The following is a 911016-nucleotide window of genomic DNA, read 5'->3' as shown; positions in this document are numbered from 1 at the left end:
ACTCCACCTGCTGCCCGAAGCGGTTCAAGTAGATATTCATCATGGAGTCGTGCGTTTCGTCAGCCGAGCTGCACAGGGCGTCGGTGACAAGAATGACGCGGTAACCCCAGTCGACGGCGCCGAGCACGGTCGCCAGCACGCAGACATCGGTCTCGCCGCCGGTGATGATGATCGTATCGACATGAGCCGCGCGAAGCTGCTCGTGGAAATCGCTCCCTGTCCAGGGCGAGTAAACGTGCTTGTCGAAGATGCGTGCGGGCGGAACGAACTGCGCGAGATCCTGGACCAGACCGATCATCTCCGGGCCAAGCTCGTCGATGGTCATCGAACTCCAGCGCTCGTAGTAGTGGCGCCACATTCCCGCACCATGGCCGGGACTCTGCGCCGGAATGAAGCGGGTGAAGATGGTCCGCTCGGGATGGGCTGAGGTGATCGCGACGACGTTCGGCAGAACCCGCGGGAGCCACGGCATCGTCCAATCCGTGCCTTGCGCGAACATCCTCTGCATATCGACGCAGATATGAACTGCGTTCCGCGGTGCGCCGTGGCGCAGCTGATTTCCCTTAGACATTGACCATCCCTTAAAAAGCAAGCTCCAACCCAGGTTGAGAGAACTTGGTTCCTCCGGCTTGCGACTACGCTACAACGCGGGAAGCCGTTTTTGATGTCCATCGGGCAGCATGACCCGCGCATGATCGCCGGCGGCTACCTGTCCGCCAGCCCGCACGACGCCCAGGACGCCGCATTTGAATGCTGGACCAGTTTTTGCCGACGACACGACTTGCTTTTTCTGCCCGGTCCTGAAGCGGTCGATTAGCACGCAGGGCGTCCGCAGGCCGGTCAGCTCAACGATAGCCGTAGGTCCGAGTTCGATGCGCGTCCCGAGCGGCAAGTTTTCCAGGTCCAGGCCCACCGTGGTGATGTTTTCGCCGAGTTGTCCGGGTCCTATGTCGTAACCTGCTTCCCGGACGGTCGCAAAGAGCTCGCTGGGGATGAGGTGCACTTGACGTAAGTTGGGCAGGCGAGGGTGGCGGCGAGCAAGATATCTGTGCCGTACAAACTCGCCGGCGTGGGCGTCGCCTTCGATCCCCACGCCATCTACGAGCAGAATGTGGTCTCGCAGCGGCTTGCTGAAACGGTGCCCGCGATCGGCAGCGACTGCGGCGACTATGCCTTCGACGGAAGCACGCGATACGACCTTACTCAAGATCGCGCCGCTCCCACGGTGTCCGCCATCTTGGCGCCTCTGACGCCGAGCGGCTTGGGTCGACCGGTGGTGGTGTCGCGGGCGGTCTGGTGCTCCATCTCGGCGTTAAGTTCTGCTCCGAGCAGGATCACGATGGCCGAAATCCAGAGCCAGGTCATGAAGCCGATGACCGCGCCCAAGGATCCGTAAGTCTGGTTGAAGCTGCCGAAACTCGCGGCGTAGAAGGAGAAAAGCCCGGACGCGGCGAGCCAGAGCAGCGTGGCGGCCGCACTGCCCCAAGTGATCCAGGTCCATCGCGGGGCCTTCCGGCTGGGTCCGAACCGGTAGATGCAGGAGATGGCGAGCGCGAGCGCCACGAAGAGTACCGGCCAGCGGCCGATCCGGATCAGGAGATCGGTGGCGTTCGATAGACCGACGTACTGCAGCACGACCGGAACGACGACGACCCCGCCGAGGGCAGCGAGGACGAAGACGATCGCACCAATCGTGAATCCTAGCGACATCGCGTTCAGCCTGAAGAAGCCGCGCTTTTCCTGCTCGCCGTAAACGATGTTCAAGGTGTCGAACAGCGACTTCATGGCGGCATTCGCGCTCCAGAGCGAGATCACCAGGCCGATCGCGAACGTGAATCCGAGGGTCCGCTCGCCTTTTGTCGCAACGCGCGTCAGTTGCTCACGCGCCACGTCGATGGCCCCGCCGGGTATGAAGCCGGCGACGTCGTCGAGGTGTTTGGCGATAACGTTGGGGTCGGCAAAAAGGCCGTAGATGGCGACGAGCGCCGCGATCGCGGGGAAGATCGCGAGCAGGCTGTAGTAGGTCATACCAGCGGCGAGGGCGAGGATGCGGTGGTCGCCGATGTTGCCGTAGACGCGCCAGAGGATGTCCTTCCACCCCCTGGCCGGGATCTCGGCCGGAGAGGTGGCTTGGCGTCCGTGGTCTCCGTTCTCGGTCGCAAGGCGCGAAGGCGAGGTGTCCCGCTCTGCCCCGCGATGTTCGGGGAGCGCGTCATCGCCCTCAGGCGGGCTGGCTTGGTCGGGTGGGATCATACGGTCCCACAGGAACGCGACGGCCATGAGGCCGAGCGCCGCTGCGAGACTCAAGCTGGTTCCATCCGTGCGTGCAGCTGTCTTTTCGATTTCGGCCATGAACGTTCTCCCGCACTTCCAATCATGGCCGGGAAAGAGCGTTCCTGTCCGGTGTCCGCGAGCGCCGCCTAGCTCAGGTTATTCGCGCGGCGGGAGGCCGAAGCTCTCCCTGGCCGTATAGGTCACCGCTTCGATCTTGTTACCGTCCGGATCACGCACGAACGCGCCGTAATAATTTGCGTTGTATTTCTCGCGGATGTCCGGGGCGCCTTCGTCGGTACCCCCTTGAGCCATCGCGGTCTGATGAAAGCGCCGCACGGTCTCCCGGTCGGGGGCCTGAAAGGCGACATGGACGCCGTTGCCCGGCGCCGCCGGGCGGTCGTCGACTGGAGCTACGATGCTGAACACGATGTCGGATGCACCGTAATCCAGTGACGTGGCGGAGATCTTGATCAGCCGTAAGCCGACCAGCGACATCAGCGGATCGTAAAACGCTCTTGCTCGCTGGATGTCGTTACTCCCAAGGGATACATGATGGATCATTGAGCCGGCCCTTTTTGAGTAGTTGTCAATCGCGAGCGTGTGGCGCGGGTAAGCTTCGGCTGCGATAGTCGTTGGAAGGTCAGCTCTCCGCGGGAAGAAGGGGCATGGTGAACGTAAATCGGGTCTCGTCCGTCGTCGAACTCACGGTTAGCGCGCCGCCATGGGCCTTGGCGATCTGTGAGGCGATGTAGAGGCCAAGCCCAAGGCCCTGACGGCTCGCATGGTTGCCCCGAAAAAAGGGCTCGAACAGCTTCTCCATCGCCGCCGCCTCGGGGATGGGCTGGCCGACATTGGATACCCATAGTTCGAAGGACTCGCCTCGCGTCTCTCCGTGAACGAACACCGGTTTGCTCGAAGCTCCGTGTGTCAGTGCGTTTCCGACAAGGTTCGAGAGCAGCTGTCCCAGGCGCGAACGGTCGCAATTCACCGGGCGGTCGATTTTGAAATCGGCATGGATGACGCGGCCGGGCGAGGCCAGTCTCAGTTCGTCAACGACCCCTACGAGCACCGGCTCAAGCGGTTTCCCCTGGTCGCGATTCAGACCGATGCCGCCGCCCAGCCGGCCGCGGGCGAGATCGAGCACATCGTCGATCAGCCCCGCCATCCGCATGACCGTGGTCTGCATCATCGCGATGACCTGATGTTCTTTCTCGGTCTGGGCCGTTCTGTCGAGAATGCGGGCGCCGGCGCTGATGGATGCGAGCGGGTTGCGCAGATCGTGGCCGAGCACCGCGATGAACTGCTCGCGCAGCTCATGTGCTTCGTGCTCACGCTGCAGCCTCTCCTCTGCAATTTGGCCTGCGGCCTTCGCAAGTTCGCGCGTTCCGAGGAGCTCCTGTTCGTAGCGGCGGCGGTCGGTCGCTCTGATGAGCGCCAGGCTGATGGAGAGGGGTTTGTCTTGCGCGTCTCGCCGTTCCTTCGCGTTGGCGATCATCTGCAGCGGTTGCCCGTTGGCCTTGATCACGTCGATAGCAAACTCCTCGAACGAGCCTTGCATCCGCAGAAGCGGCGCGATGTGCGTCTCTTAGTAGATGCGCCCTGCCATCGTGGGGAAGTCGCTGAAGCGCTTTCCGACCATCTCGTCGGCGGTGTGGCCGCTCCAGCCACGGAAGGTCCCATTCACGTATTCAATCCGCCCGCCGGGCTTAGTGTCAACGTGGACTTCCGCGCACTGCGTTTCACCGAGCCTCCAATCCCTTTGACAACAACGGGTTGCGCCGCCGGTTCCATTTTTAAATTAGAACCAAGGACCCGCTTGGGAGTTGTGGAATCCCGAATCCAAACCGAGCGGACAGATGGCCTTTGTCAACGTGAAACCGACAGATGCCGACGTGCGGTTCGCGCGGGCGGTAGCGCGGCATACCAACCATCTTACGGAGACGGTCTCCCGCGGATTGACCTGGGGCGCCGACGAAAAGATCCTGCTGGCCTTGGCCGCGGCGGGTTGGGTGGTTACGCGCACGCGAAGGGAGTCGGTGCGTCGCGCCGGCGACCATGCCCTGCTTGTGGCGGCAACCGCGTCGGTTCTGCCGCATCTAATGAAGTCCGTCTTCGACCAAACCCATCCGGACCGGAAGACCGTGCTGGGGCACCTCAACGGAGTTTCATTCTCCGGCAAACGCAAGGATGCCTTTCCGTCCGGGCACGCGCTGCATATGGGCGCGCTCGCCTCCGCTGCCGGCCCGTTGCCTGCGGGGCTGCGCCGCGCGATCCGCGCGCTGGCGGTCGGCCTCTGCGTCACGCGCATCGTCGTGCTGGCGCACTGGGCGAGTGACGTCGTCGCGGGCTTCGCGCTCGGTGCGGTTCTCGAGCGAATGCTTCGCCCGTTGACCGGCTATCCGGCCAAGGAGCCGAGATGAGCGAGTACGTCATCCGTTTCCTGATCGGAGGCGCCGTCGTGTCGGCGTTCTCCATGCTGGGCGACGTGCTGAAGCCCAAGAGCTTCGCCGGTCTGTTCGGGGCGGCGCCATCCGTGGCGCTGGCGACCCTCGGCATAGCGATCTACCAGCACGGGGCCGGCTACGCCGGCTCGCAAAGTAAGGCCATGATGGCCGGCGCGGCCGCGCTCATGGTCTACAGCGTCTTCGTCTGCCAGCTTCTGATACGCACTCGGATGCGGGCCTTGCCTGCGTCCCTACTGTCGATCGTCGTCTGGTTGACCGCGGCCTTCGGTCTCTGGGCGCTTTCGGGAGGACATGCGTGACGATCCCGATCAAGGTCTCGCTCTCGTCGCTGCACGAAGGCCGCTGGTACGAATACCTTGTCCGATTCGCGCTGGGCGGTGCTGCGACCGTGTTCACGGGCCTCGTCAGCAGCCGCTGCGGAGCTTCGGTCGGCGGGCTTTTCCTCGCGCTGCCGGCGATCTTCTGCGCGAGCGCGACCCTGATCGAGTCGCACGAAATCCGGCGCAAGAAGGAGGCGGGGCTCGAAGGAAGGCGACGAGGGCAAGAGGCCGCAGCGCTGGACGCCGCCGGTGCCGCACTGGGCGCGTTCGGCATGCTGGCGTTCGCCGCTGTGTTCTGGGTCCTTGTCGAATGGAGCGTTGCGGGCACTTTTATCGGCGCATCGCTGTCATGGCTGGCTGTCGCTGTGGCGGCCTGGTTCGTGCGGCGCCGATTCCGCCTCGTGCGCTCGGCTCGACGGAAAAGCGGCTCCGCGATGTCGCGGAGCCGCTGAGTGTGACAGAGGATTTCCGGTTACGCGGCGTCAGAGGCCTTGGCATTCACGCCCTTGCGGAGCGCCACCGTGTTGAGCTTGGTGTTCGCCGCTTTCTCCTCGTTGAGGTTCGTGGTCAGGAAGCGCACGATCTCGTCGTGGCCAAGTTCTTCGGCCCAGGCGATCAGCGTGCCGTAGCGGCACATTTCGTAGTGCTCGACGGCTTGGGCGTTGGCGACGATGGCGGCGTCCAACACGGCCTTGTCCTCGATCTCGCCGGCGGTCTCGTCGGCTTCCTTGATGATGCCGTCGATGGCGGGGCACTTGGTGCCGCTCGGCTCCTTGCCGAGCTTCGCAAAGGCCTTCTCGAGCCGTTGGACCTGCTTGTTGGTCTCCTCGAGATGGCTCTTCAAACCGGTGACCAGATCCCGGCTGGTCGCCTTGTCGATCATCTTCGGCAGCGCTTTCAGGATCTGCTGCTCGGCGTAGTAGATGTCCTGCAGACCGTGGATCAGCAGGTCGTCCATCGTTTTGATGTCCTTAGTGAAGAAGCCCATAATTCGATCTCTCCTCTCGCAATGATGGCAATGGAACGCGCTGCGGTCTTCGGCGGTTCCCGTCTGCGACAAAGGACGGAGAGAACGATGGACAGGACCGAGACCTTCGCGGCGCTGCTAGGGCGGGCGGCCATGGACGTGTGGGGCGACATGCCGCGTGAAATCCAGGAAGCGCTTTTCGAGACGGCGATGAAGGGTCGCGAGCTGGATCGCGAGGAGTTCGCCCGGATGCTTCACGACAGGCAGAATCCGAGCCTCATCTTGGTGAGGCCTGCAAGCTAGAAGGGCTCCAGGTGAGAGACGTTCGAGGACGAAGCTCTCTTCCGCCTAATGATCCGCCGGGGCCCGTCTCATTGGGCGCAATTCAACGCAGCCGCCAAAATAAACAGGAACAGTCTCGGGCAAGGCGGGGTTGGCGCCGATAGACGAGGAAGTGTTCTGGACGAGCGGAAGGAGCAGCAAATGGACAACGAAGGAAAATCATCAAAAGCGGGGGAACTGGCCGCTGAAGGCTTGCGCGAGGCAACCGCCAAGGAGGAAGCGAAAAACGAGAGCGAGACGGGGCACGATCTAGCCAAGGGGGCTGATCGCTTCGAAGAACGCTCCAAAAGCTCCGATGGAAAAAGCGCAGAAGAAAAACAAAAAGGGTAAATGCAAATAGCAGACCCGGCGCAACGTTTCCTAGTGGGGCCTCAAGGTGAGCGTCGTTGTTTTGCGGCGTCGAAGACTAGCCGCCGGAGATGCTGTGACTACCTGCAGAGCGGGGCGGGAACAGTCGCCCCCTCTCTCGTTGAAGGCAATGGCGGAAAGAACTCTTTACGAAAGCTCGAACGGCGACATCTGGCGGCTAGTCCGTCAACCGCACACCGGAGTCCCTGTGGTCGCACATCGGCCGAATGCTGCCTCCGGCGGGCGGGCGTCCCTCATCGAGATCGGACAATTCCGACGCGCCGGCAGCAGCGGACCTGAACATCAGGCTTTGCTGGCGTTGATAGGCACCTTGGTACAGGACTGACGCCTGTGGCTGGAGGGCCGCCATGTTCTTTTTCTTCTCCAACCGGCTAGGCTGCCTCGGCTCGCTTCTGATCTCGGCCCTCGTCACGGTCGCGCTTCTCTTCATGTTCGGAATGCTCAGGTTCTGAGAACTGCCCTCTTGATCGGAGGCGCGAGGATGCCTGTGGGCTGAAGTCAGCCTTGTGGCTTGCTCTGTCAGGCCTCTCCCGGTCCGCTGAAGATCGAGGTCGGTGGGCTCGTGCGGGGGACCGGCAGGGGGCGCTCGGCGAGCCGCGGGCCCCCGCCCGCGCGGCCGCCCTTGACATCGTAGCTCTCGGCGAGCTTCAGCAGGCGTCGCCTGGTGAAGGGGTCGGCCCTGTCTGCGAGGTCGCGCACGCGCTGGGCCAAATCACTGTAGGATACCTGCTCCATCGAGCACCTCCGGCTACCATTTGCGAGCATTTCAGGACGGGCGCGAGGTCGCCGTCAAGACGAGATCACAGGTTTCATACCTTTTGCTGTTTCCGCTTGAGGCGGGCGGCTGCGCGGGCCTCAGCTCGTCCGTGGCAGGGACACCATGACGATACGGCATCCGATCCGGAGGCGTGCCCGGAGTGGGGGCGGCCACTAAAGCTCGTGCCTGGTGAAGAGGGCAGAAGCCGGTCAGCCTGGCGGATCAGCGCCTCGCCCTTGGCGCGGGCCTCGGCCGCCTGTGTCGCCAAAATGGTGGTCATGGCCCGGGCGTGGCCGAGCTCCTTCTGCAGCGCCTTGCGGTCGCCTCCGGACAACGGCGTGGGATGGTGCTTCGGAGCCATCGGCCCGCGGCCTACGGCACGTCGTAGGACGGCCAACAGCCGTCTTCCTCATGGCGGCCGGTCCGCTGCGTGCAGGTGTTGTCCAGCAGGCGCTGGCCGACGTCTTTCCAGACGGCGTCCGGTCCATACAGGCGGGCGGCATCGGCCTTCTGGATCTCGACGAGCCGGGCGCAGCGGCGGCAACCGACTCTCAGAACGTGCTGGCTGATTTGGCTGAGCCGTAGCGTTGCTCCAGAGGGGGCCGATCGGGTCTCGGCGCGAGGGTCCTCCAGGAGGGCTTGCCAGTAATCCGGAGGCAGGTCGGCGTCCGGAGCCAATCCAGGCTTCGTAGGTACGCTTCTGCCGACGGCAGCGGCCATCTTGTCCATCTGCGTTGAGTTCGGCATGCGCCAGCTCGCGGGTCGGTCCGTCATCGCTCCATAGAACACAACAAGAACAAAAGAGTCGATAGAGGGCGAAAAAGATTCTCGCTGATCGTGGGCCATCGCGTCGGAACCGGCCGCCGCCGTTCGTCTTGAATCCGCGGTCCCCAACCGGAGTTCTGCGTACATGGCCCCCCGCGCCAACTGGAAAGGCTTTCTGCGTCTGTCCCTCGTGACCTGTCCGGTGGCGCTGTATCCGGCCACGTCCGAGAGCGAGAAGATCTCTTTCAACCAGCTCAACCGGACGACCGGCCACCGCATCAAGTACCTGAAGGTCGATGCGGACACCGGCGACGAGGTGCCCAACGAGGACATCGTCAAGGGATACGAGGTCGAGAAGGGGCAGTTCATCGAGGTGACAAAGGAGGAGCTCGAGGAAGTCGCGCTCGAGTCGACTCGGACCATCGAGATCGACGAGTTCGTCGACCGCAGCGACATCGATCCGCGCTACCTGATCCGGCCCTATTACCTGCGCCCGGACGGCAAGGTCGGGCACGACGCCTTCGCCGTGATCCGAGAGACCATCCGCGAGATGGACAAGGTCGCGATCGGGCGGCTGGTGCTGACGAGCCGCGAGCACATCGTCGCGCTCGAGCCGCGCGACAAGGGGTTGATCGGGACGCTGCTGCGGTACCCCTACGAGGTTCGGGATCCGGCGGAATACTTCGATGAGATCCAGGATGTGAAGGTCACGAAAGATATGCTGGATCTCGCCAAGCACATCGTCAACCAGAAGGCGGGCCGCTTCGATCCGGACAAGTTTGAAGACCACTACGAGACCGCCCTGGTCGACCTCATCAACCAGAAGAGGGCAGGCAAGGTCATCCGCCCGAAGGAGCGGCCGAAGGGCGAGAACGTCGTCGATCTAATGGACGCGCTGCGCAGGAGCGTCGGCGGCGCAGCGGCCGAGGCGGGGACACAGAAGAAGCCCGCCAAGAAGACGAAGAAAGCTTCCGCTGGCCAGAAGGAAATGCTGATGCCGATCGCCGGCAAGAAGCCGAAGGAAGCCGCAGCGAAGAAGCCGGCGGCCGGGGCGCGGCGGAAGTCGGCGTAAGCCGTTGCCGTGCTCACGCTCGCTAGGTCGCGACGAGCGTCCGAGGGCCGGTTGCTTGGCTGCCAACACGGGAGGATGCCATGGATGAGCGCGAAACGTCTGCGATGACCGAAGCCTCCGGTCTCGTCACCGATCCGGCGGGCGCCGCGGCCCCGTCCGGAACGAGGTCTTCTCACCCCCCTCGCGTCAATTCCGGGGAATTCGCAACGGACCTGGCGGAGCGGTTGCGCGAGATCACCGTGAAGGCCCCACTGCAGGCGCTTTTTGCCGCGTTCCTGCTTGGGGTGTGGATGGCGCGCCGGCGCTAGGAGTGCTGCCGGCTGATGCCGAGGAAGCTGAAGACATTCCAGACGTCGCTCGGATTCTACGATCTCGCGATCGCCGCGCCTTCGATGAAGGCCGCGCTGGAGGCGTGGGGCGCCGGCAGCAATCTCTTCCATCAAGGTTTCGCCAAGGAGACCGATGATCCGGATGTCGTTGCGGCCACGATGGCGAAGCCGGGTGCAGTCCTGAAGCGCCCGGCCGGCTCGAGCGGTCGCTTCGCCGAGCAAGCGGACCTTCCCGATCTCGATGACGAGGAGAGCGGTCGGAAGAAGGCTCGACGGCCGGAGTCCAAGAGGCGGACGGTGCCCGCGATCAGCGTCGAGGATTCGCGCAAGGCCGCTGCGGAATTTGAGCGGGAACAGAAGCGGCGGGATGCGGAGCGCCGCAAGGAAGAGGCGGCGCGCGAGAAGGAGCGGGCCGAGGCGCTGGACACTGCGCGGCGTGAGCACGAAGCGCGCTCAGAGACCTTGATCGCCGAACGGGCAGCGATTGAAAAGAGGATCGAGGCCGAGGACGCGCGGTGGGAGAACGAGAGGGAAGAGCTCAAGGATGCCCTGCGCCGCGCTCGGGAATAGAAGCCCCGGCTGCTGCGTTATTCCGGCAGGCACTCGGGACAGGTGTCGCCGATCGATTCCAAGACGGCCCGGACTTCAGCGGCCGCTTGATCGGATGAGACGCCGGTCGGCGGATCCTGACGGGCAAAATCTAAAGCGCGTTCGCGCGCATGCGGGTCGGCCCGGTCACGCGCCCAGCCGTGCTCTTCGCACTCGTGGATGGCACCGGCCTCCTGCAGCACATTTATCGCCCATCCTCGCAGCGTCCGGATCGTTCGCGGTCTTTCCTTCGTCATCAGCATCGGATTCTCCTGCCCAAATGAATCCTGGGGTCGCTTGAGCGTTCCCGGCAGTTAGCACGGAGCAGGGATTCCAAAACGGCGAGGCTGGGGCTTGTCCACTTGTTCCAATGCCTTGGTACGGCATGCGGAAGTGTCGGCCTAGGAGGGGCGGTCGCCGCGCCGGTCGTTCGCTTCGAAGCCGCCCTGCGCTCCGCGATGAAGCGCACGAGAAAATCCGTCGCCGACCCGGGAGCGAAGCCGGAGCCGATGGATTCCAGCAGCATCCGGTGCGCGCGCCTGTCCGCTTCGCTTTCCCAATGCTTGGCGTAGGTCTCCAGGAGTTCGGCTCCAACGCCGTCGACCGTTTCGATGAGCCGCCGAAAGATCTCGGAGGCGGAATGCAACGTTGCCGAGCAACACCATCGTCAGGACGGCTGGCGTGAGCATCGCGTTCCGAAGGCAACCGCGGCGGCCCAAGGCCGCCGCAACCGCATCGGCACCCCGCCGCCGCGGGGCGGGTCGTCGTCGTCGCCGTCCAATTTGCGCAGTGCCGCAAGGATTTCCGCGAGCCGGACCGGGCGGCCCATGCCGGGAATCTCGCGCAAGGCCGGCGAGGATTCGACTGCGAACATGTCGGAGGCCCACGACGACAGGACGACCCGCTTCTCGGGAGCGGTCAGCTCCTGGTCGTTCAGGACGTCGTCCGGAGACGCGTAGTGCGCGGCCGGATGGAATAGAGGGTGGTGAGTGCAGGAATTCGTGTTGGCGTTGGTCATTGGTCGTCTCCCTTTTACGCTCCTTTCCAGGGAAGGTTTGAATGCGGGCGGCGGACCAACCACCGCCCGCATGGCCGTCAGGCGGCCTTTTTCTGCTCGATCTGGGGCGAGGAAGCCGTCGCGCCCGCGATCTGGATCCGGCGGGGTTTCATGGCTTCCGGGACCTCGCGGACGAGATCGATGATCAGGAGGCCGTCGCGGAACGCGGCCTCCTTCACCTGGACGTAGTCGGCGAGGTTGAAGACGCGGCGGAAGGGGCGCGCGGCGATCCCTTGGAAGAGATATTCGCTCGCCGGCTTCTCCGGCTTCCGGCCCTCGATGGTGAGCGCGTTCTGCTCGGCCGTTACGCTGATATCGTCGGCGCCGAAGCCCGCGACGGCGAGCGTAATCCGGTAGTGGTCTTCGCCGGAGCGCTCGATGTTGTAGGGCGGATAGTTGTCGTCGCTCGCCTGACGAAGCGCGCTATCGACCAGGCCAGCCAGGTGGTCGAAGCCGATGGTGGAGCGCCACAGGGGCGCGAAGTCGAAGGTCGTCCTCATATCCAAGTCCTCCTAGGAGCAAGATGGTTACGAAGGGACGCAAGTCGGCGGTCCGAGGACCTGCCGGCCGGCGCCCGCGCCGGGCCCAACCTGGCGTCCGGCACACCGCTCTCGCGGCGAAAAATGAATTAGAAAAACGACAAGAGGTTTCAAGAGGACCGTCGGAAATTTTTTCGGCCAACGTGATTGTTAACCCGGTGGCACAAGCATTCGCACGCTGCACCACTGCCATCTTGACAGCGATTTTGCGCCGAATATTTTTGCAACGGGGAATTCGTTTTCCCGTTTCTCGCAGCTGAAAAGGACAAGAAGACCGTCAGGAGTGGCGACGATGCTCGATGAAGATTTTGCCCGTATCCGTGCGCACCGCAACAACATCCACCGCTATCGCAGCCTGCTGAAGACCCGTCTCTCGGACCTCGAACGCCAGTTCATCGAACGGCGCCTCTCCGAGGAGAGCTCGGCGCTGGAGGTATTGACCTCCAAGACCTTCCCCATGGCATTCACGTTACCCCCACAATCGTCGCCGGCGACCGCGGGGGCGGTATCGTGACCGCCGTCACAGATCTGATCCGCGGCAGCGAGAAGGTCATCGCCTACTACCGCCTGCTCCTTGCCAGCGCGAAGACCGAAAGGGAGCGCGAACTCTACTGCAGCCGGATCGAGCGCGAACAACGGCTTCTGGACCAGCTACGCGACGGATTTCCGGAGCGGTTCGCGGCATGAAGTTCGAAACCGACGAGGACCGTTTTGCCGGCTACGACGTCGTGCTGAAGCAGCGGGGACGGGGCCGCTGGAAATGGGCCGTCTGCACCGCCGCGGGCGAAGTCGCCATGTCCGGCTCGGAGTGCAGTCGCGCAGGCGCGAGATACAGGGCGGAGCGGGCGCTGTTTCTTCTTCTTTGCGCAAGCGCGTCGCGGATGCCTGCCGCCAGCGAGGCGGGCAACGGGCTAGGAACCTTGGTTGTCGTCAGTTGGTTGTCGCGCTCTCAACCCGCGGAGACCGATTCCGATGCCCGACTATCCGAAGCCGCCTTACCCCAGTCAGAAGCAGTCAATGCCCGGGTTGACCGCTAAGATGGACCCACGCCCCGATCACGGCGAGGCCAGCTACAAAGGGGCGGGCCGCCTGAACGGCAAGCGGGCTATCATCACCGGTGGGGACAGCGGAATAGGGCGAGCTGTCGCCATCGCCTTTGCCCGCGAGGGCGCCGACGTCCTGATCGCCTATCTCGAGGAGCACGAAGACGCCAGGGAAGTTGCGGCCCTCGTCGAGGCGGAGGGGCGCAAGGTTGTTCTGGTCGAGGGCGACCTGAGGTCCGCGGACCACTGCAGGAAGGTCGTCGATCGGGCGGTCCGGGATCTCGGCGGGGTCGACATCCTCGTCAACAATGCCGCGCATCAGGCGACCTTCAAGGATCTTGGCGACATCAGCGACGAGGAATGGCGAATGACGTTCGATGTGAATATCCACGCCATGTTCTTCCTCGCGAAGGCCGCCGTGCCGCACATGGAGCCGGGCGGCGCGATCATCAATACGGCATCCGTGAACTCGGACATGCCGAACCCCACTCTCCTGGCCTATGCGACGACCAAGGGCGCTATCCAGAACTTCACAGGCGGGTTGGCCCAGATGCTAGCGGAGAAGGGCATCCGCGTGAACGCGGTGGCGCCCGGGCCGATCTGGACTCCGCTGATCCCATCGACCATGCCCGAGGATACCGTGAAGAATTTCGGCAAACAGGTGCCGATGAAGCGGGCCGGGCAGCCGGCCGAGCTGGCGACGGCCTATGTGATGCTCGCCGATCCGCGGTCGAGCTACACCTCCGGCACCACGGTCGCGGTGACCGGAGGGAAGCCCTTCATCTGATGCCGGGCCTGCAGCATCCAGTCACGCCCGACGGGCGCTATTTCGTCGTCCGCGGTAGACTCTGGCGGGTGAGCGATCCCGACCTTGCTGCCCAAGACAAGGAATGCGGCTGGTGAAACAGCTGATGGATGCGCGGCGAGCCGTGAAGGACGCCAGGGCGGCTATAGATCTGAACGCAGAGACCGTCGCCCATCGCCTCGTCGACGAAGCTAAGCGCCGGCTGGGAGAGCGTGGACCGGTGTGGCGGAAGGATGGCGCGCCCGACTTCAACCGACACGCGGTCAAGAACACGCCTTATGCCGAATGGTACGCGGGGCTCAGGCGGCCTTCAGGGCATCGAGACGCTTGCGGAGAAATGCCAGCACCATGACCTCGTCGGGCGTGAGCTTGGCGTACTGGCGCTTGAACTTCTGCGCGATCTTGGCTTCGATCATCTTCACGAGGTCGCCGGACATGTAGGCGTCCAGAACCTCGGGATGCACGTAGCAGTTGCGGCAGATGGCCGGCGTGTTGCCGAGTTGCTTCGAGACGCTCTCGATCGCGGCGACGACGTTGCGCTTTGCCTCGGCTTGGCTGTCGTACTTCTTGAACTCGGACAGCGCCAGCGCCGCCAGTACGGTCCCGGCCCAAGTGCGGAAATCCTTGGCGCTGAAGTCCTCGCCCGTAACGTCTTTGATGTAAGCGTTGACGTCGCCGGAATCCACGCTGCGAGGCTCTCCGTCGTCGTCGAGGTATTTGAAGAGCTCGTGTCCCGGGATCTCCGCGCAGCGTTTCACGATTGAGGCGATCCGCTTGTCTTCAACGCGGAGCTTCCACTGCTTGCCCGACTTGCCCGTGAAGGCGAACCGAAGAACGCCGCGGCCAACCGCGATGTGCTTGCGGCGCAGGGTCGTAAGCCCGTAGGACTTGTTCGTCTCGGCATACTCGGCATTGCCGACCCGGATCAGCGTCTTCTCCAGGAGGCTGACGATGGTGGCGAGCACCTTCTCGCGAGGCAGTCCGTCCCGCTTCATGTCGGCGGCGACCCGGTGCCGTAGCTCTGGGAGGGCGGCCGCGAACTGGATGATGTGCTCGTACTTGTTCTGGTCGCGCAGCTCGCGCCATTTCGGGTGATAGCGGTACTGCTTGCGCCCGCGTGCATCGAGCCCTGTCGCCTGGATATGGCCGTTGGGTGAGGGGCAGATCCAGACTGACTCGTAGGCCGGCGGGATGCCGATCGCCTTGATCCGCCGAACGACGGCGGCATCGGTAATGCGCTTGCCGTCCTTGTCGTAGTAGGTGAACGTCGTGCCGGTCCGCTTGCGCGTGTAGCCTGGCGAGGAGTCGCTGACGTACCGGAGGCCTTCTTCCGCGATGGTCGCCGCCAACTCGACGGTACGATCCAGAACCTGTTCTTCGTTTCCGGTCTGACGGAGCATTGGCCTGTCCCTCGGAAGCACCCTGGGATCGAGGCTCCGCTTCCTCATAAGGACCGAAGGCGCCTGTTCGTTCCGTTCGGAGGTCGGGCCAGGCTACAGAGATCCTCGCGCAGCCCTTTGTAGAACGGATGCCGCACCTTTCCCTCGGCGGACTTGGCGCGGTACTCGATCTCGGCCAGCAGCTTCGGTTCACCGACATACACGCCGGGGATGGACGGTTACGAACTCGCCGAGCGAGCGACGCGTCTTCGCTCGGGGCTAAAGGTATTGCAGCTGTCGGGCTGAGAGCGACGCCGGGAGGGCTTTCCGTTGATCCGAAAACAGTTCTCTGAAGATGAACTGCGCGCGTCATGCAGCAGACCACGGGCGTCTGCTAGAAGCTTTCGGTCGTCGAACTTATCCCGCCCGCCAGGTCCTCGCGCCGGGCACTGGGCAGCGGCGTCGGCAAGCTCGCATGAGCAAAGCGGGTTGGCCGAAAACCCGCTTCCCAGCACGACCAACGCAACGGCAGGTGCCTATGTGTCCTTCTCGGTATTCGTGACATAATTGTAGACCGCGTCGGATTCGAGCAGGGCCATCAGCGCGCGACGTGTCAAGGAGTGCGAGGGGTCTTTCGGGATATTTCGCGTGCTCCACTTGTGAAATGCGATCAATACACCGGTATCGGGATTTACAATCTCCCTCCCGGGGCTGGAAGCCGCCGCCTGCGCTTCGTTTAAGCGGGCGGCGTTTTTCTTTTGTAAAGCCGCGCCAACTGGCGGCCCATCTTGGCCGGGTACGAGCATAGTATCCCCCACTGCAAGGGGCTCGCATGTTCGACTTCGATCTATTTTCGAAACGCGAATGGGCGACGATGGTTATCGCTTTCGTGGCTGTAACCGCTCTCGCCCTCTACGGGTTTTTCAAGTTTCTCGACTATCTGGCGCCGCACCTGTAAGGACCGCCTCAGTTGGTGGCCCGCTTATTGATCATTCTTCAGCTTGCGCCGGCCCCATGCGCCTCTTTGCCCTTGAGCTTCAACCTTGAAATCAAAATCAATCATCGTGACAGACAAACCGCCTTCCAACCTTGCTCGGCAGCGTTAACTACCCAGCGATAGGCCGCGAGGCTTATGTCAACGTACGTAAGGAAAAACGAAAGCTGAAGGTCTATCAAGCTCGAAGATGGCGTAGGACGCGTCCTGCGGTCGGATAACTTGATGATCTGGGCTGACATGTGAATTCCTACTACTGGTCTCGGTGATCCCGGCGAATTGCAACATAGCAATAATAGCTTGGTTCCCGGTACCTACGGCCTCGTCAACGATGCGACGCGTCAGTTTGCCGAGAGTATCGGCCTAATCGCGCGCGCCGGACAGTAGGCGACGTGGGAGCCGGTGTGCGAGCTATTCCCTTTGAAGTGGAAAACCGCTAAGAATAACGCTGCAGTTGACGACATCTGGAGGGCCTATGACCGTGGCGACATCAGCATCGACCGAGCCCGAACAGCAGTCTTCGACCTTGCTGGCGGAATTGGAACGCCTGAGTGGGCAAGACGTGGCATTGGCGCGACTGCTCCATCACAGGGATCGACATATCGGTAAGCTGGCCGAAGGCTTCATTGCCATCAACTGGCGGAGGCAGGTGCCTGAAGTGATCGAGCCTGAGGAGCAGCACATCATCGATCTGCTGTGCGAGTACGACGCGGCACTCGCGCATGAGGCGCAATAACTGCGAGGGTGCAATCTGCGCCGACGGCGCGTGTTGCTTGTACGACCTTGGCCGTCCGGTCCATATAGCGTCGTGGTCCCTTGGGTGTCGGTGATCGCGCGGCCAGCGTTGCGCCCCGCGGTATCGTAGAACTGGCGCTGCTGAGCCATCGCATCACCGGAGGCGATCAGAACCAGCAGCGCGATCAGCGCCTCATTTGGACCTCCCGAACGTCTTGTCGGACTTCAGCAGGAACAGACCCTCGTTGCGGTCATCATCGTAGAACCCGATCCAGTAGTATTCCCGGTGGTTAGGCGGTCTCTCGCCGCGGCAGACGAACATCGCGCGATACTCGACATCGGCCCGCGTCGTCGGCCATTGCGGCCTCAGCCCGACAAGTCTGCACCCAGCGTCGTTTCCAGCCTCGTAATGAAACCCGCGCGGGGTGATCTGGATGCCTTCCTCATCCTTCCCGCAGTGCTTCATCATGTGCCGCTCGCCGCACCATCGGCCGTGGAACATCGAAGGCATCTCGGCGGCGTCGGCGGCGTTAGCGGCGAGCAGCAGCAGGCTGCCCAACAGGATGGTCCTCGTCAGTTCCATCACCAATCCTGTTGTTGTTGAAGCAGCCATAGACCCACTTGCTATGATCTCTCGGGAAATAGGTCCATGAGCCGTCTGGATTTTCGGCGACGACACGCACGCGACCATTGAAGTCGGTGAACTGGATTGTCGCGATGTGATCGCGGTCGACCATTTCATAGGCCACGACCGGAAAATTGAAGCTGTCCTTTCGGCTACCTCCTTCTGGCCCAAGGCCAGCAAGGCCCGGCCGGTCCCCAGGGCGTCCCCGGCATTCCGGGCCCGGCGTTCAATTTGGACAAGGTGCTGGCGCTATCGGAAAGCTACAGCGCGTCGTCACTCTCGACTGCACCCGGTTCAAATAGCCGTAGATGTAAAGCTTCAGGAGAACCGAGGGATGGTAGGACGGCCGCCCGGTCGCCGCCGGTTCCCCCCTCGAAGCTTAACTCGGCCAAATCGAGTGCATCGACAAACACGTCGATCACCCGAACAGGGTTGCTCTCATCAATGAAATCGTCGAGGCATTCGGGCAACAACGTCGACTGCCCACGATCCGCCTCCGCAACGAAGCGCTTCATCCCAGCCCCCCGCAAATCGTGCGGGAATCATATCGCGCGAATCACATCAAGCGCAGCGTTTTCACACAGCCAGGGTCAAAAGCTGGCGACCGAGGCAAGTACGGTTCCGCGTCCGGTCCACTGCCGATATGCGACTCCCCTCTGATTCAATCGGGGAAGCTCGGCCAAGGGGCGCGCCCGATTTGTAACCTGTCGGGCGGGCGGTACGCCGAGGTCTCGCCGTCAGTCAGCTGGCGCTACGCGATTGCGGATTTGCAGATGCGATCTGTCCCTCATGGCGTGCTTCGTTTACCCGAAACGGGAGAAATAGGAACATCGTCGCGACGGGCGTGTTGTGACCGGCCACTAAGGAGGACGACATGAATAAGAAATTTCTTCTTTTTCTAACGGCGGTTTCGCTTCTGACCGGTCCGTCGTTTGCCCAGAATCCGCCGGCGACGGATCGGCCGAACAATAACGCGGTTAACAGCTCGGGCCAGAACAATTCCGAGAAGCCGGTTTCGGGCGCCAACAGTTTTACCGAGGGTCAGGCCAAATCGAAGATCGAAGAAGCTGGCTACACCAACGTGACTTCCTTGAAGAAGGACGACAATGGCGTGTGGCGCGGAAAGGCGAGCAAGGGCGGTGCGTCGGCCGATGTCAGCCTGGACTTCCAAGGCAACGTGAACGCAGCGAAGTGACCCCTCGCTCAACCGCCGCGATAACCGAGAAGGATTCGATTATGACCGTTACGATTTCACGTCTCTACGACAACTATTCCGACGCGCAGCGCGCGGTGACGAGCCTGGAGGCGGCGGGCGTGCCGCATTCGGATTTGAGCATCCTCGCCAACAACTCCGACAACTGGTACAGCACCGACAAGAAGGTCGATCGCGATCGCGATGGGGTCGACGATCGTGCCGAGGGTGCTGCGACGGGAGCTGGCGTCGGCGCGGGTCTCGGCGGCGCCGCGGGCTTGCTCGCAGGCCTCGGGCTGTTGGCGATCCCGGGCTTGGGTCCGGTCGTCGCGGCCGGGTGGCTCGCGTCGACCGCGCTGGGTGCCGCTGCCGGCGGTGCCACGGGTGGCGTGGTTGGGGCTTTGACGCAGGCTGGTGTATCCGATGAGGAAGCTCCGCTCTACGCCGAAGGCGTGAGAAGGGGCGGCACGCTTGTTTCGGCACGCGTCCCCGATGCCGATCGCGCGCGATACGAAGCGATCTTGAACCAATCCGCCGTCAATCTGCGCGACCGGAGCGTGGCTTGGCAGAAAGCTGGATGGAAGAATTACGACCCGTCGGCTCAGCCTTATGGCGCGGACGAGGTGCGCAGGGAGCGCCAACTCTACGGCACCGGCGTGCGGTAGATCATCGGCGGCCCGCCTTGGCGGGCCGCCTTTTTCTTGCACCCACAAACTTAAATCGATGAGCCGAACATGAACCGCGGAATGCCATCGATGACTGCCCTTTTTAGTATGCTCGCGATCGCCGGTTACGAAAATCGGGACAAGCTGGCGGACATGTTCCGCAACGCTACCTCCGGTCAGCCGGCGGGCGCCAAGAATTCGCTGAGTAGTATGCTCGGCAATCTTGGCGGTCTGGTGGGCGGCGGTGGAGTAGGTTCGCTCCTGAACGGCGGCCTCGGCGAGTGCTCGAGCACTTCAGGCAGAATGGGCAAGGGGACGCGGCCCAATCCTGGATCAATCAGGGGCCGAATCGGGAAGTCACCCCGCCCGAACTCCCGACGTCCTTCAAAAACTGGAGCAGCAGACAGGCCTGTCGCAGCAAGAGATACTCGACCGCTTATCACGCGAGCTTCCTACAGCCGTGGACCAATACACGCCCGACGGACGTCTTCCGGCTCCATCGGCGTGATAACATCGTAAGGCTCGAGGAAAGTCATGAGCATTATTTGGACGATCATCATCGGCTTCGTCGCGGGCGTCATCGCGAAGTTCATCATGCCCGGCGACAACGAGCCGTCCGGTTTCATCCTGACCACGATTCTGGGAATCGTGGGAGCGTTCATAGCGACTTACCTCGGCCAGGCGCTGGGTTGGTACCGGCCTGGAGAAGGCGCAGGACTGATCGGTGCCATCCTCGGCGCGATCGTCGTGCTGTTTGTTTACGGTATGGTATCTGGTCGAAGCCGTCGGGCCGTTTAGACGGGTTTGGCGGCGAACCTCATGAAGGGAGCGACGGTACCGGCTCAAGACCCAGCTCTCGGCAATTTCGGCGACGTCGTCGGCATAGCGGCCACCTTCACCTTGTGGAAGCGTCAGCGCCGCTGGAGGAACCACTGCGCAACGCTTTTGTTGGTTTATCTTCCAACAGCAAAGGACACGATTATGGACCGCGAACATGTGAAGGGCGCTGCCGACAAGGCAAAAGGCGCCATCAAAGAAGGTGCTGGCAAGCTTACTGGCGACAAGGACTTGGAAGCCGAAGGCAAGATTGATAAGGCCAAGGGATCCGCCCACAACGCAGTGGGAGACGTGAAAGACGCAGCGCGGGACGCCGCTGACGCCCTAAAGAAATAAGTAGAAGAAAGAAGACCAAAAACTAGCCGCCTCCGGGCGGCTTTTTCTTTTTAGACTAGCCGGTCTAGCACAGTGTAGTCGGCGCCATTCACGGGCCTTTAAAATTACGAACAGAAGAAGAGCCCAGTCCTGGTGGCGAGGCTCTCCTTCAGCTTTCCATGGTTGCCTCAACAGCCGCCTTTACGGCGACATCGAGTTCAGAGGTCATTTGATTTCCCAGGACGTGTTGTGTGGGATGTCCATCGCAAAATAATCGCCAGAGCCAGCCAGCGCAGGCATCGCTATACACGAAAATGGTTCGCTTCCGGTGATGCCCTTATACTTACCGGTACCGCCGGTGATGATATGCGTTCCACAATCCATCTTCGGCTGGGCCTTGTCGAGGTCTCGAGTATCGAAGGTCGAGAAAATCTTGTCGCCGTCGCTGTCGGCAAGCACGCAAGCTCCGTCAATGTATTTCTTGTCTCCGGACGCGACGTTCAGCGCCACGCAGCGTGCTGACATCTTGTCCAGCATCTTCTCTCCCTTCATGTTTTGAGTCGTCCCGACCGCCTCCAGCGTAGTGGCTTTGCCGAGTTCGGCAGTGTCAATGCTCATCAAGGGCCGAAAAATAAAGTGCGTCACATAAGGAGTAGTCCCCTTCTTTTCAATCGAATCTCCCGCGACAGCCGCGGGGGCAAAGGACATGAGCGCCGCAGCAAAAGCTGTTGCTTTGGTGAGTCCGATCGCTGCGGTGAATGTGGGGGCCATGCGCATGTTGATGACGTTCATGAGTGCCTCCTTAGATCAGGCGGCGGTTCAGGTCTCCGCCGTGAACTGCCGCGAGTTGAAATCGACCTGCGTCTGACGCCGGCGCCGAGCGCCAACGTGCCCGAGCACCGCGGTTAGGGTGGCGACAGCTCGCCGACCTGGAGCAAGGCGGGCGCGATACCAATTATGGGTCAAGAGCTTCCTTCCGCGTTCCATCCGCAACCTGCCAGCTAGAGAATGCCGGTGCGACCTTCTCGGTCGACTGCCTCCACCCGGGATAATGACCGTGCTTGACGCTGATCCGGTTCAGCAGCATCGCGACGATGATCATCGCCAGGATTCCAGCAAGACTAAGCACGAACTGCATCGCAAGGCGATCCGAGATGTCGAGCAGCGTCAGGTGGCTGGCCAGGGCTAGGGGGACGCCGAGACAATAGATTGGCAGCGAATTCTCGCCACAGCACCTCGCGCAGCGCATGACTGGCGTCGACAGCCCGCGCCAATCCTGAGGAACGAACCGTAGCACCACAATTGCAAGAGCCAGGAAATGCAACAGCCGGAACGGACTGAGATTCGATTTATCCAGCGGGAAGAGCAGATCGGACAAAGTTTGCGGGACCAGCGGCTTGCCGCTGCAACTCAGCGCGAGGACCAGGCCAAAAACCAGATAGACAACAGCAAGGGTAAGCGTCGTGCGCGACGTCACCCAGGGCCGGACCTTATCCCCTTCGATGACGCACCACGCGCCTAGCACGATTAAAAGCTGCCAAGCCAACGGGTTGAAGAACCAGGCGCCGTTGGGCCAGGCTGGAACGCTCCAGCCGAAGATGTGTACGAGTGCATAAAGCAACAGCGAAACACCAAGCGTAACGTTTGGTGCTCGCAGCAGCATCCACAGCAGCGGCGCGAACAACACGTGAAAGATGACGAAAGTCGGCAAGACGTCGGTGTTGACAGGGCGATATTGCAGGATTGCGGCATGCGCAAGCGTCGCGCCCGGATGATCGAGCAGAATCCGCGTATTGCTCACGTCGGCAAGCCGATCGCTGCCCGCGAGGTAGACGAGGATGGTGCAAGCGAGCGTGAGCAGCAGAAACGCGGCATAGATGTCCCATCCCCGCCGCAGCGAACGGCCAATCATGCCGCTCCAGCCCTCGCGCTGACGTGTCCTGCCGTAGGCCAGCGCGCAGGTCACGCCCGAAATGAACATGAATATTTCGGCGGCATCGCAGAAGCCGTAGTTGCGCGGTGTCAGCCAGCTTCCGATGTTGTTGGGAACATGATCAAGAAAGATCCACCATAGCGCGATCCCGCGACAGACATCGATGCGCAGGTCGCGGCCACCCCCCCTGAACTCCGGCGGAGTTTCGCCGATCAATCGCTTCGAGGTGTGAGTTCGATCGTGCATCTGTTTGACCTGCCGGCGTGCTCGCACATCGGTCGATGAGACGCTCTGCTGCTCCGGGCTGGGGGTGCCAAGCGGGGTATCCGACCAAACGATGCGGTTACGAGCCCGAGCTACCTGATGGTTGGAGGCTCTTTCGTTTGCCAGCCGGTGCTCTGATTTCCTGGGCCGGAAGGATCGCCGTCCTCCCAAAACGTTTGCAATATGTCGTCGCTGGCAACCGGTATCAGAAGCTGCTTCCGCATTTCGGCGAGGCGGGCACGGCAATACTCACGGTAAAACATCTCGACTAAGGTGGACATGATCGAACCCTCGCTTGATCATCACCGTTGACGATAGATTTCGACCATTTCAACCGGCGGTAAATATCAACGGCGCCGGACTAGTTTGTGTCCGACGAACTCGGATGACGACGATGTGGCCGAAGAGGCGCGACACGAAATCGGTATCAGAGAACGTCTAGTGCTGCAGGACAGTCTGTCCGCGGATCGTTGAGTTCGATCAATCGCGAGAGTCATAGAAGCGGGGCTTACTCTTTCACCCTGCCAAGGATATCTAAACTAGATCCGATAGCGGCAATCAGAAATAGAGCCATCACGACCGCCTCCTCTTAAAGGAGATTTTTTGACGCCGCGGCTTTCGCAATCACTATAGACCTAATTTCTCGCCGCTAAGTGAACAAGTTCACATCAACATTGAATATAGGTGAGCGAGACTAGCAGGCCAATGGCGTCGCTTCTTGGACTCTTGCGCACAGATCAAAGCAAGTTCGGTGCGCGAACTGCAAAATGCAGATACCGGTAAGTTTGTCGCATTTGATCCCGATGTCCAACAAGGCTGGAGGTCCCCATGTCTATGGACGCAGCCGAATTCGTATCACATCGCTTCTCCACGCGGGAGTTTCCGGAGCGGATGCGAGTCCCGGTATGGCGCGAGGAGTTTGGGCGAGGCATAGTCCACGCTGATATTGAGCCTCTATCGAACGCACCGTTTCAGGCCTACGCAACGCTTCAAGCGATCCGAGGTTTGCGCAGGCTCGCGCTGAAAGGGTCCCCTATGCGTTTCAAGCGTTTGCAAGCAAGCATCGCTGATGGTGATGACTCGATCGGAGTCATCCTCAGTTCTCCCGGCAGAAGTCAACTATCGCAGCGTTGTCAGGAAATCGAGCTTCACGCCGGCGACGCCATCGCAATTCTGCATTCCGAGCCGGCCAGCGTCACCTATGTCGACGGATTGCTATTTGGTCTTGCCGTACCGCGCGACGCCCTCGCACAGCGCGTGACGAACGTCGAAAGCCGCGCCATGCGGCCGATTTCTCACCGAAGTGAAGCGCTCCGACTTCTCATGGCTTATCTCAAGTCGGCATTTAATGAGAGTGTTCTGGCCACCCCGAAGCTGCGAGATGCGGTCGTGGCTCACATACACGATCTCCTGGCGCTCGCAATCGGCGAGTGCGCTCCCTTGGGCGAGAGCAGTGCGAGCGCTGTCGTGACTGCGCGCCACGGCGCCGCCCTCGATTACATCGAGACACACTTTCAAGAACCAGGACTCAGCGTCGAGATGGTAGCTCGTTGCCAAGGCATCTCACCTCGCTATCTGCAGCGCCTGATGGCATCATCAGGATCGTCGTTCACCGGGCACGTCAATGAGTTACGCCTCCAACGAGCGCTCAAACTGCTGACCGAGTCCAGCGCCAGCGCGCGGCTAATTTCCGATATCGCTCTAGAGGTCGGCTTCTCGGATGTTTCGCATTTCAATCGCTTGTTCCGAGCTCGCTTCGGCGATTCGCCGCGCGGCGTTCGTTACGCACGAAGGGATCCCAGCTGAGCCACGTACTCCAGATCGGCGCGGGAGCGAGATGCAGTCAGCTAATGACCGCTTTGGGGCATGAGCGTCGTTCGGAGGGGCGGCCGGTTGCTTCCGGTCCACCTCGATGAGCGGACCACCGGCAATTCGGCGTCGACTTCCGCTTTGGGGCGCCCTTTTGCTACTATCGCACGGACACTATTGGGGGAGTCATGACAGCTCATGAACACTGGCAAATGGATGCGAGCGCGCCGAGCTTTACGAGCGCTACCTCGTTCCAGCTATCACTTCGATATGGGCCAATGATCTGCTCGACCGTGTCGGGCCAAGGAGTGGAGAAAGCATACTCGACATCGCCTGCGGGACAGGCGTCGTCGCGCGGCTCGCTGAGCAGCGAGGGCACGTCGGCCGGTTAGTCGGCATAGATCCCAACACGGCAATGCTCGCGGTGGCGAGGGTAAAGTCTGCGACTGTTGATTGGGCCGAGGGTAGCGCGCTCGACCTGCCGTTCCATGCAAACACCTTTAACGTTGTGCTCGCCAGCTCGGCCTACAATTCTTCACTGATCGGCCGGGGGCGCTGAAGGAGATGGTGCGAGTACTCAAGCCAGGAGGCCGCGCTGGGTTGAGCTTCTACAGCGCTATCGAGAACGCCAAGGAGCCCATGCTTTTGTGCAGGCGCTCGACAAGTATGTTGGAGCAGAGTCATCGCGAACCAAGCGCTCGGAACACCTCTCTTGCGATGCGTAGGAGGTCGAGGTTTGGGCGAAGCATGCTGGCTTCGATGTCGTTGAGCTTCTCGTGCAGGACCCACCACATCGGAGCGTCCTCTGTTACGAAAATGGCGGCTTGCCGTTGTCGGCTTTTACGGCTCTTTGCTTGCACTCATCCTGGTGTTTGCGGTTGCAACCACCAGCTCATGTGCAGTTCGCACGAACGGTCCCGCTGATCGCTTCTCAAAAGTGAGTTGACCGGTACGTCGATCTTGCGCCGACGTAAGCTTGCTAACGGCTCTATTTCGGAGCTCCGGTCTGGCTACTTGAACCCGTGGTCTGCTCACCTACCGGCCGGCCCGGAGGATGCGCAGAAGCGCCCGGCTTGTCTTAATCTGCCACATATCCGGAATCTCCAGAGTTGCGTGTCTTTACTCCTCTGTCTGCATCACGCTGCATCTGCTCATTCGGCTCGCTAGTCTTGAGCCCTTTGTCTACATCTCGGTGAATCTCCTCGTTGGTTTGCTCGCTAGGTGCGGCCTTTTGCTGTTGCGCCGTTGCTTGGAAGGCAATCGCGCTTCCGGCAACTACAATCATCACGAGAGTTGCAGTTCGCATGCTTCTGCTCCAGTGCGTCGCCCCAATCCTCTTTAACGCACGAGCTGTCCAACGTTTTCCTGGCTCCGCGATGCCGTTCTCGGAAGGTACCTTAGTGGTTCTGCGCTTTGCGAATTGGTGCGCGGACAAATTATCCGCTAGTCAGCAAAGCCTTAGGCCGGCGCGCCGCCGCGCTTCGGGGATTTCTCGGGGGGGGCGCGCGCCAGCTTCGCTTCCTCGCGTTGGGCCATTTTGAGTAATCGCTTTGCCTCCACGCGGAGCGCCTCCGCACGGCGAATAAGCCGATCAGCGGCCGCGCGCAGCTCCTTGATGCGAAACTTGCGGATCTCGCTAGACGTCGCTGCGAGCTTGCCCGACAGATCGCCAGAAACCGGCCGCCGACGCCTTATTTCGCCAGGGAGGTCGTCTGACCGCGGGGTGGGGGTGTTTGAACGCATGGGCAAGGCTCCCAGCGGGTTTCGGTCGCGGTGCTGATCGCAGTTGGCGTGCTCGGGTGTTGGCTGTCGTCATGGAGGCCCAACAGCACGAGCCGGGAGTCGAATAGGGGCGGCCAGGTTAGACCGGACTTCAGCCGGCGCGGGCCTGACCCGGCCGCCCCACTAGCCTGCTCAGAGCGCCCTCAAAGCGCCAATAGGTCACCGAGTTGGAAGCCCCACATTCGTTACAATGAAGGCTCTGCTCGCCTCGCATGTATCGTCCCCGGCGCGAGTTGGGTAAAGGCTCCCCTTAGGACAATAAGCATTCTGAAGCTGCGTACTTATGACCACAGCTTAGAGCGTAAGGATCAGCCAGACCATTAGACCGGCGTTGAGGGCGCCTACCGTGACAATGCCCGTCTGGATTAGCCGCTCGATCATGGCGCGCTCACCCGCTTCGGCGGGGCCTTGTCGTAGAGATCAAGTATTTCGAGCTGGCTCGGGAGCGCGCTCAGGCTTCGGGCGATGTTCCTCGGTGCAGTGGCCTTATTCGGGGCAAGGCCAGGGGCGCCGGCTTTCGCGCGGTACGCTTCCGCTAGCTCTCGATACTCGCCAGCACTGAGCACGAAGGCCCCCAACCATTGCCTGGTCAGGATGCTATGGCTCGAAGTAAGGGTCTATGCACCTTGTGCCAAGTCTGTATTGATTGGGATTTCTAGGGGTACTCCTTCGGTGGGCCAGGCGATCGCAGCGCTCATTCTGCTCGCCGCCTGGGCGGTCGAGGCCTGAAATTAAGCTCAGTATGTGCCTCGACATCGCCGGGCAGGGGTCTCCGGCATCTGACAGTAAAAGGCCCGCCGGTTCACGTTGGCGGGCCTAGGACTCCCGGCGCTCTAATCCGCAATTGGATCGGCAGCCGCGAGCATTGGGGGCTGGAAAGCGAGCCGTGCCATGTACTCCCATGGATGACATGATCTATTAGCGGACGGCGGGCCTTCATGGAAACGCGCGAGGACTACCTGCTTCGCCTAGCGAGTGGTTTGGAAGGTCTCGCGATGGACGAGCGGCTGATAGTTCGCGACCCATACATTGAGCGCGCGTTCGGCGGCACGCGTGCCCTCGCGATTGCAGAGGCGGGAGTCTTCGCCCGCGCGCATGGGTGCACGTTTCGTTACGACCGCATCAAGCGCCAAGGAGAGTTCACCCGTGCATATCCGGCAGGCGGCAGGGCGTGAAGTGGCTCGTCGAGAGCGCGCGCTACTGCCGCTCGTGAGTGGGAAAGCCGCCAGCTAGCGCACAAGTGGCCCTGGCACACCGCCGGCGGTTGAAGCAGATGCACGAGGCCCGCCGGTTCACCCGCGCGGGCCATCTCGTTAAGAAAGGCAGGCGACGATGGCGAGAACTACGTCGGCGCCTAGGTCGCCCGAAAACATGGCGAAGGTAAATCCGGCACCAAGGGCGACCGCAATTGCTTCCAGCGTAATCATTTTGAAATCCCCTCGTTAATGAGAGGAGTTTGGGCTCGGACTGTTTCGGGATCGCTTCGCGTGACGCAATAAACGGTTTCGTTCACCAAGGCGTTATCCGTAAGCAGGTGTTGAGCGCGACGAAAAGGGCCGCAGCGGCTGCGGCCCTGGCGCAAGGTCAAATAAGGCCGGGTAAAAAGATCTAAGTGAAACATGCAGCCAGCCCCAGCGAGATGATCCTACTGCCGCGCTTCCAGCTTGCAATATGATCTATTTAACAAACGCTGGATGCTTAACATAGGTGAGGGAAGGCCCGCCGGGGCTAACTGAGCTGGCGGGCCCTCGCCCCAAGCACAAGACCGCGCGTTCTCCCAACACGGCCCCGTCCCGAAACCGAGACTGCTCCTCCTTGTTTAACGAGCAGCTAAGAACCACTCAGGAACCTTCTCAGGCATGGAGCATTTTCGAATCGCTACTGGCCTATCCCCGTGGGTCGGAAGCTCGGTGACAGCACGGCTCCAGCTTCTGGCAACGCTGGAGCCGGAGCTTTTTGCGGCCCCCGCGGCTGCCGCACCGGCTCGAAGCTGCTCGATGCTGCGGCACCTGACGGCTCTCAACCGATGCGTTGAAGGCGGCGGGTCGCGGGGCCCTGAACCCACCAACGATGTGGCGCTGATTATCCACGCCAGATCACTCGATCACATCGTATTCGAACACGACGCCTTCCGGGTCGTTCTCCTCTAACCATCGTTCTGCGGCGTCCACCGTTGCGAAAATCTTGATGTACTCGACGTCGCCAACCTTCTTGGCGGTGTTGACGTAAACGAAGACTGTCGTTGGTGTCATTGGTCTCTCTTAGTTTTCCCTTCGGATTAAGCTCCGGGACCTAGTGGCGGGCCGCTTGTGCGAAAGCGCACAGAAGCGCCATGGGGCCGCCATGGGGCGCCGCACCGAACCCCATGGGGCACCGGTTGCCGATCTTCCTATAACTTATTACCACCGAGGCGACCCCATTACCGCCGAGGTAATTCCAACGGCCCCGGGGCCTCCACACACCTTCAGAAGCCCCCATGGCCGGGGCCGTTTTTAAGGTGGCTACCGATAGCCCATGCCGCCGATAGGCCCTTTTACGTTTCAGTTGAAATCCGGTCGTCCGCTGCGCCGCGCCCGCCGCCGGAGGTGCATGACAGCGAGCTAGGAACCGGCTCGGGAACAGGCATTGGGTGTCTTCGAGTCGCGCAGTGCTTCATGCAAACGAATGATGTTTGTGCGATGTATCTCAGTTATCTGCGACATTATGGAGACTTGACAGGGAGCGACGGCATGGCACCTGCCAACGCAAAGCCCCAAGCCCTTGGGCCCTCAAGCGCATTGAAAGAGCGTGACACCGGGATGATCCGTTTCACCCCTCGATCGGGCGGAGCAGTTGTCGACGGCGTTGAGTGGAATGCAGTGCGGGAGGGGCCGCTGGATGATGGCGGCCCAATCAATCCTTTCGAAGGGCTGCCCCTCGAATTTTCCAGCATTCCGGCGATCGAACATCTGGGCCGCGTCGTTGACCGTTTTCCTCATAGAATCTGCCTCGATGACGGAACGAACCACCTGACATTTGCGCAGCTTCATTCCGTCGCGGTCAAATTGGCTAATCTCCTCTCTGCTCTCGTCACTGCAGGACAAGCAGTCGGGCTGATGATGCCGAGCTGCATATGGCAGCCTGTTGCGATGATCGCCTGCATGGCGGCAAATCGACCTTGCCTTCCCCTAAACTGCCGTGATCCAGTCAGTCGCAACATCGAAATTTCGACGGACGCACGACTCACCCTTGTGATCGGTTGCGTGAAGGATGCTCCGCCGAGTTTCGCAAACCTTGCGGGTATGCGCTGGATCGATATCACAAATTTGGCCGACGATGAAAATGGCGGCTCCGTCGCTTCCCTTTCGCACTCCGTCGATGAGCCGGCTCTCATCCTATACACGTCGGGAAGTACCGGACGTCCGAAAGGCATCGTGAACAGCCAACGCAGCCTCCTCCAGCGCGTATTGCAGTATGTGAACGCAGCCCATCTGACGCACGAAGATGTGTTCTTACCGCTGAGCGGGCCCACCACCATTGCCGGCTGCAGGGAAATGCTGACGTCACTATTGATCGGTGCGAGGCTCTACATAGTGGACATCGAGGCACTTGGCCTCCATGGGACGCGGCAGGCAATTGGCTCGCAGTGCGCTACGGTCATTTATTCCGTTCCCACGCTGCTCCGCGCCATGATCTCTGCCGGACATCACGACGATTTTCAGTCAGTGCGAATCCTCAGAATTGGCGGCGAGAAGGTCTTAACGGCGGACATCGAGTTTTTTCGTCAGGCGATGCCGCGCGCTTACGTTCAGATCGGCTACTCTTCGACGGAGACGACAGGCTCCCAGTGCTTCCCTCCGGCACAATTCGCCGAGGGTGCCATTGCGGCTCCGGCGGGGTGCCTGCTGCCGGGGATTTGGTTTGCCGTGGTTGGCGACGATGGAACTTCCGTTGCACAAGGCAAATCCGGCGAGCTCATCATATCCAGCCCCTTCGTAACGCTCGGGCGATGGGAAAAGGGGGTACTGATTCCATCTCGCATTGATCCCACCGACCCGAAGCGTCGGATACACGCTACAGGCGATCTCGTCATGTTCGATGATCGAGACGTCATGCACATTGTCGGTCGTAAAGACCGGCAGATCAAGGTCAATGGAAGACGCCTCGAACCCGCGGAGCTCGAGGTTGCGGTTCGCCGGATTCCACACGTGACCGACGCGGTCGCCGTCGTCACGGTTGTGAGCGAATTGGTGATCTTTGTCGTTCTTGAACCCAACTCCCGAATTGCATTCCCAGGTGCAATCTGGGAAGCCATCCGCAGGACTGTTCCGGGATCGCTTCACCCCAAGCGAATACATGAAATTGCGAACATCCCCCGACTTGAGGGCGGCAAAATCGATGTCGTCGCCCTGCGTGCCCACGATGAAGCTTTCGCCGGAACCCGTCTCGTCTCGCCCGCACGACAGGCACCAGATGAACTCCGTTATGCGTACTCGGCAGTCGAGCAGGGATGGAAACGGGTGCTTGGTACGCGGAGCGCGGTAGGCTCGTGGGATGAAGCGGGAGGAAATTCTCTGCAGCTTCTCCAGCTTGTCATGGAATTGGAAAACCGAATTGGCAGGCAACTTGACCTCAGAGCATTTGCGTTGGACGCGGACGTAGCCCGTATGGCTGCCGCGGTGGCCCGCGCACTTGGCGAGGATGCGGATCTGGATTGTGACCAATCAAGCAAGCCGCCGTTGTTTCTGGTGCCGGGTTCAGTCGGTTTCGGTCCCAGCTTAATCGCTTTCGGGGCCACGTTGGACGATGTGGCCCAAGTCACCACCGTCCGATATCCGGCTCTGAATGCGCTCTTATCCGGGCAATCAGAAGTCGCAGACATGGCGGCTGCAGCCATGGAGCAGATCTGCCGCGTCCAGCCCAGTGGCGACGTAAGGCTTTTGAGCTATTCGCTGGGAGGTGCAGTTGCTTTCGAGCTCGGGCGTCGACTCATAGCCGAGGGTAGGAAAGTAAGGTTTTTCGGCATACTGGACACCAATGTGGGAAATGAATTTAGCGGCTACGCGGAAACAATCAGCCGGACGCTTCAGCGCATCCGGACTCACCGAGTTACCATCTACAGGATGCTCTGCCGTTCCTTTACCAAGATCCTTGTGCGCTTGGGTCGAGAGCAACTGCTCAGGCGCGTGCTCGAGTTCAGGCAATGGAAGTTCGCTCCAGCTACCCACTTCATGCTCACGCTGGAGGCAGAGGAAGTTTTGCGTATGCGCGCGTTTCGGGATTGGGTCCATCAAGCCCATGAGCAACTGCCAATCACCGGCACGCTTTTCTCCTGCAGACGCCCCCACGTCGCTCCGCGCATGGGCTGGGATCGACTGGTGGAGCGAGTGGAGGTCATTCCAGTCAGTGGTGAACACCTGGACCTCATCGTTGAACCACATTTGGCAATCAATCAGCCGCTGATCGAAAGAGCTCTGATCGCAACCTACCGAACGTCGGCGATCCGCTAAGCGTCTAAGGGGGCAAACCCCCTCGTTCCTCCAAGGACAATTGGCCCGGCATCGATGCCCTCGATGCCGGGCTTTTTCGTTTTGTTTCAGGTCGGGAGGTCGCTGGCGAACGCTTAGAATTCTCGCGTCATCGCCGGATGCGTCCGGTTCTTCACCTTGATCCAGTCTTTCGACCGACCGGCGCCATAGCGCCGGTCGCGGCGCTTCGAGACCAGGCCTTCAAGGCCCATGCGGCAGGCCGCGCCGAACAGGTCCGGGCCGATCTCGCCGGCCTCGAATGGCGCGACGAGTATGCCGTCCGGCCGACCGCGCAGTAGCCGCGCCAAATTGGTCTTGCGCATCGTCAGTGGCAGCTGGCGCAGGTCCTCGCCGCCGACCGCGAGGATGTCGAACACATAGAGTTGCACTTCGTCATCGTGCCGGCGCGAGTGCAGGGCGTTGAAGTCCGATGCGCCATCGACGCCGAGCACCACGGCCTCGCCGTCGATGACGAATTGCTGCTCGCGGTTCTTCAGCGCGGCCTCGACGATCCAGGGGAAGCGCTTGGTCCAGTCGTGGCCGTTGCGGGTGAAGAGCCGCACGGTCTTGCCCTGGCGTTCGACGCGCAGGCGATAGCCGTCATATTTGATTTCGTAGATCCAGTCGGGTCCGGTAGGCACCACCTTGGCGGCGGTCGGCAGGCAGAATTCGAACGCTGTACGCATAGGGCTCAGATAGGGTGTGAAGCCCGCAGAAGAAAGGGCCGCCTTTGTGGGGCGGCCCTGTCCAAAGTCTATCGACGCCGGTCAAAAAAATTGGTTCGAGCAAAGCCAGCCCCGGGAATGAAAACAACTAAGGATACAAACACCGCGCCCGGTTGAAGGCATGGAAGCAGCGGTTTGTGTCAGGAATATTTCGTCGGCTCTGTTCCGCGCAGGAACTCTGATAGCGTTGCACAGCGCAACGGCGGAAGCCCACAAAGTTAATCTGGGACACCCAACATTTGTTAGAGCCTGCGACGAATCCCGGGGCGGAGAATATCCACGGCGCCCCAGCTTCGAGCCGGTGCGTCGTGGCGGTCCCGGTGTCTCCGTTCCCCTCCAGCCCCGAGGCGCTTGGGGCCGCTCACATCAGTCGAAGGACCTCAGTGCCGCCAGCCGTCCTTGTCGACCTCGACCCGAAAGCCTTCCGGCATGCGTGGCACTTCACCTTCGCCAACAGCGTTGCAGGCCGGGCAGGGCGCGCCAGCGCCGCCACAGGGGCAGGCGCGCGGGCCGTCCCAAGGGCGGTCCGGGTGGTTCTCGCAAACCAGCCGAGATCGTCGCAGTTAACGCACGTCGTGGTCGTGGCACCGGCTTACCCTCGCTGGACATCAGGCGACCCAGTGCAATGGCAGCGCGCTAGCTGCATGTCGAAGCGCCTTGTGGCGTTGGCGGCGATGAAGTCTTGCAATGCAGACGAGATCTCGGCGTCCGTATCGGCCGCGCGCCGGGCCAACGCATCGGCTACATCGGAAGTCGCATCCCGCGACCACCCCTCGACGGGATTGAAGGATACAATTCGGACCGGATAGGCGTACTGGCCGGACAGCAGATTTTGCAGGATCGTCTCGAGGTCGGTGTCAGCCTCGTCCGTCTTGCGCCAGGCGCAACCGGCGCGCGCGCCGAAGTCTTCAAGCACTAGATAGATGTCGCGGTCGAGGCGGTCGGCCGGCACGATCGAGGGCGAGGAACGCATACGCTGCTCCGATAAGACAACGGAGAGACGGCCCCGGCTGCAGGGGCTTAGGGGGGTAGGCCGGGGCCGCTCCGCCAGCTCTGCCGGCGAGCCAGCGACGACTCAAATATCAGCCGCCCTTGTGGTTCCTTTTCCAAACTGAAGGGGGCGCTTCCGTATTTAACCAGTGTCATAAGACTGATTTTAACGGGGGCTAACATAGTAGAAGGCAAGCCAGCGGGGAAGGCGCTCCTGTGACCCGCACGGCCAACAGAAGGCAGAGCCAGTGATCAACATTGCTGAGTGCCGAGAACATGCTGACCACTACAAGCGACTTTCTGGCGCGAGCGGCATTTCCAAAGATCGCGCCGACGTCCTGAAAAACATCGCCCGAACTTATGTGGGTTTGGCTGGCCAACTGGACAGACTGGCTTCTCTCGCGAGGGACGAGCATAGGTAGGGGACCGGCCTGCTTTCGGCATCAGTCGCCTAGTTTGATTTGGGCGTGGTCTGTTTTACGAAAGAAACAATTTGAGGTTGGCGTCGTTCTGGTCTGATGAGACGGTATTATTTTGATATCGGAGAGGGTGACGAGATTTTCTCGGATGAGGAAGGTCTGGAACTCTCAACCGTAGAGAAGGTGCAAGAAGAGGCGGCGCGCTCGCTGGCCGATATGGCCCGAGATGCCGTTCGGACCCCCGGGGACGGCAGCCACCAGATGTCGATTGAAGTCCGGGACGACGGCGGTCCGGTGCTCCAGCTCAGATTCACATTCGAGGTCGAACGGCGCAGGCAGTGAGGCTGCCTCCGTTTGCGGTCTTGTCTTGTTAGATCTTCAGGTTGTCGTGTTCCTTCTGTCGGGAACCCGAGTTCTGGTTTATGGTCCGGAGATCACCGCCCCGTCCGAGGCGCCTATCGGTGACTGAGAGTGCTTCACGCTCCCGCCCTCTATGCCGAGGGGGAAGCCATGTGTGAGAAGTGCGTTCAGTACGACGACAAGATCGCCCGGTATCGGCGCCTGTCGCTCGGAATCAACGACCGACAAACGCTGGACGGAATTGCAGTCCTGATCGCACAGGCGACGGACGCAAAAGCCGTCATCCATCCATTCCCGCCCAAAGACTGAGGACGGGCTATTTGTGCGGCGAGGTTTCGCCTTTCATAGCTCCTTGCTGGCATTCAGGCGTTCGCCGTTGCATGTTTGTCCCTATGAGAGACGCGCGAAGACTTCCTGCTTAAGCTAGCGACGGTTTTGGATGACGTCGGGTCGAACCAGAAATTGATAATTCGGGACCGTTACATCGAGCGTGCGTTTGGCGGCACGCGTGCCATCGCGATTGCAGAGGCGGAGGTCTTTGCCCGGGCGCACGGCTGCACTTTTCGCTACAACCGCATCAAGCGCCAAGGAGAGTTCACCCGTGCTTATCCGGCAGGCGGCAGGGCGTGAGGTGGCTCGTCGAGTGCGCGGGCTACTGCTGGTCGTTGGGTGCGGAAAAGCAAGTCCGGCGGCCGGTTCACGCTGGCGGGCCAGAACTTCAAGTAAGCATCCAGACGGAGAAAACGACACAGAGGCAGCTTGCACCTATGAATGCGAGACCCAAAAAGAAGCGCTCGGCAAGGTCCATTTCCATGGCGTTCCCCTCCGGCTGCCCGCGATAAGTAACATTCAATTGTGATCCGAGGTCCCCGCGTTATCGCGTGGAACTTGTGTTCACTAGGGCACAGACCACGGAACTGCCCGCGCGTTAGGCTGCAAGAACTCAAACCCAACGGTTAGGACCCGTAAGATCGAGGTGTGTCATGCAGCGACGCCGTCGTTTTAAACAAACTGTGTCCCTCGAAGAACGTCTTGCCCAAGAAGCCGCACGCTTAAGAGAGCTAGCCAAGAAGCTCCCTGCCGGCTTCGAGCGAGAAGCTTTCCTCCGCAAGGCCAGACAGGCCGAGACCGGCTCGCACTTGAGCGAGTGGTTGAGATCACCCGGACTGCAGCCGCCAGAATAGGAACACGCGAACATTTCTTCTATGCTCTCCCTCGAATGAGGGCGGCTTATGACCCGGTACTACTTCGACATCCGGGACGACACTGGTTTGTACCCGGACGAGGAAGGTCTGGAATTCGACACTCAGCAAGAGGCCGAGGTCGAAGCCGCTAGGTCGCTTGCGAACTTGGCAAAGGACTTTGCCACCATACGGCAGGACGTTTCCGTGGAAGTGAGGACAGAAGTTGAGCGGGTGTTTCAAGCCGCATTCATTTTCGACAGAAGTAGGATGAAGCAGTAAGGACGGTTCCTATTTGCGAGTCAGCAGATCTTCCCCAGGCGGCATCAGCTTCACGTAGGTGCCGCTTTCATGCTTCGATAACCAGCCGCGCTCGATGGCGTATCTGAGCCCGGCGCCGAACTCTCTCCCGCTGCCCTTCAGCTCGAACATGAACTGCGCGTTGATCCGCTCGATATAGATGCGGCCGTCCTGAACAGCTTCGATCTTGGCCGCGATCTCGACGAGCTTGCGCGCGGCCGCTTCCGGCTCCGCGTAGGGTCGCTCTGCGGCGTGATTCATCGGTATGTTCCGTTGGCCGCCCGCGCGGCGGTAATGTGTGCGCGGTGGGGGTAGCTCTCCGCCGGTTTCCAGCTGTCGAATGTGGTCCCGCAGACGCAGCGCATGAGCGTGTTTCTGATCTCACTGTCGAGCTTCTCGCCACGCGCCCGCTTGGCCGGAACCTCAGCGCGCCAGTCGCGATCTTGGCGCCATTCGGCGAAGGCACTTTCGGGAATTGTAGGCAGTAGCCCGGTCCATGCGGCTTCGAAGGCCTCGCGCGCGGCTTCGTGTCATTCGGCCTGCAATATTGACCCCCTAAGCCGGGGGATCGGCGTCCAAAATTGACCCCCTATAGGTTGGTCTGTTGCGCTGCCTGCTTTGGAATGAAGCAGGTGGTCGAGGATGCTGATCGTGGAGACGATTGCGCGGATTCGGCGCGAGCACTTCATCAAGGGCAAGACGATCAAGGAGATTGCCCGTGACCTGAAGGTGTCGCGGAACACGGTCCGGAAGGTGCTGAGGTCAGGAGAGACCTCCTTCGAGTACGAGCGGCAAGTGCAGCCGCGGCCAAAGCTGGGACGATGGGCAGTAGAGCTCGACGGACTGCTGGCGGCGAACGCGGCCAAACCGGCTCGTGAACAGCTGACGTTAATCCGGATCTTCGAAGAGCTGCGCAGCCGTGGCTATGACGGCGGCTACGATGCGGTGCGGCGTTACGCCAGGCGGTGGAGCAAGGAACGCGGGCAATCGACCGCGGCTGCTTATGTCCCGCTAAGCTTTGCCCCAGGCGAAGCCTACCAGTTCGACTGGAGCCACGAGGTGGTCTTGCTGAGCGGCACCACGGTGATGGTGAAGGCCGCCCATGTCCGGCTCTGTCACAGCCGCATGCTGTTCGTGCGGGCCTATCCGCGGGAGACGCAGGAGATGGTGTTCGACGCCCACGACCGGGCGTTCGCCCTGTTCAAAGGCACCTGCACCCGCGGCATCTACGACAACATGAAGACCGCCGTAGAGACGATCTTCGTCGGTAAAGGGCGTCTCTACAATCGCCGCTTCCTGCAGATGTGCAGCCACTATCTGGTCGATCCGGTCGCCTGCACGCCAGCGTCGGGCTGGGAGAAGGGGCAGGTCGAGAACCAGGTCGGGCTGGTCAGGGAACGCTTCTTCACGCCGCGGCTGCGGTTCAAAAACCTCGACGAGTTAAACGCCTGGCTGCTCGACAAATGCATCGCCTACGCCAAGGTTCATCGCCATCCGGAGCTGGTCGATCAGACGATCTGGGAAGTGTTCGAAGCCGAACGCCCCAAACTCGTTCCCTATGCCGGCCGCTTCGACGGCTTCCATGCGGTGACGGCATCGGTCTCGAAGACCTGCCTGGTGCGCTTCGACAACAACAAGTACTCGGTCGCAGCCAGCGCAGTCGGACGACCGGTCGAGGTTCAAGCCTATGCCGATCGCATCGTGATCCGTCAGGATGGACGCATCGTTGCCGAGCACCCGCGATCCTTTGGCCGCGGCGATACCGTCTACGACCCCTGGCATTATGTGCCGGTGCTCGCCCGCAAACCCGGCGCCTTGCGCAACGGTGCTCCCTTCAAAGACTGGGTGCTGCCAGCCGCGATCGAGCGGATCCGGCGCAAGCTTGCCAGCACCGACGACGGCAATCGGCAGATGGTCGACATCCTCAACGCGGTGCTGACTGACGGTCTGCCCGCGGTGGAAGCGGCCTGTGCCGAAGCGCTCAGTCACAGCGTCCATTCGGCCGATGTCGTTCTCAATATCCTGGCCCGTCAACGTGAACCCGCCCCACCGGCCAACATCATGACGCCGGCCGCACTGACGCTCCGTCATGCACCGATCGCCGATTGTGCCCGCTACGACAACCTCCGGAGGACCATCTGATGGAACGAACCCAAATCTTCGACCTCATGGGCGAACTCAAGCTCTACGGCATGAAGGCTGCCTTCGACGAGATCATGGCAACTGCCGTCAAGCGCCAGCACGAACCTCAGCGCATTGTCGGCGACCTGCTCAACGCCGAGATCAACGAGAAGCAAGCCAGGTCGATCAAATACCAGCTCACCATTGCCAAGCTTCCGCTTGCCAAGGACATCGCCGACTTCCAGTTCGACGGCACGCCGATCAATCAGACTCTCGTCAATGATCTTGCTGGCGGCGGCTTCATCGCCCAACAACGCAACGTCGTGCTGGTTGGCGGCACCGGCACAGGCAAAACCCACCTGGCCATTGCCATCGCCAGAAGCTGCATCCGATCCGGTGCCCGCGGCCGCTTCTTCAACGTAGTCGACCTCGTCAATCGCCTCGAGACCGAGACCCGCAACGGACGGCAAGGACGGCTCGCCGAGCATCTGACCCGGATGGACTTCATTGTGCTGGATGAACTCGGCTATTTGCCCTTCGCCCAGTCCGGTGGCCAGCTTCTCTTCCACCTCGTCAGCCGGCTCTATGAGCGCGCCTCCGTCATCGTGACCACCAATCTCGCCTTCGGCGAATGGCCGAGCGTGTTCGGCGACGCCAAAATGACCACCGCGCTGCTCGATCGGTTGACCCATCACTGTGACATCGTCGAGACCGGCAATGACAGCTGGCGCTTCAAAAGCCGCGACGACGATCACGCCACCCGCGCTCGTCTCGTCTCCGCTATCCCGGCCAGCTCCAACGAGCCGAGCGCTACCGTCAAACCGCGGCGCACGAAGGGGTCACAATTGGACGCCGATGAGGGGTCAAATTTACAGGCCGATTGACATAGTGGTCCAAAGCGCCCGGCAAAAGCTTGTCCAGCTTTTCGATGTGTGTGAGCACATTCACCGTTTTGAACTCAGGAGACTGCTTCAACCATTCTTCGTCGCGGCTGGAGAAGATCCTGTTCATCGTGAGTTCATCAAGCCCCTTCAGATCCTCGGCGTTGAGTAGCTTGGACACACGCCCTTCGAAATCGACAAGTAGGGCAACGGTTTCAACGAGCGCTCGTGTGCAGAGAAAGGCCGGTAGCGGCATCGCCTCGTTCCAGGAGAGTGCCGTCCCTTCGGCAAGTGCTACGATCCTATAGAGCACAGCCTCGGCGAAGGTCTCAATTTTCCATGCGATTTTTTATCGGGCCAGGTGACCGGCCACGGAAATCGTTGATCGGCGTCGTTTCGCAAGCCTTACAATTTCATCATTGATAGAGGTCAGCGCCTCGGCGTCGCGCGGAGCGATGTCGTCAGTTATTTGGAACTGCTGGGCTGACAACGTAGGCATCTGAATGTCCGAATTGAAGCCGCATCCAACCGCAACCGAGGCGTGAACGCAAGCAGGAGTGCAGCGCGTCTGCGAGACTTTGGACGTAGGGAAAAATACGGGCGCGCAGACAAGTAGCGAGGAGTCCGCTTTAGTCCTCCCACTTGCTCCTTGGGGGCGGCACGAACTCAAATCTGGAGCTTGGCCGATTGGTTGGCTCAACCCGCCGTATTGTCCAGCGAGATGTGCTGCCAACCATAAGAGAACGCGACCACCACAGGCCAAAACCGGGCGCCCATCAACTCGCTGATCTTCGGCAAGCCCTGCTTGTCTACCAGGACTTTAGCGATTCGCTTCCAGTCCGGTGAGCCACGCATTCCGCCACGAGATTAGAATCTATATCCCAGCGCCATGTTCACGGATGGAGCCGCTGTTGGGAATCGAGTGTCCTGTAAGTTCGGCCTCTGCTCTTAGGAAAAGGTTATGGAAGTTGCGCTCAATGCTGGCACCTATAGAGACTAAGGGCGCGTAGCCGTTGATAAGAGTCACTGTCGTAGTCGGTCCATTGCCTTGTGACGCACACGAGTTGGCCAAGTAGTCGATGCCACCCGTTGAGTTCGGCCTCTGAACAATAGTCGGCCTGTAGCAGTAGACCGACCTGGAATCGTCGGCGGTAGAGATCGATTCTGATTTCTCGATACCAGCACCGGCCCGTCCGTAAAACAACCAGTCACTGGCTGTGAAACCAACCCTAAACGAAGCATCGATGGCGTAGGGCCTTCGGTAACTTGCGCTATATCGATGAGCAGAGAACAAAGTTACCGCGTCGGTGGAAATGCCACCACCAAGCCCGCACCCCCAGCACGAGCCGATTAAGACGGGCAACGGCGTTGAAATTGGAGATGATTCCACCGAATCCTCCACCTTCGCGAAACTATAGCGGCCTCGCAACTCGGCCCCAATCAACAGATGGCCTTCGACGACATTGTAGCCTGCGAAACCACCAACCGACGCCCCTTGTACAACTCCGCCGGGTGCGTATGGCGTCGCGCCGACAACGCTTTGGCGGCCGGTCCCCATGGCTGGGATGTCATACCCGCCCGAAAGACCAACGTAACTCCCCGCGAACGGGGAGGGTCGGGAAGGCGTTAGAGGCGGAGTGGGCTTTATCACCGCGGATGGCGGACCGAGGCTGGCAATCGGCTTAATCCGCTCGATACGCGCGGCCGCGTCATAACACGCAAGTCGGTCCTTTCTGAAATGTCCGCGCGCGCCGGCAGCCCCCACATTGCCACCACCGCGGCAATTATCAAAAGACGCATAATGAAAATTCCCTCACAACCCCGCCGCCACCATAGGGCGAGCAAAGCTGAGGGGGCAACTAGTCTTTGGTTTGGCGTTGGGGGCGCGAAATATGCCTCAGACTGGCTTCTGCCCTCTCGGTGGCGGGACAATTTGAATCCGGGACGGTGGGGCGTATTCAGGAATGCTGCCGCTCATTGGAACGCACTGCCATCCATAAAAGAACGCGACCACCGCAGGCCAAAAGCGACCGCCCATCAACTCTTTGATCTTCGGCAACCCCTCTTTGTCCTCCAGGACCTTGGCGATGCGCTTCCAATCTTTGGCCCGGTCACCCAGCACCGCGCGCGAGATCTGAGCCTCAGTGGGGTAGAGGGGCATGTCGTGGGTCGGCTCGCGCGATCTTCGGGTCTTATTTTCGTGCTCAGCAGTCGTCATTTATACTTCTTGATCCGGTGCTCTTGCATAACGCGCGCGGCTCGCACGCGCACTCGCTGCATCATGTCTTCCTTCGCTTTGGCCGCGGCAAGCTCCGATTCAAGCCGTTCGTAGATCGGAAGATAAACCTCGCCACCCAGTGGCGCTCGCGCCATCTCAAAGGCAACCGGTCGAGGCACCATTCCAGCGTGGCGACGGTGATTGGGTCACCGTCTTTCCATGGCGGGCTGCTCTTCGCGGATCGTTTGGCCATTGTGATGTGCCTCCCGCGCTTATCGTGGAGCGCAGGGAGTGGGGGCGTCAACGCTGCGCCAATCTCACGACGACCCACCCGCGTTTGCCGCACAAAAGAAACGGGAGGCCGAAGCCTCCCGCCTGCTCAGATGAAGCAATGAATGATTGCGGCGATTGCCCAAAGGCAACCAGCAACATTCACGTTCACGCGAACGTCGACTCGGTGTGTTGGCTTTTTCACAGCCAGCCCTCCGGGTCGGGCGCGCCTCGACCCTTGAAGGTTGAGGAGTTGGCCGCCATCGGAACGGAAAAAAACCGCCGTTCATGTGCTCGCATCGGCCTGCCGTCCGCGTTACGTACCGCTTCTAGCAGTCCCACGTCTCTTCTGGGTGCCTAGACATCGCGTCCAGGCGGGTGGTCGACACGGGATCACCCCACATCGACGCCCCCAGCGTGGGGCGACAGTTATCGCCTCCGGGTCGCGGACTTGAGAAGTGTCCGGTCCGGATTCGGCCGCCGCTGATACCAAGCTATAGGAGCCGGGTGGGATGCGAAAGTGCAGGTTGCGAGATCAACCTTGGGAAAAATACGGGTAACGCCCTAACGTGCAACGTCTAGCCGTAAAAACCCACGATAAAACGTATGGCAAAGAACGCCCCAGCGGCGACGGTCACTGTCGCGCCGATCGCAAGCATCACTCTCAAGCTCTCGTCCATGGTACCTCGCATGCAGAACGGCCCCCGCGGGGGCAACGCGGAGGCCGCTGTTGAGGCGCCTCAGGCCGGGGAAACCTGAAGCAAGAGAGAAATCTCTCGCCCGCAGGATGGTTCCTGTGCCTTTGACGGCGAAATGCGAGTCAGCCTTCGGCGTTAGGGTATCTTGATGCGCAAGGCAGCGAGGCCCGCCGGCGTGATCCGGTACGTCCCTGCCGTGCTCCCACGTTCGATCCAGCCCTTTGGCAGCATGTTTACGATGGTGCGCTGGCCGGTGGGCTCAAGAGCTCTCAGTGTCAGCTCGCGACCTGCCCGCAGTTTCTGCAATGCATCTCGCTCTGAGCTGGTCGGCAGATGGCTGGCGCGGGCTGGCATCTATTTCTTGGCCTTCAGTCCGATCTCAACTAGCCGACGAATAGCCTCGCTGCGGGAAACCTCGTGCTCGGCGGCCCATGCATCGATCTGGGATGTGAGTTCAGTCGGCAGGCGAATCGCGCTGACCGGGTCTCGCCCGGTAGCAGGACGGCCAGCACCGGGTCTCGCGCCTCCGTGTGTTTTTGGTATTGCCTTTTTCATAAGGTGTAATACCAAATTCAAGCTTGCCAAGCAAGCGGCCCGGCCGCGACCTCAGTCGAGTCGACGCGGTCGAGGCCCGCTACAGCAATGGGGCGGGCTTCTTTTTGGGGGCGGGGCGAATATTCTCACGTCAGCTTGTAAACATCCTCGGGCCCCAGGTTAAGCAAACAACCGCTGCTGCTCAGCTGTCGTGCGATATTCAAAACTTCCGCCGCCCAGCCTTCAGGCACGGCTGCGAGTATCAAGGTCAGCGCCTGACTTGGCTTGGCCAGCGCAATCCAAATGTGGGTTTTCGCGTCGTCGCCAGTCAATTGAACGACGGTGAAGGAGTTGCCGAACGACTCTGCCATTTCGTTCAATGCGGCACTAGCGCTCGGGTTTCTAATCCGAGGCGACTCGATCTCGCTTTGCCGGTCTTCCTACCTGCATATTATCCAGCGCGGTCGGCGGCTGCAGACCGGGAGAGGTCAACCATTCATTGATGTGCGAGGCCGTTTCGGCCTGGCGAGCGCGCTTGAGGTAGAGCTCCCGCTGGGTGCCGGGCGGCAACTGTGCTGCGGCTTCCTTGAAGCGCGCAGCTTCCTCGGCCAATCTCTCTTCAAATGTCTTAGTATGTTTGGTTCGGTTGCGACGCTTGACCATGACGCTGTGCTTTCCGTAGTTGGAGAAGGCGGGAGCGCGGTGACAGCGTTCTCATACCGATAGTTACCTGGAGCCTTGCGGTAGTGGGACCTACACTAATCCCTTACAATTTGGTTTCTATAACCTGCGTTAACTTACTGATATATATTGAGAACTACTCAAGTGTGGCAAACTACTCATTTTACTGGGAACACAACATTACCGACGTCCCACGCGCCCCGGCTTTCTACTTCCCCCCATTCATGGCCTCGGCGATCTTGCCCGCGATTAGATCCGCAGCCCGCTTCGCGGGATTGACCGCAATGTGTGCATAGCGTTGCGTGGTGCTCGCCTGCGTGTGGCCCAACAGACGCCCGATGATTGGCAGACCAAGATCGGATCCCGCTCCGACGCTGGCGAAGCTATGACGCAGGTCGTGGATCCGCACGTCCTCGATGCCAGCCCGCTTCCGTACGGCATCCCATGGGCGCTTCAGGTCCGCGCGGGGTTTCTCGTGCTTCGTGCCCGCCGATTCACCGGCGATCACATAGGCGCCGACGCGGGGCAGGGCATCCAGTATCGCGACGGCTGGCGCTGATAGCACGACCGTTTTCTGGCCGGTCTTCGAGTCAGGCAGGAACAGGAGGCCGCGGCCTGCGTCGTATTCCTTCCAGCGAAGATCGAGGATCTCGCGCAACCGGCAGCCAGTGAACAAAAGCAAGCGCAACGCTGCTGCGGCATGCCGATCGATATTCGTCAGGCGGTTCTCAGGCTTAGGGGCGTGCTTGGTTTTCTTCGACGGATCAGGCTCCCACGGAATGCCGACTGTTTCAGCCTCGCGAAGAGCATCACCAAGGCGCTGCAGTTCTTGTTCGGTGAGGTAGCGCTGCCGCTGCGTTTCGGCGAATGGCGTGATGCCGGCGGCAGGATTCTCAGTACGCTTGGGCAGGATCTCCTCACTGAGGCCGAACTCGTAGATTGTTCCGATCAGCGACACGACGCGGTTTGCTGCGACATCGTGTCCGGCTTCTTTGATCCTGAGGTGGACGCGGTTCACGTCTGAGCGCGTGAGAGCCGTGGCTTTCTTTTTGCCCAAGGCCGGACGAATATGATTTTTTATGTATCCGCTATTCAGACGGATCGTGCCCGCCTTGCATTTTGGTTTGAGGTGGTCCCTTACGAAACTATCGATCAACTCGTCTACGGTTTCTGCCTTCCTCGCAGCGCCTCGCTCGGCGGCCGGGTCGGCGCCCAGCTTGACCTTGGCCAGCAGTTTCTCAGCGGCGTCGCGCGCCTTCTCGGGCGAGAGCGTGGCCGGTGTACCAATTACCATTCTCTTCTTGGCAACGCGCCTGCCGCCCTCGCCAGGGCGATACTCCACTATCCAAGACCGTGCGCCGGTGGGCGTGACCTTGACGCCGAACCCGGTCAGTTCTGAATCGTAGAAGATCGTTGGTTTTGTCACGGCAGGAAGGCCGCTAACGGCCCGTCGCCCCAACTTCAGTATTGGCATCGCTTCCCCCAAATAGTCGCCACCGAGTAGCCACCGGATTAGGTATTGAGCGGAAAGGGAAGGAAAGCAATGGAAAAGGGATGCTGAAAATACAATAGCATTTTCAAGTGATTATACGCCGTACGGAAGTGATCGGCACACTTTGGAACCCGACGGAAAATAACCTGCTAAGTTTTGGGTACTGCAGGTCGTTGGTTCGAATCCAGCTGCCCCGACCAGTCCCGAGGTTGAAGCTCCTTCAATTCCCTCGATATTGCGCCGCGCTCATCCCGTTCCGTTGCCGCCGACGACGGTCAGGTCGGCAGGATGACCCCCGCGAAATTGCGCCCGCCGCAACTTTTGCGTGTGTCGGCGTGCCGGCGGCGTTTCGATTTCAGAACAACAGCCAATCGACCAGGCGCCAGGCGATCCAGGCGAGGGCGCAGATCCAGCCCAGCATTGCGATCCCGGCGACGCCAAGCCCGCACAGTGCGAACAGCGAACTTTCAGTCTCCGGCGTGCCCGAGAGCTTCTCGGTCGTATCGATTTGACTCACTGCATCCCCTTGGCTTGCGGCCTGCTGTTCGTTGGTCTCTGCTCGCTCGTGAAAATTCACCGGCCGCGCTCCAGCTCACACGGTCGTGAGACGAGATGACCGTCCGTACATCGCGCGGGCATGGATCGCAGCCACGCGGCTTCCCCGGACGGACGGGAAGGACCTGCAACTCATGGCGCGGTGATTGGTTGCGACCGCAGAGGCGGGAACTGCACGCCGCAGCGACAGACCTACAACGCGCAGGGCACGCTCAGCGCCGGTGCGCAGAGCCCGTCGCGCATCTGAGCGAGCGCGATTGCGGGGGATGGGCAGGCGGGCCTATGGCGACCTGAAGCGCGCGCGAACCTTGCTTGAAGCCTTGCCTGAAGCCCTGGCGCTTGTTCTTCGCCAAACGCCACTTCTGCGCGATTTTTCAAGGCATTGCGCCGGCCGGCCCGCCGCAGAATTCGCAAATTGCTTCGAACCTTTGGCTGTCGCCATAGACATATAGGCATTGGGGATTTCAGCGCCCAATGCCTAAACGGACGCCGCCAAGCGATGATATTCCGCTTGAGCGGCGTCGCGCTATTCCGGGGATCAGTTCGTCGCGTACCAGCCGAGCGGAAACGGCAGGAACGGCCACGCCAGATGATTGTCGTTGGCCGCCTTCGGCGGTTCAGAGACGGATGTCTTGACTGTCTTGATGCGCGGCGCAGGCGGCACCGTGCACACCGCCAGGCGCAAACGTCCACATTGCATATTCATTGTGGTGCCCCAGTCAGCAAGTCATTTGAAAAATGAAAATCAGTTCGCAATTGCCACGCGTCCAAAACGGCGCGCTCATTCTCAAATTGTGCACGCATCATAGAAAGATCGGCGCCGGCTTTCAACGGGTCTTGGCGGGTACCCACGAGGGGTAAGGTTGACCAGTTAGGTTAAGGCCGAGTGGTTGTTGCAGCCACATTCCTGGCTGATATCAGGTCGGCAAGGCTCGCGATGGGGTGCCTGCAATCGGTGGTCACACAGGTCACAGTTCGTCGCGGCGCTCATATCTTGTGAGTTTTGCGTCATGTCTTTCGATCGCAACGTCCGAACCGTCCATCCGCAGTCGAGCTGGACCGAGATCTGGCACCTCTGGACCGTGATCGTGCCTCGCCGCTCGATCAACGGGCAGCTCGTCTATGGAAAGGTCTGGCGCCGCCACGACGGCCGCGACTGGATCTACAAGAAGTTCACCGAGTACGACACCGAGGCGGCCTGAGCCGGCTCCGCTGCCGCAACTGAATCTAGCGCCCCGTTCCGATTTCATCGGAACGGAAACGGCTCTAGGCGGCCTTTGCGGGCGAGGCGGCCGCCGCAGGCTTGGGCGGCGGCGGCTTCAACGGCTTGTCCTGCTTTTTCGACCAGGAAATGTAATAGGCCACCGTCGTCATGATCGCGATGCCGGCGATGCTGACGAAGATCTGCGCGAACAGCGAGCCCGAGCTCATCGACAGCTCGAAATGGCCGACGAAGGACAGGAACACGCCGACGCAGAATACGGCGAGCGACTGCTGGCCGCAGACGATCAAGGGATCGAACACCTTCCACTCCAGACCAGGCCAGTCCTTCGGCACGAAGCGGATCACCAGGATCACGATCACGACGAAATGGAGGAAGCGGTAGGGCGCAAGGTTGGTCTTGTCGTTGGGGTTGAAGGCCGAGAACAGCCATCCCGGGAGCATGCCGCCGAGGGTGGGGAAGCGGCCGGCCATGGTCATGACCAGCGCGAAGGCGAGATAGCCGAGGCAAAGCCACAGCGTGATCGGCGAATTGATCACGGCTCCCGAACGCCGGGCGCCGCCCATCGCGCACCAGGCGCCGAACACGAACAGCACCTGCCAGGCATACGGGTTGAAGTACCACTGGCCGGCCGGATAGGCGGTCAGGTTCAGGCCGTAATGGCGGGCGGCGAGCCACAGCACGATGGACAGCGCCATCGTCAGGTCGGGCTTGCGCAACATGAACCACAGCACCGGCGGAAACAGCCCCATCAGCACGATGTAGAGCGGCAGCACGTCGAGATTGAGCGGCTTGAAGCGCAGGAACAGGCCCTGGCGCAGCGTCTCGGTGGCGTTGTCGACGAGGCCGGCGACGTTGAACTCGTTGATCATGTCGGAATCGCCGAACCGCAGCGCCAGATAGCTGATCGAGGCGATGTAGATCACGAACAGGATGATGTGGGCGACGTAGAGCTGCCAGACCCGCTTGGTCAGCCTCGTGGCGCCGACGATGAAGCCGCGCTCGAGCATCATGCGCGCATAGACGAAGGAAGCGGTGTAGCCCGAGATGAAGACGAACAGGTCGGCGGCGTCGGAAAAGCCGTAGTTGCGGGTGGTGATCCAGTTCACCACGTTGTCGGGGATATGGTCGAGGAAGATCGCCCAGTTCGCGATGCCGCGAAACAGGTCGAGCCTGAGGTCACGGCCCTTTTCGGGAAGCGTGGCGTTGATGTTCAGGAAGGCCATGCGACGGAAGCTTTCGGAGGGGGCGGATACGCTGGTGTCGGCGAGACAGGGCCGCCGGGCGGGATCCCGGCGCGGAAGGCGGGTACGCAATTGTCACGGTGCAGCATAATGACTATACCCGTCGGCAACGCACCCCCGGGGGGACCGGAATCACCGATCAGTTCCCAAAAGGTGTCTCTATACTATGCCCGCGGTTTCCACCAACTGCTACCGTGACGCATCGAAATCGAACGAAAAGACCAAGAGGCCCGGACCACCCATGACCGCACGCATTTTCAAGCCCGCCAAGAACGCGATGCAATCCGGCCGGTCCAAGACCAAGGAATGGCAGCTGGATTACGAGCCGGAGCAGCCGCGTTCGGTCGAGCCGCTGATGGGATGGACCTCGTCCGGCGACATGAAGCAGCAGATCACGCTGCGCTTCCACAGCAAGGAAGAGGCGGTCGCTTATTGCGAGCGCAAGGGCATCGCCTACCAGGTGATCGAGCCGCAGGATTCGATCCGCCGCCCGGTCGCCTATGCCGACAATTTCTCGTTCCGGCGCGGCGAGCCCTGGACGCATTGAGGGGCGGCTGGCTGCTCCGACTTCATACGACGTGATTTACTCGTCATGCTTGGGCCTTGTCCCGCCTGCGCGGCCGAAGCCGCTTCGGCGAGGCGAAGGCCCGGGCATCGACGTCTTTGGGGTCGAGTGAAAGAGCGCGGATGGCCGCGACAAGCCCTGGCATGACGGCGGGGGTACCCCGCCCGCAGACATGACGTCGCGTCCGATGATCCCGATCCACGGACCAGCTGTTGCGCCGGGCTCCGGCCCCTTGGCAGCGATTCCGCCGCGTGCTTCGCTGACGTCATGACGGGATCATGGCGAGGTGGGGGATGGCCGGGCGTGACCAGCTCGACGGCATCGATCTGAAGATACTCTCCGAGCTGCAGCAGGACGGGCGGGTGCGCAACAACGAGCTGGCGCTGCGGGTCGGCGTGTCCGCGCCCAATTGCCTGCGGCGGTTGAAATTGCTGTTCAGCCGCGGCGTGATCCGGGCGGTCCGCGCCGTCATCGACGAGCGGCTGCTCGGCTATGAGGTGGTTTCGTTCGTCTCGATCCAGCTCGTGAGCCAGGCCCAGCCGGTGCTGGAGGCGTTCGAGAGCTCGATTGCCGCGATCCCGCGCATCCAGCAGTGCTGGCGGATTTCAGGCGACACCGACTACCTGCTGAAATGCGTCGCGCCGAACGTCGAAAGCATGCGCCAGCAGCTGCTGCATTTCGCCGCGATGCCTGACGTGAAGAACGTCCGCAGCTTTCCGGTGCTGGGCGTCGCGAAGGATGTGCCGCTGCCGTTACAGGATGTATTGGCGGCACCCGTCGGATAGGGCGTTCAAGTCTCGCTACTGAAGTTCCGAAGTCGGGGGCGCTTGCGCGCGGTGCGGTCGATTCGGATAATTACAATAGCTTAGTAACTCACCTAACTGTGACATGTGATTTTGGCAGGACTGCAATGCGCGCAACCGTGATTGTCGGCATCTTTGCGCTGCCTAGATGCAGGGTGTGAACCTCGGTCTGCGTCGCACGCCGGGGATGCTTTTGTGGGACCCTAAGCAGGAAAAGACATCATGACATCGACTTCGAAGACGATCGCAGCCTCTGCTGCGACGCTGTTTGCGTCTGCGTTTTTTGTTCTGTCGGCGCCGGCTGCGAAGGCCGACGATTATTGCATCACCAACGGCGCCCAGGCCGCTCACGGCTGCGGCTATCCGACGATGGAAGCCTGCCGTCAGGCGGCCGGTGGCATCGGCGGCACGTGCTCGCAGGCCGGCGGCGCCAAGACTAGCAACGATGCGCTCGCCTTCCAGCCGAAGCAGACGAAGCAGCCCAAGGCTCGCCAGGGCGCGCAGAACTAACGCCTGAGATCGCGACCTGATCCGAGAGATTGCGTCCTCCGAGAGTGATCTCGGAGGACGTCAATTTATGACAAGCAGGTGACGCCGCGCCTCAGCGATAGCGCTCGCGAAATTCGCGCGGGCTAGCGCCGGTCCAGGTGCGGAAGGCGCGCGAAAAGCTCTTCTCGTTGCGGAAGCCGGCGATCTCCGCGATCCGCTTGATGGGGGCGCGGCCGCGCATCAGCTCCTGCTTGGCGAGCTCGAACTTTGCCTCTTCCTTGAGGTCGCGCAGCGAGGTCGCTTCCTCGCGCAGGCGCCGGTGCATGGTGCGGGTCGAGAGCGCCAACTCGCTTGCGACATCCTCGGCGCCGAGAATGCGTCCGCGTGCATTGCGCAGCACGCGGCGGACGCGCTCGACCAGCAGCCGGTCGCGCCGGTAGGGCAGCACGGTGAGCCGCAGCGCGCCCTTGAGCATGCTGTCGAGATCGGCGGGGCTGCGGGTCAGCGGCAGAGAGAGATAATGTTTGTCGAACACGATACGGGCGCCGTCCGCATCAAAGCTCAAATGCCTGCAGAAGATCGTCGGATAGACCGAGACGTGGCCCGGCTCGGAATAGGGAAACTCGGCCGCACGCAGCGCGATCGCGGAATCGACGGCCCAGCAGGAAAAGCCGAGGACATAGCGGAGCAGGGTGACCAGGCAGAATTCACGCAACGGGCCAAGGTCGCGCTGCTCGCGAATGGAGATGGTCGCGGTCTCATCACCAAGCGAGAGCTTGAACAGCACGTCCTCGGTCAGCAGGCGATGATGCCGGCACCAGCGTTTTAGCGCGACTTCGAGATTGGGGGCGGTGATCGAGGCGCGGCACAGCATGCCATAGGTTCCCCAAGGCAGCCGGCGCGAGAACCAGCCGAGCGCCTCGTCGTCGAGCTCGCGCATGGCATGGCCGGCCAGCGCCTCGAACTGGGCCGCCGTCACCCGTCCGTCCCGGGATCGAACAAGGTCCTCGGTGACCTGCCCCTTGCCCAAGGCCTCGACCGGATCCCGTCCGTAAAGGGCATAAGCGGCAACCACGCCGCGGACGAAGGCGGCTGGGGTCATGGCGCGGCGGGGCGTCGCGGTCGCGGCTTGAAAGGGCATGAAAAATCCTCGCCAAACTTGGCGGAAAATGCAACCTTTTCGACCGCTGGGACGCCCGGGCGGGGGTAGGTTCGGACCCGACAAGAATACGGAGGAATCGCCTTGAACATCCCGAGCATCGATTTCGATCTGGGCGAAGACATCAGCATGCTGCGCGACACGCTGCGCGCCTTCGTGGAGGCGGAGATCGCCCCGCGCGCCGCCGAGATCGAGAAGGCCAATCTGTTCCCGGCCGACCTCTGGAAGCGCTTTGGCGACCTCGGCCTGCTCGGCATGACCGCGCCGGAGCAATATGGCGGCTCCAGCATGGGCTATCTCGCCCATATCGTCGCCATGGAGGAGATTTCGCGGGGCTCGGCCGCCGTGGGGCTGTCCTACGGCGCCCATTCCAACCTCTGCCTCAACCAGATCCGCCGCAACGGCAACGACGCGCAGCGCGCGCGCTATCTGCCGAAACTGATCTCCGGCGAATATGTCGGCGCGCTCGCGATGTCCGAGCCCGGCGCGGGCTCCGACGTCGTCTCGATGAAGCTGCGCGCAGACAGGCGCGGCGACCGCTATGTCCTCAACGGCTCGAAGATGTGGATCACCAATGGCGGCGACGCCGACGTGCTGGTCGTCTACGCCAAGACCGATCCGGAGGCGGGCCCGCGCGGCATGACCGCCTTCCTGATCGAAAAGGACTTCAAGGGTTTCACCCACGGCCAGCATCTCGACAAGCTCGGCATGCGCGGCTCCAACACCTATCCGCTGTTCTTCGACGAGTGCGAGGTGCCCGAGGAGAACGTGCTCGGCAAGGTCGGCGAGGGCGTCAAGGTGCTGATGTCCGGCCTCGATTACGAGCGCACGGTGCTGTCGGGCGGCCCGCTCGGCATCATGGCGGCCTGCATGGACGCCGTGGTGCCCTACATGCATGAACGAAAACAGTTCGGCCAGCCGATCGGCGACTTCCAGCTGATGCAGGGCAAGCTCGCCGACATGTATGCGACCTGGCAGTCGGCGCGCGCCTACGTCTATGCGGTCGGGCGCGCCTGCGACCGGGCCGACCACGCCCGCACGCTGCGCAAGGATGCGGCGGCCGCGATCCTCTATTCCGCGGAGAAGGCGACGTGGATGGCCGGCGAGGCGATCCAGGCGCTGGGCGGCGTCGGCTATACCTCCGAGTTTCCAGTCGGACGTCTCTGGCGCGACGCAAAACTCTACGAGATCGGCGCCGGCACCTCGGAAGTGCGTCGCATGCTGATCGGCCGCGAGCTGATGTCCGAGACGGCCTGAAACCTTCACCTCATTGGAATCAACATGCCGCTCCATTCCAGCATCGATACGTCTTCATCGGACTTTGCGCGCAATTCCGAGGCCATGCGCGGGCTTGTCGCGGACTTGCGAGAAAAACTGAGCCAGGTCGCCGGCGGCGGCGGCGAGGTCTCGCGCAACCGCCATACCTCGCGCGGCAAGATGCTGGCGCGCGAGCGCGTCGACCTGCTGATCGATCCCGGCACCTCGTTCATGGAGCTGTCGCCGCTGGCGGCGTACGGCCTCTATGGTGGTGACGTGCATTCGGCGAGCGTCATCACCGGCGTCGGGCGCATCGCGGGCCGCGAATGCGTGATCGTCGCCAACGACGCCACCATCAAGGGCGGCACTTACTATCCGATGACGGTGAAGAAGCATCTGCGCGCGCAGGACGTGGCGCGGCAGAACAATCTTCCCTGCGTCTACATGGTCGATTCCGGCGGCGCCTTCCTGCCGCTCCAGGACGAGATCTTTCCGGACGAGCGCCATTTCGGCCGGATCTTCTACAACCAGGCCCAGATGTCGTCGCAGGGCATCCCGCAGATCGCGATCGTGATGGGCTCCTGCACCGCCGGCGGCGCCTATGTCCCCGCGATGTCGGACGAGAGCATCATCGTGCGCAACCAGGGCACCATCTTCCTCGGCGGCCCGCCGCTGGTGAAGGCCGCGACCGGCGAGGTGGTGAGTGCCGAGGAGCTCGGCGGCGCCGACGTGCATTCGCGGCAATCGGGCGTGACCGACCACTACGCCCAGAACGACGCCCATGCGATCGGCATCGCCCGGCGCATCGTCGGCACGCTGAAGCCGTCGGTGCGGCCGAACCTCAACATGCACAAGCCGCGCGATCCGCTGTTTGCGGCCGAAGAGATCTACGGCGTGGTGCCGGTCGACGGCCGAAAACCGTTCGACGTCCGCGACATCATCGCCCGCATCGTCGACGGCTCGGAGTTCGACGAATTCAAGAAGCTCTACGGCACGACGCTGGTCTGCGGCTTCGCCCATGTCTGGGGCTATCCGGTCGGCATCATCGCCAACAACGGCATCCTGTTCAGCGAGAGCTCGCTGAAGGGCGCGCATTTCATCGAGCTGTGCTGCCAGCGCGGCATTCCCTTGGTGTTCCTGCAGAACATCACGGGCTTCATGGTCGGCAAGAAGTACGAGGCCGGCGGCATCGCGCGCGACGGCGCCAAGCTCGTCACGGCGGTAGCGACCGCCTCGGTGCCGAAATTTACCGTCGTGATCGGCGGCTCCTACGGCGCCGGCAATTACGGCATGTGCGGCCGCGCCTATTCGCCGCGCTTCCTGTGGATGTGGCCGAACGCGCGCATCTCGGTGATGGGCGGCGAGCAGGCCTCGATGGTGCTGAGCCAGGTTCGGCGCGACAACATCGAGGCCAAGGGCGATAGCTGGTCGAAGGAAGAGGAAGATAAGTTCCGCGAGCCTATCCGCGCGCAATATGAGAGCCAGGGGCATCCGTATTACGCGACCGCGCGCCTGTGGGACGACGGCGTGATCGACCCGGCCGACACCCGCCTCGTGCTCGGCCTCGGCCTCTCGGCGGCGTCGAATGCGCCGATCGAGCCTACGAAATTCGGCCTGTTCAGGATGTGATGCGATGGACCGTTCAATGCTCTACCGGCGTTTTCGCACGCTCCTGATCGCCAACCGCGGCGAGATCGCCTGCCGCGTCATCCGCACCGCGCGAGCCATGGGCCTGCGCACGGTCGCGGTCTATTCCGAGGCCGACCGCGACGCGATGCATGTCGCGCTCGCGGACGAAGCCGTGCTGCTCGGTCCGGCGCGGGCGCGCGACAGCTACCTCAGTGTCGAGCGGCTGATCGAGGCCGCGCGAAAGACCGGCGCGGAAGCCGTGCATCCCGGCTACGGCTTCCTGTCCGAAAATGCCGAGTTCGCGCGGGCCTGCCTGGAGGCGGGCCTGGTGTTCGTCGGCCCGACCGCCGCGATGATGACGGCGATGGGCTCGAAGTCCGGCTCCAAGGCGCTGATGGAGAAGGCCGGCGTGCCTCTGGTGCCTGGCTATCACGGCGAGGCCCAGGACGATGCGACGCTTTCGAAGGCCGCGGACAAGATCGGCTTTCCCATCCTGGTGAAGGCGTCCGCCGGCGGCGGCGGCCGCGGCATGCGTATCGTGCGCTCGGCGGACGAGCTTGGACCGGCGATCGTCAGCGCCAAGCGCGAGGCCAAGGCCGCGTTCGGCGACGACCGCATGCTGATCGAAAAATATGTCGACAATCCCCGCCACATCGAGGTGCAGATCATCGGCGACAGCCACGGCAATCTGCTGTCGCTGTTCGAGCGCGAATGCACGCTGCAGCGCCGGCACCAGAAGGTGATCGAGGAGGCACCGTCGCCGACGCTCAATCCAGCCCAGCGCGAGACCGTCTGCGCCGCCGCGCGAAAGGCGGCCGGCGCGGTCAACTATGTCGGTGCCGGCACGATCGAGTTCGTCTCCGACGGCAAGGACGTGTTCTTCATCGAGATGAACACGCGTCTCCAGGTCGAGCATCCCGTGACCGAGTTGATCACCGGCATCGATCTGGTCGAATGGCAGCTGCGCGTCGCATTCGGCGAGGCGCTGCCGCTGAAACAGGACGAGCTCCGGCTCAATGGCCACGCGGTCGAGGCGCGCGTTTACGCGGAAAATCCGACCAAGAACTTCATGCCGTCGGTCGGGAGGATCTCGACCTGGCGCTTGCCGGCGGAAACCGGCGGCCTGCGCATCGACGCCGGCTATCGCGAAGGCGATACGGTCTCGCCCTATTACGATGCGATGCTCGCAAAAATGATCGCGTGGGCGCCGACGCGGGACGTCGCGATCGAACGGCTGAACCGCGGGCTGCAAGAATCCGACGTCCGCGGCATCGTCACCAACATCCCGTTCCTGTCGGCGCTGATGACGCATCCGAAGGTGCGGTCCAATGCGATCGACACCGGCTTCATCGAGCGCGAGCTGGCGGTGCTGACGCAGGCCCCGCCGGCGCCCGGCGAGCTCGAGCTGTGCGCGGCAGTCGCCGCTGTTATCAACGACGAGCGGCAGGCCGCGCAAGACGAGGCGAGTTCGCCCTGGCAGACCTTCGGCTGGATGCCGGTCGGTCGCCGCCAGCGCAGCTTTGCCTTCCGAGTCGGCCATGGACCTGAACAGAAGATCACGCTGAACTATGGCAGCGGGCCGTCGACGCTGGTGACCGGCGAGCGCGAATTGGCGTTCACGATCGCGCCGCGTGACGGCTGCTTCGATCTGACGCTCGATGGCGTCAAATCGCAGGTCGCAGCCGTGATCGACGGTCACGAGCTGTATTTGCGCACACGCAACGGCCGCTTCGACCTGCATTGGGTCGATCCGTTCGGCGGCGAGAGCGAAGAGCATGTCGGCGAGGACAAGATCGCGGCGCCCCTGCCGGGCACGGTCGTCGCCGTGCTGGCCGAGGAGGGCGCCAAGCTCGACAAGGGCGCGCCGATCCTCACCCTGGAAGTGATGAAGATGGAGCAGACGCTGCGCGCTCCCTACGCCGGCGTGCTGAAATCGATCAAATGCAAGGTCGGAGACATCGTCCAGGAGGGCGTCGAGCTCGCCGTGGTCGAGCCATCGGGAGAGTGAGATGAGCGATCCCGTCCGCATCATCGAAATGGGGCCGCGCGACGGCCTCCAGAACGAGAAGACGCCCGTCAGCGTCGAGGCCCGCATCGCCTTCGTCGAGGCGCTCGTAGCCGCTGGCCTCACCACGGTCGAGGTCGGCGCCTTCGTCTCGCCCAAGGCGATCCCGCAAATGGCGAGCTCGGACGCCGTGCTGTGCGGCGTCAGCCGCGTCAAGGGCGCCGAATTCCACGTGCTGGTGCCGAACGAGAAGGGCTATGACGCCGCGCGCGCTGCCGGCGCGCAAGTCGTCTCCGTGTTCGCGGCGGCCTCGGAAGGGTTTTCGCGCGCCAATATCAACTGCACGGTCGCGGAGTCCATCGAACGGTTCAAGCCGGTGCTGGCGCGCGCTCAGGCGGATGGCGTCAGGGTCCGCGGCTATATCTCCTGCGTGCTGGGCTGCCCGTTCGACGGCGAGATCAAGCCGAAGGCGGTCGCCGATCTCGCCAACACGCTGTGGGAGCTCGGCTGCTACGAGATCTCGCTCGGCGACACCATCGGTGTCGGCACGCCTGATAAGGCCAAGGAGATGCTGCGCGCGGTTAGCGCCAATATCCCGCCGGCAAAACTCGCGATGCATTTCCACGACACCTACGGCCAGGCACTCGCCAATCTCTATGCCGGCCTGGAGGAGGGCGTCCGCGTCATCGATTCCGCCGCCGGCGGCCTCGGCGGCTGCCCCTACGCGCCGGGCGCGACGGGCAATGTCGCGACCGAGGACGTGGTCTACATGCTCGAAGGCATGGGCGTCAGAACCGGTGTCGACATGGACAAGCTGCTGGCGGCCACGAACGAGATGAGCGGCGTGCTGGGCAAGCCGCCCGTGAGCCGCGTAGCCTCCGCGCTGAACGCGAAGAAGAAGCGGGCTGCTACGTAGCTTTGTAGGGTGGGCAAAGGCGCGTAGCGCCGTGCCCACCATCTCTCCGCGATTTTGATCTCAAATGGTGGGCACGCTTTCGCTTTGCCCACCCTACGAGACCTTCGCCTAGGCCGCCTTCAGCCCGACATCCGGCAGGCGCGGCCGGTTCTTGAGCGCCTTCGCCATCATGGCCTCGACCTCGGCCTTCTCCTGCGGCAGCAGCGCGAGGCGGGGCGGGCGGGTCAGCGCGGTGCCGCGGCCCATGATGTGCTCGCACAGCTTGATGCACTGGACGAGGTCGGGGCGTGCGTCGAGGTGCAGCAGCGGCATGAACCATTCGTAGATCGGCATGGCTTCCGCAAAGCGGCCGGCCTTGGCAAGACGAAACAGCGTCTCGCCCTCGCGCGGGAAGGCGTTGGACATGCCGGAGACCCAGCCCACAGCGCCCATGGCGATGCTCTCGACGATGACGTCGTCGAGCCCTGCGAACAGCACGAAGCGGTCGCCGACCATGTTCCTGGTGTCGATGAAGCGCCGCGTGTCGCCCGAGGAATCCTTGAAGCAGACGACGGTCTCGACGTCGGCGAGCGAGGCCAGGATGTCGGGGGTGACGTCGTTCTTGTAGATCGGCGGATTGTTGTAGAGCATCACCGGCAGGTCGGTCGCGCTGGCAACCGCGCGGAAATGCGCGGCGGTCTCGTGCGGCTTCGACGAATAGACCAGCGCCGGCATCACCATCACGCCGTCGATGCCGACGCGCGCGGCTTCCTTGGCGGTCTCGACCGCAAAGGCGGTGGTGAATTCGGCGATGCCGCACAGTACCGGCACGCGGCCTTTCGCGACGGATTTCGCCGTCTCCATGATCGCGACCTTCTCCTTGCGCTCTAGCGAGGTGTTCTCGCCGACCGAGCCGCAGACGATAAGGCCGGAGACGCCGTCGCGGATCAACCCGTCCATGACCTTGGCGGTCGCGTCGATGTCGAGCGAGAGATCGTCGTGGAATTGCGTGGTGACGGCCGGGAAGACGCCTTCCCAGGAAACGCGGCGGCTCATGAATTGACTCCAAGTGAGTTTGCCGGCGGGGGGCTGGATCCACCGGCTGTGGTGAAGAGGATGGCGAATGGGATCAGAGCGTCGCGCCGACCTTGCGCAGCTCGGCGAGAACAGGTGCCTTGGGCAGCCAGATCTTGTCGAACTCGGCGATGACAGCCTCGGTGTCGCCGGGCGGGACCTGGCGGATCGGGATCGGCGCGTTCTTGAAATTCTCGATCAGCGCGGGCTCGTTGGAGGCCAACTCGTCGATCTGCGCGTCCAGCGTCGACTTCACCGTCTTGGCGATCAGCTCGCGGTCGGCTGCGGGGAGCGTCTGCCAGACCCGGCCCGAGACCACCGCCGCCATCGGCATGAAGACGGCGTTCATCTGCAGGATCACCTTGGAGACCTTGTCGAAGCGCTGGTTCCAGGAGAATTCGAGATCGGCCTCGAGGCCATCGACCTGGCCGTTGGCCATCGCGTCGAACACCTGCGGCGTCGGGATCGGCGTCGGCGCGGCACCGAGCGACGAATAGAAATCGCGATAGACCGGCGTCGGGTTGATGCGCAGCTTCATGCCCTTGATGTCGGCGAGCGAGTTCAGGTCCTTCGAGGAGAACACCGCGCGCATGCCGGTGATGCCCCAGCCGAGGCCGATGGTACCGGTCTCCTGCGGCAGCACATCGAACAGCTTCACCGCCGCCGGATGCCGCACGAATTTCGCGACCGCAGGCGTCGAGCGGACGATGTAGGGCGCATTGATCGCGGCGATGTGTGGCACGCGCGAGCCGAGCTCGGCGGCCTGGATGAAGCCCATGTCGAGCGCGCCGGACTGCAATTGCTGCATCATCGCGGGCTCGTTGCCGAGCTGGCCGGAATGGAACACGGTCAGGGTGAGCCGGCCGTTGGTCGCGGCCTTGAGATCGTCGCCGAATTTCAGCGCCGCCTTGTTCCAGGAATGGCCATTGGGCGTGATCAGGCCGAGGCGGAATTCCTTGGCCTGGGCAAGCGCCAGCGAGGGCGCGAACACCGAGGCGGCGGCGCTGGCGGCGAGAAAGCGGCGGCGTGAAAGCGGCATGGTCGGGCTTCCTTTTGAACGGGCCTATTTGATGAGGATCAGCGAGAGCGAGGGGTAGAGCGAGAGCAGCACCAGCAGGACGCAGGAGATGACGAAGAAGGGCAGCGTCACCATGAACATCTTGCCGGGCTTGGCGCCGGTGACGGCGGCCGCGACGAAGAAGCAGAGCCCGACCGGCGGCGACAACAGGCCGAGCACGAGGTTGATCACCACCACGACGCCGAAATGCCTGGGATCGATGTGGTAGACGTCGGTTGCAACCGGCAGCAGGATCGGCACCGTCATGATCAGGCCGGGAATGCCATCGATCACCGTGCCGATGATCAGCAGGATGACGTTGCAGATCAGCATGAAGCTGACCGGGTCCTTGGCGGCGGACTGGATCCAGCCGGCGGTTTCCTGCGGCACCTTGCCGAAGATCAGGACCCAGGAGAACACCGCCGCGGCCGCCACCAGGAACAGCACGATCGCCGAATAGATGGCGCTGCGCAGCATCATCTGCGGCAGCTGCGAGAACTCGAATTCCTTGGTCCAGTATTTCCCGACAAGGGCGGCGGCGACCGCGCCGACGGCCGCGGATTCCGTCGCATTGGCGAGGCCGCTGAGGATGGTGCCGACGATGACGATCGGAATCAGCAGGGTGGGTGACGTCCGCAGGATCGTCATGACGCGCTGGCGCGGCGTCTGATAATCGGCACGGGGATAGTTGTAGACATATCCCATCAGCGCGATGACGAGGCAGAACATCACCGTGAGGATGACGCCCGGCACGATGCCGGCGATCAGCATGTCGCTGACCGAGACCTGCGCGAGCACGCTGTAGACCACGAACATCACCGACGGCGGAATGATCGGGCCGAGCATGCCGCCATAGGCGGTCAATCCCGCCGCGAAGGTCTTGTCGTAGCCCTTCTTCTCCATCTCCGGGACCATGATCTGCGCCATGATCGCGACCTGCGCGGTCGCCGATCCCAGGATCGAGGAGATGAACATGTTGGCGAGGATGTTGACGTAGGCGAGCCCGCCCTTCAGCGAGCCGACGAAGGCCATCGCCATGTCGACGATGCGCCGCGTGATGCCGCCGCCGTTCATGATCTCGCCGATCAGGATGAAGAGCGGAATGGCGATCAGGCCGTAGCTGTCGACGCCGCCGAACAGCTGGAGCGGATAGGACTGGAACAGCACCGGATTGCCGGATGCTGCGATGTAGACGAGGCCGGCGAGGCACAGGCAGAGGCCGATCGGCACGCCGACCAGCATGATCGCGACGAAGGCGGCTGACGTGATCATCAGTTGACCCCGTCGAGTTCGGAGAGCGCAAAGCCCTTCGGCGGCGTGCGCGGGACCAGCTCGAGATCCTCCAGCAGGTTGGCGAGGCCGTGGATGGTCATCGAGACCGCGAAGATCGGCAGCGTCAAATAGAGCACCCAGGTCGGCCAGTTCAGCGTCTGGGTGTGCTCGGTGTAGAGGAAGTTGAAGGTCTCGGCCGCGAGCTTGCGCCCGTCGAAGCCGGCGCGCGCAAGGCCAATCGGGTCCATCCAGAGCATGCAGGTCACGATCAGCGCGATTCCGAACACGACGACCATGCCGGTCGAGATCACCTTTGCGATCTTCTGGTGCCGCGGCGAAAGACGGTCCGTCAGCATGGTGACCGCGAAATCGAGCCGCAGCCGCGTCATCGCGGAGGCGCCGACGAACGTCAGCCAGACCACGCAATAGACCGCGGATTCATCGATCCAGTAGATCGGGAAGCGCGCGTAGCGGGTGACGACGTTCACCAGGATCAGGCCGGTGAGCAGGTACATCAGGCCCATCAGCGCGACGCGCTCGACTGCGAGCAGGCCACTGGACGCGCGGACGACCGTGTGTCGAACGCTGAATGCGCGCGTGGCCGGCATCGTCTGCTCGATCATGAAAGAGGCCCCGACCCCTGAGAAATCTCGTGCTATCGGCAAATGTATAATTTATACATTTTGAGTGTCAAACGGAGATTGCGGTCATTTCGGCGGCAGGACGCGCTTTTGCTGGGCACTGGCTTTTGCCGGGCCGCGCACTTTTGTTGGGCCCCTCAACATGCAAGAGAGAGACCGCTTCGGCCGGATGAGTCGGGAAGGACAACAGAAGGTCAGATGAAACAGCCTCTGAAGCATCGCACGCTGTCGGCCGCGATCGTCGACCAGCTCAGACAGGCGATCCTCGACGGCACCTATCCAGCCGGATCGCAGCTACGGCAGGACGCACTTGGCGAGGCCTATGGCGTCAGCCGCATCCCGGTGCGCGAAGCGCTATTCCAGCTCGAGGCCGAAGGCCTGGTGCGCATCGTCCCGCAGAAGGGCGCGATCGTCTCGGAGCTGTCGCTGGACGAGATCAACGACGTGTTCGATCTGCGCCGGATTTTGGAGCCGCGCCTCCTGGCGCAATCGGCGCCGCGTTTCACCGCCGATGATTTCGAAGGGCTCGACGACATCCACAAGCAGTTCGAGAAGGCGATCAAGGCGCGCAATGTCAGCGAATGGGGGCAGCTCAACGCCGACTTCCACATGGCGCTCTATGTTCACGCCCCGCAGCCGCGTACGCGCGCGATCGTGCTGTCACTGCTCCAGACCAGCGACCGCTACACGCGCCTCCAGCTCTCCAACACCAAGGCGATGGGGACAGCCGAGAGGGAGCACGCCCATCTGATCGCGCTTTGCCGTGCGGAGAAGGTCGAGGAGGCCTGCCGCTTCCTGGAGCGGCACATCGAGGCCGTGCGCAAGGATCTGTTGCAGGTGGTGGCCGGCAGCACGATCGCGCCGAAGTCACGGCGGAAGGATAAATCGTAGAGATCTTAGGGTTAGCTCGTAGGGTGGGCAAAGCGAAGCGTGCCCACCACTTTTATCGGGATCGAGGAGAGATGGTGGGCACGGCGCTGCGCGCCTTTGCCCACCCTACGGCAATTGCGATTGCCTCTACCTGCTCCCGTCCGGCCCCATCACCAGGTCCGGCAGCCCGGTCGAGATTCCCGGGAAGAAGCACAGCAGCAGCACCGCGAGCATCATCAGCAGCACGAAGGGCAGGGTGCCCCAGATCACCTCGCGCAAGGGAATGTCCGGCGCGACGTTGCGGATGACGAAGATGTTGAGGCCGACCGGCGGATGGATCAGCCCCATCTCCATCACGATGGTCATGACTACGCCGAACCAGATGATGTCGAAATTGGCGGCGCGGAGCGGCGGCAGGATGATCGGCGCGGTCATGAGAATGATCGAGACTGGCGGCAGGAAGAAGCCGAGCACGACGACCATGACGAGGATCGCGAACAGCAGCTCCCAGCGCGGCAGGTGCATCGCGACGATGGATTCGGCGACCGATTGCGAGATGTGCAGATAGCTCATCACGTAGGAATAGAGCAGCGACATGCCGATGATCATCATCAGCATGGTCGATTCCCGGATCGTCGACTTCAAGATCGGGGCGAGGTCGCTCGGCCGCCACACGCTGTAGATCGCCGCGATCAGCGCCAGCGCGAGCAGGCCGCCGAGGCCGGCGGTTTCCGACGGCGTCGCGTAGCCGCCATAGAGCGCGATCATGACGCCGGTGAGCAGCAGCACGAAGGGGATTACACGCGGCAGCACGCTGAAGCGTTCGGCCAGCGTGTATTCGTCGCGGGCCAGGATCGCGGCCTCAGGCCCGCCTTTCTCAAAGATCGCCTGCGCCGCGGCATATTCCTGGCGGAAGCGGATCACCGCATAGGCGCCGAACAGCGAGACCAGCAGCAGGCCGGGGCCGATCCCGGCGAGGAAGAGCCGGCCGAGCGATTTTTCGGCGGCGACCGCGAACAGGATCATCGTGATCGAGGGCGGCAGCAGAATGCCGAGCGTGCCGCCGGCCGCGATGATGCCGGCAGCAAATCCGCCGGAATAGCCGCGCTTGCGCATCTCGGGGATGCCGGCCGATCCGATCGCCGAGCAGGTCGCGGGGCTGGAGCCCGCCATCGCCGCAAACAGCGCACAGGCGAACACGTTGGCGACGCCGAGGCCGCCGGGGACGCGATGCAGCCAGGCATGCAGGGCCGAATAGAGATCCTGGCCGGCGCGCGATTTACCGATCGCGGCGCCCTTCAGGATGAAGAGCGGGATCGACAGCAGCGTGATCGAGGCCATTTCCTCGTAGACGTTCTGCGTCACCGTATCCAGGGACGCGGCCGGCATGTAGATGCCCATGAACACGACCGCGACCGCGCCGAGCGCGAACGCGATCGGCATGCCTGAGAACATCACGACCAGCGTCGCGATACCGTAGGCGAGGCCGATACCGAAAACGCTCATGGACGCCTGGCTCCTGCGAAAGGCAGCGCAAGCTGCACGAGGATCTGGATGCAGAGCAGGCTCATCCCGAGCGCCATCAGCGAATAGGGAATGGCGAGCGGCGGCGACCACATCGAGTTTGAGACCTGGCCGTCGACATAGGCTTCATGGGTCAGCGTCCAGGACTTCCAGGCGAAAAAGGCGCAGAACAGGAACGTCGCGGCATCGACCAGCCAGAGCCTGATCCGGTTCGCGAGCGGCGACAGCAGGCCGACAAAGGCCTCGATGCCGATATGGCCGCGGTTCTGCTGCACATAGGCCGCCGTCATGAAGGTGGCGCCGACCAGGAGGAATACGGCGGCCTCGTCCTGCCAGTAATTGGCGGCCTTGAACAGAGCGCGGCTGAGCACGCTGTAGCTCAGGATGGCGCAGGCCGCGATCAGCGCGATCGCTGCGAACACGACGATGATGGTGTTGAGGACGGCGAGACCGCGATCGATCGCCGCCGCAAGGCCGGTCCCTGCGGCAGCGTTCGCTTGGTCGTCACGATCCGGAAGCGGACCGTGGCTCATGCGCCGACGTCGGAGGCGAGCTTGAGCAGGTTGGCGGCGGTCGCGGTCTTGGCGCCGTAATCCTTCCACGCGGTGTCGCGGGCGATGTCGCGCCATTTGCCGACGGTGGCGGCATCGAGCGCACTGACCTTGGCGCCGGCCTTCTCGTAGACCTTGGCGACCTCGACGTCGTCGTCCTGCGCGCCCTTGCGGCCGAAGGCTTCGAGCTCGGTGCCGACCGCGAGCAGGACGTCCTGCTGGTTCTTCGGCAGCTTGTCGAAGATCGCCTTCGACATCATCAGCGGCTCGAGCATGAACCAGTAGGAGGCACCCGCACCCGAGGTCAGCGACTTCGCGACCTCTTCGAGCCGGAACGAGATCAGGCTGGTCGAGGAGGTGATGCCGGCATCGCAGGCGCCGGTCTGCATCGCCGCGTAGATTTCGTTCGACGGCACCGAGAGCACCGAGGCGCCGGCGGTCTGGAGCACCATGTCCATCTCGCGCGAGCCGCCGCGCACCTTCATGCCCTTGGCATCTTCAGGGGCGACGATCGGTTTGGAGCGGCTGGCGACGCCGCCGGCCTGCCACACCCAGGTGAGCAGGATGATGCCCTTGTCGGCGAGGAAGTCAGTCAGCGCCTTGCCGACCGGCGCCTTCTTCCAGCGCATGCCCTGGTCGTAGGTGGTCACGAGGCCCGGCATCAGGCCGATATTGGTCTCCGGTAGCTCACCACCGGCGTAAGGCATCGGATAGAGGCTGATGTCGAGCGCGCCCTTGCGCATCGCGGAGAACTGCGCGTTGGTCTTGATCAGCGAGGAGTTCGGATAGATTTCTGCAGCGATGTCGCCTTTGCTGCGCTTGGCGACTTCAGCCGCGAACATGCGGCAGAGCCGGTCGCGGAAGTCGCCCTTGTCGATGGTCCCTCCCGGGAATTGATGCGAGATCTTCAGCGTGGTCGCGGCATGCGCGGTACCAGTGCCGAAGCGAAGAATGGCGGGTGCGGCGACGGCGGTCGCGATCAGATGACGGCGCGTGAGCATGGTGTATCCCCTTGGACGGCCCTTGGCCGGTTCTTGTTTGGTGTGAGGTGGGCTGGGTCCTTGAGACCAGCGCATAGGTCCATCCTAGCCGGTCTCTCACCCAATATTCTCTCATCTGATAGTTCGAGACCGAATGCCGGGGCAAGTGCCGGCCTTGCTGCAGTGCACACGGAACATCCTCGCAGCCGGCCCGCAGAAATTTTGTCAGTGGGCGCGTAACAACGCCAGCGGGCAATCCGTCGAGATCAGATAGCGGCGTCCGTCGCTGACAAACACCATCTCGAAGGGAAATCACTCATGACCATTCGCACCCGCATCGTGCTCGGCGTCTCGGCTGCCGCTCTGTCGCTTGGCCTCGCGCTGTCGCCGGCCGCTTTTGCCCAGGACAAGATGGGCAAGGACGACGGCATGATGAAGAAGGACACGATGTCCAAGGACGGCATGAAGAAGGACACCATGTCCAAGGACGACGGCATGAAGAAGGACCACATGTCGAAGGACGGGATGAAGAAAGACGACGGGATGATGAAGAAGAACTGATCTTCCGCCGTCGTCGCGGCGTCTGCGAAGGCAGACGCGCGCTTGGAAGTCCGAGGGCGGTCACATGGACCGCCCCCAGCGATGTTTCAGTTCAACTTCACTTGAACGCGACGTGAGTTGAACGTGACTTGCGAACGTTACTTCCGCTTGGCCTTTCGGGCAGCGTAGCGGGCGTCGCGCTTGGCCTTTTGCTCGGCCTCGACTTCAGCCTGCTTGGCGATCGCTTCTTCCGCTTCGCGGGCGATACGCGCGGCTTCGGCCGCTGCAGCTTCTTCCGCAATACGCTTCTGCTCGGCCTTCTCGGCTTCGCGCGCGGCCTTTGCCTCTGCGCGCTTGGCCGCGAGCGCCTCGCGCTCAGCACGACGTGCCGCCACCGCCGGATCATCCAGCCCGGGCTGCGACTTGAATTTGTTCAAAAGATTTTTGCGCGCTTCCTGCGCCGCCTTTTGCCGGTCTGAAAACCCGGGTTCCCTAAATCCACTCACGGGCCTTGCCTTCCTCGCTTTCAATCCTACATCGGTGACTGTTGGTACGTCGGCTGGGCATAGCAGGCACCACGCGACGCAGAAGCGTGTACATCGGCGCGCGTCGCGAAGCCACCCATAATCGCAGCCGATCAGGTAGACGAAAAATCGCCACCACCGACGATCTCTCGTAGCCCCGAAAAACTGCCGAATTGTGATGTCCTTCATAGAGGACCACACGGAGCGGCGCCTAGCGTCCGCCCGGTACGAGACGGAGCACGGGCATGATGATCTCAAGACTGAGCCCGAAGGCGCTCGCAATCGCCGTCGCGGTGGTCGCCTTGGCTGGCGTCGCACTGTTGCTCGCCCGCCCTAAGCCGATCGAAAGTGCCGTCCTCGGCGCGGATTGGGAATGCACCCAGACCGCATTCTTGCTGACGACCTGCGCACCTCGGGCCACTCCGGCGGTCGAAACCTCGCGCAAGGATGCGATCCGGCAGACCCGGGGCTGAACGATCGACCGGGATGTGACGCGACGTCGCAGAGGTGGTAAAGCCGGCTCACCCCTGCGATCGGCCAGTCATGTCCAAGTCTGAGTCCAAGCCCGAATCCAAGCCCGAACCGGGCAAAAAGCCCAAATCCCTCGCAAAACCTCAATCCGGCGACAACCGTCGTGGTGCGATTGCCGGATTGATCATCGCGCTCGTGATCCTCGGTGTCGGCTGGTGGCTCGCCCGCGATCTCACCGCGGCCAGCAAGATGCAGGACTGCCTGATGTCGGGGCGGACCAACTGCAATGTGATCGAGCCGGCGCGCTAGAGCGGTTCCGCCGCGCCCCCAGGGCCGAAAATTGCCGTGATCTTAATCATTTGTAACGGGACTTAGCCGACCAAAGCAGGTCAGTTATGTCCGCCGGCATCAGCCAGGCGCGAGGCGAATCGTCTATCGCGCTAGGCACCACGGCAATCGCGAGAGTAGGGGGTTAAGCACGCATGAGTGCGTCCAGCCGCATGAAGATCATTATTCCCTTGGTTTCGGCCATGTCCCTTGTCGCGCTGTCGGCGCAGGCACAGGACTCATTGCCGCCAAGACCCCAGGCCCAGCCGCCTGCGGGGCCCGGCGCGGGCGCGCCGCCCCAGAACAATCAGAACATGCGCAAGGGCCCCCCGCCGCAGCAGGCGGCCCGGCCCGCGCAACAGCCCGGCGGCCAGCCCCACGCCGGCGGCCCCGGTCCCGGCCCGCACGGAGCAGGTGGCCCGCCGCCCGGACGCAATTACGCCAGGGGCCCCGCACCGGAGCGCGACTGGGGCGGACACGCCTATCGCGGCAATCGCGCCTGGGATGGCGGGCGCTGGCGCCACGAGGTCCGCAACGGCCGCTCCGGCTGGTGGTGGGACGTCGGCGGCGTCTGGTACTATTATCCGCAGCGGATGGCCGGCCCGCCGGCCTACATCTCCGAGGATTACTTCGACGACATGCCGGTGGCCTATGCTCCGGCGCCGCCTCCCGTCGCCTACGAACCGCCGCCGCCTCCGCCACCGGCTGATCCCGGCGCAAGCGCGCTTGGCGGCGCTATCGTCGGCGGCGTGCTGGGCGGCCTGATCTCGGGCAACGCCTCGGGCGCGGCCGCGGGTGCCGTGATCGGCGGCGCCACCGGCGCGATCGCCGGCGCCACGGCTGCCTCGCGGCCCGGCTATTATTTCGCCCAGGGCAATTGCTACTACCGCTATCCGAGCGGCCAGTATGTGCAGGCCGATCCTCGCGCGTGTTACTGAGGCTTCAGGCAAGGTCTGAAACAAGGAGGCGGGCGCAGGCCCGCCTCTTTTTGTCTGGGCAACGTATTGCTTGCTGAAGCGATACTGATCGCTTCGCGCGTCACACCAGCCAGTTGAAGAACGCGATCGCGGCCCAGACCAGGCCTGCGATCCAGGCCAGCATCACGATACCGATGGTGGCAAGAAACGTGGCGCCGAACAGGTCGGGCCTTGCGCGTCGCGTTGGGACGTGAGCCTCGGCTGCTGCTTCCTGTGTCATGATGGACCACCCATGCCCTCTCGCGGTGGTGCGAGCGGTTGAGTTCTGTTTAGCCGAGACGCCGGTTGCAGGCTGTGACGCACTTCACAGATGCGTCAGGGTGGGTTCGGACGACGCGAAGCCACCCCGCATTCATACGGACGAAATTGCCATCGGTCCGTCCATATCGGTCGGTTAGGTTCGGCCTCATGTGCCCCAAGTACGACCCACAGCACGAAGCCGAGGCGGCGATGAAGCGGGCCGCGGCGTCCGCCGACGGCGCCGACCGGCAGAGACTGATCCAACTGGCTCTGGCCTGGCATCAGCTCGCCCGCGACCGGCGCGACGAGCAGACGGACTAATCGCATCCTCGGCGAGATCTCGCGTCAATGGCCGGCCGAGGTCGGGACGCTGGTTGGCCTGCATGAGAAAGCCCCGTGCTCGGGGGGACAAGCACGGGGCCCTTCAAAGCCGACCGGGGCTGGCGGGTCGGCACCACTCCATTTCGTTGCAGCCAACGTGCTGGTCGTGATCTCGTTCGCGGCGCTACGCATTTCGTCGCGCCGTGGTTCGCTGCGACTGACGTTGCGCGGTTAGGAACATCCGTTCCCCGTCGACGTTGGCCGGCTATGACAGACCCCGAATTGCGCGCGCAGTCTTTCGAGATCGCCTGGAAATATCTCGACCAATCCGGCCTGCTCACCGGTGAGCCCAATGATTCAGCCCGCTTCATCCTGAACAGGATCGACCGGTTGATGCTGCGCGGCGAGCGGCGCAGGCTGCTGCTGTCGAACGCCGCGATCGATGCGTACCGATTGCGGCCCTTGCTCGTGACCTCGGATGCATGAACGAACCGAGCCAGCGAAACGCGGCATTAATGAATGCGCGCTGCCGATTTTTGCGATGACGATTCGTGCTTTTGGAACGAAGCGGAGTCGGACCGTGAACAAAAGAAAGGCCGCTTAGGCGTCGGCTGATCTGGTGCTGCGCCTGACTCAATCGATCGCCAGGCAGTGCTCCAAATGTGGCTCCGAGTCCGCCTTCTGGCGGCTTGGACGCGCCCAGGCCTGAATAGCGAAGGCGAGTTGATGCTGACTGGCCGCCGCGTCCGCAATGGAAGCCCGCGCCGTCTCGATGCGCCGTGTGATCACGCTGGAGTTCACGACGCCAGCGTCGATTGCCAAATACGACATCGCGATCACGGCAACCGCAGATGCGATAGCCATTCTCGTCCACTCGGTTGGCAGCATCGAATTCCCTATCGGGCGCACGTCGCCCGGCGCATAGATAGGGTTCGTCTGTCCGGTTCAAAGACCGGGGCGAGGGTACCCACGTATTCGTGAAGTAAGAGGATTGGTGACTGTGCGTCCGTCATGTCGATCAAGCGGCACCGAAATTCCGGCAGCGCGAATCGAAGTCGTCCACGGGATCGACGAGAACAGCGAGGCTCTTGAAAACGTCTCCGGTGAGCGGGCGGCCGATACCGCAAGTCGGCTCCATCGGCCTCGTCAATCCAGTGATGAATGGCGATCCCAGCAGGACTAACAGAATATCGGTAAATCAATCGGTTGTGGCCCAGGTTAGGCAATTTCGGTGCGATTGAATCGCATAGAGATTTTTGGCGATTGCCTAACCGGGTCAAAGTGGGCCGGGTAGCTAGCTCGTCCGAACACAACCGTACAACCGGATAAATCGCTTTTAAGTTGTGGATAGAACAAAAGAGGGCCGCCTTAGTCGGCGACCCCTTCTTGGCGCCCCCACCGTCTTGTCCGCCCCCTCATTTTTCTGAAGCGACGCCCTGTGTCTGCGCGTCGCCAATCGTATTTATTCAGGTCGGCCTTGGTACCAGGGCCGCTGGAGCGCACCACTCCGTATTCAACCGAGGCACACAGATGGTTATGCGGGACGGAAGTTACGTCGATGATCTCTACTATGCCGGCGGGGACTCGGTGACCGTCAAGGTTTTGGTCGGTCGTGACGACGCCGAGTGGCGAACTGCGCATCTTTCCGAGATGCCGCGCGAGTGGCTGTCAGAGGTAAGGGCAGCCGTTGATGAGGCGCTTGCTAGGGCCTCTTAATTCCAATTCATAGGACGAGCAGTGAAGATACTGAATATGCGCCCATGTTCGGGCGGGAGGCGCTTTGCCTCTATCGACGTTGAGATTGCGCCCGGAGTCCGGGCAATGGATGTTTCCGTTATTCGCAAGACAGACGGCTCGCTGCGCGTCTTTGGTCACTCGCTGACCTTCGACCGCACTGTTGCCGATGGCCTGGCGCGCGCCGCGGTCGCGGTCGGAGAGTGTCAGTATGAGCGACGCTAAGCAGCGCACCGCCAAACCTGGCGACTTGCTTTCGCAGTGGTGGACGCTTGGCGCGATTGCCGCCGACAGGCGCACCACCGGCCGACACGTGAAGGCTGGCTGGGTAATCATTAATTCTTATTGGCAGAAGCACGGCAATGGCCGCGCCAGTCTGCGCTTCATCGAGCGAGCCACCGGCCTCGGGCGCCCCGCCGTCGTCAGGGCGTGTCGTGAACTCGCCGAGTGGGGGCATGTCACGCGCGTGCCTGGCGTTGGCTCCCGGCCATCCGAATACGTGCCTCGGTGGGTGACATCGGCTAGAGGTGTGCAAATCACAACCACTAACGACGACAACCCTAGTGGTGTGCAAATGGATACCGCCCCGGTATCTGAATCCACACCACTAGACGGCGCTAGTGGTGTGGAAATGGATACCGAATCCTACCTACCTGAACCGGCTTACAAGCCGGCTTCAGGAAAGGTAGATGATGATTGCGCCGCGCCTACGGCGCCGCCTTTGGCTGGGCTTGCGCCCGCCACGGCGGGGACGGCGCAAGAAGAGTTGCCAAGCGCCCAGGCCAAGCCAACCTTTGAGCTCTGCTACCGCACCTATGATTACGCCAAGGGCAAGAAGGAAGCCAAAGCGGCATGGGATGCGCTCCCGGCCGAGGTAGACCGCCCCGCCGTCATCCAGGCCGCAGCGGCTTGGAAGGCGTCATGGGCTGCGCAAGGCAAGCCGAATGCGCCGCGATATACGCTGGCGCGGTGGTTGAAAGATGAGCGGTACGACGAGGACGCGCCACGCGGTTTCCAAAAGGCGGAGCGCAGCAAGGCGAAATCGAATGCTACCAAGCCAGCCAAGCCCCGCCAGCCAGCTCCGCCGATAACGGCCCGCGTTACCTCAAGCGCGCTCGTCGAGGTCGGCAGCGGCTCAGAGTTGCACTTTACCGCAACCGACGAGGCGGGCATTCAGCACCAGCACGTTATCACGCTGGAGCATCCAGACGCAGAAACGCAGTTCGCAGGTCAGAAGCAGCTCGCCAAGTTGGTACACGCGGCCGGCCTGGAGACAATCTCCGACTCCGGTGAGCTGCACGGCCGGACTATCGTCATCACCGGCGACGGCTTTGAAGCGCCAGCAACCCGGCCGGACGACGAGACGCCGCTGCCGGTGAAGCCCGAGCCGGAGCCGTTGCCCGCGCCGGAGTCCAAGCCGCTGACTGAAGCCGAGGAGGCAGCAATCAAAGCGCGCATTGAAGCCATTGCGCCGCGACGCGAGCCAACCGAATGGGAGCGGCGACGTGAAGCTGGCCGAAGGGAATGGGACGCGGCGCATCCGGAATTCTTCGAGGATGCACCGGTCGACGATTCACCATCACCAAAGCGCCGGATGACTGTTGATGAGGAGCAAGCCGAATACGATGCTTGGTTTGAGGCCCAGTTAGAGGATGGCGCCTGATCACCGAGACGTCTCTTGAGCCGCGCAGACGGCCAACAGCACTTCACGGAGCCAAAATGACACCAGCAAACGACAACGGCCCCATTCGGGCCGACGAATTCACCGACCTTGCCGCCCGCCGGACTGGTTGGCATCAGCCCCGGCTAGGGGGCCATTTCGATCTCCCCCACCGTGGGCCTTAACTTCCGGTCCCACAGTTACGGACGTCATCCCGCAGGTTTTCAGATTATTTTCCCCCTGTGTGCAGCCGCAAGGCCACACCAAGAGCCAGGAAATGGCCTGATACAGCACGTCACGAGACAATCCATGCATCGCACCCCAATCGAGTCCCGCCTAGCTCGCGCCGGAAGGCGCTCTGATTTGCGCCTGCTGCAAGATTACGCCAGACCACCTAAGCCAGAACCGGCAAACGACGCGCCGACCTGCTCCTGGAGGTGCGCCCGTCGCCCGATGAACTGCTGAGGCTGGCCCTTCAGGACGCCATCGTTGCGCGCCCGTAGGGGCCTGTCAGCCTGGCCGATATCGACCGGGCAACCCGGCTGCGTATCCGCTTCAAGGATGGCCGTATTGATCGATGGCTCGGCGGAGACGGGCGTTGGCATTCTGCGGAGCCACACTACCGACATGAGCGTGGCAAACGCCGCCGCTCTGAGGTCGACATGCAGGAAGATGCCGCCCGCCACCTGGCACTACCCGCCACAGGCCAGCTTCCGAGCGCCGCCTACAAAGGCACTGGGAGGCCCTGCAGCTATAATGCGCTCTTGCAGCGGCTCGGCGTGAGCGGGTTCTACAGCTTCGACGAGGCGTGGGCTAACGCCGGCTTATACCCAGCGTGTCGGGTGACGCGCCACATGGTCGGCATCGCTCGCGGTGTGCAGTTCATGGCCGGAAGGGTTCGGCGGAACGCCTGTGCCTCAGAGGGGAGTTTCGTCGGCCCCGCCAGCGGCCCTGAGGGCGCTCTTATTGCCGGCCTGGACGCACCACGTGTTGCTGCCGCGCTCGGCGAGAACCATGCCGTGCTGGAGGCCAGCCTAGAAGGCCTGGCCGCACGCCAGATAGCCGACACCGGGGCAAGGCCGGTGAGCGCAAGGCTGTCGCGGCACAGGACAATGCGCTGGAGGCGTTGGCGGCGCTGGAGCAACAGCTCGCGGCCTAGCAATGAAACCATGGTCCAGCCTCATTTGAGACTGGAATCGCCGATCATATCTCCCCCGCGCTAGAACGGGGGAGGCGGCGAGACGTGGCGAACGAGCGGCGACGCAATGTCTATGCTGCGCAGATTCTGGTCGACGGCAGTCCTGTGCGGTGCAAAGTCCGCCACCTCACGGAATCCTCTGCGATCGTCCAAATCGATAACGCGCCTTTCGTGCTTTCGGCTTGCGTGTTCCAAGCGCTGGCTTGGATATTGATTGCTCGGTTGTATGGCGTGATCAGCGCCGTCTAGCTGTGAGGTTTCTGAACTGACCTCAATGTCTTTGTAGACGCGCGTCTACCTTCAAGTGGGACCGTATTCAATTGTGGGGATGCTGATACCGACGTGGCGGTGCGCCGAAGGATTGAGGGGGCATGTGCCGTCGAAAAATCTCGCTTAGCATCTGAGGCGCATGGACCGGGGAGGGGTGGGTCAGATCCTTCCACCCTTCGCCACTAACTACCAGCCGCCCCAGAAAATTCGCACATCCACAATTCAGAATATGGGGTATCTTAGATTGTATTGCATATTAACGCGCGAGCTGCGCGTAAATGTGACGAGATCAGCGCTCCGTATTCGAATAATAGTTCCGTCATGAGGCCGCTTCTATCGATCCGATCGGCCCGGAGCGGGATCGATCAGAGTGGAGGACATCGGCGCGTTGCTTGGCGGTGTCGCGAGGAGACGTTAGCGGCCGGTGGCGGCCCGATCCGCAGCCGCCTGAATCCATATTTTCGTAGAGACGGAGGACGCTCTCGTGCCCCATCAGAGCCGAGGGGAATGGGCCGCTGCGGATCGCGCCAACGGTCGTCCTCGAACTAATCTCGGAGCAGAACGTCGGGTTGCGGGTATCGAGCGGACTCGGAGGCTGGCTGCATGAGACACGTGGCCGCGGACGAGACGGCTGGCGAGAGCGACGCAGATCCGCAAATTCTCCGAGGGACAAGGCGTAAGGCCGCCTCAGTTGGCGACCTCTATCATCATTGCCACCACGTCAGTGAATAGGTTTGCTCGGTGTGTTTGCGTCGCTGTTGTCGCTGGTCGAGAAGGTGATGCCTGAGCCCCGCCAATGTCGCGCACCGATATGCTCAAATTCGCAGCCAACTATCCGGCGTTCGTTTAGCTCGCACCAATCCGCCTTTGGTTGCGAGCTAACGAGCCCGCGCCTTAAGCGCCGTGTGGCCCTGGACAAAGGCCAGAGGTCAGCCGAACGCTAGATGGAACTCAACCGTCTTAGTATTGTTTTACCTCAACCCTCCAGCTATCGGCGGGGCTGGATAGGACCCGAATGGAAAACTCAGACCGCTTCGAAGCTGCGCAATCCGGCGAGGGGCGTTATCGGCTTCTTGTTGAGGCTATCACCGACTACGCGATCTATATGCTGGATCGCGACGGGCATGTCACTAGCTGGAACCCGGGAGCGAAGCGCTTTAAGGGCTATGAGGCTGAGGAGATCATAGGGCGCCACTTCTCGACATTCTATACGGAGACCGAGCGGGAGCAGAAAGTGCCTGCGTTGGCGCTGGAGGAGGCGGAGCGAACTGGACGCTTCGAGCGAGAGGGTTGGCGTGTGCGCAAGGACGGCACGCAGTTCTGGGCCCATGTCGTCATTGACGCGATCCGTTCGCCGAAGGGCGAGCTTGTCGGTTTCGCCAAGATCACCCGGGATCTGACCGAGCGAAGGGCGGCCGAGGCCAAATTACGCGAAAGCGAGCAGCAATTCCGGCTAATGGTCCAAAGTGTGACGGACTACGCCATCTACATGCTGGACGTGGAAGGCAATGTGGCGAGTTGGAACGCTGGGGCCCAGCGCATCAAGGGGTACGGACCCGAAGAGATCATCGGTCGCCACTTCTCCAATTTCTATACGGAAGAGGATCGCGCCGCGGGCCTCCCGCGAACAGGCCTGCAGACCGCAGCCCGCGAAGGACGCTGGGAGCACGAAGGTCAAAGGGTCCGAAAGGACGGCACTCGCTTTTGGGCGCATGTCGTGATCGACGCGATTCGAGACGACGACGGGAAGCTCGTAGGATTCGCCAAAGTGACCCGGGACATTACAGAACGGCGTGAGGCGGAAGCCGCGCTCCAGGCGGCGCAAGCAACGTTGATCCGGTCCCAGAAGCTGGAAGCGATCGGCCAACTTACTGGCGGCGTTGCCCACGACTTCAACAATCTATTGCAGGTGATTAGCGGAAACCTGCAACTGCTCAGCAAGGACATCGCGGGTAATGCCCGAGCGGAGATGAGAGTCCAGAGCGCTCTTGCCGGCGTCGCGCGGGGATCGAAACTTGCTACCCAGTTGCTCGCCTTCGCGAGGCGCCAGCCGCTGGAGCCGAGGGTGGTGAACGTCGGTCGCCTGATCAAAGGCATGGATGAACTGCTGCGTCGCGCCATCGGCGAGGAGATCGAGGTCGAGACGGTCGTCGGCGGTGGGCTGTGGAACAGCCTCATCGACCCCGATCAACTCGAGAATGCCATTCTCAACCTCGCGATCAACGCCCGCGACGCGATGAACGGCGAGGGGCGGCTGACCATCGAGGCCAGCAATGCCTTCTTGGACGACGAGTATGTCCGCCACTACGATGATCTGATTGCGGGGCAATATGTGATGATCGCGGTAACTGACACGGGCGTCGGCATTCCGTCAGATATCTTGGAGCGGGTCTATGAGCCCTTCTTCACGACCAAGGCGGAGGGCAAGGGCACTGGCCTTGGCCTTGCCATGGTCTACGGTTTTCTTAAGCAATCCGGCGGACACGTCAAAATTTACAGCGAGATCGGCGCCGGAACGACGGTGAAGCTATACTTCCCGCGAGAAATGGCCATCGAGGATACGCTAGTTAGTGCCACCTCCGGTGACATCAAAGGCGGCGAGGAAACCGTACTGGTGGTCGAGGATGACGATGAAGTGCGCGAGGTCGCGGTGTCGATGCTCTCCGATCTTGGCTACCGCGTGGTGAAGGCGAGAGATGCGGTGGCCGCGCTAGCCATCGTCGACAGCGGCATACCAATCGACCTGATCTTCACCGACGTGATGATGCCCGGCACCCTGCGCAGCCCGGAGTTGGCGCGGAAAGCCAAGGAACGGCTGCCCAACGTTGCAGTCCTTTTCACATCAGGCTACACGCAGAACGCCATCGTGCACGGAGGACGGCTCGACCCGGGAGTGGAGCTTTTGGCCAAGCCCTATACGCGGGAAGCGCTTGCGCGGAAGATCAGGCATGTGCTTGCCAACCATGCTCAACGGCGTCTCGCCGCTACGGAATCGCGTCAGCCCACAAGCGAAGACGCCGTCAAGGGTGCGACCGTGTTGCTCGTCGAAGACGACGAACTGATCCGCCTGACAGCAACGGAGATGTTGAACGATCTGGGCTGCAAGGTGATGGAGGCCAGCTCCGCCGAAGAGGGGTTGAAAGCCCTCAATCAGGCTGCCGTGGATATCCTCGTGACCGATGTCGGCCTCCCCGGAGTGTCCGGCCTGCAACTCGCAAAGGACGCCCGCTCGCTGCGACCCGACTTGTGCATTGTTGTGGCGACAGGTGACAGCGGGATCCAATCCGAAGCCGAGCTCTTGGACGCGGTGCTGGTCGTGAAGCCCTACGCGCCGGAAACTCTGCGCCGCAGCCTCGAAAATGCGCTGCAGGCAAAAGCGCGACCCTAAACAGGTGTCGACAGCGCTTGCAGCGGCAGCGTCCAAGCTGCCGAAATTACGAAGCTCAATGGAGATTTCCCGAAGACTTCGGAACATTGGTTAGCGCATTCTGTATTTGCGCTCGATTGGGGCGACAGGCAGGCATTCCGTTGAGGTTAATTGATCCGGGCGGGCTTTCGTAGATTGGCAACTCGCAGCGCAATCGAGGCTCGGTCGGATGATCAACGAGCTCGTTAATGTCTTGCCCGAAGCGCCGCGCGGACAGACCACTGCTGCGCAGTACGTCCGTATGCCGAAGCTTCACGGTCGCGCGGGTGAGCTCCCGACATTCCGCGTAAACTGAAGACGTGCCAAACATCTCTGGGATAGTACGATCTAGCTATCGCTGCCCCCTCTATGAAAGCAGCGCTGGAAGCGTGGGGCCGGCAGCAATCTCTTCCATCAAGGCTTCGCCAAGGAGACCGACGACCCAGACGTCGAGTGTTCAGGCTGAGCACAACCGGTGGGAGAAGGAAAGGGAGAAGCTGACGGCTGCGCTGCGACGCGCGCGAGATTAGGCTTACAAGCTGACGAGGTACCGCAAGGAGGACAACGAAAGACCTCCGAAACGCGCAAGCTTCGGAGGTCGAAGTCTGTTTCTGTTATCTCGCGCGCGTCAGGCTCGGCGGGTTTCCGTCCTTTTGGCTCCTGTAGGAGGCCTCAAGGATCCCTCCAGCAGTCGCCGAACTCGCGGCGATCGGAGTGGATCATCGCCAAGCGGTGAGGACTGTTGGCAGAAAGGAGCCTGCGAGAACTTGGTCATCCAACGACGCTCGATGCGGTTCAGGACGTCTCTGGGCAAGGCAATGTTATCCATCGCGATCCTCAGGCGGCCAGAAGTCTGGATGTCGAACAGAGACGGTAGGGCTTCCCTCCGGGGGGATTGCGTGGACCACCGCGAGTTCGCACAGCGCTTCGAGTATCTCGTCGATGGTGACCGGCGCTTTAAGTCGAACCGGTGCCCGCAACGATGGGCAAGAAGCGATCGCCGATGCGTCAGACGCCCAGGATGCGAGAATGGCGCGTTTCTCGCAGATCGAAAGCGAAGGGTCTGCCAGTACATCCCCCGGGTGCTCGAACACGGTGCAGGGATGCAGCAGCGTGTTGAAATCGATGACATTGTCGTCGGAAGCGGTCGTCAGCCGCATGGTATCCTCCATTCTTTGGACGAAGCGGATGCCGCGCGTCGGACGACGCGCGGCATTCTCGGGCGATGGATTAGGCCGCCTTGGCCTCGATCTGGTGGACGTTGCCGGAAGACGTTGCGCCGGCAATGGCGATACGCCGCGGCTTCATGGCTTCCGGGATCTCGCGAACGAGTTCGATGGTCAGCAAGCCGTTGTCGAACGCGGCGCCTTTCACCTGGACATATTCTGCGAGGTTGAACTGCCGCTTGAAACCGCGGGTCGAGATACCGCGATAGAGGAAATCACGCTCAGTCTTGTCGGATTTGCTGCCTTCGACCGTCACCACGTTCTGCTCGGCGGTGATGACGATGTCGTCGGGCGAGAAACCCGCCACCGCGAGCGAGATCTGATAGCGGTCGTCGGCCAGACGTTCGATGTTGTAGGGCGGATAGTTGTCCTCGCTGGCCCGCTGAGCCACTTCTGCGAGGTCGAAAAGGCGGTCGAAACCAATGGTCGAGCGCCAGAGGGGGGCAAAATCGTAGGTGCGCATAGCCAAATCCTCCTAAGAGCAAGATGTCTACGAGCGGCACCGGACACAACCGGTGCCCGTCTCTGGCCGGGCCCGTCAGGCGCCCGGACGCCATCGTCAGATGGCGACAAAAAAATTAGCAAAGCCAATTTTGGTTTCAAGAGGGGGCTGAAAAAATTTTGTCACCGATTGCCGCGCCGTTACAGGTCCTCCCGCAGTCCCTTGAAGAACGGATGCCGCACCTTTCCCTCGGCGGACTTGGCGCGATACTCGATCTCAGCAAGCAGCTTCGGTTCGACCCAGATGCCTTTGTGCGCAATCATCCTGGCATAGGGCTGTGTCTTCCGGACCAGCGGCTCGAGGCGCCGCCTCAGCTCGGCCGCCGATGTCTTGTCGAAGCCGTGGTCGACCTTGCCGGCATAGATCAGGTGGTCGCCCTTGCGCCGCGCGAGATAAATGCCGTCCCATTTGCCCTCGTCAAGCGCGAAGCCGGCAATCGTCAGGGTCTCGCGTTGGGCGCAGGTTTTCTTGACCCAATTGTTGCCCCGGCCGCTGCCATAGACGCTGTCCCGGACCTTCGAGACGACGCCTTCGAGCCCAACCTTGCAGGCATGCGTGAACATCTCGCGGCCGTCGATCTCGAAGCTCTCGCTGAACTGCACGTCGCTGCCGGTGATGATCTTCTTCAGCGCAGCCTTGCGCTGGAGCAGGGGGACTTTCCGGAGGTCCCTGCCGTTGAGATAAAGCAGGTCGAAGGCGACGAGCACGATCTTCGTCGAGGCGCCCTTGAGCTCGTTCTGTAGAACCGAGAAATCCGTCGTGCCGTCGGCGGCGGGCACCACGATTTCACCGTCGATGATTGCGGCACTGGCCTTGAGGTGCCAAGCATCGTTGGCGACCTTCCGGAAGCGATTGGTCCAGTCGTGACCGCGCCGCGTGAAAACCTTCACCGCTTCGTTGGCGAGGTGGACCTGCACCCGGTAGCCATCGAACTTGATTTCATGGATCCATCGCTCGCCGGACGGCACGCGGTCGATCGAGGCCGCCAGGGCCGGCTCGATGAAGCCGGGGAAGGGCGCCTTGACGCCCAGCGCTTCCGGCTTTTTTCCCTGGAAGGCCATCGCTACACCAGGCGAAGACTGAATTGCTGCAGGTCTTGTGGTGAGTAGCGATCCACAAACTCCTGCAGGTACGAAGGCACGTCGCTCAGTTGAAGATTGCAACGACGCTGGATCTCGCCGGCAATGTCCTCGGAAACATCTTCCGACCAGCGTACGGCCGTGTTGAAGGCGACTACCCGGATCGGCTGGCGATATTTTCCGGCAAGCAGATCCTGGATGACGGTTTCCGCCGCCATCTCCAAGTCTGCTTCGCACCATGCGCTGCCATTGCGGCCGGAGTTGTCTGCGACCAGGTAGACAGTCTCGTCGCTGTTCGGGGCGATCGACAGAAGCCATCGGGACTGACGCATACGCAACTCCACGCAACAGAACCGGGACTCAATTTGATATGCGCCGGTTCGTTCCTCGGGTTGGAACCGCTCGCTTAGCCGCGCCTTTTATAACGAGAGGCAACCAGCGGAGGAAACATGGCCGTCAATAAACCGACTGGCGACAACGCGCGCAAGGGCGCGGTGAAGAAACGCTCGCAGACCAAAACGACAATCGGCGGCGCGAGCGGCTATACCAAACGCGACAGGACGTCCGGCGAGTTCATGGCTGTGAAGAAGCCGAAAACAGCGAAGAAAGCCGCGAAAAAATTCAAAGGCGTGCGGGTCGAGAAGAAAGCTAAGAAAACCGCCAAGCGCGCCCGCTAGGGTTGACGGTTGGCGTTACCGCGCGGGCTCGGTTTTGTGCTAAGGCCGCCAGGTGAGGCGGCCTTGCCATGATGAGCGTCCGCTAAAAAACGGTCCCGGCACCCCTACATGCCGGGACCGTTGGACCTCGGCGGTAATGGGGGTCGCCGAGGTTTACTGAGGTCTAGGAAGATTCGGCAATCCGGTCTGTATGCCTTCCGACATAGGCGGCGCCACTGGTCGCTCTCTCTGAGTAATCGACGCGCCTTAGCTTTTCCAAGCCCACGACCTGCAGTGGCTCGCGCTCGTTCCACGACGCTAGGATGATATTGACGCAGCTTTTGCCGAATGGCTTCGGGAACGTTCGGTGGGGCCGTCGTTTGGAAAGCAATGACGAGCACGACCGTAGTTCTCATTCCCGGCATGCTGAAAGCGCTTCGCCTGGCGCGCGTCTACGGCTTTTTGGTCGAGCGCAGGGACGGCCTGTATTACCCCGGCAGCAGCCAGCCGGCATGTTCGAAGGCTTTGGCAGAGAAGATGGTTGAAGGCGGCTGGCTGGTGAAACGTGGAGAGCGTTATCAGCCGACAGAGAAGGGTTGGCATGCAGGAAAAGCCGGTTCGGATGTGGGGTAAGGTAGGTGAATCCCAGGGCCGCCCGGTGAAGATTACGCTGGCTAGATGCGCGAGATGGGCATGCGCAGCGTCCTGTCTATCGCGCTAACCGATGCAGCCATAGCGTAGCCCTGAACGCCGATTACTGGCCGGACGATCTGCGGCTGTCCGACCTCGAGCCGCGGTTCTTTTCTCGGTCGTGCGGCCGGCGCGGCGCCGACGTCCGGCCGGATTTCAATTGGAACGCAAAAGGGTCTATCGGCGGCGTGAGCTATCGGTAGCCACCTTAAAGACGGCCCCGGCCATGGGGGCTTTTGAGGTGTGGGACCGGAGCCGCTTGGGGATGCTTGGCCCTTGGCAAGACCAAGCGATTTTCAGATTACTCTGCCCTCACAGCGTTTCTGTTCGTTTGAGCACATTGCTGGAATCAAAAAATGCCGATTTTTCCCGGTTCCGCTTACATATGTTATTAGCGGCCGCGCAGCGCCTTGATAGCCTCGGAAAGCCGGGCTGGTTCTTGATTTCGGATTTATTGCGTACCCGGGCGGCTCGCAGCTACAAGTTTGGCGGCGGGCATATTTCAGCAGAGAGTTTAGATCGGCGCTTCAAAACTAAGGCCGCCCTGGGGCGGCCTTTTTGCATTCACCAACAAAAAAGCCGCGGCCCCAGCTGCTGCCGGGCGGCTGGGGCCGTTGGGTTGCTCGGGCTGGCAGGGGGACCCAACATCCAGAGCACAACAACAAACTGCTCATTTGCCACTTGTTCCTACGTACAGGCCCGCCCCCGAGAGACCATGGTCAACGGAGCTGGTAGGCACGGGCTGGGCTCGGCCCAAGCTGAAGAGGGATCAATAAGAGGCCCCCAACTGAGGCGGCCTTAGAGGTGCGGCGCCAGGTAGTCGAGAAATTTGAAAAAACAGTAGAGGGCGAGAGCGGTTACAGCGACGAAAGCGACAATCATCGTCGCCCATTCGCGTTTGGAAAATAGATCGAAGTCGAACATAAGGAGCCCTTGCCGAAGAGCTAACGCCGAGAATGTATAGCCGTCTCCTACCGAGGCGGCCTCACGCTATCTCGTTTTCCCAAACCTGCCTGTAGCACCTCTGACATTCGAACACCCCAACGTTTTGGTTCACGCGGGGATCGAATGTCGAAAAAGCAAGAGCCAACTCCCCATGGCAATGGGGGCACGAAGGGTATGGGCCTCGGTCTTGCGGTGGAGCTTCTTTGCCTGCGTCTGTCATCGTTGGTCGGCACGTTCCCGTTCATCCAATGCCGAACCACTACCATGACCAAACGGTTCCCTAAACGATTTAGGGCACTGCATTTTTCAAACAGGCCAGTACAGGGCCCGCGGGCTGAACCAAATCTCTACGCCTCCCGATCGGCGCATTCGGACCTTTGAGACACGACAAGCGTTGACGCTCCAACCGGCAGGACCGTGAACCTGGAGTGGCGGACGTGAGTATAGTCCCTCTGGAATTTGAAAGACGGTTGGCGCAGCGGTGGGCGGCCAGATTTCAAAAGCCCGTTCCCCCAGTACAGCAAGAGCGTCAGCCACCCAACGAAGGTTGGCAGGTCGTCACTAGCTCGAAGCGAAAGGAATTATCTGCCAAGAAGTGGCGCCAGCGCATGGAGAGCCCGCCGGCTCAATAGCCGGCGGGACAAAAAGATTAGCGGCCTCGCAAACTCGATATGGTCGTGACGGCAAGCGCGGCCAGCAGCCCGACACAGACAGACGTTACGGGTCAGCTCATCCTCGGCGGAACTTCTCGACGACAAACCAAGTGAGACTTACTTACGTGGTTCGGTCACCACTTTGGTTGATCCGTCCGGCGCTGCCTGCATTCCTGGTGGGCTTTGACCTTGCGGGCTTTCCGGCGGCGCGCCACCCGATTTCGTATCCAGCGGTCCGGTCCAACCTTGTGGCTGCAATTGACCTTTTTCTTCTGGTGCCGATTGTCCAGTTGGCGCGTTCAAGTCTTTCTTCGGATCGGCTTGCGCTGTCGCAAATCCGCACGAAAAAGCCCAGCAAATCGTCGTTATCAGAATGATCCTCACGTCAACCTCCGCTTGGCTTACTCAAACAAACAGGCTGGGCCACCCTTCAGTTCCGTATTGCAATGCGGGCGAACGACCGATGGAAAGCGAATGTCCGCTCCGGCTCAAAATGCGAAGAACTCAGCGTGAGCGAACCACCAGAGGCGCCAGTATGGTCGTAAATGTTCGTGGAGACATGGCAGAGACGTCCGCGGTATTCGTCGATGGCGATGACGTGTTCGCCATTGGCGAACGACATGAGCATTTGTCGGGTTGCGATCCATACAATCGAGCTTGCACCAGTTGATCTACATGGCTGACGGTGTAGGTCTGTGCCGGGCGCTGGAGATCTCACCCCATTGGGGACCAAGCGGTGATCATTGAAATTCTGGCCCAGATCATTTTACAACTGGCATGGTACTGTTCGGCGGCGTTGTGGCCGAGATTGCGCAGAGTACGCAAGCTGGCGCGCAATGGATGGCAACCTTTCGAAGGAAGCTGCGTTCGTCAGGGCGCAGGAACTTCTCAAAGGGAGCGATCAAACTTGTGCCAGCCAAGGTTCATGTCCGATTACACCGCCCTCAAAGTCACCGCTCTCGACGCGGTTAACGAGCTGCTCAACCATGTTGACTGGGGTGCCGACGATGGGAGTGAGCGTTGCGCGATCATCGGGGTGTGTAGATCGCATATCACCGAGAACATCGACAAGATCGCAACCACACGCGAGCAGGCCTTCGCTTTGATTGATGAAGTCGCCCAACAGATGAAAACGGATTGGGACGAAATTCACGACGTGTTCGAAAGAAAATGATCGATGCGTCAGGCACCGATGACGTCGCGCGCTACAATCAGGTGTGCAACGCTATCCTGCTGTCGAGCGCTTCAAGCAATGAGCAACCGCAAGGGCGTCGTTTTTCACGACGAGCTGCGGCCGAGAACACGATGCACAAGTGCATCACCGCTGTGCGGTCGCTGCCGATGGAGCTGCGGCTCAACTCGAAGCGGTGGCTGGAGGAGCGGGGATTAGAAGCGCTGGATGATGGCGATGTCTAGGGCGCGTACCCATAAGGAGGAGAGGTCAGCTTTTTGACCCGCCACGTAGGCGAAGGTTCTGGTCTCGTCAGAATCACATTGCACCTCTAGTACAATGACCCAGGGGCACCCTTATTGTCGGCGAGGTGCGGTCCTTGCGGCAATTGTTTGAGTCAATGCTGCCGGAAATGTATTCGACGTTGGTGGAGAGATGCCGCAAACGATCCGGGGCGCGGGGTGGCCGTGAGGTCAGTCGAAACCGATCGACACAGCCTGTGAGCCCGACTGCGCCAAGCGTCCCGTTCCTTTTTCAGGTCTGACAATTCGTTGCGGAGCAGCTTGATAATTTGGCGCTGGGTGTCAATCTCCGCCTGTAGGAGAGCCATTTCTGCCCGTTCCCAGCCCGCATCGTCTTGCCCCACTGAGTCGCCGGGGCTTCCCTCGGCCGCTCCAAAGGCGTACACGCGGTGCAGCAGCAACTCGGCGGTGTCGATCTGGCCGATGTTCAAATCGCGAGATACCGGGGCAGCTTCCTTCAGCCTCAACATGGTGGACCTCTTTTTAGGTCACCCCCATTGCAACCTCCCAGATCCGGCTTAACCATTCGTTAACCCTGGACCAGTGGCAGCGGCGCGGATGATCTTTGATCCTAGCCCAATAGTGTGCGCCGACCGCTCCTACAAGAGACGTGCGCTTGGTTTCGCGGGCGAGATTCTACGTGATGCCTCGATAGCTGGGCCAGTTCGCCAATCGCTTGGCTGCATCAGCGATCTCGTCGGGCGAATTGATCTGCAATCGCGCAAGCAACCGGGATCTCTGCTTTGCGACTTGCTCCACGGTCCGCCGAGCTTGACCGCGATCTGCGCGTCAGTCTTCCCGGCAGCCAAGCGCCTCAAGAACCGTTTCTCGCGTGGGCTGAGCAAGTCGCGCATCGTGCGTCCTCACCGCCGACAACCTCAAGCATTTTGTAGCGCCGTTTCGCGGCACGTACATGATCAGCGCGCGACGGCCCCAAGCGTCCGGGAGGCTGGGACAGATGCCGAGACGCCGGGGCCGCGAGCGCGCCGAGATAAGCTCCAGCGCACCGAAGTGAGCATGCCCACCACCGCCTGTTCCATCTGTTCACTTGTATACACTAGGCGTCTCGCTTATTCGGGGGATGGTTGATCCAAAACAACGTCCTAGATGCCAGTTCGCCGCGAATTCGTTGTGGGCAGGACAGCATCCGAAGGAAACTGGAGATGACCGCAGAAATCCAATCAGGACCGATTTCGCGCAGCGGCCCTTCGCACTGGCTGTTGTGGAACGCGGCCGGCTCTGTAGGATTTTGACGATGCCGCGCTATTTCTTCCACGTCACCCACAAACGCCGCGAACTCGACCGCGAAGGCTATGAGTTACCTGACGAGCACGCCGCTTGGTCTGAAGCCACGGTAACGGCTGGGCAGATACTCCAAGGCCTCGGCGAGAAGCTCACACCCCACCGCGAATGGCGGATGGAAGTCGTGGACGAGTCCCGAAACACGCTCTATGTCCTGCGTATTAATGCCGAGAAGCGAACGTAAGCCTTGGCTCAGTTGGCGGATTCATCGTGCTGTTCTAGTAAAAGAACCACAGCGCGATGATGATGAGCGATCCCAGAAACATCACCGACACCACCGCCGCTCCGAGGCAACCACCACTCTGGTTCAATGCCGACCTGCCTTCACGGGAGCAAGCAGGTCGGAGACAAGGAAAACGGCGAGCGAAGCCCCGCTGATTTCAGGCCCCAAGCCGGGCTCGGTATGGCACCGCCGGTCGGGCCAGCTCATTTGCGTTCGAGCAGTTTGGTGAAGGTCAGCCCCGGATTGATCGCCAGCATATTGATGATGTCGGGCAGCGGCATCTCGGGCGCATCCACCATCACCTCGAAATGACAGCCGGGATGCGCGACGTCGAAGTCGCGCAGATGTTGCAGCCACGCCTGTTGCAGGGATTCCGGGACGTGGGCGATGGTGAGGATCTTGACGTCAGCGGGGGCATAGTCGCGCGCTTCGGCATCCTCCGGTGACAGACCTTGCTGGCGATGGACTTTAGCGCCTTGCTTCACTTTCTCCATCCAGCCATCGACCCACGCTTTGAGATCGGGATTCTCCATATGGTCGCCTCCGTTTCATGAATCGTCTTCGGGGCCGGAAGCTTGGGCAAGGCGGCCGTGGAGACGCGACCCTAACGGATTACGCCGGGTTCTGGTTTCAAATGGGTCGGGGCGGACGTGCCACTACGGGACCCCGCCCCTAGAGCCGCAGGGTTGCCTTCGGCAAGCCCGGGGCGGCGGGGCCGTCGAAGCCATGACGTGAGCGCAGAGCTTTTCGAGCGCGCGGCACCTGCGCGAAGCTGACGCAGCGGGCCGAGCGCCTCGTCGGGAAGTGGCCCCTCTTTTAGGAACGACCGTCCGGTTGCCGGGTTTTCCCGAGCCCCCCACAAGGGTGGCCCGTCGTGACTGGCCTCAGCGCACTGTCCGGCAACAGCGCGCTGAGGCCGTTTCGCCGGTCACCCGATCACGCACTCGTATTCGCTCACTTTAGGCAGATTGCGACGGCGTCAGCAAACTCAGCGTGCGCGACCGAGGCCAAGGTGAACAATCCGAACAACAATCCCAATTGCGACGGCGGCAAGTGCCGCTACTCCGCAGGAGAGGTCCGAAGCTACCCCGACAGCCATCCTCCGCTGACCCTATGCAGAACGTGCTGGGCGCACGAGAGTGCGCGCAGGAGATTTAAGACTGGCCTGCCTGCGCTGAAGTGGGCGCCGGGCGACGGACGCGTCAGCGTTCGGTCCTCATCGGCGCTCTGAACGGACGATGGTGATCAGCTTTCGACGACGATGACCACTTGCACCTCACAACCGTGAGCCGTGGGCACCCTGGTCATGCTTCCCTGCATCTGCGCCGTCATTAGATTGATCAGGCGCGTCCCCAGGCTGCTTTTCGTTTCGGCCGGGCATCCGATGCCGTCGTCCCGTACCGTGATCACCACTTTCTCGTTTCTCGACCGCACGTCGACTTCCACGGTACCGGACCGTCCCTCCGGAAACGCGTACTTGAAGGCGTTCGTCACGAGCTCGTTGACAATCAAGCCGACCGATGCCGCTTGCGAGCTCTTCACGGTGATCTCGTCGCATGAAACCCGTATCGCAATCGACCGCACGCCACGGTGAAAGTCGGAAAGGCTCCCGCACAATGCCTCCAGATAGGCCGCAAGATCGACTGTGCTGTTGACCGCCGTGTCGCGCAGCCTGTCGTGGACCTTCGCGACCACCTCGATCCGGGCTAGGGCGGACGCGATCGCCGCCTGCACGGCGGGATTAGCGTTCGAGCGCGCCTGCAGCCGTAGGCTCGAGATGATCGTCGCCAGGTCGTTCCTGGTCCGGTGGGCAAGCTCCATCATTAGCACGTTCGCGTACGCTTTCGCCTCCGAGTGCTTCTCCAGCGTCGTGCGCAAAGCTTCCGTTACCGCGGCAATGCACAGTCCGCTCGCCAGGAAAATTAGGAGGGGCAGGATGGCGCGATCGGAGGCGGTGGCATGAAGTATCGCGCGGCCAGCGCCGCACTCGCGCCGGTGGCCAGAAACCCGGAGCCGCGATCGAAGATGACTGAGGCGAGGAAAATGGCCGGGATGAAAAGCACCAGAGGATAGGGCCTCAACCGGTCATCCAATAGAAGGTTGACCACGAAGGCCAGGCCAACCAACCCCAGGGTCAAAAGGTATCGCGCCCACGCAGGGTATTTGGGTGTAACGGTCATGAAGCGAAGCAGGAAACGGTCCATGGAAAGCAAACGAACTGTTTTGGCGGCATGTTCCTGTCTCTGTCGGCGGCACGGCAGTCTAGGAGCGGTCCGCGGAGAGAGGCTGAGATTTGAGGGTGCCTTAGCCGATGAGGCTCGCCCGCGACGAGACGCGGATCGCGAGCACGGTGTCTACCCTCGTTGCGATGGGATCCGCTGCACGTTTGACACCCACTGAAACCGCCGGCCAGGACTGGTCGACTGCATCGACCATGATCCCGTCGGAGAGAACGCTGATCCGATGGTCTGAGGGCGCGCGGGCCGCCTTGGAAGCCAAAAATCTCTCGGCGGAGGGCTTCTTTGAGGAACGTAGTTTGCCCTGCCGCTTTTTTCCATTGACCGAAGAACGCGAACGCAGGGTCTATGCCTCGATGCGCGACTGAGGAGATCGGATGAAATCGACAGCGCCGGCTCTTGGTCTTGGACTAACTGCCGTGACATCCATGGTCTCGGCGCAACCCGCGGGATGGACGACATACTCAATCCCGGAGACCGGTACCTCGGTCGATTTTCCCGCCTCGATCTTTTCCGAAGAAGCGGGCCGGCCGGACGGCTACGGACCGCGATTCCAAACCGCTGACGGCCGAGCCGAGCTCACAATCCAGGCGGTACCGAATGTCTCGAACGATTCACCCGCTGCTTTTCTCGCGAAAAAGCATCCGCCTCCGCGCATTCAATATAAGCGCGTGACGCCTGGGTTTTTTGCGGTGTCGAGCTACAAGGGCGAAAAGGTCTGGTACGATCGCTGCAACTTCTCGAGGGGATTGGTTCACTGCGTCCTGATCAATTATCCGGCCAGGGAAGAGCGTGACTGGGATGACATCGTTACGCGCATCAGCCTCTCGCTGAGCGGCAGGTAAGTCGGGCGCGTGGGGTCGACCGAGGGGCAGCGTGAACTGCCGTCGGGCAGTCCCGCGGCGGACCTCAGGGCAGGGACTCGTCGTCGACGCTGGTCCCGTGAGCCCTCGACCGGAGCGGCTGGTCAGGTGGGAACCCGTGCAGCACTTGGGGGCGGTCTGCCATTGCGAGAGGAGGGCTGTATGCGGCACAGTCATCGGCGCGGCGCCTGTTCGCATCCATCGCAAACAAGGCTGGACGAGCTGATCTGAACCGGCTCCGTCCAGAATTCCTTTGTCGGGGTCGAGCATCTGTCAGCCGACGAACTTGAAGAGCTGCGCGCCCGCCGCGAGGAACGCGCGAACGGGGTTGCGGCCGAGATAAGAAGCGAGCGCAGAGGCGGCGCAGCAAGTCCAGCAGCGAAGCGGCCGGCCTAACCGCCGGCAAGAGCCCTTACTAGATTCTGTGACACCAGTTCGGTCACAGTCAAAAGCTTCCATCGGGAAAAAGGGCCGGGGCAGGTCCGCTAAGGGTCCAGAAAGCGACATCAGTCACGGGAAGGCGTCTTGGCCGTGCGCGCGCATTAACTCGCTTTCGCGGAACTGTCCGGTCCGTTCAAGGCGGCGGTCCATCGGAGAGCGTAAGCTGCTCGGTCCGGATCACCGGCATCAGATTGCCCGCGTCGTACTCTTCGCGTGCGATCTGCTCGATAGTCGCCCGACGCTTTTTGAACGTGTCACTATGTTGTTTGGATCGGTCCCGTCAGCGGCGGCACGGTCGCGCAAGGCTGCCCAATCGACCCTGCAGACGGTACGATCCCCCTCGCTAAACATGGCCCGCGCGGTTGTTCGCTTCCAAAGGCGGAGCGAGTTCTCTCCCCGCGTCAAACTGGCTATGCGCAGGAACAGATCCAGTGGGTCAGAGTTCGACCTGTCTAAACGTTCACGGAGTATCAACATGAGCCGCGGAATGCCGTCCATGACTGCGCTTTTAGGACTGCTCGCCATTGCCGGATATCAGAATCGAGACAAGCTTGCGGAGCTGCTAAAGGGCCCGGGAGCGGGGTCGTTAGAACCCCGTGGTTCTCAACAGCCGCTTGGTGGGCTGCTCAGCAATCTTACGGGCATGCTCAGCGGGGCCGGAGTCAGCGGACTGCTTCAAGGAGGGATCGGCGAGCTGCTGGAGAAATTCAATCAAAATGGCCGCGGTGACGTAGCTCAGTCCTGGATCAGCACAGGGCCCAATAAGAACATTTCGCCTCCGCAGCTGAGGGAAGCAATAGGTCCAGACGTGTTGGAAAAGCTTGAACTGGAGACCGGGCTTTCCCAAGAGGAGATTCTCGCAAGGTTATCCCGGGACCCCTCAGCAGTCGACAAGTATACGCCGGAGGGACGCCTACCCAGTCCATAGTCTTGAACTGCCGCCACGTCGCTTTTGAAAGGATGAAGAATGAGCATTCTTTGGGCAATCGTTATTGGCTTCATCGCCGGGGTGATAGCCAAGTTCATCATGCCGGGGGACAACGAACCAGCCGGGTTCATCCAACGACCATCCTCGGGATCGTTGGTGCTTTCGTTGCGACTTACCTTGGGCAAGCCCTTGGCTGGTATCGTCCTGGCGAAGGAGCAGGGTTGATCGGCGCCGTGGTCGGCGCGGTCATCGTGCTATTTGTCTACGGCTTTCTGGTCGGCAGACAACGGCGCGCAATCTGAGGAAAACTCAGGTTGCTCGCGGCACCACGTGATCCGCGACCACCGCAACCTTAGCCCGGCTGGGGGGACCTGATTTTGCCGGCGGCTGCCTGGGCGGCTTCCATGCCGGCCTGCTTTACCCTATTCAAGGCTACGGCACCTTTGTCGCCGACTTCTGCGATCACCGTATCTGAGGCTTCCCGCAAGGCCTGCGATACCGCGCCGGCGCGACGATCAAGGTCGGCCTTCATTTCGTCGGCGACTTTGCCGATATATTCGTTCTCGATTTCGGAAGCGCGAAACGCGCCTGCGACTGCTGCACCGATCGCCATGCCCACAACCCCCAGCACCAGCGGTTGTCGTTCAAGCAACTCAGTTAGTGACGATTGCGCACTGGTGAGCGTTTCCTTACCTGGAAGCGCATTGCCAAGCTTGCCAAAGTTCTCCTGCAAGAAGGCGACGCCCTCGTCGAACCGATCCTGAACGCTGTCGACAGCTCCTGAGAATGCATCGGAAGCCGCAGCGGTGGCGCCGGTCAAAGTTTCGCCGACGCCCAGCGATCCCTCGTTGTCCATTTCAGGTGCCGTTGGAGGCGCCACAGTCTGCTTAACAGCCGACGCTGCCGACCTGAGAGTACTCGTCCCAGCATCGGCCACGGGCGAAACTGCATTCACAGCCGAGCGGGTCGCGGTCTTCAGCTTCTGGTCGCCAGCCAACAGCCAAAGCGCTCCACCTCCGATAAGCGCAGCGGCAAGAGGGTTTTCCCGGGCCGCCGTCACCAAATTGTCGATAAAACCGCTCTTTGTATTGCTCATTGCACCATTCCTTTCATGGTGGCCTTATCCTTTTCAAGCTGGCCGATCGTTTCGTGAGGTGCCAGATTGCGCACATCAAGCCGGTTGATGCCGACTGCAAACAGCACGGCCGCGATTATCGCCGCTATGAACGCCGATGTCAGATACGATACCGGTTGCGACCATCCTGCGGAGATCAACGCCGCGGACAGGGCAAATAGCGCCATGACGATCGCCGGAATCACCAGAACGGCGCCACCTGCAATCAAACCTAGCGCGCCACCGAGTTTCTGAAGCTTGTAGCCAACCTCCGCCTTGGCCAGGTCCATTTCGTTCTGGAAGAGCTTGGCGAACTGCGACATGGCATCGCCCAGTAGCGTCGAGATGGCCCGAAACTCGCCCTGGCTAGTTTTGATATCGTGCTCGATACTCATGGTACGGTGTTGCCCTGTGAGGATGACGTTTGTTGCGAACTCGGACTAGGCCGCGCGGAACTCGCCGAGAACGGGGGGCCATCGGACTTCTGAACGTCTTCCGACGACGATTTATCCGTTGTGCCGCTCCGCTTCGATGATGACGATTGCTCGCCGGATGCTTTTAGGAAGCGGACTGCTGCGAAGCCTGCCAGCACAGATATTCCGAGAAAGGCCGCGGGCTGACGCTTGGCGAAATCAGTTGCGCCTTCGACGAGATCCCGGAAGCTCCCGTCGCGGATCTTCTGAGCGGCTTCTTCGACATAGTCGGCAGCAGAACCGATGCCGCGTGCAGCGGACGGTACGTCGCTCTCGAATGCTCGGCCGGCTTCTCGCATGTTGCCTGCGAGGCGTTCAACGAAATCTGCGCCCGACCGCTGCTGCTCGCGGGCTTGGCTTTGGATCTGGTCCACAGTCCCTTCCGTCACCCCTTTGGCTGCATCCGCCGCTTCACTGAACTTGTCCCGCGCGAGATCGGCCGTTGCTTGCAAGGCATCGCCAGCGCGCTGCTTCATCTCTGCGCCGGCCTCACCGATCTGTTCCTTCAGATCCTTCGAGGGGCCCCGGTCCCGGTTTGGTGCGAACTGCGTGATGTTGTTCGGGTCCACTTCGCTCATGATGGTTTCCTTCAGGTGTTGGTGTTTTGAGAGGAGCTAAAGGCGGCTTCGACGACGTCGTCCGCAGCCTCTTTCAGAGTGTCCGCCACGTTCTGCGTCATACGACTGGCGTGGGTGCCGAGATCGGCCTCTGCGACCTTTTGCGCCGCCGCGTCGGCTGCAGACGTGGTCGCCTCTTTCGCCGCCTCGAATCCGGATTGCGCCGCAGCGGCCGCAGCCTGCTTCACGCCATCGCTCGCCCGACCCATCACCTTGCCTTCAGCCTTGGTCTCGGGAAGAGCCGCAGCGATGATGGCGCCGATCGCGATGCCCAGGCCTCCGATGAGAGCAGCGTTGTCGCCGATGGTCTGACGAGCCTGGTCAGGCGTGTTCGCCGCCGCGTCCTTGGCTGCGTCGATGCCCCTCTTGAGTTCTTCACCTGCGAAACTGGCAGCCTTTGTTGCGCCTGTTCGCAGGTCATCCGCAAGGCCGGCGGCCCGATCTTGTGCGTCTCCAGCCATGCCAGCGGCTCGGCTTCGAGCAGAGGATAGCTTTTCCGTCGCGTCGCCCTGCATGGCACGGGCACCCTCCGCCAACTCCTCGAGCATTTCCCCCGCTCTATCCATTACCGGACCGGACGCGTCCGCAGCGCGATCACGCACTGTCTTCGAGGTCAGGGCAAGTCCGGCGCCGATCATCAGAAGTGGCAACGGGACACCTCGCGTCAATCGCAGCAGCGGAATTCCTACTGCAGCGCCCGCGGCCACTGCGCGCATGGGATTGTCCATGATCTGCTGTTTGAGCCCTTCAATCCAGCTCTGAGTCTTGTGGCTGACGTATTCGGAGACTTCGGATTTAATGTGCTGCGGCGAGACCTTGTGGCGGATGTCCTGGGCGGTGTCCGATATCTGGTCCCTTAGTCGCCCTACCGTAGTTGCCAGCTCTGCGCGGCTGCGTTCGGACTCATGCCTCAACTCCTCCACTGATCGCGCCATCGCTTCACCCTCCTGCTTTATTTCTTGTGCTTCATTTCTTGGATCTAAGGACGAACACACGCTTTGTTGAATCGTTCCTAGCTGAGCAAGGATGACGTGCCGCCGGCCAAACTCTCCGCTGCGCGCAAGACTTTGGTGGTGAAGAAAACAACCTCGGAGCAGCGGTGGCGTGCCGACAGGAGAGTTCGGGGAATGTCGCGTCCGATCGTAGGATCCCGCAGGACTCGCGCTTGCGCGGGCGGGCACAAGCGATCCGATACGATCGGCGGCCCCGCCTGCCTTATTAAAGTTATCGCAGCTCAAATCGAGACATTCTGCCGCGGCTTGCGGAAATGTGTTCGAGCAAATTCGCTTCCCACTTAAGCCAGGAGCCTTGTGGTTGTTACCGGGCATACGCCCGGTACCGCGAGGAGGCGGGCTCTGGACCGGTTTCGAGTTCAACGAACGACGTCCTGGCCGGGAGGTCGCGATCGAGACTGGGCCTTTTCAGGCGGGCATTGTCGCGGTCGGCATTCTTAACGCCGCGCTCGTCGCTTGGTTGATCTTGGAGCTATGAGGCCACCTTAGTTGGCGGCCGCTTCGCATTGGCGACGCTGCTCGACGCCGGCGAGTACATCGCCACGCTGCCAAAGAAAGAACACGCCGTACCGGAGTGGCAAGCGGTTATGTGCGGAAGCGAACAGTGCTGATTGCCGATTTTTCCTAGGCTTACGCCGCTTGGCCTTCCCGAAGGTCCGAACATCTGCACGGCCCCGGCTTGTCATCCGTGAAGTTAATCCAGGGCACCACACATTTGTTAGAGCCTGCGATCAACCCCGGGGCGGAGAATATCCGCCGGCGCTCGGCCTTGAGCCGGTGCGTCGTGGCGGTCCCGGCGTCTCCTTCCACTCCAGCCCGGAGGCGCTTGGGACCGCTCACACCGTAGATAGGCACCTCAGTGTCGCCGACCGTCCTTGTCGACCTCAACCTGAAATCCGTTCGGCATGCGCGGCACTTCACCTTCGCCAGCGGCGTTGCAGGCCGGGCAGGGTGCGCCAGCGCCGCCACAGGTGCAGGCGCGCGGGCCGTCCCAAGGACGGTCCGGGTGGTTCTCGCAAACCCAGCCGAGATCGTCACAGTTGACGCACGTCGTGGTCGTGGCATCGGCGGCGAGGGGCTTTTCTTCGCTGGCATCAGGCCAGCCCGCGCAGAGGCAGCGCTAGCTGCATGTCGAAGCGCCTTGTGGCGTTGGCAGCGATGAATTCTTGTAGTGCAGACGAGACCTCAGCGTCGGTGTCGGTTGCGCGCTGGGCCAGTGCGTCGGCGACCTCGGAAGTCGCATCCCACGACCACCCCTCGAAGGGGTTGAAGGATACAATTCGGACGGGATAGGCGTACTGGCCGGATAGGAGATTTTGCAGGACGCCATCGAGGACAGTGTCAGCCTCATCCGTCTCGCGCCAGGCGCCACCGGCGCGCGCGCCGAAGTCTTCAAGCACCAGATAGATGTCGCGGTCGAGGCGGTCGGCCGGCACGATAGAGGGCGAGGAACGCATACGCTACTCCGATACGATAAGGGCGGAGAGTCGGCCCCGGCTAGGGGATCAAGGGGGTAGGCCGAGTCCGCTCCGCCAACTCTGGCAGCGAGCCAGCGACGATTCAAATATTCGCCTGCTCTTGTCGTTCCCCTTGAGACCTTGTCCCGGAAGAAAAGGGCCCCAGCTCAAATGGGGATGAGCCGGGGCCTAGAGGTTAACCCTCGGCGAGCCCGAGGGCGTTGGGAAAACTTGGCAAAAACCACGATGTTCCTAGCTCGGTCAGAACCCCGCGGCCAACAAACGGTGGCCTAATTAGGAACGCCGTCCGGTATCTGCTCTTGTCCTCTATCACCGGGACCGATCAAGGCGCCCCCTGACTGAGAAACGCGCTGCGCTCCCCACCCAAACGGAGGACCGCCTATGCCGCGCTATTACTTCCATATTTTGAACGGAAAAATGCTGATCGATGACGTCGGCGTTGAAGTGGCCGATACCGAAGCAGCGAAACTTGAAGCAGTGAAGTACGCGGGTACTGTCCTGACCTCCGAGCATCCCACCGACATGTGGAAGGGGATACCATGGGAGATGAAGGTCACGGACGGCCCTTTCCCAAATGAAGGTCGGACTTTGCTCACCCTCACGCTAACCGCTGAAATCAACTCCAATTAGGTGCTGTTGTCGGTCGCTAATTTGGAAACTTAACATTCGACAAAGAAAAATTAAATCCGCTCCCTACGATTATCCACTCATCACAGAACGGAACTTGGCTTTTATCTGTGACGATAACGCCACTTGCGCTCCCGCCTTCCTCGAACGGGAAAGGAGCATGCCATGTCCCAGCGGCGTCGTTTCAAACAACACCTTCCGCTTCAAGATCGATTGGCCGAATGGGCGAAAGAGGTTCTCAGCATGGCTCAGGTGTTTCCACTTGGTCCCGAGCGAGACGCCCTTATCAGGAAGGCACGTCAAGCCGACATTGCGAACCATCTGGACGATTGGGCCAAGTCACCGGGCTTGCAGCCGCCGAGGTGAGGGCCATGATCGAACAGCCCCATCTCAATCGGTATTCAGTTCACGCACGCATCTGCCTTGGCATTGCAGCCTTTGGCGCCGCACTGTTTGTCGCGGCGCTGTTCATGGGCATGCGGTAAGGACGCCTCGGTGGGCTAGTTTGAAAGTAGCGGTGGCCTAGTTTGAACGAATCTGACTTTCGATGGTCCAATAGGGGAGACCGTCGGAATGTCTGTCGTGCCCCATCAAAACGAGCGCGTAGAACTAGCGATGAAGCTTTTTGACTGCCGCCAAAAGCTGCGGCGGACTGGCTGGGACGTGGAACGGGCCAAGAGCTTACGCGACGAGATGGACCGGCTAGAACAGAAGCTCCGCGAGATAGACGAGTAAGGGGCGCCTCAGTTGGCGGCCTCTTTCCTCCTGCTTCGTCCCCACGTGTGATGCCTCCGTGCTGCTTGATCGGGTCCCGATCATCTGCTCCTGGGCGCGCTAATGGGCAAAAATGACGTAGAGGAGAGCAGCCCCCAGCAAAACTCCCAAAATCGTGTTGGCATTGGGATGCACGTCCTAATTCCTGTGCCTGTGGCAGCCCCAGCACCCGGCCGGGGCATGTTGATGCTGGGGCCTCCGGACAGGCTCTTGCCTCGTTAGGGAAGCAGTCACCGCAGACACAAGCCGTCCACCGACAGTCGGTTCCTCGGTGCGTCTACTCTGCGAGCGTGAGCGGCCCAACCGCCTTGAGGGTTGGATAGGACGGAGACGCCAGGACCGCCTCACGCACCGGCTTGCGGCGGCACGCCGCAACCAGGATGTTCCGCTAGAAGAGAGCGCCAGATGTAATGTTCCCGGATTGAACAGTTGAAATCCCGAAAGAGTTGGTGTGCGGGAGGATGTTCAAATGAAACGCGACCGGTTCAAACAGGATAGAGCGTTAGGCGAACGGCTCATCGAAGAAGCTAGACAAGCACGGGAAGGGGTAGAGCAGTTGCCCCCGGGGACGGAACGGGAGGACCTTTTGAGGAAGGCCCGCGCAGCTGATATCACCGCCCATATTGACGAATGGCTGAAATCGCCGGACTTGCAGCCACCGAAGTAGTGTCATGCAAGACATGCCTCCGTGCTGACAAGAGCGCAGTCGTCGCACTTGAACAGCCGGCTTTCGGCTTGATCGCCTACGTGCCTCATTGGCTTCATGCAAAGCTCACACCGATGGACGGGGATAGCGCGGCCGCCATCGCTGAGACGCAGCTTCACTACCAGGCCCCCTGCGCCTTTGCGCATAGGAATTTGATTTGTGCCGAAGTGGAAAATCATCATTCAAGCCCTTCTCGTAATGCGAGGTATTCGGGCGGCGGTGGCGCGTTTGAAGGTCGCCGACGGTTTCTCCCCAGGCAATGCGCCGCCGGCTAAAAATACGCTGTCCCGGCGGCAATGCTCAGACCAGCCCCGAGGTGGAGGGACAAAAATCTCGGATGCTCATTGGTGTAGAACGATGATGCAAAGGTTCAAGGAATGAACCCGATGCGGGCAAACATCATGGAGTAGCGCTAGGCAGCGTTGAGCAGCCACACTGCCGAGCTGGCGACTGTCGCCATAGGCCTTTCGACAGAGTTACCTAGTACTTGAACTCTGGCATCGACTTGAGTTGGTCTTTCGTGACGTTGATAACGGCGCGATCGGGAAACCATTCGCGCGCAGTCTGGGACGTCATTCCTTCGGTCGTTTTCCCAGCCTTATTAGCGAATTTGAGGCTGTTCATCGCGACCAGCACATAATGCGTGCCCATTCCCAAAAAGCCGCCTGCCTCGATGACAAGACCCCTCACCCGGCCCTGAGAGTCGATGATGATGTCATAAACGTCTCCGACTTTGTCGTTGGCTTCATTGTAAACGTTGACGCCCTTCATTTTTGCTGCGCTCCAGTCTCCCGCAGCGGCGATTGGCGCGGCTGCTTCGGACGCCGTGTGAGCGGGAGTCTGGGCGAACGCCGCGGAAGCAAAGAGCAGAGCAGTGATGGTGGCCAATGTTCTCACGATATCCTCCCTAGCTGGAACCTAAAAAACAGAAGCGCTCGGCATTCGTTCCTAGTGATGCGCAGGAACGGCTTTCACTAGTATTCGTTGATGCTGCACCGATTAAACCGATCAGCAGGAGGCAGCGTCATGGATTGGAACCAGGTCGAGGGAAACTGGAAGCAGGTCAAAGGCAAGATCAAAGAGCAATGGGGAAAGCTCACTGATGACGATCTCGACGTGATCGACGGGAAGCGAGATCAACTCGAAGGCAAAATTCAGGAGCGATACGGCTATCAGAAAGACCAGACGAAGAAAGAGGTCGATGATTGGTACGGACGTCAGACTTGGTGAGCAGTTGATTTGAAGAGGCGGGCCCGGTGAGGTGAGGGCGGAGTGCCCTCCGTCGCGCGTGATGGGCCCGCAGGCGCATCCACTGAGTTGCGCCTGGGCCGACGCCGCTACCCTCCGCCAGCTCGGCGGCCCACTTTCACGCGCATCTGCAATTCAGAATATGACCCCCTAGGCCGCCCGGCCGATCAATCTAAGGGAGAAATCAATGCCGATTTTTTCAGCCGTTGCGACTGCGCGGCTCTTGCCGCTCCGGCATCACTAGCACTTTCTGCGGCGAAGCGGGGTCGTGGAAGTTGACGAAGATCTGAGGATGACGAAGGAAAAGACTAATGACTGCGGTCTCCGCTGTTAAGTCTTCGAACTCTGTCCACATCTTCTCAGACGCGGCCTGGCACGACCCGACGTCCGGCAAATTTTGTGGGATAGGAACCAAAGTCCACAGTTTTCCTGAGCACAACGCTGTGTTTGCGGTCACGGGCATGTCGACGGTACCGCAGCTGCTCTCGGCGCTTCTGATGGAGAATCAGTTCGCCGACTATCGTTCGCTCTGCGATGCAATGTGGGATCTGATCAAGACATGTTCCACTCGGGGCAAGGCAGTCGGCCTTAGCATGACCGGCCGGTGCGACGTCGTGCTGGCGGGTTGGTGCGACGATGTCGGCTCGTCAATCTTTGTCACACAGTGCTTCTTTGACCATGACATTTTCAAAGGAGCCGCCGCAGAGCGCTACGTCAGGCCCAGCATCGACGACTCCTCGCTGATGCAATTTTCTGGCGATGGGTTAGCCTTGGGGGCAATGAGCGGAGAAAGGCGGTCAAGGGTACGGCGACGCACCGCGCTCGCGCGGGCTTTGCCCTTGACGGCTGAAGGGGCGGCAGCCCCTTTACGCGCGAGGGATCGTCACCGCGTGGCCGGGGACGAAGACCCGGGCGCGGGACTGCTAAGGAACGCGCTAGAGCCCGGTCGCCCGCGCAGCAGGAGGACGCGCCCGAAACGGAACCGTGCGCCTTTGCGGAAAGTTGGGATACCACCAGACCAAAAGCGGGGAGACCACATGAAGCGAATTACAAAATGGCGGGCGGCGGCGAAGCGTGAGCTGATCGCGCCTCGCGGCGACAAGCGATATGTTCGCCGCGATGCGAAAGGCCGTATCAAGGAAAGCGATGATGTGAGCCGGTCGCTTTCTCAGGATCGCCGCAAGACGGCGAAGAAAAAAGTGAAAGCGGGGCAGGGTGACCGGGGCGACCGCAAGCCCGTCAACTCCAAGGCGCGGAAAAAATCGAGTGCGCGCAAGTAACGCAACCTTCGATCTCTTCGGAGGTGTCTTCCTTCCGGAAGGTATGAAGTATCAGCCGGAGTTTCTCTCTGCTAATGAAGAGCGTGCGCTTCTGGCTGATATTGAGACGCTTCCATTCAGGGAATTTGAATTCCGCGGGTTCACCGGCAAGCGCCGTACCGTTTCTTTTGGCTGGCGCTACGATTTCAATGGCGGTGGTCTCACCAGAACTGAGGACATGCCTGAATTCCTGACCCCGATCCGAGCCCGTGCCGAGGCATTCGCCGGCATTGTGCCCGGCAGCTTCCAACAGGTTCTCGTGACCGAGTACGCGCCCGGCGCCGGCATCGGCTGGCATAAAGATCGCTCCGTCTTTGGCGATGTTGCCGGCATTTCGCTGCTGTCTTCCTGTATCTTCAGGCTCCGCAGGCGAACGGCTAAGTCGTTCGAGAGGAACACCCTCGTTGCCGAGCCGCGCTCCGTCTACCTTCTCCGCGGTCCGTCGCGCACCGAATGGCAGCACAGCATTCCCGGTGTCGAAAGCCTGCGCTACTCGGTCACGTTTCGTAACGTGCTCGAAGAAGGTGAATCCTAGTGGCGCGCGTATCCACATTGCCGAAGCGGCTCCAGCCCATGCTCGCGACACTGACCGACGCGCCGTTCGACGATAAGGGCTGGATATTCGAGGACAAGTATGACGGCTTCCGGATGGTCGCAAAGATCGACGGTGGCAAGGTCACTCTCTACAGCCGCAACGGCAAGATCATCAGCCATAGCTATATCGAAGTCGCCCAGGCCCTCGAAGGTGTCAAAGGCGATGCCGTCATCGACGGAGAACTCGTAGCGATCGGCAAAGACGGCGTATCGCATTTTCAGCTCCTGCAGAATGCGCTGCGCCATGAAGCAAAGCTGCAGTACTTTGCCTTCGACCTGATGTTTCAGGATGGCGAAGACCTTCGTGGCCTGCCACTCACGGAGCGGAAGAAGCGCCTTAAGGGTATCCTGCCGAAGCACAGGCTCATCGGGTTCAGTCGCGACCGAAAGACTTCGGGCGTGAAATTTTTCGAGGAGGCCGAGCGCAAGGGTCTTGAAGGCATCATGGCAAAACGCGCCGACAGCAAGTACCTGTCAGGCGCGCGAACCGACGACTGGCTGAAGATCAAAACCTCGAAACGCCAGGAAGTGGTGATCGTGGGATTTACGGCGCCGCGGAGGACGAGACCGTTTTTCGGGGCACTTACACTTGCGCTGCGGGAAGGAGATGGCTGGCGTTATATCGGCCATGTCGGGACCGGCTTCAGCCACGAAACACTCGGAGAGCTGCACAAAAGGCTCATCAAGCTCAAAGCCGCCAAATCTCCTTTCGGCAAAAAGGTGAAGGACGAAGCGGTCACCACCTGGGTGAAGCCGCAACTCGTTGCCGAGGTAAAATTTACCGAGTGGACGAGCTCCGGCGAGATGCGGCACCCCGTTTATCTCGGCCTGAGAAAAGACAAGCAGGCAAAAGACGTCGTCATGGAGCGCGAGAAGCCGCGAGGATGACGCGGCATGTCAGCCCGGCTGAGCGGTGAGCATCCTTGTCTCGTTAATCCCATGAATAGGAACGAGCACCTTCGCGCATGATTGTCATCATCCACGAAGTGAAAGGACGTTCACATGGCAGACGAGCAGAATCCCAACAAGCAGCAGACCCCTGGACAGCAGAACCAGCAGGGCAATCAGGGCGGCCAGCAAGGTCAGAACCCGAATCAGAAGCCGGGCCAGCAAAACCAGGACCCGGGCCAAAACAAGCAAGGCGGCGAAAAGGGCGGCCAGCAGGGCGGCCAGAAGCCGTAAAGTAACAAAAGCCCGGCTTCGGCCGGGCTTTCCGTTTGTGTCGTGATTGCCTGACCTATTTACGGTTCTTGTCGAGCGTCTGCGCCATTTCGAGATGGTGCTTCAGTGCCGCCAGGGTTTTACCAGCCCAGTCCTTCAGCTTGGCATCGTCGCCGCCATTCGAGTAACGCTCGAACAGCGAGACCGCATCCTTATGAGCGCTCACCTGCATGGCGTCGTATTCCGACGCAAAATCCTCGGGTTTGGCCTCGCGCAGCTTTGTGATCTTCTTCTGCGACGCGTCATCGAGCGAAGCCGGGATCGCGGCTTTCAGGGTGTGGGGGACCATCGATTTGAGTTCGCTGCTCGTCTTGGTGTGGTCTTTCACCATCATTTCCGCAAACTGTTTCTCGTCGGCATTGCCCTTCTGCTGCGCGATCTTGGCCGCTTCGATCTCCGTCATGTCGCTCATGGCGGCTTCCTTGATGAAGTCTTCGGTCTTCGGCGCAATTCCAAGCGTGGAATTCACGCCGGTCTTCTCGCCGACCGACTGCGCAAAGGAGGGTGAGGCAAAGACTGCGAGCACGGCAAATGCAAGGGCTGCTTTTTTCATGAAAGTCGTCCTCTGGAGGATAATCGCGCGATCAACCTTCGTTCAGGATCAAAGTTCCTGGGCACAAAGGGACGAGCACGACCCCGGCCCGAGAGGAGGGAGACCGGGGCCGCTTGCCCGGGCAATGAGCATGCCGGACGTTCCGGCATACACTGGCAATGCCAAGGCAAGCTCTGCCGTTCCTAAACGTGGTTCGGCCCAACGTTCAAACAGGGGTATGCGCTGTGTGCACTTTTGGACCGAGACGTGCGGGCGATCATCATGGGGCCCGAACACTTCCGAGCACCGCCCGGCTGCCGTGCGAAGCGTCCGCGCGCATGCGCGCTACCAGTGCCTGTCACGCCGACCAGCGATCCTGCTCTTCCCGGTGAGCCTGCTCGTTCAATCTCTCAGCGAGCTGATCCGCAAGTTCGTCCGTGTCGGCGGTCGCTATGGGCTCGCCTTTTTGCGTCTTTAGCTTTTGCTTGTCTGCTTCGATCGGAAAATCATCGGGAGTTAATGCGGGTTCTTTGCTCATGTCACCCTCATGCGGCTGGCATCTGCAGACGTGGAACGCTTGGTCTCAAGGCCAGTTGCAAGCGAACTTCAATATGTTGGAAAGCCAACGTTAAAGTGCGAAGGAGATTGCGTTTATCGCGGTCGCCTCGCCCCGAGGTGGGGGACGATGAATGAAAAATGGTTTATGTGGCAGGAGGTCTGACTATGCGGCGGCTTTTGGCGCGACCCTAGACCGAAGATGAAGAGAAGCGGTTGAGGCAAATGGCGGAAGCCGGGCGGCCGGAATTGGAACGACTCAAAGGCAGCCCCGTTAGCCGCCGAGCTTCACCAGCGGTGATGCGACGACCTCAAAACATTGGAGAAGCGCAAATGGCGAAAGAGCCGAAGACTCTCGACGACCTGTTCCACGATACTCTCAAGGATATCTACTTCGCTGAGAAGAAAATCCTGGCCACCCTGCCGAAGATGGCAAAGGCTGCTCAGAACGAAGAACTGAAAGCAGCATTCGAGAAACACCGCACCGAGACGGAAGGCCAGATCGAGCGGCTGGAGAAGGTGTTCGCGGTGATCGAGAAGAAACCGCAGGGTAAAACCTGTGCCGCGATGGTCGGTATCACAGAAGAGGGCGCCGAGATCATGGAAGAATATAAGGGCTCGCCCGCTCTCGACGCCGGCCTCCTTGCCGCCGCTCAGGCCGTCGAGCACTATGAGATTTCTCGCTACGGCACGATGATTGCCTGGGCCGAAGAGCTTGGCCTCGACGATGCCGTCTCACTCCTTGAGGAAACCCTCGAAGAGGAAGAGGCGACCGACGAGGCTCTGACTGAAATCGCAAAGACAGCGATTAATCAGGAGGCTGAAGCAGCCTGACACTTACGATGAATTAGAAACTGCCCCGCAATACGGGGCGTTTTTTTATTCCGTCCCCTCCAGGCCGCGGGCGCCTGGTTCCATTCCCTTGACAGTGAATTTCAGACATTCGCCACAAAGCTTGGCGACACCTCCGACAGTCCCCGCATCGAGGCTGCCGTGACCCGCTATTCACTCGAAGATCTACGTCAGCGCTATGTTATCAAGGGCAGGCCTCTTGAAGCGAGCCTTGAGGAAATCCTGCGCGCTGACAGCCGCGCGGGAGCGCGGGCTATCCTCGCCTTTATTGAAAAGCGGCGCTTTCAAAACCGGTCCGAAGGACAGCGGCTTCGCAAGATGCTGCGCTTTGAAACGCTATTGTGGGACGAGGGGCAGGATGCCGTTGCGGGTGTCGATGAGGCCGGAATGAGCCCGCTTGCGGGGCCGGTCTCGGCCGCCGCAGTTATCTTGAAGCCCGGCACGCGCATAACCGGCATTGACGATTCGAAAAGGCTGGATGCGAATTCGCGTGAGGCTCTTGCGAAAGAAATCAAGGAAAAGGCAGCGGCGTGGTCTGTCGCGTTTGTGGACGTCGAGGAGATCGACACCATCAACATCTACTGGGCGGGCATCCTCGCAATGCGCCGGGCTGTCGAAGGGCTGGGAGTAACACCGCAGCATCTTCTGATCGACGCGAAACGCTTAAAAGCGATAGCGATCCCGCAGCAGGCGAGCCCCGGCCGCTGCCATAGACGCTGTCCCGGACCTTCGAGACGACGCCTTCGAGCCCAACCTTGCAGGCATGCGTGAACATCTCGCGGCCGTCGATCTCGAAGCTCTCGCTAAATGGGACGTCGCTGCCGGTGATGATCTTCTTCAGCACGGCCTTCCGCTGAAACAGCGGCACTTTCCGGAGGTCCCTGCCGTTGAGATAAAGCAGGTCGAAGGCGACGAGCACGATCTTCGTCGATGCGCCCTTGAGCTCGTTCTGTAGAACCGAGAAATCCGTCGTGCCGTCGGCGGCGGGCACCACGATTTCACCGTCGATGATTGCGGCATTAGCCTTGACGTGCCAAGCGTCGTCGGCGACCTTCCGGAAGCGATTGGTCCAGTCGTGCCCCCGCCGCGTGAAAACCCTCACTGCTTCGTTAGCGAGATGCACCTGGACACGATTAGCCGTCGAACTTGATTTCATGGATCCATCGCTCGCCGGACGGCACGCGGTCGATCGAGGCCGCCAGGGCCGGCTCGGAAGCCGGGGAAGGGCGCCTTGACGCCCAGCGCTTCCGGCTTTTTTCCCTGGAAGGCCATCGCTACACCAGGCGAAGACTGAATTGCTGCAGGTCTTGTGGTGAGTAGCGATCCACAAACTCCTGCAAGTACGAAGGCACGTCGCTCAGTTGCAGATTGCAACGACGCTGGATCTCGCGGGCAATGTCCTGGGAAACATCTTCCGACCAGCATTCGGCCGTGTTGAAGGCGACTATCCGGATCGGCTTGCGATATTCTCCGGCAAGCAGATCCTGGATGACGGTTTCCAGCGCCCTCTCAACGTCTGCTTCGCGCCAGGCGTTGCCGTTGCGGCCGAAGTTGCTTGTGACCAGGTAGATAGTCTCGTCACCGTTCGGGGCGATCGACATAAGCCATCGGGATTGACGCATAAGCAACTTACGCAACGGAACCGGGATTCAATTTGAACTGGGCCAATTCGTTCCTGTCGCAGTGCGTACGCAGTTGGATCAGTCGGCACAACAGCGCGACGGTATGAATAGGAGGATTCTTAGTTCACAGGCTCGTTTTTGGGGGATCACCGGATTAGGAACGCCTCCGATTGCCCCTAGTTGAGGGTCTGGAGAAGGCCCATGAATAGGCGAATTGATGAAGCCGTTGCGGTCCGGGCCTACGAGTTGTGGGAGCAGGCAGGTAAGCCAGAGGGCCGAGACGAAGACTTTTGGCGCTTGGCCGAGCAGGAATTGCTCAACGAGGATCAAAGCTCACCTCGACGCACACCGGATACGCTTTAGGCGAGGGCTACCCGGCATACCCGCGCTTGCCGGTTATCATCTGCCCTGCGCAACCCTGAGGAAATTTGGCGGCGGTCTTTCGAAGCCACCATGGAGAACCGGTCCAGTGCCGGCAACGTCTCGGCCCTGACTGTCCGCAGACGGATCGTCCGTCATCTCCATTGAGAAGCCGAAGGGTTTGGAACGCTTCCCGTACAGATATTTTGATTTAGTCGCGGATTTCGAGCGAGTTGCCGCGTCCTGGTATCAGAGAAGGTCGAGTTAATGGCTTCTGTCAAAGCGGAATTGGATAGATACTTTGAATTGTTCCGGCGACGGGTGCCTACGAAGGTGTCGACCTTCATTCTGTGGCTACGAGAACCATCCTCGTTTTGGGTCCGTGTCGTTGTCGCCGGGTTGCTCATCCTAGGAGGCGTCTTCAGCTTTTTGCCTATCTTCGGCCTCTGGATGCTGCCTCTAGGCCTTCTTCTTATCGCACAGGACATTCCTATTCTACAGAGGCCTCTTCTCATGGCTTTGAGGTGGATCGAGGCCAAGTGGGAGCAGCTGAGAGCGCTCTTCAAGAAGGAGCCATCACGCTGATGGACATGATCCGGCACGCTCACTCGACCGGAGCGTCACCCGATATCCGGACGCCAAATACCTGCGCGACCTGCGCATCGGTGCCGCGTAAGTCACCTTGCCGCGCGGGGAAAAACCGCGCGACGATGAGTAGCATTGCTTTTTTGATCGCACAGTTCGTTCTTCTTCGAGAGCAGATCTTGTCGATCGTGGGGGCGCTCTCGAGAGGCCAGCACATGATTGAGCTTTGGAACAAGTGGTACGGGACCTTGGCCTCTGTCGAGGCGGCTGGCAGCCGTCATCGTTATTGCCGTGGTGGACCGCTGGCATTCTTATGCTGATTGAGAGTCAGCGAGGCGGTCAGCCGGCACGATCGAGGGCGAGGAACGCATACGATACTACGATACGGACAAAGGCGAAGAGACGGCCCGGCTGCAGGGGTCAAGGGGGTAGGCCGGGGCTGCTCCGCCGGCTCGGCTAGGCAACCGAGCCGCAACGACTCAAATACCTGCCCTTGTCGTTCCCTTGAGTCCGCTGTCCCGGAAGAAACTCAAATGGGGGATGAGCCGGGGCCTAGAGGTTACCCTCGCGAGCACGGCCTCGAGGGCGCCGGGAAAACTTGGCACTAGCCGCGATGTTCCTGCGCGACTAAGGCACTTGATTTCGGCCGGTGGCTGATTTTAATTTTATGTTGCCGGGGCTGGTTTTCATTACGGATGAAATTGCGACCGGCAGGGGGCCGCCATACCGCGGCCCCTATCATTTGGATAGAATGAGCAGCTAGCCGAGCGCGCCACTCACCGCGTGCTCAGGCTCCCAGAGGGTCCAGTCCTGCCAGCCCCGGACCGGAGCCTTTTGTTTGGGCCGCCAACTGAGGCGGCCTTAGTGCCTGCTGATTGGCTCAAATCTATCGAGCCTCGTTGCGCCTTCCCAAAGCTCTACCGCGCGCCCGTCTACAAGCAATTTGGCTCGTTCCCGAGCTTCCGCCTCGTCCTCCACCACAATATCAACGCGGAGCGTTATGTGCCCCGCGCCATCGATTATATATGCCCGAAACTCTCGCATGATCCCGCTCTAAAACACCCCCAAGCAGGAACGAATTTAGAGCCGATCTAAAATCACGTCACTATCGAAATTAGGCCACTGCAAATTTCAAATTACGCCACTGAGGTCGGAAACAGGCTAGCGGCGTTAGCCCGAGACAAAACCGGTCTAGCTTTCTTGCGCGCAGCAGGGAAGGACAAGCGCGCCTGGAAAACTAGCCGTTGCCCTAATCTCTCCAGATCTCCTCACCGCATGGTGCACAGCGGTAAACCATCACTGCTCGGTCGCGCTTTACGTCCAGAACCGACGTGATGTAACGCGCGGGGAGCTTGCATTTAGGACACGGCGGCCCCGGTTGAGGTGCCCGCGACGACGATAGCTCGGGGTCGCTCATGACTCTCACCCCTCGAAGTTGCAGGTTCCTAAGTGCCAGAGTGAACATTTGTTCCAACGGGAAAAATGGGCAATCGAATCGAACCAGCGTTCACTTTTGAACGTTGCGAATTGAGGAGAACAAGGGAGACCGCCCTGGACGTGGTCGAGCGCTTCTTCATCGGACTAGCGATCATGGGTGGTACAGGTTTGCTTGCGTCGTTCGGCGCACTCCTTTCTATGTAGTTGGACCCGACACTCCGGTTCAAAACGTGACTTGCTTCGTCCAAAAACAGAACGGCAGCATCGCGCTGGTAAGGCGACGAATAATCACCCCAGCGAATAGCCGATACGAAATGAGCTAGCACAGCCAAGCAGACGCCCCTTACAGCGGCGCCCACATACCAGAGCTACACCTTTGGCCTGATGACGCGAGAAGTCTCTGATCCAGCCGGGCTCGTTCGTCATCTCCAGCTTCATGTCGCCTTCTCGGCGGTGGCTCCGTCCAGGAACGCGAGCCCGGACGTGACTTGTCGGCCACACGTCCGACTAAACCGAGACGGTTTGTCGGGATTCGGACAGACGAGCCAGCGCCATTTATTCAGCCTGTCAGCCATTGAAGTGGTGTGATCGGCGGATCAGCCCGGCGGTCTCCTCCAAGGGCCGCCGGGTTTTTCCGGTTTGCCAGTGGCTAGGGGCTGACGCCGCTGCGTGAGTGGAGGCAAGTGGATTGGATAGGAACGTTGGGCTAATTCCCCGATTGAACAGCAAAGGGGAGGATATCATGGTCCGTGACCTTTTGCTCCTGCTCGCCGTTTCAATCGTGTTGAGCGTATTTATCTGGAGCATCTTCGGAAAGTCGAAAACAAGGTCTGGGCATCCGCGAGGTGGAGCATCACTTTCTTTGAATGCCGCTCCGGATCTTTTCGACTGAGGTCTGAGTTCATCCGGAGAGGACCGAACGCTGACGCGTCCGTCGCCCGGCCACTTCAGCGCGGGCGGGCCCTTAAATCTCCTGCGCGCACTCTCGTGCGCCCAGCACGTTCTGCATAGGGTCAGCGGAGGATGGCCGTTCCCTCGAAGAACGAATGGCCGAGCAGGCCGCCAAACTCAAAGAGCAGGCCTGCCAGTTACCCGCCGGGCCGGAACGTGAAGCCCTGCTGAAGCGAGCACGCATCGCCGAGACCGGTGCGCACTTGAGTGATTGGCTGACCTCTTCCGGGATGCGGCAACCAGACCCAAGCCGCGTCGATCGCTAGGAACGCGAACCTGCCGTTAAGCATTTTTCGGGCATGCCAAGATACTTCTTCCACATCACCCACGAACGCACCGAGATCGATGACGTGGGAGAGGAGCTTCCGGACAAGCACGCCGCGTGGAGGGAGGCCACAGTCACGGCCGGGCAGATGCTTCAGGGCATAGACGGAAAGCTGAAGCCGGGGCGCGGTTGGCGTATGGAAGTGACGGACGAGTTTCAGAACACGCTCTACGTCCTGCACATCCAAGCTGAGAAGCCAAAGTGAGCGCTGACAAGAGCGAAGACATCCAACGCGAGGAGGAAAGCGCGGCAGGTTGTCCAAGACGATCAGGCGGCGCGCCAAACTAACGCACTCAAAATCAGACCTTTCCCATCCGGCTGATTGATCAGCATCTGCTTCACGCGCTCGGCTTCCGTCATGGTAAGGTTTGCCGCCAAGTCGGTCCCGATCAGAGCAGGTCCCTTACGTTCTCGATCATAAACCATCCAGCCGTTTCCACCCCGCCGAATAAGAAATCTCGACTGTGAAGATGCACGCTCATTCATGGTGGTCCACCAGCGCCTTAGATCTGTCGATCACGTACGGTTAGGCAGCCCTTCGTCTGCGGGACAGCCTCATAGCTCCTCAAGCACAACAGTAGCGGAGGAGCGCAAGATAGGGCCGTGAGGATCTCGCACTTCGATAGCTAGCCGACCCATCAAAGAACGAGGCGCGCCATCCAACACCGATTGGCCCAATGCCTCAAGCGCCAGCCTTCTGCAGCATCAACGTCCGGGAGATCGATGCCTTCATCGTCGATTTCGATACTGGTGTTGCTGTGATGGTCGAAGAAGTACTTGGGCATGGAGCATCAACCTGTCCGTAAAAGCCCAGTTCCTATTTTTCCCGACCCTCGTCCTGTCCGTTCGGCCGGCAACAGGGTATTTGTAAATTGCATTGCCCGTACAGATCGGGAAAAAATGGCATTATCAGGAACGTTCAAGAAGCTGGCTGAGTTGAAAGTCATGCGCCTTGCGCTCAAGTTTAATGTGCGCGGCGCAGCTACGCTGCAACGTGCATGCGCAGCACGGCCGCGTGAGGATCGCGATGTACACGACTGCGATATGCGATGAGCTGAGACAGGTAGAGCGCGATGTCGTTGAAGGAGAGCGGCGACTGGCAGAGCAAGAAGCGCTTGTTATTGAACTGAAGCGGCAGGACCTTGATACGGCCAAAGCTGAAGCCGAACTTGAACGGATGCGCGAAGAGCAGCGGCGTCGCGATCAGGATCGTCAACGTCTGCTCTCACGGCTGCAACCCTGAAGGAATTGCCGGCGAATGAGCCAACCTCCAGGGCAGCACGGGGCGGATTGGCCTACGCGGTGGAATTAGTCAGCAGATCTTCACCGGGTGGGATCAGCTTCACGTAGCTGCCACTTTCGCGCTTCCACAACCAGCCGCGCTCGATCGCGTGTTTGAGCCCGGCGCCAAATTCGCTGCCGCTGCCCTTCAGCTTGAACATATGATCCGGTCGATGTAGATGCGGCCGTCCTGCACGGCCGCGACGTTGGCTGCGAGCTCGAGGAGCTTGCGCGCGGCCGCTTCGGGGTCCGCGTAGGGGCGTTGCTCGGTGTGCTTCATCGGCTTGTCCCAATGGCCGCCTGCGCGGCGGTGATGTGCGCGCGGTGCGGGTAGCTCGAGGAACGGGCGGCGCTGATCCAGCGCGTGGAGGCCGATCCGCGGAAATGGAATGCCGACGAGATGGCTCAGGAGTTGGGCCCCTGGCTCACCCTCGAGGTGCGCCAAGCCCTCGGCCTTACCACGATCGGCAGCGTCGATGTCGATAAGGCCGGGCGTGAGAAACGCCGCGAAGATCGCAAGCGGCAGGAACGGGAGGACCATCGCCGCAATGATGGTGTTGTCCCTCGCGCCGAATATCTGGCGGCACATTCCAAGAGCCGCGATGAACTCTGGAAACCGCTCGGGATGTCGAGGGCGAAGTACTACCGGCTTGGCCTGCACAAGGCCGGTGAGACAGGTGCGTGTGTACACCAAAGATAAGGGAATCCCTGGTGTCCACGGTGCTGTCTCACGACTTCGACTTCAGCCTGTTCGGACCTCGGGGATCCAGGTGATGCGGGGAGCCGACATCGTAGCCCTATGGGCACGGCCTGGCTGAGACCCGGCCGACGCGGCGCCTCAGCGGCCGCGCGTGCACACCCGGCTCTCAACAGCCTGACCTCCAACGGAACCCAATCGACCGGGCGATCCGGGGAACAACAGCCTTGGCAACGAATCTGTTTGGGCCCCAGCCGATAGGTTATCCCCCAACCGCTGCAGGAAAACTCGCAAAATCTATTGCGATGATTGGGCGACGACAGGCATAATTTTCTGGATAGGCTGGACGGACTCAACTGCGATGGAAAAACTTCGAAAAGCAGATCAGATCTTGCCTGCCCGGGCAGCTGGCTACATCCGCGGTGAGATCACCGCAACTCAATTGGAGTTTGTGAAAGAACTCAGGAGGGGACTATTTGGCCGCTTGCGGCATAGACAGATCAGTGACCGCGCTTACGAGCTCTGGCAGCAAAGCGGCCGGCCTATGACGGGGCGGGATCTAGAGTTTTGGCTGGCGGCTGAGCGAGAGATCGATGCGCGATAGCCAAAGCTAGATCTCGCAACCCATCTGCCCAACCGACGCGCAAGCTGGCCAATAGCGCGCACCTCGGCGCGATGTTCGGCGGCACCGTCGGTGCGGCCGTCGGCGCCGGCCTCGAGATTCCGAATGCCGTGCTCGGCGGGATCCCGCGCGACGACTCCGTCGTGATCCACGAGCGCGTCCTCGTCGGCGAGCCGCTGCCCCCGACCGTGGTGCTGCGCCCCATGACCAACTACACCGAGTATCGCGACGCGGTTGTGAACGACCGCCGAGTCATCGTCGAACCGCGCACGCGCCGGGTCGTGAAAATCATCGACTGATCGATCAGAGCGTGAAGGCTTTGAAGAGCCAGGCCCTCCGGAGCTTCACCCCGCGGGGCCTTAGTTCGTCAGGCCGAATTGGCGCGAAACGCCGGCGCCTGGTTGGGAAATCCATTGCGCAAACCACTCGCGTGAATTGCCAGCATGGCCGCGAGAGTATCGTGATGTACACGACTGCGACGCTCGATGAGCAGATAGAGCGCGATGTCGTCGAGGGAGAACGGCAGCTCGCAAACCAAGAGATGCTTATTGTCGAACCGAAGACGACCAAAGCTGAGGCCGAACTTGATCGGAGGCGCGCAGATCAGCGACTTCGGAACCAAGATCGACAACGTCTCCTGTCACGGCTGCAACCCTGACTCTGCCTCTTCGCCGGTGCCTGGATCCAGCGCGGTGGCGCTCTCTGGCAGAAGCCGACCGGCCGTATTGTTGATCAATCCAGGCGCAATGAAACTTTTGGTCAGGGAGGATATTGTGCTGAGGAGCCTTACTATTTTGGGAGGCCGCCATATGGCAGATCCTGTTCGTCACCTGTGGACCTCAGAAGAAATTGAGAAGCTCAGGGCGATGGCTGGGAATCACCGGCGCGAAAAGATAGCCGCTGAATTAAACCGAGGCGCCCCGGCAGTGGCCCTCAAAGCGCATCAGCTCGGGATCTCTTTGCGATACCACGCCATGCCAAAGCGTCGACCATCAACAGCCGAGTCAGCGCCTCGCAAGTGACTCGATTGTTCTCGACCAGAAGGGCTCATAAGAAGCTCCGCAAGGAAACTAAGGCGGCCTCAGTTGGCGGCCTATTTCTTATCGGGCAATTTTTGCGGAGTCGCTTGGGTCTCGCAATGAGCAAGCCAAGAATCTCCCGCCAAGTTTCAAGCGCGAAGCTTATCCTCCGCAAAGCCAGACAAGCCGAGACTGGATTGCATGTGTGCGAGTGGCTGCGGTTCGCACCGAAGTAGCTCACAAAGCAAAGGACCGCTGTCGTCCACAGCGGCCCCACACGCTTTCCGGGTTTCGATAATTCAGAAATGAATGGCTTAACCAGCCCCGGAATGCCACTTTGCTCCGGTTAACAAATCGTTTCCATAACCTAAGTGATCAGCGCCCCTAATTCTTGCGTGGAGGCCCGGCTTGGCCACCGACGGCACTGCTGGGTCTGACTATCCTGAGGCGGCCGGATCACGACGGAAGGATTGCTCGGCGGTGTGGGGCTATCCGTACAAGCGAAGCCACTTCGTGGCGCTCCGGCGCAGCAAGATTTCGGCGCGATCCACCATCAACGTGGTGGCTTGGAGAGCGGGGAGGTCCATAGGAACTTTCGGAGGTGCAACCCATTGAGCGGTCATTCAAGTAGAGGACCGCTCTTGAACCACATCGCCGTTATCTTAATCTTGCTCGTTGGTGGCTCGTCGCTCGCCTTGGCCCAGAGTACAGGTGGATCGAGCAGTGGCGGCTCGGCGGCGAGTGGAACTGCGGCCGCCGGCTCGAAAGGTTATGCGGGTGGCACCCTATCGACCGGGCATACCATAAGCGGCACTGGGGGCTACTCCAGTCCCAACGTGGGCAACGCGCTCAGCCACGCAGCGACCGGCGACGTGGATGCTTCCTCGGTTAGTCCGGCTCCAACTTCCCACGACAACGCGGTAGATACGCCCGCCGCCGAACGCGCCATAAAGAATTTGGGCAACACCGATATCGGCATTCTCAAGAAGTAGACCATGCTACAAGTCGGCTCGGTCTTGGCGTTGGCGCCAAGGCTATGCAGGCGGCAGGTGATAGCATTGAGCACAGGATAGTCTGTCAGCTGCAGGGTAATCCTGCAGCACCGCCTCCTGAATTTCAGTTGGGCCTCTCAAGCCTCAAGACCGACGTCGTTGTGGCCATGGGTCAAAGACTGCCCTTGTTAGCCGGCATGACCTTGGTCGGCTCACTTTCCGGAAGCGGTCATTCACCTCGTTGGTACGGAGCACCACTAATTCGGGTGGCCCTGTTTTCCGAGGCCCCCTCAGTCAACAACCTTGCGTTCGATTGTCCGCCTCTGGGCGATCCACTCTGATCTTCTAAAGCTGGGATTACCTCACTCCATGGATTTGTCGCAGCGGAAGCGGACCGATGCCCGCAAGGAGGAGAGATGTACAGCGCGTGCCCAAAATGCCAGCGCAGCCCGGGCACGACTTCCGCCGCCTCGGTGTCGCAACCGATTAGCGATCGTGGCTCGCGGTCTAACGGGCTCGCGCGGAACTTGCTGCACCCGAGCGCCGCGGCTAATGCCATCTTTAGGTCGCGCAGTTCGTACGGATCGCTGGTGGCGAGACCCCGTTCGTTGTGTAGCGCCGCTTGTCTCGTTTTAGGCGCGCGGGCATCAAGGCTGGCCGAACTGTTCGAGTGCCCGGGGCTGATGCGATTTTGAACGTCCACATGAACCCGGCGCCGAAGCCGCTGCCACGCCTTACGCGCCTCCTCTCTGCCTCTTCGACCGTACGCGTCGGTCTCAACGCCCGCGTCAACCAATTCGCCGAAGAAGTCGAACTCGCTGGAGAATACACATTCCCAAGCGCCGGCAGCCGCGTGTCTCTTATTTTTGCGTACATGGTCCGCCGGGATCTTCCGCCCGGCGTTCTGGCAAATATTTGTTGCCGCGGTCCCGCCGACGCAATCCCGGCGTATTCCCGGCTTTCAACGATTTTGCGGTCTCCAAATGCTTTTGCAACGTATCTATCTGGCCGGAAGCATATTCTCCGGCAGCATCCTTACTTTTGGATGCCTTCTTGTATTCGGCGATATCCTTTTGGTGGTCTGCGATCATGTGTGTCGCGAACATTTTGACATCTTGTCATGTTCGGCTTTTTGCTTCGCATTCGGTGCGCTTGGTGAGTAACGAACCGCGCGGGCCCGCCAAGGCCACATCCGATATCAAGAATATGCATATCGGGGGTGACACCGAGCTGATCGATGAAATGGTCGGATGCCTGGCGGCCGCCAATATGAAACTCGTCTACGGGTGCGAGATCATCGACGGTCACCGAATCTATCGTCTTGCCGAGAGACTCGACCCCGCCGCGGATCGTCGCGATCAAGTTGCCACGCGTGTAATGGGTGGACATATCTTGCTGAGTTGTCATCTGCCAGCCGGTACCGGTGCCGGGTCGATGGAATCGATCTCACTCCCGAATACATCGAGACCGGACGGGTGCTCTGCGGCTGGGTCGGGCTCAGTACCGCATTTCGCTGCATCTGGGCAGCGCGCTTTCGATGCCATTTGCCGATGGTGTTTTCGACGGCGCCTACATGCTCCACGTAGGTATGAATATCGAGGTCAAATCCAAGCTTTGCTCGGAGGTCAGTCGCGTCCTGCGGCCGGGCGCGGTTTTTGGGATATACGATGTCATGAGGATCGGTGAGGGCGAGCTCAGCTATCCTGTGCCGTGGGCGACGACAGCTGCATCAAGCTTCGTGGTGGAGCCGGCGCATTACCGCAGCGCTCTGCAGGCGGCCGGCTTTGCGGTGATCGCCGAACTCAGTCGCCGAGACTTCGCGGTCACGTTCTATGACCAGTTCCGCGCCAGGATCATGGCGGCGGGCGGGCCACCCCCTCTGGGAATTCACGTTTTGATGGGCAGGAATGCATCGGACAAGATACATGATCCAGAACGTGGCCAGTGGCCACGTCGCACCGGTTGAGCTGATTGCTCGGAAAGCTTGATGGCGGTGCAAACAATTCCGCATGGCACCAAATGGACATCGATGTGCCCGCCGATGCGCATGTCTGCCTATTGGCCCTTTTGAGAAATAGCGTCCCGCTTCATGGATGTCCGCTCAGTGAGGCAGGGCGGACTAGATTTGCTAGGTTGAGTTCTTCGCGTTTTGACCCGAAGCCGACCATGGCAGCCGAACGCGCCTCCCATGACATCACCGCTTAAAGATTATCCGACTACCAGGAAACGTCAGACGCCCGGTCATATCCAGCACATCTTTACCATGCTATCTTTGTGCCCAGCGGGGCCATTTTGCCCCACGCAAATCACATCGCCCCGACGCCCCCGCGGTTATCACAGTGGTGGTTCGAGGAGGTTCCAATGCTTGCGAACCGTCGCGATTTTCTATTCTCCGGAGCCTACGCCGCTTCCGCAGCTCTATTCTGGAGTGCCGCCGCTCGGCTCAAGGCCGAAGAAACCGCCCCCCCGCCAGAAACCAATACCATCCGCCTCGCGAAGAGCCCAAGCCTCTGCATCGCGCCTGTGTACGTAGTAAGCGATCTGCTGAATGCCGAGGGATTCGCAAACGTCGTTCACGTCGAAACCGGATTCGTTGGTAGCGGCCCTGCACAAGACAAAGCTATCTGGAAAAATAGCGATGTCGACTTCGTCCTGAATTTCTCTGGTCCACTCCTTCTTGAGATCGATCGAGGCTTGAGCACTACCATTCTGGCCGGGATCCACGTCGGCTGCTTCGAGCTCTTCGCCAGGGAGGGCATACGTAGCGTCGCCGACTTGAAGGGTCGAACCGTCGGCATCCAATCGCTTGAGTCACCCCCGCATGTATTTTTGAGCGCGATGGCAACACTTGTTGGGCTCGATCCCGCCAAGGATATCGAATGGGTGACGAGCGCGAAGGTCAGACCGATCGAATTGTTTGCGGAGGGCAAGATCGACGCCTTCCTCGGATTTCCCCCAGAACCTCAGCGCTTGCGCGCGCAAAACATCGGTCGTGTCATCGTCAACAGTGCGCAAGATCGCCCATGGTCGCAGTATTTTTGCTGTATGCTGGCGGGCAATCGCGAATTCGTTCGAAAGAATCCCATCGCCACCAAGCGCGTGGTGCGCGCCATGCTCCGAGCCACCGATTTGTGCGTGAGCGCGCCGGCCTTTGTCTCACAGCGGATGGTGGATAGGGGTTTCGCGCCTCGTCTGGACTACGCGGTTCAGACTCTTGCGGACGTGCCGTACAACCGCTGGCGCGAGTACGATCCTGAGGACACAATCCGATTTTACGCGCTTCGTTTGCGCGAAGCTGGGATGATTAAATCAAGCCCTGCGAAACTCATTGCGGATGGAGCCGACTGGCGGTTCCTCAATGGGGTTCGACGTGAACTGGGAGGCTGATTCATCTAAAGCGCTTTCGAGGAGGTCCCGATGCATACAAATCGTCGCGACTTGCTGTTGGCTGGGGCCTGCGCCGCTTCCACTGCCCTGTTTGGGGGCGTGGCAGCGCGGCTGAGGGCGGAAGAGGCTAAAGCGCCGCCAGAGACCACGACAATCCGCCTTGCAAAGAACCCGAGCATTTGTATCGCTCCGCAGTACGTGGTGAGCGACCTCTTAAATGCCGAGGGATTCGCAGACGTCGTTTACGTTGAATCTGACGCCGGCGTGGAGCAAACCAAAGCAATCGCGAAGGGCGACATTGACTTCACCCTGCATTTCTCCGGTCCGCTTCTTCTCGAGATCGATCGGGGCGCGACCGTTACTATTTTGGCCGGGGTTCATGTCGGCTGCTTCGAGTTATTTGCCAAGGAGGGCATACGCAGCGTTGCCGATTTGAAGGGCCGAACCGTCGGCCAGCAGGGGCTTGGCAGTAGCCCGCACGTTTTCATCAGTGCGATGGCGACGCTTGTCGGACTCGATCCCGCCAAGGATATCGAATGGGTGACGAGCGCGAAGGTCAAACCGATCGAATTGTTTGCGGAGGGCAAGATCGACGCCTTCCTCGGATTTCCCCCAGAACCTCAGCGTTTGCGCGCGCAAAACATTGGTCATGTCATCGTCAACAGTGCGCAGGATCGCCCATGGTCGCAGTATTATTGCTGCATGCTGGCGGGTAATCGCGAGTTCGTCCGAAAGAATCCCATTGCCACCAAACGTGTAGTTCGCGCCATGCTCCGGGCGACGGACTTGTGCGTAAGCGCGCCAGCCTTTGTCTCGCAGCGGATGGTAGATGGGGGCTTCACGCCGCGCCGCGACTATGCGGTTCAGACTCTTGCGGATGTGCCGTACAACCGCTGGCGCGAATACGATCCTGAAGACACAATCCGTTTTTACGCGCTTCGCCTGCGAGAGGCGAGGATGCTCAAATCGAATCCTGCAAAGATTATCGCGGATGCAGCAGACTGGCGATTCCTCAACGAGGTTCGACGTGAACTTGGGAGCTGATTCGACGTCGTTTCTTGGTCAGCGCCCGCTCCCTGCAACGTCGCGAGAAAGTGAAAACGGCGCGGCGGTGAAGAACGGTCTTCCCGGCTTTGAGTTTCGACCGTCGTTGCGTACGAAATTGCTGATGGCCTTCTTCGTCATCGAGATGCTCTTGATCTCGGTTGGTGTAATCGGTCTTCTATCGCTACGCGAAGCGGACCAGCGGGCGAATCAGGTCGTTGGCCTGCAGCAGAAGATCGAGGCATATCGGCAGATGCAGCATAATACGCTTCGACAGCTTTATGGCGTATCCACCGCGCTCGCCTTTCCGAACGAAGCGACATTGGCCGTTGTGCTGCGGCAGATCAACCAGTTTGGTTACGACCTTGACCGCGTCTCGTTCGTCGCAAAGGACGAGGTGACGCTGCTCAACCAAGTGCGCGAAGAATATGCGCGTTTCATTGCCGTAGTTTCACACATCGTCGATCTCATCCGCGGCGGACGAGCAGCTGAGGCCAAACAGAGCGAACTCGCGGAACTCGGGCCTCTCGCGGACAAGCTCGAACGACTGACCAATCAATTGGTCAACCGGGCTGAAGCGGACATGGTGGCCGGCATAGATGCGAGCCGACGAACTTACACCAAATCCCAGATACTTGTCACTGCGGTCGCGCTCGCAAGCTTTGTGCTTACGCTGGTCCTGGGACATGCGATCTCCCGGTCTGTGATCGAACCGGTCCGCATCATTCACCACGGGCTGAATCGGATAGCGGCTGGTGATTTCGCCCAGCGTATAGAGGTCCCCAATCGTGACGAACTCGGGGAGCTTGCGGCGCATGTGAATTCGACCTGCGAAGAGTTGCAGCAGCTCTACCGACGTCTTGAGGAGGCCAGCCGTCACAAATCGCAATTCCTCGCCAACATGAGTCATGAATTGCGGACGCCATTGAACGCGGTGCTCGGCTTTTCGGAGCTCATGCTCGACGGCATATACGGCGATCCTCCGGAGAGAATGCGATCCGCCGTCGAACGCATCCAACGGAACGGCAGACATCTCCTCGGGCTCATCAACGACGTCCTCGACCTCTCCAAGATTGAAGCCGGACAGCTTCGACTTTCTCTGACCGACTACTCGGTCGAGGAATTGGTAGACGTTGTGCATACCTCCGTTGAGTCGCTCGCCGCGGACAAGAAACTGAGTTTAAGAATTGCTGTGCCGCCAGGCTTGCCGCCGGCGCGAGGAGATGAACGCAGGCTCGCTCAGGCCCTGTTCAATCTCGTGGGTAACGCGATCAAATTCACCGACGCCGGAGAGGTCCGGATAGAGGTAGAAGCGCGGGAGGATTCCTACGTATTTTCCGTTCAGGATACGGGACCGGGCATCGACGAAGTGGACCAGGCCAGAATTTTTCAGGAATTCCAGCAGGTAGATAACTCGATCACCAAGTCAAAGGGAGGCGCGGGATTGGGCCTCGCCATAGTCAAGCGCATCGTGGAGATGCATGGTGGACGGATCTGGATAGAATCCCGCCTCGGCCATGGCGCGAGATTCTCTTTTCTGGTGCCGGCCCGGCTCGAGCAGCAGGCGATGCAGACATGAGCAAGCGCGTACTGGTGGTCGAAGATCAGGAGGACAATCGTCAGATTTTGCGCGATCTGCTTGCAAGCGTCGGTTACGAAATGATCGAGGCGCACGACGGCGAAGAAGCGCTCGTGGCGGCGCGCACCCAAAGCCCGGACCTGATCCTGATGGATATTCAACTGCCTATTCTAGACGGATACGAGGCGACACGGCGGATAAAAGCGCAGTCAGATCTCCGCCATATTCCAATCATCGTCGTCACTTCCTACGCGCTTGGCGGCGACGAGGAAAAGGCGCGTACGGCCGGCTGCGATGCCTATGTCGCAAAGCCCTACAGCGCACGAAAGCTACTCGAGACGATCAACCGATACTTAACATGAGATTCTAGCGCGTACTGACGTGGAGCAGAGATGCATGTCCCACCCCGAATCTTGATCGTGGATGACAACGAAACGAATCGCTGCCTTCTTACCGCGCGCCTCGATGCCGAAGGCTATAAGACCATGGAGGCCGAAGATGGCGAGAAGACTCTCGCGATCGTGCGTGAAATCGCGCCGGACGTTGTCCTCCTCGACGTCATGATGCCGAAGATCGATGGCTTCGAGGTCTGCCGGCGGCTGAAGGCCGATACGACACTTGGATTTGTCCCAATCATCATGGTGACGGCGCGAACCGACTCGCAGGATGTCGTCGCAGGACTTAACGCAGGCGCCGACGAGTATCTGACCAAACCTGTCGACCATGCAGCGCTGGTTGCCCGCGTGCACTCCATGCTCCGCATCAAAGAACTGCACGATCGAGCGGAGGCCCAGGCCGCCGAGCTCGCATCGTGGAATAGAACGCTTGAGCAGCGTGTCGCCGAACAGGTAGCGCAAATCGAACGTGTTAGCCGTTTGAAGCGTTTTCTTTCCCCGCAGATCGCAGAACTCATCCTTTCTTCTTCGCCAAATGAATCCCTGGAGACACACCGCAGACAAGTGACGATAGTCTTCTGTGACTTGCGAGGATTTACCGCTTTCTCAGAAGTTGCTGAGCCCGAGGAGGTGATGGCCGTTATGAGAGAGTATCACACTGCCCTGGGCTCTGTAGTCCATGAATTTGAAGGCACGTTGGAGAGATTTATGGGGGATGGAATCATGGTCATCTTCGGAGATCCGATCCCTTGTCCCGATCCGTGCGTACGGGCTGTGCAAATGGCGGCCGCGATGCGGAGCCGTCTATCTGAATTGTCCAGCAAATGGCGGCGGGAAAGCCACGAGCTTGGTTTTGGGATTGGCATCGCACACGGATATGCGACGCTCGGCCCTATCGGTTTCGAGGGCCGCTGCGAGTACAGCGCGATTGGGACGGTGGTCAATCTCGCGGCCCGGCTGTGCGCGGAGGCGCGCGACGGCCAGATTTTGATCGATAGCAAGGTGCGCGCGGCGATCGACGACAGAGCCACGACACAGACGGTAGGCGAACTCATGCTCAAGGGCTTGCATCGTCCTATCACCGCCTACAACGTAGTTGAGACGATTTGAGTAACATTGTTAGAGCTGGAGGATCGTCATGAACTCTGATCAGGTTCGACAGGTAGTCGATGAGGCAAATCGCAGGTTTGGTGTAGCCGCCGCCAGCAAGGACTATGCCGGTATGGCTGCGTTCTATACCGAGGACGCCAAGGTTCTGCCGCCCGATGCGCCGATTGTTTCGGGGAGAAAGCCGATCGAGGAATTTTGGCGGACGGCGGCAGACGCGCTCGGTCTGATAGACGTCACTCTCAAGACGATCGACCTCGAGGTTGCCGGCGACACCGCTTACGAGATTGGCGAGGCCGACCTGAAGCTCAGCTCTGGACAGGCTAAGGTAAAGTACCTCGTTGTTTGGCTCCAAAGGGATGGCCGGTGGCACCTGCATCGCGACATCTGGAATAGCATGCCGACGAGCTAGAGGCGGACGGAGTATCGGCGCGATCCAATGCGTAACACGGCTTTCACGATAAGACTTGCTACGAGTTCGCACGCGCGGCCCTGACTAGTCGATGAGATGAGATGTCGCCTAGTGGTCCTGAGCTGAACGCCACTGAAGCCATTGCCACGTCTGCTGTCTGAAGGAAGCCTGACGCCTCCCGACTGAGAAGCTGACCGCTGCTTTTGACCAGCTGCGACATCCGCGCGCATATTGCTGTGATGCACAGTACCGATGGGATTTGAAGCATATGTTAGACTGTCGCTCGGCCTTGAGGGCGACGCGATGCGACGGCGCGAGTTCATAACGCTTGCCGGCGGTACGATGGTGGCGTTGCCGCTCGCAGCGTTGGCCCAAAAAGCGGGACGGACCTATCGCCTGGGTTGCTTGTCTCCGCATCCTCGCGATATCCAATTTAACGTACGTCTACGGCGCGCTGGTTTCATTGACGGCCAAAACCTCAGGATTGATTACCGCGCCTTTGCATCTCAGATCGATCTGATTTCGCAACTTGCGGCGGAGCTGGTCATAGCCCAACCCGATGTCATCTATGCTGCTGGACCCGAGGCAGTTAACGCCGTACAGCGGGCAACCAAGAGCATTCCCATCGTTGGGATCACAGGCGGCATGGTCGGGGAGGGATTGGTAAAATCGTTCGCCCGGCCCGATGGCAATATCACGGGGATCAGCATTTTTGCCCCTGAGCTTGACGGCCTACGGCAGGACCTCCTGATCGAAGCCGTGGCCGGGATTCGCCGCATGGCGGCTCTCGCCGACGACCTTTGGTTTGAACGCGTGGTGAAGTGGTTGCGAGGCGAGGCAAAGGTTCGCGCCCTGCAAGAGGCGGCGCGCACACGCAACGTTGAGCTTTCAATCTATCGCGTAACGAGAGCTGAGGAGATTGCAGCGACTATCGATAAGGCACAGGCATCGGGGGCCACGGCGCTGAATGTTCTTAATTCCGGGATGCTCGACGGCAATGGTCCACTGATTATGGAACGAGTTGCAGCACTGCGCCTTCCAACCATGTATCAGTGGGGAGTGCGGGCCGAGCAAGGTGGCTTTATCGGCTACGGTCCATCCTCCGATCACTTGGCAGACTTACTGCCCGATTCGCGGCGAGTCTTTTGCGCGGCACGATGCCTGCCGATCTGCCGGTCGAACAGCCGACGAAATTCGAGCTGGTAATCAACCTCAAGACCGCTAAGGCGATGGGTGTGATGGTTCCGGAGGTTTTGTTGGTGCGCGCCGACAAGGTGATTGAGTAAAACGATGCTGTTTGCTGCATTGCATGAGTCTGCAAGTGGCCCCTCGCTTCTGCTGATGCGGTGTAGCCAAATGTCGGTTCATAGGGGCATACCGGAAGTTTGCAACCGAGCGTCAAACCGACGCGATTGACCGGCACCGGACTCTGGCCGCTATTCCGAAAGGTTGGCGGCCCGCGCGGCCCGAGAGCTTCATCATCCTTCCGGATACATAAAGCGCGGCAATGAAGCGTTTTCACGAGGCCGTGATGGCCGCGTAACAATACGTTCAGTCTTCCTGAAGATTCGGAAGGAGCCGACGAAGCGACGCGCCGGGCGATTGGCACGTTGTTTGCGTCTGATGCATTAGGGTGACCGTAATGGTCTCCCGCAAGCTGCGCATTCACAAGGATGGAGAGGCCATGAAACGATTTGGATCTACTAGGTGGATTGGCGGTTTGTTTGAGGGCCAGGGGGCGGTCTCGACCGAGAGTCGCGCTTTGCAAAACTATCCCTATAGCTTCCTCACTCATTACGGCGAGACCTGCCCCGAAGAATTGATTGGCGCGGCCCACGCTGCGTGCTTCACTACGTCGCTTGTCAGAATGCTCGGAATGGCGAACTTCGTCCCCGAGCATGTGGAGAGCAAATCAGACATCATCCTCGAGAAGGATGAGGCCGGCATTTCCATCACCTCAGTTCATCTCACCGTCAGGGCGAAGATACCGGGCATTGACCGCGACATGTTCCAGTCAATCGTTTCGAAGGCAAAGGCGTATTCCCCAGTCTCCAAGTTGATGAATGCCGAGATTGGTTTTACGGCCACTCTGGTCTCATGATGCAGCTGAGACACGGGTAAATAGGCGTGGTTACGTTGGACCAAGCCGGCCGTTATCAACACCTAGCCAATCGGGCGCGTAGCTGCTGGCTTCGAACTGATGTCTGAGGCTCACCCGCAATACGACTAAAGGGCGCTAGTAAGCTCAATCAGGCCGATGTCGGCTTGTGGCCCATCGCGTCAGTTGGCGCAGTGCCACGACATGTCCGAAGCCGGGGGTAGACCGGAAGTCCCGAACTCAGGCGCAGACTGGCGCGATTGACCCGGAGCAGAAGTGTTCGGTCCAGTGTTCCACTGGGCGCCATGGGAACGATCAAAGGTTCGAGAGGTTGTGTCCGTGTGGCAGGTCCCACATGCCAGGAGGATGTTGTGCGTCAACTCCTTGGAATGATTGCCGCGATGATCTTGATGGCTTCCGGATCTGCGGCCCATGCCGGACAGACCGAGTATGACCCGGCCAAGGTTAGTGACAGCCTGAAGGCAGTTTTCCAATTCGGCTCGGTCTCGACCAAGAAGGCAATGAACGCCAACACGGTCACGCTGCTTACTGGCACGATCGGCGGCACCTATGTGCAGTTCGGTGCAGACCTCGCTTCCGTGCTCGACGACGACGGTAAGCTGCGCGTCCTGCCGATCACCGGTCGAGGCTCGGTGCAGAGCATCGCCGACATCCTCTTTCTTAAAGGCGTCGATCTCGGAATCGTGCGGGCCGACACGCTCGACTATCTCGAGAAGAAGGGCATCGCCAACAACATCAAGAAGCAGTTTACCTATGTGACTAAGCTCTACAATGAGGAGATGCAGGTCATCGCACCGAAGGCAGTCAAGACTCTAAGCGATCTCGAAGGTAAGACGGTGAGCGTCGACCTGCCCAATGGCGGCACGTTTGTGACTGCACTGACAATTTTCGAGCGGCTCGGGATCAAAGCGAACTTCGTCTATATCGAGCAGCGGATCGCAATGGAAAAGTTGAAGAAGGGCGAGCTCGACGCCGTCATCGTGGTGGGCGGCAAGCCATACGTGTCTGTCACTGCCTTCAAGAATGACGGCTCCTTTCATCTTGCTGCGGTCGATTTTTCGAAACCCCTGCAGAGCGATTATCTGCCGGCGACGTTGACCTCGAAAGACTATCCGAACCTGATTCCCGAGGGAGAAACGGTGGAAACGATCGCGGTGCCGGCGGTGCTCGCAGCATACAATTGGGCCCCCAACACTGAACGCCGTCGCAAGCTCGCCTTGTTCGTTGACGCCTTCTTCTCGAAATTCGCCGATTTGCAGAACCCGCCCTTTCATCCCAAGTGGAAGGAGGTCTCCCTGACGGCACCACTCGCGGGCTGGAATCGCCTGCCGCTCGCGCAGCAATGGCTCGACCAACACGGCGTCGAACCGGTAAAGCGACAACACTTTGAGGCATTCCTGCAAGAGAACCCGGCCGTCGCCAATATTCAGTCGGAGGCCGATAAGGAAGCACTATTCCGGCAATTTAAGACCTGGGAACAGGGGAGAAATGCGCAGGCACGGATGGACTCCCAGGTGGACTCCAAGAAGGTTCGAGAGCGGGACCACACCTTCCACTCGGCACTGCAAGCTGCACCTCCACGCCACCCGCCCCGCCGATCGCACCCAAGACGAGCACTCGGTAGCTTGACGGGGCAAGGCTCGGTGAGCGAATGCAGCTATCCGGATTTCTGCAATCGCACGAGCGAGGAAGCCTGGCGGAACCCATTCCTCGGCGCCACTCCGCCCGACGGCGCCAAACAAGGACTCTCAACTTCCGATGATCCGTTTCGGGGCTTCGCTCCGACACAGCCTGTTCTCAGATAACGGAAGCCCTTCGACCACCCGCTGATGTTCGTCAGCGGGCGCCGTATTGCGCGCCTCCTTCAAGACATGCCGCACCGCGAGCGAGGCCGCCCAACTGAGCTTGATCGAACTGTCGGTAACTCTTGATTACAGGCTTGCCACGTGGTCGACAAGAAACCCGCGTCAAACCCAGGAGCGTCGTGACGTTGCCGGAGGTCCGCTGCTAGCCCTAAGTGGACATGCCTTTGTCCGCGCCTGGTGTCCGATTTCGGGGCCTAACCCGGCATCACATGTGAGTACACGGACTAGATTGCGAACGTCGTACCAAGATTAAGGACCATCTTTACCATCCACTGGCCCCTGATCGTAAAGGTCATCGGGTTCGTGTTGGGTAAATCGAAATTAAAAAAGACGCTTCCACTCTTATTGAAAGCCACGCCGGACAAGTCATCTGGTGAAAAGGACACGTTTTGCGTGACGTCACCGCGATGCCCCTTAATGTCCTTCAACGAAAATGGGCCGCTGAAGGTGCGCATAAGTTGCGTGTCTAATTGGAAGTCCGTGTCCGCAACACCACTTCCCGAGATTGGTCCGGAGCAACCCAACAGTGCTGCGATGTTAGCTACCCTGCTGCCAATCTTAAACGATATCGATGCGGTGCCCGACGACGTGCGTACCCTCAGCACGTGCGCAGCAATAAACCAGTCGTCCGCCTTTGTGTCTGCTGCCACGGCCGCCTCCCGCTGTAACTGAAACCTCTCGCCAGCGACTGGAGATTAACCGTCCTGATGTCATACCCATGTGAAGAGGTTCACACGACGCAAAACGACATCGGGTGACGCGCCCATTGTGTTGTTCAACAGAAAGGCCGCAGCGGCGAACCACTGCGGCCTGCTGCCGGGTTAAAATTTATAAGTGAAATATGGGTCCAGCCCCGGCGAGATGAAGCCTACAGCGCGGGGCGGGGCGCAATGTCGTCGATGTTACACTGTGGGACAATTAAATGCGTCAGCTTCGCTGACTGAGGTGGGACTCGCCGGGGCTGGCGAAGGCGAGCCCTCAACCCCAAGGCCGCGAAAGCTAAAAGCTCCGGCTGCCTTGACGGACGCAGTAGTCTGCACCTGATCGGCGCAGATGCGAGCGTTAAAACAATATCGAAATTTGGCGGCTCCCTCAACGAAGCCAGCGTCAATTTACCGCTGATGCCCCAGGCCGATACCCAACACGATCGCCTTCTGACGTAGCGCGCCCTCGGTTCGCTTGGTCATCTTGGCGATTTTGACGACCGGCGTGCGAGCCTTGGAGTGCGCCTTCAATTCTTTGATATTTTCCTTCGTCCACTCGCGGCGAACCAGCTTTTTCTTCTTGGCCAAAACGGCGCTCCTTCAGTGTTGAGGGCGCGGTCTAACACACGAGGTGTCGCGTGCAACAATCACTCTTATTTCTTGCGGGAATTTAATGGCCGACAACGAACAGCTGCCAAGGCGGACCTGCTGCACATGCTAGAGATCCAGCGGCAACGTCCGGCCAGCGATGGCAAATACTACATCGGTGGCGCGAAGATCGGGCGGGAAAGCCGGTTAGGCCGCGGAAAGTGGATTGGAAGAGGAGGGCGGCGTGAATTGAGGTTTAGTGTATGACAGCTTCAGGTAATCCGAGTCATACTGTCAGCATTCATCGCGGGATTCGGTGGGCTGACATGAAGTTGGAAGTTGATCTTGTGCGGCAGTTGCTGCTGCACATCGATGAACACGCGACGCGACCAATCTCTGATCTAGACAGCATTACAATCGAAGGCTGGACAGACGATCAGATTGATTACCATGTCGTTCAACTTGAGGACGCGGGGTTTATTGAGGCGAGTATTGATAGTGTTCCCGACAACGAAGATCCCGACCTAGTCCACGTAGTCTACAGCGTGCGGCGCCTTACGTACAAGGGTCACGAGTTCGTGGAAACAGTGCGTGACGCTACGATTTGGCGGAAGGTCAAGGAGAAAGCCAAGGTCGCTGGTGCGGTGACGCTGCCCGCCCTCATGCAGGTCGGCGCGGCTTTCATCAAATCGCAGATAGGGCTGGGGTAGCTTTAAGCCTTTCGTCGCTATTCCCGTGTGTAAAACGGCCCTGCAACCTAGAAGCGGGTCTCGGAACATGCTATTCCGAACCAATAGCCGGGCCTAAGTCTCGGCTTTTTTTGTTGGTGCTGGAATGGATAAGGTCAGAGATATCTTTTCATATTTCGTGGCGGCCATGTCGATTTTCACAATGTTGGGCGCCGTTTATCAAGCGTTCAACGATCAGAAGGGCTCGGCGCTCACGCTCGGAACGATCTTTCTGGTGGGTGCGCTAATCGTCTTCTTACCGCAGGTGGAGTTCATTAAAACCCTAGGCGTAGAGGCCAGGCTGCGGCAGACGGTGACTGAAGCTGTGGCCACCCTGGCCAGTGTTAGACGGCTGGCTGAGATTTCTGCGCGAGCGAGCTATCTGACGATCGCATGGGGAAACCGGCTCGGAACGCCATCGGCTAAAGATAAGCAATCGGTACTCGATGACATCGATGCGCAATTGGGCGATCTAAAGGTGACTTCGGAAGGGCGTGCCGTAATCGTCAAACCATGGGTTGGAATGATAAGGGCCGACTTCTTTTTCTTGTACAGCCGCGTTGTCCGAGAGTTTGCTACGCTAAAAGCCAGCAGCTTTCGCGCGACACAGAGCCAGGAAGCTACTGACGCGGATATGGCTCATTCAGCGCTAATTACGCCGTGGTCGCAACAGACCAGCAACTTCGGAGCCATGGAACGATTGGAGGTCAGAAGCCTCTCGGTAGTTATCGACGAATACATGCCGGCTAAAGGTGGATGGCTGTCCGACAAAGAACTGGCGACATTTGAGACGTTTAAACAAGAACTCGTGCGCCTGAATGATGACTGCGCAAAGAAGGGCGGCTACACGGTGGAGGCCGCCGACTATTATGATCGATACAAAGAACGAGAGGCCGATAAGGAAAGGGCCAAGCAGCTTTGGGATGCATCGAGGTAGGCTGGCTAAGGTGTTCGCGCTTGGATGGCTTATTCAGGTGCTACCCCCTTGGCGACCCGGGCTCGGCACAGTGTCACTCGTTGTACAAACGTTCGAAACGCCACTTACACGCTGCGAGGGCCTTCTTGATATCGTCTATCGGGACTTCTGCGCCTTTCGTAGACCTGTTCGCCTCGAACGTGATTTTTCCGTCCGGATCCCCCGGATTCATGACCAAACTGAGAACGGTGCCGTCAACGAAGCTCTTGGTGGCAAAGCAGGTTGCTTCAGTTTCCCACGCCTGTCCGAGAACAATCCATCCTCCCTTTACGTCCTTCTTATAGAAGGTGTCAGCTTTTGCGTGCGCGGCGACCGTAAGCGCCACGAACATCGCCGCGGAGATCAGCGGAACGCGCTGAATAAAGCACATGGGCTTCGACAACTCGACGCTCTTGATACCGAAAAGTGAATAATCCATTCTGATCAGGGTCCGTCTTCGAGGGGGAGGAAAATGAGCAGGTGTGTGTTTGACTGGTCCAACTTTTGTCACCCTGGGCAGCTGAAGCAATGATCGCCTCACGAAAATAGTAGGCGATCCAGCTCACCGCGAACGGCCAAGCAGCCGCTTTGACGAACTCAACAGCCAAAATTATACCTCATCATCACAAACCACCCAGTTCTCACCGGGAAGGTCAAGATTTTTATTCGCTTCACATAAACTATTCTCAAAGTCGTTGACCGGCCGTCTGAGCTGCAGAGTCTGCGGCACACATTTCGAGCTGAAAAGTAAGACTTCCCGGCCGTCTTTCAGTTCTTTTGAAATCAGCTCCCCCACCCATGGCGCCCCAAACTCGTAGATCCTCAGCACGTCTCCTTGCTTCATTGTGAGGTGATGCCCGGAGCTTTGAGAGGGACAAATGCTGAGGGGGCGTCGGGGCTGGATGCGTCCGCTAATGTGGGCCTCGAATAGATTTTGCATTGCATGGATCCTCATTCAGGGAAGCGAAGCGTGTCAGCGCCTCTGCATCGGGCACGGGAGTGTCAGCGGAGATTTCATCGCCAACGATATGCAAGCCAGCACGCCAGAATGGCTGCGGCGATCACGAACTCTATCGCGCGTGGGCGGTACACAACGCTACCGCCCCTGCGGCTCATAGTAGCGCCTCACTGCTTTGAGGTGCTCCGCCTGCAGATGAGAGAGGTGCCGGATCGATCGGACCTCCGCGACTAACTGACCGAACGCATAGAGAATCGCTGCCGGAATCGAGAATGACACTGCCAGCACGAGCACCATGGCGCGGAACGGGAAGTCGGATCCTAATGTAGGAGGGGCTGGGATTCGCGTGGCACTAAAGAAAACAAGCCAAACAATCAGCAGGTAAAGTCCTGAAACGATCTTCAAAAATGTAGGCATTGCCCCCCCGCTGACGCTATCCAAGCGCAACCAAAGCGGGAGCGCAAGGCGCGGCGCAACAATTTGCTTGGCAAATGCCTCTCTAGAAAGGCACAATCTGCGTTAGTATGTGGGGCTTTGCGGGGCGCGAATGGACCAGTCTGACATCGATCTTGCCCGGAAGGTTGGGCGCATTTTCATGCCGCATGCGTGGAAGCGAAGAGACGAATTCCAAAAAGCTGAGGGCCGATACGTCCACTACACATCGGCTGAAGCCGGCTTAAACATCATCAGGTCAAAGTCCATCTGGATGCGAAACACAACTTGCATGGCGGACTACAGTGAAGTGCAGCATGGATTTGCAAAGCTCCAATCCGAAGACATGCTTAAGGGCTTGCTGCGGTGGCTTGATGTAGAATTAAACGGGCTAGGCCGCGAAGCAGCGTCGCTCTTCGATCAGTGGTGGAATGACACCCGCTTTGGCACCTTCATCGCATCGATATCTGAGCATGAAGCAAGCGAGGATTTGCACGGCCGTCTCTCAATGTGGAGGGCATTCGGCGGACAATCTGCGCGCGTCGCTTTCGTTCTAAAGATCCCAGAGAATCCGACTGTCGGCCTTCTTCTGAACCTCTTCATCTCACCGGTCGCCTATTTTCGTGACAATCAGCTTTCAACCGAGATAAGTGCGGTCCTTCAAAATGTGCGTGAATCGCTCGAATTCCTAAAGTTGGTTGATCGAAAAGTACTTGTCGGAGCGCTGTTTATTATGTTGGTCAGCGCTAGCGTATGCCTTAAGCACGAAGGCTTTCACGAAGAGAAGGAATGGCGGATCGTTTATAATCCGAAGCGAGCGCATTCTGACTTCATGAAGTCCAGCATCGAAAGCGTTGGCGGAGTTCCTCAGCTCGTCTATAAAATTCCTATCGGTGGCGGCCCACCGGACGGCCTTAGTGAAATCAATATCGGAGCATTACTAGACCGGCTCATAATTGGACCAACCCAATACTCCTGGGCGATGTACGAAGCATTTGTTGCCGCTCTAAAAGATGCCGGCGTCGAGAAGGCAGAAGAGAAAGTGTTCGTATCAGGAATTCCCATCCGTTCATGATGCCTCGAATAGAGAGGCTGCCAAGGAGCTTCGGCTTTTTATGACGGGTGAAGTCGGCAAGGTCTCCGAGCAGTCCGCTAAGTCACCGTTTTTTCGGTCAATTCCATCAGCGAAATGGTGAGACAGACTCCCAGGCCCAGCTTCAAGCGCGGCAACCGCTCTTCCAGTGGAGATGACCAGTCAGGCCGCTTCTGCAGTTCCTCAACGATCTTCTCGAACGAACCGAACGGGTTCTCCCCTAACTGCTGAACTAAATTCTCCCCGGTCAGCCGCAGCCGTTCGAACAAATTAAAGATCAGAATCTCAAGCGCCATGTTGTGTACTGCCGCCGGAACGTTCTCACCCAAGTTGAGCATTTCTCTTAGGCGGTCTTTTTCGTCCTTGAGCGAAAACGTGCGGTCTGAATGGGCGGCCTTATTTCGGATGCGACGCAGGTGGCCGATCGATCGATATGGCGTTTCGCCGATCCACCCGTTTAGGGCCGCGATGTCTGCTTTCGCTGAAAGTGTGGCTGCGACGCCCGGATAAGCGATCATGTCCCTGACGCGTGATTTCAGAAATTCAGGAGCGCGTCGCTCGAACATCATGTCGAGATGGTTGGAGACCATGTCAGCCGCAATCAGTGTAGCTCCGCGGTCAGATTCGGAGATCAGGTCGGTGATCACGACTTGAAAGGCTCGCGCCGCCTCGGGCGGATCGAGCCATGATGTACCGCTCATTATTGGCCTCCAATCGAGGATTCTTCATCAATTTCGCGCGCTTTAGGTGTTACCCCCGCTCGGATCATGCGCACAAGGCGCGCCGAAGCGCCCCTAAGGGGGGTGGCCAGCTAGCCCTTTGGCTTGGTCTTCAACGCCTGTCGCAACAGCGTCCTAATGGCCTCGGGGCGGGTAGGGGAATCGCCCTGCTTATCTCTCCAAGCATCCACAGCGGTGAGATCGTCCGGCTGGAGGCGAACCTGTATCTGTGTGCCCTTGCCGGTGGCGGGAGGCCCACGCTTTTTCTTTGGTACCATGGTTTGACGTTTCATAGAATCTTTGGTACCATAGTTTCGGGTCCGGTCAAATGAGCCGGACGACAGGGGAAATACCATGATTGATCTTAGCGCGACGGCGCGCTGCGTGGGCCAAGCGAACTTCGGATGATGAGGTCATCCTGCTGGGTGCCGCGCCCGAGCTGGCCTGAGGCGGTGTGGCAGCGCCTCACCCGCAAGGGTGGGGCGGTTTCTTGCCCTGTTTGCCCAATGGCGCTAACTCTTCCCTTAAGCTGCCTCGGGGAGGTCACATGTCAGACAAGGCCCGCGAGTTTATCGATTTCTGGGTGGAGAACAGCATCCACGCTGTCGAGCAGTCCGGCACTGCCGGCGCGCGCAGGATGTAGCAGAGCTCACGCGTCGTCTCATCGAGGCCGCCAAGGGGCAGGGCATTTCGGAGGCCGACTTGCGGGCTGCGATTGGCGACATCGCCGCCTATATCGAAGAACTTCTGAGGGCAGCGAACAGTGCCGAAAGCGAACGGCGTACGCCTACATAGGCGGCCTCCTCGCAACGGCACCGGCTGTTTTTTTCGGCATCGTCGCAGAAATTTACGGGTTTTGACTATGATCCGTGGCGGCTCGACGTATACTGATCGGTGGCGCGCCCATTCTGGCGGCTTGTGCGTCGGCGAGGCCGGCGAGGTAAGCAGAGCAATTCTTCTCAGGGGCGCGCTCTTGCCCAATCCCGCCAACGATAACCAACGCGTACAGCCACGCGGCCTGCGCCGCGCCGATGCGGCTCGATATCTCGGGATCAGCCCGGCTCACTTCGATAACCAGGTAAGGGCTGGCGCCGCCCCCAAACCGCTGGCGCTATTCGGCGTGAGCATTTGGGACCGCAACGACCTGGATCGCTTGTTTGATGGTGTTTCAGTCGCGAATGATGACGACGGCTATTGGGACAAGGCATGCAGCGGCGAAAGCCTAGATACGTAAACGAGTACATCGATAGGCACGGCAAGCCTCGCGTATACCTGAGACGACCGGGCAGGGCGCAAGTCGCTTTGCCCGCGCCACTGTACACGCCCGAATTCTGGACGGCCTATCGCGCAGCCATGGCCGACGAGCCAACCCAAGAGGTGCGCCGGGTTAGGGCTGGCAGCATAGCGGCGGCCGTGCGCGGCTATTACGGCTCGACTGAATTCAAGGTGCTGGCCGAAACGACAAAGGCCACCTATCGCGGCGTTTTGGACCGCTTTGTTGATAAGCACGGTGAAGGGCCTATTGCTGGCCTTCAGCCAAAACACATCAATAAGCTGATTGACGAGATGGCTGATACGCCATCCGCCGCGAGCAACTTCCGGAAGCGGCTTAAGGGTCTGATGGACTATGCCGTGTCGGCCGGCATGCGCGCCGATAATCCCGTCGTCGTGGCCAAGAAAGTGAGGCTTAAAACAACCGGCCATCGGACGTGGAGCGAAGAGGACATCACCAAGTTCCGGAAGCACCACGAGGTTGGCACGCCGCTACGGCTCGCCTTCGAGGTGCTGTTGCATACTGGCCTACGCCGCTCCGATGCCGTGCGCCTTGGCTGGCAGCACCTAACTAGCGACGGCTTCGTCATCAGTACAAAGAAGAGTCAGGGCCATGTTGAGTTGTGCATCCCGGTGCATAGCGACCTGGCCCGCTATATCGCCGATTGCCCCAAGGATGGGCCGGCCTTCATCGCAACCATGTACGGCCGCGCTCGTAGCGAGAAAGCGTTCTCCACGTGGATTAGCGAAGCGGCGTGCAACGCTAACCTTCCTCCGAAATCTTCGCCACATGGAGTCCGCAAAGCCGCATGTCGTCGTCTTGCTGAGGCCGGCTGCAGCGCCCTCGAAATCATGAGCATCACTGGCCACACCGATATCCGCGAAATCGAGCGCTATTGTCGCGAAGCCGCGCGCAAGAAGCTCGCCGTTGCTGCCATGACGAAGCTTGAGGGCGGATTTGACATCCGACTGCCTAACCCACCCGATGAGTTAGGCAATAGTGACGATAACTTATTGAAATCATTGACGGCAAAAGCGTCTTGGCGATCCCAGCAGGACTCGAACCTGCAACCCGCGGAGTAGAAATCCGCTACTCTATCCAGTTGAGCTATGGGACCGTCTTGAGGCCGGCCTCGGCTACCGCCTGCCGGTCTTCTATCACGCCAGATATAAAAAATCCTCGACCCCGCCAAGTCTGAACCGAACCGTTTTCCTCAACGCCGCGACTAAGCGGGACGGTGGGGTGTCAGGGTGCCGGGTTGAGCGGCAGCGGACTGGACGATGGATTACATCGCCGGGAACGCTGGCCAGCTTCCGGGACACGGCCGCCGGTCGATCGGTCAGGTAGGGCTGCGCCATCAGGACGGCGTGCGCGGTGATATCTCGATCGGTCTCCTCAGGGCTTGCCTTGTCATGGCGAATGCGACGATTTGCACCTTTGGTTCCATCGCCTTGAGTCGGTCACCTTTCCGCGCATTTCATGCTCACGCGGCGTTCGCCGCGATTTCCGGGAGTCCATTATGATCGGTCTTGTTCGCGCCGTCACACTCTGCGCCACGCTGGCGCTCGGCCTTAGCGCAGCGCTGGCCGCCGACAAGGCGTTCAAGCGCGACGACCTCGCCGATTCCGCGATCAAGCTGGAGGCCCAGATCAAGAGCGAGGCGGGGCCGGTCGCCAAGACCAGCGCGACGCTGCGCACCGACGCCGACGCCGCCTTCCGGCGCAATGATTTCCGCACCGGGCTGTCGGTGCTCGGCCAGATCGCCGCGACCACGCCGGAGGATACCGGCAACTGGCTGCGGCTCGCCAAGGTGATCTTCCAGATCTCGCCGAAAAGCTCGAGCGAGCAGACGTTCCTGCTGGAGCGGGCCTCGACCGCCGCCTACATCGCCTACCAGCGCGCCGGCAATCCGGGCGAGGAGGCGGATGCGCTCGCCGTGCTCGGCAAGTCGCTGGCCGAACGCAAGCTGTGGCGGCCGGCGCTGGATGCGCTGCGGCTGTCGCTCGACATGCGCGAGGTCGCCGACGTCCGCGGCCAATACGAGAAGATGCGCGACGAGCACGGCTTCCGGCTGCTCGACTATACCGTGGACTCGGATTCGGCGAGTCCGCGTGCCTGCTTCCAGTTCTCGGAGGAGCTGGCCAAGCGCACCGATTTCGCGCCGTACCTCGCGCTGGCAGGCCAGGACAAGCCGGCGCTGTCGGCCGAAGGCAAGCAGCTCTGCGTCGACGGGCTGAAGCACGGCGAGCGCTACAACATCAATCTGCGCGCCGGCTTGCCGTCCACCGTGAAGGAGGGCCTGCCGAAATCGGCCGAGTTCAACGTCTATGTGCGCGACCGCAAGCCGTTCGTGCGCTTCACCAGCCGTGCCTATGTGCTGCCGCGGACCGGCCAACGCGGCATTCCCGTGGTCAGCGTCAACACGCCCGCGGTCAACGTCAACGTCTTCAGGATCGGCGACCGCAACCTGATCAATACGGTGGTCGACAGCGATTTCCAGAAGACGCTGTCGCGCTACCAGCTCGCCGATCTCGGCGGCGAGCGCGGCGTCAAGGTCTGGACCGGCGAGCTCGCGACCGCGATGACGCTGAACCAGGACGTCACCACCGCATTCCCGGTCGACCAGGCGCTCGGCGAGCTCCAGCCCGGCGTCTACGTGATGACTGCCGCGGCCAAGGGGCCAGGCTCGGATGACGACTACCAGCTCGCAACGCAGTGGTTCATCGTCTCCGACCTCGGGGTCACGGCCTATTCCGGCAATGACGGCATCCACGTCTTCGTCAATTCGCTGGCCTCGACCGATCCGGTCGGCAAGGCCGAGGTCCGGCTGGTCGCCCGCAACAACGAGATTCTGGCGACCCGCAAGACCGACGACAGCGGCCATGTGCTGTTCGAGGCGGGCCTTGCGCGCGGCGAGGGCGGCCTGTCGCCGGCGATGCTGACGGTCACGGGCGAGAAGGCCGACTACGCCTTCCTGAGCCTGAAGACCTCGGCTTTCGACCTGTCCGACCGCGGCGTTTCGGGCCGGGCGGTGCCATCGGGCGCCGATGCCTTCGTCTATGCCGAGCGCGGCGTCTATCGCTCCAGCGAGACCGTCTATCTCACCGCGCTCTTGCGCGACGGGCAGGGCAATGCCGTTGCCGGCGGGCCGCTGACGCTGGTGATCGAGCGCCCCGACGGCGTCGAATTCCGCCGCGCCGTGCTGGCCGACCAGGGGGCCGGCGGCCGTACGCTGTCCGTGCCGCTCAATTCGGCCGTCCCGACCGGGACCTGGCGGGTCCGCGCCTTCACCGATCCGAAGGGCTCGTCGGTCGGCGAAACCACCTTCATGGTCGAGGACTACGTCCCTGATCGGATCGAATTCGACTTGTCCGCCAAGGACAAGCTGATCAAAGCTAACGCTCCGGTGGAGCTTAAGGCGGATGGCCATTTCCTCTATGGTGCGCCGGCCTCCGGTCTCCAGCTCGAAGGCGACATGCTGGTCGCGCCCGCGAGCGAACGCCCGGGCTTTGCCGGCTACCAGTTCGGCGTCGCCGACGAGGAGACCACCTCGAACGAGCGCACGCCGCTGGAGAATTTGCCGGAAGCCGACGCCAACGGCGTTGCCACCTTCCCGGTGACGCTGGACAAGCAGCCCGCCTCGACGCGCCCGCAGGAGGCGCAGATCTTCGTGCGCATGGTGGAGACCGGCGGCCGCGCCGTCGAGCGCAAGATCGTGCTGCCGGTCGCGCCCGCCAACGCCATGATCGGCATCAAGCCGCTGTTCGGTGACAAGAACGTCGCCGAGGGCGACAAGGCGGAGTTCGATGTCGTGTTCGTCTCGCCCGAAGGTGAGAGGCTGCGCCGCGATGGCCTGCGCTACGAGCTCCTGAAGATGGAGTCGCGCTACCAGTGGTACCGCCAGAACAATTACTGGGAGTACGAGCCGGTCAAATCGACTTCGCGTGTTTCCGACGGCGACGTGACGATCGCTGCCGATAAGCCGTCGCGGATCTCGCTGAGCCCGCAGCCGGGCCGCTACCGGCTCGATGTCAAGTCGAACGATGCCGACGGTCCGGTGACTTCGGTGCAGTTCGACGTCGGCTGGTATTCCGACGGCAGCGCCGATACGCCGGACCTGCTGGAGACGTCGATCGACAAGCCGCAATACGCCTCCGGCGACACCATGACGGTGTCGGTGAACGTCCGCAGCGCTGGCAAGCTCACCGTCAACGTGCTCGGCGACCGCCTGCTGACGACGCAGACCATCGACGTCAAGGAAGGTACCGCGCAGGTGAGGCTGCCGGTCGGCAAGGACTGGGGCACCGGCGCCTATGTGGTGGCGACGCTGCGCCGCCCGCTCGATGCGGCTGCGCAACGCATGCCGGGCCGGGCGATCGGCCTGAAATGGTTCGGCATCGACAAGCAGACCCGCACGCTCCAGGTGAAGCTGACGCCGCCGGCACTGGTCCGGCCGAATGCGACGTTGAAGATCCCGGTCAAGCTCGACGGGCTCAATCCGGGTGAGGACGCCAAAATCGTCATCGCTGCGGTCGATGTCGGCATCCTCAACCTGACCAATTACAAGCCGCCGGCGCCTGACGATTACTATCTCGGCCAGCGTCGCCTGAGCGCGGAGATCCGCGATCTCTATGGGCAACTGATCGACGGCATGTCGGGCACGCGCGGACAGATCAAGTCCGGCGGCGATGCCGGCGCCGGCGAATTGCAGGGCTCTCCGCCCGCGCAAAAGCCGCTCGCGCTCTACTCGGGCATCGTCACGGTCGCCGCCGACGGCACCGCCGAAGTGAGCTTCGATGTCCCCGAGTTCGCCGGCACCGCGCGCGTCATGGCGGTGGCGTGGACCGCGACCAAGCTCGGCCGTGCCAACACGGATGTCGTGATCCGCGATCCCGTGGTGCTGACCACGACCTTGCCGCGCTTCCTGCTCAATGGCGACCACGGCACGGTCAACCTCGAGATCGACAATGTCGAGGGCCAGGCCGGCGACTACGTCATCAACGTGAAGACCGGCGGCCCGGTGAAGATGACCGGCAATCCCGCAACCACGGTCAAGCTCGCCGCCAAGCAGCGCAACGCGTTTACGCTCGCAATCGACACAACTGCGGCGGGGCAGGCGACGCTCGACGTCGACATCAAGGGGCCGAACGGCCTTGCGCTGGCGCGTCACTATGCGCTCGACGTCAAGGCGGCGACGCAGGTGCTGGCGCGGCGTTCGATCCGGACGCTGGCGAAGGGTGAAAGCCTGACGCTGACCTCGGACATGTTCTCCGATCTCGTCCCGGGCACCGGCAGCGTCTCGGTTTCGGCCAGCCTGTCGACGGCGCTCGACGCCGCAACGATCCTGAAGGCGCTCGACCGCTACCCCTATGGCTGCTCCGAACAGATCACGAGCCGTGCCTTGCCGTTGCTCTATGTCAACGAGCTCGCCGCCGGCGCGCATCTGGCCATGGACACCGAGGTCGACCAGCGCATCCGCGATGCGATCGAGCGGCTGCTGGCGCGCCAGGGCTCCAACGGCTCGTTCGGCCTCTGGTCGGCCGGCGGCGACGACGCCTGGCTCGACGCCTACGTGACGGACTTCCTCACCCGCGCCCGCGAAAAGGGTTTTGCGGTGCCGGACGTGCTGTTCAAGAACGCGCTCGACCGTATCCGCAACTCGGTCGTGAACGGCAACGAGCCGGAGAAGGACGGCGGGCGCGATCTCGCCTACGGCCTCTATGTGCTCGCACGCAATGGCGCGGCGCCGATCGGCGATCTCCGCTATCTCGCCGACACCAAGTTGAGCAACCTCGCGACCCCGATCGCGAAGTCACAGCTTGCGGCGGCACTGGCGCTGGTCGGCGACCGCAACCGCGCGGAACGCGTTTACGGTGCCGCGCTCGACGGCCTCGCGCCGAAGCCGGTGCTGGAGTTCGGCCGCACCGACTACGGCTCGCAGCTTCGCGATGCCGCAGCGCTGGTCTCGCTCGCCAGCGAAGGCAACGCGCCGAAGGCGACGCTGACGCAGGCGGTGTCGCGGGTCGAAGTCGCGCGCGGGCTCACGCCCTACACATCCACGCAGGAGAATGCGTGGCTGGTGCTGGCGGCGCGCGCGCTCGCCAAGGAGAACCTGTCGATGGAAGTCGACGGCCAGCCGGTCAAGACCGCGCTGTACCGCAGCTACAAGGCCGTGACGCTGGAGGGCAAGCCGCTGAAGATCACCAACACCGGCGATGCGCCGGTGCAGGCGGTGGTCTCGGTGTCGGGCTCGCCGGTCACGCCGGAGCCGGCTGCATCGAACGGCTTCAAGATCGAGCGCAATTATTTCACGCTCGACGGCAAGCCCGCCGACATCAGCAAGGTCAAGCAGAACCAGCGTTTCGCCGTGGTGCTGAAGATCACCGAGGCGAAGCCCGAGTACGGCCACATCATGGTGTCCGACTATCTGCCCGCGGGCCTCGAGATCGACAATCCGAAGCTGGTGTCGTCGGGCGACAGCGGCACGCTGGACTGGATCGAGGACGGCGAGGAGCCTGAAGATACCGAGTTCCGTGACGACCGCTTCACGGCGGCGGTCGATCGCGCCTCGGACTCCAAGTCGGTCTTCACCGTCGCGTACGTCGTGCGCGCGGTCTCGCCCGGCAAATACGTGCTGCCCCAGGCCTATGTCGAGGACATGTACAATCCCTCGCGCTACGGCCGGACCGGGACGGGTAACGTCGAGGTGCGGGCGGCGAAGTGAGTGGAGAGATGAGCGAAGCAGGGCCACATACTCCGTCGTCATGCCCGGGCAAAAGCGCGAAGCGCGTCTTCGCGCAGATGTCCCGGGCATCCACGAACTGTGGCGCTGCCGGCAAAGACGTGGATGGCCGGGTCAAGCCCGGCCATGACGGAGCAAAGGGCTGGGGCCGTCGTGTCCTCTCGGGCCTCGCGCTCACGCTCATCCTCGCCACCTGCGGCTTCGTCGCCTGGGTCTACTCGCTCGGCCCGCTGCCGCTCGACGAGGCACGCCAGGTCTCCACCACGGTCGTCGATCGCAACGGAAAACTGCTGCGCGCTTATGCCATGGCCGACGGCCGCTGGCGGCTGCCGGTCGATGCCAGGGCCAATGTCGATCCGACCTATCTCAAGCTGCTGCTCGCCTATGAGGACCAGCGCTTCTACGCGCATAACGGTCTCGACCCGCTCGCCCTTGGGCGCGCCGCACTACAGCTCACCACGCGCGGCCACATCGTCTCGGGCGGCTCGACCATCTCGATGCAGCTGGCGCGGCTGATGGAGCCGCGGCGGCAACGCTCGCTCTATGCAAAGCTGCGGCAGATCGTGCGGGCGATCGAGATCGAGCGCAGCATGAGCAAGGCCGAGATCCTCGACCTCTATCTCGCGCTCGCGCCCTACGGCGGCAATCTCGAAGGCATCCGCTCGGCCTCGATCGCCTATCTCGGCAAGGAGCCGAAGCGGCTCTCGCTGGCCGAGGCCGCGCTGCTGGTGGCGCTGCCGCAATCGCCGGAGACGCGCCGGCTCGATCGCTATCCCGAGGCCGCACGCAAGGCGCGCGACCGCGTGCTGGACCGCATGGTCGAGGAGCATGTGGTCAGCCTTGAGGACGCGAAGCAGGCCAAGGCCGTGCCCGTGCCAAAACTGCGCAAGCCGATGCCGATCCTCGCGCCGCACGCCTCCGACACGGCGCTGTCGACGGTCAAGGATGCGCCGGTCATCAAGCTGACGCTCGATGCCAATTTGCAGAAGGTGCTGGAACCGCTGGCGCGCGACCGCGCCATTGCGCTCGGGCCCAACATCTCGGTCGGCATCATCGTGGTCGACAATGAGAGCGGCGACGTGCTCGCCCGCGTCGGTTCGGCCGATTATTTCGACGAGAGCCGGGCGGGGCAGGTCGACATGACCCGCGCTGTCCGTTCGCCGGGGTCGACGCTAAAACCATTCATCTACGGGCTCGCCTTCGAGGACGGTTTTGTCCATCCCGACAGCCTGATCGACGACAGGCCCGTCCGCTTCGGCTCTTACGCGCCGGAAAATTTCGACATGACGTTTCAGGGCACGGTGCCGGTGAAGAAGGCGCTGCAATTGTCGCTGAACGTGCCGGCGATCGTGCTGCTCGACCGCGTCGGCGCGAGCCGGCTGTCGTCGCGGCTGCGGCAGGCCGGCGGCAATCTGGTCCTGCCCAAGGACGAGGCACCGGGGCTCGCGATGGGACTCGGCGGCGTCGGTGTGACACTGCAGGACCTCACCCAGCTCTATACGGGTTTCGCTCGGCTCGGCACCACCATGCCGTTGCGCGACCTCATGACCGGCCGGGACGATCGGGAACCGCTGCGGCTGCTGGACCAGGTCGCGGCCTGGCAGGTCGGCAACGTGCTCCTGGGCACGCCGCCGCCCGAAAACGCCGCCCACAACCGCATCGCGTTCAAGACCGGCACCTCGTACGGCTATCGCGACGCCTGGTCGGTCGGCTTCGACGGCCGCATGACCATCGGCGTCTGGGTCGGCCGGCCCGACGGCGCGCCGGTTCCCGGGCTGATCGGTCGCGTGGCCGCAGCCCCGATCCTGTTCGACGCCTTCGCCCGCACCGGCAAGACGCTGGCTCCGTTGCCGAAGCCGCCGAAGGGAACCCTCGTCGCCAGCAACGCCAAGTTGCCATTGCCGCTGAAGCGGTTCCGCCCGGTCGGGGACCTGGTGCGGACCGGCAGCGAGCAGGCGCTGCACATCCAGTTCCCGCTGAATGGCTCGCGGATCGATGTCGACCGTTCCGGCGGCGAGGGGAGCGCAGCCATGCCGGTGAAGGTCGCCGGCGGCGTCCTTCCCATGACCGTCATGGTTAATGGAACATCACTGGGCGAGATCGACGGGCGCCGCCAGCGCCTGATCGATCCGCCTGGTCCGGGCTTTGCGCGGCTGACCGTGATCGACGCCACTGGCGCCGCGGACACAGTTGTCATTCGAATTCAATGACCCCGCCTTAACCGGTTGTCGGAATGACGGTTTCAGCGTAAGCGGAACCAATGGCCGAGACCTATCCCAGCCCCCGTTTTGGAGCACCCCGCGAGCCGAAAGCGCCCGTAAATCCGGGCAGCCGGCTCGTGCTTATGCTGGACTACGCCACGGCCAGTCACGCCCGCGCGGTTGGCTTCCTGCTGCTGTGTGCGCTGCTGCTATTCCTGCCGGGATTCTTCACGATTCCGCCCGTTGACCGCGACGAGGCGCGCTTTGCGCAGGCCACCAAGCAGATGGTCGAGAGCGGCGATTATGTCGACATCCGCTTCCAGGAAGACGTCCGCTACAAGAAGCCAGTCGGCATCTACTGGTTGCAGTCGGCCGCGGTTGAAGCCGCATCCGCGCTCAAGCTGCCGAAGGCCGAATTGCGGATCTGGGTGTACCGGCTGCCGTCACTGATCGGCGCAATCGGCGCCGTGCTCATGACCTATTGGGCCGCGCTCGGCTTCGTCACGCGGCGCGCCGCGGTGCTCGCCGCGCTCCTGATGTGCGCCTCGGTGCTGCTCGGCGTCGAAGCACGCCTCGCGAAAACCGATGCGATGCTGCTGTTCTGCGTGACCGCCGCGATGGGCGCGATGTCGCGCGCCTATCTGTCGTGGCAGCGCGCAGAGGATGAGACCCATCCGCCCTGGAGCTGGCCCGCGATCTTCTGGACCGCGCTCGCGGTCGGCATCTTGATCAAGGGTCCGCTGATCCTGATGTTCGCGGGCCTGACCATCGTCGCGCTCGCGATCCAGGACCGTGATGCCTCGTGGCTGTGGAAGCTGCGTCCGCTCTGGGGCCTGATGTGGATGCTGGTGCTGGTGCTGCCCTGGTTCGTCGCGATCTTCTGGCGCGCGGGCGATGCCTTCTTCGCCGATTCCGTCGGCGGCGACATGCTGAGCAAAATCGGCGCCCAGGAATCCCATGGCGCGCCGCCCGGACTGTATCTGGCGCTGTTCTGGATCACGTTCTGGCCCGGCGCGCCGCTTGCGGCGATGGCGGCGCCGGCGGTGTGGCGGGCCCGGCGCGAGCCCGGCGCGCAGTTCCTGCTGGCCTGGCTGATCCCGTCCTGGATCGTGTTCGAGGCGGTGCTGACCAAGCTGCCGCATTACGTGCTGCCGCTGTATCCGGCGATCGCGATCCTCACCGTCGGTGCGCTGGAGCGCAACGTGCTGTCGCGCTCGTGGCTCGCGCGCGGCTCGGCCTGGTGGTTTGCGATTCCCGCTGCCGCCTCGATCATCGCCGTGGTCGGCGCGGTCATGCTGACGCGGCAACCGGCGTTCGTGGCCTGGCCGTTCATTGCGGCCTCGCTCATTTTCGGTCTGTTCGCCTGGTGGCTGTTCGACACCAATCGCGCCGAGCGGTCGCTGCTCAACGCGCTGGTCGCAGCGCTGATGCTCGCGGTCGTGGTCTACGGCATCGTGCTGCCGTCGCTGACCCCGCTGTTTCCGAGCATCGAGATCGCACGCGCGCTTCGCAACGTCACCTGCGTCGGGCCGAAGGCAGCCGCTGCCGGCTATCACGAGCCGAGCCTCGTGTTCCTGACGGGCACGCAGACGCTGCTCACCGACGGCTCGGGCGCGGCGGATTTCCTGCGCCAGGGGAGCTGTCGCTTCGCGCTGATCGAGCAGCGCTCGGAGCGCAGCTTCGTGCAGCGGGCCGAGGCGATCGGGCTGCGCTACAAGGTCGGTACGCGCATCGACGGCTATAATTTCTCGCAAGGGCGCGCGATCTCGATCTCGATCTTCCGCTCGGAAGGCACTGAGTAGATGCCGGCGCCAGCCGACATCACGCCGCGCCCGGGCTATCCCGCGCAATTGCTCGCGGTGTCGGGCCGTGCCCTGGCGCAGCTCGTCCGTACGCCTTCGCATTCATGCCGCGCCGAAGCCGCGCGAAAGCTGGCGCGGCATTCGCTGTGGCTCAGCGCGGCCGGTGCGGCCTTGATTATCGTGCTGATGCTCGCGTTCGATCAGACCGAGATCCAGCTGATGCCGGTGCGTGGCACGCCGAGCCTGTGGCCGATCCGCATCCTCACCGATTTCGGCAAGGACGAGTATGTGCTCTCGGTGCTCGGGGGGACGCTGGTGCTCCTGGCGCTCGTTGCAGCGGGATTGCACGGCACCCGTCGTGGGCTGCTGCTCGGCCTCGGTACGCGGCTGCAGTTCATGTTTCTGTCTGTCGCCCTGTCCGTGTTCGTTGCCGAGATCCTGAAATATCTCATCGGTCGCGGACGTCCGTTCGTGAGCGGCAAGGCCGATCCGTTCAACTTCATCCCGTTAGAGGGAACGGGGGCTTATGCCAGCCTGCCGTCGGGTCATGCGGTGACGGCGTTTGCGCTGGCGTTTGCGGTCTCGGCACTGTGGCCGCGCCTGCGCGTGTTCATGTTCACTTACGCAATCGTGATCCTGCTGACCCGGCTGGTGCTGCTCGCGCATCATCCGAGCGACGTCGTCGCCGGCGCTCTGGTCGGCATGGTCGGCGCCATGGCAGTGCGCTACTGGTTCGCGGCCCGGAGGCTCGGCTTTGCCATCCGCGCCGACGGCACCATTGTGCCTCTTGCAGGGGCGGTCTCGGGCCGTCTCAAAAGGGTTGCCCACGGGGCATCCGCCCCATAAAAGCGGCTGCCTGCCGGGACCGCCGGTTCCCCGGGGCAGGCCAATTCCAACCACGAGCTTTCGATTTGTCGTCGTCCCAGCCTTCGGTTTCCATCGTCGTTCCCGTGCGCAACGAAGCCGACAACATCGCGCCGCTGATCGAGGAGATCGGCGCGGCGCTCGACGGCCGCTGGGCCTATGAAATCATCTACGTCAATGACGGCTCGACGGACGCGACCGGCGAACGGCTCGGCGCGATCATGCAGCAGCGCGACAATCTCCGGCAGCTTCGCCACGCCAGATCAGGCGGCCAGTCGGCAGCAGTGCGCAGTGGCGTGCGCGCAGCGCGCGGCGCGATCGTGGCGACGCTCGACGGCGACGGGCAGAACAATCCCGCCTTCCTGCCCGACCTGATCGCGGCGGTCGAGAAGGGGGCGGGGCGCGTCGGTCTCGCGGCCGGTCAGCGTGTCGGACGCAAGGATACCGGCTTCAAGAAATTCCAGTCGCGCGTGGCGAACGGCGTCCGCAATGCGATCCTGAAGGACGGAACGCGCGATACCGGTTGCGGCCTGAAGGCGTTCCGGCGCGACGTGTTCCTGATGATGCCCTATTTCGACGGGCTGCATCGCTTCCTGCCGGCGCTGGTGCGCCGCGAGGGCTACGAGATCGCCTATGTCGACGTGATCGACCGGCCGCGCCATTCCGGCGTGTCAAATTATGGTTTCTTCGACCGACTGTGGATCGGCATCATGGATCTCGTCGGCGTGTGGTGGCTGATCCGCCGCAAGAAGCCGACACCAGATGTGACTGAGGTGAAGGCATGATCATCCAATACGGTCAGGCGTTGAATAACTATCTCTACGACGTCTTCGTCGCCAAGTTCGATTTCTGGCTGGCGTTCGGCCTTGTCGCGCAGCTGTTCTTCACCGCGCGCTTCCTGGTGCAGTGGATCGCGAGCGAGCGGGCCGGCAACAGCGTGGTGCCGATGGCGTTCTGGTTCTGCTCGATGGGCGGCGGGTTGATGACGCTGGTCTATGGCGTCGTGAAGCGCGAACCCGTCATCATCCTCGGACAGGCGCTCGCGACCATCATCTATGTCCGCAACATCATGCTGATCATCAAGAACCGCGGCCGCGCCTCAAGAACGCTGGAACGCTGAGATGCGCCGCTAGCGCGGTAACGCCGAGGCCGCGCCGGAGGCGGGCAGGGCAGTATCCGCCTCACTCCTGCGATAAGGCTCGCCGGCGGCATCGAGCACGGGATAGGCGACCGAGCAGATATGCGAGTGGATGCGGCGCAGGTCGCGCAGCACGTCCAGATGCAGCGAGGTGGTCTCGATGGTCTCGGGGCGGCCCTCGCGCAGGCGGTCGAGATGACGCTCGACGGCGGCGAGCTCGGTGTTCTTCAGCGTGGTCTTCTCCACCAGCAGCTTGCGCGCTTCGTTGGCATCGCCCGACATGAAGACTCCGAAGGCGATCCGCAGCGAGTCCATCGTGCGCTTGTGGAAGGCGGCGAGCTCCTCGGCGCCCTCGACCGAGAACTGAAAGCGGCGCTTGATCTTCTTGGTCGCGAGCTCGCTCAGGCTCTTGTCGATGATGTCGCCGATATGCTCGAGGTTGATGGCGAAGGAGATGATCTCCATCGCGCGCCGGCCCTCGCTCTCGTCGAGGCTGCCCCGCATCAGCTTCGTCACATAGAGCTTGATGGCTTCGTCGAGGCTGTCGACGACATTGTCCATCTTCGTGACCTGGTCGACCAGCGCACGGTCGCCGGTCATCATCGCCGCCATCACCTTGCGCAGCATGACCTCGACCAGATCGCCCATGCGCAAGGTCTCGCGCGCGGCGTCGGCGAGCGCCAGTGACGGCGTCTCCAGCGCGCTCTCGTCGAGATAGCGCGGCCGGGCCGGATCGTCTTCCCGGACGCGATCAGGCAGCAGCCGGATCAGGAGCCGGGACATGATGTCGAGCAGGCCGATGAAGATGACGGCCGTGCCCACGTTGAAGGCGATGTGGAAGGCCGCCGTCATCCTGGCGAGATCGGGCTGCCAGGCGTGCATACGCTCGGCGATCCCACTCAGGAAGGGCAGCACCAGCGCGATCCCGATCACGCGGTTGGCGAGATTGCCGAGCGGCAGGCGGTAGCTCGCGGGATCGTCGCGCCGGGCGCCTTCGAACACGGGATTGATGGCGCTGCCGAGATTAGCCCCCAACACCAGCGCGAGGGCTGCGTAAGGCGTGATGAACTGCGAATAGGCCAGCGACATGATCAGCAGCACGCTGGCGACGCTCGAATGCACCGCCCAGGTGACGAGCGCGGCGATGACGATGCAGAGCACGGGATCGCCCGTGATCGCCGACATCATGACACGAACACCCGGCGCGTTCTCCGCCGGAGCCAGCGTGTCGAGCAGGATGTGCAGCGACAGCAGCATCAAGCCGAGCCCGATGAAGACGCGGCCGATATCCTTGATCCGCGACCGTGGGCCGGAGCGGAAGGCGACGAGCCCGAGCACGAACAGGACAGGCGCAACGGCTGCGATGTTGAACGACAGCACCTGCACGATCAGCGTCGTGCCGACATTGGCCCCCATCATGATGGCGAGCGCGGCGGCCAGGCTGACGAGGCCCTCTGCCGCGAATGAGCTGGTGATCAGCGCCGTCGCCGTGCTGCTCTGGAGCAGCGCGGTGAGGCCTAGCCCTGCGGCGAACGCGTTGAATCGGTTGCCGAGCGCCTTGCCGAGCAGCCGCCGCAGGTCCGGGCCGAAGGCGCGCAGAATCCCGCTGTGGACCATGTGCAGGCCCCACAGCAACAGCGCCACGCCGCCCATCAGATCGAGCAGAACCAACGTTCCCATGCTCCGCGTCCGGATTGGAGTCGATTGGTGAGGCTAGCGCCAAACGTCAGCGGTTCAAACCCTTTGTTGGCGCATCCGCGTTAACGTTTGCGGCGGTTGCGCGTTCCCGCGGCGCGCGTTTTGCGCGTCCGCCGGCGCGCGATTGCCGCGTCCCGAGGCGCGATGCCTTGTGAGCAGGCTCACATTGCCGCCTTGAGGGCAGCGAAGCCGCGATCGAGATCGGATTTGAGATCGTCGACGCTTTCAAGGCCGATGTGCAGTCGCAGGGTCGGGCCGCCCGGCGACCACTTCGTGGCGGTGCGATAGGCGTCGCAATCGAAGGGAATCACGAGGCTCTCGAAGCCCCCCCAGGAGAAGCCCATGCCGAACAGCTTGAGTGTGTCGAGCATGGTGTCGACGGCCTTCTGCTGCGCCGGCTTCAACACGATGCTGAACAGGCCCGACGCGCCGGTGAAATCGCGCTTCCAGATCGCATGGCCGGGATCGGTTTCGAGCGCCGGATGCAGCACGCGCGCGACCTCGGGTCGGGCCGCGAGCCAGCGCGCCATGTCGAGCCCCGAGCGATGATGCTGCGCCAATCGTACCGACAGCGTGCGCAGGCCGCGCAGCGCGAGGAAGACGTCGTCAGGGCCGGCGCAGACGCCGAGCAGGCGGATGCCTTCGGCGATCTGCGGCCACGCCTTGGCGTTGGCCGAGATGGTGCCGAACATGATGTCGGAATGGCCGCCGATATATTTGGTGGCGGCCTGCATGCTGATGTCGACACCCTGGTCGAGCGAGCGATGATAGAGCGGCGTCGCCCAGGTGTTGTCGTCGATGACGAGCGCATCGCGCGCATGCGCGACCTCGGCGATGGCGCGGATGTCCGGCATCTCGAACGATTGCGAGCCCGGCGCCTCCACCAGCACCGCGCGGGTGTTGGGCTTGAACAGCTTGTCGATGCCCGCGCCGATCAGCGGATCGAAATAGGTGGTCTCGATGCCAAGGCGCGCGAGCATGCCGTTGCAGAAATTGCGCGAGGGCCGATAGACGTTGTCGCAGACGAGCAGATGGTCGCCGGTCTTCAGCACCGAGAGCAGGGTGGTGGAGATCGCCGAAAGGCCTGACGGCACGATGCCGACGCCGGCGCATTGCGGCCCCTCCAGTGCCATCAGCGTCTCCTGGAACGCCCTGGTGGTGGGGGTGCCGTGGCGGCCGTACTGGAACTCGCCGCGATGGGCGTGCAGGTCCTCGGCGGTCGGATAGAGCACGGTCGAACCGTGAAACACCGGCGGATTGACGAACCCCTTCTGCGCCTTGGTGTCGCGGCCGGAGGTCACCAGCCGGGTTTCGGCGTGCTGTTGGGCGGGATGCGGGGAATCCATGCGTCTGCTTTCAAAAAGCGCGTTTCCACCGGGCGCGCCGCGCCCGCGGGCCGGCCGAAGGCCGCTGCCGTTAATAACAGAACACAGAAGAGTCCCGTCAACCCCTTGACCCGGCTCGCCAGTCGTTCTGAGATGCGCGGGTGCTATTCAGTCGCCGCATGTTGAGGGGCTGCCGCGACCTTCGATCCATCGTCTGACCGGACCTTGCGTCACAGCCATAACGGCGGACGCCTGCGGCGGGGATTAAGGTATGGCCTCCCGGGATGGGCGAGTGTTCGGCAAGGTTTTCCAGCATGACTCTTGCAAGGCTAGTCTTGATGCGGCTAGCCCTGGCGGAGACGATCCCAAAGACGCCATTCCTGACCTTGAGACGACTTTGAAAGGCCTTCAGCCCATGAAACGCGTAACTCTGGCTCTCACTCTCGCTGTCGCCGCCGGCCTCTCCGCCCAGGCCGCCGATGCGCAAACGCTCAAGACCATCAAGGACCGGGGCATGCTGTCCTGCGGCGTCAGCCAAGGCCTGCCCGGCTTCTCCTCGCCCGACGACAAGGGCAACTGGACCGGGCTCGACGTCGACCTCTGCCGCGCGATCGCCGGGGCGATCTTCAACGATCCGACCAAGGTCAAGTACGTGCCGTTGTCCGCCAAGGATCGTTTCACGGCGCTGCAATCCGGCGAAATCGACGTGCTCTCGCGCAACACCACCTGGACCATCTCGCGCGACACCTCGCTCGGCGCCAACTTCACCGGCGTCACCTATTATGACGGGCAGGGCTTCATGGTGAAGAAGTCGCTCAAGGTGAATTCGGCGCTCGAGCTCAACAGCGCCTCGGTCTGCGTCCAGACCGGCACCACCACCGAGCAGAACCTCGCCGACTACTTCAAGGCCAACAACATGAAGTACGAGGTGATCGCGTTCGGCACCAACGACGAGACCGTCAAGGCCTATGAAGCCGGGCGCTGCGACGTCTTCACCACCGACCAGTCGGGCCTGTACGCCAACCGCCTCAAGCTTGCCAATCCCAACGACCATATGGTGCTCCCCGAAATCATCTCGAAGGAGCCGCTCGGGCCGATGGTGCGTCACGGCGACGACCAGTGGTTCGACATCGTGAAATGGACGCTGTTCGCCATGGTTACCGCCGAAGAGCTGGGCGTGACCTCGAAGAACGTCGACGAGAAGGCGAAACTGGAAAATCCGGAGCTGAAGCGCGTGCTCGGCAGCGACGGCAATTTCGGCGAACAGCTCGGCCTGACCAAGGACTGGGTGGTGCGGATCGTGAAGGCCACCGGCAATTACGGCGAGGTGTTCGATCGCAACGTCGGCGCCGGTTCGCCGCTCGGCATCAGCCGTGGCCTCAACAATCTCTGGAATAAGGGCGGTCTTCAGTACGCGCCGCCGATCCGCTGATCCCGCCTGATCCGCGGCGATGAGCACCGAGGCTCGAAAACCGCCGGCCCAGATCGCGCTGAAGATCAGGCGCGTTCTGGGCGGCAAGGCAGGCTGGAACGGCGTCGCCGTCCAGTTTGCCTTCGCGGCGATCCTGGGCTGGATTGGCTACGAGATCGTCTCCAACGCCCGGACGAACCTCGAAAACCAGCACATTGCCGCCGGCTTCGGCTTCCTCCGCAACAATGCCGGCTTCGACGTCAACCAGACCCTGATCTCCTACACCGGCTCGGACACGTTCCTGCGCGTGTTCGTGGTCGGGCTTTTGAACACGCTCGTGGTCTCGGTGGTGGGTATTTTCTTCGCCACCGTGATTGGCTTCATCGTCGCGCTGTGCCGGCTGTCGCCGAACTGGCTGCTGTCCCGCGTCGGCGAGATCTATGTCGAGATCGGCCGCAATCTGCCGGTGCTGTTCCAGATCCTGTTCTGGTACCTGGCGGTGCTCGCGGCCCTGCCAAATCCCCGGCAGAGCATTTCGCTGCTGGGCATCGCCTTCATCAGCAACCGTGGGCTCGTCATTCCGCGCCCGATCGGTGAGGGCGGCTTCGAGCCGTTCCTGGCGATGCTGGTCCTCGGCATCGTCGCTTCGCTGGTTTTGCGCTTCTATGCGCGGCGGGCGCTATTTCAGCGCGGTCAGATGATCCGGATCTGGCCCTATGTGCTGGGCCTGCTGTTCGGGCTGCCGCTCACGGCCGTGCTGGTGTTCGGCCTGCCCTTCACCTTCGAGCTGCCGCAGCTCAAGGGGTTCAATTTTGCCGGCGGCTCAAGAGTCATCCCGGAATTCGTGGCGCTGACGCTGGCGCTGTCGACCTATACCGCGGCCTTCATCGCCGAGATCGTGCGCGCCGGCATCCTGTCTGTCCACTCCGGTCAGATGGAAGCGGGATCCTCGCTGGGGCTGAGCCGCGGCACCACGTTGCGCCTGATCGTCGTGCCGCAGGCGATGCGCGTGATCGTGCCGCCGCTGACCAACCAGTATCTCAACCTCACCAAGAACTCTTCGCTGGCGGTCGCGATCGGCTATCCCGACCTCGTCTCGGTGTTCGCCGGCACGTCGCTGAGCCAGACCGGGCAGGCGATCGAGATCATTGCCATGACGATGGGCGTCTACCTCCTGATCTCGCTGCTCACGAGCGCCGTCATGAGCGTCTACGGTTGGCGCGTCAGCCGGAGCCTGGGCGCATGAGCGACATCATCTCGTCCGCCTATGTCCGCCGGGACCTGCTCACTGAGCGTCCCGCGCCGGTCAAGACCACGGGCTTCATCGGCCTGATGCGCACGCGCCTGTTCAATTCGCCGACCAACATTTTGCTCACGATCGTCGGCGCCTTGCTGCTCTGGTTCACCGTCATACCTGCCGTGAAGTTCCTGATGGTCGATGCGGTCTGGACCGGCAAGGATCGCACGGCGTGCCTGACCGAGAATGCCGGCTTCACGGTCGGCGCCTGCTGGCCCTTCATCCAGGCCAAGCTGCCGCAACTGATCTACGGCTTCTATCCCGAGGCCGAGCGCTGGCGGGTCAATCTCGCGCTGATCCTGGCGGCGGCTCTGCTGCTGCCGCTGCTCATTCCGCGCCTGCCGGCGAAAGGACTGAACGCCGGCCTGTTCTTCTTCGCCTTTCCAGTCGTTGCATTCTTTCTGCTGCTCGGCGGCGGCATCACCGGGTTTGGCCTGAGCTGGACGGCCGGCCTGCTGCAATTGTTCGACGACAGCATCATCGGCGCCGGGCAGGCTCTGCTCAGTCTCGCCAAGACCTCAGCCATCGCACCGCTCTTCTGGCTGGCCGGCAATCTCATCGTGCTGGTCGGCAGCGCGATCTACTGGCTGATCTTTCCGCTGACCTGGCTGCGTGACCAGCTCCAGGGAACGGGCCAGTCGGTCTGGGCCGATTTCGCCATCACGGCGGCGGTCGTCTCCCTGATCGCCTTCGTCGTCGGTGGCGGCGTTCGCACCGGCGGCCGGGCGCTGACATCCAGCATCGGCACCTTCATCGCGATCGCGGTCGTGATCAAGCTGATGGGGCTCGATCACGGCGGCCTGCCGGTCGTGACCACGAATCTGTGGGGCGGGCTCCTGGTGACGCTGGTGGTCTCGGTGACCGGCATCGTCACCTCGCTGCCGATCGGCATCGCGCTGGCGCTCGGCCGCCGCTCGACCATTCCGCTGATCCGGATCTTCTCGATCGCCTTCATCGAGTTCTGGCGCGGCGTGCCGCTGATCACCGTGCTGTTCTTCGCGACCTACATGCTGCCTTTGTTCCTGCCGGGCAATTTCACGGTCGACGGTCTGGTGCGCGCGCTGATCGGCATTTCGCTGTTCACGGGCGCCTATCAGGCCGAGAACGTCCGCGGCGGGTTGGCCGCGATCCCGCGCGGGCAGGGCGAAGCGGCGGCCGCTCTGGGCCTGTCCTGGTGGAAGACGACCTCGCTGATCGTGCTGCCGCAGGCGCTGCGCCACGTCATTCCGAACCTCGTCAACAGCTTCATCTCGCTGTTCAAGGACACGTCGCTGGTCTCGATCGTGGCGCTGTTCGACCTGCTGGGCTCGCTCCGGGCGTCGTTCTCGGATCCGAAATGGTCGACGCCGTCGACCGCGTTCACCGGCTTTGCGTTCGCCGGGATTATCTACTTCATCTTCTGCTTTGGAATGTCGCGCTACTCGCTCTTCGTCGAGCATCGCCTCAACGCCCACCGTCGCAACTGATCGAGGTCATCATGTCCGACCCCATCGTCAAGATTTCCGGCCTCAACAAATGGTACGGCGAGTTCCACGTGCTGCGCGACATCGACCTCGAGGTCAAGAAGGGCGAGCGCATCGTGATCTGCGGCCCCTCAGGCTCGGGCAAGTCGACGTTGATCCGCTGCATCAACGCGCTCGAGGAATTCCAGGAGGGCGAGATCGTCGTCGACGGCATCGAGCTCGGGCCGAACCTGAAGCACGTCGATGCGGTCCGCCGCGAGGTCGGCATGGTGTTCCAGAGCTTCAACCTGTTCCCGCATCTGACCGTCCTGGAGAATTGCACGCTGGCGCCGATCTGGGTGCGGAACATCCCGAAGAGGGACGCCGAGGTCAACGCGATGAAATTCCTGGAGCGGGTCAAGATCCCGCACCAGGCCAACAAGTTTCCTGGACAGATGTCCGGCGGCCAGCAGCAGCGCGTCGCGATCGCACGCGCGCTGACGATGAACCCCAAGGTGATGCTGTTCGACGAGCCGACCTCGGCGCTCGACCCCGAAATGGTCAAGGAAGTGCTCGACACCATGGTCGACCTCGCCGAGGAGGGCATGACCATGCTGGTCGTCACTCATGAAATGGGCTTCGCCCGCGAGGTCGCCAACCGCGTCGTGTTCATGGATGCCGGCCAGATCATCGAGGCCAACACGCCGAACGAGTTCTTCGCCGCTCCCCAGCACGCGCGGACGAAGCTGTTCTTGAGCCAGATCTTGCGGTGATGCGAGCTGCCGTAGGGCGGGCAAAGGCGCGTCGCGCCGTGCCCACCATCCCTCGGCGATCGCGGCAAGCATGGTGCGCACGCTGACGCTTTGCCCACCCTACGGCTACGGCACCGCGGCTTGCTCAACTTGAGCCGGACTTCGAAATCCGGGCGGCCGCAACCCTCCCGGCCTAGACGAACGGCGGCTTGATGTTGCTGCGCTTCTCCAGCCATTCCGGCACCGGCAGGTTCTTGGCGCGCATGAAATCCGCATTGAACAGCTTCGACTGATAGCGGCTGCCGGAATCGCAGAGCACGGTGACGATGGTCTTGCCGGGCCCGAGCTGTTTCGCGAGTCGTATCGCGCCGGCGATGTTGATGCCGGTGGAACCGCCGAGGCACAGGCCTTCGTGCTGGAGCAGCTCGTAGATCACCGTGACGGCTTCTGCATCGGGAACAAGATAGGCGTCATCCACCTTCGCGCTCTCGACGATTGCGGTCGCACGGTTGAGGCCGATACCTTCCGTGATCGAGCCGCCCGGCGTCGCCTTGGCGTCGCCGCTCCGGAAATATTCGAACATGCCGGCACCATGCGGATCGGCGCACGCGATCCGGACGTCCTTGTTCTTCTCTTTCAGATAGCGGCTGACGCCGGCGAGCGTGCCGCCGCTGCCGACCGAGCAGACGAAGCCGTCGACCTTGCCGCCGGTCTGCTCCCAGATCTCGGGACCCGTCGACTCGTAGTGCGCCTTCGCATTGTCGAGGTTGTTCCACTGGTCTGCGAACAGCACGCCATTGGGCTCGGTCTTGCGCAGCTCGTCGGCGAGCCGGCGGCCGACATGCTGATAATTGTTGGGATTGGCATAGGGCAGGGCCGGCACCTCGATCAGCTCGGCGCCGCACAGCTTCAGAAAATCCTTCTTCTCCTGGCTCTGCGTCTCCGGGATCACGATCAGCGTGCGGTAACCGCGCGCGCTCGCCACGACCGCGAGGCCGATTCCGGTGTTGCCGGCGGTCGCCTCCACCACGAGACCGCCCGGCTTGAGCTCGCCGCGCTTCTCGGCCTCCAGGATCATCCATTTGCCGGCGCGGTCCTTCACCGACTGGCCCGGATTCATGAACTCGGCCTTGCCCAGAATGGTGCAGCCGGTCAGTTCGGAGGCGCGCTTGAGCTTGATGAGCGGGGTGTTGCCGATGGCTTCGACAACGTCATTTTTGATGGTCATGTCAGGCAATTACCGGCTGGTTCATAGGGTGGGCGCGACCCTAAAGTAGGGTGGCGGGCCTTACAAGCGACCCTTGCAAGCCGACCCCGCAAACCCTTATTGCTGCTTTGCGAAGATGACTTGCCGGACGTCAATATTCCCGGACAGGAATCCGGCCTCGCAATAGGACAGGTAATACTCCCACAGCCGCCGGAACCGGTCGTCGAAGCCGAGCGGCACGAGGCCGGGCCAGGCCGTCTGGAAGTTATTCCGCCAGGTGGCCAGCGTCTTGGCATAATCCTGCCCGAAGATGCGCTCGCGAATGACGGGCAGGCCGAACCTGTCACCGAGCGACTTGAGCACGGCGGGCGAGGGCAGCATGCCGCCGGGAAAGACGTAGCGCTGGATGAAGTCCACCTCGCGCCGGTAGCTCTGGAACAGCCTGTCTTGGATGGTGATCGCCTGGATGCCGGCAAGGCCGCCGGGCAGCAGCCGGTCCCGCAACTGGGCGAAATATTTCGGCCAGAACTGCTCGCCGACGGCCTCGATCATCTCGATCGAGGCGATGCGGTCGTAGCGGTCGCATTCGTCGCGATAATCCTGAAGACGGATCTCGACCTTGTCGGCAAGGCCCGCCTCGTGAATGCGCTTCTGCGCAAAATCGCGCTGCTCGGTCGAGATCGTGAGGCCCACCACGCGCGTGCCGAAGGTCTTTGCGGCGAACTCGGCGAAGCCGCCCCAGCCGCAGCCGATCTCGAGCAGCGTCTGGTCCGGCTTCAGGTCGAGCGCCTCGGCGAGCCGGCGGTATTTGTTGGTCTGGGCTGCCGTGAGATCGGAGGTGCTCTCCTCGAACAGCGCCGAGGAATAGGTCATGCCGGGATCGAGCCAGGCCGAATAGAACGCGTTGCCGATGTCGTAATGGGCATGGATGTTGCGCCGCGCCTGACGGCGGGTGTTGCGGTTGAACCAGTGCTGCAGCAGCTGGACGAACCGCATCAGCGGCTTGTCGTTCAGCATGGCCTGGATCAGATCGTGATTGACACAGAACAGGTAGAGGAATTGCGTCAGGTCCGGCGTATCCCAGTCGCCGGCGAGATAGGCTTCTGCGATGCCGATGTCGCCGCTGTTGATGAGGCGCGACGCGAAGCCGTAATTGTGCAGTCGCATCGCCGCATTCGGGCCCGGCTCCTGGCCGCCGAGGCGGATCACGCGTCCGTCGGGCAGGGTGACGTCGAGCGTTCCTCGCCGCAGCCGCGCGCCAAAACTGAGTGCGAGCCGAACGATGCGCGGCAGATCGGCGAGCACTGTGTCTATGGTGTCTGACGTCACCGAGATGGTATGCGACATCGGCAGATCCATCACCTGAACGGATACTGTCCGACCGCGAGCCAGGCGCCCCCATACGCCTCATATCGCTGGACCCGAGGGCGCCCCGCAAACGGTCAGCGTCGAATCATGCGTATGATATAGGTGCGCGCTGCGCCGGTCGCCAAGGGGCTGGCGGGATACCTCCGGCAGTCCACCGCCGTGTGCACAGCGCAATTGCGAGCCAGCACCCGATCATAGCGCGCCGTGCGCTCAGCCAAGGCCGGGGAAGCTGCGGTGCGCCGCGGCGCAGGTTTCGGTGCAGCGCCTGGCGGGACCGGTAGCTCTGGCGTCGGCGTGGCGGCAATATCACATGAAATCTTGGTAAGCTTGAATGCGCCTCGGAGCGAGGTTGGAATGCAAAAAGCCCTGTGACACAGGCATATTCTGTATTTGCGTGAGTTCGACATCGACGCATTCGAGGCCGCATTTCGCAGGTGCGGGACTGTCCCCCTGTTCCGCGCCCCGCTAGTATGAACTTCAGGTTCCGCAGAAAGCATCACGGCTGTGAACGAGTTACATAAACGCCCCCGGCCGTCCCGCCACGAATCGGTTAATCCGGCTCTGCGGTGGCGGATCTATCTGCCCGGCGGGGGGTGGATGTGACACAGGATGGTCCTGCGGTCGCCATGAGGCGATCTCCCGGCCTTACGTTCCGGACGTCGCGTGCGGCGCGATGGGCTGCCGTGGCGTGCCTTGCCGCCAGTTCAGGCGCCTGCGTGCTGACGCAGGATTTGCCCGATCCCGCACTCGATGTTCCCACGCAGTACAAATACGCGGGCAAGCCGGATGCGCCGCCGTCGCTGGATTGGTGGCGCGGCTTTCGCTCCGCGGAGCTGACGCAACTGATGGAGGAGGCGCAGACCGTCAATCTCGACATCGCCGCCGCCGTCGCGCGCATCGTCCAGGCCGACGCCCAGGCGCGGCAGGCGGGCGCGGCGCTACTGCCGAGCCTGTCGGGCGGCGGATCGGAAACCTATTCACGCACCTCGGGTTCGAGCGCCTCGGGCCTGTCCATCGGCGGCCGCGAAGTCGTCAACTATTCGGCGTCGCTGAGCGCGAGCTACCAGCTCGATTTCTGGGGCCAGAACCGTGACGCGCTGCAAACGGCGGAAGAGACGGCGAATGCCAACCGTTTCGATCGTGACGTCGTCGCCCTGACGACGCTCGCCGGCGTCGCCAACGCCTATTTCCAGGTGCTGGCCTCGCAGGACCGGCTGCGCACCGCCCAGAGCAACATCGCCAGCGCGCAGCGGATCCTTGATGCCATTCGCGAGCGCCGCAAGGCCGGCACCGGGACCGATCTCGACGTCGCCCAGCAGGAGAGCGTGGTCGCCAACCAGAAGGCGCTGGTGCCGCCGCTGCGCCAGACGCTCGACCAGAACATCAACGCGCTCGCCGTGCTGGTGTCACGGCCGCCGGAGAGCGTCCGCGTGCTCGGCGGTTCGCTGAACAAGATCGCGATCCCGCGCGTCACGCCCGGCCTGCCGTCGGAGCTTTTGACGCAGCGGCCCGACATCCGCCGCCAGGAGGCACAGCTCGCCTCGGCGACCGCGAACATCGGCAATGCCCGCGCGCAGTTCTTTCCGACGATCCAGCTCACCGGCAATGGCGGCTATCAGAGCTCGGCGCTGGTCTCGCTGTTCCAGCCGCATGCGGCCTTCTTCCAGCTCGTCGGCAGCGCCACGCAGCCGATCTTCGACGGCGGCAAGATCCTCGGCAATTTCGAATTCGCCAAGGCGCGGCAGGACGAGTTGCTCCAGACCTACCGCAAGACCATCATCCAGTCGTTTGCGGACGTCGACAACGCGCTGTATTCGATCAAGCAGACCACGATCAAGCTACAATTGCAGCGCGATGTCGTTACCTCGTCGAAGCGCGCCTTCGATCTCGCCGAGCAGCAATTGCGCGCCGGCACGGCCGACATCGTGACTGTGCTGAACGTCCAGCAGACACTATTTCAGGCCGAAGATGCGTTGTGGCAGGCCCAACTCGCACGGCTTCTCGCCATCGTCAGCCTGTATCAGGCGCTCGGCGGCGGCTGGGAGCCGCGAATGGAGAAACCGGTCAATGCTCTTTAAGCCGGATACGAAGGAAGGCGCGAAAGAAGGGACGGCGAAGAAATCGCGCGGCCGCGGCTTCGTCATGACCCTGATCACGCTCGCCATCCTTGGCGGGCTCGGCTATTTCGGCTGGACCGTCTGGCATCAGCAGCCGCAGCAGGCGAATGGCCGCAACCAGCGGCCCGATCTGCCGGTGCCGGTGCTGGCGGCGACGCCGAGGATCCAGGACGAGCCTGTCTATCTCGACGGGGTCGGCGCCATTCGCGCCCTGAACACCGTGACCGTGCGCTCGCAGGTCGACGGCAAGCTGATCGCCGTGAAATTCACCGAGGGCCAGGACGTCAAGAAGGGCGACGTGCTCGGCGAGATCGACCCCGCGCTCTACCAGGCGACGTATGACCAGGCCGTCGCCAAGAAAGCGCAGGACGAGGCCCAGCTCGCCAACCAGCGCATCGACTTGACGCGCTACGAGCAACTCGCTGCTTCCAATGCCGGCTCCAAGCAGCAGGCAGACACCCAGCGCGCGCTGGTCGCGCAGACCGAGGCGCTGGTGAAGGCCGACCAGGCCGCGATCGACAATGCGGCGGCGACGTTGAGCTACACCAAGATCGTGGCGCCGCTTTCGGGCCGCGCCGGCCTGCGGCAGGTCGACCAGGGCAACATCATCCACGCCGCCGACGCCACGGGCCTCCTGGTGATCACGCAATTGCAGCCGATCGCGGTGTGGTTCAGCCTGCCGCAGCAGCAGATCATGCGCGTCAACGCAGCGGCGTCGAAGGGCACGCTCGCGGTCGACGTGTTCGGCAATGACGGCATCACCGTGATCGACACCGGCAAGCTGACCGGCATCGACAACCAGGTCGACCAGACCACCGGCACGCTCAGGCTCAAGGCGGAATTCCCCAACGCCAATTACCAGCTCTGGCCGGGCCAGTTCGTCAATGTCCGCCTCAAGGTCGAGACCTTGATGCAGGCGCTGGTGGTGCCGACATCGGCGGTGCAGCGCGGACCGATCGGCACCTTCAGCTACGTCATCGGCGAGGACAATGTCGTCTCCGCCAAGCCGGTGACCGTGACCCAGCAGAACGAGCATGACGCCGTCATTGCCAGCGGCTTGTCGCCGACCGACAAGGTCGTCACGACGGGCTTTGCCAATCTGTCTGACGGGTCCAAGGTGGTCGTCGGCCGCGATGACCAGACACCGTCGGCCGATCTCGCCCCGCGCAAGCGCACGCGCGGCCCGGATGGCCAGAAGAAGGATGGGCAGGCCAAGGACGGGCAAAAGGACGGACAGGGCAAGGACGGCGAGCACCGCGCCAAGCGGAGCAGCAGTGAAGGCGACCAGAAGGGGCAGACCGGACCGGCATCGGGGCCGGGGGCATCGGGACCTGGAGCCAAGCAGCCATGATCCCGACAACAGCCGCCTGAGCGGCAGGCATATCCCATGGGCGTCTCCGAACCCTTCATCCGCCGCCCGATCGCGACCTCGCTGCTCGGCATCGCCCTGCTGATCGGGGGCGCGCTCGGCTATTTCTCGCTGCCGGTCTCGGCGCTGCCGCAGGTCGATTTCCCGACCGTGCAGGTGTCGACGCAGCTTCCGGGCGCGAGCCCCGACGTGATCGCCTCGCTGATCACCGCGCCGCTGGAACGGCAGCTCGGCCAGATCCCGTCGCTGACGGCGATGAACTCGACGAGCTCGTTCGGCGTCAGCCAGATCTCGCTCCAGTTCGATCTCAACCGCGACATCGACGGCGCGACCCAGGACGTGCAGGCCGCGATCAACGCGGCGGCCGGCGTGCTGCCCAAGACGCTGCCCTATCCGCCGACCTACGCCAAGGTGAACCCGGCGGACGCACCGGTGATGACCCTGGCGCTTCGCTCCGACACGATCTCGCTCCGGGCGATGAGCGACATCGCCGACACGCTTCTGGCGCAGCGGCTGAGCCAGATCTCCGGCGTCGGCCGGGTCTCGGTGCTAGGTGGGCTGAAGCCGGCCGTGCGCATCCAGGCGGATCTGGCGCGCCTTGCCGCCTATGGCATCGCCATGGAGGATCTGCGCACCGCGATCTCCAATGCCAACGTCTCCGGGCCAAAAGGCTCGCTCGACGGCGCGCAGCAATCCTACCTCATCGCCGCCAACGACCAGATCGCCGCTGCCGACGCCTACAAGCCTGTTATCATCGCCTACCGCAACGGCTCCCCGGTCACGATCGGCGACGTCGCGCAGATCGTGGATGGCCTCGAGAACGACCGCACCGGCGGCTGGTACCAGGGCACGCCGGCGGTCATCATCGACATCCAGCGCCAGCCCGGCGCCAACGTCATTGATGTCGTCAGCCAAATCCGGGCGGAAATCCCAAAGGTCCAGCGCGCCATTCCGGCCGGCGTGAACCTCACCATCGTCTCCGACCGCACCGTCACGATCCGCGCCTCGGTCCGCGACGTGCAGTTCACCCTGATCCTCAGCGTCGTCTTGGTGACGCTGGTGGTGCTGCTGTTCCTGCGCTCGCTGCGGGCCACGCTGATCGCGGGCGTCGCGCTGCCGCTGTCGCTGATCACCAGCTTCGGCATCATGTATTTCGCCGGCTTCAGCCTCGACAATCTGTCGCTGATGGCGCTCACCATCGGCACCGGCTTCGTCGTCGACGACGCCATCGTCATGATCGAGAACATCGTCCGCCACATGGAGAACGGCGACAGCGCGATGGAGGCCTCGCTGAAGGGGGCCAGCGAGATCGGCTTCACCGTGATCTCGCTGACGGTGTCGTTGATCGCGGTGTTCATCCCGCTGCTGTTCATGTCCGGCCTCGTCGGGCGCATGTTCCGCGAATTCGCGTTGACGCTGACGATCGCGGTCGTGACCTCGGCCGTGGTCTCGCTGACGCTGACGCCGATGATGTGCTCGCGGCTGCTCAAGCACGCCCATGAGGAACTGGCGGTGCCGGGATTGGCCGCGATCAGCCGCTTCATCGATAGCACCGTCGAGTTCTATCACCGGACGCTGCTCTGGGTCCTGGAACGCCAGCGCGCCACGCTGCTCGTGACATTTGCGACCCTGGTCGCGACCCTCGTCCTCTATGTCGTCGCGCCAAAGGGCTTTTTGCCGCTTCAGGACACCGCCTCGATCACGGCGGTGACGGAGGCGGGACCCGACGTGTCGTTCACCGAGATGCAGAAGCGCCAGGCCGAGGCGGCCGATGCCATCAAGGCCGACCCTGACGTGGTCGGCGTGGTCTCGGTGATCGGGGCGGGCTCGGTCAACCCGACCACCAATGTCGGGCGCCTGGTCATGACCTTGAAGCCGCGCGGTGAGCGGCGCGACGACGTCAGCGCGGTGGTGACCCGGCTGAAGGAGCGGGTGTCGGCTATCCCCGGCATGACCGTCTATTTCCAGCCGGTGCAGGACGTGCAGATCTCGACCCAGTCGAGCCGTTCGCAGTACCAGTACACGCTGACCGGGACCGACGCGACGCTGGTGTCGGAATGGGCGCGCAAGCTCGTTGCCGAGATGCGGCGCGATCCTCTGTTCCGCGACGTCTCCTCGGAGGCGCAGGAGGGCGGCCTGCGGGCGCAGCTCGACGTGGACCGGACCCGGGCCGGACAGCTCGGCGTGAGCCTGCAAGGAATCACCGACACGCTCAACGATGCGTTCGCGCAGCGGCAGATCTCGACCATCTACGGCCAGGCCAACCAGTACCGCGTGGTGCTGGAGGCGCTGCCGATGTACCAGCGCGACCCCTCGATCCTGTCGAAGCTGTATCTGCCGGGCGCGGCGAGCAGCATTGTGGGCGCGCCCAACGCCCAGGTGCCGCTCTCGGCCGTGGCGACGCTGAAGCGCACCACGGCGCCGCTCGCGATCTCGCACCAGGCGCAATTCCCGTCGATCTCGCTCAGCTTCAACCTCGCCCCGGGCGCCGCGCTCGGCGATGCCGTCGAGGCGGTGAAGACGATCGAGACCCGGATCGAGATGCCCAACAGCATCGTCGGCGTCTATGCCGGCGATGCCGCCGAATTCGCCAAGGCGCTCGCCGGCCAGCCCTGGCTGCTGCTCGCCGCCGTGATCACGATCTACATCGTGCTGGGCGTGCTCTATGAGAGCTACATCCACCCGATCACCATCCTGTCGACGCTGCCCTCGGCCGGCGTCGGCGCGATCCTGGCACTGATGCTGTGCGGTCAGGACCTCTCGGTGATCGGCCTGATCGGCATCATCCTGCTGATGGGCATCGTCAAGAAGAACGCGATCATGATGATCGACTTCGCGCTCGAGGCCGAGCGCAGGCAGGGGATGTCGCCGAACGAGGCGATCGTGCAGGCCTGTCTCTTGCGCTTCCGTCCGATCATGATGACGACGCTGGCGGCGCTGTTCGGCGCGCTGCCGCTCGCGATCGAGAGCGGCACCGGCGCCGAGCTGCGCTTTCCGCTCGGCATATCCATCATTGGCGGCCTGCTGCTGAGCCAGCTTTTGACGCTCTACACCACGCCCGTGATCTACCTGGCGCTAGACCGCATCAACCGCCGCCTCGAGCAGGCGCTGCCGCCGGCCGAATCCGGCGGCCCGCCGGTCGCGGGCGCGACCGAGGGGATGCAGTGATGGCATCGATCTCGGAGCCCTTCATCCGCCGCCCCGTCGCGACCACGCTGCTGTCGATCGGGTTGTTCCTGCTGGGTGTCGTCGCCTACGAGTTCCTTCCCGTCGCCTCGGTCCCGAACGTCGACTTCCCCGCCATCTTCGTGTCGGCCAGCCGTCCGGGCGCCGACCCGTCCGTCATGGCGGCGACGGTGGCCTCGCCATTGGAGCGTCGGCTCGGCGAGATCGCGGGCATCAACCAGATCACCTCGACGTCGTCGCTCGGCACGACCAGCATCCAGCTGCAGTTCGACATCGGCCGCAACATCGACAAGGCCGCGCGCGACGTGCAGGCGGCGATCAACGCGGCGCTGATCGACCTGCCGAGCGACCTGCCGACGCTGCCGCGCTTCCGCAAGGCGAACACGGCCGGCGCGCCCGTTTTCGTGCTGGCGCTGACCTCGAAGACGCTGTCCGCCAGCGCGATCTACGACGTCGCCGATACCGTGCTCGCGCAGCGCATCTCGCAGGTGCCTGGTGTCGGCGACGTGACGGTGAGCGGTGCCGACCAGCCGGCGGTGCGCGTGCAGCTCAATCCCGTCGCGCTGTCTAACGCCGGCATCGCCACCGACGACGTCAGGACTGCAATCATCAATGCCAATCCGCTTGGTCCCGTCGGTATCTTCAACGGCGAGCGCCAGAGCGAGACGCTGTCGCTGAACAAGCAGATGCGGACGGCGAAAGAGTTCCGCGACATCATCATCAAGAGCTCGAACGGCAATTTCGTCCGGCTGTCCGACGTCGCCGACATCGAGGACTCCGTCCGCAACGCTCGCTCCATCGCCTGGTTCAACAAGCAGCCGGCGGTGCTGATCCAGATCACCAAGCAGGGCGACGCCAACGTCATCGACACCGTCGACCGGGTGAAGGCGCTGATCCCGGCGCTGAAGCAATGGATCCCGGCGGGCGTCGATATTTCCACGCTGGTCGACCGCACCAGCACGATCCGCGCCAGCGTGCTCGACATGCAGTGGACGCTGCTGGCAACCGCCGTCCTCGTGATGGTCGTGGTGTTCGTGTTCCTGCGGCGGCTGACGCCGACGATCGCGGCCGGCATCTCCGTGCCGCTGGCGCTGGCCGGAACCTGCGCCGGGATGTGGGTCGCGGGCTTCTCGATCGACAATCTGTCGCTGATGGCGCTGGCGATCTCGGTCGGCTTCGTGGTCGACGACGCCATCGTCATGATCGAGAACATGTACCGCAATCTCGAACATGGCATGCGGCCGCTCCAGGCCGCGCTCGTAGGCGCCCGGCAGATCGGGTTCACCGTGGTGTCGATCAGCCTGTCGCTGATCGCGGCTTTCACGCCGCTGATCTTCATGGACGGTATCGTCGGCCGCCTGCTGCGCGAGTTCTCGCTAACGCTGACCTTTGCGATCCTGGTCTCGACGCTGGTGTCGCTCACGGTGACGCCGATGATCTGCGCCCATTACATCCGCCAAACCACGTCTGGGACTGCAACGCTGTTCGACCGCATCATCGAGGGCTCGCTGTCGCGCATCGTCGCGTTCTATGCCCGCACCCTTCGCACCGTTCTGGAATTCCCGCTGCTGACGCTGCTGGTGTTCTTCGCCACCATCGGCCTCACGGTGACGCTCTACATCAAGGTCCCCAAGGGCTATTTCCCGACCGACGATTCCGGCTTCGTCATCGGCGCGACGCGCGCCTCGGCCGACATCTCGTTCCAGTCCATGCTCGGCCTGCAGCAGCGGCTCGCCGACATCGTGATGCAGGATCCGGCCGTGGCCGGCATCGGCTCGACGGTCGGCAGCGGAGGCGGGCCGGGGGGAGCGACCTCGAACCGCGGCACCATGTTCATCAGCCTGAAGCCGCCGGAGGAGCGCGACCACGTCTCGACGCAGGTCGTGATCGACCGTCTCAGGCGCGCCCTGTACCCGGTGCCCGGCATCCGCCTGTTCATGTTCGCCGCCCAGGACGTCCGCGCCGGCGGACGGCAGAGCGATTCCGACTACCAGTACACGCTGACCAGCACCGACCTCAGCCTGCTCCAGAAATGGGCGCCGATCGTGGCCAAGCGCATGGAGAGCGTCGAGGGCATCACGGATATTTCGAGCGACCGCGATCCCGGCGGGCTTCAGCTCACGCTCTCGATCGACCGCCAGAAGGCCTCGGCGCTCGGCGTCAAGGTCCAGGACATCGACAACGCGCTCAACAACGCATTTTCGCAGCGGCAGATCGGGATCATCTACACTCAGCGCAACCAGTATATGACCGTGCTGGAGATCGACCCGAAATTCCAGGTCGACCCATCCAACCTCGATCGCATCTATGTCGCCGGTGCCAATGACGCGCAGGTGCCGCTGTCGGCCGTGGTGCATGCGACGCGCGGGCTCGCTGCGCTGGCGGTCTACCATTCGCAGGGGTTTCCCTCGACCACGGTGTCGTTCAACCTGATGCCGGACGTGCCGCTCCAGACCGCGACCCAGAACGTGCAGCGCGCGATCGAGGAGCTGCACATGCCGGAAGGCATTCGCGGCAGTTTTGACGGCAACGCGGGCGATTTCGCCAGGACCAGCGGCCGCCAGCCGCTGCTGATCCTCGGCGCGCTGGTGGCGATGTATATCGTGCTCGGCGTGCTCTATGAGAGCCTCGCCCATCCGCTCACCATCATCTCGACATTGCCGTCGGCCGGGCTCGGCGCGCTGCTTGCGCTCCAGCTCACCAACACGCCGCTGACGGTGATTGCCTTCGTCGGCATCATCCTCTTGATCGGCATCGTCAAGAAGAACGGCATCATGATGGTGGACTTCGCGCTCGACGCCGAGCGCCAGCGCGGCCTGTCCTCGGCGGAGGCGATCTTCGAGGCCTGCCAGGCGCGCTTCCGCCCGATCCTGATGACGACCATGGCGGCGCTGTTCGCCGGCATTCCGCTGGTCATCGCCACCGGCCCCGGCACGGAGCTGCGGCGTCCGCTCGGCATCACCATCATCGGCGGCCTGTTCGTCTCGCAGATCCTGACGCTCTACACCACGCCCGTGATCTACCTGCTGATCGACCGCCTGCGCCGCCGCTCCGAGCCGCGCCCGCTGGCCGCACCGGCGGAATAGGCCAAGTATCGCGCACGTTCCGACACCGTCAGTCGGCTCGATCCCCTAACATTTGATGTTGTCAACTTAACATATGTTCTCATAAAGACTGTTACTTCTCATTTCTGTCAACAAAGCTCGTTACAGAACGGAGACGGGCGCAGCCTTCGCTCGTCGCGCCGCCCGAAGCTGTTGCATTCGAACGGGATCCCGCCCCGAGAATGTGTGACGTGCTTGGGAAACCTTGTGGGCGAGCGGAAATCGGCTGGCTCGTGTTGCTTTGGAGTGATTGGCCAAATGGCTAATACCGTCGGATCGCACTTTTTCCCGGAGATTGCGGCGGGTGGATTCTCTCGGGTCGATGGCACGATTCAGTTCTGGCAGCGGGTCGGGGCCTTGGTTGGACCGGATTCCGTCGTGCTGGACTTTGGCGCCGGGCGAGGCGCCGGCCAGAGCGAGGATTCGGTCGCCTACCGGCGCAGTCTGCGGTCGTTGAAGGGACGGGTGCGCGAGCTCGTCGGGGTGGATGTCGACCCGGCTGTCACGACCAACAAGGCGCTGGATCGGGCGTTCGTGATCACGCCCGACGGAGAGCTTCCGATCGCCGATCAATCCATCGACGTGATCGTATCGGATTTCGTGTTCGAGCATCTCCAGGATCCTGCCAGAGCCGCCCGTGAACTCGACCGCGTGCTCAAGCCGGGCGGCTGGATCTGCGCGCGAACGCCCAACCGCTATGGATACATCGCACTCGCCAACCGGATGATCCCCGACCAGTTGCATGCCCGCATCATCCAGTCGGCCCAGGACGACCGCAAGGGCGAGGATGTCTTCCCGGCCGTCTATCGGCTGAACACTGCCGGCGCGTTCAAACGGCATTTTCCCGCCTCCCGATACGATCTGTATGTGATCCCGTGGGACGCGGAGCCGGCCTACTATTTCGGATCGAAGCTGCTCTATTCGCTGTTGCTAGCGGTTCAGCACTGCACGCCGGCTCCGTTCAAGACGGTGTTGACGGTGTTCATGCGCAAACGCCCCGTGCCGTGAGCCCGACAGCCAAGTCACGTCGGGCTCAAGCCGTCGTACACCTCATTGCGAAGACGAAAGAGCGCACGGGACGAAAGGCCTTCGAGCGCGGAACGTCACGCAACGCAGCAACCTTGTAGAACGATCGTACCCTCCAAGACGTCACCAAGTCCGAGCGATAACGTCATTCGGCAGTCAACTGGACCGTGTACTACGGCCCGACCACCACACTTCATGACCATCGCCTCCCAATCCCCGCCCCAAAGCCCATGTCGACGTAGGTGCTCAGTTCTACGACACCGACCTCAGCAAGCCGATTTGGGTCGCCAACGTGGCCGCGAATGGTACTGTGGATTGGAGAGACGCTGCCGGAACGCCGGTCTAGCAGAGCGGTCGACGCATTCGACATACCGGCGCAACGAGACCGCCTTCGGGCGGTTGCCGAGGTTCGGGGTTATGGCGGCGCCACTCCCGGCAAGAGAGTTGTTGAACCGCCGCTTCAAGCGTATAGCGGCGACCATGTCGAACCCCACAGCCGCCGCGCCGGCCGATCCGATCCCCGAATGCCCGCACTGCCAGAAGCCGATGCCGCTGTGCATCTGTGACAGTGTCACGCCCATCAAGAACCGGCTCTCGCTCCTGATCCTCCAGCATCCGCAGGAGCAGGACAGGGCGCTCGGCACCGCCCGGCTGCTTGCGAAGCACTTTGCCGATGCTACGGTGCGGGTCGGCCTGTCCTGGTCGAGCCTGTCCAAGGCGCTGGCGCGGCCGGTCGAGAACGCTTCGCACTGGGCCGTGCTCTATCTTGGCTCGGCGCGCGCGGCCGATCTGGAGGCCGAGGGCGAGATCCTGGCGCTCAACCGCAAGGGCGAAGTCGCGGACAACCAGCGCTCGATCCTCGGCAAGCTCGAAGGCGTGGTGCTGCTCGACGGCACCTGGAGCCAGGCCAAGGCGCTGTGGTGGCGCAATCCCTGGATGCTCAAATGCCAGCGCGTGATCCTCAACCCGGCGCATCCCTCCCGATACGGACGCCTGCGCAAGGAGCCGCGGAAAGACGGGCTGTCGACCATCGAGGCGGCCGCGACCATTCTGGCCAGTCTTGAGAAGCGCCCCGATATCGCCGAGACGCTCAATGCCAGTTTTGAACGGATGTTGACGCGCTACCGCGAGGTTCAGGCCGAAATGCCGGAATTGGCGCCAAAACCGCCGGTCAAGGACCGCCGGCGCAGTGTCCGGCGCAGCAAGCGCAGCTGACTCGCGCTTAAATCCTCCGTACGGTTGATTGCCCCGCGCGAGACGGGCGGGTAGAGACGATCGGCCGATGGGCCGCGAACTGTTATCTTCGCAGAATCGGAAAGCCGGAAGCGGAAGGGGCAGTCGAATTCAGGCCGCGGCGAAGGAAATCCTTGCACAAGCGGCGCGGCCCGATCGGTGGGGCACGCTCGCGCTGATGGACATTTCGCTGCGTTACCGGCGCACCGTGATCGGCCCGCTCTGGATCACGCTGACGCTGGCCGCAACAATCGCAAGTGTCGGCACGGTCTACGCTGCACTGTTCAAGCAGGACATCGCCGGTTTCCTGCCGCCCTTCGCCGTCGGCCTGATCGTCTGGACCCTGATCGCGACGACGCTCCAGGAAGGCTCCAGCATCTTCGTGGCGTCGGGCCACCTGATCAAGGCCGTGCCGGCGCCGCTGATCGTGCATGTGCTCCAGATGATCGCGCGCAATGTGCTCATCTTCGCGCATCATCTGGTGATCGTGGTGCTGCTCTACATCGTGATGCCATGGCCGCTGTACTGGAACATGCTGCTCGCGGTGCCCGGCTTTGCGATCCTGCTGATCGTTCTGCTCGGCGGTTCGGTCGCGCTCGGCATGCTCTGCGCGCGCTTTCGCGATATCGGCACGGCGATCGTCAGCGGCCTGCAATTCATCTTCTTCCTGACGCCGATCATCTGGACCGAGGACGCCCTGCGCGGCACCGCGTTCTACTGGCTGATCCGCGCCAATCCGTTCGCGACGCTGCTCGACCTCGTGCGCAGGCCGCTGCTGTCGCAGCCGACCGATCCTGTGCAATGGCTGCTCGGGGCGATCTATGCGATCGTCGTAGCCGTCATCGCCTTCGGCTGCTACGCAAAATACCGCCACCGCGTGGCGTATTGGCTGTGAGGCACGCATGAGCCTTGCTGCCCAGATCGTGCTCCGCAACGTTTCGGTCAAATTTCCGGTGCTGTCGTTCCGCGACCGTTCGCTGCGCAGCCGCTTCGTCAGCGCGGTGACGCTGCGCCGGACGCCAGCGGTGCCGCACATCGTCTCCGCGCTCAACGACGTCAGTCTCGACATCCGCGCCGGTGACCGCGTCGCCATCATCGGCGCCAACGGCGCAGGCAAGACCACGCTGCTGCGGGTGCTCGCCGGCATCTATCATCCGACCGCGGGCAGCGTGGACGTGCTCGGCCGCTGCCTGTCGCTGTTCGACCTGTCGGCCGGCTTCGACGAGGAGGCCACGGGCTACGAGAACATCGTGCGCCGCGGGCTCGTGATCGGTGCGCGGCGCTCCGAGATCGATGCGCGGCGGGCGGAGATCGCAGAGTTCACCGAGCTCGGCGACAGACTCGACCTGCCGCTGCGGACCTATTCCAGCGGCATGATGCTGCGGCTGATCTTCGCGGTCGCAACCGCCGTGGAAGGCGAGATCGTGCTGCTCGACGAATGGATCGGCGTCGGCGACCAGCAATTCCGCCGGAAGGCGCGGCAGCGGCTCGACGAGATCGTGGCCCGTGCCGGCATCCTGGTGTTGGCCTCGCACGACATCGAGCTGATCCAGAGCACCTGTAACCGCGCGATCCTGCTGGAGGAGGGGCGGATGACCGCGGCCGGCCCGACCGATGCGATTCTTACGAAATATCTCGCTGGCCCCAGCGGGGCCAAGGCGTAAACGCCCGGCCGGGGTTGCCTAAGCCATTGATCCCCTATATTGCTCCGCCCTTACGGGGCCACGTGGCGGAGTGGTTACGCAACGGTCTGCAAAACCGTGTACACCAGTTCAATTCTGGTCGTGGCCTCCATAACAACCTCCTGATATTTCATCATAAATTTTGCTCACCGCGCGTTCCGCGGAGCACGCGGTTGAGGCCTGCCAGGCCGTGCACACCGGGTTTGCCCGGGGCTTGGCGGACACCAGCGATTCAGGCCCCGATGGCATAGACTTCGCATCTGCGAAGTGATGCGTCACGAATCCCTGGAGCTGGAGAGAACGTGAGCGACGTCGTCCGATTCGTCCCGAAATCCGAACTGGAGCGGGCTCGCCTCATTCGCGAGGCCCGTGCGATCTATGACAGCATCTTTCCGCCGGCCGCACCCGACCGGGCGCCGCAGGACGGCGAGGAGCGGGTCAAGACCTGATCGGTCCCGCGCCATTCCGGCGCATGGCCGATAGCAAAACGCCCGCGGGAGCGGGCGCATCGGTTGACGTTGAAAGTGGTCTCAACAGGCCGCGTACCAGCCGTCCGGAAACGGCAGAAGGGGCCAGGCGCCCTCATTGTCATTGGCGGCTTTGGGCGTTGCGACGTACGACCACGAGCGGGGCACGAATTCCTCCTCCGGCTCGGGCGCGAAATCTTGATAGACCATGGCGTCCCGGACGGCATCCAGCAGCAAGTTGAATTCGGCTTCGCTCATCGCACCCTCGCAGAACGCGGATGGCGCAATGTCGCAAAGCCGGTTTGTTACCCGATTGAGCCGATCGTTCGCATTTTAGCGACCCGGCGATCGGGCTCCGATTGGTTAGCGATTCCTTAAAATCCCCGCGGAACCGTACGTTCCTCCCGTCCGGCCTCAGTGTGAAAGAGATCACATCCCCCGCGATTTATTTCTCCTACCCCTTGGCGCGGCACCGGCCAGCGAAGGCCGGGCGGGCAAGGCAGACGGGAGACTTGGTCATGAAGGCAAGGTTCTTACGGTTTGCGGGTGCGAAGAGCCGGGCGCGCCGCGCCTCGACGGTCGGGCTGTTCCTGGCGCTGTTCGCCTCCGCCGCCAATGCGCAGCAGGGAACGCCGGAGCAGCGCCGGGCCTGCACCCCCGACGTCTACCGGCTCTGCGCCGGCGAGATCCCCAACGTCCGCGCCATCACGGCCTGTCTGCGCCGTAACCGGTCAAGCTTGAGCGAGGCTTGCCGCACCGTTTTCGACCAGGCCGGTGGCTGACATAGCCGCCCTGTGGGTTTGTGCGCAGCAAGTGGCTCGTGCGGTCTCGCGAATCCGGCATAGTCGGCCTGTGGATATGCTGCGGACAGCCTGTGGACGGACGGTGAGATGCTGTGGATGTCGTCCACAGATGCGTCTGCCCCGCACCCTATTTCCGTCAGCCAGCGTCATATATCTGTCAAATATCCTGACTGATTGATTCTCCGGCCGCGCAGATTATTGCGTCGCGCGAGATCATTTGGTTCTCCCGAATTCGGAATTGCGTGCCGCAGGACACCTGACGCACGAACAGTTTTTGTGCAGCGGGCTGCCCAATTCGCGGGCCCCATTCATCCAATTTTTTGTACGCCCGCGGACAAGCTTTCCCGTCCGCACTCCACCTAGGCTCGTTTCCGAGATCTGGAACATGGCCAGTGCCATGACAATTCGAAGGAGCTGGAGATGGAGACACGGGTATTGCCCCATGCACGGGGGATCGCACGCGCATCATTGCCATGGCGCAAGGTCGCACTCGGCGCAACCATCGCTTTCGGCTTCGTCGCCGCGGCACCGCTGAGCGCGCAGGCCGCCGCGCCCGCCGCCTGCGCCGCACTGCAGGAGAAATATCCGGACTGGAAGGGCAAGACCCTCGTCAACGCCATCAACCCGCACACGCCGGGCTATGAGACGATCGACCCGAAGGATCCCAGCAGATATATCGGCTTCGACATCGATCTTGGCGAAGCCATCGGCGAATGCCTCGGCTTCAAGCTGACCTACAAGCCGGTGACGTTCGCAGCACTCCTCACAACACTCGCTGCCGGCCAGGCGGACATCGTCATCTCCGACATCTACGCCACCAAGGAGCGCGCCAAGGCCGCCGACTTCATCACCTACTCGAAAGTGTTCGACGGCGTGCTGGTCGCCAAGGGCAACCCGAAGGGCATCAACGGCATCAACATGTCGATGTGTGGTGCAGCTGCCGCCGAAAACACCGGCTATGTCGAGGTGCCCCTGATCCAGGCGCTGATCCCGGAATGCAAGAAGGCCGGCAAGGCCGAGCCGACAATCCAGCTCTACGACAACAACGCCAACTGCATCCAGGCGATCCTCGCCGGCCGCGCCGACACCTACATCAACGACGTCAACACCGTCGACAGTGCGGTGAAGGCCTATCCGGACAAGCTGGAGAAGGCGGTCGCGGTGACGATCCCGTATTCGGTCGGCATCGCCGTCCCGAAGGACAAGCCGAAATTCCGCGACGCCGTGCTGGCCGCACTGATCGAGGTGCAGAAGGCCGGCACGCATATGGAGCTTCTGAAGAAGCACGGGCTCGATGTGAACAACTTCAAGGAACCGGACATTCTGACGGCTGACTGATGTCGCTGTTTCTCCATTACCTGAGCATGCCGTATCTGCTCGAGGGCATCGAGCTCACCCTCGAGGTGACCGCCCTCGGGCTCGGTGGCGGATTGATCCTCGGATTGATCCTCGCCGGCATGCAGCTCTCGCGCTTCTGGCCCCTGGCGGCGATCGCCAGGGCCTACACCGTGATCTTCCGCGGCACGCCGCTGATCCTGCAGATGGTGTTCGCCTACGACGCGCTGCCGCATATCGGCATCAAGCTGCCGGCAGTGCTGGCGGCCGGCCTCGCGCTCGCCTGCAACGAGGCGCCGTTCATCGCGGAGATGCTGCGCGCCGGCGTGCTCGGCGTCGATCGCGGGCAGGTGACGGCCGGCCAGGCGCTCGGCATGACGCCGCGGATCCTGATGTGGCGGGTGATCGCGCCGCAGGCGATCCGCACCATGATCCCGGCCTTCGGCAACGAGGCGGTGAGCGCGCTGAAGAATTCCTCGCTGGCGTCCGTCGTCGCAGTCCAGGAGCTGACCTTGCGCTCGACCCAATTGGCGTCCTCGACCTTCGACTTCTTCTCGATCTTCTTCGCCTCTGGCCTCTTGTACCTCGTGCTGACCTTCGCCATCAGCGTCATCCAGTTGTTCGTCGAATGGCTGCTCGATCTCGATCGCGCCAAGGGGCGTCAGCGCAAGCTCGCCGACTATCTGCCCTGGCGTCGCGTCGATCTCGGCACCAAGCTGGAGCTCGCGGGGGCGACCGTCGCCGATCCCGAACCCGTGCAGGCAGAGCTGACAGACACGCCGCCGCTTGCTCTGACCAGAGAGGAGCGCACGCGGCGTTCCGCGACGATCGCGCGCAACAACATCGCGGTCGAGACCAAGGATCTCACCAAAAGCTACGGCACGCAAAAGGTGCTCGGCGGCCTCGATCTCACCGTTCGCATCGGCGAAGTGATCGCGCTGCTCGGACCCAGCGGCTCCGGCAAGAGCACGCTGCTCCGCTGCATCAACCATCTCGAAAGCTGGGACGGAGGCACCGTGCGCGTCGGCGGCCGCCGTCTCGGCTTTGACGACGACGGCAAGTTGCTGTCACCCCGGGCCATCGCCAACGAGCGGGCAACCGTCGGTGTCGGCATGGTGTTCCAGCAGTTCAATTTGTTCGCCCATCTGTCGGCGCGCGAAAACATCGCCGGGCCTTTGCGCTGGGTCCACGGTATGACCCGCATCGACGCCGACCGTCGCGCCACCGAGCTGCTCGACCGTGTCGGTCTCTCGCATCGCGCCGACGCGCTGCCGCGACATCTCTCCGGTGGTCAGCAGCAGCGTGTCGCCATCGCCCGCGCGCTGGCGCCCAATCCAAGCGTGCTGCTTTTGGACGAGCCGACCTCGGCGCTCGATCCCGAGCTCGTCAACGAGGTGCTTGAAGTGATCCGGCGGCTCGCCATCGACGACGGCCTCACCATGATCATCTCGACGCACCAGATCCGCTTTGCCGATGAAGTCGCCGACCGTGTCGCCTTCTTGAGCGGCGGCGCGATCATCGAGGAGGGGCTGGCGCACGAGGTGCTCACCAATCCCCGCAATCCGCTGACGGCGCGTTTCCTCAGCGTGATGGAAGCCGACAAGACTCCGGAGGCGGTGCGATGAGCGCTGCCTTCGTAAGGTTCAAGACTCCCGAAGAGGCCACGTCATGAAGCATTTCACGCTGCTGGTTTCGCCGAAGACCGTCCACTGGGGCTATTTCTCCAAGAAGGTCACGCCGGCCCTGACGCTGCGCTCAGGAGACCGCGCCACCATCGAGACGCTGACCCATCATGCCAATGACGATTACGAGCGCATGATCCAGGGCGATCCCGGCGCCGAGAGCGTGTTCCAGTGGACGCGCGAGCACAAGGCGGTGGCGCGCCGCGGCTCAGGCCCGGTCGAAGGCCCTTTCATCCGTGGCGCGGGCGAGGGGATCGGCGTGCATCTTCTCACAGGTCCGGTCGCGATCGAAGGCGCCGAGCCCGGTGACATCCTAGAAGTGCGCATCCTCGATATCAGGCCGCGGCCGAGCTGCAGCGCCTGCCACGCCGGCCGCTGCTTCGGCTCCAACGTCGCCGCAAACTGGGGCTTTCACTATCACGACCTGATCGAGGAGCCGAAGCCGCGGGAGGTCGTCACCATCTTCGAGCTCGACACCTCGGGGGAGCCTTATGCGAAAGCGGTCTACAACTACGTCTGGACGCCGCAGACCGACCCCGACGGCATCGTGCATCCCACCATCGACTATCCCGGCGTGCGCGTCGATCACGCCACCGTCAGGAAGCGCGAAAACATTCTGTCGAGCGTGAGGGTGCCCGCGCGATTGCATTTTGGCACCATGGGCCTCGCGCCGTCGGAAGCCGACTTCGTCAGCTCGATCCCACCAAGCTACACCGGCGGCAACATCGACGACTGGCGTATCGGCAAGGGCGCGCGGATGTTCTATCCGGTCGCAGTCCCCGGCGCCTATTTCTCGGTCGGCGATCCTCACGCCGCGCAAGGCGACAGCGAGCTCGGCGGCACCGCAATTGAGACCTCGCTCACCGGCGATTTCGAGTTCATCCTGCACAAGAAGGCTGATCTGGCCGGCACCAGTCTGGAGGGCCTCGACCATCCGATGCTGGAGACCGATCACGCCTGGTCGTTCTACGGCTTCACCTATCCGAACTATCTCGCCGCACTCGGCGCCGACGCGCAAACCGAGATTGCCAATCATTCGAGCCTCGACCGTGCGATGCGCGATGCGTTCAGAAAACTCCGGCGGTTCCTGATGACCGTGCACGGTCTCGGCGAGGACGAGGCGATCTCGCTGCTATCGGTCGGCGCCGATTTCGGCGTCACCCAGGTCGTCGACGCCAATTGGGGCGTCCACGGCACGATCCGCAAGAACATCTTTCGCTGCGACTAATGCATTGAGACACAGCGAGTTTTCGGGATGAGGGGATGAGCGGCGAACGTCATTTGCGGCCCGTTGCTGCGACGGATGACCGCGTTCGTCTGGCACAGAGGTTGCTTCGATCAACTGCAATCTGGGTTGATCCGATGAGCTTCCGGCCGTTCACGAGCGAGTCCTACGCGCAAGACGACCGCCCCGAAGCCTGGCGGGACGTGCTGGCGGCGGTTGGCCTGCAACCGGCGACCGGCCATTCCTTCTTTGACGGACATGCAACCGCATCGCATCGCCATGCCGCAGGTGTTGCGCTGACGCGCATGGCCGCTGGCGCGCAAAGCGTCGCGCCTCTTTCGCAACCGAATGAAGACCTTCCGATCGCGCTGATCCCGGTCGAGGACGGCATGGTGCTGAAGAGCGCCGGCGGCCACCGCATCGTTCCGGTCGGCCATCTCGTGCTGCTGCCGCGGAGCGGGGACTGGAGCATCGTGTTCCAGCGCGACATGCGGGCCATCGTGCTGTCGGTGACCTCGGAAGCGCTGCACGGACGCCTCTCGGGCAGGCCGCGGCTCGGCGAGCCCCGCGTCGTTCCACCCAGCGGCTTTGCCGATGTGTTCTCGCGTCTGCTGGACGCGACCGCGCGCACGCTCGACACGTTGAGCGATGCCGAGTGGAATTCGGTCGCGCAGTCGCTCGTTGATCTGCTCCTGACGCTCGCGCATCAACTGGCGGCTTCGACGTCCGATGCCGGATCGAGCGCGACGCAGGCAGCGCTGCTGCATCGGATCTGCCAGACCATCGAGCGCCGGCTCGACGATCCCGAACTGGCACCGGCGCGCGTCGCGCAGGCCGAGGGGATTTCCGAGCGCTACCTGCAAAAGCTGTTCGAGACGGTCGGCGACAATTTCACCCATTACGTCCGGGAGCGCCGCCTCCAGCGTGCCTGGGCCGATCTGTCCAATCCGACCGAGGCGCATCGTTCGATCTCGGAGATCGCCTATGCCTACGGCTTTGGCGATTCCGCTCATTTCAGCCGCGCCTTCCGTCACCGCTTCGGCCTGCCGCCGCGCGAGTTTCGCCAGCAGGAGGCGGAGCGGGCGACCTTGCAGCACGGCATTGCCGGCCAGCGCGGCTGGCCGCAGGAGGCGCTGGCGCAACTGCGCGTGCATTCGAGCGTCGAGGCACGCAGCACCGTTGCGTGTGCCGGCACTGAGGAGCGGACGACCACGGAACGCAGGCATCACCATCTCCCGGTCGAGGCCAGCCGCATCCATTGGGGCTATTTCAGCCGCTCGCTGGCGCCGCAAATCGAGATCGCCTCGGGGGACACCATCACCGTCGAGACGCTGACGCAGCACGCCTCCGACGCACCCGAGATGATGATCGCGGGCGATGCCGGTGCTGAAAGCGTGTTCGGCTGGACACGGGACAAGAAGAACGTCGATCGTCGCGGCGCTGGCCCGATGGATGCCAGCGTGTTCGGCCGTGGCGCCGGCGAAGGATTTGGCGTGCACATCTGCACAGGGCCGGTCGCGGTGAAGGATGCCCAGCCCGGCGACGTGCTGGAGGTGCGCATCCTCGACATCGTGCCGCGCGCGAGCCGCAATCCGAACCATGCCGGCCGCGTGTTCGGCTCCTCGGTCGCGGCCTGGTGGGGCTATCACTACAACGAGTTTCTCGGCGGTCCCATGCCGCGCGAGGTCGTCACCATCTACGAGATCTTCGACGATCCAGAGGAGCCGCACGCCCGGGCGCTTTATTCCTATCGCTGGGAGCCGCAGACCGACCCCTTCGGCGTCATGCACGCCACCTACGACTATCCCGGCGTCCCCGTCGCGCCGGCCACGGTGAAGCGCCGGCATGCCGTACTCGATGGCATCCGCATTCCCCTGAGGCCGCATTTCGGCGTGATCGCGGTGGCGCCGCGCGAGGTCGATTTCGTCGACTCCGTGCCGCCGTCCTATTTCGGCGGCAATCTCGACAATTGGCGGCTGGGGAAGGGATCTACCGTCTATCTTCCGGTTTCGGTGCCCGGCGCGCTGCTCTCGGTCGGCGATTCCCATGCCACGCAGGGCGACGGCGAGCTCAGCGGCACCGCGATCGAATGTTCGATGACAGGGACGTTCGAGGTGATCCTGCACAAGAAGGCCGATCTTGCAGGCCGGCCCTTTGCCGATCTCTCTTATCCCCTGATCGAGACCGAGACCGACTGGGTGTTGACCGGGTTCAGCCATCCCAACTATCTCGCCGAGTTCGGCGCGCAGGGCCAGAGCGAGGTCTACGCAAAGTCCTCGCTCGACCTTGCCATGAAGGATGCGTTCCGGAAAATGCGGCGCTTCCTGATGAACGTCAAAGGCCTCAGCGAGGACGAGGCGATCGCGTTGATGTCGGCCGCCGTCGATTTTGGCGTCACCCAGGTCGTCGACGGCAATTGGGGCGTGCACGCCATCCTCAGCAAGCGCCTGTTTCGGGACGCGACTTAACAAGGACATCTCAAGTGAAATTCCACATGATCAGCGGCGGACCGAAGCCGGTCGCGCCCTTCAGCCACGCCGTCGAGACCGACGGGTTTGTCTTCGTCACCGGCCAGATGCCGGACACGCCGCAGGCGCCGGGTGTGCTGCCCGACGGCATAGAGGCGCAGACGCGGGCCGTGATGGAGAATTTGAAGGTGGTGCTCGCCGGCCTCGATCTCGGCCTCGAGCACGTCGTGATGACGCGGATCTATCTGACGCGTTTCAAGGAAGACTACGCCTCAATGAACGAGACCTATCGCAGCTTCTTCGCACCGGATCGTTTGCCGGCTCGCACGTGTGTCGGCGTCACCGGGCTCGCCTATGATGCGCTGATCGAGATCGACCTGGTGTGCCGGCGGCCGTGAGCTCGGCTTTCGCAGCCCGGTCGCTGCGGCACGAACTGATGCGCAGCAGAGCCGGGGCCCATGCCACAGCTACGGTGCGGCTTTCCGGGTCCCGGCTTGGCGCCGTAACGTTCCACGTTGCAACGCGGCCGGGACACGAGAGTGGCAGTCGCCAAACGCTCCCTCCACTTCGTCTTAAATTGCAACCCGCGCGTGCAAGAAGTCTTGATCGGCCGTGATCTAGGGATAATCAACCTCCTTGAACGCGTCGCCTGCGGCCGACGACTAACCCACAGAGTGCATGAGGGTCAGGGGAACGTGATCGTATTTCCTCTTCCTAAAGCACCAAAATGGTGCTTTAGTGCTTTCCATGAGCCCGTCGTCCAAAAACGCGCCGTCCGCGCTGCGTTACAGGCTTGCCCCTGACCCGGCCGCCAAGGCCGCCATGGAGGCGACGTTCAGGGCCTATGACCGCATGATGGAGATCCTGGACGAGGTGGCGCGGAGCCATAACGTCGGCTCCAATGTCGTCCTGCTCCATGCCCATGCCTATGAGCCGATCCGGAAAGAAACCGCGCTGCCCTCGCGCCTGGTGACGCTGGGCCTGCGCGACCGCGCCGATTATCGCGCCGCGCAGGGCCGCCGCCTGCCGCTCGATGACAAGCTCGTCAAGATCAAGGGCCCCGCCACCATTTCGATTGCAACCGTGCAGGGGCGCTTCAGCGTGCCCTTCGACTATGCCGGCTATGCCGAGGGTTGGGGGCAGAGCGCGCCCGCGCACCTGATCCGCACCGACGACGGCTTTGAAGTTCACTACGGCGTCACGCCGAACAATCTGCCAGAGGAGGAGAACGCTATGGATACCATCGCTGCCGCCCCCGACAACTTCCTGTCCCGGGTCGGGCGCCTGATCGCCGGGATCGCCTATGACGCGATCGAGCAGGCGGAGGGGAAGAACAAGCTGAACGTGGTTGGCCAAGCCATCCGCGAGATCGAGCGCGCGGAGAGCGAAGCGCGCGATGCGCTCGCGGCCGCGCGCGCCGAGGAATACCGTCTCAACGCGCGCCGCACCGAGATCGAACGCGAGATGACCGATCTTGCGCCCAAGATCGAAGGTGCGATTGCTGATAGCCGGGACGATCTCGCACGCGCCGGCATCGCGCGGCAGATGGACCTCGAGGCGCAGTTCGAGGTGCTCTCCCGCGCCATCGATGAGAACAACGAGAAGATCGAGCAGTGTGTGACGTCGCTGCGCGCCGTGCTGTCAGCGCTCCAGGATGCCGAGCAACGCCGTGCCGATCTCGAAAAGAGCGAGGCTCAGGCAAGCCATCAGGCTTCGACGTCGCCCCGGAAACAGGGCGGCGCCTCGGCAGCAGCAAAGGCGCTGCGCGCGGGCAGGGCGGTGGCGCGCGCCACCGGCGTTCCGGCCTCCATCCCGTACTCAAGCGACATCGACGAGCTCAGCACGTTGCATCGCGACAAGGAAATTGCAGCGAGGCTGGCGCGATTGAAGTCGCGCTCCTGAGTAATGTGTCATGAGCGCTCTGCTCGAACACGTGATGTCGCCGGAGGTCAGGCCGTTCGCGATCGCGGCGGCCATGATCCTCATCGTCGGCTCGATCGAGGTGGTCTCGATGCTGGTCGGGGCCTCGCTCAGCGAGATGCTCGGCACCAACATCGATTTCGGTCACCCCAGCGACAATGGCGTGATCAACGCCATCTCCTGGATCAATGTCGGCGGCGTGCCGCTCCTAATCTTCCTGCTGCTGCTGCTCGGCGCCTTCTCCATCACCGGCTTCCTGATCCAGGACATCGCGCGGATGGTGGCCGGTCCCTTGCCGGCAACGCTCGCCTCGGTCGGAGCGGTCGCCGTCTCGATTCCGCTGGTCCGCGCCGCAAGCAGGGGCATCGCGCGGGTCATTCCCAAGGATGAAAGCTATGCCGTCGGCCTCGGCGATCTCGTCGGCCGCGTCGGCGAGGTCGTGATCGGCCCGCTCGATCAGGGGCCGCCCGGCCGCGTCAGCGTCGCCGACATCCACGGCAACCGCCATTTCGTGTGGGCGGTCGCCGCACCGTCATCATTGCCCCTGCCGCAGGGAACCATGGTCCTGCTGGTCGATCGCGCCGGCACCCGCTTCGTGGCGGTGAAGGCCGACGATGAACTGAAACCTTCCAAACCGCCTCTAAGCAGCTGACAAGTCATTTATCGGAGAAAGTCATGTTCGACATTGCAGTCCCGGCCATGATCGGCGTCGCGCTGATCGTCGTCCTCGGGATCGTCTTCACCATCCTCTACAAGCGCGCCACCCGCGACGAGGCCTTCGTGCGCACCGGCCTCGGCGGCAAGAAGGTCGTGCTCGACGGCGGCGCCATGATCCTGCCGATCTTCCACTCCTATGCCAGCGTCAACCTGAAGACGCTGCGGCTCACCGTCGAGCGCAAGGAGCGGGAGTCCCTGATCACCAAGGACCGCCTGCGCGTCGACATCGTCGCCGAGTTCTACGTGCGCGTCCGTCCTGACGATGAGAGCATTGCGCTCGCGAGCCAGACGCTGGGCGCGCTGACCAATGACGCCGAAGCCCTGCGTAACCAGGTCGAGGCAAAATTTGTCGACGGCCTGCGTTCGGTGGCGGCCACCATGTCCATCCTGGAGTTGCAGGAAAAGCGCAGCGATTTCGTCAAACACGTGCAGGCGACCGTGGAGTCGGATGTAAAATCCAACGGTCTCGAGCTTGAATCGGTGTCGCTGACCAAGCTCGACCAGACGGATGTGAAATTCTTCAATCCGGAAAACTTCTTCGACGCCGAAGGTCTGACCCAGCTGAAAACCGTCACCGAGACGCGCCGGCGCGACCGCAACTCGATCGTGCGCGACAACGAGGTGGCGATTGCGCAAAAGGACCTCGAGGCGCGGCAGCAGACCCTGACCATCGAGCGCACCAAGAAGGAGGCCGAGCTCTCCCAGGAGCGCGACATCGCCAACAAGACCGCGAGCACCCGCGCCGAGGTGGCGACTGCGACGCAGACGGCGCGCCTGACCGAGGAGAACGCCCGCATCGATACCGACCGCGCCGTCGCCGAGAAGGAGGCCGGCGCCAAGCAGGTCAAGGAAACCGCGGTCATCGAGTCGGATCTCGCCATCAACAAGCGCAAGACCGACGCGCAGCGCGAAATCCAGATCGCCACGCAGGAGAACGAGATCCAGATCGCGGCCAAGAGCAAGCAGACCTCGGAAGCCGTCGCCGACGCCAAGACCGCCGAGGCGCTCGCCGTCTCCGCGGAGGAAAAGGTCGTGACCGCACGCGCAGTCGAGGTCGCCGACCGTGCCCGTCTCACCCAGGTGCTCGCCGCGCGCACCGAGGCCGAGCGCAAGTCGACCGAGCTGATCGTCGCAGCCGAAGCCGAAAAGAAGGCCTCGCTCGATCGCGCCGAGGCCGTCAAGACGCTGGCCACCGCGGAAGCCGAGTCCAACAAGATCAAGGCTGTCGGCGTCAGGAATATCGGCGAGGCCGAAGCCGCCATCATCACGCTCAAGAACGAGGCGCAGAACAAGCTCGGCGCCAACGTCATCGACTTCGAGCTCGCCAAGAAGCGGATCGAGACCATGCCCTCGGCGCTGGCCGAGATGGTCAAGCCGATCGGCAATCTCAAGGACGTCCGCATCCTGCACACCGGCGGCGCGTTCGGCGGCAATGGCACCGGCGGCGGCAATGTCGGCTTCGGCGAAGGGCTTGCGGGCGAGCTCCTCAAGGTGCACGCGCTGCGTCCGATGATCGACGAGATCCTGCGCCAGAGCGGGTTTGCGCCGGGCGAGGATCCCGTGAAAGCGCTGGTCGGCGCCGTGACGGGAAAGAGCAACGGCGCCGCAGTGCCGGCGCCCGCGCCGGAGAAAACAAACACCGCCGATCTATGAACGCCGGTTCATTGCTGCGGAGAATTCGAATCGATATGAACTGCCCGTGCGCGTCTCGCGTCGCGCACGCTCTGGAGCGTCGATCGATCGCGTGTTGAACCACTCGATCGCGCTCCGGGTGAATTCTTCGAGGCAACGCCATTTGTTGCCGCGGTGCCTGCGCGGATCGACGTCAGGCACCGGAGCCTCTTTCGATCGGGGGAATTTCACATGAAGTATTTTCTGTCCGGACTGATCGCGATCGGTCTTGCGATCGCCGCTACGCCGTCGTTCGCGGCCGACGCCCGCAACGTCACTGTCGTCAACGAGACCGGCTATGCCATCAAATTCCTGGGCTTCAACGCGCCGGACGACGGCCTGGACGAATGGGAGAACGAGCTCGACAAGGTTTTGCAGAACCAGGCGAGCACCTATGTCGAGTTCGAAGAGGACGACGAGGGATGTGTCTGGAACATCCGCGTCGACTGGCAGAACTATGACGAATCCGTGCTCTGGAAGAACGTCAACCTCTGCAAGATCACCGCGCTTCGGTTGCGGTACGATTCCGGAACCAAGACCACGTCCTTCGTCGCCGAATAGTTTGACCTGACTTGAGCCAGGGGAGGGGTGGCGGCCCTTCCTCGGCGCATTGTGCAAGATCGCGAATTCGTCCTTTGCAAGCGCAAGCGGCTTTGTTATACGCAGCCGCGCGCGAACGACTGGTTCGCCCTTTCCTCGGTAGCTCAGCGGTAGAGCATCCGACTGTTAATCGGATGGTCGCTGGTTCGAATCCAGCCCGGGGAGCCAAAATCCAGCAAATTCAAAGCCTTACTTGCGTTGTAATTGCGCAACACCCCCCCGGGGCCGCCGCGTTGGGCCCGGCGCACGGCTGTGCAGTCGGCCGGTGGAGAGGGAATCGGTCGGACCATAGCTGTCCCCCAGCACAGCCTGACCAGGCGCCTATAATTCATGCTGAGAGGGTTGAACCCTCAGGCGAGGGACAGTTCGTCCTCCCAGGGTCTGCGACGGACGTTCCCCGAACATCGCATAGTAATACTGCGAGAACCGCCCGAGCTCGTAGAAGCCCTGCTGCATGGCAACAGCGGCCACGGTCGTCGAGCCGGGAACGCTCTCATGCAGAATGGAATGAACCGCACACAGCCGCTTGTGCCTGAGGAAGCTGACCGGGCCCAAGCCGAACACCTCCTGGAACGCGCGATGGAGGGTGCGGCGCGACACCCCGAGAGCGGCGCAGATCTCCGAGACATGCACCGGGCGCGTGCCGGCCTCGTCGAGATACTCCTCGACCCGGCGGATCAGCCGCCTTGCCGAAGGCAGCCAGCCGGTGTCGTCGGGCGGTAGCGACGACATCACGTTGGCCGCCATGCATTCGACGATCGATCGCTTCCAGAAATCGGCGGTCGAGGGCGTCAGGCCGCTCCTGTAGGTGCGCAGATGTGACATGATCCGGACCAGACGATGTGCGGCGATCGCGCCGCTATCGGGGGCCGCCCGGAAATGGTCGCGCCTGCGCCAGGTGTCGGGATTGCTCAGCCTCGCTTCGCCGCCGAACAGCGATGCAACCTCGTTGATGTCGAAGCGCATGGCGGCGTAAGCGGATGCACCGTGAAAGATTCCGTCATGCTCGAGCAGCGGCGGAATCACGAGCACGTCGTTGAGACGCATGTCGAAGGACCAGTGGGTGACGCGCTCTTCGGCCGCGAGCAGCATCCCGATGATCAGCTTGTCGTCGCTGGCGACACGCTGCGTGCGCATGCCGACGCTGAAGGTGCCGATGCTGAGCGAGAAATCGCCGATGCCGACATGGGAGAGCGATCCGCGCAATCGCCCGCGCCCGAGCTGCATGACATCGACGTGCGAGCCGTGAACGGCCTGGTGAAGACCTTCGAAGCCGTCGAGCTTACGCGAATCAACCAGAAGGAATTGGCCCATGGCGCCACCCTGTTACTCAAGCGCGACAATTCTGCGGCAGGCGGCGGCTGAACACCACTACAACGCGAAGTGGGTACGACAGTCCGAGTTCGCGCTTTGAGGTAAATTATCGCCGAATTTGACGCGAGCTGTACGCCACACGACGCTGCGGATTGAGGAATTTGCGACATGTGTCGTTAAGCCTCACCGATCGGCGCGACGTATTGGCACAAACTGCACATCACGGGCATCCTATCTTCGGATACCATTTGCAACCTAGGCGATATCGGCAACGATCGTTCTGCGAACCGCGGGGCGGGGATGGCGGTATGGTGTTGCCGCGGGCTCGAAGGATGTGCGCAAAAGAGGGAGAGATGCTGACGCAAGTCTACGACACCCATCTCGCACCCTCGGCGCCAAGAAGAGGGGACCAGACAATGCGTCCAGAATGCCGGGCAATGTGCTCTCGTCGACGCCTGCTGAAATCCGCGCCATAGTATCGGGTGGAATACTCGTATCGGAGTTTCCACGATGCTGCGGGCGGATACGGATCACTGCGAGTGGTTGCCGGACGACGTGAAGACCGGCGAGATGGTCTTCATTCCCGGCGGGACCTTCCGTATGGGATCCGACCATCATTATCCCGAGGAGGCGCCGAGCCACCGCGTCTCCGTCGACGGTTTCTGGATCGACCGCACCTCCGTCACGAACCGGCAGTTCAAGCAATTCGTCAACGCGACCGGCCACGTCACCGAGGCGCAGATCGTTCCCGACCCCAAGGACTATCCCGGCGCGCTGAAGGAGATGCTCTACGCCGGCTCGCTGGTGTTCTCGCCGCTGCCGCGCATCACCGATCTCACCGACTGGAGCCAATGGTGGTCCTTCATGCGCGGCGCCAACTGGCGTCATCCTTACGGCCCCGGCAGCAACATCAAGGGCCTCGACGACCATCCGGTCGTGCACGTCTCCTATAGCGATGCGGCAGCCTATGCCCGCTGGGCCGGCAAGGAGCTGCCGACGGAAGCGGAATGGGAGTTCGCCGCGCGCGGCGGCCTCGACGGCGAGGAGTTCGCCTGGGGCGATGCGCTGATGCCCGGCGGCAAGCACATGGCCAACATCTGGCAGGGCAATTTCCCCGTCCAGAATCTCGGCGAGGATGGGTTCAAGCGTACCTCGCCGGTCATGGCTTTCCCGCCGAACGGCTACGGCCTCCACGACATGATCGGCAATGTCTGGGAGTGGACCTCGGACTGGTGGTCGTCAAAGCATGCCGCCGATGCCGCAAAGCCTTGCTGCATTCCCAGAAATCCCCGCGGCGGCCGCGAGGAGGCGAGCTTTGATCCATGTCAACCCGACATCCGCATCCCGCGCAAAGTCTTGAAGGGCGGCTCGCATCTCTGCGCGCCGAACTATTGCCGTCGCTACCGCCCCGCGGCGCGCCACGCCGAGCCGGTCGATACTTCAACCAGCCATGTCGGCTTCCGCTGCGTGATGCGGACGCCTCTCGTTGTTCATCGCGAACAAGAAGGGTCTGCTGCAACATAGCAAGATAGGGAGTATCGCATGAGCAGCGAGTTGGAGAAGAACAACACCCAGTCCGGGGCTGACCAGTCGATCAATCGCCGAAAGCTGCTTTTGGGAACTTCGTCCATCGTCGCCGCGGCGACGCTGACATCGGAGGCTTGGCGCAAGCGCAGAAAGCGGCGCCGGGTTCAGCCGCGAGCCCGGCGGCTTCATCGGCGTCCGGCCGCAAGCCGAACATCCTCGTGATCTTCGGCGACGACATCGGACAGACCAATGTCTCCGCCTATTCCTTTGGTGTGATGGGCTATCGCACGCCGAACATCGACCGCATCGCGAAAGAAGGCATGATGTTCACGGACTATTACGCCGAGCAGAGCTGCACGGCGGGGCGGTCCTCGTTCATCACTGGCCAATGCACGCTGCGCACCGGCCTTTCAAAGGTGGGCATTCCCGGCGCGACCGTGGGTCTGCAAGCGCGAGACGCGACCATCGCAGAGTTGTTGAAGCCGCTTGGTTACGCCACCGGGCAGTTCGGCAAGAACCACCTCGGCGACCGCAATGAATATCTGCCAACCGTGCACGGCTTCGACGAATTCTTCGGCAATCTCTACCACCTCAACGCCGAGGAAGATCCGGAGAACCGCTTTTATCCGACCGGTATGCGGGACCAGATCGGCCCACGGGGCGTGCTGCGTTGCAAGGCGTCGGATCGCGACGATCCGACCGAACATCCGCGCTGGGGCAAGGTCGGCAAGCAGACCATCGAGGACACCGGCGCACTCACCAAGAAACGGATGGAAACGATCGACGACGAAACATCGGCTGCCGCCATCGATTTCATGCAACGTCAGGCGAAGGCCAACACGCCATTCTTCTGCTGGTTCAACACGACCCGAATGCACTTTCGCACGCATGTACGGGAGTCCCATCGTGGCCCGCCCGGGCTGACGGCCAGGACCGAATACGCCGACGGCATGATCGAAAACGATGCGACGATCGGAACGGTGCTCAAGGCTATCGACGATCTCGGCATCGGTAACGATACCGTCGTGATCTACACCACGGATAATGGGCCGCATCAGAACTCCTGGCCGGATGCGGGAACGACGCCGTTCCGCAGCGAAAAGAACACCAACTGGGAGGGCGCGTTCCGCGTGCCGTGCATGATCCGCTGGCCAGGACGAATTCAACCCGGCTCGATCTCGAATGAGACCATCAGCGCGCTCGACTGGATGCCGACCCTGCTGGCGGCCGCGGGTGAACCGGATATCAAGGACAAGCTGCTGAGGGGGCACCGGGCCGGAAGCAAAACGTTCAAGGTCCATCTCGACGGATATAACCAGCTTCCCCACCTCACGGGTCAGCAGGAGCGCAGCGCGCGCAAGGAGTTTGTCTACTTCGACGATGATGGCGACGTGGTGGCTCTGCGCTACGAGAACTGGAAAGTCGTCTTCGAAGAGCAGCGTGCGCAAGGTACATTAAGAATTTGGGCTGAGCCGTTTACCAAATTGCGCGTGCCGAAAATCTTCGATCTGCGCTCGGACCCCTACGAGCGCGCGGATATCACGTCGAACACCTACTACGACTGGCTCATGACGGACGGCGCGGGTGTGTTCATTGCTGCGCCTAGAATTGTGGGGGAGTTCCTCGCCACCTTCAAGGAATTTCCCCCGAGTCAGCGGCCGTCGAGCTTCAGCATCGATCAGATCGTCGAGAAGATGCAGAGGAGTTTTCAAGTCACGCAATAGCGTGGCGTGACCGCCTGGCAGCAACGCCGAGCGGCTGACGTGAACGACCAATGAAACACAGGGAGCGTAGAAATGAGCGGCGAACTAAAGAACAAGAACAATTCCTCCGACGCTGAACAAACGATCAACCGCAGAAATCTGCTCCTTGGAACATCATCGATCGTCGCAGCAGCGACGCTGACCTCGGAAGCACTGGCGCAAGCGCAGCAAGCAGCGCCCTCTCGCGCGCCGGCGGCAGCTCAGCCAGCGGGAGGCAAGCCCAACATTCTCGTGATCTGGGGCGACGATATCGGCATCGCCAACATCAGCGCCTACTCCAACGGATTGATGGGCTACGAGACGCCCAACATCGATCGCATCGGACGCGAGGGGATCAAGTTCCTCCACTATTACGGCGAACAATCATGCACGGCGGGTCGCGCGGCGTTCCTGACCGGCCAACACGGCATTCGCAGCGGCCTGACCAAAGTCGGCTTTCCCGGTGCGCCGATGGGCATGAGCCAGCTCGACCCATCGATTGGCGGCCTCCTCAAAAATCTCGGCTATGGCACCGGACAGTTCGGCAAGAACCACGTCGGCGACCGCAACGAGTCGCTGCCGACCGTCAACGGCTTCGACGAATTCTTCGGCAATCTCTATCATCTCAACGCCGAGGAGGAGCCGGAACTACCCGACTATCCCAAAGACCCCAGCTACCTCGCCAAGTTCGGCCCCCGAGGCGTGCTGAGGTGCAAGGCGGCAGACCGCGACGATCCGACCGTAGACCCCCGCTTCGGCAAGATCGGCAAACAGACCATCGAAGATACCGGCGCGCTGACCAAGAAGCGCATGGAAACGATCGACGACGAGACGTCGGCCGCTGCCATCGACTACATGAAACGGCAACAGGCCGCCGGCAAACCGTTCTTCTGTTGGTTCAACGCCACACGCATGCATTTGCGCACCCATGTGCGTACCGATCATCGCGGCCGCTACACGCATGGCGACAGCGAATACATCGACGGCATGCAGGAGCATGACGATACGGTAGGTACTCTGCTCAAAGCCCTCGACGATATGGGGATCGCCAACAACACCATCGTCGTCTACTCCAGCGACAACGGTCCTCACATGAACAGCTGGCCGGACGGCGCGATGACCTGGTTCCGTTCCGAGAAGAACACCAACTGGGAAGGCGCTTTCCGCGTGCCGTGCCTGGTGCGCTGGCCGGGCGTCATCAAGCCGGGCACGGTCACCAATGAGCTGATGAGCCACAACGACTGGATTCCGACGTTGTGCTCGGCGGCAGGTGAGCCCGACATCGTCAACAAGCTGAGCGCCGGGTACACCGCCAACGGCATCAACTACAAGGTCCATCTCGACGGGTTCGACCAGACCGCATTCCTGCGCAACGTCAGTGGCACGGCCGGCAACAACAACGGCACCAAGAGCGCTCGTGACAAGTTCTTCTACTCGGATGATGACGGCTTGCTCGTGGCCTTGCGCAAGGGCGACTACAAGTATGTCTACGCCGAGCAGCGTCTGCCCGGCACACTGGGCGTCTGGGCCGAGCCCTTCACCAAGCTACGCCTCCAGAAGATATTCAACCTGCTTCAGGATCCGTTCGAGCGGGCTGACATCACCTCGAACACATTCTGGGACTGGCAACTCAACCATGTCGGGCAGGTCTACGGCGCGATGGACGACGTCGGCGCCTTCGTCATGACCTTCAAGGATTTTCCGCCGCGGTCGTTCCCACCGAGTTTCGTACCGGCCACGATCCTTGAAGAGCAGCTCGATGAGATCAAGGACAACCGCGCCAGGGCGGGACAACGCGCCCAGAGCATCGACAAGATACGCTCGGGCGTCAATCAGATGATCGAACAGCAGCTCCAGCAACGCGGAGTCAAATAGCTGACACCCCATCCTCACCGGCCCGCGTCGTTGCGGGCCGGTGCCACCTTCGTAGTTACTCACTTGCGCCTGTGAGATCCAGAATGCCCGTTTCCCTCGCATCTGCCACCCGGCGTGGGTTTCTGATCGGTTTCGCCGCCATCAATGCTGTCGCGGTCTGGAGTGCGGCAGCTTTTGCTCGAACCGGACCTCTACCTTCGTGGAACGACGGGGTCACGAAGACATCAATCATCGACTTTGTTGGGCGGGTGACCTCGCCAGGCGGAGTCGATTTCGTGCCGCCGGCGGAGCGCGTTGCCGTGTTCGACAACGACGGTACACTTTGGTGCGAACAGCCAATTTATTTCCAGGCGGCCTTCGGCCTCGATAGCGTCAGGGCGATGGCGCCTCCCGAGTGGAAGCAGCAGCAGCCCTTCAAGGCGTTCCTCTCAGGCAACAAGGACGCGCTGGCGGCGCAGGGTGAGAAGGGTCTGCTGACACTGATCGCGGCCTCCCACAGCGGCGTGACGACCGACGCTTACGCTGCCTCGGTTGCCGACTGGCTCACCCGGGCGCAGCACCCGCGCTTTCATCGCCCTTATAACGAGCTCGTCTACCAGCCGATGGTGGAGCTGCTCGCCTACCTGCGCGCGAACGGCTTCAAGACCTTCATCGTATCAGGCGGCGGTGTCGAGTTCATGCGGGTCTGGGCCGAGAAGGCTTACGGCATTCCGCCGGAGCAGGTGGTCGGCTCCTCCGGCGTCACGCAATTCAAGATCGACGCCGATGGCAAACCCGTCCTGATGAAGCTGCCAAAGGTCGAGTTCATCGCCGACGGTCCCGGCAAGCCGTCGGGCATCAACCGCTTCATCGGCCGCCGCCCGATTCTTGCCTTCGGCAATTCGGACGGCGACCACCAGATGCTGCAATGGACTGCGGCCGGCCCCGGCGCGCGCTTCGTCGGCATCGTCCATCACACCGATGCGGCCCGCGAATATTCCTACGACAGGGAGTCCAAGATCGGAAAGCTCGACAAGGCCTGGGACGAGGCCATGCAGCGCGGCTGGACCGTCGTCGACATGACAAAGGACTGGACGACGATGTTTGCGTCCGAACGCGGCACCGCGGAAGCGTCGCAATGACGAGGACGCGTGCGGGAAGCTGCATCAATGACAGCAATAACAAAGGGAGGACAAGGATGTCTGGACATATGCGCATGTTTCGGTGGACGAACTGCCTGCTGGCGTTGGCAACCGGCGCGTCGCTTCCGGTCGGAACGGTGGCGGCGGCGCCGCTCCAGCCAGCGGCAATCCAGCAGGGCGCGACTGGACCATCCGATCTGATCGAGGTGCGTGCCGCTGTTCGCCGCGGCGGGGCCGCCATGGGGCCGCGTGGTGGGGCCGTGGTCCATCGTGGCGGCGCCGTGGTCGGCCCCCGAGGCGCCGCCTATCGCGGCCGGACCGCAGTGGTCGGACCGCGCGGCAACGTCGCCGTCCGCAGCACCACGGCCGTGGCCGGGCGCGGCGGCTGGGCGCGACCCGGCTATTACCACTGGCCGAGGGGCGGCGCGATCGCCGCCGGTGCTGCGATCGGCTTCGTGACAGCGGCCACGGCTGTGGCCTGGGCGGGTGCTGCGCCCGCGCCGGGGATGTGCTGGTACTACACCGATCCATCCCGCACGCAGGGTTTTTGGGACTACTGCCAATGAAGGCACGTCACTGACGCAATGAGGCGGCGGTCATGAGCGGCTACGACATCTTCGCCTGGATCGTGTTGGTGATCCTGCTCGCCAGCGCGATCGGCGTGGTCTGTATCGCGGGCTGGCTGCCCGGCCACATCGCGAAGTCGCGCAACCATCCTCATGCGCAGGCAGTGACTGTCGCCGGCTGGATCACGCTGTTCTTCGGCTTCGCGCTGTGGCCGATCGCGTTGATCTGGGCCTATCTCGACGTGCCCGCACGCAAGGCGGGAGATGCGTGATGGGTGTCGCGCTCTTTAATACCTATCTGGTGCTGCTGTTCCTGCTGGTGCATTTCGGGATCGTACGCTTCAACCTGTTCTGGAAGGCGTCGCCCGCGATCGTGCTGGTGCTGCTGCTGTTCGGACTGCTGATCCCGATGGGGTGGGGCGCACCGCAGGGCAATGCGCTGGTCGTGCGCAATGCAGTCTCGATCGTGCCTGATGTGGCGGGCGAGGTGACGGATGTTCCGGTTCTCGCCAACGCGCCGTTGAGGGCAGGCGATGTCCTGTTCAAGATCGACCCGACGCCTTACGCGGCGCAGGTCAAGGCGATCGACGCGCAGTTCAAGCTCGCCAAGACGCGCCTCGGCCAGATGACGCAGCTCTACGAGCGCGACGCCGGCCGCGGCTTCGATGTCGAACAGCGGCAATCGGAGGCCGACCAGCTCTCCGGCCAGCTCGAGGCCGCGCAGTGGAATCTCGACAAGACAGTGGTGCGCGCGCCGGCCGACGGCTACGTCACCAATCTCGCGCTGCGCAAGGGCGCGCGCGTGGCGAACCTGCCGCTGGCGCCGGTGATGGCGTTCATTGACGTCTCAAGCACCATCATCGGCGTCGAGATCAACCAGAACGATGCGCGCTACGTGGCGCCCGGCCAGGAGGTCGAGGCCACATTCAAATTCGCACCCGGGCAGATCTACTCCGGCAAGGTCGAGAGCGTGCTCCAGGCGATCGCGACCGGACAGGTGCAGACATCGGGCACGGCAGTCCTGCCGAAAGCCATCGAGGCCGCCCCCTTCGTCGTGCGCGTCAAGCTCGACGACGCCGATTTCGTCAAACGGTTGCCGGCCGGCAGCGCCGGAACGGCTGCGATCTACACCGATCACGTCAAACCGACCCACGTCGTGCGCCGCGTGATCCTGCGGCAGGTCGCGATCCTGAATTACGTCAATCCGTTCTAGCGAGAGGGCGCATGAAAAGAGCAATGCTGACGGCTTCGTTCCTCATCCTCACCTCGGCCACGCAGGCGCAGTCGCCGGTCCCGGTGACGGTCGATAATTTTGGGCGCGCGGAATCCGACCTGTACTTCGGCAACGGCGTCAAGGACGCCGGTGGCATCGGCAAGCTGTTTCACCATCGCGAGCCGATGGCGATCGATAAGCAGGGCGTCATCCGGTCGAATCGTGACACGCTGTACTCCATGGCCGTCGTTGATCTCGATGCGGGACCGGTAACGATCAAGTTGCCGGACGCTGGCAAGCGGTTCCGGTCGTTGATGGTGGTCAACGAGGATCACTACATCGTCGGCGACATAGAGTATCGCGCCGGAAGTTACACCTACGATCGGAAGAGGGTCGGCACACGCTATGCGCTGATCGGGCTTCGAACCCTCGTCGATCCCAACGATCCCAAGGATGTCGAGAAGGTCCGCGCAGTCCAGGACGCCGTCACGATCAGCCAGAAGGCGCCCGGCAAGTTCGAGATACCGAATTGGGATCCGGTCAGTCAGAAGAAGGTGCGGGACGCGCTCCTGGTGCTGTCGTCAACCGCAGGCGGCTTCAAGGATGCGTTTGGCGCCAAGGGGCAGGTCGATCCGATCCGGCACCTGATCGCGACCGCTGCGGGATGGGGCGGCAATCCCGACAAGGACGCCACCTATCTCAGCGTCACTCCCGAGAAGAACGACGGCAGCACCGTCTACAAGCTGACCGTCCCCGGCAATGTGCCGGTGGACGGCTTCTGGTCGATCAGTCTCTACAACGCCGAGGGCTATTTCGAGAAAAACCCCTACAACGCTTACTCGCTCAACAATCTGACGGCGACGAAATCAGCCGACGGCTCCACGGTGGTCCAGTTCGGTGGCTGTGACGGCAAGATCCCGAACTGCCTGCCGATCATGAAGGGCTGGAACTACACGGTGCGACTCTATCGGCCGCGTGCCGAAATTCTGAACGGCAAGTGGAAATTCCCCGAGCCGAAGCCGGTGAGCTGAAGGCTGAACGAGAATGGAGGCTGTCATGAGACACGCAATCGCAGGCGCCATCGCCATGACACTGATGACAGCGAGCGCGCATGCGCAGAGTCTGTCGCCGGATGAGGTTGCCGCGCGCACTATCCAGCGTCGCGCAGTCGAGGCGATGATCTGGGGCATGCCGGCGGTGAATGCCGATCTCATGCTCCAGACCATGCTTGGGACGACCAAGGCAAAGCCGAACGAGATCATTTACTGGTCGAAGCCGGTGAACTGGAAGAACCAGACGCTGACGCCCAATCCGGACTCGATCTATCTGATGTCGTTCTGGAACGTGAAGGACGGCCCGGTCGTGATCGACATTCCGCCCGCGCAAGGCGGCTCGATCGCGGGCAACATCGTCACGGCGTGGCAGATGCCGCTGGAGGACGCAGGTCCCGAAGGCGCCGACAAGGGGCAGGGCGGCAAATATTTGATCCTGCCGCCCGGTTACAAGGGCGACGCGCCCGCGGGCTACATCTCGCTTCAGTCGGACACGTTCAGCGGCTTCGCGCTGCTGCGCTCCAATCTCGCAAGCCACGGCGATGCCGACGTGGCGAAGTCGGTCTCCTACGGCAAGCAGGTCAAGGTCTACCCACTCGCGCAGGCGAAGGATCCGCCGCAGACCAATTTCACTGACGCCTACGACGTGCTGTTCGACTCCACGATTCCCTTCGATGCGAGCTTCTATCGCAGCCTCGACCGCGTGGTGCAGAACGAGCCGTGGCTCGATCGCGATCGGGCCATGATCGACCAGCTCGCGAGCATCGGCATCGAGAAGGGCAAGGCTTTCAATCCGGATCAGAAGACCGTCGCGCTGCTCGATCAGGCCGCCCGCGAGGCCCATGCGATACTCGAACAGCGCTACGACGCCGGCTTCGCCGTAATCAACCCGGGCATCCGCTGGTTCCCGGCTGCGGTGCCGGAGATGGTCAAGGCGGCGAGTACTGGATACGCCGATCCGAACACCTATCCGGTCGACATGCGCGGCGTCTCCTACACGCTTGGCTTCACCGGTATCAAGCGACTGGGCACCGCGCAGTTCTACCTGTTGGCCAACAAGGACAGGGATGGCCAGCCGTTCGACGGCGCCGCCACCTATCGCCTGACGGTGCCCGCCAACGCGCCGGTCAAGCAATACTGGTCCGCAACCGTCTACGACCGCGAGACGCACGCGCTGGTGCGCAACATGCCGAGTGCAAGCCGGGCTTCGATCAGCCCGGGCATCCAGAAGAATGCCGACGGTTCGGTCGATGTCTATTTCGGTCCGAAGGCGCCGGAGGGCAAGGAAGCCAATTGGGTGCCGACCGATCCGGCGCGGAAGTTCGAGTTGCTATTCCGCCTCTACGGGCCCGAGCAGCCGCTGTTCGACCACAGCTGGAAACTGCCCGATGCCGAGCGTGTCGCCGCCACGATCGGGGGCGCCAAGAAGTAGTGCAATTGGGCGAGCGTGATGCGTTCGGGTGGAAGACGTGACGAGAATAGGGAGACGCGACATGACGGGACACATTCGCAAAGCCGGGCTCGGGACTGCATTGGCGCTGGCGAGCTTCGCCGCTCAGCCCGCGCTCGCCGCTTCTGGCGGCGTGAGCTTCTGGCTTCCGGGCATCTTCGGCAGCTTGGCCGCCGTTCCCGTAACGCCTGGATGGGCCTATTCGACGATCTACCTTCACCTCAACGAAAAGGCCGGAGGAGGGCAGAACTTCGTCACCAGCGGCGGCATACCCGGCTCGGTGACCGCCGGCCTCAACGCACATGCCGACGCGTTCGTCATGGGCATCACCTACACCTCGCCGATGCCGGTGCTGGGCGGCCAAGCCGGCTTCACCGTGCTCACCGCGCCCGGCAACATTGGCGCCGGCATCGATGCGACGCTGACCGGTCCGCGCGGCAATACGATCTCGGGCAGCGCCACCGACAACCGCACGACGCTGACCGACGTGTTCTACCAGGGCACGCTGAAATGGAATCAGGGCGTCCACAACGAGCTGGTCTACATCACCGGCAACATCCCGAGCGGCACCTATGATTCCAGCCGGCTCGCCAATCTGAGTTTTGGCTTCCCCGCCATCGACGTCGGTGCCGGCTACACCTATCTCGATCCGAAGACCGGACACGAATTCTCGATCGTCGGCGGCCTCACCTATAGTTTCATGAACGGGGCCCTCCAGTATCAGAACGGCATGGATTTTCATGTCGACTGGGCTGCCTCGCAGTTCGTCAGTAAGAACGTTCACATCGGCATCGCCGGCTATTTCTTCCAGCAGATCACCGACGATAGCGGTCCCGGCGCCAAGCTCGGTGGCTTCCGCGGCCAGGCGGTCGGCATCGGTCCGCAGATCGGCTTCATGATCCCGATGTCCGACGGCTACCAGGGCTATCTCAATGTCCGAGGCTACAAGGACCTTGAGACAGAGAACCGGCCGAACAGCTGGTCGACCTGGGTTACTTTCTCGGTCTCGCCGGCAGCGCCCGCGCCGGCGGCGACGAAGCCCATCGTTCGAAAGTACTGATGGAGGCGTTCAAGCAGCTCCGATGACCGGAGAGAAAACCAGCAAACGCGTATTTCGCATTGGCTACCAGACATCGATCATCACGGTGTTCGTGGGCGTGGTGCTGCTTGTGGGCCTGACGCTGGTCTATCTCAGCTTCGAACGCGTGACCGCCATCACCAGGACGGCCGCCTCTGGATTCATCGAGAAGGTGGCGCAGCTTGGCGCCGATCACATCGACGAGCAGTTCAAGAATGTCCGCGACAATCTCGACATCCTGTCCGGCCTGCCGCCGATTCAGGAGGCCGACATCGCGGACAATACGCGGCTCTACAGCCTGATGGCGGCGATGCTGCGCAACAACCCGCAGCTCTTCAATCTCTATGTCGGCTACGAGGACGGCTCGTTCATCGAGATGGACGTGATCGACCGGGCCCAGCCGTCGTTCCGGAAGGGCTTGAACGTCGATGAGGATGCTGCCTTCCGGCTGGTCGTGATCTCGCGAACGGCGGGGGCCGCGCCTGTCACGCAGTATCTCTCCGAAAACCTCATTCAAGTTGCCGAGGTCGCCGGACCCGCGAGCTACGACCCGCGGCAGCGGCCCTGGTATGTCGAGGCGTTCAAGAACGACAAGACGCTGTTGACCGGTCCTTACGTCTTCTACGCCACGGGCGAGCCGGGCTACACGCTGCGGACGCCGTTGAGGGAGGGGCGCCGCGGCGTCATTGCGGGTGATTTGCTGCTGAATCGGTTCGAGGACATGTTGGCGGAGCAGAAGCTCGGCCAATCGGGGCTGGCGTTCCTGTTCAACGATGCCGGGCGCATCGTCGGCCATCCCGAGATGAACCGCCTGATGGCGGAGATCCCGGAGCGGCAGGACGACCTGCCACAGATCGGCGCGCTCCGGCTGCCTGCGCTCGTGCCGGTCATCCGCTCCTGGCGGGACGGCGGGGCGGCCCAGCAGTTCTTTGCCGACGCGTCGGGCCGAACCTACGTTGCAGCGGTTCACAGGCTCGAGACGGCCGGCTCGGCCAATATCCGGATGGCGATGGTCGCGCCGCTCGACGAGTTCTATGCGCAGATCATCGACGAGCGCCGCACGCTGTTCGCGCTGGCGCTGGCCTTCGTCGGAGCCACGCTGCCATTCGCGTTCTGGCTCGGATCGCTGATGGCACAGCCGCTGCGCAAGCTCGCCGACGAGACCGACGCGATCCAGCGGTTCGAGATTACCGAGCGGCCGCGCGTCCATTCTGTCATCGCCGAGATCGAGGAGCTTGGCCGTTCGGTGTTCACCATGCGCAGCGTCGTCCGCAGCTTTGCGAGCTTCATCCCGCGCCAGATCGTGCGGCAGCTGATCGAGACCGGCTCTTCGCTCAGCCTCGGCGGCTCCAGGCGTGAGGTCACGGTGCTGTTCACCGACGTCGCCGACTTTACCGCCAAGACGGAGCGCGCCGACCCGTCGCAGGTGATGATCCACACCTCGCGCTATTTCGCGGTACTGTCGGACGAGATCATGCGGCACCAGGGCACGATCGACAAATATATCGGCGACGCCGTGATGGCATTCTGGAACGCGCCGGCCGACGATCCCGACCACACCGTCAATGCCTGCCGCGCCATCCTGGCATGCCTTGCGGCCAACGAAGCGCTCAACAAGGAGTTTCGCCGCGAGGGCTGGCCGCCCTACGACACCCGCTTTGGCCTGCATGTCGGCGTCGCCGTGGTCGGCAACATCGGCTCGAGCGACCGGATGAACTACACCGCGCTGGGCGCCACCATCAACCTGGCGTCGCGGTTGGAGGGACTGAACAAGAATTACGGCACGCGCGTGCTGGTCAGTGCGGCGGTCCGCGCCAGCGTCGGCGATCGGTTCCTGTTCCGCAGCGTCGACAGTATCACGCCGAAGGGATTTGCCGACGCGATCGAAGTCAGTGAGCTCCGCGGCGAGCTCGCGCACGCCGATGAAGCCGAGGTTACGATGTGTCGACGCTGGGATGAAGTCTTTGCGGCGATCGCGCAGGACGGCGCGGCCGAGACGACGCGGGTCCGGCTGTCGGCCTTCCTGCACGACTATCCCAAGGATAGCGTCGCGCTATTTCATGCCCAGCGATTTCGGTCCGCGGCCCGGAATGCGGGAGCGGCGGCATGAACATCTTCGGTGTCAATCGCCGGCAGTTGCTGCGGCACGGCGCGGCGCTGGCGGCCGCGTCAATGCACGCGGCGCCAGCCATTGCGCAGGCGCGCAGCAGAATTCGGCTCGGTTATCTCCACGTTGTCGCCGTGGACGGACACATCTGGACCGGGCTCGATCGCGGCTCGTTCGACCGCGAGGGGATCGATTTCGAATTGCACGAGTTCAACACCGGACCTGAGGTCTTCGAGGCGATGGCACGGGGTGAGCTCGACGTCCTCTCGGCCGGCGGCGTCATCTCCAACTATCTGGCGCTCGGCCGCGGCCGGGGCTTTCTCATCAACGACATTGAGGTCGCGACCGCGCAGCTCTGGGTCCGGCCGGCGCTCGGCGTCAAGGGGATGGCAGATCTCAGGGGCAAGCGGATCGCGACGACGATGAAGACCACGGCGCACATTTTTCTCGATCGCGCGCTGCGGGCCAACAACGTCAACCCGTCCGAGGTCGAGATCGTCAACGGCAGCATGGCCGCCGCCGTCAAGGCGTTCATTGCCGGCGAAGTGCCGGCCGTTGCGCTCTGGGTGCCGTTCAACATTGCCGTCCGCGAGGCGTTGCCGGATGCGGTCAAGCTGGTGGACGCCTCCGCCTTCTACCCGCAATCCGCCGTGCTCGGCGGCTGGGCCGCGCGGATGGATTTTTATGCTGGGAACAGGGACGTGCTGGCCCGGATCATCCGCGCCTGGGCGGAAGCGAACGACCACATGGTGCGCAACCCGGCGGCCGCAGCGGAGGCGCTCCAGACACATTACGGGCAGTCGCGTCCCGCCGACATCGCGGAAGCCTTCAAGGCCCAGAAGCTCTATTCCTCGCGCGAATGGAAGCGGCTCTATTCCGACGGAACCGTCGTGAAATGGCTCCAGCAGGTCAGTGACTTCTTCATGACGGATGCCGGCGTCACCACACCCGTGCGGGCCGCAGACTATTTCGACACGCAGCTCTACCTTGCAACCGTCGCCTGAACTTGCAGGGGGCACAGGCTCGCACGGACACTCCCTTCGGGCCATGCATCGGCCTGCCCAGCAGGCAGATCATATTTCAATATGTTTTCAATATCCTGCGCCCGCATTCTAATGTAGCCGCGGCGCCACGTCAGGTGATATCCGCCCCAGCGCAGAATCGCACTCAAGCAGTTGTGTGTGTCGGGCGCGGTCGCGTCATGAGGGCGACGCCAATTCGACCCAATTCAAATCGAGCTTGGCAGGCGCCGGATCCTTACGGAGGTGATTCCAATGCCAGACGTCCTCGACCGTTCCGAAATGGCCCCCTCGATTCTGCCGGCGGACGTTCCCGAGCTCAGCGATGATGAATGCCTGGCCTGCCTCGCGCGCGCCGTCGAGGCGCACGATTCGGCGCGGCTCGACGAAGTCGCCGCATTGATCGGCCGCCTCGCAGTCACGATCGAATAGCTCATCGATCACCTTGACGCCTCGGGTTGCGCAGCCTGGTCCGCCGGGCCAACGGACGTGTTGCGTTTTCGCGGAGCCTGTTCCAAAGATGCCGCCAAATTTCGTCCGCGGCATCGTCCGCATTGCAGGGTCCGCAAATGTCCGGTTTCTCGACCGCGCGCCTAAAAATGGTCGATGGCCAGGTGCGCACCAATGACGTCACCGATCGCCGTATTCTCGACGCGATGCTCACAGTTCCGCGCGAGGCGTTCGTGCCGATTGCCAGGCAGGCATTGGCCTATCTCGACCTCGATCTCGACGTGAGCGAAGGCGGGGCCAAGCGGTTCCTGATCAAGCCGCAGCTGACCGGCAAGCTGCTCCAGGCCGCCGAAATCGGCGAGGGGGACAACGTGCTGGTGGTCGGCTGCGCCACCGGCTACCTCGCCGCGCTGACGGCCCGGCTCGCCCGTCAGGTCACCGCGACGGAGTGTGATTCGGCCCTGGCCGCGAAGGCCAAGGATGCTTGCGCCAGCCTCGCCAACGTCACGTGCAAGGCTGCAGCCTGCGCCGAAGGGGATCCTTCTGCCGCTCCCTATGACGTCATTATCCTCAACGGTGCCTTCGAGGTGACGCCAGAGGCGCTGCTCGGGCAGCTCAAGGAGGGCGGGCGCCTCGTGGGGGTGTCGGCCCAATCCACGCCCCCCCGGGCCGTGATCGTGACCCATACCCACGGTGAATTCGGCCATCGGGCGCTGTTCGATGCCGCAGCTCCGGTCCTTCCCGGGTTGGAACGGGCCGCCGCTTTCGTTTTCTGAACGCCCGATTGAGGGCTTTGGCCCGTTAAAATCCCGTTCTGAATCAGAAGTGTGGCCCGGATGCTGCACGTGAAGAGTTTCCACCGGGAACTACCTTCAGGTGGTTCCGTTGCGCCAATTGGCAGCCTATGTTGCTGAGGGGCAACGACTCCACTCGGTAGACGGTATCCTAGCTCGCGGGCACGAGCGGGGCGTTAGAATGAACGGAATTTAAGGGATGCATGGGGTGAAGCTCTTCACCGGAGCTGCGGTTTCGGTCCTGCTGCTGGCGCTTGCCGGGCCGACGCCTGCCTTGGCGGACACGATCGAGGCCGCCTTGGTGCGGGCCTATCAGAACAATCCGCAGCTCAACGCACAGCGCGCCCAGGTGCGCTCGACCGACGAGAACGTGCCTCAGGCGTTGTCGGGCTATCGTCCCAGGGTCGCGCTGACGGCGAACGGCGGCTATCAATATCAGGATACACTGAGTTCGCCGGGGCCGGGTAACACACCAATCAACGGGCCCAGCGTGCCGCGCAGCGTGGGTGTGACCGTCACGCAGACGCTCTATAACGGCAACATCACCGGCAACAGGACGCGCGCCGCCGAGAGCCAGGTTTCCGGCTCCCGCGAAGCGCTGCGCAGCCTGGATCAGAGCGTGCTGCTTCAGGGCGCTTCGATCTACATGGACTATCTGCGCGATGCAGCTACGCTCGAAGTCCAGCGCAGCAACGTGCGCGTGCTCGAGCAGACGCTGAAGCAGACGCGTGATCGCTTCAACGTCGGCGAAGTGACGCGCACCGACGTTGCGCAATCGGAAGCGCAGCTGGCGGCTGGCAAGACGCAGGCCCTCACGGCCGAAGCAAATCTCACCACGACGCGCGCGAACTTCCGCCGCATCATCGGCAACGAGCCGACGAACCTCGCGCCCGGTTCGCCGGTGGATCGTTTCTTGCCCGCAAGCCTCGCCGGGGCAGTCGAGCTCGGCCTGATCGAACATCCCAACGTCACGGCCGCGATGTTCGGCATCGACGTCAACTTTCTGCAGGTCAAGGTCGCCGAAGGCGCGCTGCTGCCGACGATCGCGTTGCAAGTGGGGGCCACGCAGGGGAACGAACAGTCCTTGATTCAATACAGGTCGTTCAACGCGTCCGCCATCGCGCAGGCCAATTGGCAGCTCTACGATGGCGGCAATACATATTCGCTGATCCGCCAGTCCAAGGAAAACCTGGCGCAGCAGCGTCTCAACCTCGAAACCACCCGCGACCAGACCCGCGCGACGGTCGTGCAGTGGTGGGGTTCGCTGCAGGCCGGTAAGGCCCAGGTGCAGTCCGCGCAGGCGCAGGTCACGGCGTCCGAGATCGCGCTGAACGGCGTGCGCGAAGAAGCCAAGGCTGGTCAGCGTACCACCCTCGACGTGCTCAACGCGCAGCAGGCGCTGGTCAACGCGCGCGTCGCGCTGGTGACCGCACAGCACGACCGCGTGGTCGCGTCCTATCAGGTTCTGGCCGCCATCGGCCGTCTGTCGCCGCAGGTCCTCGGCCTTGCGACCACGGTTTATGATGCGAGCGTTCACTACCATCAGGTCCGCGACAGCTGGGCCGGCGTGCGCACGCCTGACGGACGCTAAGGTCCGTAGTCATCCGGTCGGCCTCGCAAACAGCCGAGGCCGACTGGTGCTTTGCTTGCAATCATCAAAATCCCTGACATAGCCTTGCCAAGAAGATGCGGGTCGATTCGCCCGGCACCTGATGTCGTGTGCGTAATGGCTTGAGTGCCGAGGGCAGGGGCGCACCGCCGCACGTTGAGCCGTGAACTGGGGACAAGTCGGGCTGCCGCGACGAAAATGTCGGGGCGTCCGTTGCGGAACCGGCCAATCCTGTCGTGCTTGGTGTAAAACAACGCATGCGAGGGCGTTGATGATGTGGAGTCGGAGATGACGCAGCCTGCAAAGGTCACAGAACCCTCGATGGAGGAGATTCTGGCCTCGATCCGGCGCATCATTGCCGACGATGAGGCCAAGCCGCCGCCGGCCGAAGCTGCCAAGCCAGCGCCCGCTGCAGCTGCGCCGAAGCCGTCAGCAATGAACGACATTCCGCCATCCAAGGTCGCTCCCGCGAAACCTGCTGCCGAGAAGCCCGCGCCGCCGCCGGTTGCGAAGCCGGCTCCAGCGCCGCCGCCGCCCGCACCTGCGGCGGATGCATCCAATAACCAGGACGATATTGATGCTCTGCTGGCGGGGCTGGACGCGGCTACGCCTGCGCCCGAGGTCCGTGCACCTGAGCCAGAGCCCGAACCTGAACCCGACGTGCTCGAATTGACCGACGAGATGGCGGTGGATCCGGAGCCGACGCCGCCTCCGCCGCCGCCGAGCTTCCGCAAGGTCGAGCCGCGCGACGATCTGGAATTCGCCGAATCGCCGCTGCGCCTGATGCCGTCATCGTCCTATGCGGCGGTGGACTACGATGCGCCGCCGGTACCGCCCCAACAGCCGATCCTGGCCCAATCGACGGTCTCGGCGGTCGAATCCGCCTTCAACTCCCTGGCCCACACGGTGCTCAGCAGCAATGCGCGGACGCTGGAAGATCTGGTCAAGGAGATGCTGCGTCCGATGCTGAAATCCTGGCTCGACGACAACCTGCCGGGCCTCGTTGAACGCATCGTGAAGGCCGAAATCGAGCGGGTCTCGCGCGGCGGCAGGTGAGGGCGGCTCCCGAGCCCTCATAAAGCCCCTCTTATGCGCCTGTTTGGCCTGCCGACCGGCCGGAAAGCCGTTTTGCCGCCGGGCTTTCCGTTGATCCTCTCCCGGACCTTTTCGTTGACTTGCCCCCCGCGCGCGGCTTTCTAGCAGCCCATGATCGAGAAAAATTACCAGCCCGCCGATATCGAAGCCCGCATGTCCGTCGTGTGGGAGGACAGCCTTGCCTTCAGGGCCGGCCGCCCCGACCGCCGCGACGCAGTGCCCTTTACCATCGTGATCCCGCCGCCGAACGTGACGGGCTCGCTGCATATGGGCCACGCCCTCAACAACACCCTCCAGGACATCCTGTGCCGGTTCGAGCGCATGCGCGGCCGCGACGTGCTGTGGCAGCCCGGCACCGACCATGCCGGCATCGCCACCCAGATGGTGGTCGAGCGGCAGCTGATGGAGCGTCAGCAGCCCAGCCGCCGCGAGATGGGCCGCGAGAAGTTTCTGGAGCGGGTCTGGCAGTGGAAAGCCGAGAGCGGCGACACCATCATCAACCAGCTCAAGCGCCTCGGCGCCTCCTGCGACTGGTCGCGCGAACGCTTCACCATGGACGAGGGCCTGTCGAAGGCCGTCATCAAGGTGTTCGTCGAGCTGCATCGCGACGGCCTGATCTACAAGGACAAGCGGCTGGTGAACTGGGACACCAAGCTGCTGACCGCGATCTCCGACCTCGAAGTGCAGCAGACCGAGGTCAAGGGCAGCCTGTGGTATCTGCGCTATCCGATCGAGGGCAAGACGTTCAGCCCCGAGGATCCCTCGAGCTTCATCGTCGTCGCCACCACGCGGCCCGAGACCATGCTCGGGGATACCGGCGTGGCCGTGCATCCCGACGACGAGCGTTATCAGAAGCTGGTCGGCAAGAACGTGATCCTGCCGCTGGTCGGTCGCAAGATTAAGATCGTCGCCGACGAATATTCCGATCCGGACAAGGGCTCGGGCGCGGTGAAGGTGACGCCGGCGCACGACTTCAACGACTTCGAGGTCGGCAATCGCCACGGCCTGGGCCGGATCAGCGTCATCGACAAGGAAGGTTGCCTCGACCTCGTCGACAATGAGGATTACCTGCGTAACCTGCCGGAAGGCGCTTCGCAGTTCGCCGAGGAGTTTCACAAGGTCGACCGCTTCGCGGCGCGCAAGCGCATCGTCGAGCGACTGGAATCCTTCGGCTTCGTCGAGCGGATCGAGCCGCACACCCACATGGTGCCGCACGGCGACCGCTCGAACAGCGTGATCGAGCCCTATCTGACCGACCAGTGGTACGTCGACGCCAAGACGCTGGCAAAGCCCGCGATCGCGGCGGTGCGTTCGGGCGAAACGACGTTCGTGCCGAAGAACTGGGAAAAGACCTATTTCGAGTGGATGGAGAACATCCAGCCCTGGTGCATCTCGCGCCAGCTGTGGTGGGGTCATCAGATCCCGGCCTGGTACGGCCCTGACGGCAAGGTGTTCGTCGCCGAGACCGAGGAGGAGGCCGTCAGCCACGCGCTCGGCTATTACGTCGAGCAGGAGGTCATCACGGCCGAGCAGGGCCGCGAGATGGCGCTCGACCGCAACAAGCGCGAAGGCTTCATCACGCGTGACGAGGACGTGCTCGACACATGGTTCTCCTCGGCGCTGTGGCCGTTCTCGACGCTCGGCTGGCCCGAGGACGCGCCGGAAGTGCAGCGCTATTACCCGACCAACGCGCTGGTGACCGGCTTCGACATCATCTTCTTCTGGGTCGCCCGGATGATGATGATGGGCCTGCACTTCATGAAGGAAGTGCCGTTCTCGACGATCTACATCCACGCCCTCGTCCGCGACGAGAAGGGCGCCAAGATGTCGAAGTCGAAGGGCAACGTCATCGACCCCCTCAACCTGATCGACGAATACGGCGCCGACGCGTTGCGCTTCACGCTGGCCGCCATGGCGGCGCAGGGACGCGACATCAAGCTCGCCACCAGCCGCGTCGAGGGTTACCGGAATTTCGCAACGAAGCTCTGGAATGCGTCGCGTTTCGCGGAGATGAACCACTGCGCGGTGCCCGACGGTTTCGAGCCGGCGAAGGCCAAGGAGACGCTGAACCGCTGGATCGCGCATGAGAGCGCGCACACCACGCGCGAGGTGACCGAGGCAATCGAAGCCTATCGCTTCAACGATGCGGCCGGTGCAATCTACCGCTTCGTCTGGAACGTCTATTGCGACTGGTATGTCGAGCTCGCAAAGCCCGTGCTGCTCGGTCCGGACAGCCCCGCCAAGGACGAAACCCGCGCCATGGTCGCCTGGGCGCGCGACGAGATCCTGAAGCTGCTGCACCCCTTCATGCCCTTCATCACCGAAGAGCTGTGGGAGGTGACGGCCAAGCGCGACGGCCTGCTGGCGCTGGCGCAATGGCCGCTGAAGCCGTCCGAGCCGACGCCGGAGCAACTCGCGATGCTTGCTGCGGCTGCCGGGCCGACCGATCCGCTGATCTCGCCGGTCCTGATCATGCCGATCTTCGACCATGCCGACTTCACCGATCCCAAGGCGGAAGCCGAGATCGGCTGGGTGATCGACCTGGTCACGCAGATCCGCTCGGTGCGCGCCGAAATGAACATCCCGCCGGCAACGCTGACGGCGCTGGTGCTCGCGGGCGCCTCGACCGAGACGAAGGAACGCGCGCCGCGCTGGACCGACGTCATCAAGCGCATGGCACGGCTGTCCGACATCTCCTTCGCCGACCGCGCACCTGATGGTGCGGTTCAGCTCCTCGTGCGCGGCGAGGTGGCCGCGTTGCCGCTGAAGGGCGTGATCGACGTCGCCGCCGAGCGCACGCGCCTCGACAAGGAGATCGGCAAGGCCGACGCCGACATCAAGCGCGCCGAGTCCAAGCTGGCGAACGAGAAGTTCGTCGCCAACGCGGCCGAGGAGGTCGTCGAGGAGGAGCGCGAAAAGCGCGAGGCAGCACTGGCCCGCAAGGCCAAGCTGCTGGAGGCGCTGGAGCGGCTGAAGCAGGCGTCGTAGAGCGTTTTGAGCGAAGTGGAAACCGGTTCGCGTCAAGAAAACGCGTCAAAACTAGAATCTAGAGCCCGTTCCATCGGAACGGGTTCTAGGGCTACTTCGGAAACGGCTTGCTCAAGAACTTCGAGCCCTTGACGCCATAGCGCCAGGGCAGCTCGACGGCCTTGGTGATGCCGATCCGGATGCCGGCCACCACCTCGACCTCCTCTGTCCGCGCATGCAGCGCGATCGGCGGCCGGTCCAACGGCAGGGCGTTGTGCGCGATGGTGATGCCCAGCGCCTCGGTCAGCTTGCCGGGGCCCGAGCACAGCGCGTGCACCTCCTGGAGATGGCGGCGGCGGCGCATCGCCGCCAGGCTATGCGTCGGCTCCAGCGCGCGGATCAGCACGGCGCTGGCGGAGCCTTCCTCCTCGCAGACGAAGTTCACGCACCAGTGAATGCCGTAGGAGCGATAGACATAGGCAAAGCCGGGCGGGCCAAACATGATTTGGTTCCGCGGCGTCGGGCCATTGTAGGAGTGCGCCGCCGGCTCGGTATGATGATAGGCCTCGACCTCGACGATGAGGCCGCCGACGCCATTGACCAGCATAGTGGCCCCGATCAGGTCGGGCGCGACCTCGTGGACGCTGCGGCCGAAAAACGCACGCTTCAGGGCTTTGCCGAGCCGCGGTGGTGAGGCTTTCGAGGTTGGAGCCATTCGAGGTGAGAATCGCCAGAGAACAGAGCAGGATATTGCCCATATCTGCCATGTTCCCTGAAGCGGCGCGAGCCGGGTTGCGGCAGGCAGCCAGACCGACTAGGTAGGACCTGAACAGACCGGACAGCCCATGGTCGTTATTGTCGACACCATCTCGAACCCGTTGCGCCCCCGCCACCCTGAAAAGGTGAATCGCCCTGATTCCGCTTCGCCGCCGAAGCCGGACTGGATTCGCGTGCGCGCCCCCAATACCCGCGGCTATGCCGACACCCGCAACATCGTGCGCGCCAACGGCCTGCATACCGTGTGCGAGGAGGCGGGCTGCCCGAACATCGGCGAGTGCTGGGACAAGAAGCACGCGACCTTCATGATCATGGGGGACACCTGCACCCGGGCCTGCGCGTTCTGTAACGTCAAGACCGGCATGCCCAATGCGCTGGATGCGGCCGAGCCACAGAACGTCGCCGAAGCCGTCGCCAAGCTGGGGCTGGCCCACGTCGTCATCACCTCCGTCGACCGCGACGATCTGGCCGATGGCGGCGCCGAGCATTTTGCAGAGACCATCCGTGCGATCCGGGCCGCGTGCCCGTCGACCACGATCGAGATCCTGACGCCGGACTTCCTGCGCAAGGAGGGCGCGCTGGAGGTCGTCGTCGCGGCGAGGCCCGACGTGTTCAACCACAATCTCGAGACCGTGCCGTCGCGTTACCTCACGGTGCGGCCCGGCGCGCGCTACTTCCACTCGATCCGGCTGTTGCAGCGGGTCAAGGAGCTCGATCCCACCATCTTCACCAAGTCCGGCATCATGGTCGGCCTCGGCGAGGAGCGCCACGAGGTGCAGCAGGTGATGGACGATCTGCGCTCCGCCGACGTCGACTTCCTGACCATCGGGCAATATCTCCAGCCGACCCGCAAGCATCACGCCGTGATGCGCTATGTGCCGCCCGACGAGTTTTCGTCCTACGAGAAGGTCGCCTACACCAAGGGTTTCCTGATGGTGTCGGCGAGCCCGCTCACCCGTTCGTCGCATCATGCCGGCGAGGACTTTGCGAGACTGAAGGCCGCACGGGCCGCGACTGCCCGCTGAACCGCCATGCCCAAATTTTCAAGCAAGCGCCGTGTCCATCACAGCGCGTCCGAGATGTTTGATCTGGTCGCCGACGTCGAGCGCTACCCGGAGTTCGTGCCGCTGTGCAGCGCGCTCAAGATCCGCCAGCGGATGGCCAAACCCGACGGCACCGAGGTGCTGGTCGCCGACATGACGGTGTCGTTCAAGCTGGTCAAGGAGTCCTTCACCAGCCGCGTGACTCTCGACCGCGCCAATCTGAATATCCGGGTCGAATATCTGCAAGGCCCGTTCAGCAACCTCGAGAACCGCTGGACGTTCGAGCCCAAGGGTGAGGGCGTCTGCGACGTCGGATTCTTCCTGGCCTACGAGTTCAAGAGCCGGATGCTGGCGATGCTGATGGGCTCGATGTTCGATGCCGCGTTCGCGCGCTTCTCCATCGCATTCGAGAAGCGGGCGGATGCGATCTACGGCCGGCCGAAGCTGGCGTCGTCGTAAGGCGTACTCTCTCCGCCGTCATTGCGAGGAGCCCTTGCGACGAAGCAATCCAGGGTCTTTCCGCGGAGGGATTCTAGATTGCTTCGCTGCGCTCGCAATGACAGCGAGGCTCAATCCACCGCCTTCACCACATCTGGAGGCTGCGAGGCGTAATACGCCGCGGCCGCCTCGATCTCCTGCGGCGTCATCGCGCGCGCGATGTTGCGCATCTGCTGGCTGATGTCGTTGCGCCGCTCGCCGGACGCGAAGGCCTGGAGCTGCGCCTTCATATAAGCCTCGGACTGGCCTTCGAGCCACGGGCTGCCGGTCTTGTTGTCGAGGCTGCCATGGCAGGCGCCGCAGGGCGCGATGCCGCGGATCGGCGCGCCGTAGATGACGATGTTGGGCTTCGGCAGCTGCGGCGTCGGGTGATAGGCTGCCGGCCGCGGCAGATAGGCGTAATAGTTGGAGAGATCGGCGATCTCCTGGTCCGTCAGGTTGACGGCGAACGGCGACATCACGGCATTGGTGCGCGCGCCCGAGTGGAAATCGTGCAACTGCTTGTAGATCACGGCGGCATATTGGCCGGCGAGATTGGGCGAATCCGCGCGGCTGATGCCGGTCGGGCCGTGGCAGATCGCGCAGCGCTGCGCCAGCGTTGCGCCCCGGCCGATCGCTTCCTGGCTCGGACGTGCCAGTGTACGCGAGGTCAGCACGACCTCCGATAATTGCTTGCTCTGCTCGGGCGCCCTGACGTTCGGCGCGCGCTGTGGCACACCTGCGGCGCTGCAAATCGCGTCCCAGACACTGGCGAACTGCACCCAGGGCTGCGCGAAAGGCAGCACGATGAAGCCGGTGATCGCCGTCACGATCAGGATCGCGGCGGTGATGCCGACGCCAATCCTGAAATGGCTGTTGCGGAAGGTGAAGAGGTCGCGCGTACTCATCACTGCGCTCCCACATAGACGGCCGGCACCGACGTGCCCTCGGTCAGCGCCAGCGTCACGATCGGGTAGCCGTAATTGGTGAGGGTGAGGACGATCATCAGCGCCACCCACAGCGCATGCGTGTTGAGCGCGACCGGCACGGTCGCGGGCTGATGCACGGCCAGCGCAAAGCGGTACGGGCCGGCGTCAGCCTGAGGCGCACGCATGCCACGTGCGAGGATGACGATGAACATGATGCCCGACGCCAGCAGGATGAAGCCGCCGATCGCCGAGAAGGTGACCGAGAGCGCCTGAGGCGCGATTGCGGGATCGCCGAAGTCGAAATAGGCCATGCGGCGCGGCATGCCCAGGATGCCGACCCAGTGCCACGGGAAGGTCGTGATGATCATGCCGATGAACCACAACCAGAGCTGGGTGCGGATCAGGCGGATATCGATGAGCTCGCGCCCGGTCAGATGCGGCCACAGATCATAGGCGATCGCAAAGTACATGATCACGATAGCGCCGCCGAAGATCAGGTGGAAATGGCCGGTGATCCACTGCGTGTTATGGATCGACGCGTCGAGCTGGTAGCTCATGTTGATGAGGCCGCCGGCGCCGCCGAAACCGAGCATGACGAACGAGAACGCCAGCGCCAGCATCATCGGATTGTCCCAGGGCAGCGCCCTGATCCAGCCGAACATACCGCGGCCGCCGCGCAGGCGGGCGGCGATCTCGACGGACGCGCAGATCGTGAACACGGTCAGCAGCGTCGGCAACGCGACCAGTGCCGTGAAGGCCGAATGGATGAACTTGAAGCCGGCGCCGACCTGCGGATCGGCGAAGGTGTGGTGCATGCCGATCGGCATCGCCACCACCAGGAACAGGATGAAGGAGATCCGCGCCATGCTGTCGGAATAAACCCGGCCACCGATCGCGCGCGGCACGATGGTGTAATAGGCGATGTAGGTCGGCATCAGCCAGAAATAGACGATGGCGTGCAGCGTCCACGAGAAGAACACGCGGGCAAGACCCGCGTCGATCGTGGCCTTCAGGCCGGCCGCGACGGGAATGATCTGGAGCAACAGCTCGAGGGCGGCGCCGACCGCGGTCCAGGCCCACAGATAGGAGCCCGCGACATTGGCGAACATCGCCAGCGGCACCGGTGCGCCGGGATGGGCCTTCCGCCAGACGCGCAGATTGATCGCCATCAGCGCGACCCAGATCCAGGAGCCGACCACGACCAGCACGACGCCGAGGTAGTAGAAAACGTTGCCGATCAGCGGCGGATAGAAGGTGTAGAGCACCGAAGCGCGGCCGAGCGCGACCGGGACCATTGCCATGATCGCGCCCGCCACGATCAGCCAGAAGCCGGTCCAGGCCCAGCGCACGCCGACGAGGCGCTGCTCCAGCGCGGACTCGCTGATGGCATAGCCAAAACCCATCGCGACGAGCGTGGGAAAGACGTAGCCCATCACCGTGCCGTGCGCGGTCAGCGAGCGGTAATAGAGCTCGGGATTGGACAGCCAGGTGCCGATCGGGCTGCGGATGAACATCTGCCACGCGCCGAGCGTGAGCGCGATGCCGAACACGCCGAAGGCCAGCCAGAAATGGGCGAGGATGAGCTTCCTATTGACCAACACAGCTCAGCCTCCCGCCACCCTTCGCGCGATCGGCGAATTCGGTCTTGTCGATCACCTTGACCTTGCCCCACATGCCCTCGTGGCCGAAGGAGCAAAACTCCTGGCAGGGCATCAGATAGTCGCCGGTCCTCGTAAAGCGCATCAGCTGCTCGGAGATGTAGCCGGGCACCAGCATAGTGTTCACGTTGGTTCCCTGGATCAGGATGCCGTGGACGACGTCGGCGCTGGTGGCGCGCATGGTGATCGGCGTGTCCACGGGCACCACGATGCAGGCCGGCGTGAAGGAATATTGCTGGCCGATCGCGCGCACCGTCACATTGCCGTTGGCCTCCAGCACGCTGCCGAGATTGCTCTCGACGAACTCGCCGGAGAGATGAATCCGCGATGGATCGGTGGTTTCGACACGCGGCTGCGGCATGGTGGCGCGATGGATGCCGGCGAAGGCTGCCAGAAGCGCCATGCCGACGACGATTATCACGGCAATGGTCGCCCAGCGCCGCTCGACGCGGGCCGCGACCTCGGCGCTGCCATGGGTGTGGGTGTCCCCTGCGCTCATTGCAGCGATCCGCGCGGCAGGAAGACGAAGAGATAGAAGGCAAACCACATCGCGACCACGCAGGCCGTGGCGATGCCGGCCAGCACGATCGCGCCGGACGGTCCTTGCGAGACGACTTCCTCGACGGCCTGGTCGGCGGCGGCTGGGCTGGTCGGCGGATCGGAATTGAACATGACGCCTCTCAGTTCAGCGGTGCGGAGCGCAGCTCGTTGGCCTCGCGCGCCGAGACCGGCGTGCCGCGATTGCCCCAGGCGGTGCGGATGTAGGAGACGACGGCGGCGACCTCGTTGTCGGAGAGGAGGCCTGCGAAGGGCGGCATGCCGTAGGGCATCGGATTGCCCTTGGTGCCCGGCGGATAGCCGCCATTGAGCACCATGCGGATCGGATTGACCGCCGACTGCATCTCGATCGACTGGTTGTTGGCGAGCGGCGGCCAGTGCGGCGGCTTGCCTTCGCCCTGCGCCCCATGACAGCTCGCGCAATTCTTGTCGTAGACGGTCTTGCCGAGGCTGATCAGCAGGCTGCTCTCGGTGTTCGGCAGCGCCGAGCTCGGCGCCGGCGGAGGCGAGGGCTCCGCGATGCCCTTGAGGTACACCGCCATGGCGCGCGTGTCCTCGTCATTGAGATATTGCAGGCTGTTGTGCACGACCTCGGCCATCGGGCCGTAGACCACGCCGCGCATGGAGACGCCGGTCTGGAGCAGATCGGTGATGTCCTTGATGCTCCAGTCGCCGAGACCCGCCTCACGGTTGGAGGTGAGGGACGGCGCGTACCAGTTCTGCATCGGGATCAGGCCGCCCTTGAAGGCGTCCGATTGCGAGGTGCCGCCGAGCGCGTTGATCGGCGAATGGCACATGCCGCAATGGCCGAGGCCCTCGACCAGATAGGCGCCGCGATTCCATTCCGCCGACTTGGTGGGGTCGGGCTTGAATTCACCCTCGCGGAAGAACAGCGTGCGCCAGCCGAGGATGAGCTGGCGGTTGTCATAGGGAAAGCGCAGCTCGTGCGGCTTGTTCTTCTGGTTCACCGGCTGAATCGAGCGCAGATAGGCGAAGATCGCGTCGCTGTCGGCGCGTGTCACCTTTGTGTAGGACGCGAACGGCATCGCGGGATAGATCAGCCCGCCATCCGGGAAACGGCCGTTGTGCATGGTTCTGTAGAAATCGTCCGCGCTCCACTTGCCGATGCCGGTCTCCGGATCGGGCGTGATGTTGGAGGTGTAGATCGTTCCGAACGGGGTCGGCATCGGGCGCCCGCCGGCAAACAGCCGGCCCTCGGCCGCAGTATGGCAGGCCGTGCAATCGCCGGCGCGGGCGAGATATTCACCCCGCGCAATGACGTCGCCGGCCTTGTCCTGCGCTTGCGCGGCCGTGATGAGCGCGGCAAGGGCCAGGAGTTTGATCGATAGCAGCGTGATCGACAGTCTTGAGCCCATCATGCGCCTCGTCAGTTGGGCTGGCTGCCGCAGCCGAACGGCAGCGCGTAGGTGCCTTTCGGGACGGGGGCCGGGTTGGTGGGCGCGGGTCGCGTCGCGAGCCAGGCCGCAACGGCGGTAACATCTGCTTCCGTCAGATGGCCGGCGACGAGCTGCATGCAGTCCGGCGATTTTGCCGTCCGCGTGCCGTAGCGCCAGGCGCCGAGTTGCGCACTGACGTAAGCGGCGCGCAAGCCCAGCAGACCGGGGATGCCGGGCTGCATGCCGGTGAGGCCCGGGCCGTGACAGCTCACGCACGCCGGTATGTTACGACCGGCATCGCCGCTGGTCGCGAGCAGCTCGCCCTGCGCCAGCACTTCCTTGCTGACTTCGCTCGGCGCGGGCTGCGGCAGCGGCGGATGCTCGCTGGCGAAATATTCGGCCATCGCCTCCAGATACGGATCAGGCAGAAACTCCAGCAGATAGTTCATCGGCGGGTATTTGCGCCGGCCGCTGCGGAAGGCGAGGAGCTGGTTGTAGAGATAGCCGGCCGGCTTGCCGGCAAGCCGCGGGAAATAGACGTCGCTGGTGCCTTCGCCCTTGTTGCCGTGACAGGGCGTGCACGCCTCCACCCGCGCCGCCATGGTATCCGGCGGCTGGTTGGCCGTTTGTGCTGCAGTACCATCAATAGCGGCCAAGGTAGCAATAGCGATTGCCAGTGCAGTGTCGCGAGCGAACACGCCGTCGCCCTCCAGAAAGCAGGACCGGGTTGATTCCTGGCCACAGCGTAGAGCCGCATTATTGCGCCAATACAGTCGCGCGCAAGATCGGACATGGCGATGACGCTTGGTCGCGGTTGCACATTTGCGATCCTGATCGAATTCGACAAGAATTGCGTGCTTTTTGAAAACTGGCGTAACGCCGCGATCTCGCGGCGTATTCCGCCCGAGCTTTGCTTCACAAGCGGGAAGCGCGGCAATGTGGAATCCGTTCGCGCGCGCGGATGTTCTGCCGCTTGGGCCGGGCAGACGACCCACCATCAGAGTGCATCTTCCCGTCGGGCGACAAGTGCAGTTTGTGCCAAAAAGCAGCGCGCTGACGCAACACCCCTTGCCGCAAACGGCGCACCACGAGCTCTGCCCTTCGCGAAAGGTTTGACTACAATCCGAGTCGGGCGCGGGCGCTTTATCGCGGGATCGGGGAGATGGGACGCTGGAAGCAGGCATGGAGCGAAGAAGACCTTGGCAGGCTGAAGGTACTGGCAGGCACCAAGCCGATTGCGCTGATAGCGAAAGAGCTCGGCCGGACCCGCGGCACGGTGCTGGCGAAGGCGATTGAGCAGAAGCTCCCTGTCATTTGTCGGACGAAGCGCCAGGAACAATAAGGCGCGATATCGCTCGCGATCGGTCTGGCGTTACAGGGCACGCTGTCCAATCTCGCTGCCGGCGTGATGCTGCTGCTGTTCCGGCCCTTCCACATCGGCGCCGACGTCGAGGTCGGTGTGGGGCGTGGCGATCATCAATCACAGCGCGGGCGCGCTGCTGGCGGCGGCATGACGTGTTTCTAGCCGCGCGGTGACCGCGGCGTCCTGCGCTTCACCGCATGCCGGCGCGGTGAGCGGGTCACGCGAGGCCGCAGGCGGGTTGCCGCGGCGGCGCGCCGGGGCTTGGGCTGGGCCTTCGGGCCGCGGGCGAGATCCATCAGCATGCGCAATGCCTCGACCACCGAGCGCTGGCGCACGGCGGTCCGGCCGATCGCGCCAAAGCGATGCTCGCGATGGACGATGCGGCCGTCGCGCGCGGCAACCGCAAAATGCACGAGGCCGACCGGCTTGCCGGGCGTGGCGCCGCCGGGGCCGGCGATACCGGTGATGGCAACGGCGAGATCGACGCCGGCACGCTCCAGCGCGCCGACCGCCATCGCGGTTGCGGTCTCCTTGCTGACGGCGCCGAAATTGGTGAGCGTGCTCGCCTCGACCCCTAGCATCGCGCGCTTGGCGTCATTGGAATAAGTGACGAAGCCGCGGTCGATCACGTCGGAGGAGCCGGGAATGTCGGTCAGTGCGCCGGCAACCAGGCCGCCGGTGCAGGACTCGGCGGTGGCAATCGTCAGCTTGCGCATCCGGCACAGATCGAGCAGCGAGCGGGAGAGGGCGCGTGCGTCGCTGCCGCCCATGACCTAGACGCTCCAGGGCAGGCGGATGGTGGCGCTCGCGGTGGCCGCGATGCCTTCCTCGCGGCCGGTGAAGCCGAGCCGCTCGCTGGTGGTCGCCTTCACCGCGACGCGCGAGATGTCGACCCCGGAGATCTCGGCGATGCGGGCGCGCAAGGTGTCGCGCAAGGGGCCGATCTTCGGCCGCTCGCAGATCATCGTCACCTCGAGGTTGGCGACGCGACCGCCGCGCTGCGCAACGCGCTCGATGGCGTATTTCAGGAACTGGTCGGAGGAAGCCCCCTTCCACTTGGCATCGCTCGGCGGGAAGTGCGAGCCGATGTCGCCGTCGGCGAGTGCGCCGAGGATGGCGTCGACCAGCGCATGCAGGCCGACATCGCCGTCGGAATGGGCGAGGAAGCCCTTGGTGTGCGGCACCCGCACGCCACAGATCATCACGTGGTCGCCTTCGCCGAAGGCGTGCACGTCATAGCCGGTGCCGGTCCTGATATCGCCGAGCAGGCTGGCCAGGCGCGCTTCCTCGCGCACGAAATCCTCGGGAGTGGTGAGCTTCATATTGGCAACATCGCCTTCAAAGGTTGCGACCGTCAATCCCGCCCATTCGGCAATCGCGGCATCGTCGGTGAAATCGCTGCGCCCGTCCTTCGCCGCGCGACGATGCGCCTCGAGGATGACGTCGAAACGAAAGGATTGCGGCGTCTGCGCGATTCGCAAGGCTGCGCGGTCCGGCGTGTCCTCGACATTGCCGCTCTCGCCGGTGACCTTGATGGTATCGGTGACGGGAACGACGGGGAGCGCAGCGCCGGTGCGGCTGGCCGCCTCGATCGCGCGCGAGATCACGCCTGCCGAGACGAAGGGGCGCGCGGCGTCGTGGATGAGCACGATATCGGGCTTATGCTTGGCGAGTGCTTCGAGCCCTGCGAGCACGGAGGCCTGCCGCGTCGCGCCGCCATTGGTCGGCGGCTCGTGGCTGAGACCTGCGACCGCTGCCGTGAACATGGCGCTGTCGTCGGGGTTCACCACTGGCTGCACGGCAAACACGTCGGGGTGGCGGCTGAAGGCTTCCATGGCGCGATAGATCACGGGCACGCCGCCGATCTCGCGATATTGCTTGGGACCACCGGCGCCAGCCCGCAGGCCGCGTCCGGCCGCGACAAGGACGACTGCGGTGCGCTGTGATTTCGCCATAGGACTCAAATACTCAGTTGGTGATGAAGAGAGTCGGGGAGTGGGGTGATTGCCGCATGCCTCTAGCACGGCAGGCCCGCAAAAAAAGGGGGTTTCCCCGGATTGTGGGAAACAGCATTTTGCTGCACTGCACTTGAAAGATTTGCAGAACTGTCTAAACTGTAGGCATGACGCTTGACTGCACAAGAATTGTGCGCAAGATAGGTCATGGCAGGCGCGATGAGGCCCTGCCTACGCAACGAGACCCCTGTGACCGGCTCGGCAGTATCAGGCTCTAAGCCGTTGAAAATTGGCGATATCGAGGTCGCCACCCCGGTCTTCCTGGCGCCGATGTCGGGGGTCACCGACTCGCCCGTCCGCCGGCTCGCCGCCGAGCTCGGGGCCGGTCTGGTCGTGTCCGAAATGACCGCCAGCGATGAGCTCGCGAATGGCCACAAGATGTCACGGTTGCGCTGCGAAGCGACCGGGATCGGGCCTCATGTGGTCCAGCTCGCCGGCTGTGAGGCGCACTGGATGGCCGAGGGGGCCCGGATCGCCGAAGCCGGAGGCGCCGACATCATCGACATCAACATGGGCTGTCCGGCCCGGCACGTCACCGGCGGCCAGTCCGGCTCCGCCCTGATGCGCGATCTCGACCATGCCGTCAGCCTGATCGATGCGACGATCGCGGCGGTGAAGGTGCCGGTGACCCTGAAGATGCGGCTCGGCTGGGACGATCACACCCGCAACGCGCCGGAATTGGCGCGGCGTGCGGAAGTCGCTGGCATCAAGCTCGTCACCGTGCACGGCCGCACCCGCTGCCAGTTCTACAAGGGCGAGGCCGATTGGGATGCGATCCGCGCGGTGCGCGAAGCGATCTCCATTCCGCTCGTCGTCAATGGCGACATCACCACTTACGAGAAGGCGCTCGCGGCGTTGGAGGCCTCCGGCGCCGATGCCGTGATGATCGGCCGCGGCGCGCAGGGGCAGCCCTGGTTGCCCGGCGAGATCGGCCGCCGCCTGAAGGGTGGGGCGGTTGAAGCCGCGCCGTCGCTCGAGACCCAGCTGCATTATGTCCGCACGCTCTATGAGGGCGTCTGCGCGCTCTACGGCCTGCGGATCGGCCTCCGGCACGCGCGAAAACATCTCGGCTGGGCGCTCGACGTCGCGGCCGATGTGAGCCGTGCGCCGGCCGAGAAGCTGAAAGCCTGGCGCCAGAAGATCCTCACCTCCGAGGATCCGCGCCTCGTCCACCAGTCGCTGCAAGATGCCTTCGACGATTTCGCATGGAGCGCTGCTGCATGAGCTCAGTTGCTGACCATCGCCGGCCGCTTCCGTCCGAGAGCGACGCGATCCTGGATGCGCTGCCCAATCCCGTGCTCATGATCGGGCCGGACGGCAAGATCGTCGCCGCCAACATCGCGACCGAAGCCTTCTTCGACATCTCGACGCAGTTTCTGAAACGGCAGTCGCTGAAAGAGCTGGTGCCGTTCGGCAGCCCCTTGCTGGCGCTGATCGACCAGGTTCGTTCGTCGAACTCGCCGGTCAACGAATACAAGGTCGATCTGGGCACGCCGCGCATGGGCGGCGACCGCCAGGTCGACCTGCATGTCGCCCCGCTGACGGAGCGGCCCGGCCATATCGTGGTGATGCTCCAGGAGCGCTCCATCGCCGACAAGATGGACCGCCAGCTCACCCATCGCAGCGCCGCGCGCTCGGTGATCGCGCTGGCCGCCATGCTGGCGCATGAGATCAAGAATCCGCTCTCCGGCATCCGCGGCGCCGCGCAGCTGCTGGAGCAGCAGGCCTCGTCCGAGGACCGCATGCTGACGCGGCTGATCTGCGACGAGGCCGACCGCATCGTGACGCTGGTCGACCGCATGGAGGTGTTCGGCGACGAACGTCCCGTGGTGCGCGGTCCCGTCAACATCCATTCCGTGCTCGATCACGTGAAGCGACTGGCGCAGTCGGGCTTTGCCCGCAACATCCGCTTCATCGAGGATTATGATCCCTCGCTGCCGCCGGTCCTGGCGAACCAGGATCAGCTCGTCCAGGTGTTCCTCAACCTCGTGAAGAACGCCGCCGAAGCGCTGATCGACGTCCCCGACGCCGAGATCCAGCTCACCACCGCGTTCCGTCCCGGCGTGCGTCTGTCAGTCCCCGGTCAAAAATCCCGTGTATCGCTGCCGCTCGAGTTCTGCGTGAAGGACAACGGACCAGGCGTGCCGGACGATCTTCTGCCCAACCTGTTCGATCCCTTCGTGACCACCAAGCAGACCGGCTCGGGTCTTGGCCTGGCGCTGGTCGCAAAGATCATCGGAGATCACGGGGGCATCATCGAATGCGAGTCTCAGCCGCGCAAGACCACCTTCCGCGTGCTGATGCCGATGTATTCCACATCGGTCAAACATGCCGATCAAAGCAGCCGCGACGGCTCTGCCGGGAAGTCGTCGTCTGCGTCACAGGGGGCGAAATGAGGATTAACGATGCCCGCAGGTAGCATTCTCGTTGCGGATGACGACACCGCCATCCGTACAGTTCTCAATCAGGCACTGTCCCGCGCCGGCTACGAGGTCAGGCTGACCGGCAATGCCGCAACGCTATGGCGCTGGGTCAGCCAGGGGGAGGGCGATCTCGTCATCACCGACGTGGTGATGCCCGACGAGAACGCCTTCGACCTGCTGCCGCGGATCAAGAAGATGCGGCCCAATCTGCCCGTCATCGTCATGAGCGCGCAGAACACGTTCATGACCGCGATCCGCGCCTCCGAACGCGGGGCGTACGAATATCTGCCAAAGCCCTTCGACCTGAAGGAGCTGATCGCCATCGTCGGCCGTGCGTTGGCCGAGCCGAAGGAACGGGTCTCGACGCCGGACGAGGACGCCGAGATGGAGGCGATCCCGTTGGTCGGCCGCTCGCCGGCGATGCAGGAAATCTACCGCGTGCTGGCGCGTCTGATGCAGACCGACCTCACCGTGATGATCACGGGCGAGTCCGGCACCGGCAAGGAGCTGGTGGCGCGCGCGCTGCACGATTACGGCAAGCGCCGCAACGGCCCGTTCGTCGCGGTCAACATGGCAGCGATCCCGCGTGACCTCATCGAGTCCGAACTGTTCGGCCACGAGCGCGGCGCCTTCACCGGCGCCAACACCCGCGCCTCGGGCCGGTTCGAGCAGGCCGAGGGCGGCACGCTGTTCCTGGACGAGATCGGCGACATGCCGATGGAGGCGCAGACCCGCCTGCTGCGCGTGCTCCAGCAGGGCGAATACACCACCGTCGGCGGCCGCACTCCGATCAAGACCGACGTGCGGATCGTCGCGGCGTCCAACAAGGACCTGCGCGTCCTGATCCAGCAGGGCCTGTTCCGCGAAGATTTGTTCTTCCGCCTCAACGTCGTGCCGCTGCGGCTGCCCCCCTTGCGCGAGCGCATCGAAGACCTGCCGGACCTCGTGCGGCACTTCTTCACGCTGGCCGAGAAGGACGGCCTGCCGCCGAAGAAGCTCGATGCGCTGGCGCTGGAGCGGATGAAGCAGCACCGCTGGCCCGGCAACGTGCGCGAGCTCGAGAATCTCGCCCGGCGCCTCGCCGCGCTCTATCCGCAGGACGTGATCACCGGCTCCGTCATCGACGGCGAGCTGGCGCCGCCCACGGTCAGCCCGGGTGCCGCGGTCCAGCAGGGCGTCGACAATCTCGGCGGCGCCGTGGAGGCCTATCTGTCCTCGCACTTCCAGGGCTTCCCGAACGGCGTGCCGCCGCCGGGCCTCTATCACCGCATCCTCAAGGAGATCGAGGTGCCGCTGCTCACGGCCGCGCTCGCCGCCACCCGCGGCAACCAGATCCGCGCTGCGGACCTGCTCGGCCTCAACCGCAACACGCTGCGGAAGAAGATCCGGGACCTCGATATCCAGGTGTATCGGAGCGGGGGCTAGTCTTCCCGAACGGACGGTGGCTCAGCTCCCCCTACCAAAGCGGAGCTGAGCCTGTCCGGATCGCGCTGGCCGTTGTGGCTAACGCGGTGAGCAAAAGTCCGAATCAGGCCGAAACGTTCCGCTGGAACGTATGAATTGTTATTCAACCGCCGAGCGCTGCGTCGCGCTCATCTGATCAGCCGCGCCGAGACCGGCTGGGCACTGGCGACGTTCGCCAGCGGCTGCTGCACCCCGAGACCGTTGACCAAGAGGTCGGCGGCTACGATCAGCAACAGCACGGCCGACACCATCATCGCGAGAAAGAACCTGTCCATGCCGGTCAAGCCGCAGGGGCGGGAATCCGTTCCCGCAAGCGAGGTTTGCCAGAACAGCGGCCTGTGGATGCGCCGGTCCGTCGCGGCGAGGGCGCCGCGGAATTGTCGCAATTCGGCAACTAAACGCGACAATAGCTTAATTCAAAGACTTACATCATTTCAGCGACTTAAGCGGAATTGCTTCACAATCCAATCAAATTGCGATAGTTTGCCCCACTCAGAAATCTCATTCCGAAACTGGGGTAGCCCTCAGTTTGAAATCTCAGCCGTCTCCCTGTAGGGACCGCGAACAGCCGCTTCAGGAGCGGCCGTGGCGAACTTGACGTTCTTTTGCTTCCGACCAACTCTCATCGCACTGGACGGCCTTGGCGGTCACGTTGCGCACGGTCTTGTCGTGGAAGGCGGCGCAGGCAAATCCGGCATCAATCAGCAGCGTGGAAACGGTGTTGATCGAAACCCCAGTGATCCGGGAGAGCATCGAGAGGGTTTGCTAAGAATGCAACTTTAGTTTTTGCAATTGGTGCAATGCACGCATTGATAATGTTTGGTTCCATGCGCTAAGAACCGCGAGTTACATATCATATTATTTGGTTGGCGTGCTATTCGCTGACCCCATGAGCAAAGCACCCAAGAAAATGAAAACCCTCGCCCTGTTCAACCACAAGGGCGGCGTAGGCAAGACTACGCTGACCGTGAATGTTGCTGACACGCTAGTCGATCTCGGCTTCAAAGTACTTCTGATTGACGCCGACCCGCAGTGCAATCTCACCTCCTTCTACTTGGAAGAAAAATACCTTGATGAACTGCTGGGCGAATCTGATGACGCCGATGGCGGAACGGTTTGGTCCGCCATCAAGCCCGTAGTTGACGGCAAGGGTCCGATCAAGGACATCGACCTCGTTGATATTAGAGAGGGGCTTTATTTGTGTCCGGGCGATGTTCTTCTGGCCGACTACGAAGAAGAGCTTCCCGCTGCTTGGATAGGCTCTTTCGCCAGAAAGCAACGTGACTACGACGTGATGTGCGCGCTTTCCCATGCCATTCGAGCAATGGGGAAAAAATGCAACGCTGACATTATCATCTACGACGTTGGCCCGAACGTTGGGCCGCTCAACCGCACGATTCTCCTAGATGCTGATCACTTCGCCACTCCCGTTGCGGCCGATCTGTTTTCTCTAAGGGCGCTTTCAACAGTGGGGAGGTCGCTTGCACGGTGGATCAAGGACTGGAAAACAGTTCGAGGGCTGGCGGGGACTGCAGAAAAAAAGACGCTGCTGGACGGCAAACCCGAATACCTCGGCTACATAACCTCATCTTACAAGGTCTCTTCAGGCCGAATTGCCACGCTCCCGCATGAGTACTGGGAAGCCAAAATCGCCCCACGGGTAAACAGCAAAATCATCGCGGACCTGCGCGCGGTAGACCCCGCCTTGGCACCCCATGGGAGCCACAAGATCGGTGTCATCAAAAATTTTCAGAGTTTGGCACCGCAAGCACAGCATCTCGGTCTCGCGATCGGAAAGCTCAAGGGTCACGCTAATTCTGGGTATTATTCCCAGATAGAAGAGGCAGCGAGCGAGTTTGATGATTTGACGCGCGAAATCGTCAAGCGGATGGGCTTGAAGATACCATGACCGCTTAAATTTCAAACTGAGACACTGCCCAAACTGGACCAATATGCCGATTGAACCTTCAGAGCCCGTCCGCTGGCTCCTATCCGCGTTGAGCGGTGCAATGGCTGGTGCTTTAGGAGCCGCACTTCTGTTGCCGACCAAGTTTGGCGAGGCGGCCTTTAAATACCGCTTTGACAAGGCCGTCGAGGGCCTCAAGGCGGAACAAGGCGCAAAACTAGAGCAGCTTCGGGAAAGACTAAATCACTTTGCCGACCGAAGCCGACGATCCAACGAAATGGAGTTCGCGGCAATTCGCGAAGTTTGGGACAAGACAATCGAGGCGCAACAGGCGACGGTGGACTGCACCACAAGCCTCATGGAATACCCCGACCTAAAGCGATTGACTACCGAAGAGTTGGACGGGTTTCTGACGACTAGCGGCTTTTCCAGGGAGCAAGCCGATCAAGTACGCCAAGCAGCCGATCACAACGACATGTACGTCAAGGTGTTAATGTGGCGCAGCATCGCGAACGCGGGCCAAAAGAACTTTGATGCTGAGTTGCTCCTACGGAAGCAACGCATTTTTATGCCCGAAGAAATACGGAAGCAATTTAGCGCGCTCCATGACTTACTACGAGGTGCTCAAGTTGAGCGTAGGCTACAATTACAGCATCCGCATATTCCCCGGGCCGAGTGGGGCGGGGCCGTCCTTAAGTTCGCCAAGGAGGGTGAGGCTTCATTAGAGCGTCTGGCGCAAAGCGTAAACCAACGGTTATCGCGCCAAGAGACGATAGGCTGATCGGCACTTACTCGCCTGCCTCTTCCCAAACTCTAATTGCACGCTCGTTCAACCTCGTCTTGTTTGCTTCGCGGCAATAATACAGTGCCATCTTCGAGGTCTTATGACCAAGTACGGCCATGATCTCCAGTTCACTGCAACCAAGCTCGGCGAGTGTGACCGCTGCGCTTTTGCGCAACCCATGCAGCGTGTATCTCGGAGCGCCGATCTCCTTCAACCTGCGCTTTACTGCCGTCGTCAAAGCACCGGGCGTGCATGGTTTGCCCCACCTGTTCGTAAGTATGTGCTCGCTAACACGAGGCGTCGCTCTAAGCACTTCGCGCAATCTCCTGTGCGCGTGAATTGAAATCGTCTCCGCTGTCTTCTGTTGGGCGATATGGATTTTGTTACCATCGAAGTCACACCACTTCATGGCCACCACGTCACCCCGACGCTGGCCCGTGTAAAGCAACAAGTGAAATGCGAGATGGAGAGTTGGATGGGCCGCTTGCAGAAATGCGCGCTGCACGGATACCGGCCAAGGCTTGTGAGGGGACTTGACCCTGTAGTGCTTGTTCGCGCTGGCCGTGGGATTTGACCGGCCCTTTCTTCTGCACTCCCGCAGTCCCTTGCTGAATTTCCAGAGAGTGGAGATCAGATGCCGGTGGAGGTCGGCTGTAGATGGGCCATGTTCATTGGCGATTTGGGCGCAATAGAAATCGACATCGTCAGTGTCGAGGCGAACAAGAATGCGATTACCAATCTTTTCGCGGATCACCTCAAGCGCCCGTCTATAGGCTAGACGCGTTCGATCTCCCAAAGCCGCGTGTTGGTTCGATTTCAGGTACTTCCGGATGACCGATCCCACGCTGCCGGGGCGCCAGTTTTGGAAGAGGGCGCGACGGCTGGCTTTAGAGCCTCCCCTTATCCGATCGCGAGGCTGATGGAGCGCAAGCAGGGCGTGGTAATTCTTCAGGTACTCGGCTGACCCCGGCTCACCTTGTATCGCGTACTCTGCGCGCCGAATTCTGAAATAGTGGCGTGTTTTGCCTGACCGATCAGGCACGCGGTGAACATACTTGAGCCGCTGTTCGGGCATCCCAAGAAGCTCGCGACGAGTTCCAAAAGCTACTCATAGTCTGTCGACCTATCGTCATCTAGCCGACTGTAGTCTGCGGATGAAGAGGGGTTCGCAAGTTATCCGCCGGTTATTCGCCGCCAATCTCAGGCGAGAACGGGAGGCGCGCGAACTCTCTCAAGAAGCCCTAGCCGACCTCGCCGGGCTGCACAGAACATACGTCGGTTCCGTTGAGCGGGGCGAACGCAACATCAGCATCGACAACATTGAACTACTTGGTCGCGCGCTCGGGATCGAGCCTGCCGACCTGTTGCGACGCTCGTGATTGGTAAAAAACGGAGCCTTTTGGTAGATTTACCAATTTCCACAGGCTAAGCTATTGATTTTGCAGGCAGCCTTATTGGTGACGTAATCCGGCAACAATGTGGTACGAATACATCAGTATCCGCCCGCCGCGGACCCCGTTTTCAGCACCATTGCCGGAATGACCAGCGCAGACACCTCGGCCGCACACTTCGACACGGCCCCAGCGGAAGAGCCCCGGCGTTGGTCGGTGCGACGCTGGCTGGCACCCCTTGCCGTGGCGATGGCCTTGCTGTCGGCCCTCCTGACCTTCCTGGTCCTGACCGGTCTCACGAGGATCGAGCCGACGCCGGAGGTGGTCCGCTCGTTCTATCTGATCAATGCGGCCACGATCCTGCTGCTGGTCGGCATCATCGTCCGCGAGCTCTGGCAGCTGATCCTGGCGCGTCGGCGGGGCCGGGCGGCGGCACGCCTCCATGTCCAGATCGTCAGCCTGTTCTCGATCGTGGCGGTGCTGCCGGCAGTGCTGGTCGCCGTCGTCGCCAATGTCACCATCGAGCGCGGCCTCGACCGGCTGTTCTCCGGTCCGACCAAGGAGGTGATTCAGAATTCGCTGACGATCGCGCGGGCCTACATGCAGGACCACGCGCAGCTGATCCGCGGCGACATTCTCGGCATGGCCAATGACATCGCCCACGCCCGGCCGCTCTACGACCAGGACCGCCGCTCGTTCCGCGAGCTGCTGACCGCCAGCGCCGGCTCCCGCAACCTGCCGGGCGCGATGATCATCGACAAGAACACCAACATCCTGGAATCGGCCGACACCGGCATGCGGCTCGCTTATTCGCCGCCGGCGCCGGACTTCCTCAGCAACGTCAACGAATCCGAGCCCGAGATCGCGGTGCTGCCGGATGCGAGCTTCGTCGCCGCGGTGATCCGCCTGCGCGCCTTCAGCGACACCTTCCTTTATGTCGCGCGGCCGCTCGATCCGAACGTGGTCAACCAGCTCAAGCAGACCGAGGTCAGCGTCGCCGAATACGCCCAGATCGAGTCGCGCCGGCTCGGCATCCAGGTCGCCTTCGCGCTGATGTTCGCGGTGATCGCGCTGACCATCCTGATGGCCTCGGTGCTGATCGGCCTCAACTTCGCCAACTCGCTGGTGGCCCCGATCCGGCGGCTGATGAACGCGGCACACACGGTCTCGACCGGCGACCTCCATGTGAAGGTGCCCGTGCATCAGTCGGAAGGCGATCTCGCCCAGCTGGGTGAGACCTTCAACAAGATGACGCAGGAATTGCGCAGCCAGCGCGACGAGCTCGTCAACGCCAGCGATCTCATCGACAGCCGCCGCCGCTTCATCGAGGCCGTGCTGTCCTCGGCGAGCGCCGGCATCATCGGCGTCGACAATTCGGGCAGCGTCGGCATCCTCAACCGATCCGCCGAGAAGCTGATCGGGCACTCCGAAGCGGAGACGCTCGGCCACCCGCTCTCCGACGTGCTGCCCGAGCTCGAGGAGATGATGAAGACGGCGCGGGAAGGGACCCAGCGCCTGGTACAGGGCCAGATCACGATCACGCGCGACGGCACCGAGCGCAACCTGTCGGTCCGCGTCAGCGCCGAGAAGACCAGCCAGCCGCACGACAGCTACATCATCACGCTCGACGACATCACCGAGCTGGTCTCGGCGCAGCGCACCTCGGCCTGGGGCGACGTCGCGCGCCGCATCGCGCATGAGATCAAGAATCCGCTGACGCCGATCCAGCTCTCGGCCGAGCGCATCCGCCGCAAGTTCGGCAAGGACATCACCGAGACCAAGGACAAGCAGATCTTCGAGCAGTGCACCGATACCATCGTGCGCCAGGTCGACGATATCCGCCGCATGGTCGACGAGTTCTCGCGTTTCGCACGGATGCCGAAGCCGGTGATGGAGGGCGAGGACGTCGCCGACACCGTGCGGCAGGCGGTGTTCCTGATGAAGGTCGCCCATCCCGAGATCGATATCGAGGCCGAATTCAAGGAAGATCCGCTGCGCGCGCAGTTCGACCGGCGGCTGATCTCGCAGGCGGTCACCAACATCGTCAAGAACGCCACCGAGGCGGTCGAGCAGGTGCCGCCGGAGGAGCTCGGCAAGGATTACGGCAAGGGCCGCATCGACGTCGTGGTCTCGCGCGAGGGCGAGGACGTGCTGATCGACGTTATCGACAACGGCATCGGCCTGCCCAAGGTCGCGCGCTCGCGCCTCCTCGAGCCTTATGTGACGACGCGGGCCAAGGGCACCGGCCTTGGCCTGGCGATCGTCGGCCGCGTGCTCGAAGACCATGGCGGGCGTATCGAGCTGAAGGACGCTTCCGATTTCCGCGAGGGCCAGCGCGGCGCGTGGATGCGGATGCGTTTTGCGATCTCCGGTGCCCCCGCGAAGAGCGAGGGGACCGTGCAGGCATCGTCGGCCGCAAACGCGGTCACGGACATCGCCAAGCCGCCCGAAACAAAACCGCCGGCCGCCGAAACCAAAGAGCCGGCTGAAATGACCAATGATTCAACGAAGATCGAAGCCTCAACGGGCATCTGACAAGACAGGCGCGAACCATGGCAAGTGAAATTCTGATTGTCGATGATGAGGCCGATATTCGCGATCTCGTCGCGGGCATTCTCGAAGACGAGGGCTTCGTGACAAGGACCGCTCGCGACAGCGATACGGCGCTAGCCGAGATCGCCAATCGCAGGCCGCACCTGGTGTTTCTCGACATCTGGCTCCAGGGCTCCAAGCTCGACGGCTTGCAGCTGCTGGAGCAGGTCAAGAAGGACAATGCCGATCTGCCGGTCGTGATGATCTCCGGCCACGGCAACATCGAGACCGCGGTCGCCGCGATCAAGCGCGGCGCCTACGACTTTATCGAGAAGCCGTTCAAGGCCGACCGGCTGATCCTGGTCGCGAACAGAGCGCTCGAGAACTCGCGGCTCAAGCGCGAGGTCAAGGAGCTGAAGCAGCTCGCGCCGAGCGCAAGCTCGCTCGTCGGCCGCTCGCCGAGCATGAACCAGCTGCGCCAGACCATCGATCGCGCGGCCAAAGCCAACAGCCGCATCCTGATCGTCGGCCCGGCCGGCGCGGGCAAGGAGCTGACCGCGCGCACGCTGCATACGGCCTCGGGCCGCGCCGATGGTCCGTTCGTCGTGATCAATGCCGCCGCGATCACGCCGGAGCGCATGGAGCACGAGATGTTCGGCGTCGAACAGTCCAATGGCGAGCAGCCGCGTAAGCCCGGCGCGCTCGAGGAAGCCCATGGCGGCACGCTGTTCATCGACGAGATCGCGGACATGCCGCGCGAGACCCAGAACAAGATTTTGCGAGTGCTGGTCGAGCAGTCGTTCCAGCGCGTCGGCGGCACCGGCAAGGTGCAGGTCGACGTCCGCATCATCTCCTCCACGGCGCGAAATCTCGAAGAGGAGATCGCTGCCGGTCATTTCCGCGAAGACCTCTATCATCGGCTCTCGGTGGTGCCGATCCGCGTGCCCGCGCTCTCGGAGCGGCGCGAGGACATTCCGGAATTGATCGACTATTTCATGGAGCAGATCTCGGCCGGCAGCGGCCTGCCCAAGCGGCAGATCGGGCAGGACGCGATGGCGGTGCTGCAATCGCATGTGTGGCCCGGCAACGTACGCCAGCTCCGCAACAACGTTGAGAGAGTCATGATTCTGGCCGCGGGCGGACCGGAGGTGATCATCACCGCCGACATGCTGCCGCAGGACGTCGGCTCGATGGTGCCGGCGATGCCGACCAGCAACAATGGCGAGCACATCATGGGGCTGCCGCTGCGCGAAGCGCGCGAAGTGTTCGAGCGCGACTATTTGATTGCACAGATCAGCCGTTTTTCAGGAAATATTTCTCGCACGGCTGAGTTTGTTGGCATGGAACGTTCGGCGTTGCACCGGAAGCTGAAGGCGCTCGGTGTCGGCTGACACCGCGACGTCGCGGCCGCACCTCAGGGATTAGCGAGGAAAATCATCGATTTCCGTAGTTTTTCGGGGCATTTGGGCGTGGCCTGCCGCGTGAAGCGGCTTGCCTAATAACCCGTCCTGTCCTCTAATCGAACCGCTGTTCCTCCGAGGGGGATCTCATGAGGAATAGCAACCGGAAGAGGCCCCGAATGTCACAAAGAGGGCCGCAACCGGCGCAATAAAAAGAAACTCAAAGCGAGAAAAAAACAATGGCGGCAGACCGCGCACAAAACCTACAGGACACCTTCCTCAATCACGTTCGCAAAACCAAGACGCCACTGACGATCTTTCTGGTCAACGGAGTGAAGCTCCAGGGCATCGTGACCTGGTTCGACAATTTCTGTTTGCTGCTTCGGCGCGACGGTCACTCGCAGCTTGTCTACAAGCATGCGATCTCGACCATCATGCCGGGCGCTCCGATCCAGTTGTTCGAAGGCGGCGAGGATCAGCCGGCTTGAGAGTGATCTGATTGGAACCCCGGAATTTCGACGGGGAGGCCGACCGTCCGCGGTCGGCAGGGGCGAAGCAGACGGGGCGGGTGCTTGTCATCGGCCCCTACTTGCGTGTGCGCGCGAGCGGTGCCGATGCGCAATCGGAAAGCCATGTTCAGCGTGACGCGGAGGCCCGGCTCGATGAGGCCGCCGGCCTCGCGCGAGCGATCGACCTCGTCATTGCCGACGCCATCATCGCGCCGATCAGCCAGATCCGCCCCGCGACCTATATCGGCAAGGGCAAGGTCGAGGAGATCGCCGCGCTGGCCAAGAGCCTCGACGTCGAGCTCGTGGTGATGGATTGCGCGCTGGCGCCGATCCAGCAGCGCAATCTCGAGAAGGAATTGCACGCCAAGGTGCTCGACCGCACCGGGCTCATCCTGGAAATCTTCGGCCGCCGCGCCAAGACCAAGGAAGGCTCGCTCCAGGTCGAGCTTGCGCATCTCAACTACCAGCGCTCGCGCCTCGTTCGCTCCTGGACCCATCTGGAACGCCAGCGTGGCGGCTTCGGATTCATGGGCGGTCCCGGCGAGACGCAGATCGAGGCCGATCGCCGCCTGATCCAGGAGCGCATCTCGAAACTCGAGGGCGAGCTGAAGAAGGTGCAGGCGACGCGGCGGCTGCATCGCGCCGGGCGCCAGCGCGTGCCGTATCGCGTCGTCGCGCTGGTCGGCTACACCAATGCCGGCAAGTCGACGCTATTCAACCGCCTGACCCGCGCCGACGTTCAGGCCGCCGACATGCTGTTCGCCACACTCGATCCGACCCTGCGCGCGCTCACTTTGCCGCATGGCGGCAAGGCGATGCTGTCCGACACCGTCGGCTTCATCTCCAACCTGCCGACGCAGCTCGTCGCCGCCTTCCGCGCCACGCTGGAGGAGGTGCTGGAAGCCGACGTCATCCTGCATGTGCGCGACATCTCGCACGAGGATGCCGAGGCCCAGCAGAGCGACGTCGACGCGGTGCTGCGCCAGCTCGGCATCAACCCCGACGATTCCGGCCGCATCATCGAGGTCTGGAACAAGATCGACCGTTACGAGCCTGACAAGCGCGAAGAGCTTTTGAACATCGCCGCGCGCCGGCCGGAGGATCACCCGGCGATGCTGGTGTCGGCCGTGTCAGGCGAGGGGATCGACGCGCTGCTCGCCGCCATCGAGGAACGGCTCGCCGCAAAGCGCACCACGCTCGATCTCTCCATCGACGCCGCCGACGGTGCCGGCATCAGCTGGCTGCATCGAAATGCGGAGGTGCTGGCGAAAGAGCTGCACGACGGCCGCTTCGACATGACGGTGCGGGTCGACGAGACCAAGCGGGATATCGTGGTGAACCGGTTCGATGCCGTGCCGCGCGTGGCGTGATCCGAAGGGCGCGGTGCGCCCGACCGGCCTGCGTGCGATATCGACCATACCCGCGTTTCTGGGTTGAGGCGTGTAACGCTAGAACGGAATGGTCAGGCCCGGAGTTTTCGCCTGCGCCTTGGTATAGGCGACGCCATGGATCTTGATCCCACGCTCGTCCAGCAACGAAATGATGCCGCCCTGGTTCGACAATTCCATCGGCTTCTGCACGACGACGGCGAGTGTGCCCCCGGCCGCGATCTGCCCTGACAGGACCATTTTGTTCTTCTGCTTGTCAGCCAGCATCCAGCCGGTGAGATCGATGTCGCGATCGGCTGTATTGAGCAGCGTGACGACTTCCCGCTCGGGCGTCTTCAAGGCATTGACGAGTGCTGCGATGATGCGCACGAGTCCGTCAGGCATTTGCCCGGTCGGAGGAGCGGTCGGATCTGGCGGCTGTGTCGGCGCGCCGAGATCGATGGGGTCACCGGTCTTGTCGTCGGTGTGCCAGGCCTGAGTCTGGAATTTGAGGAAGACCGCCGTCCATAGCTTCTGATCCGGGAATTCGAACACCAGCCCGCCGTCTTGCCATGGCCCGTTGTCGCCCGAGAACCGTCCGATTGGGTTTCCCTGATTCATATGGATGTCGTGGATGCCGCGACCCGGCCGGAAGCCGAAATAATTGTCCGCTTTGGTCTCCGGCCCCCACGTCTCACCGAATGCGTAGATCATCGCGCTTTCGTTCGAGAGCGCGCGCTGGACGAACTGGTCGAGCTTCTCGTTGAGGTCATTGTCGGGTCCGGGCACCGACAGCGGGAGCGGGATCATCTCCTGGGGCTGCATCAGATTGCCGCGAATGAAGTCCAGCGCGATGCTGGCCGGCTTCGGCGGCTGCGGGTGCAGGCCCTCCGGCAGCGCCGCGAGATGATCGGTGATCGGATGGACAAAATGCGATCGCACCAGGAACTCGACTTCGCTTCCGTCGCCTGACTGCACATTGACGGCGATGCGGAAATCCGCGTTGTCGGCCACGACATGGACTTGATAGTGCGGCGACTGGCCGGTGCCGAAACGCATCGCGATCGGGCGTCCCTTGAGGACCGAATAGTGCTTTAATGGCATCGCACTCACCTGAGGTGGGATTTCGGCTGCGCGGGCTCCGTTGCTCAACTTTAGACTGCTTGTCGTGACGGTTTCATGGCTTGACTGCGATCCGCCATGACCGCCTCGCTGCATTCGGGAAAAGATGCTGACCTATATCTCCTTCGCGACCGCTTCGATCCTTGCGGGTACACCGATGGAGCAGGCCACAACGCTAGCGGCGGGCCTGCGAGCGAGTCTCTGATACCGGTTTCCCCTCACTCTTCGCCGCGTTCCACAGCGCGTCCATCTCCGCCAGCGACGCCTGCTCGAGCGTCCGCCCCTGCGCCTCAAGCGCGCGCTCGATGAAGGCGAAGCGCCGCTCGAACTTTGCATTCGTCGCGCGTAGCGCGGCTTCCGGATCGGCGTCGACGTGGCGGGCGAGATTGACGAGTGCGAACATCAGATCGCCGGTTTCCTCCGCCAGCCCCTCGCTGTCGTTGCGGTCGAGCGCCGCCTCGATCTCGTCGGCTTCTTCGCGGATTTTCGCCAGCACCGCGCGCGGGTCGTTCCAGTCGAAGCCGACGGTGGAGGCCTTGCGCTGGAGCTCCATCGCGCGCGTCAGCGCGGGCTGACCGGCCTTGACGCCCGAGAGTAACGACTTGTGCGTCGGCGTTTCCTCCGGCGGCCGGCGAGCCGCACGTTCGGCTTTCTCCTCGGCCTTGATGCGGTCCCAGACCTCCTTGACGTGGGAGGAGGCGAGGTTGCCGTCCTTGTCGGCGAAGACATGAGGGTGGCGCCGGATCATCTTGCGGGTGATGGCCTCCACGACGTCGCCGAAGGTAAAGGCATTCTGTTCTGAAGCCATCTGGGCGTGAAACACGACCTGGAGCAGGAGGTCTCCGAGCTCCTCGCGCAGATCGTCGAGATCGCCGCGGCTGATGGCCTCGACCACCTCATAGGCCTCCTCGATCGTGTAGGGCGCGATCGTCGCGAAATTCTGCTCGAGGTCCCAGGGGCAGCCGGTCACCGGCGTGCGCAGCGCCGCCATGATCTCGATCAGACGGGAAATGTCGCGGGAAGGGGTCATTGCGGGGCAGTCTCCTGGCTCCAAAGCCTTATGCCAAAAGCGGCCCGCCGTTCCCAGCGCGGCGCGGCGGAACAGGCCGATTTCCACCGATTGGCGGCAGATTGGCGAGCCGCCCCCGCAGTGCTAAAGCGCGGGCCATGAGTGACGCATTTTCATCACAAACCGCCCTGGTGCTCTTTTCCGGCGGCCAGGATTCCACCACCTGCCTCGCCTGGGCGCTCAGCCGCTTTGCACGCGTGGAGACACTGGGTTTCGAGTATGGCCAGCGCCATGCCATCGAGCTCGCCTGCCGCGACCGGCTGTTCGACGGCATCAAGGGTCTGCGCGCAGACTGGGCCGCAAGGCTCGGCGAGAGCCACACGCTGTCGATCCCAACGCTGGCGGCCGTGTCCGAGACGGCGCTGACGCGCGACGTCGCCATCGCGATGGGCGCCGACGGCCTGCCGAACACGTTCGTGCCCGGCCGCAATCTGGTGTTCCTGACCTTCGCCGCGGCGCTCGCCTACCGGCGCGGTATCACCCACATCGTCGGCGGCATGTGCGAAACCGATTATTCCGGCTATCCCGATTGCCGCGACGACACCATCCGCGCCATGCAGGCCGCGCTCTCGCTCGGCATGGCCAGGCCATTCGAGCTGCATACGCCGCTGATGTGGATCGACAAGGCGGCGACGTGGAAGCTAGCCCATGACCTCGGCGGCGCAGGACTGGTCGATCTCATCCGCGAGCACTCGCACACCTGCTATCTCGGCGAACGCGGCGCCCAGCATGAGTGGGGTTTCGGGTGCGGCGAGTGCCCGGCGTGCAGTTTGCGGGCGAAGGGATGGCGGGAGTTTGCGGCGGGGCGCAAATAGCGCTCCAATCTCCGCCGTCATCGCCCGCGAAAGCGGGCGATCCAGTATTCCAGAGAAGGTGCTTGAGCCGAGAAGCCGCGGCGTACTGGGTCGCCCGGTCAAGCCGGGCGACGACGGAGGATAGAGCTTGCGCTCTCTCAACGTCGTCATTGCGAGGAGCTAAGCGACGAAGCAATCCAGACTGTCACCGCGGAGAGATACTGGATTGCTTCGCTGCGCTCGTAATGACGGGTCAGGCGCGACCTACCGAAAATCCTCCGGCCGCAGCTCGATCGGCTTGCCGTGCGGCGTGCGGTCGGCGGCGTGGTCCCAGGCGTCGCGGTAGCGGTGCAGCGTCTCCGTCGATGCGACGCCCTTGCTTGCAACCAAACCTTCCAGCGTGGCGAGCCAGTGCAGGTAATAGGTCTCGCCCGTATCAGGATCGCCGGCGGCTTGCGCGCGCTTGATCTCGGAGGCCAAGGCTGCGGCCCATTCCGGCCAGGTGAACACGCCGCGCTCGTGCAGCGTCAGCGCCATCGCAAACGCATGCGCTTCCCAGGGTGCGCGGAACACCGGGCCGTCGTCATCGCGCGGAATGCTCGGAATGGCCGCCGTCGCGGCGGCCGCAGCCGCGCTGCTCATCACGCCGGGTCCAGATAGGGTTCGAAGGCGTCGATCGAAACCTTCAAGGTCGGATCACCGTCCGCGCCCCAGAGATCGCGGCCCTCGAACACCACCGTGTAAAGCCATTGCGGATTTTCGCCGAGCTCCATCGCCGCCGAATCCGGAAATACGTGGCAGCCGTGGTTCAGCTCGACGACACCGACATGGCCGCGCACATAGCGCGGCAGCCGCGTATGCGTGGTCGGATGAATGTTCCTGGCGCGGACGCGGTCGCCGATGTTGAATTTTGCCGGCGCCGGAGCAGGGCGGGCGAATTTGCCGCGCACCATGACGCGCTCGACATTGGCGAGGTCGAACTTGCCGTGCTTGAGCGCCCTTGCAGGCTGCATCGCGTGGCCGGCGGCGACCTCGTCCCGGGTGAGGTAGCCCTTCTCAATCAGCATCTCCTCGAGCCCGAGAAACCATTTCTTGTAGTAGGAGCTCGAGAGATAGACGTGCGGCGGCAGCGTCTCGCGATAGAAGCGCGAGGTGTCGATGTTGAAGGCGCCCGCCGCGCCCATCGCGCGCACCATGGCGAGAACACGCGATTCCCACTCCTCGTGAAACATCGGCTCGTTCGGCTCGGCCTCGACCTTGCCGAACCCGTCCATGCCGCCCATGTCGTGGACGCCGTTCACGAGGGCGCTCCAGGCGTCTTGGGAAAGCCGGTGCCGATCATGGAATCGCGCGTGACGAGCTCGGCGAGCTGCTCCTCACTCCAGCCTTCGGTGCCCGCGGGGCGCATCGGCAGCACCAGGAAGCGGGTCTCGGCGGTGGAATCCCACACTCGGATTTCCATGTCCTTGGGCAGCGTGACGTCGAAATCGGCGAGCACGCCGCGCGGGTCCTTCACCGCGCGCGAACGATAGGGCGCAGCCTTGTACCAGACCGGCGGCAGCCCCAGCATCTCCCAGGGGTAGCAGGAGCACAGCGTGCACACGACCATGTTGTGTCGCTCTGGCGTATTCTCGACCACGACGAGATGGTCGCCGACGCGGCTGACATGGCCGAGCGTGCCGATGGCCTTCGAGCCATCCTCCAGCAGCGCCTTTTTGAACGCCGGATCGGTCCAGGCCTTGGCGACGACGCGAGCGCCGTTGTGCGGGCCGATCCTGGTCTCGTAGGCCTGGATGATGGCGTCGAGCGCGGCCGGCTCGACATAGCCTTTTTCTGTCAAGATCGTCTCGAGCGCGCGCACGCGCAGCTCGGTCTCCGACAGCTCGGAATGGTCGTGATGATGGTCGTGATCGTGGCTCATGGCGCAAAGATAGGCGCAATGGTCCCTGCCTGTCGAGTATGCGCCGGGGCGCAACCGGGTCCCATATTCGTGAGGCCGGATGTAGGCTAGCCTCGCCGCAAAGCGGATAGGGAGACATTGGTGACGAACTTCGTGACGATCGAGAAGGGCCTCGGACCGGAGGGGCGGATTGCGGTGGTGCGGTTCGACCGCGGCGACGGCATCAACGCGCTCTCGCCGGAGGCGCTGCGCCAGCTCACCGCGGCCGCGCGCAGCTTCGAGGATGATGTCGCAACGTCCGTCGTGGTTCTGACGGGCAGCACCAGCGCCTTCAGCGCCGGCTTCGACCTCAAGGATGCCGAGGGCCGCTCGCGCAAGGACATGGATCTCGGCACGCTGCGGCGGCATCTCAAGCTCGGGCCGCGTCTGACCCATGCCTGGCATGAGATGGAGCAGATCACGATCGCCGCCATCGAGGGTTTTTGCGTCGGCGGCGGCGTCGCGCTGGCCGTGGCGCTCGACTTCCGCGTGATGGGGCACGACGCGCATCTGCGCGTGCCCGAGATCGGGCTCGGCATGAACATGAGCTGGCAGAGCATCCCGCGCATGCTGCATCTGATCGGGCCGGCCCGCACCAAGCAGGCGGTGATCCTGGCCGACCAGCGCATCTCGGCCGATGAGGCCTACGAGTGGGGTTTGGTGGAGCAGGTGGCCGATCCCGGCCATGCGTTCGATGCCGCCATGGAGCTTGCCCGGAAGGTCGCCGCGCAGCCGCCGCTCTCGGTCGCCATGACCAAGCTGACCGTCAACCGGCTGGCACATGCGCTGGATGATCTCGCCAGCCACATGGACGTCGACCAGTTCGCGCTGGCGAGTCTCACCGAAGACCACAAGGAGGGCGTCGAGGCGTTCCTGACCCGCCGCAAGCCGCGCTTCAAGGGGCGGTAGAACGTGAAGTCAGGCCATTGATCGCGCCGCGGACAGTCCGTATACGCCGCGCTAGGACAAAAACGGCTCGGCCAACGGGCGGTACAATGCGACGACAATCGAGGGGGGAGGGCCCATGGCCGTTAGCTCGCAGACGCCTCAGGCAAAAGGGTTTAGCTGGAAGCTGATCGCGCCGCTCGTGGTGTGGCTGGCCATCTATCTGTGGCCGGTGCCGACCGGTCTCAACGCCAATCAATGGCACTATTTTGCCGTGTTCGCGGCCGTCATCACCGGGCTCATCCTGGAATCGATGCCGGTCGGCGCGGTCGGGTTCATCGGGCTGACGGTCGCGGGCGTCGCCGGCTATATCGATCCCGATCCCGGCAAATCGCTGCGCTGGATGCTGGCGGGATTTGCCGAGAGCACGGTGTGGCTGATCGTTGGCGCCTTCGTATTCTCGATCGGTTATCGCAAGAGCCAGCTCGGCCGCCGTATCGCGCTGGTGCTGGTGCAGAAGCTCGGCCGCAACACGCTCGGTCTCGGCTACGCGGTGGCGATGTCGGACTTCCTGCTGGCACCAGCGACGCCATCCAACACCGCGCGCAGCGGCGGCATCGTCTATCCCATCATCAGCAACATCCCGCGCATCTACGGCTCCGAGCCCGGGCCGACCGCCGGCAAGATCGGCACCTATGTGATGTGGACGGCGTTTGCGGCAACCGCGATCACCAGCTCGCTGTTCTTCACCGCGCTCGCGCCCAATGCGGCCGCGCTTGCGATCGCCAAGAGGACCGCCGGCGTCGAGGTGAGCTGGGCGCAGTGGTTCGTCGGCTTTGCGCCGCTCGGCATCCTCCTGATGATCCTCGTGCCGCTGCTCAGCTATGTGGTCTGCCGTCCCGAGGTGAAGCACAGCCCGGAGATCTCCGAATGGGCGGCCAGGGAGGTCAGCGAGATGGGCCCGATGTCGCGCAACGAGTGGATCATGCTGGCTCTGATCGTCCTCGCGATGTTCCTGTGGATCGCGGGCTCGAGCCCGGACATCCACGTGCCGCTGCTCGGCTCGAACTTCGTCAACGCCACCACCGTCGTGTTCATCGTGATCTCGCTGATGCTGGTGACGGGCGTGATCGAGTTCGCCGACATCGTCAGCGAGAAGAGCGCCTGGGAGGTGTTCTTCTATTTCACCTCGCTGCTGACGCTGGCCTCGGGCCTCAACGAAATCGGCTTCATCAAATGGTTCGCGACCGAATACGCCAAACCGCTCGCGGGGCTGTCGCCGTCGACCGCGATGCTCCTGCTGGTCGCGCTGTTCTTCTGGATCCACTACTTCTTCTCGAGCATCACGTCGCATGCCGCAGCCGTGCTGCCGGTGGTGCTCGCGGTCGGATCGGGCATCCCCGGCCTGCCGGTCACGACGCTCGCCATGCTCTGCATGTATTCGCTCGGCCTGATGGGCGTGATCTCGCCTTACGCGACGGGACCCGCGCCGATGTATTTCGGCAGCGGCTATATCGGGAAGGGCCAGTTCTGGGGCTTTGGGCTGCTGTTCGGGCTGCTCTATTTTGCGGGACTGCTGCTGATCGTGCTGCCCTGGTTGCAGATCAGCTGAGCGGGGCCGGAAGCTCATACCCCCGGCAGACGAATTTTCTTCGCCGGGGTGGGATTGGGAAAACTTCGTCCAACTCCCCGCAAATATCTGACATTGCAAGGAAGACCTGAAAAAGCGATGGTGTGTGCTGCAGTGCAGCGCGTTCCACCCGAACCCTCGCCGCGATTTCACTCTCCGTCGCTTGACGCGACCGGTTCCCGCATGCCCCACGGGGGCAGCAGGAACTGTTGTGCATGAAGGCCGCCTCCATGAACGCCCACCAATCGCTCGCGATCGGACAGAAGATCGAAACGCTTGAAGCGATTTCACCTGCCGCACGGAACGCCGACGCGATGGTCCGTTTCGAGGGCATCTCGAAGATCTATCCGGCCTATCGCGGCAAGCCCGGCGTCAACGCGCTGCAAGACATCGACTTCGCGATTGCGCGCGGCTCGATCACCGGCGTCATCGGCCGCTCCGGCGCTGGCAAGTCGAGCCTGGTCCGGCTGATCAACGGGCTGGAGAAGCCGACCACGGGCCGCGTGATCGTCGACAACAGCGACATCTCGGCGCTGGCGGGCCGCGAATTGCGGCTTGCGCAGCGCTCTATCGGGATGATCTTCCAGCATTTCAACCTGCTGTCGTCGCGTACGGCGGCCGACAACATCGCGCTGCCGCTGGAGATCGCCGGCTGGGCCAAGTCCGACGTCAAGGCCCGCGTCGCCGAGCTGCTGGCGCTGGTCGGCATCGCCGACAAGCACGACCGCTACCCTTCCGAACTCTCGGGCGGCCAAAAGCAGCGCATCGGCATTGCCCGTGCGCTGGCGACGCGGCCGAGCGTGCTGCTATCGGACGAGGCGACCTCGGCGCTCGACCCGCAGACCACGCGCGCGATCCTCGATCTGCTCGCCAACATCAACCGCGAGCTCGGCGTGACCATCGTGCTGATCACCCACGAAATGTCCGTGGTGCGCCAGCTCGCCAAGGAAGTGGTGGTGCTCGACGCCGGCCATGTCGTCGAGAGCGGCCATGTCGCCGACATCTTCACGCACCCCAAGCATCCGATCACGCAGTCCTTCCTGGCCGAAGTGATCGGCGACAGTCTGCCGGTCTCGCTGGCGAGCCGGATCGTGTCGGAGCCGTCTGCCGGCGGGCAGGCCGTGATCCGCGTCCAGGTGCGCGGGGCAGGGGCCGGCGACACGGTGGTGGCGCGGCTTGCCCGCGAGCTCGGTCTCGACGTGGCGCTGCTGTCGGCGCGCATCGACGAGATCGGCGGCCAACATGTGGGCTCATTGACCCTCGGTATTCCCGGTGGCGAGGACGCGGTGACGCGCACGCTCGCCTGGCTCTCTCAATATCAACTCCCGGCGGAGCGTCTCGGCTATGTCGCCTGAACTCATCAACCTCATCGTCCAGGCAACAGGCGAAAGCCTGTACATGGTCGGCATCGCGGCACTGGTCGGCACCGCCTTCGGCCTGCCGCTCGGCGTGTTCCTCGCGACCAGCCGGAAAGGCGAGCTGTTCGCGGCGCCCACCATCAATCGCGTGCTCGGCATCGTCGTCAATGCGACGCGCTCCACGCCCTTCATCATCCTGGTCGTCGCCATCATCCCGTTCACGCGGCTCATTGCCGGCACTTCGATCGGATCGACTGCCGCGATCGTGCCGCTGGTCATCGCATCGGCGCCGTTCATCGCACGCCTGGTCGAGGCCGCGATCCGCGAGGTCGATGGCGGCCTGATCGAGACCGCGTCCTCGTTCGGGGCATCACCGATCCAGATCGTGCTCAAGGTGCTGATCCCCGAGGCGCTGCCCGGCCTGCTGCTGGCGCTGACGCTCGCGGTGGTCAGCCTGCTCGGCTACTCCGCCATGGTCGGTGCCGTCGGTGGCGGCGGGCTCGGCGATCTCGGCATCCGCTACGGCTATCAGCGCTTCATGCCGGAGATGATGCTCGCCGTCGTGGTCGTTCTGATCGCGCTGGTGCAGCTCGTCCAGAGCGCGGGCGATTATCTCGCACGCCGGGTCAACCGCCGGCTGCGGCAGCGCTGATACACATTCCCTGAAACTGGAGACTACAATGCGCTTTCTCGCAACCCTTGCGGCTGCAGCCTTGCTTGCGACCACCGCTCAAGCTGAAACCATCCGCGTCGGCGTTACAGCCGGTCCCCATGCCGAGATCATGGACGTCGTGAAGAAGGTCGGCGCCGAGCGCGGCCTCGACATCAAGGTGGTCGAGTTCACCGACTACGTCATTCCGAACCAGGCGCTGGCGCTGAAGGACCTCGAAGCCAACTCGTTCCAACACGAGCCTTACCTGAAGAACCAGATCTCCAAGACCGGCTGGAAAATCGTCAAGGTCGCGAACACGATCGGCTCGCCGCAGGGCGTCTATTCGCAGAAATACAAGAAGCTCGCCGATTTGCCAGAAGGCGCCCGCGTTGCAATTGCCAACGATCCCTCCAACGGCGCCCGCGGCCTGATGATTTTGGCGCTGCACGGCGTGATCAAGCTGAAGGACCCGAACAACGTCGCTTCGACCATTGCCGATATCACCGACAACCCGAAGAAGCTGCGCTTCGTCGAGCTCGATGCTGCCCAGCTTCCGCGCGCGCTGCAGGACGTCGACGTCGTCTCGATCAACAACAATTACGCCGTGCAGGCCGGCCTCAATCCGGCGACCGATGCGATCGCGCGCGAGAACCCCGATGGTCCCTGGGTCAACATCCTCGCCGTCCGCGAGGAGGACAAGGACAAGCCGTGGGTGAAGCAGCTGATCGAGGTCTATCACTCCGATCCCGTGAAGGCGTTTCTTGAGACGCGCTTCAAGGGTACGTATTTGCCGACCTGGTAACGTGCCCGGCCTGCATGGCTCGAGACGCCCGCTTACGCGAGCTCCTCACCATGAGGGTCCAATATCTCGCCGCAAAACGCGACCTCATCCCGAGAGCCCGCCAGAGGCGGGCATCTCGAAGGATGGCCGCAAGCGAGCTGCTAGCCACGACTAGTCGTAGAGTAGAAGACGCGCGCGTCAGGCGACAAGCCTCGCGCGCCGCAGTGTCTCCGAGGGCAGCTCGGAGAAGTGGCGCTTGTAGTCGAGCGAGAACTGGCTGAAGTGCCAGAAGCCGTGTCGCACGGCGACGTCGTAGATCGACGTCTCGGCGCCGCCGGCGCGCTTCAGGTCCCGCCGCACCCGGTTCAGCCGCATCGCGCGCCAGTAATGCATCGGGCTCGTGCCCACGACTTCCTGAAAGCAATAGCCGAGCTTGCGCGGGCTCGCGCCGACCGCCTTGCAGACCTCCAGCAGCGACAGCGAGCGATCGCCGCTGCCATGCATCAGCTCGCGGGCGCGATCCACGGTGCGCTTGCGCGCCGTGGCGCTGCGGCCGGGATCGCTGGGCTGGGCCGTCGGCAGCATGTCCATGATCTCGACGAGGAGGGCGTCCTCCAGCGCCTGTCGCGCGGCCGGATCGTCGAACCGTTCGGGTGCGGCCGTGATGGTCTCGTGAATGGCGGCGAGGTGGGCGCGCAGCCGCGCGACCGGCGCCGGCGCCATCTCGATCACCCGCAACTGGTGCCAGACGGCGCGCGGCAATTCGATGTCGAGCCGAGCCGCAAGCTCCGCGATCAGCACCGCGCTGGCGACGACACCGCGCAGCTCGAACGCCTTCGGCGTACACATGTCGATCTCGGCGTCGAAGCTGGCGATGACCTGAGAGCCCGCAACATTGGCGCCGTTGCAATTGACCTCGCCGCCGCCGTGCCAGGGCAGGCCGATGCCAAAGCTGTCGGCACCGAGCTGGCCGTATTGGCGCACCTGCTGGCTGGTGATCTCGCGGAAGACTTCGAGCCGGGGCAGGGAGAGTTGCGTGAAGCTGCCGCGGAAGGCGCCGGCGCTGATCTGGTCGTAGCTCAGGCGCCAGCGGCCGAGCGCGGCGCAATGCTCGTCGACGTCGGTGCTGCGCGCCTGAAACAGGTTTGCAGCCGAGTCCGGAGTCGGAAGAGTTGCGCTTAAAGTCATGACATCACGTCGAAATTTGCTAGCCGAGAGCTACCAAGAACCACGCCAGACTGGCACGGCCATAGCCGCTGTCCAGCAAAATATTGCCGGATCTCGATAACGCCCGATGCGGCCTGTGTGCAGTCTTCTCCCTTGCCGTTCCGACATCGCAGTCGGGATGGCCTTGCGGAGGATCGAGATGCGACCGACGGACATCATGCGCGGCAGCCCGCCCACGCCCGAGGCCCAAGTGACCCGTGCCAATTGGCGCAGCTTTCCCGCCATCCGCTGGGGTTTCACCCACACCCGCGAAGTGCTGCCGACCGCGGAAGTCCGTCGCTCCGCGCATCCCACACCGATGGCAAGCGCGCCGCGCGAGCTGCAAGAGCTCAGCTTCACCGCGCCGGACGGCAAGCCGACCACGATCGAGGCCACACTGCGCGAGACCTTTTCCGATGTGCTGCTCGTCATGCACCGGGGCACGCTGATCCACGAATGGTACGGCGACGGCATGAGCGCGACGACGCCGCATCTGATCTGCTCCATCAGCAAGTCGATCGCCGGCACGCTTGGCGGCGTGCTGGCCGCGCGCGGCCTGCTCGATCCCGAAGCGAGGGTGGTGCGCTACGTGCCGGAGCTGGAGAGCTCGGTCTATGGCAGCTGCACCGTCCGCAACGTCCTCGACATGGCGGTCGCGATCAAGTTCGAGGAGGACTACGAGGATCCGGCCGGCGACGTCGCGCGCTATCGCTTCTCCTCGGGCTGGGACGTGCCGCCGCCAGGCGTCGAGGCCGGCCATCAGCGCGCCTATCTCACCACGCTGCGCGGGACCGGCAAGCCGCACGGCAAGGTGTTCCACTACGTCTCGACCAATACGGAAGTGCTCGGCTGGGTCTACGAGCGCGCCTGCGGCATGCCTTACCATCGCATCCTCTCCGACTATCTCTGGCAGCCGATGAGCGCCGAGGAGGATGGCTCGCTCACGCTCGACAGCCACGGCATGGGCCGCATCGCCGGCGGCCTTTCCGTCACCGCGCGCGATCTCCTGCGCTTCGGCGAAATGATCCGCTGCCGCGGCGTGGTCGAGGGACGGCAGGTGGTGCCGGGCTGGTGGATCGACGACATCCACGAGAACGGCGATCCCCAGGCGTGGAAAGACGGCGATCTCGCCGACATCTTCCCGGGCGCCCGCTACCGCAGCAAATGGTACACGATCGATCCGTCGCGGAACGATCTCGCGGGGATCGGCATCCACGGCCAGTGGCTCTATATCGACGCGGCCACCGACACCGTCATCGTCAAGCTCGCGACGCAGCCGAAGGCGATGGATGTTCCGCTCGACCACCGCTGGCTCGCCGCCTTCCGCGCCATCACCGCGCATCTCGCCCCGCGCTGATTTCTGGTCATCATCATGCTCGATACCGTCAAAGCCAAATCACCGATTCAAGCGGCCGCACCTCATCCGCTCGATCCTCTGACAGCCGAAGAGATCACGGCCGCCTGCACGCTGGTTCGTGCCGCCGCGACCTCGCCGGAGAACTGCCGCTTCCCGACGGTGCGGCTGGAGGAGCCGACCAAACAGGAATTGGCTGCGGGCGGAGCAGGGCGCCGCGCCTTCGCGCTGACTCTGGACATCACCACGGGCGAGGCGATCGAGCACATCGTCGATCTCGCGCGCAATGAGATCGTCGCGCGCAAGGTCCTTCCGAACCGCGAGGCGCCCTATGGGCAGCCGCCGGTGATGCTGGAAGAATTTTTCAAGTGCGAGGCCGTGGTGAAGGCCGATCCAGGCTGGCGCGCGGCGATGGTCCGGCGCGGGTTGACCGACAAGGATATCGAGCTGGTCCAGGTTGATCCGTTCTCCTCGGGTTTCTTCGATTTTGAGTACGAGCGCGGCGCCCGTATCGTGCGCGCCGTCAGCTTTTTCCGCGAGCACCTTCAGGACAACGGCTACGCCCATCCGATCGAGGGCGTAGTCGCCGTGGTCGACCTGATCGGCGGCAAGGTCATCGACCTCACGGACGCAGATCCGATCGTGCCGATCCCGCGCAAGAAGCGGAATTACGGCGCGCATGAAGTCAAAAATCCGCGCACCGACATCAAGCCGCTGCATATCGAACAGCCGGAGGGCGCGAGCTTCAAGGTCGATGGCTGGAAGGTCGACTGGCAGAAATGGAACTTTCGCGTCGGCTTCACGCCGCGCGAGGGCCTGGTGCTGCATCAGCTCGCCTACCAGGACGGTGCACGCAAGCGCTCGCTGATCCATCGCGCCAGCGTTACCGAGATGGTGGTGCCCTATGCCGATCCGACCGAGAACCATTTCTGGAAGTCGGCGTTCGATGCCGGGGAATACGGGCTCGGCATGCTCGCCAACGCGCTCGAGCTCGGCTGCGACTGCCTGGGCAATATCCATTATTTCGACGTGCCGGCCGCCGACAACAAGGGCGAGCCCTTCGTCATGCAGAACGCCATCTGCATGCATGAAGAAGACTACGGAATTGCCTGGAAGCACTACGAATTCCGCAACGGCCTGTTCGAGGTCCGCCGCTCGCGGCGCCTCGTCATCTCGTTCTTCGCGACCGTCGGCAATTACGACTATGGCTTCTACTGGTACCTGTACCAGGACGGCACGATCCAGCTCGAAACAAAACTCACCGGCATCATCCAGACCGCCGCTGTGCCATCAGGCGAAAAGTACAAATGGGGCGGCATGGTCGACGACAATCTGGGTGGCCCCACGCACCAGCATTTCTTCAACGTGCGCCTGCACATGGACCTCGACGGCGGCGGCAATACCGTCGCCGAGCACGAGTTCGTGCCGCGGCCCTGGGGCGCGGACAATCCGCACGGCAACGCCTTCGACACCACGACGCGCGTGCTGTCGCGCGAGCGTGATGCGGCTGCCATTGCGAATGGCGAGACCGGCCGGTTCTGGAAGATCAGCAATCCCAACGAGACCAATTCGGTCGGCAACGCGCCGGCCTACAAGCTCGTCGTCAATCCGAGCCCGCTGATGCTGGCGCAGGAGGGCAGCTACGTGCGCAAGCGCGGCGGCTTTGCGACGAAGCACGTCTGGGTCACGGCCTTCGACAAGGACGAGAAATACGCCAGCGGCGATTATCCCAATGTCCATGCCGGCGGCGACGGCCTGCCGCGCTACGCCGCGCAGAACCGCAACATCGAGAATACAGATCTCGTGGTGTGGCACTCGTTCGGCCACACCCACGTCTGCAAGCCCGAGGATTTTCCGATCATGCCGGTCGAATATGCCGGCTTCATGCTGAAGCCGACCGGATTCTTTTCGGCCAATGCCGCCGGCGACATTCCGCCGGAGCGCAACAGTCGCAGCGTGCTGGCGGGCGACCCGAAGGACGCCGCCGGCGGCGCATGCTGCCACGCCGGCAAAGCCTAGACTCGTCGCGCGACAACAATTTTCGCAGCAGGCCAAACAGCGCTGGTTCGCTGGTCGCATGCGCTCGCGGTCGAATTGTCAGGGGAGTATTGCTGCCCCTTTCGAACGGCCCGCGACGCGACGGCCGGCCGCAGGTCGAAAAGATTGCTTCCAATTCCTTTCGAGAGTGATACCATCTTAAGGTTGTATTCTTTAAGGAGATTTCCCATGACCCATGCACTCAATCTCACGCTGCCGATCAAGCAGGATGCCGAGACCCTGGCAAAGCTGCGGAATCTCGAGGCGAGCTTCACTGAGAAGGTTCAGCCCGCCATCGCGGCGGCGCTGAAGCAGTCCAGGATCGTTCATTTCGCCCGGGTCGTCGTCATCGAGGACAAGTACATCCAGGTCATCACCGAATATGAGGGAACGCACCAGGAATACACGGAGTTTTTCCGGCGAGCGCTCACTCCGATATTTGCCGCGATATTTTCCCTGGCAGATACAACTGGCCTGGACGTCAACGATCCCAATGCATTCTTCGAATTCTCGAAGAACCACAACGCGCGTTCGCTGGGCACCGCGACCGACGGCTCAACCGACATCAGCGGCAACCCGTCCGGCTGGCTGTTCTCGGCTTACGACGGCATGACTGTCGCAGACATTCTGGCAAAGCTCGGGAAATAGCTTTCAGAGCGTATTTGCGCTTTCGGGATAGGCCGCTTTGAGGCTGCCTATCGACTGACCGTTCTTGCAGGGCAGGCGCCATGGTGGATCTCGGCAATTTGCAGGCGATCGTCGCTCGAAGCTCGGCCAAGCCGCTACTCGCGGTTCTGTTGTTTAGGTTTGGCGACGCCGGCGGTGCCAGGTCCTTCCTGCGGCAATGGATACCGCGGGCCGCGGTGGGGGCGGGCCCGGACGCCGATGGTCCCGCGTTCCATTTCATGTTCAGTTGGAACGGCATCGCGACGTTGATGTCGGGTCGCCCCGACCTTGACGTCGCGCAGGGGCGGCAGCAGTTCGAGGTATCGTTCGTGGACCCGGCGCAGGCGCCGGATGGCGGCATTGCGACACAGCTTGGTTTCTTCGACGCCAGCGCTCCGGCCGGATGGTGGGACGGCAAGTTCAAGTCGAGCGATATCGATCTCGCCATCCATATCGGGTTCGATACGCCCGAGCAGAAAGCCGATTGCCTCGCGCAGGTGCGGCAGTCGGCGACAGGCTTCGGTGTCCGGGAATTGTCGCTCGACAGTTGGGACGACGGTGCGCTGTCCGGCTGTCGCCCAGCCGACGGCCGCCTGCATTTTGGCTATCGTGATGGAATCACCGCGCCCAATGTTGACTGGCAGGATGCGCCGGCTACCAGGGCTTCCGACGCCGTCGATTGTCGCGAGATCGTCGTCGGCTATCCGAACAGCGATTTTCCCACTGCACCGTTCAAGCCCGGTCCATGGCAGGACTTCGCGCGCGATGGATCATTCGTCGGCCTGTCATGGCTTTATCAGGACGTCGCGGCCTTCAACAAATTCCTGAAGGCGAATGCACCGCAGGCGGCGCCGCATGTCGGTCCGGAGCTGGCCGAGGAATGGATCGCGGCCAAGATGATGGGGCGCTGGCGACACGGGTCGCCGCTGTCACGTTTTCCGGATGCACCACCGTCGACCCCACAATTGAACGATGCGTTCGGTTACGGCGGCGATCCAAATGGCGTCAAATGCCCGCTCGGGGCTCACATTCGGATTGTCAATTGCCGCGATCACCCGCTGAAATTCGCCAATCAGATTCGTTTCCCCAAGGGGCCGCCGCGCGTCATACGCCGCGGATTTTCCTACGGCCCTCATCTGGAGGGCACGGAGGACGACGGCAAGGACCGCGGCATCGTAGGGCTGTTCTACTTCGCCAGGATCAACGAGCAATTCTATACCATCCTGCGGTGGATGCATCAGACGGACTTTGCCGACGCCTACATGCGCCTTCCGAACGGAGCCAACGCGCAGGATGCGTTGACCGGAAACCGGGCAGACCCAAAGGCCGAGACCCGGTTCCAGGTTCCGCTCGCGGGAGACGCCTCCGTGACGTTCCAGATGAAGCAGTTTATCCGCTACAAGGGCGTCGCAGTGCTGTTTGCGCCGAGCGTTAGAGCGCTCAACACGATGATTGCCGCGCAAGGTTGAACTGCCGGGCAACCGTCGCATTGTCGCCGCAGCCATTCGTTCGCGACAGCGAGCCCGCCGTTTCCAGGCGGTCGCAGACAAGCGGCGAATGTTCTCACTCTAGAAGCATTCCATATCGAAGCGCTCGCAGAAGCCAGCGATGCACCTCGACGCGCATATGGGCGCATTGGTCGCACGATTTATTCCCCGGTCTCGATAGATTCTAACTCTGCGTCTCTCGCACTGAGAATGCCCCCGCGTTAGGGCGAGAGTCCAAAAATCATTCCGGCAAAGCCGGCAGTGCGCGGGACCTCGCTAGACGTGTCAGACTTCCAACTTCGTTCGTGCTCCAATGCGCGCCTTCGACAGCTTCAGGTGCTTTTCTTCGGCGCTGTCAGCATATTCGCTCTCTGCGTTCCCTTCGCGCCTGTGCAGGCGCAGACTCAAATTCCCACGGTCTCGGTGGAAGCGCCGGCGCAGCGCGCTGGAGCCGCTTGATGAAAGTCGAGACGATGAGAGCGATATTTGGCAAGCTGCATCGCTGGGCGGGACTGCTGACGGCCGGCTTCCTGTTCTTCTCCGGCATCACCGGGGCGATCATCTCCTGGGATCATGAGATCGACGAGGTGTTGAACCACCACCTGTTCGACGTCACCAGCAAAGGCCCGGCGATCCCCTCGATCGAGCTCGCGAAGATGATCGAGCAGCGCGATCCCCGCGCACGCGTCGTCCACCTTTTCGTGACGCCGGAGGAGGGGCACTCGCTGTGGTTCTTCGTGATGCCGCGGATCGATCCGGCGACGGGAAAACGCTTTGCGATCGACTACAACCAGATTTTCCTCGATCCCAACACCGGCGCGGAGCTCGGCCGGCGCTATTGGGGCGCGGTGTGGCCGGTGACGCGCGAGAACTTCGTCTCGTTCCTCTACAAGCTCCACTACACCATGCACATCCCAGAATTCTGGGGCAGCGATCGCTGGGGCATGCGCGTGCTCGGCGTGATCGCCATCATCTGGACTATCGATTGCTTCGTCGGCTTCTATCTGACACTGCCCTCGCGACGGCGCGCCAAGGCCGCGCGGGCGCCCCAGGTCACGCGCCAGCTCGAACGCGGCTTCTGGGCGCGCTGGGCGCCGGCCTGGACCATCAAGGCATCGGGCAGCGCCTACCGGATCAATTTTGACATCCATCGCGCCTTCAGCCTGTGGACCTGGGGCGTGCTGTTCATCATCGCCTTCACGGCGTTCTCGCTGAACCTCTATTTCGAGGTGTTCTCGCCGATGATGAAGATGGTGTCGAACTACACGCCGACGCCCTATGAGCAGCGGCCCTACCGCAATCTCGACGATCCCATCGAGCCCAGGGTGACGTTCGCCGACATTGCTGCGCGCGCGGCGGCTGACGGCAAGGGGCGAGGGTGGACCGTCCCGGTCGGCTCGATCAATTACGGCCCGGCCCATGGCGTCTATGCCGCGGCGTTCTTCCATCCCGGCGACGATCACGGCGCCGGCGGCGTCGGGCCGGCCCAGCTCTATTACGACAGCGAGGACGGCCGTCCGATCGGCGAACGGCTGCCGTGGGTCGGCACCGCCGCCGACATCTTCGTGCAGGCGCAATTCCCGCTGCATTCAGGCCGCATCGTTGGGCTCTTTGGGCGTATCCTGATTTCGATCATGGGCCTCGTGGTGGCGGCACTGTCGGTCACCGGCGTCGTGATCTGGTGGCGCAAGCGCCGCGCCCGCGTCCGGGTGCGCGAGACGGCGGCGATGCGCCTGAGCCGGCAGCAGCTCACGCCGGCGGAGTAGGGCCGGCGTGGTGCTCGATCGTCTGCGCGTTTACCGAGTGCGCTCGTTGACGATGGGCATCGCGGTCTGCAGCGCCTGCTCGTAACGTTTCAACTGACTGAGCGAAAACTTCTTCATCGCCAGCAGTTCGTCGGACGTCTTGCCTCTCAATCGGGCGACGTTGGATGTCTTGAACACGTCATCATTCGCCGCCGAGGCGTTCTGTCGAAGCGCAAAAACCCTTTCGATGTTCTGCGACAACAGCCGATTGCGCTCCACCCCTTTGTTCGCGTGCTCCACATAGTGAAGCAGTCTATCGGTGGGCATGGCGCGAGCACTGTCTGCATCTCCTTCGATGAGTCGAAGCAGCTGCTCATCAACGATATCGGTGCATAGGTCGATACATTCGTCGCAGATAAAGACAGCCGGCCCAGCCACCAGCTTGCTCACTTCATGCTGGTTCATGCCGCAGAACGAACAGTAGATGGGACGATCCTGCTGGGCAGGATTCTGCACGCCAGCACTCGGCTGCGCCGCATCAATCTTGGCCGACAGAATATTCCAGTTCTCGTACCCGAACGCTTTCGCGATCAGTTCCAAAGCTTCGCTGTGAGTGGTTTGCACGGCTTTGGCATTCAAGGCATCGCGCAAGGAACGAGCCATAGCCTTCGCATCGCGGAAATCGCGCATGAGAGCACCCGTATCGGCGAACGGAGAAGATCGGTGCCTGCCTTGCCGACCCGCTCGCCAATAGCGAGGGTGAGGGCGACTTTGATACGTTCACCATCCCCAAAGGGCGCAGGCAGCAGGTGTATCGACCCAACCGAATTTTGGCGCCGGACGGCCGCTCTTGTCAACCTGAAACGGGTACATCGACACCTCCGGCCGCCGCGCACGTTTGCAGTTCAGGAGCCGATGAACCTTCCCGTCCGGCACCGGCACAAAGACTGGAGATCGCTCCCAGTCTTCCGGAAATTGCAATGAGATCGCTCGCCTTGCTCTGCCTGCTCGTTTTCGCGACGCCCACCTGTGCCGCCACGCCCGAGCAGCACTATCTCGATTTGCGCGATCGCTACATCGCAAACTTCTCCAAAGCCAAGGAGAACGACGAGACTTTCAAGCAGCACGATGCAGCGCTCAACGAGCTGACGGGTGTGCTGCGCGGCCTGGTCGGACCTGTCACGATCAAGGGGCTGCCGGCGGAAGGCAAGTCGAACGCCGACACGCTGTTCAAGGGCGACTCCGGCTTCGGCCATCTCGACGGTCTAGGCTTTGCCTCCGAAGGCGACAAGATGCAGGCCGTGGTGACCACCACAGGTCTGCTCAAGCACTGGCTGCGCGAGCACCGCGAGGACGGCCTGCCGCAGGAGATCGCCGCAGCCTTCAAGTCGGATCGCTTCTACTATCAAGCCATCCAGGACTCGGCCTTCGCCAAATATGCCGAGCTGCCGATCACGAAGCCCGCATCCGCGAGTGCCGCGGTCGCCGTGCTCGGCGTGCGCGGCAACGGCGACCTGAAGGGCGCGCCGCACGAAATCGACGTGGTCGCGATTCAGGGCGACAAGGTCTTCTTCCTCGCCGTCACCGATGCCGTGAAGACGGCCGAGATCCCGGCCTGCGAAAAAGTCTGGAAGCAGATGATGGCCAGGAAGACCCCGCAGGACGCCATGGCCAAGGAAGACCAGGCCATGGACGCCTACACAAAGTGTTTCGCCAAGGAGGCGCCCAGCCAGAGCTGGTTCGCGGGCGCGGTGAAGAAGGCGCAGAGCCAGCTGGAGCTGCTGCTGGCGCGGTAATTGCGCAGCTTCCCCACACTCCGCACCTCATCCTGAGGAGCCCGCAAAGCGGGTGTCTCGAAGGATGGCCACACGCGAGAGGCGGGCCGTCATGGTTCGAGACGCGCGTGCCGCGCTCCTCACCATGAGGGTCTTGCAACGTCCTCAGGCTAAAGCGCACTCCCACCCAAATTCCAGCCCCGGCCACCTTCGCCAAAAATCTCATACCCGGTAGGCGTCACCACAACCGTATCCTCGAGCTTGATGAAGCCGCGCTTCGGATGCTTCATCGTGGTCTCGATCGAGACCACCATGCCTGTTTCGAGCGGCAGCCGGGCGTCGGTGTCGTCGTAGGGGACCGGACCTTTGGCGGTCAGGCGAGGGGCCTCGTGGCTGACGAGACCCATGCCATGGGCCAGGAAATCTGTGAAGTCGCGCTGAGTGATCTGGGCAAGCCGCCGCTCGGCCGCGACGTAGATGTCGCCGCCGAGGGCGCCAGGTCGGACCGCGGCAAAGGCGGCGCGCTGAACCGCCTCGATCTCGGCCAGGCAATCCTTCAGTTCGCTGTCGGGTTCGCCCAGCACGGCCATGCGGGCGAGGTCGCCGATATAGCCGTGATAATTGCCGCCGGAGTCGAGCGACAGCACGTCGCCTTGCTCCCAGCGCTGCGCAGACGGCGCCCGGTTGTGGCTGCTGCCGCAGGCGAGCAGGCAGTATTCGAAGGTCAGGCCGCGATTGGCTTCGGCGATGCGCAAACTGTCCGACAATTGCTGCTTGGTGGTGCCCGGGCCGTGCGCGGCGATCACCTCCAGCATTGATGCAATGACGAGCTCGGACGCCGTCTTGAGCTTGGCCAGCTCGTCCGCCGACTTGACCGCCCGCAGCCGCTCCAGCGCCAGCAGCGCGTCCTTGAGCTCGGCGCCGGGCAGGGCGTCGGCGAGCGCCCTTGCTGCATCCATCGGCAGGAACGCCATCTCGACCCCGACCCGCTTCAAGGGCACGCCGGCATCCCGGATCAGGCCCACGGCCCGCGTCACGGCATCCACCGAGCCGTTGGACTCGGTCCGGACCTGCGGTACCCATGGCGGCGCCACGGCGCGTTGATGGGTCTCCAGACGGTGGCCGATATAGACCGCCTTGTCCGGCGCACCCCTGGGATAGACCAGGACCGGCAGATAGCGGCTGACGCCCATCGCGTCCATGTAATCGAAGAAGATCGCGCGCTCGGCGCCGAGCAAGTACTGCACATTGTGCTTGGAGGTCACGACCAGCACGTCGAGGCCGGCGGCCTCCATGAGACGGTCGAGCTTGGCGGCGTCGAACGGAATGGCGCGCGAGCTGTTCGCGCGAGTGACGTTCTCCTGCATGACGGGCTCCTTGAGCGGCGGTTGAGACCGCCTTGTATCGTTGACCTCTTCAGGGCTGCGACGCCTAGTCTAGCACAACCTCCACTCGCGCGCCCCGACCGAACGACCCGATGGAAAATGGAACTGAGAGCGTCTCCAGCTAGCGTCCACGCCTGAGGTCCGCGGTCGCACGCCTGAGGATATCGTGAAGCCAGTCATGCGACGGCTCGCCCTCGATACGTTCGTGCCACAACAGCCGGACCTCGACCGGGGTTGTGGCGTAAGGCAGTTCGTACGTCGTGATGGCATGCGCGCGTTCGAATGCCCGCGCTAAAGGCCGCGGAACGATGGCCGCCAATTCGGAGTCCGCGAGCAGGGCGGGCAGCGCCAGGAAATGCGGCAGCGAAACAGCTATGCGCGGCGGCCGGTCGCTTTCGGACAATGCCCGTTCGAGCGCCGCGCGGTCATACATTTCCGATCGCCTTGCGAGGCCGCGCTCGGAGATGAAGCCTCCGATTGCGCCCTCCTGCTCGCCGCCGAAGGAGACAACGACCAGCGGCATGCGCGCCAGGGCCGCGTTGTCGATCCGGCCGAGCTTGCGCTTTCCGCCCACGATCAGCACGTCGTCATATTCGAACAACAGCGAGGTCCGGAAGCGGCTCGGCGGATCCGAGAAGACACCGATCGCAACGTCGATTCGACCAAGGTCGATCTGCTCGGCGAGATCGATCCGCGTCACCGGCTTGATGATCAGGTCGATCGCCGGCGCCTCAAGCCTGAGTATCTCCAGGAGCGGTGAGGCCAGCACCATCGTGGTGAAGTCGTTGGCGGCGAGGGTGAATTGCCTTGTGGAGGCCGCCGGAACGAAGCGCGGCTGCTCGACCGCCGCCTCGAGCGATCGCAGCGCCTCGCGAACCTGTGGGGCCATCGTCAACGCGCGCGCGGTCGGCTGCATGCCGGTCGCCGTGCGCACGAACAAATCGTCTTCCAGCATCTCGCGGAGCCGGGCGAGCGAATGGCTTACGGCGGATTGACTGAGCGCAACCCGCTGGCTCGCCCGCAGCACGCTGCGCTCCTCCATGACGGCGTCGAAGACCTTGAGCAGGTTCAGGTCCAGGGTCTTGAAGGAAACAGCCACGTGCAGGACACCGTCGCAGGCGGATCGCGCGCCCGTTGCGTACCTGCGATCGTTTCCAGTTAAGGCCATGCGCGCGGCCAACGCAACCGAGCAGGGCGCCCGCACCGCGACGCCTGGCCGTCCGCGCCACCAATCTGAAGGCGGTTCAGGATCACCCTGCAAGAGTTTCACTTCCGCAATCGGCCGATCCCGTCATGATCCCGGCGCCGGATTTGGAGGAGACGCGCAATGAAATCCTGCGGGATGTCGATCGGAATTTTAGGAGCCGCACTGGCGCTGTTCACAGCGTCAGCCGTAGCGCAGGAGGGGCCGGTCAAGCTCGGCGTTCTCACCGACATGTCCTCGCTCTACGCCGACAATGGTGGCCAGGGCTCGGTGGTCGCGGCGCAGATGGCGGTCGACGACTTCGGCGGTCAGGTGCTGGGGCGCAGCATCCAGATCGTCGCGGGAGACCACCAGAACAAGGCCGATGTGGGAGCGACCATCGCGCGGCGCTGGCTCGAAAATGAAAACGTCGAGGCGATCCTCGACGTACCCAATTCTGCGGTCGCGCTGGCGGTGCAGGGCATCACGCGCGACAAGAAGAAGCTCTTCCTCGCCACCGGCGCCGCCACGTCGCGCCTGACCGGCGACGAATGCTCGCCGACCGGGATTCACTGGACCTACGACACCTATGCGCTGTCGCAGGGAACGACGCGGGCGATGTCGCGTCTCGGCGCAAAGTCCTGGTACTTCATCTCGGTCGACTATTCCCTCGGCGCCCAGCTCGAGGCCGACAGCCGCAAGGTCATTGACGCCACGGGCGGCAAGGTGATCGGCGCCGTGAAACATCCGCTCAATACGCCGGATTTTTCGTCCTTCCTGCTCCAGGCACAGTCCTCGAAGGCGGACGTGATCGCGCTCGCCGACACCGGCGGCGACTTCATCAACGTCGTCAAGCAGGCCGGCGAATTCGGCATCACGCAGCGGCAGAAGCTGGTCGGGCTGCTCGTCTTCATTGCCGACATTCACAGTCTCGGGCTCCAGAGCGCCCAGGGCCTGATGCTGAGCTCGGCGTTCTATTGGGACCTGAACGAGGACACGCGGGCGTGGTCGAAGCGCTTCATCGCCAAGACCCAGAAGGTCCCGACCATGATCCACGCCGGCACCTATGGCGCGGTGATGCACTACCTTAGGGCGGTTCAGGCGGCCGGCACGCTGGATGGGCCGACCATAGCCGCCAAGATGCGCGACATGCCCGTGAACGATTTCATGACGAAAAATGGCCGGATCCGCGAGGACGGCCGGCTGGTCCGCGACATGTATCTGTTTCGCGTCAAGTCGCCCGAGCAGTCCAAATACAAGTTCGACTATTACGAGCTGCTGGCGACGATTCCGGGCGAGGAAGCCTTCCGGCCGATGGAGCAAGGCGGATGTCCGCTCCTGAAGCAGCCATGATCGGCGAGGGCGCAGCCGTGCAGAGCGGCATAGACGAGATCATCGCAGGCCGTTTTGCATGCCGCGACTTCTCGGGCGCGCCGGTCGGGCGAGGGACCATCGAGCAGATTCTGCGCGTGGCACGGTTTGCGCCAAGCGGAGCCAACATCCAGCCCTGGCACGTCTACGTGCTGGCAGGCGCCGCCAAGGACAGCGTGTCGGCGGCACTGCGCGAAGCGCACGAAACGGCCCGCGACGCGCATGCGTCGGAATACAGATACTACGCCAGTGACCTGCCCGAACCCTACCTGCAACGACGACAGGAGTTCGGCCGGTTGTTTTACGGTTCGCTCGGCATCGCCCAGACCGATATCAAAGCCAGGAGCGGCCAGACCGCCAAGAACTATGCGTTCTTCGGCGCGCCCGTCGGGCTGATCGTCACGATCGACCGGCGCCTGGAGGTCGGCAGCTGGCTCGACCTCGGCATGTTCATCCAGAACGTGCTGCTGGCTGCGGCAGGCCATGGGCTCCAGTCATGTCCGCAGGAGACGTTCTCGAAATACCACCGGATCCTGCGTCCGCTGCTGTCGATCCCGGCGGAGCAAATGGTCGTGTGCGGCATTTCGATCGGCCGTCCCAGGGACCAAATCGCGGGCAGGCTGATGCCGCGCGCGAACATCGCGGACTTCGCCTCGTTCGCGGGCTTTGAAGAACAAAGTGCAACCCAAATGGAAAGGACAAGGCCATGGGAAGCCGAGACGAATTGATTCAGTACAGCATTCCGTTTCTGCGCGAGGTCAAGGATATGACGCCCGGCGCGGAGATGGAGCGATGGCTCAATGAAAGATACGGCGAGGGCAGCCAGCTCTACCAGGACCTGGCACGCCTGATTAAGCTCGGGGTCGCGGAAGGCTGGGCGGCGAACCAGGAGGTCGACGGTCCGAACTACCGGCGCAGCCGCATCATGGACCCGACGCCTGAAACGTTCCAGTTCAGCATCACGGCCGTCTACATGAACAGCACCGATCCGCGCCGCTTCAAGGACGAGGACGACCACGACGTGCTCCGCGGGCAATATCACGGTCACCCATATGGGGAACTGAACCTGGTCGTGCCGCTGGACAAGGGCGCCGAGCTCAAGGGGCTGCAGGGCTGGCAAGGGCCCGGCTGGACCGCGCCCGATCCAGGCAGCCGGCACTATCCCGAGGTCCGCGGCGGCGCCGTCATCGCGCTGTTCTATCTGCCCGCCGGACGCATCTCCTACGACTTCGCGGCGCCGTCCTAATCGCCGGCCGGACGGTCTCGGGTGACGCCGTGCGCGAGCGTCACCCGTTCAAAAGAATGCACAGCTGAGTCCGCGCGTGGCGATGCGCCGCGACGCCACGGCCAGCAAGGCGGCTCACTCATGAACGGTGGGGAGGGATTTCGGCGACCATGCGCCAAGCATGCCCACGCCCGGACCGCCATATCCGTAATTCGCATAAGGTATATTATGGAATATCTTTATATACAATTAGATCAGATATTTAGATCGAATTCCTGACACCGCGCCTTCGCTTGCCGTCCGTTTTCGGTCTACGCCGCGACCGGCCTCTCGGCTCTTGACGGCTACTGTGCATGGGGTTGTTTTTCAGATTTTGAATCCGGCCCATCTGCCGAAAGCCGATATTGCCGCGACGGTGTCCGGCTGCAATAAGCGAGACCTCGCGAGATCGCAGATGACCTTCAGGCCTTCCATCCGTATAGGTTTGCATCTCAGAACAACAACAAACTTCCGAGGAAGCAGACCCATGAGCTTTTCCCGACGCACGCTTCTCAAGGCCTCCGCCGCGACCGCGGTCCTGGGCGGCCTCGGTGCGCCCCATGTGGCCCGCGCCCAGAGCGCCGAGTTCACCTACAAATACGCTAACAACCTGCCTGACACCCATCCGCTGAACGTGCGCGCCAAGGAGATGGCGGCGGCGATCAAGGCCGAGACCAACGGCAAGTTCGACCTCCAGATCTTCCCGAACAACCAGCTCGGCTCCGACACCGACATGCTGAGCCAGATCCGGTCCGGCGGCGTCGAATTCTTCACGCTGTCAGGCCTGATCCTGTCGACCCTGGTGCCGGCCGCGTCCATCAACGGCATCGGCTTCGCGTTCCCGGACTACGGCACGGTCTGGAAGGCCATGGACGGCGACCTCGGCGCCCATGTCCGCGGCGAGATCAAGAAGGCCGGCCTCGAGGTCATGGACAAGATCTGGGACAACGGCTTCCGCCAGACCACGTCGTCGAGCAAGCCGATCAACGGTCCCGACGACCTCAAGGGCTTCAAGATCCGCGTGCCGGTGTCGCCGCTGTGGACCTCGATGTTCAAGGCGTTCGACGCCGCGCCCGCCTCGATCAATTTCGCCGAGGTCTATTCCGCGCTCCAGACCAAGATCGTCGAGGGCCAGGAGAACCCGCTGGCGATCATCTCGACCGCCAAGCTGTACGAGGTGCAGAAGTACTGCTCGCTGACCAACCACATGTGGGACGGCTTCTGGTTCCTGGCCAACCGCCGCGCCTGGAGCGCGCTGCCGGAGGACGTCCGCACCATCGTCGCCAAGAACATCAACGCCGCCGCCGTCAAGGAGCGTGAGGATACCGCGAAACTCAATGCGAACCTCCAGCAGGAGCTCGCGGGCAAGGGCCTGACCTTCAACCAGCCTGCGGTGGCGCCGTTCCGTGACAAGCTGCGCTCCGCCGGCTTCTATGCCGAGTGGAAGGGCAAGTATGGCGACCAGGCCTGGGATCTCCTGGAAAAGGCCGTCGGCAAGCTGTCGTAACGCGCTTTGGGGCCGCCGAGGTTCTTATCGAGATGGCTCATGTCGAGGTTGAGGCGACCGGAGTGGTGGGCGAGGTGGCTGTTCAGCCCCCTCGCCGATCCCTCGTGCTGGCCTCGCTGGAGCATGTGCTCGGTCTCGCCGTCGAGATCCCCGCGGCAATCCTGGTCGTCGCCGAGATCGTGATCCTGTTTGCCGGCGTGGTCGCACGCTACGGCGTGCACCGGCCGCTGATCTGGTCGGATGAGCTCGCCTCGATCCTGTTCTTGTGGCTGGCCATGCTGGGCGCGGCGGTCGCATTCCGCCGCTCCGAGCACATGCGCATGACGGCGCTCGTCGCGAGTGCGCGGCCGGCCGTGCGCGCCTATCTGGACGTGGTCGCGACCTGCGCGGCGCTGGCGTTCCTGGCGCTGATCGTCTGGCCATCCGCCGAATACGCCTACGAGGAAAGCTTCATCACCACGCCGGCGCTCCAGATCTCGAACATGTGGCGCGCCGCGGCGCTGCCGGCCGGCGTCTGCCTGATGGCAGTGTTCGCGCTGCTGCGGCTGCTGCGCGCCGCCGATTACCGCATGGTGCTGACGGCGGCGATATCGGTTGCCGTCATCGTCGGCCTGTTCTGGCTGGCGCAGCCTTTTCTGCGGCCGCTCGGCAATCTCAACCTCGTCATCTTCTTCGTCGGCGTCGCCGGCTTCTGCGTCTTTGCCGGCGTTCCCATTGCGTTCGGGTTTGGCCTCGCGATCTACGGCTATCTGGCGCTGACCACGCGGACGCCGGTGATGGTGCTGGTCGGGCGGATGGACGAGGGCATGAGCCACCTCATCCTGCTCTCGGTGCCGCTGTTCGTGTTCCTGGGGCTTCTGATCGAGATGACCGGCATGGCGCGGGCCATGGTCGCGTTCCTGGCGAGCCTGCTCGGCCATGTCCGCGGCGGCCTGCATTACGTGCTGGTCGGCGCGATGTACCTCGTCTCCGGCATCTCCGGCGCCAAGGCGGCCGACATGGCGGCGGTGGCGCCCGTGCTGTTCCCGGAAATGAAGCAGCGCGGCGCCAAGCCCGGCGACCTCGTGGCGCTTCTTGCGGCTACCGGTGCCCAAACCGAGACCATTCCGCCGAGCCTTGTGCTGATCACGATCGGCTCGGTCACGGGCGTCTCGATCGCCGCCCTCTTCACCGGCGGCCTGCTGCCTGGCGTCGTGCTCGCCATCACGCTCTGCATGCTGGTGTGGTGGCGCTACCGCCACGAGGACATGAGCCATGTCCGCCGCGCCACGGGTGGCGAGATCGGCAAGACCTTCATCATCGCCCTGCCCGCGCTCGCGCTGCCCTTCGTGATCCGCTACGCCGTGGTCGAGGGCATTGCGACCGCGACCGAAGTCTCCACCATCGGCATCGTCTACGGCGCCCTGGTCGGCCTCCTCGTCTACCGCCGCTTCGACTGGCGGCGGCTGTTTCCCATGCTGGTCGAGACCGCGGCGCTGTCGGGCGCGATCCTCCTGATCATCGGCACGGCGACCGGCATGGCCTGGGGGCTCACCCAATCCGGCTTCTCGCGCTCGCTGGCTGCAGCCATGACCGGATTGCCCGGGGGACCTGCCACCTTCATCGCCGTGTCGATCCTGGCCTTTACCGTTCTCGGCAGCGTGCTCGAGGGCATTCCGGCAATCGTGCTGTTCGGGCCGCTATTGTTTCCGATCGCCCGCGCCGTCGGCGTGCACGAGGTGCACTACGCCATGGTGATCATTCTCGCCATGGGTATCGGGCTATTCGCCCCGCCCTTCGGCGTCGGCTATTATGCCGCCTGCGCCATCGGACGCGTCGATCCGGCCGAAGGCATCAGGCCGATCTGGGGCTATCTGCTGGCGTTGCTGGTGGGATTGATCATCGTCGCGATCTTCCCCTGGATCTCGATCGGATTCCTGTAGAGCGCGGCGTCAAGGAGGGTTCGATGAGCGAGCGGCAGAACCAGTACAATATCGGCCTCGACAAGACCCCCGCCAACTACGTCCCCCTGAGCCCGCTGAGCTTCCTCGCGCGCAGCGCCGCCGTCTATCCCAACCACGTCAGCACGGTCTATGAGGGCCGCAGCTTCACGTGGCGCGAGACGCATGAGCGCTGCAAGCGCTTTGCGTCCTGGCTCGGCGGCAAGGGCATCGGCGTCGGCGATACCGTCGCGGCGATGCTGCCGAACATTCCGGCGATGAACGAGGTGCACTTCGCCGTCCCCATGACCGGCGCCGTTCTCAATGCGCTCAACATTCGTCTCGATGCGCCTTCGATCGCGTTTCAGCTCGATCACGGCGGCGCCAAGATCATCCTGGTCGATCCGGAGTTTTCGACTGTCATCACCGACGCGCTCGCGCAGATGAAGGGCCCGAAGCCGTTCGTCGTCGACGTCGACGACGCCGCTTTCAAGGGCGGCAAGCGCATCGGCGAGATCGAGTATGAGGCGGCGGTTGCGCAAGGCGACCCGGGCTTCGCGGCGATCCCGCCCAAGGACGAATGGGACGCCATCGCGCTGAGCTATACCTCGGGCACCACGGGCAATCCCAAGGGCGTCGTCACCCATCATCGCGGCGCCTATCTCAACGCCGTCAGCAACATCCTCGCCGGCCAGCTTGGCCAGCATCCGATCTATCTCTGGACGCTGCCGATGTTCCACTGCAACGGCTGGTGCTTCCCCTGGACCATCGCGGCGGCCGCCGGCATCAACGTCTGCCTGCGCAAGGTCGAGCCGACAAAAATCTTCGAGCTGATCAAGCAGCACGGCGTCACCCACATGTGCGGCGCGCCGATCGTCTATAACACGCTGATCAACGCACCCGACGCGCCGAAGGGCAGTGCCGCGCGCCGCGTCGTGGGCCTGATCGCCGGCGCCGCACCGCCGGTCGCGGTGCTCGAAGGCGCAGAAAACATCGGCATCAGGCTCACGCACGTCTACGGCCTGACCGAGGTCTACGGCCCCGCCTCCGTCTGCGCCGAGCAACCCGGCTGGGACGATCTGCCGGCCGCCGAGCGCGCCAGCATGAAGCGGCGGCAGGGCGTGCCCTACCCGCTCGAGGAAGGCGTCACCGTCATCAATCCGCAGACGATGCAGGAGGTGCCCCGCGATGGCGAGACCATCGGCGAGGTCATGTTCCGCGGCAACATCGTGATGAAGGGCTACCTCAAGAACGAGAAGGCGACGAAGGAAGCCTTCGAGGGCGGCTGGTTTCACACCGGCGACCTCGGCGTGCTCGACGAGCACGGTTACGTCATCATCAAGGATCGCTCCAAGGACATCATCATTTCCGGCGGCGAGAACATTTCCTCCGTCGAGGTCGAGGACATCCTCTACAAGCATCCGGCCGTGCTGTTCGCAGCCGTCGTCGCAAAGCCCGATCCGAAATGGGGCGAGGTGCCCTGCGCCTTCGTCGAACTGAAGGACGGCGCCAGCGCGACCGAAGCCGAGATCATCGCCTTCTGCCGCACGCATATGAGCGGCTTCAAGACGCCGAAGGCCGTCGTGTTCGGACCGATCCCGAAGACGTCCACGGGCAAGATCCAGAAATTCCTGCTGCGTAACGAGGTCGGCTCGTCGAAGGCGATCTCGGCCTGAACCGAGCCGGCGCGATCAGTGCGTGTCGAGCCGCATGCCGTCATAGGCCGGCACCACGCCCGCCGGCAGCGATTGCCGGATCACCTCGTAATCGACGTCGGCCGTCATGTTGGTGATGACGGCGCGCTTCGGCTTGAAGCGCTCGATCCAGGACAGCGCATCGTTGATACTGAAATGGCTGGAATGCTGGGTGTAGCGCAAGCCGTCGACGATCCAGAGATCGAGATTCTCCAGCGCGCCCCAGCTCTCGCGCGGGATGTCGTTGAGGTCGGGCGTGTAGGCGGCATTGCCGATGCGATAGCCGAGCGCGGGGATCTGGCCGTGTTGGACCAGGAAGGCGGTCATGGTCACGTCGCCGCCCTTGCCGGTGATGGTCCGGCTTTCGCCGGCCTCGATCGAATGCCGGTGCAGGATCGGCGGATAGTCGCTGCCCTCGGGCGAGATGAAGCAGTAGGAGAACCGCGCCATGATGTCTTTCGCGGTCGACTGGTTGAAATAAACCGGAATGCGCTTGCGCATGTGGAGCACGACGGAGCGCAGATCGTCCATGCCGTGGGTCTGGTCGGCATGCTCATGGGTCAGGAACACCGCGTCGATGTGGTCGACATTGGTATCGATGAGCTGCTCGCGCAGGTCGGGCGAGGTGTCGACCACGATGCGCGTGGTCCCGTGGTGTGATGTCTGCTCGACAAGCAGCGAGCAGCGGCGGCGGCGGTTCTTTGGATTGTTGGGATCGCAGGCGCCCCAGCCGAGTGCCGGGCGCGGCACGCCGGCGGAGGAGCCGCAGCCCAGGATCGTCAGCGTCAGCGTCATGCGGCTCCCAGTCCTAAGATTTCACCTTGGAGAACAGGCGGAAGAAGTTTTCGGTGGTCTGGCGTGAGATCTCGTCGAGCGACACGCCGCGCGTTTCGGCGAGCACCTTGGCGACCTCGACCACATAGGCCGGCTCGTTGCGTTTGCCCCGGAACTTGCCGGGCGCAAGATAGGGCGAGTCTGTTTCAACCAGAATACGGTCAGACGGCAGTTCAGCCGCAAGCGCGCGCAGGGTCTCCGATTTCTTGAAGGTCAGGATGCCCGTGAAGCCGATATAGAGCCCGAGCGACACCGCCTTCAGCGCCAGCTCGCGCCCGCCCGTGTAGCAATGCAGCACGGCGCGAAACGATCCCTTGGCCGCTTCCTCCTCCAGGATGCGGCCGCAATCCTCGTCCGCCTCGCGGGTGTGGATCACCAGCGGCAGGCCGGTCGCACGAGCCGCCGCGATATGGGCGCGAAAGCCCCTCGCCTGCGCCTCCGGCGCGCCGTTGTCGTAGAAATAGTCGAGCCCGGCCTCGCCGAGCGCGACCACCTTGGGATGCCCGGTCAACCCGATCAGCTCGTCCGGCGAGATGCCGTCTTCCTCGTCCGCGTTGTGCGGATGGGTGCCGACCGAGCAGTAGACGTCGTCGTAGCGCTCAGCGATGGCCAGAAGCTGATTGAGCTTTCGCACCCGCGTGGAGATCGTGACCATACGGCCGATGCCGGCCGCACGTGCACGCGAGACGATCCCGTCGAGGTCTTCCGCAAAGTCCGGAAAATCCAGATGGCAGTGGCTGTCGACCAGCATCGCCCGAACGCCCTAGGCCGCCGGCTCGATGTAGCGCGGGAACGCCGGTGTTGGCGCCGGCAGCGTCGAGCCTGGCGCGATCCGTTTGGCGCCCCCGAGCATCGCGAAGTTCCGCTCGCCCGCGGGAATGCCGAGGCTGTCGAGCAGCAGGCCCGAGGCGGTCGGCATCGCCGGCTGGGCCAGGATCGCGATCTGGCGCACGACTTCGGCGGTGACATAGAGCACCGTCTTCTGCCTGACAGGATCGGTCTTGGCGAGCGCCCACGGCGCCTCGCCCGCGAAATAGCGGTTGGCCTCCGCGACCACGGCCCACACGGCGTTGAGCCAGTGATGGATCTGCTGCGTCGCCATCGCTTCGCGCGATGCGACGATCATGCCGTCCGCCATCGCCAGAATCGCCTTGTCGTTGTCGCTGAACTCGCCCGGCTCCGGCAGCACGCCGCCGAGCTGCTTGGCGATCATCGAAAGCGAGCGCTGCGCGAGGTTGCCGAGGTCGTTGGCGAGATCGGCATTGATGCGCGCGACGATGGCATCGTGGTTGTAGTTGCCGTCCTGGCCATACGAGACCTCGCGCAGGAAGAAATAGCGCATCTGGTCGACGCCATACTGCTCGGCAAGATTGAAGGGGTCGACGACATTGCCGACCGACTTCGACATCTTCTCGCCCCTGTTGAACAGGAAGCCATGGGCATAGACCCTCTTCGGCAGCGAAATGCCGGCCGACATCAGGAATGCGGGCCAGTAGACCGCGTGGAAGCGGATGATGTCCTTGCCGATGATGTGCACGTCGGCCGGCCAGTAGCGCCAGTTCTTGTCGCTCTCGTCGGGGAATCCGACGCCGGTGATGTAATTGGTCAGCGCGTCGACCCAGACATACATCACGTGCTCTTCGTCGCTGGGCACTTTCACGCCCCAATCGAAGGTCGTGCGCGAGATCGAGAGATCGCGCAAGCCGCCGCGTACGAAGCTCACCACCTCGTTCTTGCGCGAGTCCGGGCCAATGAATTCAGGATGATCTTCGTAGAGCTTCAGAAGCTTGTCCTGATAGGCCGACAGGCGGAAGAAATAGCTCTTCTCCTCGACCCATTCGACTGGCGTGCCTTGCGGTCCGAGGCGCACGCCGTCGTCGTTCAGGCGCGTCTCGTCCTCGGCGTAATACGCCTCGTCGCGCACCGAGTACCAGCCGGCATAGCTGTCGGCGTAGATGTCGCCGTTCGCTTCCATGCGCCGCCAGATCTCCTGGCTGGAGCGATGGTGCTGCTCTTCGGTGGTGCGGATAAAGCGGTCGAACGACACGTTCAGACGCTCGTCCATCTCCTTGAAGCGGCCAGCATTGCGGGTCGCGAGCGCGGACGGGGTCAGGCCCTCGTTCTGCGCGGTCTGGACCATCTTCTGACCGTGCTCGTCGGTGCCGGTCAGGAAGAACACGTCCTTGCCGTCGAGCCGCGCAAAGCGCGCCAGCACGTCGGCCGAGATCGCCTCATAGGCGTGGCCGATATGCGGGCTGCCGTTGGGATAGGCGATGGCGGTCGAGATGTAGAAGACGTTGTCGCGCGCGGGCGCAGCAACGGGAGTTGCGGCTTGCGAAGCTGCGACGGGCCTCAGTGCGGGCGGCGCCTCAGGCTTCGACACCTTGGGCTTCGACACCTTGGGCTTCACAACCTTTGGCGGCGTGGCGACAGGAGCCGGTGCGGCGGTCACGGCAGGCGCGGTCACTTTCGCTTTCTTGGCGACCTTCTTCGCCGGAGCCTTGCTCTTCGCCGGAGACTTGGCTGCCTTTTTGGCCGCTTTCACCGCCTTCTTGGCGACGACCTGCTTCTTCGCGGCCTTCTTGCCGGCCTTCTTTGTCGTCTTCGCAGCGCTTTTCTTCACGCCCTTCTTGACGGCAGGCTTCTTGGTCTTCTTGACCTTCTTGGCAGCTTTGCGCGCGAGCGCCTTCACGGCCTTCTTCACGGCCTTGTTGGCAGCCTTCTTCTTGCTGCTCTTGCCTCTAGCGGTTTTCTTAGCTCGCGTGGCCACGACGAATTCCTTTACCGGCTTCTCGAAATTTGGAAACGAACCTGCGTTAGGTCATTATTTGGAGCATGATCCTGTCGGAAAACCGCTGCACACTTTTCCGGATCATGCTCTAGCGCGTTGCGTCCGCCAGCCAGCCGAACACCGAGAAAACCAAGGGCTTTCGCTCCAGATTGTAGGTTTCGGTGTCGCGCGCGGCGCGGACGATCTTTTCCCATACCTCAGCTAGGCGCGCAAGGCGCGGCAGATTCTGGTTGGCATTGGCCTCGTCGGAGTGCAGGCGTTCCGCTATCCAGCGATCGATGCCGTCGATGAAGGCCGCCAGCCCGACTCGATCGCTGGTGCCAAGCGAATCGCCGAGCGTGTGCAGTTCGCGCGGATCCACCTGTGGCAGGCGCGCAAGCAGCGCCGCCGTGCGCTGCTGCAGCTTCAGGGCATCGCCGCCGAGCAGCGTCAGCGCCCGCGCGACACTGCCCTCGGAGGCCTCCGCGGCCTCGCGCAGCGCCGGATCGTTCGGATCGAGGTCAGCCGTCGAAGCTGCGGCGCCGATCACATCATCCGTGTCGAGCGGGCGCAGGCGCAGCTTGCGGCAGCGCGACTGGATCGTGGCGAGCACGCGCGCCGGCGCGTGGCTGACCAGGAGAAACAGCGATTGCTGCGGCGGTTCCTCGAGGATTTTCAGCAGCGCGTTGGCGGCATTCGGATTGAGCTCGTCGACGGTGTCGACGATGCAGACGCGCCAACCTTCTGCCGCGGCAGTCGAGCCGAAGAAACCGATCGTCTCCCGCGTCTCGTCCACGGTGATCACGGTGCGCATCACGCCGCGATCGTTGGCGGTGCGTTCCAGCGTCAACAGCCCGCCATGCGAGCTGGCCGCAACCTGCCGCGCCACGGCGTTATCAGGATCGACCGCGAGGGTCTCGGCGCGCTGCACGGACGGCGCCAGCGGCTGGCCGTTGGAAAGCACGAAGCGCGCCATGCGATAAGCCAGCGTCGCCTTGCCGATCCCCTGCGGCCCGCCGATCAGCCAGGCATGCGGGATGCGCCCGCTGCGATAGGCCGCGAGTAGCGCCGTCTCGGCCTCGCGATGGCCGAACAGAAGGCTCGTCTCGCGCGGATGCGGAATGGCGGTTTCGCGTTCGGCCTGGCGCGGGCTCATAGGGAAACCACCGATGCAGGGGTTGGGAGAAGACGGTCGCGCAGCGCCGTCCAGACTCGTCCAGCAACCGTGTCGGGATCGGAATTGGCATCGATCAGGACGCAACGGCCGGGATCGTCCTCGGCGATCTTGCGATAGGCCTCGCGCAGGCCCTGATGGAAGCTGAGCTGCTCGCCCTCGAACCTGTCAGGTGTGCCGCTACCACGACGCACGGCGGCGCGCTGCAATCCAATCTCGACCGGCAAATCGAGGATGAGGGTGAGGTCCGGCTTGAGATCGCCGATCGTGACCCGCTGCATCGCGTTGATCAGGCCCATCGGCACGCGGCCGAGGCTGCCCTGATAGGCCCGCGTTGAGTCGGCGAAGCGGTCGCACAGCACCCAGGCGCCCCGATTGAGCGCAGGCTGGATCACGGTGCGGACATGGTCATCGCGAGCAGCCGCGAACAGCAGCGTCTCGGCTTCGGGCCCGAGCAGCTTGCCCATCCCCGACAGCACCAGGTGGCGCATGATCTCGGCACCCGGCGAGCCGCCGGGCTCGCGCGTGACGAGGGTCCGCATCCTGGCCGCAGTGAGGCGGTCGGCGAGCTTCTTGATCTGGGTCGACTTGCCGGTGCCCTCGCCGCCTTCAAAGGTGATGAAGCGTCCGCGCCCGGACGGCCGCTGTGCTGCGCTCTCACTCATGATCAGAGCTTCTCGGCGCCCGCGCGGAACATGCCGATCACGAGCTCGCTGGCACCGTCGATCGCGCGGCGCATGGTCGAGCCGGTGCCGATCGCTTCGGCGGCATAGACGGGCGTTTCCACCGCGATGTTGCCGCTGCGCCAGACCTTGACCACGCCGACCTTCTGGCCGGCTTCGATCGGCGCACGCACCGGTCCGCTATAGACGACGCGCGCAATCAGCTTGTCGCTGCCGTTCTTGTGCACCATCACCTTGACGGGCGTCTTGGCGACAAGCTTGACCGAGCGGCTCTCGCCGCCAAACACTTTTGCGTAGCCAACCTGCTGGTCGGCCGCGATCAGGGTGCGGGTCTCGAAATTGCGAAAGCCCCATTCCAGCATCTTCTTGGCTTCGGTGGCGCGATCCTCGGGATCTTCCAGGCCATTGACGACCACGATCAGCCGCGTTCCGTTCTGCACGGCCGAGCCGACCATGCCGTAGCCGCCTTCCTTGGTGTAGCCGGTTTTCAGACCGTCGGCGCCTTCCATCGAATTGAGCAGAGGATTGCGGTTGGGCTGGCGGATCTTGTTCCAGGTGTACTCCTTCTCGCCGAACAGTTTATAGAATTCGGGGAAGTCGAGAATGATGTGGCGGGCAAGGATGCCGAGCTCGCGCACCGTCATCTTGTTGCCGGGATCGGGCAGGCCGTTGGAATTGCCGAAAGTCGACTTCGTCATGCCGAGCTCGCGGGCACGCTTGGTCATGAAGTCGGCGGCAAAGATCTTCTCGTTGCCGGCAATGCCCTCGGCCAGCGCGATGCAGGCGTCATTGCCGCTCTGGATGATCGCGCCATGCAGGAGATCGTCGACCGAAACCTTGCTGTTGATGGCGGCGAACATGGTCGAGCCGCCCGAGGGCGCCCCGCCCTTGCGCCAGGCGTTCTCGCTGATCCGGTACTCGTCGGTCGGCTTGATGTCGCCCTTCTTGATGGCATTGAAGACGACTTCGGCCGTCATCAGCTTCATCATGCTGGAGGGCGCACGCAGCTCGTCGGCGTTCTTCTCGAACAGCACGCTGCCGCTGGAAGCCTCGATCAGAATCGCGGTTGGGGCGTCGCCATCGAAGCCGGAATCCTCGGTTTTCTTGGCGCCCTGGATGCTCTGGTTGGCGGCGTAGAGCGCCCCGCCCCAGCCGATGCCCGCCACCAGAACCGCAGCGATCAGCCCGCGCGCCAGCGCACCGGCGGAGAACCGGGTGCGACGGAGCGGAAAAAGACGAAATGCCATGGCGAAGCCCTGAGAGCGGCGTTCTAACAGCAGGAACCGGTGCGAACAACACGGGGCTGGCCGCCGAACCCGAGATTGCACGATTCTCGGCGCGCCCCTATCGTGGCACCTCATATTTCCCGACCAAACCCCTGAAACAAGGCGGAAAAGCGATGTTGTCCACCCGCGTCATCAAGGCCAACGGGATCGACCTGTTCATCCGCGAAGCCGGCCAAGGTCCGCTGGTGGTGCTGTGCCACGGCTGGCCCGAGCTATCCTACTCCTGGCGCCACCAGATCCCGGCGCTGGCGGACGCCGGGTTTCGCGTCGTCGCCCCTGACATGCGCGGCTACGGCCAGAGCGCGGCACCGGCGGACGTCGCCGCCTACTCGATCTTCGACACGGTCGGCGACATCGTTGGCCTCGTGCACGCGCTCGGCGAGACCAAAGCGATGGTGGTCGGCCACGACTGGGGCGCGCCGGTCGCCTGGCATGCGGCGCTGTTCCGGCCCGACATCTTCACGGCGGTGGCGGGCCTGAGCGTGCCGCCGCCATTCCGCGGCCGCGGCAAGCCGCTCGATCTGCTGCGCCAGGGCGGCGTCACCAATTTCTACTGGCAGTATTTCCAGACGCCCGGCGTCGCCGAGGCCGAGTTCGAGCGTGACATCGCCCGCACCATGCGCATCGTGCTCGGCGGGCGCGGCCTTGCCGATCCCAGTGCCGCGATGTTCGTCCAGGAGGGCAAGGGCTTTCTCGGTCACGCGCTCGCCGAGGAGCCGCTGCCCAACTGGCTCAGCGAGGCTGACCTCGCCTATTTCACCGAAAGCTTCCGCAAGTCCGGCTTCCGCGGCGGGCTGAACTGGTACCGTAACCTCGACCGCAATTGGGAGCTGACGGCGCCCTGGCAGGACGCGCAGATCCATCAGCCGTCGCTCTTCATTGCCGGCTCCAAAGACGCCGTCATCACCGGCCTGATCGGCGCCAAGCGCGTCAACGAGCTCGAGCGCGTCCTGCCCAATCTGACGCGGAAGCTGATCATCGAAGGCGCCGGCCATTGGGTCCAGCAGGAACGGTCCGACGAGGTCAATGCTGCGCTGCTGAAGTTCCTGCGCGAGGTGACTGTGCGTTAGGCGAGATCCTTTTTCATCGCGATATGGGCGGCGCCCGCCTGCCCGGTCTCGGCAAATCCTCGCCGCAGGTAAAACCTGAGCGCGGCCGAATTGTCCGCGAGCACCGAGAGGGTCAGCGCGCCGAGACCCTGCTGCCGTGCGCTCGCTTCGAGCGCGTCGAGGATCTTCGTACCGGCGCCGCGACCGCAATCGGCCGGCAGCAGCGCGATATCGATGATGTGCCAGTGCTCGCTTTCGCAATGAAGCAGCAGCCGGCCGATCGCGGTCCCGTCCTGTGTGACGATCAGCGAGATCGCACCCGGAAACTGCGCGGCATAGCCGGCCGCCTGGCCGCGGAACTGTTGCGCGATGATCTGGCCGACGATCGGCCCGGACAATCCGGTCGCGGTGAATTGCCCCGTCCGCACCTCCTCGAAGAGATGCCGGATGAACGGCTCGTCGATCGGACTTGCGGGCCGAAGCCGAAGAGCCGGATCGTCCGGAACGATGTCGAGCGGCGCGCCGTCAATCATGCCGTCGCGCACTCAAGATCGTTCAGGAGCTGCCAAAAGCCGGAAAGATTCCCGCGTAGGCGATACACCACACGATCGCCTGGGTCGGCTGCATGTTGTCGTGCGGCAGGTTCTGCCCGGTGAGTGTGACGGCGCTTGGCACCAAGGTGAGACTGCCGGGTGGCGCCGTGAAGCCGGTGAAGTTCGGGTCGATCGCAACCGTGGTCCCCGCCGCGCCGGGACCTGCCGTAGCGCCTGTCGCGCTCTTGTCGCCGAGTTGCAGGGCGTGCGTGTGCCTCGCCATGTTGTCGCCGATCAGCGTCACCGTCGAACTGCCGACGGTCTCGCCGACGACATAATTTTGCAATCCCGGACCTTGCCCCTGGCCGATCGCGACCGAACCGTTCAGGTTCGGCAAGGCGAAATTGGTCGTGCCATTGCCGCCGTAATAGGTACCGATGAGTGCAAATAACGCACTGTAGCCCTGAATTGGCAGGAGCTGGCCGCCGCACGGTAGCCAGGCGCTGTTGAAGCCGCCGACTGCAAAAGGAAACGTAAAAGCCTGGATTTCTCCGACGAACGGATCTGACATGTTGTCTTTCCTTGAGACTGAATACGGATGCGTGCGCAGCCTAACCGGACGAAGGGAAGACGCCCGCGTAGCAAATGCAGTAATTGGCAACGACGCTCGGCATCATGTTGTTGTGCCCGATGCTGTTGCCCGAAGTGGCGACGCAGGGGGCCATCGTGGAGTACGTCCCGGCGTTCGCAATCGGTGCGTAGAGTTCACCTGCTGACGCCGTGGCAAGATGGAGGGTCGGCCCGGGCGTTACATCCGTTGCTGTCGCGGTCGAGGACATCAGCGCATGACTGTGGGTCGGCATTTCGGCTTCGATCAGGGTGTGGTTCTCCTCACCCCCGGGCTGGCCCAGCGTATAGTTCGGAAGGCCTGTCCCCTGTCCCTGTCCGATCGGCACACGGCCGCGCAGATCGGGAAGGTTGAACGTGTTGACGCCATCGCCGCCATAGGTGGTGCCGATCACGGCGTAAAGCGTCTCAAACTGGGCAATCGAGACCGACTGTCCATTGCAGGCGAACCAGCCGTCCGGCACCCGCGGAAAGCCAAACAACCTGATCTCGCCGATAAACGGATCTGCCATCGCATATGATCCTTTGGTGTGCGCCCGTTCCGATCCGATCGGCGAATGCGCGAATTCCGATCGGCGAATGCGCGAATATGGGAAAATTGAAGTGGGCGGATTACGTTTGCGAAAATGCGGCCGTGCAGCCGCTCAGCTTCGCGACGGAAAAATCCCCTGCGTCGCGATCAGATAGCTGATCGTGAGATAGGGCTGCATGTTGTTATGCTGCTGGTTGCCGCCTTCGTTCACCAGATTGGTGGCGGTGGCCAATGGCGTGTCGCCGCTCCCGGCTGCGGCAAAAATCTTCGTCGGGTTGGTCGCCGGCAGTGAGTTTGTCGCGAAGACGTTGCCTGTGGGAGGGACGCTCCCGCGTCCGCCTCCTCCGACCGCTGCAGACACTTGAATGAGATGATTGTGGGCCGGGAGCTGCTGCACATTGAGGCTGGCCATATACGATCCGCCGGTCATGCCCACGGGATATTGGCCGGCGCCACTCGAGCCGAGGATCGCGCGACCGCGCAGATCCGGGAGTGCAAACGTCGTCACTCCGTTGCCGCCATAATAGGTGCCGAGCAACGAGAACAGCGCGGAATTTTGCTGGATGGCCAGCAGCGCACCGTTACACAGCGCCCAACCTCTGGGAATCACTGCGCCCGCAAAAGGCATGATCTGTCCGAGAACCGGCTGTAACGGCATGACCCCTCCCCCAAAAAACCAACGACCCGTCGCGTGATGATGCAGACCACGACGGCGGCACTTAAATTAAAGAATGAATTTATTGCGGCCCACTCGCCAAGATTGTTGAACAGCCAGCGTCGACAGTCAAGCGCAAGCGCAACCATAAATTGACACGCCAAGCGTTTCCGTCGATTACTATCAAAGCACGCTTTTGTTGCCGCTATGCAACGGTTCGCCGGAAAGTAGTGCTTGCGACTTGGTTTGAGCAGTTTGGCTGGCTCGCTCGCTTGCGTTGCGCACCGCGTCCCGTCAAATGCACGCAACGATATAGGCGAATAATTTCACAATCAGGGATTTTAGGCGGATGCTCTATCGAGAGCTGCCGCTAAGGGGGGCCGGTGAGTCACGCAATTGCGGTGGCCATTCCAGCGATAATCGGGAAATTGGCGATCCCGACACGTGATGGTGAAGCTACGCCTTCGCGGATATTGCGCTCTCTCTGGCGGGCGGCTCAACGCATCTGCATCGCGGCCGTCGTGATGCTCGGCGCGATGGCAGCGGCGAACGCGGCTTGCGATCAAACGACGGATTCGACGTCGGGCGTGACCATCAACTTCACGTCGGTCGGTCAGATCTATCGCCTGTGTCTGACCGTCGGCGCAGCCGCGGCCGACGACTCGGTTGTATACGGCGTCTATTCCGTCGCGGGCACAGACGCCTTTTACAATGCACCGATCGCAAATTCGAGCGGCCATTCGGGCAGCCCACTGCTCACAGCGGCCGATTATAATCCGACCACGTCAAAGGCAACTTACACATTTCATCCAACGAACCCGAACCAAAACGGTCAATCCGCGAAGGCCGGCCAGGCCGAGATCGATATCACGCTGAACAGCAAGACAGGTGGCGGACAGGACTCGATCACCCTGTATTACACGCCGGGCTGCAGCGATTTCAACGTGGGCTGCTCCGGCAGCTCGATCGCAAACACCCCTTATACGTTCACGATCAATCTACCCAGCCCCACGGTGACGTCGGTTTCACCGACGACCGGGCCGCTCGCCGGCGGCACTTCGGTGGTGATCACGGGTACCAACTTCACCGGGACGACCGGCGCGGCCGGCGTCAAGTTCGGCGCCACCAACGCGACGGGTTACACCGTCAATTCCAATACGCAGATCACGGCGACGGCGCCGGCGGGGTCCGCCGGGACCGTCGATGTCACCGTCACCAACGGCTCGACATCGCCGACGTCGGCGGCGGACCAGTTCACCTATGTCGCCGCGCCGACTGTAACCTCGATATCGCCGACATCAGGTCCAACCGGTGGCGGCACATCGGTGATCATCACCGGCACGAATTTCAGCACGACCACAGGCGCTGCCGGCGTGAAGTTCGGCGCCAACAATGCCGCGAGCTACACGGTCAATTCCAATACCCAGATCACGGCCACTGCGCCTGCCGGAACCGGCACCGTCGACGTCACCGTCACGACAGTAGGCGGAACGTCCGCGACCACGGCCTCCGACCAGTTCACCTATGTGGGCGCGCCCACCGTCACCTCGATTTCGCCGACCTCGGGTCCGGGCTCTGGCGGCACCACCGTAACCATCACCGGCACCAACTTCACAGGCGCGACGGCCGTGGTGTTCGGAGCAGCGGCTGCGACTGGCGTCACGGTTAATTCGGCGACCCAGATCACCGCGACGTCGCCGGCAGGAACCAGCACGATCGACATCAGGGTGACGACAGCCGGCGGCACGTCCGCAACATCTGCAGCGGACCAGTTCACTTATATTGCCGCTCCCACCGTCACCTCGATCTCCCCGACCGCAGGTCCGGCGGCCGGCGGGACGTCGGTGACGATCACCGGCACCAACTTCACCGGAGTCACGGCCGTGACGTTCGGCGGGACCGCGGCGGCCGGCTTCACATTCAATTCAGCGACATCGATCACGGCGACCTCGCCGGCGGGTGCCGCCGGTGCTGTTGACGTCAGGGTCACAACACCGGGCGGGACATCAGCGACCTCGGCTGCGGATCAGTTCACCTATGCCGCGCCGCCGACCGTGACGTCGATCTCGCCGACATCGGGTCCGCAGACCGGCGGCACGACCGTGGTCATCACCGGTACGAACTTCTCCGGAGCAACTGCGGTCACGTTCGGCGCAACGGCGGCAACCGGTTTCGCGGTCAATTCGGCGACCCAGATCACCGCGACATCGCCCGCAGGCACTGGTACGGTCGACATCACGGTGACGACCGTGGGCGGAACATCGGCAACGTCAGCAGCCGATCAATTCACTTATGTTCCGGCACCGACGGTCACTTCGATTTCGCCGACCTCGGGTCCGGGCGTTGGCGGCACCACCGTAACCATCACCGGCACCAACTTCACAGGCGCGACGACCGTAGTGTTCGGAGCAACGGCTGCGACTGGCGTCACGGTCAATTCGGCGACCCAGATCACCGCGACGTCGCCGGCAGGAACCAGCACGATCGACATCAGGGTGACGACAGCCGGCGGCACCTCGGCCACCTCCGCCGCCGACCAGTTCACCTATGTCGCCACGCCAGCCGTCACGTCGCTTTCGCCGACGTCGGGGCCGGCGGCCGGCGGCACGGTGGTGACGATCACGGGCACCAATTTCACCGGCGTCACGGCCGTGTCATTCGGCGGGACGGCCGCGGCCGGCTTCACGTTCAATTCAGCGACCTCGATCACCGCGACCTCTCCGGCGGGGGCCGCCGGTGCTGTTGACGTCAGGGTCACGACGCCGGGCGGGACGTCCGCGATCTCGGCGGCTGATCAGTTCACCTATGCCGGCCCTCCCTCGATCACGTCGATTTCGCCGACAGGCGGCCCCCTAGGCGGCGGCACCATTGTCACGATCACCGGCGCCAATCTGTCAGGTGCAACGGTGGTGACGTTCGGCGCCACGGCGGCGGCCGGCTTCACCGTCAATTCGGCAACCCAGATCACCGCGACATCGCCTGCCGGGGCCGGCACCGTGGACATCAGGGTAACGACGGTAGGCGGAACGTCGGCAATGTCCGCGGCGGATCAGTTCAGCTACGCCGCGACGCCGGCGGTGACGTCGGTTGCGCCGAATGCGGGCCTGCTCGCCGGCGGAACGTCGGTCACCATCACGGGCACCGCGTTGTCCGGAGCCACCGCGGTGAAGTTCGGCGCAACCAATGCGACCAGCTTCACTGTCAATTCGGCAACCTCGATCACCGCGGTCTCGCCGGCCGGCGCCGGTACGGTCGATGTCACCGTGACGACGCCAGGCGGAACGTCCGCCACATCGGCATCGGACCAATTCAGCTACACGCCGGCACCAACGGTCGGCTCGATCTCACCGAGCTCCGGATCCGCGATCGGCAGCACCTCCGTGGCGGTCACGGGGACCGGATTCACCGGCGCCATCGCAGTGAAGTTCGGCGCCAACAACGCGACCAGCTTCACGGTCAATTCGGCAACGTCGATCACCGCAACCTCGCCGCCCGGCGCCGGCACGGTCGATGTCACCGTGACGACGGCCGGAGGGACGTCGCCGACCTCGGCGGCAGACAGGTTCACCTATCTGTCCGCGACGACCACCACGGAGCTCACGTCGTCGAAGAATCCGAGCAGCTACGGCGAGTCTGTAACTTTCACGGCCAAGGTGAGCAGCTTGGGCGGAACGCCGACGGGAACGGTCACTTTCAACGACGGCGGCACGCCGATCGGCACGTCTACCCTGTCGGCCGGTGTCGCCACCTTTGCCACGACCACACTCGCCGTCGGCAATCACAGCATCACGGCAACCTACAACGTCAGTGTGGCCTTCAACGCCTCGACCTCGCCGGCTCTGAACCAGTCGGTCGACATTCCCGCCGACAGCGCCAAGCTGCGCGCCCTCCAGCTCAACGTCACCAAGATCGTGGCGCAGAGTTCGGGACAGGCGATCTCCGGTTCGATTGACACCGCGATTTCCGAAGGGTTCAGCGACGGCGGGCAATACATCACGCCAGGCGCGGGCGGACTGCGCGTCAATTTCGCCGCCGCGCCCGACGGCGATGAGGACGACAAGCCCAAATCCGGTCAGCAGCCCGGTTCTCAAAGTTTGAACGCCTATTCGGGCGACGGCGGCCCCGGCCGGACCGGCGGCCGCGGGCGCGGCTCCTCGCGGATCGATGACGCCTTCGCCGCGATCGATCGGGCGGCTCCGACCAAGGCACCGGCTGCGCGCTTCAGGGAGCAGAAGGACTGGCTGTTCTGGATCGACGCGCGCGGCAGCGGCATCGATCAGTGGGGCTCGTCCGGCAACATCGGTCAGGGTGCAACCCAGGCCACGCTCTTCGGCCAGCAGATCAACCTGCTGTCCGGACTGACCTACCGGGCGAGACCCAATTTGCTGGTCGGTGTGACCGGCGGCTATGAGAACTTCAGCTACACCCAGACCGACATCAACGGAAAGCTGAAGGGCGACGGCTGGACCGTCGGTGCCTATCTCGGCTGGAAGATCATCCCGACGCTGCGTTACGACGTGGCCGTGACCTATTCCGGCATCGGCTATGACGGCACCGCCGGCACGGCCCAAGGCAACTTCAACGGCAATCGCTGGATATTCGCGACCGGCTTCACCGGCAGCTACAGCTGGGCCAATTTCAATATCGAACCGTCGGCCAAGGTCTACGCGATCTGGGAGCGGGAAAACGCCTATGTCGACTCGCTCGGCACCCAGCAGGCGGCCCGCACCTTCTCGAGCGGCCGCGCGTCTGCCGGCAACAGGGTCTCCTACCCCATACCGTGGCTCGATAGCGTGCTGCTGGCGCCCTATGCCGGCGTCTTTGCCGACTATTACTTCACGCAGGACGATGCGGCCGCGATCGTTGCTGCGGGCGGCATCCCGCTCGCTTCGACACCATTGCTCCAGGGCTGGTCAGCCCGCATCACGGGCGGCATCGGCGCAAGGCTGGCGGGCGGCACCACGGTCGGCTTCGGCGCCGAACTCGGCGGCATCGGCAGCAACACGCAGATCTGGACGTTCACGGGACGCGCGCGCATCCCATTCTGATCCCTGGGCGCTACGCCGCTCGCCGGATTTGCCGGCTTGGTACCTGCTTAGTAGAGGCCGCGGCCGCTCAGGATGCTGCGGGCCTCGGCGGCGCCGTCGGCCGATGACGGCGCGTTCTCGGTCGCGTAGCGGCCATCCTCGTCATAGGACACTGCGCGCGCGTTCTGGAGCGCTCGGCCGCGGCCCCGGCTGCGGCTCGAGGCCGACATCTCCGAGGTCGCGTTGAGCGACGCCATGTCGGCAGAGGTGTTGCCGAGATTGTAGGGCCGCCCCTCCGGCGTCGGAACCTCGCCGCGAATGGCGCTGCGGTTCGACGATGGCAGCTCCGGCACGAAGGGCCTTGCCGAGGCGACCCGCACCATCGAGGGCGACGGCGCCGGGATCCCGGTGCGCAGGGTCGCCATCAACTGGCGATCGTCGGAGCCTTCCAGCGGCGCCCGGCCGACGTATTCGACACGGACCTTGGCGACGCCATTGCCTTTGAATTCAAGGAGTTCAGCGGCTTTGTTCGAGACGTCGATCAGCCGGTTGCCGTGATAGGGCCCGCGGTCGTTGACGCGCACGATCAGCGATTTGCCGTTCGAGACATTGGTCACCCGCGCATAGGACGGCATCGGCAGGGTCGGATGCGCCGCTGTCAGCGAGGTCATGTCGAACACTTCGCCATTAGCGGTCAGGCGGCCGTGGAAATCGTCGCCGTACCAGGACGCCATACCCTCGGCGCGGTAGTTGACGTCCTCCTCCGGCACGTAGGTCCGGCCGGCCACAACATAGGGCTTACCGACGCGGTAGGTGCCGCCGCCTTTCGGAACCGGATCCCCAAGCGCCACGACCCGCGGGCTCGAGGACACGCCGTATTTCGGATCGACCCGGCTGGCGAACTTGTTCGAGGAGGCGCAATTGGCGAGCGCGAGGCAGGTCGCGACCGCCGCAACACCGCGTGCGGCCCGCAAAACCGAATCTGACCGTCGGATCCCCATGAGCCCCAAATACCACTTCGCCGGAGGCGTACCCAACCCGCTTTGGCTACGGGGGAGCGCTGTCCGGTCCCAAAATCCGAGGCGGCCCACCACCGCGTCGGAAGCAGTAAGGATAACGCAACCCGAACACGGCGGAAATGGGGAGCCCACAGCGTTCACGCCGAGATGGTAAACGGGGCGTTCGCTTCTCCCCGTTGATCTACGGAGCGCAGGCACCCTGCTCTGTGCCACTCCTGGACATTCTGTTGCGCCAAATCCTCACTCCACCCCCATTGTCTTGTGGCTCACTGGAATTCTTTTGACTGTGCAAGGCCGCACGCGTTTTCTCGGTTGCAGGGGCGAACTGGAATTTGACGATGATCGAGACGGTTTCGGCACTGATGGGTCTGGTAAGCGCGGGGATCTTCCTGGCCCATGCGTTTGAAGGTTACCGCACGAGGGCCTGAGGGCATTCGCGCGGACGGCAAGGATCACCTCTTTCAAGACGGCACGTTCGGACAATCTTAATCGATCCGACCGAGCATCAAACACGAGAGCGGCAGGTGTCCCATGCGCAACCATGACTTCGTATCCGATGGCTTCCTGGCACTGACCGCCGGCGGCTTGTTTCTTCTCTGCTCGAGCCTCGTGGCACTGGCCTTCGCCTGAGCACCACCACCAGTCTCCTTCTTTCTAACCACAACTACACCGCGATGCAGCATACAGCGCTGTCCGGTATTGCCCTGCTCCCGTTTAGTTGATTGAATTTCTGCGTTCGGCGCGTCGACTCATTTCAAGAGGCCATCACCAACGAGGGTGACGCAAATGCTTGCTGAGAAATTTTTTCTGGTTCTGGAATCGCTGATCCGCGGCGACCGCACCTATCCCGACGGAAGCCCCCGGGTGATCAGCACCTCCCCGCACGTGCCGGTGAAGCTGCCGGACCGGAAATAGCCGTTCCCCAAACCTCCGAATCACGCGCTGCTCAGCGCAGGCCCAATAGCGAGCGGCGATAAAGGCTGTCGCGGGCCTCGCTCAGGCAGACGAAGCTGCCGTCGAAACCCTGGCCGTACCGCTTCTGGCCCTTGCCGTAGTAGATGCCTTTCCTGAAATCGAGCCAGACCACCTGATCGTGTGGGCAATGACGTTGCGCCTGCGCCTCGTAGCGAAACGGCGTCAGCGGCGTCGCCGAGACCTCCGCGCCACCGGCGCCAACCACGATTGCGACGGCGACCGCGATGCCGCCGAGCCCTTTGCCGAAGCCGCTCCAAGACACCCCCGCCTCCCGATTCAAGCCCTGACTCTTTGGCCGTTCGGCACGGTAGCACGAGACTGCGCGATCTGCCGGCCGCAGCCAGCGGCTTGGCCGTCTTCCACCGGCCATCTTGTCGGGTTACATGAAGGCGAGATCATCTCAGCTCGCGAGGATGCTGCCTGAATGTCGGTTGAGCCTGGACCCGAGTCCGAACTGCGCACCGAGCCCCGCCCGCCGTTGCCGCGTTTGGGCCTGCTGCCGATGATCATCTTCGGCTCGCGCTGGCTGCAACTGCCGCTCTATCTCGGACTGATCGTGGCGCAATGCGTCTACATCGTGCTGTTCCTCAAGGAGCTCTGGCATCTGTCCTGGCACGCGATCGACCTCACCGAACAGCAGATCATGATGAGCGTGCTGGCGCTGATCGACGTCGTGATGATCTCCAACCTGCTCGTGATGGTCATCGTCGGCGGCTACGAGACCTTCGTTTCGCGGCTCGACCTCCAGGGTCATCCGGACGAGCCGGAATGGCTCGGCCACGTCAATGCGAGCGTCCTGAAGATCAAGCTCGCCATGGCCATCATCGGCATCTCCTCGATCGCGCTGCTACGCACCTTCATCGAGGCCGGCAATCTCGGCTCGAACCGCGCCGGCTTCACCGAGACCGGCGTGATGTGGCAGGTCCTGATCCACATCACCTTCATCGCCTCGGCGATCGGCATTGCCTACGTCGACAGGCTCAGCGACTCCGGAATGCGCAAGCACGCCGAGTGAGGGCAACGGCCGGCCTTCTCATTGTTTGCTTGCTTCGAGCTGCGCGAGCGCCTGGTGCAGGCACTCCTGAAGCTTCTGCGCGACCTGCTCGCGCGCCACGCCCTTGGCGGCAAGATCGCCGGACACCTTGCCCACGACATCGTCGATGCTCTGGCTCTCCAGATTGTCTGTCACCAGCGCCGTTGCGTAGCTTGCCGCGGCGTCGCCGCTGAGCCCGAGCTGGCCCGCGGCCCAGAGCCCGAGCAGCTTGTTGGACCGGGCCGTGGCCTTGAACATGAATTCCTCGTCGTGGGCGAATTTGGCCTCAAAGCCCTGCTCGCGCTTGTCGAACGTGGTCATGGTCAGCTCCAATGCGTTTTCGCTGAGGAGAATCGGACTGGCTGGGAGCGAACGTCTCCGTGGTTCTCGTCAGTTTAGGATCATTTGAATCTTCCTCCCGGAAGGCAGAGGCCGTCAAGCCTGCGCGGTGGTGCACCGCAGCCCGGGCGTGGGCACGGCACGCACCAGCGCCGCGCCAGCCAAATCGGCTAGGCAGAGATGTTTACCGTCCGTTAAGCAGACTCGGCGCCGGATGGGCCGGGGGACATCGAGAGCTGGCGCATGAACAAAGAGCTGCGGGAGTTTCGACGGCTTGAACGGGTCTGCCTGGAGCAGGCTGCCCTCTCCACCATGGATCTCGCGCGAAGCGGGTTGCTCAAGGTCGCCGACGATTGTCGCATCGCGGCCGAGGCGATCGAGGCGCAAGCGCCCCGCGGCGCGTTCGCCGGCGCCGTCCAGGCGCTCAAGCTGGCTTTGAGCGCAACGGGAATGTCCAACCGGCATTAGCGGCCGGTCTCCGGTTGGGAGATCGCTTCAGAAGATTGTGGGCGGCGACCGCGTTCGGTCAGCCCTTCGCCTCGGCCGCTTCGCGCGCGAGCCGCTCGGCCCTCAGCCGTTCCTTATTGGCGTAAAACGCCTTCTGGGCCTCTTCGTGATCGCGCATGGCCTTTTCGGCCTCGATCCGGCGTGCGGCATCACGAGCCTGGCGCTGCTCAGGGGTCAGGGGTTTGCGTCGGAAGGAAAGGTCTTCGGTCATGCGGAGACAACGCGCAAGCAACGAAACGGTTCCATGAGTTGAACCCGGCAGTCGACGCGGCCGATTGAAGTATCAACATATCAGATAGTTAGATGATGCATTCGGTCGGCCGGACCTATTGCGTCGACCCCGGCGGCTTGACGCCTGGGAGAGGGCACTGCGGCGCTGCGGGAATCGCGCTGCGCACGGGCGGATCCGGATAGTATTCGGTGTTTTGCTGAACCTGTCGCGCCAACTCCGTGCCTCCGAGCAGCGTGATCAACATCAGCGCCTCGTCGAGGCCCGCGGATATTCCGGCTCCGGTCAGGCGATTGCGATCCAGCACGAAACGCGGATGTCCGTCGGCAACCTTCACCTTCGGGAACAGCGTCGGAAAGCATTCCAGGAAAGCCCAGTGGGTCGTCGCCCAGTGGTCGTCGAGAAGACCCGATGCCGCGAACAGCATCGCCCCCTCGCAGACCGAGCACATGTACTTCGCACCGGTGGCCTGCCTGGTCAGAAATTGGAAGTAGGTCCGGTGCGGATCGTTGATGATCTCGGTGAGCGCGTCTGGATCGCCGCCGGGAATCCAGACGGCATCATACTGGGCGCATTCCGCGAAGGATTTTGCGACCTCGAACGGAAATCCCCGGTTGCGAAACCGTTTCATTCCCGGCTTTGCCGCGACGATCTCGACGTCGAAGTCGGCCCAGTCGAACATTTCGAAGGGACCGGCGACGTCGAGCATGTCGACGCCGTCGTAGACGGGAATGCCGATCTTCATCGCGCGAAATCCTCCCTGCTTCCTGTGACGATCAATGTTTGTGGCCTACGGGCGTCGCCGCGGGTGTCGCCGTCGGCTGCTTGGCATGACGCATCCCCGCCATCCCGAGGCCGCCGCCCGGCGCGTTGAGGTCGGGAACGATTGCGATGTTGGCCATCATGCCCGCGTCCTCGTGGTCCAGGATGTGGCAATGCAGGACATACTCGCCGATGTAGCGGTCGTACCGCGTCCTGACGCGGATCTGATAGTTGTTCTCGACGATGATCGTGTCGCGGAATGTGTGCCACATGCCGCAATACTGGTTGGCCAGTTGCTGCTTGTCGGCATACACGATGTCAGGTTTGCAGGTGCCGTCGGGATTGTAGATCGATATCTGCTGACCGTTGGTGTTGGTGGTGGTGACGTCGATCACCTGGAACGGATTGACGTGGATATGGAAGATGTGCGGCTCGCCTTGCGCGGACAGCAGCCAATCGTCCGTGGTGTTGACCTCGCGCGTGAAGTTCACCACGTCGGGATCATACGAGGCGTTGTTGACCGTGAAGGCCGGGAAGTTGATCGCGAAGGCCGCCTGCTGCTGCTGGCTGCCGGCAGCCGGCGGCGCAAGGTCTTCGAATGGCGCCCACGGCCGCAGATCGCCGTCACGCAGCCCGGTGCGAACGGCGTCCGGCAGCGTCGGATTGGCATCGTACAGCGCCTTGCCGACATAGGCCTGCAGGTCCCCCGTCACGGGCTGCCCTCCGCGCACATGGACATAGGCCAGCAATTGCGGCGTCGTCGGCCCCTGCCCGCCGCCATTGCCGTTGGACACGCGCTCAGCCTTCGGCGCCGCCTGGTTGAGCAGGCAATAGTCCCCGTCCGAGGGGAATACGACGAGGACGTCGCTGCGATAGCCGGGCTGCATGTAGTTCGATTCAAGCACGCCGCCGACTTGCGAGGCGTGCACGGTGCGCAATTTGGTCCGGGTCAGACCGTCGGATGCGATCTCGAACTGCGGGATCAGCGTGCCGGCCGAGGCGTTGCAGGCAGCCAGAAGATCGGCCTTCTGCTGCTCGCGGTTGCCGCTCAGCGCCGAGGTCGCGATCAGGTTCGTTGTGCCGACCGGCGTGGCGCGCACGAGCTGAATGTTGATCGTGTCGTGAATGCCGGCATGCACGAAGCGCCAGCGCTGGATCTCGCCCGCCGGCACGGTGAGCGTCGGCTGCACGATGCCATTGACGCTGGTGAAGCGGCCATTGGTGTCCCAGATCGACGATGAGTCCAGTTGCAAGCCAAAGTTCTCGACGACGCCGGGGCTTACCGGATTGCCTGACGTCGCCAGCGGGCACGTCCACGGCGCGTTGGCGATATTTGCCGGACTGTTGGCGTTGTAGAGCCCCTGCGTGGTGTAGATCTGCTGCCACGGGCCGCCGGGCTGGTTCGGCTGGTTGGCGAAGCAGGCATAGGCGATCTGCTGAAACAGGAAGAGCTGCTCCTTGAACGGGGCGCCGTTGACGTCATGCAGGACCGTGTCGATATCGGCAATCGGCTTCGGGTTCTGCGGCGACGGTGGCGTATAGGGACGCTCGCCCTTGACGACCAGCACGCCCGAGGCGCCGCTCGCCACCTGCACTGCCGTCGAGCCATGACGGTGGGCGTGATACCAGAACGTCCCCGCCGGATGGTCGTTGGGGATGTTGATCTCATACGGAAACTTCGTCTGCGGGGCGATGTTGAGCAGCACGTTGTCGCTGTTGCCGGCGGGCGAAACGTGCAGGCCGTGCGTGTGCAGGTTGGTGGTGTTGAAGCACCCGACCAACGCCGGCAAGCCAAGCCCCTCCGGCGGATTGGGCAAACAGCTCGGGTCGTCCTTCGCGAGCTGGTTGATCAGGTCGACGCGCAGCGTATCGCCGGGCTTGACGAAGATCGCCGGGCCCGACTTGCAGCCGCCATAGGAGCGCAGCTCGACGAGGTCGAGGCCATCCGGTTGCGGATCGGTCGGATCCGGGTTGTTGATGAAGAAGCGGCCGCGCACGAAGTTGAGCACCACCGAGACGATCGAGCCGCTGCGCGAGATCGATCCTTGCGGCCGGCAGCCGCCAACGGCCGGCGCCACGCCGGCCTCCAGGGCCACGACATTGCCCTGTCCGGGCAGCGTCGGCGGCGGTTCGAAAGCACGGGGAACCGGCGCCGCGAATGCTGGAAGGCTCGGTCCCAGCGCGGCGATGACAAGACCAATTCGCGCGAAGCTCTTCATCATGTTGTCCGCCCTACTGTTCCAGAAGACTGCTCGAAGGATTGCGTGAAGGCGCGTCGGCACGCCGGCGCCGCCAGAACGGCCGCTCGGGCCAGCGCGAGACACTGCCGTAGTGCTCGCTTAGCGTCGTCGCGTAGGCCGCAGCTTCGCGCGCGATCCACGCGCCGTAGCGATCGAGAGCGGCCGCATCACCGCGTGCGAGGCAATCGCTGGCGGCATAGGCGGCGAACACACCCGAGCGCATGGCCTTGACCACGCCATGACCCGAGATCGGATCAAAAGCGCTTGCGGCATCGCCTGCACAGAGGAAATGGAAGCCGGCAGTCGTTGCGGCGTACCGGCTGCCCGCAGGGATCAAGCGGGGTGGTTCGAGCCGAATGATCTTGCTCGCGAGCGCCGAGACGAATTGCGTCCTGGCGAGAGCTCTGCGCCAGCCGTCCGGCGTGTTCAGCCTGAGGCCACGCGCGAGATCGGCATCGGTCATGCAGGCAAAGGCGCGCCTGCCCTGGTCGAGTGCCATCGTGTACCACCAGCCGTCTTCAAAGGCCTCGACGAGCAGTTCCGGTGCGGCCGGTCCCGATGTCGTCGCCTCGGCATAGGCCGCAATCAGGCGGTCCTGCGCTTTCGCCCGCGAACCCTGGCGGTCGGCGAGTGCGCGGGCGCGGCCCGTCGCATCGATGATCAGCCGGGCCGAACGGCTGGTGCCGTCGTCGCAAACGACCGACCAGCCGTCCGCCTCGCGCGCGAGATGACAGACCTTCGCATCGACGCGCTCGGCCGCGCGGCAACCCTCCGCCGTGAGCCAGCCATCGAACGCCCTGCGGTCAACGCGCCATGACGGCCCGCGCGCTTCCAGCAGCAATTCGCTCGACGTCAGGCCGGCCTGGTCCCAGGAGGTGAGCGTGCGGTGCGACGGCGCAAAGCCCTGCGCCAGGAAAGTCGGCCACAGACCGAGCTGCCGCAGCACCGGCTGGACCAGCGGTGACAAGACCTCGCCTCGTCCTTCGCCTCGCCCGCGCCGCTCGGACGGCGCGATCACGGCCACCCGAAGCTCCGGCGCGCACATCGCAAGCGCGCGGGAAGCGGCCGCGCCGGCTGGACCTGCGCCTGCAACGATGATGTCGAACGCGGCCAAGGTCAGTCGGCCCGGACTGCGTAGAACGACGCCACCACACCGGCCGGCGCCACCGTGCCGGGCGAGCCGCCGCTGTGCGGGATGGTCCGGATCACCGAGCCGACGATGGCCGGACGCTGGTCGACGCCATTGGGCCAGGCCGGCACCAGCGAGCCCCAATAATCGTAGATCCATTCCTCGCCGCCGACGACGCCGGTGCCCTGGAAACGTACCTGCATCGGCGATCCGTAGGCGCGCGATCCCTTCAGCGCGAGCGACCAGCCTGGGCCGCCGATCGTTCCGGTCAGCAGCTGCATCGGCCCGTCCGCGATATCGATCGTGCCGCGGCCGAATTCGAGATTGTTGAAGGCCGTGTTGACGTCGGGATCATTGAGCAGGCTGCGATAGGTCCAATGTCCGACGAATGGATTGTCGCTCATGATGCCTCGCTTTTGGGATCGGGCCGCGACCCGGTTGTTCGCTCGACGCTGATGTATTTGGGCCCTTGATAACTGTCGGCGGGCTTGACAGCCGGCTCGTAGGGATTGCGCACGATGAAGCCGAGCAGCGACCACTCGGTGACCATCTTGAGGTCGCCGACCGGCGTCTGCGGGACGCCGCGGCTCCACGTCGTCCAGACGTAATTGGGCTTTCCGTTCGAGACCGAGGCGATCTCGAACGACTGCAACGGCCGATGCGCCGGCCACCACAGCGTGGTCCAGGTCTTCTCGTCGCGCCGCAAGCGATCGTCATTGTCGCTGTCGGGCCACAGATTGTTCCAGTCGGCGTAGGTGATGTTGATCGGCTGCGTGGTGCACTCGTTGAAATCGGACTGCCAGGGCAGCCCCATATATTTGGTGAGGTCCCCCGGCTGAAGACCGGTCTCGAAGTCGTTGTCCTGGCTGAGTGGCGAGTTGACGTTGAAGGTCGGGTCGGCAATCACGGTGCCGTGGTCCTGATTGGCCTGGGCGGCGCTCTGCAGGAAATCCGAGACGCTGCGATCGGCGTTGATGCGATACGGCGCCCAGTAGATCGAAGGGTTGCGCATCACCCAGCCGAGCTCGGCGCCCGGACAAAAGGCGCCGCCGAGCACGTTGCTGAGCACGCCGCGGTCGAGCTCGCGGCCGGTCTTCGGCGGTGTCTTCGGATAAGGCGCGAAGGGTGAATAGCCGTCGGGCAGCCAGCCCTCCTCCTTCTCGTTGATGAACCAGCCGCGCGCCCACTGGCCGAGGATGAAGAGCTGGTACTGGGTGAGATGAAGGAACTTCGACGGCGTCTCGTTGGTCAGCGGATTGTCGCCGCACAGCAATGGCATCAGCGGCAGCGAATGGACGCGCGACGATGCACGGTCCTGCACCTGGAAGGAATTGGCCTCGCCCGCACGGCGCAACAGATCGAACAGGAAGCGGCGCATCGGTCCGTAGGGATCGTCGGCCTTGGAATAGTGGGTCGGATCTGCGACCGCCGCCACCGCCATGACCGCTTCGCCCTGACTGGCATCGCGCAACGGTGCATCCGACGGTGTTGCCGTCGCCGTCGGCCGCGTCGCGCGTTTCGGAGTCTTCGATAATTTGTCGGGATCGAACGTGCCGCGCTGCGCCTGATCGTGCGGGTAGTTCGATTGCTGAAGGATATCGTTCAGATATCTGAATTCATCCGGCCGGAACAGGATCGGCCAGATGTCGCGATAGAACCACGGCCGGTAGTTGCGATTCCAGGCAAGCCGGCCGGCCTGCCAGTGGCGCAGCGCCGCCTCGTCGCGGAACGGGATCTGCTGCGGATCGTCATAGGTGCCGAGCGTCCCATAGATGCCGGTATCGGTGGCGAACTGGCGCACATAGAGATCGTACAGCACCTCGTCCATCGTGATCATGTCGAGGATCTCAGGGACGAAGCGCGGATAGCCGACCACGACCCAGGCCGGAAACTCGACGTCGATGTAGCGGGTCTGGCCGACCTGTTTCGAATACATGATCAGCCGCGCCATCACCGGGCCGTCGGAGATGTCGTCGTACCAGCCGTCGGTGTTGGCATAGTCCTCGATCTTCGGACCGAAGCTGCCGTTGACGTCCATGCCCGAATTGCCGTGACCGCCGAGCACGACCAGGCGGCCCTTGTTGTCGGTCATCATCTCGCCCAGCGTGTCGATGTCGAACGGCTGGAGGCCCCTGGGCGGGAACGTGGTGGCATAGCCGCCGGGGCCGCCCGAGCGATCGAAATGCGCGCGCCGGTTGGTGGTCGCATTCACGCTGCGCGGGCCGGGATCGATGATGAGCAGGTCGCGGTCCTGGCCAGTGATGTCGGCGTTGCGGCGCGCACTGCCGGGGGCGTAGCCATGCTCGCCCTTGAGCTCGGTGAACGGGTACCAGGAGGCTTTCTTGTTGGCGACATAGACGCGCCACTGGATGTCGACGAGCACACCATGATTGCCGCCGCCCTCCACGGCATCGCCGAGCGCCAGCGGCCTGCCTTCCGGGGACTCATCGTCATAGACGAAGATCTGGAAGCGCGCGGCCTGGCGCTTCACGCGGCCCTGCGCATCCTTGAAGGTCTTGACCGGAACAGGTGTGACCCCGTCGGGGCCGTGCACGGGATTGCCGAAACTGTCGCAGGCGATCGGCATCGCCGCGGGCGTCTCCGGCGCGAGGTAGAATTCGCTGTCGCTGTTGCCCAGGCGCGCGATGCCGATGCCCGGATGGATTCGATACGTCGCCATGACTTCCCCGCCGCTTTCTCAATCCAGGAAACTGATCGACACGCCTTCCAGCTTCAGAAGCTCCCTCTCCTCCTGGTAGTCGCCGCCGATCACGACCAGTGTGATCTGAAGCGGGCCCTTCTTCTTGAGCGCCTGCCTGGCGGCGGCCGTGACGTCGATGCGATGGACGCGTGGCGTGTTGTGGCTACGCCCGCGCTGGTCGAAGCGCCGCGGCTGCGGCGGCGGGATATCGCAATGGCCGGGACCGCCGTAGCAGGCCCCATGTCCGAAGATCGAGATGTAGCCGGCGTAGTGCGGATTGCCCTTGATCGGCGTCGAAGCGTCGGCCCCGGGTTCGTTCAGGAAGGCGCGCACGAAGCAGGAGCGCATCAATTGCGGCACCTGATGCAGGCGGATCTCCGCGCGTTTGAAGCTGCGCGCGGCCTGCGGCACGTTGATCGGCTGCGACACGAAGCGGCTGACCGGCGCCTCGAGCCCGACCGGCATGAAATGCGAGCTGCGAACGTATTCGTAGCCGAACGGCGCGATGTCGAGCGTGTCGCGGATGGTGTAGTTCCACGGCGACAGCACGGAATCGAGATCGGCCGGCAGCGCATTCGGATTGAGCTTCTGCCACTCCCACCAGATCCGATCGATATTGACGTGGATCGGCCAGAACACCGGGTCGTAGGAGGCCGTCAGGTTGCTGAACATGTCGCCGGAGCGCGGCTGCGAATAAAGATCCGGGCGGGCGTGGAAACGGCGCCCGCCGACCTGTACGGCATCGTTGCGCCGCTTGGCGAGCGCGCGCAGACGTGTGGTCTCGGCGTCGGATTGCGACGCAGCCGCCGCGGTCGGGGCATCTTTGCAGACATAGGTCGCCTGCCCTGCATCCGGATTCTGCCCACCGGTCCAGATGTGCATGGTGTTGTGCGGATTCTGGTCGAGGAACCCGAACGCGGCGTCGTAGATGCTGCCGCCGCCGAAGTCGCGGAAATTGTTGAGGCTCAGGATCTGGGCGATGTCGTCGGCCGACGGGTAATGATAGTTGATCGCCTGGTTGATAGTCTGTCCCTTGGGATATTCGGCCGGATAGCGCAGCGGATACCAGAGCGAGTTCGACTGAAGCAGCGCGTCGATGAAGCGCTGGCGGTTGGCATTCTCAGGATCCGGCGTGACGGCCGCATAGCCGATCTTGCTGATGACGTAGCAGAAGAAGCCGTGCTGTGAGGTGAAGGTGACGCGGTCATGCGCGAGCGCCAGGATCGCCTTCTTCTGCGCCGCCGTCGGCGCCGGGTCGAGCGCCGCCAACAGCGTCTCGGCCGCTTCCTCGGTGAGATAGGCCTTCATCGAATTCGGAATGATGCGGCCCTTGTCCGGCTCCTCCGGCCGGTACTCCGGCATCGTGAAGTCCCAGTACGGGAGCATCAGCCCGGGCTCGAAGTCCTGAAGGTTCTGCTCGAACTCGTAGAGATAGGCGCGGTGCCAGGGCAGGAAGCGCTCCCAGCCGTGCTGGCAATGATTCTGGTGGATCAGCGCCTGGTTGTTGTAGTTGCGCCGGTCTTCCGGCCAGTGGTCGAGATCGTAAAGCCGGCGGAAGCCGCGGCGCAGGCGTTCGAGCTGCGGCTCGCTCATGCAGTCGATGTTCATGCGCCGCCGGGGCTCGCCGGCATCCGCGGCCGGCGAATAGCCGTCGGCAGCCACCGCAAATTCGGCGATCTCGCTCACCTTCACCGTCGCCGTCTTCGCCGGCTTGCCAGGCGCAAGCTCAACTGCGACGCTGGTCGCATCATCCGGGCAGCCGGCATCGATCCAGTCGGCAATGCGGTCGACGTCAGCGGGCGCGACGCGCTTGCCGCCCCATGGCAGCGCCGGGAACCGGCCGCCATCGAACGGTGCGTCACCGCGCAATCCCTTGATCAATCCGGATGCGTCGCTGCGCGCATGCGGCGGGATGCAGCAGGCGTGGCCCTCCGGCACTGGAGCAACCATCTTGATGCCGAAGATCTCGGCCGTCTCCAGCGCCTGTGCGCCCTTGTCCCAAAACCGCCCAGCACCACCATAATCAGCGGTGCTATCGCCGGCAGCTTCATCCAGGATCGCCTTCACGCGCGCATAAGCAACGGTCAATGCTTCGGTGTCCATTCCAGCCCCCGGACAGCAAGACGAAGAAGGCGGCCGGAGACTAATCACAACTTTTGGGTGATGTCACGTAGACACGCACCTTCAACGTCGAAGCAAGCGCGAATATTTTTCGGGGTTGCGTGATCTATTTCATACAACCTCTATCGAAACGACAGATCTGGCCATGCGTCGTGTGGATGAGGCGGATGCGAGCACGAGTGCGTTGCTCAAGCTCAGCGCCGGCCATCGGACGTGTCCGGTCATCAAACGCTGCGTGATTGAGCGTAGCGTGCATTCCAGTCGTCGTGGGATGAAGCCGAGCCACACCGGGAGCGAATCCGCGCCGAACGACTGCTCGACGAAGCCGAGCTTCGCCCTTCCCGGCCCGTTTCCCCATCGGACTTGGTTTTCCCCCGCAAGCGCCAACTTCGCGTTGCCTTGCGCGGTCGACTGCGTTAAGCGACAACCATTCTCTGTCCGGAAGGGTGGCCGAGTGGTTTAAGGCACCGGTCTTGAAAACCGGCGTGCCCGCAAGGGCACCGTGGGTTCGAATCCCACCCCTTCCGCCAAAACATCAACAAAATCAATTAGTTAGCTCGTGGTTTTCGCTTCAGCGCACAATCGAACGTACAATCGTCGCTTGGTGGCGCCGTAAGCGTCGCGGTGAGATCGAGTCGATTTGTCGCAGTTCGGACGAGGCGACGCCCGATCCCAACACTGATGCCGCCGCCGATCTCATCAGCTTTCCGACGTCGCGATGGACTGTCGTGTTTCGACGCGATGCATCGAAGGAGCGACAAGACGGTCCTTGAATCACAGCGATGGCGTCGCGCATCTATCCACACCCACGACCGGCAGTAGCTCGCGAGCATTCCGCGCCGCTAGGAATCGATAATTTGACTCTCGCCTGCGCCGCGGTTCGATGGCGTCATGACCAAGGCAGAGAACAGAGCGGCGGCGAGAGCTTGGCACCAAGAGCGCATGCGTCAGCGCGCGGAAGAAGTGCGGGCCGAGGCGGTAGCAGCCGACCTGGCCGAACTCGGCCGGCTTCGCCACTACCTCATCTTTGGCAGGAAGGATCGCCGTGCCGACCGCGAGAAGCTGATGAGCGCCATTGACGACTACGTCGGTGAGATGACTGGCGACCGAACCGCGCTGCACGCCAAAAACCACAAGTGCGGGTGAAGCAGTACGGCCTGGGGACGAAGAATCGGGTAGTCGATCTGCATGAAACTCGCCGCCGAACGTGCCTTTGCCGCTCCTGAAGCCGCCGCCCGCAAACTGGTCGAGCTCGCGAAGACCATTGAAGCTGTCCAGGACGGTCGCATTCACATCGAAAAGCTCAATGCTCCGTTTCTCTACACGCTCAAGGCCACCGGGTTGGAGTTCGGCGCCGGCATCAAGCATGCAGTTGAGAAGGGCTGGCTCGAGCTGCACGAGAGCGGGACCTATGTCCGGCTGATCGACACCAGCGCAAAAGCGGCCCCAGCAAAAGACTAAGTTGCCGGGGCCGTTTGGAGGCTACCTTGGCGGTAATGGGGTCGCCAGGTGGTCATGAGCATAGGAAAAACCGGCAATCAGTTCTGTCCACTTGTGCCCAAAGCGGTATAGGTCCTCATCGGGAACGGAACCGATCGCAATGAAGTTTAGAAGGGACGGCCCGCCAGCGTGACCAGCGGGCTGGTAGCGATCGTCAGGCGCAGTCGCGACCTCCGCGGGGTACGATCGAAGTACTGGCTGGCTCGTGGAGCTTCGCGCGCGTTCTCAATGTCCGAAAGGAGGTTCCAATGCGTACTCCGGCCTTGGCGATTTTGGCAATCGGGATGGCATCAACAGAGCCGGCGGCAGCTCAGACGTATAATCCGGCCTATCCGGTTTGCCTGCACGTTTACCGCGCGGGGGCCAACTATTACGATTGCAGCTACACATCGCTGCCTCAGTGCAATGCTTCGGCATCGGGCCGCGCCGCAGAGTGCGCCATAAATCCATACTTCGCGGGCGTGGAAAACCCCGCAGCTTATCGGCGGCACGGCCGCCGCGCCTACTAGGGCAGTTGCGAGAGACGCCCAGCCCGCCAGCGTGAACCGGCGGGTTGCTGCTTGGGCCGCCTGCGTTTCGGTACCGCAATCCCTAGCGGCTTGTGTCGACGCTACCACCGCGCTTCTATCGGACGATCCGATCAAGACGGCAGCCCGTTATACAACCAAATATCTGATCTTTCATTTGGGTGCCTACCCGGCAACCCCTAATGCAAGCGCGCACATCGTCGCCCCACACACGGCCCTTGGTTTGAGAACTCGAGATACATCGATTGTTGCATGCCTTGTCGTTATCGGGGCATTTGGACAAACACGCCGCAAGGCCAAGTCGCTCGCCTTCTGAAAATGTCGCTTCTTGGGCGGTTGCGAGCGTCGTTGTTGTCGCCGCAGTATAAAGGGCTAGCGCGAGCGCGCTCTTTAGGATTTCTGTAGCCGACATTATCTCCTGCCTCTGTTTGAGACCTCGGAAAGCAGCGTACGCCGGATACACCACCAAGGCGCAAGGCGGCCAGGAAATATCGGATCGCGAAGTAGGCCGCCCGCGTGAGCCGGCGGGCCTGGCTTCACGGACGTATCGTCCGCTCAATTTCACGGGCCGCCCAGGTCGCAACCATCATCGCGAACCGGAAGCGCTCGCGCGTTTCCGCAGGTATTTGGATGCTGCGAATTGCGAGGCTGTTCACATGTTCGGACCCGACAGCATGCTATTGTCGGTGCGGTCATGCCGAACTGTTCGTTTGAATGGCTTCCAATAGAATTAAGTAGGACGAGCAAATATTCGGCTCTGATGCGCTGAAGCTGTTCGTACACACAAGGGTCCTGCCATGGAAATCGGGACTTGGCTGAAAAGTTTGGGCCTAGGACGACATGAGTCCCTGTTCATCGCGAACGCCATAGATTGCGATGTGTTGCCGCAATTGACAGAAGTTGACTTCGAAAAGGTTGGCATCCCACTCGGCGACCGGAAACGCCTCGTGAATGCGATCAGTGCGCTTCCCTCCAGCCTTCCCTCCACTGTCGTGAATGCTGCAATTGCGCAATACGCGGAACGGCGCCACCTCACGGTAATGATCTGTGACTTGGTCGATTCGACCGCCCTGACGGCACGCCTTGACCCGGAAGATATGGGCGCCGTCATCGATGCCTATCACGCTGCTTGTGCTCGTATCACGCGCTCCTATGACGGCTTTCTCGCCGACTTTCGCGGAGACGGCATTCTTGCGTATTTCGGCTATCCCATTGCGCACGAGGACGATCCCGAACGAACTGTAAGAGCTGCGCTCGATATCATTGCTGCTGTCGCACGGCTTGAAACCCGCGCTGGAGAACCGCTCGCGGTGCGTATCGGTATCGCTACCGGCATGGTGGTAGTCGGTGACCTGGGCGGCGAAGGCAAACTTCGGGAGCACTCCGTGGTTGGGGGCGCTCCCAATATCGCGGCTCGCGTGCAAGCCTTGGTCGAGCCGAACACCGTGGTCGTCGCAGACTCCACCCGTCGTCTCCTTGGCGATATCTTTAGTCTTCGCGACCTTGGCGCCCACCACCTCAAGGGCATTAGCGAGCCGGTGAGCGCGTGGGCCGTCCAGGGCGTCTCGGCTTCCGAGAGCCGCTTTGAGGCGGTGCGTCCGACAGAACTCGCCCCTGTCATCGGCCGCGATTCCGAGTTGGAGTTCTTGTTGGAACGTCAACGTTTGGCTCGCACGGGCGAAGGCCAGATCGTTCTCATCTCAGGCGAGCCGGGTATCGGGAAATCGCGCTTAGCAGCGGCTCTGGCTGAACGTGCAGCTAAGCATCAACCACACGTGCATTTCCGTTATCAGTGCTCGCCTTACCACGCCAACAGCGCACTTCATCCCGTGGTCGAGCAGTTGGAAAGGAGTGCCGGATTTAAGGCGGACGATCCCGTCGAGACGCGGCTTGACAAGCTGGAGGCACTCCTCTCGTTGAGAGCACCGCAAGTTCAGACGGTAGTACCACTTTTTGCTGAGCTGCTATCGATCCCATTCGCGAGCCGTTATCCAAAACCGCAGCTAAGCCCCGCCCAGCAGCGTCGCCGCACACTTGCCGCGCTGCTCGATCAATTCGAGAGCCGTTCTCGCAAACAGCCCATCCTGTTGCTTATCGAAGATGTTCAGTGGGCCGACGACACCACCCTCGAATTGCTCGACCTCATCGTAGAGCGAGCCCGACAGTTGTCTATCCTTGCGCTGGTTACCTTTCGACCAGAGTTCGAGCCTCCCTGGACCGGTCTTGCAAATGTCGGAAGCCTGGTCCTCGGACGGCTCAACCCAGATGATGTCAAAGGTGTTGCCACGCAGGTGGCCAATGGCCGAGCGCTTCCGATCGACGTGATGAAGCAGATCGTAACAAAGACTGACGGAAATCCGCTCTTCGTGGAGGAACTCACCAAGGCTGTCCTCGAAGCTGGCATTCTGATCGAATGCCAGGATCGCTATCAGCTCGGGGGACCGTTACCGCCCTTTGCCATCCCGGAAACCCTTCACGACTCCCTGATGGCGCGGCTCGACCGCCTGCATTCGGTGAAGGAGATCGCCCAGATTGGCGCCACCATCGGTCGCGAATTTTCCTATTCCTTGATGCGGGCTGTGGTCGCTCGAGAGGAAACACGGTTGCAGCATTCCCTCTCCGAACTCGAGGAGGCCGGGCTTATTTTCCGCGAAGGTGACCTGCCGGATGCCATTTATAGCTTCAAACACGCATTGGTGAGGGATGCGGCTTATCAGAGCCTGCTGAAGACACGGCGGCGGCAACTCCATGCGCAAATAGCGCGCGTGCTTGAGGAAGGATTCCAGGATGCCGTCGTGAACGACCCTGAAATCCTTGCGCACCATTTCACCGAAGCCGGCATGCTTGAGAAGGCAACGGACTATTGGCTCAAGGCCGGAAAGCGCGCGCTCGGGCGCTCCTCCAATGCCGAGGCTGTAAAACATCTCACGCGAGGAATGGAGCTGACCCAGCAACTGCTCAGCTCGCCGCAACGCGATCGCAAAGAACTGGATTTCTATCTGGCCCTTGGTCCTGCAGTCGCCGCAACTGAGGGCGATGCCGCGGCTGAAACGTCGCGGGTCTTCTCACGGGCTCGCGCGCTGCTAGGCGAAAGTGTCAGCCTAGAAGAACGGATGACGATCCTGTGGGGCAGCTACCTAGCCCACAGTATGCGCGCGGAGTATAGCTCAGCGCTGGAGGATGCCCGGTACGGCCTCGCGTTGGCCGCAGAGCATGATCATCCCGGCGTGGCCGTCCTAGCCACGCGCTTTATTGGACAATCATTGCATCTCACGGGTGCCTTCGCCGACGCACGCGAACACCTCGATCGCGCCCTCGCACTGTGCTCAACCAATCCAGCCACGATATCGACCTATCGCCGCTTCGGAGTCGATGACGCGGTGAACAGCCTGGCGTGGCTCTCGACGACGCTATTGGTCCTTGGCTATCCTAAACAGTCTACAACAATCGTCGAGCGTACTGAAACTCTTGCTCGAACGAGGGAACAAAGCTTTACGACGGCCCTGGCCCTGGGGAACATAGTCGTTTTGGGCACAATCGGCGGCGACGCAAAGCGCGCTTTGGCTCACGCCGACGAAGCGATATCGCTCAGCATCGAGCATGAATTTGCGGCAATTGAACGAAGAGCACGTTTTTTCCGCGGAGCGCTATTAGCCCAAGGAGGGGATCTTCAAGTCGGGATCGAACTGATGCGCGGCGCTTTGACGGCAACTTACCAAAACTCTGAACGGTGCCGCCGCACTCTCTATTTGGGCCATCTCGCCTTCGCTCATGCCCAGCTCGGAGAGCTTGAAGTTGGACTGCGCCTGCTGGACGAAGGCGTTCAGCTGGCCGAAACAACAGGGGAGAGTTTCTTTGAGGCCGAGTTGTATCGTCTTCGGGGCAACATCAACCTAAAACTCGGCAGGCGTGACCAGGCAGAGGCCGCACTGCAGCGAGCCGTGGCGATTGCGCGGCGACAACAAGCTCGCTGGTGGGAGTTGCGTGCCTCGATCTGTCTCGCGCGGCATTGGAGTAACGAAGGCAGATATTTCGAGGCTTGGTCCCTCTTAGAGCCTATATACACTTGGTTCACCGAAGGTCGGGATACACCCGATCTGACAGACGCGAAAAATCTCGTGGACGAACTACGCTCAGTTTCAGGAATGAAATCGGTTTCAGGAATGAAAGATGAGCCAAAGCGTGGCAGCTGTTGACCAGCACCGCTCAACATCATGCCTGACGTAAATTGATCAGCGTCCGATCAACGCCTGCCCTTCGCCCGCTTTCCGGACTTGCCACCTGTTCGTTCAAGTTTGCTAAGGGCGCTCTCGACATCCTTGATTGCCTTCTTGAGCTGCTTCTCGCGCTTTCCAAGAATGCTCTTGAGTTGTCTTCGCTGCTCGGCGGTCAATGTCGTAAAATCGATCACCTTCGTAAACGCGATGAAGGCCATTGCTTACCTCCCGATGGTGGTGGTCGTTAGGCCGTGATCAATATGTGCAAGGCAGTGAAACAAATATTCTCCAATATCATCGACCTATAGTCAAACGGCATTTCTTCCAGAAATACTCGATCGGCCTTCCGACCCACGGGCCCTCGTGGTGAGCGCGAGAGAAAGCGGTAGCAACTGACATCGCGCTACCACGCCGTCGTTATTTCACTTCCGCTTTTTGTTCTTGAGCCGCGCCGGTCGCGAGGTGCGCTTCGTGCGACCGAGTCGGGAAGACCTTACAGTCGGAGATTTCTCGTGGGGCCTTGATCGCTGCAACAAGGCGCGGAGCGTGGCAAACTGGCGTTGATCCAGCTGATTGGCGAAGCTCTCGAAATCAGTGGCGTCACTGCCAAGCTGGCTCAACCAGACAAATGCACTGTCCAAGGTGCGCAACTCAGGCGTCTGGTATGACAGCAGATCTCGGTAATAAGTTGCCGACTCCTCGCAAAACAGATCACGCGCGATGCCATTTACGAGCCGCCGCACTCCATATTTTATTCCCGTGATGGCCGCTCCTGATATTCCATGGCTCAGCATCGCTCCGAACGTAAAGTTGTGTAGCCCTCGCAGAAACGGAGCAGTGCCGCGGTGCCGCTCCGTGAATTCAAAGGCTTGGCCCAAATAGGGATAGCGCGCGAGGGCCTCGCTTTCCTCGCCCGATGGAGGCGTGAAGCGGTCGCGCCAAAGGGCTATTTGTTCAAAGAATAGGGCGAGCTCGGGACGCGCCGAGAGATCCGCCTCAACGCCGCTCGCAAAAATCATGAAGTCGAATTCGAATCTACGATTGCTGCTTTGAACCCTTGCAATACCGCAAGCTTCGTCGATGAAACTCCATCCGCAGTCGGGGTGCCAGGCGAAATTCTCAAACTCGCGGCATCGCCAATAAGCGTCCTGTGTAGGCGGGACCGGAAGCTCCTCAAGAATGTGACGCATGAACCGCCAGCGGTCCAGGTCCGTCAGATCGCCGAAGTGGCCCAACATACCGGCAAAATTCATCCAAGTGAGTGGATTGACCCGCGGCATCTCCGAACGGCGGAAGCAAAGGTCTACTCGCGCGGCGCCCGCCTCAAGTGCGAGAGCTGCGTTGTCAAAGGCGGATGCCCCGGCACCAAGGATACCAATGCGCTTTCCTGCAAGCTTGCGAAAATCGATATCATCGGCCGAATGTGCGTAAAGATCTGCCGACAAATGGGCGACCAGAGACTTAGGAGCGCCCCACCTTCCACTTCCCTCAAAGCCTGTCGCAAGAATAATCTTTCTTGCATACACCCGCTCAATTCCTTCGGAACGACGGAGATGGGCAAGGAAGATGCCATTCGCCGGCTCAATCAACATTAGTTCGACCTCGTTCTCAACCGGGAGGTCCAGGACGTCTCGGTACCAATCCAGATACGAGCGCCACACCTCCCGAGGGACGGTATCTATGCGACCCCATGCTCGCCGCCCAAATTTTTCCTCGTACCACGCACGCACCGTTAGACTCGGGACGCCGAAATCAATCCCAGTCACCTCCTTCGGAGTCCGCAACCGTTCCATCCGAGCGAAATTGCGCCAAGGTCCTTCGAAACCGCGCTGGCAACGATCGATGATCCTGAAGTTTGCTATGCGCTCAAGCCTCAAGCCGAACGCGATACCCAGTCCGCTCTGTCCAGCGCCGACAACCAGCACGTCCAGAACCGGCACTCCGTCCATAAATCGCGGGACGGTCCACTCCCGAGCCGGATAGTCCAAATAAGTCAGCTCGCGTCGAACGCGCTTCGTGAGTTGGGAGACGCTCATGGGACATTCCTGCCGCTGCGCTCTTGTTAGAAATGACTTTTGCCATTCGGCTTAGTTCTGTCCCATTACCACAGGTCTGATTGCAGAAAAATCGACCGCCCGACCGCCATTGGGTTTCGCACAGAGCGATTTTGGCCCGCAAGACAGCGGGCTATTATTCTAGCGCTCACTCAAATGCTGATCCGCTCGACGATCGAGCCATCAGTTGCCTCCGATCGCGAGACACGCAACATCGACAATCAACGCGCCTATCGGTGACGATCTGAGCGTCAATCGACTGAAAGACTCAGGCTAGCTCGCCCATCAGGTAGCCTCATAGCGGCACGCTTAGCCGCGTTCCTGACGAAGTCCCCTGCCCGCCCAATCGGCGTAGTGCCGAATTTGCGAGGGTCCATTCGTAGCTCGTCACCGTAGCATTGTACGCGAGCTCCGCGCGGATCGTCAGAATTTGCAATGAGTTCAACTTCTTGGCTAGCGTTGTTTGGAGGAGCGGTGACAGATCACTGACCGCGGCTTTTTGACCGTGGGTTCAGAGGACGGTTTTTCCTGAGGAATGGCTGGAAGGCTCAAACCGCTCGAGGTAGAGCGCCAAACGCCGATGGAGACGGACTCTACCTGATCATCACCGGACCAACCTCGGAGTCGCATTGGCCGATTGGTGTTGCGGTCGGCGCGCTTCTATCTATTGGATAGCGCGCGGAGCGCTGTCCAATATGGACCGCGCGACCTCGGAAACGCCGGTGAGGATGATCTGCACGCCGATGCAGAGCAGCAGGAAAGCTGACAATTTCGTCACCACGCTGGTGCCCTCCTCGCCGAACAGGCGCGCCATTGCGCTCGATTTCCGGTAGGCGTGGTAGATCGCCGCGGTGACGGCGAACGCCACCAGAAGTGAAACGATCGATGACTGGAACATCGCATCGAGGCTGCTGGTGCGGCTGATTCCGATCGCGATGGCTGTCGCGATCGTTCCCGGCCCGGTCGTCAGCGGAATTGTGAGAGGAAAGAAGGCCATGCGCTTCATGGTCGCATGATCGGGGGACGAGACCTCGTGAGGCCCGGCCGGGCCCGAGGGCGCGTTGAGCATGGACCAGCCTGTCGCTGCGACCACGAGGCCGCCGGCAATCCGAAGCGCCGGGATTGTCACGCCGAAGAAGTTGAGGATCTGGCTGCCCAGAAACAGCGACACCAGCAAGACCACGAAGGCATATCCGGCAACCCGCAGCGCAAGGCTCGCGCGCTCGTCTTCAGAAAGACCTCTCGTCTTGTCGAGGAAGATGAAGGCCAGTCCGTAGGGATTGATGATCGCGAACAGCGCGCCGAAGCCGAACAGGAAATCGGCAACGAGCCCCGATGTGGCGATATCACGCATGCTGCGCCCGCTCCGCTCTTCGGCTTACGGGCATGTGAAGCCGGGCGCTTTGAAATCGGCCAGATTGTCGAGCGTCTTGCGCAGAACCTCGAACAGCACGGCCGACCAGCTGTTGGCGACACGGACCAGCATGCCGACGAAAAACCGGGGCATCATCCGATGATACCGGATCTCACTTGTCCTTGCCGGGTGATCGCTCAAGACGCGATCTCTGCGCGCGCATGCGCTTGATCTCCTCCCTGAGCGCCTCGGCTTTTTCGTCTCGTTGCTCGCTCGCCGTTTCCAAGGGTTCGTCGCGAAGCAACTTCTGGAGTGCCTTTTCGACAGAAAGCTTGTTGGTCTCGGCCATACCAGACCTTTCTGACGCTACCGCGTCTGTCAGTACCGTGGTTGCAGTCTCAGCTCTTCGGACTGAACATGCCGCCGGCCGCCTTCATCGCCGCCTCACCCATGGTCTTGGTCTGGTCGGTCAGGGCCCGCATCTGCTCCTGGAAGAAATCGGCTTGAAGCTTGAGCGCGTCCTGGACATCCTTGGCATGGATCAGCTTGTCGCTGAGGTCCAGGGTCGCTGTGACATTGCGCTGCATGAAACTGCAAAACTCCTTCGCCTGGTTCGCGATCGGCAGAGGCGACGAACTGATCCCCTTCTCCAGCATCTCGAAATAGTCCGCGTTGGCCTTGCGCAGGCGGCCAAGCGCCTCGGTCAGCGCCGCACGGACGTTATCTGCCGATAGATTGATCTCTGCCATGACGTCTCTCCCTTCAGGTGTTAGCAGTTACGCGGTAAGTCCACCGAACCAGGCGCCGAAATAGCCGGCGTAGAGCGCGGGTACTTCGAGATTCATCGAGTGCCCGACGCGAGGCACGATCACGAGACGGCAATCCGGCATCGCATCGGCCATGACGTGAAGATCGGCTGGCAGAATCCAGCCGTCCCATTCGCCCCATAGCACCAGATGCGGATGCTTCAGCTCCGGCATGCGGCGCTCGAGCTCTCTGCTCTCTCTTTCCTTCGTGAGGTTGACCGGCGTCCCGATCCAGATGCCCTCGGAGACGCCAAAGGTCTGCTCGATGATGCGGTCGAATAACGCCTGGATGTCCTTCAATCCCTCCCGAAATCGAGGCACGGCGTTCGGCGCCATGCTCTCGGGCACGAACAGCGAGGACGCCGCCGTCGCCATGATCGTCCGTGTCAGGTCCTTGCTCGCCATCATCGCCCGAAACAGGCCGATTTGATCGGCATTGAAAGCCATGCCGAGCGGCGTCACCGGATCGAGTGCGAACACGCGCCCGAAACGCTGCGGCTGCATCAAGAGCATGCGGGCAGCGATGATGCCGCCGGTCGAATGCGTCGCGAGATGGCAATAACCGATGTCGAGCATATCGAGTGCCGCCAGCATGTCCTCGGCATGCTGCTGCATGGAGTAGTTCGAATAATCGGCGGCAGGCTTCGGCCGGTCGCTGTCCCCGCAGCCGCGCCAGTCGATGGCGATGACGCGCAGGCCCGTTGGAAACAAGGGCGCAGCCAGCTCGATCCAGTCCTTGCTGGCGAGATTGCCATGGATGAAGACGACGGTCACTTCGCCTCGGCCCCACTCCCGCCAGCCAAGCTCGATTTCACCCGCCTGCACCCGTGGCATAGACCGATCCTATTTGTTGAGACCGGCGGTTGGTGCCGCACCGGGAGGTGTCGGCGCCACCGGCAGGGCGGATACCACGGAACCCTTGATCATGCGATCTGTGCCGAGGGGCGATGAGGTGTCGACCGTTCCTTTCGTGACGAAGTCCACGACGTCGGCGGAATATTCCACCGGATTGTCGGTATGGATGAAGTGCCCGGTCTCCGGATAGATTTTCAGAATCGGCCGGTTGCCCGCATTGGTCATGCGCGTCATGAACGGCGTGATGACGTCGCGTCCGAGATCGGTCAGCCCGTTGAAAGCCGGCGTCGGGATGAACGGCTCCTTGTCACCGAAAGCGAGGAAGATCGGCGCCTTGATCTGGGTAACCCGCTCGTAAAGGTTCTTCGGATCATCCTGCTGGAGCTCGGCCCCGATCGTGTAGATGTCGAAGATGAAGACGTTGCACCACTGTTCGAGCTCCTTGGGATTGCCCTTTGTAAGCCCGACGCGCTGCTCGGTATGGAAGCGCGCATATTCGCTGTCGCTGAAGAAGTAGCCGCTCTTGGCCGCCGACACCACGCCGGTGTCGGGGTCGCGCTTCTTGAAATAGAAGAAGTCGCGAATGCCCTGCTCGTCGCGGGCCTTCTCCGCCGCCAGGATGCCGGTCTGGTCCCAGATCTGCTTCCACTTGTCGAAGTCGCGACCGAGTCCCGGTTGGAACAGAGGTGCCTTCTTGTCTTTCGCGATCGTAATGTCGCGCGGGTATTCCTCGAGCCCGGATGGTGCTTCGAGCGCGAGGCCCTGCACCGCATCCGGCCAGGTCAGGGCGTACCCCGTGACGAACTGACCGCCCAGCGAGTGGCCGAGATAATAGGCTTTCTTGACGCCAAGCTGGTTTACGACGAGATCGTAGATGACCTCGCGCATATCCTGCATGGTGCGCGCCGGGCTCTTATCGAGATTACCGGGCCCGGACATGCCGTAGTTCGGCAAGTCCGGCACGATCACACGCAAGCCACTCCGCAGCGCATATTGCATGATGTTGCCATAGTGCCCGCCGAATGCGCCCTTGCCGTGGATGATGACGAGGACCTTGGGATCCTTGTCGGTGCCGGCATACTCATCCATGTAACCGATCTGCCAGGTGTTGCCGATCTTGTCCTTGGCGTTGGCGTATTTGACCGGATAGGGATAGGTCACGAAGTCCTTCCAAAAGGACTTGCTCGGATCGATGTTTTCGGCGACGCCCGGCACACGATAATTCTTGTCGACGAACATCCTCGCACGATCGAGAGCCGCGACGTCGTCCATGAAGGCGACGAACTTCGGATCGTTCTTGCGCTGGTTGATGATTGGGAACACGCCGTAATGTGCGACCGGGCTCTCCTGCGCGATCAGGTCCGCGCCCGGCACGCGATCTACGGCCTTCTGCGCCAGCTTGAAGTTCAGCCAGAGGTCGTTGGTGATGTGCATCACCAGTGTGCGCGACTGGATGCGGCCGAGATATGGATTGATGTTGTGGGTCTCACCGACCCGGTTGCGCCAGACGAGATCGACGGCGTCATAGAGCTTGGCACGGTTGGTGACACTCAGACCGGCCTTCTCGTTCGGCGGATCCCAGTAGAATATCTCGGGCTGGACCGCGGCCCAGTTCTGGGTCGTGCGGAAGCCGAAGTCGTAGCCCGTCATGCCCAGAATCGACCAACCGAACGCCACACCCGGCATAGGGTGCTTCTCCTTGGGCAGATTGTAGTAGTCGCCCTTGGTCGCCTGCCAGACCGGATCGCCCTCGATCGCGGCCGTCATCATCTGGAAGGTCCAGTTGCCGACGGGGTCTTCACCGTCCGACTGCGTGGTGCCGCCGATCGGCATCAGCGCGCCGATATATTCGGGATGCATGACCCCCCACACATAGGTCTGGGTGCCGCCCATGGAGACGCCCGTGACAAGCGCGACGCGCGCGACCTTCAACTCGTCGCGCAGCAGGCGGTAGTTCGCCTGCACCATGTCGTAGTAGCTGTACTGCGGAAACTTGATGCCGAGGCCGTCGGACGGTTTGCTGGCGCCCCACGTCCCGAGCGGGTCGACCATGATGACGTAGTAGCGGTCGGTGTCGATCGGCCGTCCGGGGCCGATGATCGGGACGCCGCCCGACAGGGCCGCGCCCTTGACCCACTGTTCGTACATATCGGTGGAATCGCCGGAATAATAGGAATTGATCACGACCGCGTTGGTGATCTCACCGGCGGCATTGCGCCGCGCGTTGCCGATCGCGATGTATCCGGTACGCAGCTTGCCTGCCCCGAGCGATTCCAGCGTCACGCCGCCCTCGCCGCCATTCTCCCATTTGGAGGGATTGGCCAGGTCGTACTTGCCGCCAAGCCGGAAGTTCGCGATCTCATAGGTCTTTTTGAGCCCGTCATGCTGCATCTGCGACGAGCGCCGCGTGAACGGCTGGGCGACCGCGAGCGCGGCGCCGAGCAGCAATAACATCAGGCTGACGAGGCAACGCTTGAGTGCGCTTCTCCCGTTCATGACGAACTCCCTCCTGGCGGTGTTTTGCGCGAACGCTAGGCTGGACCTCCTCCTGAGGCTTGATTTAGCTCAATGGAATCCTTGAGCCTGCGTTGAGGATCGTGGTCATCGTCACGCTGGCCGGTCCCCGCAATGCCCTTCCTCAGTCATGGCTCATATCGTATCCGCTATGAGCTCGACGGACCGGCGAATGCGCCTGCCTATGTGCTGGTTAACGGTCTGACGCAGTATTCCGAGCTTTGGGGCGCGTATCGCGACACGCTAATCGCACGGCGGTTCCGGGTCGCTACCTTCGACCTGCTCGGCCAGGGCGTCTCCGACAAGCCCGCGCTGTTCATCGATCAGGACGACCACATCGCCGTGCTGCATCGCCTGATCGGCGAGCTTGGCGACGGTCCGGTCTTCCTCAGTGGCATCAGTTTCGGTGGCCTGATCGCGTTGCGCTATGCCATCGAGCATGGCGCGCGGCTGTCGGGCCTTGTGCCGATGAGCTGCTTTGCCGAGCTTTCGCCACAACTGCTTCTGATCGGCAACGCCTTGCGCACCGGCCTCATCCTGGGCGGCACCGGCTACCTCCAGGATCTGCTGCTGCCGATGAACCTGTCCGACCAGTGGCTGAAGCCGCTGCTGGACAAGCTCGACAGCGTGAAGCGGCAGGGCTGGCTGGTCAACGACGTGTACGCCCTTCAGAACCTGATGGAGTCTTTCCTCGACTTCAAGCCGCTGACGCCGCAGCTCTCCTCAATATCCGTCCCGACCATGATCCTGAACGGCGAGTTCGACTTCCTCACGCCGCGGGCGCTGCACGAGACGTTGCGTGTGGAAATTCCTGACAGTGCGCTCGTCATCATTCCGAGGGCCTATCACGCCTTCACGCTCGAAAAGGCTGCCTTAACAGCCGACCTGCTGGCGCGCTTCGCCGAGGACGTGTTGGCTGGCCGCTGGCAGGGCAACAAGCAGGTCTTGATCGCGCCGGAAGATGCCGGCGGAGACTTTTCGCCGTTTCCCGCCGGCTATGACCATCTGCGCGCGATCCCGGTGCACAGGCCAGCGACATGAGCGCGTTCTTCGGACCGTTGCAAGCCGACGGGCGCGTGCCGCCGCGCCAGCAGACGCGGGTCGCCGCGTTCCTGGTTTCTGCGCATGGTGCGCTGGCACGGCAACTCGCGGTCGCCCTGCCCGCGAGATTCGATGCCGCCTGGCAGACCGAATTGAACGCGCAGTTCTATCGCGAGAGCGAGATCGTCTCGCTTCTCATGCGCGCGACCGCCTGGGTCCCGGACCTCGCGCTGGGCCCGATGGCGGCATCCTGGGAGATGGCCTGGCTCCCCGCCCCGATCGAAGGCATCGCCGATCACACCCGCGCGCAGACCATTCACCTCGCGACGCTCGCGCATGCGGTTCATGCCGGGATCCGGCCGGCGGCCCTGCTGCCGACGGAAGCGAACGCGAACGATCCCTTCGTGATGGCGCTGCGGCGCATCGAGTTCGAGAGCGGTCGGCTGTTGCAGGCGCAGATTCTGTTCCTGAAGGGCCCAGACCTCCTACCTTTCCGGGATGCCGTCAACGCGACGCTCGAACGGCGGCACGCCGAGGTGCGCAGACTCTGGCACGAGACCCTTGCAGGCGTCGGCGTTGGCCTGCGCGAATGACCCGGCAACCTTGACGCAGATCAAAGCCGAGAGTCTGCCCGCCCCCAACATCGATCCAGTATTCACCTGCGCCTGCCGACCGGAGTTCCGCCCATGAAGGCCGTTTCCGTCGAAGAAGCCGTTGCGATGATCCCGGCCGGTGCGAGCGTCATGGTCGGCGGCTTTATGGGCGTCGGAACCCCGGAGCGCCTGCTTGACGAACTCGTGCGGCAGAACAAGACCGGCCTGTCTCTGATCTGCAATGACGCCGCTACTCCCGGCAAAGGCGTCGGCAAGCTGTTCGACGCTGCGCTGGTCTCAAGGCTGACGGCAACGCATATCGGCCTCAATCCGAAGGCGCAGCAGCAGATGCTCGCGAACCAGATCGCCGTCGATCTCGTGCCGCAAGGCACCTTCGTCGAACGCATCCGCGCGGGCGGATGTGGCCTCGGCGGCGTGCTGACGCCGACGGGCGTCGGAACGCTGGTTGCCGAAGGCAAGCGTCAGATCGAGGTGGATGGCAAGCCGTTCCTGCTGGAGACGGCATTGCGGGCGCAGTACGCGCTGGTTCACGCGTTTCTCGCCGACTATCTCGGCAATCTCGCTTACGCACTGACCTCCCGCAACTTCAACCCGGTCATGGCGATGGCTGCCGACACGGTCATCGTCACTGCAGAGAACATCGTGCCCGTCGGTGTCATCGCGCCCGATCACGTCGTGACCCCGGCGCCGCTCGTCGATTACCTCATTACCAACGGGTGAGATCATGGACCCGCAGATCATCATCGCCCGACGCGTCGCCAGGGAGTTGAAGAGCGGAAACCTTGTCAACCTCGGCATCGGCATTCCGACCCTGGTTGCGAATTACGTTCCGGCCGATTTGAAAGTCTTCTTTCAGTCGGAGAACGGACTGATCGGCACCGGGCCGATTCCCGAACAAGGCATGGCGCATCCGACGCTGACAGACGCCGGCGGCCGCCCCATTAGCGCGCTCCCGGGTGCGGCGACCTTCGACAGCGCGATGTCGTTCGGACTGATCCGCGGCGGCCATGTCGACGTCACCGTGCTCGGCGGCCTCCAGGTCGATGCGCATGGGCTTCTCGCCAACTGGATGATCCCAGGCAAGATGGTCCCGGGCATGGGCGGGGCGATGGACCTCGTCAGCGGCGCCAAACGGGTCATCGTCGCCATGCAACATGCCGCGAAGGGCAAGTCGAAGATCGTCAAGACATGCAACTTGCCCCTGACCTCGGCGCGCCCGGTCCATCTGGTCGTGACCGACATGGCGGTCATCGGTTTTGCGGACGGCAAGGCGACGCTGCTCGAGACCGCCCCCGGTGTCAGCGTTGGCGAGGTTGTGGCGGTGACAGAGGCCGAATTGGTCATTCCTGACAACATCCCGGAAATGACGATCTGACGAGGTCACGACCATGCGGATATTCAGCGACTTCAACGAGATCAAATCCGCGGTCGGCACCGAGATCGGCGCGAGCGACTGGATCGAAGTGACCCAGGATCGGATCAATAAATTCGCCGAAGCAACCTGTGACGAACAATGGATCCATGTCGACCAGGACCGCGCCAGGAAGGAAGCGCCCGGCGGCACCACCATCGCTCACGGCCTGCTGTCGCTCTCGCTTGCTCCGCTGTTCATTCGATCCGTGATGGGTTTGAAAGGGCTGCGCAATACGCTGAATTACGGCGCGGATCGCATCCGGTATCTGGCGCCGGTGCCGGCCGGCTCGAAGCTTCGCGGCCGGGTCACCGTGGCTGAAACCGAGGACGTGCCGCCGGACGGCTTGCGCGTCAACTATCATCTCGTGATCGAGATCGAGGGCGGCAAGAAGCCCGCTTGTGTCGCCGAGCTGATCGCCCTGCACTATCGCTGAGTGCGCTCAGTCGATGATGTGATACCCGCCATCGATATAGAGAACGCCCCCGGTGATCAGCTTGGCGCCATCTAGCGCCAGGAACGCGGTGGCATTGCCGACGTCGTCGATGCTGACCAGGCTGCGCGCCGGCGCTTTGGACTGCGCCTTGTCCATGAGCTCGTCGAACTCCGGGATACCTGACGCCGCGCGCGTGGCGAGCGGGCCGGGCGAGATCGCGTGCACGCGGATGCCCTTTGGGCCAAGTTCGGCGGCCGCGTAGCGGACGGCCGCTTCAAGCGCCGCTTTCGCCACGCCCATGATGTTGTAGTTCTCCACCACCATCTGGCTGCCATAATAGGTCATGGTGAACATCGTGCCGCCGTTCTTCATCAGCGGCTCGGCGAGATGCGCCATGCGCAGGAATGACCAGCAAGAGACGTCCATCGTCTTAAGGAAGCCATCGCGGCCGACGTCCACCACGCGGCCATGGAGCGCCTCCTTCGGCGAGAAGGCGATCGAATGCAGCAGGAAATCGAGCTGTCCCCATTCCTTCGTGATCCGCTCGAACACCGCCTCGGTCTGCCCCTCCGTCATCACGTCCAGCGGCATGAAGATCGGCGCTTCCAGCGCCTGTGCCAGCGGTTCGACGTGTTTCTTGGCGCGATCGTTGAGGTAGGTGACGGCCAGATCGGCCCCAAGCGCACGAAATGCCCTCGCGCACCCCCAGGCGATGGACTGGTCGTTCGCGATGCCGACGACGAGGCCCTTCTTGCCCTTCAGGGCAACCTTTGTATCCGGGAACACGGGGATCATGACACCCTCTCTTGCCTTGGATTGGTCGATTGTCCGTTCATCAACAGCGACAGCGTATGCTGTGCGATCATCAGTTCTTCGTCGGTTGGCACGACGTAGACGGGGATGCGGCTGTCGGAACGCGAGATCAGCCTGGAATTGCGCGCGTTCTCGACGGGATCGAGCGTGCCGCCGAGCCATCCGAGCTGCTCGACCACGCGCGCGCGAATGTTCGCCGAATTCTCGCCGATCCCGGCCGTGAAGACGAAGGCGTCGAGGCCCTGCAAGGCGGCCGCGAGCATGCCGGCACTGAGACCGATCCGGTAGACGAAATAGTCGACCGCGAGCTTCGCCTTGGGGTCGGCGCTCGCCTCCAACTCGCGCATGTCATTGCTGACACCGGAGAGCCCCTTCAATCCGCAGTCGCGATAAAGGAAGTTCTGCACGTTTGAGGCGGACATCCCTTTCTCGGAGATAAGATAGATCACCACTCCGGGATCAATCTGCCCTGGACGCGTTCCCATCGGGAGGCCATCGAGCGCTGTGAAACCCATGGTGCTCTCGACGCTGCGCCCGTCCTTGAGCGCGCACATCGACGCGCCGCTGCCGAGATGGGCAACGATCACGCGCCGCTTCGCGATATCGGGCGCCACGCCCGGCAGGGTCCGGGCGATATATTCGTAGGACAGCCCATGAAAGCCATAGCGCCTGACACCCTCGGCATGAAGCTGATGCGGAATAGCATAATGGTCGGCGACGGCATCATGCGTGCGGTGAAATGCGGTGTCGAAGCAAGCAACCTGCGGCAGCGTCGGGAAATTCGCCAGCAGCGAACGGATCGGCGCCAGATTGTGGGGCTGGTGCAGCGGCGCCAGGGGCACAAATCGTTCGAGACGGGACACGACACCGTGGTCGATCAGTACCGGCCGCGAATAGTCCGGCCCACCATGCACGACCCGGTGACCGACCGCGATCGGCGTGACGCGAAGTTCGTCCCGCAGCCAGTCGCCGGCAACGGCCATCGCCGCCGGAACATCAGGCACAGCCTCGATCGGATAGGCCCGATCGGCCATCGGATCGCCGCTCGGGCCACTTGCCCGCAGACGCGGTCGGCTGCCGATACCGTCCATCTGTCCCTTGATCTGACGACGAAGCGCACAGTCGCCTTCGATCGCATAGACCTGAAACTTCACACTGGACGAGCCGGCATTGACGACGAGGATCGTATCCATGGCGATCACGCGGCAACCGTCGGCGCCTTCTGGCGCCGGGCATGAGCATAGAGCGCGGCGACCGCACAGGACGCCATCCGCGCACGTGGCGAATCCGCGCGCGAGGTCAGCACGACGGGCACGCGCGCACCGAGCACGATGCCGGCGCCATCGGCCTTGGCGAAATAGGCAAGGTTTTTGGCGAGCATGTTGCCGGACTCGAGGTCCGGAACCATCAGGATCTGAGCCCGCCCGGCGACCTCGGATGTGATGCCCTTGATCCGCGCGGCTTCCAGATCGATGGCATTGTCGAAAGCCAGCGGGCCGTCGAGGATGCCGCCGGTGATCTGGCCGCGATCGGCCATCTTGCACAGGGCCGCGGCTTCGATCGTCGAGGGGATTTTCGAGGTCACGGTCTCGACGGCAGACAGAATCGCCACCCGCGGCGTCTTGCCGAACCCTGCCTGATTGTAGAGGTCGATCGCATTCTGAATGATGTCGCGTTTGGCGTCGAGATCGGGGAAAATGTTGATCGCCGCATCCGTCACGAAGATGGTCTCTGCATAGGCAGGCACATCCATCACGAAGACATGGCTGATACGCCGGTCGGTGCGCAAGCCACCGGTCTTGGCCGTGACGGCGCGCATCAATTCGTCGGTGTGCAGGCTGCCCTTCATCAACAGCTCGCCTTTGGCGGCATGGATGAGCTCGACGCCCTTGGCCGCGGATTCGTCGCTGTGCGCGGCATCAACGATCTCGAAACCGGACACATCGAGATCGCACCGGGCGGCAGTATCCTTGATCTTCCGCTCGGGCCCGACGAGCACGGGCCGGATAATGCCGGCGCTTGCGCTATCGATGGCGCCGCGCAGCGAGGTCTCGTCGCAAGGATGCACCACGATGGTCGGCGTTGGCGGCGCGCCCTTCGCGGCCGCAATTAAGCGATCGTACTTGCTACCGGGTTGGGTTTGCGTCGTGTCGGCCGACATGATGTCACTCCCGATCCTGCCAATCCGCGTTACGACGCCCGTGCCTTGGGATCGAAAGGGGCGACGTTCGATGTCAACTCCGCCTCTCCGTCCAGACCGAACAGCGCGGCGACGCGCTTCAGGCGATTGGCCCGCTCGCCGGTGATGTCCTCACTCGCCGACAGCACCTCGCGCATCGCCACGAAGGCCGCACGCCGCTGGCTGGTGTCGTCGGGCAACAATTTCGGGATCGCAGCGAGAGCACCTTCGCGATCAAGAAGCAGTATGAAGAACTGCTCACGCACCAGCTTCTTGAATTCCGACAGCGTCATGCGGGCGCCGGCATGGTCACGCCGAACCTGCCGCAACGCCTCGATGCTGCGCTCATCCACCATGCCGCGTGCGGAGCCAACATAAAGCAGCGCGCGGAGGGCCGCTTCGCGGAGCCCGCCCTCAGCGATGTGCGATTTCAGCTCGGCGATCCGTGCCGCGAGCATGGCGCGATGCTCCAGCGACATCTCCCGGTGGCGCGAGGGCACGGAATTAGGGTCGACGCCGACCGCGGCCTGGAGCAGCGGCGAGCCGTAGAGGTTGAGGAAGACGGCCTCGCTCAGCGCCTCCTGCGCATCGCGCCAGCTATCCAGCGTGTGCACGATCTGCTTCGACATTTGTTCCTGGAATGCCAGGAATGGATTGTCCTTTGAAACCGGCTTGCGGTCTGTCTCGACACGATCTGCAGCCGATTTGACCGTGGACATCCAGGGGTTCTGGCTGCTGAACGCCTCGTATTGCAGCCGCAGCGGATGCATGTTGCGGGCCCATTCCGCGAGTTGGGGCGTCACCATGCCCTTCACCCACGGCCGCAAGAATTTTTGATAGGCCGCGAGATTGAGCTCCGAGACACGCTTGGCCGCAGCGAAGCGCCGCTCGTCCTCGGGCGAATTTCCGCCCATCGCGCGGATATCATCCAGCGTGCGGGCCTCGCAGCGCATCACCCACTGGCCTGCCGCAAGATCCGCATTGAGCGTCTCGTTGCCACGGGCCTCGAACGTGGCTTCATAGAGCCCTGGCGGCAGCACGTCGATCAGGTCGATGTTGCTTGAGAACTCAGCGTGCTCCTTCTTGGCCACACCGCCGGATACGAAGATGCCGAGATGGCCGATGCTCTCGTGAACGGTATAGACGATGGTCTGGCCATAAGCTCTGATCTCGTCGACGTCGGCGTAGCAGTCTAGGATCCAGTCCAACGCCTGCTGCGGCGGGGTGACGTTGTCGCCCTTGGAGCAGAACACAACGATCGGCGAACGAATGTTGCGCAAATCGACCTTGCGGCCGTCGGACATCTCGATCTTGCCGGCTGCGAGATTGTTGCCGATGAAGAGCTCGTCGACGATGAACTGGATTTCCTCAGCATTGAGATTGACGTGTCCGCCCCACCAGCGCTCGAAATCGAGATAGCGTTCCGCCTCGCTATCGACCTTGGAATAGACGTTGTACTGCTTGGTCCAGAGCGTATTCGACGGGTTCTGGTTCTCGAAATTCTGCACCAGCCAGGCGCCGTCGAATTTGCCGGCGCCGAGATCGCTCGTGAGTGCCGTGAGCCAGCTTCCGCCCAGCAGGCCGCCGGAATAACGCATGGGGTATTTGCCATGCACGCCTGCCCAGTAAGCCAGCGGCGCACCAGCGATGATCAGCGGCCCGAATAATTCCGGCCGCAGTGACGCCAGGATCATGACGGCCCAGCCGGCCTGACAATTGCCGATCACGCAGGGCTTTCCGTCGGCGTCCGGATGACGGCTGATGACGGTCTCGATAAAGATGGCTTCCGCGCGCGCAATGCGTTCGATGGTCTGCCCGGGCATCGGCTCCGGAAGGAAGCCGATGAAGTAGCAGGGATGCCCCGCCTTCATGGCGACGCCGATCTCGCTATCGGCCTTGAAGCCGCCGATGCCGGGTCCATGGCCGGCGCGCGGATCGACCACGACGAACGGACGCCGGCTCATGTCGATCTCAACATCCTTCGGCGGAACGATGCGCACCAGCGCGTAGTTGACCGGTTCGTCCAGCTTCCGGCCGTCCGTGATCAGTTCGGCGGCATATTGCAGGACGTGCGGCGCGGTCTGGGCGACGTGCTCGCGGTACTGGTCGCCGCGCTGGCGCATGATGTCCAGGAACAGGACGCTACGCTGTCCCGCATCGACCATGTATTCCACGGCCGAGGCGACCAGCCCCGACATTGGGCCATCAGGCAGCTTTAAGTCTTTGATCGCCATGTTCGACCTCGTCGTCGCGCGAGGTCATTCAATTAAGGTCGGCGGTCGCTGACGTTGATTTAGGTCAACGGTTGGCGACGGTGTTCGCGTCAATCGGGATCGACCAACTGCCCCGCGGGGGCGCGCCGCAATCGGGCCGCGGGAGAGCTTAAGTGCCGGATGCAGCAAATTACAGCCGCCAGGAGAGACTACGCGACGGACGATTGGTCGATATCCGGGCGCTTCGTCCCGAGGATGAGCCCGACATGCTTGCCGCGCTCGAGGAGACCAGCGCTCAATCGCTCCAACGCCGCTTCTTTGTGACGAAGCGTCATTTTTCCGAACGGGAACGCGCTTTCTTCATGGAACCCGATTTCAGAAACCACGTGGCGCTGGTTGCGTGCACGGAAGAGGCGAACCGCAGCATGATCATCGGCGGTGGTCGCTATGTCATATTCGAGCCTGGACGGGCCGAAGCAGCTTTCGTCGTGATCGATGCCTGGCAGGGACGTGGCGTTGGCGGGCTGCTGACGCGCCATCTGATCGCTATCGCCCGCGAGGCCGGATTGACGGAGTTGACCGCGGAAGTGCTACCGGAGAACGCAGCGATGCTCCGCGTCTTCGACAAGTTTGGCTTCAAGCCCGCAACGATCCGCGAACCCGGTGTAATTCACATGGCATTGAAGCTGTCCTAATACGCGGCCGGCACGGGAGCTTTAGCATCGAGAGAAATGGCGGCGGCGCGTCGCGCCACCGTCCGTTGGTACCGGCACCTCCAAGCGCGCGCCCTCACCCCAAGCCTGAATTTTCCGCCGCACGTGATCTGTCAGGCGAGCGTCAGCCTGTTCGTCTAGCTTCGCAACATGTCGGCCGCCGACACACGCCGCCCCTCAGCAATCCCGGACACTGGCGACACCGCCCAGGGCGTCGCTGGTTGCGAGGCCCGGTTGGATTCGCGTCCATTTGCGGGCCTCGTTTGCTGGTGCGCAAAAGAAAACGGCGCCCCGCGAGGAGCGCCGCATGGAATTGTCGTAGCTGCGTTGGCTCAGTAGCCGCAGGACGCGCAGCCCATCTGCACTGGCGCGTAATAGGAATAGCCGGGCGAAACCATCTCGACGCGCTGGCGCGTGGCGTATTGCGGCGGGATGCGTTCGTACTGGACGCTCGGCGGTGCCACCATCACGGTCTGCGGCACCATCACGGTGCGGTACTGCGCCGCCGTGCGGTGTGCGACGGTTGCGCCGGGCGACACCATCACGGTCTCGTCGACGGTGCGGTATTGCGGCTGCACGTATTGCTGCTGGTAGCAGGTCTGGCACGGCGGCGGCGCGTAGCAATTGTAGCAGCCGGCAGAGGCCGCGCTCGTCATGGAAATCGCGGCGACGACTGTTGAGATAACGATAGCGAGAGTACGAGACATTGTGGTGGTGCCCCAGTTGCCCAAAATGGATTTGCGAAGGTCGCGAGCAGTATACGCTGCAACATCCCAAGTTGCCGAACTTCGTCGAGGCATCCTTAATGCGAACGGCCGGCTTTCGCCGGCCGTTCAGAACTTGTTGACCATGCGCGCGAGGCGCGGACGGTACAGCGCTTACTTCGTGCGCCGCTTTACCTCACGCACCGCACCGCGTGCGGCGCTGGTGGTGAGTGCTGCGTAAGCCTGAAGCGCGGTCGAGACGTTGCGCTTACGGCCCGTCGCCTGCCAGGCGGCATCGCCCTTGGCCTCTTCCGCCGCGCGGCGCTTGGCGAGCTCCTCATCGGAGACCTCCAGGCTGATGCTGCGGTTCGGGATGTCGATGGCGATGCGGTCGCCGGTGCGCACCAGACCGATGTTGCCGCCTTCCGCCGCTTCCGGCGACAGATGGCCGATCGAGAGGCCGGACGAGCCGCCGGAGAAGCGTCCGTCGGTGACGAGCGCGCAGGCTTTGCCGAGGCCCATCGATTTCAGGTAGCTGGTCGGATACAGCATCTCCTGCATGCCGGGGCCGCCGCGCGGACCTTCGTAAATGATGACCACGACCTCGCCGGCGACGACCTTGCCGCCCAGAATGCCTTCAACGGCCGCGTCCTGGCTCTCGAACACGCGTGCCGGGCCGGAGAACTTCAGGATCGAGGCGTCGACGCCCGCGGTCTTCACGATGCAGCCGTCCTGCGCGAGGTTACCGTAGAGCACGGCGAGACCGCCATCCTTGCTGAAGGCATGCTCGAGGTTGCGGACCACACCCTTCTCGCGATCGCTATCGAGCTCGTCGTAACGGCGCTCCTGGCTGAAGGCGACCTGCGTCGGGATGCCGCCGGGCGAAGCGCGGAAGAACGTGCGGACAGACTCGCTCTTGGAGCGCTTGATGTCCCAGCGCTCCAGCGCGTCGTTCATGGTCGGCGCGTGCACGGTCGAGACCGAGGTGTCGATCAGGCCGGCGCGGTCGAGCTCGCCCAGAATGCCCATGATGCCGCCGGCGCGATGCACGTCCTCGACATGGACGTCGGCGACCGATGGCGCGACCTTGCACAGCACGGGTACGCGGCGCGACAGCCGGTCGATGTCCTGCATGGTGAACTCCACCTGCCCTTCATGGGCCGCCGCCAGCAGATGCAGCACGGTGTTGGTCGAGCCGCCCATCGCGATATCCAGCGTCATCGCGTTCTCGAACGCCTTAAAGTTGGCGACGTTGCGCGGCAGCACGGAGGCATCGTCCTGCTCGTAATAGCGGCGCACGATATCGACGATGGTGTGGCCGGCCTCGACGAACAGGCGCTTGCGGTCTGCATGGGTCGCCACCACCGTGCCGTTGCCGGGCAATGCGAGGCCAAGCGCTTCGGTCAGGCAATTCATCGAATTGGCCGTGAACATGCCCGAGCAGGAGCCGCAGGTCGGACACGCCGAGCGCTCGATCACCTTGACGTCCTCGTCGCTGACCTTGGAGTCGGCGGCCGCCACCATGGCGTCGATGAGGTCGACGGCCTTGGTCTTGCCCTGCAGCGTGACCTTGCCGGCCTCCATCGGGCCGCCCGAGACGAACACGGCGGGGATGTTGAGCCGCAGCGCGGCCATCAGCATGCCGGGCGTGATCTTGTCGCAGTTGGAGATGCAGACGAGGCCGTCGGCGCAGTGCGCGTTGGCCATGTATTCGACGCTGTCGGCGATCAGCTCGCGCGACGGCAGGCTGTAGAGCATGCCGTCATGGCCCATGGCGATGCCGTCATCGACCGCGATGGTGTTGAATTCTTTGGCGACGCCGCCGGCCTGCTCGATCTCGCGCGCCACGAGCTGGCCGAGGTCCTTGAGGTGGACGTGGCCGGGCACGAACTGGGTGAAGGAGTTCACGACCGCGATGATCGGCTTGCCGAAATCGGCATCCTTCATGCCCGTCGCGCGCCAGAGGCCGCGGGCGCCCGCCATGTTGCGGCCGTGGGTGGTGGTGCGGGAGCGATAGGCTGGCATGGCGGTTTCCGTCCTCGGTTGGGTCAGCCGGGCGGAAAAATGGAAGCCGCCTCAGGCCTTTCCGGCCGGATAGCGCACGGGCTGGGCGCGCGCAACGGGAACTTGCCCCGAAACGGCCCGGATCGGCCCCGCGCAGGCCTCCCCTGCTCCCGGCGCGGGTTAATGCAGTGTCGCGCCAGCGCCGGACGGACGCTGCCGTAGCTAGCGCTTCGGCTTGGGCAGCACAATTCTCCCCTGGGAGGCAATGCCGCCCCACTTGGCGGACCACCCGACTTCCGAGGCCGAGAATGGCTCGATGCCTGCATGCCCCTGGGCACCCTGCAGCGCAAACAGGGCGCCCTGGGGATCCACACATCGTGCGATCCAGCAGCCATCAGGCAATTCGATCGGACCCTGGAGGATCCGGCCTCCACCAGCATTCACATGCTTCGTCGCAGCGCCGATGTCGTCGACATTGAAGTAATGCAGCCAACATGGCTGCGCTACGCTCGAAAGTTTCGTCAGCATGCCGCCGACCGTTTGCCCCTCCGCCGAAAACAATTGATACCAGTCCGCTGGATCGGTTTGAGCGTCAGCCTTCTGCCAACCAAACAGTTCTCTGTAGAAATCGAAGATCACGGTCCGGTCGGCGGCCAATAGCTCATGCCAGCCTACGCGCCCCGGCTCGTCCAGTCGGCCCGGTTTCCATCGGCCATATGTCGGTTTCTCGATCAGCCCGAACGTCGCTTTCTGCGGATCGGCAGCGACTGCTATTCGGCCAATATTGGTGTCGGTCGGCGGCACAAAGATCGTGCCTTCGAGACGCCTGATCTGCGCGGCAGCCCCGTCCAGGTCGTCGACAGCGACGTAACCCATCCATCTCGGCGTTGCCCCTGATCTCCGCCCCTCGTCCGGGATGTCCATAAGGCCGCCCAGCGGGGTGCCGCCGCTACGAAGCACCGTGTAAGGCAGTTCCGGAGTCGATTCATCCGTCACGCCCCAGCCGACGACCTTGCGATAGAATGCGCCCGCCGCCGCGACGTCCGTGGTCAGCAGCTCGTACCAAGCGAAACGTCCGAGTTGATCCGCCACGCCGATCTCTCCGTTCAAACCTGGAAGCGATTGCGGCACTGCACCAAGTAGCACGCGCACCGAGAGCGTGGATCGTTGACGCGGCCGTGCCGATTGCCGTTCATGAAGATGAATACATCCCGAACGTGCAGCGCCGCGCTTTTGTGCGCGTAATTGTTGCCCGCGTTATTTCCTGGGCGTAGACTTACCGCGGCTGGGATACTTCTTGCAATGCTCGGAGGTTGGACCATGCGGCAGGCGAAGAAGACTTCTAAAGGGAAGAAGCGAGTAAGCAAAGTCGCCGTGCCGGCGTTCGGAGCCGCAGGGTTGACGTTCTCGCTGGCGGGAGGCGCATCGGCGTCCGCCGTGCCGACACCCGACGTACAGCAATTGCCGCACCTTGGAACGGGCCAGGCAATCACGCTCGATGAAGAGGAAATGGCTGACGTCAGCCTGGCCACCTTCCATCTCTTCGACAAGGAAAACGCCGGTAGCCGCGTGCAGCTGGCATGGCGCGGATGCGGCGGTTGCCGCGGCTGCGGAGGCTGTCGGGCTTGCCGTGGTTGTCGATGTGGCGTCGGTTGCCGATGTGCGGGTTGTGCAGTTGGCTGTGCTGTCGGCTGTGGCGTTGGTGTGGTGGGATGCGCCGTATCATGCGCGGGTTGCTGCGCATCGTGGGGCCGCTGCCGCGTGTGCTAGACCCCGGCGCATTCCGAATGTCAAATTCACGGGTTGATAGGTCATTGGCCGGCCTCAAGAAAGGGTCCGGCCAATTGCTTGAATTCGCTACGACGCTTGCATCGGCGGCTTGCGGGTGACGGCTGAATTCGTTTCAATTCTCTGGGAAAATGCCGGCGCGCGGTCGCGACGATCCATCTTGCGCCGGGGATCTAGCGTGACGGCAACAGGATCAGCGTGCTGACTCAATGACTGCAACTCGCAAGACCCGCGTTGCGCGGCAGACCCGCAAAGACATTCTCCGATTTGCACCGAATTTCACCGCTTACTTGCTGCCTCCCGATGCGGTTTGTCTCTATTCCGAGAACCGCAAATTCTTCCTGCACGGCGAGCTCTACTGCGCCCTCGCCAGTGCGATCGGGCAACACGGCAAGGCCAGGTCGGAGATCATTCGCCAGCTTTCGAAGCGCTTCCCGGCTGACAAGATCGAGGAAGCAATCAAGCGGCTGCTCGATCGCCGATATGTCGTTGCGCGGACCCCGAAAGCGTTCGACGACGCCGTCGGCGGTTTCCTGGCAAGCCTCGGCATGCCCTTGGAGATCGCCGAACAAAATCTTCGCAATTGCCCCGTTCAGGTCGAGTCGATTGACGTCAAAGGCGCCAAGGAGCTGACCGCGGCCTTGGGTAAGCTCGGCGTTCAAATCGCCAAGCGCTCGCCGAAGCTCACGATCACGCTGGTGAACGATTATCTTGACGGGCGACTTGCCGAACTGAACCAGGAACGCGTGGCCGGCAAGACGTCCTGGTTGCTGGTACAGCCGTCCGGCGCGTTTCCGCTGGTCGGGCCCATGTTCAAACCGGGCGAGAGCGCCTGCTGGACCTGCCTGTTCGATCGCATGATCCGCAACCGGGAGATCAAGGGGTTTCTTGACCGGGGACCGGCGCGTGCGGTTGCCATGTCGCCTCTCGTCAGAGAAAGCGTCGGCAAGACTGGAATCCATTTTGCGGCCGTCGAGATCGCCAAGGCAATTGCCTCGGATTTTCGCACCGATTTGTGCGATCACATCGCAAGCTTCGACCTGACCGGCGCCGCCATCGCCAAGCACTACGTGACGCGACGTCCGCAATGTCCGACCTGCGGCAGCAGGAAGCTGAACAACCCGCGCCGATCTCCGGCCCTGGTCGAGATTGCCGAGGGCAAGAGGCTCGTCATGACCAGCGGTGGATATCGCACCGTGACGTCGCGGTCGACGGTGTCGCGCTTCCGCAAGCATGTGAGTCCACTGACAGGGGTGGTGACCCGACTCGAGCGGATCGACGTCGACCTGCCGATGAACACCAATTACTTCGCCCAGCACAATTTCTCCGCGCCGGCCCACAGCATCGACCAGCTCAGGTCTGGATTGAGCGGGGGCAGTTTTGGCAAGGGCTCGACGGCTGAACAGGGTGAGGCAAGCGCGCTGATGGAGTCGATCGAACGCTATTCGGGCATTTTCCAGGGCGATGAAATCAGGACGACGCGCCGCTTCGACGATTTCGCGCCTGGCGACGCGCTTCTTCCCAACGACGTCCAGCTCTTCAGCGAAACGCAGTTCAAGACCAGGTTTCTGCAGCAGCAGGACGATCCCCATCCGGTGCCCGAGCCGTTCGATCCCTCGACGAGGACCGAGTGGTCGCCGGTCTCGTCGTTGCGCGACAAACGCTTCAAATATCTGCCGACCGGCCTCCTGTACTTCTTCTATGGCGGCTTTCATACGGATTCCAACGGCTGTGCGGCCGGCAACACCCGCGACGAAGCCATCGTTCAGGGCTTCCTCGAACTGATCGAGCGCGATGCCTACGCGATCTGGTGGTACAACCGGGTGCAACGCGCCGAGGTCGATCTCGGGCAATTCGACGATTTCTATGTTCGGGATCTCCAGGCTCAATTTGCGGAAGCCGGGCGCAAGCTGTGGGTGCTCGACATCACCACGGACCTCGGCATTCCGACTTACGTGGCGATCATGCACTGGATGCAGAATGGACACGAGAATATCGAGTTCGGTTCCGGCGCGCATTTCGACCGCCATATAGCGCTGCTGCGATCCCTCACCGAACTGACCCAATTTATGTCCGTCGGCATGATGGGCGGCGCAAGCGGCGAGAAGCCGACCCTCGACGGTGTCACGCCGCTGCGCCTGGAAGACTACCCGTTCCTGACACCGAGCGACCACCCGATCGTCCCCCCAGCGCCGAGCCTCAAGCTTCACGACAATACGCGTGACCAGGTCATTGCCTGCGTCGAGATCGCCGCCCGTGCAGGCTACGATTTCCTCGTCCTCGACCAGACACGTCCCGACGTCGAGGTTCCGGTCGTCAGAGTGCTCGTTCCCGGCCTGCGTCATTTCTATCGCCGTTTCGCACCGGGTCGCCTTTACGATGTGCCGGTGAAGCTCGGATTCTTGGACCGGCCGCGACCGGAAAGCGATCTGACTTCATTCCTTCCACACACCTGAAGGGTTGCTCTTTCGTGCGCGCTCCCCGGAAAAAGCCGACCAGGAAGATCGCGCCAGACATTGCCGCCCGGTTGAGCCATCATTTCTCCCTCCAGATGCAGCCGGACGGAAACATCACCGCCATTCTGGGCGACTATTCCGTCAACCTCGGACAATTCAGCGCGGCCGCGATGGACTGCGCGCGACATCTGAGCACCGGCCTTCCGCTCGCGTCCTTTGCGGGCAAGAGCGCCCTCGCGAGAGACGTCGACGCCCTGGTGCGTCGCCTGGCCCGGCAGGGGCTTCTGGAATACCGCCTCTCCTCTTCGCGTAACACGCAGGACTTCGTGGTCATCGAACCCCAAGTCCCCGAATACTGGCCGCGGCGCGCGAAGCTGGGCAGTCGTGACACCATTGTCCTATCGCGCTTTGCCTTTCTCCGTCGGCGCGGCAACGAGCTGGTGCTGGAATCGCCACGCGCCGGCGCGTTGTTCCGGATTGGCGATCCCGCCATCGCCGCCACCCTTGCGGCGCTGTCGCAGCCCCGGAAGATCGGCAAGCTCAACCAGAAGGTGGCTTCCTCCACCGTCCATCTGCTCGAACTGTTGCTGGACAGCCAGATCCTGCTCAAGCTCGATGCGAAAGACGGAGAAGGCCTGCGGGTGAACGAAGGCGACGGCAACCTCGTACTCTGGGATTTCCACGATCTGGTGTTTCACACGCGGAGCACGGAGGGTCGGCAAGCCAATCCGGTCGGCGCCGCTTTCACCTATGCCGGCGTCGTTCCGCCGTCGCCAGCGGTGCGTCCGCCCTGGGCCGGCAGCAAGATTGACCTGCGCAAATTCTCCTCCCCGGAACCGAACTCCCGCTTCCCGAAGCTGTTGCGCGAACGCCATTCAACACGGGATTTCGACGACAAGAATCCGGTCACGCTCGGCGAACTCGCGCAGTTTCTCGACACCAGCGCGCGCGTCTTGTCCGAATGGACGAGCGAGCCGTATTTCGAAGGCGGTCCCGACGTCACCTACAGCACAAGGCCTTATCCGTCGGCGGGCAGCGCGTACGAGCTGGAATTGTACCTTACCGTCGCGAACTGCGACGGGCTTGCGCGCGGACTCTACCACTACGATGCAGGGAGCCACGCGCTCGTCGCGATCAGCGCCTCCCCCCAACAACTCCAGGCGCATTTGGCGGCTGCCCAGTTCGCCATGGACGCGCCGGGTCAGCCGCAAATCCTCATCACGATCGCGGCGCGTTTTGGACGGGTCTCCTGGAAATACAGCTCAATCGCATATTCGCTGATCCTGAAGGATGTCGGCAGCCTGATTCAGACGCTTTACCTGGCGGCGACCGATATGGGCCTCGGCGGCTGCGCCATTGGCAGCACCAACATCGATCTGTTCGCGAAAATGACGGAGTTGGAATTCCATATCGAGGGCCCGGTCGGTCAATTCGCGCTCGGGCGCGGCCGGACGCCGGAGGTCCAAGGCTAGAAGCGGGTGTCCGATGGCAAGTCGGCGCACGCGTCAGGCCGGTCGCCCTATCGCAGGGTCGGATCGAGCCGGTCGCGCAGCCAGTCGCCGATCACGGAGACGGCCAGCGTGGTGATCACGATTGTGGTCGCCGGCGCGAGCATGATCCAGGGCGCCCGGGTCAGGTACTCGCGGCCATAGCCGACCATGTTGCCGAGGCTGGTCATCGGGGGCTGCACGCCGAGGCCGAGGAAGGACAGGCCGGATTCCATCAGGATCACCTCGGGGAAGACGAGCGTCGTCGAGACGATCAGGGTCGAGGCGATGTTGGGCAGGATATGCCTAAGGTAAATCCGCGACGGCGTCGCGCCGAGCTGGCGGACGGCGGCGGCATAGCCTTGCGCATTGGCGGAGATGGCGAGGCCGCGGGCGATGCGGGCGTAGCGCTCCCAGCCGAACAGGCCCATCAGGCCGATCAGCAGCGGCAGCGAATTGCCGAAGAAGGCCAGCACCGCGAGCGCCATGATCAGGAACGGCATGCTGGCCTGGAAGTCGGTCAGCATCAGCACGAGCTGCTCGACGGCCCCGCGGAAATGCGCGGCAAGGAAGCCGAGCGTGGTGCCGACGATCGCAGAGATCGCAGTCGCGCCGAACGCAATTAACAGCGAGATGCGGATCGAGACGAGGAGCCGCGACAGCACGTCGCGGCCGAGCTCGTCGGTGCCGAGCCAGTGCGCGACATTGCCGGGCGCAGCCAGCCGGTTGCGCAGGTCGAGCTGGGTGAAGCTGTAAGGTGCGATTTTCTCGGCGAACGCTGCGATCACCAGCATGGCGACGATCCAGCTGATCGCGAGTGCGACCGAGACAGGGATCGCGGGAAGGCTGATGCGGTGGCGGACAGCCGTATCCTTCAGCGTCGCATCGGTCATGCGTGGGCCCCCTTGGCGCGGAGGCGCGGATCGAGGAAGCCGTAGAGGAAGTCGACGATCAGATTGGACGTGACCATGGTCATCGCGACCAGCAACAGGATGCATTGCACGACGGCAAGGTCGCGGTTGGCGACGGCGACGACCAGCAGGCGCCCTACTCCCGGCCAAGCAAATACGCTCTCGACCACGACCGCGCCCGCGATCAGCGTGCCCACCATGAAGCCGAGGATGGTGACGGTCGGGATCGCCGCGTTCGGCAGCGCATGCGACGTCACCACCTTGCGCCACGGCACGCCCTTGGCCGAGGCGGTGCGGATGTAGGGCTGGCCCAGCACCTCCAGCATGGCGCTGCGAGTGAAGCGCGCCAGCACCGCGGCGCCGCCGAGGCTGAGTGTCACGATTGGCAGGATGGCGTGACGCCAGCTGTCCTGCCCGCCCGACGGCAGCCAGCCGAGCTGCACGGCGAACACGAGCACGAGCAGCAGCGCAAGGACAAAACTCGGCACGGTGAAGCCGGCGACCGCCGTCATCATCACGGCGCGGTCGATTCCCGAGCCCCGGTGCAGCGCCGCGTAGATGCCGGCGGGAATGCCGAGGGCGACCTTGAAGAAGAACGCCGGCAGCGTCAGCGCCAGCGTCGCCGGAATCCGCTCCAGCACGAGCTCAATCGCCGGTCGCCCGTCGCGCATGGAGCGGCCGAGCTCGCCCTTGGCGATGGCGCCGAAGTAGTCGAGGTACTGGAACCAGATGGGATCATCTAGCCCCCAGGCCTTGCGGAAAGCAGCGAGCACTTCCGGCGGCGCCTCCGGTCCCAGGATCATCAACGCGGGATCGCCGGAGAGGCGCAGCACCACGAAGGCGAAGGTGACGACGAGCACGATCGTCAGCGCCGCGCGTCCGATCCGAATGGCAAGGTAGCGTCCCATCAGGCCGCGTCCCGCGTCTCGGCCTGCGGCCCCGTCACGAGGTGGCAGGCGACTTGCCTGTCACCGCTGACGGCCGACAGCACCGGCACCTCGCTCGCGCAGCGCGCGATAGCGCGCGGGCAGCGCGGATGGAACGCACAGCCTTGGGGCCTGGCCGCCGGGTTCGGCGGATCGCCTGCCAGCACGATGCGGCCCGCGCTGCGGCGGCCCGGTGCCGGCGAGGCCGAGACCAGCGCCTGCGTATAGGGGTGTTCGGGACGCGCGAAGAGATCGTCGGCGCTGCCGATCTCGACGATGCGGCCGAGATACATCACGGCGACGACATTGCTGATCTGCCTGACAACGCGCAGATCGTGGCTGATGAACAGCAGCGTCAGCCCGAGCTGCGCCTGGAGGTCGCAAAGCAGGTTCACCACCTGCGCCTGGATCGAGACGTCGAGCGCGCTGACCGGCTCGTCACAGACGAGGAAATCGGGCTTTGTCGCCAGTGCCCGCGCCAGCACGATACGCTGACGCTGGCCGCCGGAGAGCGCGCCCGGATAGCGCGCGCCATGCGCCGGCGTCAGCTCGACCGCGCGCAGCAATTCGCGGACACGCTCCTCGCGTTCGGCCGGCGTGCCGAGACCGTGAATGTCCAGGGGCTCGCGGATTTGGGTGGCGACCGGCAACCGCCGGTCCAGCGCCCCCAGCGGATCCTGGAAGATCATCTGCATGCGCGCCCGCTGCGCGCGCCACGCCTTCGTGCCCGGCGCGGCCATCGCCTTGCCGTCGAACCGCACCTCGCCGCGATCGGGCGGCTCGAGACCGAGCACGATACGACCCGTGGTCGACTTGCCCGAGCCGGATTCGCCGACGAGGCCGAGCGTCTGGCCCTTGCGGATCGCAAGTGACAAGCCGTCGACCGCGTGAACCGCTGTGCTGCGGCCGAACATCCCGGAGCGCATCGCGTAGCTGCGCGAGATCGAGGACACCTCGACAAGCGGCCCGCTCATTCGGCGGCGATCCCGAGCAGCGCGCGGCGCGAAGCTTCGGCACGGATGCAGGCAACCACGCGATCGTTCGCGATCGGCGCCAGGCTCGGCACGGCAAGTCCGCACGGCTCGGCCGCCAGCACGCAGCGCGGCGCGAAGGCACAGCCGCTTGGCATGTGCGCGGGATCGGGAACGGTCCCCGGAATGGCCGTGAGACGTCGACGCGGTCCGTCGAGCGGCGGCAGTGCGCCGATCAGGCCCTGCGCGTAGGGATGCACCGGATCGGCAAAGAGCTGGTTGGCGGGCGCCTGCTCGACGATGCGGCCGGCATACATCACGGCGACGCGGTCGCAGTTTTCCGCGACGACGCCGAGATCATGGCTGATCAGCACCATCGCCATGCTCATCTCGCGGCGGATGGTCGAGAGCAGCTCCAAAATCTGCGCCTGGATGGTGGCGTCGAGCGCCGTGGTCGGCTCGTCCGCGACGAGGAGATCGGGATTTCCGGCCAGCGCCATCGCGATCATGATGCGCTGGACCTGGCCGCCCGAGAATTCGTGCGGATAGGCTTCGAGCCGCCGCGCCGCATCGGGAATGCCGACGAGATCGAGCAGCCGCCGCGCTTCGGCTCTCACCGCCTCGCCCGAGAGAGCGCGATGCAGCGCCAAAGCCTCGCAGAGCTGCTTGCGAATGGTGAGCACCGGATTGAGTGCGCTTGCGGGGTCCTGAAAAATCATGGCGACCCGCCCGCCCCGCACCCGGTCAAGCTCACCCGTGGGTGCGCCGAGGATTTCGCGTCCGTCGAGCCGCACGGAGCCCGAGACTTTTGCATGCCGCGGCAAGAGGCCGAGCGCAGCAAGCCACGTCACTGACTTGCCGGAGCCGGACTCGCCGACGAGGCCGAGAGCCTCGCCCTTCTGCAAGGTGAGATCGACGCCGCGCAGGACCGCTACACCGTTGAAGGCGACGCTGAGGCTCTGGATGCTGACCAGCGGCGTCGCCATTTACGCCTCGAAATTGCCGGCGCGGAAATCCATCGCGAATGCCGGCGACGCCTTCCACTTGATCGACTTCGGCTTCGCGGTGAAGGTCGCGTTCTGGTGCAGCACCGTATAGGCGGGATCCTCGCGCTCGGCGATCTCCAGCATGCGGCGGAACGCCTTCTTGCGGGCGGCCCGGTCGGTCGAGGTCTCCAGGAACTCCGAAAGCTTGTTCAGTTCGGCGTTGGTCCACTCGCCGATCTGCTGCTGCTGGCCGTTCGGGCCGTGCTGGGCGACCAGCGACGAGACGGGATCGTTGAAGGCAGCCGAGTTCGACCAGTCGCGTACCGCGCGGGTCTGCGCGCGTTCCATGATCTGCGACCAGTTCTCCTTGGTCTCGATCTGGACGTTGAGGCCGACCGACTTCCACATCTCGACCAGCACCTGGGCGGTCGCAACCTGGTTGGTGTAGTAGTTGTTGAGCAGGCGATACGGAATCGGATCGCCCTTGTAGTTGGCCTGCTTCAACAGATCCTGCGCGAGCTTCGGATCGTAGGCCGGCACGCTCCAGTCGGCGTTGAACATGTCGCCGTAGAATTCCCACTGAAGACCCTTCGGCACGCGGGTACGGCCCGCCCACAGGCTGTCGACGATCGCCTGGCGGTCGATCGCGTGGGTTAAGGCGCGCCGCACCAGCGGATTGGCGAGCTGGGCGTGGTTCTTGTCGAACACGGTCAGGCGGTGATTGAGGATGGTGCCGCCCTGCACTTCGAACGCAGAGTTCTTCTCGATGCCGGCAATCTGGTCCGGCGGGATGTCGCAGGCGAATTGGTATTCGCCCGACAGCAGCCCGTTGATGCGGCTCGCAACCTCGGGCACTTCGAGGAAACGGATGCGCTTGAGCGGCGGCCGGCCGCCCCAATATTCGTCATGCGCTTCGAGGGTCAGCGACACGTCGGGCTTGAGCTCGACGACCTTGTACGGCCCCGTCGTGATCGGCTTGCGCGCCCAGTCGAGATAGCTCGCGGACTGCTCCCAGGCGCGGCGGTTCATGATGTCGGAGCCGTAGCGCGACAGCCGGCCCTCGATCGTGACGTCGGGCGTCGCGTTGTAGAAGCGCACCGTGTACTTGTCGACGGCATCGACGCGCACGAGGTCCGGCCAGATGCGGCGGGCGACCGCCGGCACGTCAGGCGGCAATTCCTTGCCCGGGCGCGGCGTCGGGATCTTCTCGAAGGCCTGGATGGTGGAGCGGCTCTTGGCCTCGGTCTCGCCGAACATGCGCTCGCGGCTGAAGGTGAAGACGACGTCTTCGGCCGTCAGCTCGTCGCCATTGTGGAACTTCACGCCCTGGCGCAGCTTCACCTCGACGGTCTGGTCGTCGATGCGGCGCCACTCGGTGGCGAGGCCCGGCACGGCCTCCAGGCTGCCGCGCCAGTTCTTGGAGATCAGTCCCTCCCAGATCGAGGAGAAGAACACGCGTTCGCCGACGTTCGATTGCTCGCGCAGCACGTCGAGCACGTTCGAATTCGTCACCTTCTGCACGGCGATCGTCACCGACGGACGGTTGTCGGCCTGCCCGATCGCAAAGCGCGGCAGGAGAAGCGTGCCTGCGGCAGCGCCGCCGGACTTCAGGATGGTGCGACGGGTGAGTTTGCTCATGACGATAAGCCCTGACCTTTGTGATGCCGGTTATTCAGCGAGACCGAGCGCGGCCAGATGGGCTGCGCCGGCGCGAACGTCGTCGTGATTGCGGAGTTCGAGGATCAGCCGCGGGTTGGAGGTCAGCCGGCCCAGCGCGCGGAACACGGCCACCCACGGGATGTTGCCTTCGCCCGGCGCCCAGTGCCGGTCGGCAAAGCCGTCGGTGTCCTGGAGGTGCACATGCGTCAGCATGTCGCCGGCGGTCTCGACGTAGTAATCGACCGGCGGAGCGCCGGTGGAGATGTGGGCATAGTTGGCGTGGCCGGTGTCGAGGGAGACGCGGACCTTGTTGCTTTCGAGCGCCTTGGCGAGGCGCACGCGGTCGCGCGGATCCTTGTCCTCGATGTTCTCGATGACGACCTCGCAGCCGATCGTCTCGGCCCGCGCGATCACCTCGGCAAGCGTCGTCTTGACGCGTTCGACGAGATTGCCTCGGTTATCAGGATAGAGGTCGAGATTGTTGTGGTCCCAGGTCGTGAACGGTGAATGGATCACCATCTGCGTCGCGCCGAGGAATTCCGCGGCATCGAGGCCCTGAAGCAGCCGCTTCGTCACCGCCTTGCGGATCAAGGGATCATGGCTGTCGATCTTGAAGCCCCAGAACGGGCCGTGAATGCCGAGCCGGCCGGTATGGCCCGAGAGCATCTGCTTGATCTCGCTGGCTGCACTCCGCCAATCGCCGTCGAGCAAATCCGCGCGGAAAAAATCCTGGATTTCGAGATCGCGCTGCCGTTCCAGAAGCCAGTCGCGGTGAGCAGGGATCGATTTGATGGACAATGCTGCGCCCAGCACCGGCTTCGACATGGCTTGCTCCTTGACCGTCAGCGATGACGGGAGCAGCGCTAGACCAGTTAAGTGACAGGCCCGTGAAATGCAGGTGCCGCGGCGATGCGCTGATGTGGACATCCCCGCCGATCGCCTGCATCGAATTCAGGCAGCAGTGATCGCAGCAGATGCGGACGAATGCACCAGCGTGCAGCATCAAGCGCGTTCGTGTCCGTAGTGACACGGAATGGAATCCTAACGATACTTCGCGTACATCGCGCGCATCGATCGGCGGCCTTCCAGGGGCATCACCCTCTGATCGCGCTACATGGGGTTGGGGGACCGCATGGGGCGGGGGGATCAAAGGCTGGGGCAAGGTGACGAGGTCCGGACTCCTAGGCACTCCGGACCTCGGAACTTTCTAGATTGAACGCAATTTCGCGCCGCCGGCTGTATGAGCCGCGCGGCGCGAAGTCGTTTTGAGGCGCCCTGCCCGATCAGTCTTGCCTAATCACTTCGGAACGTTCCGCTCGAGATCCTCAAGCCATGCCGCCGCGCTTGAATCCGACGGCGCGCGCCAGTCGCCGCGCGGCGACAACGAGCCACCGGCCGAAACCTTCGGCCCGTTCGGCATCGCCGAGCGCTTGAACTGGCTGAAGGCGAAGAAGCGGCGCAGGAACACTTCCAGCCAGCGCCGGATCTCCGGCAGATCATAGGCCCTGCGCTTATCGGTCGGGAACGCCGGCGGCCATTCGCCCTTGGCGACGTCATTCCAGGCGTGCTGCGCCATGAACGCGATCTTGGACGGCCGCATGCCGAACCGCAGCGTGTAGAACAGGTTGAAATCCTGCAGCTCGTAGGGCCCGACGGAGGCTTCCGTGCTCTGCGGCTTCTCGCCGGGCTTGACCGGAACCAGCTCTGGCGAGATTTCGGCGGACAGGATCGACGCCAGCGTCCGGTTGACGTCGTCGCTGAACTGTTTTGAGGCGATCACCCAGCGGATCAGGTGCTGGATCAGCGTCTTCGGCACCCCGGCGTTGACATTATAATGCGCCATCTGGTCGCCGACGCCGTAGGTGCACCAGCCGAGCGCGAGCTCCGAGAGATCGCCGGTTCCAATGACGATGCCGCCATGATGGTTGGCGAGCCGGAACAGATAGTCTGTCCGCAGGCCCGCCTGCACGTTCTCGAACGTGATGTCGTAGACTTTCTCGCCCTTGCCGAAGGGATGGCCGATGTCCTTCAGCATTTGCGTCGCCGTGGGGCGGATGTCGAGCTCCTGCCACTCCGTCTGCAACGCCTTCATCAGCGCCAGTGCATTGGTCTTGCTCTCGCTGCCGGTGGCAAAGCCCGGCATCGTGTAGGCCAGGATGTTGCTGCGCGGCAGTCCGAGCAGGTCGACCGCCTTGGCGGCGACGATCAGGGCGTGGGTGGAATCGAGCCCGCCCGAGACGCCGATCACCACGCGCTTGGTTCCGGTCGCGCGCATGCGCTGCACGAGGCCGGCGACCTGGATGTTGTAGGCCTCGTAGCAATCCTGCTCGAGCAGGGCTTCGTCGCTCGGCACGAACGGGAAGCGCTCGATCTTGCGCAGGAAGCCGACGTCGGTGGCCGGCGGCTTCAGGGCAAAGGTGATCCTCCGGAAAAAGGCTTCGCGTTGCCGGCGATTGTCGTCGAACGTGCCCATCAGTGCGCGTTCCTGCCTGAGCAGATCGAGATCGACATCGGCCAGCGTGATCTGGCCGTCCTGGCGGAACCGCTCGCCCTCGGCCAGCAGCACGCCATTCTCATAGATCGAGGTCTGGCCGTCCCAGGCCAGATCCGTGGTCGATTCCCCTGCTCCGGCGGCTGAATAGACGTAGGCCGCAAGACAACGCGCCGACGTCGATTGGCACAGCAGTGCGCGCGAGCGCGCCCGACCGATCGTGATCGGGCTGCCGGATAGATTGATCAGCACGCTGGCGCCGGCAAGCGCGAGTTCGGATGCCGGCGTCACCGGAATCCACATGTCCTCGCAGATCTCGACGCCGATGATCAGGCCTGGAACATCCTCGGCCGCAAACAGGAGGTCAACGCCGAACGGTGCATGCAGCCCGCCAAACGCGATCGTCTCTCCGGCCACGCCGGCACCGGAGGCGAAATGCCGTCCCTCGTAGAATTCGCGATAGGTCGGCAGATAAGACTTGGGCACGACGCCAAGGACGTTGCCGCGATGAATGACGACGGCGCAATTGTAGATGCGATGACCGAAGCGCAGCGGCGCGCCGACGATCAGAACCGTCATCAGCGCCGAGGAGGCCTCGACGATTGAGGCGAGCCCGCGCTCGACCGCATCGAGCAGCGGGTCCTGCTTGACGAGATCCTCGATCGCGTAGCCGGACAGGCACAGCTCCGGAAACACGGCAACCGCCACCGACTGTTCATGGCAAGCGCCTGCCGCCGCCAGAATCGCCTTCGCATTGGCCGTGGGATCGGCCACATGGGAGGTGGTGACGCAGGCCGCCACGCGCGCAAATCCGTGGGCGTAGATCGAGTGGAAGCTCATCGAGCGCGGTACCCTTAATCTTGTCGCGGCCGCAGCCGCCAGTTCCCCATGATATGTAACCCATCGACCGAGCCCCGTGCAGGCCATCCGCCGTCATGCATAACGGATTTGCGTGTTCGCCGGCCCGGCCGGGCCAAGGCACCCGACAAGGTCAGGCGCTGCGGGCCAGCACTCCGGAGAGGTCGTTGCGCAGCCACTCGGCGATCCGGGGCCAGGCATGGGCGTGGGTGCGCGCCCCCATGAACAGGCCGAGGTGATTGCTGGGCTCAGAGGCCGCGGCAATGAAGGCCGGCGGCGTTCCGAGCAGACCGGCGGTCGCAAGCGCCTGTCTGGCCGGCACGACGTCGTCATCGAGCCCGGCGAGCAGGAAGACCGGCGCCTTGACGTCCCTCAGATCAACCTCGCGGCCGAGCGCCGTGAAGTTGCCGCCGGCAATCCGATTCTCCCGGAAGATTCGGTTGACGATCTCCAGATAATAGGTGCCGGGCAGGTTGAGCGTCTCGGTATTCCAGCGATCGAAACGCGCGAGCAGTGCCGCGCCCTCCTCGTCCGAGAGATCCCTCTGCAATGCCGCCGCAATGTCGTCGCGGCTCGGCGCCTTCGTCCAGAAGCGCAGCATCTCGTCGCCGCTGACATTGCCGCCGCCGCGCGCCACGAGCTGGTCGTAGAGCGCCTCAGGCGAATTGCGAGCTAGCCGGGACAGCGCGGAATCGATCGAGAGATCGACGGGCGCCCCCACCAGCACCAGCCGCCGCACCTTGGCGGGAAAGCGCGCCGCATAGAGCAGCGACAGCCAGCCGCCCTGGCACAGGCCGACGAGATCGACCGGCGCGCCGATTTCGTCAACGGCGACGTTGAGATCGCCGAGATAGCTGTCGATCGAGAGATAGCGCATGTCCGGCGAGGCCGAGCGCCAGTCGGTGAGGTAGACCCGATCGATGCCGCCATTCTGCAGCGACTGCACCACGCTGTGGCCCGGTGCGAAGTCGGCGATCAGGGCCCGATGCAGCGCATAGGGCGCGCAGACCAGTGCCGGCTGGCCGGATTGCGTCCGCGTGCAATCGCGCAGGCGCATGGTCGCAAGCTCCAAGCCGACCGTGTTGGGTGTCGTCCACGGCAGATTGCTCGCGTCCTGTTCCGGCGGATCGCGCTCCAGCCACCAGAAGCAGGCGTCCATCGCGAGCCGCGCCGCCGCAAATGGCCATAGCAGCGGATCATCCGGAGGACGATCCGATCCACCCAGCGGTTTGCCGCCCTTCTCCACCATGACTATCTCAAGGTCCTCACAGCAAGGCCTCCAGGCTGACGATCGAAATACCGCGCTCGCGAAAACTCCGATGGGTCGCGGCCACCGAGCCGTCGAGATCGATGCCGCGGCATGCATCCTCGATGACGGCGACCTCGAACCCCGCCTTGCGGGCATCTTCCGCCGAGAAACGAACACAGAAATCCAGCGCCAGACCGGCGATGAAGACGGTCTTCAGCTCGCGCTCGCGCAAATAACCGAGCAGCCCGGTCGGCGTCCGGTGGTCGTTCTCGAACAGCGCCGAATAGGAATCGATGCCGCGACGAAAGCCTTTGCGCACCACGAGGTTTGCCCTGGTAATTTCAAGCTCCCCATGGAATTCAGCGCCCGCCGTGTCTTGCACGCAGTGCGTCGGCCACAGCACCTGGGTGCCGTAGTCGAGCTCGATGGTCTGGAACGGCTGCTTGCCCGCATGGTTCGGTGCGAACGAGACGTGGTCGCCCGGATGCCAGTCCTGGGTCAGCACCACATTGGTGAAATTTGCGGCAATTCGGTTGATCGCCGGGACAACCTTCTCGCCGCCGGGAACGGCGAGCGCTCCGCCGGTGCAAAAGTCGTTCTGCACGTCGATCACCAGCAGCACGTCGCGGTCGGAAATCTGCATCGCAAGGTCCCGTTCCAGCCGTCCGGCGCGACGGGCGCCGAACGCTCCGTCCAATGTCGATCTTCCCGCGCGGCTTCGCAACCATCGACACATGCGGCGATATCGCGCCCGTCGCACCTGGGATGCAACGGTTTGGCGTTGTCCGAGTTGACTAGGCTCACCCGAGGACGGATTCTAGAGACGTTCGCAAATTGCGGATCGGATGGAGCGGAGGGAACGGTTCCCGCGAGCCTGCAGGACGCGGCAGCCACAAGGTCATGAGTATCGGCAAGACAGGACAGATTCTTCTCGCCGATATCGGCGGCACCAATGCGCGCTTTGCGCTGAGCGAAAGCGCATCGGACAGCGGCGACCAGGCCGGGCCCATCGACTATGTGAAGGTCGCTGACTTCCCGACCGTCCGGGAAGCCATCGCGGACGTCCTTGCGCGCCGGTCCGGCGGCAAGCAGCCCAAACGAGCCGTGCTGGCCGTCGCGGGTCCCGTGACCAATAACCGCTGCGTCATGACCAACAGTCCGTGGGTCATCGACGGCAACGAGCTCCAGCCGGCCCTCGGCTTCGAGAGCGTGCATGTGCTCAATGATTTCGAGGTCGTGGCCTGGTCCCTGCCCGCCCTGAAGCCTGCCGATTTGATCCCGCTCGGGGGCCAGGACGGCCTCCCCGGAGAACCGCTGCTAGTGGTTGGGCCTGGAACCGGCTTCGGCGTCTCCTGTCTGGTCGAACGCCACGGCGCCCGGCTGGCGGTCGTCACCGAGGCAGGCCACGCCACTTTGCCGGCGGAAAACGAGCGCGAGGAACGCGTGATCGCGTGCTTGCGCCGACGTTTCGGCCATGTCTCCATCGAGCGCGGGGCGCTTTCGGGCTCCGGTCTGCAAAGCCTCTACGAGGCGCTGGCGGAGGTCGACGGCGCCCAGGTGCCGCACCGCGACGCCGCCGCCATCACCAAGGCCGCCCTGGAGGGCAGTTGCGAACTCAGCCGCGCGACGCTGGAGATGTTTTGCGCCATCCTCGGCTCGGTCACGGGCAATCTCGCGGTGACCTTCGGCGCCCGTGGCGGCGTCTACATCGCTGGCGGGATCGTGCCGCGCTTTCCGGAGTTCCTTGCCGCCTCCGCGTTCCGGGCGCGCTTCGAAGCCAAGGGACGCTTCCAGGACTATTTGCGCAACATCCCGACCAGGCTGGTGACGAAACCCGACGCGAGCTTCGTCGGCCTGAAGATGTTCGCCGACCACAATCCGGATTGATGAGCCGCGATCGGCTCCGACGCCGTCCAGTCCGTTAACTATACACAGCTGATTGCAGCCAAGGCGCGGTTCCACGCAGGATCGTGCTTGCCCGACTGTGTCCGATGGGAAACAATTCCCGTAGTTGCGGGGGCGTGACATGCGTAAGCAGGACTTCGGTTTCGACTATCACCGCTATCACCGCCTGCTGACCGAGGCGGACGACGATGACAAGCGGCTGGCCCTGATCGAGCTCCTGATCGAGGAAAAGGCCCGCGACCGGCTGGCCGCGCAGCGCGCCTCTGATCGCGCCGCCATGACGGCCCATACCATCGCCACCGTGCTGAAGAACGGCCGCAACTGAGACTTGCGGGACCGCTCGCTGCTCGCGAAAACACGCGAGCGATTGCGATTCCGTTAACGATCCCTCGCAAGCTCGCGTCAAACTTTTTGCTCTAAGAGCTTCCCTTACCTGATGCAATTCAGGGGTCAACAAAGGGGGGAATGAACATGAGCATGATTTCGCTTGCCGCGATCCCGGTCGCCGTCGAAACCCGTTTTGCCGATTCTTCGTTCAAGATCATCTTGCTGTTCTGCTGCATGGGCCTGGTCGCCTCGTTCGGCGTGATGGCGCGCGGCATCGACCTCAGCGCCGGCCTGATCTGAGACGACGAGACATTCTTTCGCCAAATGGCCGCCCCTCACGGGCGGCCATTTTCGTTGGCGATCTCGGTACGGCGCCTTCTCGGTGAGGAGCCTTTTCAGTGAGGAGTTTTGGCGACCGCGCCCGGAAACAGCGAATCGATCATCACCTTGAGCTGGTCGAGGGAAATCGGCTTGCGCAGGATCGGCCGCCGCCGGAGCAAGGACGGCAGCAGCTCCGGCCCGTAGCCGGTGGCGAACAGAAACGGCTTGCCGCGGCGCTCGATCAGGTCGGCGACCGGATCGACGTAGAGGCCCTTCAGGTTGATGTCGAGGATGGCGAAGTCGTATTGCGCGGTCATCGCAAAGGCGCTCGCGTCCCGGACATTGTCCGCTTCTGCGACGACATGATGGCCGAGTTCCTCCACCATGTCGGCGATCATCATCCGGATCAACGCCTCGTCTTCGACCAGGAAAACGGAGAGTCCGTCCGCCATATCAACCCCGCAGTCAGCTTACGAAGCTAACCATATCCGAAATGCGGAGAGGATTCACGAATTCGTGGCGGGCGCCGTTAATTCAGGCGCCCGCAATCGGATTCAACTTGATTAATCCAGCCCGCGCTCGTGACTGAGGCGCACCATCTCCTGGATGAAGACCTGCTTCTGCTTGTCGTCGAGGCTCGAATAAAGCGGCTCGGCGGCATCGGCGACGTTGCGCTGGTCGGCGGCGCGGTCGATCAAGAATTGCGATTCGTTGCGCATCTGCTCGATGATGTCGTCAGGCGGATCCCGCTTGGCGCGAGCGATCCGCAGGTTGAGCCGCTCCGCGCCATTATGCCCCAGGTAGTGCATAGCGCTCGAGAAGCCGAACCAGTGCTTCTCCTGATCGGGCGTCAGGTTCAACTCGGTCTTGATCCGCTCGATATAGGAATCGCTGTTGGCGACGATCTGCTCGGCGCTCTGTTGCGGCGCGCCGGGCTGGGTGAGGACGGTGACGTCCTTATTGTCCTTGTTGTCCTGCGGCGCATTCCTGGCTTCCTTGCTCGCCTTGGCGCCCTTGGCCGCCTTGGCGGTCTCCTTGGCGCCCTTGTCCTTGCCGGCGCCCGGCTGCTTGGAATCCTTGCTCGCGTCCTTGCTGGCATCCTTGCTCGCGTCCTTGGCAGCCGGAGCCGGCTGGTTATTGACGCCGAGCACGCCGGTGAAGACACCGACCACGCCGCCGATCGCACCGCCCAGCACGCCGCCAACGGGTCCGGCCGCCTTGTTGCCGGCCGCGGCTCCATCCTGAACGCCCTTGACCAGGCCTTGCGCCTGCGCAACGGCGGCGGCGCCCAGCAGCACCGCGAGCACGGAGCCCAGCGCGAACCATCGCCGCAGGTGAAGCCGCGCAGGCGGCGCCGGGTTGATCATTCTGGTCTCCATCGTCGATCCGATTGTCCTGTCCGGGTGGGGGCCACCCGCCGGTTGCAACTCTATCGTTTTCGCCGCTTCGCGGTCCAGCCGCAGCCAATTGCTGTCCACGCCCGAAAACTGTTTGGCGCGAAGCGGTTATGAAGGCTTATTCGAAACTGCGGCGTAATTGCGCACGAGATGTCCTGCGGTCCTTGACCCGAAGTGTGCGTCGCAAAATGCGCCTCCGAGGTTCACCTCCGGGTGTGCTTCGCGAGACGGCGCCGCCGCGTTCCCGGACGCAACGTTAGTTCTAGACGGCGAGTCGTTCGGCTTCCTCGACAGACGGGATCAATCATGATCTGATCGCGCTACCAATTTGCTGCGCTTCGCGCGATTTCACGGCGAGGCGGTAGCACCAAGAAACGCGAACAAAAATCAAAAACAAAACTCGGAATGCCAGAGGAAACGCGAAAACAATAAAACATCCAGGTGAGGAAACGAGATGTCACGCAAGACACTGACGCGACGTCAATTTGTAGCCGCCACTGCAATGTCCTCCGCCGCGCTGATCACAGCGCCCTATGTCCGCGGCGCTTACGCCGCCGGCAAACTCTCGATCGGCTTCTGGGACCACTGGGTGCCCGGTGCCAACGACGCCTCCACCGCCATGGTCAAGGAATGGGCTGAAAAGGAGAAGGTCGAAGTCTCCATCGATTACATCACCAGCAACAACAAGAAGATCGAGTTGACGGTCGCGGCCGAAGCGCAGGCCAAATCCGGTCACGACATTCTTCAGATGTACACCTGGTGGCCGCATGCGTATGCCGAGCAGTTTGAACCGGTGAACGACGTGGTCGAGGAGGCGATCAAGCAGAACGGTGAGGTCAACGACACGGTCAAATATCTCGGCAAGGCCAACGGCAAATGGCTTGCGGTCCCGGCAACCCCGGGGAGCCAGATCAAGGGGCCCTGCTCGCGCATCGACCTCATGAAGAAGCATGCGGGGATCGACGTCCAGGAACTGTACCCCGTCGGCGCGCCGCCCAAGGCCGATAGCTGGAATATGGATACATTCCTGAAGGCGGCGGAAGCGTGCCAGAAGGCAGGTTTCCCATTCGGAATCGGTCTCGGCGAGACCACCGACAGCGTCGATACCGCGGGCGCCATCTTCCAGTCGTTCGGCGCCGAACTCGTCAACGCCAAGGGCGATGTCACGGTGAAGACCGATGAGGTTCGCCAGGCGCTCGAATACTACAAGAAGCTGATCGCCTTCCTGCCGCCGGACGCTCCGTCCTGGGACGACGCCTCGAACAACAAATGGCTGATCTCCGGCCGCGGCGCCCTCATCATGAATCCGCCGAGCGCCTGGGCGGTCGCCAGGCGCGACGCGCCGCAGGTCGCCGAGCAATGCTGGACGCACGGCTTCCCCTCCGGTCCTAAAGGCCGGTATGCGCCGTTCCTGCCCTATTTCTGGGGTCTCTGGAATTTCTCCAAGAACAAGGCATCGGCCAAGAGCCTTCTGGCTTTTCTGTCACAGCCATCATCGATCGAAAAGTTCGTCGCGGCGAGCGGCGGATACGATTTGCCGGCCTATGCGAAGATGACGACGCTGAAGACCTGGGCCGAGGTAGGCCCGCCGAAGGGCACGCTCTATCACTATCCAAATCCCTACAATCATCAGACACTGTCGATTGCGGCCTCTCCGGCGCCGCCGAAGATCGCCCAGCAGATCTACGCGCAGGCCACGCTGACCAAGATGGCGCTGCGCTTTGCGCAGGGCGAAAAGTTGGAGACCGCACTCGCCTGGGGCGAAGGCGAGTGTGAAGGCTTCATGCGAACCTAAGCCGGGGTGTGCCACGGCGGTTCACGCATCCCCGCGTGAGCCGCCAGGGCACCCCACCGTTCGATGGAATGAGCAGATCGAGCCGACACGCGGGTGCCGGCTCCGCCGTTGGACATTCCGCAAGGAAGCTTGACCCAAGGACACTGACATGGCCGATGTCGTCGTTGAGGACGGTCGCGTCGCCCGCACGGCGAGCGCGCGCAAACGGACGGGCCTGCACAATGCGTTGAAGCGGAAATCGACCGTGGCGTTCTTCCTGACGCTGCCGCTGATCCTGCTGATCGCGCTGTTCGTGCTTTACCCTGCCCTGTTCTCGATCCACCTCGCGACGCTGAACAAGTCGATGCAAAAATTCGTTGGCTTCGGCAACTTCACCTTCCTGTTCAAGCGCGAGACGTTCTGGATGGTGGTGGAGCAGTCCTGCATCTTCGCGATCACCGCCGTGTTCTTCAAGGCGCTGATCGGCTTCATCGTCGCGCATTTCGTGCACAACATACCGGCCAAGGGCCAGCGCAAATGGCGCGGCATGCTGCTGGTGCCCTGGGTGATCCCGCCGGCGATGAGCACGCTCGCCTGGCTGTGGCTGTTCGACCCCTCCTACAGCGCCTTCAACTACACGCTCTCCTTCTTCGGCATCGGTCCCATCAACTGGCTCGGCAATGCCGCCTGGGCGCGCTTTTCCGTCATCCTCGTCAACGTCTGGTACGGCGCGCCGTTCTTCCTGATCATGTACCTGGCGGCGCTGAAATCGGTGCCGGACCAGCTCTACGAGGCCGCCGCAATCGACGGCGCCAATTGGTGGCAGAAGATGTGGTACGTGACGCTGCCGATGATGCGCAACATCATCGCGATCACGACGCTGTTCTCGCTGATCGTCACCTTCGCTAATTTCGACATCGTCCGCATCCTGACCTCAGGCGGGCCTCTCGACCAGACCCAGATCTTTGCCACCTATGCGTTCCGGGTCGGCATCGAGAGCAACGACATTCCGCTCGGCGCCAGCGTCTCCCTGTTCATGGTCCCGATCCTCGCCGTCGCAGCGATCTTCATCCTGCGCGACGTCAATAAACGCGGGAACGAATCCTGATGAGCACAATAGCGATCGACAAGGCCGGCCCCCGGCGCAAGGTCAAATATGGCAGCATGAGCCGCGACCGTACCTGGGCGCTGCGCTGGTCCTATTTCTTCCTGGTGCTGTTTGCGATCTTCTTTCTGACGCCGCCGCTCTACATGGTGATCACCTCGCTCAAGAGCAGCGCGGAGATCTCGGCTGCGACCAATCCGTGGTGGGTGTTCCACCCGACGCTGGCAAACTATGTCGAACTACTGACGTCGAACCAATTCCTCCGGTTCTTCTGGAATTCGACCATCGTGTCGCTGGTGGTTGTGATAGTCACCATGCTGATCAGCATCCCTGCGGCCTTCGCGCTCGCGCGGATGAAGTTCTGGGGCTCGACGACGCTCGCGACCGGCGTGTTCCTGACCTACCTGGTCCCGGACAGCCTCCTCTTCATCCCGCTGTTCAAGATGCTGGCGCTGGTTCAGGACATCACCGGCATCACGCTCCTGAACCGATGGTACGTGCTGCTATTCGTCTATCCGACGCTGACGGTGCCGTTCTGTACCTGGATCATGATCGGCTATTTCGCCTCGATCCCGAAGGAGCTCGACGAGGCCGCGATCATCGACGGCGCCTCGTGGCTTCAGACCCTGACGCGGATCTTTATTCCGGTCGCGCTGCCGGGCCTGATTGCCGCGACCATCTTCGCATTCACGGTGTCCTGGGCGCAGTTCCTCTATCCCCTGGTGTTCACGACGTCCATCGACCAGCTCGTGCTCCCGGTCGGCATCACCACCACCCTGATCAAGGGCGACGTCTTCAACTGGGGCCAGATCATGACCGGCGCGCTGCTCGGTGCAGCTCCGCCGCTGGTCATCTACGCCTTCCTGATGGACTACTACATCGCCGGCCTGACCGCCGGCGCGACAAAGGGTTGATGTCTCATGGCTGACGTTGCATTGCGGAAGGTGGTCAAGCGTTACGATGATGTCGAAGCCGTGCGCGGCATCGACTTGGACATCGCCGACCATGAGTTCATCGTGCTGGTTGGGCCTTCGGGCTGCGGCAAGTCGACGACGCTGCGCATGATCGCGGGCCTCGAGGACATCAGCGACGGCGACATCATGATCGGCGGCGACGTCGTCAATGACGTACCGCCGAAGGATCGCGACATCGCCATGGTGTTCCAGAACTACGCGCTCTACCCGCACATGACGGTCGCGGAGAACATGTCGTTCGGGCTGCGCCTGAAGCACTTTCCCAAGGCCGAGATCAAGGCGCGGGTGACGGAAGCCGCCCGCCTCCTCGACATCACCGACCTGATCGACCGCAAGCCGAAGCAGCTCTCCGGCGGCCAGCGCCAGCGTGTCGCGATGGGCCGCGCCATCGTGCGCAATCCGAAAGTGTTCCTGTTCGATGAGCCGCTGTCCAATCTCGACGCCAAGCTGCGCGTGCAGATGCGGATCGAGATCAAGAAGGTGCACCAGAAGGTACGCACCACCACGGTCTACGTCACCCACGACCAGGTCGAGGCGATGACGTTGGCTGACCGCGTCGTTGTGATGAACAAGGGCCGCATCGAGCAGATCGGCACGCCCAACGAGCTCTACCACAAGCCGGCGACGCGCTTCGTCGCCGGCTTCATCGGCTCGCCCGCGATGAATTTCATCCCGTGCCGGCTGGAGGACGTCGGTGGCGCGCTTCAGATCCGTCTGACCGACCGCATCGCCTTTGCGCTGCCGCCGGCCCGCGCCACGCGCTACAACGCGCTGCCGCGCACCGACAAGCTGCTGCTCGGCCTCCGGCCCGAGCACCTCACCGAGTCGCACGCGCATCTGGGGCCGGGCGTCGAGACCTTCGACACCGTGCTCGACGTCACCGAGCCGATGGGGATGGAGACCCTGGTCTATTTCGGGCTCGACGGCACGCCGGTCTGCGGCCGCGTCGATCCCAACGCCGGCGCCAAGGACGGGGCACCCTTGCGTTTGGCGATGGACCTCAACAATATGCACCTGCTAAACGAAGACACCGGCGTCGTGTTGTGACGCAGGTCCAAGAAATGCAAGCAGGCGGGGAGCGATGGCGACCAACAAAAAGAAGATTTTCGTTACACAAACTTTGTCGCAAGGGGCACGCGCCCTCCTCACCCAGCGGGACGATATCGAGCTCGTCGAGTTTCCGAACCTGATCTCGGCCAAGGATTTCGAAGCCTTGCTGAAGAACCACGCGCCGGTTCACGGCGTGGCGCTGGGTGCCACCGCCTTCGGTGAGACCGAGCTCGAGGCCTCGAAGGACATGAAGGTGGTGACCCGCATCGGCGTCGGTTACGACGCCGTCGACGTGCCCGCCCTCTCCCGCCGCAAGGTGCCGCTGATGGTAGCGGGCAGCGCCAACTCGCCCTCGGTCGCCGAGCAGGCGCTGTTCATGATGCTGACGCTGGCCAAGCGCGCCAATGAGATGCACGCCTGCGTCAAGGATGGCCAATGGGCCAACCGGCTCGGCATGCTGCCGTTCGACCTCTACGGCAAGACCGTGCTGATCATCGGCTTCGGCCGCATCGGCAGTCGCACCGCCAAGCGCTGCAAAGCGATGGAAATGAAGGTACAGGTCTACGATCCCTACAAGCCTGCCGCCGAGATCAAGGCCGCGGGCTGCGAGCCCGTCGCCGATCTCGACGCAGCGCTGCCCAACGCCGACTTCGTCACCATCCATTGCCCGAAGACGCCGGAGACCGTCGGCCTGTTCGATGCGGCGCGGATCGGCCGGATGAAGCCGAAATCCTATCTCATCAACACTGCACGCGGCGGCATCGTGAAGGAGGCCGCGCTATACGACGCCCTGGTCTCCGGCAGGATTGCCGGTGCCGGGATCGACGTGTTCGAGGTGGAGCCGCCGCCGGTCAGCAACGCGCTGTTCGCGCTGCCCAACGTCATCATGGCCCCGCACGTCGCCGGCGTCACCGTCGAGGCGGTGAGCCGCATGAGCGAGCAGACCGCTCGCAATATCCTGAGTGTGCTGGACGGCGATCCCATCCGGCAGAACATCATCAACCAGGACGTGCTCGCCTGAGCCGACCTCCAGGCGGGCGGTTATTCGCCCGCCTCCGGAACGCCAGAATGCGTCCCATTTTGGTGCAGATCGAGCCCCAACTCAGCCTTAATCAAACCCGCGTAATAAGTCCGGCCGCGGCGGCAGTGGGACAGACTTGCCGGCCGCGTCGAGCTGGAGGATGAACCCTTGTCAGAGATCGACCCGACCGACCACGCGCTGGCAACCATCGCCAGCATTTTGGAGCACCCCGAGCCCGTCCGCGAGACCGAGACCGAAATGGTGGTCGACGGTGAGCAGGTCGTCGCCGACGAGCATCCGATCGCCGACGAGCATGTGGTGGTCGACGAGCATGCGATGGTCGACGAGCACGAGCATCCCGTGGTCGAGGAGCAGCCGCTGGTGCCGGAGCACACCGATGCCGACGGCTACAGCAAGGTCGGTCCGGGGCCGATGGTGGCGATCCGTCTGAAATGGACGGTCCATCGCGGCGATGACGGCCAGTTCTACGTCCACGAGACCATCGGCGAGCAGTCCGCGCCCGTGGTCAGCGGCCCGATGACGAGCGAAGCCGCGGTGCATTTCGTCGACGCGCACGAGGACGAGGCACATCGGCGCTTCGAGGAGCTGCGCAGCGAGATCGCCGGCCGCAGCTCGCTCGCCGATTACGAGCGCAAGGGCGAAGCCTAGCGCTCGCGGGGGCCGAGAAAATCCCGCTTCACGAGCTCGACGCCGGCATGCCGGAGCAAGTCGTAGGACGTCGTGACGTGAAAGAAGAATTGCGGGACGCTGAACGTAAGCAGCAGCGTCCGCCCGGTGAAGGGCAGCTCGGTCCCGTTTTTCAGCCTGAAGAAGACGTTCCGTTCCGCCGCACTATCGATCTCGGCGCGCGACAGGCTTTCGATGAACTCGATTGACGTCGCAATGCGCGCCTGAAGCCCGGCGATGTCGTGCTCCAGCGCCGGCAGCGCCACCGGCTCTTGGTCGGCCAGCAAGGCTGGCGCGACCGTGGCATGGCGGCACGCCTCCCCTATCTGCTGCGCCAGATCGTACATGTTCGGCGCCATGCGCATGCCGAGCAGGACGGCCGGATTGAACTTCCGGCTTTCGGCATAGGCGACGCCCTTGTCCAGCAGTGCCGACAGGTTGCGCAGATACGGCACGAAGACGCCGACCGAGGCGTCATACATCGAGATCGTCACCCTAAATTCCCTTCAATTCCGCCTCGCCAGCGACGGGCATCTGGTCTAAATCCAAGTTTCAAGAGCTGCACAATGACAGCTCGGGCATGGGTGGAAAAGAGATGATCGTTCGAATCGTGGCGGCTTTGGCCGCGGTCCTGCTGGCGAACTTTTCGGTATATGCACAGCAGCCGGCGCCATCGCGCCTCGACGAGATCGTCAAGCGCGGCACTTTGCGCGTCGGCATGACCGGCGACTACAAGCCTTTCACCTACCTGGACAAGGCGACACAGCAGTTCAACGGCTTCGACGTCGACATGGCGGAGGCGCTCGGCAGGGCGCTCGGCGTCAAGGTCGAATTCGTGCCGACGGCCTGGCCGAAGCTCATGAAGGACTTCGAGGCCGACCAGTTCGACATCGCCATGGGCGGCGTCTCGGTCACGCTCGACCGGCAGAGGAAGGGCTTCTTCTCGATGCCGATCATGCGTGAAGGCAAGACGCCGATCGCACGCTGCGCCGACGTCGGCAAGTACCAGACCATCTCCGACATCGACAAGAAGGGCACCCGCGTCATCGTCAATCCCGGCGGCACCAACGAGCGGTTCGCGCGCGCCAACATCAGGACGCCGAGATCAACGTCTTCCCCGACAACACCGTGATCTTCGACGAGATCGCCAAGGGCAACGCCGATTTGATGATGACGGACGCCTCCGAGACCCGCTACCAGCAGAAGCAGCATTCCGGCGTGCTCTGCGCGGTGCATCCCGAGAAGCCGTTCGACTTTTCGGAGAAGGCCTACTGGCTCCAGCGCGACATGGCGCTGAAGGCTTTCGTCGACCAGTGGCTGCACATCTCGATGGAGGACGGCAGCTACAGGAAGATCTACGCCGCCTGGTTCGACTAAGGCGATGTTCTCGCCGCGTGCGCCATCACTCCAGGCGCGCGCGGAAGAAGGCGACGGCTGCGCCGTTGAACACGTCGTGAAACACTATCCGATCAAACCCTGGAGGATCGGTGCACGGGATCGGCGCGGCCTCGGCAAGCTTGGGTGGGCATGGAGCAATGAAGGAGAAATGCGTGGAGTTCGGCACGATCCGGTAGTCGGGCTGCGCAGGAAGCAGCGGCACCAGCGCATCGACAGCATCGGGTACGGCGCCATCACCGCCAAACGCCGAACGCCACAAGAGAATTGGGATCGTCACGCCAGCCAGACGCTCGCGGCTGAAGAGGCCGTCAAAAAGTGCCGGATCCGCCAGTATGGCGGCTCTGATACGGGGATCGTGGACTGAGGGCTCGGTCGGTACCCGGCTCTCGCGAATGTCCCGGCATTTTGGCGTCGTGGCTCCGTCGCTGTCGCAGAACGGAGCGAGCGCGCCGAAATCGGGGTTGCCGCCGATCACGACGAGACCGGTATAGGCGCCGCGCGAGAACCCGAACAAGCCAACCCGCTTGGGGTCCAGGACCGCCGCTTCCTTCCAGGCGCCGAGCATGAAATCCGTAAGCCGCTTCATGTCGGCGGGGCGCTCGACCAGGACGGAGAATTCATCGGTCCGGCTGGTGTCTCTGGCAGTGTCGCCTGGGTGATTGATCGCAGCGACCACGAAGCCGGCATCGGCCAATGCGGTCGCCGTGTCGACGTGGGCCAAAAACGAGCCGCGCCGTCCGTGCGACACGACGATCAGCGGCAGTCGATTGCCCGCTACCGGACAGTCCTTCACACCCGGCAGGACGACACCGCCGCCCAAAGCGACCTCGGAGGGCGCCGCCGCACAAGGTGTCCACACCATGCCCGCGAGCGCGGGGCCGCCGGCGTCCGCCGGCACTTCGATAAACCGGAGCCCGGCCGCGTGCGCCAGCGTCGCAGCAAGGCAAACGACTACGATCAGAATAAATTCGCCAAGTCGTGGCTGTAGCATCTGCGTGTGCTTTCGAAAGCTTCAACCACAACGGTTTTACTTGCCTATCCCCTACCGCGTCCAGAGGCGCCGCTCCGCCGTCCAACTCTGGACGGAGTTCGGCGTTATTGAACCCGGAACCGCCGGAACACGACTCATACGGTGAGAGTGATCTAGATCACTTTTTGCGATCGAACCGGCGCGTAAGTGTCGGTACGGGGACCAGCTGTTCAGGAGACCGAAATGAGGAAGCTGTTGGCCACGGCCGCATTCCTTTTGGCGAGCACCGCTGCGCAGGCGCAGTACACTTTCGAATATGGCGGGCGCACCATCCGCATCGATCCGGACCGCGGCACGGTGCAGATCCCCGGCGTCTATGACAACACGGGCCAGGGCAAGGCGAAGAAGGCCAAGAAGAACGAGACGAGCCCGGGCCAGCAGGCGCCGCAACAGGCCAAGGTTGATCCGCAACCGCCAGCCGCTTCGGCGCCAGCACCTGCCCCCCTCGCAGCGCCGCCCGCAACCGAACAGGCTCCGGCCGCCGCAGCGCCGCCTCCAATTCCGCCCCCGCCCGCTCCACCGCCGTCTGCAACCGCCAGCAATGCGCCGGCCGAAACGGCCGTGTTGCCGCCGCCTACACCGCCTCCGGCGCCCGCTCCGGTCGGGCAGCAGGCAGCGCCCGCCGTGGCGCCGCCGCCGGCCCCGACTGTGGCTGCTGCCCCCCCGGCGCCGCCTCCTGCGCCTGCCCCGTCACCCGCACCTGTTCAGGCCGCCGCCGTCGCTCCCCCGGCTCCCGCAGCCGCGCCCGCGCGCGATCTCAATTCACCGCTCGGCATCTGGCTGACCGAGGAGAAGGAAGGCAAGGTCCGCATCGAGCAATGCGGCAGCAATCTCTGCGGCTATTCGGTCGACAGCAAATCGAACCAGAACGGCGAACAGGTCCTCATCAACATGAAACCCGCCAAGGACCAGAACAAGGATCAGAAATGGTCCGGCCGCATCCTCGATCCCAACTCCGGCTCGACCTACGATTCCACGATCGCGATGAAGGGCACCGACCGCCTGCGCGTGCAGGGCTGCGCCTTCGGCGGCATGTTCTGCGGCGGCCAGACCTGGACGCGCGTGAACTGAGTCCGACTTCGACGTTCGAACCGAGACAAGGGGCCCGCGATCCGGGCCCCTTTGCTTTTGTCCGCGATCTCTTTGCGGAGTGCGCCACCTCACAGAGCCCCTTGCGCACGTGACAGCCCTCACATCGCGGGTTCCGCGCTCATGCCACGATCCCCCCATGGTCAACCAACGGGGCGTGTCATGAACAGATTTTGCAAAGGTCTCTTCGCCAGCATTGTCGCCATCGCCGTCCCGCTGACGCAGGCGGGCGCGGCGACCTCCACCTTCGACGGCGCATGGAATGTCCGCATCTCATCATCGAGCGAGACTTGCGGCAACGGCGCAACGGTGTCGATCGGCATCAGCAACGGTCAGATCGCATCGAGCAGCGCTGCGGTTTCGGCATCCGGCCGCGTGGCCGATGCCGGCAGCATCAACGTCACCTTGAGCACCGGGATCAAACGCGCCGTCGGCTTCGGGCGGCTCAGCGGCACCTCAGGCTCCGGCACATGGCACGGCCCCCTGTGCACGGGCACGTGGACCGCGGAACGGATGTGATTTGCCGTGTCCCGGACGCGCTGCAACGCGCAGCGTTGCTGCGCAAAGCCGGGACCAAAGGGCTCTTGCTTTGAGGAAACTTGTGGGCCCCGGATCAGCAACGCAGCGCTTACGCGCTGCATTGCATCCGGGGGCACGAGAGATTAGCCCAGCGCCGCGCCGTACTCCGCGTCGGTCACCGGCTCCAGCCAGGTCGAATAGACGCCGTCGAGCGCCTCCTGCATGGCGATATGGCACATGCTGTTGTTGGGCGAGGCGCCGTGCCAGTGCAGTTCACCCGGCGGAATCCAGACGGTGTCACCGGGACGAATCTCCTTGACGGGGCCACCCTTGGTCTGGACGCGGCCGACGCCCGAAATCACGTAGAGCGTCTGCCCAAGCGGATGGTGGTGCCAGTTGGTACGCGCGCCCGGCTCAAAGGTGACGCGCGAGCAGTTCAGCCGCGCCGGCGCCGGGGCCATGATCACGGGGTCCTGCAACACAGTGCCCGTAAAATTTTCCTTGGGCGCGCGGCGGGTCGGCCGCGTGCCTGCGACGGTGATTTCCATGGGATACCTCGTTTCCTGTTACTTCTTGCTGGCGGCGTAGCGCGCCTTGGTTTCGGCGTTCATGGGATAGAGGCCCGGCAACACCGCGCCGTTGTTCACCTCGTTGACGATCCAGGCTTCCATCCGCTCCTGCTCGACGCCCTCGTTGAGCACGTGATCGAGCATCGCCTGCGGGATCAGCACGCAGCCGTCCTGGTCGGCGACCACGATGTCGTTCGGGAACACCGCAACGCCGCCGCAGCCGATCGGCTCGCCCCAGCCGACGAAGGTGAGGCCTGCAACCGACGGCGGCGCGGCATAGCCGTCGCACCACACCGGAAGATTGGTGCCGAGCACGCCCTCGACGTCCCGCACCACGCCGTCGGTGACGAGTGCGGTCACGCCGCGCTTCATCATGCGCGCGCAAAGAATGTCGCCGAAGATGCCGGCATCGGTGATGCCCATGGCATCGACCACGGCAATACAGCCGTCCGGCATCGCCTCGATCGCGGTGCGCGTCGAGATCGGCGAGGACCAGGATTCCGGCGTCGCCAGATCCTCGCGCGCCGGCACGAAGCGCAGCGTGAAGGCCGGCCCGACCAGGCGCGGCAGGCCCGGACGCAGCGGACGCGCGCCGCGCATCCACACGTTGCGCAGGCCCTTCTTCAGCAGGACCGTGGTGATGGTGGCAGTGGTGATGCCGGCGAGGGTCTTGCGGGCTTCGGGGGACAGCGACATGGACGAGGACGAGCTCCGGATGGGCGGGAAAGAACGCGCGCATCTTGCGAGCCGCAGCCCTTGCGTCAAGGGCCAAAGAGCCAGCAAGAACGCAGGGCCGCTGGGCTGTTATGCGACGCGATAACAACGCTTTATCGCTTCCCCTTGCATTAATTTATTGGACTTGCGGGCGCATTTACGCGAAGCAAGGAAAAGCGGAACTCAAGGCTGAGCCCGCATTTCCTGAGAAGCCCGATTTCGACAGCCCTTCGACAGCTCATGGCCGCGACGCTTCCCCCGCCCCGCCTTCTGCCCAGTGGCGACAGCGCCGTCACGGTCGAATTCAGCCGCACCATCGATGACGCCGCCAACGAGCGCGTGCTCGCACTCGACAAGGCGCTCGCAGCAAGCCCCATCGACGGTATCACCGAGACCGTTCCGACCTATCGCTCGCTGCTGGTGCATTACGATCCCGGCAAGATCGGCTTCGACGCGCTCGGCGAAAAGCTGCTTGCGCTCGCCAGCCAGCCGCTGCCGCCGGCCACGAAGGCGCGGCGCTGGCGCATTCCCGTCGCCTATGGCGGCGAGCACGGCATCGACCTCGAGGATGTCGCCAAGGCGCTGAACACCACGCCCGACGACATCGTCGCCCGTCACGTCGCCGGCGACTACCGTGTCGCCATGATCGGTTTCACCCCGGGCTGGTCCTATCTCAGCGGCCTCGACAAATCCCTGCACATGTCGCGGCGGCAGAGCCCGCGGCTGTTCACGCCCGCCGGCACGATCTCGATCGGCGGTATCCAGGCCGGAATCCAGTGCCTGGCGGCCCCGAGCGGCTGGCACTTGCTCGGCCGCACGCCTGTCAGAACCTATCAACTCCACCGGAATCCGACCTTTCTCACCGAACCCGGTGATCGCGTGACGTTTTTCGCCATCGACCACAAGACCTTCGAGGAACAGGATCGCGCCGCCGAGGCCGGCGAGATCATCGCCGAGCGGGTGGTCGCATGAGCCGGCTCGTGATCGCCAGCATCGGTCCCGCAAGCTCCGTCCAGGACGGCGGCCGCCACGGCGCGCAGCGCTACGGCCTGACGGTCAGCGGGGCGATGGACCGTCTGTCACTGGCAGCAGCGAACACGCTGGTCGGCAACGAGCCGTTCGCGGCCGTGGTCGAGATCGGCCCGTTCGGCGCCACGTTCACCGCCAAAGACGGCGCCGTGCGCGTCGCGATATCAGGCGCGCCGCGCAATGCGGACGTCGCCGGTAAGCCGGTGGCCATGGACACGTCAGTGACGCTCAAGGACGGCGAGACGCTGACGCTGGGCTTTGCCCGCGGCGGCGCGTTCACTTATCTGGCGATCGAAGGCGGGATCAAAGGCGAACTGGTGTTCGGCAGCCTTGCGGTGAACGCCCGCGCGGGCCTCGGCAGCCCCTACCCGCGCCCGCTGCAGGCCGGCGATGAATTCACAGTTGATGCCGCAAGCGGCGCGCCCGAGCTGCGCATCGAGCTGCCGAAGCCAGCAACAGGTCCGATCCGCGTCCTGCTCGGACCGCAGGACGACGAGTTCGACGACGCCAACAAGGCGCTGTTCCTCGATAGCGAGTGGAAGATCTCGGCGACCTCCGACCGCATGGGCTACCGGCTCGAGGGCCCGGCGATCAAGCATCTGCATGGCCACAACATCGTCTCCGACGGCACCGTCAACGGCAGCATCCAGGTCCCCGGCAACGGCTCGCCGATCGCGCTGATGATGGATCGCGGCACGTCCGGCGGCTATCCGAAGATCGCAACCGTGATCACGGCCGATGTCGGCCGCCTCGCACAGACCTCGGCGGGAACCGCGTTCCGCTTCCTCGAGGTCACCATGGCCGAGGCGCAGGAAGAGGCGCGCAAGTTCGCGCAACTCATCCGCAACCTGCCCGATCGCCTGCGCTCTTCCGATACCGTCGAGCTCAACATCGAGGCGCTCAGCGATGCTAATGTCGCGGGCTATGCGGTGAGCGCCATGGATGCCGGGACCTGGCAGGTCACGGCGGAGCCGTAAGCGACAAGACGACCAGAGGCGGAGAGCACCCCATGAAGACGATCGATCTCAATTGCGACCTCGGCGAAGGTTTTGGCGCGTGGGAGATGGGCAACGACGCCGCGATGATCGACCTTGCCAGCTCGGTCAACGTCGCCTGCGGCTTCCATGCCGGCGACCCCGACATCATGCGCCGGACAGTGGAGCTGGCGAAGGCGCGCGGCGTCTCGGTCGGCGCCCATCCCGGATATCGCGACTTGCATGGTTTCGGCCGGCATCCGATCGCGGGCCTGAAGGCCTCCGAGATCGAGAACCTCGTCGCCTACCAGATCGGCGCCCTGCAGGCGATCGCGACCGCGGCCGGCCACAAGGTCACGCATGTGAAGGCGCATGGCGCGCTCTCCAACGTCGCCTGCGAGGACGACATGACGGCCAAGGCGATCGCCGCCGGCGTCAGGGCGGTCGATGCCAATCTCATCTTCGTCGTGCTCGCCAACTCAAAACTGGTGAAGGCCGGCGAAGACGCCAATCTGCCGATGGTGCACGAGGTGTTTGCCGACCGCGCCTATGAGGACGACGGCAACCTCGTCTCGCGCAAGAAGCCCGGCGCGGTGCTGCACGATGCCAAGGCCATCGCCGACCGCGTGGTGCGCATGGTGCAGGACGGTGCGGTGGTTTCGGTCACTGGTAAGGTGATCAAGATGCGCACGGACACGGTGTGCATCCACGGCGATACGCCGGGCGCAGTCGACATCGCGCGCGGCCTGCGTCAGGCGTTGAAGGATGCGGGAATCGAGGTCGCGCCGTTCAAGCGCGGGGCGTAATCAGAACGGATGCACCGAGAGCGTGCCGAACACGATGGCCGCGATGACCGCGAACGCGCTGTAGAGCCCAACGTGGTGCATGCTCGCCCCGGTCCGACGCGAGAGCGAGCGCGCGTAGAAGTGCAGCCTGGCTTCCGCCGATAGTTCGCGCATGGTCGATCTCCAACGCCCCATTTGTGGGAGTATGAAGGATCAACCCTGGCGGGAGGCAAGATGGCGGAGAAAATAGCGATGGAGGTTCTCTGAAGGCGCCCCGTCGCAGGTGCAAATTCTCTTCACCCAAGGGTTCCGAGAATCTTATTCGTTAAGATCCGAGCCAGCTGGAACCGGCCCGGATGACGTTGGGATGACAGTCGGGCGGAGGCATTCAGACACCCTCCAAACAAAATTGTCGAAAACAACCCCATGCACAGTAGAAGCGGCCCAGCGGCGCGACGTCCGGCGGTTGCGCCGCCGGGACGATTTGCGCTGATCGGCTCGCGCCTTAGTAGACGTCAGCCTGGAAGCGGCCCGTCTTCTTGAGCTCGGCGACAAAACTGACGGCCTCATCCGTAGAACGTGCCCCGAACTGCGCGACGATGTCGACCAGTGCGCGCTCGACGTCCTTGGCCATGCGTTTGGCATCGCCGCAGATGTAGAGATGCGCGCCTTCGGCAAGCCAGGTCCACACCTCGCGGCCGACCTCGCGCATGCGGTCCTGCACGTAGAACTTCTTCTCGCCGTCGCGCGACCAGGCCAGCGACATGCGCGTCAACAGCCCCGAGGTCTTCATCGCGTTGAGCTCTTCCTGATAGAAGAAATCGCAATCGCTGCGCTGATGGCCGAAGAACAGCCAGTTCTTGCCGGGCGCGCCGGTCGCCTTGCGATCGAGCAGGAAGGCGCGGAACGGCGCGATGCCGGTGCCGGGGCCGATCATGATGACAGGCGTCTTCGGATCCTGCGGCAAGCCGAAACCATGTGCCTTCTGCACGTAGACCTTGAGCTTCTCGCCCTCGGCGATGCGTTCGCCGAGGAAGGTCGAGGCCACGCCGATCCGCTTGCGCTTGCCGATGACGTAACGCACGGAGTCCACCGTCAGCGACAGCTTTCCGGGCGTCGCATTGTGCGAGGAGGAGATCGAATACAGCCGCGGCTGGAGCTGCTCCAGCGCCTCGACGAAGGCTTCGGGATGCGGCCGCGTGCCCGAGAACTTCTGGAGCGCCGCCATGACGTCGAGCGTGGCGGCGTCGCCATCGGGATCCTCGCCCTGCGCCAGCGCCCGCGCCTTCTCGCGCTGCGCGCCGCCGGTGATGAAGGAGATCAGCTCGAACAGCGTGTCGGGCGCCGGCGACAGCGAGACGTCGTCGATCAGCACCTCGCGCAGCGTCTTGCCGTTGACCTTGGTGGTGTGGGAAGCGCCGAGCAGCGCGATGATCTGATCGACGAGGCCGACCTCATTGCGTGCGAACACGCCGAAGCTGTCGCCGACGACATAGTCGAGCTTGCTCTCCGCGAGATCGAACTCGACGTGATAGGTCTCTTTCTCCGACTTCCCCTTGTTGAGCAGGCGCCGCGACAGGAATGTCGCCGCGATCGGATTGTCGCGCGAGCGGCCGGGCTCGGCGATCGTCACCGTCACGGCCGGCGCCGCCACCGCATCCACCTTGTCGGCCGCCTTGGCCGCCGGCGCCTTGTCCAGCTCCTCGTACAGCGACTTCAGCATCCGCGCGGTTTCCTTGCCGCCGGGGACGCAGAGATTGAGCCGTGCTTCGCTACGGGTGGCGATCGCCTCCGAATAGTCGTGGCAATTGTAGCCGCACTGGCCGCAATCCTGCTGCGCCATCGCGGCCATCATCTTGCGGCGCACGGGACGGCCTTCGGCGAGCTTCATCCGGTCCGCAATCGGCATGGTCTGGTCGTGCCACGGCGCTTCACCGTCGTCGCCGTCGCCGGCTTGCATGACGGCTGCGCCCTGCTCCGCCGACAGCGGCGTAGCCACATCAGGCGACAACAGCCCGGCGAAGAAGCCGTTGAGCCAGGAGCGCTGCGCGTCGGAGAACGGGGCGCTGGCGGGAATGATGTCGAGTTTCGGCGGAGGCGTGATCTGGTTCATGCGGACACCTGTGCATCGGCAAGCTTGCGCAGCGTTTCGCCGTCATGGCGGCGCGCAAAGGACAGGAAGGTCTCGTCGGGCGACGAGCGGTGGGCGATATAAGCCTTGAGCAGTCCCTCGACCGTCTTCGGCGCGTCCTCGGCCTTGAGGTCGTGATAAACCTCCTGCCCGACATCCGCATCGGGACCGAACCCGCCGCCGGTGAAGAGATGATAGCCGTCGACCGTGTCTTCGTCGTTCACCGGCACGCGCGCCCCGATCAGGCCGATGTCGCTGATGTAGTGCTGCGCGCAGGAATGATGGCAGCCGGTGACGTGGATGTTGACCGGCTTGTCCATGGCGACGCGCGGCTCGCACCAGTCGCCGATCTCGGCGGCATTGCGCTTGGTGTTGGAAGCCGCGAAACGGCAGCCGGCACTGCCGGTGCAGGCGATCAGGCCGGCGCGGATGTGCGAGGCCTCGACCGCGAGCCCGATCTGCTTGATCGCCGCGATGGCGAGTTCGACATTCTCGTCGCGCACGCCCGATATCAGCAGGTTCTGCCAGACGGTCAGGCGGATCTCGCCGTCGCCGAGGTCCTGCGCCACTTTGGCCAAACCCCGCATCTGATCGCAGCTGATCTTGCCGAGCGTCAGCGAGACGCCGATCCAGTTCAAGCCGTCCTGCTTCTGCTTGTGCACGCCGATATGCGCCATGCGGTCCGCGGCTGGCCGCGGCGCAAACGCCTCTTCCGGCACGCGCGTGAACGGCGTCTTCAGCCGCTCCTCGACGAGTTTAAGGAAACCGTCGTGGCCCATGGCATCGAGCACGTATTTCAAACGCGCCTTGTTGCGGTTGGTGCGGTCACCGTGATCGATGAACACGCGCACGATGGCGTCGGCGACGGCGGTGGCCTGCTCCGGCTTGACGATGATGTTGGAATATTTTGCAAAGTCCTTGTGGCCGGTGATGCCGCCGAGGCCGAGGCGGAACCAGACACCGGGCTCGACGCCAAAACCGTCCTTCACCTCGAACGCGGTGAAGGCGATGTCGTTGGTTTCCTCCAGGACCGCGATCCTGCCGGCGCCGTCGAAGGCGACGTTGAACTTGCGCGGCAGGCCGTAGAGCGAGCGGTCGTTGAGGATGTGGTAGTGCCACTCCCGCGCAAAGGGACGCGTGTCGATCAGCTCCTGCGGATCGATGCCGGCCGTCGGTGTTCCCGTCACGTTGCGGATGTTGTCGGCGCCGGACCCGCGCGAGCACAGGCCGAGGTCCTGGATGCCCTCGATCAGCTTGATCGCGTTCTTCGGCGGGATCTCGCGGAGCTGAAGATTGGCGCGCGTCGTGACGTGACTATAGGGACCGCAGAGATCGTCGGCGAGATCGGCAAGGCCGGACAGCTGCCAGTGCTTCATGATGCCGTTCGGGATGCGCAGCCGGCACATGTAGGAGTCCTGCGTCGGCGCGACGTAGAAGATGCCGTAATAGCGCCAGCGGAAATTGTCCGCAGGGCTCGGCGGCGCGTTGTCGAGCGCCTGCTGCCGCAGTCGCGGATAGGCATCGAACGGATGCTCGTCGCGCTTGAACTTCTCCTGGTCGGCGAGCTTCTTGCCGGCTGCGATGACCTTGTCCTGGGCCTTGATGTGGACGGCGTCGGGGCCCGTGGGCTCGGCATTGGCCTTGCCGGCGCTGCCGCCGAGACTGCGACCGACCCGGCTGATCTGCAAACCGGTCGTGAAGCCTTCGAGATAGCGTTTCTGCTCGTCGGAGAAGTCGACTGAGAGCGTATCGATTTTCATGGTCGGTAACGAAGCTCCTGCGGCCACCGGGTGGCATCGACGGAAAATTGCGCGACCCGCGAGGAACTCGGCTGGCTCAAGAAGCCGGCTGCGCACCCAACGGTCCGGTCAGCTTCGTTGCTGCGGGACTTGGCTCAGCAGGCGTCTGTGACAAGCTGGCCGCACTGCAACATACAAGTTGCGTGCCAGCTTCAATGAAATAAAAATTCCTTTGATTTCAGATGGATACAGACAAGCCCGGAAAATCGCGACCCGGAAATCTCATGAAATTCGAGCAGGCGGCTCAAAATTTAGCCGATGATCTCTTCCGCCCAAAAACGATGCAGAACCGAATCAGGCCTTCCAGCGTCCGACCTCGAAGGCCTCCAGATGCCCCCGGATGTTGCCGGGATCGAAGGCCGGGCCCGCAAATGCCCCGAACGCCGCGGGGGCTTCAGTGGGCGATTGCTGACCGAGGGCTGCGTCGTAGAGGTCGGGCCTGAACACGGCCATCGCGGTCTTGACGCCGTCCGGCGTCAGTGCGGTCTGCCCCCAGCGCACCATCTGCGCATAGAGCCAGGCCGCCTGGACCGGATCGGGGCGCCCTGCCCCTTCGCGTCCGACCAGGAGATAGCGACCGCTCTCGCGGAGGGTGCCGTCGGGAGAAATCTTCAGGCGCCCGGTGAGGGTTCGCTGAATGACTTCGGCATCGACGCCGATCCGTTCCGGCTGCGCCAGGATCCGCGCCGCCTCAGACAGGTTCGCGGGGTTCTCGATGAACTCGGCGCCCTTCACAGCCGCGCGCACCAGCGCTGCCACCACATCCGGATGCTTGTCGGCCCAGACCTGGCGAACCGCCAGCACCTTCTCAGCCGCGCGCACGAGAATGTCGGAGACGAAATGCAGGATGTGGCCGATGCCGAGATCGACCGCGACCGAGTTCCAGGGCGCGCCGACGCAGAACGCATCGACATGGCCATTGGCGAGGCTATCGACCATGTAGGGCGGCGGCAGCACCACGAGACGCACATCCTCGTCCGGATCGACGCCGGCCGCCGCCATCCAGAACCGCAGCTGGTAATTGTGGGTCGAGAACGGGAAGGTCATGCCGAAGGTCAGCGGATCGGCACCTAGCTTGCGACGCTTCGCGACGACCTTCGCCAGCGCTTTCGCCGTGACAAGCGGATCGAAGCGGTCGCCGTCGATCTCCTCCATCAGCGCGGCATGGAGCGCCGGCGAGACCGTGATCGCATTGCCGTTGATACCGAGGTTGAAGGGCGCCGCGATCGGCACCTTGACGTGGCCGAGCCCGAGCGAGGACGCAATCGCCACCGGCGCCAGCAGATGCGCGGCGTCGAACAGGCCGATATTGAGCTTGTCGCGCACGTTGGACCAGGAGACCTCGCGCACCAGCTCGACCTCCAGCCCTTCGGCGGCAGCAAAGCCCTTGTCGACGGCGACGATCAGGGCGGCGGCGTCGACCAGCGGGATGAACCCGATGCGGAGGGGACCGGTCATTTCAGCATCTCCGACGCGGTGATGATCGACTGCGCGATCTCGCCGATTTTCTTCTTCTCGCGCATCGCCGTGGAGCGCAGCAGCACGTAGGCCTCGTCCTCGGTGAGGCCCTTGACCTTCATCAAAATTCCCTTGGCCTTCTCGATGATCTTGCGGTCCTCGAGCTGCGACTTGGTGCGCTCCAGCTCCTCCTGGAGTTTTGCGAAGGCGTTGAAGCGGGACACGCAGAGGTCGAGGATCGGCTTGATGCGCTCCTTCTTCAACCCGTCGACGATGTAGGCGGATACTCCCGCCTCCACGGACGCCTGGATCGAGGCTGAATCGCTCTGGTCCACGAACATCGCGATCGGCCGCTTCACGGCGCGGCTGACCTGGAACATCGCCTCAAGCACGTCGCGGCTGGGGTTTTCCAGATCGATCAGGATGATGTCGGGATCCACCGCATAAATACGGGCGAGCAGGCTCTGCATCTCGCGGATATGGACGACCTGCGTGAATCCGGCCTCCCGCAACCCTTCCTCGAGGATCGCAGCCCGGATCGGGCTTTCGTCGACAATCACGATTTTAGGCGACTGTTCGGCGCTCATAGCTCACTCACCACCCGGCGATTCATCCATAGCATGCCGGAGGGCGATGCAAAGGGTTGTAATTATGGGCAATTGGGACTAGCTCAGGCCTGTCAATCAGGCAGATTTGGATATGGATCAGACGGCTGCGCCCAAGGTCAGCTTCGTGTCGCTCGGGTGTCCCAAGGCATTGGTGGATTCCGAGCGCATCATCACGCGCCTGCGCGCCGAGGGCTACGAGCTCGCCCGCAAGCATGACGGGGCCGACATCGTCATCGTCAATACGTGCGGCTTCCTCGACAGCGCCAAGCAAGAATCGCTCTCTGCGATCGGCGAGGCCATGGCCGAGAACGGCAAGGTGATCGTGACCGGTTGCATGGGCGCGGAACCCGAGCAGATCGAGCAAGCCTATCCCGGCGTGCTCTCCATCACCGGCCCGCAGCAATATGAGAGCGTGCTGGACGCCGTGCATCGCGCGCTGCCGCCCGCCCACAATCCGCATCTCGATTTGGTGCCGCCGCAGGGCATCAAGCTGACGCCGCGCCACTACGCGTACTTGAAGATCTCCGAGGGCTGCAACAACCGCTGCACCTTCTGCATCATCCCGAAGCTGCGCGGCGATCTCGTCTCGCGTCCGGCCAATGACGTGCTGCGCGAGGCCGAGCGCCTCGTCGGTGCCGGCGTCAAAGAGCTGCTGGTGATCTCGCAGGACACCTCCGCCTACGGCGTCGATCTCAAATACGCCGAGAGCCCGTGGAAGGATCGTCAGGTCCGCGCCAAATTCCTCGACCTCGCGCGCGAGCTCGGCGAGCTCGGCGCCTGGGTCCGGCTGCAATATGTCTACCCCTACCCGCATGTCGACGAGGTCATCGCCCTGATGAACGAGGGCAAGGTGCTGCCCTATCTCGACATCCCGTTCCAGCATGCAAGCCCCGAGGTGCTGAAGGCGATGAAGCGCCCCGCAGCGCAGGACAAGACGCTGGCGCGGATCAAGCGCTGGCGCGAGGAATGTCCCGATCTTGCTTTGCGGTCGACCTTCATCGTCGGCTTCCCCGGCGAGACCGATGCCGATTTCGCCTATCTGCTCGACTGGCTGGATGAGGCCGAGATCGATCGCCTCGGCTGCTTCAAATACGAGCCGGTTGCCGGTGCGACGTCGAATGCGATCGAGAACCCCGTGCCCGAAGAGATCAAGCAGGAGCGCTACAACGCGCTGATGGCCCGCCAGCAGAAGATCTCCGCGCGCCGGCTGAAGCGCAAGGTCGGCACGCGCCAGCAGATCATCATCGACGAGGTCGGCCCGACGGTTTCAAAAGGCCGCTCCAAGGCCGACGCGCCGGAGATTGACGGCGCGGTTTATCTCTCCAGCCGCCGCCCGTTGCGCGTCGGCGAGATCGTCACCGCGAAGATCGAGCGAGCCGACCAATACGACTTGCACGGCAGCGTCGCGGGGTTCTGACGGCGCCAACGATCGCGTCACCTCTCTTGCGGGTCGCTGCAACCGGATATGAAGAAGGTCGTCATGCCCGGGCTTGTCCCGGGCATCCACGTTCTTCGTGCCACTGGGCAATGCGTGGATGGCCGGGACAAGCCCGGCCATGACGCTGTGGAAGCCTCTGTGCCTCAAGCTTGCAAGGAGCAGACCGTCGCTGGGCTACAGCTCCGTCAAGCCAGCCATTTCGGCACCCAGCGCTCCGGACGTCGGGCGCGGGCGAGATCGGCCTGGGCTTCGGTCAGCTTGGCGGGCTCGCCGTCGATGGTCGGGCGCACATCGTATTCGAAGTTCGTCACGTCGCTTCTCCCGACGCCTGCCGTCCGTCATGCGCGGAAAACACCTCCTTGGCTGCGAACAGCCCGTTCACCGCCGCCGGGAAGCCCGCATAGACGGCCATCTGCATGATGATCTCCACGATTTCGTCGCGAGACAGCCCGACGTTCAGACCCGCCTCGATATGCACTTTGAGCTGAGGCGCGGCATTTCCGAGCGCCGTCAGCGCGGCGATCGTCGCGATCTCTCGATCGCGCAGGCCGAGGTCCGGGCGGCTGTAAATGTCGCCGAAGGGAAACTCGATCACGTATCGTGCGAAATCCGGAGCGATGTCGGCGAGTGAGGCGACGACCTTTTCGCCGGCTCTGCCGTCAATGCGTGACAGGGCCCGCTGGCCGCGATCGAAGCGGCTTTCGGCTTGTGTTTGGGCGTGCGTCATTTTCCTTCGTCCTCTGTTCGTCGCCGGCATAGCCGGCGATCTTGGTATCAAGGACGAGCAGGCATTCCTGGAGTTCGGCAATCTGCGTGCGAACCTGTTCCCGGTGGATTTCCAGCATCTGCCGCCGGGCTGGCCCGGTGGCATCGCCTTCATCACGAAGCGCCGCATAACGCAACATGTCCCGGATCGGCATTCCCGTGGTCTTGAGCCGACCGAGGAATGCGATCCATGTGAGGATCGATGCGTCAAAGTCACGCTGGCCGGAACGATCCCGGTCTGCGTATGGCAGCAGCCCGACGCGCTCATAATAACGCAACGTGTGCGTCGACAAGCCGGTTCGTTTTGCGAGGTCGCCGATCTTCATGTGTGCCCGTTCTCGTACTGACGCACGTACAGATACCCCTTCGAGCGCACTCTAAGTCAAGGGGGATCGCAAGGGAGATCGAAGGTGCCGTTCCCGCGAGGTCAAGATGGCACGACAGCAGAAGAATACCGGTTCGACGCGACTAGTCGCCGGCAAAAAAGATCCCCTCGATGTCTTCCGCTTGCTGACCTCCGGCCAGACTGACCCAACCAGTCAGTCCATTCTTGTTCCGAACGAGGAAATGGTAGCGCTCGGACGAGTCCCCCTCACGTCGGTCGCTTGCGACGAGCACCTCAACGAACTCACCCTTCGGAATGGTGCCGACCGCATTCGTCGCAGCCTTATCGAAATAGAACGTCAAGTCATGCAGCGTCTTTGACTTGAGGCCGACGTAATGAAACGGCTGGTTAACCTCCTTCAACCGGTCGTCGTCAAGGCAGTACTTGCGTCGATGGTCGAACATCGTATTGACGTGACCGGAGGCGTAGACGCAACCGTCGCCGGGTATCTCGAATCGGAGGCCTTCGATCTGGTCTTGATAGAGATCGCCCGCGCCTCCAATCAGGTTGAATACGCAATTGTAGTCGGCACTACCGCCGGAGCTGCAGACAACCAGGAAGTACCTCTCCGACCGAAGGCGAAGCTTCGTTTCAAAAACGTAGGTGAGAATAACGCCGCCAGCATCGGCCTCATCGCTGTTTTTCTTTTCGTCCGGTGTGATCACGTGAGGCCGCGTGAGCGCGGGATCGGTAGCCAGCACGATCGGAAGGTCGGCAACGGCGCTTTCCACGAGCTCGGTTTGCGCGTCTGCGGCCGAGGCCGCTGACATCAGCAGGATCGCGACAATCAACCGGTGACAAAGGCCGCGCATCAGCGAACTACCCCGACGAGAAGCTAATTCAATCAGCAACCTGATTGCACGGCTCCGTGACGGGATTCTGACGGTGTTCCGTCACGCCAGCCATTTCGGCACCCACCGCTCCGGGCGCGGGGCGCGCGCGAGATCGGCCTTTGCTTCGGAGAGCTGCGCCGGCTCGCCGCCGATGATCGGACGCACATCGTATTCGAAGTTCGGCATGACGCGGCCGTCGACATAGAGGCCGAATTTCATCGCGTGCCACAGCCCGAGCTCGGGCTGTGCCTTGCGCATCTCCTCGCGCAGATCGCGCAGCAGCGATTCGATCGAGGCGGCCTCCTCGAACGGCTGCGGGCCGAGGGTCAGGACGCGGGCCTCGTACTGCTTGCCGACGATCGCGACCTCGAAGCGCGTCTTGTCCCAGGGCTTCTTGCCCTTGGGCAGATGCGCGGCGAGCCGCCAGCCGAGCTCGGCCATCAAGCGATGATTGGCCCAATAGTCTTCGCGATCCCGGCTCCATTTTTCCACGAAGCCGCGGAAATCGGGAAGCTCTGCAGCACCGTCGTCACACGCGGCCTTGTCGCCGATCGGCTGTCCCGCAAGCCATTTCGCGAGCTCGTCGGTCTGGCACTCGACCTCGTCATGCGGCTTGAGATCGCTCCAGGCCTTGTCAAATTGCTGTGACGTCAGCTTCGCCAGCAAGCCGTCGAGGCTCGGCGCGAGCAGCTCGTAGTCGCCCTCGGAGCCCAGCCCCACGATCGGCGGGTTGTCGCGATCAAGACCTGCGCCATACCAGCCGCCGACGGCCGAGCCATCCGGCAGCCGCATGAACAGTGAAAACCTGTCGCGCAAGGGACTGCCGTCGAAGATCGGCGCCTGATCGGAGAACTGGCCTTGCAGCGAGAAACGGCCGACGCTGCCCCACGGGCGCCCGTTCAGCCAATCGGCAAAGTCGACCAGCAGGGATGGCGCCTCGATGCCCGGCGGAAACGCGCCGCGAATGCTGTCGAGGTCGATCGGGTAAGGCGTATCGGACAAGGTCTTCAAACTATCTGGTTGGTCCCGCCTTCTTGGTCTGACCCGTGATGCATTCGGTTCGAACCAAGTCGCGTCCTTCGATCACAAACGCGCTAGAGGCGCAATGGTTTCGATGTGGAAAACAATGAAACACACTGAAACGTCAAGGATTCTCTTCAAGCTGTCTGCGATCGGCATCGCAATGGCCGTGTTCGCCCTGTCCGCCGCCGCGCGATCGCCGTCAGCCGCGCAGGCACGCCAATGGTGCTATGGCGACGACGACGGGGGAAACGAGGATCAGCGCATCGCCGGCTGCTCGGCCGTGCTCAAGGCCGATCCCTCGAATGTGCGGGCGCTGGCCAATCGCGGCGAGATGTTTCGGCGAAAAGGCGACACGGAGCGTGCCCTGGCGGACTTCAACCGTGCCATCGATCTCGATCCGAAAGACGCCGACCTCTGGTACAATCGCGGCATCGCCCATGACGATCTCGGCGACACCGACCACGCCATTGCCGACTACACGCGCGCGATTCGGCTGAATGCCCGCGACGCGCTCTACTACAACAACCGCGGCAATTCCCACATCCACAAGAACGACTACGAGCATGCGATGGCCGACTACGATCAGGCCATCAAGCTCGACCCTAAATTTGCGCTGGCCTATTTCAATCGCGGCACTGCCTATCGCAACCATGGCGACGACGCTCGCGCACTGGCGGATTTCGATCTCTCGATCAAGCTCGACCCGAATTACGGCCCGGCCTACGGCAACCGCGCACGCGTCTTCCGCGACCGCGGCGACCGTGCGCGTGCGCTGGCCGACTTCGCAAAATCGCTTCAGCTCAGTCCGAACAACGATCGCGATTTCTTTGCGCGCGCGAACATGTATTTCGACACCCACGACTATGCGCAGGCGCTGGAGGATTACGATCGCTCGATCAAGGCCAATGCGAGCTATCCGGGCGTGTTCAATTCGCGTTGCATGACGCGTGCGATCCTTGGCCGCCTGCAGGAGGCGCTGGCCGATTGCGAGCAGTCGCTGCAGATGGCTCCCAACGACCCCTATACGCTGGACAGCCGCGCCCTCACGTATCTGAAGCTCGGCAATCTCGACGCGGCCATTGCGGATTACGACGCGGCGCTGAGCGCAAAGCCTGAGCTCGACGGCTCCCTCGACGGCCGCGGACTGGCGAAGCGAAAGAAGGGCGACAACGAAGGCGCTGAGCAAGACATCGCGGCCGCCAAGGCAATCAACGCCGGCATCGCGGACAGTTTTGCGCGCTACGGCGTTCAGTGACGTTCTCCCATCTCGCCGATGCACGCCGGACGGGTGTTCTTCAAAACGCCCGCTTGACAAGCCCTGCCCTTCGGCTGTAGGGACCCGCCCCATGATCAACGCTCGGACCCATCAGCGCACCGAAATGCTCCGCCGTCGCTTCCGCGACGACGAGAGGGTGCGCCATGTCCGACGACGCCGCTGAACCACTGAATTCAGCCGAGTTTTCGAGAAGGCCGCACCCGCAAGGTGCGGCCTTTCGGCTTTTTGCGCCCCTTTTCCACCCCGTCCCCACAGGAGTTCGACATGACCACGCATCCGTATGACGCGCTGATGGAGATCACCGCACGGCCCAAGGCCGTGTTCGTCCGCGGCGCCGGCTCCTACCTCTGGGACGACAGCCGCAAGCGCTATCTCGATTTCGTGCAGGGCTGGGCCGTCAACTGCCTCGGTCACTCCCCGCCCGCGATCGCCGATGCGCTTTCCGCGCAGGCCAAGCGGCTGCTGACGCCGAGCCCGGCGTTCTACAACGAGCCGAGCCTGAAGCTTGCCGAGCGGCTTGTCGCAAACAGCGCGTTCGACCAGGTGTTCTTTGCCAACTCCGGCGCCGAAGCCAACGAGGGCGCGATCAAGCTCGCGCGCAAATACGGCAGCCTGCACAGGAACGGCGCGTTCGAGATCATCAGCTTCGCAGGCGGCTTCCACGGCCGGACGCTGGCGACGATGTCAGCCTCGGGCAAGAAGGCGTTCGAACCGCTGTTCGAGCCGAAGGTCGCCGGCTTCAAGAAGGCGAAGCTGAACGACATCGCCTCGGTCGAAGAGCTGATCAACGACAACACCGTCGCGGTGATGCTGGAGCCGATCCAGGGCGAGTCCGGCGTGTGGCCCGCGACCGATCAGTTCCTGCAGGAACTGCGCGCGCTCACCGACGCGCACGGCCTGCTGCTCATTTTTGACGAGATCCAGACCGGCATGGGCCGGACCGGAAAACTCTTCCACTACGAGCACACAGGCATCGCGCCCGACATCATGACGCTCGGCAAGGGCATCGGCGGTGGCGTGCCGCTGGCGGCCCTGCTGGCGACCGAACGTGCCTCCTGCTTCGAGCACGGCGACCAGGGCGGCACGTTCAACGGCAACCCGATCATGTGCGCGGTGGGGTTGGCAGTGCTCGAGGAGGTCTGCAAGCCCGACTTCCTGAAGTCGGTCACCGAGACCGGCCTGCTGCTCGAAAGCGAGTTGCAGAAGGTCTCGGCCCGGCACGGCCTCGGCGGCGTGCGGGGACGTGGCCTCTTGCTCGCGCTCGACCTCAAGCTGCCGATCGCGCCAGGCATCGTCGCGCAGGCGTTCGAGGCCGGCGTGCTCCTGAACGCGCCGCAGCTCGACACGCTGCGCTTCATGCCGGCGCTGAACGTCGCGCGGGCCGAGATCGCCGAGATGATCGATTGTCTTGACGGGATTTTGACCAGGGCCGGCGCGGCACGGCGGGTGGCGTAAACGCCCTCGCCGTCATGGCCGGGCTTGTCCCGGCCATCCACGCCTTGAGGCGCGGCACAAAGAACGTGGATGCCCGGGACAAGCCCGGGCATGACGACTTTGATGGAGCAACTTGCTACGGCTTCAGGATCGACGCGCCGGTGGTCTTGCGGCTTTCGAGATCGATATGCGCCTTGGCGGCGTCCTTGAGCGCGTAGGCGTGGTTGATCGGCACGTGCAGCTTGCCGTTGATGACGGCGGCGAACAGCGTGTCGGCGCCTTCCAGCAGTTCCTTGCGCGTTCCGACGTAGTCATTGAGCTTCGGCCGCGTCGCAAACAGCGAGCCGTGATTGTTGAGCTCGGCAATCGAGAACGGCGGCACGGGCCCCGAGGCATTGCCGAACGAGACGAACATGCCGCGCGGCTTCAGGCAGGACAGCGAGCCCGGGAAGGTCGCCTTGCCGACGCCGTCATAGACGACGTCGCAGCCCTCGTTGCGGCTAATCTGCTTCACGCGCGCGACGAAATCCTCTTCGTTATAGAGGATGACGTGGTCGCAGCCATTGGCCTCCGCAAGCTCGGCCTTCTCGCGCGAGCCGACCGTGCCGATGACATGGGCGCCGAGCGCCCTCGCCCATTGGCAGGCGAGCAAGCCGATGCCGCCGGCCGCGGCATGGATCAGCACGCGGTGATGCGGCTCGACCTTGAAGGTCTTGTGCAGGAGATACCAGACCGTCAGCCCCTTCAGCATCAGCACGGCGCCCTGCTCGTGCGTGATGTGGTCGGGCAGCTTGACCAGCTTCTCCCAGGGGATGTTGCGCTCGCCGGTATAGGCACCGAGATTGTGGTAGTAGGCCACGCGATCGCCGGGATGGAAATGCGTCACGCCGGGCCCGACGGCGATGACCTCGCCCGACGCCTCGTTGCCGGCGATGAAGGGCAGCCCCGGCGCCTTGTAGAGGCCGGTGCGATAGTAGACGTCGATGAAGTTCAACCCGACCGCATGCTGGCGGATGCGCACCTCGCCGGAAGCCGGCGCCGGGACATCGACGCTCTCATAGACCAGGGCTTCGGGGCCTCCGACCTTGTGCACACGGACGGCTTTGGTCATCACCTGACCTCCTCTCGGTCTTCTCGCCGCTGAGCGAAAGACATCGCGCCCGCCTTGTCAACTCGACCCAGATTGGAACGGCTAAACGGACGACTTGCGGACTTTCCTGCGGTTGCGCTTCGCCAGCACGTTGAAGAATTCCACCGCCGCCGAGAACGCAATTGCGAAGTAGATGTAGCCGCGCGGAATGTGGAATTGGAATCCGTCCGCGACCAGCGCGACGCCGATCAGCACCAGGAACGCCAGCGCCAGCATCTTGGTGGTCGGATGCTCGGCAACGAATCGCGACACCGGCCCCGACGAAATGTACATGATCAGGCAGGCGATCACGACCGCCGCGATCATGATCTCGATGTCCTGCGCCATGCCGATCGCGGTGATGATCGAGTCCAGCGAGAACACGATGTCGATGACGATGATCTGGACGATCACCCAGAAGAACGCGCTGCCGCCGGACTCCCGGTCGCCCTCGCCGTCATCGGCTTCGACCTCGGCGTGGATCTCGTGCGTCGCCTTGGCGATCAGGAACAGGCCGCCGCCGATCAGGATGAGATCGCGCCAGGAGAAGCCGTAACCCGAAAACGAAAACACCGGCGCGGTCAGGCCGATCAGCCAGACCAGCAGGCTGAGCAGGATGATGCGGAAGATCAGCGCCAGCGCGAGCCCGATCTGGCGGGCGCGGTGGGCCTGCTTCTCGGGGATGCGCGAGACGATCACCGACAGGAAGATGACGTTGTCGATGCCGAGCACGATCTCGAGCGCGGTCAAGGTGAGCAGCGCGGCCCAGGCTTCAGGACTAGTGAGGAGGTGCATCATGCGAAGGATCTTGCCAGGCGGATCAAGGCGTCGCTGAAGCTGATCCAGAGCGCGATGGCGCAGAGCACGATGGTCACGCCGGTGCCGACGCGAAAATCCATCTCCAGCACATAGAGGCCGAGCACGGCCCAGATCGCGATCAGCGACATCGTCAGCCAGCGCAGCCGCACGACCCGGACCGGATGCAGCACGTGGAACGGCACGAAGGTCAGCACGACAAGCGCCGCGACCAGCAGCGTCGATGCCAGCGGCGGCCAGTGCAGCAGGAACAGGTAGAACGCCGCCGCATTCCACAGCGCCGGAAAGCCGCGGAAATGATTGTCGTCCGCCTTCATGCGCAGATCGGCGAAATATAGTGCGCTGGTGACGATGATGGCGATTCCGAGCAGCGGCGCGGCCACCGGCAGCAACAGCCCGCTCGCCACGATCGCATAGGCCGGCACGAACACATAGGTGACGAAGTCGACCACGAGATCGAGCACGTCTCCCGACCAGTTCGGCTGCACATCCTTGACCTTCAGCAGGCGGGCGATCGGCCCGTCGATCGCATCGATGATCAGGGCGACGCCCAGCCACTGAAACATCGCCGCCCAATGCTCGCGCACGGCCTCCAGCATCGCCAGCAGCGCGATGGCCGCGCCGAATGCGGTGAAGATGTGCACCGAGAAGGCCGCGGCGCGGATCGCCGGTCTCGGCTTCAGGGAATCCTCTTGGGTATCCATGGCTTCTGCTATCAGAATGAGACCGGTTTGCACATCCGCCATTGCGGCGCGCGGTCGCACAATTCGCCACAAAATCAAGGAAATATAGCCGGGCTTGAATTTGCCGCGCAGCATGTCAATTGTCGTTCCATGACAGATGCATCGACACTCCATGACGCGGCCGTGATCGGCGGCGGACCGGCGGGACTGGCGGCCGCCATCGCACTGGCGCAGGCCGGCGCGCGGACCGCGCTGGTGGCGCGGCGCATGCCCTACGCCGACAACCGCACCACCGCCCTGCTCGGCGCCTCCATCGATCTCCTGGAGAGCCTCGACGTCTGGCCGCGCTGCAAGGGCAAGGCGGCCGCGCTCGAAATCATGCGCCTCGTCGACGACACCGGCCGGCTGTTCCGGGCGCCGGAGGTCCGGTTCTCCTGCCACGAAATCGCGCTCGACGCCTTCGGCTACAATATCGACAACCGCTCGCTGATGCTGGCGATGGAAGAACGCGCGGCCGAGTTGCCCAACCTCGTCCGTTGCGATGACGAGGCCGAAAGCGTCGTCATCGAAGCCGACGACGTCGCGATCCGCACGGCGTCCGCTCAATTCCTCACGGCCCAGCTCGTGGTCGGCGCCGACGGCCGGCACTCGCTGTGCCGGGAAGCCGCCGGCATCGCGGTGACGCGACGCGACCTGACGCAGACCGCGCTGACCTTCAACGTCGGCCACGCGCGCCCGCATCGCAACGTCTCGACCGAGTTCCACACGCCGCATGGCCCTTGCGTGTTCGTGCCCCTGCCCGGCGACCGCTCCAGCATCGTCTGGGTCTCGGCCCCCGCCGAGGCCGAGCGGCTTCGCGGATTGAGCGACGCGGAGCTGTCCGCCGCGATCGAGAAGCAGTCGCATTCCATTTTGGGACGCATGACGGTCGAGCCGGGCCGCAACCTATTCCCGCTGGCGATCGAACGTCCAAAATCCTTCGGGCGCGACCGCATCGCGCTGGTCGGCGAAGCCGCCCATGTGGTCCCGCCGATCGGCGCCCAGGGCCTCAACCTTGGTCTGCGCGATGCCGCTGACATCGCCAGGCTCGCGGGCGAAGCCATCGCCGCGGGCCAGGATCCCGGCGCACCCGACGTGCTCAAGCGCTACGACCGGGCGCGGCGTCCGGACATTCTGAGCCGCACGTTTGCGATCGACATCGCCAACCGCTCCCTGCTCAACGATTTCCTGCCGCTCCAGCCGGTCCGCGCGGTCGGCATGCACCTGCTCGGCGCCATCGGCCCGCTGCGGCGCTTCGCCATGCGCGAGGGCCTGACCCCGACGTGGCGGCGGTAGGCTCGCTTACGGAAACGCCAGCCGGCCGGTCTGGATCGCCCACATCACGCCGGTCAGCGTGACCACCGACGCGAAGGTCCCGAGCAGCACCGCGACAGAGGCGGATTCGATCCACGCGTCGTTCTGCCGCGCGATCACGAACACGTTGAGCGCCGGCGGCAGCGAGGCCATCAGCACGGCGGTCGCGGCCCAGGGCTGCGCGAACGGTCCGAACGCCAGCATCAGGCCGAACGCGGCGAGCGGGTGAATCAAGAGCTTCACGGCGATCACGCCCGGCACCTCCCACGGCACCCGGTTGAACGGGCGGAGCGCCACGGTCACGCCGAGCACGAACAGCGCGGTCGGTGCGGCTGCGTTCTGAAGGAACGTGATGGTGCGATCGAGTGCGACCGGTAGCTCGATATGAAGCGCCGCCACGGCCGCGCCAAAGCAGGCCGACATGATCAGCGGGTTGAGCACGATCTGTTTCAGCACGACGCCGAAGGCATGGACCAGCGAGGGATGGTCGCGGTCGGAGAGCTCGATCAGCAGCGGCACGATCGTGAACAGGAAGATGCTGTCGCAGCAGAAGATCAGCGCGGTCGGCGCCGAGGCCTTCGGTCCAAGCACGGCGAGCGCCAGCCCCGGCCCCATGTAGCCGATATTGCCATAGCCGCCGGAGAGGCCCGCAAGCGTCGCCTCGCGCAGCGTCAGCCGTCCCAAAACCTTGCCGACGACCAGCGCCAGGGTGAACGCCGCAACCGTGGACAGCGTGGTCGCGACCAGGAACGGCGGGTTGTTCAATTCCGCAAACGGCGTCTTCGACATGATCGCGAACAGCAGCGCCGGCAGCGACACGTAGAGCAGGAAGAAGTTCATCCAGGCGAGGCCTGATTCCGGCAGCGACTTGGCCTTGCCGCAAGCGAATCCAACAAAGATCAAGCCGAAATAAGGTAGCGCCAGATTGAGGATATCGACCATTGATGAAGTGTTTTCTGAAGATTTGGGGGCCATCTGCCCCTTAGCCGAAGGTCAATTACAGATCAGGGCACTAGCATCGGCCACAATCCTGGTCTATCGACGGGGAATGATTAAAGCGAGGACCGCCAAATTCCAGATCGGACAGGTCGTTCGCCACCGGATCTTCTCGTTCCGGGGGGTGATCTTCGACATCGATCCGGAATTCAACAACACCGAGGAGTGGTGGCTGTCGATTCCCGAAGAGGTGCGGCCTCACAAGGACCAGCCGTTCTACCACCTGCTTGCGGAGAACGCGGAGTCGGAATACGTCGCCTATGTCTCCGAGCAGAACCTGGTGCCTGACGATTCCGGCGAGCCGATCCGCCATTCCCAGGTCGCCGAGATTTTCATCAAGGACAAGACCGGCGGCTATCGCCCGCGCAATCCGTCGCTGAACTGAGCCAGCCGCGCTTGAAGTGAGTTTTGCCGCCATCAAGCGGCCAGCAAAAAAGGCGCTCGAACCGAGCGCCTTTTTCATGTCCGGGATTTGAGCCCGCTTACTTCTGACCGGTCGGAGCCGCGCCGGGCGCGCCACCGTTCTGCTCGAGCTTCTTGCGCTGCTCGTCGGCCTTCTTCTGAAGCTCTTCCTGAAGCTTCTTCTGGGTTTCCTCGAACACCTTCGGATCGGTCGGCGGACCGTCATAGGCCTTCTGGAATTCGCCGGCGAGCGGCAGCGGCAGCGTCAAGGGCGCACCGTTCGCATTGATCGCCTGGACAACGAGGTTCTGGCCCTTCTTCATGTTGCCGATGAGCTCGGGCGTGGCCTCGTAGTCGGACATGCAGCCATTCTGGAAGCAGATCACGTAGGGGCTCTGCAACGGCGCATTGTTGTCCACGATGATGCGGGTGCCGTGCACGAGCTGCATGCCGAGCGGCAGCGTCACGCGCAGGATCTTCTTGGGCTCACCTTCCGGCTCGATGATCACGGCCGCGATGACCGGCTGGCCCGACTCGATGCGGCCGTCCTTGCCGGTGAAGCAGACCTGCTTGGCGTTGGCGTCCTGGCCCTTGAGGCAGAACTTGGTCCAGGGGGCGTAGATCAGCTGGATCTGCTGATCGGCCGGCTGGGCCGCGGCGCCCTGCTGCGCCGGAGCGCCCTGCGCGGGAGCCGGCTGGGCGGGAGCCTGGGCAGCCGGCGCCGGAGCCTTGGGGGCAGCCTTCGGAGCAGCTTTCGGGGCCGCCTTGGGCGCGGCGGGGGCACCGGGGGCCGGCGCCGGGGTCTGGGCCTCAGCGGCAAACGGAACGGCCAATGCCGTCGCCGTCAACAAGGCGAGAAGTCGCCCGCGCGGCCGGACGGACGCGGCCAAGTAACGGAAATTCATTGCGGAAAACCCTTTCTGAACGGGAAGTGCCCGAACCGCTCCGAAGCGACGAACCTGGCCGCGTTGGGCGCGGCTCTCTCCCCGTCAATTGAGGCGGATAAGTGACGGGCTCGACGCTCTTGCGCGATTGCGTGCCTTCTTAACGTGGCCGACGAAAAGATCAATGCCGACAAGCGTCTTTGACCACGCCTTGAACCGCTCCCTGGCCTGCGATCCGTGAAATTCCTTGTGATAGGATTCAGGCCCGCAGGTCCTCGAATCAACGTGTGCCGATGTCCATGTTCCAGCGCCTTCTCGAGGGCCTTCGTGAGGGCCTTGGCACCCGCCTCTGTCTTCTCGCCTTCGTCGTCGCCTCCGCGCTCTCCGCAAGCGGCGCACGGGCTGGGGAAGCCCATGCCATCGCGATGCACGGCAAGCCGGCGATGCCGGCCGATTTCACCCACATGCCCTACGCCAATCCTGATGCCCCCAAGGGCGGCCGGCTCACCTGGGGCATTCTCGGCACCTTCGACAGCCTCAATCCCTTCATCGTCAAGGGATTGGCCGTGCAGCCGGTGCGGAACTATGTGGTCGAGAGCCTGCTCGCACGCGGCAATGACGAGGCGTTCACGCTCTACGGCCTGCTCGCCAGATCGGTCGAGACCGATGACGCGCGGAGCTTTGTCACGTTCCGCCTCGATCCCCGCGCCCGCTTCTCCGACGGCAAGCCGGTCCTGGCGGAGGATGTGCTGTTCTCCTGGCAGCTGCTGCGCGATCACGGCCGCCCCAACCATCGGCAATATTACGCTAAGGTCGCCAAGGCCGAGGCGCCTGACCCTCTCACCGTCCACTTCGACCTGGCTGGCGCCAACGACCGGGAATTGCCGCTGATCCTCGGCCTGATGCCGATCCTGCCGAAGCATGCCGTGGATGTCGCGACCTTCGAGGAGACGACGCTGACCGGCCCGATCGGCTCGGGCCCGTATCGGATCACGGCGGTGAAGCCCGGCGCCAGCGTGACCTTGACCCGTAATCCCGACTATTGGGGCCGCGACCTGCCCATCAATCGCGGGCTCTACAATTTCGACGAGATCAGGCTCGACTATTTTCGCGAGGCCAACGGCCAGTTCGAAGCCTTCAAGCGCGGCCTCTATGATTTCCGCGTCGAGCACGAGCCGCTGCGCTGGCACGACGGTTACGACTTTCCAGCCGCCAAAAGCGGCGAAGTGATCCGCGACACCATCAAGCCCGGCGTGCCGCAGCCTTCCGAATTCCTGGTGTTCAACACGCGCCGTCCGATCTTCGCCGACATCCGCGTGCGCCGGGCACTGACGCTGCTGTTCGATTTCGAGCTGGTCAACCGCAACTACTTCTTCGGACTCTATTCGCGCGTTGCCGGCTATTTCGCCGGCTCCGACCTGTCGGCCTATGGCCGGCCTGCGGATGCGCGCGAGCAAGAGCTGCTGAAGCCCTTCGCCGCGCAGATCCCGCCCGACGTCATGGACGGCAGCTACCGCCTGCCCGTCACCGACGGCTCGGGGCGCGACCGGACGACGCTGCGCGCGGCACTCAAGCTCCTGTCAGACGCCGGCTACGATCTCGACGGCACCGTGCTGCGTAACCGCGCGACAAAAGCCCCCTTCACCTTCGAGATGCTGGTGACGACCCGCGACCAGGAGCGCATCGCGCTCGCGTTCCAGCGCGACCTCAAGCGCGCCGGCATCGAGCCGAGCGTTCGCGCGGTCGATCCCGTGCAGTTCGACCAGCGCCGGCTCGCTTACGAGTTCGACATGATCCAGAACCGCTGGGACCAGTCGCTGTCGCCCGGCAACGAGCAGTATTTCTATTGGGGGAGCGCGGCCGCTGACAATCCGGGCACCCGCAACTACATGGGCGCCAAAGATCCCGCCGTCGATGCCATGATCGACGCTCTCCTCGAGGCCCGTGATCACACGGCCTTCGTCTCGGCGGTGCGGGCGCTCGACCGCGCCCTGATCTCCGGTTTCTATACAATCCCCCTGTTTAACGTATCCGAGCAATGGATCGCGCGCTGGAATCGGATAGAACGGCCAAAGGCCACCGCGCTGTCCGGATACCTGCCGGAGACCTGGTGGTCGAAGGGGCAGCCGCAAGCGAAGTGACGCCGTGAATCAGCCAGCCGTATCGCCGACGCTCGACACGCTGTTTCAGCGCACGCTGATGCGGCAACCGCACGCGCCCGCTTTGCTTGATCCCCTCAACAAGGCTCGCGTGACCGGCCACCAGCCGCGGCGGATGACCTACGCCGAGGCCAACACCGCCATCGAGGCCCTGTCGGCGCATTTCGTCGAATCGGGCCTGCCGGCCAATTCCGTTATCGCGATCCAGCTGCCTGCTACGGTCGAGTTCGTGCTGACAGTGCTCGCCGCACATCGCGCCGGGCTCGTCGTCGCCGTGCTGCCGCTGCTCTGGCGCCATGCGGAACTGACCGCCGCGCTGAACCGCACCGCGGCGCGCGCCATCGTCACCATGAGCAAGGTCGACGGCGTCAGCTATTCCGACCTCGCAATGCATGCCGCCGCGGAGGCCTTCTCGATCCGTTACGTCTGCGGTTTCGGCGCCGACCTGCCCGAGGGCATGGCCTCGCTCGACGACGTGCTGGCCCGCCCGCCGGGCACCACGCGCGCCGTGATCCAGGACGGCCGCAAGGCGGCGATGATCTCCTTCGACGTCACCGCGGAAGGCTTTCGCCCGGTGCCGCGGCCGCATTTCAGCCTGATCGCCGGCGGGCTCGCGATGTCGCTGGAAGCCGACATCAAGCAGGGCGCGACCGTGATGGCGGCGTTCACGCCGATGTCGTTCGCGGGCCTCGCCTCCTCGCTCGCGGTGTGGCTGCTCTGCGGCGGCACGCTGGCGCTGCATCATCCCTTCGAGAACGACGTGCTGGAACAGCAGATCAACGAGCACGAATGCGAGGTGCTGATCGCCCCGGCGCAGCTCGCGCTGCGGCTCGGCGATGCCGATCTCGCGGCGCGGATGCCGAGCTTGCGCAACGTCATCGGCCTCTGGCGCGCCCCCGAGCAGGTGGCGGCGAGCGATGCCTGGATCGCGCCGCATGCACCGCTGACCGACGTCTATCTGTTCGGTGAGGCCGGGCTGTTCGGCGCCCGCCGCAGCGAGGACGGCATGCCGGTTGCGGTGATGCCCGGACCGCACGGCGCCCCGCGCGAGCAATCCGGTTCCTCCATCGCCGGCGAGATCCTGCTGACGCCCAGGGGCACGCTCGGCCTGCGCGGAGCGATGGTGCCGATCGCGGCCTACGCGCCGCCGCAGCCGGTCGGCGACACCCTGACGGCGCAGCCGCCGCGCGATTATGTCGACACCGGCTATGCCGCGCGGCTCGACCGTCCGAGCGGCGCGATCTGCATCACCGCGCCGCCCTCCGGCATCATGGCCGTCGGCGGCTACCGCTTCCTGTCCAACGATCTCCAGGAATGGGCGCGCCGGCTCGGCCAGGGCGCCCTGCTCACCGCGCTGCCCGACCGGCTCTCGGGTCACCGGCTCGCAGGACGGGCGCAAGACAATGGCCGCGCCCGCGAAGCGCTCAATGAACTCGGGCTTAACCCCCTGATGGTCGAGGCTTTTCGCGACCGCTCCGGGCCGGCCTAAGCGTATCCCCTCTGGACATGTAGAACATTCTCCGGTAGAGTACATATATTCTCCGGAGAGGCGGACCACATGGCCCAGAAACTGAGCAAAATTCGCGAGTTTCTGAAGCGCTTCCCGGACGAGGATAGCTGCCTGACCCACCTGATGCGGACCCGGTTTGGCGAGCGGTTTACCTGTTTCAAGTGTCAGAAAGAGGCAACCTATTACCGCGTGAAGGCGCGCCGCTCATTCGAGTGCGAGCACTGCGGCTATCAGGTCTATCCGACCGCTGGCACACCGTTTGAGAAGACGCGCACCGGCCTCCGTGACTGGTTCTACGTCATGTTCCTGTTCTGCGAGACGCGGAACGGCGTGGCCGCGAAGGAAGTCGAACGTCAGCTAGGCGTGACCTACAAGACGGCTTGGCGCATGTGCCACCTGATCCGCCTGTACATGGGCTACGTTGATGGCGACGCGCCGATGGGTGGCCCCGGCAAGACGGTCGAAGTGGACGAGACATTCATTGGCGGCAAGGACAAGCAGGGCAAGGACGACAAGGCGATTGTCATGGGCATCGTCGAGCGCGGTGGCGATGTCGTTAGTCGTCCGTGAAGAATGCGGATTGATCTGAGAAATAAGCAGAATTTGTCTTGATGTAGTATTCGATTTTGCAGGAAAGCGGGGTGTTGGACCTCGCTTTCTTGCGTTTTAGGATTTTGCTTTTGGGCGATTCGTGATTCCCTGACGGCGTCGTCGACATTGGGGAATGCGATGAGCAAGCCGAGGGATGATCGCCAGAAAGACCTGTTGCTTCCGGCGCTTGATCAGATCATCGACATGGGTCATCCGCTGGTGCGGTTGGCAGCGCTGATCGACTGGAACATCCTGAATGAGCGCTTCAGTTCAGTGTGCCAAGCAGGGTCGGGCCAGCCGGGCTTGCCGACGCGGCTAGTCGCCGGCCTGTTCATTTTGAAGCACATGCACAACCTGTCAGATGAGGTGCTGTGCGCTCGCTGGATCGAGAACCCCTATTACCAATACTTCTGCGGCGAATTGAGCTTCTGCCACCGTCTGCCGTTCGATCGATCGTCGATGACACGCTGGCGGCAGCGGCTCGGCGAGGAACAGCTCGTCGCCCTGATCCAGGAAAGTCTTTCAGTGGCGCACAAGACCGGCGCCATCGGTCCCAAGGACCTGGAACGGGTGGTCGTCGATACCACAGTGCAGCCCAAGGCGGTTGCACATCCGACCGACGCGCGGCTGCTGCATCGAGCAATCACCAAGCTGGTAGGGCTCGCCAAGCGCAACCGTGTGCCGCTACGCCAGAGCTATCTGCGCCTGGCCAAGCGCGCCGCCATCATGACCGGCCGCTATACCCACGCCCACCAGTTCAAACGCGCCCGGCGGCAGCTCAAGTTCCTGCGGACACGGCTTGGCCGGATCATCCGCGACATCCGCCGCAAGATTGATGGCGATACGGTGCTGGAAGCTCGCTTCGGCCCGTTGCTCGGTTTAGCGCAGCAGGTGCGCAGCCAGGATCAGCATCAGCGCGGTCCGAAGGTCTATGCGTTACATGCTCCGGAGGTTGAGTGCATCGGCAAAGGTAAGGCCCGCGCGCCCTACGAGTTCGGCTGCAAGGTCAGCATCGCCACCCCTGTGACGTCTCCGAAGGGCGGCCAGTTCGTGCTCCATGCCAAGGCCCTGCATGGCAATCCCTTCGATGGGCACACGCTCGGTCCCGTAATCGCCGACATGGAGAAGCTCACCGGGGTGGAGACTCGCCGTATCCACGTCGACAAAGGATATCGCGGTCACAACCACCCGCATCGGTTCAGGGTCTGGATCTCGGGTCAGGTCCGCCGCGTCACAGCTTCCATCCGTCGCGAGATGAAGCGTCGCGCGGCTGTCGAGCCTGTCATCGGCCACGTCAAGGCCGAGCACCGCATGGACAGAAATTATCTCAAGGGACGCCTCGGCGACCGCATCAACACTGTTCTCGCCGCCGCCGGCTATAACTTCGGTCTGCTGCTGCGATGGCTCGCAGAGCTCTTGCGTGTCATCATCCGAGCCTTCTTCGAGACCGTCCCGGCTCGAAACACCGCTTGAGCCGGGCGCCGCCGCCAGTTCTTCACGAACGACTCGTTACCCGCGTCGCGCAGGCGCGCACCGAGGCTCACATCGTCCCGCATGTCGTGCGGTTCGTTAAGCAAGGCTTCCCCGTCCATACGGATGAGGCGTCAAACTTCAAGCTGCTGAAGAGAAGTACGGTTACGATCATGAAGCCGTGGATCGCTCGGCCAAGGAATACGTGCGCGGCGACGTGCACGCCAACTCAATCGAATCGTTCTGGTCTCAAGTGAAACGCGGGATCAACGGGGCTTACGTTTGGGTTTCGAAGAAGCACTTGCAGCTTTACCTTCGCGAGTTCGAGTATCGCCATAACTTGCGGAAGCAGCCGATGCTGATGTTCGTGCTTTTGCTACAGGCTTTTCCCCGGGCACTCGTTGAGTGATCATCGCTTGCAAGAGTTGGTCAAAGCGTTTTTCTTTCGGTGCGTGCTTCACTTTAACTCCCTTCTCGCTTGTTCGATGATTTCCAACCTTTGGCTTAGCCAAGCAGCAAACCTGTCCCGTGAAACTCCAAACGTCATGCGAGAACCTTGCACAAGCCGCAGTAGATCGTTTCTGCCGCTATTGTCGGCTGCATCTCGCATCTTCATCCATGCAGTAAGCCCATTGTGAAACTCGTTTGCTCCTATTTGGAATTCCGTAAACGGTTCTTTTGGGAAAAGGACCCCGTTCAATTCTACGCGGAATTCCCTTTCTTTATCAATCAACCCGTCATATAGCGCTTTGTGCATCTCGACAGTCAAATTTCGAATGTCGTCCATTCGCTGAATTTCAGGGGCGATATCCGTATCGGCGCGCTCCCAATAGGAGTGGTTCAGAGCAATCTCAGACTTCTTTAGTATTTCATCGCCCATCGTATGGATCGAAGTTGATATAGTTCTGAGTTTCTGGCCCAAGTCTTCTTTTTCATCTTTGAGATAGCCGCCCTCACGCAAGATCGATGATCTTGCGGAATCCCGTGGCGGGATAGCCGGTGAGGCTGTCTTTGCTTTCTCCAGTTCATTCGTCTTTTCTTCAAGGGCCTGCTTGATCTTTACGATCTCTGAAGCCGAGGCGTCCTGCTCTCTTGAGCCAGGTATAATCTCGAATGAATTATAATCGTCACGCTGCTTGGAGATGACCTCTTTTTTTGAACGAGCCCATTGCGCGAATAATGAAACTGCTTGCCGCCAATTTTTGAAGGCTTCGTGGCTCTCGATAAATCCAGTCATGTCGGCCGGCGCATCTGGCAGACGGTTCAATAAATCTGCAAACACGCCTGTCTGCGCGATGATAGGTGTGAATGTCCAGTCGGTTAGATCTTGAACATCTTTCAGGGAGCCGTATTTTTTTAGGATTGCATCAAGCTCAGCAAACGCTGTGTTTATCTGGTCCCTTGATGCCGCCAGTTTTCTTGCAAGAGATTTCGGGCCAGAATCCCTAGTTTCCTTGTCCCAAGTAATATTGAGTTTGTTTTGGGTGTCATACGCCGGATCAATCTTGCTGTGGATGCAGTCATAGATTTCGTCGAGGGCTTTTTGACGAATTTGCAGATCGTAACCCGTGATGGTTTTTCGCGGTGACGACGAGAGGGGCAGTTGCGCCGGAGATGTATGTGTGGTTGCAGGCGAGTCATGGGACATCGGCTGATCAGATCGCTTGGGTTGCCCCCTTTGCGTCTGCCAAACAACACCTCCTAGGGCGATTGCCAGGCCCAGGAATATAACGTGGTAGGGTTCCACTCTCCGCATCCATGCTTGCAGCCGGTCCGCCGCACTAATAGCAGAAAAGTGGTTCCCTTCCGAAATCTTGGCCAGTTCCTCTTTGAGAGGGCGCGCGATGAAGTAGTGGACAAGCCATAAGGCGAGGGCCGCGAGCGCAAAGGGGATGGTCCAATTGAACACCGTCGTCGCGCTCGGTGACGTGACGCCTAGCAATTCTGCGAGCCTATCGTCGCCCCAGCCTATCACGGCGTTGTCCACGAGCTTGATAACGAGCTTAAGTGCAAGAGTGAGCAGCACCTGTGCTGCCCCCCAGATCGCCCACGCCCTAATCCCTTGTGGCATTCGCACGTCTCCCACAGCCCTCTAGGGCTGGTTGTGGCAGACGAATATGTACCTGATCTAGTGTACATGTTCAAAGGGTATATACTTGGTTTCGCCCCATCCATTGACGCAGCATTAAGGCAACCGAACTAGATTGCGCAGCATCTGTTGCGTGATCAGAGTTTGCGATGTCCCAGGCGGGCCCGATCCTGTTTGTGTCCAACGCCCAGCGGCCGCCTTTCATTGCGGCCCTGGACGAGGCCCGTCTGTTTCCCGTCGTCGACGCCGACTGGGCCAGCGCGGCGCGCGCGGTCGAGCAGGTGCAGCCGGCCGCGGTTCTCGCCGCGATGCATGCCGGGCACGAGCCCCATCTGGCGACGCTCGCCAGGAAGATCGCGGACCAATCGCCCTACCTGCCGTTCGTGGCACTCGATGCTGCGGGCACGCTGCCGCAGAACGCCCTGCCGTTCTCCTCGCGCGGCGGCAATTCCGACCGTCTCGTCGCGCGGCTCCGCGCCGCGCTGCGCGTACGCACTCTCCATGCGACGGTTCTGCGCCGGCTGCCGGACGCGAAAGTCGGGTTGCCGGAGGGGGATCCGGTACGCGATGCAACGGTGCTCCTGATCGGCCGCGGCGCGGCCTATCCTGCGCTCTCCGTCGCGTTCGGCGAACGCGTCGGGGTCGTCGGCGCGCTCTCGATCGAGGCTGCGGCCAAGCATCTCAACACCCGCGATATCGATGGCGTCGTGCTCGCCGAAGGTTTTACCGCGCGCGTCACCGACGCCTTCCTCACGGTGCTCGCCGAAGACACCCGATTCCGCAGCCTGCCCGTGGTCGTCACCGCGCACCAGCTCGCGCAGACGTACGACCTGCCCAATCTCGAGCTGATCCCGGGCGAGCCGGCGAAGGTCGCCGCCAACGCGCTGCCGCTGATCCGCCAGCACGCGATGGAAGCGCAACTGAGCCGCACGCTGCGTTCGATCGATGCCGGCGGCTGGCTCGATCCGCGCAGCGGCCTGCTTACGGTGGAAGCTTTTGCCCGCGATTTCGCCAAGGCGGTCGAGCAGGCTCTTGCCCGCGGCGGCGGCCTCTCCGTGGCGCGCTTCGCCTTCGAGCCCGGCAATTCCCGCGCCCAGCTCGACGCCGCACGGATCCTGAGCCGCCTGATGCGGCAGATGGATTTTGGCGTGGCGCAGAAAGACGGTTCCGTCATCGTCGTGTTCGCCGAGACCGACTTCCGCACCGCCCACATGATCGCCCGCCGCCTGTCGGCGGTGATGCGGCACACCTCCAATGGCAAGCACGAGATGCGCAGCGATCCCGTCGTCAGCGTGGACTCGCTGTCGCCGTCGGATACGGCGCGGTCACTGCTCGGGCGGCTCTCAGCCGACGCGTCGCGCGCCGCGTCGTAGTCGCGCGTCAGCAATCCCTGATCTCGTGCGCGCCCCTCGTACGGGGAACGTCACGCTAACCGCCGCCATTCGTGCTCGATTTCGGGGCGGTCGCCAGAGCGGGAGTGGCCAGGAGAAAGCCAACAGTCTCGTTCAGGAGCTCGTGGGCCCGGTCGACGATGTCGTCCAGCGACATCGTCTTTGCGAACATGCGCTGCGCTTCGGCCAGCAACTGGTCGCGAGTCGGCATGCTGGACAGACGCAAATCGGCACGCTGTTGCAACAGAATGATCGCGTCCCGGACCGACAATTCGGTCTCATGGATCGACGTCTTGATCGCCTGTGCGATGTGTTCAGGATTGAAGCGAGCGGCGAGCTGCTCGGCCGCTTGCTTGATCGCGCGTGATCCCAACCGATGCTCATTGCGCAGGACCTGCTTGGGCGGCATCTTCAGATCCCGGACAATCCCGAGCCAGGACAAGGCCACCAGGATATAATAGGTGAGATCAATCTCGTACCAGTGGAAGCCCTGTCGAGCACTGGCCTGATAGGCGTGGTGATTGTTGTGCCACCCCTCACCCATCGTGACGAGAGCGAGCAGCCAGTTGTTACGGGAATCGTCGCCGGTCACATACCGCCTGCGGCCGTGAACATGTGCGAGGGAGTTGATGCAGAACGTGCCGTGATACACGAGCACCGTGCTCCAGAGGAAGCCGACCACGAGCCCTGACCACCCCGCAATGAGGAAGCAGAGGCCCGCGAGCACGAATGCCGGCAGAAGCTCCAGTTTGTGCAGCCACATCAACTCGGGATACGACGCCAGATCCGATACTTTCACCAGGTCGGTTGCATCGTGCTGCCGGTAGAAGATCCAGCCGAGATGACTGTAGAGGAAGCCCTTGTGCCGGGGCGAATGCACATCCTGCGCCGTATCCGAGTGAAGATGATGATGGCGATGTTTGGCAGCCCACCAGAGGACGCTTTTCTGAGCGCTGCTCTGGGCCAGGAAGGCCAGGATGAACTGAAACACCCGGCTGGTCGCGTAAGCCCGATGCGAGAAATACCGGTGATAGCCGGCGGTGATCGCAAACATTCGCAACCAGTACAGAACCGCGCAAATGGTAACGGCTTGCCACGAGACGCCCGACCAGATCGCCGCGACGCATCCCGCGTGGACCAATATGAACGGCAGGACCTGCGGATACATGACGTCGTCGTGTTCGTCACCGTGTTCCTGGCCTGAATCGATATTGATAGACACGCTCGCGACCTCAGAAGTTTCAATGGGCGGGGCAGCCCCGCTTTGCGGTACAAAAAACCCGCGGCCGGTAAACCAGTCGCGGGTCACACGAATCAGGTTATCAGTCGGGCACGCAATCAGCGGCGAGGCCAAATCGTCGGCCGAACTCGACGAATCGAACATGGCTGTCGTTCGATCATTCCGCAAGTGGCCATATGCCGCTGTCTTGTATCCAAGTACCGCTCCGGTGGCGCTCGGAACAATTACGCCGCCTTCTTGCTCTGCGCGAGCTGTGCAAGCTGCCGCATGATCTCCGTGGTGCCGGCGAGACGCTCTTCCGGCGTCTCCCAGTCTTGCAGGAACACCACCTTCATGTCGGGCCGCACCTTGGCGGCCTGGCCGTAGCTGCGGATGAACGACACCAGGCGATCGGGGTGGGCGAACGAATTGTCGCGGAAGGCGATGACCGCGCCCTTCGGGCCGGCGTCGATCTTCCCGACATTGGCCGTGCGGCAGAACGCCTTGATCGCAGCGACCTTGAACAGATAGCGCACCTCGTCCGGCAGCACGCCGAAACGGTCGCGCATCTCCGCGCCAAAGTTCTCGATCTCCTCCTCGGTGTCGAGATCGGCGAGCCGCCGGTACAGCGACAGCCGCACCGAGAGGTCGCCGACATAGTCTTCCGGAATGAGCACGGGCATGCCGATGGTGATCGAGGGCGACCAGCGGTCGGCGGCGGGCTCGGACACGCCGGCCTTGAGGTTGACGATCGCCTCCTCCAGCATCGACTGGTAGAGCTCGAAGCCGACCTCCTTGATGTGGCCGGACTGCTCCTCGCCGAGCAGGTTGCCGGCGCCGCGGATGTCGAGGTCGTGCGAGGCGAGCTGGAAGCCCGCGCCCAGCGTCTCCAGCGATTGCAGCACGGTGAGCCGGCGCTCGGCCTGCGCGGTGATCTTCTGCTGCGCCGGCAGCGTGAACAGCGCGTAGGCCCGCAGCTTGGAGCGGCCGACGCGGCCGCGGAGCTGATACAGCTGCGCCAGACCGAACATGTCGGCACGGTGCACGATCAGAGTGTTGGCGTTGGGAATGTCGAGGCCGGATTCCACGATGGTGGTCGACAGCAGGATGTCGAACTTGCCGTCGTAGAAGGCGGTCATTATGTCTTCGATCACCGCGGGCGGCATCTGGCCGTGCGCGACCGCGACCTTCATCTCCGGCACGTTCTTGTCGAGGAAGTCCTTGACCTCGGCGAGGTCGTCGATGCGCGGCACCACGTAGAACGCCTGGCCGCCGCGATAGCGTTCGCGCAGCAGCGCCTCGCGGATCATCAACGGATCGTGCGGGGCGACGAAGGTGCGCACCGCGAGGCGGTCGACCGGCGGCGATGCGATGATCGAGAGCTCGCGGACGCCGGTCAACGCCAGTTGCAGCGTGCGCGGGATCGGCGTCGCCGACAGCGTCAGCACGTGCACCTCGGAGCGAAGCGCCTTCAGCCGTTCCTTGTGGGTGACGCCAAAATGCTGCTCCTCGTCGACAATGACGAGGCCGAGATCGCGGAACTTGATCGCCTTGCCGAGCAGCGCGTGGGTGCCGACGACGATGTCGACCGAGCCGTCGGCAATGCCCTTCTTGACCAGGTTCAGCTCTTTGGTCGGGACCAGGCGCGAGGCCTGCGCCACATTCACTGGAAAGCCCTTGAAGCGGTCGGTGAAGGTCTTGTGGTGCTGGCGGGCGAGCAGCGTGGTCGGCACCACGACCGCGACCTGCTTGCCTTCGAGCGCGACGGCAAAAGCCGCGCGCAAGGCCACCTCGGTCTTGCCGAAGCCGACGTCGCCGCAGATCAGCCGGTCCATCGGACGCCCGAGCTCGAGGTCCTTCAAGGTCGATTCGATGGCGCCGAGCTGGTCTTCGGTCTCGTCGTAGGGGAAGCGCGCGCAGAACTCGTCGTAAAGGCCCGGCTGCACCGGCAGCTTTGGCGCCTCGTGCAAATGGCGCGCGGCGGCGATCTTGATCAGCTCGCCCGCAATCTCGCGGATGCGGTTCTTGAGTTTGGCCTTGCGGGTCTGCCAGCCGCTTCCGCCCAGACGATCCAGCTCGACCGTGGTCTGGTCGGAGCCGTAGCGCGACAACAGCTCGATGTTCTCGACCGGCAGAAACAGTTTTGCGTCGGCGGCGTAATGCAGCTCAAGACAGTCATGCGGCGCGCCGGCGACGTCGAGGGTTTGCAAGCCGATGAAGCGGCCGATGCCGTGGTCGGCATGGACGACGATGTCGCCGGCGGCAAGGCTCGTCACCTCCGAGATGAAATTGTCGAGCTTGCGGCTCGCCTTGCGCGGCCGCACCAGGCGGTCGCCCAGAATATCCTGCTCGCTGATCAACGCGATCTCGTCGGTCTCGAAGCCGCTTTCGAGGCCGAGCACGGCGAGCATGGTCTCGTTGCGCGGGGTCGCCTGCACCGTCCGCCAGGCGTTGACGCTGGTGGTGTGGGTCAGCTTGTGGTCGCGCAGCATCGAGGTCATGCGGTCGCGCGATCCCTCGCTCCAGAGAGCGATCACGACCTTCTTGCGCTGGGCATGCAGCGCCATCACGTGGCTGACGACGGACTCGAACACGTTGACGGTGGCGTCATTGCGTTCGGGTGCGAAGTCGCGGCCCTTGCGCGCGCCGGCATCGACGATCGTCGCACCATCGGCCGGAACCGAAAACTGCGTCAGCCGCACCAGCGACATCTCGCTTTCGCGCCTGGTCCATTCCTCGTCGGTGAGATAGAGCCTGTCGGGCGGCAGCGGCTTGTAGATGGCACCGCCGCCGGGATGCTCCATCGCATCGCGGCGGGCTTCGTAGTAATCCTGGATCTGCTTGAAACGCTCGCGGACGGCGTCCTCGGCCTGCGGCTCGATCGCTATGGCTGCGCCCTGCAGATAGTCGAACAGCGTGTCCATCCGGTCCTGGAACAGCGGCAGCCAGTGCTCCATGCCGGGATGGCGGCGGCCCTCGCTGACGGCCTCGTACAGCGCGTCGTCGCGCTCGGGCGCGCCGAACTCGGCGACATAGCCCATGCGGAAACGGCGGATGGTGTCGGTGACGAGCTGGAATTCCGAGATCGGCACGAGGTCGAGCGAGCGCATGTCGAGCATCGTGCGCTGGGTCTCGGCGTCGAAGGAGCGGATCGATTCCAGGCTGTCGCCGAAGAAGTCGAAGCGGACCGGCTGGTCGAGGCCGGCCGGAAACAGATCCAGGATACCGCCGCGCACGGCATATTCGCCGGGCTCGCGCACGGTCGAGGAGCGGTTGTAGCCGTTGTGCTCGAGCCAGGCGATGATGGTGTCCATCGGCACCACGTTGCCCGGCGCAACCGACAGTGCCTGCGCGGCGACGAGTTCGCGCGCAGGGACGCGCTGCACAATTGCGTTCACCGTGGTCAGCACGATCAGCGGCTTGTCGCTGCCGGTCAGCGGCGCAAGCCGCGCCAGTGTGGTCAGGCGCTGCGCCAGGATGCCGCCATGCGGCGAGACGCGGTCATAGGGCTGGCAGTCCCAGGCCGGAAAGGTCAGCACCGGCAAATCGGGCGCGAAGAATTGCAGCGCGCGCTCGAGCTGCTGCATTCGCCCGCCGTCGCGGCAGACCACGGCGAGGCTGACGGCCGGTTTCTTCGGCCGCGCGGCGATGGCGCGGGCGAGATCGGAGATGACGAGGCCCTCGGCGCCCTCGGCAACATTGGCAAGCGTCAGCGCGCGGCCGGGCGTAAGCAGCTCGGCCGGCGACTTTATCCCCTGTTTCATAAATCGCCGTCCGTAATCGGGAACGCCTTGATGCGGGCAAACAGCGCGCCGGTGACATCAGCTGGCAGCACCTTGTCACCGGTGATGGCGGCATAGAGATCGGGATCGGACTCTTCGAGCAGGGTCTCGAGCTCGGTCAGCTCGTCGTCGGACAGATTGCCGATCTCGGCATCCGCGAAGCGGCCCAGGATCAGGTCCATCTCGCGCGTGCCGCGGTGCCAGCAGCGGAACAGAAGCCGCTTGCGGCGATCGTCCAGCCCGTTGCTCGATCGTGTCGTTCCCGTCATGTCTCAGATCCAGTCAAACGCAGAAAGCCCGGACGTGCCGGGCCGGGGTGATATAGCCACTCGGACCGCCCCTGTCAGCCCTCGATTTGGCATGGCCCGCTGCCCGCGTGGGCGCCGCGAAAAAAGCCGTGGATGCCCGCCATAAAGCCGGGCATGACGGGCCGAAACGATCCTAGATTCGCTCTCATGCGCCCCAGCCTGCTCAATCCGCTGTTTGCTCCCGTGACCAGCCTGCCCGGCGTCGGTCCGAAGCAGGACAAGCTGCTGCAGTACCTGCTCAGCCGCAATGAGACGCCGCGCCTGGTTGACCTGCTGCTGCATTTGCCGAGCCAGGTCATCGACCGCCGTGCGCGGCCAAAGATCCGCGACGCCGTCCAGGGAACCATGGTGACGCTGGAGGTCACCGTCGATCGCCATCGTCCGCCTCCGCCGCGCAACGCCCGCGCGCCCTATCTCGTCTATGCCAGCGACGACACCGGCGACGTCGTGCTGACCTTCTTCCGCGCCAAGCCCGGCTATGTCGAAAAGCTGCTGCCGATGGGCGAGAAGCGCTACGTCTCGGGCACGCTGCAGATGTATGACGGCATCCCGCAGATCGTGCATCCCGACCGCGTGCTCGACGAGGAGGCGATCGCAAAACTCTCCGGCATCGATCCGGTCTATCCGCTGACCACCGGTCTGGCACTCGGCTCGCTCCGCCGCGCGGTCGCGCAAGCGCTGCAGAAGCTGCCGGCCCTGCCGGAATGGATCAGCCCGGAGGTGATGCGCCGCTGCAGTTTTCCGACGGTCACCGAGGCGCTCAGCCGCGTGCACCAGCCGGTCGAGCTGACAGACATCCTGCCCGAAAAACCCTACTGGTCGCGCCTCGCCTTCGACGAGCTCTTGGCCGGCCAGCTCGCGCTGGCCCTGATCCGCGCCCAATTGCGCCGCCCCGCCGGCGTCCGCAACGCCGGCGACGGTCACTTGCGCAACAAGATCATCGAAGCCCTGCCCTATGCCCTGACCCCGTCCCAGCGCAACGCCGCCGCCGCCATCGCCGAGGATCTGAAACAACCCGTGCGCATGCTGCGCCTGCTTCAGGGCGATGTCGGCTCGGGCAAGACCGTGGTGGCGCTGCTGGCGGCCGCCGCCGTCGCCGAGGTCGGCAAGCAGGCCGCGCTGATGGCGCCGACGGAAATTTTGGCGCGGCAGCACATCAAGACCATCGCCCCGCTCGCGGAGCGCGCAGGGCTGCGCGTGGCCATCCTCACCGGCCGCGAGAAAGGCAAGGAACGGCGCGAGCTGTTGGCGCAACTCGAAGCCGGCGAGATCAATCTCCTCGTCGGCACCCATGCGCTGATCCAGGACGACGTGATCTTCAACGATCTCGCCCTGGCCGTCGTCGACGAGCAGCATCGTTTCGGTGTGCGCGAGCGCCTCGCGCTGACCTCGAAGGGCGCCGCCGTCGACGTGCTGGTGCTGAGTGCGACGCCGATCCCGCGCACGCTGGTGCTGACCTATTTCGGCGACATGGACATCTCCGAGTTGCGAGAGAAGCCCGCCGGCCGCCAGCCGATCGAGACGCGCACCATATCGATGAGCCGCCTCAATGAGGTCACGGACAGCATCGGCCGGGCCCTGGAGGCAGGCAAGCTGGTCTACTGGATCTGCCCGCTGGTCGAGGAATCCGAGGCCGAAGGCACCGAGCACCTGACCAATGCGACCAAACGCTTCGAGAGCTTGCAAAAGCGTTTCGGCGACCGCGTCGGCCTCGTCCACGGCCAGATGAAGGGCACCGAGAAGGACCGCGTGATGGGCCAGTTCGCCGCCCATGAGATCGGGCTTCTAGTTGCGACCACCGTCGTCGAGGTCGGCGTCGACGTGCCGGCCGCGACCATCATGGTGATCGAGAACGCCGAACGTTTCGGACTGGCCCAGTTGCACCAGCTCCGCGGCCGCATCGGGCGCGGCTCGGAAGCCTCGACCTGCCTCCTTCTCTACTCGGAGCCGCTTGGCGAGATGTCGAAGGCACGCCTGAAGGTCATCCGCGAGACCACCGACGGTTTTCGCATCGCCGAGGAAGATTTGAAGCTGCGCGGCGAAGGCGATGTGCTCGGCGTGCGCCAGAGCGGCCTGCCGGGCTACCGCATCGCGCGGTCGGAGGTGCACGGCCAGCTCATCACCCAGGCTAGAGACGAGGCGCTGCGGATCCTGAAGGACGATCCGAAGCTGAAGGGCGAGCGCGGCGAGGCGCTACGGTGCCTGCTGTATCTCTACGAGCGGGACGAGGCGATCCCGCTGATCGGGGCGGGTTAGCCTGCTGCTCTTCGGCGTCCGACCTCATAAGCCGCCACATGCGCGCGGGCCAGATCCAGCAGCGGCGTATCGATACCGAGCGTGCGGGCGCGATTGGCCATATCGCCCAGGATATGCTCCGCTTCGGTAACCGAACCACGCTCGATATCGCGCAGGATCGAAGCCTTGAGCGGCGAGTCCAGGGTGGTGAACAGTTTCCGGTCGAACTCGATGAACGGGGCGCGTGGCTCAAAACCCGACGCCGTTGCAACGGCACAGCATTCCGCGAACAGCCGGAAAATGGACTGCTCGCCGTTCGGCACCGCCAGGATGTCGCCGATACTTGCGCGCATCAGGCAAGTGATGCCGGCGAGCGTGCTGAGCTGGACGAACTTTTCCCACATGTCCTGCATGATCGCTTCGCTGGCGCGCACGTCGATGCCGGGGACATGGAGCAATGTTTCCAGCGCGAGCGCACGCTCGCTCAGCGCCCCGTTGGTCTCGCCGAAGACGATGGTCTGATTGGCCATGAACTGAACGACACGACCATCCGCGTCGAGCCCGGCGCTGACATTCGCCAGGCCGCCGAGGACGCGCGCAGCACCGAACTTCGCGGTCAAGGTGTCGATATGTTTCAACCCGTTGAGTATCGGCAGAATCATCGTGTTGGCGCCAACGGCCGGGGCAAACTGGGCCATCGCATCGTCGAGCGAGTAGGATTTCACCCCGACCAGCACGACGTCGAACGTCTCCTTGAGATCGTTAGCCAGGACGATCTTCGGCTGCACGGCAAAGTCGCCATGCGGGCTCACGACCTGCAATCCATTCCGCCGCAATTGCTCGGCACGCTTCGCTCGCACCAGAAAGGTCACGTCGCCGCCCGCTCGGACCAGGCGAGCTCCGTAATAGCCTCCAAGCGCGCCTGCGCCGATCACCAGCACTCTCATTCGAACTCCGATTGCATCCATCTGTCTCCGCAGAAACCATAGCAGACGGGGCGTGCGGCGTCTCCTCCCCGTCATTGCGAGCGCAGCGAAGCAATCCAGAATCTTCCCACGGAGACAGGCTGGATTGCTTCGCTGCGTTCGCAATGACGAAGTGGATAGAGCCGCTTCAGAAGACTCACCCTTTCGCCGCGGTCGACTTTATGAAACCTTGCGCTCATGCGCAGGGTCATCGTCGTCGGTTCTCAGGGAAGCGGAAAGACGAGCCTCTCCCGAAGTCTCGGGCGGAAGCTTGGACTGCCCGTGGTGCATCTCGACGTGCTCTACTGGCGGCCGGGATGGAAGCCATCCGACAAGGCCAGCTTCCGTCTACGCGTCGCGGAGGAGATCGCGGGCGACGCATGGGTCATCGACGGCAGCTTCTCGGGGCTCGCCTTCGATCTCACGCTTGCGCGTGCCGACACCCTGGTCGTCATCGACCGCCCGCGCTGGCTCTGCCAGTGGCGCATTCTCTGGCGCTCCGCGTTCGATCGCGACACGACGCGACCCGATCTGCCCGAGGGATGTCCGGAACAGTTCGACTGGAAACTGATGAAGGAGGCGTGGCGCTACGACACCGAGCGCGTGCCCGTCATCGAGGCCGAGCGCCTTCAATATGGCCCCGATGTCCCGGTCGTGCGCCTGAGACGCGACCGGGACATCCAGGGTTTTCTGGAGTCGGTTTCAGTGCACGGCGAGTGATCCATCGCCGTGACTTCAGACTGGACGGTCAGGCCTTCTTCTGCGCGACACGCGCTGCGAACGCCTTCAGCAGTGCCGCATCCACCGCTTCGCCATTCGCGTCCGCGGCGAGGTGCTCGAACCAGCGTGCAAAGCCTTCGTAGATCTGGCTCGCCGGATGGTCGGGCCCGAGGAAACCCGAGATCTCCCGCATCTCCGCGACCCAGCGATAGGCCTTCGGGATCATGTCCGGCAGCGCGACTTCGAGCCGGGCCAGGACCGCGGGCTGGCTCAGCGCGAGCTCGTCGCGCAGCGCATCGGCCGCGCCCGCTTTCGTGGCCGCGACCACCATGGCCGAGCCGATGCCGGCCAGGCCCTTGACGATACCTGCATAGGACATCTTCAGCGCGGAGGCCGCGCCGACGGGTCCCTCGACAATCCGCACGTCGAGCCCGAGATCCTTCAGCACCGCGAGATCCCCAGCGTACTCGCCGGACAGGTAGAAAGCCGGGCTCTTGCCGCCGGGCTGCGGCGGGAAGCCGATGATGCCGCCATCGACGAACGGCGCCTGCGCCGAGCCGATGATCTCCTCGATTCTTTGCACGGTATCGACATTGACCGCGTTGCAGTCGACGACGATGGGCTTCTTCTCGCGCCGGACGATCAGCGCCGCCAGGCGTTCGGCCAAAGCCACGGCTTCGCCCGGCGGCACGATCGAAAGGATGATGTCGGCCTCCGCGATCGCGTCGTCCTCGGCGCCGATCATGCCGGCGTCAGCGGCGCGCTTTTGCGTCGCCTCGCTACGCCCCTTCAACGACGTCAGCACGCGCGCACCGTTTTCGCCGAGGCGGCGGGCTACGGCGCTGCCCATGGCGCCGGGCGCGAGAATCGCAATGGTCTTCGTCATCATGCACTCCAGGTCGAATTCCGAGCGAGGCGCTCAATTCAACCGGAAGACTAGCAGAGGACGAAAGTGCTTGCGTGAATGCGGCCATCCGAAACGGGAATGGCCCTACTCCACCTTCGCGGGCTGGGGCTGGAGCGCGGACGCGTTGGCAATGCGCGCGGCGTTCGCCATGCCCGCGAGCGCGGCGGCCTTCTTCGGGTCGGGCGCCGAGCCCGGCTGCACAACGCCGGCCGACATGATCAGCGTCGCGGCATCCTCGGTGCTCATGTCGACCTCGACGATCTTGCTCTTGGGCACGTAGAAGAAGAAGCCTGTGGTCGGGTTCGGCGAGCACGGCAGGAACACCGAGACGTGCTCCTCCTGCCCCGGCAGGCTGCGCGCGACCTCTTCATTCGGCGACTGCGAGATCAGCACGATCGACCACATGCCCGGCGACGGAAACTCGACCAGGCCGACTTTGCGGAAGCTCGAGCCCTTGCCCGAGAACAGCGTCTCGAACACCTGCTTCAGGCCGCGATAGATGGCGCGCACCGCCGGAATCCGGCCGAGGAAGGTCTCGCCGATATCGACCAGCGTCCGGCCGATCAGGTTGGCCGCGAGGAAGCCGACCAGCGTCAGCGTGAAGAATGCGACAATCAGTCCCCAACCTGGAACGACATACGGCAGATAGGTTTCGGGCCGGTAGGCCAGCGGCACGAACGGCCGCACCACGCCGTCAACCCAGGTGACGAACCACCAGACCAGATACAGCGTAATGGCAATTGGCCCCGTCACGACGAGGCCGGTCAGAAAATAATTGCGGAAGCGGCCCATCAGGCCGGTATGCGGTTCCGGGATGGGATCAAGCGGCGCAGGCGCGTCGTCGCGGGGGGTCATTCGGGTTCCAGGTCGGTCGCTGCACTCAAGCTAGGGTCTTCTAGCAGGTTTTGGAAGACTACCTAGCGCTCCGGCCTGATCCCTTCTGCCTATTCCACGGTCACCGATTTCGCGAGGTTGCGCGGCTGGTCGACGTCGGTGCCCATGATGACCGCTGTATGATAGGCGAGCAGCTGCACGGGGACGGCATAGACCATCGGCGTGAACGCGGCCGCCATGTCGGGCATGACGATGGTGACGAGGGACTCGACGGTCGCCTCCTCCGCGCCCTTTGCGTCCGTCATCAAGATGATCCTGCCGCCGCGGGCGGCAACCTCCTGCATGTTGGAGACGGTCTTTTCGAACACGCGGTCATAGGGCGCGATGACGACGACCGGCATGGTCTCGTCGATCAGCGCGATCGGCCCGTGCTTCAGCTCGCCGGCGGCATAGCCCTCGGCATGGATATAGGAGATCTCCTTCAGCTTCAGCGCGCCTTCGAGCGCGAGCGGGAAGCTGGTGCCGCGGCCGAGATAGAGCACGTCGCGCGATTTGGCGATCTCACGCGCCAGCTTCTCGATCTGGAGCTCGGTGGTGAGCGCGTCCGACATCAGGCGCGGGATCTCGACGAGGCCATGAACGAGCTTGGTCTCGTCCTCGTCGGACAATTCGCCGCGGGCCTTGCCGGCCGCGATCGCAAGATTTGCCAGCACCATGAGCTGGCAGGTGAAGGCCTTGGTCGAGGCGACGCCGATCTCGGGGCCGGCCAGCGTCTGCAGCACGGTCTCGCTCTCGCGCGCGATCGTCGAGGTCGGCACGTTGACGACGGCCACCGTGTGCACGCCCTCGGCCTTGGCGTAGCGCAGCGCGGCCAGCGTGTCGGCGGTCTCGCCCGACTGCGAGATGAAGATGGCGAGATCGCCCTTGCGCAAGGGCGCCTCGCGGTAGCGGAATTCGGAGGCAACATCGACCTCGACCGGCACGCGCGCAAAGCGTTCGAACCAGTATTTCGCGACGAAGCCGGCATAGCTCGCGGTGCCGCAGGCGGTGATGTTGATGCGCTGGATGCTCTTGAAGTCGAACGGCAGCTTGACCGGCAGCGAGACGCGCTCGGTTGCCATGTCGACATAGCGCGCCAGCGTGTGGCCGACCACTTCCGGCTGCTCGTGAATTTCCTTCGCCATGAAGTGGCGGTAATTGGCCTTGTCGACCAGCGAGGTCGAGGCGGCATGCTTGATCTTCTCGCGCTGGACGGCGTGGCCGTCCTTGTCGAAGACCGTGGCGCCCTTGCGCGTCAGCACGACCCAGTCGCCGTCTTCGAGATAGCTGATCGTGTCGGTGAAGGGGCCGAGCGCGATGGCGTCGGAGCCGAGATACATCTCGCCGTCGCCATATCCGATCGCGAGCGGCGGGCCATTGCGGGCGCCGATCATGAGATCGTCGTCACCGGCGAAGATGAAGCCGAGCGCGAAGGCGCCGCGCAGCCGCGCCAGCGTCAGCTTCACCGCTTCCACGGGCTTGTTGCCGCGCGTGAGCAGATCGTCCACGAGATGCAGCACGATCTCGGTGTCGGTCTCGGTGTGGAACACCGTGCCCTTTTTCTCGAGCTCCTCGCGCAGCTCGCGGAAATTCTCGATGATGCCGTTGTGGACCACGGCAACGCGTTCGGTCGCGTGCGGATGGGCATTGTTGACGGTCGGCTTGCCGTGGGTGGCCCAGCGGGTGTGGCCGATGCCGGTCGTGCCTTTGAGCGGCTCGGCCTCGAGACGCTTCTCCAGGTTCTTCAGCTTGCCCTCGGCGCGGCGGCGCGCGAGATGCTTGCCTTCGAGCGTGGCGACGCCCGCGGAGTCGTAGCCGCGATATTCAAGACGTTTGAGCGAATCCACCAATTGCTCTGCAACCGGCGTGCGCCCGAGAATGCCGACAATCCCGCACATGCGGATCAATATCCCCCAAATCGTCGAAAAATCGCCTAAACGATCCGCTCGGTCTTTAGCGAAGTTCCTAAGGAACCAGATACTCAATAATTATTGCTGATTGAGACAGCACCGTTTCGCATCCGGCTTCGACTGCGTCGAATTGGCCGGCCTTAAACCGCGCGCATTAACTTGTTGTCAATAAGTTTGACCAACGATTCCCGACCAGGGAGTAAGGTCATGAAAAGCTCGTCCGGCCGCAAAGGCCTGTCATCGATGTACGCCCACGCCAGCGAGACCACTGGCACGCACCTTGCGCATTGGCCGCCGCCCCAGCGCGGCAAGGAAAGCAAGCCCGTCTTCGTCAAGCACACCGCCGGAGAACCTGCGAAACGCGCCAAGCCGCGCGGCTGGCGCCTGACGCGCGCGATCTTCTCGGAATTCTCCGACGACGAATAGCGGCGCGCCTTACCACCCCAGCATCACGGCCCAGACGAGGGAAATGAGGAGCGCCCAGAACGCCAGCCCGATGACGAGGGCCAAAATCTCGGGCGGATCGTACTCGTTCACTTCCCGCAGCAGCAGTCGCTCCATCCCCGTGACGAATGTGTCGATCAGAAAACCAGTCAGATCGCGCACAAAGCGAGAGGACACCGCAGTTGGCGCTTAGTTCTCCGGCTTCTTTTCCGGCTTCTTGCCGCCCGTCTTCATCTCGCGATAGCGCGCAGCGCCGCCTTCCCGGATCGTCTGCTGATTGCGCTCCAGCGCCATGGCGTCGTCGGGCACGTCGCGGGTGATCACCGAGCCCGAGCCGATATAGGCGCCGTTGCCGATTTTCACCGGTGCGACCAGCGATGAGTTGGTGCCGACGAAGGCGCCCTGCCCGATGACCGTCTTGTGCTTCTTGAAGCCGTCGTAGTTGCAGGTGATGGTGCCGGCGCCGATGTTGGAATTGGCGCCGATGGTGGCGTCACCAATGTAGGAGAGATGGTTGACCTTGACGCCGGCCTCCAGCGTCGCGGCCTTGGTCTCGACGAAATTGCCGATCCGCGCGCCGTCGCCGAGCGAGGTGCCGGGTCGCAGCCGCGCATAGGGGCCGATCGAGACGTTCTTGCCGAGCGTGGTCTGCACGATATGCGAGAAGGAATGGATCACCGTGCCGTCGGCGATCGACACGCCCGGACCGATCACAACGAACGGCTCGATGGTGACGTCATTGCCGAACACGGTGTCGGCGGACAGATAAACGGTCTCGGGCGCGATCAGCGTGACGCCTGCTTCCAGGGCCGCTTTGCGCAAGCGCGCCTGGATCACGCCTTCGGCCTCCGCGAGCTGCGCCTTGGTGTTGATGCCGCGCACCTCGTCCTCGCTGGTCTCGATCACGACGGCCTCCCATCCCTGTTCACGAACGACGCCGACCGCGTCGGTCAGATAATACTCGCCCTTCGAATTCGCATTGCCGATCTTGTCGAGGATCGCGAGCGCACGGCGCCCGTCGATCGCCATCAGGCCGGCATTGCACAGATCGATCTTGCGCTCTTCCGCGCTGGCATCGGCATGCTCGCGGATCGCGACCAGACGGTCGCCCTCGACGATGAAGCGGCCATAGCCGGTGGGATCGGCGGCGCGAAAGCCGAGCGCGGCGATCGCCGCGCCCTTCGCGAGCGGCGCGCGCAGCCGCGCAAAGGTCTCGGCCGAGATCAGCGGCGTGTCGCCGAAGGCAATCAGCAGATCGTCCGCGCCCCGCGCAATCGCCTCGCGCGCCGCGAGCACCGCATGCGCGGTGCCGAGCCGTTCTGTCTGCACGAAGGTGAGCGCATCGGGACGGATGCGCTTCGCCTCGTCCGCGACCGCCTGATGGTCGGGGCCGATCACGACGGCGAGCGAGGTGCCGGTTCCCTTCGGTGTAGCGGCGAGCACGTGCGCGAGCAGGCTCTGGTGGGCGACCGGATGCAGCACTTTCGGCAGGTTCGATCGCATGCGCGTGCCTTCGCCGGCGGCGAGTACGATCGTGAGGCTGGAACGGGCGGTCATCGAAATCCTGTCAAACATGGCCGAATCAACGGGCGGCGGCAGGCCGATGCCGTCATGAGCTGTCGCCTTGCTACCCCCGCAAACGCCCGGAATTCAAGTGCGACGGGGTTTTCCTGTTAATGTTCCCTGATTGATTCGGGGAAGCTGTTCGGGGCTGGGCACTTAACGTTCATGGCAAAGGATTCCGACCCACTGGCGGACGCCTTCGGGACCAAGGAGACCGGCGGGCTGTTCTCCGGACTTCTGGCCGAGGAAAGCGCGGTCGACCGCAGCATGATGTGGCGGCTGGGCGCGTGGGGCGTGGTTGCCGTCGGCGCCGTCGTGATGGCCGTGATGGCCAATCAGGCCCAGCTCGGCTGGCGCCGTGACCAGGTTGCGTCGGCCGATCTGTCGCGCCAGGCCGACCGGCTCCAGATGCTGACCAAGGAGAGCCAGAACGAGGCTCGCCGCCTCGCCTCCGCCATCGAGACGTTGAACACCGATCGGGACCGGCTCTATTCGCGCGTCACCGTGCTCGAGCAAGGGATGAATTCCGTCACCGGCGCCATCGCCAAGCAGAGCGCGAAGCCGCAGGACGCGCCGGCGCCTGACACCCAGCCCGCGGCGCCGAGCGTCGCGCCGGTCGCCTCGACGCCGGCTCTCCCAAGTGACAAGCCGCGCGCGGCAGCCGCGAAGGACCAGGCGAAGGAGCCGACAAAGGACGCTCTGAAGGAGGCCGCAAAGGATCAGTTGATCCCGCCGCCGCAGAACGCCGCCATGGCCTCGCTGATATCGCAGTCGCCGCTGACAACGTCGGCACTGCCCATGCTTCCGCTGGTGCCATCCAAGTCGATCATGGCGCCACCCGATCCCGCCGCATCGAAGCTGACGCAGCCCGAGACGACGGAGAAGGCCGCCGAGAAGAAGCCCGAACAGGCGCCCGCCCCGACCGAGGTCGCCGCGGCGCCAGCCAAGCCGCCGGAGACGGCCGAGAGCGAGGCCCCTGCAATCGCGGTCCAGCAGACGCGCTTCGCCATCGACCTTGGCGGCGCCAACTCGCTCGACGGCCTGCGCGCGCTCTGGCGCGGCCTGATCAAGTCCAATCCGGAGATCGCGGCGCTGCGGCCGATCATCATGATCAAGGAAGGCAATGCCGGCCTCGGCATGCAGCTCCGCTTGGGCGCCGGCCCGCTGATCAATGCCGCCGCTGCCGCAAAGCTCTGCGCGGGCCTCGCCGAAAACGACCGCCATTGCGAGACCACCGTGTTCGACGGCCAGCGCCTCTCGATGCGCGGCGGAGCGGAGAAGGGACAAGAGAAGACTCAGGACCGGGTTCAGGAGAAGAACGCGGACAAGAACCAGGACGCCGTCCCGCAAGCCGAGACTGCGCCAGCGCCCGCTCCTGGCGCCAAACCGGAGAAGCGCCGCCGCAGCTACTCCTCAAAACGCTCGTCGAAGCGCGAGGAGCCCGCGCCTGCACCCGCGCCTCAGCCGCCGGCCGCACCGGCGAAGCCGGAGACGGCCTCGGCGGGATCGACGCTGTCGTCGTTCTTCAGGCGGTAGGGACGCGCACGAGTTAGATCACTGCGGCCTCTCATCAAATTGGGGCGTCAATGGCCGTCGACCAATGACTCGTCGAACAGCGCAAGCGACCAGAAATATCCACCTCGCCTGTTGCCCCCTCCCGTCATCCCGACCATATTGCGCCCATGACAAAAAAGCCCTTCCGCCTCACGCCCTACCAGGTGCAGTTCCTGATCGTCGTCGGTTTCGTGTCCGTCGGCTATGCGATCTATCTGCGCTATCTCGGCATCGAGAACTCGACCGTCGGCCTCGCCTGTGACGCTGGCCTGCAGACGCTGATCTGCAAGGCGCGCACAGTCTCGACGGTGCTGTTCAAGAATTCGGTGTTCGGCATCGTCGCGCTGGTGGTTGCGACGCTGAACCTGATGCGGCCGTCGATCGTGCTGCTGACCGTCGGCATCGTCGCCGCCGGCCTCGGCATCGTGCTCTACAATGTCGTGCTGTCGGGCCTTGCGATCGGCCTGTTCATTCTTGGATTTGCTCGGCCCGCGCCCGCCACAGCGTGAACGCGAACAGCAAGTAGATCGCGCAGGTCCACAGCGACTGCCAGTTCTCGCGGCCCTCGTTGAACAGCACATAGGCGGCCGCCAGCGTGAGCAGGCCCGCGAATACCGATTCCGCGATCGGACGCTGGCCGATCTGCGGCCGGTTCAGCATCAGCACCGCGAACGGCACCACCGCCATCGTCAGCGAGGCGTAGGGGAAGTCGTGGTAGCGCGAGTCGAACACGAAGGCGAGCGCGGTCTGCGTCGCGATCACCGCGGTCACCGCCAGCGTCAGGCCGAGCACGGCGGTGAGCTTCGACCATTTGCGGCCCTCGCGCGGGCCGAGCAGATCGAGGAAGGTCGGAAGGCTGCGGCCGATCACCATCGCCTGCGCGCAGAAGATCGGCGACAGGATGCCGGCCAGAAGCAGCGCGCCCCAGTGCAGCCAGCCGCCGATGCCGTAACTCTCATAGTACATCTTGTCGGCGCCGATCCCGAGCAGGGTGCCCGCTGAGGTCGCCGAGATCGCGACGCCGAGCCAGGCCGAGAAGCGCGGCGTCCACGGCCGCCTGCGCAGCGTGAGGCCGGCGACCGCGAACACCAGCACGCAGAGGCCCATGCCGGCGCCCATGTACCATTTCCAGTACGGGAAATTGCTGATCGGCTGGCCCGGCGGATATTTCAGATTCCGGCGCACCGAGTCGTACAGGCCCCAATAGCCGCCGACGGTGCCTTCCAGCTTGCGCTTCCAGGGCTGGTCATAGGACTCGATCAGATTGACGCGAAACTTGTTCGCTTTCGCCAGGCCCAGGATTTCCGAGACGACGCGCGCCTGGTTGGTGCGCGACGGCAGCGCGCCCTCGCGCATGCGCCCTTCGCTGGGCCAGCCGGTTTCGCCGATCAGGATCTCCTTGCCGGGGAACGCGACCGCCATGCGCTCGCGGATCGCCTCAACATGGCTCGCTGCGAACTTCGCCTTCACCGGAACATCCTCCCAATAAGGCAGGATGTGGATCGTGACGAAGTCGACGGCGTCATAGACCTCGCGATTCCTGAGCCAGAACTCCCAGACGTCGGCATAGGTGACGGGCACGCTGACCTGCGCCTTCACCGAGCGGATGATGGAGACGAGGTCCGCCGTCGTCATCTCGCCGCGCAACAGCACCTCGTTGCCGACGATGACGCTGGTGATGATGCCGGGAAATTCCTTGGAAAGGCGGACAGCGAGCGCGGCCTGCTCAAAATTCTTGGCGCGGTTGCTGGAGAGCCAGATGCCCTGGAGCACCTTCAGCCCGCCGACCTTGGCGGCGATCGCCGGCACCTGGTCGAGCCCGTTCTCCATCGAATAGGTGCGGACGCAGTCGGTGATCTCCTTGAGCTGGCGCAAATCCTGCTCGATCTGGTCGGCCTCGATATGGGTCCACGCGTTCAGCGGCGACTGTTCCCCGCGGAACGGCGCATACGAGACGCATTGGACCTTGTCGGCCGGGTCGATCGGGGCGCGCGCGAGCGTGATTGGCGTGGCCAGCCACCACCACACGGCAGCAATCGCACCCAGTGAAACGAGCAGAAGCGCCAGTGGCGTACGAAGAGAAATCGGTTCCGTCCTCCGCGAGGTGCCGTCGATTACCTGCTCACGCGCCATCTGCCAAGGGGTGTGTCCGGGATGGATCCTTCCCTCCCCCGAGGAATTTACCTGCGGCCGTTCGACAGAGGCCTAGGATCGTGACTTTGCTGGACAAAATTTCAAATTCAGGTCATGGACTCGGCAGGACTTTGCCGCCGCATTGGGGACCCATTTGGACGCCATCACCGGCGAGTCCGCGAGGTCCTGGCGCGGGCGGTCAGCTGATATATTGGGGAATTCATGCGGCAACGGGTGTTCGAGTTACGAAATGCGGTCCTGCGGCAGTTCGCCGCCACCTTGGCCGTCTCCTCCCTGGTCGTGATGGTCGGTCTCGGTGGCGCCTCTGCCCAGAGCGGCACGCCCGCCCCGGACCAGGGCAAGGCAGCCGCCCAGCCCGCCGATGCCGCCGCCAAGGACGCCGCCCAGAACCAGCGCCGCACCGACGAGTTCGCCGAAGCAGCCCAGGTCATCAACGGCCCGGCCGGCAACCCCGAATGCGTCTGGCTCGGCCGGCGCGTGGTGCGGCTGATGTGGCGCGACGACCTCGATACCGCGTTCCGCCATCTCGACCTCTACGACCGCTTCGGCTGCCCCGGCGGCCACATCCAGGCCGCGTTCCGCTGCCTGACCCGCTTTGGCGGCCAGATCGATCCCAAGGTCGCCGAGACCCTGGACAGCCGCGTGCACGCCTGCTGGATCAATCCGGCATCCCAGCCGCAGCAGGCGTCAGCCAGCGCCTCCCAGCCGGCGGCGCCAACCACGGGCAATTCGCAGGCCCCGCAGCCGGCCGCGAGCCCCGCGCCTGCGGCAAGCCCGACACCGGCGCCCTCGAAATAGCCGCGATCGTTTCAGCCGCCGTTCAGGAACGATCGGCGATAGAAGCGGTTGGCACTGCCGCACATTCCGAAACTGTCATGCCCTCATACGGTCATGAGGCCATGACAGTTGTGAAACCGCGCGGCAGAGGTATGCTCCATTTGCCGCGGACTCGGTCGGATCTCGGGGTCGGATCCGCTTCCCTGCCACCTCAGCCCCTTTTGGTTTAGCCGCGATGCGCGTTGTCGCCGCCGTTCTGTTGCTTGTGTCCGTGCTTCACGCCGGCATCTGGGGAGTCTTGCGCGACAGGGAACCCGCGCCCGACTTCAAAGGCCTGCTGCCCAGCGTCTCCTACGCCCCGTTCGAAGGCGCGGCCCACCCCGATATCGACAACATTCCGACCGTTGAGAAAATCCGCGCCGACCTGAAGACGCTGTCGACGATGACGCGTGCGATCCGTCTCTATTCGTCCACCGGCGGCGTCGAGCTGGTGCCGCCGATCGCGGCCGAGTTCGGCCTCAAGGTCACCGTCGGCGCCTGGATCGACAAGGACAAGGATCGCAACGAGCGCGAGATCAAGGCCGCCATCGAGCTCGCCCGCAAGAACAGCAACGTCGTCGGCGTCGTGGTCGGCAACGAGGTGATCTACCGCGGCGAGCAGAAGGTCGAAGACCTCATCGACATGATCAAGAAGGTGAAGGGCTCGGTCCGCGTGCCCGTCACGACCGGCGAGATCTGGAACATCTGGCGCGACAATCCCGACCTTGCCTCCAACGTCGACTTCATCGCCGCCCACGTGCTGCCCTATTGGGAAAACTTCCGCTCGGACCAGGCGGTCGACCAGGCCGTCGACCGCTACAACCTGCTGCGCAACCTGTTCCCGGGCAAGCGCATCGTGATCGCCGAATTCGGCTGGCCGAGCCAGGGCTACAACCTTCGCAACGCCGACCCCGGTCCGTTCCAGCAGGCGCTGACCCTGCGCAACTTCGTCAGCCGCGCCGAAGCCATCGGCATGGAATACAACATCGTCGAAGCCATCGATCAGCCCTGGAAATATTTCGAGGGCGGCGTCGGCCCGTACTGGGGCATCCTCAACGCCAGCCGCGAGCCGAAATTCGCTTGGACCGGCCCGGTCGAAAACCCCGACTACTGGAAGCTGATGGGAATTGCGCTGCTGGTCGGCATCCTCCTGTCGCTGCCGATCCTGCGGCTGGAGCGGCCGACCGCCAGGCAGGCGTTCCTGCTGTCGGCGACCGCCAACGGCGTCGGCGCCTGGGCTGCGACCGTGTTCGCGTTCTGGAACGACCACTATTTCATCTTCGGCTCGGCCTTCGCGCTCACGCTCGGCATGATCCTGCTTGTTCCCCTTGTCCTCATCGCGATGGCGCGCGTCGACGAGATCGCGGCGGTGGCCTTGGGCCGGCCGCCGGAGCGGCTGCTCTCCAAGAGCAAGCCGGTCGAGAACGTTCCCGAGAATTACTACCCGAAGGTCTCGATCCACATCCCCGCCTATTTCGAGCCGGTCGAGATGCTGAAGCAGACGCTCGATGCGCTGTCGCGGCTGAACTATCCGAACTACGAATGCGTCGTCATCATCAACAACACGCCCGATCCCGCGTTCTGGCAGCCGATCCAGGACCATTGCCGCGCGCTCGGTGAACGCTTCAAGTTCATCAACGCGGAGAAGGTGCAGGGCTTCAAGGCCGGTGCGCTGCGGATCGCGATGGACCGCACCGCCGTCGATGCCGAGATCATCGGCATCCTCGATGCCGACTATGTCGTCGATCCCGACTGGCTGAAGGACCTCGTGCCTGCTTTCGCCGACCCGCGCGTCGGCCTCGTGCAGGCGCCGCAGGAGCATCGCGACGGCGACCTGTCGATCATGCACTACATCATGAACGGCGAATATGCCGGCTTCTTCGACATCGGCATGGTCCAGCGCAACGAAGCCAACGCCATCATCGTGCACGGCACGATGTGCCTGATCCGCCGCGCCGCGATGGACATGGCCGGCGGCTGGTCGTCCGACACGATCTGCGAGGACAGCGATCTCGGCCTCGCGATCCAGCAACTCGGCTGGACCACCCACTACACCAATCACCGCTACGGCCAGGGCTTGCTGCCCGACACCTACGAGGCCTTCAAGAAGCAGCGTCACCGCTGGGCCTATGGCGGCCTCCAGATCGTAAAGAAGCACTGGCGGAACTTCCTGCCCGGCCGCAGTCGGCTGACGCCCGACCAGAAGCGCGAATATGGCTTGGGCTGGCTGAACTGGCTCGGCGCCGAGAGCCTCGGCGTGGTGGTGGCGCTGCTCAACCTCGTCTGGGTCCCGATCGTCGCCTTCGCCGACATCGCCATCCCCGACAAGATCCTGACGCTACCGATCATCGGCGCCTTCATCGTCTCGCTCGCGCACTTCCTGTCGATGTACCGCGCGCGCGTCGCGATCAAACCCGGCCAGATGATGGGCGCGATGATCGCGGCGATGAGCGTGCAATGGACGGTGTCGCGCGCGGTGGCACAAGGTCTCATCACCGAGCACATCGCGTTCGCGCGCACCTCCAAGGGCGGCCTGTCCAGGATGTCGATCGAGTTCCAGGCGTTCTGGGAGGCCGTGATCGGCACCCTGCTGGTGATCGGCGCCGGCGTGCTGATCGCCTCCAACAGCTATCGCCAGATCACCGAGATCTACATCTTCGCGGGCGTACTGGTGCTGCAAAGCCTGCCGTTCCTGGCCGCGGTCGCGATCGCGATCCTCGAGCTCAGCCGCATCAACTCGTTCCAGTTCTGGCGCGACAGCGCGATCCGCACCGCCGAGCTGATCGGCCTGCGCCCCGTGGCCCTGCCGACCCCCGCCGGCACGCCGCAGCCGGTGCCGAGCGAAGTGCGGCGGGAAGCGAACTGACGAACGAACGGCCTCTCGGCGCGGGTGAAACCTCCGCGCCGGCAAGCCACCGGCGCTGTTCGGCGTGGATAGCGGGCCGCCAATCGAGTTGAAAATTCCGGCCTAAGCGGCGGATACCGCGAGCGAATCCCCGCCTCCGCCAAGAGTTTGGGCCGCCACTCGCACTATTGACCTCAGCGCCCCATCCCCCTACACAGCGCGGGCCGAAAGCATGATCCGGAAACAGCCGGTTTTTCCCCGCGACGCCAGTTGAGGCAGCGGCAAGACATGCTTCTCGAATGTCCGAAGACGATGGCGATCGATCTTGAAAGCCATCAGCGGCCATGGGAGCGCGTAGCTCAGCCGGTAGAGCACGTGACTTTTAATCACGGGGTCCTGGGTTCGAGCCCCAGCGCGCTCACCAAGCCGAAACAATAATTTAAGCGAAATCACAAGCCGACCGAAAAAGCCGTGTGCGGGCACTCTGTTGGCAAATTGATTGCCGATCTGAGCGTCGAGGATGGCAGCGCGGCAATTGCTCGCGATCGCCACCAGGCCGGCGCGCTCAAGCGGCAGCACGCCCTCCCCGTCCGCCAGATCCGGGCAGATGCGCTCCATGCGCGCGAAAGAGCCCCACTACGGCCGGCGCAACACCCCAAGCAGGTCGGCGACATCGATCACATCAAGGTCTTCGCGACGGTGGGCGCCGCGGAACGATGGTTTGAGGAGAACGACCCGGAGGGCGTCGCCTTCGAATACGATGTGATCGAGTGATGTGGAGCGGACAATCAGCGCCACATCGTTGGTGGGTTCAAGGCCTCGCGACCCGCTGCTTTCAACGCGTCGGTTGAGAACTGTCCATGTGCCGCGGCATCGAGCAGCTTCGAAGCAACGTACGCTCTGGCGCCCGTCTCGCTTACAGGAATATTCTCGCAAACTTCATCGAGCACCGCCCTGAGCAGCGCAGTCATTTCAGCATCAAACACGCCGAACTCCCGAAATTGAGAGGATACTGAACGCTGCACAAGCGGAATATATTCGCTTGGCAGCGTTCGCCGCGTATTCCTGTCTGGGCTCTGAAATCCCAGCGCCTTCCAAATTGGCACCTGTCTGTCAAAGTAATGTGACAGCTTCCTCGGCCACATCAACAGGAGTTTGCAGGGCCTGCCAAGGCCCGCCAGCGTGAACCGGCAGCCTGAAACCTTCCCAGGTTTCGTGCGTAAAATCTCTATCCGAGGTTTTTGTTAGTTCCCATCTCGGGGCTGGAAATGAACACCGCCGCCGGGACAATGTATTAGAGCCCGGCGGCGTATTTGTTGGTGCCTGAACCGGCGCGCGCCTCGAGCGGCGGCTTCCACCTGAATTTGTAGGGCAGATTTTTTTCTAACCTGAGTTAGTTTTTTCTATGCCCAGCGTCGACTACCCCAATTTTTCTGCGCGTAGAGCAAGGGGTCGACCGGGTGGTTCAACAACTGGGACTGGAGGATTGGGCCTGGCAAATCGCCGCCGACGTGTATCGCTTGAATCTGTATAGCCGACTCACCGGACGAGCGGCCCCGGGCGACGCCATATCCGACGAACAGCTTGCCAGAGCAATCCGCGAAAGCTTCACTCAAACGAACGACGCCGCCTATCGAGAAATGGTTGAGTTAGCGACCGATGCCGCTTTATCGGCCTACGATTGTGTCGTCTCACGCAATGTCAAACAGGCGCGCGCTCAACTAGCGAACTAACGGCTCGTCGGCGGATGATGACTAGCCTGCTCCGCAAGAGAACCCCGCCGACCTTGTGGGCCGGCGGGCTTATCTCTACCGCCTCAACCGGCGGCGATGAGTCATCAGCCGCTGCCGGACGCCACTCCGATGCATTGATGCCGCAATCGGTGCGATGTTATGCTAGTCACAGAACCGGGAGTTTCTCGATGCGCAAGATCGCCGTCGCTGTCATGTTCGCCCTGATCGCACAGACCGCATTGGCAGAGGACCATGTTCCAATGTACGGCGAGTCCAAGGACAAGACGGAGGCCGAGAAGGCGGACGACATTCGGGCCGAGCGCGCCTATCAACGCTCCCTCGGCAATGTTCCCGACCAGAAGGCAGTCGATCCGTGGGGAACTGCCCGCGGCGGCGAAGCGAAGAAGCCGGCCACGCCAGCCAAACCGGTAGTGAAACATTCGTCCAAGGCCAAGAGCGGCAGCCCCCCCAACTAGCGAATTCTAAAGGGGGGCCGCCAGCGTGAACCGGCGGGTCAGCGCTTCACTGCGTTGCCAGCTAATTCCATCGCGAGATCTAGGGCTGCGATTCCAATTTGGTCGGTCGGACGGGATCTACAGCGCTGTAAAGTCACCGCCTCCAACAATCGCCTCTATCATAGAGCGACGGCCGGCGAGGCTGCCATCGAGCATCCAGCCAAAGCTTATGCCGTAGCGACGGCAATAGCCGGCCAATCCTTGTGAAGCGCAGAAGCCTGGTGCGTGCGGAGCCGGCTCCTGAGTCGCGGTGGCTCAAGGGCTACGAGTGTTGGTCCACGGGTCTGCAACCTTGGGGAAAACGCTCCCTAGGTCAGTCGGACTGCATTTTCCGAATCAACCAGATGTGCGCGCCCTCGTGTGTGATCTTGCTTGGGGGTATGCGTGAGCCAGTTTCTGTCGGTGCTGCTATTGCTGACGACACTAACGCTGACGGTGTGTTTCGGCGTGGCGGCCTGGCGCCAGTCGGCCGGCAGAGATGTAGATATCACCGCCACCATTTCACATCGGGAAACCGGCTGGAGGTCGGAACGGAGCAACTGAGACCTTGCGCTCGCTCTTGCGAGAGAGTTTTGAAGTCACCGTTGGCGCGCGCCAGCTCGATTGCGATGCCCCCCGGGCTTGATCTCGAAAATGCATCGGGGCGCAGCAGCCCCTGTTGCGGCCTCTAAGTCGAGCAGCCCCTCACGGATAACGTCTCGGTGAATGAAACCGTTCGCCGCATCACGCGAAGCACTCAGGAAACAATCCGGGTCCAGTGTCTCGTCACCCACGAGGGGATCTCAAAATGATTATTCTCAAGGTCTCTGCTGTTGTTCTTGGCGCTGGCATCCTTTTCACGATGTACTCAGGGGAGCTAAGCGCAGACGTCGTGCTTGCCATCGTGTCCTGCTTGGCATGACAAGAAGACCGGCCAACGTGAACTCGAGGGCCAGTAATGCCAACTGCTTCGCTTGAACTATCTTCAGCTTTCCGGAGCCGACGTCGCAGCCGGCACACTCAGCGGCGCTCCCCCAACTGAAACCGGCCCGACAGACTTCGACTGCCGAACCATCCGCTTCCGCATCGCTGCCGACAGTCCATAGCGTGCATTCGCTTTTCGGATCGAGGACGTGACGTCCGACATCATCGCATTTTGCAGCGTATCGACCTTCGCGATGAGCGTGGACAGCTGTGAAGATATCTTCCTCACATCCACCCGTTCGTCCGTGATGCTCTGTCGCAGAGACAGCAGCACCATTGAATCCTGCTGCAGCAGGGCTGCATTTTGCTGCAAGGCGTGGTTGTTCTCCTGCAGCGAAGCCGTGTGTTGCTGCTGGGCCGACTGAATGTCCTTCAAGGCAGCGACAACCGGATCCGGCTTTGGCGCGGAAGCTTCCCGGCGCGGAAGCAGTTCAGCCAGACTGCTGACATTCGGCGACGGAAAATCAGCCGGCAATGTATAGATCGCCGCCGCGCCATTGATGGCCAAGGCACACACCGACAGTGCCAGGACCGATTTCCGGCTGGACCGCTTGGCCGGTGCTGAAGCTTCCGGGGCTGCGGGCTCGAGTGCTGCGACTGCGAGCGCGAGCGCCGCGGGGTCGAGTTGTTCGACGAGGCCTTGCGCCTCGGATGTCGTGGTCATGTCCATTGACCTCAAATGAGCGAGCAAAAGGAAGCCGACGCCGGAACGTCCTCGCGACGGCTCCTCTACGCAGCACCCACCTACAACTGCCTAAAATTGTGGGCATTTTGGATTAATTCCACGTTAGCGACATGGCCGCCTGGCAGGCCCGGCCGCCCCGGCTGATTACGGGGGGCGAAGCGACGGAATGAGTCACGCGGCAGCCTGCTTCGAAGCACCAAAGCCGAGAGACAAGGCCCCTGAAAGGTGTAAGATTCAGGAGAACCGGAGGAACGGCATGTTTGAAATCAGCGGTTTCGACACGGCAGGCGTCGTCAGCCTCAAGCGGCTGTCACTCGCGGCCGCCTTCAAGAAGGCCCGAGAGCTTGTCGAAGACGGGTGCTGGGACGTTCAGATCGTCGATCCGGCTGGGCGCGTGCACACCTCGTTTGAGGAGCAGGCCGCTTAGCGTGGCGCTGGACCGGCTCCGCGGCTAGCTCATCAAGAGCACGCTGATCAGGAGCACACTGATCCGGAGCGCACTGATCCGGAGCACACCCGGCCTCACGCCTGACGGCCCGTCTCTCAGTACCGCCGATAGTAATTCTCTGGCCGGTCCTGGAATTGTAGTGGAACCGTGCCGTTGGGGTAGCAGACACCGTCGCGGATATCGACGTCAGCGCCGTGGCCGCATGGCACCGGACGCCGGCGCATTCCATAGTAAGGCCGCGGGCCCTGATAGTACCCCTGCAGCGCCGCCTGGTCTTCGGGACGGAGATAGCCGTTGGGATAGCACATCCCGTCGCGGGCGCTCTGATCCCAATGATCGCCGCACGGCGGCGGATGCCTCGGTACGCCGCGATACTGCACCTCGAGCGGGCGTTCGACAGCTGCGGCAGGCGCCGTTGCACCGCCATGAAGAGCAAGGATTGTCGCAATAGTGGTGATCAACATCGAAGCGGTCCTCCAAGGCCGCAAGATAGACAACCCCTCTGAATGACGCCTGAACGCGACGAGAGCGCCACGACCATCAGGGTCGGCCGATGGCACGACGGCGGCCACCGCGCTGCACTGGACGCTGCAGCTGTCTGCAGTTCCAAGGGCCTTGCCACAAAAGCCGGGAGACAACGCCCTCGAAAGGTGTAAGATTCAGGAAAACCGGAGGAACGGCATGTTTGAAATCAGCGGTTTCGACACGGCAGGCGTCGTCAGCCTCAAGCGGCTGTCACTCGCGGCCGCCCTCAAGAAGGCCAGAGAGCTCGTCGAAGACGGGTGCTGGGACGTTCAGATCGTCGATCCGGCTGGGCAGGTCTACACCTCGTTCGAGGAGCAAGCCGCTTAGTCGCGCCCGCCCTTCGGCACTTTTCAGAAAGCACCCGTCCGGTCCGATCACGCTTCGCGAGCGGTGATCGTGATCGAAATGAAAACCCCAGCGCCTGGTAGGGAGCGCTGGGGCGTTTTCAAAATATCAATCGGTAAAAGCAATGAGGCCTTCATAGCACCGGTCTCGAAGCGCGAGTGTGAACTGGTTCACACGGCTCCGCCGATCTTCCCGCACCCACTTCCGGGTGTGGCTATCCGCCTCGGCCGACGTTGGACGAGGCATTATTGAGCCAGCGCGCCGTTGCTTCATCGCTCCAGCCGGGGACCGCGAAGCGCACGCGAGAATTCCCTTCCGTGCCGAGACGATCGACCGGAGGATGGCGTGTCGCAGGATTGTGCGCACGAGCGTGGTGCGCGGCGTCTGCAGACGTGCACAAGACGATCAAGAGGCCCAGGGCCAAAACAAGACGCATCATATCGGCTCCAATCGAGTCCGCTTCCGCTCATGTAATACGCCGACCGTCCCACCGCGATCTGACGCGGCTTCACAGCTAAGAGAGCGAAGCGCGAACGCGACGCTCTCGCGATGGAGCGAACCGCCGCTCAACTCCCGCGCGCCGCCCGTTGCCAACCAATTCGTTTGGGAGCACGCTCTCTCCAGGCGCTCAAGACGCCGCACAGGGAGAACCACATGAAGGAACCGGGCCTGGACGGCCGCCATCGGGACAAGGATGGCGCGATCAGCAAGAAGCACGGCAACACGCTGGTCGGCACGTTGCGGAAGATCTACGGAAAGGCATTTGCGGCAGGTTATCCGGATGCGACGCCGCTCAGCGAGGTCTTGCATCAATTGAACGAGACCTCGCTGAGCCAGTTGCGTCGCGATCACGACACCGGGCATCTCGGGCACAAGATCGACCACGCGTCGAAGTGAATGGACTTCACTTGGCCGATTTCGCTTGGCCGACTTCACTTACCCCACTTCACTTGGCCGACTTCGGGTCGTTGAAAAACCGACTCCGCCGACAGCCTCTCGGACGCAGGCTGCGCTATCGGTCGTCCCACCGTACTTGCCGTTTGAGCCCTCGCTACCCCCGCGCTAGCATGAGCCCTTTTACGGAGGCTCATTTGAAGCAGTTCATTATCATCATCGCCGCCATCGCGCTCGCCGTGACCGCTCCCGCCCGCTCGCAGGCACTGGTCGATCCCTACAAGGTTGCCCCCGAATATCGCGAGGCGGCCGAGAAGCGCCGGGCCGAGCAGATGCGGCAACGCGAATGCGCACTGAAGGCGGATCTCGACAAGGTGCTGCCCAGGGATCGCACCGTCTATCTCAACCACTGCCTGGACACGCTGGCGGTCAAGCAATAGCGGCTGGCTGGGGCCGACTCGATCAGACCACGAAGGTAGGCCGACCTGACCGCACGATGATCTGTCGATTTCGGGCTCGTGTTGTGGACCAGCGGGCGATTTGTCGCACCGGCGCCGCGAAGACGCGGCCCCCCTCCTCACTGGCGCCGCGGCTTGCTCGGAAACAGCCGATCGCGGATGTAGCGCGAGGTCGGCGTCAGGCGGATGCCGCGCGGCTTCTGCCAGGCGGCCCGGTCGATCTCCTTCTTGTCGCCGATCTCGAGCCTGCCCTTGGCACCCTTGGCGATGAAGATCGCGTCGCTCATCTTGCGACCGGAGCGCTTATTCCTGGCCGTCACTTCCTTCCACAGGCTGATCCGGCCGAGCTTCAGCTTGGGCAGCTCCTCCTTGATCTCCCGCCGCAGGCAGTCCTTGTCGGACTCGCGCGAACGCTTGCGGCCGCCCGGGAACATCCACAGGCCGTCCGACCGCCGTCTGACCAACAATACCTTGCCGCGTTTTGCGGCAACCAGCTTGGAAGACTTCGCCATTACTGCCGTAGATCGAAAACAGAATCGCCCTATCGTAACTTGTCTAGTTGAATAGACAAGTTCGCGGGGCGCTTTGACCACAGCCCGTGCGAGCAGCTCAGCTTTCGCTCGCCGCCGCCCGGTCCTCGGTCCTGATCCAGGCCATCATCAACTCCCAGGCCACCGACAGGATGATCGGCCCGATGAACAGGCCGACGATCCCGTGGGCGAGCGTGCCGCCGATCACGCCGACGAAGATCACGATGGTCGGCGTGGTGAGGCCGCGCCCCATCACCAGCGGCTTCAACATGGTGTCGATGAAGCCGACGAGGACGAGAAACACCGTGAGCAGCAGCGCCGTGGTGACGTCCTTGGCGGTCCAGATCCAGATGATCACCGGCAGGATCACCAGGAACGCGCCGATCTGCACGATCGACAGCAACAGCACGATGAAGGCGAGCAGGCCGGCGCTCGGCACGGCTGCCATCTTGAAGCCGATGCCGGCGAGCAGCGCCTGCACGATGGCGACGCCGATCACGCCTTGCGCCACGGCGCGGATGGTGGCGCCCCCAAGCTCGAGAAAATGCTCGCTCTGCTCGGGCACGATGCGAAACAGGAAGCCGCGGCCGGCTGCAACCAGCCGCGGTCCGTGCGGAAACAGGAAACCGGCGACGAACACCGAGACCAGAAACTGGAGCGTGCCGAGGCTCGCATCGCCCGCAAGCGACAACAAGGGTCCCGCCAGTGGCTGGAGATAGGGCGCGACCTCGCGCAGCACCGCACGGATGTTGTTGTAGGCCTGATCCCAGAGATCAAAGAGCCAAGGGCCGACCACCGGCCACGACTTGAGCTGCTCTGGCGCCGACTGCAGCGCGAGGTCGCCGGTGCCGAGCTGCTTCGCCAGCTCGCGCGCACCGTCCACCGCGCTGAGGCCGAGCCAGGTCGCCGGGCCAATGACGATGCCGAGCGTGATCAGGGTGAGGATCGCGGCCGCGGTCTTCGGGCGGCCGCCGAGGATCTTGGCGACCCAGCTGAAGGCCGGATAGAACGCGACCGCAAGCACGGCGCTCCAGGCCAGGATCGGGACGAACGGGCGGATGATCAGGAAGGTCCAGATGATCAACAGGCCAAGCAGGCCGACCCGGATCAGGAGCTGGATGATGTCCTCTCCCGTCAGGAGCTGACGGAGACTTTTCACGGGCACGCCTTTCCTTGCGGCATTGACGCGGGTTCCGGCACTTGCGCGGCAAAGCGTTATTGCCAGCCGCGCATCCGGCGTCAAGACGACCGGGCCCGCGGCTGCGCAAGGGATCGGACCGCTGCGCCGCCCGGCGCGGCATCAGCTGTCGCCGAACGGGTTGGTCCAGTCGGCCGAGCGGTGGCGCTCCGTCCGATCAGAAGTGGTAGTTCACGCCCACCGTGGCGGTCTGGATGTTCAGCTTCACATTGGCTGGAGTCGCCACCAGATTGCCTGTCGTCACCGGCTGCTCGGTGATCGTGCCGAAGCCCATATAGTTGTACTCTGCCCGCACCGACCAGTTCGGCATGAACATCCACTCGATGCCGCCGCCGGCAAGCCAGCCGGTGCGATTGAAGCTGCCCGAGGCGGAACCGGCGAGCGGGCCGGCAAGGCCGTTGTTGACGCTGTACTTGTCGCGGGTGAAGGCCGCGCCACCCTTGGCGTAGAGCAGCACGCGATCGAAAGCGACGCCGAAACGGCCGGCGACCGTGGCGATGTAGTCGTTCTTCAGCGACAAGTTGAAGCCGGCACCGCCTCCGAACGGGCCGCCGGCATTGAGTGTGACGCTGGACCAGGCCCCGGTGCCTTCGAGGCCGATCACGAAATTGCTGATCTGGTAGTTGCCGCCGATCTGGCCCCCGACGATGCCGCCGCTGGCCGTGGCCGAGCTCCAGGTCGCTGTCGGATCGGTCGGGTCGATGCCGGTCCATTTGCTCCAGGCGCCGCCGCCATGCGCGCCGATGTAAAAGCCGGTCCAGCTGAAGATCTGGGCCGCCACCGGCGCTTTGACCGGCGCGGGCGCAATGATGTCAGCTGCAAATGCCGGCGTTGCCAATGACAGCAGCGCAGACGCCAAAGCCAGTTTCTTCCGCATGATCTCACCCCCAAATTGTCCGCCCTCCGACCGAGGCGACGATGAAATCTAGCTGTGGGATCACGCGCGCGCTTGGACCAATCGGCGACGCGATTGGACTGACGGGCGCTCGTCAGACCCGGGAAGCTCCTGCAACGCCGCGACCGGAGCCGGGTTTGGCTAACGGCGATTAACCGGATTTCCCGAGGTCAGTTTACGCCGATGCAAATCCCCGCACCTACGCTTCTCGCCAACATTCAAAAACACTGATGTGCAATGGCCAACAGCATCTGGACGACCGAAGAATTCACCTGCGCGGGTTGCAGCATGAACTACACCGCGACACGGGAAGAGCACAGCGAAGCCCACACCGGCAGCTTCAAATGCAGCATCTGCAGCGGCGTGGTGCACAGCTGGTCGGGGAAGCATCACTTCTTCGGCTGGCAAGCCGTGAAGACAAAACCGCCGGTGTTCGGACGGCGCTGGGCGGGCGTGCAGTGACAGGCGCCAGCGATGGTCTCGGTACCGTAGCCCAATTGTGGCGACGGCGCGCCTCCACGCCGTCATTGCGAGCGTAGCGAAGCAATCCAGAGTCTTTCCGCGGCGACGGTCCGGATTGCTTCGCGACGCTCGCGATCAACGAATCCATTGAAGTAAACGTATTGCGCCACTCCAACGTGCTGCTGGCGCTCGCAGACCCACTACTGCCGTCACCGCAGTCTGCGCGAACTATGGCTTCTGCTACTCTGCGGCGCAGGATAGACTTCCCTCCCCGCAACAGAATCCGACACGCAATGACCGCTCCTTTCGTTCCCCAGATCGCTCTCTATCGCAACTGGCTCGCCGAGCAGCGTGGACTTTCCTTCGCGAATTACGAGGAGATGCGGCAGTGGTCGGTGCGCGATCTCGACGGCTTCTGGCGCAGCATCTGGGACTATTACGATCTGCAATCGCCGACGCCGTTTGCGGCCGTGATCACCGAGCGCAAGATGCCGGGCGCGGTGTGGTTTCCCGGCGCGCAGGTCAACTATGCGCGGCAGGTGTTCCGGCATGTCGAGGCCGCCGACGCCGCCGGCCTGCCCGCGATCGTCAGTAGCGGCGAGGACGGCAAGCTCAACGAAACGAGCTGGCCGGAGCTGCGGCGCAAAGTGGCGGCGCTCGCGCTGCATCTGAAGGAGAAGGGCATCAAGCCCGGCGACCGGATCGCGGCCTACCTGCCCAACATCCCCGAAACCATCATCGCGTTTCTGGCGAGCGCCAGCATGGGCGCGGTCTGGAGCGTCTGCGCGCCCGACATGGCTGCGCCCGCCGTGATCGACCGCTTCAAGCAGATCGAGCCGAAGGTGCTGATCGCCTGCGATGCCGTCACCTATGCCGGCCGCCGGCATGATCGCAAGGACGTCGTCGCCGAGCTGCGGCGATCGCTGCCGACGGTCGAGCACGTCATCCTGCACAGCGAGACCGCGCCCGCAGCGCCGGATGCCCTGCTCTCCGACATCGTCGCAAGGACGGGCGCCGCGATCGACGCGTTCGAGCCGGCCTGGCTGCCGTTCGATCATCCGCTCTGGATCGTCTATTCCAGCGGCACCACCGGCCTGCCGAAACCGATCGTGCACGGCCATGGCGGGATCGTCATCGTGGTGCTGGCGCTGCTGGGCCTGCACAACGACCTCGGCTGCTCCTACCACGAGAACTCGTTCGGCGAGCGCTATCACTGGTACAGCTCGACCGGCTGGATCATGTGGAATTCTCAGGTCGGCGGCCTGCTCAGCGGCACCACCTGCTGCATCTTCGACGGCAGCCCGGGCGGCACCAAGGACAAGCCGGACTGGACCACGCTGTGGCGGTTCGTGGCACAGTCGAAAGCGACCTTCTTCGGCGCCGGCGCGGCGTTCTTCGCCAACTGCGCCAAGGCCGAGATCGATCTCACTGCGGCCGGCGATCTGTCGCGGCTGCGTTGCCTCGGCTCGACCGGCTCGCCGCTCAGCGCCGATACGCAAGCCTGGTTCAACGATCGCTTCACGGCGTTGTCGAAAATCAACGGCAGCAAGGCGCAGGCCGACATCTGGTGGGCGAACATCTCCGGCGGCACCGATTTCGCCGGCGCCTTCATCGGCGGCAACCGCGAATTGCCGCAGACGCCGGGCGCGATGCAATGCCGCCTGCTCGGCGCGGCGGTCGAAGCCTTCAGCGAACAGGGCCGCGCCGTCATCGACGAGGTCGGCGAGCTCGTCTGTACCGAGCCGATGCCCTCGATGCCGCTCCGTTTCTGGAACGACAAGGGCGATGCGCGCTATCGCGCCAGCTATTTCGAGACCTATCCGGACAATTTCGACGGCAGCGGCCGCGGGCCGGTATGGCGGCACGGCGACTGGCTCAAGGTCAATCCGGACGGCTCCTGCATCATCTATGGCCGCAGCGATGCGACCATCAACCGGCACGGCCTGCGCATGGGCACGAGCGAGCTCTATTCCGCAATCGAAGCGCTGCCGGAGGTGCTGGATAGCCTCGTCGTCGACCTCGAATATCTCGGCCGCGACAGCTACATGCCGCTCTTCGTGGTGCTGCGCGCGGGCACAGCCTTCGACGCTGCGATGCAGGCCAGGATCAACAAGGCGATCGAGGCCGGCCTGTCCCGGCGATTCCTGCCGAACGAGATCTTTGCCGTCGCCGAGATCCCGCGCACGCTCTCGGGCAAGAAGCAGGAGCTGCCGATCAAGAAGCTGCTGCTCGGCCAGCCCGTCGAAAAGGTCATCAACAAGGAGGCGATGGCCAATCCCGCCTGCCTCGACTGGTATCTCGCGTTCGCCCGCGACTATCTCGCCCGAACCGCGTCGTAGCTTCGATCAACCGCCGCCGAAATTGGAGGGATCGAGATTCCTGTTCTCCGACGGCGGGATCGGCGGCCACCCGGGAAATTTGTACCAGCCGGGCGGGACCGGCGCGTCCTCGGGCAGACGGACGGCGACGTGATGGCGCGGGCGGGCATGATGCGCCGGCGCGGCAGCCGCCGACGCGCATGTTGCAATCAGGAGGACCAAAGCCAGGATAGACCGCATCATACGTGCTCCAGACGTCCACCCGGGGCTCCATGTGGTGCGGGAACCACGCTGGGACGACGCATCGCACCGTCACGATGTCTCACATCGGCGGCATCGCTGCTGCCGGGAGACGCCGGAGATCAACCCAATTGCGCCAATGGCGTTTGGATTCCGTTCACCGATCGCCGCTAGATCAGGATAGATCCTCCGCGACAAACAGCAGCTATGGCCGATCTCAACGCAGTCCTCTCCAGGCTCAATGACCGCCTGCTCCGCCTCGAAGGCGAGCTGTTCGTGCTGCGCTCGCTGGCGCGCGCGACGCTGACGGCGGGCGACGACCATGCGGCGCGCATGCGCAAGCTGGTCGAGGCCGCAAAGGTCGCGCTCGACGACGAGGCCAAACGTGAGCTCGACAAACCGACGCGCAAATATGTCGATGCGGCAACCGCGCTGGTGGAGGAACTGCTGGTCGAGCCCACCCAGGCACGGCCGCTGTTCACCGTCATCGACGGTGGCCGGCGCGACTGAGCGCGTCAGATCGGACGTATCCCGCGGGGATCCGGAGACTGAGCCTTCAGCCGGCTGAGCCCCTCCTCGATGATCGCGATCTCCTCGTCGATCTTGCCGATCGGCAGGCTGAAATCATAGCCGGACCTGCTCTTCAGATCGACCGCGAGCCGCTGCCTGTGCATCATCAGCTCGTCCAGCCCACGGCGGTTCTTCAGCCGCACATAGGCGTCCACGATCTGCTCAATTGCGCTCGGCATGAAATCGGTCCCGGCAAAAAAGCCCGCGGCGCACCCACGCCGGCGGGACATTTTTGGTGTCGCGGTACGCAATACAAATCCGCGACGGATTCGTCGATACGACAGGCAGGTTGAGAACGCGTTACCGTTTGATGATTTCGTGATGGCGCCGGCATGAAAAGCCGCTGGCGATCACTCGCCAGCGGCCAAAGCCGGGTTCGAAAACGGATTCGGAATCAAATTTGGCCAGCCCCGGTTGGTGCATTCTAGCGGCACACGGGGGCTGCTTATGTTAGAAATGAAACAGAGGAACCGGCGGATACATCATTTGCTGTCGATGTGGCCGCCCGGCAACGCTAATCCGTGACGCAAAAATACTTGCGCGGCAGCCTGCGGTAGGCGCTGTAGCGGTAGTACGGCCTGTAGGCGTAGCCGCGATAGAGTGCGGGCGGCTCCTCGCCGTAATAGGCGCCGTGGTAGAAATTATAGACCGGCCCTTCGACGCAACGATAGGCATCCCACGTCGGACCGATGAAGGGCGCCACCCCGACCTCGGGCGGGATCGCCGGGTACGGCCCGCCGGCGGGCGCGGGCGTAGCGACGCTCAGTGCCGCGAGAAGGAAAAACCACGCGCTTCGCATGCGCTCGCTCCTGATACGGTGCAATACGCGCATGGAAGCACCGGAACGGCCGGCTGCGCAATCGCGGAGCCCGTCGCGCCCCGCGCCCGGTGCATTGTTGATAACCGGCACAAACCGCCCGCGGCTGGTGACAGGACGCACCGACGTGTTATCGGGGGATGACGCAGTTGCGAGACGGATCGGACACCCATGCGCATTACCCTCGTCGGCTCCCGCCATTTCGGCGTGACCACCCTGAACATGCTCCGGGAGCACGGCGTCCCGATCGTGCGGGTCGTCGTGGCCGACGCCGAGGATCGCCTCGCGGCGAGCGCCAAGGCGGCTGGCATCGAGGTGACGGTCCAGGCCAATCCGAAGCTGGTGGTCGCCTCCGAAATCGGCCCCGACACCGACCTGATCATCACCGCCCACAGCCACGCCCGGATCGGCAAGGACGCCCTGGCCGCCGCGAAGTACGGCGGGATCGGCTATCATCCCTCGCTGCTGCCGCGTCATCGGGGCAAAGCCGCTGTGGAATGGACCATCAAGGAAGGCGATCCGATCGCCGGCGGCACGATCTATCATCTTGCCGACCGCATGGACGCCGGCGCCATCGCCGCCCAGGACTGGTGCTTCGTCAAGAAGGGCGAGACGGCTCGCGAGCTCTGGGAGCGCGCGCTCGCTCCGCTCGGCCTCAAGCTGCTGGCCGACGTGATCGACTACGTCAAGGTCCACAAGGCGCTGCCCTCCAAGGTTCAGGACGAGCAGTTCGCGACCTTGGCGCCAAGTCTTTCGTGAGTCGTTCCCTGAGTCCTCTCCTGACGTTTACCCTTAACGTGAAGGCGCGTTGATTCTGCTTCGAAAATTGGAGCCGGAAACACAAATAAGCTATTGTTTCCACTGGAACAATTTTCGCTTTGGCAATGCAACAAATTTCCGTCACATTTGGGCCGAATAAGCGTCAGCATATCAGACAGATTCAAGGACGGAATTCATGCGTTTTGGTCGCATTACGGCATTCTGTGCCGCTTCAGTTATCACCCTCGCCGCTCCCGCTTTCGCCCAGACCCCCTATGACGGCAACTGGCATGTCACCATCGTGACCAAGAGCGGTACCTGCGAGCCGACCGCGAGCTCCATGCTGACGGTTGCCGACGGCAAGATCACCGCGCCCGGCGCTAACGTTTCCGGCACCATCGGCAGCGGGGGACTTGTGAAAGTTTCGATCAATGGTGCATATGCCAACGGTCAACTCAGCGGCAACGCCGGATCGGGGAAGTGGAATGGAGCATCTGCAGGCATACCGTGCAGTGGGCGGTGGGAAGCATCGCGCCAGTAAGAAATTCGGGATCAGCGTCGTGAGCCGGCGGCTGCTGATCGCGGCCGCCGTTTTGTTTGCGGCGGGGATCGCCAACTCTGAGAGCCAGGCCCAGTCCGGCCCGTTCGCCCCGCTGGCGGGGAGCTGGAGCGGTGCCGGCACCGTCACGCTCGATGACGGCTCGACCGAGCGGATCCGCTGCCGGGCCAGATACGCCCCGATCGGACCGACGATGGAGATGTCGCTGACCTGCGCCAGCGACGCCTACAAGTTCAATCTCGGCGCCAACGTCAGGGCTGAAGGCGGCACTATTGGCGGCAGCTGGTCCGAGGCCAGCCGCAACATCTCCGGCTCGCTCCAGGGCCGCGGTGCCGGCGGAAACTACGAGCTGGTCGCCTCAACCGCCGGCTTCAACGCCAACATCACGCTGAAGACGTCCGGCAACAAGCAGAGCGTCACGATGCGCGCGGACAGCCAGTTCCGCGGCGCCAACATCTCGCTGTCGCGCTAAGGCGGACCGCGTTCAAGCCAAAAGCCCCGGCGATTCCGCCGGGGCTTTTTTTATCCGTTTTATACGTTCGGCACGAACGCCGTGACCTCGATTTCGACCTTGGCGCGCTCGTCCACGAGACCGCCGATGTAGAGCAGCGTCGAGGGCGGAAAATTGCGCCCCAGCGTTTCCTTCCAGGCCGCGCCGATGCCGGCGCCCGCGGCCTCATATTCGCTGCGGCTGGTCAGGTACCAGGTCAGGCGGACGATGTGCTCCGGACCGGCTCCGGCCTCGCCAAGGAGCTTGATGATCCGCTTCAGCGCGGTTGCGATCTGCGCCGCCATGTCAGGCGCGTAATTGCCGGTCTCGTCGCCGCCGGTCTGCCCGGCCAGCACCACCCAGCGGCCCGGCCCTTCGGCCACCACGCCGTGAGAAAAGCCCCGCGGTTTCTTCCATTCAGCCGGCTGCAAGATTTGCATGAGCGAAGATCTCCCTTTTCTTGTTGTTCAATGATGCCTTAGCACGCCGCCCTGCATCGCTGCATCCGCAGTTTTGGCCGTTGCAAACGCCGGCGATGTCGCCGATACCAGCCCTCCCCTCAGGCTCGATCGCCCGCACCAGCAACGATGACCGCGACACCGTCCAAAACGATGGCTGCACTGTGGATGGCCGGCTGGCTGGCGCTGATGCTGGTCATGGCGGTTGCCGGCCGTGAGACCACGCGCGAGCTGAACGTCTTCCAGATCATGGAAGTGCGCTCGGTGATCGGGTTCACGCTGCTGCTGCCGATCATCTACCGGGCCGGCGGTTTCAAGGCGGTCGCGACCAAACGCCTGCCCCAGCACCTCGCACGCAACGGGGTCCATTATTTCGCGCAGCTCGGCTGGTTCTACGCACTGACGCTGATCGGGATCGGCCAGGTCGTCGCGATCGAATTCACCATGCCGATCTGGACCGCGCTGCTGGCCGCGACGTTTCTGTCCGAGCGCGTGACCGTGTGGAAGATCGCCGCCATCGCGCTCGGCATCGTCGGCGTCGTCATGATCGTGCGGCCCGCCACCGGCGAGATCAATCCGGGACAGCTGATCGCGCTCGGGGCCGCGATCGGCTTCAGCATTTCCATGATCTTGGCGAAATCGCTGACCCGGACCGAGAGCGCATTGTCGATCCTGTTCTGGATGATCGTCGTGCAGATGGTCGTGGGCCTGCTGCCGACGCTCTATGTCTGGACCTGGCCGTCAGCCACGCTCTGGGGATGGCTCTTCGTCATCGGGGTCTGCGGCACATTCTCGCACTATTGCCTCGCCAGTGCGCTCCGCTACGCGGATGCAACCATCGTGGTGCCGATGGACTTCTTGCGGGTGCCGCTCACCGCGACTGTCGGCTGGCTGCTGTATTCGGAGCGGCTCGACGCCTGGACCGTGCTCGGCGCGACGCTGATCCTGTGCGGCAATCTTCTGAACCTGAAGCCGACCGCTCCGGTTCCCGCCCGCGCGCAGTGAACCTCGCGCAGCCTCACGCGACAAAAACGAAGTGGCCGTGTGATCTGGATCACGTTGGAGGGTCTTTCCATCGTGCACATTCGGCCACACAGCAGCGGGTTGAATACGACGTACCGCCGTTTTGGTGGCGCGAAGTCGGGCACTTCGTGTAGGTTCGTTGCCAATTTGTTGCTGCCTGCAATTCGATTCTGTTGGGGATTTCAGATGCGCACTCTCACCCTGCTCGCTTCGCTGATGTGCATGGCACTGTCGGTCAGTGCCGCGAAGGCCGACCGCCGTGTCGCTTTCGTCGTCGGCAACGGCTCCTACAAGAACGTCGCACAATTGCCGAACCCGCCGATCGACGCCAAGGCGATGGCGGCGACCCTGCGCAATGTCGGCTTCGAGGTGATCGAAGGATCCAACCTCACCCGCGACCAGATGACGGAGAAGCTCCTGGACTTCGGCCGCAAGGCGCAAGGCTCCGATGTCGCAGTGTTCTACTACGCCGGCCACGGCATCGCGGTCAGCGGCAGCAACTACCTCCTGCCCGTCGACGCCGACATCAAGTCGGAGATGGACGTCAAGCTCGGCGCAGCCATCAATATCGACCTGACGCTCGAGCAGACCATGGGCGACGCCAAGGTCAAGCTCGTCTTCCTCGACGCCTGCCGCGACAATCCGTTCGCCGCCAAGATCAAGTCGAACTCGGCAACGCGCAGCGTCAACGTGCAGAGCGGTCTTGCCGAGATGAAGTCGGGCGAAGGCACGCTGATCGCGTTCGCCACCGGCCCGGGCCAGACCGCGCTCGACGGCCAGGAGGGCAACAACAGCCCGTTCACCCGCGCGCTGATCGACAACATCACCAAGCCCGGCGTCGAGATCCAGCAGGCGATGACCTCGGTGCGCGCCCAGGTCAACGAAGAGACCCGCAAGGGCCAGCTTCCCTGGGGCCACACCAACCTGATCGGCGCGGTCTATCTCAACCCGTCGCAGCAGACGCAGGTTGCCAACGCAGCCCCGACCGCTTCCGGAAACGTGCCGGCGGCAGCGAGCAGCTCCGACGGTGTCGAGCTCGAATACTGGCGCTCGGTCAAGGAATCCAACAAGCCGGAAGAGCTCAACGCCTATCTCTCGGCCTATCCGAACGGCCAGTTCAAGGCGCTGGCGCTGGCGCGGCTTGCGGCGATCAAGAGCGGCCCGTCCACGGCGACCCGCAATCTGAACTCCGGGATCGATCCCGCCACCTTCACCGACGACTCCACCCAGCTCACCGAGGACCAGATCGGCCTCGACAAGGGCCAGCGCCGCGACGTGCAGCGCCGCCTGACCGGGCTCGGCTTCGACACCAAGGTGACCGGTGCCTTCTCCGACGAGACCCGCTCGGTGCTGAAGCGCTGGCAGGCCGCCCGCGGCTACCCGTCGACGGGCTACCTCAACAAGCTCCAGCACAGGGCCCTGCTGTCCGAGATCGTGGCGGCCGCGCCGGCCACCGCGAGCGACGACAGCGCGAAGCCGGCCCGGCGTGCTGCCCCGGCCCAGGCCCAGAGCAGCGCACCGGTTCAGCATCGCAACAGCGGCGGCGGCGATGCCGGCGCAGCCTTCGTCGGCGGTGTCGTCGGCGGCATGATGGGCGGCATGTTCCGCCGTTGAGGCGAGACCCGGCTCCAAAACGCAAAAAGGCCCGGCGAGAGCCGGGCCTTTTTCGTGGTGCCAATGGCTAGTAATCTTGGGTGAACCAAGGCACGAGCGTCCGGATCCGCGGCATCGCCTGCATCGTAATGCTCGTCCGAGCCATCTCCGCGATGCGCGGCGCCAGTGATGAGAGATCGCCACGGCGGGTCACCAGAAGCAGCTCACGAAAAAATCCGGGGCCCGGCAGAGGTAGAGCGCTGACTTGACCAGCGTGAGCGAGCCCCTGCAACAGACACAGCGGCGTGGTGATCGCCACGCCCATCCCGGTGGCGACCATGGCGACCAGGCTGTCCGAGGTGTCAAACTCAAAGGCCCGCGGTGGGCGAATGCCCAAACGGCTCAGATGACGCTCGACCTGCGCGCCTGCATAGGAGCGTTCGCTGTACCGGACCAAGCGATGCCGGGTCAGGATCTCCCGCAAATCAAGGTCAGCAAATTCGGCTTCCAATCCGCGCGGCACCACCAGCAGATTTGGCTCGCGGTAAAACGGGAAGCGCTCGATATCATACAGGTCATCCATCGCATCGCATGTGATCGCCGCGTCGATCGTTCGGTGGACCAGCGCCTCGGCATGCGAGTGAGCAAGGCCCGACCAAACGGACAGACTCAGTGCGACCTCGCCCGTCATGAGCTCCTTGACGAGGTGTGCGCCGACCGTGGCGGCATAGGAGTCGATGAGGCCGAGCCTCAGATCGACACGCTCAGGCAGTTTCGCTGCGTCCCGGAGTGCGCTGAGTAACGTGTCAAAGTCGCGATTCAGATCGCGAACACGGCCAGCAAGGATGCAGCCCGCCCGCGTCAGTGTAAGCGGCCTCCGACTACGGTTGAAGAACGCGACGCCGATCGAGGCCTCGGCCCGCCGCACAGCCTGCGAAACCGCTGATTGCGTCATCCCGAACTGACGGGACGCCTGAAGCATGCTGCCGGACTCCGCGACGGCAGCGACAATCTGCAAGCTTCGCAAGTCTGGAACAGGTGGCGTCATATCCATAGCTTAAGCAGAAGTCATATTAACATGCAAATTGCCTTCATTATATGAATTATCCTTGTAGAAGAGCCGCATCCGAAAGCAGACTTCGGATCGTCCTAACAATTAAGCAGTCCCGATCCATGAGCGAGCAAGCGGATATTCTGGTGATCGGCCTCGGTGCCATGGGCAGCGCGGCCCTCTATCAACTGGCCAGGCGAGGGGTAAAGGCGGTCGGCCTCGATCGCTTTTCCCCGCCCCACACGATGGGATCCAGCCACGGCGAAACCCGCATCACCCGGCAGGCGGTCGGCGAAGGGCGCGATTACGTGCCCCTGGTGCTGGATACCCACCGGATCTGGCGTGAGCTCGAAGCCGAGACGTCTGCGGAGCTGCTGAACCCGTGCGGCCTCGTCGTCATGGCGCCCGGTGTCGGCGAGACGTCACACCACGGCAAGCCGGATTTCGTCGCGCGCTCGATCGGGGCGGCGCGTGACTTCGGCATCGCGCATGAAGTGATCGACGGGCGGGAGGTGGCCCATCGCTTCCCGCAGTTCCTGAATCTTCAGGGTAACGAGAAGGCCTATTACGAGCCCGGCGGAGGGTACGTTTTTCCGGAGCGCTGCATCAAGGCGCAGCTGACGCGCGCGGAGCAGCTCGGCGCAACGATCCGCACCGGAGTCGAGGTTCTCTCGATCGCGCAGCGCGGCTCCGCCGTTCGGGTGGAAACGTCCTCGGGCACATTCGAGGCGGACCAGGTGGTGGTGTCGGCCGGCGGCTGGAATGCCCACCTGCTCGGCGCGCCGTTTGACCGCGTGCTCACGGTGAAACGGCAGGTGCTGCATTGGTACGAGCTCGACGATACCAGCGCGTATCGCGCCGACGCCCCTGTGTTCATCTGGATGCATGGCGCGACCGATGTCGACTACCTCTACGGCTTCCCGCCGTTGCCTGGCGATCGTCGTCTCAAGGTCGCGACCGAGCAGTACGAGACCAACACGACGGCCGACGCCATCGACCGCACCGTCGATCCCGCGGAATCGGCTGAAATGTACCGGAAGCACGTCGCGGGGCGGCTCGCCGGCGCCACGCCGCGCGTCGCGCAGGCGGCCGCCTGCATCTACACGGTGACGCCCGATCGGGGCTTCATCATCGACCGCCATCCCGACCAGGACAGGATTTGTGTCGTCTCGGCGTGCTCGGGCCACGGCTTCAAGCACTCGGCAGGTATCGGCAACGTCGTAGCCGGGATGGTGACCGACGGTCGAAGTGCCATCGACCTCAGCCCATTCTCCATCTCCCGTTTTTCGTGACGTTTGGCACGAGCCTTGTATCTTGAACAAGCGCGCGCAGCGCGCGTCGTGATCACAATCCTGGAGGCGTCATCCGATGAGAGACATTGTCCGTTCCATGATGACAGGCATCGCGGCGCTGCTGCTGCTTGGCAGCGCCCAAGCAGCTGATGGCGTCGATGCCATCAAGCAGCGCGGCACGTTGAATGTCGGCGTCAAGGCTGACTACAAGCCCTTCGGCTTCCGCGATCCCACCGGAAACGTGGTCGGAATCGAGCCGGATCTCGCCGCAGACATTGCCAAGCGCCTCGGCGTCAAACTCGAACTCGTTCCGGTCGCGGCCTCCAACAGGATCGAATTTCTTCAGCAGGGAAAGGTCGACCTGCTGATCGCGACCATGTCGGACAGGCCGGAGCGCCGTCGCGTGGTTCAAGCCATCGAACCGCTGTACTACTCGGACTATGTGAACATCCTTCTCAACAAGAAGTCCGGCATCAAGGACTGGGCCGAGCTCAAGGGAAAACCCGTCTGTGCAACGTCGGGGGCCTGGTACAACAAGGACGTTGCCAAATCCTACGGCCCCGAAATCGTTGCGTTCGACGGCTCGGAGAAGCCTCTGTTCGCCATGAAGCAGGGCAACTGCATCGGCTATGTCTACGATCAGACCTTCCTGCAAGGCAAGCTGCTCGAGGACGAGTGGAAGGCGGACTACGACTTGCCCCTGAAAGGTATTTTGCCATCGCCATGGATGATGGCTGTCGCGCTCGATAATGCCAGCCTTCAGAAGCTGCTCGAAGATACGACAAAGGACTGGATGAAGACCGGCTTCATCGTGGCAGCGGAAAAGAAGTGGGGCATTACGCCGACCGAGTATTCGCTGCTCATGCACGAGCAATACAAGGACAAATAGACGCGTAAGGCGGAGCGCCAGATCCGTCTTGCGCTCCGAACAGGTCGAGCCAATGCACTGATACGAGGCATCGCCTCAACAGTTTGGTGTCGCGCAAAATGCACGAAATCGGCGACTGGTTTCAACGGCTCTACGAAACGACGGGGCTGAATTTCTCCGTATTCTACGATGCCTACGATTGGGACCGCTATTTCGGCGGGCTCAAGATGACGTTGCTTCTGAGCGTCACGACCATCCTGCTGAGCCTCATCATCGGCGCGGTCGGCGCCTTGCTGCAGGGCAGTCCGTCCATGCTGCTGCGGTTGCCCGTCAACGCTTTCGTGGTGGTGTTCCGCAACACGCCGCCGCTGGTCCAGATCTTCTTTTTCTATTTCGGCCTCGGCACCATGCTCCCGGCGGTCGAGGCGGCGGGCATGCGCGTTCCGCTGCTGAGCAACGTCCAATGGGCCATCATTTCGCTGTCGCTGTTCGCGGGCGCCTTCAACGTCGAAATCTTCCGCTCCGGCATCGAGGCGGTGCCGAGGACGACGCTGGAAGCCGCGGAGGCGCTCGGATACACGCGCCTCAAGGCTTACGTCCATATCGTCCTTCCGCTGGCCATTCGCGTCTGCCTTCCCGCACTGAACAACAACCTCGTCAACCTGCTCAAGACGACCACCCTCGCCTACGCGATCGCCGTTCCCGAGACGCTGTATGCGGTCAAGCAGATCTGGTCGGAATCGCAGAACGTCTTCGAAATGATGGTCGTATTGCTGGCGACCTACGGCATCCTTGTCGGCGTCCTCGTCTGGCTGATGCATCGCTGGGAGCGGGCGATGCGCATCCCGGGATACGCCCGATGAAAGGCGCCCAGCCCGAGCACAGGCTTGCCGTCCTTCTGCCGTATCGTCCCGTGCCGACCCGGATGTCCGTTCGGATCGGCCCGCTGGCCGCCGCGATCCTCGGTTTCTGCGCCATCATGGCCGCGTCCACCGCGTGGGCGCAGACCGGACCGGCGGTGCTGTCCCCGCTGCAAGTCATTGTGAAGTGGTCGCCGCTGCTGCTGCGCGGGTTCGCCTTCAACATCCTGATCTCCCTGCTGGCCATGCTGCTGGGGACCGTCGCCGGGCTTGGCCTGGGTCTGGGGTTGTTGTCGGAGTTTCGACCGCTCGCCGCCGTCAGCTGGCTCCTGACTCAATTCTTCCGCAACGCGCCCTGGCTGGTGCTGCTGTTCTTCGTCATGTTTCTGGTGCCCTTCCAGGTCACCCTCTTCAAGACCACCATCCCGTTACCGGACTGGATCAAGGCAACGGTCGGCTTCGCATTGCCTGTCATGGCGAATGTCGCCGAGGTCGTGCGCGGTGCCGTCCGCTCCATTCCGTCGACGCAATGGGAGGCGGCGGAATCGCTCTCGTTCACACGGCGCCAGACGATGTGGCTGATCATGCTGCCACAGTGCATCAAGCGCATGCTGCCGCCCTGGATGAACGTCTATGCGCTGGTCGCGATGTCGACGGTGCTGGCATCGATCGTCGGTGTTTCGGAAATGCTCACCCTGACTGCGCAGGTGCATGCCGCCGAAGGCGGCAGGCCGGAGCTGTTCGCGCCGCTCTACGGTTTCGCGCTGCTGTGTTTCTTTCTCTACTGTTATCCGATCAACCTCTGGACCGCGCGTCTCGAGCGTCGGTTCCGCATACGCTGAGGAAGCAGTGCATGGCCACGAGCTGGACTCCGGATCAGCCCATCGTCCAATGCGTCGACGTCAGAAAGTCGTTCGGAGCTCTCGAGGTCCTGAAAGGCATCAGCCTGTCGGTCAAAAAGAGCGAGGTGATCTGTATCATCGGCCCGTCCGGATCAGGGAAATCCACGCTGATCCGCTGCATTAATGCGCTCCAGCCGATCACGTCCGGCAGCATTCAGATCGAAGGCATCGAGGTGTCCGATCCCAGGCTCGACAAGCTGGCGCTGCGCCGCAAGGTCGGGATGGTGTTTCAGCAGTACAATCTTTTCCCGCACAAGACCGCGCTCCAGAACGTGATGATGGCGCCGATCCATGTTCTCGGCCAGAAACGTGCCGAGGTCGAAGCGCGCGCCCGGGCGCTGCTTGCCAAGGTTCGGCTCGCGGGGAAGGAGGATACCTATCCCGGTGAGCTCTCCGGCGGACAGCAGCAGCGCGTGGCCATCGCCCGCTCGCTGGCGATGCGACCGGACATCATGCTGTTCGACGAAGTTACGGCCGCCCTCGATCCGGAAACGGTCAAGGAGGTCCTGGTCACCATCCGGGAGCTGGCCGAGGATGGCATGACATGCCTCCTCGTCACCCATGAGATGAACTTCGCGCGTGAGGTCGCCGATCACGTCTACTTCACCGACCGCGGTGTGATCGTCGAGCACGGGCCGCCGGAAGCCTTGTTTACGGCGGCCAAGGACGAACGAACGCAGCGGTTTCTGTCGCAGGTCCTCTGAGTTCGCCGGCGCGCCGCCCTTCGGCGCCCCCGGCAGGAGGCGCTACTTCCCCGCCGCCTTGCGCAGCGCCTCGTTGATGCGGTCCTGCCAGCCGGGACCGCCCTGCTGGAAGAACTCCAGCACGTCCTGGTCGATGCGCAGCGTGACCTGCTCCTTGATTCCCGGCGCCACGTTCGGCTTCGGTGGCGCCACGGCGACCTTGGCGGTCACCTTCTTGAACGCCGCTTCGGCCTCCGACCGCGCATCGCCAAGCGTGCGCGGCCGCCTCGGTTGATCCGTCATGTCCTAGATTCCCTCAAACAGAGCCGTCGAAAGATACCGCTCGGAGAAGGACGGCACTATAGCCAGAATGGTTTTTCCCGCAGCTTCCGGCCGCTTGCCGATCTGGAGCGCCGCCGCGATCGCCGCGCCCGAGGAGATGCCGCCGGGAATGCCCTCATGCCGCGCCAGCGCCCGGGTGGTCTCGATTGCGGTCGTCGAGTTGATCTTCACGATCTCGTCAATCACCGAGCGGTCGAGGATGTCGGGCACGAAGCCGGCGCCGATGCCCTGGATCTTGTGCGGCGTGTGCTGGCCGCCTGAGAGCACCGGGCTTTCCTCCGGCTCGACCGCCACGACCCGCAGGGACGGCTTGCGCGGCTTGAGCACCTGGCCGACGCCGGTGATGGTGCCGCCGGTACCGACGCCGGCGACGAAGAAATCGACGTTGCCGCCGGTGTCGTTCCAGATCTCCTCGGCGGTGGTGCGGCGGTGCACCTCGGGATTGGCGAGGTTCTTGAACTGCTGCGGCATGACCGAATTCGGCGTCGTCTTCAGGAGCTCCTCGGCGGTCGCGATCGCGCCCTTCATGCCCTGCGCTGCCGGCGTCAGCACCAGCTCTGCGCCGAGAAAGGCCAGCATCTTGCGCCGCTCGATCGACATCGATTCCGGCATCACCAGCTTGAGCCGGTAACCACGCGAGGCCGCGACGAAGGCGAGCGCGATGCCGGTGTTGCCCGAGGTCGGCTCGATCAGCACGGTGTCAGGCTTGACGATGCCGGCCTTCTCCATCGCGATGATCATGGCCGCGCCGATGCGGTCCTTCACGCTCGCGGCGGGATTGAAATATTCAAGTTTTGCCAAAATCGTCGCGTTGACGCCGTGCATGCCCGGCAGCCGCTGCAAGCGCACGATCGGCGTGTCGCCAAAGGCCTCGACGATCGAAGAGTAGATCCGGCCGCGGCCGGGCTGGTGCGCTGCACCCGTGTTGGACGATGCGTCCATGATGAACTCCCTGTGACGACAATTTCTGTTTCTGCAGCGTCTCTTGTGCAGTAACGGACAGCTTGGGACGACACGCAAGCGACAATGCGGCACATGTTAAATACGCTGCATCGCAAAATCGCGTGAGCTGTAATTATCAGAAAACCAACGCATTTGTGTTGCGACCTCGTCAACTGATTCGGTCTATGTTAGGCTTAGGTCTCAAAGCCAGAGAGGTCACCACGATGTCAGCAGTCGCTGAAGTGTTGTCGACCGTCGCACATCACCGCGCCCCGCGTTGCAGCGAGTTGCCGACCTGCCCGGTCTGCGCCGACTCGATGGTCGCCGCCGAAGCATCCGCCTACATCTCTGACCATATGATCAGCTATCTCTGGACCTGCGACAATTGCGGCTATGGCTTCGTGACCAAGCACGCCGTCAAGCAGCGGATCGTCTGCAACTGACTAGCGCGGGGCGATGTCGCCCCTCGCCCAGTCTTGGCGCGTACGCTGGTAGAACTCGTCGAACGTCCCGTGTGCGATCGCGTCCCTGATGCCCTGCATCAGGAACTGGTAGTAGGCGATATTGATCTCGGAGAGCAGCATGGCGCCCAGCGTCTCGCCCGCCTTGACGAGATGATGCAGGTAGGCGCGCGCGTAGTTGCGCGCCGACGGCCAGGAACTCGCTTCGTCGAGCGGACGCGGATCGTCGGCGTGGCGCGCGTTGCGCAAATTGACCTGGCCGAAGCGCGTGAAGGCAACGCCATGACGGCCATTGCGCGTCGGCATCACGCAATCGAACATGTCGATGCCGCGCTTGACCGCTTCGAGGATGTCGTCGGGCGTGCCGACGCCCATCAGGTAGCGCGGCCGCTCTCTCGGCAGCATCGGTGCGGTCTCGTCGATCATCGCCAGCATCACCGCCTGCGGCTCGCCGACGGCAAGTCCGCCGATCGCATAGCCGTGGAAGCCGATTGCGACGAGGCCTTCGGCGCTGGCGTGACGAAGCTGCGGCACGTCGCCGCCCTGCACGATGCCGAACAGCATGTAACCGTCGGGCGCACTCTCGAATGCGCGCTTGCTTCGCTCGGCCCAGCGCAGCGACAGCCGCATCGCCCGTTCGATGTCGTCCCGCTCGGCCGGCAGCCGTACGCATTCGTCCATCTGCATGGCAATGTCGGAGCCGAGGAAGCGCTGCACCTCGATCGAGCGCTCCGGTGACAGCTCGACCTTGGCGCCGTCGATATGCGAACGGAATGTGACGGCGTTCTCGGTGACCTTGCGCAGGTCCGACAGCGACATCACCTGGAATCCGCCGGAATCCGTCAGCATCGGCCCGTTCCAGCCAGTGAACCGCTGCAGGCCGCCGAGCGCCGAGATCCGCTCGGCGCCGGGACGCAGCATCAGATGATAGGTGTTGCCGAGCACGATGTCGGCGCCGGCCTCGCGCACCTCGCGCCAGTGCATGCCCTTCATGGCGCCGGCGGTTCCGACCGGCATGAAGGCCGGCGTCCGCACCACGCCATGCGGCGTGGTCAGGCGCCCGGTGCGCGCGGCGCCATCGGTGGCGAGCAGTTCGAAATGATTGGGTAGACCGGTGTCAGGAAGATTCATGGTCGTGCTTATTGCGTGTCGGAAGAGGCTGATCAACCCGCTCGGACCACGCCAGAGCCGGCTTGTGGCTCAGAGCGGGACACATTTGACGCCGACTTGATCGCCCGGCGCGCTTGCCAAACAAAACGATACAGTGTAGTTTTTGCGCGGGGCTGGACGAGATGCCGCGGTGAATTTTGCCGGCGGCAGTATTTGCGTGATCGCCAGCCACCGACAATGCCCTCCGCTTCATCTTCGACCGAAATGTCCGGCCCCTCGCGCGGCTGGATCAGACAGACAGGCGCCCGCCTGACCGGATTCCTGGTTCTGGCGTGCAGCCTGGCACTCGGCGCCTGCACCTCCCTGCCCCGCACGCCCTATACGGCCGCTGAGGCCAGCACGTCGCGCGTGCTCGATATCGACGGCTTGCGCCGCTACGCCGACGAGCCCGTCACGAAATTCAGCTTCGAGAAGGACACCAGCACCGCGACGAAGTCCTATCTGGCGCTCTCCGGCGGCGGCGCCGATGGCGCCTACGGCGTCGGCGTGCTCAACGGCTGGACCACGGCGCGCACCCGGCCGACCTTCTCGGTCGTCTCGGGCGTGAGCACCGGCGGTCTGATCGCACCGTTTGCGTATCTCGGCTCGCAATATGACGACACGCTCAGGGAGCTCTACACCAGCGGCATCGCGGAGAGCCTCCTGAGCGATCCCAGCATCATGCGTGTGCTGTTCGGATCCGGCCTGTTCGGCAACACGCGGCTGCGCGAGCTCGTCGCCCGCTATGTCGGGCCGGAGATCATGGCGCAGGTCGCGCGTGAAAACGCCAAGGGCCGAAAGCTGCTGGTGGTGACCACCGATCTCGACACCCAGCGGACCGCCATCTGGGACATGGGCAAGATCGCAGCGGTCGGAACACCCGAGGCGCTAAAACTGTTTCGCGACGTGATGGCGGCCTCCGCCAGCATTCCCCTGGTGTTTCCGCCTATCATGATCGACGCCGAAGGCCAGGGCCGCAGATTTCAGGAGATGCATGTCGACGGCGGCGTGACGGCGCCGGTGCTGACGCTGCCGGAAGCCCTGCTCTCCCAGGACCGCCTGCCCGGCAACGCGCGGATGAACATCTACATCCTCGTCAACAAGAAGATCGAACGCAATTTCGAGCTCGTGTCCAACAGCACCATCGACGTGGCCTCGCGCAGCCTGTCGTCGATCACCCAGTCGCAGACGCGCTCGATCATCTTCTCGACCTATGATTTCGCCAAGCGCAACAATCTCGGCTTCCACCTCTCCTACATCGCGCGCGATTACCCCGCGCCGCCTTCGGAAGGGTTCGACACCGCCTATATGCGGGCGCTGTATCAGTACGGATACGAGAAGGCTGCCTCCGGCCAGGCCTGGACTTCGAAGCTGCCGTAGTGATCTCTCGTGACGGAACGAGACCGTGCCGAAACCGTTGACGATATGGCCAATTCGGCCAGATTCGCGATGACGCCCCCGCTCCCGCGCGATATAGAGCAAATGACGACGATTAGAAGCGCGCAGGAATCATTGGGCATGGGATTGACTGCGACCAGGACAAAACCGGCGGCGCCACGGCGCGAGGTGCCGAAATCACGCGGCGGCCGTCCGACGAAGACCGCTGCGATCGAGCGCGATCAGCGGCTGATCGAGGTCGCCACCCGCCTGTTCCTGGACCGCGGCTTCGACGCGACCTCGCTCGACGCGGTCGCGGAAGCCGCTCGGGTCAGCAAACCCACCGTCTATTCCCGTTACGGGGACAAGCGTGGCCTGTTTGCCGCCGTGCTGAGGCGCGAAATCGCGCGCTGGCTTGCGCCGCTATCGGCAGCCGCCGAGACCCAGATCTCCAGCGCTTCGGACATTTCGGTCGAGCAGAGGCTGGTCGAGATCGGGCGCGAGATGCTGACCTTCACCTGCGGGCCCGATGCCGTCGCATTCAGCCGCATGATGACGTCACAGGCCATCAACTTCCCCGACATCGCCAAGCTCGGCAAGGAGGAAGGCTGGCTGAAGGCCGTCGCAACCACCGCCCGCTTCTTCGACCGTCTGGTGGCGCAGGGCGCACTCGACGTCGACGACACCACGATCGCGGCAGAGGTGTTCCTCGACGTCGTCGTCGGTCACACCCACCGCCTGGCGACGTTCGGCACGGCGCTGGAATTGAAGGCCGCCGAGAAGCGCATGCGCGCGGCGATCAAGCTGTTCCTGGCCGGCGCGCTGGGACCAGCAGACCGCATCCAGAGCGCCGCAAAGGGCACACAGCGGCGGCGCCCGTCCCGCTGACAATTCCGTGAGGTAGTGACGTTTCCCCCTGGAGGTTACGCCCGCGTCGTTGACCAAAACAAAACGATACGGTATGGTTTAGTTATAAGCGATACGGACCGCTTTTTCACCAGCCCCAAAGAGGTCCGTCCCGCCCAAGATCGCCGTGCCGGGTTCAGCCCGCTGCGACGCTCCGCGGCCGGCCGATGCCCAAGGTCGGCCGCGAATTCTTTACGATCATCCGGCACACTCGCTGGCCGAGGGTTTCGAGCATGACGACAGCCAAACGATTGACCTCGCGATTGCTTGCGATCGCCTTGCCGGCGCTGCTCCTTGCCGCGCCGGCGCAGGCGACCGTGGCCGCGGGCACGCCAACCGCGCTTCACGGCGACACAGATGGTGATGCTGAAGCAGACCGCCAAGCGGTCAGCCGCGAAATCGAACGATTCCGCAGCTCGTCGATCTCGATCGGCCAGGCCATGGCGATTGCGGAAGCCCGTCATGCCGGTGCCACGACGGCGGATGTGAGTTTCGACGGAGCCTCCGGCGTGCCGGTCTACCGGGTGAAGACCCTGCACAACGACCGCATCTGGCGCCACACCATCAACGCCGCAACCGGCGAGCTCGTCGGCGGCGAAGCCGCCCTCCCCCTCGCCGAGCTCGATCTCGACGACCGCAGCAACCTCGCGGCGCTCGGTGCCATCAAGCACCGCCTTGCGGATGCCGTGCACGTCGCCGAACGTGCGGCCTCGGGCAAGGCGATCAGCGGCGGACTGGTGCGCGAACGCGGCCGGCTGAATTTCGCGATCGTCGTCATCAGCGGCGACAACCTCAAGGAGGTCATCCTGGAGCCGCCGGGCGCCCGGGCGAAATAGCGGCGGCCACAATCCCGCCGAAAAGCCATTGACGGGCGCGAAACTCTCCCGCATAAGTCGCCGCCATGTTCACGACCACCAAACGCACGACTAAAACCACCACGGCCTTCGGGGCCCGGGGAGGCGTGCGCGCGTAGGTCGTCGACTTAAACGCAATCCACTCTACCGAAGCTCCGACCTCTGGTCCGGGGCTTTTTTGTTGTCTTCAGCTCAATGCAATGGAGGAGAATGTGAGTAACGATCCCGTCGTCGCGATTGTCGGCGTCACCGGTGCGGTGGGCGCCGAATTCATCGCCACCATGGACAAGCGCGGCTTTCGCGTCGGCAAGCTCAAGGCGCTCGCAAGCGCCCGCTCGGCCGGCAAGACGGTATCGTTCCGCGGGCAGGACGTCGTCATCGAAGAGCTCACCGAGCGCGCCTTCGAGGGCGTCGACATCGCCCTGTTCTCCGCCGGCGGCAGCATCTCCAAGAAGTTCGCGCCAATCGCGGTGAAGGCCGGCGCCGTCGTGGTCGACAACTCCTCCGCCTTCCGCATGGACCCGAACGTGCCGCTGGTGATCCCCGAGATCAACGCGAACCGCATCCGCGACCACAAGGGCATCATCGCCAACCCGAACTGCGCCGCCATCACCGCGCTGGTGCCGCTCTGGCCGATCCACCAGACGAACCGCATCAAGCGCGTCATCATCTCGACCTACCAGGCGGCCTCCGGCGCCGGCGCCGCCGCGATGGACGAGCTCGTCGAGTCCACCCGCGCCAATCTCAACGGGCAGGTCTATACGCCCAAGGTGATGCCGCACCCTTACGCCTTCAATCTCTTCAACCACAACACCGCCGTCGATCCTGAAACCGGCTACAACGACGAAGAGACCAAGGTCATCAACGAAACCCGCAAGATCTTCGAGGACGAGAAGATCGCGATCGGCGTCACCTGCGTCCGCGTGCCGGTGCTGCGCGCCCATTGCGAGGCGATCACCTTCGAATGCGAGAAGCCGATCAGCGAGGACCAGGTCCGTGCCATCATGGCGCAGGCGCCCGGCGTGAAGCTCGTCGACGACCGCGTGAAGAACTACTTCCCGATGCCGATCGACGCCTCGGGCCAGGACGATGTCCTGGTCGGCCGCATCCGCAAGGATCTCAGCGATCCCTCAGGGCATTCGATCTCGATGTTCGTGGCGGCGGACCAGCTGCTCAAGGGCGCCGCGCTGAACGCGGTGCAGATCGCGGAGTTGTTGCCGCAGCGGGTGATGGCGTAACGGAAGGTGCGTAGGGTGGGCAAAGGCGCGCAAGCGCCGTGCCCACCACTTCTCTCGCGCATTTAAGAAAGATGGTGGGCACGCTTCGCTTTGCCCACCCTACGGCGCCGAAATTAGTGGCGCCCGAAACAACAAGCACGCATCCCCGTACGAATAGAACCGGTACCCTTCCGCAATCGCGTGCGCATACGCTCGCTGCATCGCCTCGAGCCCGGAGAACGCCGACACCAGCATGAACAGCGTCGACTTCGGCAAATGGAAATTGGTCAGCAGGATATCGACGGCACGGAAGCGATAGCCGGGGGTGATGAAGATCGACGTCTCGGCTGTGAACGGCCGGATGGTGCCGTCCTCGCCGGCCGCGCTTTCGAGCAGCCGCAGTGACGTCGTGCCGACGGCGATGATGCGCCCGCCATTCTGCCGTGCGGTGTTGAGCCGCTCCGCCGTCTCGGCCGAGATCGTCCCCCACTCAGCATGCATCTTGTGGCCTTCGGTGTCGTCCGCCTTCACCGGCAGGAACGTTCCGGCACCGACGTGCAGCGTGACGCGGTTGATGCCGACGCCGCGATCGCGCAGCGCCTGCTCCAGCGCCGGGGTGAAATGCAGGCCCGCGGTGGGAGCCGCGACGGCGCCTTCGTTCGCAGCAAACATGGTCTGGTAGTCCGCGAGGTCCTGATCGTCGGGCGCACGCTTGGAGGCGATATAGGGCGGCAGCGGCGGGCTGCCGAGATCTTCGATCGCCTGATCCAGCGCCGGGCCGTGAAACGAGAATGACAGTGTCACTTCACCATCGGTGCCCTTGGCCTCGACCTCGGCGTCGAGATGGCCGAGCAGGCAAACCTTGCCCTCGTTGCCGAAGCGGATGCGGTCGCCTGCCACGAGCTTTTTTGCCGGCTTCACCAGCGCCTGCCAACGGGAACCATCGAGGCGCTTGATCAGCGTCGCCTCGATCTTGGGCTCGGTCTCGCGGCCGATGCGGCGGCCCTTGAGCTGCGCCGCGATCACCTTGGTGTCGTTGACGACGAGCTGGTCGCCCGCCTTCAGCCATTGCGGCAGCTCGGAAATGAGCTGGTCGCGCAGCGCGCCACCTTCCACGACCAGCATCTTCGCGGAGTCGCGCGGGCTCGCCGGGCGCAACGCGATGCGCTCGGCGGGCAGATCGAAATTGAAGAGATCAGTGCGCATGTCGGGCTCAGCGCCACGCAGTCAGACCCTCATGGTGAGGAGGCGCCTAGCGCCGTCTCGAACCATGAAGGCCGAGCTGCAACAGCGGGGCCTTCATCCTTCGAGACGCGCGTTCCGCGCTCCTCAGGATGAGGGTTGAGCGGTCACTCCGCGTCCGCGGCCATCCGCGCCTTGACGATCTTGTCGGGGTTCTGGACGGGCTCGCCGCGCTTGATCTTGTCGACGTTCTCCATGCCCTCGGTGACCTTGCCCCACACCGTGTACTGGTTGTCGAGGAAGCGGGCGTCGTCGAAGACGATGAAGAACTGGCTGTCGCCGGAATCGGGGCTGGCGGCGCGGGCCATCGAGGTGGTGCCGCGCACATGCGGTTCCTTGTTGAATTCCGCCTTCAGCTTCTTGCCGGAGCCGCCGGTGCCGGTGCCCTGCGGGCAGCCGGTCTGCGCCATGAAGCCCTCGATCACGCGGTGGAACACGATGCCGTCGTAAAAGCCCTCGCGGACCAGTTCCTTGATGCGCGCGACGTGGCCGGGCGCGAGATCGGGCCGCATCTCGATGGTGACGGGGCCCTGCGTGGTCTCGAGGATCAGGGTGTTTTCGGTGACGCTCATGCTCGTCTCTCTTGCGTTGGGGGTGAAGTCTTCCGGTTACGGAACTGGATCGCGAATGGACGTCCCGCGGCGGCGCCGGCCATTGCATCGGTAAATGGCATCGGCGTGCAGCGTTGCAGCGCCTCCATCACGGCGACCCGGTATTGCAGCCGGTCATTGTCGGAGGCCTCCGCGGATTCATAGGTAATCCTCGGATGGCCCAAAATGTTTCCGGCCCGGTTAAAGCTCACGACGACGGTGATGTCGATAGGGCGAGCCTTGCTGGGCGGCGGCGGCTTCCAGCAGGTCCGCAAGTGCTGGAAGATGTCCTGGATGGTGTTGACCTCTGCGTCTCCGGCGGCCGCGCCGGAAACGCCTGAAAGCAGCAGCGCGGCAGCCAGCAGAAGCCTATTGCCATAGCGCGCCATGGCCCCATCCTATTTGATGTCGGAAGCGACCTGGACCTTCACCATCTTGTCGGGATCGGCGACGGCGCCGCCGGCCGAACCGGGCGGTGCCTTCTTCAGCTTGTCGACGACGTCCATGCCCTGCACGACCTCGCCGATCACGGTGTACTGGTTATCGAGGCTGCCGCCGTCCGCGAACATGATGAAGAACTGCGAGTTGGCGCTGTCGACGCTGTCGCCGCGCCGCGCCATCCCGACGATGCCGCGGGCGAAATGAACCTTGGAGAATTCCTGCTTCAGGTTCGGATATTTCGAGCCGCCGGTGCCGTTGAATTTCTCGCCGTCGCCGGTCTGGGCCATGAAGCCGTCCATGACGCGATGGAAGGGCACGTTGTTGTAATAGCCCTCGCGCGCGAGCTGCTTGATGCGCTCGGCATGTTGGGGCGCAATGTCGTTCCGCAGCTTGATGACGATGCGGCCCTTGGTGGTGTCGATGACGATGGCGTTGGCCTTGTCGAGATTGGCCGGCAATTGCTGCGCCACCGCCGGGACCGCGCTGAAGAGCGCGGCAAAGATCGTGGCAAGAATTGCGAGACGACGGATCATGAGAACTCCGGATCAGGTAGGATGAAGAATTGCGCCGTTATCCGGCGAATTTGGCCTTGAGCAGGTTGGCGACGAGCGGCGGCACGAAGGTCGAGATATCTCCGCCCATGGCCGCGATTTGACGCACCAACGTGCCGGTAATTGGGCGGACGGCCGGAGAGGCCGGCAGGAACACGGTTTGGACGTCGGGCGCCATGGCGCCGTTCATCCCGGCGAGCTGCATCTCGTAGTCGAGGTCGGTGCCATCGCGCAGACCCCGAATCATGACAGTCGCGCCGTGCCTGCGTGCCGCGGTGACCGCAAGATCGTCGTAGGTCACGGCCTCAAGCGTACAGCCGACCTGGGCCGCGACCGGCCCGCAGACGTCATGGAGCATCTTGAGCCGCTCCTCGGTTGAGAACAGCGGCTTCTTGCCGGGATGGACCCCGATCGCGACCACGAGCCGATCGCACAGGGGGACACTGTTCCGGACCACGTCCAGATGGCCGTTGGTGATGGGGTCAAAGGAACCCGGATAGAAGGCGATACGCGGCATGTCCCCGTCCTACCGCGCCCGGCCCGGCCCGGCAAGCCAGACGGGTTCCCTGCCGGTTTTTCGGCGGCGCCGAGTCGGAATCCCCCGAATTGTTTCGTCCTCGGGACGGCCATGAAACAAAACGAAGTGCGAACGAAACCATTTCGGGCGTCCGCGAAGACGTCCGGAAACTGGCCATGGTTACTAATCCACCCAACGAATGACGGGCCGCACAACTGGGCGTAGCGGCCGCATCACAGGGGACCGTCAATGATCAAGACCATCTCGGCCATCGCTATTGCTGCGTTCGTTGCCGCCGCTCTCACCGTCCTTCCCGGTTTCGCTCCGACCGTCGAGGCGAGCGTCCCGCAGCCGCTGGCCAAGAGCGACCGTCTCGATATCCGCACCGTCGGCAAGGACTGCTCGCAGCAGGCCTGGCCGAACTTCGAGGCGTCCTGCCTGCGCCAGGCCGGCACCAAGGCCAATATCCGCGAGGCGCGTCTCGTGACCGCCGACCGGACCCCGTAGTCGAACCTGTCAGCTTCGCGTCATATAAACCCCGAGATAAATCCCATGGATATTTGCGACGTCTCGTCGCAGACTGTCTGATACTCGCGCCCGTCGGAATGGCCCGGCGGGCGCGATCCCATCGGGGGGTCGACCTTGTCCAGTACGCCCGCAGTCGTTTCCGGCCATCACCCTGACCCTCTGCCGATTGCCATGACCATGGGCGCCCTCGGGGTGGTCTATGGCGATATCGGCACCAGCCCCCTCTACGCCCTGAAGGAAGCCGCCAAGGCGGCCGCCCATGGCGCTACGGTGACTCCCGAAGCTGTCCTGGGCGTTGCCTCGCTGATCCTCTGGGCCCTGCTGCTGATCATCTCGCTGAAATATGCGCTTCTGATCCTGCGCGCGGACAATCGCGGCGAAGGCGGCATCGTCGCGCTGCTGGCGCTGCTCCACGCCCGCCACGCCCAGTCCGGCACCTGGCGCGCGCATCTCCTGGTGGTCGGCCTCGTCGGCGCTGCTCTCCTTTATGGCGACGGCGCGATCACCCCGGCGATCTCGGTGCTCTCAGCCATCGAAGGCCTCAAGGTCGATGCGCCCTCGCTCGCGCCGGTCGTCGTGCCCATCACCGTCGCCATCCTGATCGGGCTGTTCATGATCCAGAAGCAGGGCACGGGCTTCATCGGCCGCATCTTCGGGCCGGTGATGCTGGCCTGGTTCTTCGTGCTGGCCGCGCTCGGCGTCCACGGCATCGTCAAGGCCCCGGCTGTGCTCGCGGCACTGAGCCCGCTCTATGCCTTCAACTTCCTGATCCACCAGGACTTCCACATCTCCTTCGCGATCCTCGGCGCCGCCTTCCTGGCGGTGACCGGCGGCGAAGCCATGTACGCCGACATGGGGCATTTCGGCCGCTTCCCGATCCGGCTCGCCTGGTTCGCGATCTGCCTGCCCGCGTTGGTGCTGAACTATTTTGGGCAGGCCGCGCTGCTGATCACCGATCCCGCGATGATCGAGAACCCCTTCTTTCAGCTCTGCCCGGACGCCCTGCACTATCCGCTGGTCGCCTTCTCGGCGCTCGCGACCGTGATCGCCTCGCAGGCGATCATCTCCGGCGTGTTCTCGCTGACCCAGCAATCGATCCAGCTCGGCTTCCTGCCGCGCATGCAGATCCGCCACACCACGAGCCACGCGATGGGCCAGATCTACGTGCCGCTGGTGAACTGGCTGCTCGCTGCAGCAACGCTCGGCGCGGTCCTGAGCTTCGGCACCTCGGAAGCACTCGCCGGCGCCTACGGCATCGCGGTGTCGCTGCTGATGGCGATCACCACGCTGCTCGCGGCCCTGGTCGCGATCCAGTGGGGCTATTCGCCGTGGATCGTGGTCGCCGTCAACGGCTTCTTCTTCGTGATCGACGTGATCTTCTTCTCCGCCAATTCGATCAAGCTGTTCGAGGGCGGCTGGTTTCCGCTGCTGCTCGCGGCCCTCGTCGCCTTCATGATGCTGACCTGGCGCAGCGGCGTGAAGCTGGTCGAGGCGGCGCGCGCGAAGCTGCGCCAGCCCGAGGAGGACCTGATCGAGACCGCGGTCAACAAGTGCAGGGCCAGACTGCCCGGGACCGCCGTCTTCCTGGCATCCGCCCCGCGCGGCGTGCCGCTGGCGCTGACGCAATTCGTCAAGCACAACCACGTGCTGCATGAGCGCATCGTCCTCGTCACTGTGCTGATCGAGGAATCCCCGCACATCACCGATGAAGACCGCGCCGAGGTGATCGAGATCGTTCCCGGTATCACCCGCGTGGTCCTGCATTACGGTTTCATGCAGAATCCGACGATCTATGCCGGCCTGACGCTCGCCTGCCGCCAAGGCAAGCTGCCCGGCATCGACCTCTCCGACATCACCTACTATGTCGGCCGCGAGACCATCATCCCGAGCGAGGACATTCCGGGCATGTGGGTCTGGCGCGAAGGCCTGTTCGCCTTCCTCCAGCGCAACGCCGAACGCTCCGCCGCGTTCTTCGGCGTGCCGACCAGGCAGGTGGTGGAGTTCGGGACCGAGCTGGAGATCTGATCATCGTGTGGATTGCCCGTTCAGGGCAAGGCAGGCTTCGCACCACGCGTCTCGATGAGATGCCGATCACCGACAGGTAGAGCTCGTCACGCCCGCTTACCCGGGAGTGTGCGACATTCGCGCGCACCTCAATCTTGTCTGGCCCATCACCAGCCATACGCAGCAACAAATTCCAATGTTTTGTCGATCAGTTAGCTTCGCTTTTTTAGAAGTTCTAAGAATGCCTCCAATTATGACGTTTCGAGTGATTCAAAATTCGTCCAACTCGACGCTCGCAGTGTCGCCATCTAACACGCGCGCGGGTGCGAAGTCGCGTGAGGTCAGAAGGATCATCCCGCCGGCGCGGCGATCGCCGGATGGGGCGCTGACATGGAATGCGATGGACACGGCCTGCGTGGTCGTGCGGACTATTTTTTAAGGAACACTTTCAAGAGCACAGCCAGCGCACTCGCGCTTGGCTGCTTGCTGATGGCCGTCACGCCGGTGAACGCGCAGACCGCCGGCCAGTCCGGTGCATCCGCGTTGCCGCCGGTGACGGTCAACGCACCCGTTCAGCGCGCGCAACGTCCGGTCCAGGTCCGGCGCAACGCATCGGCGCGGCGCAGTGCGAGCCAGCGGTCCGCTCAACAGGCCAACCGTTCGACAGTACAGCCGGAGCTCCAAGCGCTGGTGGGAACAGCAGCGCGCGTCAACGCCGGCACCAACGGGTTCGTCGCCACCCGCGCCTCCGGCGCCACCAAGACGGATGCGCCGATCATGTCGACGCCGGCATCGATCGCCGTCATCACTCGCGACGAAATGAATGTGCGGCAGGCGCAGAGCATCCGCGACCTCTTGCGCTACGCGCCAGGAATCTATTTCAGCAACGATACCGATTTCCGCTTTCAGAACGTCAGCGCTCGCGGCTTCAGCCTCGAAACATATCTGGACGGGCTGCGGCTCCAGGGCGGACCGTTCGGTGCGCCGCGGGTCGATCCCTATTTGCTCGAGCGCGCCGAGGTGATCACCGGGCCGGCATCAATTCTCTACGGCGCCGCCTCGCCCGGCGGCATCCTCAACCTCGTCAGCAAGCGCCCGACTGAAAATCCGTTCGGAGAAGTCTCCCTGCAAACCGGCTCGTTCAACCGGATCCAGGGCGCCTTCGATGTCGGCGGCCCCGTCGACAAGGACAAGACGCTGCTCTACCGCGTCACCGGTATCGGCCTCAACGCCGACACCCAGGTCGACAATATCGGCGAGCAAAGATTTTCGATCGCGCCGGCCTGGACGTGGCGTCCGAGTATCGACACCACCATCACCTTCCTGACGAGCTACCGGCAGGACCCGAAGGGTGGTGCCTTCGCGCTCTTGCCGATCCAGGGCACGCTGGTGCCGGGGACGTTCGGGCAGATCCCGCGCAATTTCTTTGCCGGCGATCTCAACTACGAGACTCTCAAATACAAGCAGGCAACCGCCGGCTACGAGTTCGAGCATCGTTTCGACGACGTCTTCACGGTGCGCCAGAACGTACGCTACCTGAACAATGAGCTCAGCTATGTCGAGGTGCAGCCCGGCGGGTTCACGACGACGGGCGCGGGCGGCACGCTCCGGCTGGTCGACGGCCGCACGATCAACCGGAGCTACTTCTCGACCAACGAGAACCTCGACACATTCGCTGCCGACAACCAGCTCCAGGCCAAGTTCAACATGGGACCGTTGCAGCATACGGTCCTCGCAGGGGTCGACTACCAGCGGTTCGACTTCAACAATCTCGCCCGCTTCGCGGCCACCAACACGCTCGACATCCTGGCGCCGAATTACACGCAGAGCATCGCCGTCCCCACGGCGCTCTTCCAGAACCTCGACCAGCACCTGTCGCAGCGCGGCCTCTACGTCCAGGACGAGGCCAGGCTCGGCCGGCTCACCGTGCTCGGCGGAGTCCGCTACGACTGGGCCGAGGGTAATACCCTGGCGCAGAACACCGGCGTTCGCGTCCTGAACGACGACCAGAAGCCAACCGGCCGCATTGGCGCGATCTACAATTTCGACAACGGCATTGCGCCCTATGTCAGCTACTCGACCTCGTTCCAGCCGACCTCGGTCGGCACGCTGCTGAACGGCCAGCCGTTCAAGCCGACCACCGGCGAGCAGTATGAAGGCGGCGTGAAGTATCAGCCGGTCGGGACCAATCTGATGTTCACTGCCGCGGTCTACGATCTCAAGCAGCAGAACGTGGCAACGGTCATCAGCGGCCCCGGCATTCCCGCCAACACCACGGCGCAGGTTGGCGAGGTCAGCTCGCGCGGGTTCGAAGGATCCGTCGTCGGCAGCCCCCTGCCCGGCCTGAGCCTGCGCGGGCAGTACTCCTATCTCGACAACCGGATCAGCTCGCCCCAGGACGTGAATTTCGGCAAGCGGCTCGCCAACGTCCCGATGCACACCGCCTCGCTCTGGGCCAACTATCTGGTGCAGGGCGGTCCTGCCACCGGGTTCGGCTTCGGCGGCGGCGTCCGCTACGTCCACGACATGTACACGACCAACGCCAACAATCTGACGGTTCCGACCATCGTGCCGGGCGTCTTCCTGCCCGCCGCCACGGTGCCGGCCAGCACGGTGTTCGATGCGGTGCTGTCCTATGATTTTGGGATGCGGTATCAGCAGTGGAAGGGCCTCAGTGCGGCGGTGAACGTCAACAACGTGTTCGACAAGACCTATGTCTCGTTATGCACGGCCGGCGGCTGCCGCTGGGCGCTGGGGCGCACGGTGCTGGCGACGCTGACCTACCGGTGGTGAGAGGATGACAGCACAGTCAGTCAAATGGTGGTCGCTGGTCCACAAATGGACCAGCCTGGTCTGCACGCTATTCCTCCTGATGCTTTGCATCACCGGGCTCCCACTGATCTTTCATGACGAGATCGACGAGCTCTTCAAGTCGGAAGCCTCGGCCCGGGAGCTCCCGGCGGATACTCCGCAGGCTCCGCTAAGCCGGCTGGTCGACGCCGCCAAGGCGCGCTATCCGCAGCGCTACCTCCAGGTGCTCGGCTGGGACGACGATCGCGCCAACGTCGTCAACGTATTCCTCTCGGCTACGCCCGAAGCTCCCCCCGGCCAACGTTTCCTGAAACTGTCGTTCGATTCCAGGACCGCCGAACTGATCGGCGAAGACACGCAGCAGGGCGGCCTGATGAGCGCCATCCGCATATTCCACCGCGACATGTTCTTGGGGTTGCCGGGTGAACTGTTTCTCGGCGTCATGGGCCTGTTGTTTGTCATCGCGATCGTTTCCGGCATCATGCTCTACGCGCCCTTCATGCGCCGGCTCAACTTCGGCACGGTGCGTCGTATCGGCGCGTCGCGGGTGAAATGGCTCGACCTGCACAATCTGATCGGCGGAGTGACTCTCATATGGCTGCTTGCCGTCGGCGTCACCGGTGTCATCAACACGATATCGTTGCCGCTGTTCTCCGCCTGGCGCGCGGAGGTGATGCCGGAGCTGATCGCGCCGCACTTGGGCAAGCCGCCGCTTGCGAAATGGGCCGACGTCGACGACGTCATGGCCGCAGCACGTCGGGCGCTCGACGGCAATACGCCGGCCAGCATCATCTTTCCGACGGTCGCAAGGTTTGGGACACCACGGCACTTCATCGTCTGGACCAAGGGCACGACGCCGATCACCTCGCGCCTGTTCACGCCCGCGATGCTCGACGCCGAAACCGGGCAGCTCGTCACCGCGCGTGGCTTGCCGTGGTATCTCAGGGCGTTGCAGGTATCGCGCCCGCTTCATTTCGGGGACTACGGCAGCCTGCCGCTGAAGATCATCTGGGCGCTGTTCGATCTTGCCGCGATCGTCGTGCTTGCCAGCGGCGTCTATCTCTGGCTCGGCAAGCGCAAATCGCCTCGCGTCACCACGCGCGCGCAGGACGGGCCGCCTGTCGTAGCGACATCCGGGATCCGTCCATGAAGCGCGAGCGCCACACCATGGACGAGATCTTTCGCTGGCCGCTCCTGCTCGGGGGGCTCATCCTTGTCGGGCTGGCGTCGGCGCTGTTCGGCGACGATGGCTGGGACGCGCTGTCCTGGGCAACACTGGCAATTCCGCTGGCCGTGCTCGGCTGGAAGGCATCGCGCCAGCCGCATCTTCCAGGATCATAGGCCGGACACCGGCGCGTTGTGCCGTGCCGGACCTATCCGGTTGATTGCAACCGTCAACGGGGACGACACCTGACGGGATCGGCTCGATCTACGAACCGTTCCCGTTCTCGCCGTTCCCGCTATCGGCCTCTTCCGTGATGTGCTCGACCGAGACGACGTGCTCGTCCTCGGCGGTGTCGAACACGATCACGCCCTGGGTCGAGCGACCGGCGACGCGGATGCCTTCGACCGGGCAGCGGATGAGCTGGCCCTTGTCCGTGACCAGCATGATCTGGTCGGCGTCTTCCACGGGGAAGGAGGCCACCAGATTGCCGTTGCGGTTGTTGACGCTCATGGCGACGATGCCTTTGCCGCCGCGGCCAGTGGTGCGGTACTCGTAGGACGAGGTCCGCTTGCCGTAGCCGTTGACGGAGACGGTGAGCACGACCTGCTCGGCCGCCGACATCTCGACATAGCGCTCCTGCGGGAGCTGGAAGCTGCCGGAGGTTGTCTCTTCGGCCTCGGCATCCGCCGGAGCCTCGTCGACCACGGCTTCGCCGGCCACCGCACGACGCATCTTCAAATAGGCCGAACGTTCGTCCGAGGTGGTCTCCATGTGGCGCAGGATCGCCAGCGAGATCACCTTGTCGCCCTCGCCAAGCGCAATGCCGCGCACACCCATCGAGGTGCGCCCGGTGAAGACGCGCACGTCGGTGACGGGGAAGCGGATGCACTGGCCGCCGGCGCCGGTCAAAAGCACGTCGTCGTGCTCGGTGCAGATCTGCACGTCCACGATCGCTTCATTCTCGTCCAGCTTCATGGCGATGATGCCGGAGCGGCGGACGTCGACGAAGTCGGACAGCTTGTTGCGCCGGACGTTGCCGCCGGTGGTGGCGAACATCACGTCGAGGTTGCCCCAGGTCGATTCATCTTCCGGCAGCGGCATGATGGTGGTGATGCGCTCGCCCTGCTCCAGCGGCAGGATGTTGATCAGCGCCTTGCCGCGCGCGTTCGGCGCGGCCATCGGCAGGCGCCACACCTTCTCCTTGTAGACCTGGCCGCGCGACGAGAAGAACAGCACCGGTGTGTGCGTCGACGCCACGAACAGGCGGCTGACGAAATCCTCGTCGCGGGTCTGCATGCCGGCGCGACCCTTGCCGCCGCGGCGCTGCGCCCGGTAGGCCGACAGCGGCACGCGCTTGACGTAGCCGGCGTGGGAGACGGTGACGACCATATCCTCGCGCTGGATCAGGTCCTCGTCCTCGACCTCGCCCTCCTGCTCGATGATCACGGTGCGGCGCGGGGTCGCGAACTCGGCCTTCACCTCGGCGAGCTCGGTCTTGATGATGCCCAGCACGCGGGCGCGCGAGCGCAGGATGTCGAGATAGTCGGCGATCTCGCCGGCGAGCTTGTCGAGCTCGTCGCGGATTTCGTCGCGGCCGAGCGCGGTGAGGCGCTGAAGGCGCAGGTCGAGAATGGCCCTCGCCTGCTCCATCGACAGCCGGATCGTGCCGTCCTCGCTGATGCGGTGACGCGGATCGTCGATCAGCGTCAGCATGTCCTCGACGTCCCGTGCCGGCCAGTCGCGCGCCATCAGGGTGTCGCGGGCAGTGGTCGGGTCGGGCGAGGTCCGGATGACGCGGATCATCTCGTCGATATTGGCGACCGCGATCGCCAGACCGACCAGGATGTGGGCGCGATCGCGCGCCTTGGCGAGCAGGAACTTGGTGCGCCGCGTGACGACCCGCTCGCGGAAATCGACGAAGATCGCCAGCAGGTCCTTCAGATGCATGATCCGCGGACGTCCGCTGTCGAGCGCCACCATGTTGACGCCGAAGCTCGTCTGCAGCGGCGTGAACCTGTACAGCTGGTTCAGCACCACATCCGGCACGGCGTCGCGCTTCAATTCGATGACGACACGGTAGCCGTCGCGGTCGGATTCATCGCGCAGGTCGCCGATGCCCTCGATCTTCTTTTCCTTGACCAGCTCGGCGATGCGCTCGACCATCGTCGCCTTGTTCACCTGGTAGGGAATCTCGGTGATGATGATCGCCTCGCGCTCCTTGCGGATGGTCTCGATCGCGACCTTGCCGCGCATGACGATGGAGCCGCGGCCGAGGTGGTAGGCGGCGCGGATGCCCGCGCGTCCGAGAATGACGCCGCCGGTCGGGAAATCCGGTCCCGGAACGATGTTGATGAGTTCCTCGATGGTGAGCGCAGGATTATCGATCAACGCGACGCAGGCGTCGATGACCTCACCGAGATTGTGCGGCGGGATGTTGGTGGCCATGCCGACCGCGATGCCGCCCGCCCCGTTGACCAGGAGGTTCGGGAACTTGGCCGGCAGGACCGACGGCTCGGTTTCGTTGTTGTCGTAGTTCGGCTGGAAGTCGACGGTGTCCTTGTCGATGTCGGCCAGCAGAGCCAACGCCACCTTCGTCAGTCGCGCTTCGGTGTACCGATAGGCGGCCGGGGGATCGCCGTCGACCGAGCCGAAATTGCCCTGGCCGTCGATGAGCGGCACGCGCATCGAGAAGTCCTGCGCCATCCGGACCATGGCGTCGTAGATCGACTGGTCGCCATGCGGATGATATTTACCGATGACGTCACCGACCACGCGCGCCGACTTGACGTACTTCTTGTCGGGCGTGTGCCCCTGCTCGTTCATCGAGTAGAGGATGCGACGATGAACCGGCTTCAACCCGTCGCGCGCATCGGGCAGCGCACGCGCCACGATCACGCTCATCGCGTAATCGAGGTAGGACTTCTTCATCTCCTCGTAGATGGAAACGGGACGAATGTCCGAGGGTTGCGCCGGCTGGTCGCCGGGCTTGTTGTCGTCGTCAGCCAAGGGGAAATCCGGTGAGATTTTATCTGGGAATCATATAGCGCATCGCCCCCCTGATAACCACCCTTGCGAGGTCTGGGGAAGCGGTTTTTCCGACTGTTTTTCCAGAGACTTACGAGCTCAGCACCACTGCCTCGAGCGAAGCCGGAATGAGCCGCCGGGAACCACGTCCTAGGCTCCGAAAATCACCCGGTGCATGATCCGTCCAGGCACAAGCGTGAACAGCCCGGCAATCACGAGCGCGCCGATGAACGTCATGATCATGATACGCCGGTGATCGGCGACCCGATGGGTATGCGCCCGCCACACCGCGAGCGGTAGCATCACCAGCGTGAAGATCGACAGGAGATGGATCGGGCTGAACGGCCCGATCAGACGGATCTGGTGGATCCAGAACGACGAGGCCGCCACCACCGCCATCAGCGCCACCCAGATCCAGCCGATCGTCCGGTGCGGCAGCGTTCCCTTGGGGGCAGCAAACTGGACAAGGCCGAGCACGAAGGCGGCCATGGCGGCAAAGGCATGCAGCGGGATCGCTGGAGCAGCCTCAAGCAGCGGCGCAACGCTCATGCAGGGCTTTCTCCGATCGACGGCCGACCAATGTGAATAGAATTAACATCAAGTTAATATCATTCACATCACGCCTCGTCAAAGGCCTGAGGCAGCACATGAGGCAAGCCCGGAAAAACCGAGCTTTGCCCGCCAATTGGTAAGGAATCCTGTCTCTCTACGCGAGCAAGGTGACATCAGGGGCGAAGCGCCCCGCCCGTCTCAGAACGGGATGTCGTCGTCCATGTCGCTGTTGCGGCCACCGCCGCCGCCGGCGGCAACGGCACGGCGCGGCGCGCTGCTGACGGGACCGGAGGAGCCGAAATCGCCGCCCGGCTCGTCGCCGAAGCTGCCGCCTCCACCGCCGCCGCGGCCGTCGAGCATCGTCAGGGTCGAGTTGAAGCCCTGGAGCACGACCTCGGTGGAGTACTTCTCGGCGCCGCTCTGGTCGGTCCATTTGCGGGTCTGGAGCGCGCCCTCGATGTAAACCTTCGCGCCCTTCTTCAGGTACTGCTCGGCGACCTTGCAGAGCCCTTCATTGAAGATCACGACGCGATGCCACTCGGTCTTTTCCTTGCGCTCGCCGCTATTCTTGTCGCGCCAGGTCTCCGAGGTGGCGATGCTCAAATTCGCGATCGGCCGCCCGTCCTGGGTGCGGCGGATTTCGGGATCCTTGCCGAGATTTCCAACCAGAATGACCTTGTTGACGCTTCCCGCCATCGCCGCTCTCCACTCCGAATGCCACTGAATTTTAGAAGGCCCGGGACGCGCCCGCGTCCTCTGCAACCTGTTGACGCGACCCTATACGCTTGCGCGGACGGATCGGCCCGTCACCCCTCCACTTATCCCCACATATAGCACCCCTGGCCGGTTCGTTCCAGATTTGTTCTTATGACTCCCCTCACCTTGTTGCGCTGGCAAGACGACACCGCGCTGCACAAAGACGGCCTGCGCCAAATGGAATTTCCCCGAATTCCTGAGAACGGCGAAAACAGCTTAACATTCATCAAGTTAGAGGCAGTTCAGATGCCGCCCGACTGTTGCATTCCGGAGACGGACTCCGCCGACCGCCTAAGCTACGCTTGCCGCGGAATTAGATTCTTATAGGCGTCGCGCCTGATCAGCCGCTTCGGGGACTTCGAAAAGCGGTCAGAAACTGGGGGGACTGCAATGAATAAGATTTTGATTGGTACTATTGGTGCAATCGCGTTGGGGCTGTCGGCTCCCGCAAGCGCGGCAGATCTCGCTGCGCGTCCCTACACCAAGGCTCCGGCACCGATGATCGCGACCATCTACGACTGGAGCGGCTTCTACATCGGTATCAACGGCGGCGGCGGCACCAGCCACAAGTGCTGGGACGTCGATATCGGCGGTGGCGTTCTCGTAGGCGAAGGCTGCCACAACGCGACCGGCGGCACGGTCGGCGGCCAGGTCGGCTACCGCTGGCAGTCAGCCAACTGGGTGTTCGGCTTCGAAGGCCAGGGCAACTGGGCCGATTTCTCGGGTGACAACATCAGTGCGATCAGCGGCCTGCGCGATCGTTCGAAGATCAACGCCTTCGGCCTGATTACCGGTCAGGTCGGTTACGCCTGGAACAACGTCCTGGTCTACGTGAAGGGCGGCGGCGCCGTCGTCAGCGATCGCTACCGCAGCTTCGACGTCGCCAGCGGCCTCGAGTTCGACCGGGCCAACGAGACCCGTTGGGGCGGCACCGTGGGTGCGGGCGTCGAGTTCGGATTCGCCCCGAACTGGACCGTGGGCTTCGAGTACGACCACATCTTCCTCGGCAACCGCACCATCGGCTTCACCGGATCCGGCAATTTCGCCCCGCTCGGCGTTGCCACACGCTCCGATCGCATCAGCCAGGACGTCGATATCGGCCTCGTCCGCGTGAACTATCGCTGGGGCGGTCCGATGATCGCAAGATACTGACATCCCTCTGAAATCGCTTGGAGATCAAAGGCCGGCCTCGCGCCGGCCTTTTTGCGTGGGCAACGGGAATTATAGGTCAGTCACCGTTACGTTTTGCGATTATTGTGGCTTTTGGGAGACGCAACTTGCGGCTTTGCTCGTGTAAGCACGACATCAGTTGGACCACGGCGTCCGATGTCCTTCCGAACGCACGGAAGGCAAAAACAGAAACCGGGACTGGGATTAGTTTGAAAATGAAGAAGGTTTTGTTGGCTTCGGCCTGTTTGTTCGCTCTCGCTGCTCCGGCTTCGGCCGCTGATCTCGCGGCGCGCCCCTACACCAAGGCTCCGGTGGCGGTGGCCTCGGTCTACAACTGGACCGGCTTCTACCTCGGTATCGTCGGCGGCGGCGCCTGGGAAAACGGTTCCGGCGACCCGAAGATGAAGGGTGGCTTCGTCGGCGGCACCGCCGGCTACAACTGGCAGACCGGCAACGTCGTGTTCGGCGTCGAGGCTGATGGTTCCTGGGCTGACGTCAGCGCTTCGGCGACCGGCGCCACTGTTGTTCCCGGATTCGGCGTTGTGACCGCAACGGCGAGCTCGAAGACCGATGCCATGGGCACCGTGCGCGGCCGTATCGGCTACGCCGTCAATCAGGTCCTGTTCTACGGCACCGGCGGCTACGCCTGGATCGACAACAAGATCACCCTCTCCGCTCTCGGCCTGACCGCATCGGACAGCAAGTGGCACTCCGGCTGGACCGTCGGCGCGGGCGTCGAGGCGTTCTTCGCTCCGCAGTGGTCGGTCAAGGGCGAGTACCTCTATCGCAGCCTCGGCGGCGAGACCTACTTCTCGGGCGCCCTGCCCACCGGCACGCTCAACTTCCACACCGTGCAGGTCGGCGTGAACTATCACTTCGGGGGCCCGGTGGTCGCGAAGTACTGAGCTTCGCTTCCAACGCACCGCGTTACGAAAGGCCGGCCTTGCGCCGGCCTTTTTGTTTTCGCGCGTCCAGATCCAGGCCAACCGATTCCCAACGTTTTCGGGGAAAGCTGTGGTATCCCGGTGACACAACCTTCGGCTTCAATGGTGTAGAGCAATGACATCGGTTGGGTCATTGGGTCGGCCGTTTTTGGTCGACAAAGAGAAACGAAACTGGGGAATTGAAATGAAGAAGGTTTTGCTGGCCTCGGCCAGTCTGTTCGCACTCAGCGCGTTGGCTCCCGCCTCGGCGGCCGATTTGGCGGCCCGCCCCTACACCAAGGCGCCCATTGCTGTGGCCTCGATCTACAACTGGAGCGGGTTCTACCTCGGCATCAACGGCGGCGGCGCTTCGAGCCGCAACTGCTGGGATGTCAACAATATCTTCGGCGTTGCGGGTCCGGACACGGCTGAAGGCTGTCACAATGCGACAGGCGGCGTCGTCGGTGGCCAGGTCGGTTATCGCTGGCAGTCGGCCAGCTGGGTGTTCGGCCTTGAAGCCCAGGGCGACTGGGCCAATCTGAAGGGCTCGAATACGAGCGTGGCGCTTGCTCCGCTGGTCAACGAGACCAAGATCGACGCGATCGGCCTGTTCACCGGCCAGGTCGGCTATGCCTGGAACAATGTGCTCTGGTACGTGAAGGGTGGCGCGGCGGTCACGCATGCCAAGTACAACGGCACGGTCGTCGGCGTGGTCCTCGACAGCGCAAGCGAGACGCGCTGGGGCGGCGCGGTCGGCACCGGCCTCGAATTCGGCTTCGCGCCGAACTGGTCCGTTGCCATCGAATACGACCATCTGTTCATGGGCAAGCGCAACAACTCGTTCACGTTTCTCGGCATCAACGACCGCATCGACCGTATCAAGCAGGACGTCGACATGGGCACGGTCCGCGTGAACTACACCTTCGGCGGCCCGGTCGTGGCGAAGTACTAACCGTCGCCTCCGACGCCATCGCGTTACGAAAGGCCGGCCTTGCGCCGGCCTTTTTGTTTTCGCGCGTACGGCATGAGCGTTTGCGGACAAGTTCCATTTTCGGCGCGCTGTGACCCTCCGGTGACAGACTGTCACACCTCAAAGGTTGTATCGAAGATCGCAACAACTTCGGCCGTGGGGGGTCCGTCTTGAACAAGTTTATGCTTGCCGCCGCCGGCATAGTCGCGATGACCACGTCCGTTTCGGCGGCCGATCTGGCGGCGAGGCCCTACACCAAAGCTCCTGCCCCGATGATCGCCGCGGTCTACGATTGGAGCGGCTTCTACATCGGCGCCAACGGTGGTGGCGGCTGGAGCCATAATTGCTGGGACATCGTTACCAACATCCTCGGTGCGCCGGTCACTCCCCCCGCATCGGAGGGCTGCCACACCGCGACCGGCGGCGTGGCCGGCGGCCAGGCCGGCTTTCGCTGGCAAAGCGCGTCGTGGGTGTTCGGCGTGGAAGGCCAGGGCGACTGGGCTCACCTTAGCGGCTCCAATGGACCGAGCCTGGCTGCCGGCGGCGTCGGCTCAGACCGCTCGAAGATCAACGCCTTCGGTCTCGTGACCGGCCAGGTCGGCTACGCCTGGAGCAATGTGCTGTTCTACGCGAAGGGTGGTGCGATGGTTGTGAGCGACAAATACGAAGGCTTAACCACTGCCACCGGCTTCGTGTTCGACAGGGCGAATGAAACGCGCTGGGGCGGAGCGGTTGGTGCTGGCCTCGATTTCGGCGTAACGCCCAACATCGTGGTCGGCGTCGATTATGTGCACGGCTTCATGGGATCGCGCGACAACCGCTTTACGTTCAACAACGGCACGTTCTCGCGCGCCGATCGGATCCGCCAGGACGTTGACATTGCAACGGCCCGCGTCAGTTACAGGTTCGGCGGCCCCCTCATCGCCAAATACTGATCTTCGCCTCCGACGCCATCGCGTTACGAAAGGCCGGCCTTGTGCCGGCCTTTTTGTTTTCGCGCGAGGGTGCACCCAACCGTCTTGGAGTCGTGAGGCGCGCGCAAGGCGTCCGCGAATGGCTTTGACGAGTTGGGGACGTGACATGAAGACGTGGATGCTGGCTGCGGTCAGCCTGTTCGCAGTCGGCGCGGTCGCGCCGGCTACCGCCGCCGATCTACCGATCTACAAGGCACCGGCGGCCGCCGTTCCCCTCTACGACTGGAGCGGCATCTATGTCGGCATCAACGGCGGCGGCGGGCTGGCCCATGCATGCTGGGGCGTGACCCGCGCGCTCGGCGTCGCTGTCGATCCGGCCGTTGGCGAAGGCTGTCACAATGCGGGCGGTGGCACGATCGGCGGACAACTCGGCTATCGCTGGCAGAAGTCGCGCTGGGTGTTCGGCATCGAGGGCCAGGGCAACTGGGCCGACTTCAAGGGCAGCAATGTCAGCGTGGCGCTGCCGCTGTTCACCAACCAGACCAAGATCGACAGCTTCGGCCTGTTCACTGGCCAGATGGGCTACGCCGTCAACAACCTGCTCTTCTATGGCAAGGCTGGCGCCGCGGTGGCGCACGACAAGTACGACACCTTCGTCCCCGGCGTCCCGGCGGCGGTGTTCAACAGCGTCAACCAGACCCGCTGGGGCTACACCATCGGCATCGGCGTGGAATGGGGCTTTGCCGAGAACTGGTCGGTCGGCGGCGAGTACAACCATGTCTTCCTCGGCCATCACAGCGCCGACTTCGCAACGCTCGTCGGCGGCTTCGCCCCGCGCACCGACCGGATCGGCCAGGATATCGACATGGGCCTGATCCGCATCAATTACCGCTGGGGCGGCCCGGTCGTCGCCAAATACTGAGACAAAGCTCCCTCAGGAACCTCCAAGTCCTGATCATGTGCGGATTGCCCCAAATCCGCATTCAAACGCGAACGAAGGGCTGGCCTCGCGCCGGCCCTTCGCATGTTCCGGGGGGCCTGCTCCTGCCAGATGCCGCCAGCGCGCCAACAATCCGTTGACGATTCGCACACGCCACTGGAAATCTGCTCCCGTTCTTCCTACGTTCGCTGCCATACCCATCGGCGCCGATCCCGGTTCCGGGCGACGCGCGCCTTTTTTGTTGGCGCGATCGCGCACCTTTGGGATTCCTTGAGGGCAACTCGGATGGATGAAGTGATCAAGGCGAAGCGCCAACAGCAGAACGCGGGATCCAGCCTGCGCGCAATTACGATCCGTGGCGCGCGCGAGCACAACCTCAAGAATGTCGACGTCGAGATCCCCCGCGACAAGCTGGTGGTGTTCACCGGGCTGTCAGGCTCCGGCAAATCCTCGCTCGCCTTCGACACCATCTACGCCGAGGGCCAGCGCCGCTACGTCGAATCGCTGTCGGCCTATGCGCGTCAGTTCCTGGAGATGATGCAGAAGCCTGATGTCGACCAGATCGACGGCCTGTCGCCGGCGATCTCGATCGAGCAGAAGACGACGTCGAAGAACCCGCGCTCGACCGTCGGCACCGTCACCGAGATCTACGACTACATGCGCCTGCTCTGGGCGCGCGTCGGCGTGCCCTATTCGCCCGCCACGGGTCTGCCGATCGAGAGCCAGACCGTCTCGCAGATGGTCGACCGCGTGCTGGCGCTGCCCGAAGGCACCCGCCTCTATCTGCTCGCCCCCGTCGTGCGCGGCCGCAAGGGCGAGTATCGCAAGGAGCTCGCCGAATGGCTCAAGAAGGGCTTTCAGCGCGTCAAGATCGACGGCACCTTCCATGAGCTCGCGGAGGCGCCGACGCTCGACAAGAAATTTCCGCACGACATCGACGTCGTGGTCGACCGCATCGTGGTGCGCGCCGACATCGGCCAGCGCCTCGCCGAGAGCTTTGAGACCGCGCTGAAGCTCGCGGAGGGCCTCGCCGTCGTCGAGTTCGCCGATGCGCCTGCAGCGGCCGCGCCCGTCGAGGAGAAGAAGAAGACCGCAAAAATCCACGACAAGAGCGGGCCTGAGCGCATCCTGTTCTCGGAAAAATTCGCTTGCCCCGTCTCCGGCTTCACGATTCCGGAGATCGAGCCGCGCCTGTTCTCGTTCAACAATCCCTACGGCGCCTGCCCGGCCTGCGGCGGCCTCGGCGTCGAGCAGCATGTCGACGAAGACCTCGTCATCCCCGACAAGGAGCTCGCCATTGGCAAGGGCGCGATCGCGCCCTGGGCCAAGTCGTCATCGCCCTACTACGTGCAGACGCTGACGGCGCTCGGCAAGCACTACAAGTTCACGCTGACCACCAAATGGAAGGATCTGCCGAAGAAGACGCAGAACGCGATCCTCCTTGGCTCGGGCGAGGATGAGATCAAGTTCTCCTACGAAGACGGCGTCCGCTCCTACGACACCAAGAAGCCGTTCGAGGGCGTCATCACCAACATCAACCGCCGCTATCGCGAGACCGAGAGCGAGTGGGCGCGCGAGGAGCTCGCAAAATATTTCCACGACGTCCCCTGCGAGGGCTGCAAGGGTTTCCGGCTGAAGCCCGAGGCGCTCTGCGTCAAGATCGGCGGCAAGCATATCGGCGAGATCTCGGAGCTGTCGGTCAGGAAGGCCGGCGAATGGTTCGAGACCGTGCCCGAAGCGCTGAACACGCAGCAGAACGAGATCGCCGGCCGCATCCTCAAGGAGATCCGCGAGCGCCTCACCTTCCTGCTCGACGTCGGCCTCAACTACCTCACTCTGTCCCGCTCCTCCGGCACGCTGTCCGGCGGCGAGAGCCAGCGCATCCGCCTCGCCTCGCAGATCGGCTCGGGGCTGACGGGCGTGCTCTACGTGCTGGACGAGCCCTCGATCGGCCTGCACCAGCGCGACAACGCCCGCCTGCTCGACACGCTGAAGCGCCTGCGCGACCTCGGCAACACCGTGATCGTCGTCGAGCATGACGAGGACGCGATCCTGCTCGCCGACTACGTCCTCGACATCGGGCCCGGCGCCGGCATGCATGGCGGCAACATCGTCGCCGAAGGCACGCCCGCCGAGATCATGCGCAACCCGAAATCTCTCACCGGCAAATATCTCACCGGCGAGCTCGAGGTCGAGGTGCCGGAGCGGCGCCCGCCGAACCATCGCCGCACCATCAAGGTGGTCAACGCGCGCGGCAACAACCTCAAGAACGTCACGGCCGAGATTCCGCTCGGCCTGTTCACGGCCGTCACCGGCGTCTCCGGCGGCGGCAAGTCGACGCTGCTGATCGACACGCTTTACAAGGCCATCGCCCGCAAGCTGAACAACGCCAGCGAAGGCGCCGCACCCCACGATCGCATCGAGGGTCTCGAGCACATCGACAAGATCATCGACATCGACCAGTCGCCGATCGGCCGCACCCCGCGCTCGAACCCCGCGACCTACACCGGCGCCTTCACGCCGATCCGCGAATGGTTCGCCGGCCTGCCCGAAGCGAAGGCGCGCGGCTACGAGCCCGGCCGCTTCTCCTTCAACGTCAAGGGCGGCCGCTGCGAGGCCTGCCAGGGCGACGGCGTCATCAAGATCGAGATGCACTTCCTGCCCGACGTCTACGTCACCTGCGACGTCTGCAAGGGCAAGCGTTACAATCGCGAGACGCTGGAGGTCCTGTTCAAGGGCAAGAGCATCGCCGACGTGCTTGACATGACCGTCGAGGAAGCCGCCGACTTCTTCAAGGCGGTGCCGCGCGTGCGCGAAACCTTCCAGACCCTGCACCGCGTCGGCCTCGACTACATCCATGTCGGCCAGCAGGCCACAACCCTGTCGGGCGGCGAAGCCCAGCGCGTCAAGCTGGCCAAGGAACTGTCAAAGCGCGCCACCGGGCGCACGCTCTACATCCTGGACGAGCCGACCACTGGCCTGCACTTCCACGACGTCAAGAAGTTGCTGGAGGTGCTGCACGAGCTGGTCGCCCAGGGCAACACGGTCGTCGTCATCGAGCACAATCTCGAAGTCATAAAGACCGCCGACTGGGTCATCGACCTCGGCCCCGAAGGCGGCGACGGCGGCGGCGAGATCGTCGCCTGGGGCCCGCCGGAAGACATTGCGAAAGCGCCGCGGAGCTACACGGGGAAGTTTCTGGAGCCGGTGCTGAAGAAGGCACGGAAGCCGAAGCGGCGGAGCACGAGCGAGGCGGCGGAGTAGAATTCACTCCGCCTCGTCCGCGGGATCATCGGGGAAAGTCTGCATGTGTCCGCGATGCCCAGCCGCACCTACACGCTCTTCAGCAAGGCAATCCTCGCCGAGCAGCAGGTAACCTGCATCTACGAGGGGCGCTATCGCGAGCTCTGCCCCCACATCCTCGGCACCAACAAGATGGGTGAGGAAGCCGTCCTCGCCTGGCAATTTGGCGGTGAGAGCAGCGGACCTCTGCCGCAATGGCGATGCCTGAAGCTCGCCAATATCACCAACGCCCGCACGCGCGATGGCCACTGGCACGAGGGCGGCTCTCACCGGACTACGCAGACCTGCGTCAGCAACATCGATCTCGACATCAATGTTCACGTGCGCAAATTGCGGTGACGCACATGCGTCCCACGGCTGACGGCCTTGCCGGCCATGATCGCAGGGTTGATTTCAATGCGCTCGTGTCGCATGACTGTCCTCGAATTCTCCTGAAATAATAGCACGCCACATCACGTTTTTCAGCGAACTCCAAAACCCGCCTCAAATGCCCTACTCCCTCGCCATCTTCGACCTCGACGGCACGCTGGCCGACAGCTTTCCGTGGTTCCTGCGCACCATCAACGATGTCGCCGATCGCTTCAATTTTCGTCGCGTCGCGGATGACGAAATCGAAGCGCTGCGGCATGCCTCGTCGCGCGAGATCCTCGCCCGGCTCGAGGTACCGCTGTGGAAGCTGCCGGCGATCGCGCGGCATGCGCGGCGACTGAAGGCGGAGGCTGCTAGCGAGATTCCCCTGTTCGCTGGCGTCGAGACGATGCTGCGGACGCTGGCCGGGAACGGCGTGCAGCTCGCGCTGGTGACCTCGGACAGCGAAGCCAATGCGCGCGAGAAGCTCGGCGATTCCGCCGCCCTGTTCGCGCATTTCGACTGCGCGGCATCGCTGTTCGGCAAGCCCGCGAAATTCCGCCGCGTGATCCGGCGCGCGGGCGTGGAGCCAGGCCGCGTGATCGCGATCGGCGACGAGGTCCGCGATATCGAGGCGGCGCGGGCGGTGGGGATTGCCTGCGGCGCGGTGAGTTGGGGCTACGCCGCGCCGGCGGCGCTGCGGGCGCTTGCGCCCGATCACATGTTCGCGCAGATGGAAGAGATCGCAGACGTGGTCAGCCGGATTTCGCTCAAGGCCTGATCCGCAATCGGCGCCCGGCCCAAGGAGACGGTGATGACACTCTCGGACGCAGCCCGCCTGAAACTCCTGGAGCCGCCGGTCGGCAAGGTGCGCGTGGTGCTCGACACCGACACCTACAACGAGATCGACGATCAGTTCGCGCTGGTACAGATGCTGCTGTCGAAGGACCGGTTCGACGTCGAGGCGATCTACGCCGCGCCGTTCTTCAACACACGCGCCGACAGTCCCGGCCACGGCATGGAGCTGAGCTACCAGGAAATCCTACGCCTGCTGGAGCGCCTCAACGTCGCACCGGACGGCCTCGTCCATCGCGGCGTCACCGATTATGTCGGCCGCGGCAAGACGGCGCAGGCGGCCCCCGCCGTCGACGACCTCGTGGCCCGGGCGCGCGCAGGCTCCCCTGACAATCCGCTCTACGTCATTGCCATCGGCGCCATCAGCAATATCGCCTCGGCGCTGCTCAAGGCCCCCGACATCATCGACCGCGTGGTGGTGGTCTGGCTTGGCGGTCATGCGCTGGAATGGCCGCACACGATCGAGTTCAACCTCAAGCAGGACGTCGGCGGCGCGCAGGTGCTTTTCGACAGCGGCGTGCCGCTCGTGCTCGTGCCATGCAAGGGCGTCACCTCGCACCTTCACAGCACGGTGCCGGAGATCGAGCGCTACGTCGAACCGCATGGCAGCATCGGCGCGTTCCTCGCCATGCGCTTCAAGGACTATTCGTCCGATCATCTGGGTTGGGCCAAGGAGATCTGGGACATGGCGCCGGTCGGCTGGCTGCTGAATCCCGCGTGGGCACCGAGCGTGATCATCCCGGCCCCGGTTCTCACGGATCAGATCACGTGGAGCGTCGACCGCCGGCGGCATCCGATCCGCTACGTGACCTATGTGGACCGCAACCCGATCCTGAAGGACTTTTTCCTGAAGTTGAAGGCGTTTGCCGCGCCGAAGGTGCCGTAGGGTGGGCAAAGCGACTTGTCCGACGTAGCTCGAAGAGCGAAGGCGGAAGCGTGCCCACCATTGCGTGCCGAGGCAGCGGAGAGATGGTGGGCACGGCGCGCCGCGCCTTTGCCCACCCTACGCCCCCTACTCCGTCCGCCTGAGAAACGCCCCGAACGCGCGCGGGCCGTCGCCGGTCTTGACCTCGCCGATCACCTTCAGCTCGGTGGCATCGATGATGCTCAATGTGTTGCTCTCCCAGCACGCGACGATGACGCGCTTGCCGTCGGCGGTCGCATTGATGCCTTCGGGATAGTCGCCGACATTGATCCGCTTCACCGGCTTCAGCGTCGCCAGGTCGAACACGCTGACGGTGCCGCCATATTGGTCGGTGACGAAGCCGCGCCCTTGCGTCAGCGCTACCGCATAGGGACGCATCCCGACCGGCACGCGGCCGATCTCTTGGCTCGCGGCGATGTCGATTACCGAGACGTCGTTGGAGCCGACATTGGCGGTGTAGGCGCGTTTTCCCTCGGCATCGATGGTGACGCCGAACGGACGGGTCCCGACCTTGATGGTCGCCCTGCGCTCACGCGTTGCGGTGTCCACCACCGAGACGCTGTCGTCGTCGCGGTCCGCCGAGAGCAGCAGCCTGCCATCAGGCGTCACCGCGAGGCCGGACGGGGACGCGCCGACCGCGATGCTGGCCGTGACGCTGCGCGAGGCCGTATCGATCACCCGCACCGCGGCGGCATACCAGTCGGCGACGTAGAGCGTCTTGCCATCCGGCGTCACGGCAATGCCGAGCGGCCCGCCGCCGACCTCGATTCGCCCCGAGACCTGCCGCGTTGCCGCGTCGACCACGGTCACCGCCTTGGCGTCCGGACTCGTGACATAGGCAAAGCGCCCGTCCGCGCTGACGGCCACGCCGGCCGGCTTGCCGCCGATCGGGATGGTCGCGACGCTGCGCGATGTCGCGAGGTCCACGACCATCAGATCGTCGCTGAGCTGGTTGGTGACGAACGCCTCTTCGGCGGACGCGCTGCCAATACTGGCAGCGCAAAGGCTGGCGGCGAGCGCCGCCAGGACCCGCGCCCGCACGGTCAGCTTCCGCTCTCGATCTTCTTCTTCAGCGCTTCGAGCCCGGCCTGATAGAGCCCCTTCACCGCCTTCACCGCGGCTTCGTCGCTCAGCTCCGGCGGCGGATCGTTGTTGGGGAAGCCGCGGTAGAACGCGCCCGCCCATTCCAGCGTCGCGCCCTTGCCGTCGGCGCTCGGCGTCACCGCCAGCGTCGAGGAATAATTGGTGACCGGCAGCACCTTCACGTCCACCTTGGTGATCCGGTAGGAATAGGTCATCGCGGCAGCGTCGAACTTGTAGAGTTCCTCATCGACGGTGGCGCCTCCCGTCAGGGTCAGCCGCCGCGTCGCTTCGATCTCATTGCCTTTCTCGCCCTCGGTCTTGGTAACAGGCGGGAGCCAGCTCATGTCCTGGAAATTGCCGATCGCGGCCCACACTTTGGCCGGCGGCGCGTTGATCTCGATGGATTCGCGCACCTTCTGCCGGGTCGGCCCATGTGCCCAGGCCGGGCCAAACGCCGCCGTCAAAGCCACCGCGCCCGCGGCAGTCAGCACCGCGCCCATGACCGTGCGCCGTCCAATCGTCACCCTCATCTCGTTTCCTCATGCGTCTCGTTGATCGTGCGCGACTTGAAGCGCGCTGGGATCATGGTAACGCATTTTGCGGCCGAGGGGAGACCTGTTCATGGCGGCGTTGCGGCGCGGGCTCGCGCGTCCCACAACCACCCCTTGCGCCGCCCGGCGGGCAAAACACCCAATGGACGGGTCAACCACACCACGCAGAAATAATTCTCTTTATCCGCATTTCGGATTATCATATAGAAAGCCATCCCACCCCGGGCCGAGGGGCGTTATCGCGATCGTCACGACACGCGGGATGGGACGTGGTGGACGCAGGCGGCGTCGGCGCGAAGGTGGTTTGCAGGGCGGGCAACCGTGAGCGAACGCCGCGCGCACACGACCGGTGCAGCCTGTGTACGGTAAAACCGTGCCGTCCTGGCGCCCGGAGCCTGTGCGCCAAGTCTTGCGGTGATGTGGCGGCCCGACCGGGCGCGCACATCAGTCATCCGCAAGGTGACGGGGGCAATAGTGCATCGCTCCCCGGGGAGAGCTCGGCATAAGCCGTAAAACCACTGCGCAGGGAAGGCCGGATGTTTGGCTTCACCTGTATGCCGCTGTGCAAACTTCGTAGCGCAATTTCCGCACAGTGGACCGCGGGTGCCAGCCGGCACCCGGCCTTCCCTGCGCCCTCGGCACTTTCGAGGGTGGTGACTACAGCAAAGCTCGGGCAGATCTTGCCGCGAGGATGCGAAACCGTGCGTGCGATTTGAATTCGAATGCAAAGCTAGAATCTGCTCTCGTGCCCCGGACACAGCGCAGCGCTTCCCTGGCGATGCGCAGCATCGTCCAGTGCGGCGATGCGCTGCAGAGCCGGGGCCCATGCTGCAGCGAGCGTGTGACTGCGTGGGTCCCGGCTCTGCGCCGCACCGCTACGCGCTGCAGCGCGTCCGGGACACGAGAAGAGCGAGTGCCGTGAGAGCGCGCCCTCGCCTACTCCGCCAGCGTCGCCTCCACGAACCCGCGCGGATCGTCACAGAATTCGCGCATCACCCGGTAATGATCGGTTTGCTCCACCGTTGTCGGCTCCAGGCCGTATTTGCCCAACCGCAACAGTCTCGCGTTTGGATAGGCCATCAGCAGAGGCGCATGGGTTGCCATGATGACCTGGCAGATGCGGGACTCCTCCATGCGTCGCAAGAGCTTCAGGAATTCGATCTGACGCGCCGGCGACAGCGCCGATTCCGGCTCGTCGAAGATGAAGATGCCCTGGCGCTGGCAGCGCTCTTCGAAGAAGCGCAGAAAACCTTCGCCATGGGAATGCGACAGGAAGTCGGGGCCGGCCTGGCCGGCATCGCGTGCGGCCTTGTCGAGATATCGCGCGACCGAGAAAAAACTCTCGGCGCGAAAAAACCAGCCGTTGGTGATCTTCGGCAGCCAGCTTGCGCGCAAGGCCCTGGAAAGCTGGCCGCCCATCTTCTCCCGCGCTTCGGAATGGTCGACGGGCATGTAGCCCTTGCCTCCACCCGCATCGTCGTAGCCGGCAAGCGCTGCGATACCCTCGAGGATCGTCGACTTCCCGGTGCCATTCTCTCCGACGATGATCGTGATGGCGGCGTCGAAGTTGAGCTCGAAATCATCCGGAAAGATGGGCAGGCAAAACGGATAGGCCGCGCGATCGCTAACCTGCGACGGGTCGAGCCAGACCCGTTTCAGGTAGGGCGCCGGCAGGTTGATCGTGCGATTGCTTCTTCGGCTCATGCCCGGCTTCCAACCCGTTCCGACCCATCTTTTAATAAGAACATCTCAGGAACACAATCCTCACGAAAGCTGCATCTGAGAAACAAATGGAAACAAATTGAAACAAACCCGCCATCCGCCACCCGGGTGCGAATTAAGAAAACGTAGCTACGAGACAGTTGCCGGCATGAGGCCGGCTCCCACCTCGCGACCCCGGCAATGATTGACGGACGTCCGGGACCGTAAAGCCGCGAGGAGTGCGCGATGGTATCGACGTATTTCAGTTACAGCTACATCACGCGCAATCTCAAGCAGTCCCTGGCGCGGGTCGAACAGCAAACGGATGTCGCGCGCGAGGAGGCTTACTACAAAGCCAACATCGGCAAGGTGAAGACCGTCGATGATTTCATGAAGGACTATCGCCTGTATCATTATGCGATGAAGGCATATGGCCTGGAAGACATGGCCTACGCCAAGGCTTTCATGAAGAAGGTGCTGGAGAGCGACCTCTCCGACCCAAAGAGCTTCGTCAACAAGTTGGTGGACAAACGCTACCAGGAGTTTGCCGCGGCATTCTCCTTCAATGGCGGTGCGACGCCGGTTGCGCAATCGGAGAACCAAATCGATGAGATGATCGATCTGTACACGGCGACCAAGAAGAGCCAGGTCGATGCACTTGCCGACGACTCGAAATACTACAGCGCCGAAATCGGCAACATCAGCAGTGCAGACCAACTCCTGAACAACGACCGTCTTCGCAACTATGTCTATTCGGCATATGGGATCGATGAAAGCAAGTGGCCGCGTGACACGATAAGTCAGGTCTTGCGCAGCGATCCATCCGATCCCAACAGCTACGTCAACACCACCTTCGCTTCTCAGTTGACCGGCCTCAACGCCCAGCTTGCTCAAGCCAAATCGGATGCCAGCGCCGCTGATTTAAAGATAACCGCTTACAAGGCCCAACTATCGCAGCCGGGCGCCGACGTGAACCAGTTGAACATCCAGATCCTGGTCGAAAAAAGTCACCTGGAGTCATATACGAAAAGCATTTCCAGCCTCGGCGACCAGATATCGACGATTGGCGGGTTTGTAGACTTGGCCGGCGCGTTCGAGTTTTCGTCCGACGGGTCGCTTCCGTCAGGTGTATCCGCCCAGACTGCTGCAAATGTCGCGATCACGAAAACGCGGTTCGACGACAGCAAGGCCGCCGTCTATTCGGCAGCAAGCCCGATATACGAAGCTTTGGCGGTCAAGCAATTCAGAACGGACCTCAGCAAGATCAATTCAGTCCAGGCGTTCGTATCGACACCTGGCGTGTATGATTTTGCGCTGGGCGCCGTCGGCCTCGATCCCGGAATGGTCTCGAAGGCGACGATCAAGGCAGTCCTCGAAAGCGACGTCAACGACCCCAAGAGCTACGTCTATACCCTCAAGGACAATCGGTACGTAGAGCTCGCACGCGCCTTCAACTTCGACGCAAAAGGCAATCTGACGACCCCCTTGGTGGCTCAAGACTCGGCTCAGGTCCTCCAGATCGCGAGGGAATACGTCATTGCCGCGCTGAAACAGGCAAGCCCTCAGCAGGAGAAGGCAATTCGGGCACTAGCCACGAAAGATGCGACGGCTTATCAAGAGGCAATCGCAGGCATCGACAGCGTTTCCGAGCTTCTCGCAAACAGGCCGATGGTCGATTTCATTCTCTTGGCCAAGGGTTTGGACCCTAAGAAGGTCAGCACCGAATTTCTCAAGAAGATCTTCAGCTCCGACCTGAACAACCCAAAGAGCTTCGCGAACACGCAGAGCGATCCTCGCTTTGCCGAAATCGTTGCGTCGTTCAACTTCGACAGCAAGGGCAACGTCGCGCGCCTCCCGATGATGGGTCCTCAGAAGAGAGATCAATTCCGGGAAACACAGGCGAACTATCTCCAGCAAAGCCTGGAGCAGCAACAGGGGGATACGAATCCCGGCGTACGCCTTGCGCTCTATTTCCAGCGAAAGGCGGGAGAAATCACGTCCGCATACGACATCCTTGCCGACAAGGCTCTTTCAGAGGTGTTCAGAACCACCTTCGATTTGCCTGACTCGATGGCCTCGATGCAGATCGATCAGCAAGCCAAGGTCGTGGACAAATTCATGAAGATCAAGGATCTTTCCGATCCGGCGAAGGTTGAAAAACTGTTGAGCCGGTTCTCCGCCATGTATGACGTCAGAAACGGCGAGAGCATCGGCCAGGGTCAATCTCCCTTGCTCAACCTCTTTCAAGGATCGAGCTCAGGCATATCAGGGATAAGTGAATCCACGTTCTTGGCCATCGCCAAGCTGCGTGCTCACTGATGATCGCTCGCCGGTACTAGCCCAACACCTCGAGCACCAGCTCCATGGTCATCAGCACGGGATTATCCCCACGGATCAGACGGCCCTCCGCAATGCCGCCAGTGTAGTCGATCAGGGCAATGTCGAGCGCCGCCTCCGGTGCGCCCGAACTGCCCTGTACGATCGTCCCCGCTGTCACGGCGAGCTCGGTCGCGAACGGCTCGGTCACCCCGCCATGGGTGAAGCGCGCGCCGATGGTCGAGCCGACGCCGCCGTGAATCTTCGCGCGTGCGATGCCATGCGCGCGGCAGAACGCTTCGAGGCAGCCGGCAAAATCCTGGTTGGGCCGCAGCCGCAGCGCGAAGGCGCGGCTTGTCGTACGCGCGCCGGTGCTCATACCGGGCACCGGTCCGAACAGCTTGAAATTGGTCTCGGGATCGGGCTCCGCGGTGAACATCGCGCCGTCGATGCCGAACGCCTCGACCTCGAACGGCTCGGCGACAACAGTCTCGTCCGGCAGCATGTGCCCGCCGCTTGCCTTGCCGTCCGCCTCCGTCCAGAGCCCGTGGCAATGAAAGAACGAGGCGCCATCGCGCATACCGAGCGTCATGCAGCCGAGTTTCGTCCGCGTCACGGCGCTGGGGCGAAAAGTGTCGCTGTAGAACGCTGCGTTCTCACCTGTCTTCGACAGCGCCGGCATCACGTATGCGAATGGTCCGAGCGCAGCGCTGCCAAAATTCAGCACGCCACTGGCAAACCCCTCCGCCGCAAAACCACGCCGCGCGGCTTCGAGCAGCGGCAGACCCGCTTCGAGCCTGAACGAGAACGCGCGCCCCCTCGCCTCGACCCATTGGATGCGTTCGGCGACAGGCGCGCCCGGCTGCTTGATACTTCGCATCGCGTATGCTCAGCCCGCCTGCTTGTTGTCGAGATCGAGCAGCCCGCGCGCCTCGAGCTCATCGCGCACCATGCGCTTCGGGATCTTGCCATAGCCGGACTTCGGCAAGGCTTCCCAGAAGAAGAACCGCTTCGGCATCTTGTATCGCGGCACCTTCGGCAGGAGGAACGCCGCCATCTCGGCTTCGCTCACCGGCTTCTCGCCTTCGCGCGCGACGCAGACGGCGACGCCGACCTCGCCCCAGGTCGCGTCGGGCACGCCGAGCACGGCGACCTCGCCGACCGCGGGATGCGTCAAGATCTTCTCCTCGATCTCGCGCGGATAGATATTGGAGCCACCGGAGATGTACATGTCGGAGGCCCGTCCCGTGATGTAGACGAACCCCTCCTCGTCCATGTGGCCGAGGTCGCCGGTGCGGAACCAGCCGTCGCGAAACGCCTTCGCATTGGCCTCGGGGTTGTCGTAGTAGCCGGCGAGCACGGCAGGCCCGATCACGCAGATCTCGCCACTCTGGTTGACGGCCAGCTCGCGGCCCTCGTCGTCCTGGATCGAGACCTGCATGGCCGTGCGCTCGAAGCCGCAGGTGCCGATCTTCGCATAGGGCCCGTCCTCGGGATCATGCAGCGCCGCCGGTAGCACAGTGATGTTGCCGGTGACCTCGCCGAGGCCAAAATACTGCACGATGACCTTGCCGAGCTTCTTCAGCGCGGCCTTCTGGTCCTCGCGGTACATCGGCGCGCCGGCATAGATCACATGACGCAGCGAGGAATGATCGTATTTGTCGGCGGCGGGATGCTCGACCATCATCTTGAGGATTGTCGGCACCGTGAAGAGGTTGCTGACCCGATGCGCCTCGATCAGGCGGAACGCCTCGTCGATGTCGAATTTCTCCGTCGGCAGCAGCACGGTGCACACGCCGCGGGCGGTCTGCACCAGCTGATGCACGCCGGCGCCATGCGACAGCGGCGCCACCACCAGCGACGCATCCGCTTCCGTGACGCCGGGGGTGAGATCGGCGAGATGGTTGGTGACGACAAAGCCCATCTGGCCGTGGGTCAGCACCGCGGCCTTGGAGCGGCCGGTGGTGCCGGAGGTGAAGAAGAACCAGCAGGGATCGTCGTGCTCGACGGCGACGTTCGCAACGCTTGCACCGGCCTGCGAGGCGATGGCTTCCGCCACCGAGCGCTCGCCGAACGAGCCCTTGCCGGCGACGCTCCAGGTGAACTCCAGCGCACCGCCCTTCACGGCTGCAGCGTGCTCGGGAAAATCGACGTGGCACAGGAACGCCTTCGCGCCGGAGGCCTGCGCGAGATAGGTGACCTCATCCGGCATCAGGCGGAAATTGGTGGGCACCCAGACTGCACCGAGCCGGAACGCGGCGAACATCGAGAAGAACATCTCATCGCCGTTCTTGGAATGGACGAGGATGCGGTCGCCCTTGGCGATGCCGCGCGCGGCGAGTGCGGCGGCCAGCGCCGAGACCTGCGCATCGATCTCGCGCCAGGTCCAGGATTTGTCACCCCAGACGAAGCCGGGGCGCGCGCCATGCCGCCGCGCATTCTGGGTCAGCATGTGAGCGAGATTCATGACGCGGCGGGACATGCGCAGGGGCTGCATCGGGCTTCCTCTTCGACGGCGGGCGGCGCACGAGCCGCCCGCTCCTTGCAGCCCATTTATCGCCATCGAATGCGGCGTAGCAAGGCCGCCGGTCGCGCATCTGCCCTACGGCTGCCTGAACGCAAACGGCGTCGCCGTGATGGCCTTCTCCTTCCAGCAGGCCTGCGCACCGAAACCGCCGCAATAGCTGCCGTGCGGATCGAATCGAATGGTGCGCGCCGCGCCACGCTTCATCGGCGGCGGCACAATCTTGTAGCTGCGGACATAGCCGTCGAACACGGGGCGCACGCTGCCATCGGGCAGAGTCACCAGGACGTTCATGACGCAGCCGCCGGTTCCGCAATAGGTGGTCTCGCGCTCCCCGCATTTGGTGTCGCGGAAATCGACGATGTAGTCCTCACGGCCGTCGCCGGTCAGATCGATCTTGCGCACGGTGTCCGGCGCGAAGGTCACCAGGCCACCATCCTGGCTGTCGCATTCCTCATTGGCGTAGCGCAACGCCTGCTGCACGCCGGGCGGATAATCGGAGGGATTGAACGGCTTTGCATCGTCGGCGCGCGCAGCGGTGGCGAGCAGTGTGAGCAGGAGGATCAGATATCGCATTCGCGTTTGTCGCCGGCGCAGCCGCGACCGTTCAGGGAATTTTAAACATGATCGGCGCAACCTCAGCCAGTTCTCGCGTACAGAGTGCCGCATCATGGTCAAAGCGCCCGCCTTCCTCCTGTTGTCGCTGGCGCTCGCCGGATGTGCCGTGGCGCCTCAGGCGCACCTCTCCGCCGACCCCGCCTTCAAGCCTGCGCGCTATGCCTGGGATGGCGCCGGCGAGGATCCCAACCAGCCACGTTCCGGGGCTCCGCGTGCCACGCGCGCCGACGCCGGCTCCGAGCGCAACAGGTCGCAAGCCGGACTTCAGCCCTATTCGAAGGAATGGTGGCAGGCCCAGGACGGCATCGAGGCCGAGCAGGACGCCAAGGTCACCCGCTCCCTCGTCATCTGCCAGGGTTGCCTCCGCCCGCAGCCGCAATCTGAAGATTCCAGGCTCGCCAAAGCGACCGATTGAACCGAGCGGCCGCGCCACCGGTCTACAGAGATACGCGCTGACGCCGGCCGCTCCGGCCATGCGGTCGCACGTCATTATCTCAGGGACATTTCATGCTCACCCGTCGGACCTTCGTCGCCGCCTCTCTGCTTGCCACCGCCTCCCCGGCATTCGCCGTGATGCCTACCTCCAGCGATCCCGTCGCGATCCTGACCGCCATCTACACGCGCGTAGCCAAGGGCAAAGGCGATAGTGGCGGCGCCTTCGTCATCGAGAACAAGGCGGCCAAAACAAAATATCTCTCGAGGGCGCTGGTCGCGCTGTGGGCCAAGGCGGATGCGCATACGCCGAAGGGCGACGTTGGTCCAGTCGATTTCGATCCTGTCACCAACTCGCAGGAACCGGACGTGAAATCCTTCAAAGTTGACGCAGAGAAGATGGAGGCCGACAAGGCGACGATCGCGGTGACCATCACCGGCCACCGCAACGACCGCAAACCCGCCGACCAGATCGTGCGTTATGACTTCGTGCGCGAGGCCAACAGCTGGCGGATCGACGACATCAAGGGCTCGTCCGACGGCGAGGCCTGGTCGATCCGCAAGATGCTGGCGGACTCGTTGAAGACCTGACGGGAGACACCATGAGCGACGTCATCGATAACAAGGCCGATCATCGCTTCGAGCTGGCGGTGGAGGGCCATCTCGCGACCGAGCACTACAAGCTCGACGGCAACGTCATCACCTTCGAGCATACCGATGTGCCGAAGGAGCTCGGTGGCAAGGGCGTCGGCTCGAAGCTGGTGCAAGGCGCGCTCGACCAGGTCCGCGCGGCCGGCTTGAAACTGATCCCGCAATGCCCGTTCGTGAAGGCGTGGATCGAGAAACATCCGGAGTATGCGGATTTGGTGAAGAGTTAAGCGAGCGCAGGCCCGCCGAGCGCACGGCAGGCCTGCTCAAATCTACCGCCTATTGCCCATGCTTCAGCATATCCTGATCACTCAGATCCCAGTCCTGCCACAGCTGGAGCACGCCGAGGATCACCGCTACCGCTCCCAGACTCGTATGGTAGATCCGGAGAAAACCTTCGCCGGAATAACCGAACACATAGGGCGAGACGATAAGCCACAGCCCGACCAGGATCGTCGCCACCTCCTGCCAGCGCTGCAACGCGACATATTCGAGCTGGCTCAGGCCAAATACGACGAGGCCGATTGCGACCGTGTTCAGGATCATCGTCTGGCGTTCGACGATCGGCGAGTGATCCTGGATGGGGAACCACGGCGATGCGACAATCAGCGCGCCGAGCAGCATCCCGCACCAATCTTCCCATGTTCGATGAGTCTTGATGAAACTAAAGTCCGACATCGTACCCTCCTCCAAAAGAGGCATACGTCAGCGGCTGGCGATCATGACACTCCGAATGTCTAGCGACCGTGCCGGCCGCATTCGGGCGTATGTCCTGAAGAAACACGTGGGGAACCGGGAGCACGATTGCAAGACTGACCAGTGTTTTTGCAAGCGAAACAGCGAGCCAATTATGGCTCACGCGTCAGCGCCCCGAGCTTCTGCAGTGCATCACGGGCGGACGGCAGGCTTGGACGCAATTCCAGCGCCTTCCGGAAATCGGCAATCGCGCCCTGCCTATCGCCGAGGCGCAGCCTGGCCTGGCCGCGGTTGTTCCAGGAGAACACGTCGGAGGGATCGTATTGCAGCGCCTTGTCGTAGTCGGCGAGGCCGCCCTTGTTGTCGCCCCGATAGAGCCGGATCATGCCGCGATTGCGCCAGCCGCGTGCGTCGGTCGGCGCGACGCGGATCGCCTCGCCGTAGTCGGCGGCGGCCCGATCGAACTGCTCGCTGTCGCGGTAGACGTTGCCGCGGTCGATATAGGCAATCAGATCCGGTGCAAGCTTGATCCGCATGCTGTAGTCGGCAAGCGCATGCGCCGTGTCGTGCTTGCGGGCGTGGACGAAGCCGCGGTTGGCGTAGGCGGTGACATAGTTGGGATCGCGCTTGATCGCCGCGTCGAAATCGGCAATGGCGCCGTCGAGGTCGCCCTTGTTGAAACGGGCTTCCCCGCGATTGCTGTAGGCCAGCGCCAGCGACGGATCGAGCTTGATGGCCTGGTCGTATTCGGCGATGGCGCGATCGTAATCGCGCTTGAAGCTGTAGACGCGGCCGCGATTGTTGTAGGCGCAGGCATAGCCGGGATCGAGCCGGACTGCCTCGTCGAGATCGGACAGCGCGGCGTCGAGTTCGCGTTTCTCGGTGAGCCCATGGCCGCGATTGCAATAGGCGCCGGCGAGTCTCTGCCCGCTCTCGCTCCTGGTATCGATCACGGTCGAGCAGGCTTTGATCCGCTCGTCCGGCGTGCTGGTCAGCCCGACGCAGGCCTCCCAGGCCGGGGCGCCTTCGGCCGCAGCCGACACCGGCGCGGTCGAGACGAGCGCCGCAAGCAGCGCCAGGAGGCTGAGCGGGACACGCATTTTCCGGATATCTCCCCTGCGGCAACCTCCCTTGGTCGCACCTTGGCAAGGGCCGGTTCAGGCGCCTAAATCAGAGAACACGCAGCGCTTCGAAGGGATCTGGCATGGCGGTACGGGACAACAAGGACAGGAGTCGCTTCGAGCTCGATGCGGGCAACGAAATCGCCTTCGCCAATTACCGGCTGACGCCGTCGGCCGTGATCATCACCCATACCGAGACGCCGCGCGCGCTACGCGGCCGCGGCATTGCGTCCGAGCTGATCAAGGGTGCGCTGGACTTGATCCGCCGCGACGGCAAGAAGGTGATCGCCGGCTGTGGCTTCGTCGTCGACTATCTCGACAGGCATCCGGAGGAAGCAGACCTCGTCGCCTGAATGCAAAAGGGGCCCGCGAGATCGCGGGCCCCCCTGGCTTACGACCGAGCAATCGGTCAGTGCTTGATCTCCGGCGGCAGCTTGCCGCCATTGGCGGCCAGCTTGGACATCACCTGCTTGTGCAGCCAGACGTTCATGCTCGCCGAGTCGTTCATGTCACCGCTGTAGCCGAGCTCCTTGGCGAGGTCCTTACGCGCGGCAAGGCTGGAGTCGATGTCGAGCGCCTTCATGAGGTCGACGATCGAGGTGCGCCATTCCAGCTTCTCCTTCTGGGCAGCGACCAGCTTGTCGACGATGGCCGCAACGTCCACGGTTGCCATCGGCGCGGCAGCAGGCGCCGATCCGCCCGGCGCGGCGCTGGCGGGTGCGCTACCCGAGGGTGCGCCACCTGCGGGCGCGGCGGAAGCCGGATGGCTGCCGAAGATCGCGCCCATGATTTTCCCGAAAATGCTCATGTCTTCTCCCCGAATAGGATCCGTTGGAAGGGCCTTGAGTGGCACTTATAAACGAAGTTACGGCGTTACGCCCGCGAAGTTCTGCGAACCGACAACCAGCATCAGCTTATCTGCGGCGAAATGACGACCGAATGACATCGTTGAGGTTGCGGTGCGGCATCGAATCTCAACCAAGCGTGTGGGACAGGACTCGGAAATGGGCGTACGCTCCACTTTCAGTTCGCGATGACGTCCGGAATTCGCGTCTGGCCGGAATCGCGAAACTCAGAAAAGCGGCCGCTTGCGCCGTTGCCGGCGCCGAATTCGGCTGCATGGCAAGGGAGCTAGCGACCATGGCCACACTCTACCCGGGCAATGTCCCCACTGTGGCCCAGCCCGCGGATGCGGCTGGACCGGTGATCCGAACCATCCAACTGTCCGATCTGCACGACGCGCTCAGGCGCGGCTGGGAAGATTTCAAGGCGGTGCCGAGCCACGCCATCATCCTCTGCGTGATCTATCCGGTGCTGGGCCTCGTGCTCGCCCGCGCGGTGATGGGCTATTCGGTGCTGCCGCTGTTGTTCCCACTGGCCGCAGGCTTCGCGCTGATCGGCCCGTTCGCCGCGCTCGGTCTCTATGAGCTCTCCAGCCGGCGCGAACGTTATGAGGAGGCCAGCGCCTGGAATGCCATGGAGGTGCTGCGCTCGCCTTCGTTCGGCGCCATGCTCGGTCTCGGCACGCTGCTGCTCGCTCTGTTCGTGACCTGGGTTGCGACCGCTCAGGCGATCTATGTCGCGGCGTTCGGCTATGAGGGCGCGACCGGGATCTCTGATTTCATGACGCGCGTGCTGACGACCCAGCAAGGCTGGTGGCTGATCCTGGTCGGCTGCGGCACCGGCTTCCTGTTTGCGCTTGCCGCGCTCTGCATCAGCGCCGTGTCGTTCCCCTTGATGCTCGACCGCCATGCCGGCGCGTTCGAGGCGATGGTGACGTCGCTACGCGTCGTCGCCAAGAATCCGGTGCCGATGGCGGCTTGGGGCCTGATCGTGGCGGTGCTGCTGGCGCTCGGTACGATTCCGGCGTTCCTTGGCCTTGCCGTGGTGATCCCCCTGCTCGGCCACGCCACCTGGCACCTCTACCGCAAGGTGATCGTCTCGGAGCCCGGTGCACGTCCGGTGCCGCCCCCACCGCATCGCCCGCGCAAGCCGGCCGCCGACTTCCCCGCCAACCTCTTCCCCTGGCGCAATCGGACGGACGCCTGACGATATCGTGACATGCTATCCTGCCCGGGCTCGGCTCGGGCAGGATTACGTGCTTGTCATACGCCTTGCTTTGGCCGCGGTTACAATCGAAATTGCGCCCGCCGGTCAGATCACTTCACGGAATCCATTTCATCTGATGACCCCGACGATTTCTCGTCTCGCTCTCGCAGCCCTCGCCCTCTCCGCGTCAATCCTAACCGCCCAGCCAGCCCTCGCCGCTGTTGCCTGCGGCTCGGGCAATTTCGACGCCTGGCTCGCGGACTTCAAAGCCGACGCCGCGGCCAAGGGCGTCTCGCAGCAGGCCGTTGCCGCCGGGCTTGCCGGCGTGACGCTCGATCAGAGCGTGCTCAACCGGGACCGCTCGCAAAAAGTCTTCACCCAGACCTTCGAGGAGTTCTCCGGCCGCATGGTGCCGCCGCGCATGCAGCGCGGCTCCAACATGATGAAGCAATACGGCTCGGTGCTGTCCCGCATCGAACAGACCTATGGCGTGCCCGGCGAGGTGCTGGTCGCGATCTGGGGTCTCGAGACCGATTTCGGCGTCAACACCGGCAAGTTCGCCACCATTCGCTCGCTGGCAACGCTGGCCTATGATTGCCGTCGCTCCGAACAGTTTCGTGCCGAGCTGCTGGATGCGCTGCGTATCGTCCAGCGCGGCGACCTCGCCCCCGCCGACATGAAGGGCGCATGGGCCGGCGAGCTCGGTCAGACCCAGTTCATGCCGTCGTCCTGGATGAAATACGCCGTCGATTTCGACGGCAATGGCAAGCGCGACCTCTTGCACAACGCGCCCGACGTGCTCGCCTCCACCGCGAATTATCTCGCGGGCTACGGCTGGCAGCGCGGCAAGGATTGGCAGCCGGGCAGTCCGAATTTTGCGGTATTGCAGCAGTGGAACAAGAGCGAAGTCTACTCCAAGACCGTCGCCTATTTCGCGACCCAGCTCGCACGCGCCCCTTAAATAGCGCCCGACAGGACGCGTAGGGCCGATCGCCCGGCGATCGGCCCTCTCTTGGTGCGTTTACTTACCCATGGTGGCGTTCATCGCCTTGTTCAGGTGCGCGCCGCACACACCCATTTTGCCGTTGAGCAGCGCGTCCTGCGCAGCTGCGATCTCCTTCTGCGCCACGAACTTGCTGTCGCCGTCGGCCATGTTCTCGATCGCGGTCTCCGTCTTCTCCAGGTTGGCCGAGCTGCAGCCGCCCATGGCGTGCTTGGCGGCCTGGGCCGGCGCGACAGCGAACGCGACGGCGGCAATTGCGATAACCCCGAGTAACTTCGTCATGATGTTACTTTCCTTCTCTTGTTCTTGGGACAGAACCAGCGACATTGCCAGAATCTGCGACATGACTTTCCTCCGGGCGCGGCAACTTGCCGCAATAAATTTCTCGCGAGAATTGCGTGATGTTGCGCGCGGCGCAGAGGCGCCATGCGAAATTTCTGATTTTCATTACACCCTTGTAATGAACGCCACACGTTCGGCGTGTGTGCACCGCACCAAGGAGGCGGCTGCGGTCTGAAACGAGTCAGGATGAGTTTCGGCAGGCTCCTTGCCCGCTTGTCTGGTGGTCCGCCAGCCCAGAGCGAGTCGGATCGTGTGGACCCGGTCGCATGGTATCTTTCATAAAAATGAATTTATATTCATCTCTATAGTTCCACTATCATGCGATTTGCGCATGCGAGACTTGGGCGCAGGCGCTGACTGACCGCCTTGAGAACAGTTGGAACCCTACCTATTTCCATTTCACCGGTAACGAGAGTGGTTTCAGTAAACCCGTGAATTCACGGTGATTTATGGCAAAGCACTTCCTATTTCGCCTACCCTTTGGGCGAGAGTGCTCCCGGGTTAATCGTCCGTTACTACCGCTATGCACCTCGCGCTTAGCTGCATCGCAACATCGGAACTTTCGCACTGCACCACTCTCACCTATATTCATTTCAACGATGAGGCCCGGGCAAGGGCTGAATCGAACTACAGGAGACTACCAATGCTGCTCTCGCTCATCCGCATGATCCAGGCTTTCCGGGACTATCAGCGCAATGTTGCCGAGCTGTCCCAGCTCAGCGATCGCGAACTGGCCGACATCGGCCTCGATCGCTCGGACATCCCGCGCGTTGCCGCCGGTCAGTATCAGGGCTGATTTCGTTCAGCCCTTCACCGGACGAACCGATAGCGCCCGCCTCGTGCGGGCGTTGTCGTTTCTGATGGCAGAAAACTCCATCTCGGCGATTCCACTGACCGCCGAAAAGCGCTACCTGTCCGCCCCATGACAGGACCCCAATCCAACATTGTGCACGTGATCGGCGCTGGCCTTGCCGGTTCCGAAGCCGCCTGGCAGGTCGCCAAATCCGGCGTGCCCGTGGTGCTGCACGAGATGCGGCCGGACCGCATGACCGAGGCGCACCGCACCGATGGGCTCGCCGAGCTCGTCTGCTCCAATTCGTTCCGCTCGGACGACGCTGCCAACAACGCCGTCGGCCTGCTGCACGCCGAAATGCGCCGGCTCGGCTCGCTGATCATGCGCGCGGCCGACGCCAACCAGGTGCCCGCCGGCGGTGCGCTCGCGGTCGACCGCGACGGCTTCTCGGCGGCCGTCACCAAGGCGCTCAACGACCACCCCCTGATCGAGATTGCCCGTGGCGAGGTTTCAGGCCTGCCGCCGTCCGACTGGAGCAACGTCATCGTTGCGACCGGGCCCCTCACCTCCGCGCCACTCGCCGACGCCATTCGCGAGCTCACCGACGAGAACGCGCTCGCTTTCTTCGACGCGATCGCGCCGATCGTGCATCGCGAGTCCATCGACATGTCGGTGGCCTGGTTCCAGTCGCGCTATGACAAGGTCGGCCCCGGCGGCACCGGCGCCGACTACATCAACTGCCCCATGACCAAGGAGCAGTATGACGGCTTCGTCGCCGCGCTGATCGCAGGCGAGAAGACCGAGTTCAAGGAATGGGAGACCAACACGCCCTATTTCGACGGCTGCCTGCCGATCGAGGTGATGGCGGAGCGCGGCCCCGAGACGTTGCGCCACGGCCCGATGAAGCCGGTCGGCCTCACCAATCCGCACGATCCCACCACGAAGGCCTACGCGATCGTGCAGCTGCGCCAGGACAACAAGCTCGGCACGCTCTACAACATCGTCGGATTCCAGACGAAGCTGAAATACGGCGAGCAGCAACGCATCTTCCGCAGCATTCCGGGGCTGGAGAAGGCCGAATTCGCCCGCCTCGGCGGCCTGCATCGCAACACCTTCCTCAACTCGCCAAAGCTGCTCGACGGCCAGCTGCGCCTGCGCGCGCAGCCGCGGCTGCGCTTTGCCGGTCAGATGACCGGCTGCGAGGGCTACGTGGAATCCGCCAGCGTCGGCCTGATCGCCGGTCTCTATGCGGCGGCGGATGCGCGCGGCGAAACACTGGCGAGCCCGCCTGCTACGACGGCACTGGGATCGCTGCTCGGTCACATCACCGGCGGCCATATCGAGACCATCGAACCCGGTACGCGCTCGTTCCAGCCGATGAACATCAATTTCGGCCTGTTCCCGCCGCTTGCGAATGCTCCGACGAAGAAGCCCGACGGCACCCGCCTGCGCGGCAACGAGAAAACGGTGGCCAAGAAGCAGGCGATGAGCGCGCTGGCGCTCGCCGATCTCGATCGCTGGATCGCCGATCACCTGCGCATCGCCGCAGCCGCGTGAGTTTTTTGATGAGTCTTCCCAAAGACGACGCCGCGACACTGTCGGCGCGCTGGACCGAGGGCGTGCTGCTCAAGCGCGACGTGTTCTCGACCGTCGAGCGTGGCCGCTTCCGCGGCGATAGCGGCGAGGTCGACGCCGTGCTGCGCCGGCTCGACGAGGTGCCGTGGTGGTCATTCCTCTTGGCCCGTCATCTGTTCGCGCGCGAGAAACACGCACTCGTTCTTGCAAAAGGCCTGAACGTCGGCCCCGAGCTGCTGTGGGCCGGACGCCGCGCCCTGGTACGCGGCTTTGTCGACGGCGTTGCCCTGCATCTGGCCAAGCCGCATGGCGACCTCGCCTATTTCCGCTCGGCCAAGGCGGCGCTACGCCGGCTGCGCCGCGCCGGCATCTGCCACAACGATCTCGCCAAGGAGCAGAACTGGCTGGTCGGCCGCGACGGCCGCGCCTACGTGACCGACTTCCAGCTCGCGGCCTGCTTCAACCGACGTGGCCGGCTCTACCGCATCCTCGCCTACGAGGACCTGCGGCATCTGCTCAAGCACAAGCGTTCCTACGCACCCGAGGCGCTGACGCCCCGCGAGCGCAAGATCCTGGCGAAGAAATCATTCGCCGCCAGCCTGTGGCTCGCGACCGGCAAGAAGGTCTATCGCGCGATCACGCGCGGCCTGTTCAACTTCACCGACCGCGAGGGCGGCGGCCGCCGGCTGGTCAACGACGCGCCGGTGCTGGCCGAGCTGATCCGCAAGAACCCGGCCGTGCGCGACACCGCCATCGTCGCCTTCGCCGACCGCCGCTCCGGCGTCGGGCTCTATGCCTTCGTCGAGGCCGATCAGGCCACGCTTGAAGGCGAGCTTCGGAGCGAGCTTTCGGCCGCCAAGGGCCCCAAGCCGCCGGAACACATCCAGGTCGTACACGCGCTGCCCCGTGATACCAGCGGCAAGCCGCGAACCGAGATCCTGCAACTGGTCGCCATGAACCAGCTCGACCTGATCGAGCCGATGATGAAGAACGACCAGGACCGCGCCTTCCTCAAGGACATCCTGGAACAGCGGAAGAACCTGCGGGACCGTTTCAACTTCGAGGCAGACCTGCCGGCGAGCTGACGGGCTGCTCACGCCTTGAAGCGTCCACATTGGCGATAGAGAACCGATCGGATCATTCGGGCGGCGGGTCATGGGCATTCGGGGGATGATGATGCATCGTGTGGTTGGCGGCGTGATCGCTGGCCTTCTGCTGCTTGCAGCTGCACCCGCGATGGCCGAATCCCCGGCCGAGCTGATCTCCGGCTTTCGCCTCAAGAACGGCGAGGTCCGCGTCGTCCGCGATTCAACCCTCGACCGCATTGCCATGGACCAGGCCCGCGCGATGGCGGCGAAGGACGACCTCAGCCACGACGCGCTCGGCCCGTTCAACCGGCGCGTCGCACCGGCCGGCGCGGGCCGCGCCGCCGAGAACATCGCCTATGGCTACGACAATTTCGAGAAAACGCTGGGACAGTGGATCGACTCGTCCGGGCATCGCAAGAACCTGCTGCTGCACAACGCCTCGCGCGTCGGCATCGCCAGCGCCAAGAATGCCAGCGGCAAGCGAACCTATTGGGCCATGGTGATCGCGGGCGACTACGAGCCGAAGGGCAAGGGCAAAGGTAAAGGCAAGAAGGACGAGGAGCCGCTGGTTGCCGTGAAGCGCGAGGCCGCGCCCGCCAGCAAGCCCAAATCCAGCGGCTGCCACGTCAAGCTGCTCGGCCTCTGTATCTGAGGCGAGATAATTTCAGCCGCGGCGCGCGGCCTCGATCGCGGCGACATCGATCTTCGTCATCCCCATCATTGCATCGAAGGCGCGCTTTGCCTCGTCACCGCCGGCCGCCAGTGCCTCGGTCAACACCCGCGGCGTGATCTGCCAGGAGAGGCCCCATCTGTCCTTGCACCAGCCGCAGGCGCTCTCCTGCCCGCCATTGCCGATGATGGCGTTCCAGTAGCGGTCGGTCTCCTCCTAATCGTCGGTCGCGATCTGGAACGAGAAAGCCTCGTTGTGCTTGAAAATCGGACCGCCGTTGAGGCCGAGACAGGCAACGCCGGCAACCGTAAACTCGACGGTCAGCACATCGCCCGCCCTGCCGGAGGGGTAATCGCTGGGCGCGTGATGGACGGCGCTTACGGCGCTGTCGGGGAACGTCTCGGCATAGAAGCGGGCGGCCGCCTCGGCGTCGTTGTCGTACCAGAGGCAAATCGTGTTCTTCGCCATTGCGCGTCCCCTTCGGTTCCGGGCCATCACACCGCCATCCATTGAGAATGGACGGCGGTGTGATGTCTTTCGCCTAGATGCCCTCTTGAATGCGCCTCACCAAGGCGCGCCAATGCCGCGGCCTATGCGACCCGGGGTTCCGCCACGTCCCTGGCTTTCAGGTCTCGCGGAAGCACCGTCAGCAGCAACGCACAGAGCACGCACAAGCCGCCAATGACATAGAGCGCCGGCGTCGTGCTGCCGGTCCAATCCTTGACCGAGCCGACCATGACCGGGCTGACGATGCCGCCGACCTGCCCCAGCGTGTTGATGAGCGCAATTCCGCTGGCTGCGCCCGCGCCAGTGAGGATCTTCGGAGGCAGCGTCCAGAATGTTGGAATGGCCGCGACGACACCGGCGCCGAGAATGGCAAGCGCGCCAACCAGCGTGACGACATTCCTGTCGAACGCACCGGACGCGAAGAAGCCCACGGCCGCGGTCAGAATCAAGGCTGCGACAAATTTCGGGCGCTCCCCCGATGCATCCGACAATCGCCCCACGACAATCATGCAGATGGCGCCGCAGATATAGGGAACGGCGGTCAGGAAGCCGATCGCAGCCGCGCTTCCGCCTCCGGCCGCCTTGATCAGGTCGGGCGCCCAGAAATTGAGGCCGTAGGAGGCGATCTGGATCAGGAAGTAGATGAATCCGAGCAGCAGCACGCCGGGCATGAGCAGCGAGCGCCATGCCGAATGCTCGCCGATCTCGCTCTTCTGGCGGTCCAGCTGAACCGAGATCAACCGGCGCTCGTCGTCGCTCAGCCAATCGGCCTGCTCGATCCCGTCGTCGAAGCGCAGCAGCACGACGAAGCCAAGCGCAACGCAGGGAATGCCGCCAGCCAGAAACAGCCATTGCCAACCGGCCAGACCGTGCAGCCCGTTCAGATAGTTGAGGATGAGACCCGAGATCGGTGCGCCGATGATCCCCGAGAATGCAGTGGCGAGAAAGAACACGGACGTCATGCGGCCGCGATGCGATTTTGGAAACCAGAGTGTCAGGTAATAGAGAATGCCGGGCGCAAATCCCGCCTCCATGGCGCCGATCACGAAGCGCAACGCATAGAACTGCCACTCGCTATGAACGAAGACCATCGCCGCCGTCGCCAGCCCCCAGGAAATCATGATGCGGGCGATCCAGCGCCGCGCGCCGAAGCGATAGAGCAGCATGTTGCTCGGCACTTCCAGCAGGACGTAACCAACGACGAACAGGCTGGCGCCAAATCCGTAGGCGGTGTTGCTGAGGCCGAGATCGGCCTGGAGCGCAGCCTTGGCGAAGCTGATGTTGACGCGGTCGAAGAACGCAAAGAAGTAGCAGACAATGATCAGCGGCATCAGCCGCCACGCAATCTTCTTGATGACCTGATGCTCTGTGAGTCCAGTATCGAGGTCGGCAGTCGCCGCCGTGGCAATCGTCATGGTTTCCTCCAATGTGTTTTGAATTTTGATAGCGGTCGATCAGCCCGAGCGTCGCAGCCGCTCGGGTATGGGATGCAGATCGAGGGGACGGCCGGCCTTGGCGACCTGCCCCGGCACCTCGTGTCCGATCAGTCCAGGCAACCGGAACGAGAGATCGATCAAGCGCTGCAGGTCGAGACCGGTCCGCAGGCCCGTCTCGTGGCAGAGATTGACGAGGTCTTCGGTACAGACATTGCCGGTGGCACCCGGCGCAAATGGACATCCGCCGAGGCCGCCCAGCGCGGCGTCAAAGCGGCGCGCGCCGGTGTCATAGGCCGCGAGGACGTTAACCAGCCCGAGACCGCGCGTATTGTGGAAGTGAAGCGTGAGCATGTCCGCAGGGACCAGCATCAAGACCTCGGCCACCAGCTGCGAGACCTGATTGGGATTGGCCATGCCCGTGGTATCGGCGAGCGTGACGCCATCGACTCCGAGATCGAGATAGCGCTTGACGATATCGAGCACCTTCTCGAATGGCTGCAGGCCTTCGAACGGACAGCCGAACGCGGTCGCAACCGTCGCGTTGACTAATGCGCCGCCTGCATGGGCCGGCTTCACGATCTCGCTGAGCGACGCCAGCGACACCGCATGCGTCATGTTCATGTTGGCGCGGTTGTGCGTCTCGCTCGCCGACATCACGAAATTGAGCTCGTCGGCGCGTGCAGCCAGCGCCAGCTCGGCGCCCTTCCGGTTCGGGATCAGCGCCGCGTAGATCGTACCGGGCCGCCGCTCGATGCCGGCGAAGACGTCCGCGGCGTCGCGCAGCGACGGCACGGCCGCCGCTGACACGAACGACGAGACCTCAATGCGGCTGAAGCCGATCGCAGAGAGCGAATTGATCAGCCGGATTTTTTCGCTGGTTTCGAACCATTTCGCTTCGATCTGAAGGCCGTCGCGCGGAGCGACCTCCTGGATCAGGATGTCGGGTGGCGGCGCCGTCATTGCACCGCTCCGCTGCGGCGCAGCTGCGCGATATCGCCTGCCTGCAAGCCGAGGCCCGCGAGCACCTCGTCGGTATGCTGTCCCAGCGTCGGGCCAGGCCATTTGACTGCGCCCGGGGTGTCGGAGAGTTTTGGCGCGATGCCCGGCATCTTTACGGTGACGTCGCCCGGCAGCTCGGTCGGCAGGATCATGTCGCGGGCGGCGTAATGGGGATCGTCGACAATATCGGCAACGGAATAGATCCGACCCGCGGGAACGTCGGCCGCATCGAGGCGTGCGAGGATCTCGTCCATCGTTCGTTCCGAGGTCCATGCAGCGATGGCAGCATCGAGCAAGGCGTTGCTGCGGACACGTCCGTCATTGCTGGCAAGGGCCGGATCGTCGGCAAGGTCCGGCCGCCCGATGACCAGCATCAAGCGCTTGAAGATCGCGTCGCTGTTGCCGGCGATCACGACATGGCGCCCGTCGGAGCTGGGATATGTATTGGATGGACTGATGCCCGGCAGGGCGCCGCCGGTGCGGGTCCTGACATGACCCATGAGGTCATATTCGGGGACGAGACTCTCCATCAGGTTGAACACGCTCTCATAGAGCGAGACGTCGACCACCTGCCCTCGCCCCTGCCCTGTCTTGACTCGGAGCAGCGACATCAGCGCGCCGATCACGCCATGAAGCGACGCAAGGCTGTCGCCGATGCTGATGCCGACCCGGGCCGGCGGGCTGTCGGGATCGCCGGTAGTGAAGCGCAGCCCGCCCATGGCCTCTCCGATCGCGCCGAACCCGGAGCGGTCGCGGTAAGGGCCGGTCTGCCCGTAGCCGGAGATGCGGACCAGTGTCAGATCTGGATTGAGCTTTGAGAGCACGTCCCAACCGAGGCCGAGCTTCTCGAGGCTCCCTGGCTTGAAATTCTCGATCACGACATCGGCTTGCGCGGCCAGGCGCAGCGCGACGTCGCGCCCGTCAGGCGATTTCAGATCGATCGCGATCGACTTCTTGTTGCGGGATTGCAGGTACCACCAGAGCGAGGTGCCCTGATGCAGCTTGCGCCATCTGCGCAACGGATCCCCGCTGCCCGGCTGCTCGATCTTGATGACTTCGGCGCCGAACTCGGCAAAGAGCCGCGCGGCAAACGGTGCCGCGATCAAAGTTCCGAGTTCGACGACTCGTATTCCGGATAATGGTCCGTCCACGTCTGGCGCTCCTCGATCGTCTTTGATCGTGGTGTCGCCGAGCGCAGGGCCCTAAGTCCAATATCCTTTGATGAACACGCGTTCGCGGATGACGAACGACACGAAGGCCGCCATCAGTGAGGTTTGGTTCCGGGCAATCGCAGATGATCGAGCATCAACTGGCTCGTCGCCGACAATCCCGCGGGATCCCTGGCCACCAGCACCAGTTCGCGATCGGCCCAGTCGTCGCTTAACTCGACGGCCGTCAGGTTCATGCCGTGACTGAGGACCTCGAACGCACGGTCGGGGATGAGGCCGATGCCCATGCCGGCCTGCACCATCCGGCACACCGCATCAAAACCGGGGACGTGGACCCGCAACCGGATCGACTTGCCGATCTGCTGCGCGGTGTATTGCGAGCGCAGATAGATCGAGCTGGTCGCAAACAGGCCGACATGGTCGTAGTCGAGTGTGTCGGCGAACGAAACGTCTCTTGCCGATGCAAGCGGATGATCGGACCGCACCACGATGACGAGGCGGTCCCGCCGATAGGAGAACCGCTCCAGCCCGCGCGTCGACACGTCTGCCGAGCAGATGCCGATTTCGGCCACGCCCTCCTCGACGCCGCGAACGACATCGGCGCTGGGGCGCTCCTGCAGATCGAGCCGCACCAGCTCGTGTGAGCGAAAGAAGCCGGGCAGATCGTCGGGAAGGAATTCGACGATCGACGACAGATTGGCCAGCATCCGCACATGCCCGCGCACGCCGCGCGCATGCTCGGCCATGTCGACCGCGATCTTCTCGACGTTGAGCAGCGTCACGCGCGCATGATGCAGCAGCGATTCACCGGCCGGCGTCAGCACCATGCCGTTCGGATGCCGCTCGAACAGTGCGACCTCGAGCACCTCCTCGAGGTCATGCATGCGCTTGCTGACAGCAGAGGGCGCGATCGCCTCGCGCTGCGAGGCGCGCGTCAAATTGCCTTCCTCACAGATGGCGATGAACAGCCGCAGGGTCGTGAGGTCGATCCGTCGGGTGATGTTGGTCCTGGGCGTCCCGGTCATTGAGCGGGATTGCGCTTTCTCTTGCATGGTCTGTTTCCCGATCCGGGAAGATATAACGTCCGAAGTCACCGGGTTTCTCAAAATCCCGGGAGAAAGGCCGCCGATTTGGAATCCGATACCAAGACGAGGCAATAATCCGCCATTTTGTTCCAAGCAGCACATAAGCTTGCTCGCGCTCGTCAACGCGCCTAATTCATGGGATCGGGACAGCAGAGGCGGAGACCAGCATTGATCGACATCGACCGGATACGTTCCGACACCCCGGCCGCCTCCCGCCTCGCTTATCTCCACAATGCCGGCGCGGCCCTCATGCCAACTGCCGTCGTCGCGGCAATGAAGGACCACATCGACCTGGAGGGCGAGATCGGAGGTTATGCCGCTGCCGACCGCGAGTCCGATCGGCTCGATGCGGTCTATGGCTCCGTAGCGCGCCTGCTGAATGCCGCCCCCGACGAGATCGCCCTCATGGAGAACGCGACAATTGCCTGGCAGATGGCGTTCTACGCGCTTCCATTTCGCCAGGGCGATCGGATCCTGACCGCCGAGGCGGAATACGCTGCCAACTACGTCGCGTTTCTTCAGATCGCAAGGCGCACGGGCGCGATCATCGATGTGGTGCCGAGCGATGCCAGCGGCGAGCTCGACGTCCACGCGCTCGAGCGCATGATCGACGAGCGCGTGAAACTGATCGCCATCACCTGGGTTCCGACCAATGGCGGATTGGTCAATCCCGCGGCGGCGATCGGCAAGATCGCGCGGGCGCACGGGATTCCCTATCTGCTCGACGCCTGCCAGGCGGTCGGCCAGATGACGGTCGACGTCGACACCATCGGCTGTGACATGCTGTCGGCGACGGGGCGCAAATTCCTCCGCGGCCCGCGCGGCACGGGCTTTCTCTACGTCCGCCGCGAGACGCTGCAACGGCTCGAGCCGCCGATGATCGATCACTTCGCCGCGCCCTGGGTCTCGCGCGGTGAATATCGGCTCCGTGACGATGCCCGCCGTTTCGAGACATGGGAGAACAATTACGCGGCACGTCTCGGTCTCGGCACTGCCATCGATTATGCCCTCGCGATTGGCCTCGGCCCCATCGAGCAGCGCTGCCGTCTGCTTGCGGACCGTCTTCGCGGCGGCCTCGCCTCCGTTCGCGGCGTGACCATTCGCGACCTCGGACGCGCACCGGGCGCCATCGTCAGCTTCACGATGGATGGGTATGAGGCGGACGCCATCGTCAGCAGCGCCGCTGCAGCGGGCATCACCATCGGCGCTTCAGATCCGGCGAGCACCCGCATCGATGCCGAAATCCGCTCGCTGCCGCCGGTCGTGCGGGCCTCCCCGCATTACTACAATACGGAAGCCGAGATCGACCGGCTGATCGGCCACCTCGCGGGTTTGGCGCCGCGATAGCGGCGCGCGCCACTCAGGTACAGCGCGCGCTCAAGCCGGATGCGCCGAGCTTGGCCATGACCTCGTCGAGATGCGCGCTGTCGCGGGTCTCGATGACAAGCTGAAGCAGCGTCGCCTTGGCCGGCAGATCGGAGAAGGTCCGCTGATGCGAGACCTCGATGATGTTGGCGCCGGCCTCGGCCAGCAGTGAGGCGACGGCAGCCAATTGTCCGGGCCGATCGGGGATATCGAGCGACAACTGCGTCAGCCGACCCTCGCGCGCTAGCTCACGCGTCAGAACGGAGGCGATCAGCCGCGTGTCGATGTTGCCGCCGCTCAGGACGAGGCCGACCTTCCGGCCGGCAAAGCGGGACGTATCGGACATCAACGCGGCAAGCCCGGCGGCGCCGGCGCCCTCGACGACGGTCTTCTCGATCGAGATCAGGGTCGCGACCGCGCGCTCGAGCTCGGCTTCGTTCACCAGCGCGATGTCGTCTACGAGGCGGCGGACGATCTCGGTCGTGATCTTGCCCGGCGATTTCACCGCGATGCCTTCGGCGAGCGTATCGCCGCGCGCAGGCAGATTGCCGTCATGGATGGCGTTGTACATCGAGGGGTAGAGCCAGGCCTCGACGCCAAGAATCCGCACTGTCGGCTTGATCGATTTCGCGGCAATGCCGATGCCGCTGATCAGGCCGCCGCCGCCGATCGGGACCACCAGCGTATCGAGCTCCGGCACCGCCTTCAGCATCTCGAGCCCGACAGTGCCCTGCCCCGCGATGACGAGCGGGTCGTCATAGGGGTGGACGAAGATCATGCCGCGGGCCTCGCCATGGCTTCGCGCATAGGCGGCCGCCTCCTCCAGCGTCGCGCCCGTCACCACCACCTCGGCGCCGTGGTGCTTGGTGTTCTCGACCTTCACCATGGGCGTGCCGACCGGCATGACGATGGTGGCGGGAATGCCGAGCCGTTTGGCGTGATAGGCGACGCCCTGCGCGTGGTTGCCCGCCGACATCGCGATGACGCCGCGCGCACGCTCCTCCGGCGTCAGCGCGGTGAGCCGGTTGAGCGCACCCCGCTCCTTGAACGAGGAGGTGAACTGGAGGTTTTCGAATTTCAGCCAGATGTCGCAGCCGCAGATGTTGCTCAGCGTGCGGCTGTAGCTGCAGGGCGTCTCGACGACGGCGCCGCGGATGGTGTCGGCGGCGGCATGAATGTCGCCCAGAGCGACCGGCAAGCCACTGAGATCGGGGGATGTATTTTGGGACAACTCAGCCATAGGACAGCATAGAGCATTTGGCCGTTTGAGGCGATAAGCCGGCCGCTATTTGGTAAATTCCCGGGAACGTGAAGCCCGCCACAGCGTCCATAGCGTGCGCAGCCGCGACGGGGGCTGCGACGCAAACGGATTGCGCCCGGGTTGCGACAGGCGCTTGAGGTCACCCCGCACCTGGCTCAGCAGCAGAAACGCCGGCCGTGCCGGTGCCGGCACCTCCGGCAACAGCGACAAGGCCGTCGTCAAATGCTGCTCGGCTTCGCCCACGAGCTGGCCGAGCACCGCATGCAGATTCGGCGTCTCCTTGCCGGCGAACACGTCCTCCATCTCGCAGCCATGGGCCGCCAGCAGCTGCTGCGGCAGGAACAGTTGCCGATGCGCCGAGTCGCGCGGCAGATTCGCAATCACCTGCGCGATGCCCTGGGCGAGCCCGGCATGCCTTGCGACATGCTCGGCCGCCTCCGAAGGTGGCGCCATGACCCGGGCCGCGAGGCCAAACAATGCCGAACAGGTCGCGTCCAGATAGCCCTCCAGAGCCGCCATGGTCGGCATTGGATCGTTGTAGAGATCGAACTGATGCTCGTCGGCGAGCAGCGATAACGGCTCGACCGGCAGGTCGAAATCGCTGATCGCACGCAAGAGCTCCGCCGCCACCGGGTTGCCCTCGGCGCTGCCGTGGACGTGGCCCGACAGCATGTCGGTCCACCATTGCAGGCGGATTTCGCCGGGCAAGGGCTGGCTCACCTGGTCGCGGACGCGGACGATCTCGACATTGAAGGCATAGAGCGCCAGCAGCGCCTGGCGCTCGGCGGCCGGCGCAAACAGCGTTGCGGCATAGCGCGGAAAGTCATGGCTGCGCACGAGGCCGGCGCAGAAGGCGACGGAATCGGGCGGAGGCGCAGCGCTGCTCATGGCACGGCGATCAGCGCGGCCGCGACGCGGCGCCGCTCGCCGATCATGATGTTGTAGGTGCGCACGGCAGGGCCGGTCTGCATCGTATCCAGCACGACCCTCACCGCCTTCAGCGCCTGCCGCAGGTCAGGCGGCGGCAGCCAGACGCCGGTTCCGGTGCCGATCAGAAGCGTGTCGATGCTGTTGGCTGCCGTGAAGACGCGATCCAGCGAATAGCGGTCGATCTTCGTCGGGTCCGTCACGTCCCAGGCCCAGATCGCGTCGGGCAGGCAGAGCAGCGATCCCCGATGCGACATGCCGGCAAAGGCGAAGCCGCACTTGCCATAGGCTTCGATCGGCGCCGAGCGGGGAAAATGCGGTGCGTTGGGATCGCCGGCCATGTGCTTCGTCCGAATGAGCTTACTGCCCTCGCAAACGCCTGCGAGGGCATGCGGTTCGGATCATGCCTTGTTTTTCTTCGCCGGCGTAGCCGTATCGGGCGCATCTTCGCGATGCTCGCCGACGCCGAGATAGATCAGGATCGGGGCCGCGATGAAGATCGAGGTATAGGTGCCGACCAGCACCACGCCGAACATCATCACCGCGGTGAAGCTGTGGATGGCATGGCCGCCGAACAGCAGCAAAGCCAACAGCGCCAGCGTCACGGTGAAGTGGGTGATGATCGAACGCGACAGGGTCGAATTGATCGACTCGTTGAGCAGCTGCGGCATCGGCATCTTCTTGTAGCGGCGCAGCATTTCGCGGATACGGTCGTAGATGACGACGGTGTCGTTGAGCGAATAGCCCAGGATGGTCAGAAGGGCCGCGATGCTGGTCAGGTCGAAATCGACTTGGCTGATCGACATGAATCCGATCGTCAGCACGATGTCGTGCACGTTGGCGATCATGGCGCCGAGCGCGAACTGCCATTCGAAGCGGAACCAGAGGTAGATCAGGATCGAGACGATCGCGAGCATCAGGCCGAGCATGCCATAGGCCAGCAGTTCGCCGGACACGCGCGGTCCCACCACCTCGACGCGGCGATATTCGACGGAATCGCCGAGCGCGCCGCGCACCTTCTGCACGGCTTCCTGCTGGGCAGCGTCGCCGCCCGGCTGCTCCGCGACGCGGATCAGGACGTTCTCGGGGCCGCCGAACTGCTGCAGCTGGACCTCGCCGAGATGCAAGCCATCGAGCGTCGACCGCATCGCGGCGATGTCGGCGGCGCCGGACTTGGCCTGCACTTCCAGCAGCGTGCCGCCGCGGAAGTCGATGCCGAAATTCAGGCCATGGGTGAAGAACAGCGTGATCGCGACGATCGACAGCGCCGCCGAGATCGGGAAGCTGATCCGGCGGAAGCGCGTGAAGTCGAAATGCGTATCGTCCGGGACGATGCGCAGCGACGGCAGCAGCCCGAGCGCTGCGACCACGGTGAGAACGGCAATGAGAATGCCAAGCCCGATGAGAACGTAGTGAGTCACGGTCTTAGCTCCTAGATCGGCACGCTCTGCGGCCGCTTCCACCGCACCCACCAGGCTACGATCAGCCGGGTCAGCGTGAAGGCGGTGAACACCGTGGTGATGATGCCGATGCCGAGCGTCACGGCAAAGCCGCGCACCGGGCCGGTGCCGATGTAGAACAACACGGCGGCGGCAATGAAGGTGGTGATGTTGGAATCGAGGATGGTCGCAAGCGCCCGCTTGAATCCGGCGTCGATCGCCGAAATCGCATTGCGGCCGCCCCGCAGCTCCTCACGGATGCGCTCGTAGATGAGCACGTTGGAGTCGACCGCGATGCCGACGGTGAGCACGATGCCGGCGATACCGGGCAGCGTCAGCGTGGCGTTGAGCAGCGACAACAGGCCGAAGATCATGGCGACGTTGATCGCCACCGCGATGTTGGCGAACACCCCGAACAGCCGGTAGGTCAGCAGCATGAAGATGATGACCAGGATCGAGCCGACATAGGCCGCAAGCTCGCCCTTCTCGATCGAATCCTGGCCGAGGCCCGGACCGACGGTGCGTTCCTCGACCACCGTGAGCGGCGCCGGCAGTGCGCCGGCGCGCAACAGGATCGCGAGATCGTTGGCCGATTGCACCGTGAAATTGCCGGAGATCTGGCCCTGGCCGCCGGTGATGGGCTCGCGGATGACGGGCGCCGAGATCACCTTGTTGTCGAGCACGATCGCGAAGGGCAGCCCGACGTTTTCCTGCGTGGCCTGCGCGAACTTGCGCGCGCCCGAGGTGTTGAACTTGAAGCTGACGACCGGCTCACCCGTGCGCTGGTCGAAGCTCGCCTGGGCGTCGGTCAGGTCGCCACCGGCGACCAGCACCTGCTTCTTGACCACATAGGGTGTAGGCGGCGGCGAGGCGCTCATCAGCAGCTCGGATTCCGGCGGCAACCGTCCCTGCTGCGCCTGATCCGGCGGCACGGACGCATCGACCATGCGGAATTCCATCTTCGCGGTCTTGCCCAGCAATTCCTTCAGGCGAGTCGGATCCTGAAGACCTGGGACCTGCACCAGGATGCGGTCGTTGCCCTGGCGCTGGATGACAGGCTCGACGGTGCCGAGCTCGTTGACGCGGCGCTCGACGATCTGGATCGACTGCTCGATGGTCTTGCGCATGCGGTCGAGCATTGCAGCCTGCGGAATCGCCAGGCGGATCACGCCGCCGCCGGCATCGGTCACCTCAAGGTCGCGCTGACCGCTGGATCCCATCAGTCCGCCCAGTGGCTGGGACAGCTCGCGCAGCTTGGCGAGCGCCGGCTGCACGTCGGATTCCTTGGTGATGCGAACCTCGGCCGCGTCGTTGCGCACGGTCACGCCGCCGGTGAATCCGATCTTGGCATCGCGCAGCGTCCGGCGGACGTCGTCGCGGACCTGGTCCAGCCTCTCCTTCTTCACATAGCTCGAATCGACCTCGAGCAGCAGATAGGAGCCGCCCTGGAGATCGAGGCCGAGCACGAGCCGGCGCTGCGCCCAGGCGGGCCAGGTCTTGACCTGCGCTTCGGGGAAGAAGTTCGGCACCGCGCAGAGGCACACGATCAGCGCCGTCAGGATAATCCCGAGCGCCTTCCACCGCGTGAAATACAACATCGACTGGACCTGTCAGATCAGGAGATTGGGATGCTCGCGGAAGCGCTCACTTCGACGCGGCGTCGTCCTTGGCGGCTTCCTTGCTATCCTTGGATTCCTTGGCCGGCTCGCCCTTCGCGCGCACGCCCGAGATCATCTGGCGCATCTGCCGCACGCGCACGCCGTCGGAAATCTCGAACTCGATCTGGTCGTCGTCGACGACCTTGGTGACCTTGCCGACGAGGCCGCCCGAGGTCACGACGGTGTCGCCGCGGCGGATGTTCTTCACGAGGTCGGCATGGTCGCGCACCTTCTTCTGCTGCGGGCGCAGAATCAGGAAGTACATGATCACGAAGATCAGGGCGAACGGCAGCAGCGACATCAACATGCTGTTGGTGTCGCCGGCGCCCGCGGCCTGGGCATACGCAGGGGTAATGAACATTCGGACGATCCTCGTGGAAACGGGGGAAAACCGGTCAGGCCCTCAAAGGCGACCGGTTCGGTCAAATTCGCGCGGACTATAGCGGCCATTGCCCCAATTGCAACGCTGCCAGACCGTCGATTTGGCCATCTTGCGGCGCGCCCTCAGGCCCGATAAGGCTGCATTCTCAGGAACTTCGGACATGCCCAAAAAACCAAGCAAAAGCCCGGCCGGCAAAGGCCCCCGTACCCCTGCCAGGATGCCAGCCCGCGTCGCGGCAAAACGTCCCAAGGCAACCCCCAAGGCAGTTGACAAGGCAGTCGCCAAGGCAGCCCCGGACCTCTCCCAGGACCGCATCGTCCGCGCGCTGGAGACGATCGCGGCGCACCTCGCCGCCCAGGGCAAGCCGGCCGTCGAACGCGAGTCGTTCGAGCGGGCGGACGCCTATGTCTGGCACCCGGACGGCCGCCTCGCTGCGGTGCCGCGGGTCAGCCGCGTCGAGCTGTTCCTGCTGAAGGGCGTCGACCGGATGCGCGACATCCTGATGGAGAACACTGAGCGTTTCGCCAACGGCCTGCCGGCCAACAATGCCCTGCTCTGGGGCGCGCGCGGCATGGGCAAGTCGTCGCTGGTGAAGGCGGCGCATGCCAGCATCAACGCGGAGCGCAAACCGGCCGACAAGCTGAAGCTGATCGAGATCCACCGCGAGGACATCGAGAGCCTGCCCGCGCTGATGGAACAGCTGCGCGCCTCGTCCTTCTACTTCATCGTGTTCTGCGACGACCTCTCCTTCGACGGCAATGATGCGTCCTACAAGTCGCTCAAGGCGGTGCTCGAAGGCGGCATCGAGGGCCGCCCCGAGAACGTCATCCTCTACGCCACCTCCAACCGCCGTCATCTGCTAGCGCGCGAGATGATCGAGAACGAGCGTTCGACCGCGATCAATCCCGGCGAAGCGGTCGAGGAGAAGGTCTCGTTGTCGGATCGCTTCGGCCTGTGGCTCGGCTTCCACCGCTGCAGCCAGGACGAATATCTCGCCATGGTGCGGGGCTATTGCAGCCATTTCGGCATTGAGGTCGATGACGAGGCGCTGGAGCGCGAGGCGCTGGAATGGTCGACCACGCGCGGCTCCCGCTCGGGCCGCGTCGCCTGGCAGTTCGTGCAGGAGCTTGCGGGGCGGCTCGGCGTGAAACTGACGGTGAATTAGCGGTCGGATCGCAACCCGGCTACGTGCCGCCCTTCCCCGAAGGCGGAGGGTCAAGGGCGCGTGCCTCGCTTCGTCACCATGTGCCGGGTCGGCGTGACGGTACTTTCAGGCGCGGCGGGCGAGATCGCAAAGGAATCGCGCGCGAAGGCGACGCTTGCTACGCGCCGGCACTACGGCCTCGGTGGTGGTCACCGGAACGAGCTTCGACGGGGACCAGGTGCCACCGGTTGCCCGCGTGTTGCAAAGAATGATCAGCAAACTGACAGCCGCAGCTTGATTGCTGCTAGTATTTTCTGACGATGGGCTTTGTCGTCGGAGGTGCTCCGGGCGCGGGCGGCGAGATAGAGAAGGTGACCCAGGTATTCCAGCCTGATGGCCGGTTTTCCGCAGCGAACTCGCCGTAAGCTTTCAAATTGAGATAGCCCTGCATGTCGCCGACCGGAAACAGGAATCCAATCTGGGGGCCGATGCCGACCACTTGGGACTGGAAGCAGCCGACACGGTCACCTGAACCGCTGTCGCAGCCGAGTTCCTTGTAGACATAGCCCACGAGGCCAACCATGACCTGCTTCGACAGGAATTGCGATGCACCCCAGTCGAAGTGCATGTCGACGCCATTCTGATACTGCGTTGCAGTGTTCTTGAAATTGTAGGTGAAGCCGAGCACGCCGGAGAATTCGTGGCCGGTCTGCGGATTGAAATAGGTGTAGCCGCCGCCGACGTCGATCGCGCTGTGTCCGATGCCTATATTCGACAGGCGATCGGATTGGTAAGCGCCAACCGGGATGTCGCCCATGATATAGGTCATGTAGTTGTGGACCCCGGCGTTCCAGCGCAATTGGAATACCGGCGCGACATCCCCAAAGCCCCATGTGGTGTCGCTGATGGTGTCGGACCGCGCGAAGGGGACGTTGTTGCCGAGAGGGCCCGTGAGCACGCCTGACAAGGTGCCTGCCAGGCTGGTGCCGACGACGCCGTAGGCTGCTAACAGGGACACCGACGCCTGGCCGCCGAGAACCGGCGTCGCGAATACATAGGTTGGGATCACAAAGCCAAGATCGCCCGTGGCGTTGACGTTCAAATTCAGTTTTGCGTCGAGGGTAACATTGGCCGGAACCCTGTTGAGCGTGAACTCGCGCGCACGCGCGACGTCGGCGCCGGCGGAGACAGAGGTGTGATAGTAGATGTTTGCCAGCGACCAACCCGGCTGCTGCGGCGCGGCCGCCAGACTTCCAAAGAAACCGGGGACCCAGAAGCTGACGCCGCCTTCATCGGCCAACGCACAATGGGAAAAACCAATGATCGCGGACGTCAAGACGAATGCAGCAACGCCAAGTCTGCGTCGACGTGCTGATTTCGATCGCTCACTCTGCTCCGCCGCCGCCAGTGCAATGCTCACTGTCATGTCGTGCCTCGTAAGATGTGTTACCTCCGAATACAATCCGGCGACAGCGTACCCCCGAGGCGATCGGGGCTCATCATGTAAAATTCAACGGGGATAGATCTATCGCAAGAAAGATCAATGCTGCGACCAAAGAGCCACATTCGGTAACCCAAGTCCGATCGGGCGCCACGGCAGATCTACTGCAACCCTCTCATAGCTGGAAATGTTGGGTATGCAGTTTGTGCCACCGATTCTGTTTTCGGACCCCCACCAACGAGTGAGAAAAAAAGCTCGCATCGCCGTTCGCCGGCGTCTCTTGCTGCAACGCGATGCCAGCCGTTGTTAGGTCGCATATTGAGCCTCGCGACTGCTTATTGGTAATCGAGTGTGACCAAGAGCAAAGTTGCCAGACGATGAACCTCAAGCTCACGCTCGTCGGCGTCGTTCTAGCGTCAGTCTTCGAGGATGCCGTCGATGCTCACGCCAGAAGCGATTACGCCAAGGCCCTGTACGGCCAAAGCGTGGGGAAGCCGGCTACGCAGCAACCTCCTCGCTAGCCGAAACTTCTATTGCGGTGCTGATGACCGCCATGGGCACAAATTCCAATGCATCACTGCCAGATCGCCCAGCGCGTTCTCAAACAGGAGACGATCGCAAAGTCAGACAACAATGTTCACTTAAAGAACACGAAGCGGCACGAAGATCCTCAATTTCGTTGTGACCGAAATGTCACCTGCATCGACATAGCAAGCTAGGCTTGATCCAGATCAAACAAGTTGATTGGTCAGAGACCTTCTTGGTCATATGTTTGCGAGTTGTGGCCGACCTTGAGGAGGCGACGGTGCAGAAAGTTTTCCTCATTTGCATCGCGGCAGGATTGTTGAGCGGACCCGCTCTTGCGTCCGACCTGCCCGTCAAAGCTCCGATATACAAAGCACCAATCGTAGCACCATTGTATAATTGGGGAGGGTTTTATGTTGGTGCCAACTTCGGTGGAGGATGGTCCAACGGCAGCCTGAACATTCCCGGCAACAATCTGTATGGCGGCCTGACCGAATTCGTTGGAGGCGTGCAGGCGGGCTATAACTTCCAGGCCGGCCACTTTCTGTTTGGTGTCGAAGGTGAGTTCGATGGAGCCGGCTTCGGTCATCCGGTCTTTCCTGCTCCGACATTAGCCTTTGTAGATCAGCACTGGATCGGCACCGTAGCGGGCCGTGTCGGCCTCGTGGATGATCGATGGCTCGTATTCGCCAAGCTTGGCGGCGGCTGGGTCAACAGCAGCGCTACTTTGAACCTCCCCGGCGCCGCTTGGAACGGGACCAGCACGAACACCGGCTGGTTGGCGGGCGCTGGCATCGAATACGGCTTCAAGTCGCATTGGACCGTCAAACTCGAATACGATTATCTTGGGCTATCGAACTGGCGTTCTCCCACCGTCCCCTCGGTCGCTTTGAACCGCGACCTTCAAATGGTCAAAGCTGGCATCAATTATAAATTCGAAAGCGGCCTTCCCGCGGAGGCCGAGGCGCCGAAGCATTCCCACGAGCCTTCAGACGACGAAGATCTACAGAAGAAATCACAAAACCCGATCGCGGATTTGGTCAGCGTGCCGTTTCAGAGCAACACCAATTTCAATACCGGACCCTTCAATCGCACCCAGGAAGTACTCAACATTCAACCCGTCGTGCCCATGCATTTAAACGATGACTGGAACGTGATCTCACGTACCATCATTCCGTTGGTGAGCCAGCCAAGTCCGTTCTTCGACAGTAGCACCAACGGGATTGGCGACATTACTCAATCGTTGTTTGTGTCCCCCGTGCATCCCGGGCCGCTGATCTGGGGCGTGGGACCAGTCTTCACCGTTCCGTCCGCAAACGATCCCATCCTCGGGACCGGTAAATTCTTGTTCGGCCCAACGGCCGTGTTAGTGGTCACGCCGCCACATTGGGTGATCGGTGTATTGCTCAATAACCAGTGGTCGGTCGGCGGCAATCCACTGCGACCGCCCGTCAACGCCTTCCTCGCCCAGCCCTTCGCCAACTACAACATGGCGCACGGCTGGTACCTGAACACGTCACCCATCATCACCGCGGATTGGCTCGCGGCGTCGGGGGAGCGGTGGACAGTGCCGGTCGGCGGCGGCATCGGTCGGGTTTTCAGAGTGGGTGATCAACCGATCAACGCATCGATTCAAGCCTATTACAACGTGATACGTCCGACTGGCGCTCCGGCCTGGTCCCTGCGAACTACTGTCGCGTTGCTGTTCCCGGTTAATTGACACGGCAACCTGGCGCGCAACGAGACTTGTGTCTCGGTGTCCGAAGTGGATGATCGCGTCCTTTGTACTGTGGGCGGACAACTTCCCGACGCCGCGTAATACGGTCCACCTCGGACTCGGTTCGGTTCAGAACAAATCTCCGATTGGCAGAATACATCCGAGGTCAAGATCGCCCCGGAATTACGGTGGCGCCACCAACAGCTAGTTCAACGCAGAATCGTCACACCATGCGTCTGCAATGCCTCGATGATACCGTCGAAGATCAGCGCAACGCCCATCGCAGAGACGAAGAAGCCAACTATTCGGGTGATAGCATCGATCCCCATTGCGCCGAGCTTGTCGAAAAGTTTCCCGGCATATGCCAGACACAGGTAGGTGACGACCATCGTCGCGAAAATAGCCGCGACGATCGCTACGAAGGAGGCCAGTTCCGCTGATGATCGCTTAATCGTGGCAGTCATGCCGAGGATGGTGGCGATAGCGCCTGGTCCGCACATGAGCGGCATCGCAAGCGGCACGAAAGCTATGTTACCGCTCTGATCCGCGCCGCTGGCCGGAATCACGCCACCGGAAGCGGATGGTGAAAATAGTTCAAAGCCGATCTTCATCAGGATGATCCCGCCGACGATGCGGACCATGCTCAGCGGCACGCCGAACAAGCGTAGGATCAGCGTTCCGAAGATCAAGAAAAAGAGAGATAGAAGCAGCGCATAGAGGCAAGCTTTCCATGCCACCTTGCGATGTGTGGCGGCGTCCTTGCCTTCCAGCATCTTCAGATAGACCGGCAGGACCTCGAACGGATTTATTATCGCGAGCAAAGTCGCGAACGTACCCACGAACAGCGAGAGTTCATGACCCATTATGCCTGCGCCTCACCCCTTCTCCGGGTGCTCGACTTCGGTGAAAAGGCTCCCCTGTGCCGCACCTGAGCCTGCGCGGCCGCCGCCGGCACCGCGGAGCACCCATGCTGCACCCACTGCGAGAACTGCACCCACGAGTGGACCTGCGACATACACCCAGTAGCTCGTGAAGTCGGTCGCGATCAAGTTCGGGCCGAACGTGCGCGCTGGGTTCATCGACGCTCCCGAGATAGGGCTCCCCCACAGCCCGGCGAGTGCGATGTACGCGCCGACGCCGATCGCGCCGATGATCCCGATGTTCTGAGCGCCTGACGCCGTGCCGAGAATGACACTGACGAGACCGAGGGTCAGCACGGCCTCCATCAGGAACGCATCGGACGCGGAGTATCCCGACGCGGGATAGTTCGACCCGTAGCTGGCCGACACGTTGATCACGGCGTGCAGGAACAGTGCCGCGAGCGTCGCCCCGATCAACTGCACGACGATATATCCCGGTACGCGACGCCATGGGAAGTCGCCACGCACCGAGAACGCGATACTGACCGCGGGATTGAGATGAGCGCCGGACACCCTGCCCATGAAGAGGATGATCGCCATCACCATCAGACCGGGTGCGACGACCGCAGCGGCACGGCTGATCGTGCCGGGAAAGGCCTGCCCCATCATGCCGCCACCGGCGGCCACGAGGACGAGGAAGAACGTTCCGAGCAGCTCCGAGAAGAGGCGGCGCCACTCTTGGTTCGGATCGTGGAAGTCGTTTAGCGACGCGACAAGCTCGTGATCCAGATGGCTCAGTGTTCTGTCGGCCTCTGTTTGCGCCATGAGCTACTCTTTCCTCTGGTCGATGCCGCTGTCCGTTAGCCTCTCGCACCAAGCCTGCACGGCTCGTCGGGTCATCGGCGCGCTTGCGGATTTCGCGCGCTGGATAAGCATGCCTTCAATCCTCCAAGACGGGACCACACCAGCCGGGCAGGTAGCTCGCCTCCTCTTTTTGGGCCAATTGCAGGGCTTGCTCGAGGGCTTCCTCGAAGCGGGTCTCAACGGTTTTGCGCTTGACCTGTCGACGCAAAAAATCCGCCCACAAGAACTCGCTGAACGGCGTCGTGTCCTTGGCGTACCCGCCGGCGCGCCGCAGTTCGCCCGCCAACGAGCGGAACGGATCGTCAATAAGCCCGGCCACGGTCTTCGGCAAATCCTTGTAAGGGCGCAGACGGCCCTCGTCGTCGTACGAATGCATCCAGCTTTGATTGTCCAGGACGAACCAGAACGAATCGGGCTCCAGCGTCCTGAGGTTTTTCACCACGGTAACCAATACCTCTTCGACCCCTTCTTCATGGAGCGCACGCGCCAGGTGGTGATGATCGATGACGTAGTGGCGGTCCTTCGGGCCAAGCACGACCGGGATCATGTGCTTGCCCAAGAACTCGGCTCCTTTCTCTTTGCTCTCGTCGCGCCAGCGCTTGCGCTTCTCCTTGACCTCCCGAATGCCGACCGTCATCTGGGTCGGGCGCAGGTCTGCGATCGCAACTGGCTTGAGAATGGGTTCACGGTCCGACATCGTGCAGACTTCTTTGATCACTAGTCCGAAAATGTTCGCTTTTAGAAGACGTCGTCGCCTCGTCAGCAACCGACCGCGAGGCCAGCCGCGTCCGGTCCGTCCCGATCACCGGACATTCTCAGCGCCCGTCGGCAAAGCCCGCCTTTATAACAACGACCCTTCGTTGTGCTCACGGTGGACTATTCCATTGATCTGGATCAACGGTCGGCCAAGACTCTTGGCGCACGCCCGTACCGGGGCTACACGGACATGATGGCGCTTCGTGATTGTGGTCGATGACGATGCGGCCATCCTGAAGCGTATGGCGCATGCTGTTCGCAGGTTTAGCTTCGAATAGTCAATTCGAGGGAGTCTGACCATGAACATCACTCCCACCATGCGCGCATTGGTATGGTCGACCTCCGTTCTGGCTCTCTCACAATTGGTCCGACCTTCGCCCAGCAGATCTCGGGAACGCCGGGCTCATCCAGCGCCACGACGACGATAGACGGCAAATATCTCCCAAACCCGCCCGCGCCGTTCGGCGGAACGATCAATATGGATGCCAAGGATTCCAAACCCTATTGGCCACCGACCGTGGTGCCGCCCAAGGGGGCGCCCAACGTCCTGCTGATGTCCTCCTTGCGTTAACAGCGGACGTCCGCGCCTCGAACGCGGTGCCGCAGGCGACAAAGATGGTCGGTGTGGAAGTCCGGAATGCGTTGGGTGCCTCCTGCCGGTAACCATGTCCACTGGCTATAGCCGTCCAGATGGCACTTATGGGTCCTTAGAGGATATCAGTCGAAGGCAAAGACGCGCTTCCAGTCCTTCTTCATGTCGACGACCGCCCACTTGTTGACGGCCGCGGCATCGAGAGCGACATCGAGCTTCCCGAAATGCGACTGGCGGTCGTAGGCATATTCACGTTCCGCATCGGTATGGTGGACGATCAGGCCGAACCGCGCGCCACTGGCGCCGAGCGTCGTCCATTGCAGCATTTCGAGATCGCCGTCGGAGTTGCCGAAGGCGGCGATCGGACGCCGGCCAATGTGCTCGTTGATGCCGATCGGCTTGCCCGCCTTGTCGTCGATGAAATTGATGTCGGGCAGCCGGAAGAGCGTTGGCGCACCGTCCTTGATCTCAAATCGGGTTTTGATCGACGATCCGACCACCTGCTCCGGAGGTATTCCGTAGATCCGCTCGGTCCAGGGCCGCATGAATTCGATGCCGCCGCCCGACGCGATGAAGGTCTTGAAGCCGCTGGCTCGGAGATAAGCGAGCAGTTCGAGCATCGGCTGGTAGACCAGTTCAGTATGCGGCCGCTTGAAGCGGGGATCGCGCGCGGTCGCCAACCAATCCGTGACAATCTTCTCGAACTCTGCCGTGGTCATGCCGGCATGTGTCACGGCGATGATTTCGACCAATCCTTTTTCGCCTGAAGCCGCAAGCGCCTTCAGGTCGCCGTCCAGCACTGCTGCGAACGGCTGCGTGGTCTTCCATTCCGGATGCATTGGCGCCATGGCCTTCACGCGGTCGAGGGCGAAGGCCAGTTGCACATACATCGGCTGCTCGACCCATAGTGTGCCGTCATTGTCGAAGGTCGCGATGCGCTGCTCGACCGGCACGAAGAAAGGCCCGCCTTGCGTCGTGACCCGCGCGACGAAATCGAGGATCGAAGCCTTGGTCGCCCCCTCGTTCCAGGACGGGAGTGGATCGCGGGCCTGTGCCAGCGCGGAGGTGGAGCGGAGTGAGGCGGAGAGCAAGGGAAGGACGGCCAGTGACGAGAGCAGGATGCGGCGATCGATAGCAGGAAAACGGATGATCGGTTTCAAGGTCGACTCCTTTCCGTTGCCAAGCGGGCGCACAGGAGTTCGGTGCGCCCGCCATGAAACCAGTCGATGCCAGGCGCTACTTGCCCACCGCCGCCCGGGCCGCCTCGATTTTCGCCTTCACGGCATCGAGGTTGAAACTCGCGCCCTTTTGCATCGGCGGAAACTCGATCGCCGTCATCGCCAGCTTTTCCACCTGCTGCTGAACAAATACAAAGCGCCAGAATTCGTATTTGAACCAGTCGAAGTATTGCTGCGCGCCTTCTTTACTCCCGTTATCGGGCCAGCCCGTGCGCTCGAATGGATCGAGGCGAAGATTGGTCAAATAGGGCACGTCAACCTTGGTTTTTTCGCCGAGCCAGCCTTTTGGCTGGTCGATGAAGCGATACTTGAAGTCGTCGATGCGCACGGCACCGAGTTCGCTCTCTCCGAAGTAAAAGATTTCGTGCCGGTTCGACGGCCCCTTGCCGGTAATCATGTCCATCTGGTTATAGCCGTCCAGATAGCACTTATAGGTCGTGTCACCGATCTGTTTGCCCTTCTGCAGCTCCTCTGCAATGTTCGGGTTGCCGGCGGCCGCCAGCAAGGTCGGAAACCAGTCCAGACCGGAAATGATGCCGTTCTCGACCTTGCCGGCCGGCACCTTGCCCGGCCAACGGATCATGCAGGGCACGCGGAAGCCACCTTCCATGACGGTGCCTTTGCTCTGCGCGAAAGGCGTCTGCCCGCCATCAGGCCAGGTGAAGACCTCGGTGCCGTTGTCGGTGGTGAAGACCACGATGGTGTTGTCGTCCACGCCCATATCCTTGAGCTTCTGCATCACCATGCCGACGTCGTCATCGAGCTGCGCCATGCCGGCTTCATGTATCGACCAGCCGTTCTTGGAGTTGCGCGTTCCCTCGTACTTTGGTGAAAGATGCGTGACGATGTGCATCCGGGTCGGGTTGAGCCATAGAAAGAACGGCTTGTTGTCGGCCTTGGCCTTCTCGATGAACTTCAGCGCAAGATCGCGAATTTCGTCATCTACGGTTTCCATTCTCTTTGGATAAAGCGTTCCGGCATCCTCGATCCGCTGTTTGCCGACCTTGCCCCAGCGTGGATCCACGGTGGGGTCGTCCACGGCGGTCGCGTATGTATGGAGCATATTGCGCGGACCGACGACGTTCAGCAGGTCCTGCGGGTAATTCGGGTGCGCGGGGTCTTCCATGGCGTCGAGGTGATAGAGGTAACCGAAGAACTCGTCGAAGCCATGCACCGTCGGCAAGAATTCATTCTTGTCGCCAAGGTGGTTCTTGCCAAACTGGCCGGTGGCGTAGCCCATTCCTTTCAACGCGGTGGCAATCGTCACCGCCTGCGCGGGTATGCCGATGGCAGCGCCGGCCTGGCCGACCGTGGTCATGCCGGTGCGGATTGGCAATTCACCTGTGATGAAGTTGGCGCGACCTGCCGTGCAGCTCGCCTCGGCATAGTAATCGGTGAACAGCATGCCTTCGGCGGCGAGCTTGTCGAGATTGGGCGTCCGGCCGGCCATCAGGCCGCGGTGATAAGCGCCGATATTCCACATGCCGATGTCGTCACCCATGATGAAGACGATGTTCGGCCGCTGCCCGGCTGGCGCGGGTGACGGTGTTGGTTGCTGCGCATGCGCAGAACTTGTTAGCCCGACCGCGGTGAGTGCCGAAGCGGCGACAAGAGAACTCCCGCTCAGCAAAAGATCGCGGCGTTTCATTCCGTTGCCCGATTGCGGAGTAGCGTCGTGGGAATCTCCAGGCGGAAGCTTATTGCTCATGACGTACTCCTCCCGTTGTTACGCAATTGGCTCTGTTCGCTTGACGCATCGGAAGCCGGCGTGGCTTGTGGAGGTGGCGACCGGCCCGACGCGGCCTCTTTGATCACTTGCTCGCTATTCCGTGGGCGGGCGCCCCAACGCGGAGCGCCCGCCCACCGCACATTCTACTTGCCAGCGTGCGACTGCATGGCCTTCTCGATCTGTTCCTTGACGGCTTCGAGGTTGAAGCTCGCGCCCTTCTGCATCGGCGGAAACTCGATCGCCGTCTGGGCGAGCTTGCCGACCTCCTGCTGCACGAACTGGAACCGCCAGAACTCGAAAACAAACCAGTTATAGAATGCCAACGACCCCTGCGCGCCGTTGGGCAAGTTCGTGCGTTCGAACGGATCAAGCCGAATGTTGGTGAGGATCGGCCAATCAACCTTGACCGTGCCGCCTAACCAGCCGCTCGGCTGATCGGTGAAGCGATATTTGAAGTCGTCGATGCGCACCGCGCTCAGTGTGCCCTCAGTGAAATAGAAGACCGAGTGGCGGGCAGACGGGCCCTTTCCGGTAATCAGGTCCATCTGGTTGAACCCGTCGAGGTAGACCTTGTAGGTCTTGCCGGCGAGTTGCTTTCCTTTCCTCAACTCGTCGGCAATATTCGGATTGCCGGCGGCGGCGACGAAGGTCGGGAACCAGTCGAGTCCGGAGATAATGCCGTTCTCGACCTTTCCCGCCGGCACCTTGCCCGGCCAGCGGATCATGCAGGGCACGCGGAAGCCACCTTCCAGGGCCGTTCCCTTGCCGCCCGCAAATGGCGTCTGTCCGCCATCAGGCCAGGTAAAGTTCTCCGCGCCGTTGTCGGTCGTGAACGCGACGATCGTGTTGTCGTCGAAGCCCTCGTCCTTGAGCTTCTTCATGACGGCGCCGACGATATCGTCCAGTTGGGCGAATCCGCCCTCCGAAACCGACCAGCCGTTGTCGGAGTTGCGCATGTTCTCGTACTTCTCGGAGAGGTGCGTGACGACGTGCATACGCGTCGGGTTGAGCCAGACGAAGAACGGCTTGTTGTCCCGCTTGGCCTTGTCGATGAAGTCGAACGTAATCTTCAGGATTTCGTCATCCACCGTCTCCATCCGCTTTGGATAAAGCGGTCCGGAGTCCTCGATCTTTTGCTTGCCGATCTTGCCCCAGCGCGTCTGCACCGTCGGATCGTCGACGTCGGTCGCCCAGGAATGAACCATATTGCGCGGACCGACGGTGGCCAAGAGCGCTTGCGGGTAGTTGCGGTGGGCCGGGTCTTCCATCGCGTCGAGGTGGTACAGATAGCCGAAGAACTCGTCGAAGCCGTGCATGGTCGGCAGGAATTCGTTGAGGTCGCCGAGGTGGTTCTTGCCGAACTGCCCCGTGGTGTACCCCATGGATTTCAATGCGGTCGCGATCGTCGGCGCCTGCGCCGGCATTCCGATCGGGGAGCCGGCCTGGCCGACCGTGGTTAGCCCGGTGCGGATTGGCAGTTCGCCTGTGATGAAATTGGCGCGGCCCGCCGTGCAACTCGCCTCGGCGTAATAGTCGGTGAAGCGCATGCCTTCTGCGGCGAGCTTGTCGAGGTTTGGTGTCCGGCTCGCCATGATACCCTGGTGATAGGCACCTATATTGAACCAGCCGATGTCGTCACCCATGATGAAGACGATATTCGGCCGCTGGCCGGCCGCTGCGGGGGCTGGAGCCGGCTGCTGCGCGTGTGCCGGCGTTGTCAGCCCGACGGCCGAGAGCGCCGAAGCGGCCACAAGCGAACTGCCGCTCAGCAGCAGATCGCGGCGTTTCATTCCGCCGCCCGATTGCGGCGCAACGTCGTGCGATTCTTCTGGCGGAAGCTTGCTACTCATGACGTGCTCCTCCTGTTGTTATGCAATTGGCTCTGTTCGCTTGATGCATCGGAAGCGGACGTGGCTTGTGGAGGTGCCGACCGGTCGGGCGCGGCCTCCTTGATCACTTTGCTCGCTATTCCGTTGGCGGGCGCCCTATGTCGGGCGCCCGCATCACCCGCAAGCATCCGAGCTACTGGCTCGCGTGCCCCTGACCCTTCTTGAGCTGTTCCATGACCTGATCCAGGTTGTAGCTCGCCGGATCCTGAAGCGGGGGGAACTCCTTGTAGGTTTCCAGCTCCTTCAGCCACAGGATCTGGCCGATGGGCAGCAGGTTCCAGTCGTAGATGTAAGCCGTGACCGGCCCGGCGAGCGCGCCGCTCATCCAGAAAGCCGCCTTTTTCTCATCGCCCCAGCCCGTCTCGAATGGATCGCGCTTGAGGTTTATCATGCCGGCCACGAACTGGGTCTGGACTCCCGGGAGCACGAAGCCCGTCGCGGTTTCGGGCGCGATCGCGAAATACATCTTCCAATTCTTGTAGCGCACCGCCGACGGGTGGCTGCTGGAATAGTAGAAGAAGGTATCGCGCGCCGACTTCTCCGAACGTCCCGAGAGGTACTCGGTCTGGTCGACGCCATCGAGCCTGGTCTTGACGATGCCCGGATAGGCACCGGCCATGATCCGCTTGTTCAGCGCATCGCCCTTGGCTCCGCCGGCGATGTTGACAAGCGTGGGCAGCCAGTCGAGCGACGCGAAGATGTCGTTCTTGACCGTTCCAGGCTTGATGACGCCCGGCCAGCGAATGACACAGGGAGCGCGCATGCCGCCTTCCCAGGTGGTCATCTTCGAGCCCTTGAACGGCGTCGTGCCGCCGTCCGGGAAGGTGAACGTCTCGGCGCCGTTGTCGGTGGTGAACACGACAATCGTGTTGTCGAGTTGGCCCATGTCCTGGAGCTTCTTCAGCACATAGCCAATGTTGTCATCCATCTGCTTCATGCCGGCTTCGTTGACGCCCCAGTCCTTGCCGCCGGGTTCGCCGACCATGGCCATGTACTTGTCGTTCAGCACGGTGGTGACGTGCATGCGCGCAGGGTTGTACCAGACGAAGAAAGGCTTGCCCGTCGTCTTCGGATCGTTGCGGTCGAGGAAGTCGATGACCTTGGCCGAGATTTCCTCGTCGACACCCTTCGATCGCTCGAGTGTCAGCGGGCCCTGATCGACGCACTGCTGAGTCCTGCCTGTACCATCGGACTTGCACGCCAGCACGTTGCGCGGAGGCGTCAGGCAAACCGTCGTTTGCGGATCGACCGCGCCCGGTACTTCCGGGATGCCGGGGATCGGCGTATTCTTGCAGGGCGGGGCAACCGTCTGCTGGGTGGGGGACTTGTTGATGTCCGGGAAGCTCACGCCCTGCATCGCATCGAGGTGATACAGGTAGCCCCAGAATTCCTGGAAGCCGTGCGCGGTCGGCAGCGCGTCGGTGTGATCGCCGAGATGGTTCTTGCCGAACTCGCCGGTGTTGTAGCCGAGATCGAGCAGGAATTTGGCGAGCGCCGGGGTGCCGGGCCGCAGATAGGACGGGCTGCCGGGCAGTTGCGGGGGGATCATGCCGGTGCGTAGCGGATTCATGCCGGTGAAGAAGGCATTGCGACCGGCCGTGCAGCTCTGCTCGGCGTAATAGTGCATGAAGATCGCGCCTTCGTTGCCGATGCGATCGATGTTGGGCGTTTCGCCGACCATCAGGCCGCGGTGGTAGATGCTCGGCTGCATCCAGCCGATGTCGTCGCCCATGATGAAGAGGATATTGGGTTTCGGTGCCGGCTGTGCGGTCGCCGGCGTGCTGGCTGCCCCGGACAGCGACATCAATATCGTCGCGCCAAGCAGCGAGGCGCAGGACCTCTTGTGGCAACGGGACGTCTTGAACGGTGGAATTGCGGCAAAGGGTGGCTTGTCATTGAATATGCAATTCAACATGGCCTCGCTCTCCCATTATGATGCGTTAGAGACACCTCGCCTGATGCACCGAAATCCAAGGTGACTCGTGGATGTGTCGATCGGCTCCGCATGCCGCGCAGCCGGCCGGTAGCGTCTGCAGTAGTTCGGCGCGCACAAATGCGAGCCGCCTTTGATGACCTTGCGTGGAATCTTGACGTTGGTCGTTCTGGGGTCGTAGCTGTCGGCCTCGCGGCCGCCGCGCGGGTTCTCTGGAATGCAGCAGGCTTTTGCAGCGTCGGCCTCATGCCGAGGCGAGTACCAGTCGGACGTCCATTCCCAGACGTTGCCGATCATATCGTGCAGCCCGTAACCGTTCGGCGGAAATGCGGTGACCGGCGATGTCCGTTCGTATCCGTCGTCCCTGGTGTTCTGGCGTGGAAATTCGCCCTGCCAGGTGTTGGCCATGTGACGGCCCCCGGGCGCAAATTCATCTCCCCATGCGAACTCGGCGCCGTCCAGTCCGCCGCGCGCCGCGAACTCCCATTCCGCTTCGGTTGGCAAATCCTTGCCGGCCCATTTTGCGTAGGCGAGCGCATCGCTGAAGGCCACATGCACGACGGGATGATCGTCCAGCCCACGGATGTCGCTGCCCGGCCCGTAGGGATGCCGCCAGTTCGCGCCTTTGGCGAAGGTCCACCACTGGCTGAAGTCCCGGAGACTGACCGGATGCGAGGGCGGAGAGAACATCAGCGAGCCCGCATAGACCATGTGCGGGAGTATTCCCGGATAGTCCTTTGGATCGGGCACGATCTCGGCAACGGTGACGTGGCCGGTAGCCTTGGCGAACGCCTTGAATTGCCGGTTGGTCACTGGATGGCAATCCATCCAGAACGCATCCACGGTGACACGGTGGACCGGCGCTTCTTCCGGATAGTGCCGATCCGAACCCATGTGAAACGTGCCACCCGGCACGAACAGCATCCCCTCACCTGTTGGATGCTGGTACGATTGTCCGGAATCAGGCGGCGATTTCGTATCAGCCAGCTTCATGCCGAACTCCGGACCCGTGCGTCATTGGCCTGCGCTGCTACGGACACGGAACGCGAGGCTTCCAGGTTGATCTAAATCAAAGGGTGTCCCGGTCGGGTTATTCGCGATGTTGCCGGGTCCGGCCTGCCATGTCCGCTGCGCCATCGAAACCGAAGCAGCTTCAGGACATTAGGACATTTCACCGGCAGCCATCGGCTACTTTGCATGGGGTTGTTTTTCGAAAATTGATTGTCCGGACACAAAGGCCTCAGTACGCCACGGTTCGAGGCAGCTTCTCGGCTTGGCAACCGCCGCCTCTGGAATACTGGATCGCCCGCACCAGTGCGCAATGCGCACAAGGCGGGCGATGACAGCATACTCGTGGTGATTGCGTGCCCTACTCTGCGGGCCCGCGCCTCACGCCCCGTTCAGGAATTGAAGCGGGTCAACCGGGCTCGATCCCTTACGGATCTCGAAGTGGAGCTGCGGCGACGCCACCTCCCCGGATTGACCCGACTTGGCAATGACCTGACCGCGCTTGATGGTATCGCCGCGCTTCACCATCAGCTCACTCGCATGGGCATATGCGGTGACGTAGCCGTTGGAGTGCCGAACCAGGACCAGATTGCCGTAACCTTTGAGCTCGTTGCCGGAATAGGCGACGACGCCGTCTTCTGCCGCCTTGACCGGCGTACCCTCGGGCACCGCGAGATTGATGCCGTCATTGGACTTGCCATTGGTCTTGGCGCCGTAGCTCGTGACCACCTTGCCGCGCACCGGCCAGCGGAAGGTCGGCAGCGCGCTCGTGGTCTCCGCAGCTTTCGCCGGAGCCTCCGCGGCCTTCTCTTCGACATTGGCCGTGGCCTGGGCCAGACGCGCGCTTTGCACCGGTGCGGCGACAGCGGCCATCTTGGTGGCGGGTGCGGGAGCAACCGCAACGGGCTGCAGCGTCCCCGCGACAGGGGCCGCAGCAACCGGCGCCGCGACGGCGGCGGTCTTGGCACCCGGCACGGTCAGCCTGGTGCCGAGCTTGAGCTTGGCCGACGGAGCAAGACCGTTGGCGCGGGCGAGTTCAGCCGACGAGATGTGGTTCTTGCGGGCAATGCTGGCGAGCGTGTCGCCGTGGTTGACGAAGTGCGTGCTCGGCGGCGCGGCGACAGCTGCAACCGGCTTCGCAGCAGGCGCCATCGCGGGAGCCGCCGCGACAGGAGCCATCGCCGGTGCGGGCGCAGCCGCTGTGGCCGGATGCGGGATGATCAATTGCTGGCCGGGCGAGAGCGCGCGCGGGCCTTTGTAGCCGTTGGCGGCGAGGATCGCCTGCGGCGTGACGCGATAGCGCTTGGCGAGCACGTCGAGCGTGTCGCTAGTGCCGACGATGATCTTGGTCCCGCCGGCCGGCTGGGCGGCCGCGACCGAGCGCGGCGGCACGGTGGCCGTGGTCTCAAGATGCGGCTGTGCCGGGGGCGCGTAGGAGCTGACGCCGCGACCGCCTCCGGACACCCCGCCGCCCGCCGCAACCGGATAGGATTGCGGTGCGGAGACCGCAGGCGGCGGCAAGGGCTGCGACTGATAATAACCGGGCTGCGTCTGCGGCCGCGAATATTGCGGCAGCTCACGCTGCGGCGGCGGTGCCTGCTGCACCGAGCCGGTCTGCTCAGACGCGAAAGGATTGGAGAAATTCGACTGGGACAGCCGCGACTGCATGTCGGCGCTGCACCCTGCGAAGCTGAACGAGATCAGCGCCAAGACCGCAACCTGCGGCACGCGGCGCGAGTAAAGCAACTCGGCGACTACAGACATGGTTACTCACTCGTACGCAACAGAACTGGTCTTTTAAGTAAACACGTCGCGAGTAAATAACGGCTTAACCCTCCCAATAAGATGTTGGCGGCACAGCCGATCCGGAAATCTACAGCTCCCGCGCCACCCCGGGCAGCGCCGGCACAAAGCGGACCTCGACGAGTTCCTTGCGCTCGATCCCGGCTTCGGTCCGGCTGAAGCGGACCAGCGTCTGCACACCATGGTGCGGGCCGATGGGTGCGATCAGGATGCCGCCGACCTCCAGCCGCTCGACCAGGTTCTCCGGAAGCTGCTCCATCGCGGCGGTCACGATGATGCGGTCGAACGGGCCGATATTGGCCGGCAGGTTGAGGCCGTCGCCGAGCATCACCTCGACATTGTGACAGTTTAGCTTTTCGAGCCGGGCGCGTGCCGCCTCCGCGAGCTTGCGGTAGCGCTCGACGGTCAGCACCTGGCCTGCGAGACGCGACAGCACGGCGGCCTGATAGCCCGAGCCGGCGCCGATCTCGAGCACGCGGTGCTTCTTCTGGAGCTGCAGCTGCTCGGTCATGTAGGCGACGACGAAGGGCTGGCTGATGGTCTGCCCGCAGGCGATCGGCAGCGCGCTGTCACGATAGGCGGCGTCGCGATCGGTCTCCTCGACGAACAGATCGCGCGGCACCTCCTCCATGGTTCGCAGCACCGCCTGATCGCTGATGCCCCGGCGCCTCAGCGAGAGCTGAAACATCATCTTTTCCGGCGGGTGCTGATCGGAGGTCATCGCTGCTTATCGTCTCGTCGGGTCCGGGGCCACGTGTCTCGTTAAGACCCGGGGCAGGAATCCTGTTCCTACCCAGGAACCCATGATAGCCGTTCGGGCGCGGTATTGGACCATAAATCGGCTTGCAACGGGTTGGCTGCAAAGACCATTTTCGGGTGTCCGCTCGCCGAAACGCGCATTGCGTCGATTCGCGTTATCTGCGAACGTTTTCCGCAAATGGGCAAGGACTCAACGACTATGACCGCGACCGGACCTTCGGGCCGCTCTGTATTCCTCGTCGAGGACGAGGTGATGATCAGGATGATGGTCGCGGATATGCTCGAAGAGCTCGGCTACAAGGTGGCTGCCGAGGCCGGCGATATCACCGAGGCCCTGCGGCTCGCCCAGGCGACCGAGTTCGACATCGCCATCCTCGACGTCAACGTCAACGGCAAGGTCATCTCTCCGGTCGCCGATGTCATCAGGGCGAAGGGCTGCCCGTTCATCTTCGCCACCGGCTACGGCTCCTCCGGCCTGCCCGAGCAGTACCGCGACCGGCCGGCTCTGCAGAAGCCGTTCCAGCTCGACGCGCTCGGCAAGACCATCGAAGCCGCCCTTCGCGGCGGCTAGCGATTACTTCAGCGTCGCGCTCAGCGCTTCGGAAAACGCCTCATTGGTGCGGTCGAGCCGTAGCGGCGTGACGGAGACATAGCGCTCGCGCAGCGCCGCCAGATCGGTGCCTTCGGCAGGCGTATCCATCATTGCGGCGCGCTCGAAGCCGATCCAGAAATAGGGATTGTTGCGGCCGTCCCTGCGCTCGTCGATCCTGAGGAAGCCGAGATTGCGTTTGCCCTGGCGCGTGACGCGGATGCCGAGCACCTCTTCCGGCGTACAGGCCGGGAAATTGACGTTGATGACGGTGTCCTTCGGGATGCCGGCGGCGATCACCTTGCGCAGGATGTCGGGTCCGAATTTGAGCGCGGTGTCCCAAAGCGGGCGCTCGCGCGTCTCGACGCTGAACTCCTGCGACAGGGCAAAAGACGGCAGCCCCAGGATGGTGCCCTCCAGCGCGCCGGCGATGGTGCCGGAATAGACCACGTCCTCGGCGACGTTGCGGCCCTTGTTGACGCCGGACAGTACGAGGTCCGGTGGCTTGGTGCCGAGGATATGGCGCGCGCCCATGATGACGCAGTCGGTCGGCGTGCCGCGCACCGCGAAGTGGTTTGGTCCGACCTCGCGCAGGCGCAGCGGATCGTTCAGCGAGAGCGAATGCGACACGCCGGACTGGTCGAGCTCGGGCGCAACGACCCAGACGTCGTCGGACAATGCGCGTGCGATCTCCTCCACGACCTTGAGGCCGGGGGCGTGAATGCCGTCGTCATTGGTGCAGAGAATGCGCATATTAAAAATCGTTCCTGAAGCGGGTCTGAGCCGTCTTATCCGGCCGGGGCCGATCAGGCAAACCGGCCGACTGGGTCCGGGGGCGGGTTCCCAGCCTGGTCCTGCTACCTGCGGATGCGCCATTGCGGCAGGAAGCGTGCGAGCCTGCCTTCCGCGCGCAGCTTCATCGCCGGCACCACCAGGCTCACGACCGGGGCCTCGATCACCCCGAGCGCCTCCAATTGCGCGAGGATCGGGTCCGGCTCCGGCGTCTGCGGAAAGCGTTGGCGCGCCACGGTCAGCGCCTTGTCGAAATCCGCAGCATTCACGCCGGGCTTGGCCCGCCGGCTGCACACGAGATCGTCATCCCAGAGCCGCGCGATCGCGATGTCGAACACACCACGCAGGCGCTGATCGACGGCCTGGATACCGGCACCTGTCACCGCCCATTGTCTGCCGACCCAGAAGATGTCGCGGTGCAAGGCCATGAACAGTGAGTTCGCATTGTCGGATGGCCGGCAGAATAGCCGGCCGCCCGATCTTCGCAACCAAACGTTTCTGCGTGACAGCCGGGCAACACGCACCGGATTCGCGTTCCGATAGAATCGGAAAGGGACTTCAGATTTTTATCTTGTTTGACGCGCTTTCTCGACGCGAACCGGTATCCACTTCGCTCGAAAACGCCCTACTCGCGCGCGACCACCTTCAGTCCGCCCATATAGGGCTGGAGCACGCTGGGGACGGCGATCGAGCCGTCCTCCTGTTGATAAGTCTCCATCACGGCGATCAGCGCGCGGCCGAGCGCGGTGCCGGAGCCGTTCAGCGTGTGCACGAATCGCGGCTTGCCGTCCGGACCGCGCGAGCGGGCGTCCATGCGGCGGGCCTGGAAGTCACCGCAGACCGAGCAGCTCGAGATCTCGCGGAACGCGCCGCCCTCGCCCTGCCCGGGCATCCAGACCTCGATGTCATAGGTTTTTTGCGACGAAAAGCCCATGTCTCCGGTGCAAAGCGCCATCACACGGTAATGCAGATCGAGCCGGCGCAGCACTTCCTCGGCACATGCCAGCATCCGCTCATGCTCGTCCTTGCTGGTCTCCGGCGTCGTGATCGACACCAGCTCGACCTTGGTGAACTGGTGCTGGCGGATCATGCCTCGGGTATCACGTCCTGCGGCGCCCGCCTCCGCGCGAAAGCACGGCGTCAGCGCAGTCAAGCGCATCGGCAGCTGCTTCTCATCGAGGATGGATTCTCGAACGAGGTTGGTAAGCGCCACCTCCGCCGTCGGAATGATGCCGAGACGCTCGGTCCGCAGCCGCTCCAGATCGGGTGCGGCGAGCAATTCGCCCTTGATCGCCCAGAACTGGTCGTCTTCGAATTTCGGCAATTGTCCCGTGCCGAACATGATCTCGTTGCGGACCAGCAGCGGCGGATTGATCTCGGTATAGCCGTGCTCGTCGATGTGCAGATTCAGCATGAATTGGCCGAGCGCGCGTTCGAGCCGCGCCAGCCCCTTCTTCAGCACGACGAAGCGCGCGCCGGAGAGCTTGGCCGCCGTCTCGAAATCCATGTCACCGAGCGCGCCGCCGAGATCGTCATGGGGTTTGGGCGCAAACGCGTAGTTGCGCCGATTGCCGAAGACATGGCGTTGCACATTGCCGTGCTCGTCGACGCCGTCGGGCACTTCGCCGAGCGGCAGATTGGGGATCGCCGACAGCGCCGTGGCAAGCTCCTCGTCGGCGGCTTTCGCAACGGCCTCGAGCTGCGGCATCGTTGTCTTGAGCTCGGCGACCTCCGCCATGAGCTTGGCGGCACGCGCGTCATCCTTCGCCTTCTTGGCGTCGCCGATCTCCTTGGAGGCCGCATTGCGCCGCGCCTGCGCCTGCTCCGAGGCCAGGATCGCCGCCCGCCGCTTCTCGTCGATCGCGAGCAGCGACGCCGACAACGGCTTCAGGCCACGCCTGGCGAGGCCGGCGTCGAAGGCTTGCGGATTGTCGCGGATCGATTTGATGTCGTGCATGGCGGTGGTCCTGGATCAGCGCATAAACCTACAACGGCGAACGTTGTACGTCAGCGCGTTCCCCCTAGCACAGCTGTCATCGCCCGCGAAAGCGGGCGATCCAGTATTCCAGAGGCGCCCGTGATTCCCCGAGAGGCTGCGGCGTACTGGATTCCCCGCCTTCGCGGGGAATGACACCGGTGGACGTGGCGCCCTACTCTGCAGGATTGGCCGGCGTCGACACGTCGGTGCCGGTGGCGGCCTTTGACGCCGCCGCCTTCTTCTCCACCATCCCGACCGCGATGATCGAGCCCTCGTAGAGCAGGAGCAGGGGAATCGCCAGCGAGCACTGGCTCAGCACGTCGGGCGGCGTCAGAACGGCCGCGATGACGAAGGCGATGACGATGAAATAGCGGCGCTTCTCGCGCAGCATCTTCGAGGTCACGATCCCAATACGCCCGAGCAGCGTCAGGATCACCGGAAGCTGGAAGGCGATGCCGAAGGCGAAGATCAGCGACATCATCAGCGACAGATATTCGCCGACCTTGGGCAGCAGCTGGATCTGCGCGGTCTCGTCGCTGCCGGCCTGCTGCATGCCGAGCGAGAAGCGGACCAGCATCGGCAGCACCACGAAATAGACCAGCGCCGCGCCCAGCACGAAGAAGAACGGGGTGGCGACCAGATACGGCAGGAAGGCCTGCTTCTCGTGCTTGTAGAGTCCGGGCGCGACGAACTTGTAGATCTGCGTCGCGACGATCGGGAACGAAATGAAGCCGGCGCCGAACAACGCCAGCTTGAGCTGGGTGATGAAATATTCCAGCAGCGCCGTGTAGATGAACTTCGAATTCTCGGGACCCGCGACCCACACGAACGGCCAGACCAGCACGTTGTAGATCTGCTTGGCGAAGAAGAAGCAGAAGATGAAGGCCACGCCAAAGCCAAGCAGCGCCTTGATCAGCCGCGACCGCAGCTCGATCAGGTGGTCCATCAGAGGGGCTTTGCTGGCCTCGATATCGGCGTCGCTCATGACGCTTTAACGTCCTTGATCGCCTCAGGTGGCGCAGTGTCTTGAATGACCTGGGCCTGCTCGACCTCGCGGGTGATCGCGAGCGGCTCGTTCACGGCCGCATGCGCCTCGGCTTCCACGAAGGTCTCGGGCGTCGGCGCTTCCGGCGTGGTCGGTGTCGCCGGCGTTTCGCCTGAAATCGCCAGCGCTTCACTTGAAGTCGCTTCGACGGCGGTGGTCGCGGAGGTCTCGGCCGGCTTGTCCAGCGCATCGACGCGGAGCGCGTCGCTGACGTCCTTCTGGAGCGAGGTCATCAGATTGTTGCCGGCAAAGCCGGAAGCGGCTTCCTTGACCTCGTCAAAGCTCTTCTTGAGGTCGGCCATTTCGGCCTCGCGCATCGCTTCCTGGAACTGGCCCTGGAATTCGGAGGCCATCTTGCGGGCCTTGCCCATCCACTGCCCGACCATGCGCAGAACGCCCGGCAGCTCTTTCGGGCCGATGGCAACCAGGGCCACGACCCCGATCAGGACCAGTTCACTCCACCCGATGTCGAACATGAGGCCTTCCGTTCACGCCAGCCGCGACCGGCCCAATCCTTCGCGCTTAGGATCGGCGCCGTCACCCGCGTCTCGCGTACGCTTACTCAGACGGCCTTGCTGCCGACGTCGGACCGGGCCGCGGTCGGCGGCGCGGCGGCGTGCTCGATCGACTTGGCCGGCTCGGGCTTGTCGGCGACCTTGTCGTCGTCCTGCATGCCTTTCTTGAAGGCCTTGATGCCCTGGGCCACGTCGCCCATCAGATCCGAAATCTTGCCGCGGCCGAACAGCAGCAGGACGACTGCGATCACCAGGATCCAGTGCCAAATGCTAAGCGAACCCATCCTGCAACCCTCCAAACACACCTGGCCGGGGACCCGGCCGATCTTCCCGGAAACCTAGGCTCGGCAGGCCTCAAAAACAAGGACCAAGGCAGCGCCAATTCGCTGTTGGCGCTACGTAATCTTGCCAGTGTTAACTGGTCGCAGGGAGCCTCTAAACGGCCGGGACGTCAGTCCTCGCTGCCACCCTCGCCGCCCTCATTGCCGCCTTCCGGCGTCTCGGGCTCGACCGCAGGCGCCAGCGCGAGATCCAGGTCCTCGCCCGGTTCCAACGGATCCTCGTCCTCGCGCAGCTGCGGGTCATCCGACGGGGTCGGCACGCTGAATCCGGTCGGCAGGCGCGAATCCAGCAGGCCCGTGCCCTTCAGCTCCTCCAGGCCCGGCAGATCGCCAAGCTGTTCCAGGGTGAACTGCGACAGGAAGTCCTCGGTGGTTCCGAAGGTCAAGGGGCGCCCGGGCGTCTTGCGACGACCGCGCGGCTTGATCCAGCCGGTCTCCAGCAGCACGTCGAGCGTGCCCTTCGAGGTGACGACGCCGCGGATCTCTTCGATCTCGGCGCGCGTCACCGGCTGGTGATAGGCGATGATCGCCAGCACCTCGATCGCGGCGCGCGACAGGCGGCGGGTCTCGGTGCTCTCCCGCGTCATCAGCCAGGCGAGATCGCCGGCGGTACGGAAGGTCCATTTGTTGGCGACGCGCACGAGATTGACGCCGCGCAAGGCATAGTCGGCCTGGAGCTGTTCGAGCGCAGCCTTGACGTCGACGCCATCAGGCATGCGCTTGGCCAGCGTCGCGGTGTCCAGCGGCTCATTCGAAGCAAACAGCAGCGCTTCCAGCAGCCGCAGCTCTTCAGGACGTGCCTGGGACTCGTTCTCCATCGGCTCGGCCTCTTCTACCCGCACTTCAGCCAGGCTTGCCATGGTAGCTTCTCCTTCTTGCACTTAACCGACCGGCGCATCAGGCGCAGGAGCTGCGTCCACGACCGGTTTCGGGCGCCCCTTCCGGAAATAGATGGGCGCGAACGCCTCTTTCTGGTTCAACTCGAGCTGACCTTCACGCACCAGTTCGAGCGCAGCCGCAAAGCTCGAGGCGAGCACCGTCGCGCGCTGCGTCGGATCGGCAACGTGCCGGAGCAGAAAGTCGTCGAGAACGCCCCAGTCGTCCTGTTCGCTGATGCTGCCGACAAGCCGCTCCAGCGTGGCGCGCGCCTCAGCGAGCGACCACACCGTGCGCTTGGCCAGATGCACGCTCGCCAGCACGCGCGACTGGCGCTGCGCGGCATAGGCGGTGAGCAGGTCGTACAGCGTCGCGGTGTATTTCGGGTGCTTGATCTCCGCGATCTGCTCGGGCTCGCCACGCGGGAAGATGTCGCGCAGCAATTGCTGCCTGTTCATCAGCCGGTTGGCGGCCTCGCGAATGGCCTCCAGCCGGCGCAGGCGGTTGGCGAGCGCGGTCGCCATCTCTTCTGCGCTCGGGCCTTCCGCACTCGGCGGCTCCGGCAGCAGCAGGCGCGACTTCAGGAAGGCAAGCCAGGCCGCCATCACGAGATAATCGGCAGCAAGCTCCAGCCGGATCTTTCGCGCGGCTTCGATGAAGTGGAGGTACTGGTCGGCCAGCGCCAGGATCGAGATCTTGGCGAGATCGACCTTCTGCTGCCGCGCCAGCGCGAGCAACAGGTCGAGCGGGCCCTCATAGCCCTCGACGTCCACAACCAACGCCGGCTCACCCTCGGCGAGCTCTGCAGGCCGCCCGGTTTCAAACGATAGGATTTCTGCGGTCATGCGGATGCCGTGTTTGCCCGTGCGATCAATGCGTCCAGTTCGGCGCGTGCGGCCACCCGGTCGAACGGCTGCGGTGCCTTGCGCGACGCAAGTGCGGCCTTCGCGCGCGCCAGCGCCGTGCCGGACAGCTCAGGTGTCTGGCCGGCGACCTCGCGCATCTCCTCGATGTTGCCGTTGCAATGCAGGGCCATGTCGCAGCCGGCCGCGAAGATGGCGCGGGTCCGTTCGGCGATATCCCCCGACAGCGCGTTCATCGACACGTCATCACTCATTAACAAACCCTGGAACCCGATCACGCCGCGAATCACCTGAGTGATCATTGTCGCAGAAGTCGTCGCCGGATGGGCGGGGTCGACCGCGCTAAACACAACATGTGCAGTCATGGCCATCGGCAGGTCGGCCAGCGGCTTGAATGCCGCAAAGTCGGTCCGGTCGAGTTCGTCCCTCGGAGCATCGACCGTCGGCAGTTTGAAATGGGTGTCGGCGGTGGCGCGTCCATGTCCGGGAATGTGCTTCAGAACCGGCAGCACGCCGCCCTGCTCCAGGCCCTCGGTGACCGCGCGCGCGATCGCGGCGACCTTGCCCGGCTCGGTGCCGTAAGCCCTGTTCCCAATGACGGCATCGGCACCCGGCACCGGCACGTCAGCCAGCGGCAGGCAATCCACGGTAATGCCGAGATCGGCGAGATCCGACGCAATCAGCCGGGCGCTGAGGCGCGCAGCCGTCAGTCCAAGTACCGAATCAGTGTCGTACAAGGTCGAGAAAATCGCGCCCGGCGGATAGACCGGCCAGTGCGGCGGGCCCAGCCGCTGCACCCGGCCCCCCTCCTGGTCGATCAGGACAGGCGCGTCAACTGTGCCCGCAGCCGCCCGCAATTCCTCAACCAGCGCAGCAACTTGAGCCGGCGCCTCGACATTGCGCTTGAAGAGGATGAAGCCCCATGGGCGTTCGGCACGGATAAACTCCCGCTCGGCGGCGGTTAGTTCCGTTCCGGATACACCGGTAATGAAGGCCCGCGTGCTCATAACGGCCGATTAACCCTGCCCCGCGAGGGGGTCAAGGAAACGGCCGTTAATTCCTCTGGACGAAGCAGGCGGACAGGCCAGCGGACTTCAGGCTGTTGCAAGCCTGCGTCGCTTCCTCGGCCGAACCATAGGGTCCGGCGAAAGCGCGATAGACGACACCCTTGCCCTTGTCGGTCAGATCGACCCGCTTGATCACCGGCGAGCGCGATCCGAGCACGCTGCCATATTTGCTCTGAAGCACCCGGTAGGACGCTGCCGCGCTGTCCTCGCTCTGCTGCGAGGAGACCTGCACGACGTAGCCGCCACCACCATTGCTGGCGGGCGTGAGTTGCGTCGGGTTGGTCGCAGCCATCCGCTGCGGCAACTCCGCAACCGGCGTCGATTGCGGCGCAAGCGAGAGCGGCTGGTTGGCACTGGCATTGGCCGAAGTCGGCGGATTGCGCGGCGCAGGCGGTGCGGGCGCGGCAACGGGCTTCGGCGCGGCTGCCGCCGGCTTGGCGGCCACGGATTGCGGCGCGGTGCTATCGGTCTGATCGCCTCTCACGGCCACAGTCCTGATCGAGCGCGGCGTATTGGCCGGCAGCGTGCCGTTGCTCGGGATCGGACCCGCGCTTGGCGGCGGGATCGTGGACGGCGCGACGCTCGCCACCGACGGCGGGTTCGCGTTCTGGTTCAGTGGCGGGAACACCACGCGCGGACCGCCCGCCTTGGCAGCGACGTCGACAGGCGCCTCTTCACGCGGCACGATCTTCTCGGAGCCATCGCCGCTCGCCATGCGATCCGGCACCTTCGCCGAGGAGTCGGTCGGCGCCGGCACGATCTTGGTCGGCGTGTTGTCCGCCTTGATGATCGGCGGCTCGCCGCTGCGGGGCGAACCGACATAGGTCTTGTAGGCGAAGGCCGCGCCAGTGCCGACCACGGCAAGCGCGAGGATCGCCGCGACCGTCATCATGCCGCCGCGCGGCTTCTTCGGCTCGTCGAGATCGGCCTCGGGATAGTCGCTCTGGAACGCGTAAGGATCGTCCGGATAGGCGGGATCGCGCTGATAATCCTGCTCGCCGCCCTCCAGCCGTCCATAGAGCGCGTCGTCGTAGCGTGCCGGATCGGGTGGCTGATGCGGCTCCTGATAGGCTTGCTCCTGGTAAGCCTGATCATGCTGCTGGTGAGCGCGGCCCTGATGGGCCTGATCCTGATAGGCCTGCGCTTGATGGGCCTGATCCTGGTAAGCGTGGTCCTGATAGGCCTGCGGCTGATGGAAATCGGGCTCGGGCGCGGTCGGCTGGGCTGAATAGCGGTGCAATGGATGAACCGGGTTCACAGAAACGGGATAGTCGGGCTGCTCGGGCGCGGGCTGCGGCTGCACGTTGGCGCGCCGCATCCATGAGGGCGGCCCGGGCGGAGCCGGCGGCGCCTGCTCGGCATAATCCTGCCGATAGTCGTCCTGCGGATAATCGTGGTCCTGATAGCTCTGCGTTGGCGGTGCCGGCGGCTGCGCGCTCGGCCGTCCCTGCGCTGCGAATGGATCGGTCTGTCCGATCAGGCGGGCGAGTTCGGCCAAGGGATCGTTTTCCGCCTTCCCATGCTGATCGCCACCGCGACCATAGCCATCGGAAGGAAACGTTCTGTCCTGATATCGTTCGGCCATCGTGATGATGCGTCCCTTCGGGAAAGCCGCGCGCCCCTCGACCAAGGCGCGGCTTTCGACCCACAAGGCATTCAACCAAGTCTAAGCGGTCCGGCTTCTGCCGGTTACCCCCAAAATTCCCCTTAAGTAGTTCGCCCCAAACTACCGCATCTCGTCCGGAGCATGGACGCCGAGGATGGCGAGGCCCGATGCCAGGACAGAGACGACGCCCTGGACCATGGCCAGTCGCGCCTTTGTAAGATCTGCATCATTATTGATAATGAAGCGTAAATAGGGCAAATCGCGCCCCTTCGTCCAAAGTGCGTGAAATTCGCTCGCTAAGTCATAGAGATAGAAGGCAATTCGGTGCGGCTCATGGGCCGCGGCGGCGGCCTCCAGCATGCGCGGAAAAATTGCGAGGCGCTTGAGCAGCTCGAGCTCGAGGGGGTCCGACAGTCGTTCCACCGCCGACTCGCCGAGCCACGCGATGCGCTTGCCGGTATCCTCAGGCAGTTCCGGGAACACCTCGGCCCGGGCGTTGCGGAAGATCGAGTGGCCGCGGGCGTGGCCGTACTGGACGTAGAATACCGGGTTGTCGCGCGACTGCTCCATGACCTTGGCGAGGTCGAAGTCGAGCACCGCATCGTTCTTGCGGTAGAGCATCATGAAGCGGACGGCGTCCTGGCCGACCTCATCCACCACCTCACGCAAGGTGACGAAATCCCCGCTCCGCTTCGACATTTTCACCGGCTCGCCGTTGCGCAGCAACTTCACGAGCTGGACGATCTTGACGTCGAGCGCGCCCTTGCCTGATGTCGTCGCCTTCACCGCCGCCTGCATCCGCTTGATGTAGCCGCCATGGTCGGCGCCCCAGACGTCGATCATCTCGGCAAAGCCGCGGTCGAACTTGTTCTTGTGGTAGGCGATATCGGAGGCGAAGTAGGTATAGGAATTGTCCGACTTGATCAGCGGACGATCGACATCGTCGCCGTAAGCCGTCGCCTTGAACAGGAGCTGCTCGCGGTCTTCCCAATCCTCGACCGGCGCGCCCTTCGGCGGCGGCAGGCGGCCTTCATAGATGTCGCCCTTGGCCTTCAGGAAGTCGATGGTCTCGGCAACCTTGTTGTTGCCGGTCTCGATCAGCGAGCGCTCGGAGAAAAACACGTCGTGGCGGATGTTGAGGGCTGCGAGATCGTCCTTGATCTCGTCCATCATCATCGCGATCGCCTTGGCGCGCACCGTCGGCAGCCACTCGGCCTCGCTCATCGCAAGGAGCTTGTCGCCGTGCTCCTTCGCCAGCGCCGCGCCCACCGGCTTCAGATAGTCGCCGGGATACAGCCCTTCCGGGATCGCGCCGATGTTTTCGCCAAGTGCCTCGCGATACCTGAGGAAGGCGGAACGCGCGAGCACGTCGACCTGGGCGCCAGCATCGTTGATGTAGTATTCGCGGGTGACGTCGTGGCCACCGAACTGGAGCAGGCTTGCCAGCGCGTCGCCGAACACGGCGCCGCGGCAATGGCCAACATGCATCGGTCCGGTCGGGTTCGCCGAGACGTATTCGACATTGACCTTGGTGCCACCGCGGACGCGGCCGTAGTCAGCCCCCTCGCGCAGCACCGTCCGCAGCGCCTCGGCCCAGGCGGCCGGCTTCAGTGTCAGATTGATGAAGCCGGGGCCGGCGACGTCGACCTTGGCAATCAGCGCGTCGGCACGGAGCCGCTCGGCGATCTGCTCGGCGAGGTCGCGGGGCTTTGCCTTTGCCTCTTTGGCAAGCACCATGGCGGCGTTGGTCGCCATGTCGCCATGGGAGGCATCGCGCGGCGGCTCGACCACCACGCGCGAGAAATCGATACCCTCGGGCCAGTTGGCGTCCGCTGCGAGAGCGCGGCAGGCGGCGTGCACGCGTGCGAGCACGTCGGCGAACAGGTGCAGTGCTGAGGATGTGTCGGGCATGGCCGCCGCCTAACGCAAATCCGGGGTCGAGTCAAAGAGCCGCTGGTGCTCGGTCAGGGCGAAACGGTCGGTCATTCCGGCAATGAAATTGCCGATCCGGCGGGCCCGGTCGCCCTCATTGTCCGCCTCCGCCCCCAGCAGCCATTCCGGTGGCAGCTCTCCGGGCGATGTCAGGTATTTTGCGAACAGGTCGAACAGGATCTGTTCCGCCTCCCCCATCACCCGCATCACCCGCTTGTGGCGGTACATGTGCTGATAGAGAAAGCGCTTGATGGCGGCCTCCTCCTCGGCAACCGCCGCCGGGAACGTGACCAGCGCCCGGCTCTGCCGGCGCACGTCCTGGGCCGATTGCGGTTTCACGGCGGCGAGGTTCTTCTGCGCCTCCGAATACACCGCACCGATCAGGTGCGAGATCAGCTCGCGCACCAGCTCGGCGCCGCGCCGGACGTCTTCGAGATCGGGGTAATGCGCTGAGGTCTCGGCGATGATCTCCGCCGTCAGCGGCATCACCTTGAGATCATCGAGATGGAACAGGCCCGCGCGCAGACCGTCATCGATGTCATGGGCGTCATAGGCGATGTCGTCGGCGATCGCGGCGACCTGCGCCTCCAGCGAGGCGAAGCTCCACAATTCGAGATCGTAGGTCTTGATGTAGTCGGCGATGCCGACCGGAATGCCATGCTCGCGATAGGGCCCGACCGGCGCGCCGCTGCGATCCGTCAGCGGGCCGTTGTGCTTGACGATGCCCTCCAGCGACTCCCAGGTCAGGTTGAGACCGTCGAACTCCGGATAGCGGTGCTCGAGCGAAGCGACGACGCGCAAGGTCTGGGCGTTGTGGTCGAAGCCGCCGAAATCCTTCAGGCAGGCATCCAGCGCCCGCTCGCCAGCGTGGCCGAACGGCGGATGGCCGAGATCATGAGCCAGCGCCAACGTTTCCGTGAGGTCCTCGTCCAGCCCGAGCTGCCGGGCCAGGGCGCGAGCGATCTGCGCCACCTCCAGCGAATGGGTCAGCCGGGTGCGGTAGTGGTCGCCCTCGTGGAACACGAAGACCTGGGTCTTGTACTTCAGGCGGCGGAACGCGGTGGAGTGGATCACCCGGTCGCAATCCCGCCGGAACGGGCTGCGGGTCCGGCTCGGCGGCTCCACGACCAGCCGGCCGCGGCTGCGGTCGGGGTCGCAGGCATAGGGCGCACGGGGGGCTGCCATTCCGACGGACACGACGAATTTAGTCCCTATCCATTTGATTCTGCGTATGCTTGCACTTAACTATGCCGGACGCGGGATACCAAATGAATTGGGCAAGTGAAGTTGGTATGACCGCGGGACTATCGGAGACGAGCTATGACGACTGACGTGACCATCAGTGACCGCGCCGCACGCCGGATTGGGGAGATCCTCAAGGGCGAAGGTTCTGGCGCGATGCTGCGCATCTCCGTCGAGGGCGGCGGCTGCTCGGGCTTCCAGTACAAATTCGACATCGACCGCGACCGCACCGACGACGATCTCGTGATCGAGCAGGAGAATGCGGTCGTGCTGGTCGATTCCGCCTCCCAGCCGTTCCTGGCGGGCTCGCAGGTCGATTTCGTCGACGATCTGATCGGCGCCTCGTTCCGCGTCAACAATCCCAACGCGACGGCATCCTGCGGCTGCGGGACCAGCTTCTCGATCTAGCCCGACTTAAAAATCTGAAAAACAACCCCATGCAAAGTAGCCGGGAGCCGGCACGATGCATTTCGGACTTTACGAAAACCGTTTGACGCGTCGGGCAAATCAGGGGTAAGTTGCGATCATCGCGCGGTCCCAAAGAGCGGGGCTCGGCGGGTCCGATACAGTCTGACGCCGAAGCGGCCCCTGCCGCAGTCCAATCATTCTAGAAAGTTCGAATCTCGTCAGCGGCGCCATTTTACGACAGGGCACGCTACTACGCCCTTCCCGCGGTGGCGCCCGCGTCACGAATGATTCCGGCGTCGTGCGGCTCGCCAGGGCGTGAGCCGCGGAATCCAGCGCGGGACATTGGCCCGGAAATCCTCGTACTCCGTTCCGAAGCTACGAACGAGCGCCGGCTCCTCGTACCCCACGACAAACGCGTGGAAGGCGAGCCACACCAACACACCGTACACAAGAAGGCGCTGGTCGCCGAACAAGGCCGCTTGGCCCAGAATGACGGCGACAAGGGCAACGTAAATAGGATTGCGCACATAGCGATAGAGACCCGTCACCACGAGGTTCTGCGTCGGCGCGATCGGCGCCGGCGTGCCCAATCCTTGCAGCGCAAAGCGTGCAAACGAGTCGACAAGCCCGGGTAGACCGGCGACGATCAACAGGATCCCGACGGCGCGTGTCGCGTCGAGATCGAAGAAGGGCGGCCGAAACTCCCAACGCGTAATCCACCAGGGAACGAGCCCCGCCACTGTGGTGGGCGCAACCGCAAAGAAGAGGGCGGAGCCCAATATCGCGATCGTTTTCGGCATGGCACCTCCTTCCAGTCCTGTCGCAATGTTAATGCAGCCATGTCCGGTCAGCGCGTTCAGCGGAAGTAGGCGGTGGCCCATCCAAAATCCGGTTGCTCATCATAGCAGCATCGGCGGCTCACGCCCGCCCTGGGCAGCAGTCGAGCAAAATTGAACGTTGCATCATAGCGCCACGACGAAGCAATAGTGCCCATCTTCATCTGCCGTGGCATCTGCCGTGGCGCGCCAATAGCGGTAGTAAATTATCCAATGCGAGTTATTGATCGTCTGTTCTGTTGCCTCGCTCTATTCCTTGCAATCGCAGCCGTCCCGGTGCTTCCCGCGCGCGCGGCCGAAACCTGCCCGTTCATCAGCGCCCAGGAGCTCGCCCGCGCGATGCCGGTGCTCAAATGGTCACTGATTTCAAATCAGGACGGCCGCGGCTGCATCTACCAGGGCGGGCGCGGCGACACGATGATGCTGACCGTGTTCCGCAATCCCGACAAGGACCGCGCCAGGGAATTGTACGCGACCTTCGTCAAGACACTTGGCGAGCGCATGCCGCTTAACGCAGTCGCGGGGATCGGCGAAGAAGGCCAGGGCGGAGCGAGCGCCGCCGGCGCAGAACGCCAGGAGGCCTCGGTCGTCGCCTTGTCCGGCGATTACATTCTGCAGATCAGCGTCTATCCGATTGGCCGGCGTGCCGACGACGCGCTGCTCGGGCCGATCGCCGAAGCCGCGCGCGTTGCCATCGCCAACGTGAGCAAGAGCAGCGAGCGGTTCGGCAATTGCGAGTGGCTCACGGCCGCGGATGCCGACGGCTTTCTCGACAAGGGCACGCTGACGGTCCAGCGGACCGGCGCCGGCAGCTGCATGATGTTCGATCGCGAGGCCAATACCATGACCGTCGCGGTGATCGCGATGTCGCGCGACACGGTCATCGGCATGATGAAGCGCGCGGGCCCCTGCAAACATTTGACGATACCCGAGCTCGGCAGTGAAGCGTTCGGCGAGCATTCCTGCACCAAGGGCAACGGCAACGCCGTCAACATCTATGTCTGGAAGAACGGCAGGCAGGCTTCGATCCTGTTCGCGCCGGTCAAGCCGCATCCCGAGTCCGGCTCGGTCGAGCGCCTGAGGGCGGTCGCCGGGCGCGTCTATGGAAAACTGTAACGGCGCCGCGTTACATTGCCGGCGCACGCGCCCGTAGCCGTCCTGCGGCTGCGGGACCAGCTTCTCGATCTGACCGGCTAGACGCCGGTCATCTGCCTTTCCTCGTCCGTCCACTCGACGTCGAGCGGCGTCAGCTCCGGCTGAAGCGGCGCGCCCTCCGACATCATGTGGCCGTCGAGCGCGCGCAACAAGGCGGCCGCGAGTGCGGGCTTACGCAGCGGCTTTGCCAAAAAATCCGACATGCCGGCCTCGCGGCAGATCTTGACGTCCTCGGGGAAGGCGTTGGCGGTCAGCGCGACGATCGGCAAGGCTTCGAAACGCCCGCCTTGCGCGCGGATCGCCCGCGTCGCGGCAAGGCCGTCCATGTCCGGCATGCGCACGTCCATCAGCACGACATCGTAATCGCTCTCCGATGCAGCCTCGACCGCCTGGACGCCGTCGGTGACGACGCGCAGCTCGACGTCGAACGCCCCCAACATCTTGGTCACGACCATGCGGTTGACGGCATCGTCCTCGGCCACCAGCACCTTCAGCGGCCGGTCGAGCCCCGCGATCCGCGCCTTGAGCTCGTCCGCTTCGTCGCTGCCCGCCGCCTGGTCGGAGGCCTGCGCCTGGCTCCAGGGCAGCACCAGCGTGAAGCGGAAGGTCGAGCCCTCGCCCGGCGTCGAAGTGACGCCGATGGTGCCGCCCATCTGCTCGATGATGCGCCGGGAGATCGCAAGCCCTAGTCCGGTGCCGCCGAAGCGGCGGCTGATCGAGGCATCGGCCTGCGCGAAGTCGGAGAACAGCTCCCCGAGTTTCTCAGGCGCAATGCCGATGCCGCTGTCGCTCACGGTCCATTCGACGGTCGCAAGCAGATCGCGGCGCGCCTGGCAGGTGGCCTTGATCGTCACCTCGCCTTCGTCGGTGAACTTTACCGCGTTGGAGGCGAGGTTGAGCAACACCTGCCGGATCCGCGCGACATCACCGCGCAGCGTCGGCGGCAGGTTCGGGTCGAGCTCGACCTTGACGGCGAGCCCCTTGCTCTTGGCGCCTGCGCGCACGACGGTCGCAACCGTCTCGACCAGCGCCTGCGGCGCAAAGTCGATCGCCTCGAACGCGAAGCGTCCGGCCTCGAGCTTTGACAGATCGAGGATATCGTTGAGGATGCGCTGGAGATTGTCGCCGGACTCGCGGATCGAAGTGACGGCCTCGTGCTGCTCCGGATCGAGCTTGGTTTCCAGCAGCATGCTGGCGAGCCCGAGCACGCCGTTCATTGGCGTGCGGATCTCGTGGCTCATCACCGCGAGGAAGTCGGACTTCGCACGGCTCTCGGCCTCCGCCTTTTCCGCGCGCCAGCGCTCGGTGACGTCGCGGCCGAAGCCGCGATAGCCGAGAAACTGGCCGTCGCGGTCGTAGGCCGGCTTCGCGGTCAGCGACCACAGCCGCGCCTCGCCGCCGGCGACGACCTTGAGGTTCATCTCGTGCAGCGGCTCGCTCTGCTCCATCAGGCCGACGACGTTGTAGGCTGCGCTCTTGTCGTCGGGACAGAGCATGTCGAGCACGTCGACGAAATGCGAGCCCTTCAGCAGCGGAAGCGGAAGCTGCGCCACTTCGGCGAAGCGTTGGGGCACGTCGACGAGATGCCCTTCGGCGTCGGTCTGCCACAACCAGTCGCTGGCGTTCTCCTGAAAGTCCTTCAGCAGCAGCGAGATGATCTCGGTCTGACGTTCGAGCTCGAGCCGGGCCTTGAGATTGCCGAGGAACAGATTGCCCTGCGAGACGATGTTGCGCGCCATGAAGAACGCGAACAGCAACAGGAACACCGCGGTTAGCAGATACGGGCCGGTGCCGCACAGGAACAGCGCGCCGGCGCAGGCCATCGTCACGGTCGCGAGATAGACGAGGCCCGCGCGCGGGAAGGTCGACAGCGTGAAGGCGCCGCCGGACATCATGCCGACCATCAGGCAGGCCAGGATGAGCTGACTGGTCGGCTCGACCCGGCTGAACAGCGCGAGCGGCAGCGTGCCCCAGATCGCCGCGAGGAAGAACGCCTGCCGCAGCATCTGCCGCGCGGCGCGCGACGAGGCTTCCTGCGGCGGGTTTTGATGCAACCGCCGCCACGCGCGCACGGCAAGCGAGGCGGTGACGGCGAGGGTCATGCCCCAGATTGCAAGGAAATCGTTCCAGCCCCTGCCCCAGAACAGGATCAGCACGATGGCGACGTTGAGCATGGTGACGGCCATGGTCACCGGGATCGCGCGCATCACTGCGTCGATCTGCTTGGCGCGAATGCGGCGCAGCTCGCGCTCGCTGAGATCGGCGGTCAGGCCGTCCTCGATCTCGAAGCCGCCGAGCCAGTACAGGAACGCGCCGATCAGGCCGTCGCGCGGCTCAGCTTGCTTCATGGATTTGTCCGGCCATCCCATTCGAAAAACCTTTTCGGTATCAATGGCCCGAGCCCGGCTTAAGCCGGGTTAATTTTGTGGGAGATTTTGCGGCGTCCTTGACGGGCGCGTTTGCAGTTTGTTCTAACCATGGCCCCTGCCCGGAGCCCCGCCAATGCCCATCAGAGTTGCCACCTGGAATGTTAGGTCGCATATCGCTCGGTCATCGTGAATCACCGTAGTTCACGCTAACCCGCTGATGCCATTCCGCAATTGTCCCCCGAAAATGGATGTCCATTTGAATGCAAATGGTTCCTATTACGTGAACTTGGGGGTATCGCTGGGGGTATCGCAACGAGGATACCCCCATGCAAGACAGTTTCGCGCGGCTGCTTTCCGATGCGCGCATTCGTAAAGTCGAAGTCAGGAGCAAGGCATACAAGCTGGCTGACGGCGGCGGGCTGTACCTGCTCGTGCAACCGAACGGCAGCATGTCGTGGCGGTACAAGTTCCGAGTGAACGGCCGCGAGGGGTTGCTGTCCATCGGGCAGTATCCCGAGGTGCCGCTGGCCGCCGCCAGGACGAAGCACCGCGACGCGCGGGCGATGGTCGCCGAGGGTGTCAACCCGGTGCAGGCCAGGCGCGTCGAGCGCGTCGAGGCCGAACGCGCCCTGGTCCGCGCCGAGGCCGGATCGTTCGCCGCCGTGCATGACCAGTGGAAGGAAATCACCGAGCCGCGACTGGCGCTGAACACGATTAACCAGCACCGCCGGGAGTGCGCGAACTTCCTCCTGCCCGAGTTCGGGAAACGGCCGGTGTGGGAAATCAAGCGGCCCGAGGTGGCGATGCTCCTGAAGCGCGTCGAGCGCAACGCGCCCGAGGTGGCGCGAAACCTGCGCACGTATCTCACGCAGATATTTGAGCACGCCATCGAGCTGGGGCTGGTCGACGCGAACCCCGTGCCGTCCGCGCGCATGCTGCGACCGCGCCGGAAGAAACAGCACGCCGCGATGGAGCTGGAGAATTACCCGGATTTCGTCTCCAGGATGGTGGCGTCGGGCCACGAGCCGCAGACGAAGGCGGCGATGTTCCTGGTGATCCTGGCCGCGTGCCGAAAGCAGGAAGCCGCCGCCGCGCGCTGGTCGGAGTTCGACCTGGAGGGCGCAGCCTGGACGATCCCGGCCGAGCGCATGAAGGCCAGGCGCGAGCATTGGATTCCGTTGTCGCGCCAGGCCGTGGCGCTGCTGTACCGGCTGCGCGAGTTGTCGCATGGCGAGTTCGTATTCCCTCACCGCACCCGCGCGAACGAGCCGATGGCGTCGAACACGCTGAATGTGATGATCGACAAGATACGCCTGGACGGCGCCACGGTGCACGGCTTCCGCTCGATGTTCAGCACGTACTTCAACGCGCAGCACGCCAGCGCCGACGTTGTGGAGCGGTGCCTGGCGCACGCGCCATCGAACAAGGTCCGCGCCGCGTATAACCGCCACGAGTACCAGGACGAGCGCCGAGACATGATGCAGCAGTGGGCCGACGTGCTCGATGCCGAGATAGCGAAGGCGCGCAACGTGGTCGTGGTGATCGGCGACGCGGTGCTCACGCCGCAGTTGGCTGCGTGAATTGTTCGTCGGCGTTCGATTGAAAAGATCAATTGGACGTCGACAGGGCGCGAGAGGAGGATTCACGCCAAGGCAGCGAAGCGCCGGTAGGTGAAAGCAAAGTAGCCCGAAGGGTGAAACGCGAGTAGCGCGAAAGCCTGTTCGGCCTTTAAGTGCGGGTGACCGCCGCAAACATCATGACGGCCGGGAAAGACCGGCAACAAATTTTTCGGGCAAGCAACCGAATCCGTCGCCAAACTTGCATTGAAGGCACGGCCTAAGCACGTTGGAGTAATTGCGGTACGAGGACGCCTGGAACCATTAGCGTGCAATACGGCGTGACACCCTGGAGAGACGGGGTGCAATGGGCAACTGGCGTTAAGTGTTGCCGTATGGCTCCACGCGAGACGGGCCTGGCACGCCGGAAAGACGGCGAACACATACCTGTCGACTAGCGGCCTAGGTCATCGGAACTTCACTCCGATATTTTCGCGGGTTCGAATCCCGCCAGGTATACCACTCCCGATGTGTCTTCCCCTTGGACACACTGAAAAGGCCCCGTCGTGAGACGCGGCCTTTTTGCTATTTGATGCACGCCGCCATGACGACGCCGAGGATGGCGAGAAGCGCCCACGGCAATGCGGCGAGCAGGAACCACTCGTCGCTCCGCTTCACGGCTGAAACCTCATGGTGCCAGGTGCCACACTTGAATCCTCGACGACGCGGAAGCCCATGACTCTCACCGCTGCGCGCATCGCCTCTCGCTGCGATCCTGGCCTGGCGCCATCAAGGTGTCGTTCGTATGCCATAGCTCCATCGACTATGGCCGCATCAGACAAGCCACGCTCCAGCTCGGCCACCTTCAGCCGCATGGCCTCATACGCCGCAGCCGCATCACCTGGAGCCGCCCACATCGTCACAACGCGCTTGCCGCGCGCGCGATACGTGTCGACGAACGCCTGGTTCTTCTCGCTGTAGGCGAGCCAGTACGGGTTAAACGACGAGCTGTCGTCGACGAGCCAGCCGGCGGGTGTTGGTGGTGATACGGGGTTCTGGTGAATGCGAGGCGTGTGTACCGGGTACATTTTAATGAGTCATTCCTGAAATTGAAAAGCGGGCGACCGAAGCCGCCCGCGTGTGGCCGTCTATCCGTCCGTCAGAACGGAATATCGTCGTCGTCAAAGCCTTCGTTCTGCGGCGGACGCGATCCGCCAGGGCCAGGCATCTGGTTCTCGCGCGGACGACCGCCGCCGTTGCCCTGGCGCTGCTGTCCGCCACCGTTGCCGCCACCCTGACCGCCGGCACTGCCAAGCATCTTCATGGTGTCGGCGACGATATCCGTCGACCACCGCTCGACACCATCCTTGTCGGTGTACTGCGACGTTTCCAGGCGACCCTGGATGAACACCTGTTTGCCTTTCGCGAGGTATTCGCCGGCAATCTCGGCGAGCTTGCCCCACATCTTGATGCGGTGCCACTCGGTCTTTTCCTGGGGATTGCCGTCCTTGTCCTTCCACTTCTCCGTCGTGGCGACGCGGATGGTCGTGATGGCTGTTCCGCTGCCGGTGTAACGCGTCTCGGGATCGGCCCCGAGGTTTCCGATAATTTGTACCTGGTTGAGTGATGACATGGCTCTCTCGTGTTGTTACCGGCTACGCCGGGAATGTTCGCGCTCGCACGCGGAGTTGCAAAACAGTTGCGCCGGCAGGGCCAGCGGTTCTTCGCACGCTTCGTTGAGGCAGTACCCGCGCGCTGTGAGTTTCGGTGCTGCCGCCGCCTTCGCGGCCTGCGCCTGAAGCCCTTGCTCCAGGTTGAGCGCATCGAACGCCTGCGCTTGATCGATCACGTCACCCATGACAAGCGCCCTTTTCCGTCAAGACCCAAAGGTACGGCGTCGAACGACCAGCACGCAGGACATTCCCTTGCGCCTCAAGTCGCCTGCACGCCATGGCTACAGAGGCCGATGACACATCGCCGATGGATGACGCGAGGCGATAAGATGTCATCGCTGAGGACGACTTTCGAAGCTCAAGCAACACTTTCTCTGACAGGTTCATTCCTGGCTCTCCAGGTGAATGATAGCGCCGGCCAGGTAGTTGATGGCGCCCAACAGCTCATGCACGGCCGCGTCGCGTGGCAGGCGTTGCGCTTCCTGCGCTTTCTTCATGGCCTGGAACAGCGGTCCGCCGATGCCGACCAGCGACGCAATCGTCATCATCGGCTGCTCGTCGAACGCCTGGCCCTGGCCGTGCCGCTGCGCGCCCTTCCCGCTGGCCGCCTGGTCGAACGCCCGCATCAGCACGGCGCCGAGCACATCATAACCTGGAGCCGACAGCGTGACCGCGCCCATCGTCAGCCGACCCGGCCCCATCGCAACGCGCACGTGATCCGCGAAAGCCTCAACGCTGTTGTTCATCTGCGGCCGACCGTCGTCGTCCATGATTGTCACGGACCTGTCGGGCTTGATGACGACGCACATGCCGTGCGTCGTCGCCCATTCTTGCACTGCTTTGAGTGTTATCGAGTTCATAGTGGTTCGTTGTCGTTGTCGCCCTTCAGTGCTGCACGCTCCCACTTCTCGATGGATGCAAGCGGGTACTTGACAGATTTGCCGATCTTCAGAAACGCAGGCCCCTTGTTCGGGAGCCCGCGATTCACCTGGCTGCGCCAGTTGGCGAGCGTGCCGACCGATGGCGTACCGCCGCATCGGTCAGACAGTTGTTCGGCAGTGAGGTGTTGCATGATGCGTTACTCCCCTACTTCGGAGAGTTCGCGATTCAGCTCGTCGAGTTCTTCGCCGCCTGGCTGAGCCGCGACACGCGCCTTGTCGAAGGCTTCGGCCGCCGCCTTCATCGACTCGTGCGAGCCGTCGTCGACGAGCGCGCGCTGGAGCTTCTTCGGCAGCTTCGTGAACGCCTCGCGGTATGCCTCCAGACCGCGTTCCGTGATCGAGCGCAGCGAGTTGCGTGCCGCTTCGGTTTCGGGGTCGAGCTGCTTTGCGCCATCGACCCACGTACGAAGCTGTTGGCCGTGCTCGGGCGTCAGATATCCGTTCTGGAAACCGACTTCGCCGAAAATGTATTCCACTCCGCTCGACTTGATGACGTCGCGCTGCTTGCCGCCGGCCCACATCATCATCGATACGGTCAGTTCGAACATGAAGTTCTGTTCCTGCACCGGCAGGACGCCCTGGTCTTCGAATTCCGTTTTCCCGTTGACCTTGACCGGCTTCACCTTGTTGCGCGCACGGATGCACACGATGATGTGCATGTTCGACGCGAGCAGCACGTTCATGAAACGCTTGTGCTCGGCCTTCGCGTCGTTCCATTTGTCCATCTTCAGGTTGATGCCGGGCGGCTTGGCGATGTCGTGGCACCCGCCGATGCCTTCCCACTCGTGCGTCACGCTGTCGATGACGAGCACTTCGACGCCGGCTTTCTGGAACGCCTGGATGGCGTCGATGTAACGCTGCGGCGAGAACGGCGCGTCCAGGTCGCCGACCAGGAATTCCTGCACGTTGTTCTGGTCGTCGCGCAGGATGTCGGCGTACAGCGAACCGCGCTTGTTCTCGGTATCGAGCAGGCCGACCTTCGATGCGTCGTTGTTGGCGAGTCCGTAGGCGAGTTGCAGTGCCGTGTACGTCTTCCCGCTGCCGCTGATGCCGGCGATACCGATAACGAGTCGTGCGCCTTCGCGCTGAGCTTTGCGAATATTCAGAGTAGACATGGTGATGCGTAGTCCGTGTGTGGGTTAAAGAGCTGCGATGGCCTGGGATTTCTTCCAGGTCGGCAGTGCAATGGGCTGGATGTCGTCGCCGTACGCCGGCCACTCGTTCGTCTCGATGGCGTGGGCGAGCTTGTCGACGTCTTCGCGGTACTCCAGCCGGCCGATGTCGACGCTTTCGCCGTCGAGTTTGTAGACGCCGACCGCGAACGGCGGTTTCTTCTCCACCGCGATGAACACGAAGGCGCGCGACTTCGGCATGTCGATGCCAGCCTGGCGGATGGCCTCGTTCGTGCCGTCGACGTAGAACGGGTGCTGGACGTGGTAACGCCACTTCGCGATGGATCGCGCGAACCCTTCGGGGCTGGCGTCGTCGGTTGACTTCAGGTCGACGATGATGCCGCTGTCGGTGCGGTAGTCGGGCCGGCAACGCAACAGCATGCCGGTGCGCTCGTCGATCCAGTAAAACGATTGCTCGGCGACGCCAGCCATGCGCAGCAGCTTGCCGGCCGCAGGGTGCGCCATCACGGCGTCGCGCATGCCGTGCAGATGCGTCCAGTCTTCCTCGCCAACCACCTGGCGCTCGCTGTTGTTCGTGAGCCATTCGGCTTGCACGTCGGACCACAACGTCACGGGGTGGCCGTTCGCACGCAGCAGGTTCGCCAGGTCGTGGCGTGAGCCGCTGGTGGAAAGCTGGCCTGGCCGGTGTTCGTTGAGCTGGACAAGCATCGCCTTCAACGCGGCGACACCCACCTTCGTGTTGTCGAATTCTTCTACACCCGGAAGGCCGCGCTGCGCATGCTCAAGAGTTGCGGCCTCGACGCGAGCCAGCATGTCGTCTTTGCTGCCCGACGTTGACAGCTTAGGCAGGCGCGTCGCGTTCAGATCGCCCACCATCGACACCAGCGTGTCGCGCTCGTCGATGGCTTCCGGCACGTCACTGCGACGCAGGCCGAGGCAGTACGATTTAACAAATTCTTTCGGTTCAAGCGTGATCGTGTGAAACGCCGAGCCGAACGCCTGCGCCTCGGTCGGCTTCCGTTCGTTGTCGTTTGCCGCGTCCTTCACATACTTGAAATGCAAAAGTGATTTTCGAACGATGTCCAGACCACTTTTGCTTGTACCGGGTCCGCCGTGATAGTCGGCGTTCGGGATGTCGGCGTATACGCCAGGCTTCATTAGGGTTGTCTCCCGTTAGTATTCGTTATTGGCCGTGAAGGCAGATGAAGACTAACAAAGTATTCACGTCGCCTGCAACTGGTGCCCACAAGTTCACGGGCGGCACCATATTTTCGCCATGGCTAAGGCAGCAAGCGCGCAAGTGCCCATTTTGGACAAAACCACATTCGCGCTGTGGATGAGCGACAACAACGCGTCGCGGGTGTTCACTATCAATCACGGGCAATCACGGGGCGCGAAAAAGGGAGGCGCGCAATGCGTGAAGCAAACGGCATCGTCATATCGATGTTGTTGATTGATTTGATGCGGACCACCGTCGCGGTGTTCCTACAGGAGCAAGAACTTTCAAGGTTCGCCGACGAAGCGCTGCTGTGTACAGCGATGTTTTTGGCGCAGGCGGAAGGCCGGCCGATGACCTTAAGCAAGATTGCGGAGTACATCGGCATGCCGCGCCCGACCGCCGATAGAAAGCTGAGGGCACTTCAAAAGCGCGGCGTCGTGGAACAAGTGGATAAAAAGAGGTGGCGTATACCTTTGTCTAATCCCGACATCGACGCGCGCGTGACGAAGTGCACGGCCGAGCAAGTGAACAACCTTCAAAGGGCAATAGCGCGAATGTCTAAGTTGGAAACTGTGTCGAACAACAGGCAAAAGCTCGGCACGTAACCATCACGGACGTGACGGCCGAAAGTTAACTGGGTATGATGAATACCTGAAATTACTTTCGGAGACTTGGGTTTGGCCGGCATAGCACTGCGCGAATACCAGAAAGACGTCGTTCAGCGCGTCGGTGCTGCCCTTCGGAAAAAGGACCGTGGCGGCCTAGGCGCTCGCCGTGTGCTCGTCGTCGTGCCGCCTGGCGGCGGTAAAACTGTCATCGCAGCTTTCATATCCCGCGCGTTCGCCGAGCGTGACCAGTCGGTGTTCTTCAACTGCCATCGGCAAGAGCTGCTGATGCAGACCAGTCTCACGTTCACGAAGTGCGGTCTGGCGCACGGCTTCGTCGCGCCTGGTCATGTGATGTCTGCCGCGTCGCTCGTGAACGTCGCGAGCATCGACGCCCTGAAGCGCCGGCTGGCGAATATCAAGGCGCCGCGCGTGGTGATATGGGACGAGACGCACCACATCGGCGCCGCCGGGTGGGCCGCGATCATGGAGGCGTGGCCCGAAACGATACACATAGGACTCACGGGCACACCGTGGCGGCTCGATGGCACTGGCCTGGGGAAATACTACGAAGTGATGGTCGAGGGTCCGACCGTCGCCGAACTGATCGAAATAGGCGCGCTGTCGCCGTACCTGCTGTACGCGCCCGACAAGCCAGACATGGCGGGTGTGAAACGCTCGATGGGCGATTTTGCGAAGGGCGAGAGCGGCGAGCGCATGAAGGCGCCGAAGCTCGTCGGGAACATCATCGCGCACTGGAAAAAGCTCGCTCCAGGTATGCGCACGGTCGGGTTCGCCGTGAACCGCGCGCATTCGAAACTGATGGTCGAGCGGTTCAACGAAGCCGGCATACCCGCCGCGCACCTTGACGGCGACACGCCGGACGGCGAGCGGAAGCGCATCATCCAGGCGTTCGCTGCCGGCACCATTCAAGTGCTGTGGAACGTCGACCTGTTCGGCGAAGGGTTCGACCTGTCGGCCATCGCGCAGCGTGACGTCACCATCGATTGCGTCATCCTGGCACGACCTACGCAATCGCTGTCGCTGTATCTCCAGCAGGCCATGCGCTGCATGCGCCCTGCCCCTGGCAAGGTTGCGATCATCCTCGACCACGCCGGCAACAGCGACCGTCATTTCTTCCCTGACGACGAGCGCGAGTGGAGCCTGGAGGGTGGAAAGAGTAAAGCGGCGAACGACAACGGCCCGCCGCCACCCGTGACGTGCGGGTCGTGTTTCGCGCAGATACGACGAAAGGTGCCGATGCCGGAGAAGTGCCCGCACTGTGGCGCGAAGCTTGCTTCAAAACCGAAGGTCGCGAACCTGGAGGAAGGCGACGGCGAGCTGGTGCTGAAGACCGACGAGGAAAAGGCCAGGCAGCGCGCGGCACGCAAGGCCGAAGAACACGAGGCGAAAGAATTGGGCGACCTGGTGGCCCTGGCCGTCTCACGCGGCTATGCGAACCCGCAGAAATGGGCTTTCAAGAAGTGGTCGAACAGCCGTTGGCGGCGGTAGTTGACATTCGTTATACGTTTCCGTGAGAATTAACTCACCGCCGCGAATGCGGCCTTCATCCCAAATCCACAATGGCTAAACGAGGTGTGAAAACTTTGCCCGCCGGCAAACTGCTGGCGCGTGAAGTGAAGAAAGCCGGCACGCAAGTAAGCGTCGCCGAGAAATACGGGGTCACACGGGCGGCCGTGTGCGTTGCATTGAGGAAGCACCGCGAGAGGTCTTCGAAATGAAAGTTCCGTCACTGAGAGAACTCGCCATACAGACGGTCGACACGCCCGACGAAATGCTGGTGCAGCTCGCCGCCGACTATAAGCAGCGCGCGAAGGAAAACCAGCAATACGCCGACCGCTTCAGCAAGTTGGTGAGGCAGCGCAAGAGGGCAAAACGTCGTGGCGTGGCCCTCCAGGTGTAGCCGCTGCCGAGCGCGCCGCACGCTCGCGAAACATCCCGACCACTACGTACGCCCACCGAAGTGCCATCACTGCCGCCCTGGCGTGATGCGCGTCGACAAACATCGCAGCACCGGAAAGGAAAACCCGCCGAGCAAGACGTGCAACTGTTTGGGGTACTACTTCCCGCATCACATTGGGCGCGGGTGGTGCATGGAGAATCAACGACTCACAGAAAGTGATTTGCAGAACAGACCGCGTTACTAACCTGGAGATTGATTAATGAAATTGAACGCCGCACATCGAGCGTCAATCGTCGAGAAGGCCATCAAGCACGCGTTTGACAAGCGCGAAAAGGCTCACGAGAAAGAGCGAATGAAGTTCGCCGACGACCTGTATACGCACCACCATGGCGACGCCGAGAAGATCGCGGCGAAGCTTCCTGCCGGGTGGGTGGAATATAGCAACACACTCATCATCGACCACCCGCAATTCACCTGGCCCGAAAGAGTTAACTTCGACACTTACGCGAGAATGGGCATGGTCATGTCGAAGGCCAGGCCGTGGCCGGACTCCGCAGTCAGCATTAAGGTGAATCCGGGCCACCCTTTTCACGACCGCGCCACCGACCTGGCCCGCGCCGAGGTGGCGCTGAAGGCCGAGCGTCGCGCGCTGCGCATCAAGCTGAACACCGTCGTCAACAACGCCAACACGCTGAAGCAACTCGCCGAGCAGTGGCCGGCTGGCGTGAAGTTCTTCCCCGCCGAGACGAAACCCGAAAGTCGCGCCCTCGTCCCGGCGTCTCTCATCAGCGACATCAACACAACCCTGGGGCTTACCGTATGACGCTCACGTTCAAGCAGATGATTCAATCCGGCGACATCAAGCGCGCCGACGCGATGAAGGCGCGCCTGGAGGAAATCCACGAAGAACCGGGTTTTAACCTGCGCATCGAAGGCGAAGACCTGGAAGCCAGCATCGAGGCGCTGACCGACTACATTGTGGCCGGCGGCATCGTCCCTCCCCTGGAGGTTCGCCCTCGCTCGGCTGGCGGCGTGTGGATCGTCGACGGCCATCGCCGCACGCGAGCGTTCCGCCGAGCTGTCGAGAAGCACGGCGCACCCATCGAGTGGGTGAGCATCACCGCTTTCACTGGCAACGACGTCGACCGCGTGACGCGGATCATGACCAGCGCCGAGGGCCGCAGCCTGTCGCCGTTGGAAACAGCAGACGGTTACAAGCGCCTGGCATCGTTCGGCCTGTCGCCGGAGGACATCGGCAAGCGCGTGGGCAAGACCCGGCCGCACGTCGAGGCGCTGCTGCTGTTGGCGAACGCGAATTTCGATGTGCGCGACCTGGTGCGCGCCGGCACGGTGGCGGCGTCGACCGCCATCGACATGGTTCGAAAGCATGGCGAGGAAGCCGGCGCGATCATCGTCGCGAAGGCGAACGGCCGCACGAAGGTGTCGGCGACGGATGTTAAGGGGAAGCCGCTGCCGCGTAAGGTGGTGGATGATGTCGTGGGCCGCGTCGAAGCGTTCGCCGATGGCATTCCGAAGCACGCCCGCGCGCTGATCTATGGCGGCTCGCCTGCCGAGGACGCCACGGTGGAGCTGCCCGTGTCCATCGTTCGTTCGCTCGTCGAGGCGCATACCAGCATCGCCGACGCCCGCGACAAAGCCGAGCAGAAGGCGCGCGAGAAGGCCGCTCGTGCGGCACAGACGGAGCTGCCGGCATGATGTGGTTCGTCGCTCTACTCGTCTGCATCGACTTCGTGGTGTTCGTCGTCGCCAGGTCGAACAATCTCGACGACCTGGCGATGTCCGCCACACGGTGGGCAGCGCTCGGCGGGTTCATCCTTGCGTTCGCGAGGCTGTTTTCGTGACCACCATTGGAGATGTCTTCCTGATGTTCGCGATAGCTGTGGCTATAGCCGTATTTGGATTCAACGCAGTCGCGGCTAAGTTGCGAATCTGGATTCTCGCGGCCACCTTGCTGCTACTTGTCGCCGCCGCGCTTAATCTGGCGCTCTCATGAAGACTGCACTGGTCGCAACGTGGCTTGTCTTCCTCGCCGCCGAAATCCTGGAGAAACGCCGCATAGCCGATATCGCTATCGGCATGTACGGCGGCCTGGTCATCGCCGAATTCATCGCGTGCTATTTCCCATGAAGACATCCGTGGAAGTCGCACGCCTTGACGATGGCCGCATCGGCATCTTCATCGACGGCGGGCACATGCTTATCAGCGAGGCGCAGATGGTTGCGCTTCGCGACAAGCTTGCGGAGCTTACGCCGCCGATGAGCCTTACGCGCTTGGATTTCATCATCCACGGAATCACATGAAAGAACACGGCATACAAAACACCATCCGCAACGCCCTCGTCGGCGTCGCGCATTGCTTCCGCGCGAATGTCGGTAAGGGATGGGTCGGCGTCGGCGCACCGTTCAAGGCCGACCGCCACATGACCGTCGCGCTTGCGCCTGGTGACGTTGTGTTACGCCAGGCCAGGCCCTTCGACACCGGCCTGCCTAAAGGCTTCCACGACTTGTTCGGGTTCGTGTCCGTCACGATCACGCCGAGCATGGTAGGTAAGAAATTCGCCAGGTTCGTGTCGTGGGAAGTGAAAACCGAAACGGGCCGCCCTACTCCCGAGCAAACGAATTTCCGAATCGCCGTCAACGGTGCCGGCGGCGTGTCGGATATCTGCCGCACACCTGGCGACGCAATTCGTCTCGTCGAGCAGGCACGCCAATGAACAAGCCAACCACCCGCGCGGAAGCCGAACGCCTGCGCACGCCGAGATTTAACACCGGCCGAACCTGTCGCAACGGACATAACGCCGACAGGCATACGTCGAACGGCAACTGTGTCGAATGCCTGCGCGCTGACCGGAGACGCCAGTACGACCGCTTGCTGGCTTCACTTGGGAAGCAACGTGTTCGCAGTTGACGCGCCGGCCTACGTCGAGGCGTGCCCGCATGCGACGCACTTCTACAAGGCCGGAACGCCAACGCCGTATTGGGCGCATGGGATGCGCGTCGTGTGCCGCATCGGGAAACACATTTTTCTCACCGAGGATAAGCGCCATGCAGTGCCACAAGTTCGCGCGACAACTGGCCCGCATCGACGGGAACGGGAAGCACCGTCGCAAGGCACTCGCCGCGCTCGTCCGTAGGTCCGGCGCCGCGTCCATCCTGTCGCACAACCGAGTCGTGGGCTGGCGCATGCGCGACGGCTCCGTGGTGTGCGCCAAGCATCGTTATGCGTCGCACGAATCCGCCGCCGTCGACCTGGCGCGAATCACACACGTCGCCACTCACAAACACATCCCCGTTCGCGTGTATCCGTGCCCGTCGTGTCGTGGTTTTCACCTCACCAGTAAACCAGCGTGAACACGCGTCAACGCTGGAGATATTCACTTACGTGGATGTCGCGTGTATCCTTAGTAAACGCCCGATCACTTGACGCTGACTGAATGAACGCACGCACCGAACGACTTCGCGCCCTCATGGCGCAGCACAATCTGACATCGCGTCAAGTCGGCGAAATCCTGAAGCGTTCCACGCACACGGTGCGCTGCTGGCGCTCCAGGTGGGAAGATCGTGCGATACCCGAGCACGCGCTGGCGCTGCTGGAAATTCGACTGGCCGAGCGTGCCCGATGAATTACGAAGTTCGTCACGTCACGCGCCCTGAATATGAGTGGCTTCTACTTGAGCACCACTATGCGAAGCGGGTCCCGAGCATTAGCCATGCATTCGGCCTTTTCGACGGTGACCGCATCATCGGCGTTGTAACCTTCGGCGTTCCCGCAAGTCGTCAGGTGCAGACGGGTGCATGTCCGACCGCTCCGTCATCCGTCATCGAGCTTAATCGGCTTTGTGTCCTCGACGAAGCGCCGCGCAATACGGAATCGTGGTTCATCGCCCGCGCCCTTCGCATGCTGCCGCCATACATCGTTGTTTCGTATGCCGACACCATTCAGGGCCACATGGGCTTCGTCTATCGCGCGGCGAACTTCAACTATGCCGGTTGGACGGACATGGATCGCAAGACCGCGCGGTATGATTACGTCGTACCTGGGAAGCATTCGCGCGATGCGTTTCGTGGTGAAAAACCGCAGTTCACGGAAAAGGTCCGTCGCCGTCCGAAAGTGAAATACTGGACCGTTACGGGCGACAAGCGCGAACGAAACAGGCTCACGAAGATATGTTCATGGTTGAACATCTGCTGGGGCGCATACCCTCCACCCGTTGAACATCAGCACGTCGTAATCGCGGCGAACGACAACGCGGCCAAGAGGGTGACCGCGTGAGCCAGATCGATTTCGACATCATCAATCGCAGCCTGGACGCCGAATCCGTCGTGCCCCAATGGGTGCCGAACGGCAAGCGTCAGGGCCGCGAGTGGTCCGCGACAAATCCGAACCGCGCCGACCGCTCGCCGGGTTCGTTCTCCGTCAACCTGGTGACCGGCAAGTGGGCCGACTTCGCCAGTGGCGACAAGGGCGGCGACCTGGTGTCGCTGTACGCGTACCTGAAGTGCAACGGCGACAACGGCCGCGCCGCGCGCGAGCTTATGGAGCAATACAGCATCACCGTCGACGCCACGTCACGCGAGCGCGTGGCGAACGACAACGTGCGCCAGCTCCCTGACGACAAGCCGGTGCCGATTATCCCGGTGCCCGACGATGTGCCGGCGCCGACCGACCGCGACTTCAAGCACTTCAAGTTCGGCGAGCCGTCGCGCGTGTGGGCGTATCGCGACGCCGAGGGCCGCGTACTGATGTACGTCTGCCGGTTCGACCCGGAAGGCATGCGCAAGCAAGTCGTGCCGCTGGCCTGGTGCCACGACCCGAAGCGCGAGTCGAACCGCTGGGCATGGCGTGGGATCACTAAGGGGAAGAACCCTCTGTATGGCCTGGAGCGGCTTGCGGCTGCGCCTGACGCCGACGTGGTGCTGGTCGAGGGCGAGAAAGCCGCCGACGCGGCTAACGTCCTGCTGGCGCCCACGGGCGCCGTGGCGGTCACCTGGATGGGTGGTGTGGAGCGCGCCGGCAATGTGAGCCTGAAGGCACTCGCGGGTCGCCGCGTGATCCTGTGGCCGGACTTCGACCACGCGCCAGGCGTGCCGATGTACGAACAGCCTGGCGTTCGCGCCATGATGGCGCTGGCGTCCGACCTGAAAGGCGTCGCGTCGTCGGTGACGCTGGTCGGCTATCGCTTCGACCAGTTCGAACACGGCTGGGACTTGGCCGACGCCGAGGCGGACGGGTGGGACACCGACCGCGTGGTGCGGTACATGGCCGATCACTCGGGCGACCCCGCGCACATCGCCAGCGGAAATGCGTTTTCGGAAACCCGCAACGTGGTGCCGCTCGATGCCGTCGTGTCGCCGTTCGGTTTCCCGCACGTCACCGACAAGGGCGGCCCGCTGTCGACTATCGAGAACTTGCAGTACATCCTCGGCCAGTACGACATCACGGTGCGGTACAACGTGATTTCGAAAGACCTGGAAATTAACATCAATGGGATGAAATTCAGCCAGGACAATACCGCGCAGAACATGCTGACCAGCGTCGGGTCGCTGTGCTCGCGCAATCGGATGCCGAAGGGCGACCTCCAGGATTACCTGCTTGTCGTCGCCGACACAAACGAGCGAAACCCGGCTGCCGAGTGGATCGACTCCAGGCCGTGGGATGGCGTCGACCGTATCGGCGCCCTGGTCGACACCCTCGACCCGATAGACCGCGATCTGGCGTATACGCTCGTGCGACGCTGGATGATCGGCGCGGCCGGCTGCGCGTTCGAACCGAATGGTATGTCGATGCAGGGTGTGCTGGTGCTCCAGGGTCCGCAGTACAGCGGCAAGACGACGTGGTTCTGGTCGCTGACGAATGGCAATCGCCGACTGGCGAAGGAAGGTGCCACGCTGAACCCTGCCGACCGCGATAGCGTAAAACAGGCGGTATCGTACTGGCTGGTGGAGCTGGGCGAACTCGATGCGACGTTCCGCAAGTCCGACGTCGCTGCGCTGAAGGCGTTCCTGACGAAAGACCAGGACGAGCTGCGCCTGCCGTTCGCGAAAACGGCGAGCAAGTACCCTCGCCGTACGGCGTTCTTCGCATCGGTGAACCCGAAGCAATACCTGCACGACGACACGGGCAATCGTCGCTACTGGACGATTCCCCACGGGCCGAACCTGCGCGGCATCCACGACGTGGACATACAACAGGCATGGGCACAGGCGAAACACCTGTGGAAGTCAGGCGAGCAGCATCGCCTCACGCAAGAGGAAATGGACAAGCTCAACGCCGCGAATGCCGACCACGCCGAGGGCTCGGCGATTGAAGAACTCATCTTGTCGAGCTTCGTATGGGAGGCACAAGACGACGCGTTCCGCCGGCCGATGTCCGCCACCGCCGTGTTGCTCGCCATCGGCCAGGATCGGCCGAACAACAAGCTGTCGAGGGAATGCGGGGCGATCCTTCGCCGACTGGTCGGCGAGCCGAAGAAGCATGGCGGCCTTTCGGTGTACCCCATGCCGAGGCTGAAGGTGTCGGAAAATCACTATTCGGGCGGGCCGTTCGGATGAATCGGCGCAGCATTTTCGACGGCGTGACGATGGTCAACGTCTGCACGAACAACGGAGAGAGGCACGACGTGACGCTGCACGACGGCCGAGTGGTCAGCAACTACTCGGCCGAGTGGCGACTGGAGGTCGAGGCGCGATGGGTGTGCCGGCTGCGGGATCGGTGGGCAAGGATGAACTACATCAGGGATATCGAGAAACGCCGGGGGAAGGATGCGGCGGAAAAGCTGAAGCTCCGGGTCTATGCCGTGTGGCAGTCCATGAAAGCTGAACGAGACCTGAACAATGGTTTTGAAGGGTATTGACGTTACGCGCGGAACTGCTGGATGATTCCTCCACATTAACCAACGAGGGGCACCACCATGAAACCCACCACCCGCGAATACGTGAATTACATCGCCGGCGTCATCGTCGGCGTCGCCGCCATGATGTGTTTCACGCCGGCCGCAAAATGCGAAACCATCGACCAGGCCACCATCGACAACTATTGCGGGACCGCGACGGATATCGCTCGCACTGTCATCGAGGCGCGCGACAACGGCATATCATCGACGGACATCAAAGTGATGATGTCTCTTAAGAAAATGGACGGCTATCTGTGGATGGTCGACGGCATCTATGCGGGCAAGGGGTTGCCGAACTGGATGCAGCTCGGGCAGGTTTCGGGTTACTGCCGGGATAAGTTGGCGGCTGCGAAGTGATGCAGGTCATGCGGCTCCAGGTGGGGCTGCATTGCCGGGATCACTTTCGACCCGATCAACAGGACAGCATCACATGAATACCCCGCGCATCCGCAACACCAGCCACCAGTCCATGCCGGCGTTCTACGCTTCGCGCGAGCGCATGGTGCACGTATCCGTGTGGTTCACCAAAACGCCCATGGGGCTGATTAACGGTCAGGTGCCTTCGAGCATCAGCACGACGGTTCGCCACCACGACACGTTTAACATCGGGCGTAACAAGGCTAAGCGCATCGCACGCGCGAACGGCCTGCGCCACATCGGCCAGCACCGCTTCTCGTGATCCAGCCGCAGCGCCTTCAACGAGGGCGCTGTTACGGGATCATTTGACCCGGTGCACAAACAGGAAAGGATATGAAAGACGAAATCAAGGTGGGTTCGCGGGTGCGGTGCGTGGAGTTGACCTGCGGCGATGTCGGGCGCGGGCTGAATGTTGGCGCCATGGGTGTCGTGGTCGATGGCCTCGACTTTCCACTCATCACTGTTAAATTCGACGGGCTGAACGCGAAGAAAAACCACGACAAAGATGGCTGCGTGACTGACGAGGGGGCTATCGTGTGTTGCCCGTCCCAGCTTGAACTCGTCGAACTGCCGACCGAGTATCACGGGTTTAAGGTGGGGGAGCGGGTTCGGGTCAATTTCCATGGCGATGCCTTCGACGCCGTGGTGATTCATCCTGACGAGTGGCGCAACTCCAAAGGCTGCACTTACGATATGAAAATGTTCGTGCTCGTTCGGCGCGATAATGGATACACGAATGGGTTTTACCCGTCACTTATCAGCCGCATCGAGCAGCCGTACAAAGTCGGCGACACCGGCAAGACTGTGGGCGGGTGGCGGTATAAGGTGAATGGCCCAATCATCGGCGAACAGATTCGCGTTACTCACTACCGCGCCGGCAATGACGGCCCAACCAATCGATATCACCACATCGATGGCGGCGCGTGCAATATCGGTGGGCCGCGATGGTCGCTCACCCGAAAGCCTGTCGGCCCGAACTCGCATGATCCGAAGACGATGCCGTGTAAGGCTAAGCGCGATGCTTTCAAGATCGGCGACCGCGTGAAGATCATCAGCAAGGAATGGGAGGGTCACGAGCGGGATAACCCGTATGGACTGACCGGCGTTATCACCGCTCGCGGCGCGACCTCCGATGAGGGTACGCGTTACGAGTACCAGGTGAATGTTCCCGCCAGGGAAAACACAGTGCTTGCGAATTCGTACGAGCTGGAGCTGGCGCCGGCTGAACCTTCGGCGTGGGAAGTGGCGCTGGATGGTGGCGACGAATTCGTTATCGATACCGATGGCATTAACAGGAACGACCGCTACCTGGTGCGTCCTGGCTTGCGTCGCGAGCAATTGACCATGGTCGCCCGCGACAACGGCGAGACGTTCGAAGACTGGCTCTCTATCAGCGAGGCCCGTAGATTCCTCGGTGATGGTGCGTGGAAGTTCGTCGGCCTGGCCGAGCCCAAGCCCGAAGCGCCCCAGGTTGGTGCCGAGCTGGCGGCGGCGATCCTGAAGTATCGGGAGGCGAAGGCGGCTCACGAGGCGGCTGCTGCGGCTCATGAAGCGGCACGGGTGGCGTATGAACAGGCTGGCGACAAGTTCATCCAGGCCGGCAACAACCGTGCGAACGCCTCGCGCGAGCTGACCGAACTCGCCGGCAAGTAAATCCTGAACGGCAGTTAAACGGATACGCGCGTGATGCTTGACGTTACGCGCGTATTTTTGAGACGATTCGTTCACCAGGCCACGGACGGCCCTCCCCTAAACGATAACGAGGGCAAGACTATGAACACCGAGACGCAGAAGGTGATTGAACACGAAGGCGATCACTACCGCGTGCTAGCGACCGGCGCGATTGATGAAGCTGGCCGTGTCTATTGCCACCTCGCCAGCACGACGCGCTTTGTTCAGCAACGCAACGGTCGCCGCCCCATTCAAATCTGCGACTGGATCAACGCGGATGCGATGGCATGAGTGACGCCATTCACATCGAGCACCTGCGGAACCTTATGCCGCAGATTTCATTTGACGAAAACCGCGAAGCACTGAAAGCCGCAATAGTGGCACTCGCAGCACGCGACGCCGTGGCCGAGTTGATCGAGGCAGTCAAGGCAATCAAGGCTGCGCGCGGCGGAACGATGGCCTTGGGTGCTCAAGACGCACGCACCATCCGCTTGTGGGCCGCCCTCGCCCGCGTCGGGGGTGATGCATGAGCGGCCCGGATGTGCTGGAATGCGCCGCCATGGTCGCCGAGTCCCACGGCGCGCACGAGACGGCCAAGGCGCTGCGCGAGTTTAGTCGCGACCATAACCGCGTGGTGAGCGCGCTTCAGTGGGTGGGTGAGCACGCTTACGCTGGCGGCAAGCGGTTCGCCGACGTGGAGCCGGTTAAGGGTGCCCTCGCCCGCGTCGGTGCCGCATGAGCCACTACAAAGCCGCACGCCGCACCAACCCCGATACGAACCGGCCGCAATGGGTCGTGCTGCACCTGGAGACGGGCGTGGCGTATGTGCCGAAGACGCCGGGGCGTGATGGGGCGTTGGGGTTGGAAAGTAGATTGAATGACACAGCCCGTATCCAGGAGAAGGCAAATGACTAAGGGGAAGATGAGTTTGGAGCATGCGCTCGTGCACGTACACCTTCACTGCACCTCGTCGCATAACGCGAACTGGAAACAGAATCGCGAAGCCTGGGATGTTGTGCGTGCCCACCTCGCCGCACAGCCTGCCGAGCAGCCGAGAGGTGATTCGTGGGACCGTGCCTTCCCGCCGGGAACGTTCGATTCGTCCAAGCTCGGCCTTGGCTCCGCAACCGATGAAACACTTGCTGGACTGACGAAGATTGCCCCCCAGCCGAGCGATGTATGCGAATGGTGTGAGGGGAAGGGTTACATGCCCGGTGATTCTGCGGCCAAGCGTTGCCGTGTATGTAAGGGCACAGGTGAGGACCGTGACGCCCAGCCGAGAGTCGCCACGGATGGGGACGGAGTGACGGATGAAAGTGCGCGTCTCGCGTCTCTCATGGCTCGCCTTGACGCTGAGCTGTCACCGCTTGGCGGATGGGAGGATATCCGCATGAAGATCAAAGCGGCGCTAGTCGACACCGCCCTCGCCCGCCCCGCCGACGTTCAGGTTGTCGCTGACGAGCGGGGGATGGCTTTTGTCGACGGGCTCGGATGGGTCGTTCAGTGCAGTCGCGCCGTCGAGTACGTGCAGGCCGTCGCCACGGCTGGGGATGGGGTGACGCCTCGATTCAAGGCGATCGGTCACGCCGCTTCGGACGAGGTTCATCGAGCAGCGAACCTGCTTGAAAAACTGCCTGGGCGATACGCGAACGAAGCCGCGACGATCCGGACCGCAGTGGCCTATCTCCGCGAATACGGTAACGTCCTCGTTCCGCCGAGCGCACCGCGAGTGGGGGTGCTGGAGGGGTGGAAGGTTGTGCCGATTCAATCCACGTTGGAAATGGACCGTGCCGGTGGCGATGCGCTTGTCGAAGGTAACTCGGTCAACTGGCAGGCCGAGCAGGTATGGAAAGCCATGCTCACCGCCGCGCCGGAGTCATCGTCGTGAAATGCAAAATCGAACTGCATAAGGGCGCCGACCATCGCGTGATCCGCGAGAGCATGCCAGAGGCTAACGCGCTCCAGCTTGCTGTTCGCGTGTCGAACGATATGTGGTGGCATGATCGGCCCTTTACGCAACTCGGCGACCAGGTGACGAAGTTCGGTGCGTTCTGCGTGGGCGTGGCCGGTGGCGGGTATCTTATGGTGATGCCGGCATGAACAGGCGCGCAACAACAAGCGAGCGCAAGAGTGTCGAGAAAGGCGGGCGTCGTCTGCCTGGCGGCATCATTTCGAAACAGGCGGCTGAACACCTGGATATGCTTCGCGTGTGCAACTACGCGCCGAGCATCGTCAAGGTGATCGAGCGTGCTTTACGTGAGGCTGTGGAAAATCAGGGCTGGTAACAGCCATCAACCGAGGAAAGGAAAGTGGAAAACAAACTGAAGGTTGGCGACAAGGTGAAGTGCCTGGACGAGTCGTATGCGACTCAATTCGGGAAGGTTGGAGTAATCAAATCTTTCAATGGAAATCTGATTTACGTCGAAGCCGGCGACACCGAGAGGTCGTATTACTCGGACGAGCTGGAGCTTGTCACCGATGATACGGCATCGGTCGAGTGGGATGGCGTGTTTCGGGTGGGGGATAAGGGGAGGACGCGTAATGGTGATTCATACGAAATCCTGAGCGTGAGCGAAGAAAGGACTTACAACATCGACACGCCGCAACCCATCAAGGCGAAAGTCGCAGACAGCGCACCAAGCTGGCACTGCGCTGACGGAAGCTATCTCGGCGATGAAGAGACTGGCCTCGACCTCATGCCGCCGACTGTGCGCGGGGTGGTGGACAATGGCAAGGTTCGGCAGGAGGTGACGCACGTCGCGCTCGTCGACAATCCGCCTGACCCGCAGGCGGTGTTGGCGACGGCCGGCGTGGACTTCGCGGAATATCGCGTCGAGGTGCAGGTGAAGCCGTGGCCGGATACGGTCGACATCGATGTCGTGACGGTCAACACAAGCGAAGGCACGCCGGAGCGCCAGGCAATTACCGCCGATGCTTCGTACGCTGCGAGCGTTACCACTATAGAAGTACCCACCGAGGAAGGCATGGTGGTGCTGACCGGTGCCGACGTTGCGGCGCTGATGCGGCGCGTGGCTGAGCTGGAATCGAAGCGCGACGAACTGCTGAAGGCGCGACAGGTGCTCGGGCAGGAACAGTATCGACTTGGGGCGCGCGTGGCTGAACTGGAGGCCGAGCGCGATGTGGTCGAGCTGCCGCCGGGCATGACCATGACCAGCGTCGACAATAGCATCGACTACGCTGTGGAGCGCGTCATCAACGACCTGGAAAACGCGCGCAGCATGACGCTGAGTTCGTATCAGCGGCTTCGGGATTTCTTCTGGCAGACAGGTTTCACCATCGTGGGGGCTGGTGGTGGCGGGTACGTGAAACGTGCAAGCGGCGGTGTGGGCGGACCCATCGGCTAACAAACACCTACCGAACACGAGGCCGGCGCAATGCCGGCCTTTTTCGTTACAGTCTACCCACTGATAACCAGGGCTCGCTTCCATATACGAAACGAATCGAGCTTACGAGTTGTCGCGTAGGTCGAGCGCCAGCCATGCGGCATAGCTGCGTGGCGTTGAGCGGACGAATGCCCATCGCCACTCGCTTTTTGGCAATCTCTATGGCGCGGTCAAAATCACCGATGCTTTCGGCGATGATGCGCCGGTCGTAGTCGAGCGGATGCACCCTCATGACGCCACCCTGTCGGTGAACTCTCCAGGATAGCGCGCATGCAGCGCCGCCACGTGCGCGGCCGTTACGTTCGGCTTCATGCCTGCCTGCCTCATGCACACGCTGAGGAACACCGTCGCAACCATGTTGTGAGGATACTTCCTCGCCTCGACGATGACTTCATCCATGTTCGGCGGCATTTCAATCGGCCGGCCAGGCAATCCCTCTTTCGCCAGTCCAATGACGTACCGAACGCCCTCGGCGAGGCGCCTGCGCTCAAAGCCGGCCATCTTCATCATCGTGCCGATCATCCGATTGGATATTTCAGGCCTATCAACCGCCGCCCTCACCTGGTCGACCGAGATAAGGTCGCCCGCGTGAGCGGCCGTCAGGCGCTCGCGAAAGTCCTCCGTCGTCATGGGAGGCTTCGAAAGGTTCGTCGGAAGTGAGTCCGCGATGCGCTCCAGGGCGACCGCGATGCGCGCTAACAGGTCGTTCGTGTCGTATTGAGGGGTCATGTCGGATGCTCATTGAACGATGCAACGCAATTGTACATCGAGCGCGGCGCGGTGTCACACCGGTGACCGATGATCCACGATGAACATTCGTGAATTGAAGTTATGATACTTAGTGGGGCATGTAGGTCAAAAACCTTTCCTGCATTCTGAAAGTGAAACGATGAATATTTGTATGTAGAGATACATATATTCATCGTTTTAAAAAAAGAATGGGAAGTCGTGTTTTGACCTACATGCCCACCATTCACGTCTGTGGTAGTTCCGTGATGCAAAGGTGAATCCTATGATTCGCCTATGGCACGCCTCCCCAAATCAACGCAGGAAATCGCCGAAGTCATCGGCCGAGAACGCGCGTTGTTTCTCGTGGGTCAATTGCCGCGCTCGTATTCGTACGACAAAGGCCGACGTGTCACGCACCTGTATGTCCCCGCGACGTTGAAGCCAGCGCACTACCTGGTGCAGCTCTTGGGCTGGATGGACGCGATGAAGCTCGTGTCGCACTTCGGCGGGGAAATCCTCTATCCGGCAACGTGCGAGGAAATCGCGCGCGGCTTCCGTGACCAGAACATACGCAGGCTTTCCGCCGAAGGCATGAGCGCGGTCGAAATTGCCGAGTGGTTCGGCATGTCCGACCGACAGGTGCGCAACATCCTTCGGGAAATCCCTCCAGAGGCTAAAGAAGTCAAATGCATTCAGCCTACGCTCATCAAAACGACCGCCGGGGCGGCTTAATGGATTTAACGGGTATCACCACGGGCGGCCCCGCAACCTGGGGCGGAACAGGCGCGGCGATCATCGTCGCGTTGCTCACCATTCGTCGCTGGATGTCGCGCGACAAGGTGGACCGTTCGCTAGATGCTGCGACCGTGCAGCTATTGCAGTCGTTGCAGTCGGAGCGTGACGCGGCGAACAAGCGCGCAACGGATGCCGAGGCGCGAGCCGATGCTGCGCTGAAAGCGTGCGCTGACTTGCAGACGGAAGTCGCCTTGCTGCGCTTCCAGGTGACAGCGCTTAACGAGCGCGTCGCGCAGCTCACGGGCGCCACGACCGCAACGAACAAGGCTGACGCGCCGTGAGTATCAAAGACGCATGGTTGCGCCATGAGCCGGCATTGCTCGCCGGCTTGTTGTTCGTCAGCGGCGTGGTGCTCGGCGTGATCGGTGGCGGCATCCAGCACCGCGAGGACGTCGCCCAAGTCGTCATGGCCTACGGCGAGGCGAGCAAGGGAAAGGATGCGCTTATCCATGAGCAGGGTCAGCGCCTCATCTGGATGTCGGAACGCCTAAGCCAGCTCGCTGGCAAGGTCGACAAGACTGCAACGAAAGCCGCGACGGCGGCCAAGGATGCGAAAGAGGCCGTCGATAACATCCCTCAACCCGAACCGAAAAAGAAACACTGGTGGTCGAAATGAATCCGTCTGCTCACTGCTATGCGATGGCCGAAGCCTTCGAAGGTCGATACCTCGCCGCGTACCGTTGTCCCGCTGGCAAGTTGACGATTGGCATGGGTCATACCGGCGTCGACGTGAAGCCGGGAATGACCATCACGAACGCCGAGGCCGACAGGTTGCTGCGTGTCGATATGCAGTCCGCAGCGCTGTCCGTGTCGAAGCTGGTCAGGGTGCCACTGTCGCAGAACATGTTCGACGCGCTGTGCGACTTCGCATTCAACCTGGGGCGCGCAGCACTCGCCGGCAGCACGCTGCTTCGAAAGCTCAACGATGGCGACTATAGCGGCGCTGCCGCCGAGTTCGCGAAGTGGAACAAAGCGCACGTCAACGGCGTGCTGGTCGAACTGGACGGACTCACGAAGCGCCGCCATGCCGAGGCCGAACTGTTCAAGGCGGCGGCATGATTGCGTGGATCAAATCGTATGGGGCGCTGCTGAAGCGGAGCCTGGTCGCTATCTTCGGCCTGGGGATGTTCGCATTCGGCTATCACGTCCGCGACCTTCGCGCCGACCGCGACACGGCCGTGGTCACAGCCAACCAGGCGACGGCCGTCGTCGTCCAGCAGGAGGCGCACGCCGAGCAGACGCAGGCCAATGCGGCAGCGGGCGCGCAGGACGCACAAGACCTGCACGACCAGACGGCCGACAGGAAAACCGATTTTCAAATCATCTACCGCGATGTGGTGAAGTATGTGGAAGCAAAGCCTGCCCCTGCTGTGTGCGACCTTGATGCTGTCGGCCTGCGCAAGTGGAACGCGGCCAATGCCGGTAAGCCCGACACAGCCCGTCAACCTGACGCTACCCGTTGAGGCCATGCAGCCCTGTGGCCTGCCGCCCATGGCACGCGATGGCAAGTGGGACACGCTACATCGCAACCACGTCGACGTCGCTGCATGGGGCCACCTGTGCAGCGACAGGCACGATGGACTCATCGACTCGCTGAAGCACCAGCAGGGCATCACCATCAACGGCACTAGCACGAAGCGTGCCAACGCATCGAGTGAACATCAGTGAATTCCAGTGATGACGCGCGTTGCAAGTCATTGATTCACAGAAAACTTTTGGGTCCTTCCTCGGCCCCCACCCCATGCGGGGCCGAAGACACCCCGTAATTCGATATCTGCGTGCCGTTCAGAATGTAGATTGTCGATAACGAACCGTACATACATCATTTCCGGAAATTCATGGCGAAGGGACGAGGGCAAAAAGTAAACCGCACACAGTTGGCCGATGTGTTCGGCGTGTCACTGCCGACGATTGACGTCTGGACCCGCACCGGGTGCCCGTCCGATCAAAAGGGCGCTGGCCCTGGTAAGCCTTGGGTGTTCGACACGGCCGACGTTGCCGCCTGGCGCGAACAGCGGGCCAGGGAAGACGCAACCGGCGATGAAGTCAGCGACGAGCGCGAGCTGAAGCGCCGCAAGCTCGCCGCCGAGACGGGAAAGGCCGAACTGGAATTCGCTATCGCAAAAGGCGAAGTCGCCCCCGTGCGTGAGTTCGAACGCGCGCAGGCCGGCCTCATGGCGTCCATCCGTCAGAACATCCTGCAAGTGCCATCCCGCGCCGTCCTCCAGTTGCTTGGCGAGACGGACGAACGCACCTTCAAGTCGAAGCTGGCCGCCGAGCTGACGCTCGCCCTGGAGACTGCCGCCGAGTCCGACCTGACCCTGGATGACGACGAAGGCGACGACGAGTGAAGGCCAGCCAGTTCTCTAACCTGGCGGGCGTCCTCGCCGCCATCGGCCGCGCCGTGCGCAACCTGGTGCCGCCCCCTGCCATGCTGCCGAGCGTGTGGGCCGAGAGGAACGTACGCATCCCGGTGGGCAACGCGAAGCCTGGCCCGATCCGTTTCGATAACGCGCCGTACCAGCGCGGCATGCTTGACGTCATCGCCGAGGAAGGAATCCGCCGCGTCGACTACATGACCGGCGCGCAGCTCGGCAAGACGACAGTTCAGCAGTGCATCACCGGGTATTTCATCGAGCACGAGCCGCGCTCGCAAATGTTCGTGCAGCCGACGCAAGGCGACGTGCAGACGTTCCTGGAGACGAAGTTGCGCCCGATGCTCGACGCGAACCCGTCTATCTCGGGGAAGATGGCGAAACAGCGCGGCCGCGAAGGCGTGAACAACTCGCGCATCATTTCGTACATCGGCGGGTGGCTGATGTTCTCGTGGGCCGGCTCGCCGAAGACCTTGCGCGGCCGCTCGGCGCCGATCACGCAGGCCGACGAAGTGGACGGCATGCAAGCGACGCCGGAAGGCGATCCTGTCGAGTTGCTGGCGCAGCGTGCGGCGACGTTCGGCGATCAGGCCCTGAGCACGCGAAGCAGCACGCCGACCGTGAAAGGCGCAAGCCGAATTGAAACTGGCTTTCTGGAGGGCGACCAGCGCCGGTTCTATGTCCCCTGCCCGCACTGCGGTGAAGCGCAATATCTGCGCTGGGAAAACGTCACCTGGCATGGGCGCAAGTCGGTCGACATCAAGACGGCCGAGGAGGACGTCGGCGAGCAACACGACCCCGACACCGCGTCGTACGTCTGCGCGCTGAATGGTTGCCTGTGGACCGATGGCGAGCGCGTCGCCGCGATCCGAAACGCCGAACGCCTGGGGCATGGCTGGAAAGCCGCGAAGCCGTTCAAAGGTCACGCGTCGTTCCACGCGCCCGAAATGCTGTCTACGTTCCGCCGCCTTCGCGACATCGTGCAGTCGTACCTCGACAAGCTCGCTGTCGGCGATCTCCAGTCGTTCGTAAACGTGTCGCTGGCCGAGACGTACGAAGAAACGGGCGAGCGCGCCGACCCCACGGGGTTGATGCAGCGCGCCGAGGAATACGAAGCACAGGTGCCGGCCGGCGGACTGTACATCACTGCCGGCATCGACATGCAGGGCGACCGCCTGGAGGCCGAGGCCGTCGCGTGGGGCGAAGGCGAGGAATCCTGGAGCATCGAGTACCGCGTGTTTTGGGGCGACCCGCTCGCGGGCGACGTGTGGGACGAGCTGGACGACTGGCTGGCGTCAGGATTCATCCACGAGAGCGGTCAGATACTCCCCATCCAGGCCGCATGCCTCGATACGGGCGGTAACAGCGGTTACACGCAGCGCGCATACGAATACCTGAAGGGCAAGACGGGCCGCCGGCTGTTCGGCATCAAGGGCGTGGCGCCGTCGTTCGGAAAGCCAGTCGTCGAGAAGGTGCAGCGAAAGCAGTCGGGCAAGAATGCGCGCAAGGTCGACTTGTTCCTGGTCGCCACCGACGAGGCCAAACTCATCACGATGCGACGCCTTGCGCTGTCGAAGCCTGGCCCCGGTTTCTGCCATTTCCCGAAAGAGCGCATCCGCGAGCACCGCGACTACTATCAGCAGCTCACGGCCGAGAAGATGCTGACCCGTTACGTGAAGGGCCAGCCGATCCGCGAGTGGCACAAGGACGACAAGGCACGAAACGAAGCACTCGACTGCCGCGTGTACGCGCTCGCCGCGCTGAAGATCATGCAGCCGTCGATGCGCCGTTACGCCGAGCGACTGAAGATGCGCCAGGCCGCGCCCGAGCCGTCGTCGTTCGCGAAGACCGCCGCCGAAACTGGCGTGAAGTTGCTCGATACCCTGAAGGCGTTCCAGGAAACGCCAGCAACGGAAATCCCTCCAGAGGAAGCACCCCCGAAGGTGCCGCAGACTGCGCGCGTCGTACCCCCGAAGCGAACGCTGAAACCGCGCGGAAAGGGGCGGAATTTCGCGAAAAACTGGTGATTAATGAGCTGCGGCGAGAAAAACCGGCTGATTTCGGGAAACGCGACGGCCGGTGTTGATTTCTCGGCATGCGTTGCTGTCCCCGTGCCTGGCGTGTCGTACACGCTGCATCTGCGCGGCCCTTCGGTCATCGACCTGACCGCCGACAGCGCCGGCAAGTTCTTCGCGCCCGCTGCCACCACCGCGACGTGGGTCGCCGGCACGTACGCGTACAGCCTGCGCGCCGATGCGTCCGTCGAGATTGATCGCGACCAGATTTCGGTACTCCCCGACTTTCTCTCGATGCCCGCCGGCACCGACGTGCGCAGCCAGGCCGAAATCGGACTGGAAGCCATCGACGCCGTGCTGGCGAAGCGTGCGACGCAAGACCAGCAGCGTTACGTCATCAACAACCGCGAGCTGTGGCGGACGCCTGTCGCCGACTTGCTGAAGCTCCGTCAGTTCTACGCGAACCAGGTCGCCCGTGAACGCCAGCGCCGCAAGGGCTGCGGCACGTTCGGCCGGCCCATCCTGGTGAGGTTCCACTCGTGAAGATGCCGTGGCGCCGTAGCGCCGAGACTGCCGCCATCGCGCCGTACGACAAGGGCACCGCCGACACGCGCCCCGTGCGCAAGCTGGCGCGCTCGCTGTCGACCATGTTCAAAGCATCGGTGAACCACGGGAACGACAACTGGACCGGCACGCTTCTGTCGCCCGACCAGTTCATCACCCTTCGTCAGCCGATCCTGGTCGCACGCTCGCGCGAGCAGTGGTCGAACAACGATTACGTGCGGAACTACATCCGCAAGGTTCGCCAGAACGTCATCGGCGCGAACGGGATCAAGCTCCAGGCGAAGGTAAAGAAACCGCGCGGCCAGCTCGATGCCGACGTTAACAAGGGCATCGAGGATGCCTGGTGCGAGTGGGGCAAGCCTGGTAACTGCGAAGTCACCGGCCGGCTATCGCTGCGCGCCGTGCAAGAGCTTTGCATCGAGACGGCCGCGCGCGACGGCGAATTCATCGTGCGCAAGGTTTACGGCGTCGACGCCGGCCCAATGGGTTTCGCGTTGCAGCTCATCGACCCGCAGCGCCTATCGATCCGTTACGAGAACTACGGTTACGACCGCAGCGGAAACTTCATCCGCCAGGGCATCGAGTTCAATCGGTTCGGTAAGCCCATCGCGTACCACTTCAGCTCAACCGACGAGTACGACTCGTTTTATTACACGATCAACGGCAAGGGCTTCGTTCGCGTGCCCGCCGAGGACATCATTCACGGCTTCCGCCAGGAAATGGTCGGTCAGCGTCGCGGCCTTCCGTGGGCGTCTACGTCGCTGTTCCGACTGCATCACCTGACCGGAATGGAAGACGCGGCTGTCCAGAACGCCCGTGCTGGCGCCACGAAAATGGGTTTCTTTGAGTGGGACGACGGCATGGGGCCGGACATGGAGGAAGGCGAGTCCATCGCCGACACCATCGACGCCGAGCCGCTGTCGTTCCACGAACTTCCCGCTGGCGCGAAATTCAAGGAATGGAATCCGACGTACCCGAGCGGCGAGTTCGCCGTGTTCGTGAAGCAAATGCTGCGCGGTGCCTCCGCAGGCATGGGCGTGTCATACAACAACCTGGCTGGCGATTTGGAGGGCGTGAGTTACTCCAGCATCCGCCAGGGCACGCTCGACGAGCGCGACCACTGGATGGAATTGCAGCAGTGGGTCATCGAGCAACTGATGTCGCCCGTGTATGACGCGTGGCTGCGCATCATGCTGCTGTCGGGCCAGATCAAAGCGAAGGGCCGCACGGTAACCGCCGACAAGCTGTCCGACCTGAAGACCGTCGTATGGCAGGGTCGTCGCTGGACGTGGGTCGACCCGCGCGCTGACGTCGACGCCGCTGCCGCCGAGGTTCGCCTGGGATCGCGCTCGATTTCAAGCGTCATCCGTGAGTCTGGCCGCGATCCGCAGGAAGTATTCCTGGAAATCGCCGAAGACCTGAAGGCGATGGCCGAGGCCGGCATCCCCGACGACATCATCCACCTGTTCATGAACGGCGAGCCGCCCGCTCCGCCGAAGCCCGAACCCGACGAGGCGAAAGCCGCATGACCATCAAAGACAAGGCCGTTCTGCGGCTCCAGGAAATCCGCGCGAAAGGCACGCAGCGGCGCGAGGCGACTGTCGTCGGTGTCGACGTCGAAGCGCGCACCGTCGAATTGTCGTTCTCGTCGGAAATCGAATATGAGCGCTGGTGGGGTATCGAAATCCTGGGGCACGACCCCGGCGAATGCGACCTGTCACGCCTGAACGATAACGCAGCCCTGTTGTGGAATCACAACTGGGACGACATGCGCGGTAAGTGCGAGCCTGGCACCGCGCGTATCGAGGGTGACCGAAAGGGCCGCGTCACTGTGCGTTTCGCAAACGACGATGACGGCGAAAAGCTCCTGCGCCGGGTAGAAGACGGCATCGTGACGAAAGTCTCGGTCGGCTACACCGTCAACGGCATCAAGCTAGTGGAAGAACGCGATGGCGTCGACGTGTTCCGCGTCACCGCCTGGATGCCGTTCGAAGTGTCGCTGGTCAGCGTGCCTGCTGACGCGACCGTGGGCGTTGGCCGTTCTGCGGAAATCCCTCCAGAGGAAACCCGCGCCGCGCCGGATGACACTGGCGTCACCATCGACAATCCTACCGGACATCGGAAACCCGAAATCATGATTAAGGTTCTTCGCAACGCCTCGGGCGACCTCGTTCGCGCCGAAGTCGACGAAAACGGCGCCATCGTGCGCGAGCTGGAAACCCTGGAGCGCGCGGGCGATAACGAGCGCACCGCCGTCACCCGTGGCGCCGACGCCGAGCGCACCCGCGTTCGCTCCCTCCTGGCGATGGGTCGCGAGTACGGCGACGAAGCCATGGCGGCGAAGTACGTCGAGGATGGCAAGACGCCGGAAGACCTCCAGCGCGCCCTCCTGGCGAAGTTCGCCGACCAGCGCGGCAAGACCCCACTCGCCGAGCAGGAGCGCGAATCCGACATCGGCATGTCCGACAAGGACGTGCGTCAGTTCAGCATCATGCGCGCCCTGCGCCACCTGGCGGACCCGAGCGACGCAGCGGCCCGCAAGGAAGCCGGTTTCGAAATCGAGTGCAGCCGCGCCGCCGCCGACAAGTACGGCAAGTCGCCGAAGGGCATCATCATCCCCGCCGACGTCCTGTCGCGAGCCTTCAGCACGACCACGCCCGTGGGTGGCCCCGGTTCGAACATCGTCGCGACCGAGTTGCTGTCCGGCTCGTTCATCGAACTGCTGCGCAAGAAAGCGTGGGTGATGAAGCGCGCCCGCACGCTCGGCGGCCTCATCGGCAACGTGAGCATCCCGCGCCAGAACGGCACCGGCCAGGTGTATTGGGTGGGTGAAGGTAACGGCCCGACTGCCGGTCAGCCGTCCGTCGACCAGATCGCGTTCACGCCGAAGACCATGGGCGCGAAAACGGAAATTACCCGCCGCCTGTTGATGCAGTCGACGCCCGACGCCGAGGCGCTGGTGCGTGATGACCTGCTGAAGATCATGGCGCTGGAGCTGGATCGCGTCGCGATCTACGGCAGCGGTTCGGCGAACCAGCCGAAGGGCATGCGCAACATCACCGGCATCAACGCCGTGGATTTCGCGACCGCCGGCAAGCCGACGTTTGAAGAACTCGTCGCGATGGAAACGCAGATCGCGCTCGACGACGCCGACGTCGACAGCATGTCGTACGCCTTCAACGCGGCCATCCGTGGCTACATGAAGACGGCGCTCAAGTTCCCGACGACTGCCGCGAGCGGCACGATTTGGGAGCAGGGCAACACGGTCAACGGCTACGCCACGAACGTGTCGAACCAGGTCGCGACCGGTGAAGTGCTGTTCGGCAACTGGAACGACCTCATCATCGCGATGTGGGGCGGCCTGGAGCTGACCGTCGACCCGTATGCCCTGAGCGATTCCGGCGGCCTGAAGCTCGTCGCGCTCCAGGACATCGACGTCAACATCCGCCACGTCGAATCGTTCTGCATCGGCTCCGATACCGTCGCGTAACGGTTCGCCGACCGATGAACTGAAAGGGCCGCCCTGATCGGCGGCCCTTTTCACTCCAAACCCGAGGCATTTCCATCATGTCGAATCGAGTCGAAAAGGTTTTCCTGAAGCTGACGTCGGCCATCGCCGTCGAAGGCACCATCCTGCGCGCCGGCCACGTCATCGAAATGCTGGAGCACGAGGCGAAGGACTTGCTGCGTCGTGGCAAGGCCATCCTGGCGACCATCGCCGACCATCCGCAGGCGAAGGCGCCGGCCGTCGAGCCCGAGACGTCGGAAGAACCGGAGACGGTTACCGAACTTCCGGCCAATGAATTGCAGGCGCCGGCACCGGCTGGTCGCGGTCGCCGTGGGGGTGCCAACTAATGCAGCCCCTTACCATCCTCTCGCTGCGCGCCGCCGCAGCCATCACCGCCAACGACAACGGCGCCGCCGTCGACGTCTCGGCGTACACCGGCAACGGTTACCTGGTGCTCAACTCGTCTGCCACGGGCGGCGCGGGCCAGACCAGTACCGTGAAGCTCCAGCATTCCGATGACGGCTCGACGGGCTGGACCGACACGGATGTGACATTCGACGCCGTGACGAACGCCGCCGCGTCGCACCAGGTGCAGCTCGTTTCGTTCGACCAGTTCAAAAAGTTCGTGCGCGTGGTGAACACGCTGGCCGGCACGTCGCCGACCGTCACGGCTGCGGTCGAGGCTGTCGGCGTCAAGGCGTAAGCGATGAACCCATCGTGGGAAGACCTTGACGTGTTCTTCGACGTCGACGATTTCGCCACGACGATGCGTGTCGACGACGGCTCGGGCACACCCCGCGTCGTCGTAGGCATCTTCGACGAGCCGTATTTCGATAAGCAGATTGGCGAGTACGTGCAGGATACGGGCGACCCGCGCCTCACCTGTAAGGAAGTGTCCGTCGTTGGCCTGAAGAAGCACATGGCGTGCACCATCGACGGAATCCCCGGCGTGCAATTCGCCCTGCTCCATGACCCGAAGCCTGACGGTCAAGGTACGTGCACGGTCCTCCTAAAGAGGATGTGACGCATGATCCGGCTTGAAATCGACAAGCAGCAAATCGACGACCTGATTTCGACTATCAAGGCGACCGACGCAGAGGCGTTGAAGGCGCTCCGAAGCACCATCCGAAAGATGGGGCAATGGTTGCGAACCAGGGCTGGCCGATCGATACGCGCCGAAACCGGCATGAACAACAAAATTCTCGGGCGTCGTTTCCGTGCGCTTAAGTTCAAGACGAAACCAGACGGCGGAATCGGCGGCGTATGGATCGGGTTGAACCCCGTCGACCTGGGGCTTCTATCTCCTGTCCAGGGCATGGGGGGCGTCGCTGCCGGTCCCATGGGCAAGGGTCGTGCATACGAACACGCTTTCATGGGAAAGCGCCCCGGCGAAATAACGGCAAAGTTTAAAGGTGGCGTGTTTCGTCGAACGAGTAAAAAGCGGCTCCCCATAGAGCGCCTTGGGTATGACATCGACGACGAGGGGCGCAAAGCACTTGAATCGGACGTCATGGAACTTAACGAGTTCGAGAATCAGTTTTTTCGCGTGTTCGAACGGGAATTGAAATGGCGGACGCAGACCTCAAAATAGATTTGGAGCAGCTTCACGAAAGAATTCGTGACGGACTGGCGACCGCGTTCCCCGATTTCAACACGGTTGAATTCTACAGGGACGACGAAGACGAGAAGATGCTCACGCCGGCACTATTGCTCAACATGAGCGAAGCCGAGCCGCAGCAAGTGAGCGATGCCGGCGCAGGGCAATTCCCGGCGATGCTTCGATTTGAGGCGTACGTCATTTTTGCCCACAATGGCCCTGCGACGCAGATGGCTGTGCGAAAGGCGGCTACGTCGATTGCAGCCTGGCTCTACCTTCGTCGTTTCAGTCCGGCCGACGAAATCAAGGTGATCGCGTGCGAGCCTGACGAGTTCGCCCCGCATCAGGATCGCTTCAAGACCTGGCGCATTGAGTTCACCACCCTTGTGTTCTTCGGGGATTCCGCGTGGAACAACGACGGCACCGTTCCGGAATCGTTCTACAGTTTCGCACCCGACATCGGCACACCGAACGTCGACCAATACCAGCCGGCGGTGCCTGATGAATCGTGACGTCGCGGCGGCCACCGAGCACGACCGCATGCTCGGCAATGTCCTGATGATCGGCGTTGTCGCCGAGCTGGACGCACCGAACGCGCTCGTGAAAGTCAGCGTCAACGGCCTGACCACGGACTGGATTCCCTGGACTGTCCGCCGCGCCGGCCCGAACGCTACCTGGAGCGCGCCCGAAGTGGGCGAACAGGTGGTGGTCGGCTGTCCGTATGGCGACCCGTCGCAAGGCTTCGTCCTGGGGAGCCTGTACCAGCAAGCCCACCCTGCCCCGGCCACGACCGCCGACAAAGAGCGCGTGACGTTCAGCGATGGTGCCAGCGTCGAGTACGACCGCGCGACGCACACCCTGGCGGTCGACACGACGGCGAACGGCGCCGTGACGATCATCTGTAAGACGGCGAACGTCCAGGCGTCCGAATCCATCACACTCGACACCCCCGACGTGTTCGTGAAGCACAAGCTGCATGTCGCCGAAGACCTCGACGTCCAGGGCAGCACCGCCGTGAAAGCCATCACGTCGAACGGCAAGGACATCAGCGACCAGCACAAGCATTCCGGCGTGCAGACAGGTGGCGGACAGTCCGGCCCGGTGGTGTAACCGGAAATCCCTCCAGAGGCCGCGCCGTAAGCACTGCCGCATGCTGGCGGCATGATCGGAATGGACGAGAACACCGGCAAGGCGCTGGGTGGCATCAACCACCTTCGCCAGTCGATCCGGCGTCTTCTCACGACGCCTTTGGGCAGTCGTGTGATGCGTCGCGACTACGGCAGTCGCCTGTTCCAGCTCGTCGACGCGCCGCTGAACATGTCGACGCGCATGGACTTGATCGCCGCGACGGCCGACGCGCTCCGCAAGTGGGAGCCGCGATTTCAGCTTTTGAAAGTCAGCATCACGGGTGACGAAACCGGCGTGGCGTCGGTGTCGCTCACCGGGAAGTACCTGCCGGATGGTCAAACCGTCCGCCTCGACAATATTTCGGTGAAGTAAAAATGGCTGGCGCCTTTACGAACGTAAACCTGTCGCAGCTCGCCCCGCCGGTCATCGTCGAGCAGATCGACTTCGAAGTGATCTTCGCGGCGATGCTCGCCGACCTGGTGGCGCGATACCCGTCGTTCTCGGCGCTCGTCGAAAGCGACCCGGCGTATGCCATTCTGGAAGTGGCCGCGTACCGTGAGGTGCTTTTGCGTCAGCGCGTGAACGAGGCCGCCCTCGGCTGCATGCTCGCCTACGCGCGAGGCAGCGACCTCGACCAGCTCGGCGCGAACGTCAACGTCGAGCGACGCGTTATCACGCCCGCCGACCCGACCACCACGCCGCCGACTGCCGCCGTCCTGGAGGACGACGAGGAATTCCGCGCACGCATCCAGTTGTCGTTCGAAGGCTACACCACGGCCGGCAGCGAAGGCAGCTATGTGTATCACGCGCTGTCTGCCGATGGCGACGTGCTCGATGCCTCGGCCACCAGCCCGTCGCCTGGCGTGGTCGATGTTTACGTGCTGTCGCGCACCGGAAACGGCGAAGCTTCCAGCGAGCTGGTGGATATTGTCGACGCCGCCCTGAACGCCGACGACGTTCGGCCGATGACGGATAACGTCACCGTGCAGACGGCTACCATCGAAGAATACGCCATCACGGCCGAGCTGACGCTTTACCCTGGCCCCGACGCGAACGTGGTCCGCCAGGCGGCTGTCGATGCCGTGACGGCTTACGCGGCCAGCGTGCACCGCATCGGGTTCGACGTCACGCTGGCGGGCATCATCGGCGCACTGGTCCAGGTCGGCGTACAGAACGTGGCGCTGACGTCGCCGGCCGCCGACATCGTTATCGATGACACGCAGGCATCGTTCTGCACGGACATCACCGTGACCGTGGCGGGCTCGACGGATGTCTGACCGCCTGCTGCCGCCGAACGCAACCGATGCCGACCTGGCGCTGGAACAGGCCACGTTTCGCGCGTCTGATTTGCCGTTCAACCTGGTGCGCTGGATGCAGTCGCCGCAGCTCATTCCCGTGCAGGCTATTCCGTGGCTTGCATGGGCGTTCAGTGTCGACACCTGGGATGAAAACTGGACCGTCGACCAGAAGCGTCAGACCATCGCCGCCGCGTACAACGTGCAGCGCCACAAGGGCACCATCGGCGCAGTGAAGTCGTCGCTCGCGGCGCTCGGATTCTCGGCTGAAATCACTGAGTGGTTTCAGGAAGCGCCGCCAGGGCCGCCGTACACGTTCCGCATCAATGTCGGCATCGACCAGGACGGCATCCCCGAGCAGGCATTCCAGCGTGCGCTCCAGGTGGTGAATTCGTCGAAAAACCTGCGGTCGCACATGACCACCCTTTCCATCGACATCAACACGCGCGCCGACACCTACATGGGCGCCGCAACGGGTGTCGGGTTCAACATCAGCATTCTTCCGGGGTAATCCATGGCGACTTACAAAACCATCCTGACGAACAAGGGCTTTCAGCTTCTCGTCGACGCCGAGATAGCCGGCATCCCTGTGTCGCTGGCGCGCATCGCCATCGGCGACGGTAACGGTAACCCCGTTACGCCTAATCCTGCGCAGACCGCACTCGTCCGTGAGGTGTATCGCAACGCCATTACCGACATCACGCCGAACCCCGACGTGCCTGGTCAGTTCTCGGCCGAGGTTAACATCCCGTCCGACATCGGTGGGTTCACGATCCGCGAGGCTGGCATCTACACCGAAGACGGCGACCTGTTCGCTGTGTGCAACACCCCGTCGACATACAAAGCAACGGCGGCTGAAGGTGCGTTCGGCGACGGCACCGTGAAAATGGTTTTCCAGCTTTCGAACGCCGCAACCGTTAACCTGTCCATCGACACGTCCATCGTCGGCGCCACGCGTCAGTGGGTCATTAACTACGCCACTCCCGCGAATATCCTTCCTGGCGGCCTGACGAACCAAATTCTCGCGAAGAATTCGAACACCGATGGCGATGTCGTGTGGAAGGACGCGACCGAGGGCGTCATCGTTCTGGTCGATACCGTCGAGGAACGGCAAACACTATCCGCAGGGCAGACGGCTTGCATCCTGTCCGTCGTCACGACGCACGGTCTTGCGGTGTATGTCGACGGCATTCGCCTGCGTGGCGACGAGTGGACGGTGGTCGACGCCACGCACCTGACGCTCGGCACGAGTTACAACGCCGGCACACCCATCACGTTCGTTCAGAACGAGCAGACGGGATACAACAACGTCCTTCGGCCGGAAAACAACCTGTCCGACGTCGACGATATGGGCGAGTCGTTCGCAAATCTCGGCGGTCAGAGTGGCGTACACACGTACGCCGTCGATATCAGCCCCACGGCGAACGCGGTAAGGGCAACGTATTCGCCCGCCTTCGCCTCGCTGACGGACGGCATGGTGTTGCGCGTGAAGGCGGCGAACGCGAACACGGGAGCGGCGACATTCGCCGCCAATGGCATGGCATCCGCTCCGATCATCGGCGCCGGTTACGCGGCCCTGTCCGGCGGTGAAATCATCCCTGGCGGAATGCTGACCCTCGTGTGGTCGAATTCGCTCGGTTCGTGGGTGATGGCGTCGGACGGTGGTGGCGCGCAACAGGTTTCGCCGGCCGTCGCCCCTGAGCACGCGATGCAGCTCGGCCAGGCTGTCGGTCGATTGATCGCGGTGAAGACATTCACCGGGATTAGCTCGTACACGCCGGACCCTCGCGCGAAGAAAATTCGCGTGAAGCTGTGGGCCGGTGGCGGCGGTACGGGGTCGTCGAACGTAAGTCCGAATGGTGGCTGCACTGGCGCAGGTGGCGGCGGATATGCCGAAGGATTTTTCGACGCTCCGTCGTCCGCCGTTTCGGTTGTTGTTGGCGTCGGTGGGACGGCTGGGGCTATCGGATCAATCGGCGGCGGACTCGGCGGCAATTCCTCGTTCGGCACCCTCCTTAGCGCTTCGGGTGGAGGTCGAGGATCGACAACGGCAAACGGAGTCGGTGGATCGAGTTCGGGCGGGTATCTGAATGCTAGCGGCGGCGGCGGGCGCGGGTATATCGCGTACGGCTCCGGCTCGTACGCGACGATTGGCGGAATGGGTGGCGGGTCCTATGGATCGAGTTCGCCAGCCATCGGGACGGGCGACGGGCAACCAGGAAACTTTCCTGGTGGCGGGGCTTCCGGCGGAATCTATGGGGCTAACGGCGGACACGGCGCCGATGGTTATTGCATCGTTGAGGAATACACCTGATGGAATATTTGCCTTACGCGATTGTCGTCGATGGCATCGTTTTCAACTGCGTCCTATGGGATGGAAACGATGACCCATCGACGGGCGGATTTCCCATCCCCGAGAACTGGACGATGGTCGTAATCATCCTTTGGAAAGTCCCGCAGATTGGGCTCGGGGCCAGGCAAGGCGAGGACGGCGTTTGGATGTTCGAACAGCCTGATGGCAACTGGACATAACTCGCACATTGCTGCCGCCTGAACGGTGTAGACGACAGCCGTCTATATCCGGCTGAGATTCATATTACGCACTGCATTCTCATGCGACTACCACGCATGAGGTTTGCAGGACGTGAATCTACACAGTGACGCGCTCGCTTGAGCGGCGTACTCGATGTTTGCCAGGGCATCACCGGAACGGTTTTCGCATTCGCCGGAAGTGTTGCCCCTAACGGATGGTTGATGTGCGCGGGACAGGCCGTCGACCGAGAAGACTACCCCAACCTATTCCGCGTCATCGGCACGACGTACAACGTCGGCGGCGAGGAAGAAACGCAATTTCGCATTCCCGACCTTCGCGGTTACGTGGTCGCTGGAACGGACAACATGGGCGGCGAGGCTGCGGGGCACCTTACGTCGTTTGCTGCAACGACGCTCGGCGCAAAGGGCGGCGTCCAGGAGGTTGCGCTTACCGTCGACAACCTGCCGTCGCACAATCACACCCTCACCGATCCAGGTCACGCGCATAGCGTCAGTGATCCGACGCATACGCACAGCGTCTACGACCCCGGCCATACGCACAGCCACAACGCTGCGGCGCTCGTCCAGTCGTCGACGGGCGGAGGCGCCTTCGCGATCAATGCCTATTCCGGCGCCTCGATCAACGCGGCAGTGACCGGCATCAGCAACTACGCTGCCGCAACTGGCGTTAGCGTCAACGCTGCCGGCACCGGCATGTCGATCCAGAACACCGGTAGCGGCGTTCCGCATTCGGTCATCCAGCCGACCATCGTCCTGAATCACATCATAAAAGTATGAATGGTCTTGTTGCACTAGCCTGGTCTGCCGGTTTCTTCGAAGGCGAAGGAACTGTGCGTATCAATAAGGGTCGCCCTGGGTCGCCGTGGACATTCGGGCTCCAAATAGTCAACACCGACTTGCAGGCGCTTTTTAAGTTCAGGGATGGTGTTTTCGGTGCGGGCGATATCGGCGGGCCATATGGGCCGTATGGGATTAGCAAGAAGCGAACTTTCATATGGCGCTGCAACAGGTCGAACGAGGCCGAGGTGGTGATGCATGCCCTTTGGGAATTCCTATCCGACAAACGAAAGGGGCAAATAGTCGCTGCGCGCCAGTCCATCGCAGCGAACGGAAATCCCTCCAGAGGAACGGCGGCCATGGATGGCTGACACTCGACCTTGCTAGCTCCGTTATCATTCACCGGACAAACACATGGCCGACCAGTTCCTCCACGGCGTCGAGGTTGTCGAAATCGACGACGGCTCGCGCACCATCACGACCGCATCGAGTTCGATTATCGGCATCGTCGGTACGGCTCCGCTCGCCGATGAAGCCGTCTTTCCGCTCAACGTCGCCGTACTGATTCCGGGTTCGGAAGCCAAGGCCGCGAAGCTCAACATGGGCGGCGAAGGCAACGTCGGCACCCTGCCCGATGCGCTCGACTCCATCTTCGACCAGTCGCTCGCGGCGGTCGTGGTGATCCGCGTCGAGGAAGGCGAAAACGAAGCCGAAACCATCGCGAACGTGATCGGCGGCACCAATGCCGTCACCGGCAAGCGCGAGGGCGTGCACGCGCTTCTCGACGCCGAAAGCGCCCTCGGCGCCAAGCCGCGCATTCTCATCGCTCCAGGCTTCACGCAGCAGCGCGTCACGGGCGGCGTGCTCACGCTGACCGGCGTCGCCGGCACGGGCTACACGCCGGGTTCGTACGACATCAACGCCACTGGCGGCGGCGGCACTGGCGCAGTCGCGACTGTTGTCGTCGAGGCCGGCGGCACCATCGCCTCGCGCACCGTGAAGTCAGCCGGCTCCGGTTACACCACCGTCCCCACCTTCCCGCTGACGTCGCTCGGCGGCGGGACGGGTGGCACCATCGTGGCGACCATCGGCACCACCGGCAACGCAGTGGTGGCCGAGCTGACCGGCATCGCCGACAAGCTCCGCGCTGTCATCGTCCAGGACGGCCCGTCGACCACCGACGAAGCGGCCGTGGCCGTGGCCGGCGACAGCGGTAGCCGCCGCGTGTACCTGGTCGACCCGAAGGTGCTCAAGGTCGATTCGACCGGTGCGACCGTGGAAGCCTGGGCAAGCGCATGCGTTGCCGGCGTGATCGCTCGCACCGACAACGCCATCGGCTGGTGGGTGTCGCCTTCGAACAAGGCCATCAACGGCATCGTGGGCACGGCGCGCGCCATCGAGTTCAGCCTCGGCAGCACGACCAGCCAGGCCAACCTGCTGAACGAGGCCAACGTCACGACGATCATTCGCCAGGGCGGGTTCCTGACCTGGGGCAATCGCACGCTGTCGACCGATGCAAAGTGGGCGTTCCTCTGTGTGGTCCGCACCGCCGACATCATCGCCGACAGTCTCCAGGCTGCCCACTTGTGGGCCGTCGACCAGGGCATCACGAAAAACTATGTCGGCGAAGTACAGGAAGGCGTGAACGCATTCCTGCGCGACCTGAAGGCCAAGGGTGCTATTCTTGGCGGCACGTGCTGGGTCGACAAGGACTTGAACAGCGAGTCGAGTATCGCGGCCGGCCAGGTGTATTGGGACTTCGACTTCACCCCCGTGTACCCGGCCGAGCACCTGACGTTCCGTAGCCACCTGGTCAACGACTACATTTCGGAGATTTTCTAAGCCATGGCCGCTCGTGACGTACTGAAAAACATCAATCTGTTCGTTGACGGCAAAGGCATGGCCGGCCAGCTCGACGAATACAATCCGCCGAAGCAAACGCTGAAGACCGAGGAATATCGGGGCGGCGGCATGAACGCGCCGCTGGAACTGAACATGGGCATGGAGAAGCTGGAGGCCGACGCGACGCTGATCGCGTACGACCCCGACGTGCTCGCGCTGTTCGGCGTCGTCGAGGGTCAGCAGGTTTCGTTCACCGCACGCGGCCACCTGGAGAGCTTCGACGGCACCACGGCCGGCGTCGTGCACAACCTGCGCGGCAAGATCAAGGAATTGGATCGCGGCACCTGGAAGCCTGGCGAGAAGCCTGCGCTGAAACTCTCGATGGCCCTGTCGTACTTCAAGGAAACCCGCGACGGCGTGGTCATCCACGAAATCGACATCGAGAACATGGTGCACATCGTCGGCGGCGTCGACTTGCTGGCCGTCGCACGCGCCAACCTCGGCATCTGATGCGCGACACTACTGCGTTCTGAACACCTAACCGGCGGCCAAGCGCCGCCGGTTTCTTCAACCACGAGGCAACTACATGAGCGACACCCCCGAATACATCATCGTCGACGGCTCCGAGGCGGTCATCACGCTGACCGATGGTAAGACCGTCACCATGCGCGAGCCGAAGGTGCTCGACATGCGCGCCGCACAGAAGTCGAGCAAGAGCGCGGAAGATACCGAGCTGAAAATGTTCGGCGACCTGTGTCAGATGACGCCCGCCGAGCTTGACCAGTTGAGCATCAAGAACTATGGCCGTCTCCAGGAGGCGTTCAAGCTTTTCATGTCCTGACGGACGACTACATCCGCAGGGGTGTGATCGTGCTCGCTTCGCATACGGGGTGGGCGGAAGCTGAGATAACAAATTTCCCCGTCTCGCGATTTCTTGAATATCTGAGCGAACTACCTAAGAACAATGGCTAGCAGCAAGAAAATCAATGCTTCCATCGTTCTAGGGGGCACCATCACGGGCGCGCTTAAGGGCGCGCTTGGCTCGGCGCAGGACGGCCTAAAGAAAATCGGAACGGAAATCGGCAACCTGACGCGGCGTCAGCGATTGCTTGCCGATTCAATGAAGATCGTCCATGCGCAGGGCCGCAACGTCGGCCACATGCAGGCCGAGTACGCCGCCATCACGCGTGAGGTTGACCGCCTTCGCACCGCGCAGGGTCGCCTTGCGCGGGCATCCGCAGCGCGACAGGCTAACCTCAACAAGCGCGCACAGTATCGCGGCCAACTCGGCGAGGCATTCGCTATCGGGGCAGCCGTTACTCTGCCGGTGGCGAAAACGATCAAGGACGCCGCCGCGTTTGACAAGGAAATGACGCTCATCGGCAACACTGCCGATATGACGACGGCGCAGGCCAGCGAACTCGGCCGTACCATCGTCGAAGTGTCGTCGCGTGTCGGCCAGTCGGCGCAGACCGTGCAGAAGGCCGCCGGCTTCCTTATCGCTGCCGGCCTCGACGCCAAGCGCGCCACCGAAAGTATCGAAACCATCGGGCGCACCGCGACCGCTTCCGGCGCCGACATCGAAGATTTGTCGAAAGCTGCTTTCACGCTCATGGATGCGCTGAAGGTAAGCCCGACTGATCTTCAGAAGGGCCTCGACATCCTGGCGCAAGCGGGCAAGGAAGGTAACGTCGAGCTGAAGGACATGGCGCGCACGCTGCCCGCCCTCGGCTCGTCGTTCGTCGCGCTTAAGATGCAGGGCAATGAAGCGGTCGCGACTCTCGGCGCGGCCCTGGAAATCGCGCGCAAGGGCGCAGCGGACCCGGACGAAGCCGCGAACAACATGCGCAACTTCCTGGCGAAAGTGCTTTCGCCGGAGACGCTGAAGAAGGCGAAGAAGAATTTCAATCTCGACCTGAACAAGATCATCAAGGACGCGCAGAAGTCGGGAAGCAACCCGTTCGAAGCGGCCGTGGCCGCGATCATGAAGGCCACGCAGGGCGACCAGAAGAAACTCGGCGACTTGTTCCAAGACATGCAGGTACAGAACTTCCTGCGTCCGCTGATGCAGAACTGGGGTGAATACCAGCGGATCAAGGGAAAAGCGCTTGGCGCCACAGGCGTCACGGACCGCGACCTGGCGAAAGTGACGTCAACCGCAAAACAGCAGATGGACAGGCTGGGCCAGTCGGTAGGTCGACTGAGCATCGCGCTCGGCCATGCACTGACGCCTGGTGTAGGCTCGGCCGCCGACAAGCTCGCAAATCTTGTCGACCGCATGGCGGACTTCACCGAGAAAAATCCCAGGCTTGTCGGCGCCGTGGTGAAGACGGTGGCCGCGTTCGCGGCGCTTCGCCTTGCCGGCGTTGTTCTTGGCTACACCATGACGTGGATCAAGGCGCCGTTCCTTCTGTTCATGGAGGTGCTCGCTGGCGTGCGTGCAAGCGCTGCGGTTACCGCGACCAGCACCACCCTACTCGGAAAGGCTTTTAGGTTCCTCGGCACCACGATTCGATGGGTCGGTTTGACGATCCTCGCGAACCCGATATTCCTAATCGGCGCGGCCATCGCCGGACTGGTCTACGAAATTTACAAGCATTGGGGCGGCGTCAAAGATTTTTTCTCCAGGCTGTGGAATGACGTGACGACCATGTTCAAAGGCTGGTGGAACGTCATCGCCGGCATCTTCACTCTCGATTTCCCGCGCGCGCTCGATGGGCTGAAGCAAGTATTTTCTGGCTTCGGTAATTACACCGCTGACCTGTTTGGCGGCATCGCGAGCGGAATCAAGAATGTCGTTCGCGACATCCTGTCCGCACTCGGCATTGTCGAGGAAAAGAAGGAAGAGGTAACGCTCGGGAAGGTCGTCGCCGAACAGAACAAGATGGCATCCTTTTGGGAGAAGTCGGCCGCAGGCGTGACTGTGCAAAAAGTCACGTCGGACGAGCTTGCGTCGAAGTGGGAGTCCGACGCCTCCAATGTGATGGTTCCTTCTATGGCTACGGACAGGAGGGCATCGACCCCGCCGCCCGTCACGCAGAACATCACGCAGAACATCACGCAACAGCCTGGCGAGGATGCCGACGCGTTCGCCCGAAGGGTTGCGCGTGAAATGCAAAAACAGCAGGGCGTTTCCTCCCGAGGGGCACTCGTCGATGGAGCGCAGCACTAATGCCTGGCCTTCGCGAAACCCTGACCGGCCTCATCGACCTGGCGCAAGACGCGTTCCTCGGTAACGACAGCGGCAACGCACCCGTCCTTCTGATGCTCGGCACGTTCAAGTTCAGCCTGAACACCGCCGTGTTCCAAGAAATGCAGCGCCGTTCGTCGTACGCCTGGGGCGACGTCGAACGGTTCGGCAAGCTCCCCGCGCTCCAGTACATGGGGCCGGACGATGACGCTATCACGTTGCCGGGTGTCGTGTTCCCCGACTGGAAGGGAGGAAGCCGCCAGGTGGACGACCTTCGCAAGCTCGCCGAGGCCGGCGTGCCTTACCAGCTCATCGACGCGTTTGGCGGCGTGCTCGGCGATTGGGTGATCCTCGGTATCGAGGAAACGCAGTCCATTCACAGTCCTGACGGTTCGTTCCGCCGGCAAGAATTCAGCGTGCGGCTTCGGAGGTACGCGTAATGGCGCAGACCTACATCACCAGCGCGGGCGACGTCGTCGACGAAATCGCCTGGAAGCAATACGGCCGCTGCGACGCCGCCATCCTCAACGACGTGCTGGCCGCGAACCCTGGACTGGCCGACCGTGGCGCCGTGCTCCCTGCCGGTGTAGCCGTCACCCTGCCCGACATCATCCTGCCGGCGAACACCGACAACGCGGTGACGCTGTGGGATTGACGCCGGTATATCGTGTCGTCGCCAACGACAACGACATCACGTCGGCTATCGACGAACGACTGTCGTCACTCACGCTGACCGACGAAACCGGCCTGACATCCGACGCCGTGGAAATCGTGCTGGCCGACACCGACCCGCTGCGGCCGATCAAGAAACCGCCGACCGGCGCCGAGCTGGAGGTGTTCATCGGTTACGACGGCACCACGCGACGCATGGGGATGTTCGTCGTCGACGAAATCGAGCTGGAAGGCTGGCCGCAGACGATGACCATTCGCGCTCGCGCGTCGACCTACGAAGGCACGCCGAAGGGGAAAACGGATTTCCAGACGCAGAAGACCCATAGCTGGCCGGCGGGGACGACCATCGGCGCCATGGTGTCGAAAATGGCGAAGGACCACGGCATGGAGTCCGCCGTATCGCCGTCCCTGGCGAGCGTGCAGCTCCCGCACATCGACCAGACGGCCGAGAGCGACATCAGCTTCCTGGTGCGACTGGCGCGCAAATACGACGCCATCGCGAAGCCGGCGGGCGGCAAGCTCCTGTTCGTAAAGCGGGGTGACAGCAAGAGCGCCAGCGGCGCCGACATGCCGGCCGTGACTGTCGTCCCTAGCGACCTGAAGGGTTTCAGCTACAGCGAGCGCACGCGCGAATCGCCGGGAACCGTTGTCGCGTTCTGGCACGACAAGGGCAAGGCGAAGCACCACGAGGTGATCGTCGGCAAGGGCGACCCGGTGAAACGCCTGCGCTTCGGCTTCAAGAACGAGGACATGGCGAAGTCGGCGGCCGAGGCCGAGCTGTCGCGGCGTGCCCGTGGCGAAATCAGCCTGGAGCTGACGCTACCCGGCGACGAGAACCTTTCCGCCGAGGCGACCGTCGTCCTGGGCGACGAGTTCCGCGCCGAGCTGGCGGGCGAATGGCTGGCGACCCGCGTGGTGCACCGGCTCACGAAGAAATCGTGGACGACGACCGTCGAGTGCGAGCGTCCGAATTCGAACAAGGACGTGCAGGACGCAACCAGCGGCGGCGCGACCGACACGGATGAATGAAGAACCGCTGGCGTGATAGTACATGACGTGAAATGAGCCGCGAGTCGTTGGTGGTATGCCAGGGGGTATCACTGGACAGTCGGCTAAGAAACCATGTATAAAATGAGGTACTTACGATGTCAGTGCGAATTGCCACCTGGAACGTGAACTCGGTCCGGCAGCGGATCGACCTGCTGTTGACCTGGCTGAAGGAGTGCCAGCCCGACATCGTCTGCCTCCAGGAGATCAAATGCGTCGACGAGGCCTTCCCGCGGCTGGAGATCGAGGCGCTGGGCTACAACGTGGTCACCCACGGTCAGAAGACCTTCAACGGCGTCGCCTTGCTCTCGAAGCTCCGCTTCGACGAGACCAAGTCGGGCCTCGCCGGCGACGACGAGGACGCCCATGCCCGTTTCCTCGAGGGCGTGGTCACGCTCAAGCACGGCGTGCTGCGCATCGCCTGCCTCTATCTTCCCAATGGCAATCCGGTCGGGACCGAAAAATATCCCTACAAGCTCAAATGGATGTCGCGGCTTCTTGAGTATTCGAGGGAGCGCCTCAAGGCCGAGGAGCCGCTGATCCTCGCAGGCGACTTCAACGTCATCCCGCATGCCCGCGACGTCCATAATCCCGCCGCCTGGACCGAGGACGCCCTGTTCAAGGCCGAGACGCGGGAGAGCTTTCAGTCCCTGCTGGGCCTCGGCCTCACCGACGCGTTGCGCGCGGTCACCGACGAGCCCGGGCTCTATACCTTCTGGGACTACCAGGCCGGCGCCTGGCAGAAAAACCATGGCTTGAGGATCGACCATCTGCTGCTGTCGCCGCAGGCCAGCGACCGGCTCGCCAATGTCGGCATCGACAGCTATGTGCGGGCTTGGGAGAAGCCGTCGGACCACGTGCCGGTATGGGCGGATCTGGATCTGGAGGCGGCTTGAGCAGATGCCTGGAGGTGCTGGATGGCGCCGGCGGACTGCGCTTTGCGCAGCCAGCGGACTGCGCTTTGCGCAGCCGCGGGCTAACCTACCCGGCGGGGGTACCTACTACCGGCGGCCCTGAACGCCCTGCACCCACTGTTCCAGCATTTGCAGGCACATGGCGCGGTCGTCGTCCGAGGCCTTGGCGAAAGCGCGGTTGTAGCTTTCCTTGATCCAGGTTTCCTCGATACCGGCGCTGTCACGCGCCAGCGTCAGCCACATCAGGCCACGCGCGGCCTGCCGCGGCAGGCGGTCGCCATTGAACAGCATCTGGCCGAGCAGCGCCTGCGCCTCGTGCTGGCCCTTCTGGGCGGCAAGGCCGAGCCAGCGCGCGCCATAGCGGAAGTCCTCGCGCGAGGCGTCCGGGGTCTTCAGATACAGCCGGGCGAGATCGTACTGCGCATCCGCATTGCCGAAATAGGAGGCCGCATAGGAGAACATCTCCCGCGCCCGGTCCGAATCCGGCTTGATCTTCGAGTTCGGGATACCGCTCAGATAGTAGCGGCCGAGCGCGACGAAGGCGTTGGCCACGACCTGCGCCTGCGGCGCCGACGGGCTGTCCTCGGCATGCGCATTGGCGATGCGGCTGAAATATTCGAAGGCGCGCACATCGTCCTGGGCGACGCCGTCGCCGTTGGCATACATGCGGCCGAGCTTGAACTGAGCGCCGGGATGACCGCCTTCGGCGGCATATTGCAGGGCGCTGAGCGAGGTTTCCTGGGGCGTGGTCGCCGGTGCCGCCACCTTGCTGCGCACGGCACCCGCGGCGCCCGGCAAGGCGGTCACGACCGGGAGGGCCGCGTCCTTGCTGGCCGAACCGTCAAAGGCGAGCGCCGGCGCGGCCAGCGCACCGACCCCCAACACAAACGCAACTATGGCACGCTTAGATGTCCGCATAGCACTGTTTCTCGTGCGCGCCGCCCGGATGGGTTACTGCCCCACCGACCGCTGGTCCAACCTGCTGAGCATACTTCCAGAGCGCACCCGACGTGTGGTTAGTCGCGCGAGCGCTCCATTTGGTCTTGCGCTGGGCGAGCTCTTGGTCGCTCAATTTTACGTTAAGGGTACCTACGACCGCGTCGATCTCGATGATGTCGCCATCCTCGAGCAGCCCGATCGGGCCGCCGATGGCGGCTTCCGGCCCGACATGGCCGATGCAGAAGCCGCGGGTGGCGCCGGAGAAGCGGCCGTCGGTGATGAGCGCGATCTTGCCGCCCATGCCCTGGCCGGTCAGCGCCGCGGTGGTCTGGAGCATTTCCCGCATGCCGGGACCGCCCTTGGGGCCCTCGTAGCGGATCACGATGACTTCGCCTTCCCTGTAGGTGCGGTTCTGGACGGCCTCAAAGGCGTCCTCTTCCCGGTCGAAGCATCGCGCCGGACCGGTGAACCTCAGGTTAGACATTCCCGCGACTTTCACGATCGCACCTTCTGGCGCCAAATTGCCCTTCAGACCAACCACACCACCAGTGACGGTGATCGGCTTGTCTGCCGGGTGCACCACATCCTGGTGCGGATTCCACTTCACGCTTTTGAGGTTTTCGGCGATCGTTCGACCGGTGACCGTAATGCAGTCGCCGTGGAGAAATCCGTTGTCGAGCAGCGTCTTCATCAGAAGCGGTATGCCACCTACTTCAAACATGTCTTTGGCGACATAACGGCCACCCGGCTTCAAATCCGCGACATATGGTGTCTTTTTGAAGATTTCGGCGACGTCGAACAGGTCGAACTTAATGCCGCACTCATGCGCGATCGCCGGCAGGTGCAGTGCAGCATTGGTCGAGCCGCCGGACGCCGCGACCACGGCGGCGGCGTTCTCCAGCGCCTTCCGTGTCACGATGTCGCGCGGCCGGAGGTTGGAGGAGATCAGGTCCATAACCTTCTCGCCCGCGGTCATGCAGAAAGCGTCGCGGATTTCATACGGTGCCGGGGCGCCGGCCGAGTACGGCAGCGCCAAGCCAATCGCCTCGGAGACGGTCGCCATGGTGTTGGCGGTGAACTGTGCGCCGCAGGCGCCCGCCGAGGGGCACGCCACGCGCTCGATCTCGTCGAGGTCCTCGTCCGACATGGCGCCGACCGAGTGCTTGCCGACCGCCTCGAACATGTCCTGGACGGTGACCTGCTGGCCGCGGAAATTGCCGGGCAGGATCGAGCCGCCGTAGATGAAGATCGAGGGCACGTTGAGACGGACCATCGCCATCATCATGCCCGGCAGCGACTTGTCGCAACCGGCAAGGCCCACGAGCGCATCATAGGCGTGGCCGCGCACGGTCAGCTCGACGGAATCGGCGATGCACTCGCGCGACGGCAACGACGAGCGCATGCCGTCATGGCCCATGGCGATGCCATCGGTAACGGTGATGGTGCAGAATTCACGGGGAGTGCCGCCGGCCGACGCGACGCCCTTCTTCACCGCCTGGGCCTGGCGCATCAGGGAAATGTTGCAGGGGGCGGCCTCGTTCCAGCAGGAGGCGACGCCGACGAAGGGCTGGTGGATCTGCTCGGTGGTCAGACCCATGGCGTAGAAGTAGGACCGGTGCGGCGCGCGCGTCGGGCCTTCCGTCACGTGACGGCTCGGCAGCCTCTGCTTGATGTCGGTCTTTGCGTCCATCGCAAACCAGTTTCCCCGGCCAACCCTTTCAGACCCGAAAAATCAGAGCCAAGATTTGAATCGACCTTGGGATTTTCCGTCCTTCGAAGACCGCCGATGCCCTTCAAACTTTAGAGCGATTTTATTCATGTTCGGGTGTGGCTAAAAAGCGGCGCTGATGCGAACGGACGGAGATAAGGGTTTAATCCAAGATGAGTGTTGCAGGGACAGCACAATCGTTACCGGGAAGACACGGGTTGGCTTACTGCGATACCCTCGTGAATATGACAATACACAACTTGAGATTTCAGATCTGTTCAGGCGCACCCCAGCGCGGGTCTCAGGAACGGAGTGTGCCTCACCTGAGTCGCGGCGGCCCGCAGTACCAACCCCGTCATCCTGAGGCAGGAGTGATGAGCGCCAAGCGCCCAGCTCAATCCGTCAGGTCGAGCCGCATGAACTGGTTGTGCGGGCTCGCCTCATAGTCGGCGAACGGCGAGCAGGAGACGAAACCGGCGCTGCGGTAGAGCGAGATGGCGGGCGCGTGCAGGGCTGCCGTGCCGGTCTCCAGGCTGAGGTGCACGTAACCCCGCCTGCGGGCTTCAGCGATGATATGGCCCAGCAGTGCGCGCCCTACCCCGGTGCCCCGTGCAGCCGGCGCGGCACGCATCGACTTCACCTCGCCATGCGTATGATCCAGCTCCTTCAGCGCACCGAACCCGAGCAGGACATCGTCCTGCCAAGCCGTCCAGAAGGTCACGGTGGCAGCCGAAAGGCCGGTGGCATCGAGAGCGAAGGCGCGCTCGGCCATGACGCTGCGCAGCTCCTCGAGATGATGTGCCAACAAATCGGCGACATAGGGCGCCGTCGGATCGTCTCGTCTGATCTCCACCTCATCCCCCTGCTGCCGCACGCGTGCCACCGTTTAAGCACAGGTGGCACGCCCGCGGCATAGCCATGATCGGTGCTATTCCCAAGTCAGCGCACCACCATTCTGGTATTCGATGACGCGGGTCTCGAAGAAGTTCTTCTCCTTCTTCAGATCCATTGCCTCCGACATCCACGGGAACGGGTTCTCGACCTCGGCGAACACCGGAGCGAGCCCGATCTGCGCACAGCGGCGGTTGGCGATGAAGTGCATGTACTGCTCGCACAGCGCAGCATTCAGGCCGAGGAAGCCGCGCGGCATCGTGTCCCGTCCGTAGGCGGCCTCTAATTCGGCTGCATCACGGATCATGCCGCGAACCTCGTCCTGGAATGCCGCCGTCCACAGATGCGGGTTCTCGATCTTGATCTGGTTGATCACGTCGATGCCGAAGTTGAGATGGATGCTCTCGTCGCGCAGGATGTATTGATACTGCTCGGCGATGCCGACCATCTTGTTACGGCGGCCAAGCGACAGGATCTGCGCGAAGCCGGTGTAGAACCACATCCCCTCGAACACGACATAGAAGGCGACGAGATCGCGCAGGAAGGCGCGGTCGCTATCCGGCGTCCCCGTCTGGAACGACGGATCGTCCAGGTGCTGCGTGTGCTTGAGCGCCCAGGCCGCCTTGTCCGTGATCGACGGCACCTCACGGTACATGTTGAACAGCTCGCCCTCGTCGAGCCCGAGGCTTTCGACGATATACTGGAAGGTGTGGGTGTGAACCGCCTCCTCGAAGGCCTGCCGAAGGAGGTACTGCCGGCACTCCGGATTGGTGAGATGGCGATAGATCGCCAGCACGATGTTGTTGGCGACCAGCGATTCGGAAGCCGCGAAGAATCCGAGATTGCGCTTGATCGCGCGCCGCTCGTCCTCGGTCAGCCCGTCCCGCGACTTCCATAGCGCGATGTCGGCCTGCATCGAGACTTCGGTCGGCATCCAGTGATTGTTGCAGCCTGAAAGATACTTCTCCCAGGCCCATTTGTACTTCAGCGGAAGCAGCTGGTTGACGTCGGCGCGGCAGTTGATCATCCGCTTCTCGTCGACGGAGACGCGGCCGCCGGCGCGATCGATCGCGCCTAAGCCGGTCGGGTCGGCCGGCTCGAGCTTGAGCTGGGTCTGCGGACGCAGTGCGGTGGCGAGACTTGAGGCGGCCGGAGCGACTGCTGTGGTTTCGGTATCGGACCAGTCGAGCATCGTCATCTCCTCACTGGCACGCTTCGCATTCGGGATCGTCGATCCGGCAGGCCTTGATGCCGTCGAGGTCCGGCGTTGCCGCGGTCGGCATCATGATCGGCGCGTGCGACACTGCCACTGACGCGGACACCGCATTGAGCTTTCCGTCGGTGCCCTTCAACGTCGATTTCTCGACATGCGTGGCGCTGCGCGAGCGCAAATAGTAGGTCGTCTTCAAGCCGCGCCGCCAGGCCAGCCGGTAGAGCGCATCGAGCTTCTTGCCGGAGGGATTGGCGATGTAGAGGTTGAGCGACTGCGACTGGTCGATCCATTTCTGCCGGCGCGCGGCCGCCTCGATCAGCCAGGCGCTGTCGATCTCGAAGGCGGTGGCGTAGAGCGCCTTCAGATCGTCAGGAACGCGGTCGATCTGGCCGACGCTGCCGTCGAAATATTTGAGGTCGGAGACCATCACCTCGTCCCAAAGCCCCCTCGCCTTGAGGTCGCGCACCAGGAACTCGTTCACGACCGTGAAGTCGCCGGACATGTTCGATTTCACGAACAGGTTCTGATAGTTCGGCTCGATCGACTGCGAGACGCCGCAGATGTTGGAGATCGTCGCCGTCGGCGCGATCGCCATGACGTTCGAGTTGCGCATGCCGCTGGACGTGACCTTCTTGCGCAGGCGATCCCAGTCGAGCGTTGCGGAGCGATCGACGTCGAGACCACCGCGCGAGTCGGCGAGAAGCTGGATGGAGTCGAGCGGCAAGATGCCCTTCGACCACAGCGAGCCCTCGAAGCTCGGATAGCGTCCGCGCTCCGCGGCGAGATCGGACGACGCTTCGATCGCGTGGAACGAGATTGCCTCCATGCTGGTGTCGGCAAACGCCACGGCCGCGTCGGACGCGGTCGGAATGCGCTGGACCTGAAGCGCTTCCTGAAAGCCCATCAGGCCGAGCCCGACGGGACGATGACGCATGTTGGAACGCCGCGCCTCGGGGATGGTGTAGAAATTGATGTCGATGACGTTGTCGAGCATCCGTACTGCTGTCGTCACCGTCCGCTTCAGCTTGGCATGGTCGAGTCCATTGGGACCGACATGGTTGAGCATGTTGATGGAGCCGAGATTGCAGACCGCGACCTCGTCGGCGGAGGTGTTCAGCGTGATCTCGGTGCAGAGGTTCGACGAGTGGATCACGCCAACGTGCCGCTGCGGCGAACGCAGATTGCAGGGGTCCTTGAAGGTGATCCAGGGATGACCGGTCTCGAACAGCATGGTCAGCATGCGACGCCAGAGGTCGCTCGCGCGCACGGTCTTGAAGACGCGCATGCCGCCGGCTTTCGCCCTGGCCTCATAGGCCTCGTAAGCCGTCTTGAACGCCTCGCCATAGAGATCGTGCAAATCGGGCGTCTCGTCAGGCGAGAACAGCGTCCATTCGCCATCGGCATCGACGCGCTGCATGAACAGGTCCGGCACCCAATTGGCGGTGTTCATGTCGTGGGTGCGGCGGCGGTCGTCGCCGGTGTTCTTGCGCAGGTCGAGGAATTCCTCGATGTCGACGTGCCAGGTCTCAAGATAGGCGCAGACCGCGCCCTTGCGCTTGCCGCCCTGGTTGACGGCAATCGCGGTGTCGTTGGCAACCTTCAGGAACGGGATGATGCCCTGGCTCTCGCCGTTGGTGCCCTTGATGTGGGCGCCGAGACCGCGGACCGGCGTCCAGTCGTTGCCGAGGCCGCCGGAATATTTTGCCAGCAGTGCGTTGTCCTTGATCGACTTGAAGATGCCGTCGAGATCGTCCGAGACGGTTGTGAGAAAACAGGACGACAATTGCGGACGCAGCGTACCCGAATTAAACAGCGTCGGCGTCGAGGCCATGAAGTCGAACGACGACAGCAGATCGTAGAACTCGATCGCCTTGGCTTCGCGGTCGATCTCGCGAACCGCAAGACCCATCGCGACGCGCATGAAGAAGGCTTGCGGCAGTTCGATCCGCTTGCCGCGGACGTGCAGGAAGTAGCGGTCGTAAAGTGTCTGGAGGCCGAGGAACTGGAAATTCAGGTCGCGCTCGGGCTTGAGTGCAGCCGCGATCCGGCCGAGGTCGAAGCGGGCCAGTTCAGGATCGAGCAGTTCGGCGGCAATGCCGGTCTTCACATAGGCCGGGAAATATTCGACATAGCGTACAGCCATATCGGCCTGCGAGGCGGAGGTCGGCACGGCATGGACATAGGACAGCACCTCGCCGCGCAGCTTGTCCAGCAGCAGGCGCGCGCTGACATAGGCGTAGTTCGGCTCCTCCTCGACCAGCGTGCGCCCGGCCATGATCGAGGCCAGCGCCAGTTCGTCCTGGCTGATGCCGTCGTAGAGATTGCGGGTGGTCTCGGTGAGCACGGGTGCCGCGGAAACGCCGTCGAGGTCGGCGCAGGCTTCGCCGATAATCAGCGCAAGCCGCTTGGCGTCGAGACCAACGCGCGAACCGTCGGCGAGCGTGACCTGAAGTGCCGGCGCGACAGCGGGCGTCGCTTCCGCGGCCGCCTCCTCGGCGCGCTGGCGCGACCGCTCCTCGCGGTACAGCACATAGGCGCGTGCGACCTTGTGGTGCTCGCTCCGCATCAAGGCGAGCTCGACCTGGTCCTGCACGTCCTCGATATGGAAGGTGCGTCCCTCGCCTGCCCGCCGCATCAGCGCAGTGACGACTTCGGCCGTCAGCTGCTCCACGCTCTCATGGACGCGGCGTGAGGCGACCGCGCTGGTGCCTTCGACCGCAAGGAAAGCCTTGGTCATGGCGACCGCGATCTTGGCGGAATCGAACGGCGAGACCTTGCCGTTGCGACGGATGATCTGCATGGCCGGCTCGCTCGAAGCAGGCGCAAGCGATTGTGGACGCAAATGAACGATGGGTGCGGAAGCGGTGTCCGCGTCGTGCAGGTTCAGTGACATCAATGGGCCCCGTGATGCGCGCGTTGTGTTTGAGCGGGGCTGTAAGGAAGGACGCTGCAGAAACGCCGGCAGCAGAGTTGCCGGGCGGTGCATGCAAGCGACCGCCGGACACCCCGCCCGTGGACGTTCAGATTGTCGCGGCAGGTCTCCTGGCTCGCAGGTCGTCGCCCACTTCCCGTCTTCCCGGCGCGAAAGGCGCCAGTGACGATTGTTCGGAAGCAGCTCGCTGCTGACAGTTGCGGGGGCAGCGCCGGAATTCCGCGCTCTCGCGCGGTTCACCGGCTTCCCTCTTAGCCACTAAATCTTGCGATCCAGCGGAACCGTGACGCCCACATGTGGTGACATATGCAGCCGGGTGTCAACGATTCGTTGCGGGTCAGAAGCTCTGTTCCCTGTGGAATGCGGGAATTCGCACTTGGGGCGCTCTTCAGCTTGGCGCGCTGTGTGACCCACGGCCCGACTGCAGGATCACACAGTCCGGCGCGACGCTGCCGCTGCATGTCGCCTCGCAGCCGCTCACCAGCGACGTCACTGTCGCTTCCAGCACGCGCAGCTCCGCAATTTTCGCCCTGATTGCACCGAGGTGCTTCTCCGCAAAGGTCCTCGTTTCGCCGCACGGCGAGCATCGCTGGCCGGCGAGCCAGACCGAGCTGGTCAGCCCGATGCGCGTCACGATGACGGCGGTGAAGGCGCCCTCGCCGCCCAGGAACGGCGTGGACGCTCGACGCTATTCGGACGAAAGGTGATAGCCGCGATCGCGATAGTCGAAATCGACGAGTTCGCAGATCCGAGCCGAGGGATCGGCGGGCGCCGCATAATAAGCCCTGATCTCCTTGATGCGACCGCTCGCCCCTTCGAACGCGTACCATTCGTCGCCGCGAAGCGCCGTGCCATGCGTGCGCTTCCAGTGCGTCCATTCGATCACGGCTTCCGGCGACGTCGACGAGCAAAGAATCTTTTCGATCGTCCATCGCGACCCGAGATTCTCGACGCACCAGATCCATTTGCGCGCGATGGTATCGGCGCCACGCCATGGAATGTCCGGCAAGCCGGGTGGGAAGTAGTGAACCGCGTCCGCTGTGAAGCAGGCCATCAAGGCATCGTAGTCGGCGGCGTTGCAGGCGTCGAAATAGCGACGGATCGTCGCCTCCATGGCGGCGGGCGATGTCTTGCTCATGTCAGGCTCCCGCCCGGATCGTCGTGGCCCGCGCCGGATCCGCACCGGCCTTTTTCCAGGCCTCAAAGTCGGCGCGCACGGCAGGTGTGGGCGGATAGACGCCGTAGAGCGGCTCGCCCGCACTGATACGATACGACAGGTACTTCTCGAGCTGGTCCCGCCTCTCGCAGAGGTCGGCCATTTCGGCGGCCAAATGCCGTGGCACGACCGTGATGCCGTCACCGTCACCGACGATGATGTCGCCCGGGTAGACCGCCACGTCGGCGCAGGCGATTGGAATATTCAGATCCGCGACGCGATGATACGACAACCGCGTCGATGCCGTGACCTGCCGGGCATAGGCGGGGAAATCGAGCCGCGCCAGCTCCTGGCCGTCACGAAACGCACCATCAGTGACAATGGCCGCGGCGCCCCGCACCTTCATCCGCGTCGGCAGCATAGCGCCCGCAGAGGCCGCGCGCGGATCGTTACGGCTGTCGATCACCAGGACATGGCCGGGCGGGATACTCTCGACCGCTTCCCACTGCAGATTGTCCGCGTTCGGATACGGCGTGAGCGTCTCTATGGTATCGAGATCCTCTCGCGCCGGGATCATGCGCATGGTGAAGGCCTCGCCGGCGAAGCGGACCGCGTCCTTGTTCATCGGCACCAGCCCGACCAGGAAGCACTGGCGCAGGCCTTTCTTGAACAGCTCGGTGGTCAGCGAACCCGAGGAGACATCCTTCAGCCGGCGGATGACAGACGGATCCAGGGGACTAAGCTTCGTCTTTGGTTCGTACATGGCCATCCTCCCTCAGGGGCGCTTTCCGACCTCGTGGACGTCACGGGCCCAGGCGCGCGCCTGCTCCGACAGGCTGAAGCCGAGGCCCGGTCGGTTCGGCACGATCATGCGGCCGTTCACGACCTCGAGCTTCTCGTTGAACATCGCCTCCGACCACTCGAAATGCTCGACCCAGGGCTCCCGGGCATAGGCCGCGGTCAGGTGCAGATGGATCTCCATGCAATAGTGCGGCGCAAGCTGGAGCTTCTTGTGGTCGGCGAGCGCGAGGATCTTGAGGAACGGCGTGATGCCGCCGACGCGCGGTGCATCCGGCTGGATGAAATCGACCGAATTGTTGCGGATCAGCTCGTAATGCTCGTCGATGCTGGTCAACATCTCGCCGGTCGCAATCGGGGTCGCAAGCTCGGCCGCCAGCGCCGCATGACCTTCGTAATCGTAGGCGTCGAGCGGCTCCTCGATCCAGGTCAGGTTGAATTGCTCGGCGATGCGGCCGAAGCGCAGCGCCGTGGTGCGGTCCCATTGCTGGTTGGCGTCGATCGCCAGCGGAACGTCGCCGATATGGTTGCGAACCGCCTCGATGCGCTTGAGGTCGACCATCGGATCGGGCTGGCCGACCTTCAGCTTGATGGCGCCGATGCCCCTGTCGAGCGCCATGCTGACGCGTTCTTTCACCTCCTCGATCGGCATCGAAAGATATCCGCCCGAGGTGTTGTAGCAGCGCACGGAGTCACGATGGGCACCGAGCAGCTTTGCCAGCGGCAGCTTGGCGCGCTTGGCCTTGAGATCCCACAGCGCGATGTCGAAGGCGGCGATGGCCTGCGTGGACATGCCGCTGCGGCCGACCGAGGCGCCGGCCCAGACGAGCTTGTCCCACAGACGCGCGATGTCGTTCGGATCCTCGCCGATCAGGTCGCCGGCGATCTCCCTGGCGTGCGCAAACTGCCCCGGACCACCGGCACGCTTCGAATAGCTGTAGCCGATGCCGCTGTGGCCGTTCTCGGTCTCGATCTCGGCAAACAGGAAGGCGATCTCGGTGAGGGGCTTTTGCCGGCCGGTGAGAACCTTGGCATCGCTGATCGCCTGGGCGAGCGGCAGGAAGACGAGCGACGTCCTCACCCATGCGATCCGGTCCGTCGTCGCTTCCCCGGCTGCGAGCCCTGCCGCGAGCGGGTTGGCGATAATGCGCGCGTTGACCTGGTAGTTCATGGCTTTCTCCTATCGATGTGGATTTACGGGAAATGATGTCATTCGGCAGCGACCGGCGCGGAGCGGATCAGCCCGCTGCCTTCGCGAATGACGAGACGCTCGATCGGCCCGACGATGACCCAGTAACAGAGCACGGCCAGCAGCCCATGCAGGCCGACATACAGCAACGCGCCGTTGAACGATCCGGTGGCGGAGAGGATGTAGCCGATCGCAACAGGCGTCACGATTCCGGCGGTGTTGCCGACGGCGTTGAAGACGCCGCCCGTGAGCCCGATCACCTCCTTGGGCGCAGTGTCGGCAACGACCGTCCAGCCCAGCGAGCCAAAACCCTTGCCGAAGAAGGCCGCGCTCATCAGCACGGTGATCAGGACCGTGGAGTCCGTGTAGTTGCAGCCGATGATCAGCACCGTCATGACGAGGCCGACCGTGATCGGGGTCTTGCGCGCGATGCTGAGCGAACCGGTGCGCTTGAACAGCCAGTCGGTGAAAAAGCCTGTGGTAACGCCGCCGACGAAGCCGCAGATGGCGGGGATGGTCGCGATCAGGCTCGCATCGAGCACCGACAGGCCGCGGTCCTTGACGAGGTAGGTCGGAAACCAGGACACGAAGAACCAGGTGATGGACGAGATGCCGTATTGCGCCAGGAAGATGCCGAAGAGCATGCGGCTCCTGAACAGCTCGGCGAGATCAGACCAGCGCGGCCCCTGCTCCGCAGCGGCGGCAGACGATGCCCCGCCGAGTTCGACCAGCGCGCCTCCGGCACGCAGATGATCGAGCTCTGCGGCTCCAATTTTGGGATGACGACTCGGCGGGTAGTAGGCGACGGCCCAGAGCGCCGCGAACAGGAAGCCCAGCACGCCCATCACGCCAAAAATGTGCTCCCAGCCGAAGCGGTGATCGAGGAAGCCCATCAGCGGCGTGAAGAGGACGAGCGAGACATATTGGGCGCTGTTGAAAATGGCGCCCGCGACGCCGCGCTCCGCGGACGGAAACCACGCCGCGATGATACGCCCGGCCGCGGGGCCGACAGGCGACTCGAAGACACCGAGCATGAAGCGCAGGATCAGCATCACCAGGAACGGGTAGCTGGCCCAGCCGACGCAGCTCATCAGGAAGGTGACGAGCGACCACAAGATCAATCCGCCCAAAATGGTCTGTTTCGCACCGAGCCGATCCGCGATCCAGCCAGCGGGAAGATGCGCAAGTACATAGGCCCACGCGAACGCCGAAAACATCCAGCCGAGCTCGACCGGCGTGATGCCGAGCGCCTTCGACATGTTCGGCCCGGCGATCGATAGCGTCGCCCGGTCGCCGCTGCTGAGCGCGAGCAGGATGGTGATCAACGCCAGAGTGACGAAACGATAATGCGTCCGTGCGGACGGCTTCTGCTCCGTGGCCACGCTGCTCCCCTTCTTTCCCGATTTTGTTTGCCCGGCCGCCTTCGGCGACCGTGGATGTCCGGAACGCCAGCGACGATCGGACGCGAGAAAGCTAGATCAGCGATCAATTCAGGTCTAAACTCATTTTTGGATTTAATTGATCCAGAAAAGGTATCAATGATCGAGTTCGGACAGGTACGCGCGTTCGTGGCGGTGGCCGATGAGCTGAATTTCGGTCGTGCCGCCAAGCGGCTGAATATGACGCAGCCGCCGCTCAGCCGGCAGATCCAGATCCTGGAGGCAACGCTTGCCGTCAAGCTGCTCGAGCGCACCAGCCGATCGGTCAGGCTGACCGCGGCCGGACGCGCCTTCCTGAGCGAGGCCCGCGCGATGCTTCAGCAGCGCGAGCATGCGGTCAAAGCCGCCCGGCAAGCCGCGTCGCTCGCCGGTGGAGCGCTGTCAATCGGGTTCGTCGGCGCGACGACGTACGGCTATTTGCCCTGGCTCGCAACGCGAGTTCGCGATGAACTGCCGGATATCGAGATCACCTTTGAGGAGCTGACATCGCGCCAGCAGCTCGATGCACTGAGGTCGGGCCGGATCGATCTCGGATTGGTTCGGCCGATCGAGACGGAGAAGCCAATTAGAAGCGCGAGCGTCTTCCGTGAAGGGCTTGCCCTTGCGCTGCCGCTTGACCATCCGCTCGCGGTGCGACGCCGGCCGGAGCTGTCGCATCTCGAGGGCCAGCCCTTCATCATGTATTCGTCGGGCGGTCCATATATGCGCGCGCTCTTGACGGCGGCGTTCGACGCCAATGGCATCCGGCCCCAGGTCGTGCAATCGATGAGTCAGGCACAGGCTATCTTGTCGCTGGTCAGCGCAGGTCTCGGCCTTGCGATCGTCCCGGACGAAACACGCAACGCCTGTTTCGACAACGTCGTGTTTCGCCCGATCAGGCTCGGACCATCGGTCTTCGCCGAACTCCATGCGATCTGGCGCAGTGACAACCGCAACACCGCCCTGCCTCGGCTGCGCGAACTTGCGTTCCGGACCGCACGCTGAGCGCAGCCTGAAGCGCGGTGCCCTGCGGTGGTGGGGCAAAGTCCGGTCATCGCAACGACCGGACCTGGAGACTCCGGAGGCGTCCTACGCGTTCCGCATCGCGCGCCCGAACGGATCGACCAGGCGGACGATCTCGCAGGCGGCGACGAGGCCGGCGAGCCAGACGGCGCTGGTCAGCCCGATGCGCGTCACGATGGCCGCAGTGAACGCGCCCTCTCCGCCAAGGAACGGCGTCGCGGCAAGCAGCGCGAGCTCATAGGCGGCATAGGCGGCGACGAGCGCGATGGCCAGCATCAGCGGCGTGCGGCCCTGCGGCAGCAGGCGGAGAACGGTCGATGCCGCTGCCGTCGACAGCAACGCGGCAGCACCGATGACAAAGCCCCAGGCGATGGTGCTGCCATCGATGGGATAGTGCAGCACGCCGAAGCCGATGGTCTGGTTCACGAGCCAGGCGCCAGTGACGACGAGCAGCGCCGGACGCATCGGCAGCATTGCGGCGGCGACGACGGCGAACGCCGCAAACGGCGTCGCGCAGGCAAGCGCGAAGCTCGCGAGCGCGCATGACACCGTCAGCAGCGCAAAGCAGAACATCGGCGCGAGGCGCGACGCGACCGGATGAAGGCGGAAACGGTCGGCGTGGGGCGGCAGGATGGTGACAGTCATGGAACGATCTCCTTGTAGGATTTGTAGCACAATTTTGCTGGAACGTAGCATCACGTCTGACTCAGTGAAGAGCCTCCATGGGATCTTCAGTCTCGGCTGGATCGCGCCGGTCGTAGGCGGCAAGCCAGGCGGCGAGTGCCGCCGTGTGCGGCTCCTTGGCCGCCAATTGACGCAAGGCCACGCGAACGGTGGCGCGCGCCGTGCGATCGGGCGGAAGCGTCACCATCTCAGGTCCCCGCCCCTTCGCGACCGCCTCGACCACGGCCCTCTTGCACGCCGTCAGCTCCGGCAGCCCATAGAGTTCGAGCAGCGCCTGGAAGGCTGCGTGATGATCCGGCCGAAAAGCGCGCTTGCGGCCGAGCTGATCGCGCAGCGGATGGGCCGGATAGAGATGCGCGCAGGGGATCCACCACTCAGGCAGCGGCTCGGTGGCGGCATGGGTGCGGCGATGCGCGAGCAGCTTTGGCAGGACGTGGGTGTGCGGGCCGTCAGGGCTTCGCCCACCCGGCGGCGGGATCGGCTGGAATACCTCGGCGCGCCCGATACGGCTGGTGAAGACGCGGTGCGGATTGGCGGCCAGAATGATCCGCATGGCGTCGCTTTCGGGCGCGAACACGGATTGGCCCGTGCGGCTCCTGAGCGCGGCGACGGCATCGGCATCGCTGACGCGGATGCAGGCGTCGACCTGCAACGTTCCGAGGCCAAGGTCGAACAGGATGCCGCTGCGATCCCTCGTCAGGAGCGCCTCGATATCCGGACCGAGCTCGGTCAGCACGGTACGACCACTCATGGCGCTGGCTTCATGCGGAAGGCACAATGCGATGCGGTGGCTCCAGCTCTCCGTGGTCGGCGATTCCGATGCTATCAGGCGCAGGCCCGGGTGGGAGACAACGCGCATCCCACCCTTCTGCGTCACGACGCTGCCCCCGTTGCGCGACTGCTCCATATCGAAGGCCTCACCGGGCTCGCGTGTGAACTCGGCAATGGCACCGAACGTGCCGACGCTCCAGCCGGCCTCAGCGTCGGCAAGCTGGCTTGCGATCAGGTCCATGAGCGGATCGGCCGTCGTCATGAGGCTTCTCTCTCTCGCTATCTGACGTCGTAATTCGCCAGGCGAATGCCGCCATAGACGCCCAGTCCCGGCTGCAGAAAGCCAGTCGGATTTTGATAGTGCACATTGGCGAGATTATCGACCCGGCCGAACACCTTCACCTGGTCGGTGACCAGATATTCGGCTGCGACGTTGACGACAGTGTAGGCCGGAGCCAGCAGACGCAGAATGCTGAAGTCGCGGTTACCATCGACGAAACTCCCGACGTGCAACACGGTTGCGGACAATGTGAGCGGGTCGATCGGATTCCAGATGACATTTGCGCTCCACTTCTCCTTCGGACGCCTCAGCAGCTCCAGTCCCGCCGTCGCATCCACCGCGCGGGTAAAAGTGTAGTCGGCACGAACGCGAAGCCGGTCCGTGATCGCAGCCGCGACGAAGCTCTCCGTGCCCTCCGTGATCGCCTTGCCGATATTGGTGTTGGTGCTCGTGAACGTCAGGGGATCGAACGTGCTCTGGATCAGGTCCGTGATGTTGTTGCGGAAGTAGGCCGACCCGAAGCGAACGCGATCGCCAAACAAGGGTTGCTCGAAGCCGGCGTCGAATCCGACGCTTTCCTCGGGCCTGAGGTTGGGATTTGCAAAGAAGAAGAACGCGGGAAAGCTGACGTAAAGCTGGTTAAGCGTCGGCGCCTTGAACCCCGTGCCGTAGCTTCCCTTGAACTTCGTATCCGTGACCGGCACGATCACGGCAGACGCCAGACGAAAGGTCGGATGCTCTCCAAACCGCTCGTTGTCGTCCTGCCGGACGTTGGCCGTGAAGAAGACTCGATCCCGGAACTGGGACTGCAGCTCCATATATCCGGCCTTGTTGACGTTTTGCGCCGAAACCGTCGCCGTTTGCAGTGTTTCGGTCTCATGCTCCGCACCAATGATGACATTGTTGTTGGGCGCGAGCTGGGTCGTGGTGTGCCAATCATACTTGACGCGGTCGCCGGTCGTGATCGTGGCCATCGCGTTGCCGGGCGAGATGTTGTAGTTCCAGTGATTGGTGTAGTTGACGCCGAAATAGCTTTTCATCCGGTCGTCGAGAGCGGACCAGACCGCCTCCCCGCGCGTGAAGAGCTGGTGCACCGTCTGCGTGCTTTGCGCGGCCGCGGGAAAGCTCGCGGATGTGACGGGATCGAAAGTGTCTCCGGTAAAGCGCAGGGTGGCGTCAGTATACCGCGCGACGCCGTTGAGCGTCAGGTTTTCGCTCAATTCGGCGCCAAGCTTCGTCGAATAGGTCATGTTGTCGTAATAGTTGCCGATCGCCTTCTGCCCCGGCGGCAGCAATTCGACCGGTGTCACCGGCACGTCGTTCGCGTGGAAATGCGCGACGTTGAAGGCATAGTTGAAGTGGTCCTGTGAACCGCTCAGACTTGCAGTTTGATTGAACGTTCCGAACGAGCCTCCCTCGACCGAGCCGGTGGCGCGGGCGGGACCGTCGCCCTTCTTCGTCACGATGGAGATCACGCCCCCCAGCGCGTCTGCGCCGTAGAGACCGCCCTGCGGACCGCGCAGGACTTCGATCTGCTGAATGTCGGAGGTGAGCAACTGGCCGAAATCAAACGAACGGTTCGGGTTGCCGGGATCGCTGACATCGATGCCGTCGATCAGGACCTTGGTGTGGTTGGAATTCGTTCCGCGCATGAAGATCGACGTCTGTCCGCCCGGACCGCCGGTCTGCACGAGGTTCAGGCCAGGAACCGCGCTCAGCGCATCGGATGCGGTCCGGCGCTGATCGCGCTCCATGTCTCTGGCGGTCAGAACCGTCACCGAGCTCGCAACCAGATTGGTCGGAGTGACAACGCCCGTCGGACTGACGACGACCGTCGGAAACAGGTTGGCCGCGGATACCCCGGCAACCGGGGGCGACGCCGGCACCAGCTCGGGTTTCGGCAACCGAGCGACGCGCTGCCGCTCGGGCTTGTCCGGCGCAGGCCGCGCGACTTGCGGCTTGGCCGGACGCTCGGTCGGCGCGACCTCGACCGGCGGCAGCAGATCGGGCGATGCCGATTGCTGGGCCTGGGCAATGGACAGATCGAGCGAATACAGGGAAACGAACGCGACAACGCCGGCGCGGAAGCGCCTGGCGGCAAAGACAATACGGGACACTCTTGTAACCTCGGTATGACGTCAGTGGCACGTCACAGCGAACGAGGTTTCACGGCAGAGCGTTCGATTGCTCCGGTGAAGCTAATGTCTGTACTCCCCGACCGACATCTTCGCGTGTGACCACGGCTGACGGCAGGTCTCCTGGCTCGCGGGTCGTTACCTTACGTCGCCTTCCCAGGACCGAGATTCCCAGTGGCATATGACGAAAGATTCACCGCTTACAGTTGCGGGGGCAGCCGTGGCGTTGAGAATATCCCGGTATCGGGAAAACCTCGCACCACGTTCCCTTTTGATCTCCGTGAGGAGAACCGTCACCGGCCAATCTACGGGGCGGGCAAGCGGAGAGTCAATCGGCCGGTTGCATGACGGGCAAAGCACCGCACCGGAGATTGAGCCGGCGCAATCAGGCCGTCTCCCGCTCCGAACGCGTCCTGATCATCGCCCGCTCGCCGGCATCGACGAGCTGGCCGATGCCGGTGCGGCCTGTGAGCGCGCAGCGGATGATGTTCTCGGCAACGGACCTGCGAAAGCAATGGTCCTCGCCGACCGGGCGATTGCGGCAGACCCGATCCAGCGCCAGCTTCATGTTGATCCGGGTGCGGGTGTCGAAATGCTCGCTGATCATTCGCAGGGCCTCGGTGCGTTGATGTCGGAGCGGAAACGCGTCGGCGTAGGCCGGGTTCCAAAAAAGGACCGCGCAAGGCGTTGCGCAGAGCCGACTACGCCCGATCTCTTGGTCCTGTGACGGGCGGGCTACGCCCGACCTCTTGGCCGCTGGGCCTGAGCCCAGGCCGCGGTGACGTCGCGCAGCGGAGCGTCGATGCGCCGGATCGGGGTCAGCTCACCGGAGGCCGAGATGATGGCGGTCTCCTCGCGGCGACAGCGCGGGCATACGAAGCGGACCTCGTGCGGCGACGAAGACCAGCTCGAACGTTTGACGTTGGCCGCCATCGGCCATGCATCGCAATGCGAGCACGACACCAGGAACCGACCGGGATCGAGCATACCCATTCCATAGGACTCCGCGTCCTGCCTGCCGCTTCAATGACTAACCCATGTGAATCGTTCCGGTGCCCGAGCACCCTCAGCGCTAGCTCCAGCCAGCGCCGCCGCTCAGTGGGCACCCTTGAGGGTGCATGACGTGGTGCAGGTGACGGTGTTGCCGTGGTCGCACGCCTTGCAGGCGGCAACGCACTGGTTCATGTCGCGGGGATTGTAGGAGCTGTAGTTCCGCATCGCACAGACCGGGGTCGAGCCGGTGATGTCCTGCTCCTGGTTGCAGGCGGCCGTCATGAGCGCGAAGATGAGGACTGCGAGAAGGCGCATGGGATTGCCCTGGTTAGGAGCGGCAAAGCGACGTCAGCGAGATGCGCTGCACCGCAACGGACCTCGGCATTCCCAATGCGAGCAATCATGATCGCGACGCTCGCATCCTCAAAGGATGCGCGCCAAACATTAAGAACGGATTGCAGGTGGCGTCAGGCCGCGGCCTTGGTCGCGATCGCCTTCCGCATATCCACCGCCAGCTGACGGTACTGCTCCGAGAGTCTCAGATAGAACTCGCGCTTGGTGCTGTCGGTGGCGAGCTTGGCAATCAGCTCGCATTCGGCGGTGAGCGTCTCGAACCGTTCCAGCCTGTCATGAAGTTCTGTCATCGGCGTGTCCCCATCAAACGCCACAAGGGACGTCAAACCTAAGCCTGAGAAATAGGTCACGGCGAACATCGTTATCCAGTAGAAACGTTTTTTCCAGCAAGGGCGGTGCAAGCCCAGCAAGAACGGCTATTTCTGCTCCAGCCGCCAGGCACCATCCCAAGCTGCGTCCGGCGGATTGGCCTCGAACTGCGCGATGCGGCCGAGCAGCGTGCGCGAGGGACCGTCGCCGGGCACGGCTTCGAGCGCTGCATTGAACGCGGCGCGAGCCTCGTCGAAGCGTTGCGCGCGGTAGGCGGCGAGGCCTTCGGCGTAGCGCGCGCGCAGGCTCTCCTGCGGGACGCTGAGCCCGTGCGCCTTGCTCATCACCTCGAAAATGGCCTGCGTTGCGCTTTGGCCGGCCACCGCCAGACGATCGATCTCGCGCAGCTCGAGGTTCGAGCCGATCGCGTCCGCCGTCGCCTGCGCGATCAGGATCCGCGTGCCGTAGATCTTGTTGACCAGTTCGAGCCGCGAAGCGAGGTTCACGGCATCGCCCATCACGGTGAAGCTCATCATCAGCTCGGAGCCGATGCTGCCGGTCAGGACCTCGCCGGTGGCAATCCCGATGCGCAGATCGCAAGGGCCTGGCATGGCGCGGATGCCGAGCAGGTCAGGCAATTGCTTCTGCAACGCCGGCACCTCATCGGCCATGTCGATGGCGGCGTAGCAGGCGAATAGCGCCGGCTCGTCCTCCTCAATGAAGGGAGGGCCCCAATAGGCCATGATGGCATCGCCGATATATTTATCGATGACGCCGCGATGGCTCCGGATCGGCGCGGACATCACCGTGAAATAGTGGTTCATCACCTTGACGAGGCCGCGCGGGGTCATGCCCTCGCTCATCGAGGTGAAGCCGCTCATGTCGGAGAACATGATCGTCATCACCCGGCGCTGGCCGTCGATGGCGACCTCCGGGCGGTCGATCAGCCCCTGCGCCACCTTGGGATCGATATAGCGGCCAAAGGTCTCACGGATCCGCTCGTTGTGCCGCAGCTGCTCGATCATGCGATTGAAGGCGGCGGCGAGTTCGCCGATCTCGTCCTGGGTCGAGACCGTGATGGTCTTGTCGAAGCGGCCCGCCTCGACCTCGCGGGTGCCGGCGAGCAACAGCCGCACCGGTCGCGTGATGCCACTGGAGACGAGGAGCGCGAAAGCAAATCCGACCACCGCCGCGAGGATGGTGACGATGCCCGAAATGATCATCGCCTGGCGCTGGCGACCGATCACTGTCGCCGTGCTGGCGAAGACCTGCTTCAGCATGTCGGCGCGGATCGCGTCGATCTTCTGGTTGAACTGGTCGCGTATGGTGTCGAGATGCTCCAGGGTCCCGCGCGCCTCCGTCATCTGCTTGCCTTCGACCTGCTTGAGGAGTTTTGCGTGGTCCTCATTCATGTCGTGACGTAGCTCGGTGAGAGCGGTTTCGATGCGGGTCTCGATCCGCGCCAGCCCGGCATTGTCGGAAGGCGTCCTCTTGTCGTCGATGATCGCGTTGATGTGCGTGCGCGCGGCCTCGCCTTCCTCGTCGATCTTCCGATCGGCCTCCTCGAATTCGCGCAGGCGCGCCGCATAGGCCTCCTCCTCCGAGGGGGCCTGCATCTTCATCATGACCATCCGCCGCAGCGCCACCGAGCGCTCCAGCGAGCGGATGTTGGCGCGCGCCAGATGGCCGTAGGCCGGAATGTAGCGATCGGTCAGCTCGTCGAGCAGGACACCGACCTGGCTCGACATCACCATCGAAAGAATCGCGGTGACCAGCATCAGGACGATCAATCCGAGGGCGATCCCGACGATCTTGCGCCTGATCGACTGGTTGAAAAGTGGCATGAGCGGTGGGGGTAAGAGCTGAAAGGATCGGTTGGGAACTCAATACACCGGATTTGGACGCGGGAACACGCGCAATCTGGCCTTCGCGGCGCCCTGAACCGCGCGCAACCGTCGCGCGAGCCCTATTCGTTAACAAAGGTTGAAGGCATCACCCTTTCCGCCATTTCGGAAGTTCCCGAGTTCCCATCGGTATTTTGCCGCATTGTTGAAGGAGCGTGAGGACTGCGAAACGATGTCGTGGCATCGTTTTGGGTGTCGTCTTTGATTCTCAAGCCGCATGTCGTCGCGGACCTTGGTTTGTAGTGGTTTCGCAGGGGGACCATCGAATGAACCAGTGCCTACGCTCGCTCGCGTGTGTCGTTGCCGTGGCCGCATTGGCCCTTCTTCCTGCCGAGCTGGCAGCGAAGAGCAGTCACAAATCGTCGGCGTCAAAGAAAACGCATGAGACGAAAGCCGGCGGCAAGCAGCGTCACGCTGCCGCGAAGTCGCGCCACGGCAAGCATGCCGACGCCAAGCGCAAGTCCAAGAAGGACGACGAGCCCTCGGACAAGCCGGCGCCGCCGCCGCTCACCGGCGACCTCGCCGCGCTGAAGGACGCCATCGATCTCGCGCGCAAGGGCAAGACCGACGATGCGAGCGCGGCGCGCGACCGCATTGCCGACCCGGCCGGACAGAAGCTCGCCGACTGGTTCATGCTGCGCCATTCCGAGAGCACGGCACCTTTCAAGCGCTACGCCGCCTTCCTCGCCGCCAATCCGGACTGGCCGAGCAGCGCCCTGCTCCGCCGCCGCGCCGAAGCGCGGCTGTGGCAGGAGAAGAGCGACGCGGCGGCCGTGCACAAGTTCACGATGGACCGGCCGACCAGCGCCAAGGGCAAGTTCGCGCTCGCCCGCGTGCTCCTGAGTGAAGGCGACAATGACAGGGCTACGCGCCTGGTGCGCGAGGCCTGGCGCACGGACGAATTGTCCGAGCGCAGCGAGGAGGATTCCTACGAGGCGTTCCGCGATCTCCTGACCGCTGACGATCATCGCGCCCGCATGGACAAGCGCCTCGGCGCCAAGGACTACGCCGCCGCAAGGCGCGCGGCCAAGCGGCTTGGCGAAGATGCGCTCGCGATCGTCAAGGCCTGCTCGGCCGTCACCGGCAAGGCCAACAAGGCCAAGGATTATCTCGAGGACGTCTCGACCGAGGCGCGCCGCGATCTCGGCTATGTCCTGTGCCGCGCGCAGTGGCATCTCCAGAACGACCGCATCGACGACGCCGCCGAGGTGATCCTCGCGGCCGCACCCGACACGATGGCGGCCCAGGACACCGATGCCTGGTGGCGCGAGCGGCGCCTGCTCGCGCGAAAGCTGCTCGACCAGGGCAAGTTCAAGACCGCCTACGACGTGGTGCGCGCGGCGGCGGTGCCCGCGATGGAAGTCTATCGCGTCGACTACCACTTCATGTGCGGCTGGATCGCGCTGCGCTATCTCGACGATCCCAAGGCGGCCATGGTGCATTTCGCCGCGATCGACGAAGGCTCGGCCAATCCGATCGCGCTGTCGCGTGCGCATTACTGGCGCGGCCGCGCGGCCGAGGCGATGGGGGCGACGGCGGATGCCCGCATGAGCTATCAGGCGGCGGCGCGCTATCCGACCGCCTATTACGGCCAGCTCGCACGCGCCAGGCTCGGCGTCGACGGGATCGAGCTGCGCCCGCCCTCGCCCGTGCTGGCCGCGGCCGACACGCAGCCCGCGGACGAGCGCGTCCGCGCCGCCGAGATGCTCTACGGCATCGGCGAGCGCGACATGGTGTTCTATTACGCCGAGGATTTTGCCAAGGAGAGCACCGACGTCGCAGCGCTGGAAGCGCTCGGCGAGCTCGCCGGCCGGCGCAACGATGCGCGCGTGATGCTGGAGGTCGGCAAGTCGGCGCTGGCGCGCGGGCTTGCGCTCGACCATTACGCCTTCCCGACCATCGGCATTCCCGAGCACAAGCAGGTCGCGCCCGCAATCGAGACCAGCGTGATCTATTCGGTGGCGCGCACCGAAAGCTCGTTCGACCAGCGCGACAAGTCTGCCGCCAACGCGGTCGGGCTGATGCAGGTGACCCCGGAGGCGGGCCGCGATACCGCAAGACGCTTTGGCCTGACCTATGACTGGGACAGGATGGTGTCCGATCCCGTCTACAACACGCAGATGGGCGCGGCCGAGCTCAGCGCGCTGCTGTCGGAATATCGCGGCGACCAGATCATGACCTTCGCGGGCTACAATGCCGGCCGCGGCCGGGTGCGCGAATGGGTGCAGGCGCGCGGCGACCCGCGCGACCCCAAGGTCGATCCGGTCGACTGGGTCGAGCGCATCCCGCTGTCGGAGACGCGCAACTACGTCCAGCGCGTGATGGAGAATGTGCTGGTCTACCGCGCCCGGTTCGAGGGCAGCGGCACAGCCACGGCGAAGTCCGAGCAACGCGTCACGACGCACGAAGTCAGCGCGGCACCCACGGCAGCGGCCGCAGCCGCCGCGCCCTAGCTTCGCAACGCCGGGGCTGGACGCGGCGCGAAGCTGGATGCAGTGACTGCGGCAGCCGACTCTGCGCGGCTCGCATCGATAGGCTAGCCGTCACCTCCTTCCGTGGTCAGAAGGTTCGTGCGCGCGCAGAAATGCTTCCGTGAGCGCGCCCGAGAGCGCGCCGAATTGCATCATCCAGCTCCAGCTCGAAATGGCCGCTAACACCGTGACCATCTCGAGCGAACTGCGGTAAGGCCAGAGCGCTTCCATGCTCGTCTGCTGATACCGGCGGTAGCAATCATACTCGCAGTACTGCCGTTGCGTGGACACATGCCGGACGTAGCTCGAGCCCAGCGGCCGGGCGCACGCGCTGCAGGTGACGCCATGGCGCGGTTGGTCCTGGTTGACGAGCATGAATTTCAACGTCCTGTTCTCCCCTGCCAGCAGCCGCATCGGCCGATGCGCTTCGCCCACCCGTCAGCTCAAGACGCCGCTTGCGCTCGCCTCTCGATCAACGGCGCCGCTTCGTGATGGAGCGCGTAACACTCGTAGCCGCAATAGGGCAGCAGCGTCTTCGCGTCGCGCAGATAACCGCCGCTGATCTCCTCGCAGCACCATAGACAGAACGTCTTGCGGAAAGGGGTCCGGCCGTTCACCAATATGAATCTCACGTGGCACCTCCCAACGCGAAGCAGTAGACCGTGTCGACCAGAGAGGCTGACGGCGGCGGCGCGCAAAGATGGTTGCGACCGTCGGGATTGTCCCTGTTTCGCTCGACCTTCTGGGATGGAATGAGGATGTACTTCCCGTCCTCCCGGCGCCGCGCGTAGATCCGGCCGTCGACGTATCGCACCTCGGTCGGATAGCAATCCGCGCTGTTGCAGCAGCTGAGCACGGGATTATCGGGCATGTGCCAGCTGGAATAGAACTTCTCGTGCAGGAGCTGATCCTGGAGCGGATGATGACGATGTGCACCATCCTGTCCGAGCTCGTCGGCCTTCACTCCCGTTACCAACGGAAGCGGCAGCGCGATCATCAAGAGGAGCTTGCAAGCAACGTTCAGCACGCAGCCTCCGGTTCAGAATTGCCGAATGGAGCCGATCGAAGGGCTAATCCTCATGCCGCCTGAAATCGAAACAACCATCGGCGGTCGCGTTCGCGGCGCGCCCTGAAGCGATCGAGACATTTTCTGGAGCACAGCGGCGCTCGCCACGAATAATATCGGATCAGGCCAAACTTGCCGCTACAGACAGCGCAAGCTTTTACGGCAGGGCCACGCTCGGAGTGTTCAGGCGTATCGCACATCATGCTCTCCTCCCGGCTCTCATGGTCGTGGCTTCGCGCGTACGCTGACGCCCGGCCATCCACGCTCGTTAGTGAAATGCGGCCTCTCAATCGCGACCAGCCAATCGTGCGGCAAGTCGGGCAATGGACGCGGAGCTATCGGCAGCACATCGAGCTAATCGCCGGCTTGTGGCCTTGCACATCGCGTCCCTTCGATGGTTGTGAGACTAATCCGCATGCAACGGACGACTCAATTGTACGGAGGTAAATGTGCGCTATGACTTGGGATGCGCGAGCTATACGTAGGTTTGTCCCGTAGTTTTCCGGGCCTTCGCCGCACCTTCGCAACGAGACGGCGCAAGGCCGGCAGGCTGCACGGCTGCCGCGAGTTTCGGCGCGGAGTCTACTTTGGTCGGAGGGAATTGCTCCCCTGATTGCAAAGTGCTCTACTTGCTTCGACCCCTGCGAGCCGGGACGCCCGCGATGATGCCTGGCCAAATCGCGAAATTTGGTAATTCGGCCGCACAATTGCTGCTCGGCGGCCTCGCGGCGCTTCGATCTTTCGGCACCGGCGAGAAGGACAGTTCCGCGGTCGGTGATGACTCGCGACAGGACATCGTCGATCTACGCGACGCCGTGAAGCAGTGGCGCGAGGTGTTCGAGCATAATCCGGTCATGTATTTCATGGTCGATCCGGCCGGGACGGTGCTCAACGTGAACACGTTTGGCGCCGCACAATTGGGTTACACGGCGACCGAGTTGACCGGCCAATCCGTGCTGAACGTCTTTTTCGAGGAAGACCGCGACTTCGTCCGTCAATGCGTAGGGTTGTGCCTGGAAACCGTGGACCAGTCGCACACCTGGGAGATTCGCAAGATCCGCAAAGACGGCTCGGTTCTCTGGGTCCGTGAAAACGCCAAGGCGATGCTGCGCGGCGACGGCACGCCGGTCGTGCTGGTCGCCTGCGAAAACATCACCCAGCGCAAGGAGGCGGAGGATGCGCTGCGGCAGAGCGAGGCCTACCTCGCCCAGGCTCAGGAACTGAGCCGCACCGGCAGCTTCGGCTTGAGCCCCACGACCGACGAGATCTTCTGGTCGAGGGAAACGTTTCGCATTTTCCAATGTGACCCGGCCATGCAGCCGAACCTGGGCTTCGTGTTTCAGCGCATCCATCCGGAGGACCGCGATGCGGTCCGCAAGACCCTTGATCGAGCTTTCCGCGAGGCGGAGGATTTCGACCATGAATATCGCCTGTTGATGCCGGATGGATCCATCAAATATCTCCATTCCGTGGCACGCGCGGTGAGACGTGCATCCGGGCGCATCGAGTTCGCCGGCGCTGTCACCGATGTCACGATTGCAAAGGAAACAGAGAAGAGGCTGCGCCGGAGTGAGGCCTATCTGGCCGAAGCCCAGCGCCTCAGCCATACAAGCAGCTGGGCCTGGGACGTGCGTCGTCAGGAGTTTGCCTACCGATCGGCTGAACTCTACCGCCTGTTCGGATTTGAGCCGGACCAGATCGATGTCCCGGCGCGGGCTTTCCAGCAACGGATTCTCGCCGATGACTTTCGACGAATTGCCGACGTGGAACGTCGCGCAATCCACCAAGGGGAGCCCTTCGAAATCGACTTTCGGATTGCACGTCCGGACGGTTCGATACGACGTGTCCATACGGAGGGACATCCTGTCAAAGGCGGCGATGGCGATGTGATGGAAATCATCGGCACGCACGTGGACGTCACCGAGCAGTTCGCCGCAAAAGAAGCACTGCAAAAGGCCTTTGACGAGCTCAAGCAATCCGAGCAGCGCTTCCGCGACTATGCCGAAACCGCATCGGACTGGTTTTGGGAGACCGGGCCGGATCACCGCATCACCCGGATATCGGAACACGCCGACACGGCCAGTCCGGTGCCGACGGGCTTGATCGGGCTGACCCGTTGGGACATTCCGCCCGATGCCGAGTTCGAGCCCGAGAAGTGGGAGCAGCATCGCGCGGCGCTCGATGCCCACCTTCCGTTCCGCGACCTGGTTTACCGCAGCAGGGATCGCAACGGATCTCAGATTTACGTGCGCACCAGCGGCAAGCCCTTCCATGACGAGAATGGTAACTTCCTCGGCTATCGTGGCGTCAGCAGCGATGTGACGGCGGCAATCCGCACCGAGCAGGCCGAAGATGCCCTGCGCAAAGCGCAAGCCGAGCTCGCGCATGTCACGCGCATCACGACGCTCGGCGAGCTCACCGCCTCGATTGCCCACGAAATCAATCAGCCGCTCGCCGCCGTCATTTCCAATGCCGACGCCTGCATCGGTTGGCTCGGCCGCGACCCGGCCGATCTCGATGCTGCGCGCCGTTCCGTCGAATGGATCGTCGAGGACGCCAATCGGGCCAGCGAGGTGATCCGCCGGATCCGGGCGCTCGCGAAAAAGACCGAAATCGAGATGGTCCCAGTCGACATCAATCAGGTCGTGAGGGAGGTGATGGCCCTCGTTCGGCGCGAGCTCGCTACCCATGCCGTGTCGGTGCGGATGGAGTTGTCGTCGGGCCTGCCCAACATTTGCGGCGATCGGATCCAGCTCCAGCAGGTGCTGATCAACCTCGTCATGAACGGGATCGAAGCCATGCAAGCCAATGTCGAGCTCCCGCGCGAGCTGGCAATTCGCTCCAGTCGAGACGGCGACGAGCACCTGCTTCTTACCGTGACGGATCGCGGTCTCGGCCTTGACAGCGACGTGACAGACCGCATGTTCATGCCGTTCTTCACCACAAAGTCGAGCGGCCTGGGGATGGGACTATCGATCTGCCGATCGATCATCGAGGCTCACGCGGGCCGGCTTTCGGCATTCCCAAATGAGGGGAGCGGTGCAACATTCCAGATTGCCCTGCCCTTCCCACACGAGGCCGCGTCGTGACCGACCACGCCAAGCCAACGCAGGCGCAGGCACAGGCGGGGGCCGATGATCCGATCGTCCTGATCGTCGATGACGATCCGTCGATGCGGCGTGCGCTCACCAATCTCTTCCAATCGGTCGGCCTCAGGGTGGAGGCCTTCGGCTCGGCGGCGGAGGTCATGGAAGCCAAGCCGCCGGTGGTCCCCAGTTGCCTCGTGCTCGACATCCGCCTGCCCGGCTCGAGCGGCTTCGACCTCCAGGCGGACCTCGTGAAGGCCGACATTCGCACGCCTATCATCTTCATCACCGGTCATGGCGATATCCCCATGACCGTCCGGGCCATGAAGAGTGGCGCCATCGATTTTCTGACCAAGCCGGTGCGCGACCAGGACATGCTGGACGCGGTCCAGGCTGCGATCGAACGCGATCGCAAGCGGCGCGATGCCGAGAAGTCGGTGTCGAGCGTGCGGACTCGCTTCGAAGGCCTGACGCCGCGTCAACGCGACATTCTCGCCCTGGTTGCGTCCGGCCTGATGAACAAGCAAGTCGCTGCCGAGCTTGGATTGGCTGAGATTACCGTCAAGATCTATCGCGGGCAGATCATGCGGAAAATGGGTGCGAAGTCATTGGCCGATCTCGTCAGAATGACCGAGGTGCTCGGAATTCCACGCCCGGGGGGAAAGGTGCAAACCTAAGTATGCTTTCCAAGGTCGCTCCGGGGGCCCATTTTCCGATGGGCGGCTGCGCCGCGCGCGGCCGCTCCCCGATCAGGAGCGATCATCTTGTCAGTCCCTTCGGTCATTTCCGTCATTGACGATGATCCATCCGTCCGCCTTGCGACCAACAATCTGCTGACGTCGCGGGGATACACCGTCTACATCTTTGGCTCCGCTCTCGAATTTCTCCAGTCGGCCGAACTGAGGACGACGTCCTGCGTGATCGCGGATGTGCAGATGTCGGTCATGAGCGGCGTTGATCTCCTGATGCATATGCGCGGCCTTGGTCACCGCACGCCGTTTATCTTCATGACCGCCTTTCCCGACGATGCCGTGCGCGACCGCGCACTGAAAGCTGGCGCCATCTGCTTTCTCGCGAAGCCGTTTTCCACGCCGGCTCTGATGAATTGCCTGGAGACGGCCCTGTCGAAGCACAGCGAAGCCAAGACGTAACGCGGCGCCGCGTGAACCCGATTGTTCCACAGGGTGCGGCCACTTGACGTTGTGGCCGCATCCGAAGAGGCAATCCGCCTCAATCCACCTTGATGTCGGCGGCCTTGATAATCGGCCACCATTTTGCGATTTCCGCCTTCTGGCGCGCGCCGAGCGCTTCGGGCGTGAGCTGATCCTTGGGCGTCATCTCGAGGCCCTGGCTTTCGAGCTGCTTCTTCACGGCGGGATCGTTCAGCGCTTCCACGGCGGCCGCATTGAGCTTGGTGACGATCTCCTTCGGTGTGCCCTTCGGCACCCACAGGCCCGACCACAACGTCATGTTGAAGCCTTTCAGCCCCGCCTCGGCGGCCGTCGGAATGTCCGGCGCCGACGAGAGCCGCTTGTCGTCGGTGATGGCATAGGCGCGGATCGTACCGGCGCGGACCTGGTTGATGGAGTTGGAGGTCTGATCGATGATGACGTCGATCTGGCCGGCGATGAGATCGTTCAGCGCGGGCGCCGTGCCGCGATAAGGCACGTATTGCAGCTTGATGCCGCTGACGCTCTCGAAATAGACACCGGCGATGTGGCTGCCGGAGCCCGCGCCGGCGGTGCCGGCGGTCGGCGGCGACGGCCGCGACTTCAGCCACTCGATGAGCTCCTTCAGCGAGGTCGCGGGCACCGCGTTCTTGCTCACCACGATCATCGGATTGCTCGGCAGCAGCACAACCGGCTCGAGATCGGCAACGAGGTCGTATTTGAGCTTGTAGACGGCGCCGTTGGCAACATGGGTGCCGAGATGGCCGAAGGAGATGGTGTAGCCGTCCGGCGCCGATTGCACGGCGCGACCGACGCCGATCGAGCCGCCCGCGCCGGTGACATTCTCGATCACCAGCGGCTGGCCGAGCGTCACCCGCATGCGCTCGGCGAGCACGCGCGCCATCGCATCCGACGGGCCGCCGGCGGCGAAGGGAACGATGACGGTGATGGGATGCGAGGGATAGTCGTCGGCGCGCGCGGCGCCGGTCACAGCGAGAATACCGATCAGCCCGGCCCAGATGGCCTTCTTCATTGTCTTCTCCCCAGCGATGTCATTTTTATTGTTGCACTCCCGCGTACGGGAAGAGGGATCGTTCGTGAAGAGGCGAAATGACGCGCCGGAGCGCGACCATCGCGCTCCGGCTGCCTGATCTTGCTTAGAACTGCGTGTAGTCGATCGGCTTGTGGCGATCGAGCGTGCGGGTGACCGGCGGCAGCGGGTATTTCAGGCCGGTCGCGCAATTGAACAACATCACGCGGTCCGTCTTGCCGACGCGGCCATCGGCGAGGCTGTCCTTGTAGGCGGCGTAGGTTGCAGCCCCCTCGGGGCACAGCAAGAGCCCCTCCTCGCGCGCGACCTCATTGAGCGCCGACGAGATCTTGTCATCGTCGACCGCGATGGCAAAACCCTTGCTCTGACGCACGGCGCGCAGGATCAGGAAGTCGCCGATCGCCTGCGGCACACGGATGCCCGACGCAATCGTGTGGGCGTCCTCCCAGCGCGTCGCATGCTCTGTGCCGGCGTCATAGGCCCGCACCATCGGCGCGCAGCCCGACGCCTGCACCGCGACCATGCGCGGGCGCTTGGAGCCGATGAACCCGATTTTCTCCAGCTCGTCGAAAGCCTTCCACATGCCGATCAGGCCCGTGCCGCCGCCGGTCGGGTAGAAGATCACGTCGGGCACGTCCCAGCCGAGCTGCTCGGCGAGTTCCAGGCCCATCGTCTTCTTGCCCTCGATGCGGTACGGCTCCTTCAGCGTGGACGTGTCAAACCAGCCGACTTTTGCCTTGCCTTCGCCGACGATCTTGCCGCAATCGTCGATATAGCCGTTGACGCGATAGACGGTCGCGCCCTGAAGCTCGATCTCGCTCACGTTCACCTCGGGCGTGTCGGCCGGGCAGAAGATCGTGGTCTTGATGCCGCAGGAGGTCGCGTAGGCCGCGAGCGCCGCGCCGGCATTGCCGTTGGTCGGCATCGCCATGTGCTTGATGCCGAGCGCCTTGCCCATCGACACCGCCATCACGAGGCCGCGCGCCTTGAACGAGCCGGTCGGCAGGCGTCCCTCGTCCTTGACGATGATCTCGCCGCCGCCGAGCCTGGCGCCGAGCTTCGGCAGCCGGATCAGCGGCGTGGTGACCTCGCCGAGCGAGACGATGTCCTTGCATTTGCGCACGGGCAAGAGCTCGCGGTAGCGCCACATGTCGCCAGGACGCTGGGCAAGCGCATCCTTGGTCAGCGCCTTCTTCACGCCCGCGAGGTCGTAGCGCACCAAAAGCGGCTTGCCGGCCTTGGAGAGATTGTGGACCTGGTCGGCAGCGTAATGATCGCCTTCCATCGCGCATTCGAGATGAGTGACGAAGGTCGGGCGTTCGATGGTGAGATTGTCGTTGTCGTGCATGGGTTGGTTTCCTTCTTATTTTGCAAACGGCTCTCTGCTCGTCATTACGAGCACAGCGAAGCAATCCAGAATCTTTCCGCAGAGGCCGCCTGGATTGCTTCGCCGCGCTCGCAATGACGGCGGCGGGCGGCGATGGCGCCCATCAAATATTCAAAACCCTTCCATACGCATCGAGCACGGCTTCCTTCATCATCTCCGACAGGGTCGGATGCGGGAACACCGTGTGCATCAGCTCTTCTTCGGTCGTCTCCAGGTTCATCGCGACGACGTAGCCCTGGATCAGCTCGGTGACTTCAGCACCGACCATGTGGGCGCCGAGGAGCTGACCGGTCTTCTTGTCGAAGATCACCTTAACCAGGCCCTGATCCTCGCCCAGCGCAATCGCCTTGCCGTTGCCGACGAACGGGAAACGGCCGACGCGGATCTCTCGGCCGCTTTCCTTCGCCTTGGCTTCGGTGAGGCCGACGGAGGCGACCTGCGGCTGGCAATAGGTGCAGCCCGGGATCAGGTTCTTGTCCATGGGATGCGGATGCAGGCCCTTGATGGCCTCGACGCAGATCACGCCTTCATGCTCGGCCTTGTGCGCCAGCATCGGGGGACCGGCGACGTCGCCGATGGCGTAGATGCCGGGGACGTTGGTCTTGCCGTAGCCATCGATGACGATACAGCCCCGGTCGGTCTTCACGCCGAGCTTTTCCAGGCCGAGATTCTCGATATTACCGACGACGCCGACCGCCGAGATCACGCGCTCGAACTCGGTGGTGACGGGCTTGCCCTTGCCGTCGTCGATGGTGGCGACGACGCTGTCGGCCTTCTTCTCCAGCTTCGTGACCTTGGTCGAGGACATGATCTTGATGCCCTGCTTCTCCAGACGCTTGCGGGCCAGGCCGGCGATCTCGGCGTCCTCGACGGGCAGTATCTGCGGCAGCACCTCGACCACGGTGACCTCGGAGCCCATGGTGTGGAAGAACGAGGCGAACTCGATGCCGATCGCGCCTGAGCCGACGACCAGCAGCGACTTCGGCATTTTCTCCGGCACCATCGCTTCAAAATAGGTCCAGATCAGCTTCTTGTCGGGCTCGAGCCCCGGCAGCACGCGCGGCCGCGCGCCGGTCGCAATGATGATATGCTTGGCTTGGTAGCTCCCCTCGCCCAGCGCACCCTTCGGGCCCTCGACGTCGGACTTCTTCACGGTGACCTTGCCGGGCGCGTCGATCGAGGCCGCGCCCCAGATCACGCTCACCTTGTTCTTCTTCATCAAGAAGCCGACGCCGTCGTTCAGCCGCTTCGAGACGCCGCGCGAACGCTGCACCACGGCCTTCGGGTCGAACGAGACCTTCTCCGCCGACAGGCCGTAATCCTTGGCGTGCTGCATGTAGTGGTAGATCTCGGCGGAGCGCAGCAGCGCCTTGGTCGGGATGCAGCCCCAGTTCAGGCAGATGCCGCCGAGATAGGACTTCTCGACGATCGCGACCTTGAAGCCGAGCTGGGCGGCGCGGATCGCGGTGACATAGCCGCCGGGGCCGGAGCCGATGATGATTACGTCGAAGGATGTATCGGCCATGGCGGCTCCCGTTCAACTCAAGCGGTCGTTGCGCCGCGGGCGCGGCGATTGCGGATGTAGCTTCTGATCAGCCATTCCGAGAGAATGGCGGCCGCCATGACGGCGAAGATGGTGAGCGCGATCGGCGCCCATATGTTGCGCGACAGCGCCTCGCCGGCGAAGAAGGCGGAGTCAACGATGTCGCGGCCGAGCGGGCTGAGCGTGAGGATCAGCGAGACCAGCATCGAGATCCAGGGCCAGCGCGTCCTCATGCGCCATCTCAGACCATCATCATGACGGGATTTTCGATCAGCTGCTTGAACGCGCCGATCAGCTCGGCGCCGAGCGCGCCGTCGATGGCGCGGTGATCGCAGGACAAGGTCACGCTCATCATGTGCGCGATCTCGATCTTGCCGCCGCGGACGACCGGCCGCTCCTCGCTGGTGCCGACCGCGAGAATGGTTGCATGCGGCGGGTTGATCACGGCGGTGAAGTGGCTGATGCCGAACATGCCGAGGTTGGAGACCGCGGTGGTGCCGCCCTGGTATTCCTCGGGCTTCAGCTTGCGCGAGCGGGCGCGCGCGGCAAAATCCTTCATCTCGTTGGAGATGGTGGAGAGCGTCTTGGTCTCCGCCTTGCGGATGATCGGCGTGATCAGGCCGCCGGGCATCGCCACGGCAACACCGACGTCGGAATGGTGGTGCTTGACCATGCCGCTTTCGGTCCAGCTGACGTTGCAGTTCGGGATTCTCTGGAGCGCAACGGCCATCGCCTTGATCACGAAGTCGTTGACCGAGATCTTGTAGAGCGGCTTCTTCTCCTTGTCCTTGGGAGCAGCCGCATTGATCTCCTCGCGCGCGGCGAGCAGCTTGCCGATGTCGCAGTCGATGGTGAGGTAGAAGTGCGGGACGTTCTGGATCGACGCGGTCAGGCGCTGTGCGATCGTGCGGCGCATGCCGTCATGCGGCACGATCTCGTAGGAGCCGGGCTCGAACAGCGACAGGATCTGCTTGTCCGACATGGTCGGCGCGATCGAGGGCGCCCCGGACGGCGCAGCGGCAGGCGCCTTCAGGCCCTTGCCGGACTTGGCCTGCTCGACGTCGCGCGCGACCACGCGGCCGTGCGGGCCGGTGCCCGTCACCATCGACACGTCGATGCCTGCATCCTTGGCGAGACGGCGCGCCAGCGGCGATGAGAACACGCGGCCGCCATGGCCGTTGCTCTGCGCGGCTGGAACTGCGGCCTGCGGCGCCGGTGCAGCGGCAGGCGGCGGCGGCGCCTTGGGCGCGGCAGGCGCAGCTGCGGGAGCCGGCGCGGCGGCGGGCGCTTCAGCAGCTTTCGGAGGTGCGGCCGAGGCGCTGGGCTTGGCGGCACCAGCCGCCTTCACGTCCTCGCCCTCGCCGGCGAGCACCGCGATCACGTCGTTGACCGGGACGTCCTGCGTGCCCTCGGGCACGAGGATCTTGGCGATCGTGCCTTCGTCGATCGCCTCGACCTCCATGGTCGCCTTGTCGGTCTCGATCTCGGCGATGACATCGCCGGATTTGACCTTGTCGCCTTCCTTCTTCAGCCACTTGGCGAGGTTGCCCTTCTCCATTGTCGGCGAGAGAGCGGGCATCAGGATGTTGATGGGCATGCTGACCTCAAGAAGAACTTTGCAATACGTCGTCTCCGACAGCGAAGACGACCAGGTTTAGTTGCCGATGTCGCCCTGCCACAGGCGCTCGTTGGCAGGGATGGAACGCCAATTCTTCATCATGGTGATGGAGCGGTCGTCGGCAAGGTCGATCCAGGGGATGCCGAACTTGTCGAGGATGTCCTTGGAGCCCGGGAAGGTGACGGATTCTCCGATCACCACCAGCTTCACCTTGAACAGAGCGAGTGCGCCGGCGCACATCGAGCATGGCGACAGCGTGGTGTACATGACGGTGTCGTGGAACGAGATCACGCCGGCCTCGCGCAGGCAGCTCATCTCGCCGTGGAGAATGACGTTCTTTTCCTGCACACGGTTGTTGTGGCCGCGGGCGATGATCTCATTGCCGCGCGTCAGCACGGCGCCGATCGGCAGGCCGCCCTGTGCGATCGAGGCCTCCGCCTCACGGATCGCCTCCAGCATGAAATCGAAATGATGGGCTTCGATCGCCACGATCAGTGCCCCTTCCCGCGCGGTGTCGTCGTGCCCGTATCGGTTGGCCGTTCAATCTCCGCCTGGAACATCTCGAGGATCCGGCTCAGCGCGTCTTCCTCGGTGTATTCGCTCTCGCGCGCATAGGCGCGCGCCGCGTGACGGGCGAGATCGACGAGCAGGAGGCCCCACATGTCGGGCTCCTCGAAGGCGCGCTGGAACGCCATCGACAGCCCGCCGTCCAGCACGAATACGCGCAGGATCTCGACCGCATCGTCGCGGGCGAGGACGTCGGGTGGCAATGGCTGCTCCTTCGGGCCCGCCATGATCTACCTGTAGCAGACGGCTTTGGCGGCCTCGACCACTTCGGCTGCCGACGGCAGCGCGAGCTTCTCCAGGTTCGCGGCATAGGGCATCGGCACGTCCTTGCCGGAGACGCGCGCGACCGGCGCATCCAGATAGTCGAAGGCGTTCTCCATGATGCGCGCGGCGATCTCGGCGCCGACGCCGCTCTGGGCCCAGCCCTCTTCCACCGTGACCGCACGGCCGGTCTTCTTGACCGAGTTGACGATGGTCTCGGTATCCATCGGCCGCAGCGTGCGCAGGTCGATCACCTCGGCCTCGATACCGTCCTTGGCAAGTTCGTCGGCGGCTTTCAGCGCATAGGTCATGCCGTTCGACCAGGAGATGATGGTGACGTGGCCGCCCGAACGCACGATGCGCGCCTTGCCGATCGGGATCACGAAGTCATCGAGCTTCGGCACTTCGCCGGTGTGACCGTAAAGCACCTCGTTCTCGAGGAAGATCACCGGATTGGGATCGCGGATCGCAGCCTTGAGCAGGCCCTTGTAGTCCGCTGCGGAGAACGGCGCGACCACCTTGAGACCCGGGACGTTGGAATACCAGGACGAGTAGTCCTGGCTGTGCTGGGCGGCGACACGCGCGGCGGCGCCGTTGGGCCCGCGGAACACGATCGAGCAGCCCATCTGGCCGCCGGACATGTAGAGCGTCTTGGCCGCTGAGTTGATGATCTGGTCGATCGCCTGCATGGCGAAGTTGAAGGTCATGAACTCGACGATCGGCTTCAGCCCGGTCATGGCAGCACCGACGCCGATGCCGGCAAAGCCGTGCTCGGTGATCGGCGTGTCGATGACGCGCTTGGCGCCGAACTCCTGGAGCAGGCCCTGCGTCACTTTGTAGGCGCCCTGATATTCAGCGACTTCCTCGCCCATCACGAAGACGTCGGCGTCGCGGCGCATTTCTTCGGCCATGGCGTCGCGCAACGCTTCGCGGATGGTCTGCGTCACCATCGCGGTGCCGGCGGGCACTTCCGGATCGGGCTCGGCAACGACCTGAGGGGCAGCCGCAGCCTTCGGCGCCGAGATCATCGGCTTGCCTTCGCCGACTGGCGAGCGAGATTCGGCGACTTCCTGCGCGACGCTCGGCGCGGGCGCGGCCGGCGCCTTGGCGAGATCGGCAGCCGTCTCGCCATCGGCGAGGATGGTCGCGATCGGCGTGTTGACGGCAACGTCGGCGGTGCCCTCGGGGATCAGGATCTTGCCGAGCGTACCTTCATCGGTCGCCTCGACCTCCATGGTCGCCTTGTCGGTCTCGATCTCGGCGATGACGTCGCCGGACTTGATGGTCTCGCCCTCTTTCTTCAGCCACTTGGCAAGGTTGCCCTTCTCCATCGTGGGCGACAACGCGGGCATCAGCACTTGAATTGGCATATCGACTCCAAAAGAAAGCTTGCGCGCGTTCAGCGATAAATGTCGGTCCAGAGCTCGGCGGCATCCGGCTCGGGATCATGCTGGGCGAAGTCGGCGGACGCATTGACGATGTCGCGGACCTCGGCGTCGATCGCCTTGAGATCGGCCTCGCTCACCTTGGCCGCGAGCAGGCGGTTGCGCACCTGCTCGATCGGGTCCTGGTCGTGGCGGACTTTTTCGACCTCTTCGCGCGTTCTGTACTTTGCGGGGTCGGACATCGAGTGGCCGCGATAGCGGTAGGTCTGCATCTCCAGGATGAAGGGGCCCTTGCCGGCGCGGCACCAGGCCGCCGCCTCCTCGCCCGCGGCCTTCACGGCGCGGACGTCCATGCCGTCGACCTGCATGCCGGGGATATTGAAGGACGCGCCGCGCTTGGAGAAATCCTGCTGCGCTGAAGCGCGCGACACCGAGGTGCCCATGGCGTAGCGGTTGTTCTCGATGACGTAGATCACCGGCAGCTTCCAGAGCTCCGCCATGTTGAAGCTCTCATAGACCTGGCCCTGGTTGGCCGCGCCGTCGCCGAAATAGGTGACGCTGACATTGTCGTTACCACGATAGTGGTTGGCGAAGGCCAGACCCGTGCCGAGCGAGACCTGGGCGCCGACGATGCCGTGGCCGCCGTAGAAGTGCTTCTCCTTGCTGAACATGTGCATGGAGCCGCCCTTGCCCTTGGAATAGCCGCCGCGCCGGCCAGTGAGCTCGGCCATGACGCCGTTGGCCTCCATGCCGGTGGCAAGCATATGACCGTGATCGCGATAGCCGGTGATGACCTGATCGCCCTGCTTCAGGGCCATCTGCATGCCGACCACCACGGCCTCCTGGCCGATATAGAGGTGGCAGAAGCCGCCGATCGCGCCCATGCCGTAGAGCTGGCCGGCCTTTTCCTCGAACCGCCGGATCAGGAGCATGTCGCGGAGCGCTTTGAGCTCCTGCTCTCTGGTGAATTCCGGGGGCGAACCGCCTTCGGTCTTGTCCTGTGGAGTGCTTGCGGCGGCTTTCTTGGGTGCGGCCATGGGAATTCCGGGTCAGAGAAAACTTCAGCCCTCTCTAACCCAAGTCAAACGCCCTTGGAAAGGACCGCGGCGGCATGGCGCGACTTTCATTATGCCGCACTGCAACGTGACCGAAACTTTGCAAAACCTTTGGCGCCGATCGGGCAACTTTAGCTCACCGGTCAGCGGAGGGAACGTGAGCAGCCAACGCAGAGAAATCGGACGCGCTGTTTTGTATCCGAAATCCCACGCGCGTCCGATTCGCCGTGCCGGCTTTACCAGCCCAACTCGCGCAAATACGCCGCACGGGCGGCAACGCCGGTATGCGTGAAGTCGCTGAAGACCCCATCGACGCCGAGCCGGTAGAATTTGAGATATTCAAGGCTCGGGTCGCCGCGATAGTCGGCGGCAAGATACTTCTTCTCGTTCCGAAACGTGAAGACATGGACGAAAAGACCGAGCTTGTGCGCGTCCGCGACAAGGCTGGTCGCGTCCTGCGTCGAAGCCTCCGGCGTCGATCCCTTGTAGGGCGTGCCATCGGCGTTGCTGTCCTTCCACGGCGCGATCTTGAGCGGAACGATATAGGCCTTCCACGGACCGATGCCCTCGGCATAGGTCTTGATCTCGGCAAGCCCCTCGGGCGTCAGCATCGCATCGTACAAGCGCGCATCGCCCGCAACCGTCCAGTCGAACGGGCGCGAATTCGTGATGTTGTTGAGGAGAACCTTGCCGGTTTTGAAGTCGATTCCGTTGCCGTCGACGAGTTGGACCTGCCGCGTCTGAAGGCCGTGGCTGCGCATATATTTCAGGCTGCCGGGTTCGAAGCTCTGGACCAGGATGGGAGCGTCCTTGGTGTTGAGGCCGTTATCCCCGATGATCTTGATCAGGGCCTCCTCGAGCGGACGGCTGCCGGCCGCGCCGCAGCCATTGGCGATCGCCTGGGCATTGTTCCAGGTCGGGTTCTTGGTTTCGGGATAGACGAGGATGGACCGCCCGGTCTCCTTGCTCTTGACCTTGGCGATGTCGATGACGTCCTGGAAGCTGATGATCGGGAGCTTGCCGTTGAAGACTTTCGGCCGCTCGTTGGCCGCGTCATAGGTGGTGCCGCCGATCCATTGCTTCAGCTCGGCCATGGTGAAGTCGCTGATCGACCAATCGTTGGTATGATCCTCGCCGTCGACGATCAGCGACTTCAGCACCGATTTGGGATCGGCCGGGTCGCTGAGATCCGTCAGGTAGTCGGCAGGCACGCCGGTGGCCGACGGGGCCTTGACGCGCACACCGGGCACGGTGCGCTTGCGGGCGGCGACGGCCGCATTGGTCTTCGCCACCTCGGCAATGTTGGTGTTGTCGCTCAGCCAGGGATTATGACGCACGACCAGAACGCAATCCTTGGTCAGGTGCAAATCCTCTTCGAGCGCATCGGTCCCGAGCGCCGCGGCGAGGTCGTACGACGCCTCGGTCTCTTCGGGTACCAAGCCAGGCAGGCCGCGGTGTCCAAGGACCAGTGGCGCCTTTCCATCGACGGTCAGGAAGGGCTTGGCGCCAGTTGGCGCCGGGCCGGACTGTGCAAAGGCCATCGACAGCGGCAGCACCGCCGCGCCGAACAGCATCGCTGCGACACTCATTGTCCGTCCTGAACGACTGTTCCGCATCACCAAGCCTCCGTCTTTGCCCGGCATCGCTTCGAATGCCACGGGCGCCGAACCGAATACGGTCGGCGCTGTCGTCTTGGCTCAAGACTCTGACAGACGGATGACGACGGAGAGGGCGGCGCAAGGTTGCGCCGCCCTCTCCTGCCCGATCAGATCTTGCCCAATCAGATCTTGCCCGATCAGAAGAAGCCAAGCTTCTTCGGGCTGTAGCTGACCAGGAGATTCTTGGTCTGCTGGTAGTGATCGAGCATCATCTTGTGGGTCTCGCGACCGACGCCCGACTGCTTGTAGCCGCCGAACGCGGCATGCGCAGGATACGCATGGTAGCAGTTGGTCCAGACCCGGCCGGCCTGGATGGCCCGGCCGAAGCGGTAGCAGCGGTTGGCATCGCGACTCCAGACGCCGGCTCCCAGGCCATAGAGCGTGTCGTTGGCGATCGCGAGCGCTTCGTCATCGGTCTTGAAGGTCGTGACCGAGACGACGGGACCAAAGATCTCCTCCTGGAAGATTCGCATCTTGTTGTGGCCCTCGAACACCGTCGGCTGGACGTAGAAGCCGCCGGAAAGATCGCCGCCGAGCTCGGCACGACCGCCGCCGGCCAGCACCTTGGCGCCCTCCTGCTTGCCGATGTCGATATAGGAGAGGATCTTGGCGAGCTGCTCGCTAGATGCCTGCGCGCCGATCATGGTGTCGGCCGCACGCGGGTCGCCCTGCTTGATCGCGGCGACGCGCTTCAGCGCCCGCTCCATGAAGCGGTCGTAGATGTCGGCGTGGACAATCGCCCGGCTCGGACTGGTGCAGACCTCGCCCTGGTTCAGCGCAAACATCACAAAACCTTCGATCGCCTTGTCGAAGAAGTCGTCGTCCTCGGCGGTGACGTCGTTGAAGAAGATGTTCGGCGACTTGCCGCCGAGCTCCAGCGTGACCGGGATCAGGTTCTGGCTGGCATATTGCATGATCAGCCGGCCCGTCGTGGTCTCGCCGGTGAAGGCGATTTTCGCGATCCGCGGGCTGGACGCGAGCGGCTTGCCGGCTTCGAGGCCAAAGCCGTTGACGATGTTGAGGACGCCGGGCGGCAGGAGATCGCCGATGATCTCGGCCCAGACCATGATCGAGGCCGGGGTCTGCTCGGCGGGCTTGAGCACGACGCAATTGCCGGCGGCGAGCGCCGGCGCGAGCTTCCAGCAGGCCATCAGCAGCGGGAAGTTCCAGGGGATGATCTGGCCGACCACGCCGAGCGGCTCGTGGAAATGATAGGCGATGGTGTCGTGGTCGATCTCGCCGATCGAGCCTTCCTGCGCACGCACCACGCCGGCGAAATAGCGGAAATGATCGATCGCGAGTGGCAGGTCGGCGGCGCGGGTCTCGCGGATCGGCTTACCATTGTCCCAGGTCTCGGCAACCGCAAGGCGCTCCAGATTCTCTTCCATCCGGTCGGCGATCCGGTTCAGGATCGCGGCGCGCTCGGCGACGCTGGTGCGTCCCCAGGCGCCCTTGGCGGCGTGCGCCGCATCGAGGGCGGCCTCGACGTCCTGCGCATCGGAACGCGCGATCTTGCAGACGATCTGGCCGTTCACCGGCGAGGCGTTGTCAAAGTACTTGCCGGAGATTGGCGCGACGAATTTGCCGCCGATGAAATTGTCATAGCGTTCGGCGAACGGAACCTGGGTGACGCCGAGGAATTCCACCTTGTTCATTGATCACTCCCGATGTTTGCTGTTTGCGCAATTCGTCGCGTGTTCACGACTTGCGCCGACGATGTCGCGGGAGCGTTTTCCTGTCAGCCCGGGCGTGAGCGATGGCCGGCCCGACCTGTCGCAGTTCTGCGACAGGTGACGCAGCTGCCCCCACACACTCAGCCCTCATCCTGAGGAGCGCGCTCTTGCGCGCGTCTCGAAGGATGGCCGCGGGCACAGCCAGGCCTGCATGGTTCGAGACGGCCGCTTCGCGGCCTCCTCACCATGAGGGTTGAGTTGGTGGGCGCGGAAGAAAAATAGAGCCGCAGCTCAGTGCTTCAGCTCGAACCGCTTGAGCTTCCTGTGCAGCGTGGCGCGGCTGATGCCGAGGGCCTTGGCGGCGGCCGAAACATTGCCGTCCGCGCGCAGCAGCGCCCGCTGCAACACCGCGCGCTGGCCGCCCGCAAGATGGTCATGCGCGGTATCGCCGCCGAGGAGGTCAGCCGCGGGCACCGGCTGCAAGGGACGGCCGGGCGCAATCCCGAGTCCCACCCGCGCGGACCGGGTCGCGCCGATCACGAGATCATCCGCATCGACCGCGACCAGGCCGCCGGCCTGGCCGTCCGCGCCTTGCGTCAGCACGATGCGGGCATGGGCGAAGGCGCGGCGAAACAGATCAGCTTCGATGCGCCTCGCCGCCTCACCTGCCGCGAGCGCGATCAGATTGGAAAACGCATCGGTCCGGTCGGCGCGGCAGGAGGAGACGTCGAGCACGCCCGCAAACGCCGCCTCGTGGTCGTAGATCGGAACGGCGGTGCAGCTCAGAAGCGTGTTGCGGGTGAAGAAATGCTGGTCGCGGTCGATCGTCAGCGGGCGCTGCTCGACGACGCAGGTGCCGATGCCGTTGGTGCCTTCATGCTCCTCGCTCCAGAGCGCGCCGGTCCACAGGCCCCAGGATTGGAACGTCGCATCGTCCACCGCTGTGCCGCGGCGGTCGACCGGCACGCCCGCGCCGTCGGCGAGCAGCACGCAGCAGCCGCTCGCGCCGACCGCCTGATAGAGCCGGTCCATCGCGCCTTGCGCGGCGGCGAGCAGCGGCGCGACGCGCTCGCGCGCCTGCCGCAACTCGACATCGCTCAGCCGCATCGGCGCGCTGCGACCGGCGGGATCGAGATGATGCAATCGGGACGAACGGCGCCATGAGGCCACCAGCGCGGAGCGCGCGGCCTGGCCTGACGCAATGGCGGCCTCGACGCGGGCCGCGTGATGCCGGGACATTGGCCCATTCATCACTGTTTCCTCCGGGTGGCAGTCTAGGCTGCGCCGGCATGGCCCGGTTGATCTGCGTCAACTCAGGCAGACGGCGGCAGAAGCCATGGGGCCGTTGCTGCGTTGCCGTCAAGGCGGCAGCCCGGTTCCAAGCCTAAGACTTTCGGTAGAATTGCTACACGGTTGTCGAATTTCGGCAGCGGCTTTCGATGCCGGTTTCGAATGCAGCGGAAAGCGCTACTTCGCCGGGATCATCCGAACGAGATCGTGCGGATTGACATAGTCGAGCTGATAGCGCGCCCGCTCGTCCAGCATGTCAGGATCGATCCGCGACGTCCGCAGCAGCGACACGCGCTGCTCGCTCTTCGCGCGCTCGCGCTTGAGCTGGGCCAGCTCACTCGTCAGCGCGATGATCTCCTGGTCGAGCTCCTGGCGGGCGTTGAGACCGTATTTGCCGGTGTAGGCGTTGACGCCGAAATAGCCGACGATAGCGGCCGCCATCGCATAGAGGGCAAGGCCGGTCAGGATCGATTTCAGGCGCGCGCGGGAGACCATCTTGGGAAGATGCGGCAGGTTGGTTAAGGGAGTGCTAATCGCCTCCCCCTTCGCGTTCCAATTCCTACCCTCAGACGTCATGCCCGGCCTTGTGCCGGGCATCCACGTTCTTCGTCACCACGAGCCAAGACGTGGATGGCCGGGACAAGCCCGGCCATGACGAAGAAAGACGTCAGCCGTGGTGTTTGGCCACGTGCGCAGCAAACGCGTCGATATAGGCCTGGAGGACGGGCTTCAGAGATTCCTTGGTCAGGTTCCCCTCCGCATCGAAGGCATCGCCGACCGCGTTCAGATAGATCTCCGGCTGCTGCAGGATCGGGCCGGCAATGCCCGGCAGGATGTTCTGCAGCGTCTTGGCGGCGCTGACGCCGCCGAGCGGGCCCGGCGAGTTCGAGATGATGCCGACCGGCTTGCCGTTGAACGAGCTCTTGCCATAGGGGCGCGAAGCAACGTCGATGGCGTTCTTCAGCACACCCGGGATGGCGCGGTTGTATTCGGGGGTGACGAAAATGACGCCGTCCGACTTCTGCAGCTTTTCGCGGAAGGCCAGCCAGTCCGCAGGCGGCGCGCCCTCCAGGTCCTGGTTGAAGAACGAAATGCCTGCCAGCGTGACGACCTCGAGCTTGAGCGAGGCCGGCGCGAGCTTTGCGATCGCATTGGCGATCTTCAGCGAAAAGCTGTCCTTGCGCAGGCTGCCGGCGATCACGACGATGTTGTAGGCCATGGATTGTCCTTGGGGGCTTGAGCGGAAGTTCCGGGGCGGCACTTAAGCGATCCGGGTCGATGGATGCAAGTGCATGAACCGGTCCTGTTTGGAAACGCTGAGTTTCTCGAAAGCAGATGGTCGCTACGATCCAAAAACAATCAGGCCGCCCGAAGGCGGCCTGATGTTTCTCGCAAACCCCTGGCTCGGTTCAGATCGTCGGATTCCAGGCCGACGGGATCAGGCGGTATTTCGCGCCGTCCTTCTCGACATGCCCCACCGAGGGGAAGGTGAAGTGGAATCCGATCACGGTCGCCTTCTCGGCTGCCGCCATGTCGTAGAATTTGTGGCGGGTGGCCTGCGCCAGTGCCGGATCGTTGTCGAACGCCACGTGCCAGTCCGGATTGCGCAGGAAGAACTCCGGAATGTTGGTGACGTCAGATTGGATCAGCACCTTCTTGTCGCCAGAGGCCACCGCGAACGAGGTATGACCCGGCGTGTGGCCGGGCGTCGCGATCGAGGTGATGCCCGGGGCGACCTCCTTGCCCCACTCGTATTTCGTGACTTTGGATTCGAGGCCGGCAAAGGTCTTCTTCACGTTGGCGAAGTAGTTCTTCGTCATGTCGTTCGGAGCCTTGGCCGCGTTCTCGTCGCTCGCCCAGAACTCCCAATCCTTCGCCGGCACCATGATCTCCGCATTCGGGAACGCGAGCGCGCCGTCGGCGAGACGAATGCCGTTGGTGTGATCAGGATGGAGATGCGACAGCAGCACGACGTCGATGTGCTTCGGGTCGACGCCGGCAGCGGCGAGGTTCTGCAGCGTACGGCCGACCGCGCCCTTGCTCGGCTCGAGATTGGCAACGCCGTTGCCGGTGTCGATCAGGACCAGCTTGGAGCCGGTGTTGATGAGCTGCGGATTGAACGGTACCGTGACCATGCCCTTCGGCATGTACGCCGCCTCGCCCGCGGCCAGCGCTTCCTCCTTCGGCAGGTTGACCACGAACTTGTCCGGCATCGGGAAGGTGCGCGCCCCGTCGTTGATCGAGGTGCACTCGTAGCTGCCGACCTTGTAGCGATAGAAGCCGGGCGCCTGCGCCCCGCTTGGCGGCACCGAGGCACTGGCAGTGGTCGGTCCAAGTCCGGTTACGGCCGCCGCGCCCATAGCGACAGCGCCCGCGAGCAGGTCGCGGCGATTCAGATCAGTCATGGAAGTGTCCCCTTCTTTGCTTGCGGTTGCCCCGCTTTCAATTGCGGCGCAAATGTTCCCGCGCTTCGCTCAGAAGGCAAGTCCTTCTTTGGATGGTGTGCCGTGGCACATCACGAAGATTTATTTGGGTTGATGAGGAATTTTTCGCCGGTGGCCCGTTTGGCGTAGACCGCGATGTTGGCGGGATCGAGCGCCTCCTGAAGCGATACCACCTTGGTGTAGTGGCTGGCGAAGGTCGTCTTCAATTCGTCGACGACGCGCTGGCGCAGCCTGGCTCCGTCCGCCTGCCCGATCTTCATCAGGAACGGAAACAGCAGCCAGCCGCCGACGCCCCAGGCCATACCGAAGCCGCGCGGCAACTCGATCGGGCGGATGTCGAGTGCGCCGTAGACGTAGACCTGCTTGTGCACGTTGGAGCCGTAGCGGCTGTATTCCTTAGCGGTCTTGTTGATCGCGGCTTCCATGCAGTTGAGGATGTCGCCGGCCAGCTTGCCGCCGCCGATGGCATCGAAGGCGATGGTGGCGCCGGTCTCGACCAGCGCATTGGTGAGATCGCCGAGGAAGCTCGGTGCGGTGGAGTCGACGACGTATTTGGCGCCGATCTTGTGCAGGATGTCGGCCTGCTCCTTGCTGCGCACGATGTTGACCAGCGGAATGCCGTCCTTGATGCAGATCTTGTTCAGCATCTGGCCGAGATTGGAGGCGGCCGCGGTGTGCACCAGCGCCTTGTGCCCCTCGCGCCGCATGGTCTCGGTCATGCCGAGCGCCGTGAGCGGATTGACGAAGCAGGAGGCGCCTTCGGCCGGCGTGGTGCCCGCCGGCAGCGGCAGGCACTCGCGCACTTTCAGCGTGCGGTACTGCGCGTACATCGCTCCGCCGATCATCGCGACGGTCTTGCCCATCAATGCCTTCGCGGCATCGGACGAGCCGGTCTTGATGACGACGCCCGCGCCTTCGTTACCAACCGGCATGGCTTCGTCGAGCCGGCCGGCCATCGCCCGCATCGCGCCCTCCGGCACCTTCGCGGTGATGACGGGAGCGTCCTTGCTGCCGGACGCCTTCGCCGTGCTCATATCGGCCGCGCCGACGAGAAGGCCGAGGTCGGACGGGTTGATCGGCGCCGCCTCGACGCGGACGACGACCTCGTCCGCGGCGGGCTCGGGAGTCGGCACGTCGACGAGCGAGATTTCCAGTTCACCGCTCTTCTTGATCAGCGAACGCAGTTGCAGTCCGGTCTTGCCGTCGCTCATGTCGATCCTCCCCTGTCCTAGCTGGAGCGCCGGCTTATGCCAGCGCCTTCAATGCCGCCTTGCCGCCGTAAAGCGCCTGCTTGCCGAGCTGTTGCTCGATGCGCAGGAGCTGATTGTATTTGGCGGTGCGGTCGGAACGCGCAAGGGAGCCGGTCTTGATCTGACCGCAATTGGTGGCGACCGCGAGGTCGGCGATGGTGGAATCCTCGGTCTCGCCGGAGCGGTGCGACATCACCGAGGTATAGCCGGCCTTGTGCGCCATCTCGACGGCAGCGAGCGTCTCGGTCAGCGTACCGATCTGGTTGACCTTGATCAGGATCGAATTGGCGCGGCCGGCCTTGATGCCTTCGGCCAGGCGCTTGACGTTGGTGACGAAGAGATCGTCGCCGACCAGCTGGCACTTCTTGCCGATGAGGTCGGTGAGCTCCTTCCAGCCGTCCATGTCGTCTTCCGACATGCCGTCCTCGATGGTCACGATCGGATAGCGCGACACCAGGTCTGCGAGGTACTTGGCCTGCTCGGAGATCGAGCGGGTCTTGCCCTCGCCTTCATAGACGTATTTGCCGTCCTTGAAGAACTCGGTCGAGGCGCAGTCGAGGCCGATCACGATGTCGGTTCCGGCCTTGTAGCCGGCCTTGCCGATCGCGTTCATGACGAACTCGAGCGCGGCGTCCGCCGACGGCAGGTTCGGGGCGAAACCGCCCTCGTCGCCGACATTGGTGTTGTGGCCGGCCTTCTTCAATTCCGACTTCAGGGTGTGGAACACCTCCGCGCCGTAGCGCAGGCCCTCGGCGAAGGACGACGCGCCGACGGGAAGGATCATGAACTCCTGGAAGTCGATCGGATTGTCGGCATGCACGCCGCCATTGATGATGTTCATCATGGGCACCGGCAACAGACGCGCCGAGGTGCCGCCGACGTAACGATAGAGCGGCATGTCGAGCGAGTTCGCGGCAGCCTTGGCGCAGGCGAGCGAGACGCCGAGGATGGCGTTGGCGCCCAGCCGGCTCTTGTTCGGCGTGCCGTCGAGGTCGATCATGATCTGGTCGATCTGGGCCTGCTGCTCCGCATCAAGGCCGCTCAGGGCCTCGAAGATCTCGCCATTGACGGCGCCGACGGCCTTGGTGACGCCTTTGCCGAGATAGCGGGCCTTGTCGCCATCGCGCAGTTCCACCGCCTCATGGGCGCCGGTGGAGGCGCCCGACGGCACCGCGGCACGGCCGAGCGCACCATCTTCCAGCACGACGTCGACCTCGACGGTGGGATTGCCACGGCTGTCGAGAATTTCGCGGCCGATGATGTCGATGATGGCGGTCATGATGTGCACTTCCGTTCGTTAGGGCTGATCGGTGCCGGGGGTCTTACACGGGCCGCAAGCAAATGTGAACGCTTGGACGGCGTGCTTCGACTGACGCGTGAGCGGGCTCGGACTATCCTTGAAGTCGCCTGCTCTGCGCGTCCAACCTCAATCTGAAACAGTCGGGGTAACGCCATGAACCGCCGCCAGTTTCTTGCCTCGAGCGCCGCCCTCCTCGCCGTCCGCCCAAGTTTTGCGCAGGAAGGCCTGTTCCGGACAAAATATTTCCCCATCAGCGCCGGCATCGGCCTGCACGACCTCGCCCCCGCTCGCGACGGCACGGTCTGGTTCACGGCGCAGGGCAAGGGCATGCTGGGTAGGCTCGACCCCCGGGATGGCAGTTTCAAGACAGTCAGCCTCGGCCAGGGCGCCGCACCGCACGGCGTGACGATCGGCCCCGACGGTGCCCCCTGGATCACCGAGGGCGGCCAGAACGCGATCGCCCGGGTCGATCCCGGCGATCTCAAGGTCACGCTGTTCCGCCTGCCCGAAAAGTTCGCCTCCGCCAATCTCAACACCGGCGTGTTCGACAAGGAAGGCACCTACTGGTTCACCGGCCAGTCCGGCTATTACGGCCGGCTCAAGCCGAGATCGGGCGAGATGGACGTGTTCAGGGCGCCCAGGGGTGTTGGCCCCTACGGCATCGCGGTGACGCCCAAGGGTGAGGTCTGGTACGCCTCGCTGGCCGGCAGCCATATCGCGAAGATTGATCTTGCGACCGGCAATGCCGCCATTGTCGAGCCGCCGACGCCGAGCCAGGGGTCGCGGCGGGTCTGGTCAGATTCGCAAAGCCGGATCTGGGTCAGCGAGTGGAACAGCGGTCGCGTCTCGGTGCACGATCCCGCCAAGGACTCCTGGAAAACCTGGAAGCTGCCGGGCGATCGCCCTCGCACCTATGCCGTCTATGTCGACGACAAGGACAAGGTCTGGCTGACCGATTTCTCCGCCAATGCCATCGTCCGCTTCGATCCCACGACCGAGCGGTTCAACGTTTTCGCCAGCGACATGGCCAATGCCAATGTGCGCCAGCTCGACGGCCGCCCGGGCGAGCTGTGGGGCTGCGAGTCCGGCAACGACCGGATCGTCATGATCCAGACGATCGCGGCTGGTTGACGACGGCGACATTTGCGTCCATCCCGGCATCCTCTGGAGCGCGATCTTATCGCGCTCCGGTTTTTTAGTTGAGCATGATCTTTCGGAAAACCGGTGCCCACTTTTCCGGATCATGCTCGAACAGGATGTGACGACGATGGCGAAGAAATCCCTCCAGCTCGGCCGTGCGGTCGAATGGCCGCACACACCGGAAGAAGCCCAGCTCGACCGCGTGCCCAATCCGCAAAAGGGCACGGACTATCTGGTGCGCTTCACCGTGCCGGAATTCACCTCGCTGTGCCCGGTCACGGGACAACCGGATTTCGCGCATCTGATGATCGACTACGCACCCGGCCCTTGGCTGCTGGAGTCGAAGTCGCTCAAGCTCTACATCGCGAGCTTCCGCAATCACGGCGCATTCCACGAGGATTGCACCGTCATGATCGGCAAGCGCATCGCGAGCGAGATCAAGCCGAAGTTCTTGCGCATCGGCGGTTACTGGTATCCGCGCGGCGGTATCCCGATCGACGTGTTCTGGCAGACCGGCCGCGTGCCGAAGGGATTGTGGGTGCCAGAGCAAGGCGTCGTGCCGTATCGCGGACGGGGTTAGTTGGAGACGAATGACGATGACATCGATATCAGCAACATTCCGCAACATTGCCTTCGGCGTTCTAACCGTCCTGTGGCTGACCGGCGTGGCCGAAGCTGCCGAGGTCCATGTGATGATCTCGGGCGGATTGACGGCTGCCTACAAGGCGCTCGTGCCGGAATTCGAGAAGGCCACCGGCAACAAAGTGCTGACGGAATATGGGCCGTCGATGGGGACGACCACCAATGCGATCCCGGTCCGGCTGGAGCGCGGCGAACCCGCCGATGTCCTGATCATGGTGGGCTATGCCCTCACCGACCTCACCGGCAAGGGCAAGGTCGTGGCCGGCAGCCAGGTCGACCTCACCAGATCTCCGATCGGCGTTGCCGTGAAATCGGGTGCGTCGAAGCCGGACATCAGCTCGGTGGAGGCCGTCAAGCGCGCGCTGCTGGCGGCGAAAACGATCGCCTATTCCGATAGCGCCAGCGGCGTCTATGTCTCGACCGAGATGTTTGACAAGCTCGGCATCGCCGATGTCATGAAGGACAAGGCACGAAAGATTCCGGCAACGCCGGTCGGCGAGATCGTCGCGCACGGCGAGGCCGAGCTCGGCTTCCAGCAGATCAGCGAGCTGAAGCCCGTGCACGGCATCGACATCGTCGGACCGCTGCCGAACGAATTGCAGGAGATCACGATCTTCTCGGCCGGGATCGCGGCCGGTTCGAAGGAGCCCGAAGCCGGCCGTGCCTTGATCAAGTTCCTCGCCTCCCCCGCCGCCCGCGACGTGATCATCGCAAGCGGCATGGAGCCGATCCCGGCTGGGGGCGCGAATTGAGGCAGGCCTACTCCGTGCGCTACTCCTGACACGCCCTCAACAGAGGGGCTTCGCCACTCCTGGTCAATCGGAGGCTGCCGAGGCCTTCTTGACCGGACCGAGATCGCGCGCCGGATAGTTGGCGCCGGATTCGACGATGTGTCGTCGCACTGCTGCAACGAGCGCGGCGAGATCGCGAGACTCGATCGCATCGACGATCTCGACATGGTGTGCAGCACTTCTCTGCAGCTCGGCGTTCGAAGGCCACAAAGCAATCGGCCCTGGTCTGGCGCGATTTCTGATTTCCACGATGAGGCTGGCGAGCGATTGGTTCGCTGCATGGCGATAGATCTCGTCGTGAAAGGCTGCGTTGGTATTTGCCTGATCCGCCTTGCTGCCGCGCGCCACAGCATCTTCGAAGATTTGCTGAGCCTGCTTGATCTTCTTGAGTTCGTCGGGGCCGATATTCGGTAGCGCCTGCCTTGCCGCTTCAACTTCGAGCAGCGTGCGGATCGCCAATATCTCGCGAACGACGTTCAAGTCGGGTTGCGCGACCCGGTATCCGCGATTTTCGACATGCGTCACCATCCCGCTTGCGGCAAGCTGGGTCAGCGCACTCCGGACGTCAAACCGTTTGGCAGCGAAGGCTTCTTCCAGGTCGATCTGGCGCAACCATTCGCCTGGCCGGTAGTCGCCTTGCAGGATGGCGGCACCGATTTCCGCCGCCAACAGCCTCTTCTGCTCCTTCCGTACTTTCATGGCTGCTTCCCTTTTTGGAGCGCTTGACTCACCGCAACTATTGCGCACAAATTGGCGCCAATAAATGTACATAACAAATCGCGACGACGGGAGGAACAGTAGATGTCCGGCATCGATCGTAGAAGCTTAATGGTGATGTCGGTTCTCGGCGCCACGATGGGGCTCCGGGGCACGGCCCAGGCGGCGCCGAACGGGTATCCCGAGAACTATCAGAAGATCATCGACGACGCCCATAACGAGGGCAGCCTCCTCATTTACTCGATTATGTCGCCGGAAAACTGGCGTCCCGTGATCGAGGGCTTCAACAAGCTCTACCCGAAGATCAAGGTCGAGACCCTGGATCTCCCCGCCTCCCGCGAGAGCTTCGAGCGATATCTGGCCGAGCGGAGCACCAACAGCCGCACCTGCGACCTCATCGCGACGGCCGATCCGGGCGGATGGATCGATTTCCAGGAGCGCGGTGAAGTCCTCGACTACCTATCGCCTGAAGCGAAGGCCTGGCCGGATTGGTCAAAGCCGTTTCCCGGCGTCTACACCGTCTCGTCCGACCCCATGGCGCTGATCTGGAACAACACGCTGGTGGCCGACGGCAAGCGTCCCAAGACACTTGCCGAGTTCGTCGAGCTTGCGGTCGCAAACGAGAAGACCTGGCGCAACCGCATCACCAGCTACGGCGTGCATCAAACAACTTTCGGCTACGGCATCAGCTATGCGTTCGTGAAGCAGCACGGCGAAAAGGCCTGGGACTGGTTCGCCCAACTTGCAAAGCTCTCGCCCCGATTCGAGCGCTCCGGCGGCCCAATGACCGAGAAGGTCACCTCCGGCGAATACACCATGGGCTTCTTCGTTTCGGCCATCACCTTCTGGCCGCGCCTGAACGATCCGGCGCGGGCAAAGATCCTCGGCTGGAGCTTCATCGGAGACGGTCAGCCGGTCGTGCTGCGTGGCATCGCGATTCCGAAGGGATCGAAGAACGTCAACGCAGCAAAACTGATGCTCGACTACGTCGTCTCGGAGGACGGTCAGCGCGCATTCGGACGGGGCGGCCTGACGCCGGCACGCCCCGGTGTGAAGCCGGGCGACGGAATCCGCCACACCTACTCGTCGATCGTGGAAGCCGTCGGCGAGCAGAACATCTGCTACATCGGCTACGATCGGGACGCGGTGCGGGACTACGACAGCTTCCTCGCGCGCTGGAAAAAGACCTTCAATGTCGCTTGACGCAAGCAGCGCACTGGGGTCATCGGCCGCGGACGCCTTGCCGAAGCCGCTGCCCGGCCGCGATACCGTCATCCAGTATGGCATGGCGCTGCTGACAATTGTCCTGATCGCAGCGCCTCTCCTGCCCGTTCTCTATCAATCTTTCCTGGATCGTGCGCTCTACGATTCCGGCCAGCAACTGACGCTGGGCAATTTCGGGCGCCTGCTTCGCACCGACGGCTTCGCGCTCGTCATCTGGAACACGTTCGTGTTCGCCACCCTCACCACCGTGATTTCGCAGACGCTGGGCACGCTGGCGGCGGTGCTGTTCGGCCGCACCGACATGCCGTTTGCCCGGTTGTTCGGCGAGCTCTTCCTGTGGCCGATCTATCTCTCGGCGCTGGTACTGTCGTTCGGCTGGTACACGATCTACGGACCGGCCGGCTACCTCACGCTTCTGGTTCAGTCGATCTTCGACGGCGCGCCCTGGAATCTCTACTCGCTGCCAGGCATGGCGATGATCGCAGGCGTCTCGCAAGCACCGGTCGCCTACATCTACTGCATGTCGTCGGCCTCGATCACCGACCCGACTTTGGAGGAAGCCGCGCGCGTGACCGGCGCCGGCACCTTGAGGACCTTGTGGCGGATCACGCTGCCGCTCCTCATGCCGGCGATCGCCTATAGTGCCGTGCTGAACTTCACTGTGGGACTGGAACTCCTCGCGATTCCGCTGGTGTTCGGAGATCCCGCCGGCATCACTGTGCTGACCACGTTCCTCTACAACAACGGCGTGGCGTCGGCCCGCCCCGATCACGGGCTGGTGGCAACGGCTGCCGTGCTGATGCTTGCCGTCGTCTGCGTGTTGGTGTGGCTACAAGGACGCCTGCTCGGCAATACAAGGCGCTTCGTCACGCTCGGCGGCAAGGCCACGCGACCGCGCCCTTTCCGCCTGAACAACCTGCGCTGGCCGCTTTGCATCGTCTCGGCGATCTACATCACCGCAACTGTCGTGATGCCGATCGGCGCGCTGCTGCTGCGCGCCTTCACGAGCCTGCTGTCGCCGATGGTGCCGATCAGCGAGGTGCTGACGCTCGGCAACTTCGCCAACATACTCGAATACCCGGTCTACCCGCGTTCGATCTGGAACTCGCTGATCGTCAGTTCGGTCGGTGGCGTCGTCGCCACTGCGATGGTCGCCCTGATCGCCATCATCGTGCTGCGGTCCGACTTCCGCTGGCGTGGCGCGCTACACTACGTCGCACTGTTTCCCCGTGCCGTGCCCGGCGTCGTCGCCGGCATCGGTTTCTTCTATGCGTTTGCGCTCGTGCCCGGCTTGGGCGGCCTCCGAAACACGATCTGGATTCTGGTTGCCGCCTTCACGATGCACTTCATTCCTGTGGGGCTCGGTGCCGTTGCTCCGATGTTGTTGCAGATGAGCCCGGATTTCGATCGCGCCGCCCGTACGCAGGGCGCGGACTGGTGGACGACGAGCCGGCGCATCGTTTTGCCTTTGTTGCGGCCGGCACTCGTTGCCTGCTTCATCATCCTCTTCATCACGTTCTTCAAGGAATACACGACAGCGATCTTCCTGTTCGCTCCCGGCAGCGAAGTGATCGGGACCACGCTGCTCCAGGCATGGACGCAGGGCGAGGTCGGTCTGGTGTCCGCGCTGGCGACGATCCAGATCCTGGTCATCGGCGTCTGTGTCACGGCGGCGCGCGCTTTTCTCGGAGTGAAGCTTTATGGCTGAGTTGCTGATCGAGAACCTGCACAAGCGGTACGGACCGGTCAAAGCGATCGACGACGTCAACATCCACGTTGCCGATGGCGAGTTCGTCACGCTGCTGGGGCCGTCAGGGTGCGGCAAGTCAACAACGCTCGGCGCCATTGCCGGACTGGATCAACCGACGAGCGGACGCATCCGCGTCGGCAACAAGACCTATTTCGACGGAGAAAAGGGAATCTTCCTGCCGCCGGAAGCGCGCCATTGCGGGCTCGTGTTCCAGAGCTACGCTTTGTGGCCGCACATGACGGTCTATGACAACGTCGTGTTTCCGCTCAAGCTGCGCAAGGTATCGACCGCCGACTGCAAGCGCCGCGTCGAGGAGAGTCTCGCTCTCGTCGAGATGGAGCGCTTTCAGGACCGCTATCCGCATCAGCTCTCGGGCGGCCAGCAGCAGCGGGTCGCGCTCGCGCGAACGTTGGTCTACCAGCCCGAAATCCTCCTGCTCGACGAGCCCCTGTCGAATCTCGACGCAAAGCTGCGCGATCGCGCCCGGACCTGGCTTGCCGAACTGCGCACGCGCCTCGGCCTGACGACGATCTACGTGACGCACGACCAGGTCGAAGCGCTGGCACTGTCCGACCGCATCGTGGTCATGAATGGCGGCCGCATCAGCCAGATCGGCTCGCCCCAAGAGATCTACACGCGGCCGGCAGACAGTTTCGTCGCCGACTTCATCGGAACGACCAATTTCCTGAACGGCGACGTGGTCGGGGCGCCCGACGGCGATGGACAGACACTGGTCAGTCTCGCCGATGGTCAGCGCGTTCTGATCAAGTCCGACAAACGTCCATCCATCGGCGACAAGGTCACGTTTGCCTATCGCCCCGAGCAGATGCGCCTGACGGCGGCCAACGATCAGGCGATCGGAGGTTCGATCGTCGAAGCCGACGTGGTCAGCCATTCCTATGTTGGCGGCCGATGGCAAATCGGATTGAGCGTCGGCGGAAATCAGATCCGCATCGAAACCCAGGAGGCAACGACTGACCGCCAGTTGCGCCTGTGGCTGCCTGTCACCGGCGGCATCCTGTTTACAGAACGGAACCATGGTAAATCCCACTGACGCCACCTCTCCCGAAAGCGGACTGCATCAGGCCGACTACACCCCCGGTGTCCGCGGCCCGCTGACAGGGCTCCGCGTCATCGACCTCTCGAGGCTGGTCGCAGGCAATCTGCTCACCCAGCATCTCGCCGACTTCGGCGCCGACGTCATCAAGGTCGAGCCGCGCGAAGGCGATACGCTGCGCGGCTGGCGCACCAAGGGTGTCGAAACCAACTGGAAGATCCATTCGCGCAACAAGCGCAGCATCTGCCTGGAATTCCGTCACGACGAAGCGGTGCCGCTGATCCGCAAGATGATTCCCGGCGCCGCGATGCTAGTCGAGAGTTTCCGTCCCGGCACGCTCGAGCAGATGGGGCTCTCGCCGGAGGAACTGCTGCGGCTGGAGCCCAAGCTTGTGATCGTTCGCATATCGGGATGGGGGCAGACCGGCCCCTATCATCGCCGGCCCGGCTTCGGGACATTGGTGGAAGGCTTTTCGGGTTTCGCCGAGATGAACGGCTTCCCCGATCGAGAGCCGGTATTGCCGCCTATGTATCTGGCCGATGCCCTGTCCGGTCTCACCGGAGCGTTCGCAGCCATGGCGGCGCTGCGGGAAGTCGAGATCAACGGCGGAAAGGGACAGGTGATCGACCTGCCGCTGCTCGACCCGATCGTCAACTCGCTCGGGCCTCAAGCGGCAAATTACCGTTTGACCGGCGTGGTCAAACCGCGCAGCGGGAGCCGCTCGAGCGGCTCGGTACCGCGCAATGTCTACCGCACGCTCGATGGCGGCTGGGTTTGCCTGTCGGCATCCACGCAAGGCATGGCGATGCGGGTGCTGCGTTCGATCGGCCGCCCGGAACTCTGCGAGGATCCAAAGTTCAAGACCAACGAGCAGAGGCTCGTCCATGTCGCCGAACTCGACAAGATCATCGGCGATTTCATCGCGACACGAACGGTCGACGACAACGTCGCCTTCTTCGAGGCGGCCGAGGTCACGATCGGTCCGGTCAACGACACCGTCCGCTTGATGAACGATCGCCACGTGCAGGCCCGGGGACTGCTGGCCGACTATCCCGACGAGGACATGGGAACGTTCCCGATGCACGCCGTCCCGGTACGCCTGTCCGAGACGCCCGGAAGCATCCGGACGCCTGCGCCACGCCTCGGTCAGCACAGTCGCACCATCCTGGCCGAAGCCGGCCTCAGCCCTGACGACATCGATGCCGCCCTCGCCTCGGGCGTTGTGAAGGAAACCAGCACATGACAGTTGAACGAAAATTCCCCGTCTGGCGCTCTGCGCTGTTCGTACCCGCGAACGTCGAGCGGTTCGTGGTCAAGGCCGTCGAGCGCGGCGCGGACGCGCTGATCATCGATCTCGAGGACAGCGTGCCGCTGGCTGAAAAGGCCAACGCTCGAAAGCTGATCCCGGGCATCGTGAAGCGCTTTCGCGACACCGGAAGTTCCGATGTCATGGTGCGGATCAACCAGCCGCTCGAATTGGCGGTGCCCGATCTGGAAGCGGCTGTCATCGCCGGCGTGGACGCGATCAAGATCACCAAGGTCGAAGGCGCCGAGCATCTGCGCCTGCTCGACGAGATGGTGACCAGACTGGAGATCGAGCGCGGATTGCCCATCGGCAAGATCTGGTTTGTCGGCCTGATCGAGGCGCCCGGTCCTCTCTCCAGGGCTCACGAGATCGCGCGATCGATCCCGCGGCTGGCCGGCATTTCACTGGGTGCGGAAGATTATGCCACCGCCATCGGCGCCAAGCCGACGGAAGAAACCCTGTTGATGCCGAAGCAACAGGTCGTGCAGGCAGCCCGCGCCGCCGGCATCATGCCGCTCGGCACCATCGGCTCAGTCGCCGATTTCTCCGATCTGGAAGGATACACAAGGATCGTCAGGCGCTCTGCGGACTTTGGCTTCGTGGGCTCTGCCTGTATCCATCCGTCGCTGGTGCCGATCCTGAACGAGGGTTTCAGCCCCTCCGCCAAGGAGGTGGCGGACGCCGAGCGCGTCGTTGCGCTCAACAAGCAGGCGGCTGCCGAGGGCCGCGCATCCTTCGCCATCGACGGCAAGATGATTGATATTCCGATCGTGCAGCGCGCCGAAGCGCTGCTCGAACGCGCGCAAGCAATCGCCGCCCGCGCGCATCGCCCTCGTTGATTGTGCCACCCCAGCGCGGCGCGAAGCGCCGTCTCTGGGGGCCAAGGACATTCGATAGAGCGCGCGCCAGCCCTTACGCCACCGCCCTCACCTTGCTGATGAAGCCGTCGACCTCCGACGTCAGCGAGGTCGACTGGCTCGACAGGTTGGCGGCGGCCTTCAGCACGCCGGACGCGGCGCGGCCGGTCTCGTTCGCCGCTGACGATACGGTTGCGATGTTGCGGGTGACGGTCGAGGTCGCTTCCGCCGTGTGCTGCACGGTGTTTGCGATCTCGGCGGTGGCCTTGTTCTGCTCCTCGATGGCGGCGGCGATGACGCGGTTGATACTCGAGACCTCCTCGATTGTCTTGACGATGCCGTCGATCGCCGAGACCGCCTTCTGCGTCGCCCCCTGGATCTCCGTGATCTGGGCGCTGATCTCTTCGGTCGCCTTCGCCGTCTGCGAGGCCAGGTTCTTCACCTCGCTCGCCACCACCGCAAAACCCCTGCCGGACTCGCCGGCGCGGGCTGCCTCGATCGTCGCGTTCAGCGCCAGCAGGTTGGTCTGGCCGGCGATCGAGGTGATGAGGCCTATGACCTCGCCGATGCGATCGGCGCCGTCGGCAAGCGCGCGCATGGTGCTGTCGGTTTCCTTGACGGTGACGACCGCCTGCTCGGTGGCGCGCGTCGCCTGCTCGACTTGACGGTTGATCTCGCGGATCGAGGCGTTGAGCTCCTCCGCAGCAGCCGCCACGGTCTGCACGCCGCCGCCGACCTGGTCGGCAAGGGTCGAGGCCGAGCCGGCCTGGGTCTGGGCCTCGGCTGCCGTGCCCGACATCGAGCGCGCGGTCGTCTCCAGCTCGCCCGAGGCGCTCGACAGCGTCTGTACCATCTGGCCGATGCGGCTTTCGAATTGCCGCACGAGGCCGGACAATTCGGATGCACGCTTCTCCTTGTCGGCGCGCTCGGCGGCCTGGTCGCCGGACAAGCGCTCGGCGTTGATCATGGCTTCCTTGAACACCTGGAGCGCCGCGGCCATGCGGCCGATCTCGTCGTTGCGGCCGAGACCCGGCACCTCGCCGGCGAAATCATGCGCCGCGAAACGGGTCATGACACCGGTGATCGCGGTCAGCGGCCGGGTGACGCGGTTGCGCATCAGCATCAGCCCGCCGATCGTCAGCGCCAGCGAGGCCGGCACCAGCAGGCCGAACAGGATCAGGCTGAAGCGGGCGCGCGAGGCGCCGTCTTCGGCCCGCGAGATCATGTTGGCGAGCGCGGTTTGTGTGACGATCACGACGTTGTTGGCGCCGACAAGCTGACGATCGCGGTAGTCGATGCCTGCGACGCCGGCGGGCTCGCCGGCGAGCAGCTTGGTCGCAATGGCATTGCGTTCGTCGCTGAGCGCGCCGGAAATTTCCGGCTCGGCGTTACGGATCGCCTGCAACAGCTCGGGCGAGGCCACATTCGGGCTGAGATCGCGCACGACCACCCAGGACTGCTGGATGCGGCCGCGCAGATCGGCAAAGGTGACGCCATCGGCGGCGGTCCAGGTCTTGTTGGCGAGGATCGAGGAGAACTGGATCAGAATGGTCTGGCCGGCATTGGCGCGGGCCTGCCAGGAGGCCTGCTTGGCGATCAGGAGGCGATCGACCACGGGATCGATCAGCGTCATCGCGTTGTCGACATGGGCGGTGACGTCGCCGATCGCGTCCATATAGGCGTCGCTGATCCTGGCCCAGCTCGGTTGCAGGTTCGCGTCACGCGCCGCCTTCTCCTGCTTCAGCGCAGTGACCGCGCGCGGCCGCAGCTCCTCGAGCTGCGCCCAGATGCCGCGGAGCTTGTCGAGCTTTTCGGCAAGACCGGGCGCTTCAGCAGAGGCGAGGCTCTGCAAGGCCTGCGCGTAATTCTTCTGCACGGTGGCTCGCTGGTCGGCGAGACTGCTCATGACGCTGTCGGGCGCGGGGGCAGCCGACGCCAGATAGCTCAGCGTGTCACCGCGCTCCAGGCGGAAAATCACGAGCGTATTGGTCAGGTCGCGGCTGGCGACCGCGAGCGAGACGATGCGGTTGCTGTCCGAGTAGCGGGTGACCGCGAGCTTCAGCGCATAGGCGCAGATGACGACGAGGACGAGACCGAGAGACCCAACCACCGCCCCGAGGATGCGGGCGACCGAACGCTGCTTTTGCATCGACTGATCCATATTGCCGCCAAGACGCGGTTCGCGGGCAATCTACGGAGCGAACGATGAGATTTGATTTAAGATTGAACGGCTTTGGCTACCAATCTCTTCCGGGAAAATACGGAAACCGGTAGTTCGATACTCCCCTCAGACCCGTGCGTCCGAGGGTGCCCGCTGCTTGAGCAGCCGGGCGCAGACGAGACCAAGCGCCACCATGATCGCGGCGCTCGTGAGCAGGGTCGAGACCTTGCCACCGTGCTGGAGGCCAAGCCCATAGGCGATCGGGCCAACGGTCTGCCCCATGAAGAAGAAGAACGAATGCAGCGACATCGCCGTCGCCCGCGCCCCGATCGACAGCTCGCTGGCAAACACCTGCAGGCAGCCGTGGATCATGTAGAAGCCCCAGCCCATCGCCAGCATGCTGGCGAATTGCAGCTTCCATCCGGGACCGAAGGCGAGCACGCCGAGCTGCAGTCCGACGAGGCCCGCGCCCGCAATCATCATGCCCCTGACGCCGAGCCACGGCAGGAAGCGTGAGACCGTGAAGGTGTAGAACAATCCGCCGATCGCAAAGCCCGCGATCACGATGCCCGCGATCGACGGCGACTTCTCGCCGAGATCGAACAGCAGCGCGGCGATGAATGGAAACAGGCCGAATACGCAGCAGCCCTCGACGAAGACAGCCGAGTAGCAGTAGCGCGTGTTGGGGTTGGCGAAGATGGTCCGGTAGCCCTGCCGCAAGGCCTTCAGATCGGTCTTCGGCGGCGCCGTCAGCGCGGCACCGCGAAAGCCCGCCGCCACCGCAACGGCCGCGATCAGGCCGAGCGCGCCGAGCATCATGAGCACACCGCGCCAGCCGATGAGTTCACCGATGATGCCGGAGGCGGTCGCGCCGAGCAGATTGCCGGTCATCGACCCCGCAAGCGTGCGGCCGATCGCGACCTGCCGCTTGGCCGGTGCGACGAGGTCGGCGGTCAGGCCGAGGGCGACCGGAAACACGCCACCGGAGGCGATCCCGGCGAGGATGCGGCTCGCGAATAGGCCCGAGAAGGTGGTCGCGACCGCGCCAAGAATGCAGGAGACGCCAAGCAGCGCCAGGCACAGTGTCATCAACCGCGCCTTGCCGAACAGGTCGGCAGCGGCTCCGATCACCGGTTGAACCAGCGCGTAGATCAAGGCGTAGCCGGCCGCGATGCTGGCGGCCGTCGTGATGCTGATCGAAAAATCTTCCGCGACATGCGGCAGGACGGGATCGAGCGCGCGCGTGGACAACGCCGCCGAGAAGCTCGCGAGCGCGATGATATTGATCGCGGGCGGAAACTTCTGGTCGGACGACGGCCCGGTCGCAGGCTGGGACATCAGCGCGTTGTGCTTTTCGTCACCGCGTCGAATGCCATCAGCGTGCGGATCAGCCCTTCGAACTCGCGCAGCGGCACCATGTTGGGCCCGTCCGAGGGCGCGCGATCAGGGTCGGGATGGGTCTCGATGAAGACGCCGGCAACGCCGACCGCGACGGCTGCACGGGCCAGCACCGGCACGAATTCACGCTCGCCGCCCGAGGACGTCCCCTTCCCGCCCGGCTGCTGCACTGAATGGGTGGCGTCGAAGATCACGGGCGCGCCGGTGGTGCGCGCCAGGATCGGCAGCGCGCGCATGTCGGAGACCAGCGTGTTGTAGCCGAACGAGGCGCCGCGCTCGGTGACGAGCACGTTGGGATTGTTCGCGGTCGTGATCTTGGTCACGACATTGGCCATGTCCCAGGGCGCAAGGAATTGCCCCTTCTTGACGTTGACGACCTTGCCCGTCACGGCGGCCGCCAGCAGCAAATCGGTCTGCCGGCACAGGAAGGCCGGGATCTGGAGGATGTCCACGGCTTGCGCCACCTCGGCGCACTGCGCGGCGTCATGCACGTCGGTCAGGACCGGCAAGCCGAGGGAGGCGCGGATCTCGGCGAAGATCGGCAGCGACTGTGCGAGCCCGAGACCGCGCGCTGCCGACGCGCTGGTGCGGTTGGCCTTGTCGAACGAGGTCTTGTAGACGAGGCCGATCTTCAGCCGCGCGGCAATCTCCTTCAGCGCGGAGGCCACCTCCAGCGCATGCTGGCGGCTTTCGAGCTGGCACGGCCCGGCAATGATCGAGATCGGCAGATCATTGCCGAACTTGACCGTGCCAATGGTGACGACCGGCGCTGCTGACGTCGAAGAGCTCAAGGCCAATGTCCCTCGTTTCGGCGCGACCATAGCCGCCATCAGGGTCGGATCAACCCCATTCGCCCCGGGCCACCCGAATATCAGGGTTGCGCCGGGGTTCCGTGCGAGGCCCTTGCGCCGGCGGCCCCTTACTTCACCGCCGAGAAGGCGGTCGGCGTCAGGAGCTGGCTGACGATGTTGCCGACGATCTGGCCGTCCGCTTCGCTCTCGGCACGCGCCTTCATCCAGTCCGGGTCGGTCATGAACTTGCCCCACTTCGCTTCGCGGTCGGCGAGCGAATCCCACGCCAGGAAATAGGTCAGCTCCTGGTTGGAATCGCCGATCAGCGTGGTGAAGAACCCGGCCTGCTTGATGCCGTGCTTCTCCCAGAGCTTCAGCGTGACCGTCTCGAACCGCTTCAGGAGCGCCGGCAGGCGGCCGGGCACGCAACGGTAGATGCGCATTTCATAGATCATTCTTGTTCCTCCCTGATGACGTCGGGGGTTATAGCGGCTGGCCGTGACGGTGTCTTCGGCCCTGCCCGATGCCGCTCGCGGCGTCTGGCGCATGGCTTGCCGGCCCCGATCGCACCCGGTTCCCGTAATGCTGCCGCAATGATACTGCCGCTACAACGCTTCGGTTGAGGCTCAGGTGCGGATCATGCGGATTTTGCTCGTCGAGGATGAAGCGGAGATGGCCGGGGCGCTGGCCTCGGCGCTCAAACGGTACGACATGATCGTCGATCACGTGCCAACGCTTGCCGAGGCCGAAGAGGCCATTTCCGCCGACGGGCACGCCGCCGTGCTGCTCGATCGCCAGCTGCCCGACGGCGACGGTCTTGCCCTGATCCCGAAACTGAGAGCGCGCGCCGACGGTGTGCCGATCATCGTGTTGACGGCACGCGGCGAGCTCGCCGATCGCGTCGCCGGGCTCGACAGCGGGGCGGATGATTATCTGGCAAAACCATTCGCGGTGGAGGAATTGCTGGCGCGCCTGCGCGCGGTGTTGCGCCGGCCCGCCGGGCTTCAGCCCGATATCATTCGCGCCGGCCGCCTCACCTTCGACTTCGGCCATCGCGAGGCGAGCGTCGACGGGGCTCCGCTCGAACTGCCGCGGCGGGAGCTCCTTGTGCTCGAAGCCCTGGTCCGCCGTATGGGCCGGACCGTGCTGCGATCGGCGCTGGAGGAAGCGGTCTACAGCTTCGACGACGAGATCCAGTCGAACGCACTCGATACGCATGTCTCGCGGCTGCGCCGCAAGCTTGCCGAAGCCGACGCGCACGTGGAGATCCACGGCATCCGCGGCGTCGGCTATCTCCTGAAGAAACTGCCGTGAGCAGGCACTCCGACCCATATTGCCTGCGCTCTCGGCTGAGCTGGCGCCTGCTTTCGCTCCAGGCCGCGCTGTTCGTCGCTTTGGTCGTCGTGATCATCGGCGCGCTTTGCGCTACAGGCTTCGTGCTGGTCCAACGGGACGAAGATCGCGTGATCGACGTCGTCCAGAGCGCGCTCGCGCGCGACGCAGCCGGCGGCCTGACGCTGCGGCCGACGGCTGAGCTGAAAGCGTTGCGCGAAGAGGCCCCCGACCTCTGGTTGCTGGTTCGCGACAGGCAGGGGCATTCGCTCAGTGAAGGCCCCGTGCCGGCTGAATTCGCGGGGATCGGCGGCGCCCTCGACCAGATCAGCCAGGCGCGGCTCGGCTGGCAGCTCTTCGAGGACGACCCGCGCAAGCCGGCGGCGCGGTTGAAACGCATCGACACGGCCGCCGGCAACGTGCAGGTCATCACGGCGACGCAGGGCAAGCTCAGCGGCGCCAAGGCGGTGTTCACGACGTCACTCGTGTTGCTGGGCATCGCGCTCCCCGGCCTGCTGTTGATGGGGACCGCGACGTTCATCGCGACGCCGATGGTCGTGCAGCGCGCTTTCAGAGGATTGGACGCGACGGCAGACCAGGCCCGGCGGATCGATATCCATCAGCGCGGCGCGCGGCTGTCGGTGGAGCAGATTCCGCTTGAAGTCGTGCCGCTCGTGGCCGCGGTCAATGACGCTCTGGCGCGGCTCGATCAGGGTTACGCCCGCCACAAGCGCTTCGTTGCCGACGCCGCGCACGAGCTGCGTACGCCGATCGCGATCCTGAACACGCGGCTGGAGTCATTGCCGTCGGGACCGGACAAGACCCGCCTGATCGAGGATGCGGCGCGACTCGCGACGCTTGCCGAGCAATTGCTGGATATCCAGCGGCTCGACCGTTGCGGGCATCCATTCGTGCCGGTCGACCTGGTCTCCGTCGCGCAAGGCGTTGCCGCCGACCTCGCACCGCTCGCGATTGCGGCCGGCTATGAGCTGTCCTTCGACGCGCCTGCGGCGCGGATCGACGTACTCGGCGACGCGGCCGCGCTCGAACGCGCGCTGACCAACCTCGTGCAGAATGCCATCCAGCACGGCCCTCGCCGCGGCACGATCGTCATTCGCGTCAGCCGCCCCGCCAGCATCGAGGTCACCGACGAGGGCGCGGGCATTCCGGCCGATCAACGCGAGCTGATCTTCGAGCCGTTCTATCGGCTCACGCCGCTCGATCGCGGCGCCGGCCTCGGCCTCAACATGGTGCACGAGATCATGCTCCTGCATGGCGGTCACGTTTCGGTCCTGGACGGACCGAACGGCGGTGCGTGCTTCAGGATGACGCTGCCGCCCCTGCAACAGGGCTAATTCAATTCGTCTCTGCGTCTCAAGCGCAATGCTGTCGCAATGCGCTCAGGCGACTCTTCGACCGCCTCACCTCTGATTTGCGAGGCGCAATCGAAATGCCGGAGTGCGCATGCCCAACGATTTCCTCTCATTCTTCCTGTCCTGGATGTCGGCCCCGCGGCGGGTCGGCGCGATCGCGCCTTCGGGCGCTGCCCTTGCCGATCTCATCACCCGCGAGATCACCGCAACGACCGGCCCGATCCTCGAGCTCGGCCCCGGCACCGGCGCTTTCACCTACAAGCTCCTGAAACGCGGCGTGCGCCAGCAGGACCTCACGCTGATCGAATACGGTTCGGACTTCACGAAGCTCCTGCAAATTCGTTTTCCCGGCGCGCGCGTGTTGTGGATGGATGCAGGGCGGCTTACGACGGAGCGGCTCTATGACGGCGCGCCGGTCGGCGCCGTGGTCAGCGGCCTGCCGCTGCTCAATATGTCGACGCGCAAGGTCGTCTCCATCATCGGCGGTGCGTTCCGCTACGTCCGCCCGGGAGGCGCGTTCTATCAATTCACCTACGGGATGAGCTGCCCCGTACCACGGCCGGTGCTCGACCGGCTGGGCTTGCGTGCAAAGCTGGTGGATCGCGCCTTGCTGAACGTGCCGCCGGCCGCCGTCTACAAGCTGACGCGACGGCCGCAGATGAAGATCGTCACGGGAACGATTGCGCCTGATGCCTCAATGCCGGTCGCGCCGGCGCCGATGCACCTCGTGCGCGACTACACCGCCGCGCCCTGAGGCATCACACCAGCCGCGACTGCACCATCGCCGCCTGGATGAACGAGGCGAAGAGAGGATGAGGCTCGAAGGGCCGCGACTTCAGCTCGGGGTGGAACTGGACGCCGATGAACCAGGGATGATCCTCGTACTCGACGATCTCCGGCAGCACGCCGTCGGGCGAGAGGCCGGAAAATTTCAGCCCATGCTGCTCGAGGCGGTCCTTGTAGGCGGTGTTGACCTCGTAGCGGTGGCGGTGGCGCTCGGAAATCTCGGTCGCGCCGCCATAGACCTGCGAGACGCGGCTGCCGCGGTTGAGCGCCGCGGGATAGGCGCCCAGACGCATCGTGCCGCCGAGATCGCCGGCCTTGGAGCGCTTCTCGAGCTCGTTGCCGCGCAGCCATTCGGTCATCAGGCCGACCAGCGGCTCCTTGGTCGGGCCGAACTCGGTGGAGTTGGCGTCCTCGATGCCGACGAGGTTTCGTGCGGCTTCGATCACCGCCATCTGCATGCCGAAGCAGATGCCGAAATATGGCACGTCGCGCTCGCGCGCGAACTGCGCCGCGCGGATCTTGCCTTCGGCGCCGCGCTGGCCGAAGCCGCCCGGCACCAGAATGCCGTTGACGTGCTCGAGGAACGGCGCGGGATCTTCCTTCTCGAAGATCTCGCTCTCGATCCAGTCGAGATTGACCTTCACCTTGTTGGCGATGCCGCCATGCGAGAGCGCCTCGATCAGCGACTTATACGCATCCTTCATCCCGGTATATTTGCCGACGATGGCGATGGTGACATTGCCTTCGGGATTGCGGACGCGCTCGTTGATCTGCTGCCAGCTTCGCAGCTCCGGCGGAATCCGCGAGCCGATGCCGAAGGCGGCGAGCACTTCGTCGTCCAGGCCCGCGTTATGATAGGCCTCGGGCACGGCGTAGATGTTGTCGACGTCGCGCGCCTCGATCACGGCGCTTTCGCGCACGTTGCAGAACAGCCCGAGCTTGCGCCGTTCTTCCTTCGGGATCTCGCGGTCGGTGCGGCAGAGCAGGATGTCCGGCTGGATGCCGATCGAGCGCAGCTCCTTCACCGAGTGTTGCGTCGGCTTGGTCTTCAGCTCGCCCGCGCTCGGGATGTAAGGCAGCAGCGTCAGATGGATGTAGACGGCATGATCGCGCGGCAGCTCGTTCTTGAGCTGACGAATCGCCTCGAAGAAAGGCAGGCCCTCGATGTCGCCGACGGTGCCGCCGATCTCGACCAGCACGAAGTCGTAATCGTCATTGCCGGAGAGGACGAATTCCTTGATGGCGTTGGTGACATGCGGAACCACCTGGATGGTCGCGCCGAGATAATCGCCGCGCCGCTCCTTGGAGATGATGTCCTGGTAGATGCGCCCGGTGGTGATGTTGTCCTGCTTGGTCGCAGGCCGGCCGGTGAAGCGCTCGTAGTGACCGAGATCGAGATCGGTCTCCGCGCCGTCATCGGTCACGAACACTTCGCCGTGCTGATACGGCGACATCGTTCCGGGATCGAGGTTGAGATAGGGGTCGAGCTTGCGGAGGCGGACCTTGTAGCCCCGGGCTTGCAACAGGGCACCGAGTGCCGCTGAAGCCAGACCTTTGCCGAGCGAAGAGACCACGCCGCCGGTGATGAATATGTACCGCGCCATGGGACTTAACCTCTAATCCCTCGAATTCGATTCGCCAAAGCGATTCGTATTCCGCCCCAAATAATTTGCGGGCCTGTGGGTGAGCCAAAACTAAGAGTGGTGACAGAGCCTTGATGGGGATTTTTGATGCAGGACGGTAGAAGCCGCCCTGCATGGCCCCCCTGCTTTATTGCGAGCGCGGCACCTGCGGGCCGGCTGGCGCCTGGTTCTGCTGCTGTTCGTCGGCCTTCTTCAGCGAATCCAGGATGCCACCCGAGGTCGGCGGCGCGATCGGGGCGCCTCCGGCCGGCTGGGTCTGGGACGCCGGCGCGCCGATGATCGACGAAGGCGCCCGGTTGTAGCCGGCATGCCAGGACAGGAACAGGCTGGTGAGGAAGAAGCCCCCAGCCAGGATCGCGGTGGTCCGCGTCAAAAGGTTCGCGGTGCCGCGGCTGGACATGAAGCCCGCGCCCCCGCCCATGCCGAGGCCGCCGCCTTCCGACTTCTGGAGCAGGACGGCGCCGATCATGACGGCGACGATCATGAGGTGAATGACGATGACAACAGTCTGCATAGTGTCCTTCCGTCACAAGCCGACAGCGCCGAGACGGCGGCCGATCGCGCTTCGCGGGTTTTCCTGAAGTTGCGCGGTGTTACACGATCAGAAGAGGCATTGCCACCCCCCGATCGGCCACGGCCGCGCTTTGAGATTAGCTAGGGGCAGCCCTTCGCAATCGCAAGGAAATCGGCCGCCTTCAGGCTGGCGCCGCCGACCAGCGCGCCGTTGACGTTTTTCACGGACATCAGCTCGGCCGCGTTCGACGGCTTGACCGAGCCGCCATAGAGGATCCGCATCCTGGCCCCGTCCGCCCTGAACCGGGAGGTCAGGAGTTCCCGGATAAAGCCATGAATCTGCTCGACATCCTTGGCCGTCGGGGTCAGGCCGGTACCGATCGCCCAGACCGGCTCATAGGCCACGACCAGGTTGGCGGCGGTCGAGCCGTCCGGCAGCGAGCCGTCGAGCTGGCCGCGCAGGATGTCCAGTGTCTGGCCGGCATCGCGCTGGCCTTGCGTCTCACCGATGCAGACGATCGCGGTGACGCCGGCGCGCCAGGCGGCCTCGGCCTTCTGCCGGATCAGGGCATCGCCCTCGCCGTGGTCGGCGCGACGCTCGGAATGGCCGACGATGATGGCAGTCGCACCGGCATCGGCCAGCATTTCGGCAGCGATATCGCCGGTATGGGCGCCGGAGGCCTTGGGGTGGCAATCCTGCGCCCCGACCGCGACCTTGCTTCCGCGCGCCCTGTCGGCGAAGGCCGCGATCAGGGTCGCCGGCGGGCAGACCAGCAGGTCGGCCTTGGCGGCCACCTCTGCCGCGCCTTTGAGCATGGCGTCGAATTCGGCAGCCGAGCCCTTGAGGCCGTTCATTTTCCAATTGCCGGCGATCAGCGGTCGGATGGCGTCGGTCATGTCAATTTCCAGCAAAATGAGGTTTGTGCATGCGCTAGCAGAGCTGTCGCGGCAGTTCCAGAGAGCTAAGGCTTTTAACCGCAGCGTCGAGGGACCGCGTGGCCTGAGGTTGCGGGGGGAAAGCCGCCACTTTATGATGATTGATCAATTTGGTGACGCGCTTTTGCGGAATCTGCATTAAGACGCGCTCCCGTTCCCCTCCTGCCAAACAAGTTGGACCAAATGCTTCGAGGAATGCGCAAGGCCTCATCAAACTGGCTCGGCAAGTCCATTATGGCCGTGGTGATGGGCGTGTTGATCATCAGTTTCGGCGTTTGGGGCATCGCCGACATCTTCAAAGGCTTCGGGCAGTCCACGGTGGCCAAGGTCGGCAGCACCGAGATTTCGTTGAACGAGTTCCGGCAGACCTATACCGACCGCTTGCAACAGATCAGCCGCCAGTTCGGCCGGCCGCTGACGCCTGACCAGGCGCGTGCCTTCGGCCTCGACCGCCAGGTGCTCCAGCAGACGATCGCGGAAGCCGCCCTCGACGAAGAGGCCCGCCGGCTCGGGCTCGGCCAGTCCGACGAGCAGATCCGCCAGGTCATCATGAACGACCCCAACTTCAAGGGCGTCGGCGGCAGCTTCGATCCGAACCGCTTCCAGGCCGTGATCCGCAATTTCGGCTATACCGAGCAGCGCTACGTCTCCGAGCAGCGCAAGGTGTCGCTGCGCCGGCAGATCACCGGCACGATCGGCGCCGGCCTCGAACCGCCGAAGGCCATGATCGACGTGCTGACGCGCTTCCAGAACGAGCAGCGCGCGATCGAATTCGTCAGGCTCGACGCCGCGCAGGCCGGCACCATCGACGCTCCCTCGCCCGAAGCCCTCGCCGCCTATTTCGAGGATCACAAGGTCCAGTTCCGCGCGCCCGAATATCGCAAGATTTCCTTCGTCGTGGTCTCGCCGGAAGAGATCGGCAAATGGAGCGAGGTCTCCGACGAGGACGCCAGGAAAGTGTTCGACCAGCGCAAGGACCGGCTCGGCACGCCGGAGAAGCGCCAGATCCATCAGATCGTATTCCCCAACGCCGCCGAGGCGCAGGCTGCACGCGAGCGCCTCGCCGGCGGAATGTCGTTCGAGGACCTCGGCAAGGAGCGCGGGCTGAGCAGCTCCGATGTCGACCTCGGGCTCGTGACCAAATCGTCGCTCGACCCCGCGGTCGGCGACGCCGCCTTCGCGCTTCCCGCAGGCGAGATCAGCCAGCCGATCCAGGGTCGTCTCGGCACGTCCATCGTCAAGGTCGACAAGATCGAGCCGGGCAATGAGGCGAACTACGCCAGCCTTGCCGGCGACATCAAGCGCGAGATCGCCACCGAGCGCGCCCGCGTCAAGGTCAACGATCTCCGTGACAAGATGGAAGACGAGCGCGGCGGCGGCGCCAGCGTGATCGACGCGGCGCAGAAGCTCGGCCTCACCGCCGTGACCATCGATGCCGTCGACCGCTCCGGCCGTGCCCCGAACGGCCAGCCCGTCACCAGTATCCCGCAGGGCCTCGACGTGGTGTCGCAGGCCTTCAACACCGATGTCGGCGTCGACAACGACGCGATCTCGTTCAAGGGCGGCTATGTCTGGTACGACGTGCTCGCCATCACGCCCTCGCGCGACCGCAATCTCGACGAGGTGCGCGACCAGGTCGAGGCACGCTGGCGCCAGGACCAGATCGCCGCCAAGCTGAAGACCAAGGCGACCGAGATGGTGCAGAAGCTCGAACAGGGCGGCAAGCTCGCTGACGAGGCCGCCGCGATCAACGCCAAGGTCGAGACCGCCTCCGGCTTCAAGCGCGACGACTCGCCCGCCGGCGTGCCCGCCAACGTCGTTGCGGCCGCCTTCCGCACCGCCAAGGACGGGGTCGGACAGACCGCCGTGAGCGGCGGCAGCGAGGTGATCGTCTTCCGCGTCACCGACATCGTCGAACCCGCGGTCGATGCCGCCTCCGACGCGGTGAAGAAGCTGAAGGACAGCCTCGACCGCGCGCTGACCGACGAGCAGGTCGCCTCCTACGTCAACAAGCTTGAAACCGACATCGGGACCACCATTAATCAGGCCGCCTTCGCGCAGGTGACCGGCGCGAACCAGTGAGTTGAAAGCACGCGATGGACGACCTGAAATCGATCATTGGAAAAGTGGCGACCGGCGCCAGCCTGTCGCGTGACGAAGCGGCTTCCGCCTTCGACGCCATGATGTCCGGCGAGGCCACACCCTCGCAGATGGGTGGCCTGCTGATGGCGCTGCGGGTGCGCGGCGAGACCGTGGACGAAATCACCGGCGCGGTCTCGGCGATGCGCTCCAAGATGCTCACGGTCGACGCGCCCGCGGACGCCGTCGACATTGTCGGCACCGGTGGTGACGGCTCCGGCTCGGTCAACGTCTCGACCTGCGCGTCCTTCATCGTCTCGGGCACCGGCCTGCCGGTGGCCAAGCACGGCAACCGTGCGCTGTCGTCACGCTCGGGCGCCGCCGACGTGCTGGCGTCGCTCGGCGTGAAAATCGACCTCAGGCCCGAGCAGGTCGGCCGCTGTGTGCGCGAATGCGGCATCGGCTTCATGTTCGCCCCTGCCCACCATCCGGCGATGAAGAACGTCGGCCCGACCCGGGTCGAGCTTGCGACACGCACGATCTTCAATCTGCTCGGCCCCCTGTCCAACCCGGCCGGCGTCAAGCGCCAGATGGTCGGCGTGTTCTCGCGGCAATGGGTGCAGCCGCTTGCGCAGGTGCTGAAAAACCTCGGCTCGGAATCCGCCTGGGTGGTGCATGGCTCCGACGGTCTCGACGAGATCACCCTCACCGGCCCGACCTTCGTCTCCGCGCTCCACAATGACGAGATCCGGAATTTCGAGGTGACGCCGGAGGACGCCGGCCTGCCGCGCTGCGATCCCGGTGCGCTCAGGGGCGGCGACGCCGACGCCAATGCGATCGCCTTGCAAAGCGTGCTCGACGGCAAGCCGAGCCCCTATCGTGACGTCGCGCTGATCAACGCCGCCGCCGCGCTGGTCGTGGCCGGCCGCGCCAAGGACCTCAAGGAGGGCGTTGCGATCGGCGCGAAGTCGCTCGACAGCGGCGCGGCGAGTGCGCGGCTGAAGCATCTGATCGCGGTCTCGAACGGCTGAACCTGACATGTCTGACATCCTGACCAAGATCGAAGCCTACAAGCGCGAAGAGATCGCAGCCGCCAAGCGCGCGCAGCCGCTCTCGGAAGTCGAGGCCAAAGCCAAGGCACAAGGAGCCCCACGCGGCTTCGTGCGCGCGATCGAGGCCAAGCACGCCAGCGGCGACTACGCGCTGATTGCCGAGGTCAAGAAAGCCTCGCCGTCGAAGGGGCTGATCCGCGCCGATTTCGATCCGCCGCTGCTCGCCAAGGCCTACGAGGCCGGCGGTGCGGCCTGTCTGTCGGTGCTAACCGACACGCCCTCGTTCCAGGGCCATCTCGACTTCATGGTGGCGGCGCGCGCGGCGACGTCGCTCCCGGTGTTGCGCAAGGATTTCATGTTCGACACCTATCAGGTGATTGAGGCGCGCGCGCATGGCGCCGACTGCATCCTGATCATCATGGCCGCGCTCGACGATGCCACCGCCAAGGATCTCGAGGACGCAGCCCTCGCCTACGGCATGGACGTGCTGATCGAAATCCACGACCGCGCCGAGCTCGACCGCGCGCTGAAGCTGCGTTCGCCGATGATCGGCGTCAACAACCGCAATTTGCGCACCTTCGAGACCACGCTCGCAACCAGCGAGACGCTAGCGCCGCTGATCCCAGCGGAACGGCTGATGGTCGGCGAGAGCGGCATCTTCACGCCCGCCGATCTCGCCCGGCTCGAGCGCGTCGGCATGTCGACCTTCCTGGTCGGCGAGAGCCTGATGCGGCAAGCCGACGTGACCGCCGCCACGCGCACGCTGCTCGCGCGTGAGACTGCGCGCGCGACGAGTACGCGCTGACATGGCGCGCAAGCCCGCCAAGGCCAGGCAATCCAAGACGAAAGCCGGCCCTGCCCTCACCCATATCGGCGCCTCCGGCGAGGCGCGGATGGTGGACGTGTCGGACAAGCCCGCGACCGAGCGGCTCGCGGTCGCCGAAGGCCACGTCGTCATGACCAAGGCGACCCTTGATCTCATCGTCTCGGGCAACGCCAAGAAAGGCGACGTGCTCGGCACCGCGCGCATCGCCGGCATCATGGCCGCCAAACGCACCTCGGAGCTGATCCCGCTCTGTCATCCCCTCGCGCTGTCGAAGGTCACCGTCGACATCGAGCCCGACCCGAAACTGCCGGGCTGCCTCGTCCGCGCCAGCGTGAAGGTGACGGGCCCGACCGGCGTCGAGATGGAGGCGCTCACGGCGGTGTCGGTCGCCTGCCTCACCATCTACGACATGATCAAGGCGGTCGAACGCGGCGTGCGCATCGAGGGCATCCATCTGGTCGAGAAGCTCGGCGGCAAGTCGGGCCACTACCGCGCCTGAGCGCCGCGTGATCTATTTCGTCTCGCGCTGCCGCTCGCGATAGGCGCGCGTCTTCATCCGGTTGCCGCACAACGTCGACATGCACCACCGCCGCGTCGATGGTTTCGACCGGTCGAAGAACACCCGGCGGCATTCCTCCGACGCGCACATCTTCAGCCGGTCCAGCGTTCCCACAAGCGTTGCGTCATGGAGCTCGATCGCGATCGCCGACAGGCCTGCGAGAGCATCCTCGCGCGCTGCCGACAGCATCGCGCCACGGCCTGCGCGCGCCTCCACCCGCAACGGAAACGGCGCGAGCGCCTCATTGAGCGTGCCGAGAACGCTCCTGTTCCGGGGCCGCTCGGCGGGCTCACATTGCAGATAGGCGCGCAAGGCGCCGCGCAGTCTTAGCGCGGTCTCAAACATCGCGGGCGTGACACGCCCGCCTTCGGCGCCAAGGCCGCGTTCCCGCATCCAGTCCGCAAGTTCCTTCGGCCCGCCAAGCTCATCGCTCTCCGGGTGCTCCACGCCGAAATGCATGAAGTGGCGAACATCGAGCGTGTTGGCGAAATCGTAGACGTTCGCCAGCGTGTCGGGAACCTGGAATTTGCGAGACTCTTTCGACATCGGGACACCAAAGATTGGAACACCAGTAAAACAGATTTACTGGTTGACAGCAAGCGACACCTGTATCCTAATTATACTAGTGTCGAATCCTTCGGGATCGAGCGCCCATTGCGATCACCAGAACGGAGACCCCGAACCGATGGCCGACGCCCTGCACTATCTCGAACTCACCGCGCTCGCAGCACGCCTCAAGGCGCGCGACATCTCCGCGCTGGACGTGACGCGCGCGCAACTCGACCGTATCGACGCCATGGACCGGGATCTCGGCAGCTACGTTCACGTGATGGCAGAAACGGCCATCGCCGAGGCAAAAGCCGCGGACGCCGAAATCGCCCAGGGCCGGTATCGGGGGCCGCTGCATGGCGTGCCGATTGCGCTCAAGGACCTGTTCTGGACCAGGGGCATTCCGACGGCGGCCGGCACCATGCTTCATCGCGACTTTCGTCCCCACGAAGACGCAACCGTCGTGCGCCGGCTCAAGGACGCAGGCGCCGTGATACTCGGCAAGCTGCAACTCACCGAGGGCGCCTATTCCGATCACCATCCATTGGTGACGCCGCCGAAGAATCCGTGGAATGCGAGTTACTGGCCGGGCATTTCGTCCAGTGGCTCGGCGGTCGCAACCGCTGCCGGGCTTTGCTTCGGCTCGCTCGGCTCCGACACCGGCGGTTCGATCCGCTGGCCCTGCGCCGCCAACGGGCTGACCGGATTGAAGCCGAGCTGGGGTCGCGTCAGCCGACACGGCGCCTTCGAGCTGGCCGCGACGCTCGACCATGTCGGACCGATCGGCCGCAGCGCGGCCGATGCGGGCGCGCTGCTCGGCGTCATTGCCGGACACGACCCCAACGACCCCACCTCGGTGTTCAATCCGGTGCCCGACTATCTGGCCGCGGCCGCACAGGACGTGCGAAGCTTGCGGATCGGCGTCGATGCCGCCTGGAACAGCGACGACGTGGACGTTAAGACACAGCACGTGCTGGCGGACGCCATCGATGCGTTCCGTGCGCTCGGCGCCGGCATCGTCGATGTCAGATTTCCCGACGTCATGCAGGCGATTGCCGACTGGACACCGAATTGTGCGGTGGAGGCTGCGGTCGCGCACGAGGCGACCTATCCTGCCCGCAAGAACGAGTACGGCCCGATGCTCGCCTCGCTGATCGAGGCCGGTCGCGCGCTCTCCGCTCTCGATCATCAGAAGATCCTGCTGCGGCGGCTGGCGCTGCGCGGCCGCGTCACCTCGCTGTTCGAGACCATTGACCTGCTGCTGATCCCGGTACACCCGTTCCCGCCGGTGACGCTCGCCATGATCCAGACGCTCGGCGAGCAGCCGGATCTCATCGCCAAGCTGCAGCGCTACACCTGCCCGTTCGACATGACCGGTCATCCCACGATCACGCTACCAGGTGGTGCATCGGCCGACGGACTGCCGATCGCGTTCCAGCTCGTCGCCGCTCATCTCGACGAGGCCATGCTCGTGCGCGCCGGCGCGGCGTTCCAGCGTGCCACGTCCTGGCATCGTCGCCATCCTTCCCTCAGCTCGCGGAGGCAGCATTGACCGTTCAATCCACGCTCGTTCAGCGAAGCATTTTCCATGGCTGGTTCGTCGTCGCAGCGGCATTCGCCGTCATGTTCGTCGGCTTCGGCTCCGCCTACACGTTCAGCGCATTTCTGGAGCCGCTCCAGCGCGATTTCGGCGCCTCGCGCGGTTCGATCTCGCTCGTGTTTTCGATTGCGGGCTTTCTGTACTTCGCGCTCGGACTCGTCAGCGGCCCCCTCGCCGACCGGCTCGGCTCGCGTCCGCTGGCCATAGCCGGCATGATCCTGATCGCGGTCGGACTTGCGGCGGCGAGCGCAGCGCGTTCCCTTGTCGAGGTCTATCTCGCCTACGGGCTGGGCGTCGGCCTCGGCCTCGGCTGCGCCTATGTTCCCGCGATCGGCGCGGTGCAACGCTGGTTCGTCAAGCGCCGCGGCTTTGCCTCCGGGCTCGCGGTGAGCGGCATCGGGCTCGGTACGCTGGCGATGCCGCCGCTCGCCTCATTGTTGATCGCATCGGTGGGCTGGCGCGGCGCCTATCTGGTGCTGGGCGCGATCGCGCTGGTGCTGGGCGGCGGAGCGTCGCTGCTGATCGAGAACGATCCGAAGCACCGCGGCCTCGGACCCGACGGCGATCCGCCTCGCGAGGCCGCGGGCGCAAGCAATGCCGGCGGCGCTTCGGTGCGCGAGGCCGTCCGGTCGACGCGGTTTATCGCCCTCTACGTATCGTGTCTGGTCTGCTCGTTCGGCGCCTTCGTCCCGTTCGTCCATCTCGTGCCTTACGCGCGCGACCACGGAGTCGCGGCGTCCTCTGCAGTACTGCTGCTCGGCGTGATCGGGGCCGGCAGCACCGCAGGCCGCTTCTTTCTCGGCGCGCTCGCCGACCGGATGGGCCGCGACCGCTCACTCATCATGGTCCTGGTCGGAATGGCGTTCGCGATGGCGATCTGGGCCATCGCCGCCGATGTCTGGACCCTCGCCGCTTTTGCCTTCGTCTACGGCGTGTTCTACGGCGGCTGGGTCGCGGTGCTGCCCGCTGTCGTCATGGACTATTTTGGCGGACGCAACGTCAGCGGAATCATCGGTATTCTCTACACCAGCGTGGCGTTCGGCACGCTGGTTGGCCCGAGTGCGGCCGGCTTCGCCTACGACGTCAACCACAGCTATACCTTGCCGATCCTGATCAGCGCCGCGGCGAACGTCGTCGCGGCGCTGATCGTGGTGACGATACTGGCGCGCGGCGGAGCCCACGCGATCAGCGCAGCGAAGAGCTGATCGACCCGAATTTGGCGTTGAGCTTGGAGCCCATGCCGTTCACGACGGAAATGATGGCCAGCGCGATGCCGGCGGCAATCAGGCCGTATTCGATCGCGGTCGCACCACGCTCGTCGGCGAGGAAGTTCTTCAAGGTGTTTGTCATCGTCGTGTCCTCTCTGTGTCGTCGGCAGGCATGTTCGCAAATCACGTGCCAATGCCGACTTGTGGATCGCCAACATCTTAGATGGTTAAGCCTTGGTTGACCGTGGCACGACCGGCAGGAATTGACCGGCATCGCGAGAGCGTCCGGCAATTCCTGCACGTCTTGCGTCGCGCGCATCGATTGCTTTTGTACGCGGCCGTTCATGTCGCATTAACCGCGCTTCCTAACTTCGCCTCCATATCGTTTCCGTAAACCAACGGATGTTCTCGGGATCAAGAAGCGATCCTGACGTGTGCGCGGCAACGATCGACATGATGACGAAATACGGCAGTCGCCTGTTTGACCAGGTCTTCGTGCGCAGCGGACCGATCCGCTGGCTGGTGGTGGGCGGCACGTTGCTGATCGCGGCCATCGCCATTGGCTCGGTCCTGATGGCGCAGAATTTCCGAGAGCGCGCGCTGCGCAACAGCGGCCGCGAGCTGGAGAACACCGTCCTTCTGCTCGCTCATCATTTCGATCAGCAGTTGCAGGATTTCGCGGTCATCCAGAAGGATTTCGTCGACCACGTCCGCGCAACCGGCATCGCAAGCGCCGAGGACTATCGCAAGCGCCTCTCCGGCCAGGACGTCCACCGGATGCTGCGCTCGAAGATCGAGGCGCTGCCCTACATGGGCGGCGTCAACATCATCGATGCCGAAGGCAATCTCATCAACTCGTCGACGGCGTGGCCGGCCCCCAAAGTGAACGTCGCCGATCGCGCCTATCTTCGCACTTTCAAATACGATCCTTACTCGCCGAACGTGCTGATCGAGCCGGTGCACAGCCGCGTCTCCGGCGCCTGGACCATCCTGATCGTGCGCAAGATCGTGGGACCGAACGGCGAGTTCATGGGCGTGGTCGGACGCGGCATCGAACCGGCCAATTTCGAGAAGTTCTTCGCCTCCGTCGTGCTCGGCGAAGGCGCCACGATCTCGATGCTGCATCGCGACGGCACGCTGCTCGCTCGCTATCCCCATTCCAGCGAGCAGATGGGCAGGAATTTCAAGACCGGCCCGTTCGAGCAGCAGAGGATCTTCGGGGTCGATCACTTCGCCGGCCGCATCATGAGCCCCGTCGACGGAGAAGACCGCCTGATCTCCTCGCGTGCCCTGCCCCACTTCCCGATCCTGATGATGGCCACCACAACGCGCGCGGCGGCGCTGACGGACTGGCGCGAGCAGATCGGCATCCTGATGTCGGTTGCGGGCGCCTCCGCGCTCGCCATCGCGGGCGTGCTGATCGCGATCGTGCGCAAGCTGCTGGAGCAGCACCGCGCCTCCCGCGAGCGGCTGACGCTGGAGAAGCAACGCCTCGACCGCGCCGTCAACAACATGACGCAGGGCCTGCTGCTGTTCGACGCCGAGCAGCGGCTGGTGATCTGCAACCAGCGCTACATCGAGATGTACGGCCTGTTAGCCGAGGTGGTGAAGCCCGGCTCCAGCTTCCACGACATCATCGCCCACCGCAAGGCGACCGGCTCGTTCACTGGCGACATCGGCGACTATGTCGTCCGTGTGCTGCGCGACATCCATGTGCGTAACTCCATGGTGGTCGACACCTCCGACGGGCGCTCGATCCACATCCTCAACGAGCCGCTCGCGGACGGCGGCTGGGTGGCGACCCACGAAGACGTCACCGAGCGCCGACGCATCGAGGAGCGCATCACCCACCTCGCCCATTACGACGCGCTGACCGACCTGCCCAACCGCACCATGTTCCACGAGCATCTACGCGCGGAGCTCGCCGCCATCGCCGGTGGCGAAGAGATCGCGGTGTATTACATCGACATCGACGAGTTCAAGGGCGTCAACGACGCGCTCGGCCATCTCGTCGGCGACGAGCTGTTGAAATCGATCGCGACGAGCCTCAGCCGCTGCGCGGGTCCGCAGGACTTCGTGGCGCGGCTCGGCGGCGACGAATTCGCCATCGTACAGAGCGCGGTGACGTCGTTGGAGCAGGTCAACGAGCTCGTCGCGCGGGTCTTCCAGGCCATCCGCGCGCCGTTCGACTGCATGGGCCATCATCTCACCACGGACGCCAGTATCGGCATCGCGCTGGCGCCACGACACGGCACCGCGCTGGACCAGATCCTGAAGAACGCGGACATGGCGATGTATGCCGCCAAGGCCGCCGGACGCCGCACCTATCGCTTCTTCGAGCCGGAGATGGACGCCAAGGTCCAGGAGCGCCGGCAGCTCGAGATCGATCTGCGCCATGCCATCGCCCAAGGTGGGCTCGAAGGCGGGCTCGAGGTCTACTACCAGCCCTGCCTCGCCCTGAAGGACGACCGGATCACCGGCTGCGAGGCGCTGGTGCGCTGGCGCCATCCCGAACGCGGCATGGTCTCGCCCGCCGAGTTCATCCCGATCGCCGAAGACACCGGCCTGATCAACGAGATCGGCGAATGGGTGCTGGCCACGGCCTGCCGCGATGCCGCCAACTGGCCCGACGACATCCGCCTCGCCGTCAACGTCTCGCCGGTGCAGTTCAAGAGCGGCACGCTGGCGCTGAAGATCATGGCGGCCCTTGCCGCCTCCAATTTGCCGGCGAGCCGGCTCGAGCTCGAGATCACCGAGGCCGTGCTGATCCGCGACGACGACACCGCGCTTGCGATCCTGCACCAGCTCCGCGCCATCGGCGTGCGGATCGCGCTCGACGATTTCGGCACCGGCTACTCCTCGCTGAGCTATCTGCACCGCTTCCCGTTCGACAAGATCAAGATCGACCGCTGCTTCGTCAGCGACATCGCCGGTCCCGACGGCTCCGCCAGCATCGTGCAGGCCGTCGTCAACCTGGCTGCCGCCCGCCGCATGACCACCACGGCCGAGGGCGTCGAGACCGAGGAGCAGCAGCGCCTGCTCCGTGCGCTCGGCTGCTCCGAGATGCAGGGCTATCTGTTCAGTGCCGCAAAACCGGCCGACAAGGTGTTGGAGCTGTTCGCGCTGCATCGCAGCCGCCTCGCCCAGCGCGGCGGCGAGGAAGGCCGGCGCCGCGAGGCCAGCTAGTGCGGTCTTCCCAACAATTGGAAGCGTCACCGCACGAATTCGCCCGGGAGCGGTCATCCGCTCCCGGGCGATATCTGGACGTCGTAAGGCTTTAGTTCGGTACCGCCGCCTTCGGCGCAGGCTTGGCGGCGACCGCATTCGCGGTCACGCCGTGCAGGAAGTCGTAGGCCGCATGCAGGGCCTTGTCGTCCTTCTCTTCCGGCGGGACGTAGGACTGCGATCCGGTCTGCTCGGTGCCGTCGGCGGCCTGCAGATGGCCGCGCATCTGCGACTCCGCCATCGTATCCATCCGGCCCTTCAGCTCGGGTGGCACGTCCTGCAGGATCTCGATGTCGGGCGCGATGCCCTGGGCCTGGATCGAGCGGCCCGACGGCGTGTAATAGCGCGCCGTGGTCAGCGCCAGCGCGCCATTGCCGGCGCCGAGCGGAATAATGGTCTGCACCGAGCCCTTGCCGAACGAGCGCGTGCCGATGATCGTGGCACGCTTGTGGTCATGCAGCGCGCCGGCGACGATCTCCGAGGCCGAAGCCGAGCCGCCATTGACCAGAATCACCAGCGGCTTGCCCTTGGTGAGGTCGCCGCCATGGGCGGTGAAGCGCTGGGTCTCTTCGGGATTGCGGCCGCGGGTCGAGACGACCTCGCCGCGCTGAAGGAAGGCGCTCGACACCGAGACGGCCTGGTCGAGCAAGCCGCCCGGATTGTTGCGCAGGTCCATCACGTAGCCGACCAGCTTCTCCGGCGGAACGTCCTTGGAGATCGACGCGATCGCCTTCTTCAGGCCGTCGGTGGTCTGCTCGTTGAACGAGGTGACGCGGATATAGCCGATGTCGCCGTTCTCGACGTGGAAGCGCACCGGACGCACATGGATGATCTCGCGCTTGATCGCGACGTCGAGCGGAGCGTCGGCGCCCTTGCGCACGATGGTGAGCTTGGTCTGGGTATCGACCGGCCCCTTCATCTTGTTGACGGCCTGCTCGAGCGTCATGCCCTGCACGGCATCGCCGTCGATCTTGCTGATGAGGTCGCCGGACATGATCCCGGCCTTGGACGCCGGCGTGTCGTCGATCGGCGAGACGACCTTGACCAGGCCGTCCTCCATCGTGACCTCGATGCCGAGCCCGCCGAACTCGCCGGAGGTGGTCTCCTGCATCTCGGTCCAGGCCTTGTCGTTCATGTAGCGTGAATGTGGGTCGAGCGAGGTCACCATGCCGGTGATCGCACCCTCAATCAGCTTGGAATTGTCGGGCTTCTCGACATAGCTCGCCTTCACCCGCTCGAACACTTCGCCGAACAGATTGAGCCGGGAATAGGCATCATCCGCGCTCGCTGCCGCCCGTGCCGCCCATACTCCACCGTGCGGGCTGGCGACCAGAAGGGTTAGACACGCTCCCGTGAGTGCGCCCAGGGGGAACAGCAGGTTTTTCCGCATGGATAGACTGGCCTTCTTGCTTGGAGCTTTGCTTTGGGCTTGTGAGGCGCCATGCAAATGGCGATCCAGCCCGCTGTTCACAATACCATTCTGGTTTCTTCAAGGCCGGGACGCCACGCTGGCGGGTACATCGTAAAAATCCCTTCGCCCGGGCCTAAACTTTTGGCAACGTTCCGAAACCGTTTCGCGCAACGCGGGAATCGGCCGGCCGGCCCACGCCTCTCAGCTATGCGATTTTAGGATGGTTTTGGAGGGCCGGACACGATAGGCGATGACAATAACGCTTCAAATTCTCGGGAGGACAACAATGAATGACGCGCCCCGCATCCGGCCGGAAAGGAGCGTCGAACTCGGCGCCAGCGCCGAGCCATTCCAAAACCTGCACGAATTCATCCGCAAGGCGCGCGCCAACCTCAACCAGAACGCCTGGGACTATATCGTCGGCGCCGCCGAGACCGAGACCACGATGCGCCGCAACCGCATGGCGCTGGACGAGATCGCCTTCCGGCCGCGCGTGCTGCGCGACGTCCGCGAGGTCGACGGCTCGGTCGAGCTGTTCGGGCGCCGGATGCGGCTGCCGGTGGTGCTGGCCCCTGTCGGCGCACTGGAGATCTTCGATCCGGATGGCGCGGCGAGCGTCGCCCGCGCCTGCGGCACCTTCGGCGCGGCGCACATGCTGAGCTCGGTGTCCGAGCCCGGCCTGGAGAAGACCGCCGAGGCCGCCCCTGATGCGCTGCGGCTCTATCAACTCTATGTGCGCGGCGACGACGATTTCGTCGCCGATGTCGTCAGCCGGAGCGAGAAGAACGCCTACGCCGCCTTCTGCCTGACCGTTGATACCGCCCATTACAGCCGTCGCGAACGTGACATTGCCAAGCGCTATGTTCGCGAGAGCCGCCTGCGCGCCACCGGCGGCGATTACCAGAAGGGCCTGGAGTGGCGGACCGTGAAGATGATCAAGGACAAGTTCAAGATCCCGCTCATCCTGAAGGGCATCGCCACCGCCGAGGACGCCCGGATCGCGGTCGATCACGGCGTGGAGTGGATCTACGTCTCCAACCATGGCGGCCGCCAGCTCGATCACGGCCGCGGTGCCATGCATGTGCTGCCCGAGATCGCCGAGGCCGTGAAGGGACGCGCCAAGATCATGGTCGACGGCGGCTTCTGCCGCGGCACCGACATCGTCAAGGCGATCGCGGCGGGCGCGGACATGGTCGGCATCGGCCGGCTGCAATGCTGGGCATTGGCCGCGGCCGGCGAGGCCGGCGTGAGGCGAATGCTGGAGCTGCTCGAGGACGAGGTGCTGCGCTGCCTCGGCCTCTTGGGCGCCACCTCGTTCGCCGAGGTCGACAAGTCCTGCCTGCACCAGGCGACCGCAACGAATGCGCCGAGCGTGTTCAGCGCGTTCCCGCTGTTCGACCACGACCCCTATCGATATTGAGTGAAAGGATGCAATGAGCTCGCTCTCTCCCGGCAGCGCGGACGCGCTCCTGTTCGATCTCGGGCGCGTCGTGCTCGACATCGATTTCTCCAAGGCGATCGCCTGCTGGGCGGGACATGCCGGCTGCAAGCCGGAAGCCATCGTCGCGCGCTACGTGCGGGACAGCGAAGCCTACCGGCTGCACGAGGTCGGCAAGATCAGCGACGAGGCCTATTTCGACTCGCTGCGCGTCTCGCTCGGGATCGGCATCTCGGACGCGCAGTTCCTGGAGGGCTGGAACGCGATCTTCGCCGGCGAGATGCCCGACATCGCCGAGCTGCTGCCGCGTGCGGCACAGCAGTTGCCGCTCTACGCCTTCTCCAACACCAATCGGCCGCATGTCGACCACTTCTCGAAGGAATATGCCGGCCTGCTCGGCCATTTCCGCGAGCTGTATCTGTCGTCCAGCATCGGCCTGCGCAAACCGGATGTGGAGGCCTTCGACCATGTCGTGGCCGCGATCGGCGTGCCGGTGAACCGCATCGTGTTCTTCGACGATCTTGCCGAGAACATCGAAGGAGCGCGGTCGCGCGGCCTGACCACGGTCCACGTGACCTCGCCCCGCGACGTCGGGAACGCCCTCAAGGCGCTCGGAATCTGATCTCTGGCCGGCAAGCCGACGGGCCGCGAATGGAACTATTTTGCCCGGGGGCGAGGAACCAAGTCCCTTTGTGCATTTTTATACAGAGTTCCCGGAACGATTGCCCCTCTCAGGACTCATGAGTCCGTTGGGAATTCTACATCGGGCTTATCGTCGTGTTGGGCAAAACCTACCTCACCAAGCAGGCCTCTCTGCTGATGAAATTCGCCAGAACCACCTCGGATTCTGACCTTTCCGCAAAACTGATCAGCAAGGCCGCCGACCTGAAATCCCAGGCCGACCCGCTGCCTGACAAGGATCAGGGCCCCGCAGCGCCGGACGTCAGTCCGTACAAGCAGCCGGGGGGCTGACCGATGCTGGCCGTGGCTCTCGTCCTTCTCGTCCTCGCCATGGCCATCCTCGTACCGGTCTGTCTCGCCTTCTGGATCATGCCGCGGCGGACTTGATGCTCACCCTTCATCGCAGAGCGGATGACGCAGGATAAATCATCCTGCGCGGCCACTGTTTTGCCTCTGCGCCTGCACTCGGCTAGAACTCTCGCCGCCGATTTGCCCGAACGGGCCCAGCAGGAGTTTTCACCCGTGGCCCTGATGCCGGTTTCCGACGCGCTCGCTGCGGTGCTGGCGGGCGCAGAGCCGCTGCCTGAAGAGATGATCGCGCTCGACGCGGCCTTCCACCGCGTGCTGGCGCGCGACGTCGCGGCGCGGCGCACGCAGCCGCCGCAGGCGATGTCGGCAATGGACGGCTATGCGGTGCGCGCGGTCGATGCGGCGCAGATCGACTCCCAGCTCACCCTGATCGGCGAGGTCGCGGCGGGCCGACCGTTTGCGGGATCGGTCGGCGCCGGCGAGGCCGTGCGTATCTTCACCGGCGGTGTCGTTCCCGATGGCGCTGATGCGGTCGTGATCCAGGAGGACACGATCGCGGACGGCAAGCGCATCACCATCAAGGAAGCCGCCGTAACGGGGCGGCACATCCGCCCCGCCGGCGTCGACTTCTCGGAAGGCGACGTGCTGCTGCGCAAAGGGGCCCGGCTCACCGAGCGCGACCTCGCGCTCGCCGCCGGCATGAATTACCCGCAACTGCCGGTCCGGCGACGCCCGAAGGTCGCGATCCTCGCCACCGGCGACGAGCTGGTGATTCCGGGTACGACGCCGGGTCACGGCCAGATCGTCTATTCCAACGGTTATGCCCTGCACGCGCTCGCCCGCAGCGAGGGCGCCGATACCATCGACCTCGGGGTTGCCGCCGACACGCTGGAGGCCACCACGGCCGGCATCGGCCGCGCGCGGGAGAGCGGCGCGGACATCCTGATCACGACCGGCGGCGCGTCGGTCGGGGACCACGATCTGGTCCAGCAGGCGCTGAGGGACGAAGGTATCTCGATGGCGTTCTGGAAGATCGCGATGCGGCCGGGCAAGCCGATGATGAACGGGCGGCTCGGCGCGATGCGTGTGATCGGCCTGCCCGGCAATCCCGTGTCATCTTACGTTTGCGGCTTCCTGTTCATGGTGCCGTTGATTCGCGCGCTTTCGGGCCGTTCGATGATTCATCACCGCCGCGAACGCGCGGTGCTCGGCCGCGATGTCGGCGCCAATGACCAGCGCGAGGATTACCTGCGCGCACGCCTCGAGCTGCGCGACGACGGCACGCTCGTCGCCCTTCCGGTCAATCACCAGGATTCCTCGCTGCTTGCGAATCTTGCTGCGGCACAGGCACTTCTCGTGCGCGCGCCATTCGCGCCGAAGGCCGAAGCCGGCACGCCTTGCGAGGTCTTGCGGCTGCCCGTGTGATCGCTTCGTTCGCGTGCGTTCCGCGAACTTTGTCGCGTTCACGGTAAATTAAGCAGTTGCGGAACATGTATCGAACATATAGTGTCCGTTCATGATTTGTTTCGAGAATGTAGCGGCTTACTGCTGAATTCAGCGTCTCGGAATCGAACGACATCAACCGGGGGATTTTGGTCGAGATGTTAACGCGCAAACAATACGAGCTCCTGCGGTTCATCAGCGAACGGCTGAAGGAAAGCGGCGTGCCGCCCTCCTTCGATGAGATGAAGGACGCGCTCGACCTGCGCTCGAAATCAGGCATCCATCGCCTGATCACCGCGCTCGAGGAGCGCGGCTTCATCCGGCGCCTGCCCAACCGGGCCCGCGCCATCGAGGTGATCAAGCTGCCCGAGCTTCAGGCCGCCGCCGGCAGCCGCCGCGGCTTCACACCGAGCGTCATCGAAGGCAATCTCGGCAAGGTCCGCACGACTTCGAGCCCGCCGGCGGACGAGGGCGAGCGCCCCGTCGCGGTCCCCGTGATGGGCCGCATCGCGGCCGGCACGCCGATCGAGGCCTTGCAGACCCGCAGCCACACCATCAGCGTACCGCCTGACATGCTCGGCTCGGGCGAACATTACGCGCTCGAAGTGCGCGGCGATTCCATGGTCGAGGCCGGCATTCTCGACGGCGACATGGCGCTGATCCAGCGCAACGAGAGCGCCGATACCGGCGATATCGTGGTGGCGCTGATCGACGACGAGGAGGCGACGCTCAAGCGCTTCCGCCGCCGCGGCGCCTCGATCGCGCTCGAGCCCGCCAACGCCGCCTATGAGGTCCGCATCCTCCCGCCCAACCGGGTGAAGATCCAGGGCAAGCTGATCGGGCTGTACCGGAAGTATTGATACCGGACGTGCCGGTATCGGTTATTGGGCGCCCCGCGCTCTTTCGATCGGCATCGCTGATCCGAGATTGGAGCGGACGATTGTCCGCTTCCGCTGGATAGTCTTTCTGGTTTCGCGCAGATTATCCGGCCCCTCCTCCGACGGTAAATCCTCGGCACGCCGCACGAAGCAGCCCTGCTTCGCGGCCTTCAGGTTCGAGGAGAATGCATGCGCCGGATCGTTCCGAGCAAAATTGCTGTGGCGCTGATCGCAGCATCAGCGTCGCAAGCCTTGGCCGTGCAAGCCTTGGCCGTGCAAGCCTTGGCCGCGCAATCGCGGCCCCGTGTCCGCAAGGACACCGCCGTAAGCGAGCAAGTCCGCAAGGCCGTCGACCAACCGTCGCGGCCGGGCTGGCAATATTCCGGCTGGTCGGCGCCTGCGGGGCGCTGACACGCGCCTGCAGAATGCAAAGGGGCGGGCTTTGTTCCTGGTGGATTCGGGAAAGTTAATGTGATTGCGGCCTGCGGCGGCGAGCCGTAGATTTGCCTACAACCCGGCAGAACGTTTGGTATTTCCACTCTGATAGAGGCCTGCGCCTCGATTAAGAGACGTGGGTCGCTATCCCTGCATGAGGAGCACCCGATGTGTGACTACAGCCTGCATGCCGTCGCGTCGCGTCCCGCCGAAGTCGGCGAGACGATCGTCACGACAACCTTCCGCGGCACCTCGACGCGCGGCTTTGCCTCCGCGGCCGATCCGACCGTCGCGGTCTGCCTGCTCCCGGGGACGGAGCTCGCCTTCGCCGACAACGTCCGCTACGACAATCGCTGGATCTGGACGCGCACCGTCAATTCGCGCGTCGGCAAGTTCGGCAAGATCGATCCGCACATTCCCGATCGCCATCATGATGCGATCGAATTCCCCGACGGCAAATCCGTGCTGGTGACGCAGCTGGTCGAAGGCCAGCGTGCGACCGTGCTGCAGCTACCGGTGACCCAGCCGCTCGGCGAGCGCGAGCACAAGCCGCAGACCATCACCGACAGCCGGACAACCATCACCCGCCTGCCGATCGGCTGATGCAGCCATTCCCGGCCGGCAGGTCGGGCCAGGATTGAAATCGCCATCGCCGGCCGAGGCCGGCGAGATGGTGTCGTTTGTGTCCCGCGAAACTCCATCGGGCGGACCAAGCCGTGGCGTCTCCACCGCACGAAGTTTGCGCTGTCCTGCCTGAATTTTGAACGTCCGTTCCGCAGCCAAATGGCCGATGCTTGGTGCGGCTTGAGACGGCGGGCACGTTCGATGAAGACCTTCATTCGCGTCGTTGAACTCTGGGTGCCTGACCGCACGCGCATGCGGCTGGAATTCGGCGGCGGCCTCTACGGCGAAGGGTTGTCCGCGTTTAGGGACGTGAGCGAGGGTCTGCATTTCGGATATGACGAGGGGCTTCCCGGCAAGGCCTGGACCAGCGGCCACCCCGTGATCCTCACCAGATTCACCGATTCCTATTTCAGGCGGACCGATCAGGCCATCGCCGCCGGGCTGACCTGCGGCGTTGCGGTGCCGGTGTTTTCAGGCGAATTCCTGCAAGCCGTCATGGTGCTGTTCTGCGGCGACGATGAGGCCCATGTCGGCGCGATCGAGCTCTGGCACAACGATGCCGAAACCTCCCACGAGATGGCGCTCGTCGACGGCTATTACGGCACCGCCGACATGTTCGAATTCAACTCCCGCCATACCAGATTTCCGCGCGGCTTCGGCCTGCCCGGCCGCATCTGGAAAGCCGGCCTGCCGCTGATCATCAAGGATCTGCACGATGCCAGGAGTTTTCTGCGCTGGGAGGACGCCGCCAAGGTCGGAATCAATCTCGGCGTCGGCGTTCCCTACCGGACCGGCACCGATCAGACCTGGGTGCTGACATTCCTCTCCGCGCAGGCGACGCCAATCGCGCGACGCTTCGAGATCTGGGTCCCGGACGAGGCCCGTTCGGCGCTGGTCTTCCGCGCCGGCGATTGCAGCGGGCAGACCGACCTCGCCGCGCTTTATGCGGCGAAATCCATCGCCAAAGGCGAAGGCAGCATCGGCGGGGCCTGGGCCACCGGCATGCCCGCGCTCAACGACGATCTCGCGCGTGACGGCTCGGTCGCGGCCTTGCAGGCCTGCGCCTCTGGACTGAGCCAGATGGTCGTCCTGCCGGTGATCGGCAACGCCAGGCTCGACGCCGTGCTGGCCTGGTATCTGTAACCCGTCCGCTCAATCCTCGGCCTGCAGGTCGGCTTCCGATGGCGTCGCGTCGCGGTTGCGGGGAGCCGCCGCCTGCGGCGCAAGGCTCGCGCCGAAATCCGCCTCGCCGGCGGCCGCCGGCGACCACGGACGGTCTGCCCCCCTTGCCTTCGCCGCCTGAACCGCGAAGCCGTCGCCGCTTCGCGTCAGCGCCAGCGCGCCCTGCCTTGCGAGACGCTGACGGTCGACAACCATCGCTGCGCAATCCGGCGGCGCCGGCCGCGCCGTCACCACCAGCGCGGCCCGGCTGCAATCGTCAGCCAGTGAATCGATGCGCAAGGCCAGCGCGACCAGGCGCCCGTCGGCGAGCGGCGTCACGCAGCCGGCCTCGTCGCACGACACCCCGGCGGCCAGTGAGGCACTGCCGGCATCGCGCGGATCGGCGTCGGCGGCGAGCCATTCCTTCAGAAGAAAACTGTCCTTGCTCGACCTGATGAGATGCAGGTGCCCATCCCTGCCCCGCACAGCGACGCTCTGGCCGTCACCGGCGATCAGGACATCGGGCTGCCGCGCGCACAGTCCCCAGAGGATCGCGGCCAACAGCACCACCGCGCCGGCCCAGCGCAACGGCGTGCGCAACAAGCCCATCACGATGATTCCCAAGCTTGCAACGATCAGCGGTGCGATGCCGAAAGCCGAGATGCGGCCGACCGCGCCCGGCAAAGCGGCCACCCAGCGCGACACCGCAACCATCCAGTCGATGCCGATCCCCATCAGCCACCAGAACGGACCATCAAGTCCGAACGGCGCTGCAATCAAACCCAACAGGCCCGCGGGCATCACCAGGACCGAGACCACCGGCATCGCCCCGAGGTTGGCGAGCACGCCGAACGGGGTGACGCGGTGAAAATGGAAGGCGGCATAGGGCGTGGTCGCGAGCCCCGCGATCAGCGAGGCCAGGAACAGCATCGCGATCTCGCGTCCGCCCCACATTGCAATCCGCGCGGTCGCGGAATGATCGGGCGACGCAAACAGGTTTGGCATGCCGATCTGCACCAGTGCCACCAGTCCGAGCGTCGCGGCGAAGGACATTTGAAAACTCGGATGCACAAGTGCCTCCGGTGCGACCGCGAGCACGATCAGCGCGGCCACCGCCAGCGTGCGGAAGGTGATGGCACGGCGATCGACCATGACCGCGATCAACACCACCGCGGTCATGAAGAACGATCTTTGCGTCGCGACCTCCGCACCCGACAGCAGCAGATAGAACGCGGCTGCGACCAGCGCGGCGGCCGCCGACCATTTCTTGATGGCAAAGCCGGCCGCCATTCCAGGGATCAACGCCAGCAGCGCGCGCACCGCGAAGAAGACCACGCCGGCGACGACCGCCATGTGATAGCCGGAAATCGAGAGCACATGTCCGAGCCCCGAGATGAACATGGCGTCGTTGACGGGCGTGGTAATCGCATCGCGCCGGCCCGTGAGCAGCGCGGTCGCGATCGCCCGATTGTCGCCCTCGAGCGTGGCGCGGATGCGCGCGTCGATCGCATCGCGCAGACCCTGCATGAAGGCGGCATAACGCAGCCGCAAGCCGCCGGCATCCGGCGGCGCCGATGCCGCAATCGTGCCCATCACGAAGCCGGAGGCGCCGATGCCCTGGAAGAACATGTCGCGCGAAAAGTCATAGCTGCCGGGGCGCACCGGCGACAACGGCGGCAACAGCCGCGCCTTCAACTGCACGAAGCTGCCGACCTCGGGCGCAGTCCCCTTGCGCACGGAGAGGCGCACGCGCTCGAGCTTGACGTCGCTGCGCTGCGCCTCCATCGCGGTGACGCGCAGCACGAAGCGGTCGGTGCGCTCGCGGATGTCGCGGGTCTCGACGAAGCCCGACAGCGAGACGGAATAGAGCGGCTTTGCCAGCACCGTGTGCGCGATCCGCGCCGTCTTCCAGGTCGCCGTGGCAAAACCGGCCGCGACCGCCGCGATCATGATCGCCGGCGCAAACAACCGGCTCCGCCGCAACAGCACGGCGCCAAGCGTGAGCGCGATGGCCGTTGCGGCAACGACCCACAGCACCGGTTCATGATCGGCGGCAAAGTAGAGCGCGATGCCGCCGCCGAACGCGACCGGCACCCACGGCAACAATCGCCCGGCCTCGGCGCGCGCCCATTCGCGCAGGGTCTCGGCCAGCGACGTCCAGAGGTCGAACCCTGCCGGCGCGAGGCCGCCCGCGGAGGCAGCTCGGCCGACGGGCCAAGTCCCCGCGATCCAAGTCCCCGCAATCCCCTGGGACCGAACTGGCCGGCCCGGCTCCGCCATTCCCTGCACCTTACGATACGCGACAGGCCAGGAGGCTACCGGAACGTGCGGCTGCGCGAATAGCGGTACGGATCAGGAACGGAGCGAAGGTCCCCCTACTTTTCCTCTTCCATCGTCACGGCGACGTCCGCCTTGGCCGAGAGCCGAACCTTGTTGCCCTCGACACCGGCGACGAGGCCCTTGTCGATGAAGTGATGGTGGCCCTTGTGGCTGCCCTCGCCGCTGTCCTTCTTGGTCAGCTTGATGCGATGGCCCTCGACCTTGTCGACCGTGCCGATGTGGACGCCATCGGCGCCGATGACTTCCATATGCTCTGCGATGTTCTGCATGGTGGGTTCCTTGTTGGACCCACCCCAACGCGCGGGGGCAGCGTTCGTTGCTATCGCAATTCCGGGGCGCGCCACTTGGCGCGAGCCCGGAATCCATAACCACAAGTCTGGGTTATGGATTCCGTGCCTGGCCCTTCGGGCCATCCCGGAATGACGAGAGAGGCGGAGTAGCGCGACAGCTAGATCAACGGCGCGCGCGACGAGGCATGGTGATTGACGATCTTCCAGTCGCCGTCCTCGCGGAGGATGACCCAGCTCATCTTGACCGAGAACTCCGCCCTCTCGCCGGCGAGGTCAAACGACACGATCGCGGCCATGTTGATCAGGTCCGAACCGGCCTGCGCGGCTTGCACGTCGGAAAAGGCCGCGCTCGGCTGGCGCCAGCGCGGCAGGCCGTTGAAGTAGTCGGCGACGCCGTCCCTGCCCCGATAGAGTCTTGGATTCGAGCCGAAGAAGAACGCGTTCTTCGCATAGAGCGACGACAGCGCAGCCGCATCGAGCGTCGCGAAGCCGGCGCACCATTTCGCGATGATGGCGGAAACGATCGCGTCGGCTTCACTGCTCATAGGCCCAATCCCCTCAGCCCTTGGCGACTTCCTTCGCGAACGTATCGCGCAGGCCTATCGTCCGCGAAAACACCGGCTTGCCCGGCGTCGAGTCCTTGTCGCGCACGAAATAGCCCTGACGCTCGAACTGCATCGGCTCGGTCGAATTGCTTTCCGCAACCGATGCCTCGATCCGCGCGTTGGAGAGGATCTCCAGCGACTGCGGATTGAGATCGGCCGCGAAGTTCGAGGCGTCCGGGCTCGGATTGGAGAACAACTGGTTGTAGATGCGGATCTCCGCCGGCACCGACGTCGCCGCCGGCAGCCAGTGCATGGTCGCCTTGACCTTGCGGCCGTCGGGCGCGTTGCCGCCCTTGGTCGCGGGATCGTAGGTGCAGCGCAGCTCCACCACTTCGCCCGCTGCGTTCTTGATCACACCGGTGCACTTGACGAAATAGGCGTAGCGCAGCCGCACCTCGTTGCCCGGCGACAGGCGGAAGAACTTCTTCGGCGGGTTCTCCATGAAGTCGTCCTGCTCGATATAGAGCTCGCGGCCGAACGTGATCTTGCGCGTGCCGGCCGAGGGATCGTCCGGATGGTTGATCGCCTCGAGCTCTTCGGTCTGCCCTTCCGGATAGTTCTCGATGACCACCTTGAGCGGCCGCAGCACGCCCATGCGCCGCTGCGACGTGCGGTTCAGCTCCTCGCGGATGCAGAACTCCAGCATGCCGACATCGACGACGCTGTTGGCCTTGGCAACGCCGATGCGCTTGACGAATTCGCGCAAGGCTGCGGGCGGCACGCCGCGGCGGCGCATCCCCGCTACAGTCGGCATGCGCGGATCGTCCCATCCGGCGACATGACCGTCGCGGACGAGCTGGGTCAGCACGCGCTTGGACAGCAGCGTGTAGGTCAGGTTGAGCCGCGCCATTTCGTACTGGTGCGGCTTGGACGGCACCGGCAGCTTTTCGATGAACCAGTCGTAGAGCGGCCGATGGTCCTCGAACTCCAGCGTGCAGATCGAGTGCGTGATGCCCTCGATCGCATCCGACTGGCCGTGCGCATAATCGTAGCTCGGATAAATCGACCACTTGGTGCCGGTGCGCGGATGGTGCGCATGCAGGATGCGGTACAGCACGGGGTCGCGCAGGTTGATGTTGCCCGCGGACATGTCGATCTTGGCCCGCAGCACGCGCGCGCCGTTCGGGAATTCACCGGCCTTCATGCGGCGGAACAGGTCGAGATTCTCGTCCACGCTGCGGTCGCGGAACGGCGAGTTCTTGCCGGGCTCGGTCAGCGTGCCGCGCGCGAGGCGAATCTCCTCCTGGGTCTGGTCGTCGACATAGGCGAGCCCGTCGCGGATCAGCTTCTCCGCCCATTCGTACAGGCGGTCGAAATAGTCCGAGGCGAAGAACAGGTTCTTGCCCCAGTCGAAGCCGAGCCAGTGCACGTCGGCTTGGATGGAATCGATGTATTCCTGCTCTTCCTTGACCGGGTTGGTGTCGTCGAAGCGCAGATGGCAGCGGCCCGGAAACTCCTGGGCGATGCCGAAATTGAGCGCGATCGACTTGGCGTGCCCGATATGCAGGTAGCCGTTCGGCTCCGGCGGGAACCGGGTCACGATCTCCTGGTATTTGCCCTGATCGAGGTCGGCCTGGATGATGTCACGAATGAAATCGCGCCCAACCTCGTTCGCCACCGGTTCTGTCATTACGAAAATCCTGTAGGGAAATCAGCGGCCCTTCTGCCAAATTCGCTTGGCTGAGCCAAGAGCTTAGCGGTCCACTGCCGGGCTTTAGTTATGCTCCGGTCCTGTTATATACCACCGCCTCCAATGCATAGGCCCTGCCAAGAATGACCGATTCCGTCGTCACCCGCTTTGCTCCCTCGCCGACCGGCTTCCTCCATATCGGGGGCGCCCGCACGGCGCTGTTCAACTGGCTCTATGCGAAAAAGCACGGCGGCAAGATGCTGCTCCGGATCGAGGACACCGACCGGGAGCGCTCCACGGAGGCTGCGATCGGCGCCATCCTCGACGGCCTCAAATGGCTGGAGCTCGGCTGGGATGGCGACGTCATCTACCAGTTCAGCCGCGCCGCCCGCCACCGCGAGGTCGCCGAGCAGCTGCTCGCCGACGGCAAGGCCTATCGCTGCTACGCGACCGCAGAGGAGCTCACCGCCATGCGCGAGAAGGCGCGCAGCGAGGGCCGCACCCGCCTCTATGACGGCCTATGGCGCGACCGTGACCCGGCAACGGCGCCTTCCGACGTCAAGCCCACCATCCGCCTTCGCGCGCCGCAGACCGGCGAGACCGTGATCGAGGACCAGGTCCAGGGCCGTGTAGTCTGGCAGAACGAGAACCTCGACGATCTCGTCCTGCTGCGCGGCGATGGCAATCCGACCTACATGCTCGCTGTGGTGGTCGACGACCACGACATGGGCGTCACCCATGTCATCCGCGGCGACGACCATCTGATCAACGCCGCCCGCCAGAAGCAGATCTACGACGCCATGGGCTGGGCGCTGCCGAGCATGTCCCACATCCCCCTGATCCATGGCCCGGACGGCTCGAAGCTCTCCAAGCGCCATGGCGCGCTGGGCGTCGATGCCTACCGCGCCATGGGATACCTCCCGGCGGCGCTCCGCAATTACCTCGTCCGTCTCGGCTGGAGCCATGGCGATCAGGAGATCTTTTCGACCGAGGAGATGATCGCCGCGTTCGACCTCGCCAGCGTCGGCCGCGCCGCCGCCCGCTTCGATTTCGCCAAGCTCGAAAACCTCAACGGCCACTACATCCGCCACGCCGACGATCAATCACTCGTGAAGATGTTCGAGGACGTGCTCGACCACGTCGTGCCCAGCCGCAACGAGCTTAAGGCCAAGTTAAACGACACGACGCGGGCGCAGCTTCTCAAGGCCATGCCGGCCCTGAAGGAGCGCGCCAAGACGCTGATCGAGTTGATCGACAGCGCCTGTTTCATCTTCGCCGACCGGCCGCTGGAGCTCGATCCCAAGGCGGCAGCGCTGCTGACGCCCGAGAACCGCAAGCTGATCGGCCAGCTTCATTCCGCGCTGGAGAAAGTCGAGACGTGGAGTGCGGCGAATGCGGAGGCCGCGCTGCGCGCCTTTGCCGAGGAAAATAGTCTCAAGCTCGGCGCCGTCGCCCAGCCGCTGCGGGCTGCGCTGACGGGACGGTCGACATCGCCTGGTATATTTGAGGTTTTGGACGTGCTGGGACGCCAGGAAAGCCTGGGCCGGCTTAAGGACCAGTCCAAGGACTAGGCCAAGGACCAGGCTACGACGTAAGTCGACCATGCGTGCGGCGATCTTGCAGCGCACACAGCAATAATATACCCATCTCACCCGTACCTTCTGGAATATCCGGCCTGCCCCACCAAGTCATCGGGGCCTTCCGGGTCCGGCCCGTTTCACCACACATCGGGGACCTCTGATGGACGCAAAAGCAAGCAATAAGACCGCCACGCTGACGGTCGGAAACAAGAACTACGATCTCCCGATCCACAGCGGCAGCGTCGGGCCTGATGTCGTCGATATCGGCAAGCTCTACGCCCAGTCCGGGCTGTTCACCTACGATCCCGGCTTCACCTCGACCGCAAGCTGCGAGTCCAAGATCACCTATATCGACGGTGACGCCGGCGTGCTGGAATACCGCGGCTATCCGATCGAGCAGCTCGCCGAGAACGGCGACTTCCTCGAGACCTGCTACCTCCTGCTCTACGGGAACCTGCCGACCGCCGCGCAGAAGAAGGATTTCGACGACCGCGTGATCCATCACACGATGGTGCACGAGCAGATGGCCCGCTTCTTCCAGGGCTTCCGCCGCGACGCCCATCCGATGGCGGTGATGGTGGCCTCCGTCGGCGCGCTCGCCGCTTTCTACCACGACTCCACCGACATCAACGATCCGAAGCAGCGCATGATCGCGTCGATGCGCATGATCGCCAAGATCCCGACGCTGGCGGCCATGGCCTACAAGTACACGATCGGCCAGCCCTTCGTGTATCCGAAGAACTCGCTGAAGTTCGCCGAGAACTTCCTGCACATGTGCTTCGCCGTGCCGTGCGAGGAGTACAAGATCAATCCGGTGCTCGCTGACGCGCTGGACAAGATCTTCATCCTGCACGCCGACCACGAGCAGAACGCCTCGACCTCGACGGTGCGCATCGCCGGCTCCTCCGGCGCCAACCCGTTCGCCTGCATCGCCGCCGGCATCGCCTGCCTTTGGGGCCCGGCGCATGGCGGCGCCAACGAAGCCGCGCTCGCGATGCTCGCCGAGATCGGCTCGGTCGACAAGATTCCGGAATTCATCGCCAAGGTGAAGGACAAGAACAGCGAAGTCCGCCTGATGGGCTTCGGCCACCGCGTCTACAAGAACTACGATCCGCGCGCCAAGATCATGCAGAAGATGTGTCATGCCGTTCTCAAGGAGACCGGCCATGGCGACGATCCGATGCTGAAGGTGGCGCTCGAGCTCGAGAAGATCGCGCTCAGCGACCAGTACTTCATCGACCGCAAGCTCTACCCGAACGTCGACTTCTATTCGGGCATCACGCTGAAGGCGATGGGCTTCCCGGTCTCGATGTTTACCGTGCTGTTCGCGGTCGCCCGCACCGTCGGCTGGATCAGCCAGTGGAGCGAGATGATTGAGGACCCGCAGCAGAAGATCGGCCGTCCGCGCCAGCTCTACACCGGCGTCACCCGCCGCGACTACGTCGCGATCAAGGACCGGAAGTAAGATCGGCCTTAGGGCTTTTGGAAACGGCGCCATCCTGCGATGGCGCCGTTTTTGTTTTTGGGGCCCGTAGGGTGGGCAAAGCGAAGCGTGCCCACCACCTCTCCGCGAGCGAGACAAAAACGGTGGGCACGCTGCGCTTTGCCCACCCTACCGATACGGAGAACCCGATGCTGAACGGAAGTTGCCTCTGCGGAGGAGTTGCCTACGAAGTCGACGCGCCCCCGGGCACCATCATGCACTGCCATTGCCAGACCTGCCGCAAGACGCACGGATCGGCCTTCTCCACCGTCACCAACGTGCCGCGCGACCGCTTCCGCTGGATCAAGGGCGAAGACTTGCTGCGCGGCTTCGAATCCTCGCCCGGCAAAACCCGCTATTTCTGCTCGCAATGCGGCTCGCACATCGTCGCTTCGCGCGAGGGCAAGGACAGGGTCCTGCTGCGGATGGGCTGCCTCGACACACCGATCGCAGAACGGCCCGAAATGCACATCTGGCGATCGGATTCCGCCAACTGGTATGACCCGAAGGCCGAATTACCGGAGTGGGCCGAAGGCACGGCACCAAAAGCCTGATCGGTTCCTCGCCTCATCTTGCTGCCACGCACAACAACAAGTCGACTCATCGCGTCCGCAATCGCTTGACAGTCGAAACGCTCCGCGCGCAAATTCTTACACTAAGTAAGAATGACGACAGGGATGGAAATGCCGGAGCAGCCGAGAAGTCGGCGGCAGACGCGTGCTGCCATTTTGACTCACTTGCTCCAGTCCGGCGGCTCGTTCCGGCCGCCGCTGGCCAAGGCCGTGCGCCTGTCCGAGGCGAGCCTGTCGCGCATCCTGTTTGACCTGAAAGCCGAAGGCCTGATCGAGGAAGTGCGGCGCCCTGCCCCCTATGTCGGCGGTCCGACGGGCCTCGTGTCGCTCGATGGCTCCGTGGCGCTCGCGGCCCTCGAGCTGACCGGCCAGTGGCTCAGCGTGGGCGTTGGCGGCATGTCGGGCGAAATGCACTACACCGAGCGTGTTCCGTTGCTGAAGAAGCCGACCGTCGAGACCGTCGGCAGGGTGTTCCGCGAAGCCCTCACCTTACTGCGCGACTGGACACGCCGCCGCCGCATCAGTCTCGCGCAGATCGGCATCACCATTCCCGGCCTCGGCCGCCTGAGCGCCGCGGGCAATCCGATCATTCCCTGCGACGTCGAACGCATCAGCGACATGCTCGGCGGAATGTTTGCCGGCGTGCCGGTCGAGTTCACCAACTCGGTGGTCGCACACGCCACGTTTCACCGCTGCCGTACGCAGGACTATCCCTTCAGCGGCGCACATCTCTTCGTCTTCGTCGGCCAGGGCGTTGCCGGCGCCTGGATGGACGATCCGCTTGAGGCCGATGCCCCGCAGCCGGTTGAGCTCGGCCATATGGTGTTCAACGCCGACGGGCCGCGCTGCCGCTGCGGTCACCATGGCTGCGTCGAGGCCTACACGTCGCTTCCGGCCCTCGCCGAGCTCCTCGGCGCAACTGAGGCCGAACTGCTCCAGCTCGGCAGCGAGTGGGTGAGCACGATCCCGCGCTCGTCGCGAATGCGCCAAGAGTTGCGCCAGCGCCTGTTCCGGCTGGGCCTTTCGATCGGCAACACGCTCAACGTAAAGCCATGCAACGGCGTCGCGATCAGCGGCTGGCCGTCGCTTCTCTCTGAAGAGGATCGGAAAGCGGTGGTCGATGGGATCGACGCCTGCCTTCTCGGCGGGCGGAAACTGGCGCAGGTGTCGCTCGCCTTCGTGCCACCCTCGAACGGCAACGATCCGCAAGCAGCTCTCGCCTTCGCCGCCTTTTGTCTCGCCAGCCGCGGCGGGATGCCCGCGGCTTCGACGGAGGCCGCCTGACATGCCCTGAGCCGCGTGGCTCAACGCGCCAAGAAAGTTCACACCGGGAGGAACTGCCATGCCGATCACGACAACAAGACGCCGTCTGCTCGCTGGATCCGCGGCCGCACTCGCACTACCGGCATTCGCCCGCGCGCAAGGCGCGGCCAAGCCGCGCCTGACCGCGATCTCGCAATGGTCCGCAGGCAGCGATGGGGCGGCGATCACCGCGCTCGGCAAGAAATTTGAGGAGAAAGGCGGCGTCTGGCAGCACTCGCCGGTCCCCGGCTTCACCACCGAGATGATGAACAAGTTGCGCGCCCAGATCATCGCCGGCGATCCGCCGGCCTGTTCGCAGCTCAAGGGCCCGGAGATTGCGGCCTGGTCGAAGATCGCTCCGACCGTCGACCTCGACGCCGTGGTCGCCGCCGCCGGCTACGAAAAGGTCGTCGCGCCGGACCTCGCAAAATTGCACAAGCCCGGCGGCAAGTGGATCGCGCTGCCGCTGCAGATCTACAGCACCAACATGCTGTTCCTCTCCAAGCGTGCGCTGGACAAGGCAAAGGCCGACAAGCCGCCTGTCACGTGGGCCGATTTCAATGCGCTCGCCGAGAAGATGAAGGCGGCCGGCGTGACCTATCCCTTCGCTAACGGCGGCACCCGGGCCGACGATGGTCAAAAATTCGAGGCGTCCCTCGCCGGCATCAGCCCGACGGCATACCGCGCCGCCTGCATGAATCTCGACAAGAAGGCCCTAGAGGGTCCCGAGATGAAAGCCGCCTTCGCACAGATGCGCAAGCTCACCGAGTGGATGGACCCCAATGTCGGCGCCCAACCTTATGCCGTCAATTTGAAGCGCTTCATCGACGGCGACATGGGCATGCTCATCATGGGCGGATGGGCACAGGGCGTGTTGAAGAACGCCGGCTTCAAGCTCGACGACTTCATCATCGCGCCAGGCCCCAGCGATAATGGCAAGCCGGTGTTCCTGTTGAATGCCGATGCCTTCATCTTCTGGCAGCGCAAGGAGGCCGATCTGCAGGCCGGCCAGATGTTGATGGCCCAGCTCGTCATGGATCCGGCGATCCAGACCATGTACTCGCAGATCACGGGATCGATCCCCGTGCGCACCGACGTCGATCTGACCGGTGAAGGCTGGTCGGATGGTCAACGGACGACCGCGGCCGCATTGAAGAATGCCGTCGCCAACAATCAGGCCGTGCTGAGCCTCGCGCACAACATGGCGCAGGAAAACGGCCTGACGGCTGCGATGATCGACGTGTTCACGGAGTACGCGAAGAACAAGACGATCAAGCCGGAGGAGGCCGTTACCCGCCTCGCCGAGGCCGTCGAGGGCGCGCGTTGACCGACGCCGTCTCGACAGCAACGCGACCGGGCCGGTCGGCGACCGCTGAAACGGTGCGCCGGCTGCCTGAATATCTGATGATCTGGGTGCCGCTGCTTCTATCCGCAGCGCATCTCATTACGTTTTCGATCTGGACGATCTGGATTTCGTTCACGCCATCCACCCTTATTCCGGTGTCGGGGTGGGTCGGCTTGCGCAACTACAATTCCGTCCTGGCGTCCCGGAACTGGCAGATCGCTTTCGACAATCTGCTGCTGTTCGGCAGTGCTTTCGTGCTGCTGAGCTTGATCACCGGCCTTATGCTTGCGATCCTGCTCGATCAGCGCATTCGCGGCGAGAATGTGCTGCGATCCATCTTCCTGTATCCGCTTGCGGTGTCGTTCGTCGTCACCGGCACGGTCTGGAGCTGGCTACTCAATCCCGGCATCGGGATCCAGAAGCTCGTCCATGACCTCGGCTGGACCTCCTTCCGGTTCGACTGGCTGATCGACCGCGACATGGCGATCTGGACAATCGTGATTGCCGCGATCTGGCAATCGTCGGGCTTCGCCATGGCGCTCTTCCTCGCCGGCCTTCGCTCCGTCGATTCCGACATCATCAAGGCCGCCCAGATCGACGGCGCCGGACCGATCCGAACCTATTGGCGGGTCATTCTGCCGACGCTCTGGCCGATCACCATCACCGTCGTCGTCGTCCAGTTGCAGTTCGCGATCTCGGCCTTCGACCTCGTCCGTGCGCTCACCAATGGCGGGCCGGGAATCGCGACCCAGCTGCCGGCCCTTGTCGTCTACGACCTCATGTTCCAGCGCAGCCAGCTCGGCCGGGGCGCCGCGGCGGCGGTGCTCATGCTGCTCATTCTGCTTGCGGTGCTGCTACCCTATGCGGCGTGGCGTTATGTCCAGCGAAGGCAGGCCACCCATGCGTGACTGCAGCTTCGCACCGAGCCGAATTCTGATCTATCTCGTCGTGACATTGTTCGCTGCGGCCTATCTGGCGCCACTCGTTGTTGTTGTCCTGAACTCTCTCCGCACCAACGAGGAGATCGCGCAGGGTTCGATGATCGGCTGGCCGCAACATTTGGCCTGGAGCAACTACGCCAAGGCCTGGAGCGGTTTCTGCGTCGCCGAGACCTGCGCCGGCATCCGGCCGTACATGCTGAACTCCGCGCTCGTCACCATCCCGGCGACAATTTTCTCGACCTTGCTCGGCGCCGTCGCCGGTTACGCCGTGTCGCTCTGGCGCTTTCGCGGCGATAGCTGGATCTACGGTATCGTGACCCTCGGCCTCTTCCTTCCCCAGCAGATGCGCCTGCTTCCCTGGACCATCGTGCTGCGGGACACCGGTCTCATCAACACGCTGACGGGCCTCGTGCTGATCCACACGATCCAGGGGCTCTCCTTCACCACGCTGTTCTGCCGAAACTACTATGTCGCCATCCCCCATGAATTGATCAGGGCCGCACGCATCGATGGCGCCGGGTTCTTTCGTATTTTCTGGCGTATCATCCTGCCGCTCTCAGCTCCTATCCTGATCGTCACCGTGATCTGGCAGTTCACGCATATCTGGAACGAGTTCCTCTATGGCGTGACATTCACCACCGGCCAGCAGCAGCCCGTCACGGCCGCGCTCATCGCGCTCTCTGCCGCAATTGCGGACATTCCGCAGCATGGCGTGCAGAGCGCCGCGGTGATCATCGCGGCGCTACCCACTTTGTTGATCTATCTCCTCGGCGGACGGTACTTCGTGCGCGGCCTGACCGCCGGCGCAGTGAAATGATGGGGTCGTCATGGCAGCACTGAGCATTCGCACCCTGTCCAAGCGCTACGCCAATCTGGAGGTGCTGAAGGGCATCAACCTCGACATCGAGAGCGGCGAGTTCACCGTGCTGGTCGGGCCATCCGGCTGTGGCAAGTCCACCCTGCTCAACATCGTCGCCGGGCTCGATCGTCCGAGTGACGGAACGATCGAGATCGGCGGACGCGTCGTCAACGACGTCCCGCCCAAGGATCGCGACATCGCCATGGTGTTCCAATCCTACGCGCTCTATCCGTCGATGACGGTGCGCCAGAACATCACCTTCGGCATGGAATGCCGTCACGTTCCGAAGGCCGAGCAGGAGAAGGCGCTGGCGAATGTGGCTCGCCTCCTTCAGATCGAGCCCCTGCTCGGCCGCAAGCCGTCGCAATTGTCCGGCGGCCAGCGCCAGCGCGTGGCGATGGGACGGGCGCTGGTGCGCGATCCCCTGCTCTTCCTGTTCGACGAGCCGCTCTCCAACCTCGATGCGAAGCTGCGCGTCGAGATGCGGATGGAGATCAAGCGCCTGCACCAGCGTATCGGCGCCACCATCATCTATGTCACCCACGACCAGATCGAAGCGATGACGATGGCAACGCGCATCGCCGTGATGCATCGGGGCGTGGTGCAGCAGTTCGCCGATCCGGACACCGTGTACCGTTATCCGGCCAATCTGTTCGTCGCCCGCTTCATGGGTTCGCCGCCGATGAACACCATGCCGGGGCGGCTCGAGGCCGATAGCGGCGGACCTGTGGCCGTGATCGGCGCGGGGCGACCGGACGAGGTTCGTCTGCGCCTGCATGGACACGACGCGGCAGCATCTTATGTCGGCCGCGAGGTGGTCGTCGGGATCAGGCCGGAATGCATCGCCGAGGCCAGCCGCGTCTTTTCCGGCGAGGCACCCGTCCTCGTCGACGCGCCGGTCGAGATGATCGAGCCGACCGGCGCCGAGACAATCGTGCTGCTGCGTCTCGGCGGCGAGACTGCGCTGGCGCGCATCACGCCGGATATCCGTCCCGCGCCCGGCGCGACCGCCACCTTCGCGCTCGACACGCGGCGCATTTGCCTGTTTGACCCAGAGACGGAGCGGCTGATCGCATGACCCGGACCATCTATCCCAGCCTTGCCGGCCGCGTGGTGTTGATCACAGGTGGCGCCAGCGGCATCGGTGCCGCCTTCGTGCGCGCCTTCGCGACCCAGGGCGCCCGTGTCGCCTTCCTCGACATCGAGGCGAGCGCCGGCGAAGCGCTGGTGCGGGACGTCGCGGCCAGATCCGGCTCAACGCCCCTGTTTGTGCCCTGCGACCTCCTCGACATCGACGCCTTGCGCGCGGCCATGGCGCGGGTGCACGGATCGCTCGGCGATGCAGCAGTCCTCGTCAACAATGCCGCCAACGACCAGCGTCAGGTGCTGGCCGAGGTGACGCCGGCCGAATTCGACTGGACGATCGGCGTCAATCTCAAGCACGTCTTCTTTGCGGCCCAGGCGGTGGTGCCGCAGATGCAGGCGCGCGGCGGCGGCTCGATCATCAACATGTCGTCGGTGGCGTGGATCCGCGGTGCGCCGGCGCTGCCGGTCTATGCCGCGGCGAAGGCGGCGATCGTCGGCTTCACCAATTCGCTGGCCAGGTCAGTCGGCCCCGACCGCATTCGCGTCAACGCGATCGCGCCCGGCATGGTGATCACCGAGCGCCAGCGCCGGCTCTGGTTTCCGGACGAGCAGAAGATCTCCGAGCTGCGCACCCGCCAGGCGGTTCCCGATGCGGTGACGCCCGAGGACATCGCCAGCATGGCGCTGTTTCTCGCATCGGACGAGAGCCAGCGTATCACCAGCCAGTGTTTTCGGGTCGACGGCGGCCTCGCCTAGCTCCGCCGCCCCTTGCGCATCGTCGCGAGCACGATGTCGGCGGCGAGCACGCTCGGCGACTTGTTGCCGGTGGACATGATGGTGTCGAGCCGAGCGAAGGCGTTGACCTGTCGTTTGCGCAGCGGCGTGTCCGTGAGCAGTTCGGACAGTGCCGGCGCCAGCTTCTCCGGTACGCAGTCCTCCTGCAAGAACTCCGGAACGACATCCTCGCCGATCACGAGATTGGCGAGGATCACCGAGGAGACGCGGATCGCGCGGCGCAGGATGAAGGCTTCGATCGCGCCGACACGATAGGCCGTCACCATCGGAATGCCGGACAGCGCGAGCTCCAGCGTCACGGTGCCGGATTTGGCCAGCGCCGCGCGCGCGGTTCGGAATGCGGCACGCCTCTCGGTCTCGCCGACCACGATTTGCGGCTTGACCGGCCAGCTCGCGATGCCTTCGCGGATGGTGGCTTCGAGATGCGGCATGGTCGGCAGCTTCAGTTCGAAGGCGCGGCCTTCGGCCTGGAGCCGTCCGAGCGTCGCGCCAAACACGTCGAGATGGTGCCTGATCTCGCTGCGGCGGCTGCCGGGCAGCACCAGCAGAACCGGCGGCTCGGCATCGCGGCGCCGCTGCTCCTCCGCATTTGGCCGCAGCGACGGCAATTGCTCGATCAGGGGATGGCCGACATAGCTGCAGGGCGGTCCGCCCAGCTTGCGGTATTCCTCCGGCTCGAACGGCAGCAGGCCGAGCACGTGATCGACATAGCGGCGCATGGTGCGCGCCCGCCCGGGTCGCCAGGCCCAGAGCTGCGGCGCCACGTAGTCGACAATCGGGATCTCCGGCGTCTTCGCGCGCACGCGGCGGGCGACGCGATGGGTGAAATCGGGACTGTCGATGATGACGAGCGCGTCGGGTGCGGCCGCAGTCACGGCATCCGCGGTCTGGCGGATCAGCCGCAAAATCTTCGGCAACTGCTGGACGACCCCGGCGAAGCCGACGATCGACAGCTCCTCGATCGGAAACAGCGTCTCGAGCCCCTCACGCGCCATGGTCCGGCCGCCGACGCCCACAAACTGCACGCCGTCGCCGAGCCGCTGGCGCAACACTTTCATCAAGGCGCTGCCGAGCCGGTCGCCGGATTCCTCCGTCGCGATCAGGAAGATCTTCCGCTTGGGATCGCGGCTCTGCATCATGCCGTCAGGCCGATGACGAAGAGATATTTGGCGTCGGCGAGCGAGATCATCGCCTGCGGCTCGGCGGCGATGGTGTTGCCGGCGACGACGGCGATGCCGGCCAGTCCAGCGCGGGCGACGCCCTCGAGGGTACGCGGGCCGATCGTCGGCAGGTCGAAGCGCAAATCCTGCCCGCTCTTCGGCACCTTCACCAGCACCCCGCGTCCTGTCGCAGCGCGGATGCGACCTTCCTCGCGCAGGCGTGCCACGCGCGAGAGCAGCGCGTCGGTGCCCTCGATATCCTCGATCGCCACTACATGGCCGTCGATCACGACCGCGGCCTGGCCGATGTCGAACGGGCCGAGCGCGGTCAGCACCGCGCGGCCGCGCTCGATGTCGGCCTTGCTGTTGTCGTTCGGCCAGGCGCGGCTGATGCAGCCCTCGGGCATCAGCAGATCCGGCGCGACATCCTTGATGCCGACCATGCGAAAGCCGCCTTGCTCGAGAATGCGCCCGACCCCGGACAACAGATGATCGTCGCCGCCGCGGAAGGCGCGGATGACGTTGCCGAGCAGGCGCAGTGTCGTGACGTCGAACCTTATTTCGGACAGCGCGGGCCGCACCAATGTGCCGATGAAGATCAGATCGCGGCAGCCCTCTTCGCGGAACAGCCGCATCGCGCGGCCGAGCTGGCCGACCGAGATCCAGCGATGGCGGAATTGCTCCACCCGCGTCGGATCGCAGGCGCCACGCAGCGGGAACAGCACCGGCGTGATGCCGCGCGCGGCAAGCGAATCGGCGACCGCGAACGGCATGGCACCGCCGCCGGCGACGACGCCGACCGGTGACGAAATCTCCGAAGCCGCCGATGTCATGCCCGCGGCCATCCCGAAATCACTTCTCGATGGCGGGAAGACAGATCGGGCGATGCTTGCGCTTGCCGATGAAGTCGAGGATCTCGGCAATCGCGGGGTCTTCGCTCGCGAGCGGCTGGGCCGCCGCGAGCCGCTCGGCAAACGTGCCGGGGCCGTGGAAGAGTTTTTGGTAGAACGATTGCACGGTCGCGCGCCGCTGCTTGGTGAACTGCCGCCGCTTCATCCCGATGAGATTGAGGCCTTCCAGCGCCGCATACTGGCCGTTGGCGAGGCCGAACGGAATGATGTCGTCGCGCACGCCCGAGAGGCCGCCGACCATCACCTGCGGGCCGATGCGCGTGAGCTGATGCACCGCCGACAAGCCGCCGATATAGACGAAATCGCCGATCTCGCAGTGGCCGCCGAGCGTCGCCGAGGTCGCGAAGATCACGTTGTTGCCGACCATGCAGTCATGGCCGACATGGCTGTTGTTCATGAAGTAGCCGCCGTTGCCGACGCGCGTCAGCCCGCCGCCCTTGATGGTGCCGACATTCATCGTCGCGCCTTCGCGGATGGTGCAGCCGGAACCGACCTCCAGCCTGGTCGGCTCGCCCTTGTAGCTGAGATCCTGGGGCGCCCCGCCCAGCACAGCGAAGGGCGAGATCACGCAGCCGTCGCCGATCGAGGTGTGGCCGATGACCGTGACTTGTCCGATCAGCTTGCAGTTCGCGCCGATCACGGCATTCGGACCGATGATGCAGAAGGGTCCGATCTCGGTACCCTCGCCGATCACGGCGCCGTCCTCGACCCGTGCGGTGGGATCAATCTTACTCATCAAGCAATCTGACTCATCAAGAAGGTCTGATTATGTGTTGAAGTCGCTCAGTTTTCCGGTGGTTAGCGCGACTATGCCCGATCTGTCCAGTGACGTATCATCTCGGCCTGTTTCAGGCACCGGATGAGCCGGCCGTCCTAAAGCACGATGAGATTGGGATGAATCGTCATCGCGCTTCAGGCTATCGTTCGAGCATGATCCTTTCTGAAAACCGCTGCACGCTTTTCCGGATCATGCTCTAGCTCGTCAACGCCTTCATGTGGAGCTTGAAGTCATCGTGGTCAGGGCCCTGGCAGTTCTGCTTGCACAGCTCGCGGCCGCCCCGATCGTCTCCGAGACGGTCGAGACCGGCGAACGCCGCTTCGTCGATCTCGGCACGTTCGAGTGCCGCGACATCACTCGCAGCTCGGTGCTTCAGCGGGTCTGCTACGACCGCGCGCGGCAGGACCTCATCGTCGCGATCGACGGCCAATATGACCGCTATTGCGGAGTCGCGGCCGAGACGATCGACAGCCTGCTCGGCGTGCCGTCGATGGGCCAGTTCTTCAACCGAAATATCAGGCGCGAGACGGCCGGCGGCCGTTACGGCTGCGGCGCACAATCCATTTCCGCTGGCTTGAGCCGCTCAGTCCGTCAGCATGGCGCCGACATCGGCCTCCGCAACGATCTGGCCGTTGACCTTGGCGTCGCCGTGAAACCACCACATCGCCTTGCGGCGGCCGATCGAACGCATGTGATATTCGATGGTATCGCCGGGCAGCACCGGCTTGCGGAACTTGCACTTGTCGATGGTGAGGAAATACACCGCGCGCGGCTTCTCGGTGCCCTCGACCGAGGTGATGCCGATCACGCCCGCGGTCTGCGCCATCGCTTCGATCATCATCACGCCGGGATAGACCGGGCGCTCCGGGAAATGCCCCTGGAAGGCCGGCTCGTTGAAGGTGACGTTCTTGATGCCGATGCCGCTGTAATCGGCGCGGATATTGATCACACGGTCGATCAGCAGCATCGGGAAACGGTGCGGCAGCGTCCGGAGGATCGCGTTGATATCCACCAGCTCGAATTTGATCGGTGATTCCTCCGTCATTCCCGTCCCTCGTTCTTCGGATCGGCCCTGCTGTCGCGTACCAGGCGCTCCACCGCGATAATTTCCTTGAACCACTGCTTGGTCGGCTTGGCGAAAAAGCCGCCCCAGCGTCCGTTCGGCGGGATGTCGTCCTTGACGCCGCTCATCGCGGTGACCTGGGCCCCATCGCCGATCTTGAGGTGATTGTTGATGCCAACCTTTGCTCCCAGCGCCACGTTGTCGCCGATCGTCAGGCTGCCCGCGAGCCCGATCTGGGCCGCCAGCAGGCAGTTCCGACCGATGGTCACATTGTGGCCGATCTGGACCTGGTTGTCGATTTTGGTGCCCTCCCCGATCACCGTGTCGCGCAGGGAGCCGCGATCGATGGTCGTTCCGGCGCCGACTTCCACATTGTTCTGGATCAGCACGCGGCCGGTCTGGGGCACCTTGAGATGGCCCTCGGGGCCGAAGAAGATGAAGCCATAGCCGTCCTGGCCGATCGAGCAGCCGGGATGGATCAGCACGTTGTTGCCGATCAGCGCGCACTGGATGGCCGTGCGGGCGCCGACATTGCAGTCGCGGCCAATCTTGACGCCGGGACCGATGACCACGCCGGCCCCGATCACGGTGCCGCTGCCGATCTCGACGTCAGGGCCGATGACGGTCAGGGGATCGACGATGACGTCGTCCTCCAGCCGGGCCGAGGGATCGATGATGGCCGACGGGGCGATGCCGTCATTGCCGACCCAGGACTGCGGGCGCAGCGCATCGCCGTGCCATTCCCGGGCGAGCCCGACAAAGGCGCGGAACGGCTGCGCCACCCGCAACACGGCCACATGCGCGGGCACCTGGGCCTCGAAGCGCGGACTCACCAGGCAAGCCCCGGCCTTGGTCGCCTTGAGCTCGTCGGCATATTTGAGGTTATCGAAGAACGCCAGATGCATCGGGCCGGCTTCGTCGAGCGAAGCAAGACCGGTAATGACGTGACCGCCCCTGGCAGGGTCGACGAGTTGCGCCTTGGTCAGCGCGGCAATGTCAGCCAGCGCTGAGGCCGGCGGCTTTTTGAAGAAGGTCGGCTGCGCCATTCCACCCCATCGCGGTCCGGCTTCGGCATGAAGCGGTGAGGCCGCATCATGCCTTATCTCACGGATTGAGCACGATCTTTTTGGAAACCGGCCCCAACAAGGGGCCGGCTCATGCCCTGCTGATCGAACTAGAACGAGGTGCCGCCGCCGAACCTGAACTGCTGCACGCGATCGAACTGGCCCTTGGTGAGCGGCACGGCGTAGTCGAACCGCAGCGGACCGAACGGCGACTGCCAGATCAGGCCAATACCAACCGACGAACGGACGACATTGCCGTTGTCATACACCAGGCCGGTACAGGTTCCAGCCGAGGGCGGGTTGATGGTCGACGGCGTACAGTTCGAGTTCCTGGTCGTGGTCATTTCGTTCGTCAGCGACCACGTCGTCGGGCCCTGATAGTCGAAGAGGCCGCCGGCGTCGGCGTAGACCGCGCCCTTCAGACCCACTTCCTTCGGCAGGAACCAGAACGGCATCTGCAATTCGAACGAAGCGCCCCAATATTTGGTGCCGCCAAGCGCGTCTTGCGTGCCAAAGGGATTCAAATCGCGCGGACCGATGCCGTTCGGAGCAAAGCCGCGGACCAAGTTCGGGCCCATCTGGAACTGATCCAGCATGCGGATATCGTTGTTGCCGATCTTGTTCAGCATGCCGCCCTGAAGGTGAACGAGGCCGACGATGTCGGACACCAGCGGAGCGTAGTACTTCGCGTCGACGACGGACTTCAGGTAGGTGACGTCGCCGCCCACGCCGGCGAAATCCTGACGGAAGTCGACAAGCAGACCGTCGGTAGGGTTCTTGTTGTTGTCCAGCGTGTTGTAGGTCAGCGTGTAGCCGAGCGCCGAGGTCAGGGTCTTGCCGCCGGCAAGCTCCTTGCGGACCGGCAGCGAGGCTTCGCCGTCGGAGTAGCAGCCGAGACCGCCGGTCGAGGTCAGATCGATCGGCGGCGTTTGCGATGCGGCAAAGGCCGGGCTCGGGTTGAAGGCCGACGAACCGAGGACGTTGTTACAGTTCGCCAGGTAGGACGGCAGCGTGATTTCCTGCTGGTAGATCGAGTAGCGCAGCTGGAGCGACAGATCTTCACGCAGGCTGAAGCCGAGGCGCGGGCTGAAGCCCAGCGTCTTCGTACCGTAGGAGATGTAGCTGTTGGAGAGCTGCTGACGCTGATAGAGGTCGAGACCGAGCGCGACGCGGTAGTCGAGCAGATACGGCTCGACGAACGACAGCGAATAGCCGCGCGCATACTGGCCGTAGGTCACCGACGCCTTGGCGAACAGGCCGCGGCCGAGCAAATTGCGCTCGGAGATCGAGACTTCGGCGAGCGCGCCGTCGGTCGTGGAGTAGCCGCCCGAGACCGAGAAGTCGCCGGTCGATTTCTCTTCGAGATCGACGATCAGGACCACGCGGTCGCTGGAGGAGCCCGGCTCCGTCGTGATCTTCACGCTCTTGAAGTAGTCGAGGTTCTTCAGGCGGCGCTCGGCACGGTCGACCAGCGCGCGGTTGTAGGCATCGCCCTCGGAGATGTCGAACTCGCGGCGGATCACGTAGTCGCGCGTGCGGGTGTTGCCGCGGACGTTGATGCGCTCGATATAGGTGCGCGGGCCCTCGTCGATGTTGAACACGACGGCGACGGTGTGCGCCTCGAAATTGCGGTCGCCGCCGGGACGGACCACGGCGAAGGCATAGCCGCGCCGCGACGCCTCGATCTGCATTTCCTCGACCGATTTCTCGACCGATTCGACGTTGTAGAGCGCGCCCACATTGACGCGCGAATAGTTACGCATCGTGGTCGGATCGAAGTTCGGAATGGAGGAGCGGAAGTCGACGGTGCCGACGCGGTACTGCGAGCCTTCCTCGATCTTGAAGGTGACGTTGAAGCCCTTCTTCTCCGGATCGTATTCGGTGAGCGCGGCGACCACCTGGACGTCGGCGAAACCGTTCTTGAGATAGAAACGGCGAATCAGGTCACGGTCGGCCTCGACGCGATCGGGATCGTAGAGGTCGTTGCTGGCGAGGAAGCTCAGCAGGTTCGATTCGTGCGTCTTGATGACGTCGCGCAGGCGGTAGGACGAGAACGCGTTATTGCCGACGAACTCGATCGACTTGACGCCGGTCTTGGCGCCCTCCTCGACCGTGAAGATCAGGTCGACGCGGTTGTTCGGCTGCTCGATGATCTCGGGCGTGACGCGGACGTCATAGCGACCCGAGCGGCGGTAGATTTCGGCGATTCGCAGGGTGTCGGACTGCACCATGGCGCGGGAGAAGGTGCCGCGCGCCTTGGACTGGACTTCAGCGGTGAGCTGCTCGTCCTTGACCTTCTTATTACCTTCGAACGCGATGCGGCCGATCACCGGGTTTTCCACCACGGAGACGATGATCTGGCCACCGGAACCGCGATTGATTCGCACGTCCTGGAACAGGCCGGTCTCGATCAGGGCCTTCAGGCCGTCATCGATGGCGCCCTGATCCAGGCGGCCACCCGGGCCCGGCTTGAAATAGGAGCGGATCGTCTCCACCTCGACACGGCGATTTCCTTCGACGGAAATCGACTGGACGGTCTGAGCAAGCGCAGACGAAGACACAAAAGCAGCCCCAACCGGGGCAAGCACCGGCGCGCCGAACAAGATCAGGGATGCGAGCAAGCCCCCCCGGAGTCGCAGTCCAAACTTCATTGCGCAACGCGCCCTTATCAGTACCAGACCCAACCCCAACGCCGGTCCGGGAGATTCCCCAAGTTCGAAGCCGCTTGTAGCCAATTTCCCCGATGTCGCAAACGGCCGCTGACACCGTAATTTCAATTTCATTCCAAGACGTTGCTCATGAGCAACGCCACAAAAAAGCCCGTATCAGGAAGCTGCCATCCGCAAGATGTCGTTATAGGTGGCAAACACCATCAGCATCAGCACCAAACCGAGCCCGATTCGGAACCCCATCTCCTGAGTCCGCTCGGACAGGGGTCGGCCCCGGACCACCTCCGCCGCGTAGAACATCAGGTGACCGCCATCGAGCAGCGGGATCGGGAACAGGTTCAACAGCCCGATCGACACCGACAGCACCGCGCACAGATTGATCACGAACTGGAACCCGGCGCTGGCCGCCTGCCCCGACATCTTGGCGATGCCGAGCACGCCGCTGACCTCGTTGGGATTGCCTTGTCCGACAAACAGCGAGCCAAGGAACTTGAAGGTGCTGGTGATGATGAACCAGACCTGCTCGACCCCGATCTTGAGCGCTTCGCCGACGCCGACCGGCGTGGTCGAGGCCTCGCCGGCCTGCGACTTGTGCTCGACGCCGAGCACGCCGAGGCGGTGGCTGTTGCCGAACGGATCCTTGCGCTCGAGCAGCGCCGGCGTCGCGGTCAGGGAGACGATGGCGCCGCCCCGCTTGACCTGGAAGGCAAGCGCCGAACCCGCATTCATCGCAACGATTCGCTGCATGTCGGCAAAGCTCTCGATCGGCTTGCCGTCGATCTGCACGACGACGTCGCCGATCTTGAAGCCGGCCGTGGCCGCAGCGCCGTCGGCGACGACGCCGTCGACGCGGGCGATCGTGCTCGGCTTGCCGTAATAGAGCGCCATGGCGGCGAAGATCAGTGCGCCCAGGATGAAATTGGCGATCGGTCCGGCCGCGACGATGGCGGCGCGCGGGCCGACCTTCTTGTGATGGAAGCTGCCGGCGCGCTCCTCGGCCGTCATGGCCGCAAGCGTCTCGGCTGACGGGGTCGAAGCTTCGCTCTCGTCGCCGAAGAATTTGACGTAACCGCCGAGCGGGATCGCCGAGATCTTCCAGCGGGTGCCATGGCGGTCGTTGAAGCCGACCAGCTCCGGTCCGAAACCGAGCGAGAAGGTCAGCACCCGAACGCCCGCCCAGCGCGCGACCAGGAAATGGCCGAGCTCATGGAAGAACACGACGATCGTCAGGACGAACAGGAAGGGAACCGCGTAGCCGAGGAGCCCATGGCTCAACGTATTGAAACTATGGACGAAAAAGTCGATCATCGAATTCCCTCATCCAGCGCCGCAAGGCCCTGGCCCCGTGCCATCTAGGATGCCTTTAAGGCAATTTGAGGCAATAGGGCGGCAGCTCTATTTCGCGCAACATGGTCAACAGAGATTGCATCGTCGGCGGACGTCAGGGGAGCCTGGTTCCCGCCGCGAATCCAGTCGTCCAGCGTCGCCTCGACCAGCCGCGCGATCGCGCCGAACCGGATCTTGCCGGCAATGAAAGCGGCGACCGCAACCTCGTTGGCGGCGTTGTAGACGGTGGTCGCCCCCTTCCCGGTCCGGAGCGAATCGAAGGCCAGCCGAAGCCCAGGGAAGCGCTCGAAGTCCGGCGCCTCGAAGGTCAGCTGGCCGATCTTGGCCAGATCGAGCTTGGCCGCCGGCCCCTTGATGCGATCGGGCCAGCCGAGGCAGTGCGCGATCGGCGTGCGCATGTCGGGAGAACCGAGCTGGGCCACCACCGAACGGTCGGAGAACTCGACCATGCCGTGGATGATCGACTGCGGATGCACGAGAACGTCGATCTCGTCGGGCGAGAGCGCGAATAGATAGGACGCCTCGATCACCTCGAGGCCCTTGTTCATCATCGAGGCGGAATCGATCGTGATCTTCTGGCCCATGCTCCAGTTCGGATGCTTCAGGGCCTGCTCGAGGGTCGCCTGCTCGATGTCGGCGGGCTTCCAGGTCCGGAACGGCCCGCCCGAGGCAGTGATGATGACGCGGACGAGCTCGTCGCGGTTGCCTGAGCCGAGCGCCTGGAACAGCGCATTGTGCTCGGAATCGGCCGGCAGGATGCAGGCGCCCGCTTTCGCCGCGCGCTGCATGAAGAAATCGCCGGCGCAGACGAGACATTCCTTGTTGGCGAGCGCGACATGCGCGCCGCGATCGACCGCGGCCAGGGCCGGCTTCAGTCCGGCGGCACCGCTCACGGCGGCCATCACCCAATCGGCCGGACGCGCGCCGGCTTCGATCACCGCGCTTTCGCCCGCGCCGCATTCCGTGCTCGTTCCCGCGAGCGCGGCCTTGAGCTCGGCGAACTTGGATGTGTCGGCGATCGCGACGTAGCGCGCGGAAAACTCCTTGGCGAGCTTGGCCAGCGCTTCGACATTGCCGTTCGCCGTCAAGGCTTCGACGCGATAGCGCTCGGGAGAGGCGCGCAGCAGATCCATCGTGCTGTCGCCGATCGAGCCGGTGGCGCCGAGAACCGTGACACTGCGGACGGTCGACGCCACAGCCTTGTTGTTACGCAATGGGACCGCGCTCATATCCTCACCAAACCATAAGACCGCTTCCGGCGCTATGCACACCATGGCGGAGAAAGCCGATAATCCATGCCATCAGGATGGCGGCAACAAAACCGTCCAGACGGTCCAGTAGCCCGCCATGGCCGGGAATCAAGTGACTGGAATCCTTGACGCCGAAGCGCCGCTTCACAGCGGATTCGAACAGATCGCCCGCCTGCGATACCACCGACAGGATGGCGCTGACGAGCAGCAGTGGAACCGCCTTTCCGATCCCGCACGCCGCAAAACCGGCCGCAACCAAAAGGCTCGCCGCGAAGCCACCGAGCGCCCCGGACCAGGTCTTCTTCGGGCTCACGCGCGGCCATAGTTTCGGCCCGCCAATGCTGCGTCCGGCGAAATAGCCGCCGATATCGGTCGCCCACACCACCAGCAGCACGAACATCAGCGCGGCGAAGCCGTTGACGAGATCCTGCCGCACCAGGATCGAGGCCAGCAGCGCCGCTGATGCGTAGGCGAAGCCGGTGGCCGCCCAGATGAACTTGCCCCGCGCGATCAGCGTCACGATCGCGCCGCCGATGAGGCCGGTGATGATTGCGGTCTTGAGCGCGCCGAAGGCGACGCAGGCCCCCATCATGGCAATGACGATCGTCCCTGCCCCGGTCAGTGCAGCAGACCCCGCGCCCACCACCATCAGCCATTCCGCGAACAGCCCGATCGACACCAGGGTGACGAGAAGCGCCCACAGCCAGCCGCCGGCATAAGCGAGTGCAATAGCTAGCGGCGCCAGCACTAGCGCTGCGAGGACTCGCATCACGAGATTGCTCGGGGCAGGCTTCTCGCCCGCCGATGCGGCGTCGGGTTCGCTCACGAGGCGTTTTTCGCGACCAGACCGCCGAAGCGGCGCTCGCGTCTGGCGAATTCGGCGATCGCGCCTTCCAGCGCCGCCTTGTCGAAATCGGGCCAATGGATCGGCACGAAGACCAGCTCGCTGTAGGCGGCCTGCCACATCAGGAAGTTGGACAGCCGCTGCTCGCCGCTGGTGCGGATGATGAGATCGGGATCGGGGATGTCGGGCGCATCGAGATGAGCCCCGATCGTCTCGGCGTCGATCGTTTCAGGGGCGCGCTTGCCGTCTGCGACTTCCCGCGCGAGCTTCTGCGCCGCTTTCGCGATTTCCTGCCGCGAACCGTAATTGAAGGCGACGACCAGCGTCAGGCGCGTGTTGTCGCGCGTCAGCTCCTCGGCCTCGTTGAGGAGTGCGCAGATGTCGCTATCGAGTCCGTCGCGCTCGCCGATGATGCGGACCTTGACGCCATCGCGGTGCAGGCTCGCGAGATCGTTGCGGATGAAGCGACGCAGGAGACCAAACAGATCGCCGATCTCGCTCGCCGGGCGCGACCAGTTCTCCGAAGAGAAGGAGAAGATGGTGAGATAGCGGATGCCGAGCTCGTGCGAGGCACGCACCACCCGGCGCAGCGCCTCGACACCGCGGCGATGCCCTTCGGCCCGCGGCAGGCCGCGCGCGGCGGCCCAACGCCCGTTGCCATCCATGATGATGGCGACATGCGCAGGCGCGTCGGACCGGTCGGGTCCTTCGGTTGCTGGCGCGGCGGCGTTGGACATGAAGGCGGCCCCAAAAGCATGATCCGGACAAGTGCGACGCGGCTTTCCGAAAAGACCATGCGCGAACAATAACCTAAAGCGCGATGATCGCGCTTTAGACGGTGAGGATTTCTTTTTCCTTGGCAGCCAGCAACTGGTCGATCTCGGAGATGGTGCCGTCGGTCGCCTTCTGCACCTCGTCGGCGTGACGCTTCTGATCGTCTTCCGACATCTCGTGATTCTTCTCGAGCTTCTTGAGGACGTCGAGGCCATCGCGGCGGACGTGACGCGCGGCGACCTTGGCCGCTTCCGCGTATTTGTGCGCGACCTTGACGAGCTCCTTGCGACGCTCCTCGTTGAGCTCGGGGATGCGCAGGCGCAGCACCTGGCCTTCGGTCGCGGGCGACAGGCCGAGATTGGAATCGACGATCGCCTTCTCGACCGGCTTGACCATCGACTTGTCCCAGACCTGCACCGAGATCAGCCGCGGCTCCGGCACGCTGACGGTGGCAAGCTGGTTGAGCGGCATGTGGCTGCCGTAGGCCTCGACCTGCACCGGGTCGAGCATCGAGGCCGACGCGCGCCCCGTGCGCAGGCCGCCAAGCTCGTGCTTGAGGGCCTGGACGGCGCCCTGCATGCGACGCTTCACTTCGTTGAGGTCGAAATTACCCGTGGCCATCACGTTTCTCCTTCAAAATCCCGGCGACCCACTCCGCGCCCCTCCGGCGCGACCGACGAGCCGTCAGCCGGCGACGACGGTTCCGTGGCCGCCGCCACGCAGCACAGCGCCGATCGAACCCGGCTCCGCGATCGAGAACACGATGATAGGCAGCAACGTCTCGCGGGCAAGCGCGAAGGCGGTCGCATCCATCACCTTGTAGCCACCCTCGATCGCCTGCGAATGCGTCAGCCGGTCGAATCGCGTGGCGGTCGGATCCTTTTTCGGGTCGGCCGAGTAGACGCCGTCGACATTGGTTGCCTTCAGCACAGCCTCGGCTCCGATCTCGGCGGCCCGCAGCACCGCGGTCGTATCGGTGGTGAAGAACGGATTGCCGGTTCCGCCCCCGAGCAGCACGATCCGGCCCTCGGCGAGGTATTTGTGCGCCGCGGTGCGGGTGAACAGCTCGGAAATCTCGGGCATGACGAAGGCCGACAGCGTACGTGCCGGCGTGCCCTTGCGCTCGATCGTCGCCTCCAGCGCGAGGCAGTTCATCATGGTGGCGAGCATGCCCATGGTGTCGCCGGTGGTGCGCGACACCCCTTGCGAGGACACTTCGACGCCGCGCACGATGTTGCCGCCGCCGATAACCACCGCAACTTCGGTACCGAGCTGGCGGGCGGCGATCAGATCGTCCGCAACCCGGTCGAGGGTCGGCTGATCGATGCCAAAACCCTGCTGCCCCGCGAGATACTCGCCGGACAGCTTGATCACGACGCGACGATAGACCGGATCAGTCATGAGCACTTTCCCCGTCCGGGCGCCGCTTCCGGCGGCAAGCCGGAAGGAACGTACCGGCGCTTACTTCTTGCCGCTGGCCGCTGCGACCTCGGCCGCGAAGTCGCTTTCCTGCTTCTCGATTCCCTCACCGAGAGCATAGCGCACAAAGCCCGCGATCTTCACCGCGCCGCCGACCTTGCCTTCGGCTTCCTTCACCGCCTGCGCCACCGACTTGCCGGTGTCGTGGATGAAGGCCTGCTCGAGCAGGCAGACTTCCTTGTAATAGGTCTTGAGGCCGGACTCGACGATCTTCTCGATCACGTTCTCGGGCTTGCCCTGCTGGCGATATTTGTCGGCGAGCACGTCCTTCTCGCGCTTCACGACCGCCGGATCGAGGCCGGACGGCTCGAGCGCGAGCGGGTTCGTGGCCGCGACATGCATCGCGATCTGGCGACCGAGGGCTGCGAGCTCATCGGCCTTGCCGGGCGATTCGAGCGCGACGATCACGCCCATCTTGCCGGCGCCTTCGACGACGGCGCCGTGGACGTAGCTCGACACGACGCCCTGCGTCACTTCGAGCGAAGCTGCGCGACGCAGCGTCATGTTCTCGCCGATGGTGGCGATCGCGTCGTTGATCGCGGCTTCGATCGTGACGTCACCGACCTTGGCGGCCTTGATCTTCTCGACATCGGCGCCGACGTCGAATGCGACCTGCGCGACCATCTTGACGAGGCCCTGAAACTGACCGTTGCGCGCGACGAAGTCGGTCTCGGAGTTGACCTCGACCACGACGCCCTTGGTGCCCTTGGTGAGCGCGCCGATCAGGCCTTCCGCGGCGACGCGGCCGGACTTCTTGGCGGCCTTCGACAGGCCCTTCTTGCGCAGCCAGTCCTGCGCGGCTTCCATGTTGCCGTCGTTTTCGGTGAGCGCGGCCTTGCAGTCCATCATGCCTGCGCCGGTGGACTCGCGCAGATCCTTGACCATCGCAGCTGTGATCGTTGCCATCGTTGAAAATCCTTCTTGCCTGCCGGTTTGCCGCGGCGTGGCATCAAACAGCCCCGCCGCGGTCCATCTCAGGAATTCGCGTCAACTGAAATGGTGGCCGGACTTATATCCGGCCAACCCATCGCTCTTTTTGACTATTCCGCTTCCGCGGTCAGCGCCTTGGCCTTGGCCACCCAGGCATCCGCACGGCTCGGCAGACCGACTTCTTCGCCGATCTTGTGCGCGGTGTCGTGATCGAGCTCGGCGAGCTGCCAGAAGTGGAAGATGCCGAGGTCGTTGAACTTCTTCTCGATCGCGCCCGACACGCCGGGGAGCTTCTTGAGGTCGTCGGCGGTGCCGCGCGGACCGGCAAGGCCCTGGAAGCCGCTCGAAGAAGCGGCCGGCAGTTCTTCGGCGACCGGACGAGCCGAGGCACCGATGTCGATGCCCGAATCGCCCTGGGCACGCGAGATGCCGTCGATCGCCGCACGTGCGATCAGGTCGCAATACAGCGCGATCGCGCGGCCGGCGTCGTCATTGCCCGGGACCACATAGGTGATGCCCTTGGGATCCGAATTGGTGTCGACGATCGCGGCGACCGGAATGTTGAGCCGCTGGGCTTCCTGGATCGCGATGTCTTCCTTGTTGGTGTCGATCACGAAGATCAGGTCGGGCAGACCGCCCATGTCCTTGATGCCGCCGAGCGAGCGATCGAGCTTGTCGCGCTCGCGCTGAAGCGTCAGACGCTCCTTCTTGGTGTAGGAGCTGGCGTCGCCGCCGGACAGCACGTCATCGAGATGACGCAGGCGCTTGATCGAGGCCGAGATCGTCTTCCAGTTGGTCAGCGTGCCGCCGAGCCAGCGCGAATTGACGAAATACTGCGCGCAGCGCTTGGCAGCGTCCGCGACGCCGTCCTGCGCCTGGCGCTTGGTGCCGACGAACAGGATGCGACCGCCCTTGGCGACGGTGTCGCTAACCGCCTGCAAGGCGGTATGCAGCAACGGCACGGTCTGCGCGAGGTCGACGATGTGGATGTTGTTGCGGGCGCCGAAAATGAACGGTGCCATTTTCGGATTCCAGCGGTGAGACTGGTGACCAAAGTGCACGCCAGCTTCGAGGAGCTGACGCATGGTGAAATCGGGTAGCGCCATAGTTTCAATTCTCCGGTTGGTTCCTCCGGAAACGTGTGAGCAAAACGGAGCGTTCTCGCCCCGGTTGCCACCGGACGGCCTTGTGAGCCATGTTTCCGTGTGAGATGGGGCGCTATATAGCGCCATTTCGGCCAGAAGCAAGGAAATAAGGGCCTTTCGGGGGCTGTTTTCGCCTCCCGAAGGCCCTCTTCCGTAAAGACCACGCCAGCACGCAAAGACCTAGCACTTGGGCTGGTTCGGCGGGCACTTTTTCGCCGCCGGCGCCGCTGGGTGCGGCGGAGGTGCCGCTGGACGCGGCGGGGGCGCGACGGCCATCCGCGGCGGCGGCGGTGGTGCCGGCCGGGCGACCGGCGGTGGCGGCGCGGGCCGCGCCACGGGTGGAGGTGCAGGCCGGGCCATTGGCGGAGGCGCCGGCCGTGCAACGGCCACAGGCGGAGCCGCTCGGGCCGGCGGAGGCGATGCGGCATGCGGCGGCGGTGCCGGGCGAGCGGCGGGCGGTGGCGGCGTCGGCCTCGCCACGGCCTGCGGTCGCGGTGCTGGAGCTGACGGCGACGGCCGGGCGGCCTGCGCTGGAGGGGTCGCGGGCAAGTTCTGCGGTTTGACCGGCTCGCGCGCGGCCGAGGGCGGCGGCGTGACCGGCTTGCCCGTGGTGCCCGAGGGCGTGCCGGGCGGTGTGCCCGCAGCAGTTGGCGGCGCGACAGCCGGCTCGCGGGTTGCAGACTTGCCGCCAGCGGGCGCGCCGCCGGCCGGGGTCTGAGCAACCGGGGGCTTCGGCGGTTGGCCGGGCGCAGCCGGGTTCGCGGTGGGCGCAACGGTCGTCGGAGTGCCGGCCGTTGGCGCGCCAGGATGGGACGGCAGCGTTGTGCCGGGCGCAGCCGTGGTCGGCGCCCCCGGATGCGTCGGCGGGGGCGCACCGGGTGCATTTGCCGTCGGCGCCAAGGGCCTGCCGCCAGGCGACGTACCTGCCCCGGCCGGCGGCGCTGGCGGCCCGCCTTGGGCGCCGGGAACCGGCAGCGTGTTGGTCTGTGGCAGCCTGGTCGGCGGTGCGGCGGGGGGCGTGCCGGTCGGCGCGACATTGGCCGGCGTCCCCGGAGGTATCCCCGGCCTCGCCGTCGGCTGGACCGTCGCGCTCAGCGGCATCGGCGCCTTGCCCTGCTGGATCAGCGCGGCGCGCTGCGTAGCGGCTTGCGGCAACATTGGCGCTACCGGGTTGGCGCGGTCGGCAATCGCCGGCCTCAGATTGCCAGGCCCGGTCCCTCCTCCCGCTCCCACGGGCGGGGCGGGCGGCCGGTTGATCACGGTGTTGATGACCGTGGTGTTATGGATGTTGTTGAAGACGATGTTGTTCGGCGGCGGCGCGACATAGATCGGCGGCCTGACGAACACCGGGATCGGCACGAACATCGGCTGCGGCAGCACGAACAGGCCGACCACGGGCAGCGGCGGCTCGAGCACGATGAAATCCGGCGGCGGCGGCGGCAGATAATAGACCGGCGGCGGCGGTGGCGGCGCGAAGCCGAACACGGGGTCGCCGAACAGCAGCACGGGACGGTCGACATAGACGATCTCCTCCGGCGGCGGCGGCGGCACGTCATAGTCCATCATCGTGAAAGTCGGCGGCGGCTCGAGCGGCGCGGTCAGGATTGCAAGCCTGCGCCGTGCATCGCCGGCATGCGGACCGCGCGAATAACGACGCAGATACGACCAGTAGGCGTCCGGCGTATCGGCGCGATAGGTCCGCCGCCAGGTGATCGCCTCGCGGCGCGCCGCGACGATCGCCATCACGCGCTTCGACATCGGATCACCGGGATAGGCCGCGAGAAACTCTTCATAGGCCGGCAACGTGTCGCGCTCGAGCGCGGCCGCATAGGCGTCCTGTACGCCGAGATCGCGGATCGGCTTGTTGCGGATCGCGGCAATTTGGTCGGGCGCGGCCTCCGGCGGCGGCGCATCGGGCCCGCGCTCGAAGAACGAGAAGGGCGCCGATATCTTCGCCTCGTTCCAGGGCACCTGCGCGCCCTTGCTGGCCTCGTTGACGCGGAGGCGGACGCGGTCGAACACCTCGGCCAGCGGCAGACCGCCGGTACGGATCATCTCCGCCAGCGATTGCGCGTAAATGCCGTACGGGCCGGGCTCTTCCGGGGCGACCGTGCCGGGCGCGGCGTTGAAGGCGATCAGCATGTTCGGATCGGGCTCGACCAGCGCCAGTCCGCTCGCGATCGGCTGGCCGCCCTCGATGAAGGGCTGCGCGCGCGCCGCGTCGAGCACGACGATGTTGGCCTTGAGCGGAATCGAGGCGAGCTGGCGGGCGTAGTCGCTGATGCGCAGGCCTTCGGTCGGAATGTCGGTGTCGCGGATGATGTTGGAATCGACCGGGATGAAATAGTTCTCACCCGCAAGCTGCACGCCGTAACCGGCAAGATAGATCATCGCGACGGTGCCGGGGCCCGAGGCCTGCGCCTTCTGGATGAAATCGCGAAGACTCTTGCGCAGCGTGTCGCCGTCGAGATCGCGCGCGCCGACCACGTCGAAGCCCGCCGCTTGCAGCGTCTGCGCGATCAGGCCGGCATCGTTCGCGGTCGTCGCCAGCGGCGACTTGGCGTAAGCGCCGTTGCCGACCACGAGCGCGATGCGCTTTTCCTGCTGCTGCGCGCGCGCCGGATCGGGCGCGGCCGCAGCGAACGCCAGGATCGGCAAGAGAAAACAGATGAAGGCCTTGTAGGTCCCACGCATGGCTTGCTTGCCCGCTATCGTTGTTGAGCTGCCACCGTACATGAGACGCGCGGCCGGCTGAATGGCTCTTGAACGAAATGCGCGGATTGAGGCGGCGGCATGGCGCCCCCGCCCCATCAAGTCCCTGCGTCAGGCCCGCGTAAGCCTCGCGACCGCGCTGTGGCGCGAACCTCGCTCAGCCCTGCGCGATCAGATCGACTGTTCCCGTGGTGAGCCGGTAGATGCCACCGACGACCTTCAGCTTGCCCTGCTCCACGGCCGCGTTGAGGATCGGCGCGGCCGATTTCAGCTTCGCGACGTTGTCGATCACGTTCTGCCGGATCGCCTTGTTGAGCACGTCCCCGCCCTGCTGCATCGCAGCCTTTGCGGCGGGCGCAATCGCATCGACCAGCGAGGGAATGTGGCCCGGCGGCGACGTGTTGTCCTTGATTGCCTTCAGCGTCGCATCGACCGCGCCGCAGGCATCATGGCCAAGCACGAGGATCAGCGGTGCGTTGAGCACGGCCACCGCATATTCCATGCTGGCAATGGTTTCGGTGCCGGCAAAATTTCCGGCGACGCGGCAGACGAAGAGATCCCCGCGGCCGCTGTCGAAGGCATATTCCGGCGCGATGCGTGAATCGGCGCAGCTCAGAACCGCCGCGAACGGATTCTGTCCACCGGCCAGCGCCTCGCGCTCGTGCTTGAAATCGTGGCGCCGCGCCACACCGTCGACATAGCGCGCATTGCCCTCCATCAGCCGCTTCAGCGATGCGTCGGGCGACAACACATTCTGCGGCTTGGGTGGCTGCTTGGCCTCCTTTGCCAAGGCGCCGCTCGCGAAAGCTCCGCCGGCGACGGCCATGCCGAACGCAGCGGCGCCAAACAGCATCGCGGATCGCCGCGACGGCGCGATGTCTCGATGCAGAGATTCAGAGCACTTGTCGCACATGTGACGTTTCCCCAGGTACAGTGGACGAATGGAAGCGTCGCGATGATAGGTGCATCGATGTGAAGAAATCACCAATGATAAATGATGCAACTGATGATTGCTGCAACGCGAACCATGTTGCAAAGCCGAAGCGATCGCTCGCCTCACGTGCAACGACCGCACAGAGCTGCGTCCATCTGCATATATTCGAGATCGGCTGCTAAAGCATGATCCGGAAAAGGGCAGCAATTCTCACTCACCACAAATGCGGCACGCGTTTGTGGTGAGATCATACGCCAACGCCGATCCCAAGCGCGATGACGATTCTTCCAGATCTCATCGCGCTTTACAGCTGCTGCACGTCCACCACGCCCGCGACCGCCTTGATCGCGCCGGCGATCTGCGGCGAGACCTTGAAGCGGCCGGGCAGCTTCATCTCGACCTCGGTCTCGAGGTCGAGCATCATCACCAGCGAGACCTCGCCGTCGCCGTTCGAGCGCGGCGCGATGCCGGGACTGCCGACTTTTGGCGCGGCGCCGTTCGAGGCCGCCATGTCGGGTCCGGCCAGTCGCTTGGCGATCGACTCCAGCGGCTTGGTGTCGCGCACGAAGATGCGCAGGCCCTTCTGCGTCTTGGCGGCGGCGTCATCGAGCGGCTCGGCATGCAGCACGCGGGCACGAACGTCCTCGCCCTGCAATTCCGCGCCCAACTGGAGCAGCACGGCGGCGCCCGGCTCGAGCACATCGCGGTATTGCGCGAGGCCCTCGGAGAACAGCACCGCCTCGAAATGGCCCGTGGGATCAGACAGCCCCATGATGCCCATCTTGTTGCCGGTCTTGGTGCGCCGCTCCATGCGCGACACCACGGTGGCCGCGACCTTGCCGGCGGTGGCGCCGGTCTTCACCGCACGCGAGAATTCGGCCCAGCTCTGCACCCGCAGGCGCTTCAGGACCATCGCGTAATCGTCGAGCGGATGGCCCGACAGGAAGAATCCGATCGCGTCATATTCGCGGCGCAGCCGCTCGGCCGGCAGCCAGGGCTCGATCTGCGGCAGCATGATGGTCGGTGCGTCCGCCGACATGCCGAACATGTCGTTCTGGCCGATGGTCTCGGCCTGATGCGCACGCTGGCAGGCGGCAAGGATCGAGTCCGCGCCGGCAAAGACCCGCGCCCTGTTCGGCTCCAGCGTGTCGAAGGCACCGGCAGCGGCGAGGCTCTCGATGATGCGCTTGTTGATCGCGCGCGGATTGACCCGCGCGGCGAAGTCGGCGAGCGAGGTGAACAGCCCGCGCCTGGTCCGCTCCTCGATGATCTGCTCGATCGCCTGGATGCCGACGCCCTTGAGCGCGGCGAGCGCGTAATAGATCGTCTTCTCGCCGACCTCGAAGGTCGGGCCTGAGCGGTTGATGTTCGGCGGCTCGACCTTGATGCCGAGGCGCTGCGCCTCGGAACGGAATTCGGAGAGCTTGTCGGTGTTGTTGAGATCGAGCGTCATCGACGCCGCGATGAACTCCACCGGGTAATGCGCCTTCATATAGGCGGTGTGGTAGGACACCAGCGCGTAGGCCGCCGCGTGGCTCTTGTTGAAGCCGTAGTCGGCGAACTTTGCGAGCAGCTCGAAGATGGTCTCGGCCTGCCCCTTCGGCACGCCGTTCCTGACGGCGCCGGCGACGAATATGTCGCGCTGCTTGTCCATCTCGGCGCGGATCTTCTTGCCCATGGCGCGGCGCAGCAGGTCGGCGTCGCCGAGCGAGTAGCCCGACATCACCTGCGCGATCTGCATCACCTGTTCCTGGTAGATGATGACGCCGAAGGTCTCCTTCAGGATCGGCTCCAGCACCGGATGCAGATATTCCGGCTCCTCGTCGCCGTGCTTGCGCGAGCAATAGGTCGGGATGTTCGCCATCGGGCCCGGGCGATAGAGCGCGACCAGCGCGATGATGTCCTCGAAACGGTCGGGGCGCATGTCGACCAGCGCGCGCCGCATGCCCTGGCTTTCAACCTGGAACACGCCGACCACCTCGCCCCGCGCCAGCATCTGGTAGCTTTCGGCATCGTCGATCGGCAGCGTCGCGAGATCGATGTCGATGTTGCGCGGCTTCAGGAGCTTCACCGCGACGTCGAGCACGGTCAGCGTCTTCAGGCCGAGGAAGTCGAACTTCACGAGCCCGGCCGGCTCGACCCATTTCATGTTGAACTGGGTCACCGGCATGTCCGACTTGGGATCGCGGTACATCGGCACGAGTTCGCTCAAGGGGCGATCGCCGATCACGATGCCGGCGGCGTGCGTCGAGGCGTGGCGGGTCAGGCCTTCGAGGCGCTGCGCGATGTCGAAGGCGCGCGCCACCACCGGGTCTTCATCGCGGAACGCCTGAAGCTTCGGCTCGCTCTCGATCGCGGCGGCCAACGTCACCGGCGCGGCCGGATTCTGCGGCACCAGCTTGGTCAGCTTGTCGACCTGGCCATAGGGCATTTGCAGCACCCGGCCGACGTCGCGCAGCACGCCGCGCGCCTGCAATGTACCGAAGGTGATGATCTGCGCGACCTGGTCGCGACCGTAGCGCTCCTGGACGTACCTGATCACCTCGCCGCGGCGGTCCTGGCAGAAATCGATGTCGAAGTCCGGCATCGAGACGCGTTCCGGATTGAGGAAGCGTTCGAACAGCAGGCCGAACTTGATCGGGTCGAGGTCGGTGATGGTCAGCGCCCAGGCGACCAGAGAGCCGGCGCCCGAACCGCGCCCCGGTCCGACCGGAATCCCTTGGCCCTTCGCCCATTTGATGAAGTCCGACACGATCAGGAAGTAGCCCGCGTATTTCATCCGCATGATGACGTCGAGCTCGAACGCCAGGCGCTTGTCGTAGTCCTCTTCCGTGGTGCCCAGCGACAGGCCGTGCACGCGCAGGCGGTTGGCGAGCCCCTCCTCCGCCTGGCGCTTCAGCTCGGCCGCCTCGACCGACGCGGCGTCGGAGCTTGCGGCGGCGCCGACGGTGAAGAACGGCAGGATCGGCTTGCGCGTCATCGGGCGGAACGAGCAGCGCTCGGCGATCTCCACCGTCGAGGCCAGCGCCTCCGGAATGTCGGCGAACAGCACTGCCATCTCGGCGCGGGTCTTGAAGCGGTGATCGGGTGTGAGCTGAACGCGATCGGTCTCGGCGATCAGCCGCCCGCCGGCAATGCAGAGCAGCGCATCGTGCGCCTCGTAATCGTCGTTCGAAGCGAAATACGGCTCGTTGGTCGCAACCAGCGGCAGGCCTTTTGCGTAGGCGATGTCGATCAGCCCGCTTTCGACGCGGCGCTCCTTGTCGATGTTGTGGCGCTGCAATTCGACATAGAGGCGATCGCCGAACAGGCCGGCGAGACGCTCGCAGCGCGTCGCCGCAATTTCGGCCTGCCCGCTGGCAAGCGCGAGCGAGATCGGCCCGTCAGGGCCGCCCGTGAGTGCGATCAAGCCTTCGGTCTCACCGTCGAACCAATCGAACTTGATGAACGGCGCGTGGCTGTCAGGCGATTCGAGGAACGCGCGCGAGTTCAGCCGCATCAGGCTGCGATAGCCGCGCTCCTGGGCCGCCAGCAGCACCACACGCGACGGCAGCAGCGCGTTGCGCGCGTTGGGATCCTGGTCGCCGAAATCGATCGCGAGCTCGCAGCCGACGATCGGCTGGATGCCGGAGCCCGCCATCTTGTCGGAGAACTCCAGCGCGCCGAACATGTTGTCGGTGTCAGTCAGCGCCAGTGCGGGCTGGTGGTCTTTCTTCGCAAGCTCGGCGAGCTTGGCGATCTTGATCGAGCCCTTGAGCAGCGAATAGGCCGAGTGAACGTGAAGGTGGACAAATCCGGCGCTCGGCATGGTCGCGTGACGGCCTCTTGCAGTGAGATGGAGCGGTCGCCGGCTCCAGGGGGATCATGAGGACATCTTCCGCCCACCCAGCCGACTCGCCTCACAATGGTGGGGCGTCACCGCTTCAGAGTCCACGCCGGAGCCACGAAACGGCCGCGTCGTCCCGCTTTTCCCCAAGGGCATGACCAAGGGCTCTGGCCAGCCGCGGCCTAGAGCTGCGGAATCACCTGCGCCCAGATTGCGATCATCCCGACGAACAGCGAGATCGAGGCGAGTGCGGCGGCTTCTTCCACGAAAATCCTGAACATGGCTTGCTCCATCACCAGAACGTATGAAGAACATTGTTCTCATTTCGTTCTTGAGAGTCAAGCCGTGCGAGCTCTCTCGAAAAGTGATGGTTAACTCGCTGAATTCACGCAACAAAAAAGCCCCGGCGCAAGGCCGGGGCTTTTCGACGATCGCTCGAAATGAGCGACCAGTCTCAGTAGCGACCGATCATCGGGCCGCCGAACTTGTAGTTCAGGCGGACGAGACCCATGTCGACGTCCTGGCGGATGCGCTCCGAGCCGGCGAAGCCAGCGAAGGTCACGTCCTTGTCGGACAGGAAGATGTGGTTGTACTCGACGCCAACCGACCAGTTCGGCGCGAAGCCGTACTCGAGGCCGGCACCGACCGTGCCACCCCAGCGGCTGTCGCTGGACGAGGAGAGCAGCGCGCCCGCCGTGCTGGAGATCTCGTACTTGTTGCTGACCACAGCCGCACCGCCCTTGACGTAGACCAGGACGTTGTTCCAGGCGTAGCCAACCTGACCGGTGATCAGACCGAACGCATCGATCTTGGTGCGGTTGCGGGTGGCGAACAGCGCGCTGGTGTTGTCGCCCGAGAAGTCAGCCCAGTTGCCCTGGCCTTCCACACCGAACACCCACTGGCCGGACTGCCAGCGATAGCCGATCTGACCACCGACCGTGCCGCCGGTCGCATCGTGCGAGCCTTCGCGGCCCACGCCAACGAAATCCCAGCTCGCGTGCGACGAACCGCCGCCGCCGTTGATGCCGATGTAGAAGCCGCTCCAGTCATAGACGGTCGCGATCATCGCGGGCGCCTTGGTGTAAGGCCGCGCAGCGAGGTCAGCAGCCAGCGCCGGCGCAGTCGCGCTCAGCGCGACAAGGCTCACAGCAGCAAGCAACAGATTCTTGTTCATTTGATTCCCGTTCCAGTTTCGTCGTTAGGCCCCCGGGCCGTAGGGCCGTCATATCAGCGCTCGACGGAATTGCTGTAACCCCGACGCAACAGTCGGGGCCAAAGGGCTGTGCTGCGTTAATGAATGTTTAGCAGCGCGCGCGGGAAACCCTTTGAAACAAGGGTTTTCATGAGTTCCAATGTCGACTACACGACGTATGTTGCATCTGTGCCTGGACACCTGATGCACGCACGATTGTGTGATTGGAGATTGAGATGCGCAGACAGATTGCCCTCCCCATTGTCGCCACATTTTCGCTCGCAATCGCCACATTCGCGCTCACGCTGAGTGCAAGCACGCCCGCACGCGCATTCGGCACGCATCACGCGTTCTGCCTGACCGGCCAGGAATGGCCGGGGCTGAGCAATTGCACGTTCGACAGTTACGCACAGTGTCAGGCAAGCTCGTCGGGCCGCGCGCTGACCTGCATCGCGAATCCGTATTTCACTGGCCAGAGCGACGATCCCTACGCCTATCAGAATCGTCCGCGCGCCCAGACACCGGGCTATTCACCCGGCTACTACCCACCGCGCTGAGATGCGCCGCGCCCGCTTCGCGCTCGTCGCCACCGGCCTGCTCTTCTCGGGCGTGCCGGCGCACGCGCAGACCTACGATCCCAGCTATCCCGTCTGCATGCAGATCTACGGCCCGGTCGGCTATTTCGACTGCCGCTACACTTCGCTCGAACAGTGCAGATTTCTCGCCGTCGGCCGCTCCGCGAGCTGCGCCGTGAACCCCTACTTTCCGCAGAAGAGGTCAAAGGCTCCCCGGCGGCCGAAGCAGGCCGACTAGGCGTGCTCCCATGCCGGGACTTGCCAACTTTGACGCCCTTGCGAGCTTAACGCACTTGCGAGCTTTTCCATCGCGCCGACATTGCCCGCTCACCCTCTCGTCGCGTATTCGGAAGTTACTTTCCGAGCGAGGTCTTGCACGACAGCCAAGAACGCAGCCGACGCCATCGGCCGATACGGCTCCAAGGCCTGGTCCGAGGGCGGTAACGTCAGCAGCAGGTCCGCATCGCCATGACAATCTTGATAATCTTGCAGCCAGAGCGCCGTCACATGGACCGCCGGCACGGTGAGCAGGAAAGCCTCGAAGCGTCCTTCCCGAACTTCAGGAAGCTTCTCGGCACGACGGATCGCCTCCGACGTCGCCGCCACAAACGGCCCTTCGTTCAGGTCACCCAGTTCATACGTCGTCTCATACATCGTCGCTGCCGACTTCACGATTGTCGCAGCAGCGATCGGCTCCTGTTCCTCCCCTCCTCCCCCATCATCAGCGGCGGTGCGCCGCCTCGCTTCAATCACAAGAAATCTCCAATTGCCTAGCTTCGCAGCCGCTCTGAGTTTGTCTGCGCGACGGATCTTGCCAAAAGCCAGATAGGCAATGCGATGCGGCAGGGAAATGAAGACCGCGTCGCGGTTGGCAGTGGAAAGCCTTGATCGCGGGAATTTCGGGTTGCCCACCCGGCTGGCCACCGCTCGCTTCACAGCTACGACCGCAGCCGCCGGAGGATCGCTGGGATGAATTGCCATCTTTTCTCTCCTTTCACGGTGGCGAGGTTCTAGACCGGGGCCTTGGTGAAGTAAGTGTCCGTCCAGACACCTTTGGCGTCCTGATAGTTTGAGCAAAATCGATCAAACTGGATCTCCGGTGTTAGGCCGAAAAGGGGATCCTCGATGACCAGGCTGTCGGTATCCTCCAGATATCCGACGATCGCGACGAAGTGCGCCGGTCCCTCCTCATCTTCGTCTCCCGACCAGACCGTGCGAACACAAATGGGTCGCCCTGCACTGATCTCCTGCTGCACCTCCATTCGTGTCGCTCGTTGGTCGAGGGCCAACACGGCGAGACAGCGGACTCGGTTGAGCGGTGATCCGAGAGAATGCGTCACATCGAATTCCAGGCCCGGCGTGCCGCAAGGGAAATCACAGCAATCATGCCGGTTCAATTCAAGGTCGGCGATGCGGCACTGCGTGAAAGTACTGGTCTCGTCGTAATAGCGCGAGATGCTGGAAGCGACGGCTGCCCAGCACCAATTGATGTGACACTGATGTTGCATCGTGAAATCTGGCGCCAACTGAATCCGTGTCCTTTCGATGACGGAAATTTCTTCCACACCCATTGCAATACCTCGTGGTTGAGATCGATTGGTCCAACTTCAATTCCTTGTGGCCGTGCGGAGCGCATCCTTGCAAAATCCAAGGATGCGATCTCGGCTGCGGCATTAGGCACTGTTCTAATGCTCTTGTTTTGCCGCCTCGGTCACCGCATGGAAGGTGCTGCATTGCTGGAGGTACGGAAACACGGCTTCAGCAATGGCCTTCCCGGCAGCCGTGTCACTCGGGTAGTGGACGCCAGCGATCTCGCGATTCTTCCCGATCCGCGCGGCCAGCGCCCTCAGTGCACTCTTGGCACCGGGGATAATCTCTCCCAGCGCCAGTGCCATCAGATGACTCTCCAGCGAATGTCCGCTCGGATAGGAGGCGTGCCAGGGCGACGCGACCATTGGGAAAAGCGCCGGACACACCTGTTGCGGCCGCCCGCGATTGAACCTGAGCTTGTAGTAGACGGCGACCATCAGCCCAACATGATCGGCCATCTCCAGAATCTTGATCGTATTTGGATGCGCAGACGGCGAAAGCATGAGGACCTGCGCAAAATAGCCGACAAGCCTCACGTCCTGATCGACGATCTCATCTGCCAACCTCTTGCGACGATCCATCGACGCCCCAAGCAGTTCATCGATCTCGCCGAAAATCACATCGTGATCCGTTGGCGGGCCGGCGACAGTGATGGTTTGCCAATCGGTCTTGGCAAATTCGAGCAATGCGATCTGGGCAAAAAAGTCAGGGCGCCAGGCAGACAGCGGGAATGTCGCCCCGTAATTCAAGCTACCGGGCAGGACTCCGACGAAACTCTCGAAGATCGGGAAAGGACGCGGGGGAATTCCACCACCAACGTAACCGCCGCTGACTGCGCCGTTTCCGCCACCACCGCCGCCGCCGCCGCCGCCTCCGCCGCCTCCGCCGCCGCCGCCACCGCCGCCACCACCACCACCGCCTCCTCCTGCAACACCAGGCATTGTGCTCTCCATCGAGGGGCTAATAATTTGAACCGGGCTCCTGGCCCCATCAATCCGGCAACCCAGCTGCTCCTAATCGCTCGACATACAAAGACCCCTGGGGCTCCTTGAACGGACAACGGCGCGCATAGTCCGATACCCTGAAGCCGGGCAGGATGTTCTTATGGTGCTGCGAAACCTGCCGCGCTTCCTCCAGGCGACCAACAGCGACGAGGCTTGCGGCGAGGACGCGCGCGGCGTTTCCAAAACGCGGGCTGAGAGTCAAAGACTTCTTCGACCAGCGAATGGCATCGTCAAACGTTCCGTTCAGATAATGATTTTGGCCGAGCAGGCAGAAATTGAAAAAGGCCTGTTGGCCAAGTGGTGAAAGCCGGATGGCGCGCTCCGCACGGGCAATTCCTGTTGAAGCATCGCCGACGAACCCGGGGGTCCCGCTCCCGAACACCCATGCCCACGAATTGCTTGGGGATATGGCAAGAGCCCGCTCACACAGGTCCAATCCGCTGTCGTAGTCACGAAAGAACATGCTCTTGCCGTGCCCCTGTATCGCGAGCGCGAGAGCATTTTGCGGGTCTCTTTCGATGGCACAATTGGACAGCCGGATCACGTCGGCCGAATCCGCATCGAAATCCGACGACCACCCCTCCGCGATCTTGAAATTGTGCCACTTCGCAGCGAACGCGTACGGCGCCGCATACTCGCGGTCTTCCTCACTGGCTTTCTCGAGCAGCCCTTTGGCGCGCGAGAAGCTCGCGAAATCGAACTTGTAGAGCAGCTCAAGCGCCCGCAGGAGATAGTCATACGCATTGAGGCTCTTGGGTGGCTTTCGCAACGCCCGCTTGATCTCTGCGCGACGCACATATGCGGCGATCTTCTCAACGACACCAATGGCTATCTCGTCCTGGACTTCGAAAACGTCCGCAAGGTCCGTGTCGTATTTCTCGGCCCACACCACGGAGCCAGTCGCAACATCGACCAACTCGACCGAAAACCGGACTCGCTTGCCCGATCGGCGAACGTGACCGCTGACGTAATAGCGAACGCCGAGCTTCTCGCCGATTTCGACGGGATCGAGCTCGCGCTGACGAAACGGCATCGTCGACCCGCGAGACACCACCAGGAGCTCCTGAATATTACTCAGGCTGACGATGATGTCTTCGACGAAGCCTTCGGCAAAATAGCTGTCGTCAACCTCCGAAGAGCTGTTCGCGAACGGAATAACGGCGATCGAGGGCAGCTTGGTTCGTCTCGAGGATTTGGTGGAAGCGCCGATCACCGTGCGGCGGTCCACTCCCGGCGAGAGCAGGAGAAAGGCATGAACCGGCCGCGACAGGTTCTTGAGATGAAGCTCACCCAGGTCGTCAAACTTGAATTCGCTCAGATCGGCGGTTACGAGCAAAAGGGCCGACGACACCACAACGCCGCCCGCAGGAGCGACAGATTGCAAGCGTGCTGCGATATTGACGCCATGGCCGTAGACATCGTTCAGATCAAAGATGACCGGCTCCCAATGGACGCCGATGCGAAAGGCTATGCGGCGCTCGGGAGGTTGCAGGGTCTCAAGCCCGGTGACTTCACGCTGCAACTCGGAGGCACAGCGAAGGGCATCGAGCGGGCTCTCGAACACCGCGACGAAGCCGTCGCCGGTGTTCTTCACAATCTCGCCTCGTCGACCGATCAAGGCAGGATCGATGACGCTCACGCGAAGAGCCCGATAGCGACTATGCGTCTCGACCTCAGCAGCTTCCATAAGTCTGGTATAGCTGACGACGTCCGCCACCAGGACGGCGCGGAAAGGTCTTTCGAATTCGAGGATCGTACCGACTTGGGAATTAAAGTCCTGTTCGGCAGCACCAACCAACCTCGCACCACTGTCGTTGGCGGTGTTCGGCGACGACGGGGGGACGCTCGTAGGCTCCGACTTCATTGATCCCTCAGCGGCGAATAAAGCCTCTTGCCGAGCAGAGTCTCGTCGTTGAACCAATCTGCAACACGCTAAACGCAATTCGGTTGAGGCGCTACCAAAATCACCCGAATGGCTCGGAGCGGCAGCGCCACAACAAGTGGCGGCGGAGAGTAAAATGGGTTCTCCGGATTACCTCATCTTGGTGATGAGCGGCTCGCGCTGGAATAAGGCGCCCAATCAACGCACTCTACCTTTCGAATTCCTTTTGAATTCCTTATGAATTCCTTTTGAATTTCGACAGCATGCGCGAATTCCCACTCGCACCGGGCCCCGAAGTGGAAGCCCTCGCGCCGGGCGCGATGGCAAAAGGTCGCGCCGACCGCTTCAACCTCCAATACGCTTTGCTACAGATCTGCAACTGCTTTGCCCTCAGGCGTGTCGACCCCGTCTGTAGAGTGGATAGCGAAAGTCGCGGGAAGGCCGAAGCGCACCGATGAGGCCACAGGCTGGTGCGCGACGCGTCTGGATGGCGCCACACTTAAATCGGGACGCTGATATGCGGCATGCCTTGCATCGCGCCTCCGATGTTGACGCGGGCTGGTGCGGGTTTAAGTACGACAACAAATCTTGCAGGGGTGGCGACGTTTGCTGGGCTGGTTCCCGTTGACGCCACCAATGCAGGACACATGACGACCTCGCCTCACGCGACCTCGCCCCGCGCCTCAGCGCCCCCTCACCTAGCCATCGTCCTGTTCTCGCTCGCGATGGGTGGCTTTGCGATCGGAACCACCGAATTCGCATCGATGAGCTTGCTGCCGTTCTTCGCTGCCGACCTCGGGATCGATGAGCCGACCGCGGGACACGCGATCAGCGCCTACGCGCTCGGCGTGGTGCTGGGCGCGCCGCTGATCGCCGTGCTTGGCGCGCGGTTCGCCCGGCGCACCCAGTTGCTGGCCCTGATGTTGGTGTTCGCGCTCGGCAACGCCCTCACCGCGCTGGCGCCGGGCTTCGGCTGGATGATCGCGGCTCGATTTCTGTCGGGATTGCCGCATGGCGCCTATTTCGGCATCGCCGCGCTGGTCGCGGCCTCGCTCGTTCCGCAACACCGCCGTTCGCAGGCGATCGGCCAAGTGATGCTCGGCCTGACCACTGCCACGATCATCGGCGTGCCCCTGGCCAATCTGATCGGCCAGGCGGTCGGCTGGCGCGCGAGTTTTGGCTTCGTGTCGGTGCTGGCGTTGATCACGGTCGTGCTGTGCGCGCTGTTCGCGCCGCGCGATGCGGCCGGCCGGTCCGACCCGCTGCGCGAGCTCGGTGCGCTCCGAAACGGCCGCATCTGGATCACGCTGGCGATCGGCGCCATCGGCTTTGGCGGCATGTTCGCCGTCTATACATATCTCGCGACGACGCTGATCGAGGTCACCAAGGTCAGCACCGCGGTCATCCCGTTCTTCCTCGCCGTGTTCGGCATCGGCGCCACGCTCGGTAATCTGTTCGTGCCGCGCTTTGCCGACCGTGCCTTGATGCCGACGGCGGGCGTGATCCTGCTGTTTGCTGCGGTCGCGCTGCTGGTGTTTCCGCTTGCCGCCGGCAATCCCTGGCTGCTTGCGGCCGACGTCTTCGCGATCGGCGCCAGCGTCTCGCTCGGCGCCATCCTGCAGACGCGGCTGATGGACGTCGCGGGAGACGCACAAGCGCTCGCTGCTGCGCTCAATCATTCGGCGTTCAACACCGCCAATGCGCTCGGCCCGTTCCTGGGCGGCCTTGCCATTCGCGAGGGGCTGGGCTGGACCTCCACCGGTCCCGTCGGAGCCGCGCTCGCGCTTCTTGGCTTCCTGATCTGGATCGTCGCCGCGCGCGAGGCCCGAGCCGCGCCGGTCGAGGACGCCTCGAGCGACGCCGCCCTGCTGAAGAACGCTCCCGCAAGACCGGCGCCACCGCTGGCGCCGGATGACCGAAGCCGTTCGGATGCCGTCAGGGATCCGGTGGCTTAGCGGCAGCTCAGCTTTGCCAGGGTGTGTTGCGGATGCGCGTACACACGTTCGGCTTGTGGAAGCTGGGATCGTGATCCTGGATATAGTCGAAATTGACGGTCCCGAATGTCGTCTGCGGCTTCTTCAGCGCTGAGCAGGTCTGCACCTTCAAAAACTCGTTCTTGAAATCGCCGCGCGGGAACGCAGCGATCACCTGATCGCGCTGCTCCGGCGTGTACTCGTCATATCCAACGGCCCCGACGTCCACCACAACTCCTGCCCTCGTGAGGGCGATTTCCGGTCTCATATATTCCGGAATGCCGGGTGTGGTGTGCAGCGCAATCGCCTCCCAGACCAGATTGGCCTGCGGCTCGGCGATGCCGCGTGCCCGGAGAAAGTCCCGCGCGGCGTCGGCACCGTCGACCTCAAATCGCTTTGTTTCGGTGTGGTAGTGATCGACCAGGCCGAGGTCGTGAAACAGCGCCGCGACATAAAGCAACTCGGAATCGAATTTCAGCTTCTGACGCAGCCCCTTCATCGCGCCGAACACGTAGACGCGGACCGAATGGTTGAACAGCATCTCGTCTTCGTAGCTGCGCACCAGCTCGGCGGCCTCGCGCGCCAGCTTGCTGTCGGGAATTTTCACGCCGGAAATCACGCTCGTCATTTTCTAACTCCTGCCTTGCATTGACGTCGGCCGATGCCGTTCGTGGCCCGTCAGGCTGTCTTCTCGACGGCGGCCTGCGGCGTCTTACGGAAGCTGATCGCCATACGATTATACGTGTTCATCAGGCCGATCGCGATGGTGAGATCGACGAGCTCGCGCTCCTCGAAGACCCCGCGCGCGGCTTCATAGGCCTGATCCGGCACGCCGGTATCCGCGACGCGGGTCACCGTTTCGGCCCATGCGAGGGCGGCGCGCTCGCGCGCGTCGAACAGATTGCCGGCTTCCTCCCACGCCTGCAGCAGAGCGAGCTTTTCGATCTTCACCCCGCTCTTGAGCAGATCGCGCATATGCATGTCGAGGCAGTAGGCGCAGTTGTTGATCTGGGATACGCGCAGATAGACGAGGTTGATCAGCGCCGCCGGAAGATTGCTCTGCATGATGTAGCCGTAGACACCGCCCAAGGCTTTCACACCCGCCGGCGCGATACGGTCGTAGTCGAGACGCCCTGTCATTGTCCTGCTCCTTGATGATCGATGCCCGGCCCTTGTCTCCGCCTTAAATGCCCCTGCCCTGGTCCATAAAAAAGCACCAAGAACGCACGAAAATCGTGTACCAAGGGGCATGACCAAACCGCTCCGGCTGGAACTGGATCGATCTGCGAAGACGCCGCTGGCCGAGCAGATCCATGGGGGCATCAGGGCCGCCATCGCGAACGGCGTGCTCGCACCCGGAGCGCGCCTGCCCTCCTGGCAGGACCTGGCAGCCCAGCTTGGCGTCGCGCGGGGCACCGTGCGCGCGGCCTATGAAAAGCTGTCCTCTGCCCAATTGATCGTCGCGTCACGCGCGACCGGCACGCATGTCGCGGATCGGCCGTCCTTTCCCGTTCGCAAGGACAAAGCCCCGGCTCCCGGCTCGTTCATGGAGATGTACCAGGAGCTCACGGCGGGGCCGGCGATCTTCCAGATGGGCGTGCCGGCGCAGGAGACCTTTCCTGCGACGCTGCTCGCCAGGATGCGCGCGCAGGCGGTTCGCGTCGAAATGAGCGCGCCGGCGATCTATCCGGATCCGCGCGGCGAGCTCGACTTGCGACGCGAGATCGCAGCCTACCTTGCGCTGGCGCGCGGGATCGCGTGCACGCCGTCGCTGATCATCATCACCAGCGGTTTCAGCGGCGGCCTCGGATTGGCGCTCCGTGTCCTCGGCCTCGAGTCAAAGACGAAGGTCTGGATGGAGAATCCGGGCTTTCCCTTCACGCGGCACGGTCTCGCGCTTGCAAGACTGTCGATCGCGCCGATCCCGGTCGATGCCGACGGCATCGATGTCGAATATGGCCTGAAACATGCTCCCGACGCGGCGCTGGTTGTCGTGACGCCCGGACAGCAGGCGCCACTCGGATCCACATTGTCGCTGGCGAGGCGTTCGCGCCTGCTCGACTGGGCCACCCGGCGCAAGGCGTGGGTGATCGAGGATGACTATCTCAGCGAGCTGCAGCTCAAGGGCCGGGCCACGCCGGCACTTGCCTCGCTCGATCGCGCGGGCCGCGTCATCCACATCGGCTCCTTCAGCAAGACCGTGACCCCTGCCCTACGACTGGGCTTTGTCGTTGCGCCGGCGGCTCTGGCGTCGCGATTTGCCGAAGCCGCAGCTTGCCTCGCGCCAGCGCCCGGGCCCGCGGTGCAGCTCGCGACCGCCGATTTCATACGCGAGGGCCATTATCTGCGGCATCTCCGGCGCACGAAGCGGGTCTACGCCGCGCAAGGCGATGCATTGCTGAAACAGCTTCGGACGCGCACCGCCAACGTTGCGCTTGCCGGATTGGCAGCGGTCCTGCGGCTGCCGGATGGAGCGCCCGATCTCGCCATCGCCAGGGAAGCAGCATCGTTCGGACTGGCGCCTACTCCGCTGTCGCTGTGGTATGCGTCCACGGCTTCGGCGCGCCCCGGTCTGTTGCTGGGTATCGCCACATCTCCGCAAAAGCGGATCGAAGCTTCCTGCGACAGGCTCTTTGAAATCATCGATCGTCTGACATGACGAACGCTGTATTTCGAGAAAGCACGATGCGCTCCCGGCTCAACAAACGCGGGCCTACATGCCACCGAAAGTTGTAAGCGCGCCGATCATCATGTAACGTCGGCGTCTATCTTCACCGCGCGTGGCCCAGTCGTTACATGCTTGCCCGTATTTTGTTTCTCGCGGCCGTGCTGCTTCCATGCGCGCTGCATGCCGAGGAAACGCCGGCCGAGAATCCGGGATTTGCGCACAGGCTGACGATCTATCTTGCCAAGGGGGCACCGGACGCGTGCGGGCCGGGCTGCGACCGCTGGATCGCCATCGAGGGCGAGATCGATGGGGACGCCACACCGCGCATTCGCCGCTTCCTGGCTGGCGTCAAGGATACGCAGCGTCCGATCTACCTTCACTCGCCCGGCGGGAACGTGGGGCAGTCCTACGTCATCGGCCGGCTGCTGCGCAGTCGCAAGGCGGTCGCGCGGGTCGGCCGGACGATCGCGACGGCGTGCGCCGCCGGCACACAGGTGGACGCCGCCTGCCTGAGGACCAAGGCCGCCGGCGGCGAGGTCGAGGCGGAGCTCACGACCTACCATGCGATGTGCAACTCGGCCTGCGGTTACCTGTTTCTCGGGGCGACATCACGCGAGGTCGCTCCCGACGCCGCCCTGGCGGTCCATAACTCCAGGCTGGTCCTCGTCTTTCACGGGCATCCGGCGCCGCAGGCGGTCGCGGAATACAGGCAGCGCCGGATCGCGAACGCCGACCGCGACCGCGCTGCGTTCATCGCGACGATGGGGATCAGCCGCGCGCTCGACGGTCTCATCCGTACCGTGAAGTTCGAAAGCCTGCATATGCTGACGCGAGCCGAGCTCTATCGTTTCGGAATCGACACGCGACCGTTTGCCGAGGGGATGTGGAGGCTGGAAAAGGCAACGCGGCCGTTCATCAGCAAGATCGCGGTGGTGAAGAAGGAAAGCGGCTCCTCGTTCCGGACGATGGAATGGCGCATGTTTTGCGAAACCAGGAATCGCGTGCCGCTGCTGTTCGCCGGCGAGATCGACGAGGCGAGCGTCGGCAAAAGTACGATCATGATGACGGCGGACGCCGACAAGGACCAGGAGGCCGGAGGTTTTCCGGTGCGAGCCGCGAAGTACGAGATGTGGAGCGGCAGCATCGACCCTGACATGGTCAAGGCGATCATGGCGTCCCGCTCCCTCCATGTCCGGCGGACCACGCCGATGCCGGACGAAAAGGTGGACGTCGCGACATTCGACATCGACCTGACGGGCCTGGCGTCGATGCGGACGCAGCTTGCGTCGGCGTGCTCGTCGGTCGACGCCAAGCCGAAAGGTCCCTGGCCGGCAAGCCCTTGGCCAGCAACTCCGCTGCCGAACGTCACCGCGCCGCCCTCGGCCGTGCCGTCGCCGTAAGCGCAGGAGCGCCCGATCCTTGTTGGGCGCGCACCGGCAACCTCCCGCCGTTCATCCCTCCGGCACCCCGGCCATGCGCATGCCCTCATACACACGCTCGCGCCCGGCGAGATAAGCCGGATGGTCGCTCGTCACGCGGGCCCGGTAGCGGCGGAGAGTGAAGGTCGGATTGAGCACAAGGCCGGCCTGTGCGGCGGCCCGCGCCTCGTCCGGTGAGCCGAGTAGCGACAGCGCAGCGGCGAGATAGTAATGCGGGAGGGGATGATTTCGGTTGGCCTCGATGCTCCGGCGCAGCCAGGCAACCGCTTCCACGTCGGCGCCGAGAAACAATTTGGCGAGACCGACAAACATAAACCACCGGTAGGCGTAGGAATCGCGAGGAGAGAGGCGAAGCGCCTCGCGGATATGGGCCTCGGTCTCGCTACTGCGACCGAGAAAAAACTTGGCGAGACCGATGAAGGCATGAGCGTCGGCCAAATTGTGATCCAGTGCCAACGCCCGCTCGCATTCAGCGATGGCTCGGGCCGGGTTGCTAAATGATTGGACCAGACCCAGGATGCTACGGGCCCGAGCATGGTTTGGCGCCAGGGGCAGAGCCTTGGTTGAGGCTGCCTCGGCCGCCGCCAAGTGCGCTTTCCAGTCGTCGGTGACAAGATTGGCCCCAAGCGCCGCTTCAACCCGCGCCGAGCCGACCAGCGCCTCGATATTGTCGGCATCGAGTGCCAGGGCGCGGTCGAAAAAGGCCTGCGCTTGCGTCATGTATTGCGGGGTCGTCCCATTGTTCTCGTAAGCCCAGCCCTGGAAATACAGGTCCATTGCATCGGGATGGGTTGAACGTTCCGCTCGCCGCGCTTCAACCTGAATGAGCTGGGCATTTAGCGTGTTTGCGAGCCGCGATACGATCTCGTCCTGCATGTTGAACAGGTCGGCGACGGGTTTCTCGAACCTCTCGGCCCATAGGTGATTGCCGGTTTCGGCATCGATCAGCTGAACATTCACCCGAAGCCGATTGCCGCCTCGTTGCACGGAACCTTCGAGCACATAGCGGACGTTCAACTCGCGTCCGACTTGCTTTACATCGACGGCTTTGCCTTTGAAGGTGAAAGCGGTGTTACGCGCGATCACGAATGAGCCACTGATGCGCGAAAGGTCCGTGGTCAGGCTATCGGTCACGCCATCAACGAAATAGTCCTGCTCGGGATCGCCTCCGAAGTTCGCGAACGGCAGTACGACGATGGAAAGGCGTGGCGCAGGAATCGACATCGCAACTGTCGCGGCATCGGACCGATCTGGATCAGCGGTACCCTGAAACTGTTCACCAGAATCGGCTGTGGGCGCCGCGTCTGCGGGCCTCTGCACTTCCTGCACCGTTCCAACGAAACGGAAGCCCTTGCGCTGCAGGGTTTTGATGAGACGCTGTTTTTCGCCGGAATCGCCAATCACACTCCGAGCGACGTTCAGCCGCGTCGTCAGTGCCGCATCGGACACGACACGGCCGTTCCAGATGGTCTTGATGAGGTCGTCCTTGCTTACGACCCGTTCCCTGTTGCGGATCAGGTAATCGAGCAGGTCGAACACCTGCGGCGCAACGGAGACCACGTGCGCCCCGCGGTAAAGCTCGCGAAGGTCGGTGTCGAATGCGTACTCGTCGAAGAGATACCGCAAGCTGGCAATTCCCTGGGTGACTTTCCCCCGTCGGTCTCTCGCGCCGGTTGCACCGCAAGAATAAGCCGGCGGTGAAGAGAATGTAAGCAGAATGTCAAGAGCGCCCGCCCATGGCCTGCTACCATCCTCGGGACGGCACAATTTGCTCAGGAAGCAATCCATGAGCACGACCAACGGCTTGCCGTACCGCGCAGCGGTGCCCCGAGCAGAGACTCAGGATTTAGCGTAAGGCCGTCCATTTGAAGGACCGGCAGCAACGCCCACGACGTGCGTCCTCGGAATACAAATATGATGGAGACCGTGATGGCATTGAAGATCACGCGCCGCGCCTTCATCGCAACCGGCGCAGCCACCATCGCTTTGTCGTATCATGATAGCGGGTGGACGCAGACCTGGCCCTCCCGGCCGATCAAGATTGTTTGCGCCTATCCCGCCGGCGGACTTGCGGACACCCTCGCGCGCGTCTACGGCGAATACCTCTCCCAGAAGCTCGGCCAGCCGGTGATAGTTGAGAATAAGGCGGGTGCCAGCGGTTCGATCGCTGCAGCAGCCGTGAAGCAATCGCCACCGGACGGTTACACGTTACTCCTCGCCATCACCGCAACTCTGGTGCAAAGCCGCGTGCTATTTAAGACTTTGCCATACGACGCCGACAAGGACTTCGCGCTCATTTCCAGCATGTCGGCAGGATATCTGCCGTTGGTCGCCTATAAGGCGACCAACGCCACCAATTTAAAGGAGTTCGTCGAATACGCCCGCAGGAACGTGACCAACGTCGGGACCTTCGGCGCAGGCTCCTACCCTCATATCGTCGTTGCAGAGCTCAACAAGCAGTACGGGCTGCAGATGAAAGCCGTGCACTACCGCGGCGAAGCGCCGATGTGGCAGGACCTCGCGGCCGGCGTGCTCCAGGCGGCGATGGGGAGCTACGCCAATGCCGTCAACGCGCTGGAATCCGGAGTTGGGAGGGCAATCGCCGTGCAGACGAGGACGCGGAGCAGAAAGCTTCCCGACGTTCCCACATTTTTCGAGCAGGGTGCCGAGTCCGAGCTCTTTGCTATGACCGGTTACGTCTTTCTCGCCGGTCCCATCGGCATGCCGCAGGACATCGTGGAGCGTGTTTCCGGCCTGATGGTGGAGGCAGGCAAGACCGACAAGATCCAGAAGCTGCTCGACGCGTACGGCATCGATGAGTCCGCTCAGGGACATATCGCGTTCAGAAGGCTGTACGACAGCGAAACGCCTCCCTTGGTGGCTGCTGTGAAGGCATTGGGGCTGACGCCTGAATAGCGTGCGGGTGCCGGCGCTCGTCCGCCTTGCAGATCGCCGTGGGGCCACGAGCGGATCTGTGCGCCATCGGCTGAATGGATGAACCCGTCACCTCAGCAGAACTCAGGGAACAAGCACCGCTGGCATTAGTCCCGTTGGCAGCGGTACAAACTGATTCTGGTGCCCCGGAGCCATCGCCAGGATCGCCAATGCAATTGCGAGGACCGCCAAGAGTCTGGCCATCAATCAAATCCGCTGAAGATCGCTGGTACGTACGAGATGATCTTGGCTCTGCGCTCCTTTGGAAAGGCAATCGTTCGACAGCGACTTGGATCGACCGGTCACACTCAATACATGCATGCTGAAGTAATCAGCACCGTGAACATGTCGACGTCGAACTCGTTCTCCAAGCTAAGTCCGAACCGCTCCAGCCATTTATCCTGAGCCAGGTAGGCCAACTTCTCTCGCGCCTGTGGGCAAACAAATTTGAGCCCTCCAACATTCTGAAGGTGATGGACCATTTCGTGTACCAGGACCGATTGATCGGTCGGCGAAGTGCCACCCCAATCATCAGGAAGCAGGATCGTTCTCGTCTCGTTGTCGTAAAGTGCGACAACCTCGCGCTGAGCTAGTTGTCCATCGCTTTCCATGAAGCCTTGCGAAGAAGTACGGTCCCTTGCACGCAACCTCGCAAGCTCCATCTTCGACGCAAATTCAATGACGGGACGCTGCTTGATGGCAGGCAGGTCGAAATTCGATGAGAGCCAAGTCACAATGTCATCCAACAGGGCTTCCGCAAGTTGAGCTGCATCAGGATGCAACGAAACCGAACGCGACTCGGCGGACGCGCCGCGCTCCAAAGCATATTCGCAATCGGCTTTAGAGGATGGGGCTAACGTCAGGGAGGCTATCGCCGCGACCAAGAGGAATTGCTTGAACATGACCCTCTCCTCAGAGGCTGTCCGAAAAAGACACTCTTCAAAAAATCAGTCGGCAATTGAATGGCTGGAACATAGCATTCGCCTGGCCACGTCGTTGTGAACCCATTCACACCCAAAGAACTCGCAACGCCGCCGGTCACCGAACATGCGGACGAGCGGCGTGCCTCGTACTTCACCGGGACACCGGCCGCCCGTTCAGCAGACGACGGAACCACGTCGCTAGAGCGTGGTAGCGGACGTGAGCGCCGGGGCACACCGTTCAGAAGACCTTGCTGCCTTCGGCATCCCGAACTGCAGCAATCGAGGCCGTTCGCGGCTGCTGGAAATCAGCGGACGAACCTAGTTCGTCTTGACGAACTTGTACGTCCCCTTCTTGTGGCCAATGACCTGACTGATGCCATCGAAGTTGCTCTTGAGAGGGTCGATGGTGACGACGAGCGCGGCCTGGAGACCTTCGAATTTTCCGGTCCCACCCGTTATGTTGCAATTATTGGGGGATGCGGGCATCCAGTCGCATTGCTCGAACAACTGGTCGCCGTCCTTGTCGACGTAAGTACAGAACCCGTGAATCTCGGCGGTCTTCGCCGACGGATCCGTCAGGCGGCTGAGCTGACAACGTCCACCCATGTTGTTGAGTACGGGATTTCCCGCCTCGTTTGAGGCTGCCATGGCTTGGTTCATGACAGCAAATTCTCTGCCGCCGCCGATCGCCATCGGCTTGGGAGCAGGAATCGGCGTCGCGGTGAATATGACCGAGACGGGGCCCTCCGGCGGCATGCTCTGAGCCTGGACACTCGTCGTTGCCAGCACTGATGCGACTGAAAGCAACGCGAGGTTTGCGTGCAAAATGGCCATCGTTAGCTCCCTTTGATGTGGTGCAGAGAACGATTGCGGGCAGAGAAGGCTATGCCTTGAGTTACTTTGCGGCCTGCTGCGGCTGGGGCGGCGGCGGTTTGGGGACCGACGTGAGCATGCGAATCTTCCATTGCCCGTCTTCACGAACATCGAGAGCGGTCCAAACAACGGTGAAGTCTATAGGAGCGCCTGTCTCGCTGTTGCCGGTAATGCGAGATTCGCCGGTGACCAGAGCCATGCTTTCTGACAATGACTGAACCTCGGTCGTCTTGACCTCGAGGCGACTAACTCCCGCCTTGAAAGCGTTCTCATAATATCTGGCATTGTCCACGACGCCGTCTTCCGTCACACGCATATAGTTCTTGGTGTAAAGCGAAGTAATCCCGGCAGCGTCCTTGTTGCTGAAGTACTGCTCGTATGCTGAACCTATCTTTCCAAGTTCTTCCTTGAGATTTTGATCTGACGCAGTCGCAGGAATTGCCGATAGTAACAGCGAGATACATACAACTCCGAATCCGCGCATGATGTCACTCCCTACTGTTGACGCCGCTCCAGACGAGATGCCTGCCTCCATCCCCGTGAACTCCCGACGCCGCTGCACTTGAGCCGGCAGCCTCGTTGTTCTCCATGGACAGGAAGTCTCCCTTGATCTGACGCAAGGAATTTTCTCCGCAGTCAGCGCTGCTCGAAACTTGGTTGTTCGTCTTCATGGTGGCAGCAGAGCGGCCGCGATTCCGCCGCTAAGGTCAGGCGGCCGCACGAAAAGAAAACGGGAGGTCGCCGGTATTTCAGCGTCATCTCGGCCGTTCTGGCCGATCAGGATCAATCCGGCTCCGCCATTTGCCACGTTGAGAACCACGGGCTCTCCGCTCCACGTCTTGATCGGCTGCATTCCCACGATGAGGAATTCGCCCATGGGCTGATCAAGATATTGAAGGCGCAATTGCGGACCGACCTCCGCTGCAGCAAGTTCAAAGCCGAGTTGTCGGGCCCGCGCGTAAATGACGGCCAGAGGCACGCTATCGGTTTTAAAGCCGAGCTGGACCGCGGATACCGCCAAAAGCTCCACGTCCATCTTGTTAGAACTGACGGTAAAGGCCGGTCGAGCGAGAACTTCCGCGGCCAACCCGCCGATATTGCAACCCACGGCATCCAATGCATTGCGCAACGCGAAGGAGTTGCCAAAAGTGCCGACCGCAATCGTCTTCCAAGTCGGAACGTCGCGGGCGGACCCGATGAGTTTTTGCGGCAAATCAACTGCACGAACTTTGCCGAGTTTCAGTTGATTCTGTAACACGTCGCGCGCCGAGCATTGTCCCCACGCCCTGGGCGCGAACTGAAACAAGGAAGCGGCACAGAGCAATGCAACCATCAAGCAATGGCTGCCCCACCTCGCGTTCAGATGGTGATGTGGTGCGGCACGATCCGCGTGGTTTGCCAGTATGCACATGTCGAAGATCGACTTGCTGCAAAGTTCAACTGAAAAAAGCCCGCCTCCGAGTCAATGGGAAGAACGGAGGCCAATGAAAAACATCGTCCGACCGCACTCAAAAGGGGGGCCGGAGGCGGGACACGATTGGCTCAACTATTCCAACTTCAAATGAACGGGCGGCGGTCCGTAAGCCCGATCGCCCGCCGCATCAAACCGAAACGGAATGATGTACTCAAACGTAGCACCACGAGTCCCTCGGTACAATCAGCAACTCCGCCCACCAGCGTGCATTGCGATCACTCGATCGCGCTTCGCCGCGAACACCACTCTGAGGCCGCAGACGTTTGTCATAGGTCACAAGCCGCGACTGTTCGCCGCAAGCTCATCGGCGACAATCGCCCGATCGCGCCGCCGCGCGTCCGTCGGCCGCGCCCTCGCCCGCATCGCCACTCCGTATTTCACCGGGCAACGTGACGATCCCTGTGCCTATCACAATCGGCCGCGCGCAGACGCCGGAGTATTCATCGAGCTATTCTCGGCAGATGGGCTCACATCGTCAGCGTCCGACCTCAAGACGATGAATCATCGGATGAAGGGCTGCTCCATTTCGAGCACACGAGGTTGCAATCCAATGACGATCCGGTGCTGAAGCTCGTCATCTAAACGCCGGTCTCGGGCGTCGGCTCACGATCGCCTGGCGTCAGCTTTTGAGGGCCAAGCGGAGCGCAGCGATCCGTCAGAGCAACGCCGCTCGTGACCCGTCGGCGGACGTCCCTTGATCTAGATCAACCAGAACGCGGCGCTTCGCCGCTTAGCTGGCTCATCCTCCTTTGCCTGAGTTGGAGGGAATAGGAAAACGCCCGCAGTGGCGGCACTACATCGCCCCACTCGGCCAATGCAGCGAATTTCTGGAGAACCCTTATGCAAAAGCATCTGTTGTCGCTTGCTGCGATCCTGTCGGGTTTGAGTCTCGTCGTGTCGACATCGACCCCGAGCGCCGCTCAATCGATTTCTGCGGAAGAGGCACAAGCGATCGCTGCGGAGGCCTATGTTTACTTCTATCCGCTCGTGACGATGGACCTGACGCGCAAGCAGCTCATCAATTCCGATCCCAAAACTGCGGCAATAGGCGGTCCTCCGAACACGTTCGACAATATCCAGGCCTACCCGACCGCAGACATGAAGGCGGTGGTGCGGCCCAATTTCGACACGCTGTATTCGAGCGCCTGGCTCGACCTGACCCGCGAACCCATGGTCGTTTCGGTTCCTGATACCGGTGGCCGCTACTACCTGCTGCCGATGCTCGACATGTGGACCGATGTGTTCGCGTCGCCGGGATGGCGTACGACAGGCACCAAGGCAGCGAATTTCCTGGTCGCGCCGCCGGGCTGGAACGGAAACGTGCCGGCGGGCTTCGCACGTATCGACGCGCCGACGCCTTATGTCTGGATCATCGGCCGCACCAAGACCGATGGTCCTGCCGACTATGCTCCGGTTCACGAGGTGCAGAAGGGGTACAAGATCACACCGCTATCTGGATGGGGTAAGCCCCCGGTCGCCGTGACACAGACCATCGATCCCAACGTTGACGTCAAGACGCCGCCGAAGCTGCAAGTCGACACGATGGCAGGCGATAAGTTTTTTGCCTATGCGGCGGAGCTATCCAAGGTCCACCCGCCACACATCACAGATGAGCCGATCATCGCGCGCATGGCGCGGATAGGGCTCGAACCGGGCAAGACGTTCGATATGACCAAAGCCGATTCCACGGTACGGAAAGCTATCGAGGATGCGCCGGCTCAGGCGCAAAAACTGATGGCATGGAAAATCCCAACGCTGGCGCGCGTCGCAAATCACTGGTCCATGAACACGGACACGATGGGCGTTTACGGGAACTACTACTTGAAGCGCGCGATCGTCGCGCAGCTCGGACTCGGCGCTAATCTGCCGGAGGACGCGATCTACCCGAACAGTGTTGGCGATGAAAACGGCAAGCCGCTCGACGGCGCAAACAAATACATCGTCCGCTTTGCCAAGGACGCGGTGCCGCCGGTCGAGGCATTCTGGTCAATCACCCTGTATGACGATGAAGGCTTCCAGGTTGCCAATCCACTCAATCGCTTTGCGGTGAGCAGCTGGATGCCGTTCAAGCGCGACGCCGACGGATCGCTCACGCTCTACGTCCAGAATGACAATCCGGGCGGCGATCGCGAAGCCAACTGGCTGCCCGCGCCCACAAGCCCGTTCAACCTCACCATGCGTCTTTATGCGCCAAAGTCGGAGGCATTGACCGGCGTGTGGAATCCACCCGCCATCAAGCGGGTCGATAGTGAAACCGTTGGCCGGCAGCAATGACAATGCCAAGGGAGCCCGGCTGGGCAAGGCACGCGCGGCGCATTTAAAGCGCCCGAGAAAGGGGAGAGTTGATTCCGCTCGCGAAGCCTGAACCAGGATCACGCCGCCGAAGACGAACCTTCATCGAGATCGAACGGGAGGTTCGCTCCTCAAACGTCGCTCGATACATGCCTCTTGGACAGTTTACACAGCTATGGAGGTAGCCCATGCCGATCGTTCAATTTACTCGCTTCAAAACCGACAAGGTCGAGGAAACGGTCCAGATCATCCGGCAGGCGAAGAAAATCTTTGAAAAACACGGTGCCGAGTTTCTTCGGCTCTCCCGTTTCCACACCGGTCACTGGGCAGGAGAGTTGCTGGTTACGACGCGCTACTCCAATTGGGAAGTCTACGGCAAGGTGCAGGAGGCCGTGGCAAAGGACCCGGAGTTCGCGCAGCTGCAGGCTGATGGAATGAAGATTGCCGAACTGCAGGGCCGCAATATCGCCGTCAGCATCGATCTCTAGTCGGGGCGCCGCCCCGCAAACCACAATAAGCGCGGAGGCCGCCGGACATATGCCGGTGGCCTTCCCGATCTGATGACGGCGTTCTACGCCCCGACCGGCGTATAGATCACGAGCTTCAGCGCGGGATCGTCGTTGGCCTGAAAACTCGTGTGCTCGAAATGCAGCACGCCCAGAGTTGGATGAGACATCGTCTTGAGGCCCGAGGCGGTGCTGCGGATCTCGTGGGCTTCCCACCATTTGACGAATTCCGGGCTGCCCTGCCGCAGCCGCGTCAGCAACTCCGCAAAGGCGGGATCGCCGGCCCAGACGTCGTGGGTGGCGCGAAACATCGCGACCATGCGCTTGGCGACCTCCGCCCAGCCCGCGCCGTAAGCCTTGCGCGTCTGCTTGTTGGTCATCATCAGGAGCATCGTGTTGCGATCCTCCTCCGGTAACCGGCCGAACGCAAAAACCTGCTCGGCGGCTTCGTTCCAGGCCAGCACGTCCCAGCGCCGCCCGGTGATATAGGCCGGATGCGGCAGGCTCTCGATCAGCCGCAGGATCGGCGGCGGCACGATCTCGCGCGTGAACGCCCGCTTGTCGCCGTCGCGCGCCAGCGCCTTGAGATGCGCATGCTCGGTCTTGCTCAGCCGCAGCGCACGGGCGAGCGCATCGACGGTGGTGACCGACGGGCTGACGGTGCGCCCCTGCTCGAGACGGATGTACCAGTCGACACCGATGCCGGCGAGCTGGGCGACCTCCTCGCGGCGCAGGCCCGCGGTGCGCCGGCGGCTGCCCGCGGGAAGACCGACCGTCTTCGGCGTCAGCTTTTCGCGGCGGGACCGCAGGAAGTCGCCGAATTCGATGCGGCGCGGGTCGGCCATGATGTTGCGCTCCGATGGAGGGCCTTCGTAATACTAGGATAATACCAGGCCTTGCTGACCTTTCCAAGGCGGCGCATATGCCTTTTCACCCGACTTTGAGGTGAACATCATGAAAGCTGCCGTACTCAAATCCTTCGGATCGCCGCTGGTGATCGAGAATGTGCCGGAGCCGGTGCTCGGCACCGGCGAGGTCATCGTCGACGTCGTCGCCACGCGCGTCCTGTCCTACATGAACGAGGTCTTCAGCGGCGAACGAAACTACGCGCTCGACCTGCCGATCATCCCGGGTCCCGGCGGCATCGGCCGGGTGCGCGCGATCGGCCCGGACGCGACCAAGCTCGCCGTTGGCGACTGGGTGTTCTGCGACCCGACGGTGCGTTCGCGCGATGACATCGTGGCGCCCGATATCGCCCTGCAAGGGCTCACGGCCGCCGGCCCCGGCGGTATGCGCCTGCAACGGCATTTTCGCCACGGCTCCTATGCCGAGCGGATGCGCGTGCCGACCGAGAATGTGAAGCGGCTTGGCGCGATCACGTCCGCGGAAGCCTCGCAATGGTGCGCGCTGGGGACGGCGCTGGTGCCCTATGGCGGCTTCCTCGCCGCCAACCTTCAACCCGGCGAGACCGTGCTGGTGAGCGGCGCCACCGGCAATTTCGGCAGCGCCGCCGTCTCCGTCGCGCTCGCGATGGGCGCGGCCTGCGTGGTCGCGCCGGGTCGCAACGACAGGATTTTGGCCGACCTCGTCCGCCGCTTCGGCGATCGGGTGAAGCCGGTGAAACTCACCGGCAACGAGAGCGACGACTGCGAAAGCATGAAGCGCGCCGCACCGGGACCGATCGACTGCGTGTTCGACATCATGCCACCCTCGGTCAGCACGACCGTCGTACGCGCGGCGATCATGACGGTGCGCGCTTACGGCCGCGTCGTGCTGATGGGCGGCGTCGGCATGGCGGGCGGCGCAGGCCTCGATCTGCCCTACCCCTGGATCATGCGCAACTGCATCAGCATCCACGGCGTCTGGATGTATCCGCCGGATGCGGCAAGCCGCCTGATCGCCCTGGTGCGCGCGGGATTGTTACGGCTGGACGAATACGAGGCGACGGCGTTCGACCTCGACCACGCCAACGAGGCGGTGGAACACGCCGCGGCGAATGGCGGACCGTTCAAATTGACGGTGATCAGGCCGTAACGGCCCCACCGCTGCGGCGATGCGCCGTCGCAGCCGAAAGGCCTGACATGTCAAATGGCTGGAAGGCGTCACCCCGATCGTAGCCGGCCAAGGCCGGCTACTGCGCATGGGGTTGTTTTCGCAGTTTTTATTATTCGAGCTCGACGACCTGGCCGTTCGACAGCGACACGCGCCGGTCCATGCGGCCGGCGAGCTCCATGTTGTGGGTCGCGATGAGCATGGAGACCTTGGTCGCCTTGACCAGCTGCATCAACGCCTGGAAGACGTGATCGGCCGTGTGCGGATCGAGGTTGCCGGTCGGCTCGTCCGCGAACAGCACACGCGGCGCGTTGGCGACCGCGCGCGCGATCGCGACGCGCTGTTGCTCACCGCCCGACAATTCCGCGGGCCGATGGGTGATGCGGTCGCCGAGGCCGAGATAGCCAAGGATCTCCTTGGCGCGCTTGACGCTCTCCGATTTCTTCAGACCACGGATCATCTGCGGCATCATCACGTTCTCGAGCGCCGAGAACTCCGGCAGCAGCCGGTGCGACTGATAGACGAAGCCGATATCGGTGCGGCGGAGCTGGGTACGCTCGATGTCGGGCAGCTGCGAGGTCGGCGCGCCGTTGACGTAGACCTCGCCGGAATCGGGTGCTTCAAGCAGCCCTGCGATGTGCAGCAACGTCGATTTGCCCGAGCCCGACGGCGCGACCAGCGCCACCGATTGCCCGGCCCACAGCGCGAGCTTGGCGTTGTCGAGGATCGTCAGCGGCACCTCGCCCTGCAAGTACTGCCGCTTTATCTCGTGGAGATAAATGACCGGTACATCTTCCGCCCCCTGCTGGCTCTCCATCAGCCCCTCACTCGTACCGCAGCGCTTCGACGGGATCGAGGCGCGCGGCGCGCCACGACGGGTACAGCGTCGCAAGGAACGACAGCGTCAGCGCCATGATGACGACCGCCGTGGTCTCGCCGACGTCGATCTCGGCGGGCAGCTTCGACAGGAAGTAGAGCTCCGGCGAGAACAGCTCGGTGCTGGTCAGCCAGGACAGGAATTGCCTGATGGACTCGATGTTGAGGCAGATCACGAGGCCGACGAAGAAGCCGACCAGCGTCCCGACCACGCCGATCGAGGCGCCCGTGATCAGGAAGACGCGCATGATCGAGCCTTGCGAGGCGCCCATCGTGCGCAGGATCGCGATGTCGCTGCCCTTGTCCTTCACCAGCATGATCAGGCCGGAGACGATGTTGAGCGCGGCGACCAGCACGATCATGGTCAGGATCAGGAACATCACATTGCGCTCGACCTGGAGCGCGTTGAAGAAGGTCGAGTTGCGCTGCCGCCAGTCGACTAGGAACACCGGCCGGCCCGCGGCCTCCGTCACCGCCTTGCGGAAGGCGTCGATCTTGTCGGGGTTGGTGGTGAACACCTCGATCGAGGTGACGTCGTTGCTGCGGTTGAAATAGGCCTGAGCTTCAGCCAGTGGCATGAACACGAAGCCGAGATCGTATTCGGACATGCCGATCTCGAACACCGCGACGATCTTGTAGGGCTTGATGCGCGGCGTCGTGCCCATCGGGGTGACTGCGCCCTTCGGCGCCACCAACGTCACGCTGTCACCGGCATGCAACGACAGCTGGTCGGCGAGGCGGCGGCCGATCGCGACCCCCTGCCCGTCGTCAAAGCCCTCGAGCGAGCCCTGCTTGATGTTCTTGGCGATCGAGGTGAGGTTGTTGAGGTCGTCGGAGCGGATGCCGCGCACCAGGACGCCCGAGGCGTTCCACGGCGAGGACGCCAGCGCCTGGCCGTCGACCACGGGCGCTGCGAGCCGGATGCCCTGGACCTGGCTGAGGCGGTCGGCGACGTCCTTCCAGTCGGTCAGCGGCGATTCCAGCGGCTGCACCAGGATGTGGCCGTTGAGGCCCAAAATCTTGTCGAGCAGCTCCTTGCGGAAGCCGTTCATGACAGCCATGACGATGATCAGCGTCGCCACGCCGAGCATGATGCCGAGGAAGGAGAACCCGGCGATGACCGAGATGAATCCCTCCTTGCGGCGCGCCCGCAGATAGCGCGCCGACAGCATCCACTCGAATGGCGCAAAAGGCGCGGTTTGCTTGGTCTCGGTCATGGTCTCATCCATCGCTCGATAATCCCATGATTCGGGGTCAATTGTGGCCGGATTGGCGGCCGCGATATCGCGCGATGAACAATATTCAGCCGACCAGCCGGGCGACCGCGTCCGCAGGCGACATCGTCTCGCGAGAGCCGTCACTGCGCTTCTTGATCTCGACCTTGCCCTCGGCGAGGCCCTTCGGCCCGATCATGATCTGCCAGGGGATGCCGATCAGGTCGGCGGCGGCGAATTTGGCGCCGGCCCGCTGATCGGTGTCGTCGTAGAGCACGTCGACGCCCTTGGCGGTGAGCTCGGCGTAGAGCTTCTCGCAGGCCGCATCGACCGCGGCATCGCCCTGCTTGAGGTTGAGAATCGACGCGCGGAACGGGGCCACCGCCTCCGGCCATTTGATGCCGGCATCGTCATGGCAGGCCTCGATGATGGCGCCCAGCAGGCGCGAGACGCCGACGCCGTAGGAGCCGCCATGGATCGGCACATCGACACCGTCGGGGCCCGCAACCAGTGCCTTCATCGCATCGGAATACTTCGTGCCGAAATAGAAGATCTGCCCGACCTCGATGCCGCGGGTGTTCACCCGCTTGTCCGCAGGCACTTCCTGCTCGAAGCGCGCGGCGTCGTGCACGTCTTCCGTCGCCGCATAGACCGAGGTCCATTGCTTGATGATCGGCGTCAGGTCGCTGTCATAGTCGACGTCCTCGCCCGGCACCGGCAGGTCCAGCACGTCGCGATTGATGAAAACGCCGGATTCGCCAGTCTCCGCAAGCACGATGAACTCGTGGCTGAGATCGCCGCCGATCGGGCCGGTCTCGGCGCGCATCGGGATCGCCTTCAGCCCCATCCGCGCGAAGGTGCGCAAATAGGCGACGAACATCTTGTTGTAGGAGACGCGCGCTGCGGCCTCGTTGAGGTCGAAGGAATAGGCGTCCTTCATCAGGAACTCGCGGCCGCGCATCACGCCGAAACGCGGACGCTGCTCGTCGCGGAATTTCCATTGGATATGATAGAGGTTCAGCGGCAGGTTCTTGTAGGACTTGACGTAGGCGCGGAAGATCTCGGTGATCATTTCCTCGTTGGTCGGCCCATACAGCAGCTCGCGCTTGTGGCGGTCGGCGATGCGCAGCATTTCCGGGCCATAGGCGTCGTAACGGCCGCTCTCGCGCCAGAGGTCGGCCAGCTGGAGCGTCGGCATCAAGAGTTCCAGCGCGCCGGAGCGGTCCTGCTCCTCGCGCACGATCTGCTCGATCTTCTTCAGCACGCGGAAGCCGAGCGGCAGCCAGGCATAGATGCCGGCCGCCTCCTGCCTGATCATGCCGGCGCGCAGCATCAGCCGATGCGAGACGATCTCCGCCTCTTTCGGATTTTCCTTCAGGATGGGCAGAAAGAATCGCGACAACCGCATGGCAATACTCTGGGAATCAGTGATCGCCTGCAGTGAAAGCGGATTGGGAGCGAAAACACAAGACCGGGAATGAGGAAAAGCCGCTAAGGCGGCGGAATTCCTGTCATTTTTCCGTTGCCTTCAGGTTCAGCATGAACCGCACCGGCGCGCTTTAAGGCAGCCCCAGATCGAGCTCGTCCTCCAGCGTGACCTTCTCGAAATCGGTCACCAGCGCGTCGATCCGCACATGCCAGCGGCCGGCGAAGGGGAGCTCGACCTTGCGCACGTGCCAGTAGCCGTCCGGCCCAAGCGATGCGCCCCGCTCCATCGGCTCGATGCCGCGCTCCGGCAGACTCAGGGTCAGCGTCACCTCCTTCGCGATCAGCGGCGTGGCCTCGCCGGTCATGAGCTGAAGCACGAAATCGTCGAGCCCGGCCTTGCCCGGCGAGACCAGCACCTGGAACATCGCCTTGTCGCTGTGGATGTGGATCGCCAAGGGCGTCTCGGGAATGATCGTCCGCGGTGGCGGGGTGAAGCGCCAGCCGGCGACGACGGCAAGGATGGCGAGTGCGATCGCGCCTTCCAGCATGATCGAGCGCTTGAGCGCGGGCGTCCCTGTCTCGTTCCGGGCCAGGGCCAGGGCCGGTGTCAGCCTGAACCGATTGAGCGCGGCAAGCGCCAGCAATCCCGTGACCAATGCAAGCTTGATCGAGAGGATGAGTCCGTAGCGGGTCTCGACCAGCGCGACCGGCTTTTCGAGCTGAACGATCGCGAGTGCGAGGCCGGTCAAGGCCAGCACGCCGACCGCCAGCGCAGCGATGCGGGAAAAGCGGTTCACGACGGGGAGCGTCGCAGTCGTCGGCTCCGACACCAGCGCGACCAGCGGCGCGAGAGCACCGATCCAGATGGTGACGCCGAGGCCGTGGAGAAAGATCGCCGGCCGGGTCAAAGCCTCCGGCGGGGCCGTTGCGGCGTGCCCGGTCATGGCAAGCGACAGGCCGACGCCGACCAGCGCGATGATCGCAAGAGCGCGCGCGTACCATGCGCTGCGCAGCGCCATCAACGCGAACAGCATCGCAGCAATCGCAACCAGCAGCGCGGGGCCGGCACTGGTCGCGAACGCGACTTTCCAGGGGGCGGCCGTCGCGAGAGCCGCTGGCGGCAGCCCGAGAAGATCCAGGCCTAACACCCCGAGAGAGACAGCGGCGCTCGGAATGCCGATGGCGAGCGCCACGCGTGGAACGGTCATGCCCGTCGTCGACCACGCAACCCAGCGCGCAAAGAACACGCCTCCGACACCGACGAACAGCCCGAGATAGAGACCGACGCGCGCCAGCCAGATCAGCACGCTCAACCCGCGATCAGCATTGGCAGGAGGTTGCGTCCCCGTCGGCATGCCGATCGAAAAGATCACCGATCCCGCGACGGGATGGCCGTCCTGCGAGATCACGCGATAGCTGACGACCGCGGTGCCCTGCGGCAGGTCGGGCGGCATTGCGACCGAGATCGTTTCGCCCGACGCGCTGACGCGCGCATCGTCCCGCGCCCTGCCGGCGCCGTCGATCAATTGGATTGCGCCCGGCGTTACCGCCTCGTTGAAGCGCAGCTCCACCGCCACCGGCGCGCTCGCAAGCATACTGCCGCTCGCCGGCTCGACCGCGACGAGCGCCGCATGTGCGGACGCGCCGGTCGTGAAGCCGACAACGCAGAGGAGCGTAGCGAGCGCGGCGAGCAGGCGCATCAGGGCTTTGACAGGAGCTTCACGCCTGGCGCCGGCGACTTGCCCTCGTGCGAATGCCCTGCCCCGTCCACCGGGATCTCGATCCAGCGGCTGACGCCGGTCTCGCACTCCTGGACGACGGGGAAATACAGCGTCGTGTTCGGCTTCAGACTGTTGGTCAGGAAGCTGCTGATGACGAACTCGTCGTAATTGTGATCCGGCAGCTTGCCGCCGGACCAGGCCACCTCCCTGACGCCGGAGGCAAGCTTGTTGCCGTGATAGTCGTATTCATTGGCGTACTTGCCTTCGAAGACATCGACGCTCCAGCCCGCCTTCGGCATCGGCTTCACCGCAATCACGCCTTCCGGAATCTGCACCCTGATCTTCACCGTGGGCGAACCCGCGCAGCCGTGCGGCACGGCGAAGACGGCCTTATAGTAGGAACCAACCGTCGCCTGCTTGGTCTCGAGCGTGATATGCGCCGATGCAGGCGACGCGGCCAGCGCGGCGATCAGGAACAGGCAGGATTTCTTCGACATGTTTGGCCCCTTCGACAACGTCATTTGATCAGGATCGGTGATTCCACGCTGACATGATCGGCCTCGGAGATCGAAATTCCGAGACCCAGCATCCAGCGTCCGGGTGTCAATTGCGCGACCTTCACGTGCCAGCTGTCCTCGCCGTCGCGCGAAGCCTCGACCGGCGCGAGCTTCCGGCCGGACTGCGTGTCCACGAGCGTCACCGACACGGCTCTCGCCGCGAGCGGCGTCTCGTCCGTGGTTTCGAGCTGGATGGCGATCTCGACCGGGCCGGCGCGCCCCGGCGAGACCGTGACGTTGGCCATCGCCTTCTCGGTGTGCAGGTGCGTGAAGAAGCTGTCGTCGTCCGTCGCCGCCGCAAGCGGTGTCGCGGCAACCGACAGCAAGGCAGCCATCGCGAGCGCAAGGCCCGCGAAATTTCGAGGCGAGGTCATCGGAGACTTGATCTGTTTCATCACATCTTCATTCCCGAATGATCCGGCATTTTCTTCATCATGTGCCCGCCGTCGCCGGGCGCCTGCGCACCGACGCCCTGGACGTCGAGGGAGACGGCGACCTTGCCGGCCTTCTCGAACTCCAGCGTCACCGGTACCTTGTCACCCTGCTTGAACGGCCCCTTCAGCTCCTGGAGCATCAGATGATTGCCGCCGGGCGCGAGCTTCACCGTCTTGCCGGCATCGATCACGAGCCCCTTGTCGAGCGGACGCATCTTCATCACACCGTTGTCCATCGCCATCTCATGGACCTCAGTCTTCCCCGCGATGTCGGCGGAAACGCTGACCAGCCTGTCCGCCGTTGTCCCCTTGTTCTCGATGGTGAGATAGCCGCCGGCGACCTTGGCGCCGCCCGGCGTCGCCCGGCTCCAGGCCTGCGAGATGACGAGATCGCCGGCCTTGACGTCCTCGGCCGCCGCTGGTGCTGCACAGAGCGCGAGAGCGAACGCTGCGAGCAGCACATCTTTCAACATGGTCTTCATATCGGTATTCCCGTTTGCAGATTGAATTTCAGTGTGTGGCGAGCTGTTGGCCCGACCATTTTTCGAGATCGGCCATCTCGGCCGAGCCTTCGATCGTCGTGATTGTCCCGTCCCGGGAGATGAGCATGGTCCGGGGAATGTCGCCCTGCCAGGCGGGGTCGATCTCGAACCTCAAACGCTCGACAAAACCGTCGTTGAAGATGAAGTTCTCGGTCGACGACAGCCCCGCCTTGTCAAGCATCGACTGCGTTGCCGCCGGCAAGTTCGGCACGAGATCGGCGCTGATCGTGACCACGTCGATCCCGGGATGGTCCTTCGCAAACTGCCCGAGCAACGGCAGCTCGACCTTGCAGGGGCCGCAGGTCACGCCCCAGAAATGCACGAGCGTCGGGCGACCCGCATGCCCCCTAAGGACGCCTTGCCAGGTGCCGCGCTCGAACGGTTTCAGGGCCGGCGCTGCTCCCAGCGTAGCCGTTGACGCGACCACGATACCCAGACCCAGAATGCCCGCAAATCGACGTCTCATGGCTGGTCCTCGATTGCTGTGAGCCGATAGCCATCCGCTTTCGTCATCCATGACAAATAGACCTGTCGGCCATTGGAGACGAGCAAGGGATGATCGGATGTGTCGGTCGTGCTCGATATCGTCTTCGGCGGCGACCAGCTCTCGCCATCGTCGCGGGACATCATCATCTGGACCGAGGTCTTCTCGCCGTCGAACTCCTTCCAGACCATCACCGTTCCCACAGCACTTGCGAGCACGTAAGGACGCGTCGGATTGCGGCCCGGCTGCCCTAGCGCCATGGGCGCAGAGAAGGTGCGGCCTTCGTCGCGCGAGTGGGCGTAGAACAGTCCCTTGCGCGCCTTGCCGTTCGTGTACCAGGCGACGTGATAGGTCCCGTTCGGCGCAACGGTGAGGCTCGGTCCGTGATGCGGGCAGGCGTTGATCTGCCAGTCGTCATTGCTGACCCGATGGATTTCCCCCGGCGTCGAGACGTCGGCGAAGGTCATGACCGCGTGATCGCGCACGCCGCCCTCGAAGATATTTCTGAAGATCACGGCCGGACGCCCGGGCGCCGCGAATGTCAGCCCCAACCGGCAGCATTCGCAGGTGTTGTCACGCGCAAGCTTCGCCTCCGCGTAGGTGGCGCTGCCATCGCGCGACGAGGCGAAGAACAGCCCCGCTCCCTCGTACTTCCGTCCTGCCTCCTTCGCGGGAACGCGATTGCGCTTGTCCAGCCATGCCGCAAAGACCGTTCCGTCCTGATCGAGCGCCAGCGCCTCAAAGCGCTGGCTCTCGTTGTTGGCGGTGATGGGCCTCAGCTCCGCAAAGCTCTTCCCGCCGTCGGCTGAGCGTGTGAAGAGCACCTGGCCGTTGAAGGCCTCATCCCTGAAGATCGAGAATGCGAGCGCGATGCCGCCCTTGCGATCGACCACGATCTTGGGCCGCGCATCCGGCCCCCAATCAAGGTTCAGCCGCTTCGTCGTGACCTGGGTGGGCACCGAGAAGCTGCGCCCCGCATCCGGCGAGTTCGCAACCGACACCTGCCCGCCCGCCATCCAGACCAGCCACAGCGTTCCGTCCGGTCCGAATGCGGGCGTCACCTTGGTTGCGCAGCGCAACGTCGGCTCCTCACACGCCGCTTCGGAGGCATGCTGACCGTGCATTTGCGCGAGCGCCGCACCTTGCAGGAATGCAAGAGCGATTATCCCAAGCAAGCCACTTCGGACCATGGCCCTATTCCCTTCGAGAGCCCGGATCATCTGAATGCCACCTTCATACCCGCAACGAACAGGCGCGGCGAGCCCGCGTAGATCGATCCCGTCGTGTTTGCGAGCACGCTCGCAGGATTTTGAAGGCCGGCCGCCGTCACCGTATTGGCGATGTTGTTTGCCGACGCGACGTAGGTACGGTCGAAAACGTTCCTGACTTCGAGGAACAGGTTCAGGGATCTGAAAGTGTCGGACACGAGATCGGTCTTGTAGTGGACGTTCAAATTGACCAGCTCATAACCCGGCGCCTTCAACAGATTTGCATTGTCCATGTAGAAGGAGTCCTTCCACTGGACCTCGACGAAGCCTCCGAGGCCTGCCAGCGGCCCGGCAAGCTCGTCGTAGCCAACCCGCGCCGTCAACTCGTTGGGCGAGATGCCCGGTATCTTGTTGCCTGCCCGGTTGAAGCTGAACACCGCGCCATTGGTGATGTTCTCGACATACTCCGTGTAGACCTCGTCGAGGTAGGTGTACGCCGCCATGAACCGCCAGCCCGGATAGAACTTCCAATCGGCCGCAAGCTCGATGCCGCGATGCTCCGAGCGCGGCGCATTGAACGTGTAGCTCGGGTTAGGTGAATTGACAGGTGTTGCCTGCGATACAAGTTCGTCGCGAAAGAACTCGTAGAAGCCCGTCGCGCTGACTTTGAGCGTGTTGTTCGGTGTCCAGTCGAAACCGAGGTCGTAGCCCAGATTTTTCTGAGCCTGGAGCTGGGTATTGTTGCCCGACAGCCCACTCGGCAGGACAAACAGGTTCGAAACCTGCGGAGTGCCGTACCCCGTAGCAACCCGCCCCCTGAGCACCCACTCGTTGTTCACCGTATAAAGCAAGGCTAGTTCAGGCGCGGTGTTCTGGAATTGCCTGTCCGCGGTCGTCAGCGTCGTCGTGGTAATGCCAGTGGGGCCAGCGTACGCATACGCAGTGTTGATCCCCTTGAGAACGGTAGTTTCCCAGCCGATGCCTGCGACAGCCGTCAAGGATGTCGTCAGCTTGAGCTCTTCCCGCGCGCGAACGCCGTAATTGGTCGTCTGGCTATAAAGATTGCTCGACAGACTGCCGAGTGTGGCATTGCCCCCCGGCATGACGTTCCGCGTGTCGCTCGAGGCCGTCAGGGTGTTGTAGAAGGCACCGAAGAACGTGGTCGATTCCAGGCCGAGAATCTCGCCCCGCTTGGTGACGTCGCTCATGAAATTGTACGAGGGAAAATCGCCGATCGCGCTGGTCGTGCCGGTCGGCTGATTGATGTTCCTGTCGTCGAACACGAACTGGTTGCGCCAGGTCGTGGTGTTGTCGAAATCGTGCTCCCAGCGGCCGCCGACGATGGTGCGGCGGTCGTTGCGGCCGAGCCCGGCCTGCACGGCCGTCTCCTTGTCGGTTCCAGCGGTTGCATTGAAGCCGTTGTTGAACAGTGTGACCGTGCCGCATCCGGCGGCGGCCGAGACGCCGGTCGCACAGCCCTGCTGGAAAGGGTTTTGATAGTACTGGTTCAGCGACTGCCGGATCGGCAGCCGCGTGCTGAGGTCTTTGTTGATGATCTTGACCGTGAAACGATCGTCCGGCGTCGCCTTGAGCGTGCCGAGGAAGTTGACGGTCTGCGTATTGAACCAGCTATTGCCGATATAGCCGTCGCCTCGCGTGTCGCTTGCGAACAGCGAGCCCTCGAAGTTCCCGACTTTCTTGCCGGCCGCGAGGTAATTGTTGAGATAGCCGTAGCTGCCGCCGTCGACGCCATATTCGACGCCGTCGATCGTGCCGCCCGGCCGTGTCCGGAAATTGAGCGCGCCGCCGGTGGCATAGTTGCCGTAGAGCGCCGACGACGGGCCGCGGATCACATCGATCGCACTGTAGGCCCGCGGATCGATCAGGTCACTGCGCGACAGGCCGTCCGGTTGCGTGACCGGGAAGCCGTCGTCGAAGATCACGAGATTGCGGATGCCGAAGCCGTTGCGGGCGTTGGAGCCGCGGATCGAGATGCCGATATCGCGGGGTCCGTTGCCCTGCTTCACCGATATGCCGGGGCTCTCGCGCAGCACGTCGGCCACGGTAACCGCCGGCCGGTTGTCGAACTGGCTGCGATAGATGGTCGTCTCGGTCTGGCCGGTTGGCGCCTGATTGAGACCGTCTCGCGCCGCGCTGGCCGTCACGGCCCGGTTTGGGGTCGACGCGCCGACGCTCGCACTCGGCGTAACGGGCCTCGCTGCGCGGCCGGCCGAAGCGGATCGCGGTTGCGAAGGCCGGGTGACTGGTTTGGCACGGGCAGTCTGCGGCGCCTCAACGGTCACCGCCGGCAGCTCCGTGTTCGTGCTTTGGGCAAAGACTCCGCTCGACGACGCAAGCAGCGCGGCCTGGACCGCGACGGCGCTCACGCCACGGCGGGCATGACAACGTAACATGGGGCATTCCTGACGCCGGCTTTCTCTCCGGCCCTTCGACAGCATCGATCGCCAGCGGACGGACCGCGGCAATCACGAGGGTCGTCAGGAAAATTGAGGTGGTGCGCGCGCCTGGGCGCTTGTGCCCTTATGGATCGCCACGGCGGATACATCCGCCGCATGCAACACCACGCGCGCGGCGTGGCGGAAGGGAATGGCGAGCGCAACGTGCGGCGGCGAATCGAGCGATGCGCCTGCCTGCGCCAGGCAGCACAGCGCGCACGCGGCGCCATGTGCGGTCGGCGCGCCGGTCTGGTCGTCCAGACCGCCCTGCTCGCTGGCGCTGTGGCAGATGACGCCGGCAGACAACGGATCGGCCACGGCCTGGCCGGCCGCCAGACAGGCGGCAATCGGCGCCAGCACCTGCATCGCCAAAGCGAGCAGGACCAGGGGTAGGAATTTTTGCAGCCGTGCGCGCATCCGCCGAGCCATTCGTTCGCCTACGAACTAAACACCTCGCCGAGACCTGAGTCGAGGTCAGTTCCGCCGGCTTCTTGGCCCAGCGCAAATTTCTCGAAAACTGTGCTCCTGCCGCCCCACGGGATGGGACGTCCGGCATTTGAGGCAGTCCGGCAACCCGCCCCGTCCACAGATTTCTTATATTTGTCATATGCTTACGGGGCAAACAGCCCGATCATTTCGTCAGCTGCTCTAATTTTGAACAATCGTTGCCGAAAATGATGACAAGTGAGAAAAGTTGATCTAGCATCCCTCTTGCTCAGGCTGGCCGCGAGGTCGAAGTCTGGTGGTCCAAGTCTCGGGAGGAGCCCCTGGCGCGCAAAACGCAGCGTCGCCCCGTCAATCAAGAGCAAATCTTAGAATCGGGGATAATAGGGTCGACACAATTTTCGAGCGGGGCTAGGGCCCCGCTCTTTTTTTGCCCGCAAGGCTTCTTTTGCCCGCATGGCTTCGATGCCGATGAGCGCTCCCTCTAATCCAATCGAAAGCAGCTTCGAACTCGCAGCCTCGCGTTGCGCGGATCTCACGCCACTCGTCTACCAACGGCTGTTCGAACAGCATCCCGAAACGCAGACCATGTTCCGCTCGCAGGGCAGCGAGCTGGTGATGGGATCAATGCTTGCGCTGACGATCGAGGCGATCCTCGACTTCGCCGGTGAGCGTCAGGGCCATTTCAGGCTGATCGCCTGCGAGGTCGCCTCGCACGATGGCTACGGCACCCCGCGCGAGCTGTTCATCGCGTTCTTCGCCGTCATCAGGGATACGCTGCGCGACCTCCTCGGCGACGAATGGTCGCCGGAAATCGCACAGGCCTGGGACCAGCTGCTCGTCGAGATCGACGCCTTCGCCACTATTCCGGCCTGACGCTTTGCGCTGCACCAACACGGGCTGCGGCGATCTCGCGATCGATTGCAGATTGAGTGGCGGGAACTCTTGTGAGAGACTTTCGGACATCGGTCGCGCAATCAATGACGCGCCGACGAAAATTTTATGGGAGCGAGCGATGTCCGGGACGAAAGATTTCTCGACGACGAGGCGCGATCTTCTTCAGGCGGCGGCGACCGCCGGCGCCGCGACTGCCCTTCTCGGCAGCATGGGCATAAACCCCGCCCTTGCAGCCGAGGTCGGACGATCCGAGAAGCCGCTGAAGGCGGCCTTCTCCAATGCGGGCCTCCAGGCCACCTGGTGCGCCCAGGGCAAGCAGGCGGCGGAATTCTGGGGCAAGCTGTTCAATGTCGAGGTGACCTGGTTCGACGGCCAGCTCGATGCGGTGAAGCAGCGCGCGGCGATCGACAACATGGCCTCGCAAAAGTGGGACTTCGTCGCGATCCAGGCCTTCGGTATCGGCACCCTCACCCAGCCCGTACAGAAGATGATCGATGCCGGCACGCCGGTGATCGACATGGACACGCTGATTGCCCCGCTCGACCAGATCAACGTCCACTCTTTCCTTGCCCCCGACAACGAGTTCATGGGCGCCTCGGTGACGCAGGCGCTGTGCAACGCCATGGGCGGCAAAGGCAAGATCATCATGACGCAGGGCGCGCTCGGCCATACCGGCGCGCAAGGCCGGGCGAAGGGCTTCAACACCGTCGTCAAGCAGTTCCCGAACATCGAGGTGCTCGACACCCAGCCTGCCGACTGGGACGTGTCGAAAACCGCGCGCCTCTGGGAAACCTACCTGACCAAATATCCGCAGATCGACGCGGCGTTCTTCCACAATGACGACATGGCGCTGGCCGCCGCCAACATCATGAAGGCGCGCAATCGCACCAACATCCTGATCGGCGGCGTCGATGCGATGCCGCCGGCGATCCAGGCGGTGAGCGAGGGCCGCATGTTCGCGACAGTGCGCAATCCGTCCTGCCGCATCCATGGCGGCGCGATCATCGCGGGCGTTTCCGCCGTGGTCGGCGGCGAGAAGAGCGGACAGGGCATTCCCAAGCACGTCATCACCGACGGCCCGGTCGTGACCAAGGCCAACGCCGCCGGCATGCAATGGATGGAAGATCACTTCCTGATCTGAGCCTCCATGCCTGAGGTTCGTTCGCCCATCCTGGAACTGCAAGGCATCACGAAGAGCTTCGGCGGCGTCGAAGCGCTTCGTGGTGTTGATTTCGCGCTCTCACCCGGCGAGATCCATGGTCTCGTCGGCGAGAACGGCGCCGGCAAAAGCACGCTGATGAAGATCATCGCCGGCGTGCACAGCGAATTCTCCGGCCGCTTCCTGATCGACGGGAAGGAGACGCATTTCCGCTCCGCCCGCGATGCGCACGCGGCCGGTATCGCCATGGTGCATCAGGAGCTGAGCGTCGCGCCCGATCTCACGGTCGCCGAGAACGTGTTCCTGGGCAACCAGCCGACCAACCGGTTCGGCCTCGTGCAATGGCGGCGCATGGCGCGCGAGGCCGGCGAGCAGCTCGCCCGCTTCGGCATCGACGTCGATCCGATGTCCAGGCTCGGCGACCTCCCGATCGGGCTGCAGCAGCTGATCGAGATCGCCCGGGTGCTGTTCTCCGGCGCCCGCATCGTCATCCTGGACGAGCCGACCTCCGCCCTCTCCCCGCCCGAGGTCGAGCGGCTGTTCGCGACGCTCCGGCGGCTGCGCGAGGAAGGCACTGCAATCGTCTTCATCTCGCATTTCATCGAGGACATCCTGCTCGTGTCCGACACGGTGACCGTGTTCCGCAACGGGCGGAAGGTCGCCGAGACGGCCGCGGCTGCGACCAGCAAGGGCGCGCTGATCGAGGCCATGATCGGCCGCGGCGGCGAAGCGCTCGAGCACAGCTACACCGATGACCTCATGCTGCCACGGCCGAGCGACAGCTCCGTGGTCCTGAAGGTCGACCAATTGTCGCTGGCCCGCAGCCTGAAGGACATCTCCTTCGAGGCGCGCGCCGGCGAGGTGCTCGGCATCTACGGATTCATGGGCTGCGGCCAGCAGGAGCTGTCGCGCATCCTGTTCGGCAAGCTGAAGCCGGACGGCGGCACGCTCGCCGTCGAGGGCAAGCCAAAAACCTTCGCCAGCACGGCGGCGGCGCGGCGCGCCGGCGTGGCGCTGGTGCCGGAGAGCCGGCGCGCCATGCTGTTTCACCAGGAGCCGGTCTACAAGAACATCTCGATCAGCATTCTCGACCGCATCTCGTCGCTGTTGCTCAAGCCGGCGCAGGAGCGCGACATCGCCAAGCGCCAGGTCGAACAGTTGCAGATCAGGCCGCCGGTGGTCGGTCTCGACCTCGGCATGCTCTCCGGCGGCAACCAGCAGAAGGTGGCGCTGGCAAAATGGCTGACCTATCCGCCGAAGCTGCTGGTGCTGTGCGAGCCGACCCGGGGCATGGATGTCGGCGCCAAGAACGACGTCATCAACATCGTCCGCGATCTCCGCGCCAAGGGGCTCGCGGTCATCGTGCTGTCGACCGAGCCGGAAACGGTGCTGTCGCTGGCCGACCGCATCCTCGTGCTCAAGCGCGGCGCATTGGTGCGGGAATTCAAGAACGAGCCGGTCAGCAAGGACCGCCTGCTGGAAGCGGCGTGACGGAGAAGCACCATGGCGAGCAGTGAGACGGCTTTGGCGGCGGGTCAGCGGCCGCGCGGCGTTGCGCCCTTCCTGCGCTCGCAGATGCGCAACATCGCGCCGTTCCTCACCCTGATCTTCCTCTCCGCCTTCTTCGCCCTTGCCAGCCCCTCCTTCGCGACGCTGGACAACCTCGGCAACATCCTGACGCAGGTGTCGGTGACCGGCATCATCGCGGTCGGCCTCACCTTCGTGATCCTCTGCGCCGAGATCGACCTCTCGATCGCCAGCATCGCCAACGTCACCGGCATCGCGGTCGCCTACTTCACGCTGCAGGAATCCTACGTCAACATCGCCAACATCCCCCTGCCCGGCGCGGTCGCGATCATCCTGTCGATCCTGCTCTGCGCGCTGCTCGGCCTCGTCAACGCGCTCGGCCTGACCGTGATCGGCATCCCCTCCTTCATCATGACGCTGGCCATGATGCAGATCGCGGCCGGCGTCTCGGCGCTGCTGGTGCGCGGCCAGATCGCCTACAAGGTGCCCGGCCTGATCACCACGCTCGGCTCGGGCTCGATCGGCGGCATCCCCTGGATCGTCATCGTCGCGGCGATCATGCTGCTCGGCGGCCATCTGGTGCTGACCTACACGCGCTTCGGCCGCTACGTCTACATGGTCGGCGGCAACCGCGAGGCGGCCGAATATTCCGGCCTCAACGTCAAGCTCATCCTCGGCGCCGTCATGGTGATCTCGGCGGTCTGCTCGGGCATCGGCGGCATGCTCGGCGTCGCCCATTTCGGCAGCGCGCAGCAGAACGAGTTCGACACCTATTTGCTCGACTCCATCGCCGCCGTCGTCGTCGGCGGCACCAGCCTGTTCGGCGGCCGCGGCGGCATCGGCAACACCATCGTCGGGCTGTTCGTTCTCGGTGTCCTGAATAACGGCCTCGACCACGTCAACATCGACAGCTTCCTGAAGATCCTGATCCGCGGCCTGATCCTGCTCGCGGCGCTGGTCATCAACGTCTACGCGCAGCGGCTGAGGGAAAAAGCAGCGGAGTAGATAGGCCCTCAAAACAAAAAACGCGAAAACAACCCCATGCACAGTACAAATCATTGAAGAATTTGGCGCGAGGTGGCTTGAGCCCCCGCCGCAACGACGTTTGACACGTCGGGCAAAACAGGAGCACAACGTCATCATGGCGCCGTGCCTTTAAGGTCGATGGGCTCAGGACCGCGACCCAAACTCCGTCATTGCGAGCGCAGCGAAGCAATCCAGGAATCTATCCGCGGATACATGTCTGGAGCGCCGTTTCAGGCGGCGCGCTGGTTGTGTCGCGACGAGAGATCCGGGCACAGCACGAGCTTGCCCTCGAGGCCCCCAGTCTCGAGGCGACGGTGAGCATCGGCGACCTCGTCGAAGGAGATCCGCTCGGCGATGCGCGGCCGGATGGCACCAGTTGCCAAAAGCCCGAACAGACGCTCCAAGTCCTCCTTGAACCAGGTGGGATGTCGCGCCCGCATGGCATTTACCGAGTAAAACCGGGCCCGCTTGCCGCCGGGCAACAATCTCCACAGGTAAAGGCGCGCGATCTCCATCACGATAGGGAGCATGCGACGCTGCGCTTGCACGCTCGCCGAGAAACCGATGGCACAGAGCAGGCCGCCTGGCTTGAGCGCCGCGTATGAGCGGCGATAGCCGTCTTCGCCAACGCCGTCGACGATAACGTCGAACCCGCCCGGCAGGACCCGCGTGAAGTCCTCATGCTGGTAGTCGATCGGCGTTGCCCCTAGCTCTCGGACGAGCGCCATGTGCTCGCCGCGCGCGGTGCCCCACAGCTCGATGCCGGCCAATCTCCCGAGCATGAGCAGCGCCTGGCCGACGGCGCCGGCGGCGCCGTGCACGAGCACGCGCTGGCCTCGCTGGACCCGGGCCGCGCGGTGCAGAAGCTGGTACGCGGTCGTCCAGCTCAAGATCAGTGTGGCCGCCTCCGCCGCGTCTACGCCCTCCGGCACGCGGGCCACGTCGTTCGCTCGAAGCGTGCGATAGTCGGCGTTTGACCCGACCACCGTCATGTCGGCCACGCGGTCGCCAATCTGAAAGTCGTGCACGCCTTCACCGAGCTGATCGATTGCCCCGACCACGTCGTAGCCCATTACGAACGGCGGCCGGAGGCCCATCGTTTGCGGGTATAGATGGCGCCTGATCAACACCTCGGTGTAGTTGAGGCTCGACGCAAGTACACGGACCCGCATCTCGCCCCGGCTGGCGGTCGGCAAGGGAGCGTCGACCACCTCCAGCCTCTCGGGATCACCGAAGAGGCTGACTTGAACAACTCGATTGCGCGGCTCCATCATCGGCGGTCTCCCTGCAATGTCGTGATCCAGCGCAAGGACCGGCACACTACCGCAACGACTTTGCATCGCCACGTCGGCAAGCACTGAGGATATGGCCGGCCTGAAGTTCTACCTTGATCTGGCTCAAGGCACGCGATGCGCAATTTGATCGCCACCGGGGCATGGCGGACTTTCGCGAGCCGTGAGCGCGGCCGATTTATGGGTTCACGGCCTCATCCGGCGGTAGCCGCGAGAAGCGGAAATTGCAGTGGCTCGCGCCGCCCGCCAATGTTTGTGTGCGCTCCAGGCGGATGCCACGCGCTGCGTAGGCGACGAAATCGAGGCCGCAGATGTTCGGCAGGATGTCCTTGTCCCCGTGGCGCGCTGCGAGCTTGCAAAAGCCGCAGGCCTTGTAGTTGATGCCGAATTCGAAGCTGTCTTGCGGACCCGGCTCTACGAAATCGTAGACGAAGTCTTCCGGAAACTCTTCCTGATGCGCTTTTGTAACGCTCCTTGCCGCCTGCTCGCGCAGCAAGGCCTGGTTCTCCGGCGACACGAATTGTCGCCCCGAGGCGAGACGCTCCGCTTCTGATACGGTCAGCAATTGCGCCTTGTAGGTGTCTCGCTCGATCTCGCCAATCACAGGCACCGGCACGCCGTGTCGTCGCAGCACCCGGCTGATGGCCATGAACCCCATCAGGCCCATGAAGAAATCGCTCATGCGGCTTGCCGCGCCGCCGACGTAGGGCATCTGGGTGAGGACAATCTCGAATTCGTCCATCACCTCCCGCCTGATCCCGTCGATGTCGGTGACATGCGTGCGCTCGCGCAACATCGCTTCGGCAAGGTCGAGCCGATCGCGCATGGCGGTCTCCATGGCGCTCCGATGCGTCTCGTAGAAGGGATGGATGTTCTCAGCCATTGGACACCTGAGGGCTCATTGCAGGGTTGGCGAAGCCGGCTTCATTCCGCGGCGATCGCCTCGATCTCCAGCAGCCATTTGCTGTCAACGGTCTCGACGACCACGACCGTCAGCGCCGGCCGATGTTCGCCGAGCACCTTGCTGCGAATGGTGCGATTGGTAACGACTTGAGTCCGGTCAGTCAGGAACGTGGTGACCTTGACCAGATGCTCGACGCCAAGGCCCGCGGCGGCGAGCACCGCGATCACGTTGCGCCAGGCCTGCGCGCATTGCGCCTCGAAACCTTCGGGCACGGTGCCGTCGGTTTTCTCGGGCACCTGGCCGCTGACGAACAACAGGCGGCGATGCTGCGTCAATTCAAGTCCCATGCTGTAACCGCCGGCGGGAGGATGGACCGTTGCGGGATTGTGGTTGACGATGTGAGCCATGTCAGTTTGCCTCCTGTTCGACGAATTCGAGCGCCAGACCATGCGCGGTGGCGGGTGGCACCAACAGCACGGCACCGGTCATCGCGAAGCCGACGCCGTTGTGTTTCAGTGTTCGCCCTGTCGCATCCAGATCAGCGACCGCCAGACGCGCCGCGCAAAAGCGCGGCGAAGCGCTGTTCGCGAGGCCCGGTAACCGGCGCGCCAGCTCGGACGGGCCAAGCAAGGTGATATGATTGCCGCGCTCACCAATCGTCAGCCGCCCCGGCGCAAGCTCGGCCGTGCCTTCCGTGAGGCGCTCGAGGAAATCGCGATGCGCCGCCGGCTCCGCCGCCGACATCACCACCTCGACCACGCGGAGGGCGCCGTTGGGATGACGCTGATACTGCGCCTTCCAGAACAGTTCCGGCGGGTGACGCTGCTGGCAGGTGAAGAACGCGATCCCGGGCATGGCGGGATCGGTGGCAAAGGCCAGCGAAAACGCGACGCGCGCCGTGCCGCCGCCAGGGAGCACCGCGTCGCGGCCGAAATCGAACGGCGCATAATCGCCGATGCGGTCGGCCCTGAAACGCGCGGCATCGGCGTGGGCGTCGGTGCTGTGCAAGACCAGCATCGACATCCCCTCGGCGGTCTCAAGAAAATCGCGGTTGTGGGCCGCGAAGCTGAAATGGCCCGGCGTGGCTGGCGGCACCAACGCATTGTCGGTGACGGCCAGCAACTCCAGAAAATTGTCGGCGAACTGCGCCAGGCGGTTGCTGGTTCCGAACGGATGCACACCGGTCGGTGTGAGGTTGAAGCCCAGCCTCTGCCAATCCAGCGCAGCCTGCTCCAGATCGTGGACGCAAATGACGAGATGATCGATTCGGCGCGGCATGGGGGTCTCCGGATTGCGGGCCGACCGTATCCGGCGATGACGGCGCCGATCAAAGCATTGTTGCTGCGGTTCAGCGCAAGAAAATCTATTGCAAGGCCAAGGCCCATCGGTGTCAAACTGCGCTGCGATGACCTACGCCCTTCCCCCGCTCAACGCGCTCCGCGCTTTTGAGGCCGCCGCCCGGCATCTCAGCTTCAAGCTGGCCGCGCACGAGCTGCACGTGACACCTGCCGCCGTGGGACAGCAGGTGAAGGCGCTGGAGGCACGCCTCGGCGTGCAGCTGTTCGAGCGGCTGCATAAGCAGCTCATTCTCACCGCGGCCGGTCAGGCCTATCTGCCCGGGGTCTCCGAAGGTTTTCGTCACATTGCGGAGGCGACCTCGCAGTTGAAGCCGGCGGGCGCGGTGCTGCTGCAGTTGGGGGTCCATGGCAGCTTCGACCTGCGCCGGCTCGAATTGGCGGAGTTTCGCAGCGCCCATGCGGAGATCGGTTTGCGGGTGCTGCAGCCGGCCGGCCTGCACGAATTGGTCGAGGGCAAGGTCGACCTGCTGATCGCCCGCGGTCTCGGCCGCTATCCGGGCTATCGCTGCGACCGGGTCAATGAGGGATCAGGCCTCGGTGATTGGCTGATCGCGGCTGAAGGCACCGCGGATTGCCCCGAGATCGTCAGCTTCCGCGACTGGCTGCGCGCCCTGCCAGCCGAGAACCCGCTCGCAAACCGCCGCCCGCGTCTGGTCGGCATCAGCGGAAGCTAAGGCGACCGTGAGGCATGGCTTGAGCCCTCGCCGCCAGGACGTTTGAGACGTCGGGCAAAACACCGGCACAAGTCCATCATGGCGCTGGTCCCATAGAGACCACCGAGCTCACGGCAGCGGTTCGACCTTCGCCGCCATATCGGGAACGCGCGTGATCTTGTACATGGCGTTGCTGCATCTAAGAACCCAAACGTCGCGATCAGGTCGAGACGCCTTCGTGTTCTTCTTTGCGCCGAGTGGCTTTTCGCAAGTGAAGCCTTGCGTGCGTATCTGGGCCGCAAGCATTCCCTGAACGGTTTCGGCCGGAATCTGCTGCGCCCGCACTTGCGGAGCAAATAGAATAAAAACGAAGGCAAGTAGTAATGATCCAGATGCTCTGTGCATGATTTCAACCCTTGAAGCAGCCGCCCCGCAAGTTCGAACGTCGCACTATAGCAGAAACACCGGTGTTGTCCGCGCCGGGCCTTCCGCGCCGTAGCGCGCTAGCTGCACTCATTGTCAGGACAACGAGCGCGGGTTGGTGGCAATTTGCCCGAAAGCAGACCTATTGCGCTCAGTTCAAGCTTTGTCGTTCATGACCCAAGGCGGACCTGACGCGCTCCCGGTGCGGTGTGTTAAAATAGCAGGGAACGGATCGTGTCTATGCCAAGAACTGCTGCCGTCATCGGCACCGCCATCTTCTTCCTGTTCGCGCCCTGCGTGGTGGCTGGGGTGGTCCCATGGTGGATTTCACGCTGGGAGTTCAGGTTGCCGTTTCTCGGCGTCGAGCTCACGCGCTTCGTCGGCGCCGCGCTAATTCTTGCCGGCTTAGCCGGGCTCGTGGATTCATTCGCGCGTTTCGCACTGCAGGGGCTCGGCACACCGGCGCCGATCGCCCCGACCCAACATCTCGTCGTTACCGGCCTCTATCGCTATGTGCGCAATCCAATCTACGTGGCGGTCGCCGCCGTCATTTTCGGCCAGGCGCTCCTGTTCGGCGATTGGGGGCTGTTCGCCTACGGCGCAGTCGTCTGGCTCGCCTTCCACCTTTTTGTCGTGGGCTACGAAGAGCCGACGCTAAAAAGGTCATTCGGCGCGGAATACGAAGCGTTCTGCATCAATGTGCCGCGTTGGATCCCGCGCCCAACTGCGTGGCGAGGCGGTCGGTAGCTGCCGTAGCGCATGACCTCGGCGCTGATTTTTGATGAGCTTCCCGAAGGCTCCTCAACAAAGCTTGTCTGCAATTGGGCCCATCAGCGAAGTGGCGGCACGCCCCATTGAGGTCCGATCAATAGGGCACAGCGGACTGAATTTGCTCAGGTTGAGTTTTTCGTAGTTTGACCCAGAGCGGTCATCAGCAGCCGTATTCGGGCGAAGTTGATATAGATCAACCTTGATGATGTGCATAGTCGATACCGCAAAATGTTGCTTGCAGTCTCTTCGGTAGGAATGAGCCGCAAAGGATAGTCAGTCGTTCAATCATTGACACATAAGGAGACGCGCAAATGAGGAAGCTTGCTTCGGTAGGACTGATCGCCGCGGCCATGTTCGCTAATCCGGCCATGGCCGCGTGGTACGACCAAAACGGCGGAGCCGTCCATCCGTCCCGCGTCGTTCACTGCATCCGGGCGCCAGACGTTGGCAGTTTTGCCGGAGGGCCGTTCAATAAGCCTCCCTGCGAACCGGCAACCTGGCGTAGGTCGGCGTGGCGCGACAAAAGCGGTGCAGTCGTCCCCACCTCCAACGTCGTTCACTGTGTCCGGGCTCCAGACGTTGGCAGTTATGCCGGAGGTCCGTTCAATAAGCCTCCCTGCGAACCGGCAACCTGGCGCTGAGGCGAGCGGCAAGATGCCGCCAACGTTCCCTGCGAAGCGAACGTTCAATGTCGGGACGGTTCGTTGACGCTGCGCGCTGGTGCCAAAATCACCGAGCGTAGACAAGTAGACAAAGAGAGCAACTGGCTGCCTGCGAGTGGCCAGTTCTCGCTCTACATCCGCGTCTGCTGGGCGGGAGCAACATCCTCGATGGTCAGTGGAGACCGCCGTTTGTCAAGCGAATACAATCGAGCAGTTAACTACGGCGTCCGCGACGCGGTTCCGAGATGCGAACGGACGATATATCGAACGTCGGTTGTTGGCCCTTAACGGACCTATGGACGCTGTCGTGGATTTGTCTGCTGCTGACCCAGCTGAGACATCGGCGCGGGGCTTCTGTCCCGCGTTTTGTGTTTAGGACCATGGCGGCTCTTCGCTCTTCCCGACCGCCTCGTGGTGGGTCGTGACACCCGCCGAACGCAAGCCGGTCAGCAATACGGTTCTCACAGAGGCCGGATCGAATCCAATATCCTTGGCGTTTGGTGGATGTGCTTCGCTGCCCTTCAACCGGAGCGCCAAGTGCAATTGCTCGCAAAGGTGCTGAACGACGAGATTGACCTGATCGTCAGTCATGATCTGCCTTTCCTGCTACATTTTGCTACCCAACCATGTAGCACACATGAAAATAGGGCGGTACGCGATTGGACCGCGCCAAGGATCAACCCCACGCGATGGCCCATGGGCGGATCCCAAAAATCGTCCGCCTGTCAGGACAGACTGGACGTGACTAGCGGCCCACTAGAGCGACGCTTTTGACCGCGACGGACGAGCCTCCCATCCCTAGGGATGCCCGCCTCCGGTCGAGGCCAATGCCGCCTGCCCCGCAATCTCGTCAGCCCGCCAGCACCTCACCTCATGTCCATCGGCGCGCGTTTCCAGCACCGGACCGGGCTCGTGGCGACACACGGCCTCCGCGTACCGGCAACGCGGGCTGAAGGCGCATCCGTTCGGCGGATTGAGCGGGTTCGGAAGGTCGCCCCCTGTCGTCGCTAACGGCGCATGACGCAGCGGATCGGGGATGGCCGCGATCAGGGCTTGCGTATAGGGGTGCGCCGGCCGCTCGAAGATTTCGCGCCAGTGGCCGTTCTCGACGATGCGGCCGAGATACATGACGGCGACGCGGTCGCTCATGTGCTCGACGACGCCGAGGTCGTGGCTGATCATGATGTAGGAAAGACCGAGCGTGTCCTTCAATTCCAGCAGCAAATTGATGATCTGGGCGCGGATCGAGACGTCGAGCGCCGACACGGGCTCGTCGCAGATGACGATCCTGGGATTGAGGATCAGGGCGCGCGCAATCCCGATGCGCTGGCGCTGGCCGCCGGAGAATTCATGCGGATAGCGGTCGGCCTGTTCCGGCCGCAGGCCGACGTGCCGCAGCATCGCCGCAACACGGTCCTCGATCTCACTTTTTGCGGTCACGCCATGCACACGCAGGGGATCTTCCAGCGTGCGGCGGACGGTCTGGCGCGGATTGAGCGAGGCGTAGGGATCCTGAAAGACGATCTGCACGGTGCGGGCCAGCGACTTTCGGTCGCCGGCTTGCCTGTTCGTCACCACCTGCCCGTCCAGCACGATGCGGCCGCGCGTCGGCGTCAACAGACCCAGGATCGACAATGCGACCGTCGACTTGCCCGAGCCGGACTCGCCGACAAGGCCGAGGCATTCGCCTCGTCTCAGCCTGAGATCGACGCCGTCGACGGCACGGAGCACCCGTCGTCCCCGGCCCAGCATACCGCCGCCCATCGGAAAATGAACCGCGAGGTCCTCGACGCTGAGGATGAGATCGTCGTCCGGCCTCCCCTGTGGCTCATGCATGGTGGTGACACCTCACCAGACCGCCGGCCCCCAGCAAATCCGTCTCCGGCGCCACTGTTCGGCAGATCTCGGTGGCCTGCGTACAGCGCGGATTGAACCGGCAGCCATCCGGGAAATTCGTGATGGCTGGAACCACGCCCGCGATCTCCTTGAGCCTGGTGCGGCCGAGCTCGGCCCGACTGCCCAGCCGCGGCAGCGAGGCGACCAGGCCCTGCGTATAGGGATGCGAAGGCGCCCGGAAAATATCGGCGGAGCCGCGCTCCTCGACGATGCGGCCGGCATACATGACGGCAACGCGGCGGCAGACGTTGGCGACGAGGCCGAGATCGTGGCTGATCATCAGGATCGCCGTTCCCCTCTCCGCGCACAGGTTGCGCATCAGCTCGATGATTTCGGCCTGCACGGTCACGTCGAGCGCGGTGGTCGGCTCGTCGGCGATCAGGAGGTCCGGACCGCATGCGAGCGCAATGGCGATCATGACGCGCTGACGCATGCCGCCGGACAGCTGGTGCGGGTAGTCGTTGACGCGCCGCTCCGGTGCGGGGACGCGGACGCTCGCCAGCGCCTCGACCGCGAGCTGGTTGGCGTCCCGCCAGCTCTTGCCCTTGTGCAGCACGAACATCTCGGCGATCTGCCGGCCCACCGGCGAGACCGGGTTCAGCGCCGTCATCGGCTCCTGGAAGATCATGGCGATGCGATTGCCGCGCAGCTCCCGCTGTTTGGCCGCCGAAAGGTGCTGGATCTCCCGTCCCTCAAACCGGATGATGCCGCCACCGATCGACAAAGGTTGCCGCAACAGGCCGATCAGGGCGAGCGCCGTGATGCTCTTGCCGCAGCCGGATTCGCCGACAAGGCCGAACGTCTCGCCGCGATCAATGCGAAATGAAATGCCCTCGGCCGCCGCAACGCGCCTCGATCCATCGTCGAGATCGATGTGCAGATCCTCGACTTCGATCAGCGGCGCGCCGGTCATGTCCGCCGGCTCCGCGATTGTGGATCGAGAATGTCGCGCAGGCCATCGCCGAGCAGGTTGAGGCCAAGCACCGTCAGGAAGATGGCAAGGCCCGGAAACACCGAGAGCCACGGCGCCGTCGTGATCTGGTCGCGGGCGTCCGACAACATGCTGCCCCAGCTCGGAAACGGCGGACGGACGCCGAGGCCGAGGAACGACAATGCGGCTTCCGACAGGACCGCGCTGCCCATGCCGAGCGTGCCGATGACGACGATCGGCCCTAACATGTTCGGCAAGAGCTGCGTGACCATGATCCGCAGATCGCCGTAGCCGAGCACGGTCGCCGCCTGCACATAGCCCTGGCTCCTCAGCGACAGCGCCGAGGCCCGTGCGATCCGGCAGGTAAAGGACCAGTTGGTCAGGCCGAGCGCGATCAGCAGGCTCGTGAGGCCAGGGCCAAGCACCGCCATGATGGCGAGCGCGAAGATCAGCGAGGGGATCGCGAGCATCAGATTGGTCAGGCCGTTGACGAAATCGTCCCACCAGCCGCCCCAATAGCCCGCGCTCAAGCCGAGCGCGACACCGATGACGCTGTTGATGAGCTGCGAGACGATGCCGACGGTCAGCGAGACGCGGGCGCCGTAGACGACGCGGGAATAGATGTCGCGGCCCTGGTCGTCGGTGCCGAACCACCAGGTCCAGCTCGGAGGCTCCTCCGCGTTCATGAGGTTGGCGTCCAGGACGGGATCGGTGTGCGCCAGCCAGGGTGCGAGCAGGCCGACCAGGATCGCGAGCGCGAACAGCGCGCCACCGATGATGAGATTGGCGCGGAGCTTCATGCGTATCTGATCCTGGGATCGATCACGCCGTAGAGCACATCGATCAGCAGATTGATCGCGAGAAAGGCCAGCACCACCACGAGAATGGAGCCCTGAACGGCGGGAATGTCGCGCTGGAGAACGCTATCGACCAGCAGGGAACCGATGCCCGGCCAGGAGAACAGTTTCTCGACCACGACCGCCTGCCCCATCAACCCGCCGAACTGAAGGCCGACGGTGGTGAGAATGATGACGAGCGCGTTGCGCATCACATGCCACTTCACGACACGCGTCTCGCTCATGCCCTTCGAGCGCGCGGTGCGGACGAAATCAGCGGTCATGATCTCGAGGACCGCGGCGCGCGTCGTGCGGGCAAACAGCGCCATCGGCGAGACGCCGAGCGTCACGGCCGGCAGAAGCAGATATTTCAGCCCTCCATCGCCATAGCCGAAGCTCGGCAGCCAGCCGAGCTTCAACGCAAACAGATACATCAGCACCAATCCGAGCCAGAATTTGGCAATGGAAAGGCCCGACACCGCCAGCACCATGGCGAGCGTATCGACGATGCCCCCGGGTTTCAGCGCTGCGATGAAACCAAGGGGAACACCGATCAAAATCGCAAACGTCATGGCCGTGAAGATGAGCTGCAGCGTCGGCCAGGCCCGTTTGGCGATCATGGTCGTGACAGGCTCGCGGGTCCGGAACGAGGTGCCGAAGTCACCGGTCGCGAGCTTGGCGATGTAGGCGCCGAAACGCCAATAGAGGGGATCGTCGAGGCCGAGCTGCTTCTTCATGCGCAGCTCGACCTGGGGATCGCTGTCGTCGCTCATGCTCGAGACAATGCTGCCGGGAACGACGCTGAACAGCACGAAGACCAGCAGCACGACAGCGAGCACGGTCGGAATGGTTTGCAGAAGACGGCGGAGCAGGAACGAGAGCATCCAGGCTTTTCCTCTCTCCCCCCACCGCTCGTCGCGATGGAGGGAGCGCGAGAGCGCGTGTCACTTCGCGGGCGAGGTCTCGTCGACCCAGAGGTCTTCGACGTTCTGATGGGTCAGCTCCGTCGCATTGAGCTGAACTCCCTTGAGCCACGGCTGCACCGCCATGACCGCCTTGTTGTAGTTGAAGAACCAGACCGGCGCTTCCTCATAGAGCAGCGCATTGGCCTTTTGCAGCAGCTCGGTGCGCTTTGCGGGATCGTCGGCCTGCCCTGCCGCATCGATCAGCTTGTCGAAGTCGGCATTCTTGTAGTTCATGTAGTTGCAGGCCGGCTGCGGCGTCGAAGAGTGGAAGCATTTGAGCGCGGCCTGGGGATCCGGGCCGGTCGCCTGCGAATAGATGAAGGCCTGATAGTCGCCGCTGCGCACCACCTCCGCCAGCACCGCGGTCTCGACCTGCTTGACCTTCGCCTTGATGCCGACCTTGTCCAGCATCGGGATCACGGCCGAGACGATCGGCAGGCCCCAGCTTTCATTCTGGCTGGTGGTCCATTCGAACTCGAAGCCCTGCGGATAGCCGGCCTCCGCGAGCAGCTGCTTGGCCTTGGCGGGATCGTAGGGGTACGGCTTCATCGCCTTGTCGTAGGCTGGAGATGTCAACGGCAGCCAGCTGGTGGCGCGATAGGCCTTGCCCTTGACCAGCTTGTTGATGATCAGGTCGGTATCGATCGCGTAGTTGATCGCCTGCCGGACGCGCTTGTCGGTGAACGGCTTGAACGACGGATTCATGCCCATATAGCGCGTGAAGACCTCGGCGACTTCGACGATGGTGCCCTTGAGGTCGGCGTCGGACTGATAGGCGACGTATTGCGCAGGCCCGAGCACCGAGGTGTCGATCTCCTTGTTGCGGAAGGCGACATCGCGCGCCGCGGCCTCGCCCATGATCGACACGATGACCTTGTCGGCGTAGGGCTTGCCGGGCTTGTAGAACCGGTCCCACCGCTCCAGAACGATGCGCGATCCCGGCACGTGCTCGACGAATTTGAATGGCCCGAGACCGATCGGCTTCTGGATGAAGCTCTCCTTGGCGGCCTCGTCGGCGGGATAGATCGAGGTCAGCGCGGTGAAGAAGTAGAAGCCCGGATCGACTTTCTCGGTCAGCTTCATTTCGAGGGTGAAGTCGTCGATCTTCTTCAGGCCGGAGATCTCCTTGGCCTGGCCCTTCTCGACCGCGGCCGCGCCCTCGATCATGCGGACAAAGCGCGCGCCGGGATAGGCCTTGGTGCCGTCCATGATGCGGTTGTAGGACCAGATGACGTCGTCGGCCGTCATCTTGCGGCCGTTGTGGAAATAGGCGTCGTCGCGCAGCTTGAAGGTATGAACGAGACCGCCGCCCGAGACCACGTCCTCCTTGGCGAGCTCCAGAACCGGCTTGCCCTCCGCGGAGTTCCAGATGTAGAGCGACCGGTGCAGCGCCTTGGCGTAGATCTCGTCCTGGGCGCGCTGCGTGGTGTGAATGTCCAGGCTCGTGAAACTCGAACCGTAGGGCGCCGTCATGCGGATGGTTCCGCCCTTGCGCGGCGCCTGGGCCTCCGCCGAGGTGGCGAGCGCCAGCCCCAAACCAGCGACGATCGCGATCATCCTGAACATCATGTGTCCCCCAACAACGCAGCTATTTCGATCAGGGATTTGATCATTCGTAGCCCGTCGAACGCAAGCTTCGTTTTGATGGCGACGGGTTCCGGAACGCGGCGCTCGCGAGACCCTCGGAGGCCAGGTTGCGTCCCAAGCGGTGCAAGCCGCCGATTGCGGTGCATCATGAGCGACCAAGAGCAGTGAACATTTTTCGTGATCAACGCGACCAAGCTCAGGATCATTATCTGAGCCCCAGGGATTGCGGAAAAAATGAATCGCCGAACGCTAGGTATCTTGCTCGCGGGCGGACTGCTCGCCGCCACGGCCGTGCTGGCAAGCCCGGTCGCGGCCAGCCTCGGCCGGTACAGCGAGGCGGACAGCATCCGGTTCAGCTGGAGTCGCACCACCGGCGTGAACGACTATCTTGACGAAACGTGGTGGGCGGTCCGGGGCCATGACACTCCGGATAACTTCGTCGAACGACTGCTGAGCATCCCCGTCAGAGCGGTCGCACGGGGCGCAGGTGCGGGTTTCGAAGCCAGAGTTTCCCAGGGCACCGGTCTGCCACTGCCCGAGAGCTGGAGCATCGCTACGGCGAAGAATTCGCCGTTCATCGCGTCAGTCTACGCCGAGACCCCGCGCGATCTCACGGCTGTGCTCGGCTTCTATCGCGCCGAGCTCGGCAAGCGTGGCTGGATCGAGACGGTGGTCGAACCGGACCGGGCCGTGATCACCTTCACGACGGCCCGTGGACCGGTCCTGGTCCGGCTTTCCCGTCAGGACGACAGGACAATCGCCGAACTTTCGCTGCGCAAGCCGGGTATCGCGGATGCCGGCCTCCTGCCGAGGCCGAGGCAGGCAAAGCTGATGCTCGGCAACAAGTCGGACGAGGGGGCGGTCATCACGGTCGCCGACTAGACCATCAAGCTGGCGGCGCACGCCGGCGAGAAACTGGCGCACTCCGACTCCGCCGCAGCCGAAATACCTGACAGCCAAAAGATCGATCTGCCGCCCGGCAAGTACAAGGTCACCCTCAAGATCGAGGGCGGCACGGTCCAGATCCGGGAGTTCGAGGTCGCGGCCAACGAGACCTGGGGCCTGCTGGCAGGCACAGACGGCGTCCTGCTGCCGATGCGGCTTTATTGAAGCGCATCGCCCCCTAGCCGTTCGCAAACTCCGGCTGCCAATCGCGCAGTTTTCGCGCTGCGCCGGTGACGTCCGAGATGTTCGGAAATGCTCCCGTCTCCACCATCATCGCTCTCGCCAGCCGCACGGCACGAGCCTCGCTGATCGCCCGCCTCCGCGGGTCCTCGATCAGCTCGAAGTCGATGTTGTGGGCCAGGCCGAAGATGCGGCGGAGGGTTTTGGCGGCGGCGAAGCCGACGGTGTCAGTGAATAGCCGCTGCATGTAAGCCTGCCGCTCGGCTTCCAGGCATGCAGCGCCCTTCTCGCCGGCAAAGAGCGATGCCGGATAGGCGTCGCCGGTGGCGCCAGCGCGCCAGAGATCGAGGAACTTGCGGGCGAACTCGCTCCAGACCTGCTCGACCGTCTCCAGTACCCAGCTTTCGAACGCCTGCCGCTCGCCCGGCGTACGCTCGTGGCCGGCGGAGGCGAAATAGGCCATCAGGAGGTTCGCGAGCACGGCGCCGACGTCGAATCCCATTGGGCCGTAGAATGCGAATTCGGGATCGATCACGCGCGTCTGGCTCTCCGTCACCATGATCGAGCCGGTGTGGAGATCGCCGTGGAGCAGCGCCTCGGGGCTTGCCATGAACTTCAGCTTCAGCCGAGAGATCGCGACATGCAGCTCCATGTCATCGCGCAGCTCTGCGGCCAGGCCGTCGAGATAAGGCGCGGTCCAGCGGTTCTGCTCGGCAATGCGGTAGGGATCGGTGAAGATCAGATCCTCGGTGATCTTGCAGAGCGCGTGGTTGCCGGCAAAGGCGGCGATGCCCTGCTTCTTCTCGGCCGCCGACAGCGCGAGGTCGGAGGTGAAGAACAGGGTGCGCGCCATGAAGGTGGTGATGTCGTCCACGAAACCGGGATATTGCGTTGCGGCGACCATCCCCTTGCGCATGATGATGTGGGGCTCGAGCAGCTCCATTACCGTCAGCGCCAGCGTCTCGTTGTGGTGCAGCAGGGCCGGCACGAGACCGGGCGCGAGCTGGGCCTGCTTCGACAAGGCGAGATATTCGTAATGGGCCCGCGACAGCGGCAGCGGCCAGCTCTCGCCGACGAGGCGGACGTAGGGCAGCGCCTGCTTCACGGCGACGCCGCCGCGCGCGCCCTTGACGATGAAGACGAGATTGAGATTGCCGTCGCCGACCTCGGTGATGCCCCAGGCGGCCGGCTCGCCGCCGAGTAGTGCCTTCAGGTCGGGAATGCCCGCGAGATAGTCCCGCAAGGCCGCCTCATGCAGAATCCGGTAGTCCCCCGCGTCGGCCATGACGATCCCACCCCATGGTATTTGAGCATGATCTTATCGGAAAACCGCTTCGCACTTTTCCGGATCATGCTCTTGGCAAGGCCGGATCGTTACTCCCGTTCCAGGAAGCTCGAGCCGATCTCGGCCTTTCTTTTGATGGGATCGTAATCACAATAGACGCTGTCCGCCACCAGCGTGTAGCTGGCGCTGACGGTGTATTTGTCCAGCTTGACCGAGTTAAGCCCGATCACCGAGGTGCTCTTGCCCCCGTTCCACTTGAACGGCGTCGAGCTCTTGGCCTGCTCGCAGGCCATCACGGCTTCGTTGAAGACAGTGCCCTCGACGAACGCCTTCAGCGTTCGGACCTGCACGGCCATCTTCCATTCGAAATAGCCGATGGCGCCAAGGCCGGCGACGATCAGCACCAGAAGCGCGATGACGATCCGCTGAAAAGTCATTCGTTTCCCCCAAAGCAATATTGTCGGCAAAAACGTCTAGAACGGCATTCCCATCAATCTGGACAAGCGCTCGATCGAAAGATAGCCGGCATGATAGGCCGCGATGCCGATCCCGTAGATGATCGCCGAGATGATCGTGGTCCAGATCAGCTTGCCTCTCATCCGCGTCAGGACCGGTGCGCCGGGGTCGGTGCCGGGCGCGCCGACGCCGTCCTCGTGCTGGCTGCGCACGCCGAACGGCAGCGTCAGAAACAGCGCGATCCACCAGATGACGAAGTAGATCGCAAGCGCGGTCGATATCTGGATGGCCATGATCCGGCGCCCTACGCCTGCTCGATTTCGACCAGTGCCCCGGAAAAGTCCTTCGGGTGCAGGAACAGCACCGGCTTGCCGTGGGCGCCGATCTTCGGCACGCCGTCGCCGAGCACCCGCGCGCCCTCCTTCACCAGCGTGTCGCGCGAGGCGATGATGTCGACGACCTCGTAGCAGATGTGATGGATGCCGCCGTCGGCATTGCGCTCGAGGAACTTCGCGATCGGCGAGGCCTCGCCGAGCGGCTCGATGAACTCGATCTTGGTATTGGGCAGCGTCGCGAACACGGTGGTGACACCATGCTCGGGCAGCGCGACCGCCTCCGAGATCTGCGCCCCGAACGCCGCGCCATAGATCTTCGCGGACTTGACGGCGTCCTTGGTCGCGATCGCGACGTGGTTGAGGCGACCCAGCATGTTTCTTCTCCCTCAGCGCATGATCCGAAGACCATGCTCAACTACACCGTCAGGACGTGTACCAGACAGGGGGGCTTTTTGCCCCAATGTTCGTTGATGACGGCCCGGACGGCGCGTCGCACCGACTCAGCCAGGGCATCCGCATCGCGGCGGCGCGCCTTCGGCAGGCCCTCGATGGTGGAGACCACGGCATCGAAGACGAGGTCGTCGAAGGGCTCGCCGTCCCGGTTCTTCTCGGGAATGCCGACGAGATCGACCTCGGGATCGTCGGCAAGCTCGCCCTGCTCCGTCATCGCGACCGCGACGAAGGCGCAGCCGGAGAAAGCCATGCGGCGACGCTCGACCACGGCGCGGGACTTGGAGTCCTCCAAGATCGTGCCGTCCTTGTAGATCCGGCCGGAGGGCACCTCGCCGATGATGCCGGGATCACCCGGGCCGAGCTTGATTAGGTCGCCGTTGCGAACGACCAGGACGCGCGGCACGCCGGCGGCGCGCGCGAGCTTGGCATGCTCGTTCAGGTGCAGCGCCTCGCCATGGACGGGGATCAGGAGCTGCGGCTTGGTCCAGGCGATCATGTCGCGCAATTCGTCGCGGCGGGGATGGCCGGAGACGTGGACCAGATGGTCGCGGTCGGTGAGGACCTCGACGCCCTGCAGCACCAGATTGTTGATGATCGAGCCGACGGCCTTCTCGTTGCCCGGGATGGTGCGCGAGGAGAAGATCACGCTGTCGCCGCGGTTGAGCGTGATCTCGGGATGGTCGTCATTGGCGATGCGCGCCAGTGCCGCGCGCGGTTCGCCCTGGCTGCCGGTGCACAGCGCCAGCACCTTGTCCTGCGGAAGATGGCCGTAGACCTCGGGCGAGCGGAAATTCTGCACGCCGTCGAGATAGCCGGTCTCGCGCGCGACCTGCACCACGCGCTCCATGGCGCGGCCGACCACGACGACCTCGCGATCGGCAGCCCTGGCCGCGGCGGCGACGGCCTTGATGCGCGCGACGTTGGAGGCGAAGGTCGTCACCGCGACGCGGCCCTTGGCGGCCTTGACCAGGTCGATGATGGTTCGCGCGACCTCGGCTTCCGAGGGCGAGCGGCCGTCACGCACGGCGTTGGTGGAATCGCCGATCAGGGCGAGCACGCCCTCCTCGCCCAGTTCGCGCAACCGCTTCTCGTCGGTCGGGCTCCCGAGCGTCGGGGTCGGGTCGATCTTCCAGTCGCCGGTGTGCAGCACCGTGCCGACCTCGGTGTGGATCGCCAGCGCGTGCGCTTCCGGGATCGAATGCGCGACGGGAATGAACTCGACGTTGAACGGGCCGATATCGACGCGGCCGCCCGACGGCACCACCGTCACCGGGATTTTCGGCGCATTGCGCTCGGCGGCACATTTGGCCTCGAACAGCGCCGCGCTGAACTGCGTGGCATAGATCGGGCATTTCAGCTTCGGCCAGAGGTCGATGATGGCGCCGAAATGGTCCTCATGGGCGTGGGTCAGCACGAGACCCATCAGGTTCTTGCGTTCCTTCTCCAGGAAGCTGATGTCGGGCATGATCAGGTCGATGCCCGGCAGATGCTCCTCGTCGCCGAAGGAGACGCCGAGATCGACCGCCAACCAGGCGCGCTGCTGGCGGTTGCCGAGGCCGTAGATCGACAAATTCATGCCGATCTCGCCGACGCCGCCGAGCGGCGCAAATACCAGTTCGTCAGGCTTCGCCATCACGCAGCTCCCACGGAGGCGGCCGAGCCGAAGAACACCTCGCCGGCCGCCACCGGCAGGCGTCGGCCGTCAACGGTGCGGACGATCAGGCAGCCGGTGTCGTCGATGGTGTCGAAAATGCCTTCCAGCGTCATCGTCCCCGTGTTGATCGCGACCCGTTCGCCGAGGCCGCAGGCGCGCTCCAGCCACAGCTTGCGGATCTCCGCAAAGCCGCGGCCATTGTCCCAGATGCCGAGGAACTCGACCCAGGCGTCCGACAGCGCCGAGAACAGCTCTTCCGCGCTGATCTGGACGCCGAGCGCGGCCAACGACACGGCTGGCGTCGGCGTACCCTCCGGCGCCGCCACGACGTTGGTGCCGATGCCGACCACGACGGCGAGACGATCGCCGATGGCCTCGGCTTCGAGCCCAATGCCGACCAGCTTCTTGCCGCCCGCGAGGACGTCATTCGGCCATTTCAGGGCGTATCTGGGCCTGTCAGGACCAAGCCGGAGCGCGGCCTCGAGGCTGACCTTCTCCAGGGCAGCCTCTTCCGCAAGCCCCGCCGCAAACCCGATGGTGGCGGCAACCGCAGGCGCAATATCCAGCACCTCGAGGACGCTCGCGGCGAGATTGCCCTTTGGCGCGATCCAGGCGCGCTGGCGCCGGCCACGACCGGCGGTCTGGTCGGAGGTGACGAACCACATCGGGCCGCATTCGCCGGCCCGCGCGTGCTCGATGGCGTCGGTGTTGGTCGAGCCGGTCCGTTCGAAAGCTGCGAGCTTGTAGCCCGCCGAGAGTGCGCGAGGACCGAGCGCGAACCCCATCCTAAAACAGCGACTTTGCCGCGGCGGAGGCGACGCTCACCACCGGGCCCGCGAACAGCGCGAAGAGGATGTTGAACAGGCCAAAGACAGCCAGCACCGTCTTCACCTCGACGCGCACCGGATCGACCTGACCGGCCGGCTCGTCGAAGTACATCGTCTTGACGATGGTCAGGTAGTAGTAGGCGCCCACGACGCTGGTCAACACGCCGATGACGGCGAGCGTGAACAGGTTCGCCTTGATGGCGGCGACGAAGACGTACCATTTGGCGAAGAAGCCGGCGAGCGGCGGGATTCCGGCGAGCGAAAACAGCAGCATCGCGAACATGAAGGCGAGCAGCGGATTGGTCCGCGACAGACCGGCGAAATCGCTGATCTTCTCGACGGCCTGGCCGTTGCGCTTCATCGCCAGAATGACCGAGAACGAGCCGAGCGTCATCGCGACATAGATCACGATGTACATCAGGACGCCCTGCGCGCCTTCGACCGTGCCGGAGGCGAGGCCGACCAGGGCAAAGCCCATGTGGCCGATCGAGGAATAAGCCATCAGGCGCTTGATGTTGGACTGGCCGATCGCGGCGAAAGAGCCGAGCGCCATCGAGGCGATCGCCACGAACACCAGGATCTGCTGCCACTGCGAGACGATGCCGGGGAACGCGGTCAGCGTGACGCGCGTGAAAACGGCGAGCGCGGCCACCTTCGGCGCCGAGGCGAAGAAGGCGGTGACCGGCGTCGGCGCGCCCTCGTAGACGTCAGGCGTCCACATGTGGAACGGCACGGCCGAGACCTTGAAGCAGAGGCCGGCGAGCAGGAAGACCAGGCCGAACACCAGGCCGATATTCGAGACCGTCGCGGCCGCCGCGATGCCGGTGAAGCTGACCGTGCCGGTGAAGCCGTAGACCAGCGAGGAACCGTAGAGCAGCATGCCCGAGGACAGCGCGCCGAGCACGAAGTACTTCAGGCCGGCTTCGGTCGACTTGGCGTTGTCGCGGTTCGAGGCCGCCACGACATAGAGCGCGAGCGACATCAGCTCGAGGCCGAGATAGAGCGAGATCAAGTCGCCGGCCGAGATCAGCACCATCATGCCGAGCGTCGAGAGCAGCACCAGGATCGCGTATTCGAAGATCCGGCGCGACGGGTCCGACAGGAACTCGGTCGACAGCACCAGCGTCACCGCCGAGCCGATCAGGGCCAGGATCTTCATGAAGCGGGCAAAATCGTCGACGATGAAGCTGCCGCCGAAGGTGACGTGCTTGCCCGCAGGCTGTGCGTAGACGAGCACGCCGACCACGACCAGCAGCAGGACCGAAAGCGTCGTGACGGTCCTGGTGGTCTCCTGCCCGCGATAGGCCCCCAGCATCAAGAGTGCCATGGCGCCGACCGCGAGCACAATCTCGGGCAGCACCGGCGCCAGTTGATAACCTGCAGTCTCAAAGCTCATGGCGATATCCTGACCTGCCCGATCACTGGAGCAGTGCGGCGGCCTTCACGGCCGTCACAGCGGTGTTGTAATTATTGACGAGTTGCTGGACCGAGACGGCCGACATGTCGAGCACCGGCTTCGGATAGACGCCGAACAGGATCGTCAGCGCGATCAGCGGGAACAGCGTCACGCACTCGCGGAAAGTGAGATCCTTCATGCTCGCCAGCGACGGCTTGACCAGCGCCCCGAACACGACCTTGCGGTACAGCCACAGCGCGTAGCAGGCCGACAGGATCACGCCGAAGGTGGCGAAGAACGCGGTCGGGATCGAGACCTTGAAGGTGCCGAGCAGCGTCATGAACTCGCCGACGAAGCCGGAGGTGCCGGGCAGACCGACATTGGCCATGGTGAAGATCATGAAGGTCAGCGCGTAGAGCGGCATCCGGTTGACGAGGCCGCCATAGGCCGCGATCTCGCGGGTGTGCATGCGGTCGTAGACGATGCCGACGCAGAGGAACAGCGCGCCGGAGACGATGCCGTGCGAGATCATCTGGAACATACCGCCGGCGACGCCCTGCATGGTGCCGGCGAAGATGCCCATGGTGACGAAGCCCATATGCGCCACTGACGAGTACGCGATCAGCTTCTTCATGTCCTCCTGCATCAGCGCCACCAGCGAGGTGTAGATGATCGCAATCGCGGAGAGCGTGAAGATCAGCGGCGCGAAGTCGTGCGAGGCCAGGGGGAACATCGGCAGCGAGAAGCGCAGGAAGCCATAGCCGCCCATCTTCAGCAGGATCGCGGCCAGAACCACCGAGCCCGCGGTCGGCGCCTCGACGTGGGCGTCGGGGAGCCAGGTGTGCACCGGCCACATCGGCATCTTCACCGCGAACGACGCGAAGAAGGCGAGCCACGCCCAGGTCTGCAGCGATCGCGGCACGGCGGTGTGCATCAGGGTCGGGATGTCGGTGGTGCCGCCGTTCCAGTACAGCGCCATGATGGCGAGCAGCATCAGCACCGAGCCGAGCAGCGTGTAGAGGAAGAACTTGAACGACGCGTAGACCCGGCGCGGACCGCCCCAGACGCCGATGATCAGGAACATCGGGATCAGGCCGCCCTCGAAGAACAGGTAGAACAGCACGAGATCGAGCGCCGAGAAGGTGCCGATCATCAGCGTTTCCAGGATCAGGAACGCCATCATGTATTCGCGGACGCGGTTGGTGATCGCCTTCCAGCTCGCGATGATGCAGAACGGCATGATGGCGGTGGTCAGGATCACCAGCGGCAGCGAGATGCCGTCGACGCCCATGTGGTAGGTGATGCCGGTGGCGAGCCAGTTCGCCTTCTCGACGAACTGGAAGTCGGCGCTCGACGGATCGAAGCGCATCACCAGGATCACCGACACCGCGAAGGTGATCAGCGTGGTCCACAGCGCGATCCAGCGCGCATTGCGCCGGGCCGCCTCGTCATCGCCTCGGCTGAGATAGACGATCAGCGCGCCAACCAGCGGCAGGAACGTCGTGACCGAAAGGATTGGCCAGGTTGTCATTTACTGGCCTCCAAAGCCGAACATGAACCAGGTGATCAGGCCGGCGGCGCCGATCAGCATGGCGAACGCGTAGTGATAGAGATAGCCGGTCTGGATCTTCACCACGTTGCGGGTGACGTCCAGCACGCGGGCCGAGATACCGTCGGGGCCGAGGCCGTCGATGATGAAGCCATCGCCCTTCTTCCAGAGCTGATAGCCGATCCACTTCGCCGGGCGGACGAAGATGACCTCGTAGAGCTCGTCGAAGTACCATTTGTTGAGCAGGAACTGGTACAGCATCGGCTGCGTGTTCGCGAGCTCGACCGGCAGATACGGCCGGCGGATGTAGAACAGGTACGACACCAGGAAGCCCAGCACCATCATCACCGTCGGCAGGATGGCGATGGTCTCGGGGATGTGGTGCATCTCCTCGATGATGCGCGGGTTCATCTTCACGGACTCGCGGAAGAACTCCTCGACGCCGTGACCGGCGAACAGCTCCTTGAACGGGAAGCCCGCGACGATCGAACCGACCGCGAGAACGCCGATCGGGATCAGTATCCAGAGCGGAGCCTCATGCGCGGCCTCGTAGTGATGCTCGTCATGGGGCTCGCCGTGGAAGGTCTTGAAGATCAGGCGCCAGGAGTAGAACGAGGTCAGGCCGGCGGCGACGACCGTCATCAGGAAGCCGTACATCGCGAACGGATTATGCGAGGCGTAGGCGGACTCGATGATGGCGTCCTTGGAGAAATAGCCCGCCGTGAGCGGGAAGCCCGTGAGCGCCAGCGTGCCGATCACCATCACCGCATAGGTGTAGGGGATCTTGCGCCAGAGGCCGCCCATGTTGCGGATGTCCTGCTCGTGGTGCATCGCGTAGATCACCGAGCCGGAACCCAAGAACAGCAGCGCCTTGAAGAAGGCGTGCGTGAACAGGTGGAACATGCCGACCGAATAGGCCCCTGCTCCCATCGCCACGAACATGTAGCCGAGCTGCGAACAGGTCGAGTACGCGACGATGCGCTTGATGTCGTTCTGGACGAGGCCGATGGTCGCGGCGAAGAACGCCGTGGTGGCGCCGAAGAACATCACGACGGCCTGCGCGTTCGGGGCGAGTTCGAACAGCGGCGACAGGCGCGCCACCATGAACACGCCGGCGGTGACCATGGTCGCGGCGTGGATCAGCGCGGAGACCGGGGTCGGGCCTTCCATCGCGTCCGGCAACCAGGTGTGCAGCAGGAACTGCGCCGACTTGCCCATCGCGCCCATGAACAGCAGGAGGCAGGTCAGGGTCAGCGCGTCGGCGTGCCAGCCGAGGAAGTCGATGGTCTTGCCGGTCAGGCTCGGAGCTGCATGGAAGATGGTCTCGAAATCGGTCGAGCTCGTCAGCATGAAGATCGCGAAAATGCCGAGCGCGAAGCCGAAATCGCCGACGCGGTTGACCACGAAGGCCTTGATCGCCGCCGCGTTCGCCGACGGCTTCTGGTACCAGAAGCCGATCAGGAGATAGCTGGCGAGACCCACGCCTTCCCAGCCGAAGAACAGCTGCACGAGGTTGTCGGCCGTCACCAGCATCAGCATGGCGAAGGTGAACAGCGAGAGATAGCCGAAGAAGCGCGGCCGGTACGGATCCTCGTCCATGTAGCCGATGGAATAGAGGTGCACGAGCGAGGACACGGTCGTCACCACCACCAGCATCACGGCGGTGAGCGTGTCGACCCGCAGCGTCCAGTAGACCTGGAGGTCGCCAGACATGATCCAGGGCAACAGCGGAATGCGCATGTCGTGGTGCATGAAGCCGACATCGACCAGCGTCATCCAGGACAGCGCCGCCGAGACGAACAGCAGCGCGGTCGTGATCAGCTCGGCGCCGCGCGAGCCGGCGGCCGGCGGCTCGACCGGGCCATGGTCGTCATGCGCGTGATCGTCGTGGCCATGATCATCATGGGCGACCGCCGCGTGGGCGTCGCCGTGGCCATGATCGCCGTGATGCTCGACCTCGTCACCCGAGGGGTTGCGGGCATGCGCGCCGAACAGCGCGATCACGCCAGCAAGGATGGCGCCCAGCAGAGGCAGAAAGACAATCGCCTGAACCATGACTGAGCTCAGCCCTTCATCAGATTGACGTCCTCAACCGCGATCGAGCCGCGGTTGCGGAAATAGACCACCAGGATGGCGAGACCGATCGCGGCTTCCGCAGCCGCAACCGTCAGCACCAGCAATGCGAAGACCTGGCCGACGATGTCGCCGAGGAAGGTCGAGAATGCCACGAGGTTGATGTTGACCGAGAGCAGGATCAGCTCGATCGACATCAGGATGACGATGATGTTCTTGCGGTTCAGGAAGATGCCGAGGATCCCGAGCGTGAACAGGATCGCGCCGACCGCCAGATAATGTCCGAGCCCGATCGTCATTTCACCCACTCCGCCGCGTCGCTGTCCTGGAGCCCCTGCCCCGACGCCACCTTGCGCATCGCCATCGCCATCTCGGGCGTGCGTGCATTCTGAACGTTGATGTCCTGCCGCTTCACGTTCGCCTTGTGGCGCAGCGTCAGCACGATGGCGCCGATCATGGCGACCAGCAGCACCATGCCCGCGAGCTGGAAGTAGTGGATGTACTTCGTATAGAGCACGAGCCCGAGCGCCTCGGTGTTGCTGACATTGGTCGGGATCGCCGCCGTGATCGTCTTGGAGACGCCGGGGTTGATGACCCAGAAGCCGACGGTGAGCAGCAGCTCGAACAGGAAGATGCCGCCGATCACGAGGCCCACCGGCAGGTACTCGATGAAGCCCTCGCGCAGCTCGAGGAAGTCGACGTCGAGCATCATGATCACGAATAGGAACAGCACCGCGACGGCGCCGACATAGACGACGATCAGGATCATCGCGAGGAATTCGGCGCCCATGAGCACGAACAGGCCGGAGGCGTTGACGAAGGCCAGGATCAGGTACAGCACGGAGTGCACGGGATTGCGCGAGACAATCACCATCACCGCCGAGGCGACGCAGACGCCGGCGAAGAGATAGAAGAACAGCGCGGGAAGGATCATGCTCTCATCTCACCGGTACGGCGCGTCGAGCTCGATCGCCTTCGCGATCTCGCGTTCCCAGCGGTCGCCATTGGCGAGCAGCTTGGCCTTGTCATAGAACAGTTCCTCGCGGGTCTCGGTCGCGAATTCGAAGTTCGGACCTTCGACGATGGCGTCGACCGGACAGGCCTCCTGGCAGAGGCCGCAATAGATGCACTTCACCATGTCGATGTCGTAGCGCACGGTGCGGCGGGTGCCGTCGTTGCGGCGCGGGCCGGCCTCGATGGTGATGGCCTGCGCCGGGCAAATGGCTTCGCACAGCTTGCAGGCGATGCAGCGCTCTTCGCCGTTCGGATAGCGGCGCAGCGCATGCTCGCCGCGGAAGCGCGGCGAGATCGGGCCCTTCTCGAAGGGATAGTTCAGCGTCGGCTTCGGCTGGAAGAAATAGCGCATGGCGAGGAAGAACGCCGAGACGAATTCCGACAGCAGGAGCGAGCGTGCAGTGGCGTTGATGTTGATACCCATGACGGCCCTCACTTCGGCGCGATGCCGGCGAAATGCAGCACACCGGCCACCACGACCACCATCGCCAGCGACAGCGGCAGGAACACCTTCCAGCCAAGGCGCATCAATTGGTCGTAGCGGTAGCGCGGCACGATCGCCTTTGCCATCGCGAACAGGAAGAACATGAAGAACACTTTGAGCGAGAACCAGATGATCCCCGGCACCCAGTTGAAGGGCGGCAGATCCACCGGCGGCAGCCAGCCTCCGAGGAACAGGATCGTCGCCAGCGCGCACATCGTGACGATCGCGACATATTCGCCGAGCATGAACAGCAGATACGGCGTCGAGCCGTACTCGACCATGAAGCCGGCGACGAGCTCTGATTCAGCTTCGACGAGGTCGAACGGCGGACGGTTGGTTTCCGCCAACGCCGAGACGTAGAAGATGACGAACATCGGGAACAGCGGCCACACATACCAGTTCAGGATGGTGAGCTGCGGCAACCCGATCAGGCTGGCGAGGCCGCGGGCATGCTGGGCCTCGACCACGGCCGACAGGTTCAGCGTGCCGGCGCAGAGCAGCACGGTGATGATCACGAAGCCGATCGAGACCTCGTAGGACACCATCTGCGCCGCCGAGCGCAGCGCCGCCAGGAACGGGTATTTCGAGTTCGACGACCAGCCGGCCATGATGATGCCGTAGATCGACAGCGACGAGATCGCGAAGATGAAGAGCACGCCGACATTGATGTCGGAGATCACCCAGCCGAGATTGGTCGGGATCACCGCCCAGGCCGCGAGCGCGAGCACGCATGAGACCAAGGGAGCAAGGAGAAACACGCCCTTGTTGGCGCCGGACGGGATGATCGGCTCCTTCAGCACGAACTTCAGCAGGTCCGCGAAGGACTGCAGCAGGCCCCAGGGGCCGACCACGTTCGGGCCGCGGCGGATCTGCACCGCCGCCCAGATCTTGCGGTCGGCGAGCAGGATGTAGGCGATCGCGACCAGCAGGACGACGAGCACCAGGACGCTCTCCGCGACCATGATGATCAGCGGCCAGAGGAAACCGGTCCAGAATGCGCTTTCGAAGAATTCCATCGGCTCACTCCGCTGCGGTCAGCATCTGCCCGGAGGCAAGCCGCGAGCATTCCGCCATCACGGCGGACGCACGCGCGATTGGGTTGGTCAAATAGAAGTCCTCGATCGCCGGCCTGAACGGCGCCTTCTCCGGCGAGCCGCCCTTCCCCGCCAGCTTCTTGATCTGGTCGGCGGCGCCGGCCTCGATCTGGTCGAGACGGATCAGATGCGGCACGGCCTTGAAGATCGCCTGGCGCAGCGCCGACAGCGAGTCGTAGCCGAGCTTCTTGCCGAGCGCCTCCGAAAGGGCGCGCACGATCGCCCAGTCCTCGCGGGCTTCGCCCGGCGGGAACGCAGCGCGGCCGGTCATCTGCACGCGGCCTTCGGTGTTGACGTAGATCGCGGACTTCTCGGTGTAGGCAGCCGACGGCAGGATGACGTCGGCGCGATGCGCGCCGCGGTCGCCATGGGTGCCGATATAGACGACGAAGGTGCCGTCCGACGGCTTGATCTCGTCGGCGCCGAGCAGGAACAGCAGGTCCAGCGTGCCGAAGGTCGTCATTTGCGCCGCGTTCAGGCCACCTGCCGTGGCGGAGAAGCCGATATCGAGCGCACCGACGCGCGAGGCGGTCTCGTGCAGCACGCCAAAGCCGTTCCAGCCATCCTTCACCGCGCCGACATCGAGCGCGAGCTTGGCGGCGGCGGCGAGAATGGCGGCGCCGTCGTGACGCGAGGCCGCGCCCGCGCCGACCAGGATGATCGGGTTCTTGGCGTTCTTCAGCACGTCCATGAAGGAGTGCTTCCCGGCCGCGAGCTCGCCGAGCGTCTCGGTGCCTGCACCCAGATGATCATAGTCGTAGGTCAGGTCGACCTTGGCGCCGATCACGCCGACCTTGAAGCCGCCGGCGCGCCAGCGCTTGCGGATGCGGGCGTTGAACACGGCCGCTTCCTTGCGCGGATTGGCGCCGACGATGAGCAACGCGTCGGCCTGCTCGACGCCGACCAGCGTCGGATTGAAGATGTAGGAGCCGCGGCCCAGCGCGGGATCGAAGGCGTCGCCGCCCTGCACCGCCAGATTGCCCGAGCCGTACTTGGCGAGCAGGTCCTTCAGCGCGAACATCTCTTCGACGCCGGCGAGGTCGCCGGCGATCGCGCCGATGCGCTTGCCGTCGGTGCGCGCCGCTTTCGCGGCGATCGCGGCAAAGGCTTCCGGCCAGCTCGCCGCCCGCAGCTTGCCGGCTTCGCGGATATAGGGCCGGTCGAGACGCTGCGTTCGCAGGCCGTCGACGACATGGCGGGTCTTGTCGGAGATCCACTCCTCGTTCACGGCCTCGTTGATGCGCGGCAGCACGCGCATCACCTCACGGCCACGGGTGTCGACGCGGATCGCCGAGCCGATGCCGTCCATGACGTCGATCGACTGGGTCTTGCCGAGCTCCCACGGGCGCGCCGCAAAAGCATAGGGCTTCGAGGTCAGCGCGCCGACCGGGCAGATGTCGACGAGATTGCCCTGCAATTCGGACGTCAGCGCGTGCTCGAGATAGGTCGTGATCTCCATGTCCTCGCCGCGGCCGGTGGCGCCCATCTCGGGCGCGCCGGCGACTTCCGCCGAGAAGCGGACGCAGCGCGTGCACTGGATGCAGCGGTTCATCGAGGTCTTGACCAGCGCGCCGAGGTACTTGTCCTCGACCGCGCGCTTGTTCTCGGCGAAGCGGCTGGTGTCGACACCATAGCCCATCGCCTGGTCCTGAAGGTCGCACTCGCCGCCCTGGTCGCAGATCGGGCAATCCAACGGATGGTTGATGAGAAGGAATTCCATCACGCCTTCGCGCGCCTTCTTCACCATCGGCGAACGCGTGGAGATTTCCGGCGGCTCGCCCTTGGGGCCCGGACGGCAATCGCGCACGCCCCAGGCGCAGCTTGCGACCGGCTTCGGGCCGCCCTTCACTTCGACGAGGCACATCCGGCAATTGCCGGCGATCGACAGCCGCTCGTGATAGCAGAAGCGCGGAATCTCGGCGCCCGCGGCTTCGCACGCCTGGAGCAGCGTGTACTCGGCGGGGACATCGATCTCTTTGCCGTCGATGATGAGCTTGGTCATGTCTCTTACTCCGCCGCGACCATGTTCACGGGATCGCGGACGCCGATATCGTCGATGTCAGCCTTGTGCGAATACTGGTCGATGCGCGCTTCGATCTCGTGACGGAAATGCGCGATCAGGCCCTGGATCGGCCAGGCGGCTGCGTCGCCGAGCGCGCAGATGGTGTGGCCTTCGACCTGTTTCGTCACCTCCAGCAGCATATCGATTTCGCGCTTGTGGGCGCGACCGTCGGCCATGCGGGTCAAGACGCGCCACATCCAGCCGGTGCCTTCGCGGCACGGCGTGCACTGGCCGCAGCTCTCGTGCTTGTAGAAATAGGAGATGCGGGCGATGGAGCGGATCAAATCGGTCGACTTGTCCATCACGATCACGGCCGCGGTGCCGAGACCCGAGCGCAGCTTGCTCAAGCTGTCGAAATCCATCGGCGTGTCGATGATCTGCTCGGCCGGCACCATGCGCACCGACGAGCCGCCGGGGATCACGGCCTTGAGGTTGTCCCAGCCGCCGCGGATGCCGCCGCAATGCTTCTCGATCAGCTCACGGAACGGAATGCCCATGGCCTCTTCGACGTTGCAGGGCCGCTCGACATGACCGGAGATGCAGAACAGCTTGGTGCCGACATTGTTCGGACGGCCGATGCCGGCGAACCAGGCCGCACCGCGGCGCAGGATGTCGGGCGCAACCGCGATCGACTCGACGTTGTTGACGGTGGTCGGGCAGCCGAACAGGCCGACATTAGCCGGGAACGGCGGCTTCAGGCGCGGCTGGCCCTTCTTGCCTTCGAGGCTTTCGAGCAGCGCGGTCTCCTCGCCGCAGATATAGGCGCCGGCGCCGTGCGCGACGTAGATGTCGAACGGCCAGCCGTTGACATTGTCCTTGCCGACGAGCTTCGCCTCATAGGCCTGGTCGATCGCGGCCTGGAGATGCTCGCGCTCGCGGATGAACTCGCCGCGGACATAGATGTAGCAGGCATGCGCGTTCATCGCGCAGCTCGCGATCAGGCAACCTTCGATCAGGAGATGCGGATCGTGCCGCATGATCTCGCGATCCTTGCAGGTGCCGGGCTCGGATTCGTCGGCGTTGACGACGAGATAACTCGGCCGGCCGTCGGTCGATTCCTTCGGCATGAACGACCATTTCAGGCCGGTCGGGAAGCCGGCGCCACCACGCCCGCGCAGGCCCGACGCCTTCATCTCGTTGATGATCCAGTCACGGCCCTTGTCGATGATATTCTTCGTACCATCCCAGGCGCCGCGGCGCCGCGCGCCCTCGAGCCCCCAGTCGTGGAGGCCGTAGAGGTTCTTGAAGATGCGGTCCTTGTCCTCGAGCATTTCAGTGCTTTCCGATCAACGATTGGACTGCTTGTAGGCGAGTCCGGCGGCGCAGACGGCGAAGGTCAGCGCCCAGAGTAGGCTGCTCTCCTGCGTCGCGTTCATCACGAAGCGCTGCAGCAGGAACATGAAGGCGGCCGCGACCGCGGCGTGCATGGCGACGAAGCCCCACTTGTTCACGGCCTCGTTCCCTCCAATTGCGGGGAGATCACGCATCAGGTGATCTCCTTCAGCGTGGTCGGCCCACCCGTCGGCGCCGAGAACTGGCGGCCGTTCTGCGGACCGGGCTTCGGCGGATTGCCCGAGGCGAAGCCGTCGAGCACCTTGCCAAAGGTTTCCTTGGTCAAATCCTCATAGGTGTCCTTGCCGATCAGCACCATCGGCGCATTCACGCAGGCACCGAGGCACTCCACCTCTTCCCAGCTGAAATTGCCGTCCTTGGACAGATGGAACGGCTCGTGGTGGATGCGGTGCTCGCAGACGTGGATGAGATCCTCGGCGCCGCGCAGGCGGCACGGCGTGGTGCCGCAGACCTGGACGTGGGCCTTCTTGCCGACGGGGGCGAGCTGGAACATCGTGTAGAAGGTCGCAACTTCGAGCACGCGGATATAGGGCATGTCGAGCAGATCGGCGACGGCGCGGATCGCGGCTTCCGACACCCAGCCGTCGTGCTGTTCCTGGACGCGCCAGAGGATGGCGATGACAGCGGAGGCTTGCCGGCCGGCCGGATATTTCGCGATCTGCTGCTTGGCGAACGCGAGGTTCTCCTCCGTGAACGCAAAGCTCGCGGGCTGGACTTCCTTCGGTGCTAATCGGCGAACGGACATCTCTTATCTCTCACTGCATGCGGCGCGCGGTTTTCGCATTCAGGGCATCGATCCTGTCCTGCCAGAATGCGCTTGCGGTGCCGAAAACGTTGTAGCCGACGTGGGTCGAGACCTTGATGCGGTCGAGGATCGACAGCTCGGTCACGGTCTCCATCCGGTTGCTGCGCGGATCGAACACGATCAGCTTCAGCGGCGTCTGTTCGAGGATAAAGCGCGACACCGCATGAGAGCGGTCGCTGCCGTGCTCCTCGCACATGATGACGCTGTCGGTCTCAAGCAGCCGGGCGCCGCCCTTGATCGCCTCGATCTCGACACCCTCGACGTCGAGCTTGATCAGGTACTTGCCGTGGGCCGCCACCTTGCCGTCGTCGATGAGATTGTCGAGCGCGAGAACCGGCACGTCCTCGCCGCCCGCCGACGGTGCGCCGGCGATGCTGAAGGCCTCATGCTTGGTGCCTGACAGCCGCGCGGTACCGCGCGCCGCGCCGATGGCGCATTTCAGCGTCTCGAAGCGGTTGCCGTTGACGCGGGCGTTGTTGGCAAGCTTCGGATAGTTCTGCCCCGACGGCTCGATCGCGATCGCCTTGTGCGATCCGAACGGCCTGCTCGACACCAGCACCGACCAGTAGCCGTAATTGGCACCGCAATCGAGCAGCGTGTAGTCGACGTCGATGGAGTCGGCGAACAGGACCTCCAGCTCGTCCTCGTAATTGTAGGAGCGGTTGAGCAGCTTGCTCCAATAGCCGTCGCCGTAGGGGAATTCGAACACGGCATCGGGATTGAGCCTGATCGCGATGTTGCGCTCGGGCAGCGTCTTCCGCAGCAGGTTTGCGCAGGCGATGTAGCCCATGTGCGAGAAATGCGAGGAGATCTTCGATCCCGTCACCAGCGCCAAGGCAGCCGTCCGCTCCCACAGGTTGGCCCCTTCAAGGGCCCCCGAGGCACGGTCAAACTGGATTGGCGCCTGCGCCATCACCGATCGACCTCTCCGAACACGATGTCGAGCGAGCCGAGGATCGCCGAGACGTCGGCGAGCAGATGGCCGCGGCAGATGTGGTCCATCGCCTGCAGATGCGCAAAGCCCGGCGCGCGGATCTTGCACTTGTAGGGCTTGTTGGTGCCGTCGGAGATCAGATAGACGCCGAACTCGCCCTTCGGCGCCTCGACCGCGGCGTAGACCTCACCGGCCGGCACGTGGACGCCTTCGGTGTAGAGCTTGAAGTGATGGATCAGCGCTTCCATCGAGCGCTTCATCTCGCCGCGGCGCGGTGGCGCGACCTTGTTGTCTTCGACGACGACAGGCCCCTTCCCGTCGGCAGCGTTCAGCTTCTGGATGCACTGCTTCATAATGCGCACGGACTGGCGCATCTCTTCCATGCGGATCAGGTAGCGATCGTAGCAGTCGCCGTTCTTGCCGATCGGGATGTCGAAATCCATCTCGGCGTAGCATTCATAGGGCTGCGACTTGCGCAGGTCCCAAGCCGCGCCCGAGCCGCGCACCATGACGCCCGAGAAGCCCCATTCCCAGGCTTCCTTCAGCGGCACCACGCCGATATCGACGTTGCGCTGCTTGAAGATGCGGTTGGCGGTGAGAAGACGGTCAAGATCGTCCACGACCTTCAGGAATGGATCGCACCAGGCCTCGATGTCGTCGACCAGCTTCTGCGGCAGATCCTGATGCACGCCGCCGACGCGGAAGAAGGCTGCGTGCATACGGCTGCCGGAGGCGCGCTCGTAGAACACCATCAGCTTTTCGCGCTCTTCAAAGCCCCACAGCGGCGGGGTCAGCGCGCCGACGTCCATCGCCTGCGTGGTGACGTTGAGCAGATGCGACAGGATGCGGCCGATCTCGCAATAAAGCACGCGGATCAGCTGGCCGCGGCGCGGCACCTCGATGCCGAGCAGCTTCTCGGCCGCCATGCAGAAGGCGTGCTCCTGGTTCATCGGCGCGACGTAGTCGAGCCGGTCGAAATACGGGATCGCCTGCAGATAGGTCTTCTGCTCGATCAGCTTCTCGGTGCCGCGGTGAAGCAGGCCGATATGGGGATCGACACGGGCGACGATTTCGCCGTCAAGCTCCAGGACCAGACGCAGCACGCCGTGCGCAGCCGGATGCTGGGGCCCGAAGTTGATGGTGAAATTGCGAAGCTGTTCGGGTTGCTCGTTCATGATCAGACCTTCGGTCCCGCCTTCTCGTCACCGGGAAGCGGATAGTCCGCCCCTTCCCACGGCGAGAGGAAATCGAACTTGCGGAATTCCTGGTTGAGCCTGACGGGCTCGTACACCACCCGCTTCTCCTGGTCGTCGTAGCGAACCTCGACGAAACCGGTGGTCGGGAAATCCTTGCGCAGCGGATGGCCCTCGAAACCGTAATCGGTCAGCAGGCGGCGCATGTCGGGGTGACCGACGAAGAACACGCCATAGAGGTCGTAGGCCTCGCGCTCGAACCAGTCGGCGCCGGGGAACACATCGATCAGCGACGGCACCTGCGTGGTCTCATCGGCCTGGGCCTTGAGCCGGATCCGCGTGTTCAGGGTCGGAGACAGGAAGTGATAGATCACGTCGAAGCGTTTTTCGCGCGACGGATAGTCTGCGGCCGTGATGTCGGTGAAGTTGATGAACCGGCATTTCGGATCGTCGCGGAGGTACTTGACCACCTCGACGATCTTGCTGACCTCGACATCCACCGCGAGCTGGTTGAAGGCAACCGAATGACCGATGGCGGCGCCCGGAAGCGCGCTAACGATCGTCTGCCCCAGGGCGTCGAGCTTGGCGTCGTCCATGACGTAAAACCTTAGCGTTCGATGGTGCCGGTGCGGCGGATCTTCTTCTGCAGCAGCAGCACGCCGTAGAGCAGCGCTTCCGCCGTGGGCGGGCAGCCCGGCACGTAGATGTCGATCGGCACGATGCGGTCGCAGCCGCGCACGACCGAGTAGGAGTAGTGGTAGTAGCCGCCGCCATTGGCGCAGGAGCCCATCGAGATGACGTAGCGCGGCTCCGGCATCTGGTCGTAGACCTTGCGCAGCGCAGGCGCCATCTTGTTGGTCAGCGTGCCGGCGACGATCATCACGTCGGACTGGCGCGGCGAGGCACGCGGCGCGAAGCCGAAGCGCTCGACGTCGTAGCGCGGCATCGAGACCTGCATCATCTCGACCGCGCAGCAGGCGAGACCGAAGGTCATCCACATCAGCGAGCCGGTACGGGCCCAGGTGATGAGGTCGTCGGTCGCGGCCACGAAGAAGCCCTTGTCGGACAGCTCGGAGTTGACCTCGAGGAAAAACGGATCGTTGGCGCCAACCGGCCTGCCGGTCGACGGATCAAGGATGCCCTTGGGGGCCGGCGCGACGACCGGGCCAGAGGACGTTGCAGGGTTCAATCCCATTCCAGTGCTCCCTTCTTCCATTCATAGGCGAACCCGACCGTCAGCACGCCGAGGAACACCACCATGGACCAGAAGCCGGTCGCGCCAAGCTTGCCGAACGCCACCGCCCAGGGAAACAGGAACGCCACCTCGAGGTCGAAGATGATGAAGAGGATGGCGACCAGATAGAAGCGGACGTCGAACTTCATGCGAGCGTCGTCGAAGGCGTTGAAACCGCACTCATACGCCGACAGCTTTTCCGGGTCCGGCTGCTGGAACGCCACGATGAAGGGCGCGATCAGCAGCACGAGGCCGATGAGGCCCGCTACCCCTATAAAGACGACGAGTGGAAGATAGTTCTGCAGAATGCCGCTCATTGACGAGCCCTTTTTCCCGCAGCCTCGGGACAGCCACGGATTCGTCCAGTTTGGAATTGTTCTGAGCCTTAGCGCAGTGCACCAATGGGCGCAAGACACGCTCTTTTTAGGCCCTTTACCGCCCCCAGAACGATAGAAATCCCGGAATCGCCCCGCGGCTGGTATGGAGCAGATCGCCAATCCCAGCAAGGGCGGCCACAGTTTTGCAGGGCAGCCGTTCGAGGATTGCGGCACACGGGCCGAGGCAGCTATTTGCCGCGTGTCGTCCGCGATAATTGCCCGGTTTTCCGGGTGCGGCAGCGCACCCAGACCCAGGCAATGACCAGCACCGGCGCTCCCACCGTCACCCAGGCGACATACTGGCCGACCGTTCCGCAGAGTAGCGCAGCCAGCAGGCCGGTGATGGTCGCAGCCGCGAGCAGGATGGGTGCAGCAAAGACACGTATCCACAGGCCCGAGCGGTCAGAGGAGCCATGCATCACGACCGGACCGGGGTTCGTCTGGCGAATGCGTCGGTCTGGGCGGGCGCGCGCTTGCGCCGCCGTGCCAGCCAGAGATAGAGGCCACTGCCGATCACAACGATCGTGAGAATGTCGAGCACGGCCCAGATCACCTTGAGCGGCAAGCCGCCATAATCGCCGAAATGCAGCGGCTGCGAGATCAGGAGCGCCTGGAGATAGACCGGCAGCGCCCGGCTGTCGGCGACCTCCCCTGTTTCGCCGTCGAGCAGGACCGGCTTGAGCAGCCGCGCTGTCAGCGCCGTGTCGCCGCGCATGAAGGCGGCGAAGTGGTGCGAGGACGTGAACGGCGTTCCCGGAAACGCGATGAAGGCAACCTCCATCCCGGGCGCCGTCTGCCTCGCGCGCGCCACGACGTCGTCGAGCGAAGCCAGATGCGACGGCGGCGGCTTGCCGGCATAGGGCGCGACCATGCTGGCGAGTTCCGTGGCCTTCCACTGGTTGAGCATCAGTTCGGCCCAGGTGTTGACGACGCCGGTGAGGCCAACCACCAGCGCCCAGGCCACCGTCACCACGCCGATCAGATTGTGCCAGTCGAGCCAGCGCACGCGGCGCGAGGCGTGGCCGCGAATGGTGGCAAAGCGCAGCCGGCGGGTGAACGGCCAGTACAGCACCACGCCGGAGATGATGGCGATTGCGAACAGCAGGCCCATCCCGCCGAGGAACAGTTTTCCGGGCTGGCCGGCAAACATGTCGGTATGCAGCTTGAGCATGATCAGCATCGGCCCGATGCCGACCGGTCCGAGCAGCTTGGTCGACATCGCATCGAACGCGCGCACGGTCGTGTTGTCGGGCAGCCCGTTGACGGCGCTGTTGGTGAACGCGGTCACGATCCCGGGCTCGTCCTTGTCCCAGGCGATATATTGCAGCACCCGGCCGGGATCGGCGGCGAGCGCGGCGTCGGCGACGGCTTGCGTCGTCGCACGCGCCGCGCCCGCATGAGCTTCGGGCTGGGGGGCATAGCCCAGGAGCTCATCGATCTCGTGATGGAAGATCAGCGGCAGGCCGGTCAGGCAGAGCAGCAGCAGGAAGACGGTCGAGATCAGGCTGGTCCAGGTGTGGACCACGGACCAGAGCCTGACCGTGCGCGCCTTCACGAGGCCCTCCCCTCGCCGGTGCCTACCACTTGTAGGAGACGCTGGCGGTGACGCGCCGGCGGTCGCCGTAGAAGCATGACGAGGCCGCCGCGCAGCTTGCGACATAGATCTTGTCGGTCAGGTTGATCACGTTGATTGCCGTGCGCCAGTTCTGCCACTCGTAGTGGACCGCGAGGTCGCCGAGCACGACCGCGGGAACCTCGAGGGTGTTGGCGGCGTCCGCCCAGGAGGCGCCGACATAGCGCACGCCGCCGCCGAAGCCGAATCCCGCAAGCGGTCCGTCCTTGAATGTGTAGTCGGCCCAGCCCGAGACCAGGAGCTCAGGCGTGTTGGTCGGCGTCTTGCCGACCAGCGCCGGGTTCAGGTCCCTGCTGGTGAAGAGATGATAGGCCGTGAAGGCGCCGATGAACTTTAACTCCTTCGTCGCATTTGCGACCGCTTCGAGCTCGATGCCGCGCGAGGTCACCTCGCCGGTTTGGTTCTGCAGCGTGGTGATGATCGGATCGGTAGTGGGTACATTCTGGCGCTTCAGGTTGAACACCGAGGCAGTGAAGTAGCCATCAAATCCCTTGGGGGCGACCTTGACGCCGATTTCGGCCTGCTGGCCGGTCTCCGGCTGGAACAGCTGATTTTGCGCGTTGAGCCCGATAATCGGGTTGAAACTCGTCGCGTAGGAGATGTAGGGCGCGATGCCGTTGTCGAAATTGTAGATCAAGCCTGCGCGACCGCTGAACTGGCTGTCATTGTTGCTGGCGAGCGTCGCCCCAGTGTCACGGGCGGCCTGCGTCGTCTCGACCCAGTCGTTGCGGCCGCTCAGCACCAGCGTGAAGTTACCGAGCTTCATCTGGTCCTGGAGGTAGGTGCCGGCCTGCTTCTGCGTGATCAGGAAGTTACGGAACGGCGGGCCTGTGAGCGGGATGTTAATGCCGTAGACCGGATTGAGCACATTGATCGGAGGAACGGTGCCGAAGTTGAAGGCCTGATAGTCGTCGATCTGATAGCCCTTCAGATCGACACCGAACAGCATCGTGTGCCTGACAGGACCGGTGTTGAAGCGATATTCCAGCTGGTTGTCGAGATCGGCCTGGTTGGCGGTATCCTTCGCATACCAATTGTAGCGACCGAGAGAGGCCGCATTGATATTGTCCCAGCCGTTGCCGATGTAACCGCGATAGGTCAGGTCGATATGCGCAAATCGCGCATTCTGCCGGAACGTTAGATCGTCGGTGACATTGCGCTCGAACTGATAGCCGAGCATCTCCTGCTCGCGCGTGAACTTGTCGACGCTGGGATCGCCGGCGAAGAAGCTGGTCGGGATCTTGCCGAACGGCGCGTTGGTCACCGTGCCCTGGTAAGGCAGGAAGTTGATGCCGCGGGTGTCGGTCTTCGATGCCGACGCCAGAACCGTGAAAGTCGTATCAGCATCCGGCTTCCAGGTGAAGGACGGCGCAATGAAGTAGTTGTTGTCCGGCGTGAAGTTGACCTGCGTGTCGCCGTTCCTGATCTCGCCGACGACGCGGTAGAACAGCTTGCCGTCCTGGGGCTGCGTTGCAACGGGCCCGCCGACATCGAAGCCGACATAGGCGTTGCCGAAATTGTTGACGCCGGTCTCGATGTAGCGGATCGGCTCGGTCGGCGGCATCTTGCTGATGACGTTGACGATGCCGCTCGGGCTCGATCCACCATAGAGCACCGCCGACGGGCCGCGTAACACCTCGACTCGTTCCATATTGGACGACGGAAGCCGCCAGCTCGCATAGGCCGTGTAGAACAGCTGCGTGCCGTCGAGAAACAGTCCGATGTCGTCGGACTTGAAGCCGCGGATCAGCCACCAATCGTTGCGCGTGTCCGCACCGAAGGTGCCAGCCCGCACGCCGGCGGTGTAGCGCAGAACCTCGTCGAGCTTGGTCGCCTTCTGGTCGCGGATCTGGTCCGCGCCGATCACCGACACCGATTGCGGCGTCTCCATGATCGGCGTGTTGGTCTTAGTGCCCGACGAGCTGCGGTTGGCGACGTAGCCGTTCACCGGACCGCGCGGCGTCTCGACGAAGCCGACATTGCGCTGCTGAAGCGGTCTGCGGCTGGCGGCGGTCTCTACCGACGGCCGCGCCACGCGGCGGGCGGCCGCAGCAGGTGCGCGGCGTCGTGCTTCCGGCGCGTTGACGGTGACCGACGGCAGGTTTTGCGCACCGCCTTGCGCCGAGGACTGCGCAAGCGATGCCTGCGGTACCACTGCGAAAGCAGACGCGGTCGCCAAGACGACCGACCGCAGCATACGAAGGCTGTTCAACGCGCACCCCAACATGTCTGTTTGCTTGCGTCATGCCGTCGTTCCCCTAACGGCAGGCGCTTGCAGTGACGCTTAGGTGAGCGCGCGCGAATTCCCTAATTGAAAACCTCTTAGAAGGGTTCTTAGAAATGATCCAACATTCCCGGAGATTTCCGAGAGATCAGCGTGAAACTTTCTCGGCTTCGAGCATCTTCTCGGCTGTCGCCGTGAGACGGTCGATCTGCGCCAGCAGCGTCTCGAACTCGTCCTTGCTCAACTGCTCCAGCAATTGCCGATTGCGCTCCTGCGCGCCTTCGACGATCGCATCGTGCGCGGCGAGCCCTGCCGCGGTCAGCGCGACCAGCACCTCGCGGCTGTCCTTCGGGTTCGCCGACTTCGCGATCAGCTTGCGCGAGACGAGCTCCGCGAGCGCGCGGCTGATCTGGCCCTTGTCCTGGCCGACGGCTTCGGCGAGCCGCGCCACGCTCATCGGCGGACGGCGACCGAGCGAGGCGACCAGACCGAACTCGACCGAGGACAATCCGGCGAGGCGCTTGTAGCGCAGGATCGCGCCGCGCTTGAGCAAATTGGCGAGCACCATCAGCCGTGACGACAGCATCACGGTGATCGGCGCCGGCGAGTGGCTTTCGTCCGCATCGGGCGATGCGTGCCCGTCCCTGCTCGATGTCTGGCTCATGATCCACCTCTGCCAAGAAAGCCGGGGCGTGCCAAGCGCTGGTAGCGCAACCTCCCCAACCTGATTCCAAATGCGATTAAGAGGCATTCTGGAATATCGTTGACATTGTCATCGAATTATTTTTCACTGGGTCACCGCATCAAAACGACCCGGCCACCCAAGGCCAGCGGCGGGAGGAACAGCATGACGATGACCCAGCGGGATCGCGATCTCGGCACCGCCTATGCGATGAAGCCGGCGCACACGCGCACCGAACTCACCTCGGTCGCGCGCGGCACGCCGATGGGCGAGCTGCTCCGCCGCTACTGGCATCCGGTCGGGCTGGTCAGCGATGCCACCGACACGCCGAAGAAGGTGCGCGCGCTCGGCGAGGATCTGGTGCTGTTCCGCGACAAGCACGGCCGCGCCGGCCTGTTGCACGCGCGCTGCTGCCATCGCGGCACCACGCTCTACTATGGCAAGGTCGAGGAAGACGGTATCCGCTGCTGCTATCACGGCTGGAAGTTCGACGCCGAAGGCCATTGCCTCGAGCAGCCCTGCGAGCCCGACGGCGGCCAGTTCAAGGACAAGGTGCGCCAGCCCTGGTACCCGGTCGAGGAGCGCTACGGGCTGATCTTCGCCTATATGGGCCCGGCCGAGAAACGCCCGGTGCTGCCGGCTTACGAATGCCTGGAAAACATGGACCAAGGCGAGTTCGTCGAGGCCGACGATTCCTCGATCGGCGGCGGCGGCCCCGCGATCATCCCCTGCAACTGGCTGCAGCATTTCGAGAACGTGGTCGATCCCTATCACGTGCCAGTGCTGCACGGCTCGTTCTCGGGGCCGCAATTCACCAACATGATGGCCTCGATGCCGGAGGTGAAGTTCGACAAGACGCCGCGCGGCATCGCCGTGCGCTCGATCCGCAAGCAGGACGACGGCAAGGTGTTTTATCGCGTCACCGAAGCGGCCCTTCCCACCTTGCGCGTCGTGCCGAACCCGCGCGTGGCACAATTCGCCCGCGTCGAGTCGATCGGCTGGACGTTGCCGATCGACGACACCTCGTTCCGCATCTACGTCGCCGGCCGCGTCAAGGCTTCCGGCGACATCGGCCGCATGCGCTCGAAGTTCAACGGCAAATTCTGGTGGGACATGACGGAAGCCGAGCACCAGCAATTCCCGGGCGATTACGAGGCCCAGGTTGGCCAGGGCCCGCAGACCATCCACTCCGAGGAGCATTTCGGCCAGAGCGACCGCGGCATCCTGATGATCCGGCGCATGCTGAGCGAGCAACTGGAGGCGATGGAGGCAGACCGCGATCCGATCGGCGTGTCGTTCGATACAAGTGCTGCGCCGGTCGAGTTCGAAGCGGGGAATTACATCCGCGAAGGCTGAGTTTTTTTGGCGCGTTTTCTTCACGCGAACCGGTATCGACTTCGCTCGAAAACGCTCTCGACCAGCCTCACGAAGGGCTGGACCGGCAACGATAACAAAGACAAATTGGGGGGATGCGATGGTCGATGTGACGTCACAGATGTCGGTGCAGACGACTGCGGCGGCAAAGCCCCCGGCGCGGCGCTATTACGTGCTGGGCCTGCTCACCATCATCTACGCGCTGAACTTCCTCGACCGCACGATCTTCAACGTCCTGATCGAGCCGATCAAGAAGGAGTTTCAGCTCAGCGATACCATGATGGGGCTGCTCGCGGGCTTCGGCTTCGCGCTGTTCTATTCCCTGCTCGGCATTCCCATCGCGCGCGTCGCCGACCGGCTCAACCGGCGCAACATCGTCGCGGTGGCCCTTGCGTTCTGGAGTGCGATGACGGCGTTGTGCGGGGCGGCCTCGAGCGTGACCTCGCTGGCGCTGGCGCGCATCGGCGTCGGCATCGGCGAATCCGCGGGCTCGCCCGCCTCGCAATCGATCGTCGCCGATCTCTTCACCAAGAACGAGCGCCCGCGCGCGCTCGGCATCTACGCCATCGGCACCTATCTCGGCGTCTTCCTCGGCTATTTCATCGGCGGCTACGTCAACCAGCACTATGGCTGGCGGATGGCGTTCTACGTCGCCGGCCTGCCCGGCATCCTGCTCGCATTGATTCTGTGGCTGACGATCTCCGAGCCGAAGCGCGGCGCCATGCAGGAGAGTTTCGTGCCGGAGCCGCTCGGGCCGACACTGCGCTTCCTGGCCTCGCAGCAGAGCTTCATCATCGTGCTGATCGGCTTCTGCCTCACCACCTACACGAACTACGCAACGGCGGCCTGGATCCCGCCGTTCCTGGCCCGCGTGCACCATCTGTCGAGCTCCGAGATCGGCACCTATGCCGGCACCTTCAAGGGGCTCGCCGGCATGGCCGGCACATTGCTCGGCGGCTTCGTGGTGGCGCAGATCAGCCGCCGCGACGACCGCTGGAAGCTGTGGGCGCCGGCGATCACCTCAGGGCTGGCCGGCCCGGTGTTCGCGCTGTGCATGCTGACGCAGGATTTCTCGATGATGGTCGCGATGCTGGCGCTGACCTCGTTCCTGGTCGGCTTTCATCTCGGACCGATCTTCGCGATCGCGCAGACGGTGGCCAAGCCGAGCATGCGGGCGCTCGCCTCCGCCCTGATCGCGCTCACCGCCACCTGCTTCGGCCAGGGCGTCGGCCCGCTTGCCGTCGGCATGGTCAACGACGCCCTCAAGGGCACTTATGGCGCGGACGCCGTGCGCTATTCCCTGCTCTCGGCGGCGGTCACGACCACACTGGGCGCCCTGCTGTTCGTCTGGGCGGCCCGTTCGATCCGGGGCGATATCGGCCGGGCGGCGGCCTGAGACCTGTTCCGGCCGCCAGCCCGGCGAAACCGAGCGGGCGCATTAATGAAACCATTTTGCGGAACCCGCGAAACCATCCGGAAACAGATGGTCCTTAAGACATGAGCCCATAGACGGCGGCTAAGCCCGTCGGGAGGCCCATATGAACCACTCTATTCACTCGGCTGATCGTGGCACCCACCTGAAGATCGTGGTGGTGGCGCTGGTTGCCGGTATTCTGGTCGCCGGCTTCGGCATCGCAGCCCGCACCAACGTCGATACCAGCCAGACCGCCCAATCGGCTCACGTGATCAAGGCCGGCAAGCCGGTGGCCGTGACCAGCGCAGGCACGTCGGAGATTCGCTGACACGCCCTGTTTCGGGCTGACCGAGGCCGCCGCCTGGCGGCCTTTTTCGTTTTCCAGAGCAATGCTTAGCCGATGCGTCCTGACAAAGCGCAACGTCCTTGACTTCACCCAGCCCCGCCTTTAAGTCCCCCCTCGTTCCGCGCGCTTTCAGCGAACCACGCGGGAGTAGCTCAGTTGGTTAGAGCGCCGGCCTGTCACGCCGGAGGTCGCGGGTTCGAGCCCCGTCTCTCGCGCCATTTTGGCAATCCCTTCATAGTCTTAGCCCGAACTTCCCGATGCCTTTCGCGGCATTGCCGGCGTCTGCCGGGAACTCGTGGCATAGTCAGCCCGCGCCCGAATCGTCTACGCCTTCCAGGACTTGGAGGGATCCCCACGCTTGACCGGCTTTTCCGGGGCTTCCCTGTCATTGAGGAGGCCAGACATGGCTAAGAAGGATTCGGCCAAGAAGGATTCGGCGAAGAAGGCAGCCGCTCCCGCCACCATCACGCTCAAGCACCTCGCCGCTGACATCGCGGAGAGCCAGGACCTCTCGAAAAAGCACACCGAGGCCGTCCTGACCGACATGGTCGATCTGATCGCCAAGCACCTCAAGAAGGGCGACCGCGTCCGCATCGTCGGGCTCGGCATCCTCCAGGTCCGCAAGCGCGCCGCCCGCACCGGCCGCAACCCCACCACCGGCGAGGCGATCCACATCAAGGCCAGCAAGAAGGTCGCCTTCCGCCCGGTCAAGGAGCTCAAGGAAGCGATCTAGCAGCTACGTTTCGTTAAGCCTGATCCGCTTCGTTCCGGCCGCATCACGGCCCGCTTTTCTGATATACCGCCTGCTTCCCCCAAGCCTTGCTTCCCCAAGACCCGGCGGTTTGACCAGAAATGTCCTCCCTCTCCTTTTCGCACACCGTGACCGAACGCTTCCTGCGCTACGTCACCATCGACACCCAGTCCGATCCGGAATCCCCGGCCTCGCCCTCGACCGAGAAACAGAAAGATCTCGGCCGCGTGCTCGCCGCCGAGCTGAAGGCCATGGGCGTCGCCGACGCGCATCTCGACGACTTCGGCTACGTCTACGGAACGATCCCGGCCAACACCGACAAAAAGGTGCCGGTGATCTGCTTCTGCTCGCACATGGACACCTCGCCCGACGTGACCGGCAAGGACGTCAAGCCGCAGCTGGTGAAGGACTATCGCGGCGGCGATATCACCCTGCCGGGCGATACCAGCCAGGTGATCCGCTTCACTGAACATCCCGCGCTGAAGAACCAGATCGGCAACGACATCATCACCACCGACGGCACCACGCTCTTGGGCGCCGACAACAAGGCCGGCGTCGCCGAGATCATGGATGCCGCGCATTTCTTCATCAACAACCCCGATGTGAAGCACGGCACCATCAAGATCCTGTTCACGCCGGACGAGGAGATCGGCCGCGGCGTCGACAACGTCGACCTGAAGAAGCTCGGCGCCGATTTCGGCTACACCATGGACGGCGAGAGCGCCGGCAGCGTCGAGGACGAGACCTTCTCGGCCGACGGCGCCACCATCACCATCAACGGCGTCAGCGCCCATCCCGGCTACGCCAAGGGCAAGATGGAGCACGCGATCAAGATCGCAGCCGCCATCGTCGAGCGGCTGCCGAAGGAAGGCTGCTCGCCCGAGACGACGTCAGGCAAGCAGGGCTTTCTGCATCCGATCGGCATCGACGGCGCGCTGGAGCAGGCGACGCTCTCCTTCATCGTGCGCGACTTCACCGAGGAAGGGCTGAAGGAGAAGGAAGTTCTGCTCGAGAACATCGTCAAGGACGTGATGAAGGACTATCCGCGCTCGACCTACAAGTTCGAGGTCAGGGAGCAGTACCGCAACATGAAGCAGGTGATCGACCGTCACCCGCACATCCTCGAATACGCCATCGAGGCGATCCGCCGTGCCGGCCTGCGCCCGATGCGCACCGCGATCCGCGGCGGCACCGACGGCTCGCGCCTGTCCTTCATGGGCCTGCCCTGCCCCAACATCTTTGCCGGCGAGCACGCGTTTCATTCGCGGCTCGAATGGGTCAGCCGGCAGGACATGGAAAAGGCGGTGCAGACGATCGTGCATCTCGCGATGATCTGGGAGGAGAAGGCGTAGGAACGCCGCACCTCCCGGCAGCAGGGCAAAATAATTCCGAGCCCTGCGGAACGATCCAGTACAGGGCGCGTTAGCGCTTCAAGTCCCAAGGATGAGAATGTGAGCACAAAAGGCCTCAGCCGGTCAGCCCCGGGCTGAGGCCTTTCCGCGTTTGGATCGCGCCCCCCCCGTCAGGCAGTCACGGCAGCTTGCCCGCCGCGATACTCTGCCCATGCTTGCCGCAGAATTTGCAGCGACGAGGTCAGGAAGATTCCAGCCATTACCGCAGCGACAGCCAAATCGGGCCATGCCGTCGCGGTTCCAAATACACCGATGGCAGCGACCATCACGATGACGTTGCCGATCGCGTCATTGCGCGAGCAGAGCCAAACCGAGCGCACGTTGGCATCGCCGTCCTTGTAGCGCGCGAGCAGGAGAACCGAGGTGAGGATCGCCGCCAGCGCGGCCAGGCTCATCGCTCCCATCAGCTCCGCACGCGGGAGCCCCAGGACCAAGGTCTGATAGAGCGTTGACCCGAACACCCAGGCGGCCATGGCACTGAGCGACAACCCCTTGAACAACGCGGCGGTGGCACGCGTCTTGATGCTCGCGCCGATCACCGAAAGGCTCAGGCCGTAGGTGACCGTGTCGGCGAGGAAGTCGAGAGCGTCGGCCTTGAGAGCCTGGGAGCCGGCCAAATGGCCCGCCGCCATTTCGCTCACGAACATCGCCGCGTTGATGGCGATGACGGTCCACAGCACGCGCTTGTATCGCGGATCGAGCCCGTCGAAGACCGGAACGCCCGCCGAGCAGCAGTCGGCGCAGCCTGACGCGGCGACTTCCTCCACACGGGCTTTGGCGGCTTCCCCGCAGCACGCATCGTGCGAGCAGCAAGACTCTTCGGGCATTCCGAGCTCCCTCTCGTCGTTTCTATCTTACCATCGGACCGTAACGATGGCGATGAACAAACGACGCTGCTTGCAATCGCGTGGACACATGCGGGTGCGACGTTCAGTTCCGCACACGTAACATTATTGCGGGTCGACACTGTTCCGGTCGCCATGCTACGAACCCGGACGTAACCAGAGTGACTTCGTGACTGCGATCCGCCGCCCGATCAGATTGTTTCGCCTGCGCAACTGGCGCGGGCTGTTGGCTGCGTGTCTCGCAATCAGCTATCTGCTGTCGGGCGTGTTGCATACGTGCCAATGCCTGGACGTGACCAATCCGTTCGGCCAGCTGGAAATCGCTGCGTCGCCGGGACCCGATTCCGGAGATACGGATAGCAAGACGCTGGCGGCCCATCACTGTCATGGCTGTTTCTCGGTCGTCTTCGCGCAACTGCTGCTGCCTGACGCAATGTCGGAGCTGGTGGCCGCGTCAAATCCGCCTCGGCTGACTGTGCTTGCAGGCGTCGTGCCCGACACCGACTCTCCGCCCCCCAAACATCTGACCTGAACTGATCGGCCGGGCGCCCGTGCGCCTACGATGCTATTGTTCACAGGTCACCTTCATGTCTTGCAGACGGACTGCCGCGCGCCTGGCGTGCGCGATGGCGATTTTCGTCAGCCCCTGGCTGACGCAACACACGCACGCCCAGACGCTTACGATGCGGAGCGCGCTGTCGCGCGCGCTGACCGCGAGCCCGCGGCTCACCGCGGCGGAGCGCGACGTCGGCATCGCCACGGGGCAGCGCATCCAGGCCGGCGCGCTGCTCAATCCGGAGCTGTCCTATGAACAGGACAATTCGTTCGGGTCGGGCATCTATCGCGGCACGAGATCGGCCGAGACCACGCTCCAGATCAGCCAGGCCTTCGAGCTGTTCGGCAAGCGTGATGCGCGGATCGCCGCGGGCGCCGCCGGCATCGAGGTGGCCGCGATCCAGCGCAAGGCCGTCAGGCTGGAGGTGCTGTCGGAGACTGCGATCGCCTTCCTCAGCGTGCTCGGCGCGCAGCGGCGCATCCAGATCCTCGACGAGCAGATCGCCGCGATCGACCGGCTGACGCCGCTGCTGCGCCGCCGCGTCGAGGCCGGCGCCTCCTCACCGGCCGAGACCGGCCGCGCCGAGGTCGCGTCCGCCCTGGTGAAGGCCGACCGCGAACGCTTCAAGGCAACGCTGGCGAGCGCCCGGCGCGAGCTTGCGGTGCTGATGGGGGATCCCGCGGCAAAATTCGGCGACGTCTCCGGCCGGCTCGACACCACGGGAAAGACGCCGACGTTCCAGTCGGTGGTCGCCGCCATCGATGCCAATCCGCAGCTGGTGCGCTGGACCGCGGTCTATGCCCAGCGCAACGCCGAGCTGTTGATGGCGCGCTTAAGGCCCTATCCCGACGTGCGCATCGCCGCCGGCTGGCGCCATTTCAACGAGACCAATGACGACGCGGTGCGCCTTACCGTCTCGGTGCCGATTCCCGTGTTCGACCAGAACCAGGGCAATATCCTCTCGGCGCAGGAAAGCCTCGCCAAGACCAGGGCCGAGCGCGAGGCCAACCGCAACACGCTGATCGTGGTCGCCGGCCGCGCCTACGACTCGCTCCAGGGCTCGCTGCGCGAGCTCGCGGTGCTGCGCGAGACCGCGATTCCGAAAGCCACGGAAGCCTCGGAGGCGATCGCGCAGGGCTACGGCCAGGGCCGCTTCTCGCTGCTCGAAGTGCTCGACGCTCAGGCGAGCGTCACCCAAGCGCGGCTGCGCGAGCAGGAGGCGCTGCAGAACTTCCATGCCGGCGTTGCGACCATCGAAGGCCTCGTCGGCAATCCCTTTGCGCTGGCCCGGGAGAGCGCGCGATGAAGACATCCTCCACCATCGTCGTTGCCATCGTTGCCGCAGCACTTGGCGCTTACGGCTATTCCCTGCTCGCGCCTGCCGGGGTCGCGCACACCGAGCATGCCGCGGACAAGAAGCCGGAGAAGCCGAACGACCATGTCGAGCAGGACGAGCACGGCGCCGACCGTATCCGCATCTCCGACGTCAAGCTGGCGGCCGCCGGTGTCACGCTGGCGGAGGCCGGGAGTGCGACGCTGACCGATACGCTGTCCTTCAACGGCATCTTGCGCGCCAATCAGGAAGCCGTCGTGCAGGTGACGCCGCGCTTTCCGGGGGTCGCCAAATCGATCCAGAAGCGCATCGGCGACAGGGTCGGCAAGGACGATCTGCTCGCCGCGATCGAGAGCAACCAGAGCCTCACCGTCTACGAGCTGAAGGCGCCGATCGCCGGCACCATCATCGAGCGGCAGATCTCGCTCGGCGAATACGCCTCCGAGCAGAAGCCGGCCTTTGTGGTCGCCGACCTCTCGACGATCTGGGTCGACCTGTCGATCTACCGGCAGGACCTCCGGCGCGTCCGCCTCAACGACGAGGTGCTGATCGATCCCGACGATGGCCGCGGCGAGATCAAGGGCACGATCTCCTACATGGCGCCGATCGGCAGTAGCGAGACCCAGACCGCGCTCGCCCGCGTGGTGCTGCCAAATCCGGACGGGCGCCTGCGTCCCGGCCTGTTCGTCACGGCGCGGCTGATCCTCGCCGCCCGCAACGTCGCGGTCGCCGTACGCCGAAGTGCGATCCAGACGCTGGAGAACAGGACCATCGTGTTCGTCCGCGAGGACGGCGACAAGATCGAGGCGCGTCCGGTGGAGCTTGGAGACTCCGATCCGCGCCATGTCGAGATCAAGGCGGGTCTTTCGGCCGGCGAGCATTACGTCGCCGAGAACAGCTTTGTCGTGAAGGCGGAGATGGGCAAGGGCGAGGCCGAGCATGATTGAGCGTCTCACCGCCGTCTCGCTTCAGCAGCGCTGGCTGGTCCTCCTGCTCGCGCTCGGCGCCGTCGCTTTCGGAGGGTGGAATTTCCAGCGCCTGCCGATCGACGCCGTCCCCGATATCACCAACGTCCAGGTCCAGATCAACACCCGCGCGCCCGGCTACTCGCCACTCGAAACCGAGCAGCGCATCACCTTCCCCGTCGAGACCGCGATGGGCGGCCTGCCGAAGCTCGATTACACCCGCTCGCTGTCGCGCTACGGCCTGAGCCAGGTGACGGTCGTGTTCAAGGACGGCACCGACATCTATTTTGCCCGCCAGCTCGTGGGCGAGCGCATCCAGCAGGTGAAGGACCAGCTTCCGGCGGGCGTCGAGGTCGCGATGGGCCCGGTCTCGACCGGCCTGGGCGAAATCTTCATGTACACCGTCGAGGCCAAGGCGGGCGCGAAGACGCAAGGCGGTCACGACTATTCGCTGACCGATCTGCGCACCGTGCAGGACTGGATCATCCGGCCGCAGCTTCGCAACGTGCCCGGGGTGATCGAAGTCAACACCATCGGCGGCTTCGAGCGGCAGTTCCACGTGCTGCCGGACCCCGGCAAGCTGATGGCCTACCGGCTCGGCTTTCGCGACGTCATGACGGCGCTCGCCGCCAACAACGCCAATGTCGGCGCCGGCTATATCGAACGCAACGGCGAGCAGTATCTCGTGCGCTCCCCGGGCCAGGTCGGCAACATCAGCGAGATCCAGGACATCGTGATCGGCTCGCGCGGCGGCAATCCCGTCAGGATCAGGGATGTCGCCACCGTCAAGGAAGGCCGCGACCTCCGCACGGGAGCGGCGACGCGCGACGGCGAGGAGACCGTGCTCGGCACCGCCATGCTGCTGATCGGCGAGAACAGCCGCAGCGTGGCGCGCCGCGTCGCAGCCCGTCTCGACGAGATCGCCAAATCGCTGCCCGACGGCGTCGTGACGCGGACCGTCTACGACCGCACCCATCTGGTCGAGGCCACCATCCGCACGGTCGAAAACAACCTCCTGGAAGGTGCGGCGCTGGTCGTGGCCGTGCTGTTCCTGATCCTCGGAAACATCCGCGCCGCGCTCGTGGTGGCCTGCGTCATTCCGCTCTCCATGGCCATGACGATCACCGGCATGGTCGAAACAAAAGTCAGCGCGAACCTGATGAGCCTGGGGGCGATCGATTTCGGCATCATCGTCGACGGCGCCGTGATCATCGTCGAGAACTGCCTGCGCATGCTGGCCGAGGCGCAGCGCCAGAAAGGCGGGCTGCTCTCCACCCCCGAACGGCTGCGCGCGATCCTGCGCGGGTCGCGCGAGGTCATCAAGCCGAGCCTGTTCGGAACGCTGATCATCGCGGTTGTCTACCTGCCCGTACTGACGCTGACCGGCGTCGAGGGCAAGATGTTCACGCCGATGGCGCTGACCGTGCTGATGGCGCTGGGCGCCGCGGTGCTGTTCTCCATCACCTTCGTGCCGGCGGCGGTTGCCATCTTCGTCACCGGCAAGGTGTCGGAACACGAAAACCTGTTCATGCGGGTGGCGAAGCGCATTTATCTCCCCCTGCTCCGCCTCGCGATCGACAATCGGGTCGCGGTCACCGTCATGGCCGCCATCATCGTGGTCGCAAGCGGCATTGCCGCCGCACGCATGGGCGGCGAGTTCATCCCGAGCCTGGACGAAGGCGACGTCGCGCTGGCCTCGATCCGGATTCCCGGCACCAGCCTCACGCAGTCGCTGGATCTGCAAAAGGCGCTGGAAAAGCGCATCAAGGAGATTCCCGAGGTGAAGGAATTCTTCACCCGCATCGGCACCGCCGAAATCGCGACCGACCCGATGTCGCCGGCGCAGACAGACGGCTACATCATGCTGAAGCCGCGCGCGGAATGGCCCGATCCGGACAAGCCGAAATCGGAGGTGATCGAGGCTATCGACCACGCTGCCGACGACATTCCCGGCAGCGCCTATGAAATCTCCCAGCCGATCCAGTTCCGTGTCAACGAGCTGATCTCCGGCGTGCGCAGCGACGTCGGCATCAAGGTCTTCGGCGACGACCTCGACATCCTCCAGGGCGCCGCAAAGCAGGTCGAGGCCGCAATCCGCGGCATCCGCGGCGCCAGCGACGTCAAGATCGAGCAGGTCTCGGGCCTGCCGATCCTCACCGTCCGGCTCGACCGCCAGGCGCTCGCCCGCTACGGGCTCAGCATCGGTGAGGTGCAGGGGATCGTCGAGATCGCGGTCGGTGGCAAGTCGGCAGGCAAGCTGTTCGAGGGCGACCGCCGTTTCGATATCGTCGTGCGCCTGCCGGAACATCTGCGCGGCAATCTCGACGCGATCCGGGCCATCCCGATCCCGCTGCCGCCGAGCGAGGAAGCAGCAAGCGGCACCGCCGTTCGAACGGCGCTGACCGCCTCTCCCCTTGCCCAGATGCGCTATGTTCCGCTGTCGTCGGTCGCAACTGTCGATGCGACGCCCGGCCCGAACCAGATCAGCCGTGAGAACGGCAAGCGGCGCATCGTCGTCACCGCCAATGTCCGCGCGCGCGATCTCGGTTCCTTCGTGAGCGAGGCGGAAGCCGCCGTCGCCGAGAAGGTCAAGCTGCCGCCCGGCTATTGGATCGGCTGGGGCGGCCAGTTCGAGCAGCTGGTCTCGGCGACCAAGCGGCTGATGATCGTGGTACCGGTGGCGCTCCTGCTGGTGTTCCTGCTGCTGTTCATGGGCATGGGATCGGCGGCGGATGCGGCTTTGGTGTTCTCCGGCGTGCCGCTGGCGTTGACGGGCGGCGTTGCCGCGCTGCTGCTGCGCGGCATTCCGCTGTCGATCAGCGCCGGTGTCGGCTTCATCGCATTGTCGGGCGTGGCTGTTCTCAATGGTCTCGTCATCATCGCCTTCATCGAGCGGCTGCGCAGCGAGGGGCGCCCCGTGGCCGACGCGGTACGCGAAGGTGCGCTGACGCGGCTGCGCCCAGTGCTGATGACCGCGCTGGTCGCCTCCCTCGGCTTCGTGCCGATGGCGCTCGCCACCGGCGCCGGCGCCGAGGTGCAGCGTCCGCTGGCGACCGTGGTGATCGGCGGCATCATCTCCTCGACCGTGCTGACGCTGCTGGTGCTGCCGGCGCTCTATGCGCTGTTCCGGCGTGACGGGGCTGCCGAAACGCCTACAATGGCGCCTGATTTGGCGGCGTCCGGGGAGCGCTAGATTTGGGCAGCCACGACCATCACGGTCATCACCACCATGATCATGCCGGCCACGGGCATGATCACGGGCATAACCACGGTTCTGGCCACCCGCATGTCCATGCGCCCGCCAATTTCGGCACGGCGTTCGCGATCGGCATTTCGCTCAACACCGCGCTGGTCGTGGCCGAGGCGATCTACGGCTATATCGGCAACTCCACCGCCCTGCTCGCCGACGCCGGCCATAACCTCAGCGACGTGCTCGGCCTGGTTGTGGCCTGGTGCGCGTCGATTGCGGCAAGGCGCGCGCCGAGCGGCCGCTTCACCTACGGTTTTCGCGCCTCCACCATCCTGGCGGCGCTCGCAAATGCGGTGTTCCTGCTGGTCGCAACAGGGGCGATCGGCTGGGAGGCAATCTTGCGGCTGCGCGAGCCGGAGCCGGTCGCGGGCGTCACCGTGATGGTGGTCGCCGGCATCGGCATCCTCATCAATGGTTTTACCGCCATGCTGTTCGCGCGCGGACGCAAGGACGACATCAACATCGAGGGCGCCTATCTGCACATGGCGGCCGACGCCGCGGTCTCGCTTGGCGTCGTGATCTCGGCGGCGCTGATCATCTGGACCGGCTGGCTCTGGCTCGATCCCGTCACCAGCCTCGTCATCTGCGCCACCATCCTCTGGAGCACCACCAGCCTGCTGCGCGGCTCTATCGACATGTCGATGGCGGCGGCGCCCAAGGGCACCGACATCGCCGCTATCAGGATCTTTCTGCTGGAGCGGCCCGGCGTCTCGGGAATCCACGACCTCCACGTCTGGCCGATCTCGACCACCGAGACGGCGCTGACGTGCCACCTCGTCATGCCCGCCGGGGCCGGCGATGCATTCCTGATGGAGACGGCGCAGCAGCTGAGGGTGTCGTTCCGCATCGGCCACACAACGCTTCAGATCGAGACGCATCCGGATAACGGGTGCGCACTGGCGCCGGATGATGTGGTGTAATGGGCACAACGCCTCCCCATCGTCATTGCGAGCGAAGCGAAGCAATCCAGACTGTCTCCGACGAGGCAGTCTGGATTGCTTCGTCGCTTCGCTCCTCGCAATGACGACGTGGAGAGAGAGCGGCGTCTTACGCCGCCTTCGCCGTCACGATCCAGATCGCGCCCTGCAGCGCTACGCTTTGTCCCTTCAGGAACGGCGCCAGCATCTCGCGGATCGAGGCTTTTGCGGCCTCGTACGTCTCCGGCGGATGGCCCTGCAGCGCGCGGCTGGCCGGGCCGATCTGGAGCGCGCCGTCCACGGCGGCATCGAGCCCGCCGCCGATCGCGACATCCATCGCGAGATTGTGCGGCTGCATCGCCACGTCCGCGAATCCGGCGCCCTTCAGGATACGCATCACGCGCTCTTCAGAAGCAAAGGCGAACGGGCCCGGCTCTTCCGGCCCGACCGGCGGCATCTTCGGGACATGTTTGTAGACCGCCATCAGCGGCGCCATCATCCACGGATTTTCCTTCGGCTCGCGCCAGCAGGCGAAGGCGAGCCGTCCGGTCGGCTTCAGCGCGCGCCGCAAATTGGTGAAGGACGCAATGGGATCGGCGAAGAACATGACGCCGAAGCGCGACGCCAACAGGTCAAAACTCGCCGGCTCGAACGGATGCACCGTCGCATCCGCCAGCACGAAATCGAGCGGCAGGCCTTTTGGCGCAAACGCGCGCGCCTGCGACAGCATCGGGTCGGAGACGTCGAGGCCGAGCGCGAAGCCATCGGACGCGACAGCCTTCGCGAACGCGAACGTCGTCGCACCGGAGCCGCAGCCGACATCGAGCACGCGCTCGCCCGGCTTCGGCCTGGCGCGGTCGATCAGCACGTCGGCGATGGGTCCGAGCAAGCTTTCCTGGGCAGCGTGCCGATCGGCCCAGCGCTGCCCGCTCGGACCGTTCCAATAGGCGATCTGGTCGGCATTCTCTGCGTGTCCGCTTGGCTGTTCCATGGATCCCCTCCGGCAGCTTGGTCGAAAGACCCCGATGCCGAAAAGCAAGGACGCCGTCAACTGAGGCGGCCTGTTCGGTCCACCTGTCAGCGAGACGTTCTTGCGTTCACGCCGCACGACACGGCGTCAGAGGTTGACGGACCGCCGAGGTCTTCAACTGCCGACCTGCGCTACGCCGGATCATTCGGCCGCGAGCGAAACTCCGGTTCGCTTGGCGAGGACGCGGCGAAAGTCGGCTGCCAGCTCGTCGTAATAGTTGGCAAGCTCCTCGTAGAAGGCCCGACCGGCCTCATCAGGAGCTTCTTGAGCCGCTTTCATGCAGTGGGCGGCTTTCGACTCGTACCTTTCCAGCTTGATGCGAAGATCACTCATCACGGCGATACTCCACGCTGCCACAGGGAGCCGTAACGTTGGTTCGGATGGCGATCAAAAAGATGACCGAAAAAGGGCAATTTTGGACCCTTGGAGGGCGGCTCGTGGGCGTCCGATGCCAGGCGCAACGAGCCAGGACAGCCGCCAGCGGCCAAATCGGCGCGCCGTCAGCCGGAACTACCAAATTGGAATGATCGAGCCGCGGCGGCTCATGCGTCGCACTTCGCGCAAACACGCCCGGCAACAATGTCGGTAGATGAGGTCCAGCAGGGCACACATTGGCCACCCCTCCATCGTGAATTGCGGTGGACATTGGCCGACTCGCGGGCGGACACCTGTGACAATCATCACAAAGGCGGTCTTGCTCGAGCCCTGTTTGCGATGCGTTCGGGCCTTGCTCGAACACCCGCGGGAGGGCTAAAGAGGCGCCTTGGGGCGGTTAGCTCAGCTGGTTAGAGCATCTCGTTTACACCGAGAGGGTCCGCGGTTCGAATCCGTGACCGCCCACCAGCCTGCGCTCGCGCAGCGACGCAGGCTGCCACGCCGAATCCCAACGGGCGAAGGCGGGCTTTTTGCGGCGAGCTTCGGCTTGGCAAGCCAGCCTAATCCCCCGGCCTCCCCGGCAGCAACGGCACCGCGTCGATCCACACCGCCGCCGACTGGCACCAGATCTGCCTGACGGGCCGCAATTTGTCGCGCTGGCGGATTGAGCCCCAGCGGATGCCCCAATCGTCAGCCTGGTCGCCCTCGCCGCTGGTGAACAGCGGGGAACCGCAGTCGGCGCAGAAGTGCTGGAAGCGCATCCGGCCGTTGTCGCCGCGCTTGCCGTAGACTTTTGGCGTGCCGCTGGTCAGCCTGACGTCGGCCTTGCTACAGATCGCGGTCACCCGGAACGGCGATCCCGTCAGGGTCTGACAATCCCGGCAATGGCAGACCGACACCGTCTCGGGATCGATCTCGGCCTCGAAGGTGATCTGCCCGCAATGGCACTGCCCGTCGATCTGCATCGCCCTGATCCCTGCCCCCAAAAACAAAAACGGCGCCCGAAGGCGCCGTTTTATCATCTTTCGCTGAACCTCAGTGAGCGGTCAGTCCGCCGGCGGCCTCGTCCCCGTCCGGCTTCACCGTCACCTTGGTGTCCTCTTCCCAGACGATCGGCACCGGCTTCTTCACCAGCGCTTTGGCGACGACGTCGTCCAAACGCGACACCGGGATGATCTCCATGCCGCCCTTGATCGCATCGGAAATCTCCGTGAGATCCTTGGCGTTGTCCTCGGGGATCAGCACCGTCTTGATGCCGCCGCGGGCAGCGGCCAGCAGCTTCTCCTTCAGGCCGCCGATCGGCAGCACACGGCCGCGCAGCGTGATCTCGCCGGTCATCGCGACATCGTGGCGGACCGGAATGCCGGTCATGACCGAGATGATCGCGGTGGCCATCGCCACACCCGCCGACGGACCGTCCTTCGGCGTCGCGCCTTCCGGCACGTGCACGTGGATGTCGCGCCGGTCGAACAGCGGCGGCTCGATGCCGTAGACGATCGCACGCGAGCGCACGTAGGACGCCGCTGCCGAGATCGACTCCTTCATCACGTCGCGCAGATTGCCCGTGACCGTCATCTTGCCCTTGCCGGGCATCATGACGCCTTCGATCGTCAACAGCTCGCCGCCGACATCGGTCCAGGCAAGGCCCGTGACGATACCGACCTGCGGCTCGCTCTCGATCTCGCCGAAGCGGTACTTCGGCACGCCGAGCAACTCTTCCAGAGTCTTCTCGGTGACCTTGACCGACTTCTTCTTGGAGATCATCAGCTCCTTCACCGCCTTGCGGGCGAGTGTGGAGAGCTCACGCTCCAGATTACGCACGCCCGCTTCGCGGGTGTAGCGGCGGATCAACAGCAGCAGCGCGTCGTCGTCGATCGAGAACTCCTTGGAGTCCAGGCCGTGCTTGGACACCGCGTTCGGGATCAGATGCTTGCGCGCGATCTCGACCTTCTCGTTCTCGGTGTAGCCCGCGATCCGGATGATCTCCATGCGGTCCATCAGCGGCCCCGGAATATTGAGCGTATTCGCGGTCGTGATGAACATCACGTTGGACAGATCGTAGTCGACCTCGAGGTAGTGGTCGTTGAAGGTCCCGTTCTGCTCGGGGTCCAGGACCTCGAGCAGCGCCGAAGACGGATCGCCGCGGAAATCGGCGCCCATCTTGTCGATCTCGTCCAGCAGGAACAGCGGATTGGACGACTTCGCCTTCCGCATCGACTGGATGATCTTGCCGGGCATCGAACCGATATAGGTGCGGCGGTGACCGCGGATCTCGGCCTCATCGCGCACGCCACCGAGCGAGACGCGCACGAATTCGCGCCCCGTCGCCTTCGCGATCGACTTGCCGAGCGAGGTCTTGCCGACGCCGGGGGGGCCGACGAGGCAGAGGATCGGTCCGGTCAGCTTGTTGGCGCGCGACTGCACCGCGAGATACTCGACGATACGGTCCTTGACCTTCTCCAGCCCGTAGTGATCGGCATCCAGAACCGCCTGCGCCGATTCCAGATCCTTCTTCACCTTGGACTTCTTGTTCCACGGGATCGACAGCAGCCAATCCAGATAGTTGCGCACGACGGTCGCTTCCGCGGACATCGGCGACATCTGGCGCAGCTTCTTCAATTCATGCTGCGCCTTCTCGCGCGCTTCCTTGGAGAGCTTGGTCTTGGAGATCTTCTCTTCGAGATCGGCGAGTTCGTCGCGACCGTCGTCGTCGCCGAGCTCCTTCTGGATCGCCTTCATCTGCTCGTTGAGATAATACTCGCGCTGGGTCTTCTCCATCTGGCGCTTGACGCGCGAGCGGATGCGCTTCTCGACCTGCAGCACCGAGATCTCGCTCTCCATCAGGCCCAGCACCTTCTCGAGGCGCGTGGTGACCGACAGCGTCTCCAGGATTTGCTGGCGATCCGCAATCTTGACGGCGAGATGCGAGGCAACGGTGTCGGCGAGCTTGGCGAAATCGGTGATCGCTTGCACGACGCCGACGACCTCGGCCGAGATCTTCTTGTTGAGCTTCACATAGCTCTCGAAGTCGGACACGACCGAGCGCGACAGTGCCTCCGCCTCGACCGATTTCGCATCGGTGTCGGCGAGCGCAATCGCGGTCGCTTCGTAGTACTCGCTGCGATCAGTGTATTTCTGCACGCGCGCACGCTCGAGCCCTTCGACCAGCACCTTCACGGTGCCGTCGGGAAGCTTCAAGAGCTGAAGCACGCTGGCGAGCGTACCGGTCTCGTAAATGGCGTCGGGCGCCGGATCATCGTCGGACGCGTTCTTCTGCGTCGCGAGCATGATCAGCGCGTCGTTCTTCATCACCTCTTCGAGCGCGCGGATCGACTTCTCGCGACCGACGAAGAGCGGAACGATCATGTGCGGGAAGACGACGATATCGCGCAGCGGCAGCACGGGATAGGCGTGCGTTTCGCCATGGACGATGGTTGGCCGGGGTTTTGGATTAGTCATGGCCTTTTCCTTTTGCTTTGCCCCCTTGCACGCAGCCCGCCATGCTCATGCGCAACCGCCACAAGGTGCCGAGGTGATCCACAAAACCGGCCTACCATTCTAAGGTTGGACCGGGCTTGCCGGATCGGAACTGAGGCGAATCTTGAAGAGAATTTTCGCTCGCCGTCGACATTAGGTGGCTATCGACCGGGGGGGTGTCAAGTCATTGAAAGACGCGCGCCATCAGGCGCTTACGCACGCGTATAAGCGACGCAACATCGGCTGCGGAGAACCATTCCGCAGCCGCTACTATCAAAGACGATTGGAGCGTCCCAGCGCCGCAAATCAGGCGCTGGCGTTCTCGACGGCGCGATCGGACCGATCGGCGTAGATGTAGAGCGGACGGGCCGTACCTTCCACGACTTCGCGCGAAATCACGACTTCTTCCACACCTTCCAGGCCCGGCAGGTCGAACATGGTCTCGAGCAGGATCGCCTCGAGGATCGAACGCAGACCACGCGCGCCGGTCTTGCGCTCGATCGCCTTGCGGGCGACCGCGCCAAGCGCCTCGTCGGCGAAGGTCAGCTCGATGTTCTCCATCTCGAACAGCCGCTGGTACTGTTTCACCAGCGCGTTCTTCGGCTCGGTGAGAATCTTCTTCAGCGAGGTCTCGTCCAGATCCTCGAGCGTCGCCACGACCGGCAGACGGCCGACGAATTCGGGGATGAGACCGTACTTCAGGAGGTCCTCAGGCTCGACGTGGCGGAAGATCTCGCCGGTACGGCGATCCTCCGGCGCGAGCACCTGGGCGGCGAAGCCGATCGAGGTCGACCGCCCGCGCGCCGAGATGATCTTCTCGAGGCCGGCGAACGCACCGCCGCAGATGAACAGGATGTTGGTGGTATCCACCTGCAGGAACTCCTGCTGCGGATGCTTGCGGCCGCCCTGCGGCGGGACCGAAGCCACCGTGCCTTCCATGATCTTCAGCAGCGCCTGCTGCACGCCCTCACCCGACACGTCGCGCGTGATCGAGGGATTGTCGGACTTGCGGCTGATCTTGTCGATTTCGTCGATGTAGACGATGCCGCGCTGGGCGCGCTCGACATTGTAGTCGGCGGCCTGGAGCAGCTTCAGGATGATGTTCTCGACGTCCTCGCCGACATAGCCGGCTTCGGTCAGCGTCGTGGCATCGGCCATCGTGAACGGCACGTCCAGGATGCGGGCGAGCGTCTGCGCGAGCAGCGTCTTGCCCGAACCGGTCGGACCGATCAGCAGGATGTTCGACTTCGCGAGCTCAACGTCGTTGTGCTTGGTCTGGTGGTTGAGGCGCTTGTAGTGATTGTGCACCGCGACCGACAGGACCTTCTTCGCATGGCTCTGGCCGATGACGTAATCGTCCAGGACCTTGCAGATTTCCTTCGGCGTCGGAATGCCGTCGCGCGACTTCACGAGCGAGGATTTGTTTTCCTCGCGGATGATGTCCATGCAGAGCTCAACGCACTCGTCGCAGATGAAGACCGTGGGACCCGCGATCAGTTTGCGGACTTCGTGCTGGCTCTTGCCGCAGAACGAGCAATACAGTGTGTTCTTGGAGTCGCTCGTGCCGACCTTACTCATTCATGTCTCCGTCCGCGGTTCGATCCCGCTCCGCTCGATCGCTCCATTCCGGCACGCATGCCGTATGAAGTTCAAATAGAGCAAATTCCGTACCAAAAAAGACCCTACGCGTTACATCCCGTGCGAATCACGGTCACTCGATTCTCCGCGATCATAGCCGATCAATCGTAGCCAACCATGCTGTCACCCGACTATCAAGAATTCGCTAATCGAGGGGGCGCTGGCTACCCGTGACAATACCGTGATTTCACGTCTTGGCACGGACGAAGTGATCGAAATCGCCCCGGAGTTGCTGGATTGCCACGAAAAACAAGCACGAAAGCGGAACTTTCTGCCTGTCGCGGGGCGCAACACTGTTTTTTGCGCCGCCGCGTAGTGCGCCGTTAACGTGAACGTCGCCCTGACGATCCCGAGAAATCCCCATAGGTATTCCAGGGATCGATGTTGCAGCCCCGTTCGCGTTACTGCGGTTTCGCCGCCGGCTCTTCGGCGCGCTTGTCGATGACCCTGTCGACCAGGCCGAACTCCTTGGCGTCGTTCGCGGTCAGGAACTTGTCGCGTTCCAGCGCGTCCTCGATCGTCTTGTAGGTCTGACCGGTGTGCTTCACGTAGATCTCGTTGAGCCGCTTCTTCAGGTTCAGGATTTCCTGCGCGTGCAGCATGATGTCGGTGGCCTGGCCCTGGAAGCCGCCGGAGGGCTGATGCACCATGATGCGCGCGTTCGGCAGCGAGAAGCGCATATCCTTTTCGCCGGCGCAGAGCAGCAGCGAGCCCATCGAGGCGGCCTGGCCCGTGCACAGCGTCGAGACCGGCGGGCGGATGAACTGCATGGTGTCGTAGATCGCGAGGCCCGACGTCACCACGCCGCCCGGCGAGTTGATGTACATCGAGATTTCTTTCTTCGGATTTTCCGCTTCAAGGAACAGGAGCTGCGCGACCACCAGCGTCGACATGCCGTCTTCGACCGGCCCGGTCAGGAAAATGATGCGCTCCTTCAACAGGCGCGAGAAGATGTCGTAGGCGCGCTCGCCACGGTTGGTCTGCTCGACCACCATGGGCACGAGGTTCATGTAGGTTTCAACCGGATCGCGCATGAGTCACCTAGGGTTTTAGGAGGCGGACATTGCCAGTCTTGGCTGCCAGTTTAGCTGGATTTGCCGGAAGGCCGATGGACGCCAGTGATGCAGGAAGTGGGTAGAGGTAGAACGCTTGGTATAAGACTTGGTACAGGGCGTACCGACAGATATAGCCCAATTCGCGCCAGACAAGTGCGGAGCGAATTAAGGCTTAATCCACGGGGCACTTGAAGCTGATTCTCGCAAATAGGCCCAGCCAGCCAGTTGGCTAGCCGGGCCCCTTTGATGATCATCCTTAATGGAAGGCTGTTCTTGAGCCCCGTTCCGATGGAATTGGAACGGGGCTCTAGATTCTAAGTTTGACGCGTTTTCTTTACGCGAACCGGTATCCACTTCGCTCGAAAACGCTCTAGAGCCTTCAGGCTGCGGTCTTTTCCGCGTCCTCGTCCTTGTACAGGTCCTCGCGCGAGACCTTCTTCTCGGTCACGTTGGCGAGTTCGAGGATGAAGTCGACGACCTTGTCCTCGTAGATCGGTGCACGAAGCTGGGCCAACGCCTGGGCGTTGCTGCGGTAATAGTCCCAGACTTCCTTCTCGCGGCCCGGCATCGAGCGAGCGCGCTCGATCACGGCGCGGCCGACCTCGTCGTCGGTCACGGTGATCTTGTTCTTCTCGCCGATCTCGGACAGCACGAGGCCGAGCCGCACACGGCGGTCTGCGATCTTGCGGTACTCGTCCTTGGCCTTGTCTTCGGTGGTATCCTCGTCCGCGAAGGTCTTGCCGGCCGAATCCATCTCGGCCTTGACCGAGTTCCACATCAGATTGAACTCCTCGTCGACGAGCGACGGCGGCGCTTCGAAGCGATGCGCCTCGTCGAGGCGGTCGAGCAGCGCACGCTTGACGCGCTGGCGCGTCGCGCCGGCGAACTCGGCAGCCAGACGCTCGCGCGCGGCTTCCTTCAGCTTGTCCAGCGATTCGAGGCCCAGCGTCTTGGCGAACTCGTCATCGATCGCGACGTCCTGCGGCGCCTCGATCGAGGTCGCGGTGGTCTCGAACTCGGCCGGCTGGCCGGCGAGCTTGTCGTTCATGTAGTTCTTGGGGAACGACACTTTCAGCGTGCGCGTCTCGCCCGCGCCGATGCCGGTGAGCTGCTCCTCGAAGCCGGGGATGAAAGTATTGGAACCGATCGCGACCTGGATGCCCTCGCCGGTGCCGCCCTCGAAGACTTCGCCGTTGATGGTGCCCTTGAAGTTGATGGTGACGCGGTCGCCCGACTCGGCCTTGGCGCCCTCGGCCTTGGCCGCATAGCCGCGGTTGCTGTCGGCGATGCGCTTGATGGCTTCGTCGACATCGGTGTCGGACACGTCGGCGACAGGCTTCTCGACCTGGAAGCTCTTGAAGTCGGCGAGCGCAATCGCGGGCACCACTTCGATCGCGACCGTGTAGGTCAGATCGGTCTTGCCGTTGAGCAGCTCCTCGACCTCGGCCTGCTCGGTCGGCATGGTGATCTTCGGCTCGGTCGCAAGGCGGAAACCGCGGTCGGAGAACAGCTGCGTGTTGGTGTCGCGGATGGTCTGGTCGATGGTCTCGGCCATCACCGAGCGGCCATAGACCTTCTTCAGGTGAGCGACCGGCACCTTGCCGGGGCGGAAGCCGTTGATGCGGACCTTGTCCTTGAGATCGACGAGTTTGGCACCAGCCTTGGCGTCGAGATCAGACGCGGGAACGCTGATCTTGAACTCGTGCTTCAAACCTTCCGAGAGGGTTTCTGTGACCTGCATGGCGTCCAATCTTCTTCTCGCTCGGCCCCGGCACGCATGCGTCGGGACGCTGTCATTAATCGAACCGGCGCGAGGCAAGACGCCTCAACGCCGGTGGTTCATCGGACCACTTCCGCCGGAAACACTCCGTGAGGAAGCAGCCCTTCGGTAATCCGTGCAAACGCTGAAAGCGCTTGGTGCGGGCGGAGGGACTCGAACCCCCACAACTTTCGTCACTGGAACCTAAATCCAGCGCGTCTACCAGTTCCGCCACGCCCGCGTGAATTTGCATCAAGACCGGCCGCGATGCCGCGGGCGGCCGGGCTTATAGCATGTGCCTGACTGTTCGCAGCAAAAAAATGGCCCGATAGCGGCAGGCTTTAAGTAGGCGCGACGGCTGGACTTATCCAGCGCTTCATGGTCCGCATCGAGCCATGAAAACGCGGATCTCTGACCCGACCCGGCGCGAGGTTTTGGCCGGACTTGGAGCTGGACTTGGAGCCGGACTTGGAGCCTCCGCAGCCGGGTTGATCGCCGGCGGCGCGGCCCCCGCTGTCACCGCCCAACTCGCCCTGCAGGCAAGGCCGGCAACCCTGGCGCTCAAGCCGGGCCAGCCGGCGACACCGATCTGGGAGCTGGCCGCCGTAAGCCACATCGGGAACGTCCGTCTCAAGCGAGGCGACCGCTGCGAGGTAGTCTTCCGGAACGACCTGCCTGTCCCGCTTGCGCCAGTCTGGTACGGCCTGAATGGCCCGGCCGCGGCCGACCCGTTGCGAGGGCGTACGCCGACTGCGCCGGATGTGACTGAAACCTCAATTGTTTCAATACCAAATGCAGGAACTCTGGCAGCCGACTTCCGCCTCTTCGAAGACGGTCTGAAGCTGCCCGCGCGTCCGCTTCCGATCATCGCCGGCGAGACAAATCGCGTCGCCGTCGACCGCGACGAGGTCTTGTTGATCGAGGAATGGCGGCTGCGGCCAGATGGGACCGCGCTTCCGCCCGGCCGCGCCCCTGGGGACACGACACCGCTCTTTACCCTCAATGGCCGGACTTCATTCGAACTCTCAGCCGCAGCCGGCGAGCGGCTGCGGCTGCGCTTTATCAACGGCTCGCAACGTTCTGTTCTGGCGATCAAATTGGAAGGCCACGAGGTCCAGGTGATGGCCCTGGACGGACAGCCGGCCGAGCCATTCCCGGCGCGCAACGGCGCCCTGGTGCTCGCCCCCGGCGCACGCGCCGACGCCTTCGTGGATGCAGCCACATCGGCCCCATTCCTGTTGCATGACGGCAAGGAGGCGCGCCAGGTCGGGAGCCTCACGATATCAGGCAAGCTCGAGCGGCGCGCGCCGCTGTTGCCGCCACAGCCGCTCCCCCTGAACGACCTCCCCGAGAAGCTCGACCTCAAAGGCGCCCTGCGGTTCGATGTCGCGCTCGGCGCGCCCGACGCCGGCTGGGCACGGCCTGCAAGCTTCTCCGTCTCCTCCAATCCCGTCTTCCGCGCCAGGGCCGGCCGCACCGTCGTGCTGGCCCTCAAGAACCCCGGACCGGCCACGACCGTGTTTCACCTGCACGGCCATCATTTCCGCCTGCTCGACAAGCTCGACGACGGCTGGAAGCCCTACTGGCTCGACACGCTCGCAATCGAGCCCGGCCAAACCCAGCGCGTCGCGTTCGCGGCGACCTCACCCGGACCCTGGCTGATCGAATCCGTCGTGACCGACTGGGCCGCGCCACGGCTGGTGCGCTGGTATGGGGTGGAGTGAGCGACTACCGCCGCGTCCAGAGGTAGCGAGCGTCAGGCTCCCGCTCCTCGTTCCGCGCCCCGTCGGTTTGTTCAACCAGTGCGAACCCGCGCGTCTCATAGAAGCGCCGCGCCGGCGCGTTGCGCTGGAAGGTCCAGAGCTCCAGCCGGTCGCTGGCCCGCTTGGCGACATCAAGGAGTTCTGTGCCGACGCCGCGCCCCCGTGCGACGGGCAGTACATAGAGCTGCTCAACCCAACCTTCGTGGAAGGCGATGATCCCGCTCAGGACGTCATCATCGAACCGCCCCCACACACGGCACGTCGTGAATACGCGCTCGCGGTAGAACCAGCGGTCCTCATCGGGCGTGTGCAGCCCAACGAGCCACGGCATCGCCTGGTCGAACGCTATCCGATGGACCTGCGCGGCCGCGCCCATGTCGGTGAGCGCGAGCTGCCTGAGCACTAGTACTCCACCCCGAGCGCATTATAGATCCGCCGGTGCACGGCCGGCAGCGTCTCGGTCAGGTCCTCCGCGATCAGGCCGGGCCCCGCCTCGCTTCCCGCCTCGCCATGCATCCAGACGCCGATGCTGGCGGCCTCGAAGGCCGGCACACCTTGGGCGAGAAGGCCCGCAATGATGCCGGCGAGCACGTCTCCGGCGCCGGCGGTGGCGAGCCAGGGCGGCGCGTTGGCGGCGATGGTGGCGCGCCCGTCGGGCGCGGCGATGGTGGTATCCGGCCCCTTCAGCAGCACGACCGCACCACAGCGCTCGGCGGCGGCGCGGACGCGCTCCAGCTTCGAGCGGCCCGGATGTTTGTTGCTGAGGTCGGAGAACAGGCGCGGAAATTCACCCTCGTGCGGCGTCAGCACGACCGCACTGTCCTCAGAGGACTTGATCGATTCAAACAGCCGCTCGGGGTTTGCGGCAAAGCTCGTCAGCGCATCCGCGTCCAGCACCAGATGCCGCTGCGCGTGAAGCGCCGTGTGGACCAGATCGCAGGTGCGATCGCCGACGCCCGCGCCGGGTCCGATCAGGCAGGTATTGTAGCGTTTGTCGCCGAGCAACGCGCCGAATTCGACCGCTGTGTCGCAGGCGCGAACCATCACCGCGGTGAGCGCGCTGGCATTGATCGCGAGCGCATCGCGCGGGGTCGCCAGTGTCACGAGGCCCGCTCCGGCCCGCAAAGCCCCACGGGCGGCGAGCCGCGCCGCGCCGGTCGCGGCGGCATCGCCCGAGACCGCCAGCACGTGGCCCCGTGCGTATTTATGGCCGTCGATGCGCGGCACCGGAAAGGCGGTGCCCCAGAAATCCGGATCGTTCTCGAAGGTCCGCGGCGCGATCTCGTCCAGCACCTGTGCGTCGATGCCGATGTCGGCGACGCGCACGTGGCCGCAATGCATCCGGCCGGGCAGCAGCAAATGCGCCGGCTTCTTGCGGAAGAAGGTGACGGTCTCGGTGGCGTTCACCGCCGCACCCATCACAGCTGCGCTGGTGCCGTTGATGCCGCTCGGCAGGTCGACCGCGAGCACCGGGGCGCCGTTGGCGTTGATCGCTTCGATCATCGCATGCGCCTCGCCGTCGACCGGGCGACTGAGGCCCGCGCCGAACAGCGCATCGATGATCAGCGCGGGCTTGCCGATCGCCTGCGGATTGAACGGCAGCACCGGGTGCTTCCAGCCGCGCGCCGCGGAGGCCGCGTCACCCTGGAGCTGGTCGCGCTCGCACATCAGGATCACCGAGACGTCGCGCCCTTGCGCGGCGAGCTCAGCGGCTGCGACAAAACCGTCGCCGCCATTGTTGCCGGGACCGGCCACGATCAGGATCGGCCCCTCCTCCACCAGCGCATTGGCGGCCTCCGCGACCGCCTGCCCCGCGCTGAGCATCAGCTTGAAGCCGGGCGTGCCTGCCGCAATACTGAGCTGGTCGGCACGCTGCATTTCAGCGTTGGTCAGAACTTCCATGCCACTTCCCTGGTCCAAACGCCTTTTCAACAGGCACGTTCCGTACAGGCCCATCCGGCAGAACAACGATTTGCACAGATATTGAACCGATTGCCTATTTCGTAGTCTGCGGTATTTTGAGCCAGTCGGCTCCACCTATCAGAGATGCGCGTTAAAAGGCTGATAACGCTCCAATAATCAGGGCATTTGCAACTTGGCATAGACCCTGCTTTCGAGGAAGCCGCTTCGGTTCGTCGTGCTCACTGGCAATCTATCAGGGTGTGGCCGGCCGTTGTTGCCGGGCTGGTCAGGCATCCCGGCATAGCGAAGACAAGATCGTGCGTTAAGAAATGCGCATCCTGACGAAGACGTTGCTATTTGATCGAAAGGCCGGGAGGCGCGCAGTGAAGAAAATCGAAGCCATCATCAAGCCATTCAAGCTCGACGAGGTGAAGGAAGCGCTTCAGGAAGTCGGCCTGCAAGGCATCACCGTGACCGAGGCCAAGGGCTTTGGCCGCCAGAAGGGCCACGCCGAGCTTTACCGCGGCGCAGAATACATCGTCGATTTCCTCCCCAAGGTGAAGATCGAGATCGTGATCGGCGACGATCTGGTCGAGCGCGCCATCGACGCGATCCGCCGCGCCGCGCAGACCGGGCGCATCGGCGACGGCAAGATTTTCGTCTCCAATATCGAAGAGGCGATCCGCATCCGGACCGGCGAATCCGGGCTGGACGCTATCTGAGCCGGGTGCTATCCCGCATTTTGCGACACTCCGACAAGAAAAAGGCTGCTTCGGCGGCCTGATTTTGTTTGTGCGCTCGCGCGCGAACTCGCCAAAAGCGAGAACAATCTTGCTCACCTGGAAACCGACCCGCAGAGCCAAAAGGGGTATGCATGAAGACCGCCAAAGACGTCCTGAAATCGATCAAGGACAACGACGTCAAATACGTCGACCTGCGCTTCACCGATCCGCGCGGCAAGTGGCAGCACGTGACGTTCGACATCAGCATGATCGATGAGGACATTTTCGCCGAAGGGACGATGTTCGACGGCTCCTCGATCGCCGGCTGGAAGGCGATCAACGAGTCCGACATGTGCCTGATGCCGGATCCGGTGACCGCGACGATCGACCCGTTCTTCGCCGAGACCACCATGGTCATCACCTGCGACGTGCTCGAGCCGACCACCGGCGAGCCCTACAACCGCGACCCCCGCGGCATCGCCAAGAAGGCCGAGGCCATGGTGAAGTCGATGGGCGTGGGCGACAGCGTGTTCGTCGGCCCCGAAGCCGAGTTCTTCGTGTTCGACGACGTGCGCTTCTCCGCCAACCCCTACAACACCGGCTTCCGTCTCGACTCCTCGGAGCTGCCGACCAACTCCGACACCGAATATGAAGGCGGCAATCTCGGCCACCGCGTCCGCACCAAGGGCGGCTACTTCCCGGTGCCGCCGCAGGACTCCGTGCAGGACATGCGCTCCGAAATGCTCGGCGCCATGGCCAAGATGGGCGTCAAGGTCGAGAAGCATCACCACGAAGTCGCGTCCGCCCAGCACGAGCTCGGCATGAAGTTCGACACGCTGACGCTGATGGCCGACCACATGCAGATCTACAAGTACTGCATCCACCAGGTCGCGCACATCTACGGCAAGACCGCCACCTTCATGCCGAAGCCGGTCTATGGCGACAACGGCTCGGGCATGCACGTGCACCAGTCGATCTGGAAGGACGGCAAGCCGGTGTTCGCCGGCAACAAGTACGCCGACCTGTCGGAGACCTGCCTTCACTACATCGGCGGCATCATCAAGCACGCCAAGGCGATCAACGCCTTCACCAACCCGTCGACCAACTCCTACAAGCGCCTGGTCCCGGGCTATGAGGCCCCCGTGCTGCTCGCCTACTCCGCGCGCAACCGCTCGGCCTCCTGCCGCATCCCCTACACCGCTTCGCCGAAGGCCAAGCGTGTCGAGGTGCGCTTCCCCGATCCGCTCGCCAATCCCTATCTCGGCTTCGCCGCGATGCTGATGGCCGGCCTCGACGGCATCAAGAACAAGATCGATCCGGGTCCGGCGATGGACAAGGACCTCTACGACCTGCCGAAGGAAGAGCTGAAGCAGATCCCGACGGTGTGCGGCTCGCTCCGCGAGGCGCTCGAAAACCTCGACAAGGACCGCGGCTTCCTCAAGAACGGCGGCGTGTTCGACGACGACTTCATCGACAGCTACATCGAGCTGAAGATGACCGAGGTCGAGCGCTTCGAAATGACCCCGCACCCGGTCGAGTTCGACATGTACTATTCGGGCTAAGCGGCCCAAACTCTCTGCGACAAGCAAAAGGCGCTCCGCGAGGAGCGCCTTTTCGTTTTGGGGAGTCGCAGGGTGGATTACGCTAACCCACCCGGCAGGACACGACGCGCCCAATCACCACGTTGCAGTGAAGGCGCGCTGGAGCTCGGCCGGAACCGTCACCCCGCCCGCGATCAGCAATTGAGTGAGAACACGGGCCTTCTGCGGATTGAGGTCCTCGGACACGACGAACCCGTTCTTGTCGTCGTCAACCTCGACATTCCTGGTGACAAAGCCGGATCGAACCCGCGTCGAGCGGACGACGACGATGCCCTTCTTCGCCGCCGCTTCGAGCGCATCGAGAGCCTGCTTCGACGTGTTGCCGTCGCCGACGCCGGCCAGCACGATGCCCTTGGCGCCGTGGGAAATGGCATCCTCGATCGGAACGGCGTCCATGTTGGCATGCGAGTAGACGATCTCGACGCGCGGCAATTGCTCGCCTGCCGGGAGCGGATAGGTCGTGCGCTTGAAGCCGGCGGCCTGGGTCATGAAACGGATGCCGCCGGCGGTGTCGACATAGCCGATCGGGCCGTCATTGGGGGAGCTGAACGTCTCGATGCTCGTGGTGTTGGTCTTGGTGATCGAGCGGGCGCTTTGGATCTTGTCGTTCAGCACGGCCATCACGCCACGGCCGCGAGAGCGCGGATCGGCCGCCACCTGCACCGCTTCGTACAGATTGCCGGGGCCGTCCGCACTCACCGCCGTGGCCGGACGCATCGAACCGACGATCACCACCGGCTTGTCGCCGCGCACGACATTGTCGAGAAAGAACGCGGTCTCCTCGAGCGTATCCGTGCCGTGGGTGATGAGGATTCCATCGGCTTCATTCTTGTCGAAGGCGTCCTGGATGCGGCGGGCCAGGGCAAACCAGACCTTGTCGTTCATGTCCTGGGATCCGATCGACGAAATCTGCTCAGCGTTCAGCTTCGCGAGCTTGTCCAGGCCCGGCACCGACTGCATCAACTGTTCGCCGGTGATCTGGCCGGATTTGTACGCGCCAGTCGCGCGCGCGTCGGCCTGGCCTGCGATGGTGCCTCCCGTCGCAAGCACGAGAATGCGCGGCAGGCTCGCCGCCGTCGCGTCCTTGCCCGGCTCTGCGGCCTGCGCCGCATCGATCCCCCACGACCAAAGTGCGAGGGCGACCAGCGGGACGGTGAGCATCAATGTCCGATTTCGGCGGCGGCTTGCTGGTCTGGCGGCGTGCTTCGTCATCGAATTTTCCTCCCGTTTAAGTTGGGAGCAATATTCGACACCTCCATTTGGGCCGAAGATGGGTCATCCTGCCGCTGATGGCTACGGGTTGTCGCGCCGCGGCACAAAATGGTCGAGCAGGCCCGTCGGCAGCGGAAAGACGATGGTCGACGACCGTTCGCCCGCGATGTCGTGCAGGGCCGCGAAATAACGTAGCTGCATCGCCTGAGGCTCCTGCGCGAGAATCCGGCCGGCTTCGACGAGCTTTTCGGCAGCCTGCTGCTCGCCCATCGCATTGATCACCTTGGCCCGCCGCAACCGCTCCGCCTCGGCCTGTTTGGCAATCGCGCGCACCATGGTTTCATTGAGATCGACGTCCTTGATCTCGATGCCGGTGACCTTGATGCCCCAGACGTCGGTCTGCTTGTCGAGGATCTCCTGAATGTCCGCGTTCAACCTGTCGCGCTCGGCCAGCATCTCGTCGAGCTCGTGCTTGCCGAGCACCGAGCGCAAGGTGGTCTGGGCGAGCTGGCTGGTGGCGGCCATGTAATCGCCGACCTTGATGATGGCCCGTTCGGGGTCGACGATGCGGAAGTACAGAACGGCGTTGACCTTGACGGAGACGTTGTCCCGCGAAATCACGTCCTGCGGCGGCACGACCTGCACCATCACCCGCAGATCCACCTTCACCAGTTGCTGCACGATCGGAATGAGGATGATGAGGCCCGGGCCCTTCACGCCGGTAAAGCGGCCGAGCGTAAAGATGACGCCACGCTCGTATTCGCGCAGGATTCGAATAGCCTGGGACAGGAACATGATGACAAGCAACGCGAGCGCCGCATAGGTCAGATATTCCAGCATCATGATGTACCTCCCTCGCCTGTTGGTGCGCGCCGAATCAGCAGCGTCAGGTCGACGATGTTGGCGACTTCGACCGTCTCTCCGGGCTTGAACGTTTCGGCGCCGCGCGCCTGCCAGCGCTCACCATGGGCAAAGACATGACCTTCGTTCCCATTCCAGTCGAGAACCTCGGCGGGCAAGCCTCGCATGGCCTGCGCGCCGACCAATGCAGGGGCCCTGCCGACGCGCCGAAGCGAACCGAGCACGACGAGCGCAAAGCCGGCGAACACTGCCGCAGTGATGCCGATCACCCACCACGACAGGTGGTAGCCCGGCGCCTCGCCCCTGAAAAGCATCAGCGCTCCCAGCACGAAAGCGATGATCCCTCCGAGCCCGATCACCACGGTCGGGTTGAAGGCTTCGATGGTGAGAAGCACGAGTCCAACCAGCATCAGGGCGAGGCCGGCATAATTGATCGGCAGCAGATTGAGCGCATAGAGGCCGATCAGCAGGCAGATCGCGCCGACGACTCCGGGGGCGACGGCTCCAGGAGACATGAACTCGAAGATCAAGCCGTAGATGCCGACCATCAGGAGAATGAACGCCACGTTCGGATCGGTGATGACCGCCAGGAAGCGGGATATCGGTCCGGGATCGATGGCTTCAACGACGGCATCCTTTGTCACCAGGCGTTGCGTCTTGCCGCCTGCGACCTCGACCACGCGACCATCGATCTGCCTCAGCAATTCGGCCTGATCGCGCGCGACGAGATCGATGGCATGAGCCTCTAGCGCGGCGTTGGCAGAGAGCGTGGCAGCCTCACGGACCGCCTTCTCCGCCCAGTCCACATTGCGGTTGCGCAGCTCCGCAAGGCTGCGGATGAAGGCAACCGCATCATTGGTCGCCTTTGCCGTCATCGCATCCTTGGGCTGATCCTTGGACTCGCTCTGCTGGTCGCCGTCCTTCTTGTCCTTGCCGCCCTTGTCCGCCGGTCCGCTCGGAAGACCCGGCAGCGGCCCGCCGATCTGCACCGGCGTCGCGGCGCCAATATTGGTGCCCGGCGCCATCGCCGCGATGTGGGTCGCATAAAGGATATAGGTCCCCGCGCTCGCCGCGTGGGCGCCGGAGGGCGCGACGTAACCGACCACAGGGATCGGCGAGGCCAGCACATCCGCGATGATCTCGCGCATGCTGGAATTGAGGCCGCCGGGCGTGTTCAGTCTCAGAAGCACGACCTCGGCACGCCGTTCGCTTGCCTTGGCCAAAGCCTCCTTGACGTAGCTGGCGGACGCAGGGCCGATGGCTCCGTCGATCGAAACGATCAATGCAAGACGGCCGTTCTCCTCCGCTGAGCTGGGAAGGAGGCAGCAGATCAAAGCCACGACGCCAATCGCCGCAACGAGGGCCGCCTTCATGGTCTGCACGGCAGGGCTCCCTTGCAGAGCATATGGTGCGCGTCTTGCGAACCTCAATGCGGCCGCGTGCGGGCCATGGTCGTGATTGTGATTGTGCGATGCAATGGAAAAACGTCCCGCAGATCGATTGAGCACAGGGCGGTGGCGAACCATGCCTTGGGCTGGTCCGCCCGCGCACGCTGCGCTGCTACGGCCGTCGGACCCGCACGCCATCCGCGCCGATCGTGCCGAACATGCCGGCGATGATCTCAGGCGTCGGCTGCATGCCGCCGAGCGACCAGTGCGCCGGCTCCTGCTCCTCGATCCTGACCCAGACGTTGCGGCGGAAATCCGGGTTGCCCTGCCCTTCGACCTCGACCAGGAGATCGGTGACGCGCTCGAGCAGGGTCTTCTTTTGCCCGGCATCCAGGATGCCGCGGACGGTGGAAATGGTGACGTAAGGCATGTCTCTCTCCAATGATGTCGTGTGACGACGGCACGAGACTGGACCTGACAGCGCCGGCAAGGCAGTGGCGGATAAGACAGAGATCGGGCAATTTCCGCCACACAGCCCTGCGCCGATCGGCTAGGATCGCCGCGCCTGTCCTGGAGGTCTCATGAAGCTCGCAATTCTGGCGCTGGAAGGCTGCATGCATTCGGCGATCGCCGGGATCGCCGACATCCTGTCGCTTGCCAATCACGTGATGCAGCAGAGCGGTGCGAAAACGCGCTTCGCCTGGGAGGTGCTTTCGCTCGACGGCAAGCCGGTGCGTGCCGGCGGCGGCCAGATGGTCGCCGTCGATAGCGCGGTCGGCAAACGCGGTCGCTTCGACGCGATCCTCGTCCCCGGCAACCTCGTCGATCACGTCACGGCGGAACGCCTGCAACCGCTATATGCCCGCGCCGGCGCCTGGCTTCGGCAGCAGCATGCGAGCGGCCGGCTGATCGGCGCATTCTGCAGCGGCGTGTTCCTGCTTGCAGGCAGCGGCCTGCTCGACCACCGTCGCGCCACCATCACCTGGTGGCTGCAAGGCGAGCTGCGGCAGCGCCATCCCACCATCGACCTCGCCGCCGACGCCGTCATCACGGTCGCGGACCGCATCGTCTGCGCGGCCGGACCGATGTCGTGGGTTGACCTCCTGCTCAGGCTGATCGAGATGGTCGACGGCAAGGCGATTGCAAAGCTCTGTGCGGACTACGTCGTCATCGACACCGCGCAACGCACCCAGTCGATCTTCATGCCCGTCGGCTATTTGCTGTCGCAGGACCCGCTGCTGACCCGGGCCGACCTGCTGGTTCGCCGCACCGGCAAGAGCCCGATGACGGTCAAGCGCCTCGCCGATGCGCTCGGCCTCAGCGAGCGCACGCTGAACCGGAAGTTCCAGGAGCTCACGCGCGAGCCGCCGCAAGCCTTCATCATGCGCCGCCGCGTCGAGCACGCGCGCACGCTGCTGGAGACGACGGCGCAGCCGATCAAGACCATCGCACGCACGGCCGGCTATGAGGACGAGAGCAGCTTTCGCAAGGCGTTCCGCAAGCTGACCCTGATGTCGCCCCAGGCCTATCGCGCGAGACGGATGGTGCAGACGGCGTAAACTGCGAAACCAAGCGTCGCTCAGTGGAGAGCTGCGAGCGAGCTTCTTGTTACGCCACCGCACGCTGGCGTACGACCATCGCCTCGCCGAACGCCTCGAACAGCTTGCGGTTGATCGGATTGCGCTGCGGGTCGTATTCGGCGTGCCATTGTACGCCGAGCGCGAAGGTCGGGGCTTCCGCGATGCGGATCGCCTCGATGGTGCCGTCCTCGGCGACGCCCTCGATCAGCACGCGCTTGCCGGGATCGAGAATACCCTGGCCATGCAGCGAATTGACCCTGATCTTCTCGCAGCCGAGCAGCCGCGCGAAGGCGCCTCCGGGCGTGAGGTCGACGTCGTGACGGTCGGCGAACACCACGGTCGGATCGGGATGAATCTCGCCGTTCTCGAGCCTGGGCATGCGGTGGTTCATGCGGCCGGGGATTTCGCGGATCTCCGGATGCAGCGAGCCGCCGAAGGCGACGTTCATCTCCTGCAGGCCCCGGCAGATGCCGAACAGCGGAATGCCGCGGGACACGCAAGCGACCGAGAGCGCCAGCGCCACCTCGTCGCGGTGGATGTCGTAGGGCTCGTGCCGCTCGCACGGATCGACATTGAAACGGGTCGGATGGACGTTGGCGCGGGCGCCGGTGAGCACGATCCCGTCGACCACATCGAGCAGCGCGCCGATATCGGTGATGTCGGGCGCTCCCGCAAACATCATCGGCAGGCCGCCGGAAACCTCGGCCACAGCGCGCAAATTGCGCTCGCCGACCATCTGGACCTGAAATCGATTTTCGACGCGATGGGCGTTCCCGATCACGCCGACGACCGGCTTTCTCATCTCCCGTTCCGACCTCCCGCGTAAGAAGATTCTCCAAACATGCCCTTGGGATGGAACAAATTCAACAGAAGGGATCGCGGGACGGCAATGCTATTTTCGCGCAAATGCCTCCCGGGCCTCGGTTGTCCCCACGACGGGCAGGCCGGCGGCCTTCAGCGCGGTTGCCGCCGGATCGTCCGGCGTGGCCAGCCAGGGCAATTTCGCCTCGATTCCGCGCGTCACGGGCTCCCCGAGCACCCCGCCGAAATCGATCGGCCAAAACCCGTTGGGCACCACCTCGGCGGTGAGGGCACGGACGGCGTAGCCGTCGCCCAGAACCGCATCCGCATGGTCGCCGGCGACAAGGCGCGCGGTCTTGGGGTCTTTGGGATCGCCAAAGCTCACGAGCACGGGGATCAGCTCCCCCTGCACCGGGACCATGCCGGCCTGCCGGCTGATATCGTTGAACGAGACGCGGTTGCCGCGCGCGGCGCCATAGGCACGGAGCGCGACATAGTTGATGTCGTCGAGGTCAAGCTTGCCGCCCTGCTGATGCGCCAGCAATGCCACCAGGTTCTTGCCTTTGCCGCCGTCTTGGCCGAGATCGACGAACACGGCCTCCCCGCGCATCGTGGTGCGGCCGCCGCGGTTATAGTTGCGGTCAGGCACCACGGCGAGAACACCGGACCCCGTCTTGATCCCGTCAGGCGTCGTCACCTCGACCGTGAGGCGGTATTTGTGGCCGGGCCGGTTGATCCGGATCTGGTCGCCGATCACGATCACGGCCAGAAGCCCGAGCAGACCGGCCCATTTGCTGATGAAACTCAAGCGCCCCCCACCTGTTTTCTCCTCATCGCTCTGCACCGTTCGCGCGACAGCGTCAAACCAGCGCGTTGACGCGGTCTTGATCGGAAGCGCGTTTGTCGAAAGAGTGCCCCGCCCGCAGCCGCCGAAAAGGACATGATGTGACCATCCTCGCAGACCAACGCCCCACGACCCGCACCGATCTGGCTTGGGCAATTTCGGTCGGCGGCATCGGCGTCGTGCTGTTCACGGCGATGCTGGTCTTCACCTGGTATTTTGCGACCACGCTGCTGCTGATCTTCACCGGCATGCTGCTCGGCGTCGGCCTCAACGCACTGACCAACGCGCTCGGCCGCCGCGTGCACCTGCCGCATCCGGTCCGGCTCGCGATCGTCTGCGTCGTGCTTGCGGTGCTGCTCGCGGGCGTCGCCTATCTCGGCGGCGCCACCATCGCCGAGCAGGCCTCGCTGCTGAGCAAGACCATCAAGTCGCAGATCGGCAACGTGAAGACCTTCCTGGACAACCACGGGATCGACACCAGCTTCTTCGATCTCGGCAACGCTGCGTCCGACACTTCGGCCAATCCACCATCGGACTCGACACCCTCGCCAGCAGCCCCCCCGCGCGGTTCCTTGCCCGGCGCCGGCGCGCTGGCCTCCAGCGGTGGCGCGATCGTGAGCCAGACCTTCAAGCTCCTGCTCGGCACCATCCACGGCGTGGGAAACATCTTCATCGTGCTGTTCCTGGGGCTGTCCTTCGCCGCCCAGCCCGGCGTCTATCACGACGGCCTGTTGTTCCTGGCGCCGGCGAGGCATCGCACCCGCGTCACCCTGATCATCGACGGCATCAGCGAGACGCTGGAACGCTGGCTGATCGCGCAGATCGTCGTGATGATTGCGGTTGGCATCGTGACCTGGATCGGGCTTGCCATCATCGGCATCCCGGGCTCGTTCATCCTAGGGATTCAGGCGGGCCTGCTCGCCTTCATTCCGACCGTCGGCGCCATCATTGCCGGCGTCGTCGTGGTGCTCGCGAGCCTCGCCTCGGGCTGGATTCCGGCGCTGTCGGCCTTCCTTCTCTTCATGGGCGTGCACGCGATGGAGAGCTATGTGCTGACGCCGATCCTGCAGCGGCAGGCGCTCGACATCCCGCCGGCCACGCTGTTCGCGTTCCAGATCCTGCTCGGCGTCGTGTTCGGCATCTGGGGCCTGGCGCTGGCGCTGCCACTGGTCGCCATCGCCAAGGTCATGATCGACCATTTCAAGACGTATGAGGCGCCGCCCCTGGCAGCATGATCCGGAAAAGTGCGCAGCGGTTTTCCGAAAAGATCATGCTCAGGCGACGAGGCGGCGTAAGGCGTCGTGAAGTCGCTCAGGTCGTCAGCACGGTCTCGGTGTGCTCGACCTCCGGGGGCGAAGCAAAGTACTGGCCGACGAGGCCGCGCCATTCGGTGAAATTCTCCGAGCCGCGGAAATCGACGGTGTGGTTCTCCAGCGTCGCCCACTTCACCATCAGCCGGTAGCGCTGCGGCTTCTCGATCGACTTGTGCAGCTCGAAGCCGTGAAAGCCCTTGGAACCGCCGAAGGCTGCCTTGGCCTTGGCGACGGCCGCCTCAAAATCGTTCTCGCTGCCCGGCTTGACGTCGATTTGCGCAATCTCGGTGATCATCGGTTTCCACCCTGTTTGTTTGATGGGTGTGTCTACCGTAGACCGCAACGAAGAAAAAGGCACCGAATCGGCGCCCTGACCGGTCAAAAATGCGTGCTCTCAGGCGAACAGCAGAGCGGTGCCTGCCACGATGAGCGCGCGACCGATGAACAGCGCGAGCGGCCAGTAGCTACGGCTTTGCGTGTAGCGCCCCTGGGCGCGGCGCTCGGTGATCAGCGCGCGCTCGTATTCATCCGCGGTGGAGAACACGCAAGCGAAGCCGCCGCGTGCCGAGGCCGCAGCGGCTTCGAGCGACATCAGGGCAGTCTGCGGGTTCTGTCGACGGATCGATTCCATGACCGCAATGGTAGGGATCGAATGGTAAACAGCGGATTACCGAAGGCGCCTCTTGAGGCGCCTCTTGGCTTCAGGCGGTGGCCGGACGCGCCTGCGGCGCACCGACCCGCGCCGCGCTCTGGCGGCGCCAGTTCTCCAGCGACAGCGGCAGCTCCTCCGCCGCCTCGACCCGGTTACGGCCACCGCGCTTGGCCTGATAGAGCGCGGTGTCGGCCGAGGCCAGCAGCACCTCGAGCTCGGTGCCGGCCGGACCGCCGGCGACGCCGATGCTGACGGTGGTGTCGACCGGGCCTTCGTCGACCACGACGCCGGAGGTCTCGAACGCCTCGCGCACGCGCTCGGCAACCAGGACACCCTCCTCCAGCGAACACGGCAGCAACGCCGCGAACTCCTCGCCGCCGATGCGGCCCGACATGTCGGTCATGCGCAGGTTGCTGACGACGACGGTCGAGAACAGTTTCAGCATCTCGTCGCCGGCGGGATGGCCGAAGCGGTCGTTGATCGACTTGAAATGATCGATGTCGAAGATCATCACGGTCACGGGACGGCCGGCCTTGGCCTCGCGCTCGATCACGCGCCCGCAGGCTTCCGAGAAGCCGCGGCGGTTGAGCATGCCGGTCAGGGGATCGGTGGACGCGGCGGTCCGGTGCGCAGTCACCGTGCGCTCCGACACCAGCATGAAGATCACGAACACGGTGCCGACGGCATAGAGGATGAGCTCGACCGCAAACACGGTGACCCAGATGCTGCCGGAGAAGCCGGCATCGTTCGGACGCAGGAAGCTGCCGAGCACGATCGGCAGCATCAGCACGCAGCCGTGCATCACCGGCACCACGAAGGCCGGCCAGCGCCGTTGCAGGCTCTTGCGCCGCTCGACCCAGAGCTCGCTCGCGGTCAGCGCCGCATAGACCGAGACGATGCCGGCGCCGACGATCATGCGCAGCATGGACGCGGCGGGATCAAGCAGCGAAGCGGCGGCGGCCCAGGCCAGCGCGCCGACGAGGAGACCCGGCCAATTCGGCTTGCGGCCATGGAAGACGCGCGCCGCATTCCACACCATGCCGCAGGCGACGAAGCCGACCGCGTTCAGCGCAAGGTAAAGATGCGGGCCGAGCTTGTCGCCAGCCGCGGTCCACAGCGCAACGGACGCTGCGCCGAGGAGATACGCGGTGCCCCACCATTTCAGCGCGGGGCTGTTCTCCTGCGTGCCGAAAAACACCATCATGGCGCCGAGCAGTGCGGCAACCATGGTGGCGACCAAATAGAGCGTGATGCTATCGAGCGACATCATGTCGGCCCCCTTCTAGACATAGCAAGTTACGCGATCGGCCCAGCCGACTTGCGCGCCCTTCCAGATGCGACGCTATGTCCCGCGAGTTCCATTCAGGTTTTCATGCGGGGCCAAGTTTTCGGGAAACACGTCATCAATTTGCATACAAACGAACAACAAAAAGGGCGCCGAAATCAGCGCCCTTTTGCATCTCATTGAAGCCGCTTTCGCGGCGAATGTGACCGAAGCGATTAACGCTTCGAGAACTGGAAGGACCGGCGGGCCTTGGCCTTGCCGTACTTCTTGCGCTCCACCACGCGGGAGTCGCGGGTCAGGAAGCCGCCCTTCTTGAGGACGGTACGCAGCTCCGGCTCGAAATAGGTGAGCGCCTTGGAGATGCCGTGACGGACGGCACCGGCCTGGCCGGACAGACCACCGCCGGCAACCGTGCAGATCACGTCGTACTGGCCGGAACGCGCGGCCACCGAGAACGGCTGCTCGATCATCATGCGCAGCACGGGACGGGCGAAATAGACCTCGACCTCGCGCGAATTGACCGTGACCTTGCCGGCGCCCGGCTTGATCCAGACGCGGGCGACCGCGTCCTTGCGCTTGCCGGTGGCGTAGGCGCGGTTGAACTTGTCGACCTTCTTCTCGTGCTTGGGCGCGTCGGGCGCCGCCGCCGTCTTGAGCTGCGAGAGCTGGTCGAGCGACTGGATGGATTCGGCCATGTTATGCGGCCCTCGTGTTCTTGCGGTTCAACTTGGCGATGTCGATCTTCTCGGGCGTCTGGGCCTCGTGCGGATGATCGGCGCCGCCATAGACGCGGAGGTTGCCCATCTGGACGCGACCGAGCGGACCACGCGGGATCATGCGCTCGACGGCCTTCTCGAGCACGCGCTCGGGATGCTTGCCTTCAAGGATCTGGCGCGCGGTGCGCTCCTTGACGTGGCCGACGTAACCGGTGTGCTTGTAGTAGGTCTTCTGCTCGCGCTTGCGACCGGTGAGGACCGCATGCTGCGCGTTGATGATGATGACGTTGTCGCCGCAATCAACGTGCGGGGTGTAGGTCGGGAGGTGCTTGCCGCGCAGGCGCATGGCGACGATGGTGGCGAGACGGCCGACGACCAGACCCTTGGCGTCGATCAGTACCCACTTCTTCGTCACCTCAGCCGGCTTTGCCGAAAAGGTTTTCATATCGGAGTTTCCGTGGACGGGAGATATCGGCGCGAACACCGCGCCGGACTGGGCGGTTTTCTAGAGAAGAGACGCGCAACGGTCAATGCCCCAGAGCGGGAATTACAATAGCAAAATCAATATCTTAAAATTATGGTGCTATATTACCTGCGAAAAGCTCAAACATTTGGAATGGAATAGGTCGAGGTGACATGAGCGATCGGATCGGGCGACGTGCCGGACAGCAGCTTCACCTCGCCGACCGCTAGGCGCTTGCCGAGCTTGAGCAGCCGCGCCTCCGCCAGCACGTCCTGGCCGGGCTGGCCCTTGCGCAGGAAGTTGATGTTGAGATTGGTGGTGACCGCGAGCCCGATCGGCCCGATCGCGGACAGCAGCACCACGTACATCGCGAAATCGGCCAGTGCCATCAGCGTCGGGCCGGACACGGTTCCACCCGGCCGCAGCATCCTTTCGCTGTAGCGCTGGCGCAAAAGGCAGGTCTGGCCGTCGGCGCTCTCGATCGTGATGTCATCGCCGCTGAAGGCCTGGGGAAACTCGTCACGGAGAAACTGCTCGACCTCCGCCACGCTCATTTTCGCTAACGCCATGCTTCGCCTCACCCTCGCTTCGCATCCCCTGTTACATTAAGTTATCTGCGTCATCCAATTGCAAGAATCCAACCGGAAACGCTTCGATGTCCGCCCAGGCCGCCCGCGCCCCCTCCCCGCAACCGTCGAGCCTGCTGCGCGAGACCATAGGGCCCATCGCGGTCCTGACGCTGAACCGCCCGGCCGCCCGCAACAGTCTGTCGCAGGCGATGATCGCAAGCCTGCATGCCGAGCTCAACGAGATCCGCGACGACAAGGCGGTCCGCGGCGTCGTGATCGCAGCCAACGGCCCCGCCTTCTCCGCCGGCCACGACATGAAGGAGCTGACGGCGCGCCGCACTGACCCGGATCGCGGCCGCGCCTTCTTTGCCGAGATGATGACCGCCTGCAGCGCGATGATGCAGGCGGTTGTGCATTTGCCGAAGCCTGTGGTGGCGGCCGTCCAGGGCATCGCGACCGCGGCCGGCTGCCAGCTCGTGGCAAGCTGCGATCTCGCGATCGCCTCGGAAGCGGCGAGCTTCGCCACGCCGGGAGTCGATATCGGGCTGTTTTGCTCGACGCCGATGGTGGCGTTGTCGCGGAACGTGCCGCGCAAGCAGGCGATGGAAATGCTGCTGACCGGCGAGCCGATCCCGGCCACGCGCGCCCGCGAGATCGGGCTCATCAACCGCGTGGTCGCGGCCGGCACCGAGCGCGAGGCCGCAATTGCCCTCGCCGAACAGGTCGCGCTGAAGTCGGCCTACACCGTCAAGCTCGGCAAGGAGGCGTTCTATCGCCAGGCCGAGATGAGCCTTGCGGACGCCTATCGCTATGCGGCAGAGGTGATGACCGAGAACATGATGGCGCGCGACGCCGAGGAAGGCATCGGCGCCTTCATCGAGAAGCGCACGCCAACATGGCGGGATGAATAGTCAACTCCTCATCCTGAGGAGCCGCGGAACGCGGCGTCTCGAAGGATGGAGGCCCGACTGTGGCCTCATGGTTCGAGACGCGCGTGCCGCGCTCCTCACCATGAGGGTCAGAGAAAGAAAAAGATGAACCACGACGCCTATCCCGACAACTACATCCGCGGCATCCTCAACAGCGTGAAGTCGATCGCTATGGTCGGCGCCTCGCCCGTCAATGTGCGGCCGAGCTATTTTGCGTTCAAATATCTGGCGCAGCGCGGCTATGACATGATCCCGGTCAATCCCGGCCATGTCGGCAAGGATCTGCTCGGAAAGCCGTTTGTCGCCTCGCTCTCCGACATCGGCCGCCCCGTCGACATGATCGACATCTTTCGCAACTCCAGCCACATCATGCCGGTGGTCGAAGAAGCGCTCACGCTCGATCCGCTGCCGAAGGTGATCTGGATGCAGCTTGGCGCGCGCGACGACGCAGCCGCGGCGAAGGCCGAGGCGGCCGGGATCAAGGTCGTGATGAACCGCTGCCCCAAGATCGAATACGGCCGCTTGTCGTCCGAGATTTCCTGGATGGGCGTCAATTCGCGCACCCTGAGCTCCAAACGGCCGCCGGTGCCGACGCAAGGCATGCGGCTATCCCTCAATCGGATGAGTGTCGGCGGCGGCGACACCGCGGCATCGGATCGCGCCGCCAAAAACAAGAGCGAACAAAGCTGACGCAATCGCGAAGGATTCATTTCGCTCACGCGACAACGCGTAGCACGATCGCTCCGATGTGAAGCGGCGCCTTGACGGCGGGCGCGTCGCCGATCAGCATACCGCGCGATTTCAGATCACAAGAACAGGACGCCCTCAATGAGCGATCGCCTTCCGGGATTTTCAACCCTCGCCGTGCATGCCGGTGCACAACCCGATCCCACCACCGGTGCGCGCGCGACCCCGATTTATCAAACCACCTCTTTCGTCTTCAACGACGCCGACCACGCCGCCTCGCTATTCGGCCTGCAGGCATTCGGCAACATCTATACCCGCATCGGCAATCCCACCAACGCGGTGCTGGAAGAGCGTGTTGCCGCACTCGAAGGCGGCACCGCCGCGCTTGCGGTCGCCTCGGGCCACGCCGCACAGGTCGTGGTGCTGCAGCAATTGCTCCAGCCCGGCGACGAGTTCATCGCCGCGCGCAAGCTCTATGGCGGCTCGATCAACCAGTTCTCGCATGCGTTCAAGAGCTTCGGCTGGAACGTGGTGTGGGCCGATTCCGACGACATCGCAAGCTTCGAGCGCGCGGTGACGCCGCGCACGAAGGCGATCTTCATCGAGTCGATCGCCAATCCCGGCGGCAGCATCACCGACATCGAGGCGATCTCGACGGTGGCGCGCAAGGCGGGCGTGCCGCTGATCGTCGACAACACGCTGGCCTCGCCCTACCTGATCCGCCCGATCGACCATGGCGCCGACATCGTCGTGCACTCGCTGACGAAATTCCTGGGCGGCCACGGCAATTCGCTCGGCGGCATCATCGTCGACGCCGGCACGTTCGACTGGTCCACGGGCGGCAAATATCCGATGCTGTCGGAGCCGCGGCCCGAATATCACGGCATCCGCCTCCAGGAGACCTTTGGCAATTTCGCTTTCGCGATCGCCTGCCGCGTGCTGGGCCTGCGCGATCTCGGACCCGCGCTGTCGCCGTTCAACGCCTTCATGATCCTGACCGGCATCGAGACGCTGCCGCTGCGTATGCAGAAGCACTGCGACAACGCCAAGGCCGTTGCAGAATTCCTCGCCGGCCATCCGGCGGTGGCCTCGGTGAGCTATGCGGGCTTGGCAAGCGACAAGTACAACCAGCTTGCACGCAAATACGCGCCGAAGGGCGCAGGCGCCGTGTTCACGTTCAGCCTGAAGGGCGGCTATGACGCCGGCGTCAGCCTGGTGTCGAAGCTGCAGCTGTTCTCGCACCTGGCCAATGTCGGCGACACCCGCTCGCTGGTCATCCACCCGGCCTCGACGACGCACAGCCAGCTCGACGACGCCGCCAAGGTGAAGTCCGGCGCCGGCCCCGACGTGGTGCGGCTCTCGATCGGCATCGAAGACAAGGAAGATCTGATCGCCGATCTGGAGCAGGCGCTGGGGGCGTAATTGCCATCGTCATTCCGGGATGGTCCGAAGGACCAGACCCGGAATCTCGAGATTCTCAGGTGCGCAATTGCGCACCTGAGTTCGGCCCCTGCCGGACCGCCCCGGAATGACCGCGGCCGTTTTGGCCGCAGTCAGTTAACAGTCATTAACCATATCTGCCGCATACATCGTCCTTGGATCGCCCCTTTGATTCGGAGCCGACGATGCTGCGCTGGATGGTACCTGCCCTTGCCGCCATGCTGACGGTCTCAGCTGCCGTTGCCGCCGATCTGCCGGCCACAGCGAGACGGCGCGCTGCCGTGCCGCCGCAGGACCCGCCACAGGTCTATGTCGAGACCGATCCGGATGCGCTGATCTCGCCGGCCTATGGCATCGGCAGCTACATCCGCAACCTGCCGGGCACGCCGCTCCTGCCCGGCTCCAGCACCTTGCCGGGCTATTATGGCCGGCCCTGGAGCTACGATTATCAGGGCCCGTACTACGGCGGACCGCAGGTCGGCTATTTCTGGCGCCTGCCCTACGCGTGCGGCGTCTACGGCTATTGCTGACCTGATCAGCCGGCCTGACCGACCGGAACCGCGCGCGGCTGCGCCTGTGCAGATTGTCGCGAGGCCAGCCGCTCCACCTGCATCACTGCAAGCGTGAGCACGACGATCGCAACCGCCTGATGCGAAAGCGCGAGGTCGATCGGCACCTGGTTGAGCAGCGTGAGGATCCCGAGCACAGCCTGCAGGCTGACCGCGGCGAACAGCCAGAGCGCCCCGCCGGCCGCCGTGCGCGAGCGCACCGCATCGAGCGCATGCAGCGCCGCCAGCACGAACAGCGCATAGGCCGTCATGCGGTGCTCGAACTGCACCGTCAGCACGTTGTCGAACATGTTGCGCCACCACGGCGTCTCGAACCAGAGCCGGTCGCCTGCGGGAATGAACGCGCCGTCGATCTGCGGCCAGGTGTTGTAGGCGCGCCCGGCGCGCAGACCCGCGACCAGCGCGCCGAAATAGATCTGGACGAAGGTCACGATGAGCAGCAGCACGCTCGTGAATCTCAGCCGCGCGGGCGTAACGATCTGCGGACGCTCGGCGAGCCGCCGCACCGTCCAGACGATGCCGGCAAAGATCAGCAGCGCCAGCATCAGATGCGTCGCCAGCCGATATTGCGAGACCTCGACCCGTTCCGTGAGGCCCGAGGCCACCATCCACCAGCCGACGGCACCCTGGAGTCCGCCAAGCGCGAACAGCAGCCACAACCGCCGTTTCAATTCACCCGACAGGCCGCCGCGCCACAGGAAGAACAGGAACGGCAGCAGATAGGCCACGCCGATGAAACGGCCGAGAAAGCGGTGGCTCCATTCCCACCAGAAAATCTCCTTGAACTCGGACAGGCTCATGCCCGCATTGAGCTCGCGATATTGCGGAATCTTCTTGTAGGCCTCGAAGGCCTCGGTCCACTGCGCCTCCGACAGCGGCGGCACGCTGCCCGTGACCGGCTTCCATTCGACGATCGAGAGGCCGGATTCCGTCAGCCGCGTCGCGCCGCCGACCAGCACCATCAGCGCGATGAGGGCGGCCACGGAAATCAACCACCAGCGCACGGCGCGATGCGGATTGGTCGGAGCGAAAATCGTCGTCATTTCAGGGGCAAAACCAAGCCTTGTTGCAAAGAGACTTGAACCGGACTGCGTGCCCCTTATAGTCCCCCGCTCCCGCAGCGCAAGTTACGCGAAGGCCGCAGCATTCCGCCATGACGATCCGCACCCGCAAGTTCCTCGGCGCCATCCTGCTCCTGGTGCTGGCCACTGTCTGGGCCCTGCTCGGCATGGCGCTGGCGCAGATGCCGTGGATCGCCGAGTCCGGCTGGCGGCAGGCGATCTATTACGTGGTGGTCGGCATGGGCTGGGTGCTGCCGGCGATGCCGATCGTGAGTTGGATGCAGCGCCCGGATCGCGTCAAATCTTAATTCGTAACGCTGCCGGTCGGTTTCACCGGCGCGAAGGCAACACCGGACACCAGCACGCGCAGCATGCGCAGTGATTGTATCCGGCCGTCCCAGGAAATCCGCGGCAGTGCGTGCAGATTGGTGCGCCCCTCCGCGTCCACGATGCCCGGGATGGTCGAGACGGCGCTGGCAAAGCCGGCCTCCTCCGCCATGACGACATGGCTGCGCCGGAAAGACGAGCGATCGCCGAACGGAAAGGCCAGGTGCCTGATCTCGCGGTCGATGGCCGCTTCCGCGACCGCCTTGCCCATCGTCATCTCGCGCAACGCGGCGGCGTCCTTCATGTTGGCGAGAATGGGATAGTTCACCGTCGCGCTGCCGACCGTGACCAGCGGATCCGCCGCAAGCTTTGCCAGATCCTCCCAATCCATCGACGCTTCGCGCGAGAGCGCGGCGAGGTCGACCCGGTAGCGCGTGCAGAGATCGGCGATCGCAGTCGACACATCCGCCGGCGGCAACGAACGCAGCCAGCTCTCGACGAACGAAAACAGCGCCTGCTTCTCGGCGTTGCCTGTGACGGTGAAACGCTGCTCTTTCTCGCCCATCATCAGGTTGATGCGGCTCTCGCGCGCGATCATCCGCTCGAGCCCGAGCCACCAGGCCTCTCCGACTCCATCGGGAAACGCAGTGGGCACATAGATCGTGAACGGCACGGCGTGGCGCGCCAGCACCGGATAGGCGAAGCTGATGAGGTCCTTGTTGGCGCCGTCGAAGGTCAGCGCCACGAAGCGCCGATTCTGCGGCAGCGTCACCGCGCGGCGGCAGACATCGTCCATGCCGAGGAAGTCATACCCCCACCGCTTCAGCGCATGAATGGCGCGATCGAGGAATTGCGGACTGATTTCGCTTTCACGCAGCGGCTGAAACGCGCCGCGCCGCCGCGGCCGCACGTGCTGAAACCGCAGGATCGCGCCGGCACCACGGCTGCGCAGCACGGCCTGACCGGTGAACCAGGCCAGCTCGAGCCGCAACCGCTCCAGCCATCTGTCGTCGGATGCCAATATCCCACCTTCGCGTTCGCCTGATTGTCATTACCCTTTGTTGACGTTTCTTTGCAAAGGTCGGCCACAGGCCGAACTACGCAAATTTTTCGTTTCTCGACAGGTTTCGTGAATGACCATGGCTGCGGCGATGCAAAGCCGGACGGCAGAATCGCCAGCGCGGTCGAAAGCGAGCCGTATCGCGCATGTCGATATCGTCACCGATCTGGCCGAGGCCGAGACGGTCTGGCGCGCGTTCGAGGAGAGCGGCCACCTCTTCACGCCCTACCAGCGCTTCGACCTGCTCACCCCATGGCAACGGCTGGTCGGCAGCCACGAAGGCGCCAGTCCCTTCATCGTAATAGCCCGCGACGCCGAGCGCCAGCCGCTCCTGCTGCTGCCGCTCTCGCTGCGGCAAGGCCACGGCGTGCGCACGGCCTGCTTCATGGGCGGCAAGCACACCACCTTCAACATGGGCCTGTGGAACGCCGAGTTCGCCGCCGAGGTCGCCATCGCCGATCTCGACGCGCTGCTTGCGCCGCTGCGCGAGCATGCCGACGTGCTCGCGCTGACGCAGCAGCCGCTGCGCTGGCACGACCAGCACAACCCGTTCGCGCAGCTGCCGCGGCAGAGCGCGATCAACGGCTGCCCTCTCCTGGCGATGGAGCCGGGCGGGCCGCCCACATCGCGGATCAGCAACTCCTTTCGCCGCCGCCTCAAGAGCAAGGAAAAGAAGCTCCAGGCGCTTGCCGGCTATCGTTATAACCTCGCCACCACGGATGCCGACGTCACCCGCCTGCTCGACTGGTTCTTCCGGGTCAAGCCGGCGCGGATGGCCGAACAGAAACTGCCCAACGTCTTTGCCGAGCCCGGCGTCGAAGCGTTCATCCGCAGCGCATGCCTGTCGCCGCGCGGCGAAGGCCGCGTCATCGACATCCATGCGCTCGAGTGCGACGACGAGGTGATCGCGATCTTCGCCGGCGTCGCCGACGGCCAGCGCTTCTCGATGATGTTCAACACCTACACGATGTCCGAGCACGCCCGCTACAGCCCCGGCCTGATCCTGATGCGCTACATCATCGACCGCTACGCCGAACGCGGCTACCGCTCGCTCGATCTCGGCATCGGCTCGGACGATTACAAGCGCATGTTCTGCAAGGACGACGACGACATTTTCGACAGCTTCGTGCCCCTGACCGCGCGCGGAAAACTCGCGGCGATGGCGATGTCCTCGCTGAGCCACGGCAAACGGCTGGTGAAGCAGAACCAGGTGTTGTTCGATCTGGCGCGGCGGCTGCGACAGACGTTCGGGTAGGCGTCACAGCCTCTCAATCTCTAGCCACTTGCGAGCTGCCCTTCCCTTCTCCCCTTGCGGGAGAAGGTGGCATAGGCGGCCTTCGGCCGCCGTTCTTAGGAACGCCGAAGCGAAGCTTCGGCTATGGCGCCGGATGAGGGGTATGTCTCCGCAAATTTAAACGGCCATGAGACTCGCGGAGAGATACCCCTCACCCGTCTCGCCGCTACGCGACGAGCCACCCTCTCCCGCAAGGGGAGAGGGAAGAGAGATCACGCCGCGACCACGCGCGGTGCTTCGGCCGCGTCCGACGGCTGCACCGGCCTGCTCAGCATCGTCACCTCACTGAAGCCGACCGCCTTCAGCTGCTCGCACATCAGCGTGCGGGCATCCGGCGCCATCAAGGCATCGGGCACCACGACGGCGCGGGCATGCGCCGTCAAGAGTTCCGCTGGGAGGTCCGAGGCGCTGCCGGCGTCCACCAGCACGTGGTCGTAGGCGCGGAGCAGCGCATCGATCGCGAGCGTCACCCGCGGCGATTGCAGCAGGCTGCGGTCGAAGCCGGGACGGCCGGCCATGACCAGGTGCAGCCGCGAGAGCTTGTCGCGGGTGATGATTTGCGCGAACGAGGCCTCGCCCTGCATCAGCTCGGCGAGGCCGGGAGCCGAAGCATCGACGGACACCGCGGCGATGGTCGGCGAGGATGCGGCGAGATCGACCACAACGACGCGCGCATCGCGCGCCAGGTGCCGGGCCAGCGTCAGCGTCGACAGCGTGATGGCTTCGCCGGCCGCGGTGCCGAGCACCGTGACCTTCTTCGCCGCCGGTCCCGCAGCGCGCAGGCTGTCGGCCAGATGCTCGATCTCGGCGAATTCAGTGACGTCGGCATCGGCCGTCATCTCGGGCTGAAGCGGCGTAAGGTCTTCCACAACCGGATCGAGCATCGGCTCGGCCACCGGCTGGACTACCGGCTCGACCACCGGCTCTCGGCGCACCGGTGCCTGCGTCTGCGCGGGCGTGAACACGGCCACCGCACGCGGCGCGGTCTGGCGCAGCAGCTCGCCGGTGACGACGACGCCGGACGAGAGCAGCAGCGTCGCGATCGTCGCGATCAGCACGATCGGCAGCTTCTTCGGATAGGCCGGCGTATTCGAGACGATGGCGCGCGAGATGATGCGGCCCTCCGCCGGCGCCGTATCGATGCTCTCGCGGGTGCTGGCCTCGCGATACTTCCCAAGATACGTCTCGAGCAGGTCGCGCTGGGCCTTGGCTTCGCGCTCGAGCGCGCGGAGCTGGACGTCCTGACCGTTGGTCGAGGTCGCCTGCTTCTTGAGCTGATCGAGGCTCGCCGTCAGGCCGTCGACCCGGCCACTGGCGATCCGCGCATCGCTTTCGAACGAGCGCGAGATCTTGGCCGCTTCGTCGCGAATCTGGTTGTCGAGGTCGCCAAGCTGCGCCTTCAGCTCCTTGATCCGCGGGTGATTGCCGAGCAGCGTCGATGACTGTTCGGCAAGCTGCGCCCGCAACGTCACCCGCTGCTCCGACAGCCGCCGCATCAGTTCGGAGTTCACCACCTCGGACGCCTCGATCGGCTTGCCGCTCTGGAGCATCTCTTTGATCAGCCGCGCCCTGGATTCAGCATCCGCCTTCATCGAGCGTGCGTTGTTGAGCTGGGTATTGACCTCGCCCATCTGCTGGTTCGAGAGCGTGGTGTTGTTGGTGCCGACGAACAGCGACGACTTGGAACGGAAGTCCTCGACCTTGGCTTCGGCGTCGGAGACTTTCTTGCGCAGATTTTCGATTTCGCCCGAAAGCCACTGGCTGGCGCTGCGGGCCTGATCCTGGCGCGCATTCTGCTGGAGCACGAGATAGCCGTCGGCGATCGAATTGGCGACGCGCGCGGCAAGGTCGGGATCGGCGGACTGGAATTCGACCACGATCACGCGCGACTTGTCGACGGCGTAGGCCTGGAGCCGCTCGTAATAGGCATCCAGCACCCGCTCTTCCGGCGTCATCGAAAACGGATCGCGGCCGATGCCGATCAGCGCCGCGAGCGACTTCAGCGGCGAAATGCCTTGCAGCACTGGATCGAATTCGGGGCGCTCCGCGAGCTTGTTCTTCCTGATGATCTCACGCGCGAGATCGCGCGACAGCACGAGTTGCACCTGGCTGGTCACCGCCTCGGGATCGAGCGACTGCCGCTCTTCGGTGCTGCGGTCGCTGCTCGGCCGCAAGAACACGTTCTCGCGGCCGTCGATCAGGATGCGGGATTCCGACTTGTAACGCGGAGTGACGAGATTGACGGCGGCGATCGACGCGACGAGCGCGAGCACCGTCGGCACGATGATCCAGCCGCGCTTGCGGGCGAGCACCGCGCCGAGCGCGTGCAAATCGATGTCGCCGGATTCGGCTTGTGCCTGCTTCGCAGCAACGGGCGCAAGCTCTGCTTCAATCTTGGGCGCGGCTTCGGTCGATTTGGCTTCGGCCTTGGGCTTCGAAATAGCCGGCTCGACCACCGCCTTGTCCTTGCCGGCACGCCAGAACGCTAAACGCATCGAACACTCCCGCAGGGCAACGCTGCGACTCTACCTCAACCGGGGCGATTACACTCCATTAAGGTTGCTGCTGGGTTAATCGCGCCCTGCCGCGACCGGCGCGCACCGCGCCGACACCGTTTGTTAACCACGAGGGCTCTTAATCCATCTCGATATTTCGAGAATTGTTCGAGCATTCGCCGTCGAGCGCTGGTTCTGATCATGCCCCCCTCTCCCGACCGGCCGCTCCGCATCCTGCACGCCGTGCGCGCTCCCGTGGGCGGCATCTTCCGCCACATCCTCGATCTCGCCAACGGTCAGGTCGATCGCGGTCATCACGTCGGGATTCTCGCCGACAGCCTCACCGGTGGTGAGCGCGCGGACAAGGCGCTGGCCGAGCTCGCACCGCGGCTGAAGCTCGGCGTGCACCGGCTGGCGATCCGTCGCGAACCGTCGCCTGACGATTTTCTGGTGTGGCTGCGGATGCGGCGCCTGATCGCCGCGCTCAAACCCGACGTCACGCACGGCCACGGAGCCAAGGCCGGCGCCTTCGTCCGCATGCGGCGGCGATCCAACGACACCATCCGCATCTACACCCCGCATGGCGGCTCGCTGCACTATCCCCTCAACACCTTCAAGGGCGAGTTTTACGCGCGGCTCGAACGCACGCTGATGGACGCGACGGACCTGTTCCTGTTCGAGAGCGCGTTTGCGCGCGACACCTATCAGCGCATCGTCGGCACGCCCAAGGGCGTGGTGCATTGCGTCTTCAATGGCGTGACACCGGAAGAATTCGAGCCAGTTAGCATCGCCGACGATGCCACCGATCTCGCCTATGTCGGCGAGTTCAGGCACATCAAGGGTGCGGATTTGCTCGTCGATGCGGTGGCGCGCCTGCACGAGGGCGGCAAGAAGGTCACGCTCACGCTCGGCGGCGACGGCGAGGAGACGGCGGCGCTGAAGGCGCAGGTCGACAGGCTCGGCCTCTCCAGCGCCATCCGCTTCATCGGTCACGTCAAGGCGCGCTACGGCTTCTCCAAGGGGCGGCTGCTGGTCGTGCCCTCGCGCGGCGATTCCATGCCGTACGTCGTGATCGAGGCTGGAGCTGCCGGCATTCCCATGATCGCGGCCCGCGTCGGCGGCATCCCCGAGATTTTTGGGCATGACAGCCCGGCGCTGTTTGCGCCGAGCAACGCCGAGGCCATGGCCGAAGCGATCGCGGCCGCACTCGACGATCCGCAAGGAACCGCGCAGCGTGCGGTCGCCTTGCGCGAGCGCATCTCCGCGCATTTCTCCCAGCAGGCGATGGTTGACGGCGTGCTCGCGGGTTATCGCGACGCATTTGCCAATCATTAACCATCCTTAAGACCGCTTTAGAGAATCTTCCGATTTGTCCGATAATCGACGTGCCAGGGGATGCTCGCCCGGGGCGCAATGCTGCGACCTGCGGGTTTTTTGGAATGGACGTGGACGCCCGTGGAACCGCTCAACGCACGCTCGATGCTCGACGCCGCGACAGGCGCCGCGGCGAAGCCAGCTGACCAACCGTTTGTGGAGCGCCGCCGCCGGCTCTCGCCCGCTGCGCTCGACGTCGTCAACCAGAAGGTCGCCCGCGCCTATTCGCCGATCGTGATCACCGGCTTCGTCCGCTTGGCCGATTTCGCCCTGCTGAGCCTCGTCGGCATCGCGCTCTATGTCGGCTATGTCATGCCGCTCGCCGGTTCCTTCAGCTGGGTTTATCCCGCGCAGATCATCGCCGTCGCGGTCGCCGCCGTGGTCTGCTTCCAGGCCGCCGACATCTATCAGGTGCAGCTGTTCCGCGGTCAGCTCCGGCAGATGACGCGGATGATCTCCTCCTGGTCGTTCGTCTTCCTGCTGTTCATCGGCGTATCCTTCTTCGCCAAGTTCGGCAGCGAAATGTCGCGGCTGTGGCTTGCCGCCTTCTACTTCCTCGGGCTCGCCGCGCTCATCTCCCAACGTCTGGTGCTGCGCTCGCTGGTGCGCGCCTGGGCACGCCAGGGCCGGCTCGACCGCCGCACCATCGTCGTCGGCTCCGACAGCAACGGCGAGCAACTGGTCGAGGCGCTGAATGCCCAGGAGGATTCCGACATCCACGTGCTCGGCGTGTTCGACGACCGCAACGACAGTCGCGCGCTCGACACCTGCGCCGGCGCGCGCAAGCTCGGCAAGGTCGACGACATCGTCGAATTCGCCCGCCGCACCCGGGTCGATCTCGTGCTGTTCGCGCTGCCGATCTCGGCGGAGACGCGCATCCTGGAGATGTTGAAGAAGCTCTGGGTGCTGCCTGTCGACATCCGGCTCTCCGCGCACACCAACAAGCTGCGTTTCCGTCCCCGCTCCTATTCCTACCTCGGCGAGGTGCCGACGCTCGACGTGTTCGAGGCGCCGATCACCGACTGGGACCTGGTGATGAAGTGGCTGTTCGACCGCATCGTCGGTGGCCTCGCGCTGCTCGCAGCCCTGCCGGTGATGGGACTGGTGGCGCTGGCGGTGAAGCTCGACAGCCCCGGCCCAGCGCTGTTCCGTCAGAAGCGCTTCGGCTTCAACAACGAGCGTATCGACGTCTACAAATTCCGCTCGATGTACCACCATCAGGCCGACCCGACCGCCTCCAAGGTCGTGACCAAGAACGATCCACGCGTCACCCGCGTCGGCCGCTTCATCCGCAAGACCAGCCTCGACGAGCTGCCGCAGCTCTTCAACGTGGTGTTCTCAGGCAATTTGTCCCTGGTCGGCCCGCGTCCGCATGCGGTGCAGGGCAAGCTCCAGAGCCGCCTTTTCGACGAAGCCGTCGACGGCTATTTCGCTCGTCACCGCGTCAAGCCCGGTATCACCGGCTGGGCCCAGATCAACGGCTGGCGCGGCGAGATCGACAATGAAGAGAAGATCCAGAAGCGCGTCGAATTCGACCTCTACTACATCGAGAACTGGTCGGTGCTGTTCGACCTCGTCATTCTCCTGAAGACGCCGGTCTCGCTGCTGACCAAGAACGAGAACGCGTATTGAGTTTCCGTCATGCCCCGGCTCGACCGGGGCATCCAGTATTCCGCAGCGCCGGCCGTCTTCTGCAACGCGCGCCGCGGAATACTGGATCGCCCGGTCAAGCCAGGCGATGACAGCTTGTTTGTGGCGTATAGCGTGAGCGTGTGATGGCGTATGCGGCAACAGCCGGGGAGATGAATGCAGCGGTTCGCGCTGCGCCCGGCGTGCTGGCCATCCAGCGCGCGCTGGTGTGGCTGGCCGGCGCCTCCGGAGCCATCGTATTCATCGAGCCGAGCCCCTACGAGATCGTGACGCTGCTGGCCGCGGTCACCTTCTTCGCGACCGGCCTGCGCCTGCGGCTCGTGCTGATGCCGCTGATCCTGATGCTGGTCCTGCTCAATGTCGGCTACACGATCAGCGCGGTCCCGCTGTTCGAACAGTCCGAGGTGGCGAGCTGGATTGCGACCTCCTGGTACATGGCGGTCACCGTCGTGTTCTTCGCGATGGTCACCTCGGAAGACACCGCGGCCCGGCTCGACATGCTCCGCCGCGGCCTCGTGGTCGGCGCGATGGTCGCCTCGCTGTCGGCGGTCGCCGGCTACTTCCATCTGGTTCCCGGCGGAGACGATCTCCTCACACTCTACGGGCGCGCGCGCGGCACGTTCAAGGATCCGAACGTGCTCGGCGCCTTCCTGATCCTGCCGGCGCTGTTCGCGCTCCAGAGCGTGGTCTCCGACAAGTTTGCCAAGGCGTTCCGCAACGTCATCGCCTTCGGCATCATGTCGCTGGCGATCCTGCTCGCGTTCTCCCGGGCCGCCTGGGGCGGACTGGTGCTGACCTCCGCCTTCATGTTGGCGCTGATGGTGCTGACCAGCCGCACCAACGCGCAGCGCTCGCGCATCGTCGTCATGGCGATCGTCGCCGCGGTGCTGGGCCTCGCGCTGATCGCGGTGCTGCTGTCATTCGATTCCACCGCCGAGATGTTCAAGCAGCGCGCAAGCTTCGACCAGAGCTATGACGAAGGCCGCTTCGGCCGGTTCGGCCGGCACATCCTCGGCGCGGAGATGGCGCTCGACCTACCATTCGGCATCGGCCCCCTGCAATTCCACCGCTACTTCCCCGAGGACACCCACAACTCCTACCTCAACGCCTTCATGTCCGGCGGCTGGCTCTCCGGCGTGTGCTATCCCGCGCTGGTCTTCACCACCGTGATCATGGGTATCCGGCACATCTTCGTCCGTGTGCCCTGGCAGCGCGCTTATCTCGCGATCTTCTCCGCCTTCGTCGGCACCGTCGGCGAGAGCTTCGTGATCGACACCGACCACTGGCGGCACTTCTGGATGATGCTGGGCGCGATGTGGGGCATGATCGCGGCTGCGCAGGCTTACAAGATCAAGGACATTACCGTTCCGATGGAATCGGAACGGTAATGTCTGGCTTTCTGTTTTGACGCGTTTTCTTGACGCGAACCGGTATCCACTTCGCTCGAAAACGCTCTAGCGACGAAGTTTCTTCAGCTTGAGATCGGGCCGCTTTTCCGGCGGCGTATCGAGAAGTCCCTTCAGCGCCTCGGTTGCCGCGAGCACGCCCTTGTAACCCTCGGTCGCGAAGCGCAGCAGCAGGCGCAGCTCTTCGTCGGAATAGGCGCCGAACACCTTCTCCATCGCCTGCTGCATCGGCACATAGAGCTGGCCGATCTTCATCGCAGTCTCCGGCACGACGGAAATGAAGACCTTGCGGCGGTCTTGCTCGTCCCGCTCGCGGCGCACCAGCCCGGCCTTCTCGAGCCGGTCTACCACGCCGGTGATGGCACCCGTCGTCAGCCCCGTGACCTCGGCGAGCCGGCCCGCGGTAACGCGGCCCTCCAGATAGAGAATGTCCATGCATTCGAGGTCGGAATTGGCAATTCCGGCAACGTTCGCAACCGTTTGGCCATAGAGCACGCCCTGCGCGGACGACCGCCGCATCGCCTCCTCGAGCTCCTGCAACAGCGCCGCGCGCGCCTTCGTCCTTGACAAGGCCGACCTCATATCTTAGTCGATATATATCTTAGCTACTAAGAGATTTAGCAACCGTAATTTCTCCTAGCACCACGGAAACGTCGGGAGCAAGCCATGTCCAACCGTCCCCGCAAGGCCCTGATCATCGGCGCCGGTATCGCCGGGCCCGTCACCGCGATCCTGCTGCGCCGCGCTGGCATCGAATCCGCGATCTACGAGGCCTGGCCTTATTCGAAAGGTATCGGCGGCGGCCTCCAGATCGCACCGAACGGCATGCATGTGCTGGACGAGATCGGGCTCGCGAACGAGCTGATCAGCCGCGGCTCGATCGCCGAATCCTTCGACTTCTATTCGCAGAGCGGCGAACGGCTCGGCTCGATCAACCGTGACATGGCGCGGCGCTTCGGCCAGCCGGCAGTGAACGTCTGCCGCGCCACGCTGAACGAAATCCTGATCGACAAGGCCTGGTGCGCCTGCGTCTCGCTCTATTTCGAGAAGCGCCTGATCAAGATCGAGGACCGCGGCGACCAGCCGATCATCGCCTACTTCTCCGACGGCACCACGGCAGAAGGCGACTTCCTGATCGGCGCCGACGGCGTGCACTCGGTCGTGCGCCGCCAGGTCGTGCCGGACGGTCCGCAACCGTTCGACACCGGGCTGATCGGGTTCGGCGGCTTCGTGCCGCACGCCGTCCTCGATGGAAGGCCGATCGGCCGGCACGTCGAGACCACGTTCGGCAAGAGCGGCTTCTTCGGTTACGGCTATTGCAGCCCGGATCCGAACGACGGCGTGATGTGGTGGAGCACACAGCCCGCGCACGGCATGGACGCGACGATGTTCCGCGCGCTCGACCCCGCGACGCTGAAACAGCATCTGCGCGGCTTCCATCACGGCTGGCACGATCCGATCCCCGACATCATCGACGCGGCCGAGAACATCGTGGTCACCGACACGCTCGACGTCGCGACCTTGCCGACCTGGTCGCGCAAGCGCTCGCTGCTGATCGGCGATGCCGCGCATGCGACCAGCCCCCACGCGGGCCAGGGCGCTTCGCTCGCACTCGAGGATGCGATGCGGCTCGCGCGGCTGATGCAGGAGGGCCAGGAGCTCGGCGCCACCTTCCAGGCCTTCGAGGCCGAGCGGCGCCCGCGCACCGAAAAGATCGTCGCGATGGCGCGCCGCAACGGCAACAGCAAGCACGAGTTCAGCGCCACCGGTGCATGGGTCCGCAATCAGATGATGAAATGGCTGTTGCCGCTGGGATCGAAGAGCATGGAGTTCATGTACGCGTATGATGCGCGGGCGGCGTAGCGGCAATCTCACTGTCATCGCCCGCGAAGGCGGGCGATCCAGTACGCCGCCGCCTCTCGATTCAACAACACTGTCTCTGGAATACTGGGTCGCCCGGTCAAGCCGGGCGACGACACCGTCATTTAAGCACGCAAAAGCCGCCTACCCCTCCACCTCGAACCTCAGCCCTGCATTCTCCCGCAGCCGCCTGATCAGCTTGTGCTGCATCGCTGCGCCCGGCGTCCAGAGACCGGCCGGGACATCAGGCGTGTCGCGCAACAGGCAGATCGCGCATTCGGAAACCATCTTCGCCGTTGAGGCATAGCCGGGATCGAGATCGCCCTTCACCGCCGCGCGAACCTGACGGCCGTCGGGCGCGATCGCGACATAGAGCACGTCGTAATGACCGTTGTCGCGCTCTTCCTTCGATGGCCCGTCGCCGGGCTTGAGCGCTTTGGGGCCAGTCTTTTCGCTATTGGCGGCCATGACGAGCTTCGCGTTGGCCTGCCCTTCGTCCCCCGTCCCCGTCAGCACCATCTCGTCGTAGACGAAATCCCGGCCATACGGGAATCCCATCAGCATGTTGGAGCGATGGACGTTGCGCGTGTTCAGCGTCGCCATAGCAAACGGGGCGGACCAGGATTGCAGGTCTTCCTCGAAAACGGGCTTGTTGCCGCGCGGCTGTTTCGGCCCCTCGAAGCCGGGCGTGAATGCGAAGGGGTCCTTGAGGATCGACACCAGGCTGAGATCCTGCGCGACTGCTTCGAAGGTGACCCTCGCGCTCGCCGAGGTGCCGCCGGAGAACTTCCAGCTGAGGTCGCGGACGCGCCCCTTGACGCGCGGCGCCGGCGCTCCGAACACGCGACGGGCTTCCTCCTGCACGAAGAACGCACCGAGCTCGAACGGGATGGAATCGAAGCCGCAGGAGAACATGATGCGCGCACCGCTCGCCCTGGCTGCCGTCTCATGCTTGTCGATCATCTGCTTCAGCCAGATCGGCTCGCCGCAGAGATCCATATAGTCGGTGCCCGACGCGACGCAGGCGGCAAGCAGATCGGAGCCGTAGAGCTGGTAGGGACCGACCGTTGTGACCACCAGCTTCGCCTGATCGACCATCGCGCGCAACGACGCAGGATCAGCTGCGTCCGCCACGATCAGCGGCGTATCAGCGGGTGCGCCGATCGCATCGCGAACGGAGGCGAGCTTGTCCCTGCTGCGCCCGGCCATCGCCCATGTCGGCGCGCCGTCACCGGCGTAGCTTGCAGCGAGATATTCGGCGACGAGCTGGCCGGTGTATCCCGTTGCGCCGTAGACGACGATGTCGAACTTCGTGGACACGGATCACGCTTCCTTGGGAGCCGTGGACCTTATGCTTCCACTCCGAACGTCAGCCCGGCATTGTCCCGCAGCCGCTTGATCAGCTTGTGCCGCATCGCCGCGCCCGGCGTCCAGAATCCGGCCGGGACGTCTGTCACATCGCGCAACAGGCACATCGCGCATTCGGAGATCATCTTCGAGGTCGAGCCGTAGCCGGGATCGCGGTCGCCGGTGACGCCGGCGCGAACCATGCGGCCGTCGGGCGCGATCGCGACATAGAGCAGGTCGAAGCGGCCGGTCTCCCGCTCTTCCTTCGACGGCCCCTCGCCCGGCTTCGGCGCGTTCGGACCGGTCTTCTCGGCGTTGGCTGCCACCACGCGCTGCGCGTTGGCTTCGCCCTTCTCGCCGGGACCCGTCAGAACCATCTCGTCGTAGACGAAGTCCTGGCCGTAGGGAAAGCCCATCAGCATGTTGGAGCGGTGGACATTGCGCGTGTTGATCAGTGCCATCATGAACGGCGCGGCCCAGGATTGCAGGTCCTCCTCGAGCAGCGACCTGTTGCCCTTCGGCTGCTTCGGGCCGGTGAAGCCTGGCGTCAACGCGAACGGATCGTTCAGGATCGCGATCAGGCTGATGTCCTTTGCGACCGCATCGAAGGTCGCCTTCGCGCTCGCCGCGGTGCCGCCCGAGAGCGAGCCGCGCATGTCGCGCACGCGGCCTTTCACACGCGAAGCCGGAGCGCCGAACACGCGCTTGGCCTCTTCCTGCACGACAAACGCACCGAGCTCGAACGGCACGGAATCGAAACCGCATGAAAACACGATACGCGCACCGCTCTCTTTCGCTGCCGCCTCGTACTTGTCGATCATCTGCCGCATCCAGATCGGCTCGCCGCAGAGATCGAAATAATCGGTGCCAGTAGCAACGCAGGCAGCTAACAGCTCCTCGCCATAGAGCTGATACGGGCCGACGGTGGTGATCACCGACATCGTCTGCTCCGCCATCGCCTTCAGCGAGGCCGCGTCCGATGCATCCGCGACAATCAGCGGCGTATTCCCGGGCGCGCCGATCGCATCGCGTACTGACTTGAGCTTGCCGAGGCTACGGCCTGCCATCGCCCATTTGAGCGCGTGGTCGCCCTTGTAATGCTGAGTCAGATATTCGGCGACGAGCTGGCCGGTGAAACCGGTCGCACCGTAGACGACGATGTCGAATTTCGCTGAGCTCATGGTCGACCTTTACTTCTTCGCGTAACTCACGCCCATGCCGGCGCGGACGTCGCTTTGAATCCCATAAGGCGGAATCGGATAGCGCAGGCCGTTCTTGGCCAGCGCCTTCATGCCCTCGATCGCCTTGGCGAGATGCGAGGGCTTCAAGGCCATCAGCATCTCCTCGTCCGGCACGCCGCCATAGCGCCGTTCGGCATAGCATGGCAAGGACAGGCTGGGCTCGCCGGTTTTCAGCGCCCGCCCCCAGGAATCCGCGCAGGCGGTCTCACCGACCACCCCCCATTCGAACTTCTTGTAGCCGGTATATTGCAGCCCGTTGATCAGGATGATCATCTGCCCCGGCGTCGCATAGACCAGGCAGATGTCGGGCGGATCGAGCCGCCCGCTCGCGAGCGGACTGACCGCAAGCGCCTGATACTGCCCGAATGGAACCACGTCCAGCGCCTCCTGGCGCTTGCGCGCGTCCTCGGCGGTGCCGTGCCAGACCCCGACATAGTTTTCGCCGGCGAGCCATTTTTCGTCCTGCGGCGCAAGCCCGATCACGGCGCGACACTGCGCACCGACAAGATCGTCGGCGGTGATGCCGACCGTCCAGCCCAGACGTGCAGCCATGCTAACGATCTGGTCGGTGGTGTGGACCGCGTTCGGCCGCCGGATTTTCGGGATCGCCTCCATGTCGGCGGCACGCGCGAACAGCTTCATGCCGATCACCGTCGTCTTCAGCCGCAGCAGGCTGTTGAGGTCGGCGACGAGCCCGGCAAGATCGATCCTGTCTGCGCTCTGCTGTTGCATGGCGTCCTCCCGACCGACGATCGCGCGCCGGTACTCTGTTCTTGTTTTGCGGCTCCCGTTTTAGTCCTTGCCCGGTCCCGGAAGCAACTCGCCGGTCCGCCCCATGATGCGATACGCCAAAAGGCCGATCCATTCGCGCACGGCGACATCGGTCTTGCCGAGCCCATCGGCCCCATTGCGGGTGAAGGCGAAGAGCCCGTCGCGCCCGCCCATCCGCCAATCCACCGGATAGGCTTCGACATCGAACCCGGCCTTGCGGAAGATGCCCATCGCGCGCGGCATGTGGAAAGCCGACGTGACCAGAAGCCAGCGTTCGCCCGGCTTCGGCGTCACCAGCTGCTTTGTGAAGATCGCGTTCTCCCAGGTGTTGCGGGAGTCGCGCTCGAGGATCAGGCGCTCCTTCGGTATGCCCAGGCTTTCCAGGATCGGCGCGGTGTAGTCGGCCTCCCTCGCCTCCGTCGCGACCAGGTTCGCCGAGCCGCCGGTGAAGACGATACGCGCGTTCGGATAGCGCCGCGCGAGGTCGGCCGGCGCCAGCATGCGATCGGCCGCGTGCGCAACCACGGGCGTGCGATGCGCCGCCGACAGATCGGTGTCGATCGAGCCGCCGAGCACGATGATGCCGTCGGGGGCGCCCCGCGACGGGTCCCACGCCGGGAAACGCGACTCCAGCGGATAGAGCAGAAGATTGCCGATCGGCGAGAACGCGATCAGCGCAAGCAGCACCAGCGTAGTCACGGCAAGCTTGCGGCCGACCGCAGCAAACCGCGTCGCCATCAGCAGCAGCGACAGGATTCCGAGCTCGATCAGGAGATTGATCGGCAGCAGAGCGGTGCCGAGGGTCTTGGAAAGAACGAAATACAGGGGAGCCTCGCTGGAATGATCGTGCCGGGCTTGACCGGCCCGTCCATCTTCAGAAATCTTCTTGAAAGAGGATCGATCGCCGGGTCAAGCCCGGGCATAACAGGTTCTCATGACGAGTTCTGATGAAACCGATTGGACGCGGCCAATGACCCATCACCACCTGCATTCAAGCCCCGAGACCTGCCATTGGGGCTTCTTCGAAGCCGCGCTCAAACCGGTCCTCACCGTCAAAAGCGGCGATGAGGTGACGGTCGACACCATCAGCGGCGGGCCCGACATGCTGCCCGACCGCACCAAATTTCACATTCCGCCGGAGATGTTCGAGGTTCACGCCAAAAACGAGCGCATGCTGCCCGGCCACATCCTCACCGGCCCGATCGCAGTCGAGGGCGCCGAGCCCGGCGACGTGCTGGCGGTCGAGATCCTCGACGTCCAGCTCCGGCAGGATTGGGGCTGGAACATGATCAAGCCGCTGTCCGGCACCCTGCCCGACGATTTCCACGAAACGCGCATCCTGAACATCCCGCTCGACCGGTCGCGGATGGTCGGCCGCATGCCCTGGGGCCTCGATCTGCCGCTCAAGCCGTTCTTCGGCGTGATGGGCGTCTCGCCACCATCGGCCTGGGGCCGCATCTCCTCGCTTGTGCCGCGCGCAATGGGCGGCAATCTCGACAACAAGGAACTCGGGGCCGGTGCGACGCTCTATTTGCCGGTGTTCGTCCCGGGCGCGATGTTCTCCTGCGGCGACGGCCATGGTGTGCAGGGCGACGGCGAGGTCTGCGTCACCGCGATCGAGACCGCGCTTCAGGGCCGTTTCCGCCTGACGCTGCGCAAGGACCTCAGGTTCGACTATCCCCGCGCGGAGACGGCGACGCATTACATGACCATGGCCATGGACCCCGACCTCGACCAGTGCGTGGTGCGCGCGCTGCGCGACATGATCGTGCTGCTCGGCGAGACGCGAAACCTGTCGCGCGAGGACGCCTACACGCTGTGCAGCCTAGCCGCCGACCTGCGGGTGACGCAGACCGTCAACGGCTGCAAGGGCATCCATTGCATGATCGAAAAGGCGATCGTGCACGGCTAGCCGCACCCGCCTGCTCGGACCCGTCTCCACTCCGCCGCCGCTCGGCATCCCGCGCGGCGCGTGGCGCTGCGCCTGATTTCCCGAGTGATTCCAATGAGCTGAAACACCGGTCTCGCCCGGATTTGACTCCCACCCCTGAACCTAAATAGAGTCTTAATCGTTACTTTTATGTACCCGAGTAAGAGGCTAGCGTTCGGCCATGGCCACCGAAAAAGCCGAGACTGACCGCATTCCCGTAACCTTGGCGCTCTCGACCATCACCTATCTGGAAAAACTGGTGAGACAGGGCACCCACGGCACCAGCGTTCCCGGCGTCGCACGCACTCTGATCGAGGAAGGCATCCGTCTCGCCATCAAGGACGGCCTTTTGTCGATTCGCGACAACGGCAGAACGTGAGGGCGCGCCGGACGTGAGGCGGACGGATCTCGAGAGGCGGATGGCCGACATCTGCAACCTGGGACCGTTACAATGCCTGTTCTCTCACCAACTTCTTCACCGACTGCTTCTTCACCGACTTGGACCAACGAACGAATTGAGCTTCTGAAGCAGCACTTCGAGGCCGGCCTCACCTGCAGCGAGATCGCTGCCGACATCGGCGTCAGCCGCAACGCGGTGATCGGCAAGCTGTCCCGGCTCAATCTCACGCGCGGCAGGACGAGCGACGAGCGCAAGCTCGAGCGGAGCCTCGCGCCGCGGCGCGGGACGAGAGCCGTACCGCGGCTGCAATATGAGATGCTCGCCACGATCTACGGCGACACCGACACACCTGTGGTCGCGGGTCCGATCGACGATGCCAACCGCTGCTCGCTGCTGGAGCTCGCCGAGAATCGCTGCCGCTGGCCGATCTCGACGCCGGGCGCAGACGACTTCTGCTTCTGCGGCAATACCGCGCCCGACGGCCAGTCCTACTGCGTCGGCCACAGCCGCCTCGCCTACCGGCCGAACTCGCGCGCCCGTGTGATGCGCGGCTGAAGGAAAATCCCAAAACGAAAAACCTCCGGCGGGGCATCACCGGAGGTTTCTGGAGGCTTAGCATGAAGCTAAGAGCCGTGACTTTCGTAATCGGCTGAAAACAAGATAGCTGATCAACTCAGGTAAGTAAATAAGTTTGAGGGCGATCGATTCGCATAGCTCGTCTTCGTCGTTTGCAACGTGTTGCCGGATTTTCCGAAGGCCGCTTTCATGAAAAAGCCCCGGCGGTTTCCCGCCGGGGCTCTATCAGATCGGAACGGTCTTCAGCTTACCAGTTGCGCTGGGCGCGCAGCAGCAGGCTGTAGGTGTCCTGGTCCTTCAGCTCGTAGGTTGCCGCAGGCTTGGCAACCGACGCCAGCGCCGGGGTGGTGATCACGCCCGAGTACTTCTGGTCGAGGTGGCTGTAGACGAAGTCAGCCGAGAAGGTCAGGTTCTTGACCGGCGTCCAGCGGGTGATGACGCCGATCTGGCCGATGTTGAAGTCCGGGTTGCAGGTGCCGGTCAGCGAGGCGAACGCAGCGCTGCCGCAGATCAGGCCCTTCGCCGTGCCGCTGTAGTTGACCGCAGCCCACGCGCCGTAGAGCGCCGTATTCCAGTACGGGTTCCAGTTGTGGGTGTAGGCACCACGGAAACCGTAGGTCTTGGTCAGCTCGAGCTGGCCGTTGGGACCGAACACCGCGTCAGACACGCCGGCAAAGCCGATGCTCTGATACGCGCTGCCCGAACCGCCGAACATCGAGTAGCTGGTCGCCGCCAGCGACTGGAAGTTGTAGCGGCTCGCGCCGTCGGTATAGACGCCCGAGATGTTGATCACGTCGCCAGCACCGGTCGGGATGTTCTTGATCTGCAGAGCTAGCTGAACGGCCCAGCCCCACTTGTCTTCCGGATGACCGGTGACTTCGGACGCGCCGTAGTAGGCGACGTGGTTGTCGTGCGCAGCCACCGACGCCTGGAACAGGCCCCAGGCCTGGTCGACACGAACCATGCCGACGATGTCGGGCGACCTAGTGCCGCCGATATCGTTCGAGCCGTAAGCACCGCCGAGGACGCCGCTGGTGGACATGCCGGCGGTGTTCCAGATGTTGGTCGTGAAGAACTGGGTCTGGTCCTGCGCCGAAACGGTCGCGGTCACGCCCTGGCCGAAATCGGCCGTGTAGGTGAACTGGGCGACGCCGTTCACGGAGCCGCTGCCACCGACGAGCTGGTCGAAGTTGTTGCCGGGATAGTTGGTCCAGGGCGCGTCGAACTGCGACACGGACTTACCCATGGTGAAGCCGGCGAACTGGATGAACGCATAGTAGACGCCGAGCGTACCACCCGAGATCGTGCCCGAGCTTGCGTTGTTCGGCGCAGACACGCCCGTGCTTCCGAGTTGCGAGTAAACGGTCGCGCCTGTTGCCGAGCCGCTTCCCGTATAGTTATCGGTCGTCCAGGTGAACACCGCGTCAAAGTAAGTGCGAACCACCCCGTACTCAGTCGCGGTACGGGTATCGATGTTGAGGTCCTCGCGAGCGCGCGCCAAATAGTAGTTCGACAGGCGGTTGTTCGCGCCGGAAACACCGTTGTAGGCGGCGCTGTAGTTGCCGCCGGCATTGAGCGCGACTTCAGCACGCAGATAGCCGCCGAGCTTGATGCAGGTGTCGGTGCCCGGGATGTAGTAGAAGCCCGCGCCGTAGAGCGAGCAGATCTTGACGTACTCGACCGCCTTGGCCTTGACCGGAAGATCGGCCGCTTGTGCTCCGCCGACGGCGATCAGACCCGCCGCAGTGCCGAGCAAAAGGCTCTTCACCACTTTCATATAAAACCTCCAAGTTGCTCATTTTACGGAGACCGGACCGTGAGGCCCCCCAGATCCCCGTCTTTTCAAATCCGCTCGGCCGCTTCGCGCTTTTGGACACACCCGCATCGACGCGAGGGACGTGAGCGAACCACCTGCAACGGGACGATTGAGTACCCCCCACCGTCACGGGCCAATATGCCTGCGCCGTTCCGCTAATCAAAATAGTTTATTTAGTCAGCTTTGTTGTTTCACTAAACCTGTGCCCCGCGCGCAACACCGCGAGTGAGGGAATATGCTGAGCTGATCATCTTTGTAGTTTTAGTGACAAAATTACCCTGCTCTGCACTTGCGTCAGGGCAGACTTGCGTGGACTATGGCCGTGCAAGACACCGGCCGGAAAAGAATCAGATCACGGGAGTGACGCTGTGTCAGCGACCAGGAAGGAAGGGGCGCGCCTCCGCTCCATCGGCAATCTCGATATCATCAGGCGTTTCACCTGGGAAATTTCGTCGATCAACATGTATCTGGAGGAGTTGCGTCAGTTCTGGGCGAGAACGCTGGGCATCAGCGGTCCGCAATGGCTGATCCTGATGGCGATCTCCGACCTCGACAAGGACGACGGCGTGCCCGTCAACGTGGTCTCCAAGCTGCTCCACGTCGATCCGTCCTTCGTCACCACCCAGTCCAAGCTGCTGGAGAAGAAGGGCCTGCTGCGGCGGCGGCCCTCGCCGACCGACGCCCGCGTGGTGCGGCTGTCGCTGGTCGAGAAGACGCAGAAGCACATCGCAAGCCTCAACGAGCAGTACAAAACGATCCGCGAATTCGTCTTCCAGGAATTCGACGAGAACGAACTGACCGAATTCACCGGCAAGCTCGCGACGCTGAAGACCCGGCTCGAAAAGGCCTGCGTCAGGATATCCCTCGACTACTAAAGCATGATCCGGAAAAGTGCGAAGCGGTTTTCCGAAAAGATCATGCCCAAGCAACAACCTAAAGCGCGATGACGATTCATCCCAATCTCATCGCGCTTTAGGACAGCAGGCGGCGTTCAGATCCGCCGCCCCGTGGCGCCCAGTTGCGATTCCAGCCAGTCGAAGATGTATTCGTTGGCAAGGCTGGGATTGTCCGCGTGGGCCTGTGCCGCGCCGGTCTCCTGCGCGGTGAACACCTTCAGCACGATGTCGGAGCTGCCGAGTCGCGACTTCTGCACGATCTGGCGCGCCCGGTCGGCCTTGAGCCAGCCGTCCTCGCCGAGTGTGATCAGCACCGGACAGTCGGCGCTCGAGGCCATCAACGGCGCCGACGGCACCGGGACGATGCTGAGGTCGCTCATCGCAAAGCGGCTGGCGAAGAAGGATCGTTCGTGCAGGTCCCACAGACCGCCGTCGCAGACGGCCGCGGCGAGCCTCGGCTCCTGCAACACCGCGCGCGCGACGAAGGAAGAGCCCCACCCGTCGGCCACGATGGCGACGCGATCGAAATCGACGTCGCGGCGCGTCTCCAGATAATCCATGACGCTGGCAATCGAGCTCTCGAGGTCGCGGCGCTGCAGGAGCGTATCGGTATAGTCGTCACGCTGGTCGCCGAGCAGGTCCAGCGCGAGCATCGACAGTCCGCGTTCGCGCGCATGCGGCGCGAGCTTGAACAGGAATTCTTCCTTGCGGTGTCCGGGCTCGCCGATGCAGATCACGGTCGGAGCCCGCTTGCCGGCCGGGGACGCAGGCAGGAAATAGCCTTGCAAAACGTGTCCGTCATCGGCCCAGGGAATCGTGACGACCTCGCCAGCCGGACCGCGCGCGGTGAGGAAGCGGCGCGCGCATTCCTGCATGGCGAGCACCGCGACCCAGCGGCGCTCGTCGGCCTGGTCCAGCGGCATCGCGGCCGCGCCGTAGTAGTTCATCGCCCGCAGCCAGTTGCGCTGCGCGGTCGCCATGTGGCCTTCCGCGAACGCCGCCTCGGCACGCTGCCGGTTGGCTTGCGCCAGCCGCTTCCATTCGCGGTGCCAGGACTGCTCGCCGCCCTGCTTGAGCTGCCGCGCGATCATCAGGCATTCTGCGATGGTGGCGCCACCCTCCTGCGCCGCGGTGAGGAGCCGCGTGAATTCAGCGGAAATATCCTCTCTCTCCGGGCAGAGGATCCAGTCGTCGGAGAGGCATGCGGGTATCATCGGAGCTACGCTTTATGATGGCGTTACCCCTGATCGACTAAACTATTTTGGTTCACCAACCAAGCTGCCGTGCGCCGAATGAGACCCGTTTCACATCACCATCGCTTGAACATTGCTTGAACGACGGAGCATGTCGCATGCGTGACATTCCAAATCGTCATAAGGCGTCGAAAAGTGGCAAGAGGTGGCACGTAAAGTTACCTGCGTAACATGTAAATTACCTGTGTAATAATACGTCCGCACCTCTTGCCATGATGATCGTCATACCTACATACGCGGACGTTCGTTGACAGTCTCAGCCAAACCGAATCAACCGAGCCGCCAGCCAACTTCCTGCGTAAAGCTTTCATAGAAGGCGCGGTCATAGGCCTGCTCCGGCGTTGCGCGCACGCGTTCGTCAAGGCGCTTTGCGTCTTCGCCCACAAGAATGCGCCACCGGTCCGCCTTGACCCCGTCGAGGATGATCTTCGCGGCCTGCGCGGCCGTCGTCGGTGCGTCCTCGAGGAAGCTGCGGGCGCGTTCGGCGAACGCAGCCTGGATGTCCTCGTCCGACATCTTTTCAGCATCCGGCACGCCAGCCGCGACCATGCGCTTGCGGGTCAGCGCGACCTCGTCGGCATTGAGCCGCTCCGACCCGTCGGCGCTCTGCACCTTGCGCGAATTGGAGACGATCGAGGTGCCGATATGGCCGGGCATCACCACCGAGCATTTGACGTGCGGCGCGTGCAGGCGAAGGTCGTTGATCAGCGCTTCGGTAAATCCTTTCACCGCGAACTTGGCCGAACTGTAGGCGGTGTGCGCCTGGTTCATGCCGATAGAGGCCCAGAAGCCGTTGACGCTCGCGGTGTTGACGATGTGGGCCTCGTCCGCCGCCACCAGCATCGGCAGGAAGGTGCGCACGCCGAGATAGACGCCGCCCCAGCAGATGTTGAAGGTACGCTCCCACTGCTCGCGCGTGTTGGTGAACAGGCTGCCGCCGCCACCGATGCCGGCATTGTTGAACAGGAGATGGATCCGGTCGGTCTTCTGCTGCTCGGCGAGCTCATCGCGAAACCGCTTGAGATGGTCCTCGATCGAGACGTCGGCGACATGGGTCGTGACCCGCAGGCCCTGCGGCAGCTTCTCGACCTCGCAAAGCCGCTTGGTCTCGGCCATCGCGGCCTCCGAGACGTCGCACATCGCGACATTGCAGCCCTCGGCGACGAGCTGCCGCGCGAGCTCGCGTCCCATCCCCGTGCCGCCGCCGGTGATGACGGCGATCTTTCCTGCAAAATCCTTCATGGGACTTCGGTCCCTCCCCTTGTCGGTATGTTTCTTCACAGCTGGCGCCGCGCATCGCGGCGCGCGCAAAATGTAGCAGCGCCGCATCCGCAGGTAAAAGCGGATCGGCGCTGCCATTCGACATCGATAATTTCGGCCGGCGGACTATTCGGCCGCTTCGACACGCACCCCGTTCAACGCGCCGAGTGCCTCCAGCGCCTTGCGGGTGGCGGCCTGCTGCGCCGGCGAGGCCTCCGGCATCGGTGCGCGCGGATAGGTCCTGGGCAAGCCCTGGAGCGTCTGGGCGTAACGCGTGCAGGCCGGCAGATTATCGGCGATAACAGCGTTCCACAGCGTCAACAGCTTCTTGTGCAGGTCGAGCGCGCGCGGATGGTCGCCCGCCTTCACCGCATCCCACAGCGCGACGGAGGCATGCGGCGCCGCGGTCAGGATCGCGGCGATCGAGCCATGGGCGCCGAGCGTGTAGGACGGATACATGAGGGCATCGACCGCGCTGTAGATCAGCTTGTCCGGCGCCATCATCATGAGATCCGCGAACAGCTTGAGATCGCCCGCGCTCTGCTTGACGCCGACCACCAGCGGCACCTCGGTCATGATCCGCACCAGCAGCGCCGGCGACAGATAGGACCACGGCACCACGTTGTAGATGATGATGGGCATGCCGGTCTCATCAGCCATGGCGCGGAAGTGCGCGACCATCGCCTCGTCGTCGGGCTTGAACAGATAGTGCACCGGCGTGACCTGGAGCGCTGCGACATTCATGTCGCGCACGAGCTTGCCGCGACGGATCGCATCGCGCGTGGAGTCCACGATGATGCCGGCGATCACGGGAATGCGTCCCTTCACCGCCTCGACCGTCGCGGCCATCAGGTCGCGATATTCCTCGTGATCGAGCGTGTGGCCCTCGCCGGTCGAGCCGCCGGCCGCGACGCCATGCGCGCCGGCGCCGATCATCCAGTCGACCTGGGGCGCCACGAGCCCAAGGTCGATCTCGCCGTCCTTCCGGAACGGCGTCGTCATCGGCGGGATCACGCCGGTCGGTCGTGCCTTCATGGTCTGCCCTCGCGTTTCCTTTGGTCCTGTGGCGGTCCCGCTCTCCTGACGAGTATCCGTCCGCTTTCGAGCCTATCGGCTGCGCAGGCCTTGTGAAGGGGCGGTTCACGCGGCGCTGCCCCCACAATCGCTCATTCCTGCGATCCTTCCTCGCCCTTTTCCTTGGGGATTCCCCGTATTTGCCCGGCTTCGGTTTAGGGGCAATTTTTTTACAATCCGAATCACCAAATGGAGGTGGACGCTGGGTCGAGTCGGCTAGGTCAGCGTGTTGTTTGTGTCACAGGCTCTGGCACTCCGCTTGCATCCTCTTCGTGGTCTGAAACTACCGATGAGGTGACAGGAATGTTCGTGACCGTGGTTGCCGTGCTCTGCCGGCTGAGCGCAGCCAGCTCAGGCAGTTGCATCGAGGAAATCGTGACCGACAGCAACATGACGCCCGAGATGTCGATGATGCAGTGCGCGATCGGCGCACAGGCCCCGCTTGCCAAATGGATGGGCGAGCATCCGATCTATCACGCCAATTGGCGCCTCGAGCGCTACAAATGCGTGCCGGGTCACTACGAGATCAAGGGCCACGCCTAAGGCCCCGCAAGACTACGGATGAGGAAACGCCCCGGAGGTAGCCTGGTCTCTCCGCGCGGGCACCGCTAGCGCCAGACCCCATTGCGGCGGCGCGCCCCTGTGACGACGATCACGCCTTCCCTTTAAGCCACTGCACGCAGAATGATCGCACGCGCCTGTCGCCCTTCCGGCGTCGGCATCAGCGCGAAATTGTGCGGCTGGTCACGGAGCAGATGCAGCTCGACCGGCACGCCCGCCGCCCTCGCGCGCTCCGCGAGATCGACGCTATCGGGATAGAGCAGATCGCGCGTGCCCGAGAAGATTGTCATCGGCGCGAGCGAACGGAAGGCGCCGTTGAGCGGGCTGACGAAGGGATGGCCGACATCGAGCTCGCCGGCATAGAGCCGCCCCGCCTCAATGATCCCCGGAATGTCCTGGATCGGATCGCGGCCTGCGATCTCGACCTGCTCCGGACGGCTGACCGATGCATCGGCCGCCGGCGAGATCAGCATCAGCCGGCCCGGCTGCCGATGCCCGCGGTCGCGCAGCCACTGGCAGGCAGCGAGCGCCAGTCCCGCGCCGGCGGAATTGCCGACCGCCGTGACCTTTGCGGGCCCGACATCCTCCAGCAGCATCCGCAACAGTTCGGCCGTCGCCGGCACGAGATCCTTGGCGGTGGCATGCGGCGCAAGCGGATAGATCGGCACGACGCAGACGACGCGCGCCTTGCGCGTCATCTGGCCGACGAAGCGCCAATGCGCCGGCACGATCTCGTTGATGAAGCCACCGCCGTGCAGGAACATGACGTGGTTGCAGCCCTCATGGCCCGATGATGGCGCCGTGTAATAGACCGGCCATCCGCCCATCTTGGTCAACGTCACCTCGACGCCGCGGCCCAAACCCGTCGGCTCGTAGGAGGCCGGCTGCAATGCGAGTTTCTGCACATGCGCCTGCACGGCCTCGGCCGAGGCAAGGTGCTTCTTGAACGGAAGCTGCCGCAACAGCGCGTTGAAGCAACGACTCTGCAGGCTCGGCGCGGGATCGCCGGATGGCCGCATCCTCAACAGCCGGCCGCCCGGACAGAACTGGAAGGCCGATGCGATCTTTGCAACGCTCATGTCAGGTCTCCTCCAGACCGGGCTCTCTGTATGGGCGACGAAAAGGCTTGTGTCGACCGCCGCCACATGCGGATATAATGCGAGCATTCGCTCGCTTTTCCTACTCGCATTCGGATCGCAGGCCCATGGCGCGCAAACCGCCGACAAAACCCCGGAAAAATGCCTTGCAAGCGCGATCGCGCGCCACCGTCGACGCGCTGGTCGAGGCAACCGCTCGCATTCTGGTCCGCGAAGGCTTTGAGAAAGCCAGCACCAACCGGATCGCCGAAATCGCCGGCGTCAGCGTCGGCTCGCTCTATCAGTATTTTCCCAGCAAGGAGGCGCTCGTCGCCGCCGTGATCGACCGTCACAACGAGGAGATCATGGGCATCGTCCGTGCCGCCCTCACCGAGGTCGCCGACCTGCCGATCGACAAAGCCGTGCGCCGCCTCGTCACCGTCGCGATCGAAGCCCACCGTATCGATCCCAAACTACATCGGGTGCTTGCCGAGCAGATCCCGCGCACCGGCCAGCTCAAGGACGTCGAAGCCTTCAACCGCGAGGTCCACACCCTCGTGCGCGCCTATCTCGAAAGCCGCCGCAAGGAGATGCGCAAGATCGACCCGGGACTGGCGACCTTCATCTGCGTCAGTGCGATCGAGGCGGTCGCGCACAACACGGTGCTGAACCAGGCCGAGATGCTCTCGGAGAAGATGGTGCGGACGCTGGTGGACGAGACAACGCGGATGGTGGTGGGATATTTGAGGTAGTTTGCGAAAACGTCGCCTCATGCCCGCTCTACGCGGGAGAGCGGGCATCCTGCTAAGCAGTTGATTTATCTGCGGGCTGCATTGAGCCGAGCCCATGGCCATGAGTTTTCCATTTTTGATGGCGATCAATTCAGCTTTCCTATTGAGGACAAAACATATGCCCAAGAAAAATTGCCTGATAGTCCATGCCGCCGGAAGACAGCTCGACCTACTGCGCGGAGAGGCTTCCCGCATTGCGAAGGCGAACAAGGTCGACTGGTGGATCGATCGTGCCGACGTCGGCACACTTTTTTGCTTTGAAGACGCAAATGCTACAGATGCCTTCGCTCGCACCTGCGACAACTTCGGAGTCCGATGCCAAGACGGCTAGCTCAAAAACCCCGCCGACTTTGTGAGCCGGCGGGAGTTGAGTGAATACCTACGAAAACCGGCCCATCGCCAAACGCGCGTCGGACGGTGGGGCCGTTCCGGGTGGATGGCGAGACCTTGAGGAGGTCCAGATTCGACCGATTTTTCAATCTCTCCCTTGGAGAGTCGTTCCTCAGACGCCGCGATGCCAATATTTTTGTGATCTGGCGCAAAAGGAAGGCCCCAGCCAATGGGGAAGACCGGGGCCTTCACAGGCCTTGCGATGGATCACACGCAAGACCGATCGCAGGATAGCTACAGGAGCGCTCGTTCCTCCTGCGGAACCAATCTCGACCCAAGTTGGCTGCAACTCCAGATGAGTCGCGAGAGCCAGCATTCCAGCAGCCAAATCGGGGCTAGAGTGTGTCCGAAGTTGAACTAGACGCGGGCGAAACCAACGTGCTGAAGCCGCGATCCAACTCGAGTGTTTCGCAAATCATCGTTTCTTCGTAGGCCGAACCCGCGGCGAACGACTAGGGCGCGTGGGTGAAGATATCCACTCGTCGATTTCGTCTGGCTCTACTCGCCACGAAGGCGAGACGCCATCGGCTGTCCGGGCTGTGACACGGTATCGGCGCTTACGGAGCTTGGCTGCCAAATTCTTCGCGCCATCTTCGTCTCGACATTCAATAGAAAAATTACCGTAACAAACAACCCAGCGCTTTCGACTTACTTTTCGTTTGGATCGCGCTGAACGCTCCATCTAAGGGACCCCGTGAGTCCCCAAGCCCGTCCCAGTATCAAGACTCCATTCTTACCAAACCGTTTAAACCTGTCCGCGACCTCGCCAAGGGCAGCGGACTACCTACCCATCCTAGCAACCCCCGACGCAAGACATGAGGTCTGGTGAACTTCATCAGCAAGATGTCATTCAATCACCTCGTCTGCGCGGCTCAGAACGGACGTTGGAAGCACCAGGCCGAGCGCCTTCGCAACCGGGAGGTTGACTACCGTGAAACTCGCGCGGCGCGGACGCTACTTGCTTGCCGCCAGGACAGGTTACACATCATAGCGCGGGGAGAAGACAACTCCGCTCCGGACGTCGCGCCTCCCAAGTCCCTGCGACGCAATGCATTGAAGCAGCTGTCGTGAATATTCCCCCGTCCCACAGGCTGGCATGGTGACATCATGCTCCTGTTTTGCCCGACGCGTCAAATCGATTCGGAAAAACATAATTCGCCAATGGGTTCGCTACTGTGCATGGGGTTGTTTTCGACATTTTAATTTTCCGCCCCCAGAAGCAGCCGCCCGCTACCGGTCGTCGCGCATGCGTCACGCAGCGGGAGCAGGCTCCACGCCGACGGTCAATCCACCGATGAGTTGGAAAAAATGGTCGGAGCGAGAGGATTTGAACCTCCGACCCCTAGTCTCCCAGACGAGAGAAAATTTGCGCGCCGCTTATCTCAGGAGCCCTCACGAGACTCCATAACTCATTGAAGTGTTGGAATTTTTCCCTACCTCTCTCTAGTATGCAGCCGCCAGGAGAGATGATGCCCAGCCACGAACCTGCTTCCGATTTGCTTCCGGCTGCTTCCGATGTGCTTCCGAAATCGGCCCAGGTTATTCGACTTCCCCGGAGCGAAAGAGCCACAAAGCCCGGTGCACCCACTCGCATCACCAAGGCGACGATCGGTAAGCTCACCTGCCCACTGGGCCAGAAGGAAGCCTTCTATTGGGACGGGGAGATTTCCGGCCTCGGCCTGCGTGTCTATCCGTCCGGCCGAAAGACCTGGGTGCTTCAGTACCGCGATGCTGGGGGACGCACCCGGCGGCATCCGATTGGACAGGCATCGGCAATTGACCCGGCAGCGGCACGCAAGCTCGCCAGCGATTTGGTGAGGCGGGTGGCTGGCGGGGCCAATCCTTCGGTCGAACGACGACAAGCGCGCGAGGCAGCCACCGTAGGAGATATCTTCGAGGCTTATCTTGTTCATGCCGAGAAGGAGCAGCGCGCCTCCTCATTCGATCAGACCCGCCGAAACCTGCGCAAGTATGCCGCACGGCTCCACAGAGAGGCTGTGGCGGAAATCGATCGGGCAGCGGTATCTCGCCTGCATCAGGTTCTCGGAACCGACGTGGGTCGCGTTCAGGCGAACCGGGTACTGGCCTCACTTTCGGCAGCATGGGTTTGGGCTCTCCGCACTGGCCTCGTTGGCGGTGATAATCCCGCCGCGTATGTGCCCAAGTTTAGCGAGAAACCGCGCGAGCGGGTTCTTGCGCCGGACGAATTGCGACTGATCTGGCGGTGTACAGACCGCGGAGGCTACTACGATCGTATCGTGCGGACGTTGCTACTCACCGCATGCCGCCGTCAAGAAATTGGCGCGATGCGCTGGAGCGAGATCGAGGGCGCTGTTCTGGTCGTTCCGGCGGCAAGAATGAAGCGAGGCCGCCCGCACGAAGTGCCTCTAGCGCCGCTTGCTCTCGCTCAGTTGCCCGAGCGCTTCGGCGATAGCTGTGTTTTCAGCACCAGCGACGACGGTTTCGAGGGATGGAGCGGAGCCAAGAAGGCGCTCGACCGGCGGATCGCGGACCTTGAAGCCGCTTTGCCCTCGTGGGGACTGCACGACCTCCGTCGCACCTTTTCGACGATGGCCCACGAGCGGGCGCTTGCGGACCCCCACATCATTGAGGCCATCCTGGCACATGAGGGCGCCCAGTCTGGCGTCGCTGGAGTCTACAATCGCGCTGCCTATCGTGAGCAGAAGCGTGCTGCATTAAATGCGTGGGCAGAGCTTATCGGCGACTTAGTTGGCGATTGATAGGCTTCCGGCTCACGAACGTAAGTACCGGGAAGATTGGCCTAAGGAGCGGCAACTTGGCGCCCGAGCGCTTACCCGTGTGCACGTGACACTTTGACGAGCGTTCCTTCAAACCAGACCGAACAGCGTCCCCGTTGTCGCCAGGCACGTTGACCGGCTCGCGGCTCATCGCATCTTTCTGCGCGCTTGCAGCGCCGAGCAGAAACACAAATGGGCAAAAAATATTTTTCTTATCGAAGAAGGTACAAGCAGTTTCAAGACTGCCTTGAAACGCGTTCTATACCAGCCCACGCGGCGCGGACGTTGCGCGAAATCGCCTGCAACGTCCACGTCGTGAGACGCATGGGATACCCAGACCAACTAGATAGGGAGCCATTCACCGTAACGAGGTTTCATAATGTCCCTACTCGACAATCCGACCGCCCCGTCATCCCATGGCATCGAGCCGTTGATTTCGGAGCGGCAGCTCTGCGAACTTCTTGGCATAGGCCTTCCAACCATCGCCCGGTGGCGCGCCGAAGGCAAAGCACCGCGGTTCATTGTACTCGGTGTCCGCAGGCTAGCGTATCGCCCGAGTGATGTGAAAGCGTGGCTTGCCGAGCGCGAACGCGTCTCCGGGATGTGCACGTTGAATTGCGCCAACACCTAAAGAAAAACGCCCGCCAAGTTGTGCCTCGGCGAGCGTCGAAAACCTCAAATTCAATGCACCGCGATTATATGGTTTTCGTCATCAGCTGACAAGTTCGGCGGGCCCTATCCCCGGAGCCTATCATGATTACTTCGCCCAAGCTCATACTTACAGCCGACAAAGGTGAGACTGGCACCGATGTTGCCAACGAGACCTCAAACTTCGACGGCCCGAACACAATGGAGTTACCGGCCAGCACGTCGCCGCTTCCTTCGCACAGCCCCTTAATTATGCGCGCCTTTCTTAAGGCGTTGGATCCCAGCGCTGAGCGTTTTACATTTCAGCTTTTCCGTGATCCGAAATCACGGAAGAACGAGCAGAACCTGCCCGGCTTGCCACTGATACACCACTGCAACAGCGATGATGCTTTCGCTTTGGCGCAAAAGTGGAACACACCGCAGCATGGCTTTGGGCTCTACGTGACGATCAGCGAAACCGATCTGCTCGGGCGGCAGCGCAAGAACATTACGCGAGCCCGCGCAGTTTACATCGATGTCGATGAAGAACTGGATCGAGTAATCACGGCGTTGCAGGGTGGGCTGAAGCCAAGTGCAGTTGTCCAAACGTCACGTTGTCGGGCACAAATCTATTGGTGGGTTAACACCGATTTTCCCCTCGACCAATTCGAGTCTGTCCAGGCAGAACTGATTTCTCGGTTCGGCACTGACCGACAGGTTCGCGATCCCACACGCGTCATGCGCTTGCCGGGCTCGCTGCATATCAAGGGCGATCCGCAACTCGTCAAATTGAGGCTCGGTACTCCGACCCGCTTCTCTCTTGATGAGATCGTCCGGGGGCTCAAGCTCACGCCATTCGGCACTCCTACTATGCCGATCTCGAAGAGGGCTGCGGCATTGCCGCCACTTCCACCTCTTCTAGGGCGCTCTGAGCTAAGCGCCGGTATCGCACAGCCCACGTTCGATTTCGAAAAAGCCCGATCGGCAGGCAGGGCACTCGCGCAGTCAGGAAAACTGGACGATCGCGATGGGTGGTTGAACCTCTGGCTTTTTCCTCTGACACATGAGGCCCAGCAACATCCCGAGATCGAACACGAGCTGAAGTCGCTACATGATGAGGTGGCGGCACTTAGCGCCGGCTTCGCGGCGGCGAGAGGCGTTCGGGGAACGGAAGGATGGGCTGCGGAAAATGACTCGCAATGGACCACTGCAATGCAGCGGAGTCCGGCGAACCCGCGCAGGATGGGGTCTGTTTATGCTGTCGCGACCGCCGAAGGCTGGAAACTACCCGCAACCCAGCGTCTGAACGAGGGCGCGGCAAGTACCTCGACGCCACACACGACAGTGGGTCAGCCGGCCATAGCATCATATGCGGATCCTTACTCGCAGTTTGTCGGCCCGAAATTTCCAACAGCTATTTTGCCTGCCGCGCTCGCCGATTTTGTCGCCGCCGAACACAACTCGATGGGAGCGGACCTGTCTGCACTGGCATTGGCCTCGCTTGCCGCCGTTGGTGCGGCCCTAACCAGCGAGACCAAGGTTCAAGTGGGAGACGGATGGTATGAACGTCCGATCCTCTGGGTAGCTGCAGTCGGCGATCCATCCACAATGAAGTCGCCGGTGATTGCTGCCGTCACTCAGCCCCTCCTCAAGATCGATAATGCTGAAAATGCCGCGTGGCGAGCCAAAAAGGCCGCCTACGATCAGCAAAAGGCGGCCGGCAGTCCTGCAACCTACCCTGCCAAGCCGGCGCGCTGCATTATCCAAGATGCCACCCCCGAAAAGACCGCAGAAATATTGGCGCGCGGACCGGCAGGGTCGATGATGGTTCAGGACGAACTTGCCGGATGGATTGCGGGCTTCGACCGCTACGGGTCGGGCGGCTCGTCACGAGCTTTCTATCTCAGTGCTTTCAACGGTGGCACATACCTCAAAGACCGTGTCGGTCAGGGGGCTCGGGACGACAACGCTGAAATTCGAGTTGAAAATCTAGCCCTTTCCATTCTCGGAGGTATACAGCCCGATCGGCTTGCCGGTTTGCGCGACCTTACGAGCGACGGACTCCTGCAACGGTTCCTGGTCGTCCTAATGACGCCGGCGCTGCGGGGCAACCAGAAGCATCCGGTAAAAGCCGACGAGGCAACGTTTGCTAATCTGCTGGAGCGCATCCACGCGATGCCACGGGCGATCTATCGCTTCGCAGCTGACGCCGAACCGGTCCTGGACCGCGTTCTCGACCGTCTTCACGAACTTGAACAGGTAGACGGCTTCTCCTCGGCTCTGATCGGCGCTGTTGGCAAATATAGAGGGTATTATGCTCGACTAGCGCTCGTCTTGCAGGTCGCCAGAGAACAAAGCGCCATCCTGAAAAATGAGCCGATGCAGTCCGCTGGGATCATCTCAAGGATGACCGCCGAGCATTCCGAACAGGTCCTTTTTCAGTTTCTGTTGCCACACACTTTCGGGCTCCACGACGTAGTTGCCAACGGCGGCCAAGATCGAGACACAATTCGCGCGATCGGTGATTTCATCTTGGCCACCGACAAGTCCCGCCTTCGCCCATCCGACTTTACGGCCGGTGTCCGGCGACTGCGCAGCCAACCCGCCAACAAGATAACGGAATGGGCCAGTCGGTTCGTTGCACTTGGCTGGCTCCACCCAGAAGAGGGAAGTTCAATCAATCCCAAGGCTTGGTTGGTCGATCCTGGCCTGCGGGCGCACTTCGCCGCCCGCCGACAGCAGGCCCAGACCGCCCGGACTGCTGCCCATGAAATTCTCAAGGCCGGAGGAAACCGGAGATGATGGCTTCTGACAACTCTCCTGAAGCGGGCTCAGTCCGCGCCGACCAAGCCCGAGGGTGGGTCGCCGCATCTATATCGAACGAGGGAAATAAATCTTTAGTCCGTGCGCGCAAGGAGAGTTGTCAAACAATGGCTTTAGGCGACCGCACTACCTCGATTTCGAACCTCAGAACTCCGGGACTTGGGCGCTTTTTAGCTCGCTCGCCTCCCCGCCGCGTGGGCGAACGCGACTTTTGCATGACACTTCTGTCAGGCGATTGTCAGAAGTGTCAAGCAGACGGACGAAGCTGCCACCGGATTGTAAGCGCAGCGTCCACATTAAACTTACGGCTTTTCAACGACATGGCACCTCGTGACCACTGGACGTTGGAAGGAGTCACCACCCCTTCAACTCTCGTAAAGACGAGGAGAAAATAAGTGCCGCCAAATTGGCAAAAGAGACCCGCCCACCGAGGCGGATATGAGTTTTATCGCGAGGGTCCTGATGGCTCTACGCTCTCCGTGCGGCAACCCCATGGACCGGATGGCTATTGGCGCATGTATTGGCAGGGCAACCCCATCGTGCATGACCATAATGACCGGGGAATTTTTGAGACCGCGTTAGAAGCCGTTATGGCTCTCGACGCACTCGCGGCTGACGGCATGGGAACGGCGCTGCTGGACTAGGAAGACAATGGGATCATTCGTTGAGCGCCTACGCCGGGCACGCAAGACCATCGAACCATCAGACCCTTGGATCGACTTACTCCGGAAGGTCAGAGGTCAGATTGGCTTTTACGATGGCGTCGAGCGAGTTTCCACCGAGACGGTTTTTGAACACCTCGACATACCACGACTGCAACGAACGCCGGCCGCCGCTAAGCGGCTGCGCGGTTTGATGGTTGACCTCGGCTGGACGCCGGTGCGATCGCGGCACGTGACCAGCCGAGGTCGAGCTGCGCGAGTGCGGGGTTATGCAAGAATGCAGATGCTCGGGGAGCCGAGGCCCCACACCATCGAACCATAGCACCGCTGCGCGCTCATATCGTTCCCCACACCTTCTGAGTAACCGGGAAGTGATGTAATGAAGTGGTGGGCATTGGTTCTATGCTGTTATGGTTTCATGGTCAGTTCGGCCCAGGCTGGGGAACACTGGTCAGCCGAGACGTGCAAGCGCCTTGAGGAGATGAAGGCGAACACCTACAGAGCTAACAGGGATTATCCCGAACAGCTGATGTGGATGTTGATCCCGATATTATCCCACCAAGAAACCAAATGCGGCGTCAATACTCAAGCGGAGAGCGATGCAGCGCGCTCGGCGGCAGTGGCGGCGGTGCGAGCTCGCTCGCGCAATGCACCAGCGCCCCGCACGCCCTTACACTGCGACACCACGCCAAAATCTTACGGCGGTAGCTACACGGACTGCTTCTAGCGCTTTTTCGGAGCTTCAACGTTGGTCTTACGGTGCCGACGACCTGTTTGCTCACCAACCCTACGCCATCAGACCATCAAACGATCGGACCTCCGGATCGTGGAGCTTTGGGGCGGCAAAAACGAAGAGACATGGTGCGTGAAGCAGGCTCCATTCTGCTACGGAGATCTATGCATTTTCGAGCGGCTTACGGCTGATGCCAGAAGCGCATGAGGTAGTCACACGACTTGGACGATTTTTAACGGCCTGGTGCAGCGTCTGTGTCGCCGCCGAGTGGCTGCCATCGTTCTCAAAGCTTTCTCGCTCGAATATGAGGACAGTACGAACCAAAACTCCGAACTTTCTGGTGTCGCCAGTCGGATGCATCACAGGCTGAATTCGCGCTTGATAATTTCGTACAACGCTTTCGCGCCCTCTTGATCAAGCTGGATCGTCTGGCTCTGCTTCCCGGGGACCTGTCGAGAAGTGCGACCGTAGGTATCGATTTGCAAAATGACGCGACCGTCTCGCTCGAAGCTCGTATAACTAGCGTCGATTTCTTCGTGCATCGAAACGCGATCGCGTTCCCTTCTATCGAATTTACGAATCAGCGCCATTTGTCCTGCTCCATTGCTTTCGCCATCAGCTTCCCTCCTGCTGGTTCGAGCTGGCAAGACGTTATTAACCATAAGCAGGGAGACTTAGTCGGGACATTAGACTCGCGCACGAGCAAATGTTCATGATATGTTCTTGCAGTGATTCGGATGCGCCGAGAAAAAGTAAATTGAACCAAGCCCCTGGTGCCCGGTCCGACGTTTGCGGAAGTCGAAACAGCCGTCAACGGCCGCGGTTAACTCCCGAAAAGATCGCAGCTTTCGCTCAACACCTGGCGATCGTCCTCGAGCTGAATCATAACAAGCTCCCGAAATCTCGCTAGGAAATGAAATGGAAAAACTTCGCCACATGGGGTCCCCAGCATCTGTGTCCGGTCCGACATTTATCGACGCCTTCGCAGGTTGCGGCGGCCTGAGCCTTGGCTTGATGCGCGCTGGATGGGTCGGACAATTCGCTATCGAAAAGGACCCCAACGCTTTCGAGACATTACACTCAAACTTTCTGGCCCCCGATGCGCGATTTTCTTATCGTTGGCCCGAATGGCTCGATCGCTCGCCCTGGACGGTCGAACAGTTGCTCGAACAGCACCCAACGCGGCTGCTGCAACTTCGCGGTAAGATTGACCTCCTAGCCGGAGGCCCCCCCTGCCAAGGCTTCTCAAGTGCGGGACGACGGCGGGCAGTCGATCCACGTAATGGACTTGTCGAGCGTTACTTGGAGCTTATCGACATCATCCGTCCAAAATTCGTCTTGATGGAAAATGTTCTGGGCTTTACCTACGACTTCAAGGCAAACGGCAAAAATGGGAAGCCGGTTTCAAATTTTGCCGGTCGACTCAAGGAACGACTTTCACAAAATTACGAAGTCGTCTCTTCAACGCTGCGCGCCTCTGAATTCGGCGTGCCGCAGCAACGTCCTAGGTTCTTTCTTGTTGCCGTTCTGAAAAGCGATAGCTCGTCGGAGAAATTAGAAACCTTCTTCGACGACCTCCGCACCGCAGCGCCTGAATTCCTCGCGGCACGCGGGATCCCGCGGAAGGTCACGGCGCGAACGGCACTTTCGGATCTTGAACTAGCGCGCAACGGAACCGAACCTTGCTCCGATAGCAATGGCTATGATGCGATCTCCTATAAGGGGCCAAAGACGAACTTTCAGAAAGCGATGCGCGATGGGTTAGAGGGACGACCTACCGACACGCGATTGGCGAAGCACCGTCCTGACATCGAGCGACGCTTCAAAAAGATCATCGCCTTATGCCATTCACAAGGAAGGTTAAATGTTCAGCTGTCCAAGGCGATGAGAGAGCGGTTTGGGCTCAAAAAAATGGCGATCCGAGTGCTGGACCCTAACGAGCCTGCTCCTACGATAACGAGCTTGCCCGATGACCTTTTGCACTACAGCGAGCCGCGAACACTCACTGTTCGAGAGAATGCTCGGTTACAGACCTTTCCTGACTGGTTCAGTTTCAAGGGCAAGTATACGACAGGTGGAAAAATGCGCATCCGGGAAGTCCCGCGGTTTACCCAGGTGGCCAATGCTGTGCCACCTATGCTCGCAGAACTGCTTGGGCAGACCCTAGGACTTGTATGGAGACGGCAGACCAACCAAACCCACCGCAGCGCGCCGAATTTTCAACGCGATCTCGATCGGCCGGTTAAGGCGGCCTGACTCCGTGCATAGTTGCACTTCTTCTGTAGCGGACAGGTCGAACACACAGGATTGGCGCGGCGACAAAAGAGTGCAGCGACGTCAAGGGCAGCCCAATTAAGCTCAATTGACCTACGAGACCGAAAAAACTCGTGGGCTAGCGCCTGAAGTTCGGGATCATATCGAATATCAGCGAGCTTCCTAGGTCGGAATAGTCGCTCGAGAAGTCGGGCCATGCTTGAATCAAGCAGCGGGCTGGGTCGGCCGTGAACGAAAAGTAGTACAGCACTGGCAACATATTGCCCTATCGCCGGAAGCGCCTCTAGCTGCGTTCGCTCAGCCGGGAATTCCCCGTTTCGCCCCACCATTTCTGCGGCGAGAGCCTTCAACGCGATCGCTCTTCGCCGCCAAAGGCCAATTGCTTTAAGCGACTCGCCGACGGTCTCCTCGCAGGCCGAGTGGATGTCGCGCCAGTCAGTAAATCGCTCGAAGAAGGACGCGAAGAAACGGTCCACCGTCCCGGCCTGCGTTCGTTGAAGCAGAATCTCGGAAACAATCCGCTGAAACGCGCTCGCGTCGTCGGCTCGCCAAGCGAACTTGCGGCCTTCTCTTTTGTACCAGGTTAAGAGTGCTTTGCGACACCATCGAAGCTTGGCCTGCTTTTCGAAAGCCTGATGCCGCGAACGTGTCGCCAGCGAAACTCCGCTTGTCACACCAGCAATCATGCTTGCCCTGCGCCATGAAGCCGCTGCGAGAGAACGTACTCCTTTCCAGCGGCGGTTAGTTCACGCCCCCGCGCTCCGCGTCGGACGAAATCTAGGCGTACCAGGAATGGTTCAATCTCGTTCAGCACACGATCTTTATCGACGGTGCGCATGAGATTGAGGATATTCTGCTCACCGACGGGACCTGGGGCGCGTTCCAATATATTCAAGTACTCGAAGTCCATTCGTGTCAGCCCTTTCTCGTCGATGCCACGCACGCGGCGAACCTCCTGCAAATGTGCGAGGACGCTCTTCTCCTGATCGGAAACGAGGACTGCCGTTTCGAGGGCGCCAGCAAGCTGAATAGAGATGCGCGGAACACATCGGCCGATCTTGGCCAACGTCAGGTAGACTTCGCCATTCCAGTCATCGTGCGGAAGCTTCCATCGAAGGATATGAGCGACCTCCTCCTCGGTATATTCTCGTAGCTGAATCTCTTCACATCGACTGATAAAGGCTGCATCGACGTCTGAGGCTCGCGTTGTTGCGAACAGAAACGTAGCTCGGTGCATGCGAGCAACTTGGCCCGATAGCACCACGGTACGATCGGCGGCTTCAAGCATCGTCAACAGTGCCTCTTGCAACGCTCGAGGCACCAAGTGAACTTCATCAACAAATACGATGAGTGGCGGGTATTCCATCACCGGTAAGCCCAATTGTTGACCGACTTGCGAGGGGGCTAGCCCCGCAGTTCGGAGTTCACCATTGATCAACTCGAACAGCTTGTCCCGACTGGCTACGCTTCGTCCATCGAGTTTTACAAACGGAAGACCAAGGGCGAGAGCTATACGTCGTGCGAGTTCAGTCTTGCCTGTGCTCGGTAGACCCGTAAACAAGTAGTTCTTTGCTAGATGCGGAGGGTTTTCGATCAAGGCCCTGAGGAGATCGTTCGACAACATCGCCACCGCCGATTCGTTGGCGATAAATCCTTCGAAAGCATTCTGGACCTGCTGACGAATTTGCGGCGTCACTGGTGAGGAAACGTTAGCTCGCGCTGCCGAACTAGGATTACCCGCCTCAGGCTGAGCACCTTCGCTCTCTTCGTGCTCATTCGCGCTGTCTGCGGGAGTCGGCTCCGCTTGAACCGGAACAGACGGTTCGGCGGCCGCTGCGGCAGCAGCAACTAGTTCACTTGATTGTCCGCAGTCAGGAAAGGAAAAATCAAGTTGAGGAACTGAACCGTCGGCCGCAGCGGAGATAGGTAGCCTTCCTTCCAATAGCGATCGAGCGTCCTCGGTACTTATGTGAATCGTATCGAGGCGACCGTCGCCGTCCAAGTCCGCTAAGAGCGTATTTCCGGAGCCTCCGAAGACTAGTAAGCGGCCAGCGGTATTCACGGTGACCTGAGCCTTGCTTTCCAAGATGTCGCAGAGAACCCGCTGATGCGTCACAGCCCACTCTGAATCTGGACGCCGGTGCAGCCACTCTGCCGCATACACTCGGAATCCAAAGTCAATGAACTGCGCGAGCAGTGCCGCACCGCAAGTCTTCCACAGATCACTTGACGCGGCAGAGACCCAGAGCTCTGACAAGAGAAGCCCCAGATTGTTCGATTGGAGCAATGCGGCTCGCATGTCAGCAGCTGACATTCCCCCAGCACGATACTTCACCTCAACCGGGGTTAGTTTAATCGAAACTGGTTCGTCGCCGTTCTCAATTCGAATTGCGACAACGATCAAGTCCGGACGTTGCTCGCTTGTCGACGACAATAGGCTACGCCTTAGGCGCGAGAATAACTCTTCATACGGATCAACCGGCAGGACGAAATGGATGCAGTTTCCGCTATGGACGGGTAATCTTGGCCGCATAGAGCCCGGTCGAAAGCAGTCCTGAAGAAGGCGAGTTGCTAACAGAAGCCCAAGTTCGCCCCTCGACTGGCTTCCTCCACTAGCCAGTCGCTTCAAGATCGGTATACCGCGACGCGACACCTCCTCTAGCAGTCCCGGCACGTCAGGTGACGAACTTGCTAGCAGTAACGCGGCATTCTCGACCGCCTTCGCCATCGCGGACGTCGGCTGGGCAACCAAATAGTAGCCCAGACTGGTCTTGGTACCACTCAGCACTCCGGGCAGTTCATAATCCCAGAGATAGCCGCCCTGCCCGGCCGTTCCACGTACAATGCAGGCTGGATCGATCTGACTCGACGTAACAGAGAGAAAGATAGAGTTTTGTAGTCTAACTCCGACCGCGTCTTGGTTGGGCGTGAAGCGGAAATGGCTGCGACTGGCGTCCCTCAAGGCAAGGGACTCATAGGCACCTACCGCCGATGTAACACGGTCTGCTAGAGTGTTTCCCGAGACCCGCGCTGAAAGCACGCGCGATTCCATGATTGCACGTGCATTTTGAAAATCTTCACGAATTCGGGTTCGAAAAAGACAGGCTGGTGTGACGGCAGACCGAGTGGCGCCTATAGCCGCCTCGGGCGAACGGGCCCCAAGTTGATCGATAATCGTTAGGTCTAGTTTTGGTAAGCTCGCCGATTGCTCAAGCTTAAACCAACGAACGTGCTCGGAAGTGCGCTCGGACAAATCCGCGAGCTGCTCAGGAGAAGGATCGGCCGCGTCACGCGCATCGAATATTTCGACATCAAAAGGACCCGCGTGGTGATCAGAGCTTCCCGTTTGCTGGCTTTCCGTCCAATGAAAAACTCCGCTTCCACACTCACTCGAACCTTCAGGATCGCCAACAATACCAACCCGAAGTGTTGCTCTAGCCGGCAACAATCTTGTCACTTCATCCAAACTGTTTTGGGTTTGCTGCGCAGTGAACCCGCCTGTTATACCTTCGACCATTAAACCGAGCTCGGCAGTGCGCTGTAACACCGCGGCTCGAGTAGCGGGCTTGTCCAGGTAAGAGACATTCGCCATCACAACCCAATGCGGGTGTTGGGATGGAAGAGCGAAAAAGGCTCGAGGCTTCAAAGACTGTCCGTCACGAATAAACAGCAAACCGGCATCCGGACAGAAAGAAGGACTCAACAAGCCCGCTGCCGGGCAAAGCTTTTTCTGCAGTGCGTCCGAAAGATATTCCTGGGACACAGCATGCCACCCCAACCGCAAGGGGTGCAGCGGTGAAAGTAGAATGACTACAGGTTCATCTGTCGCAACGTGCGTACCGGCTTGGGAGTTCCATTCCGCAGCATGAATCGCCATCGTATCTAGCCAACACGCTGATTGCGGATCCACACCGAGCCACTCAAAATATTTCGAAAGGTACTCTTCCACGGCCGCGGCAATCGGCGCCTTGTTGATTTCGATTTCCGAAATACTTCGTTGCTCTTGCTCAAGAAGGCTTCGCACGCCTTCGCGCGCTCGAAGCAGCTCAACAGGCGGTGAGATCGAGGGGCGAGGATCGATTTGGGGCTTGAGATCGCCGAGAACCGGTTCGTTGTTCCAATCGATCGACAATCGAGTTGATATTTTCGACGTCCAACAGGCAAGGACAGGCTTCCAGCTGTCTGCGTGCGGTAGATAAGAACCCAATTCCAACCGATTCAGAAGCGTATCGCTCGCGTGCGGTACACTTTTTCGTCCTGTGCGATGTTGCGCGATAAGCGATTCCAGCCGAGATTCGACCGTCTCGACCGAGCTTTTAACCAAAACGTGTAGCGTCCAACTACCTATAATCGCGCCAGCGGAATCGTTCAGCTGGATCGCAAACGCATCATTATCTTCTACGTCTTGGATTGATGATACAAAATGGCTGCCCGGTACTGTAGCCGTGGTCGCCATTGGCTCGCCTAGGCGAGCTATGGCGACTTCAGCAACGAGAGGCCCGTGGAAGATCAGGATCTCAGTCGATCCGCCGCGCGAAAGGGAAACCTCTTGCGTCCAGTTCCTCGCCCGGGACGCGAAGACTGGGGTACCATTCTTGTCAGCGTCCTTAACTACAGCAAGACCTCCGCAAGCAAACGTGTCTAAGCTAACAACGTCGACCGTACCCGCTCGGAACTGTGGTGCATCCGCCTTATACTTTATTGGCTTGAGGTGGGCGGGAGCAGCGCTATCGCTGCACTTCATGGGATCGATTTGTAGAGCCGGGATAGCCACGGCGCCGGACCTATCGATCTTCCTTGAAAAGGTAACAACCGGGAGAACCCTGGGCGACGCTGCGACTTCTAAATCGGTTGCGCTGGTTACGACATAAGGCCCCCCCGGCAAAGGCCGCGCATTTGGCAAGCCATTTGTGCAGGTCACGTTAAGCCGCCCCTGCGGCGACTTTCGATTTAGCTCGGTGAGAATGTCCTCGAGCGCCGCGGCATCTAATGCCTGATACCATGCCGGCGTCGGTGTTCCGACCCGAAACTGGCGCAAGGGGACGGTCTCAAATGCGGTCGGCGATGGCAGTTGGGGAGCCAAGTGCTGTTGCATTTCATCAATGCTTTGCCCAATTCCGCGAGATTGAGCGGCGTTGGTATTTTGCATCTGATCAACGGCTTCACTCAGTCCAACAGTGCTGACGAAACCCGCCAATTCATCCAGAAGCTCGTAAGCTTGTCTAAAACTCTTACCACTAGTTCCAATCAGCGGAATTCCTGCCGCAACACACGCTGCATCGGAAGGATTTGACGTCGGCGCACTAGCGAGCAGACGGTCGTAAACCTCCCAAGAGAAGGAATTGCGAATTCTAGGTTCGAGCTTGCTCGATTCCAGCCGCACAAGACGAAGAAGACCCTGCACGTCGCGCTCTCGAATGTTAAGTTTTGACGCAATGACCGTGCATAGATATCGTCCCAGGTCGCCATCTTCGGAGGATACTCCGCCTAACGTTTCCGTCGTGTTGGCGAGCGACTCGGGCCGATTGTCCCAAGAAGCTCGAGCGGCCAAAATAAGGACCAGCGGTCGACTGTTACGGATTGTAACCGCGTAGTCCCAATTGCAACTACGAGACAATCCGCTTCCAGCTGGAGGCGCCCCCTCATCAACAAGCAGAACCACGACCTCGTGCGCTGGCAAGTTCCAATCGCCTCGACCATTTGCCGTCAGAAGATTAAATACGCCGCGCAGTGCCTCTGCGGGAGGTCCCACCAAAACAGGTCGCGCAGGTCCCGATGGATCACGTTCCAAAGCGGCTGCGAAATGCAGTTCGATGTATTCGACTAGGGTTTTGGCAAGCGCAAGCATCTAGCTATATTCCAACATCAAGAAAATGGCGGGACGAGCAACCTTCCTCCCGCAGCATCTGGGCTATCGACTACAAGGCCCAGCATCTCAAGATCGCGCCCTGTTTTACCATCGGTCAGTTCGCCTGCTGGCACGTGCAGACCATATTGACCCAAGTGCCGCCGGAAATCGTCCAAGCTAACAGGCATGAGAGGATTCGCCGAACAGCAAGCGTGAACCAACATCACCAGCATGTCTTGGCCAGGCTGCACCGGAAGCGGCTTTCGATCGCCCGAATAGGCAAGCAGATAAGCTAAATCGTAGCAACGTTCTGCTGGGTCCTTCGCCTGGATCTGACCTAGACTATGGCGCGCGAATTCGAAGAGATTCTTTGTGTATCCGGCATCACACTTCGCAAGCGCCCGTAACTCCTCACTGTCGTCGAAAAGTCTACCGACTTCTGTTCGAAGCCAAACGCCGGCGTCGACTGGGTCTATCGCCTGACGGTTGGCACTTACGTGCGAAAGAAAAGCCGAGACGGCTGCCGGCCCCGACCTACCGTGAATGGGCGAGAACCCAATCGGCTCCGCCAAGGGCCAGGAAACCCCCGCATCGTCAAGCCGGCAGAGCAGCAGGTTGAGCCCAGTGCGCGCAAACGCGTATCGTTCAATGTGCCGTTCCATCACGGGTTCAGCGTTGGCACCAATCTCCAGGAGCATCCATGAATCATGCTGTTGCCCCCAAATTTGCGCCTCTACCTCGGCTGCTGTCGGAGGGGCCTTACCCGACGCCACGTCAACAACAAGCTCCCAAACATTGTCGTTAGCTCTGCATATCCAAAGTGCATGCATCCCCAGCCCGAGCCGCAATATTGCTTCAAGTAGGACGGTCCACTGTCGCCGGGAAAGCTTCGACTTCAGATCAATTAGCGCTCGCAAATCCGTGCAGAACATCTCAGATGGGCAAAGCTGTCCAACAACCGTCGTCGCGCGAAATGCACGGCAATCGTCTTCCCCGAGCTGCATGGTCAAGAATGGATAATCCGGCTTTGGCGTGGGCTGCAGGTCTTGTAAACTTAAACGCAGCGCGCCTTCGGCAAATCGTGCAAACACGTCATCCTTGTCCGTTATTGATAGGGCTTCGCCTAGGTCACGAATAAGGGCCTCTCCGTTAGCGCGATCCAGACCACATCCGATGGCTTCACGGAGAAGGTTGGCCGGATTCCAACGACTTCGCGGGCGCTTTCCGAGCACACCAGCGACACGCGCAACGGATGGGACTAGCGGCATCAACTGCTGCGACGCAAGCGGGCTGTATTGACCGTGTCGGAACGGACTTCGCATACCACCACGGCTGGTCAATAACCGAGACCATAACTCAGGCCCTCCAACACTCCCCGGCATTCCCTCGTGAACTCGCTTTATATTATCGAGGTCAACGGCGCTCTCGCTAACCCCGAACAAAAGTGAGCGATACGCAGAGGAGAGAAGGACCTCTCCTGTCGACCACTCGGGCGCTGTGCATGAGAGCAACGAGGATGAGTATGCAGGATGCCGCTCTCTGGTCGGCGCGCTCTGAAATTCTGAGAGGTTCATGATGCTACCCAGGCTCAATCAAGCCAGGAGGAGACCCCGCTGCGGAAACTCCGATCTTGTACTCCCCTGAAACGGCTATGAAGGTACGACCATCAAGAAACCGATCTTCATCTCTGCACATCGCTCCAGCATAGCGATGCCGTACTCGATCCAAAGCGGCTCGAACGCTTGCAGGAAGGCTGCTACCAGCGCAACCGTCTTTCCGAAGTTGCAAAGCCATGTAGAAATCGAACGTCAAGGGAATACGATATTTTAGATCGGCGATCTCGATACAGGGCATGTCATGTCCCGGCGTGGTAGCGGTCGAACTCGGAGCGGGGTGCGTTCTTAGTCCCGGTGGCAGGCCTTGTAGGCCCACCACCGGTCGAGATCGCGCTTCAGCGGTCGGCTGTCCGATTATTTCTACCAGGTTGAACAAGAACTCTGGACCGCCAAGCAGCGGTGAAAGCACTTCTCGGATCTTCCCCAGCCTGGAACCATCGCGCAAAGCTGCTTCGTAGTCGGCCAGAAGTCGGTCAAGCGCGTGATATCCGAAACGGACCGCCACAGATCGCTTGGCGAGGATTCCGGCAAGTTTTCGCAGGAACCCAACTGCGGCAACGGCGAGTCTTGTATCCCTAGCTAACAGATCCCATTCGCTTTCCGCCTTGTCGAACGTTTCAAGGAGCAGATTTTCAATGGGCGACAACGACAAAGCTTGATTGGCTGCGATCTGACCTTGATCAACAGACTGGCAAAAAGCATCTTCTACGGATCGAAGCGGATGCGTGGAGTCTGGTGGCGTGGTTGTCGCTGGGTCGAGGCGAGCATACTCGTTCTCCAGCATCTCGCGGATCGATTTGGTCGACCCCCCCGTGGCGACCGTCGTTAGGGCAAATACGAGAGCTGCAGTTACGGGATGAGTTTCGCTATCAATCTTGCGCTTATCCTCAAATGCGATAGCAGCGCGAGCCATATTGGCGCCGCGAAACATCGCGTTCCCATAAAGCCGCATCACCAAAGGCAGCGCGTAGCGCGCTGCATCCGTGGCGGTTTGAAGATGGCCAACTGCTTCGTGCACCCAATCGCAGGGATGTGACGAACTCGCGAAGTCGCTCCACTGCCCTACCAAGAGCTCAGCGACAAGCGAAAAGCTGTCTCGAAAATTCCAACGCTGTCCGCGCGCAAGTTCTCCGTGTCGCAAGATCAAAAGCAAGTTGCCACGGGTTTGATCGTCCCGCAGCCACTCGGCATTTTGACGGAAAGGACAATATTCTCGCGACGTACAATCTGAACACCTATCAGGTAACTCCCATTGCTCGGCAGCAATGGCCTTCGTCAAGATCCGTTCAAATGGTTTTCCGGATGGATCGGCAAGTAGCAGGCTTTCGATGTCGAGCGGCCAGCAAGCAAATCGCTCGTCGCCCTCGAGAGGCCAACAACGCTTTCTCGCACCCAACGTTTCGCGTCCCAGACTGGATGCCTGGATTACGTCTCTGAGGAGCGTTGTCACTGGGTTGTCTGCCCCAAACGCTCGAAACGCCTCGTTCATGGCTCGCGCCAGAAGGCCACGATTTGCACACGCGATGAATACAGGTAGCGGCCTATCAGGATACGTGAGGAGATCAGCCAAATCGTTAGCCAATTCGCTTGCGGCATTTCCGAGCGCTGTTTCCGTGGCCGTCGCGTCCTGCACGACCACAAGACGGCCCACGCGCGCCGAAAAGGGCGCGCCAGCTGCACCAAGGTCGTGAGGAAGGACTTCAACCTTGCGGGGTAAGATGTTCCCAGCTCCGAAGCGTTGCTCGAGCAGGCTGCATAGTGCCCCCCGTAGCCCAAGCTCGCTATCCAAAGATTTCAGAAAATCCTCGACGGTTTCCGATTTGCCGTTCCCAGGACCTCCGACGAGGAATATCCATCTGGGCACGGAGCCTGCGTCAGCTGCAATCCCCTGAGCCAGCGACCTTAGTCGCTGTACCAAAGGCGTTTCGATTACCTCTGCGATAGGATTCAAGCGAGCACGGAAAGGAACGTGGACGCCGCCGCCTGATTGGCCGTGCCACGATAGTAGCTGCGCAACATGCGGATTTCTGTTCGCTGGCACAGACCTTCCCCCTACAATTGTCGTCGGCGAATATCCCAGATCGAAGTGTTCGTCGATCGATACCTATTGTGAATAGTTGGCCTCGAGGCGCTTGGCCGGACGCAGGTTACGGGATTCGCCCCCATGCGCGCCTCCAAATCGGGCGCCGAATAACAGTCGGTCGGCAGCGGCGGAGCATTGCGATGTTGATCAGCGGAGCTTCGGCGCTTGCGCAAACTCCCGACGAACTCACGGCATGCAGGGTTACGCGAAAGTTACATCGGGTTTTTCAGGCCGGTATGTTTTCAGGCCCTCGGAGGGAGCCGGCCCCCGGTGGTGGGGGCCTGTCCAGTGTACCCGGGGGGCGGCACCTTGCGCCGTCAGTCCCGTTGTTTTGCCGTGCCCGCTTGGCATCAGGATGTGGATGAGACGAGCGGCGCAATTCGGAGCGGGCCGACGCGCTGGTCGGTGGCAAGCAATTTTAACCGCCCTTTACGCGGCGGCTGCTTCCGATGTGCTTCCGAAGCTCAAAATTCCGGAAGCAGCTAGCCGCTAAACTATTGATTTGATTGGTCGGAGCGAGAGGATTTGAACCTCCGACCCCTAGTCTCCCAGACTAGTGCGCTAACCGGGCTGCGCCACGCTCCGAACGTCGTTCCATTAGCTAGGATCGCCGCTTTGCGCAAGGCGAGGTCGCAGCATTTTGGCGTCCGTGCCCACAGCCCCGGAACTGCCGGCAAAGCTCGCGAAAAGCGCCCTAGCCGTCCTTCAGCGCCTGATCCAGCATCTCCCGGCACGCGACGAGGTCAGCGAGCACCCGTCCGAGCCGCTCCCGGTCGATGGCGCTGGGCCCGGCAGGTGCGGCGGGAGTGCCGCCCTTGCGGAAGGTGGTGAGGATGTCCTCGTCGTCGACCTCCGTGAAGCGGAAGTCGATGCCTTCCTCCTCGTCGCCCTGGTAGTCGTCTTCGTCGGCATCCGTGACGCCCTTGATGGGCGCCTCGTCGTCGTCGTCGGGCTCCATCAGGCTGGCGCCGATGGCATCCTCAATGGCCCCGAACGAGACCGCGGCCGCGCCGTCGGCGAGGCCCTGCACCGACTTGACGCCGTGCTCCTTGAGGATCCGCTGCACCCCGCGGATGGTGTAGCCCTCCCCGTAGAGCAGGCGGCGGATGCCCTTGAGCAGATCGACGTCGTCGGGGCGGTAATAGCGGCGGCCGCCGCTGCGCTTCATCGGCTTGATCTGGGAGAATCGGGTCTCCCAGAACCGCAGCACGTGCTGCGGAATGTCGAGTTCCTGCGCTACTTCGCTGATGGTTCGGAACGCATCCGGCGCCTTGTCCAAATGCCTAATCCTTCGCGCAGGCGGTTACGCCTCGGGTTGAGCCTTGCTGGCGTCGCCATTGCCGCGATGCTGGGTGTTGATCCGCTGCTTCAGGATCGCCGACGGCTTGAACACCATGACGCGGCGCGGCGAGATCGGCACCTCGGTGCCAGTCTTCGGGTTACGGCCGATACGCTGACCCTTCTTGCGGACCATGAAGGAGCCGAAAGAGGACAATTTCACCGTCTCGCCCTTCTCCAGGCAGTCGGTGATCTCCTTCAGGACGAGTTCCACGAACGCAGACGATTCCGTGCGCGACAGGCCCACCTTCTGGTAGACGGCCTCGCAGAGATCAACACGCGTTACGGTTTTGCTTTGGTCGGTCATCGCCCTGCCCCACATCACGGCGAACAATTGTTGTCTGAAATTATGAGGTTACGATACGCCGGTCAACAGCGCTCATCAATGCAGGCGCATCGATAATGGCAGCTAATTCCGGCAAAATTTTATCGAATGTGGCGCTACCAGCGCACCAGCGCGGAGCCCCAGGTGAACCCGCCGCCCATCGCCTCCAGCAAAACCAGGTCGCCGCGCTTGATGCGGCCGTCCTTGCGCGCCACCGACAGCGCCAGCGGGATCGAGGCCGCCGAGGTGTTGCCGTGGCGGTCCACCGTCAGCACCACCTTCTCCGGCGCGATGTGGAGCTTGTGGGCGGAGGCGTCGATGATTCGCTTGTTGGCCTGGTGCGGCACAAACCAGTCGATGCTGTCGGCATTGAGCCCGGTGGTCTGGAAGGCGTCGACGATCACGTCGGTGATCATGCCGACCGCGTGCTTGAAGACCTCGCGGCCCTCCATGCGCAGATGGCCGACGGTCTGGGTCGAGGACGGACCGCCGTCGACGAACAGCTTTGCCTTGTGGCGGCCGTCGGAGCGCAGGTGAGTGGTCACGACGCCCCGGTCGGTCGCGGCGTTGCCCGGCTGCTCCTGTGCCTCCAGCACCACCGCGCCGGCACCGTCACCGAACAGCACGCAGGTGCCGCGATCGTTCCAGTCGAGGATGCGCGAGAAGGTCTCGGCGCCGATCACCAGCGCGCGCTTGAAGGCGCCGGTGCGCAGGAAATTGTCGGCGGTGGCGAGCGCGAACACGAAGCCCGAGCACACCGCCTGGAGATCGAACGCCGCGCCATGGTTGATGCCGAGCGCGTGCTGCACCGCGACCGCGGTTGCGGGGAAGGTGTTGTCAGGCGTCGAGGTCGCCAGCACGATCAGCTCGATCGACTGCGCGTCCACGCCGGCGTCGCTGAGCGCAGCCTGCGCCGCCTTGATCGCCAGATGCGAGGTGAACTCGCCCTCGGCCGCGATATGCCGCTCGCGAATGCCGGTGCGCTGCACGATCCATTCGTCGGACGTATCGATGCGCGCCGCCAGCTGGGCGTTGGTCACCACCTGCTCCGGCAAATAAGAGCCGCAGCCCAGCACGACCGAACGAATTTGAGTCACGAAACAGCCTCCTGCGCGGTCTGCACGGAACTAAGTGCACCACCCTCGCGGTTGAGCATCTGATTGATCTTGTTCAGGAGATCGTAGTGAGCCATCTCATAGCCAACATCGATCGCATAGGCAAAGCCTTCGGAGCTGATTCCACCATGGCTCTTGACCACGATCCCGTTCAATCCAAGGAACACGCCGCCGTTGGACTTGTTCGGGTCCATCTTGTCCCGCAGGGCCTTGAAGGCGCTGCGCGCCAAGAGGTAGCCGAGCTTGGACAGCCAGCTCCGCTGCATCTCGTTGCGGAGTAATTCCGCCATCTGCCGTGCGGTTCCCTCGGCGGCCTTGAGCGCGATATTGCCGCTGAAGCCTTCGGTGACGATGACGTCGGCCAGCCCCTTGCCGATGCCGTCGCCCTCGACGAAGCCGAGATAATCGAGCTCCGGCAGGTTCACCGCACGCAGCCTGTCCCCGGCCTCGCGGATCTCCTCGTGCCCCTTGATCTCCTCGGTCCCGATATTGAGCAGGCCGACCGTGGGCCGGGGCTTGTCGAACAGGACGCTCGCCATCGCGGCGCCCATGACGGCGAGCGACACCAGATGGTGTGCGTCGCCACCGATGGCGGCACCGAGGTCGAGCACGACCGATTCGCCGCGCTTGGTCGGCCATACCCCGGCAATCGCCGGGCGGTCGATGCCCGGCAGCGTGCGCAGGTGGAAGCGCGACATCGCCATCAGCGCGCCGGTATTCCCGGCGGAGATCACGACATCCGCCTCGCCCTTCTTCACCGCGTCGATGGCGAGCCACATCGAGGAGGTCTTGCGGCCGCGCCGCAGCGCCTGGCTCGGCTTATCGTGCATGGCGACGGCGACGTCGGTATGGATGATCTTCGAAGCGGCCTTGAGGGCGGGATGCTTCTCGAGCTCGGGCTCGATCTTGGCGCGGTCCCCGACCAGCAGGAATTCGATCTCGCGATGCCTGTGAAGCGAGATGGCGGCGCCTGGAATGACCACGGCGGCGCCGACGTCGCCCCCCATGGCGTCAAGCGCGATGCGAACCTTGCTTGGCATAAAAGTCCTGGAAACCTGGTCTGGTGCGGTCTTGAACGAGCTGTGCCGCAAAATGGGTCCGCCATGGACATGGCGACCGGTCAGGCGCCACGCGGCGCCCGGACCGGGGCGCGACAATAGCGTTTTGTTATCCCGAAACAACCTCTTGCCCCCAGCCTTTTGCATTCGGGGCGACCCGCGGGCGGCGGCGAAAATTCACAATAAGCGCATTGAAATCAAACAGATATAAGCTCCTTTCAAAGCATCCGGACAAGCGGCTCACGCACCCCGCAAAGCGATCCTCACCGGGAATGCCCAGCTATTTGCCCTTCTTCTTGTCCTGGAGCGCCTTCAGCGCCGCGAACGGATGGTCCTCGGGGTCCAGCGCGGTGACCTCGGCCTCGAACTTGACGCCCGGCTTGCGCGGATAGGGATCGACCGCCAGGAACAGCGCATCGGTGGCAATCCGGCCGAGATCGATGATGCCGTTCACGATTGCCTCCGGCGGATCGATCACCTCCGGCGGCTCCGCGTCGTCCTGCCCCTCCTCGATCAGGTCGGCCATCTTCCGAACCTCGGCTTCGGGGGCGAACACCAGATCGACGTCCTCCTCGATCTCGCTCTCGATCGGATCGAGGGTGACGACGCAGATCTGGCCGATCCGGGCACGGACGTGCCCCGTAACCTGGATCCGGCCGCCGCTCTTGGGCACGACGTCGAAAGCAGCCTGGGCGGAGAGCACCTCCCGCAAGCCGCCGACCTCGGCGATGGCCTGCAGCTCGGCGGCTGAAGCCTCGAGCTTGCGGTGCAGGCCGGTGTCGGGGATCTGCGCGACGATGACGGGGGACCGCCAGGGATCGGGTCTGGATTCGGCGTTCGGTCGGCTCATCGCGTGATGTCCTCAGTGAGCGCTGGGGGATACTTGAAAGACGCGCGCAGCAGCGTGGCCTCGTCGGTCCGGCCGAGATCGGCCTCTGTGGCCCGGGCGTAGGCCGCGAGCCGCCGAGCCTGGTCCATGCCGGTCCCATTCAGGATATTCTTGCAGATGGCGGCTGCCAGCGCCTCGCCGCCGCCTTCGATGGCCTGGTCATAGGCCTGGACGCGGCCGTAAAACGCCTCGCCGAAGGCCCGCATCCGCTTCGGCACGGTCTGGTCGCCTATCCCCATCTCGCGCAGATTGTCGTCCATGTCCTCGCAGAAACGGTCGAACAGCGCCTGCGAAAGCTCCGTGGCGCCTTGGCCCTGGTTGGCGCCTTGGTTGACGCTCTGGACCGTGCGCAGGCGTCGCAGCAGCAGCCAGAGATGCAGCAGCAACAGGTCGAAACGCCCGTTAACCGTATCGGGCACGCCCAAGTCGCGGTAAAATATGGGTTCTCGCGCCTGCGTCACGATCATGCCATAGATGGCTTCAATGGTGCCGCGCGGGGCTTGCCGGGGTTTCCTGAAGTGATTGAACGGCCAAACCATTGTGGGTTCCGCAAGCGGGCGTGCGCGTGTTGCAATTGCAGTCTCCGCCCGGTACTTCAGCGCCTCGCGCGACGCAAGGGGACGGAATCAGTTCCACGATGACGATAACGAACCAGACCAGCCTGCGCGCCAACAAGCCGCGCGGCCTTCATGCACGCTGGCGCGGTTTGCGCATGCTTGCGGCCGTCGCCCTGGTCGGCGCCGCCCTTGCCGGCTGCACCGGCGAGCAGTTCCAGAAGGGTTACATCCTGCCGCCCGGCGCGCTGGAGCAAATTCCGATCGGCGCGAGCCAGGATCAGGTGCTGATCGTGATGGGGACGCCCTCCACGGTCGCAACCCTCGACGGTGAGGTGTTTTACTACATCTCGCAGCGCTCGGAGCGGATGGTCGCCTTCATGAACCAGAGGGTGGTCGATCAGCGCGTCATCGCGGTCTATTTCGACAAGAACCGGCGCGTGCGCCGGCTGGCGAATTACGGCCTCCAGGACGGCAAGATCTTCGACTTCATCAGCCGGACCACGGCGACGTCGGGTCAGGAGATGAACTACCTCACGCCGATCTTCAAGTTGCTCAGCTTTAACTAAGCCTGCTCAGCTTTAACTGAGCCTTCAGCCTGCGGCGTCGTGCCGCCCTCCGCGCGGCACTTGCCGTCGCGTGCGGCTTGCCGTTGCGCGCCCGGTTCCATACGCTCCCTGCAAAACAAGAAGCAGGGAGTGGATTCGTGCCCAAGACTTTGTTGTCCCGCCGTCGCGTGCTCGCCGGTGCTGCCGGCCTCTCGGCCGCAGCGATCCTGCCGCGATCGAGCCTGGCGGACTGGAAGCCCACCGAAAACGTCCGCATCATCGTGCCGGCTGCGGCCGGCGGCTCGACCGACGTCATGGGCCGGCTGCTGGCCGCGCATCTGCAGACCGCCTGGGGCCAGTCGGCGGTCGTGGAGAACCGCTCCGGCGGCGGCGGTACGATCGGCACGGCCGAGGCCGTCCGCGCCAAGCCTGACGGCCACACCATCCTGATCGGCAACCCCGGGCCGAACGCGATCGCCTACAGCATCTTCAAGAACCTCACCTACAAGCCGGACCAGCTCCAGCCGGTCTCCAACATGATCCGGATCCCGAACATCGTCTCGGCGCATCCGAAGACCGGCATCAAGTCGGTCGCCGAGCTGATCGCATATCTGAAGACCAACCCGGACAAGCTCAGCTACGCCTCATCCGGCGTCGGCCAGAGCCCTCACCTCACCGGCGCCTGGTTCCTCCAGCTCACCGGACTGAAGATGACGCACATCCCGTTCCGCGGTGCGGGCCCCGCGCTCCAGGCCGCGCTGGCCGGCGACATCCAGATCCTGTTCGACAATCTCTATCCGAGCCTTCCGCAGGTGCAGAACGGCACCCTCACCGGCCTCTGCGTCACCACGACCGACCGCAGCGACCTCGCGCCGAACCTGCCGACCATGCGCGAGAGCGCGCCGGAGCTGGCCAATTTCGACGTGTCGTCGTGGTTCTCGGTGTTCCTGCCGAAGGGTGTGCAGCCCGCCGTGCTGGAAGCGCTCAATCTTCAGGTCAAGGCGATGCTGGAGCGCGACGACATCAAGAAAAACATCTCCGCCATGGGCGCCCGCGCCGACTACGGCACGCCGCAGCAATTCGCCGATTTCGTGGACGCCGAGACGAAGAAATTCGCCGGCATCATCCAGAAGGAAGGCCTGCAGATGGACGTGCAGTAGGCACCACATCCGTCATTGCGAGCGCAGCGAAGCAATCCAGACTTTTGCCGCGGGAAGATTCTGGATTGCTTCGCTACGCTCGCAATGACGTGGTGAGAGCCTCCAGCCCATCAAACAAAAACCCCGCGGCTCGCGCCGCGGGGTTTTGTCGTGTGTCGCTTGCGCCGTTCAGTGCGCGAGGATCGCCAGCAGCAGCAAGGCCACGATGTTCGTGATCTTGATCATCGGGTTCACCGCCGGTCCCGCCGTATCCTTGTAGGGATCGCCGACGGTGTCGCCGGTGACGGCCGACTTGTGGGCATCACTGCCCTTGCCGCCGAAGTGACCGTCCTCGATGTACTTCTTGGCGTTGTCCCAGGCGCCGCCGCCCGAGGTCATGGAGATCGCGACGAACAGGCCCGTCACGATCACGCCGAGCAACATCGCGCCCACCGCGGAGAACGCAGCCGACTTGCCGGCCGGGCCGCCACCCGCGATCGCATAGATCACGAAGTAGACGAAGATCGGCGACAGCACCGGCAGCAGCGAGGGGATGATCATCTCCTTGATCGCCGCCTTGGTCAGCAGGTCGACCGCCTTGCCGTAATCCGGCTTGTCGGTGCCCTGCATGATGCCCGGCTTTTCGCGGAACTGCCGGCGCACCTCCTCGACGATCGCGCTTGCCGCGCGACCGACCGCAGTCATGCCCATCGCGCCGAACAGATACGGCAAGAGGCCGCCGAACAGCAGGCCGACAACCACGTAGGGGTTGTTGAGCGAGAAGTCCGGATTGACGCCGGCGAAGTACGGATGGTGCGCGGAGTCCGCAACGAAGAACTTGAGGTCCTGGTTGTAGGCCGCGAACAGCACGAGGGCACCGAGACCGGCGGAACCGATCGCGTAGCCCTTCGTCACCGCCTTGGTGGTGTTGCCGACCGCATCGAGCGCGTCGGTCGACTTGCGCACCTCCTTCGGCAGGCCCGCCATCTCGGCGATGCCGCCGGCGTTGTCGGTGACCGGGCCGAAGGCGTCGAGGGCGACGACCATGCCGGCCAGCGCCAGCATGGTGGCCGTCGCGATCGCGATGCCGAACAGGCCCGCCAGGCTGTAGGTGACCAGGATGCCGGCGATGATGACGATCGCGGGCAGCGCGGTCGCTTCCATCGAGACGGCGAGACCCTGGATCACGTTGGTGCCGTGACCGGTCACCGACGCCTGGGCGATCGACTTCACCGGCCGATAGTCGGTGCCGGTGTAGTATTCGGTGATCCAGATGATCAGCGCGGTGACGACGAGGCCGACGATGCCGCATTGGAACAGCGACATGCCGGTGTAGTCGACGCCGTCGAGCTTGCCGAAGCCGATCAGATAGTAGATCACGCCGGCGATGCCGATCAGCGACAGGATGCCGGTTGCGATCAGGCCCTTGTAGAGCGCGCCCATGATCGATTGGCTCGGCCCGAGCTTCACGAAGAAGGTGCCGATGATCGAGGTGATGATGCAGATGCCGCCGATGGCGAGCGGCAGCGTCATCATGTTCATGAGGATCGGCGTCTTGGCGAAGAAGATCGCCGCGAGCACCATGGTGGCGACCGCAGTCACCGCATAGGTCTCGAACAGGTCGGCAGCCATGCCGGCGCAGTCGCCCACGTTGTCACCGACGTTGTCGGCAATGGTGGCCGGGTTGCGCGGATCGTCCTCGGGGATGCCGGCCTCGACCTTGCCGACGAGGTCGCCGCCGACGTCCGCACCCTTGGTGAAGATGCCGCCGCCGAGACGGGCGAAGATCGAGATCAGCGAGGCACCGAAGCCGAGCGCCACCAGGGCGTCGACCACGAGACGGCTATCGGGCGCGAGTTTCAGCGAGTGCACCAGGAAGCCGAAATAGAGGGTCACGCCGAGCAGCGCGAGACCCGCCACCAGCATGCCCGTGATGGCGCCTGCCTTGAAGGCGAGCTCGAGGCCGCCGGCAAGCGACGTGGTCGCTGCCTGGGCGGTGCGCACATTGGCGCGAACCGAGACGTTCATGCCGATGAAGCCGGCCGCCCCCGACAGGACGGCGCCGATCAAGAAGCCGATGCCGACGTAGAGACCAAGGAAATAGACAAGCAGGACGAAGATGACGACGCCGACAATACCGATCGTCGTATACTGGCGCCGCAGATACGCCTGTGCGCCTTCAGCGACTGCGCCTGCAATTTCCTGCATGCGCGGTGACCCCGCATCCGCACTCAACACCGAAGACGTCGCCCAGATCGCGTAGACGATGGAAAGCACTCCGCAGAGCACTATCAACCATAATGCTGTCATGTGATTTTTGCCTCAGATCCTTGATGTACGTACCCCCGGCGCCTTTTGTTTTTCCGTCATGCGGTTGGCGCCCTTATGTTGAACAGGGCCGCCCCTTGCACGAAGGTGTGGCCCTGGTCGGTCACAAGCTTGCCAAAATCAAATTGAGGGTGCAACGCCGGATGAGGTCGAAAAAGCCGATCTCGGCAAGTATTTAGACCTAATCCCGAGCGCTTGGCCGCCGGCCTGGCGCAGCACCGGGAGGCGACCTCAGAACCGGGCGAGGCTTGGCCTGGGCCACGCCTAGGCCATCGCCCTCACGGGATGGCGAGAGGCTGACGCCATTTCCAGGGTCTGCCCGTCGGCTGTCGTGCGTCGGTTGAAGATCTTGACGTCGTAGACGCTGCCATTGGGGCCAGCCTCCAGCGTCACCGAAACGGCCTGCTCGGGCTTGAGGACGCCGAGCGGCACATCCTGGTCGGGCAGGATGAGCGTCGCCTGCTCATTGACCAACACCACGACAAGATGGCCTTTCGCCATGTTGGCCTTCGACAACCCGCGCAACTGGCCGTGATAAGGCTCCCGGGTCCAGGCCGATGGCAGGCCGGGATCGACCACGACATGGATGTTGTTAGTCCCGGGATGCAAGGTGAGCACCATCTTCGACTGATCCGGCTTCCATTGCATGGACATCGACGGCATGGTTTTCCAGAGACAATTGAACGCGGCGCACTCGTCCGGCAGATTGTCGTGGATCGTGCAACCCCGGCCGGGCTTGCAATGCGAGCACCATTTGCCAGCGGTCTTGCCGAGCTCGACCACGTTGTAGACCTTGCAACAGAGCGTGCAGCTTCCGCACTCCCTCCCGGGAACAATCTGCGCCTCGCTCAAACCCGCAACGGCCGCCGTCATCGAATCAAATCCATTGGCTGCATTCGCACCAGCGGTTCGGATACATCTACTTGCTTTCGTCGGGGTTGCGGCAAGCGGCGACCGGCAAATCCGGACAGATCGGGCTTGAGGCGAGTCGAATTCAGAAGTGGCTGTAGGACAGGCGCTTCAAGGCCAGTTCCTGGCCCTGACCGTCCAAAAAGCGCGGCCGTTCGCGGCCCGCGACGATCGTGCCGATCGCCGTGACGGCCACGCCCGCCGCCTGCCCTGCGGCAATCAGCGCCTCACTTTGCGCCGGCGGCACCGTGCACAGCACCTCGTAGTCGTCGCCCCCGGCGAGCAGCGTCTCAACGCAAATAGCGTTGCGCGCGATCAGGCCGGCCGCCGCGGGTGACAGGGGTATGCTCGCCACGTTCACCGTGGCCGAGACGCCGGACGCCGCACAGAGTTTCGTCAGATCGCCGGCGAGCCCGTCGGAGACATCCATCGCGGCCGTCGCGTGGTCACGCACGGCCTGCGCCAGTACATTGCGCGGTTGCGGGATGCGATAGCGCGAGACCAGCATTTCCCTCGCTTGCGGTTCGGACGCGAACGCCCCGGCCGCGGCGCCGCCTGTGAGCACGCTGAGGCCGAGCACGGCATCGCCGATCGTTCCCGTCACCAGGATGCGGTCGCCCGGCCGCGCGCCGGTACGGCCGACCATCCGCCCCTTCGGCACGCGGCCGAAGGCGGTGATCGAGATCATCTGCGGCCCCGGCGTCGACACCGTGTCGCCGCCGAGCAGCGGGCACGCGAAGGTCCTGCTGTCCTCGCCGAGCGCGTCCGCGAACGGTCTGAGCCAGGCATCCTCCCGGCTGCGCAACGCCAGCGTCAGCACGAAGCCGGCGGGCGCCGCGCCCTTGGCGGCAAGATCGGACAGGTTCACCCGCAGCGCCTTGCGCGCGATGGTGTCGGGCGGATCGGTGGCAAGATAATGCACGCCCTCGACGACGGCGTCGGTGGTGACGACGATGTCGTCGCCGGACGAGGACAGGACCGCGGCATCATCGACCAGCCCGAACGCGCCGGGATCGGTCGCCAGCGGCTTGAAATAGCGCGCGATGAGGGAGTCTTCGGCGGAGGGGTTTTGAGAGTCTGCCATCGGCCTTAGCCACACCCAATACTGTCATCGCCCGGCTTGACCGGGCGATCCAGTATGCCGAGACGGCAGTGATGAATTACGACCGCCGCGGCGTACTGGATCACCCGCCTTCGCGGGTGATGACAGCGGAGTATGGGGCAGCCGCATCGCATCTCTTCACCGCCATCGTGGATAACTACCCCCGCCCGAACTCGTCGCCGCGGAACTGGCGGCCGATCTGGTCTAGCACGGCGTTGACCATGCCGGTCTCCTCGCGGTCGACGAAGGCATTGGCGACGTCGACATATTCGGACACGACGACGCGGCCCGGCACGTCCTTGCGGTGCTGGAGCTCATAGGCCCCTGCCCGCAGCACTGCGCGCAGGATGGCCTCGATGCGCTTCAACGGCCACCCCGTCGACAGCGCCTCGTCGATCAGGGGATCCAGCTTCTTCTGGTCGCGCACGACGCCGGAGACGACATCCCGGAAAAACGCGGCTTCCGCCGGCAGGTAAGTATCGCCCTCGACCTCGTTGCCGAGCCAGTGGCTCTCGAACTCCGCAAAGATGTCGTTGATGCCGGCGCCGGCGATGTCCATCTGATACAGCGCCTGCACGGCCGCGAGCCGCGCCGCACCGCGCCGGTTCGCTTTCTTCTCGGTGCCAGCCGGCGGCTTTTTGCTGTGATCGGCCATGATCAAGCCCGCGCCAGCCGGCGCTTGATGCGCAGCATCGCAAGCGCGGCGCGCGCGGCATCGCCGCCCTTGTTGAGCTCGCTGGCGCGCGCCCGCGCCCAGGCCTGCGCCTCGGTGTTGACGGTGAGGATGCCGTTGCCGAGCGGCAGCTTTCGCGAGACCGCAAGATCCATCAGCGCGCGCGAGGATTCCTGCGAGACGATCTCGAAATGGATGGTATCGCCGCGGATCACGCAGCCGAGCGCGATCACCGCGTCATAGGGCTTGCCGTTCGCCGCCGCGGCATCGATCGCGATGGCGACCGCCGCCGGGATTTCCAGCGCGCCGGGAACCGTGATGATGTCATGCGTCAGACCGGCTGCCTTCAGCTCGGTCACCGCGCCGTCCAGAAGCGCATCCTGGAGATCGTCATAGAACCGCGCCTCGACAATCAGCGCGCGTGCGCCGGAAATGTCGGTCTGGTCCTTCAGGGGTGCGCGTCGCGCGTCTGCCATCGTCTAAATCCGTTCTACAGAGGTCGGCGCTATGTAGTCGCCGGACGCATGTAAGCCAAGTTCAAAGACACTGTCATTCCGGGGCGATGCGAAGCATCGAGCCCGGAATCTCGAGATTCCCCGGTGCGCAATTGCGCACCTGTGGTCTGGTCCTTCGGACCATCCCGGAATGACGGCTCCGCCGTCACTTCATTTCCGTCAGCCGCGCGGCATAGCGGGCCATCAGGTCGACCTCGATATTGACCTCGGCGCCCGCTTTCCAGCCGCCGATCGTCGTGACCGTCAGAGTATGCGGGATGATCAGCACCGAAAAGGTCACGTCTCTCACCGTATTGACCGTCAGCGAGACGCCGTCGAGCGTGATCGAGCCCTTGGTGGCGATGAAGCGCGCGAGCTCCCGCGTGGTCGAGAGCTCGAACCGCGCCATATCAGGCAGGTCCTCGCGACTGACGAGGGTGGCGACACCGTCGGCATGGCCGGCGACGATATGGCCGCCGAGCTCGTCGCCGATCTTGAGCGCGCGCTCGAGATTGAGCCTCGTGCCGACCTTCCAGTGCTTTGCAGTCGTCAGCGCCAGCGTCTCGGCGGCGGCATCGACGTCGAACCAGGTTCTGCCGCCTTCGACGCCGGAAGCAACCACCGTCAGGCAGACGCCGTTGCAGGCGATCGAGGCGCCGTCGGCGATCGTGGTCTGATCGTAGCGGCAAGCGATGCGCAGCCTGTGCAACTGGCCCTGCGCTGTGGGCGTGAAGCCGACGATCTCGCCGATATCGGTGACAATGCCAGTGAACATTACGCGCGCTCGTAGATGGTGAGAGTATCCTTGCCGAATGTCTCGCTAGCATGAACCTTATAGGCCTGCGACCGCGTGATTTTCGACAGGGGCAATGCATCGAGCGCATCGACGCCGCCCGGGCCGACCTCTTCCGCTCCGCGGAACAGCCAGATCTCGTCGGCGAGGTCGGCCGCGACGAAGGACGCCGCGACGCGGCTGCCGCCCTCGACCATCAGCCGCGTGATGCCTTTCTCCGCCAGCACATGCAACACGGCCGAAAGATCAAGCCCGGAAGCGTTTCCCGGCGGTACGCGGATGATCTGAGCGCCGGCCGCTCCGAGCCGCGTGGCGGCGGCGGCTTCCGCAAGCTCCGAGCCGATCACCCAGAGTGGCGTCTCCCGCGCGGAACGACCAAGCTGGCTCGCGGCCGAAATGCGCAGATTCTGGTCGAGCACGACGCGTATGGGCGAACGCGCTTCCATGCCCGGCAGGCGACAGTTGAGCTGCGGATCATCCGCCAGCACCGTGCCCACGCCGACCAGGACGGCGTCGCTCTGTGCGCGGAGCAGATGCACGCGATTGCGCACGGCCTCGCCCGTGATCGCAAGCGGCTTGCCGCCAGCCGCACCGATCTTGCCGTCAGGCGAGACCGCGAGCTTCAGGATCACGTGCGGGCGCTTGTCACGGATGCGGCGGAAATGCCCGGCATGGTCGAACGCGGCCTCCGCCGCGCACAGACCCACATCCACCGTGATGCCGGCGGCGCGCAAACGCGCATGACCCTGGCCCGCCACTTCCGGATTGGGATCCTCGATCGCCGCGACCACCCGCGTGATGCCGGCGGCAATCACCGTGTCTGCGCAAGGCGGCGACTTGCCGAAATGCGAGCACGGCTCCAGCGTGACATAGAGCGTAGCGCCTCGCGCGGCCTCGCCGGCCCGGCGCAGCGCTTCGGGCTCGCCGTGCGGGCGCCCGCCTGGCTGCGTCCAGCCACGGCCGATGATGACCCCGTCTTTGACGATGACAGCGCCCACGGCAGGATTGGGCCAGGTGCGCCCCTGCCCGCGCTTGCCCAGCGCCAGCGCAAGCTGCAGGAAGCGGCGATCGGCGTCCTTGGACTCGCGGGCCTTCTGCGCGAACTGATCCTCCAGGATCCGGAAGATCATTTGCGGATCGCGGCGAGCCGCGCTTCCTCCTCACCGGAGAGCTCGCCGAGCACGTCGGCGAAATCCTTGGCCTCGCGGAAATTGCGATAGACCGAGGCAAAGCGCACATAGGCGACGTCGTCGAGCGTGCGCAGATGCTCCATCACGGTCTCGCCGATCACCTCGGAGGAGATCTCGGCCTCGCCACCGGTCTCGAGCTCGCGGACGATGGTGGAGACCATCTTCTCGACGCGCTCCGGCTCGACCTGCCGCTTGCGCAAGGAGATCGACACCGAGCGCATCAGCTTGTCGCGGTCGAACGGCACGCGGCGGCCGTTGCGCTTGATCACCGTGAGCTCGCGCAACTGCACGCGCTCGAAAGTGGTGAAGCGGAAATTGCAGGCGACACACACGCGCCGCCTGCGGATCACGGAAGAATCCTCAGTCGGACGCGAGTCCTTTACCTGCGTATCGAGACTGTTGCAGTTCGGGCAGCGCATCCGTTTACCCTAGGCTTTACTGATAGATCGGGAACCGATCGGTGAGCGCCTTGACCCGTTCCTTGATCGCGGCTTCGACCAGCGGCGCCTTGCCGTCGTCGGACTGCGCGATCGCGTTCAGGACCTCGGCGATCATGCCGCCGACCTGCTGGAATTCGGCGACGCCGAAACCGCGGGTCGTCGCCGCCGGGGTGCCGAGACGCAGGCCCGAGGTGACGAAGGGCTTTTCGGGGTCGAACGGAATGCCGTTCTTGTTGCAGGTGATGGCGGCGCGGACCAGCGCCTTCTCCGAGACGTTGCCCTTCAGGCCCTTCGGCCTGAGGTCGACCAGCATCAGATGGTTATCGGTGCCGCCGGAGACAATATCGAACCCGTGGCTCTTCATCGCCTCGGCCAGCGCCTTGGCGTTCTCGACGACGTTCTTCGCATAGATCTTGAAGTCCGGACGCAGCGCCTCGCCGAAGGCGACCGCCTTCGCCGCGATCACATGCATCAGGGGCCCACCCTGCAGGCCCGGGAAGATCGCCGAATTGAGCTTCTTGGCGAGCGCCTCGTCGTTCGAGAGGATCAGGCCACCGCGCGGACCGCGCAGCGACTTGTGCGTGGTGGTGGTGGTGACGTGGGCATACGGCACGGGCGAGGCATGCACGCCGCCGGCGACGAGACCGGCGAAGTGCGCCATGTCGACCAGGAGGTAGGCGCCGACGCTGTCCGCAATCTCGCGGAAACGCTTGAAGTCCCAGGCGCGCGAATAGGCCGAGCCGCCGGCGACGATCAGCTTGGGCTTGACCTCTTCGGCCTGCTTGGCGACCGCGTCCATGTCGATGATCTGGTCCTCGCGGCGCACAGTGTAGTGCGCGGCCTTGAACCACTTGCCGCTCATGTTGACGGGCGAGCCGTGGGTGAGATGGCCGCCGGCCGCGAGGTCGAGGCCCATGAAGGTGTCGCCGGGCTGCAGCAGCGCCAGAAACACGGCCTGGTTCATCTGGCTGCCGGAGTTCGGCTGCACGTTGGCGAAGTTGGCGCCGAACAGCTTCTTGGCGCGATCGATCGCGAGGTTCTCGGCGACGTCGACCCACTCACAACCGCCATAGTAGCGCGCGCCCGGATAACCCTCTGCGTACTTGTTGGTCATCACCGAACCCTGCGCTTCCAGCACGGCACGGCTGACGATGTTCTCGGAGGCGATCAGCTCGACCTCATGGCGCTGCCGGCCGAGCTCGCCCTTGATGGCGGCGGCGATTTCCGGGTCGGCCTGGTCGAGCGAGGCGGTGAAAAACGAGTCGGGCGCGGAGGCGGTTCTGGCTGAGGTCATCTTGCGAATATCTCCACCGCCGCAGCCTTTTGGCGGGCTACGGGCGGTCTGGTGTGGCGATCGGAAGCGGCGAGCGCGATCTACCACATCACCCGCCCCCGGCCAAGTATTTGCGGGTCGGGCCTGATATTTATGCAAGATATGGTGGGGATTGAAGGGGCCGGGCGAGCGGACGACTCCTTGAACCGTCCGCCCCGATCAGTCCTGAAGGGTCCGATTTGGACCTTAAAATCCGTGCGGGCCGGACCTGCCCCTACAGCCCGGTATACCCAGCCTTCACGGGATCGACGCTGCCGTCGAGCTGACGCAGATAGGTCAGTCCGCACACCGTCAACCTGTGGGTGTCCTTCTCGCCGGCTTCCATCAACGTATTGAGATAGTTCGTGACCTTGGCCCGCGCCTCCGCGCTCGCCGCGGACGTGCGGTTCGCGAGCAGGTCATAGGTCTGCATGATGCGGTCGATGGCAGCTTCCATGTCACCCTCTGGTTCTGTCGAATTTTGGGAGTTTTGATCAGGCAACCGCGCGGGCCCCGGACTGGGCCTCGAACCGGCCAATGGCCTTGTTGGCGAGCCTGATCTTGTTCAATTCGCCGTGCTGGAGCAGCTTGATGATGATCTCGAGCAGGCTTTCGTTGGTAACCAGCGTGTCGGGAATCGCGCCGGAGCGGCGGAGGTAATTCGCGGCGATGGCATAGGCGTCGCTCACGAGTTCGACGTTCATTGCCTGAAGCCCGCGCTCGACCAGCATCGCATCCTCCGATCCGCAGTAACAACTGCGGTGCGGGGAACTGGTTCCGCCCGGCCGGGTCATTATTTCGCAGTCGCGAAACGACAAAACGCACCGGTCCGGGCAAAGCCGGGCCGGCGCGCTTGGGGAGGTCAGGCACGTTCGGGAGGCTTGCCGGTCTTGTTATGGGCCGGCTTGGCCAAGTCCCGTCGCAAAGAACTCAGAGACGATACAGGATCTGGTCGGTCCAGAACCGCTCGAGGCGGTGCAGCGACTTGTTGAGGGTCGAGAACTCCTCGCCCGAGATACCGCCGACCTGCTCCACCGTCTTGACGTGCTTCTGGTAGAGGGAGTCGACGATGCGGCGGACTTCCTGGCCCTGCGGGGTCAGGCGGATGCGCACCGAGCGGCGATCGACGCGCGAGCGCTGATGATCGAGGAAGCCGAGCTCGACGAGCTTCTTCAGATTGTAGGAGACGTTGGAGCCGAGATAGTAACCGCGCGTGCGCAGCTCGCCCGCGGTCAGCTCCTTGTCGCCGATGTTGTAGAGCAGGAGCGCCTGGACCGAGTTGATGTCCGCACGGCCGCGGCGATCGAATTCATCCTTGATGACGTCGAGGAGCCGGCGATGCAGCCGCTCCACCAGAGTCAAAGCTTCCAGATAGAGCGACTGCACCGAACCCTGCTGGCCGGAGACGCGCTCTGCGGTATCTGCCGCAGTTGCGACGGCTTTCATCATGACACTTCCCCTGTTGTCGTTTTTATCGACACTCATTCGACGAAACTTGTGCTCCGTCTGATAGGTGCAACTTAAGGGGGGCGTTTGAAGATCGGCTTAAATAAGAGAATAAAGAGATCATGAATTTAAGACAGTGAATTGCGGATTAAGCCTGTGTCACAAGGGCTTTTCGCAACCGTCTGTTGACCCTCGCAAGGTCCTGTTCACCCTCCGTCCGCCACCTCTGTCGCATTCCAGTACAGGGCCGCCCCGTTTCGAAACGGGCGCGTAAGAGCTGTGGCGGAATGCACGGAGTCAATGAAAAGTTACCTCGAATTTTAGGCAACCATCGGTCAACCAAGCCACGACTTCGGAAATGCCGCTCTCGTGTCCCGGACAAGCGCAGCGAAGCGGAGCGAAGAGCCGGGACCCAGAAGCCGCAACCGAGATCGTGGAGAGCTGGGCCCCGGCTCAGCAGCGCAACACTGCGTGCTGCGCTGCGTCCGGGGCACGAGAGAGTGTGCGTTGAAATCGCAAGCGCGCTACGGCGGCCGCTCGCGCGCGGCCATCCAGGCGAGCGCGAGATAGGCGGCGAGCATGAAGGCTTCGACACCGACGACGATCAGGCTGCCGCCGTAGATGCCCGGGAACATCAGTTCGATCACCGCCATCGACACGACGGTCGTCAGCCACACCACCGCGCCCCACGGCGTCGCGAGCCAGAGGCCGACCGCGGCAACGAGCTCGATCACGGCGAAATAGACGGTGGCGGCCTGCCAGGCCATCGACTGGTTCTCGAATGCCTCGTCCTCGCCGCCGACGAAGCCGGTGACCTGGGCCCAGTGATAGAGGCCCTTCAAAATCGACAGCAGCGCCATCACGCGCAGGAACAGCACGAGCCGGCGCGTCCAGACATTGTCGTCGGACTCGGGGCGCTCCGACGAGATCGCCGCCACCGACATCGCGTTGTCTCTGGCGTTGTCTCTGGCGGCGTCCCTGGCACTGGCGCCGTCGCGGGCCGCATCGCGGGTGGAGATTTCGGACATGGTCCCCTTCTGGCTGCTTCGCCCCGCAAAATCAATCGGCTGCCCGAGTGAGCTCAATTTTGCCTTGCGGCAGGTCAAGCCGCGGTGGCGGGAACCATGCGAGCTGGTATAAGAATAATTCCAGCCGGAGGAAGAATGATGGCGATCAAATACGGACGTCCGATCGAATTGCGCGAGGTTTCGCGCCGGGATGGCGCCAGTGCCTCCCCTGCCCTCGATCTGACCGTCCGCCCGCGCCGCAACCGCAAGGCCGAATGGGCCCGGCGCATGGTGCGCGAGAACGTGCTCACCACCGACGATTTGATCTGGCCGCTGTTCCTGATCGACGGCGACAACAAGCGCGAGCAGATCGCCTCGATGCCGGGCGTCGACCGCCTCAGCGTCGACCAGGCCGTGCGCGAGGCCGAGCGCGCCATGAAGCTCACCATCCCCTGCCTCGCGCTGTTTCCCTACACCGATCCGTCCCTGCGCGACGAGGAAGGCTCCGAGGCGACCAATCCGAACAACCTGGTCTGCCAGGCGGTGCGCGCGATCAAGAAGGAGTTTCCCGACATCGGCATCCTCTGCGACGTCGCGCTCGATCCCTTCACCAGCCACGGCCATGACGGCCTGATCTCCGACGGCAAGATTTTGAACGACGAGACGGTCGCGGTGCTGGTGCGCCAGGCGCTGGTCCAGGCCGAAGCCGGCTGCGACATCATCGCGCCCTCCGACATGATGGACGGCCGCGTCGCCGCGATCCGCGAGGGGCTTGACCGCTCAGGCCTGCTCGACGTGCAGATCATGGCCTATGCGGCAAAGTACGCCTCCGCCTTCTACGGCCCGTTCCGCGACGCCATCGGTTCGGCCAAGACGCTCACCGGCGACAAGCGCACCTACCAGATGGACAGCGCCAACACCGACGAGGCGCTGCGCGAAGTCGACCTCGACATCTCCGAGGGTGCCGACATGGTGATGGTGAAGCCCGGCATGCCCTATCTCGATGTGGTCCGGCGCGTGAAGGACACCTTTGCGATGCCGACCTTCGCCTACCAGGTCTCCGGCGAATACGCGATGATCGCCGCGGCCGCCAACAATGGCTGGCTCGACGGCGAGCGCGCGATGATGGAGAGCCTGTTGGCGTTCAAGCGCGCCGGCGCCGACGGCGTGCTCAGCTATTTTGCCCCGAGGGTGGCGGAGAAGCTGCGGAGCCAGACGTAAGGTATCGCGGGATGGGCCAAGCGGCTTGTCCGCCGTAGCTCGAAGAGCGAAGGCGGAAGCGTGCCCACAATGCCAGCTAGCGATCGCGGAACGATGGTGGGCACGGCGCTAACGCGCCTTTGCCTACCCTACGACGCCCTCCCTGAACGACAGCGGTAACAGCCCCGCCCCCGAATTGCCGGAATATTTCGGCTTGTTGACGCCCGCACGCCCTTGGCACGGGGATGACTTGCTCCCATGTCCTGCCACGGGAGTTTCCCTTGGGAGAACGGACCATGTCGTATTCGGATTCGGGCAATGCCTGGCGCAATGACGGCGCTATGCAACCGCACGCCTACGATCCCTATCTGCACCCGGAATTGTTCCGCGGCGTGGCGACGCGGCGGGCGTTCGCGTTGCTGATCGACATGGTCGTGATCTCCGTTCCCGTGATCCTCGGCTACATCTTCATCGCGCTGTTTGGCATCGTCACGCTCGGCATCGGCTGGGCGCTGTTCTGGCTGGCCTGGCCGGCCTCCGTTGTTTGGGCCATCGTCTATTATGGTGCCTGCATCGGCGGTCCGTCGTCCGCGACGATCGGCATGCGCTTGATGGATCTCGAACTGCGCACCTGGTACGGCGCGCCCGGCTATTTCGTGCTCGGCGCCACCCATGCCGTGCTGTTCTGGGTGACGGTCTCGTTCCTGACACCTTTCGTGGTGCTGGTTGGGCTGTTCAACGGCCGCCGGCGCCTGCTGCATGATTTCGTGCTGGGAACGGTCGTGATCAACAATTCCGTCCGCGCGCCCGTGCCCCAGGCCGCAAGAACCTACTGAGAACCTGATGGTCAAGAACCTATCAACCAGGACCGACTAAACTGCCTTATCTGATCTGCCGAGTAGACCGATTGACCGAGGGCCTTCGTAGCGCGATGCTCATGCCCACTTTGGAGGCCCACGACGTCCCTTGACCCAGCACTCGCGCGACACCCCCCAATTTTACCTCACGGCGCCCTCTCCATGCCCGTACCTGCCGGGCCGGCATGAGCGCAAGGTGTTTACGCACCTCGTGGGGGAGCGCGCAGGCGACCTCAACGACCTCCTGACCCATGGCGGGTTCCGTCGCAGCCAGTCGATCGCCTACCGGCCGGCCTGTGACCAGTGCCGCGCCTGCGTCTCGGTCAGGGTGGTCGCCAACGAGTTCCGCCCCTCCCGCAACTTCCGGAAAGTCATCGCGCGCAACGCCGACATCATCGGCGAGCAGCGCAGTGCGGTGCCGACCTCCGAGCAATATTCGGTGTTCCGCGCCTATCTCGACTCCCGCCACCGCCATGGCGGCATGGCCGACATGACCGTTCTGGACTACGCCATGATGGTCGAGGACAGCCATGTCGAGACCCGCATCATCGAGTACCGCAAGCGCGGCCCCGACAGCGGCATCACCGGCCGCGGCGAGGAGCTGATCGCGGTGGCGCTGACCGACGTGCTCAGCGACGGCCTGTCGATGGTCTATTCGTTCTTCGAGCCGAGCCAGGTCAGCCGGTCGATGGGGACCTTCATGATCCTCGACCATATCGCACGGGCGCGACGTCAGGGCCTGCCCTACGTCTACCTCGGCTACTGGATCGAAGGCTCCAAGAAGATGGACTACAAGGCCCGCTTCCTGCCGCAGCAGCGCCTCGCACCCTCAGGCTGGCTGCGCATCGATGCGCAAGGTGACGCGACGTCAGAGCCGCAGGACTAGCTCGCTGTCATGCCCCGGCTTGACCGGGGCATCGAGTACGCCGCGGCTTCTCGGCTCAATCACAACCGTCTCTGGAATACAGGGTCGCCCGGTCAAGCCGGGCGACGACGGCGGTGTGTTGGGCGAACACTCACCCGAACAGTGTATCCACCAACAACTTCACGTTCAAAACCACGATCACGCCCGCGACGATCCACGCGAGCGCGGCGACTGACGTGGGTATCGCGAACTTCCCCATCTTGCGCCGATCCGAAACGAAGCGGACCAGCGGGATGACGGCGAAGGGCAGCTGCATCGACAGCACGACCTGGCTGAACACCAGCAGATCGGCCGTGCCGCGCTCGCCATAGATCGCGGTGACGACGATCACCGGAACGATGGCGATGCCGCGCGTCAGCAATCGCCGCGCCCAGCTCGGCAGGCGCAGGTCGAGAAACCCCTCCATCACGATCTGGCCGGCGAGCGTCGCCGTCACCGTCGAGTTCAGGCCCGAGGCGAGCAGCGCAATCGCAAACAGCGTCGAGGCGATACCGAGGCCGAGCAGCGGCGACAACAGCTCGAAGGCCTGGCCGATTTCGGCGACGTCGGAATGGCCGCTCTTGTGGAAGGTCGCGGCTGCCACGACGAGGATCGCGGCATTGATGAACAGTGCCAGCATCAGGGCGATGGTCGAATCCGTCGTCGCCCATTTGATCGCCTCGCGCCGGCCGGTGTCGTTGCGCTCATAGGCGCGCGTCTGCACGATCGAGGAGTGCAGGTAGAGATTATGCGGCATCACGGTCGCGCCGATGATGCCGATCGCGATGTAGAGCATTTCCGGATTGGTGAAGATCTCGGTCTTCGGCATGAAGCCGTGCAGGACTTCCGCCATCGGCGGCGCCGCGGCCACGATCTGGACCAGGAAGCAGACCGCGATCACGACAAGCATCGCGATGACGAACGCTTCGAGGAAGCGAAAGCCGCGGTTCATCAGGAGCAGCAGCAGGAACGCATCGAGCGCGGCAAGCAGCGCGCCGCCGATCAGGGGAATGCCGAACAGCAGTTTGAGCGCAATCGCTGTGCCGATGACTTCGGCGAGATCGCAGGCGATGATCGCCGCCTCGCAGGCGAGCCAGAGCAGGAAGTTCACCGCCGGCGAATAGGTCGCGCGGCAGGCCTGCGCGAGGTCGCGGTCGGTGACGATGCCGAGCCGCGCCGCCAGCGACTGGAGCAGGATCGCCATCAAATTCGAGAGCAGGATGACCGAAAGCAGCGTGTAGCCGAACTTCGACCCGCCGGCGAGGTCGGTCGCCCAGTTGCCGGGGTCCATGTAGCCGACCGAGACCAGGTAGCCGGGGCCGACAAAGGCGAGCAATCGCCGCCACCACACCCCTGCCGTGGGGATGGCGATCGTGGCGTTCACCTCGGCGAGGCTCTTGGTAGCCGGCGCATCAGTGCGCCAGCCGGCGGCATCTTGGGTCAAATCGGGTGAGCGGGCATCCATAGCGGCAGAATACCGAAGTCGAAGCTTATTGCAACTCATTTGCAACTGCATCTAGCCGCATGAGTTCCCGGCGCGGCGGTTATTCGCCACCCTGTCGGGAAGCGGGTGGGTTTGGCCGTCCTCGGGAGCGGATACTGGCGCCAACTCGACTTTGCAGGAAATGCGCCATGTCAAATCCGCTTCGCCTCCCTGACACTTTCAACCGCCTCGCCTGGTCCAACCTGGCGGCGCAATCGGCCGAGCAGATCGCGCTGGCCGCGGCCCCCATCGTCGCCGTGCTCACGCTGGGTGTTGCGGAAGGCCAGACCGGCCTGCTCCAGACCGCCCTCACCCTGCCCTTCGTCCTGTTCGCCATTCCGGCCGGCCTGCTCGCCGACCGCATCTCCCGCCGCTCGCTGATGGCGGGTGCCGAAGCGCTGCGCGCGGTCGCGCTGGCGGCCATCGTGCTGCTGCTCACACTTGGCGCGCTCAATTTGCCGCTGCTGGCTCTGCTCGGCTTTGCCGCCGTATGCGGCACGGTCGTCTACAGCGTGGCAGCGCCGGCCCTGGTGCCCTCGCTGGTGAGCGCGGAGCTGTTGCCGTCGGCAAATGCCCGCATCGAGCTCGCCCGCACCATCGCCTTTGCAAGCGGGCCTGCGGTCGGCGGCGCACTGGTCGGCTGGTGGGGCGCGAGCCCGGCCTTCGGCTTTGCCGCGGCGCTCTCGGCCATCGCCGTCGTGCTGCTCTCCGGCATCTACGAGCCCACCCGGACGCCCTCGCCGCGGCGCCATCCGTTCCAGGACATCCGCGAGGGCGCGGCCTTCGTGTTCCACCATCCACTGCTGCGGCCGGTGTTCATCACCCAGTTCATCTTCAACACCGGCTGGTTCCTCCAGATCGCCGTGTTCGTGCCCTATGCCGTGCGCCATCTCGGCCTGACGGCCGCAGGCGTCGGCACCGTGCTGACGATGTACGGCGTCGGCATGGTGATCGGTGCGTTGTTCGCCACGCGCGTGATGAAGCGCATCGCCTTCGGCACGGTGGTCGGCCTTGGCCCGGTCACGGGTTTCGTCGCCGCTATAGTGATGGCGCTGACGGTGCTGGTCCCCTCGCCCTGGCTCGCGGCCTTGAGCTTCTTCCTGCTCGGCGTCGGGCCGATCCTGTGGGTGATTTCGACCACGACCCTGCGGCAGTCCGTGACGCCGCCGCGCCTGCTCGGACGCGTCTCCGCCATCAACATCATGAGCTACGGCGCCCGCCCGCTCGGCTCGGCGCTGGGCGCGATCGTCGGCGGCTTCTGGAGCGCGGAGGCCTGCCTGTATCTCGCCGCCGCCGTGTTCGGCGTTCAGGCGCTGGTGATCTGGCTCTCTCCCGCCGTGGCGCTGGATCGGCAGCCGGCCATGGTGGGGGACGAAGTGCCGGCGCGGTGCTAGTCCGGTACTCAATCAGCGGCGATGGCCCGCGCCAATCGGGCAACCGCCGGCGCAATGGTCTGCTGCGGGTAGCCGCTAAAGCCCAGCATCAGCGCCGACTGCGCCGGCGCCTCGATATAGTGGCGGCTCATCGCGCGAACGGTGACGCCGTGGTCGCGAGCGGCCCGTTCGATCTTCACGTCGGAAAGTCCCCGTCGCGTGTAGGCAACCAGGTGCATTCCCTGGTCCGGCGGCTCGACCGACAAATGGTCGCCCAGGCGCCGCCTCAGTGCCGCAACGAGGGTATCGCGCTGGCGGCGGTACACTTCCCGCATTCTGCGGATGTGGGTTGCGAAATGCCCCTCTTCCATGAAGGCCGCGGCAACGGACTGGCAGAGGCTCGACGGTTGACGGTCGATCAGATAGCGCGCGGCAACGAAATTCCGCACCAGCGGGTGTGGCAGCACGGCGTAGCCAAGCCGCAGTCCGGGGAAGAGCGCCTTGTTGAGAGTTCCGACGTAAATGACACGGCCGGCCTCATCCAGGCCCTGAAGCGAAGCGAGCGGACGGCCGCCGTAGCGGAATTCGCTGGCGTAATCGTCCTCGATGATCCAGGCGCCGGACTCGCGGGCCCAGGCGAGAAGTTCGAGGCGGCGCGCCATCGAGAGGGGAACGCCTGTCGGAAACTGGTGCGAGGCCGTTATGAAAACTGCGCGCGCCTTCGGGGCGCGGCGGATCCCTTCCGTGACGTTGACGCCGTGCTGGTCAACCGGGATGGCGCAAACCTTCGCGCCTGACGCAGTGAGCGTAAGACGGGTCAGGGTATAGCCGGGGTCTTCGATCCAGACCTCCTTGTCCGGCCCGGGCATGACACGTGCGACGATGTCCACGGCTTGCTGCGTGCCGGCGGTGATCACGATCTGGTCGACCTCGCAGCGCACGCCGCGTGCGGCCCGAAGATAGTCGCAAACCGACTTGCGCAGCTCCAGCAAGCCACGCGGATCGCCATAGCCGAGATGATGTCGCTCAAACGATCGCAGCGTGCGCGCGGTGAGTTTGCGCCACAATTCGGCGCTACGTGCATCCAACAGCGTGCGCCCCAGGTTGAAGGGACGCTCGTCATTCTGCGTCGTCACATCGACGAAATCGCCGAGGCCGTGAAAGGAGGCCACGCCTGCCGCGGCCGGTGCCGCCCGCGTCTTGCGGCCATGAGGCGCGGCAAACGGTTCAGGCAGATCGGACGCAACGTAGGTCCCCGCCCCCTTCCTGCCGAAGGCATAACCTTCGGCCAGCAGCTGCTCGAAAGCCGAAACAACTGCGGTACGCGAGACGCCGAGCTGCGCCGCAAGGTCGCGCGTCGAGGGCAACTTGGCCGCCGGACGAAGCGCTCCGGACAGAATTGCCGATCGTAGCTCGAGGTAGATTTGGCGGAATACCGGCGCCTCCGCCGTACGGTCGACGCTGAAGGAATAGAGTTCTGCCCAGCCCTGCCTGCTCTTCACGGGTCCTCGTCCGACAGGGTGAGCCGCACGTCGAGAAGTGGTATGCCGCAATGGGACCAAGTGGACCTTTGCTCAAGACCACTATTTTTCTATCCTGTTTCGGATAACAAGGAAACCTGAAATGTCCGCTCATTCGGATGGCGGCGCGGAGCGTCTTGCACCATGAGTTCACCGCAAATCCGTCGCGAGGACCGCGCCATGTCGCAGGAGCGGATCCTGGAGATGCTGGCACGCGGATATGCTGGCCATCTTGCGACAGTCAGCGAGGACGGCTTTCCCTACTGTATCCCGCTCCTCTATCTCTGGCTCGACGGTGAGGTGTATCTGCACACGACAGCCGCCCGGGGACATCTGCGCGCAAACATCGAGCGAGATCCCCGCGTCTGCATCGAGATCGATGAGCACGAAGGTGTCTTCGACTATGGCCGGTTCGAATGCGATTCCGGTCTCGCCTATCGAAGCATATGCCTGTTCGGCCGCATCAGGGTCGTGGGCGACACGGGCATCAAGCAGCGGTTCTGCGAAACGTTGATGGCCAAATACGGCAAGCCGGATACGACGCGACCGAAGGGGTTCTTCCCGCGGCTCGACATCATCACCGTCTACGCCGTCGCCATTGAGCGCATGACCGGCAAGGAGACTTCGATGCCGCCGCTTTCCGAACAATGGCCCGCCAAGGATCGAACGAAAACGCCCAATGTCTCGGCCCCTGCGATCCGCCGCTAATTCGCCAGATACCGCTCGTAGCTCCCGGTCATCGGCTCGCTCGTATCGACCTCGGGATCGAGCGTGTAGAGGTCCTGCGCGCGGCCGATGCCGCGCAGCGCGTAGCGTCCGGTGGAGACGAGGTAGCGACGGCCGGTGGCGTCCAGGCCCTTGTAGAACTCGGCCGAGGCCAGCAGCTCGCGGTCGACCGAGCGGCTCATCGAGGCGATGCGACTGACCTCGTTGACGGTGGGGCCGACGACGGTGAAGTCGAGCCGGTCCGCGCTGCCGATATTGCCGTAAAAGACCTCGCCGACATGCAGGCCGATATAGGCCGACGTCGTGGGACGGCCATCGGCCTCCCGCCGCTTGTTCAGCGCAGCGACGTTCTTGCGGAACAGATGCTCGGCGCGTAGCGCAGCGCGCCGCGCGTCCGACATGTCCTCCCCCCAGAACATCGCGAGCACGCCATCGCCGATCAGCTTCAGGACGTCGCCGCCGGCATCGTGGATCGCGTCGATCACGGCCTGGGCATAGTCGTTGAGGAACGGGATGATCTCGTCGGGGCCGATGCTCTCGCTGATCCCGGTCGAGCCGCGCAAATCCGAATACCACAGCACGGCATTGATGCGCTCGGTGACGCCGCGTGTGATGCGCCCGCCCAGCACCTGCGCGGAGGCATCGCGGCCGAGATAGACGCGGCCGAGGGTTCGCGCGATGTCGACCTGCTGCGCCGACTTGATCGCGAGCCCCAGCACCGGCACGAGATCGCGCAGAGCTTCGAGCTCGGGTTCGGAGAAGCCGCTGTCGCGGCGCGTGGTCCAGCAGGAATAGAGGCAATCCATCAGGCCGAGCGCGCCGTTCTCGCCGAAGCGATGCACGAAGGCGAGATAGTGCTTGTGGCCTTTTTCCGCGAGCTCGCCGATCTGTGAGAAATCCATTGAGGGCGCATCGGCGAGATCAATCACCATCTCGTCGTTGCCGTGCTCGAGCATGTGGAAGAACACCGAGCGGCGCCAGCTCTTGGCCGCGTCGCCCTCGGCAGTCGAGCCGTATTCGAATGCGTCGCTCTCGTTGCTGGGACGGTCGCTCCAGCGGAAGCCGCGGCCCTCATAGATCGGATGCAGCGTGTCGATCACGACGAGCCCGCGCGAGAGTTCCAGCCCTTCGGCGCGGCAGCGCTCGCAGAAGCCGCGGAGCAGCTCGTTTTCGGGCAAGCCCGTCAGCCCTTGGCCGGTCAGCCAGTTCATCAGCGCGAGGCGCGAGGTCAATTGCATGCGCCATTATGGCGTGCATTCGTGACGAGCGAAAGGCCACGCGCGAACCGTGCGCAACCAAGGCTCCCGTCCGCAGCAGATCGAATATGTCGCGGACGCTGTTGACGCACTCTCGCCGCGGGCCGCAAATGCAACCGATGACACCGCCGCACACCGAGACCAGAATCGCACCGAGATGAGCCAGCGCCAGCTTCCGATCATCCTGGCGCTCGGCACCACGCAGACCCTGGCCTGGGCTTCCAGCTACTACCTGCCGGCGCTGCTCGCCGATCCCATGGCGCGCGACCTCGGCGTCTCCTCCAACTGGATCTTTGGCGCGTTCTCGGCCTCGCTCGTGATCTCGGCGATGCTCGGCCCTCGCATCGGGCGGCAGATCGATCTGTTCGGAGGCCGGCAGGTGCTGTCGGTCTCGAACCTGACGATGGCCGCCGGTCTCGTCCTGCTCGGCCTCTCGCACTCATTGGCGGTGATGGCGTTCGCCTGGCTCGTGCTCGGCATCGGCATGGCGATGGGGCTGTACGATGCCGCCTTCGCCGCGCTCAGCCGTATCTACGGCACCGAGGCGCGCAGGCCTATCACCGGCATCACGCTGATGGCAGGCTTCGCCTCCACCGTCGGCTGGCCCCTCACCGCCTGGGGCCTGTCCCATATCGGCTGGCGCGAGACCTGTTTCGCCTGGGCGGCCGCCAACATCCTGATCGGCCTGCCCCTGAACTTCTTCATGCTGCCGGCGATCAAGGGCGCCAGGCAGGCCGCGGCGACGGCCGAGAAGCCGCATTTGCCGCTCGACCGAACCATGGTGCTGCTCGCCTTCGTGTTCGCGGCGGTCTGGACCGTCACCGGCGCAATGGCCGTCCATTTCCCGCGCCTGCTGGAGGCCACAGGTGCGACGCATGTCGAGGCCATCGCGGCCGGCGCGCTGATCGGCCCGGCACAGGTGGCCGCGCGCATTCTCGAAGCGGGCTTCCTGAGCCGCTTCCATCCGCTGTGGTCGACGCGCCTTGCCTGCGTCACCCACCCGCTCGGCGCCGCAATCCTCGCCATCTTCGGCGCCCCCGCCGCAAGCGCGTTTGCACTGCTCCACGGCTCAGGCAACGGCATTCTCACGATCGCGCGCGGCACGCTGCCGCTGTCGATCTTCGGGCCGAAAGATTTCGGCTACCGCCTCGGCATCATCGGCGCGCCGGCACGGATGGCGCAAGCGGTGGCGCCGCTGGCCTTCGGCCTGCTCATCGACGTCATGGGCGCCAAGGTGCTGATCGTCTCCTCCGCGCTCAGCCTCTCGGCGCTGGCCGCGCTGTTCCTGATCCGCGCCGAACGGCGCCCGGATTGACCGCGCAGCCCCTTTCGCGCACAAGCGGGCCATGAGCGAAGACAACAGCCCGCCCCGCACCTTCAAAGGCCTGCTGCGCTGGGCAACCACGCCGCCACAGGCCTGGGGCGTCTATCTCCTCGCCATCATCCTGGTCTGGCTGCTCTCGTTCTACGCCGGCACGCTCAAGCCGAAGAAGACACCGGACGCCAGCCCGCCCCCGGTCACGGCACCGCGCAACTAGGCCGGCTTCGCCTGGCTGGTCGCGATCCAGATGCCGGCGAACACAGCAACCAGCCCGATCAGAAGGTTTGCCGTGATCGGCTCGCCGATGAGCAGCGCCGCCAGCAAGGTCGCGGCAATCGGATTGACCGTCATGGTATTGGCAACGCGGGTCGGCGTCGCCCGCGCCAGCGCCATCACCCAGAGGATGAAGGCGAGCGCGCCGCCGCCGATGCCGAGATAGATGCCGGCAATCCACTGCCCCGTCGTGAAGTGATCGAGCGCCGCAAAGCTACCCTTCACGAACCCCGCCAGCACCAGCACGGCGGCGCCCGCGCCCATGCCGACGGTGAGAAAGCCAAGCGCGCTGGAGCGCTGCATCAGCGGGCGCGACAGCACGTTGTAGAACGCCATGCAGAATACGGCACCGGTCATGATCAACTCGCCGCGCCAGGCGCCGGGCGGGCTCTGGGCGAGCCCCGCGGCCAGCGCAGCTGCCACACCGAGCACGGCGATGCCGACGCCGACGATCTTGCGCGCTGTCAGACGCTCGACGCCGAGGATTGCACCGACCACCATGGTGTGGAGCGGCAGCGTCGCCAGCGCGAGACTGGCGCGCGCGGCGGTCGTGTAGGACACCGCGATATTGTAGAGGATGAAGAACAGGCCGAAGAAGCAGATGCCGAGCAGCGCCACCGCCGGCCAGTCGGGCCGCTGCGGCCAGCGCACGCCAAGCAGGAGCGCACACGGCAGGAGGCAGAGAAAGCCGATCCCCCAGCGCAGGATCGCCAGCAGAACCGGATCGGCGCCGCCGACGAGATAGCGGGTGATCGCCGCGGCGGTGCCGCCGAGGCTGCTCGACGCCAGCGCGATCGCGACCCCGGCCCACTCTCCCACGCTCGTCTCCTGTTGCGGAGCCTTTCGCGGGCCGTAGCACGCTGCTGCTGCCAACGCCATGGCAGCAGCCTCGGCGCAAACGCTAGTCGTAAAACTCAGGCGCCATCTTCTGGCTGTCGCGCTGGGCCTTGTCGTGGTTGATCCAGAGCTGCGCCTTCTCCTTGGTCAGCGTGTCGGCGATCTTCTGCATCGACGCCGCGCTCTGGTCCTTGTTGGCGTTCATGCTGGGGACGCGGCGGTTATCCCAATTGTCCTTGAAGTGGACGGCGTCGCCCGACAGCACCACCGCGCCGGTTTTCGGCAGTTTCACCAGCAGCGACTGGTGTCCCGGCGTGTGGCCGGGCGTCGACAGGATGGTCACGCTGCCGTCGCCGAACACGTCCTTGTCACCCGCGAGCAACTCGACCGGGTGCGAGGGCTTGAAGCGCGGTTCGTTGTTGGCGCCGGGCCAGTCATATTCGGCCTTCTGCACGTAGAGCATGGCCTGCGGGAACAGCTCGACATTGCCGGTGTGGTCCGGATGCGTATGCGACACCGCCATCGCCTTGACGTCATCCGGCTTAAGGCCGAGCTGTTCGAGCTGGGCGGCCAACGTCTTCGGCCGGCGCCAGGTGACGGCCTTGGGATCGGCGGGGACAAGGCCATTCGGCATGGCGGCGACAGCATCGGCGATGCCGGTGTCCCACAGGAACCAGCCCTTGCTGCTGTGCTTGATGAGATAGCAGCTGTCGACGAAATCCATCGACTCGCCCTCGTTCAGGCCGGGCGTCCAGCGCGAGATGTCCCCGGCGGTGCCCTCCCCGCAATTGAGGACGTAGAGCTTTTCGACGCCCGATTTCTCGGACTGCGCGACGGCCGCGTGGCCGGACAGAGCCAGCGCGGCGACGGCGAGAGCAAACTTGATCCTGGGCATCATCCTTGGTTCCTCTTGCGGCGCCCTGTATGGCTGCGACCGAGGATCAACCCCGGCCGCGCCGCCGAATTCCGTTTCGGCAGATCACATCAATGCGGGCAGGTCTCGACCTCGACCGTGACGTGGCTCAGGCCCTTCAGCCCGGCGAGCCGCTTCTTGTAGACGGCCGGCTGCTTCGGCTTGTCCGACACCACCGAGACCAGCACGGCGCAATGGCCGGGCCCGACCTGCCAGAGATGCAGGTCGGTGACGCGGTCCTCTCCGACCTCCATGCGGGCGCGGATGGTGCGTTCGAGCTTCTCGTCGGCGCGCACGTCGAGCAGCACCGCGCCTGAGGACTTGACCAGGCCGAACGCCCAGCTCGCGATCACGGCGCTGCCGATCAGGCCGACGGCCGGATCGGCCCAGACCCATCCCGAATACATCGCGACCACCAGCGCTGCGATCGCCAGCACCGAGGTCGCCGCATCGGCCATGACGTGGACGTAGGCCGCACGAAGATTGTTGTCGTGATGATGGTGGTGATGACCGTGATCGTCGTGATCATCATGCGCATGCCCAAGGCCGTAGTCATGGCCGTGGTCATGGCCGTGATGATGGTGATCATGGCTGTCGCGCAGCAGCCACGCGCTGGCGAGGTTGACGCAGAGGCCGAGGGCGGCGACCGCGATGGCCTCGCCATAGACGATCGGCACCGGCGTGAACAGCCGCAGCACGCTCTCATAGGCGATCTCGACCGCGATCAGGCCCAGGATGATCGCGCTGGAGAAGGCGGCGAGGTCGCCGAACTTGCCCGTGCCGAAGGTGAAATGCGCATTCCCCAGGTGCCGGCGCGCGAAACGGTAGGCGAAAGCAGCAATGCCAAGCGCGGCCGCATGCGTGCCCATGTGCCAGCCGTCGGCAAGCAGCGCCATCGAGCCGAACAGCGAGCCGGCGACGATCTCGCCGACCATCATCACCAGCGTCAGGACGACCACGAGCCAGGTGCGCCGCTCGTTCTCATCGTGCTTCTCGCCCAGAAAGACGTGGTCATGGGTCCATTGCTCGGTCGAATGAGAATGCATCGAAAAGTCTCCGAAAGGTCCGGTCCGTTGACCCGCAATATAGACCTGCGGAATGTCCGGGCAAAATCAAGTCAACGAGCCGATTGACAGCCCGGCGCGGTTTCGTTGTAATGACGCTCATGGGGATTGAGCGATCTCCCCACGAGGCGACAAGCCCAAGTATCGCGTCCCGTTTGTCTTTACGAGGGCGCATCATGTCTTCCTACACAACGATATCTGCTGACAAATTGGCACGGCTGATCGGCACGGCGAACGCCCCTGCCCTGATCGACGTGCGCACGGACGAGGATTTCGCCGCCGACCGGCGGCTGATTCCCGGTTCGATCAAGCTCAGCCACGAGAATGTTCCGGACTGGGGCGGCGACTTCGCGGGCCGTTCCGCGATCGTCTCGTGCTTCCGGGGCGAAAAGCTCGCGCAGGGCACGGCGGCCTGGCTTCGCCAGCTCGGCGTGGCGGCCGAGACGCTGGAGGGGGGGTTCGAGGGCTGGAAGGCGGCAAAGCTGCCGCTGCTCGACACCCGCAAGCTGCCGCCACGCGACGCGAAGGGACGCACCGTCTGGGTGACGCGGGCCCGGCCGAAGGTCGATCGCATCGCCTGCCCCTGGCTGATCCGCCGCTTCGTCGATCCCAACGCGGTGTTCCTGTATGTCGCGCCGTCCGAGGTCGTCGCCGTGGGCGAGCGTTTCAACGCGGCGCCCTTCGACATCGAGAACGTGTTCTGGAGTCACCGCGGCGAGCTCTGCACCTTCGACGTGATGATCGAGGAATTCGGAATTGCCACGCCACCGCTGCTGCGGCTCGCCACGCTGGTGCGCGGCGCCGACACCGCGCGGCCCGACCTCGCGCCGGAAGCGCCCGGCCTGCTCGCGGCCTCGCTCGGGCTGTCGCGGATGTACGACGACGATCTTGAACAGCTCGAAGCCGGCATGACGCTCTACGATGCCTTCTACCGCTGGTGCCGCGACGCGACGGCCGAGACCCACAACTGGCCGACTAACAAGGTGAAGGCGTGATGGACATCCGCGCCAATCAAACGGGGGCTGATGCCGGTCACGGCATCAGCTTCGGTGAAGCCTTCCGCGTCTGGCTCCGCGTCGCCTGCCTGAGCTTTGGCGGCCCCGCGGGCCAGATCGCGGTGATGCATCGCATCTTGGTCGAGGAGAAGAACTGGATCTCCGAAGGCCGATTCCTGCATGCGCTGAACTACTGCATGCTCCTGCCCGGACCGGAGGCGCAGCAGCTGGCTACCTATGTCGGCTGGCTGATGCATCGCACCGCCGGCGGCCTGATGGCGGGCGGGCTCTTCATCCTGCCCGGCATCATCGCGATCATGGGCCTGAGCTACATCTACGCCGCCTACGGCAATGTCAGCTTCGTCGAGGCGCTGTTCTTCGGGCTGAAGGCGGCCGTGCTGACCATTGTCCTCGAAGCCGTGGTGCGCGTCGGCAAGCGCGCGCTGAAGAACCGCATCATGATTGCACTCGCCGCAATCGCCTTCGTCGCGATCTTCTTCTTCGCGGTCCCCTTCCCGATCATCATCATCGCCGCCGGCGTGATCGGATATGTCGGCGCGCGGGCCGGCCGGCCCGAGTTTGCCCCGGCGGCTCACGGCCCCGGCGGCAGCACCGCCGTGATCGACAGCATGCTCGGCGAAGCCGTTCCCGAGCATGTGCGCCCCAATACCGCGCGCGCGATCCGCGTCGGTGCGCTATGGCTCGCGCTCTGGCTGGTGCCGGTGATCGCGCTGCTTTTGATTCTTGGTCAAGCCAGCGTGTTCAGCCAGATCGCGCTGTTCTTCTCGAAGATGGCGCTGGTCACGTTCGGCGGCGCTTATGCGGTGCTGGCGTATGTTGCGCAGCAGGCGGTCGAGCATTATCACTGGCTGAAGCCGCACGAGATGCTCGACGGTCTCGGCATGGCCGAGACCACGCCAGGCCCGTTGATCATGGTGCTTCAGTTCGTTGGCTTCATGGCCGCCTATCGCGATCCAAGCGGCCTGTCGCCGATGCTTGCAGCGACGCTCGGCGGATTGCTTGCGACCTGGGTCACGTTCACCCCCTGCTTCCTCTGGATCTTCGTCGGCGCCCCCTACATCGAGCGCCTGCGCGGCAACAGGGGCCTCGCCGGCGCACTCGGCGCGATCACCGCCGCCGTCGTCGGCGTGATCCTCAACCTCTCGATCTGGTTCGCGCTGCACACGCTGTTCCGCGAGACCGTGCCGGTGCACGCCTTCCCGCTGTCCTTCGACAGGCCGGTGCTGACGAGCGTTGACGTCCCGGCGCTGCTGCTGTCGATCGCGGCCGCGACCGCGATCTTCCGCTTCAAGCTCGGCATGCTCACCGTGCTCGCCGGCAGCTGCGCCGCGGGCGTGGTGCTAAGGCTGGTGGGCCTGATCTAGGCCGCGGCAGCCGCACGACCGGGGTCGAACTCTCCGTCGCGCGGCTCGAGCAGGCGCGACGGTTGCTCCGCGCCCGGCTGCGCCGAGGGACGCTGCGCGGCATCGCAGGTGCCGCGCCACTGCTCGATCAGATCGAGATTCGAATTGGTGCGGAGCGAGTCCTCCAGCGCCGGCATCGCGCTGGCGCCATCGGCCCCCTGCAAAATCCGATCGAACTCCTCGGACCTTCCCTGGAGTCGCGCCTGCCACGAAGCCCACAGCAGCGAGCTCGCCGTGCGGATACCGTGCGTGCGTAGCTTTTCGCGTGCGCTGCCTCCTTCCTTCGGCTTGGGCTGCGGCCCAAGCTGCGTGTAGAGGATGGCCTGGTCGGTCCAGTCGATGATCCGCTCCGGCGGAAGGCGCGTGTTGAGCAGGAGCTCGACGATGTCGGCAGTCGCCATATTCGGGACGTTCTCGATGTCCTCCTCCTCGAGCCTGACCTCGTGCCAGACGGTGAGACCATCGAGATCGCTGATCGGCAATTGCGAGACCATGCTCGGCAAGATGAGGCCCGCCGCCTTCTTGAACATCTGCTCCACGACCTGCCAGAGCACGCGCGGGAATACGCCGAAGACGAAGCCGGCGAGCAGAAGCAGATGGTCGTTCGCGCTAGACACAGCCGTGAAGGTCCAGATCCCGATGACGGCCAGAATGATGCGCAGCGACACCGCGACATAGGCGCTGCCACCGAGATCCTCCAGGACGTAGCGGCGAAACAGCATCTGGAGCGAGAAGAAATAGGCGCCGAGGAACGCGAGCTGGACCGGCGTGCCCGACGGCGTCAGCGCCTGCACGCCCGGACTCACGGTGAAGACAACGTCGGCCTGATACGGCGGCAGCGTGACAAACCAGCCGAGCGAAATCAGCACCGTGGCGAGCAAGACCGGGACCGTCGCAGTCGAGAGTGTCGTCACGCCGCCGGTATCCGCCCTTGAATATTTGCCGAGACGGCCGCTCAGCACATCCGCATAGACGTTCGGCGCAAGCTCGCCATAGATGGCTTCGAACTTCTGAAGATACCCCTGAACGCGACGTCCCCGGATCGCCGCATCCTCGTTCCGCACCTGGCGCAACAGCCCCAGACGATCGAGATTGACCAGGTATTCGTTCAGCAGGCTCGCCTTGCGCGTTCCGACGAAGAGATACCACATTGCGCCGGGCAGCAGGCACACCACGGCCAGGAACACGCCGCGCAGCACCGTGTACTGGTAGAATTTGCCGAGCGAGGCAACAATGGCCACGATCGACACCAGCACCAGCATGAAGAATATGAAGAGCCCCGCACGTGTGGACGCCTTGCTCTCTCTCAGCCATCGCTGCCCGATCGGCATCAGCAAGATCGTCGGGATGACGACAGCGGCGAACACCACGATCGGGATGATCACCTGGCGTGAGTCCCAGATGAAATTGCGGAGCGGCTCCACGCTGAGGACCACGATGAAAACGCCGCCAAGAAATGGAATCACCTCGAAGAACGATTCCAGCCGTTTGGCGAATCCGGATGCGGGCGCCGGAGCTTCAGAATCTGCAAGGTCCGCCTGAGCCGACTCGTCGGCGGGCACGGGTTTTGGAGTGTCGCTCATTGCCAGACCTCCCTTCATTGCGGGAACAGCGTCTGAAAATGCGAACCGCCAGCGCTTATCGGGCATGGCGTAATTTGAGCCGAACTCCGGCCATGGTGCTGGGTCAGCCAGCACTGTCGAATGCTAGCACGACCCCGCTGTGACCGCTGTGAAGTGGTTCACCTTCGATGGCACCAGGTAAAATCAGCATCGACGTCAACGAGCCGTCATGCTCGCCGCGTGCATCGGATCCGAGCGTGACATTTGCGCCACGGCTCTACCCCAAATTGTGCACATCATGCGAATTGCACTTTCCCGAGCAGCGGCATTTCTGGCAGACATGTGCCAAGTTGTCGCAGGCGGGAATGGGGACTGACATGGGGCGTTTCGCGGTCGCTTGGGTGGGCGGGCTTTTGGCATTGGGATTTTCCAGCGCGGCCTTGGCGGCTGATCTGGCGGTGAAGGCACCTCCCCTCGCGCCCATCCCCTTCACCTGGACCGGTTGCTATGTCGGCGCACACGTCGGCGGTGTCGTCAGCGACGACCGGACCACCAACTCGCTTGGAAACTCTGTCTCCTTCAGTTCAACAGGCTTCGTTGGGGGCGGACAGGTCGGCTGCGACTATCAATTTGCGACCAGATGGGTCGTGGGTGCCGAAGGCCGTGCGGCCTGGAGCAGCCTCCGCAACTCGCACGCCGGCACCGTCAGAAACCTCGTGACCGGCGTCGTCGTCCCCAGCCAGTTCACGATGAGCAACGACTTCCTGGCCTCGGCCACCGCGCGGCTCGGCTACGCGTTCGCTGATCGCTGGCTGGTGTTCGTCCGAGGCGGCGGCGCCTGGACGCGTGAAAAGCTTGACGAGGCCTTCACGCCCGCTGGTGGCGTCCCCGTCAATCCCAGCGGAGCCAGCACCCGAACCGGCTGGACCGCCGGCACCGGCGTCGACTGGGCGTTCGCACCGCATTGGTCCGCGGTTTTCGAATACGACTATTACGACTTCGGCGACCACAGCGCGTTCCTGAGCAATGGGGCCGGCACGACCGTCAACATCTTCAGCCTGAAGGATCGCATTCACGCCGTGACCGCAGGCGTGAACTATCACTTCTAGCGCTAACGCATCATCATCCGTGCAATCGCCTCGCCGATCACCACCGTCGTGAAGTGGGTGTTGGCGCGGCAGTCGGACGGCATGATCGAGGCGTCCGCGACGCGTAGGCCCGAGATACCCTTCACGGTGCCGTCGGGGTTGACCACGCCATCGGGGTCGTTGGCCCCACTCATGCGGCAACTGCCGGCGGCATGCTGGATGTCTCCGGTCTCTCGCCGCAGCAGCGCATCGAGCTCGTGATCCGGCAAGGCCGCAGCTTGCGGAAGCGTCAGATCGGTGTCGGTCAGCCTGATCCAATCGGCAATGCCTGAAAGCGCCGGCTGCGAGGTGATCACGGCCAGCCGTTTCACCGCGTCCATCATGCGCAGCATGTCGCGGGGATCGGCGAGCATGTTCTCCTCGACGATGGGATCGATCGCCGGATCGGTCGAAGCCAGCTTGAGCGTGCCGCGCGAATAGGCGTTGAACAGGCCGGCGCCGATCGCTCCGGGCACGCCGATGCCGCGGTGGTTGAACGCGATCAGGATCATGTCGCGCTTGCCGCCATCGGCGAGGCCGGAGGAATAGGTCACGCAGCAATTGGTGTGGCGGGTGTCCGGATCGGTCGGCCGCAGGTTTTCGTGGAGCTGGATCGTGGCGCGAAACAGCGGGTGGTCGAAGAAGTGGCGGCCGACCGGCAGATCGCGCTCGACCGCGATCCCGATCGCCTTCAGCTCATCCGCCGGTCCGATGCCTGAACGCAGCAGGATCGCCGGACTGTGGATGGCGCCGGCGCACAGCACGATCTGGCGCGCGCTGATCTCGTGGGTGCCCTGCCCTTCGATGTGAACCCGAAGGCCGGTCGCCCGGCCGTCGCTGATCAGCACGCGATCGACCAGCGCGTGCCCGCGAATCTCGAGATTGGCACGGCCGCGCGCCGGCTCGAGATAGCCCTCGTTGGTCGTGATGCGGCGGCTGTCGCGGCTGTTGATGGGATAGCAGGCGACGCCCTCGCCATCAGGACCGTTGAGGTCGGCGCACCAGGGATAGCCGCTCGCCAGCGCCGCATCGCGCAGGCCGCGATCGATCGGACCCCACTTCTCGGGCCGAGCGCGATAGACCGGCAGCGGTCCGCCGCTTCCATGGCCCGGGGCGTCACCAAATTCCAAATCATCCTCGATCACCGAGAACAGTGGCATCACGTCCTTGGCCGACCAGCCGGTGCAGCCATCGGCGGCCCATTCGTCGAACGCGTCAGCGACGCCGCGGATGGCAATCTGGCCGTTCATCATCGATGAGCCGCCAAGCCCCTTGCCGCGCCAATAGAAGCGCGGCTCCTGCCCGGCCACCCGGCGCGTCAGAAGATCGGGCCACTGCCATTTCTCCTGGTACTCGCGCTTGTGGATGATCGGGATGGGATTTGGCGTCATCACCTCCCAGGGCGCCTCGTCGGCGCGCCAGTCCAGCCCCGCCTCGAGCAGCAGGACACGCCGTGCGGGATCCTCGGAAAGCCGTGCCGCAACAGCGGCGCCGGCAGAGCCGCCGCCGACAACAATGACATCGTACATCGCGTTACTTCTCAACGTTCCAGAACACCGGGATGGCGGACGGTATCAGACCACGCAGGGTGGCGCGATAGGCCGCCGGCTGCGCAAACTGGCCCCACGGGATCGCGGGCGCCTGATCGTACATGACGCTCTGAATCTCGCCGGCGATTTTCTTGCGGTCCTCCTCGGCAGGTGCCTTGGCGAAGGCTTCCATCAGCGGCGTGATGCGCGCATCGCATTGCCAGCCGGTGAAGTCGGCGCAGTTGAAGGCGACCATGACGTTGGTCAGCGGCGAGCCCAGGTCAAAACCGCCGGCGTGGACGCCATAGACGCTCCAGCCTTCTTTCTTGGCGCGGCGCGCCAGCACGCTCGCCCAGTCCATCACCTGGAGATCGACGTTGAACCCGGCCTGCTTCAGCCGCTCGGCCAGCACCTGCGCCGAGACGCGCGGGGCTTCGAGGTCGTTGGCTTCCATGACGACCACGGGCTCGCCGGCATATTTGGTCGCCTTCAACGCGGCTTTCGCGGCTTCAATCGACGTCTTCGCGGCCGCTTCCGTGCCCGCCTTGCTCTCATAGGTGGTGCCGCAGGTGAAGAACGTCGCGCAGGGAGCCGCGTATTTGGCATCGAGCCCGAGCGCATCCAGCACCTCGCGCTGGTCGACCAGCTTCCACAGCACGCGGCGAATTTCCGGATCATCAAACGGCTTCGATGCGGCGTTGAGACGATAGGCGCCGGCGAACATGTTGCCGCCGGTGAAATTGACCAGCTTGACGCGGGAATTCTTTTCCAGCTGCGGCAACAGATCGAACGGCGCATATTGCATGAAGTCGACCTCGCCCGCCTGCAGCGCAGACGCGGCGGTCGCACCATCCGGGATGACGCGGATCTCGAGCGTGTCGATGCCGACGCGCTTGCCGCCGGCGAGGAAATCGGCGGGCTCGGGGCGCGGCACATAGTCGGCGAATTTCTTCAGGATCATGCGATCGCCGGTGCGGTGATCGGCCTTGCTGTAGACGAACGGGCCGGAACCGATGATCTCCGTGATGCGCTGGTCGCCGGGTGTTTTCGCGATGCGCTCGGGCATCATGAAAGCGACCGGGCTGACGGGATTGCCGAGCGCATCGATCACGAGGCCGGACGGCTCCTTCAGCGTCAGCACGAAGGTTTTCGCATCCGTCGGCTCGAGCGAGGCCGTGACCGCGAAGATGCGACGGCCGAGCGCGCTGCGGGTGCCCCAGCGGCGCAGCGACGCCACGCAATCGGCCGCCGTGACCGGCTGGCCGTCATGCCATTTCAGGCCGTCGCGCAGCGTGAACGTATAGGTCAATCCGTCGGATGAGACTTTCCAGTCCTGCACCATCTGCGGCTTGATGTCGCCCTTGGAGTCTTTCGCAAAGAGCGTGTCGAACACCATGTAGCCAAACGTGCGCGAAATGTAGGCCGTGGAAAAATGCGGATCGAGCGTGACGATCTCCGCCTCGAGCACCGCAACGAGATTGCCCGCCGCATGCGCGGGCGCCGCGACCAGCGCGAGGCCGAACAGCGCCGGAATGAAAGCCTTCAGTTTGAACATTGTGCCTTTTGCTTCTTCTTGAGAGTTCATTTGCAGGCAAAGAAAAAGCAATGTTCGTGCCCGATCAACGCAGGCACTTATGCGCTCACGCCTATCTGCCAAGCGTTTGCGCCACACTCGCTGTCATCGCCCGCGAAGGCGGGCGATCCAGTATTCCAGAGAGGGGCGTGATGAAACCGAGAAGCCGCGGCGTACTGGATGCCCCGTTCAAGCCGGGGCATGACACCTGTGTTGTGGGTCCCGGCTCTGCGCAGCAGCGTTTCACGCTGCAGCGCGTCCGGGACACGAGCCTGCTTACCCGATCACCTTGCCGAACTTGTTCGACTTCGGGAAACCCTTCGGCGGCATGCGGCCGGCATCCGCACGGGTGCCTTGCCACTCGGCAAGCTCCTTCATGGTCGCGGAGAATTCGCGGCCGGCGGAGTCCTTCCAGGTCAGGCCCGCCTTGGCCTCGAACACGGCGACGTCGGACAGGCCGCCGTCCTTGTACTTCTGCAGCCGCACGCCGCGACCGCGGGCCATCTCCGGCACCTGGTCGAGCGGGAAGATCAGCATCTTGCGGTTCTCGCCGATGACCGCGACGGTGTCGCCGATCACCTCGGTGACCGTGCGCGCCTCGTTCGGCATGTCGACGTTGAGGACTTGCTTGCCCTTCTTGGTCGTGCCGACGCAATCGTCCTCGTTGACGACGAAGCCCTGGCCCTCGTGGCTCGCGATCAGGAATTTGCGTCCGCCCTTGTTGACGAACAGCGCGACGGGGGCCGCCTCCTGCTCGAGGTCGATGAACAGACGGATCGGCTCGCCGTGGCCGCGACCGCCCGGAAGCTTTGCGACATCGAGCGAGTAGAATTTGCCGTTGGTGGCGAACAGCAGCAGCTTCGAGGTCGTCTCCGCGAAGAAGGCAAAACCGAGCTTGTCGTCCTGCTTGAAGGCCAGCCCCGAGAGATCCTCGACATGGCCCTTCATGGTGCGGATCCAGCCCTTGTCGGAGACCACGACCGTCACCGGCTCGCGCTCGACGAGGGCTTCTTCCATTGCGGCGAGGTCGTGCTCGGGCGCATCCGCAAAGGTGGTGCGGCGCTTGCCGAGCGGCGTCTTCGGTCCGAACATGTCGCGGACCTTGCCGACCTGCTCGCCGACCTTCTTCCACTGCTCCGGCTCCGAAGCGAGCACCGCGTTGATGCCCTTGAGCTCGGCGCGGAGGTTCTTTTCCTCGGTGCGGATCTCCATTTCCTCGAGCTTGCGCAAGCTGCGCAGGCGCATGTTGAGGATGGCCTCGGCCTGCACCTCGGTAAGCTTGAACGCCTTGATCAGCGCCGGCTTCGGCTCGTCCACGGTGCGGATGATCCTGATCACCTCGTCGAGGTTCAAGTACGCGATCAACAAACCGCCCAGAACTTCAAGCCGGTTTTCGATCTGCGCCTTGCGGAAGTTGGTCCGGCGGATCAGGACGTCGCGCAGATGGTCGAGCCATTCGCGCAGGCACTCCGCGAGCCCCACCACCTTGGGGATGCGGCCCTTGATCAGCACGTTGAGGTTCAGCGGAATCTTGTTTTCGAGCTCGGTCAGCCGGAACAACGATTCCATCATCAGGGCGGGATCGACGTTCTTCGACTTCGGCTCGATCACGATGCGGACGTCTTCGGCCGACTCGTCCCTGATGTCGCCGACCAGCGGCAGCTTCTTCTGGTCCAGCAGCTCGGCGACCTTCTCGATCAGGCGCGACTTCTGCACTAGGAAGGGAATCTCGGTGACGACGACGACCCAGGTGCCGCGCGTACCCTCTTCCTGCTCCCATCGCGCGCGAACACGGAACGAGCCGCGACCCGTCGTATAGGCTTCAGCGATCGCCTGCTTGGAATCGACGCAGATGCCGCCGGTCGGGAAATCCGGGCCCTTCACCCACTTCAGCAACACCTTGGATTTCGCGTCGGGCTTCTCGATCAGGTGCAGCGCGGCGTCGCAGAGCTCGGCCGCGTTGTGCGGCGGGATCGACGTCGCCATGCCGACCGCGATGCCTTGCGCGCCGTTGGCAAGCAGGTTCGGAAAGCCGCCGGGCAGCACGACCGGCTCTTTCGACTGGCCGTCGTAGTTGGGCCGGAACTCGACGCCGTCCTCGTCGATGCCCTCGAGCAGAAGCCGCGCGACGTCGGTCATGCGCGCTTCGGTGTAGCGGTAGGCAGCCGGGTTATCGCCGTCGATATTGCCGAAATTGCCCTGGCCGTCGACCAGCGGGTAGCGCGAGGAGAAATCCTGCGCGAGGCGTACCATGGCGTCGTAGATCGCCTGGTCGCCATGCGGATGGAACGAGCCCATCACGTCGCCGACGATCTTGGCGGATTTCTTGAACGCCGTGCCGGGGTCGAGCCGGAGCAGGCGCATGCCGTAGAGGATGCGCCGGTGCACCGGCTTCAGACCGTCGCGCGCATCCGGCAGCGCACGGTGCATGATGGTGGAGAGCGCATAGGCGAGATAGCGCTCTTCCAGCGCCTCACGCAGCGGCACCTCGTGAATTTCGGCCGGTTCCTCCGGCGGAATCAATCGTTTTCCCATGCCGCCCGGTTAAACCGTGGAAGCGAATCGGGCAAGGATCGATTGGTTCCCTGTGGGCGGCTATTGCCCTGCCCAGCCGGCGGTCACTGGCTGCTGGGTCTTGGCTTGCGCGGTGACCGGCGCATTCGTCAGGCAACGCCGGGCGACCTCGATTTCGGCCTCCGTTGCCCCCTTGGACCGCGCCCAACTCTCTGCGGCCGCAGCGGAATATTTCGCCACGTAATACCGGATCACGGTGCAGGATGCCCGGCGAAAGACACCCGGTTGCGGCTCGCCAGCCACGGCGTCAGGCGCGAACGCAAGCAACGCCGCCGACACGGCGAATCCCTTGATCAACATTTTTGGCTGTCCCCGTTGTGGAACCCTGCGAGGGCCAATTCAGCCAGGGGGATTTCGTTCCCGGGAAATATCATGCCCGCGGGCAAGGCAGAGGCGCCCTCAGGTCATGGCGCCGGAATAGCCGCCTTCGCCTGCTGCCGCGTCAGCGCATTGATGAAGCCGGCGCGCGCGTCGGAATGGCCCTGGCCGCGGGGCTCCAGCACATGGCGCAGCAGGAACAGGCCGGTGAGCCGGAAGCCATCCTGGAGATCCTGGTCGGTGAGGTCGCTCGCGGCCTCGCCACGACGCAGGAACGGCGGCAGGCGCAACAGCCGGTCGCGCCACGGTTCGCCGGCCCCGCGCGACACCGCGCCGCCGGATTTCGGCGAGACATAGATCAGGTCCGCGGTCTCGCCGGTCACCGCGCAGTTTTCCAGCGCGAGCCCGAAGCCGAGCTCGGCGAGCATCGCCAGCTCGAAATGGATGAGGTGCACGGCGGCACTGCCGATATCGTCGAAATCATCGAGCGAATGTTCGAGCATCGCGAAGATGTCTTCGTGCGGATCGCGCTCCGGCAGCAGCCGCGCAATCGAGGCGAGATGGGTGACGCCATAGACGCCGTGGGAGGATCCCAGCAGCGTCGCCGCGCGCAGCTTGAGGCCCTCAATCGCATAGGTGCCGAGATGCTCGTCGAGCCGCGCCCGCCACACCACACTGACGCTGTTGCCGGGCTGCAAGAGCGGCCGCATCCGCGAACCGGCGCCACCGCGCACGAGGCCGAGATGCCGGCCGTGCGCACGCGTCAGCAGCTCGACGATGGCGCTGCTCTCGCCATGCCGCCGCACGCCCAGCACGATGCCTTCGTCGGTCCATTCCATGGAACGGAGCTTATCGCATTTCAGGTGAGTGTAGGACGGGCAAAGCGAAGCGTGCCCACCAATTTGATCCGCAGCACGATTAGGTTGGGCACGGCGCGCAAGGGCGCGCCTTTGCCCACCCTACGGCATCGCGCAAGACGTTAGGCGTTGAACCAGCCCTGGGCGTCGCCGCTGAACGAGAAATACAGCCCCATCGCGGTCAGCACGCAGGAGACGATCTCGATGACGCTGTCGAGCTCCAGGCCCTTCTCGCCGATGATCTGGCCGAGCGAGATCACGGACAGCACGAGGGCCGCCGCCAGCACCCAGCGCGGCCAGTTCTTGCGCCAACGCGCAGCCAACCAGACGAAATAGACCAGCAGCAGGATCATGCCGCCGGCGAGCATGGTCGCCATCATGATCATCGGCTCGGTCATCTCGGCACTGGGCGTGCGGTCCTGCACCGCGACCGACAGGGCATCCAGCATCAATGACGCATAGAGCAGCGCTTCGAAGCGCCGGACGTTGCTGGGTACGCTCATCGGTGACCGATCTTTTCTTGGTTATTCTTTGGGAAATTCCAGGCCCATCTCGCGATAGCGATCGGGATCGTCGCCCCAGTTTTCGCGCACCTTGACGAACAGGAACAGGTGCACCGGCACGCCCAGGATCTCGCCGATCTCCTTGCGCGAGTCCGCGCCGATCGACTTGATGGTGGCGCCGCCTGCGCCCAGCACGATCTTGCGCTGGCTCTCGCGCTCGACGAAGATCGTCTGCTCGATGCGCACCGACTTGTCCTTGCGCTCCTCCCACTTGTCGGTCTCGACCGTGGATTGGTAGGGCAATTCCTGGTGCAGCTTGCGATAGATCTTCTCGCGCGTGATCTCGGCCGCAAGCTGCCGCATCGGCGCGTCCGACATTTGGTCTTCGGGGTAGAGGAACGGGCCCGGCGGCACGATTTCGGCCAGCGTATGCCTGAGGTCGTCGACGCCGTCGCCCGAGATCGCCGCGATCATGAAGGTCTTTGCAAAGGCCATGCGCTCGTTGGCGGCCTGCGCCAGCGCCAGCAGCTTCTCGCGCTGGACCAGATCGACCTTGTTGATGACCAGGATCTTCTCGTGCTTGACGCTGGCGACCTTGGTGAGGATCGCCTCGGCCTCTTCATCAATCCCGGCCTTGGCGTCGAGCAGCACGCAGACGAGGTCGGCGTCGTGCGCCCCGCTCCAGGCCGTCGAGACCATGGCGCGGTCGAGCCTGCGCTTGGGCAGGAAGATGCCGGGCGTGTCGACCAGGATGATCTGCGCGTTGTCCTCGATGACGATGCCGCGGATCAGCGCGCGCGTGGTCTGCACCTTGCGCGAGACGATCGTGACCTTGGCCCCGACCAGCGCATTGACCAGTGTGGATTTTCCGACATTCGGCGCGCCGATCAGCGCAACGAAGCCGCAGCGCGTTGCGGAGGGCGCCTCGCCGCTTGCTTCAGCCGTCATTGCCGCCGCCAACACCTTCACGTTCGATCATCACTGAGGCCGCCACCTTCTCCGCTGCACGCTTGCTGCCACCGATGCCTTCGGCCGACGCCAATCCCGGCAGATCCACCGCGACGCGGAACTGCGGATCGTGATGCGGGCCGGTGCGCTCGACCTCGCGGTAGACAGGCGTCGGCAGCCCCTTCCCCTGCGCCCATTCCTGCAGCACGGTCTTGGGATCGCGCAAGGGACGCCGCGGCTTGTGCATGCGTTCGGTCCAGTTGCGCCTGACGAATTCCGCCGCCGCCGCGTAGCCACCGTCGAGGAAGACGGCGCCGATCACGGCCTCGCAGATGTCGCCGAGCACGCTCTTGCGCAGGCGGGCATCGGCGCTCGGCCCGACCGAACCGAGCTTGACGTCGTCGAGCAGACCGAGCGACTTGGCAACGTCGGCGCAGCTCTCCTTGCGCACCAGTTCGGCAAGTCGCTTGGACAGCTCGCCCTCATCAGCATTCGGGAAGGCGTGATAGAGCATGTCGGAGACGACGAGCCCCAGCACATGGTCGCCCAGGAATTCCAGCCGCTGATAGCTGTCGCCGCGCTTGCGCCCCGACTTCAGCGCCGAGACATGCGTGATCGCCTGCATCAGCAGATTCGGATCGGCAAAGCTGTGGCCGATGCGCGCCTCGAGCGCCGCGTTCGCATCCGAGGCCTTGGCCTTGCTGCTGCGTACCCGCTTCTTCTTTGCAGGTGTCTTGGTTTCAGGTGTCTTGGTTTCAGGCGTCTTGGTCGCAAGCGTCTTGGTCGCCGCTTCGCGGTCGGCGCCCGCCGCGGGCTCGGTCGATTGGATCGGGATGTCCTTGGCTTCGTCTTTCATCGGACGATTTTGAAGAAACGGTTCCAGCGCACCGCCCAAGGCCAGCGCCAGAACATCCAGGCATGCTCGCCTTCGGCGATGGAGAAGAAGATCATCTGGGCGCGGCCGATCAAATTCTCCTGCGGCACGTAGCCGACCTGGCCGAGGAAACGGCTGTCGGTGGAGTTGTCACGGTTGTCGCCCATCATGAAGAAATGGCCCGGCGGCACGTTGTAGACGTTGGTGTTGTCCATGTAGCCGTTGTCGGCGCAGTCCAGCGTCTCATAGGACACGCCGTTCGGCAGCGTTTCCTTCCAGCGCTTCACCCGCGAGATGCCCCCGCCCTCGGAGCCGCAGGGATCCTCGCCGACAAATTCGCTCATGCGCTGCCGCTCGACCGGAGTGTCGTTGATGTAGAGCAGCCCATCCTTCATCTGGATGCGGTCGCCGGGAAGGCCGATGACGCGCTTGATGTAGTCGGTGGAGTCGTCCTTCGGCAGGCGGAACACGACGATGTCGCCGCGGTTCGGGTCCGAGCCCCAGATCCGCCCCGAGAACAGCGGCGGCGAGAACGGGATCGAGTAGTGGCTATAGCCGTAGGAATATTTTGAGACGAACAGATAGTCGCCGACCAGCAGCGTCGCCTTCATCGAGCCGGACGGAATGTTGAACGGCTGGAACAGGAACGTGCGGATCACGAGCGCGATCAGGAGAGCGTGGATCACGACGCGGATCGTTTCGCCGACGCCGCTTTCAGTTTTCGTTCCCGAAGTCACGCTCATTGCTCTCTCAATTCCGGCCGGCGGTCACAGAGCGCCCTCCTTCCGCGAACAGCCCATCGCTTCGCGGCCCAAGGAGATTGTCCTGATTCTGATAATGAGGGCCAATTCCGGCGTAAAGCCGAATTCGCCCAGCCTGATTTGCGTTCGCGGACTTTTAGACGGTTGTCGGGTGCCACGCAATCAAGGATCGCATCAAAACTGCATAAGACATTGATTTTTAATGTGAATTATAAAAACAGCCCGCCGACGGTCAGGGCTTGGCCAGCGGCACCGCGGAAATGATGACGAAGGCCTGCGCCAGCGGCCAGTCGTCGGTGATCGACAGGTCGATTTTCGCCTCGAACCCCTCGGGCGTCAGGGCCTGGAGCCGGGCCAGCGCCCCGCCCGTCAACTGCATGGTCGGCCGCCCTCCCGGCAGGTTGACCACCCCCATGTCGCGCCACCAGACACCGTTCCGGATGCCGGTACCTAGCGCCTTCGAGCAGGCCTCCTTGGCGGCGAAGCGCTTGGCGTAGGTTGCAACCACCATCTTCTCGCTCTTGGCGCGCCGCTCCGCCTTGGCCCGCTCGGCCGCGGTGAAGATGCGGTCGAGGAAACGTTCGCCATGGCGCTCGATCACCTTGCCGACGCGGGTGATGTCGATCAGGTCGGAGCCGATGCCGATGATCATGCCCGGCTCCGGCCGCGGTCCATCGCCGCGCGCATGCTGCGTACCGTCTCGGCGAGCCCGACGAACAGTGCCTCGCCGATCATGTAGTAGCCGATGTTGAGCTCCATGATCTCCGGCAGGGCCGCTATCGTCTCCGCCGTCGCATAGTCGAGCCCATGGCCCGCATGAACCTCGAGCCCCGCTTCCTTGGCCAGCTTCACCCCTGCCACGATCCGCTGCCATTCCGCCTCGGCCTTCGCGGTGTGCCCGTCGACGACGGCGTCGCACCAGGCCCCCGTGTGGATCTCGATCACGGGCGCACGCAGCCGTGCCGCCATCTCGATCTGCGCGGGATCGGCGGCGATGAACAGCGAGACCCGGATGCCCGCATCGTTCAGCCGTGCGATGTACGGCGCGAGCGCATTGTGCTGGCCGACGACGTCGAGGCCGCCTTCGGTCGTCACCTCCTGGCGGCGCTCGGGCACGAGGCACACCGCGTGCGGCTTCGTGGCGAGCGAGATGCGCATCATGTCGTCGGTCGCCGCCATCTCGAAATTGAGCGGCTTGGAGATCTCGGCCTTCAGCCGCGCCATGTCCTCGTCGCGGATGTGCCGGCGATCCTCGCGCAAGTGAGCGGTGATGCCGTCGGCGCCGGCCTCGATCGCCAGCAGCGCGGCACGCACCGGATCGGGATGGCGGCCGCCGCGCGCGTTACGCACGGTTGCGACGTGGTCGATATTGACGCCGAGGCGGAGCGGAGAAGCGGACATTTCAGGACTCACGAAATCGGGGAGACGGACGCATGCGAGAGGCGTCTATCCATTAACACGTTCGACACGGGCCACGACCGCCT

Annotated in this window: 881 protein-coding genes, 10 tRNA genes, 19 pseudogenes and 2 riboswitches (2 of these 912 only partly in view); of the genes and pseudogenes, 445 read left to right on the top strand and 465 right to left on the bottom strand. The window is 63.4% G+C overall.

The genetic code is table 11. The features are described 5' to 3' along the window. The 5 genes from AB7290_RS22605 to AB7290_RS22585 form a co-directional block, all read right to left on the bottom strand. A protein-coding gene (locus tag AB7290_RS22605; protein ID WP_071911104.1) for an isochorismatase family cysteine hydrolase crosses the window boundary here: on the bottom strand, positions 1-571 show its 5' portion. Its footprint begins 68 nt before the window's first position; 571 of the gene's 639 nt are visible here — the first part of the coding sequence; the start codon lies at positions 569-571; its stop codon lies beyond the left edge, outside the window. 69 nt (positions 572-640) lie between these two features. Next, positions 641-1207, bottom strand: coding sequence for an MOSC domain-containing protein (locus AB7290_RS22600; RefSeq protein ID WP_441253898.1), 567 nt, complete (start codon positions 1205-1207; stop codon positions 641-643). Continuing rightward, positions 1204-2352: a YihY/virulence factor BrkB family protein gene (locus tag AB7290_RS22595; protein WP_304494832.1), complete on the bottom strand. Its 1149-nt coding sequence runs from the start codon at positions 2350-2352 to the stop codon at positions 1204-1206. The genes AB7290_RS22600 and AB7290_RS22595 overlap by 4 nt, the downstream gene beginning before the upstream one ends. Positions 2353-2430: 78 nt before the next feature. Further along, positions 2431-2835 carry a VOC family protein gene (locus AB7290_RS22590; protein ID WP_441253896.1) on the bottom strand — a complete coding sequence of 135 codons (405 nt, stop codon included), beginning with the start codon at positions 2833-2835 and terminating at the stop codon, positions 2431-2433. Positions 2836-2914: 79 nt separating this feature from the next. Next, positions 2915-3832: a sensor histidine kinase gene (locus AB7290_RS22585; RefSeq protein WP_441253894.1), complete on the bottom strand. Its 918-nt coding sequence runs from the start codon at positions 3830-3832 to the stop codon at positions 2915-2917. A 298-nt stretch (positions 3833-4130) separates the two neighbouring features. On the opposite strand from AB7290_RS22585, the gene AB7290_RS22580 reads away from it, so the two are divergent. From AB7290_RS22580 to AB7290_RS22570, 3 genes are read left to right on the top strand one after another with little or no spacing between them, the layout of a single operon-like run. Beyond that, positions 4131-4694, top strand: a complete 564-nt coding sequence (locus tag AB7290_RS22580; protein ID WP_304489690.1) for a phosphatase PAP2 family protein — start codon at positions 4131-4133, stop codon at positions 4692-4694. Next, positions 4691-5038, top strand: a complete 348-nt coding sequence (locus tag AB7290_RS22575; RefSeq protein ID WP_071911114.1) for a DUF3147 family protein — start codon at positions 4691-4693, stop codon at positions 5036-5038. The genes AB7290_RS22580 and AB7290_RS22575 overlap by 4 nt, the downstream gene beginning before the upstream one ends. A gap of 2 nt (positions 5039-5040) precedes the next feature. Then, the gene (locus tag AB7290_RS22570) at positions 5041-5511 is read left to right on the top strand and encodes a hypothetical protein (RefSeq protein WP_038937345.1); all 471 of its coding nucleotides are present in this window, start codon (positions 5041-5043) and stop codon (positions 5509-5511) included. A 20-nt stretch (positions 5512-5531) separates the two neighbouring features. On the opposite strand, the gene AB7290_RS22565 is transcribed toward AB7290_RS22570, so the two are convergent. Continuing rightward, positions 5532-6047: a YciE/YciF ferroxidase family protein gene (locus tag AB7290_RS22565; protein WP_038937344.1), complete on the bottom strand. Its 516-nt coding sequence runs from the start codon at positions 6045-6047 to the stop codon at positions 5532-5534. Positions 6048-6134: 87 nt separating this feature from the next. Between AB7290_RS22565 and AB7290_RS22560 the strand changes: the two genes are divergently transcribed. Both AB7290_RS22560 and AB7290_RS22555 read left to right on the top strand, forming a co-directional pair. Next, entirely contained in the window at positions 6135-6329 is a 195-nt protein-coding gene (locus AB7290_RS22560; protein ID WP_038937343.1) for a hypothetical protein, read from the top strand. Between the two features lie 180 nt (positions 6330-6509). After that, entirely contained in the window at positions 6510-6698 is a 189-nt protein-coding gene (locus AB7290_RS22555; protein ID WP_038937342.1) for a hypothetical protein, read from the top strand. Positions 6699-7256: 558 nt separating this feature from the next. Here AB7290_RS22555 and AB7290_RS22550 read toward each other — a convergent pair. Next, the gene (locus tag AB7290_RS22550; protein ID WP_304489691.1) at positions 7257-7472 is read right to left on the bottom strand and encodes a hypothetical protein; all 216 of its coding nucleotides are present in this window, start codon (positions 7470-7472) and stop codon (positions 7257-7259) included. A gap of 394 nt (positions 7473-7866) precedes the next feature. Beyond that, entirely contained in the window at positions 7867-8268 is a 402-nt protein-coding gene (locus AB7290_RS22545; RefSeq protein WP_441254544.1) for a hypothetical protein, read from the bottom strand. A gap of 136 nt (positions 8269-8404) precedes the next feature. Between AB7290_RS22545 and ku the strand changes: the two genes are divergently transcribed. The 3 genes from ku to AB7290_RS22530 all read left to right on the top strand — a co-directional run bounded on the left by ku (position 8405) and on the right by AB7290_RS22530 (position 10230). Beyond that, positions 8405-9331, top strand: a complete 927-nt coding sequence (gene ku, locus AB7290_RS22540; RefSeq protein ID WP_441253891.1) for a non-homologous end joining protein Ku — start codon at positions 8405-8407, stop codon at positions 9329-9331. An 80-nt stretch (positions 9332-9411) separates the two neighbouring features. Beyond that, positions 9412-9639 (top strand): hypothetical protein, encoded by a 228-nt coding sequence (locus tag AB7290_RS22535; RefSeq protein WP_038937338.1) that lies wholly within the window; start codon positions 9412-9414, stop codon positions 9637-9639. A gap of 15 nt (positions 9640-9654) precedes the next feature. Continuing rightward, positions 9655-10230, top strand: a complete 576-nt coding sequence (locus AB7290_RS22530; RefSeq protein ID WP_441253889.1) for a cell envelope biogenesis protein TolA — start codon at positions 9655-9657, stop codon at positions 10228-10230. A 17-nt stretch (positions 10231-10247) separates the two neighbouring features. Here the strand turns inward: AB7290_RS22530 and AB7290_RS22525 are convergent, their stop codons facing one another. From AB7290_RS22525 to AB7290_RS22515, 3 genes are all read right to left on the bottom strand, one after another. After that, positions 10248-10511, bottom strand: coding sequence for a hypothetical protein (locus AB7290_RS22525; RefSeq protein WP_441253887.1), 264 nt, complete (start codon positions 10509-10511; stop codon positions 10248-10250). A 404-nt stretch (positions 10512-10915) separates the two neighbouring features. Further along, positions 10916-11266 carry a hypothetical protein gene (locus tag AB7290_RS22520; protein ID WP_049813237.1) on the bottom strand — a complete coding sequence of 117 codons (351 nt, stop codon included), beginning with the start codon at positions 11264-11266 and terminating at the stop codon, positions 10916-10918. A 77-nt stretch (positions 11267-11343) separates the two neighbouring features. Then, entirely contained in the window at positions 11344-11805 is a 462-nt protein-coding gene (locus AB7290_RS22515; RefSeq protein WP_038959803.1) for an Hsp20 family protein, read from the bottom strand. Between the two features lie 331 nt (positions 11806-12136). Between AB7290_RS22515 and AB7290_RS22510 the strand changes: the two genes are divergently transcribed. Genes AB7290_RS22510 through AB7290_RS22495 form a run of 4 tightly spaced genes read left to right on the top strand, consistent with a single transcriptional unit; the run spans position 12137 to position 13674 of the window. Continuing rightward, the gene (locus AB7290_RS22510; protein WP_304489694.1) at positions 12137-12358 is read left to right on the top strand and encodes a hypothetical protein; all 222 of its coding nucleotides are present in this window, start codon (positions 12137-12139) and stop codon (positions 12356-12358) included. Continuing rightward, positions 12355-12531, top strand: coding sequence for a hypothetical protein (locus AB7290_RS22505; RefSeq protein ID WP_441253884.1), 177 nt, complete (start codon positions 12355-12357; stop codon positions 12529-12531). The genes AB7290_RS22510 and AB7290_RS22505 overlap by 4 nt, the downstream gene beginning before the upstream one ends. Further along, positions 12528-12881: a hypothetical protein gene (locus tag AB7290_RS22500; RefSeq protein WP_441253882.1), complete on the top strand. Its 354-nt coding sequence runs from the start codon at positions 12528-12530 to the stop codon at positions 12879-12881. The genes AB7290_RS22505 and AB7290_RS22500 overlap by 4 nt, the downstream gene beginning before the upstream one ends. Then, positions 12817-13674, top strand: coding sequence for a glucose 1-dehydrogenase (locus tag AB7290_RS22495; protein ID WP_441253880.1), 858 nt, complete (start codon positions 12817-12819; stop codon positions 13672-13674). The genes AB7290_RS22500 and AB7290_RS22495 overlap by 65 nt, the downstream gene beginning before the upstream one ends. 317 nt (positions 13675-13991) lie before the next feature. Here the strand turns inward: AB7290_RS22495 and AB7290_RS22490 are convergent, their stop codons facing one another. Further along, positions 13992-15092, bottom strand: coding sequence for a DNA topoisomerase IB (locus AB7290_RS22490; RefSeq protein WP_441253878.1), 1101 nt, complete (start codon positions 15090-15092; stop codon positions 13992-13994). Positions 15093-15607: 515 nt separating this feature from the next. Beyond that, positions 15608-15877, bottom strand: coding sequence for a hypothetical protein (locus AB7290_RS22485; RefSeq protein ID WP_441253877.1), 270 nt, complete (start codon positions 15875-15877; stop codon positions 15608-15610). A 26-nt stretch (positions 15878-15903) separates the two neighbouring features. Here AB7290_RS22485 and AB7290_RS22480 point away from each other — a divergent pair, with 26 nt between their 5' ends. Both AB7290_RS22480 and AB7290_RS22475 read left to right on the top strand, forming a co-directional pair. Continuing rightward, positions 15904-16029, top strand: coding sequence for a hypothetical protein (locus tag AB7290_RS22480; protein ID WP_354134884.1), 126 nt, complete (start codon positions 15904-15906; stop codon positions 16027-16029). Positions 16030-16540: 511 nt separating this feature from the next. Next, the gene (locus AB7290_RS22475; protein ID WP_441253875.1) at positions 16541-16801 is read left to right on the top strand and encodes a hypothetical protein; all 261 of its coding nucleotides are present in this window, start codon (positions 16541-16543) and stop codon (positions 16799-16801) included. 192 nt (positions 16802-16993) lie between these two features. On the opposite strand, the gene AB7290_RS22470 is transcribed toward AB7290_RS22475, so the two are convergent. After that, positions 16994-17383, bottom strand: coding sequence for a hypothetical protein (locus AB7290_RS22470; protein ID WP_354134882.1), 390 nt, complete (start codon positions 17381-17383; stop codon positions 16994-16996). 322 nt (positions 17384-17705) lie between these two features. Next, a pseudogene (locus AB7290_RS22465) lies at positions 17706-17940 on the bottom strand (IS5/IS1182 family transposase); the annotation flags it as partial. A 359-nt stretch (positions 17941-18299) separates the two neighbouring features. On the opposite strand from AB7290_RS22465, the gene AB7290_RS22460 reads away from it, so the two are divergent. From AB7290_RS22460 to AB7290_RS22440, 5 genes and pseudogenes are all read left to right on the top strand, one after another. Continuing rightward, positions 18300-18620 (top strand): hypothetical protein, encoded by a 321-nt coding sequence (locus tag AB7290_RS22460; protein WP_441253873.1) that lies wholly within the window; start codon positions 18300-18302, stop codon positions 18618-18620. 41 nt (positions 18621-18661) lie between these two features. Then, positions 18662-19282, top strand: coding sequence for a hypothetical protein (locus tag AB7290_RS22455; RefSeq protein WP_354134880.1), 621 nt, complete (start codon positions 18662-18664; stop codon positions 19280-19282). 69 nt (positions 19283-19351) lie between these two features. After that, a pseudogene (locus AB7290_RS22450) lies at positions 19352-19790 on the top strand (YidB family protein). 26 nt (positions 19791-19816) lie between these two features. After that, on the top strand, positions 19817-20080 hold the full coding sequence (locus AB7290_RS22445) for a GlsB/YeaQ/YmgE family stress response membrane protein (RefSeq protein ID WP_441253871.1): 264 nt from the start codon (positions 19817-19819) through the stop codon (positions 20078-20080). 21 nt (positions 20081-20101) lie between these two features. Continuing rightward, positions 20102-20455 carry a CsbD family protein gene (locus AB7290_RS22440; protein ID WP_441253869.1) on the top strand — a complete coding sequence of 118 codons (354 nt, stop codon included), beginning with the start codon at positions 20102-20104 and terminating at the stop codon, positions 20453-20455. Between the two features lie 204 nt (positions 20456-20659). Here the strand turns inward: AB7290_RS22440 and AB7290_RS22435 are convergent, their stop codons facing one another. Continuing rightward, entirely contained in the window at positions 20660-21226 is a 567-nt protein-coding gene (locus AB7290_RS22435) for a hypothetical protein (RefSeq protein ID WP_441253867.1), read from the bottom strand. 163 nt (positions 21227-21389) lie between these two features. Continuing rightward, positions 21390-22613 (bottom strand): OpgC family protein, encoded by a 1224-nt coding sequence (locus tag AB7290_RS22430; RefSeq protein ID WP_441253865.1) that lies wholly within the window; start codon positions 22611-22613, stop codon positions 21390-21392. Between the two features lie 846 nt (positions 22614-23459). On the opposite strand from AB7290_RS22430, the gene AB7290_RS22425 reads away from it, so the two are divergent. Together AB7290_RS22425 and AB7290_RS22420 are read left to right on the top strand one after the other, a co-directional pair. Further along, positions 23460-24437, top strand: a complete 978-nt coding sequence (locus AB7290_RS22425; RefSeq protein WP_441253863.1) for an AraC family transcriptional regulator — start codon at positions 23460-23462, stop codon at positions 24435-24437. A 208-nt stretch (positions 24438-24645) separates the two neighbouring features. Then, positions 24646-24999 carry a methyltransferase domain-containing protein gene (locus tag AB7290_RS22420; protein WP_441254543.1) on the top strand — a complete coding sequence of 118 codons (354 nt, stop codon included), beginning with the start codon at positions 24646-24648 and terminating at the stop codon, positions 24997-24999. Between the two features lie 519 nt (positions 25000-25518). Here AB7290_RS22420 and AB7290_RS22415 read toward each other — a convergent pair. Together AB7290_RS22415 and AB7290_RS22410 are read right to left on the bottom strand one after the other, a co-directional pair. After that, entirely contained in the window at positions 25519-25746 is a 228-nt protein-coding gene (locus tag AB7290_RS22415; RefSeq protein ID WP_354134873.1) for a hypothetical protein, read from the bottom strand. A gap of 152 nt (positions 25747-25898) precedes the next feature. After that, the gene (locus AB7290_RS22410) at positions 25899-26183 is read right to left on the bottom strand and encodes a hypothetical protein (protein ID WP_441253860.1); all 285 of its coding nucleotides are present in this window, start codon (positions 26181-26183) and stop codon (positions 25899-25901) included. Positions 26184-27160: 977 nt separating this feature from the next. On the opposite strand from AB7290_RS22410, the gene AB7290_RS22405 reads away from it, so the two are divergent. After that, the gene (locus AB7290_RS22405) at positions 27161-27397 is read left to right on the top strand and encodes a hypothetical protein (RefSeq protein WP_441253858.1); all 237 of its coding nucleotides are present in this window, start codon (positions 27161-27163) and stop codon (positions 27395-27397) included. A 921-nt stretch (positions 27398-28318) separates the two neighbouring features. On the opposite strand, the gene AB7290_RS22400 is transcribed toward AB7290_RS22405, so the two are convergent. Further along, a complete protein-coding gene (locus AB7290_RS22400) occupies positions 28319-28474 on the bottom strand; it encodes a hypothetical protein (RefSeq protein WP_166341775.1) in 156 nt (51 codons plus the stop codon). A gap of 477 nt (positions 28475-28951) precedes the next feature. Between AB7290_RS22400 and AB7290_RS22395 the strand changes: the two genes are divergently transcribed. Further along, the gene (locus AB7290_RS22395; protein WP_441253856.1) at positions 28952-31711 is read left to right on the top strand and encodes an AMP-binding protein; all 2760 of its coding nucleotides are present in this window, start codon (positions 28952-28954) and stop codon (positions 31709-31711) included. 113 nt (positions 31712-31824) lie between these two features. Here the strand turns inward: AB7290_RS22395 and AB7290_RS22390 are convergent, their stop codons facing one another. Together AB7290_RS22390 and AB7290_RS22385 are read right to left on the bottom strand one after the other, a co-directional pair. Continuing rightward, a complete protein-coding gene (locus AB7290_RS22390) occupies positions 31825-32415 on the bottom strand; it encodes an ATP-dependent DNA ligase (RefSeq protein WP_441253854.1) in 591 nt (196 codons plus the stop codon). Positions 32416-33046: 631 nt separating this feature from the next. Next, positions 33047-33427, bottom strand: coding sequence for a hypothetical protein (locus tag AB7290_RS22385; RefSeq protein WP_441253852.1), 381 nt, complete (start codon positions 33425-33427; stop codon positions 33047-33049). Positions 33428-33962: 535 nt separating this feature from the next. Here AB7290_RS22385 and AB7290_RS22380 point away from each other — a divergent pair. From AB7290_RS22380 to AB7290_RS22365, 4 genes are all read left to right on the top strand, one after another. After that, complete coding sequence (locus tag AB7290_RS22380; RefSeq protein WP_441253850.1) at positions 33963-34205, top strand: DUF6894 family protein; 243 nt, start codon at positions 33963-33965, stop codon at positions 34203-34205. 129 nt (positions 34206-34334) lie between these two features. Next, the gene (locus tag AB7290_RS22375) at positions 34335-34532 is read left to right on the top strand and encodes a hypothetical protein (protein ID WP_166341785.1); all 198 of its coding nucleotides are present in this window, start codon (positions 34335-34337) and stop codon (positions 34530-34532) included. Positions 34533-35206: 674 nt separating this feature from the next. After that, the gene (locus AB7290_RS22370) at positions 35207-35407 is read left to right on the top strand and encodes a hypothetical protein (protein WP_224517253.1); all 201 of its coding nucleotides are present in this window, start codon (positions 35207-35209) and stop codon (positions 35405-35407) included. A gap of 48 nt (positions 35408-35455) precedes the next feature. Continuing rightward, positions 35456-35686, top strand: a complete 231-nt coding sequence (locus AB7290_RS22365; protein WP_166341789.1) for a DUF6894 family protein — start codon at positions 35456-35458, stop codon at positions 35684-35686. Positions 35687-35695: 9 nt separating this feature from the next. Here the strand turns inward: AB7290_RS22365 and AB7290_RS22360 are convergent, their stop codons facing one another. Beyond that, on the bottom strand, positions 35696-35965 hold the full coding sequence (locus AB7290_RS22360) for a hypothetical protein (RefSeq protein ID WP_166341791.1): 270 nt from the start codon (positions 35963-35965) through the stop codon (positions 35696-35698). A 381-nt stretch (positions 35966-36346) separates the two neighbouring features. Between AB7290_RS22360 and istA the strand changes: the two are divergent. Then, positions 36347-37837: pseudogene (gene istA / locus AB7290_RS22355) on the top strand (IS21 family transposase); the annotation flags it as partial. Positions 37838-37845: 8 nt separating this feature from the next. Further along, on the top strand, positions 37846-38709 hold the full coding sequence (istB, locus tag AB7290_RS22350) for an IS21-like element helper ATPase IstB (RefSeq protein WP_441253413.1): 864 nt from the start codon (positions 37846-37848) through the stop codon (positions 38707-38709). 1894 nt (positions 38710-40603) lie between these two features. On the opposite strand, the gene AB7290_RS22345 is transcribed toward istB, so the two are convergent. From AB7290_RS22345 to AB7290_RS22315, 7 genes are all read right to left on the bottom strand, one after another. Next, the gene (locus tag AB7290_RS22345; protein ID WP_441253848.1) at positions 40604-40924 is read right to left on the bottom strand and encodes a hypothetical protein; all 321 of its coding nucleotides are present in this window, start codon (positions 40922-40924) and stop codon (positions 40604-40606) included. Between the two features lie 1322 nt (positions 40925-42246). Further along, positions 42247-42447: a ribbon-helix-helix domain-containing protein gene (locus AB7290_RS22340; RefSeq protein WP_441254542.1), complete on the bottom strand. Its 201-nt coding sequence runs from the start codon at positions 42445-42447 to the stop codon at positions 42247-42249. A 125-nt stretch (positions 42448-42572) separates the two neighbouring features. After that, positions 42573-42797 carry a hypothetical protein gene (locus tag AB7290_RS22335; protein ID WP_441253846.1) on the bottom strand — a complete coding sequence of 75 codons (225 nt, stop codon included), beginning with the start codon at positions 42795-42797 and terminating at the stop codon, positions 42573-42575. 31 nt (positions 42798-42828) lie between these two features. Further along, the gene (locus tag AB7290_RS22330) at positions 42829-43089 is read right to left on the bottom strand and encodes a hypothetical protein (RefSeq protein WP_441253844.1); all 261 of its coding nucleotides are present in this window, start codon (positions 43087-43089) and stop codon (positions 42829-42831) included. Positions 43090-43315: 226 nt separating this feature from the next. Further along, complete coding sequence (locus AB7290_RS22325) at positions 43316-44581, bottom strand: tyrosine-type recombinase/integrase (protein WP_441253842.1); 1266 nt, start codon at positions 44579-44581, stop codon at positions 43316-43318. A 373-nt stretch (positions 44582-44954) separates the two neighbouring features. Beyond that, entirely contained in the window at positions 44955-45116 is a 162-nt protein-coding gene (locus tag AB7290_RS22320) for an RNA-binding protein (protein ID WP_223153565.1), read from the bottom strand. A gap of 576 nt (positions 45117-45692) precedes the next feature. Continuing rightward, the gene (locus AB7290_RS22315; RefSeq protein ID WP_201266177.1) at positions 45693-45860 is read right to left on the bottom strand and encodes a hypothetical protein; all 168 of its coding nucleotides are present in this window, start codon (positions 45858-45860) and stop codon (positions 45693-45695) included. A gap of 304 nt (positions 45861-46164) precedes the next feature. Here AB7290_RS22315 and AB7290_RS22310 point away from each other — a divergent pair, with 304 nt between their 5' ends. After that, positions 46165-46356, top strand: a complete 192-nt coding sequence (locus tag AB7290_RS22310; protein WP_063983450.1) for a hypothetical protein — start codon at positions 46165-46167, stop codon at positions 46354-46356. A 64-nt stretch (positions 46357-46420) separates the two neighbouring features. Here AB7290_RS22310 and AB7290_RS22305 read toward each other — a convergent pair whose 3' ends face one another. Beyond that, complete coding sequence (locus AB7290_RS22305; protein ID WP_085401247.1) at positions 46421-47602, bottom strand: OpgC domain-containing protein; 1182 nt, start codon at positions 47600-47602, stop codon at positions 46421-46423. 259 nt (positions 47603-47861) lie between these two features. On the opposite strand from AB7290_RS22305, the gene AB7290_RS22300 reads away from it, so the two are divergent. The 3 genes from AB7290_RS22300 (at position 47862) to AB7290_RS22290 (ending at position 49498) form a co-directional block, all read left to right on the top strand. Beyond that, on the top strand, positions 47862-48167 hold the full coding sequence (locus AB7290_RS22300) for an ETC complex I subunit (protein ID WP_014495449.1): 306 nt from the start codon (positions 47862-47864) through the stop codon (positions 48165-48167). A gap of 311 nt (positions 48168-48478) precedes the next feature. Then, the gene (locus AB7290_RS22295; protein ID WP_085401248.1) at positions 48479-48970 is read left to right on the top strand and encodes an Lrp/AsnC family transcriptional regulator; all 492 of its coding nucleotides are present in this window, start codon (positions 48479-48481) and stop codon (positions 48968-48970) included. Positions 48971-49210: 240 nt separating this feature from the next. After that, the gene (locus AB7290_RS22290) at positions 49211-49498 is read left to right on the top strand and encodes a DUF3551 domain-containing protein (protein WP_063983447.1); all 288 of its coding nucleotides are present in this window, start codon (positions 49211-49213) and stop codon (positions 49496-49498) included. Positions 49499-49589: 91 nt separating this feature from the next. On the opposite strand, the gene AB7290_RS22285 is transcribed toward AB7290_RS22290, so the two are convergent. Continuing rightward, positions 49590-50618 carry an AraC family transcriptional regulator gene (locus tag AB7290_RS22285; protein WP_085401249.1) on the bottom strand — a complete coding sequence of 343 codons (1029 nt, stop codon included), beginning with the start codon at positions 50616-50618 and terminating at the stop codon, positions 49590-49592. A gap of 147 nt (positions 50619-50765) precedes the next feature. Between AB7290_RS22285 and AB7290_RS22280 the strand changes: the two genes are divergently transcribed. The 4 genes from AB7290_RS22280 to AB7290_RS22265 are packed head-to-tail and all read left to right on the top strand — an operon-like array spanning position 50766 to position 56443. Continuing rightward, the gene (locus tag AB7290_RS22280; RefSeq protein WP_094184069.1) at positions 50766-51893 is read left to right on the top strand and encodes an isovaleryl-CoA dehydrogenase; all 1128 of its coding nucleotides are present in this window, start codon (positions 50766-50768) and stop codon (positions 51891-51893) included. Between the two features lie 24 nt (positions 51894-51917). Further along, positions 51918-53522 carry a carboxyl transferase domain-containing protein gene (locus AB7290_RS22275; RefSeq protein ID WP_085401251.1) on the top strand — a complete coding sequence of 535 codons (1605 nt, stop codon included), beginning with the start codon at positions 51918-51920 and terminating at the stop codon, positions 53520-53522. 4 nt (positions 53523-53526) lie between these two features. Beyond that, entirely contained in the window at positions 53527-55530 is a 2004-nt protein-coding gene (locus AB7290_RS22270) for an acetyl/propionyl/methylcrotonyl-CoA carboxylase subunit alpha (protein ID WP_085401252.1), read from the top strand. Position 55531: 1 nt separating this feature from the next. Further along, on the top strand, positions 55532-56443 hold the full coding sequence (locus tag AB7290_RS22265) for a hydroxymethylglutaryl-CoA lyase (protein ID WP_085401253.1): 912 nt from the start codon (positions 55532-55534) through the stop codon (positions 56441-56443). Positions 56444-56551: 108 nt separating this feature from the next. On the opposite strand, the gene AB7290_RS22260 is transcribed toward AB7290_RS22265, so the two are convergent. The 4 genes from AB7290_RS22260 to AB7290_RS22245 form a co-directional block, all read right to left on the bottom strand. Next, complete coding sequence (locus AB7290_RS22260) at positions 56552-57478, bottom strand: dihydrodipicolinate synthase family protein (protein WP_038936091.1); 927 nt, start codon at positions 57476-57478, stop codon at positions 56552-56554. 73 nt (positions 57479-57551) lie between these two features. After that, entirely contained in the window at positions 57552-58535 is a 984-nt protein-coding gene (locus tag AB7290_RS22255; protein WP_038936090.1) for a TRAP transporter substrate-binding protein, read from the bottom strand. A 24-nt stretch (positions 58536-58559) separates the two neighbouring features. Continuing rightward, entirely contained in the window at positions 58560-59825 is a 1266-nt protein-coding gene (locus AB7290_RS22250; RefSeq protein WP_028161334.1) for a TRAP transporter large permease, read from the bottom strand. Further along, the gene (locus AB7290_RS22245; RefSeq protein WP_085401270.1) at positions 59825-60433 is read right to left on the bottom strand and encodes a TRAP transporter small permease; all 609 of its coding nucleotides are present in this window, start codon (positions 60431-60433) and stop codon (positions 59825-59827) included. The genes AB7290_RS22250 and AB7290_RS22245 overlap by 1 nt, the downstream gene beginning before the upstream one ends. Before the next feature lie 231 nt (positions 60434-60664). Between AB7290_RS22245 and AB7290_RS22240 the strand changes: the two genes are divergently transcribed. Continuing rightward, positions 60665-61357: a GntR family transcriptional regulator gene (locus AB7290_RS22240; protein ID WP_085401255.1), complete on the top strand. Its 693-nt coding sequence runs from the start codon at positions 60665-60667 to the stop codon at positions 61355-61357. 126 nt (positions 61358-61483) lie between these two features. On the opposite strand, the gene AB7290_RS22235 is transcribed toward AB7290_RS22240, so the two are convergent. The 3 genes from AB7290_RS22235 to AB7290_RS22225 are packed head-to-tail and all read right to left on the bottom strand — an operon-like array spanning position 61484 to position 64412. Then, on the bottom strand, positions 61484-62842 hold the full coding sequence (locus tag AB7290_RS22235) for a TRAP transporter large permease (RefSeq protein WP_063983437.1): 1359 nt from the start codon (positions 62840-62842) through the stop codon (positions 61484-61486). Beyond that, complete coding sequence (locus AB7290_RS22230; protein WP_063983436.1) at positions 62839-63393, bottom strand: TRAP transporter small permease; 555 nt, start codon at positions 63391-63393, stop codon at positions 62839-62841. The genes AB7290_RS22235 and AB7290_RS22230 overlap by 4 nt, the downstream gene beginning before the upstream one ends. Continuing rightward, complete coding sequence (locus tag AB7290_RS22225) at positions 63390-64412, bottom strand: TRAP transporter substrate-binding protein (protein WP_063983435.1); 1023 nt, start codon at positions 64410-64412, stop codon at positions 63390-63392. Before AB7290_RS22225 ends, AB7290_RS22230 begins: the two co-directional genes overlap by 4 nt. Before the next feature lie 297 nt (positions 64413-64709). On the opposite strand from AB7290_RS22225, the gene AB7290_RS22220 reads away from it, so the two are divergent. Beyond that, on the top strand, positions 64710-64952 hold the full coding sequence (locus tag AB7290_RS22220) for a pentapeptide MXKDX repeat protein (protein WP_028150975.1): 243 nt from the start codon (positions 64710-64712) through the stop codon (positions 64950-64952). Between the two features lie 137 nt (positions 64953-65089). On the opposite strand, the gene AB7290_RS22215 is transcribed toward AB7290_RS22220, so the two are convergent. Next, complete coding sequence (locus AB7290_RS22215) at positions 65090-65437, bottom strand: DUF6481 family protein (RefSeq protein WP_071914157.1); 348 nt, start codon at positions 65435-65437, stop codon at positions 65090-65092. A 263-nt stretch (positions 65438-65700) separates the two neighbouring features. Between AB7290_RS22215 and AB7290_RS22210 the strand changes: the two genes are divergently transcribed. From AB7290_RS22210 to AB7290_RS22200, 3 genes are all read left to right on the top strand, one after another. Next, a complete protein-coding gene (locus AB7290_RS22210) occupies positions 65701-65928 on the top strand; it encodes a hypothetical protein (protein WP_028150973.1) in 228 nt (75 codons plus the stop codon). Between the two features lie 70 nt (positions 65929-65998). After that, a complete protein-coding gene (locus AB7290_RS22205; RefSeq protein WP_085401256.1) occupies positions 65999-66235 on the top strand; it encodes a hypothetical protein in 237 nt (78 codons plus the stop codon). A 173-nt stretch (positions 66236-66408) separates the two neighbouring features. Further along, positions 66409-67191 (top strand): hypothetical protein, encoded by a 783-nt coding sequence (locus AB7290_RS22200; RefSeq protein ID WP_085401257.1) that lies wholly within the window; start codon positions 66409-66411, stop codon positions 67189-67191. Between the two features lie 100 nt (positions 67192-67291). On the opposite strand, the gene AB7290_RS22195 is transcribed toward AB7290_RS22200, so the two are convergent. Then, complete coding sequence (locus AB7290_RS22195) at positions 67292-67450, bottom strand: hypothetical protein (protein ID WP_028161343.1); 159 nt, start codon at positions 67448-67450, stop codon at positions 67292-67294. A gap of 188 nt (positions 67451-67638) precedes the next feature. Here AB7290_RS22195 and AB7290_RS22190 point away from each other — a divergent pair, with 188 nt between their 5' ends. Together AB7290_RS22190 and AB7290_RS22185 are read left to right on the top strand one after the other, a co-directional pair. Beyond that, positions 67639-67791 carry a hypothetical protein gene (locus AB7290_RS22190; RefSeq protein ID WP_014495428.1) on the top strand — a complete coding sequence of 51 codons (153 nt, stop codon included), beginning with the start codon at positions 67639-67641 and terminating at the stop codon, positions 67789-67791. Between the two features lie 267 nt (positions 67792-68058). After that, a complete protein-coding gene (locus AB7290_RS22185; RefSeq protein WP_085401258.1) occupies positions 68059-68277 on the top strand; it encodes a hypothetical protein in 219 nt (72 codons plus the stop codon). A gap of 147 nt (positions 68278-68424) precedes the next feature. Here the strand turns inward: AB7290_RS22185 and AB7290_RS22180 are convergent, their stop codons facing one another. After that, positions 68425-68655, bottom strand: coding sequence for a hypothetical protein (locus AB7290_RS22180; protein ID WP_354075498.1), 231 nt, complete (start codon positions 68653-68655; stop codon positions 68425-68427). Positions 68656-69612: 957 nt separating this feature from the next. Here AB7290_RS22180 and AB7290_RS22175 point away from each other — a divergent pair. Further along, positions 69613-69750: a hypothetical protein gene (locus tag AB7290_RS22175; protein ID WP_245344072.1), complete on the top strand. Its 138-nt coding sequence runs from the start codon at positions 69613-69615 to the stop codon at positions 69748-69750. After that, positions 69737-71188, top strand: a complete 1452-nt coding sequence (locus AB7290_RS22170; RefSeq protein WP_144030725.1) for a MarR family transcriptional regulator — start codon at positions 69737-69739, stop codon at positions 71186-71188. The genes AB7290_RS22175 and AB7290_RS22170 overlap by 14 nt, the downstream gene beginning before the upstream one ends. Positions 71189-71565: 377 nt before the next feature. Here the strand turns inward: AB7290_RS22170 and AB7290_RS22165 are convergent, their stop codons facing one another. Next, positions 71566-71871 carry a hypothetical protein gene (locus AB7290_RS22165; RefSeq protein WP_441253831.1) on the bottom strand — a complete coding sequence of 102 codons (306 nt, stop codon included), beginning with the start codon at positions 71869-71871 and terminating at the stop codon, positions 71566-71568. 1797 nt (positions 71872-73668) lie between these two features. Between AB7290_RS22165 and AB7290_RS22160 the strand changes: the two genes are divergently transcribed. Continuing rightward, positions 73669-76041: a PAS domain S-box protein gene (locus AB7290_RS22160; RefSeq protein WP_441253829.1), complete on the top strand. Its 2373-nt coding sequence runs from the start codon at positions 73669-73671 to the stop codon at positions 76039-76041. A 318-nt stretch (positions 76042-76359) separates the two neighbouring features. Further along, positions 76360-76510: pseudogene (locus AB7290_RS22155) on the top strand (cell envelope biogenesis protein TolA); the annotation flags it as partial. 386 nt (positions 76511-76896) lie between these two features. Here AB7290_RS22155 and AB7290_RS22150 read toward each other — a convergent pair. The 4 genes and pseudogenes from AB7290_RS22150 to AB7290_RS22135 form a co-directional block, all read right to left on the bottom strand. After that, positions 76897-77219 (bottom strand): annotated as a pseudogene (locus tag AB7290_RS22150) (hypothetical protein). Positions 77220-77289: 70 nt separating this feature from the next. Continuing rightward, positions 77290-77748, bottom strand: coding sequence for a small heat shock protein HspD (gene hspD / locus AB7290_RS22145; protein WP_085398159.1), 459 nt, complete (start codon positions 77746-77748; stop codon positions 77290-77292). Positions 77749-77927: 179 nt separating this feature from the next. Then, on the bottom strand, positions 77928-78848 hold the full coding sequence (gene ligD, locus AB7290_RS22140; RefSeq protein ID WP_441253827.1) for a non-homologous end-joining DNA ligase: 921 nt from the start codon (positions 78846-78848) through the stop codon (positions 77928-77930). A 2-nt stretch (positions 78849-78850) separates the two neighbouring features. After that, complete coding sequence (locus AB7290_RS22135; RefSeq protein ID WP_085398180.1) at positions 78851-79198, bottom strand: hypothetical protein; 348 nt, start codon at positions 79196-79198, stop codon at positions 78851-78853. A 117-nt stretch (positions 79199-79315) separates the two neighbouring features. On the opposite strand from AB7290_RS22135, the gene AB7290_RS22130 reads away from it, so the two are divergent. Both AB7290_RS22130 and AB7290_RS22125 read left to right on the top strand, forming a co-directional pair. Beyond that, positions 79316-79543, top strand: a complete 228-nt coding sequence (locus AB7290_RS22130; protein WP_038937520.1) for a hypothetical protein — start codon at positions 79316-79318, stop codon at positions 79541-79543. Between the two features lie 369 nt (positions 79544-79912). Beyond that, complete coding sequence (locus AB7290_RS22125; protein ID WP_085398182.1) at positions 79913-80155, top strand: hypothetical protein; 243 nt, start codon at positions 79913-79915, stop codon at positions 80153-80155. Between the two features lie 1772 nt (positions 80156-81927). On the opposite strand, the gene AB7290_RS22120 is transcribed toward AB7290_RS22125, so the two are convergent. Continuing rightward, entirely contained in the window at positions 81928-82194 is a 267-nt protein-coding gene (locus AB7290_RS22120; RefSeq protein ID WP_135216012.1) for a hypothetical protein, read from the bottom strand. A gap of 352 nt (positions 82195-82546) precedes the next feature. On the opposite strand from AB7290_RS22120, the gene AB7290_RS22115 reads away from it, so the two are divergent. Both AB7290_RS22115 and AB7290_RS22110 read left to right on the top strand, forming a co-directional pair. Then, a complete protein-coding gene (locus AB7290_RS22115) occupies positions 82547-82984 on the top strand; it encodes a hypothetical protein (protein ID WP_144030521.1) in 438 nt (145 codons plus the stop codon). After that, complete coding sequence (locus AB7290_RS22110) at positions 82981-83226, top strand: hypothetical protein (RefSeq protein ID WP_085398129.1); 246 nt, start codon at positions 82981-82983, stop codon at positions 83224-83226. Before AB7290_RS22115 ends, AB7290_RS22110 begins: the two co-directional genes overlap by 4 nt. Before the next feature lie 152 nt (positions 83227-83378). Here the strand turns inward: AB7290_RS22110 and AB7290_RS22105 are convergent, their stop codons facing one another. Beyond that, positions 83379-83753, bottom strand: a complete 375-nt coding sequence (locus AB7290_RS22105) for a hypothetical protein (RefSeq protein WP_135217341.1) — start codon at positions 83751-83753, stop codon at positions 83379-83381. A gap of 785 nt (positions 83754-84538) precedes the next feature. On the opposite strand from AB7290_RS22105, the gene AB7290_RS22100 reads away from it, so the two are divergent. Further along, on the top strand, positions 84539-84769 hold the full coding sequence (locus AB7290_RS22100; protein WP_085398121.1) for a DUF6894 family protein: 231 nt from the start codon (positions 84539-84541) through the stop codon (positions 84767-84769). Between the two features lie 242 nt (positions 84770-85011). On the opposite strand, the gene AB7290_RS22095 is transcribed toward AB7290_RS22100, so the two are convergent. The 3 genes from AB7290_RS22095 to AB7290_RS22085 all read right to left on the bottom strand — a co-directional run bounded on the left by AB7290_RS22095 (position 85012) and on the right by AB7290_RS22085 (position 87012). Further along, positions 85012-85341: a hypothetical protein gene (locus AB7290_RS22095; protein WP_441253823.1), complete on the bottom strand. Its 330-nt coding sequence runs from the start codon at positions 85339-85341 to the stop codon at positions 85012-85014. A 712-nt stretch (positions 85342-86053) separates the two neighbouring features. Beyond that, positions 86054-86632 (bottom strand): sensor histidine kinase, encoded by a 579-nt coding sequence (locus AB7290_RS22090; RefSeq protein WP_144030649.1) that lies wholly within the window; start codon positions 86630-86632, stop codon positions 86054-86056. A 98-nt stretch (positions 86633-86730) separates the two neighbouring features. Continuing rightward, positions 86731-87012, bottom strand: a complete 282-nt coding sequence (locus tag AB7290_RS22085; RefSeq protein ID WP_094183906.1) for a DUF4118 domain-containing protein — start codon at positions 87010-87012, stop codon at positions 86731-86733. 107 nt (positions 87013-87119) lie between these two features. Here AB7290_RS22085 and AB7290_RS22080 point away from each other — a divergent pair, with 107 nt between their 5' ends. The 4 genes and pseudogenes from AB7290_RS22080 to AB7290_RS22065 all read left to right on the top strand — a co-directional run bounded on the left by AB7290_RS22080 (position 87120) and on the right by AB7290_RS22065 (position 89579). Further along, complete coding sequence (locus AB7290_RS22080) at positions 87120-87413, top strand: hypothetical protein (RefSeq protein WP_085399398.1); 294 nt, start codon at positions 87120-87122, stop codon at positions 87411-87413. 9 nt (positions 87414-87422) lie between these two features. Next, positions 87423-87890: a hypothetical protein gene (locus tag AB7290_RS22075; protein ID WP_085399397.1), complete on the top strand. Its 468-nt coding sequence runs from the start codon at positions 87423-87425 to the stop codon at positions 87888-87890. Positions 87891-88824: 934 nt separating this feature from the next. Continuing rightward, positions 88825-89277, top strand: coding sequence for a YidB family protein (locus AB7290_RS22070; protein ID WP_085399402.1), 453 nt, complete (start codon positions 88825-88827; stop codon positions 89275-89277). Between the two features lie 39 nt (positions 89278-89316). Next, positions 89317-89579: pseudogene (locus AB7290_RS22065) on the top strand (GlsB/YeaQ/YmgE family stress response membrane protein). 50 nt (positions 89580-89629) lie between these two features. On the opposite strand, the gene AB7290_RS22060 reads toward AB7290_RS22065, so the two are convergent. The 5 genes from AB7290_RS22060 to AB7290_RS22040 form a co-directional block, all read right to left on the bottom strand. Beyond that, a complete protein-coding gene (locus AB7290_RS22060; RefSeq protein WP_085399396.1) occupies positions 89630-90373 on the bottom strand; it encodes a hypothetical protein in 744 nt (247 codons plus the stop codon). Next, complete coding sequence (locus tag AB7290_RS22055) at positions 90370-90786, bottom strand: phage holin family protein (protein WP_085399395.1); 417 nt, start codon at positions 90784-90786, stop codon at positions 90370-90372. The genes AB7290_RS22060 and AB7290_RS22055 overlap by 4 nt, the downstream gene beginning before the upstream one ends. Then, on the bottom strand, positions 90783-91442 hold the full coding sequence (locus AB7290_RS22050; protein ID WP_085399394.1) for a hypothetical protein: 660 nt from the start codon (positions 91440-91442) through the stop codon (positions 90783-90785). Before AB7290_RS22050 ends, AB7290_RS22055 begins: the two co-directional genes overlap by 4 nt. Positions 91443-91453: 11 nt before the next feature. Next, positions 91454-92416 (bottom strand): hypothetical protein, encoded by a 963-nt coding sequence (locus AB7290_RS22045; protein ID WP_085399393.1) that lies wholly within the window; start codon positions 92414-92416, stop codon positions 91454-91456. 1172 nt (positions 92417-93588) lie between these two features. Beyond that, positions 93589-93951 (bottom strand): hypothetical protein, encoded by a 363-nt coding sequence (locus tag AB7290_RS22040; protein ID WP_441253818.1) that lies wholly within the window; start codon positions 93949-93951, stop codon positions 93589-93591. 402 nt (positions 93952-94353) lie between these two features. Here AB7290_RS22040 and AB7290_RS22035 point away from each other — a divergent pair, with 402 nt between their 5' ends. Further along, positions 94354-94602 (top strand): DUF6894 family protein, encoded by a 249-nt coding sequence (locus AB7290_RS22035; protein WP_014494423.1) that lies wholly within the window; start codon positions 94354-94356, stop codon positions 94600-94602. A gap of 570 nt (positions 94603-95172) precedes the next feature. Further along, positions 95173-95334 (top strand): hypothetical protein, encoded by a 162-nt coding sequence (locus tag AB7290_RS22030; protein WP_161495769.1) that lies wholly within the window; start codon positions 95173-95175, stop codon positions 95332-95334. Positions 95335-96559: 1225 nt separating this feature from the next. Here AB7290_RS22030 and AB7290_RS22025 read toward each other — a convergent pair. Beyond that, entirely contained in the window at positions 96560-96976 is a 417-nt protein-coding gene (locus tag AB7290_RS22025) for a PRC-barrel domain-containing protein (protein WP_028154492.1), read from the bottom strand. 129 nt (positions 96977-97105) lie between these two features. Here AB7290_RS22025 and AB7290_RS22020 point away from each other — a divergent pair, with 129 nt between their 5' ends. The 5 genes from AB7290_RS22020 (at position 97106) to AB7290_RS22000 (ending at position 100422) form a co-directional block, all read left to right on the top strand. Beyond that, positions 97106-97309, top strand: a complete 204-nt coding sequence (locus AB7290_RS22020) for a CsbD family protein (protein WP_014494427.1) — start codon at positions 97106-97108, stop codon at positions 97307-97309. A 1055-nt stretch (positions 97310-98364) separates the two neighbouring features. Continuing rightward, positions 98365-98607: a hypothetical protein gene (locus AB7290_RS22015; RefSeq protein ID WP_085399400.1), complete on the top strand. Its 243-nt coding sequence runs from the start codon at positions 98365-98367 to the stop codon at positions 98605-98607. Next, positions 98594-99181 carry an alpha-ketoglutarate-dependent dioxygenase AlkB gene (locus AB7290_RS22010; protein ID WP_349642877.1) on the top strand — a complete coding sequence of 196 codons (588 nt, stop codon included), beginning with the start codon at positions 98594-98596 and terminating at the stop codon, positions 99179-99181. The genes AB7290_RS22015 and AB7290_RS22010 overlap by 14 nt, the downstream gene beginning before the upstream one ends. Then, positions 99181-100128: a non-homologous end-joining DNA ligase gene (gene ligD, locus AB7290_RS22005; protein WP_085399386.1), complete on the top strand. Its 948-nt coding sequence runs from the start codon at positions 99181-99183 to the stop codon at positions 100126-100128. Before AB7290_RS22010 ends, ligD (AB7290_RS22005) begins: the two co-directional genes overlap by 1 nt. Positions 100129-100242: 114 nt before the next feature. Next, entirely contained in the window at positions 100243-100422 is a 180-nt protein-coding gene (locus AB7290_RS22000; protein WP_014494393.1) for a hypothetical protein, read from the top strand. 55 nt (positions 100423-100477) lie between these two features. Here the strand turns inward: AB7290_RS22000 and AB7290_RS21995 are convergent, their stop codons facing one another. After that, positions 100478-101014 (bottom strand): DUF4142 domain-containing protein, encoded by a 537-nt coding sequence (locus AB7290_RS21995; protein WP_085399385.1) that lies wholly within the window; start codon positions 101012-101014, stop codon positions 100478-100480. Between the two features lie 337 nt (positions 101015-101351). Beyond that, positions 101352-101531, bottom strand: coding sequence for a hypothetical protein (locus AB7290_RS21990; RefSeq protein WP_085399384.1), 180 nt, complete (start codon positions 101529-101531; stop codon positions 101352-101354). Between the two features lie 350 nt (positions 101532-101881). Between AB7290_RS21990 and AB7290_RS21985 the strand changes: the two genes are divergently transcribed. Then, positions 101882-102382, top strand: coding sequence for a YciE/YciF ferroxidase family protein (locus AB7290_RS21985; protein WP_085399383.1), 501 nt, complete (start codon positions 101882-101884; stop codon positions 102380-102382). Between the two features lie 159 nt (positions 102383-102541). After that, positions 102542-103093 (top strand): annotated as a pseudogene (locus tag AB7290_RS21980) (ribonuclease HII); the annotation flags it as partial. On the opposite strand, the pseudogene AB7290_RS21975 reads toward AB7290_RS21980, so the two are convergent. Together AB7290_RS21975 and AB7290_RS21970 are read right to left on the bottom strand one after the other, a co-directional pair. Then, positions 103092-103672, bottom strand: a pseudogene (locus tag AB7290_RS21975) (ATP-dependent DNA ligase); the annotation flags it as partial. The pseudogenes AB7290_RS21980 and AB7290_RS21975 overlap by 2 nt on opposite strands. 2 nt (positions 103673-103674) lie before the next feature. Beyond that, positions 103675-104001, bottom strand: coding sequence for a hypothetical protein (locus AB7290_RS21970; protein ID WP_245343988.1), 327 nt, complete (start codon positions 103999-104001; stop codon positions 103675-103677). A 222-nt stretch (positions 104002-104223) separates the two neighbouring features. On the opposite strand from AB7290_RS21970, the gene AB7290_RS21965 reads away from it, so the two are divergent. The 3 genes from AB7290_RS21965 (at position 104224) to AB7290_RS21955 (ending at position 107885) form a co-directional block, all read left to right on the top strand. Beyond that, positions 104224-104385 carry a DUF2934 domain-containing protein gene (locus tag AB7290_RS21965; RefSeq protein ID WP_085399381.1) on the top strand — a complete coding sequence of 54 codons (162 nt, stop codon included), beginning with the start codon at positions 104224-104226 and terminating at the stop codon, positions 104383-104385. A gap of 3065 nt (positions 104386-107450) precedes the next feature. Beyond that, positions 107451-107621 carry a hypothetical protein gene (locus tag AB7290_RS21960; RefSeq protein WP_167768337.1) on the top strand — a complete coding sequence of 57 codons (171 nt, stop codon included), beginning with the start codon at positions 107451-107453 and terminating at the stop codon, positions 107619-107621. Positions 107622-107654: 33 nt separating this feature from the next. Next, the gene (locus tag AB7290_RS21955; protein WP_085399377.1) at positions 107655-107885 is read left to right on the top strand and encodes a DUF6894 family protein; all 231 of its coding nucleotides are present in this window, start codon (positions 107655-107657) and stop codon (positions 107883-107885) included. A gap of 62 nt (positions 107886-107947) precedes the next feature. On the opposite strand, the gene AB7290_RS21950 is transcribed toward AB7290_RS21955, so the two are convergent. From AB7290_RS21950 to AB7290_RS21930, 5 genes are all read right to left on the bottom strand, one after another. After that, entirely contained in the window at positions 107948-108166 is a 219-nt protein-coding gene (locus AB7290_RS21950; RefSeq protein WP_085399376.1) for a hypothetical protein, read from the bottom strand. Positions 108167-108318: 152 nt separating this feature from the next. Further along, entirely contained in the window at positions 108319-108465 is a 147-nt protein-coding gene (locus tag AB7290_RS21945) for a DUF6894 family protein (RefSeq protein ID WP_161495768.1), read from the bottom strand. Positions 108466-108662: 197 nt separating this feature from the next. Further along, positions 108663-108896, bottom strand: a complete 234-nt coding sequence (locus AB7290_RS21940) for a hypothetical protein (RefSeq protein WP_193560940.1) — start codon at positions 108894-108896, stop codon at positions 108663-108665. Positions 108897-108975: 79 nt separating this feature from the next. Next, positions 108976-109122: a hypothetical protein gene (locus tag AB7290_RS21935; protein WP_343287588.1), complete on the bottom strand. Its 147-nt coding sequence runs from the start codon at positions 109120-109122 to the stop codon at positions 108976-108978. Next, a complete protein-coding gene (locus AB7290_RS21930) occupies positions 109110-109550 on the bottom strand; it encodes a hypothetical protein (RefSeq protein ID WP_343287589.1) in 441 nt (146 codons plus the stop codon). Before AB7290_RS21930 ends, AB7290_RS21935 begins: the two co-directional genes overlap by 13 nt. A gap of 469 nt (positions 109551-110019) precedes the next feature. Here AB7290_RS21930 and AB7290_RS21925 point away from each other — a divergent pair, with 469 nt between their 5' ends. Together AB7290_RS21925 and AB7290_RS21920 are read left to right on the top strand one after the other, a co-directional pair. Continuing rightward, positions 110020-110262, top strand: coding sequence for a DUF2934 domain-containing protein (locus AB7290_RS21925; protein WP_085399375.1), 243 nt, complete (start codon positions 110020-110022; stop codon positions 110260-110262). Then, positions 110259-110579: a DUF1236 domain-containing protein gene (locus tag AB7290_RS21920; protein WP_085399374.1), complete on the top strand. Its 321-nt coding sequence runs from the start codon at positions 110259-110261 to the stop codon at positions 110577-110579. Before AB7290_RS21925 ends, AB7290_RS21920 begins: the two co-directional genes overlap by 4 nt. Positions 110580-110647: 68 nt before the next feature. Here AB7290_RS21920 and AB7290_RS21915 read toward each other — a convergent pair whose 3' ends face one another. Next, complete coding sequence (locus AB7290_RS21915; RefSeq protein ID WP_193560941.1) at positions 110648-110911, bottom strand: hypothetical protein; 264 nt, start codon at positions 110909-110911, stop codon at positions 110648-110650. 1029 nt (positions 110912-111940) lie between these two features. Here AB7290_RS21915 and AB7290_RS21910 point away from each other — a divergent pair. Beyond that, positions 111941-112291, top strand: coding sequence for a hypothetical protein (locus AB7290_RS21910; protein WP_085399372.1), 351 nt, complete (start codon positions 111941-111943; stop codon positions 112289-112291). Between the two features lie 860 nt (positions 112292-113151). Here the strand turns inward: AB7290_RS21910 and AB7290_RS21905 are convergent. Then, positions 113152-113397: a DUF4142 domain-containing protein gene (locus AB7290_RS21905; protein WP_244623506.1), complete on the bottom strand. Its 246-nt coding sequence runs from the start codon at positions 113395-113397 to the stop codon at positions 113152-113154. 317 nt (positions 113398-113714) lie between these two features. On the opposite strand from AB7290_RS21905, the gene AB7290_RS21900 reads away from it, so the two are divergent. The 11 genes and pseudogenes from AB7290_RS21900 to AB7290_RS21850 all read left to right on the top strand — a co-directional run. Beyond that, entirely contained in the window at positions 113715-114257 is a 543-nt protein-coding gene (locus AB7290_RS21900; RefSeq protein WP_161495831.1) for a class I SAM-dependent methyltransferase, read from the top strand. Positions 114258-114652: 395 nt separating this feature from the next. Next, positions 114653-115678 carry an ABC transporter substrate-binding protein gene (locus AB7290_RS21895; protein ID WP_085401431.1) on the top strand — a complete coding sequence of 342 codons (1026 nt, stop codon included), beginning with the start codon at positions 114653-114655 and terminating at the stop codon, positions 115676-115678. Positions 115679-115708: 30 nt separating this feature from the next. Beyond that, positions 115709-116722, top strand: coding sequence for an ABC transporter substrate-binding protein (locus AB7290_RS21890; RefSeq protein ID WP_085401432.1), 1014 nt, complete (start codon positions 115709-115711; stop codon positions 116720-116722). Beyond that, positions 116670-118301 (top strand): sensor histidine kinase, encoded by a 1632-nt coding sequence (locus AB7290_RS21885; protein WP_085401433.1) that lies wholly within the window; start codon positions 116670-116672, stop codon positions 118299-118301. Before AB7290_RS21890 ends, AB7290_RS21885 begins: the two co-directional genes overlap by 53 nt. Continuing rightward, positions 118298-118663, top strand: coding sequence for a response regulator (locus AB7290_RS21880; RefSeq protein ID WP_028154221.1), 366 nt, complete (start codon positions 118298-118300; stop codon positions 118661-118663). The genes AB7290_RS21885 and AB7290_RS21880 overlap by 4 nt, the downstream gene beginning before the upstream one ends. A gap of 57 nt (positions 118664-118720) precedes the next feature. Beyond that, positions 118721-119806, top strand: coding sequence for a response regulator (locus AB7290_RS21875; protein ID WP_244623515.1), 1086 nt, complete (start codon positions 118721-118723; stop codon positions 119804-119806). Positions 119807-119834: 28 nt separating this feature from the next. Continuing rightward, positions 119835-120215 carry a YybH family protein gene (locus tag AB7290_RS21870; protein WP_049808026.1) on the top strand — a complete coding sequence of 127 codons (381 nt, stop codon included), beginning with the start codon at positions 119835-119837 and terminating at the stop codon, positions 120213-120215. Positions 120216-120467: 252 nt separating this feature from the next. Continuing rightward, positions 120468-121421: an ABC transporter substrate binding protein gene (locus AB7290_RS21865; RefSeq protein WP_085401435.1), complete on the top strand. Its 954-nt coding sequence runs from the start codon at positions 120468-120470 to the stop codon at positions 121419-121421. Beyond that, positions 121373-121501 (top strand): ABC transporter substrate binding protein, encoded by a 129-nt coding sequence (locus AB7290_RS21860; RefSeq protein ID WP_434057395.1) that lies wholly within the window; start codon positions 121373-121375, stop codon positions 121499-121501. The genes AB7290_RS21865 and AB7290_RS21860 overlap by 49 nt, the downstream gene beginning before the upstream one ends. A 356-nt stretch (positions 121502-121857) precedes the next feature. Then, entirely contained in the window at positions 121858-122316 is a 459-nt protein-coding gene (locus AB7290_RS21855; RefSeq protein ID WP_275552156.1) for an OsmC family peroxiredoxin, read from the top strand. Between the two features lie 386 nt (positions 122317-122702). Beyond that, positions 122703-123812, top strand: a pseudogene (locus AB7290_RS21850) (TAXI family TRAP transporter solute-binding subunit); the annotation flags it as partial. Between the two features lie 611 nt (positions 123813-124423). Here AB7290_RS21850 and AB7290_RS21845 read toward each other — a convergent pair. Together AB7290_RS21845 and AB7290_RS21840 are read right to left on the bottom strand one after the other, a co-directional pair. Next, on the bottom strand, positions 124424-124849 hold the full coding sequence (locus tag AB7290_RS21845) for a hypothetical protein (protein WP_063982908.1): 426 nt from the start codon (positions 124847-124849) through the stop codon (positions 124424-124426). A gap of 462 nt (positions 124850-125311) precedes the next feature. Further along, positions 125312-125491: a hypothetical protein gene (locus tag AB7290_RS21840; protein WP_038960078.1), complete on the bottom strand. Its 180-nt coding sequence runs from the start codon at positions 125489-125491 to the stop codon at positions 125312-125314. A 326-nt stretch (positions 125492-125817) separates the two neighbouring features. Here AB7290_RS21840 and AB7290_RS21835 point away from each other — a divergent pair, with 326 nt between their 5' ends. Together AB7290_RS21835 and AB7290_RS21830 are read left to right on the top strand one after the other, a co-directional pair. Next, the gene (locus tag AB7290_RS21835) at positions 125818-126201 is read left to right on the top strand and encodes a DUF2513 domain-containing protein (RefSeq protein WP_161495833.1); all 384 of its coding nucleotides are present in this window, start codon (positions 125818-125820) and stop codon (positions 126199-126201) included. A 124-nt stretch (positions 126202-126325) separates the two neighbouring features. Then, positions 126326-127156, top strand: a complete 831-nt coding sequence (locus tag AB7290_RS21830) for a hypothetical protein (protein ID WP_245344088.1) — start codon at positions 126326-126328, stop codon at positions 127154-127156. A 73-nt stretch (positions 127157-127229) separates the two neighbouring features. On the opposite strand, the gene AB7290_RS21825 is transcribed toward AB7290_RS21830, so the two are convergent. After that, a complete protein-coding gene (locus tag AB7290_RS21825) occupies positions 127230-127613 on the bottom strand; it encodes a hypothetical protein (protein ID WP_085401438.1) in 384 nt (127 codons plus the stop codon). Between the two features lie 171 nt (positions 127614-127784). Then, the gene (locus tag AB7290_RS21820; RefSeq protein ID WP_144030743.1) at positions 127785-128003 is read right to left on the bottom strand and encodes a hypothetical protein; all 219 of its coding nucleotides are present in this window, start codon (positions 128001-128003) and stop codon (positions 127785-127787) included. A gap of 676 nt (positions 128004-128679) precedes the next feature. On the opposite strand from AB7290_RS21820, the gene AB7290_RS21815 reads away from it, so the two are divergent. Then, entirely contained in the window at positions 128680-129639 is a 960-nt protein-coding gene (locus AB7290_RS21815; RefSeq protein ID WP_085401441.1) for a DUF2971 domain-containing protein, read from the top strand. 77 nt (positions 129640-129716) lie between these two features. Here AB7290_RS21815 and AB7290_RS21810 read toward each other — a convergent pair whose 3' ends face one another. Then, entirely contained in the window at positions 129717-130358 is a 642-nt protein-coding gene (locus tag AB7290_RS21810; protein ID WP_085401442.1) for a hypothetical protein, read from the bottom strand. Positions 130359-131349: 991 nt separating this feature from the next. Between AB7290_RS21810 and AB7290_RS21805 the strand changes: the two genes are divergently transcribed. After that, on the top strand, positions 131350-131610 hold the full coding sequence (locus AB7290_RS21805) for a helix-turn-helix transcriptional regulator (protein ID WP_201266181.1): 261 nt from the start codon (positions 131350-131352) through the stop codon (positions 131608-131610). After that, the gene (locus AB7290_RS21800; RefSeq protein WP_085401475.1) at positions 131583-132731 is read left to right on the top strand and encodes a tyrosine-type recombinase/integrase; all 1149 of its coding nucleotides are present in this window, start codon (positions 131583-131585) and stop codon (positions 132729-132731) included. Before AB7290_RS21805 ends, AB7290_RS21800 begins: the two co-directional genes overlap by 28 nt. Here the strand turns inward: AB7290_RS21800 and AB7290_RS21795 are convergent. Further along, positions 132690-132766, bottom strand: a tRNA-Arg gene (locus AB7290_RS21795). The genes AB7290_RS21800 and AB7290_RS21795 overlap by 42 nt on opposite strands. A 163-nt stretch (positions 132767-132929) precedes the next feature. Here AB7290_RS21795 and AB7290_RS21790 point away from each other — a divergent pair. The 7 genes from AB7290_RS21790 to AB7290_RS21760 all read left to right on the top strand — a co-directional run bounded on the left by AB7290_RS21790 (position 132930) and on the right by AB7290_RS21760 (position 144378). Continuing rightward, on the top strand, positions 132930-133172 hold the full coding sequence (locus tag AB7290_RS21790; protein WP_144030744.1) for a hypothetical protein: 243 nt from the start codon (positions 132930-132932) through the stop codon (positions 133170-133172). After that, positions 133169-138373 carry an alpha-2-macroglobulin family protein gene (locus tag AB7290_RS21785; RefSeq protein WP_085401444.1) on the top strand — a complete coding sequence of 1735 codons (5205 nt, stop codon included), beginning with the start codon at positions 133169-133171 and terminating at the stop codon, positions 138371-138373. Before AB7290_RS21790 ends, AB7290_RS21785 begins: the two co-directional genes overlap by 4 nt. Before the next feature lie 119 nt (positions 138374-138492). Continuing rightward, positions 138493-140601 carry a penicillin-binding protein 1C gene (pbpC, locus tag AB7290_RS21780; RefSeq protein ID WP_085401445.1) on the top strand — a complete coding sequence of 703 codons (2109 nt, stop codon included), beginning with the start codon at positions 138493-138495 and terminating at the stop codon, positions 140599-140601. Between the two features lie 50 nt (positions 140602-140651). Then, positions 140652-142394, top strand: a complete 1743-nt coding sequence (locus AB7290_RS21775) for an ArnT family glycosyltransferase (RefSeq protein ID WP_028151725.1) — start codon at positions 140652-140654, stop codon at positions 142392-142394. After that, positions 142395-143240 carry a phosphatase PAP2 family protein gene (locus AB7290_RS21770; RefSeq protein ID WP_085401447.1) on the top strand — a complete coding sequence of 282 codons (846 nt, stop codon included), beginning with the start codon at positions 142395-142397 and terminating at the stop codon, positions 143238-143240. Between the two features lie 65 nt (positions 143241-143305). Further along, positions 143306-144043, top strand: coding sequence for a glycosyltransferase family 2 protein (locus AB7290_RS21765; protein ID WP_085401448.1), 738 nt, complete (start codon positions 143306-143308; stop codon positions 144041-144043). After that, on the top strand, positions 144040-144378 hold the full coding sequence (locus tag AB7290_RS21760) for a lipid-A-disaccharide synthase N-terminal domain-containing protein (RefSeq protein WP_028151722.1): 339 nt from the start codon (positions 144040-144042) through the stop codon (positions 144376-144378). Before AB7290_RS21765 ends, AB7290_RS21760 begins: the two co-directional genes overlap by 4 nt. A gap of 9 nt (positions 144379-144387) precedes the next feature. On the opposite strand, the gene AB7290_RS21755 is transcribed toward AB7290_RS21760, so the two are convergent. Together AB7290_RS21755 and metC are read right to left on the bottom strand one after the other, a co-directional pair. Further along, the gene (locus AB7290_RS21755) at positions 144388-146076 is read right to left on the bottom strand and encodes a Na/Pi cotransporter family protein (RefSeq protein WP_085401449.1); all 1689 of its coding nucleotides are present in this window, start codon (positions 146074-146076) and stop codon (positions 144388-144390) included. A 179-nt stretch (positions 146077-146255) separates the two neighbouring features. After that, entirely contained in the window at positions 146256-147440 is a 1185-nt protein-coding gene (metC, locus tag AB7290_RS21750) for a cystathionine beta-lyase (RefSeq protein ID WP_085401450.1), read from the bottom strand. 394 nt (positions 147441-147834) lie between these two features. Here metC and AB7290_RS21745 point away from each other — a divergent pair, with 394 nt between their 5' ends. Genes AB7290_RS21745 through AB7290_RS21730 form a run of 4 tightly spaced genes read left to right on the top strand, consistent with a single transcriptional unit; the run spans position 147835 to position 152342 of the window. After that, positions 147835-148851: an amino acid ABC transporter substrate-binding protein gene (locus tag AB7290_RS21745; protein ID WP_085401451.1), complete on the top strand. Its 1017-nt coding sequence runs from the start codon at positions 147835-147837 to the stop codon at positions 148849-148851. A gap of 19 nt (positions 148852-148870) precedes the next feature. After that, positions 148871-150076 (top strand): amino acid ABC transporter permease, encoded by a 1206-nt coding sequence (locus AB7290_RS21740; RefSeq protein ID WP_085401452.1) that lies wholly within the window; start codon positions 148871-148873, stop codon positions 150074-150076. Then, positions 150073-151593 (top strand): amino acid ABC transporter permease, encoded by a 1521-nt coding sequence (locus tag AB7290_RS21735; protein WP_085401476.1) that lies wholly within the window; start codon positions 150073-150075, stop codon positions 151591-151593. Before AB7290_RS21740 ends, AB7290_RS21735 begins: the two co-directional genes overlap by 4 nt. Before the next feature lie 11 nt (positions 151594-151604). Beyond that, a complete protein-coding gene (locus AB7290_RS21730; protein ID WP_063983419.1) occupies positions 151605-152342 on the top strand; it encodes an amino acid ABC transporter ATP-binding protein in 738 nt (245 codons plus the stop codon). 172 nt (positions 152343-152514) lie between these two features. On the opposite strand, the gene AB7290_RS21725 is transcribed toward AB7290_RS21730, so the two are convergent. Next, entirely contained in the window at positions 152515-153549 is a 1035-nt protein-coding gene (locus AB7290_RS21725; RefSeq protein ID WP_028161359.1) for a cysteine synthase A, read from the bottom strand. Between the two features lie 96 nt (positions 153550-153645). After that, complete coding sequence (locus AB7290_RS21720; protein ID WP_085401477.1) at positions 153646-154875, bottom strand: SAM-dependent methyltransferase; 1230 nt, start codon at positions 154873-154875, stop codon at positions 153646-153648. 647 nt (positions 154876-155522) lie between these two features. Here AB7290_RS21720 and AB7290_RS21715 point away from each other — a divergent pair. From AB7290_RS21715 to AB7290_RS21670, 10 genes are all read left to right on the top strand, one after another. Continuing rightward, the gene (locus AB7290_RS21715) at positions 155523-156974 is read left to right on the top strand and encodes an efflux transporter outer membrane subunit (protein WP_245344090.1); all 1452 of its coding nucleotides are present in this window, start codon (positions 155523-155525) and stop codon (positions 156972-156974) included. Then, positions 156964-158364, top strand: a complete 1401-nt coding sequence (locus AB7290_RS21710; protein WP_085401454.1) for an efflux RND transporter periplasmic adaptor subunit — start codon at positions 156964-156966, stop codon at positions 158362-158364. Before AB7290_RS21715 ends, AB7290_RS21710 begins: the two co-directional genes overlap by 11 nt. A 36-nt stretch (positions 158365-158400) precedes the next feature. Next, entirely contained in the window at positions 158401-161550 is a 3150-nt protein-coding gene (locus tag AB7290_RS21705; protein ID WP_085401455.1) for an efflux RND transporter permease subunit, read from the top strand. After that, the gene (locus AB7290_RS21700) at positions 161550-164654 is read left to right on the top strand and encodes an efflux RND transporter permease subunit (RefSeq protein ID WP_085401456.1); all 3105 of its coding nucleotides are present in this window, start codon (positions 161550-161552) and stop codon (positions 164652-164654) included. Before AB7290_RS21705 ends, AB7290_RS21700 begins: the two co-directional genes overlap by 1 nt. Before the next feature lie 225 nt (positions 164655-164879). Further along, positions 164880-165680, top strand: a complete 801-nt coding sequence (locus AB7290_RS21695; RefSeq protein WP_144030745.1) for a class I SAM-dependent methyltransferase — start codon at positions 164880-164882, stop codon at positions 165678-165680. A gap of 498 nt (positions 165681-166178) precedes the next feature. Further along, positions 166179-166913, top strand: coding sequence for a tRNA-uridine aminocarboxypropyltransferase (locus AB7290_RS21690; RefSeq protein ID WP_085401458.1), 735 nt, complete (start codon positions 166179-166181; stop codon positions 166911-166913). A 196-nt stretch (positions 166914-167109) separates the two neighbouring features. Beyond that, positions 167110-167826 (top strand): ABC transporter permease, encoded by a 717-nt coding sequence (locus tag AB7290_RS21685; protein WP_245344091.1) that lies wholly within the window; start codon positions 167110-167112, stop codon positions 167824-167826. Between the two features lie 7 nt (positions 167827-167833). Further along, positions 167834-168595: an ABC transporter ATP-binding protein gene (locus AB7290_RS21680; protein WP_085401459.1), complete on the top strand. Its 762-nt coding sequence runs from the start codon at positions 167834-167836 to the stop codon at positions 168593-168595. 56 nt (positions 168596-168651) lie between these two features. Then, positions 168652-168725: transfer RNA gene (locus AB7290_RS21675), tRNA-Cys, on the top strand. 190 nt (positions 168726-168915) lie between these two features. Then, positions 168916-169062 (top strand): hypothetical protein, encoded by a 147-nt coding sequence (locus AB7290_RS21670; protein ID WP_008132040.1) that lies wholly within the window; start codon positions 168916-168918, stop codon positions 169060-169062. 81 nt (positions 169063-169143) lie between these two features. On the opposite strand, the gene AB7290_RS21665 is transcribed toward AB7290_RS21670, so the two are convergent. Then, a complete protein-coding gene (locus AB7290_RS21665; protein WP_039148908.1) occupies positions 169144-169338 on the bottom strand; it encodes a hypothetical protein in 195 nt (64 codons plus the stop codon). A gap of 260 nt (positions 169339-169598) precedes the next feature. Here AB7290_RS21665 and AB7290_RS21660 point away from each other — a divergent pair, with 260 nt between their 5' ends. From AB7290_RS21660 to AB7290_RS21610, 11 genes are all read left to right on the top strand, one after another. Continuing rightward, positions 169599-169862 carry a hypothetical protein gene (locus tag AB7290_RS21660; protein WP_085401479.1) on the top strand — a complete coding sequence of 88 codons (264 nt, stop codon included), beginning with the start codon at positions 169599-169601 and terminating at the stop codon, positions 169860-169862. A 441-nt stretch (positions 169863-170303) separates the two neighbouring features. Beyond that, on the top strand, positions 170304-171221 hold the full coding sequence (locus AB7290_RS21655; RefSeq protein ID WP_354115163.1) for an ABC transporter substrate-binding protein: 918 nt from the start codon (positions 170304-170306) through the stop codon (positions 171219-171221). Beyond that, the gene (locus AB7290_RS21650; protein WP_085401461.1) at positions 171221-172843 is read left to right on the top strand and encodes an amino acid ABC transporter permease/ATP-binding protein; all 1623 of its coding nucleotides are present in this window, start codon (positions 171221-171223) and stop codon (positions 172841-172843) included. The genes AB7290_RS21655 and AB7290_RS21650 overlap by 1 nt, the downstream gene beginning before the upstream one ends. Before the next feature lie 43 nt (positions 172844-172886). Beyond that, positions 172887-174128 (top strand): acetamidase/formamidase family protein, encoded by a 1242-nt coding sequence (locus AB7290_RS21645; RefSeq protein ID WP_085401462.1) that lies wholly within the window; start codon positions 172887-172889, stop codon positions 174126-174128. Positions 174129-174262: 134 nt separating this feature from the next. Next, positions 174263-176593, top strand: coding sequence for an acetamidase/formamidase family protein (locus AB7290_RS21640; protein WP_085401463.1), 2331 nt, complete (start codon positions 174263-174265; stop codon positions 176591-176593). 14 nt (positions 176594-176607) lie between these two features. After that, positions 176608-176991: a RidA family protein gene (locus AB7290_RS21635; protein WP_085401464.1), complete on the top strand. Its 384-nt coding sequence runs from the start codon at positions 176608-176610 to the stop codon at positions 176989-176991. A 340-nt stretch (positions 176992-177331) separates the two neighbouring features. Then, on the top strand, positions 177332-178495 hold the full coding sequence (locus AB7290_RS21630) for a PspA/IM30 family protein (protein ID WP_085401465.1): 1164 nt from the start codon (positions 177332-177334) through the stop codon (positions 178493-178495). A 10-nt stretch (positions 178496-178505) separates the two neighbouring features. Then, positions 178506-179165: an OB-fold-containig protein gene (locus tag AB7290_RS21625; protein ID WP_085401466.1), complete on the top strand. Its 660-nt coding sequence runs from the start codon at positions 178506-178508 to the stop codon at positions 179163-179165. Between the two features lie 23 nt (positions 179166-179188). Beyond that, complete coding sequence (locus AB7290_RS21620; RefSeq protein ID WP_085401467.1) at positions 179189-180883, top strand: flotillin family protein; 1695 nt, start codon at positions 179189-179191, stop codon at positions 180881-180883. Between the two features lie 210 nt (positions 180884-181093). After that, the gene (locus AB7290_RS21615; RefSeq protein ID WP_085401469.1) at positions 181094-181462 is read left to right on the top strand and encodes a hypothetical protein; all 369 of its coding nucleotides are present in this window, start codon (positions 181094-181096) and stop codon (positions 181460-181462) included. Positions 181463-181594: 132 nt separating this feature from the next. Further along, a tRNA-Asn gene (locus tag AB7290_RS21610) sits at positions 181595-181669 on the top strand. A gap of 153 nt (positions 181670-181822) precedes the next feature. Here the strand turns inward: AB7290_RS21610 and AB7290_RS21605 are convergent. Continuing rightward, positions 181823-182707 (bottom strand): helix-turn-helix domain-containing protein, encoded by an 885-nt coding sequence (locus AB7290_RS21605; protein ID WP_245343994.1) that lies wholly within the window; start codon positions 182705-182707, stop codon positions 181823-181825. On the opposite strand from AB7290_RS21605, the gene AB7290_RS21600 reads away from it, so the two are divergent. The 18 genes from AB7290_RS21600 to AB7290_RS21515 all read left to right on the top strand — a co-directional run bounded on the left by AB7290_RS21600 (position 182687) and on the right by AB7290_RS21515 (position 204501). Continuing rightward, complete coding sequence (locus tag AB7290_RS21600; RefSeq protein ID WP_223153560.1) at positions 182687-182866, top strand: hypothetical protein; 180 nt, start codon at positions 182687-182689, stop codon at positions 182864-182866. The two genes, AB7290_RS21605 and AB7290_RS21600, sit on opposite strands and share 21 nt — an antisense overlap. Positions 182867-183325: 459 nt before the next feature. Beyond that, positions 183326-184339 (top strand): formylglycine-generating enzyme family protein, encoded by a 1014-nt coding sequence (locus AB7290_RS21595; protein WP_085399537.1) that lies wholly within the window; start codon positions 183326-183328, stop codon positions 184337-184339. A 137-nt stretch (positions 184340-184476) separates the two neighbouring features. Beyond that, positions 184477-186066 carry an arylsulfatase gene (locus AB7290_RS21590; protein WP_441253790.1) on the top strand — a complete coding sequence of 530 codons (1590 nt, stop codon included), beginning with the start codon at positions 184477-184479 and terminating at the stop codon, positions 186064-186066. A gap of 72 nt (positions 186067-186138) precedes the next feature. Beyond that, positions 186139-187959, top strand: a complete 1821-nt coding sequence (locus tag AB7290_RS21585) for an arylsulfatase (protein ID WP_085399539.1) — start codon at positions 186139-186141, stop codon at positions 187957-187959. 83 nt (positions 187960-188042) lie between these two features. Next, entirely contained in the window at positions 188043-189080 is a 1038-nt protein-coding gene (locus AB7290_RS21580; protein WP_085399540.1) for an HAD family hydrolase, read from the top strand. Between the two features lie 74 nt (positions 189081-189154). Beyond that, complete coding sequence (locus tag AB7290_RS21575) at positions 189155-189646, top strand: hypothetical protein (RefSeq protein WP_244623025.1); 492 nt, start codon at positions 189155-189157, stop codon at positions 189644-189646. A gap of 32 nt (positions 189647-189678) precedes the next feature. Beyond that, the gene (locus AB7290_RS21570) at positions 189679-189918 is read left to right on the top strand and encodes a DUF3302 domain-containing protein (protein WP_014495358.1); all 240 of its coding nucleotides are present in this window, start codon (positions 189679-189681) and stop codon (positions 189916-189918) included. After that, positions 189918-190859: an HlyD family secretion protein gene (locus AB7290_RS21565; protein WP_085399542.1), complete on the top strand. Its 942-nt coding sequence runs from the start codon at positions 189918-189920 to the stop codon at positions 190857-190859. The genes AB7290_RS21570 and AB7290_RS21565 overlap by 1 nt, the downstream gene beginning before the upstream one ends. An 11-nt stretch (positions 190860-190870) precedes the next feature. Continuing rightward, positions 190871-191890, top strand: a complete 1020-nt coding sequence (locus AB7290_RS21560; RefSeq protein WP_085399543.1) for a DUF1214 domain-containing protein — start codon at positions 190871-190873, stop codon at positions 191888-191890. A 25-nt stretch (positions 191891-191915) separates the two neighbouring features. After that, the gene (locus AB7290_RS21555) at positions 191916-193343 is read left to right on the top strand and encodes a DUF1254 domain-containing protein (RefSeq protein ID WP_166096534.1); all 1428 of its coding nucleotides are present in this window, start codon (positions 191916-191918) and stop codon (positions 193341-193343) included. 61 nt (positions 193344-193404) lie between these two features. Next, complete coding sequence (locus AB7290_RS21550) at positions 193405-194421, top strand: SphA family protein (RefSeq protein WP_085399545.1); 1017 nt, start codon at positions 193405-193407, stop codon at positions 194419-194421. Between the two features lie 22 nt (positions 194422-194443). Then, on the top strand, positions 194444-196549 hold the full coding sequence (locus tag AB7290_RS21545) for an adenylate/guanylate cyclase domain-containing protein (protein WP_085399546.1): 2106 nt from the start codon (positions 194444-194446) through the stop codon (positions 196547-196549). Then, complete coding sequence (locus AB7290_RS21540) at positions 196546-197550, top strand: ABC transporter substrate-binding protein (RefSeq protein ID WP_085399547.1); 1005 nt, start codon at positions 196546-196548, stop codon at positions 197548-197550. Before AB7290_RS21545 ends, AB7290_RS21540 begins: the two co-directional genes overlap by 4 nt. A gap of 270 nt (positions 197551-197820) precedes the next feature. After that, the gene (locus AB7290_RS21535; protein ID WP_094183926.1) at positions 197821-197997 is read left to right on the top strand and encodes a hypothetical protein; all 177 of its coding nucleotides are present in this window, start codon (positions 197821-197823) and stop codon (positions 197995-197997) included. Between the two features lie 137 nt (positions 197998-198134). Beyond that, positions 198135-198791: a protein-L-isoaspartate O-methyltransferase family protein gene (locus AB7290_RS21530; RefSeq protein WP_063983331.1), complete on the top strand. Its 657-nt coding sequence runs from the start codon at positions 198135-198137 to the stop codon at positions 198789-198791. 217 nt (positions 198792-199008) lie between these two features. Beyond that, positions 199009-200400 carry a TolC family outer membrane protein gene (locus tag AB7290_RS21525; protein ID WP_071914064.1) on the top strand — a complete coding sequence of 464 codons (1392 nt, stop codon included), beginning with the start codon at positions 199009-199011 and terminating at the stop codon, positions 200398-200400. Positions 200401-200739: 339 nt separating this feature from the next. Then, the gene (locus AB7290_RS21520) at positions 200740-201474 is read left to right on the top strand and encodes a PopZ family protein (RefSeq protein ID WP_223154042.1); all 735 of its coding nucleotides are present in this window, start codon (positions 200740-200742) and stop codon (positions 201472-201474) included. Between the two features lie 150 nt (positions 201475-201624). Next, on the top strand, positions 201625-204501 hold the full coding sequence (locus AB7290_RS21515) for a valine--tRNA ligase (protein ID WP_085399548.1): 2877 nt from the start codon (positions 201625-201627) through the stop codon (positions 204499-204501). A gap of 91 nt (positions 204502-204592) precedes the next feature. On the opposite strand, the gene AB7290_RS21510 is transcribed toward AB7290_RS21515, so the two are convergent. Next, a complete protein-coding gene (locus AB7290_RS21510) occupies positions 204593-205195 on the bottom strand; it encodes a DNA-3-methyladenine glycosylase (RefSeq protein ID WP_085399549.1) in 603 nt (200 codons plus the stop codon). A gap of 130 nt (positions 205196-205325) precedes the next feature. On the opposite strand from AB7290_RS21510, the gene lipA reads away from it, so the two are divergent. Both lipA and AB7290_RS21500 read left to right on the top strand, forming a co-directional pair. Continuing rightward, entirely contained in the window at positions 205326-206282 is a 957-nt protein-coding gene (gene lipA, locus AB7290_RS21505) for a lipoyl synthase (protein WP_085399550.1), read from the top strand. 6 nt (positions 206283-206288) lie between these two features. Then, complete coding sequence (locus AB7290_RS21500; RefSeq protein WP_071914058.1) at positions 206289-206759, top strand: type II toxin-antitoxin system RatA family toxin; 471 nt, start codon at positions 206289-206291, stop codon at positions 206757-206759. A gap of 110 nt (positions 206760-206869) precedes the next feature. Here the strand turns inward: AB7290_RS21500 and AB7290_RS21495 are convergent, their stop codons facing one another. From AB7290_RS21495 to AB7290_RS21470, 6 genes are read right to left on the bottom strand one after another with little or no spacing between them, the layout of a single operon-like run. Then, positions 206870-207685: a c-type cytochrome gene (locus AB7290_RS21495; protein WP_085399551.1), complete on the bottom strand. Its 816-nt coding sequence runs from the start codon at positions 207683-207685 to the stop codon at positions 206870-206872. After that, a complete protein-coding gene (locus AB7290_RS21490) occupies positions 207685-209307 on the bottom strand; it encodes a b(o/a)3-type cytochrome-c oxidase subunit 1 (protein WP_085399552.1) in 1623 nt (540 codons plus the stop codon). Before AB7290_RS21490 ends, AB7290_RS21495 begins: the two co-directional genes overlap by 1 nt. Beyond that, on the bottom strand, positions 209294-209863 hold the full coding sequence (locus tag AB7290_RS21485) for a cytochrome C oxidase subunit II (protein ID WP_085399553.1): 570 nt from the start codon (positions 209861-209863) through the stop codon (positions 209294-209296). Before AB7290_RS21485 ends, AB7290_RS21490 begins: the two co-directional genes overlap by 14 nt. Further along, the gene (locus AB7290_RS21480) at positions 209860-210036 is read right to left on the bottom strand and encodes a hypothetical protein (protein ID WP_166341619.1); all 177 of its coding nucleotides are present in this window, start codon (positions 210034-210036) and stop codon (positions 209860-209862) included. Before AB7290_RS21480 ends, AB7290_RS21485 begins: the two co-directional genes overlap by 4 nt. 8 nt (positions 210037-210044) lie before the next feature. Continuing rightward, the gene (locus AB7290_RS21475; protein ID WP_094183930.1) at positions 210045-211301 is read right to left on the bottom strand and encodes a cytochrome c; all 1257 of its coding nucleotides are present in this window, start codon (positions 211299-211301) and stop codon (positions 210045-210047) included. Positions 211302-211309: 8 nt separating this feature from the next. Next, complete coding sequence (locus tag AB7290_RS21470; protein ID WP_225048829.1) at positions 211310-211921, bottom strand: c-type cytochrome; 612 nt, start codon at positions 211919-211921, stop codon at positions 211310-211312. 560 nt (positions 211922-212481) lie between these two features. On the opposite strand from AB7290_RS21470, the gene AB7290_RS21465 reads away from it, so the two are divergent. After that, a complete protein-coding gene (locus AB7290_RS21465) occupies positions 212482-212661 on the top strand; it encodes a hypothetical protein (RefSeq protein ID WP_071914051.1) in 180 nt (59 codons plus the stop codon). Continuing rightward, a pseudogene (locus AB7290_RS21460) lies at positions 212662-212790 on the top strand (mechanosensitive ion channel domain-containing protein); the annotation flags it as partial. 50 nt (positions 212791-212840) lie between these two features. Here AB7290_RS21460 and AB7290_RS21455 read toward each other — a convergent pair. Together AB7290_RS21455 and AB7290_RS21450 are read right to left on the bottom strand one after the other, a co-directional pair. Next, on the bottom strand, positions 212841-213452 hold the full coding sequence (locus AB7290_RS21455) for a CinA family protein (protein WP_085399554.1): 612 nt from the start codon (positions 213450-213452) through the stop codon (positions 212841-212843). A gap of 3 nt (positions 213453-213455) precedes the next feature. Continuing rightward, positions 213456-214637 (bottom strand): bifunctional 2-C-methyl-D-erythritol 4-phosphate cytidylyltransferase/2-C-methyl-D-erythritol 2,4-cyclodiphosphate synthase, encoded by a 1182-nt coding sequence (locus tag AB7290_RS21450; RefSeq protein ID WP_085399555.1) that lies wholly within the window; start codon positions 214635-214637, stop codon positions 213456-213458. 282 nt (positions 214638-214919) lie between these two features. Here AB7290_RS21450 and dusB point away from each other — a divergent pair, with 282 nt between their 5' ends. The 3 genes from dusB to ntrC are packed head-to-tail and all read left to right on the top strand — an operon-like array spanning position 214920 to position 218545. Next, positions 214920-215921: a tRNA dihydrouridine synthase DusB gene (gene dusB, locus AB7290_RS21445; protein ID WP_094183931.1), complete on the top strand. Its 1002-nt coding sequence runs from the start codon at positions 214920-214922 to the stop codon at positions 215919-215921. Continuing rightward, on the top strand, positions 215918-217093 hold the full coding sequence (locus AB7290_RS21440; protein WP_028147561.1) for a two-component system sensor histidine kinase NtrB: 1176 nt from the start codon (positions 215918-215920) through the stop codon (positions 217091-217093). Before dusB ends, AB7290_RS21440 begins: the two co-directional genes overlap by 4 nt. A 9-nt stretch (positions 217094-217102) precedes the next feature. After that, the gene (gene ntrC / locus AB7290_RS21435; protein ID WP_028147560.1) at positions 217103-218545 is read left to right on the top strand and encodes a nitrogen regulation protein NR(I); all 1443 of its coding nucleotides are present in this window, start codon (positions 217103-217105) and stop codon (positions 218543-218545) included. A 167-nt stretch (positions 218546-218712) separates the two neighbouring features. Here ntrC and AB7290_RS21430 read toward each other — a convergent pair whose 3' ends face one another. Further along, a complete protein-coding gene (locus AB7290_RS21430; protein WP_201266141.1) occupies positions 218713-218859 on the bottom strand; it encodes a hypothetical protein in 147 nt (48 codons plus the stop codon). A 291-nt stretch (positions 218860-219150) separates the two neighbouring features. Beyond that, positions 219151-219331: pseudogene (locus tag AB7290_RS21425) on the bottom strand (IS1 family transposase); the annotation flags it as partial. Positions 219332-219473: 142 nt separating this feature from the next. Here AB7290_RS21425 and AB7290_RS21420 point away from each other — a divergent pair. Together AB7290_RS21420 and AB7290_RS21415 are read left to right on the top strand one after the other, a co-directional pair. Further along, complete coding sequence (locus AB7290_RS21420) at positions 219474-220493, top strand: ParA family protein (protein WP_085399558.1); 1020 nt, start codon at positions 219474-219476, stop codon at positions 220491-220493. A gap of 100 nt (positions 220494-220593) precedes the next feature. Beyond that, a complete protein-coding gene (locus AB7290_RS21415) occupies positions 220594-221271 on the top strand; it encodes a hypothetical protein (protein ID WP_144030655.1) in 678 nt (225 codons plus the stop codon). A gap of 7 nt (positions 221272-221278) precedes the next feature. On the opposite strand, the gene AB7290_RS21410 is transcribed toward AB7290_RS21415, so the two are convergent. Continuing rightward, a complete protein-coding gene (locus tag AB7290_RS21410; RefSeq protein WP_085399560.1) occupies positions 221279-222349 on the bottom strand; it encodes a tyrosine-type recombinase/integrase in 1071 nt (356 codons plus the stop codon). A gap of 79 nt (positions 222350-222428) precedes the next feature. On the opposite strand from AB7290_RS21410, the gene AB7290_RS21405 reads away from it, so the two are divergent. The 5 genes from AB7290_RS21405 (at position 222429) to hflX (ending at position 228476) form a co-directional block, all read left to right on the top strand. Further along, positions 222429-222653 carry a helix-turn-helix domain-containing protein gene (locus tag AB7290_RS21405; protein WP_085399561.1) on the top strand — a complete coding sequence of 75 codons (225 nt, stop codon included), beginning with the start codon at positions 222429-222431 and terminating at the stop codon, positions 222651-222653. Positions 222654-222812: 159 nt separating this feature from the next. Further along, entirely contained in the window at positions 222813-225200 is a 2388-nt protein-coding gene (locus AB7290_RS21400) for a sensor histidine kinase (protein WP_085399562.1), read from the top strand. A 17-nt stretch (positions 225201-225217) separates the two neighbouring features. After that, positions 225218-226588, top strand: coding sequence for a nitrogen assimilation response regulator NtrX (gene ntrX / locus AB7290_RS21395; protein ID WP_063983319.1), 1371 nt, complete (start codon positions 225218-225220; stop codon positions 226586-226588). Between the two features lie 248 nt (positions 226589-226836). Next, a complete protein-coding gene (gene hfq / locus AB7290_RS21390; RefSeq protein ID WP_007591126.1) occupies positions 226837-227085 on the top strand; it encodes an RNA chaperone Hfq in 249 nt (82 codons plus the stop codon). Positions 227086-227096: 11 nt separating this feature from the next. Next, complete coding sequence (gene hflX, locus AB7290_RS21385) at positions 227097-228476, top strand: GTPase HflX (protein ID WP_085399563.1); 1380 nt, start codon at positions 227097-227099, stop codon at positions 228474-228476. A gap of 78 nt (positions 228477-228554) precedes the next feature. On the opposite strand, the gene AB7290_RS21380 is transcribed toward hflX, so the two are convergent. Next, entirely contained in the window at positions 228555-229577 is a 1023-nt protein-coding gene (locus AB7290_RS21380) for a DUF2278 family protein (RefSeq protein ID WP_085399564.1), read from the bottom strand. 193 nt (positions 229578-229770) lie between these two features. Beyond that, positions 229771-230625, bottom strand: coding sequence for a nucleoside triphosphate pyrophosphohydrolase (gene mazG / locus AB7290_RS21375; RefSeq protein ID WP_063983316.1), 855 nt, complete (start codon positions 230623-230625; stop codon positions 229771-229773). Between the two features lie 137 nt (positions 230626-230762). Between mazG and queC the strand changes: the two genes are divergently transcribed. After that, entirely contained in the window at positions 230763-231479 is a 717-nt protein-coding gene (gene queC / locus AB7290_RS21370) for a 7-cyano-7-deazaguanine synthase QueC (protein ID WP_085399565.1), read from the top strand. Positions 231480-231722: 243 nt separating this feature from the next. Here the strand turns inward: queC and AB7290_RS21365 are convergent, their stop codons facing one another. From AB7290_RS21365 to nthA, 3 genes are read right to left on the bottom strand one after another with little or no spacing between them, the layout of a single operon-like run. After that, a complete protein-coding gene (locus tag AB7290_RS21365; RefSeq protein ID WP_085401481.1) occupies positions 231723-232100 on the bottom strand; it encodes a nitrile hydratase accessory protein in 378 nt (125 codons plus the stop codon). Then, on the bottom strand, positions 232100-232759 hold the full coding sequence (gene nthB, locus AB7290_RS21360) for a nitrile hydratase subunit beta (RefSeq protein WP_085401482.1): 660 nt from the start codon (positions 232757-232759) through the stop codon (positions 232100-232102). Before nthB ends, AB7290_RS21365 begins: the two co-directional genes overlap by 1 nt. After that, positions 232756-233379 carry a nitrile hydratase subunit alpha gene (gene nthA, locus AB7290_RS21355; RefSeq protein WP_063983312.1) on the bottom strand — a complete coding sequence of 208 codons (624 nt, stop codon included), beginning with the start codon at positions 233377-233379 and terminating at the stop codon, positions 232756-232758. The genes nthB and nthA overlap by 4 nt, the downstream gene beginning before the upstream one ends. 120 nt (positions 233380-233499) lie before the next feature. On the opposite strand from nthA, the gene AB7290_RS21350 reads away from it, so the two are divergent. From AB7290_RS21350 to AB7290_RS21330, 5 genes are all read left to right on the top strand, one after another. Beyond that, positions 233500-234306: an enoyl-CoA hydratase/isomerase family protein gene (locus AB7290_RS21350; RefSeq protein WP_085401533.1), complete on the top strand. Its 807-nt coding sequence runs from the start codon at positions 233500-233502 to the stop codon at positions 234304-234306. Between the two features lie 115 nt (positions 234307-234421). Further along, positions 234422-235894, top strand: a complete 1473-nt coding sequence (locus tag AB7290_RS21345) for a DASS family sodium-coupled anion symporter (RefSeq protein WP_085401483.1) — start codon at positions 234422-234424, stop codon at positions 235892-235894. A gap of 233 nt (positions 235895-236127) precedes the next feature. Continuing rightward, positions 236128-237267, top strand: coding sequence for a methionine ABC transporter ATP-binding protein (locus AB7290_RS21340; RefSeq protein WP_201266182.1), 1140 nt, complete (start codon positions 236128-236130; stop codon positions 237265-237267). Next, a complete protein-coding gene (locus tag AB7290_RS21335) occupies positions 237257-237922 on the top strand; it encodes a methionine ABC transporter permease (RefSeq protein ID WP_085401484.1) in 666 nt (221 codons plus the stop codon). The genes AB7290_RS21340 and AB7290_RS21335 overlap by 11 nt, the downstream gene beginning before the upstream one ends. A gap of 28 nt (positions 237923-237950) precedes the next feature. Further along, positions 237951-238724, top strand: a complete 774-nt coding sequence (locus tag AB7290_RS21330; RefSeq protein WP_085401485.1) for a MetQ/NlpA family ABC transporter substrate-binding protein — start codon at positions 237951-237953, stop codon at positions 238722-238724. 177 nt (positions 238725-238901) lie between these two features. Here the strand turns inward: AB7290_RS21330 and AB7290_RS21325 are convergent, their stop codons facing one another. Beyond that, positions 238902-239891, bottom strand: coding sequence for a helix-turn-helix domain-containing protein (locus tag AB7290_RS21325; RefSeq protein WP_085401486.1), 990 nt, complete (start codon positions 239889-239891; stop codon positions 238902-238904). Positions 239892-240069: 178 nt separating this feature from the next. Between AB7290_RS21325 and AB7290_RS21320 the strand changes: the two genes are divergently transcribed. The 5 genes from AB7290_RS21320 to fsrB all read left to right on the top strand — a co-directional run bounded on the left by AB7290_RS21320 (position 240070) and on the right by fsrB (position 247219). Further along, positions 240070-241266, top strand: coding sequence for a serine hydrolase domain-containing protein (locus tag AB7290_RS21320; protein WP_085401535.1), 1197 nt, complete (start codon positions 240070-240072; stop codon positions 241264-241266). A gap of 15 nt (positions 241267-241281) precedes the next feature. Further along, complete coding sequence (locus AB7290_RS21315; protein ID WP_085401487.1) at positions 241282-243282, top strand: primary-amine oxidase; 2001 nt, start codon at positions 241282-241284, stop codon at positions 243280-243282. A gap of 207 nt (positions 243283-243489) precedes the next feature. Further along, on the top strand, positions 243490-243948 hold the full coding sequence (locus AB7290_RS21310; protein WP_354115170.1) for a hypothetical protein: 459 nt from the start codon (positions 243490-243492) through the stop codon (positions 243946-243948). 80 nt (positions 243949-244028) lie between these two features. Next, positions 244029-245435, top strand: a complete 1407-nt coding sequence (locus AB7290_RS21305; protein ID WP_354115171.1) for a Dyp-type peroxidase — start codon at positions 244029-244031, stop codon at positions 245433-245435. A 491-nt stretch (positions 245436-245926) separates the two neighbouring features. Next, on the top strand, positions 245927-247219 hold the full coding sequence (gene fsrB / locus AB7290_RS21300) for a siderophore utilization protein FsrB (protein WP_085401536.1): 1293 nt from the start codon (positions 245927-245929) through the stop codon (positions 247217-247219). Between the two features lie 348 nt (positions 247220-247567). Here the strand turns inward: fsrB and AB7290_RS21295 are convergent. Together AB7290_RS21295 and AB7290_RS21290 are read right to left on the bottom strand one after the other, a co-directional pair. Further along, positions 247568-247663, bottom strand: a pseudogene (locus AB7290_RS21295) (ClpX C4-type zinc finger protein); the annotation flags it as partial. A gap of 72 nt (positions 247664-247735) precedes the next feature. Beyond that, positions 247736-247888 (bottom strand): annotated as a pseudogene (locus AB7290_RS21290) (glyoxalase superfamily protein); the annotation flags it as partial. Between the two features lie 290 nt (positions 247889-248178). Between AB7290_RS21290 and AB7290_RS21285 the strand changes: the two are divergent. After that, a complete protein-coding gene (locus AB7290_RS21285) occupies positions 248179-248994 on the top strand; it encodes a hypothetical protein (RefSeq protein WP_085401490.1) in 816 nt (271 codons plus the stop codon). Between the two features lie 149 nt (positions 248995-249143). Here the strand turns inward: AB7290_RS21285 and AB7290_RS21280 are convergent, their stop codons facing one another. Beyond that, the gene (locus AB7290_RS21280; protein WP_085401491.1) at positions 249144-250340 is read right to left on the bottom strand and encodes a M24 family metallopeptidase; all 1197 of its coding nucleotides are present in this window, start codon (positions 250338-250340) and stop codon (positions 249144-249146) included. Between the two features lie 139 nt (positions 250341-250479). Next, the gene (locus AB7290_RS21275; protein ID WP_085401492.1) at positions 250480-251457 is read right to left on the bottom strand and encodes a LysR family transcriptional regulator; all 978 of its coding nucleotides are present in this window, start codon (positions 251455-251457) and stop codon (positions 250480-250482) included. Positions 251458-251685: 228 nt separating this feature from the next. On the opposite strand from AB7290_RS21275, the gene AB7290_RS21270 reads away from it, so the two are divergent. The 6 genes from AB7290_RS21270 (at position 251686) to AB7290_RS21245 (ending at position 259278) form a co-directional block, all read left to right on the top strand. Beyond that, positions 251686-252894 (top strand): ABC transporter substrate-binding protein, encoded by a 1209-nt coding sequence (locus tag AB7290_RS21270; protein ID WP_085401493.1) that lies wholly within the window; start codon positions 251686-251688, stop codon positions 252892-252894. Then, entirely contained in the window at positions 252891-253640 is a 750-nt protein-coding gene (locus AB7290_RS21265; RefSeq protein ID WP_245344095.1) for a nitroreductase, read from the top strand. The genes AB7290_RS21270 and AB7290_RS21265 overlap by 4 nt, the downstream gene beginning before the upstream one ends. After that, the gene (locus tag AB7290_RS21260; RefSeq protein ID WP_085401494.1) at positions 253619-254158 is read left to right on the top strand and encodes a 4-hydroxylaminobenzoate lyase; all 540 of its coding nucleotides are present in this window, start codon (positions 253619-253621) and stop codon (positions 254156-254158) included. Before AB7290_RS21265 ends, AB7290_RS21260 begins: the two co-directional genes overlap by 22 nt. A 505-nt stretch (positions 254159-254663) precedes the next feature. Next, complete coding sequence (locus AB7290_RS21255) at positions 254664-255683, top strand: TRAP transporter substrate-binding protein (RefSeq protein WP_085401495.1); 1020 nt, start codon at positions 254664-254666, stop codon at positions 255681-255683. 32 nt (positions 255684-255715) lie between these two features. Beyond that, a complete protein-coding gene (locus AB7290_RS21250) occupies positions 255716-257605 on the top strand; it encodes a TRAP transporter large permease (protein ID WP_085401496.1) in 1890 nt (629 codons plus the stop codon). Positions 257606-257628: 23 nt separating this feature from the next. Continuing rightward, entirely contained in the window at positions 257629-259278 is a 1650-nt protein-coding gene (locus tag AB7290_RS21245) for an acyl-CoA synthetase (RefSeq protein ID WP_085401497.1), read from the top strand. 15 nt (positions 259279-259293) lie between these two features. Here the strand turns inward: AB7290_RS21245 and AB7290_RS21240 are convergent, their stop codons facing one another. The 6 genes from AB7290_RS21240 to AB7290_RS21215 all read right to left on the bottom strand — a co-directional run bounded on the left by AB7290_RS21240 (position 259294) and on the right by AB7290_RS21215 (position 266004). Further along, complete coding sequence (locus AB7290_RS21240; protein WP_085401498.1) at positions 259294-260091, bottom strand: MBL fold metallo-hydrolase; 798 nt, start codon at positions 260089-260091, stop codon at positions 259294-259296. A gap of 13 nt (positions 260092-260104) precedes the next feature. Further along, a complete protein-coding gene (locus AB7290_RS21235) occupies positions 260105-260881 on the bottom strand; it encodes a TatD family hydrolase (protein ID WP_085401499.1) in 777 nt (258 codons plus the stop codon). Between the two features lie 12 nt (positions 260882-260893). Continuing rightward, positions 260894-262900, bottom strand: coding sequence for a methionine--tRNA ligase (gene metG, locus AB7290_RS21230; RefSeq protein ID WP_085401500.1), 2007 nt, complete (start codon positions 262898-262900; stop codon positions 260894-260896). 109 nt (positions 262901-263009) lie between these two features. Beyond that, entirely contained in the window at positions 263010-264056 is a 1047-nt protein-coding gene (locus tag AB7290_RS21225) for a DNA polymerase III subunit delta' (protein ID WP_085401501.1), read from the bottom strand. Then, a complete protein-coding gene (gene tmk / locus AB7290_RS21220; protein WP_085401502.1) occupies positions 264053-264739 on the bottom strand; it encodes a dTMP kinase in 687 nt (228 codons plus the stop codon). Before tmk ends, AB7290_RS21225 begins: the two co-directional genes overlap by 4 nt. A gap of 2 nt (positions 264740-264741) precedes the next feature. After that, positions 264742-266004, bottom strand: a complete 1263-nt coding sequence (locus AB7290_RS21215) for a D-alanyl-D-alanine carboxypeptidase family protein (RefSeq protein ID WP_085401503.1) — start codon at positions 266002-266004, stop codon at positions 264742-264744. 152 nt (positions 266005-266156) lie between these two features. On the opposite strand from AB7290_RS21215, the gene AB7290_RS21210 reads away from it, so the two are divergent. Beyond that, positions 266157-267113: an alpha/beta fold hydrolase gene (locus tag AB7290_RS21210; protein WP_085401504.1), complete on the top strand. Its 957-nt coding sequence runs from the start codon at positions 266157-266159 to the stop codon at positions 267111-267113. Here AB7290_RS21210 and AB7290_RS21205 read toward each other — a convergent pair. From AB7290_RS21205 to AB7290_RS21190, 4 genes are all read right to left on the bottom strand, one after another. Continuing rightward, complete coding sequence (locus tag AB7290_RS21205; protein WP_085401538.1) at positions 267110-267625, bottom strand: GNAT family N-acetyltransferase; 516 nt, start codon at positions 267623-267625, stop codon at positions 267110-267112. The genes AB7290_RS21210 and AB7290_RS21205 overlap by 4 nt on opposite strands. 22 nt (positions 267626-267647) lie before the next feature. Then, positions 267648-268196 carry a phage tail protein gene (locus AB7290_RS21200; protein ID WP_085401505.1) on the bottom strand — a complete coding sequence of 183 codons (549 nt, stop codon included), beginning with the start codon at positions 268194-268196 and terminating at the stop codon, positions 267648-267650. A gap of 40 nt (positions 268197-268236) precedes the next feature. Further along, positions 268237-268764: a phage tail protein gene (locus AB7290_RS21195; RefSeq protein ID WP_085401506.1), complete on the bottom strand. Its 528-nt coding sequence runs from the start codon at positions 268762-268764 to the stop codon at positions 268237-268239. Positions 268765-268896: 132 nt separating this feature from the next. Continuing rightward, on the bottom strand, positions 268897-269442 hold the full coding sequence (locus AB7290_RS21190) for a phage tail protein (RefSeq protein ID WP_063983286.1): 546 nt from the start codon (positions 269440-269442) through the stop codon (positions 268897-268899). Between the two features lie 521 nt (positions 269443-269963). Between AB7290_RS21190 and AB7290_RS21185 the strand changes: the two genes are divergently transcribed. Then, positions 269964-274487: a beta strand repeat-containing protein gene (locus tag AB7290_RS21185; RefSeq protein ID WP_085401507.1), complete on the top strand. Its 4524-nt coding sequence runs from the start codon at positions 269964-269966 to the stop codon at positions 274485-274487. 47 nt (positions 274488-274534) lie between these two features. Here the strand turns inward: AB7290_RS21185 and AB7290_RS21180 are convergent, their stop codons facing one another. Beyond that, positions 274535-275467, bottom strand: a complete 933-nt coding sequence (locus AB7290_RS21180; RefSeq protein WP_085401508.1) for a septal ring lytic transglycosylase RlpA family protein — start codon at positions 275465-275467, stop codon at positions 274535-274537. Between the two features lie 804 nt (positions 275468-276271). Here AB7290_RS21180 and AB7290_RS21175 point away from each other — a divergent pair. Then, complete coding sequence (locus AB7290_RS21175) at positions 276272-276400, top strand: hypothetical protein (protein WP_256374848.1); 129 nt, start codon at positions 276272-276274, stop codon at positions 276398-276400. Positions 276401-276431: 31 nt separating this feature from the next. On the opposite strand, the gene AB7290_RS21170 is transcribed toward AB7290_RS21175, so the two are convergent. Continuing rightward, positions 276432-276722, bottom strand: a complete 291-nt coding sequence (locus AB7290_RS21170) for a hypothetical protein (protein WP_071913898.1) — start codon at positions 276720-276722, stop codon at positions 276432-276434. 162 nt (positions 276723-276884) lie between these two features. Here AB7290_RS21170 and AB7290_RS21165 point away from each other — a divergent pair, with 162 nt between their 5' ends. After that, on the top strand, positions 276885-277475 hold the full coding sequence (locus AB7290_RS21165; protein WP_063983282.1) for a TIGR00645 family protein: 591 nt from the start codon (positions 276885-276887) through the stop codon (positions 277473-277475). Between the two features lie 18 nt (positions 277476-277493). On the opposite strand, the gene AB7290_RS21160 is transcribed toward AB7290_RS21165, so the two are convergent. Then, complete coding sequence (locus AB7290_RS21160) at positions 277494-277814, bottom strand: DUF1476 domain-containing protein (RefSeq protein ID WP_063986370.1); 321 nt, start codon at positions 277812-277814, stop codon at positions 277494-277496. Between the two features lie 261 nt (positions 277815-278075). On the opposite strand from AB7290_RS21160, the gene AB7290_RS21155 reads away from it, so the two are divergent. Continuing rightward, a complete protein-coding gene (locus tag AB7290_RS21155; RefSeq protein ID WP_028153369.1) occupies positions 278076-278300 on the top strand; it encodes a hypothetical protein in 225 nt (74 codons plus the stop codon). Positions 278301-278358: 58 nt separating this feature from the next. Here the strand turns inward: AB7290_RS21155 and AB7290_RS21150 are convergent, their stop codons facing one another. The 7 genes from AB7290_RS21150 to AB7290_RS21120 all read right to left on the bottom strand — a co-directional run bounded on the left by AB7290_RS21150 (position 278359) and on the right by AB7290_RS21120 (position 287503). Next, complete coding sequence (locus AB7290_RS21150; protein WP_028153368.1) at positions 278359-278550, bottom strand: hypothetical protein; 192 nt, start codon at positions 278548-278550, stop codon at positions 278359-278361. A gap of 115 nt (positions 278551-278665) precedes the next feature. Then, entirely contained in the window at positions 278666-279313 is a 648-nt protein-coding gene (locus AB7290_RS21145) for a DJ-1/PfpI family protein (RefSeq protein WP_085401509.1), read from the bottom strand. 31 nt (positions 279314-279344) lie between these two features. Further along, positions 279345-281552, bottom strand: coding sequence for a multicopper oxidase family protein (locus AB7290_RS21140; protein WP_085401510.1), 2208 nt, complete (start codon positions 281550-281552; stop codon positions 279345-279347). A gap of 10 nt (positions 281553-281562) precedes the next feature. Next, entirely contained in the window at positions 281563-282684 is a 1122-nt protein-coding gene (locus AB7290_RS21135) for a tryptophan 7-halogenase (protein ID WP_244623034.1), read from the bottom strand. 2 nt (positions 282685-282686) lie between these two features. After that, the gene (locus AB7290_RS21130) at positions 282687-283103 is read right to left on the bottom strand and encodes a hypothetical protein (protein ID WP_063983279.1); all 417 of its coding nucleotides are present in this window, start codon (positions 283101-283103) and stop codon (positions 282687-282689) included. Next, positions 283100-285379 (bottom strand): LodA/GoxA family CTQ-dependent oxidase, encoded by a 2280-nt coding sequence (locus AB7290_RS21125; RefSeq protein ID WP_085401511.1) that lies wholly within the window; start codon positions 285377-285379, stop codon positions 283100-283102. The genes AB7290_RS21130 and AB7290_RS21125 overlap by 4 nt, the downstream gene beginning before the upstream one ends. 18 nt (positions 285380-285397) lie before the next feature. Then, positions 285398-287503, bottom strand: a complete 2106-nt coding sequence (locus AB7290_RS21120) for a tyrosinase family protein (protein WP_085401512.1) — start codon at positions 287501-287503, stop codon at positions 285398-285400. 458 nt (positions 287504-287961) lie between these two features. Between AB7290_RS21120 and AB7290_RS21115 the strand changes: the two genes are divergently transcribed. From AB7290_RS21115 to AB7290_RS21095, 5 genes are all read left to right on the top strand, one after another. After that, positions 287962-288051: transfer RNA gene (locus AB7290_RS21115), tRNA-Ser, on the top strand. A 361-nt stretch (positions 288052-288412) separates the two neighbouring features. Beyond that, complete coding sequence (locus AB7290_RS21110) at positions 288413-288667, top strand: hypothetical protein (RefSeq protein ID WP_038937372.1); 255 nt, start codon at positions 288413-288415, stop codon at positions 288665-288667. A gap of 42 nt (positions 288668-288709) precedes the next feature. Continuing rightward, positions 288710-288982: a hypothetical protein gene (locus AB7290_RS21105; protein WP_063983276.1), complete on the top strand. Its 273-nt coding sequence runs from the start codon at positions 288710-288712 to the stop codon at positions 288980-288982. A gap of 287 nt (positions 288983-289269) precedes the next feature. Next, on the top strand, positions 289270-289530 hold the full coding sequence (locus AB7290_RS21100) for a DUF3551 domain-containing protein (RefSeq protein WP_071911927.1): 261 nt from the start codon (positions 289270-289272) through the stop codon (positions 289528-289530). 815 nt (positions 289531-290345) lie between these two features. Beyond that, positions 290346-293744 carry an AAA family ATPase gene (locus tag AB7290_RS21095; RefSeq protein WP_085401513.1) on the top strand — a complete coding sequence of 1133 codons (3399 nt, stop codon included), beginning with the start codon at positions 290346-290348 and terminating at the stop codon, positions 293742-293744. Between the two features lie 47 nt (positions 293745-293791). On the opposite strand, the gene AB7290_RS21090 is transcribed toward AB7290_RS21095, so the two are convergent. The 8 genes from AB7290_RS21090 to AB7290_RS21055 form a co-directional block, all read right to left on the bottom strand. Next, positions 293792-293983, bottom strand: a complete 192-nt coding sequence (locus tag AB7290_RS21090; RefSeq protein ID WP_063983274.1) for a hypothetical protein — start codon at positions 293981-293983, stop codon at positions 293792-293794. 204 nt (positions 293984-294187) lie between these two features. Further along, positions 294188-295801, bottom strand: coding sequence for an NAD(P)-binding domain-containing protein (locus AB7290_RS21085; protein ID WP_085401514.1), 1614 nt, complete (start codon positions 295799-295801; stop codon positions 294188-294190). A 682-nt stretch (positions 295802-296483) separates the two neighbouring features. Continuing rightward, the gene (locus AB7290_RS21080; RefSeq protein ID WP_085401515.1) at positions 296484-297173 is read right to left on the bottom strand and encodes a MarC family protein; all 690 of its coding nucleotides are present in this window, start codon (positions 297171-297173) and stop codon (positions 296484-296486) included. Positions 297174-297197: 24 nt separating this feature from the next. After that, the gene (locus AB7290_RS21075) at positions 297198-297329 is read right to left on the bottom strand and encodes a hypothetical protein (RefSeq protein ID WP_275552074.1); all 132 of its coding nucleotides are present in this window, start codon (positions 297327-297329) and stop codon (positions 297198-297200) included. Positions 297330-297345: 16 nt separating this feature from the next. After that, the gene (locus tag AB7290_RS21070) at positions 297346-297522 is read right to left on the bottom strand and encodes a hypothetical protein (RefSeq protein WP_166096581.1); all 177 of its coding nucleotides are present in this window, start codon (positions 297520-297522) and stop codon (positions 297346-297348) included. Positions 297523-297571: 49 nt separating this feature from the next. Beyond that, the gene (locus AB7290_RS21065) at positions 297572-297922 is read right to left on the bottom strand and encodes a phasin (RefSeq protein ID WP_071913875.1); all 351 of its coding nucleotides are present in this window, start codon (positions 297920-297922) and stop codon (positions 297572-297574) included. Between the two features lie 27 nt (positions 297923-297949). Next, a complete protein-coding gene (locus AB7290_RS21060) occupies positions 297950-298813 on the bottom strand; it encodes an alpha/beta fold hydrolase (RefSeq protein WP_085401516.1) in 864 nt (287 codons plus the stop codon). A 9-nt stretch (positions 298814-298822) separates the two neighbouring features. After that, positions 298823-301330, bottom strand: a complete 2508-nt coding sequence (locus AB7290_RS21055; protein WP_085401517.1) for an alpha/beta hydrolase — start codon at positions 301328-301330, stop codon at positions 298823-298825. A 132-nt stretch (positions 301331-301462) separates the two neighbouring features. Between AB7290_RS21055 and AB7290_RS21050 the strand changes: the two genes are divergently transcribed. The 5 genes from AB7290_RS21050 (at position 301463) to AB7290_RS21030 (ending at position 304850) form a co-directional block, all read left to right on the top strand. Continuing rightward, entirely contained in the window at positions 301463-302389 is a 927-nt protein-coding gene (locus AB7290_RS21050) for an alpha/beta fold hydrolase (protein WP_085401518.1), read from the top strand. Further along, positions 302386-302982: a hypothetical protein gene (locus AB7290_RS21045; RefSeq protein WP_085401519.1), complete on the top strand. Its 597-nt coding sequence runs from the start codon at positions 302386-302388 to the stop codon at positions 302980-302982. The genes AB7290_RS21050 and AB7290_RS21045 overlap by 4 nt, the downstream gene beginning before the upstream one ends. A 93-nt stretch (positions 302983-303075) precedes the next feature. Further along, positions 303076-303723: a CoA transferase subunit A gene (locus AB7290_RS21040; RefSeq protein WP_063983266.1), complete on the top strand. Its 648-nt coding sequence runs from the start codon at positions 303076-303078 to the stop codon at positions 303721-303723. A gap of 4 nt (positions 303724-303727) precedes the next feature. Beyond that, the gene (locus tag AB7290_RS21035; RefSeq protein ID WP_071913865.1) at positions 303728-304378 is read left to right on the top strand and encodes a 3-oxoacid CoA-transferase subunit B; all 651 of its coding nucleotides are present in this window, start codon (positions 303728-303730) and stop codon (positions 304376-304378) included. Positions 304379-304391: 13 nt separating this feature from the next. Beyond that, on the top strand, positions 304392-304850 hold the full coding sequence (locus AB7290_RS21030; protein ID WP_071913863.1) for a MaoC family dehydratase: 459 nt from the start codon (positions 304392-304394) through the stop codon (positions 304848-304850). 6 nt (positions 304851-304856) lie between these two features. On the opposite strand, the gene fabI is transcribed toward AB7290_RS21030, so the two are convergent. The 4 genes from fabI to AB7290_RS21010 are packed head-to-tail and all read right to left on the bottom strand — an operon-like array spanning position 304857 to position 310076. Beyond that, the gene (gene fabI / locus AB7290_RS21025; RefSeq protein ID WP_028147828.1) at positions 304857-305645 is read right to left on the bottom strand and encodes an enoyl-ACP reductase FabI; all 789 of its coding nucleotides are present in this window, start codon (positions 305643-305645) and stop codon (positions 304857-304859) included. Continuing rightward, positions 305642-306856: an acetate/propionate family kinase gene (locus tag AB7290_RS21020; protein WP_085401520.1), complete on the bottom strand. Its 1215-nt coding sequence runs from the start codon at positions 306854-306856 to the stop codon at positions 305642-305644. The genes fabI and AB7290_RS21020 overlap by 4 nt, the downstream gene beginning before the upstream one ends. 5 nt (positions 306857-306861) lie before the next feature. Beyond that, positions 306862-307824, bottom strand: coding sequence for a phosphate acetyltransferase (locus AB7290_RS21015; protein ID WP_085401521.1), 963 nt, complete (start codon positions 307822-307824; stop codon positions 306862-306864). 29 nt (positions 307825-307853) lie between these two features. After that, a complete protein-coding gene (locus AB7290_RS21010; RefSeq protein WP_085401522.1) occupies positions 307854-310076 on the bottom strand; it encodes a DUF3141 domain-containing protein in 2223 nt (740 codons plus the stop codon). Positions 310077-310228: 152 nt separating this feature from the next. On the opposite strand from AB7290_RS21010, the gene AB7290_RS21005 reads away from it, so the two are divergent. Continuing rightward, on the top strand, positions 310229-310750 hold the full coding sequence (locus AB7290_RS21005; protein WP_085401523.1) for a GNAT family N-acetyltransferase: 522 nt from the start codon (positions 310229-310231) through the stop codon (positions 310748-310750). Positions 310751-311100: 350 nt separating this feature from the next. Here the strand turns inward: AB7290_RS21005 and AB7290_RS21000 are convergent, their stop codons facing one another. The 3 genes from AB7290_RS21000 to AB7290_RS20990 all read right to left on the bottom strand — a co-directional run bounded on the left by AB7290_RS21000 (position 311101) and on the right by AB7290_RS20990 (position 314568). Beyond that, entirely contained in the window at positions 311101-311424 is a 324-nt protein-coding gene (locus tag AB7290_RS21000) for a hypothetical protein (RefSeq protein ID WP_085401524.1), read from the bottom strand. A gap of 222 nt (positions 311425-311646) precedes the next feature. After that, positions 311647-313497, bottom strand: a complete 1851-nt coding sequence (gene ilvD, locus AB7290_RS20995) for a dihydroxy-acid dehydratase (RefSeq protein WP_085401525.1) — start codon at positions 313495-313497, stop codon at positions 311647-311649. A gap of 201 nt (positions 313498-313698) precedes the next feature. Further along, positions 313699-314568 carry a VOC family protein gene (locus AB7290_RS20990; RefSeq protein ID WP_244623036.1) on the bottom strand — a complete coding sequence of 290 codons (870 nt, stop codon included), beginning with the start codon at positions 314566-314568 and terminating at the stop codon, positions 313699-313701. Positions 314569-315473: 905 nt separating this feature from the next. Between AB7290_RS20990 and AB7290_RS20985 the strand changes: the two genes are divergently transcribed. Beyond that, entirely contained in the window at positions 315474-317720 is a 2247-nt protein-coding gene (locus tag AB7290_RS20985) for a TOMM precursor leader peptide-binding protein (protein ID WP_085401527.1), read from the top strand. A 95-nt stretch (positions 317721-317815) separates the two neighbouring features. Further along, entirely contained in the window at positions 317816-319192 is a 1377-nt protein-coding gene (locus tag AB7290_RS20980; protein ID WP_085401528.1) for a SagB/ThcOx family dehydrogenase, read from the top strand. A gap of 47 nt (positions 319193-319239) precedes the next feature. On the opposite strand, the gene AB7290_RS20975 is transcribed toward AB7290_RS20980, so the two are convergent. The 9 genes from AB7290_RS20975 to pncA form a co-directional block, all read right to left on the bottom strand. Continuing rightward, the gene (locus tag AB7290_RS20975) at positions 319240-320100 is read right to left on the bottom strand and encodes an ABC transporter permease (RefSeq protein ID WP_085401529.1); all 861 of its coding nucleotides are present in this window, start codon (positions 320098-320100) and stop codon (positions 319240-319242) included. Beyond that, entirely contained in the window at positions 320097-321026 is a 930-nt protein-coding gene (locus tag AB7290_RS20970) for an ABC transporter permease (protein WP_014495224.1), read from the bottom strand. Before AB7290_RS20970 ends, AB7290_RS20975 begins: the two co-directional genes overlap by 4 nt. Beyond that, positions 321026-322018 (bottom strand): ABC transporter ATP-binding protein, encoded by a 993-nt coding sequence (locus AB7290_RS20965; protein WP_085401530.1) that lies wholly within the window; start codon positions 322016-322018, stop codon positions 321026-321028. Before AB7290_RS20965 ends, AB7290_RS20970 begins: the two co-directional genes overlap by 1 nt. Continuing rightward, positions 322015-323001 (bottom strand): ABC transporter ATP-binding protein, encoded by a 987-nt coding sequence (locus AB7290_RS20960; RefSeq protein ID WP_085401531.1) that lies wholly within the window; start codon positions 322999-323001, stop codon positions 322015-322017. Before AB7290_RS20960 ends, AB7290_RS20965 begins: the two co-directional genes overlap by 4 nt. Beyond that, positions 323002-324639: an ABC transporter substrate-binding protein gene (locus AB7290_RS20955; protein WP_441253751.1), complete on the bottom strand. Its 1638-nt coding sequence runs from the start codon at positions 324637-324639 to the stop codon at positions 323002-323004. Between the two features lie 30 nt (positions 324640-324669). Further along, positions 324670-325485, bottom strand: coding sequence for a sugar phosphate isomerase/epimerase family protein (locus AB7290_RS20950; protein WP_063983251.1), 816 nt, complete (start codon positions 325483-325485; stop codon positions 324670-324672). A gap of 472 nt (positions 325486-325957) precedes the next feature. Beyond that, complete coding sequence (locus AB7290_RS20945) at positions 325958-327991, bottom strand: NAD(+) synthase (RefSeq protein ID WP_085399013.1); 2034 nt, start codon at positions 327989-327991, stop codon at positions 325958-325960. A gap of 151 nt (positions 327992-328142) precedes the next feature. Further along, positions 328143-329258 (bottom strand): alpha/beta fold hydrolase, encoded by a 1116-nt coding sequence (locus tag AB7290_RS20940; RefSeq protein ID WP_085399012.1) that lies wholly within the window; start codon positions 329256-329258, stop codon positions 328143-328145. Between the two features lie 16 nt (positions 329259-329274). Then, positions 329275-329901: a bifunctional nicotinamidase/pyrazinamidase gene (gene pncA / locus AB7290_RS20935; RefSeq protein ID WP_085399011.1), complete on the bottom strand. Its 627-nt coding sequence runs from the start codon at positions 329899-329901 to the stop codon at positions 329275-329277. 257 nt (positions 329902-330158) lie between these two features. Here pncA and glk point away from each other — a divergent pair, with 257 nt between their 5' ends. The 3 genes from glk (at position 330159) to AB7290_RS20920 (ending at position 331790) form a co-directional block, all read left to right on the top strand. After that, the gene (gene glk, locus AB7290_RS20930; RefSeq protein ID WP_085399010.1) at positions 330159-331145 is read left to right on the top strand and encodes a glucokinase; all 987 of its coding nucleotides are present in this window, start codon (positions 330159-330161) and stop codon (positions 331143-331145) included. Positions 331146-331284: 139 nt separating this feature from the next. Next, positions 331285-331488 carry a hypothetical protein gene (locus tag AB7290_RS20925; RefSeq protein WP_014495215.1) on the top strand — a complete coding sequence of 68 codons (204 nt, stop codon included), beginning with the start codon at positions 331285-331287 and terminating at the stop codon, positions 331486-331488. Positions 331489-331634: 146 nt separating this feature from the next. Then, positions 331635-331790 carry a hypothetical protein gene (locus AB7290_RS20920; RefSeq protein ID WP_166096600.1) on the top strand — a complete coding sequence of 52 codons (156 nt, stop codon included), beginning with the start codon at positions 331635-331637 and terminating at the stop codon, positions 331788-331790. 95 nt (positions 331791-331885) lie between these two features. Here the strand turns inward: AB7290_RS20920 and AB7290_RS20915 are convergent, their stop codons facing one another. Further along, positions 331886-332263 carry a response regulator gene (locus AB7290_RS20915; protein WP_028158777.1) on the bottom strand — a complete coding sequence of 126 codons (378 nt, stop codon included), beginning with the start codon at positions 332261-332263 and terminating at the stop codon, positions 331886-331888. 111 nt (positions 332264-332374) lie between these two features. Then, the gene (locus AB7290_RS20910) at positions 332375-333178 is read right to left on the bottom strand and encodes a Spy/CpxP family protein refolding chaperone (RefSeq protein WP_085399009.1); all 804 of its coding nucleotides are present in this window, start codon (positions 333176-333178) and stop codon (positions 332375-332377) included. 484 nt (positions 333179-333662) lie between these two features. Between AB7290_RS20910 and AB7290_RS20905 the strand changes: the two genes are divergently transcribed. The 6 genes from AB7290_RS20905 (at position 333663) to AB7290_RS20880 (ending at position 339801) form a co-directional block, all read left to right on the top strand. Continuing rightward, positions 333663-335003 carry an ABC transporter substrate-binding protein gene (locus AB7290_RS20905; protein ID WP_063983245.1) on the top strand — a complete coding sequence of 447 codons (1341 nt, stop codon included), beginning with the start codon at positions 333663-333665 and terminating at the stop codon, positions 335001-335003. A 148-nt stretch (positions 335004-335151) separates the two neighbouring features. After that, positions 335152-336090 (top strand): carbohydrate ABC transporter permease, encoded by a 939-nt coding sequence (locus AB7290_RS20900; protein ID WP_085399008.1) that lies wholly within the window; start codon positions 335152-335154, stop codon positions 336088-336090. Continuing rightward, the gene (locus tag AB7290_RS20895; protein WP_071913823.1) at positions 336090-337001 is read left to right on the top strand and encodes a carbohydrate ABC transporter permease; all 912 of its coding nucleotides are present in this window, start codon (positions 336090-336092) and stop codon (positions 336999-337001) included. The genes AB7290_RS20900 and AB7290_RS20895 overlap by 1 nt, the downstream gene beginning before the upstream one ends. Positions 337002-337007: 6 nt before the next feature. Continuing rightward, positions 337008-338108 carry an ABC transporter ATP-binding protein gene (locus tag AB7290_RS20890; RefSeq protein WP_085399007.1) on the top strand — a complete coding sequence of 367 codons (1101 nt, stop codon included), beginning with the start codon at positions 337008-337010 and terminating at the stop codon, positions 338106-338108. Between the two features lie 34 nt (positions 338109-338142). After that, the gene (locus AB7290_RS20885) at positions 338143-339132 is read left to right on the top strand and encodes a hydroxyacid dehydrogenase (RefSeq protein WP_085399006.1); all 990 of its coding nucleotides are present in this window, start codon (positions 338143-338145) and stop codon (positions 339130-339132) included. Positions 339133-339300: 168 nt separating this feature from the next. After that, positions 339301-339801, top strand: a complete 501-nt coding sequence (locus AB7290_RS20880; protein WP_071913817.1) for a hypothetical protein — start codon at positions 339301-339303, stop codon at positions 339799-339801. Here AB7290_RS20880 and AB7290_RS20875 read toward each other — a convergent pair. Continuing rightward, positions 339798-340301 (bottom strand): DUF1993 domain-containing protein, encoded by a 504-nt coding sequence (locus tag AB7290_RS20875; protein ID WP_028158770.1) that lies wholly within the window; start codon positions 340299-340301, stop codon positions 339798-339800. The two genes, AB7290_RS20880 and AB7290_RS20875, sit on opposite strands and share 4 nt — an antisense overlap. Positions 340302-340414: 113 nt before the next feature. Here AB7290_RS20875 and AB7290_RS20870 point away from each other — a divergent pair. After that, a pseudogene (locus AB7290_RS20870) lies at positions 340415-341196 on the top strand (transporter substrate-binding domain-containing protein). Positions 341197-341221: 25 nt separating this feature from the next. Here AB7290_RS20870 and AB7290_RS20865 read toward each other — a convergent pair. Then, on the bottom strand, positions 341222-342037 hold the full coding sequence (locus AB7290_RS20865; RefSeq protein WP_441253744.1) for an alpha/beta hydrolase family protein: 816 nt from the start codon (positions 342035-342037) through the stop codon (positions 341222-341224). 393 nt (positions 342038-342430) lie between these two features. Here AB7290_RS20865 and AB7290_RS20860 point away from each other — a divergent pair, with 393 nt between their 5' ends. Further along, positions 342431-343318, top strand: coding sequence for a DUF2147 domain-containing protein (locus AB7290_RS20860; protein WP_085399003.1), 888 nt, complete (start codon positions 342431-342433; stop codon positions 343316-343318). A 180-nt stretch (positions 343319-343498) separates the two neighbouring features. Next, positions 343499-343855, top strand: coding sequence for a hypothetical protein (locus tag AB7290_RS20855; RefSeq protein ID WP_085399002.1), 357 nt, complete (start codon positions 343499-343501; stop codon positions 343853-343855). Between the two features lie 143 nt (positions 343856-343998). Here the strand turns inward: AB7290_RS20855 and AB7290_RS20850 are convergent, their stop codons facing one another. Both AB7290_RS20850 and AB7290_RS20845 read right to left on the bottom strand, forming a co-directional pair. Beyond that, positions 343999-344403 carry a (R)-mandelonitrile lyase gene (locus AB7290_RS20850; protein WP_014495201.1) on the bottom strand — a complete coding sequence of 135 codons (405 nt, stop codon included), beginning with the start codon at positions 344401-344403 and terminating at the stop codon, positions 343999-344001. Positions 344404-344421: 18 nt separating this feature from the next. Continuing rightward, positions 344422-345120, bottom strand: a complete 699-nt coding sequence (locus tag AB7290_RS20845) for a ribonuclease activity regulator RraA (protein WP_008129640.1) — start codon at positions 345118-345120, stop codon at positions 344422-344424. 258 nt (positions 345121-345378) lie between these two features. Here AB7290_RS20845 and pxpB point away from each other — a divergent pair, with 258 nt between their 5' ends. From pxpB to AB7290_RS20830, 3 genes are read left to right on the top strand one after another with little or no spacing between them, the layout of a single operon-like run. After that, the gene (gene pxpB / locus AB7290_RS20840; protein WP_085399001.1) at positions 345379-346110 is read left to right on the top strand and encodes a 5-oxoprolinase subunit PxpB; all 732 of its coding nucleotides are present in this window, start codon (positions 345379-345381) and stop codon (positions 346108-346110) included. After that, complete coding sequence (locus AB7290_RS20835) at positions 346107-347144, top strand: biotin-dependent carboxyltransferase family protein (protein ID WP_085399000.1); 1038 nt, start codon at positions 346107-346109, stop codon at positions 347142-347144. Before pxpB ends, AB7290_RS20835 begins: the two co-directional genes overlap by 4 nt. Positions 347145-347176: 32 nt before the next feature. Beyond that, positions 347177-347947: a LamB/YcsF family protein gene (locus tag AB7290_RS20830; RefSeq protein WP_085398999.1), complete on the top strand. Its 771-nt coding sequence runs from the start codon at positions 347177-347179 to the stop codon at positions 347945-347947. Here AB7290_RS20830 and AB7290_RS20825 read toward each other — a convergent pair whose 3' ends face one another. The 5 genes from AB7290_RS20825 to AB7290_RS20805 all read right to left on the bottom strand — a co-directional run bounded on the left by AB7290_RS20825 (position 347948) and on the right by AB7290_RS20805 (position 353901). Then, positions 347948-348100, bottom strand: coding sequence for a hypothetical protein (locus AB7290_RS20825; RefSeq protein ID WP_014495196.1), 153 nt, complete (start codon positions 348098-348100; stop codon positions 347948-347950). A 331-nt stretch (positions 348101-348431) separates the two neighbouring features. Then, positions 348432-350039: a sulfite reductase subunit alpha gene (locus AB7290_RS20820; RefSeq protein WP_085398998.1), complete on the bottom strand. Its 1608-nt coding sequence runs from the start codon at positions 350037-350039 to the stop codon at positions 348432-348434. Then, positions 350036-351817, bottom strand: coding sequence for a NirA family protein (locus tag AB7290_RS20815; protein ID WP_085398997.1), 1782 nt, complete (start codon positions 351815-351817; stop codon positions 350036-350038). The genes AB7290_RS20820 and AB7290_RS20815 overlap by 4 nt, the downstream gene beginning before the upstream one ends. A gap of 333 nt (positions 351818-352150) precedes the next feature. Continuing rightward, complete coding sequence (locus AB7290_RS20810) at positions 352151-353314, bottom strand: CmpA/NrtA family ABC transporter substrate-binding protein (protein ID WP_085398996.1); 1164 nt, start codon at positions 353312-353314, stop codon at positions 352151-352153. Continuing rightward, the gene (locus AB7290_RS20805; RefSeq protein ID WP_027559205.1) at positions 353311-353901 is read right to left on the bottom strand and encodes an ANTAR domain-containing response regulator; all 591 of its coding nucleotides are present in this window, start codon (positions 353899-353901) and stop codon (positions 353311-353313) included. The genes AB7290_RS20810 and AB7290_RS20805 overlap by 4 nt, the downstream gene beginning before the upstream one ends. 112 nt (positions 353902-354013) lie before the next feature. On the opposite strand from AB7290_RS20805, the gene rimO reads away from it, so the two are divergent. After that, positions 354014-355339: a 30S ribosomal protein S12 methylthiotransferase RimO gene (gene rimO / locus AB7290_RS20800; protein WP_063983228.1), complete on the top strand. Its 1326-nt coding sequence runs from the start codon at positions 354014-354016 to the stop codon at positions 355337-355339. A 206-nt stretch (positions 355340-355545) separates the two neighbouring features. Here rimO and AB7290_RS20795 read toward each other — a convergent pair whose 3' ends face one another. From AB7290_RS20795 to AB7290_RS20775, 5 genes are all read right to left on the bottom strand, one after another. After that, entirely contained in the window at positions 355546-355671 is a 126-nt protein-coding gene (locus AB7290_RS20795; protein WP_283808540.1) for a hypothetical protein, read from the bottom strand. After that, positions 355668-356087 (bottom strand): carboxymuconolactone decarboxylase family protein, encoded by a 420-nt coding sequence (locus tag AB7290_RS20790; protein ID WP_014495189.1) that lies wholly within the window; start codon positions 356085-356087, stop codon positions 355668-355670. The genes AB7290_RS20795 and AB7290_RS20790 overlap by 4 nt, the downstream gene beginning before the upstream one ends. Continuing rightward, positions 356020-356451 carry a MerR family transcriptional regulator gene (locus AB7290_RS20785; RefSeq protein ID WP_085398994.1) on the bottom strand — a complete coding sequence of 144 codons (432 nt, stop codon included), beginning with the start codon at positions 356449-356451 and terminating at the stop codon, positions 356020-356022. Before AB7290_RS20785 ends, AB7290_RS20790 begins: the two co-directional genes overlap by 68 nt. Before the next feature lie 142 nt (positions 356452-356593). Continuing rightward, entirely contained in the window at positions 356594-357361 is a 768-nt protein-coding gene (locus tag AB7290_RS20780) for an SH3 domain-containing protein (RefSeq protein WP_144030615.1), read from the bottom strand. 42 nt (positions 357362-357403) lie between these two features. Further along, positions 357404-358354, bottom strand: coding sequence for a hypothetical protein (locus tag AB7290_RS20775; protein WP_225048847.1), 951 nt, complete (start codon positions 358352-358354; stop codon positions 357404-357406). Between the two features lie 115 nt (positions 358355-358469). On the opposite strand from AB7290_RS20775, the gene AB7290_RS20770 reads away from it, so the two are divergent. Beyond that, a complete protein-coding gene (locus tag AB7290_RS20770) occupies positions 358470-359621 on the top strand; it encodes a tetratricopeptide repeat protein (RefSeq protein WP_231142031.1) in 1152 nt (383 codons plus the stop codon). 285 nt (positions 359622-359906) lie between these two features. After that, positions 359907-361097, top strand: coding sequence for an acetylornithine transaminase (locus tag AB7290_RS20765; protein WP_085398992.1), 1191 nt, complete (start codon positions 359907-359909; stop codon positions 361095-361097). A gap of 115 nt (positions 361098-361212) precedes the next feature. Here AB7290_RS20765 and AB7290_RS20760 read toward each other — a convergent pair whose 3' ends face one another. The 3 genes from AB7290_RS20760 to pcsA all read right to left on the bottom strand — a co-directional run bounded on the left by AB7290_RS20760 (position 361213) and on the right by pcsA (position 363767). Beyond that, positions 361213-362187 (bottom strand): quinone oxidoreductase family protein, encoded by a 975-nt coding sequence (locus AB7290_RS20760; protein ID WP_014495182.1) that lies wholly within the window; start codon positions 362185-362187, stop codon positions 361213-361215. 81 nt (positions 362188-362268) lie between these two features. Continuing rightward, a complete protein-coding gene (locus AB7290_RS20755; RefSeq protein ID WP_063983222.1) occupies positions 362269-363003 on the bottom strand; it encodes a TerC family protein in 735 nt (244 codons plus the stop codon). Next, positions 363000-363767 carry a phosphatidylcholine synthase gene (gene pcsA, locus AB7290_RS20750; protein WP_085399014.1) on the bottom strand — a complete coding sequence of 256 codons (768 nt, stop codon included), beginning with the start codon at positions 363765-363767 and terminating at the stop codon, positions 363000-363002. The genes AB7290_RS20755 and pcsA overlap by 4 nt, the downstream gene beginning before the upstream one ends. 87 nt (positions 363768-363854) lie before the next feature. Between pcsA and AB7290_RS20745 the strand changes: the two genes are divergently transcribed. Beyond that, positions 363855-365039: a UbiH/UbiF family hydroxylase gene (locus tag AB7290_RS20745; RefSeq protein ID WP_085398991.1), complete on the top strand. Its 1185-nt coding sequence runs from the start codon at positions 363855-363857 to the stop codon at positions 365037-365039. A 6-nt stretch (positions 365040-365045) separates the two neighbouring features. Here AB7290_RS20745 and AB7290_RS20740 read toward each other — a convergent pair whose 3' ends face one another. Further along, the gene (locus AB7290_RS20740; RefSeq protein WP_283016531.1) at positions 365046-365999 is read right to left on the bottom strand and encodes an AEC family transporter; all 954 of its coding nucleotides are present in this window, start codon (positions 365997-365999) and stop codon (positions 365046-365048) included. A 106-nt stretch (positions 366000-366105) separates the two neighbouring features. On the opposite strand from AB7290_RS20740, the gene hspQ reads away from it, so the two are divergent. Further along, positions 366106-366438, top strand: coding sequence for a heat shock protein HspQ (gene hspQ / locus AB7290_RS20735; RefSeq protein ID WP_014495177.1), 333 nt, complete (start codon positions 366106-366108; stop codon positions 366436-366438). 97 nt (positions 366439-366535) lie between these two features. On the opposite strand, the gene AB7290_RS20730 is transcribed toward hspQ, so the two are convergent. Beyond that, positions 366536-367360 carry an invasion associated locus B family protein gene (locus tag AB7290_RS20730; protein WP_063983219.1) on the bottom strand — a complete coding sequence of 275 codons (825 nt, stop codon included), beginning with the start codon at positions 367358-367360 and terminating at the stop codon, positions 366536-366538. Between the two features lie 272 nt (positions 367361-367632). On the opposite strand from AB7290_RS20730, the gene AB7290_RS20725 reads away from it, so the two are divergent. The 5 genes and pseudogenes from AB7290_RS20725 to AB7290_RS20705 all read left to right on the top strand — a co-directional run. Beyond that, positions 367633-369480, top strand: coding sequence for an extracellular solute-binding protein (locus AB7290_RS20725; protein WP_085398192.1), 1848 nt, complete (start codon positions 367633-367635; stop codon positions 369478-369480). A 4-nt stretch (positions 369481-369484) separates the two neighbouring features. After that, entirely contained in the window at positions 369485-370987 is a 1503-nt protein-coding gene (locus AB7290_RS20720) for an AMP-binding protein (RefSeq protein ID WP_085398193.1), read from the top strand. Between the two features lie 69 nt (positions 370988-371056). Next, positions 371057-371572: pseudogene (locus tag AB7290_RS20715) on the top strand (IS1595 family transposase); the annotation flags it as partial. 165 nt (positions 371573-371737) lie between these two features. Next, the gene (locus tag AB7290_RS20710; RefSeq protein ID WP_085398139.1) at positions 371738-373072 is read left to right on the top strand and encodes an IS5 family transposase; all 1335 of its coding nucleotides are present in this window, start codon (positions 371738-371740) and stop codon (positions 373070-373072) included. A gap of 32 nt (positions 373073-373104) precedes the next feature. Continuing rightward, positions 373105-373478 (top strand): annotated as a pseudogene (locus AB7290_RS20705) (IS1595 family transposase); the annotation flags it as partial. Positions 373479-373526: 48 nt separating this feature from the next. On the opposite strand, the gene AB7290_RS20700 reads toward AB7290_RS20705, so the two are convergent. Further along, a complete protein-coding gene (locus tag AB7290_RS20700) occupies positions 373527-375140 on the bottom strand; it encodes a hypothetical protein (protein WP_085404737.1) in 1614 nt (537 codons plus the stop codon). 167 nt (positions 375141-375307) lie between these two features. Between AB7290_RS20700 and AB7290_RS20695 the strand changes: the two genes are divergently transcribed. Then, positions 375308-376531, top strand: coding sequence for a hypothetical protein (locus tag AB7290_RS20695; RefSeq protein WP_085404736.1), 1224 nt, complete (start codon positions 375308-375310; stop codon positions 376529-376531). Positions 376532-376586: 55 nt separating this feature from the next. On the opposite strand, the gene AB7290_RS20690 is transcribed toward AB7290_RS20695, so the two are convergent. The 3 genes from AB7290_RS20690 to AB7290_RS20680 form a co-directional block, all read right to left on the bottom strand. Continuing rightward, entirely contained in the window at positions 376587-377717 is a 1131-nt protein-coding gene (locus AB7290_RS20690) for an acyl-CoA desaturase (protein ID WP_085404759.1), read from the bottom strand. A 296-nt stretch (positions 377718-378013) separates the two neighbouring features. After that, positions 378014-381532: a transcription-repair coupling factor gene (gene mfd / locus AB7290_RS20685; protein ID WP_085404735.1), complete on the bottom strand. Its 3519-nt coding sequence runs from the start codon at positions 381530-381532 to the stop codon at positions 378014-378016. Then, on the bottom strand, positions 381529-381819 hold the full coding sequence (locus AB7290_RS20680) for an FAD assembly factor SdhE (protein ID WP_028147879.1): 291 nt from the start codon (positions 381817-381819) through the stop codon (positions 381529-381531). The genes mfd and AB7290_RS20680 overlap by 4 nt, the downstream gene beginning before the upstream one ends. 186 nt (positions 381820-382005) lie before the next feature. Between AB7290_RS20680 and recG the strand changes: the two genes are divergently transcribed. Continuing rightward, entirely contained in the window at positions 382006-384114 is a 2109-nt protein-coding gene (recG, locus tag AB7290_RS20675; protein WP_085404734.1) for an ATP-dependent DNA helicase RecG, read from the top strand. Here the strand turns inward: recG and panE are convergent. Then, the gene (gene panE, locus AB7290_RS20670) at positions 384111-385040 is read right to left on the bottom strand and encodes a 2-dehydropantoate 2-reductase (RefSeq protein ID WP_085404733.1); all 930 of its coding nucleotides are present in this window, start codon (positions 385038-385040) and stop codon (positions 384111-384113) included. The two genes, recG and panE, sit on opposite strands and share 4 nt — an antisense overlap. Positions 385041-385256: 216 nt before the next feature. Here panE and AB7290_RS20665 point away from each other — a divergent pair, with 216 nt between their 5' ends. Continuing rightward, positions 385257-385778: an AAA family ATPase gene (locus AB7290_RS20665; protein WP_085404732.1), complete on the top strand. Its 522-nt coding sequence runs from the start codon at positions 385257-385259 to the stop codon at positions 385776-385778. 28 nt (positions 385779-385806) lie between these two features. Here the strand turns inward: AB7290_RS20665 and AB7290_RS20660 are convergent, their stop codons facing one another. From AB7290_RS20660 to glmS, 3 genes are all read right to left on the bottom strand, one after another. Further along, positions 385807-386664 (bottom strand): NAD(P)-dependent oxidoreductase, encoded by an 858-nt coding sequence (locus AB7290_RS20660; RefSeq protein ID WP_038955477.1) that lies wholly within the window; start codon positions 386662-386664, stop codon positions 385807-385809. Between the two features lie 105 nt (positions 386665-386769). Beyond that, the gene (locus AB7290_RS20655; protein ID WP_028147884.1) at positions 386770-387540 is read right to left on the bottom strand and encodes a DUF502 domain-containing protein; all 771 of its coding nucleotides are present in this window, start codon (positions 387538-387540) and stop codon (positions 386770-386772) included. An 89-nt stretch (positions 387541-387629) separates the two neighbouring features. Continuing rightward, positions 387630-389456, bottom strand: coding sequence for a glutamine--fructose-6-phosphate transaminase (isomerizing) (gene glmS / locus AB7290_RS20650; RefSeq protein ID WP_063983209.1), 1827 nt, complete (start codon positions 389454-389456; stop codon positions 387630-387632). Between the two features lie 219 nt (positions 389457-389675). Between glmS and AB7290_RS20645 the strand changes: the two genes are divergently transcribed. Further along, a complete protein-coding gene (locus tag AB7290_RS20645) occupies positions 389676-389894 on the top strand; it encodes a hypothetical protein (RefSeq protein WP_085404731.1) in 219 nt (72 codons plus the stop codon). A 9-nt stretch (positions 389895-389903) separates the two neighbouring features. On the opposite strand, the gene AB7290_RS20640 is transcribed toward AB7290_RS20645, so the two are convergent. Beyond that, complete coding sequence (locus AB7290_RS20640; protein ID WP_144030846.1) at positions 389904-390089, bottom strand: hypothetical protein; 186 nt, start codon at positions 390087-390089, stop codon at positions 389904-389906. Between the two features lie 12 nt (positions 390090-390101). Further along, a complete protein-coding gene (gene glmU / locus AB7290_RS20635) occupies positions 390102-391469 on the bottom strand; it encodes a bifunctional UDP-N-acetylglucosamine diphosphorylase/glucosamine-1-phosphate N-acetyltransferase GlmU (RefSeq protein ID WP_085404730.1) in 1368 nt (455 codons plus the stop codon). Between the two features lie 171 nt (positions 391470-391640). On the opposite strand from glmU, the gene AB7290_RS20630 reads away from it, so the two are divergent. Both AB7290_RS20630 and AB7290_RS20625 read left to right on the top strand, forming a co-directional pair. Beyond that, positions 391641-393011 carry a hypothetical protein gene (locus tag AB7290_RS20630; RefSeq protein ID WP_085404729.1) on the top strand — a complete coding sequence of 457 codons (1371 nt, stop codon included), beginning with the start codon at positions 391641-391643 and terminating at the stop codon, positions 393009-393011. Positions 393012-393157: 146 nt separating this feature from the next. Continuing rightward, positions 393158-393538, top strand: a complete 381-nt coding sequence (locus tag AB7290_RS20625) for a hypothetical protein (RefSeq protein WP_028147889.1) — start codon at positions 393158-393160, stop codon at positions 393536-393538. Here the strand turns inward: AB7290_RS20625 and AB7290_RS20620 are convergent. Further along, positions 393498-395162 (bottom strand): glycoside hydrolase family 17 protein, encoded by a 1665-nt coding sequence (locus AB7290_RS20620; protein ID WP_094184464.1) that lies wholly within the window; start codon positions 395160-395162, stop codon positions 393498-393500. The genes AB7290_RS20625 and AB7290_RS20620 overlap by 41 nt on opposite strands. A 222-nt stretch (positions 395163-395384) precedes the next feature. Between AB7290_RS20620 and AB7290_RS20615 the strand changes: the two genes are divergently transcribed. From AB7290_RS20615 to AB7290_RS20600, 4 genes are all read left to right on the top strand, one after another. Continuing rightward, positions 395385-395981: a beta-1-3, beta-1-6-glucan biosynthesis protein gene (locus AB7290_RS20615; protein WP_085404727.1), complete on the top strand. Its 597-nt coding sequence runs from the start codon at positions 395385-395387 to the stop codon at positions 395979-395981. Positions 395982-396195: 214 nt separating this feature from the next. Then, the gene (locus AB7290_RS20610) at positions 396196-398865 is read left to right on the top strand and encodes a glycosyltransferase (protein ID WP_085404726.1); all 2670 of its coding nucleotides are present in this window, start codon (positions 396196-396198) and stop codon (positions 398863-398865) included. A 327-nt stretch (positions 398866-399192) separates the two neighbouring features. Beyond that, positions 399193-399268 (top strand) — tRNA-Lys (locus AB7290_RS20605). Positions 399269-399339: 71 nt separating this feature from the next. After that, complete coding sequence (locus AB7290_RS20600; protein WP_085404725.1) at positions 399340-399618, top strand: hypothetical protein; 279 nt, start codon at positions 399340-399342, stop codon at positions 399616-399618. Positions 399619-399632: 14 nt separating this feature from the next. Here the strand turns inward: AB7290_RS20600 and AB7290_RS20595 are convergent, their stop codons facing one another. Further along, positions 399633-399869, bottom strand: a complete 237-nt coding sequence (locus AB7290_RS20595) for a hypothetical protein (RefSeq protein WP_085404758.1) — start codon at positions 399867-399869, stop codon at positions 399633-399635. Positions 399870-400304: 435 nt separating this feature from the next. Between AB7290_RS20595 and AB7290_RS20590 the strand changes: the two genes are divergently transcribed. From AB7290_RS20590 to AB7290_RS20580, 3 genes are all read left to right on the top strand, one after another. Further along, complete coding sequence (locus AB7290_RS20590) at positions 400305-400577, top strand: hypothetical protein (protein ID WP_085404724.1); 273 nt, start codon at positions 400305-400307, stop codon at positions 400575-400577. A gap of 188 nt (positions 400578-400765) precedes the next feature. Continuing rightward, positions 400766-401053: a hypothetical protein gene (locus tag AB7290_RS20585; RefSeq protein ID WP_085404723.1), complete on the top strand. Its 288-nt coding sequence runs from the start codon at positions 400766-400768 to the stop codon at positions 401051-401053. Between the two features lie 423 nt (positions 401054-401476). Continuing rightward, on the top strand, positions 401477-401635 hold the full coding sequence (locus tag AB7290_RS20580) for a hypothetical protein (protein ID WP_244623041.1): 159 nt from the start codon (positions 401477-401479) through the stop codon (positions 401633-401635). A gap of 421 nt (positions 401636-402056) precedes the next feature. Here the strand turns inward: AB7290_RS20580 and AB7290_RS20575 are convergent, their stop codons facing one another. Further along, a complete protein-coding gene (locus AB7290_RS20575; RefSeq protein ID WP_085404722.1) occupies positions 402057-402725 on the bottom strand; it encodes a hypothetical protein in 669 nt (222 codons plus the stop codon). Between the two features lie 271 nt (positions 402726-402996). On the opposite strand from AB7290_RS20575, the gene AB7290_RS20570 reads away from it, so the two are divergent. Continuing rightward, positions 402997-403167: a hypothetical protein gene (locus AB7290_RS20570; protein ID WP_201266259.1), complete on the top strand. Its 171-nt coding sequence runs from the start codon at positions 402997-402999 to the stop codon at positions 403165-403167. A 116-nt stretch (positions 403168-403283) separates the two neighbouring features. Here the strand turns inward: AB7290_RS20570 and AB7290_RS20565 are convergent, their stop codons facing one another. Further along, positions 403284-403652, bottom strand: coding sequence for a hypothetical protein (locus AB7290_RS20565; protein ID WP_049807936.1), 369 nt, complete (start codon positions 403650-403652; stop codon positions 403284-403286). A gap of 217 nt (positions 403653-403869) precedes the next feature. Between AB7290_RS20565 and AB7290_RS20560 the strand changes: the two genes are divergently transcribed. The 3 genes from AB7290_RS20560 (at position 403870) to AB7290_RS20550 (ending at position 405392) form a co-directional block, all read left to right on the top strand. Next, on the top strand, positions 403870-404040 hold the full coding sequence (locus AB7290_RS20560; protein ID WP_167541702.1) for a hypothetical protein: 171 nt from the start codon (positions 403870-403872) through the stop codon (positions 404038-404040). Between the two features lie 672 nt (positions 404041-404712). Continuing rightward, positions 404713-404955: a hypothetical protein gene (locus tag AB7290_RS20555; protein ID WP_028152129.1), complete on the top strand. Its 243-nt coding sequence runs from the start codon at positions 404713-404715 to the stop codon at positions 404953-404955. A gap of 194 nt (positions 404956-405149) precedes the next feature. Next, positions 405150-405392: a hypothetical protein gene (locus tag AB7290_RS20550; protein ID WP_085404721.1), complete on the top strand. Its 243-nt coding sequence runs from the start codon at positions 405150-405152 to the stop codon at positions 405390-405392. Positions 405393-405529: 137 nt separating this feature from the next. Here the strand turns inward: AB7290_RS20550 and AB7290_RS20545 are convergent, their stop codons facing one another. The 3 genes from AB7290_RS20545 to AB7290_RS20535 all read right to left on the bottom strand — a co-directional run bounded on the left by AB7290_RS20545 (position 405530) and on the right by AB7290_RS20535 (position 408015). Continuing rightward, positions 405530-405922: an NUDIX hydrolase gene (locus AB7290_RS20545; RefSeq protein ID WP_028152127.1), complete on the bottom strand. Its 393-nt coding sequence runs from the start codon at positions 405920-405922 to the stop codon at positions 405530-405532. A 97-nt stretch (positions 405923-406019) separates the two neighbouring features. Next, positions 406020-407105, bottom strand: a complete 1086-nt coding sequence (locus AB7290_RS20540; RefSeq protein WP_085404720.1) for an AI-2E family transporter — start codon at positions 407103-407105, stop codon at positions 406020-406022. A 190-nt stretch (positions 407106-407295) separates the two neighbouring features. Beyond that, positions 407296-408015, bottom strand: a complete 720-nt coding sequence (locus AB7290_RS20535; RefSeq protein WP_085404719.1) for an outer membrane protein — start codon at positions 408013-408015, stop codon at positions 407296-407298. Between the two features lie 255 nt (positions 408016-408270). Here AB7290_RS20535 and AB7290_RS20530 point away from each other — a divergent pair, with 255 nt between their 5' ends. Together AB7290_RS20530 and AB7290_RS20525 are read left to right on the top strand one after the other, a co-directional pair. Next, the gene (locus tag AB7290_RS20530; protein WP_085404718.1) at positions 408271-408495 is read left to right on the top strand and encodes a hypothetical protein; all 225 of its coding nucleotides are present in this window, start codon (positions 408271-408273) and stop codon (positions 408493-408495) included. A 293-nt stretch (positions 408496-408788) separates the two neighbouring features. Further along, positions 408789-410834, top strand: a complete 2046-nt coding sequence (locus AB7290_RS20525) for an acetoacetate--CoA ligase (protein WP_085404717.1) — start codon at positions 408789-408791, stop codon at positions 410832-410834. A 6-nt stretch (positions 410835-410840) separates the two neighbouring features. Here the strand turns inward: AB7290_RS20525 and AB7290_RS20520 are convergent, their stop codons facing one another. Continuing rightward, positions 410841-411056 (bottom strand): hypothetical protein, encoded by a 216-nt coding sequence (locus tag AB7290_RS20520; RefSeq protein WP_245344255.1) that lies wholly within the window; start codon positions 411054-411056, stop codon positions 410841-410843. Between the two features lie 204 nt (positions 411057-411260). Here AB7290_RS20520 and AB7290_RS20515 point away from each other — a divergent pair, with 204 nt between their 5' ends. Continuing rightward, a complete protein-coding gene (locus tag AB7290_RS20515; protein WP_063983186.1) occupies positions 411261-411563 on the top strand; it encodes a hypothetical protein in 303 nt (100 codons plus the stop codon). Positions 411564-411568: 5 nt separating this feature from the next. Here the strand turns inward: AB7290_RS20515 and AB7290_RS20510 are convergent, their stop codons facing one another. Both AB7290_RS20510 and AB7290_RS20505 read right to left on the bottom strand, forming a co-directional pair. Then, a complete protein-coding gene (locus tag AB7290_RS20510; protein ID WP_071917441.1) occupies positions 411569-411802 on the bottom strand; it encodes a hypothetical protein in 234 nt (77 codons plus the stop codon). Positions 411803-412137: 335 nt separating this feature from the next. Continuing rightward, the gene (locus tag AB7290_RS20505) at positions 412138-412422 is read right to left on the bottom strand and encodes a hypothetical protein (RefSeq protein ID WP_085404755.1); all 285 of its coding nucleotides are present in this window, start codon (positions 412420-412422) and stop codon (positions 412138-412140) included. 189 nt (positions 412423-412611) lie between these two features. Here AB7290_RS20505 and AB7290_RS20500 point away from each other — a divergent pair, with 189 nt between their 5' ends. From AB7290_RS20500 to AB7290_RS20490, 3 genes are all read left to right on the top strand, one after another. Beyond that, the gene (locus AB7290_RS20500; RefSeq protein WP_085404716.1) at positions 412612-413199 is read left to right on the top strand and encodes a formyltransferase family protein; all 588 of its coding nucleotides are present in this window, start codon (positions 412612-412614) and stop codon (positions 413197-413199) included. A 196-nt stretch (positions 413200-413395) separates the two neighbouring features. Continuing rightward, entirely contained in the window at positions 413396-413740 is a 345-nt protein-coding gene (locus AB7290_RS20495) for a hypothetical protein (RefSeq protein WP_014495138.1), read from the top strand. Then, positions 413685-414230, top strand: a complete 546-nt coding sequence (locus AB7290_RS20490) for a hypothetical protein (RefSeq protein ID WP_085404715.1) — start codon at positions 413685-413687, stop codon at positions 414228-414230. The genes AB7290_RS20495 and AB7290_RS20490 overlap by 56 nt, the downstream gene beginning before the upstream one ends. 59 nt (positions 414231-414289) lie before the next feature. Here AB7290_RS20490 and AB7290_RS20485 read toward each other — a convergent pair whose 3' ends face one another. Continuing rightward, positions 414290-414688, bottom strand: coding sequence for a RidA family protein (locus AB7290_RS20485; protein ID WP_085404714.1), 399 nt, complete (start codon positions 414686-414688; stop codon positions 414290-414292). A gap of 147 nt (positions 414689-414835) precedes the next feature. On the opposite strand from AB7290_RS20485, the gene AB7290_RS20480 reads away from it, so the two are divergent. Further along, on the top strand, positions 414836-415711 hold the full coding sequence (locus tag AB7290_RS20480) for a DMT family transporter (protein WP_085404713.1): 876 nt from the start codon (positions 414836-414838) through the stop codon (positions 415709-415711). 204 nt (positions 415712-415915) lie between these two features. Next, positions 415916-417343: a caspase family protein gene (locus AB7290_RS20475; protein WP_085404712.1), complete on the top strand. Its 1428-nt coding sequence runs from the start codon at positions 415916-415918 to the stop codon at positions 417341-417343. A 67-nt stretch (positions 417344-417410) separates the two neighbouring features. Here the strand turns inward: AB7290_RS20475 and AB7290_RS20470 are convergent, their stop codons facing one another. Beyond that, complete coding sequence (locus AB7290_RS20470) at positions 417411-418370, bottom strand: LysR family transcriptional regulator (RefSeq protein WP_085404754.1); 960 nt, start codon at positions 418368-418370, stop codon at positions 417411-417413. 125 nt (positions 418371-418495) lie between these two features. Between AB7290_RS20470 and solA the strand changes: the two genes are divergently transcribed. From solA to AB7290_RS20445, 5 genes are all read left to right on the top strand, one after another. Further along, on the top strand, positions 418496-419665 hold the full coding sequence (gene solA / locus AB7290_RS20465; protein ID WP_085404711.1) for an N-methyl-L-tryptophan oxidase: 1170 nt from the start codon (positions 418496-418498) through the stop codon (positions 419663-419665). Between the two features lie 76 nt (positions 419666-419741). Continuing rightward, a complete protein-coding gene (locus AB7290_RS20460) occupies positions 419742-420554 on the top strand; it encodes a transporter substrate-binding domain-containing protein (RefSeq protein WP_085404710.1) in 813 nt (270 codons plus the stop codon). Between the two features lie 98 nt (positions 420555-420652). Continuing rightward, positions 420653-421396 (top strand): amino acid ABC transporter permease, encoded by a 744-nt coding sequence (locus tag AB7290_RS20455; RefSeq protein WP_085404709.1) that lies wholly within the window; start codon positions 420653-420655, stop codon positions 421394-421396. Further along, positions 421393-422235, top strand: coding sequence for an amino acid ABC transporter permease (locus tag AB7290_RS20450; RefSeq protein WP_085404708.1), 843 nt, complete (start codon positions 421393-421395; stop codon positions 422233-422235). Before AB7290_RS20455 ends, AB7290_RS20450 begins: the two co-directional genes overlap by 4 nt. Before the next feature lie 11 nt (positions 422236-422246). Then, complete coding sequence (locus AB7290_RS20445) at positions 422247-422999, top strand: amino acid ABC transporter ATP-binding protein (protein WP_085404707.1); 753 nt, start codon at positions 422247-422249, stop codon at positions 422997-422999. 42 nt (positions 423000-423041) lie between these two features. Here AB7290_RS20445 and AB7290_RS20440 read toward each other — a convergent pair whose 3' ends face one another. Both AB7290_RS20440 and cysK read right to left on the bottom strand, forming a co-directional pair. Continuing rightward, entirely contained in the window at positions 423042-423281 is a 240-nt protein-coding gene (locus AB7290_RS20440) for a BrnA antitoxin family protein (RefSeq protein ID WP_028152108.1), read from the bottom strand. 3 nt (positions 423282-423284) lie between these two features. Beyond that, positions 423285-424262 carry a cysteine synthase A gene (gene cysK / locus AB7290_RS20435; protein ID WP_085404706.1) on the bottom strand — a complete coding sequence of 326 codons (978 nt, stop codon included), beginning with the start codon at positions 424260-424262 and terminating at the stop codon, positions 423285-423287. 224 nt (positions 424263-424486) lie between these two features. On the opposite strand from cysK, the gene AB7290_RS20430 reads away from it, so the two are divergent. Then, positions 424487-424705: a hypothetical protein gene (locus AB7290_RS20430; protein WP_085404705.1), complete on the top strand. Its 219-nt coding sequence runs from the start codon at positions 424487-424489 to the stop codon at positions 424703-424705. Here the strand turns inward: AB7290_RS20430 and tgt are convergent, their stop codons facing one another. After that, the gene (gene tgt / locus AB7290_RS20425; protein WP_085404704.1) at positions 424706-425854 is read right to left on the bottom strand and encodes a tRNA guanosine(34) transglycosylase Tgt; all 1149 of its coding nucleotides are present in this window, start codon (positions 425852-425854) and stop codon (positions 424706-424708) included. 243 nt (positions 425855-426097) lie between these two features. On the opposite strand from tgt, the gene AB7290_RS20420 reads away from it, so the two are divergent. The 4 genes from AB7290_RS20420 (at position 426098) to AB7290_RS20405 (ending at position 430247) form a co-directional block, all read left to right on the top strand. Further along, on the top strand, positions 426098-427252 hold the full coding sequence (locus AB7290_RS20420; protein WP_085404703.1) for a patatin-like phospholipase family protein: 1155 nt from the start codon (positions 426098-426100) through the stop codon (positions 427250-427252). A 138-nt stretch (positions 427253-427390) separates the two neighbouring features. Next, on the top strand, positions 427391-428137 hold the full coding sequence (locus AB7290_RS20415; protein ID WP_085404702.1) for a TetR/AcrR family transcriptional regulator: 747 nt from the start codon (positions 427391-427393) through the stop codon (positions 428135-428137). 251 nt (positions 428138-428388) lie between these two features. Continuing rightward, positions 428389-428991, top strand: coding sequence for a PepSY domain-containing protein (locus AB7290_RS20410; RefSeq protein ID WP_063986357.1), 603 nt, complete (start codon positions 428389-428391; stop codon positions 428989-428991). A gap of 218 nt (positions 428992-429209) precedes the next feature. Beyond that, positions 429210-430247: an aspartate-semialdehyde dehydrogenase gene (locus AB7290_RS20405; RefSeq protein WP_085404701.1), complete on the top strand. Its 1038-nt coding sequence runs from the start codon at positions 429210-429212 to the stop codon at positions 430245-430247. A gap of 99 nt (positions 430248-430346) precedes the next feature. On the opposite strand, the gene queA is transcribed toward AB7290_RS20405, so the two are convergent. The 5 genes from queA to coaD all read right to left on the bottom strand — a co-directional run bounded on the left by queA (position 430347) and on the right by coaD (position 433567). Continuing rightward, a complete protein-coding gene (gene queA / locus AB7290_RS20400) occupies positions 430347-431432 on the bottom strand; it encodes a tRNA preQ1(34) S-adenosylmethionine ribosyltransferase-isomerase QueA (protein WP_085404700.1) in 1086 nt (361 codons plus the stop codon). Between the two features lie 143 nt (positions 431433-431575). After that, the gene (locus AB7290_RS20395) at positions 431576-432040 is read right to left on the bottom strand and encodes a peptidylprolyl isomerase (RefSeq protein ID WP_071913717.1); all 465 of its coding nucleotides are present in this window, start codon (positions 432038-432040) and stop codon (positions 431576-431578) included. Further along, positions 432037-432447 carry a hypothetical protein gene (locus AB7290_RS20390; RefSeq protein WP_063983169.1) on the bottom strand — a complete coding sequence of 137 codons (411 nt, stop codon included), beginning with the start codon at positions 432445-432447 and terminating at the stop codon, positions 432037-432039. The genes AB7290_RS20395 and AB7290_RS20390 overlap by 4 nt, the downstream gene beginning before the upstream one ends. A gap of 9 nt (positions 432448-432456) precedes the next feature. Next, positions 432457-433032: a peptidylprolyl isomerase gene (locus AB7290_RS20385; RefSeq protein ID WP_085404699.1), complete on the bottom strand. Its 576-nt coding sequence runs from the start codon at positions 433030-433032 to the stop codon at positions 432457-432459. 37 nt (positions 433033-433069) lie between these two features. Beyond that, entirely contained in the window at positions 433070-433567 is a 498-nt protein-coding gene (gene coaD / locus AB7290_RS20380) for a pantetheine-phosphate adenylyltransferase (protein ID WP_085404698.1), read from the bottom strand. Between the two features lie 249 nt (positions 433568-433816). Between coaD and AB7290_RS20375 the strand changes: the two genes are divergently transcribed. From AB7290_RS20375 to AB7290_RS20355, 5 genes are all read left to right on the top strand, one after another. Continuing rightward, a complete protein-coding gene (locus AB7290_RS20375; protein ID WP_071913713.1) occupies positions 433817-434074 on the top strand; it encodes a hypothetical protein in 258 nt (85 codons plus the stop codon). A gap of 192 nt (positions 434075-434266) precedes the next feature. Then, a complete protein-coding gene (locus AB7290_RS20370; protein WP_085404697.1) occupies positions 434267-436120 on the top strand; it encodes a potassium transporter Kup in 1854 nt (617 codons plus the stop codon). Positions 436121-436588: 468 nt separating this feature from the next. Continuing rightward, complete coding sequence (locus tag AB7290_RS20365) at positions 436589-438892, top strand: TonB-dependent siderophore receptor (RefSeq protein WP_161495922.1); 2304 nt, start codon at positions 436589-436591, stop codon at positions 438890-438892. Positions 438893-438896: 4 nt separating this feature from the next. Beyond that, on the top strand, positions 438897-440060 hold the full coding sequence (locus AB7290_RS20360; protein WP_085404695.1) for a PepSY-associated TM helix domain-containing protein: 1164 nt from the start codon (positions 438897-438899) through the stop codon (positions 440058-440060). Then, positions 440057-440251: a hypothetical protein gene (locus AB7290_RS20355; RefSeq protein ID WP_085404694.1), complete on the top strand. Its 195-nt coding sequence runs from the start codon at positions 440057-440059 to the stop codon at positions 440249-440251. The genes AB7290_RS20360 and AB7290_RS20355 overlap by 4 nt, the downstream gene beginning before the upstream one ends. A gap of 88 nt (positions 440252-440339) precedes the next feature. Here the strand turns inward: AB7290_RS20355 and gyrA are convergent, their stop codons facing one another. The 3 genes from gyrA to AB7290_RS20340 form a co-directional block, all read right to left on the bottom strand. Continuing rightward, positions 440340-443081: a DNA gyrase subunit A gene (gene gyrA / locus AB7290_RS20350; RefSeq protein WP_085404693.1), complete on the bottom strand. Its 2742-nt coding sequence runs from the start codon at positions 443079-443081 to the stop codon at positions 440340-440342. Positions 443082-443249: 168 nt separating this feature from the next. Further along, entirely contained in the window at positions 443250-443648 is a 399-nt protein-coding gene (locus AB7290_RS20345) for a DUF2306 domain-containing protein (protein ID WP_085404692.1), read from the bottom strand. 201 nt (positions 443649-443849) lie between these two features. Beyond that, positions 443850-444347, bottom strand: coding sequence for a single-stranded DNA-binding protein (locus AB7290_RS20340; RefSeq protein ID WP_028153432.1), 498 nt, complete (start codon positions 444345-444347; stop codon positions 443850-443852). A gap of 450 nt (positions 444348-444797) precedes the next feature. Between AB7290_RS20340 and AB7290_RS20335 the strand changes: the two genes are divergently transcribed. From AB7290_RS20335 to AB7290_RS20295, 9 genes are all read left to right on the top strand, one after another. Next, positions 444798-445559 (top strand): outer membrane protein, encoded by a 762-nt coding sequence (locus AB7290_RS20335; protein WP_085404690.1) that lies wholly within the window; start codon positions 444798-444800, stop codon positions 445557-445559. A 233-nt stretch (positions 445560-445792) separates the two neighbouring features. Then, complete coding sequence (locus tag AB7290_RS20330) at positions 445793-446482, top strand: outer membrane protein (protein ID WP_085404689.1); 690 nt, start codon at positions 445793-445795, stop codon at positions 446480-446482. 223 nt (positions 446483-446705) lie between these two features. Next, a complete protein-coding gene (locus tag AB7290_RS20325; protein WP_085404688.1) occupies positions 446706-447452 on the top strand; it encodes an outer membrane protein in 747 nt (248 codons plus the stop codon). Between the two features lie 188 nt (positions 447453-447640). Next, on the top strand, positions 447641-448405 hold the full coding sequence (locus tag AB7290_RS20320) for an outer membrane protein (protein WP_085404687.1): 765 nt from the start codon (positions 447641-447643) through the stop codon (positions 448403-448405). A gap of 145 nt (positions 448406-448550) precedes the next feature. Next, on the top strand, positions 448551-449306 hold the full coding sequence (locus AB7290_RS20315) for an outer membrane protein (protein ID WP_085404686.1): 756 nt from the start codon (positions 448551-448553) through the stop codon (positions 449304-449306). A gap of 303 nt (positions 449307-449609) precedes the next feature. Continuing rightward, positions 449610-452588 (top strand): excinuclease ABC subunit UvrA, encoded by a 2979-nt coding sequence (gene uvrA, locus AB7290_RS20310; protein ID WP_354078838.1) that lies wholly within the window; start codon positions 449610-449612, stop codon positions 452586-452588. A gap of 45 nt (positions 452589-452633) precedes the next feature. Continuing rightward, a complete protein-coding gene (locus tag AB7290_RS20305) occupies positions 452634-452966 on the top strand; it encodes a hypothetical protein (RefSeq protein WP_144030845.1) in 333 nt (110 codons plus the stop codon). A 148-nt stretch (positions 452967-453114) separates the two neighbouring features. Then, the gene (locus tag AB7290_RS20300) at positions 453115-453756 is read left to right on the top strand and encodes an HAD-IA family hydrolase (protein WP_085404683.1); all 642 of its coding nucleotides are present in this window, start codon (positions 453115-453117) and stop codon (positions 453754-453756) included. A gap of 33 nt (positions 453757-453789) precedes the next feature. Next, the gene (locus tag AB7290_RS20295) at positions 453790-454716 is read left to right on the top strand and encodes a nucleoside hydrolase (protein ID WP_085404682.1); all 927 of its coding nucleotides are present in this window, start codon (positions 453790-453792) and stop codon (positions 454714-454716) included. A gap of 126 nt (positions 454717-454842) precedes the next feature. Here the strand turns inward: AB7290_RS20295 and AB7290_RS20290 are convergent, their stop codons facing one another. From AB7290_RS20290 to AB7290_RS20280, 3 genes are all read right to left on the bottom strand, one after another. Continuing rightward, positions 454843-455796, bottom strand: coding sequence for a YVTN family beta-propeller repeat protein (locus AB7290_RS20290; RefSeq protein ID WP_085404681.1), 954 nt, complete (start codon positions 455794-455796; stop codon positions 454843-454845). 2 nt (positions 455797-455798) lie between these two features. Continuing rightward, the gene (locus tag AB7290_RS20285) at positions 455799-456368 is read right to left on the bottom strand and encodes an SRPBCC family protein (RefSeq protein ID WP_085404680.1); all 570 of its coding nucleotides are present in this window, start codon (positions 456366-456368) and stop codon (positions 455799-455801) included. 957 nt (positions 456369-457325) lie between these two features. Further along, a complete protein-coding gene (locus AB7290_RS20280) occupies positions 457326-458093 on the bottom strand; it encodes an AAA family ATPase (protein WP_085404679.1) in 768 nt (255 codons plus the stop codon). A 243-nt stretch (positions 458094-458336) separates the two neighbouring features. On the opposite strand from AB7290_RS20280, the gene AB7290_RS20275 reads away from it, so the two are divergent. Next, on the top strand, positions 458337-460409 hold the full coding sequence (locus AB7290_RS20275) for a DUF1217 domain-containing protein (RefSeq protein ID WP_085404678.1): 2073 nt from the start codon (positions 458337-458339) through the stop codon (positions 460407-460409). 16 nt (positions 460410-460425) lie between these two features. Here AB7290_RS20275 and AB7290_RS20270 read toward each other — a convergent pair whose 3' ends face one another. The 3 genes from AB7290_RS20270 to AB7290_RS20260 form a co-directional block, all read right to left on the bottom strand. Further along, positions 460426-461286, bottom strand: coding sequence for a PCC domain-containing protein (locus tag AB7290_RS20270; protein WP_085404677.1), 861 nt, complete (start codon positions 461284-461286; stop codon positions 460426-460428). 9 nt (positions 461287-461295) lie between these two features. Beyond that, entirely contained in the window at positions 461296-462903 is a 1608-nt protein-coding gene (locus AB7290_RS20265; protein ID WP_085404676.1) for an acyl-CoA synthetase, read from the bottom strand. A gap of 105 nt (positions 462904-463008) precedes the next feature. Continuing rightward, the gene (locus tag AB7290_RS20260) at positions 463009-463506 is read right to left on the bottom strand and encodes a hypothetical protein (protein WP_085404675.1); all 498 of its coding nucleotides are present in this window, start codon (positions 463504-463506) and stop codon (positions 463009-463011) included. A gap of 94 nt (positions 463507-463600) precedes the next feature. Here AB7290_RS20260 and AB7290_RS20255 point away from each other — a divergent pair, with 94 nt between their 5' ends. The 3 genes from AB7290_RS20255 (at position 463601) to AB7290_RS20245 (ending at position 464858) form a co-directional block, all read left to right on the top strand. Then, positions 463601-463963, top strand: a complete 363-nt coding sequence (locus AB7290_RS20255; RefSeq protein ID WP_014495092.1) for a hypothetical protein — start codon at positions 463601-463603, stop codon at positions 463961-463963. A gap of 92 nt (positions 463964-464055) precedes the next feature. Then, positions 464056-464571 (top strand): DUF3828 domain-containing protein, encoded by a 516-nt coding sequence (locus AB7290_RS20250; RefSeq protein ID WP_085404674.1) that lies wholly within the window; start codon positions 464056-464058, stop codon positions 464569-464571. An 11-nt stretch (positions 464572-464582) separates the two neighbouring features. Next, positions 464583-464858 carry a GNAT family N-acetyltransferase gene (locus AB7290_RS20245; RefSeq protein ID WP_085404673.1) on the top strand — a complete coding sequence of 92 codons (276 nt, stop codon included), beginning with the start codon at positions 464583-464585 and terminating at the stop codon, positions 464856-464858. A gap of 49 nt (positions 464859-464907) precedes the next feature. Here the strand turns inward: AB7290_RS20245 and AB7290_RS20240 are convergent, their stop codons facing one another. Together AB7290_RS20240 and AB7290_RS20235 are read right to left on the bottom strand one after the other, a co-directional pair. Beyond that, complete coding sequence (locus tag AB7290_RS20240; protein ID WP_063986354.1) at positions 464908-465306, bottom strand: SPW repeat protein; 399 nt, start codon at positions 465304-465306, stop codon at positions 464908-464910. Positions 465307-465476: 170 nt separating this feature from the next. Next, entirely contained in the window at positions 465477-466424 is a 948-nt protein-coding gene (locus AB7290_RS20235; RefSeq protein WP_085404672.1) for a tetratricopeptide repeat protein, read from the bottom strand. A gap of 104 nt (positions 466425-466528) precedes the next feature. Between AB7290_RS20235 and AB7290_RS20230 the strand changes: the two genes are divergently transcribed. Beyond that, entirely contained in the window at positions 466529-466798 is a 270-nt protein-coding gene (locus tag AB7290_RS20230) for a GNAT family N-acetyltransferase (RefSeq protein ID WP_028152356.1), read from the top strand. Positions 466799-466854: 56 nt separating this feature from the next. Here AB7290_RS20230 and AB7290_RS20225 read toward each other — a convergent pair whose 3' ends face one another. Continuing rightward, positions 466855-467253 carry a DUF3597 domain-containing protein gene (locus AB7290_RS20225; RefSeq protein ID WP_028156132.1) on the bottom strand — a complete coding sequence of 133 codons (399 nt, stop codon included), beginning with the start codon at positions 467251-467253 and terminating at the stop codon, positions 466855-466857. 332 nt (positions 467254-467585) lie between these two features. Here AB7290_RS20225 and AB7290_RS20220 point away from each other — a divergent pair, with 332 nt between their 5' ends. Beyond that, on the top strand, positions 467586-468494 hold the full coding sequence (locus AB7290_RS20220; RefSeq protein WP_063983141.1) for a DUF2189 domain-containing protein: 909 nt from the start codon (positions 467586-467588) through the stop codon (positions 468492-468494). Between the two features lie 136 nt (positions 468495-468630). Beyond that, complete coding sequence (locus tag AB7290_RS20215; protein ID WP_085404671.1) at positions 468631-469455, top strand: lytic murein transglycosylase; 825 nt, start codon at positions 468631-468633, stop codon at positions 469453-469455. Positions 469456-469515: 60 nt separating this feature from the next. On the opposite strand, the gene AB7290_RS20210 is transcribed toward AB7290_RS20215, so the two are convergent. After that, the gene (locus AB7290_RS20210) at positions 469516-469842 is read right to left on the bottom strand and encodes a hypothetical protein (RefSeq protein ID WP_028152352.1); all 327 of its coding nucleotides are present in this window, start codon (positions 469840-469842) and stop codon (positions 469516-469518) included. 640 nt (positions 469843-470482) lie between these two features. Between AB7290_RS20210 and AB7290_RS20205 the strand changes: the two genes are divergently transcribed. The 4 genes from AB7290_RS20205 (at position 470483) to AB7290_RS20190 (ending at position 473947) form a co-directional block, all read left to right on the top strand. Next, on the top strand, positions 470483-470635 hold the full coding sequence (locus tag AB7290_RS20205) for a DUF1127 domain-containing protein (protein ID WP_007590701.1): 153 nt from the start codon (positions 470483-470485) through the stop codon (positions 470633-470635). A gap of 126 nt (positions 470636-470761) precedes the next feature. Further along, positions 470762-472189 (top strand): methylenetetrahydrofolate--tRNA-(uracil(54)-C(5))-methyltransferase (FADH(2)-oxidizing) TrmFO, encoded by a 1428-nt coding sequence (gene trmFO, locus AB7290_RS20200; protein ID WP_085404670.1) that lies wholly within the window; start codon positions 470762-470764, stop codon positions 472187-472189. 8 nt (positions 472190-472197) lie between these two features. Continuing rightward, on the top strand, positions 472198-473292 hold the full coding sequence (locus tag AB7290_RS20195) for an AMP-binding enzyme (protein ID WP_085404669.1): 1095 nt from the start codon (positions 472198-472200) through the stop codon (positions 473290-473292). A 91-nt stretch (positions 473293-473383) separates the two neighbouring features. Beyond that, the gene (locus tag AB7290_RS20190; protein ID WP_085404753.1) at positions 473384-473947 is read left to right on the top strand and encodes a CAP domain-containing protein; all 564 of its coding nucleotides are present in this window, start codon (positions 473384-473386) and stop codon (positions 473945-473947) included. 12 nt (positions 473948-473959) lie between these two features. Here AB7290_RS20190 and AB7290_RS20185 read toward each other — a convergent pair. The 5 genes and pseudogenes from AB7290_RS20185 to AB7290_RS20165 form a co-directional block, all read right to left on the bottom strand. After that, positions 473960-474433, bottom strand: a pseudogene (locus tag AB7290_RS20185) (VOC family protein). A 122-nt stretch (positions 474434-474555) separates the two neighbouring features. After that, positions 474556-475887 (bottom strand): MFS transporter, encoded by a 1332-nt coding sequence (locus AB7290_RS20180; RefSeq protein WP_085404668.1) that lies wholly within the window; start codon positions 475885-475887, stop codon positions 474556-474558. A gap of 39 nt (positions 475888-475926) precedes the next feature. After that, entirely contained in the window at positions 475927-476868 is a 942-nt protein-coding gene (locus tag AB7290_RS20175; RefSeq protein WP_085404667.1) for a hydroxymethylglutaryl-CoA lyase, read from the bottom strand. Next, a complete protein-coding gene (locus AB7290_RS20170) occupies positions 476865-478058 on the bottom strand; it encodes a CaiB/BaiF CoA transferase family protein (RefSeq protein WP_085404666.1) in 1194 nt (397 codons plus the stop codon). Before AB7290_RS20170 ends, AB7290_RS20175 begins: the two co-directional genes overlap by 4 nt. 113 nt (positions 478059-478171) lie before the next feature. Continuing rightward, a complete protein-coding gene (locus tag AB7290_RS20165) occupies positions 478172-479128 on the bottom strand; it encodes a LysR family transcriptional regulator (protein ID WP_245344253.1) in 957 nt (318 codons plus the stop codon). A 201-nt stretch (positions 479129-479329) separates the two neighbouring features. Between AB7290_RS20165 and AB7290_RS20160 the strand changes: the two genes are divergently transcribed. After that, positions 479330-480508 (top strand): aminotransferase class V-fold PLP-dependent enzyme, encoded by a 1179-nt coding sequence (locus tag AB7290_RS20160; RefSeq protein ID WP_085404664.1) that lies wholly within the window; start codon positions 479330-479332, stop codon positions 480506-480508. A 13-nt stretch (positions 480509-480521) separates the two neighbouring features. Here the strand turns inward: AB7290_RS20160 and AB7290_RS20155 are convergent, their stop codons facing one another. The 6 genes from AB7290_RS20155 to yajC are packed head-to-tail and all read right to left on the bottom strand — an operon-like array spanning position 480522 to position 486172. Beyond that, positions 480522-481766: a threonine ammonia-lyase gene (locus tag AB7290_RS20155; RefSeq protein ID WP_085404663.1), complete on the bottom strand. Its 1245-nt coding sequence runs from the start codon at positions 481764-481766 to the stop codon at positions 480522-480524. 45 nt (positions 481767-481811) lie between these two features. Then, positions 481812-482675 (bottom strand): phytoene/squalene synthase family protein, encoded by an 864-nt coding sequence (locus AB7290_RS20150; RefSeq protein ID WP_085404662.1) that lies wholly within the window; start codon positions 482673-482675, stop codon positions 481812-481814. Further along, the gene (locus tag AB7290_RS20145; protein WP_085404661.1) at positions 482672-483055 is read right to left on the bottom strand and encodes an Mth938-like domain-containing protein; all 384 of its coding nucleotides are present in this window, start codon (positions 483053-483055) and stop codon (positions 482672-482674) included. The genes AB7290_RS20150 and AB7290_RS20145 overlap by 4 nt, the downstream gene beginning before the upstream one ends. Before the next feature lie 60 nt (positions 483056-483115). Continuing rightward, positions 483116-484135, bottom strand: coding sequence for a protein translocase subunit SecF (gene secF / locus AB7290_RS20140; RefSeq protein ID WP_085404660.1), 1020 nt, complete (start codon positions 484133-484135; stop codon positions 483116-483118). An 11-nt stretch (positions 484136-484146) separates the two neighbouring features. After that, a complete protein-coding gene (gene secD / locus AB7290_RS20135) occupies positions 484147-485751 on the bottom strand; it encodes a protein translocase subunit SecD (RefSeq protein WP_071913639.1) in 1605 nt (534 codons plus the stop codon). A gap of 46 nt (positions 485752-485797) precedes the next feature. Then, on the bottom strand, positions 485798-486172 hold the full coding sequence (yajC, locus tag AB7290_RS20130; RefSeq protein ID WP_071913636.1) for a preprotein translocase subunit YajC: 375 nt from the start codon (positions 486170-486172) through the stop codon (positions 485798-485800). Between the two features lie 181 nt (positions 486173-486353). Here yajC and AB7290_RS20125 point away from each other — a divergent pair, with 181 nt between their 5' ends. Beyond that, positions 486354-487358 carry an ATP-binding protein gene (locus tag AB7290_RS20125; protein ID WP_085404659.1) on the top strand — a complete coding sequence of 335 codons (1005 nt, stop codon included), beginning with the start codon at positions 486354-486356 and terminating at the stop codon, positions 487356-487358. 283 nt (positions 487359-487641) lie between these two features. Here the strand turns inward: AB7290_RS20125 and AB7290_RS20120 are convergent, their stop codons facing one another. Continuing rightward, positions 487642-488763: a SphA family protein gene (locus AB7290_RS20120; protein ID WP_245344252.1), complete on the bottom strand. Its 1122-nt coding sequence runs from the start codon at positions 488761-488763 to the stop codon at positions 487642-487644. Positions 488764-489499: 736 nt separating this feature from the next. On the opposite strand from AB7290_RS20120, the gene AB7290_RS20115 reads away from it, so the two are divergent. Then, entirely contained in the window at positions 489500-491023 is a 1524-nt protein-coding gene (locus tag AB7290_RS20115) for an outer membrane protein (protein ID WP_245344251.1), read from the top strand. A 206-nt stretch (positions 491024-491229) separates the two neighbouring features. On the opposite strand, the gene AB7290_RS20110 is transcribed toward AB7290_RS20115, so the two are convergent. The 3 genes from AB7290_RS20110 to AB7290_RS20100 form a co-directional block, all read right to left on the bottom strand. Further along, complete coding sequence (locus AB7290_RS20110; RefSeq protein ID WP_063983123.1) at positions 491230-491883, bottom strand: MarC family protein; 654 nt, start codon at positions 491881-491883, stop codon at positions 491230-491232. Positions 491884-491895: 12 nt separating this feature from the next. Further along, positions 491896-492705 carry an MIP/aquaporin family protein gene (locus AB7290_RS20105; RefSeq protein ID WP_085404656.1) on the bottom strand — a complete coding sequence of 270 codons (810 nt, stop codon included), beginning with the start codon at positions 492703-492705 and terminating at the stop codon, positions 491896-491898. A gap of 115 nt (positions 492706-492820) precedes the next feature. Further along, positions 492821-493441, bottom strand: a complete 621-nt coding sequence (locus AB7290_RS20100; protein WP_085404655.1) for a ParB-like protein — start codon at positions 493439-493441, stop codon at positions 492821-492823. 376 nt (positions 493442-493817) lie between these two features. Here AB7290_RS20100 and AB7290_RS20095 point away from each other — a divergent pair. After that, a pseudogene (locus AB7290_RS20095) lies at positions 493818-494056 on the top strand (hypothetical protein); the annotation flags it as partial. A gap of 161 nt (positions 494057-494217) precedes the next feature. Here the strand turns inward: AB7290_RS20095 and AB7290_RS20090 are convergent. The 7 genes from AB7290_RS20090 to AB7290_RS20060 form a co-directional block, all read right to left on the bottom strand. Next, entirely contained in the window at positions 494218-495198 is a 981-nt protein-coding gene (locus AB7290_RS20090; protein WP_434057412.1) for an HAD family hydrolase, read from the bottom strand. Positions 495199-495328: 130 nt separating this feature from the next. Beyond that, a complete protein-coding gene (locus AB7290_RS20085; RefSeq protein ID WP_201266261.1) occupies positions 495329-496978 on the bottom strand; it encodes an arylsulfatase in 1650 nt (549 codons plus the stop codon). 224 nt (positions 496979-497202) lie between these two features. Beyond that, positions 497203-498849 carry an arylsulfatase gene (locus AB7290_RS20080; protein WP_085404750.1) on the bottom strand — a complete coding sequence of 549 codons (1647 nt, stop codon included), beginning with the start codon at positions 498847-498849 and terminating at the stop codon, positions 497203-497205. A 232-nt stretch (positions 498850-499081) separates the two neighbouring features. Continuing rightward, the gene (locus AB7290_RS20075) at positions 499082-500752 is read right to left on the bottom strand and encodes an arylsulfatase (protein ID WP_085404653.1); all 1671 of its coding nucleotides are present in this window, start codon (positions 500750-500752) and stop codon (positions 499082-499084) included. 126 nt (positions 500753-500878) lie between these two features. Beyond that, positions 500879-501874, bottom strand: a complete 996-nt coding sequence (locus AB7290_RS20070) for a formylglycine-generating enzyme family protein (RefSeq protein ID WP_085404652.1) — start codon at positions 501872-501874, stop codon at positions 500879-500881. A gap of 396 nt (positions 501875-502270) precedes the next feature. Next, positions 502271-503653, bottom strand: coding sequence for a LysM peptidoglycan-binding domain-containing M23 family metallopeptidase (locus tag AB7290_RS20065; protein ID WP_085404651.1), 1383 nt, complete (start codon positions 503651-503653; stop codon positions 502271-502273). 109 nt (positions 503654-503762) lie between these two features. After that, positions 503763-504413 carry a protein-L-isoaspartate(D-aspartate) O-methyltransferase gene (locus AB7290_RS20060; RefSeq protein ID WP_028152470.1) on the bottom strand — a complete coding sequence of 217 codons (651 nt, stop codon included), beginning with the start codon at positions 504411-504413 and terminating at the stop codon, positions 503763-503765. 237 nt (positions 504414-504650) lie between these two features. Between AB7290_RS20060 and AB7290_RS20055 the strand changes: the two genes are divergently transcribed. Continuing rightward, complete coding sequence (locus tag AB7290_RS20055) at positions 504651-505022, top strand: response regulator (protein WP_028152469.1); 372 nt, start codon at positions 504651-504653, stop codon at positions 505020-505022. A 3-nt stretch (positions 505023-505025) separates the two neighbouring features. On the opposite strand, the gene surE is transcribed toward AB7290_RS20055, so the two are convergent. The 12 genes from surE to AB7290_RS19995 form a co-directional block, all read right to left on the bottom strand. Next, positions 505026-505793 (bottom strand): 5'/3'-nucleotidase SurE, encoded by a 768-nt coding sequence (surE, locus tag AB7290_RS20050; RefSeq protein ID WP_085404650.1) that lies wholly within the window; start codon positions 505791-505793, stop codon positions 505026-505028. Positions 505794-505897: 104 nt separating this feature from the next. Next, positions 505898-506260, bottom strand: coding sequence for a hypothetical protein (locus tag AB7290_RS20045; RefSeq protein WP_085404649.1), 363 nt, complete (start codon positions 506258-506260; stop codon positions 505898-505900). A gap of 197 nt (positions 506261-506457) precedes the next feature. Next, positions 506458-507789, bottom strand: coding sequence for a serine--tRNA ligase (gene serS / locus AB7290_RS20040; RefSeq protein WP_085404648.1), 1332 nt, complete (start codon positions 507787-507789; stop codon positions 506458-506460). 193 nt (positions 507790-507982) lie between these two features. Next, positions 507983-508795 (bottom strand): twin-arginine translocase subunit TatC, encoded by an 813-nt coding sequence (gene tatC / locus AB7290_RS20035; protein WP_063983113.1) that lies wholly within the window; start codon positions 508793-508795, stop codon positions 507983-507985. Beyond that, positions 508792-509331 carry a Sec-independent protein translocase protein TatB gene (gene tatB / locus AB7290_RS20030; RefSeq protein WP_085404647.1) on the bottom strand — a complete coding sequence of 180 codons (540 nt, stop codon included), beginning with the start codon at positions 509329-509331 and terminating at the stop codon, positions 508792-508794. Before tatB ends, tatC begins: the two co-directional genes overlap by 4 nt. Positions 509332-509417: 86 nt before the next feature. After that, on the bottom strand, positions 509418-509654 hold the full coding sequence (locus tag AB7290_RS20025; RefSeq protein ID WP_028156107.1) for a twin-arginine translocase TatA/TatE family subunit: 237 nt from the start codon (positions 509652-509654) through the stop codon (positions 509418-509420). Between the two features lie 167 nt (positions 509655-509821). Further along, positions 509822-510571: an SMC-Scp complex subunit ScpB gene (scpB, locus tag AB7290_RS20020; protein ID WP_063983111.1), complete on the bottom strand. Its 750-nt coding sequence runs from the start codon at positions 510569-510571 to the stop codon at positions 509822-509824. 21 nt (positions 510572-510592) lie between these two features. Further along, on the bottom strand, positions 510593-511432 hold the full coding sequence (locus AB7290_RS20015) for a segregation and condensation protein A (RefSeq protein ID WP_063983110.1): 840 nt from the start codon (positions 511430-511432) through the stop codon (positions 510593-510595). Then, a complete protein-coding gene (nagZ, locus tag AB7290_RS20010; RefSeq protein ID WP_085404646.1) occupies positions 511429-512457 on the bottom strand; it encodes a beta-N-acetylhexosaminidase in 1029 nt (342 codons plus the stop codon). Before nagZ ends, AB7290_RS20015 begins: the two co-directional genes overlap by 4 nt. Positions 512458-512503: 46 nt before the next feature. Continuing rightward, complete coding sequence (locus tag AB7290_RS20005) at positions 512504-514102, bottom strand: SPOR domain-containing protein (protein ID WP_085404749.1); 1599 nt, start codon at positions 514100-514102, stop codon at positions 512504-512506. A 141-nt stretch (positions 514103-514243) separates the two neighbouring features. Next, a complete protein-coding gene (gene argS, locus AB7290_RS20000) occupies positions 514244-516034 on the bottom strand; it encodes an arginine--tRNA ligase (RefSeq protein ID WP_085404645.1) in 1791 nt (596 codons plus the stop codon). Positions 516035-516043: 9 nt separating this feature from the next. Then, a complete protein-coding gene (locus tag AB7290_RS19995) occupies positions 516044-517252 on the bottom strand; it encodes a deoxyguanosinetriphosphate triphosphohydrolase (RefSeq protein WP_094184451.1) in 1209 nt (402 codons plus the stop codon). A gap of 123 nt (positions 517253-517375) precedes the next feature. On the opposite strand from AB7290_RS19995, the gene erpA reads away from it, so the two are divergent. Then, a complete protein-coding gene (gene erpA, locus AB7290_RS19990; protein ID WP_014495044.1) occupies positions 517376-517705 on the top strand; it encodes an iron-sulfur cluster insertion protein ErpA in 330 nt (109 codons plus the stop codon). Between the two features lie 278 nt (positions 517706-517983). Here erpA and AB7290_RS19985 read toward each other — a convergent pair whose 3' ends face one another. Then, complete coding sequence (locus tag AB7290_RS19985) at positions 517984-518505, bottom strand: methyltransferase family protein (RefSeq protein WP_085404644.1); 522 nt, start codon at positions 518503-518505, stop codon at positions 517984-517986. 249 nt (positions 518506-518754) lie between these two features. Between AB7290_RS19985 and AB7290_RS19980 the strand changes: the two genes are divergently transcribed. Further along, positions 518755-519657, top strand: a complete 903-nt coding sequence (locus AB7290_RS19980; RefSeq protein ID WP_085404643.1) for a hypothetical protein — start codon at positions 518755-518757, stop codon at positions 519655-519657. Positions 519658-519734: 77 nt separating this feature from the next. Here AB7290_RS19980 and AB7290_RS19975 read toward each other — a convergent pair whose 3' ends face one another. Further along, the gene (locus AB7290_RS19975) at positions 519735-522065 is read right to left on the bottom strand and encodes a hybrid sensor histidine kinase/response regulator (protein ID WP_085404642.1); all 2331 of its coding nucleotides are present in this window, start codon (positions 522063-522065) and stop codon (positions 519735-519737) included. A gap of 326 nt (positions 522066-522391) precedes the next feature. On the opposite strand from AB7290_RS19975, the gene AB7290_RS19970 reads away from it, so the two are divergent. Continuing rightward, positions 522392-523645 (top strand): tyrosine-type recombinase/integrase, encoded by a 1254-nt coding sequence (locus tag AB7290_RS19970; RefSeq protein WP_441253693.1) that lies wholly within the window; start codon positions 522392-522394, stop codon positions 523643-523645. A 419-nt stretch (positions 523646-524064) separates the two neighbouring features. Continuing rightward, positions 524065-524143 (top strand) — tRNA-Glu (locus tag AB7290_RS19965). A gap of 152 nt (positions 524144-524295) precedes the next feature. Here AB7290_RS19965 and AB7290_RS19960 read toward each other — a convergent pair. From AB7290_RS19960 to AB7290_RS19930, 7 genes are all read right to left on the bottom strand, one after another. Beyond that, positions 524296-524709: a hypothetical protein gene (locus AB7290_RS19960; RefSeq protein ID WP_441253691.1), complete on the bottom strand. Its 414-nt coding sequence runs from the start codon at positions 524707-524709 to the stop codon at positions 524296-524298. A gap of 71 nt (positions 524710-524780) precedes the next feature. Continuing rightward, entirely contained in the window at positions 524781-525254 is a 474-nt protein-coding gene (locus AB7290_RS19955) for a single-stranded DNA-binding protein (protein WP_441253689.1), read from the bottom strand. A 15-nt stretch (positions 525255-525269) separates the two neighbouring features. Beyond that, positions 525270-525479, bottom strand: a complete 210-nt coding sequence (locus tag AB7290_RS19950) for a hypothetical protein (protein ID WP_441253687.1) — start codon at positions 525477-525479, stop codon at positions 525270-525272. A 198-nt stretch (positions 525480-525677) separates the two neighbouring features. Further along, the gene (locus AB7290_RS19945) at positions 525678-526103 is read right to left on the bottom strand and encodes a hypothetical protein (RefSeq protein ID WP_441253685.1); all 426 of its coding nucleotides are present in this window, start codon (positions 526101-526103) and stop codon (positions 525678-525680) included. Positions 526104-526150: 47 nt separating this feature from the next. Next, positions 526151-526366 (bottom strand): DNA-binding protein, encoded by a 216-nt coding sequence (locus AB7290_RS19940; protein ID WP_441253684.1) that lies wholly within the window; start codon positions 526364-526366, stop codon positions 526151-526153. 6 nt (positions 526367-526372) lie between these two features. Further along, positions 526373-527350, bottom strand: a complete 978-nt coding sequence (locus AB7290_RS19935) for an AAA family ATPase (RefSeq protein WP_441253683.1) — start codon at positions 527348-527350, stop codon at positions 526373-526375. Positions 527351-527374: 24 nt separating this feature from the next. Beyond that, positions 527375-528526 carry a PD-(D/E)XK nuclease-like domain-containing protein gene (locus AB7290_RS19930; RefSeq protein ID WP_441253681.1) on the bottom strand — a complete coding sequence of 384 codons (1152 nt, stop codon included), beginning with the start codon at positions 528524-528526 and terminating at the stop codon, positions 527375-527377. A gap of 255 nt (positions 528527-528781) precedes the next feature. Between AB7290_RS19930 and AB7290_RS19925 the strand changes: the two genes are divergently transcribed. The 26 genes from AB7290_RS19925 (at position 528782) to AB7290_RS19800 (ending at position 543482) form a co-directional block, all read left to right on the top strand. Further along, positions 528782-529192, top strand: coding sequence for a helix-turn-helix domain-containing protein (locus AB7290_RS19925; protein WP_441253679.1), 411 nt, complete (start codon positions 528782-528784; stop codon positions 529190-529192). 72 nt (positions 529193-529264) lie between these two features. Further along, a complete protein-coding gene (locus AB7290_RS19920; protein ID WP_441253677.1) occupies positions 529265-530704 on the top strand; it encodes a DEAD/DEAH box helicase family protein in 1440 nt (479 codons plus the stop codon). Between the two features lie 226 nt (positions 530705-530930). Then, on the top strand, positions 530931-531116 hold the full coding sequence (locus AB7290_RS19915) for a hypothetical protein (protein WP_441253675.1): 186 nt from the start codon (positions 530931-530933) through the stop codon (positions 531114-531116). Between the two features lie 259 nt (positions 531117-531375). Beyond that, a complete protein-coding gene (locus tag AB7290_RS19910) occupies positions 531376-531939 on the top strand; it encodes an Nmad5 family putative nucleotide modification protein (RefSeq protein ID WP_441253673.1) in 564 nt (187 codons plus the stop codon). Beyond that, complete coding sequence (locus tag AB7290_RS19905; RefSeq protein WP_441253671.1) at positions 531936-532832, top strand: ParB/RepB/Spo0J family partition protein; 897 nt, start codon at positions 531936-531938, stop codon at positions 532830-532832. Before AB7290_RS19910 ends, AB7290_RS19905 begins: the two co-directional genes overlap by 4 nt. Continuing rightward, complete coding sequence (locus AB7290_RS19900; RefSeq protein ID WP_441253669.1) at positions 532829-532978, top strand: hypothetical protein; 150 nt, start codon at positions 532829-532831, stop codon at positions 532976-532978. The genes AB7290_RS19905 and AB7290_RS19900 overlap by 4 nt, the downstream gene beginning before the upstream one ends. After that, positions 532975-533130: a hypothetical protein gene (locus tag AB7290_RS19895; RefSeq protein WP_441253667.1), complete on the top strand. Its 156-nt coding sequence runs from the start codon at positions 532975-532977 to the stop codon at positions 533128-533130. Before AB7290_RS19900 ends, AB7290_RS19895 begins: the two co-directional genes overlap by 4 nt. Further along, positions 533127-533264 (top strand): hypothetical protein, encoded by a 138-nt coding sequence (locus tag AB7290_RS19890; protein WP_441253665.1) that lies wholly within the window; start codon positions 533127-533129, stop codon positions 533262-533264. Before AB7290_RS19895 ends, AB7290_RS19890 begins: the two co-directional genes overlap by 4 nt. Positions 533265-533272: 8 nt before the next feature. Continuing rightward, positions 533273-533437 (top strand): hypothetical protein, encoded by a 165-nt coding sequence (locus AB7290_RS19885; protein WP_441253663.1) that lies wholly within the window; start codon positions 533273-533275, stop codon positions 533435-533437. Next, positions 533434-533850 carry a hypothetical protein gene (locus tag AB7290_RS19880; RefSeq protein ID WP_441253661.1) on the top strand — a complete coding sequence of 139 codons (417 nt, stop codon included), beginning with the start codon at positions 533434-533436 and terminating at the stop codon, positions 533848-533850. The genes AB7290_RS19885 and AB7290_RS19880 overlap by 4 nt, the downstream gene beginning before the upstream one ends. A 331-nt stretch (positions 533851-534181) precedes the next feature. Continuing rightward, entirely contained in the window at positions 534182-534487 is a 306-nt protein-coding gene (locus AB7290_RS19875) for a hypothetical protein (RefSeq protein WP_441253659.1), read from the top strand. Between the two features lie 83 nt (positions 534488-534570). After that, positions 534571-534759: a helix-turn-helix domain-containing protein gene (locus AB7290_RS19870; protein WP_441253657.1), complete on the top strand. Its 189-nt coding sequence runs from the start codon at positions 534571-534573 to the stop codon at positions 534757-534759. After that, on the top strand, positions 534756-535409 hold the full coding sequence (locus tag AB7290_RS19865) for a hypothetical protein (RefSeq protein WP_441253655.1): 654 nt from the start codon (positions 534756-534758) through the stop codon (positions 535407-535409). Before AB7290_RS19870 ends, AB7290_RS19865 begins: the two co-directional genes overlap by 4 nt. Then, complete coding sequence (locus AB7290_RS19860; protein WP_441253653.1) at positions 535406-537688, top strand: VapE domain-containing protein; 2283 nt, start codon at positions 535406-535408, stop codon at positions 537686-537688. Before AB7290_RS19865 ends, AB7290_RS19860 begins: the two co-directional genes overlap by 4 nt. Continuing rightward, on the top strand, positions 537685-537990 hold the full coding sequence (locus tag AB7290_RS19855; protein WP_441253651.1) for a DUF7696 family protein: 306 nt from the start codon (positions 537685-537687) through the stop codon (positions 537988-537990). The genes AB7290_RS19860 and AB7290_RS19855 overlap by 4 nt, the downstream gene beginning before the upstream one ends. 57 nt (positions 537991-538047) lie before the next feature. Further along, entirely contained in the window at positions 538048-538386 is a 339-nt protein-coding gene (locus tag AB7290_RS19850) for a hypothetical protein (protein ID WP_441253649.1), read from the top strand. A gap of 73 nt (positions 538387-538459) precedes the next feature. Beyond that, positions 538460-538708 carry a hypothetical protein gene (locus AB7290_RS19845; RefSeq protein ID WP_441253647.1) on the top strand — a complete coding sequence of 83 codons (249 nt, stop codon included), beginning with the start codon at positions 538460-538462 and terminating at the stop codon, positions 538706-538708. A gap of 71 nt (positions 538709-538779) precedes the next feature. Next, the gene (locus AB7290_RS19840) at positions 538780-540099 is read left to right on the top strand and encodes a hypothetical protein (protein ID WP_441253645.1); all 1320 of its coding nucleotides are present in this window, start codon (positions 538780-538782) and stop codon (positions 540097-540099) included. Between the two features lie 120 nt (positions 540100-540219). Then, entirely contained in the window at positions 540220-540408 is a 189-nt protein-coding gene (locus tag AB7290_RS19835) for a hypothetical protein (protein WP_441253643.1), read from the top strand. After that, positions 540405-540647, top strand: a complete 243-nt coding sequence (locus tag AB7290_RS19830; protein WP_441253641.1) for a hypothetical protein — start codon at positions 540405-540407, stop codon at positions 540645-540647. Before AB7290_RS19835 ends, AB7290_RS19830 begins: the two co-directional genes overlap by 4 nt. Beyond that, positions 540644-540856, top strand: coding sequence for a hypothetical protein (locus tag AB7290_RS19825; RefSeq protein WP_441253639.1), 213 nt, complete (start codon positions 540644-540646; stop codon positions 540854-540856). The genes AB7290_RS19830 and AB7290_RS19825 overlap by 4 nt, the downstream gene beginning before the upstream one ends. Further along, positions 540853-541032, top strand: a complete 180-nt coding sequence (locus tag AB7290_RS19820) for a hypothetical protein (RefSeq protein WP_441253637.1) — start codon at positions 540853-540855, stop codon at positions 541030-541032. Before AB7290_RS19825 ends, AB7290_RS19820 begins: the two co-directional genes overlap by 4 nt. A 475-nt stretch (positions 541033-541507) precedes the next feature. Then, entirely contained in the window at positions 541508-542005 is a 498-nt protein-coding gene (locus AB7290_RS19815) for a hypothetical protein (RefSeq protein WP_441253635.1), read from the top strand. Next, positions 542002-542217 carry a hypothetical protein gene (locus tag AB7290_RS19810; protein ID WP_441253633.1) on the top strand — a complete coding sequence of 72 codons (216 nt, stop codon included), beginning with the start codon at positions 542002-542004 and terminating at the stop codon, positions 542215-542217. Before AB7290_RS19815 ends, AB7290_RS19810 begins: the two co-directional genes overlap by 4 nt. Then, the gene (locus AB7290_RS19805; protein ID WP_441253631.1) at positions 542214-542402 is read left to right on the top strand and encodes a hypothetical protein; all 189 of its coding nucleotides are present in this window, start codon (positions 542214-542216) and stop codon (positions 542400-542402) included. The genes AB7290_RS19810 and AB7290_RS19805 overlap by 4 nt, the downstream gene beginning before the upstream one ends. A 24-nt stretch (positions 542403-542426) precedes the next feature. Further along, positions 542427-543482 carry a hypothetical protein gene (locus tag AB7290_RS19800; protein ID WP_441253629.1) on the top strand — a complete coding sequence of 352 codons (1056 nt, stop codon included), beginning with the start codon at positions 542427-542429 and terminating at the stop codon, positions 543480-543482. Positions 543483-543749: 267 nt separating this feature from the next. Here AB7290_RS19800 and AB7290_RS19795 read toward each other — a convergent pair whose 3' ends face one another. Then, positions 543750-544250, bottom strand: a complete 501-nt coding sequence (locus AB7290_RS19795; protein WP_441253627.1) for a hypothetical protein — start codon at positions 544248-544250, stop codon at positions 543750-543752. A 294-nt stretch (positions 544251-544544) separates the two neighbouring features. Between AB7290_RS19795 and AB7290_RS19790 the strand changes: the two genes are divergently transcribed. From AB7290_RS19790 to xth, 30 genes are all read left to right on the top strand, one after another. Further along, positions 544545-544982, top strand: coding sequence for a hypothetical protein (locus tag AB7290_RS19790; protein WP_441253625.1), 438 nt, complete (start codon positions 544545-544547; stop codon positions 544980-544982). Then, entirely contained in the window at positions 544937-545326 is a 390-nt protein-coding gene (locus tag AB7290_RS19785; RefSeq protein WP_441253623.1) for a hypothetical protein, read from the top strand. The genes AB7290_RS19790 and AB7290_RS19785 overlap by 46 nt, the downstream gene beginning before the upstream one ends. Next, positions 545323-545661: a hypothetical protein gene (locus tag AB7290_RS19780; RefSeq protein ID WP_441253621.1), complete on the top strand. Its 339-nt coding sequence runs from the start codon at positions 545323-545325 to the stop codon at positions 545659-545661. The genes AB7290_RS19785 and AB7290_RS19780 overlap by 4 nt, the downstream gene beginning before the upstream one ends. Continuing rightward, positions 545658-546104, top strand: a complete 447-nt coding sequence (locus tag AB7290_RS19775; protein WP_441254538.1) for a lysozyme — start codon at positions 545658-545660, stop codon at positions 546102-546104. Before AB7290_RS19780 ends, AB7290_RS19775 begins: the two co-directional genes overlap by 4 nt. Next, positions 546101-546508, top strand: coding sequence for a hypothetical protein (locus tag AB7290_RS19770; RefSeq protein ID WP_441253619.1), 408 nt, complete (start codon positions 546101-546103; stop codon positions 546506-546508). The genes AB7290_RS19775 and AB7290_RS19770 overlap by 4 nt, the downstream gene beginning before the upstream one ends. A 375-nt stretch (positions 546509-546883) precedes the next feature. After that, positions 546884-547396 carry a terminase small subunit gene (locus tag AB7290_RS19765; RefSeq protein WP_441253618.1) on the top strand — a complete coding sequence of 171 codons (513 nt, stop codon included), beginning with the start codon at positions 546884-546886 and terminating at the stop codon, positions 547394-547396. Continuing rightward, a complete protein-coding gene (locus AB7290_RS19760) occupies positions 547393-549447 on the top strand; it encodes a phage terminase large subunit family protein (RefSeq protein WP_441253617.1) in 2055 nt (684 codons plus the stop codon). Before AB7290_RS19765 ends, AB7290_RS19760 begins: the two co-directional genes overlap by 4 nt. A 3-nt stretch (positions 549448-549450) precedes the next feature. After that, positions 549451-549978: a hypothetical protein gene (locus AB7290_RS19755; RefSeq protein WP_441253615.1), complete on the top strand. Its 528-nt coding sequence runs from the start codon at positions 549451-549453 to the stop codon at positions 549976-549978. Between the two features lie 2 nt (positions 549979-549980). Continuing rightward, positions 549981-551528, top strand: a complete 1548-nt coding sequence (locus AB7290_RS19750) for a phage portal protein (protein WP_441254536.1) — start codon at positions 549981-549983, stop codon at positions 551526-551528. Then, complete coding sequence (locus tag AB7290_RS19745) at positions 551525-553489, top strand: phage major capsid protein (protein WP_441253613.1); 1965 nt, start codon at positions 551525-551527, stop codon at positions 553487-553489. The genes AB7290_RS19750 and AB7290_RS19745 overlap by 4 nt, the downstream gene beginning before the upstream one ends. Positions 553490-553566: 77 nt before the next feature. Then, positions 553567-553854: a hypothetical protein gene (locus AB7290_RS19740; RefSeq protein ID WP_441253611.1), complete on the top strand. Its 288-nt coding sequence runs from the start codon at positions 553567-553569 to the stop codon at positions 553852-553854. Further along, on the top strand, positions 553854-554210 hold the full coding sequence (locus tag AB7290_RS19735; protein WP_441253609.1) for a hypothetical protein: 357 nt from the start codon (positions 553854-553856) through the stop codon (positions 554208-554210). The genes AB7290_RS19740 and AB7290_RS19735 overlap by 1 nt, the downstream gene beginning before the upstream one ends. A 30-nt stretch (positions 554211-554240) precedes the next feature. Continuing rightward, a complete protein-coding gene (locus AB7290_RS19730) occupies positions 554241-554531 on the top strand; it encodes a head-tail joining protein (protein ID WP_441253607.1) in 291 nt (96 codons plus the stop codon). 3 nt (positions 554532-554534) lie between these two features. Continuing rightward, positions 554535-555098, top strand: coding sequence for a hypothetical protein (locus AB7290_RS19725; RefSeq protein WP_441253605.1), 564 nt, complete (start codon positions 554535-554537; stop codon positions 555096-555098). After that, positions 555074-555616, top strand: coding sequence for a hypothetical protein (locus AB7290_RS19720; protein ID WP_441253603.1), 543 nt, complete (start codon positions 555074-555076; stop codon positions 555614-555616). Before AB7290_RS19725 ends, AB7290_RS19720 begins: the two co-directional genes overlap by 25 nt. After that, positions 555606-556214: a phage baseplate assembly protein V gene (locus tag AB7290_RS19715; protein WP_441253601.1), complete on the top strand. Its 609-nt coding sequence runs from the start codon at positions 555606-555608 to the stop codon at positions 556212-556214. The genes AB7290_RS19720 and AB7290_RS19715 overlap by 11 nt, the downstream gene beginning before the upstream one ends. Positions 556215-556274: 60 nt before the next feature. Continuing rightward, positions 556275-556604, top strand: coding sequence for a GPW/gp25 family protein (locus AB7290_RS19710; RefSeq protein WP_441253599.1), 330 nt, complete (start codon positions 556275-556277; stop codon positions 556602-556604). A 2-nt stretch (positions 556605-556606) separates the two neighbouring features. After that, the gene (locus tag AB7290_RS19705) at positions 556607-557509 is read left to right on the top strand and encodes a baseplate assembly protein (protein WP_441253597.1); all 903 of its coding nucleotides are present in this window, start codon (positions 556607-556609) and stop codon (positions 557507-557509) included. Further along, positions 557502-558038, top strand: coding sequence for a phage tail protein I (locus tag AB7290_RS19700; RefSeq protein ID WP_441253595.1), 537 nt, complete (start codon positions 557502-557504; stop codon positions 558036-558038). Before AB7290_RS19705 ends, AB7290_RS19700 begins: the two co-directional genes overlap by 8 nt. 3 nt (positions 558039-558041) lie before the next feature. After that, entirely contained in the window at positions 558042-559841 is a 1800-nt protein-coding gene (locus AB7290_RS19695; RefSeq protein ID WP_441253593.1) for a phage tail protein, read from the top strand. After that, positions 559841-560059: a hypothetical protein gene (locus AB7290_RS19690; protein WP_441253591.1), complete on the top strand. Its 219-nt coding sequence runs from the start codon at positions 559841-559843 to the stop codon at positions 560057-560059. Before AB7290_RS19695 ends, AB7290_RS19690 begins: the two co-directional genes overlap by 1 nt. Positions 560060-560197: 138 nt before the next feature. Beyond that, on the top strand, positions 560198-560857 hold the full coding sequence (locus tag AB7290_RS19685; RefSeq protein ID WP_441253589.1) for a phage tail protein: 660 nt from the start codon (positions 560198-560200) through the stop codon (positions 560855-560857). A gap of 414 nt (positions 560858-561271) precedes the next feature. Further along, positions 561272-562699, top strand: a complete 1428-nt coding sequence (locus AB7290_RS19680) for a phage tail sheath C-terminal domain-containing protein (RefSeq protein ID WP_441253587.1) — start codon at positions 561272-561274, stop codon at positions 562697-562699. Between the two features lie 3 nt (positions 562700-562702). Next, entirely contained in the window at positions 562703-563209 is a 507-nt protein-coding gene (locus AB7290_RS19675; RefSeq protein WP_441253585.1) for a phage major tail tube protein, read from the top strand. Between the two features lie 76 nt (positions 563210-563285). After that, the gene (locus AB7290_RS19670; protein ID WP_441253583.1) at positions 563286-563540 is read left to right on the top strand and encodes a phage tail assembly protein; all 255 of its coding nucleotides are present in this window, start codon (positions 563286-563288) and stop codon (positions 563538-563540) included. Between the two features lie 123 nt (positions 563541-563663). Further along, positions 563664-565871 (top strand): phage tail tape measure protein, encoded by a 2208-nt coding sequence (locus AB7290_RS19665; RefSeq protein WP_441253581.1) that lies wholly within the window; start codon positions 563664-563666, stop codon positions 565869-565871. Then, positions 565871-566329, top strand: a complete 459-nt coding sequence (locus tag AB7290_RS19660; RefSeq protein ID WP_441253579.1) for a phage tail protein — start codon at positions 565871-565873, stop codon at positions 566327-566329. The genes AB7290_RS19665 and AB7290_RS19660 overlap by 1 nt, the downstream gene beginning before the upstream one ends. Further along, a complete protein-coding gene (locus AB7290_RS19655; protein WP_441253577.1) occupies positions 566329-566544 on the top strand; it encodes a tail protein X in 216 nt (71 codons plus the stop codon). The genes AB7290_RS19660 and AB7290_RS19655 overlap by 1 nt, the downstream gene beginning before the upstream one ends. A 116-nt stretch (positions 566545-566660) precedes the next feature. Next, positions 566661-567590, top strand: coding sequence for a phage late control D family protein (locus AB7290_RS19650; protein ID WP_441253575.1), 930 nt, complete (start codon positions 566661-566663; stop codon positions 567588-567590). 116 nt (positions 567591-567706) lie between these two features. Then, entirely contained in the window at positions 567707-568504 is a 798-nt protein-coding gene (xth, locus tag AB7290_RS19645) for an exodeoxyribonuclease III (RefSeq protein ID WP_441253573.1), read from the top strand. 105 nt (positions 568505-568609) lie between these two features. Here xth and AB7290_RS19640 read toward each other — a convergent pair whose 3' ends face one another. The 9 genes from AB7290_RS19640 to AB7290_RS19600 all read right to left on the bottom strand — a co-directional run bounded on the left by AB7290_RS19640 (position 568610) and on the right by AB7290_RS19600 (position 580730). Further along, positions 568610-569440: a tetratricopeptide repeat protein gene (locus AB7290_RS19640; RefSeq protein WP_085404641.1), complete on the bottom strand. Its 831-nt coding sequence runs from the start codon at positions 569438-569440 to the stop codon at positions 568610-568612. Continuing rightward, positions 569427-571151, bottom strand: a complete 1725-nt coding sequence (gene ilvD / locus AB7290_RS19635) for a dihydroxy-acid dehydratase (RefSeq protein WP_085404640.1) — start codon at positions 571149-571151, stop codon at positions 569427-569429. The genes AB7290_RS19640 and ilvD (AB7290_RS19635) overlap by 14 nt, the downstream gene beginning before the upstream one ends. A gap of 412 nt (positions 571152-571563) precedes the next feature. Continuing rightward, positions 571564-572022: a GNAT family N-acetyltransferase gene (locus AB7290_RS19630; protein ID WP_085404639.1), complete on the bottom strand. Its 459-nt coding sequence runs from the start codon at positions 572020-572022 to the stop codon at positions 571564-571566. A 75-nt stretch (positions 572023-572097) separates the two neighbouring features. Then, positions 572098-573252, bottom strand: coding sequence for a ribonucleotide-diphosphate reductase subunit beta (locus tag AB7290_RS19625; protein ID WP_085404748.1), 1155 nt, complete (start codon positions 573250-573252; stop codon positions 572098-572100). A 10-nt stretch (positions 573253-573262) separates the two neighbouring features. Then, the gene (locus tag AB7290_RS19620; RefSeq protein ID WP_354115203.1) at positions 573263-576166 is read right to left on the bottom strand and encodes a ribonucleoside-diphosphate reductase subunit alpha; all 2904 of its coding nucleotides are present in this window, start codon (positions 576164-576166) and stop codon (positions 573263-573265) included. 122 nt (positions 576167-576288) lie between these two features. Beyond that, positions 576289-576506: riboswitch (cobalamin riboswitch) on the bottom strand. Between the two features lie 387 nt (positions 576507-576893). Next, on the bottom strand, positions 576894-577343 hold the full coding sequence (locus tag AB7290_RS19615) for a nuclear transport factor 2 family protein (protein WP_085404636.1): 450 nt from the start codon (positions 577341-577343) through the stop codon (positions 576894-576896). A 1-nt stretch (position 577344) separates the two neighbouring features. Next, complete coding sequence (locus tag AB7290_RS19610; RefSeq protein ID WP_085404635.1) at positions 577345-578130, bottom strand: ribonuclease activity regulator RraA; 786 nt, start codon at positions 578128-578130, stop codon at positions 577345-577347. Positions 578131-578136: 6 nt separating this feature from the next. Beyond that, a complete protein-coding gene (locus AB7290_RS19605; protein WP_085404634.1) occupies positions 578137-579330 on the bottom strand; it encodes an L-talarate/galactarate dehydratase in 1194 nt (397 codons plus the stop codon). A 38-nt stretch (positions 579331-579368) separates the two neighbouring features. Continuing rightward, on the bottom strand, positions 579369-580730 hold the full coding sequence (locus AB7290_RS19600) for an MFS transporter (RefSeq protein WP_085404633.1): 1362 nt from the start codon (positions 580728-580730) through the stop codon (positions 579369-579371). Positions 580731-580886: 156 nt separating this feature from the next. On the opposite strand from AB7290_RS19600, the gene AB7290_RS19595 reads away from it, so the two are divergent. Then, positions 580887-581771, top strand: coding sequence for a LysR family transcriptional regulator (locus tag AB7290_RS19595; RefSeq protein ID WP_085404632.1), 885 nt, complete (start codon positions 580887-580889; stop codon positions 581769-581771). An 84-nt stretch (positions 581772-581855) separates the two neighbouring features. On the opposite strand, the gene AB7290_RS19590 is transcribed toward AB7290_RS19595, so the two are convergent. The 8 genes from AB7290_RS19590 to AB7290_RS19555 all read right to left on the bottom strand — a co-directional run bounded on the left by AB7290_RS19590 (position 581856) and on the right by AB7290_RS19555 (position 589159). Then, on the bottom strand, positions 581856-582434 hold the full coding sequence (locus AB7290_RS19590) for a hypothetical protein (protein ID WP_063983095.1): 579 nt from the start codon (positions 582432-582434) through the stop codon (positions 581856-581858). Positions 582435-582495: 61 nt separating this feature from the next. Beyond that, a complete protein-coding gene (locus AB7290_RS19585; RefSeq protein WP_085404631.1) occupies positions 582496-583506 on the bottom strand; it encodes a DUF6925 family protein in 1011 nt (336 codons plus the stop codon). Between the two features lie 17 nt (positions 583507-583523). After that, positions 583524-585641 carry a TonB-dependent receptor domain-containing protein gene (locus AB7290_RS19580; RefSeq protein WP_085404630.1) on the bottom strand — a complete coding sequence of 706 codons (2118 nt, stop codon included), beginning with the start codon at positions 585639-585641 and terminating at the stop codon, positions 583524-583526. Between the two features lie 114 nt (positions 585642-585755). Next, positions 585756-585969, bottom strand: a riboswitch (cobalamin riboswitch). A gap of 75 nt (positions 585970-586044) precedes the next feature. Beyond that, the gene (locus AB7290_RS19575; RefSeq protein WP_085404629.1) at positions 586045-586266 is read right to left on the bottom strand and encodes a hypothetical protein; all 222 of its coding nucleotides are present in this window, start codon (positions 586264-586266) and stop codon (positions 586045-586047) included. A gap of 128 nt (positions 586267-586394) precedes the next feature. After that, positions 586395-586652, bottom strand: coding sequence for a hypothetical protein (locus tag AB7290_RS19570; protein WP_085404628.1), 258 nt, complete (start codon positions 586650-586652; stop codon positions 586395-586397). A gap of 102 nt (positions 586653-586754) precedes the next feature. Beyond that, on the bottom strand, positions 586755-586967 hold the full coding sequence (locus AB7290_RS19565) for a hypothetical protein (RefSeq protein WP_063983092.1): 213 nt from the start codon (positions 586965-586967) through the stop codon (positions 586755-586757). Between the two features lie 152 nt (positions 586968-587119). Then, a complete protein-coding gene (locus tag AB7290_RS19560; protein ID WP_166341944.1) occupies positions 587120-587296 on the bottom strand; it encodes a hypothetical protein in 177 nt (58 codons plus the stop codon). 126 nt (positions 587297-587422) lie between these two features. Next, the gene (locus tag AB7290_RS19555) at positions 587423-589159 is read right to left on the bottom strand and encodes an adenylate/guanylate cyclase domain-containing protein (RefSeq protein WP_085404627.1); all 1737 of its coding nucleotides are present in this window, start codon (positions 589157-589159) and stop codon (positions 587423-587425) included. A gap of 326 nt (positions 589160-589485) precedes the next feature. Here AB7290_RS19555 and AB7290_RS19550 point away from each other — a divergent pair, with 326 nt between their 5' ends. Next, on the top strand, positions 589486-591672 hold the full coding sequence (locus AB7290_RS19550; RefSeq protein ID WP_085404626.1) for a lytic transglycosylase domain-containing protein: 2187 nt from the start codon (positions 589486-589488) through the stop codon (positions 591670-591672). Positions 591673-591762: 90 nt separating this feature from the next. Here AB7290_RS19550 and AB7290_RS19545 read toward each other — a convergent pair whose 3' ends face one another. From AB7290_RS19545 to AB7290_RS19535, 3 genes are read right to left on the bottom strand one after another with little or no spacing between them, the layout of a single operon-like run. Continuing rightward, entirely contained in the window at positions 591763-592125 is a 363-nt protein-coding gene (locus AB7290_RS19545) for a hypothetical protein (protein ID WP_245344249.1), read from the bottom strand. Positions 592126-592133: 8 nt separating this feature from the next. Beyond that, positions 592134-592322 carry a hypothetical protein gene (locus tag AB7290_RS19540; RefSeq protein ID WP_084795121.1) on the bottom strand — a complete coding sequence of 63 codons (189 nt, stop codon included), beginning with the start codon at positions 592320-592322 and terminating at the stop codon, positions 592134-592136. Next, complete coding sequence (locus AB7290_RS19535) at positions 592319-592717, bottom strand: hypothetical protein (RefSeq protein WP_245344248.1); 399 nt, start codon at positions 592715-592717, stop codon at positions 592319-592321. Before AB7290_RS19535 ends, AB7290_RS19540 begins: the two co-directional genes overlap by 4 nt. A 701-nt stretch (positions 592718-593418) precedes the next feature. Between AB7290_RS19535 and AB7290_RS19530 the strand changes: the two genes are divergently transcribed. The 3 genes from AB7290_RS19530 (at position 593419) to AB7290_RS19520 (ending at position 596993) form a co-directional block, all read left to right on the top strand. After that, positions 593419-595845, top strand: a complete 2427-nt coding sequence (locus AB7290_RS19530) for a PAS domain S-box protein (protein WP_085404625.1) — start codon at positions 593419-593421, stop codon at positions 595843-595845. After that, entirely contained in the window at positions 595842-596519 is a 678-nt protein-coding gene (locus AB7290_RS19525; protein WP_085404624.1) for a response regulator transcription factor, read from the top strand. The genes AB7290_RS19530 and AB7290_RS19525 overlap by 4 nt, the downstream gene beginning before the upstream one ends. Before the next feature lie 87 nt (positions 596520-596606). Further along, the gene (locus AB7290_RS19520; RefSeq protein ID WP_085404623.1) at positions 596607-596993 is read left to right on the top strand and encodes a response regulator transcription factor; all 387 of its coding nucleotides are present in this window, start codon (positions 596607-596609) and stop codon (positions 596991-596993) included. A 79-nt stretch (positions 596994-597072) separates the two neighbouring features. Here the strand turns inward: AB7290_RS19520 and AB7290_RS19515 are convergent, their stop codons facing one another. The 17 genes from AB7290_RS19515 to eno form a co-directional block, all read right to left on the bottom strand. Continuing rightward, positions 597073-598044, bottom strand: coding sequence for a tripartite tricarboxylate transporter substrate binding protein BugD (locus AB7290_RS19515; RefSeq protein WP_085404622.1), 972 nt, complete (start codon positions 598042-598044; stop codon positions 597073-597075). A gap of 124 nt (positions 598045-598168) precedes the next feature. Continuing rightward, positions 598169-599410: a threonine synthase gene (locus tag AB7290_RS19510; protein WP_085404621.1), complete on the bottom strand. Its 1242-nt coding sequence runs from the start codon at positions 599408-599410 to the stop codon at positions 598169-598171. 142 nt (positions 599411-599552) lie between these two features. Then, the gene (lpdA, locus tag AB7290_RS19505; RefSeq protein ID WP_014495018.1) at positions 599553-600974 is read right to left on the bottom strand and encodes a dihydrolipoyl dehydrogenase; all 1422 of its coding nucleotides are present in this window, start codon (positions 600972-600974) and stop codon (positions 599553-599555) included. Positions 600975-600991: 17 nt separating this feature from the next. Next, entirely contained in the window at positions 600992-601225 is a 234-nt protein-coding gene (locus AB7290_RS19500) for a hypothetical protein (RefSeq protein ID WP_085404620.1), read from the bottom strand. An 8-nt stretch (positions 601226-601233) separates the two neighbouring features. After that, entirely contained in the window at positions 601234-602589 is a 1356-nt protein-coding gene (locus AB7290_RS19495; RefSeq protein WP_085404619.1) for a pyruvate dehydrogenase complex dihydrolipoamide acetyltransferase, read from the bottom strand. Between the two features lie 57 nt (positions 602590-602646). Beyond that, on the bottom strand, positions 602647-603099 hold the full coding sequence (locus tag AB7290_RS19490; protein WP_014495015.1) for a nucleoside deaminase: 453 nt from the start codon (positions 603097-603099) through the stop codon (positions 602647-602649). A gap of 2 nt (positions 603100-603101) precedes the next feature. Beyond that, the gene (locus tag AB7290_RS19485; protein WP_028149595.1) at positions 603102-603404 is read right to left on the bottom strand and encodes a DUF5076 domain-containing protein; all 303 of its coding nucleotides are present in this window, start codon (positions 603402-603404) and stop codon (positions 603102-603104) included. A gap of 3 nt (positions 603405-603407) precedes the next feature. Further along, complete coding sequence (locus AB7290_RS19480; RefSeq protein WP_085404618.1) at positions 603408-604808, bottom strand: pyruvate dehydrogenase complex E1 component subunit beta; 1401 nt, start codon at positions 604806-604808, stop codon at positions 603408-603410. A gap of 29 nt (positions 604809-604837) precedes the next feature. Next, positions 604838-605860 (bottom strand): pyruvate dehydrogenase (acetyl-transferring) E1 component subunit alpha, encoded by a 1023-nt coding sequence (gene pdhA / locus AB7290_RS19475; protein WP_085404617.1) that lies wholly within the window; start codon positions 605858-605860, stop codon positions 604838-604840. A gap of 254 nt (positions 605861-606114) precedes the next feature. Further along, the gene (locus AB7290_RS19470; RefSeq protein ID WP_085404616.1) at positions 606115-607467 is read right to left on the bottom strand and encodes a glycerophosphodiester phosphodiesterase family protein; all 1353 of its coding nucleotides are present in this window, start codon (positions 607465-607467) and stop codon (positions 606115-606117) included. Positions 607468-607673: 206 nt separating this feature from the next. After that, on the bottom strand, positions 607674-609191 hold the full coding sequence (adh, locus tag AB7290_RS19465) for an aldehyde dehydrogenase (RefSeq protein WP_354116183.1): 1518 nt from the start codon (positions 609189-609191) through the stop codon (positions 607674-607676). 309 nt (positions 609192-609500) lie between these two features. Further along, entirely contained in the window at positions 609501-610460 is a 960-nt protein-coding gene (locus AB7290_RS19460; protein ID WP_085404614.1) for a GAF domain-containing protein, read from the bottom strand. A 216-nt stretch (positions 610461-610676) separates the two neighbouring features. After that, positions 610677-610994, bottom strand: coding sequence for an FtsB family cell division protein (locus AB7290_RS19455; protein WP_028149600.1), 318 nt, complete (start codon positions 610992-610994; stop codon positions 610677-610679). A gap of 172 nt (positions 610995-611166) precedes the next feature. Continuing rightward, positions 611167-611718, bottom strand: coding sequence for an NADPH-dependent FMN reductase (locus AB7290_RS19450; RefSeq protein WP_028149601.1), 552 nt, complete (start codon positions 611716-611718; stop codon positions 611167-611169). A 190-nt stretch (positions 611719-611908) separates the two neighbouring features. Then, positions 611909-612904, bottom strand: a complete 996-nt coding sequence (locus tag AB7290_RS19445; RefSeq protein ID WP_085404613.1) for an MBL fold metallo-hydrolase — start codon at positions 612902-612904, stop codon at positions 611909-611911. 110 nt (positions 612905-613014) lie between these two features. Next, on the bottom strand, positions 613015-614154 hold the full coding sequence (locus AB7290_RS19440) for a zinc-binding dehydrogenase (protein ID WP_085404612.1): 1140 nt from the start codon (positions 614152-614154) through the stop codon (positions 613015-613017). Positions 614155-614188: 34 nt separating this feature from the next. After that, positions 614189-615472, bottom strand: coding sequence for a phosphopyruvate hydratase (gene eno, locus AB7290_RS19435; protein ID WP_085404746.1), 1284 nt, complete (start codon positions 615470-615472; stop codon positions 614189-614191). Positions 615473-615646: 174 nt separating this feature from the next. On the opposite strand from eno, the gene AB7290_RS19430 reads away from it, so the two are divergent. From AB7290_RS19430 to AB7290_RS19420, 3 genes are all read left to right on the top strand, one after another. Further along, positions 615647-616624, top strand: coding sequence for a Vgb family protein (locus AB7290_RS19430; protein ID WP_085404611.1), 978 nt, complete (start codon positions 615647-615649; stop codon positions 616622-616624). A 112-nt stretch (positions 616625-616736) separates the two neighbouring features. Beyond that, positions 616737-617213, top strand: coding sequence for a preQ(1) synthase (queF, locus tag AB7290_RS19425; protein WP_085404610.1), 477 nt, complete (start codon positions 616737-616739; stop codon positions 617211-617213). Positions 617214-617229: 16 nt separating this feature from the next. Then, the gene (locus AB7290_RS19420; protein WP_085404609.1) at positions 617230-618027 is read left to right on the top strand and encodes a substrate-binding domain-containing protein; all 798 of its coding nucleotides are present in this window, start codon (positions 617230-617232) and stop codon (positions 618025-618027) included. 63 nt (positions 618028-618090) lie between these two features. Here the strand turns inward: AB7290_RS19420 and AB7290_RS19415 are convergent, their stop codons facing one another. Further along, positions 618091-618765, bottom strand: a complete 675-nt coding sequence (locus tag AB7290_RS19415) for a GntR family transcriptional regulator (protein ID WP_208071202.1) — start codon at positions 618763-618765, stop codon at positions 618091-618093. Positions 618766-618867: 102 nt separating this feature from the next. On the opposite strand from AB7290_RS19415, the gene AB7290_RS19410 reads away from it, so the two are divergent. Genes AB7290_RS19410 through AB7290_RS19390 form a run of 5 tightly spaced genes read left to right on the top strand, consistent with a single transcriptional unit; the run spans position 618868 to position 624959 of the window. Continuing rightward, on the top strand, positions 618868-619986 hold the full coding sequence (locus AB7290_RS19410) for an ABC transporter substrate-binding protein (protein WP_245344247.1): 1119 nt from the start codon (positions 618868-618870) through the stop codon (positions 619984-619986). After that, entirely contained in the window at positions 619976-621715 is a 1740-nt protein-coding gene (locus AB7290_RS19405; RefSeq protein ID WP_085404606.1) for an ABC transporter permease, read from the top strand. The genes AB7290_RS19410 and AB7290_RS19405 overlap by 11 nt, the downstream gene beginning before the upstream one ends. Beyond that, positions 621708-622811, top strand: a complete 1104-nt coding sequence (locus AB7290_RS19400) for an ABC transporter ATP-binding protein (RefSeq protein ID WP_085404605.1) — start codon at positions 621708-621710, stop codon at positions 622809-622811. Before AB7290_RS19405 ends, AB7290_RS19400 begins: the two co-directional genes overlap by 8 nt. Then, positions 622795-624057 (top strand): CaiB/BaiF CoA transferase family protein, encoded by a 1263-nt coding sequence (locus AB7290_RS19395; protein WP_085404604.1) that lies wholly within the window; start codon positions 622795-622797, stop codon positions 624055-624057. The genes AB7290_RS19400 and AB7290_RS19395 overlap by 17 nt, the downstream gene beginning before the upstream one ends. Next, positions 624054-624959 (top strand): HpcH/HpaI aldolase/citrate lyase family protein, encoded by a 906-nt coding sequence (locus AB7290_RS19390; RefSeq protein ID WP_014494995.1) that lies wholly within the window; start codon positions 624054-624056, stop codon positions 624957-624959. The genes AB7290_RS19395 and AB7290_RS19390 overlap by 4 nt, the downstream gene beginning before the upstream one ends. A 73-nt stretch (positions 624960-625032) precedes the next feature. Here AB7290_RS19390 and AB7290_RS19385 read toward each other — a convergent pair whose 3' ends face one another. The 4 genes from AB7290_RS19385 to AB7290_RS19370 all read right to left on the bottom strand — a co-directional run bounded on the left by AB7290_RS19385 (position 625033) and on the right by AB7290_RS19370 (position 629782). Then, entirely contained in the window at positions 625033-627126 is a 2094-nt protein-coding gene (locus AB7290_RS19385; RefSeq protein WP_085404745.1) for a methyl-accepting chemotaxis protein, read from the bottom strand. Between the two features lie 138 nt (positions 627127-627264). Next, entirely contained in the window at positions 627265-628476 is a 1212-nt protein-coding gene (locus AB7290_RS19380) for an MFS transporter (RefSeq protein WP_085404603.1), read from the bottom strand. Continuing rightward, positions 628476-629327, bottom strand: a complete 852-nt coding sequence (kdsA, locus tag AB7290_RS19375) for a 3-deoxy-8-phosphooctulonate synthase (protein WP_085404602.1) — start codon at positions 629325-629327, stop codon at positions 628476-628478. Before kdsA ends, AB7290_RS19380 begins: the two co-directional genes overlap by 1 nt. A gap of 128 nt (positions 629328-629455) precedes the next feature. Beyond that, positions 629456-629782: an NIPSNAP family protein gene (locus AB7290_RS19370; RefSeq protein ID WP_085404601.1), complete on the bottom strand. Its 327-nt coding sequence runs from the start codon at positions 629780-629782 to the stop codon at positions 629456-629458. 184 nt (positions 629783-629966) lie between these two features. On the opposite strand from AB7290_RS19370, the gene AB7290_RS19365 reads away from it, so the two are divergent. The 3 genes from AB7290_RS19365 (at position 629967) to AB7290_RS19355 (ending at position 632786) form a co-directional block, all read left to right on the top strand. Continuing rightward, positions 629967-630641 carry a response regulator transcription factor gene (locus AB7290_RS19365; protein WP_085404744.1) on the top strand — a complete coding sequence of 225 codons (675 nt, stop codon included), beginning with the start codon at positions 629967-629969 and terminating at the stop codon, positions 630639-630641. Next, the gene (locus AB7290_RS19360; RefSeq protein WP_085404600.1) at positions 630638-632014 is read left to right on the top strand and encodes a sensor histidine kinase; all 1377 of its coding nucleotides are present in this window, start codon (positions 630638-630640) and stop codon (positions 632012-632014) included. The genes AB7290_RS19365 and AB7290_RS19360 overlap by 4 nt, the downstream gene beginning before the upstream one ends. Positions 632015-632123: 109 nt before the next feature. Then, the gene (locus AB7290_RS19355; protein WP_085404599.1) at positions 632124-632786 is read left to right on the top strand and encodes a class I SAM-dependent methyltransferase; all 663 of its coding nucleotides are present in this window, start codon (positions 632124-632126) and stop codon (positions 632784-632786) included. Positions 632787-632790: 4 nt separating this feature from the next. Here AB7290_RS19355 and AB7290_RS19350 read toward each other — a convergent pair whose 3' ends face one another. From AB7290_RS19350 to tpiA, 3 genes are all read right to left on the bottom strand, one after another. Further along, entirely contained in the window at positions 632791-634422 is a 1632-nt protein-coding gene (locus AB7290_RS19350) for a CTP synthase (protein ID WP_014494987.1), read from the bottom strand. Between the two features lie 166 nt (positions 634423-634588). After that, positions 634589-634975: a preprotein translocase subunit SecG gene (gene secG, locus AB7290_RS19345; RefSeq protein ID WP_063983061.1), complete on the bottom strand. Its 387-nt coding sequence runs from the start codon at positions 634973-634975 to the stop codon at positions 634589-634591. A gap of 140 nt (positions 634976-635115) precedes the next feature. After that, positions 635116-635871, bottom strand: a complete 756-nt coding sequence (gene tpiA, locus AB7290_RS19340; protein WP_085404598.1) for a triose-phosphate isomerase — start codon at positions 635869-635871, stop codon at positions 635116-635118. A gap of 222 nt (positions 635872-636093) precedes the next feature. Here tpiA and AB7290_RS19335 point away from each other — a divergent pair, with 222 nt between their 5' ends. From AB7290_RS19335 to moaC, 4 genes are read left to right on the top strand one after another with little or no spacing between them, the layout of a single operon-like run. Continuing rightward, complete coding sequence (locus AB7290_RS19335) at positions 636094-637992, top strand: peptidylprolyl isomerase (RefSeq protein ID WP_085404596.1); 1899 nt, start codon at positions 636094-636096, stop codon at positions 637990-637992. 14 nt (positions 637993-638006) lie between these two features. Further along, positions 638007-639020, top strand: a complete 1014-nt coding sequence (gene trpD / locus AB7290_RS19330; protein ID WP_085404595.1) for an anthranilate phosphoribosyltransferase — start codon at positions 638007-638009, stop codon at positions 639018-639020. A gap of 7 nt (positions 639021-639027) precedes the next feature. Beyond that, on the top strand, positions 639028-639846 hold the full coding sequence (trpC, locus tag AB7290_RS19325; RefSeq protein WP_085404594.1) for an indole-3-glycerol phosphate synthase TrpC: 819 nt from the start codon (positions 639028-639030) through the stop codon (positions 639844-639846). A gap of 1 nt (position 639847) precedes the next feature. Further along, positions 639848-640366 carry a cyclic pyranopterin monophosphate synthase MoaC gene (gene moaC / locus AB7290_RS19320; protein WP_085404593.1) on the top strand — a complete coding sequence of 173 codons (519 nt, stop codon included), beginning with the start codon at positions 639848-639850 and terminating at the stop codon, positions 640364-640366. A gap of 12 nt (positions 640367-640378) precedes the next feature. Here the strand turns inward: moaC and AB7290_RS19315 are convergent, their stop codons facing one another. Continuing rightward, positions 640379-640972: a CGNR zinc finger domain-containing protein gene (locus AB7290_RS19315; protein WP_085404592.1), complete on the bottom strand. Its 594-nt coding sequence runs from the start codon at positions 640970-640972 to the stop codon at positions 640379-640381. Positions 640973-641111: 139 nt separating this feature from the next. Between AB7290_RS19315 and AB7290_RS19310 the strand changes: the two genes are divergently transcribed. Together AB7290_RS19310 and AB7290_RS19305 are read left to right on the top strand one after the other, a co-directional pair. Next, positions 641112-642527 (top strand): amidase, encoded by a 1416-nt coding sequence (locus tag AB7290_RS19310; RefSeq protein ID WP_085404591.1) that lies wholly within the window; start codon positions 641112-641114, stop codon positions 642525-642527. Then, positions 642524-643780 (top strand): MFS transporter, encoded by a 1257-nt coding sequence (locus AB7290_RS19305; RefSeq protein WP_085404590.1) that lies wholly within the window; start codon positions 642524-642526, stop codon positions 643778-643780. Before AB7290_RS19310 ends, AB7290_RS19305 begins: the two co-directional genes overlap by 4 nt. On the opposite strand, the gene AB7290_RS19300 is transcribed toward AB7290_RS19305, so the two are convergent. Further along, positions 643761-643925 (bottom strand): Flp family type IVb pilin, encoded by a 165-nt coding sequence (locus tag AB7290_RS19300; protein ID WP_028149628.1) that lies wholly within the window; start codon positions 643923-643925, stop codon positions 643761-643763. The genes AB7290_RS19305 and AB7290_RS19300 overlap by 20 nt on opposite strands. Positions 643926-644236: 311 nt before the next feature. On the opposite strand from AB7290_RS19300, the gene AB7290_RS19295 reads away from it, so the two are divergent. Next, the gene (locus AB7290_RS19295; protein WP_085404743.1) at positions 644237-646969 is read left to right on the top strand and encodes a bifunctional diguanylate cyclase/phosphodiesterase; all 2733 of its coding nucleotides are present in this window, start codon (positions 644237-644239) and stop codon (positions 646967-646969) included. Between the two features lie 91 nt (positions 646970-647060). On the opposite strand, the gene AB7290_RS19290 is transcribed toward AB7290_RS19295, so the two are convergent. Next, positions 647061-648398, bottom strand: coding sequence for a S41 family peptidase (locus AB7290_RS19290; RefSeq protein WP_085404589.1), 1338 nt, complete (start codon positions 648396-648398; stop codon positions 647061-647063). 307 nt (positions 648399-648705) lie between these two features. On the opposite strand from AB7290_RS19290, the gene AB7290_RS19285 reads away from it, so the two are divergent. From AB7290_RS19285 to AB7290_RS19250, 8 genes are all read left to right on the top strand, one after another. Further along, on the top strand, positions 648706-649839 hold the full coding sequence (locus AB7290_RS19285; protein WP_085404588.1) for an alpha-hydroxy acid oxidase: 1134 nt from the start codon (positions 648706-648708) through the stop codon (positions 649837-649839). A gap of 13 nt (positions 649840-649852) precedes the next feature. Continuing rightward, positions 649853-650479, top strand: coding sequence for an HAD family hydrolase (locus AB7290_RS19280; RefSeq protein ID WP_085404587.1), 627 nt, complete (start codon positions 649853-649855; stop codon positions 650477-650479). A 155-nt stretch (positions 650480-650634) separates the two neighbouring features. Further along, positions 650635-650829 carry a hypothetical protein gene (locus tag AB7290_RS19275; protein ID WP_063983049.1) on the top strand — a complete coding sequence of 65 codons (195 nt, stop codon included), beginning with the start codon at positions 650635-650637 and terminating at the stop codon, positions 650827-650829. A 231-nt stretch (positions 650830-651060) separates the two neighbouring features. Beyond that, on the top strand, positions 651061-652272 hold the full coding sequence (locus tag AB7290_RS19270; protein WP_085404586.1) for a molybdopterin molybdotransferase MoeA: 1212 nt from the start codon (positions 651061-651063) through the stop codon (positions 652270-652272). A 176-nt stretch (positions 652273-652448) separates the two neighbouring features. Then, positions 652449-653150 carry a transcriptional repressor LexA gene (lexA, locus tag AB7290_RS19265; RefSeq protein WP_014494969.1) on the top strand — a complete coding sequence of 234 codons (702 nt, stop codon included), beginning with the start codon at positions 652449-652451 and terminating at the stop codon, positions 653148-653150. Between the two features lie 207 nt (positions 653151-653357). Then, a complete protein-coding gene (locus tag AB7290_RS19260; RefSeq protein WP_085404585.1) occupies positions 653358-653579 on the top strand; it encodes a hypothetical protein in 222 nt (73 codons plus the stop codon). A gap of 192 nt (positions 653580-653771) precedes the next feature. Beyond that, positions 653772-654206 (top strand): hypothetical protein, encoded by a 435-nt coding sequence (locus tag AB7290_RS19255; RefSeq protein ID WP_063983046.1) that lies wholly within the window; start codon positions 653772-653774, stop codon positions 654204-654206. A 222-nt stretch (positions 654207-654428) separates the two neighbouring features. Continuing rightward, positions 654429-655370, top strand: coding sequence for a GAF domain-containing protein (locus AB7290_RS19250; RefSeq protein ID WP_085404584.1), 942 nt, complete (start codon positions 654429-654431; stop codon positions 655368-655370). Positions 655371-655379: 9 nt separating this feature from the next. Here the strand turns inward: AB7290_RS19250 and AB7290_RS19245 are convergent, their stop codons facing one another. The 4 genes from AB7290_RS19245 to AB7290_RS19230 all read right to left on the bottom strand — a co-directional run bounded on the left by AB7290_RS19245 (position 655380) and on the right by AB7290_RS19230 (position 660253). Then, positions 655380-657668 carry a ComEC/Rec2 family competence protein gene (locus AB7290_RS19245; RefSeq protein WP_085404583.1) on the bottom strand — a complete coding sequence of 763 codons (2289 nt, stop codon included), beginning with the start codon at positions 657666-657668 and terminating at the stop codon, positions 655380-655382. A gap of 95 nt (positions 657669-657763) precedes the next feature. Then, positions 657764-657997, bottom strand: a complete 234-nt coding sequence (locus tag AB7290_RS19240; RefSeq protein WP_028149639.1) for a DUF2171 domain-containing protein — start codon at positions 657995-657997, stop codon at positions 657764-657766. Between the two features lie 179 nt (positions 657998-658176). After that, positions 658177-658563: a YybH family protein gene (locus tag AB7290_RS19235; protein ID WP_085404582.1), complete on the bottom strand. Its 387-nt coding sequence runs from the start codon at positions 658561-658563 to the stop codon at positions 658177-658179. A 13-nt stretch (positions 658564-658576) separates the two neighbouring features. After that, positions 658577-660253 (bottom strand): glutamine--tRNA ligase/YqeY domain fusion protein, encoded by a 1677-nt coding sequence (locus tag AB7290_RS19230; RefSeq protein WP_085404581.1) that lies wholly within the window; start codon positions 660251-660253, stop codon positions 658577-658579. Positions 660254-660396: 143 nt separating this feature from the next. Between AB7290_RS19230 and gltX the strand changes: the two genes are divergently transcribed. From gltX to AB7290_RS19185, 9 genes are all read left to right on the top strand, one after another. Continuing rightward, a complete protein-coding gene (gltX, locus tag AB7290_RS19225) occupies positions 660397-661824 on the top strand; it encodes a glutamate--tRNA ligase (RefSeq protein ID WP_085404580.1) in 1428 nt (475 codons plus the stop codon). Between the two features lie 169 nt (positions 661825-661993). Next, positions 661994-663298, top strand: coding sequence for a citrate synthase (gene gltA / locus AB7290_RS19220; RefSeq protein ID WP_071913479.1), 1305 nt, complete (start codon positions 661994-661996; stop codon positions 663296-663298). A 122-nt stretch (positions 663299-663420) separates the two neighbouring features. After that, positions 663421-663870: a GFA family protein gene (locus AB7290_RS19215; protein WP_354116179.1), complete on the top strand. Its 450-nt coding sequence runs from the start codon at positions 663421-663423 to the stop codon at positions 663868-663870. 123 nt (positions 663871-663993) lie between these two features. Further along, positions 663994-665172, top strand: coding sequence for an ROK family transcriptional regulator (locus AB7290_RS19210; protein WP_201266260.1), 1179 nt, complete (start codon positions 663994-663996; stop codon positions 665170-665172). A gap of 58 nt (positions 665173-665230) precedes the next feature. Next, complete coding sequence (locus AB7290_RS19205) at positions 665231-666517, top strand: ABC transporter substrate-binding protein (protein WP_085404579.1); 1287 nt, start codon at positions 665231-665233, stop codon at positions 666515-666517. Continuing rightward, positions 666514-667443, top strand: a complete 930-nt coding sequence (locus AB7290_RS19200; protein WP_085404578.1) for a carbohydrate ABC transporter permease — start codon at positions 666514-666516, stop codon at positions 667441-667443. The genes AB7290_RS19205 and AB7290_RS19200 overlap by 4 nt, the downstream gene beginning before the upstream one ends. Then, positions 667436-668293, top strand: coding sequence for a carbohydrate ABC transporter permease (locus AB7290_RS19195; RefSeq protein ID WP_085404740.1), 858 nt, complete (start codon positions 667436-667438; stop codon positions 668291-668293). The genes AB7290_RS19200 and AB7290_RS19195 overlap by 8 nt, the downstream gene beginning before the upstream one ends. Positions 668294-668303: 10 nt before the next feature. Further along, positions 668304-669413, top strand: a complete 1110-nt coding sequence (locus AB7290_RS19190; RefSeq protein ID WP_085404577.1) for an ABC transporter ATP-binding protein — start codon at positions 668304-668306, stop codon at positions 669411-669413. Next, positions 669410-670177, top strand: a complete 768-nt coding sequence (locus AB7290_RS19185; protein ID WP_085404576.1) for an SDR family NAD(P)-dependent oxidoreductase — start codon at positions 669410-669412, stop codon at positions 670175-670177. The genes AB7290_RS19190 and AB7290_RS19185 overlap by 4 nt, the downstream gene beginning before the upstream one ends. Here AB7290_RS19185 and lpxB read toward each other — a convergent pair. The 3 genes from lpxB to lpxA are packed head-to-tail and all read right to left on the bottom strand — an operon-like array spanning position 670174 to position 673023. Continuing rightward, positions 670174-671355, bottom strand: a complete 1182-nt coding sequence (gene lpxB / locus AB7290_RS19180; RefSeq protein WP_085404575.1) for a lipid-A-disaccharide synthase — start codon at positions 671353-671355, stop codon at positions 670174-670176. The two genes, AB7290_RS19185 and lpxB, sit on opposite strands and share 4 nt — an antisense overlap. Then, positions 671352-672209: an LpxI family protein gene (locus AB7290_RS19175; RefSeq protein WP_085404739.1), complete on the bottom strand. Its 858-nt coding sequence runs from the start codon at positions 672207-672209 to the stop codon at positions 671352-671354. The genes lpxB and AB7290_RS19175 overlap by 4 nt, the downstream gene beginning before the upstream one ends. Positions 672210-672228: 19 nt before the next feature. Then, the gene (gene lpxA / locus AB7290_RS19170; RefSeq protein ID WP_085404574.1) at positions 672229-673023 is read right to left on the bottom strand and encodes an acyl-ACP--UDP-N-acetylglucosamine O-acyltransferase; all 795 of its coding nucleotides are present in this window, start codon (positions 673021-673023) and stop codon (positions 672229-672231) included. A 277-nt stretch (positions 673024-673300) separates the two neighbouring features. Between lpxA and AB7290_RS19165 the strand changes: the two are divergent. Continuing rightward, a pseudogene (locus AB7290_RS19165) lies at positions 673301-673624 on the top strand (KTSC domain-containing protein); the annotation flags it as partial. Between the two features lie 24 nt (positions 673625-673648). Here AB7290_RS19165 and fabZ read toward each other — a convergent pair. The 15 genes from fabZ to AB7290_RS19090 all read right to left on the bottom strand — a co-directional run bounded on the left by fabZ (position 673649) and on the right by AB7290_RS19090 (position 694276). Continuing rightward, positions 673649-674110: a 3-hydroxyacyl-ACP dehydratase FabZ gene (fabZ, locus tag AB7290_RS19160; RefSeq protein ID WP_028151691.1), complete on the bottom strand. Its 462-nt coding sequence runs from the start codon at positions 674108-674110 to the stop codon at positions 673649-673651. Continuing rightward, a complete protein-coding gene (lpxD, locus tag AB7290_RS19155; protein WP_085404573.1) occupies positions 674107-675174 on the bottom strand; it encodes a UDP-3-O-(3-hydroxymyristoyl)glucosamine N-acyltransferase in 1068 nt (355 codons plus the stop codon). Before lpxD ends, fabZ begins: the two co-directional genes overlap by 4 nt. Before the next feature lie 128 nt (positions 675175-675302). Then, the gene (gene bamA, locus AB7290_RS19150) at positions 675303-677843 is read right to left on the bottom strand and encodes an outer membrane protein assembly factor BamA (protein WP_085404572.1); all 2541 of its coding nucleotides are present in this window, start codon (positions 677841-677843) and stop codon (positions 675303-675305) included. Positions 677844-678017: 174 nt separating this feature from the next. Next, positions 678018-679169 carry an RIP metalloprotease RseP gene (gene rseP, locus AB7290_RS19145; RefSeq protein ID WP_085404571.1) on the bottom strand — a complete coding sequence of 384 codons (1152 nt, stop codon included), beginning with the start codon at positions 679167-679169 and terminating at the stop codon, positions 678018-678020. 44 nt (positions 679170-679213) lie between these two features. Next, positions 679214-680437 (bottom strand): 1-deoxy-D-xylulose-5-phosphate reductoisomerase, encoded by a 1224-nt coding sequence (gene dxr / locus AB7290_RS19140; RefSeq protein WP_085404570.1) that lies wholly within the window; start codon positions 680435-680437, stop codon positions 679214-679216. Between the two features lie 4 nt (positions 680438-680441). Further along, the gene (locus AB7290_RS19135) at positions 680442-681284 is read right to left on the bottom strand and encodes a phosphatidate cytidylyltransferase (protein WP_094184442.1); all 843 of its coding nucleotides are present in this window, start codon (positions 681282-681284) and stop codon (positions 680442-680444) included. After that, on the bottom strand, positions 681281-682039 hold the full coding sequence (locus AB7290_RS19130; protein ID WP_014494938.1) for an isoprenyl transferase: 759 nt from the start codon (positions 682037-682039) through the stop codon (positions 681281-681283). Before AB7290_RS19130 ends, AB7290_RS19135 begins: the two co-directional genes overlap by 4 nt. Before the next feature lie 94 nt (positions 682040-682133). Then, on the bottom strand, positions 682134-682697 hold the full coding sequence (gene frr, locus AB7290_RS19125; RefSeq protein ID WP_014494937.1) for a ribosome recycling factor: 564 nt from the start codon (positions 682695-682697) through the stop codon (positions 682134-682136). Between the two features lie 63 nt (positions 682698-682760). Continuing rightward, a complete protein-coding gene (gene pyrH / locus AB7290_RS19120) occupies positions 682761-683477 on the bottom strand; it encodes a UMP kinase (RefSeq protein WP_028151698.1) in 717 nt (238 codons plus the stop codon). Between the two features lie 60 nt (positions 683478-683537). Continuing rightward, on the bottom strand, positions 683538-684461 hold the full coding sequence (tsf, locus tag AB7290_RS19115) for a translation elongation factor Ts (RefSeq protein ID WP_028169462.1): 924 nt from the start codon (positions 684459-684461) through the stop codon (positions 683538-683540). A gap of 134 nt (positions 684462-684595) precedes the next feature. Beyond that, complete coding sequence (locus tag AB7290_RS19110; protein ID WP_028151700.1) at positions 684596-685591, bottom strand: 30S ribosomal protein S2; 996 nt, start codon at positions 685589-685591, stop codon at positions 684596-684598. A gap of 219 nt (positions 685592-685810) precedes the next feature. Beyond that, the gene (locus tag AB7290_RS19105; protein ID WP_085404738.1) at positions 685811-688324 is read right to left on the bottom strand and encodes a caspase family protein; all 2514 of its coding nucleotides are present in this window, start codon (positions 688322-688324) and stop codon (positions 685811-685813) included. Between the two features lie 175 nt (positions 688325-688499). Continuing rightward, on the bottom strand, positions 688500-689255 hold the full coding sequence (locus AB7290_RS19100; RefSeq protein ID WP_085404569.1) for a carbonic anhydrase: 756 nt from the start codon (positions 689253-689255) through the stop codon (positions 688500-688502). 325 nt (positions 689256-689580) lie between these two features. Continuing rightward, the gene (gene dnaE / locus AB7290_RS19095) at positions 689581-693084 is read right to left on the bottom strand and encodes a DNA polymerase III subunit alpha (RefSeq protein ID WP_085404568.1); all 3504 of its coding nucleotides are present in this window, start codon (positions 693082-693084) and stop codon (positions 689581-689583) included. A 472-nt stretch (positions 693085-693556) separates the two neighbouring features. Continuing rightward, positions 693557-694276, bottom strand: a complete 720-nt coding sequence (locus tag AB7290_RS19090; RefSeq protein WP_085404567.1) for an outer membrane protein — start codon at positions 694274-694276, stop codon at positions 693557-693559. Between the two features lie 254 nt (positions 694277-694530). Here AB7290_RS19090 and AB7290_RS19085 point away from each other — a divergent pair, with 254 nt between their 5' ends. Continuing rightward, entirely contained in the window at positions 694531-694851 is a 321-nt protein-coding gene (locus tag AB7290_RS19085) for a DUF3551 domain-containing protein (RefSeq protein ID WP_063986338.1), read from the top strand. Between the two features lies 1 nt (position 694852). Further along, positions 694853-695107, top strand: a complete 255-nt coding sequence (locus tag AB7290_RS19080; protein WP_071913454.1) for a DUF3551 domain-containing protein — start codon at positions 694853-694855, stop codon at positions 695105-695107. An 89-nt stretch (positions 695108-695196) separates the two neighbouring features. Here AB7290_RS19080 and AB7290_RS19075 read toward each other — a convergent pair whose 3' ends face one another. The 4 genes from AB7290_RS19075 to AB7290_RS19060 all read right to left on the bottom strand — a co-directional run bounded on the left by AB7290_RS19075 (position 695197) and on the right by AB7290_RS19060 (position 699327). Next, positions 695197-695850 (bottom strand): hypothetical protein, encoded by a 654-nt coding sequence (locus AB7290_RS19075; protein ID WP_144030844.1) that lies wholly within the window; start codon positions 695848-695850, stop codon positions 695197-695199. Positions 695851-695879: 29 nt separating this feature from the next. Further along, positions 695880-696440: a papain-like cysteine protease family protein gene (locus AB7290_RS19070; protein ID WP_071913450.1), complete on the bottom strand. Its 561-nt coding sequence runs from the start codon at positions 696438-696440 to the stop codon at positions 695880-695882. Between the two features lie 114 nt (positions 696441-696554). Continuing rightward, a complete protein-coding gene (locus tag AB7290_RS19065; RefSeq protein WP_354133719.1) occupies positions 696555-697400 on the bottom strand; it encodes a phosphatase PAP2 family protein in 846 nt (281 codons plus the stop codon). 49 nt (positions 697401-697449) lie between these two features. Further along, positions 697450-699327, bottom strand: a complete 1878-nt coding sequence (locus tag AB7290_RS19060) for an adenylate/guanylate cyclase domain-containing protein (RefSeq protein ID WP_085400279.1) — start codon at positions 699325-699327, stop codon at positions 697450-697452. A 665-nt stretch (positions 699328-699992) separates the two neighbouring features. Here AB7290_RS19060 and AB7290_RS19055 point away from each other — a divergent pair. Continuing rightward, complete coding sequence (locus AB7290_RS19055; protein ID WP_085400284.1) at positions 699993-701300, top strand: MFS transporter; 1308 nt, start codon at positions 699993-699995, stop codon at positions 701298-701300. A gap of 7 nt (positions 701301-701307) precedes the next feature. On the opposite strand, the gene AB7290_RS19050 is transcribed toward AB7290_RS19055, so the two are convergent. Next, a complete protein-coding gene (locus AB7290_RS19050; protein ID WP_085400287.1) occupies positions 701308-701946 on the bottom strand; it encodes an HD domain-containing protein in 639 nt (212 codons plus the stop codon). 50 nt (positions 701947-701996) lie between these two features. Beyond that, positions 701997-702458 carry a carboxymuconolactone decarboxylase family protein gene (locus AB7290_RS19045; protein ID WP_071913439.1) on the bottom strand — a complete coding sequence of 154 codons (462 nt, stop codon included), beginning with the start codon at positions 702456-702458 and terminating at the stop codon, positions 701997-701999. 109 nt (positions 702459-702567) lie between these two features. On the opposite strand from AB7290_RS19045, the gene pdxR (AB7290_RS19040) reads away from it, so the two are divergent. Together pdxR (AB7290_RS19040) and AB7290_RS19035 are read left to right on the top strand one after the other, a co-directional pair. Beyond that, entirely contained in the window at positions 702568-703977 is a 1410-nt protein-coding gene (gene pdxR / locus AB7290_RS19040; protein WP_085400289.1) for a MocR-like pyridoxine biosynthesis transcription factor PdxR, read from the top strand. 137 nt (positions 703978-704114) lie between these two features. Next, positions 704115-705386, top strand: a complete 1272-nt coding sequence (locus AB7290_RS19035; RefSeq protein WP_085400291.1) for a hypothetical protein — start codon at positions 704115-704117, stop codon at positions 705384-705386. 51 nt (positions 705387-705437) lie between these two features. On the opposite strand, the gene AB7290_RS19030 is transcribed toward AB7290_RS19035, so the two are convergent. Beyond that, complete coding sequence (locus AB7290_RS19030) at positions 705438-707051, bottom strand: winged helix-turn-helix domain-containing protein (RefSeq protein WP_354133720.1); 1614 nt, start codon at positions 707049-707051, stop codon at positions 705438-705440. Between the two features lie 303 nt (positions 707052-707354). Between AB7290_RS19030 and AB7290_RS19025 the strand changes: the two genes are divergently transcribed. Further along, positions 707355-708341, top strand: a complete 987-nt coding sequence (locus AB7290_RS19025; RefSeq protein ID WP_094184005.1) for a Bug family tripartite tricarboxylate transporter substrate binding protein — start codon at positions 707355-707357, stop codon at positions 708339-708341. A 326-nt stretch (positions 708342-708667) separates the two neighbouring features. Here the strand turns inward: AB7290_RS19025 and AB7290_RS19020 are convergent, their stop codons facing one another. The 4 genes from AB7290_RS19020 to AB7290_RS19005 all read right to left on the bottom strand — a co-directional run bounded on the left by AB7290_RS19020 (position 708668) and on the right by AB7290_RS19005 (position 711488). After that, complete coding sequence (locus tag AB7290_RS19020; protein ID WP_441253540.1) at positions 708668-709261, bottom strand: DUF6647 family protein; 594 nt, start codon at positions 709259-709261, stop codon at positions 708668-708670. A gap of 339 nt (positions 709262-709600) precedes the next feature. Further along, positions 709601-710116 (bottom strand): hypothetical protein, encoded by a 516-nt coding sequence (locus AB7290_RS19015; RefSeq protein ID WP_085400297.1) that lies wholly within the window; start codon positions 710114-710116, stop codon positions 709601-709603. Between the two features lie 61 nt (positions 710117-710177). Beyond that, positions 710178-710639, bottom strand: coding sequence for a YybH family protein (locus AB7290_RS19010; RefSeq protein WP_085400298.1), 462 nt, complete (start codon positions 710637-710639; stop codon positions 710178-710180). Positions 710640-710822: 183 nt separating this feature from the next. Next, positions 710823-711488 (bottom strand): hypothetical protein, encoded by a 666-nt coding sequence (locus AB7290_RS19005; protein ID WP_245344045.1) that lies wholly within the window; start codon positions 711486-711488, stop codon positions 710823-710825. 981 nt (positions 711489-712469) lie between these two features. Between AB7290_RS19005 and AB7290_RS19000 the strand changes: the two genes are divergently transcribed. Continuing rightward, a complete protein-coding gene (locus AB7290_RS19000) occupies positions 712470-713903 on the top strand; it encodes a DUF1254 domain-containing protein (RefSeq protein WP_354077674.1) in 1434 nt (477 codons plus the stop codon). Between the two features lie 206 nt (positions 713904-714109). Continuing rightward, the gene (locus AB7290_RS18995) at positions 714110-714409 is read left to right on the top strand and encodes a hypothetical protein (RefSeq protein WP_063983013.1); all 300 of its coding nucleotides are present in this window, start codon (positions 714110-714112) and stop codon (positions 714407-714409) included. A gap of 83 nt (positions 714410-714492) precedes the next feature. On the opposite strand, the gene AB7290_RS18990 is transcribed toward AB7290_RS18995, so the two are convergent. Beyond that, the gene (locus AB7290_RS18990; protein WP_085400303.1) at positions 714493-715272 is read right to left on the bottom strand and encodes a helix-turn-helix transcriptional regulator; all 780 of its coding nucleotides are present in this window, start codon (positions 715270-715272) and stop codon (positions 714493-714495) included. A 109-nt stretch (positions 715273-715381) separates the two neighbouring features. Here AB7290_RS18990 and AB7290_RS18985 point away from each other — a divergent pair, with 109 nt between their 5' ends. After that, positions 715382-716461, top strand: coding sequence for an alcohol dehydrogenase catalytic domain-containing protein (locus AB7290_RS18985; protein WP_085400387.1), 1080 nt, complete (start codon positions 715382-715384; stop codon positions 716459-716461). 130 nt (positions 716462-716591) lie between these two features. Here the strand turns inward: AB7290_RS18985 and AB7290_RS18980 are convergent, their stop codons facing one another. From AB7290_RS18980 to AB7290_RS18930, 11 genes are all read right to left on the bottom strand, one after another. Then, positions 716592-717296 (bottom strand): ABC transporter ATP-binding protein, encoded by a 705-nt coding sequence (locus AB7290_RS18980; protein WP_028153958.1) that lies wholly within the window; start codon positions 717294-717296, stop codon positions 716592-716594. A gap of 7 nt (positions 717297-717303) precedes the next feature. After that, positions 717304-718584 carry a lipoprotein-releasing ABC transporter permease subunit gene (locus AB7290_RS18975; RefSeq protein WP_014494909.1) on the bottom strand — a complete coding sequence of 427 codons (1281 nt, stop codon included), beginning with the start codon at positions 718582-718584 and terminating at the stop codon, positions 717304-717306. A 73-nt stretch (positions 718585-718657) separates the two neighbouring features. Continuing rightward, on the bottom strand, positions 718658-719977 hold the full coding sequence (gene proS / locus AB7290_RS18970) for a proline--tRNA ligase (protein ID WP_085400306.1): 1320 nt from the start codon (positions 719975-719977) through the stop codon (positions 718658-718660). A 151-nt stretch (positions 719978-720128) separates the two neighbouring features. Beyond that, positions 720129-721697: a copper resistance CopC/CopD family protein gene (locus AB7290_RS18965; protein WP_085400309.1), complete on the bottom strand. Its 1569-nt coding sequence runs from the start codon at positions 721695-721697 to the stop codon at positions 720129-720131. Beyond that, positions 721697-722215 carry a YcnI family copper-binding membrane protein gene (locus AB7290_RS18960; protein ID WP_085400388.1) on the bottom strand — a complete coding sequence of 173 codons (519 nt, stop codon included), beginning with the start codon at positions 722213-722215 and terminating at the stop codon, positions 721697-721699. The genes AB7290_RS18965 and AB7290_RS18960 overlap by 1 nt, the downstream gene beginning before the upstream one ends. 20 nt (positions 722216-722235) lie before the next feature. After that, entirely contained in the window at positions 722236-722670 is a 435-nt protein-coding gene (locus AB7290_RS18955) for a hypothetical protein (protein WP_071913414.1), read from the bottom strand. Further along, complete coding sequence (locus AB7290_RS18950; RefSeq protein ID WP_063983006.1) at positions 722670-723191, bottom strand: copper chaperone PCu(A)C; 522 nt, start codon at positions 723189-723191, stop codon at positions 722670-722672. The genes AB7290_RS18955 and AB7290_RS18950 overlap by 1 nt, the downstream gene beginning before the upstream one ends. A 28-nt stretch (positions 723192-723219) precedes the next feature. Further along, positions 723220-723717, bottom strand: coding sequence for a TlpA family protein disulfide reductase (locus tag AB7290_RS18945; RefSeq protein WP_085400314.1), 498 nt, complete (start codon positions 723715-723717; stop codon positions 723220-723222). Then, entirely contained in the window at positions 723714-724925 is a 1212-nt protein-coding gene (locus tag AB7290_RS18940; RefSeq protein WP_085400315.1) for a sialidase family protein, read from the bottom strand. The genes AB7290_RS18945 and AB7290_RS18940 overlap by 4 nt, the downstream gene beginning before the upstream one ends. A gap of 26 nt (positions 724926-724951) precedes the next feature. Continuing rightward, positions 724952-727357 carry a TonB-dependent receptor family protein gene (locus AB7290_RS18935; RefSeq protein WP_085400317.1) on the bottom strand — a complete coding sequence of 802 codons (2406 nt, stop codon included), beginning with the start codon at positions 727355-727357 and terminating at the stop codon, positions 724952-724954. 84 nt (positions 727358-727441) lie between these two features. Then, positions 727442-727816: a DUF2946 domain-containing protein gene (locus AB7290_RS18930; protein ID WP_201266158.1), complete on the bottom strand. Its 375-nt coding sequence runs from the start codon at positions 727814-727816 to the stop codon at positions 727442-727444. A 498-nt stretch (positions 727817-728314) separates the two neighbouring features. On the opposite strand from AB7290_RS18930, the gene AB7290_RS18925 reads away from it, so the two are divergent. The 4 genes from AB7290_RS18925 to AB7290_RS18910 all read left to right on the top strand — a co-directional run bounded on the left by AB7290_RS18925 (position 728315) and on the right by AB7290_RS18910 (position 732431). Further along, entirely contained in the window at positions 728315-728719 is a 405-nt protein-coding gene (locus tag AB7290_RS18925) for a globin (protein ID WP_085400390.1), read from the top strand. 139 nt (positions 728720-728858) lie between these two features. Beyond that, a complete protein-coding gene (locus AB7290_RS18920) occupies positions 728859-729881 on the top strand; it encodes a sugar ABC transporter substrate-binding protein (protein ID WP_063983001.1) in 1023 nt (340 codons plus the stop codon). A 6-nt stretch (positions 729882-729887) separates the two neighbouring features. Further along, positions 729888-731390 (top strand): sugar ABC transporter ATP-binding protein, encoded by a 1503-nt coding sequence (locus AB7290_RS18915; protein WP_071913405.1) that lies wholly within the window; start codon positions 729888-729890, stop codon positions 731388-731390. A 12-nt stretch (positions 731391-731402) separates the two neighbouring features. Then, the gene (locus AB7290_RS18910; RefSeq protein WP_071913403.1) at positions 731403-732431 is read left to right on the top strand and encodes an ABC transporter permease; all 1029 of its coding nucleotides are present in this window, start codon (positions 731403-731405) and stop codon (positions 732429-732431) included. 251 nt (positions 732432-732682) lie between these two features. Here AB7290_RS18910 and AB7290_RS18905 read toward each other — a convergent pair whose 3' ends face one another. From AB7290_RS18905 to AB7290_RS18890, 4 genes are all read right to left on the bottom strand, one after another. Beyond that, entirely contained in the window at positions 732683-733726 is a 1044-nt protein-coding gene (locus tag AB7290_RS18905; protein ID WP_085400323.1) for a medium chain dehydrogenase/reductase family protein, read from the bottom strand. Between the two features lie 196 nt (positions 733727-733922). Then, on the bottom strand, positions 733923-734627 hold the full coding sequence (locus AB7290_RS18900; protein WP_085400324.1) for an L-2-amino-thiazoline-4-carboxylic acid hydrolase: 705 nt from the start codon (positions 734625-734627) through the stop codon (positions 733923-733925). Between the two features lie 41 nt (positions 734628-734668). Beyond that, positions 734669-735055, bottom strand: a complete 387-nt coding sequence (locus tag AB7290_RS18895) for a RidA family protein (protein WP_085400327.1) — start codon at positions 735053-735055, stop codon at positions 734669-734671. Between the two features lies 1 nt (position 735056). Then, complete coding sequence (locus AB7290_RS18890) at positions 735057-735926, bottom strand: VOC family protein (protein WP_085400329.1); 870 nt, start codon at positions 735924-735926, stop codon at positions 735057-735059. A 127-nt stretch (positions 735927-736053) separates the two neighbouring features. Here AB7290_RS18890 and AB7290_RS18885 point away from each other — a divergent pair, with 127 nt between their 5' ends. Next, entirely contained in the window at positions 736054-736680 is a 627-nt protein-coding gene (locus AB7290_RS18885; RefSeq protein WP_085400332.1) for a LysR family transcriptional regulator, read from the top strand. 108 nt (positions 736681-736788) lie between these two features. Here AB7290_RS18885 and AB7290_RS18880 read toward each other — a convergent pair whose 3' ends face one another. Continuing rightward, positions 736789-737064: a hypothetical protein gene (locus tag AB7290_RS18880; RefSeq protein WP_167767920.1), complete on the bottom strand. Its 276-nt coding sequence runs from the start codon at positions 737062-737064 to the stop codon at positions 736789-736791. Between the two features lie 258 nt (positions 737065-737322). Between AB7290_RS18880 and AB7290_RS18875 the strand changes: the two genes are divergently transcribed. Then, positions 737323-737829, top strand: a complete 507-nt coding sequence (locus AB7290_RS18875) for a methyltransferase family protein (protein ID WP_085400336.1) — start codon at positions 737323-737325, stop codon at positions 737827-737829. Positions 737830-738887: 1058 nt separating this feature from the next. On the opposite strand, the gene AB7290_RS18870 is transcribed toward AB7290_RS18875, so the two are convergent. The 6 genes from AB7290_RS18870 to AB7290_RS18845 form a co-directional block, all read right to left on the bottom strand. After that, a complete protein-coding gene (locus AB7290_RS18870) occupies positions 738888-739106 on the bottom strand; it encodes a hypothetical protein (protein WP_063982993.1) in 219 nt (72 codons plus the stop codon). Between the two features lie 207 nt (positions 739107-739313). Beyond that, positions 739314-740351, bottom strand: a complete 1038-nt coding sequence (locus AB7290_RS18865) for an ABC transporter ATP-binding protein (protein ID WP_085400338.1) — start codon at positions 740349-740351, stop codon at positions 739314-739316. Further along, the gene (locus AB7290_RS18860) at positions 740344-741324 is read right to left on the bottom strand and encodes an ABC transporter ATP-binding protein (protein WP_085400339.1); all 981 of its coding nucleotides are present in this window, start codon (positions 741322-741324) and stop codon (positions 740344-740346) included. The genes AB7290_RS18865 and AB7290_RS18860 overlap by 8 nt, the downstream gene beginning before the upstream one ends. Further along, on the bottom strand, positions 741321-742142 hold the full coding sequence (locus AB7290_RS18855) for an ABC transporter permease (RefSeq protein ID WP_085400342.1): 822 nt from the start codon (positions 742140-742142) through the stop codon (positions 741321-741323). Before AB7290_RS18855 ends, AB7290_RS18860 begins: the two co-directional genes overlap by 4 nt. Next, positions 742139-743062, bottom strand: coding sequence for an ABC transporter permease (locus tag AB7290_RS18850; protein ID WP_063982990.1), 924 nt, complete (start codon positions 743060-743062; stop codon positions 742139-742141). The genes AB7290_RS18855 and AB7290_RS18850 overlap by 4 nt, the downstream gene beginning before the upstream one ends. A 60-nt stretch (positions 743063-743122) precedes the next feature. Further along, positions 743123-744712, bottom strand: coding sequence for an ABC transporter substrate-binding protein (locus tag AB7290_RS18845; protein WP_094184000.1), 1590 nt, complete (start codon positions 744710-744712; stop codon positions 743123-743125). Positions 744713-744964: 252 nt separating this feature from the next. On the opposite strand from AB7290_RS18845, the gene AB7290_RS18840 reads away from it, so the two are divergent. Continuing rightward, on the top strand, positions 744965-745612 hold the full coding sequence (locus AB7290_RS18840; protein WP_245344043.1) for a hypothetical protein: 648 nt from the start codon (positions 744965-744967) through the stop codon (positions 745610-745612). A gap of 241 nt (positions 745613-745853) precedes the next feature. On the opposite strand, the gene mtnK is transcribed toward AB7290_RS18840, so the two are convergent. From mtnK to AB7290_RS18710, 26 genes are all read right to left on the bottom strand, one after another. After that, on the bottom strand, positions 745854-747140 hold the full coding sequence (gene mtnK / locus AB7290_RS18835) for an S-methyl-5-thioribose kinase (protein WP_085400347.1): 1287 nt from the start codon (positions 747138-747140) through the stop codon (positions 745854-745856). Positions 747141-747229: 89 nt separating this feature from the next. After that, on the bottom strand, positions 747230-747577 hold the full coding sequence (locus AB7290_RS18830; RefSeq protein WP_085400349.1) for a hypothetical protein: 348 nt from the start codon (positions 747575-747577) through the stop codon (positions 747230-747232). Between the two features lie 36 nt (positions 747578-747613). Beyond that, entirely contained in the window at positions 747614-747889 is a 276-nt protein-coding gene (locus AB7290_RS18825; RefSeq protein ID WP_063982987.1) for a DUF1467 family protein, read from the bottom strand. Between the two features lie 11 nt (positions 747890-747900). Beyond that, positions 747901-748305, bottom strand: a complete 405-nt coding sequence (mce, locus tag AB7290_RS18820) for a methylmalonyl-CoA epimerase (RefSeq protein WP_028149063.1) — start codon at positions 748303-748305, stop codon at positions 747901-747903. A gap of 41 nt (positions 748306-748346) precedes the next feature. Continuing rightward, entirely contained in the window at positions 748347-750017 is a 1671-nt protein-coding gene (locus AB7290_RS18815; RefSeq protein WP_085400352.1) for a ribonuclease J, read from the bottom strand. Beyond that, positions 750017-750823, bottom strand: a complete 807-nt coding sequence (locus AB7290_RS18810; protein ID WP_085400354.1) for a biotin--[acetyl-CoA-carboxylase] ligase — start codon at positions 750821-750823, stop codon at positions 750017-750019. Before AB7290_RS18810 ends, AB7290_RS18815 begins: the two co-directional genes overlap by 1 nt. Position 750824: 1 nt before the next feature. Then, on the bottom strand, positions 750825-752261 hold the full coding sequence (nuoN, locus tag AB7290_RS18805; RefSeq protein WP_085400356.1) for an NADH-quinone oxidoreductase subunit NuoN: 1437 nt from the start codon (positions 752259-752261) through the stop codon (positions 750825-750827). 22 nt (positions 752262-752283) lie between these two features. After that, the gene (locus AB7290_RS18800) at positions 752284-753792 is read right to left on the bottom strand and encodes an NADH-quinone oxidoreductase subunit M (protein WP_071913375.1); all 1509 of its coding nucleotides are present in this window, start codon (positions 753790-753792) and stop codon (positions 752284-752286) included. Further along, entirely contained in the window at positions 753793-755865 is a 2073-nt protein-coding gene (nuoL, locus tag AB7290_RS18795) for an NADH-quinone oxidoreductase subunit L (RefSeq protein ID WP_085400358.1), read from the bottom strand. An 8-nt stretch (positions 755866-755873) separates the two neighbouring features. Beyond that, positions 755874-756182, bottom strand: coding sequence for an NADH-quinone oxidoreductase subunit NuoK (gene nuoK / locus AB7290_RS18790; protein WP_008547737.1), 309 nt, complete (start codon positions 756180-756182; stop codon positions 755874-755876). Further along, entirely contained in the window at positions 756179-756817 is a 639-nt protein-coding gene (locus AB7290_RS18785) for an NADH-quinone oxidoreductase subunit J (RefSeq protein ID WP_028149057.1), read from the bottom strand. Before AB7290_RS18785 ends, nuoK begins: the two co-directional genes overlap by 4 nt. A 9-nt stretch (positions 756818-756826) precedes the next feature. Further along, positions 756827-757315, bottom strand: a complete 489-nt coding sequence (gene nuoI, locus AB7290_RS18780) for an NADH-quinone oxidoreductase subunit NuoI (protein ID WP_027529879.1) — start codon at positions 757313-757315, stop codon at positions 756827-756829. A 14-nt stretch (positions 757316-757329) separates the two neighbouring features. After that, complete coding sequence (gene nuoH / locus AB7290_RS18775) at positions 757330-758397, bottom strand: NADH-quinone oxidoreductase subunit NuoH (RefSeq protein ID WP_063982981.1); 1068 nt, start codon at positions 758395-758397, stop codon at positions 757330-757332. Positions 758398-758401: 4 nt separating this feature from the next. Continuing rightward, positions 758402-760477 carry an NADH-quinone oxidoreductase subunit NuoG gene (nuoG, locus tag AB7290_RS18770; protein ID WP_085400361.1) on the bottom strand — a complete coding sequence of 692 codons (2076 nt, stop codon included), beginning with the start codon at positions 760475-760477 and terminating at the stop codon, positions 758402-758404. A gap of 5 nt (positions 760478-760482) precedes the next feature. Next, positions 760483-761808, bottom strand: coding sequence for an NADH-quinone oxidoreductase subunit NuoF (gene nuoF / locus AB7290_RS18765; RefSeq protein ID WP_014494861.1), 1326 nt, complete (start codon positions 761806-761808; stop codon positions 760483-760485). Positions 761809-761823: 15 nt separating this feature from the next. Beyond that, complete coding sequence (locus tag AB7290_RS18760; RefSeq protein WP_028149053.1) at positions 761824-762024, bottom strand: hypothetical protein; 201 nt, start codon at positions 762022-762024, stop codon at positions 761824-761826. Next, the gene (gene nuoE / locus AB7290_RS18755) at positions 762024-762635 is read right to left on the bottom strand and encodes an NADH-quinone oxidoreductase subunit NuoE (RefSeq protein WP_028149052.1); all 612 of its coding nucleotides are present in this window, start codon (positions 762633-762635) and stop codon (positions 762024-762026) included. Before nuoE ends, AB7290_RS18760 begins: the two co-directional genes overlap by 1 nt. 10 nt (positions 762636-762645) lie before the next feature. After that, entirely contained in the window at positions 762646-763608 is a 963-nt protein-coding gene (locus tag AB7290_RS18750; protein WP_071913372.1) for an FkbM family methyltransferase, read from the bottom strand. Beyond that, positions 763608-764804: an NADH-quinone oxidoreductase subunit D gene (locus AB7290_RS18745; protein ID WP_063982978.1), complete on the bottom strand. Its 1197-nt coding sequence runs from the start codon at positions 764802-764804 to the stop codon at positions 763608-763610. The genes AB7290_RS18750 and AB7290_RS18745 overlap by 1 nt, the downstream gene beginning before the upstream one ends. Before the next feature lie 2 nt (positions 764805-764806). Beyond that, on the bottom strand, positions 764807-765418 hold the full coding sequence (locus AB7290_RS18740) for an NADH-quinone oxidoreductase subunit C (RefSeq protein WP_085400362.1): 612 nt from the start codon (positions 765416-765418) through the stop codon (positions 764807-764809). Between the two features lie 11 nt (positions 765419-765429). Continuing rightward, on the bottom strand, positions 765430-766017 hold the full coding sequence (locus AB7290_RS18735; RefSeq protein ID WP_014494855.1) for a NuoB/complex I 20 kDa subunit family protein: 588 nt from the start codon (positions 766015-766017) through the stop codon (positions 765430-765432). Further along, the gene (locus AB7290_RS18730) at positions 766008-766373 is read right to left on the bottom strand and encodes an NADH-quinone oxidoreductase subunit A (protein WP_007603535.1); all 366 of its coding nucleotides are present in this window, start codon (positions 766371-766373) and stop codon (positions 766008-766010) included. The genes AB7290_RS18735 and AB7290_RS18730 overlap by 10 nt, the downstream gene beginning before the upstream one ends. A 248-nt stretch (positions 766374-766621) precedes the next feature. After that, positions 766622-766852, bottom strand: coding sequence for a hypothetical protein (locus tag AB7290_RS18725; RefSeq protein ID WP_085400365.1), 231 nt, complete (start codon positions 766850-766852; stop codon positions 766622-766624). After that, entirely contained in the window at positions 766852-767988 is a 1137-nt protein-coding gene (locus AB7290_RS18720) for a PepSY-associated TM helix domain-containing protein (protein WP_085400366.1), read from the bottom strand. The genes AB7290_RS18725 and AB7290_RS18720 overlap by 1 nt, the downstream gene beginning before the upstream one ends. Before the next feature lie 22 nt (positions 767989-768010). Beyond that, complete coding sequence (locus tag AB7290_RS18715) at positions 768011-770263, bottom strand: TonB-dependent siderophore receptor (protein ID WP_085400369.1); 2253 nt, start codon at positions 770261-770263, stop codon at positions 768011-768013. A 175-nt stretch (positions 770264-770438) separates the two neighbouring features. Continuing rightward, positions 770439-770954 carry a MarR family winged helix-turn-helix transcriptional regulator gene (locus AB7290_RS18710; RefSeq protein ID WP_038943030.1) on the bottom strand — a complete coding sequence of 172 codons (516 nt, stop codon included), beginning with the start codon at positions 770952-770954 and terminating at the stop codon, positions 770439-770441. A 183-nt stretch (positions 770955-771137) separates the two neighbouring features. Between AB7290_RS18710 and AB7290_RS18705 the strand changes: the two genes are divergently transcribed. The 6 genes from AB7290_RS18705 (at position 771138) to pepT (ending at position 776209) form a co-directional block, all read left to right on the top strand. Next, complete coding sequence (locus tag AB7290_RS18705) at positions 771138-772328, top strand: Rieske 2Fe-2S domain-containing protein (protein WP_441253520.1); 1191 nt, start codon at positions 771138-771140, stop codon at positions 772326-772328. Between the two features lie 118 nt (positions 772329-772446). Continuing rightward, on the top strand, positions 772447-773742 hold the full coding sequence (locus tag AB7290_RS18700) for a spinster family MFS transporter (RefSeq protein WP_085400374.1): 1296 nt from the start codon (positions 772447-772449) through the stop codon (positions 773740-773742). A 142-nt stretch (positions 773743-773884) separates the two neighbouring features. After that, positions 773885-774088 carry a hypothetical protein gene (locus AB7290_RS18695; RefSeq protein WP_071913352.1) on the top strand — a complete coding sequence of 68 codons (204 nt, stop codon included), beginning with the start codon at positions 773885-773887 and terminating at the stop codon, positions 774086-774088. A gap of 159 nt (positions 774089-774247) precedes the next feature. Further along, positions 774248-774324, top strand: a tRNA-Asp gene (locus AB7290_RS18690). A gap of 185 nt (positions 774325-774509) precedes the next feature. Beyond that, entirely contained in the window at positions 774510-774839 is a 330-nt protein-coding gene (locus AB7290_RS18685; RefSeq protein ID WP_085400700.1) for an HU family DNA-binding protein, read from the top strand. A gap of 119 nt (positions 774840-774958) precedes the next feature. Next, entirely contained in the window at positions 774959-776209 is a 1251-nt protein-coding gene (pepT, locus tag AB7290_RS18680; RefSeq protein ID WP_085400702.1) for a peptidase T, read from the top strand. 170 nt (positions 776210-776379) lie between these two features. On the opposite strand, the gene AB7290_RS18675 is transcribed toward pepT, so the two are convergent. Continuing rightward, positions 776380-777096 carry a cation transporter gene (locus tag AB7290_RS18675; RefSeq protein ID WP_085400703.1) on the bottom strand — a complete coding sequence of 239 codons (717 nt, stop codon included), beginning with the start codon at positions 777094-777096 and terminating at the stop codon, positions 776380-776382. Between the two features lie 187 nt (positions 777097-777283). Here AB7290_RS18675 and AB7290_RS18670 point away from each other — a divergent pair, with 187 nt between their 5' ends. Genes AB7290_RS18670 through AB7290_RS18650 form a run of 5 tightly spaced genes read left to right on the top strand, consistent with a single transcriptional unit; the run spans position 777284 to position 784138 of the window. Continuing rightward, positions 777284-777646, top strand: coding sequence for a hypothetical protein (locus AB7290_RS18670; RefSeq protein ID WP_071913346.1), 363 nt, complete (start codon positions 777284-777286; stop codon positions 777644-777646). A gap of 55 nt (positions 777647-777701) precedes the next feature. Beyond that, positions 777702-778976, top strand: coding sequence for a divalent metal ion exporter subunit IhpA (gene ihpA, locus AB7290_RS18665; protein ID WP_085400705.1), 1275 nt, complete (start codon positions 777702-777704; stop codon positions 778974-778976). After that, positions 778973-779950, top strand: coding sequence for a divalent metal ion exporter adaptor subunit IhpB (gene ihpB / locus AB7290_RS18660; protein ID WP_085400707.1), 978 nt, complete (start codon positions 778973-778975; stop codon positions 779948-779950). The genes ihpA and ihpB overlap by 4 nt, the downstream gene beginning before the upstream one ends. Continuing rightward, the gene (locus tag AB7290_RS18655; protein ID WP_354116198.1) at positions 779943-783161 is read left to right on the top strand and encodes an efflux RND transporter permease subunit; all 3219 of its coding nucleotides are present in this window, start codon (positions 779943-779945) and stop codon (positions 783159-783161) included. The genes ihpB and AB7290_RS18655 overlap by 8 nt, the downstream gene beginning before the upstream one ends. Positions 783162-783163: 2 nt before the next feature. Then, positions 783164-784138, top strand: a complete 975-nt coding sequence (locus AB7290_RS18650; protein WP_085400710.1) for a cation diffusion facilitator family transporter — start codon at positions 783164-783166, stop codon at positions 784136-784138. Positions 784139-784265: 127 nt separating this feature from the next. On the opposite strand, the gene AB7290_RS18645 is transcribed toward AB7290_RS18650, so the two are convergent. Next, positions 784266-785126 (bottom strand): class I SAM-dependent methyltransferase, encoded by an 861-nt coding sequence (locus AB7290_RS18645; protein WP_085400712.1) that lies wholly within the window; start codon positions 785124-785126, stop codon positions 784266-784268. 180 nt (positions 785127-785306) lie between these two features. Further along, positions 785307-785498, bottom strand: coding sequence for a hypothetical protein (locus tag AB7290_RS18640; protein ID WP_014494837.1), 192 nt, complete (start codon positions 785496-785498; stop codon positions 785307-785309). 433 nt (positions 785499-785931) lie between these two features. Between AB7290_RS18640 and AB7290_RS18635 the strand changes: the two genes are divergently transcribed. Next, positions 785932-786008 (top strand) — tRNA-Val (locus AB7290_RS18635). Between the two features lie 92 nt (positions 786009-786100). Here AB7290_RS18635 and AB7290_RS18630 read toward each other — a convergent pair. The 6 genes from AB7290_RS18630 to AB7290_RS18605 all read right to left on the bottom strand — a co-directional run bounded on the left by AB7290_RS18630 (position 786101) and on the right by AB7290_RS18605 (position 793710). Then, the gene (locus tag AB7290_RS18630) at positions 786101-786505 is read right to left on the bottom strand and encodes a GFA family protein (RefSeq protein WP_085400713.1); all 405 of its coding nucleotides are present in this window, start codon (positions 786503-786505) and stop codon (positions 786101-786103) included. A gap of 70 nt (positions 786506-786575) precedes the next feature. Next, complete coding sequence (gene lon, locus AB7290_RS18625) at positions 786576-788999, bottom strand: endopeptidase La (RefSeq protein ID WP_028149034.1); 2424 nt, start codon at positions 788997-788999, stop codon at positions 786576-786578. 324 nt (positions 789000-789323) lie between these two features. Further along, on the bottom strand, positions 789324-790595 hold the full coding sequence (gene clpX, locus AB7290_RS18620) for an ATP-dependent Clp protease ATP-binding subunit ClpX (protein ID WP_014494834.1): 1272 nt from the start codon (positions 790593-790595) through the stop codon (positions 789324-789326). A 461-nt stretch (positions 790596-791056) separates the two neighbouring features. Next, a complete protein-coding gene (locus AB7290_RS18615) occupies positions 791057-791689 on the bottom strand; it encodes an ATP-dependent Clp protease proteolytic subunit (protein WP_063982958.1) in 633 nt (210 codons plus the stop codon). 400 nt (positions 791690-792089) lie between these two features. Continuing rightward, the gene (gene tig / locus AB7290_RS18610; RefSeq protein ID WP_085400716.1) at positions 792090-793451 is read right to left on the bottom strand and encodes a trigger factor; all 1362 of its coding nucleotides are present in this window, start codon (positions 793449-793451) and stop codon (positions 792090-792092) included. Positions 793452-793625: 174 nt separating this feature from the next. After that, a tRNA-Leu gene (locus AB7290_RS18605) sits at positions 793626-793710 on the bottom strand. 154 nt (positions 793711-793864) lie between these two features. Here AB7290_RS18605 and AB7290_RS18600 point away from each other — a divergent pair. Beyond that, entirely contained in the window at positions 793865-795193 is a 1329-nt protein-coding gene (locus tag AB7290_RS18600) for a multicopper oxidase family protein (RefSeq protein WP_085400718.1), read from the top strand. A gap of 4 nt (positions 795194-795197) precedes the next feature. Here AB7290_RS18600 and AB7290_RS18595 read toward each other — a convergent pair whose 3' ends face one another. Next, positions 795198-795635, bottom strand: a complete 438-nt coding sequence (locus tag AB7290_RS18595; protein ID WP_085400719.1) for a GNAT family N-acetyltransferase — start codon at positions 795633-795635, stop codon at positions 795198-795200. Next, positions 795635-797134, bottom strand: a complete 1500-nt coding sequence (locus tag AB7290_RS18590) for a bifunctional ADP-dependent NAD(P)H-hydrate dehydratase/NAD(P)H-hydrate epimerase (protein ID WP_063982954.1) — start codon at positions 797132-797134, stop codon at positions 795635-795637. Before AB7290_RS18590 ends, AB7290_RS18595 begins: the two co-directional genes overlap by 1 nt. A gap of 383 nt (positions 797135-797517) precedes the next feature. On the opposite strand from AB7290_RS18590, the gene AB7290_RS18585 reads away from it, so the two are divergent. Together AB7290_RS18585 and glnA are read left to right on the top strand one after the other, a co-directional pair. After that, positions 797518-797856, top strand: a complete 339-nt coding sequence (locus tag AB7290_RS18585; RefSeq protein WP_007603495.1) for a P-II family nitrogen regulator — start codon at positions 797518-797520, stop codon at positions 797854-797856. 152 nt (positions 797857-798008) lie between these two features. Next, a complete protein-coding gene (glnA, locus tag AB7290_RS18580; RefSeq protein ID WP_063982953.1) occupies positions 798009-799418 on the top strand; it encodes a type I glutamate--ammonia ligase in 1410 nt (469 codons plus the stop codon). Positions 799419-799532: 114 nt separating this feature from the next. Here glnA and AB7290_RS18575 read toward each other — a convergent pair whose 3' ends face one another. From AB7290_RS18575 to AB7290_RS18560, 4 genes are all read right to left on the bottom strand, one after another. Then, positions 799533-800669: an asparaginase gene (locus AB7290_RS18575; protein ID WP_085400721.1), complete on the bottom strand. Its 1137-nt coding sequence runs from the start codon at positions 800667-800669 to the stop codon at positions 799533-799535. Positions 800670-800750: 81 nt separating this feature from the next. Further along, positions 800751-801512: a slipin family protein gene (locus AB7290_RS18570; RefSeq protein WP_063982951.1), complete on the bottom strand. Its 762-nt coding sequence runs from the start codon at positions 801510-801512 to the stop codon at positions 800751-800753. Continuing rightward, a complete protein-coding gene (locus tag AB7290_RS18565) occupies positions 801509-802912 on the bottom strand; it encodes an NfeD family protein (protein ID WP_085400722.1) in 1404 nt (467 codons plus the stop codon). The genes AB7290_RS18570 and AB7290_RS18565 overlap by 4 nt, the downstream gene beginning before the upstream one ends. Positions 802913-803090: 178 nt before the next feature. Next, entirely contained in the window at positions 803091-803348 is a 258-nt protein-coding gene (locus tag AB7290_RS18560) for a tautomerase family protein (RefSeq protein WP_071913326.1), read from the bottom strand. Between the two features lie 151 nt (positions 803349-803499). Here AB7290_RS18560 and AB7290_RS18555 point away from each other — a divergent pair, with 151 nt between their 5' ends. Further along, positions 803500-804477 (top strand): GlxA family transcriptional regulator, encoded by a 978-nt coding sequence (locus AB7290_RS18555; RefSeq protein WP_085400724.1) that lies wholly within the window; start codon positions 803500-803502, stop codon positions 804475-804477. 49 nt (positions 804478-804526) lie between these two features. Here the strand turns inward: AB7290_RS18555 and AB7290_RS18550 are convergent, their stop codons facing one another. Together AB7290_RS18550 and AB7290_RS18545 are read right to left on the bottom strand one after the other, a co-directional pair. Then, complete coding sequence (locus AB7290_RS18550; protein ID WP_085400725.1) at positions 804527-805300, bottom strand: gamma-glutamyl-gamma-aminobutyrate hydrolase family protein; 774 nt, start codon at positions 805298-805300, stop codon at positions 804527-804529. A gap of 90 nt (positions 805301-805390) precedes the next feature. Continuing rightward, a complete protein-coding gene (locus AB7290_RS18545; RefSeq protein ID WP_085400727.1) occupies positions 805391-806107 on the bottom strand; it encodes a hypothetical protein in 717 nt (238 codons plus the stop codon). Between the two features lie 137 nt (positions 806108-806244). Between AB7290_RS18545 and AB7290_RS18540 the strand changes: the two genes are divergently transcribed. Next, positions 806245-807378 carry an AI-2E family transporter gene (locus AB7290_RS18540; RefSeq protein WP_085400729.1) on the top strand — a complete coding sequence of 378 codons (1134 nt, stop codon included), beginning with the start codon at positions 806245-806247 and terminating at the stop codon, positions 807376-807378. A 76-nt stretch (positions 807379-807454) separates the two neighbouring features. Here the strand turns inward: AB7290_RS18540 and AB7290_RS18535 are convergent, their stop codons facing one another. From AB7290_RS18535 to AB7290_RS18510, 6 genes are all read right to left on the bottom strand, one after another. After that, complete coding sequence (locus tag AB7290_RS18535; protein ID WP_085400731.1) at positions 807455-807751, bottom strand: antibiotic biosynthesis monooxygenase family protein; 297 nt, start codon at positions 807749-807751, stop codon at positions 807455-807457. Between the two features lie 99 nt (positions 807752-807850). After that, the gene (locus AB7290_RS18530) at positions 807851-808087 is read right to left on the bottom strand and encodes a hypothetical protein (RefSeq protein WP_085400732.1); all 237 of its coding nucleotides are present in this window, start codon (positions 808085-808087) and stop codon (positions 807851-807853) included. A 70-nt stretch (positions 808088-808157) separates the two neighbouring features. Further along, entirely contained in the window at positions 808158-809378 is a 1221-nt protein-coding gene (locus AB7290_RS18525) for a GGDEF domain-containing protein (RefSeq protein WP_085400734.1), read from the bottom strand. Between the two features lie 230 nt (positions 809379-809608). Further along, a complete protein-coding gene (gene rpsI / locus AB7290_RS18520; RefSeq protein WP_007611021.1) occupies positions 809609-810088 on the bottom strand; it encodes a 30S ribosomal protein S9 in 480 nt (159 codons plus the stop codon). Position 810089: 1 nt separating this feature from the next. Then, positions 810090-810554 (bottom strand): 50S ribosomal protein L13, encoded by a 465-nt coding sequence (gene rplM / locus AB7290_RS18515; protein ID WP_008137961.1) that lies wholly within the window; start codon positions 810552-810554, stop codon positions 810090-810092. A 158-nt stretch (positions 810555-810712) separates the two neighbouring features. Continuing rightward, a complete protein-coding gene (locus AB7290_RS18510; RefSeq protein ID WP_039147848.1) occupies positions 810713-811141 on the bottom strand; it encodes a PaaI family thioesterase in 429 nt (142 codons plus the stop codon). An 86-nt stretch (positions 811142-811227) separates the two neighbouring features. On the opposite strand from AB7290_RS18510, the gene AB7290_RS18505 reads away from it, so the two are divergent. From AB7290_RS18505 to AB7290_RS18490, 4 genes are all read left to right on the top strand, one after another. Next, positions 811228-812052: an enoyl-CoA hydratase gene (locus AB7290_RS18505; RefSeq protein WP_063982943.1), complete on the top strand. Its 825-nt coding sequence runs from the start codon at positions 811228-811230 to the stop codon at positions 812050-812052. 123 nt (positions 812053-812175) lie between these two features. Next, positions 812176-812760: a CoA-binding protein gene (locus tag AB7290_RS18500; RefSeq protein ID WP_085400736.1), complete on the top strand. Its 585-nt coding sequence runs from the start codon at positions 812176-812178 to the stop codon at positions 812758-812760. 138 nt (positions 812761-812898) lie between these two features. After that, complete coding sequence (locus AB7290_RS18495) at positions 812899-814179, top strand: O-acetylhomoserine aminocarboxypropyltransferase (protein WP_028149015.1); 1281 nt, start codon at positions 812899-812901, stop codon at positions 814177-814179. A gap of 203 nt (positions 814180-814382) precedes the next feature. Further along, positions 814383-814727, top strand: coding sequence for a hypothetical protein (locus AB7290_RS18490; RefSeq protein ID WP_063982941.1), 345 nt, complete (start codon positions 814383-814385; stop codon positions 814725-814727). Positions 814728-814732: 5 nt separating this feature from the next. Here AB7290_RS18490 and AB7290_RS18485 read toward each other — a convergent pair whose 3' ends face one another. Then, positions 814733-815809, bottom strand: coding sequence for a COX15/CtaA family protein (locus tag AB7290_RS18485; RefSeq protein WP_085400738.1), 1077 nt, complete (start codon positions 815807-815809; stop codon positions 814733-814735). Between the two features lie 110 nt (positions 815810-815919). Here AB7290_RS18485 and AB7290_RS18480 point away from each other — a divergent pair, with 110 nt between their 5' ends. Continuing rightward, on the top strand, positions 815920-816135 hold the full coding sequence (locus tag AB7290_RS18480; protein ID WP_014494810.1) for a DUF2842 domain-containing protein: 216 nt from the start codon (positions 815920-815922) through the stop codon (positions 816133-816135). Here AB7290_RS18480 and AB7290_RS18475 read toward each other — a convergent pair. Then, positions 816132-817175, bottom strand: coding sequence for a polysaccharide deacetylase family protein (locus AB7290_RS18475; protein WP_441253505.1), 1044 nt, complete (start codon positions 817173-817175; stop codon positions 816132-816134). The two genes, AB7290_RS18480 and AB7290_RS18475, sit on opposite strands and share 4 nt — an antisense overlap. A gap of 112 nt (positions 817176-817287) precedes the next feature. Between AB7290_RS18475 and AB7290_RS18470 the strand changes: the two genes are divergently transcribed. Beyond that, complete coding sequence (locus AB7290_RS18470; protein WP_085400742.1) at positions 817288-818469, top strand: GNAT family N-acetyltransferase; 1182 nt, start codon at positions 817288-817290, stop codon at positions 818467-818469. 251 nt (positions 818470-818720) lie between these two features. Here AB7290_RS18470 and AB7290_RS18465 read toward each other — a convergent pair whose 3' ends face one another. Next, positions 818721-821003 (bottom strand): GumC family protein, encoded by a 2283-nt coding sequence (locus tag AB7290_RS18465; protein ID WP_085400744.1) that lies wholly within the window; start codon positions 821001-821003, stop codon positions 818721-818723. 201 nt (positions 821004-821204) lie between these two features. Between AB7290_RS18465 and AB7290_RS18460 the strand changes: the two genes are divergently transcribed. The 3 genes from AB7290_RS18460 to AB7290_RS18450 all read left to right on the top strand — a co-directional run bounded on the left by AB7290_RS18460 (position 821205) and on the right by AB7290_RS18450 (position 825415). Next, a complete protein-coding gene (locus tag AB7290_RS18460) occupies positions 821205-822338 on the top strand; it encodes a glycosyltransferase family 4 protein (protein ID WP_085400745.1) in 1134 nt (377 codons plus the stop codon). Positions 822339-822458: 120 nt separating this feature from the next. Beyond that, the gene (locus AB7290_RS18455; protein WP_063982934.1) at positions 822459-824009 is read left to right on the top strand and encodes an undecaprenyl-phosphate glucose phosphotransferase; all 1551 of its coding nucleotides are present in this window, start codon (positions 822459-822461) and stop codon (positions 824007-824009) included. A gap of 143 nt (positions 824010-824152) precedes the next feature. Continuing rightward, positions 824153-825415 (top strand): O-antigen ligase family protein, encoded by a 1263-nt coding sequence (locus AB7290_RS18450; RefSeq protein ID WP_085400747.1) that lies wholly within the window; start codon positions 824153-824155, stop codon positions 825413-825415. Positions 825416-825481: 66 nt separating this feature from the next. On the opposite strand, the gene AB7290_RS18445 is transcribed toward AB7290_RS18450, so the two are convergent. After that, entirely contained in the window at positions 825482-825952 is a 471-nt protein-coding gene (locus AB7290_RS18445; protein WP_063986329.1) for a MarR family transcriptional regulator, read from the bottom strand. 147 nt (positions 825953-826099) lie between these two features. Between AB7290_RS18445 and AB7290_RS18440 the strand changes: the two genes are divergently transcribed. Beyond that, positions 826100-827296 (top strand): FAD-dependent monooxygenase, encoded by a 1197-nt coding sequence (locus tag AB7290_RS18440; RefSeq protein ID WP_085400749.1) that lies wholly within the window; start codon positions 826100-826102, stop codon positions 827294-827296. 141 nt (positions 827297-827437) lie between these two features. On the opposite strand, the gene AB7290_RS18435 is transcribed toward AB7290_RS18440, so the two are convergent. The 4 genes from AB7290_RS18435 to AB7290_RS18420 are packed head-to-tail and all read right to left on the bottom strand — an operon-like array spanning position 827438 to position 831390. Continuing rightward, a complete protein-coding gene (locus AB7290_RS18435) occupies positions 827438-828613 on the bottom strand; it encodes a saccharopine dehydrogenase family protein (protein WP_085400750.1) in 1176 nt (391 codons plus the stop codon). A 29-nt stretch (positions 828614-828642) separates the two neighbouring features. Beyond that, positions 828643-829821, bottom strand: coding sequence for a saccharopine dehydrogenase family protein (locus tag AB7290_RS18430; RefSeq protein ID WP_085400752.1), 1179 nt, complete (start codon positions 829819-829821; stop codon positions 828643-828645). A gap of 9 nt (positions 829822-829830) precedes the next feature. Then, positions 829831-830613, bottom strand: coding sequence for a DUF169 domain-containing protein (locus tag AB7290_RS18425; protein WP_028152619.1), 783 nt, complete (start codon positions 830611-830613; stop codon positions 829831-829833). A 60-nt stretch (positions 830614-830673) separates the two neighbouring features. Next, the gene (locus AB7290_RS18420) at positions 830674-831390 is read right to left on the bottom strand and encodes a YdcF family protein (protein ID WP_245344054.1); all 717 of its coding nucleotides are present in this window, start codon (positions 831388-831390) and stop codon (positions 830674-830676) included. 232 nt (positions 831391-831622) lie between these two features. Here AB7290_RS18420 and AB7290_RS18415 point away from each other — a divergent pair, with 232 nt between their 5' ends. The 3 genes from AB7290_RS18415 to AB7290_RS18405 all read left to right on the top strand — a co-directional run bounded on the left by AB7290_RS18415 (position 831623) and on the right by AB7290_RS18405 (position 833537). Then, on the top strand, positions 831623-832564 hold the full coding sequence (locus AB7290_RS18415) for an acetamidase/formamidase family protein (protein WP_085400755.1): 942 nt from the start codon (positions 831623-831625) through the stop codon (positions 832562-832564). A 199-nt stretch (positions 832565-832763) separates the two neighbouring features. Then, positions 832764-832961 (top strand): hypothetical protein, encoded by a 198-nt coding sequence (locus AB7290_RS18410; protein ID WP_007603456.1) that lies wholly within the window; start codon positions 832764-832766, stop codon positions 832959-832961. A 72-nt stretch (positions 832962-833033) separates the two neighbouring features. Further along, positions 833034-833537, top strand: coding sequence for a GcrA family cell cycle regulator (locus tag AB7290_RS18405; protein WP_063982926.1), 504 nt, complete (start codon positions 833034-833036; stop codon positions 833535-833537). 268 nt (positions 833538-833805) lie between these two features. On the opposite strand, the gene AB7290_RS18400 is transcribed toward AB7290_RS18405, so the two are convergent. Further along, positions 833806-835335, bottom strand: a complete 1530-nt coding sequence (locus AB7290_RS18400; protein WP_063982925.1) for a porin — start codon at positions 835333-835335, stop codon at positions 833806-833808. 407 nt (positions 835336-835742) lie between these two features. Between AB7290_RS18400 and AB7290_RS18395 the strand changes: the two genes are divergently transcribed. Beyond that, positions 835743-836249 carry a MarR family winged helix-turn-helix transcriptional regulator gene (locus tag AB7290_RS18395; RefSeq protein WP_028152624.1) on the top strand — a complete coding sequence of 169 codons (507 nt, stop codon included), beginning with the start codon at positions 835743-835745 and terminating at the stop codon, positions 836247-836249. Between the two features lie 116 nt (positions 836250-836365). Here AB7290_RS18395 and AB7290_RS18390 read toward each other — a convergent pair whose 3' ends face one another. From AB7290_RS18390 to AB7290_RS18380, 3 genes are all read right to left on the bottom strand, one after another. Next, positions 836366-837484 (bottom strand): alpha/beta hydrolase family protein, encoded by a 1119-nt coding sequence (locus AB7290_RS18390; RefSeq protein ID WP_085400757.1) that lies wholly within the window; start codon positions 837482-837484, stop codon positions 836366-836368. A gap of 309 nt (positions 837485-837793) precedes the next feature. Continuing rightward, positions 837794-838765: an SDR family NAD(P)-dependent oxidoreductase gene (locus tag AB7290_RS18385; RefSeq protein ID WP_085400777.1), complete on the bottom strand. Its 972-nt coding sequence runs from the start codon at positions 838763-838765 to the stop codon at positions 837794-837796. Between the two features lie 144 nt (positions 838766-838909). Next, positions 838910-839818: a dihydrodipicolinate synthase family protein gene (locus AB7290_RS18380; RefSeq protein WP_028152627.1), complete on the bottom strand. Its 909-nt coding sequence runs from the start codon at positions 839816-839818 to the stop codon at positions 838910-838912. Between the two features lie 342 nt (positions 839819-840160). Here AB7290_RS18380 and AB7290_RS18375 point away from each other — a divergent pair, with 342 nt between their 5' ends. Further along, positions 840161-840400, top strand: coding sequence for a hypothetical protein (locus AB7290_RS18375; protein ID WP_028152628.1), 240 nt, complete (start codon positions 840161-840163; stop codon positions 840398-840400). Between the two features lie 122 nt (positions 840401-840522). On the opposite strand, the gene AB7290_RS18370 is transcribed toward AB7290_RS18375, so the two are convergent. Continuing rightward, positions 840523-841497, bottom strand: a complete 975-nt coding sequence (locus AB7290_RS18370) for an alpha/beta hydrolase fold domain-containing protein (protein WP_085400759.1) — start codon at positions 841495-841497, stop codon at positions 840523-840525. A gap of 164 nt (positions 841498-841661) precedes the next feature. On the opposite strand from AB7290_RS18370, the gene AB7290_RS18365 reads away from it, so the two are divergent. From AB7290_RS18365 to AB7290_RS18345, 5 genes are all read left to right on the top strand, one after another. Then, positions 841662-842246: a TetR/AcrR family transcriptional regulator gene (locus AB7290_RS18365; RefSeq protein ID WP_223154007.1), complete on the top strand. Its 585-nt coding sequence runs from the start codon at positions 841662-841664 to the stop codon at positions 842244-842246. A gap of 94 nt (positions 842247-842340) precedes the next feature. After that, positions 842341-842616, top strand: a complete 276-nt coding sequence (locus AB7290_RS18360; RefSeq protein ID WP_223154006.1) for a hypothetical protein — start codon at positions 842341-842343, stop codon at positions 842614-842616. 1528 nt (positions 842617-844144) lie between these two features. After that, positions 844145-845416, top strand: a complete 1272-nt coding sequence (locus tag AB7290_RS18355) for a tyrosine-type recombinase/integrase (RefSeq protein WP_441253497.1) — start codon at positions 844145-844147, stop codon at positions 845414-845416. Positions 845417-845813: 397 nt separating this feature from the next. Further along, positions 845814-846065, top strand: a complete 252-nt coding sequence (locus AB7290_RS18350) for a helix-turn-helix transcriptional regulator (protein WP_441253495.1) — start codon at positions 845814-845816, stop codon at positions 846063-846065. Between the two features lie 122 nt (positions 846066-846187). Then, entirely contained in the window at positions 846188-848863 is a 2676-nt protein-coding gene (locus AB7290_RS18345; protein ID WP_441253493.1) for a DUF3987 domain-containing protein, read from the top strand. A gap of 1775 nt (positions 848864-850638) precedes the next feature. Here the strand turns inward: AB7290_RS18345 and AB7290_RS18340 are convergent. Further along, positions 850639-850869, bottom strand: coding sequence for a methionyl-tRNA formyltransferase (locus AB7290_RS18340; RefSeq protein WP_441253491.1), 231 nt, complete (start codon positions 850867-850869; stop codon positions 850639-850641). Positions 850870-851197: 328 nt separating this feature from the next. On the opposite strand from AB7290_RS18340, the gene AB7290_RS18335 reads away from it, so the two are divergent. After that, positions 851198-852535, top strand: a complete 1338-nt coding sequence (locus AB7290_RS18335) for a DNA cytosine methyltransferase (protein WP_441253489.1) — start codon at positions 851198-851200, stop codon at positions 852533-852535. On the opposite strand, the gene AB7290_RS18330 is transcribed toward AB7290_RS18335, so the two are convergent. The 11 genes from AB7290_RS18330 to AB7290_RS18280 form a co-directional block, all read right to left on the bottom strand. Continuing rightward, entirely contained in the window at positions 852499-853239 is a 741-nt protein-coding gene (locus AB7290_RS18330; RefSeq protein ID WP_441253487.1) for a hypothetical protein, read from the bottom strand. The two genes, AB7290_RS18335 and AB7290_RS18330, sit on opposite strands and share 37 nt — an antisense overlap. Further along, the gene (locus AB7290_RS18325) at positions 853236-858401 is read right to left on the bottom strand and encodes a Holliday junction DNA helicase RuvB C-terminal domain-containing protein (protein ID WP_441253485.1); all 5166 of its coding nucleotides are present in this window, start codon (positions 858399-858401) and stop codon (positions 853236-853238) included. The genes AB7290_RS18330 and AB7290_RS18325 overlap by 4 nt, the downstream gene beginning before the upstream one ends. A gap of 17 nt (positions 858402-858418) precedes the next feature. Beyond that, entirely contained in the window at positions 858419-859492 is a 1074-nt protein-coding gene (locus AB7290_RS18320) for a hypothetical protein (protein ID WP_441253484.1), read from the bottom strand. 487 nt (positions 859493-859979) lie between these two features. After that, positions 859980-861881, bottom strand: coding sequence for a hypothetical protein (locus AB7290_RS18315; RefSeq protein ID WP_441253483.1), 1902 nt, complete (start codon positions 861879-861881; stop codon positions 859980-859982). 726 nt (positions 861882-862607) lie between these two features. After that, positions 862608-862685: transfer RNA gene (locus tag AB7290_RS18310), tRNA-Pro, on the bottom strand. Between the two features lie 109 nt (positions 862686-862794). Further along, the gene (locus AB7290_RS18305) at positions 862795-863379 is read right to left on the bottom strand and encodes a MerR family transcriptional regulator (protein ID WP_071913245.1); all 585 of its coding nucleotides are present in this window, start codon (positions 863377-863379) and stop codon (positions 862795-862797) included. 24 nt (positions 863380-863403) lie between these two features. Further along, positions 863404-863745 (bottom strand): integration host factor subunit alpha, encoded by a 342-nt coding sequence (locus tag AB7290_RS18300; protein ID WP_028152484.1) that lies wholly within the window; start codon positions 863743-863745, stop codon positions 863404-863406. Between the two features lie 134 nt (positions 863746-863879). Next, complete coding sequence (locus AB7290_RS18295; RefSeq protein ID WP_071913243.1) at positions 863880-864860, bottom strand: beta-ketoacyl-ACP synthase III; 981 nt, start codon at positions 864858-864860, stop codon at positions 863880-863882. Next, on the bottom strand, positions 864857-865918 hold the full coding sequence (plsX, locus tag AB7290_RS18290) for a phosphate acyltransferase PlsX (RefSeq protein WP_063982863.1): 1062 nt from the start codon (positions 865916-865918) through the stop codon (positions 864857-864859). Before plsX ends, AB7290_RS18295 begins: the two co-directional genes overlap by 4 nt. 298 nt (positions 865919-866216) lie before the next feature. Continuing rightward, positions 866217-866786: a YceD family protein gene (locus AB7290_RS18285; RefSeq protein WP_085399853.1), complete on the bottom strand. Its 570-nt coding sequence runs from the start codon at positions 866784-866786 to the stop codon at positions 866217-866219. Continuing rightward, positions 866783-867364: a ubiquinol-cytochrome C chaperone family protein gene (locus AB7290_RS18280; protein ID WP_085399854.1), complete on the bottom strand. Its 582-nt coding sequence runs from the start codon at positions 867362-867364 to the stop codon at positions 866783-866785. The genes AB7290_RS18285 and AB7290_RS18280 overlap by 4 nt, the downstream gene beginning before the upstream one ends. A gap of 98 nt (positions 867365-867462) precedes the next feature. Between AB7290_RS18280 and AB7290_RS18275 the strand changes: the two genes are divergently transcribed. Further along, a complete protein-coding gene (locus AB7290_RS18275) occupies positions 867463-867948 on the top strand; it encodes an outer membrane protein assembly factor BamE (RefSeq protein ID WP_085399855.1) in 486 nt (161 codons plus the stop codon). A gap of 137 nt (positions 867949-868085) precedes the next feature. Continuing rightward, the gene (locus tag AB7290_RS18270; protein WP_071913233.1) at positions 868086-869087 is read left to right on the top strand and encodes a Bug family tripartite tricarboxylate transporter substrate binding protein; all 1002 of its coding nucleotides are present in this window, start codon (positions 868086-868088) and stop codon (positions 869085-869087) included. Positions 869088-869255: 168 nt separating this feature from the next. On the opposite strand, the gene AB7290_RS18265 is transcribed toward AB7290_RS18270, so the two are convergent. The 13 genes from AB7290_RS18265 to AB7290_RS18205 all read right to left on the bottom strand — a co-directional run bounded on the left by AB7290_RS18265 (position 869256) and on the right by AB7290_RS18205 (position 880781). After that, entirely contained in the window at positions 869256-871376 is a 2121-nt protein-coding gene (locus tag AB7290_RS18265; protein WP_071913231.1) for a sodium-translocating pyrophosphatase, read from the bottom strand. Between the two features lie 282 nt (positions 871377-871658). After that, positions 871659-872267: a hypothetical protein gene (locus tag AB7290_RS18260; protein WP_085399856.1), complete on the bottom strand. Its 609-nt coding sequence runs from the start codon at positions 872265-872267 to the stop codon at positions 871659-871661. Positions 872268-872388: 121 nt separating this feature from the next. Beyond that, entirely contained in the window at positions 872389-873387 is a 999-nt protein-coding gene (gene thiL / locus AB7290_RS18255; RefSeq protein ID WP_085399857.1) for a thiamine-phosphate kinase, read from the bottom strand. 175 nt (positions 873388-873562) lie between these two features. After that, positions 873563-874060: a transcription antitermination factor NusB gene (gene nusB, locus AB7290_RS18250; protein ID WP_085399858.1), complete on the bottom strand. Its 498-nt coding sequence runs from the start codon at positions 874058-874060 to the stop codon at positions 873563-873565. A 2-nt stretch (positions 874061-874062) separates the two neighbouring features. Beyond that, positions 874063-874554, bottom strand: a complete 492-nt coding sequence (gene ribH / locus AB7290_RS18245) for a 6,7-dimethyl-8-ribityllumazine synthase (protein ID WP_085399859.1) — start codon at positions 874552-874554, stop codon at positions 874063-874065. A gap of 184 nt (positions 874555-874738) precedes the next feature. Further along, positions 874739-875347, bottom strand: a complete 609-nt coding sequence (locus AB7290_RS18240) for a riboflavin synthase (protein WP_085399860.1) — start codon at positions 875345-875347, stop codon at positions 874739-874741. Next, positions 875347-876495, bottom strand: coding sequence for a bifunctional diaminohydroxyphosphoribosylaminopyrimidine deaminase/5-amino-6-(5-phosphoribosylamino)uracil reductase RibD (ribD, locus tag AB7290_RS18235; protein WP_085399861.1), 1149 nt, complete (start codon positions 876493-876495; stop codon positions 875347-875349). The genes AB7290_RS18240 and ribD overlap by 1 nt, the downstream gene beginning before the upstream one ends. After that, positions 876492-876974, bottom strand: a complete 483-nt coding sequence (gene nrdR / locus AB7290_RS18230; RefSeq protein WP_007603426.1) for a transcriptional regulator NrdR — start codon at positions 876972-876974, stop codon at positions 876492-876494. The genes ribD and nrdR overlap by 4 nt, the downstream gene beginning before the upstream one ends. Before the next feature lie 16 nt (positions 876975-876990). Next, on the bottom strand, positions 876991-878289 hold the full coding sequence (gene glyA, locus AB7290_RS18225; RefSeq protein WP_028152497.1) for a serine hydroxymethyltransferase: 1299 nt from the start codon (positions 878287-878289) through the stop codon (positions 876991-876993). Between the two features lie 253 nt (positions 878290-878542). Continuing rightward, positions 878543-878764, bottom strand: coding sequence for a hypothetical protein (locus tag AB7290_RS18220; protein WP_008131709.1), 222 nt, complete (start codon positions 878762-878764; stop codon positions 878543-878545). Positions 878765-878801: 37 nt separating this feature from the next. After that, positions 878802-879038 (bottom strand): hypothetical protein, encoded by a 237-nt coding sequence (locus AB7290_RS18215; protein ID WP_028152498.1) that lies wholly within the window; start codon positions 879036-879038, stop codon positions 878802-878804. Between the two features lie 199 nt (positions 879039-879237). Then, on the bottom strand, positions 879238-879756 hold the full coding sequence (gene ldtR / locus AB7290_RS18210) for a transcriptional regulator LdtR (protein ID WP_011087797.1): 519 nt from the start codon (positions 879754-879756) through the stop codon (positions 879238-879240). A 521-nt stretch (positions 879757-880277) separates the two neighbouring features. After that, complete coding sequence (locus AB7290_RS18205; RefSeq protein WP_028155097.1) at positions 880278-880781, bottom strand: DUF6163 family protein; 504 nt, start codon at positions 880779-880781, stop codon at positions 880278-880280. Between the two features lie 138 nt (positions 880782-880919). Between AB7290_RS18205 and hemB the strand changes: the two genes are divergently transcribed. From hemB to AB7290_RS18190, 3 genes are all read left to right on the top strand, one after another. After that, positions 880920-881981, top strand: coding sequence for a porphobilinogen synthase (gene hemB, locus AB7290_RS18200; protein ID WP_085399885.1), 1062 nt, complete (start codon positions 880920-880922; stop codon positions 881979-881981). 275 nt (positions 881982-882256) lie between these two features. Continuing rightward, positions 882257-882796, top strand: coding sequence for an RDD family protein (locus AB7290_RS18195; RefSeq protein WP_085399862.1), 540 nt, complete (start codon positions 882257-882259; stop codon positions 882794-882796). 130 nt (positions 882797-882926) lie between these two features. Next, positions 882927-883703 carry an arginyltransferase gene (locus AB7290_RS18190; RefSeq protein ID WP_014494765.1) on the top strand — a complete coding sequence of 259 codons (777 nt, stop codon included), beginning with the start codon at positions 882927-882929 and terminating at the stop codon, positions 883701-883703. 130 nt (positions 883704-883833) lie between these two features. On the opposite strand, the gene AB7290_RS18185 is transcribed toward AB7290_RS18190, so the two are convergent. Further along, on the bottom strand, positions 883834-885186 hold the full coding sequence (locus tag AB7290_RS18185; RefSeq protein WP_085399863.1) for an Nramp family divalent metal transporter: 1353 nt from the start codon (positions 885184-885186) through the stop codon (positions 883834-883836). A 167-nt stretch (positions 885187-885353) separates the two neighbouring features. Between AB7290_RS18185 and AB7290_RS18180 the strand changes: the two genes are divergently transcribed. Continuing rightward, positions 885354-886598 carry an MFS transporter gene (locus AB7290_RS18180; protein ID WP_085399864.1) on the top strand — a complete coding sequence of 415 codons (1245 nt, stop codon included), beginning with the start codon at positions 885354-885356 and terminating at the stop codon, positions 886596-886598. 8 nt (positions 886599-886606) lie between these two features. Here the strand turns inward: AB7290_RS18180 and pdxR (AB7290_RS18175) are convergent, their stop codons facing one another. After that, positions 886607-888079, bottom strand: coding sequence for a MocR-like pyridoxine biosynthesis transcription factor PdxR (gene pdxR, locus AB7290_RS18175; RefSeq protein ID WP_161495785.1), 1473 nt, complete (start codon positions 888077-888079; stop codon positions 886607-886609). Positions 888080-888241: 162 nt separating this feature from the next. Here pdxR (AB7290_RS18175) and AB7290_RS18170 point away from each other — a divergent pair, with 162 nt between their 5' ends. Then, positions 888242-888805, top strand: coding sequence for a pyridoxamine 5'-phosphate oxidase family protein (locus AB7290_RS18170; RefSeq protein ID WP_063982847.1), 564 nt, complete (start codon positions 888242-888244; stop codon positions 888803-888805). Here the strand turns inward: AB7290_RS18170 and AB7290_RS18165 are convergent. Next, complete coding sequence (locus AB7290_RS18165; RefSeq protein WP_085399866.1) at positions 888802-890061, bottom strand: adenylate/guanylate cyclase domain-containing protein; 1260 nt, start codon at positions 890059-890061, stop codon at positions 888802-888804. The genes AB7290_RS18170 and AB7290_RS18165 overlap by 4 nt on opposite strands. A 175-nt stretch (positions 890062-890236) precedes the next feature. Here AB7290_RS18165 and AB7290_RS18160 point away from each other — a divergent pair, with 175 nt between their 5' ends. Together AB7290_RS18160 and AB7290_RS18155 are read left to right on the top strand one after the other, a co-directional pair. Further along, entirely contained in the window at positions 890237-891394 is a 1158-nt protein-coding gene (locus tag AB7290_RS18160) for an MFS transporter (protein WP_085399886.1), read from the top strand. A 31-nt stretch (positions 891395-891425) separates the two neighbouring features. Then, complete coding sequence (locus tag AB7290_RS18155; protein ID WP_071913207.1) at positions 891426-891617, top strand: hypothetical protein; 192 nt, start codon at positions 891426-891428, stop codon at positions 891615-891617. On the opposite strand, the gene AB7290_RS18150 is transcribed toward AB7290_RS18155, so the two are convergent. From AB7290_RS18150 to dmeF, 3 genes are all read right to left on the bottom strand, one after another. Continuing rightward, entirely contained in the window at positions 891614-892492 is an 879-nt protein-coding gene (locus tag AB7290_RS18150; RefSeq protein WP_085399887.1) for a DMT family transporter, read from the bottom strand. The two genes, AB7290_RS18155 and AB7290_RS18150, sit on opposite strands and share 4 nt — an antisense overlap. A gap of 82 nt (positions 892493-892574) precedes the next feature. Further along, on the bottom strand, positions 892575-893408 hold the full coding sequence (locus AB7290_RS18145; protein WP_085399867.1) for an N-acyl homoserine lactonase family protein: 834 nt from the start codon (positions 893406-893408) through the stop codon (positions 892575-892577). A gap of 86 nt (positions 893409-893494) precedes the next feature. Then, the gene (gene dmeF / locus AB7290_RS18140) at positions 893495-894469 is read right to left on the bottom strand and encodes a CDF family Co(II)/Ni(II) efflux transporter DmeF (RefSeq protein ID WP_085399868.1); all 975 of its coding nucleotides are present in this window, start codon (positions 894467-894469) and stop codon (positions 893495-893497) included. Positions 894470-894663: 194 nt separating this feature from the next. On the opposite strand from dmeF, the gene AB7290_RS18135 reads away from it, so the two are divergent. Together AB7290_RS18135 and chrA are read left to right on the top strand one after the other, a co-directional pair. Beyond that, positions 894664-895482 carry a chromate resistance protein ChrB domain-containing protein gene (locus AB7290_RS18135; protein ID WP_085399869.1) on the top strand — a complete coding sequence of 273 codons (819 nt, stop codon included), beginning with the start codon at positions 894664-894666 and terminating at the stop codon, positions 895480-895482. Next, complete coding sequence (chrA, locus tag AB7290_RS18130; RefSeq protein WP_085399870.1) at positions 895482-896867, top strand: chromate efflux transporter; 1386 nt, start codon at positions 895482-895484, stop codon at positions 896865-896867. Before AB7290_RS18135 ends, chrA begins: the two co-directional genes overlap by 1 nt. Here chrA and AB7290_RS18125 read toward each other — a convergent pair. Then, the gene (locus tag AB7290_RS18125; protein WP_144030670.1) at positions 896864-898489 is read right to left on the bottom strand and encodes a hypothetical protein; all 1626 of its coding nucleotides are present in this window, start codon (positions 898487-898489) and stop codon (positions 896864-896866) included. The two genes, chrA and AB7290_RS18125, sit on opposite strands and share 4 nt — an antisense overlap. Positions 898490-898845: 356 nt before the next feature. Here AB7290_RS18125 and AB7290_RS18120 point away from each other — a divergent pair, with 356 nt between their 5' ends. Continuing rightward, positions 898846-899577 (top strand): outer membrane protein, encoded by a 732-nt coding sequence (locus AB7290_RS18120; protein ID WP_085399888.1) that lies wholly within the window; start codon positions 898846-898848, stop codon positions 899575-899577. 2 nt (positions 899578-899579) lie between these two features. Here the strand turns inward: AB7290_RS18120 and AB7290_RS18115 are convergent, their stop codons facing one another. From AB7290_RS18115 to AB7290_RS18060, 12 genes are all read right to left on the bottom strand, one after another. Further along, positions 899580-901124: a GMC family oxidoreductase gene (locus AB7290_RS18115; RefSeq protein WP_085399872.1), complete on the bottom strand. Its 1545-nt coding sequence runs from the start codon at positions 901122-901124 to the stop codon at positions 899580-899582. 4 nt (positions 901125-901128) lie between these two features. Next, entirely contained in the window at positions 901129-902679 is a 1551-nt protein-coding gene (locus AB7290_RS18110) for an ABC transporter substrate-binding protein (RefSeq protein WP_085399873.1), read from the bottom strand. A 294-nt stretch (positions 902680-902973) separates the two neighbouring features. Continuing rightward, positions 902974-905232, bottom strand: a complete 2259-nt coding sequence (gene parC / locus AB7290_RS18105; RefSeq protein ID WP_085399874.1) for a DNA topoisomerase IV subunit A — start codon at positions 905230-905232, stop codon at positions 902974-902976. Positions 905233-905292: 60 nt separating this feature from the next. After that, complete coding sequence (locus tag AB7290_RS18100) at positions 905293-905571, bottom strand: hypothetical protein (RefSeq protein WP_071913189.1); 279 nt, start codon at positions 905569-905571, stop codon at positions 905293-905295. 104 nt (positions 905572-905675) lie between these two features. Continuing rightward, positions 905676-906428, bottom strand: coding sequence for a DNA repair protein RecO (gene recO, locus AB7290_RS18095; protein ID WP_085399875.1), 753 nt, complete (start codon positions 906426-906428; stop codon positions 905676-905678). 140 nt (positions 906429-906568) lie between these two features. Further along, positions 906569-906949, bottom strand: coding sequence for a hypothetical protein (locus AB7290_RS18090; protein ID WP_085399876.1), 381 nt, complete (start codon positions 906947-906949; stop codon positions 906569-906571). A 21-nt stretch (positions 906950-906970) separates the two neighbouring features. Further along, positions 906971-907897: a GTPase Era gene (gene era, locus AB7290_RS18085; RefSeq protein WP_085399877.1), complete on the bottom strand. Its 927-nt coding sequence runs from the start codon at positions 907895-907897 to the stop codon at positions 906971-906973. Then, the gene (gene rnc, locus AB7290_RS18080; protein ID WP_085399878.1) at positions 907887-908753 is read right to left on the bottom strand and encodes a ribonuclease III; all 867 of its coding nucleotides are present in this window, start codon (positions 908751-908753) and stop codon (positions 907887-907889) included. The genes era and rnc overlap by 11 nt, the downstream gene beginning before the upstream one ends. Further along, a complete protein-coding gene (lepB, locus tag AB7290_RS18075; RefSeq protein WP_014494746.1) occupies positions 908750-909514 on the bottom strand; it encodes a signal peptidase I in 765 nt (254 codons plus the stop codon). The genes rnc and lepB overlap by 4 nt, the downstream gene beginning before the upstream one ends. A 250-nt stretch (positions 909515-909764) precedes the next feature. After that, a complete protein-coding gene (acpS, locus tag AB7290_RS18070) occupies positions 909765-910184 on the bottom strand; it encodes a holo-ACP synthase (protein WP_014494745.1) in 420 nt (139 codons plus the stop codon). Next, a complete protein-coding gene (locus tag AB7290_RS18065; RefSeq protein WP_085399879.1) occupies positions 910181-910933 on the bottom strand; it encodes a pyridoxine 5'-phosphate synthase in 753 nt (250 codons plus the stop codon). Before AB7290_RS18065 ends, acpS begins: the two co-directional genes overlap by 4 nt. A 45-nt stretch (positions 910934-910978) precedes the next feature. Then, positions 910979-911016 carry the end of a RelA/SpoT family protein gene (locus tag AB7290_RS18060; RefSeq protein ID WP_071913178.1) on the bottom strand. Its footprint extends 2248 nt past the window's final position, so 38 of the gene's 2286 nt are visible here — the last part of the coding sequence; the start codon falls outside the window, past its right edge; it ends in the stop codon at positions 910979-910981.

The organism is Bradyrhizobium sp. 613_E4_N2_2, assembly GCF_052075995.1.
Lineage (GTDB): Bacteria > Pseudomonadota > Alphaproteobacteria > Rhizobiales > Xanthobacteraceae > Bradyrhizobium > Bradyrhizobium barranii.
Note: the sequence above shows the minus strand (reverse complement) of the source record. Positions and strands in the feature narration are given on the sequence as shown.

Excerpts from the sequence above, each read along its gene's own strand:
- AB7290_RS18485 (WP_085400738.1), bottom strand. The coding sequence starts at position 815,809 with ATGACGACGATTTTCGCTCCGACCAATCCGCATCGCGCCGTGCGCTGG.
- nuoK (WP_008547737.1), bottom strand. The coding sequence starts at position 756,182 with ATGACGATCGGGCTCGGACATTATCTGGCGGTCGGCGCGATCCTGTTC.
- AB7290_RS18955 (WP_071913414.1), bottom strand. The coding sequence starts at position 722,670 with ATGAAACAGATCAAGTCTCCGATGACCTCGCCTCGAAATTTCGCGGGC.
- AB7290_RS19815 (WP_441253635.1), top strand. The coding sequence starts at position 541,508 with ATGAAGATCAAAGCGGCGCTAGTCGACACCGCCCTCGCCCGCCCCGCC.
- AB7290_RS18855 (WP_085400342.1), bottom strand. The coding sequence starts at position 742,142 with ATGAAGCTCCGCGCCAATCTCATCATCGGTGGCGCGCTGTTCGCGCTC.
- AB7290_RS21935 (WP_343287588.1), bottom strand. The coding sequence starts at position 109,122 with ATGTTCAAGCTGAAGGGCAGCGGCAGCGAATTTGGCGCCGGGCTCAAA.
- AB7290_RS21710 (WP_085401454.1), top strand. The coding sequence starts at position 156,964 with ATGCTCTTTAAGCCGGATACGAAGGAAGGCGCGAAAGAAGGGACGGCG.
- AB7290_RS21305 (WP_354115171.1), top strand. The coding sequence starts at position 244,029 with ATGGTGGATCTCGGCAATTTGCAGGCGATCGTCGCTCGAAGCTCGGCC.
- AB7290_RS18220 (WP_008131709.1), bottom strand. The coding sequence starts at position 878,764 with ATGGAAGCTGCCATCGACCGCATCATGCAGACCTATGACCTGCTCGCG.
- nuoE (WP_028149052.1), bottom strand. The coding sequence starts at position 762,635 with ATGTCCGTTCGCCGATTAGCACCGAAGGAAGTCCAGCCCGCGAGCTTT.
- AB7290_RS21995 (WP_085399385.1), bottom strand. The coding sequence starts at position 101,014 with ATGAAAAAAGCAGCCCTTGCATTTGCCGTGCTCGCAGTCTTTGCCTCA.
- AB7290_RS20560 (WP_167541702.1), top strand. The coding sequence starts at position 403,870 with ATGTTTGAAATCAGCGGTTTCGACACGGCAGGCGTCGTCAGCCTCAAG.
- AB7290_RS22520 (WP_049813237.1), bottom strand. The coding sequence starts at position 11,266 with ATGACCAACGCCAACACGAATTCCTGCACTCACCACCCTCTATTCCAT.
- AB7290_RS22560 (WP_038937343.1), top strand. The coding sequence starts at position 6,135 with ATGGACAGGACCGAGACCTTCGCGGCGCTGCTAGGGCGGGCGGCCATG.
- AB7290_RS19085 (WP_063986338.1), top strand. The coding sequence starts at position 694,531 with ATGCGCAGACAGATTGCCCTCCCCATTGTCGCCACATTTTCGCTCGCA.
- AB7290_RS19365 (WP_085404744.1), top strand. The coding sequence starts at position 629,967 with ATGCGGATTTTGCTCGTCGAGGATGAAGCGGAGATGGCCGGGGCGCTG.
- AB7290_RS19970 (WP_441253693.1), top strand. The coding sequence starts at position 522,392 with ATGCAAGACAGTTTCGCGCGGCTGCTTTCCGATGCGCGCATTCGTAAA.
- AB7290_RS18655 (WP_354116198.1), top strand. The coding sequence starts at position 779,943 with ATGATTGAGCGTCTCACCGCCGTCTCGCTTCAGCAGCGCTGGCTGGTC.
- AB7290_RS22225 (WP_063983435.1), bottom strand. The coding sequence starts at position 64,412 with ATGCTCACGCGCCGTCATCTGATCGCGACCGCCGTCGCCGCACCCGCC.
- AB7290_RS22455 (WP_354134880.1), top strand. The coding sequence starts at position 18,662 with ATGACCGTTACGATTTCACGTCTCTACGACAACTATTCCGACGCGCAG.
- AB7290_RS20630 (WP_085404729.1), top strand. The coding sequence starts at position 391,641 with ATGGCAAAGGATTCCGACCCACTGGCGGACGCCTTCGGGACCAAGGAG.
- AB7290_RS22255 (WP_038936090.1), bottom strand. The coding sequence starts at position 58,535 with ATGCCGCTTTCACGCCGCCGCTTTCTCGCCGCCAGCGCCGCCGCCTCG.
- AB7290_RS19245 (WP_085404583.1), bottom strand. The coding sequence starts at position 657,668 with ATGGCGGAGCCGGGCCGGCCAGTTCGGTCCCAGGGGATTGCGGGGACT.
- AB7290_RS18440 (WP_085400749.1), top strand. The coding sequence starts at position 826,100 with ATGTCCAACCGTCCCCGCAAGGCCCTGATCATCGGCGCCGGTATCGCC.
- glk (WP_085399010.1), top strand. The coding sequence starts at position 330,159 with ATGAGTATCGGCAAGACAGGACAGATTCTTCTCGCCGATATCGGCGGC.
- AB7290_RS20905 (WP_063983245.1), top strand. The coding sequence starts at position 333,663 with ATGTCACGCAAGACACTGACGCGACGTCAATTTGTAGCCGCCACTGCA.
- AB7290_RS18630 (WP_085400713.1), bottom strand. The coding sequence starts at position 786,505 with ATGCAGATCGACGGGCAGTGCCATTGCGGGCAGATCACCTTCGAGGCC.
- AB7290_RS18895 (WP_085400327.1), bottom strand. The coding sequence starts at position 735,055 with ATGGCTCACATCGTCAACCACAATCCCGCAACGGTCCATCCTCCCGCC.
- AB7290_RS21730 (WP_063983419.1), top strand. The coding sequence starts at position 151,605 with ATGTCCGACCCCATCGTCAAGATTTCCGGCCTCAACAAATGGTACGGC.
- AB7290_RS21110 (WP_038937372.1), top strand. The coding sequence starts at position 288,413 with ATGACCAAGGCAGAGAACAGAGCGGCGGCGAGAGCTTGGCACCAAGAG.
- AB7290_RS20820 (WP_085398998.1), bottom strand. The coding sequence starts at position 350,039 with ATGAACCAGATCACGCCTCCGCCGAAACTCGACATCATTCCCGCCAGC.
- AB7290_RS22110 (WP_085398129.1), top strand. The coding sequence starts at position 82,981 with ATGATCGATGCGTCAGGCACCGATGACGTCGCGCGCTACAATCAGGTG.
- AB7290_RS19890 (WP_441253665.1), top strand. The coding sequence starts at position 533,127 with ATGAAGACTGCACTGGTCGCAACGTGGCTTGTCTTCCTCGCCGCCGAA.
- AB7290_RS21925 (WP_085399375.1), top strand. The coding sequence starts at position 110,020 with ATGGAAAAACTTCGAAAAGCAGATCAGATCTTGCCTGCCCGGGCAGCT.
- AB7290_RS18850 (WP_063982990.1), bottom strand. The coding sequence starts at position 743,062 with ATGCTCTCGTTCCTGCTCCGCCGTCTTCTGCAAACCATTCCGACCGTG.
- AB7290_RS19820 (WP_441253637.1), top strand. The coding sequence starts at position 540,853 with ATGAGCCACTACAAAGCCGCACGCCGCACCAACCCCGATACGAACCGG.
- AB7290_RS22490 (WP_441253878.1), bottom strand. The coding sequence starts at position 15,092 with ATGCTCCGTCAGACCGGAAACGAAGAACAGGTTCTGGATCGTACCGTC.
- nagZ (WP_085404646.1), bottom strand. The coding sequence starts at position 512,457 with ATGAGCACGCGGGCCTTCATTACCGGTGTATCCGGAACGGAACTAACC.
- ilvD (WP_085401525.1), bottom strand. The coding sequence starts at position 313,497 with ATGCCAGCCTATCGCTCCCGCACCACCACCCACGGCCGCAACATGGCG.
- AB7290_RS20755 (WP_063983222.1), bottom strand. The coding sequence starts at position 363,003 with ATGATGCACCTCCTCACTAGTCCTGAAGCCTGGGCCGCGCTGCTCACC.
- AB7290_RS20110 (WP_063983123.1), bottom strand. The coding sequence starts at position 491,883 with ATGGGTCATGAACTCTCGCTGTTCGTGGGTACGTTCGCGACTTTGCTC.
- AB7290_RS20480 (WP_085404713.1), top strand. The coding sequence starts at position 414,836 with ATGACCGCGACACCGTCCAAAACGATGGCTGCACTGTGGATGGCCGGC.
- AB7290_RS19230 (WP_085404581.1), bottom strand. The coding sequence starts at position 660,253 with ATGACAGAACCGGTGGCGAACGAGGTTGGGCGCGATTTCATTCGTGAC.
- AB7290_RS22000 (WP_014494393.1), top strand. The coding sequence starts at position 100,243 with ATGGCAGACGAGCAGAATCCCAACAAGCAGCAGACCCCTGGACAGCAG.
- AB7290_RS19905 (WP_441253671.1), top strand. The coding sequence starts at position 531,936 with ATGACGCTCACGTTCAAGCAGATGATTCAATCCGGCGACATCAAGCGC.
- AB7290_RS20405 (WP_085404701.1), top strand. The coding sequence starts at position 429,210 with ATGGAGGAGAATGTGAGTAACGATCCCGTCGTCGCGATTGTCGGCGTC.
- AB7290_RS20570 (WP_201266259.1), top strand. The coding sequence starts at position 402,997 with ATGTTTGAAATCAGCGGTTTCGACACGGCAGGCGTCGTCAGCCTCAAG.
- AB7290_RS19455 (WP_028149600.1), bottom strand. The coding sequence starts at position 610,994 with ATGGTCTCCCGCGCGCGCCTGAAATCGATCCTGACCGGCCTTGCCCTC.
- AB7290_RS22170 (WP_144030725.1), top strand. The coding sequence starts at position 69,737 with ATGAGCGACGCTAAGCAGCGCACCGCCAAACCTGGCGACTTGCTTTCG.
- AB7290_RS22440 (WP_441253869.1), top strand. The coding sequence starts at position 20,102 with ATGAAGGGAGCGACGGTACCGGCTCAAGACCCAGCTCTCGGCAATTTC.
- AB7290_RS20760 (WP_014495182.1), bottom strand. The coding sequence starts at position 362,187 with ATGACCAAAGCCGTCCGTGTGCACAAGGTCGGAGGCCCCGAAGCCCTG.
- AB7290_RS19610 (WP_085404635.1), bottom strand. The coding sequence starts at position 578,130 with ATGGCCATGTACGAACCAAAGACGAAGCTTAGTCCCCTGGATCCGTCT.
- AB7290_RS19500 (WP_085404620.1), bottom strand. The coding sequence starts at position 601,225 with ATGAGGACGCGCTGGCCCTGGATCTCGATGCTGGTCTCGCTGATCCTC.
- AB7290_RS21955 (WP_085399377.1), top strand. The coding sequence starts at position 107,655 with ATGCCAAGATACTTCTTCCACATCACCCACGAACGCACCGAGATCGAT.
- AB7290_RS21145 (WP_085401509.1), bottom strand. The coding sequence starts at position 279,313 with ATGAAGATCGGCATTCCCGTCTACGACGGCGTCGACATGCTCGACGTC.
- AB7290_RS20895 (WP_071913823.1), top strand. The coding sequence starts at position 336,090 with ATGAGCACAATAGCGATCGACAAGGCCGGCCCCCGGCGCAAGGTCAAA.
- AB7290_RS19300 (WP_028149628.1), bottom strand. The coding sequence starts at position 643,925 with ATGACAAACACCTTGAAGAACTTCCTCGCCGACGAGCGTGGTGCGACC.
- AB7290_RS21070 (WP_166096581.1), bottom strand. The coding sequence starts at position 297,522 with ATGGCCGAGACCAACAAGCTTTCTGTCGAAAAGGCACTCCAGAAGTTG.
- serS (WP_085404648.1), bottom strand. The coding sequence starts at position 507,789 with ATGCACGACATCAAATCGATCCGCGACAATCCGCAAGCCTTCGACGCC.
- AB7290_RS19830 (WP_441253641.1), top strand. The coding sequence starts at position 540,405 with ATGAGTGACGCCATTCACATCGAGCACCTGCGGAACCTTATGCCGCAG.
- AB7290_RS19370 (WP_085404601.1), bottom strand. The coding sequence starts at position 629,782 with ATGATCTATGAAATGCGCATCTACCGTTGCGTGCCCGGCCGCCTGCCG.
- AB7290_RS19010 (WP_085400298.1), bottom strand. The coding sequence starts at position 710,639 with ATGCGCGGATTCGGAGTTGTATGTATCTCGCTGTTACTATCGGCAATT.
- AB7290_RS22125 (WP_085398182.1), top strand. The coding sequence starts at position 79,913 with ATGACGAGCACGACCGTAGTTCTCATTCCCGGCATGCTGAAAGCGCTT.
- AB7290_RS20345 (WP_085404692.1), bottom strand. The coding sequence starts at position 443,648 with ATGAGCGTTGCGCCGCTGCTTGAGGCTGCTCCAGCGATCCCGCTGCAT.
- AB7290_RS21895 (WP_085401431.1), top strand. The coding sequence starts at position 114,653 with ATGCTTGCGAACCGTCGCGATTTTCTATTCTCCGGAGCCTACGCCGCT.
- AB7290_RS20805 (WP_027559205.1), bottom strand. The coding sequence starts at position 353,901 with ATGAGCGCCGAACAGTCGCCTAAAATCGTGATTGTCGACGAAAGCCCG.
- AB7290_RS21525 (WP_071914064.1), top strand. The coding sequence starts at position 199,009 with ATGCATGGGGTGAAGCTCTTCACCGGAGCTGCGGTTTCGGTCCTGCTG.
- AB7290_RS19570 (WP_085404628.1), bottom strand. The coding sequence starts at position 586,652 with ATGGGTATGCTCGATCCCGGTCGGTTCCTGGTGTCGTGCTCGCATTGC.
- scpB (WP_063983111.1), bottom strand. The coding sequence starts at position 510,571 with ATGGCAAGCCTGGCTGAAGTGCGGGTAGAAGAGGCCGAGCCGATGGAG.
- lon (WP_028149034.1), bottom strand. The coding sequence starts at position 788,999 with ATGACTAATCCAAAACCCCGGCCAACCATCGTCCATGGCGAAACGCAC.
- pxpB (WP_085399001.1), top strand. The coding sequence starts at position 345,379 with ATGGCCGCGACGCTTCCCCCGCCCCGCCTTCTGCCCAGTGGCGACAGC.
- AB7290_RS22195 (WP_028161343.1), bottom strand. The coding sequence starts at position 67,450 with ATGACACAGGAAGCAGCAGCCGAGGCTCACGTCCCAACGCGACGCGCA.
- AB7290_RS21540 (WP_085399547.1), top strand. The coding sequence starts at position 196,546 with ATGAACATCTTCGGTGTCAATCGCCGGCAGTTGCTGCGGCACGGCGCG.
- AB7290_RS20825 (WP_014495196.1), bottom strand. The coding sequence starts at position 348,100 with ATGCGCGAACTATCGGCGGAAGCCAGGCTGCACTTCTACGCGCGCTCG.
- AB7290_RS19175 (WP_085404739.1), bottom strand. The coding sequence starts at position 672,209 with ATGACATCGGCGGCTTCGGAGATTTCGTCACCGGTCGGCGTCGTCGCC.
- AB7290_RS20150 (WP_085404662.1), bottom strand. The coding sequence starts at position 482,675 with ATGAGCAGCGCTGCGCCTCCGCCCGATTCCGTCGCCTTCTGCGCCGGC.
- AB7290_RS20700 (WP_085404737.1), bottom strand. The coding sequence starts at position 375,140 with ATGCCACAAGGGATTAGGGCGTGGGCGATCTGGGGGGCAGCACAGGTG.
- AB7290_RS22240 (WP_085401255.1), top strand. The coding sequence starts at position 60,665 with ATGAAACAGCCTCTGAAGCATCGCACGCTGTCGGCCGCGATCGTCGAC.
- thiL (WP_085399857.1), bottom strand. The coding sequence starts at position 873,387 with ATGGCAGACTCTCAAAACCCCTCCGCCGAAGACTCCCTCATCGCGCGC.
- AB7290_RS21270 (WP_085401493.1), top strand. The coding sequence starts at position 251,686 with ATGAAATCCTGCGGGATGTCGATCGGAATTTTAGGAGCCGCACTGGCG.
- AB7290_RS21335 (WP_085401484.1), top strand. The coding sequence starts at position 237,257 with ATGTCGCCTGAACTCATCAACCTCATCGTCCAGGCAACAGGCGAAAGC.
- AB7290_RS20230 (WP_028152356.1), top strand. The coding sequence starts at position 466,529 with ATGGCGGTACGGGACAACAAGGACAGGAGTCGCTTCGAGCTCGATGCG.
- pncA (WP_085399011.1), bottom strand. The coding sequence starts at position 329,901 with ATGCAGATTTCCGACCGCGACGTGCTGCTGGTGATCGACGTGCAGAAC.
- AB7290_RS18715 (WP_085400369.1), bottom strand. The coding sequence starts at position 770,263 with ATGCTGCGGTCGGTCGTCTTGGCGACCGCGTCTGCTTTCGCAGTGGTA.
- AB7290_RS20960 (WP_085401531.1), bottom strand. The coding sequence starts at position 323,001 with ATGGCGACGCCGCTGGTCAGCATCCAGAGCCTCAGCGTCGCCTTCAAC.
- AB7290_RS22480 (WP_354134884.1), top strand. The coding sequence starts at position 15,904 with ATGTTCGACTTCGATCTATTTTCGAAACGCGAATGGGCGACGATGGTT.
- AB7290_RS22575 (WP_071911114.1), top strand. The coding sequence starts at position 4,691 with ATGAGCGAGTACGTCATCCGTTTCCTGATCGGAGGCGCCGTCGTGTCG.
- AB7290_RS21285 (WP_085401490.1), top strand. The coding sequence starts at position 248,179 with ATGAGATCGCTCGCCTTGCTCTGCCTGCTCGTTTTCGCGACGCCCACC.
- AB7290_RS19405 (WP_085404606.1), top strand. The coding sequence starts at position 619,976 with ATGTCGCTTGACGCAAGCAGCGCACTGGGGTCATCGGCCGCGGACGCC.
- AB7290_RS20835 (WP_085399000.1), top strand. The coding sequence starts at position 346,107 with ATGAGCCGGCTCGTGATCGCCAGCATCGGTCCCGCAAGCTCCGTCCAG.
- AB7290_RS21440 (WP_028147561.1), top strand. The coding sequence starts at position 215,918 with ATGAGCTCAGTTGCTGACCATCGCCGGCCGCTTCCGTCCGAGAGCGAC.
- AB7290_RS22210 (WP_028150973.1), top strand. The coding sequence starts at position 65,701 with ATGATGATCTCAAGACTGAGCCCGAAGGCGCTCGCAATCGCCGTCGCG.
- AB7290_RS21830 (WP_245344088.1), top strand. The coding sequence starts at position 126,326 with ATGGATAAGGTCAGAGATATCTTTTCATATTTCGTGGCGGCCATGTCG.
- AB7290_RS22565 (WP_038937344.1), bottom strand. The coding sequence starts at position 6,047 with ATGGGCTTCTTCACTAAGGACATCAAAACGATGGACGACCTGCTGATC.
- AB7290_RS19015 (WP_085400297.1), bottom strand. The coding sequence starts at position 710,116 with ATGGCCATTTTGCACGCAAACCTCGCGTTGCTTTCAGTCGCATCAGTG.
- nuoN (WP_085400356.1), bottom strand. The coding sequence starts at position 752,261 with ATGAGCTTTGAGACTGCAGGTTATCAACTGGCGCCGGTGCTGCCCGAG.
- AB7290_RS22395 (WP_441253856.1), top strand. The coding sequence starts at position 28,952 with ATGGCACCTGCCAACGCAAAGCCCCAAGCCCTTGGGCCCTCAAGCGCA.
- rimO (WP_063983228.1), top strand. The coding sequence starts at position 354,014 with ATGGATCAGACGGCTGCGCCCAAGGTCAGCTTCGTGTCGCTCGGGTGT.
- chrA (WP_085399870.1), top strand. The coding sequence starts at position 895,482 with ATGGACATCCGCGCCAATCAAACGGGGGCTGATGCCGGTCACGGCATC.
- AB7290_RS22370 (WP_224517253.1), top strand. The coding sequence starts at position 35,207 with ATGCAGCGACGCCGTCGTTTTAAACAAACTGTGTCCCTCGAAGAACGT.
- AB7290_RS18125 (WP_144030670.1), bottom strand. The coding sequence starts at position 898,489 with ATGAGCGACACTCCAAAACCCGTGCCCGCCGACGAGTCGGCTCAGGCG.
- AB7290_RS18490 (WP_063982941.1), top strand. The coding sequence starts at position 814,383 with ATGCTGCGCTGGATGGTACCTGCCCTTGCCGCCATGCTGACGGTCTCA.
- AB7290_RS19355 (WP_085404599.1), top strand. The coding sequence starts at position 632,124 with ATGCCCAACGATTTCCTCTCATTCTTCCTGTCCTGGATGTCGGCCCCG.
- AB7290_RS20690 (WP_085404759.1), bottom strand. The coding sequence starts at position 377,717 with ATGTATCCGCAGGTCCTGCCGTTCATATTGGTCCACGCGGGATGCGTC.
- AB7290_RS21185 (WP_085401507.1), top strand. The coding sequence starts at position 269,964 with ATGCTCGGCGCGATGGCAGCGGCGAACGCGGCTTGCGATCAAACGACG.
- tpiA (WP_085404598.1), bottom strand. The coding sequence starts at position 635,871 with ATGACCGACGCCATCCGACCGCTGATCGCCGGCAATTGGAAAATGAAC.
- AB7290_RS18965 (WP_085400309.1), bottom strand. The coding sequence starts at position 721,697 with ATGCGCCTGCTCGCCGCGCTCGCTACGCTCCTCTGCGTTGTCGGCTTC.
- AB7290_RS19020 (WP_441253540.1), bottom strand. The coding sequence starts at position 709,261 with ATGTTCAAGCAATTCCTCTTGGTCGCGGCGATAGCCTCCCTGACGTTA.
- AB7290_RS21565 (WP_085399542.1), top strand. The coding sequence starts at position 189,918 with ATGGGTGTCGCGCTCTTTAATACCTATCTGGTGCTGCTGTTCCTGCTG.
- AB7290_RS22070 (WP_085399402.1), top strand. The coding sequence starts at position 88,825 with ATGAGCCGCGGAATGCCGTCCATGACTGCGCTTTTAGGACTGCTCGCC.
- AB7290_RS19335 (WP_085404596.1), top strand. The coding sequence starts at position 636,094 with ATGCTTCGAGGAATGCGCAAGGCCTCATCAAACTGGCTCGGCAAGTCC.
- AB7290_RS22365 (WP_166341789.1), top strand. The coding sequence starts at position 35,456 with ATGACCCGGTACTACTTCGACATCCGGGACGACACTGGTTTGTACCCG.
- AB7290_RS21885 (WP_085401433.1), top strand. The coding sequence starts at position 116,670 with ATGCAGCAGACTGGCGATTCCTCAACGAGGTTCGACGTGAACTTGGGA.
- AB7290_RS21990 (WP_085399384.1), bottom strand. The coding sequence starts at position 101,531 with ATGAGCAAAGAACCCGCATTAACTCCCGATGATTTTCCGATCGAAGCA.
- AB7290_RS22260 (WP_038936091.1), bottom strand. The coding sequence starts at position 57,478 with ATGAGCCGCCGCGTTTCCTGGGAAGGCGTCTTCCCGGCCGTCACCACG.
- AB7290_RS19050 (WP_085400287.1), bottom strand. The coding sequence starts at position 701,946 with ATGACGAGCGTGATTTCCGGCGTGAAAATTCCCGACAGCAAGCTGGCG.
- AB7290_RS20500 (WP_085404716.1), top strand. The coding sequence starts at position 412,612 with ATGCGCATTACCCTCGTCGGCTCCCGCCATTTCGGCGTGACCACCCTG.
- AB7290_RS20390 (WP_063983169.1), bottom strand. The coding sequence starts at position 432,447 with ATGGCGCGCTATGGCAATAGGCTTCTGCTGGCTGCCGCGCTGCTGCTT.
- AB7290_RS20545 (WP_028152127.1), bottom strand. The coding sequence starts at position 405,922 with ATGGCGAAGTCTTCCAAGCTGGTTGCCGCAAAACGCGGCAAGGTATTG.
- AB7290_RS18460 (WP_085400745.1), top strand. The coding sequence starts at position 821,205 with ATGCCCCCCTCTCCCGACCGGCCGCTCCGCATCCTGCACGCCGTGCGC.
- nthA (WP_063983312.1), bottom strand. The coding sequence starts at position 233,379 with ATGAGCCACGATCACGACCATCATCACGACCATTCCGAGCTGTCGGAG.
- AB7290_RS18940 (WP_085400315.1), bottom strand. The coding sequence starts at position 724,925 with ATGGTCCGAAGTGGCTTGCTTGGGATAATCGCTCTTGCATTCCTGCAA.
- AB7290_RS20295 (WP_085404682.1), top strand. The coding sequence starts at position 453,790 with ATGACACTCTCGGACGCAGCCCGCCTGAAACTCCTGGAGCCGCCGGTC.
- AB7290_RS18865 (WP_085400338.1), bottom strand. The coding sequence starts at position 740,351 with ATGCATGAGCCACAGGGGAGGCCGGACGACGATCTCATCCTCAGCGTC.
- AB7290_RS20455 (WP_085404709.1), top strand. The coding sequence starts at position 420,653 with ATGCACGAAATCGGCGACTGGTTTCAACGGCTCTACGAAACGACGGGG.
- AB7290_RS20875 (WP_028158770.1), bottom strand. The coding sequence starts at position 340,301 with ATGTATGACGCCTCGGTCGGCGTCTTCGTGCCGTATCTGCGCAACCTG.
- recG (WP_085404734.1), top strand. The coding sequence starts at position 382,006 with ATGCGCCCCAGCCTGCTCAATCCGCTGTTTGCTCCCGTGACCAGCCTG.
- AB7290_RS18615 (WP_063982958.1), bottom strand. The coding sequence starts at position 791,689 with ATGCGCGATCCGGTTGAAACCTACATGAACCTCGTGCCCATGGTGGTC.
- AB7290_RS21180 (WP_085401508.1), bottom strand. The coding sequence starts at position 275,467 with ATGGGGATCCGACGGTCAGATTCGGTTTTGCGGGCCGCACGCGGTGTT.
- AB7290_RS19595 (WP_085404632.1), top strand. The coding sequence starts at position 580,887 with ATGATCGAGTTCGGACAGGTACGCGCGTTCGTGGCGGTGGCCGATGAG.
- AB7290_RS19755 (WP_441253615.1), top strand. The coding sequence starts at position 549,451 with ATGAGCTGCGGCGAGAAAAACCGGCTGATTTCGGGAAACGCGACGGCC.
- pdhA (WP_085404617.1), bottom strand. The coding sequence starts at position 605,860 with ATGGCCGCACCCAAGAAAGCCGCCGCAAGCACTCCACAGGACAAGACC.
- AB7290_RS22360 (WP_166341791.1), bottom strand. The coding sequence starts at position 35,965 with ATGAATCACGCCGCAGAGCGACCCTACGCGGAGCCGGAAGCGGCCGCG.
- AB7290_RS19565 (WP_063983092.1), bottom strand. The coding sequence starts at position 586,967 with ATGCGCCTTCTCGCAGTCCTCATCTTCGCGCTCATGACGGCCGCCTGC.
- AB7290_RS22270 (WP_085401252.1), top strand. The coding sequence starts at position 53,527 with ATGGACCGTTCAATGCTCTACCGGCGTTTTCGCACGCTCCTGATCGCC.
- glyA (WP_028152497.1), bottom strand. The coding sequence starts at position 878,289 with ATGACCTCAGCCAGAACCGCCTCCGCGCCCGACTCGTTTTTCACCGCC.
- AB7290_RS22340 (WP_441254542.1), bottom strand. The coding sequence starts at position 42,447 with ATGAAAAAGGCAATACCAAAAACACACGGAGGCGCGAGACCCGGTGCT.
- AB7290_RS19875 (WP_441253659.1), top strand. The coding sequence starts at position 534,182 with ATGCAGTGCCACAAGTTCGCGCGACAACTGGCCCGCATCGACGGGAAC.
- gltX (WP_085404580.1), top strand. The coding sequence starts at position 660,397 with ATGACCGATTCCGTCGTCACCCGCTTTGCTCCCTCGCCGACCGGCTTC.
- metC (WP_085401450.1), bottom strand. The coding sequence starts at position 147,440 with ATGGATTCCCCGCATCCCGCCCAACAGCACGCCGAAACCCGGCTGGTG.
- mfd (WP_085404735.1), bottom strand. The coding sequence starts at position 381,532 with ATGAAACAGGGGATAAAGTCGCCGGCCGAGCTGCTTACGCCCGGCCGC.
- AB7290_RS18710 (WP_038943030.1), bottom strand. The coding sequence starts at position 770,954 with ATGAGCCAGACATCGAGCAGGGACGGGCACGCATCGCCCGATGCGGAC.
- era (WP_085399877.1), bottom strand. The coding sequence starts at position 907,897 with ATGACGGCTGAAGCAAGCGGCGAGGCGCCCTCCGCAACGCGCTGCGGC.
- AB7290_RS22495 (WP_441253880.1), top strand. The coding sequence starts at position 12,817 with ATGCCCGACTATCCGAAGCCGCCTTACCCCAGTCAGAAGCAGTCAATG.
- AB7290_RS21195 (WP_085401506.1), bottom strand. The coding sequence starts at position 268,764 with ATGGCAGATCCGTTTATCGGCGAGATCAGGTTGTTTGGCTTTCCGCGG.
- AB7290_RS21510 (WP_085399549.1), bottom strand. The coding sequence starts at position 205,195 with ATGGCTCCAACCTCGAAAGCCTCACCACCGCGGCTCGGCAAAGCCCTG.
- AB7290_RS21330 (WP_085401485.1), top strand. The coding sequence starts at position 237,951 with ATGCGCTTTCTCGCAACCCTTGCGGCTGCAGCCTTGCTTGCGACCACC.
- AB7290_RS20925 (WP_014495215.1), top strand. The coding sequence starts at position 331,285 with ATGCGTAAGCAGGACTTCGGTTTCGACTATCACCGCTATCACCGCCTG.
- AB7290_RS22435 (WP_441253867.1), bottom strand. The coding sequence starts at position 21,226 with ATGAACGTCATCAACATGCGCATGGCCCCCACATTCACCGCAGCGATC.
- argS (WP_085404645.1), bottom strand. The coding sequence starts at position 516,034 with ATGCCCGACACATCCTCAGCACTGCACCTGTTCGCCGACGTGCTCGCA.
- AB7290_RS22460 (WP_441253873.1), top strand. The coding sequence starts at position 18,300 with ATGAATAAGAAATTTCTTCTTTTTCTAACGGCGGTTTCGCTTCTGACC.
- AB7290_RS22245 (WP_085401270.1), bottom strand. The coding sequence starts at position 60,433 with ATGCCGGCCACGCGCGCATTCAGCGTTCGACACACGGTCGTCCGCGCG.
- rseP (WP_085404571.1), bottom strand. The coding sequence starts at position 679,169 with ATGATCGACTTTTTCGTCCATAGTTTCAATACGTTGAGCCATGGGCTC.
- AB7290_RS21600 (WP_223153560.1), top strand. The coding sequence starts at position 182,687 with ATGGGAGAGCGATCCGCGCAATCGCCCGCGCCCGAGCTGCATGACATC.
- AB7290_RS22060 (WP_085399396.1), bottom strand. The coding sequence starts at position 90,373 with ATGAGCAATACAAAGAGCGGTTTTATCGACAATTTGGTGACGGCGGCC.
- AB7290_RS22510 (WP_304489694.1), top strand. The coding sequence starts at position 12,137 with ATGCTCGATGAAGATTTTGCCCGTATCCGTGCGCACCGCAACAACATC.
- ribD (WP_085399861.1), bottom strand. The coding sequence starts at position 876,495 with ATGATCTTCCGGATCCTGGAGGATCAGTTCGCGCAGAAGGCCCGCGAG.
- AB7290_RS21245 (WP_085401497.1), top strand. The coding sequence starts at position 257,629 with ATGAGCGAGCGGCAGAACCAGTACAATATCGGCCTCGACAAGACCCCC.
- AB7290_RS18875 (WP_085400336.1), top strand. The coding sequence starts at position 737,323 with ATGCCAAGAACTGCTGCCGTCATCGGCACCGCCATCTTCTTCCTGTTC.
- AB7290_RS21645 (WP_085401462.1), top strand. The coding sequence starts at position 172,887 with ATGAAGCATTTCACGCTGCTGGTTTCGCCGAAGACCGTCCACTGGGGC.
- AB7290_RS20945 (WP_085399013.1), bottom strand. The coding sequence starts at position 327,991 with ATGAGCTTCCACTCGATCTACGCCCACGGATTTGCGCGCGTGGCGGCC.
- AB7290_RS21570 (WP_014495358.1), top strand. The coding sequence starts at position 189,679 with ATGAGCGGCTACGACATCTTCGCCTGGATCGTGTTGGTGATCCTGCTC.
- AB7290_RS19430 (WP_085404611.1), top strand. The coding sequence starts at position 615,647 with ATGAACCGCCGCCAGTTTCTTGCCTCGAGCGCCGCCCTCCTCGCCGTC.
- AB7290_RS21255 (WP_085401495.1), top strand. The coding sequence starts at position 254,664 with ATGAGCTTTTCCCGACGCACGCTTCTCAAGGCCTCCGCCGCGACCGCG.
- pcsA (WP_085399014.1), bottom strand. The coding sequence starts at position 363,767 with ATGGCGGATGTGCAAACCGGTCTCATTCTGATAGCAGAAGCCATGGAT.
- AB7290_RS22075 (WP_085399397.1), top strand. The coding sequence starts at position 87,423 with ATGAAATCGACAGCGCCGGCTCTTGGTCTTGGACTAACTGCCGTGACA.
- AB7290_RS19745 (WP_441253613.1), top strand. The coding sequence starts at position 551,525 with ATGACCATCAAAGACAAGGCCGTTCTGCGGCTCCAGGAAATCCGCGCG.
- AB7290_RS19805 (WP_441253631.1), top strand. The coding sequence starts at position 542,214 with ATGAACAGGCGCGCAACAACAAGCGAGCGCAAGAGTGTCGAGAAAGGC.
- AB7290_RS22405 (WP_441253858.1), top strand. The coding sequence starts at position 27,161 with ATGGAAACGCGCGAGGACTACCTGCTTCGCCTAGCGAGTGGTTTGGAA.
- AB7290_RS20665 (WP_085404732.1), top strand. The coding sequence starts at position 385,257 with ATGCGCAGGGTCATCGTCGTCGGTTCTCAGGGAAGCGGAAAGACGAGC.
- AB7290_RS18830 (WP_085400349.1), bottom strand. The coding sequence starts at position 747,577 with ATGACTTTTCAGCGGATCGTCATCGCGCTTCTGGTGCTGATCGTCGCC.
- AB7290_RS19715 (WP_441253601.1), top strand. The coding sequence starts at position 555,606 with ATGAATCGTGACGTCGCGGCGGCCACCGAGCACGACCGCATGCTCGGC.
- ku (WP_441253891.1), top strand. The coding sequence starts at position 8,405 with ATGGCCCCCCGCGCCAACTGGAAAGGCTTTCTGCGTCTGTCCCTCGTG.
- AB7290_RS18735 (WP_014494855.1), bottom strand. The coding sequence starts at position 766,017 with ATGGGATTGAACCCTGCAACGTCCTCTGGCCCGGTCGTCGCGCCGGCC.
- AB7290_RS20645 (WP_085404731.1), top strand. The coding sequence starts at position 389,676 with ATGAAAAGCTCGTCCGGCCGCAAAGGCCTGTCATCGATGTACGCCCAC.
- AB7290_RS18930 (WP_201266158.1), bottom strand. The coding sequence starts at position 727,816 with ATGCGCGCACGGCTGCAAAAATTCCTACCCCTGGTCCTGCTCGCTTTG.
- AB7290_RS19775 (WP_441254538.1), top strand. The coding sequence starts at position 545,658 with ATGAATCCGTCTGCTCACTGCTATGCGATGGCCGAAGCCTTCGAAGGT.
- AB7290_RS21085 (WP_085401514.1), bottom strand. The coding sequence starts at position 295,801 with ATGAGCGTCTCCCAACTCACGAAGCGCGTTCGACGCGAGCTGACTTAT.
- AB7290_RS18265 (WP_071913231.1), bottom strand. The coding sequence starts at position 871,376 with ATGACAGCATTATGGTTGATAGTGCTCTGCGGAGTGCTTTCCATCGTC.
- AB7290_RS19955 (WP_441253689.1), bottom strand. The coding sequence starts at position 525,254 with ATGTCATCACTCAACCAGGTACAAATTATCGGAAACCTCGGGGCCGAT.
- AB7290_RS21520 (WP_223154042.1), top strand. The coding sequence starts at position 200,740 with ATGGAGGAGATTCTGGCCTCGATCCGGCGCATCATTGCCGACGATGAG.
- trpD (WP_085404595.1), top strand. The coding sequence starts at position 638,007 with ATGGACGACCTGAAATCGATCATTGGAAAAGTGGCGACCGGCGCCAGC.
- AB7290_RS18695 (WP_071913352.1), top strand. The coding sequence starts at position 773,885 with ATGAACCACTCTATTCACTCGGCTGATCGTGGCACCCACCTGAAGATC.
- AB7290_RS20395 (WP_071913717.1), bottom strand. The coding sequence starts at position 432,040 with ATGAGCGTCACCGAAAACACCCTGATCCTCGAGACCACGCAGGGCCCC.
- AB7290_RS22425 (WP_441253863.1), top strand. The coding sequence starts at position 23,460 with ATGTCTATGGACGCAGCCGAATTCGTATCACATCGCTTCTCCACGCGG.
- AB7290_RS21020 (WP_085401520.1), bottom strand. The coding sequence starts at position 306,856 with ATGGATACGATCCTCGTCGTCAATGCCGGCTCGTCCAGTGTGAAGTTT.
- dmeF (WP_085399868.1), bottom strand. The coding sequence starts at position 894,469 with ATGCATTCTCATTCGACCGAGCAATGGACCCATGACCACGTCTTTCTG.
- AB7290_RS21150 (WP_028153368.1), bottom strand. The coding sequence starts at position 278,550 with ATGACCGAAGACCTTTCCTTCCGACGCAAACCCCTGACCCCTGAGCAG.
- AB7290_RS21500 (WP_071914058.1), top strand. The coding sequence starts at position 206,289 with ATGCCCAAATTTTCAAGCAAGCGCCGTGTCCATCACAGCGCGTCCGAG.
- AB7290_RS20475 (WP_085404712.1), top strand. The coding sequence starts at position 415,916 with ATGCGCACTCTCACCCTGCTCGCTTCGCTGATGTGCATGGCACTGTCG.
- AB7290_RS20470 (WP_085404754.1), bottom strand. The coding sequence starts at position 418,370 with ATGACGCCACCTGTTCCAGACTTGCGAAGCTTGCAGATTGTCGCTGCC.
- AB7290_RS21260 (WP_085401494.1), top strand. The coding sequence starts at position 253,619 with ATGGGAAGCCGAGACGAATTGATTCAGTACAGCATTCCGTTTCTGCGC.
- AB7290_RS19065 (WP_354133719.1), bottom strand. The coding sequence starts at position 697,400 with ATGCCTGGTGTTGCAGGAGGAGGCGGTGGTGGTGGTGGCGGCGGTGGC.
- AB7290_RS21475 (WP_094183930.1), bottom strand. The coding sequence starts at position 211,301 with ATGATGGGCTCAAGACTGTCGATCACGCTGCTATCGATCAAACTCCTG.
- AB7290_RS18370 (WP_085400759.1), bottom strand. The coding sequence starts at position 841,497 with ATGAGCGTTGCAAAGATCGCATCGGCCTTCCAGTTCTGTCCGGGCGGC.
- AB7290_RS20730 (WP_063983219.1), bottom strand. The coding sequence starts at position 367,360 with ATGAATTTCCGTTACTTGGCCGCGTCCGTCCGGCCGCGCGGGCGACTT.
- AB7290_RS18950 (WP_063983006.1), bottom strand. The coding sequence starts at position 723,191 with ATGAAGACCATGTTGAAAGATGTGCTGCTCGCAGCGTTCGCTCTCGCG.
- AB7290_RS18380 (WP_028152627.1), bottom strand. The coding sequence starts at position 839,818 with ATGAAGGCACGACCGACCGGCGTGATCCCGCCGATGACGACGCCGTTC.
- AB7290_RS18425 (WP_028152619.1), bottom strand. The coding sequence starts at position 830,613 with ATGCAACAGCAGAGCGCAGACAGGATCGATCTTGCCGGGCTCGTCGCC.
- AB7290_RS18800 (WP_071913375.1), bottom strand. The coding sequence starts at position 753,792 with ATGACAACCTGGCCAATCCTTTCGGTCACGACGTTCCTGCCGCTGGTT.
- fabZ (WP_028151691.1), bottom strand. The coding sequence starts at position 674,110 with ATGACGGAGGAATCACCGATCAAATTCGAGCTGGTGGATATCAACGCG.
- AB7290_RS18205 (WP_028155097.1), bottom strand. The coding sequence starts at position 880,781 with ATGTCCGAAATCTCCACCCGCGATGCGGCCCGCGACGGCGCCAGTGCC.
- frr (WP_014494937.1), bottom strand. The coding sequence starts at position 682,697 with ATGGCCACGGGTAATTTCGACCTCAACGAAGTGAAGCGTCGCATGCAG.
- AB7290_RS22290 (WP_063983447.1), top strand. The coding sequence starts at position 49,211 with ATGACATCGACTTCGAAGACGATCGCAGCCTCTGCTGCGACGCTGTTT.
- AB7290_RS20280 (WP_085404679.1), bottom strand. The coding sequence starts at position 458,093 with ATGAGCCGAAGAAGCAATCGCACGATCAACCTGCCGGCGCCCTACCTG.
- AB7290_RS20680 (WP_028147879.1), bottom strand. The coding sequence starts at position 381,819 with ATGACGGGAACGACACGATCGAGCAACGGGCTGGACGATCGCCGCAAG.
- AB7290_RS22040 (WP_441253818.1), bottom strand. The coding sequence starts at position 93,951 with ATGCGTTCCTCGCCCTCTATCGTGCCGGCCGACCGCCTCGACCGCGAC.
- AB7290_RS20855 (WP_085399002.1), top strand. The coding sequence starts at position 343,499 with ATGAACAGATTTTGCAAAGGTCTCTTCGCCAGCATTGTCGCCATCGCC.
- AB7290_RS19400 (WP_085404605.1), top strand. The coding sequence starts at position 621,708 with ATGGCTGAGTTGCTGATCGAGAACCTGCACAAGCGGTACGGACCGGTC.
- tatC (WP_063983113.1), bottom strand. The coding sequence starts at position 508,795 with ATGAGCGACGCCGATATCGAGGCCAGCAAAGCCCCTCTGATGGACCAC.
- AB7290_RS20105 (WP_085404656.1), bottom strand. The coding sequence starts at position 492,705 with ATGGCGCAAACAGAGGCCGACAGAACACTGAGCCATCTGGATCACGAG.
- AB7290_RS21530 (WP_063983331.1), top strand. The coding sequence starts at position 198,135 with ATGTCCGGTTTCTCGACCGCGCGCCTAAAAATGGTCGATGGCCAGGTG.
- AB7290_RS18785 (WP_028149057.1), bottom strand. The coding sequence starts at position 756,817 with ATGATCCTTCCCGCGCTGTTCTTCTATCTCTTCGCCGGCGTCTGCGTC.
- AB7290_RS20710 (WP_085398139.1), top strand. The coding sequence starts at position 371,738 with ATGAGCAAGCCGAGGGATGATCGCCAGAAAGACCTGTTGCTTCCGGCG.
- AB7290_RS18575 (WP_085400721.1), bottom strand. The coding sequence starts at position 800,669 with ATGACGAAGCACGCCGCCAGACCAGCAAGCCGCCGCCGAAATCGGACA.
- AB7290_RS18860 (WP_085400339.1), bottom strand. The coding sequence starts at position 741,324 with ATGACCGGCGCGCCGCTGATCGAAGTCGAGGATCTGCACATCGATCTC.
- AB7290_RS19470 (WP_085404616.1), bottom strand. The coding sequence starts at position 607,467 with ATGAGTGTCGCAGCGATGCTGTTCGGCGCGGCGGTGCTGCCGCTGTCG.
- AB7290_RS21105 (WP_063983276.1), top strand. The coding sequence starts at position 288,710 with ATGAAACTCGCCGCCGAACGTGCCTTTGCCGCTCCTGAAGCCGCCGCC.
- AB7290_RS21930 (WP_343287589.1), bottom strand. The coding sequence starts at position 109,550 with ATGTGCCGCCAGATATTCGGCGCGAGGGACAACACCATCATTGCGGCG.
- AB7290_RS21000 (WP_085401524.1), bottom strand. The coding sequence starts at position 311,424 with ATGACGAGCGCGGCCTCTGCCGGCTGCTACAATTGCTACGCGCCGCCG.
- AB7290_RS20770 (WP_231142031.1), top strand. The coding sequence starts at position 358,470 with ATGAAACACACTGAAACGTCAAGGATTCTCTTCAAGCTGTCTGCGATC.
- hemB (WP_085399885.1), top strand. The coding sequence starts at position 880,920 with ATGGCGATCAAATACGGACGTCCGATCGAATTGCGCGAGGTTTCGCGC.
- AB7290_RS20340 (WP_028153432.1), bottom strand. The coding sequence starts at position 444,347 with ATGGCGGGAAGCGTCAACAAGGTCATTCTGGTTGGAAATCTCGGCAAG.
- AB7290_RS22580 (WP_304489690.1), top strand. The coding sequence starts at position 4,131 with ATGGCCTTTGTCAACGTGAAACCGACAGATGCCGACGTGCGGTTCGCG.
- AB7290_RS20490 (WP_085404715.1), top strand. The coding sequence starts at position 413,685 with ATGGAGCATCTGCAGGCATACCGTGCAGTGGGCGGTGGGAAGCATCGC.
- AB7290_RS18100 (WP_071913189.1), bottom strand. The coding sequence starts at position 905,571 with ATGTTGATCAAGGGATTCGCCGTGTCGGCGGCGTTGCTTGCGTTCGCG.
- AB7290_RS19255 (WP_063983046.1), top strand. The coding sequence starts at position 653,772 with ATGTGTGACTACAGCCTGCATGCCGTCGCGTCGCGTCCCGCCGAAGTC.
- AB7290_RS19960 (WP_441253691.1), bottom strand. The coding sequence starts at position 524,709 with ATGTACCCGGTACACACGCCTCGCATTCACCAGAACCCCGTATCACCA.
- AB7290_RS18995 (WP_063983013.1), top strand. The coding sequence starts at position 714,110 with ATGCCGATCGTTCAATTTACTCGCTTCAAAACCGACAAGGTCGAGGAA.
- AB7290_RS18550 (WP_085400725.1), bottom strand. The coding sequence starts at position 805,300 with ATGAGAAAGCCGGTCGTCGGCGTGATCGGGAACGCCCATCGCGTCGAA.
- AB7290_RS21985 (WP_085399383.1), top strand. The coding sequence starts at position 101,882 with ATGGCGAAAGAGCCGAAGACTCTCGACGACCTGTTCCACGATACTCTC.
- AB7290_RS19295 (WP_085404743.1), top strand. The coding sequence starts at position 644,237 with ATGATGACGAAATACGGCAGTCGCCTGTTTGACCAGGTCTTCGTGCGC.
- AB7290_RS21310 (WP_354115170.1), top strand. The coding sequence starts at position 243,490 with ATGACCCATGCACTCAATCTCACGCTGCCGATCAAGCAGGATGCCGAG.
- AB7290_RS18750 (WP_071913372.1), bottom strand. The coding sequence starts at position 763,608 with ATGGCGCAGGCGCCAATCCAGTTTGACCGTGCCTCGGGGGCCCTTGAA.
- hfq (WP_007591126.1), top strand. The coding sequence starts at position 226,837 with ATGGCGGCAGACCGCGCACAAAACCTACAGGACACCTTCCTCAATCAC.
- AB7290_RS21625 (WP_085401466.1), top strand. The coding sequence starts at position 178,506 with ATGAGCGCTCTGCTCGAACACGTGATGTCGCCGGAGGTCAGGCCGTTC.
- AB7290_RS18530 (WP_085400732.1), bottom strand. The coding sequence starts at position 808,087 with ATGGAATCGATCCGTCGACAGAACCCGCAGACTGCCCTGATGTCGCTC.
- AB7290_RS20195 (WP_085404669.1), top strand. The coding sequence starts at position 472,198 with ATGAGTCTTCCCAAAGACGACGCCGCGACACTGTCGGCGCGCTGGACC.
- AB7290_RS18840 (WP_245344043.1), top strand. The coding sequence starts at position 744,965 with ATGAATCGCCGAACGCTAGGTATCTTGCTCGCGGGCGGACTGCTCGCC.
- AB7290_RS22035 (WP_014494423.1), top strand. The coding sequence starts at position 94,354 with ATGCCGCGCTATTACTTCCATATTTTGAACGGAAAAATGCTGATCGAT.
- AB7290_RS20175 (WP_085404667.1), bottom strand. The coding sequence starts at position 476,868 with ATGACGGCGCCGCCACCCGACATCCTGATCCAGGAGGTCGCTCCGCGC.
- AB7290_RS19410 (WP_245344247.1), top strand. The coding sequence starts at position 618,868 with ATGTCCGGCATCGATCGTAGAAGCTTAATGGTGATGTCGGTTCTCGGC.
- recO (WP_085399875.1), bottom strand. The coding sequence starts at position 906,428 with ATGGAATGGACCGACGAAGGCATCGTGCTGGGCGTGCGGCGGCATGGC.
- AB7290_RS18120 (WP_085399888.1), top strand. The coding sequence starts at position 898,846 with ATGGGGCGTTTCGCGGTCGCTTGGGTGGGCGGGCTTTTGGCATTGGGA.
- ligD (WP_441253827.1), bottom strand. The coding sequence starts at position 78,848 with ATGGCCTTCCAGGGAAAAAAGCCGGAAGCGCTGGGCGTCAAGGCGCCC.
- AB7290_RS20190 (WP_085404753.1), top strand. The coding sequence starts at position 473,384 with ATGCATCGTGTGGTTGGCGGCGTGATCGCTGGCCTTCTGCTGCTTGCA.
- AB7290_RS22250 (WP_028161334.1), bottom strand. The coding sequence starts at position 59,825 with ATGATCACGTCAGCCGCCTTCGTCGCGATCATGCTGGTCGGCGTGCCG.
- AB7290_RS21410 (WP_085399560.1), bottom strand. The coding sequence starts at position 222,349 with ATGCCCGAACAGCGGCTCAAGTATGTTCACCGCGTGCCTGATCGGTCA.
- AB7290_RS19510 (WP_085404621.1), bottom strand. The coding sequence starts at position 599,410 with ATGCACGACAACGACAATCTCACCATCGAACGCCCGACCTTCGTCACT.
- AB7290_RS22430 (WP_441253865.1), bottom strand. The coding sequence starts at position 22,613 with ATGCACGATCGAACTCACACCTCGAAGCGATTGATCGGCGAAACTCCG.
- AB7290_RS22095 (WP_441253823.1), bottom strand. The coding sequence starts at position 85,341 with ATGGAGAATCCCGATCTCAAAGCGTGGGTCGATGGCTGGATGGAGAAA.
- xth (WP_441253573.1), top strand. The coding sequence starts at position 567,707 with ATGTCAGTGCGAATTGCCACCTGGAACGTGAACTCGGTCCGGCAGCGG.
- lpdA (WP_014495018.1), bottom strand. The coding sequence starts at position 600,974 with ATGGCCGATACATCCTTCGACGTAATCATCATCGGCTCCGGCCCCGGC.
- AB7290_RS18675 (WP_085400703.1), bottom strand. The coding sequence starts at position 777,096 with ATGCCCGAAGAGTCTTGCTGCTCGCACGATGCGTGCTGCGGGGAAGCC.
- AB7290_RS18340 (WP_441253491.1), bottom strand. The coding sequence starts at position 850,869 with ATGGCGCTGATTCGTAAATTCGATAGAAGGGAACGCGATCGCGTTTCG.
- AB7290_RS19000 (WP_354077674.1), top strand. The coding sequence starts at position 712,470 with ATGCAAAAGCATCTGTTGTCGCTTGCTGCGATCCTGTCGGGTTTGAGT.
- ihpA (WP_085400705.1), top strand. The coding sequence starts at position 777,702 with ATGTCTTGCAGACGGACTGCCGCGCGCCTGGCGTGCGCGATGGCGATT.
- AB7290_RS21315 (WP_085401487.1), top strand. The coding sequence starts at position 241,282 with ATGCTCGATACCGTCAAAGCCAAATCACCGATTCAAGCGGCCGCACCT.
- AB7290_RS18730 (WP_007603535.1), bottom strand. The coding sequence starts at position 766,373 with ATGAGCGGCATTCTGCAGAACTATCTTCCACTCGTCGTCTTTATAGGG.
- AB7290_RS20385 (WP_085404699.1), bottom strand. The coding sequence starts at position 433,032 with ATGATCCGTCGTCTCGCAATTCTTGCCACGATCTTTGCCGCGCTCTTC.
- AB7290_RS19985 (WP_085404644.1), bottom strand. The coding sequence starts at position 518,505 with ATGCCGAAAACGATCGCGATATTGGGCTCCGCCCTCTTCTTTGCGGTT.
- AB7290_RS18500 (WP_085400736.1), top strand. The coding sequence starts at position 812,176 with ATGAACCACGACGCCTATCCCGACAACTACATCCGCGGCATCCTCAAC.
- AB7290_RS18065 (WP_085399879.1), bottom strand. The coding sequence starts at position 910,933 with ATGTCCGCTTCTCCGCTCCGCCTCGGCGTCAATATCGACCACGTCGCA.
- AB7290_RS22300 (WP_014495449.1), top strand. The coding sequence starts at position 47,862 with ATGACCGCACGCATTTTCAAGCCCGCCAAGAACGCGATGCAATCCGGC.
- erpA (WP_014495044.1), top strand. The coding sequence starts at position 517,376 with ATGACGACTGACGTGACCATCAGTGACCGCGCCGCACGCCGGATTGGG.
- AB7290_RS20890 (WP_085399007.1), top strand. The coding sequence starts at position 337,008 with ATGGCTGACGTTGCATTGCGGAAGGTGGTCAAGCGTTACGATGATGTC.
- coaD (WP_085404698.1), bottom strand. The coding sequence starts at position 433,567 with ATGCCGCGTATCGCCTTCTATCCGGGTTCCTTTGACCCCATCACCAAC.
- AB7290_RS20085 (WP_201266261.1), bottom strand. The coding sequence starts at position 496,978 with ATGAAACGCCGCGATCTTTTGCTGAGCGGGAGTTCTCTTGTCGCCGCT.
- AB7290_RS21755 (WP_085401449.1), bottom strand. The coding sequence starts at position 146,076 with ATGGGAACGTTGGTTCTGCTCGATCTGATGGGCGGCGTGGCGCTGTTG.
- AB7290_RS18890 (WP_085400329.1), bottom strand. The coding sequence starts at position 735,926 with ATGCCGCGCCGAATCGATCATCTCGTCATTTGCGTCCACGATCTGGAG.
- AB7290_RS20985 (WP_085401527.1), top strand. The coding sequence starts at position 315,474 with ATGACTGCAACTCGCAAGACCCGCGTTGCGCGGCAGACCCGCAAAGAC.
- rplM (WP_008137961.1), bottom strand. The coding sequence starts at position 810,554 with ATGAAAACCTTTTCGGCAAAGCCGGCTGAGGTGACGAAGAAGTGGGTA.
- AB7290_RS21325 (WP_085401486.1), bottom strand. The coding sequence starts at position 239,891 with ATGACTTTAAGCGCAACTCTTCCGACTCCGGACTCGGCTGCAAACCTG.
- AB7290_RS19720 (WP_441253603.1), top strand. The coding sequence starts at position 555,074 with ATGGCGGACGCAGACCTCAAAATAGATTTGGAGCAGCTTCACGAAAGA.
- moaC (WP_085404593.1), top strand. The coding sequence starts at position 639,848 with ATGGCGCGCAAGCCCGCCAAGGCCAGGCAATCCAAGACGAAAGCCGGC.
- AB7290_RS18195 (WP_085399862.1), top strand. The coding sequence starts at position 882,257 with ATGTCGTATTCGGATTCGGGCAATGCCTGGCGCAATGACGGCGCTATG.
- AB7290_RS18495 (WP_028149015.1), top strand. The coding sequence starts at position 812,899 with ATGAGCGATCGCCTTCCGGGATTTTCAACCCTCGCCGTGCATGCCGGT.
- AB7290_RS20165 (WP_245344253.1), bottom strand. The coding sequence starts at position 479,128 with ATGCAAGAGAAAGCGCAATCCCGCTCAATGACCGGGACGCCCAGGACC.
- uvrA (WP_354078838.1), top strand. The coding sequence starts at position 449,610 with ATGGATGAAGTGATCAAGGCGAAGCGCCAACAGCAGAACGCGGGATCC.
- AB7290_RS21485 (WP_085399553.1), bottom strand. The coding sequence starts at position 209,863 with ATGAGCGCAGGGGACACCCACACCCATGGCAGCGCCGAGGTCGCGGCC.
- AB7290_RS20530 (WP_085404718.1), top strand. The coding sequence starts at position 408,271 with ATGGCCAACAGCATCTGGACGACCGAAGAATTCACCTGCGCGGGTTGC.
- AB7290_RS20270 (WP_085404677.1), bottom strand. The coding sequence starts at position 461,286 with ATGCGAAGTATCAAGCAGCCGGGCGCGCCTGTCGCCGAACGCATCCAA.
- AB7290_RS21225 (WP_085401501.1), bottom strand. The coding sequence starts at position 264,056 with ATGAGCCCGCGCCAGGCCGAACGCGAAACCGCCATTCCGCATCCGCGC.
- AB7290_RS20065 (WP_085404651.1), bottom strand. The coding sequence starts at position 503,653 with ATGTCTGTAGTCGCCGAGTTGCTTTACTCGCGCCGCGTGCCGCAGGTT.
- AB7290_RS19240 (WP_028149639.1), bottom strand. The coding sequence starts at position 657,997 with ATGCAGAACATCGCAGAGCATATGGAAGTCATCGGCGCCGATGGCGTC.
- ldtR (WP_011087797.1), bottom strand. The coding sequence starts at position 879,756 with ATGATGAAAGCCGTCGCAACTGCGGCAGATACCGCAGAGCGCGTCTCC.
- AB7290_RS18170 (WP_063982847.1), top strand. The coding sequence starts at position 888,242 with ATGAGTTCACCGCAAATCCGTCGCGAGGACCGCGCCATGTCGCAGGAG.
- rnc (WP_085399878.1), bottom strand. The coding sequence starts at position 908,753 with ATGAAAGACGAAGCCAAGGACATCCCGATCCAATCGACCGAGCCCGCG.
- queF (WP_085404610.1), top strand. The coding sequence starts at position 616,737 with ATGCTCGAACAGGATGTGACGACGATGGCGAAGAAATCCCTCCAGCTC.
- AB7290_RS22105 (WP_135217341.1), bottom strand. The coding sequence starts at position 83,753 with ATGTTGAGGCTGAAGGAAGCTGCCCCGGTATCTCGCGATTTGAACATC.
- AB7290_RS21420 (WP_085399558.1), top strand. The coding sequence starts at position 219,474 with ATGAGCAAAGCACCCAAGAAAATGAAAACCCTCGCCCTGTTCAACCAC.
- AB7290_RS21465 (WP_071914051.1), top strand. The coding sequence starts at position 212,482 with ATGGGACGCTGGAAGCAGGCATGGAGCGAAGAAGACCTTGGCAGGCTG.
- AB7290_RS18375 (WP_028152628.1), top strand. The coding sequence starts at position 840,161 with ATGTTCGTGACCGTGGTTGCCGTGCTCTGCCGGCTGAGCGCAGCCAGC.
- AB7290_RS19060 (WP_085400279.1), bottom strand. The coding sequence starts at position 699,327 with ATGAAGTCGGAGCCTACGAGCGTCCCCCCGTCGTCGCCGAACACCGCC.
- AB7290_RS18185 (WP_085399863.1), bottom strand. The coding sequence starts at position 885,186 with ATGGATGCCCGCTCACCCGATTTGACCCAAGATGCCGCCGGCTGGCGC.
- AB7290_RS20585 (WP_085404723.1), top strand. The coding sequence starts at position 400,766 with ATGCGCAAGATCGCCGTCGCTGTCATGTTCGCCCTGATCGCACAGACC.
- lepB (WP_014494746.1), bottom strand. The coding sequence starts at position 909,514 with ATGAGCGTGACTTCGGGAACGAAAACTGAAAGCGGCGTCGGCGAAACG.
- AB7290_RS21340 (WP_201266182.1), top strand. The coding sequence starts at position 236,128 with ATGAAGGCCGCCTCCATGAACGCCCACCAATCGCTCGCGATCGGACAG.
- AB7290_RS20885 (WP_085399006.1), top strand. The coding sequence starts at position 338,143 with ATGGCGACCAACAAAAAGAAGATTTTCGTTACACAAACTTTGTCGCAA.
- AB7290_RS18935 (WP_085400317.1), bottom strand. The coding sequence starts at position 727,357 with ATGTTACGTTGTCATGCCCGCCGTGGCGTGAGCGCCGTCGCGGTCCAG.
- AB7290_RS22100 (WP_085398121.1), top strand. The coding sequence starts at position 84,539 with ATGCCGCGCTATTTCTTCCACGTCACCCACAAACGCCGCGAACTCGAC.
- AB7290_RS19485 (WP_028149595.1), bottom strand. The coding sequence starts at position 603,404 with ATGGCGGGCCCGAAGGAGCAGCCATTGCCACCCGACGTCCTCGCCCGC.
- AB7290_RS18725 (WP_085400365.1), bottom strand. The coding sequence starts at position 766,852 with ATGCATGGCTCCTCTGACCGCTCGGGCCTGTGGATACGTGTCTTTGCT.
- AB7290_RS20955 (WP_441253751.1), bottom strand. The coding sequence starts at position 324,639 with ATGAGCAAACTCACCCGTCGCACCATCCTGAAGTCCGGCGGCGCTGCC.
- AB7290_RS22475 (WP_441253875.1), top strand. The coding sequence starts at position 16,541 with ATGACCGTGGCGACATCAGCATCGACCGAGCCCGAACAGCAGTCTTCG.
- AB7290_RS22530 (WP_441253889.1), top strand. The coding sequence starts at position 9,655 with ATGCCGAGGAAGCTGAAGACATTCCAGACGTCGCTCGGATTCTACGAT.
- AB7290_RS19185 (WP_085404576.1), top strand. The coding sequence starts at position 669,410 with ATGACCCGGACCATCTATCCCAGCCTTGCCGGCCGCGTGGTGTTGATC.
- AB7290_RS22535 (WP_038937338.1), top strand. The coding sequence starts at position 9,412 with ATGGATGAGCGCGAAACGTCTGCGATGACCGAAGCCTCCGGTCTCGTC.
- AB7290_RS21685 (WP_245344091.1), top strand. The coding sequence starts at position 167,110 with ATGGACATTTCGCTGCGTTACCGGCGCACCGTGATCGGCCCGCTCTGG.
- AB7290_RS20975 (WP_085401529.1), bottom strand. The coding sequence starts at position 320,100 with ATGACCGATGCGACGCTGAAGGATACGGCTGTCCGCCACCGCATCAGC.
- dnaE (WP_085404568.1), bottom strand. The coding sequence starts at position 693,084 with ATGCCGAGCGCCGGATTTGTCCACCTTCACGTTCACTCGGCCTATTCG.
- AB7290_RS19945 (WP_441253685.1), bottom strand. The coding sequence starts at position 526,103 with ATGTGCGTCGTCATCAAGCCCGACAGGTCCGTGACAATCATGGACGAC.
- AB7290_RS20440 (WP_028152108.1), bottom strand. The coding sequence starts at position 423,281 with ATGACGGATCAACCGAGGCGGCCGCGCACGCTTGGCGATGCGCGGTCG.
- AB7290_RS21215 (WP_085401503.1), bottom strand. The coding sequence starts at position 266,004 with ATGGCATTTCGTCTTTTTCCGCTCCGTCGCACCCGGTTCTCCGCCGGT.
- AB7290_RS18350 (WP_441253495.1), top strand. The coding sequence starts at position 845,814 with ATGTCCCTACTCGACAATCCGACCGCCCCGTCATCCCATGGCATCGAG.
- AB7290_RS21810 (WP_085401442.1), bottom strand. The coding sequence starts at position 130,358 with ATGAGCGGTACATCATGGCTCGATCCGCCCGAGGCGGCGCGAGCCTTT.
- AB7290_RS21250 (WP_085401496.1), top strand. The coding sequence starts at position 255,716 with ATGGCTCATGTCGAGGTTGAGGCGACCGGAGTGGTGGGCGAGGTGGCT.
- AB7290_RS18910 (WP_071913403.1), top strand. The coding sequence starts at position 731,403 with ATGGCGAGCAGTGAGACGGCTTTGGCGGCGGGTCAGCGGCCGCGCGGC.
- AB7290_RS21075 (WP_275552074.1), bottom strand. The coding sequence starts at position 297,329 with ATGATGCCCCGGTTTTTCGTCGGCATGCTGGTCCGTGTCGCCAACAGC.
- AB7290_RS20430 (WP_085404705.1), top strand. The coding sequence starts at position 424,487 with ATGTCAGCAGTCGCTGAAGTGTTGTCGACCGTCGCACATCACCGCGCC.
- AB7290_RS18390 (WP_085400757.1), bottom strand. The coding sequence starts at position 837,484 with ATGATACCCGCATGCCTCTCCGACGACTGGATCCTCTGCCCGGAGAGA.
- AB7290_RS21620 (WP_085401467.1), top strand. The coding sequence starts at position 179,189 with ATGTTCGACATTGCAGTCCCGGCCATGATCGGCGTCGCGCTGATCGTC.
- AB7290_RS21010 (WP_085401522.1), bottom strand. The coding sequence starts at position 310,076 with ATGGCGATCAAAGACTTAAAGCTGCCTGATGGCCCAATGTCGGGGCTG.
- AB7290_RS18325 (WP_441253485.1), bottom strand. The coding sequence starts at position 858,401 with ATGCTTGCGCTTGCCAAAACCCTAGTCGAATACATCGAACTGCATTTC.
- glmS (WP_063983209.1), bottom strand. The coding sequence starts at position 389,456 with ATGTGCGGGATTGTCGGCATTCTCGGGCGCACGCCGGTTGCAGAGCAA.
- AB7290_RS19825 (WP_441253639.1), top strand. The coding sequence starts at position 540,644 with ATGAGCGGCCCGGATGTGCTGGAATGCGCCGCCATGGTCGCCGAGTCC.
- AB7290_RS20125 (WP_085404659.1), top strand. The coding sequence starts at position 486,354 with ATGCCCAAAAAACCAAGCAAAAGCCCGGCCGGCAAAGGCCCCCGTACC.
- AB7290_RS18240 (WP_085399860.1), bottom strand. The coding sequence starts at position 875,347 with ATGTTCACTGGCATTGTCACCGATATCGGCGAGATCGTCGGCTTCACG.
- AB7290_RS20205 (WP_007590701.1), top strand. The coding sequence starts at position 470,483 with ATGCTGCTCTCGCTCATCCGCATGATCCAGGCTTTCCGGGACTATCAG.
- AB7290_RS20450 (WP_085404708.1), top strand. The coding sequence starts at position 421,393 with ATGAAAGGCGCCCAGCCCGAGCACAGGCTTGCCGTCCTTCTGCCGTAT.
- AB7290_RS21965 (WP_085399381.1), top strand. The coding sequence starts at position 104,224 with ATGAATAGGCGAATTGATGAAGCCGTTGCGGTCCGGGCCTACGAGTTG.
- AB7290_RS22185 (WP_085401258.1), top strand. The coding sequence starts at position 68,059 with ATGACAGACCCCGAATTGCGCGCGCAGTCTTTCGAGATCGCCTGGAAA.
- AB7290_RS20015 (WP_063983110.1), bottom strand. The coding sequence starts at position 511,432 with ATGACCGCAGAAATCCTATCGTTTGAAACCGGGCGGCCTGCAGAGCTC.
- AB7290_RS20830 (WP_085398999.1), top strand. The coding sequence starts at position 347,177 with ATGAAGACGATCGATCTCAATTGCGACCTCGGCGAAGGTTTTGGCGCG.
- AB7290_RS21655 (WP_354115163.1), top strand. The coding sequence starts at position 170,304 with ATGGAGACACGGGTATTGCCCCATGCACGGGGGATCGCACGCGCATCA.
- fabI (WP_028147828.1), bottom strand. The coding sequence starts at position 305,645 with ATGATCCCCGTGTTCCCGGATACAAAGGTTGCCCTGAAGGGCAAGAAG.
- AB7290_RS18260 (WP_085399856.1), bottom strand. The coding sequence starts at position 872,267 with ATGACGGCGGCCGTTGCGGGTTTGAGCGAGGCGCAGATTGTTCCCGGG.
- AB7290_RS21205 (WP_085401538.1), bottom strand. The coding sequence starts at position 267,625 with ATGATTGACGGCGCGCCGCTCGACATCGTTCCGGACGATCCGGCTCTT.
- AB7290_RS19605 (WP_085404634.1), bottom strand. The coding sequence starts at position 579,330 with ATGAACTACCAGGTCAACGCGCGCATTATCGCCAACCCGCTCGCGGCA.
- AB7290_RS22545 (WP_441254544.1), bottom strand. The coding sequence starts at position 8,268 with ATGACGGACCGACCCGCGAGCTGGCGCATGCCGAACTCAACGCAGATG.
- AB7290_RS20950 (WP_063983251.1), bottom strand. The coding sequence starts at position 325,485 with ATGTCGAAGCCGGTGCTGGGCGCAGCATTGTCCATCAAATCGATCCCT.
- AB7290_RS21725 (WP_028161359.1), bottom strand. The coding sequence starts at position 153,549 with ATGACCATCAAAAATGACGTTGTCGAAGCCATCGGCAACACCCCGCTC.
- AB7290_RS19930 (WP_441253681.1), bottom strand. The coding sequence starts at position 528,526 with ATGAAGCCTGGCGTATACGCCGACATCCCGAACGCCGACTATCACGGC.
- AB7290_RS21835 (WP_161495833.1), top strand. The coding sequence starts at position 125,818 with ATGAAGTTGGAAGTTGATCTTGTGCGGCAGTTGCTGCTGCACATCGAT.
- AB7290_RS21735 (WP_085401476.1), top strand. The coding sequence starts at position 150,073 with ATGAGCGACATCATCTCGTCCGCCTATGTCCGCCGGGACCTGCTCACT.
- trmFO (WP_085404670.1), top strand. The coding sequence starts at position 470,762 with ATGACAGGACCCCAATCCAACATTGTGCACGTGATCGGCGCTGGCCTT.
- AB7290_RS18145 (WP_085399867.1), bottom strand. The coding sequence starts at position 893,408 with ATGATGCCCAGGATCAAGTTTGCTCTCGCCGTCGCCGCGCTGGCTCTG.
- AB7290_RS18110 (WP_085399873.1), bottom strand. The coding sequence starts at position 902,679 with ATGTTCAAACTGAAGGCTTTCATTCCGGCGCTGTTCGGCCTCGCGCTG.
- AB7290_RS19840 (WP_441253645.1), top strand. The coding sequence starts at position 538,780 with ATGAAAGACGAAATCAAGGTGGGTTCGCGGGTGCGGTGCGTGGAGTTG.
- AB7290_RS18115 (WP_085399872.1), bottom strand. The coding sequence starts at position 901,124 with ATGTACGATGTCATTGTTGTCGGCGGCGGCTCTGCCGGCGCCGCTGTT.
- secG (WP_063983061.1), bottom strand. The coding sequence starts at position 634,975 with ATGCAGACTGTTGTCATCGTCATTCACCTCATGATCGTCGCCGTCATG.
- AB7290_RS19260 (WP_085404585.1), top strand. The coding sequence starts at position 653,358 with ATGCGCCGGATCGTTCCGAGCAAAATTGCTGTGGCGCTGATCGCAGCA.
- AB7290_RS21380 (WP_085399564.1), bottom strand. The coding sequence starts at position 229,577 with ATGCCATTAAAGCACTATTCGGTCCTCAAGGGACGCCCGATCGCGATG.
- AB7290_RS18905 (WP_085400323.1), bottom strand. The coding sequence starts at position 733,726 with ATGATGGAGCCGCGCAATCGAGTTGTTCAAGTCAGCCTCTTCGGTGAT.
- AB7290_RS22345 (WP_441253848.1), bottom strand. The coding sequence starts at position 40,924 with ATGACGACTGCTGAGCACGAAAATAAGACCCGAAGATCGCGCGAGCCG.
- AB7290_RS21175 (WP_256374848.1), top strand. The coding sequence starts at position 276,272 with ATGCTTGCTGAGAAATTTTTTCTGGTTCTGGAATCGCTGATCCGCGGC.
- nrdR (WP_007603426.1), bottom strand. The coding sequence starts at position 876,974 with ATGCGCTGCCCGAACTGCAACAGTCTCGATACGCAGGTAAAGGACTCG.
- tatB (WP_085404647.1), bottom strand. The coding sequence starts at position 509,331 with ATGTTCGACATCGGGTGGAGTGAACTGGTCCTGATCGGGGTCGTGGCC.
- AB7290_RS18505 (WP_063982943.1), top strand. The coding sequence starts at position 811,228 with ATGTCCGCCCAGGCCGCCCGCGCCCCCTCCCCGCAACCGTCGAGCCTG.
- AB7290_RS21815 (WP_085401441.1), top strand. The coding sequence starts at position 128,680 with ATGGACCAGTCTGACATCGATCTTGCCCGGAAGGTTGGGCGCATTTTC.
- AB7290_RS18215 (WP_028152498.1), bottom strand. The coding sequence starts at position 879,038 with ATGCTGGTCGAGCGCGGGCTTCAGGCAATGAACGTCGAACTCGTGAGC.
- AB7290_RS18285 (WP_085399853.1), bottom strand. The coding sequence starts at position 866,786 with ATGAGCCGACCGAACGCCGAATCCAGACCCGATCCCTGGCGGTCCCCC.
- AB7290_RS19925 (WP_441253679.1), top strand. The coding sequence starts at position 528,782 with ATGCGTGAAGCAAACGGCATCGTCATATCGATGTTGTTGATTGATTTG.
- ilvD (WP_085404640.1), bottom strand. The coding sequence starts at position 571,151 with ATGGACGCAAAGACCGACATCAAGCAGAGGCTGCCGAGCCGTCACGTG.
- AB7290_RS20555 (WP_028152129.1), top strand. The coding sequence starts at position 404,713 with ATGAAGGAACCGGGCCTGGACGGCCGCCATCGGGACAAGGATGGCGCG.
- AB7290_RS19855 (WP_441253651.1), top strand. The coding sequence starts at position 537,685 with ATGAATCGGCGCAGCATTTTCGACGGCGTGACGATGGTCAACGTCTGC.
- ribH (WP_085399859.1), bottom strand. The coding sequence starts at position 874,554 with ATGGCAGACGCGCGACGCGCACCCCTGAAGGACCAGACCGACATTTCC.
- AB7290_RS19710 (WP_441253599.1), top strand. The coding sequence starts at position 556,275 with ATGGACGAGAACACCGGCAAGGCGCTGGGTGGCATCAACCACCTTCGC.
- istB (WP_441253413.1), top strand. The coding sequence starts at position 37,846 with ATGGAACGAACCCAAATCTTCGACCTCATGGGCGAACTCAAGCTCTAC.
- AB7290_RS20225 (WP_028156132.1), bottom strand. The coding sequence starts at position 467,253 with ATGAGCATTTTCGGGAAAATCATGGGCGCGATCTTCGGCAGCCATCCG.
- AB7290_RS18815 (WP_085400352.1), bottom strand. The coding sequence starts at position 750,017 with ATGGCGAAGCCTGACGAACTGGTATTTGCGCCGCTCGGCGGCGTCGGC.
- AB7290_RS20505 (WP_085404755.1), bottom strand. The coding sequence starts at position 412,422 with ATGCGAAGCGCGTGGTTTTTCCTTCTCGCGGCACTGAGCGTCGCTACG.
- AB7290_RS21580 (WP_085399540.1), top strand. The coding sequence starts at position 188,043 with ATGCCCGTTTCCCTCGCATCTGCCACCCGGCGTGGGTTTCTGATCGGT.
- AB7290_RS22295 (WP_085401248.1), top strand. The coding sequence starts at position 48,479 with ATGGCCGGGCGTGACCAGCTCGACGGCATCGATCTGAAGATACTCTCC.
- AB7290_RS18450 (WP_085400747.1), top strand. The coding sequence starts at position 824,153 with ATGGCGTATGCGGCAACAGCCGGGGAGATGAATGCAGCGGTTCGCGCT.
- AB7290_RS19075 (WP_144030844.1), bottom strand. The coding sequence starts at position 695,850 with ATGGCAATTCATCCCAGCGATCCTCCGGCGGCTGCGGTCGTAGCTGTG.
- AB7290_RS21585 (WP_085399539.1), top strand. The coding sequence starts at position 186,139 with ATGAGCGGCGAACTAAAGAACAAGAACAATTCCTCCGACGCTGAACAA.
- AB7290_RS20415 (WP_085404702.1), top strand. The coding sequence starts at position 427,391 with ATGGGATTGACTGCGACCAGGACAAAACCGGCGGCGCCACGGCGCGAG.
- queA (WP_085404700.1), bottom strand. The coding sequence starts at position 431,432 with ATGCGCACTGATCTCTTCAATTTCGATCTGCCCGCCGAGCGCATCGCG.
- glmU (WP_085404730.1), bottom strand. The coding sequence starts at position 391,469 with ATGACCGCCCGTTCCAGCCTCACGATCGTACTCGCCGCCGGCGAAGGC.
- AB7290_RS19690 (WP_441253591.1), top strand. The coding sequence starts at position 559,841 with ATGGAATATTTGCCTTACGCGATTGTCGTCGATGGCATCGTTTTCAAC.
- AB7290_RS19190 (WP_085404577.1), top strand. The coding sequence starts at position 668,304 with ATGGCAGCACTGAGCATTCGCACCCTGTCCAAGCGCTACGCCAATCTG.
- AB7290_RS19235 (WP_085404582.1), bottom strand. The coding sequence starts at position 658,563 with ATGAGCAGTGAAGCCGACGCGATCGTTTCCGCCATCATCGCGAAATGG.
- AB7290_RS19950 (WP_441253687.1), bottom strand. The coding sequence starts at position 525,479 with ATGGGTGACGTGATCGATCAAGCGCAGGCGTTCGATGCGCTCAACCTG.
- AB7290_RS19035 (WP_085400291.1), top strand. The coding sequence starts at position 704,115 with ATGCTTGCCCGTATTTTGTTTCTCGCGGCCGTGCTGCTTCCATGCGCG.
- AB7290_RS21480 (WP_166341619.1), bottom strand. The coding sequence starts at position 210,036 with ATGTTCAATTCCGATCCGCCGACCAGCCCAGCCGCCGCCGACCAGGCC.
- AB7290_RS21945 (WP_161495768.1), bottom strand. The coding sequence starts at position 108,465 with ATGCCCAAGTACTTCTTCGACCATCACAGCAACACCAGTATCGAAATC.
- AB7290_RS21855 (WP_275552156.1), top strand. The coding sequence starts at position 121,858 with ATGGTCTCCCGCAAGCTGCGCATTCACAAGGATGGAGAGGCCATGAAA.
- trpC (WP_085404594.1), top strand. The coding sequence starts at position 639,028 with ATGTCTGACATCCTGACCAAGATCGAAGCCTACAAGCGCGAAGAGATC.
- nuoG (WP_085400361.1), bottom strand. The coding sequence starts at position 760,477 with ATGACCAAGCTCATCATCGACGGCAAAGAGATCGATGTCCCCGCCGAG.
- AB7290_RS21430 (WP_201266141.1), bottom strand. The coding sequence starts at position 218,859 with ATGGACAGGTTCTTTCTCGCGATGATGGTGTCGGCCGTGCTGTTGCTG.
- AB7290_RS20660 (WP_038955477.1), bottom strand. The coding sequence starts at position 386,664 with ATGACGAAGACCATTGCGATTCTCGCGCCCGGCGCCATGGGCAGCGCC.
- AB7290_RS18845 (WP_094184000.1), bottom strand. The coding sequence starts at position 744,712 with ATGATGTTCAGGATGATCGCGATCGTCGCTGGTTTGGGGCTGGCGCTC.
- AB7290_RS22175 (WP_245344072.1), top strand. The coding sequence starts at position 69,613 with ATGGATGTTTCCGTTATTCGCAAGACAGACGGCTCGCTGCGCGTCTTT.
- AB7290_RS18510 (WP_039147848.1), bottom strand. The coding sequence starts at position 811,141 with ATGGCGTTAGCGAAAATGAGCGTGGCGGAGGTCGAGCAGTTTCTCCGT.
- gltA (WP_071913479.1), top strand. The coding sequence starts at position 661,994 with ATGGACGCAAAAGCAAGCAATAAGACCGCCACGCTGACGGTCGGAAAC.
- AB7290_RS21775 (WP_028151725.1), top strand. The coding sequence starts at position 140,652 with ATGGCCGAGACCTATCCCAGCCCCCGTTTTGGAGCACCCCGCGAGCCG.
- AB7290_RS19515 (WP_085404622.1), bottom strand. The coding sequence starts at position 598,044 with ATGAAGAAGGCCATCTGGGCCGGGCTGATCGGTATTCTCGCTGTGACC.
- AB7290_RS19900 (WP_441253669.1), top strand. The coding sequence starts at position 532,829 with ATGATGTGGTTCGTCGCTCTACTCGTCTGCATCGACTTCGTGGTGTTC.
- AB7290_RS20495 (WP_014495138.1), top strand. The coding sequence starts at position 413,396 with ATGCGTTTTGGTCGCATTACGGCATTCTGTGCCGCTTCAGTTATCACC.
- AB7290_RS22595 (WP_304494832.1), bottom strand. The coding sequence starts at position 2,352 with ATGGCCGAAATCGAAAAGACAGCTGCACGCACGGATGGAACCAGCTTG.
- AB7290_RS22335 (WP_441253846.1), bottom strand. The coding sequence starts at position 42,797 with ATGGCAGAGTCGTTCGGCAACTCCTTCACCGTCGTTCAATTGACTGGC.
- AB7290_RS21870 (WP_049808026.1), top strand. The coding sequence starts at position 119,835 with ATGAACTCTGATCAGGTTCGACAGGTAGTCGATGAGGCAAATCGCAGG.
- AB7290_RS21950 (WP_085399376.1), bottom strand. The coding sequence starts at position 108,166 with ATGAATGAGCGTGCATCTTCACAGTCGAGATTTCTTATTCGGCGGGGT.
- AB7290_RS21545 (WP_085399546.1), top strand. The coding sequence starts at position 194,444 with ATGACCGGAGAGAAAACCAGCAAACGCGTATTTCGCATTGGCTACCAG.
- AB7290_RS21715 (WP_245344090.1), top strand. The coding sequence starts at position 155,523 with ATGAGGCGATCTCCCGGCCTTACGTTCCGGACGTCGCGTGCGGCGCGA.
- AB7290_RS21095 (WP_085401513.1), top strand. The coding sequence starts at position 290,346 with ATGGAAATCGGGACTTGGCTGAAAAGTTTGGGCCTAGGACGACATGAG.
- AB7290_RS19105 (WP_085404738.1), bottom strand. The coding sequence starts at position 688,324 with ATGCGTGGGACCTACAAGGCCTTCATCTGTTTTCTCTTGCCGATCCTG.
- AB7290_RS21065 (WP_071913875.1), bottom strand. The coding sequence starts at position 297,922 with ATGGCAGAGATCAATCTATCGGCAGATAACGTCCGTGCGGCGCTGACC.
- proS (WP_085400306.1), bottom strand. The coding sequence starts at position 719,977 with ATGCGGTTGTCGCGATTCTTTCTGCCCATCCTGAAGGAAAATCCGAAA.
- AB7290_RS22415 (WP_354134873.1), bottom strand. The coding sequence starts at position 25,746 with ATGCGAACTGCAACTCTCGTGATGATTGTAGTTGCCGGAAGCGCGATT.
- yajC (WP_071913636.1), bottom strand. The coding sequence starts at position 486,172 with ATGTTCATTACCCCTGCGTATGCCCAGGCCGCGGGCGCCGGCGACACC.
- AB7290_RS22230 (WP_063983436.1), bottom strand. The coding sequence starts at position 63,393 with ATGAGCCACGGTCCGCTTCCGGATCGTGACGACCAAGCGAACGCTGCC.
- AB7290_RS19665 (WP_441253581.1), top strand. The coding sequence starts at position 563,664 with ATGGCTAGCAGCAAGAAAATCAATGCTTCCATCGTTCTAGGGGGCACC.
- rpsI (WP_007611021.1), bottom strand. The coding sequence starts at position 810,088 with ATGGCCGAATCCATCCAGTCGCTCGACCAGCTCTCGCAGCTCAAGACG.
- AB7290_RS21970 (WP_245343988.1), bottom strand. The coding sequence starts at position 104,001 with ATGTCGATCGCCCCGAACGGTGACGAGACTATCTACCTGGTCACAAGC.
- AB7290_RS22130 (WP_038937520.1), top strand. The coding sequence starts at position 79,316 with ATGGCCGTCAATAAACCGACTGGCGACAACGCGCGCAAGGGCGCGGTG.
- glnA (WP_063982953.1), top strand. The coding sequence starts at position 798,009 with ATGAAGACCGCCAAAGACGTCCTGAAATCGATCAAGGACAACGACGTC.
- AB7290_RS19080 (WP_071913454.1), top strand. The coding sequence starts at position 694,853 with ATGCGCCGCGCCCGCTTCGCGCTCGTCGCCACCGGCCTGCTCTTCTCG.
- AB7290_RS22400 (WP_166341775.1), bottom strand. The coding sequence starts at position 28,474 with ATGACACCAACGACAGTCTTCGTTTACGTCAACACCGCCAAGAAGGTT.
- AB7290_RS20355 (WP_085404694.1), top strand. The coding sequence starts at position 440,057 with ATGAAGCGCGAGCGCCACACCATGGACGAGATCTTTCGCTGGCCGCTC.
- tig (WP_085400716.1), bottom strand. The coding sequence starts at position 793,451 with ATGCAGGTCACAGAAACCCTCTCGGAAGGTTTGAAGCACGAGTTCAAG.
- AB7290_RS20790 (WP_014495189.1), bottom strand. The coding sequence starts at position 356,087 with ATGACGCACGCCCAAACACAAGCCGAAAGCCGCTTCGATCGCGGCCAG.
- AB7290_RS20080 (WP_085404750.1), bottom strand. The coding sequence starts at position 498,849 with ATGAAACGCCGCGATCTGCTGCTGAGCGGCAGTTCGCTTGTGGCCGCT.
- AB7290_RS21680 (WP_085401459.1), top strand. The coding sequence starts at position 167,834 with ATGAGCCTTGCTGCCCAGATCGTGCTCCGCAACGTTTCGGTCAAATTT.
- AB7290_RS20510 (WP_071917441.1), bottom strand. The coding sequence starts at position 411,802 with ATGCCGAGCGCAATTGAGCAGATCGTGGACGCCTATGTGCGGCTGAAG.
- AB7290_RS22020 (WP_014494427.1), top strand. The coding sequence starts at position 97,106 with ATGGATTGGAACCAGGTCGAGGGAAACTGGAAGCAGGTCAAAGGCAAG.
- AB7290_RS20370 (WP_085404697.1), top strand. The coding sequence starts at position 434,267 with ATGACCATGGGCGCCCTCGGGGTGGTCTATGGCGATATCGGCACCAGC.
- AB7290_RS19210 (WP_201266260.1), top strand. The coding sequence starts at position 663,994 with ATGGAAATGCCGGAGCAGCCGAGAAGTCGGCGGCAGACGCGTGCTGCC.
- AB7290_RS19585 (WP_085404631.1), bottom strand. The coding sequence starts at position 583,506 with ATGACGACGGCCGATCCGCTCATGGACCTGATCGCAAGCCAGCTTGCC.
- AB7290_RS18400 (WP_063982925.1), bottom strand. The coding sequence starts at position 835,335 with ATGAAAGTGGTGAAGAGCCTTTTGCTCGGCACTGCGGCGGGTCTGATC.
- AB7290_RS20240 (WP_063986354.1), bottom strand. The coding sequence starts at position 465,306 with ATGTCGGACTTTAGTTTCATCAAGACTCATCGAACATGGGAAGATTGG.
- AB7290_RS21615 (WP_085401469.1), top strand. The coding sequence starts at position 181,094 with ATGAAGTATTTTCTGTCCGGACTGATCGCGATCGGTCTTGCGATCGCC.
- AB7290_RS19590 (WP_063983095.1), bottom strand. The coding sequence starts at position 582,434 with ATGACTGTCACCATCCTGCCGCCCCACGCCGACCGTTTCCGCCTTCAT.
- AB7290_RS21320 (WP_085401535.1), top strand. The coding sequence starts at position 240,070 with ATGCGACCGACGGACATCATGCGCGGCAGCCCGCCCACGCCCGAGGCC.
- AB7290_RS21555 (WP_166096534.1), top strand. The coding sequence starts at position 191,916 with ATGAGACACGCAATCGCAGGCGCCATCGCCATGACACTGATGACAGCG.
- AB7290_RS18685 (WP_085400700.1), top strand. The coding sequence starts at position 774,510 with ATGGCTAAGAAGGATTCGGCCAAGAAGGATTCGGCGAAGAAGGCAGCC.
- AB7290_RS20485 (WP_085404714.1), bottom strand. The coding sequence starts at position 414,688 with ATGCAAATCTTGCAGCCGGCTGAATGGAAGAAACCGCGGGGCTTTTCT.
- AB7290_RS22285 (WP_085401249.1), bottom strand. The coding sequence starts at position 50,618 with ATGCCCTTTCAAGCCGCGACCGCGACGCCCCGCCGCGCCATGACCCCA.
- AB7290_RS18180 (WP_085399864.1), top strand. The coding sequence starts at position 885,354 with ATGTCAAATCCGCTTCGCCTCCCTGACACTTTCAACCGCCTCGCCTGG.
- AB7290_RS18990 (WP_085400303.1), bottom strand. The coding sequence starts at position 715,272 with ATGGCCGACCCGCGCCGCATCGAATTCGGCGACTTCCTGCGGTCCCGC.
- AB7290_RS19850 (WP_441253649.1), top strand. The coding sequence starts at position 538,048 with ATGAAACCCACCACCCGCGAATACGTGAATTACATCGCCGGCGTCATC.
- nuoF (WP_014494861.1), bottom strand. The coding sequence starts at position 761,808 with ATGCTCGAGGACAAGGACCGCATCTTCAAGAACCTCTACGGCCTCCAC.
- AB7290_RS21080 (WP_085401515.1), bottom strand. The coding sequence starts at position 297,173 with ATGCGTGATATCGCCACATCGGGGCTCGTTGCCGATTTCCTGTTCGGC.
- bamA (WP_085404572.1), bottom strand. The coding sequence starts at position 677,843 with ATGAAGTTTGGACTGCGACTCCGGGGGGGCTTGCTCGCATCCCTGATC.
- AB7290_RS21560 (WP_085399543.1), top strand. The coding sequence starts at position 190,871 with ATGAAAAGAGCAATGCTGACGGCTTCGTTCCTCATCCTCACCTCGGCC.
- AB7290_RS19205 (WP_085404579.1), top strand. The coding sequence starts at position 665,231 with ATGCCGATCACGACAACAAGACGCCGTCTGCTCGCTGGATCCGCGGCC.
- AB7290_RS18900 (WP_085400324.1), bottom strand. The coding sequence starts at position 734,627 with ATGGCTGAGAACATCCATCCCTTCTACGAGACGCATCGGAGCGCCATG.
- AB7290_RS21240 (WP_085401498.1), bottom strand. The coding sequence starts at position 260,091 with ATGACGCTGACGCTGACGATCCTGGGCTGCGGCTCCTCCGCCGGCGTG.
- AB7290_RS21140 (WP_085401510.1), bottom strand. The coding sequence starts at position 281,552 with ATGATGAAGAGCTTCGCGCGAATTGGTCTTGTCATCGCCGCGCTGGGA.
- AB7290_RS21960 (WP_167768337.1), top strand. The coding sequence starts at position 107,451 with ATGGCCGAGCAGGCCGCCAAACTCAAAGAGCAGGCCTGCCAGTTACCC.
- AB7290_RS21090 (WP_063983274.1), bottom strand. The coding sequence starts at position 293,983 with ATGGCCTTCATCGCGTTTACGAAGGTGATCGATTTTACGACATTGACC.
- AB7290_RS19460 (WP_085404614.1), bottom strand. The coding sequence starts at position 610,460 with ATGAATGGGCCAATGTCCCGGCATCACGCGGCCCGCGTCGAGGCCGCC.
- tmk (WP_085401502.1), bottom strand. The coding sequence starts at position 264,739 with ATGAGTGAGAGCGCAGCACAGCGGCCGTCCGGGCGCGGACGCTTCATC.
- AB7290_RS20920 (WP_166096600.1), top strand. The coding sequence starts at position 331,635 with ATGAGCATGATTTCGCTTGCCGCGATCCCGGTCGCCGTCGAAACCCGT.
- AB7290_RS20265 (WP_085404676.1), bottom strand. The coding sequence starts at position 462,903 with ATGCAGCCCCTGCGCATGTCCCGCCGCGTCATGAATCTCGCTCACATG.
- AB7290_RS20460 (WP_085404710.1), top strand. The coding sequence starts at position 419,742 with ATGAGAGACATTGTCCGTTCCATGATGACAGGCATCGCGGCGCTGCTG.
- AB7290_RS20565 (WP_049807936.1), bottom strand. The coding sequence starts at position 403,652 with ATGTTGATCACCACTATTGCGACAATCCTTGCTCTTCATGGCGGTGCA.
- AB7290_RS21860 (WP_434057395.1), top strand. The coding sequence starts at position 121,373 with ATGCCTGCCGATCTGCCGGTCGAACAGCCGACGAAATTCGAGCTGGTA.
- AB7290_RS18480 (WP_014494810.1), top strand. The coding sequence starts at position 815,920 with ATGACGATCCGCACCCGCAAGTTCCTCGGCGCCATCCTGCTCCTGGTG.
- AB7290_RS20615 (WP_085404727.1), top strand. The coding sequence starts at position 395,385 with ATGCGGCAACGGGTGTTCGAGTTACGAAATGCGGTCCTGCGGCAGTTC.
- AB7290_RS18420 (WP_245344054.1), bottom strand. The coding sequence starts at position 831,390 with ATGGCGACGCGGTTTGCTGCGGTCGGCCGCAAGCTTGCCGTGACTACG.
- AB7290_RS19280 (WP_085404587.1), top strand. The coding sequence starts at position 649,853 with ATGAGCTCGCTCTCTCCCGGCAGCGCGGACGCGCTCCTGTTCGATCTC.
- AB7290_RS22090 (WP_144030649.1), bottom strand. The coding sequence starts at position 86,632 with ATGATGGAGCTTGCCCACCGGACCAGGAACGACCTGGCGACGATCATC.
- AB7290_RS19725 (WP_441253605.1), top strand. The coding sequence starts at position 554,535 with ATGATCCGGCTTGAAATCGACAAGCAGCAAATCGACGACCTGATTTCG.
- AB7290_RS19250 (WP_085404584.1), top strand. The coding sequence starts at position 654,429 with ATGAAGACCTTCATTCGCGTCGTTGAACTCTGGGTGCCTGACCGCACG.
- AB7290_RS20155 (WP_085404663.1), bottom strand. The coding sequence starts at position 481,766 with ATGGCTGAGTTGTCCCAAAATACATCCCCCGATCTCAGTGGCTTGCCG.
- AB7290_RS19765 (WP_441253618.1), top strand. The coding sequence starts at position 546,884 with ATGGCGAAGGGACGAGGGCAAAAAGTAAACCGCACACAGTTGGCCGAT.
- AB7290_RS21745 (WP_085401451.1), top strand. The coding sequence starts at position 147,835 with ATGAAACGCGTAACTCTGGCTCTCACTCTCGCTGTCGCCGCCGGCCTC.
- AB7290_RS20260 (WP_085404675.1), bottom strand. The coding sequence starts at position 463,506 with ATGCGATATCTGATCCTCCTGCTCACACTGCTCGCCACCGCTGCGCGC.
- AB7290_RS21165 (WP_063983282.1), top strand. The coding sequence starts at position 276,885 with ATGTCGGTTGAGCCTGGACCCGAGTCCGAACTGCGCACCGAGCCCCGC.
- AB7290_RS22265 (WP_085401253.1), top strand. The coding sequence starts at position 55,532 with ATGAGCGATCCCGTCCGCATCATCGAAATGGGGCCGCGCGACGGCCTC.
- AB7290_RS20315 (WP_085404686.1), top strand. The coding sequence starts at position 448,551 with ATGAAGACGTGGATGCTGGCTGCGGTCAGCCTGTTCGCAGTCGGCGCG.
- eno (WP_085404746.1), bottom strand. The coding sequence starts at position 615,472 with ATGACCGCCATCATCGACATCATCGGCCGCGAAATTCTCGACAGCCGT.
- AB7290_RS19530 (WP_085404625.1), top strand. The coding sequence starts at position 593,419 with ATGATGCCTGGCCAAATCGCGAAATTTGGTAATTCGGCCGCACAATTG.
- AB7290_RS20765 (WP_085398992.1), top strand. The coding sequence starts at position 359,907 with ATGACCACGCATCCGTATGACGCGCTGATGGAGATCACCGCACGGCCC.
- AB7290_RS20145 (WP_085404661.1), bottom strand. The coding sequence starts at position 483,055 with ATGGCCGGCGATCCCAACGCACCGCATTTTCCCCGCTCGGCGCCGATC.
- AB7290_RS18600 (WP_085400718.1), top strand. The coding sequence starts at position 793,865 with ATGAAAACGCGGATCTCTGACCCGACCCGGCGCGAGGTTTTGGCCGGA.
- AB7290_RS19005 (WP_245344045.1), bottom strand. The coding sequence starts at position 711,488 with ATGGTTGCATTGCTCTGTGCCGCTTCCTTGTTTCAGTTCGCGCCCAGG.
- AB7290_RS19315 (WP_085404592.1), bottom strand. The coding sequence starts at position 640,972 with ATGTCGAAAGAGTCTCGCAAATTCCAGGTTCCCGACACGCTGGCGAAC.
- AB7290_RS19935 (WP_441253683.1), bottom strand. The coding sequence starts at position 527,350 with ATGTCTACTCTGAATATTCGCAAAGCTCAGCGCGAAGGCGCACGACTC.
- AB7290_RS22330 (WP_441253844.1), bottom strand. The coding sequence starts at position 43,089 with ATGGTCAAGCGTCGCAACCGAACCAAACATACTAAGACATTTGAAGAG.
- hspQ (WP_014495177.1), top strand. The coding sequence starts at position 366,106 with ATGATTAAAGCGAGGACCGCCAAATTCCAGATCGGACAGGTCGTTCGC.
- AB7290_RS18645 (WP_085400712.1), bottom strand. The coding sequence starts at position 785,126 with ATGGAACAGCCAAGCGGACACGCAGAGAATGCCGACCAGATCGCCTAT.
- solA (WP_085404711.1), top strand. The coding sequence starts at position 418,496 with ATGAGCGAGCAAGCGGATATTCTGGTGATCGGCCTCGGTGCCATGGGC.
- AB7290_RS19785 (WP_441253623.1), top strand. The coding sequence starts at position 544,937 with ATGCATTCAGCCTACGCTCATCAAAACGACCGCCGGGGCGGCTTAATG.
- AB7290_RS19740 (WP_441253611.1), top strand. The coding sequence starts at position 553,567 with ATGTCGAATCGAGTCGAAAAGGTTTTCCTGAAGCTGACGTCGGCCATC.
- AB7290_RS21125 (WP_085401511.1), bottom strand. The coding sequence starts at position 285,379 with ATGGCGACGTATCGAATCCATCCGGGCATCGGCATCGCGCGCCTGGGC.
- AB7290_RS18825 (WP_063982987.1), bottom strand. The coding sequence starts at position 747,889 with ATGGCCATCCAGATATCGACCGCGCTTGCGATCTACTTCGTCATCTGG.
- AB7290_RS19845 (WP_441253647.1), top strand. The coding sequence starts at position 538,460 with ATGAATACCCCGCGCATCCGCAACACCAGCCACCAGTCCATGCCGGCG.
- AB7290_RS22080 (WP_085399398.1), top strand. The coding sequence starts at position 87,120 with ATGAGGCTCGCCCGCGACGAGACGCGGATCGCGAGCACGGTGTCTACC.
- AB7290_RS21265 (WP_245344095.1), top strand. The coding sequence starts at position 252,891 with ATGATCGGCGAGGGCGCAGCCGTGCAGAGCGGCATAGACGAGATCATC.
- AB7290_RS19975 (WP_085404642.1), bottom strand. The coding sequence starts at position 522,065 with ATGGGATGGCCGGACAAATCCATGAAGCAAGCTGAGCCGCGCGACGGC.
- tsf (WP_028169462.1), bottom strand. The coding sequence starts at position 684,461 with ATGGCAACGATCACAGCTGCGATGGTCAAGGATCTGCGCGAGTCCACC.
- AB7290_RS22055 (WP_085399395.1), bottom strand. The coding sequence starts at position 90,786 with ATGAGTATCGAGCACGATATCAAAACTAGCCAGGGCGAGTTTCGGGCC.
- AB7290_RS21495 (WP_085399551.1), bottom strand. The coding sequence starts at position 207,685 with ATGAGTACGCGCGACCTCTTCACCTTCCGCAACAGCCATTTCAGGATT.
- AB7290_RS20900 (WP_085399008.1), top strand. The coding sequence starts at position 335,152 with ATGGCCGATGTCGTCGTTGAGGACGGTCGCGTCGCCCGCACGGCGAGC.
- AB7290_RS19555 (WP_085404627.1), bottom strand. The coding sequence starts at position 589,159 with ATGCCACTTTTCAACCAGTCGATCAGGCGCAAGATCGTCGGGATCGCC.
- AB7290_RS19420 (WP_085404609.1), top strand. The coding sequence starts at position 617,230 with ATGACATCGATATCAGCAACATTCCGCAACATTGCCTTCGGCGTTCTA.
- AB7290_RS20250 (WP_085404674.1), top strand. The coding sequence starts at position 464,056 with ATGCTCACCCGTCGGACCTTCGTCGCCGCCTCTCTGCTTGCCACCGCC.
- AB7290_RS18960 (WP_085400388.1), bottom strand. The coding sequence starts at position 722,215 with ATGTCGAAGAAATCCTGCCTGTTCCTGATCGCCGCGCTGGCCGCGTCG.
- AB7290_RS19620 (WP_354115203.1), bottom strand. The coding sequence starts at position 576,166 with ATGTCACTGAACCTGCACGACGCGGACACCGCTTCCGCACCCATCGTT.
- AB7290_RS19550 (WP_085404626.1), top strand. The coding sequence starts at position 589,486 with ATGAACCAGTGCCTACGCTCGCTCGCGTGTGTCGTTGCCGTGGCCGCA.
- fsrB (WP_085401536.1), top strand. The coding sequence starts at position 245,927 with ATGAGAGCGATATTTGGCAAGCTGCATCGCTGGGCGGGACTGCTGACG.
- AB7290_RS22045 (WP_085399393.1), bottom strand. The coding sequence starts at position 92,416 with ATGGCGCGATCAGTGGAGGAGTTGAGGCATGAGTCCGAACGCAGCCGC.
- AB7290_RS19940 (WP_441253684.1), bottom strand. The coding sequence starts at position 526,366 with ATGCAACACCTCACTGCCGAACAACTGTCTGACCGATGCGGCGGTACG.
- AB7290_RS22325 (WP_441253842.1), bottom strand. The coding sequence starts at position 44,581 with ATGCCAATACTGAAGTTGGGGCGACGGGCCGTTAGCGGCCTTCCTGCC.
- AB7290_RS21785 (WP_085401444.1), top strand. The coding sequence starts at position 133,169 with ATGATCGGTCTTGTTCGCGCCGTCACACTCTGCGCCACGCTGGCGCTC.
- AB7290_RS20245 (WP_085404673.1), top strand. The coding sequence starts at position 464,583 with ATGAGCGACGTCATCGATAACAAGGCCGATCATCGCTTCGAGCTGGCG.
- AB7290_RS18870 (WP_063982993.1), bottom strand. The coding sequence starts at position 739,106 with ATGACTGACGATCAGGTCAATCTCGTCGTTCAGCACCTTTGCGAGCAA.
- AB7290_RS18880 (WP_167767920.1), bottom strand. The coding sequence starts at position 737,064 with ATGCACAGAGCATCTGGATCATTACTACTTGCCTTCGTTTTTATTCTA.
- AB7290_RS19495 (WP_085404619.1), bottom strand. The coding sequence starts at position 602,589 with ATGCCCATCAACATCCTGATGCCCGCTCTCTCGCCGACAATGGAGAAG.
- AB7290_RS18570 (WP_063982951.1), bottom strand. The coding sequence starts at position 801,512 with ATGATGCTGGAATATCTGACCTATGCGGCGCTCGCGTTGCTTGTCATC.
- AB7290_RS18700 (WP_085400374.1), top strand. The coding sequence starts at position 772,447 with ATGGTCGATGTGACGTCACAGATGTCGGTGCAGACGACTGCGGCGGCA.
- AB7290_RS19880 (WP_441253661.1), top strand. The coding sequence starts at position 533,434 with ATGAAAGAACACGGCATACAAAACACCATCCGCAACGCCCTCGTCGGC.
- AB7290_RS20365 (WP_161495922.1), top strand. The coding sequence starts at position 436,589 with ATGGCCGTCACGCCGGTGAACGCGCAGACCGCCGGCCAGTCCGGTGCA.
- AB7290_RS20745 (WP_085398991.1), top strand. The coding sequence starts at position 363,855 with ATGACAGATGCATCGACACTCCATGACGCGGCCGTGATCGGCGGCGGA.
- AB7290_RS20785 (WP_085398994.1), bottom strand. The coding sequence starts at position 356,451 with ATGAAGATCGGCGACCTCGCAAAACGAACCGGCTTGTCGACGCACACG.
- AB7290_RS18555 (WP_085400724.1), top strand. The coding sequence starts at position 803,500 with ATGAAGCTCGCAATTCTGGCGCTGGAAGGCTGCATGCATTCGGCGATC.
- AB7290_RS20215 (WP_085404671.1), top strand. The coding sequence starts at position 468,631 with ATGACCCCGACGATTTCTCGTCTCGCTCTCGCAGCCCTCGCCCTCTCC.
- AB7290_RS20515 (WP_063983186.1), top strand. The coding sequence starts at position 411,261 with ATGGCCGATCTCAACGCAGTCCTCTCCAGGCTCAATGACCGCCTGCTC.
- AB7290_RS21865 (WP_085401435.1), top strand. The coding sequence starts at position 120,468 with ATGGGATTTGAAGCATATGTTAGACTGTCGCTCGGCCTTGAGGGCGAC.
- AB7290_RS21825 (WP_085401438.1), bottom strand. The coding sequence starts at position 127,613 with ATGGATTATTCACTTTTCGGTATCAAGAGCGTCGAGTTGTCGAAGCCC.
- AB7290_RS19440 (WP_085404612.1), bottom strand. The coding sequence starts at position 614,154 with ATGAGCGACGGCAAGACCGGACTGCAACTGCGTTCGCTGATCAAGAAG.
- AB7290_RS21890 (WP_085401432.1), top strand. The coding sequence starts at position 115,709 with ATGCATACAAATCGTCGCGACTTGCTGTTGGCTGGGGCCTGCGCCGCT.
- AB7290_RS18920 (WP_063983001.1), top strand. The coding sequence starts at position 728,859 with ATGTCCGGGACGAAAGATTTCTCGACGACGAGGCGCGATCTTCTTCAG.
- AB7290_RS21690 (WP_085401458.1), top strand. The coding sequence starts at position 166,179 with ATGTCGAACCCCACAGCCGCCGCGCCGGCCGATCCGATCCCCGAATGC.
- AB7290_RS19450 (WP_028149601.1), bottom strand. The coding sequence starts at position 611,718 with ATGGCCTACAACATCGTCGTGATCGCCGGCAGCCTGCGCAAGGACAGC.
- mtnK (WP_085400347.1), bottom strand. The coding sequence starts at position 747,140 with ATGGCCGACGCGGGGGACTACCGGATTCTGCATGAGGCGGCCTTGCGG.
- AB7290_RS18335 (WP_441253489.1), top strand. The coding sequence starts at position 851,198 with ATGGAAAAACTTCGCCACATGGGGTCCCCAGCATCTGTGTCCGGTCCG.
- AB7290_RS18745 (WP_063982978.1), bottom strand. The coding sequence starts at position 764,804 with ATGAACGAGCAACCCGAACAGCTTCGCAATTTCACCATCAACTTCGGG.
- AB7290_RS21790 (WP_144030744.1), top strand. The coding sequence starts at position 132,930 with ATGGATTACATCGCCGGGAACGCTGGCCAGCTTCCGGGACACGGCCGC.
- AB7290_RS18525 (WP_085400734.1), bottom strand. The coding sequence starts at position 809,378 with ATGATGTCGCTCGATAGCATCACGCTCTATTTGGTCGCCACCATGGTT.
- AB7290_RS19660 (WP_441253579.1), top strand. The coding sequence starts at position 565,871 with ATGCCTGGCCTTCGCGAAACCCTGACCGGCCTCATCGACCTGGCGCAA.
- AB7290_RS21345 (WP_085401483.1), top strand. The coding sequence starts at position 234,422 with ATGGCCGTTAGCTCGCAGACGCCTCAGGCAAAAGGGTTTAGCTGGAAG.
- AB7290_RS20335 (WP_085404690.1), top strand. The coding sequence starts at position 444,798 with ATGAATAAGATTTTGATTGGTACTATTGGTGCAATCGCGTTGGGGCTG.
- ntrC (WP_028147560.1), top strand. The coding sequence starts at position 217,103 with ATGCCCGCAGGTAGCATTCTCGTTGCGGATGACGACACCGCCATCCGT.
- AB7290_RS22380 (WP_441253850.1), top strand. The coding sequence starts at position 33,963 with ATGAGACGGTATTATTTTGATATCGGAGAGGGTGACGAGATTTTCTCG.
- AB7290_RS18430 (WP_085400752.1), bottom strand. The coding sequence starts at position 829,821 with ATGAGCTCAGCGAAATTCGACATCGTCGTCTACGGTGCGACCGGTTTC.
- AB7290_RS22445 (WP_441253871.1), top strand. The coding sequence starts at position 19,817 with ATGAGCATTATTTGGACGATCATCATCGGCTTCGTCGCGGGCGTCATC.
- AB7290_RS21190 (WP_063983286.1), bottom strand. The coding sequence starts at position 269,442 with ATGCCGTTACAGCCGGTTCTCGGACAGATCATGCCTTTTGCGGGCGCA.
- AB7290_RS22585 (WP_441253894.1), bottom strand. The coding sequence starts at position 3,832 with ATGCAAGGCTCGTTCGAGGAGTTTGCTATCGACGTGATCAAGGCCAAC.
- AB7290_RS21210 (WP_085401504.1), top strand. The coding sequence starts at position 266,157 with ATGTTGTCCACCCGCGTCATCAAGGCCAACGGGATCGACCTGTTCATC.
- AB7290_RS19625 (WP_085404748.1), bottom strand. The coding sequence starts at position 573,252 with ATGCTCGACTGGTCCGATACCGAAACCACAGCAGTCGCTCCGGCCGCC.
- AB7290_RS22310 (WP_063983450.1), top strand. The coding sequence starts at position 46,165 with ATGTCTTTCGATCGCAACGTCCGAACCGTCCATCCGCAGTCGAGCTGG.
- pyrH (WP_028151698.1), bottom strand. The coding sequence starts at position 683,477 with ATGACTGATCCGGTCTATCGTCGCGTCGTGATCAAGCTGTCCGGCGAG.
- AB7290_RS18445 (WP_063986329.1), bottom strand. The coding sequence starts at position 825,952 with ATGCGGCGGTCGTCCGCGCAGGGCGTGCTCTATGGCCAAACGGTTGCG.
- AB7290_RS21200 (WP_085401505.1), bottom strand. The coding sequence starts at position 268,196 with ATGTCAGATCCGTTCGTCGGAGAAATCCAGGCTTTTACGTTTCCTTTT.
- AB7290_RS20620 (WP_094184464.1), bottom strand. The coding sequence starts at position 395,162 with ATGGCGCGTGAGCAGGTAATCGACGGCACCTCGCGGAGGACGGAACCG.
- AB7290_RS19575 (WP_085404629.1), bottom strand. The coding sequence starts at position 586,266 with ATGATCAGCGAGCATTTCGACACCCGCACCCGGATCAACATGAAGCTG.
- AB7290_RS22410 (WP_441253860.1), bottom strand. The coding sequence starts at position 26,183 with ATGCGTTCAAACACCCCCACCCCGCGGTCAGACGACCTCCCTGGCGAA.
- AB7290_RS19055 (WP_085400284.1), top strand. The coding sequence starts at position 699,993 with ATGACGACCTCGCCTCACGCGACCTCGCCCCGCGCCTCAGCGCCCCCT.
- AB7290_RS21035 (WP_071913865.1), top strand. The coding sequence starts at position 303,728 with ATGGACCCGCAGATCATCATCGCCCGACGCGTCGCCAGGGAGTTGAAG.
- lpxD (WP_085404573.1), bottom strand. The coding sequence starts at position 675,174 with ATGGCGCAGCCGACCTTCTTCAAAAAGCCGCCGGCCTCAGCGCTGGCT.
- AB7290_RS19110 (WP_028151700.1), bottom strand. The coding sequence starts at position 685,591 with ATGGCGCTACCCGATTTCACCATGCGTCAGCTCCTCGAAGCTGGCGTG.
- AB7290_RS18925 (WP_085400390.1), top strand. The coding sequence starts at position 728,315 with ATGAGCGCTCCCTCTAATCCAATCGAAAGCAGCTTCGAACTCGCAGCC.
- AB7290_RS20445 (WP_085404707.1), top strand. The coding sequence starts at position 422,247 with ATGGCCACGAGCTGGACTCCGGATCAGCCCATCGTCCAATGCGTCGAC.
- acpS (WP_014494745.1), bottom strand. The coding sequence starts at position 910,184 with ATGATCATCGGCATCGGCTCCGACCTGATCGACATCACCCGCGTCGGC.
- AB7290_RS21400 (WP_085399562.1), top strand. The coding sequence starts at position 222,813 with ATGACCAGCGCAGACACCTCGGCCGCACACTTCGACACGGCCCCAGCG.
- AB7290_RS20120 (WP_245344252.1), bottom strand. The coding sequence starts at position 488,763 with ATGACAGTGAGCATTGCACTGGCGGCGGCGGAGCAGAGTGAGCGATCG.
- AB7290_RS20860 (WP_085399003.1), top strand. The coding sequence starts at position 342,431 with ATGAGGAAGCTGTTGGCCACGGCCGCATTCCTTTTGGCGAGCACCGCT.
- AB7290_RS20075 (WP_085404653.1), bottom strand. The coding sequence starts at position 500,752 with ATGTCGCTGTCCGGGGCAGCCAGCACGCCGGCGACCGCACAGCCGGCA.
- AB7290_RS22200 (WP_085401257.1), top strand. The coding sequence starts at position 66,409 with ATGAGTGCGTCCAGCCGCATGAAGATCATTATTCCCTTGGTTTCGGCC.
- AB7290_RS20970 (WP_014495224.1), bottom strand. The coding sequence starts at position 321,026 with ATGGGACGCTACCTTGCCATTCGGATCGGACGCGCGGCGCTGACGATC.
- AB7290_RS22385 (WP_441253852.1), bottom strand. The coding sequence starts at position 33,427 with ATGCGTTCCTCGCCCTCGATCGTGCCGGCCGACCGCCTCGACCGCGAC.
- AB7290_RS18465 (WP_085400744.1), bottom strand. The coding sequence starts at position 821,003 with ATGCGTTTAGCGTTCTGGCGTGCCGGCAAGGACAAGGCGGTGGTCGAG.
- AB7290_RS20695 (WP_085404736.1), top strand. The coding sequence starts at position 375,308 with ATGTCCCAGGCGGGCCCGATCCTGTTTGTGTCCAACGCCCAGCGGCCG.
- lpxA (WP_085404574.1), bottom strand. The coding sequence starts at position 673,023 with ATGAGTAAGATTGATCCCACCGCACGGGTCGAGGACGGCGCCGTGATC.
- AB7290_RS18280 (WP_085399854.1), bottom strand. The coding sequence starts at position 867,364 with ATGGTTTGGCCGTTCAATCACTTCAGGAAACCCCGGCAAGCCCCGCGC.
- AB7290_RS21040 (WP_063983266.1), top strand. The coding sequence starts at position 303,076 with ATGAAGGCCGTTTCCGTCGAAGAAGCCGTTGCGATGATCCCGGCCGGT.
- AB7290_RS19770 (WP_441253619.1), top strand. The coding sequence starts at position 546,101 with ATGATTGCGTGGATCAAATCGTATGGGGCGCTGCTGAAGCGGAGCCTG.
- AB7290_RS21575 (WP_244623025.1), top strand. The coding sequence starts at position 189,155 with ATGTTTCGGTGGACGAACTGCCTGCTGGCGTTGGCAACCGGCGCGTCG.
- AB7290_RS18415 (WP_085400755.1), top strand. The coding sequence starts at position 831,623 with ATGACCCATCACCACCTGCATTCAAGCCCCGAGACCTGCCATTGGGGC.
- AB7290_RS20625 (WP_028147889.1), top strand. The coding sequence starts at position 393,158 with ATGACAAAAAAGCCCTTCCGCCTCACGCCCTACCAGGTGCAGTTCCTG.
- AB7290_RS19415 (WP_208071202.1), bottom strand. The coding sequence starts at position 618,765 with ATGAAAGTACGGAAGGAGCAGAAGAGGCTGTTGGCGGCGGAAATCGGT.
- AB7290_RS18300 (WP_028152484.1), bottom strand. The coding sequence starts at position 863,745 with ATGACCGACCAAAGCAAAACCGTAACGCGTGTTGATCTCTGCGAGGCC.
- AB7290_RS20725 (WP_085398192.1), top strand. The coding sequence starts at position 367,633 with ATGTCCATGTTCCAGCGCCTTCTCGAGGGCCTTCGTGAGGGCCTTGGC.
- AB7290_RS20025 (WP_028156107.1), bottom strand. The coding sequence starts at position 509,654 with ATGGGTTCGCTTAGCATTTGGCACTGGATCCTGGTGATCGCAGTCGTC.
- AB7290_RS19395 (WP_085404604.1), top strand. The coding sequence starts at position 622,795 with ATGGTAAATCCCACTGACGCCACCTCTCCCGAAAGCGGACTGCATCAG.
- AB7290_RS19070 (WP_071913450.1), bottom strand. The coding sequence starts at position 696,440 with ATGGGTGTGGAAGAAATTTCCGTCATCGAAAGGACACGGATTCAGTTG.
- AB7290_RS20940 (WP_085399012.1), bottom strand. The coding sequence starts at position 329,258 with ATGGTGGAGAAGGGCGGCAAACCGCTGGGTGGATCGGATCGTCCTCCG.
- AB7290_RS20965 (WP_085401530.1), bottom strand. The coding sequence starts at position 322,018 with ATGAGCGGGCCGCTTGTCGAGGTGTCCTCGATCTCGCGCAGCTACGCG.
- AB7290_RS21905 (WP_244623506.1), bottom strand. The coding sequence starts at position 113,397 with ATGTTCGCGACACACATGATCGCAGACCACCAAAAGGATATCGCCGAA.
- AB7290_RS19310 (WP_085404591.1), top strand. The coding sequence starts at position 641,112 with ATGGCCGACGCCCTGCACTATCTCGAACTCACCGCGCTCGCAGCACGC.
- AB7290_RS19790 (WP_441253625.1), top strand. The coding sequence starts at position 544,545 with ATGGCACGCCTCCCCAAATCAACGCAGGAAATCGCCGAAGTCATCGGC.
- AB7290_RS18405 (WP_063982926.1), top strand. The coding sequence starts at position 833,034 with ATGCCTGTTCTCTCACCAACTTCTTCACCGACTGCTTCTTCACCGACT.
- AB7290_RS19865 (WP_441253655.1), top strand. The coding sequence starts at position 534,756 with ATGAATTACGAAGTTCGTCACGTCACGCGCCCTGAATATGAGTGGCTT.
- tgt (WP_085404704.1), bottom strand. The coding sequence starts at position 425,854 with ATGAATCTTCCTGACACCGGTCTACCCAATCATTTCGAACTGCTCGCC.
- AB7290_RS20815 (WP_085398997.1), bottom strand. The coding sequence starts at position 351,817 with ATGAAAATCGATACGCTCTCAGTCGACTTCTCCGACGAGCAGAAACGC.
- AB7290_RS21535 (WP_094183926.1), top strand. The coding sequence starts at position 197,821 with ATGCCAGACGTCCTCGACCGTTCCGAAATGGCCCCCTCGATTCTGCCG.
- AB7290_RS21640 (WP_085401463.1), top strand. The coding sequence starts at position 174,263 with ATGAGCTTCCGGCCGTTCACGAGCGAGTCCTACGCGCAAGACGACCGC.
- nuoH (WP_063982981.1), bottom strand. The coding sequence starts at position 758,397 with ATGGAATTCTTCGAAAGCGCATTCTGGACCGGTTTCCTCTGGCCGCTG.
- AB7290_RS20375 (WP_071913713.1), top strand. The coding sequence starts at position 433,817 with ATGATCAAGACCATCTCGGCCATCGCTATTGCTGCGTTCGTTGCCGCC.
- AB7290_RS22485 (WP_441253877.1), bottom strand. The coding sequence starts at position 15,877 with ATGCTCGTACCCGGCCAAGATGGGCCGCCAGTTGGCGCGGCTTTACAA.
- AB7290_RS21665 (WP_039148908.1), bottom strand. The coding sequence starts at position 169,338 with ATGAGCGAAGCCGAATTCAACTTGCTGCTGGATGCCGTCCGGGACGCC.
- AB7290_RS19195 (WP_085404740.1), top strand. The coding sequence starts at position 667,436 with ATGCGTGACTGCAGCTTCGCACCGAGCCGAATTCTGATCTATCTCGTC.
- AB7290_RS21015 (WP_085401521.1), bottom strand. The coding sequence starts at position 307,824 with ATGTCGGCCGACACGACGCAAACCCAACCCGGTAGCAAGTACGATCGC.
- AB7290_RS22050 (WP_085399394.1), bottom strand. The coding sequence starts at position 91,442 with ATGAGCGAAGTGGACCCGAACAACATCACGCAGTTCGCACCAAACCGG.
- AB7290_RS20420 (WP_085404703.1), top strand. The coding sequence starts at position 426,098 with ATGTCCGGCCCCTCGCGCGGCTGGATCAGACAGACAGGCGCCCGCCTG.
- AB7290_RS19380 (WP_085404603.1), bottom strand. The coding sequence starts at position 628,476 with ATGTCCCAGCCTGCGACCGGGCCGTCGTCCGACCAGAAGTTTCCGCCC.
- ntrX (WP_063983319.1), top strand. The coding sequence starts at position 225,218 with ATGGCAAGTGAAATTCTGATTGTCGATGATGAGGCCGATATTCGCGAT.
- AB7290_RS20235 (WP_085404672.1), bottom strand. The coding sequence starts at position 466,424 with ATGCGTGTCCCGCTCAGCCTCCTGGCGCTGCTTGCGGCGCTCGTCTCG.
- AB7290_RS21720 (WP_085401477.1), bottom strand. The coding sequence starts at position 154,875 with ATGTCGCATACCATCTCGGTGACGTCAGACACCATAGACACAGTGCTC.
- AB7290_RS19025 (WP_094184005.1), top strand. The coding sequence starts at position 707,355 with ATGGCATTGAAGATCACGCGCCGCGCCTTCATCGCAACCGGCGCAGCC.
- AB7290_RS19695 (WP_441253593.1), top strand. The coding sequence starts at position 558,042 with ATGGCGACTTACAAAACCATCCTGACGAACAAGGGCTTTCAGCTTCTC.
- AB7290_RS20610 (WP_085404726.1), top strand. The coding sequence starts at position 396,196 with ATGCGCGTTGTCGCCGCCGTTCTGTTGCTTGTGTCCGTGCTTCACGCC.
- AB7290_RS19980 (WP_085404643.1), top strand. The coding sequence starts at position 518,755 with ATGCGAGTTATTGATCGTCTGTTCTGTTGCCTCGCTCTATTCCTTGCA.
- AB7290_RS18135 (WP_085399869.1), top strand. The coding sequence starts at position 894,664 with ATGTCTTCCTACACAACGATATCTGCTGACAAATTGGCACGGCTGATC.
- AB7290_RS21705 (WP_085401455.1), top strand. The coding sequence starts at position 158,401 with ATGGGCGTCTCCGAACCCTTCATCCGCCGCCCGATCGCGACCTCGCTG.
- AB7290_RS18975 (WP_014494909.1), bottom strand. The coding sequence starts at position 718,584 with ATGGATGAGACCATGACCGAGACCAAGCAAACCGCGCCTTTTGCGCCA.
- AB7290_RS19100 (WP_085404569.1), bottom strand. The coding sequence starts at position 689,255 with ATGTGCGACAAGTGCTCTGAATCTCTGCATCGAGACATCGCGCCGTCG.
- lexA (WP_014494969.1), top strand. The coding sequence starts at position 652,449 with ATGTTAACGCGCAAACAATACGAGCTCCTGCGGTTCATCAGCGAACGG.
- AB7290_RS20005 (WP_085404749.1), bottom strand. The coding sequence starts at position 514,102 with ATGGCCGAACGATATCAGGACAGAACGTTTCCTTCCGATGGCTATGGT.
- AB7290_RS21280 (WP_085401491.1), bottom strand. The coding sequence starts at position 250,340 with ATGCAGGAGAACGTCACTCGCGCGAACAGCTCGCGCGCCATTCCGTTC.
- AB7290_RS21595 (WP_085399537.1), top strand. The coding sequence starts at position 183,326 with ATGCTGCGGGCGGATACGGATCACTGCGAGTGGTTGCCGGACGACGTG.
- AB7290_RS19675 (WP_441253585.1), top strand. The coding sequence starts at position 562,703 with ATGGCCGCTCGTGACGTACTGAAAAACATCAATCTGTTCGTTGACGGC.
- AB7290_RS21055 (WP_085401517.1), bottom strand. The coding sequence starts at position 301,330 with ATGAACGGGAGAAGCGCACTCAAGCGTTGCCTCGTCAGCCTGATGTTA.
- AB7290_RS22590 (WP_441253896.1), bottom strand. The coding sequence starts at position 2,835 with ATGATCCATCATGTATCCCTTGGGAGTAACGACATCCAGCGAGCAAGA.
- AB7290_RS21700 (WP_085401456.1), top strand. The coding sequence starts at position 161,550 with ATGGCATCGATCTCGGAGCCCTTCATCCGCCGCCCCGTCGCGACCACG.
- AB7290_RS19670 (WP_441253583.1), top strand. The coding sequence starts at position 563,286 with ATGAGCGACACCCCCGAATACATCATCGTCGACGGCTCCGAGGCGGTC.
- AB7290_RS19390 (WP_014494995.1), top strand. The coding sequence starts at position 624,054 with ATGACAGTTGAACGAAAATTCCCCGTCTGGCGCTCTGCGCTGTTCGTA.
- AB7290_RS19385 (WP_085404745.1), bottom strand. The coding sequence starts at position 627,126 with ATGCAAAAGCAGCGTTCGGTCGCCCGCATCCTCGGGGCGGTGGTTGGG.
- AB7290_RS20100 (WP_085404655.1), bottom strand. The coding sequence starts at position 493,441 with ATGTCGGACCGTGAACCCATTCTCAAGCCAGTTGCGATCGCAGACCTG.
- AB7290_RS21515 (WP_085399548.1), top strand. The coding sequence starts at position 201,625 with ATGATCGAGAAAAATTACCAGCCCGCCGATATCGAAGCCCGCATGTCC.
- AB7290_RS21450 (WP_085399555.1), bottom strand. The coding sequence starts at position 214,637 with ATGGCGAAATCACAGCGCACCGCAGTCGTCCTTGTCGCGGCCGGACGC.
- AB7290_RS18360 (WP_223154006.1), top strand. The coding sequence starts at position 842,341 with ATGGCCATGAGTTTTCCATTTTTGATGGCGATCAATTCAGCTTTCCTA.
- pepT (WP_085400702.1), top strand. The coding sequence starts at position 774,959 with ATGTCCTCCCTCTCCTTTTCGCACACCGTGACCGAACGCTTCCTGCGC.
- AB7290_RS20255 (WP_014495092.1), top strand. The coding sequence starts at position 463,601 with ATGGTCAAAGCGCCCGCCTTCCTCCTGTTGTCGCTGGCGCTCGCCGGA.
- AB7290_RS20325 (WP_085404688.1), top strand. The coding sequence starts at position 446,706 with ATGAAGAAGGTTTTGCTGGCCTCGGCCAGTCTGTTCGCACTCAGCGCG.
- AB7290_RS22180 (WP_354075498.1), bottom strand. The coding sequence starts at position 68,655 with ATGGCTATCGCATCTGCGGTTGCCGTGATCGCGATGTCGTATTTGGCA.
- AB7290_RS20980 (WP_085401528.1), top strand. The coding sequence starts at position 317,816 with ATGCAGCCGGACGGAAACATCACCGCCATTCTGGGCGACTATTCCGTC.
- lipA (WP_085399550.1), top strand. The coding sequence starts at position 205,326 with ATGGTCGTTATTGTCGACACCATCTCGAACCCGTTGCGCCCCCGCCAC.
- AB7290_RS18330 (WP_441253487.1), bottom strand. The coding sequence starts at position 853,239 with ATGATTGCTGGTGTGACAAGCGGAGTTTCGCTGGCGACACGTTCGCGG.
- AB7290_RS21880 (WP_028154221.1), top strand. The coding sequence starts at position 118,298 with ATGAGCAAGCGCGTACTGGTGGTCGAAGATCAGGAGGACAATCGTCAG.
- AB7290_RS18155 (WP_071913207.1), top strand. The coding sequence starts at position 891,426 with ATGAGCGAAGACAACAGCCCGCCCCGCACCTTCAAAGGCCTGCTGCGC.
- AB7290_RS22235 (WP_063983437.1), bottom strand. The coding sequence starts at position 62,842 with ATGAGCGTTTTCGGTATCGGCCTCGCCTACGGTATCGCGACGCTGGTC.
- AB7290_RS20740 (WP_283016531.1), bottom strand. The coding sequence starts at position 365,999 with ATGGTCGATATCCTCAATCTGGCGCTACCTTATTTCGGCTTGATCTTT.
- AB7290_RS20915 (WP_028158777.1), bottom strand. The coding sequence starts at position 332,263 with ATGGCGGACGGACTCTCCGTTTTCCTGGTCGAAGACGAGGCGTTGATC.
- AB7290_RS20520 (WP_245344255.1), bottom strand. The coding sequence starts at position 411,056 with ATGATGCGGTCTATCCTGGCTTTGGTCCTCCTGATTGCAACATGCGCG.
- AB7290_RS18945 (WP_085400314.1), bottom strand. The coding sequence starts at position 723,717 with ATGAGACGTCGATTTGCGGGCATTCTGGGTCTGGGTATCGTGGTCGCG.
- AB7290_RS19700 (WP_441253595.1), top strand. The coding sequence starts at position 557,502 with ATGTCTGACCGCCTGCTGCCGCCGAACGCAACCGATGCCGACCTGGCG.
- AB7290_RS19045 (WP_071913439.1), bottom strand. The coding sequence starts at position 702,458 with ATGACAGGGCGTCTCGACTACGACCGTATCGCGCCGGCGGGTGTGAAA.
- pdxR (WP_085400289.1), top strand. The coding sequence starts at position 702,568 with ATGACCAAACCGCTCCGGCTGGAACTGGATCGATCTGCGAAGACGCCG.
- AB7290_RS20525 (WP_085404717.1), top strand. The coding sequence starts at position 408,789 with ATGACCGCTCCTTTCGTTCCCCAGATCGCTCTCTATCGCAACTGGCTC.
- AB7290_RS22280 (WP_094184069.1), top strand. The coding sequence starts at position 50,766 with ATGCTGCGCGACACGCTGCGCGCCTTCGTGGAGGCGGAGATCGCCCCG.
- AB7290_RS18355 (WP_441253497.1), top strand. The coding sequence starts at position 844,145 with ATGCCCAGCCACGAACCTGCTTCCGATTTGCTTCCGGCTGCTTCCGAT.
- AB7290_RS20220 (WP_063983141.1), top strand. The coding sequence starts at position 467,586 with ATGGCCACACTCTACCCGGGCAATGTCCCCACTGTGGCCCAGCCCGCG.
- AB7290_RS19130 (WP_014494938.1), bottom strand. The coding sequence starts at position 682,039 with ATGTCCAACGCCGCCGCGCCAGCAACCGAAGGACCCGACCGGTCCGAC.
- AB7290_RS18165 (WP_085399866.1), bottom strand. The coding sequence starts at position 890,061 with ATGCAATTGACCTCGCGCCTCGCGCTGATGAACTGGCTGACCGGCCAA.
- adh (WP_354116183.1), bottom strand. The coding sequence starts at position 609,191 with ATGAACAAGGTGGAATTCCTCGGCGTCACCCAGGTTCCGTTCGCCGAA.
- ihpB (WP_085400707.1), top strand. The coding sequence starts at position 778,973 with ATGAAGACATCCTCCACCATCGTCGTTGCCATCGTTGCCGCAGCACTT.
- AB7290_RS18275 (WP_085399855.1), top strand. The coding sequence starts at position 867,463 with ATGACGATAACGAACCAGACCAGCCTGCGCGCCAACAAGCCGCGCGGC.
- mce (WP_028149063.1), bottom strand. The coding sequence starts at position 748,305 with ATGCTGGGTCGCCTCAACCACGTCGCGATCGCGACCAAGGACGCCGTC.
- surE (WP_085404650.1), bottom strand. The coding sequence starts at position 505,793 with ATGCGCATTCTCTGCACCAATGACGACGGCATTCACGCCCCCGGCCTC.
- AB7290_RS21550 (WP_085399545.1), top strand. The coding sequence starts at position 193,405 with ATGACGGGACACATTCGCAAAGCCGGGCTCGGGACTGCATTGGCGCTG.
- AB7290_RS18160 (WP_085399886.1), top strand. The coding sequence starts at position 890,237 with ATGAGCCAGCGCCAGCTTCCGATCATCCTGGCGCTCGGCACCACGCAG.
- AB7290_RS20055 (WP_028152469.1), top strand. The coding sequence starts at position 504,651 with ATGACCGCGACCGGACCTTCGGGCCGCTCTGTATTCCTCGTCGAGGAC.
- AB7290_RS18705 (WP_441253520.1), top strand. The coding sequence starts at position 771,138 with ATGACGATGACCCAGCGGGATCGCGATCTCGGCACCGCCTATGCGATG.
- AB7290_RS22390 (WP_441253854.1), bottom strand. The coding sequence starts at position 32,415 with ATGCGTACAGCGTTCGAATTCTGCCTGCCGACCGCCGCCAAGGTGGTG.
- AB7290_RS18535 (WP_085400731.1), bottom strand. The coding sequence starts at position 807,751 with ATGATCACCGAGATTGCGCAAATCGACGTCAAGCCGGGCAGCGAGAAC.
- plsX (WP_063982863.1), bottom strand. The coding sequence starts at position 865,918 with ATGCCAAGCAAGGTTCGCATCGCGCTTGACGCCATGGGGGGCGACGTC.
- AB7290_RS20810 (WP_085398996.1), bottom strand. The coding sequence starts at position 353,314 with ATGACCGGTCCCCTCCGCATCGGGTTCATCCCGCTGGTCGACGCCGCC.
- AB7290_RS18985 (WP_085400387.1), top strand. The coding sequence starts at position 715,382 with ATGAAAGCTGCCGTACTCAAATCCTTCGGATCGCCGCTGGTGATCGAG.
- AB7290_RS22030 (WP_161495769.1), top strand. The coding sequence starts at position 95,173 with ATGTCTGTCGTGCCCCATCAAAACGAGCGCGTAGAACTAGCGATGAAG.
- AB7290_RS20845 (WP_008129640.1), bottom strand. The coding sequence starts at position 345,120 with ATGTCGCTGTCCCCCGAAGCCCGCAAGACCCTCGCCGGCATCACCACT.
- AB7290_RS22525 (WP_441253887.1), bottom strand. The coding sequence starts at position 10,511 with ATGCTGATGACGAAGGAAAGACCGCGAACGATCCGGACGCTGCGAGGA.
- AB7290_RS22220 (WP_028150975.1), top strand. The coding sequence starts at position 64,710 with ATGACCATTCGCACCCGCATCGTGCTCGGCGTCTCGGCTGCCGCTCTG.
- AB7290_RS18640 (WP_014494837.1), bottom strand. The coding sequence starts at position 785,498 with ATGAGTGATCTTCGCATCAAGCTGGAAAGGTACGAGTCGAAAGCCGCC.
- AB7290_RS19705 (WP_441253597.1), top strand. The coding sequence starts at position 556,607 with ATGGCTGGCGCCTTTACGAACGTAAACCTGTCGCAGCTCGCCCCGCCG.
- AB7290_RS19640 (WP_085404641.1), bottom strand. The coding sequence starts at position 569,440 with ATGCGGACATCTAAGCGTGCCATAGTTGCGTTTGTGTTGGGGGTCGGT.
- AB7290_RS21030 (WP_071913863.1), top strand. The coding sequence starts at position 304,392 with ATGCGGATATTCAGCGACTTCAACGAGATCAAATCCGCGGTCGGCACC.
- AB7290_RS19910 (WP_441253673.1), top strand. The coding sequence starts at position 531,376 with ATGAAATTGAACGCCGCACATCGAGCGTCAATCGTCGAGAAGGCCATC.
- AB7290_RS22515 (WP_038959803.1), bottom strand. The coding sequence starts at position 11,805 with ATGAGGACGACCTTCGACTTCGCGCCCCTGTGGCGCTCCACCATCGGC.
- parC (WP_085399874.1), bottom strand. The coding sequence starts at position 905,232 with ATGGGAAAACGATTGATTCCGCCGGAGGAACCGGCCGAAATTCACGAG.
- AB7290_RS20410 (WP_063986357.1), top strand. The coding sequence starts at position 428,389 with ATGACGACAGCCAAACGATTGACCTCGCGATTGCTTGCGATCGCCTTG.
- nusB (WP_085399858.1), bottom strand. The coding sequence starts at position 874,060 with ATGGCCGATCACAGCAAAAAGCCGCCGGCTGGCACCGAGAAGAAAGCG.
- AB7290_RS22275 (WP_085401251.1), top strand. The coding sequence starts at position 51,918 with ATGCCGCTCCATTCCAGCATCGATACGTCTTCATCGGACTTTGCGCGC.
- AB7290_RS21405 (WP_085399561.1), top strand. The coding sequence starts at position 222,429 with ATGAAGAGGGGTTCGCAAGTTATCCGCCGGTTATTCGCCGCCAATCTC.
- AB7290_RS20360 (WP_085404695.1), top strand. The coding sequence starts at position 438,897 with ATGACAGCACAGTCAGTCAAATGGTGGTCGCTGGTCCACAAATGGACC.
- AB7290_RS21740 (WP_085401452.1), top strand. The coding sequence starts at position 148,871 with ATGAGCACCGAGGCTCGAAAACCGCCGGCCCAGATCGCGCTGAAGATC.
- AB7290_RS20210 (WP_028152352.1), bottom strand. The coding sequence starts at position 469,842 with ATGTCGCAGATTCTGGCAATGTCGCTGGTTCTGTCCCAAGAACAAGAG.
- AB7290_RS18885 (WP_085400332.1), top strand. The coding sequence starts at position 736,054 with ATGACCTACGCCCTTCCCCCGCTCAACGCGCTCCGCGCTTTTGAGGCC.
- dxr (WP_085404570.1), bottom strand. The coding sequence starts at position 680,437 with ATGAGCGCGGTCCCATTGCGTAACAACAAGGCTGTGGCGTCGACCGTC.
- AB7290_RS19835 (WP_441253643.1), top strand. The coding sequence starts at position 540,220 with ATGAACACCGAGACGCAGAAGGTGATTGAACACGAAGGCGATCACTAC.
- AB7290_RS18915 (WP_071913405.1), top strand. The coding sequence starts at position 729,888 with ATGCCTGAGGTTCGTTCGCCCATCCTGGAACTGCAAGGCATCACGAAG.
- AB7290_RS21100 (WP_071911927.1), top strand. The coding sequence starts at position 289,270 with ATGCGTACTCCGGCCTTGGCGATTTTGGCAATCGGGATGGCATCAACA.
- AB7290_RS21770 (WP_085401447.1), top strand. The coding sequence starts at position 142,395 with ATGCCGGCGCCAGCCGACATCACGCCGCGCCCGGGCTATCCCGCGCAA.
- clpX (WP_014494834.1), bottom strand. The coding sequence starts at position 790,595 with ATGAGTAAGGTCGGCACGAGCGACTCCAAGAACACACTGTATTGCTCG.
- AB7290_RS19480 (WP_085404618.1), bottom strand. The coding sequence starts at position 604,808 with ATGCCAATTCAAGTGCTGATGCCCGCGTTGTCGCCCACGATGGAGAAG.
- AB7290_RS20850 (WP_014495201.1), bottom strand. The coding sequence starts at position 344,403 with ATGGAAATCACCGTCGCAGGCACGCGGCCGACCCGCCGCGCGCCCAAG.
- AB7290_RS20535 (WP_085404719.1), bottom strand. The coding sequence starts at position 408,015 with ATGCGGAAGAAACTGGCTTTGGCGTCTGCGCTGCTGTCATTGGCAACG.
- AB7290_RS21060 (WP_085401516.1), bottom strand. The coding sequence starts at position 298,813 with ATGCCACGGGTGCAGGCGGGTGAAATCGAGCTTGGCTGGCGGGAGTGG.
- AB7290_RS19350 (WP_014494987.1), bottom strand. The coding sequence starts at position 634,422 with ATGGCGCGGTACATATTCATCACCGGCGGCGTGGTCTCTTCGCTCGGC.
- AB7290_RS19655 (WP_441253577.1), top strand. The coding sequence starts at position 566,329 with ATGGCGCAGACCTACATCACCAGCGCGGGCGACGTCGTCGACGAAATC.
- AB7290_RS21455 (WP_085399554.1), bottom strand. The coding sequence starts at position 213,452 with ATGGGCGGCAGCGACGCACGCGCCCTCTCCCGCTCGCTGCTCGATCTG.
- AB7290_RS18590 (WP_063982954.1), bottom strand. The coding sequence starts at position 797,134 with ATGGAAGTTCTGACCAACGCTGAAATGCAGCGTGCCGACCAGCTCAGT.
- AB7290_RS22500 (WP_441253882.1), top strand. The coding sequence starts at position 12,528 with ATGAAGTTCGAAACCGACGAGGACCGTTTTGCCGGCTACGACGTCGTG.
- AB7290_RS18345 (WP_441253493.1), top strand. The coding sequence starts at position 846,188 with ATGATTACTTCGCCCAAGCTCATACTTACAGCCGACAAAGGTGAGACT.
- AB7290_RS20060 (WP_028152470.1), bottom strand. The coding sequence starts at position 504,413 with ATGACCTCCGATCAGCACCCGCCGGAAAAGATGATGTTTCAGCTCTCG.
- AB7290_RS18410 (WP_007603456.1), top strand. The coding sequence starts at position 832,764 with ATGGCCACCGAAAAAGCCGAGACTGACCGCATTCCCGTAACCTTGGCG.
- AB7290_RS20045 (WP_085404649.1), bottom strand. The coding sequence starts at position 506,260 with ATGGCCTTGCACCGCGACATCTTCTGGGTCGGCAGACAATGGGCGGTG.
- AB7290_RS18760 (WP_028149053.1), bottom strand. The coding sequence starts at position 762,024 with ATGCGTGATCTCCCCGCAATTGGAGGGAACGAGGCCGTGAACAAGTGG.
- AB7290_RS21050 (WP_085401518.1), top strand. The coding sequence starts at position 301,463 with ATGCCCTTCCTCAGTCATGGCTCATATCGTATCCGCTATGAGCTCGAC.
- AB7290_RS20275 (WP_085404678.1), top strand. The coding sequence starts at position 458,337 with ATGGTATCGACGTATTTCAGTTACAGCTACATCACGCGCAATCTCAAG.
- AB7290_RS21130 (WP_063983279.1), bottom strand. The coding sequence starts at position 283,103 with ATGAGCGACAATCCATTCGTCGGACATTGGACCTATCGCAGCCTGCTC.
- AB7290_RS20070 (WP_085404652.1), bottom strand. The coding sequence starts at position 501,874 with ATGAAGCTGGCTGATACGAAATCGCCGCCTGATTCCGGACAATCGTAC.
- AB7290_RS21120 (WP_085401512.1), bottom strand. The coding sequence starts at position 287,503 with ATGGACACCGAAGCATTGACCGTTGCTTATGCGCGCGTGAAGGCGATC.
- AB7290_RS22470 (WP_354134882.1), bottom strand. The coding sequence starts at position 17,383 with ATGGAACTGACGAGGACCATCCTGTTGGGCAGCCTGCTGCTGCTCGCC.
- cysK (WP_085404706.1), bottom strand. The coding sequence starts at position 424,262 with ATGGACGCATCGTCCAACACGGGTGCAGCGCACCAGCCCGGCCGCGGC.
- AB7290_RS21800 (WP_085401475.1), top strand. The coding sequence starts at position 131,583 with ATGCAGCGGCGAAAGCCTAGATACGTAAACGAGTACATCGATAGGCAC.
- queC (WP_085399565.1), top strand. The coding sequence starts at position 230,763 with ATGAGTGACGCATTTTCATCACAAACCGCCCTGGTGCTCTTTTCCGGC.
- AB7290_RS19615 (WP_085404636.1), bottom strand. The coding sequence starts at position 577,343 with ATGAGCAAGACATCGCCCGCCGCCATGGAGGCGACGATCCGTCGCTAT.
- AB7290_RS19090 (WP_085404567.1), bottom strand. The coding sequence starts at position 694,276 with ATGAACAAGAATCTGTTGCTTGCTGCTGTGAGCCTTGTCGCGCTGAGC.
- AB7290_RS22015 (WP_085399400.1), top strand. The coding sequence starts at position 98,365 with ATGAAGCGAATTACAAAATGGCGGGCGGCGGCGAAGCGTGAGCTGATC.
- AB7290_RS21160 (WP_063986370.1), bottom strand. The coding sequence starts at position 277,814 with ATGACCACGTTCGACAAGCGCGAGCAGGGCTTTGAGGCCAAATTCGCC.
- AB7290_RS22305 (WP_085401247.1), bottom strand. The coding sequence starts at position 47,602 with ATGGCCTTCCTGAACATCAACGCCACGCTTCCCGAAAAGGGCCGTGAC.
- AB7290_RS18560 (WP_071913326.1), bottom strand. The coding sequence starts at position 803,348 with ATGCCTTACGTCACCATTTCCACCGTCCGCGGCATCCTGGATGCCGGG.
- AB7290_RS21660 (WP_085401479.1), top strand. The coding sequence starts at position 169,599 with ATGAAGGCAAGGTTCTTACGGTTTGCGGGTGCGAAGAGCCGGGCGCGC.
- AB7290_RS19445 (WP_085404613.1), bottom strand. The coding sequence starts at position 612,904 with ATGACTGATCTGAATCGCCGCGACCTGCTCGCGGGCGCTGTCGCTATG.
- AB7290_RS18090 (WP_085399876.1), bottom strand. The coding sequence starts at position 906,949 with ATGAGCGTACCCAGCAACGTCCGGCGCTTCGAAGCGCTGCTCTATGCG.
- panE (WP_085404733.1), bottom strand. The coding sequence starts at position 385,040 with ATGAGAGTGCTGGTGATCGGCGCAGGCGCGCTTGGAGGCTATTACGGA.
- AB7290_RS18980 (WP_028153958.1), bottom strand. The coding sequence starts at position 717,296 with ATGGAGAGCCAGCAGGGGGCGGAAGATGTACCGGTCATTTATCTCCAC.
- AB7290_RS19915 (WP_441253675.1), top strand. The coding sequence starts at position 530,931 with ATGAAAGTTCCGTCACTGAGAGAACTCGCCATACAGACGGTCGACACG.
- AB7290_RS20575 (WP_085404722.1), bottom strand. The coding sequence starts at position 402,725 with ATGGACATGACCACGACATCCGAGGCGCAAGGCCTCGTCGAACAACTC.
- AB7290_RS21470 (WP_225048829.1), bottom strand. The coding sequence starts at position 211,921 with ATGGCGGCGCGGGTGGAGGCGTGCACGCCCTGTCACGGCAACAAGGGC.
- AB7290_RS21235 (WP_085401499.1), bottom strand. The coding sequence starts at position 260,881 with ATGCTGGTCGACAGCCACTGCCATCTGGATTTTCCGGACTTTGCGGAA.
- AB7290_RS22190 (WP_014495428.1), top strand. The coding sequence starts at position 67,639 with ATGTGCCCCAAGTACGACCCACAGCACGAAGCCGAGGCGGCGATGAAG.
- AB7290_RS22205 (WP_085401256.1), top strand. The coding sequence starts at position 65,999 with ATGTCCAAGTCTGAGTCCAAGCCCGAATCCAAGCCCGAACCGGGCAAA.
- AB7290_RS19735 (WP_441253609.1), top strand. The coding sequence starts at position 553,854 with ATGCAGCCCCTTACCATCCTCTCGCTGCGCGCCGCCGCAGCCATCACC.
- AB7290_RS22135 (WP_085398180.1), bottom strand. The coding sequence starts at position 79,198 with ATGCGTCAGTCCCGATGGCTTCTGTCGATCGCCCCGAACAGCGACGAG.
- AB7290_RS22160 (WP_441253829.1), top strand. The coding sequence starts at position 73,669 with ATGGAAAACTCAGACCGCTTCGAAGCTGCGCAATCCGGCGAGGGGCGT.
- AB7290_RS19870 (WP_441253657.1), top strand. The coding sequence starts at position 534,571 with ATGAACGCACGCACCGAACGACTTCGCGCCCTCATGGCGCAGCACAAT.
- hspD (WP_085398159.1), bottom strand. The coding sequence starts at position 77,748 with ATGCGCACCTACGATTTTGCCCCCCTCTGGCGCTCGACCATTGGTTTC.
- AB7290_RS21760 (WP_028151722.1), top strand. The coding sequence starts at position 144,040 with ATGATCATCCAATACGGTCAGGCGTTGAATAACTATCTCTACGACGTC.
- nuoL (WP_085400358.1), bottom strand. The coding sequence starts at position 755,865 with ATGGTTCAGGCGATTGTCTTTCTGCCTCTGCTGGGCGCCATCCTTGCT.
- lpxB (WP_085404575.1), bottom strand. The coding sequence starts at position 671,355 with ATGATGCAGAGCCGCGATCCCAAGCGGAAGATCTTCCTGATCGCGACG.
- AB7290_RS21155 (WP_028153369.1), top strand. The coding sequence starts at position 278,076 with ATGAACAAAGAGCTGCGGGAGTTTCGACGGCTTGAACGGGTCTGCCTG.
- AB7290_RS18470 (WP_085400742.1), top strand. The coding sequence starts at position 817,288 with ATGACCATGGCTGCGGCGATGCAAAGCCGGACGGCAGAATCGCCAGCG.
- AB7290_RS20910 (WP_085399009.1), bottom strand. The coding sequence starts at position 333,178 with ATGATCAACCCGGCGCCGCCTGCGCGGCTTCACCTGCGGCGATGGTTC.
- AB7290_RS18385 (WP_085400777.1), bottom strand. The coding sequence starts at position 838,765 with ATGAAGGATTTTGCAGGAAAGATCGCCGTCATCACCGGCGGCGGCACG.
- AB7290_RS18810 (WP_085400354.1), bottom strand. The coding sequence starts at position 750,823 with ATGGGGTTCGCGCTCGGTCCTCGCGCACTCTCGGCGGGCTACAAGCTC.
- AB7290_RS21415 (WP_144030655.1), top strand. The coding sequence starts at position 220,594 with ATGGCTGGTGCTTTAGGAGCCGCACTTCTGTTGCCGACCAAGTTTGGC.
- AB7290_RS21650 (WP_085401461.1), top strand. The coding sequence starts at position 171,221 with ATGTCGCTGTTTCTCCATTACCTGAGCATGCCGTATCTGCTCGAGGGC.
- AB7290_RS22315 (WP_201266177.1), bottom strand. The coding sequence starts at position 45,860 with ATGAATATGCAATGTGGACGTTTGCGCCTGGCGGTGTGCACGGTGCCG.
- AB7290_RS20285 (WP_085404680.1), bottom strand. The coding sequence starts at position 456,368 with ATGAGGGTGACGATTGGACGGCGCACGGTCATGGGCGCGGTGCTGACT.
- AB7290_RS20655 (WP_028147884.1), bottom strand. The coding sequence starts at position 387,540 with ATGACCCCCCGCGACGACGCGCCTGCGCCGCTTGATCCCATCCCGGAA.
- AB7290_RS19290 (WP_085404589.1), bottom strand. The coding sequence starts at position 648,398 with ATGCGGAAAAACCTGCTGTTCCCCCTGGGCGCACTCACGGGAGCGTGT.
- AB7290_RS20180 (WP_085404668.1), bottom strand. The coding sequence starts at position 475,887 with ATGACGATTGCCACGGCGGCGACTGCCGACCTCGATACTGGACTCACA.
- AB7290_RS20330 (WP_085404689.1), top strand. The coding sequence starts at position 445,793 with ATGAAGAAGGTTTTGTTGGCTTCGGCCTGTTTGTTCGCTCTCGCTGCT.
- AB7290_RS22555 (WP_038937342.1), top strand. The coding sequence starts at position 6,510 with ATGGACAACGAAGGAAAATCATCAAAAGCGGGGGAACTGGCCGCTGAA.
- AB7290_RS19795 (WP_441253627.1), bottom strand. The coding sequence starts at position 544,250 with ATGACCCCTCAATACGACACGAACGACCTGTTAGCGCGCATCGCGGTC.
- secD (WP_071913639.1), bottom strand. The coding sequence starts at position 485,751 with ATGTTGTATTTCACGCGGTGGAAGGCGCTCGGGATTATCCTGACGGCG.
- AB7290_RS20300 (WP_085404683.1), top strand. The coding sequence starts at position 453,115 with ATGCCCTACTCCCTCGCCATCTTCGACCTCGACGGCACGCTGGCCGAC.
- AB7290_RS21045 (WP_085401519.1), top strand. The coding sequence starts at position 302,386 with ATGAGCGCGTTCTTCGGACCGTTGCAAGCCGACGGGCGCGTGCCGCCG.
- AB7290_RS22550 (WP_304489691.1), bottom strand. The coding sequence starts at position 7,472 with ATGGAGCAGGTATCCTACAGTGATTTGGCCCAGCGCGTGCGCGACCTC.
- AB7290_RS22085 (WP_094183906.1), bottom strand. The coding sequence starts at position 87,012 with ATGGACCGTTTCCTGCTTCGCTTCATGACCGTTACACCCAAATACCCT.
- mazG (WP_063983316.1), bottom strand. The coding sequence starts at position 230,625 with ATGACCCCTTCCCGCGACATTTCCCGTCTGATCGAGATCATGGCGGCG.
- AB7290_RS18740 (WP_085400362.1), bottom strand. The coding sequence starts at position 765,418 with ATGGACGACGCCAAGCTCGACGCCCTGGGGCAGACGATCGTTAGCGCG.
- AB7290_RS19750 (WP_441254536.1), top strand. The coding sequence starts at position 549,981 with ATGCCGTGGCGCCGTAGCGCCGAGACTGCCGCCATCGCGCCGTACGAC.
- AB7290_RS19680 (WP_441253587.1), top strand. The coding sequence starts at position 561,272 with ATGGCCGACCAGTTCCTCCACGGCGTCGAGGTTGTCGAAATCGACGAC.
- AB7290_RS21365 (WP_085401481.1), bottom strand. The coding sequence starts at position 232,100 with ATGAGCAGCGCGGCTGCGGCCGCCGCGACGGCGGCCATTCCGAGCATT.
- AB7290_RS19285 (WP_085404588.1), top strand. The coding sequence starts at position 648,706 with ATGAATGACGCGCCCCGCATCCGGCCGGAAAGGAGCGTCGAACTCGGC.
- AB7290_RS19560 (WP_166341944.1), bottom strand. The coding sequence starts at position 587,296 with ATGACAGAACTTCATGACAGGCTGGAACGGTTCGAGACGCTCACCGCC.